Source organism: Synechococcus sp. A18-25c (assembly GCF_014280035.1).
Classification (GTDB): domain Bacteria; phylum Cyanobacteriota; class Cyanobacteriia; order PCC-6307; family Cyanobiaceae; genus Synechococcus_C.
Map to the genome: position 1 here is coordinate 871,412 of NZ_CP047957.1, position 870,367 is coordinate 1,741,778.

982 protein-coding genes, 10 tRNA genes, 1 other RNA gene, 3 pseudogenes and 2 riboswitches (3 of these 998 running past the window's edge) are annotated in these 870,367 nt (G+C 57.1%); of the genes and pseudogenes, 501 read left to right on the plus strand and 495 right to left on the minus strand.

All coding sequences use genetic code 11. The features are described from left to right. Nucleotides 1–13, plus strand: partial view of a sodium:proton antiporter gene (locus tag SynA1825c_RS04725; protein WP_186470502.1) — the 3' portion only. The gene continues 1,247 nt to the left of window position 1, outside the view; 13 of the gene's 1,260 nt are visible here — the last part of the coding sequence; its start codon lies beyond the left edge, outside the window; it ends in the stop codon at nucleotides 11–13. Here SynA1825c_RS04725 and gltX read toward each other — a convergent pair. The 7 genes from gltX to SynA1825c_RS04760 form a co-directional block, all read right to left on the minus strand. Then, nucleotides 1–1,390: the 5' portion of a glutamate--tRNA ligase gene (gene gltX, locus SynA1825c_RS04730; RefSeq protein ID WP_186470503.1), read on the minus strand. Its footprint begins 44 nt before the window's first position; only the first 1,390 of its 1,434 coding nucleotides appear in the window; it begins with the start codon at nucleotides 1,388–1,390; the stop codon falls past the left edge of the window. The genes SynA1825c_RS04725 and gltX overlap by 57 nt on opposite strands. A 22-nt stretch (nucleotides 1,391–1,412) precedes the next feature. After that, a tRNA-Asp gene (locus tag SynA1825c_RS04735) sits at nucleotides 1,413–1,486 on the minus strand. Between the two features lie 149 nt (nucleotides 1,487–1,635). Next, nucleotides 1,636–1,974 carry a hypothetical protein gene (locus SynA1825c_RS04740; RefSeq protein ID WP_186470504.1) on the minus strand — a complete coding sequence of 113 codons (339 nt, stop codon included), beginning with the start codon at nucleotides 1,972–1,974 and terminating at the stop codon, nucleotides 1,636–1,638. A 62-nt stretch (nucleotides 1,975–2,036) separates the two neighbouring features. After that, a complete protein-coding gene (locus tag SynA1825c_RS04745) occupies nucleotides 2,037–2,225 on the minus strand; it encodes a hyperconserved protein Hcp (RefSeq protein ID WP_006043540.1) in 189 nt (62 codons plus the stop codon). A gap of 36 nt (nucleotides 2,226–2,261) precedes the next feature. Continuing rightward, a tRNA-Trp gene (locus SynA1825c_RS04750) sits at nucleotides 2,262–2,334 on the minus strand. A gap of 62 nt (nucleotides 2,335–2,396) precedes the next feature. Then, on the minus strand, nucleotides 2,397–2,858 hold the full coding sequence (gene rplS / locus SynA1825c_RS04755; RefSeq protein WP_186470505.1) for a 50S ribosomal protein L19: 462 nt from the start codon (nucleotides 2,856–2,858) through the stop codon (nucleotides 2,397–2,399). 33 nt (nucleotides 2,859–2,891) lie between these two features. Beyond that, nucleotides 2,892–3,215 carry a PepSY domain-containing protein gene (locus tag SynA1825c_RS04760; protein WP_186470506.1) on the minus strand — a complete coding sequence of 108 codons (324 nt, stop codon included), beginning with the start codon at nucleotides 3,213–3,215 and terminating at the stop codon, nucleotides 2,892–2,894. Between the two features lie 60 nt (nucleotides 3,216–3,275). Between SynA1825c_RS04760 and map the strand changes: the two genes are divergently transcribed. Then, complete coding sequence (gene map, locus SynA1825c_RS04765) at nucleotides 3,276–4,115, plus strand: type I methionyl aminopeptidase (RefSeq protein WP_186471026.1); 840 nt, start codon at nucleotides 3,276–3,278, stop codon at nucleotides 4,113–4,115. Here map and SynA1825c_RS04770 read toward each other — a convergent pair. Then, nucleotides 4,096–4,890, minus strand: a complete 795-nt coding sequence (locus SynA1825c_RS04770; protein WP_186470507.1) for an SDR family oxidoreductase — start codon at nucleotides 4,888–4,890, stop codon at nucleotides 4,096–4,098. The genes map and SynA1825c_RS04770 overlap by 20 nt on opposite strands. 20 nt (nucleotides 4,891–4,910) lie before the next feature. Here SynA1825c_RS04770 and ebsA point away from each other — a divergent pair, with 20 nt between their 5' ends. Genes ebsA through SynA1825c_RS04785 form a run of 3 tightly spaced genes read left to right on the plus strand, consistent with a single transcriptional unit; the run spans nucleotide 4,911 to nucleotide 6,994 of the window. After that, complete coding sequence (gene ebsA / locus SynA1825c_RS04775; RefSeq protein ID WP_186470508.1) at nucleotides 4,911–5,288, plus strand: type IV pilus biogenesis protein EbsA; 378 nt, start codon at nucleotides 4,911–4,913, stop codon at nucleotides 5,286–5,288. Between the two features lie 29 nt (nucleotides 5,289–5,317). Further along, the gene (locus SynA1825c_RS04780) at nucleotides 5,318–6,427 is read left to right on the plus strand and encodes a phosphotransacetylase family protein (RefSeq protein ID WP_186470509.1); all 1,110 of its coding nucleotides are present in this window, start codon (nucleotides 5,318–5,320) and stop codon (nucleotides 6,425–6,427) included. Nucleotides 6,428–6,481: 54 nt separating this feature from the next. Continuing rightward, a complete protein-coding gene (locus SynA1825c_RS04785) occupies nucleotides 6,482–6,994 on the plus strand; it encodes a DNA recombination-mediator protein A (protein WP_186470510.1) in 513 nt (170 codons plus the stop codon). A 16-nt stretch (nucleotides 6,995–7,010) separates the two neighbouring features. Here the strand turns inward: SynA1825c_RS04785 and SynA1825c_RS04790 are convergent, their stop codons facing one another. After that, entirely contained in the window at nucleotides 7,011–7,454 is a 444-nt protein-coding gene (locus tag SynA1825c_RS04790; protein WP_186470511.1) for an NfeD family protein, read from the minus strand. Nucleotides 7,455–7,514: 60 nt separating this feature from the next. Here SynA1825c_RS04790 and SynA1825c_RS04795 point away from each other — a divergent pair, with 60 nt between their 5' ends. After that, nucleotides 7,515–8,429, plus strand: coding sequence for an SPFH domain-containing protein (locus SynA1825c_RS04795; protein ID WP_186470512.1), 915 nt, complete (start codon nucleotides 7,515–7,517; stop codon nucleotides 8,427–8,429). Here the strand turns inward: SynA1825c_RS04795 and SynA1825c_RS04800 are convergent. Further along, nucleotides 8,426–8,878, minus strand: a complete 453-nt coding sequence (locus SynA1825c_RS04800; protein WP_255478451.1) for an MAPEG family protein — start codon at nucleotides 8,876–8,878, stop codon at nucleotides 8,426–8,428. The two genes, SynA1825c_RS04795 and SynA1825c_RS04800, sit on opposite strands and share 4 nt — an antisense overlap. 141 nt (nucleotides 8,879–9,019) lie before the next feature. Between SynA1825c_RS04800 and SynA1825c_RS04805 the strand changes: the two genes are divergently transcribed. Beyond that, the gene (locus SynA1825c_RS04805; RefSeq protein ID WP_186470514.1) at nucleotides 9,020–9,514 is read left to right on the plus strand and encodes a YajQ family cyclic di-GMP-binding protein; all 495 of its coding nucleotides are present in this window, start codon (nucleotides 9,020–9,022) and stop codon (nucleotides 9,512–9,514) included. A gap of 147 nt (nucleotides 9,515–9,661) precedes the next feature. Here the strand turns inward: SynA1825c_RS04805 and SynA1825c_RS04810 are convergent, their stop codons facing one another. Both SynA1825c_RS04810 and hemL read right to left on the minus strand, forming a co-directional pair. Further along, a complete protein-coding gene (locus SynA1825c_RS04810) occupies nucleotides 9,662–10,960 on the minus strand; it encodes a carbohydrate porin (protein WP_255478452.1) in 1,299 nt (432 codons plus the stop codon). A gap of 27 nt (nucleotides 10,961–10,987) precedes the next feature. Beyond that, nucleotides 10,988–12,289, minus strand: coding sequence for a glutamate-1-semialdehyde 2,1-aminomutase (gene hemL, locus SynA1825c_RS04815; RefSeq protein ID WP_186471028.1), 1,302 nt, complete (start codon nucleotides 12,287–12,289; stop codon nucleotides 10,988–10,990). A gap of 136 nt (nucleotides 12,290–12,425) precedes the next feature. Between hemL and SynA1825c_RS04820 the strand changes: the two genes are divergently transcribed. Next, the gene (locus SynA1825c_RS04820) at nucleotides 12,426–13,898 is read left to right on the plus strand and encodes an FAD-linked oxidase C-terminal domain-containing protein (RefSeq protein ID WP_186470515.1); all 1,473 of its coding nucleotides are present in this window, start codon (nucleotides 12,426–12,428) and stop codon (nucleotides 13,896–13,898) included. On the opposite strand, the gene xth is transcribed toward SynA1825c_RS04820, so the two are convergent. Beyond that, on the minus strand, nucleotides 13,895–14,728 hold the full coding sequence (gene xth, locus SynA1825c_RS04825) for an exodeoxyribonuclease III (protein WP_186470516.1): 834 nt from the start codon (nucleotides 14,726–14,728) through the stop codon (nucleotides 13,895–13,897). The genes SynA1825c_RS04820 and xth overlap by 4 nt on opposite strands. Nucleotides 14,729–14,788: 60 nt before the next feature. Between xth and SynA1825c_RS04830 the strand changes: the two genes are divergently transcribed. From SynA1825c_RS04830 to SynA1825c_RS04850, 5 genes are all read left to right on the plus strand, one after another. Beyond that, nucleotides 14,789–15,082, plus strand: coding sequence for a hypothetical protein (locus tag SynA1825c_RS04830; RefSeq protein WP_255478453.1), 294 nt, complete (start codon nucleotides 14,789–14,791; stop codon nucleotides 15,080–15,082). An 82-nt stretch (nucleotides 15,083–15,164) separates the two neighbouring features. Then, nucleotides 15,165–15,830 carry a hypothetical protein gene (locus SynA1825c_RS04835; RefSeq protein WP_186471030.1) on the plus strand — a complete coding sequence of 222 codons (666 nt, stop codon included), beginning with the start codon at nucleotides 15,165–15,167 and terminating at the stop codon, nucleotides 15,828–15,830. After that, entirely contained in the window at nucleotides 15,827–16,465 is a 639-nt protein-coding gene (locus tag SynA1825c_RS04840) for a hypothetical protein (RefSeq protein WP_186470517.1), read from the plus strand. The genes SynA1825c_RS04835 and SynA1825c_RS04840 overlap by 4 nt, the downstream gene beginning before the upstream one ends. Then, nucleotides 16,462–17,697 (plus strand): nickel pincer cofactor biosynthesis protein LarC, encoded by a 1,236-nt coding sequence (gene larC, locus SynA1825c_RS04845; protein WP_186470518.1) that lies wholly within the window; start codon nucleotides 16,462–16,464, stop codon nucleotides 17,695–17,697. The genes SynA1825c_RS04840 and larC overlap by 4 nt, the downstream gene beginning before the upstream one ends. Then, a complete protein-coding gene (locus SynA1825c_RS04850) occupies nucleotides 17,691–18,677 on the plus strand; it encodes a lysylphosphatidylglycerol synthase domain-containing protein (protein WP_186470519.1) in 987 nt (328 codons plus the stop codon). Before larC ends, SynA1825c_RS04850 begins: the two co-directional genes overlap by 7 nt. Before the next feature lies 1 nt (nucleotide 18,678). On the opposite strand, the gene SynA1825c_RS04855 is transcribed toward SynA1825c_RS04850, so the two are convergent. From SynA1825c_RS04855 to SynA1825c_RS04870, 4 genes are all read right to left on the minus strand, one after another. Next, entirely contained in the window at nucleotides 18,679–20,244 is a 1,566-nt protein-coding gene (locus SynA1825c_RS04855; protein WP_186471031.1) for an iron ABC transporter permease, read from the minus strand. Between the two features lie 166 nt (nucleotides 20,245–20,410). Further along, complete coding sequence (locus tag SynA1825c_RS04860; protein ID WP_186470520.1) at nucleotides 20,411–20,557, minus strand: hypothetical protein; 147 nt, start codon at nucleotides 20,555–20,557, stop codon at nucleotides 20,411–20,413. A gap of 63 nt (nucleotides 20,558–20,620) precedes the next feature. Further along, nucleotides 20,621–21,718, minus strand: coding sequence for a GTP-binding protein (locus SynA1825c_RS04865; protein WP_186470521.1), 1,098 nt, complete (start codon nucleotides 21,716–21,718; stop codon nucleotides 20,621–20,623). Nucleotides 21,719–21,756: 38 nt separating this feature from the next. After that, nucleotides 21,757–22,038 carry a 4a-hydroxytetrahydrobiopterin dehydratase gene (locus SynA1825c_RS04870; RefSeq protein ID WP_186470522.1) on the minus strand — a complete coding sequence of 94 codons (282 nt, stop codon included), beginning with the start codon at nucleotides 22,036–22,038 and terminating at the stop codon, nucleotides 21,757–21,759. Between the two features lie 63 nt (nucleotides 22,039–22,101). Between SynA1825c_RS04870 and SynA1825c_RS04875 the strand changes: the two genes are divergently transcribed. From SynA1825c_RS04875 to SynA1825c_RS04885, 3 genes are all read left to right on the plus strand, one after another. Then, nucleotides 22,102–22,347 (plus strand): hypothetical protein, encoded by a 246-nt coding sequence (locus tag SynA1825c_RS04875; protein ID WP_186470523.1) that lies wholly within the window; start codon nucleotides 22,102–22,104, stop codon nucleotides 22,345–22,347. Nucleotides 22,348–22,357: 10 nt separating this feature from the next. Next, nucleotides 22,358–23,893 carry a carboxypeptidase M32 gene (locus tag SynA1825c_RS04880; RefSeq protein ID WP_186470524.1) on the plus strand — a complete coding sequence of 512 codons (1,536 nt, stop codon included), beginning with the start codon at nucleotides 22,358–22,360 and terminating at the stop codon, nucleotides 23,891–23,893. Nucleotides 23,894–24,146: 253 nt separating this feature from the next. Continuing rightward, nucleotides 24,147–24,734, plus strand: a complete 588-nt coding sequence (locus SynA1825c_RS04885; RefSeq protein WP_186471032.1) for an inorganic diphosphatase — start codon at nucleotides 24,147–24,149, stop codon at nucleotides 24,732–24,734. A 67-nt stretch (nucleotides 24,735–24,801) separates the two neighbouring features. On the opposite strand, the gene SynA1825c_RS04890 is transcribed toward SynA1825c_RS04885, so the two are convergent. Beyond that, complete coding sequence (locus SynA1825c_RS04890) at nucleotides 24,802–25,779, minus strand: hypothetical protein (protein WP_186470525.1); 978 nt, start codon at nucleotides 25,777–25,779, stop codon at nucleotides 24,802–24,804. A 129-nt stretch (nucleotides 25,780–25,908) separates the two neighbouring features. On the opposite strand from SynA1825c_RS04890, the gene SynA1825c_RS04895 reads away from it, so the two are divergent. After that, nucleotides 25,909–26,469 (plus strand): L,D-transpeptidase, encoded by a 561-nt coding sequence (locus SynA1825c_RS04895; protein ID WP_255478454.1) that lies wholly within the window; start codon nucleotides 25,909–25,911, stop codon nucleotides 26,467–26,469. Here SynA1825c_RS04895 and SynA1825c_RS04900 read toward each other — a convergent pair. Both SynA1825c_RS04900 and hemC read right to left on the minus strand, forming a co-directional pair. Further along, nucleotides 26,459–27,022 carry a MarC family protein gene (locus SynA1825c_RS04900; RefSeq protein ID WP_370593799.1) on the minus strand — a complete coding sequence of 188 codons (564 nt, stop codon included), beginning with the start codon at nucleotides 27,020–27,022 and terminating at the stop codon, nucleotides 26,459–26,461. The two genes, SynA1825c_RS04895 and SynA1825c_RS04900, sit on opposite strands and share 11 nt — an antisense overlap. 69 nt (nucleotides 27,023–27,091) lie before the next feature. Beyond that, the gene (gene hemC, locus SynA1825c_RS04905) at nucleotides 27,092–28,045 is read right to left on the minus strand and encodes a hydroxymethylbilane synthase (RefSeq protein ID WP_186470526.1); all 954 of its coding nucleotides are present in this window, start codon (nucleotides 28,043–28,045) and stop codon (nucleotides 27,092–27,094) included. A gap of 166 nt (nucleotides 28,046–28,211) precedes the next feature. Between hemC and SynA1825c_RS04910 the strand changes: the two genes are divergently transcribed. Both SynA1825c_RS04910 and SynA1825c_RS04915 read left to right on the plus strand, forming a co-directional pair. Continuing rightward, nucleotides 28,212–28,664 (plus strand): DUF6561 domain-containing protein, encoded by a 453-nt coding sequence (locus SynA1825c_RS04910; protein ID WP_186470527.1) that lies wholly within the window; start codon nucleotides 28,212–28,214, stop codon nucleotides 28,662–28,664. Between the two features lie 111 nt (nucleotides 28,665–28,775). Next, complete coding sequence (locus SynA1825c_RS04915; RefSeq protein ID WP_186470528.1) at nucleotides 28,776–29,180, plus strand: hypothetical protein; 405 nt, start codon at nucleotides 28,776–28,778, stop codon at nucleotides 29,178–29,180. A gap of 33 nt (nucleotides 29,181–29,213) precedes the next feature. Here SynA1825c_RS04915 and SynA1825c_RS04920 read toward each other — a convergent pair whose 3' ends face one another. Both SynA1825c_RS04920 and rpoD read right to left on the minus strand, forming a co-directional pair. Further along, nucleotides 29,214–29,471, minus strand: a complete 258-nt coding sequence (locus SynA1825c_RS04920) for a hypothetical protein (protein ID WP_186470529.1) — start codon at nucleotides 29,469–29,471, stop codon at nucleotides 29,214–29,216. A 332-nt stretch (nucleotides 29,472–29,803) separates the two neighbouring features. Continuing rightward, nucleotides 29,804–31,153: an RNA polymerase sigma factor RpoD gene (rpoD, locus tag SynA1825c_RS04925; RefSeq protein ID WP_186470530.1), complete on the minus strand. Its 1,350-nt coding sequence runs from the start codon at nucleotides 31,151–31,153 to the stop codon at nucleotides 29,804–29,806. Between the two features lie 333 nt (nucleotides 31,154–31,486). On the opposite strand from rpoD, the gene priA reads away from it, so the two are divergent. Next, entirely contained in the window at nucleotides 31,487–33,736 is a 2,250-nt protein-coding gene (priA, locus tag SynA1825c_RS04930; RefSeq protein ID WP_186470531.1) for a primosomal protein N', read from the plus strand. 1 nt (nucleotide 33,737) lies between these two features. On the opposite strand, the gene SynA1825c_RS04935 is transcribed toward priA, so the two are convergent. The 3 genes from SynA1825c_RS04935 to SynA1825c_RS04945 are packed head-to-tail and all read right to left on the minus strand — an operon-like array spanning nucleotide 33,738 to nucleotide 36,267. After that, on the minus strand, nucleotides 33,738–34,829 hold the full coding sequence (locus SynA1825c_RS04935) for a DUF3153 domain-containing protein (protein WP_186470532.1): 1,092 nt from the start codon (nucleotides 34,827–34,829) through the stop codon (nucleotides 33,738–33,740). A gap of 3 nt (nucleotides 34,830–34,832) precedes the next feature. Next, nucleotides 34,833–35,690 carry an acetylglutamate kinase gene (gene argB, locus SynA1825c_RS04940; RefSeq protein WP_186470533.1) on the minus strand — a complete coding sequence of 286 codons (858 nt, stop codon included), beginning with the start codon at nucleotides 35,688–35,690 and terminating at the stop codon, nucleotides 34,833–34,835. Beyond that, nucleotides 35,683–36,267 carry a DUF2854 domain-containing protein gene (locus SynA1825c_RS04945; RefSeq protein ID WP_186470534.1) on the minus strand — a complete coding sequence of 195 codons (585 nt, stop codon included), beginning with the start codon at nucleotides 36,265–36,267 and terminating at the stop codon, nucleotides 35,683–35,685. Before SynA1825c_RS04945 ends, argB begins: the two co-directional genes overlap by 8 nt. Nucleotides 36,268–36,334: 67 nt before the next feature. Between SynA1825c_RS04945 and SynA1825c_RS04950 the strand changes: the two genes are divergently transcribed. Continuing rightward, nucleotides 36,335–36,547, plus strand: a complete 213-nt coding sequence (locus SynA1825c_RS04950) for a hypothetical protein (RefSeq protein ID WP_186470535.1) — start codon at nucleotides 36,335–36,337, stop codon at nucleotides 36,545–36,547. 16 nt (nucleotides 36,548–36,563) lie between these two features. On the opposite strand, the gene SynA1825c_RS04955 is transcribed toward SynA1825c_RS04950, so the two are convergent. Continuing rightward, nucleotides 36,564–37,031 (minus strand): single-stranded DNA-binding protein, encoded by a 468-nt coding sequence (locus SynA1825c_RS04955; RefSeq protein WP_186470536.1) that lies wholly within the window; start codon nucleotides 37,029–37,031, stop codon nucleotides 36,564–36,566. A gap of 14 nt (nucleotides 37,032–37,045) precedes the next feature. Here SynA1825c_RS04955 and SynA1825c_RS04960 point away from each other — a divergent pair, with 14 nt between their 5' ends. Next, nucleotides 37,046–37,888, plus strand: coding sequence for a precorrin-6A/cobalt-precorrin-6A reductase (locus tag SynA1825c_RS04960; protein WP_186470537.1), 843 nt, complete (start codon nucleotides 37,046–37,048; stop codon nucleotides 37,886–37,888). Further along, the gene (gene cutA, locus SynA1825c_RS04965; RefSeq protein ID WP_186470538.1) at nucleotides 37,839–38,174 is read left to right on the plus strand and encodes a divalent-cation tolerance protein CutA; all 336 of its coding nucleotides are present in this window, start codon (nucleotides 37,839–37,841) and stop codon (nucleotides 38,172–38,174) included. Before SynA1825c_RS04960 ends, cutA begins: the two co-directional genes overlap by 50 nt. On the opposite strand, the gene SynA1825c_RS04970 is transcribed toward cutA, so the two are convergent. The 4 genes from SynA1825c_RS04970 to SynA1825c_RS04985 form a co-directional block, all read right to left on the minus strand. Continuing rightward, nucleotides 38,152–39,165, minus strand: coding sequence for an adenosine kinase (locus SynA1825c_RS04970; protein ID WP_186470539.1), 1,014 nt, complete (start codon nucleotides 39,163–39,165; stop codon nucleotides 38,152–38,154). The two genes, cutA and SynA1825c_RS04970, sit on opposite strands and share 23 nt — an antisense overlap. Nucleotides 39,166–39,217: 52 nt before the next feature. Beyond that, nucleotides 39,218–40,537, minus strand: coding sequence for an adenylosuccinate synthase (locus tag SynA1825c_RS04975; protein ID WP_186470540.1), 1,320 nt, complete (start codon nucleotides 40,535–40,537; stop codon nucleotides 39,218–39,220). Nucleotides 40,538–40,645: 108 nt separating this feature from the next. Next, nucleotides 40,646–41,068 carry a photosystem II protein Psb27 gene (gene psb27, locus SynA1825c_RS04980; RefSeq protein WP_186470541.1) on the minus strand — a complete coding sequence of 141 codons (423 nt, stop codon included), beginning with the start codon at nucleotides 41,066–41,068 and terminating at the stop codon, nucleotides 40,646–40,648. Nucleotides 41,069–41,106: 38 nt separating this feature from the next. Further along, nucleotides 41,107–42,897 carry a proline--tRNA ligase gene (locus SynA1825c_RS04985; protein WP_186470542.1) on the minus strand — a complete coding sequence of 597 codons (1,791 nt, stop codon included), beginning with the start codon at nucleotides 42,895–42,897 and terminating at the stop codon, nucleotides 41,107–41,109. Nucleotides 42,898–43,042: 145 nt separating this feature from the next. Between SynA1825c_RS04985 and SynA1825c_RS04990 the strand changes: the two genes are divergently transcribed. The 5 genes from SynA1825c_RS04990 to SynA1825c_RS05010 all read left to right on the plus strand — a co-directional run bounded on the left by SynA1825c_RS04990 (nucleotide 43,043) and on the right by SynA1825c_RS05010 (nucleotide 45,156). Then, nucleotides 43,043–43,507 (plus strand): resolvase, encoded by a 465-nt coding sequence (locus SynA1825c_RS04990; RefSeq protein ID WP_186470544.1) that lies wholly within the window; start codon nucleotides 43,043–43,045, stop codon nucleotides 43,505–43,507. A 183-nt stretch (nucleotides 43,508–43,690) separates the two neighbouring features. Further along, nucleotides 43,691–43,870, plus strand: coding sequence for a hypothetical protein (locus SynA1825c_RS04995; protein ID WP_255477074.1), 180 nt, complete (start codon nucleotides 43,691–43,693; stop codon nucleotides 43,868–43,870). Then, nucleotides 43,812–44,324: an inorganic diphosphatase gene (locus SynA1825c_RS05000; protein WP_186470546.1), complete on the plus strand. Its 513-nt coding sequence runs from the start codon at nucleotides 43,812–43,814 to the stop codon at nucleotides 44,322–44,324. Before SynA1825c_RS04995 ends, SynA1825c_RS05000 begins: the two co-directional genes overlap by 59 nt. A gap of 108 nt (nucleotides 44,325–44,432) precedes the next feature. Next, a complete protein-coding gene (locus SynA1825c_RS05005; RefSeq protein WP_186470548.1) occupies nucleotides 44,433–44,792 on the plus strand; it encodes a 2Fe-2S iron-sulfur cluster-binding protein in 360 nt (119 codons plus the stop codon). Between the two features lie 4 nt (nucleotides 44,793–44,796). After that, complete coding sequence (locus SynA1825c_RS05010; protein ID WP_186470549.1) at nucleotides 44,797–45,156, plus strand: Spx/MgsR family RNA polymerase-binding regulatory protein; 360 nt, start codon at nucleotides 44,797–44,799, stop codon at nucleotides 45,154–45,156. Here the strand turns inward: SynA1825c_RS05010 and SynA1825c_RS05015 are convergent. Next, nucleotides 45,119–46,624 carry a hypothetical protein gene (locus tag SynA1825c_RS05015; RefSeq protein WP_186470550.1) on the minus strand — a complete coding sequence of 502 codons (1,506 nt, stop codon included), beginning with the start codon at nucleotides 46,622–46,624 and terminating at the stop codon, nucleotides 45,119–45,121. The genes SynA1825c_RS05010 and SynA1825c_RS05015 overlap by 38 nt on opposite strands. Before the next feature lie 81 nt (nucleotides 46,625–46,705). On the opposite strand from SynA1825c_RS05015, the gene lepB (SynA1825c_RS05020) reads away from it, so the two are divergent. Then, nucleotides 46,706–47,437, plus strand: a complete 732-nt coding sequence (gene lepB / locus SynA1825c_RS05020; protein WP_186470551.1) for a signal peptidase I — start codon at nucleotides 46,706–46,708, stop codon at nucleotides 47,435–47,437. Here lepB (SynA1825c_RS05020) and SynA1825c_RS05025 read toward each other — a convergent pair. Then, entirely contained in the window at nucleotides 47,409–48,686 is a 1,278-nt protein-coding gene (locus SynA1825c_RS05025; protein WP_186470553.1) for a dihydroorotase, read from the minus strand. The genes lepB (SynA1825c_RS05020) and SynA1825c_RS05025 overlap by 29 nt on opposite strands. A 13-nt stretch (nucleotides 48,687–48,699) precedes the next feature. Further along, a complete protein-coding gene (locus SynA1825c_RS05030) occupies nucleotides 48,700–50,028 on the minus strand; it encodes a histidine phosphatase family protein (RefSeq protein WP_186471034.1) in 1,329 nt (442 codons plus the stop codon). Between the two features lie 131 nt (nucleotides 50,029–50,159). On the opposite strand from SynA1825c_RS05030, the gene SynA1825c_RS05035 reads away from it, so the two are divergent. The 6 genes from SynA1825c_RS05035 (at nucleotide 50,160) to SynA1825c_RS05060 (ending at nucleotide 57,086) form a co-directional block, all read left to right on the plus strand. Beyond that, nucleotides 50,160–51,536: a CPBP family intramembrane glutamic endopeptidase gene (locus SynA1825c_RS05035; RefSeq protein ID WP_186470555.1), complete on the plus strand. Its 1,377-nt coding sequence runs from the start codon at nucleotides 50,160–50,162 to the stop codon at nucleotides 51,534–51,536. Nucleotides 51,537–51,620: 84 nt separating this feature from the next. Further along, nucleotides 51,621–52,076 (plus strand): hypothetical protein, encoded by a 456-nt coding sequence (locus SynA1825c_RS05040; RefSeq protein WP_186470556.1) that lies wholly within the window; start codon nucleotides 51,621–51,623, stop codon nucleotides 52,074–52,076. Nucleotides 52,077–52,080: 4 nt separating this feature from the next. Then, entirely contained in the window at nucleotides 52,081–53,886 is a 1,806-nt protein-coding gene (locus SynA1825c_RS05045; RefSeq protein WP_186470558.1) for a penicillin-binding protein 2, read from the plus strand. 93 nt (nucleotides 53,887–53,979) lie between these two features. Continuing rightward, a complete protein-coding gene (locus SynA1825c_RS05050; RefSeq protein ID WP_186470559.1) occupies nucleotides 53,980–55,152 on the plus strand; it encodes a transaldolase in 1,173 nt (390 codons plus the stop codon). 24 nt (nucleotides 55,153–55,176) lie between these two features. Beyond that, nucleotides 55,177–55,563, plus strand: a complete 387-nt coding sequence (locus SynA1825c_RS05055) for a Crp/Fnr family transcriptional regulator (protein ID WP_186471035.1) — start codon at nucleotides 55,177–55,179, stop codon at nucleotides 55,561–55,563. A 50-nt stretch (nucleotides 55,564–55,613) separates the two neighbouring features. Then, nucleotides 55,614–57,086 carry an FAD-binding domain-containing protein gene (locus tag SynA1825c_RS05060; RefSeq protein ID WP_186470561.1) on the plus strand — a complete coding sequence of 491 codons (1,473 nt, stop codon included), beginning with the start codon at nucleotides 55,614–55,616 and terminating at the stop codon, nucleotides 57,084–57,086. On the opposite strand, the gene SynA1825c_RS05065 is transcribed toward SynA1825c_RS05060, so the two are convergent. From SynA1825c_RS05065 to pyrH, 3 genes are read right to left on the minus strand one after another with little or no spacing between them, the layout of a single operon-like run. Beyond that, nucleotides 57,083–58,228: an NAD(P)/FAD-dependent oxidoreductase gene (locus tag SynA1825c_RS05065; RefSeq protein ID WP_255478455.1), complete on the minus strand. Its 1,146-nt coding sequence runs from the start codon at nucleotides 58,226–58,228 to the stop codon at nucleotides 57,083–57,085. The two genes, SynA1825c_RS05060 and SynA1825c_RS05065, sit on opposite strands and share 4 nt — an antisense overlap. After that, nucleotides 58,225–58,773, minus strand: coding sequence for a ribosome recycling factor (gene frr, locus SynA1825c_RS05070; RefSeq protein WP_186470563.1), 549 nt, complete (start codon nucleotides 58,771–58,773; stop codon nucleotides 58,225–58,227). Before frr ends, SynA1825c_RS05065 begins: the two co-directional genes overlap by 4 nt. A gap of 8 nt (nucleotides 58,774–58,781) precedes the next feature. Next, nucleotides 58,782–59,489, minus strand: a complete 708-nt coding sequence (gene pyrH / locus SynA1825c_RS05075) for a UMP kinase (protein ID WP_186470565.1) — start codon at nucleotides 59,487–59,489, stop codon at nucleotides 58,782–58,784. Nucleotides 59,490–59,591: 102 nt separating this feature from the next. Between pyrH and SynA1825c_RS05080 the strand changes: the two genes are divergently transcribed. Next, the gene (locus tag SynA1825c_RS05080; RefSeq protein ID WP_186470566.1) at nucleotides 59,592–59,777 is read left to right on the plus strand and encodes a hypothetical protein; all 186 of its coding nucleotides are present in this window, start codon (nucleotides 59,592–59,594) and stop codon (nucleotides 59,775–59,777) included. A gap of 27 nt (nucleotides 59,778–59,804) precedes the next feature. Here the strand turns inward: SynA1825c_RS05080 and cobO are convergent, their stop codons facing one another. The 3 genes from cobO to SynA1825c_RS05095 form a co-directional block, all read right to left on the minus strand. Beyond that, nucleotides 59,805–60,470, minus strand: a complete 666-nt coding sequence (gene cobO, locus SynA1825c_RS05085; RefSeq protein ID WP_186470568.1) for a cob(I)yrinic acid a,c-diamide adenosyltransferase — start codon at nucleotides 60,468–60,470, stop codon at nucleotides 59,805–59,807. Next, nucleotides 60,467–61,114 carry a class I SAM-dependent methyltransferase gene (locus SynA1825c_RS05090; RefSeq protein ID WP_186470569.1) on the minus strand — a complete coding sequence of 216 codons (648 nt, stop codon included), beginning with the start codon at nucleotides 61,112–61,114 and terminating at the stop codon, nucleotides 60,467–60,469. Before SynA1825c_RS05090 ends, cobO begins: the two co-directional genes overlap by 4 nt. A gap of 90 nt (nucleotides 61,115–61,204) precedes the next feature. Further along, on the minus strand, nucleotides 61,205–62,395 hold the full coding sequence (locus SynA1825c_RS05095; protein WP_186470570.1) for a site-specific integrase: 1,191 nt from the start codon (nucleotides 62,393–62,395) through the stop codon (nucleotides 61,205–61,207). A gap of 71 nt (nucleotides 62,396–62,466) precedes the next feature. Here SynA1825c_RS05095 and hemH point away from each other — a divergent pair, with 71 nt between their 5' ends. The 5 genes from hemH to SynA1825c_RS05120 all read left to right on the plus strand — a co-directional run bounded on the left by hemH (nucleotide 62,467) and on the right by SynA1825c_RS05120 (nucleotide 67,956). Further along, entirely contained in the window at nucleotides 62,467–63,642 is a 1,176-nt protein-coding gene (gene hemH / locus SynA1825c_RS05100) for a ferrochelatase (RefSeq protein ID WP_186470571.1), read from the plus strand. Nucleotides 63,643–63,702: 60 nt separating this feature from the next. Then, nucleotides 63,703–65,514 carry a biosynthetic-type acetolactate synthase large subunit gene (gene ilvB, locus SynA1825c_RS05105; protein WP_186470572.1) on the plus strand — a complete coding sequence of 604 codons (1,812 nt, stop codon included), beginning with the start codon at nucleotides 63,703–63,705 and terminating at the stop codon, nucleotides 65,512–65,514. 2 nt (nucleotides 65,515–65,516) lie between these two features. Next, the gene (locus SynA1825c_RS05110; RefSeq protein WP_186471037.1) at nucleotides 65,517–65,870 is read left to right on the plus strand and encodes a nuclease; all 354 of its coding nucleotides are present in this window, start codon (nucleotides 65,517–65,519) and stop codon (nucleotides 65,868–65,870) included. A 1-nt stretch (nucleotide 65,871) separates the two neighbouring features. After that, on the plus strand, nucleotides 65,872–66,093 hold the full coding sequence (locus tag SynA1825c_RS05115; RefSeq protein WP_186470573.1) for a GIVxVP protein: 222 nt from the start codon (nucleotides 65,872–65,874) through the stop codon (nucleotides 66,091–66,093). Nucleotides 66,094–66,273: 180 nt separating this feature from the next. Beyond that, entirely contained in the window at nucleotides 66,274–67,956 is a 1,683-nt protein-coding gene (locus SynA1825c_RS05120; protein ID WP_186470574.1) for an NAD(P)/FAD-dependent oxidoreductase, read from the plus strand. Here SynA1825c_RS05120 and pgeF read toward each other — a convergent pair. The 3 genes from pgeF to SynA1825c_RS05135 are packed head-to-tail and all read right to left on the minus strand — an operon-like array spanning nucleotide 67,942 to nucleotide 70,999. Then, nucleotides 67,942–68,784, minus strand: coding sequence for a peptidoglycan editing factor PgeF (pgeF, locus tag SynA1825c_RS05125; protein WP_186470575.1), 843 nt, complete (start codon nucleotides 68,782–68,784; stop codon nucleotides 67,942–67,944). The two genes, SynA1825c_RS05120 and pgeF, sit on opposite strands and share 15 nt — an antisense overlap. Beyond that, a complete protein-coding gene (locus SynA1825c_RS05130) occupies nucleotides 68,781–69,695 on the minus strand; it encodes a Tab2/Atab2 family RNA-binding protein (protein WP_186470576.1) in 915 nt (304 codons plus the stop codon). Before SynA1825c_RS05130 ends, pgeF begins: the two co-directional genes overlap by 4 nt. Next, nucleotides 69,692–70,999 carry a S1 RNA-binding domain-containing protein gene (locus SynA1825c_RS05135; RefSeq protein WP_186470577.1) on the minus strand — a complete coding sequence of 436 codons (1,308 nt, stop codon included), beginning with the start codon at nucleotides 70,997–70,999 and terminating at the stop codon, nucleotides 69,692–69,694. The genes SynA1825c_RS05130 and SynA1825c_RS05135 overlap by 4 nt, the downstream gene beginning before the upstream one ends. A 93-nt stretch (nucleotides 71,000–71,092) precedes the next feature. On the opposite strand from SynA1825c_RS05135, the gene SynA1825c_RS05140 reads away from it, so the two are divergent. The 6 genes from SynA1825c_RS05140 to folE all read left to right on the plus strand — a co-directional run bounded on the left by SynA1825c_RS05140 (nucleotide 71,093) and on the right by folE (nucleotide 76,423). After that, nucleotides 71,093–71,884 carry a creatininase family protein gene (locus SynA1825c_RS05140; RefSeq protein ID WP_255478456.1) on the plus strand — a complete coding sequence of 264 codons (792 nt, stop codon included), beginning with the start codon at nucleotides 71,093–71,095 and terminating at the stop codon, nucleotides 71,882–71,884. A 74-nt stretch (nucleotides 71,885–71,958) separates the two neighbouring features. After that, nucleotides 71,959–72,690, plus strand: a complete 732-nt coding sequence (locus tag SynA1825c_RS05145) for an aldehyde oxygenase (deformylating) (RefSeq protein ID WP_186470579.1) — start codon at nucleotides 71,959–71,961, stop codon at nucleotides 72,688–72,690. A gap of 155 nt (nucleotides 72,691–72,845) precedes the next feature. Then, entirely contained in the window at nucleotides 72,846–73,886 is a 1,041-nt protein-coding gene (locus tag SynA1825c_RS05150; RefSeq protein WP_186470580.1) for a long-chain acyl-[acyl-carrier-protein] reductase, read from the plus strand. A gap of 20 nt (nucleotides 73,887–73,906) precedes the next feature. Next, nucleotides 73,907–74,896, plus strand: coding sequence for an acetyl-CoA carboxylase carboxyltransferase subunit alpha (locus SynA1825c_RS05155; RefSeq protein ID WP_186470581.1), 990 nt, complete (start codon nucleotides 73,907–73,909; stop codon nucleotides 74,894–74,896). Between the two features lie 24 nt (nucleotides 74,897–74,920). Next, nucleotides 74,921–75,628 carry an SDR family oxidoreductase gene (locus SynA1825c_RS05160; protein ID WP_186470582.1) on the plus strand — a complete coding sequence of 236 codons (708 nt, stop codon included), beginning with the start codon at nucleotides 74,921–74,923 and terminating at the stop codon, nucleotides 75,626–75,628. A 12-nt stretch (nucleotides 75,629–75,640) separates the two neighbouring features. After that, nucleotides 75,641–76,423: a GTP cyclohydrolase I gene (gene folE, locus SynA1825c_RS05165; RefSeq protein WP_186470583.1), complete on the plus strand. Its 783-nt coding sequence runs from the start codon at nucleotides 75,641–75,643 to the stop codon at nucleotides 76,421–76,423. 39 nt (nucleotides 76,424–76,462) lie between these two features. On the opposite strand, the gene SynA1825c_RS05170 is transcribed toward folE, so the two are convergent. Continuing rightward, nucleotides 76,463–77,146: a phosphoribosylanthranilate isomerase gene (locus SynA1825c_RS05170; RefSeq protein WP_186470584.1), complete on the minus strand. Its 684-nt coding sequence runs from the start codon at nucleotides 77,144–77,146 to the stop codon at nucleotides 76,463–76,465. 71 nt (nucleotides 77,147–77,217) lie between these two features. On the opposite strand from SynA1825c_RS05170, the gene SynA1825c_RS05175 reads away from it, so the two are divergent. Then, a complete protein-coding gene (locus SynA1825c_RS05175; RefSeq protein WP_186470585.1) occupies nucleotides 77,218–78,489 on the plus strand; it encodes a site-2 protease family protein in 1,272 nt (423 codons plus the stop codon). Here the strand turns inward: SynA1825c_RS05175 and SynA1825c_RS05180 are convergent. Further along, on the minus strand, nucleotides 78,462–79,235 hold the full coding sequence (locus tag SynA1825c_RS05180) for a lipoate--protein ligase family protein (protein WP_186470586.1): 774 nt from the start codon (nucleotides 79,233–79,235) through the stop codon (nucleotides 78,462–78,464). The genes SynA1825c_RS05175 and SynA1825c_RS05180 overlap by 28 nt on opposite strands. Before the next feature lie 7 nt (nucleotides 79,236–79,242). Here SynA1825c_RS05180 and SynA1825c_RS05185 point away from each other — a divergent pair, with 7 nt between their 5' ends. Beyond that, nucleotides 79,243–80,013 (plus strand): sulfite exporter TauE/SafE family protein, encoded by a 771-nt coding sequence (locus SynA1825c_RS05185; RefSeq protein WP_186470587.1) that lies wholly within the window; start codon nucleotides 79,243–79,245, stop codon nucleotides 80,011–80,013. A gap of 18 nt (nucleotides 80,014–80,031) precedes the next feature. Here SynA1825c_RS05185 and SynA1825c_RS05190 read toward each other — a convergent pair whose 3' ends face one another. Continuing rightward, nucleotides 80,032–81,021 carry a hypothetical protein gene (locus tag SynA1825c_RS05190; protein WP_186470588.1) on the minus strand — a complete coding sequence of 330 codons (990 nt, stop codon included), beginning with the start codon at nucleotides 81,019–81,021 and terminating at the stop codon, nucleotides 80,032–80,034. A 94-nt stretch (nucleotides 81,022–81,115) separates the two neighbouring features. Continuing rightward, nucleotides 81,116–81,616 (minus strand): CRR6 family NdhI maturation factor, encoded by a 501-nt coding sequence (locus tag SynA1825c_RS05195; RefSeq protein WP_186470589.1) that lies wholly within the window; start codon nucleotides 81,614–81,616, stop codon nucleotides 81,116–81,118. Nucleotides 81,617–81,695: 79 nt separating this feature from the next. On the opposite strand from SynA1825c_RS05195, the gene psaM reads away from it, so the two are divergent. Continuing rightward, nucleotides 81,696–81,800 carry a photosystem I reaction center subunit XII gene (gene psaM / locus SynA1825c_RS05200; protein WP_186470590.1) on the plus strand — a complete coding sequence of 35 codons (105 nt, stop codon included), beginning with the start codon at nucleotides 81,696–81,698 and terminating at the stop codon, nucleotides 81,798–81,800. A 59-nt stretch (nucleotides 81,801–81,859) separates the two neighbouring features. After that, nucleotides 81,860–82,201 carry a hypothetical protein gene (locus SynA1825c_RS05205; protein WP_186470591.1) on the plus strand — a complete coding sequence of 114 codons (342 nt, stop codon included), beginning with the start codon at nucleotides 81,860–81,862 and terminating at the stop codon, nucleotides 82,199–82,201. A gap of 109 nt (nucleotides 82,202–82,310) precedes the next feature. Here SynA1825c_RS05205 and SynA1825c_RS05210 read toward each other — a convergent pair whose 3' ends face one another. Next, entirely contained in the window at nucleotides 82,311–82,535 is a 225-nt protein-coding gene (locus SynA1825c_RS05210; protein ID WP_186470592.1) for a hypothetical protein, read from the minus strand. Nucleotides 82,536–83,210: 675 nt separating this feature from the next. Then, nucleotides 83,211–83,735 (minus strand): hypothetical protein, encoded by a 525-nt coding sequence (locus SynA1825c_RS05215; RefSeq protein ID WP_186470593.1) that lies wholly within the window; start codon nucleotides 83,733–83,735, stop codon nucleotides 83,211–83,213. 182 nt (nucleotides 83,736–83,917) lie between these two features. Between SynA1825c_RS05215 and SynA1825c_RS05220 the strand changes: the two genes are divergently transcribed. Continuing rightward, nucleotides 83,918–84,880, plus strand: coding sequence for a protochlorophyllide reductase (locus SynA1825c_RS05220; protein WP_186470594.1), 963 nt, complete (start codon nucleotides 83,918–83,920; stop codon nucleotides 84,878–84,880). Nucleotides 84,881–84,894: 14 nt separating this feature from the next. Here SynA1825c_RS05220 and bchL read toward each other — a convergent pair whose 3' ends face one another. The 4 genes from bchL to SynA1825c_RS05240 all read right to left on the minus strand — a co-directional run bounded on the left by bchL (nucleotide 84,895) and on the right by SynA1825c_RS05240 (nucleotide 89,439). Continuing rightward, nucleotides 84,895–85,785, minus strand: coding sequence for a ferredoxin:protochlorophyllide reductase (ATP-dependent) iron-sulfur ATP-binding protein (gene bchL / locus SynA1825c_RS05225; RefSeq protein WP_186470595.1), 891 nt, complete (start codon nucleotides 85,783–85,785; stop codon nucleotides 84,895–84,897). Nucleotides 85,786–85,937: 152 nt separating this feature from the next. Further along, complete coding sequence (locus SynA1825c_RS05230; RefSeq protein WP_186470596.1) at nucleotides 85,938–87,518, minus strand: ferredoxin:protochlorophyllide reductase (ATP-dependent) subunit B; 1,581 nt, start codon at nucleotides 87,516–87,518, stop codon at nucleotides 85,938–85,940. Nucleotides 87,519–87,524: 6 nt separating this feature from the next. Further along, nucleotides 87,525–88,799, minus strand: coding sequence for a ferredoxin:protochlorophyllide reductase (ATP-dependent) subunit N (locus SynA1825c_RS05235; protein WP_186470597.1), 1,275 nt, complete (start codon nucleotides 88,797–88,799; stop codon nucleotides 87,525–87,527). Between the two features lie 232 nt (nucleotides 88,800–89,031). Then, a complete protein-coding gene (locus tag SynA1825c_RS05240) occupies nucleotides 89,032–89,439 on the minus strand; it encodes a hypothetical protein (RefSeq protein ID WP_186470598.1) in 408 nt (135 codons plus the stop codon). Between the two features lie 96 nt (nucleotides 89,440–89,535). Here SynA1825c_RS05240 and SynA1825c_RS05245 point away from each other — a divergent pair, with 96 nt between their 5' ends. Continuing rightward, nucleotides 89,536–90,321, plus strand: coding sequence for a BMC domain-containing protein (locus SynA1825c_RS05245; RefSeq protein WP_186470599.1), 786 nt, complete (start codon nucleotides 89,536–89,538; stop codon nucleotides 90,319–90,321). A gap of 35 nt (nucleotides 90,322–90,356) precedes the next feature. On the opposite strand, the gene SynA1825c_RS05250 is transcribed toward SynA1825c_RS05245, so the two are convergent. Continuing rightward, nucleotides 90,357–90,935 carry a non-canonical purine NTP pyrophosphatase gene (locus tag SynA1825c_RS05250; RefSeq protein WP_186470600.1) on the minus strand — a complete coding sequence of 193 codons (579 nt, stop codon included), beginning with the start codon at nucleotides 90,933–90,935 and terminating at the stop codon, nucleotides 90,357–90,359. Between the two features lie 290 nt (nucleotides 90,936–91,225). Between SynA1825c_RS05250 and SynA1825c_RS05255 the strand changes: the two genes are divergently transcribed. The 13 genes from SynA1825c_RS05255 (at nucleotide 91,226) to cbbX (ending at nucleotide 104,958) form a co-directional block, all read left to right on the plus strand. Then, nucleotides 91,226–91,537 carry a BMC domain-containing protein gene (locus tag SynA1825c_RS05255; RefSeq protein ID WP_006169870.1) on the plus strand — a complete coding sequence of 104 codons (312 nt, stop codon included), beginning with the start codon at nucleotides 91,226–91,228 and terminating at the stop codon, nucleotides 91,535–91,537. Nucleotides 91,538–91,605: 68 nt separating this feature from the next. Then, a complete protein-coding gene (locus SynA1825c_RS05260; RefSeq protein ID WP_011363747.1) occupies nucleotides 91,606–93,021 on the plus strand; it encodes a form I ribulose bisphosphate carboxylase large subunit in 1,416 nt (471 codons plus the stop codon). Between the two features lie 59 nt (nucleotides 93,022–93,080). Beyond that, the gene (locus SynA1825c_RS05265; RefSeq protein ID WP_011363748.1) at nucleotides 93,081–93,422 is read left to right on the plus strand and encodes a ribulose bisphosphate carboxylase small subunit; all 342 of its coding nucleotides are present in this window, start codon (nucleotides 93,081–93,083) and stop codon (nucleotides 93,420–93,422) included. Between the two features lie 102 nt (nucleotides 93,423–93,524). Next, on the plus strand, nucleotides 93,525–95,888 hold the full coding sequence (locus SynA1825c_RS05270; protein ID WP_186470601.1) for a CsoS2 family carboxysome shell protein: 2,364 nt from the start codon (nucleotides 93,525–93,527) through the stop codon (nucleotides 95,886–95,888). Between the two features lie 7 nt (nucleotides 95,889–95,895). Next, nucleotides 95,896–97,662, plus strand: a complete 1,767-nt coding sequence (locus SynA1825c_RS05275) for a carboxysome shell carbonic anhydrase (protein WP_186470602.1) — start codon at nucleotides 95,896–95,898, stop codon at nucleotides 97,660–97,662. Nucleotides 97,663–97,664: 2 nt separating this feature from the next. Continuing rightward, entirely contained in the window at nucleotides 97,665–97,985 is a 321-nt protein-coding gene (locus tag SynA1825c_RS05280) for a carboxysome peptide A (RefSeq protein ID WP_186470603.1), read from the plus strand. Further along, complete coding sequence (locus SynA1825c_RS05285; RefSeq protein ID WP_186470604.1) at nucleotides 97,985–98,236, plus strand: carboxysome peptide B; 252 nt, start codon at nucleotides 97,985–97,987, stop codon at nucleotides 98,234–98,236. Before SynA1825c_RS05280 ends, SynA1825c_RS05285 begins: the two co-directional genes overlap by 1 nt. 45 nt (nucleotides 98,237–98,281) lie before the next feature. Then, entirely contained in the window at nucleotides 98,282–98,896 is a 615-nt protein-coding gene (locus SynA1825c_RS13730) for a BMC domain-containing protein (protein WP_186470605.1), read from the plus strand. An 80-nt stretch (nucleotides 98,897–98,976) separates the two neighbouring features. Continuing rightward, nucleotides 98,977–100,821 (plus strand): NAD(P)H-quinone oxidoreductase subunit F, encoded by a 1,845-nt coding sequence (locus tag SynA1825c_RS05295; RefSeq protein WP_186470606.1) that lies wholly within the window; start codon nucleotides 98,977–98,979, stop codon nucleotides 100,819–100,821. 4 nt (nucleotides 100,822–100,825) lie between these two features. Next, entirely contained in the window at nucleotides 100,826–102,331 is a 1,506-nt protein-coding gene (locus SynA1825c_RS05300) for an NADH-quinone oxidoreductase subunit M (RefSeq protein ID WP_186471038.1), read from the plus strand. After that, nucleotides 102,328–103,473 carry a CO2 hydration protein gene (locus SynA1825c_RS05305; RefSeq protein ID WP_186470607.1) on the plus strand — a complete coding sequence of 382 codons (1,146 nt, stop codon included), beginning with the start codon at nucleotides 102,328–102,330 and terminating at the stop codon, nucleotides 103,471–103,473. Before SynA1825c_RS05300 ends, SynA1825c_RS05305 begins: the two co-directional genes overlap by 4 nt. A gap of 341 nt (nucleotides 103,474–103,814) precedes the next feature. Further along, nucleotides 103,815–104,066 (plus strand): 4a-hydroxytetrahydrobiopterin dehydratase, encoded by a 252-nt coding sequence (locus SynA1825c_RS05310; RefSeq protein ID WP_186470608.1) that lies wholly within the window; start codon nucleotides 103,815–103,817, stop codon nucleotides 104,064–104,066. Beyond that, a complete protein-coding gene (gene cbbX, locus SynA1825c_RS05315) occupies nucleotides 104,050–104,958 on the plus strand; it encodes a CbbX protein (RefSeq protein ID WP_186470609.1) in 909 nt (302 codons plus the stop codon). The genes SynA1825c_RS05310 and cbbX overlap by 17 nt, the downstream gene beginning before the upstream one ends. Nucleotides 104,959–104,979: 21 nt before the next feature. Here cbbX and SynA1825c_RS05320 read toward each other — a convergent pair whose 3' ends face one another. Together SynA1825c_RS05320 and SynA1825c_RS05325 are read right to left on the minus strand one after the other, a co-directional pair. Continuing rightward, nucleotides 104,980–105,207, minus strand: coding sequence for a DUF3136 domain-containing protein (locus SynA1825c_RS05320; RefSeq protein WP_186470610.1), 228 nt, complete (start codon nucleotides 105,205–105,207; stop codon nucleotides 104,980–104,982). A gap of 90 nt (nucleotides 105,208–105,297) precedes the next feature. Then, on the minus strand, nucleotides 105,298–105,696 hold the full coding sequence (locus SynA1825c_RS05325; protein WP_186470611.1) for a RidA family protein: 399 nt from the start codon (nucleotides 105,694–105,696) through the stop codon (nucleotides 105,298–105,300). A gap of 43 nt (nucleotides 105,697–105,739) precedes the next feature. On the opposite strand from SynA1825c_RS05325, the gene SynA1825c_RS05330 reads away from it, so the two are divergent. Beyond that, complete coding sequence (locus SynA1825c_RS05330; RefSeq protein WP_370593782.1) at nucleotides 105,740–106,834, plus strand: ABC transporter ATP-binding protein; 1,095 nt, start codon at nucleotides 105,740–105,742, stop codon at nucleotides 106,832–106,834. On the opposite strand, the gene gloB is transcribed toward SynA1825c_RS05330, so the two are convergent. Then, nucleotides 106,835–107,599 carry a hydroxyacylglutathione hydrolase gene (gene gloB, locus SynA1825c_RS05335; protein WP_186470612.1) on the minus strand — a complete coding sequence of 255 codons (765 nt, stop codon included), beginning with the start codon at nucleotides 107,597–107,599 and terminating at the stop codon, nucleotides 106,835–106,837. It abuts the gene before it with no gap. Between the two features lie 29 nt (nucleotides 107,600–107,628). Here gloB and hisG point away from each other — a divergent pair, with 29 nt between their 5' ends. Continuing rightward, a complete protein-coding gene (gene hisG, locus SynA1825c_RS05340; protein WP_186471040.1) occupies nucleotides 107,629–108,282 on the plus strand; it encodes an ATP phosphoribosyltransferase in 654 nt (217 codons plus the stop codon). Next, nucleotides 108,282–110,111, plus strand: coding sequence for an ABC transporter ATP-binding protein (locus SynA1825c_RS05345; RefSeq protein WP_186470613.1), 1,830 nt, complete (start codon nucleotides 108,282–108,284; stop codon nucleotides 110,109–110,111). Before hisG ends, SynA1825c_RS05345 begins: the two co-directional genes overlap by 1 nt. On the opposite strand, the gene SynA1825c_RS05350 is transcribed toward SynA1825c_RS05345, so the two are convergent. Continuing rightward, nucleotides 110,084–110,839, minus strand: a complete 756-nt coding sequence (locus tag SynA1825c_RS05350; protein ID WP_186470614.1) for an alpha/beta fold hydrolase — start codon at nucleotides 110,837–110,839, stop codon at nucleotides 110,084–110,086. The genes SynA1825c_RS05345 and SynA1825c_RS05350 overlap by 28 nt on opposite strands. 79 nt (nucleotides 110,840–110,918) lie before the next feature. Between SynA1825c_RS05350 and SynA1825c_RS05355 the strand changes: the two genes are divergently transcribed. After that, nucleotides 110,919–111,422, plus strand: a complete 504-nt coding sequence (locus SynA1825c_RS05355) for a GNAT family N-acetyltransferase (protein ID WP_370523187.1) — start codon at nucleotides 110,919–110,921, stop codon at nucleotides 111,420–111,422. Here the strand turns inward: SynA1825c_RS05355 and SynA1825c_RS05360 are convergent. From SynA1825c_RS05360 to SynA1825c_RS05370, 3 genes are read right to left on the minus strand one after another with little or no spacing between them, the layout of a single operon-like run. Beyond that, a complete protein-coding gene (locus SynA1825c_RS05360; RefSeq protein ID WP_186470615.1) occupies nucleotides 111,392–112,120 on the minus strand; it encodes a TIGR04283 family arsenosugar biosynthesis glycosyltransferase in 729 nt (242 codons plus the stop codon). The two genes, SynA1825c_RS05355 and SynA1825c_RS05360, sit on opposite strands and share 31 nt — an antisense overlap. Next, entirely contained in the window at nucleotides 112,117–112,743 is a 627-nt protein-coding gene (locus SynA1825c_RS05365) for a TIGR04282 family arsenosugar biosynthesis glycosyltransferase (RefSeq protein WP_186470616.1), read from the minus strand. Before SynA1825c_RS05365 ends, SynA1825c_RS05360 begins: the two co-directional genes overlap by 4 nt. Nucleotides 112,744–112,762: 19 nt before the next feature. Beyond that, nucleotides 112,763–113,917, minus strand: coding sequence for a trypsin-like peptidase domain-containing protein (locus tag SynA1825c_RS05370; protein WP_186470617.1), 1,155 nt, complete (start codon nucleotides 113,915–113,917; stop codon nucleotides 112,763–112,765). Nucleotides 113,918–113,970: 53 nt separating this feature from the next. Between SynA1825c_RS05370 and dnaA the strand changes: the two genes are divergently transcribed. After that, the gene (dnaA, locus tag SynA1825c_RS05375) at nucleotides 113,971–115,404 is read left to right on the plus strand and encodes a chromosomal replication initiator protein DnaA (RefSeq protein ID WP_255478457.1); all 1,434 of its coding nucleotides are present in this window, start codon (nucleotides 113,971–113,973) and stop codon (nucleotides 115,402–115,404) included. 27 nt (nucleotides 115,405–115,431) lie between these two features. On the opposite strand, the gene SynA1825c_RS05380 is transcribed toward dnaA, so the two are convergent. From SynA1825c_RS05380 to SynA1825c_RS05390, 3 genes are all read right to left on the minus strand, one after another. Next, nucleotides 115,432–115,959, minus strand: a complete 528-nt coding sequence (locus SynA1825c_RS05380; protein WP_186470618.1) for a DUF2808 domain-containing protein — start codon at nucleotides 115,957–115,959, stop codon at nucleotides 115,432–115,434. Nucleotides 115,960–115,981: 22 nt separating this feature from the next. Further along, nucleotides 115,982–116,632 carry a ParB-like protein gene (locus SynA1825c_RS05385; protein WP_186471043.1) on the minus strand — a complete coding sequence of 217 codons (651 nt, stop codon included), beginning with the start codon at nucleotides 116,630–116,632 and terminating at the stop codon, nucleotides 115,982–115,984. Between the two features lie 66 nt (nucleotides 116,633–116,698). After that, entirely contained in the window at nucleotides 116,699–117,277 is a 579-nt protein-coding gene (locus SynA1825c_RS05390; RefSeq protein WP_186470619.1) for a DUF2808 domain-containing protein, read from the minus strand. Between the two features lie 114 nt (nucleotides 117,278–117,391). Here SynA1825c_RS05390 and gorA point away from each other — a divergent pair, with 114 nt between their 5' ends. Further along, nucleotides 117,392–118,753: a glutathione-disulfide reductase gene (gene gorA, locus SynA1825c_RS05395; protein WP_186471044.1), complete on the plus strand. Its 1,362-nt coding sequence runs from the start codon at nucleotides 117,392–117,394 to the stop codon at nucleotides 118,751–118,753. An 8-nt stretch (nucleotides 118,754–118,761) separates the two neighbouring features. Here gorA and SynA1825c_RS05400 read toward each other — a convergent pair whose 3' ends face one another. From SynA1825c_RS05400 to SynA1825c_RS05430, 7 genes are all read right to left on the minus strand, one after another. After that, on the minus strand, nucleotides 118,762–120,282 hold the full coding sequence (locus SynA1825c_RS05400) for a GMC oxidoreductase (protein WP_186470620.1): 1,521 nt from the start codon (nucleotides 120,280–120,282) through the stop codon (nucleotides 118,762–118,764). A gap of 39 nt (nucleotides 120,283–120,321) precedes the next feature. Next, nucleotides 120,322–120,927, minus strand: coding sequence for a heme-copper oxidase subunit III (locus SynA1825c_RS05405; protein ID WP_186470621.1), 606 nt, complete (start codon nucleotides 120,925–120,927; stop codon nucleotides 120,322–120,324). Between the two features lie 4 nt (nucleotides 120,928–120,931). Then, complete coding sequence (locus tag SynA1825c_RS05410; protein WP_186470622.1) at nucleotides 120,932–122,620, minus strand: cbb3-type cytochrome c oxidase subunit I; 1,689 nt, start codon at nucleotides 122,618–122,620, stop codon at nucleotides 120,932–120,934. 5 nt (nucleotides 122,621–122,625) lie between these two features. After that, on the minus strand, nucleotides 122,626–123,570 hold the full coding sequence (locus SynA1825c_RS05415) for a cytochrome c oxidase subunit II (RefSeq protein ID WP_186470623.1): 945 nt from the start codon (nucleotides 123,568–123,570) through the stop codon (nucleotides 122,626–122,628). Further along, nucleotides 123,567–124,202 carry a DUF2231 domain-containing protein gene (locus SynA1825c_RS05420; protein WP_186470624.1) on the minus strand — a complete coding sequence of 212 codons (636 nt, stop codon included), beginning with the start codon at nucleotides 124,200–124,202 and terminating at the stop codon, nucleotides 123,567–123,569. The genes SynA1825c_RS05415 and SynA1825c_RS05420 overlap by 4 nt, the downstream gene beginning before the upstream one ends. Beyond that, nucleotides 124,199–124,699: a DUF2231 domain-containing protein gene (locus SynA1825c_RS05425; RefSeq protein WP_186470625.1), complete on the minus strand. Its 501-nt coding sequence runs from the start codon at nucleotides 124,697–124,699 to the stop codon at nucleotides 124,199–124,201. The genes SynA1825c_RS05420 and SynA1825c_RS05425 overlap by 4 nt, the downstream gene beginning before the upstream one ends. Nucleotides 124,700–124,837: 138 nt before the next feature. Then, entirely contained in the window at nucleotides 124,838–125,935 is a 1,098-nt protein-coding gene (locus tag SynA1825c_RS05430) for a calcium/sodium antiporter (RefSeq protein ID WP_186471045.1), read from the minus strand. 123 nt (nucleotides 125,936–126,058) lie between these two features. On the opposite strand from SynA1825c_RS05430, the gene SynA1825c_RS05435 reads away from it, so the two are divergent. From SynA1825c_RS05435 to SynA1825c_RS05465, 7 genes are read left to right on the plus strand one after another with little or no spacing between them, the layout of a single operon-like run. Beyond that, entirely contained in the window at nucleotides 126,059–127,720 is a 1,662-nt protein-coding gene (locus SynA1825c_RS05435; protein ID WP_186470626.1) for a SulP family inorganic anion transporter, read from the plus strand. A gap of 2 nt (nucleotides 127,721–127,722) precedes the next feature. Further along, nucleotides 127,723–128,814 carry a dihydroorotase gene (gene pyrC / locus SynA1825c_RS05440; protein ID WP_186470627.1) on the plus strand — a complete coding sequence of 364 codons (1,092 nt, stop codon included), beginning with the start codon at nucleotides 127,723–127,725 and terminating at the stop codon, nucleotides 128,812–128,814. Between the two features lie 52 nt (nucleotides 128,815–128,866). Beyond that, nucleotides 128,867–129,328: a cupin domain-containing protein gene (locus SynA1825c_RS05445; RefSeq protein WP_186470628.1), complete on the plus strand. Its 462-nt coding sequence runs from the start codon at nucleotides 128,867–128,869 to the stop codon at nucleotides 129,326–129,328. Between the two features lie 13 nt (nucleotides 129,329–129,341). Further along, entirely contained in the window at nucleotides 129,342–130,316 is a 975-nt protein-coding gene (locus tag SynA1825c_RS05450) for an SMP-30/gluconolactonase/LRE family protein (protein WP_186470629.1), read from the plus strand. Beyond that, nucleotides 130,282–130,746 carry a RidA family protein gene (locus tag SynA1825c_RS05455; RefSeq protein ID WP_186470630.1) on the plus strand — a complete coding sequence of 155 codons (465 nt, stop codon included), beginning with the start codon at nucleotides 130,282–130,284 and terminating at the stop codon, nucleotides 130,744–130,746. Before SynA1825c_RS05450 ends, SynA1825c_RS05455 begins: the two co-directional genes overlap by 35 nt. 4 nt (nucleotides 130,747–130,750) lie before the next feature. After that, nucleotides 130,751–131,017: a Nif11-like leader peptide family natural product precursor gene (locus SynA1825c_RS05460; protein ID WP_186470631.1), complete on the plus strand. Its 267-nt coding sequence runs from the start codon at nucleotides 130,751–130,753 to the stop codon at nucleotides 131,015–131,017. 10 nt (nucleotides 131,018–131,027) lie between these two features. Continuing rightward, nucleotides 131,028–131,462 carry a heme-binding protein gene (locus SynA1825c_RS05465; protein WP_255477080.1) on the plus strand — a complete coding sequence of 145 codons (435 nt, stop codon included), beginning with the start codon at nucleotides 131,028–131,030 and terminating at the stop codon, nucleotides 131,460–131,462. On the opposite strand, the gene SynA1825c_RS05470 is transcribed toward SynA1825c_RS05465, so the two are convergent. Beyond that, nucleotides 131,437–132,213, minus strand: coding sequence for an SDR family NAD(P)-dependent oxidoreductase (locus SynA1825c_RS05470; protein WP_186471046.1), 777 nt, complete (start codon nucleotides 132,211–132,213; stop codon nucleotides 131,437–131,439). The genes SynA1825c_RS05465 and SynA1825c_RS05470 overlap by 26 nt on opposite strands. Nucleotides 132,214–132,379: 166 nt before the next feature. On the opposite strand from SynA1825c_RS05470, the gene SynA1825c_RS05475 reads away from it, so the two are divergent. Both SynA1825c_RS05475 and SynA1825c_RS05480 read left to right on the plus strand, forming a co-directional pair. Next, nucleotides 132,380–133,180, plus strand: coding sequence for a VOC family protein (locus SynA1825c_RS05475; RefSeq protein ID WP_255478458.1), 801 nt, complete (start codon nucleotides 132,380–132,382; stop codon nucleotides 133,178–133,180). A gap of 60 nt (nucleotides 133,181–133,240) precedes the next feature. Next, nucleotides 133,241–133,732, plus strand: a complete 492-nt coding sequence (locus SynA1825c_RS05480; protein ID WP_186470633.1) for a DoxX family protein — start codon at nucleotides 133,241–133,243, stop codon at nucleotides 133,730–133,732. Here the strand turns inward: SynA1825c_RS05480 and SynA1825c_RS05485 are convergent, their stop codons facing one another. The 3 genes from SynA1825c_RS05485 to SynA1825c_RS05495 all read right to left on the minus strand — a co-directional run bounded on the left by SynA1825c_RS05485 (nucleotide 133,733) and on the right by SynA1825c_RS05495 (nucleotide 138,244). Continuing rightward, a complete protein-coding gene (locus tag SynA1825c_RS05485; protein ID WP_186470634.1) occupies nucleotides 133,733–135,331 on the minus strand; it encodes a GMC oxidoreductase in 1,599 nt (532 codons plus the stop codon). Nucleotides 135,332–135,382: 51 nt separating this feature from the next. After that, nucleotides 135,383–138,076: a glucosidase gene (locus SynA1825c_RS05490; protein ID WP_186470635.1), complete on the minus strand. Its 2,694-nt coding sequence runs from the start codon at nucleotides 138,074–138,076 to the stop codon at nucleotides 135,383–135,385. Nucleotides 138,077–138,155: 79 nt separating this feature from the next. After that, a tRNA-Leu gene (locus SynA1825c_RS05495) sits at nucleotides 138,156–138,244 on the minus strand. A 63-nt stretch (nucleotides 138,245–138,307) separates the two neighbouring features. On the opposite strand from SynA1825c_RS05495, the gene ndhL reads away from it, so the two are divergent. From ndhL to trpA, 3 genes are read left to right on the plus strand one after another with little or no spacing between them, the layout of a single operon-like run. Continuing rightward, a complete protein-coding gene (gene ndhL / locus SynA1825c_RS05500) occupies nucleotides 138,308–138,553 on the plus strand; it encodes an NAD(P)H-quinone oxidoreductase subunit L (RefSeq protein ID WP_186470636.1) in 246 nt (81 codons plus the stop codon). A gap of 3 nt (nucleotides 138,554–138,556) precedes the next feature. Then, nucleotides 138,557–138,895 carry a DUF3007 family protein gene (locus tag SynA1825c_RS05505; RefSeq protein WP_186470637.1) on the plus strand — a complete coding sequence of 113 codons (339 nt, stop codon included), beginning with the start codon at nucleotides 138,557–138,559 and terminating at the stop codon, nucleotides 138,893–138,895. A 45-nt stretch (nucleotides 138,896–138,940) separates the two neighbouring features. Further along, nucleotides 138,941–139,747 (plus strand): tryptophan synthase subunit alpha, encoded by an 807-nt coding sequence (gene trpA / locus SynA1825c_RS05510; protein WP_186470638.1) that lies wholly within the window; start codon nucleotides 138,941–138,943, stop codon nucleotides 139,745–139,747. A gap of 3 nt (nucleotides 139,748–139,750) precedes the next feature. Here the strand turns inward: trpA and SynA1825c_RS05515 are convergent, their stop codons facing one another. Beyond that, nucleotides 139,751–140,122 carry an AbrB family transcriptional regulator gene (locus SynA1825c_RS05515; protein ID WP_186470639.1) on the minus strand — a complete coding sequence of 124 codons (372 nt, stop codon included), beginning with the start codon at nucleotides 140,120–140,122 and terminating at the stop codon, nucleotides 139,751–139,753. A gap of 94 nt (nucleotides 140,123–140,216) precedes the next feature. Here SynA1825c_RS05515 and SynA1825c_RS05520 point away from each other — a divergent pair, with 94 nt between their 5' ends. After that, nucleotides 140,217–140,486: a YciI family protein gene (locus SynA1825c_RS05520; protein ID WP_186470640.1), complete on the plus strand. Its 270-nt coding sequence runs from the start codon at nucleotides 140,217–140,219 to the stop codon at nucleotides 140,484–140,486. Here the strand turns inward: SynA1825c_RS05520 and SynA1825c_RS05525 are convergent. After that, complete coding sequence (locus tag SynA1825c_RS05525; RefSeq protein ID WP_186470641.1) at nucleotides 140,462–140,791, minus strand: c-type cytochrome; 330 nt, start codon at nucleotides 140,789–140,791, stop codon at nucleotides 140,462–140,464. The two genes, SynA1825c_RS05520 and SynA1825c_RS05525, sit on opposite strands and share 25 nt — an antisense overlap. A gap of 128 nt (nucleotides 140,792–140,919) precedes the next feature. Here SynA1825c_RS05525 and SynA1825c_RS05530 point away from each other — a divergent pair. Next, nucleotides 140,920–141,369 (plus strand): annotated as a pseudogene (locus tag SynA1825c_RS05530) (Nif11 domain/cupin domain-containing protein); the annotation flags it as partial. Here the strand turns inward: SynA1825c_RS05530 and SynA1825c_RS05535 are convergent. From SynA1825c_RS05535 to SynA1825c_RS05555, 5 genes are all read right to left on the minus strand, one after another. Then, the gene (locus tag SynA1825c_RS05535) at nucleotides 141,332–141,889 is read right to left on the minus strand and encodes a phosphate-starvation-inducible PsiE family protein (protein ID WP_255478459.1); all 558 of its coding nucleotides are present in this window, start codon (nucleotides 141,887–141,889) and stop codon (nucleotides 141,332–141,334) included. The pseudogene SynA1825c_RS05530 and the gene SynA1825c_RS05535 sit on opposite strands and share 38 nt — an antisense overlap. A gap of 5 nt (nucleotides 141,890–141,894) precedes the next feature. Then, nucleotides 141,895–142,146, minus strand: coding sequence for a hypothetical protein (locus SynA1825c_RS05540; RefSeq protein ID WP_186470643.1), 252 nt, complete (start codon nucleotides 142,144–142,146; stop codon nucleotides 141,895–141,897). Nucleotides 142,147–142,186: 40 nt separating this feature from the next. Next, on the minus strand, nucleotides 142,187–142,522 hold the full coding sequence (locus SynA1825c_RS05545) for a hypothetical protein (RefSeq protein WP_186470644.1): 336 nt from the start codon (nucleotides 142,520–142,522) through the stop codon (nucleotides 142,187–142,189). Next, the gene (locus SynA1825c_RS05550; RefSeq protein ID WP_186470645.1) at nucleotides 142,519–142,908 is read right to left on the minus strand and encodes a YkvA family protein; all 390 of its coding nucleotides are present in this window, start codon (nucleotides 142,906–142,908) and stop codon (nucleotides 142,519–142,521) included. The genes SynA1825c_RS05545 and SynA1825c_RS05550 overlap by 4 nt, the downstream gene beginning before the upstream one ends. 93 nt (nucleotides 142,909–143,001) lie before the next feature. Next, a complete protein-coding gene (locus SynA1825c_RS05555; RefSeq protein WP_186470646.1) occupies nucleotides 143,002–143,928 on the minus strand; it encodes a sigma-70 family RNA polymerase sigma factor in 927 nt (308 codons plus the stop codon). 242 nt (nucleotides 143,929–144,170) lie between these two features. Here SynA1825c_RS05555 and SynA1825c_RS05560 point away from each other — a divergent pair, with 242 nt between their 5' ends. The 4 genes from SynA1825c_RS05560 to SynA1825c_RS05575 all read left to right on the plus strand — a co-directional run bounded on the left by SynA1825c_RS05560 (nucleotide 144,171) and on the right by SynA1825c_RS05575 (nucleotide 147,439). Continuing rightward, nucleotides 144,171–144,662, plus strand: coding sequence for a DUF2214 family protein (locus SynA1825c_RS05560; RefSeq protein WP_186470647.1), 492 nt, complete (start codon nucleotides 144,171–144,173; stop codon nucleotides 144,660–144,662). Nucleotides 144,663–144,739: 77 nt separating this feature from the next. Then, nucleotides 144,740–145,342 carry a peptidase gene (locus SynA1825c_RS05565; RefSeq protein WP_370593783.1) on the plus strand — a complete coding sequence of 201 codons (603 nt, stop codon included), beginning with the start codon at nucleotides 144,740–144,742 and terminating at the stop codon, nucleotides 145,340–145,342. A gap of 275 nt (nucleotides 145,343–145,617) precedes the next feature. Then, nucleotides 145,618–146,598: a pentapeptide repeat-containing protein gene (locus tag SynA1825c_RS05570; RefSeq protein ID WP_186470648.1), complete on the plus strand. Its 981-nt coding sequence runs from the start codon at nucleotides 145,618–145,620 to the stop codon at nucleotides 146,596–146,598. A gap of 226 nt (nucleotides 146,599–146,824) precedes the next feature. Then, complete coding sequence (locus tag SynA1825c_RS05575; RefSeq protein WP_370523213.1) at nucleotides 146,825–147,439, plus strand: L,D-transpeptidase; 615 nt, start codon at nucleotides 146,825–146,827, stop codon at nucleotides 147,437–147,439. 45 nt (nucleotides 147,440–147,484) lie between these two features. On the opposite strand, the gene SynA1825c_RS05580 is transcribed toward SynA1825c_RS05575, so the two are convergent. The 3 genes from SynA1825c_RS05580 to hisIE form a co-directional block, all read right to left on the minus strand. Continuing rightward, nucleotides 147,485–149,065: a hypothetical protein gene (locus tag SynA1825c_RS05580; protein WP_186470649.1), complete on the minus strand. Its 1,581-nt coding sequence runs from the start codon at nucleotides 149,063–149,065 to the stop codon at nucleotides 147,485–147,487. Between the two features lie 342 nt (nucleotides 149,066–149,407). Then, complete coding sequence (locus tag SynA1825c_RS13610; protein WP_255478460.1) at nucleotides 149,408–149,533, minus strand: hypothetical protein; 126 nt, start codon at nucleotides 149,531–149,533, stop codon at nucleotides 149,408–149,410. 254 nt (nucleotides 149,534–149,787) lie between these two features. Beyond that, the gene (hisIE, locus tag SynA1825c_RS05585) at nucleotides 149,788–150,456 is read right to left on the minus strand and encodes a bifunctional phosphoribosyl-AMP cyclohydrolase/phosphoribosyl-ATP diphosphatase HisIE (RefSeq protein ID WP_186470650.1); all 669 of its coding nucleotides are present in this window, start codon (nucleotides 150,454–150,456) and stop codon (nucleotides 149,788–149,790) included. Nucleotides 150,457–150,645: 189 nt separating this feature from the next. Between hisIE and SynA1825c_RS05590 the strand changes: the two genes are divergently transcribed. From SynA1825c_RS05590 to SynA1825c_RS05600, 3 genes are all read left to right on the plus strand, one after another. Beyond that, complete coding sequence (locus tag SynA1825c_RS05590) at nucleotides 150,646–150,813, plus strand: hypothetical protein (RefSeq protein WP_186470651.1); 168 nt, start codon at nucleotides 150,646–150,648, stop codon at nucleotides 150,811–150,813. 696 nt (nucleotides 150,814–151,509) lie between these two features. Further along, the gene (locus tag SynA1825c_RS05595) at nucleotides 151,510–152,958 is read left to right on the plus strand and encodes a prolyl oligopeptidase family serine peptidase (RefSeq protein WP_222930030.1); all 1,449 of its coding nucleotides are present in this window, start codon (nucleotides 151,510–151,512) and stop codon (nucleotides 152,956–152,958) included. A gap of 173 nt (nucleotides 152,959–153,131) precedes the next feature. Continuing rightward, nucleotides 153,132–153,611, plus strand: coding sequence for a 6-carboxytetrahydropterin synthase (locus SynA1825c_RS05600; RefSeq protein ID WP_186470653.1), 480 nt, complete (start codon nucleotides 153,132–153,134; stop codon nucleotides 153,609–153,611). Nucleotides 153,612–153,626: 15 nt separating this feature from the next. Here SynA1825c_RS05600 and clpB read toward each other — a convergent pair whose 3' ends face one another. Beyond that, nucleotides 153,627–156,242 (minus strand): ATP-dependent chaperone ClpB, encoded by a 2,616-nt coding sequence (gene clpB / locus SynA1825c_RS05605; RefSeq protein ID WP_186470654.1) that lies wholly within the window; start codon nucleotides 156,240–156,242, stop codon nucleotides 153,627–153,629. A gap of 142 nt (nucleotides 156,243–156,384) precedes the next feature. Between clpB and SynA1825c_RS05610 the strand changes: the two genes are divergently transcribed. The 5 genes from SynA1825c_RS05610 to SynA1825c_RS05630 all read left to right on the plus strand — a co-directional run bounded on the left by SynA1825c_RS05610 (nucleotide 156,385) and on the right by SynA1825c_RS05630 (nucleotide 158,537). Further along, complete coding sequence (locus tag SynA1825c_RS05610) at nucleotides 156,385–156,594, plus strand: hypothetical protein (RefSeq protein WP_186470655.1); 210 nt, start codon at nucleotides 156,385–156,387, stop codon at nucleotides 156,592–156,594. A 266-nt stretch (nucleotides 156,595–156,860) separates the two neighbouring features. Continuing rightward, the gene (locus SynA1825c_RS05615; protein WP_186471050.1) at nucleotides 156,861–157,145 is read left to right on the plus strand and encodes a hypothetical protein; all 285 of its coding nucleotides are present in this window, start codon (nucleotides 156,861–156,863) and stop codon (nucleotides 157,143–157,145) included. Between the two features lie 172 nt (nucleotides 157,146–157,317). After that, on the plus strand, nucleotides 157,318–157,599 hold the full coding sequence (locus SynA1825c_RS05620) for a DUF3104 domain-containing protein (RefSeq protein WP_186470656.1): 282 nt from the start codon (nucleotides 157,318–157,320) through the stop codon (nucleotides 157,597–157,599). 116 nt (nucleotides 157,600–157,715) lie between these two features. Beyond that, nucleotides 157,716–158,087 carry a transposase gene (locus SynA1825c_RS05625; protein ID WP_186470657.1) on the plus strand — a complete coding sequence of 124 codons (372 nt, stop codon included), beginning with the start codon at nucleotides 157,716–157,718 and terminating at the stop codon, nucleotides 158,085–158,087. A gap of 297 nt (nucleotides 158,088–158,384) precedes the next feature. Beyond that, nucleotides 158,385–158,537 (plus strand): hypothetical protein, encoded by a 153-nt coding sequence (locus tag SynA1825c_RS05630; protein ID WP_186470658.1) that lies wholly within the window; start codon nucleotides 158,385–158,387, stop codon nucleotides 158,535–158,537. A gap of 368 nt (nucleotides 158,538–158,905) precedes the next feature. On the opposite strand, the gene SynA1825c_RS05635 is transcribed toward SynA1825c_RS05630, so the two are convergent. After that, nucleotides 158,906–159,070: a hypothetical protein gene (locus tag SynA1825c_RS05635; RefSeq protein WP_186470659.1), complete on the minus strand. Its 165-nt coding sequence runs from the start codon at nucleotides 159,068–159,070 to the stop codon at nucleotides 158,906–158,908. Nucleotides 159,071–159,129: 59 nt separating this feature from the next. On the opposite strand from SynA1825c_RS05635, the gene SynA1825c_RS05640 reads away from it, so the two are divergent. Further along, complete coding sequence (locus SynA1825c_RS05640; protein WP_186470660.1) at nucleotides 159,130–159,435, plus strand: hypothetical protein; 306 nt, start codon at nucleotides 159,130–159,132, stop codon at nucleotides 159,433–159,435. A 35-nt stretch (nucleotides 159,436–159,470) separates the two neighbouring features. Here the strand turns inward: SynA1825c_RS05640 and SynA1825c_RS05645 are convergent, their stop codons facing one another. The 13 genes from SynA1825c_RS05645 to SynA1825c_RS05705 form a co-directional block, all read right to left on the minus strand. Further along, entirely contained in the window at nucleotides 159,471–159,638 is a 168-nt protein-coding gene (locus tag SynA1825c_RS05645) for a hypothetical protein (protein WP_186470661.1), read from the minus strand. Between the two features lie 65 nt (nucleotides 159,639–159,703). After that, nucleotides 159,704–160,246, minus strand: coding sequence for a hypothetical protein (locus SynA1825c_RS05650; protein ID WP_255478461.1), 543 nt, complete (start codon nucleotides 160,244–160,246; stop codon nucleotides 159,704–159,706). A 19-nt stretch (nucleotides 160,247–160,265) separates the two neighbouring features. Beyond that, on the minus strand, nucleotides 160,266–160,493 hold the full coding sequence (locus tag SynA1825c_RS05655) for a Nif11-like leader peptide family natural product precursor (protein WP_186470662.1): 228 nt from the start codon (nucleotides 160,491–160,493) through the stop codon (nucleotides 160,266–160,268). After that, a complete protein-coding gene (locus SynA1825c_RS05660) occupies nucleotides 160,490–160,852 on the minus strand; it encodes a c-type cytochrome (RefSeq protein WP_186470663.1) in 363 nt (120 codons plus the stop codon). The genes SynA1825c_RS05655 and SynA1825c_RS05660 overlap by 4 nt, the downstream gene beginning before the upstream one ends. A gap of 125 nt (nucleotides 160,853–160,977) precedes the next feature. Then, nucleotides 160,978–161,337, minus strand: coding sequence for a plastocyanin (gene petE, locus SynA1825c_RS05665; RefSeq protein ID WP_186470664.1), 360 nt, complete (start codon nucleotides 161,335–161,337; stop codon nucleotides 160,978–160,980). Between the two features lie 19 nt (nucleotides 161,338–161,356). Next, on the minus strand, nucleotides 161,357–162,379 hold the full coding sequence (locus tag SynA1825c_RS05670) for an NAD(P)-dependent oxidoreductase (RefSeq protein ID WP_186470665.1): 1,023 nt from the start codon (nucleotides 162,377–162,379) through the stop codon (nucleotides 161,357–161,359). Then, nucleotides 162,376–163,434 carry a uroporphyrinogen decarboxylase gene (gene hemE / locus SynA1825c_RS05675; protein WP_186470666.1) on the minus strand — a complete coding sequence of 353 codons (1,059 nt, stop codon included), beginning with the start codon at nucleotides 163,432–163,434 and terminating at the stop codon, nucleotides 162,376–162,378. Before hemE ends, SynA1825c_RS05670 begins: the two co-directional genes overlap by 4 nt. Before the next feature lie 98 nt (nucleotides 163,435–163,532). Then, nucleotides 163,533–165,830, minus strand: a complete 2,298-nt coding sequence (gene glgB / locus SynA1825c_RS05680; protein WP_186470667.1) for a 1,4-alpha-glucan branching protein GlgB — start codon at nucleotides 165,828–165,830, stop codon at nucleotides 163,533–163,535. 69 nt (nucleotides 165,831–165,899) lie between these two features. Then, nucleotides 165,900–166,646: a DUF3887 domain-containing protein gene (locus SynA1825c_RS05685; RefSeq protein ID WP_186470668.1), complete on the minus strand. Its 747-nt coding sequence runs from the start codon at nucleotides 166,644–166,646 to the stop codon at nucleotides 165,900–165,902. 23 nt (nucleotides 166,647–166,669) lie between these two features. After that, entirely contained in the window at nucleotides 166,670–168,292 is a 1,623-nt protein-coding gene (locus SynA1825c_RS05690) for a CocE/NonD family hydrolase (RefSeq protein WP_186470669.1), read from the minus strand. After that, nucleotides 168,282–168,569: a hypothetical protein gene (locus SynA1825c_RS05695; RefSeq protein WP_186470670.1), complete on the minus strand. Its 288-nt coding sequence runs from the start codon at nucleotides 168,567–168,569 to the stop codon at nucleotides 168,282–168,284. Before SynA1825c_RS05695 ends, SynA1825c_RS05690 begins: the two co-directional genes overlap by 11 nt. Nucleotides 168,570–168,635: 66 nt before the next feature. After that, entirely contained in the window at nucleotides 168,636–169,040 is a 405-nt protein-coding gene (locus SynA1825c_RS05700; protein WP_186470671.1) for a DUF4332 domain-containing protein, read from the minus strand. Then, nucleotides 169,037–169,480, minus strand: a complete 444-nt coding sequence (locus SynA1825c_RS05705) for a Ycf51 family protein (RefSeq protein WP_186471051.1) — start codon at nucleotides 169,478–169,480, stop codon at nucleotides 169,037–169,039. Before SynA1825c_RS05705 ends, SynA1825c_RS05700 begins: the two co-directional genes overlap by 4 nt. Nucleotides 169,481–169,544: 64 nt before the next feature. On the opposite strand from SynA1825c_RS05705, the gene SynA1825c_RS05710 reads away from it, so the two are divergent. From SynA1825c_RS05710 to SynA1825c_RS05745, 8 genes are all read left to right on the plus strand, one after another. Further along, nucleotides 169,545–173,978: a translocation/assembly module TamB domain-containing protein gene (locus tag SynA1825c_RS05710; RefSeq protein ID WP_186470672.1), complete on the plus strand. Its 4,434-nt coding sequence runs from the start codon at nucleotides 169,545–169,547 to the stop codon at nucleotides 173,976–173,978. A 3-nt stretch (nucleotides 173,979–173,981) separates the two neighbouring features. Then, nucleotides 173,982–174,896: an ROK family protein gene (locus tag SynA1825c_RS05715; RefSeq protein WP_186470673.1), complete on the plus strand. Its 915-nt coding sequence runs from the start codon at nucleotides 173,982–173,984 to the stop codon at nucleotides 174,894–174,896. A gap of 20 nt (nucleotides 174,897–174,916) precedes the next feature. Beyond that, nucleotides 174,917–176,230: a glutamate-5-semialdehyde dehydrogenase gene (locus SynA1825c_RS05720; protein WP_186470674.1), complete on the plus strand. Its 1,314-nt coding sequence runs from the start codon at nucleotides 174,917–174,919 to the stop codon at nucleotides 176,228–176,230. Beyond that, the gene (gene folB / locus SynA1825c_RS05725) at nucleotides 176,227–176,604 is read left to right on the plus strand and encodes a dihydroneopterin aldolase (protein WP_186470675.1); all 378 of its coding nucleotides are present in this window, start codon (nucleotides 176,227–176,229) and stop codon (nucleotides 176,602–176,604) included. Before SynA1825c_RS05720 ends, folB begins: the two co-directional genes overlap by 4 nt. A gap of 1 nt (nucleotide 176,605) precedes the next feature. Beyond that, the gene (locus SynA1825c_RS05730) at nucleotides 176,606–177,220 is read left to right on the plus strand and encodes a triacylglycerol lipase (RefSeq protein ID WP_186470676.1); all 615 of its coding nucleotides are present in this window, start codon (nucleotides 176,606–176,608) and stop codon (nucleotides 177,218–177,220) included. Nucleotides 177,221–177,289: 69 nt separating this feature from the next. Continuing rightward, complete coding sequence (locus SynA1825c_RS05735; RefSeq protein ID WP_186471052.1) at nucleotides 177,290–177,973, plus strand: DUF6629 family protein; 684 nt, start codon at nucleotides 177,290–177,292, stop codon at nucleotides 177,971–177,973. Between the two features lie 5 nt (nucleotides 177,974–177,978). Next, nucleotides 177,979–178,530, plus strand: a complete 552-nt coding sequence (locus tag SynA1825c_RS05740; protein ID WP_186470677.1) for a hypothetical protein — start codon at nucleotides 177,979–177,981, stop codon at nucleotides 178,528–178,530. Continuing rightward, the gene (locus SynA1825c_RS05745; protein ID WP_186470678.1) at nucleotides 178,527–179,666 is read left to right on the plus strand and encodes an alpha/beta hydrolase; all 1,140 of its coding nucleotides are present in this window, start codon (nucleotides 178,527–178,529) and stop codon (nucleotides 179,664–179,666) included. Before SynA1825c_RS05740 ends, SynA1825c_RS05745 begins: the two co-directional genes overlap by 4 nt. On the opposite strand, the gene SynA1825c_RS05750 is transcribed toward SynA1825c_RS05745, so the two are convergent. The 7 genes from SynA1825c_RS05750 to thrS all read right to left on the minus strand — a co-directional run bounded on the left by SynA1825c_RS05750 (nucleotide 179,638) and on the right by thrS (nucleotide 189,281). Next, complete coding sequence (locus tag SynA1825c_RS05750; RefSeq protein ID WP_186470679.1) at nucleotides 179,638–181,110, minus strand: ArgR family transcriptional regulator; 1,473 nt, start codon at nucleotides 181,108–181,110, stop codon at nucleotides 179,638–179,640. The two genes, SynA1825c_RS05745 and SynA1825c_RS05750, sit on opposite strands and share 29 nt — an antisense overlap. 19 nt (nucleotides 181,111–181,129) lie before the next feature. Continuing rightward, entirely contained in the window at nucleotides 181,130–183,247 is a 2,118-nt protein-coding gene (locus SynA1825c_RS05755) for a M3 family metallopeptidase (RefSeq protein WP_186470680.1), read from the minus strand. 5 nt (nucleotides 183,248–183,252) lie between these two features. Continuing rightward, nucleotides 183,253–184,824, minus strand: a complete 1,572-nt coding sequence (locus SynA1825c_RS05760) for an NAD(P)H-quinone oxidoreductase subunit 4 (protein ID WP_186470681.1) — start codon at nucleotides 184,822–184,824, stop codon at nucleotides 183,253–183,255. A gap of 72 nt (nucleotides 184,825–184,896) precedes the next feature. Further along, on the minus strand, nucleotides 184,897–185,844 hold the full coding sequence (thrB, locus tag SynA1825c_RS05765) for a homoserine kinase (RefSeq protein ID WP_186470682.1): 948 nt from the start codon (nucleotides 185,842–185,844) through the stop codon (nucleotides 184,897–184,899). A 15-nt stretch (nucleotides 185,845–185,859) separates the two neighbouring features. Beyond that, nucleotides 185,860–186,936, minus strand: coding sequence for a glucokinase (locus SynA1825c_RS05770; RefSeq protein WP_186470683.1), 1,077 nt, complete (start codon nucleotides 186,934–186,936; stop codon nucleotides 185,860–185,862). An 84-nt stretch (nucleotides 186,937–187,020) separates the two neighbouring features. After that, nucleotides 187,021–187,449: a DUF1824 family protein gene (locus SynA1825c_RS05775; RefSeq protein WP_186470684.1), complete on the minus strand. Its 429-nt coding sequence runs from the start codon at nucleotides 187,447–187,449 to the stop codon at nucleotides 187,021–187,023. Further along, nucleotides 187,446–189,281, minus strand: a complete 1,836-nt coding sequence (thrS, locus tag SynA1825c_RS05780) for a threonine--tRNA ligase (RefSeq protein ID WP_186470685.1) — start codon at nucleotides 189,279–189,281, stop codon at nucleotides 187,446–187,448. The genes SynA1825c_RS05775 and thrS overlap by 4 nt, the downstream gene beginning before the upstream one ends. 28 nt (nucleotides 189,282–189,309) lie before the next feature. On the opposite strand from thrS, the gene SynA1825c_RS05785 reads away from it, so the two are divergent. Together SynA1825c_RS05785 and SynA1825c_RS05790 are read left to right on the plus strand one after the other, a co-directional pair. Continuing rightward, a complete protein-coding gene (locus SynA1825c_RS05785) occupies nucleotides 189,310–189,627 on the plus strand; it encodes a DUF2605 domain-containing protein (protein ID WP_186470686.1) in 318 nt (105 codons plus the stop codon). A gap of 56 nt (nucleotides 189,628–189,683) precedes the next feature. Further along, complete coding sequence (locus SynA1825c_RS05790; protein WP_255478485.1) at nucleotides 189,684–190,022, plus strand: DUF2752 domain-containing protein; 339 nt, start codon at nucleotides 189,684–189,686, stop codon at nucleotides 190,020–190,022. A 6-nt stretch (nucleotides 190,023–190,028) separates the two neighbouring features. Here SynA1825c_RS05790 and SynA1825c_RS05795 read toward each other — a convergent pair whose 3' ends face one another. The 3 genes from SynA1825c_RS05795 to SynA1825c_RS05805 all read right to left on the minus strand — a co-directional run bounded on the left by SynA1825c_RS05795 (nucleotide 190,029) and on the right by SynA1825c_RS05805 (nucleotide 192,514). After that, nucleotides 190,029–190,715 carry an endolysin gene (locus tag SynA1825c_RS05795; RefSeq protein WP_370593784.1) on the minus strand — a complete coding sequence of 229 codons (687 nt, stop codon included), beginning with the start codon at nucleotides 190,713–190,715 and terminating at the stop codon, nucleotides 190,029–190,031. 248 nt (nucleotides 190,716–190,963) lie between these two features. Beyond that, nucleotides 190,964–191,977, minus strand: a complete 1,014-nt coding sequence (gene trpS / locus SynA1825c_RS05800; protein WP_186470688.1) for a tryptophan--tRNA ligase — start codon at nucleotides 191,975–191,977, stop codon at nucleotides 190,964–190,966. Between the two features lie 3 nt (nucleotides 191,978–191,980). Further along, nucleotides 191,981–192,514 carry a hypothetical protein gene (locus SynA1825c_RS05805; protein ID WP_186470689.1) on the minus strand — a complete coding sequence of 178 codons (534 nt, stop codon included), beginning with the start codon at nucleotides 192,512–192,514 and terminating at the stop codon, nucleotides 191,981–191,983. A gap of 173 nt (nucleotides 192,515–192,687) precedes the next feature. On the opposite strand from SynA1825c_RS05805, the gene SynA1825c_RS05810 reads away from it, so the two are divergent. The 3 genes from SynA1825c_RS05810 to SynA1825c_RS05820 all read left to right on the plus strand — a co-directional run bounded on the left by SynA1825c_RS05810 (nucleotide 192,688) and on the right by SynA1825c_RS05820 (nucleotide 196,496). Then, the gene (locus tag SynA1825c_RS05810; RefSeq protein ID WP_186470690.1) at nucleotides 192,688–194,052 is read left to right on the plus strand and encodes a YcjF family protein; all 1,365 of its coding nucleotides are present in this window, start codon (nucleotides 192,688–192,690) and stop codon (nucleotides 194,050–194,052) included. Between the two features lie 236 nt (nucleotides 194,053–194,288). Continuing rightward, nucleotides 194,289–195,365: a photosystem II q(b) protein gene (psbA, locus tag SynA1825c_RS05815; RefSeq protein WP_186470691.1), complete on the plus strand. Its 1,077-nt coding sequence runs from the start codon at nucleotides 194,289–194,291 to the stop codon at nucleotides 195,363–195,365. 174 nt (nucleotides 195,366–195,539) lie between these two features. Continuing rightward, nucleotides 195,540–196,496, plus strand: coding sequence for a tetratricopeptide repeat protein (locus SynA1825c_RS05820; protein WP_186470692.1), 957 nt, complete (start codon nucleotides 195,540–195,542; stop codon nucleotides 196,494–196,496). A 196-nt stretch (nucleotides 196,497–196,692) separates the two neighbouring features. Here SynA1825c_RS05820 and gap read toward each other — a convergent pair whose 3' ends face one another. Then, nucleotides 196,693–197,700 (minus strand): type I glyceraldehyde-3-phosphate dehydrogenase, encoded by a 1,008-nt coding sequence (gene gap / locus SynA1825c_RS05825; RefSeq protein WP_186470693.1) that lies wholly within the window; start codon nucleotides 197,698–197,700, stop codon nucleotides 196,693–196,695. 108 nt (nucleotides 197,701–197,808) lie between these two features. Between gap and SynA1825c_RS05830 the strand changes: the two genes are divergently transcribed. Further along, nucleotides 197,809–198,303 (plus strand): HIT family protein, encoded by a 495-nt coding sequence (locus SynA1825c_RS05830; protein ID WP_186470694.1) that lies wholly within the window; start codon nucleotides 197,809–197,811, stop codon nucleotides 198,301–198,303. On the opposite strand, the gene katG is transcribed toward SynA1825c_RS05830, so the two are convergent. From katG to nth, 8 genes are all read right to left on the minus strand, one after another. Continuing rightward, nucleotides 198,300–200,495: a catalase/peroxidase HPI gene (gene katG / locus SynA1825c_RS05835; protein ID WP_186470695.1), complete on the minus strand. Its 2,196-nt coding sequence runs from the start codon at nucleotides 200,493–200,495 to the stop codon at nucleotides 198,300–198,302. The genes SynA1825c_RS05830 and katG overlap by 4 nt on opposite strands. 76 nt (nucleotides 200,496–200,571) lie before the next feature. Further along, entirely contained in the window at nucleotides 200,572–201,096 is a 525-nt protein-coding gene (locus tag SynA1825c_RS05840) for a DUF1993 family protein (protein WP_186470696.1), read from the minus strand. Nucleotides 201,097–201,120: 24 nt separating this feature from the next. After that, complete coding sequence (locus SynA1825c_RS05845) at nucleotides 201,121–201,957, minus strand: PfkB family carbohydrate kinase (RefSeq protein WP_186470697.1); 837 nt, start codon at nucleotides 201,955–201,957, stop codon at nucleotides 201,121–201,123. A 2-nt stretch (nucleotides 201,958–201,959) separates the two neighbouring features. After that, on the minus strand, nucleotides 201,960–202,556 hold the full coding sequence (locus tag SynA1825c_RS05850; protein ID WP_255478462.1) for a hypothetical protein: 597 nt from the start codon (nucleotides 202,554–202,556) through the stop codon (nucleotides 201,960–201,962). Nucleotides 202,557–202,580: 24 nt separating this feature from the next. Next, nucleotides 202,581–202,850 (minus strand): hypothetical protein, encoded by a 270-nt coding sequence (locus SynA1825c_RS05855; protein ID WP_186470698.1) that lies wholly within the window; start codon nucleotides 202,848–202,850, stop codon nucleotides 202,581–202,583. A 58-nt stretch (nucleotides 202,851–202,908) separates the two neighbouring features. Beyond that, a complete protein-coding gene (locus tag SynA1825c_RS05860) occupies nucleotides 202,909–203,145 on the minus strand; it encodes a chlorophyll a/b-binding protein (protein WP_186470699.1) in 237 nt (78 codons plus the stop codon). A gap of 66 nt (nucleotides 203,146–203,211) precedes the next feature. Further along, entirely contained in the window at nucleotides 203,212–204,015 is an 804-nt protein-coding gene (gene thiD, locus SynA1825c_RS05865; protein ID WP_186470700.1) for a bifunctional hydroxymethylpyrimidine kinase/phosphomethylpyrimidine kinase, read from the minus strand. Between the two features lie 14 nt (nucleotides 204,016–204,029). Further along, the gene (nth, locus tag SynA1825c_RS05870; protein WP_186470701.1) at nucleotides 204,030–204,683 is read right to left on the minus strand and encodes an endonuclease III; all 654 of its coding nucleotides are present in this window, start codon (nucleotides 204,681–204,683) and stop codon (nucleotides 204,030–204,032) included. Nucleotides 204,684–204,761: 78 nt separating this feature from the next. Between nth and SynA1825c_RS05875 the strand changes: the two genes are divergently transcribed. Genes SynA1825c_RS05875 through SynA1825c_RS05885 form a run of 3 tightly spaced genes read left to right on the plus strand, consistent with a single transcriptional unit; the run spans nucleotide 204,762 to nucleotide 205,702 of the window. Continuing rightward, complete coding sequence (locus SynA1825c_RS05875) at nucleotides 204,762–204,986, plus strand: hypothetical protein (RefSeq protein ID WP_186470702.1); 225 nt, start codon at nucleotides 204,762–204,764, stop codon at nucleotides 204,984–204,986. 48 nt (nucleotides 204,987–205,034) lie between these two features. Continuing rightward, entirely contained in the window at nucleotides 205,035–205,418 is a 384-nt protein-coding gene (locus tag SynA1825c_RS05880; protein WP_370523191.1) for a hypothetical protein, read from the plus strand. A gap of 53 nt (nucleotides 205,419–205,471) precedes the next feature. After that, a complete protein-coding gene (locus tag SynA1825c_RS05885; protein WP_186470703.1) occupies nucleotides 205,472–205,702 on the plus strand; it encodes a hypothetical protein in 231 nt (76 codons plus the stop codon). On the opposite strand, the gene SynA1825c_RS05890 is transcribed toward SynA1825c_RS05885, so the two are convergent. Beyond that, nucleotides 205,699–206,235 carry a rhomboid family intramembrane serine protease gene (locus tag SynA1825c_RS05890; RefSeq protein ID WP_186470704.1) on the minus strand — a complete coding sequence of 179 codons (537 nt, stop codon included), beginning with the start codon at nucleotides 206,233–206,235 and terminating at the stop codon, nucleotides 205,699–205,701. The two genes, SynA1825c_RS05885 and SynA1825c_RS05890, sit on opposite strands and share 4 nt — an antisense overlap. A 152-nt stretch (nucleotides 206,236–206,387) precedes the next feature. Here SynA1825c_RS05890 and SynA1825c_RS05895 point away from each other — a divergent pair, with 152 nt between their 5' ends. Further along, on the plus strand, nucleotides 206,388–207,923 hold the full coding sequence (locus SynA1825c_RS05895; RefSeq protein ID WP_186471056.1) for an NAD(P)/FAD-dependent oxidoreductase: 1,536 nt from the start codon (nucleotides 206,388–206,390) through the stop codon (nucleotides 207,921–207,923). 6 nt (nucleotides 207,924–207,929) lie between these two features. On the opposite strand, the gene SynA1825c_RS05900 is transcribed toward SynA1825c_RS05895, so the two are convergent. Next, complete coding sequence (locus SynA1825c_RS05900; RefSeq protein ID WP_186470705.1) at nucleotides 207,930–208,229, minus strand: hypothetical protein; 300 nt, start codon at nucleotides 208,227–208,229, stop codon at nucleotides 207,930–207,932. 114 nt (nucleotides 208,230–208,343) lie between these two features. On the opposite strand from SynA1825c_RS05900, the gene SynA1825c_RS05905 reads away from it, so the two are divergent. After that, nucleotides 208,344–209,009 (plus strand): methyltransferase domain-containing protein, encoded by a 666-nt coding sequence (locus tag SynA1825c_RS05905; protein ID WP_186470706.1) that lies wholly within the window; start codon nucleotides 208,344–208,346, stop codon nucleotides 209,007–209,009. On the opposite strand, the gene SynA1825c_RS05910 is transcribed toward SynA1825c_RS05905, so the two are convergent. Then, a complete protein-coding gene (locus SynA1825c_RS05910; RefSeq protein WP_186470707.1) occupies nucleotides 208,995–209,222 on the minus strand; it encodes a TIGR02450 family Trp-rich protein in 228 nt (75 codons plus the stop codon). The genes SynA1825c_RS05905 and SynA1825c_RS05910 overlap by 15 nt on opposite strands. A gap of 103 nt (nucleotides 209,223–209,325) precedes the next feature. Here SynA1825c_RS05910 and SynA1825c_RS05915 point away from each other — a divergent pair, with 103 nt between their 5' ends. Continuing rightward, complete coding sequence (locus tag SynA1825c_RS05915) at nucleotides 209,326–210,000, plus strand: SDR family oxidoreductase (RefSeq protein ID WP_186470708.1); 675 nt, start codon at nucleotides 209,326–209,328, stop codon at nucleotides 209,998–210,000. Nucleotides 210,001–210,034: 34 nt separating this feature from the next. On the opposite strand, the gene SynA1825c_RS05920 is transcribed toward SynA1825c_RS05915, so the two are convergent. Beyond that, nucleotides 210,035–210,199, minus strand: a complete 165-nt coding sequence (locus SynA1825c_RS05920) for a hypothetical protein (RefSeq protein ID WP_186470709.1) — start codon at nucleotides 210,197–210,199, stop codon at nucleotides 210,035–210,037. 259 nt (nucleotides 210,200–210,458) lie between these two features. Here SynA1825c_RS05920 and SynA1825c_RS05925 point away from each other — a divergent pair, with 259 nt between their 5' ends. After that, a complete protein-coding gene (locus SynA1825c_RS05925; protein WP_370593785.1) occupies nucleotides 210,459–211,589 on the plus strand; it encodes an NAD(P)-binding protein in 1,131 nt (376 codons plus the stop codon). Between the two features lie 232 nt (nucleotides 211,590–211,821). Here SynA1825c_RS05925 and SynA1825c_RS05930 read toward each other — a convergent pair whose 3' ends face one another. Together SynA1825c_RS05930 and SynA1825c_RS05935 are read right to left on the minus strand one after the other, a co-directional pair. Then, complete coding sequence (locus tag SynA1825c_RS05930) at nucleotides 211,822–212,226, minus strand: DUF1499 domain-containing protein (protein WP_186470711.1); 405 nt, start codon at nucleotides 212,224–212,226, stop codon at nucleotides 211,822–211,824. Nucleotides 212,227–212,293: 67 nt separating this feature from the next. Continuing rightward, on the minus strand, nucleotides 212,294–213,226 hold the full coding sequence (locus tag SynA1825c_RS05935) for a bestrophin family ion channel (RefSeq protein ID WP_186470712.1): 933 nt from the start codon (nucleotides 213,224–213,226) through the stop codon (nucleotides 212,294–212,296). A gap of 59 nt (nucleotides 213,227–213,285) precedes the next feature. On the opposite strand from SynA1825c_RS05935, the gene SynA1825c_RS05940 reads away from it, so the two are divergent. Together SynA1825c_RS05940 and SynA1825c_RS05945 are read left to right on the plus strand one after the other, a co-directional pair. Beyond that, nucleotides 213,286–214,608, plus strand: coding sequence for a Rieske 2Fe-2S domain-containing protein (locus tag SynA1825c_RS05940; protein WP_186470713.1), 1,323 nt, complete (start codon nucleotides 213,286–213,288; stop codon nucleotides 214,606–214,608). A 23-nt stretch (nucleotides 214,609–214,631) separates the two neighbouring features. Then, a complete protein-coding gene (locus SynA1825c_RS05945; RefSeq protein WP_186470714.1) occupies nucleotides 214,632–214,901 on the plus strand; it encodes a cupin domain-containing protein in 270 nt (89 codons plus the stop codon). A gap of 775 nt (nucleotides 214,902–215,676) precedes the next feature. Here the strand turns inward: SynA1825c_RS05945 and SynA1825c_RS05950 are convergent. Both SynA1825c_RS05950 and SynA1825c_RS05955 read right to left on the minus strand, forming a co-directional pair. Beyond that, nucleotides 215,677–215,898: a hypothetical protein gene (locus SynA1825c_RS05950; RefSeq protein WP_186471255.1), complete on the minus strand. Its 222-nt coding sequence runs from the start codon at nucleotides 215,896–215,898 to the stop codon at nucleotides 215,677–215,679. Then, entirely contained in the window at nucleotides 215,849–216,097 is a 249-nt protein-coding gene (locus tag SynA1825c_RS05955) for a DUF1651 domain-containing protein (RefSeq protein WP_186470715.1), read from the minus strand. Before SynA1825c_RS05955 ends, SynA1825c_RS05950 begins: the two co-directional genes overlap by 50 nt. A 666-nt stretch (nucleotides 216,098–216,763) precedes the next feature. Between SynA1825c_RS05955 and SynA1825c_RS05960 the strand changes: the two genes are divergently transcribed. From SynA1825c_RS05960 to SynA1825c_RS05975, 4 genes are all read left to right on the plus strand, one after another. Beyond that, nucleotides 216,764–217,081, plus strand: a complete 318-nt coding sequence (locus tag SynA1825c_RS05960) for a DUF3303 domain-containing protein (RefSeq protein ID WP_186471057.1) — start codon at nucleotides 216,764–216,766, stop codon at nucleotides 217,079–217,081. Between the two features lie 69 nt (nucleotides 217,082–217,150). Continuing rightward, on the plus strand, nucleotides 217,151–217,342 hold the full coding sequence (locus SynA1825c_RS05965; RefSeq protein ID WP_186470716.1) for a hypothetical protein: 192 nt from the start codon (nucleotides 217,151–217,153) through the stop codon (nucleotides 217,340–217,342). 126 nt (nucleotides 217,343–217,468) lie between these two features. Beyond that, nucleotides 217,469–217,663 (plus strand): hypothetical protein, encoded by a 195-nt coding sequence (locus tag SynA1825c_RS05970; RefSeq protein WP_186470717.1) that lies wholly within the window; start codon nucleotides 217,469–217,471, stop codon nucleotides 217,661–217,663. Nucleotides 217,664–217,794: 131 nt separating this feature from the next. Next, nucleotides 217,795–217,983, plus strand: a complete 189-nt coding sequence (locus SynA1825c_RS05975; protein ID WP_186470718.1) for a hypothetical protein — start codon at nucleotides 217,795–217,797, stop codon at nucleotides 217,981–217,983. 412 nt (nucleotides 217,984–218,395) lie between these two features. Here SynA1825c_RS05975 and SynA1825c_RS13615 read toward each other — a convergent pair whose 3' ends face one another. Further along, a complete protein-coding gene (locus tag SynA1825c_RS13615) occupies nucleotides 218,396–218,530 on the minus strand; it encodes a hypothetical protein (protein ID WP_255477091.1) in 135 nt (44 codons plus the stop codon). Nucleotides 218,531–218,875: 345 nt separating this feature from the next. Between SynA1825c_RS13615 and SynA1825c_RS05980 the strand changes: the two genes are divergently transcribed. Continuing rightward, a complete protein-coding gene (locus tag SynA1825c_RS05980; RefSeq protein ID WP_255478464.1) occupies nucleotides 218,876–219,172 on the plus strand; it encodes a Dabb family protein in 297 nt (98 codons plus the stop codon). Nucleotides 219,173–219,188: 16 nt separating this feature from the next. Here the strand turns inward: SynA1825c_RS05980 and SynA1825c_RS05985 are convergent, their stop codons facing one another. The 3 genes from SynA1825c_RS05985 to SynA1825c_RS05995 form a co-directional block, all read right to left on the minus strand. Beyond that, entirely contained in the window at nucleotides 219,189–220,631 is a 1,443-nt protein-coding gene (locus tag SynA1825c_RS05985) for a glycoside hydrolase family 13 protein (protein WP_186470720.1), read from the minus strand. A 490-nt stretch (nucleotides 220,632–221,121) separates the two neighbouring features. After that, nucleotides 221,122–221,289, minus strand: a complete 168-nt coding sequence (locus SynA1825c_RS05990; RefSeq protein ID WP_186470721.1) for a hypothetical protein — start codon at nucleotides 221,287–221,289, stop codon at nucleotides 221,122–221,124. 238 nt (nucleotides 221,290–221,527) lie between these two features. Continuing rightward, nucleotides 221,528–221,857 (minus strand): hypothetical protein, encoded by a 330-nt coding sequence (locus SynA1825c_RS05995; protein ID WP_186470722.1) that lies wholly within the window; start codon nucleotides 221,855–221,857, stop codon nucleotides 221,528–221,530. Here SynA1825c_RS05995 and SynA1825c_RS06000 point away from each other — a divergent pair. The 6 genes from SynA1825c_RS06000 to SynA1825c_RS06020 all read left to right on the plus strand — a co-directional run bounded on the left by SynA1825c_RS06000 (nucleotide 221,856) and on the right by SynA1825c_RS06020 (nucleotide 225,491). Continuing rightward, a complete protein-coding gene (locus SynA1825c_RS06000) occupies nucleotides 221,856–222,023 on the plus strand; it encodes a hypothetical protein (RefSeq protein WP_186470723.1) in 168 nt (55 codons plus the stop codon). The two genes, SynA1825c_RS05995 and SynA1825c_RS06000, sit on opposite strands and share 2 nt — an antisense overlap. A gap of 87 nt (nucleotides 222,024–222,110) precedes the next feature. Next, the gene (locus SynA1825c_RS13620; protein WP_255478466.1) at nucleotides 222,111–222,239 is read left to right on the plus strand and encodes a hypothetical protein; all 129 of its coding nucleotides are present in this window, start codon (nucleotides 222,111–222,113) and stop codon (nucleotides 222,237–222,239) included. A 374-nt stretch (nucleotides 222,240–222,613) separates the two neighbouring features. Beyond that, on the plus strand, nucleotides 222,614–222,841 hold the full coding sequence (locus tag SynA1825c_RS06005) for a zinc ribbon domain-containing protein (RefSeq protein ID WP_186470724.1): 228 nt from the start codon (nucleotides 222,614–222,616) through the stop codon (nucleotides 222,839–222,841). Nucleotides 222,842–223,479: 638 nt separating this feature from the next. Further along, nucleotides 223,480–223,929: a hypothetical protein gene (locus SynA1825c_RS06010; RefSeq protein WP_186470725.1), complete on the plus strand. Its 450-nt coding sequence runs from the start codon at nucleotides 223,480–223,482 to the stop codon at nucleotides 223,927–223,929. Nucleotides 223,930–224,188: 259 nt separating this feature from the next. Further along, nucleotides 224,189–224,917, plus strand: coding sequence for an AhpC/TSA family protein (locus tag SynA1825c_RS06015; RefSeq protein WP_186470726.1), 729 nt, complete (start codon nucleotides 224,189–224,191; stop codon nucleotides 224,915–224,917). Then, entirely contained in the window at nucleotides 224,907–225,491 is a 585-nt protein-coding gene (locus SynA1825c_RS06020) for a pyridoxamine 5'-phosphate oxidase family protein (protein WP_186470727.1), read from the plus strand. The genes SynA1825c_RS06015 and SynA1825c_RS06020 overlap by 11 nt, the downstream gene beginning before the upstream one ends. On the opposite strand, the gene SynA1825c_RS06025 is transcribed toward SynA1825c_RS06020, so the two are convergent. Beyond that, nucleotides 225,481–225,951, minus strand: coding sequence for a hypothetical protein (locus SynA1825c_RS06025; protein ID WP_255478467.1), 471 nt, complete (start codon nucleotides 225,949–225,951; stop codon nucleotides 225,481–225,483). The genes SynA1825c_RS06020 and SynA1825c_RS06025 overlap by 11 nt on opposite strands. A 48-nt stretch (nucleotides 225,952–225,999) precedes the next feature. Between SynA1825c_RS06025 and SynA1825c_RS06030 the strand changes: the two genes are divergently transcribed. From SynA1825c_RS06030 to SynA1825c_RS06040, 3 genes are all read left to right on the plus strand, one after another. Further along, nucleotides 226,000–227,235, plus strand: coding sequence for a glutathione S-transferase family protein (locus SynA1825c_RS06030; protein ID WP_186470728.1), 1,236 nt, complete (start codon nucleotides 226,000–226,002; stop codon nucleotides 227,233–227,235). Between the two features lie 158 nt (nucleotides 227,236–227,393). Continuing rightward, nucleotides 227,394–227,684 (plus strand): hypothetical protein, encoded by a 291-nt coding sequence (locus SynA1825c_RS06035; protein WP_255478468.1) that lies wholly within the window; start codon nucleotides 227,394–227,396, stop codon nucleotides 227,682–227,684. Continuing rightward, entirely contained in the window at nucleotides 227,684–228,553 is an 870-nt protein-coding gene (locus SynA1825c_RS06040; RefSeq protein WP_186470729.1) for an NAD(P)-dependent oxidoreductase, read from the plus strand. Before SynA1825c_RS06035 ends, SynA1825c_RS06040 begins: the two co-directional genes overlap by 1 nt. Here the strand turns inward: SynA1825c_RS06040 and SynA1825c_RS06045 are convergent. Beyond that, nucleotides 228,531–228,746 (minus strand): chlorophyll a/b-binding protein, encoded by a 216-nt coding sequence (locus SynA1825c_RS06045; RefSeq protein ID WP_186470730.1) that lies wholly within the window; start codon nucleotides 228,744–228,746, stop codon nucleotides 228,531–228,533. The genes SynA1825c_RS06040 and SynA1825c_RS06045 overlap by 23 nt on opposite strands. Before the next feature lie 86 nt (nucleotides 228,747–228,832). Here SynA1825c_RS06045 and SynA1825c_RS06050 point away from each other — a divergent pair, with 86 nt between their 5' ends. Both SynA1825c_RS06050 and SynA1825c_RS06055 read left to right on the plus strand, forming a co-directional pair. After that, entirely contained in the window at nucleotides 228,833–229,252 is a 420-nt protein-coding gene (locus tag SynA1825c_RS06050) for a nuclear transport factor 2 family protein (protein WP_186501426.1), read from the plus strand. Nucleotides 229,253–229,496: 244 nt separating this feature from the next. Then, on the plus strand, nucleotides 229,497–230,018 hold the full coding sequence (locus SynA1825c_RS06055) for a DoxX family protein (protein ID WP_186470731.1): 522 nt from the start codon (nucleotides 229,497–229,499) through the stop codon (nucleotides 230,016–230,018). 18 nt (nucleotides 230,019–230,036) lie between these two features. On the opposite strand, the gene SynA1825c_RS06060 is transcribed toward SynA1825c_RS06055, so the two are convergent. Then, nucleotides 230,037–230,192, minus strand: coding sequence for a hypothetical protein (locus SynA1825c_RS06060; RefSeq protein WP_186470732.1), 156 nt, complete (start codon nucleotides 230,190–230,192; stop codon nucleotides 230,037–230,039). 47 nt (nucleotides 230,193–230,239) lie between these two features. Between SynA1825c_RS06060 and SynA1825c_RS06065 the strand changes: the two genes are divergently transcribed. Both SynA1825c_RS06065 and SynA1825c_RS06070 read left to right on the plus strand, forming a co-directional pair. Next, nucleotides 230,240–230,422 carry a hypothetical protein gene (locus tag SynA1825c_RS06065; RefSeq protein ID WP_186470733.1) on the plus strand — a complete coding sequence of 61 codons (183 nt, stop codon included), beginning with the start codon at nucleotides 230,240–230,242 and terminating at the stop codon, nucleotides 230,420–230,422. A gap of 14 nt (nucleotides 230,423–230,436) precedes the next feature. Continuing rightward, on the plus strand, nucleotides 230,437–231,081 hold the full coding sequence (locus SynA1825c_RS06070; protein ID WP_186470734.1) for an SOS response-associated peptidase: 645 nt from the start codon (nucleotides 230,437–230,439) through the stop codon (nucleotides 231,079–231,081). 3 nt (nucleotides 231,082–231,084) lie between these two features. On the opposite strand, the gene SynA1825c_RS06075 is transcribed toward SynA1825c_RS06070, so the two are convergent. Genes SynA1825c_RS06075 through SynA1825c_RS06085 form a run of 3 tightly spaced genes read right to left on the minus strand, consistent with a single transcriptional unit; the run spans nucleotide 231,085 to nucleotide 232,252 of the window. Further along, entirely contained in the window at nucleotides 231,085–231,579 is a 495-nt protein-coding gene (locus SynA1825c_RS06075; protein ID WP_186470735.1) for a WbuC family cupin fold metalloprotein, read from the minus strand. 5 nt (nucleotides 231,580–231,584) lie between these two features. After that, nucleotides 231,585–231,755: a hypothetical protein gene (locus SynA1825c_RS06080; RefSeq protein ID WP_186470736.1), complete on the minus strand. Its 171-nt coding sequence runs from the start codon at nucleotides 231,753–231,755 to the stop codon at nucleotides 231,585–231,587. After that, nucleotides 231,755–232,252, minus strand: a complete 498-nt coding sequence (locus SynA1825c_RS06085) for a hypothetical protein (RefSeq protein WP_255478469.1) — start codon at nucleotides 232,250–232,252, stop codon at nucleotides 231,755–231,757. The genes SynA1825c_RS06080 and SynA1825c_RS06085 overlap by 1 nt, the downstream gene beginning before the upstream one ends. 132 nt (nucleotides 232,253–232,384) lie before the next feature. Here SynA1825c_RS06085 and SynA1825c_RS06090 point away from each other — a divergent pair, with 132 nt between their 5' ends. The 3 genes from SynA1825c_RS06090 to SynA1825c_RS06100 all read left to right on the plus strand — a co-directional run bounded on the left by SynA1825c_RS06090 (nucleotide 232,385) and on the right by SynA1825c_RS06100 (nucleotide 233,953). Further along, entirely contained in the window at nucleotides 232,385–233,191 is an 807-nt protein-coding gene (locus SynA1825c_RS06090; RefSeq protein WP_186470738.1) for a prohibitin family protein, read from the plus strand. A gap of 320 nt (nucleotides 233,192–233,511) precedes the next feature. Further along, nucleotides 233,512–233,679 (plus strand): hypothetical protein, encoded by a 168-nt coding sequence (locus tag SynA1825c_RS06095; protein ID WP_370523194.1) that lies wholly within the window; start codon nucleotides 233,512–233,514, stop codon nucleotides 233,677–233,679. A gap of 115 nt (nucleotides 233,680–233,794) precedes the next feature. Further along, nucleotides 233,795–233,953: a hypothetical protein gene (locus tag SynA1825c_RS06100; protein ID WP_186470740.1), complete on the plus strand. Its 159-nt coding sequence runs from the start codon at nucleotides 233,795–233,797 to the stop codon at nucleotides 233,951–233,953. Here SynA1825c_RS06100 and SynA1825c_RS06105 read toward each other — a convergent pair. Further along, nucleotides 233,944–234,321 (minus strand): DCC1-like thiol-disulfide oxidoreductase family protein, encoded by a 378-nt coding sequence (locus SynA1825c_RS06105; RefSeq protein ID WP_186470741.1) that lies wholly within the window; start codon nucleotides 234,319–234,321, stop codon nucleotides 233,944–233,946. The genes SynA1825c_RS06100 and SynA1825c_RS06105 overlap by 10 nt on opposite strands. A gap of 140 nt (nucleotides 234,322–234,461) precedes the next feature. Here SynA1825c_RS06105 and SynA1825c_RS06110 point away from each other — a divergent pair, with 140 nt between their 5' ends. Further along, nucleotides 234,462–234,764, plus strand: a complete 303-nt coding sequence (locus SynA1825c_RS06110; RefSeq protein WP_186470742.1) for a TIGR03894 family protein — start codon at nucleotides 234,462–234,464, stop codon at nucleotides 234,762–234,764. Nucleotides 234,765–234,766: 2 nt separating this feature from the next. Here SynA1825c_RS06110 and SynA1825c_RS06115 read toward each other — a convergent pair whose 3' ends face one another. Further along, nucleotides 234,767–236,227: a glycosyl hydrolase family 57 gene (locus SynA1825c_RS06115; protein WP_186470743.1), complete on the minus strand. Its 1,461-nt coding sequence runs from the start codon at nucleotides 236,225–236,227 to the stop codon at nucleotides 234,767–234,769. A 636-nt stretch (nucleotides 236,228–236,863) separates the two neighbouring features. Next, the gene (locus tag SynA1825c_RS13520; RefSeq protein WP_186501435.1) at nucleotides 236,864–237,094 is read right to left on the minus strand and encodes a hypothetical protein; all 231 of its coding nucleotides are present in this window, start codon (nucleotides 237,092–237,094) and stop codon (nucleotides 236,864–236,866) included. Nucleotides 237,095–237,227: 133 nt separating this feature from the next. Between SynA1825c_RS13520 and SynA1825c_RS06125 the strand changes: the two genes are divergently transcribed. Continuing rightward, entirely contained in the window at nucleotides 237,228–237,383 is a 156-nt protein-coding gene (locus tag SynA1825c_RS06125; RefSeq protein ID WP_186470745.1) for a hypothetical protein, read from the plus strand. On the opposite strand, the gene SynA1825c_RS06130 is transcribed toward SynA1825c_RS06125, so the two are convergent. Continuing rightward, a complete protein-coding gene (locus SynA1825c_RS06130; protein WP_186470746.1) occupies nucleotides 237,380–237,904 on the minus strand; it encodes a hypothetical protein in 525 nt (174 codons plus the stop codon). The two genes, SynA1825c_RS06125 and SynA1825c_RS06130, sit on opposite strands and share 4 nt — an antisense overlap. Beyond that, the gene (locus tag SynA1825c_RS06135) at nucleotides 237,901–238,059 is read right to left on the minus strand and encodes a hypothetical protein (protein ID WP_186470747.1); all 159 of its coding nucleotides are present in this window, start codon (nucleotides 238,057–238,059) and stop codon (nucleotides 237,901–237,903) included. The genes SynA1825c_RS06130 and SynA1825c_RS06135 overlap by 4 nt, the downstream gene beginning before the upstream one ends. Nucleotides 238,060–238,204: 145 nt before the next feature. Between SynA1825c_RS06135 and SynA1825c_RS06140 the strand changes: the two genes are divergently transcribed. After that, nucleotides 238,205–238,459 carry a hypothetical protein gene (locus SynA1825c_RS06140; RefSeq protein WP_186470748.1) on the plus strand — a complete coding sequence of 85 codons (255 nt, stop codon included), beginning with the start codon at nucleotides 238,205–238,207 and terminating at the stop codon, nucleotides 238,457–238,459. A gap of 207 nt (nucleotides 238,460–238,666) precedes the next feature. Then, nucleotides 238,667–239,599, plus strand: coding sequence for an N-acetylmuramoyl-L-alanine amidase-like domain-containing protein (locus SynA1825c_RS06145; RefSeq protein WP_186470749.1), 933 nt, complete (start codon nucleotides 238,667–238,669; stop codon nucleotides 239,597–239,599). A 75-nt stretch (nucleotides 239,600–239,674) separates the two neighbouring features. On the opposite strand, the gene SynA1825c_RS06150 is transcribed toward SynA1825c_RS06145, so the two are convergent. The 3 genes from SynA1825c_RS06150 to SynA1825c_RS06160 all read right to left on the minus strand — a co-directional run bounded on the left by SynA1825c_RS06150 (nucleotide 239,675) and on the right by SynA1825c_RS06160 (nucleotide 240,997). Then, nucleotides 239,675–240,109 (minus strand): secondary thiamine-phosphate synthase enzyme YjbQ, encoded by a 435-nt coding sequence (locus SynA1825c_RS06150; protein ID WP_186470750.1) that lies wholly within the window; start codon nucleotides 240,107–240,109, stop codon nucleotides 239,675–239,677. A 273-nt stretch (nucleotides 240,110–240,382) separates the two neighbouring features. Next, nucleotides 240,383–240,658, minus strand: coding sequence for a Nif11-like leader peptide family natural product precursor (locus SynA1825c_RS06155; RefSeq protein ID WP_186470751.1), 276 nt, complete (start codon nucleotides 240,656–240,658; stop codon nucleotides 240,383–240,385). Between the two features lie 189 nt (nucleotides 240,659–240,847). Next, nucleotides 240,848–240,997, minus strand: a complete 150-nt coding sequence (locus SynA1825c_RS06160; RefSeq protein ID WP_370593801.1) for a Nif11-like leader peptide family RiPP precursor — start codon at nucleotides 240,995–240,997, stop codon at nucleotides 240,848–240,850. Nucleotides 240,998–241,320: 323 nt separating this feature from the next. Between SynA1825c_RS06160 and SynA1825c_RS06165 the strand changes: the two genes are divergently transcribed. The 3 genes from SynA1825c_RS06165 to SynA1825c_RS06175 are packed head-to-tail and all read left to right on the plus strand — an operon-like array spanning nucleotide 241,321 to nucleotide 242,754. After that, nucleotides 241,321–241,470, plus strand: coding sequence for a hypothetical protein (locus SynA1825c_RS06165; protein ID WP_222930040.1), 150 nt, complete (start codon nucleotides 241,321–241,323; stop codon nucleotides 241,468–241,470). 22 nt (nucleotides 241,471–241,492) lie between these two features. Beyond that, complete coding sequence (locus tag SynA1825c_RS06170; protein ID WP_255477097.1) at nucleotides 241,493–242,011, plus strand: nucleoside deaminase; 519 nt, start codon at nucleotides 241,493–241,495, stop codon at nucleotides 242,009–242,011. A gap of 5 nt (nucleotides 242,012–242,016) precedes the next feature. Further along, the gene (locus SynA1825c_RS06175) at nucleotides 242,017–242,754 is read left to right on the plus strand and encodes a hypothetical protein (RefSeq protein WP_186470753.1); all 738 of its coding nucleotides are present in this window, start codon (nucleotides 242,017–242,019) and stop codon (nucleotides 242,752–242,754) included. A 53-nt stretch (nucleotides 242,755–242,807) separates the two neighbouring features. Here SynA1825c_RS06175 and SynA1825c_RS06180 read toward each other — a convergent pair whose 3' ends face one another. The 3 genes from SynA1825c_RS06180 to SynA1825c_RS06190 are packed head-to-tail and all read right to left on the minus strand — an operon-like array spanning nucleotide 242,808 to nucleotide 244,563. Beyond that, complete coding sequence (locus SynA1825c_RS06180) at nucleotides 242,808–243,527, minus strand: alpha/beta fold hydrolase (RefSeq protein WP_186470754.1); 720 nt, start codon at nucleotides 243,525–243,527, stop codon at nucleotides 242,808–242,810. A gap of 50 nt (nucleotides 243,528–243,577) precedes the next feature. Next, nucleotides 243,578–244,381, minus strand: coding sequence for a PhzF family phenazine biosynthesis protein (locus tag SynA1825c_RS06185; RefSeq protein WP_186470755.1), 804 nt, complete (start codon nucleotides 244,379–244,381; stop codon nucleotides 243,578–243,580). Further along, complete coding sequence (locus SynA1825c_RS06190; protein WP_186470756.1) at nucleotides 244,378–244,563, minus strand: hypothetical protein; 186 nt, start codon at nucleotides 244,561–244,563, stop codon at nucleotides 244,378–244,380. The genes SynA1825c_RS06185 and SynA1825c_RS06190 overlap by 4 nt, the downstream gene beginning before the upstream one ends. 88 nt (nucleotides 244,564–244,651) lie before the next feature. Here SynA1825c_RS06190 and SynA1825c_RS06195 point away from each other — a divergent pair, with 88 nt between their 5' ends. After that, on the plus strand, nucleotides 244,652–245,317 hold the full coding sequence (locus tag SynA1825c_RS06195; RefSeq protein WP_186470757.1) for an SDR family oxidoreductase: 666 nt from the start codon (nucleotides 244,652–244,654) through the stop codon (nucleotides 245,315–245,317). A 49-nt stretch (nucleotides 245,318–245,366) separates the two neighbouring features. Here SynA1825c_RS06195 and SynA1825c_RS06200 read toward each other — a convergent pair whose 3' ends face one another. The 4 genes from SynA1825c_RS06200 to SynA1825c_RS06215 are packed head-to-tail and all read right to left on the minus strand — an operon-like array spanning nucleotide 245,367 to nucleotide 252,892. Next, nucleotides 245,367–246,977: a TolC family protein gene (locus SynA1825c_RS06200; RefSeq protein WP_186470758.1), complete on the minus strand. Its 1,611-nt coding sequence runs from the start codon at nucleotides 246,975–246,977 to the stop codon at nucleotides 245,367–245,369. A gap of 43 nt (nucleotides 246,978–247,020) precedes the next feature. Next, entirely contained in the window at nucleotides 247,021–249,216 is a 2,196-nt protein-coding gene (locus SynA1825c_RS06205; protein WP_186470759.1) for a peptidase domain-containing ABC transporter, read from the minus strand. An 8-nt stretch (nucleotides 249,217–249,224) separates the two neighbouring features. Then, nucleotides 249,225–251,453: a peptidase domain-containing ABC transporter gene (locus SynA1825c_RS06210; RefSeq protein WP_255478470.1), complete on the minus strand. Its 2,229-nt coding sequence runs from the start codon at nucleotides 251,451–251,453 to the stop codon at nucleotides 249,225–249,227. Next, nucleotides 251,450–252,892, minus strand: coding sequence for a hypothetical protein (locus tag SynA1825c_RS06215; RefSeq protein ID WP_186470761.1), 1,443 nt, complete (start codon nucleotides 252,890–252,892; stop codon nucleotides 251,450–251,452). The genes SynA1825c_RS06210 and SynA1825c_RS06215 overlap by 4 nt, the downstream gene beginning before the upstream one ends. Before the next feature lie 351 nt (nucleotides 252,893–253,243). Here SynA1825c_RS06215 and SynA1825c_RS06220 point away from each other — a divergent pair, with 351 nt between their 5' ends. From SynA1825c_RS06220 to SynA1825c_RS06225, 3 genes are all read left to right on the plus strand, one after another. Then, nucleotides 253,244–253,585: a hypothetical protein gene (locus SynA1825c_RS06220; RefSeq protein ID WP_186470762.1), complete on the plus strand. Its 342-nt coding sequence runs from the start codon at nucleotides 253,244–253,246 to the stop codon at nucleotides 253,583–253,585. Between the two features lie 230 nt (nucleotides 253,586–253,815). Beyond that, nucleotides 253,816–253,956: a hypothetical protein gene (locus SynA1825c_RS13765; protein ID WP_370593790.1), complete on the plus strand. Its 141-nt coding sequence runs from the start codon at nucleotides 253,816–253,818 to the stop codon at nucleotides 253,954–253,956. Next, nucleotides 253,953–254,513, plus strand: a complete 561-nt coding sequence (locus SynA1825c_RS06225; RefSeq protein WP_370593791.1) for a J domain-containing protein — start codon at nucleotides 253,953–253,955, stop codon at nucleotides 254,511–254,513. The genes SynA1825c_RS13765 and SynA1825c_RS06225 overlap by 4 nt, the downstream gene beginning before the upstream one ends. Here the strand turns inward: SynA1825c_RS06225 and SynA1825c_RS06230 are convergent. After that, nucleotides 254,495–255,334 (minus strand): alpha/beta hydrolase, encoded by an 840-nt coding sequence (locus SynA1825c_RS06230; RefSeq protein ID WP_186470764.1) that lies wholly within the window; start codon nucleotides 255,332–255,334, stop codon nucleotides 254,495–254,497. The genes SynA1825c_RS06225 and SynA1825c_RS06230 overlap by 19 nt on opposite strands. Nucleotides 255,335–255,409: 75 nt before the next feature. After that, a complete protein-coding gene (locus SynA1825c_RS06235; RefSeq protein ID WP_186470765.1) occupies nucleotides 255,410–255,598 on the minus strand; it encodes a hypothetical protein in 189 nt (62 codons plus the stop codon). 191 nt (nucleotides 255,599–255,789) lie between these two features. Here SynA1825c_RS06235 and SynA1825c_RS06240 point away from each other — a divergent pair, with 191 nt between their 5' ends. Then, on the plus strand, nucleotides 255,790–255,996 hold the full coding sequence (locus SynA1825c_RS06240; protein WP_186470766.1) for a hypothetical protein: 207 nt from the start codon (nucleotides 255,790–255,792) through the stop codon (nucleotides 255,994–255,996). Nucleotides 255,997–256,232: 236 nt separating this feature from the next. Here the strand turns inward: SynA1825c_RS06240 and SynA1825c_RS06245 are convergent, their stop codons facing one another. Both SynA1825c_RS06245 and SynA1825c_RS06250 read right to left on the minus strand, forming a co-directional pair. Continuing rightward, the gene (locus SynA1825c_RS06245; RefSeq protein WP_186470767.1) at nucleotides 256,233–256,439 is read right to left on the minus strand and encodes a chlorophyll a/b-binding protein; all 207 of its coding nucleotides are present in this window, start codon (nucleotides 256,437–256,439) and stop codon (nucleotides 256,233–256,235) included. 686 nt (nucleotides 256,440–257,125) lie between these two features. Further along, a complete protein-coding gene (locus SynA1825c_RS06250) occupies nucleotides 257,126–257,764 on the minus strand; it encodes a DUF3598 family protein (RefSeq protein ID WP_255478471.1) in 639 nt (212 codons plus the stop codon). 116 nt (nucleotides 257,765–257,880) lie between these two features. Between SynA1825c_RS06250 and SynA1825c_RS06255 the strand changes: the two genes are divergently transcribed. Next, nucleotides 257,881–258,291, plus strand: a complete 411-nt coding sequence (locus SynA1825c_RS06255; RefSeq protein WP_186470768.1) for a phage holin family protein — start codon at nucleotides 257,881–257,883, stop codon at nucleotides 258,289–258,291. 108 nt (nucleotides 258,292–258,399) lie between these two features. On the opposite strand, the gene SynA1825c_RS06260 is transcribed toward SynA1825c_RS06255, so the two are convergent. After that, a complete protein-coding gene (locus tag SynA1825c_RS06260) occupies nucleotides 258,400–258,777 on the minus strand; it encodes an AbrB family transcriptional regulator (protein ID WP_186470769.1) in 378 nt (125 codons plus the stop codon). Between the two features lie 1,274 nt (nucleotides 258,778–260,051). Here SynA1825c_RS06260 and SynA1825c_RS13525 point away from each other — a divergent pair. From SynA1825c_RS13525 to SynA1825c_RS06280, 4 genes are all read left to right on the plus strand, one after another. Beyond that, entirely contained in the window at nucleotides 260,052–260,657 is a 606-nt protein-coding gene (locus SynA1825c_RS13525) for a hypothetical protein (protein ID WP_186501449.1), read from the plus strand. A gap of 44 nt (nucleotides 260,658–260,701) precedes the next feature. Further along, a complete protein-coding gene (locus tag SynA1825c_RS06270) occupies nucleotides 260,702–260,926 on the plus strand; it encodes a hypothetical protein (protein WP_186470771.1) in 225 nt (74 codons plus the stop codon). 363 nt (nucleotides 260,927–261,289) lie between these two features. Next, nucleotides 261,290–261,946 carry a phycobilisome rod-core linker polypeptide gene (locus tag SynA1825c_RS06275; protein ID WP_255477100.1) on the plus strand — a complete coding sequence of 219 codons (657 nt, stop codon included), beginning with the start codon at nucleotides 261,290–261,292 and terminating at the stop codon, nucleotides 261,944–261,946. A gap of 79 nt (nucleotides 261,947–262,025) precedes the next feature. Continuing rightward, entirely contained in the window at nucleotides 262,026–262,199 is a 174-nt protein-coding gene (locus SynA1825c_RS06280) for a hypothetical protein (protein ID WP_222930041.1), read from the plus strand. On the opposite strand, the gene SynA1825c_RS13530 is transcribed toward SynA1825c_RS06280, so the two are convergent. After that, complete coding sequence (locus SynA1825c_RS13530) at nucleotides 262,180–262,323, minus strand: hypothetical protein (protein WP_222930031.1); 144 nt, start codon at nucleotides 262,321–262,323, stop codon at nucleotides 262,180–262,182. The two genes, SynA1825c_RS06280 and SynA1825c_RS13530, sit on opposite strands and share 20 nt — an antisense overlap. Nucleotides 262,324–262,424: 101 nt before the next feature. Here SynA1825c_RS13530 and SynA1825c_RS13625 point away from each other — a divergent pair, with 101 nt between their 5' ends. Then, the gene (locus tag SynA1825c_RS13625) at nucleotides 262,425–262,547 is read left to right on the plus strand and encodes a hypothetical protein (protein WP_255478472.1); all 123 of its coding nucleotides are present in this window, start codon (nucleotides 262,425–262,427) and stop codon (nucleotides 262,545–262,547) included. A gap of 237 nt (nucleotides 262,548–262,784) precedes the next feature. On the opposite strand, the gene SynA1825c_RS06290 is transcribed toward SynA1825c_RS13625, so the two are convergent. Continuing rightward, nucleotides 262,785–263,183, minus strand: coding sequence for a hypothetical protein (locus SynA1825c_RS06290; RefSeq protein ID WP_186470775.1), 399 nt, complete (start codon nucleotides 263,181–263,183; stop codon nucleotides 262,785–262,787). 453 nt (nucleotides 263,184–263,636) lie between these two features. On the opposite strand from SynA1825c_RS06290, the gene SynA1825c_RS06295 reads away from it, so the two are divergent. Together SynA1825c_RS06295 and SynA1825c_RS06300 are read left to right on the plus strand one after the other, a co-directional pair. Beyond that, entirely contained in the window at nucleotides 263,637–264,440 is an 804-nt protein-coding gene (locus SynA1825c_RS06295; RefSeq protein WP_186470776.1) for an SdiA-regulated domain-containing protein, read from the plus strand. Nucleotides 264,441–264,647: 207 nt separating this feature from the next. Next, nucleotides 264,648–265,607 carry an SDR family NAD(P)-dependent oxidoreductase gene (locus tag SynA1825c_RS06300; protein WP_186470777.1) on the plus strand — a complete coding sequence of 320 codons (960 nt, stop codon included), beginning with the start codon at nucleotides 264,648–264,650 and terminating at the stop codon, nucleotides 265,605–265,607. Between the two features lie 12 nt (nucleotides 265,608–265,619). Here the strand turns inward: SynA1825c_RS06300 and SynA1825c_RS06305 are convergent, their stop codons facing one another. Beyond that, nucleotides 265,620–266,171, minus strand: coding sequence for a hypothetical protein (locus SynA1825c_RS06305; RefSeq protein WP_222930032.1), 552 nt, complete (start codon nucleotides 266,169–266,171; stop codon nucleotides 265,620–265,622). Nucleotides 266,172–266,330: 159 nt separating this feature from the next. Here SynA1825c_RS06305 and SynA1825c_RS06310 point away from each other — a divergent pair, with 159 nt between their 5' ends. Further along, on the plus strand, nucleotides 266,331–266,624 hold the full coding sequence (locus SynA1825c_RS06310) for a 2Fe-2S iron-sulfur cluster-binding protein (RefSeq protein ID WP_186470779.1): 294 nt from the start codon (nucleotides 266,331–266,333) through the stop codon (nucleotides 266,622–266,624). A 13-nt stretch (nucleotides 266,625–266,637) separates the two neighbouring features. On the opposite strand, the gene SynA1825c_RS06315 is transcribed toward SynA1825c_RS06310, so the two are convergent. From SynA1825c_RS06315 to SynA1825c_RS13770, 3 genes are all read right to left on the minus strand, one after another. Next, complete coding sequence (locus SynA1825c_RS06315; protein WP_186470780.1) at nucleotides 266,638–266,802, minus strand: hypothetical protein; 165 nt, start codon at nucleotides 266,800–266,802, stop codon at nucleotides 266,638–266,640. 119 nt (nucleotides 266,803–266,921) lie between these two features. Next, nucleotides 266,922–267,029 carry a DUF4278 domain-containing protein gene (locus SynA1825c_RS06320; protein ID WP_186470781.1) on the minus strand — a complete coding sequence of 36 codons (108 nt, stop codon included), beginning with the start codon at nucleotides 267,027–267,029 and terminating at the stop codon, nucleotides 266,922–266,924. Nucleotides 267,030–267,200: 171 nt separating this feature from the next. Continuing rightward, the gene (locus SynA1825c_RS13770; protein WP_370593792.1) at nucleotides 267,201–267,638 is read right to left on the minus strand and encodes a hypothetical protein; all 438 of its coding nucleotides are present in this window, start codon (nucleotides 267,636–267,638) and stop codon (nucleotides 267,201–267,203) included. 115 nt (nucleotides 267,639–267,753) lie between these two features. Here SynA1825c_RS13770 and SynA1825c_RS13630 point away from each other — a divergent pair, with 115 nt between their 5' ends. From SynA1825c_RS13630 to SynA1825c_RS06335, 3 genes are read left to right on the plus strand one after another with little or no spacing between them, the layout of a single operon-like run. Next, on the plus strand, nucleotides 267,754–267,885 hold the full coding sequence (locus SynA1825c_RS13630; protein ID WP_255478473.1) for a hypothetical protein: 132 nt from the start codon (nucleotides 267,754–267,756) through the stop codon (nucleotides 267,883–267,885). Nucleotides 267,886–267,888: 3 nt separating this feature from the next. Continuing rightward, nucleotides 267,889–268,263, plus strand: a complete 375-nt coding sequence (locus SynA1825c_RS06330; protein ID WP_186470782.1) for a hypothetical protein — start codon at nucleotides 267,889–267,891, stop codon at nucleotides 268,261–268,263. After that, entirely contained in the window at nucleotides 268,232–268,480 is a 249-nt protein-coding gene (locus tag SynA1825c_RS06335) for a hypothetical protein (RefSeq protein ID WP_186471256.1), read from the plus strand. The genes SynA1825c_RS06330 and SynA1825c_RS06335 overlap by 32 nt, the downstream gene beginning before the upstream one ends. 59 nt (nucleotides 268,481–268,539) lie before the next feature. On the opposite strand, the gene SynA1825c_RS06340 is transcribed toward SynA1825c_RS06335, so the two are convergent. After that, nucleotides 268,540–269,841 carry an MSMEG_0569 family flavin-dependent oxidoreductase gene (locus SynA1825c_RS06340; RefSeq protein WP_186470783.1) on the minus strand — a complete coding sequence of 434 codons (1,302 nt, stop codon included), beginning with the start codon at nucleotides 269,839–269,841 and terminating at the stop codon, nucleotides 268,540–268,542. Between the two features lie 180 nt (nucleotides 269,842–270,021). Here SynA1825c_RS06340 and SynA1825c_RS06345 point away from each other — a divergent pair, with 180 nt between their 5' ends. The 13 genes from SynA1825c_RS06345 (at nucleotide 270,022) to SynA1825c_RS06405 (ending at nucleotide 278,879) form a co-directional block, all read left to right on the plus strand. After that, nucleotides 270,022–270,504 (plus strand): MSMEG_0572/Sll0783 family nitrogen starvation response protein, encoded by a 483-nt coding sequence (locus SynA1825c_RS06345; protein WP_186470784.1) that lies wholly within the window; start codon nucleotides 270,022–270,024, stop codon nucleotides 270,502–270,504. 22 nt (nucleotides 270,505–270,526) lie between these two features. Beyond that, nucleotides 270,527–271,525, plus strand: a complete 999-nt coding sequence (locus SynA1825c_RS06350) for a Nit6803 family nitrilase (RefSeq protein ID WP_186470785.1) — start codon at nucleotides 270,527–270,529, stop codon at nucleotides 271,523–271,525. Beyond that, nucleotides 271,518–272,606, plus strand: coding sequence for an MSMEG_0568 family radical SAM protein (locus tag SynA1825c_RS06355; protein WP_186470786.1), 1,089 nt, complete (start codon nucleotides 271,518–271,520; stop codon nucleotides 272,604–272,606). The genes SynA1825c_RS06350 and SynA1825c_RS06355 overlap by 8 nt, the downstream gene beginning before the upstream one ends. A gap of 2 nt (nucleotides 272,607–272,608) precedes the next feature. Further along, entirely contained in the window at nucleotides 272,609–273,277 is a 669-nt protein-coding gene (locus tag SynA1825c_RS06360) for an MSMEG_0567/Sll0786 family nitrogen starvation N-acetyltransferase (RefSeq protein WP_186471064.1), read from the plus strand. Continuing rightward, the gene (locus SynA1825c_RS06365) at nucleotides 273,274–274,251 is read left to right on the plus strand and encodes a sll0787 family AIR synthase-like protein (protein WP_186470787.1); all 978 of its coding nucleotides are present in this window, start codon (nucleotides 273,274–273,276) and stop codon (nucleotides 274,249–274,251) included. The genes SynA1825c_RS06360 and SynA1825c_RS06365 overlap by 4 nt, the downstream gene beginning before the upstream one ends. A 52-nt stretch (nucleotides 274,252–274,303) precedes the next feature. Continuing rightward, complete coding sequence (locus SynA1825c_RS06370; RefSeq protein ID WP_186470788.1) at nucleotides 274,304–274,585, plus strand: MSMEG_0570 family nitrogen starvation response protein; 282 nt, start codon at nucleotides 274,304–274,306, stop codon at nucleotides 274,583–274,585. Nucleotides 274,586–274,612: 27 nt separating this feature from the next. Continuing rightward, a complete protein-coding gene (locus tag SynA1825c_RS06375) occupies nucleotides 274,613–275,080 on the plus strand; it encodes a nuclear transport factor 2 family protein (protein WP_186470789.1) in 468 nt (155 codons plus the stop codon). 4 nt (nucleotides 275,081–275,084) lie between these two features. Next, entirely contained in the window at nucleotides 275,085–275,867 is a 783-nt protein-coding gene (locus tag SynA1825c_RS06380; RefSeq protein ID WP_186470790.1) for a DUF3050 domain-containing protein, read from the plus strand. A gap of 4 nt (nucleotides 275,868–275,871) precedes the next feature. After that, nucleotides 275,872–277,521 carry an FAD-dependent oxidoreductase gene (locus tag SynA1825c_RS06385; protein WP_186470791.1) on the plus strand — a complete coding sequence of 550 codons (1,650 nt, stop codon included), beginning with the start codon at nucleotides 275,872–275,874 and terminating at the stop codon, nucleotides 277,519–277,521. Nucleotides 277,522–277,559: 38 nt separating this feature from the next. Continuing rightward, complete coding sequence (locus SynA1825c_RS06390) at nucleotides 277,560–277,952, plus strand: DoxX family protein (protein ID WP_186470792.1); 393 nt, start codon at nucleotides 277,560–277,562, stop codon at nucleotides 277,950–277,952. A gap of 56 nt (nucleotides 277,953–278,008) precedes the next feature. Next, a complete protein-coding gene (locus tag SynA1825c_RS06395; protein ID WP_186470793.1) occupies nucleotides 278,009–278,242 on the plus strand; it encodes a Nif11-like leader peptide family natural product precursor in 234 nt (77 codons plus the stop codon). A 203-nt stretch (nucleotides 278,243–278,445) separates the two neighbouring features. Then, nucleotides 278,446–278,676, plus strand: coding sequence for a DUF2973 domain-containing protein (locus SynA1825c_RS06400; protein WP_186470794.1), 231 nt, complete (start codon nucleotides 278,446–278,448; stop codon nucleotides 278,674–278,676). Between the two features lie 2 nt (nucleotides 278,677–278,678). Continuing rightward, nucleotides 278,679–278,879, plus strand: coding sequence for a hypothetical protein (locus SynA1825c_RS06405; protein ID WP_186470795.1), 201 nt, complete (start codon nucleotides 278,679–278,681; stop codon nucleotides 278,877–278,879). A 25-nt stretch (nucleotides 278,880–278,904) separates the two neighbouring features. On the opposite strand, the gene SynA1825c_RS06410 is transcribed toward SynA1825c_RS06405, so the two are convergent. Next, a complete protein-coding gene (locus SynA1825c_RS06410) occupies nucleotides 278,905–279,636 on the minus strand; it encodes a Coq4 family protein (protein WP_186470796.1) in 732 nt (243 codons plus the stop codon). Nucleotides 279,637–279,943: 307 nt separating this feature from the next. Continuing rightward, nucleotides 279,944–280,150 carry a hypothetical protein gene (locus tag SynA1825c_RS06415; RefSeq protein ID WP_186470797.1) on the minus strand — a complete coding sequence of 69 codons (207 nt, stop codon included), beginning with the start codon at nucleotides 280,148–280,150 and terminating at the stop codon, nucleotides 279,944–279,946. An 82-nt stretch (nucleotides 280,151–280,232) separates the two neighbouring features. On the opposite strand from SynA1825c_RS06415, the gene SynA1825c_RS06420 reads away from it, so the two are divergent. After that, the gene (locus SynA1825c_RS06420) at nucleotides 280,233–280,994 is read left to right on the plus strand and encodes a hypothetical protein (protein WP_186470798.1); all 762 of its coding nucleotides are present in this window, start codon (nucleotides 280,233–280,235) and stop codon (nucleotides 280,992–280,994) included. Here SynA1825c_RS06420 and SynA1825c_RS06425 read toward each other — a convergent pair. Genes SynA1825c_RS06425 through SynA1825c_RS06435 form a run of 3 tightly spaced genes read right to left on the minus strand, consistent with a single transcriptional unit; the run spans nucleotide 280,991 to nucleotide 285,208 of the window. Next, nucleotides 280,991–281,836, minus strand: coding sequence for a hypothetical protein (locus SynA1825c_RS06425; protein WP_186470799.1), 846 nt, complete (start codon nucleotides 281,834–281,836; stop codon nucleotides 280,991–280,993). The two genes, SynA1825c_RS06420 and SynA1825c_RS06425, sit on opposite strands and share 4 nt — an antisense overlap. Before the next feature lie 3 nt (nucleotides 281,837–281,839). After that, entirely contained in the window at nucleotides 281,840–283,657 is a 1,818-nt protein-coding gene (locus SynA1825c_RS06430) for a DEAD/DEAH box helicase family protein (protein ID WP_186470800.1), read from the minus strand. 3 nt (nucleotides 283,658–283,660) lie between these two features. Beyond that, the gene (locus SynA1825c_RS06435) at nucleotides 283,661–285,208 is read right to left on the minus strand and encodes a site-specific DNA-methyltransferase (RefSeq protein ID WP_186470801.1); all 1,548 of its coding nucleotides are present in this window, start codon (nucleotides 285,206–285,208) and stop codon (nucleotides 283,661–283,663) included. A 62-nt stretch (nucleotides 285,209–285,270) separates the two neighbouring features. Between SynA1825c_RS06435 and SynA1825c_RS06440 the strand changes: the two genes are divergently transcribed. Together SynA1825c_RS06440 and SynA1825c_RS06445 are read left to right on the plus strand one after the other, a co-directional pair. Next, nucleotides 285,271–285,666 carry a hypothetical protein gene (locus SynA1825c_RS06440; protein ID WP_255478474.1) on the plus strand — a complete coding sequence of 132 codons (396 nt, stop codon included), beginning with the start codon at nucleotides 285,271–285,273 and terminating at the stop codon, nucleotides 285,664–285,666. A gap of 47 nt (nucleotides 285,667–285,713) precedes the next feature. Further along, nucleotides 285,714–286,670, plus strand: a complete 957-nt coding sequence (locus SynA1825c_RS06445) for an NAD(P)-dependent oxidoreductase (RefSeq protein ID WP_186470802.1) — start codon at nucleotides 285,714–285,716, stop codon at nucleotides 286,668–286,670. Here the strand turns inward: SynA1825c_RS06445 and SynA1825c_RS06450 are convergent. Continuing rightward, nucleotides 286,646–287,368: a bifunctional 2-polyprenyl-6-hydroxyphenol methylase/3-demethylubiquinol 3-O-methyltransferase UbiG gene (locus tag SynA1825c_RS06450; protein WP_186470803.1), complete on the minus strand. Its 723-nt coding sequence runs from the start codon at nucleotides 287,366–287,368 to the stop codon at nucleotides 286,646–286,648. The genes SynA1825c_RS06445 and SynA1825c_RS06450 overlap by 25 nt on opposite strands. Before the next feature lie 203 nt (nucleotides 287,369–287,571). On the opposite strand from SynA1825c_RS06450, the gene SynA1825c_RS06455 reads away from it, so the two are divergent. Together SynA1825c_RS06455 and SynA1825c_RS06460 are read left to right on the plus strand one after the other, a co-directional pair. After that, on the plus strand, nucleotides 287,572–287,847 hold the full coding sequence (locus SynA1825c_RS06455; RefSeq protein ID WP_186471066.1) for a DUF1651 domain-containing protein: 276 nt from the start codon (nucleotides 287,572–287,574) through the stop codon (nucleotides 287,845–287,847). 364 nt (nucleotides 287,848–288,211) lie between these two features. Continuing rightward, nucleotides 288,212–288,940 carry a tetratricopeptide repeat protein gene (locus SynA1825c_RS06460; RefSeq protein WP_186470804.1) on the plus strand — a complete coding sequence of 243 codons (729 nt, stop codon included), beginning with the start codon at nucleotides 288,212–288,214 and terminating at the stop codon, nucleotides 288,938–288,940. A 157-nt stretch (nucleotides 288,941–289,097) separates the two neighbouring features. Here the strand turns inward: SynA1825c_RS06460 and SynA1825c_RS06465 are convergent, their stop codons facing one another. The 3 genes from SynA1825c_RS06465 to SynA1825c_RS06475 form a co-directional block, all read right to left on the minus strand. Next, nucleotides 289,098–289,565 carry a hypothetical protein gene (locus SynA1825c_RS06465; protein ID WP_186470805.1) on the minus strand — a complete coding sequence of 156 codons (468 nt, stop codon included), beginning with the start codon at nucleotides 289,563–289,565 and terminating at the stop codon, nucleotides 289,098–289,100. A gap of 231 nt (nucleotides 289,566–289,796) precedes the next feature. Beyond that, the gene (locus SynA1825c_RS06470) at nucleotides 289,797–290,054 is read right to left on the minus strand and encodes a Nif11-like leader peptide family natural product precursor (RefSeq protein ID WP_186470806.1); all 258 of its coding nucleotides are present in this window, start codon (nucleotides 290,052–290,054) and stop codon (nucleotides 289,797–289,799) included. A gap of 1,058 nt (nucleotides 290,055–291,112) precedes the next feature. Then, the gene (locus SynA1825c_RS06475; protein WP_186470807.1) at nucleotides 291,113–291,577 is read right to left on the minus strand and encodes a hypothetical protein; all 465 of its coding nucleotides are present in this window, start codon (nucleotides 291,575–291,577) and stop codon (nucleotides 291,113–291,115) included. Nucleotides 291,578–291,774: 197 nt separating this feature from the next. On the opposite strand from SynA1825c_RS06475, the gene SynA1825c_RS06480 reads away from it, so the two are divergent. From SynA1825c_RS06480 to SynA1825c_RS06490, 3 genes are all read left to right on the plus strand, one after another. Then, the gene (locus SynA1825c_RS06480; RefSeq protein ID WP_186470808.1) at nucleotides 291,775–291,948 is read left to right on the plus strand and encodes a hypothetical protein; all 174 of its coding nucleotides are present in this window, start codon (nucleotides 291,775–291,777) and stop codon (nucleotides 291,946–291,948) included. 26 nt (nucleotides 291,949–291,974) lie between these two features. After that, nucleotides 291,975–292,682, plus strand: coding sequence for a response regulator transcription factor (locus SynA1825c_RS06485; protein ID WP_186470809.1), 708 nt, complete (start codon nucleotides 291,975–291,977; stop codon nucleotides 292,680–292,682). A 333-nt stretch (nucleotides 292,683–293,015) separates the two neighbouring features. After that, a complete protein-coding gene (locus SynA1825c_RS06490; RefSeq protein ID WP_186470810.1) occupies nucleotides 293,016–293,264 on the plus strand; it encodes a hypothetical protein in 249 nt (82 codons plus the stop codon). Between the two features lie 868 nt (nucleotides 293,265–294,132). Here the strand turns inward: SynA1825c_RS06490 and SynA1825c_RS06495 are convergent. Both SynA1825c_RS06495 and SynA1825c_RS06500 read right to left on the minus strand, forming a co-directional pair. Further along, a complete protein-coding gene (locus SynA1825c_RS06495; RefSeq protein WP_186470811.1) occupies nucleotides 294,133–294,369 on the minus strand; it encodes a Nif11-like leader peptide family natural product precursor in 237 nt (78 codons plus the stop codon). A 343-nt stretch (nucleotides 294,370–294,712) separates the two neighbouring features. Beyond that, entirely contained in the window at nucleotides 294,713–295,051 is a 339-nt protein-coding gene (locus SynA1825c_RS06500; protein ID WP_186470812.1) for a hypothetical protein, read from the minus strand. 303 nt (nucleotides 295,052–295,354) lie between these two features. On the opposite strand from SynA1825c_RS06500, the gene SynA1825c_RS06505 reads away from it, so the two are divergent. Beyond that, nucleotides 295,355–295,531: a hypothetical protein gene (locus SynA1825c_RS06505; protein WP_186470813.1), complete on the plus strand. Its 177-nt coding sequence runs from the start codon at nucleotides 295,355–295,357 to the stop codon at nucleotides 295,529–295,531. A gap of 15 nt (nucleotides 295,532–295,546) precedes the next feature. Here the strand turns inward: SynA1825c_RS06505 and SynA1825c_RS06510 are convergent, their stop codons facing one another. From SynA1825c_RS06510 to SynA1825c_RS06520, 3 genes are read right to left on the minus strand one after another with little or no spacing between them, the layout of a single operon-like run. Further along, the gene (locus tag SynA1825c_RS06510) at nucleotides 295,547–296,809 is read right to left on the minus strand and encodes a cytochrome P450 (RefSeq protein ID WP_186470814.1); all 1,263 of its coding nucleotides are present in this window, start codon (nucleotides 296,807–296,809) and stop codon (nucleotides 295,547–295,549) included. Nucleotides 296,810–296,848: 39 nt separating this feature from the next. After that, the gene (locus SynA1825c_RS06515; protein WP_186470815.1) at nucleotides 296,849–297,376 is read right to left on the minus strand and encodes a YqhA family protein; all 528 of its coding nucleotides are present in this window, start codon (nucleotides 297,374–297,376) and stop codon (nucleotides 296,849–296,851) included. 11 nt (nucleotides 297,377–297,387) lie between these two features. After that, entirely contained in the window at nucleotides 297,388–297,627 is a 240-nt protein-coding gene (locus SynA1825c_RS06520) for a hypothetical protein (RefSeq protein WP_186470816.1), read from the minus strand. A gap of 76 nt (nucleotides 297,628–297,703) precedes the next feature. On the opposite strand from SynA1825c_RS06520, the gene mfd reads away from it, so the two are divergent. Together mfd and SynA1825c_RS06530 are read left to right on the plus strand one after the other, a co-directional pair. After that, on the plus strand, nucleotides 297,704–301,246 hold the full coding sequence (gene mfd / locus SynA1825c_RS06525; protein ID WP_186470817.1) for a transcription-repair coupling factor: 3,543 nt from the start codon (nucleotides 297,704–297,706) through the stop codon (nucleotides 301,244–301,246). Nucleotides 301,247–301,341: 95 nt separating this feature from the next. Continuing rightward, nucleotides 301,342–301,506, plus strand: coding sequence for a hypothetical protein (locus SynA1825c_RS06530; RefSeq protein WP_186501479.1), 165 nt, complete (start codon nucleotides 301,342–301,344; stop codon nucleotides 301,504–301,506). Between the two features lie 153 nt (nucleotides 301,507–301,659). On the opposite strand, the gene SynA1825c_RS06535 is transcribed toward SynA1825c_RS06530, so the two are convergent. Both SynA1825c_RS06535 and SynA1825c_RS06540 read right to left on the minus strand, forming a co-directional pair. Continuing rightward, entirely contained in the window at nucleotides 301,660–303,492 is a 1,833-nt protein-coding gene (locus tag SynA1825c_RS06535; protein WP_222930033.1) for a glycosyltransferase, read from the minus strand. A gap of 116 nt (nucleotides 303,493–303,608) precedes the next feature. Further along, complete coding sequence (locus tag SynA1825c_RS06540; RefSeq protein WP_186470819.1) at nucleotides 303,609–304,334, minus strand: DUF4079 domain-containing protein; 726 nt, start codon at nucleotides 304,332–304,334, stop codon at nucleotides 303,609–303,611. A gap of 221 nt (nucleotides 304,335–304,555) precedes the next feature. Between SynA1825c_RS06540 and SynA1825c_RS06545 the strand changes: the two genes are divergently transcribed. Further along, nucleotides 304,556–304,783 (plus strand): hypothetical protein, encoded by a 228-nt coding sequence (locus SynA1825c_RS06545; RefSeq protein ID WP_186470820.1) that lies wholly within the window; start codon nucleotides 304,556–304,558, stop codon nucleotides 304,781–304,783. Between the two features lie 555 nt (nucleotides 304,784–305,338). Here SynA1825c_RS06545 and SynA1825c_RS06550 read toward each other — a convergent pair. From SynA1825c_RS06550 to SynA1825c_RS06570, 5 genes are all read right to left on the minus strand, one after another. Beyond that, complete coding sequence (locus tag SynA1825c_RS06550; protein ID WP_186470821.1) at nucleotides 305,339–305,566, minus strand: Nif11-like leader peptide family RiPP precursor; 228 nt, start codon at nucleotides 305,564–305,566, stop codon at nucleotides 305,339–305,341. Between the two features lie 350 nt (nucleotides 305,567–305,916). Continuing rightward, nucleotides 305,917–307,269, minus strand: coding sequence for a S41 family peptidase (locus SynA1825c_RS06555; RefSeq protein WP_186470822.1), 1,353 nt, complete (start codon nucleotides 307,267–307,269; stop codon nucleotides 305,917–305,919). Between the two features lie 37 nt (nucleotides 307,270–307,306). Next, nucleotides 307,307–308,542, minus strand: coding sequence for a (E)-4-hydroxy-3-methylbut-2-enyl-diphosphate synthase (ispG, locus tag SynA1825c_RS06560; RefSeq protein ID WP_186470823.1), 1,236 nt, complete (start codon nucleotides 308,540–308,542; stop codon nucleotides 307,307–307,309). A 38-nt stretch (nucleotides 308,543–308,580) separates the two neighbouring features. Further along, nucleotides 308,581–309,180, minus strand: a complete 600-nt coding sequence (locus SynA1825c_RS06565) for a uracil-DNA glycosylase (RefSeq protein ID WP_186470824.1) — start codon at nucleotides 309,178–309,180, stop codon at nucleotides 308,581–308,583. Further along, nucleotides 309,177–309,590 (minus strand): VOC family protein, encoded by a 414-nt coding sequence (locus SynA1825c_RS06570; protein WP_186470825.1) that lies wholly within the window; start codon nucleotides 309,588–309,590, stop codon nucleotides 309,177–309,179. The genes SynA1825c_RS06565 and SynA1825c_RS06570 overlap by 4 nt, the downstream gene beginning before the upstream one ends. Before the next feature lie 130 nt (nucleotides 309,591–309,720). Here SynA1825c_RS06570 and SynA1825c_RS06575 point away from each other — a divergent pair, with 130 nt between their 5' ends. From SynA1825c_RS06575 to SynA1825c_RS06600, 6 genes are read left to right on the plus strand one after another with little or no spacing between them, the layout of a single operon-like run. Further along, nucleotides 309,721–310,899: a pyridoxal phosphate-dependent aminotransferase gene (locus tag SynA1825c_RS06575; RefSeq protein WP_186470826.1), complete on the plus strand. Its 1,179-nt coding sequence runs from the start codon at nucleotides 309,721–309,723 to the stop codon at nucleotides 310,897–310,899. 39 nt (nucleotides 310,900–310,938) lie between these two features. Beyond that, complete coding sequence (locus SynA1825c_RS06580; RefSeq protein ID WP_186470827.1) at nucleotides 310,939–311,838, plus strand: putative selenate ABC transporter substrate-binding protein; 900 nt, start codon at nucleotides 310,939–310,941, stop codon at nucleotides 311,836–311,838. After that, nucleotides 311,835–312,593: an ATP-binding cassette domain-containing protein gene (locus SynA1825c_RS06585; protein WP_186470828.1), complete on the plus strand. Its 759-nt coding sequence runs from the start codon at nucleotides 311,835–311,837 to the stop codon at nucleotides 312,591–312,593. The genes SynA1825c_RS06580 and SynA1825c_RS06585 overlap by 4 nt, the downstream gene beginning before the upstream one ends. Next, nucleotides 312,590–314,119: an ABC transporter permease gene (locus SynA1825c_RS06590; protein WP_370523198.1), complete on the plus strand. Its 1,530-nt coding sequence runs from the start codon at nucleotides 312,590–312,592 to the stop codon at nucleotides 314,117–314,119. The genes SynA1825c_RS06585 and SynA1825c_RS06590 overlap by 4 nt, the downstream gene beginning before the upstream one ends. A 29-nt stretch (nucleotides 314,120–314,148) precedes the next feature. Beyond that, nucleotides 314,149–314,817 (plus strand): GDSL-type esterase/lipase family protein, encoded by a 669-nt coding sequence (locus SynA1825c_RS06595; RefSeq protein ID WP_186470829.1) that lies wholly within the window; start codon nucleotides 314,149–314,151, stop codon nucleotides 314,815–314,817. A gap of 34 nt (nucleotides 314,818–314,851) precedes the next feature. Continuing rightward, the gene (locus SynA1825c_RS06600) at nucleotides 314,852–315,094 is read left to right on the plus strand and encodes a hypothetical protein (RefSeq protein WP_186470830.1); all 243 of its coding nucleotides are present in this window, start codon (nucleotides 314,852–314,854) and stop codon (nucleotides 315,092–315,094) included. Between the two features lie 40 nt (nucleotides 315,095–315,134). Here SynA1825c_RS06600 and SynA1825c_RS06605 read toward each other — a convergent pair whose 3' ends face one another. From SynA1825c_RS06605 to SynA1825c_RS06625, 5 genes are all read right to left on the minus strand, one after another. Beyond that, the gene (locus SynA1825c_RS06605) at nucleotides 315,135–315,581 is read right to left on the minus strand and encodes a hypothetical protein (RefSeq protein ID WP_186470831.1); all 447 of its coding nucleotides are present in this window, start codon (nucleotides 315,579–315,581) and stop codon (nucleotides 315,135–315,137) included. Then, nucleotides 315,578–315,814, minus strand: coding sequence for a hypothetical protein (locus tag SynA1825c_RS06610; RefSeq protein WP_186470832.1), 237 nt, complete (start codon nucleotides 315,812–315,814; stop codon nucleotides 315,578–315,580). The genes SynA1825c_RS06605 and SynA1825c_RS06610 overlap by 4 nt, the downstream gene beginning before the upstream one ends. Before the next feature lie 135 nt (nucleotides 315,815–315,949). Next, complete coding sequence (locus SynA1825c_RS06615) at nucleotides 315,950–316,573, minus strand: DUF938 domain-containing protein (RefSeq protein ID WP_186470833.1); 624 nt, start codon at nucleotides 316,571–316,573, stop codon at nucleotides 315,950–315,952. 3 nt (nucleotides 316,574–316,576) lie between these two features. Further along, a complete protein-coding gene (locus SynA1825c_RS06620; protein WP_186470834.1) occupies nucleotides 316,577–316,909 on the minus strand; it encodes a helix-turn-helix transcriptional regulator in 333 nt (110 codons plus the stop codon). A gap of 58 nt (nucleotides 316,910–316,967) precedes the next feature. Then, entirely contained in the window at nucleotides 316,968–317,993 is a 1,026-nt protein-coding gene (locus tag SynA1825c_RS06625) for a mechanosensitive ion channel family protein (RefSeq protein ID WP_186470835.1), read from the minus strand. 126 nt (nucleotides 317,994–318,119) lie between these two features. Here SynA1825c_RS06625 and SynA1825c_RS06630 point away from each other — a divergent pair, with 126 nt between their 5' ends. From SynA1825c_RS06630 to SynA1825c_RS06650, 5 genes are all read left to right on the plus strand, one after another. After that, nucleotides 318,120–319,142, plus strand: a complete 1,023-nt coding sequence (locus SynA1825c_RS06630) for an ArsJ-associated glyceraldehyde-3-phosphate dehydrogenase (RefSeq protein ID WP_186471068.1) — start codon at nucleotides 318,120–318,122, stop codon at nucleotides 319,140–319,142. Continuing rightward, nucleotides 319,139–320,410 carry an organoarsenical effux MFS transporter ArsJ gene (gene arsJ / locus SynA1825c_RS06635; protein ID WP_186470836.1) on the plus strand — a complete coding sequence of 424 codons (1,272 nt, stop codon included), beginning with the start codon at nucleotides 319,139–319,141 and terminating at the stop codon, nucleotides 320,408–320,410. Before SynA1825c_RS06630 ends, arsJ begins: the two co-directional genes overlap by 4 nt. A gap of 110 nt (nucleotides 320,411–320,520) precedes the next feature. Next, complete coding sequence (locus SynA1825c_RS06640; RefSeq protein WP_186470837.1) at nucleotides 320,521–321,171, plus strand: hypothetical protein; 651 nt, start codon at nucleotides 320,521–320,523, stop codon at nucleotides 321,169–321,171. A gap of 46 nt (nucleotides 321,172–321,217) precedes the next feature. After that, on the plus strand, nucleotides 321,218–321,607 hold the full coding sequence (locus tag SynA1825c_RS06645; RefSeq protein WP_255478475.1) for a thermonuclease family protein: 390 nt from the start codon (nucleotides 321,218–321,220) through the stop codon (nucleotides 321,605–321,607). Between the two features lie 228 nt (nucleotides 321,608–321,835). Further along, on the plus strand, nucleotides 321,836–322,024 hold the full coding sequence (locus SynA1825c_RS06650) for a hypothetical protein (RefSeq protein WP_186470838.1): 189 nt from the start codon (nucleotides 321,836–321,838) through the stop codon (nucleotides 322,022–322,024). A gap of 203 nt (nucleotides 322,025–322,227) precedes the next feature. Here SynA1825c_RS06650 and SynA1825c_RS06655 read toward each other — a convergent pair whose 3' ends face one another. Beyond that, nucleotides 322,228–322,560 (minus strand): hypothetical protein, encoded by a 333-nt coding sequence (locus SynA1825c_RS06655; protein ID WP_255477107.1) that lies wholly within the window; start codon nucleotides 322,558–322,560, stop codon nucleotides 322,228–322,230. Nucleotides 322,561–322,670: 110 nt separating this feature from the next. Here SynA1825c_RS06655 and SynA1825c_RS06660 point away from each other — a divergent pair, with 110 nt between their 5' ends. After that, nucleotides 322,671–323,285: an alpha-ketoglutarate-dependent dioxygenase AlkB gene (locus tag SynA1825c_RS06660; RefSeq protein ID WP_186471069.1), complete on the plus strand. Its 615-nt coding sequence runs from the start codon at nucleotides 322,671–322,673 to the stop codon at nucleotides 323,283–323,285. Here the strand turns inward: SynA1825c_RS06660 and SynA1825c_RS06665 are convergent. Next, nucleotides 323,227–324,129 (minus strand): AEC family transporter, encoded by a 903-nt coding sequence (locus SynA1825c_RS06665; RefSeq protein WP_186470839.1) that lies wholly within the window; start codon nucleotides 324,127–324,129, stop codon nucleotides 323,227–323,229. The genes SynA1825c_RS06660 and SynA1825c_RS06665 overlap by 59 nt on opposite strands. 102 nt (nucleotides 324,130–324,231) lie before the next feature. Between SynA1825c_RS06665 and SynA1825c_RS06670 the strand changes: the two genes are divergently transcribed. Beyond that, nucleotides 324,232–324,432 (plus strand): hypothetical protein, encoded by a 201-nt coding sequence (locus SynA1825c_RS06670; RefSeq protein WP_186470840.1) that lies wholly within the window; start codon nucleotides 324,232–324,234, stop codon nucleotides 324,430–324,432. Here SynA1825c_RS06670 and SynA1825c_RS06675 read toward each other — a convergent pair. The 7 genes from SynA1825c_RS06675 to SynA1825c_RS06705 form a co-directional block, all read right to left on the minus strand. After that, nucleotides 324,429–324,935: a hypothetical protein gene (locus SynA1825c_RS06675; protein WP_186470841.1), complete on the minus strand. Its 507-nt coding sequence runs from the start codon at nucleotides 324,933–324,935 to the stop codon at nucleotides 324,429–324,431. The two genes, SynA1825c_RS06670 and SynA1825c_RS06675, sit on opposite strands and share 4 nt — an antisense overlap. Before the next feature lie 6 nt (nucleotides 324,936–324,941). After that, nucleotides 324,942–325,124, minus strand: coding sequence for a hypothetical protein (locus SynA1825c_RS06680; RefSeq protein ID WP_186470842.1), 183 nt, complete (start codon nucleotides 325,122–325,124; stop codon nucleotides 324,942–324,944). 93 nt (nucleotides 325,125–325,217) lie between these two features. Continuing rightward, complete coding sequence (locus tag SynA1825c_RS06685) at nucleotides 325,218–325,961, minus strand: amino acid ABC transporter ATP-binding protein (RefSeq protein ID WP_186470843.1); 744 nt, start codon at nucleotides 325,959–325,961, stop codon at nucleotides 325,218–325,220. Then, entirely contained in the window at nucleotides 325,958–326,998 is a 1,041-nt protein-coding gene (locus tag SynA1825c_RS06690) for an amino acid ABC transporter permease (RefSeq protein ID WP_186470844.1), read from the minus strand. Before SynA1825c_RS06690 ends, SynA1825c_RS06685 begins: the two co-directional genes overlap by 4 nt. Further along, the gene (locus SynA1825c_RS06695) at nucleotides 326,998–327,498 is read right to left on the minus strand and encodes an HdeD family acid-resistance protein (protein WP_186470845.1); all 501 of its coding nucleotides are present in this window, start codon (nucleotides 327,496–327,498) and stop codon (nucleotides 326,998–327,000) included. The genes SynA1825c_RS06690 and SynA1825c_RS06695 overlap by 1 nt, the downstream gene beginning before the upstream one ends. Before the next feature lie 24 nt (nucleotides 327,499–327,522). Further along, nucleotides 327,523–328,422 (minus strand): ABC transporter permease subunit, encoded by a 900-nt coding sequence (locus SynA1825c_RS06700; protein WP_186470846.1) that lies wholly within the window; start codon nucleotides 328,420–328,422, stop codon nucleotides 327,523–327,525. Next, nucleotides 328,419–329,471 (minus strand): amino acid ABC transporter substrate-binding protein, encoded by a 1,053-nt coding sequence (locus SynA1825c_RS06705; RefSeq protein WP_186470847.1) that lies wholly within the window; start codon nucleotides 329,469–329,471, stop codon nucleotides 328,419–328,421. Before SynA1825c_RS06705 ends, SynA1825c_RS06700 begins: the two co-directional genes overlap by 4 nt. Nucleotides 329,472–329,585: 114 nt before the next feature. Between SynA1825c_RS06705 and SynA1825c_RS06710 the strand changes: the two genes are divergently transcribed. Continuing rightward, on the plus strand, nucleotides 329,586–329,909 hold the full coding sequence (locus tag SynA1825c_RS06710) for a hypothetical protein (RefSeq protein WP_186470848.1): 324 nt from the start codon (nucleotides 329,586–329,588) through the stop codon (nucleotides 329,907–329,909). Between the two features lie 15 nt (nucleotides 329,910–329,924). On the opposite strand, the gene SynA1825c_RS06715 is transcribed toward SynA1825c_RS06710, so the two are convergent. Together SynA1825c_RS06715 and SynA1825c_RS06720 are read right to left on the minus strand one after the other, a co-directional pair. Then, entirely contained in the window at nucleotides 329,925–331,517 is a 1,593-nt protein-coding gene (locus SynA1825c_RS06715; RefSeq protein ID WP_186470849.1) for a SulP family inorganic anion transporter, read from the minus strand. A gap of 30 nt (nucleotides 331,518–331,547) precedes the next feature. Beyond that, nucleotides 331,548–332,816: an FAD-binding oxidoreductase gene (locus SynA1825c_RS06720; RefSeq protein WP_186470850.1), complete on the minus strand. Its 1,269-nt coding sequence runs from the start codon at nucleotides 332,814–332,816 to the stop codon at nucleotides 331,548–331,550. Between the two features lie 53 nt (nucleotides 332,817–332,869). Here SynA1825c_RS06720 and SynA1825c_RS06725 point away from each other — a divergent pair, with 53 nt between their 5' ends. Both SynA1825c_RS06725 and SynA1825c_RS06730 read left to right on the plus strand, forming a co-directional pair. Beyond that, the gene (locus SynA1825c_RS06725; protein ID WP_186470851.1) at nucleotides 332,870–333,991 is read left to right on the plus strand and encodes a sirohydrochlorin chelatase; all 1,122 of its coding nucleotides are present in this window, start codon (nucleotides 332,870–332,872) and stop codon (nucleotides 333,989–333,991) included. Between the two features lie 394 nt (nucleotides 333,992–334,385). Beyond that, nucleotides 334,386–334,640: a DUF2811 domain-containing protein gene (locus tag SynA1825c_RS06730; RefSeq protein ID WP_186470852.1), complete on the plus strand. Its 255-nt coding sequence runs from the start codon at nucleotides 334,386–334,388 to the stop codon at nucleotides 334,638–334,640. Here SynA1825c_RS06730 and SynA1825c_RS06735 read toward each other — a convergent pair. The 6 genes from SynA1825c_RS06735 to SynA1825c_RS06760 all read right to left on the minus strand — a co-directional run bounded on the left by SynA1825c_RS06735 (nucleotide 334,630) and on the right by SynA1825c_RS06760 (nucleotide 339,286). Continuing rightward, entirely contained in the window at nucleotides 334,630–336,288 is a 1,659-nt protein-coding gene (locus SynA1825c_RS06735) for a GMC oxidoreductase (protein ID WP_186471070.1), read from the minus strand. The genes SynA1825c_RS06730 and SynA1825c_RS06735 overlap by 11 nt on opposite strands. A 376-nt stretch (nucleotides 336,289–336,664) precedes the next feature. Beyond that, nucleotides 336,665–336,741, minus strand: a tRNA-Met gene (locus SynA1825c_RS06740). 51 nt (nucleotides 336,742–336,792) lie between these two features. After that, the gene (locus SynA1825c_RS06745) at nucleotides 336,793–337,764 is read right to left on the minus strand and encodes an asparaginase (protein ID WP_186470853.1); all 972 of its coding nucleotides are present in this window, start codon (nucleotides 337,762–337,764) and stop codon (nucleotides 336,793–336,795) included. A 19-nt stretch (nucleotides 337,765–337,783) separates the two neighbouring features. Next, nucleotides 337,784–338,278 (minus strand): CGLD27 family protein, encoded by a 495-nt coding sequence (locus SynA1825c_RS06750; RefSeq protein ID WP_186471071.1) that lies wholly within the window; start codon nucleotides 338,276–338,278, stop codon nucleotides 337,784–337,786. Nucleotides 338,279–338,292: 14 nt separating this feature from the next. After that, a complete protein-coding gene (rsfS, locus tag SynA1825c_RS06755; RefSeq protein WP_186470854.1) occupies nucleotides 338,293–338,658 on the minus strand; it encodes a ribosome silencing factor in 366 nt (121 codons plus the stop codon). Then, the gene (locus tag SynA1825c_RS06760; RefSeq protein ID WP_186470855.1) at nucleotides 338,651–339,286 is read right to left on the minus strand and encodes a DUF3318 domain-containing protein; all 636 of its coding nucleotides are present in this window, start codon (nucleotides 339,284–339,286) and stop codon (nucleotides 338,651–338,653) included. Before SynA1825c_RS06760 ends, rsfS begins: the two co-directional genes overlap by 8 nt. 122 nt (nucleotides 339,287–339,408) lie before the next feature. On the opposite strand from SynA1825c_RS06760, the gene carB reads away from it, so the two are divergent. From carB to SynA1825c_RS06775, 3 genes are read left to right on the plus strand one after another with little or no spacing between them, the layout of a single operon-like run. Next, nucleotides 339,409–342,732, plus strand: coding sequence for a carbamoyl-phosphate synthase large subunit (gene carB / locus SynA1825c_RS06765; protein WP_186470856.1), 3,324 nt, complete (start codon nucleotides 339,409–339,411; stop codon nucleotides 342,730–342,732). Nucleotides 342,733–342,758: 26 nt separating this feature from the next. Continuing rightward, nucleotides 342,759–343,427: a DUF3386 domain-containing protein gene (locus SynA1825c_RS06770; RefSeq protein ID WP_186470857.1), complete on the plus strand. Its 669-nt coding sequence runs from the start codon at nucleotides 342,759–342,761 to the stop codon at nucleotides 343,425–343,427. After that, the gene (locus SynA1825c_RS06775; RefSeq protein ID WP_186470858.1) at nucleotides 343,427–344,797 is read left to right on the plus strand and encodes a sodium:alanine symporter family protein; all 1,371 of its coding nucleotides are present in this window, start codon (nucleotides 343,427–343,429) and stop codon (nucleotides 344,795–344,797) included. The genes SynA1825c_RS06770 and SynA1825c_RS06775 overlap by 1 nt, the downstream gene beginning before the upstream one ends. Before the next feature lie 125 nt (nucleotides 344,798–344,922). Here the strand turns inward: SynA1825c_RS06775 and SynA1825c_RS06780 are convergent, their stop codons facing one another. Continuing rightward, the gene (locus SynA1825c_RS06780) at nucleotides 344,923–345,153 is read right to left on the minus strand and encodes a DUF6447 family protein (protein ID WP_186470859.1); all 231 of its coding nucleotides are present in this window, start codon (nucleotides 345,151–345,153) and stop codon (nucleotides 344,923–344,925) included. 35 nt (nucleotides 345,154–345,188) lie between these two features. Further along, entirely contained in the window at nucleotides 345,189–346,931 is a 1,743-nt protein-coding gene (locus SynA1825c_RS06785; RefSeq protein WP_186470860.1) for an ABC transporter ATP-binding protein, read from the minus strand. Between the two features lie 15 nt (nucleotides 346,932–346,946). Between SynA1825c_RS06785 and SynA1825c_RS06790 the strand changes: the two genes are divergently transcribed. The 4 genes from SynA1825c_RS06790 to SynA1825c_RS06805 are packed head-to-tail and all read left to right on the plus strand — an operon-like array spanning nucleotide 346,947 to nucleotide 349,229. Further along, complete coding sequence (locus SynA1825c_RS06790) at nucleotides 346,947–347,153, plus strand: RNA-binding S4 domain-containing protein (protein ID WP_370523200.1); 207 nt, start codon at nucleotides 346,947–346,949, stop codon at nucleotides 347,151–347,153. A gap of 59 nt (nucleotides 347,154–347,212) precedes the next feature. Further along, nucleotides 347,213–347,944, plus strand: coding sequence for a triose-phosphate isomerase (tpiA, locus tag SynA1825c_RS06795; protein ID WP_186470861.1), 732 nt, complete (start codon nucleotides 347,213–347,215; stop codon nucleotides 347,942–347,944). A 6-nt stretch (nucleotides 347,945–347,950) separates the two neighbouring features. Continuing rightward, complete coding sequence (gene folP, locus SynA1825c_RS06800; protein ID WP_186470862.1) at nucleotides 347,951–348,784, plus strand: dihydropteroate synthase; 834 nt, start codon at nucleotides 347,951–347,953, stop codon at nucleotides 348,782–348,784. A gap of 40 nt (nucleotides 348,785–348,824) precedes the next feature. After that, on the plus strand, nucleotides 348,825–349,229 hold the full coding sequence (locus tag SynA1825c_RS06805; protein ID WP_186470863.1) for a thiol-disulfide oxidoreductase DCC family protein: 405 nt from the start codon (nucleotides 348,825–348,827) through the stop codon (nucleotides 349,227–349,229). Nucleotides 349,230–349,316: 87 nt separating this feature from the next. On the opposite strand, the gene SynA1825c_RS06810 is transcribed toward SynA1825c_RS06805, so the two are convergent. Beyond that, nucleotides 349,317–353,327 (minus strand): magnesium chelatase subunit H, encoded by a 4,011-nt coding sequence (locus tag SynA1825c_RS06810; RefSeq protein ID WP_186470864.1) that lies wholly within the window; start codon nucleotides 353,325–353,327, stop codon nucleotides 349,317–349,319. Between the two features lie 118 nt (nucleotides 353,328–353,445). Between SynA1825c_RS06810 and dapB the strand changes: the two genes are divergently transcribed. The 5 genes from dapB to SynA1825c_RS06835 are packed head-to-tail and all read left to right on the plus strand — an operon-like array spanning nucleotide 353,446 to nucleotide 356,707. Then, complete coding sequence (dapB, locus tag SynA1825c_RS06815; protein ID WP_186470865.1) at nucleotides 353,446–354,297, plus strand: 4-hydroxy-tetrahydrodipicolinate reductase; 852 nt, start codon at nucleotides 353,446–353,448, stop codon at nucleotides 354,295–354,297. A 6-nt stretch (nucleotides 354,298–354,303) separates the two neighbouring features. Continuing rightward, on the plus strand, nucleotides 354,304–354,957 hold the full coding sequence (locus SynA1825c_RS06820; RefSeq protein ID WP_186470866.1) for a hypothetical protein: 654 nt from the start codon (nucleotides 354,304–354,306) through the stop codon (nucleotides 354,955–354,957). A gap of 37 nt (nucleotides 354,958–354,994) precedes the next feature. Then, entirely contained in the window at nucleotides 354,995–355,246 is a 252-nt protein-coding gene (locus SynA1825c_RS06825; RefSeq protein ID WP_186470867.1) for a high light inducible protein, read from the plus strand. A 47-nt stretch (nucleotides 355,247–355,293) separates the two neighbouring features. Then, nucleotides 355,294–356,472: an FAD-dependent monooxygenase gene (locus SynA1825c_RS06830; RefSeq protein ID WP_186471073.1), complete on the plus strand. Its 1,179-nt coding sequence runs from the start codon at nucleotides 355,294–355,296 to the stop codon at nucleotides 356,470–356,472. 19 nt (nucleotides 356,473–356,491) lie between these two features. After that, nucleotides 356,492–356,707, plus strand: a complete 216-nt coding sequence (locus SynA1825c_RS06835) for a DUF2949 domain-containing protein (protein WP_186470868.1) — start codon at nucleotides 356,492–356,494, stop codon at nucleotides 356,705–356,707. Nucleotides 356,708–356,734: 27 nt separating this feature from the next. Here the strand turns inward: SynA1825c_RS06835 and SynA1825c_RS06840 are convergent, their stop codons facing one another. Beyond that, nucleotides 356,735–357,298 carry an adenine phosphoribosyltransferase gene (locus SynA1825c_RS06840; RefSeq protein WP_186470869.1) on the minus strand — a complete coding sequence of 188 codons (564 nt, stop codon included), beginning with the start codon at nucleotides 357,296–357,298 and terminating at the stop codon, nucleotides 356,735–356,737. On the opposite strand from SynA1825c_RS06840, the gene SynA1825c_RS06845 reads away from it, so the two are divergent. The 3 genes from SynA1825c_RS06845 (at nucleotide 357,297) to SynA1825c_RS06855 (ending at nucleotide 359,035) form a co-directional block, all read left to right on the plus strand. Next, the gene (locus tag SynA1825c_RS06845) at nucleotides 357,297–357,854 is read left to right on the plus strand and encodes a DUF3038 domain-containing protein (protein WP_186470870.1); all 558 of its coding nucleotides are present in this window, start codon (nucleotides 357,297–357,299) and stop codon (nucleotides 357,852–357,854) included. The two genes, SynA1825c_RS06840 and SynA1825c_RS06845, sit on opposite strands and share 2 nt — an antisense overlap. 13 nt (nucleotides 357,855–357,867) lie before the next feature. Beyond that, entirely contained in the window at nucleotides 357,868–358,503 is a 636-nt protein-coding gene (locus SynA1825c_RS06850) for a DUF4335 domain-containing protein (RefSeq protein ID WP_186470871.1), read from the plus strand. 154 nt (nucleotides 358,504–358,657) lie between these two features. Continuing rightward, nucleotides 358,658–359,035, plus strand: a complete 378-nt coding sequence (locus tag SynA1825c_RS06855; protein WP_186470872.1) for a hypothetical protein — start codon at nucleotides 358,658–358,660, stop codon at nucleotides 359,033–359,035. On the opposite strand, the gene SynA1825c_RS06860 is transcribed toward SynA1825c_RS06855, so the two are convergent. Then, nucleotides 359,032–359,490 (minus strand): EF-hand domain-containing protein, encoded by a 459-nt coding sequence (locus SynA1825c_RS06860; protein WP_370523202.1) that lies wholly within the window; start codon nucleotides 359,488–359,490, stop codon nucleotides 359,032–359,034. The two genes, SynA1825c_RS06855 and SynA1825c_RS06860, sit on opposite strands and share 4 nt — an antisense overlap. A gap of 241 nt (nucleotides 359,491–359,731) precedes the next feature. On the opposite strand from SynA1825c_RS06860, the gene SynA1825c_RS06865 reads away from it, so the two are divergent. Further along, a complete protein-coding gene (locus SynA1825c_RS06865) occupies nucleotides 359,732–360,445 on the plus strand; it encodes a response regulator (protein ID WP_186471074.1) in 714 nt (237 codons plus the stop codon). 177 nt (nucleotides 360,446–360,622) lie between these two features. On the opposite strand, the gene SynA1825c_RS06870 is transcribed toward SynA1825c_RS06865, so the two are convergent. Further along, nucleotides 360,623–361,699, minus strand: coding sequence for a hypothetical protein (locus tag SynA1825c_RS06870; RefSeq protein WP_186470874.1), 1,077 nt, complete (start codon nucleotides 361,697–361,699; stop codon nucleotides 360,623–360,625). Nucleotides 361,700–362,026: 327 nt separating this feature from the next. On the opposite strand from SynA1825c_RS06870, the gene SynA1825c_RS06875 reads away from it, so the two are divergent. Together SynA1825c_RS06875 and ppk2 are read left to right on the plus strand one after the other, a co-directional pair. Further along, on the plus strand, nucleotides 362,027–363,367 hold the full coding sequence (locus tag SynA1825c_RS06875; protein WP_186470875.1) for an ATP-binding protein: 1,341 nt from the start codon (nucleotides 362,027–362,029) through the stop codon (nucleotides 363,365–363,367). A gap of 69 nt (nucleotides 363,368–363,436) precedes the next feature. Next, nucleotides 363,437–364,405 carry a polyphosphate kinase 2 gene (gene ppk2 / locus SynA1825c_RS06880; RefSeq protein ID WP_186470876.1) on the plus strand — a complete coding sequence of 323 codons (969 nt, stop codon included), beginning with the start codon at nucleotides 363,437–363,439 and terminating at the stop codon, nucleotides 364,403–364,405. A gap of 148 nt (nucleotides 364,406–364,553) precedes the next feature. On the opposite strand, the gene SynA1825c_RS06885 is transcribed toward ppk2, so the two are convergent. After that, a complete protein-coding gene (locus SynA1825c_RS06885) occupies nucleotides 364,554–364,799 on the minus strand; it encodes a hypothetical protein (protein ID WP_186471075.1) in 246 nt (81 codons plus the stop codon). Nucleotides 364,800–364,947: 148 nt separating this feature from the next. On the opposite strand from SynA1825c_RS06885, the gene SynA1825c_RS06890 reads away from it, so the two are divergent. Beyond that, nucleotides 364,948–365,172, plus strand: a complete 225-nt coding sequence (locus SynA1825c_RS06890; RefSeq protein WP_255478476.1) for a hypothetical protein — start codon at nucleotides 364,948–364,950, stop codon at nucleotides 365,170–365,172. Between the two features lie 7 nt (nucleotides 365,173–365,179). Here SynA1825c_RS06890 and SynA1825c_RS06895 read toward each other — a convergent pair whose 3' ends face one another. Next, the gene (locus SynA1825c_RS06895) at nucleotides 365,180–365,647 is read right to left on the minus strand and encodes a hypothetical protein (protein WP_222930034.1); all 468 of its coding nucleotides are present in this window, start codon (nucleotides 365,645–365,647) and stop codon (nucleotides 365,180–365,182) included. Nucleotides 365,648–365,726: 79 nt separating this feature from the next. Here SynA1825c_RS06895 and SynA1825c_RS06900 point away from each other — a divergent pair, with 79 nt between their 5' ends. Further along, nucleotides 365,727–366,041, plus strand: a complete 315-nt coding sequence (locus SynA1825c_RS06900; RefSeq protein ID WP_186470879.1) for a DUF3288 family protein — start codon at nucleotides 365,727–365,729, stop codon at nucleotides 366,039–366,041. A 79-nt stretch (nucleotides 366,042–366,120) separates the two neighbouring features. Here SynA1825c_RS06900 and rpe read toward each other — a convergent pair whose 3' ends face one another. Beyond that, nucleotides 366,121–366,804: a ribulose-phosphate 3-epimerase gene (rpe, locus tag SynA1825c_RS06905; RefSeq protein WP_186470880.1), complete on the minus strand. Its 684-nt coding sequence runs from the start codon at nucleotides 366,802–366,804 to the stop codon at nucleotides 366,121–366,123. Nucleotides 366,805–366,947: 143 nt separating this feature from the next. On the opposite strand from rpe, the gene glpX reads away from it, so the two are divergent. The 7 genes from glpX (at nucleotide 366,948) to SynA1825c_RS06940 (ending at nucleotide 373,904) form a co-directional block, all read left to right on the plus strand. Continuing rightward, nucleotides 366,948–367,952 carry a class II fructose-bisphosphatase gene (gene glpX, locus SynA1825c_RS06910; protein WP_186470881.1) on the plus strand — a complete coding sequence of 335 codons (1,005 nt, stop codon included), beginning with the start codon at nucleotides 366,948–366,950 and terminating at the stop codon, nucleotides 367,950–367,952. Nucleotides 367,953–367,982: 30 nt separating this feature from the next. Beyond that, on the plus strand, nucleotides 367,983–369,296 hold the full coding sequence (locus tag SynA1825c_RS06915) for a glutamyl-tRNA reductase (protein WP_186470882.1): 1,314 nt from the start codon (nucleotides 367,983–367,985) through the stop codon (nucleotides 369,294–369,296). Nucleotides 369,297–369,429: 133 nt separating this feature from the next. After that, entirely contained in the window at nucleotides 369,430–370,725 is a 1,296-nt protein-coding gene (locus SynA1825c_RS06920; RefSeq protein ID WP_186470883.1) for a glucose-1-phosphate adenylyltransferase, read from the plus strand. Between the two features lie 100 nt (nucleotides 370,726–370,825). Then, nucleotides 370,826–372,244: an NADP-dependent phosphogluconate dehydrogenase gene (gndA, locus tag SynA1825c_RS06925; protein ID WP_186470884.1), complete on the plus strand. Its 1,419-nt coding sequence runs from the start codon at nucleotides 370,826–370,828 to the stop codon at nucleotides 372,242–372,244. Nucleotides 372,245–372,254: 10 nt separating this feature from the next. Further along, on the plus strand, nucleotides 372,255–372,971 hold the full coding sequence (gene pgl / locus SynA1825c_RS06930) for a 6-phosphogluconolactonase (RefSeq protein ID WP_186470885.1): 717 nt from the start codon (nucleotides 372,255–372,257) through the stop codon (nucleotides 372,969–372,971). A 38-nt stretch (nucleotides 372,972–373,009) separates the two neighbouring features. After that, the gene (locus SynA1825c_RS06935; RefSeq protein ID WP_370593793.1) at nucleotides 373,010–373,540 is read left to right on the plus strand and encodes a CIA30 family protein; all 531 of its coding nucleotides are present in this window, start codon (nucleotides 373,010–373,012) and stop codon (nucleotides 373,538–373,540) included. Continuing rightward, nucleotides 373,530–373,904, plus strand: a complete 375-nt coding sequence (locus SynA1825c_RS06940) for a hypothetical protein (protein ID WP_186470887.1) — start codon at nucleotides 373,530–373,532, stop codon at nucleotides 373,902–373,904. The genes SynA1825c_RS06935 and SynA1825c_RS06940 overlap by 11 nt, the downstream gene beginning before the upstream one ends. A 129-nt stretch (nucleotides 373,905–374,033) precedes the next feature. Here the strand turns inward: SynA1825c_RS06940 and ilvD are convergent, their stop codons facing one another. The 3 genes from ilvD to SynA1825c_RS06955 are packed head-to-tail and all read right to left on the minus strand — an operon-like array spanning nucleotide 374,034 to nucleotide 376,699. Continuing rightward, nucleotides 374,034–375,707 (minus strand): dihydroxy-acid dehydratase, encoded by a 1,674-nt coding sequence (gene ilvD / locus SynA1825c_RS06945; RefSeq protein WP_186470888.1) that lies wholly within the window; start codon nucleotides 375,705–375,707, stop codon nucleotides 374,034–374,036. A 53-nt stretch (nucleotides 375,708–375,760) separates the two neighbouring features. Continuing rightward, entirely contained in the window at nucleotides 375,761–376,057 is a 297-nt protein-coding gene (locus tag SynA1825c_RS06950; RefSeq protein WP_186470889.1) for a hypothetical protein, read from the minus strand. A gap of 24 nt (nucleotides 376,058–376,081) precedes the next feature. After that, a complete protein-coding gene (locus SynA1825c_RS06955) occupies nucleotides 376,082–376,699 on the minus strand; it encodes a uracil phosphoribosyltransferase (RefSeq protein ID WP_186470890.1) in 618 nt (205 codons plus the stop codon). A gap of 137 nt (nucleotides 376,700–376,836) precedes the next feature. Between SynA1825c_RS06955 and SynA1825c_RS06960 the strand changes: the two genes are divergently transcribed. Together SynA1825c_RS06960 and cobW are read left to right on the plus strand one after the other, a co-directional pair. Then, the gene (locus tag SynA1825c_RS06960) at nucleotides 376,837–377,316 is read left to right on the plus strand and encodes a pentapeptide repeat-containing protein (RefSeq protein ID WP_186471076.1); all 480 of its coding nucleotides are present in this window, start codon (nucleotides 376,837–376,839) and stop codon (nucleotides 377,314–377,316) included. Continuing rightward, nucleotides 377,316–378,440, plus strand: coding sequence for a cobalamin biosynthesis protein CobW (gene cobW, locus SynA1825c_RS06965; protein WP_186470891.1), 1,125 nt, complete (start codon nucleotides 377,316–377,318; stop codon nucleotides 378,438–378,440). The genes SynA1825c_RS06960 and cobW overlap by 1 nt, the downstream gene beginning before the upstream one ends. A gap of 121 nt (nucleotides 378,441–378,561) precedes the next feature. On the opposite strand, the gene SynA1825c_RS06970 is transcribed toward cobW, so the two are convergent. Together SynA1825c_RS06970 and SynA1825c_RS06975 are read right to left on the minus strand one after the other, a co-directional pair. Then, complete coding sequence (locus SynA1825c_RS06970; RefSeq protein ID WP_186470892.1) at nucleotides 378,562–379,176, minus strand: hypothetical protein; 615 nt, start codon at nucleotides 379,174–379,176, stop codon at nucleotides 378,562–378,564. Between the two features lie 81 nt (nucleotides 379,177–379,257). Next, nucleotides 379,258–379,794 carry an isoprenylcysteine carboxylmethyltransferase family protein gene (locus SynA1825c_RS06975; RefSeq protein WP_255476861.1) on the minus strand — a complete coding sequence of 179 codons (537 nt, stop codon included), beginning with the start codon at nucleotides 379,792–379,794 and terminating at the stop codon, nucleotides 379,258–379,260. 71 nt (nucleotides 379,795–379,865) lie between these two features. On the opposite strand from SynA1825c_RS06975, the gene SynA1825c_RS06980 reads away from it, so the two are divergent. The 3 genes from SynA1825c_RS06980 to SynA1825c_RS06990 all read left to right on the plus strand — a co-directional run bounded on the left by SynA1825c_RS06980 (nucleotide 379,866) and on the right by SynA1825c_RS06990 (nucleotide 381,388). Further along, nucleotides 379,866–380,573: an SDR family NAD(P)-dependent oxidoreductase gene (locus SynA1825c_RS06980; RefSeq protein ID WP_186470894.1), complete on the plus strand. Its 708-nt coding sequence runs from the start codon at nucleotides 379,866–379,868 to the stop codon at nucleotides 380,571–380,573. Between the two features lie 92 nt (nucleotides 380,574–380,665). Continuing rightward, nucleotides 380,666–381,019: a hypothetical protein gene (locus tag SynA1825c_RS06985; RefSeq protein ID WP_186470895.1), complete on the plus strand. Its 354-nt coding sequence runs from the start codon at nucleotides 380,666–380,668 to the stop codon at nucleotides 381,017–381,019. Nucleotides 381,020–381,166: 147 nt separating this feature from the next. After that, complete coding sequence (locus tag SynA1825c_RS06990) at nucleotides 381,167–381,388, plus strand: hypothetical protein (protein WP_186470896.1); 222 nt, start codon at nucleotides 381,167–381,169, stop codon at nucleotides 381,386–381,388. Nucleotides 381,389–381,434: 46 nt separating this feature from the next. On the opposite strand, the gene SynA1825c_RS06995 is transcribed toward SynA1825c_RS06990, so the two are convergent. Next, nucleotides 381,435–381,785: a hypothetical protein gene (locus tag SynA1825c_RS06995; protein WP_255476862.1), complete on the minus strand. Its 351-nt coding sequence runs from the start codon at nucleotides 381,783–381,785 to the stop codon at nucleotides 381,435–381,437. A gap of 101 nt (nucleotides 381,786–381,886) precedes the next feature. Between SynA1825c_RS06995 and purS the strand changes: the two genes are divergently transcribed. From purS to SynA1825c_RS07015, 4 genes are read left to right on the plus strand one after another with little or no spacing between them, the layout of a single operon-like run. Further along, on the plus strand, nucleotides 381,887–382,141 hold the full coding sequence (purS, locus tag SynA1825c_RS07000; RefSeq protein WP_186471078.1) for a phosphoribosylformylglycinamidine synthase subunit PurS: 255 nt from the start codon (nucleotides 381,887–381,889) through the stop codon (nucleotides 382,139–382,141). Continuing rightward, entirely contained in the window at nucleotides 382,138–382,791 is a 654-nt protein-coding gene (purQ, locus tag SynA1825c_RS07005) for a phosphoribosylformylglycinamidine synthase subunit PurQ (protein WP_186470897.1), read from the plus strand. Before purS ends, purQ begins: the two co-directional genes overlap by 4 nt. Before the next feature lie 5 nt (nucleotides 382,792–382,796). Further along, the gene (locus SynA1825c_RS07010; RefSeq protein ID WP_186470898.1) at nucleotides 382,797–383,762 is read left to right on the plus strand and encodes an LD-carboxypeptidase; all 966 of its coding nucleotides are present in this window, start codon (nucleotides 382,797–382,799) and stop codon (nucleotides 383,760–383,762) included. Then, nucleotides 383,762–383,950 (plus strand): hypothetical protein, encoded by a 189-nt coding sequence (locus tag SynA1825c_RS07015; RefSeq protein WP_186470899.1) that lies wholly within the window; start codon nucleotides 383,762–383,764, stop codon nucleotides 383,948–383,950. Before SynA1825c_RS07010 ends, SynA1825c_RS07015 begins: the two co-directional genes overlap by 1 nt. Before the next feature lie 243 nt (nucleotides 383,951–384,193). Here the strand turns inward: SynA1825c_RS07015 and SynA1825c_RS13775 are convergent, their stop codons facing one another. Then, complete coding sequence (locus SynA1825c_RS13775) at nucleotides 384,194–384,520, minus strand: TMEM175 family protein (protein WP_370593802.1); 327 nt, start codon at nucleotides 384,518–384,520, stop codon at nucleotides 384,194–384,196. A gap of 9 nt (nucleotides 384,521–384,529) precedes the next feature. Next, nucleotides 384,530–386,656, minus strand: coding sequence for a hypothetical protein (locus SynA1825c_RS07025; protein ID WP_186468668.1), 2,127 nt, complete (start codon nucleotides 386,654–386,656; stop codon nucleotides 384,530–384,532). A 234-nt stretch (nucleotides 386,657–386,890) separates the two neighbouring features. Between SynA1825c_RS07025 and SynA1825c_RS07030 the strand changes: the two genes are divergently transcribed. Further along, on the plus strand, nucleotides 386,891–388,015 hold the full coding sequence (locus SynA1825c_RS07030) for a CARDB domain-containing protein (protein WP_186468669.1): 1,125 nt from the start codon (nucleotides 386,891–386,893) through the stop codon (nucleotides 388,013–388,015). Between the two features lie 84 nt (nucleotides 388,016–388,099). On the opposite strand, the gene fba is transcribed toward SynA1825c_RS07030, so the two are convergent. The 21 genes from fba to hisA all read right to left on the minus strand — a co-directional run bounded on the left by fba (nucleotide 388,100) and on the right by hisA (nucleotide 406,834). After that, nucleotides 388,100–389,173 (minus strand): class II fructose-bisphosphate aldolase, encoded by a 1,074-nt coding sequence (gene fba / locus SynA1825c_RS07035; protein WP_186468670.1) that lies wholly within the window; start codon nucleotides 389,171–389,173, stop codon nucleotides 388,100–388,102. Between the two features lie 124 nt (nucleotides 389,174–389,297). After that, on the minus strand, nucleotides 389,298–390,365 hold the full coding sequence (locus tag SynA1825c_RS07040) for a class I fructose-bisphosphate aldolase (RefSeq protein ID WP_186468671.1): 1,068 nt from the start codon (nucleotides 390,363–390,365) through the stop codon (nucleotides 389,298–389,300). Nucleotides 390,366–390,518: 153 nt separating this feature from the next. Then, nucleotides 390,519–391,214: a histidine phosphatase family protein gene (locus SynA1825c_RS07045; protein WP_186468672.1), complete on the minus strand. Its 696-nt coding sequence runs from the start codon at nucleotides 391,212–391,214 to the stop codon at nucleotides 390,519–390,521. Nucleotides 391,215–391,278: 64 nt separating this feature from the next. Beyond that, complete coding sequence (locus SynA1825c_RS07050) at nucleotides 391,279–392,370, minus strand: Gfo/Idh/MocA family protein (RefSeq protein WP_186468673.1); 1,092 nt, start codon at nucleotides 392,368–392,370, stop codon at nucleotides 391,279–391,281. A gap of 34 nt (nucleotides 392,371–392,404) precedes the next feature. Next, the gene (locus tag SynA1825c_RS07055; protein WP_186471079.1) at nucleotides 392,405–392,767 is read right to left on the minus strand and encodes a hypothetical protein; all 363 of its coding nucleotides are present in this window, start codon (nucleotides 392,765–392,767) and stop codon (nucleotides 392,405–392,407) included. Nucleotides 392,768–392,796: 29 nt separating this feature from the next. Next, nucleotides 392,797–393,678: an acetyl-CoA carboxylase, carboxyltransferase subunit beta gene (gene accD, locus SynA1825c_RS07060; RefSeq protein WP_186468674.1), complete on the minus strand. Its 882-nt coding sequence runs from the start codon at nucleotides 393,676–393,678 to the stop codon at nucleotides 392,797–392,799. 206 nt (nucleotides 393,679–393,884) lie between these two features. Beyond that, the gene (locus SynA1825c_RS07065) at nucleotides 393,885–394,709 is read right to left on the minus strand and encodes an A24 family peptidase (RefSeq protein WP_186468675.1); all 825 of its coding nucleotides are present in this window, start codon (nucleotides 394,707–394,709) and stop codon (nucleotides 393,885–393,887) included. Further along, nucleotides 394,706–395,014, minus strand: coding sequence for a hypothetical protein (locus SynA1825c_RS07070; protein WP_186468676.1), 309 nt, complete (start codon nucleotides 395,012–395,014; stop codon nucleotides 394,706–394,708). The genes SynA1825c_RS07065 and SynA1825c_RS07070 overlap by 4 nt, the downstream gene beginning before the upstream one ends. 73 nt (nucleotides 395,015–395,087) lie before the next feature. Next, a complete protein-coding gene (locus SynA1825c_RS07075) occupies nucleotides 395,088–395,990 on the minus strand; it encodes a phosphoribulokinase (RefSeq protein WP_186468677.1) in 903 nt (300 codons plus the stop codon). Between the two features lie 83 nt (nucleotides 395,991–396,073). Continuing rightward, nucleotides 396,074–397,153 (minus strand): 3-isopropylmalate dehydrogenase, encoded by a 1,080-nt coding sequence (gene leuB / locus SynA1825c_RS07080; protein WP_186468678.1) that lies wholly within the window; start codon nucleotides 397,151–397,153, stop codon nucleotides 396,074–396,076. Between the two features lie 33 nt (nucleotides 397,154–397,186). After that, nucleotides 397,187–398,257, minus strand: coding sequence for a UDP-3-O-(3-hydroxymyristoyl)glucosamine N-acyltransferase (gene lpxD, locus SynA1825c_RS07085; protein ID WP_186468679.1), 1,071 nt, complete (start codon nucleotides 398,255–398,257; stop codon nucleotides 397,187–397,189). A 4-nt stretch (nucleotides 398,258–398,261) separates the two neighbouring features. Beyond that, nucleotides 398,262–399,380 (minus strand): glutamate 5-kinase, encoded by a 1,119-nt coding sequence (gene proB, locus SynA1825c_RS07090; RefSeq protein ID WP_186468680.1) that lies wholly within the window; start codon nucleotides 399,378–399,380, stop codon nucleotides 398,262–398,264. After that, nucleotides 399,377–399,886: a YqeG family HAD IIIA-type phosphatase gene (locus tag SynA1825c_RS07095; RefSeq protein ID WP_186468681.1), complete on the minus strand. Its 510-nt coding sequence runs from the start codon at nucleotides 399,884–399,886 to the stop codon at nucleotides 399,377–399,379. Before SynA1825c_RS07095 ends, proB begins: the two co-directional genes overlap by 4 nt. Then, complete coding sequence (locus SynA1825c_RS07100; protein WP_186468682.1) at nucleotides 399,886–400,428, minus strand: DUF3727 domain-containing protein; 543 nt, start codon at nucleotides 400,426–400,428, stop codon at nucleotides 399,886–399,888. Before SynA1825c_RS07100 ends, SynA1825c_RS07095 begins: the two co-directional genes overlap by 1 nt. Continuing rightward, entirely contained in the window at nucleotides 400,425–400,901 is a 477-nt protein-coding gene (gene ruvX / locus SynA1825c_RS07105) for a Holliday junction resolvase RuvX (protein WP_370523221.1), read from the minus strand. The genes SynA1825c_RS07100 and ruvX overlap by 4 nt, the downstream gene beginning before the upstream one ends. Nucleotides 400,902–400,927: 26 nt before the next feature. Then, nucleotides 400,928–402,001 (minus strand): hypothetical protein, encoded by a 1,074-nt coding sequence (locus SynA1825c_RS07110; RefSeq protein ID WP_186468684.1) that lies wholly within the window; start codon nucleotides 401,999–402,001, stop codon nucleotides 400,928–400,930. A 52-nt stretch (nucleotides 402,002–402,053) separates the two neighbouring features. Then, on the minus strand, nucleotides 402,054–403,220 hold the full coding sequence (locus tag SynA1825c_RS07115) for a F420-0:Gamma-glutamyl ligase (RefSeq protein WP_186468685.1): 1,167 nt from the start codon (nucleotides 403,218–403,220) through the stop codon (nucleotides 402,054–402,056). Between the two features lie 61 nt (nucleotides 403,221–403,281). Beyond that, nucleotides 403,282–403,818: a thylakoid membrane photosystem I accumulation factor gene (locus SynA1825c_RS07120; protein WP_186468686.1), complete on the minus strand. Its 537-nt coding sequence runs from the start codon at nucleotides 403,816–403,818 to the stop codon at nucleotides 403,282–403,284. Nucleotides 403,819–403,876: 58 nt separating this feature from the next. Beyond that, complete coding sequence (locus SynA1825c_RS07125; protein ID WP_186468687.1) at nucleotides 403,877–405,493, minus strand: DUF3685 domain-containing protein; 1,617 nt, start codon at nucleotides 405,491–405,493, stop codon at nucleotides 403,877–403,879. Between the two features lie 40 nt (nucleotides 405,494–405,533). After that, nucleotides 405,534–405,914 carry a Fur family transcriptional regulator gene (locus SynA1825c_RS07130; RefSeq protein WP_186471080.1) on the minus strand — a complete coding sequence of 127 codons (381 nt, stop codon included), beginning with the start codon at nucleotides 405,912–405,914 and terminating at the stop codon, nucleotides 405,534–405,536. Nucleotides 405,915–406,063: 149 nt separating this feature from the next. Next, nucleotides 406,064–406,834, minus strand: a complete 771-nt coding sequence (gene hisA / locus SynA1825c_RS07135; RefSeq protein ID WP_186471081.1) for a 1-(5-phosphoribosyl)-5-[(5-phosphoribosylamino)methylideneamino]imidazole-4-carboxamide isomerase — start codon at nucleotides 406,832–406,834, stop codon at nucleotides 406,064–406,066. A gap of 80 nt (nucleotides 406,835–406,914) precedes the next feature. On the opposite strand from hisA, the gene SynA1825c_RS07140 reads away from it, so the two are divergent. Beyond that, on the plus strand, nucleotides 406,915–407,835 hold the full coding sequence (locus SynA1825c_RS07140; protein ID WP_255478299.1) for an NAD-dependent epimerase/dehydratase family protein: 921 nt from the start codon (nucleotides 406,915–406,917) through the stop codon (nucleotides 407,833–407,835). Here SynA1825c_RS07140 and pgsA read toward each other — a convergent pair. Continuing rightward, complete coding sequence (gene pgsA, locus SynA1825c_RS07145) at nucleotides 407,804–408,349, minus strand: CDP-diacylglycerol--glycerol-3-phosphate 3-phosphatidyltransferase (RefSeq protein ID WP_186468688.1); 546 nt, start codon at nucleotides 408,347–408,349, stop codon at nucleotides 407,804–407,806. The two genes, SynA1825c_RS07140 and pgsA, sit on opposite strands and share 32 nt — an antisense overlap. A gap of 31 nt (nucleotides 408,350–408,380) precedes the next feature. Between pgsA and SynA1825c_RS07150 the strand changes: the two genes are divergently transcribed. Beyond that, a complete protein-coding gene (locus SynA1825c_RS07150) occupies nucleotides 408,381–408,851 on the plus strand; it encodes a CBS domain-containing protein (RefSeq protein ID WP_186468689.1) in 471 nt (156 codons plus the stop codon). Nucleotides 408,852–409,070: 219 nt separating this feature from the next. Next, a complete protein-coding gene (locus tag SynA1825c_RS07155; RefSeq protein ID WP_186468690.1) occupies nucleotides 409,071–409,352 on the plus strand; it encodes a hypothetical protein in 282 nt (93 codons plus the stop codon). A 98-nt stretch (nucleotides 409,353–409,450) separates the two neighbouring features. Here SynA1825c_RS07155 and SynA1825c_RS07160 read toward each other — a convergent pair whose 3' ends face one another. From SynA1825c_RS07160 to pdeM, 3 genes are all read right to left on the minus strand, one after another. Next, nucleotides 409,451–409,618, minus strand: coding sequence for a hypothetical protein (locus tag SynA1825c_RS07160; RefSeq protein ID WP_186468691.1), 168 nt, complete (start codon nucleotides 409,616–409,618; stop codon nucleotides 409,451–409,453). 157 nt (nucleotides 409,619–409,775) lie between these two features. Beyond that, nucleotides 409,776–411,227 carry a hypothetical protein gene (locus SynA1825c_RS07165; RefSeq protein WP_255476865.1) on the minus strand — a complete coding sequence of 484 codons (1,452 nt, stop codon included), beginning with the start codon at nucleotides 411,225–411,227 and terminating at the stop codon, nucleotides 409,776–409,778. Continuing rightward, on the minus strand, nucleotides 411,224–411,976 hold the full coding sequence (pdeM, locus tag SynA1825c_RS07170) for a ligase-associated DNA damage response endonuclease PdeM (protein ID WP_255478300.1): 753 nt from the start codon (nucleotides 411,974–411,976) through the stop codon (nucleotides 411,224–411,226). The genes SynA1825c_RS07165 and pdeM overlap by 4 nt, the downstream gene beginning before the upstream one ends. A 55-nt stretch (nucleotides 411,977–412,031) precedes the next feature. On the opposite strand from pdeM, the gene SynA1825c_RS07175 reads away from it, so the two are divergent. Next, nucleotides 412,032–412,208 (plus strand): hypothetical protein, encoded by a 177-nt coding sequence (locus SynA1825c_RS07175; RefSeq protein WP_186468692.1) that lies wholly within the window; start codon nucleotides 412,032–412,034, stop codon nucleotides 412,206–412,208. 5 nt (nucleotides 412,209–412,213) lie between these two features. Beyond that, complete coding sequence (locus tag SynA1825c_RS07180; RefSeq protein ID WP_186468693.1) at nucleotides 412,214–413,290, plus strand: transporter substrate-binding domain-containing protein; 1,077 nt, start codon at nucleotides 412,214–412,216, stop codon at nucleotides 413,288–413,290. A 36-nt stretch (nucleotides 413,291–413,326) separates the two neighbouring features. Here the strand turns inward: SynA1825c_RS07180 and SynA1825c_RS07185 are convergent, their stop codons facing one another. Further along, nucleotides 413,327–413,563, minus strand: a complete 237-nt coding sequence (locus SynA1825c_RS07185; RefSeq protein ID WP_186468694.1) for a CopG family transcriptional regulator — start codon at nucleotides 413,561–413,563, stop codon at nucleotides 413,327–413,329. Between the two features lie 89 nt (nucleotides 413,564–413,652). On the opposite strand from SynA1825c_RS07185, the gene SynA1825c_RS07190 reads away from it, so the two are divergent. Both SynA1825c_RS07190 and SynA1825c_RS13780 read left to right on the plus strand, forming a co-directional pair. Further along, entirely contained in the window at nucleotides 413,653–414,249 is a 597-nt protein-coding gene (locus SynA1825c_RS07190; protein WP_186468695.1) for a PCC domain-containing protein, read from the plus strand. Between the two features lie 38 nt (nucleotides 414,250–414,287). Further along, nucleotides 414,288–414,458 carry a DUF6737 family protein gene (locus SynA1825c_RS13780; protein ID WP_370593803.1) on the plus strand — a complete coding sequence of 57 codons (171 nt, stop codon included), beginning with the start codon at nucleotides 414,288–414,290 and terminating at the stop codon, nucleotides 414,456–414,458. On the opposite strand, the gene SynA1825c_RS13635 is transcribed toward SynA1825c_RS13780, so the two are convergent. The 3 genes from SynA1825c_RS13635 to SynA1825c_RS13640 all read right to left on the minus strand — a co-directional run bounded on the left by SynA1825c_RS13635 (nucleotide 414,446) and on the right by SynA1825c_RS13640 (nucleotide 416,751). Beyond that, entirely contained in the window at nucleotides 414,446–414,643 is a 198-nt protein-coding gene (locus SynA1825c_RS13635; protein WP_255476867.1) for a hypothetical protein, read from the minus strand. The two genes, SynA1825c_RS13780 and SynA1825c_RS13635, sit on opposite strands and share 13 nt — an antisense overlap. 159 nt (nucleotides 414,644–414,802) lie before the next feature. Beyond that, the gene (locus tag SynA1825c_RS07200) at nucleotides 414,803–415,546 is read right to left on the minus strand and encodes an ABC transporter ATP-binding protein (RefSeq protein WP_255478302.1); all 744 of its coding nucleotides are present in this window, start codon (nucleotides 415,544–415,546) and stop codon (nucleotides 414,803–414,805) included. A gap of 743 nt (nucleotides 415,547–416,289) precedes the next feature. Beyond that, nucleotides 416,290–416,751: a hypothetical protein gene (locus SynA1825c_RS13640; protein ID WP_255478303.1), complete on the minus strand. Its 462-nt coding sequence runs from the start codon at nucleotides 416,749–416,751 to the stop codon at nucleotides 416,290–416,292. Between the two features lie 480 nt (nucleotides 416,752–417,231). Between SynA1825c_RS13640 and SynA1825c_RS07210 the strand changes: the two genes are divergently transcribed. Then, nucleotides 417,232–417,423: a hypothetical protein gene (locus SynA1825c_RS07210; RefSeq protein WP_186471085.1), complete on the plus strand. Its 192-nt coding sequence runs from the start codon at nucleotides 417,232–417,234 to the stop codon at nucleotides 417,421–417,423. Nucleotides 417,424–418,079: 656 nt separating this feature from the next. Here SynA1825c_RS07210 and SynA1825c_RS07215 read toward each other — a convergent pair. The 4 genes from SynA1825c_RS07215 to SynA1825c_RS07230 all read right to left on the minus strand — a co-directional run bounded on the left by SynA1825c_RS07215 (nucleotide 418,080) and on the right by SynA1825c_RS07230 (nucleotide 421,118). Continuing rightward, the gene (locus tag SynA1825c_RS07215; protein WP_255478304.1) at nucleotides 418,080–418,289 is read right to left on the minus strand and encodes a hypothetical protein; all 210 of its coding nucleotides are present in this window, start codon (nucleotides 418,287–418,289) and stop codon (nucleotides 418,080–418,082) included. A gap of 1,244 nt (nucleotides 418,290–419,533) precedes the next feature. Continuing rightward, entirely contained in the window at nucleotides 419,534–419,848 is a 315-nt protein-coding gene (locus SynA1825c_RS07220) for a DUF3303 domain-containing protein (protein ID WP_186468699.1), read from the minus strand. A 249-nt stretch (nucleotides 419,849–420,097) separates the two neighbouring features. Then, the gene (locus SynA1825c_RS07225) at nucleotides 420,098–420,637 is read right to left on the minus strand and encodes a PAP/fibrillin family protein (protein ID WP_186468700.1); all 540 of its coding nucleotides are present in this window, start codon (nucleotides 420,635–420,637) and stop codon (nucleotides 420,098–420,100) included. 10 nt (nucleotides 420,638–420,647) lie between these two features. Further along, nucleotides 420,648–421,118 carry a DUF427 domain-containing protein gene (locus SynA1825c_RS07230; RefSeq protein WP_186468701.1) on the minus strand — a complete coding sequence of 157 codons (471 nt, stop codon included), beginning with the start codon at nucleotides 421,116–421,118 and terminating at the stop codon, nucleotides 420,648–420,650. 53 nt (nucleotides 421,119–421,171) lie between these two features. Between SynA1825c_RS07230 and SynA1825c_RS07235 the strand changes: the two genes are divergently transcribed. Continuing rightward, nucleotides 421,172–421,876 carry a triacylglycerol lipase gene (locus tag SynA1825c_RS07235; protein ID WP_186468702.1) on the plus strand — a complete coding sequence of 235 codons (705 nt, stop codon included), beginning with the start codon at nucleotides 421,172–421,174 and terminating at the stop codon, nucleotides 421,874–421,876. Nucleotides 421,877–422,374: 498 nt separating this feature from the next. Here SynA1825c_RS07235 and SynA1825c_RS07245 read toward each other — a convergent pair whose 3' ends face one another. Next, nucleotides 422,375–422,941 carry a DUF1543 domain-containing protein gene (locus tag SynA1825c_RS07245; protein ID WP_186468704.1) on the minus strand — a complete coding sequence of 189 codons (567 nt, stop codon included), beginning with the start codon at nucleotides 422,939–422,941 and terminating at the stop codon, nucleotides 422,375–422,377. An 83-nt stretch (nucleotides 422,942–423,024) separates the two neighbouring features. Between SynA1825c_RS07245 and SynA1825c_RS07250 the strand changes: the two genes are divergently transcribed. Genes SynA1825c_RS07250 through SynA1825c_RS07260 form a run of 3 tightly spaced genes read left to right on the plus strand, consistent with a single transcriptional unit; the run spans nucleotide 423,025 to nucleotide 424,635 of the window. Then, nucleotides 423,025–424,149 (plus strand): DUF819 family protein, encoded by a 1,125-nt coding sequence (locus tag SynA1825c_RS07250; protein WP_255478305.1) that lies wholly within the window; start codon nucleotides 423,025–423,027, stop codon nucleotides 424,147–424,149. 55 nt (nucleotides 424,150–424,204) lie between these two features. Then, entirely contained in the window at nucleotides 424,205–424,438 is a 234-nt protein-coding gene (locus SynA1825c_RS07255) for a hypothetical protein (RefSeq protein WP_186468705.1), read from the plus strand. Beyond that, on the plus strand, nucleotides 424,435–424,635 hold the full coding sequence (locus tag SynA1825c_RS07260; protein ID WP_186471245.1) for a hypothetical protein: 201 nt from the start codon (nucleotides 424,435–424,437) through the stop codon (nucleotides 424,633–424,635). The genes SynA1825c_RS07255 and SynA1825c_RS07260 overlap by 4 nt, the downstream gene beginning before the upstream one ends. A gap of 82 nt (nucleotides 424,636–424,717) precedes the next feature. Here the strand turns inward: SynA1825c_RS07260 and SynA1825c_RS07265 are convergent, their stop codons facing one another. Continuing rightward, entirely contained in the window at nucleotides 424,718–424,954 is a 237-nt protein-coding gene (locus tag SynA1825c_RS07265; RefSeq protein ID WP_186468706.1) for a hypothetical protein, read from the minus strand. Nucleotides 424,955–425,497: 543 nt separating this feature from the next. On the opposite strand from SynA1825c_RS07265, the gene SynA1825c_RS13645 reads away from it, so the two are divergent. Both SynA1825c_RS13645 and SynA1825c_RS07275 read left to right on the plus strand, forming a co-directional pair. Beyond that, a complete protein-coding gene (locus SynA1825c_RS13645) occupies nucleotides 425,498–425,620 on the plus strand; it encodes a hypothetical protein (RefSeq protein WP_255478307.1) in 123 nt (40 codons plus the stop codon). 23 nt (nucleotides 425,621–425,643) lie between these two features. Then, a complete protein-coding gene (locus SynA1825c_RS07275) occupies nucleotides 425,644–425,823 on the plus strand; it encodes a hypothetical protein (protein ID WP_186468708.1) in 180 nt (59 codons plus the stop codon). Between the two features lie 116 nt (nucleotides 425,824–425,939). Here SynA1825c_RS07275 and SynA1825c_RS07280 read toward each other — a convergent pair whose 3' ends face one another. Both SynA1825c_RS07280 and SynA1825c_RS07285 read right to left on the minus strand, forming a co-directional pair. Further along, nucleotides 425,940–428,384, minus strand: a complete 2,445-nt coding sequence (locus SynA1825c_RS07280) for a ligase-associated DNA damage response DEXH box helicase (protein WP_186471086.1) — start codon at nucleotides 428,382–428,384, stop codon at nucleotides 425,940–425,942. Then, entirely contained in the window at nucleotides 428,381–428,590 is a 210-nt protein-coding gene (locus tag SynA1825c_RS07285) for a DUF350 domain-containing protein (protein ID WP_186468709.1), read from the minus strand. The genes SynA1825c_RS07280 and SynA1825c_RS07285 overlap by 4 nt, the downstream gene beginning before the upstream one ends. Before the next feature lie 2 nt (nucleotides 428,591–428,592). Between SynA1825c_RS07285 and SynA1825c_RS07290 the strand changes: the two genes are divergently transcribed. The 5 genes from SynA1825c_RS07290 to SynA1825c_RS07310 all read left to right on the plus strand — a co-directional run bounded on the left by SynA1825c_RS07290 (nucleotide 428,593) and on the right by SynA1825c_RS07310 (nucleotide 433,135). Then, entirely contained in the window at nucleotides 428,593–429,726 is a 1,134-nt protein-coding gene (locus SynA1825c_RS07290; protein WP_222929978.1) for a hypothetical protein, read from the plus strand. Further along, nucleotides 429,723–430,040, plus strand: coding sequence for a hypothetical protein (locus SynA1825c_RS07295; protein WP_186468711.1), 318 nt, complete (start codon nucleotides 429,723–429,725; stop codon nucleotides 430,038–430,040). The genes SynA1825c_RS07290 and SynA1825c_RS07295 overlap by 4 nt, the downstream gene beginning before the upstream one ends. Further along, nucleotides 430,025–431,617 (plus strand): polyamine aminopropyltransferase, encoded by a 1,593-nt coding sequence (locus SynA1825c_RS07300; protein WP_186468712.1) that lies wholly within the window; start codon nucleotides 430,025–430,027, stop codon nucleotides 431,615–431,617. The genes SynA1825c_RS07295 and SynA1825c_RS07300 overlap by 16 nt, the downstream gene beginning before the upstream one ends. Further along, complete coding sequence (locus SynA1825c_RS07305) at nucleotides 431,614–432,213, plus strand: DUF4178 domain-containing protein (RefSeq protein WP_186468713.1); 600 nt, start codon at nucleotides 431,614–431,616, stop codon at nucleotides 432,211–432,213. The genes SynA1825c_RS07300 and SynA1825c_RS07305 overlap by 4 nt, the downstream gene beginning before the upstream one ends. Nucleotides 432,214–432,511: 298 nt before the next feature. Next, entirely contained in the window at nucleotides 432,512–433,135 is a 624-nt protein-coding gene (locus tag SynA1825c_RS07310) for a hypothetical protein (protein WP_186468714.1), read from the plus strand. Nucleotides 433,136–433,268: 133 nt separating this feature from the next. On the opposite strand, the gene SynA1825c_RS07315 is transcribed toward SynA1825c_RS07310, so the two are convergent. Genes SynA1825c_RS07315 through nadA form a run of 4 tightly spaced genes read right to left on the minus strand, consistent with a single transcriptional unit; the run spans nucleotide 433,269 to nucleotide 437,323 of the window. After that, nucleotides 433,269–434,972: an ATP-dependent DNA ligase gene (locus SynA1825c_RS07315; protein WP_186471087.1), complete on the minus strand. Its 1,704-nt coding sequence runs from the start codon at nucleotides 434,970–434,972 to the stop codon at nucleotides 433,269–433,271. A gap of 25 nt (nucleotides 434,973–434,997) precedes the next feature. Continuing rightward, nucleotides 434,998–435,348 (minus strand): DNA ligase, encoded by a 351-nt coding sequence (locus SynA1825c_RS07320; RefSeq protein ID WP_186468715.1) that lies wholly within the window; start codon nucleotides 435,346–435,348, stop codon nucleotides 434,998–435,000. Nucleotides 435,349–435,378: 30 nt separating this feature from the next. Next, nucleotides 435,379–436,356 carry a ligase-associated DNA damage response exonuclease gene (locus tag SynA1825c_RS07325; protein ID WP_186468716.1) on the minus strand — a complete coding sequence of 326 codons (978 nt, stop codon included), beginning with the start codon at nucleotides 436,354–436,356 and terminating at the stop codon, nucleotides 435,379–435,381. Nucleotides 436,357–436,390: 34 nt separating this feature from the next. Then, nucleotides 436,391–437,323: a quinolinate synthase NadA gene (gene nadA, locus SynA1825c_RS07330; protein WP_186468717.1), complete on the minus strand. Its 933-nt coding sequence runs from the start codon at nucleotides 437,321–437,323 to the stop codon at nucleotides 436,391–436,393. A 111-nt stretch (nucleotides 437,324–437,434) separates the two neighbouring features. On the opposite strand from nadA, the gene SynA1825c_RS07335 reads away from it, so the two are divergent. The 3 genes from SynA1825c_RS07335 to SynA1825c_RS07345 all read left to right on the plus strand — a co-directional run bounded on the left by SynA1825c_RS07335 (nucleotide 437,435) and on the right by SynA1825c_RS07345 (nucleotide 440,294). Further along, nucleotides 437,435–438,208, plus strand: a complete 774-nt coding sequence (locus SynA1825c_RS07335) for a TIGR04168 family protein (RefSeq protein ID WP_255478308.1) — start codon at nucleotides 437,435–437,437, stop codon at nucleotides 438,206–438,208. Then, complete coding sequence (locus tag SynA1825c_RS07340) at nucleotides 438,202–439,296, plus strand: hypothetical protein (RefSeq protein ID WP_186468718.1); 1,095 nt, start codon at nucleotides 438,202–438,204, stop codon at nucleotides 439,294–439,296. The genes SynA1825c_RS07335 and SynA1825c_RS07340 overlap by 7 nt, the downstream gene beginning before the upstream one ends. Before the next feature lie 248 nt (nucleotides 439,297–439,544). Further along, nucleotides 439,545–440,294: a glycoside hydrolase family 104 protein gene (locus SynA1825c_RS07345; protein ID WP_186468719.1), complete on the plus strand. Its 750-nt coding sequence runs from the start codon at nucleotides 439,545–439,547 to the stop codon at nucleotides 440,292–440,294. A gap of 48 nt (nucleotides 440,295–440,342) precedes the next feature. Here SynA1825c_RS07345 and SynA1825c_RS07350 read toward each other — a convergent pair whose 3' ends face one another. Then, entirely contained in the window at nucleotides 440,343–441,128 is a 786-nt protein-coding gene (locus tag SynA1825c_RS07350; protein WP_370523223.1) for a TPM domain-containing protein, read from the minus strand. A gap of 59 nt (nucleotides 441,129–441,187) precedes the next feature. Between SynA1825c_RS07350 and SynA1825c_RS07355 the strand changes: the two genes are divergently transcribed. Next, nucleotides 441,188–442,396 carry a class I SAM-dependent methyltransferase gene (locus tag SynA1825c_RS07355; RefSeq protein ID WP_255478310.1) on the plus strand — a complete coding sequence of 403 codons (1,209 nt, stop codon included), beginning with the start codon at nucleotides 441,188–441,190 and terminating at the stop codon, nucleotides 442,394–442,396. Here the strand turns inward: SynA1825c_RS07355 and aroB are convergent, their stop codons facing one another. Beyond that, nucleotides 442,397–443,527: a 3-dehydroquinate synthase gene (aroB, locus tag SynA1825c_RS07360; protein WP_186468721.1), complete on the minus strand. Its 1,131-nt coding sequence runs from the start codon at nucleotides 443,525–443,527 to the stop codon at nucleotides 442,397–442,399. Nucleotides 443,528–443,604: 77 nt separating this feature from the next. Here aroB and SynA1825c_RS07365 point away from each other — a divergent pair, with 77 nt between their 5' ends. The 4 genes from SynA1825c_RS07365 (at nucleotide 443,605) to SynA1825c_RS07380 (ending at nucleotide 446,562) form a co-directional block, all read left to right on the plus strand. After that, nucleotides 443,605–444,501, plus strand: coding sequence for a carbohydrate ABC transporter permease (locus tag SynA1825c_RS07365; RefSeq protein ID WP_186468722.1), 897 nt, complete (start codon nucleotides 443,605–443,607; stop codon nucleotides 444,499–444,501). Nucleotides 444,502–444,555: 54 nt separating this feature from the next. Continuing rightward, nucleotides 444,556–445,722, plus strand: coding sequence for a 5-(carboxyamino)imidazole ribonucleotide synthase (locus SynA1825c_RS07370; RefSeq protein WP_186468723.1), 1,167 nt, complete (start codon nucleotides 444,556–444,558; stop codon nucleotides 445,720–445,722). A 1-nt stretch (nucleotide 445,723) separates the two neighbouring features. Then, nucleotides 445,724–445,907: non-coding RNA, 6S RNA (ssrS, locus tag SynA1825c_RS07375), on the plus strand. Between the two features lie 367 nt (nucleotides 445,908–446,274). After that, on the plus strand, nucleotides 446,275–446,562 hold the full coding sequence (locus tag SynA1825c_RS07380) for a hypothetical protein (RefSeq protein ID WP_186468724.1): 288 nt from the start codon (nucleotides 446,275–446,277) through the stop codon (nucleotides 446,560–446,562). Between the two features lie 655 nt (nucleotides 446,563–447,217). On the opposite strand, the gene SynA1825c_RS07385 is transcribed toward SynA1825c_RS07380, so the two are convergent. Then, on the minus strand, nucleotides 447,218–447,454 hold the full coding sequence (locus SynA1825c_RS07385; RefSeq protein ID WP_186468725.1) for a hypothetical protein: 237 nt from the start codon (nucleotides 447,452–447,454) through the stop codon (nucleotides 447,218–447,220). Nucleotides 447,455–447,761: 307 nt separating this feature from the next. Next, nucleotides 447,762–448,862: an MBL fold metallo-hydrolase gene (locus SynA1825c_RS07390; protein ID WP_186468726.1), complete on the minus strand. Its 1,101-nt coding sequence runs from the start codon at nucleotides 448,860–448,862 to the stop codon at nucleotides 447,762–447,764. 623 nt (nucleotides 448,863–449,485) lie between these two features. Between SynA1825c_RS07390 and SynA1825c_RS07395 the strand changes: the two genes are divergently transcribed. Then, nucleotides 449,486–449,905 carry a hypothetical protein gene (locus SynA1825c_RS07395; RefSeq protein ID WP_186468727.1) on the plus strand — a complete coding sequence of 140 codons (420 nt, stop codon included), beginning with the start codon at nucleotides 449,486–449,488 and terminating at the stop codon, nucleotides 449,903–449,905. Nucleotides 449,906–449,987: 82 nt separating this feature from the next. Here the strand turns inward: SynA1825c_RS07395 and SynA1825c_RS13535 are convergent, their stop codons facing one another. The 3 genes from SynA1825c_RS13535 to SynA1825c_RS07405 all read right to left on the minus strand — a co-directional run bounded on the left by SynA1825c_RS13535 (nucleotide 449,988) and on the right by SynA1825c_RS07405 (nucleotide 450,988). Next, a complete protein-coding gene (locus tag SynA1825c_RS13535; RefSeq protein ID WP_222929980.1) occupies nucleotides 449,988–450,191 on the minus strand; it encodes a hypothetical protein in 204 nt (67 codons plus the stop codon). Nucleotides 450,192–450,388: 197 nt separating this feature from the next. Beyond that, entirely contained in the window at nucleotides 450,389–450,553 is a 165-nt protein-coding gene (locus SynA1825c_RS07400) for a hypothetical protein (RefSeq protein WP_255476873.1), read from the minus strand. Nucleotides 450,554–450,712: 159 nt separating this feature from the next. Continuing rightward, on the minus strand, nucleotides 450,713–450,988 hold the full coding sequence (locus SynA1825c_RS07405) for a DUF2103 domain-containing protein (protein ID WP_186468729.1): 276 nt from the start codon (nucleotides 450,986–450,988) through the stop codon (nucleotides 450,713–450,715). Nucleotides 450,989–451,068: 80 nt separating this feature from the next. Here SynA1825c_RS07405 and SynA1825c_RS07410 point away from each other — a divergent pair, with 80 nt between their 5' ends. Then, nucleotides 451,069–451,296, plus strand: coding sequence for a hypothetical protein (locus SynA1825c_RS07410; protein WP_186468730.1), 228 nt, complete (start codon nucleotides 451,069–451,071; stop codon nucleotides 451,294–451,296). A gap of 22 nt (nucleotides 451,297–451,318) precedes the next feature. Here the strand turns inward: SynA1825c_RS07410 and SynA1825c_RS07415 are convergent, their stop codons facing one another. Together SynA1825c_RS07415 and clpS are read right to left on the minus strand one after the other, a co-directional pair. Beyond that, the gene (locus tag SynA1825c_RS07415; RefSeq protein WP_186468731.1) at nucleotides 451,319–452,707 is read right to left on the minus strand and encodes a BCD family MFS transporter; all 1,389 of its coding nucleotides are present in this window, start codon (nucleotides 452,705–452,707) and stop codon (nucleotides 451,319–451,321) included. Nucleotides 452,708–452,745: 38 nt separating this feature from the next. Further along, on the minus strand, nucleotides 452,746–453,042 hold the full coding sequence (clpS, locus tag SynA1825c_RS07420; protein WP_186468732.1) for an ATP-dependent Clp protease adapter ClpS: 297 nt from the start codon (nucleotides 453,040–453,042) through the stop codon (nucleotides 452,746–452,748). A gap of 73 nt (nucleotides 453,043–453,115) precedes the next feature. Here clpS and petN point away from each other — a divergent pair, with 73 nt between their 5' ends. Genes petN through SynA1825c_RS07435 form a run of 3 tightly spaced genes read left to right on the plus strand, consistent with a single transcriptional unit; the run spans nucleotide 453,116 to nucleotide 454,773 of the window. Continuing rightward, entirely contained in the window at nucleotides 453,116–453,217 is a 102-nt protein-coding gene (gene petN, locus SynA1825c_RS07425; protein ID WP_186468733.1) for a cytochrome b6-f complex subunit PetN, read from the plus strand. A 1-nt stretch (nucleotide 453,218) separates the two neighbouring features. Then, on the plus strand, nucleotides 453,219–453,371 hold the full coding sequence (locus tag SynA1825c_RS07430; protein ID WP_186468734.1) for a hypothetical protein: 153 nt from the start codon (nucleotides 453,219–453,221) through the stop codon (nucleotides 453,369–453,371). A 52-nt stretch (nucleotides 453,372–453,423) separates the two neighbouring features. Next, a complete protein-coding gene (locus tag SynA1825c_RS07435) occupies nucleotides 453,424–454,773 on the plus strand; it encodes a hypothetical protein (protein WP_186468735.1) in 1,350 nt (449 codons plus the stop codon). Here the strand turns inward: SynA1825c_RS07435 and psb29 are convergent. Further along, nucleotides 454,764–455,477, minus strand: coding sequence for a photosystem II biogenesis protein Psp29 (gene psb29 / locus SynA1825c_RS07440; protein WP_186468736.1), 714 nt, complete (start codon nucleotides 455,475–455,477; stop codon nucleotides 454,764–454,766). The two genes, SynA1825c_RS07435 and psb29, sit on opposite strands and share 10 nt — an antisense overlap. 48 nt (nucleotides 455,478–455,525) lie before the next feature. Between psb29 and clpP the strand changes: the two genes are divergently transcribed. After that, nucleotides 455,526–456,116, plus strand: a complete 591-nt coding sequence (clpP, locus tag SynA1825c_RS07445; protein WP_186468737.1) for an ATP-dependent Clp endopeptidase proteolytic subunit ClpP — start codon at nucleotides 455,526–455,528, stop codon at nucleotides 456,114–456,116. Between the two features lie 114 nt (nucleotides 456,117–456,230). Here clpP and ftsH (SynA1825c_RS07450) read toward each other — a convergent pair whose 3' ends face one another. The 3 genes from ftsH (SynA1825c_RS07450) to pyk form a co-directional block, all read right to left on the minus strand. Beyond that, on the minus strand, nucleotides 456,231–458,144 hold the full coding sequence (gene ftsH, locus SynA1825c_RS07450) for an ATP-dependent zinc metalloprotease FtsH (RefSeq protein WP_186468738.1): 1,914 nt from the start codon (nucleotides 458,142–458,144) through the stop codon (nucleotides 456,231–456,233). Between the two features lie 61 nt (nucleotides 458,145–458,205). Further along, nucleotides 458,206–459,435 (minus strand): ABC transporter permease, encoded by a 1,230-nt coding sequence (locus SynA1825c_RS07455; RefSeq protein ID WP_186468739.1) that lies wholly within the window; start codon nucleotides 459,433–459,435, stop codon nucleotides 458,206–458,208. Nucleotides 459,436–459,451: 16 nt separating this feature from the next. Continuing rightward, the gene (gene pyk / locus SynA1825c_RS07460; RefSeq protein ID WP_186468740.1) at nucleotides 459,452–461,236 is read right to left on the minus strand and encodes a pyruvate kinase; all 1,785 of its coding nucleotides are present in this window, start codon (nucleotides 461,234–461,236) and stop codon (nucleotides 459,452–459,454) included. Nucleotides 461,237–461,294: 58 nt separating this feature from the next. Between pyk and SynA1825c_RS07465 the strand changes: the two genes are divergently transcribed. After that, on the plus strand, nucleotides 461,295–461,624 hold the full coding sequence (locus SynA1825c_RS07465; protein ID WP_186468741.1) for a nucleoside triphosphate pyrophosphohydrolase family protein: 330 nt from the start codon (nucleotides 461,295–461,297) through the stop codon (nucleotides 461,622–461,624). A 12-nt stretch (nucleotides 461,625–461,636) separates the two neighbouring features. Here SynA1825c_RS07465 and SynA1825c_RS07470 read toward each other — a convergent pair whose 3' ends face one another. The 3 genes from SynA1825c_RS07470 to ilvA are packed head-to-tail and all read right to left on the minus strand — an operon-like array spanning nucleotide 461,637 to nucleotide 464,100. Further along, entirely contained in the window at nucleotides 461,637–461,939 is a 303-nt protein-coding gene (locus SynA1825c_RS07470) for a YggT family protein (protein ID WP_186468742.1), read from the minus strand. A gap of 24 nt (nucleotides 461,940–461,963) precedes the next feature. Next, nucleotides 461,964–462,536 carry an SMC-Scp complex subunit ScpB gene (scpB, locus tag SynA1825c_RS07475; protein WP_186468743.1) on the minus strand — a complete coding sequence of 191 codons (573 nt, stop codon included), beginning with the start codon at nucleotides 462,534–462,536 and terminating at the stop codon, nucleotides 461,964–461,966. Between the two features lie 31 nt (nucleotides 462,537–462,567). Then, nucleotides 462,568–464,100: a threonine ammonia-lyase, biosynthetic gene (gene ilvA / locus SynA1825c_RS07480; protein ID WP_186468744.1), complete on the minus strand. Its 1,533-nt coding sequence runs from the start codon at nucleotides 464,098–464,100 to the stop codon at nucleotides 462,568–462,570. Between the two features lie 76 nt (nucleotides 464,101–464,176). Between ilvA and dxs the strand changes: the two genes are divergently transcribed. Then, nucleotides 464,177–466,120 carry a 1-deoxy-D-xylulose-5-phosphate synthase gene (gene dxs / locus SynA1825c_RS07485; RefSeq protein WP_186468745.1) on the plus strand — a complete coding sequence of 648 codons (1,944 nt, stop codon included), beginning with the start codon at nucleotides 464,177–464,179 and terminating at the stop codon, nucleotides 466,118–466,120. Between the two features lie 56 nt (nucleotides 466,121–466,176). On the opposite strand, the gene psaK is transcribed toward dxs, so the two are convergent. The 3 genes from psaK to SynA1825c_RS07500 all read right to left on the minus strand — a co-directional run bounded on the left by psaK (nucleotide 466,177) and on the right by SynA1825c_RS07500 (nucleotide 467,100). Further along, nucleotides 466,177–466,434 (minus strand): photosystem I reaction center subunit PsaK, encoded by a 258-nt coding sequence (psaK, locus tag SynA1825c_RS07490; protein WP_186468746.1) that lies wholly within the window; start codon nucleotides 466,432–466,434, stop codon nucleotides 466,177–466,179. A gap of 70 nt (nucleotides 466,435–466,504) precedes the next feature. Further along, nucleotides 466,505–466,792, minus strand: coding sequence for a DUF3593 domain-containing protein (locus tag SynA1825c_RS07495; RefSeq protein WP_186468747.1), 288 nt, complete (start codon nucleotides 466,790–466,792; stop codon nucleotides 466,505–466,507). Continuing rightward, entirely contained in the window at nucleotides 466,792–467,100 is a 309-nt protein-coding gene (locus SynA1825c_RS07500; RefSeq protein ID WP_186468748.1) for a DUF2499 domain-containing protein, read from the minus strand. Before SynA1825c_RS07500 ends, SynA1825c_RS07495 begins: the two co-directional genes overlap by 1 nt. 71 nt (nucleotides 467,101–467,171) lie before the next feature. Between SynA1825c_RS07500 and csaB the strand changes: the two genes are divergently transcribed. Beyond that, nucleotides 467,172–468,260 carry a polysaccharide pyruvyl transferase CsaB gene (gene csaB, locus SynA1825c_RS07505; RefSeq protein ID WP_255478311.1) on the plus strand — a complete coding sequence of 363 codons (1,089 nt, stop codon included), beginning with the start codon at nucleotides 467,172–467,174 and terminating at the stop codon, nucleotides 468,258–468,260. 19 nt (nucleotides 468,261–468,279) lie between these two features. Here the strand turns inward: csaB and SynA1825c_RS07510 are convergent, their stop codons facing one another. From SynA1825c_RS07510 to SynA1825c_RS07565, 12 genes are all read right to left on the minus strand, one after another. Continuing rightward, on the minus strand, nucleotides 468,280–469,275 hold the full coding sequence (locus tag SynA1825c_RS07510; protein WP_186468749.1) for an ABC transporter ATP-binding protein: 996 nt from the start codon (nucleotides 469,273–469,275) through the stop codon (nucleotides 468,280–468,282). Beyond that, nucleotides 469,272–470,087, minus strand: a complete 816-nt coding sequence (locus SynA1825c_RS07515) for a carbohydrate ABC transporter permease (protein ID WP_186471091.1) — start codon at nucleotides 470,085–470,087, stop codon at nucleotides 469,272–469,274. The genes SynA1825c_RS07510 and SynA1825c_RS07515 overlap by 4 nt, the downstream gene beginning before the upstream one ends. Then, entirely contained in the window at nucleotides 470,084–470,962 is an 879-nt protein-coding gene (locus SynA1825c_RS07520; RefSeq protein ID WP_186468750.1) for a carbohydrate ABC transporter permease, read from the minus strand. Before SynA1825c_RS07520 ends, SynA1825c_RS07515 begins: the two co-directional genes overlap by 4 nt. Continuing rightward, the gene (locus SynA1825c_RS07525) at nucleotides 470,962–472,230 is read right to left on the minus strand and encodes an ABC transporter substrate-binding protein (protein WP_255478312.1); all 1,269 of its coding nucleotides are present in this window, start codon (nucleotides 472,228–472,230) and stop codon (nucleotides 470,962–470,964) included. Before SynA1825c_RS07525 ends, SynA1825c_RS07520 begins: the two co-directional genes overlap by 1 nt. A gap of 13 nt (nucleotides 472,231–472,243) precedes the next feature. Further along, entirely contained in the window at nucleotides 472,244–473,734 is a 1,491-nt protein-coding gene (ggpS, locus tag SynA1825c_RS07530; protein WP_186471093.1) for a glucosylglycerol-phosphate synthase, read from the minus strand. Between the two features lie 55 nt (nucleotides 473,735–473,789). Further along, on the minus strand, nucleotides 473,790–474,362 hold the full coding sequence (locus SynA1825c_RS07535; RefSeq protein WP_186468751.1) for a peroxiredoxin: 573 nt from the start codon (nucleotides 474,360–474,362) through the stop codon (nucleotides 473,790–473,792). 9 nt (nucleotides 474,363–474,371) lie between these two features. Next, nucleotides 474,372–474,608, minus strand: coding sequence for a 50S ribosomal protein L28 (gene rpmB, locus SynA1825c_RS07540; protein WP_066907589.1), 237 nt, complete (start codon nucleotides 474,606–474,608; stop codon nucleotides 474,372–474,374). A gap of 61 nt (nucleotides 474,609–474,669) precedes the next feature. Beyond that, nucleotides 474,670–476,571: a molecular chaperone HtpG gene (gene htpG / locus SynA1825c_RS07545; protein WP_186468752.1), complete on the minus strand. Its 1,902-nt coding sequence runs from the start codon at nucleotides 476,569–476,571 to the stop codon at nucleotides 474,670–474,672. Nucleotides 476,572–476,657: 86 nt separating this feature from the next. After that, a complete protein-coding gene (locus tag SynA1825c_RS07550; RefSeq protein ID WP_186468753.1) occupies nucleotides 476,658–476,879 on the minus strand; it encodes a ferredoxin family protein in 222 nt (73 codons plus the stop codon). Between the two features lie 24 nt (nucleotides 476,880–476,903). Further along, a complete protein-coding gene (locus SynA1825c_RS07555; RefSeq protein WP_186468754.1) occupies nucleotides 476,904–478,082 on the minus strand; it encodes an ATP phosphoribosyltransferase regulatory subunit in 1,179 nt (392 codons plus the stop codon). 42 nt (nucleotides 478,083–478,124) lie between these two features. Next, nucleotides 478,125–478,991, minus strand: coding sequence for an inositol monophosphatase family protein (locus SynA1825c_RS07560; RefSeq protein ID WP_186468755.1), 867 nt, complete (start codon nucleotides 478,989–478,991; stop codon nucleotides 478,125–478,127). Beyond that, the gene (locus SynA1825c_RS07565) at nucleotides 478,991–479,359 is read right to left on the minus strand and encodes a 2Fe-2S iron-sulfur cluster-binding protein (RefSeq protein WP_186468756.1); all 369 of its coding nucleotides are present in this window, start codon (nucleotides 479,357–479,359) and stop codon (nucleotides 478,991–478,993) included. The genes SynA1825c_RS07560 and SynA1825c_RS07565 overlap by 1 nt, the downstream gene beginning before the upstream one ends. 54 nt (nucleotides 479,360–479,413) lie before the next feature. Between SynA1825c_RS07565 and SynA1825c_RS07570 the strand changes: the two genes are divergently transcribed. Beyond that, nucleotides 479,414–479,500, plus strand: a tRNA-Ser gene (locus SynA1825c_RS07570). A gap of 80 nt (nucleotides 479,501–479,580) precedes the next feature. Here the strand turns inward: SynA1825c_RS07570 and pstB are convergent. From pstB to pstC, 3 genes are read right to left on the minus strand one after another with little or no spacing between them, the layout of a single operon-like run. Further along, a complete protein-coding gene (gene pstB, locus SynA1825c_RS07575; protein WP_186468757.1) occupies nucleotides 479,581–480,396 on the minus strand; it encodes a phosphate ABC transporter ATP-binding protein PstB in 816 nt (271 codons plus the stop codon). A gap of 45 nt (nucleotides 480,397–480,441) precedes the next feature. Further along, on the minus strand, nucleotides 480,442–481,383 hold the full coding sequence (pstA, locus tag SynA1825c_RS07580) for a phosphate ABC transporter permease PstA (protein WP_186468758.1): 942 nt from the start codon (nucleotides 481,381–481,383) through the stop codon (nucleotides 480,442–480,444). A 2-nt stretch (nucleotides 481,384–481,385) separates the two neighbouring features. Beyond that, nucleotides 481,386–482,333, minus strand: coding sequence for a phosphate ABC transporter permease subunit PstC (pstC, locus tag SynA1825c_RS07585; protein WP_186468759.1), 948 nt, complete (start codon nucleotides 482,331–482,333; stop codon nucleotides 481,386–481,388). 149 nt (nucleotides 482,334–482,482) lie between these two features. On the opposite strand from pstC, the gene dnaK reads away from it, so the two are divergent. The 4 genes from dnaK to murQ are packed head-to-tail and all read left to right on the plus strand — an operon-like array spanning nucleotide 482,483 to nucleotide 486,802. Then, entirely contained in the window at nucleotides 482,483–484,477 is a 1,995-nt protein-coding gene (gene dnaK / locus SynA1825c_RS07590) for a molecular chaperone DnaK (protein WP_186468760.1), read from the plus strand. Next, a complete protein-coding gene (locus SynA1825c_RS07595; RefSeq protein ID WP_186468761.1) occupies nucleotides 484,461–485,378 on the plus strand; it encodes a DnaJ C-terminal domain-containing protein in 918 nt (305 codons plus the stop codon). Before dnaK ends, SynA1825c_RS07595 begins: the two co-directional genes overlap by 17 nt. Before the next feature lie 42 nt (nucleotides 485,379–485,420). Continuing rightward, complete coding sequence (locus tag SynA1825c_RS07600) at nucleotides 485,421–485,840, plus strand: DUF3110 domain-containing protein (RefSeq protein ID WP_186468762.1); 420 nt, start codon at nucleotides 485,421–485,423, stop codon at nucleotides 485,838–485,840. Nucleotides 485,841–485,842: 2 nt separating this feature from the next. Then, nucleotides 485,843–486,802, plus strand: coding sequence for an N-acetylmuramic acid 6-phosphate etherase (gene murQ / locus SynA1825c_RS07605; protein WP_186468763.1), 960 nt, complete (start codon nucleotides 485,843–485,845; stop codon nucleotides 486,800–486,802). Here murQ and mtnP read toward each other — a convergent pair. After that, the gene (gene mtnP, locus SynA1825c_RS07610; protein WP_186468764.1) at nucleotides 486,778–487,692 is read right to left on the minus strand and encodes an S-methyl-5'-thioadenosine phosphorylase; all 915 of its coding nucleotides are present in this window, start codon (nucleotides 487,690–487,692) and stop codon (nucleotides 486,778–486,780) included. The two genes, murQ and mtnP, sit on opposite strands and share 25 nt — an antisense overlap. 76 nt (nucleotides 487,693–487,768) lie before the next feature. Here mtnP and SynA1825c_RS07615 point away from each other — a divergent pair, with 76 nt between their 5' ends. Further along, the gene (locus SynA1825c_RS07615; RefSeq protein ID WP_370523132.1) at nucleotides 487,769–488,197 is read left to right on the plus strand and encodes a peptidylprolyl isomerase; all 429 of its coding nucleotides are present in this window, start codon (nucleotides 487,769–487,771) and stop codon (nucleotides 488,195–488,197) included. On the opposite strand, the gene ribBA is transcribed toward SynA1825c_RS07615, so the two are convergent. Beyond that, on the minus strand, nucleotides 488,185–489,867 hold the full coding sequence (gene ribBA, locus SynA1825c_RS07620; RefSeq protein WP_186468766.1) for a bifunctional 3,4-dihydroxy-2-butanone-4-phosphate synthase/GTP cyclohydrolase II: 1,683 nt from the start codon (nucleotides 489,865–489,867) through the stop codon (nucleotides 488,185–488,187). The two genes, SynA1825c_RS07615 and ribBA, sit on opposite strands and share 13 nt — an antisense overlap. A gap of 40 nt (nucleotides 489,868–489,907) precedes the next feature. On the opposite strand from ribBA, the gene argC reads away from it, so the two are divergent. Beyond that, complete coding sequence (gene argC / locus SynA1825c_RS07625) at nucleotides 489,908–490,972, plus strand: N-acetyl-gamma-glutamyl-phosphate reductase (protein ID WP_186468767.1); 1,065 nt, start codon at nucleotides 489,908–489,910, stop codon at nucleotides 490,970–490,972. Here argC and purN read toward each other — a convergent pair. Further along, nucleotides 490,969–491,649, minus strand: coding sequence for a phosphoribosylglycinamide formyltransferase (gene purN, locus SynA1825c_RS07630; RefSeq protein WP_186468768.1), 681 nt, complete (start codon nucleotides 491,647–491,649; stop codon nucleotides 490,969–490,971). The genes argC and purN overlap by 4 nt on opposite strands. A 10-nt stretch (nucleotides 491,650–491,659) precedes the next feature. On the opposite strand from purN, the gene SynA1825c_RS07635 reads away from it, so the two are divergent. From SynA1825c_RS07635 to SynA1825c_RS07645, 3 genes are all read left to right on the plus strand, one after another. Continuing rightward, nucleotides 491,660–492,001 carry a DUF1257 domain-containing protein gene (locus tag SynA1825c_RS07635; RefSeq protein WP_186468769.1) on the plus strand — a complete coding sequence of 114 codons (342 nt, stop codon included), beginning with the start codon at nucleotides 491,660–491,662 and terminating at the stop codon, nucleotides 491,999–492,001. Continuing rightward, nucleotides 492,001–493,698 carry a M61 family metallopeptidase gene (locus SynA1825c_RS07640; RefSeq protein ID WP_186468770.1) on the plus strand — a complete coding sequence of 566 codons (1,698 nt, stop codon included), beginning with the start codon at nucleotides 492,001–492,003 and terminating at the stop codon, nucleotides 493,696–493,698. Before SynA1825c_RS07635 ends, SynA1825c_RS07640 begins: the two co-directional genes overlap by 1 nt. A 281-nt stretch (nucleotides 493,699–493,979) precedes the next feature. Continuing rightward, nucleotides 493,980–494,597 carry an N-acetylmuramoyl-L-alanine amidase gene (locus SynA1825c_RS07645; protein ID WP_370523133.1) on the plus strand — a complete coding sequence of 206 codons (618 nt, stop codon included), beginning with the start codon at nucleotides 493,980–493,982 and terminating at the stop codon, nucleotides 494,595–494,597. Nucleotides 494,598–494,786: 189 nt separating this feature from the next. Here SynA1825c_RS07645 and SynA1825c_RS07650 read toward each other — a convergent pair whose 3' ends face one another. Further along, the gene (locus SynA1825c_RS07650; RefSeq protein WP_370523135.1) at nucleotides 494,787–495,482 is read right to left on the minus strand and encodes a helicase DnaB; all 696 of its coding nucleotides are present in this window, start codon (nucleotides 495,480–495,482) and stop codon (nucleotides 494,787–494,789) included. Nucleotides 495,483–495,693: 211 nt separating this feature from the next. Here SynA1825c_RS07650 and SynA1825c_RS07655 point away from each other — a divergent pair, with 211 nt between their 5' ends. After that, nucleotides 495,694–497,292 (plus strand): glucose-6-phosphate isomerase, encoded by a 1,599-nt coding sequence (locus SynA1825c_RS07655; RefSeq protein ID WP_186468773.1) that lies wholly within the window; start codon nucleotides 495,694–495,696, stop codon nucleotides 497,290–497,292. A 14-nt stretch (nucleotides 497,293–497,306) separates the two neighbouring features. Here SynA1825c_RS07655 and leuS read toward each other — a convergent pair whose 3' ends face one another. Both leuS and SynA1825c_RS07665 read right to left on the minus strand, forming a co-directional pair. Then, nucleotides 497,307–499,988, minus strand: a complete 2,682-nt coding sequence (gene leuS / locus SynA1825c_RS07660) for a leucine--tRNA ligase (protein ID WP_370593733.1) — start codon at nucleotides 499,986–499,988, stop codon at nucleotides 497,307–497,309. A 22-nt stretch (nucleotides 499,989–500,010) separates the two neighbouring features. Next, nucleotides 500,011–500,271 carry a hypothetical protein gene (locus SynA1825c_RS07665; RefSeq protein ID WP_370593734.1) on the minus strand — a complete coding sequence of 87 codons (261 nt, stop codon included), beginning with the start codon at nucleotides 500,269–500,271 and terminating at the stop codon, nucleotides 500,011–500,013. 88 nt (nucleotides 500,272–500,359) lie between these two features. Here SynA1825c_RS07665 and dapF point away from each other — a divergent pair, with 88 nt between their 5' ends. From dapF to SynA1825c_RS07690, 5 genes are read left to right on the plus strand one after another with little or no spacing between them, the layout of a single operon-like run. Further along, a complete protein-coding gene (gene dapF, locus SynA1825c_RS07670) occupies nucleotides 500,360–501,457 on the plus strand; it encodes a diaminopimelate epimerase (RefSeq protein ID WP_186471094.1) in 1,098 nt (365 codons plus the stop codon). Beyond that, complete coding sequence (locus tag SynA1825c_RS07675; protein ID WP_186468776.1) at nucleotides 501,444–502,625, plus strand: cysteine desulfurase family protein; 1,182 nt, start codon at nucleotides 501,444–501,446, stop codon at nucleotides 502,623–502,625. The genes dapF and SynA1825c_RS07675 overlap by 14 nt, the downstream gene beginning before the upstream one ends. A gap of 47 nt (nucleotides 502,626–502,672) precedes the next feature. Then, nucleotides 502,673–503,368, plus strand: a complete 696-nt coding sequence (locus SynA1825c_RS07680) for a DUF1995 family protein (RefSeq protein ID WP_186468777.1) — start codon at nucleotides 502,673–502,675, stop codon at nucleotides 503,366–503,368. A 44-nt stretch (nucleotides 503,369–503,412) separates the two neighbouring features. After that, entirely contained in the window at nucleotides 503,413–503,928 is a 516-nt protein-coding gene (locus SynA1825c_RS07685) for a DUF4330 domain-containing protein (RefSeq protein WP_186468778.1), read from the plus strand. After that, nucleotides 503,925–505,223, plus strand: coding sequence for a D-alanyl-D-alanine carboxypeptidase/D-alanyl-D-alanine-endopeptidase (locus SynA1825c_RS07690; protein ID WP_186468779.1), 1,299 nt, complete (start codon nucleotides 503,925–503,927; stop codon nucleotides 505,221–505,223). Before SynA1825c_RS07685 ends, SynA1825c_RS07690 begins: the two co-directional genes overlap by 4 nt. Here SynA1825c_RS07690 and SynA1825c_RS07695 read toward each other — a convergent pair. Further along, entirely contained in the window at nucleotides 505,168–506,097 is a 930-nt protein-coding gene (locus SynA1825c_RS07695; protein ID WP_186468780.1) for a hypothetical protein, read from the minus strand. The genes SynA1825c_RS07690 and SynA1825c_RS07695 overlap by 56 nt on opposite strands. Next, nucleotides 506,094–506,591 carry a pantetheine-phosphate adenylyltransferase gene (gene coaD / locus SynA1825c_RS07700; RefSeq protein ID WP_186468781.1) on the minus strand — a complete coding sequence of 166 codons (498 nt, stop codon included), beginning with the start codon at nucleotides 506,589–506,591 and terminating at the stop codon, nucleotides 506,094–506,096. The genes SynA1825c_RS07695 and coaD overlap by 4 nt, the downstream gene beginning before the upstream one ends. A gap of 62 nt (nucleotides 506,592–506,653) precedes the next feature. On the opposite strand from coaD, the gene uvrC reads away from it, so the two are divergent. Genes uvrC through SynA1825c_RS07730 form a run of 6 tightly spaced genes read left to right on the plus strand, consistent with a single transcriptional unit; the run spans nucleotide 506,654 to nucleotide 512,273 of the window. Then, complete coding sequence (uvrC, locus tag SynA1825c_RS07705) at nucleotides 506,654–508,615, plus strand: excinuclease ABC subunit UvrC (RefSeq protein ID WP_186468782.1); 1,962 nt, start codon at nucleotides 506,654–506,656, stop codon at nucleotides 508,613–508,615. Beyond that, nucleotides 508,612–508,911: a hypothetical protein gene (locus SynA1825c_RS07710; RefSeq protein ID WP_186468783.1), complete on the plus strand. Its 300-nt coding sequence runs from the start codon at nucleotides 508,612–508,614 to the stop codon at nucleotides 508,909–508,911. Before uvrC ends, SynA1825c_RS07710 begins: the two co-directional genes overlap by 4 nt. Nucleotides 508,912–508,913: 2 nt before the next feature. Then, on the plus strand, nucleotides 508,914–510,401 hold the full coding sequence (locus tag SynA1825c_RS07715) for a cryptochrome/photolyase family protein (RefSeq protein ID WP_186468784.1): 1,488 nt from the start codon (nucleotides 508,914–508,916) through the stop codon (nucleotides 510,399–510,401). Nucleotides 510,402–510,435: 34 nt separating this feature from the next. Further along, entirely contained in the window at nucleotides 510,436–511,017 is a 582-nt protein-coding gene (hemJ, locus tag SynA1825c_RS07720) for a protoporphyrinogen oxidase HemJ (RefSeq protein ID WP_186468785.1), read from the plus strand. An 8-nt stretch (nucleotides 511,018–511,025) separates the two neighbouring features. Further along, a complete protein-coding gene (locus SynA1825c_RS07725) occupies nucleotides 511,026–511,682 on the plus strand; it encodes a PHP domain-containing protein (RefSeq protein WP_186468786.1) in 657 nt (218 codons plus the stop codon). A gap of 27 nt (nucleotides 511,683–511,709) precedes the next feature. After that, on the plus strand, nucleotides 511,710–512,273 hold the full coding sequence (locus SynA1825c_RS07730) for a hypothetical protein (protein ID WP_186468787.1): 564 nt from the start codon (nucleotides 511,710–511,712) through the stop codon (nucleotides 512,271–512,273). A gap of 7 nt (nucleotides 512,274–512,280) precedes the next feature. On the opposite strand, the gene cobN is transcribed toward SynA1825c_RS07730, so the two are convergent. Continuing rightward, entirely contained in the window at nucleotides 512,281–516,084 is a 3,804-nt protein-coding gene (gene cobN, locus SynA1825c_RS07735; RefSeq protein ID WP_186471095.1) for a cobaltochelatase subunit CobN, read from the minus strand. Nucleotides 516,085–516,156: 72 nt separating this feature from the next. Between cobN and SynA1825c_RS07740 the strand changes: the two genes are divergently transcribed. The 3 genes from SynA1825c_RS07740 (at nucleotide 516,157) to SynA1825c_RS07750 (ending at nucleotide 521,126) form a co-directional block, all read left to right on the plus strand. Next, nucleotides 516,157–517,074, plus strand: a complete 918-nt coding sequence (locus tag SynA1825c_RS07740; RefSeq protein ID WP_186468788.1) for a branched-chain amino acid transaminase — start codon at nucleotides 516,157–516,159, stop codon at nucleotides 517,072–517,074. A gap of 85 nt (nucleotides 517,075–517,159) precedes the next feature. Further along, the gene (metH, locus tag SynA1825c_RS07745; RefSeq protein WP_186468789.1) at nucleotides 517,160–520,786 is read left to right on the plus strand and encodes a methionine synthase; all 3,627 of its coding nucleotides are present in this window, start codon (nucleotides 517,160–517,162) and stop codon (nucleotides 520,784–520,786) included. 67 nt (nucleotides 520,787–520,853) lie between these two features. Continuing rightward, complete coding sequence (locus SynA1825c_RS07750) at nucleotides 520,854–521,126, plus strand: DUF4090 family protein (protein ID WP_186468790.1); 273 nt, start codon at nucleotides 520,854–520,856, stop codon at nucleotides 521,124–521,126. Between the two features lie 31 nt (nucleotides 521,127–521,157). On the opposite strand, the gene SynA1825c_RS07755 is transcribed toward SynA1825c_RS07750, so the two are convergent. Next, nucleotides 521,158–521,388, minus strand: a complete 231-nt coding sequence (locus SynA1825c_RS07755; RefSeq protein WP_011933185.1) for a hypothetical protein — start codon at nucleotides 521,386–521,388, stop codon at nucleotides 521,158–521,160. Nucleotides 521,389–521,499: 111 nt separating this feature from the next. On the opposite strand from SynA1825c_RS07755, the gene SynA1825c_RS07760 reads away from it, so the two are divergent. Next, on the plus strand, nucleotides 521,500–521,907 hold the full coding sequence (locus SynA1825c_RS07760) for a DUF2237 family protein (RefSeq protein WP_186468791.1): 408 nt from the start codon (nucleotides 521,500–521,502) through the stop codon (nucleotides 521,905–521,907). On the opposite strand, the gene SynA1825c_RS07765 is transcribed toward SynA1825c_RS07760, so the two are convergent. Next, entirely contained in the window at nucleotides 521,889–522,617 is a 729-nt protein-coding gene (locus tag SynA1825c_RS07765; protein ID WP_186468792.1) for an SDR family NAD(P)-dependent oxidoreductase, read from the minus strand. The two genes, SynA1825c_RS07760 and SynA1825c_RS07765, sit on opposite strands and share 19 nt — an antisense overlap. A gap of 24 nt (nucleotides 522,618–522,641) precedes the next feature. On the opposite strand from SynA1825c_RS07765, the gene SynA1825c_RS07770 reads away from it, so the two are divergent. Genes SynA1825c_RS07770 through SynA1825c_RS07780 form a run of 3 tightly spaced genes read left to right on the plus strand, consistent with a single transcriptional unit; the run spans nucleotide 522,642 to nucleotide 525,099 of the window. After that, nucleotides 522,642–523,568 (plus strand): SpoIID/LytB domain-containing protein, encoded by a 927-nt coding sequence (locus SynA1825c_RS07770; RefSeq protein WP_186468793.1) that lies wholly within the window; start codon nucleotides 522,642–522,644, stop codon nucleotides 523,566–523,568. Further along, nucleotides 523,561–524,469, plus strand: coding sequence for an ATP adenylyltransferase (locus SynA1825c_RS07775; protein WP_186468794.1), 909 nt, complete (start codon nucleotides 523,561–523,563; stop codon nucleotides 524,467–524,469). Before SynA1825c_RS07770 ends, SynA1825c_RS07775 begins: the two co-directional genes overlap by 8 nt. Before the next feature lie 36 nt (nucleotides 524,470–524,505). Then, nucleotides 524,506–525,099: a sigma-70 family RNA polymerase sigma factor gene (locus tag SynA1825c_RS07780; RefSeq protein ID WP_186468795.1), complete on the plus strand. Its 594-nt coding sequence runs from the start codon at nucleotides 524,506–524,508 to the stop codon at nucleotides 525,097–525,099. Here the strand turns inward: SynA1825c_RS07780 and SynA1825c_RS07785 are convergent. Continuing rightward, nucleotides 525,081–525,263 (minus strand): hypothetical protein, encoded by a 183-nt coding sequence (locus SynA1825c_RS07785; protein WP_186468796.1) that lies wholly within the window; start codon nucleotides 525,261–525,263, stop codon nucleotides 525,081–525,083. The two genes, SynA1825c_RS07780 and SynA1825c_RS07785, sit on opposite strands and share 19 nt — an antisense overlap. A gap of 231 nt (nucleotides 525,264–525,494) precedes the next feature. Here SynA1825c_RS07785 and SynA1825c_RS07790 point away from each other — a divergent pair, with 231 nt between their 5' ends. Continuing rightward, nucleotides 525,495–527,012: a DUF3370 domain-containing protein gene (locus SynA1825c_RS07790; RefSeq protein ID WP_255478313.1), complete on the plus strand. Its 1,518-nt coding sequence runs from the start codon at nucleotides 525,495–525,497 to the stop codon at nucleotides 527,010–527,012. Nucleotides 527,013–527,045: 33 nt separating this feature from the next. Then, a complete protein-coding gene (locus tag SynA1825c_RS07795; protein ID WP_186468798.1) occupies nucleotides 527,046–528,137 on the plus strand; it encodes a ribbon-helix-helix protein, CopG family in 1,092 nt (363 codons plus the stop codon). Nucleotides 528,138–529,140: 1,003 nt separating this feature from the next. Here SynA1825c_RS07795 and SynA1825c_RS07800 read toward each other — a convergent pair. Next, nucleotides 529,141–529,635 (minus strand): allophycocyanin subunit alpha-B, encoded by a 495-nt coding sequence (locus SynA1825c_RS07800; protein WP_186468799.1) that lies wholly within the window; start codon nucleotides 529,633–529,635, stop codon nucleotides 529,141–529,143. 80 nt (nucleotides 529,636–529,715) lie between these two features. Between SynA1825c_RS07800 and rlmD the strand changes: the two genes are divergently transcribed. Continuing rightward, a complete protein-coding gene (rlmD, locus tag SynA1825c_RS07805; protein ID WP_186468800.1) occupies nucleotides 529,716–531,116 on the plus strand; it encodes a 23S rRNA (uracil(1939)-C(5))-methyltransferase RlmD in 1,401 nt (466 codons plus the stop codon). Here the strand turns inward: rlmD and pheT are convergent. Beyond that, on the minus strand, nucleotides 531,085–533,541 hold the full coding sequence (gene pheT, locus SynA1825c_RS07810) for a phenylalanine--tRNA ligase subunit beta (protein WP_186468801.1): 2,457 nt from the start codon (nucleotides 533,539–533,541) through the stop codon (nucleotides 531,085–531,087). The two genes, rlmD and pheT, sit on opposite strands and share 32 nt — an antisense overlap. A gap of 128 nt (nucleotides 533,542–533,669) precedes the next feature. Between pheT and rpmG the strand changes: the two genes are divergently transcribed. Genes rpmG through SynA1825c_RS07825 form a run of 3 tightly spaced genes read left to right on the plus strand, consistent with a single transcriptional unit; the run spans nucleotide 533,670 to nucleotide 536,170 of the window. Further along, a complete protein-coding gene (gene rpmG / locus SynA1825c_RS07815) occupies nucleotides 533,670–533,864 on the plus strand; it encodes a 50S ribosomal protein L33 (protein WP_186468802.1) in 195 nt (64 codons plus the stop codon). 41 nt (nucleotides 533,865–533,905) lie between these two features. After that, nucleotides 533,906–534,127 (plus strand): 30S ribosomal protein S18, encoded by a 222-nt coding sequence (rpsR, locus tag SynA1825c_RS07820; RefSeq protein WP_006041316.1) that lies wholly within the window; start codon nucleotides 533,906–533,908, stop codon nucleotides 534,125–534,127. 36 nt (nucleotides 534,128–534,163) lie between these two features. Next, nucleotides 534,164–536,170 (plus strand): ribonuclease catalytic domain-containing protein, encoded by a 2,007-nt coding sequence (locus SynA1825c_RS07825; protein WP_255478314.1) that lies wholly within the window; start codon nucleotides 534,164–534,166, stop codon nucleotides 536,168–536,170. Between the two features lie 6 nt (nucleotides 536,171–536,176). On the opposite strand, the gene SynA1825c_RS07830 is transcribed toward SynA1825c_RS07825, so the two are convergent. After that, complete coding sequence (locus tag SynA1825c_RS07830) at nucleotides 536,177–537,946, minus strand: FAD-dependent oxidoreductase (RefSeq protein WP_186471097.1); 1,770 nt, start codon at nucleotides 537,944–537,946, stop codon at nucleotides 536,177–536,179. A 159-nt stretch (nucleotides 537,947–538,105) separates the two neighbouring features. On the opposite strand from SynA1825c_RS07830, the gene metG reads away from it, so the two are divergent. Both metG and lptC read left to right on the plus strand, forming a co-directional pair. Continuing rightward, nucleotides 538,106–539,650, plus strand: coding sequence for a methionine--tRNA ligase (metG, locus tag SynA1825c_RS07835; protein WP_186471098.1), 1,545 nt, complete (start codon nucleotides 538,106–538,108; stop codon nucleotides 539,648–539,650). 38 nt (nucleotides 539,651–539,688) lie between these two features. Beyond that, nucleotides 539,689–540,837 (plus strand): LPS export ABC transporter periplasmic protein LptC, encoded by a 1,149-nt coding sequence (gene lptC / locus SynA1825c_RS07840; protein ID WP_255478316.1) that lies wholly within the window; start codon nucleotides 539,689–539,691, stop codon nucleotides 540,835–540,837. Here lptC and SynA1825c_RS07845 read toward each other — a convergent pair. Further along, nucleotides 540,767–541,432 carry a cofactor assembly of complex C subunit B gene (locus tag SynA1825c_RS07845; RefSeq protein ID WP_186468804.1) on the minus strand — a complete coding sequence of 222 codons (666 nt, stop codon included), beginning with the start codon at nucleotides 541,430–541,432 and terminating at the stop codon, nucleotides 540,767–540,769. The genes lptC and SynA1825c_RS07845 overlap by 71 nt on opposite strands. A gap of 67 nt (nucleotides 541,433–541,499) precedes the next feature. On the opposite strand from SynA1825c_RS07845, the gene SynA1825c_RS07850 reads away from it, so the two are divergent. The 6 genes from SynA1825c_RS07850 (at nucleotide 541,500) to SynA1825c_RS07875 (ending at nucleotide 545,907) form a co-directional block, all read left to right on the plus strand. Then, complete coding sequence (locus SynA1825c_RS07850) at nucleotides 541,500–541,907, plus strand: tellurite resistance TerB family protein (RefSeq protein WP_222930036.1); 408 nt, start codon at nucleotides 541,500–541,502, stop codon at nucleotides 541,905–541,907. Nucleotides 541,908–541,937: 30 nt separating this feature from the next. Next, nucleotides 541,938–542,615 (plus strand): photosystem II repair protein Psb32, encoded by a 678-nt coding sequence (psb32, locus tag SynA1825c_RS07855; protein ID WP_186468805.1) that lies wholly within the window; start codon nucleotides 541,938–541,940, stop codon nucleotides 542,613–542,615. Between the two features lie 7 nt (nucleotides 542,616–542,622). Beyond that, nucleotides 542,623–543,771: a proton extrusion protein PcxA gene (gene pxcA / locus SynA1825c_RS07860; RefSeq protein ID WP_186468806.1), complete on the plus strand. Its 1,149-nt coding sequence runs from the start codon at nucleotides 542,623–542,625 to the stop codon at nucleotides 543,769–543,771. Continuing rightward, nucleotides 543,758–544,312 carry a bifunctional adenosylcobinamide kinase/adenosylcobinamide-phosphate guanylyltransferase gene (cobU, locus tag SynA1825c_RS07865; RefSeq protein WP_186468807.1) on the plus strand — a complete coding sequence of 185 codons (555 nt, stop codon included), beginning with the start codon at nucleotides 543,758–543,760 and terminating at the stop codon, nucleotides 544,310–544,312. The genes pxcA and cobU overlap by 14 nt, the downstream gene beginning before the upstream one ends. Next, nucleotides 544,309–544,806, plus strand: a complete 498-nt coding sequence (locus tag SynA1825c_RS07870; protein ID WP_186468808.1) for a tRNA (cytidine(34)-2'-O)-methyltransferase — start codon at nucleotides 544,309–544,311, stop codon at nucleotides 544,804–544,806. Before cobU ends, SynA1825c_RS07870 begins: the two co-directional genes overlap by 4 nt. 108 nt (nucleotides 544,807–544,914) lie before the next feature. Beyond that, nucleotides 544,915–545,907 carry a M23 family metallopeptidase gene (locus SynA1825c_RS07875; protein WP_186468809.1) on the plus strand — a complete coding sequence of 331 codons (993 nt, stop codon included), beginning with the start codon at nucleotides 544,915–544,917 and terminating at the stop codon, nucleotides 545,905–545,907. Nucleotides 545,908–546,035: 128 nt separating this feature from the next. Here SynA1825c_RS07875 and SynA1825c_RS07880 read toward each other — a convergent pair. Together SynA1825c_RS07880 and SynA1825c_RS07885 are read right to left on the minus strand one after the other, a co-directional pair. Continuing rightward, nucleotides 546,036–546,109, minus strand: a tRNA-Met gene (locus tag SynA1825c_RS07880). A gap of 51 nt (nucleotides 546,110–546,160) precedes the next feature. Further along, nucleotides 546,161–546,454, minus strand: coding sequence for a hypothetical protein (locus SynA1825c_RS07885; RefSeq protein ID WP_186468810.1), 294 nt, complete (start codon nucleotides 546,452–546,454; stop codon nucleotides 546,161–546,163). Nucleotides 546,455–546,605: 151 nt separating this feature from the next. Here SynA1825c_RS07885 and SynA1825c_RS07890 point away from each other — a divergent pair, with 151 nt between their 5' ends. Next, on the plus strand, nucleotides 546,606–547,199 hold the full coding sequence (locus SynA1825c_RS07890; protein WP_186468811.1) for a peroxiredoxin: 594 nt from the start codon (nucleotides 546,606–546,608) through the stop codon (nucleotides 547,197–547,199). 50 nt (nucleotides 547,200–547,249) lie between these two features. On the opposite strand, the gene SynA1825c_RS07895 is transcribed toward SynA1825c_RS07890, so the two are convergent. Both SynA1825c_RS07895 and ftsH (SynA1825c_RS07900) read right to left on the minus strand, forming a co-directional pair. Next, nucleotides 547,250–550,060, minus strand: coding sequence for a UPF0182 family protein (locus SynA1825c_RS07895; protein ID WP_370593735.1), 2,811 nt, complete (start codon nucleotides 550,058–550,060; stop codon nucleotides 547,250–547,252). Beyond that, complete coding sequence (ftsH, locus tag SynA1825c_RS07900; protein WP_186468812.1) at nucleotides 550,057–551,919, minus strand: ATP-dependent zinc metalloprotease FtsH; 1,863 nt, start codon at nucleotides 551,917–551,919, stop codon at nucleotides 550,057–550,059. Before ftsH (SynA1825c_RS07900) ends, SynA1825c_RS07895 begins: the two co-directional genes overlap by 4 nt. A gap of 87 nt (nucleotides 551,920–552,006) precedes the next feature. Between ftsH (SynA1825c_RS07900) and rpmF the strand changes: the two genes are divergently transcribed. Next, a complete protein-coding gene (gene rpmF / locus SynA1825c_RS07905; protein WP_186468813.1) occupies nucleotides 552,007–552,183 on the plus strand; it encodes a 50S ribosomal protein L32 in 177 nt (58 codons plus the stop codon). Here rpmF and SynA1825c_RS07910 read toward each other — a convergent pair. From SynA1825c_RS07910 to SynA1825c_RS07920, 3 genes are read right to left on the minus strand one after another with little or no spacing between them, the layout of a single operon-like run. Continuing rightward, the gene (locus SynA1825c_RS07910) at nucleotides 552,147–553,133 is read right to left on the minus strand and encodes a kinase (protein WP_186468814.1); all 987 of its coding nucleotides are present in this window, start codon (nucleotides 553,131–553,133) and stop codon (nucleotides 552,147–552,149) included. The two genes, rpmF and SynA1825c_RS07910, sit on opposite strands and share 37 nt — an antisense overlap. Continuing rightward, nucleotides 553,123–553,461, minus strand: coding sequence for a DUF565 domain-containing protein (locus tag SynA1825c_RS07915; RefSeq protein ID WP_186468815.1), 339 nt, complete (start codon nucleotides 553,459–553,461; stop codon nucleotides 553,123–553,125). Before SynA1825c_RS07915 ends, SynA1825c_RS07910 begins: the two co-directional genes overlap by 11 nt. After that, a complete protein-coding gene (locus SynA1825c_RS07920; protein ID WP_186468816.1) occupies nucleotides 553,458–554,213 on the minus strand; it encodes an HAD-IA family hydrolase in 756 nt (251 codons plus the stop codon). The genes SynA1825c_RS07915 and SynA1825c_RS07920 overlap by 4 nt, the downstream gene beginning before the upstream one ends. A gap of 88 nt (nucleotides 554,214–554,301) precedes the next feature. Here SynA1825c_RS07920 and recJ point away from each other — a divergent pair, with 88 nt between their 5' ends. Continuing rightward, nucleotides 554,302–556,194, plus strand: a complete 1,893-nt coding sequence (gene recJ, locus SynA1825c_RS07925; RefSeq protein ID WP_186468817.1) for a single-stranded-DNA-specific exonuclease RecJ — start codon at nucleotides 554,302–554,304, stop codon at nucleotides 556,192–556,194. Continuing rightward, entirely contained in the window at nucleotides 556,191–557,555 is a 1,365-nt protein-coding gene (locus SynA1825c_RS07930) for a chloride channel protein (protein WP_186468818.1), read from the plus strand. Before recJ ends, SynA1825c_RS07930 begins: the two co-directional genes overlap by 4 nt. Here SynA1825c_RS07930 and psb30 read toward each other — a convergent pair. After that, entirely contained in the window at nucleotides 557,534–557,665 is a 132-nt protein-coding gene (psb30, locus tag SynA1825c_RS07935; RefSeq protein ID WP_255443041.1) for a photosystem II reaction center protein Ycf12/Psb30, read from the minus strand. The two genes, SynA1825c_RS07930 and psb30, sit on opposite strands and share 22 nt — an antisense overlap. A gap of 111 nt (nucleotides 557,666–557,776) precedes the next feature. On the opposite strand from psb30, the gene SynA1825c_RS07940 reads away from it, so the two are divergent. From SynA1825c_RS07940 to fmt, 11 genes are all read left to right on the plus strand, one after another. After that, nucleotides 557,777–558,148, plus strand: coding sequence for a YkgJ family cysteine cluster protein (locus SynA1825c_RS07940; protein ID WP_186468819.1), 372 nt, complete (start codon nucleotides 557,777–557,779; stop codon nucleotides 558,146–558,148). Continuing rightward, complete coding sequence (locus tag SynA1825c_RS07945; RefSeq protein WP_186468820.1) at nucleotides 558,145–558,474, plus strand: TMEM165/GDT1 family protein; 330 nt, start codon at nucleotides 558,145–558,147, stop codon at nucleotides 558,472–558,474. Before SynA1825c_RS07940 ends, SynA1825c_RS07945 begins: the two co-directional genes overlap by 4 nt. 40 nt (nucleotides 558,475–558,514) lie before the next feature. Beyond that, nucleotides 558,515–558,820 carry a TMEM165/GDT1 family protein gene (locus tag SynA1825c_RS07950; RefSeq protein ID WP_186468821.1) on the plus strand — a complete coding sequence of 102 codons (306 nt, stop codon included), beginning with the start codon at nucleotides 558,515–558,517 and terminating at the stop codon, nucleotides 558,818–558,820. Nucleotides 558,821–558,945: 125 nt separating this feature from the next. Further along, nucleotides 558,946–561,327 carry an RNB domain-containing ribonuclease gene (locus SynA1825c_RS07955; protein WP_186468822.1) on the plus strand — a complete coding sequence of 794 codons (2,382 nt, stop codon included), beginning with the start codon at nucleotides 558,946–558,948 and terminating at the stop codon, nucleotides 561,325–561,327. Beyond that, entirely contained in the window at nucleotides 561,324–561,932 is a 609-nt protein-coding gene (locus SynA1825c_RS07960) for a flavin prenyltransferase UbiX (RefSeq protein ID WP_186468823.1), read from the plus strand. The genes SynA1825c_RS07955 and SynA1825c_RS07960 overlap by 4 nt, the downstream gene beginning before the upstream one ends. After that, the gene (locus tag SynA1825c_RS07965; RefSeq protein WP_255478318.1) at nucleotides 561,911–562,441 is read left to right on the plus strand and encodes a hypothetical protein; all 531 of its coding nucleotides are present in this window, start codon (nucleotides 561,911–561,913) and stop codon (nucleotides 562,439–562,441) included. Before SynA1825c_RS07960 ends, SynA1825c_RS07965 begins: the two co-directional genes overlap by 22 nt. A 54-nt stretch (nucleotides 562,442–562,495) precedes the next feature. Continuing rightward, a complete protein-coding gene (locus SynA1825c_RS07970; protein ID WP_186468825.1) occupies nucleotides 562,496–562,972 on the plus strand; it encodes a DUF2996 domain-containing protein in 477 nt (158 codons plus the stop codon). Nucleotides 562,973–563,044: 72 nt separating this feature from the next. Then, entirely contained in the window at nucleotides 563,045–564,127 is a 1,083-nt protein-coding gene (gene acsF / locus SynA1825c_RS07975) for a magnesium-protoporphyrin IX monomethyl ester (oxidative) cyclase (protein ID WP_186468826.1), read from the plus strand. A 23-nt stretch (nucleotides 564,128–564,150) separates the two neighbouring features. Continuing rightward, entirely contained in the window at nucleotides 564,151–565,575 is a 1,425-nt protein-coding gene (locus SynA1825c_RS07980; protein WP_255478319.1) for a TldD/PmbA family protein, read from the plus strand. A 2-nt stretch (nucleotides 565,576–565,577) separates the two neighbouring features. After that, nucleotides 565,578–566,945, plus strand: a complete 1,368-nt coding sequence (locus tag SynA1825c_RS07985) for a TldD/PmbA family protein (RefSeq protein WP_186468828.1) — start codon at nucleotides 565,578–565,580, stop codon at nucleotides 566,943–566,945. A 27-nt stretch (nucleotides 566,946–566,972) separates the two neighbouring features. Beyond that, entirely contained in the window at nucleotides 566,973–567,983 is a 1,011-nt protein-coding gene (fmt, locus tag SynA1825c_RS07990; protein ID WP_186468829.1) for a methionyl-tRNA formyltransferase, read from the plus strand. A 2-nt stretch (nucleotides 567,984–567,985) separates the two neighbouring features. Here the strand turns inward: fmt and SynA1825c_RS07995 are convergent, their stop codons facing one another. The 5 genes from SynA1825c_RS07995 to SynA1825c_RS08015 form a co-directional block, all read right to left on the minus strand. Next, entirely contained in the window at nucleotides 567,986–569,224 is a 1,239-nt protein-coding gene (locus SynA1825c_RS07995) for a DEAD/DEAH box helicase (protein ID WP_186468830.1), read from the minus strand. 100 nt (nucleotides 569,225–569,324) lie between these two features. Further along, on the minus strand, nucleotides 569,325–569,549 hold the full coding sequence (locus SynA1825c_RS08000; RefSeq protein ID WP_186468831.1) for a hypothetical protein: 225 nt from the start codon (nucleotides 569,547–569,549) through the stop codon (nucleotides 569,325–569,327). Beyond that, nucleotides 569,550–569,774: a hypothetical protein gene (locus tag SynA1825c_RS08005; RefSeq protein ID WP_186468832.1), complete on the minus strand. Its 225-nt coding sequence runs from the start codon at nucleotides 569,772–569,774 to the stop codon at nucleotides 569,550–569,552. Next, a complete protein-coding gene (locus SynA1825c_RS08010) occupies nucleotides 569,771–570,115 on the minus strand; it encodes a DUF6464 family protein (protein WP_186468833.1) in 345 nt (114 codons plus the stop codon). The genes SynA1825c_RS08005 and SynA1825c_RS08010 overlap by 4 nt, the downstream gene beginning before the upstream one ends. Nucleotides 570,116–570,118: 3 nt before the next feature. Then, nucleotides 570,119–570,838 (minus strand): DUF475 domain-containing protein, encoded by a 720-nt coding sequence (locus SynA1825c_RS08015; RefSeq protein ID WP_186468834.1) that lies wholly within the window; start codon nucleotides 570,836–570,838, stop codon nucleotides 570,119–570,121. Nucleotides 570,839–570,875: 37 nt separating this feature from the next. Between SynA1825c_RS08015 and SynA1825c_RS08020 the strand changes: the two genes are divergently transcribed. Further along, entirely contained in the window at nucleotides 570,876–571,715 is an 840-nt protein-coding gene (locus SynA1825c_RS08020; RefSeq protein ID WP_186468835.1) for a hypothetical protein, read from the plus strand. Nucleotides 571,716–572,803: 1,088 nt separating this feature from the next. Continuing rightward, a complete protein-coding gene (locus SynA1825c_RS08025; RefSeq protein ID WP_186468836.1) occupies nucleotides 572,804–573,838 on the plus strand; it encodes a hypothetical protein in 1,035 nt (344 codons plus the stop codon). 223 nt (nucleotides 573,839–574,061) lie between these two features. On the opposite strand, the gene SynA1825c_RS08030 is transcribed toward SynA1825c_RS08025, so the two are convergent. Both SynA1825c_RS08030 and SynA1825c_RS08035 read right to left on the minus strand, forming a co-directional pair. Then, nucleotides 574,062–574,135, minus strand: a tRNA-Pro gene (locus tag SynA1825c_RS08030). 227 nt (nucleotides 574,136–574,362) lie between these two features. Next, entirely contained in the window at nucleotides 574,363–574,818 is a 456-nt protein-coding gene (locus SynA1825c_RS08035) for a DUF3750 domain-containing protein (protein WP_186468837.1), read from the minus strand. A gap of 90 nt (nucleotides 574,819–574,908) precedes the next feature. Here SynA1825c_RS08035 and SynA1825c_RS08040 point away from each other — a divergent pair, with 90 nt between their 5' ends. From SynA1825c_RS08040 to SynA1825c_RS08050, 3 genes are all read left to right on the plus strand, one after another. Next, the gene (locus tag SynA1825c_RS08040; protein ID WP_186468838.1) at nucleotides 574,909–575,205 is read left to right on the plus strand and encodes a hypothetical protein; all 297 of its coding nucleotides are present in this window, start codon (nucleotides 574,909–574,911) and stop codon (nucleotides 575,203–575,205) included. 9 nt (nucleotides 575,206–575,214) lie between these two features. Next, nucleotides 575,215–575,445 (plus strand): hypothetical protein, encoded by a 231-nt coding sequence (locus SynA1825c_RS08045; protein WP_255478321.1) that lies wholly within the window; start codon nucleotides 575,215–575,217, stop codon nucleotides 575,443–575,445. A gap of 157 nt (nucleotides 575,446–575,602) precedes the next feature. Continuing rightward, nucleotides 575,603–576,703, plus strand: a complete 1,101-nt coding sequence (locus tag SynA1825c_RS08050; protein ID WP_222929982.1) for a hypothetical protein — start codon at nucleotides 575,603–575,605, stop codon at nucleotides 576,701–576,703. Between the two features lie 392 nt (nucleotides 576,704–577,095). Here SynA1825c_RS08050 and SynA1825c_RS08055 read toward each other — a convergent pair whose 3' ends face one another. Beyond that, nucleotides 577,096–577,854, minus strand: a complete 759-nt coding sequence (locus tag SynA1825c_RS08055; RefSeq protein WP_186468840.1) for a hypothetical protein — start codon at nucleotides 577,852–577,854, stop codon at nucleotides 577,096–577,098. A gap of 541 nt (nucleotides 577,855–578,395) precedes the next feature. Between SynA1825c_RS08055 and SynA1825c_RS08060 the strand changes: the two genes are divergently transcribed. From SynA1825c_RS08060 to SynA1825c_RS08090, 7 genes are all read left to right on the plus strand, one after another. Beyond that, nucleotides 578,396–578,662, plus strand: coding sequence for a Nif11-like leader peptide family natural product precursor (locus SynA1825c_RS08060; protein ID WP_186468841.1), 267 nt, complete (start codon nucleotides 578,396–578,398; stop codon nucleotides 578,660–578,662). 190 nt (nucleotides 578,663–578,852) lie between these two features. Continuing rightward, nucleotides 578,853–579,080 carry a Nif11-like leader peptide family natural product precursor gene (locus SynA1825c_RS08065; RefSeq protein ID WP_186471103.1) on the plus strand — a complete coding sequence of 76 codons (228 nt, stop codon included), beginning with the start codon at nucleotides 578,853–578,855 and terminating at the stop codon, nucleotides 579,078–579,080. A 233-nt stretch (nucleotides 579,081–579,313) separates the two neighbouring features. Next, complete coding sequence (locus SynA1825c_RS08070; protein WP_186468842.1) at nucleotides 579,314–579,589, plus strand: Nif11-like leader peptide family natural product precursor; 276 nt, start codon at nucleotides 579,314–579,316, stop codon at nucleotides 579,587–579,589. Nucleotides 579,590–580,145: 556 nt separating this feature from the next. Continuing rightward, nucleotides 580,146–580,367 carry a hypothetical protein gene (locus tag SynA1825c_RS08075; protein WP_186468843.1) on the plus strand — a complete coding sequence of 74 codons (222 nt, stop codon included), beginning with the start codon at nucleotides 580,146–580,148 and terminating at the stop codon, nucleotides 580,365–580,367. Between the two features lie 467 nt (nucleotides 580,368–580,834). Beyond that, nucleotides 580,835–581,062 (plus strand): Nif11-like leader peptide family natural product precursor, encoded by a 228-nt coding sequence (locus tag SynA1825c_RS08080; RefSeq protein ID WP_186468844.1) that lies wholly within the window; start codon nucleotides 580,835–580,837, stop codon nucleotides 581,060–581,062. A gap of 293 nt (nucleotides 581,063–581,355) precedes the next feature. Further along, entirely contained in the window at nucleotides 581,356–581,733 is a 378-nt protein-coding gene (locus SynA1825c_RS08085; RefSeq protein ID WP_186468845.1) for a PAS domain S-box protein, read from the plus strand. Beyond that, nucleotides 581,723–582,925, plus strand: coding sequence for an ATP-binding protein (locus SynA1825c_RS08090; RefSeq protein WP_186468846.1), 1,203 nt, complete (start codon nucleotides 581,723–581,725; stop codon nucleotides 582,923–582,925). Before SynA1825c_RS08085 ends, SynA1825c_RS08090 begins: the two co-directional genes overlap by 11 nt. Here SynA1825c_RS08090 and SynA1825c_RS08095 read toward each other — a convergent pair. Both SynA1825c_RS08095 and SynA1825c_RS08100 read right to left on the minus strand, forming a co-directional pair. Further along, a complete protein-coding gene (locus tag SynA1825c_RS08095) occupies nucleotides 582,897–583,271 on the minus strand; it encodes a response regulator transcription factor (RefSeq protein WP_186468847.1) in 375 nt (124 codons plus the stop codon). The two genes, SynA1825c_RS08090 and SynA1825c_RS08095, sit on opposite strands and share 29 nt — an antisense overlap. Nucleotides 583,272–583,317: 46 nt before the next feature. After that, nucleotides 583,318–583,389: transfer RNA gene (locus tag SynA1825c_RS08100), tRNA-Lys, on the minus strand. A gap of 317 nt (nucleotides 583,390–583,706) precedes the next feature. On the opposite strand from SynA1825c_RS08100, the gene SynA1825c_RS08105 reads away from it, so the two are divergent. The 6 genes from SynA1825c_RS08105 to SynA1825c_RS08130 all read left to right on the plus strand — a co-directional run bounded on the left by SynA1825c_RS08105 (nucleotide 583,707) and on the right by SynA1825c_RS08130 (nucleotide 588,534). Further along, nucleotides 583,707–584,240 carry a gamma carbonic anhydrase family protein gene (locus tag SynA1825c_RS08105; RefSeq protein ID WP_186468848.1) on the plus strand — a complete coding sequence of 178 codons (534 nt, stop codon included), beginning with the start codon at nucleotides 583,707–583,709 and terminating at the stop codon, nucleotides 584,238–584,240. A gap of 60 nt (nucleotides 584,241–584,300) precedes the next feature. Then, nucleotides 584,301–584,423, plus strand: coding sequence for a photosystem II protein Y (locus tag SynA1825c_RS08110; RefSeq protein ID WP_186468849.1), 123 nt, complete (start codon nucleotides 584,301–584,303; stop codon nucleotides 584,421–584,423). Between the two features lie 57 nt (nucleotides 584,424–584,480). After that, nucleotides 584,481–585,857, plus strand: coding sequence for an FADH(2)-oxidizing methylenetetrahydrofolate--tRNA-(uracil(54)-C(5))-methyltransferase TrmFO (gene trmFO, locus SynA1825c_RS08115; protein ID WP_186471104.1), 1,377 nt, complete (start codon nucleotides 584,481–584,483; stop codon nucleotides 585,855–585,857). Between the two features lie 225 nt (nucleotides 585,858–586,082). Continuing rightward, nucleotides 586,083–587,627 (plus strand): carotenoid isomerase, encoded by a 1,545-nt coding sequence (crtH, locus tag SynA1825c_RS08120; RefSeq protein ID WP_186468850.1) that lies wholly within the window; start codon nucleotides 586,083–586,085, stop codon nucleotides 587,625–587,627. Nucleotides 587,628–587,685: 58 nt separating this feature from the next. Beyond that, the gene (locus SynA1825c_RS08125; RefSeq protein ID WP_186468851.1) at nucleotides 587,686–587,970 is read left to right on the plus strand and encodes a hypothetical protein; all 285 of its coding nucleotides are present in this window, start codon (nucleotides 587,686–587,688) and stop codon (nucleotides 587,968–587,970) included. A gap of 3 nt (nucleotides 587,971–587,973) precedes the next feature. Continuing rightward, nucleotides 587,974–588,534: a hypothetical protein gene (locus SynA1825c_RS08130; RefSeq protein ID WP_186468852.1), complete on the plus strand. Its 561-nt coding sequence runs from the start codon at nucleotides 587,974–587,976 to the stop codon at nucleotides 588,532–588,534. Between the two features lie 28 nt (nucleotides 588,535–588,562). Here the strand turns inward: SynA1825c_RS08130 and SynA1825c_RS08135 are convergent, their stop codons facing one another. Continuing rightward, complete coding sequence (locus tag SynA1825c_RS08135; RefSeq protein WP_186468853.1) at nucleotides 588,563–588,862, minus strand: DUF3104 domain-containing protein; 300 nt, start codon at nucleotides 588,860–588,862, stop codon at nucleotides 588,563–588,565. A gap of 215 nt (nucleotides 588,863–589,077) precedes the next feature. Further along, entirely contained in the window at nucleotides 589,078–589,842 is a 765-nt protein-coding gene (locus SynA1825c_RS08140) for a response regulator transcription factor (protein WP_370523140.1), read from the minus strand. 77 nt (nucleotides 589,843–589,919) lie between these two features. On the opposite strand from SynA1825c_RS08140, the gene SynA1825c_RS08145 reads away from it, so the two are divergent. Both SynA1825c_RS08145 and SynA1825c_RS08150 read left to right on the plus strand, forming a co-directional pair. Continuing rightward, a complete protein-coding gene (locus tag SynA1825c_RS08145) occupies nucleotides 589,920–590,189 on the plus strand; it encodes a DUF6761 family protein (protein WP_186468854.1) in 270 nt (89 codons plus the stop codon). A 14-nt stretch (nucleotides 590,190–590,203) separates the two neighbouring features. Continuing rightward, entirely contained in the window at nucleotides 590,204–591,094 is an 891-nt protein-coding gene (locus tag SynA1825c_RS08150) for an alpha/beta fold hydrolase (RefSeq protein WP_186468855.1), read from the plus strand. On the opposite strand, the gene grxD is transcribed toward SynA1825c_RS08150, so the two are convergent. From grxD to SynA1825c_RS08170, 4 genes are read right to left on the minus strand one after another with little or no spacing between them, the layout of a single operon-like run. Further along, nucleotides 591,060–591,383 (minus strand): Grx4 family monothiol glutaredoxin, encoded by a 324-nt coding sequence (grxD, locus tag SynA1825c_RS08155; RefSeq protein WP_186468856.1) that lies wholly within the window; start codon nucleotides 591,381–591,383, stop codon nucleotides 591,060–591,062. The two genes, SynA1825c_RS08150 and grxD, sit on opposite strands and share 35 nt — an antisense overlap. Before the next feature lie 26 nt (nucleotides 591,384–591,409). Next, a complete protein-coding gene (locus SynA1825c_RS08160; RefSeq protein WP_186468857.1) occupies nucleotides 591,410–591,643 on the minus strand; it encodes a BolA family protein in 234 nt (77 codons plus the stop codon). Between the two features lie 57 nt (nucleotides 591,644–591,700). Continuing rightward, nucleotides 591,701–592,234 (minus strand): hypothetical protein, encoded by a 534-nt coding sequence (locus SynA1825c_RS08165; protein ID WP_186468858.1) that lies wholly within the window; start codon nucleotides 592,232–592,234, stop codon nucleotides 591,701–591,703. 25 nt (nucleotides 592,235–592,259) lie between these two features. Then, the gene (locus tag SynA1825c_RS08170) at nucleotides 592,260–592,955 is read right to left on the minus strand and encodes a 1-acyl-sn-glycerol-3-phosphate acyltransferase (protein ID WP_255476886.1); all 696 of its coding nucleotides are present in this window, start codon (nucleotides 592,953–592,955) and stop codon (nucleotides 592,260–592,262) included. Nucleotides 592,956–593,089: 134 nt separating this feature from the next. Here SynA1825c_RS08170 and SynA1825c_RS08175 point away from each other — a divergent pair, with 134 nt between their 5' ends. From SynA1825c_RS08175 to SynA1825c_RS08185, 3 genes are all read left to right on the plus strand, one after another. Continuing rightward, a complete protein-coding gene (locus SynA1825c_RS08175; RefSeq protein ID WP_186468859.1) occupies nucleotides 593,090–593,830 on the plus strand; it encodes a pyridoxine 5'-phosphate synthase in 741 nt (246 codons plus the stop codon). Between the two features lie 5 nt (nucleotides 593,831–593,835). Then, nucleotides 593,836–594,156 (plus strand): MgPME-cyclase complex family protein, encoded by a 321-nt coding sequence (locus tag SynA1825c_RS08180; RefSeq protein WP_186468860.1) that lies wholly within the window; start codon nucleotides 593,836–593,838, stop codon nucleotides 594,154–594,156. Between the two features lie 141 nt (nucleotides 594,157–594,297). Beyond that, nucleotides 594,298–594,447 carry a hypothetical protein gene (locus SynA1825c_RS08185; RefSeq protein WP_186468861.1) on the plus strand — a complete coding sequence of 50 codons (150 nt, stop codon included), beginning with the start codon at nucleotides 594,298–594,300 and terminating at the stop codon, nucleotides 594,445–594,447. A gap of 832 nt (nucleotides 594,448–595,279) precedes the next feature. Here SynA1825c_RS08185 and SynA1825c_RS13650 read toward each other — a convergent pair. Continuing rightward, on the minus strand, nucleotides 595,280–595,768 hold the full coding sequence (locus SynA1825c_RS13650; protein ID WP_255478322.1) for an early protein (E6): 489 nt from the start codon (nucleotides 595,766–595,768) through the stop codon (nucleotides 595,280–595,282). Nucleotides 595,769–595,811: 43 nt separating this feature from the next. Continuing rightward, complete coding sequence (locus tag SynA1825c_RS08200) at nucleotides 595,812–596,342, minus strand: aromatic acid exporter family protein (protein WP_186468864.1); 531 nt, start codon at nucleotides 596,340–596,342, stop codon at nucleotides 595,812–595,814. Nucleotides 596,343–596,633: 291 nt separating this feature from the next. On the opposite strand from SynA1825c_RS08200, the gene SynA1825c_RS08205 reads away from it, so the two are divergent. Beyond that, entirely contained in the window at nucleotides 596,634–596,843 is a 210-nt protein-coding gene (locus SynA1825c_RS08205) for a hypothetical protein (RefSeq protein ID WP_186471246.1), read from the plus strand. Between the two features lie 55 nt (nucleotides 596,844–596,898). Beyond that, nucleotides 596,899–597,264 (plus strand): hypothetical protein, encoded by a 366-nt coding sequence (locus tag SynA1825c_RS08210; protein ID WP_186468865.1) that lies wholly within the window; start codon nucleotides 596,899–596,901, stop codon nucleotides 597,262–597,264. On the opposite strand, the gene SynA1825c_RS08215 is transcribed toward SynA1825c_RS08210, so the two are convergent. Further along, nucleotides 597,248–597,460 (minus strand): hypothetical protein, encoded by a 213-nt coding sequence (locus tag SynA1825c_RS08215; RefSeq protein WP_186471107.1) that lies wholly within the window; start codon nucleotides 597,458–597,460, stop codon nucleotides 597,248–597,250. The genes SynA1825c_RS08210 and SynA1825c_RS08215 overlap by 17 nt on opposite strands. 176 nt (nucleotides 597,461–597,636) lie before the next feature. Between SynA1825c_RS08215 and SynA1825c_RS08220 the strand changes: the two genes are divergently transcribed. Beyond that, nucleotides 597,637–598,089, plus strand: a complete 453-nt coding sequence (locus SynA1825c_RS08220; protein WP_186471108.1) for a Fur family transcriptional regulator — start codon at nucleotides 597,637–597,639, stop codon at nucleotides 598,087–598,089. A 4-nt stretch (nucleotides 598,090–598,093) separates the two neighbouring features. Here SynA1825c_RS08220 and SynA1825c_RS08225 read toward each other — a convergent pair whose 3' ends face one another. Next, the gene (locus SynA1825c_RS08225) at nucleotides 598,094–598,561 is read right to left on the minus strand and encodes a hypothetical protein (RefSeq protein WP_186468866.1); all 468 of its coding nucleotides are present in this window, start codon (nucleotides 598,559–598,561) and stop codon (nucleotides 598,094–598,096) included. A gap of 55 nt (nucleotides 598,562–598,616) precedes the next feature. On the opposite strand from SynA1825c_RS08225, the gene sepF reads away from it, so the two are divergent. Continuing rightward, nucleotides 598,617–598,877 carry a cell division protein SepF gene (gene sepF / locus SynA1825c_RS08230; RefSeq protein ID WP_186468867.1) on the plus strand — a complete coding sequence of 87 codons (261 nt, stop codon included), beginning with the start codon at nucleotides 598,617–598,619 and terminating at the stop codon, nucleotides 598,875–598,877. On the opposite strand, the gene arsS is transcribed toward sepF, so the two are convergent. Together arsS and stpA are read right to left on the minus strand one after the other, a co-directional pair. Beyond that, complete coding sequence (gene arsS / locus SynA1825c_RS08235) at nucleotides 598,864–599,799, minus strand: arsenosugar biosynthesis radical SAM (seleno)protein ArsS (protein ID WP_255478323.1); 936 nt, start codon at nucleotides 599,797–599,799, stop codon at nucleotides 598,864–598,866. The genes sepF and arsS overlap by 14 nt on opposite strands. 71 nt (nucleotides 599,800–599,870) lie before the next feature. Continuing rightward, nucleotides 599,871–601,082: a glucosylglycerol 3-phosphatase gene (stpA, locus tag SynA1825c_RS08240; RefSeq protein WP_186468869.1), complete on the minus strand. Its 1,212-nt coding sequence runs from the start codon at nucleotides 601,080–601,082 to the stop codon at nucleotides 599,871–599,873. A gap of 290 nt (nucleotides 601,083–601,372) precedes the next feature. Here stpA and SynA1825c_RS08245 point away from each other — a divergent pair, with 290 nt between their 5' ends. Then, on the plus strand, nucleotides 601,373–602,890 hold the full coding sequence (locus tag SynA1825c_RS08245; protein ID WP_186468870.1) for a hypothetical protein: 1,518 nt from the start codon (nucleotides 601,373–601,375) through the stop codon (nucleotides 602,888–602,890). A gap of 24 nt (nucleotides 602,891–602,914) precedes the next feature. On the opposite strand, the gene SynA1825c_RS08250 is transcribed toward SynA1825c_RS08245, so the two are convergent. Beyond that, nucleotides 602,915–605,578 carry an ABC transporter gene (locus SynA1825c_RS08250; RefSeq protein WP_186468871.1) on the minus strand — a complete coding sequence of 888 codons (2,664 nt, stop codon included), beginning with the start codon at nucleotides 605,576–605,578 and terminating at the stop codon, nucleotides 602,915–602,917. Next, the gene (locus SynA1825c_RS08255; RefSeq protein WP_255478324.1) at nucleotides 605,569–606,741 is read right to left on the minus strand and encodes a DNA repair exonuclease; all 1,173 of its coding nucleotides are present in this window, start codon (nucleotides 606,739–606,741) and stop codon (nucleotides 605,569–605,571) included. Before SynA1825c_RS08255 ends, SynA1825c_RS08250 begins: the two co-directional genes overlap by 10 nt. Nucleotides 606,742–606,858: 117 nt before the next feature. Here SynA1825c_RS08255 and SynA1825c_RS08260 point away from each other — a divergent pair, with 117 nt between their 5' ends. The 9 genes from SynA1825c_RS08260 to SynA1825c_RS08300 all read left to right on the plus strand — a co-directional run bounded on the left by SynA1825c_RS08260 (nucleotide 606,859) and on the right by SynA1825c_RS08300 (nucleotide 615,390). Then, complete coding sequence (locus tag SynA1825c_RS08260) at nucleotides 606,859–608,010, plus strand: phosphotransferase enzyme family protein (RefSeq protein WP_255476890.1); 1,152 nt, start codon at nucleotides 606,859–606,861, stop codon at nucleotides 608,008–608,010. 32 nt (nucleotides 608,011–608,042) lie between these two features. Next, nucleotides 608,043–608,288, plus strand: a complete 246-nt coding sequence (locus SynA1825c_RS08265; protein ID WP_186468873.1) for a DUF3721 domain-containing protein — start codon at nucleotides 608,043–608,045, stop codon at nucleotides 608,286–608,288. A gap of 876 nt (nucleotides 608,289–609,164) precedes the next feature. Beyond that, nucleotides 609,165–609,671 carry a DOMON-like domain-containing protein gene (locus SynA1825c_RS08270; protein ID WP_255478325.1) on the plus strand — a complete coding sequence of 169 codons (507 nt, stop codon included), beginning with the start codon at nucleotides 609,165–609,167 and terminating at the stop codon, nucleotides 609,669–609,671. Then, nucleotides 609,671–610,660, plus strand: a complete 990-nt coding sequence (locus tag SynA1825c_RS08275; RefSeq protein ID WP_255478326.1) for a lytic transglycosylase domain-containing protein — start codon at nucleotides 609,671–609,673, stop codon at nucleotides 610,658–610,660. The genes SynA1825c_RS08270 and SynA1825c_RS08275 overlap by 1 nt, the downstream gene beginning before the upstream one ends. A gap of 86 nt (nucleotides 610,661–610,746) precedes the next feature. Further along, a complete protein-coding gene (locus tag SynA1825c_RS08280) occupies nucleotides 610,747–611,424 on the plus strand; it encodes a hypothetical protein (RefSeq protein WP_186468875.1) in 678 nt (225 codons plus the stop codon). A gap of 54 nt (nucleotides 611,425–611,478) precedes the next feature. Beyond that, on the plus strand, nucleotides 611,479–612,807 hold the full coding sequence (locus SynA1825c_RS08285) for an O-acetylhomoserine aminocarboxypropyltransferase/cysteine synthase family protein (RefSeq protein WP_186468876.1): 1,329 nt from the start codon (nucleotides 611,479–611,481) through the stop codon (nucleotides 612,805–612,807). Nucleotides 612,808–612,827: 20 nt separating this feature from the next. Further along, nucleotides 612,828–613,721 (plus strand): homoserine O-succinyltransferase, encoded by an 894-nt coding sequence (locus SynA1825c_RS08290; RefSeq protein ID WP_186468877.1) that lies wholly within the window; start codon nucleotides 612,828–612,830, stop codon nucleotides 613,719–613,721. A gap of 779 nt (nucleotides 613,722–614,500) precedes the next feature. Then, nucleotides 614,501–614,695, plus strand: a complete 195-nt coding sequence (locus SynA1825c_RS08295; protein ID WP_186468878.1) for a hypothetical protein — start codon at nucleotides 614,501–614,503, stop codon at nucleotides 614,693–614,695. Between the two features lie 320 nt (nucleotides 614,696–615,015). Further along, nucleotides 615,016–615,390 carry a hypothetical protein gene (locus SynA1825c_RS08300; RefSeq protein ID WP_186468879.1) on the plus strand — a complete coding sequence of 125 codons (375 nt, stop codon included), beginning with the start codon at nucleotides 615,016–615,018 and terminating at the stop codon, nucleotides 615,388–615,390. A gap of 554 nt (nucleotides 615,391–615,944) precedes the next feature. Here the strand turns inward: SynA1825c_RS08300 and SynA1825c_RS08305 are convergent. Beyond that, nucleotides 615,945–616,337, minus strand: a complete 393-nt coding sequence (locus SynA1825c_RS08305; protein ID WP_186468880.1) for a hypothetical protein — start codon at nucleotides 616,335–616,337, stop codon at nucleotides 615,945–615,947. Nucleotides 616,338–617,601: 1,264 nt separating this feature from the next. Continuing rightward, on the minus strand, nucleotides 617,602–617,826 hold the full coding sequence (locus SynA1825c_RS13540; protein ID WP_222929984.1) for a hypothetical protein: 225 nt from the start codon (nucleotides 617,824–617,826) through the stop codon (nucleotides 617,602–617,604). Between the two features lie 924 nt (nucleotides 617,827–618,750). Here SynA1825c_RS13540 and SynA1825c_RS08310 point away from each other — a divergent pair. From SynA1825c_RS08310 to SynA1825c_RS08320, 3 genes are all read left to right on the plus strand, one after another. Beyond that, on the plus strand, nucleotides 618,751–618,957 hold the full coding sequence (locus SynA1825c_RS08310) for a hypothetical protein (protein WP_186468881.1): 207 nt from the start codon (nucleotides 618,751–618,753) through the stop codon (nucleotides 618,955–618,957). 666 nt (nucleotides 618,958–619,623) lie between these two features. Continuing rightward, nucleotides 619,624–620,067 (plus strand): hypothetical protein, encoded by a 444-nt coding sequence (locus SynA1825c_RS08315; protein ID WP_186468882.1) that lies wholly within the window; start codon nucleotides 619,624–619,626, stop codon nucleotides 620,065–620,067. Then, nucleotides 620,064–620,489, plus strand: coding sequence for a hypothetical protein (locus SynA1825c_RS08320; protein WP_186468883.1), 426 nt, complete (start codon nucleotides 620,064–620,066; stop codon nucleotides 620,487–620,489). The genes SynA1825c_RS08315 and SynA1825c_RS08320 overlap by 4 nt, the downstream gene beginning before the upstream one ends. 179 nt (nucleotides 620,490–620,668) lie before the next feature. Here SynA1825c_RS08320 and ccsB read toward each other — a convergent pair whose 3' ends face one another. The 8 genes from ccsB to SynA1825c_RS08360 all read right to left on the minus strand — a co-directional run bounded on the left by ccsB (nucleotide 620,669) and on the right by SynA1825c_RS08360 (nucleotide 629,614). Then, the gene (ccsB, locus tag SynA1825c_RS08325; RefSeq protein WP_370593736.1) at nucleotides 620,669–621,634 is read right to left on the minus strand and encodes a c-type cytochrome biogenesis protein CcsB; all 966 of its coding nucleotides are present in this window, start codon (nucleotides 621,632–621,634) and stop codon (nucleotides 620,669–620,671) included. A 42-nt stretch (nucleotides 621,635–621,676) separates the two neighbouring features. Beyond that, nucleotides 621,677–622,834 carry an LptF/LptG family permease gene (locus SynA1825c_RS08330; RefSeq protein ID WP_186468884.1) on the minus strand — a complete coding sequence of 386 codons (1,158 nt, stop codon included), beginning with the start codon at nucleotides 622,832–622,834 and terminating at the stop codon, nucleotides 621,677–621,679. 5 nt (nucleotides 622,835–622,839) lie between these two features. Then, on the minus strand, nucleotides 622,840–623,568 hold the full coding sequence (gene lptB, locus SynA1825c_RS08335) for an LPS export ABC transporter ATP-binding protein (RefSeq protein WP_186468885.1): 729 nt from the start codon (nucleotides 623,566–623,568) through the stop codon (nucleotides 622,840–622,842). Next, on the minus strand, nucleotides 623,565–623,966 hold the full coding sequence (locus tag SynA1825c_RS08340; RefSeq protein WP_255478327.1) for an LptA/OstA family protein: 402 nt from the start codon (nucleotides 623,964–623,966) through the stop codon (nucleotides 623,565–623,567). The genes lptB and SynA1825c_RS08340 overlap by 4 nt, the downstream gene beginning before the upstream one ends. 108 nt (nucleotides 623,967–624,074) lie before the next feature. Continuing rightward, on the minus strand, nucleotides 624,075–624,434 hold the full coding sequence (locus SynA1825c_RS08345) for a DUF309 domain-containing protein (protein WP_186468886.1): 360 nt from the start codon (nucleotides 624,432–624,434) through the stop codon (nucleotides 624,075–624,077). Further along, nucleotides 624,431–626,233 (minus strand): translational GTPase TypA, encoded by a 1,803-nt coding sequence (gene typA / locus SynA1825c_RS08350; protein WP_186468887.1) that lies wholly within the window; start codon nucleotides 626,231–626,233, stop codon nucleotides 624,431–624,433. Before typA ends, SynA1825c_RS08345 begins: the two co-directional genes overlap by 4 nt. A gap of 64 nt (nucleotides 626,234–626,297) precedes the next feature. Then, entirely contained in the window at nucleotides 626,298–628,853 is a 2,556-nt protein-coding gene (locus SynA1825c_RS08355; protein WP_255478328.1) for a U32 family peptidase, read from the minus strand. Between the two features lie 2 nt (nucleotides 628,854–628,855). Beyond that, on the minus strand, nucleotides 628,856–629,614 hold the full coding sequence (locus tag SynA1825c_RS08360; RefSeq protein WP_186468888.1) for a D-alanyl-D-alanine carboxypeptidase family protein: 759 nt from the start codon (nucleotides 629,612–629,614) through the stop codon (nucleotides 628,856–628,858). Between the two features lie 110 nt (nucleotides 629,615–629,724). On the opposite strand from SynA1825c_RS08360, the gene chlP reads away from it, so the two are divergent. After that, on the plus strand, nucleotides 629,725–631,119 hold the full coding sequence (gene chlP / locus SynA1825c_RS08365) for a geranylgeranyl reductase (protein ID WP_186468889.1): 1,395 nt from the start codon (nucleotides 629,725–629,727) through the stop codon (nucleotides 631,117–631,119). 135 nt (nucleotides 631,120–631,254) lie between these two features. Here the strand turns inward: chlP and glyS are convergent, their stop codons facing one another. Continuing rightward, nucleotides 631,255–633,414 (minus strand): glycine--tRNA ligase subunit beta, encoded by a 2,160-nt coding sequence (gene glyS, locus SynA1825c_RS08370; RefSeq protein WP_186468890.1) that lies wholly within the window; start codon nucleotides 633,412–633,414, stop codon nucleotides 631,255–631,257. A gap of 130 nt (nucleotides 633,415–633,544) precedes the next feature. Between glyS and SynA1825c_RS08375 the strand changes: the two genes are divergently transcribed. After that, the gene (locus tag SynA1825c_RS08375) at nucleotides 633,545–635,299 is read left to right on the plus strand and encodes an NADPH-dependent assimilatory sulfite reductase hemoprotein subunit (RefSeq protein WP_186471114.1); all 1,755 of its coding nucleotides are present in this window, start codon (nucleotides 633,545–633,547) and stop codon (nucleotides 635,297–635,299) included. Here the strand turns inward: SynA1825c_RS08375 and SynA1825c_RS08380 are convergent. The 11 genes from SynA1825c_RS08380 to SynA1825c_RS08430 form a co-directional block, all read right to left on the minus strand. Next, nucleotides 635,275–636,000 (minus strand): M15 family metallopeptidase, encoded by a 726-nt coding sequence (locus SynA1825c_RS08380; protein WP_186468891.1) that lies wholly within the window; start codon nucleotides 635,998–636,000, stop codon nucleotides 635,275–635,277. The two genes, SynA1825c_RS08375 and SynA1825c_RS08380, sit on opposite strands and share 25 nt — an antisense overlap. A 60-nt stretch (nucleotides 636,001–636,060) precedes the next feature. Then, nucleotides 636,061–638,592 (minus strand): ATP-dependent DNA helicase RecG, encoded by a 2,532-nt coding sequence (recG, locus tag SynA1825c_RS08385; RefSeq protein ID WP_186468892.1) that lies wholly within the window; start codon nucleotides 638,590–638,592, stop codon nucleotides 636,061–636,063. Next, on the minus strand, nucleotides 638,553–639,719 hold the full coding sequence (locus tag SynA1825c_RS08390) for a hypothetical protein (RefSeq protein WP_255478492.1): 1,167 nt from the start codon (nucleotides 639,717–639,719) through the stop codon (nucleotides 638,553–638,555). The genes recG and SynA1825c_RS08390 overlap by 40 nt, the downstream gene beginning before the upstream one ends. 11 nt (nucleotides 639,720–639,730) lie before the next feature. Beyond that, complete coding sequence (tsf, locus tag SynA1825c_RS08395; protein ID WP_186471116.1) at nucleotides 639,731–640,390, minus strand: translation elongation factor Ts; 660 nt, start codon at nucleotides 640,388–640,390, stop codon at nucleotides 639,731–639,733. Between the two features lie 88 nt (nucleotides 640,391–640,478). Then, nucleotides 640,479–641,195 (minus strand): 30S ribosomal protein S2, encoded by a 717-nt coding sequence (gene rpsB, locus SynA1825c_RS08400; RefSeq protein ID WP_186468893.1) that lies wholly within the window; start codon nucleotides 641,193–641,195, stop codon nucleotides 640,479–640,481. Between the two features lie 134 nt (nucleotides 641,196–641,329). Continuing rightward, on the minus strand, nucleotides 641,330–642,262 hold the full coding sequence (locus tag SynA1825c_RS08405) for a glycosyltransferase family 2 protein (RefSeq protein WP_186468894.1): 933 nt from the start codon (nucleotides 642,260–642,262) through the stop codon (nucleotides 641,330–641,332). An 86-nt stretch (nucleotides 642,263–642,348) separates the two neighbouring features. Then, complete coding sequence (locus SynA1825c_RS08410) at nucleotides 642,349–642,504, minus strand: hypothetical protein (RefSeq protein ID WP_006850288.1); 156 nt, start codon at nucleotides 642,502–642,504, stop codon at nucleotides 642,349–642,351. Nucleotides 642,505–642,539: 35 nt separating this feature from the next. After that, nucleotides 642,540–643,265, minus strand: a complete 726-nt coding sequence (locus SynA1825c_RS08415; protein ID WP_186468895.1) for a DevA family ABC transporter ATP-binding protein — start codon at nucleotides 643,263–643,265, stop codon at nucleotides 642,540–642,542. 4 nt (nucleotides 643,266–643,269) lie between these two features. Then, complete coding sequence (devC, locus tag SynA1825c_RS08420) at nucleotides 643,270–644,442, minus strand: ABC transporter permease DevC (RefSeq protein WP_186468896.1); 1,173 nt, start codon at nucleotides 644,440–644,442, stop codon at nucleotides 643,270–643,272. Beyond that, a complete protein-coding gene (locus SynA1825c_RS08425) occupies nucleotides 644,442–645,281 on the minus strand; it encodes an HlyD family efflux transporter periplasmic adaptor subunit (RefSeq protein ID WP_186471117.1) in 840 nt (279 codons plus the stop codon). Before SynA1825c_RS08425 ends, devC begins: the two co-directional genes overlap by 1 nt. A 68-nt stretch (nucleotides 645,282–645,349) precedes the next feature. Continuing rightward, on the minus strand, nucleotides 645,350–646,084 hold the full coding sequence (locus SynA1825c_RS08430; RefSeq protein WP_186468897.1) for a phycocyanobilin:ferredoxin oxidoreductase: 735 nt from the start codon (nucleotides 646,082–646,084) through the stop codon (nucleotides 645,350–645,352). 24 nt (nucleotides 646,085–646,108) lie between these two features. Here SynA1825c_RS08430 and SynA1825c_RS08435 point away from each other — a divergent pair, with 24 nt between their 5' ends. Next, nucleotides 646,109–647,395, plus strand: a complete 1,287-nt coding sequence (locus SynA1825c_RS08435) for a pitrilysin family protein (protein WP_186468898.1) — start codon at nucleotides 646,109–646,111, stop codon at nucleotides 647,393–647,395. Next, nucleotides 647,392–648,690 carry a pitrilysin family protein gene (locus SynA1825c_RS08440; protein WP_186468899.1) on the plus strand — a complete coding sequence of 433 codons (1,299 nt, stop codon included), beginning with the start codon at nucleotides 647,392–647,394 and terminating at the stop codon, nucleotides 648,688–648,690. The genes SynA1825c_RS08435 and SynA1825c_RS08440 overlap by 4 nt, the downstream gene beginning before the upstream one ends. Here the strand turns inward: SynA1825c_RS08440 and SynA1825c_RS08445 are convergent, their stop codons facing one another. Next, nucleotides 648,691–648,918 (minus strand): DUF3148 domain-containing protein, encoded by a 228-nt coding sequence (locus SynA1825c_RS08445; RefSeq protein WP_186468900.1) that lies wholly within the window; start codon nucleotides 648,916–648,918, stop codon nucleotides 648,691–648,693. It lies immediately after the preceding gene. 56 nt (nucleotides 648,919–648,974) lie between these two features. Between SynA1825c_RS08445 and SynA1825c_RS08450 the strand changes: the two genes are divergently transcribed. The 4 genes from SynA1825c_RS08450 to SynA1825c_RS08465 are packed head-to-tail and all read left to right on the plus strand — an operon-like array spanning nucleotide 648,975 to nucleotide 653,773. Next, nucleotides 648,975–649,547, plus strand: coding sequence for a biotin transporter BioY (locus SynA1825c_RS08450; RefSeq protein WP_186468901.1), 573 nt, complete (start codon nucleotides 648,975–648,977; stop codon nucleotides 649,545–649,547). Next, the gene (gene lspA / locus SynA1825c_RS08455) at nucleotides 649,544–650,050 is read left to right on the plus strand and encodes a signal peptidase II (RefSeq protein ID WP_186468902.1); all 507 of its coding nucleotides are present in this window, start codon (nucleotides 649,544–649,546) and stop codon (nucleotides 650,048–650,050) included. The genes SynA1825c_RS08450 and lspA overlap by 4 nt, the downstream gene beginning before the upstream one ends. Next, entirely contained in the window at nucleotides 650,043–652,178 is a 2,136-nt protein-coding gene (locus tag SynA1825c_RS08460; protein WP_186468903.1) for a transglycosylase domain-containing protein, read from the plus strand. Before lspA ends, SynA1825c_RS08460 begins: the two co-directional genes overlap by 8 nt. After that, on the plus strand, nucleotides 652,175–653,773 hold the full coding sequence (locus tag SynA1825c_RS08465; RefSeq protein ID WP_186468904.1) for a YcjF family protein: 1,599 nt from the start codon (nucleotides 652,175–652,177) through the stop codon (nucleotides 653,771–653,773). The genes SynA1825c_RS08460 and SynA1825c_RS08465 overlap by 4 nt, the downstream gene beginning before the upstream one ends. Nucleotides 653,774–653,863: 90 nt before the next feature. On the opposite strand, the gene SynA1825c_RS08470 is transcribed toward SynA1825c_RS08465, so the two are convergent. Beyond that, a complete protein-coding gene (locus SynA1825c_RS08470; RefSeq protein WP_186468905.1) occupies nucleotides 653,864–655,303 on the minus strand; it encodes an aminotransferase class V-fold PLP-dependent enzyme in 1,440 nt (479 codons plus the stop codon). Nucleotides 655,304–655,345: 42 nt separating this feature from the next. Between SynA1825c_RS08470 and SynA1825c_RS08475 the strand changes: the two genes are divergently transcribed. Further along, nucleotides 655,346–655,873: a nucleoside deaminase gene (locus SynA1825c_RS08475; RefSeq protein WP_255478329.1), complete on the plus strand. Its 528-nt coding sequence runs from the start codon at nucleotides 655,346–655,348 to the stop codon at nucleotides 655,871–655,873. Here SynA1825c_RS08475 and SynA1825c_RS08480 read toward each other — a convergent pair. Further along, nucleotides 655,815–656,993 (minus strand): alanine--glyoxylate aminotransferase family protein, encoded by a 1,179-nt coding sequence (locus tag SynA1825c_RS08480; RefSeq protein WP_186468906.1) that lies wholly within the window; start codon nucleotides 656,991–656,993, stop codon nucleotides 655,815–655,817. The two genes, SynA1825c_RS08475 and SynA1825c_RS08480, sit on opposite strands and share 59 nt — an antisense overlap. Before the next feature lie 111 nt (nucleotides 656,994–657,104). Then, the gene (locus SynA1825c_RS08485; RefSeq protein WP_186468907.1) at nucleotides 657,105–657,629 is read right to left on the minus strand and encodes an allophycocyanin subunit beta; all 525 of its coding nucleotides are present in this window, start codon (nucleotides 657,627–657,629) and stop codon (nucleotides 657,105–657,107) included. A 212-nt stretch (nucleotides 657,630–657,841) separates the two neighbouring features. On the opposite strand from SynA1825c_RS08485, the gene glnA reads away from it, so the two are divergent. Then, nucleotides 657,842–659,263, plus strand: coding sequence for a type I glutamate--ammonia ligase (gene glnA, locus SynA1825c_RS08490; RefSeq protein WP_186471119.1), 1,422 nt, complete (start codon nucleotides 657,842–657,844; stop codon nucleotides 659,261–659,263). A 95-nt stretch (nucleotides 659,264–659,358) separates the two neighbouring features. Here glnA and SynA1825c_RS08495 read toward each other — a convergent pair whose 3' ends face one another. Beyond that, the gene (locus SynA1825c_RS08495; RefSeq protein WP_186468908.1) at nucleotides 659,359–659,631 is read right to left on the minus strand and encodes a hypothetical protein; all 273 of its coding nucleotides are present in this window, start codon (nucleotides 659,629–659,631) and stop codon (nucleotides 659,359–659,361) included. A gap of 153 nt (nucleotides 659,632–659,784) precedes the next feature. On the opposite strand from SynA1825c_RS08495, the gene SynA1825c_RS08500 reads away from it, so the two are divergent. Continuing rightward, complete coding sequence (locus tag SynA1825c_RS08500; RefSeq protein WP_186468909.1) at nucleotides 659,785–660,840, plus strand: class I SAM-dependent methyltransferase; 1,056 nt, start codon at nucleotides 659,785–659,787, stop codon at nucleotides 660,838–660,840. A gap of 85 nt (nucleotides 660,841–660,925) precedes the next feature. Beyond that, the gene (locus tag SynA1825c_RS08505) at nucleotides 660,926–661,240 is read left to right on the plus strand and encodes a copper-binding protein (protein ID WP_186468910.1); all 315 of its coding nucleotides are present in this window, start codon (nucleotides 660,926–660,928) and stop codon (nucleotides 661,238–661,240) included. A 98-nt stretch (nucleotides 661,241–661,338) separates the two neighbouring features. Here the strand turns inward: SynA1825c_RS08505 and SynA1825c_RS08510 are convergent, their stop codons facing one another. After that, nucleotides 661,339–661,476: a hypothetical protein gene (locus tag SynA1825c_RS08510; RefSeq protein ID WP_186468911.1), complete on the minus strand. Its 138-nt coding sequence runs from the start codon at nucleotides 661,474–661,476 to the stop codon at nucleotides 661,339–661,341. A gap of 78 nt (nucleotides 661,477–661,554) precedes the next feature. Here SynA1825c_RS08510 and SynA1825c_RS08515 point away from each other — a divergent pair, with 78 nt between their 5' ends. Further along, nucleotides 661,555–661,803 (plus strand): DUF6439 family protein, encoded by a 249-nt coding sequence (locus SynA1825c_RS08515; protein WP_186468912.1) that lies wholly within the window; start codon nucleotides 661,555–661,557, stop codon nucleotides 661,801–661,803. On the opposite strand, the gene SynA1825c_RS08520 is transcribed toward SynA1825c_RS08515, so the two are convergent. After that, nucleotides 661,763–662,224 carry an ATP-binding protein gene (locus SynA1825c_RS08520; protein ID WP_186468913.1) on the minus strand — a complete coding sequence of 154 codons (462 nt, stop codon included), beginning with the start codon at nucleotides 662,222–662,224 and terminating at the stop codon, nucleotides 661,763–661,765. The genes SynA1825c_RS08515 and SynA1825c_RS08520 overlap by 41 nt on opposite strands. A 65-nt stretch (nucleotides 662,225–662,289) precedes the next feature. Next, entirely contained in the window at nucleotides 662,290–663,003 is a 714-nt protein-coding gene (locus SynA1825c_RS08525) for a GUN4 domain-containing protein (protein ID WP_186468914.1), read from the minus strand. A 40-nt stretch (nucleotides 663,004–663,043) separates the two neighbouring features. Between SynA1825c_RS08525 and mnmH the strand changes: the two genes are divergently transcribed. From mnmH to SynA1825c_RS08545, 4 genes are read left to right on the plus strand one after another with little or no spacing between them, the layout of a single operon-like run. Further along, entirely contained in the window at nucleotides 663,044–664,099 is a 1,056-nt protein-coding gene (mnmH, locus tag SynA1825c_RS08530) for a tRNA 2-selenouridine(34) synthase MnmH (RefSeq protein ID WP_186468915.1), read from the plus strand. Between the two features lie 25 nt (nucleotides 664,100–664,124). Further along, the gene (gene psb28, locus SynA1825c_RS08535; RefSeq protein ID WP_186468916.1) at nucleotides 664,125–664,514 is read left to right on the plus strand and encodes a photosystem II reaction center protein Psb28; all 390 of its coding nucleotides are present in this window, start codon (nucleotides 664,125–664,127) and stop codon (nucleotides 664,512–664,514) included. Further along, a complete protein-coding gene (locus SynA1825c_RS08540) occupies nucleotides 664,511–665,590 on the plus strand; it encodes an AI-2E family transporter (RefSeq protein ID WP_186468917.1) in 1,080 nt (359 codons plus the stop codon). The genes psb28 and SynA1825c_RS08540 overlap by 4 nt, the downstream gene beginning before the upstream one ends. Then, nucleotides 665,587–666,588 (plus strand): AI-2E family transporter, encoded by a 1,002-nt coding sequence (locus SynA1825c_RS08545; protein WP_186468918.1) that lies wholly within the window; start codon nucleotides 665,587–665,589, stop codon nucleotides 666,586–666,588. The genes SynA1825c_RS08540 and SynA1825c_RS08545 overlap by 4 nt, the downstream gene beginning before the upstream one ends. 5 nt (nucleotides 666,589–666,593) lie before the next feature. Here the strand turns inward: SynA1825c_RS08545 and SynA1825c_RS08550 are convergent, their stop codons facing one another. Continuing rightward, entirely contained in the window at nucleotides 666,594–667,076 is a 483-nt protein-coding gene (locus SynA1825c_RS08550) for a flavin reductase family protein (protein WP_186468919.1), read from the minus strand. A 117-nt stretch (nucleotides 667,077–667,193) separates the two neighbouring features. On the opposite strand from SynA1825c_RS08550, the gene SynA1825c_RS08555 reads away from it, so the two are divergent. After that, nucleotides 667,194–667,811, plus strand: coding sequence for a hypothetical protein (locus SynA1825c_RS08555; protein WP_186468920.1), 618 nt, complete (start codon nucleotides 667,194–667,196; stop codon nucleotides 667,809–667,811). Here the strand turns inward: SynA1825c_RS08555 and SynA1825c_RS08560 are convergent. The 7 genes from SynA1825c_RS08560 to rsmA all read right to left on the minus strand — a co-directional run bounded on the left by SynA1825c_RS08560 (nucleotide 667,783) and on the right by rsmA (nucleotide 673,747). Then, nucleotides 667,783–668,037 (minus strand): hypothetical protein, encoded by a 255-nt coding sequence (locus SynA1825c_RS08560; protein ID WP_370523142.1) that lies wholly within the window; start codon nucleotides 668,035–668,037, stop codon nucleotides 667,783–667,785. The two genes, SynA1825c_RS08555 and SynA1825c_RS08560, sit on opposite strands and share 29 nt — an antisense overlap. Further along, nucleotides 668,030–669,028: a protein translocase subunit SecF gene (gene secF / locus SynA1825c_RS08565; protein ID WP_186468921.1), complete on the minus strand. Its 999-nt coding sequence runs from the start codon at nucleotides 669,026–669,028 to the stop codon at nucleotides 668,030–668,032. Before secF ends, SynA1825c_RS08560 begins: the two co-directional genes overlap by 8 nt. Nucleotides 669,029–669,031: 3 nt before the next feature. Then, a complete protein-coding gene (gene secD, locus SynA1825c_RS08570) occupies nucleotides 669,032–670,504 on the minus strand; it encodes a protein translocase subunit SecD (protein ID WP_186468922.1) in 1,473 nt (490 codons plus the stop codon). 3 nt (nucleotides 670,505–670,507) lie between these two features. Further along, nucleotides 670,508–671,491, minus strand: coding sequence for an alpha-ketoacid dehydrogenase subunit beta (locus SynA1825c_RS08575; protein ID WP_186468923.1), 984 nt, complete (start codon nucleotides 671,489–671,491; stop codon nucleotides 670,508–670,510). Between the two features lie 182 nt (nucleotides 671,492–671,673). Next, nucleotides 671,674–671,979 (minus strand): DUF3082 domain-containing protein, encoded by a 306-nt coding sequence (locus SynA1825c_RS08580; RefSeq protein ID WP_186468924.1) that lies wholly within the window; start codon nucleotides 671,977–671,979, stop codon nucleotides 671,674–671,676. After that, nucleotides 671,976–672,908 carry a 4-(cytidine 5'-diphospho)-2-C-methyl-D-erythritol kinase gene (ispE, locus tag SynA1825c_RS08585; protein WP_186468925.1) on the minus strand — a complete coding sequence of 311 codons (933 nt, stop codon included), beginning with the start codon at nucleotides 672,906–672,908 and terminating at the stop codon, nucleotides 671,976–671,978. The genes SynA1825c_RS08580 and ispE overlap by 4 nt, the downstream gene beginning before the upstream one ends. Beyond that, on the minus strand, nucleotides 672,905–673,747 hold the full coding sequence (rsmA, locus tag SynA1825c_RS08590; protein WP_186468926.1) for a 16S rRNA (adenine(1518)-N(6)/adenine(1519)-N(6))-dimethyltransferase RsmA: 843 nt from the start codon (nucleotides 673,745–673,747) through the stop codon (nucleotides 672,905–672,907). Before rsmA ends, ispE begins: the two co-directional genes overlap by 4 nt. A gap of 81 nt (nucleotides 673,748–673,828) precedes the next feature. On the opposite strand from rsmA, the gene SynA1825c_RS08595 reads away from it, so the two are divergent. After that, a complete protein-coding gene (locus SynA1825c_RS08595) occupies nucleotides 673,829–674,428 on the plus strand; it encodes a uridine kinase (RefSeq protein WP_255478330.1) in 600 nt (199 codons plus the stop codon). A 656-nt stretch (nucleotides 674,429–675,084) separates the two neighbouring features. Here SynA1825c_RS08595 and SynA1825c_RS08600 read toward each other — a convergent pair. After that, entirely contained in the window at nucleotides 675,085–675,483 is a 399-nt protein-coding gene (locus SynA1825c_RS08600) for a YraN family protein (RefSeq protein WP_255478332.1), read from the minus strand. Nucleotides 675,484–675,728: 245 nt separating this feature from the next. Between SynA1825c_RS08600 and SynA1825c_RS08605 the strand changes: the two genes are divergently transcribed. The 4 genes from SynA1825c_RS08605 to SynA1825c_RS08620 all read left to right on the plus strand — a co-directional run bounded on the left by SynA1825c_RS08605 (nucleotide 675,729) and on the right by SynA1825c_RS08620 (nucleotide 678,919). Then, nucleotides 675,729–676,205, plus strand: a complete 477-nt coding sequence (locus SynA1825c_RS08605; RefSeq protein WP_186468927.1) for a pentapeptide repeat-containing protein — start codon at nucleotides 675,729–675,731, stop codon at nucleotides 676,203–676,205. Next, nucleotides 676,205–676,648 carry a hypothetical protein gene (locus SynA1825c_RS08610; RefSeq protein WP_186468928.1) on the plus strand — a complete coding sequence of 148 codons (444 nt, stop codon included), beginning with the start codon at nucleotides 676,205–676,207 and terminating at the stop codon, nucleotides 676,646–676,648. The genes SynA1825c_RS08605 and SynA1825c_RS08610 overlap by 1 nt, the downstream gene beginning before the upstream one ends. Nucleotides 676,649–676,688: 40 nt before the next feature. Next, nucleotides 676,689–677,123 carry a 23S rRNA (pseudouridine(1915)-N(3))-methyltransferase RlmH gene (locus tag SynA1825c_RS08615; protein WP_186468929.1) on the plus strand — a complete coding sequence of 145 codons (435 nt, stop codon included), beginning with the start codon at nucleotides 676,689–676,691 and terminating at the stop codon, nucleotides 677,121–677,123. Between the two features lie 401 nt (nucleotides 677,124–677,524). Then, nucleotides 677,525–678,919, plus strand: a complete 1,395-nt coding sequence (locus SynA1825c_RS08620) for a hypothetical protein (RefSeq protein WP_186468930.1) — start codon at nucleotides 677,525–677,527, stop codon at nucleotides 678,917–678,919. 343 nt (nucleotides 678,920–679,262) lie between these two features. Here the strand turns inward: SynA1825c_RS08620 and SynA1825c_RS08625 are convergent, their stop codons facing one another. Further along, a complete protein-coding gene (locus SynA1825c_RS08625) occupies nucleotides 679,263–679,652 on the minus strand; it encodes a hypothetical protein (RefSeq protein WP_186468931.1) in 390 nt (129 codons plus the stop codon). A gap of 100 nt (nucleotides 679,653–679,752) precedes the next feature. Here SynA1825c_RS08625 and SynA1825c_RS08630 point away from each other — a divergent pair, with 100 nt between their 5' ends. From SynA1825c_RS08630 to SynA1825c_RS08645, 4 genes are read left to right on the plus strand one after another with little or no spacing between them, the layout of a single operon-like run. Next, complete coding sequence (locus SynA1825c_RS08630) at nucleotides 679,753–680,463, plus strand: SGNH/GDSL hydrolase family protein (protein WP_186468932.1); 711 nt, start codon at nucleotides 679,753–679,755, stop codon at nucleotides 680,461–680,463. 49 nt (nucleotides 680,464–680,512) lie between these two features. After that, nucleotides 680,513–680,956: a LexA family transcriptional regulator gene (locus SynA1825c_RS08635; protein ID WP_186468933.1), complete on the plus strand. Its 444-nt coding sequence runs from the start codon at nucleotides 680,513–680,515 to the stop codon at nucleotides 680,954–680,956. Between the two features lie 5 nt (nucleotides 680,957–680,961). Beyond that, entirely contained in the window at nucleotides 680,962–682,236 is a 1,275-nt protein-coding gene (locus tag SynA1825c_RS08640; protein WP_186468934.1) for a Y-family DNA polymerase, read from the plus strand. A gap of 54 nt (nucleotides 682,237–682,290) precedes the next feature. Continuing rightward, a complete protein-coding gene (locus SynA1825c_RS08645; RefSeq protein ID WP_255478333.1) occupies nucleotides 682,291–683,193 on the plus strand; it encodes a DUF481 domain-containing protein in 903 nt (300 codons plus the stop codon). A 17-nt stretch (nucleotides 683,194–683,210) separates the two neighbouring features. Here SynA1825c_RS08645 and SynA1825c_RS13660 read toward each other — a convergent pair whose 3' ends face one another. The 4 genes from SynA1825c_RS13660 to SynA1825c_RS08660 all read right to left on the minus strand — a co-directional run bounded on the left by SynA1825c_RS13660 (nucleotide 683,211) and on the right by SynA1825c_RS08660 (nucleotide 684,296). Continuing rightward, nucleotides 683,211–683,339, minus strand: coding sequence for a hypothetical protein (locus SynA1825c_RS13660; protein WP_255443022.1), 129 nt, complete (start codon nucleotides 683,337–683,339; stop codon nucleotides 683,211–683,213). Nucleotides 683,340–683,491: 152 nt separating this feature from the next. Beyond that, nucleotides 683,492–683,671 (minus strand): hypothetical protein, encoded by a 180-nt coding sequence (locus SynA1825c_RS08650; protein ID WP_186468936.1) that lies wholly within the window; start codon nucleotides 683,669–683,671, stop codon nucleotides 683,492–683,494. A 71-nt stretch (nucleotides 683,672–683,742) separates the two neighbouring features. Then, entirely contained in the window at nucleotides 683,743–684,039 is a 297-nt protein-coding gene (locus SynA1825c_RS08655; protein WP_186468937.1) for a hypothetical protein, read from the minus strand. After that, nucleotides 684,039–684,296, minus strand: a complete 258-nt coding sequence (locus SynA1825c_RS08660; protein ID WP_186471123.1) for a hypothetical protein — start codon at nucleotides 684,294–684,296, stop codon at nucleotides 684,039–684,041. Before SynA1825c_RS08660 ends, SynA1825c_RS08655 begins: the two co-directional genes overlap by 1 nt. 137 nt (nucleotides 684,297–684,433) lie before the next feature. Here SynA1825c_RS08660 and SynA1825c_RS08665 point away from each other — a divergent pair, with 137 nt between their 5' ends. Beyond that, nucleotides 684,434–685,453 carry a hypothetical protein gene (locus SynA1825c_RS08665; RefSeq protein ID WP_222929986.1) on the plus strand — a complete coding sequence of 340 codons (1,020 nt, stop codon included), beginning with the start codon at nucleotides 684,434–684,436 and terminating at the stop codon, nucleotides 685,451–685,453. Here the strand turns inward: SynA1825c_RS08665 and dnaG are convergent. Beyond that, nucleotides 685,381–687,480 (minus strand): DNA primase, encoded by a 2,100-nt coding sequence (gene dnaG / locus SynA1825c_RS08670; protein ID WP_186468939.1) that lies wholly within the window; start codon nucleotides 687,478–687,480, stop codon nucleotides 685,381–685,383. The two genes, SynA1825c_RS08665 and dnaG, sit on opposite strands and share 73 nt — an antisense overlap. 41 nt (nucleotides 687,481–687,521) lie before the next feature. Between dnaG and SynA1825c_RS08675 the strand changes: the two genes are divergently transcribed. Then, a complete protein-coding gene (locus tag SynA1825c_RS08675; RefSeq protein ID WP_255478336.1) occupies nucleotides 687,522–688,487 on the plus strand; it encodes a DMT family transporter in 966 nt (321 codons plus the stop codon). Here SynA1825c_RS08675 and SynA1825c_RS08680 read toward each other — a convergent pair. Beyond that, nucleotides 688,456–688,899: a hypothetical protein gene (locus SynA1825c_RS08680; RefSeq protein WP_186468940.1), complete on the minus strand. Its 444-nt coding sequence runs from the start codon at nucleotides 688,897–688,899 to the stop codon at nucleotides 688,456–688,458. The two genes, SynA1825c_RS08675 and SynA1825c_RS08680, sit on opposite strands and share 32 nt — an antisense overlap. 360 nt (nucleotides 688,900–689,259) lie before the next feature. On the opposite strand from SynA1825c_RS08680, the gene SynA1825c_RS08685 reads away from it, so the two are divergent. The 4 genes from SynA1825c_RS08685 (at nucleotide 689,260) to SynA1825c_RS08700 (ending at nucleotide 691,758) form a co-directional block, all read left to right on the plus strand. Next, on the plus strand, nucleotides 689,260–689,844 hold the full coding sequence (locus SynA1825c_RS08685; protein ID WP_186468941.1) for a ferritin: 585 nt from the start codon (nucleotides 689,260–689,262) through the stop codon (nucleotides 689,842–689,844). A gap of 536 nt (nucleotides 689,845–690,380) precedes the next feature. Beyond that, entirely contained in the window at nucleotides 690,381–691,028 is a 648-nt protein-coding gene (gene ruvA, locus SynA1825c_RS08690; RefSeq protein WP_186468942.1) for a Holliday junction branch migration protein RuvA, read from the plus strand. 56 nt (nucleotides 691,029–691,084) lie between these two features. Further along, a complete protein-coding gene (rpsO, locus tag SynA1825c_RS08695) occupies nucleotides 691,085–691,354 on the plus strand; it encodes a 30S ribosomal protein S15 (RefSeq protein WP_186468943.1) in 270 nt (89 codons plus the stop codon). Nucleotides 691,355–691,380: 26 nt separating this feature from the next. Then, a complete protein-coding gene (locus SynA1825c_RS08700) occupies nucleotides 691,381–691,758 on the plus strand; it encodes a PAM68 family protein (protein WP_186468944.1) in 378 nt (125 codons plus the stop codon). A 10-nt stretch (nucleotides 691,759–691,768) separates the two neighbouring features. Here SynA1825c_RS08700 and SynA1825c_RS08705 read toward each other — a convergent pair whose 3' ends face one another. The 8 genes from SynA1825c_RS08705 to trpD form a co-directional block, all read right to left on the minus strand. Then, nucleotides 691,769–695,290 (minus strand): DNA polymerase III subunit alpha, encoded by a 3,522-nt coding sequence (locus SynA1825c_RS08705; protein WP_186468945.1) that lies wholly within the window; start codon nucleotides 695,288–695,290, stop codon nucleotides 691,769–691,771. A gap of 87 nt (nucleotides 695,291–695,377) precedes the next feature. After that, the gene (gene gatA / locus SynA1825c_RS08710; protein ID WP_186468946.1) at nucleotides 695,378–696,841 is read right to left on the minus strand and encodes an Asp-tRNA(Asn)/Glu-tRNA(Gln) amidotransferase subunit GatA; all 1,464 of its coding nucleotides are present in this window, start codon (nucleotides 696,839–696,841) and stop codon (nucleotides 695,378–695,380) included. A 58-nt stretch (nucleotides 696,842–696,899) separates the two neighbouring features. Next, nucleotides 696,900–697,145, minus strand: a complete 246-nt coding sequence (locus SynA1825c_RS08715; protein WP_186468947.1) for a DUF1816 domain-containing protein — start codon at nucleotides 697,143–697,145, stop codon at nucleotides 696,900–696,902. Nucleotides 697,146–697,247: 102 nt separating this feature from the next. Then, a complete protein-coding gene (gene rlmB / locus SynA1825c_RS08720) occupies nucleotides 697,248–698,768 on the minus strand; it encodes a 23S rRNA (guanosine(2251)-2'-O)-methyltransferase RlmB (protein WP_186468948.1) in 1,521 nt (506 codons plus the stop codon). An 11-nt stretch (nucleotides 698,769–698,779) separates the two neighbouring features. Further along, a complete protein-coding gene (locus SynA1825c_RS08725; RefSeq protein ID WP_186468949.1) occupies nucleotides 698,780–699,190 on the minus strand; it encodes a ribonuclease III domain-containing protein in 411 nt (136 codons plus the stop codon). Next, complete coding sequence (locus SynA1825c_RS08730) at nucleotides 699,187–699,534, minus strand: STAS domain-containing protein (RefSeq protein WP_186471125.1); 348 nt, start codon at nucleotides 699,532–699,534, stop codon at nucleotides 699,187–699,189. The genes SynA1825c_RS08725 and SynA1825c_RS08730 overlap by 4 nt, the downstream gene beginning before the upstream one ends. 82 nt (nucleotides 699,535–699,616) lie before the next feature. After that, on the minus strand, nucleotides 699,617–700,762 hold the full coding sequence (gene carA, locus SynA1825c_RS08735) for a glutamine-hydrolyzing carbamoyl-phosphate synthase small subunit (RefSeq protein WP_186468950.1): 1,146 nt from the start codon (nucleotides 700,760–700,762) through the stop codon (nucleotides 699,617–699,619). Between the two features lie 34 nt (nucleotides 700,763–700,796). After that, entirely contained in the window at nucleotides 700,797–701,843 is a 1,047-nt protein-coding gene (gene trpD, locus SynA1825c_RS08740) for an anthranilate phosphoribosyltransferase (RefSeq protein WP_186468951.1), read from the minus strand. Nucleotides 701,844–702,070: 227 nt separating this feature from the next. Between trpD and SynA1825c_RS08745 the strand changes: the two genes are divergently transcribed. The 6 genes from SynA1825c_RS08745 (at nucleotide 702,071) to SynA1825c_RS08770 (ending at nucleotide 705,572) form a co-directional block, all read left to right on the plus strand. Continuing rightward, complete coding sequence (locus SynA1825c_RS08745; RefSeq protein WP_186468952.1) at nucleotides 702,071–703,822, plus strand: ABC transporter ATP-binding protein; 1,752 nt, start codon at nucleotides 702,071–702,073, stop codon at nucleotides 703,820–703,822. Nucleotides 703,823–703,893: 71 nt separating this feature from the next. Beyond that, entirely contained in the window at nucleotides 703,894–704,145 is a 252-nt protein-coding gene (locus tag SynA1825c_RS08750) for a hypothetical protein (RefSeq protein WP_186468953.1), read from the plus strand. A 24-nt stretch (nucleotides 704,146–704,169) separates the two neighbouring features. Then, complete coding sequence (msrA, locus tag SynA1825c_RS08755; protein WP_186468954.1) at nucleotides 704,170–704,892, plus strand: peptide-methionine (S)-S-oxide reductase MsrA; 723 nt, start codon at nucleotides 704,170–704,172, stop codon at nucleotides 704,890–704,892. Continuing rightward, nucleotides 704,889–705,068, plus strand: coding sequence for a hypothetical protein (locus SynA1825c_RS08760; protein ID WP_186468955.1), 180 nt, complete (start codon nucleotides 704,889–704,891; stop codon nucleotides 705,066–705,068). Before msrA ends, SynA1825c_RS08760 begins: the two co-directional genes overlap by 4 nt. A 65-nt stretch (nucleotides 705,069–705,133) precedes the next feature. Then, on the plus strand, nucleotides 705,134–705,481 hold the full coding sequence (locus SynA1825c_RS08765) for a hypothetical protein (RefSeq protein ID WP_186468956.1): 348 nt from the start codon (nucleotides 705,134–705,136) through the stop codon (nucleotides 705,479–705,481). A gap of 17 nt (nucleotides 705,482–705,498) precedes the next feature. Then, a tRNA-Pro gene (locus tag SynA1825c_RS08770) sits at nucleotides 705,499–705,572 on the plus strand. Nucleotides 705,573–705,663: 91 nt separating this feature from the next. On the opposite strand, the gene SynA1825c_RS08775 is transcribed toward SynA1825c_RS08770, so the two are convergent. From SynA1825c_RS08775 to SynA1825c_RS08785, 3 genes are all read right to left on the minus strand, one after another. Continuing rightward, nucleotides 705,664–706,230, minus strand: a complete 567-nt coding sequence (locus SynA1825c_RS08775) for a Crp/Fnr family transcriptional regulator (RefSeq protein ID WP_370593737.1) — start codon at nucleotides 706,228–706,230, stop codon at nucleotides 705,664–705,666. Nucleotides 706,231–706,669: 439 nt separating this feature from the next. Beyond that, the gene (locus SynA1825c_RS08780) at nucleotides 706,670–706,933 is read right to left on the minus strand and encodes a hypothetical protein (protein ID WP_186468958.1); all 264 of its coding nucleotides are present in this window, start codon (nucleotides 706,931–706,933) and stop codon (nucleotides 706,670–706,672) included. Between the two features lie 69 nt (nucleotides 706,934–707,002). Beyond that, nucleotides 707,003–707,896 carry a 3'-5' exonuclease gene (locus SynA1825c_RS08785; protein ID WP_186468959.1) on the minus strand — a complete coding sequence of 298 codons (894 nt, stop codon included), beginning with the start codon at nucleotides 707,894–707,896 and terminating at the stop codon, nucleotides 707,003–707,005. A gap of 86 nt (nucleotides 707,897–707,982) precedes the next feature. On the opposite strand from SynA1825c_RS08785, the gene SynA1825c_RS08790 reads away from it, so the two are divergent. Then, a complete protein-coding gene (locus SynA1825c_RS08790; protein WP_186468960.1) occupies nucleotides 707,983–708,441 on the plus strand; it encodes a peroxiredoxin in 459 nt (152 codons plus the stop codon). Further along, nucleotides 708,438–709,163, plus strand: a complete 726-nt coding sequence (locus SynA1825c_RS08795; protein ID WP_186468961.1) for a DUF1350 family protein — start codon at nucleotides 708,438–708,440, stop codon at nucleotides 709,161–709,163. The genes SynA1825c_RS08790 and SynA1825c_RS08795 overlap by 4 nt, the downstream gene beginning before the upstream one ends. An 89-nt stretch (nucleotides 709,164–709,252) precedes the next feature. Here SynA1825c_RS08795 and pstS read toward each other — a convergent pair whose 3' ends face one another. Further along, the gene (gene pstS, locus SynA1825c_RS08800) at nucleotides 709,253–710,227 is read right to left on the minus strand and encodes a phosphate ABC transporter substrate-binding protein PstS (protein ID WP_186468962.1); all 975 of its coding nucleotides are present in this window, start codon (nucleotides 710,225–710,227) and stop codon (nucleotides 709,253–709,255) included. Nucleotides 710,228–710,485: 258 nt separating this feature from the next. Further along, on the minus strand, nucleotides 710,486–712,459 hold the full coding sequence (gene acs, locus SynA1825c_RS08805) for an acetate--CoA ligase (RefSeq protein ID WP_186468963.1): 1,974 nt from the start codon (nucleotides 712,457–712,459) through the stop codon (nucleotides 710,486–710,488). A 305-nt stretch (nucleotides 712,460–712,764) separates the two neighbouring features. Here acs and SynA1825c_RS08810 point away from each other — a divergent pair, with 305 nt between their 5' ends. Both SynA1825c_RS08810 and SynA1825c_RS08815 read left to right on the plus strand, forming a co-directional pair. After that, nucleotides 712,765–713,025, plus strand: a complete 261-nt coding sequence (locus SynA1825c_RS08810; protein WP_186468964.1) for a hypothetical protein — start codon at nucleotides 712,765–712,767, stop codon at nucleotides 713,023–713,025. Nucleotides 713,026–713,521: 496 nt separating this feature from the next. Then, nucleotides 713,522–714,232, plus strand: a complete 711-nt coding sequence (locus tag SynA1825c_RS08815; RefSeq protein WP_186468965.1) for an HAD family phosphatase — start codon at nucleotides 713,522–713,524, stop codon at nucleotides 714,230–714,232. On the opposite strand, the gene sds is transcribed toward SynA1825c_RS08815, so the two are convergent. Genes sds through SynA1825c_RS08840 form a run of 5 tightly spaced genes read right to left on the minus strand, consistent with a single transcriptional unit; the run spans nucleotide 714,233 to nucleotide 718,741 of the window. Further along, nucleotides 714,233–715,204, minus strand: a complete 972-nt coding sequence (gene sds / locus SynA1825c_RS08820) for a solanesyl diphosphate synthase (protein WP_186468966.1) — start codon at nucleotides 715,202–715,204, stop codon at nucleotides 714,233–714,235. A gap of 40 nt (nucleotides 715,205–715,244) precedes the next feature. After that, the gene (gene murI / locus SynA1825c_RS08825; protein ID WP_186468967.1) at nucleotides 715,245–716,033 is read right to left on the minus strand and encodes a glutamate racemase; all 789 of its coding nucleotides are present in this window, start codon (nucleotides 716,031–716,033) and stop codon (nucleotides 715,245–715,247) included. Continuing rightward, nucleotides 716,030–717,121, minus strand: a complete 1,092-nt coding sequence (locus SynA1825c_RS08830) for an N-acetylmuramoyl-L-alanine amidase (RefSeq protein WP_186468968.1) — start codon at nucleotides 717,119–717,121, stop codon at nucleotides 716,030–716,032. Before SynA1825c_RS08830 ends, murI begins: the two co-directional genes overlap by 4 nt. A 5-nt stretch (nucleotides 717,122–717,126) precedes the next feature. Then, on the minus strand, nucleotides 717,127–717,948 hold the full coding sequence (locus tag SynA1825c_RS08835) for a carbon-nitrogen hydrolase family protein (protein ID WP_186468969.1): 822 nt from the start codon (nucleotides 717,946–717,948) through the stop codon (nucleotides 717,127–717,129). Nucleotides 717,949–718,000: 52 nt separating this feature from the next. Further along, nucleotides 718,001–718,741 (minus strand): 2-phosphosulfolactate phosphatase family protein, encoded by a 741-nt coding sequence (locus tag SynA1825c_RS08840; protein WP_186471126.1) that lies wholly within the window; start codon nucleotides 718,739–718,741, stop codon nucleotides 718,001–718,003. A 64-nt stretch (nucleotides 718,742–718,805) separates the two neighbouring features. Here SynA1825c_RS08840 and SynA1825c_RS08845 point away from each other — a divergent pair, with 64 nt between their 5' ends. Further along, complete coding sequence (locus SynA1825c_RS08845; RefSeq protein WP_186468970.1) at nucleotides 718,806–720,365, plus strand: UbiD family decarboxylase; 1,560 nt, start codon at nucleotides 718,806–718,808, stop codon at nucleotides 720,363–720,365. Here SynA1825c_RS08845 and SynA1825c_RS08850 read toward each other — a convergent pair. After that, the gene (locus SynA1825c_RS08850) at nucleotides 720,340–721,341 is read right to left on the minus strand and encodes an extracellular solute-binding protein (protein WP_186468971.1); all 1,002 of its coding nucleotides are present in this window, start codon (nucleotides 721,339–721,341) and stop codon (nucleotides 720,340–720,342) included. The two genes, SynA1825c_RS08845 and SynA1825c_RS08850, sit on opposite strands and share 26 nt — an antisense overlap. Nucleotides 721,342–721,441: 100 nt before the next feature. Between SynA1825c_RS08850 and SynA1825c_RS08855 the strand changes: the two genes are divergently transcribed. Together SynA1825c_RS08855 and SynA1825c_RS08860 are read left to right on the plus strand one after the other, a co-directional pair. Next, entirely contained in the window at nucleotides 721,442–722,101 is a 660-nt protein-coding gene (locus SynA1825c_RS08855) for a Fe2+-dependent dioxygenase (RefSeq protein ID WP_186468972.1), read from the plus strand. A 57-nt stretch (nucleotides 722,102–722,158) separates the two neighbouring features. Further along, entirely contained in the window at nucleotides 722,159–722,398 is a 240-nt protein-coding gene (locus tag SynA1825c_RS08860) for a hypothetical protein (protein ID WP_186468973.1), read from the plus strand. Between the two features lie 112 nt (nucleotides 722,399–722,510). Here SynA1825c_RS08860 and SynA1825c_RS08865 read toward each other — a convergent pair whose 3' ends face one another. Continuing rightward, nucleotides 722,511–724,139, minus strand: a complete 1,629-nt coding sequence (locus SynA1825c_RS08865; protein ID WP_186468974.1) for an iron uptake porin — start codon at nucleotides 724,137–724,139, stop codon at nucleotides 722,511–722,513. A gap of 270 nt (nucleotides 724,140–724,409) precedes the next feature. Continuing rightward, complete coding sequence (locus SynA1825c_RS08870; protein WP_186468975.1) at nucleotides 724,410–726,137, minus strand: iron uptake porin; 1,728 nt, start codon at nucleotides 726,135–726,137, stop codon at nucleotides 724,410–724,412. Between the two features lie 783 nt (nucleotides 726,138–726,920). On the opposite strand from SynA1825c_RS08870, the gene aroA reads away from it, so the two are divergent. The 3 genes from aroA to SynA1825c_RS08885 all read left to right on the plus strand — a co-directional run bounded on the left by aroA (nucleotide 726,921) and on the right by SynA1825c_RS08885 (nucleotide 730,977). After that, nucleotides 726,921–728,240, plus strand: coding sequence for a 3-phosphoshikimate 1-carboxyvinyltransferase (gene aroA / locus SynA1825c_RS08875; RefSeq protein WP_186468976.1), 1,320 nt, complete (start codon nucleotides 726,921–726,923; stop codon nucleotides 728,238–728,240). After that, complete coding sequence (locus tag SynA1825c_RS08880) at nucleotides 728,237–729,166, plus strand: tRNA (5-methylaminomethyl-2-thiouridine)(34)-methyltransferase MnmD (protein WP_186468977.1); 930 nt, start codon at nucleotides 728,237–728,239, stop codon at nucleotides 729,164–729,166. Before aroA ends, SynA1825c_RS08880 begins: the two co-directional genes overlap by 4 nt. Before the next feature lie 1,550 nt (nucleotides 729,167–730,716). After that, nucleotides 730,717–730,977, plus strand: coding sequence for a hypothetical protein (locus SynA1825c_RS08885; RefSeq protein ID WP_186468978.1), 261 nt, complete (start codon nucleotides 730,717–730,719; stop codon nucleotides 730,975–730,977). Nucleotides 730,978–731,200: 223 nt separating this feature from the next. Here SynA1825c_RS08885 and SynA1825c_RS08890 read toward each other — a convergent pair whose 3' ends face one another. After that, nucleotides 731,201–731,965: an ion transporter gene (locus SynA1825c_RS08890; protein WP_255478338.1), complete on the minus strand. Its 765-nt coding sequence runs from the start codon at nucleotides 731,963–731,965 to the stop codon at nucleotides 731,201–731,203. A gap of 156 nt (nucleotides 731,966–732,121) precedes the next feature. Beyond that, a complete protein-coding gene (locus tag SynA1825c_RS08895; RefSeq protein WP_370593738.1) occupies nucleotides 732,122–734,170 on the minus strand; it encodes an ABC transporter ATP-binding protein/permease in 2,049 nt (682 codons plus the stop codon). 326 nt (nucleotides 734,171–734,496) lie between these two features. Here SynA1825c_RS08895 and glmU point away from each other — a divergent pair, with 326 nt between their 5' ends. Continuing rightward, entirely contained in the window at nucleotides 734,497–735,861 is a 1,365-nt protein-coding gene (glmU, locus tag SynA1825c_RS08900; protein ID WP_186468980.1) for a bifunctional UDP-N-acetylglucosamine diphosphorylase/glucosamine-1-phosphate N-acetyltransferase GlmU, read from the plus strand. Nucleotides 735,862–736,107: 246 nt separating this feature from the next. After that, nucleotides 736,108–736,302 carry a hypothetical protein gene (locus tag SynA1825c_RS08905; protein WP_186468981.1) on the plus strand — a complete coding sequence of 65 codons (195 nt, stop codon included), beginning with the start codon at nucleotides 736,108–736,110 and terminating at the stop codon, nucleotides 736,300–736,302. 9 nt (nucleotides 736,303–736,311) lie between these two features. Here the strand turns inward: SynA1825c_RS08905 and murF are convergent, their stop codons facing one another. The 6 genes from murF to menD all read right to left on the minus strand — a co-directional run bounded on the left by murF (nucleotide 736,312) and on the right by menD (nucleotide 743,489). Further along, on the minus strand, nucleotides 736,312–737,718 hold the full coding sequence (gene murF / locus SynA1825c_RS08910) for a UDP-N-acetylmuramoyl-tripeptide--D-alanyl-D-alanine ligase (protein WP_186468982.1): 1,407 nt from the start codon (nucleotides 737,716–737,718) through the stop codon (nucleotides 736,312–736,314). Further along, on the minus strand, nucleotides 737,718–738,500 hold the full coding sequence (locus SynA1825c_RS08915; protein WP_186468983.1) for a hypothetical protein: 783 nt from the start codon (nucleotides 738,498–738,500) through the stop codon (nucleotides 737,718–737,720). Before SynA1825c_RS08915 ends, murF begins: the two co-directional genes overlap by 1 nt. A gap of 64 nt (nucleotides 738,501–738,564) precedes the next feature. Continuing rightward, nucleotides 738,565–740,109, minus strand: a complete 1,545-nt coding sequence (glgA, locus tag SynA1825c_RS08920; RefSeq protein ID WP_186468984.1) for a glycogen synthase GlgA — start codon at nucleotides 740,107–740,109, stop codon at nucleotides 738,565–738,567. A 59-nt stretch (nucleotides 740,110–740,168) separates the two neighbouring features. Beyond that, on the minus strand, nucleotides 740,169–740,729 hold the full coding sequence (locus SynA1825c_RS08925) for a L,D-transpeptidase (RefSeq protein ID WP_186471128.1): 561 nt from the start codon (nucleotides 740,727–740,729) through the stop codon (nucleotides 740,169–740,171). Nucleotides 740,730–740,823: 94 nt separating this feature from the next. Beyond that, nucleotides 740,824–741,699 (minus strand): 1,4-dihydroxy-2-naphthoyl-CoA synthase, encoded by an 876-nt coding sequence (gene menB / locus SynA1825c_RS08930; RefSeq protein WP_186468985.1) that lies wholly within the window; start codon nucleotides 741,697–741,699, stop codon nucleotides 740,824–740,826. Nucleotides 741,700–741,713: 14 nt separating this feature from the next. Further along, nucleotides 741,714–743,489 (minus strand): 2-succinyl-5-enolpyruvyl-6-hydroxy-3-cyclohexene-1-carboxylic-acid synthase, encoded by a 1,776-nt coding sequence (menD, locus tag SynA1825c_RS08935; RefSeq protein WP_186468986.1) that lies wholly within the window; start codon nucleotides 743,487–743,489, stop codon nucleotides 741,714–741,716. A 56-nt stretch (nucleotides 743,490–743,545) separates the two neighbouring features. Between menD and lepB (SynA1825c_RS08940) the strand changes: the two genes are divergently transcribed. Both lepB (SynA1825c_RS08940) and SynA1825c_RS08945 read left to right on the plus strand, forming a co-directional pair. Next, complete coding sequence (gene lepB, locus SynA1825c_RS08940; protein WP_186468987.1) at nucleotides 743,546–744,118, plus strand: signal peptidase I; 573 nt, start codon at nucleotides 743,546–743,548, stop codon at nucleotides 744,116–744,118. A gap of 59 nt (nucleotides 744,119–744,177) precedes the next feature. Then, on the plus strand, nucleotides 744,178–744,525 hold the full coding sequence (locus tag SynA1825c_RS08945) for a DUF760 domain-containing protein (RefSeq protein WP_186471129.1): 348 nt from the start codon (nucleotides 744,178–744,180) through the stop codon (nucleotides 744,523–744,525). A 17-nt stretch (nucleotides 744,526–744,542) separates the two neighbouring features. Here the strand turns inward: SynA1825c_RS08945 and SynA1825c_RS08950 are convergent, their stop codons facing one another. The 5 genes and pseudogenes from SynA1825c_RS08950 to SynA1825c_RS08970 form a co-directional block, all read right to left on the minus strand. Further along, a complete protein-coding gene (locus SynA1825c_RS08950) occupies nucleotides 744,543–745,727 on the minus strand; it encodes a DUF4336 domain-containing protein (RefSeq protein WP_186471130.1) in 1,185 nt (394 codons plus the stop codon). A 167-nt stretch (nucleotides 745,728–745,894) separates the two neighbouring features. Further along, nucleotides 745,895–747,460 carry an iron uptake porin gene (locus SynA1825c_RS08955; RefSeq protein WP_186468988.1) on the minus strand — a complete coding sequence of 522 codons (1,566 nt, stop codon included), beginning with the start codon at nucleotides 747,458–747,460 and terminating at the stop codon, nucleotides 745,895–745,897. A 68-nt stretch (nucleotides 747,461–747,528) separates the two neighbouring features. After that, nucleotides 747,529–748,164 (minus strand): HupE/UreJ family protein, encoded by a 636-nt coding sequence (locus SynA1825c_RS08960; RefSeq protein WP_255478339.1) that lies wholly within the window; start codon nucleotides 748,162–748,164, stop codon nucleotides 747,529–747,531. Nucleotides 748,165–748,170: 6 nt separating this feature from the next. Then, nucleotides 748,171–748,320: riboswitch (cobalamin riboswitch) on the minus strand. Between the two features lie 105 nt (nucleotides 748,321–748,425). Beyond that, nucleotides 748,426–748,558 (minus strand): annotated as a pseudogene (locus tag SynA1825c_RS08965) (c-type cytochrome); the annotation flags it as partial. Between the two features lie 594 nt (nucleotides 748,559–749,152). Further along, complete coding sequence (locus SynA1825c_RS08970) at nucleotides 749,153–750,073, minus strand: LysR family transcriptional regulator (RefSeq protein ID WP_186468989.1); 921 nt, start codon at nucleotides 750,071–750,073, stop codon at nucleotides 749,153–749,155. 549 nt (nucleotides 750,074–750,622) lie between these two features. Between SynA1825c_RS08970 and SynA1825c_RS08975 the strand changes: the two genes are divergently transcribed. Together SynA1825c_RS08975 and SynA1825c_RS08980 are read left to right on the plus strand one after the other, a co-directional pair. Then, complete coding sequence (locus SynA1825c_RS08975; RefSeq protein ID WP_186468990.1) at nucleotides 750,623–751,621, plus strand: fatty acid desaturase; 999 nt, start codon at nucleotides 750,623–750,625, stop codon at nucleotides 751,619–751,621. A gap of 1,002 nt (nucleotides 751,622–752,623) precedes the next feature. After that, on the plus strand, nucleotides 752,624–755,137 hold the full coding sequence (locus tag SynA1825c_RS08980) for a SwmB domain-containing protein (RefSeq protein ID WP_186468991.1): 2,514 nt from the start codon (nucleotides 752,624–752,626) through the stop codon (nucleotides 755,135–755,137). Nucleotides 755,138–755,343: 206 nt separating this feature from the next. On the opposite strand, the gene SynA1825c_RS08985 is transcribed toward SynA1825c_RS08980, so the two are convergent. Next, the gene (locus tag SynA1825c_RS08985) at nucleotides 755,344–756,723 is read right to left on the minus strand and encodes an FAD-binding protein (RefSeq protein ID WP_186468992.1); all 1,380 of its coding nucleotides are present in this window, start codon (nucleotides 756,721–756,723) and stop codon (nucleotides 755,344–755,346) included. A gap of 408 nt (nucleotides 756,724–757,131) precedes the next feature. On the opposite strand from SynA1825c_RS08985, the gene SynA1825c_RS08990 reads away from it, so the two are divergent. Further along, nucleotides 757,132–758,547, plus strand: coding sequence for an FAD-dependent oxidoreductase (locus SynA1825c_RS08990; RefSeq protein ID WP_186468993.1), 1,416 nt, complete (start codon nucleotides 757,132–757,134; stop codon nucleotides 758,545–758,547). A 287-nt stretch (nucleotides 758,548–758,834) separates the two neighbouring features. Further along, nucleotides 758,835–760,124: an FAD-binding oxidoreductase gene (locus tag SynA1825c_RS08995; protein WP_186468994.1), complete on the plus strand. Its 1,290-nt coding sequence runs from the start codon at nucleotides 758,835–758,837 to the stop codon at nucleotides 760,122–760,124. A 97-nt stretch (nucleotides 760,125–760,221) separates the two neighbouring features. Here SynA1825c_RS08995 and SynA1825c_RS09000 read toward each other — a convergent pair whose 3' ends face one another. From SynA1825c_RS09000 to SynA1825c_RS09020, 5 genes are read right to left on the minus strand one after another with little or no spacing between them, the layout of a single operon-like run. After that, the gene (locus SynA1825c_RS09000; protein ID WP_186468995.1) at nucleotides 760,222–761,820 is read right to left on the minus strand and encodes a multicopper oxidase family protein; all 1,599 of its coding nucleotides are present in this window, start codon (nucleotides 761,818–761,820) and stop codon (nucleotides 760,222–760,224) included. Nucleotides 761,821–761,849: 29 nt separating this feature from the next. Next, nucleotides 761,850–762,056: a hypothetical protein gene (locus SynA1825c_RS09005; protein WP_186468996.1), complete on the minus strand. Its 207-nt coding sequence runs from the start codon at nucleotides 762,054–762,056 to the stop codon at nucleotides 761,850–761,852. A gap of 11 nt (nucleotides 762,057–762,067) precedes the next feature. After that, entirely contained in the window at nucleotides 762,068–763,411 is a 1,344-nt protein-coding gene (locus SynA1825c_RS09010; RefSeq protein ID WP_186468997.1) for an ABC transporter ATP-binding protein, read from the minus strand. Further along, a complete protein-coding gene (locus SynA1825c_RS09015) occupies nucleotides 763,404–764,615 on the minus strand; it encodes an FtsX-like permease family protein (protein ID WP_186468998.1) in 1,212 nt (403 codons plus the stop codon). The genes SynA1825c_RS09010 and SynA1825c_RS09015 overlap by 8 nt, the downstream gene beginning before the upstream one ends. Then, a complete protein-coding gene (locus SynA1825c_RS09020) occupies nucleotides 764,612–766,282 on the minus strand; it encodes a YncE family protein (RefSeq protein WP_186468999.1) in 1,671 nt (556 codons plus the stop codon). Before SynA1825c_RS09020 ends, SynA1825c_RS09015 begins: the two co-directional genes overlap by 4 nt. A 322-nt stretch (nucleotides 766,283–766,604) precedes the next feature. Between SynA1825c_RS09020 and SynA1825c_RS09025 the strand changes: the two genes are divergently transcribed. Next, nucleotides 766,605–768,323: an alpha-keto acid decarboxylase family protein gene (locus SynA1825c_RS09025; protein ID WP_255478340.1), complete on the plus strand. Its 1,719-nt coding sequence runs from the start codon at nucleotides 766,605–766,607 to the stop codon at nucleotides 768,321–768,323. A 341-nt stretch (nucleotides 768,324–768,664) separates the two neighbouring features. Here SynA1825c_RS09025 and SynA1825c_RS09030 read toward each other — a convergent pair whose 3' ends face one another. Continuing rightward, nucleotides 768,665–770,821: a mechanosensitive ion channel family protein gene (locus SynA1825c_RS09030; protein WP_186469000.1), complete on the minus strand. Its 2,157-nt coding sequence runs from the start codon at nucleotides 770,819–770,821 to the stop codon at nucleotides 768,665–768,667. A 465-nt stretch (nucleotides 770,822–771,286) separates the two neighbouring features. Next, entirely contained in the window at nucleotides 771,287–771,529 is a 243-nt protein-coding gene (locus SynA1825c_RS09035; RefSeq protein ID WP_255476900.1) for a hypothetical protein, read from the minus strand. A 178-nt stretch (nucleotides 771,530–771,707) separates the two neighbouring features. On the opposite strand from SynA1825c_RS09035, the gene SynA1825c_RS09040 reads away from it, so the two are divergent. The 6 genes from SynA1825c_RS09040 (at nucleotide 771,708) to SynA1825c_RS09065 (ending at nucleotide 774,852) form a co-directional block, all read left to right on the plus strand. Continuing rightward, nucleotides 771,708–772,493, plus strand: a complete 786-nt coding sequence (locus SynA1825c_RS09040; RefSeq protein ID WP_186469002.1) for a GTP-binding protein — start codon at nucleotides 771,708–771,710, stop codon at nucleotides 772,491–772,493. A 6-nt stretch (nucleotides 772,494–772,499) separates the two neighbouring features. Next, on the plus strand, nucleotides 772,500–773,318 hold the full coding sequence (locus SynA1825c_RS09045) for a metallophosphoesterase (RefSeq protein WP_186469003.1): 819 nt from the start codon (nucleotides 772,500–772,502) through the stop codon (nucleotides 773,316–773,318). Then, nucleotides 773,318–774,028, plus strand: coding sequence for a phosphoesterase (locus tag SynA1825c_RS09050; protein ID WP_186469004.1), 711 nt, complete (start codon nucleotides 773,318–773,320; stop codon nucleotides 774,026–774,028). The genes SynA1825c_RS09045 and SynA1825c_RS09050 overlap by 1 nt, the downstream gene beginning before the upstream one ends. A gap of 73 nt (nucleotides 774,029–774,101) precedes the next feature. Beyond that, a complete protein-coding gene (locus tag SynA1825c_RS09055; RefSeq protein ID WP_186469005.1) occupies nucleotides 774,102–774,356 on the plus strand; it encodes a hypothetical protein in 255 nt (84 codons plus the stop codon). 95 nt (nucleotides 774,357–774,451) lie between these two features. Beyond that, nucleotides 774,452–774,583, plus strand: coding sequence for a DUF3721 domain-containing protein (locus SynA1825c_RS13665; protein WP_255477140.1), 132 nt, complete (start codon nucleotides 774,452–774,454; stop codon nucleotides 774,581–774,583). Next, nucleotides 774,580–774,852 (plus strand): hypothetical protein, encoded by a 273-nt coding sequence (locus tag SynA1825c_RS09065; RefSeq protein ID WP_186469007.1) that lies wholly within the window; start codon nucleotides 774,580–774,582, stop codon nucleotides 774,850–774,852. The genes SynA1825c_RS13665 and SynA1825c_RS09065 overlap by 4 nt, the downstream gene beginning before the upstream one ends. A gap of 21 nt (nucleotides 774,853–774,873) precedes the next feature. Here SynA1825c_RS09065 and SynA1825c_RS09070 read toward each other — a convergent pair whose 3' ends face one another. Continuing rightward, nucleotides 774,874–775,407, minus strand: a complete 534-nt coding sequence (locus SynA1825c_RS09070) for a DUF411 domain-containing protein (RefSeq protein WP_255476901.1) — start codon at nucleotides 775,405–775,407, stop codon at nucleotides 774,874–774,876. 151 nt (nucleotides 775,408–775,558) lie between these two features. Here SynA1825c_RS09070 and SynA1825c_RS09075 point away from each other — a divergent pair, with 151 nt between their 5' ends. Together SynA1825c_RS09075 and SynA1825c_RS09080 are read left to right on the plus strand one after the other, a co-directional pair. Next, complete coding sequence (locus SynA1825c_RS09075; RefSeq protein WP_186469008.1) at nucleotides 775,559–775,840, plus strand: DUF3764 family protein; 282 nt, start codon at nucleotides 775,559–775,561, stop codon at nucleotides 775,838–775,840. Nucleotides 775,841–776,061: 221 nt separating this feature from the next. Further along, a complete protein-coding gene (locus SynA1825c_RS09080; RefSeq protein WP_255478341.1) occupies nucleotides 776,062–776,913 on the plus strand; it encodes a phosphatase PAP2 family protein in 852 nt (283 codons plus the stop codon). Between the two features lie 29 nt (nucleotides 776,914–776,942). Here the strand turns inward: SynA1825c_RS09080 and SynA1825c_RS09085 are convergent, their stop codons facing one another. Then, nucleotides 776,943–777,116 carry a conjugal transfer protein TrbI gene (locus SynA1825c_RS09085; RefSeq protein ID WP_186469010.1) on the minus strand — a complete coding sequence of 58 codons (174 nt, stop codon included), beginning with the start codon at nucleotides 777,114–777,116 and terminating at the stop codon, nucleotides 776,943–776,945. Nucleotides 777,117–777,313: 197 nt separating this feature from the next. Between SynA1825c_RS09085 and SynA1825c_RS09090 the strand changes: the two genes are divergently transcribed. Then, nucleotides 777,314–777,982, plus strand: coding sequence for a hypothetical protein (locus SynA1825c_RS09090; protein ID WP_186469011.1), 669 nt, complete (start codon nucleotides 777,314–777,316; stop codon nucleotides 777,980–777,982). Nucleotides 777,983–778,004: 22 nt separating this feature from the next. On the opposite strand, the gene SynA1825c_RS09095 is transcribed toward SynA1825c_RS09090, so the two are convergent. Both SynA1825c_RS09095 and SynA1825c_RS09100 read right to left on the minus strand, forming a co-directional pair. Beyond that, entirely contained in the window at nucleotides 778,005–778,244 is a 240-nt protein-coding gene (locus tag SynA1825c_RS09095) for a hypothetical protein (protein ID WP_186469012.1), read from the minus strand. Beyond that, nucleotides 778,244–778,504 carry a hypothetical protein gene (locus tag SynA1825c_RS09100; protein ID WP_186471134.1) on the minus strand — a complete coding sequence of 87 codons (261 nt, stop codon included), beginning with the start codon at nucleotides 778,502–778,504 and terminating at the stop codon, nucleotides 778,244–778,246. Before SynA1825c_RS09100 ends, SynA1825c_RS09095 begins: the two co-directional genes overlap by 1 nt. 259 nt (nucleotides 778,505–778,763) lie before the next feature. On the opposite strand from SynA1825c_RS09100, the gene SynA1825c_RS09105 reads away from it, so the two are divergent. Then, entirely contained in the window at nucleotides 778,764–779,165 is a 402-nt protein-coding gene (locus tag SynA1825c_RS09105; protein WP_186469013.1) for an OsmC family protein, read from the plus strand. 43 nt (nucleotides 779,166–779,208) lie between these two features. Here the strand turns inward: SynA1825c_RS09105 and SynA1825c_RS09110 are convergent, their stop codons facing one another. Together SynA1825c_RS09110 and SynA1825c_RS09115 are read right to left on the minus strand one after the other, a co-directional pair. Further along, nucleotides 779,209–779,928, minus strand: a complete 720-nt coding sequence (locus SynA1825c_RS09110) for a 16S rRNA (uracil(1498)-N(3))-methyltransferase (protein WP_186469014.1) — start codon at nucleotides 779,926–779,928, stop codon at nucleotides 779,209–779,211. A 7-nt stretch (nucleotides 779,929–779,935) separates the two neighbouring features. Next, nucleotides 779,936–780,763 (minus strand): dehydrogenase, encoded by an 828-nt coding sequence (locus tag SynA1825c_RS09115; protein WP_186469015.1) that lies wholly within the window; start codon nucleotides 780,761–780,763, stop codon nucleotides 779,936–779,938. A 121-nt stretch (nucleotides 780,764–780,884) separates the two neighbouring features. Here SynA1825c_RS09115 and SynA1825c_RS09120 point away from each other — a divergent pair, with 121 nt between their 5' ends. Continuing rightward, nucleotides 780,885–781,079: a hypothetical protein gene (locus SynA1825c_RS09120; RefSeq protein ID WP_186471135.1), complete on the plus strand. Its 195-nt coding sequence runs from the start codon at nucleotides 780,885–780,887 to the stop codon at nucleotides 781,077–781,079. 209 nt (nucleotides 781,080–781,288) lie between these two features. Here the strand turns inward: SynA1825c_RS09120 and SynA1825c_RS09125 are convergent, their stop codons facing one another. The 3 genes from SynA1825c_RS09125 to SynA1825c_RS09135 are packed head-to-tail and all read right to left on the minus strand — an operon-like array spanning nucleotide 781,289 to nucleotide 782,342. Beyond that, nucleotides 781,289–781,462, minus strand: coding sequence for a hypothetical protein (locus tag SynA1825c_RS09125; protein ID WP_186469016.1), 174 nt, complete (start codon nucleotides 781,460–781,462; stop codon nucleotides 781,289–781,291). Further along, nucleotides 781,447–781,704, minus strand: coding sequence for a hypothetical protein (locus SynA1825c_RS09130; protein WP_186469017.1), 258 nt, complete (start codon nucleotides 781,702–781,704; stop codon nucleotides 781,447–781,449). The genes SynA1825c_RS09125 and SynA1825c_RS09130 overlap by 16 nt, the downstream gene beginning before the upstream one ends. 32 nt (nucleotides 781,705–781,736) lie before the next feature. Continuing rightward, on the minus strand, nucleotides 781,737–782,342 hold the full coding sequence (locus tag SynA1825c_RS09135; protein ID WP_255478342.1) for a Crp/Fnr family transcriptional regulator: 606 nt from the start codon (nucleotides 782,340–782,342) through the stop codon (nucleotides 781,737–781,739). A 662-nt stretch (nucleotides 782,343–783,004) separates the two neighbouring features. Then, nucleotides 783,005–783,152, plus strand: a riboswitch (cobalamin riboswitch). Nucleotides 783,153–783,271: 119 nt separating this feature from the next. Between SynA1825c_RS09135 and SynA1825c_RS09140 the strand changes: the two genes are divergently transcribed. Next, entirely contained in the window at nucleotides 783,272–783,796 is a 525-nt protein-coding gene (locus SynA1825c_RS09140) for a HupE/UreJ family protein (RefSeq protein WP_255477141.1), read from the plus strand. Nucleotides 783,797–784,208: 412 nt separating this feature from the next. Here the strand turns inward: SynA1825c_RS09140 and SynA1825c_RS09145 are convergent, their stop codons facing one another. The 15 genes from SynA1825c_RS09145 to SynA1825c_RS09210 all read right to left on the minus strand — a co-directional run bounded on the left by SynA1825c_RS09145 (nucleotide 784,209) and on the right by SynA1825c_RS09210 (nucleotide 796,379). Then, nucleotides 784,209–785,360, minus strand: coding sequence for a hypothetical protein (locus SynA1825c_RS09145; RefSeq protein ID WP_255476905.1), 1,152 nt, complete (start codon nucleotides 785,358–785,360; stop codon nucleotides 784,209–784,211). A 44-nt stretch (nucleotides 785,361–785,404) separates the two neighbouring features. Continuing rightward, nucleotides 785,405–786,298: a metal ABC transporter substrate-binding protein gene (locus SynA1825c_RS09150; RefSeq protein WP_186469018.1), complete on the minus strand. Its 894-nt coding sequence runs from the start codon at nucleotides 786,296–786,298 to the stop codon at nucleotides 785,405–785,407. A 55-nt stretch (nucleotides 786,299–786,353) separates the two neighbouring features. Next, nucleotides 786,354–787,142: a metal ABC transporter permease gene (locus SynA1825c_RS09155; RefSeq protein WP_186469019.1), complete on the minus strand. Its 789-nt coding sequence runs from the start codon at nucleotides 787,140–787,142 to the stop codon at nucleotides 786,354–786,356. After that, nucleotides 787,129–787,836, minus strand: coding sequence for a metal ABC transporter ATP-binding protein (locus SynA1825c_RS09160; protein ID WP_186469020.1), 708 nt, complete (start codon nucleotides 787,834–787,836; stop codon nucleotides 787,129–787,131). The genes SynA1825c_RS09155 and SynA1825c_RS09160 overlap by 14 nt, the downstream gene beginning before the upstream one ends. A 27-nt stretch (nucleotides 787,837–787,863) precedes the next feature. Further along, nucleotides 787,864–789,249, minus strand: coding sequence for a hypothetical protein (locus tag SynA1825c_RS09165; RefSeq protein WP_186469021.1), 1,386 nt, complete (start codon nucleotides 789,247–789,249; stop codon nucleotides 787,864–787,866). Further along, on the minus strand, nucleotides 789,246–789,935 hold the full coding sequence (locus SynA1825c_RS09170) for a TIGR03943 family protein (protein WP_186469022.1): 690 nt from the start codon (nucleotides 789,933–789,935) through the stop codon (nucleotides 789,246–789,248). The genes SynA1825c_RS09165 and SynA1825c_RS09170 overlap by 4 nt, the downstream gene beginning before the upstream one ends. Nucleotides 789,936–789,951: 16 nt before the next feature. After that, on the minus strand, nucleotides 789,952–790,911 hold the full coding sequence (locus tag SynA1825c_RS09175; RefSeq protein ID WP_186469023.1) for a permease: 960 nt from the start codon (nucleotides 790,909–790,911) through the stop codon (nucleotides 789,952–789,954). A gap of 13 nt (nucleotides 790,912–790,924) precedes the next feature. Next, nucleotides 790,925–791,266, minus strand: a complete 342-nt coding sequence (locus tag SynA1825c_RS09180; RefSeq protein ID WP_186469024.1) for a c-type cytochrome — start codon at nucleotides 791,264–791,266, stop codon at nucleotides 790,925–790,927. 224 nt (nucleotides 791,267–791,490) lie between these two features. Then, on the minus strand, nucleotides 791,491–791,757 hold the full coding sequence (locus tag SynA1825c_RS09185) for a DUF3721 domain-containing protein (RefSeq protein WP_186469025.1): 267 nt from the start codon (nucleotides 791,755–791,757) through the stop codon (nucleotides 791,491–791,493). A 71-nt stretch (nucleotides 791,758–791,828) separates the two neighbouring features. Then, nucleotides 791,829–792,413, minus strand: coding sequence for a hypothetical protein (locus tag SynA1825c_RS09190; protein WP_186469026.1), 585 nt, complete (start codon nucleotides 792,411–792,413; stop codon nucleotides 791,829–791,831). 72 nt (nucleotides 792,414–792,485) lie between these two features. After that, entirely contained in the window at nucleotides 792,486–793,316 is an 831-nt protein-coding gene (locus SynA1825c_RS09195; protein WP_186471139.1) for a metal ABC transporter permease, read from the minus strand. Nucleotides 793,317–793,408: 92 nt separating this feature from the next. Continuing rightward, nucleotides 793,409–794,149, minus strand: coding sequence for a metal ABC transporter ATP-binding protein (locus SynA1825c_RS09200; RefSeq protein WP_186471140.1), 741 nt, complete (start codon nucleotides 794,147–794,149; stop codon nucleotides 793,409–793,411). Between the two features lie 2 nt (nucleotides 794,150–794,151). Further along, nucleotides 794,152–795,087 (minus strand): metal ABC transporter substrate-binding protein, encoded by a 936-nt coding sequence (locus SynA1825c_RS09205; RefSeq protein ID WP_186469027.1) that lies wholly within the window; start codon nucleotides 795,085–795,087, stop codon nucleotides 794,152–794,154. A 470-nt stretch (nucleotides 795,088–795,557) separates the two neighbouring features. Continuing rightward, complete coding sequence (locus SynA1825c_RS13670; RefSeq protein ID WP_255476906.1) at nucleotides 795,558–795,689, minus strand: hypothetical protein; 132 nt, start codon at nucleotides 795,687–795,689, stop codon at nucleotides 795,558–795,560. Nucleotides 795,690–796,223: 534 nt separating this feature from the next. Next, a complete protein-coding gene (locus SynA1825c_RS09210; protein ID WP_186469028.1) occupies nucleotides 796,224–796,379 on the minus strand; it encodes a DUF2256 domain-containing protein in 156 nt (51 codons plus the stop codon). Between the two features lie 257 nt (nucleotides 796,380–796,636). On the opposite strand from SynA1825c_RS09210, the gene SynA1825c_RS09215 reads away from it, so the two are divergent. The 3 genes from SynA1825c_RS09215 to SynA1825c_RS09225 all read left to right on the plus strand — a co-directional run bounded on the left by SynA1825c_RS09215 (nucleotide 796,637) and on the right by SynA1825c_RS09225 (nucleotide 797,572). Beyond that, on the plus strand, nucleotides 796,637–796,864 hold the full coding sequence (locus SynA1825c_RS09215; RefSeq protein WP_186469029.1) for a hypothetical protein: 228 nt from the start codon (nucleotides 796,637–796,639) through the stop codon (nucleotides 796,862–796,864). A gap of 218 nt (nucleotides 796,865–797,082) precedes the next feature. Beyond that, entirely contained in the window at nucleotides 797,083–797,280 is a 198-nt protein-coding gene (locus SynA1825c_RS09220; RefSeq protein ID WP_186469030.1) for a hypothetical protein, read from the plus strand. A gap of 133 nt (nucleotides 797,281–797,413) precedes the next feature. Next, nucleotides 797,414–797,572 carry a hypothetical protein gene (locus tag SynA1825c_RS09225; RefSeq protein ID WP_186469031.1) on the plus strand — a complete coding sequence of 53 codons (159 nt, stop codon included), beginning with the start codon at nucleotides 797,414–797,416 and terminating at the stop codon, nucleotides 797,570–797,572. A 254-nt stretch (nucleotides 797,573–797,826) separates the two neighbouring features. On the opposite strand, the gene SynA1825c_RS09230 is transcribed toward SynA1825c_RS09225, so the two are convergent. Both SynA1825c_RS09230 and SynA1825c_RS13545 read right to left on the minus strand, forming a co-directional pair. Further along, entirely contained in the window at nucleotides 797,827–798,222 is a 396-nt protein-coding gene (locus tag SynA1825c_RS09230; RefSeq protein ID WP_186469032.1) for a hypothetical protein, read from the minus strand. Further along, a complete protein-coding gene (locus SynA1825c_RS13545; RefSeq protein WP_222929991.1) occupies nucleotides 798,203–798,403 on the minus strand; it encodes a hypothetical protein in 201 nt (66 codons plus the stop codon). The genes SynA1825c_RS09230 and SynA1825c_RS13545 overlap by 20 nt, the downstream gene beginning before the upstream one ends. Before the next feature lie 667 nt (nucleotides 798,404–799,070). Here SynA1825c_RS13545 and SynA1825c_RS13675 point away from each other — a divergent pair. Both SynA1825c_RS13675 and SynA1825c_RS09235 read left to right on the plus strand, forming a co-directional pair. Continuing rightward, nucleotides 799,071–799,205: a hypothetical protein gene (locus tag SynA1825c_RS13675; RefSeq protein WP_255478343.1), complete on the plus strand. Its 135-nt coding sequence runs from the start codon at nucleotides 799,071–799,073 to the stop codon at nucleotides 799,203–799,205. 149 nt (nucleotides 799,206–799,354) lie between these two features. Continuing rightward, nucleotides 799,355–800,500, plus strand: a complete 1,146-nt coding sequence (locus tag SynA1825c_RS09235; protein WP_186469033.1) for a hypothetical protein — start codon at nucleotides 799,355–799,357, stop codon at nucleotides 800,498–800,500. A 172-nt stretch (nucleotides 800,501–800,672) separates the two neighbouring features. Here SynA1825c_RS09235 and SynA1825c_RS09240 read toward each other — a convergent pair whose 3' ends face one another. Further along, entirely contained in the window at nucleotides 800,673–801,050 is a 378-nt protein-coding gene (locus SynA1825c_RS09240; protein ID WP_370593739.1) for a hypothetical protein, read from the minus strand. A gap of 82 nt (nucleotides 801,051–801,132) precedes the next feature. Here SynA1825c_RS09240 and SynA1825c_RS09245 point away from each other — a divergent pair, with 82 nt between their 5' ends. Further along, complete coding sequence (locus SynA1825c_RS09245) at nucleotides 801,133–801,372, plus strand: hypothetical protein (RefSeq protein WP_186469034.1); 240 nt, start codon at nucleotides 801,133–801,135, stop codon at nucleotides 801,370–801,372. Then, complete coding sequence (locus SynA1825c_RS09250) at nucleotides 801,369–801,692, plus strand: hypothetical protein (protein WP_186469035.1); 324 nt, start codon at nucleotides 801,369–801,371, stop codon at nucleotides 801,690–801,692. Before SynA1825c_RS09245 ends, SynA1825c_RS09250 begins: the two co-directional genes overlap by 4 nt. Nucleotides 801,693–801,833: 141 nt before the next feature. On the opposite strand, the gene SynA1825c_RS09255 is transcribed toward SynA1825c_RS09250, so the two are convergent. Further along, on the minus strand, nucleotides 801,834–802,757 hold the full coding sequence (locus tag SynA1825c_RS09255) for a LysR family transcriptional regulator (RefSeq protein WP_186469036.1): 924 nt from the start codon (nucleotides 802,755–802,757) through the stop codon (nucleotides 801,834–801,836). Between the two features lie 82 nt (nucleotides 802,758–802,839). Here SynA1825c_RS09255 and SynA1825c_RS09260 point away from each other — a divergent pair, with 82 nt between their 5' ends. Then, the gene (locus tag SynA1825c_RS09260; RefSeq protein WP_186469037.1) at nucleotides 802,840–803,298 is read left to right on the plus strand and encodes a hypothetical protein; all 459 of its coding nucleotides are present in this window, start codon (nucleotides 802,840–802,842) and stop codon (nucleotides 803,296–803,298) included. A gap of 207 nt (nucleotides 803,299–803,505) precedes the next feature. Here the strand turns inward: SynA1825c_RS09260 and SynA1825c_RS09265 are convergent, their stop codons facing one another. Together SynA1825c_RS09265 and SynA1825c_RS09270 are read right to left on the minus strand one after the other, a co-directional pair. Next, on the minus strand, nucleotides 803,506–803,790 hold the full coding sequence (locus SynA1825c_RS09265; protein ID WP_186469038.1) for a DUF427 domain-containing protein: 285 nt from the start codon (nucleotides 803,788–803,790) through the stop codon (nucleotides 803,506–803,508). 108 nt (nucleotides 803,791–803,898) lie between these two features. Then, entirely contained in the window at nucleotides 803,899–804,054 is a 156-nt protein-coding gene (locus SynA1825c_RS09270; protein ID WP_186469039.1) for a hypothetical protein, read from the minus strand. Between the two features lie 262 nt (nucleotides 804,055–804,316). On the opposite strand from SynA1825c_RS09270, the gene SynA1825c_RS09275 reads away from it, so the two are divergent. Then, a complete protein-coding gene (locus SynA1825c_RS09275; protein ID WP_186469040.1) occupies nucleotides 804,317–804,844 on the plus strand; it encodes a superoxide dismutase family protein in 528 nt (175 codons plus the stop codon). Between the two features lie 12 nt (nucleotides 804,845–804,856). Here SynA1825c_RS09275 and dcd read toward each other — a convergent pair whose 3' ends face one another. Both dcd and SynA1825c_RS09285 read right to left on the minus strand, forming a co-directional pair. Next, nucleotides 804,857–805,381, minus strand: coding sequence for a dCTP deaminase (gene dcd / locus SynA1825c_RS09280; protein WP_186471142.1), 525 nt, complete (start codon nucleotides 805,379–805,381; stop codon nucleotides 804,857–804,859). 107 nt (nucleotides 805,382–805,488) lie between these two features. Next, a complete protein-coding gene (locus tag SynA1825c_RS09285; protein ID WP_255476910.1) occupies nucleotides 805,489–805,764 on the minus strand; it encodes a hypothetical protein in 276 nt (91 codons plus the stop codon). 66 nt (nucleotides 805,765–805,830) lie between these two features. On the opposite strand from SynA1825c_RS09285, the gene SynA1825c_RS09290 reads away from it, so the two are divergent. Further along, nucleotides 805,831–806,904 (plus strand): DUF4145 domain-containing protein, encoded by a 1,074-nt coding sequence (locus SynA1825c_RS09290; protein WP_186469041.1) that lies wholly within the window; start codon nucleotides 805,831–805,833, stop codon nucleotides 806,902–806,904. 128 nt (nucleotides 806,905–807,032) lie between these two features. Here SynA1825c_RS09290 and SynA1825c_RS09295 read toward each other — a convergent pair whose 3' ends face one another. The 3 genes from SynA1825c_RS09295 to SynA1825c_RS09305 form a co-directional block, all read right to left on the minus strand. After that, the gene (locus SynA1825c_RS09295; RefSeq protein WP_186469042.1) at nucleotides 807,033–807,278 is read right to left on the minus strand and encodes a Nif11-like leader peptide family natural product precursor; all 246 of its coding nucleotides are present in this window, start codon (nucleotides 807,276–807,278) and stop codon (nucleotides 807,033–807,035) included. Nucleotides 807,279–807,452: 174 nt separating this feature from the next. Then, nucleotides 807,453–807,722: a hypothetical protein gene (locus SynA1825c_RS09300; RefSeq protein WP_186469043.1), complete on the minus strand. Its 270-nt coding sequence runs from the start codon at nucleotides 807,720–807,722 to the stop codon at nucleotides 807,453–807,455. Between the two features lie 52 nt (nucleotides 807,723–807,774). After that, nucleotides 807,775–807,990, minus strand: coding sequence for a Nif11-like leader peptide family natural product precursor (locus SynA1825c_RS09305; protein WP_186469044.1), 216 nt, complete (start codon nucleotides 807,988–807,990; stop codon nucleotides 807,775–807,777). 279 nt (nucleotides 807,991–808,269) lie between these two features. On the opposite strand from SynA1825c_RS09305, the gene SynA1825c_RS09310 reads away from it, so the two are divergent. Next, a complete protein-coding gene (locus SynA1825c_RS09310) occupies nucleotides 808,270–808,533 on the plus strand; it encodes a 2TM domain-containing protein (RefSeq protein ID WP_255478344.1) in 264 nt (87 codons plus the stop codon). A 134-nt stretch (nucleotides 808,534–808,667) separates the two neighbouring features. On the opposite strand, the gene SynA1825c_RS13785 is transcribed toward SynA1825c_RS09310, so the two are convergent. Further along, a complete protein-coding gene (locus SynA1825c_RS13785; protein ID WP_370593740.1) occupies nucleotides 808,668–809,027 on the minus strand; it encodes a hypothetical protein in 360 nt (119 codons plus the stop codon). A gap of 435 nt (nucleotides 809,028–809,462) precedes the next feature. Next, nucleotides 809,463–809,690, minus strand: coding sequence for a Nif11-like leader peptide family natural product precursor (locus tag SynA1825c_RS09320; RefSeq protein WP_186469045.1), 228 nt, complete (start codon nucleotides 809,688–809,690; stop codon nucleotides 809,463–809,465). A gap of 96 nt (nucleotides 809,691–809,786) precedes the next feature. On the opposite strand from SynA1825c_RS09320, the gene SynA1825c_RS09325 reads away from it, so the two are divergent. Continuing rightward, entirely contained in the window at nucleotides 809,787–810,194 is a 408-nt protein-coding gene (locus SynA1825c_RS09325) for a YccF domain-containing protein (protein WP_186469046.1), read from the plus strand. 343 nt (nucleotides 810,195–810,537) lie between these two features. On the opposite strand, the gene SynA1825c_RS09330 is transcribed toward SynA1825c_RS09325, so the two are convergent. Further along, nucleotides 810,538–810,714, minus strand: coding sequence for a hypothetical protein (locus tag SynA1825c_RS09330; RefSeq protein WP_186469047.1), 177 nt, complete (start codon nucleotides 810,712–810,714; stop codon nucleotides 810,538–810,540). A 144-nt stretch (nucleotides 810,715–810,858) separates the two neighbouring features. Between SynA1825c_RS09330 and SynA1825c_RS09335 the strand changes: the two genes are divergently transcribed. Together SynA1825c_RS09335 and SynA1825c_RS09345 are read left to right on the plus strand one after the other, a co-directional pair. Then, nucleotides 810,859–811,707, plus strand: coding sequence for an NAD-dependent epimerase/dehydratase family protein (locus tag SynA1825c_RS09335; RefSeq protein ID WP_186469048.1), 849 nt, complete (start codon nucleotides 810,859–810,861; stop codon nucleotides 811,705–811,707). Nucleotides 811,708–812,300: 593 nt separating this feature from the next. Beyond that, nucleotides 812,301–812,828: a hypothetical protein gene (locus tag SynA1825c_RS09345; protein WP_186469050.1), complete on the plus strand. Its 528-nt coding sequence runs from the start codon at nucleotides 812,301–812,303 to the stop codon at nucleotides 812,826–812,828. Here SynA1825c_RS09345 and SynA1825c_RS09350 read toward each other — a convergent pair. Both SynA1825c_RS09350 and SynA1825c_RS09355 read right to left on the minus strand, forming a co-directional pair. After that, nucleotides 812,825–813,646, minus strand: a complete 822-nt coding sequence (locus SynA1825c_RS09350) for an SDR family NAD(P)-dependent oxidoreductase (RefSeq protein ID WP_186469051.1) — start codon at nucleotides 813,644–813,646, stop codon at nucleotides 812,825–812,827. The genes SynA1825c_RS09345 and SynA1825c_RS09350 overlap by 4 nt on opposite strands. Nucleotides 813,647–813,700: 54 nt before the next feature. Further along, nucleotides 813,701–813,946 carry a TIGR03643 family protein gene (locus SynA1825c_RS09355; RefSeq protein ID WP_186469052.1) on the minus strand — a complete coding sequence of 82 codons (246 nt, stop codon included), beginning with the start codon at nucleotides 813,944–813,946 and terminating at the stop codon, nucleotides 813,701–813,703. Between the two features lie 491 nt (nucleotides 813,947–814,437). On the opposite strand from SynA1825c_RS09355, the gene SynA1825c_RS09360 reads away from it, so the two are divergent. The 3 genes from SynA1825c_RS09360 (at nucleotide 814,438) to SynA1825c_RS09370 (ending at nucleotide 816,384) form a co-directional block, all read left to right on the plus strand. Then, nucleotides 814,438–814,632 carry a hypothetical protein gene (locus SynA1825c_RS09360; protein WP_186469053.1) on the plus strand — a complete coding sequence of 65 codons (195 nt, stop codon included), beginning with the start codon at nucleotides 814,438–814,440 and terminating at the stop codon, nucleotides 814,630–814,632. A 380-nt stretch (nucleotides 814,633–815,012) separates the two neighbouring features. Further along, on the plus strand, nucleotides 815,013–815,402 hold the full coding sequence (locus SynA1825c_RS09365) for a putative quinol monooxygenase (protein ID WP_186469054.1): 390 nt from the start codon (nucleotides 815,013–815,015) through the stop codon (nucleotides 815,400–815,402). Nucleotides 815,403–815,616: 214 nt separating this feature from the next. After that, entirely contained in the window at nucleotides 815,617–816,384 is a 768-nt protein-coding gene (locus SynA1825c_RS09370) for a GAF domain-containing protein (protein ID WP_186469055.1), read from the plus strand. Here SynA1825c_RS09370 and SynA1825c_RS09375 read toward each other — a convergent pair. Together SynA1825c_RS09375 and SynA1825c_RS09380 are read right to left on the minus strand one after the other, a co-directional pair. Beyond that, complete coding sequence (locus tag SynA1825c_RS09375) at nucleotides 816,372–817,577, minus strand: glycosyltransferase family 2 protein (RefSeq protein ID WP_255478345.1); 1,206 nt, start codon at nucleotides 817,575–817,577, stop codon at nucleotides 816,372–816,374. The genes SynA1825c_RS09370 and SynA1825c_RS09375 overlap by 13 nt on opposite strands. Before the next feature lie 85 nt (nucleotides 817,578–817,662). Beyond that, nucleotides 817,663–817,845: a hypothetical protein gene (locus SynA1825c_RS09380; RefSeq protein WP_186469056.1), complete on the minus strand. Its 183-nt coding sequence runs from the start codon at nucleotides 817,843–817,845 to the stop codon at nucleotides 817,663–817,665. Nucleotides 817,846–818,060: 215 nt separating this feature from the next. On the opposite strand from SynA1825c_RS09380, the gene SynA1825c_RS09385 reads away from it, so the two are divergent. Further along, nucleotides 818,061–818,531, plus strand: a complete 471-nt coding sequence (locus tag SynA1825c_RS09385) for a lipocalin-like domain-containing protein (RefSeq protein WP_186469057.1) — start codon at nucleotides 818,061–818,063, stop codon at nucleotides 818,529–818,531. Here the strand turns inward: SynA1825c_RS09385 and SynA1825c_RS09390 are convergent. From SynA1825c_RS09390 to SynA1825c_RS09405, 4 genes are all read right to left on the minus strand, one after another. Further along, a complete protein-coding gene (locus SynA1825c_RS09390) occupies nucleotides 818,521–818,781 on the minus strand; it encodes a hypothetical protein (RefSeq protein WP_186469058.1) in 261 nt (86 codons plus the stop codon). The two genes, SynA1825c_RS09385 and SynA1825c_RS09390, sit on opposite strands and share 11 nt — an antisense overlap. Before the next feature lie 105 nt (nucleotides 818,782–818,886). Continuing rightward, nucleotides 818,887–819,696 (minus strand): VanW family protein, encoded by an 810-nt coding sequence (locus SynA1825c_RS09395; protein WP_186469059.1) that lies wholly within the window; start codon nucleotides 819,694–819,696, stop codon nucleotides 818,887–818,889. A gap of 439 nt (nucleotides 819,697–820,135) precedes the next feature. Continuing rightward, nucleotides 820,136–820,564, minus strand: coding sequence for a cupin domain-containing protein (locus SynA1825c_RS09400; RefSeq protein WP_186469060.1), 429 nt, complete (start codon nucleotides 820,562–820,564; stop codon nucleotides 820,136–820,138). Between the two features lie 150 nt (nucleotides 820,565–820,714). Then, nucleotides 820,715–820,996 carry a hypothetical protein gene (locus SynA1825c_RS09405; protein ID WP_186469061.1) on the minus strand — a complete coding sequence of 94 codons (282 nt, stop codon included), beginning with the start codon at nucleotides 820,994–820,996 and terminating at the stop codon, nucleotides 820,715–820,717. 393 nt (nucleotides 820,997–821,389) lie between these two features. Between SynA1825c_RS09405 and SynA1825c_RS09410 the strand changes: the two genes are divergently transcribed. Further along, nucleotides 821,390–822,247 carry a sigma-70 family RNA polymerase sigma factor gene (locus SynA1825c_RS09410; RefSeq protein ID WP_255478346.1) on the plus strand — a complete coding sequence of 286 codons (858 nt, stop codon included), beginning with the start codon at nucleotides 821,390–821,392 and terminating at the stop codon, nucleotides 822,245–822,247. Here SynA1825c_RS09410 and SynA1825c_RS09415 read toward each other — a convergent pair. Beyond that, nucleotides 822,174–822,941 carry a TIGR00297 family protein gene (locus SynA1825c_RS09415; RefSeq protein ID WP_255478347.1) on the minus strand — a complete coding sequence of 256 codons (768 nt, stop codon included), beginning with the start codon at nucleotides 822,939–822,941 and terminating at the stop codon, nucleotides 822,174–822,176. The genes SynA1825c_RS09410 and SynA1825c_RS09415 overlap by 74 nt on opposite strands. A gap of 85 nt (nucleotides 822,942–823,026) precedes the next feature. Here SynA1825c_RS09415 and SynA1825c_RS09420 point away from each other — a divergent pair, with 85 nt between their 5' ends. Beyond that, nucleotides 823,027–823,425, plus strand: coding sequence for a hypothetical protein (locus tag SynA1825c_RS09420; protein ID WP_186469062.1), 399 nt, complete (start codon nucleotides 823,027–823,029; stop codon nucleotides 823,423–823,425). Nucleotides 823,426–823,437: 12 nt separating this feature from the next. Here SynA1825c_RS09420 and SynA1825c_RS09425 read toward each other — a convergent pair whose 3' ends face one another. Next, a complete protein-coding gene (locus tag SynA1825c_RS09425) occupies nucleotides 823,438–824,163 on the minus strand; it encodes a putative 2OG-Fe(II) oxygenase (RefSeq protein WP_186469063.1) in 726 nt (241 codons plus the stop codon). Between the two features lie 144 nt (nucleotides 824,164–824,307). Here SynA1825c_RS09425 and SynA1825c_RS09430 point away from each other — a divergent pair, with 144 nt between their 5' ends. Beyond that, nucleotides 824,308–824,538 carry a hypothetical protein gene (locus SynA1825c_RS09430; RefSeq protein ID WP_222929993.1) on the plus strand — a complete coding sequence of 77 codons (231 nt, stop codon included), beginning with the start codon at nucleotides 824,308–824,310 and terminating at the stop codon, nucleotides 824,536–824,538. Here the strand turns inward: SynA1825c_RS09430 and SynA1825c_RS09435 are convergent. Together SynA1825c_RS09435 and SynA1825c_RS09440 are read right to left on the minus strand one after the other, a co-directional pair. Continuing rightward, on the minus strand, nucleotides 824,528–825,277 hold the full coding sequence (locus SynA1825c_RS09435; protein WP_186469065.1) for a 16S rRNA (uracil(1498)-N(3))-methyltransferase: 750 nt from the start codon (nucleotides 825,275–825,277) through the stop codon (nucleotides 824,528–824,530). The two genes, SynA1825c_RS09430 and SynA1825c_RS09435, sit on opposite strands and share 11 nt — an antisense overlap. Before the next feature lie 8 nt (nucleotides 825,278–825,285). Further along, nucleotides 825,286–825,735, minus strand: coding sequence for a DUF3531 family protein (locus tag SynA1825c_RS09440; protein ID WP_186469066.1), 450 nt, complete (start codon nucleotides 825,733–825,735; stop codon nucleotides 825,286–825,288). 93 nt (nucleotides 825,736–825,828) lie between these two features. Between SynA1825c_RS09440 and SynA1825c_RS09445 the strand changes: the two genes are divergently transcribed. Continuing rightward, nucleotides 825,829–826,461: an ABC transporter ATP-binding protein gene (locus tag SynA1825c_RS09445; protein WP_186471149.1), complete on the plus strand. Its 633-nt coding sequence runs from the start codon at nucleotides 825,829–825,831 to the stop codon at nucleotides 826,459–826,461. 21 nt (nucleotides 826,462–826,482) lie between these two features. Further along, entirely contained in the window at nucleotides 826,483–827,406 is a 924-nt protein-coding gene (hslO, locus tag SynA1825c_RS09450; protein WP_186469067.1) for an Hsp33 family molecular chaperone HslO, read from the plus strand. Here the strand turns inward: hslO and SynA1825c_RS09455 are convergent. Both SynA1825c_RS09455 and SynA1825c_RS09460 read right to left on the minus strand, forming a co-directional pair. Then, complete coding sequence (locus tag SynA1825c_RS09455; protein ID WP_186471150.1) at nucleotides 827,392–828,081, minus strand: CPP1-like family protein; 690 nt, start codon at nucleotides 828,079–828,081, stop codon at nucleotides 827,392–827,394. The two genes, hslO and SynA1825c_RS09455, sit on opposite strands and share 15 nt — an antisense overlap. A gap of 103 nt (nucleotides 828,082–828,184) precedes the next feature. After that, the gene (locus SynA1825c_RS09460) at nucleotides 828,185–828,406 is read right to left on the minus strand and encodes a hypothetical protein (RefSeq protein WP_186471151.1); all 222 of its coding nucleotides are present in this window, start codon (nucleotides 828,404–828,406) and stop codon (nucleotides 828,185–828,187) included. A gap of 1,036 nt (nucleotides 828,407–829,442) precedes the next feature. On the opposite strand from SynA1825c_RS09460, the gene SynA1825c_RS09465 reads away from it, so the two are divergent. Then, nucleotides 829,443–829,814, plus strand: coding sequence for an AbrB family transcriptional regulator (locus SynA1825c_RS09465; protein WP_186469068.1), 372 nt, complete (start codon nucleotides 829,443–829,445; stop codon nucleotides 829,812–829,814). A gap of 163 nt (nucleotides 829,815–829,977) precedes the next feature. Here SynA1825c_RS09465 and SynA1825c_RS09470 read toward each other — a convergent pair whose 3' ends face one another. Genes SynA1825c_RS09470 through SynA1825c_RS09480 form a run of 3 tightly spaced genes read right to left on the minus strand, consistent with a single transcriptional unit; the run spans nucleotide 829,978 to nucleotide 834,493 of the window. Continuing rightward, nucleotides 829,978–831,615 (minus strand): peptide chain release factor 3, encoded by a 1,638-nt coding sequence (locus tag SynA1825c_RS09470; RefSeq protein ID WP_186469069.1) that lies wholly within the window; start codon nucleotides 831,613–831,615, stop codon nucleotides 829,978–829,980. Then, complete coding sequence (locus tag SynA1825c_RS09475) at nucleotides 831,612–832,295, minus strand: trans-aconitate 2-methyltransferase (protein ID WP_255478348.1); 684 nt, start codon at nucleotides 832,293–832,295, stop codon at nucleotides 831,612–831,614. The genes SynA1825c_RS09470 and SynA1825c_RS09475 overlap by 4 nt, the downstream gene beginning before the upstream one ends. A 29-nt stretch (nucleotides 832,296–832,324) precedes the next feature. Continuing rightward, on the minus strand, nucleotides 832,325–834,493 hold the full coding sequence (locus SynA1825c_RS09480; RefSeq protein ID WP_255478349.1) for a mechanosensitive ion channel family protein: 2,169 nt from the start codon (nucleotides 834,491–834,493) through the stop codon (nucleotides 832,325–832,327). Between the two features lie 192 nt (nucleotides 834,494–834,685). On the opposite strand from SynA1825c_RS09480, the gene nrdJ reads away from it, so the two are divergent. The 13 genes and pseudogenes from nrdJ to SynA1825c_RS13680 all read left to right on the plus strand — a co-directional run bounded on the left by nrdJ (nucleotide 834,686) and on the right by SynA1825c_RS13680 (nucleotide 844,819). After that, nucleotides 834,686–837,022 carry a ribonucleoside-triphosphate reductase, adenosylcobalamin-dependent gene (gene nrdJ / locus SynA1825c_RS09485; RefSeq protein WP_186469071.1) on the plus strand — a complete coding sequence of 779 codons (2,337 nt, stop codon included), beginning with the start codon at nucleotides 834,686–834,688 and terminating at the stop codon, nucleotides 837,020–837,022. A gap of 71 nt (nucleotides 837,023–837,093) precedes the next feature. Next, nucleotides 837,094–837,180 (plus strand) — tRNA-Ser (locus tag SynA1825c_RS09490). Further along, complete coding sequence (locus tag SynA1825c_RS09495) at nucleotides 837,156–837,533, plus strand: hypothetical protein (protein WP_186469072.1); 378 nt, start codon at nucleotides 837,156–837,158, stop codon at nucleotides 837,531–837,533. The genes SynA1825c_RS09490 and SynA1825c_RS09495 overlap by 25 nt, the downstream gene beginning before the upstream one ends. Before the next feature lie 53 nt (nucleotides 837,534–837,586). After that, on the plus strand, nucleotides 837,587–837,838 hold the full coding sequence (locus SynA1825c_RS09500) for a Nif11-like leader peptide family natural product precursor (protein WP_186469073.1): 252 nt from the start codon (nucleotides 837,587–837,589) through the stop codon (nucleotides 837,836–837,838). Nucleotides 837,839–838,916: 1,078 nt separating this feature from the next. Continuing rightward, nucleotides 838,917–839,447: a pentapeptide repeat-containing protein gene (locus tag SynA1825c_RS09510; protein WP_255478494.1), complete on the plus strand. Its 531-nt coding sequence runs from the start codon at nucleotides 838,917–838,919 to the stop codon at nucleotides 839,445–839,447. Nucleotides 839,448–839,518: 71 nt separating this feature from the next. Beyond that, nucleotides 839,519–839,860, plus strand: a complete 342-nt coding sequence (locus SynA1825c_RS09515) for a Nif11-like leader peptide family natural product precursor (protein WP_186469075.1) — start codon at nucleotides 839,519–839,521, stop codon at nucleotides 839,858–839,860. A 111-nt stretch (nucleotides 839,861–839,971) separates the two neighbouring features. Continuing rightward, complete coding sequence (locus SynA1825c_RS09520; RefSeq protein WP_186469076.1) at nucleotides 839,972–840,214, plus strand: Nif11-like leader peptide family natural product precursor; 243 nt, start codon at nucleotides 839,972–839,974, stop codon at nucleotides 840,212–840,214. Between the two features lie 238 nt (nucleotides 840,215–840,452). Beyond that, the gene (locus SynA1825c_RS09525; protein ID WP_186469077.1) at nucleotides 840,453–840,713 is read left to right on the plus strand and encodes a Nif11-like leader peptide family natural product precursor; all 261 of its coding nucleotides are present in this window, start codon (nucleotides 840,453–840,455) and stop codon (nucleotides 840,711–840,713) included. Nucleotides 840,714–841,634: 921 nt separating this feature from the next. Then, nucleotides 841,635–841,793, plus strand: a complete 159-nt coding sequence (locus tag SynA1825c_RS09530; protein ID WP_186469078.1) for a hypothetical protein — start codon at nucleotides 841,635–841,637, stop codon at nucleotides 841,791–841,793. Nucleotides 841,794–842,184: 391 nt separating this feature from the next. Beyond that, a pseudogene (gene rpsM, locus SynA1825c_RS13790) lies at nucleotides 842,185–842,277 on the plus strand (30S ribosomal protein S13); the annotation flags it as partial. A gap of 99 nt (nucleotides 842,278–842,376) precedes the next feature. Then, nucleotides 842,377–842,595 carry a Nif11-like leader peptide family RiPP precursor gene (locus SynA1825c_RS13795; protein ID WP_370593805.1) on the plus strand — a complete coding sequence of 73 codons (219 nt, stop codon included), beginning with the start codon at nucleotides 842,377–842,379 and terminating at the stop codon, nucleotides 842,593–842,595. A gap of 555 nt (nucleotides 842,596–843,150) precedes the next feature. Next, nucleotides 843,151–844,134 carry a GNAT family N-acetyltransferase gene (locus SynA1825c_RS09545; protein ID WP_186469079.1) on the plus strand — a complete coding sequence of 328 codons (984 nt, stop codon included), beginning with the start codon at nucleotides 843,151–843,153 and terminating at the stop codon, nucleotides 844,132–844,134. A gap of 553 nt (nucleotides 844,135–844,687) precedes the next feature. Beyond that, nucleotides 844,688–844,819 (plus strand): hypothetical protein, encoded by a 132-nt coding sequence (locus tag SynA1825c_RS13680; RefSeq protein WP_255478350.1) that lies wholly within the window; start codon nucleotides 844,688–844,690, stop codon nucleotides 844,817–844,819. Between the two features lie 58 nt (nucleotides 844,820–844,877). On the opposite strand, the gene SynA1825c_RS09550 is transcribed toward SynA1825c_RS13680, so the two are convergent. Both SynA1825c_RS09550 and SynA1825c_RS09555 read right to left on the minus strand, forming a co-directional pair. Further along, the gene (locus SynA1825c_RS09550) at nucleotides 844,878–845,063 is read right to left on the minus strand and encodes a hypothetical protein (protein ID WP_186469080.1); all 186 of its coding nucleotides are present in this window, start codon (nucleotides 845,061–845,063) and stop codon (nucleotides 844,878–844,880) included. Between the two features lie 295 nt (nucleotides 845,064–845,358). Continuing rightward, nucleotides 845,359–845,511: a hypothetical protein gene (locus SynA1825c_RS09555; protein ID WP_186469081.1), complete on the minus strand. Its 153-nt coding sequence runs from the start codon at nucleotides 845,509–845,511 to the stop codon at nucleotides 845,359–845,361. A 340-nt stretch (nucleotides 845,512–845,851) separates the two neighbouring features. On the opposite strand from SynA1825c_RS09555, the gene SynA1825c_RS09560 reads away from it, so the two are divergent. Beyond that, entirely contained in the window at nucleotides 845,852–845,998 is a 147-nt protein-coding gene (locus SynA1825c_RS09560) for a hypothetical protein (protein WP_186469082.1), read from the plus strand. Between the two features lie 445 nt (nucleotides 845,999–846,443). Here SynA1825c_RS09560 and SynA1825c_RS09565 read toward each other — a convergent pair whose 3' ends face one another. Beyond that, the gene (locus SynA1825c_RS09565) at nucleotides 846,444–847,781 is read right to left on the minus strand and encodes a pentapeptide repeat-containing protein (protein WP_186469083.1); all 1,338 of its coding nucleotides are present in this window, start codon (nucleotides 847,779–847,781) and stop codon (nucleotides 846,444–846,446) included. Between the two features lie 69 nt (nucleotides 847,782–847,850). Continuing rightward, nucleotides 847,851–848,096, minus strand: coding sequence for a hypothetical protein (locus SynA1825c_RS09570; protein WP_186469084.1), 246 nt, complete (start codon nucleotides 848,094–848,096; stop codon nucleotides 847,851–847,853). Nucleotides 848,097–848,182: 86 nt separating this feature from the next. On the opposite strand from SynA1825c_RS09570, the gene SynA1825c_RS09575 reads away from it, so the two are divergent. The 14 genes from SynA1825c_RS09575 (at nucleotide 848,183) to SynA1825c_RS09640 (ending at nucleotide 869,882) form a co-directional block, all read left to right on the plus strand. Continuing rightward, complete coding sequence (locus tag SynA1825c_RS09575; protein WP_186469085.1) at nucleotides 848,183–848,839, plus strand: metallophosphoesterase; 657 nt, start codon at nucleotides 848,183–848,185, stop codon at nucleotides 848,837–848,839. Next, nucleotides 848,833–852,150: an exodeoxyribonuclease V subunit gamma gene (locus SynA1825c_RS09580; RefSeq protein ID WP_186469086.1), complete on the plus strand. Its 3,318-nt coding sequence runs from the start codon at nucleotides 848,833–848,835 to the stop codon at nucleotides 852,148–852,150. Before SynA1825c_RS09575 ends, SynA1825c_RS09580 begins: the two co-directional genes overlap by 7 nt. Continuing rightward, nucleotides 852,147–855,803: a UvrD-helicase domain-containing protein gene (locus SynA1825c_RS09585; protein WP_186469087.1), complete on the plus strand. Its 3,657-nt coding sequence runs from the start codon at nucleotides 852,147–852,149 to the stop codon at nucleotides 855,801–855,803. Before SynA1825c_RS09580 ends, SynA1825c_RS09585 begins: the two co-directional genes overlap by 4 nt. Further along, complete coding sequence (locus tag SynA1825c_RS09590) at nucleotides 855,800–857,509, plus strand: ATP-dependent RecD-like DNA helicase (RefSeq protein ID WP_255478352.1); 1,710 nt, start codon at nucleotides 855,800–855,802, stop codon at nucleotides 857,507–857,509. The genes SynA1825c_RS09585 and SynA1825c_RS09590 overlap by 4 nt, the downstream gene beginning before the upstream one ends. Next, a complete protein-coding gene (locus SynA1825c_RS09595; RefSeq protein WP_186469088.1) occupies nucleotides 857,506–857,853 on the plus strand; it encodes a phosphomannose isomerase type II C-terminal cupin domain in 348 nt (115 codons plus the stop codon). Before SynA1825c_RS09590 ends, SynA1825c_RS09595 begins: the two co-directional genes overlap by 4 nt. A gap of 103 nt (nucleotides 857,854–857,956) precedes the next feature. Continuing rightward, nucleotides 857,957–859,795: a DEAD/DEAH box helicase gene (locus SynA1825c_RS09600; protein ID WP_186469089.1), complete on the plus strand. Its 1,839-nt coding sequence runs from the start codon at nucleotides 857,957–857,959 to the stop codon at nucleotides 859,793–859,795. 5 nt (nucleotides 859,796–859,800) lie between these two features. Beyond that, nucleotides 859,801–860,070, plus strand: a complete 270-nt coding sequence (locus SynA1825c_RS09605; protein ID WP_186469090.1) for a hypothetical protein — start codon at nucleotides 859,801–859,803, stop codon at nucleotides 860,068–860,070. A 238-nt stretch (nucleotides 860,071–860,308) separates the two neighbouring features. Further along, nucleotides 860,309–860,647 (plus strand): RNA-binding protein, encoded by a 339-nt coding sequence (locus SynA1825c_RS09610; RefSeq protein WP_186469091.1) that lies wholly within the window; start codon nucleotides 860,309–860,311, stop codon nucleotides 860,645–860,647. A 325-nt stretch (nucleotides 860,648–860,972) separates the two neighbouring features. After that, a complete protein-coding gene (locus SynA1825c_RS09615) occupies nucleotides 860,973–862,811 on the plus strand; it encodes an ABC transporter ATP-binding protein (protein ID WP_186469092.1) in 1,839 nt (612 codons plus the stop codon). Continuing rightward, nucleotides 862,811–864,937, plus strand: coding sequence for a cation:proton antiporter (locus SynA1825c_RS09620; RefSeq protein ID WP_186469093.1), 2,127 nt, complete (start codon nucleotides 862,811–862,813; stop codon nucleotides 864,935–864,937). Before SynA1825c_RS09615 ends, SynA1825c_RS09620 begins: the two co-directional genes overlap by 1 nt. Before the next feature lie 59 nt (nucleotides 864,938–864,996). Then, nucleotides 864,997–865,899 (plus strand): LCP family protein, encoded by a 903-nt coding sequence (locus SynA1825c_RS09625; protein WP_186469094.1) that lies wholly within the window; start codon nucleotides 864,997–864,999, stop codon nucleotides 865,897–865,899. 16 nt (nucleotides 865,900–865,915) lie between these two features. Continuing rightward, the gene (locus SynA1825c_RS09630) at nucleotides 865,916–866,857 is read left to right on the plus strand and encodes an aromatic acid exporter family protein (protein ID WP_186469095.1); all 942 of its coding nucleotides are present in this window, start codon (nucleotides 865,916–865,918) and stop codon (nucleotides 866,855–866,857) included. After that, nucleotides 866,854–867,978, plus strand: coding sequence for an FUSC family protein (locus SynA1825c_RS09635; RefSeq protein WP_186469096.1), 1,125 nt, complete (start codon nucleotides 866,854–866,856; stop codon nucleotides 867,976–867,978). Before SynA1825c_RS09630 ends, SynA1825c_RS09635 begins: the two co-directional genes overlap by 4 nt. Further along, a complete protein-coding gene (locus SynA1825c_RS09640; RefSeq protein WP_255478353.1) occupies nucleotides 867,975–869,882 on the plus strand; it encodes a TolC family protein in 1,908 nt (635 codons plus the stop codon). The genes SynA1825c_RS09635 and SynA1825c_RS09640 overlap by 4 nt, the downstream gene beginning before the upstream one ends. Here SynA1825c_RS09640 and SynA1825c_RS09645 read toward each other — a convergent pair. Together SynA1825c_RS09645 and SynA1825c_RS09650 are read right to left on the minus strand one after the other, a co-directional pair. Beyond that, nucleotides 869,840–870,013 carry a hypothetical protein gene (locus tag SynA1825c_RS09645; protein ID WP_186469097.1) on the minus strand — a complete coding sequence of 58 codons (174 nt, stop codon included), beginning with the start codon at nucleotides 870,011–870,013 and terminating at the stop codon, nucleotides 869,840–869,842. The two genes, SynA1825c_RS09640 and SynA1825c_RS09645, sit on opposite strands and share 43 nt — an antisense overlap. A gap of 16 nt (nucleotides 870,014–870,029) precedes the next feature. After that, a protein-coding gene (locus SynA1825c_RS09650) for an NHLP bacteriocin system secretion protein (RefSeq protein WP_186469098.1) crosses the window boundary here: on the minus strand, nucleotides 870,030–870,367 show its 3' portion. Its footprint extends 982 nt past the window's final position; 338 of the gene's 1,320 nt are visible here — the last part of the coding sequence; its start codon lies beyond the right edge, outside the window; it ends in the stop codon at nucleotides 870,030–870,032.

Here is an 870,367-nt window from a genome sequence, read left to right on the forward strand (position 1 = left end):
GGGCCAGCAGTGACCAGGTCGTGATCAGATCCGGTCCTTGCAAACGGCCCAACAATGCGGCGCGCAGGGATTTCATCATTACGCCCTTCTTGACGCCCGTCGCTTTGGCCGCATCGCTGAGCATCGCTTGGGCTTTGCTGGTGTCGAGCCCATCCCAGGGATCGGATTCCAAGGTTGTCACCAGATGGGCGATGGCTGTTTTGGCCCCCTCCACAGCAAGTTGCTTCACACCATCCTCTTCGAGTTCTGGGCAGATAAAGAAGGGTGATGCCTGTTCGACGCCGTCTTTGATCAGTGTGAGCGATGGACCCAGCAGTTCACACAGCGCCAGCGCCCAACTTTGATCCTCAGGAAGCGACCAGCCCTCTGACGTCCACAGCGGCGTCACGTCCTGGAGCAATTGCTCTGGCGGCAGAGCGTGCAGCACCTGCCCATTGAGCCAGTTGAGCTTGTCCCAGTCGAAACGGGCCCCCGCTTTGTTCACACGATCGAAGCTGAACACCTCCGCTGCCTGCTGCAGGGTGAAGCGTTCCTCCATGCCTTCCGGTACGGACCAGCCCAACAGGGTCATGTAGTTGGCAATGGCTTCTGCTGTGTAGCCCATGCTGCGGAAGTCATTGATGGAGGTCACCCCATCGCGCTTCGAGAGCTTGCGGCCCTCGGCGTTAAGAATCAGCGGTGCGTGAGCGAACGTCGGCTGGGCCAGACCAAGGGCTTGATACAGCAGCAGTTGCTTGGCGGTGTTGGCAATGTGATCTTCTCCGCGGATGACGTGGGTGATGGCCATGGCTGCGTCATCAACCACCACCACCAGGTTGTAGAGCGGATCACCGATCTGATCAGCAGGTGCCCGTCGGGCGACCACCATGTCGCCCCCGAGGTCGGCGCCGCGCCAACGCATTGGTCCGCGAACCAAGTCCTTCCACAGAATCTCAGCGTTGTCATCGATCTTGAAGCGGATCACGGCCTCTCGCCCTTCAGCCTGAAACGCGGCCTCTTGTTGCGGTGTGAGTTCGCGATGGCGATTGTCGTATCGCGGCGCCTGATTGGAGGCTTTCTGGGTCTCCCGCATCCGCTCCAGCTCCTCTTCGCTGGCGTAACAGCGATAGGCGAGGCCTTTGTCGAGCAAGGTTTGAATCGCTGCTTGGTGCTGATTCACCCGCTCGCTCTGAATCACGGGATCTTCATCCCAGTCGATCCCGAGCCACTGGAGACCCTCAAGGATGTTGCGGGTGAATTCAGGTTTGGATCGCTCCTTGTCGGTGTCTTCAATGCGCAGCAGGAACGATCCGCCCTCTTTCCTGGCGTAGAGCCAATTGAACACAGCTGTTCGAGCCGTGCCGATGTGCAAAGTTCCCGTTGGGCTGGGTGCCAGACGAACGCGAACCATGCGGTGTCGGATGAATTGAAAACGGGACCGACGGGGCTCGAACCCGCAACTTCCGCCGTGACAGGGCGGTGCTCTAACCAATTGAACTACGGTCCCAGGTGCTGCGTCGCCAACGGCTCGGTTGGGAGCGGACCTGTGTCGCGATCGCGACGAGTGAAGTATCGACCTCAGCCCTGCCCTTCGTCAACATCAGGGCGTGTGAACGGGTTTGGAGCTCTCAGGTCAAAGCCTGAGATCACTTGTCTTCACAAGGTTGTCAGTTTCAAAATTGCAGGAGCGGTGGCGAGGATCTCAGAAATAAGAAGGACGACCATCTGGCAATGCCCGACCAGCCCCAGTGACTGCGTTCCGGTGAAGCCGCCACCAAACCAAGACACCTTGGCTAGTGCCAGTGTTTGGCTCTTGAATCCAAGTGATGCCAAAGCTTGTGCTGCTGAATGTTGATCAGGGTTTGTCCAGTGGTGAAGGTCTGTTGATTGGTCGTGGTTTGAAGAAGCAGCCGACGATTCCAGCGTTGCTGTCTGCGCTGCGATCGCGTCGGGCCGACAAGATGGCAGTCGACTCAGAGTGACAGTTCCTTTCATAAAAAGAACCCGGCAGTGTTCCTGCCGGGTTCAGCGGACCAATTCGACGACAGCGATTGTCGTTAGGGCCTGAAACCTGCTGGTTCAATCAAGCGCACCTGATTGCCACGGGCAGTGAATTCGCGGCCTTGGTCGCTTTGAACGACCACACGTCCGCCGGATTTGACACGGATCACACGGGCACGAACCCAGCCGAGGGCGGCGGATTCGAGGACCTTGACCACATCACCAGGTTGAAGATCCAACTCCATGCTCGAAATCAGGAAACTGCAGAAGGGGCCATCGGACGCGCCGTGGAGGACTCGAACCCCCGACATCAGGTTTTGGAGACCTGCGTTCTACCAACTGAACTAACGGCGCAAGGCGATGAACCCCTCGACCACCACCGAAGCGATGGCATTGGATTGAACGAGGCCGGAGCCTCAGCGATCGAAGCGCTGCTTCACGCGGGTGGCCTTGCCCACCCGTTCCCGCAGATAGAAAAGCTTCGCCCTCCGTACCTTACCGCGGCGCTCCACCTTGATGGAGGCCACTTGAGGGCTGTGAAGCATAAACACTCTTTCCACACCGATGCCCTGGAAAATTCGACGGACGGTGATGGTTTGGTTCATCCCGCCATGGCGCTTAGCGATGACGACGCCCTCATAGGGCTGAACCCGCTCTTTGTTGCCCTCGCTGATGCGAACGCCGACGCGCACGGTGTCCCCGACATAGATGTCGGGAAGGTCACTCTTGAGTTGAGCGTGCTCAAACTCTTTGATGAGATCAGCAGGACTCAAGCGCTCAGCCTTGGCGGTGGTGGCAGCGGCCTTGGGGGTCTCGCTGTCAGTGGCTACTGCATCAGCAGTGTCCTGCGCAGATGTTTCTTTCGGGTCCGCTGCCATCCCAGCTCCGGGTAATCACGCCAAACAATCACTTTACCCTGCCGGCTCACCCTTCTCTGAACGCTGTTTCCAACTTGTTCGCCAGGACTGCAACACCATGCTTCCGCCGGTGACGATCAACCAGAGAACGCCAACGCCATTGAGAATCACGACGACAGGCTCCAATTGCGGTCCCAGCCATTCCCCTTCGTGGAGACTCATTAACCAATGCGCATCGTCGCGACTAAAGCCGAACCAGTCGCGAAGCACGCGGTAAGCGGTTCCGGTGATCACACTGGTCAGCAACGGCAGCACCACAAAAGGAGCCACCCATCGATGCAAGCGTCGCAATTGTGCGATTAAACGCGCCACTGTCATCTGCCCGTCACGATTGATAGCGTGACAGCAGGACGTCGGGACTACCCGAAGACATCACCGATGAACTTGTTTGCTGATCTGCTTGCCTCAACAAAGAATGGCGGCGTGACCGCTACCGGTCCTCGCATTCAGCAGCGTCGGGGCGTGGAGATCAAGTCAGCGCGTGAATTGAAAATCATGGCCAAGGCCAGTCGCATCGTGGCCACGGTTCTGAAGGAGACCATCGCCATGGTCGAACCGGGCCAAACCACAGGTGATCTGGATGCCTATGCCGAGCGACGCATTCGTGAAATGGGAGCCACACCAAGCTTCAAGGGTTACCACGGATTCCCCGCCAGCATTTGCGCCAGTATCAACGACGAGGTGGTCCACGGCATCCCCAGCAACAAACGGGTGATCCGCGCCGGTGATCTGCTCAAGGTCGATACGGGTGCCTTCTACGACGGCTACCACGGCGACAGCTGTGTCACCATCTGCGTTGGTGAGGTGAAAGAAGAGGCGGCAGTTCTCAGCCGTGTTGCCCAGGAATCATTGATGGCAGGCTTGGCTCAGATCCGACCTGGCAACACCTTGCTTGACATCGCCGGTGCCGTGGAAGACCGGGTGCTGGAAGGTGGCTTCAGTGTTGTTGAGGATTACACCGGTCATGGAGTCGGCCGTAATCTCCATGAGGAACCCTCGGTGTTCAATTTCCGAACCGATGCTCTTCCGAATGTGACCTTGCGGCCTGGGATGACCCTGGCTGTTGAACCCATTTTGAATGCCGGTAGCAAGGCTTGCCGCACCCTCAAGGATCGCTGGACGGTTGTCACCCGCGATGGAGGCCTCTCTGCGCAATGGGAACACACCATTGTTGTGACATCCGATGGTTGCGAGATCCTTACGGATCGGGGTGACTGACTCTGAAGATCCGGTAATAGAGCAGCCGTCCGAATTCCGTTAAGGGCATCACCACCCAGGTGATCGGATTGGGAGTGATGATGATGAGCGGCAGTCCAAACTCCGCTTGCCAAACAATTTGTTTGGCCACGAAATCAGCCGACATCACGCCAATAGGGTTCAGTTTGGAACGAAACGGACCTAAAACCAATTTGCGCAATTTTGGAAGGCCGGCGCGTTCTCTTGCAGGAGCACTCCAACGCAAACTCACCAGCTGGCCGATCAAACGCTTGCTGAGCTCATAGGCGGGACTCAGCGCCGGCTGAATCTCTGCTTCTGAGGTGTTCACCCAAACCTCCGCAGGCTTCGATCCTGTTGCTTCGGTGCTGTGCAATCGCTCAAAACGTTGCAGCAGCCGCCAGTGGCTCATGGCGTTCACCTCGATCGCCAGGCTCAGGCTCTCGGGGCATTGGTCCCCACCGGGATTGATGCCATGGTTCAGCACCAGCAGGTCGAGATCCTGCAGGGTCGAATCCAGCGCGTCTTCCCGACCGCAGCTCCAGCGCACCCAGTCATTGGGGCCTGCGTTCAAATCGCGTTCCGAGGGTTCTGATCGATGACTCAGGGCGATGACATGAGCTCCTCGCTCCCTCAAACAACGGGTCAAGGCACGGCCCAGTTCGCCCCCAGCTCCTGTGATCCCTACGCGGCGCCCGTTCCAGACATCGGCCGCGGAACCGGATCGGGGGCTTGTGGATCTGGACGAGGACTGGGCCATCGCAGCGAGCTTGGGCATGCTTGGAACAGCTCGACGGTATGACGTTGTCCAGCCCGTCTGGAGAAGCCCAACTCGCCCTGTTTGCGCCTTACTGCGGTGGTCGCCGTCGGGAAGAGGAGCTGCGGCGAGCGCTCGAGTGGCTTGCGATCGGGCAGTTCCAGGGTGAGCGCCAACTCAGCAATGCTGGGTCTCACCGCTTCCGCATGGATTGGTCTCCCACGCGATCCCCTCTGGAGATCAGCCGTTGCCAGCTGGTCCTTTTGGATGTGCAGCAACAGCCTTACCGCTTTGCATGTCCTGCCCATCAGTTGGTGCAGTGGCTGATGGATGTGGAAGCTGCGGAGCCCATGGATCTGCCGGATGCATTCTGGCGATGGTTATTGCTGGAGCGGATTCCTGACGAGGGACCCCTTTAAATTGTGGCGATTGACATCAGTACTCCCGGATGGGCTCAACCCTGCTGATCGGATCCTGTGAACCCTTCAGCGGAAAATCCGCGCTTGTACTGGGGATCGCGCGGCATCTTCGTTCAGCTGGTGCAAGGGTTCTGTTTGGCAAACCACTGGCCACGAGCCTTGACTGGGAGCCTGGGGAGGGAACGCCTCCATCGCCTCTGATTGATGACGACGTGCGTTTCGTCGGAGAGATCCTCGGGTTGGCGGAGCAGGATTTGCTGCCCTCTTTGCATCTGCTCTCGGCCCATTCAGGCAAGCACCGGCTTGCCGATGGGGTGCTTACGGCAGGTGACGGCCTCGATCATCTGCGTTCCAGCCTGCAGCAGCCAGACAGCGGCATCACACTGCTCGAAGCGGCGGGCAGCCTGCATGAGGGACTGCTGTATGGCCTCAGCCTTGTGCAGCTGGCCAGAGACCTGGATGCTCCTGTGGTTCTTGTGCATTTGTGGGAGGACAGTCGCAGTGTGGATGCCTTGCTGGCTGCACAGCAGCAGCTCGGCGAGCGTCTGCGCGGTGTCGTGCTGAATGCGGTGACGCCGGAGGACGTCGAGACCCTCGAACGCGACGTGGTTCCGGCATTGCAAGCGCTTGGTATCGAGGTGTTTGGTGTGATGCCACGGTCCCCTCTGCTGCGCAGCGTCACGGTTGGTGAGCTCGTGCGACGTCTGGATGCCCGAGTTTTGTGCTGTCGGGAAAAGCTCGATCTTCTGGTCGAGACCCTGAGCATCGGTGCGATGAATGTGAATTCCGCTATGGAATTCTTCCGGCGTCGCCGAAACATGGCGGTGGTTACCGGTGCGGATCGCACCGACATCCAGCTGGCGGCTCTGGAAGCTTCAACGCAATGTCTGATCCTGACCGGTGCGGGTGATCCGCTTCCCCAGCTCATCAGTCGTGCCGACGAACTGGAGGTGCCTCTACTCAAGGTTGAACAGGACACCCTGGGGACCGTTGAAGTGATTGAGCAGGCGTTCGGTCATGTGCGCCTGCATGAGGCGGTGAAGGCGACCTACGCCTTCCGCCTCGTTGAAGAACACTGCCGCTTGAATGATCTGTTCGAGGCCGTCGGCTTTGAAGCCTTGGCGATTCCCTCAAATTGATGGCTCCGACTGGGTTCATCACTGCTAGTTTTTAGAAACAACGGCGGGTAGTCATTGAGCCAGTCACTTGATCTCCCTGCACTGGACAGGGTGGACACACTTGCTCAGGAACTGGCCCTTCTGCAGGACAAGGGCAAGCGGCGAATCGCCATTCTCGGAAGCCGGCACGTTCCGGTGGTTGCGATTCATTTGATCGAACTGATTGCCCGCTCCCTGGCTCAGGAGGGGCATTCCTTGGTCACCTCGGGGGCGCAAGGTGTTAACGCTGCCGTCATTCGCGGTGTTCTTCCCGTCGATCCCGCCAAGCTCACGGTGCTGTTGCCCCAAAGCCTCAGTCGTCAGGCTGTCGAGATTCGCGATCAACTGGAACAGGTTTTGCATCTCATCGAAAAGCCTGAGCACGATGATCTGCCGTTGCCCATGGCTAGCAGCCTCTGCAATCAAGACATCATTAGTCGTTGCGATCAACTGATCTGTTTTGCCTTTCACGACAGCGAGACTTTGCTGGCCAGTTGTCGCAACGCTGAGGACATGGGCAAGGTGGTCAGTTTGTTGTTCTTTGACTGAGCCTCCAGGAGGGGTCTCAAAGCGGTGGAAGTGTGGGCAGCACCTGCAACCTGGTGCCGTCCCGCCCCATGACCAGCACCTGATCCCCTGGCTTCAAGAGGGTTTCGATATCCAAGGAGTGTGCTGCCCAGCTTTGCCCGTGCCAGCGGACACGGCCTTCGCCGCCTGGCGCGATGGCATCCAAGACTTCAGCGGTGTCCTCCCGAAGTTGGCGCCTGCCGGTTCGCGGCGTGCGTTTGGCTGACCAGCGCGTCAGCCAAAGTGTTCCCAGCACGGTCATCAACACAAACAGGCTGATCTGTAGCCAGATCGGCACGGGTAGCAGAGCTGTCAGCACGGAGACGGTCAGCCCCGCGATGGCCGCGAACATCAACCCGTCAAAACTGGGGGACACCAGTTCGATCCCCAATAAGGATCCCGCCACCAGCAACCAGATCAGGGGAATCCACAGGGATGGCATAACGGGTTGGTTTGCTTGCTCCACTTTGGGGGCTACGTTCCCAACAGACACCCTCTCGTCATGGAAGCCTTTCTGAGTCTGCCGGCCCTGATTTTGATCGCGCTGCTGGGCAGCGGAAGTGTGAAAGTCACGAGTGGGGGGCGATCAAGACTGGTGGAACGTCTCGGCAAATTCGATCGTGAGCTGCAGCCTGGTCTTTCCATCGTGATTCCCGTTGTGGAGAGAGTGGTCAGCCATGAATCACTGAAAGAACGTGTGCTCGATATTCCGCCTCAGCTGTGCATCACCCGTGACAATGTGTCCATCGAAGTTGATGCAGTCGTCTACTGGCAGTTGTTGGAGCATTCTCAGGCGTATTACGCCGTTGATAATCTGCAGGCCGCGATGGTGAATCTGGTGCTCACCCAGATCCGTGCGGAGATGGGAAAACTGGATCTCGATCAGACGTTCACGACTCGCAATGAAGTGAATGAACTGCTGCTTAAAGAACTGGACGAAGCCACGGACCCCTGGGGAGTGAAAGTGACCCGTGTGGAGATGCGCGATATCAATCCATCGCCCGGTGTGAAGCAGGCGATGGAGGCTCAGATGACTGCGGAACGCGAAAAGCGAGCCGCCATTCTTCGATCGGAAGGCGAAAAAGAAGCCCAGTTGAATGAGGCTCGCGGGCGTGCTGAGGCTCTCGTTCTTGATGCGCGTGCCCAGAAAGAGGCGCTGATGTTGGAGGCCGAGGCTCAAGCCAATCAGCAGAGCGTGCTGGCTGAGGCCAAATCAGAGGCAGCTCGGGTAATGGCCAAAGCGCTGGCGGAAAGTCCTGAAGCCGAAGAAGCTGTTCGCCTGATGTTGGCTCAGGATTGGATGGCCATGGGTCAGCAGATGGCGAATTCCCCCGCTGGCAGTGTGTTGATGGTGGATCCCCAATCACCGGCTTCGCTGATTGCGGCGCTCAAGCAGTTCCAGCAGTCGAAGTCCTAAGCGACGAGCAGGGCTTTGAGTCCTTCGCTGTAGAGGATGCCGGTGCACAGCAATGCTCCGGCCCAGCACATGCCGCGCAACGGTGGAAGATTGGCGATGTAGGCGGGCAGGTAGAGGAAGCGCAGCAGGGGTTGCAGCAGTGCAGCTGGAACCGCCAAGCCAGGCAGTTCCCCCACCTGAAGTACGGCAATTAAGGCCAGCAACGCTGCCGGTGCATGGAGAGTGAAGGCTTCAAAACTGTTTTGATGCGCCCAGCTGGCCCGTTGCCCCCAGGCAGGCAGGCGCTCGAACATGGCCCTTGGTGCCTTCATATCGGCCATGGTGAAGTCAGCCTGGGAGCGGGCAGCACCCAGTGGAATGATGCTCGCGATGACGGCTGCTCCTGATAGCACGAGCGACCAGGCGTAGGGAGCAGCAGGGGTCTGGGTCAGCCAATCCGTGATGTTCACGACCGATCGCAAGAGACCCCAAACAATAGAGATCGACTGTTCATGAATGCGAAAGCTCATTTGAGCCTCCGTCCAGCGCATTGCATGGCAAGAGAGCGATCGGATGGCGATTGCTAGCCTTCAAACATCTGGTCGTTTTCGATGGCTTCATACTCTTTTGATGTGGTGTCTGACTTTGATCGCCAAGAACTGGTCAACACCCTTGATCAAGTGCGGCGAGATGTTTCTCAGCGTTATGACCTCAAGGATTCGGGCACTGAGATTAAGCTTGAAGAGACTGCTGTGGTCATCAACACAGCGAGCGATATGACCCTTCAGGCTGTTGAGGACATCCTTCGGACGAAAGCAACCAAAAGAAATTTGTCCCTCAAGATCTTTGATTTCCAGCCAGCAGAAACAGTCGGCGGCAACCGTGTTCAACAGACCGTCAAGCTGAAAAAAGGACTGAGCCAAGAGCTTGCCAAGAAAATGAGCAAGATGGTGCGTGATGAAATGAAGAAAGTAACAGTCGCTATTCAAGGGGAGAGTTTGCGAATTACAGGAAAAAGTAAGGATGATTTGCAACAGGTAATTCAGCTGCTGCGCTCAAAGGATGACGAGCTGGATGTTCCCCTTCAGTTTGAAAACTACCGATAGAGCTTCGATCGATTCGAGAATTAGTAATGACTCTATTGCCCTAATTTTTGTTTATTCTGTTGCTTGCCTGGAGAAAGAGGCTTGCAGGTATTGACACATTTGTGGCGCGTGGAATAAGCAATCGAGTATTAGCTGTTCTGCTAACGATCAAAGGTTCAGGTTGAGTTGAACGCCTCCGGCCCAGATCCCTGGTGTTTCGCCTGCACCGCCCGGGTTGATGATCCATTGCATGACTGGCTGGATTTGCAGCATTTCGGAAACGTAGATCGAATAATTGAGTTCAATCGTGGCTTCGTAGCTCTTGCCGGATAAAAGTGTTGAGCTGAAACTCGTGCGTTCGAGACCGAGGGCAAGCACGTCGAGTGGGCGGCTCGGAACAACACCCTGCGTCAGCCAGCCGCCGCCAACGAAGGTCGGATAAGGGTTGTTCTCAGGGTCAAGGCTGACAGTGCCTGCGACCCATAGGCGACTGTCGAGGCCGATGGGTAGGTCCAGTGGCCAGGTGATGGATCCGTAAATGCCACGGTTCAGTCCCTCACCCAGCTCATCTGCGTCATCGCTCAAGAGACGCGTGGATGTCAGATAGCCGCCCAATTGAAGCTCGGGCAAGGGCAATTGCCGGATCACGTTCGCCTGGGTGTCAGGACGAGGGATGGGTTTCGATAGATCGGTTCGCGATGGAAGCGGATTTCGGGTCCATTGAAGAGCTTGCATACCTCCCTGCACCTCGGGGATGCCCGGATTGACCCCCAGGCTTGAAGCAATGGTCGTCTGTGGATCGAGATAGAAGTACCCGTAGCCCAGACTTCCGAGCGTCTCGGAATGCGCCTTCACCTTGAGACCGGGTGCCACAAAAGGATTGATTGGCATGCCGATCACCAGCAAATTCATGGTGTTGTTGAACACCGAGCTGAAGTAGTTATTCATCACTGGTGAGGACACAAAGCCAGGCTCACCAGCCATGTCGGGTGCCAGCGACATCAGACCGAGTTGCGCTTCCCACCATCCACGGCCGCGGTTTCTAACAACGCTGGCCTCGGTGAGCCAGGTGCCAACGGGGTTCACCAGAGTCTGGAGGGTGAAGGCGGATCCCAGATCGGTGTTCAGATTGGGATTGCCGGCGTTGCTGGAGAGCTCCACGTTCAGCTGCCAGTGATCGAGCTCACTCCAGCTGTCTTGGTCTTTTTCGAATCCGCTACTGAGGGACAACCCGAGGTTGATGGATTGGAACCAACTGCTGGCACCAGGTCGATCACCCCCGACGACACCCACCATGGGCTGGGCGGTGACCGTGACGCTGAGGTCAGCCCATTCGGGCAGCCCCAATAAGGATTCGAGGGGACTTGTTCGAGCCGATGGGGCAAAGACTGCACTGCAGGTCAGTGCGAGGGCTGATGAGGTGAGCTTTAGAAACGTTCCCATCCATCCTGGTTGATGTGGAGGCATGGGAACGCATCAGGAGGGCTCAAAATCTCAGGCGACAGCAGCGAAGCTTTCGCGGAAGGCCTGGATTGTGCTCTCGATGTCTGTATCCGAGTGGGCCAGGGAGGTGAAGCCTGCTTCGAACGCGGATGGTGCGAGGTAGACACCTCGCTCGAGCATGGCACGATGCAACTTGCCAAAACGTGCGGCGTCAGTGGCTTTGGCTTCTTCGAAGTTCCGCACAGGACCTTCGCAAAGGAAGAAACCGAACATGGCGCTCACGCTGCCGGCGTAGATCGGCAGACCGGCGGCGGTGGCGGCCTCTTTGATCCCAGCCACCAACTTCTCGGTGGTGGCCGTCAGCTTCTCGTAGCTACCGGGTTGTTTTAGTAGCTCAAGGGTTTTAATCCCGGCCGTCATGGCCAGAGGGTTTCCACTGAGGGTGCCGGCCTGATACATCGGGCCTGCAGGGGCCACCATCTCCATGATCTCTCGACGGCCGCCGTAAGCGCCAACAGGAAGACCGCCACCGATCACTTTGCCCATGGTGGTGAGGTCTGGGGTCACGCCGAAATGGGCCTGGGCGCCGCCATAGCTGATGCGGAAGCCCGTCATCACTTCGTCGAACACCAGCAGGGCGCCATGTTCCTTGGTGAGCTCACGCAGGCCTTCAAGGAATCCTGGTTCGGGCTGAATGAAACCGGCGTTGCCGACGATCGGCTCGAGAATCACTCCGGCGATGGCCTCGGGATTCTCGGCGAAAAGTTGCTTGACCGCCTCAAGATCGTTGTAAGGAGCGGTGAGAGTGTTGGCGGTGGTGCTGCGGGGCACACCTGGAGAGTCGGGAAGTCCGAGCGTGGCGACACCGGAGCCCGCCTTCACCAGGAACATGTCCGCATGGCCGTGATAGCAGCCTTCGAACTTGATCACTTTGTCGCGACCTGTATACGCGCGCATCAATCGCAGAACAGCCATGCAGGCTTCTGTGCCGCTGTTCACGAAGCGAACCATCTCGACACTGGGGACCGCGTCGATCACCATTTCTGCCAGGGTGTTCTCCAATGAACATGGGGCTCCGAAACTGGTGCCCTTCTCAATGGTTTCTTGCAGCGCGCCGATGACTTCAGGGTGCGCGTGACCGCAGATGGCGGGGCCCCAACTACCGATGTAGTCGATGTATTTGTTGTCGTCCACGTCCCAGGCATAGGGTCCTTTGACGCGGTCGAAGACAATCGGCTGGCCTCCCACGGACTTGAACGCGCGCACGGGAGAGCTCACGCCGCCGGGCATCAAAGCCTGGGCTGCATGGAAGAGCTCCTGGGAGCGAGTGGTGTTCAAGCTTGGTGCTGTCACGGGGGCGGAAGCCAAAGGGCCGATGCAAACCGTGCAACATCCTGACCCAAGAACGACCCAAATCGGCTGATCTGTGTACGAAGACGCGTTTCCGAGTCTTTCGATGGCATGGTTGGTCCAGTGATTCAGACCGGTTTTGGTCCACGACTGGGCAGCTCTTGAGCAGGACCTGAGACGGTTTCTGGCCCCGCGCGACATCGTTTGTCGACGTGAGGAGTTGCTTGTATACGACTGTGACGGTCTCACCATGGATCGGCATAGCCCGCCGCTCGCAGTGCTGCCGAAAAGCACCGAACAAGTGGCAGCGGTGCTCAAGGCCTGTCATGCCCGCAGCATCCCCTTCGTGGCCCGTGGCAGTGGAACCGGGCTGTCGGGAGGGGCACTGGTGGAACAGGAGGCGCTGCTGGTGATCACCAGTCGCATGCGCCGGATCCTCTCCGTGGATCTGCCCAACCAGACGATCACGGTGGAGCCAGGTGTGATCAACAGCTGGGTGTCGCGTGCCGTTGCGGGGGATGGCTTTTATTACGCCCCTGACCCATCCAGCCAGGTGATTTGCAGCATCGGCGGAAACGTGGCGGAGAACTCCGGCGGCGTGCACTGCCTCAAATACGGCGTCACCAGCAACCACGTCCTCTCGATGCAGGTGGTTCTCCCCGATGGCGAGGTGACGCGCTTAGGGAGCGATCTCTCCGACAGCGCCGCCCTTGATCTGCGCGGCTCTTTCATCGGTAGCGAAGGCACGTTGGGCATCGCCACGGCGATCACGTTGCGGCTCTTGCGCGCTCCCCAAACTGTGGCGGTGCTGCTCGCCGACTTTCCTTCGATGGCGGCGGCGGGCGATGCCGTGCGCAGGATCACCCAGGCAGGGGTGTTGCCCGCTGGTCTGGAGATCATGGATCACACCTGCATTGCAGCTGTGAATGCGGCGTTCGAGCGGGAGGAATATCCAGCGGATGCCGGGGCCGTGTTGCTGATCGAACTTGATGGTCAGACCCAGGAAGTGAAGGAAGCCGTTGCCCTCACCAGTGCCCTGTGCCGTGAGGCCGGCGCGGGTGGTTTGCGAGAGGCCTGGGATGAAGCCGAGCGCGCCCGCCTCTGGAAAGGTCGTAAAAGTGCCATCTCGGCCCTCGGCCGCCAATGCCCGAGTTACTACCTCCAGGATGGTGTAGTGCCCAGGACTGCGCTTCCCTCGGTGCTCGCCGCGATCGACAGGCTTAGTGAAGAGCGCGGGCTGGTCGTCGCCAATGTGTTTCACGCCGGCGACGGCAACCTTCACCCGTTGATCCTCTACCGCGCCTCAGAACCTGGGGTGAATGAGCGGGTCAAAGCACTCGGGGCCGCCATCATGGAGTTGTGTCTGGATGCGGGCGGCAGCATCTCTGGGGAGCACGGGGTTGGCAGCGATAAGCGTTGTTTCCTGGATCGGATGTTCTCCACAGATGATCTGGCCACCATGCGTTTACTGCGCTCAGCCTTCGACCCTGAAGGGCGCGCCAATCCTGGAAAGATCTTCCCGACACCCCGCACCTGTGGTGAATCCCAGCGGCGTTACGTGGAATTGAAAAACCAGGCCGCACCGCTTCCTGATGAAGCAGTGGTCTACTAAACGTTGAAGGTGTCTTCGTCGGCTTCTTCGTCGTCTTCCCAGGCAAGATCAACCACGACGGGCGCGTGGTCACTGGGCTGCTCCAGGCCGCGTTCCTGTTTATCGATGCTGCAGCTGCGCGCTAGCTCCTGCAGGTCACTGCTGAGATAGATGTGATCGATGCGCCAGCCGGCATCACGGTTCCAGGCCCCACTGCGGTAGTCCCACCAACTCCAGTGCCCGCTGCTGGATTCGAACAGGCGGAAAGCATCCTTGAGGTCTGCTCCCAGGGCCTGCGTTAGGGCGAGGCGTTCGGCTTCGGTGGCCATGATCCCGCCGGTGAGACGGGCGGGGTCGTGTAGATCTCTGTCTTCCGGGCCAATGTTGAAATCACCAACAACACAAAGGGGTTCGTCCCGCGACTCCAACTGACGCAGGTAGCGCTCAAGGCAGCCCAGCCACGCCAGCTTGTAGCTGTATTTCTCTGAAGTGAGGCTTGAACCATTGGGGACGTAGAGATCGACCACTCGGATTCCATCCACCAGAGCACTGATCACCCGCTTCTGTTCGCTCAGGTCGGCGGCGACGTCATCGTTCTGCAACTCTCCGCTGAAGCCCACTCGCACGTCCTCCAAGGGATGGCGGCTGATCAAAGCAACGCCGTTGTATGACTTCTGGCCGTCGATGCTTACCTCGTAACCCCTCGACTGGAACGGCTCGAGAGGGAACAGAGGGTTGTCGACCTTGGTCTCTTGAAGGGCCAGCAGGTCCACATCACTCCGGTCCAGCCAAGCCAGCACATGGTCCAGCCGAGTCCGCACCGAATTGACATTCCAGCTGGCGATCCGCACAGATCCTTTCGAGCAAGACGTGTGACCCTTAGCATCTGACCGGCCCGCTGACTCGTCACCATGCCTTTTCAACGCATGTTCGCAGCTGTTGTGATGGCTGTCAGCGCAACATCTATCTGGCTGACCCCTGCAGCCATCGCCCAGTCATCGTTTGGGGGTCAGAGCCCTTTCGAAACCAACGAGGATCGCGACATTTTCAATAATCTCCCTGATGCGAAACGGCAGGGATCGGTGCTGGATGCCACCAACCCCATGGAACTGATGCAGCGTTTGCGCGAGGCCACGTCGATGAATGACGCCACGGACCCAGTGGATGCCATCGACGCCGCCCTGCAGGAGTTCAATCAGCCCTGATGCCGGTGCAGATTGATTGGCTGAAGACAACATCCCAATGCTGGTTACAGTTGCTGCGGGCTAGTGGATGCCCTTGAAACTGATGCGCGACCATCCCATTCCCGCGGTGACCGAGCCGCTGCAGTACCGGGCCATCGGTGTCGTGCGAGGAATCTTTAGACCGGAATCCGAGGACCAGCCCACGCGCGGGCATCTTGTTGATGCCGACGGCCAGGAGATCGAAGCTGTCGTGCTTGGGAGGATGCTCACGCTCATGCGTCGTCATCTCGAGATGAGCCAGCCGCACCTCTGGGTCGTCTATCCCCGTTGTCGGGAAGCCGGTCAATTGCATCTCCAGATTGCAGGAATTTGGGAGCCGAGCACGCTGGCGGCAACCCAAGATGACGGCGAAGCCCTCGACCCCTCAGTGGATCAGCTCCCCGAAGGAGACGACTACTTCTCGATTCGGGGTGAGCTGATTTACACCAAGCCTGAATCCTCTGAGCTGGTGATCAAGGTGCGCCAGTTGCCGCGCGCCGATGGATTCAAGCCCCTGCCCTTCAAGCTTCAGCTGAGTGGTGACGTGGAGTTGGCACATCTGCGTCACTTCGTAAGTTTGGATGTGCGCCGCCAGGGTCAGGCGCTGCAGGTGGAGTCGTTTGAGGTGATCGCCCCCATGCCAACCCGAGGCGGAAAGGGGCGTGGTGGGGCCTCCCGCCGAGGTGGTGCCGGGGCCGGCGCTCGTAACAGGCCTGCTCGTAACGGATGAACGCTTCACCGGTGTCTGCAACCACTGCTGGTTTTGCAGTGGCTGGCTGCACCGGCCTTGCGGTGTTCGGCCCTCTCGTCGGACTGTCTCCGGCCTGGATTGCCTTGCTCATCGGCAGTGGACTCCTGGGTCTCACCGTTGATGCGTCTCAGCTGGAAGGCATGGGCGGCCATCTTCTGGCGGAAGCCCTGCCTGGTGGTCGGTCCCGCCTTCGTCGGGTCGCACGCCATGAAGCGGGCCACTGGTTGGTGGCTCAGCAGGAGGAGCTGGCGGTTCGACGGGTCCTCGTAGGAACACGCGCCTGTCTGAAGGCTGGTTTGCGTTGCAATGGGGCGACGGAATTCGATCTGCCGGAGCAAGTGAGATTGCCTCTCGAGGATTTACGTCGCTGGAGCCGCGTCCTGCAGGCGGGAATGGTGGCCGAGGCCCTGCTGGAGGGAGAAGCTCGTGGTGGTGCTGATGATCGCGCCTTATTAGGTCGGATCTGGGGCTTGTCGGGACAAGATGTAGCAACAGCTCAGCGTGAGCAACGCCGTGCCCGCCGTGAGGTGGAGCAGTTGCTGAAGAAGCGATTGGATGAGCTGGATGGTGTAGCGGAACGGCTGCTGGAGGGCCTGGAGCCGGAGCCGGCATGACCACGCCGGTTTCAGCCGATTTTTTTGTGGATTGTCCGACCGGGCTTGCCGGAGACATGCTCCTGGCGGCCTGCCTGGATCTTGGTGTTCCGACTTCGGTGATTCAAGCGCCACTCCAGCAGCTTGGTCTTGATACGGCCTACGCGCTGCGTGTGTCTGAGGCCCAAAGTGGTGGCTTGCGAGGCCTGCGGCTCAAGGTGGATGCACTGGAGCCCGATCCAGCGCATCGCCATTGGGGTGATCTGCGCCGGCAAATCCTGGCGGCTGAGCTGAAGCCTTCTCTCCGGGACATGGTGCTTGCTGTGTTCTCCAACTTGGCGGAAGCCGAAGCAGCCGTTCACGGTGAGGCTCCTGAACAGGTGCATTTCCACGAAGTGGGTGCCATTGACAGCCTGGTGGATGTGGTGGGCGTCTGCGCCGCCTTCGATGTTCTGCAGCCTCGTTCCCTTTGCTGTCTGCCACCGCCGTCCGGCCGCGGCACGGTGTCCACGGCCCATGGCGTGTTGCCGGTGCCGGCACCGGCGGTGCTGGAGCTGGCTCAACGCCATGGTGTGACGCTGCGCAGCGGGGATGACTGGCCGGAAACCGAGCTGACAACTCCGACAGGGTTGGCCTTGATGACGGTGCTGGCCGATCGATTCGGCTGGCCGTCTCTGCTGGAACCCGAGTCCATCGGGATCGGTCTTGGACATCGCCAGCTGGACCGTCCCAATCTGCTTCGACTGATTCGGATGCGCCCCCGTTCGTCGGTGGCCCTCAACCAGCCGCACTGGCAGGAGTTGATGGTTCAAGAAGCATGGATCGATGATGCATCCGCTGAAGCGATTGCCTGGTTGTGTGAGCAACTGCGGGATGCAGGTGCTGTGGATGTGGCCTCTGCGCCTCTTCAGATGAAGAAAGGTCGACCCGGCACCTCGGTCATGGCCCTGGTGTTTCCCGAGTCTGCTGAGCGCCTGCGTCAGATCTGGTGGACGGCAAGCCCCACGCTTGGTGTGCGTGAACGGTTTCAGGGCCGCTGGGTGCTGCCCCGTCGGTGTGGATCCCTGGACACGCCCTGGGGTGCTCTCGCCGCCAAACAGGCCATGAAGCCGGATGGAAGCCTGGTGGTCAAACCAGAGCAGGATGCGCTTCAGTCCCTGGCTGATCGGGAAGGCCTTTCGCCGGAATCACTCCGCCAAACGCTGCGCTCGTCGACCCTGCCGTTTCGGCCAGAGGAGGACTGGACATGTTGAAGCGACTCCAAGCTCGCTTGTCCTCGTTCCTCCCCGGCGGCTTGAAACTCTGGGTCACTTTCCTCACCCTTGGTTTTGTGGGATGGGCCCTGGCAGGCCATGCCAAGGGTCTGAGTGAGCTGTCGATTTCAACCCGTGGTTGGTGGTGGTTGGTGACGGGACTGGGGCTGAGCTGGCTGAGCCTGGTGGTCAACGCCCTTGCCTGGAAAGTTCTTGTGGCATGGCTAGGCCATGGCTCCGGCCCGGTGCCATTGGTGCCTTTGTATCTCAGCAGCAACTTGTTGAAATACCTGCCGGGCGGGGTCTGGCATTTCCTGCGGCGTGTCCGGGCTCTTGGGCCCTCCATCGGCACAGGTCCTGCTCTCGTTTCTGTGCTGTTGGAGCCGATGCTGATGGCTGTGGCTGCGGTGCTGTGGATACCGTTGGGCGGATGGCAGAACGGTTTGGTTCTGTTGGCCCCGCTTCCTGCGCTTCTGTTGCTTCCTCGCTGGAGAGAGCCTCTGCTGTGTCGCCTCGAGCGCAGTCGACTCAAGCAGCTGAATCAGGCTGAACCCGCTCTCGAGGCTTTGCCACCCCCAGAGCAACTTGGCAGTGGTCGTCGTGGCTACCCCTGGGCTCCACTCGGGGCTGAGTTGCTGTTTATCGCTTCACGCTTCTCGGGATTTTGGTGTTGCATCCAGGTGTTTGATCTGGGAACTGTGTTGCCCGCTGGACGCTGGATGGCGGCCTTTTCCTTGGCTTGGGCCGCGGGGCTCGTTGTTCCCGCTGCTCCTGGAGGTCTGGGTCTGTTTGAGGCCGTCTTGTTGCTGCGTCTGGGTACATCCGTGCCGGAAGCAGGATTGTTGGCCGTTGCTTTGAGTTATCGCTTGGTGGTCACGCTGGCCGATGTGCTTGCTGCTGCAGGAGCACGGGCCGATCGTCTGCTTGCTGAGTCGATCAGCAAGCGATCGAGTTCTGGATCGCCTTCCGTTGCCCCTTGAATCATGAGGGACTTGCCTGAGCATCACGGTCGAGTCGCGGTATGAGGGCTGAGGCCGCCAGTAGACCCAGAGCCAGGATCATCAGCGCAGGCCAGAGAGCTGCTGCAAGACGCTCATCGCCGGCGTACTGATAGACCCGTACCGCCAGGGTGTCGAAATCAAAGGGTCGCAGAGCAAAGGTGAGCGGAAGCTCTTTCACGGTGTCCACAAACACCAGCAAGCCCCCCACCACGATGGGGCCACGCAGAAGCGGGAAATGAACCCGTTTCAGAACGGCTGGCCAGCGGAGGCCAAGTCCTGTTGCGGCTTCATCGAGGCTTGGCGAGAGGCGTTCAAGAGCGGCATCAATGCCTCCTTTGTTGACGGCGAGGAATCGATCGCTGTAGCCCCAGAGCAGCAGAAGGATCGGTGAGAGCTGCCAAGGACCGCCTAGCAGCAACAGGGATAGCGCCAGCACGGCGCCAGGGATGGCGTATCCCATCCCCGCCAGGAACGTGACAGTTCTCAGCCAGTGCGATCGACTCCAGCGTTTTGCGATTGAGAGCAACAATGCGGCGCAACCCGCTAGCAGGGTGGCGGCCAGGGCAAGTGCGAGGCTCCGAAGCGTCAGCAAGATGAGCTCGGGTTCAAGACCATTGGTGAGTTGGTCTGCATTGATTCCTGCCCAGGTGAGTGGAACGCCAAGACTGATCAGGGGCGGAAAGACGCTTAATGCCTGCGCAACGAAGGCGCGTCCCCCATGCAGGGTCCAGGCCGGCGATTCTCCACCCGCCACGCCTTCCGACCAGCGGCGGCTGCGGCGACGCAGCCAGCGTTCTCCCACCAAAAGCATCAGCACAATGCAGAGTGTGATCAGGGCTAACCCCACCGCACCAGTGGCATCACCATCCATCTGCCAGGCCTGCAAGATGCCCGCCGACAGACTGGGAATGCCTAACAGCTGAACGGCGCCCAGTTCATTGGCTACTTCCATGCCCATCAGCGCGATGCCTGCACCAATGGCTGGAAGAGCCATCGGAAGGGCGATCCGTCTGAAGCTGCTCCAGGGGCCGACCCCCAATGATCGGCAGGCTTCGAGCTGACGACGCCCGCTAATGCTGAAGCTCTCCGTGCTGAGGAGGAACACGTAGGGATAGGTCGTCAAAGCCATGACGGCGATTCCCCATCCCAGTCCATGGATGCGGATGCCATGAAGACTGCCCAGATCCACCAACGTTCCCGCCAACAGATAAGAGGGTGTTGCTAGAGGAAGCAGCTGAGCGATCCGCAATCCGCGGCGGCCGGGGAACCGGCAGTTGGCTAAAAGCCAGCCATTGGCTGTGCCCACCAAGCCCCCCAGTCCTGCGGTGCCGAGCAGCAGTGTCAACGTGCCGCGAACCTGTGCCAGTCCATCAGAGCCGAGGCTGGCATTGCCATGGGTCAGTCCGAATAGGCCCTCCCTTAGCAGTCCGGCAATGGGGAGAAGCGCCAAGAGTGCAATCAACAGGGCTCCTGTGACCAACAGAAACCGACCCGACAGCAAGTTGAACGACTGGGGGCGGGTGGCCTTGCAGAAGATGCCTGGCATCGCGAAGGGATCGCTGCTCACAGTCGAATCAAGAACAAGCCAATGAATTGAGAATCATATTCAATTTCAATAGCTCGCTGACTTCAATAAAAAACCACCCGCCGCGATTGCGGTGGGTGGTCCTAATAGTGGAGTAAGCAGGGAAAGAGTGAGGGAACGTTGAGGATCAGCGACGTGAGCTGCGGACGGGGATAGGAACGAGCCTCGGCTCCATCAGACCGCCGCCGCCATTGTCATCATCGGAATCGAGCAGCAACCAGAACGCGAGTGCCAGGGCGGTTATGAGGCCGCCTGCTGCGAGAACTTCAATCATGCTCCCTCCGCTTTGATGAGCAGCTTAATCGTGATTTCCGCCCGTGGGTGAATCAATCACGACTCATTCAGGAATGTCGCAGACACAGGCTTGAAGCTGTTGTCTCAGGATGTCGTGTTCCAGGTCACGGCCGATCAGCACCAGTTGGTTCTTGCGTTCACCAGTCCAGTCGCTGTCATCGATGGAGAAGCGTTTTCCAGCCAAATGGAACACATGACGGCGCTCACTCTCCTTGAACCAAAGAATTCCCTTGGCGCGGAACACGCTCTCAGGCAGCTGGTTGTCGAGGAAGTTCTGGAACGCTCTCAGATCGAAAGGGCGAGGGCTTGCGAATGACAGCGATGTGAACCCCTCAATGGCGAGGTGGTCGGCAGAACCATGGTCATGGCTGTGATCGTGATGGCTGTGATCGTGATGGCTGTGTCCATGATCGTGATGGTGTTCATGGTCATGGTCATGGTCATGGCTGCAGTGTCCGTGGTCGTGATCGCAGTCGCTGTGATCAAGGCTTGGATCCTGGGCCGGACTCACCACCCGGTCGGATTCGAACAAGCCCACGCTCAGAAGCAAAGGGAGCGGCACCTCGCCTTTCACTGAGCGCAAAATTCGGGCATCTTTTTTGACTTCGCGCAGCTCGTTCTCCAGGGCCACAAGCCGGCTCTCTTCCACGAGATCAGTCTTGTTGAGCATCAGGATGTCGCCATAGATGACCTGGGAACGGCCCACTTCGCTGGCGAGGATTTCGGAGCCGAAATTCTCGGCATCCACCAAAGTGATGATTGAGTCAAGCCTGGTCTGATCGCGCAGTTCGCTGCCCAGAAAGGTCATCGCGACAGGCAGTGGATCCGCTAGCCCTGTGGTTTCCACGACGAGATACTCCACGCCATTGGGGCGTTCGAGAATCCGTTCGACGGCATCCAGAAGTTCGCCATTGATCGAGCAGCAAATGCAGCCGTTGCTCAGTTCGACCATGTCCTCGCTGGTGCTCACCACCAGCTCGTTGTCGATCCCAATTTCTCCAAACTCATTCACCAGAACGGCGGTTTTTAGCCCGTCTTGATTGCTCAGAATGTGATTGAGCAGCGTGGTTTTGCCAGCCCCTAGGAACCCGGTGAGAATCGTCACCGGAACTGCTGATTTATGGGTCGCGCTGGCCGTCATCGAAACTGATTTCACCACCCTTTTATTCTGACAGTGGTTCAAAGAAGCGCGTCGATGGCGTGGGCCATCGCAGCATCTAGGTCACTCAGGCCCCCGAGATCGTGTGTGGTCAGTTCGATCGTCACGCGGTTGTAGACGTTGCTCCAGTTGGGATGGTGCTGCATGGTTTCCGCCAGCAGCGCTACCCGGGTCATGAAAGCGAACGCCTCGCTGAAGTTCTTGAACTGCCATTGACGCTTCAAGCGGTCGCCCGTCACCTGCCAGTGCTTCAGCGTGAAGCCAAGCTCTTCCTTCTCTTGTGCGCTGAGCAGTGCTGCCATGACGAAGATCGTTTCTGGACTTCAGCTCTAGTCTGAGCACGGTGAAACGCTTCGATTGTGCGGATGTTCAACAGGAAGCTCTGGCTCCCGCTGATCATCGTGGTTGTTTGCGATCTTCAGGCCTCTACGGCCCGCGCCCAACGCGTCGTGAAAAAGCTCACGAGCGAGTGCCCCATGGGCTACATCGACACGGCTAACGGCAAGTGCAGCGCCCTGGGGTTGATGACTTACACCCTCAGGCCCGCGATGGGTGATGAGTGTCCGCCAGGCTGGAGCAGCATTGGTGGCGATTACTGCCGCCGGGACTGACTGAGCGCAGATGATTCGCAGTGCGACCCCCAACGCCTGGACACGCCTTGGCGAGCACCTGAAGGAAACCCAGCTGCTTGGTTCAATCCAGAGCACCCTCTATTGGGATCAGAACACGCGCATGCCCAGCGGCGGTGCAGCTTGGCGTGGCCAACAACTGGCACTGTTGGCTCGTCAGTTGCATGCCCGACAAAGTTCGCAGCGTTATGCCGATTTGATTGCGGACGCTCGCGCTGAGTGGAACGCCAGCACCAGTTCTGGGGAGGCTGGCGAGCTGAAGGAGCAGGCCCGCAACCTTGATCTGCTCGAGCAGGATCTGCGTCGTCAACAGTCGCTGGACCCTGCCTTGGTCAGTGCTCTCGCAACAGCGAAATCCCAGGGATACAACCTCTGGCAGCAAGCCAAAGCGGCATCGGATTTTCAGATCTTTGCACCTGCATTGCGGCAGATGGTGGAGTTGCGCCAGGAACAGGCTCGTCAGTTGTCGGAATCCCGCAGCTGCTGGGAAACCTTGGCGCAACCATTTGAGCCTGATCTCACCCTGACCCGGCTTGAAGACCTGTTCGCACCATTGCGCAGCCGTCTTCCCGCTCTGCTGGATTCGCTCCCAGGTGGGCCCCGTCCTGCTTCGCTCAGCTGGGATCTGACGCCGGCGACGCAGCAACAGCTCTGTGAGCAGTTGCTGCAGGAGTGGGGCCGTGATTCAGCGATCACGTGTGTTGCGGCCTCTCCCCATCCTTTTTCCATCACCCTTGGACCCCGCGACTTCCGCATCACCACCCGGGTGGTGGCAGGTCAACCTCTCTCTTGCTTTTTGGCGACGGCCCATGAGTGGGGACACAGTCTTTACGAGCAAGGGTTGCCGGAATCCAGCCATCAGTGGTTCGCCTGGCCCCTCGGTCAGGCCACGTCGATGGCCGTGCACGAAAGCCAGTCGCTGTTCTGGGAGAACCGGGTGGCCCGTAGCCAGCCGTTCTCGGAGCGCTGGTGGCAGCCTTTTGCCGCCGCCGGAGCCCCGGTGACGTCCTCGTTGGATCTCTGGCAAGCCATGAATCCCATGGCCCCCGGCTGCAATCGTGTGGAGGCTGATGAACTCAGTTACGGGCTACATATTCTGATTCGCACGGATCTGGAATTGGCCCTGCTTGAGCAGGGAATGCCGGTTGAAGATCTGCCCAGCGAGTGGAATCGCCGCTACAGCGAACTGCTCGGCGTGACACCAGCCAACGATGCCGAGGGCTGTCTGCAGGACGTGCATTGGAGTGAAGGCCTCTTCGGTTATTTCCCGTCCTATCTGCTCGGTCATCTCGTCAGTGCCCAGATCAGCGAGGCGATGACCGCAGCGATCGGTTCACCGGAAGAGCATGTGTCTCGGGGGGACGTGACGCCGTTGCTGGCCTGGCTCAGGGAGCATGTGCATCCTGTGGGCCGAGCGTTGAACGCTGAGCAGCTCGTGGAGCAGGTGTCGGGTCGAGCGTTGTCGAGTGCGCCTTTTTTGACCTACCTCGACGACAAGATTGAAAGACTTCAAGCACAGGGCCACTGAGAGACAAACCGTCCCGATTGGTCGAGCTTCTCGACGTGCTCTTGTGGCATGGATGGCTGCTGTTCTGGGACGGAAGATCTGCGATGACGAATCCGTTGTGCGCGGTTTTTGCGGTGATTCACCACGATGGTGCTGGTCAGGGCGCCTCGATGGTTGGCCGGCTGCCGAGAAGGCATCCTTTCCCCGTTTCGGCTTCGCTTCAAAAGCGTTCATGGAACGGTCCGTAGGATCACTGCGCCGATCGCCGTCTCCCATGGCCAATCTCGACCAGGCTCCCAGCCGGAGCATGCCCAATCTGTTGCATGTGCTCCCCGCTTTTGCGGATGAATCCGAGCTGCGTCTGAACACGATCGTCGAGCTCAACTCGAACACGATCAACAAGTACGAGCTGATCACCGAGACCGGTCATCTGAAGCTGGATCGGGTTGGTTATTCATCCCTGTCCTACCCCTTCGCTTACGGCTGTATCCCCCGAACCTGGGATGAGGATGGCGATCCGCTTGACATTGAGATTGTCAATGTCACTGAACCGCTGATTCCTGGCTCAATTGTGGAAGCTCGCATCATCGGCATCATGACTTTCGATGATGGTGGCGAGGTCGACGACAAAGTCATCGCTGTGCTGGCGGATGACAAGCGAATGGATCACATCAAGAGCTTTGAGGATCTTGGCGACCATTGGAAAAAAGAAACCACTTACTACTGGGAGCACTACAAAGATCTGAAGAAGCCTGGAACCTGCAGCGTCAACGGTTTCTTCGGAACCGAGAAGGCTGTCGAGATCGTCAAGAGCTGTGAGGCCCGCTACGTGGCGGAAATCGACCCCAAGCTGGTCGACTGAGCTTCAGCCGTCACGTCCTGCAACGGTGAACACAACCATGAACAAGGTGGGGGAGCCCCCGCCTTGTTCATGGTTTGAGCAAGACAGGCCCGGGTGTCTGGGGGATGTGGAACTGCTCCCTGAGTTGAGTGACTTGTTGCTCAGCGTGCCTCCAGAAATCGAAGTCTTGAATCAGATTCACGTTGCAGGCCAATCCTTTTTCGTAGCCAGCCATGGCGTCGTCGGGGATGAACTGCCCTGTTTCCGGCGGTATCAGACTGTTGGTGGTGCTGAAGGATTTTCCAAGATGGAAATCGAGCATCACTTCAAGCAGTGATTCAAAGCCGAATCCATCGGTAAAAAGTCCGGCTTGAAAGGCTGCCACATTCATTTCCCCTTGCGTGTCGGTGTTGAAGCCACCCAGGATGTGGCAACAGTCATGATTCACTAGCAATTCCGAGGTGCTCTTGTGCTCGCCGGGCAGCGCCCAGTTGCGGTCGCGATACCAGTGGAAAAAGCTGTGGCCAAGGCTTCCTTCTGGAAACTCTTGCAGGGCTTGGTAACGACTGGCGAGGATTGGATCCCCGACGGCTTGGTGGATTGCGCTGATGATGCCGCGTACAAATTTTGAGGGACTGTCGAGGCGTAAGAATTCACTCATGCTCCGGCGGCCGTAATCGAGCAGCAGGCGCCTGAGGTGGTTGTCGCGAACCTGGTGGAGGTCCTGCAGCGTCTGGGGTGTCACCTCAAGACATTCGGCAAAGTCGTCCACCACGCCCACCATGCGCGCATCCACTGTCATGTCGACGTAAGGAATCAGCACCAGCATTTGGATGAGTTGTTCTCGCTGCGCTGGATCAACAATCAGATCCGGATATTGGATGGGGGGAATGATTGCCAGGTTGTCCAGATCAATGTCTGAATGCAGAACATGCGTCTGAATCGCGTGCATCATCTCCAGGATGATCGGCTGCAGTTTCAGCACGCCACCAGCGGTGCCTACGTTTTTGATGGCCTGAAGCACAAGTTTGGCTTCGGCAGTCGTCCACGTCAGTTGCTGCGGCATCACTTAAGAGGCTGGTAGTCGCGTTTAGCACGTCTTTCTCAGCAGGTCTGGGCCCGAACGACTGGTTTCTAAAGAAAGTCCTCCACTGATGGTCGGTTTTATATCTGACCAGTGAATACGTTGAGACCAGTGAGTCTTGAAAGTCCGATGTTGCGTCTCGATTGCGTCGGATGGCGTCATTTGGCTGGCGTTGGTGTTGTCTCGGCGGTGCTGGCAGGTTCGGCTGCTTCGGTTGCTTCCGTGCAGGGGGCAACGGTGCCGAGCGCATCGGTGCCATGGCAGGCCGCAGCCCCCGCGACGCGGATTCATCTCGATCTGCGGGAACGCCGCATCAGCGTGATTCGAGATGGCCAACCATTGGGTCGCTGGCCTGTGGCCATCGGCGACCCCAGCACACCCACGCCGACAGGATTGTTTCAGGTGGAATCGAAGCTGGAGAATCCTCAATATCAGAGCACCACGTCAGGCAAGGTGCATCCAGTCACCGGCCCTTCCAGCCCTCTAGGACATCGATGGATTGGGTTTCTTCAGCAGGGCCCTAATCAGTTCGGCATTCATGGAACACCCTGGCCCCACTGGGTCAAGATTCGTGCTGCTGTCTCCAACGGATGCGTGCGGATGCTCAATGCCGATGTGCAAAAGCTGTATGAGCTCGTTGAAGTGGGTACTCCCGTGGTCATCACCCAATGAGTCCAGAGTCCTTGAGGATGGGAAAGCCGACGTTTAGGCCTGTGAACAGCATCTGAATCGCGATTGCCGTGAACAACAGTCCCATGATTTTGGTCAGCACTTGCAAGGCTGAGGCGCTGATTTTTGAGGACAGCATTTCGCCAGCATTGTTAACCAGATAAACGACGGCGCTGAGAGCGACCACCACCAGACTGGGGCTGACTTTGCCTTCAAGGCTTGCGGCGTGAGGATCAGCGATCACCACCGTGAGGGTGCCTGGCCCGGCGAGAAGGGGAATGCCCAAAGGCACGATGCCTTTGACGGCAGAATTTTGATCTCGGTCTACTGACTCGGGATCGTGGTGGACTTTCGATGGCTCGGAGTGCAGCATCGAAAGCCCGATCAACACCACAATCAACCCTCCTGCGACCTGAAAGACAGCACGGCTAATGCCGAAGAACCCCAAGAGGTCATTCCCAAGCCAGGTTGCTAACAGCAGTGCACTTAGAAAGGTAAAAGCGCCGCTGCGGGCAATCCTCGATCTTTTTTTTGTTCCCGTCGGTGAAGGAGAGATAGATCGGAAGGTTGCCGATCGGGTTGGAGATGGTGAAAATTCCGACCGCGGTGTGCAGCAGAGACCTGCTCAGGCTTCGGGGCGAACCGAGGCAAAGATCTCCTGAAGGATCTCTCCTGCACCGCGTGATTTCAACTCGCCGGCCAATTTCACGCCGAGAACTTCCGGATCAGAAACAGGTCCGCTGCACTCATCTCGGATCAAGCGCGTGCCATCAAGGCTCGCCACCATGCCAGTGAGGGTGAGGGTGTCGTCTTCGATCACAGTGTTCACGCCGATCGGCACCTGGCAGCCACCTTCGAGTTCCCTTAAAAACGCTCGTTCCGCGAGGCAACGCGCTGCAGTGGGGGCGTGTTCGAGGACCTTGATCAACTCCAGAACTTCGGGGCTGCCTTCCACGCATTCGATGCCGAGTGCGCCCTGACCAACGGCGTGAAGAGAGATGTTGCTGGGGATGATCTGATGAATGCGGTCGCCGAAACCCAGGCGTGAGAGTCCTGCGGCCGCCAGGATCAGACAGTCGTAGTCACCAGAATCCAGCTTTTCAAGGCGGGTGATCACGTTGCCCCGCACATCCTTGAACTGGAGGTGGGGATAGTGATGACGTAGTTGTGCCAGCCGACGCAGGGAACTGGTTCCCACCACGGATCCATCAGGCAGCGTTTCCAGGGTGTGATCAGCATTTTTTTTGTTCACCACTAGGGCATCGGCAGGATCCTCCCGTTCGGTGACACAACCCAACATCAACCCCTCTGGAAGGTTGGTGGGCAAATCCTTCAGGGAGTGAACGGCGATCTCCGCGCGGCCCACCAGCATCTGGGCCTCGAGCTCCTTGGTAAACAATCCCTTGTCGCCGATCTTGGCGAGGGCGACGTCGAGGATTTTGTCTCCCTGGGTGGCCATGGCTTCCACGGAGATCGCCAGACCCGGATGAGCTTTTTCGAGTTCAGCTTTGACCCAATTGGTTTGCACCATGGCCAGCTGGCTTCGGCGGGAGGCGATGCGCAGTTGCTCGAGGGCCATGGGCAGGGGGAAGTGGCCATGAAGCTTACGGACTCAATGGCCCCGATCCGGTCAAGATTTCACAGAACGCAGGCCCTTCGTTCATGGGGAAGGCGAGCATCAACACAGACAGATGCCGACAATCCGCCGGAACAGCTTTACGATCTGTAAGCATTCGAGAGTCGTTATGCCTGGGCCTGTAGTGAATGGGGTTAAGGCGCAACGGGCAACATCTGCCGTTTCTTTGGGCCAGGAGGGGGAAGCAACTCCTTTCCTACCCGTGTTGAGCGAGGGATCGATTCGACTGGTGTTGCTCACCAGTGGTCAGATGCTGGTGGCACGACTCCGGCAGACCACTGACTCTGATGGAGATCGGGCTTACCAGCTCATTCGTCCCCTTCGTTTGGTGAAAGAAGCAGAAACCGAGCCGTGGTCACTGCTGCCTTATCTGGCCGGTCTCACCCCACAGCGGAATGTGGTGATGTTGAAGCCGGCCGTGGCAGCTGTGCTGGAGCCGGAAGCACGCATCCTTCAGGCCTATACGCAGTCCACGAATCAGGAATGCCCACCCTCGGAGACGCCCGTGGAACGCCTGAAAAAAGCTTTTCAGGAATTCACAGACAGCATCGAGGCCGGTTGAGCCAATCGATGTTGGCTGACAAACGGCAACATCTGGGAGACATCCAAGCGATGTGTGGTTGCAATGGTCTCGGTGATGTTCCGACGGAGAAATGTTTTGAGGATTCATGCCTTGCCCGCACTGTTGTCGCTGACAATGGTTGGGATACCGCTTCCGGTGAGAGCTGCTGTCGTCAGCTTTGAATGCAGGGGGGAGAAGACACAAGGGTCTGGGGTGGCGACGGGGCTGCCGATGAATCATCCGCTTCGCGTTCGCTACCGATTGGATACCGATGCATCAATGCTCACTGAAATGGAAATCAGCGATGAGCAATTGTCAACCGGTCAACAGCTGATACCCGTCAAAATCTATGGAAATTTATTGATAGCTAAATTCAGTAATCTCAATACAGGTAAAGATTACGAGATTCAAATTCGTGGTGATGAAAAGCGCTTTTCCATCACTGTTTATCCAGAAGGAATCTATGAACCAGATGCATGGTATGGAGCCTGTCAATCATTGCTCGTTGAAGAATAACTCTGCGAGTGGCGTTATCTCTCTCGGTTTGAATCAATCACCAAATCCCTTGGAGTTCTTCAGCTTTTTCTGTATTTTTTTGTCAACGACTTTCACCACGGTGTTGTCAGAAGTGTTGTCTTTGAAGATTACCCCATCTAGCCAAATAGTCAGGATGTAAACAACGACGAGAACGGGAATGATCACTCCCCATTCGTTGGGAAATTCATAGGGAATTTGTCTGATGCCAAAGATCGCTAAATAGCCTGTGATCAGTGTGAGGACGAACCGTCTGATGCTTGAAGGGTTCATTGTGGTTGATCTTCTAAATGATCCTAAGTGAATTGGCTCACTATTGATTTGCAGCTTGTTCGTTGCGGGATCACCAATGAGAGGGCGTTCTGAGGCATTGCATCTTGAGTTCGCCCTTGCGTATCGATCTAGCTCACAGTGCCAGGTTTCAAATCACGTTGAAAGATGCAGCGTTGGGGTGTCATGAGATTCCCATCTGCGTTGAGAGGTGCCGAATTTTTTCCACCCCGAACAAATGGTCGTCGTTGTGTTCTCAACACTTAGTTAGTAAAAAACCCCAGAACTCCTGTGTTGTCCAGGGTCCTGGGGGATCGATCGGATGAAAGGTCTTATTATTTGATGTATTCCTTGAGTACACCGTTGCGGTTGGGATGCCGCAGCTTGCGCAATGCTTTGGCTTCGATCTGGCGGATGCGCTCGCGGGTCACATCGAAGATCTGGCCGATTTCCTCGAGGGTCTTCATGCGTCCGTCATCAAGGCCGTACCGAAGTCTGAGTACGTCGCGTTCCCTGGGACTGAGGGTGGCTAGCACGCCTTCAAGATCTTCACGCAGAAGATTCTTGGCGACATCCTGCTCGGGATTTTCGATGTCAGCCTCGATGAAATCACCGAGACGGGAATCCTCTTCTTTGCCGATCGGGGTCTCAAGCGAAATCGGAAGCTGAGCACTTTTGGCGATAAAACGCAGTTTTTCGATGGTCATTTCCATCGATTCAGCGATTTCCTCTTCCGTTGGCTTTCGGCCGAACTCCTGGCTCAGCACTTTGGTGGTTTTCTTGATTCTGGAGATGGTTTCGTAGAGGTGTACCGGCAGGCGGATCGTTCGGCTCTGGTCGGCAATGGCACGGGTGATGGCTTGGCGAATCCACCAGGTGGCGTAGGTCGAGAACTTGTAGCCCTTCTCGTGGTCAAACTTCTCAGCCGCGCGGATCAGGCCAAGACTGCCCTCCTGGATCAAATCCTGGAAACTCAGGCCCCGATTCATGTATTTCTTGGCGATCGACACCACCAGGCGCAGGTTGGACTGCACCATCTTTTCTTTCGCCCGCCGGCCGAGCATCAGCCTGCGCCGGAAACGGATCAAGGGCATCTCCACCAGTGCTGCCCATTCCTTGTTGTCAGGTTCGCGGCCGTTGTCGCTTTCGAACTGAGCTGCAAGTTCTTCGAGATAGAGCAGATCGGCGATCTTTCTCGCCAGTTCGATTTCTTCATCCGGTCGTAGGAGCCGAATGCGGCCGATTTCCTGCAGGTAAACCCGAATCGAGTCTTCGGTGTAAACACCCTTCGGGCCCACCTTGATGCTGGCCAGAACCTTGGCTTTGGCATCGGCTTTGGCTTTCTCTTCCTTGCCGGCTGCAGCAGCACCAATGCTGGTCTTGCCTGCCGCTTTGGCGAGCAATTGGTCTGCCGCAGCATTCAGGTCTGCAGGCTTGGCACCCGCTTTGGCTTTGCTCTTAGTCGAGGCTGCCTTGGGGGTGCTGCCCTTGGCCTTAGAGGTGGTGCTTTTGGCTGTTGATTTGGCTTTGCTAGTCGTGCTTTTGGCCTTGGTGGCGCTGGCCTTTGCCTTCGCTGCGGGCTTGGCTTTCGCGGCCACCGTCTTGGGCTGACCTTCGGGATCAGCCAGCATCACGATGGCGGGAGCAGCCTGGGACTTAGCTGACTTGCTCGCAGCAGGACTCATGGGAAAGAAGAAGGAGGATTAAGGGGTTAACGGGGCTTCAACACCCAAGAACAACTCAGACACTTTTCAATGCGCTGCTAGACCTCGCCATCGAAGGGCGTCGACGTCATCAGAGCAATGATCAAAATTAATGTGTTGGTCTGTGGTCCGTGGCAGGGCTGTCAGGGGCTTTCGCAGACCGGTCGGCCGTCGGGCAGAACCCTGGCTCGAGCTTCGTGTCTTCCCACTGGACGGAACTCTGCTTTGTTCCGACAACAGCTCGTTAGCTGTCCAACAAATGTATCTTAAGAAAAACATGTGACGTCGGCAACCCCTGCCGAGTTACCGTGCTGCGTGCTTCCCGAACAGTCGGTTTCCGTTGTTGACGTCTGGCTGGAGGCCGGTCGAGACGGTCGTACGTTTCGCTACTGCGACAGTCTCCGACTCGGTGTTGGTTTGGGAGATCTGGTGTCCGTCCGCCTGAGAGGCCGACGGTTGCAGGGACTGGTGACCAGCTGCCGCGGCTTCGACGAGGATTCCCACGCTGAGGGTTTCAGCGGGCAGCCTCTCCAGCCTGTGGATGCACTGGTGCAATCCGCTGCGGTTGATGCCGGTTGGAGGGAGTGGCTCGACGCCATGGCAGATCGATGCCATACCAGTTCCTTTCGGATGCTCAAAGCGGCTTTGCCACCCGGATGGCTGGGGCAGCGGCCCACCCCTTCTGCGGCTGGCCGTCGGATGTGGTGGGTTGCCTTGCGAGACGTCGCGCCCTCCGCCGACCTCTCCAACGCGTCACGCCAGCAAGCCTTAATGGATGTGCTTGCGCAACGGGGTGGGGGGGCCTGGCAGCGCGATCTCCTGGCGGAAGGGTTTCAGTCGGGAAGTGTCCAGGCCTTGGAATCCAAAGGGTTGATCCAACGTGAGCAGCGCTGCTGCAACGACCTGGAGTCCTCCGTTTCGCCACCCTTTCATGCGGAGCCTCCGCGAGCGCTGACTGAAGAACAGCAGGCTGCAATTACGCGCTTTCAGAGGCTCCCGGATGGCAGCGAAATGCTGCTTTGGGGAATCACCGGGTCAGGAAAAACTGAGGTGTATCTGCAGCTGGCTGCGGCTGAGCTTGGGGCCGGACGGCACGTTCTGATGCTCACGCCGGAGATCGGATTAATCCCACAACTGGTGGACCGTTGCCGCAAGCGTTTTGGCGCGCAGGTTGTGGAGTACCACAGTGGTTGCACTGATCGGGAGCGCGTCGCTACCTGGCGTCGTTGTCTTGCCTCTGATCAGCCCCTCGTGGTGGTGGGCACGCGTTCGGCTGTGTTTCTGCCGCTGCGCCCGTTGGGATTACTGGTGCTTGATGAAGAGCACGACAACTCCTACAAGCAGGAGTCGCCGATGCCTTGCTACCACGCTCGGGATCTGGCATCCGAGCGGGTGAGGTTGCAGGGTGGCCGTTTGCTGTTGGGAAGTGCCACGCCATCGCTGGAGACCTGGAGCCGTCTTCAACCCGAAGGCCCGGTCATGCTCTCCAAGTTGCGCTCAAGGATCTCCCGTCAGCCGTTGCCTCCCGTGCGCATCATCGACATGCGCCATGAGTTGGCGGAGGGCAATAAACGCTTGATCAGCCGTGCACTCATGGATCGGCTGGCAGGCCTTCGAGATAAGGGCGAGCAGGCGGTGGTGCTCGTTCCGCGCCGCGGGTACAGCACCTTTCTCAGTTGCCGCAGTTGCGGAGAGGTGGTGATGTGTCCCCACTGCGATGTGCCTCTCACCGTTCACGGCAGCCGGTCGCATCAGCAGTGGCTGCGCTGTCATTGGTGCGACCATCGCGAGCCGATCGCCGCGTCCTGTTCCGCTTGCGGATCACTGGCGTTCAAGCCCTTTGGTGCCGGAACGCAGCGGGTGATGGAGCGGTTGGCCGCGGAGCTGAGCGATCTGCGCCTTTTGCGATTTGATCGCGACACCACCGGCGGGCGAGATGGGCACCGACGCCTGCTGGACCGATTTGCCGACGGCGAGGCTGATGTGCTGGTGGGAACGCAGATGCTGGCCAAGGGGATGGATCTTCCCCATGTGACGCTGGCTGCAGTGCTCGCGGCAGATGGCCTTCTCCATCGCCCTGACCTCAGGGCTGGTGAGCAGTGTCTGCAGTTGCTTCTGCAACTCGCTGGTCGTGCCGGCCGTGCGGAGAAGCCTGGCGAAGTGCTGGTGCAGACCTACAGCCCGGACCATCCTGTGATTCGGCATCTGGTGGATGGTCGTTACGAGCGGTTTCTCGAGGAGGAAACCACCTTGCGACGGGAAGCAGGACTCGTGCCGTTCGCTCGGGCTTGTCTGCTGAGGCTCGCAGGTCCATCCGCCAACGACACGGCGACGGCGGGAACGCTCTTGGCTGAACGCCTGCGCGAACCGTGTGCCGCGGCCGGCTGGCAGTTGCTCGGGCCCGCACCGGCTCCTGTGGCCAGAGTGGCGGGACGTAGCCGCTGGCAGTTGCTTCTGCACGGTCCCAAAAACAGTCCCATTCCTCTGCCCCCGGGTGCCAGCCTCTGGGACGGCTTGCCTCGGGATGTGTCGCTGGCTGTGGATCCTGATCCCCTTCAGCTCTGAGTCAAGACGGGAGTTCTGGGTAGCCGAAACCCAGACGCAAGCGCACCGATTGGAGCATCAGGCTTAGCAGCAGCAGGATGCCAACCACCACACTGCCCAGTCCAAGGCGGCTCCATTGCCAACGACGGATCCGGAGTTGATTGATCGCTCCATTCTGCAGCGGCCAGCGCACCACCTGCTGGTTCAGCGTCGCTTCAGTCGGTGATGTCTGCACATGCTTGAGGTTGGCGACCGGTTGAATCGTGATCTGCAGCTCACCGGTGGTGAACGACGCCAAACCAGTGAGATTCAGCTTGAGGTCGAGGTCTTGCTGGACACCGATCAGCCAGTTCCGTTCCTGCACCGAAAGCTCAGGAGGCGGAAATGACTGGCCGGCAGTGAGACCCGCTAGTTCGACGCTGCGGCTTAACAGCGTTGAGGCCTGCTGGCCGGTGAGGGTAGGGCTGCTGAGGGTGAGCCCACCGGTTCGTTGCTGATTCACCGACCAGCTCAGTCCTTCGGATTGCAGTGCGCTAGCAAAATTTTCTTGCCAGGGAAGCCGGCGGCCACTGAGGCTGTTGATCTGCCAGCGCATCGCCAGTCGATCCGGGCCACCCAGTTCGATATCGGCACTGACACGAACACATCCACTGAGCAACAGGGTCAGCCCCAGCAGCACAGCCAGCACCAACGCTGCGAAGCCTGCCGATGGACCCCTTGTTGGCCCCGTCGGCGGAGGCGGTGGCGGTTTTGGCTTTCGACTGCGTCGGCTGCTGCGGGGCCGTTTGCCCAGCTTGGGAGCCATCTCGAGGGTCGGCAGCTGCATCGACCATCGGGCTGGCCGGTCAAGGCTCGGTGCCTCCAGCACGCTCAACAATTGCCGGGCTCGGTTGCGCAGCTCGACGTCTTTGCAACGGGTCAGCAGCCGACAGGTGGCAATGGCTTTCTGGTCATCACCCTGTCCCATCCAGGCTGTCACCATCACCATGCGCACGGAGGCTCCTTTGGGCTCGGTGATCGGATGGGCCTCAGCAAGAGGCTCGAGTAGGCGCAGACACTGGCCATAGTCACCTCGCTCAAGCGCGTCCTCCGCTGCCTTCAGCCCCGTACTCATCGGTCAGCCGCGTCCCACCACCATGGTGCCAATGCCTGCATCGGTAAACACTTCCAGCAGTAGGGCATGGGGGACGCGGCCATCCACGATGTGGGCGGCTGAGACGCCCTGGGCAAGAGCCCTAATGCAGCATTCGGTCTTCGGCGTCATGCCGCCGGCCACGACCCCATCCTGAATCAGCTGTCGTGCCTCGGACAGCTTCAACTGCCGGTACAACGAGGCTGGATCCTCCCGATCTCGGAGAATTCCTGGTGTGTCGGTCAGCAGAATCAGTTTTTCTGCTTCCAATGCTGCAGCCACTTCGCCGGCCACGGTGTCAGCGTTGATGTTGTGGGCCACACCTTCGGGGTTGGCGGCCACGCTCGAAATGACCGGCACATAGCCACGCTCCAGCAAGGGCTCCAGCACGTCGGGTGTGATCCGTGCCACTTCACCCACCATGCCGTGGCTGCCATCACCCCAGGTGCGAGCTTCCACCAAACTTCCATCGCTCCCGCTCAATCCAACCGCCTTGGCTCCCAAGCGGTTGAGACCATTGACGATTTGCTTGTTGACGCGCCCAACCAGAACCATTTCCACAATGTCCATGGTGTTGGCATCGGTGACGCGCAGACCATCGCGGAACTCTGGTGCGATCTCCAAGCGATTGAGCCAGTGATTGATCTCGGGCCCTCCGCCATGCACCACCACCGGCTGGACGCCGACACTGCGCAACAGAGCAAGATCCCGGAACACCGCAGTCTGCAGTTCAGCGTGCGCCATGGCCGCTCCGCCGTACTTCACCACAATCCTGCGGCCGGCAAACCGCTGGATGTAGGGAAGGGCCTCACTCAGGACGGAGACCCTGAGAGCATCATCCATGGGATTGTGCGTCGGTCTTCCCATGCTCGCTCTTCGCGAAAACCCCTTCCGGAAGCAGCGTCAGGTCGAGACGATCACCGTCGAGCGGAGTGATGGTGGCGTCGAGCCCTTTGGCAAAAAAACGACTTAAGCGCTCTTGACGTTCCTGCCAGCGTTCCAGCGGAACTCCCTCACAGGAGAAGCGAAGACGCAACCCGTAGCTGTTGCCCAGGCTGAGTTCTTCGATTTCCTCGAGCTGTGGCGGATTGTCTTCGTCCCAGAGCTTAAGGGCTTCCAGGGAACTCTCCAGGTGAGCTTTCTGGCCGTAGCGCCAGCGGGTCACATCAGCCAGGAGTTTGCCTAGTTCGGGAGTGGCAGCTTCGCGCTGAGTTTTCAGCGAAGCTTTGGGCGTGACCCGTCGTGCGGGCGGAAGCTCAGACGATTTCAGGGCGAGCCCACCCAGAAAAATGGGAATGCCGTAAAAAATTGTCGGCAGGCTCAGGTTGGCGTTGCCTGTGCCGTAGGCCACAGCTCCGACCACGGTTAAAACACCGCCGGCGATAGTGACCAGGCTTCCCGGCGAGAGCAGATCGGTCATGCGGCCTCGAGAGTGGCGCCATTCTGACCATGTGGGGTTCAGGATGGATGGAACCATCCCGCAATCCATGGACAGCTCCCGATCCAACGAACGAGAGTCCACAGAGGATCCCGCCGCCTTGATTCAACAGCTGGAGCAAGACCGGGCCTGGCTGCTGGAGCAGATTGATCGTGGACGCTGGGCCGAGTTCCGGCTGGATCTGGCTGCTCTGGAGCGGGAACTCGGTCAGCTGCTGCAACGGGCCTCCGAGCATTTCACGCCTAGCGCCTCACAACGCTGAAGCAGACCATCTTTGATCAAAAGGGAATGTCATCGGTGTCAGGCACCAGAGGCGCACTGTTCCACTGGGCGGCGGGTTCAGCAGTGGGCGCCGCAGCTGATGCAGATGCGGAAGCTGGGGGTGCTTGTCGGCCGGGTGCGCTCTGCGGCTGAGGTTGGGGTGCTGATGCGGCCGTAGGGGCTCCTTCCACCGCATGCAACCTGGCGAGGGTGAATTCAGCCCGCTTCTCTTTTGTGCCGTCTTGCCGGGGAACAGTGTTCATGCGCAGTCGCCCTTCGATCACCAGTCGCTGCCCCACTTGAACCCGGTTCTGCAGGTCCTGGGCGAGGTTCCCCCACCCGACAACCTTGAGTTGACCACGGGGATCATCCGCACGCAATGCATCGAACCCAACCTCCATCTCAGCGATTGGGGTCTGATTGTCCTGGGTGTAACGCAGGGTGGGAGCCTGAAGAACATCCACCTCAAGTACGCAATGATTCATCCTCGACTGGATCAGTGAGCGCCATCCTGATGCACCAATGGCGGAATCGCCATGAGCATGTGCTGGTCTTTGCTGGGACCGGAGAGGGCCCTGGGATTGTGCAGTCGCTGCTGGATAGAGGATTCCGCGTCAGCGTCAGTGTGGTGAGTCAAGCGGCGGCGAGGGGTTTCGCCGCGATGTCATTGCAAGGTCTGCATGTTGGAGCTTTCCCGTCGCAGCAGTCGTTAGCTGATCATTTGGCGACGCAGGCTGTGACCTGTGTGGTGGATGCCACCCATCCCTTCGCCCTGCGCATCAGTGCTGATTTGCAATTCACCTGTTCCACGGGCCATCCACGGCTCATTCGCTATGAGCGCCCTGATCACGGAGCCGTTGACCATGGGCTGCTCGCAACGATCGATGACCTGGCACGTTGTCCGTTATCGGGTCATCGTCTGCTGCTGGCGGTTGGAGCAAGGCAGCTTCATGCTGCAGTGGCAGCGGCGCACCTGGCCGGGGCTGTGGTGCATGCTCGAGTGCTGCCAACGCCCGAGGCCATTCGCAAGGCTGGTGCAGCGGGCTTGTCCGGCGACCAACTGGCCGTGCTCAGGCCCGGTGCCGGTGAACGTCCCGGGGCTCTTGAAGCAGCCTTATGCCATCGCTGGAAGATCAGCGATGTGCTGTGTCGCCAGTCGGGTGGTGCAGCTGATGGGCTTTGGAGTCGTCTTTGTGCGGACGGATCGATGCGTCTATGGAAACTGAAGCGACCGCACGCAAGGCTGGATGTTGACGTGGTCCATAGCGTGAATGCGCTGTGCCGCCTTCTCAATGCCAACACCGCAGGACCTCAAGCTGGTGCTTACAACGGAGGCCAATGAAACCCTGGCTGAGGCACTGGCCCAGGAGTTGCTGGACCAGCGTCTGGCGGTTTGCGTCAGTCTGATGCCGTTGCAGTCGCGCTACCGCTGGCAGGGTGCGATCGAGCGTGCCAATGAGGTGCAGCTGCTGATCAAAACTTGCCCGGACCATTTGCAGGATCTGCTGTCGGTCCTGGAGAGCCTGCACAGTTATGACACGCCAGAAATCTTGCATTGGTCGGCCCAGGCAGGCAGTGGTTATGCCGCCTGGGCCACAGCGGCGCTCAGCGCAGATGCTCGCTCCTGAGCTCCTTCAGGCAAACCTGAGATCGGGCCCCAAGCTGCGTGACGATCTGACCGGCGCAGAGTGCGCCAAGTTCTCCACAGCGCTTTAGCGACTCCCCCTGGGTGTAGGCGTGCAGGAAACCACCGGCGTAGAGATCTCCGGCACCGGTTGTATCCACCAATGATCCAAGGTTGAAAATGCCGATGTTCCAGCGTTGATTGCCCTCAAGAACCACCGAACCCTCTCCGGCACGGGTGATGGCGGTCACGGAGCAGCATCCACAGACCTGCTCGAGTGCTGTGTCGAAGTTGTCGGTTTCATAGAGCGCTTTGATCTCTGCTTCATTGGCGAAGAGAACATCTACATGACCGTTCACCAGGTCCAGGAAGCTTTCGCGGTGACGATCAACGCAGAATCCGTCAGACAGCGACAAGGCCACTTGACCTCCTGCTTCTCGGCAGGCCTCCGCCGCTGCGATGAAGGCTCGTTTGGCCGCTGGGCTGTCCCAGAGGTAACCCTCCAGGTAGAGCACTTTGGTTTCCTTGACCATGGATAGATCGAGATCCTGCGGTTCGAGCTGGGTTGAGGCGCCAAGGAAGGTGCACATCGTGCGCTCTGCATCAGGCGTCACATAGATCAAACAGCGAGCCGTGGTGGCTCCGCTGGTGGCCGGAGGTGTGTCAAATCGGGCACCGACCGCGCGGATGTCGTGGCTGAAGATCGAACCAAGCTGGTCATCGCGAACGCGGCCGATGAATCCGGTGCGGCCTCCCAGCTGAGCAATGCCCACCATGGTGTTGGCCACGGAACCACCGGAGGTCTCTAGGCCTGGACCACTCAATTGGTAGAGCGTTTCAGCCTGCTGCTCATCGATGAGCGCCATTCCCCCTTTGGATAGCCCGTGCTGCTCCAGGAAGCTGTCCTGGGTTTGCACCAGCACGTCAACAATGGCATTGCCGATCCCCACCACATCCAGTGATGCGCTGGGCTGGAAGCGGTGGGATTCGGCCATGAAACGGGGGGATGAATTGCCGCAGTCTTACGCCTGGACCGACTCCTCCGAATCAAGCGCTCAGCAGAGCGCGCTTCGGTCCATGAATCGGGTCTTCCACCACGATGGTCTGGTCCCGTCCGGCTCCCAGCGACACGATGGCGATGGGCACTTCCATCAGGTCAGCCAGGAAGCGCAGGTAGGCCATCGCCTTCTCCGGAAGATCTTCAAGGCTGCGGCATTCCTCGGTGGAGCACTGCCATCCAGGCAGGGTCTCGAAAATAGGGGTGCAGCGAGAGAATTCCTCGGCGCAGGAAGGGAAATGCTCGATGCGGACACCGTCGAGGTGATAGGCCACACACACTTGGAGCTCGTCGAGTTCGTCGAGCACGTCAAGCTTGGTGATGGCCAGACAATCGAGTCCGTTGACGCCCACCGCATAGCGACCGATGACGCCGTCGAACCAGCCACAACGGCGGCGGCGGCCTGTGGTGGTGCCGAATTCACCGCCGCGATCACAGAGGTGATCGTTGAGGCTGCCTTCGAGCTCGGTGGGGAACGGTCCCTCGCCGACGCGCGTGGTGTAGGCCTTGGCTACGCCGATCACCCGATCAATCAGGGTTGGCCCCACCCCGGCTCCAATGCATGCTCCGCCGGAGATGGGATTGGAGGAGGTGACGTAGGGATAGGTGCCGTGGTCGAGATCAAGCAGGGTGCCCTGGGCCCCTTCAAAAAGGATGTTTTTTCTGTTGCGAGCCGCTTGGTGAATTTCGCGGGTGCAATCCACCACGTGGGGAGCGAGGCGTTGGCCGTAAGCCAAGTACTCGCTGATCACCGCCTCGGCGTCGAGGGGTTCCACGCCATAAATGGTTTCCAGTAGCTGGTTCTTTTCTTTGAGCGGACCATCAAGGCGATCCCGCAGCCGATCTTCATCGAGTAGGTCGATGACACGGATGCCACTGCGTTGTGATTTGTCGGCATAGGTGGGACCAATGCCACGGCCGGTCGTGCCGATTTTCCGGTCGCCACGCTGCTTCTCCATCGCTTCGTCGAGGAGGCGGTGGTAGGGCATGGTCACGTGGGCTGTCGATGACAGCTTCAGCCCGGAAATATCGATGCCGTTCTCGATCAACATGTCGAGTTCGCCAAGCATCACCTTTGGATCCACGACGGTGCCGGATCCGATCAGACAGTCGGTGTCCGGGTACAGAATTCCCGATGGGATCAGGTGCAGCTTGAGCACACGATCGTCCACAACGATGGTGTGGCCAGCGTTGACACCGCCCTGATAGCGGACGACGACGTCAGCGGAGCGGCTGAGAAGATCTGTGATCTTTCCTTTCCCCTCGTCACCCCACTGCGCACCGATGACGACAACGTTGGCCAAAGACACAGCGGCCCGAAGCCGCGATTCTGCACAATCTGCGATCTTCTCAGGTCGAGATGCCTGAAGTCAAAGCGATTGCGGATTTGTGATGTTGCTGTTGAAGAACAGAGGCGATCAGGTGCCGCGCAGAACTGCTTTTTCAGCTTTGCCAAGCTCCTTGTCGACCCTGGCTCTCAGATCGTCCGGGACAGGACGATTGGTGTAGGTGTTGTAGTGGCCTTGAAGGGAATTCAGGGCGGTTTGCATTGTGGTGAAAGAGCTCAGCCCATTCACTCGAGGTTGCGGCCTGTAGCGCGACATGTAGTCGTTGATTAAATCGTGGGCCTCACGCTCTGAGTCTTGAAGTCCCTCGGCGTCTGCGGGCAGAGCGAGGGTGGTCTGCAGTGTGTGAACCACGGCCACGGTGTCTTCGACATAGTCGCCGGTGAGCATGGAGACGGAATCTCCACAGGCGGTGAGCAACAAGGTCAGCCCAAGACAGAGAGCCAAGGTGAAGCTTTTGAGCTGTCGGCTCAGGTGGTTCAGCGCGTCTTGCATGGTTGGGTCGGTTTGAAGGACTTTAGGCGGATAGGGCGTCAAATCTGTATTCCTGCCGGGATGGTGTCGATCAAGCGCTTCAGTGCTTCTTCATGCGGAAGCGTCTCACTGGCTCGTGTTGCTCGCTCAACCAGCTCCACCCGGCCCTCGGCAGCATCACGTCCGACCACGATCCGCCAGGGAACGCCAATCAGATCCGCGTCCTTGAACTTCACTCCAGCCCGTTCGCCGCGATCATCAAGGAGCGCATCGAGTCCAGCGCTTTTGAGTTGTTGATACAGGGATTCGCCCAGCTCAAGCTGGGTGCTGTCCTTCAGGTTCGCGACGACGACGATCACCTGAAATGGAGCGATGGCCACAGGCCAGCAAATGCCAGCGTCATCGTGATGTTGTTCGACCGCTGCCTGCGCAAGCCGTGAGATGCCGATGCCGTAGCACCCCATCAGCAGGGATTCCTGTTTGCCTTCCTTATTAGTGAAACGCGCGTCTAAGGCATCGGAGTATTTGCGACCTAGCTGGAAGATGTGGCCGACTTCGATGCCGCGTCTCTCCCCCAGCGTGGCCTCTGCGTTATGGATGCAGCGATCGCCTGATTGGGCATTGCGCACATCCGCGGAATGCTGTTTCGGCATCGATGACCAGCTGGCTCCCCAACGATGTTGATCCGAGACATTGGAGCCGCAGACGAAACGCTCGACCTCGAGAGCCGTCGGATCTGCTAGCCGTTCAAAACGGCCTTCCCAGCGGCGGGCTCCTCTTAGAGCGGCGTCGTCCAGATCAGGGCCCAGGGATCCGAAGGCCAAAGGTGCCAGTCCCTGCTGGCGGACCTGATCGGGCGTGGCCGGAGCGACATCCAGCACGGTTGATTCCAGGAGGCGGGTGAGCGTGTTGGTCAGCTTGACCTCATTCAGTTCCTGGTCGCCGCGAAGGCTCACAAGGACCGGTTGTTCGCGTCCGTCTTCCAATCTCGCCACGAGCACCAGCACTTTGATGATTTGGGTGGGACTGAATTCGTGGGCCGAACAAAGTTGCTCAATGGTGGTCTGCCCAGGTGTTTTCAGAGTGCGCTCGTCTCCGGCTGGCAGAGCCTCGGCCGGCGGTGGAATGGAGACAGCTTTCTCTTGGTTGGCGGCATAGCTGCCATCCGAGCTGGTCAAGATGAGGTCTTCGCCGGCATCGGCGGTGACCATGAACTCCTGGGAGGCAGCCCCTCCAATGGCGCCGCTGTCGGCATCCACGCCAACGGCATCGAGCCCGCATCGCTCGAAGATGCGTTGATAAGCTCCCGCCATTGCCGCATAGGTCTCCTGCAGGTCTGTCTCGTCGGCGTGGAAGGAGTAGGCGTCCTTCATGATGAATTCCCGTCCGCGCATTAACCCGAACCGGGGACGGATCTCATCCCTGAACTTCGTCTGGATCTGATAGAGGGTGACGGGTAATTGTCGGTAGGAACGCAGCAGGTCGCCTGCCAATTCGGTGATCACCTCTTCATGGGTTGGGCCGAGGCCGAGGCGTCTCTGCTGTCGATCTTCGAGGTGAAACATGATTCCTTCGCCTGCCGTGTAGCCCTGCCAGCGACCGCTCCGTTCCCAAAGCTCGGCAGGTTGCAGCTGTGGCAGCAGTGTTTCGAGAGCACCAAGTGCGTCAAGCTCGTCGCGCACAATCGCGCTGATTTTGCGCAAAACCCTCCACATCAGCGGGAGGTAGGCGTAGATACCTGATCCGACGCGTCGGATGTATCCACCGCGGATCAGCAGTTGATGTGACGGAATCTCTGCATCTGCGGGGACATCCCGCAACGTCACCAGCGTGAGGCGGGAGACGCGCATCACATCACTTCAAGGGTGTGTTGGAAGTTATCACCCGCAAGAAAACGGTCGATTCTGGAACTGTCTCTTTCGCTGTGATCGACGCTGGCGTCCTGAGTCTCAGCTGCTAAGGTCTGCGGATTCCAAGCTGTCCCAGCGCTGTCTCATGTTTCCTCGGCCGCTCGATGTTTCGGTGCCCTCTGTCACCGAATCTGGAGAATTACGAGGCGATGCTGGAGCTGCTCTTTCGCAATCGGATGCTTTGGTTGGCATCGATGATGTTCAGAAATCTCTGAATCGTTCACGCGCATCTGTTTATCGCTACACGAACACTGACCCCCGCAATCTCAACCCCCCTTTCAACCCTCGCAAGCTCAATCCTGAATACAGGAGCGATCAGAAAGATCCCCTTTTATTTCACCCCAACGAGGTTGCTCGCTTTGCTAAGGACGTCCTGAGGATTAAAGAAGTCACTGTTGAAGTTCTCAACTCTCCGTCCACGGCCACTCAGCAAGTGCTAGGAGCCATCCTGGAAGAACTTCGTTTGATTCGCAGCCGGCTGGACGGACTCCCTGAAGCGCCTTCAGATCTTGCTTCCCGCAGGGATCGTCAGGATCGGCCTGCTGCATAAGCGTTCCATGAGTGGCAGAATGCAGGTGAAATTGATCGCCTGATCCCTTTCATCTCCCCACCGGTAGCTTCTCGAGGTTTCGGTGTCTTCAGCGCTTCAAGCTCTGAAGTGTGGGATGTCCTCGATAACCACTGAATGGACCCTGAGCCTGCCCCCCAATCGCCTGCGCACCCAGCGCAGCTCGTGTCTGTTCCTGCTCTCGCTCTTCTCGGCTTCACCCTTGCCATCACCGGTTTAGGCGTTCCGCTTGCTGCCGTGTTGACCGACCGCCCCAACCATTCCTCCATCGCTGTTCAGGAGAGTCATGGATCTCAGGGCCCTTACACCCTCACCCTCTCCAGGGCTGATCAATCTGATCGTTGAGATTCCTGCCGGAAGCAGCAACAAATATGAATACCTTGAAGAAGCTGGAGTGATGGCCTTGGACCGCGTTCTCCACTCAGCGGTTCGATACCCCTTTGATTACGGCTTCGTCCCGAACACTCTGGCTGAGGATGGATCTCCTCTCGATGCCATGGTCATCATGGCGGAGCCCACGTTTGCTGGTTGCTTAATTCATGCCAGGCCGATCGGTGTGCTCGACATGCACGACATGGGTCATTACGACGGCAAGATTCTGTGTGTTCCAGCTGCCGATCCTCGTCAAAGCAGCATTCAGAGCATTCGCCAGATTGCACCCAGTCAGCTGGAAGACGTGGCTGAATTCTTTCGTACCTATAAGAATATGGAAGGTCGTGTGACCAGCATCGGCGGCTGGCGAGACGTGGATGCTGTGCAGCCTCTGCTTGAGACCTGTGTCGCAGCGGCAGCCCGATAACCCGAGCTGTGATTTTTCCCTTCAAAGGCGGCGGACGAGCTTGGCTGTTTTGCCTCCTCCCATTGGTTGATTGCTGTAAATTGAGCCACCGACATTTCAGGACGCCCCGTGCCCACCATCCGTTTCGAGCAGGAAGGCCAACAGGTCGGCTGTATTGAAGGTGCCAATCTGCGGAAAGCGGCTCTCTCGGCCGGTGTGAATCCCTACAAAGGTTTGAACAACCTCAACAACTGCGGTGGTGTCGGTCAGTGCGGCACCTGTGTGATTGAAGTGATCGAAGGCGCGCAGAACCTCTCACCACGAAGTGATGTCGAGGAGGTTTACTTGGCTGACCGGCCGGCGAACTATCGCCTCAGCTGCCGCACCAGCGTCAATGGTGACGTCACGGTTCGCACCCGTCCTCAAGACGGTGTTGGTCAGGGCTCCAACAGCCTGATCGGTGCTGTGAAGAGCTTGCTCGGTCGCTGATTCCTTGGCTGATTACACCGTCTTCAGCTATTCGCGCTGCAGCACGTGCCGAAAGGCCCTCACCTGGCTGGAGAGTCAGGGTCTTTCATGCGAGGTTCTCGACATCACGCTTGAGCCGCCCTCCATTGATTGGCTCTCTAAGGCTGCCGATCAGTTCGGCAGTCTCAAACCGCTGTTCAATACCAGTGGCCAGAGTTATCGCGCCCTTGGTGCCGCCGCCGTCAAGGCCATGACCCATGACCAGGCACTACAAGCCCTCGCCTCCGATGGGAAGTTGATCAAGCGACCCTTTCTTCGCGGCCCTGATGGCCGTTTTTTGACGGGATTCAAGCCTGAGATTTGGGAGGCTGAACTGTTGGGTTGAAGTTCAAACCATCCAGTTCCTTGATCAGTGCATCCACATCCTTCTGCGAGCGCAATTGCGTCATGCTGTTGCGCTTGAGTTCCTCGAGAAACGCAGCAACGAGTTCCTGACTGCGTTCCAGCACGGGGCCTTGTTCCAAGGTTCTGGCGAGTTCTTCCCAAAAACGATCCACCGTCTGAATGCCAAGGTCCTGAAGTACCTGGTCTTTCTGACCCAGTCGATCGCCGGCGCGGCGCGAAAGGCTGAGCAGTGAATCGACCAAGCCATTGGAGAGCTGATGGCTGAGGCGGTCTTCGGCGCGTTCCATCCCCGGGAGAGCTCGGAGTGAGGAGGGAATCGCGGTCTCCTCCAGATTCCGCCGTAAGGCATGGCTGACAAGCGCTACCAATTGTGGACGCATGGCTGGCCCCACTTGCGTCAGCACGAGTGGCAGCCAGAGTCTCAGCAATTCTGCTAGTTCCCTCTCTCCGTCGTCATCGACGCTTTGGTGGCTGCACAGCCTTCGGATCTGGTCCGGCCAGCGGGGTGAGCGCACGGCATCCTGGGCGGCATCCAGGGTTCGAAGGGTGATCACTTCGAATAATTCAAGAGCCAGGACCGCCACCACTCCACGACTGACCGCAGCCCGCAGGGGCTCCAGCTGAATCATGCGTGTGCTGGACAGACGTTCGGTGACCGGCACCACCCGTAGCAATCTCCAGAAAGGGATCAGCAGTGGCAGATCGATCCAGCGGCGCAGTAGGGCATCCCGCCAGGCAATCGCGGGAAAGCGTCGTTTCAGGCGAACGGCCCGCAAGACAATGTCCAGCAGGAAGAGGATTTGAAAGGGAAAATCAATCCGCCAGGACAAGTCGACCGGTTGCCCGTTCTCATCGGTTCCGCGCCAATAGTTTGTGGCGACCAGGGGCAGGATGCTGTCTTGCCAAAAACGCTTTTCGTCGTCCCAGTTCTCTGGTGTCAGATGACTTTCCCCCAGCAGATAGGCGGCGGACTGCTTGGCCGAATCCATGTCGGCTCTCGCCCGGAGACGACTCTTGAGCTTCTCCAATGAACCCGTTTTATTCGAGGCCACGAACGGGTTTTCATCGATCAGCTGACTGCTCTTCACCACCATTTCCAGTCTCAGCTGGCGTGCTGCTGGGCTGTTGATGCCGCTTGATGCAGCGGTGGCTTCCAGTTGCTGAAAATGCCTGAGGTAGGACTCAGTGTCTGGGTGGGGTTCGATGCCTTTCACCCGGTCGTAGACCTTGGTGAGGTTTGGCAGCCAGGGCAGTGGAACCGCGAGGCCAATCGTGGGAAGAGGATAGAGAGTTCGCTGCAACCAGAAGTTGCGCAATGGCACATAGGTCACGTCGAACACGACCCAGGTCAGGTTCACCGCGGCGATGGCAGCGATCGTCCGATCCCATCTCAGCCAAAATCGGCGGCTCGCTGTTGGTTTCGCGCTTTGCCACCGGGGTCGGACCATGGGCGTACTCCGCTGACTTCAGGCTAGGAGGCCAGCGCCATCAGGCCTATCTTGGGTGCTCAAACGCTTCATCTGGGTTTCTTGCCTGACCCTCAGCCCGACGCCTCATCCAAAGGAGCTGAGTCTCCCCCGGGTTCCTCGCCATCGCCTGCCCCTGCTTCGACCCGCAAAGCGCATCCCTTTTGGGATTTCTGGGGTCCAGTGCTGTTCACGCTGGCGTTGTATTTCGGCATCCGGCACTACGTGGCTGAGGCACGGTTCATCCCTTCGGGCTCAATGCTGCCCGGTCTGCAAATTCAGGATCGCTTGTTGGTCGAGAAACTCACCTTCGCAGGCCGGTCACCGCGTCGCGGCGAAATTGTTGTGTTCAACTCTCCGCATGCGTTTGATCCAGCGTTGAAAACCACCGAATCTCCACCAGTGTTCCGCTGCGCTCTGGCCAATTTCCCGCTGATTGGATTGATCCCTGGCGTGAGCCAGCCCGCCTGTGATGCCTACATCAAGCGTGTGGTTGCCATCGGTGGTGATCAAGTGACCGTCAACCCGCGCGGTGCCGTGACCGTCAATGGAGTTGCACTGGATGAGCCGTATGTCACCAACTACTGCGACGTGGACGATCAGGGCATGAGCCTCTGCCGCACGCTGAATGTGACGGTGCCTGAAGGCCACGTGCTGGTCTTGGGTGACAACCGAGCCAACAGTTGGGATGGCCGTTACTGGCCTGGCGGGCCCTTTCTTCCTGAGGATGAAATCATCGGTCGTGCGTTCTGGCGGTTCTGGCCCCTTAACCGCAGTGGCTCTTTGGGGTCCTGAGGCCGCAGGCCACCACTTTTCCCTTGACGGCTCGATGCAGCCAGGGTTGGTTGGCTGCTTTTGATGCCGAAGGATCATCACGCGATGGCGCCCAAGTCTGCTCGGGGTCGAACAACAGCCAGCGGTTGCTTCCGAGCGCGAGCTGCTCCGGTGTTCGTCCCAGCAATGTCGCCGGCTTAAAGCTCAGGATGTCCCAAAGCTCTTCGGCGCTCCATCCGCGCGTCACGACCAAGGCCTGCCAAAGAGCGGGCAGCACGTGTTGATGGCCGGCGACCCCCCGTTGACGCTGATCCGGCGGCAGCAGACATTCCTCGTCATCCAAGGGCAGGGCATGCACCGCAACGGCGTCAATCACTCCGTTGCGCAGGCCTTCGATCAGGCCCTGCCGGTCTGCGTCATCGCCTAGGGATGGCGAGACGAACCAAGAGGCCGCGGTTGCGGCACTGTCGCTGCTGCTCTGGATTAAGTGCCACCAACTCACGGTTGAACCGGGACGCTTGGGCTGTCGCTGGAGGAGGTCGACGCTTGTCGCTGTCGATACCCCCATCACCATCAGCCTTCGCTCGGGATGTTCTTGTTGGAGCTGAGCGAGCTGGCTGAGGGGAACCGTTTCACTACTCAGCGGATCACCCGGCCATCCGGCTCTTAGCGCTTCCGGACCTTCACGCAGCAGGCCTTCGCCCCGCAGGTTGAGGTCAAGGGGCGAGATCAGTAGCGGTGCTGATCCGCACTCCCCCAGAGTGAGTGCTCGATCGATCAAGGCCATGGATGGGATCGCACCACCGTCGGACAGTCCGACAGCACCGGCTTCAATCAGATCGGCATGGGGGGTGAGCTGCTCACCCTCTCCTCCTTGACTGAAACCTGCCCAGAGATGCACGTCCACATCGCAGTCTTTCAATTCAAAGCCATGCAGATGTTCCGGACGTTCGCGACGAGTCTCGCCATCCGGCAGGAGAGCGATCTGGCCGAAGCCGCCAGCCCCGGCGGATCGCATGAGGCTGTTGAGGGTCTCACCCTGGCCCTGAAACGGGGCGGGCAGAAACGAATGTGCATCCACCAGGCAGGGTGCAAGCAGTTGCTGTCCGGCGTCTTGCACGGTGATGTTGGCTGCATGAGCAGCCGCACGAGCAGCCTCGCCGAGTGCTTCCAGCCGGCCATCCCGCAAGAGCGCAGCACCACCGATCTCAACGGCATGACCCGGGCCCTTGAGCACCTGGACGGGGTCGAGCAGCAGCATCTCGGTCATCGGTCTTGTGATTTCAGAGCGCTCCAGCGGCCGTGCGATCGAGAACCCCACCAAGGTGGGAGGTGAGATTCAGGCAAGCCACTACTGCAGGCTGCCCCGGTTCTGAGGGCATGTCGACCACCGTGACACCGCCGTTGCCTTGTTTGACAGCCCAAATGTCCGCAGGAGTAAGCCCCAGCAGATGGCAGAGGATGGTTTTGTTGACAGCGTCATGGGCCACCACCAGCGCGGTTTCGGCAGGGTTCAGGTCCTCGGCGATCGTGTTCCAGCTCTGAACGGATCGCTCCCAGACATCCTGAATGGTTTCACCCTCAGGCATCTGGACGGTTTCCGGTGTGCGTTTCCATTCCTCGAGCAGAGCACCCCACTCCGCCTTGATTTCGGATTCCAGTTTCCCTTCCCAGAGGCCATGGCCGATTTCCACCAGACCGTCGGTTTGTTGCAGGGCGACGTCGGGATGCGACATCAGGATCCCCTCAGCTGTTTCCCTCGGACGGGTCATTGAGCTGCTGAAGGCTTTCTGAATCGGCACATCTGCCAGAAAGCCTCGGGCGGCTTCAGCCTGGGCATGGCCATTGCTGTTGAGCGGGATGTCGATCTGCCCCTGAAAGCGGCCGTCACGGTTCCAGTTGGTTTCGCCGTGCCGAACCAGGATCAGCCGTGCTCCTTTCCCTTTGGTTGGCAGTGGGGGCGTCAGGTGTGCGGTGCTGTTCAGGCATTCGATCTGCACTTGATGGCCATCACCTTTTGAGCTGAGATTGAAAATCGAGAGCGATGCATTGTCGAGGCGGAGCCGCCTGAAGCCCTGTTCCGGTTCACCGAGCAGCGTCACGATCAGGCAGCGCAGGATGGCGTTGTGCCCAACGATGAGAACGGTGTCGTTTCCATCCACAGGGTGCTTGCTGATCAGTGCGTCGAGAAACTCCCGCGCCTGTTGCATCAGCTCCTGCAGAGGTTTGTAGCGACGTCCATCGGCGCGGCTCAGCTCCAACACTTCCGGCTGACGTTTCCAGGTGGCGAATTCCTCGGGAAAGCGCTCGGCCCGCTCGTCGGCGGTGAGTCCGCTCCAGGGTTCAAGATCAATCTCGAGCAGACCGTCGTCGAAGCTGGGCGAAAGCTTGTCATTGCGTTCAGCCAGCACACCGGCAGCTGTGGATGCCGCTCGTTTCAAAGGAGAGCTATACACCGCTGTGATCGGCACGTCAGCCAGGGCCAGGCCTGTGCGACGGGCTTGTTCCTCTCCGGTTGTGGTCAGCGTTGAGAGGTCATCACGCCCTTGAATCCGGCGCTCCACGTTGAAGCTGCTGAGACCGTGGCGAACGAGGAGAAGACGCAAGGACACCGCTTCATGCAGAGAGAGCGCCGCCATCGTATTGGCGAGCCTCCATGGCTTCCTTTGGATCGTTCCTTGGATCGTGCGGTCGCCTCGCATGCCCGTGACCGAGGAGAATCTCTTGCAGTTGCTTGCGCTGTGTGACCAGCCCACCCTCGGGACGTTCTTCGGCAGCTCCGACCTGGAAGGTGTTGCTGGCGCTCCTCTCGCTGGTCCTGGCCACCACTGTCTGGGTGCTTGGACTGGTTGACAGTGTCAGCAAGCCATCCGTCGCGCCTGCTCTCTCTCTTGAGCAGCAGGAGCTGGCTCTGCTGGCTGAGCCGAAGGTGCCAGTACCGCTGCAATCGCTTCTAGTGGGTGCCGATCCCAGCGCTGCTCTGCTGAACAGCCTGCGCCAAATCCCTCTCGATCGGCTTGATGAGCGTCAGAGGCTGCTCTTCGCCGCATTGGAGTCCGACCCCGAGCATCTCCGCACACTTCAGCAGGCTGCGCCTCGCGCCGATGCATTCGCCGAGCTTCAGAAGGCCCTGACGGATCCCGGTGCCCGCGATGTTTCGGTCGACGATCGCGCCAGGTTGCTGAGTCAGGCTCCTGATCCGCTGGTCCGTCGGTTGGCCTGTGAGGCCTTGGGTGGTGATCTCACGTCATGTCTTGACCCCCGATCGGCAAGTGCAGCGGCCAGGCGGCTGGTGATCAGTGAGCTTCTGCCGTTGTTGGCGCTGCTGCTCGGGGGGCTCTTGCTGATCCGTCATCTTTGGCTGCTGTTCCGCCGCCGCCTTGCCCCTTGGCCTGCGCTCGTCGCACCACCCCTTGCACCGTTGGACATGGTGCTGCTGGTGGCCGGTGGATTCGTGGTGCTCGGCGAGGTGCTGGCGCCTCTCGTGGTGTTGCCTGTGGCCGGGCTGGTCACCCGAGGGCTTGCTGCACCTCTTTCCCAGGGCATCACCGTGCTGTTCGGCTACGTCGCGTTGGCGGTTCCGCCGCTGCTGATCCTGCGCCAGCAGCTCAGAACGTGCGATCCGTCACCACCTCCTTCCGGCGGTTGGTTGCAGTGGCGTTTGCAGCCTTTCGGAACAGCTGTGCTACAGGCCTTGCGAGGTTGGCTGATGGTGATGCCTCCCGTCGTGCTGACGGGTTGGTTGGTGTCTCGGGTGATCGGTGACCAGGGCGGCAGCAATCCCCTGCTGGAAATCGTGCTGACCAGCAACAGTTCCCTGGCCCTGCTCCTGCTCGGCTCCACAATCGTGGTGCTGGCGCCGCTGTTCGAGGAAACCATTTTCCGCGGTGTGCTGCTGCCTGTGCTTGGGCGGTCGCTTGGCCGAGCCGGCGCCGTGATTGTGAGTGCCTTGGTGTTTGCGGTCGCACATCTCAGCCTTGGTGAACTGCCGCCACTGCTGGTGCTGGGTCTGGGCTTGGGGTTGTTGCGGCTGAGCACCGGGCGCCTGCTCCCCTGCGTGGTGATGCATGCGCTCTGGAACGGGGTGACCTTCCTGAACCTTCTCCTGCTGGGCAGCTGAGCGAATCTTCAGTCCTGGTCAAGGTTTCGGCCTTGCGGTGCCCCGTCCCAGATGGTTAACTGGCGCATTGATCAAACCTTGTCCGTGGTCGCGGTTCCGCAATCTCAACCGTCGTCCACGCAACGACCGGTCGCTACAGGGGCTCTTGAAGTTATTCAGGGGTCCCTCTCGGCCCGTCGTGTTGCCCGGCAGTCGCCCCTGCTGGCAGGTCTTCATCGTGCTGCCGATGGAAGCTTGATCGGCGTGTTCGCGGCTGTGCTGGTGCTGAGTGGCCTCACCTTGCATTGGCAGCATCGCTGGACCCTGGCGTTTCGCCAGTTGGAGATGACCCGTGAGATGGCCCATCGACTGACGGAATCCACGGCGATGCTTGAACGTCATCTTCTGGAACGCTCCAGTGGACCTCGCCAGATGGTCCCCACCACCGTCGCCAATTTGGTGTATCTCGATCGTCCCAGCTTTAATGCCGCTGAGCCTCCGGCTGACCATCTGGCCATGCTCGGATCGTTTATGGACCAACCCATTCGGCACGGCTACTGAGTTGATGGGTCGCACCGATCAGTCTCGCCGCACTTCTGGTCAACGCTCGCGCAGGCGTGTGGTGCCCCTCGAGCCGGTTCCACCCGGACGCATGCGATCCGTGTTTGCCCTGTTGTGTCTGGGATTGATCGGATTGATGGGGCGGATGGCCTGGTTGCAGGTCTTTCAGGCCACAGAACTGGAAGCCCGGGCGCGATCCGTGCAGACGCAGCGCACCCAACCGCTGGGGACTCGGCGACCGATCGTCGACCGCACAGGGCGACTGGTGGCCTTGGATGAGGAGCGCTATCGCCTTTGGCTGCACCCCCGCTACTTCAACTTGCCAGGCGATGAACCGACCCTGATCCGGCCGCCGGCCGATGTGGCGGCTCGCCTGGCTCCGTTGCTTCCTCTGTCTGAGGAAGAGATTCTGCAGCGCATGGGTGATCGCCCATCCGGGATCAAGCTCATGGATGGTCTAGACCCGGAGACCGCCACCACGATCAAGGCTGAAGGCATCAGCGGTGTTGATCTCGAGTCGTATCCCCATCGGGTTTATCCCCAAGGTGAACTGTTCGCCAATGTCGTTGGATTTCTGAATCAGGACCGCGAACCCCAGGCCGGTCTCGAACAGAGCCGTCATGAGGATCTGCAACGCCACGAGCAGGCCCGCAGTCTGCGTCGTGGTGCCGATGGCACACCGTTGCCGGACAATCTCGCTGCCGGTGTCTTCTTTGGGGATGACCTGAGGCTTCAACTCACCTTGGACGCCCGTCTTCAGGCTGTGGCGGCGAAGGCACTGGCGGATCAAGTCAAGGCCTGGAAAGCCCAGAAGGGTGTCGCGATTGTGATGGACGTCACCAATGGCGAGTTGCTGGCGCTGGCCTCGGTGCCCACGTATGACCCCAACAACTATTGGAGTTTTCCGACAGCCCGTTTCCGTGAGTGGTCTGTGCAGGATCTCTATGAGCCTGGCTCCACCTTCAAGCCGATCAATCTGGCCTTGGCGCTTCAGGAGGGCGTGATTGAGGCATCGGGTCGTGTGAATGACAATGGTTCGGTCACCATCGGTGGTTGGCCGATCAACAATCACGACCGCAGGGCCAATGGTCTGATCGATTACGCCACCGTTCTGCAGGTGTCCAGCAACGTGGGCATGGTCAAGGCCATGGGGAATCTTCCCTCGTCCACCTATTGGGACTGGATGAGTCGACTCGGCCTGGATGCAAGGCCAGATACGGACCTTCCCGGGGCGGTCGCCGGACAGATCAAGACGAAGGAGCAGTTCACCACGCAACCGATTGAACCCGCGACTGCGTCCTTCGGGCAGGGCTTCTCGCTGACTCCGTTGAAATTGGTGCAGCTTCATGCGCTGTTGGCGAATGGTGGGCGTCTGGTCAGTCCGCATATCACCCGGGGGCTGAGAGCTGGTGATGCCCTCGCACCACCTGGATCCCGCCGGGGCAAAGCATTGCTGGACCCTGAGGTCACCCGAACCGTGCTCGCCTGGATGGAGTCAGTGGTCGAGCAGGGCAGTGGCCAAGGGGTGAAAACACCTGGCTACCGGATTGGTGGAAAGACGGGGACGGCTCAGAAGGCGCTCAATGGTGTGTACGTGCCGGGGGCTTTGATATGCAGTTTTGTGGCCACCCTGCCCGTTGAGGACCCTCGGTATGTGGTGCTGGTCGTGGTTGATGAGCCAAAAGGAGACAACGCCTACGGCTCAACTGTGGCCCTTCCCGTGGCCAAATCGATCATCGATGGTTTGCTGGTGATCGAGAAGGTTCCACCCAGCAGTGCCTCCAGCACAATCTCAACTAAAGGCGGTTGATCGGCTGAGTCTGCACAACAATCCAACAGAAAATCTGCCGATGCCAGCACAAAAAAACGCCTGTACGTTACGGACATCAAGCCCTTCAACGTCATGGCCACTCTTCTAGAGCAGCTTTCCGAAATGACCGTCGTGGTGGCGGACACCGGTGATCTCGAAGCGATCCGCAAGTTCACACCTCGAGATGCGACCACCAACCCTTCGCTGATTCTCGCGGCTGCCCAGATACCCGATTATCAGAGCCTGATTGATGAATCCCTCCGTTCGTCACGTCATCTGATGGGCGAAAACGCTCCTGTTGAGCAGGTCGTGCGTGAAGCTCTTGATGAAATCAGCGTGATCTTTGGCAAGGAGATTCTGAAGATCGTGCCTCGCCGGGTTTCTACGGAAGTGGATGCTCGCTTGAGCTTCGACACCGAAGCCACCATTGAGAAAGGCCGCAAACTCATTCGCCTCTACAACGATGCGGGCATCAGTAACGACCGGGTGTTGATCAAAATTGCTTCTACCTGGGAAGGCATCAAAGCGGCCGAAGTTCTGGAGAAAGAAGGCATTCATTGCAACCTCACGTTGCTGTTCGGTTTCGGTCAAGCCGTGGCCTGTGCCGAGGCCGGTGTCACCTTGATCTCTCCCTTCGTTGGGCGCATCCTGGATTGGTACAAGGCTGAGACCGGGCGCGATTCCTATCCAGGTCCTGAGGATCCAGGGGTCTTGTCTGTGACAAGGATCTTCAACTATTTCAAGTCGTACGGCTACAGCACCGAGGTGATGGGAGCGAGCTTCCGGAACATCGATGAGATCACCGAGCTTGCCGGTTGTGATCTGCTTACGATCTCACCCAAGTTGCTGGATCAGCTGCGATCCAGTGAGGCGGTTCTCACCCGCAAACTCGATGCTGACAACCCCGCTGGCGGTGAACCTCAGATTCATGTCGACCATGAATCGTTCCAAACGATGATGGCCTCGGATCGCATGGCCACCGACAAGTTGTCGGAGGGGATCAAAGGTTTCAGTAAAGCGATCGAAACCCTCGAAAGCATGCTGGCCCATCGTCTCGCTGAACTCGAAGGGGGGCACGCGTTCGGCCATGCCGTGCAAGAGATCTTTCTGCTCAATGACATGAACGGTGATGGATCCATCACGCGGGATGAATGGTTGGGAACTGACGCCGTCTTCGATGCCCTGGACCTTGACCACGATGGACTTCTGTCACAGGAGGACGTGCGCAGAGGCTTTGGTGCCGCACTCTCACTGACAACGGCCTGACGGCCCCTCGATCGCCCTTTGCCTGTGAACGCTCTCGACACCATGCGTGCTCTTGCTCAGACGAGCGAGGTTCGCAGTGTCGGAGCAGGTGGCATCATCTTTCGTGCCGATGATCCGGGTACCTCGATGTTCGGGGTGCTTGAGGGCACCGTGCGATTGTCCTGGACTAACGACAACGGTCAACAGGGCTATGAGGTGATTGAGGCCGGGAATGTCTTTGGCGCCGGTGCCCTGGTGATGGATGGTCATCGACGACTGAGCACGGCTCAGGCGGAAAAGGATTGCCGTCTCATCGAGATGAATCGCGAGAAGTTCCTGTTCGCTGTGCAGGAAGCCCCAATGTTTGCCATTGAATTGTTGGCTTCGGTGGATGAACGACTTCGTGATCTCAAGATCACCTCTCAGCTCTGATTTCAGGCTGTTTAGGGTCGAGACCCCAACAGCCGAACGCTTCGTCTCCGATGACCCTCCAGCTGGTCTGGTTCAAGCGTGATTTGCGATGGGTGGATCACCAACCCTTGATCCAGGCCCTGGAGAGAGGTCCTGTGTTGCCGCTCTACATCGTGGAGCCTGAGTTCTGGCGGCAACCCGATGCTTCGGGCCGGCAGTTTGCCTTTTGCAGAGAAGCACTCATCGATCTACGTGGCGGGCTTGCTGCTCTAGGTCAGCCGTTGGTGGTGCGCTGTGGTGACGCAGTGGAGGTGCTGGAACGTGCCCGTTGCCAGTTGGGCATTGAGGCCCTGTGGAGCCATGAAGAGACAGGTAACGACTGGACCTATGCCCGCGATCGGCGTGTGGCGGCCTGGGCCAAGGAGCAGGGCATCCCTTGGCGGGAGATCCCCCAGTTTGGCGTCACCCGACGGATGCGCTCCCGCAGGGGATGGGCCCAGCGCTGGGAAGCGCGGATGGGGGAGCCACTCACACCATCGCCTGTCTCCCTGACACCTCTGCCGACGGTCTCCCCCGGAGACCTGCCGGACGCAACGGCACTCGCACTCCCGGCGGATCCTTGCCCCCATCGACAAACCGGTGGTCGGCACCAGGGGCTGAGAGAACTGGAGGATTTCATCGAGCGTCGGGTGCAGCGCTACTGCAGTTCCATCTCAAGCCCGAACCGGGCGTTCACGGGTTGTTCCCGCCTTTCGGCCTATCTCACCTGGGGGTGCCTGTCGATGCGTGAGGTGTTGCAGCGCAGTCGAGAGGTGTCCGGCCGCGGCGCGAGCAGCTTCGGATCTCGTCTGCACTGGCATTGTCATTTCATTCAGAAGCTGGAAGATCAACCACCGATCGAATGGCAGGATTTTCATCCGTTCATGCGCGGCATTCGCCCCTTGGATCCTGAACGGCTGGCTGCCTGGGCGCAGGGGCGCACCGGGGTGCCTTTTGTGGATGCCTGCATGCGTGCGTTGCGAGCCCATGGCTGGATCAACTTCCGCATGCGAGCCATGCTCATGTCGTTCGCCAGTTACAACCTCTGGCTTCCCTGGAGAGACAGCGGTCTGCATCTCGCCCGTCAGTTCGTTGATTACGAACCGGGAATTCACTGGAGCCAGTGCCAGATGCAGTCAGGCAGCACCTCCATCAACACCATCAGGATTTACAACCCGATCAAGCAGGGGCTCGACCACGATCCAGATGGGGTGTTCATCCGGCGTTGGTGTCCGGAATTGGCCGATGTTCCCTCCGTGCATTTGCATGAGCCGTGGGGACTCGGTGGTTCCTTGCCACCCCCGATCGTGGATTGTGCTCAGTCAGCCCGGGAGGCCAAGGATCGCATCTTCGCCATTCGACGTTCAGCTGGCTTCGATCGTCATGCGGATGCCATTCAGCGTCGCCATGGATCGAGGCGTGCTGGCCTTCCTTCGACATCCAGGCGCCGCTCGCGACGTCAGGTCGACGATCCGAATGCGCAGCAACTCACCCTTGAGCTTTAACGACGTTTCAGCAATAAACGTTTAATCACTCGCTGGGCGATGTCGCCATATCCCATCTCACCGGAAAGGATTTGGGCGATTCTCTGAGGAGCCGTCGGGCGTTTAATGCCCAGCTGATAGCCAACCCCAGGAAAGCGATAAAAAACCTGAGCGATGCGACGACCCCAGGCCATCGACTCGCCCCACCGATGTCGCATGGCTTGGCTGTAACCACGCAGATCATCCTGGTTGCCGCGGAGCCACTGGTCGAGGTGTTGGGCCGCTTCGCAACCGCTCATCAAGGCGGGTCGTAAGCCTTCGGCAAGAAAGGGATCGCACAGTGACGCCGCATCCCCGACCACCACGATTCCATTGCCATCAATGCGGTGGTGGCCGTTCCAGACCCGCAGCTGGCCGCGCTGGCGGATTCCCGCGTCAGGGGCAAAACCGAGATCGGGCAAGAGCTTCGCCAGCACCGCCTCCGGGTCGGCATCCTGGCGTCCGATGAAGCTCCCAACCCCGATGTTCACGCCACCAGCCACCGGAAAGGCCCAAGCGAACCCCTGCTTCACCAGGCCGAATTCAAATCGGGTGGTTCCATCAGCGAGATGGCCTTGCCCTTCGAGTCGTACCGACATGGTGGTGGCGGTCTGCACCTGTTTGGCTCCAAGCCCGAGACGTTGCGGCCATGGTGAAGAGGAACCGTCAGCGATCACCACGGCTTTGCAGCGCCAGCGCCGACCGTCGATGGCTTTGACCTGCCAGAACTCTTGGTTGCGGATGACATCGTCGACATCCACACCATCGATGCGTTCGGCTCCGGCTTGGCAGGCTTGTTCGGCCAACAGCTGATCAAGCTTCTCCCGCCGCACAATCCAGAAGGGTGCATCTCCCGGCAGTTCAGCCACCACAGGGTCGCTGAGGCACCAGCTGAAATCGACTCTCCGGATCACTTGCTCGACAGCAGGCTCCAGGGAGAACGGGAACCACTGCTGGACCGACGCAGCCATGCCACCGCCGCAGGGTTTGATCCGCGTTTCATGATCCTTCTCAAGCAGAAGAATGTCGTGGCCGGCTGCGGCCAGATGGGCAGCTGCTGCGCCGCCGGCGGCGCCGGATCCGACGATGACAACATCGCGGATCCGCTGATCAGATCCGTTCAAACCTTGAGAATGTCAGCTTCCTTGTCGCCGAGGTGCTTCTCCAACTCCGCGATGAACTTGTCGAGCACTTTCTGCACGGCATCTTGTTCATCACGGCTTTGATCTTCACTGAAATCGCCGTCTTTTTCCTTCTTTTTGATCTTGTCGATCGCATCGCGGCGAAGATTGCGAAGCGCCACCTTGCCTTCTTCGGCGTATTTGGAGGCCAGTTTGCAGAACTCTTTACGACGTTCCTCCGTGAGCGGCGGCACATTGATCCGAATCACTTTGCCGTCGTTGTTGGGTGTGAAACCCAGTTCGCTCATGGCGATGGCCTTTTCGATTGAGGCCAGGGCGCTGATGTCGAAGGGCTGGATCTGGATGGTCTGGGAGTCTGGTGTCGACAGCGTCGCCAGCGATTTCAGAGGTGTATCAGCTCCGTAGTACTCGACGCTGATGCGATCCAATAGGGATGCGTTAGCTCGACCGGTGCGGATCGTGTTGAAGTTGCGCTGGGTGGCTTCCACCGACTTGCGCATGCTGGATTCGAGCTCGGGATGAGACATGACGTTGATTAATTGCTGATGCGTGAACCAATGGGTTCGCCCGCGACGGCTCGGCCAATGTTGCCGGCTTCAAACAGATTGAAGACCACGATTGGGATGTTGTTGTCTTTGCAGAGGGCGATAGCCGTGCTGTCCATCACCGCCAATTCTCCGCTGAGCACCTGTTGGAACGTCAACTGCTCGTAGCGCACCGCATCAGCATGTTTTTCGGGGTCCTTGTCGTATACCCCATCCACTTTCGTGGCTTTGAAGACGACATCAGCACTGATTTCGGCAGCGCGCAGGGCCGCCGTGGTGTCGGTGGTGAAGAAGGGGTTGCCGCAGCCGGCCCCAAAGACCACAACCCTTCCTTTTTCCAGATGGCGAATGGCTTTCCTGCGGATGTAAGGCTCTGCCACCTCCTGCATGCCGATGGCGGTCTGAACGCGGGTCGGCACACCTGCCTGTTCCAAGCCATCCTGCAGCGTGATGGCGTTCATGACAGTGGCCAGCATTCCGACGTAATCGGCCGTAGCACGATCCATGCCAGCCGCTGAACCTTTGAGGCCGCGAAAGATGTTGCCCCCGCCCACAACGATGGCCAGCTGAGTGCCACCCTCGATCACTTTGGCGACATCTGCAGCAATGGACTGAACAATGGCTGGGTCAATTCCGTAGCCCTGATCTCCCATCAGCGCTTCACCGCTGAGTTTCAGGAGTGCACGCGCGTAGGCCATTCAGTCACCTGATCCCGCTGACAGTAGCAACCGGGATCGGACGGTCACAGCACTGGCGCGCCGCCGCCGTAGCCGCTTCCATGGAGCAACGATGTGAATGCGATGTCTGAGGAAATCGGTGAGCGCAGTTCCGTGATGGCCCGCCTCACCTTGTCAGCTCTGGACAAGGCCAGTCAGGATCCGTCCTGTTGGCGCGATCCCGTGGTGCATCGCGCGTTGTTGGTGAGTGGGTTGTCGGTGTTGACCGCCGCTGCAGGGCTGCTTCGTCATGACCTCGAGCAGTCCTGAGCGCACGTCAGTGGGCCAGAGCTCCATCTAGAACTCAATGCCTGCCTGGGCTTTCACGCCTTGTTCGCGGAAGGGATGGTGCACCAGGGTCATTTCGGTCACCAGATCAGCTGCTTCGATCAGGTCCTTCGGGGCGCCACGACCGGTCACTGCCACGTGGCAAAGCTCGGGGCGTTCTTGCAATCCAGCGATCACCGTGTCGGCCTCGATGTAACCCAGCTTCAGTGCCACGTTCAATTCATCGAGAAGCACCAGTTTCACCTGGCTGTCGCGCAGATAGCTCAGTGCGGTCTGCCAGGCCTCGCCGACCAGTTGTTGATCCCGCTGTCTGTTCTGGGTCTCCCAGGTGAAGCCCTCGCCCAGGGCATGCCAGACCACCTGATCTCCAAAGGCCTTGAGCGCCCGCGCTTCCCCCGGTTCCCAGCCGCCCTTGATGAACTGGATGATTGCCACCCGTTCGCCATGACCCAGGGTTCGCAGAACCAGACCTAAGCCGGCGGTTGTTTTGCCTTTTCCCTGGCCGGTGAACACCAGGATCAAACCCTTTTCCCTGTTGCGTTCCTCCACCCGCTGCCGCTGCACTTCCTGGCGACGCTCCATGCGTTTGCGGTAGCCGCTGTCATCGGCCTCAGGGGCAAGGTTGCCTCCCATGCCCAGGTCTGCGGCGGCCTGATCGAGGTTGCTATCGGTCATGGGGTGATCGCTGCAGTGGGACGGGTTGCGGTAATGCGCTGCAGGGCGTTCCCCGCCAGCAGTTCCTGGTCGATGTCGGAGAAACCAAGCGTCTCCAGCTGACCTGGCAGGTCATCTTCAAGCATGGCCAACGCTGTGTCCGTTTCAAACAGGGCGCAGAACAGTTGCTGTGGCAGGCGCAGCCAGGGGCCGGCGGGATGCAGATCCACGAGCACCAGCCAGCCACCTGGGCGCAATAATTTCAGGCATTGCTTCAGCACCTGAGCCCGCTCAGCACGGGGAAATTCGTGCAAGGCCACACTCATCTGGATGGCATCAAAGCTGGCCTCCCTCAGCGGAGGCTCCTCCGCAAGCCCTTCGACCCGTTTGAGACCCGGATGGCGTTGCGCGGCTAACGCCAGCGCCAGAGGTGAAATGTCCAGTCCGGTCACCTGGAAACCTGCCTTGAGCCAGGGTGCCGCCGCTTCCCCGCTCCCGCAGCAGAGATCGAGCACATCGGCTTTGGGGGTCAGTCTGGGGTGGAGCGCGTCGAGTCCTAGAGCCCTTAGGCGCTCCACGCCTCCCACGCTGAGGGATGACACCGCGGTCACGCAGTCATAAATCCAGCGATATCGGTAGGCCAGCGGTCTCAAAAAGGATGTCATCAGAACCAGTGACAGCGCGGCTTGCTGCGTTCAACAACACACCCATCCTGGCGGCCACGGATGGGGCTCGCTTGGCCTCTTGGCTTGCCTCTAGGCCTGATGACGGGCCAGGGCTGTGTCTACTGCCTGTTGCTGATCCCGACGGGTAATCCAGTGGTGATAGGTGCGGGTGTGGATCGCCACGGAGTGCCCCATCATCCGAGCTGACACCGTGTCAGGCAACCCAATATGGATCGTGCGGACGGCCCAGGCATGGCGGAGGTCATAGGGGGTGAGCGGCAGTTCGTAGCGCCGAAACTGCTCGCTCACACGGCGTCCCACCTGTTGAAGCGTGGTTCGGCGCAGATCCGTGCTGATGGATGGCAAGGCATCGGAGACGTTCCCCAGCCTCGTGAGATCGAATCGCTCCACCCACTCGGGGTGAAAAGGCCACACCTGATGTTCGCCGGTTTTGGTGGTCGGGAGCACGCGGATCACCCGGTCTCCACCGGTGTCAAGGGCGCTGAGGTCGCAGAAAAACACCTCATGGTTGCGAAGGCCATAGGTCGCCATCAGTCCATACACCAGCCGCCAACGCGGGTTCGGGATCCTCAGCAGTGATTCCAGAATCAGACTGTCGCTCGGAAGCTGACGAAATCGTGCGCGATGCAGGCCATAGCCCGCGGCTTCCGCGCGCCAGTCATCTGGCAGGTCGATATTGAGATGCTTGGCCAGGCTGGCCAAGGCTGTGCTGCACTGCTGACGACTGCGACTGCCGTCGGGATAGCTGTGCAGCGCTTTCATCAGCAGTTCGCTGGTGACTCCCTCTGACTCCTGAGTGGCCAGGCTTCTGAGCCTGCGCAGATAGGGGTTGTAAGCCCCTGCCCAGGTCGTGCGACTGCCGGAGGGGGAGCGTCGACGTCGCGGATCGGCGAAAAATGCCGCGCAGAACCCTTCGATCTGATCGTTCAACGGCGTTTCCCCACGACGATGCGACGAGTCTGTCGTTGAGGTTTCGGCTGCTGCTGCGGCACTCCATTGCTCCCACCGGAACTGGTCGCGCTTCAACTGCCCGTCAATCACTCGGGCGATCTGTTCGACCTCCAGCAATCCTTGTGCGTTGGCTGCGACGCCCAGGCTCAGGCGCTGAACGGATCGTCGTTCAGGCGTCTGACGACCTGGCAGTGAACCGCGCAGGTTGAGACGCATTCCGCGCTGTTCAATCCTCAGCCCCACGCCTGATTCAGCCAGCGAAGCATTTGCGTTTCTTTTTGCTACTACGAACGCGTCGCTTTGTTCCATCCTTTCGTTCAGGCCAGGCCCACCATGCCTTTGATGGGGGTTACTCTCAACCCCTGCAATCGGTTTCGGACATGTCTCGGGTCGGTGTCGTGCTCCTCAATCTGGGTGGGCCTGAGCGCATTCAGGATGTCGGTCCTTTTCTGTTCAATCTGTTCGCGGATCCGGAAATCATCCGCTTGCCGATCCCGGCGCTGCAGAAGCCGTTGGCCTGGTTGATTAGCACGCTGCGCAGCGGCAAATCCCAGGAGGCCTATCGCTCCATTGGCGGTGGATCACCCTTGCGGCGCATCACCGAACAGCAGGCCCGAGAATTGCAGAGCCTGCTTCGTCAACGGGGAATCGAGGCTACGAGCTATGTGGCAATGCGCTACTGGCATCCCTTCACCGAGTCCGCCGTTGCCGATATCAAGGCCGATGGCATGGATGAAGTGGTGGTGTTGCCTCTCTATCCCCACTTCTCCATCAGTACTAGTGGGTCCAGTTTCCGTGAGCTCCAGCGCTTGCGCCAAGGCGACAGTCGCTTCGAAAAGCTGCCGATCCGCTGCATTCGCAGCTGGTTCGATCACCCCGGTTACGTCCAGGCGATGGCTGAGTTGATTGCTGAGGAGGTTCGCAACAGCGACGACCCCACCCAGGCGCACGTGTTCTTCAGTGCGCACGGAGTTCCGAAGAGCTACGTGGAAGAGGCCGGGGATCCTTACCAGCAGGAAATTGAGGCCTGCACGGGCCTGATCATGAAGAAGCTCGAGGAGCTGATGGGCCATGGCAACCCCCATACGCTCGCCTACCAGAGTCGAGTGGGGCCGGTGGAGTGGCTCAAGCCCTACACCGAGGAAGCACTGGAAGATCTCGGTAAAGCCAAGACCAACGATCTGGTGGTGGTGCCGATCAGTTTCGTCAGTGAGCACATCGAAACCCTCGAGGAAATCGACATCGAGTACCGCGAACTGGCCACCGAGGCTGGTGTTGTGAATTTCCGTCGGGTGCGTGCCCTCGACACCTATCCCGCCTTCATCGAAGGACTTGCTGATCTGGTGGAAACCAGTCTCAAGGGACCTGAGGTGAGCCTTGATGCCGCGGCTGAACTGCCCACCAAAGTGAAGCTCTATCCCCAGGAAAAGTGGGAATGGGGATGGAACAACAGCTCCGAAGTGTGGAATGGCCGTCTGGCCATGCTGGGTTTCTCCGCATTTTTGCTGGAGCTGATCAGTGGGCAGGGTCCCCTGCACGCACTTGGTCTGCTTTAAATCCCGTGACGACAGCGGATCGCCGCCTAACGTGGAGGGTCAGTTCTTCGTGACAACGCTGTGACGCTGACCTCCGCTCCAAAAGCCGATGCAGCGTCGAGTAGTGGTGACAGCCGGCGCATCACCGGGGCCCAGGCCTTGATGGATGCACTGCGCCGTCATGGGGTGGACACGATCTTCGGCTACCCAGGTGGCGCCATCCTGCCGATTTATGACGCGTTGCACGTTGCCGAGAGCGAAGGCTGGCTGCGTCACTATCTGGTGCGTCACGAGCAAGGTGGGACGCACGCTGCTGACGCTTATGCCCGAGCTACGGGTCGTGTCGGCGTTTGTTTCGGAACATCTGGGCCCGGTGCCACCAATTTGGTGACGGGGATTGCCACCGCTCAGATGGATTCTGTGCCGATGGTGGTGATCACCGGACAGGTGCCGCGCACGGCCATCGGCACCGATGCGTTTCAGGAAACTGACATTTTCGGCATCACCCTTCCGATTGTGAAGCACTCCTGGGTGGTGCGTAATCCTGCTGATCTCGCTTCGGTGGTCGCCCAGGCGTTTCATATCGCCGCTTCGGGTCGCCCAGGCCCGGTTCTGATCGACATCCCCAAAGATGTGGGCCAGGAAGAATTCGACTACGTGCCTGTTGAGCCCGGTTCGGTGGTGCCGGCAGGGTTCGCATCCACACCATCTCCCGATCCCCAGTCGATTGAGGCGGCCCTCGATCTGATTGCTGAAGCGGATCGTCCCCTGCTTTACGTCGGTGGTGGTGCCATCGCTGCGTCAGCTCACGACAGCATCCGCCTGTTGGCAGAGCGTTATCAGATCCCGGTCACCACCACCCTGATGGGTAAAGGGGCATTCGATGAGAACCATGCCTTGGCTCTAGGCATGCTGGGGATGCATGGCACGGCTTACGCCAACTTCGCTGTCACAGACTGCGACCTTCTCATTGCTGTCGGCGCTCGATTTGATGACCGGGTCACAGGCAAGCTCGACACCTTCGCCCCCCGGGCTCGGGTGATCCATTGCGAGATCGATCCCGCCGAAATCGGCAAGAACCGTCGCCCTGATGTCGCCGTTCTTGGCGATGTGGGTGCCAGCTTGTCGGCCATGGTGGATCTCAGCCTGCGGCGTTCTCCCGAACCCCGCACGGCCAACTGGCTGGAACGCATCCGCGAGTGGAAGCATCGTTATCCGTTAACGACTCCACCTTCAGAGGGCGAGATCTACCCCCAGGAGGTGCTGCTGGCTGTCCGTGATCTGGCTCCCGGCGCCATCGCCACCACCGATGTGGGTCAGCATCAGATGTGGGCCGCCCAGTATTTGCGCAACGGGCCCCGCAGCTGGATCAGTAGCGCCGGCCTGGGCACGATGGGATTTGGGGTGCCTGCGGCTCTCGGTGCCCAGGTGGCATGCCCCGATCGTCAGGTGGTCTGCATCGCTGGTGATGCCAGCGTGCTGATGAACATCCAGGAACTAGGAACCTTGGCTCAATACCGCTTGCCAGTGAAGGTGGTCATCGTCAACAACCAGTGGCAGGGCATGGTGCGTCAGTGGCAGGAAAGCTTCTACGAGGAGCGCTACTCCGCTTCAGATATGAACAACGGGATGCCTGATTTCCAGGCTCTGGCCCAGGCCTTCGGGGTGGAGGGAATGACAATCGTTGATCGCGCGGATCTGCACAGCGGCCTGGCGAAAGCCTTCGCATCTCCCAATCCGACCGTGATTGATGTGCGCGTGCGCCGCGGAGAAAATTGCTACCCCATGGTTCCACCTGGCTGCAGCAATGCTCAGATGGTCGGACTGCCGACCCATCCTGAGTTGGCGTTTCAAGATCTTGGCTCCTCGTCGTCCAGCGCTGCTGCCCAGTGAAAATCCATCGGCTGTTGGGTCTGATCATTGGTCTGCTGCTGTTGCTGAGTCAACCGCTCGCATCCCATGCGGCCGAAGTGCTGCAGGTGCGTTCGGCCACATTGCTGCAGGTCGGTGACCGGAACCGTAATTACACCGTTCAATTGGCTTGTATTGATGTGGCTGTCGACGATCAGCAACGCGCTCAAGACTGGCTGCGCGCTGAACTCCCCCGCCGTCGTCGCGTCAACCTCCGCCCCAAGGGCTCCGCTGATGGAGTGCTCATAGCCAGGGTCACGCCCCTAGGGGATGAACTGGATCTCGGAGCGGCCCTGATTCAGGAAGGTCTGGCTCAATCCACCTGTCTCGAAGGCTGAGATGGCGCGCAACCGCATTGCCTCCGGGGTGGTCATGGTGCCCTGCGTGCTGCTTGGATCAGCGTTTCTGAGCAGAGCTTTCTGGGCTGATGCCGCATCGGGCAACCGCTCACTGGCCTTGACGATTGGCGGCCTCTTGCTGTCCGCGGGATTGCTGGCCTTGGTGTTTCAAAGCGGTTCCACCGGTTCGGAGACAGAGACAGACGAGTCCGATCAGTCTTAAGCGTTTTGGAGGGGGTTCCTGCGTCATGGTCCCCAACTTTGCGGCTGAATCCAGGGGCAGCAACGATGGGGGATCCGATTCCGCACACAGGATCGATCCGTCAGATGTCATCCAACATCAACCCACCCGGCTGATGTCCGGTCGGTAAGGTTTCCACTGGGGTCTGATGGGAGACGGCTCGTGCTGCGCCTCAGCGAGCTAAGGGTTGATCTTGATCACACGGATGAGGATCTGGAGCAGGCTGTACTCCGATGTCTGCGAGTTCCCCGTGAGCGTCTGATCTCACAACATTTGGTGAAACGGAGCATTGATGCCCGTCGCCGCGATCGGATCCGCGTGATTTACAGCGTGGATGTGAACGTGCGCGGCGAGAAGGCGCTCCTGCGCCGCCGCGCGTCCGACCGTCGCATCCGCCTGGCGCCCGACGAGCGCTATCGCTTTGTGGCTCATGCGTCATCGCGTCAGAACGGTGAGGATCTGGCACGTCCTGTGGTGATCGGTGCCGGTCCCTGCGGCTATTTCGCAGCGCTACTGCTGGCTCAGATGGGCTTTCGACCGCTGCTGCTGGAACGGGGTCAACCCGTCAAACAGCGCAGCCTCGACACGTTTGGCTTCTGGAGGCGCACGTCGGATTTCCAGCCTGAATCCAATGCCCAGTTCGGGGAAGGGGGCGCTGGCACCTTCTCTGACGGCAAGCTGTACAGCCAGGTCAGTGACCCTGTCCATTACGGACGGAAGGTGCTGGAGGAACTGGTGGAGTGCGGAGCCAATCGCGACATCCTTACCATGCATCGGCCTCACATCGGCACGTTCAAGCTGGCAACGGTCGTGCGAGGTTTGCGGAGCAAGATCGAAGCGTTGGGCGGGGAGGTGCGCTTCGGAGCGCGCGTCGACCGTTTGGTTCTGGAACCTTCAGGATTCGATCACGGCAAGCCATGGCGGATTCGGGCTCTGCAACTGGCCGATGGCAGTGAGCTTGCCTGCAGTCAGGTGGTGCTTGCCCCTGGGCATTCGGCTCGAGACACCTTCGCGATGCTGGAGGAAACGGGGGTGGCACTTGAACGGAAGCCATTTGCCATCGGCGTGCGCATCGAGCATCCGCAGTCGTTGATCGATCGGGCCCGTTGGGGTGATAGTGCCGGCCATCCTCTTCTGGGAGCTGCTGAATACAAGCTGGTGCATCACGCCAGCAACGGCCGTTGCGTCTACAGCTTCTGCATGTGCCCCGGTGGCTTTGTGGTCGGTGCTACATCCGAGCCTGGCCGCGTGGTCACCAACGGCATGAGCCAGCACTCCCGCAATGAGCGCAATGCCAACAGCGGTTTGGTCATGCCGGTGTTGGATGCCGATCTGATCCCCCACGAACGATGGTCAGGTGATCCGTTAGCCGGTCTGACGTTTCAACGGCAATTGGAATCCGCGGCGTTTCGGCTTGGGGGTGAGGATTACAGCGCACCGGTGCAGCGGCTCGAAGACTTCGTGGCAGCTCGGCCTTCAACACGTCTCGGCACCGTTGATCCTTCGTATCAGCCGGGGGTCACGCCAACCGATCTGGCTGATCTGCTGCCCGAAGCGATGGTGGAGGCCCTGCGCGAAGCGCTGCCCGCATTTGACACCAAGCTGTCCGGTTATGGCCATCCCGATGCCGTCTTGACGGGAGTAGAAACCCGAACCTCTTCTCCACTGCGCATCCCGCGGGATGCGCAGTTGGAGTCGCTCAATGTGTTCGGCCTCACCCCTGCCGGTGAAGGTGCCGGCTTTGCCGGCGGAATTCTGTCTGCTGCAATTGATGGCATTCGGGCAGCCGAAGCAGTGGCCTTGCGTCTTCTCGCAACGACAGCTGCTGCATCAGCAGAAAGTTGACTCTGCAGCCTGGCCAACGATGCCGCTCCACTGCACGGCCTTGACCTGATCCCTGCGCCAGGAATGAAACAGGCTTGGTTCACTCAGCGTGCACAACGGACACATGGCGATCTTGCTGGCCTCCAAACCGGCATGCTGAAGCTGAAGCCTGGCGGCTGCTCGGATGTCGAGGCGGCAGTGGCCGTCCTTGGAATCGGGCGTGACGACCTTCAGGGTTTCCAGGTCAGCGATCGTATGGCTGGTTCCGTCCAGTGAGGCGCCGACCTCAAGCGCCACGCTGTTGTTCACCTGGTAGTGCTCTCCACTGATGGCAGGTCCCAGGGCAACCAGGAGCGACTCGCGGCATGCCCCTCGTTGTTCAAGCCGCAGGATCGCTTCATCAAGGATTCGACGGGCGACTCCGCGCCAGCCGGCATGGCAGGCGGCGGCATGACCGCTGACTGGATCCGCCAGAAGCACAGGAGTGCAGTCGGCTCCGCAGACCCACAGGCTTTGGCCGCCGCGATCACTCACCACACCGTCGGCATTCGGCCAGGGCGATCCGGTCGCCGACGAAGCCTCGATCACAACAGCGCCGTGCACCTGCTGGGGACGATGCACACTCACCCCCGCAGAGAGATAACCGGCCAGTTCGTCAGGTCCACGACCATGCCAGCGGCGCGTGAAGAATCCATGTTCAAAACCAGCCTCTTGCAGGTGATTGGCTTGCAAGTAATAGCCGCCGTAACAACCGATCCAGCTCCAACCCTGCAAAGTGTTGAATCGGCTATCAGGTCGATCGAATGGATCGTCGCCCAAGTCGGCATGTGCCCCGTGCAGGGGACTCATGGTTCAGGTTGATCTCGCAACATCCAGAAGCCCTCAAACTTCTCGCTGTCTGGAGCGCTCTGGATGGCGATGAACTGCAGTCCCCGCACGTCCTGGCAGGACTGCTTCAGGGCCTCTGCGATCTGTCCGGCTTCCTGTGGAGCCAGATCACTCACCAGCCAGGAATCGTCCTGACCTGCGTCAAGGATCAGCTGACTGGCACTGACGCGAAGCCGCACAGGCTCAAGACCGCCAAGCCACCCCGCCAAGGCAAGAGCCCTGGTGCGACTGAATAGTCGTAATCCGGGAACCTGCTGATTCAGATCCAGAGCCGCAGGCACCGGCAGCAATCCGTTGAACCCTAGGGGCCACTCTCCGGCTTCCTTCAAGCTTCCCAGGGGAAGACCAGCCCAGCTCCAGGCATCACCACGCACCGCTTCAGGCAGGGGAAGCGGGGGTGTCACGACCGGAGATGGCGGTGGAGCCAGCGGTCCGGCCATGAATCCTTCCTCTTGCGGGTAAACCGTTTTTTCCCGCTCTTCAAGCCAGTCGAGCAGCGCGTAGGTCCGTCGGCTGGACACCATCTCCAGCTTCAATTCAGTGGCGGCTCGCTGCACCATTGTTCGCATGGCACTGCGCCAAGCTCGCAATCGTCGGGGTGCTTTCCATCCCTCCTTTTCAGCCTGAGCAATCGCTTCACGCAGAGCTGCGGCGAGCCAGGTGGAATTCACCTCGTTTGCTGGACATCGCTTGGCGAATCGGAAGCAATCGCTGTGGCTGATGTCGGGGGTGCTGATGATCAATAGCTCCCAGCGTTTCTTGCCGTCGGCTTCCAGGATTGGCCTGGAATAAAAATCCAGTTCCCAGTCCGCTTCGCGTGCGGACCCGGATTTTGCACCGGTGTCACCGGCGGACTGCGGAGCTGTGATCATCCAGCTGACTGTTCCTGCTGTCTGAGGACGTTACGGGCTCTATTAGCACGATCGGCTGCTTCAGCCATCACTGTGTCTTTCTCAACAATCAGCTCACCGGGTTGGTTCTCCAGAAGTGCTGTATTGAGTGCGATTCGACCCCGCCCTGGATCGAGTTCTGTGATCAGGGCCTTCACGGCATCGCCATGGTCAAACACTTCGCGCAAGGAGCGCAGACTGCCGCCGGTGATGACCGATTGGTGCAGCAAGCCACTGATCCCACCGAGGTCGATGAACAACCCATAGGGCTTGATGGCAGCGACATGGCCTTCCACTAACTGACCAACTTCCAGCTCTGAAAAACGGGCGGCCGTGGCTGCTCGCTTCTCAGAGAGAACCAACTTGCGGGTTTCAGGATTGACCTCGAGGAAGGCCACTCCAAGGGTTTTGCCCACCAAGGCTTCATGATTCTCGCCTTCCTGGAGCTGGGAGCGGGGGATGAAGCCCCGCAGGCCCTCGAGATCGCAGGTGACACCCCCGCGGTTGAAGCCGGTCACCTTGACCTGGACCACCTTGCCTTCCTTCTCAAGTTCACGCACCTTGTCCCAGCTCTTGCGCAACGCCAGGGCACGACAGCTGATGGTGACCATGCCGTCAGCGTTCTGTTCGCGCGTCACCAGAACCTCAATTTCCAGACCCTTCGGAAACCGTTCCTTGAGGTTGGTGATCACGCCAAGGCCACACTCGTTCTTGGGCATGAAGCCCGGCGCCTTGCCGCCGATGTCGACATACACACCGTCGCTTTCCATGCCGATCACGGTGCCGGTGACCACTTCCCCGGTGGTTCCCACCGGTTCATTGGCATCCAAAGCCGCCAGGAATGCATCCTCGTCGAAATCGAAGTCATCGACACTTCGGCTGACGGCGGCCGCCCCGGCCTTGGATGGGTTCGATTGACGGTTGGCATCGGCAGGGCCCAGCAGGTCCGCCATGGTCATGCCCGCCAGGTCATCATCATCAGGGTTTCTGAAAGGTGCTCCAAGGGCCGGGGCTGCAGGGGATTGAGGTGCCCTTGGGGCTGATGGTGCCTTGGGTGTCCCAGCCTGGCCACCTTCCGCTGCGAGAGCGGCCTGTTCCAGCTCTTCTGCTCGCGCAGCGGCAGCATCAGCAGCTGCTCTGGCTTGTTCGGCTTCTTTGCGCAAACGCTCCTGTTCCTCACGCTTGCTGATGTGCATCACCTGCAGCGGTTTGCGGGGTGGTTGCGCGGAAGAAGCGGCACTTTTGCCACCATCCGGGCGGGAAATCTGACGTTCTGTTCCGGCCATGGGACCCATCGTCCTTGGCCAGACAGTCTGACAGCAGGAGGTTGATTCAGGATGCAGTCCGGTGAAGTTCAAACAGTCAAACGGCTGCATTGCATGCCCTGGCCTGATGCGGCCAAGGCGCTTCAGTGCCCCGGTGCAACGTTGGTCTGGCCCTTTGGTGCCATGGAACAACATGGCCCCCAGTTGCCCCTGGCGACCGATGCGCTGTTCGCTGAGCGCATCCTTGATGCCGTTCTAAGGGAACTCTCGCAAGATCTGCCGATCTGGTCTCTGCCCCCACAAACCATTGGTTTTTCACCGGAACATCGAGGTTTTCCCGGCACCGTCAGCCTGAGCGCCGACCTTCTGATCGACCTGATCAAGGACGTGGGTGGTCAGCTGGCTGAACAGGGAGTGAAGCGATTGGTGCTGTTCAACGCCCATGGCGGACAAATTGGCCTGCTGCAGGCCGCGGCCCGTGAACTGGCGGCTCAATCACCGTCCATGGCCGTTCTGCCCTGCTTCATTTGGAGCGGTGTCTCCGGGCTCAGCGATTTGCTTCCCGACCATGAGTTGAGGCATGGCCTGCACGCAGGCCTGGCGGAAACCAGCTTGATGCTCGCGTTGGAACCCACGCTGGTGGGAAGTGAACGACCGGCAGACGGGGATCATTCCAGCGCTGGTTCCAGCTCTACGCCCCCCGAGGGCTGGAGTCTCGAAGGAGATTCGCCCATGGCTTGGTTCACGGCTGATCTCAGCGAGTCCGGTGTCGTGGGTGACAGCCGTGGTGCCGATTCCGCCCTGGGCCATCAGTTGCAGACGCAACTCATTCGGCACTGGAAGACCCTGTTCACCAGTCTTTTGGCGTCATCCTGGCCACCCCGCGCGGACCCACGACGTATCTGAGGATCATCAATCGGAACATCCATTGACGGTGGCACTGGTTACAGTCGCTTCCATTGACCGTTGTGGAAAGATCCATGCCGACTCCCGTCAGCCCTGACGTCGCCGTCCTGGAGGAGCGGGATGAAGCAGCTCAACAGCTGCCCGATTTCACAACTGAGGCGTACAAGGACGCTTACAGCCGGATCAACGCGATCGTGATTGAGGGTGAGCAGGAGGCTCATGACAACTACATTTTGTTGGGCACCTTGATCCCCGATCAGGCTGATGAGCTGACGCGATTGGCTCGGATGGAGATGAAGCACATGAAAGGCTTCACGTCCTGCGGTCGCAACCTGGGTGTTGAGGCCGATCTTCCCTTCGCTAAGGAGTTCTTCGGCCCGCTGCATGGCAACTTCCAAGCCGCCTTCAAAGAGGGCAAGGTTGTGACCTGCCTGCTCATTCAGGCCCTGTTGATCGAAGCGTTTGCGATTTCCGCTTATCACATCTACATCCCTGTGGCAGATCCCTTTGCCCGCAAGATCACTGAGGGTGTGGTCAAAGACGAGTACACCCATCTGAACTACGGCCAGGAGTGGCTCAAAGCCAACTTTGAGGCCAGCAAGGATGAGCTCATGGAGGCCAACAAGGCCAATCTCCCTTTGATTCGCTCCATGCTTGATCAGGTGGCTGAAGACGCCGCTGTTCTGCACATGGAAAAGGAAGATTTGATTGAAGATTTCCTTATCGCTTATCAGGAAGCTCTTGGTGAGATCGGCTTCACCGGCCGTGACATTGCCCGCATGGCCGCAGCCGCTCTTGCGGTCTGATCCGCCAGGCTTTTCAGTCCTGGATTCGCCGATCATGTCCGGTTTCTTCACAGGCACGTTTTGCAGGGCACGTGCCTTCGTGGGACCATGATCGATCAGCCCACCTTCGTGGTGAGTTCTTGTTCCATGCGTTCACATACGACCTTCGGCGGTACATGTTTGGTCTGATCGGACACTCCACAAGCTTTGAAGCGGCGAGGCGGAAGGCTTCAGAACTTGGGTTCGATCACATCGCCGACGGCGATCTTGACGTGTGGTGCAGCGCACCACCCCAGCTTGTCGAGCATGTCGAGGTGACAAGCGCCACGGGTAAAATCATCACCGGTGCTTACATCGATTCCTGCTTTGTGCCGGAGATGCTCAGCCGCTTCAAGACGGCGAGGCGCAAGGTGCTCAACGCCATGGAGCTGGCGCAGAAAAAGGGCATCAACATTACGGCTCTGGGCGGATTCACCTCCATCATTTTCGAGAATTTCAACCTGCTCCAGCACCAGCACGTGCGCAGAACAACCCTGGAGTGGGAGCGTTTCACCACGGGCAATACCCACACGGCCTGGGTGATCAGTCGTCAGGTTGAGAACAATGCTCCGCTGCTGGGAATCGATCTGACGCAAGCCAAAGTGGCTGTTGTGGGTGCGACAGGTGACATCGGCAGTGCTGTTTGCCGCTGGCTCGCAAACCGCACCGGTGTGGGTGAGTTGCTGCTGGTCGCACGCCAACAGCAACCTCTCCAGGATCTCCAGGCCGAGCTCGGTGGCGGAAGAATCCTCACCTTGGATGAAGCCCTCCCTGAAGCCGATGTGGTCGTCTGGGTGGCGAGCATGCCACGCACGCTTGAGATTGATTCCGCTTCACTGCGCAAACCCTGTCTGATGATCGACGGTGGCTATCCCAAGAACCTGGACGCCAAGGTTGCCAGCGAAGGCGTTCATGTGCTGAAGGGAGGCATTGTCGAATTCGGCACTGACATCGGCTGGACGATGATGGAAATCGCCGAAATGGAGAAACCTCAGCGGCAGATGTTTGCTTGCTTCGCTGAAGCCATGCTGCTCGAGTTCGAGGAGTGCCACACCAACTTCAGTTGGGGACGCAACAACATCACGCTTGAGAAGATGGATTTCATTGGGGCGGCTTCCGTTCGCCACGGTTTCTCCACCCTCAATCTCCAAGGGCAGCCTCAGGCTGTCATTGCCTGACCTTCGTTCCGCGTTCTCCCATGGCCAGACGCCCGCTGCTTGATTTCGAGAAACCCCTGGTTGAGCTCGAACAGCAGATCGAGCAAATCCGTCAGCTGGCAAGGGATTCCGAGGTTGATGTGAGTCAGCAGCTGCTTCAACTTGAAACCCTTGCGGCACGCCGCCGGGATGAAATCTTCCAGTCGCTGACCCCAGCGCAGAAAATTCAGGTGGCGCGCCACCCTCATCGTCCCAGCACACTGGATTTCATCCAGATGTTCTGTGACGACTGGGTTGAATTGCATGGTGACCGCCGAGGCAGTGACGACCAGGCTCTGATCGGCGGGATTGGTCGTCTGGGAGACCGCTCCGTGCTGTTGATCGGCCACCAGAAGGGACGCGACACCAAGGAGAATGTGGCGCGTAATTTCGGGATGGCCACTCCCGGTGGCTACCGGAAGGCTCTGCGGCTCATGGAGCATGCGGATCGCTTCGGCCTTCCGATCCTCGCTTTCATCGATACGCCGGGTGCCTATGCGGGACTTCTGGCTGAGGAGCAGGGTCAGGGCGAGGCCATTGCCGTGAACCTGCGCGAAATGTTCCGACTGCGTGTGCCGATCATTGCCACGGTGATCGGTGAAGGCGGCTCGGGTGGAGCGCTGGGAATCGGTGTGGCTGATCGACTGCTGATGTTTGAGCACAGTGTCTACACCGTGGCCAGCCCGGAGGCCTGCGCATCGATTCTTTGGCGGGATGCCGCCAAAGCCTCCGATGCTGCGGCTGCCCTGAGGATCACCGGCAAGGATCTGCTCAGCCTTGGTGTCGTGGATGAAGTGTTGGAGGAGCCGGCCGGTGGTAACAACTGGGCCCCACTCGAGGCCGGTGAAACGCTGCGCATTGCTCTGAATCGTCATCTCGATCATCTGCTGTCACTCTCCGAAGACGAGCTGAAAGATCAGCGCTACCGGAAATTCCGAGCGATGGGCCGTTTTCTAGATGTGGCCTCGCCGGAAAGTAACTTCGCTGCCTAGTGTGCTTCGGTTTGCACCGATTTCTTGCCCTCAGTCCTGATCACTGGTGCATCACGTGGTATCGGTCATTCAGCAGCAAAAGCGTTCGCTGACGCTGGCTGGGACTTACTTCTGGTGTCACGAAGTGAAGCTGCTCTTCAGTCGCTGGCGTCCGAGCTGAGATCGGGTGGATCACGCGTGATTCACCAATCCATCGATTTCACGGATCCCTCTGCCATTGCACCTGGGATCGAGACATTGCTCAGTCAGGGCCTTCGTCCTTCGGTGTTGATCAATAACGCCGGTGCGGCCTGGACTGGGAACTTGCTGGAGATGCCTCTGGAGCGCTGGAACTGGCTCATGCAGCTCAACCTCACCAGTGTGTATCAGGTGTCTGCTGCCGTTGTTCCCTCGATGCGACCTGCAGGTGGCTTGGTCATCAATGTGAGCAGTCATGCTGCTCGCAATGCCTTCCCCGGTTGGGGTGCTTACTGCACGGTGAAGGCTGCTTTGGCCAGTTTCACCCGTTGCTTAGCAGAGGAGGAGCGATCCAACGGAATCCGTGCTTGCACGCTCACGCTCGGGGCTGTGGACACGTCCCTCTGGGATTCACCCACGGTTGACAGCGATTTTGATCGGCGTGCGATGCTGCCCGTCAATCAGGCCGCTGCAGCACTTCTTCATCTTGCTCAACAACCTGCCACACAGGTCGTTGAGGACCTCACTCTCATGCCAGCCACCGGCGCCTTTTGAATTCTGAAAGAGATGACTTCCACACTCCCTACTTCCAGTAACGGCAACGGTGTTGCTCTCGGTACGTTGCGCGGCAGTTCCCCAAGCAAAAGTCAATTCCCGATCGCGGAGGCCAAGATCTCCGAGGTGATTCGTGAGCGGTTGCGCCAGCGTGGGGTGTCGTTTTTGGCTAACGACAACATCGCTGATCACTTGCTTCCTGGTGAGCTTGAAACACTCCAGGTGGAAGTGGCTGACCGTGTGCGCGACCTGTTGCACAGCCTGGTGATCGACACCGAAAACGATCACAACACAGCTGAAACTGCTGAGCGGGTCGCCAAGATGTACCTGCAGGAAGTGTTTAAAGGCCGGTATCACCAGCAACCCAAGGTCGCCAGTTTCCCCAATGTGAAGCAGCTGGATGAGATCTACACCGTTGGACCGATCACGGTGCGATCCGCTTGCTCCCACCATCTTGTGCCGATCATGGGCAATTGCTGGATCGGAATCAAACCCGGCGCCCGTGTGATCGGACTCTCCAAATTCACACGTGTGGCTGATTGGGTGTTCTCACGGCCCCACATCCAAGAGGAAGCTGTGATGATTCTTGCCGACGAGATCGAAAAGCTCTGCGAGCCCCAAGGTCTCGGCATCATCATCAAAGCTCAGCACTACTGCATGAAATGGCGTGGTGTGCAGGAGCCGCAAACCAGCATGGTGAACTCCGTTGTTCGTGGCGACTTCCGCCACGACCCAAGCCTCAAGCAGGAATTCTTTGAGTTGGTGCGTCAGCAGGAAGCTCTGCTCTGCACCTGATCGTGTGCTGATTTGTTCCATCGATCAAACAGAACCCGATCACGTTGATGAGGCTTGATAAGGCTCCACGGCCTGCACCAGCTCTTCTACCAAGCTGAGATTCTTGACGCCGGGGCGTTCTTCCAACCGGCTGGATGCATCCAGCCCGAAAGGGCGCACCTGCTCTAACAGGGTGGGCACCCACTCCCCACTGACACCCCCTGCGAGCCACCAGGGTGTTGCTTGATTGATGCGGTCATCGACCTGCTTCAGCCAGGCAGGGTCCAACCGGTGTCCTGTTCCTCCCAGTTGGGACGGGCTCCAGGCATCCAACAACAGCGCGTCCACGCAATCGGAGTAAGTGTCAAGCCGGCTCAAATCCTGTGCACCGCGCAGGCGCAGCGCTTTCCACCAGCCAATCTGCGGGAACCGTCGTCTGAGTTGCTCGCAGTACTGCGGTGATTCCTGCCCATGCAGCTGAATCACAGAGGGTTGGCCCTCTCCTGAAAGGGTGGATCCCAGCTCCTCTTCGCTGAGATCAGCCACTACCCAGACCCGCTGAACGGAGGGATGTTCTACAGCAAGGCGCTGAAAGATGGCCCGCCGTCGTTCTTCCCCGACAAATCGTGGTGTCCCTGCAACGCCGATCACACCGATGGCCTGCACACCCATGGCAGCGATCGCGCAGGCCTGATCGCTGTCGGTGAGACCGCAGATCTTGAGGGACAGGCCCTGGTCGACCATGAAGGGAAGGCAGTTGAGGGTCCTTTCTAGGATTGAGGCAACGAGACCGGCCACTCCTGCCGGAAAAACACGTGGGTGATGGCTGGCAATTGATGCGTATCGGTGGGATCCCTCTCAGGGTTCACCCCAGCTGGTTCATCATCCTGGTGTTATTCACGATGGCGTTTCAGCAGCAGGTGGCCAGCACCATGCCGGACACCAGTGGCACGGTCTGGATCAGCTGGTTCATGGGTCTGGTCACCGCCTTGCTGCTGTTTGTTTCAGTGTTGCTCCATGAATTGGGCCATTCGCTGGTGGCCCTGCGTGAAGGGGTGAAGGTGCGCAGCATCACTCTTTTCCTGATGGGGGGAGTGGCACGGGTGGAGCGTGAATGCTCCACAGCGATGGGGTCGTTGCGCGTCGCCGCTGCCGGGCCAGCGGTCAGCTTGATTCTGGGGCTGATCCTGCTGGCAGCCTCCCACCCCGGCAATCACGTCAGTCAGTTGCTGGGAAATCTGTTGACGCAGCTGGGCTGGCTCAATCTGGTGCTGGCCATCTTCAATCTGTTGCCAGGGTTGCCGCTGGATGGCGGCCTGATTCTTAAGTCCCTTGTCTGGCAATGGACCGGAAGTCAGCGCCGCGGCATTCAGGTAGCAACCGCGAGCGGACGTTTCCTGTCGCTGTTCGCGATCATGCTCGGCTTCTGGATTGTGCTGCGCGGCGGTGGTTTCTCAGGCTTCTGGTTGGTGCTCCTGGGCTGGTTCGGGATGGGCGCCTCGCGCAGTCAAACGCAGACCCTGGCTCTTCAACAGGTGCTCAAGCGCGAAACCGTTGGCCCTGCTACGGCGCGCCGTTTTCGTGTGGTGGAGGCCGGTCAGAGCTTGCGCAGCCTCAGCAAACTTCGTCTTGGAGCGACGGAAGACGGCGACCAAAGCCTTCCCGACTGGGTGCTGGTGTGTCGAGAAGGGCGTTGGATCGGTTTCATCACCGATCAACCGCTCAAGGATTTGCCAGTTCAGCAGTGGGACCGACAGACCGTCGCTGATCATCTCGAGCCCCTCGACCGTCTGCCATCGATTCAGCAGTCAGCCCCCCTTTGGAAGGCGGTGATTGCACTGGAGTCCAGCGCGCAGGGCCGTCTGTTGGTTCTTGGTCCTGCAGGACTCCCCAGCGGAACCCTCGATCGTTGTGATCTCGGAGAAGCCGTGCTCAAAGGTCTATCTGTGAAACTTCCCGATGGAATGCTGACCGCTGCCCGTCGCTCCAATACCTATCCCTTCGGCATGCCTCTTGCGCAAGTGGTCAAGAGCATGAAGTCTTCTGGGCTCTTGGAGGATCAAAGCCCAGATGCCCCCACCCGGTAGAGGGGAGCTCTGGTTTGGAGATCCACGCGCTCGGCGGCGCTGATCGGGAGGCTGATCCATTCCAAGCCAGGCCACGGCTTCTTGAAGGCCGTCATCAGTGCGTCTTCCACCGCCTGTGCAGAGGGGGGCTTGGGATGCCATTGCGGTGGTGGGCTCTTGAAGAGAGATCTCCAGAGGGTGACAGGCGGTGTCAGTGGGATTTCCCCATGCTGAAGCAGGTGACCGTGCTGCCAAAACTGAGCGCTGCCGATCCGTTTGCTGCCGTCTTCATCCACAAGGTCGGCCAGGGTTGAGCGGGCAAAGCAGTTGAATCCGCCAGCGTCTTGAGGATGATCCCCCGATCTCAGGCTGACCCCGAGCTGTTGGAATCCACGCCGGATGCAATTGTTCAAAATTGCATAGGCCTTTTTGCCTTGGCGAGGGGCCATGGGCCAGATCAAGGCATAGGTGAGTCCGCCGGCATGCAGCACAGCTCCGCCCCCACTTGGACGTCGAACCAGCACCACTTGCCCATCATTGGCGAGCTGATGCCAGCGGTCAGGAAGCTCACGAAGATGCCGGCCCAGGGAGAGCGTTGGGCGACGCCACTGATAAAACCGAATGACTGGGGATCGTTGCTCTGACCTCCAGCACTCCTCCAGCAACAAGGCATCCAATGCCATCTGTTCGGCACCGTCGAGCGCAAGATTCGGCACCATGCGCCCGCTGTTCCGTTGTTCGGACCGGCAGGATGCAGGCTGCGTCATGGCGGCGATGACTTTGACGGATGTGTTGCTGGTGGTGCCTCTGGGCCTCCTGGCAGGAGCCTTGGCAGGCCTCCTTGGCATTGGAGGCGGTTTGATCTTCGCGCCTTTGCTGCTCTGGATGGGCCTCAGTCCGCATCAGGCCCTCGCCACCAGCACGTTCGCGATCGTGCCGACGGCACTGGGCGGCAGCTTCATCCACCTCCGCTCGAGGTCACTGCAGCTCAAGCCCGCTTTTGCCATCGGCCTGGCGGCCTTCCTGACTGCTTGGGTGTTCAGCCAGCTGGGACGCCTGGTGGCCGGCTGGCATCTGTTGACGCTGCAATCACTGCTTTACGTGGTGCTGGCGTTCACCATTCGCGGTGATCGCGGCGACACTGAGAGACCTGACCAACAGCCGTTGCGCCTGGCCGGGCTGACCGCCGTGGGCGGCGTGGCCGGTCTTGCCGGCGGAATGCTGGGACTGGGAGGCGGGCTGTTGATGGTGCCGTTAATGGTGAGCGGGCTGTCGGTGCCAATTCGTCAGGCCATCCGGTTGAGCACGCTGGCGGTGGCCTGTTCCGCCACCGCTGCATCCCTTCAGTTCCTCCAGGAAGGCCGTGGTCAGTGGATGCTGGGGGTGCTGCTCGGAGCCGTCGCGGCTGTGGCGGCGCAATGGACGGCCTCAAAGCTCGACAGTGTGCGCGCTGGCACCTTGGCGTGGCTGCTCAGAGGGCTGGCGGCGCTGCTGGCCGTGGATAGTGGTCGCCGGGCCCTAGCGCTGGCCTTGCAGCAGGCATAACCGCTTGATTGCAAGCTCTCAGCCGGTGCTCCAGGCGATCAGTGGTTGGAGCCCAAGCGCAAACAGCACGCTGACCAGAACACCGACTGACGCTTTGCCAATGTCGTTGCCAATGATCTGGTGGAGCTCTCCTCCGTTCCGATTGGTGAACACCTCATCGAGGCTTTTTTCCTTGAAACGAAGGGCGACTTCTCGCCCGCCGATCAATCCCAGGAAGACCCAGGTGGTGCTGAGTGGAAAGCTGCTCAGGCCTGCTTTGATCAACAGGCACAATCCGAACGTGAAGTCGATCACGGTTGCCGAGCGCAAATCAGCCATGTTGGTTTTGCTGCTTAGCACCCCTTGAATCGGTCCGCCGCCGATGACCACCAGCAGGCACAGTCCGATGCAGAGAATCACGGAGCAGAGAACCATCGGCAGCATCCCCAGACTGCGCGGCAGATACACAAAGATGTTGGCCAGGTCCTGCACCATCCACATGCTCCAGAGAAATCCTGTCGAGCACCACTGAAGCCCGTACCAGATCGCGTTGAATTCCTTGTGGTCGCGAGTCCGCCGGAATACCCAGCGCTCCAACATCCACATCCCCAGCCACCAGACGGTCCAGCCAAGCCCGAACGCCAGGACATAGCCCGATAACGAACTCTGTAGCAATTTTCCGATGTTGTTCGGCACAAAGGATGTCAACACAAGGAAGGATGTGCTGACAGGGGCTCCCCAGGCTGTTAGTGCCAGCACAGCCAACGGTGGCAGGACGTACACCCAGGTGAAAGTTTCAGGGAGGGGAAAGTGCTCCAGGCGCCCCCAGGCGGGATCACCATTGTTCATGCTCCAGCCCAAGCCCAGAACCACAAGCGTGATGGTGCAGATGAAGCTCATCTGGATCCACCTGGGCGTCCGTGCTCGGTTGGACGAGATGTAGGTGCCCAGCGTCTGCAGAGAGTCATTCGCCACCACGGAGCAGGCGGCGAGGAGAAAACCCAGCACCATCCAGATGTTGACGTCCATCAGTGCGACTACTGGCAACACCTGTTTAGAGAGAAATATTTTCTAAGGACTTGATTTGACCGACTTCAGTCGGGGTGGTTCGTTCCCTTACCCCTTACCGCGACTGATCCAGCAGCTCCCAGAAACCGGCATCCAACTCGAAGCCCAAACTTGCGGCCATCAGGCTCAGATTGCCCCGCTGCTGGCCAGCTTGGCCAGACCTTGCACCGAGATGATCCAACAGCATCAGGCGGTGGGTGATCCAGAGCTCCAGGGCCTGTGGGTCGAAGCGAATGCCTTCGCTGGCGCTGAAATCATGGGGAACCAGCATCGCCACGTGTTGCGCGAGGCTGCCGCTGGTGCGATCCAGAAGCAGGGGCAGCCAGGGATGTTGCGCATCAGCCTTAAGCGCCCACAGCCTGGGTTCTGGGCATTCACTGAGTTCCCGGGGGTCTTCGGCAGGGCGCGGCCATGCATAGCGAATCTCTAATGCGGCACCGGCCTGGAGCAGGGTTTCCAGTGGTTGTGTTATCCAGGGGTCGAGCGGTTTCAGATCCAGCGTCCGGATCGCCTCTGCGTCGATGGTGACTCGGGGATCAGGACTCAGCGCTTGCATGGGGGTGTGACAGGCCTTTGCGAATGATGGCGTCCCGAGCGCTAAGCACGAAAGAATGCGTGTGTTTCGTGGATCCGACATGGTCAGCTCAATCACCCAGACCGAAATTTTCATCGCTCTCGTGGTCGCTGCTCACGCCGGCGTTCTGGCCTTGCGTCTCTGCGTGAGCCTTTACCGCGCCTGAGTGCATCGGGATGGAACAGGTCCTCTTGGCAGGTCCGGGTCCTCGCGTTACAAGCGGACATGCACAAAGCTGTTCCATCCGCGCCTGACGCTGCCTCTTTGGCCGCTCTGCTTCAGCATCAGAACGATCGTCGGGAGCTGTTGTGCAGCACCCTCGCTCTCGCTGTGAAGGTGGGGTTGATCTTTTTGGGGTCTGTGAGCCTCGTGCGGCTTTCAGTGGCCTATCAAGAAAGGCTTGATCGCCATGGGGAGCTTGCTGCTGTGGTGGATGTTGAGGCCAATAAATTGCAGGGACTGCAGCATCGCTTTGACTCGCTATTCACTCTTGGAGGCGAGAAGCGGTTGATGGATGAGCAGGAGCAGTGGATTGCTCCCAATCGGTTGCGCGTGATCTGGCGCTGAAGCGAAAGCAGGGTCTCAACCTCTCACTCATCCCCCGGTGGGCAGTTGAAGTGGAATCGGCAACCCCCACAGCGTTTCCTTACCTAAAGGCCAAAGAGGTTGTGGAGGGTCAGGTGTTGGATGAAGCCTCTTCGTAGTTGAAGTCCTGCAGACCGTATTGGGCCATTCTCTTTCCAGATTTTGTGTCAAACAAAGAGACAACTAAGTCGGGCTCCTTCCAGTTTTTTTGGTTGATCAATCTGTTCAGTGCGTCCATTGCATCTTCAAGGTCGTCGTGGAGATCAACATCGCGGAATGCTCCACCTTCTGATCCAACCGCAATTCTGTAACCCATGCATGTGTGTGATTTCGAGCATGGTACGGCGGCGGATCCCTGGCAACAGATTGAGGCTGTCTGAACAATTCATCGTTTGTAGCCAGCAATGAAGACACCCCTCGTTTTGAGGCGGGCAACTGCTGACATGGGGGTGGCAGATGCGTTCAGTAGCGATAAAGAGGGTTTGATGCTGCATCGATGGGATGCTGATTCACACCGCACATGGTCAACCTGTTGGTGAATGGATTGACGACGGCAAGCACCCGCCCTTCAGGGCGCCAGGGTGTCCGTTGCAGGCGTTGAATTACGACGAGTCTCAGATGAAGGAAAGCGACGCTGAGACCAGAGCACAACGGGGATCATTGGTTTACGACTGCTGAGCGTCTGTTCTTCTGCTGAGCGTCTGTTCTTCGATCTGGTCACCGAAGGATTCTTTGGTTGCGGTTCTGTGGGGAGACCGCTCAGCTTCTTTCTGCGCGTTGGCCACTCCAGGGGTTGGTTTGGTGGCCACTAGAAACCAAACGTTCCGAGCATCAGCTGCAGAAGGCCGAGGCCCAATAGGAAGGTGCTGGCCAGGAGGCCAAGATCTTTTCTCGAGGGAGCCACGGCTGCTCGCAACAACAAGGTGGAAAAACCTAAAGGAAATCTAAAGAAGCATTTGCGCGTCTCAACCTCTCGTCACATCGGTCAATCTCAGTTGCGGCTGTTCGACGCTGTTAACAGGATCAACCGAAGCAGGCCGGAGAGGCTGCTGCTGGTTCCGTTTTGGTGGTTGTAAACAAGGTCGCTGATCACCCAGCCGTTGTCCGATCGAATCAGGCGATAGGAGAGTTGCTGGGGTCTTTCTGATGCGCGTCCTCTGAGACCTGTCTGCACGGCCACGGATGCTGCGATCACGTCTGGAAAAAATCCATTCGCTGCGGGGTAGAGCTTGTGGCAGCCGATCACATCGGCCCCGAAGGTTGTCACTTGGGTTCCGCTGAACACCACGAAGTCGAGAAAGGCTCCATCCACCCGCGGGTCGAGATCCCAGGCACGGTCGAGTTGGTCGTAAAGCTCAGGCGTGAACGTTTGTTTCTGCAGTGTGAGGTCACCGCGATGTTGATCTGCCTGAGCAGCGAGGTGCCATCGGTACAGGTCATCGAGGCGATCCACCACCTGTTGGGGGCATGCCGCTCCAGCCGAGGTCAGGGCTGTCGCAAGGATCAGATTCAGCACAGCAAATCAGCACGTTCTCCTCAGTGTGTGCTGTTTTCCCTGGACGCGGGTCTTGCTTCAAAGCCGTTTGGATGGCTCAGCCGGACTGTTGCGCTGACGGTCCAGCCCGCTGAGATTCGTGACCGAAGCATGCCGCTGGTTTCGGCTGGCGTTCAGACTGACGCCCTCCTTGGACTGATGCGATGTCCGCCCCTGGCACCGTTCTGATCACCGGCACCACCTCCGGGGTCGGTCTTAATGCCACGCGAGCCTTAGTGCAGCAGGGTTGGACGGTGATGACCGCCAACCGCAGTCCGCAACGCGCTGCTGCTGCTGCTGATGCGCTGGATCTTCCCAAGGAGCGGCTTCAGCATGTGTTGATGGATTTGGGTGATCTCGACAGCGTGCGTCGGGCCGTGGATGCCTTGCCCGAGCGTCTGGATGCCGTGGTCTGCAACGCAGCCGTGTACAAGCCCAAGCTGAAGCAGCCGGAGCATTCTCCTCAGGGCTATGAAATTTCAATGGCCACCAACCATTTCGGCCACTTCTTGCTGATTCATCTGCTGATGGATCGTCTGCAAGCTTCCACGCATCCATCCCGCCGTGTTGTGATCCTTGGAACCGTGACGGCGAATTCCAAGGAGCTGGGTGGCAAGATCCCTATCCCTGCTCCCGCCGACCTCGGCGACCTATCCGGCTTTGAAGCCGGGTTCAAAGACCCCATTGCCATGGCCAGCGGCAAGCCGTTCAAGCCCGGCAAGGCCTACAAAGACAGCAAACTCTGCAACATGATCACGACGCAGGAGCTGCATCGGCGTCTTCATGCGGAGACCGGCATCACCTTCTCATCGCTCTATCCAGGGTGTGTGGCCGATACGCCCCTGTTTCGCAACACGCCACGGGCCTTCCAGGTGATTTTCCCCTGGTTTCAGAAGAACATCACAGGTGGGTACGTCACCCAAGCGCTGGCCGGTGAGCGGGTCGCCCAGGTGGTTTCCCATCCAGATTTCGCCGAATCTGGTGTGCACTGGAGCTGGGGTAACCGTCAGAAAAAAGACGGCGAACAGTTCCGTCAGGAACTATCCGAGAAGGCCACTGACCCCGAAACCGCGTCAAAGGTTTGGGATCTGTCGATGGCGTTGGTGGGGCTCAGCAACGAGGGCTGAGCCAGGCATCACCATCAGTCGAAGCCGAGCAGGTCGAAGATCTCTCTGTCTTTGAGAGGCTCAGCTTCTAAGGGCTCAACCGACTCAAGCATTGACTGCGCCAGCCTGAGGTATTCCTGTTGAACAGCGCTCACCCCTTCATCGGCAGGATCCATTTCGAAGATGGTGCACTTCTTCAGGCGTGACCGTCGGATGGCGTCCACGTCTCGGAAATGGGCCATGGTTTTCAGGCCTGTGCGGGTGTTGAACTTATCGATCTGATCGGTGTCTGCCGAACGATTGGCCACCACGCCACCAAGCCGCACTTTGTAATTTTTGGCTTTGGCCTGAATCGCGGCCACGATTCTGTTCATGGCGAAGATGGAATCAAAATCATTCGCCGTCACAATCAAGCAGTAGTTGGCGTGCTGCAGCGGTGCAGCAAATCCACCACAAACCACATCGCCGAGCACGTCAAAGATCACCACGTCGGTGTCCTCAAGCAGATGGTGCTCTTTGAGCAGCTTCACCGTCTGGCCAGTGACATAACCACCACAGCCCGTGCCAGCCGGCGGGCCGCCGCTTTCGACGCACTGAACTCCGTTGAAGCCGTTGAAGACGAAGTCTTCAGGTCGGAGTTCTTCGCTGTGGAAGTCCACTTCTTCAAGGATGTCGATCACGGTCGGCACCATCCGATGAGTGAGCGTGAAGGTGCTGTCGTGCTTTGGGTCGCATCCGATTTGCAGCACCCGCTTGCCCAATTTGGAAAAGGCGGCGGAGAGGTTGGAGGAGGTGGTGGATTTGCCGATCCCCCCTTTGCCGTACACAGCAATCACCAGGGTTTCCTCGGTGATCTCCATGCCCGGATCCTGGTGGACCTGCACGCTTCCTTCGCCGTCTGCCGGCCGCCTCAGGGTCGTGGTCATTCAGCACCCTTCTCCAATGGGTTTGGTTTCATTCAACAGCAGTTCATGGACTGATGCTCATTTACAACGAGAAATCAAAGATCTGCTCCCGCTGACATCAGAATATCCGTCCATTTTTAAATGGTAAAAATAAAAAAATTGAGTGCAAATGCTCATGCCTTGTAGTGGGCTTTGGCGTCATAGAGCGTTTCGCTACTGATCTCCAGATGGCCCTGCTCGCGTGCATAAGACTCTGTGTTGCGTCGCACTTTGCCGCGAACGAAAAATGGAATCTTGCGCAGCTCTGCTTCGCCATCCGCGGTCCAAGTCAGACCTGTGGACGCTGTGGCTTGATCCGCACTTGATGCTGTGGGCATTTCAGCGCTTGCGCCCGATCCTCCGCTGTGGCCGAGATGGCTCTGATGTCCATCCACAAACTCGAAGTCGTGGCGGAACATGCCGATCAGATGCTCCTCCAGACCCATCATCAAGGGGTGCACCCAGGCATCAAAGATCACGTTGGCCCCTTCCCATCCCATCTGAGGACTGGTGCGTGCGGGGACGTCTTGCACGTGCATCGGTGTGCTGATTACCGCGCAGGGAAGTCCTAGCCGTTTGGCGCTGTGGCGTTCCATTTGCGTTCCCAGCACCAGCTCCGGCGCTGTCTCCGCCATAGCGGCCTCCACCTCCAAATAGTCATCCGTGATCAGGGCCTCCAGGCCCAGTTGCTTCGCAGCAGCCCGTACCGCCCGTGCCATCTCACGGCTGTAGGTGCCAAGGCCGACCACCTCGAAGCCCAGCTCCTCTTGGCAGATGCGTGCGGCAGCTAGGGCGTGGGTGCCATCGCCAAAAATAAACACGCGTTTTCCGGTGAGATAAGTCGAATCCACTGATTCGGAGTACCAGGGCAAGCGTGAACGTCGATAACCTTCGTCGGGTGCCGGCGGCTCCATCCCAAGCAGGGTGTGGAGCTCCACCAAAAAGGCGTGCGTGGCGCCAACGCCGATGGGGACCGTGCGCGTGAACGGGGTGCCGAAATTCCGCTCCAGCCAGCTGCAACTGGATTCGGCAATTTCTGGGTACAGGCAAACGTTGAGATCCGCCTGAGGCAGGCGTTGGATGTCATCCACACTGGCGCCAAGGGGAGCCACCACGCCGACATCCACGCCATGAAGAGTCAACAACCGCTGCACTTCGAGCACGTCATCGCGGCAGCGGAATCCAAGTAGCGAGGGTCCAAGCAGATTCACCCGCGGCCGCCGGCCCTCAGTTTTCCAGGCCTCTGTGTTGTGCTGCGGCTGATCCGGCACCTGTGGCTTCAGCAGGCTGCGGGTTAGTTGATACAGCGTTTCGGCTGCTCCCCAATTTTCTTTCTTGCTGTATGCAGGCAGTTCCAAAGGCACCACCGGCATTGTCAGGTCCATCCCCTTGGCCAAGGCACCGGGTTGGTCCTGAATCAGTTCAGCGGTGCAACTCTCTCCAACGAGCAGTGCTTCAGGTTGAAAGCGCTCGGCCGCTTCTCGCACCGTTCGCTTCACCAGTTCGGCAGTGTCGCCTCCCAGATCCCTGGCCTGAAAGGTGGTGTAGGTGACCGGTGGGCGCTCCCCTCGCCGTTCGATCATCGTGAACAACAAGTCGGCATAGGTATCCCCTTGTGGTGCATGCAGCACGTAGTGCACGTCGCGCATGGATGCGGCGATGCGCATGGCCCCCACATGCGGCGGGCCTTCATAGGTCCAGAGCGTGAGTTGCATGGGATTTCAGACGTGAACAGAGGGTTGAGGCGCTGTGGGATGCAGTGCTGGTTCGATGCGCTGACGCCGGCGCAGGGGTCTCGAGAACAATTCGGCCAGATCACCGGCCTGATCGATCCCATGGATGGGACTGAACACAAGTTCGATCGACCACTTGGTGGTGATGCCTTCCGCTTCAAGAGGGTTGGCCAGGCCCATGCCGCAGACCACAAGATCCGGCTGGCTGTCGCGAACGCGGTCCAGCTGGCGATCGACGTGTTGTCCTTCCATCACCGTGGTGCCTTCAGGAAGCAGCGCCAACTCTTCGGCCATCAGCTCACGGTTGAGATACGGCGTGCCCACCTCCACCAACTCCATGCCGCATTCACGCTGCAGAAAGCGTGCAAGCGAGAGCTCGAGCTGCGATTCAGGCAGCAGGACAATCCGTTTGCCTTCGAGAATCTGGCGGTGTGGCGCCAGGGCCTGATGGGCCCGCCGTTCGAGGGGATCGAGCACCTCCGCCACCCGATCGGCTGGCAGGTTGAAGTCTCGGCAGGCGGTCTCCATCCATCGGCGACTGCCCTCTGCTCCGAGCGGAAAGGGTGCACTCAACACGCGTGCGCCGCGATCGCGAAGCATCCGCGCGGTGTTGCTCAGAAACGGCTGGGTGAGCAGAACCGTCGTGCCGGGTCCCACCGCTGGTAAGTCCGTTGATTGCCGAGGCGGCAGGCTGTGCACCGTCTGGATGCCCAGGCGTGTGAAGAGGTGGATCAGGCGGTCTTCCACCGCATTGGCGAGGGTTCCGACCAACAGCAACTGACGCTCGTCAGTGCTGGGCAGCAGCGGACCCAGTGCTGCGAGAGCGCCATCCTCGCCATCGGTGAAGGTGGTCTCGATCCCACTGCCGGAGTAATTCACGACTCGCACACGCCCTTGAAGCTCCTCATTCAGGCGTTCGGCGGCACGAGCTAAATCCAGCTTGATCACCTCACTGGGGCAGGACCCCACAAGAAACAGGGTGCGAATTTCCGGTCGACGTTGCAGAAGTTCCCGAGCCACACGGTCGAGCTCGTCATGGGCATCGGCGAGGCCCGCTAGATCGCGTTCGCTGAGGATCGCGGTGCCAAAGCGCGGTTCCGCGAAGATCATCACGCCGGCGGCGCTCTGGATCAGATGGGCGCAGGTGCGGGACCCGACCACCAGGAAGAACGCATCCGGCATGCGGCGATGCAGCCACACGATTGAGGTCAGGCCACAGAACACCTCCCGAGGTCCTGACTCCTTTTGCAGATTCGCGCCCATGGCGATTCCCGAGCTTTTCCTGTTATCACCATGACCACAAATGAGCTGAGCGAGCCAAGTGATCGAAACTCTTTGGGATCACTGCGGTTCAGGTTGTTTCCGCTAACGCGCTTTCAGACAACGGTCCACCGGGGTGGACTGTCGAGCTGCACACCCAATCGAGGGTGATCGCCCAGCTGGCGACCACCGCTGTTCTACGCACATGGCATGCCAAGACAAACCCGCATTGGGCTCAGAGTCTGCGGCGGAAGCGATTCTCAACGAAGTGTGCGCTGGAGTGGCTTTCGGCCTCTTCCATGCGGGTCAGGCGCCAGACGTTGCGGCTCACGCGACGGGCCTGCAGGCCTCCGCGTTCAACGACTTCGCTGCCCGGGCGTGCCCCGAGCAGATAGGTCACCTCTGATGTGGTGAGAGGGGCGCCGGTTTCGATAGCAAGCGACGTCAATTCCAATCTGTGGCGCAGTTGTCGCACCATGATGCTGGGACCGCTTTCCTCCGCTTCGATCCAGGGGAGTTCTCCCTGCCCTTCGCTGGCGAGTCGCTGCATGAGCCGATAGCTCACCAGGCCGAGGGCCTGCTCGGCATTGATCTCTGTCAAGAGTTGACCTGGCTCTTCAGCGGTTTGGCGTGTCGGAGCCATGGCTCAAAAGGCAGCTGGGCTGAAGGTATCGGCTGTGTCCAGCTGCGCAAGCGCCCATTCCCTGATTTCTGGAGAGCTTCGAGTAACATCCCCGCCATGAATCGTTTCGCCGGCTTCGACGCCAGGGAGCGGCGGGTCGGCGGAAGCGCTCTCGTCACTGGAACGGAGGTCAATCCCTCCGCCAGTGGTGCAAGCTGCGTGGTCACCACCGATTCGGAGTCTTCACGCTTCACGCGGCGGAACAGCCATGTGCAGTCGATTGAACTGCGCACGCATGTCTTCATCGATTCACTGCAGCCACAACTCGCGGCCTATATGGGTTCCGTGAGCCAAGGTTTCCTTCCCATACCGGGAGATGCCTGCCTCTGGATGGAGGTGTCACCTGGTATGGCTGTGCACCGTGTCACAGATATTGCCCTCAAGGCCAGCAACGTGCGCCTCGGTCAGATGGTGGTGGAGCGGGCCTTCGGATCCATGGCCCTGTATCACCGCGATCAGAGCACGGTGCTCCATTCCGGAGATGTGGTGCTGGAGGCTATCGGCAGCTCCATCGAGCAGCGCAGTCCCGCTGAAGTGAGCTGGACCGAAGTGATCCGAGCCATCACGCCCGACCATGCGGTGTTGATCAATCGTCAGAACCGCCGCGGTTCGATGATCGAAGCAGGGATGAGCATGTTCATTCTGGAAACTGAACCGGCCGGCTACGTGTTGATCGCCGCAAACGAAGCCGAAAAGGCATCGAACATCACCCTTGTGGACGTGAAGGCGGTGGGTGCTTTCGGTCGCCTCACCCTTGCCGGCCGGGAAGGTGATGTGGAGGAGGCGGCTGCAGCGGCCATGCGGGCCATCGACATGGTGAATCGACGCTCCACCCAGCGTTGAGTTGAGCAAGTCGAGTTGAGCAATCAGTTCAAGCGTTAGTGCAGATGGAGACGTCGCCTTAGGCCCGGTGCAAGCGCTCGAGCAGCTTTGCCTCGACTACCGAGCTTGGTCAGCTGCGCTGTGTTCAGTTCTCCATAACTGCAACCGGCTTCTCGCACCCAGAACAGCGACTCGATGCCGCCTCCGGCATAAGCGGGCTCCTGAAGCAGCTCGCCCCAGCAGAACCCTTCGGCTTCCTCGTCGCACTCACCATCCGGTGAACAGAGCACCATGGCACTGCGAAAACAGGCACTTCGATAGGGGATTCCCTGCATCGCCTCCGTCAAGCGCGACAGCTTCTCGGGATCTGATGCAGCAAATCGGGCAGTGAACAGACCCGGAGCTCCATCGAGGGCGTCCACTTCCAGACCCGAATCATCGGCGAGAGCCCAGCAGCCCGTGCGTTCGGCAGCCGCGCAGGCCTTCAGGCGTGCGTTCTCCAGGTAAGTGGATCCCGTCTCCTCGACCTCAAGATCCGGAGGTTGGCGTTGAACTTCGATGGCAATCGGCCCGAGCATCGATTCAATTTCAGCAACCTTGTGCGGATTGCCGCTGGCGATGATCAGGGTGCGCAAGGCACGGCTCTGCGGAGGAGCACCATTGTGTGGGATGGGGCGACAGAGAGCCGTCGGGAAGCTTTACGGAATGTAAACGGGACCACCTTGTCGCCATCGTCAACCGTTTGTGCTGGCCTGCTCACATCCCTTGCCACAGTTCTCTGGATCAGTCCACGACAGGGTGATCAGCGTGGCTTATCAGGTTCACTACGGACAGTGATCCGGGAATTGCTCGCTAGCCCTTGACGCCATCCCCTGCGGCAAAGCAGTCTCACCCGCGAACATTCCACCCCTTTTCCCGGTAGGCAATGGCTAACGAAACCATGGGCATCGCTCTCGGCATGATCGAGACACGCGGCCTCGTCCCCGCGATCGAAGCAGCTGACGCCATGACCAAGGCTGCCGAAGTGCGCCTGATTGGTCGTGAGTTCGTCGGCGGCGGTTACGTCACCGTTCTGGTTCGCGGCGAGACCGGTGCAGTGAACGCAGCTGTGCGTGCTGGCGCCGATGCCTGTGAGCGCGTGGGCGACGGCCTCGTTGCTGCACACATCATCGCCCGCCCCCACCGCGAAGTGGAGCCTGCACTGGGCAACGGCAACTTCCTTGGTCAGAAGGACTGAGATCGGCTGAACCTCTGATTTGAGGTTGCAACGTCTCACCCCCTTCACCGACTAAACGGAGTTTTCTCATGAGCAAGAAGTACGACGCTGGGGTCAAGGAGTACAGGGATACCTACTGGACTCCTGATTACGTCCCCCTCGACACCGACCTGCTGGCCTGCTTCAAGTGCACCGGCCAGGAAGGTGTGCCCAAGGAAGAAGTCGCCGCTGCTGTGGCTGCTGAATCCTCCACCGGCACCTGGTCCACTGTGTGGTCCGAGCTCCTCACCGACCTCGACTTTTACAAAGGCCGTTGCTACCGCATCGAAGACGTCCCTGGTGACAAGGAGTCGTTCTATGCCTTCATCGCCTACCCCCTCGACTTGTTCGAAGAGGGTTCCATCACCAACGTCCTGACCTCACTGGTCGGCAACGTGTTTGGTTTCAAGGCGCTGCGCCACCTCCGTCTGGAAGACATCCGCTTCCCGATGGCGTTCATCAAGAGCTGCTACGGCCCGCCGAACGGCATCCAGGTCGAGCGCGACCGCATGAACAAGTACGGCCGCCCTCTGCTGGGTTGCACCATCAAGCCGAAGCTCGGCCTGAGCGGTAAGAACTACGGCCGCGTTGTTTATGAGTGCCTGCGTGGCGGTCTGGACTTCACCAAGGACGACGAGAACATCAACTCCCAGCCCTTCCAGCGTTGGCAGAACCGCTTCGAATTTGTTGCGGAAGCCATCAAGCTGTCCGAGCAGGAGACCGGCGAGCGCAAGGGTCACTACCTCAACGTGACCGCCAACACTCCCGAAGAGATGTATGAGCGCGCTGAGTTCGCCAAGGAACTCGGTATGCCAATCATCATGCACGACTTCATCACTGGTGGCTTCACGGCCAACACCGGTCTGTCGAAGTGGTGCCGTAAGAACGGCATGTTGCTGCACATCCACCGCGCCATGCACGCGGTGATCGACCGTCACCCCAAGCACGGCATCCACTTCCGCGTTCTCGCCAAGTGTCTGCGTCTGTCCGGTGGTGATCAGCTGCACACCGGCACCGTGGTCGGAAAACTGGAAGGTGATCGTCAGACCACCCTTGGTTACATCGACCAGCTGCGCGAATCCTTCGTGCCCGAAGACCGCAGCCGCGGCAACTTCTTCGATCAGGACTGGGGTTCCATGCCTGGCGTGTTTGCCGTTGCTTCCGGCGGTATCCACGTGTGGCACATGCCTGCCCTGGTCACCATTTTCGGCGACGACTCCGTTCTTCAGTTCGGTGGTGGTACCCATGGTCACCCCTGGGGCTCCGCTGCAGGTGCTGCTGCCAACCGTGTGGCCCTCGAGGCTTGCGTCAAGGCACGCAACGCCGGCCGTCATCTCGAGAAAGAGAGCCGCGACATCCTCACGGAAGCCGCGAAGCACAGCCCCGAGCTGGCCATCGCCCTCGAGACCTGGAAGGAAATCAAGTTCGAGTTCGACACCGTCGACAAGCTCGACGTTCAGAACTGATCGTCTCAACGGCCGGTTGATGGAACCGGCCATCCCCTTCTCTTACACCCAGGATCCCCATGCCTTTCCAGAGCACCGTGGGTGACTATCAAACAGTCGCCACCCTGGAGACCTTCGGCTTTCTCCCGCCGATGACCCAGGACGAGATCTACGACCAGATCGCCTACATCATTGCCCAGGGTTGGAGCCCGCTTGTCGAGCACGTTCACCCCAGCAACTGCATGGCCACTTACTGGTCGTATTGGAAGCTCCCCTTCTTCGGTGAGAAGGATCTCAACGTTGTGGTGAGCGAGCTCGAGGCTTGCCATCGCGCTTATCCCGACCACCACGTGCGCATCGTTGGCTACGACGCTTACACCCAGAGCCAGGGTGCCTGCTTCGTGGTCTTCGAAGGCCGCTGATCTCCGGATCATTTGGTTCAGAGCCCTGATTCAGTTCAGGGCTCCAGTTTTTTCCGAAGGGACAGGTGTTCCTTCAATTCACGTCGAAATCCTCGGGCGGACATGGCAAGACTCTCCAGTCGCGAACTCGCACTTGAGCGCCGTAAGGCGCTGACCACTTCCGGTAAGAAAGCGTCTGTCGCCGCTCATGGCGGTGCCAATCGGGTGCGTACCGCCTCTGATGCCAGAGCGACCCGCACCAATGCGAATGCCGACCACTCCGATGTGTCCGTGCCAGCCGCTCCCGTCGCTGTTGCTCCGCGACGTTCGGCAACACTGAGCTCGTCGACCGCTCCTGTTCGTTCCCAGGTGAAGGCCCAGCGCCATCCAAGTCGTGACTTGGTGTTGGCTCGTCGTGAAGCCTTGTCACGTCGTGGCAAATCCGCTGATACCAGCAAAGACCGCAACCGTTCCGATGTTGCGAAGCAGTCGAATCCTGTCGCTGCATCTGCACCTCAGGAGACCAAATCCTGCGGCTGCGGCGGCAAGCGCGCTGCTGAGAAAACTGAGCTCTCCGCACCTCCCGCTGCCAAGGTTCAGTTGACTGCTCGGATCGAGCGCCGGTCGGCAATACCCAAGCGTCGGGCGATCGAGAACCCCAGCCGCGCTCTCGTGCTGGCGCGTCGTGAAGCGATGGCGAAGCATGGCAAGACCGCCGGCAAGCAACCCACCAGTGCTGCTGCCGTCGCCCGTCAGGCCAACCCCGATCTCACGAGTCGTGAGCTGGCACAACAGGTGCGAGAGCTCCGCGCCAAAGCCGGCGCCCGCAACAAGCAGAGTGCTGGTGTGACCCGCCCTACCGGTCCTAACCGTCATGGTGCAAAGCAGGCAGCTGCTGCTGATGCCCACTGGAAAGTGGGTGAAAGCACCACCACTGGAGGCCAGACCGTGACCGGGACTCAGGCCAACCGCTCGGTGAAGACCACCGGCAATGAAGCCAGCACCTGTCGCTCCATCACCGGCACGGAATACCTGGGCGCCGAGGTGTTCCAGACCTTCTGCCAATCTGCTCCTGAGCCGACCACCCCGGCCAAGGTTCGCGTCACCGCGACAAGTCACGGCAACCGTGTCACGGGGAATGAAGTCGGCCGTTCCGGCAAGGTCACCGGTGATGAGCCCGGCACTTGCAAGACGGTGACCGGCACCGAATACATCTCCGCCAACCAAGCCGCTGCTTATTGCGGTGCCTCTCATCCTTCTCCCCGCAAGGTGGGTCACAGCCTCACCCTGCAGGGCCGACCTGTGAGCGGTGTGATGGTCGGTCGTTCCGCCAGCGTCACCGGCGATGAAGCCGGTGCTGCACGCAATCTCACCGGTGATCAGTACTTGGGTTCTGATCCCTTGCCCGAAGGACGACCTGCCGCCAAGGTGGGCCTCTCCGGAACCCTGTCTGGCACTGGTGTGACTGGCACGATGGTGGGCCGCTCGGCGCAGGTCACCGGTGACGAGTTCGGCTCCTGCCACCGCGTGACGGGCGATCAGTACGTCAGTGCTGAGCAGGTGAATGCTTTCTGTGGAAGCAAGCCCGAGCCAGAAGCCGCCAAAGTTGGCTTCAGCATCACCAATCGCAACCAGGTAGTGAGCGGCACCCGTACGGGTCGATCGGAGATTGTGACTGGCGATGAGCCTGGCAGCTGCCAGGCCGTGACCGGAACTCCTTATGCAGGTCTCGAGCAGGCCGGCCAACACTGCGGCACCCCCGCAGTCCAGGCCATCCTTGAGCGCACTCCCGTGCGTGCGGGCACGCCTTCTGCTGCCTTGACCGGCATCCAGCCCGGAGTGGGCGGTGTGATGACGGGTGATCAGCGCGGCGCTTGTGAAGCTGTGACAGGGACCCCTTATGTCGGTGCTGACCAGCTCGCCGCCGCCTGTGGCGCTGATGCTCCTGCCGGCACCGACACCCATGGTGAATCCCCTGAAGGTGCACCCTGGACTCGTTTCAGCGTGGTGTCCCCTGCCCGTGCAGCCCAGCAGCAGCGTGAGGCTCGCTCCGGCGTGACCGGTACGTCCTACGAGCAAGGGAACCGGATCACCGGCCCTTTTGACATGGCTGGCGGCAAGGTGACTGGCACGGAGCAATTCCGCTTCGACAACCGCGACTTTCAAAACCGTCAGCAGCGTCAGTTCCAGCCCACCGTGGCTGTGGTTAGCGAGCCCTCAGAGAAGCCCGCATCCCGGGTGACCGGAGAGGGATCCTCCACCAAGATCACAGGTGATGACTGGGATCGTGGTGAGCATGTCACGGGTACCGAGGGTGCTTCGGCTCGTCGTCGTAACCCCAGCCGCCCTGGCCCGATGAGCGCCATGTCTCCTTTCGAGCGCAAGCGCAACGAGGAAACTGAATGGCCTGTGAGCCGTGTGACCGGTTCCAGCGGCAACACTGAAAAGGGGTCCCTGATCACCGTCTCCGGTGGCGCAAGGGGTTGATGCGCGCATGGTTCGCTCCAAGCCTTCCCGTGGCGGGCGAGCTCTTGCCCCCACAGCCCCAACGAGGCGTCAGCTTCAATCCATGGTGACGCCAGCCGCGGACCCCGATCAGGGATCTGCGGGGGAGTCCTTGACTTCCTCGAGTGAATCCACCACGCGTCTGTCCGCTCTGCAACGCAGGCAGGCTCTGACGGTCTCGGGCAAAGCTGCACGGCTTTCCAGTGGATCAGCGTCAGCTGGTCGTTTGCGCTCCAAGGCCGACCAACGTCGTCCAGTTGTGCATCAGCAACCTGGCTGGGTCAGACGTGGTGAGACCAAATCGCGTCCAGCGGTCAATCTCAGCCGAACGACTTTGCCCTGGTCGCAAGATCTTCACCCTCTGACGGACCAACAATCCAATCAGAGGCTTCAGGCCTATGAACTTGAGGTCAAAGGTCGTTTCGATCGCATCGTTCCGCTGCTGAAGCAGGTCTCTGCTCTTCAGCATGAGCCAGATTTTCTGACCCAGGCTCAGCGGCTTGCGCGGGCTGAGCTTGGTTTTGATCTGCCGGATCACATCCTTGAACTGTCCTGGGTTCGCCCCCTCGACATGCGAGCACTCTTCGCATGGTGCGTGTTTCAGTCGCATCAGCTCTTCAGTGAGCGTTTTTTCCAGGATGATCCTCTACAAGGGGCTTCAGGCAGCGCTGCGTCCAATGCCTTCAATGCGTTCCTATTGGAGTGTGGCTTTCATCTTCTGGATGTGACCCCCTGCGCCGATGGTCGCCTCGCCCACACCATTGTTTACGCCCTGCGCATTCCTTTCAGTGCGGTTCGGCGCCGGTCCCATGCCGGTGCGATGTTCGACATCGAGAACACCGTCAACCGCTGGGTCAAGACCGAACATCGTCGGTATCGCGAGCAGCATCCCAATGAAGCTCACGCGCCGACCCGTTATCTGAAAGTGGTCACTTACCACTTCAGCTCATTGGATCCCACCCACCAGGGTTGCGCTGCCCATGGCAGTGATGATGCTCTGGCCGCATCTTCAGGATTGCGTCGTCTTCACGATTTCCGCGAAGCCGTTGAGAACAGCTTCTGCTGTGGTGCTTCCGTCGATTTGCTGCTGATCGGACTCGACACGGACACCGACGCCATCCGCGTGCATGTTCCTGATGCAGAGGGTGAGATTCGCCTGGATCAATGGCTGTGCGCTTCAGCTCTCTATGAGAGCACCGCACCACTTACACGCCAACAGGCTCTCGAGGCGGTTGAAGCGGCCGTGAGAACGCATGCCTCGTCATCCCCAGATGACGGGATGGTGGCATTCATCACTCGCATGTTGATCAACAACATCTCCCAACAGGATTACGTGCGCTCCCTCCATCGCGGGCCCTACCCCGACGCTGGCCATGCCGAGCGTTTCATTGGTGTGGGCATTGGCTTCAAGGAGGTGCATCTGCGCAATCTCACGTATTTCGCTCACCTCGATACGGTCGAGCAGGGTGCTCCTGATTTGGATGTGGGCGTGAAGATCTTTAAGGGTCTGAATGTCTCCAGGGATCTGCCAATTCCCGTGGTGGTTCGCTTCGACTATTCCGGTCGTGTTCCTGGTGCCCGGGAGCGAGCCATTGCTGATTGCCAACGCATCCAGCAAGCCATCAACGAGCGCTACGCATCGCTGGTGAAGGACGGTCTGCTTCACACCCTTCTCACCATCCGCGACCGCGACCAGCCCCTACCGGCGGTGGCGGTAGGTTCCACACTCGATCCCGTCCAGCAGGAGGCTCACTGACCATGCTGATCGTCAAGGTCCTGAAGCCGCTCGTTTCTACGAACCGGATTCCCGATTTCGAACACAAGCATCTGCAGGTGGTGCAAGACGGCAGTGCCAAAAAGGTGGCTGTCGATGCCGTGGGCGCCAAACCCGGTGACTGGGTCATCTGTGTGAGCAGCTCCGCGGCCCGGGAGGCGGCTGGCAGTAAGTCATATCCCAGTGATCTGACCATTGTCGGCATCATTGACCATTGGGAACCCGATCCACCGAAACCCTCTCCCTCAGTGGCACCGTCGCCGGCCAAGTCCACCACGGAGCCCAAACAAGGAGATCCCTCCTAATGGAGATCATGCAGGTGATGGGAACGCTGGTCTGCACTTATCGGGTGGCCGGACTCGATCACATGCACCTGCGCATTCTCCAAAACAACAAAGGCAAAAAGCTTGTGGCTGTGGATCCCGTCGGTGCCCGTGAGGGCAACTGGGTGTTCACCGCTAGCGGTTCAGCCGCACGTCATGCCTGTCCCGATAACACCGTGCTCACTGATCTCACGATCGGCGGGATCATCGATCATTGGATGCCGGATGGATAACTGATCACCTCCAGCTTCACCGTTCCATCCCATTTTTCCCTGTTCATGGCCACTCCTGCTCCCCGTCGTCGCTCGTCTGCTTCCTCTTCGGCATCCGCTCGAGCGTCTCAGGCAGCCAAGACATCGTCGTCCAGCTCTGCCGCCAAGCCTGCTGCGAGCAAGGCAGATGCAGCGGCGTCTTCGGCCACCGTCGATGTGACGCCTGTGGCCAGCAGCAAATCCACGACGACGACCCGTCGCAGCACCACGGCACGTGCCAGTGCCTCCCGTGCGTCGACCACCCGCAGCACCACGCGTAGCGCGTCTGGTGCGTCGGGATCGGGCGGTGCTTCCAAAGCTGTCGCCTCAGCTCCCCAGCCGTCAGTGCAGGGCATAGCCCTGGGCATGATCGAGACCCGCGGCATGGTCCCCGCCATCGAAGCCGCTGACGCGATGACAAAGGCGGCGGAAGTTCAGCTGATTAGCCGTGAGTATGTGGGCGGTGGTTACGTCACGGTGATGGTGCGTGGTGAAACCGGTGCTGTGAACGCTGCAGTGCGGGCTGGTGCCGATGCCTGTGAACGTGTCGGCGACGGTCTCGTGGCCGCCCATATCATTGCGCGCCCTCACCAAGAGGTTGAACCCGCCCTCGTCGCTACCAATGTGCGACGACGCAGCTGATCGACACACTCTTAGGGGACCTTTTCAGATTAGATTCCCCGGCCAATACGCCCTACAACGACCCCTTCGGTCTCGTTGCTTTGACTTCAGCACTTTCGCTGCCCCTTCAGACCGCCTGGCTGATCCCTTTGTATGGATTTGCTGGGATGCTCGTGTCCCTCCCCTGGGCATTCGGCTGGTTTCGGCGTGACGCCCATCGTCCTCCGGCCTATCTCAATATCCTGCTCACCCTGATCGCCGTCATCCACGGCAGTCTGGTGCTGAGGGATGTGATGGCGACGGGCCCTGCTGTGATTGGCATGCCCTGGCTCACGGTGGGTGATCTCAATCTTGAGATCAGCTTCAGCCTCTCCCTGACCAACGTGTCAGCACTCGAGCTGATCACCGGGCTCAGCCTGCTTTCCCAGCTGTATTCCCTCGGCTACATGGACAAGGAATGGGCTTTGGCTCGTTTCTTTGCGTTGCTGGGTTTCTTTGAGGGAGCCATGTCGGGTGTGGTGTTGAGCGACTCGCTGTTCCAGAGCTACTTCCTGCTGGAAATGCTGACTCTGTCCACCTATCTGTTGGTGGGTTTCTGGTACGCCCAGCCTCTGGTAGTCACCGCCGCTCGGGATGCATTCCTCACCAAGCGCGTCGGTGATGTGATGTTGCTGATGAGTGTGGTGGCACTCACGGCCTGGTCAGGTGTGACCGGTTTTCAGGATCTCTATGCCTGGTCTGCGCGCGACACGCTCACGCCTCTCGCGGCCACACTGCTTGGCCTTGGCTTGATCGCTGGCCCCACCGGCAAGTGTGCTCAGTTCCCCATGCATCTCTGGCTTGATGAGGCCATGGAGGGTCCCAATCCGGCGTCGATTCTGCGCAACTCAGTGGTGGTGACCTGCGGCGCGATCGTGCTGCTGAAGGTGATGCCTCTGCTGCAACATGCTCCCGTCACGCTTGTGGTGCTCCAGGTGATTGGCGTGATCAGCGCGATCGGTGGTTCCCTTGTGTCGATTGCCCAGGTTGATATCAAGCGCACCCTCTCGTATTCCACAACGGCTTATCTCGGCTTGGTGTTCATCGCGATCTCTCTGCAGGTGCCCGTTCTTGCTCTGCTGTTGCTGTACGCCCACGCTGTCTCCAAAGCCCTGCTCTCCATGAGTGTGGGGGGTGTGATTGCCTCCACTAACTGCCAGGACATCACAGAACTTGGTGGCCTTGGCGGTCGGATGCCGGCCACAACCGGTTCCTTCCTCGTGGGAGGCGCCGGTCTGGTGGGCCTGCTGCCGCTCGGAGGCTTTCTCTGCTTCGCTCAGGCCGTGGAACTGGTGGGAGCCAGGGCAACAATCTTTGTTCCCGTTTTTCTGATCACCAACGCACTGACGGCTCTAAATCTCACCCGGGTGTTCCGCCAGGTGTTCCTCGGCCCCTCGCTGGCGAAGACCCGACGGGCTGCAGAGGTCAACTGGCAGATGGCCTTGCCCATGGTCGCGCTCACGGTGATCGTGCTGCTGACGCCTCTGCTTCTCATCCGGCTGGAATCCCTGGATGGTCTGCTCGCATTCCCTGCCTCCGCAGCTGCTCTCGTAGTCGCTAGCGGTACCTCTGGGCTGCTGGTTGGCGCCCTCATTCCCCTCAACAAGGCCTGGTCGCGCTCCCTGAACCCGATCCTCCGCTGGTTCCAGGATCTGCTGTCCAACGACTTCTACACGGAGCGTTTTTACCGGGTCACGATCGTGAATGTCGTCGCAACGTTTTCCCGACTGGCTGGATGGTTTGATCGCAATGCCGTTGACGGGGTGCTGCACGGGCTTGCCCGCTTCTCCCTTTCCAGTTCAGAGGGTCTGAAACTGAGCATCAGTGGTCAGTCTCAGTCGTATGTGCTCACCGTGATCGCCGCCATTGTGCTGCTGCTCATGTCCCTGAGCTGGGTGCTGCAGTGAGGTCATCATGCTGACGATTCTTCTTCTCATCCCTTTCCTTGGAGCACTGCTGATCAGTGTTCTCCCCTCCGAAGGTAGCTCCGAGCGCGTCCGCACTTTGAGTGTGATCACGCTGGTGGCTCAATGCGTGCTGAGCTTCGCATTGCTGCTTCCTTTTAGTGCCGTCGAGCCAGGCATGCAGATGCTGGAGACACTGCCGTGGTTGCCCCAGGTCGGTCTTGAATTCAGCCTCGCTCTTGATGGGCTGTCGCTTCCCCTAGTGCTCATGAATGGGGTGCTCTGTCTGGTAGCCACCCTCGCTTCCCGCTCGATCAGCAATCGCCCCCGTCTTTATTTCGCTTTGCTGCTAGTGATCAGCGGAGCCGTGAATGGAGCCTTCCTTGCCCAGAACCTGCTGCTCTTCTTCCTTTTCTACGAACTGGAGCTAATTCCCCTCTGGTTGCTGATCGCCATCTGGGGTGGTGCGAACCGTGCCTATGCGTCCACCAAATTTCTGATCGTCACCGCCGTGTCCGGTGTGCTGATTCTGGGAGCCTTCCTGGGCATTGCTCTGGTAACCGGAACGGTTGATTTCGGCATCCGGCCGATTCTGAATGCCCAGATGGGGATGACGAGCCAGTTGGTGCTGATGGGGGCTCTCCTCATCGGCTTCGGCATCAAAATTCCACTTTTTCCCTTCCACACTTGGCTTCCGGATGCGCACACCGAAGCCAGTACGCCTGTGTCGGTGCTTCTCGCCGGCGTTCTGCTCAAGCTGGGCACCTATGGACTGCTGCGTTTCTGTTTGGGGCTTTTCCCTGAGGCCTGGTCCGTCGCTGCCCCGTGGTTGGCAGGCTGGGCGGCGGTTTCTGTGCTGTATGGCTCGCTTGCCGCCATCGCCCAGACCGACATGAAACGCATGGTGGCCTACAGCTCCGTGGGCCACATGGGATACGTGCTTCTGGCTGCGGCTGCGGCCACACCCCTTGGACTGATGGGTGCGTTGTTCCAGATGGTGAGTCACGGCCTCATTTCGGCCGTTCTTTTCCTTGCGGTTGGTGTGGTTTACGAGCGCACAGGAACCCGCGATCTCAATGTGCTGAGGGGTCTTCTCAATCCTCAGCGCGGTCTGCCATTGACAGGAACACTGATGATCATCGGTGTGATGGCCAGTGCGGGCATTCCCGGCATGGCCGGCTTCATTTCTGAGTTTCTGGTGTTCAAGGGCAGTTTCGAACTCTTCCCAGTGGCCACGCTTCTGTCCATGGTGGGATCAGGATTGACAGCCGTTTACTTCCTGCTGCTCGTGAACAGGGCCTTCTTCGGACGACTCGCGGTTGCACCGGGTGCGAATCCCAATCCATCCATTCTCACGCAGGTGTCCCTAGGGCAGCAGATGCCCGCGCTCACCATGTCCGTGTTGATCCTGATCTTGGGCGTTGCACCCAATCTTCTGGTGGGTCTGAGCCAGACGGCCACCACTCAGCTCAGTGAACTCGCCACACTGCTTCAACCCGGAGGGCTCACATGACGACCACCGAACGACCCCAGGCTATCGACGTCAGCCTTCCTGATCAGGAGGAGTTGATCCGACGTTTGCTGTCTGACAGCCCTTTGCTGGCCGATACATCTGACCACCTGCTCCAGGTGGTGAACGTGCTGGAGAGTTATGGCGTTGTTCTCGATGCCTACAGCAGAAATCTTGTTTATCAGGGCAAAACCCAGCTGCTGAACCCTTTCCCGGTGATGCGCTTCTTCCATGAAGGGTTTTCCTTCGGGCGTCTCTGGGAGCACCTCAAGGGTGATCGCATCAATTTCGAGTACGCCGAGTACTGCCAGAAGGCCATGTTCTGGCATGGCACCGGTGGTATGGATGCCTATTTCGATTCAGAGTCTTTTCAGGACGCCTGTCGTCGGGTGATTGCGCTTCGTTCCCGCAGAGACCCATTGCTGCGCCTCGTCAACACGGTTTATCCAGGTTTTGCACCTGAGGCGATCCGGTCGATGACCACCATTTATGCCCTCGGGCTGTTCTGGCGGGTGATGAGTGACATCTTCATCGATCTGGCGCGCCGCTACCGCATCGGCGAAGTTGCCTGTGTGCTGGATGTGGTGCATCACATCCGGGATGGCCTCGTGAAGGCAGCCGGGAGCCCGATTGAGTACGCAGTGGAGGTTGGCGGTGAGTCCGTCTGGCTGCTTCCTCCTGAAGCAGGTCTCACCTTCCTGGTGGATGTGGCTGTGCCCTACGTGGAGGCCGTGTTCTTCCGCGGCATGCCCTTCCTGGGAACGGTGTCGTACAACGCCCAGGCTCGTCAGATCGCAGCTGATCAGAGTCAGTTCAAGTACGGAGCGCTGTACGCCGATCCCGTGCCAAGCATGGGTGCTGGCATCCCGCCGAGCCTTTGCATGTCGGATATGTTCAGGAATCTGCCCGAGGAACTCAGCCGTTGGTACGACACTCACGGTCGCAGCCAGGCGGATGCGCATGTGCAGATCTGCGTCAGTTTCCAGAAGTCGATGTTCTGCGTTACAAATGCAGCAATCGCAGGCACGATGCCTCATCCCCTCACCACTGAAGATCCAGAACAGCAGGCCGCCAACCACGCCTACGCCTCGAGCTGGTCAGAACGATTGATGGGATGTCAGCGCGTGGCTTTGTTGCCAGGCTGAACGCGAAGCGCGAGGCATTCGGAGTTGGTTCTCCGCGCGTTCTGAATCAACGCTGATGTGGCTTCAAAGGGTCGGTGTCACAACTACCGAGTTTGTTGGAGTTTCCTTGGGAAGGGTTGAAGGTGGCTTGTCTCCCTTATGACAACAAATCCCAGCGAATTGGATGCATTGGATCCTTTCCGTGGAGAACCACCCTGGCTTTTCGTGTCCTCTCACATGATCATTAACGGGTCTGTTGCGCATTGGCGATTGCAGATTCCTGTCGTGAGATCCATCCCTTCAAGTTGATGAATGCTGATCCTGTGCTCATCTAAAGTTTCTGAATGAATTGAGATCAAGACGTGGATCAGTGGCATGAACGCAAACGTCCTGTCTGTCTCGAGCGGCGCTACGAATTCGAGACCTATGACGCCACCCGGGATTTCTTGGACAAGCTTGGTGATCACAGCGAAACCACCCAGCGCTTCCCGGACATCAGCTTCGGCCGCACCTACGTGAATATCACCATCAGGCCTGATGATGATGCCACTGACGCTTCGTTAAGTGAGGCAGATCGAGCATTGGCTTCCGAGATCGATGCACTCCTTGGTTGATCTGGACGCGGCGTATGCCACCTCTGGTGTTGGGGACGTCCTCGCTCAGCTCGATCGTGAATTGATCGGTTTAAAGCCAGTGAAAACGCGCATTCGTGAGATTGCTGCTCTGCTGCTGGTGGACCAGGCCCGTCAACAGCTGGATCTCTCCAGCACGGCCCCGAGCCTACACATGTCATTCACTGGACATCCTGGAACTGGCAAAACCACTGTCGCCCAGAAGATGTCGCAGATTTTGCATCGCCTCGGTTACCTCCGTAAGGGGCATGTGGTGACTGCCACACGGGATGACCTTGTGGGGCAGTACGTGGGCCATACCGCTCCGAAGACCAAGGACATGCTCAAGCGAGCGCAAGGGGGTGTGTTGTTCATTGATGAGGCGTATTACCTCTATAAGCCTTCGAATGAACGGGATTATGGGGCAGAGGCAATTGAGATTCTTCTCCAGGAAATGGAGCGAAGCCGTCAAGATCTTGTGGTGATCTTTGCTGGTTATAAAGATCGAATGATGGATTTTTATCGGTCAAATCCAGGTCTTTCATCACGTGTGGCCCACCACATTGATTTTCCTGATTACAGCGAAGTCGAGCTGATGGCGATTGCTCAGTTATTGCTTAAGCAGCAGGACTATCAGTTCAGCGATGAAGCCATGTTGGCCTTCCAGGGTTACATCAGTCGGCGTAAGACATTGCCCTTTTTCGCTAATGCCCGTTCGATTCGGAATGCGATTGAGCGTCTCCGGCTTCGTCACGCCAACCGTCTATTTTCCACGAGAACACAACTGCTTGACCGTGACGCTCTGAGCACCATCGAGGCCTCGGATGTTCGATCGAGTCGTGTGTTTCAAGGGGTTGTGGAGGGTGCGGATCCCGCTGAGCCCCTCACCACTTGACCGGCGTGGTGCCGTTGATTCCTATTTGTCGCTGGGCTGCTCCAGATCCCGACGGATCAAAGCCATGAGATAAGAAGGTGCCTTGTAACGACCGGGAAGGCAACGGTTCAGCGTTTCCAGGTGTCCCCAGCACACGGTCTTTTCGATCTCTTTGACCGCACGTCCCTCCTTAAGGAGTCGTCGTAATGCCTTGCAATACAACGGGTAACCGGCTTCCAGTTCACCGATGGTCAGCTTCGCCTGGGGCATGGAAGTCGGTCAGCACATACCTCAACTTATGCAACCGTGAGGTCGCCAATGCTCCGGGGGTTACAAATCCACTCCAGAGCATCAATGTCTTCAGCCGAGCCAGGCGATGCAGTCGATCTCAACCTTGGATCCTTTCGGCAGGGCGGCCACCTGAACGCAGGCGCGAGCTGGACTGATACCTTCGCCAAACATCTCGGCGTAAATCGCATTCACGGCCTGGAAGTCGGCGAGGTCCACCAGGTAAACCGTGGTCCTCACAACTTTGGATGCATCGGTGCCGGCCGCACTCAGCACGGCCTTGAGATTGCGAAGCACTTGTCGGGTTTCGGCTTCCACATCGCCATGACCAACCATTTCTCCACTGGCTGGGTCCAGGGGAATCTGACCCGAGCAATACAGCCAGCCACCCGCCTGTACGGCCTGGTTGTAAGGCCCCACCGGAGCCGGGGCATCCGTAGTGGTGACGGCCTGATGGACGATGGTGGTCATGTGGTGGGCTCACAATGAGGCTGCATTTTCGCTTTCCGTGTTGATGGAGGCCTGTCCAGTCGAAATCGAGGGCCTCTGGCACAGCTACAGCGCCTCTGGCGCTGACTGGACGCTGCAAGGGATCGATCTCCGCCTGCAACGCGGCGAACTCGTGGGATTACTGGGACCCTCCGGTTGTGGAAAGACCACCCTGCTACGACTGATTGCCGGGTTTGAGCAGCCCAGCCGAGGTTCTGTCCGTCTGCATGGGCAGGTCGTGGCCAATCCCCAACGGTCGCTGGCGCCAGAACGGCGTGGTGTGGGCATGGTGTTTCAGGACTATGCGTTGTTCCCGCACCTCAACGCCTGGCAGAACACCTGTTTTGGGTTGCGGCCCGGTCAGGACACCTCACGGGCGTCGTGGTTGCTGGAGCTTCTGGGACTGAAGCAGTTCAAATCGCGGTATCCCCATGAGCTCTCCGGCGGGCAGCGTCAGCGGCTTGCTCTGGCCAGGGCGCTTGCGCCATCGCCTTCAGTGGTCCTTCTGGACGAGCCCTTCTCCAATCTCGATGTGGAGGTGCGTCTGCGCTTGCGCAGTGAACTGCCGGCCGTGCTCAGTGCTTGCGGGGCAAGTGGTGTGCTGGTGACCCATGACCCCGAGGAGGCCATGGCGATTTGCAGCCGTGTGGCGGTGTTGCGGGATGGGCACCTTCACCAGTGCGCCAGCCCACGCGAGTTGTTCGATTCGCCTGCCACACCCTTTGTGGGAAGTTTTGTGCTGCAGCGCAATGTGTTGCCCGTCTGGGTGGATGCCGCAGAGGGTTGCCTCCGTTGCCCCTTGGGAGATCTGGAAAGGCCCCGGGATCTCGATGGGGCTTCACTTCCCGAGGAGGCAACGGTGCTTGTGGCTCCTGAATCGATCTCGCTGCAGGAAGACTCCAGCGGGGAAGCCTGCGTGATGGGCAGAGAGTTCCTGGGTCACAGCTGGCTTTACCGGGTGCAAACCGGCGACCGACAACTGCGTCTTCTCCGCCCACTTGCGGAGGATTACGCGCGTGGTCAACAGTGCCGTTTGCAGCTTAAACCTGGGTCCTCGGTTCTGCTTCATCCCCAGCGCTTGGCCCTGCTGACTCGCGCCAGCTCAACAGTGGAGGGGTGATCAGCCGCGCCAGCTGTCCTTGTGGGATCGCAGCTCAGCCAGTTCTTCTGCAGAACCAGCCTGAAGGAACAGGTTGGTGTCGCGTTCCCTGTCCATCGTGCTGGGCAGCGTCAGTTCACCTCGGCTGCGCTGATCTGTGACCGCTGCAAGCCGTTTGGCAATGGCCTCGTTGCCAGGCCTGAGGGCGTGAGCCCAGCGCAGGTTCCCCTCCGTGTATTCGTGGGCGCAGTGCACCCGGGTGCTCCCTGGAAGCCTGTCGAGACGACCCAGAGCCAAATGCATGTCCTCGGCTGATCCTTCGAACAGCCGTCCGCAACCACCCGCGAACAGCGTGTCCCCGCAGAACAGCGCCGGCGTTGGATCTGAAGGTGAAGCCCCCTCGGGGAGCACGAAGGCCAGGTGGGCACGGGTGTGGGCCTTCACGTCGATCACCTGCACGGGTTGCCCCAGCAGATTCAGCAGCATCCCCGCCTTCACGGACATGGTCTGAAAGGGAATCCTCTCCAGGTCAGCCGCAGCGGCGACCACGCTCGCTTGAGGCCAGTGCTCGAGTAGCTCCGGCGTGCCGCCGATGTGATCAGCGTGATGGTGGGTCTGAAGAATGGCCTCCAAAGACAGGTCGCGATGGCGAAGCCAATTGATCACGGGTTTTGCGATGGCAGGGTCGACGACCACGGCCTTCCGGTTTTGGACCCAGATCCAGATCACGTTGTCTTGGAGGACCGGCAGAGGGAAGATCCCGTCGCTCTGAACGGATTGGCCCATCGTTAAAGTTTCGAACGATGCAGGCATCCATGATCACCGTTGCACTGGCCAAGGGAGCGCTGCTATGCGACTCCGTGGACCGTTTCAAAGCAGCGGGGCTGGATTTTTCAGCGGTGCTGGACCCTGATAACCGTCAGTTGATGGTTCCATCCGTTTGCGGTCGAGCCAGGGCTCTGTTGGTTCGCAACGGTGACGTGCCTGTCTATGTCGCTTACGGCCAGGCGCAGCTCGGCGTGGTCGGTTACGACGTGCTGCGGGAGCATCAGATGCCTGTCGCTCACTTAGCCGATCTCGGGTTTGGCGGTTGCCGCATGTCCGTGGCTGTGAAATCCAGCAGCGGTTATCAGCGCGTAACGGATCTGCCCCCTCATTGCCGCGTGGCCAGCAAGTTCACCCGTTGTGCCAGGCAGTATTTCGACTCCATTGATCTCCCTGTCGAGCTGGTGCACCTGTCGGGCTCGGTTGAGTTAGGTCCGATCACCGGCATCGCCGAAGCGATTGTGGATCTGGTGGCTACCGGTCGCACCCTCAAAGACAATGGTCTCGTCGCGATTGAGGATCTCTTCCACACCACTGCGCGGTTGGTGGGGCATCCCCTGTCTTTGCGCCTCGATCAGGGAGAGCTTCAGCAGATCATCACGGCCATGGATGCGCCAAGGTCCACTCCGGTGGGCGCAGCCTGATGGCCGGTTCGGATCTCAAACGCATCCGCCGTCTGGGTCGCTATCTCGGGCAGGACCGTCGTCGATTGCTGCTGACCCTGACGCTGTTGGTCCCCCAGGCTTTTTCCGTTGCTGTCCAGCCGCTGCTCATCGGTCAGGCCATCTCGATTCTTCGCACCGGGACCGGTGCCACCAACGAAGCCGTGCTGCCGCTCCTCCAGCCGCTCGACAGCACGCTGGCCTTGAGACTGATCGTCGCTGCAATGCTGATCGCAGTGCTGCTGCGTTTCGCCCTTCAGAGGGTTCAGCTCTCCAACAATCAGTACCTGGGTCAGCGACTCACGGCCAGGATCCGCCGGGACCTGTTCTCCCACGCGATGGATCTTTCGCTCAGGTATCACGACCGCATGCCTGTTGGAAAGCTGCTGACGCGTCTCACCAGCGATGTGGATGCTTTGGCTGAGGTCTTCGCCAGCGGAGCTGTTGGTGTGCTCACCGACCTGGTCACGCTCACGGTGATCGCCGTCACCATGCTTCTGGTCGAGTGGCGGTTGGGATTGCTGCTTCTGGTGTCACAGGTGCCTGTGACCCTGGTGATCCTCTGGTTACAACGGCGGTATCGCAAGGCCAATTACCGGGTCCGCGAGGAGTTGTCTCAGCTCAATGCTGACTTTCAGGAAAACCTGCAGGGTTTGGATGTCGTCCAGATGTTCCGGCGTGAGGTTTTCAATGGTGAGCGCTTCAACCGAACGGGTCGTGCTTATCGGGAAGCGGTCACTGGAACGATCCTGTTCGACAGCAGCATTTCTGCCTTCCTGGAATGGGTGGCGCTCGGAGCCGTTGCTGTGGTGCTGGCTCTTGGGGGATGGATGGTGACCGCCGGCGCGATGGGTCTTGGAACACTCACCACCTTCATCCTTTATTCACAGCGTCTGTTTGACCCTCTGCGCCAGATGGCTGAGCGCTTCACACAGATTCAGGGCGGACTGACCGCTGTGGAGCGGATCGGAGAACTGCTGGAGGAACCACTGGAGATCCGTGATCTCTCTGGTGATGTCGCCTCGGACGCCCCCGATGGCATATCCAGGCCCTTGCAGGTGATGCCCTCAACCCGTGGTGAAGTGATTTTTGAAGGTGTGCATTTTGCCTATCGCCCTGATGAGCCAATCCTTCAGGACCTCAGCTTCCGCATCGCACCCGGAGAGCATGTGGCCTTGGTCGGCCCCACCGGTTCCGGCAAGACCACTGTCATTCGTTTGCTGTGTCGCCTGTATGAGCCCCAACAGGGACGAATCCTGCTGGATGGTCGTGACATTCGCACTCTGCCGCTTGCCGAGCTGCGCCGTCAGTTGGGTGTGGTTCTTCAGGACACCTTCTTATTCAGTGGCACTGTTGCTGACAATCTCCGTTTGGACCGTGAGATCGATGATCGGCGGCTGCGTGAGATCTGCAGGGATCTGGGCTTAAGCGACCTGCTCGATCGCTTGCCTCAGGGGCTAGAGACGGAACTGCGGGAACGGGGTGGCAACCTCAGCTCCGGTGAGCGTCAGCTTCTGGCTGTGGCAAGGGTCGCGATCCGCAACCCCAATGTTCTGGTCATGGATGAGGCCACAGCCTTCATGGACCCGTCCACCGAAGCCACCCTGCAGCGGGATCTCGATCGGCTGCTCGAGCGGCGCACGGCTGTGGTGATTGCCCACCGCCTGGCCACGGTGGAAGCGGCTGATCGGATTCTGGTGCTGCGTCGTGGTCGCCTGATCGAGCAGGGCACCCATCGTCAGCTTCGTGCCCAGGGCGGTCTCTATGCCGAACTGGCCGAACTTCAGGAGCGGGGATTGGCGCGGCTCTGATCGGCCATCCATTCGAATAGCACTCTCCTGAGCTGGTCCGGTTGCTCTCGCATCACCAAGTGGCCGCAGGAGCTGATCTCCCGGTAATCGTGGTTTGGGCTGTAAGCCGCCAAATGCCGGACATAGCCGGGTTCCATGACCTGATCCTTGTCACCGCTGATCCAGAGATTGTTAACGCCAAGCTCGGCCACTAGACCAGGCAGTTCGCGTACCGCACCGCGGCAGGTGCTGTTCACGAGCAGGCCTCGGGCGGCCCGATGTTCCGCCTTGAATGGACCCAGAGAACCAATCGGCGCCGGCCATCGGCCCAAGCCATCAGGACGCAGCTGAAGGATCAGATTGCCAAGGCTGCGCAGTCGACGAAACGGTCTTGGTTGATAAATGCCACCTCCAGCTGCCAGCTGCACTACCCCGCAGAGATTCGACCGTTGTTGACGGCGCAATTCCGCTTCGGCATGCAGCACCACACTGCCGCCGAGGGAATGCCCCATCAGCACGAATGGACGTCCCTGCGCTCTGTGGATCGATGCTTCAGCCAGCCAGCGTCCATAGCTCGCCAGGTTCGGCAGCAAGCCAGAGGGCCTGGGTGCATCGCCGAATCCGGGCAGGTCCGGGCACCAAAGCTCAATCTCCGGATGCTGCCGAGCCCAGCCTGCGGCGAACGGTGCCCAGACATGCCTGCTGAGAAGCCAGCCGTGGACAGCGATCAACAGGTAGTCGGCAGTCATCGCGCTCGATCAGGCCATTCCACCTTGCCGCTCTTTTGACCTTCGGTGCGCCAGGATCGACCTGAAATTGCCCCGTCCGGTGACCGACCACTCCTCCCTGACTCCAGAGATCCTGCAGGCGATGTACGGCGATCAGGCGAAGCTGTGTGCGTCACCCAGCGACCAATTGACGTTGGTGTTCAGCCAGCACCGCCCCTTTGATCTGGTGGAGCTCGAGCAGCTGTTGGAGGCGGTGGGATGGAGCCGTCGCCCTGTGCGGCGCGTGCGCAAGGCCTTGGACCACAGCCTGCTGAGGGTTGGCCTGTGGAGGCATGATCTAAGGGTTCCCCGCTTGGTGGGCTTTGCCCGCTGCACCGGTGATGGTGTGCTGGAGGCCACGATCTGGGATGTGGCTGTTCATCCGCTGTATCAAGGCTCTGGACTCGGCAGCCAGCTGATGGACTACATCTTGGACGCCTTGCGCGTGCTTGGCACCGAGCGGGCCACGCTGTTCGCGGATCCTGGTGTCTTGCCGTTCTACAAGCGTCTGGGATGGGATTTGGAACCCGGTGGTCACCGCTGCGGCTTCTGGTACGCCAACTGATCAACGCCGTAGCGACGCGCCAGTTGCTCTGCTGGCTCCCCTCGCTTCCAGCTCCGGCGCAGCATGGCGTTGCTCCAACTGCGCCGAAGCACACCATCCCCATCCCAGCGCCGCCCATCGGTGGTCAGCGGCAGGCCAATTCGGCGCAAGCGTGTGATGGCGCTCAAGCGCTCCACCAAATCGAGATCTTCCATGAGCGGCAGCTCCTTGAAACCACCGCAGCGTTCATACAGGCTGCGGTGAATCAGCAATCCCTGATCGCCGTAGGGGCGTTGCAGCCAGCGGCTGCGCAGGTGCACGAGCTGCTCCAGCAACCGACGTGCCCATGTGCTCGGCTCGATGCACAGATCGAAATACCAACCGGAGCCTTGAGCATCCTCTGACGGCAGCAGATGGATGACTGAGTCTTGCCAGTTGGGTGCTAGCCGACTGTCGGCATGGAGGAACAGCAGCCAATCCCCTCGGGCTTCGTCGGCCGCGAGCGCCAGTTGACGTCCCCGGCCAGGGGGATGCACGCTGACGACGCGCCCTCCGGCCAGCTCCGCGATCTGTGGGCTGGCATCGATGCTGCCACCATCACTAATCAGAATTTCGAGTGGGAACGAACTCTGCTGCAGGTCTGCCAGCAAGAGCGGCAATCGCGCTGCCTCATTGAGACAGAGCACGATCACGCTCAGTGGAGGCTGATTCCTCGTCATTGCAGCCAAGCTGTTAAGTCGTTCAGCTGGTCGATGTCATTGCGTGCAACGAGCTCTGCCGGCTCCACGCCGTGACGCCGAGCGCGTTCGCGGGTGACATGACACACCCGGTCGGTCCCCCATGGCATGGAGTGGAAGGGCCAGCGGGGTGCACCAGGGCCTGAGCCATCCAGGCCGAGCAGCCAGTAGCCCCCATCTTGAGACGGGCCCAGCACCACAGGTGCTTGTTTCAGCGCTTCGATGGCTTGCGCGAGATCCCGTTCTTCTAGATCGGGCAGATCCGTCCCGATCAGGATCACGGGTGAGCCGGGGTGCACAGTCTTGGCCCTGAGCACCTCCCTACGCATGCGATTTCCGAGGCCTCCGTGTCCTTGGCCGATCACCCTGGCCTGGGGCAACGATGCCAGCCAACGTTGGCGTGCTCGGGGGCCCGCTCCGCTGACAGCAACGTGGAGATGGAGCCGATGCTGCGCGGCCACGTTCTGCGCAACGGTCAGAGTGTGAGCAATCAGCCGTGACTGAATGCGTGCAGCTGGTGATGCGCCCAGGGTTTGCGCCAGCCGCCGTTTGCAGCGACCGCTGGCAGGCCAGCGGGTCATCACCACCAGCACCGGCTGGGTCATTGGATCGATTGAGCGCGCATTACTGCTGACGTGGAAGCTCTTCAGGTGTCACTGTGAGCTCCACCGTCTCGCCGTCTCGTTCGACCACGATCGGCATCGGTTGTCCGACGCGTCCGCGGTCGACCGCCAGCTGGACCTGGGAGGGGTCCTGAACCTCGGTGCCGTTGACAATGCGAATCAGATCGCAGGCTTTGATTCCTCCACGGGAGGCTGGGCTGTTGTTGACCACCTCGATCACGAGCGCACCGTTCAGTTCGGGGACCTGGCAGAAGTCGCTGGTGGCGTTGATCTCCTTGGCAAGCTGGGGAGTGAGACCCTGGAGGCGAACGCCGATGAAGGGGTGGGACGCCTGGCCTGTGCTGATGATCTGCTGGGCGATGCGTTTGGCCAGATTGATCGGGATCGCAAAGCTGAGGCCGGCTCCCGGCGCCTGACGGATTGCAGTGTTGATGCCAATCACCTGACCGGCATCATTGATCAATGGACCGCCGCTGTTGCCGGGATTCACGGCCGCATCGGTCTGAATGTAAGGAACACGTTGACCTTCTCCAACGGCATTGGTGCGGTCCACGGCGCTGATGATCCCCGCCGTCACGGTGTTGTTCAGGCCGAGTGGATTGCCGATGGCAATGGCCCACTCTCCGGGTTTGAGATCGCTGGAATTTCCGAGCGGAGCAACCGGCAGCTTGTCGGCCACCACGCGAACCACGGCCACATCGGTCAGCGGATCACCACCCAGCACGTTTCCGCGGAAGCTACGGCCATCCGGGAGTGTCACGGAAACCTGATCGGCCCCTTCCACTACGTGAGCATTGGTGAAGATCAATCCGTCGGAGCGGGTGATGAACCCCGACCCTTGGCCGGCTTGTTGCTGGACTGGCGGACGTCCTCCAAACAGCTTGCCCAGCGGGTTGACCACACGCTTAATGGTGTCGATCCGAACCACAGCGGGGCCGACCCGATCCACGGCCTGAACGATCACGTTCTTGCCGGGTTGCAACGGTGCTGAACGCGGTCCATCACTGACTTCCGGCAGAGGGTCAGTGGACTGAGGCTTGTCCAGCCCGACCCGTTCGCGCCAGGAGGTTCCGCAGCCGCTCAGGCTTGTGCCGATGAGGCCGATTCCCAGAAGCAGTGGAATCCTCTGCAGAAAGCGCTGGGTGGCGGGAGCCATGGACGTCGGTGGCTTTAACAGGGTCTCATTAAAGACTGACCGATCGGCCAGAGGTGCGTAGATTCAGCCTCCTTGATTCAGTCGACGCAGTGCTGACGGGCAGTGAGCTTTGGAGTCATGTTCAGCAGACCCTTCAGAGCAACCTCAGCAAGCCGACCTTCGAAACCTGGATTCGACCGGCTCAATGCAGCGGATTCCGGGATGGAACGCTGACGCTTCTTGCTCCCAATAGCTTTGCCAGCAACTGGTTGCGCAAGAACTACGCCAGCACGATTGCTGAAGTGGCCGGTGAGATTGTTGGCCAGCCGGTGGAGGTGTCGGTTCAGGCCCGCGATGCGGATGAGCCGCAGACCGCGGCAGGTGCCGGCAATGCGTCCACTGCTGTGGTCTCAGATCCCACACCCGTGGCGGCACAACCTCCTGTGGCTGCTCCCAAGGCTTCGGCGCCGAGGCGGCTGCCTGGCCTCAACATGCGCTACGTGTTCAATCGTTTTGTGGTCGGGCCCAACAGCCGCATGGCGCATGCGGCCGCCCTTGCCGTCGCCGAAGCCCCTGGCCGCGAGTTCAATCCGCTGTTCATCTGCGGTGGTGTGGGTCTTGGCAAGACCCACCTGATGCAAGCCATCGGCCACTACCGCCTTGAGATCGACCCCGAGGCCAAGGTGTTTTACGTTTCCACCGAAACATTCACCAATGACCTGATCGTGGCCATCCGCAAGGACGGCATGCAGGCTTTTCGGGATCGCTACCGAGCCGCAGATCTGATCCTTGTGGATGACATCCAGTTCATCGAGGGTAAGGAATACACCCAGGAGGAGTTCTTTCACACCTTCAATGCCCTGCATGAGGCTGGTCGCCAAATCGTGATCGCCAGCGACCGTCCGCCCAGTCAGATTCCACGACTTCAGGAGCGCCTGATCTCGCGCTTCTCGATGGGATTGATCGCTGACATCCAGGCGCCTGATCTGGAGACCCGCATGGCGATCCTGCAGAAAAAAGCTGAGCAGGAACGGGTCTCGCTTCCCCGAGACCTGATTCAGTACATCTCCGGTCGCTTCACCTCCAACATCCGTGAACTCGAGGGTGCTCTGACCCGCGCGGTGGCCTTCTCCTCGATCACCGGCATGCCCATGACGGTCGAGTCGGTGGCACCGATGCTGGACCCCAGCGGTCAGGGTGTGGAAGTCACGCCTGAGCAGGTGATCGACAAGGTGTCCGAAGTGTTCGGGGTGTCGGCGGATGAAATGCGGAGCAGCAGCCGTCGCCGTGCGGTCAGCCAGGCTCGTCAGGTGGGTATGTTTCTCATGCGTCAGGGCACTGGGCTGAGTTTGCCTCGCATCGGTGAAACCTTCGGAGGGAAGGATCACACCACCGTGATGTATGCCATCGACCAGGTGGAGAAAAAACTTGCCAGCGACCCCCAGGTGGCAAGTCAGGTTCAGCGTGTGCGTGACCTGCTCCAGATCGACTCCAGGCGCAAGCGCTAAGCAGGATCGGTTACGTCTGCCTCTGTCTCAGAACACCGCCTGGAAAATGTCCATCTGCACCACACCCACGACCTGACTCACTGGATTTGGCCCGGCTGGCGTGGCAGAAAGCGAAAAGGTGTAGATGTCTGCGGGTGGGTTGGTTCCTGCCTTGAAGGCGACTGTGATGGTTTCTCCAGGCGCGACTGGCGTGTTGAACTGCACATCGATCGTGCGCGCACCTTCGCTGAACGCTGCAGTTACTGGCACGGATCGGCCCTCCTGCCGAGGGGTACCGATGAAAGCAGTGACAGGAACGGCGCCGTTGTAGAAGGCAGGTTCAACGCCCCGGATCTGTTCCAGGTGCAGCTGGCCCAAGTCAGCGCTAGCGCCCTCAGGCATTTCAAGGGTCAGGTAGTACACAGCACAGCAGTCGAACGCGTACCAGCGAAAGTTCGTGAGTTTGGCTTGTGTTGGCACGGCCACGAAGCTGGTTTGACCCTTGAGTTCCAGTGTCTGGCCACTCGGCGGAAGTAGCAGGAGGGCCGCTGCGAGGCCAGCCGTCAAATGGAGCATTGGCTGATAGAGGTGGGATGGCTCAGGACTTGCCGGTCCAACCGGCTAAGTGTCGAGCTGCTGATGATTGGCAGAGGCGTCGGGCTGCTGGCAGCGCCGGATCGAGTTGCGCTGAGCTGAACGGAGGTAGAGGGCGGGTCCGAAGCCAGCTGCCCCAGCGGAATTCGTGATAAGGGATCAGGGGTTGTGGCTTGATCAGTCGTTCTTTCTTGAGCTTCCAAACCAGGCTTCGGTAGGGATCATCCTGCAGGTCAAGAAGAGAGGTCGGCAGGGCTGATGGGGCCCATGGTCCCTTGCCACGTTCATCGTGGAGATAAAGCCAACCTCGTTGCTGAAGCGCTTCCAGAGCATCATTTCGATTGACACTGTCGAGCTCAGCGATCACATAGCCATAGCTGGAGACATCGGTATCCATCTCCAGCAGGGCCCGCAGACGGTGATGACGATCCACCATCCAGAGCTGGCCGTCTCTGTTGCGCACCAGAGGCACCGGTTTCCTGCGCAGGTAGTTGAGCCGTTCACTTTGGCTGTCTTGGCCGAAGTCGCGCTGACGGCTCCACACTTCGGCAAGTCCAACGCACATCTGGGTTGGCTGCAGCGCACGCACCTTGACCTCAAACAGATCGTGCTCGCCGTCGTGATCAGGAATCCGGTCGAAATGGGGCAGGTGCAGGGTGAAGTCCGCAACGTTGCTGTCTTCACCCTATGCCGATCTCAACGGTTCTTCACTGTCGGATCTTCAGCGTCGGAAGGGTTGCAGGATGTCCATCTGGAGCACGCCGACTAGCTGAGGGATTGGATCGGGGCCTGCGGGAATGGCCGAGAGGGAAAAGGTGTAGAGATCTGCAGGCGGATTGGTGCCCAACTGAAAAGCCACGGTGACGGTGTTGCCTGGTGGCACCGCTTGTGGGAAGCGCACCACCACATTGCGGGCCCTGTCGCTGAATTCGGCGTTGGCGGCAATTGCTTCCCCTTCCCGTCGTGGTGTTCCTAAAAACGCTCTGACCGGAACGGCGCCCCGCCGAAAGGCTGGTTGCACGCCACGAATCTGATCAAGGTTGATGGCGCCGAGCCCCGCTTCGGCACCAGCAGGGAACTCGAGCACCACGTAAATCACGGCTTTGCCCTGGAAGGCGTACCACTGGTAGTTCACGAGTTTTGCCTTGGTGGGCACGGCCACGAAGCTGGTCTGACCGTTGAGGTCAACCGATCGAACCGGAGCCAGTGAGCTCAGCAAGGCAACTGTGAGGGATGTGGCGATGGCTGCGGCTTTCGCAATGCTTTTGGAAGTGCTCTTGGCGAAGGTGCTCAGACGCATGGCGTTCGTGGGTTCCCGTTGATTCTGGTCGAATCGGCGGTTGGTTCAGGCATGCACGGATCCCGAGATCCATCGCATAGCCCTCAGAATGAGATGTGATTAATGGGCATTCCGGTGGAGCAGTCGTTTGATCTTGTGGTGATCGGTGCTGGCTCCGGTGGTCTGGCGGCAGCTAAGCGGGCAGCGCGTTACGGCGCCAAGGTGGCCATCGTGGAAGGGGATCGTGTGGGTGGAACCTGCGTGATTCGCGGCTGTGTGCCCAAGAAGCTGCTGGTTTATGGATCCAAGATGGTGGAGCATCTCGAAAATGCTCCCAGCTACGGCATTCATCCTTCAGCGCTGACGATCGACTCGTCCCAGTTGCTCGCCAATGTGCGCACCGAGGTGGATCGTCTCAATGCGCTGCATATCGACTTCCTGGAGAAGGCCGGCGTGACCCTGATTCGAGGCTGGGGCCGCTTCGAGGATGCTCACCACATTGTGGTGTCGCCGACTCCAGCAGGCGAGCCTGAGCATCGGCTCCGTGCTGAACGGGTGATGATTGGCGTTGGCGGTCGCCCCCATCGCCTTGACATCCCTGGCGCTCAGCTGGCTTGGGTGAGTGATGACATGTTCCAGCTGGAGCGCTTTCCCGAACAGGTGGTGGTGGTCGGCGCCGGTTTCATCGCCTGTGAATTCGCTGGAATCCTCCGTGGGCTGGGTGTTCAAGTGACTCAGCTCGTGCGGCGAGATCACCTTCTCCATGGTTTTGACAGTGAGCTGTCGTCGGCGGTGCAGGAGGGCATGCTTGAGCAAGGCATCGACCTGCATTTCTCCACCAGTCCTGTCGCCATTGAAGGTGTGCCTGGGGATCTTGTGGTGCTAACGCAAACCGGGGAACGGCTGTCCTGCGGTGGTGTTCTGTTGGCCACAGGTCGACGACCGTTTCTGCACGGACTTAACCTCCAGGCGGCAGGCATCACTGTTGAAGGGCATCGGCTACAGGTGGATGTTGATCAGCGCACCAACGTCTCCCATGTTTTCGCCGTTGGCGATGTGACGGACCGCATTTGTCTTACACCCGTTGCGATTGACGAAGGTCGTGCTTTTGCAGACAGCATTTATGGCCAGCGGCCGCGGCAGGTCAATCATGATCTGGTGGCGAGCGCCGTGTTCTGTCAGCCAGAACTGGCCACGGTGGGTCTTTCGGAGGATGAGGCGGTGGCCCGCTTTGGAGCGTCGGGGGTGGTGATCCATCGCGCCCGTTTCCGCTCGATGGAACAGGCTTTGCCCAAGCGTGGTCCGCGCTGTCTGCTCAAACTTGTGCTCGAAGCGGGTACGGAGAAGGTGCTTGGTTGCCATATGGTTGGCGACCATGCAGCCGAGATCATTCAGATGGCTGCAATTGCCGTTGGCATGGGAGCCACCAAGGCTGATTTTGATCGCACCATGGCTTTGCATCCCACCGTGTCAGAGGAGTTCGTGACGATGGCCTGATAGCCAGATCAGCCTCGAATTCTGCGATCCAGGGTGTCGGCAAGACGCAGGGCCAGAGCAATGGTGGTGAGGCCGGGCCCGACACTTGGGCAACTGGCAAACACGCTGGTGTCGGCAATGTAGAGGTTGTCGATGTCGTGGCACTTGCCGTCAGCATCCACGACGGAGGTGGCGGCATCGTTGCCCATGCGGCAAGTGCCGCAGGCAAAGCCGACCACACTCAAAGGGGCTTCTCCTCGGGGATGGACAGGTTCAGCTGTCACGACTCGCGTCAGTGGATCGGCTTCGACCGCTTTGAGGGTGTCAATCCAGCGGTAGACAAGACGATCGTGAGCTTCGCGGTTGTTGTGGATGTAATTGATGCGGACCTGATTGTTGTTCAACCAAATGCGGTTTTCTGAATCAGGCAACACCTCGGTCATGGCCCACCACGCCACGGACTTTGACGCCAGACGTTCCAACCCTGCATCGGGAATCAACTTGCTCACCAAGGAAAGCACCGGCGGCGATTCTGCGAACAGCGCATCTTGAAGCACGCCGCCGGCGGCCTGGATGTGGCCTAGAGGGAAACTGACATTCTTGTCGCCCCAGTAGTAGTCGTTAATCCCAAGAGATCTTGCGTAGCGGCCGCTGTTGGCTTCAGATGCTTTTTGCAGGATGGAAGTGAGCTGAAGATTCATCAGATTGCGGCCCACCTGCTCAGAGCGATTGGCGAGCCCCCCTGAATGGCGCTCGTTGCTGGAGCGAAGCAGGATCGCTGGGGTGTTGATGGCGCCTGCCGCTAGCACGACCAGATCCCCTGAAAACAGCCAGGACTCCCCGTCCACATCGGCTTCTACCCCCTTCACCTCCCGGCCCGACGGATTCACATGCAGCCGTTGAACATTGGCGTGGGTGCGCACCTGCAGATTGTTGGTGTCGGCGTTGTCGATTCCATAGAGCTGGGCGTCGCCGCTGGGGTCGTCCTGATTGTCGGACCAGCTGATCGGCAGGTCATAGGGTTGACAACCCTGACGCTTCAACCCCTCGCGTAACGGCTCAAGGAACGGCGTTAAGGGACGTGGTAGGTGCTCGAATGCCTTGGTGCGTGGTGGCTCTGTGGGATCGACACCGACCTTGCCATGCACGTGGTATAGCGCTTCGGCCTTGTCGTAGTAAGGCGCCAGATCGCTGTAATGAATGGGCCATGCGGGAGAAATACCTTGCTGCAGTTGCACCTCGCCGAACTCCCGTTCCCGCATTCGCTCCAGAACCGCACCCCAGATTTTGGTGTTGCCCCCTAATGCGTAGGCGGTTTGCGGTGCGATCGGGTCACCGTCAGGTCCAAACCAGTGCTCATCCTTGGGGTGGTAGCGATCCTTTCGCAGCAGGTCGACATCCGCGACGTTTTGGTCGCTGAGAGGCATGGCCTCACCACGTTCGAGCAAAAGAACATGTCGTCCCGCACGACTCAGAGCACCCGCGAGGGTGCCTCCCCCGGCACCGCTGCCGATAACGATGATGTCGTAGTGGCGATCGTCGATGATCATGGCTGGATGTTTGGGTGTGAATCGGCCGTTGCAGGTTGATCAGGTGGTGCGTTGCCAGACGTAGATCAATACGTAGAGGATGATCCAGATCACATCCACGAAATGCCAGAACAGGCTGACGGCTGTGACACCCATTTCCCCCTTGGCGTAATTGTTGGGACGGAAGGATCTCGCCAGCATCAGACCCATGAGCAGGATGCCGGTAATGACATGAAGTCCATGAAATCCCGTCAATAAGTAGAACGTGCCGCCAAAAACACCGCTGTTGAGATGGAAGGGAAGCTCCGACCATTCGACGTACTGCCCGTACACGAAATAGGCACCCATGGCCATCGTGAGAAGCCATAGGGCACGGAATCCCCAGAGGTTGTCCTTGTGCAGGTAGCGTTCAGCGAAATAGGCGACGAAGCTGGAACTGACCAGGATGACGGTGTTGATGAAAGGGAGCTTTGTCTCTAGACCCTCAACACCCTCCGGAAGCCACTCGGGGCTGGTGAGTTTGAGCAGCGAAAAGCCCACAAAGAAAGCCAGAAAGATGATGCTTTCTGAGCAGAGAAAAATAATGAACCCGGTGAGGTTGTGGCCGTCGTGCTTGATGTGCCCCGGTTGATGATTGAGAGAAAGATCTGGATTGGCGCTGGTCATCGATTTAGGCCTCCATGGATCGGCGGATGTAGAACTCTTCGTCCTCAACGAGGGGGCGCCCCAGTCCGTAGCCATAGGGCTCACTCATGACCGTGGGCACGTCATCTTCAAAATTTTCGGCAGGGGGTGGAGAAGGCAGTAGCCATTCCAGTCCGATCGCATTCCATGGGTTGGCGGACGCTTTGGCGCCCCGTGACCAGGAGCTGACAAGGTTGAGGATGAATGGAATGGAAGCCACACCGAGCATGAAAGCCCCGATGCTGGCAATCACATTCCAGATGGCAAATTCCGGGTCATAGGAGGCCACACGGCGGGGCATGCCGTAAAGGCCGGCCCAATGAAGAGGGAGCCAATTGAGTGTTGCCCCGATGAATGTGAGAGCGAAATGCACCTTGCCGAGACCTTCGTAATACATGCGCCCGGTGAACTTCGGGAACCAGTGGTAGATGCCGGCGAAGATCCCGAAACCGATCGTGTTGAAGATGATGTAGTGAAAATGAGCCACCACGAAATAGGTGTTGCCGACGTGAATATCAATCGGAACGGTGCCAAGCATGACGCCGGTAATGCCGCCGAAGATGAAATTCACCAGTCCTCCCAAGACAAACAACATTGGAGTGGTGAGGCGGATCTTGCCTCCCCAAAGAGTGCCTAGCCAGGCGAACACCTTCACGCCTGTGGGTACGGCGATCAGCATGGTGGTGACCATGAACAAATTGCGCATCCACTGGGGTGTTCCTGTGTAAAACATGTGGTGAACCCACACGATCAGACCGAGGAACGTGATGATGAACGAGGCCAGAGCTACGAACTTGTAGCCGAAAAGTGGTTTGCGTGAATACACCGTGATGAGTTCGGAAAAGATGCCGAACACCGGCAGCACCATGACGTACACCGCTGGGTGCGAGTAAAACCAGAAGAAATGTTGATAGAGAACCGGATCGCCTCCGCCTTCAGGTCGAAAGAAACTGGTGCCGAAGCTGAGGTCAAAGAGGAGCATGATGGCGCCGCCTGTTAAGGCAGGCAGGCCAATGAGCTGGAGGGTCTGTGCCGCCCAGGCAGTCCAGATGTACACAGGCATCTTGAAGAAACCCATGCCGGGAGCACGCATCCGCAGGATCGTGGTGACAAAGTTGATCGCGCCCATGATCGAGGAAATGCCGGAAAGCGCTACAGCGAGGATCCACAGAAATTCCCCGTTGATCAGATGCCCAAGCGGGTTCTGAATGCTGACCGGTGGATACGACCACCAACCGGATGACGCAGGACCGCCCGGCACGAAAAAGCTGCTCAGCAACACCAGGGCAAACACAGGCACCAACCAGAAGGCGGCGGCATTCACCTTGGGGAAGGCCATGTCGGGTGCCCCGATCATGGTCGGAATCAACAGGTTGTTGAATCCATTGAGGACCGGAAAAAGAAATAGGAACAGCATCACTGTCCCGTGCATCGTGTAAAGACCGTTGTAAACACTCGGGTCAACTAGATCGGATGGAGGTGTGATCAGCTCTCCGCGCATCACCATGGCCAGCAGACCTCCCACGAGCAGGAAGAACAGCGACAAGCCGATGTATTGGATACCGATCACCTTGGCGTCGGTGTTGAAACTGAAAAAGCGTTTCCAGTTGTCGGGTGCCCCTGGAACAGGATGGGGAGCCTTGAGCACCCTCGGGTCGTAATTCGTGCTGGTCATCGGGGTCAGGCGTCGTGGGGCTCGTCGGGATTGCCGGGGTCGTTGACCATCGGTGGTGTTGCTGGAGGCACCGTGGCCCATCCACGGTTGCCGTCTTTAAGTCGCTTGGCGTAGAGCGATGTCCCAGGGCTCAGTCCCTGCACAAGCGGACGTTTGGCCGTGGCCTTCAGCCAGGTGTTGTAAGCCTGCTCGGACTCCACGACCACGTCGGTTTGGTTGTGAGAGAAGTAGGCGCCACTGAACATCGAGTCGCGCAGGCGATATCGACCTTCTCGAGTCGGTGTGATGCTGTATGAGATCACACTTCCAGGAATGATGTCCTGTTTCAAACGGAATGCTGGGATGTAGAAGCCATGCAAGACATCCTCCGAGCTGAGCTGGAAATTGGCCCGCTGATTGATCGGTAAATGCAGTTCTGAGCTACGCACACCATCGGGATAAATGAATTCCCACGACCACTGGCGGGCAATTACATCGATCGGCCCGATGTCACGACGAGCATCCACAGTTGCCACGGCATCAGGGGCTTGGTTCACCGCAACGTCATATTTCTGCTTGGGGCCCAGGGACGCCAGTTTTTCGTTGACTTGGATCGAATAGAAGGCCAAAGCCATCACGATCACGAAGGGAATCACTGTCCAAGTGATTTCCAATCGGGTGTTGCCTTCGATGGGAAGACCGTCACTTTCGTCATACTTCTCTGCCCGGTTGAAGATCACAGACCAAAGGATGAAACCCACGGATCCGATGAAAATGAAGGCACCGATCCCTACTTCAAGACTGAACAGGTCATCGACATAGGGCGCAGCCGTTGATGCAGGAACAGGAAGCCATGCGTAAGACCATTGGGCGACTTGAATGCTCAAGAGAGCATCCGCAATTGTTGCCATCGCAACGATGACCAGCAATCGGAGAGGGAATCCCTTTTTGGGTGTTTGTGTAGATGTCATGGCAGGGCCTCCTTGAGATCTGCGCCTGCCGCCAAGAGCTGATCCGCGGTGATGTGAACACCAAATTCACTGGCCAGCCAAGCCCCGAGGCTTCCGTGCACTCCCATGATCAGCAGAATCAGGGTTCCACATCCCAGATACAGCCAGGTCACCTGCCGGCCAAAATCCTTGCGCCAGACGAAACGCTGATAACCGCGCCAGATGGTCATCGCCACGATGGCCAGCAGCAGGATGACGCCGCCGATGCCGTGCCAAAGCATTGTGCTGATGGCATTCTGGCCGATCAAACTGCGGATTCCCGGCAGCGGGACGGCCAGCAGCATCTCGTAGAAGCCTGCGGCCACAGTGAAAAAGGTGATAACGCTGCAGGCGAGCACGTTGTACCAACCCACATCATGAAATCCACTACGGGTCACGGGTAGGGCTAGGTAGCGGAACACCCGCTTTTCAAGCGGATAGAACGCACCTGCAAAATCAAATGCGATGCCGATGGCGAACAATCCGATGGTGAAATGCACCAAATTCGGATGGATCGGGATGGCGTAAGGGAGATCGTTTGCCCCCAGTTGGTCTGCGATGTCGTTGATGGGAGAGGGGATGGCCATCAGTTGGATCAGGTTGAGGGATGTCATGACACCGCTCCACTACGAATGGCTTCCACCACCGGGACGGTGTGAAGTCCGTAGACCCAAACCAGCTTGTCTCCGAGATACACCTGGCAGAACACGAGGGTTGCCAGCACGCCGTCAATGACGAGAAAGCCGGTGGGCAAATGCGTGGGATCTTTTTGTCGGACCACATAACGCCATCCGGTCAGGAGCCCTAACACCCCCGCCAGTGACCATCCGATGGTGCTGTGGTAGTTGAGGATGTCACGGGAGGCACCGTACGGATTGGCCAGACCTGCCTCAATTTGGCCAAAAATAATCGCTACGAAGATGGCCACCGTGGCCACCACCAAATTCCAGAAGGTCACTTCGAAGAGATTCTTTCGGCGCGTGATCACACCAACCAGATCGAACACGACGCTGATCAGTGCCATCGCGATCACAAAGTGCACCACGATTGGGTGAATGACATCCAACCAGGGAAGATTTTTATCGTTGAGCGGTGGAAGCAGCTCGAGCATCGGCAAGCCGAGCAACGCTTCCTAAGGATGAACAGCTTTTTGGATGTAGTCACCCTTTCGTGAACGAATCCGCGCCTGGCTGTGATGAGTTGCTCATCAAACCTGGCTGGCACGACGCATTGTCTCGCTGCCTTGTGGTCAGGGACGGTTGCGACGCAGTTGGCGCCAGTAGAGGCCAGCTTGCGTCACGATCAGAACAATCACCGCGGGAAGCACAAGACAGAGCATGACCAGCCGGAACTCGTCTTGCCAGGTGGGCAGGGTGCGTGGCAGCACCTGATCCACCACATAAAAGATGTAGAGGCCGAGCAGGATGCCTCCTTCCAGACGTGTGATCAGCCCCTTGGTCCAGAAAATGGGCAGGCAGGCCAAAGCGGTGATCACCATCACGGGGATGTCGCGTTCGATCAGCAAGGCGCCCACCTCAAGGCCTCCTGCTCCGCTGGCAGCCACCGCACTCGCTCCGAGCACGAGCATCTGGTTCAGAAGATTGCTCCCAACAACGTTGCCGATGGCCAGGTCGGTTTTGCCTTTGATGGCAGCCACCAGCGACGTGATCAGTTCCGGCATTGAGGTGCCGGCAGACACGATGGTCAAGCCGATCACCGATTTGCTGACACCCAGAATTGTGGCGGCTGCTGAGGCGCCATTGACCAACACCTTGGAACCAACCCCAAGAAGCAGGATCCCCAGCAGCAAAGACAACACCGCTTTCACGAGCCCTCGTTTGCCTTGATCAGGGTTCACATCGGGCTCAGCCTCCTCGACACCCTCCGGTTCTTCGCGGGCGGTGCGGATTTCCCAGATTGAGTTGATCACCAACGCCAGTAGCAGTGCTGCACCTGACTGCCAGGTGACACGCCCAGCGGAGGCCATGCCCCAAACCGCTGCGGAGACGGCGATCATCACCGGCACGTCCCTGCGGACAAGACGGCTTTCGACCCGAAGCGGCATCACGAGGGCACTGCTGCCGAGCACCACCATCACGTTGAAGATGTTGCTTCCGACCACATTGCTGACGGCCAGGGCGTCCATGCCTCGAAGCACAGAACTCACGCTCACAAACAGTTCTGGAGCGCTGGTGCCGAAGGACACGACGGTGAGTCCAATCACCAGCTGCGGAATGCCGAAAATCAGGGAGAGAGTGACCGCTCCTTGAACAAACACCTCCCCGCCGGCGAATAGCAGGCCGATCCCGACCAAAATTTCCAGAAACGATTGCAGGAAGTCGGGCATCTGGAACGACGGCAGGCTCACATTGTGCGACGCCATCATCCCGTTGACCTGCGACGGCTTGTATCGATCTGGTCTGATCCCGTGGGCGGCGACTAGCATTACGCCACATTTGTAACGGACGGTATGTTCCTGAATCACATCAGCACCCGCAACATCAAAGGCGATGTCTTCGGTGGAGTGACTGCTGCGGTGGTTGCGTTACCAATGGCTCTGGCCTTTGGTGTGGCGTCAGGGGCTGGGGCGGCTGCCGGCCTCTGGGGTGCCGTGATCATCGGCTTGGTGGCTTCCCTGTTCGGGGGTACCCCAACACTGATTTCCGAGCCAACCGGTCCGATGACCGTGGTCTTCACCGCCGTCATCCTCAACTTCACCACCCAGATTCCTGACCAGGCAACGGCCCTGGCCATGGCGTTCACCACGGTGATCCTGGCGGGCGTCTTCCAGATCCTGTTCGGCTTTTTCCGACTAGGTCGTTACATCACGATGATGCCCTACACCGTGATTTCGGGCTTCATGTCCGGCATTGGTGTGATCCTGGTCATCCTTCAACTGGCTCCGTTTCTCGGCCAGAGCAGCCCGTCGGGAGGTGTCGTGGGAACGCTCACGGCACTACCTCAGCTGTTGGCCAATGTTCAGCCCATGGAGCTCACTCTCGCTGTGGTGACGCTGCTGATCCTTTGGTTCACACCTGAGCAGGTCAAGCGTTGGGTTCCTCCTCAGTTGCTGGCATTGCTGATCGGAACGCTGATCTCCTTGACCTTGCTCGGGGATGTGGAGTTGCGAAGGATCCCCGAGTTCTCGGCGGACTTCCCCAGGTTTCAGATGCCCAATTTCACCGGAGGGCAGCTGCGGGTGATGGTCGTTAACGGTGCGGTCTTGGGCATGCTCGGCTGCATCGATGCTTTGCTCACCTCCGTCGTGGCGGACAGCCTCACTCGCACGGAGCACGATTCCAATAAGGAACTGATCGGTCAGGGTTTGGGCAACGTGGTCTCCGGACTATTCGGAGGCTTGCCCGGCGCCGGAGCCACCATGGGCACGGTGGTGAACATCCAAGCTGGCGGACGTTCGGCTCTCTCTGGAATCGTCCGTGCGTTGATTCTGATGTTGGTGATCCTGCTGTTCGCGGGAGCGGCATCGGCAATCCCATTGGCCGTGCTGGCCGGCATTGCCCTGAAGGTTGGATTCGACATCATCGATTGGAGCTTCCTGCAACGCGCCCATCACCTCTCGATCAAGGCGGCCTGCATCACCTACGGCGTGATCGCTCTCACTGTTCTGGTGGATCTGATCTGGGCGGTTTTTATTGGTGTGTTCGTGGCCAATGTGCTCACCATCGAGCGAATGACGGCTCTGCAAGCCAAGGGTGTGAAGACCATCAGCACCACCGATGATGATGTTGAACTGCCTTCTGACCAGCAGGAGCTCCTGGATCAGGCCTCTGGGCGACTGCTGCTGTTCCAACTCGCAGGGCCAATGATCTTCGGCGTGGCGAAAACGATCAGCCGGGAGCACAACGCCATCGAAGATTGCGAGGCGGTGTTGTTTGATCTCACCGAGGTTTCCCATCTGGGTGTGACCGCTTCCCTTGCGCTGGAAAATGCCATCAAAGAAGCGGTCGAAGTGGGACGTTCTGTCTATGTGGTGGTGATGAATGGGGCCACGCGCAATCGCCTCGAGAAGCTCAAGCTGCTGGATCTTCTCCCCGAGGAGCACGTCAGCGACGATCGTGGACAGATTCTTCGCTTGGCCGTTGGAGAGCTGCCCTTACTTCAGGAGGTCTGACCTTGGCTCAGGTGCCGTCATCACTTGTGCTCCGCCGTCCTGATGACTGGCATGTGCACCTGAGGGACGGAGCGATGCTTCAGGCCGTGCTGCCAGCCACGGCCAGAACCTTTGCCCGGGCCATCGTGATGCCCAATTTGCGACCTCCGATCACCACGGTCGACGCTGCGCTCGCTTACCGCAGCCGGATTCTTTCAGCGCTTCCGCAGGGACAGCCGTTTGAGCCGCTGATGACCGCTTATCTCACCGACGATCTTGATCCCAATGAGTTGGAGCGTGGGTTTCGCGAGGGAGTGTTCACCGCCGCGAAGCTCTATCCCGCGAACGCCACCACCAATTCGGCGGCCGGTGTGAGTGATCTCGCTCGGATCGCCGCGGTGCTGGAGCTTATGGAATCCATCGACATGCCTCTGCTCATTCATGGCGAGGTCACCGATCCAGAGGTGGATATTTTTGATCGGGAAGCGGCTTTCATCGACCAGCACTTGATCCCTCTGCGTCGCCGCCACCCGGGATTGCGAATTGTGCTGGAACACATAACCACCGAGCAGGCTGCTGTTTACATCCGGGATGAGCACCTCGCTGGTGATCGTCGTCTGGCCGCCACGATCACCCCCCATCACCTCCATCTCAATCGCAATGCGATGTTCATGGGAGGACTGCGCAGCGACTTTTACTGTCTCCCGGTCGTGAAGCGTGAATGTCATCGCCAAGCGTTGATTGCGGCCGCAACAAGTGGTCTTCCCTGCTTCTTTCTTGGCACAGACTCTGCTCCCCACCCTCGTTCTGGTAAGGAGTCGGCGTGCGGTTGTGCCGGGATTTTCAATGCGCTCCACGCCATCGAGAGCTACGCCTGCGTGTTCGAGCAAGCCGGTGCTCTGGACCGTCTCGAGGGCTTTGCTAGTGAACATGGTCCTCGGTTCTACGGATTGCCTCTCAACGACGACACCATCACGCTCGTGCGCAAAGAGCAGTCAGTCCCCTCGCGCCTCGACCCTGTGGAAACGGTCGTATCGGCGGAAGACTCCCTTGAGGAGAATGAGTGGCCTGCTCTGTTCCACGCCGGTGAAACATTGCCTTGGTGTGTTGCTTGATAGTCAGGCTTCTTCGAAATGAATAGGGTGCAAAGATCCGCCCAAGTCACTTTTGACCGACCCTTTCAGTCTGGCTCCAGAGCCTGAAAGCTACTGGCATCTCTATACCGATGCCAAGGGCATCAGTCGTCAGCAAATGTGCACGATCAGCGCCTTTGAGCTTGGTCAGCTGGGCCCCGGTGATTCTCCCCAGTTTTCTCGTGATCTCATGAAGGAAGGCAACGCCTTCGTGACCTATCTACCCGTTGGTTGGACTGCTGACTGGCATGAGAACCATGTTCCGAAATGGATCTACGTCCTGAAAGGTGCCTGGTCTGTGGAGAGTATGGATGGCACGAAAGTGGTCATGAAAGCTGGTGAGTATTCCTATGGAGGTGACCAGGGGTGTCGGGCAACATCGGATGGCCGGCAAGGACATCTTTCTGCGCAGGTCGGTGATGAACCTTGCGTTCAGCTGATCATTCAACGGAATGATCAGGCCTGGCGAAATCTGCCTCCTGGATCCTTCAAGTAAGCGGCAAGTCGTCATGGTTTTTCGCAGCGAGTTTGTTGAAACCAAGATCGAAGTTGTTGATCCGCGTTTCAAGTCTCTGGTGCTATTCAATGCGCAGCTGGAACGTCTCTTTGGTGGTTGTCGATGGTTGGAGGGTCCGGTTTGGTTCGGCGATCAGCAGCGTCTTTTGGTTTCTGACATTCCCAATGATCGAATTTTGTCGTGGGATGAGAGCCATGGTCTGAGCGTGTTCCGCCACAACGCTGGATTTCCAAATGGACAAACGCGTGATCTCCAGGGACGGCTGTTGACCTGCAGTCATGGCCATCGGGCCTTGCTGCGCACCGAGCACAACGGTCGTGTTGTTCATTTGGTGGATTCCCACCTGGGTCAGCCTTTGAACACGCCCAATGATGTGGTGGTGAAAAGTGACGGCACGATCTGGTTCAGCGATCCGTTGTATGGACTCGTGAATGATTACGAGGGAGGACGGCGGCATTCGGTGCAACCGGCTGTGGTCTATCGCTTTGACCCTGCGGATGGATCCCTTAAGGCCATGACGGACCCCGATGAGGTGGTCGGCCCAAATGGTCTTGCCTTCTCTCCCGATGAATCACTCCTCTACATCGTGGACACAGCAGCACCTGAGGGTCTGAACGGTTCCCCGGTGGAGTACGACGCCCCTAAGCCAGATCGACTCATCCACGTGTTTGATGTGGAGGATGGCGGTCAGCAGATTTCGGGTCGACGCGATTTTTATCGGGTGAACAACGGCAATGCCGATGGCATCCGTGTGGATAGCGACGGCAACATCTGGAGCAGTGCCGGGAATGGCGTTCACTGCATTGCATCGGATGGGACCTTGCTGGGACGCATCGCCACGCCCCGTCTGGTTGGGAACCTCTGTTTTGGCGGCATCCACAGCAACCGCCTGTTTCTCTGCTGTTGGGATGCGGTGTATTCCATCTATGTGCATGCGCGTGGGATCCAACACCCTGCACTTCCTTAAACGTCGCTACAACAAAGACAGTCGATCTGCATCGATGCCTTTGGACCGTCATCCAATTCGCACCCAAAATGCCAATCAGCCAGTGGCTAGCTACAGCCAGGGCTACCAAATCGGACAGTTTGTGTTCGTCTCAGGCCAAATGCCTGTGGATCCAGCCACCAATCAAACGGTAGAAGGTGGTAGTGCGGAACACACCCGCCAATGCCTGAAGAATGTGTTTGGTGTGCTTGAAGAAGCAGGATGCACTTATCGCGATGTGGGACAGGCAGTGGTTTATATGACCAATATTGATGAAATTGAGGAGATGGATGCTGTCTGGCAAGAGTTTTTCCCCGATCCAGATAATTACTGTTCCCGTGCGGTAATCGGCATCAGCAAATTGGTGGTTGGAGCCCGCATCGAAATCTCCTGCATTGCAATTAAGGACTGACGCTATGACCAGCACAGGGAATCCACAGCTGGAAGCTTTCCTCCACAAAGTGAAAGGTGATCAGGCGTTGCTTGACCAGTTCCATACAGCAGCTTGTCTCGACGACATTGCAGCCATGGGGAAGTCCATGGGCTTTCAGTTCACAGGGGTCGACATCCTGGTGCATCAGGCATCAGCCACGCTGAAACTGCCAGGTGAAGCTCTCGAGGCTTTGGCGGCTGGGGTGGAGCTAGAGGGCCATCTCTGGAAGATGGCCATTCAATGGACCTGAGCCGATGCACATGATTCACCGCCTCGAACTTGCCGATGCCGACCACATCGTCGAGTCCGCTAAGGCCATGGCGCAGCAATTGTCGGCACGGGTGTCGATCGCGGTCGTGGATGCCTCGGGGGTGCTGCTCTCCTTCCGTCGGCTCGACGGTGCGTCCATCGCCAGCGTTGAGACATCAGCCGCTAAAGCCCGCACGGCAGCGCTGACCGGTGGAGACAGTGCTGCTGCGGAACAAGCGATCGCCTCAGGCCGCATGGCCCTGCTGTCGTTACAGGCTGTGCTGCATCAGCCCTGCGCCTTGATGGCTGGCGGACTGGTGTTGCGATATCAAGATGTGGTGGTTGGGGCGATCGGGGTGTCAGGAATGACGCCTGATCAAGATGCCGCGGTCGCCCGAGCGGGGATTGAGGCTTTCGCGCTCAAAGACCAGGACTGCTCATCATGATGCCGCCATCGGCGAAGACGCTGGTGGCCGTCATGTAACTGGCGCCGTCACTGGCGAGGAACGCCACCACCGAAGCGATCTCCTCTGGTTGCGCCATGCGGCCCATGGGAATGGCGGCGTTGAGCTTGGCGAGCAGTTCGGGGTTGTTCATTGTGGAATCGTTGATCGGCGTTGCGACTGCACCAGGACCGACGTTCACGATGGAAACACCCTTGCCTGCCAGTTCCACACCAGCCGTGCGGGTCATCATGCGCACACCGCCTTTGGCTACGCAGTAAGGGGTGTTGTCGGGCATCGGCCAGTCTTCATGCACCGACGAAATGTTGATGATCCGTCCCCCGCTGCCTTGGGCGATCATCTGTTTGGCGGCGTACTGCGTGGCAAAGAACACACCCCGCAGATTGACATTCATCACCTTGTCGAAGTCTTCGGGTGTCGTATCCAGAATTGATGTGCGCGTTTCGATTCCGGCGTTGTTCACCATCACGTCGACCTTGCCGAAGGTCTTCACCGCGACATCCACGAGGCGTTGCAGGTCGTCCAACTTGGCGACGTCCGCTTGAACACCGATGGCCTGACCACCCAGTTCTCCAATCTCATCAATCAGCTCATCTGTCCGCTCGGGATGTGAGCGGTAGTCGATGACCACCTTGGCGCCCAGAGCACCGACGGCTTCGACAATGGCCTTGCCAATACCGGAATTGCCTCCGGTCACGATGATCACCTTGTCGCGCAGACAAAGGGAGGTCATCGCTTTTGGGACCTGGGTGGTCATGGCGGTCAGAAACAAACAAACATTCATTAGCCGGTTTCACTGATCTCGGCAGTGTTTCGTGCGTAAACGGCGCTAAGACAACGTCAGCGGGGATGACGCATTCGTGGTCGATGTTCAGTGCCAATCTCCTTTTGTTCAGGGAGTGGCTTTTTCTCTCCCTATGGCCGGGTGTCTCGATCCTCTCCTTGCGCTTCTCGGCGTTGAGGATCACGGACAGGCTCTGCTGCAAGGGGACGACCTTCAACGCCGCTTTGGCTTGACCCAGGGACAGGCCACCATTCATCACTACCGACTGGGTGATGAGTGCCTTGACTATGTCTCCTTCGAAGGTGTTGATCCCGTCCAACAGCGACACCCAGGGGTTGCGAACAGTCTCTGGTTCCAGCATGTCGCGATTGTGGTGAGTGATTTGCAGCGTGCGGCAGAACAGCTGATGCCTGTCGTGACTCCGATCTCGGAAGCGCCGCAGTGGTTGCCCAACGGAGTGGGGGCATGGAAGTTCCGCAATGCCGCTGGTCATGCCATGGAGCTGCTCTGGTTTCCTCCTGGACTCGGGCACCCGCGTTGGCATGAGGCGGACGCCCTTTTGTTTCAGGGACTCGACCATACGGCTATCGCGATCAGCGATAGCGACCAAAGTTTGATGTTTTACGGCGTGGAGCTTGGCCTCCAACTGCGCTACGCCACCCTTAATCAAGGTGTTGAACAGGAACGCCTTGATGGCGTCACCAACCCCAAAGTGTCCATTCATGGATTGAGTGGTTCTACGCCGTGCGGAATTGAGTTCTTGAGATATCTCAGTCCCACTCCGTTGCAACCCACAGCGGCTGCGCTGCGGCCGCAGGATGCTTTGTATGCGCAGATTCTGATCAAGGACCCTGAGGCTGGACCCGGTCGCCAGTTGAATGACCCAGATGGTCACCGACTGTGGATTTCTTCTTAAGCGAATCCTTCAGTTTTTCCGACTCGAACTCACTAACGTTCGAAAAATGGTCGACGCCAAGTGGATCTTGTTTCTCTGATTGTCCCTGCGGCGCCGGAAGGCCTTGCCGGTGCTGGTCTGTTGGTGCTGCGGCTGTTCACCGGTCTGGTGTTCATCCGCCACGGTTGGCCCAAGCTCAGCAACCTGAACACCTGGGCCACGGCCATGAAGACTCCGGCATGGCTTTGTTTTCTCTCAGCCTTCTCCATGTGGGCCGGTGGGATTGCTCTGATTGCGGGGCTCCTGACGCCCTTAGCAGCAGTCGCTATTGCTGTTTCGATGCTGTACGCCGTGGTTTTGGAAATTACCAGTGGCTTCCCGTTTATTGCACCTGACCCATTTCAAATCCCAGAAGGTGATTACGCCGGACCGATGGGTGTTGGTGAACCTCCGAGCTGGGAGAAAGCCGCAATGTATGTCGTGATGTGCTTTGTGCTGATCACCGCGGGCGGAGGACCCTTCAGCATCGATTTGATGCTGGTGGTTCCACGCCTTCAGGTCTTATTGGGGTGATCAGCTCAGTCGCTCTTTGAGGTGTTCCGCCACTCGGATGGCGTTAGCAATGGCGGTGAGCGACGGATTCACCGCTGAGCTGCTGGGGAAGAAACTGGTGTCGACCACATAGAGATTCTCCACATCGTGGGTGCGGCAGTTGAGGTCCAACACCGAGGTGCTCGGATCCGTGCCGAAGCGACATGTGCCTGACTGATGGCCGACTGCTGCAATGTCCATCGAGGAGGCGAAATACACCTGACGCTCGGCCAGGTGATTTTTGAGGTATAGCTTGTCTAGCAGCCCCTCAAGTCGGTTGACCAGCTCGTTGGATGACCTGGTGTTGGTCGGTGTGTAGTCGAGTTTGATCTGTCCTTGGGAATTGATGGTGACTCGATTGTTTGCCAGTGGAAGATCCTCAGTTTGCAACCAGAAATCCAGCGAGTGTTCAGCGATCTTGTCCATGCTCCAGGTGGGGGCCAGAGCGGTGAGTCGCGGTTTGTAGCCTTTCATCATCGCTCCATTGGTTTTACCCGTCATCTGCACATTTCCCATCGGAAAATCGAAGTCGTTGTCTCCGAAATACCAGTCATGCAGAGCAACTGTTTTTTGGAACACCGTCGTGTTGGGCTCATGGGCCAGTGCCACCAAGGCCTTGCAGTTGTGGTACATGTAATTTCTGCCCACTTGATCGGAGCTGTTGGCAAGTCCTCGGGGATGGGCGTCGTTCGCTGACATCAGCAGCAGACGTGCTGAATTGGCAGCTCCAGCAGAGACCACCACAATGTCTCCTTTGAAGCGACGTTCCTGCCCCTGGTAGTTCACCACCACGTCCGTGACTTCTCGCCCACTCTCATTGGTGTTCAGTCGAAGCACCTCAGCATCTGTGAGCAAGAAGACATTGTCGTGATCCAGTGCCGGGCGAACACCCATCACCTCGGCATCACCCTTGGCCTGCACTAGACAGGGAAATCCATCGCAGCGATTGCAGCGCACACATGCACTGAAGGCGGGATTGGCTTCGTTGAGGGCGACTCCCGTTGGTGCGTGAAAGGGATGAAGGCCTGCTGATCGCAGGTCATCAACCAATTTCTGCATGCGCGGTTCATGCTTGATCGGCGCATAGGGGTAGTCAGAGGATGCCGGTGGTTCGGTGGGGTCTTCGCCGCGAAGGCCATGCACGTGGTACCACTCTTCGGCTTTGCGGTAGTACGGCTCGAACACGTCGTATTTCAGAGGCCATTCCGGTGATTCACCGTCGACATGCATCACCGATTCGAAATCCCTCTCGCGCAGCCTGAAGTGAGCAGCTCCATACATCTTTGAGGCACCGCCCACGAAGTAATGACTGCCTGGTTGAAACGTCTTTCCGTGTTTGTCTTGCCACGGGTCCTCTGAGACGTAGCGATCGTTCTGAAACACCTCAACTGGGTCCCAGTTCTGAGGTTCCCTGGGCAACCAACCACCACGTTCCAGGATCAAGATTGAGTGACCGGAATCCGCTAGAGCTCTGGCGAGAGAGCCTCCACCCGCGCCACTGCCAATGATCACCACGTTGTAGTGATCACTTTGCGGTTCGATCGATGTTTGGCGACGAGCGGCATGGGTGGCGTGATCCATAACGACGTGCCCAGGGATTCTGCTGAACGTTAGAGAGATCACTTCATGACGTCAGCGCCAACGTTGGAGTTGCGTGATCATTTTGACCACCACTCCGGTCCATCCCGTCTGGTGACTTGCTCCAACCCCAGCACCGCTGCAGCCATGAAAATATTCATTAAATAGAAAGAGATCACGCCACTCTGGATCCTTTTGAAACAACTCCACCTCACCGTTAAAAGCTCTGCGTCCGTCGCCATCCCGACGGAAGATGCCGACTAAACGCTCTTCCAGTTCAAGCGAGATCTCCCACAGATTGAGGTGCCGCCCCGATCCAGTTGGGAATTCCATTTTGAAATCGTCACCAAAGTGATGGCCGAATTTCTGCAGGGCTTCGATGAGCAGGTAGTTGATTGGCATCCAAACGGGGCCGCGCCAGTTGGAATTGCCTCCAAACATGGCGACAGGGCTATCAGCAGGGCTGTAGCTGATCGTGGCGTAGTCGTCGCCCTGTTGGTAGCTGTAAGGGGTTTTTTCGTAGACCTTGGACAGGCTGCGGATGCCGTACGGAGAGAGGAATTCATCTTCGTCGAACACCCTGGTGAGAATGCGTCGGAGCCGTTGCGGCGGAACGATCGAAAACAGAACCCGGCCATGGTGCCAGGATCCCAGATGGGCAATCGAATCAAATTCGGCTCCGCGTTCGCGACCCAGATCTCTCAGGTATTTGCTGACGTCCAGGGAGGGAATCGAGTCCACCGTCTGCTGGTCAAACGTCGCGATCGCAAGCAACGGAATGAGGCCGCTGAGTGAACGGGTGCGCAGGTAGTCGGTGCTGCCGTCGGGTCGCTTGAGCACGTCGTAATAGAAGCCGTCCTGCTCATCCCAGTTCACATATCCCCTGCCACTGGGGCTGTTTAAGGCGTAGGTAAGCCGGCTGAAGTCCGCCACGAAGCGGTCACACAAACTCTTGTATTCCGCCCGGTCTTCTGAGAGCAGAACACAAGCCTCAAGCATGTTGAGGCTGAGCATTCCCATCCAGGCAGTGCCATCGGATTGTTCAATTCGGCTGCCGTCTTTGAGCGGGTAGCGCCGATCGAAAATGGCGATGTTGTCGAGTCCGAGGAAGCCTCCCTCGAACAAGCTGTCGCCGTTGCGATCGGTCCGGTTGGCCCACCATCCGTACTCCAGCAAGAGCTCCCGCAGGCTGGCGCGCAGAAAGGGGTAGTCGTTGACGCCGTCACGGCGTTTCGCTATTTGGAAGATGCGCAGTGCCGCCCAAGCGCCGATCGGTGGGTTGGCGTCTGAGAGTGCCCACTCATAGGCAGGGGATTGACCGTTATTGGCGGTATATGAGGCTTGGCGAAGCATGCGTGACTGCCGTTTCGCCTCACCCGGATCGATTTCGGCGAAGGCCACCGCATGGAACATCAGGTCCCACTGGCAGAAGTAGGGGTACTCCCAACAGTCGGGCATCGAGATGATGTCTCGGGCCCGCAGATTTCGCCAATAGGCGTTTTCGGTGTGCCAGCGTTCTTCCGGCGGTCTCGGAGCATTGCTGTCTCCGCGCAGCCATCGGGCCACGTACCAGTCGTAGTACTTGCGGCACCAGAACAAACCCGCAGCGGCCGAGGCATGGATCGCGCGATCTTCCTCGTTAAGTCCAGGGGCCACCCACTGGAGATAGGCCTGCCACTCCTTCCGGCGTTGCTCAATCAAGCCATTGAAGGCGGTGGTTTCGGTCGGTTCAGGGGCCTTGTTTCCCTGGTGGTCGTGCCTGCTTAAGCGCAGATCCACGCTCCAGATTTCCCCAGGATCGAGTGTGCGTTGGAGGTGGAGCGCTGCTTTGCTTCCTGTCTGTGCCGGATTGATTGCGTGGTGCTCGTCCTCAATCAGGTAGCGGTGAAAGGCATCTTTCACGTAGGGCTGTTGAAGCGCTTGTCCATACAGACGGTCCGTGTTGGTTTCGTTTTCCGTGAACAACCAATGGCCCTGTTCACTGCAGCTCAGGTTGTAAGAGGCCAACCCTTCGGTGGCATCGCTGACGAGGCGATTGCCCTGAAGCCGAAGGTGGGGTCGGCCATGGTCACGATCTCCCCAGCTCCAGGTGTTGCGGAACCACAGCGACGGTAGGAGGTGCAGGGGTGCTTGATCCGGACCCTGGTTGGTGATGGTGAGCCGGATCAGTACATCCTCGGGTGAAGCTTTGGCGTACTCAACTTCGACATCGAAAAAGTGATTGCTGGAGAAGATGCCTGTGTCGACCAACTCATATTCCTTCTCCTCGCGACTGCGGCGGCGGTTTTCATCGCGCAGCTGTTGATAAGGAAAACTCTGCTGTGGGTAGCGATAGAGCGCTTTGGAGTAGCTGCCGGTTGGTGTTCCGGCTAGGTGATACATCGTGTCCTTGATGTCTTCCCCGTGGTTGCCTTCGGGATTGCCCAGTCCGAACAGGCGTTCCTTCAGAATCGGGTCCTGGCCATTCCAGAGCACTGGCGCGAAACAGAGCAGGCAGTGTTCATCGGTGAGTCCGAGAAGACCGTCCTCTCCCCAGCGGTAACTGCGCAGGTGGCTGTGGTCGAAGGGGAAGGCATTCCAGGCATTGCCATCGGCGGAATAGTCCTCACGGACCGTGCCCCATTGCCGGTCACTCAAATAGGTTCCCCATCGATCCCATGGCTGATGCCCTTCATCCCGTTCACGGCAACGCAGACCTTCAGCCGGTGTCTCTCCGATCGTTGCGTTGGAAATCGCAGAAGTCGACATCGACAGGACACCCTGATGCTCAGAAACTACTGAGGGTGTCGAAGATTGCCCACCAAGGTTCTGCTCCCAACGCAGGCGGTGGTGGGGGCGGGGGGACTTGAACCCCCACAGGACTTCCATCCCAAGCGATTTTAAGTCGCGTGCGTCTACCGATTCCGCCACGCCCCCCGGTGCACACCGGCCCCGTACCGGCATCCTAGATTCCTCCACGAACAGCCTTCTGTAGTGACCATGGAGACTCTTCTGAACGCGGTTTCCCTGGACACCCTTCTTGTGATTGCTGCCTACGCAGCTCTCGGCGCTGCTTATCTGGTGGTGGTGCCTTTGTTTCTTCTCCTCTGGATGAACAAACGCTGGACCGTCATGGGCAAAGTTGAGCGCCTGGGCATCTATGGATTGGTGTTTCTGTTTTTCCCGGGGATGATTCTCTTCGCCCCCTTCCTGAATTTCCGCCTTAGCGGTCAGGGTGAGGTCTGATCGTTGACGCGTGCTGGAGTTCTGAAACTTGGACTGGGCCTGCTCGCTGCCGGAGGACTTGGTTACTGGCTGTTTGAAGCTTTGGGTCTGGAGGGATTTTCGGCTGGGATTGCAGCCGAAGCTCTGCTGGTTGTTGTGGTCGTTGTCTGGACTAGTTCCTATCTGTTCCGTGTGGTGACCGGTCGCATGACTTACATGCAGCAGCGACGGCGTTATCGCAGTGAGTACGACCAACTCACGGCGCAACAGCTGCAGGAGCGCTTTGATGCCTTGAGCCCAGAGGAACAGGAGGCTCTGATGGCTTCGATTTCTGCGGATCCAACTGAATCGGCGGCGGAGTGAACTCAGCCGCCACCTAGGCTCGCCTGCATCGTCCAACCTGAGTCTGTGACCGTTCAGCCCTCACGCATTGCCGAGGTCTTCGTGAAGACTGCCCGTGAGCAGCGACTGGCGCTGATGCCATTCGTGATGGCCGGTGACCCTGATCTGCAGAGCACGGCTGATGTGCTGCTCAGTCTTCAGGCCCATGGTGCTGATGTTGTTGAACTGGGTATCCCCTATAGCGACCCATTGGCCGATGGACCGGTGATCCAGGCCGCGGCGCACCGTGCACTCGAGCAGAAGACAACACCTGTGAGGGTGCTTGAGATGCTGCAGGGATTGCGCGACAGGCTCACGATGCCTGTGGTGCTGTTCACATACAGCAATCCCTTGCTCAATCGCGGCCCGGAACGGTTTTTCTCTGAAGCGGCAGCCGCCGGTGTTGCCGGTTTGGTGGTGCCGGATCTTCCTCTCGAGGAAGCGGAACGTCTGTCTCCCTTGGCATCAGAACAAGGCCTGGATCTGGTGCTTCTGGTTGCCCCCACAACGCCGGAGCAGCGGATGCAGCGCATCGCTACCTCCAGTCGCGGTTTCACTTATTTGGTGAGCGTCACGGGTGTCACAGGTGAACGGGCATCCATGCAAGATCGTGTGGGACAGCTGGTTGGATCCCTGAAGGGCTGTGATAGTGGACCGGTGGCCGTTGGTTTTGGGATTTCCGGACCCGACCAGGTGCGACAAGTGCGCGAGTGGGGCGCTGATGGCGCCATTGTCGGCAGTGCGCTGGTGAAACGCATTGCCGCTGCACAACCAGGTTGCGCAGCGGCAGAGGCGGGTGAATTTTGCCAAGAGCTTCGCGCTGCTGCCGGCTGAGGATCATTCGTCGTCTTCGTCCGCGCCGCCAACAGGAACCAAGCGAATTTGCTTGCGCCCCAATTTGATCTCAAACTCATCACCGGGTTGGAGATCCAACATGGCGGTGTAGGCCTTACCAATCAAGAGATTGCCGTTGCCTTGAACTGTCGCGACGTAGGAGAGTTTGCGACCACCTTTGCCGATAACGCTGGTACCGGTTGGACCGAGATTGACTCCCTTGGCTTCAAGCAGAGCTTCGTAGAACGCTGTGAAGTTGAGACGCTCACCACCATTCTTCTTGTCAGAGACATAGCCACAGGCACGGACGAGATCGGACTTGCTGACATCACCAAGTTCCTTGACCTTGTTCAGCAGATCGCTGCCTGTGAGCATGATTTTTTAAAAACATCAACTTTATGAACATAGCTGTTGGTATGCACCATGTGCCATTCTTTTAGGCGCTTAAGTGCCACTTGACGACGAAACTATGGCTCGCTTTGTGCTCTGGGGAACCTATTGCGAAAATGCTCTTCAAAAAAGAGAGCCCTTTCGAGATGAGCATCTCAATCGTCTGAACCAGCTCAAAGAAAGCGGAACTCTGATCACACTGGGACCCACGGAAGGAAGCACCCATGTGTTTGGAGTGTTTGAGTCAGACTCCCTCTCCAGCGTCCGTGCGTTGTTAGAGGCCGATGTGTATTGGCGAGAAGGAATCTGGACCCAATTAGACGTTTATCCCTGGATCCAGGCATTTTGAGCTTGTTCCCAGATCCAATCGGCGACGATGACTTCATTGCCTTCACCGAGAGCCTCGGCATAACCGCTCATTTGACCGATGCCTGTGCGGGCGATCGCAGCGATTGCCTCCGCATTGTTGATGCCTTGTTTCTCCAGGGCCTTCAGTTTCAACGTCTTTCCCCGACGGATAATGTTTCCGCCATTGGGGTGGCACCCCGCACAGTGGAGATCGAAGAGGTCTGCACCTGATGGGGGAAGCGCAAGGGTCTCAGTAGGCCAAAGCAGTGCCAACGCCAGCATCACCGACATGATCAACGAGAGCATGCATCCACCTCTGTTGTTGTGTTCAGTGTGCCTGGCGGCAGCTCGGTGAGAGCTGTTTCGGAAGTCGGCACTGGCTTGGATCGCGGCACTGGCTTGGCAGGATTGGCTCCACTCCGAGGAAAGGCTTGATGGCGGAGGACGATCTAAACCGCTTTCTGCACAAAGTTGAACAACTCAATGCTTTGGTGAGCAGCCTTGAGACGGACGACGAGCGGCGTCGGTTGCTGGCGGCCTGCTCTGATCACAATGCGGTGGTGACACTCGCTGCGGAGTGGGGCTACAGCATTGGTCGCCGCTGGGGAGAACAACCCTCCGGTCCCACGGATTCCAACAACCTGTTGAGATCAACAGCGGCGCTGGCGGGTGAGGAGGTTGAGCAGCTGCTGTGTTCAGGCCAAGGCTGGCGTTTGGTGCGGATTCACTCCAATGGAGCCAGCAGCCCTGAAGGTTTTTGGTATGAGCAGGAGGAGCATGAATGGCTCACGATTCTCAAAGGCAGTGCCCGTTTGCGCCTGATGGATCCTGATGCTTGGGTGGATCTCAGTGTCGGGGATCAGCTGACGTTGCCATCCGGTCGTCGTCATCGTGTTGAGAGGACCGATCCGGATCCTGGAACGATCTGGCTGGTTCTCTACTGGAAGGATGGTTCAGACGTCCCTCCGGTTGCATCGCTCGTTTGACGAGCCAGTACGCGCCTGCCAGTGCAATGGCGGACAGGCCAATGCCGACCAGCAATTGCGGCTTGTCATCAGAGGATGCAGGCAGAACAATCACCTTTCGGGCCACAGCAGTGAGGGCTGTGACCAGCACCAACTCGATCTGCACGACATGGCGACGCAGATAGCTGGTGATGTTCTGCAGAACTTCCAGCGCAATCAGCACGGTGAGTAAATCACCGAGGATCCTGATCAAGCCATCACCCAGCCAATAGGCATCCTGTTCCGTTGTGATCAGGGCTAGAGCGACGCGGATGGTGAGTTGCACGATGGCCGCGGCGATCACCACGGCTGTGATCACGGTGAGAAGGATGGCAACCTGCTTTTCGCCGGCATCCACCCACTGCAGAAAGCTGCGACGTTTAGGGCGCTGGTGAGCCACGTCGATCAGTTGTTAAAGGGGTCGTAGTAAGGCTTGGCCGGAGTATCACCGGGAGGATTCACGATCTTGGTGTCGCAGGTGACGGAACCATCAGCAGCTTCCACGCAGTTGGTGGGCACGACGGTGCTTTCAGCGCCGGTTTTGCTGTTGGGACCCAGTAGCCACACTTCAGAGGAAGCCAGGGCTCCCTGGGAAAAGACTGCGCAGCCTGTTGCAAGCAGGCTGATGCCAAGCAGTCGTTGCATCAACGGAGCCATGTCAAAACAATGGTTTTCACCATGTTGCCTGGGATTGTCATCAGCTGGCGCAGTCGTCTCGAATTTCCTGCAAGAGAAGGTCCAGCTGGCCGAAGGGGTCTGGGTCGAGGTTGGCCACCTTGCGTGTTGTTGAAGCGGCAGTCCCCTCGCCGTCACTGCTGGCCCATTCCGCTTCAATGGCGCAGAGACGTGCGGCCACGCGTGGCATGCCACCGAGTCTGTGATCCCGTTCCAGCACTTCCATCAGGGCTGGCATGCGTGTGGAGGTGGCCCGCAGGCTGCGCCTAAGGTCCGACTGGGTTCGTCCCTGATGTTTGAGCCAATCTTTCAGCAGGGAAGCCAGATCGTCCTCAAGCTTGGGAGACCAGACAGTCATGGATGAGCGATCGGGAACCATCGATCCAGTTTGCGTTGCGCTCGTTGACGGATTTCGGGAGTGATGTGATTTCGGCACAGACCCAAAACGGCCGTGATCGCCACGAGATCATCGCTGAAGCCAGCCACAGGCAGAAAATCGGGCACCAGATCTGTTGGAAGCAGCAGGTATGTGAGCGCAGCAAGGAGGGTCAGGCGTGCCTGAGCCGGAGTGTTGGGATCCAGCAACATCTCCATGGCTTCTAAGGCCGGTCGTGCAATCGATCGACCGGCCTGCTGCAGCAGTCGTTTGAACGCCGGCTCATCGATGACCTCGCTGTCAATCACTTCAGCGTCAATGGCCTCCGCCGTGAAGTCAGGCGTGCCAGAACTCGAGCCAAAGGCCATGGTGACGACTGCAGGGAACGGACATCGCCATTCTCCCGCCTTTGCTGGATTGCATGGGTAGGCAATCCGACAGGAGCGTGGTCGGGTTGCCGATCAGACGTTCATCTCCACAAGACCGTGCTGAACGCCTGTTTTGCGCAGTTTGCGCAGGGCGCGTTGGACGACCTGACGGCAGTATTCACGACTGCAGTTCATGTGACGTGCCACCTCGGCAAGGGTGCGCCATTCATGGCTGCCATCGAGACCAAAACGCAGCATCACCACAGTGCGTTCTTTGGGGGTGAGGTTGGATTTGTCCAACAACTTCCAGGCTGAAGCGGTGCGCTCCGCAATTTCCGCACGCTCCATCGGTGGAATTTCGTCGCTAGGAAGCACATCCACTAATTCAGAAGGATCGGATTTTGACTTCACAACACCCTGAAGGCTGACGGTCACGCTGCGCAGCTCGCAACCCAGAAGATCTTCCACTTCATGGAGAGGAAGGTCCATGGCTTCGGATAATTGCTGGGCTGTGGGTGACAGGCCGTTGGACTGCATCAGCCGGGCCTTGGCCGCCCTTAATTTTGTGAGCTTTTCATTCACATTCACGGGAATACGAATGGTGCGGCTTTGTGTCGATAGCGCTCGGTTCAACCCCTGGCGAATCCACCAATAGGCATAGGTAGAAAAACGGTGTCCACGAGTTGGGTCATATTTTTCGACGGCACGCGTCAATCCCAGCGTGCCTTCTTGAATCAGGTCAAGAAGGTCAAGCCCCTTGCCTTGATACCGCTTTGCCAAGTTGACCACGAGCCGGAGATTGGCAGTGATCATGTGGTTCTTGGCTTTTTCTCCACGCTTAATTGTTCGTTTCTCTTCATCGTTGTAGCAACATGCCGGACCGCTCCCTCCGGCAAGATGGCAGCGTTCTGTTAGAGCAACCATGGCCTGCACTTTGCGGCCCATGGTGAGCTCCTGTTCAGGTGTCAGAAGTTGATGTCTGCCAATCTCGCCGAGAAATGCACTCAGGGAGCTCACCATCACATGTTGCCTTGGGTTCTTTGAACCTAGGGCGAATGTCTTTTCATTTTGCGCGTGTAATAAAGACTGCGGAATTCACATTTTAGACGTAATTTTGAATTTGTTCCGAATTTCGATTTTGTTCGGAGTGTGATCGAAATTGCTTCAGGTTTCTTCAAGGCACGCGCGTCTGCTCGTTGGCGTGTTGACGCCGGTCAATCCATGCAGTCGCTACTGTCACCACTGGTTATCGCACTGATTCCATGCCACTGGCCACTGTGCTGACTCCAGAAATCGCCAAGAGTGCTGGCGTGGCCTACGTGCATTACCTGAGCTTCATGCTCTGCTTTGCAGCACTGGTGGTTGAGCGCCGACTAATCCGTCCTGACCCTGATCGACGGACAGCCACCACCATGGTGATCACCGACATCATCTATGGCATCGCCGCATTGGCCCTGCTGGTGAGTGGGATCTTCCGGGTGCTCTACTTCGGTCAGGGGAGTGAGTTCTACACCCAGAACCCCTTGTTTTGGTGGAAGGTTGGCCTCTACCTGAGCGTTGGTGGTCTCTCGCTTTATCCCACCGTCACTTACATCCTCTGGGCAATTCCTTTGCGCAAAGGTGAACTTCCCAATGTCAGTGAAGCCCTGGCCACCCGTCTGGGCTGGATCATCAATGTGGAGCTGGTGGGTTTTGCTCTGGTGCCCCTGTTGGCAACACTGATGGCGCGAGGTGTCGGACTTCCTGCGGTTTAGATCGTTCAGTGATTCCTGCTGAAGTCTGCCCTCCAGCCCAAGACGTCAGGATTCTGGAGGGTGAAACGCTGAATGCCTTGTCAGCTGCTCAGGCACCTGGATATGGAACCAGTTTGGCCACATCTCGGTTCGGCATTCCTTCCCTGCCCCGGTGGTGCGTCTGGGTCGAACCCTCCAGTGGCCTTGAACCCGATCGCTGGGAGCAGCGCTGGATCAACAGTGTCGATCAAGCGTTGAGCGCATGGTCAACGCTGCTGCCGATCACGCGGGTCGAGGATCCGCGTCAAGCGCATGTGCGCGTGGAGCGCCGGCGACCACCGTTGCGTGACGTCGCTGGCCAGTGGAGAGCTAGTAACGGTCGTGCTTTGCTTCAAATCCTGGAGGTGCGTCGCCAGGATGTGTGGAGATTGGAGCCACGCGTCACGGTTTTGGTGTCTCCCGAACTGCGTGCGCAGTCGCTTCAAGCCACGGCTTTGCACGAGCTTGGCCATGCATTTGGTCTTTGGGGGCATAGCGATACTCCCGCCGATGCTTTGGCGCCGGTGCAAGGTGCTGCGCCGGTGCTGAGGCCGTCGGATGGCGATCGACGAACGTTGGATTGGCTGCGTCAGCAGCCGACACGCTTTGGTGCTGAGGTTGAGCCAGAAGCGTCTCGCGATGACGTTGAATCGCCACGCTGATCCAAGCTGGTGCGCTGACCCTTTCTCGGACAGCAGTTTCAAAACCAGGACTGCTATCTCGTCTAGTTAACAAAGCAATGGGTGCGCAAAATTTTTTAATCCAAATCTTGCTGTTTAGAGAAGCTTATTGGTTCAGTTTTGTGAGGGATTAGGCGTTTACGAAATTGCGGCATCGTCTTCGTCTTGATTCTGGCTATGCGTGTGATCGTTTGGCCACATTGAATTTCGGCAGTGAGTCAAATTTGCTATTGATTTGATGTAAAAGTTTGATCTCCATGGGTGTTACTAATTGGATTTATGAATACAGGCTGCCACTTGATGTGGTCGATGGCTACGAAACACAATCTGCTACACCCGACAGCTCGAAGTCCATCTCAGACCCACTGACAGGCCTCGCTGCTCCGTCTGAAGTCGACCGCGAGATGGAGGTGAGGTCCGAATTAGAAGCGGACTCTGTTTGCAGTTCTTGGGACCCTTCCCAAGTCGTGCGATCTGGGATTTTTGGGGATGAACCCTATCGCCCATTGTTGCCTGATCCATTTAGACGCCGGGTTGTCGACTGGTCGGCAGCACAGGATCAAAACTTCCGCGGTTGGGATTTTGATTCACTCATGCTTGCACGCGGTGATTTTTCAAGAAGTGATTTTACGAATGCTGAAATGCGGAGTCAAAATGTTTGGTCGGCTATTTTTCAAGACTCGATCCTCTATTCGGCGAGTATCCAATACAGCGGTTTTAGGTTTGTGGATTTTTCTGGCTCCGATATGCGAAGACTGAATGGGATCAAGGCAGATTTGAGGGATTCAAAGTTTAATCAATCCGATTTGAGAGGGGCGAACCTGACGTATGCAAATCTGAGAGATGTAACTCTTAAAGAAGCCAAGATATTCTCAACAATGTTTTTCAATACATTTCTCGAAGGGGCGTCAATGGTCAATGTTGAAGGAGAGGGGTCTTGTTTTTGTGATGCGCGCCTTGAAGAGTCGACGTTGATTGAATCTGCATTCAATCAGGCAAGTTTTAAAGGGGCAGATCTTGGCAATGCACGTGCTACTGGTGTTGATTTTCGTGATGTGGATTTTACTGATTCTGATTTAAGCGGCACAATCTTTGATGGTGTGGACCTGAGGGGCGCTGAAATTAGAAATGCCACATTGTCAGATGCTGTCTGGACCAATACGGTCTGTCCTGATGGCAGTACGAATACAATGAGTCTTCCATGCTTGGGTGATCAGCAAATTCCTATTCAATTATGATTCATTCGTGTTGACAAAGTTGTTCGAAACACTTGGGGTAAAGGATAAGCCTCAGTGTTTTGCATGGTCAATTTATGTTTTTATTCGTCGATTCGTTCTGGATTCGAGCCGGTAGTTCCATCCTCGCTAGCGTTGCTGTAGTGATTGAAGGTAGACCGTGAAGATCGCAAACAGGTTGCAATACAGCACCGTTCTGCGAGCACTGACATTTGCAGCTTTTGCGGGGATTGTGACCAGCTGCGCCGGGTCTGGTTCCGCTCCATCTGCCGACGGAGATGCGGCTGAGGTGATTCGTATTCAGCTCGATGGCGCTGATCCTGCAGCCAGCACCGGTGAAGGGGTGACAGGAGTTGAGTCGAAGCGCTTCCAGGTGGGCTTCGGTCGCAACGGCATCGCCTGTGCAGGAACGCGCTTTGAGGAAGGCTGGACTCCGTTGGGAACGTTCAGGGTGAATGCGATTCTCAGCGCTGATCGCTTTGCCATGGACCCTGATCTCGTCAAGTTATCTGGAAAGAGTGAGGCCTACCTGCGCGAGAACCTCTTCCGCAATATGAGTGCGATTGATTTCAAGGGTGACGGTGAAACCGGTGAGTACGGAATCGGTTACGTCAGCCTTGCTCCCGTTCCAGCCACGCCTCAGCCTTTTCGCTTCAACACGTACGACGGTCAATTCCGCTGGTACAGCTTTGCGATCCACGGAACCAACGATGACTCGCGCGTGGGTCAAGCCATCACCGGTGGTTGCATCAATGTGAATCAGTCTGTAATGGCTGCTTTGCTTAAAACGGTGCAGTTGGGTGACGAAGTGGTGATCCATTCCGACACGCCATGCACCCCTTGATGCCCAGGCACTGTGATGATTGATTGGAGAAATTATTTGTTGTTGTTAGTAATTGAAGGCAAAAGAATCGGCTATGAGCGAGTCTCCCTCTGGGCTGTTTAAGGCTTGGCGAAAGCTGTTGAAGTTTGTGTCGTATTGATTTAGGATATTGCCGTTGTAAGCAATTGGGTCGGACGACGGATTGCTAAATATGAATAGATTTAGGGTGCCATTTATTTTGCCTGGGATGCCGAATGTTTCGTTGTCGCGCGTTGTGACCTTGATCGTGCGTTGCTCAAGTCTCACGTTGCTGTCGCTTGGTTCGAAGCTCCAGTTGGGATCAGCTGGAATCCCAGTCAGAGAGTCAGCATTGAAAACAACCGCATTCGGTTGCGTGAATGTGAAAGGGAGACTGGGGATTGGGTAGCCGTCGTTGGTGGGGAGTGGGTTGCCGTCTTGATCGAATCCAAACAGCATGGTGATGTCGTAGGGAAGTTTTAGAATTCCATCATCGTTGAGAGTGATATTGACCCAGTCTGACAGTCGGTTTGTAGTGTTGATGAATGCGGAGATTTGAAAATTATTCTCCAGGCCTGAATCGCTTTGCAAGGCTGAAAGGCCATAGCTAATGGCTGTGTTGTCAATGAACAAGCCATCCAAGGTGCGAGCTAATCCTCGTTCTTTGGCAGTGCTGTGTCCAGCTCTTTCGCTTATCGTTTGCGGTGCTTTCGGATAATTGGTTAGGCCTTGTGGTGTGAGGCTAACCATGGGTGCGAGTTTGTCAGCGTTGCGTGTGGTCAGTGCGTTTAATCCGATTGCAAAAGCTGCAGAAGAGTAGACAGAAGGGCTTATGAGAGGAAGTTGACTCGCATCGCCCTTGCTAGGGATTCGTGTACTTGAACGCTGAAAACCGCGAACAGAGTTGTAATCAATTCTGACATCATTTGTTCCTGCTCCTGTTACTCGAAATAGTGAATTCGTTCCTGCACTATTGTTGAGTTCAATCGATAATGGAATAACCTGCGCGTCGTTGGGGATGTTGTTGGCGAGAGCTGCTGATTCAATATTGTTGAGTGGGGGGAACAGGCCGCTTCTGGCGGCGATCATGGGTTGTGGTGGCAAAGCCCTGTCGAAAATATTTCTAGCTCGAATGGCGCTCAGACCAGTAGCGAAGATGAGGTGCTTGTTTTGTGCCCAACGCGTCAGACTTCCTGGTGTGAATTGACCAACTGGTATGTCACCCGCTGGTGCATAAACAAGCTTTTTGACTAATCTCTCCCAATTGAAATCGATCCCATTTTTGTCTGAAAGTAAAGGTAACATGAACGGTTCAACGCTTCTTTGCCCGAACTGAGGAAGCCTTTCGAAAGCCTCTCGGACTTGCCCAAGAAATCCTGAGTTTGTGATGGCATCGGTGCCCGACTTTGATTGAAGTGCTGTATTGATCGCGGTCGAGCTTGCCAGAGTGGTCAGAGCCCAGGTGCCACCGGAATTGGCTGCGATTGCATCGGTGTTGCCGAACAGGTTGTTGAGGTCTCTGGTTTGGCCTCGTTGCTCAAGCGCGTCGAGGGCTCCAGCTGTCATCCCGTAGAGCGCGCTGAGGCTGTGCCAGCCACCACCACTAAAAGCAACGAGTTTTTGGCTCATATCCTTTCTCCAAGCTGTAGTTTCTTAGCCCATCTGACCTTTGCTGCAGAGTATGGGTGTTGATTCTTAGACGGCTAGGTAAAGCTTGAGTTGCTTCCATCTGCCTCAATGTTGTTGATGGGCCAAAGTCTCGGTGGATTTCTGTCTACGACGAGTGGTTGTGGTGGCAGGGCTCCCTCGTTGCTCTGGACGGCACTTCATCCAGTGCCGATGATGCGCTTTTCCTTCGCGTCTCATCCAACATCTCCGTCGATACGAAGTTGCCTGAAGGGATGTCTTGTCCGGGTGTGAAGATGAGATCGTCGACAAGTCGCTTCGTCAAGTCGCTGACATTCGTCGTTATCACCCAATAGTTGACATCAGGTCGATCAGGTCGCTGACCGTTTCGGTGGAATCTCCAAAGCGTGAAAGCTGTTTGAACGCTTGCTTCACCTGGCCGAGATGGCTGGAGCCCGTGATGGCGTTCATGCCCGATTGGGTTTCTTGAGCGCCCAGGCTCCGTCTGATTTGGCGGAAATGGCATCCACCCACGCAAAAAGCCGGTTAGGAGTCCTGCTTTCCCCTTCGTCCTCGAGAACGTCAAGGGCTCCCGCAATCATTCCGTAGAGCGCACTGAGGCTGTGCCATCCACCACCACTGAAGGCGTGAGTCGTCGGCTCATGCCGCTCTCGGCTTCGATGCAGCCCATGGGTGAACAGCTCAATCCTGGATGTTTCGCGGCTTCAGTGACGCCGTGGTGCCCCCCGACGGGCCGCCAGCACCGCCTGCACTTTTCTCCAGCTCACACCGTGATAGGCAAGTGCGACCTGCATGTGGAAAAGGATGTCGGCGGCTTCGCCGGCAATTTCGTCAGCATCGTTGTCTTTGCAGGCCATCACGAACTCGGCGCTCTCTTCGCCGATCTTCTTGAGAATGCGGTTGTCGCCACCCTCGAGCAGCTTGTTGGTGTAGCTCCCTTCCTCAGGCGCGTCGCGTCGAGCTTCAATCACCCGCATCAGCTCCGTGCAGGCATCCGCTGGGGGAGGAAGCGCATGTTCGCCGCCCTCGCTGCGCTGGTCCTCCTCTTCGAAGAAACAGCTGCGTGCACCGGTATGACAGGCCACATCACCGGTCTGTTCAATGGTGAGCAGGAGAACGTCGGCGTCGCAGTCGTAGCGGATTCCGCGCAGTTTTTGGGTGTGGCCGCTGGTACCCCCCTTATGCCAAAGCTCCTGTCGTGACCGACTCCAGTAGTGGACTTCTTCGCTGCGGAGGGTGTGTTCCAGCGCCTCGCGATTCATCCACGCCACCATCAGAACGGCACCATCAAGCCAGTCCTGAGCGATTGCGGGGATCAAGCCGGCTTCGTTGAAGCGGAGCTGATCGATAAAGGCAGGGGTGAGAGACTGCATCAAGCCGTCGCGCACGCAAACGAGGTTGCAGTGATCCTCGCGCAGCGCGGTTCAAAGGCCCTTGTTCCTTGCAGTGGACTGACTTGCTCCAACGGTCAATCTGACGACAAACTGATTCATATTCCTTACGCATGATGTATTAAAACCGCGAAGTCATGTCCGCGGGATCTTCCGATTACAACGATTGCAATGAGCCGACGAGGAATGCACCCCTCCCTGATGGTGTGCAACAGCCCTAAACGCCAACATTCAAGACCCGAGAAGGCGCCCAGTGAAATCACTGGATTGGAGTCACCTCAGCGTCGTCGCTTCCTGCGGGAACTGCGTAAAGACGAGGCTGACGCAGCGGCCAAGTGAGGCCGCCTGAGTTCGACGGCATCCGATGTCGTATTGGTGAATGGCTTTGGGTGTGATTTTTTAGTGCAGCGAAGGTGCCTGTCTCGTGTGATGGGCAAGCCCCACTGCCATCGATACGTTGACAGCAGCGCTTCCAACGTTGCAATGCCAGCCCATCTCAAGCGACTTCTGGTTGGCGCTGGTCTGGTTCTGGTGGGGAGCACTTTGATCAGTGCCTCGTCAGCCTCGAATCGAAGGGCGGTCACGCCTTTTGACTTTTTCACCACCCGAGAGGCCTCCAGCCCGCAGATTTCACCTGACGGTCAAACACTGGTTTTTGTTCTGGAAGAACCAGGTCCTCGAAAAGAAGGTCAACCCTGGAGTGGTGATCACGATCTTTGGAAAATGCCTGCCGACGGCAGTGCGGCTCCCCAACGCTGGCTTGCAAGTCCCCAGAAGGATTGGTCACCTCGCTGGTCCCCCGATGGCGGGACACTGGCCTTCCTCTCCAAGCGCAACAACGCTGATGGGGATCCGTCTTCGACGCAGATCTATCTATCGGACCCGCACGGCACTGAGTTAAGACAGCTCACGCGCGTGACCGGCGATGTCTCCGGATTCCGCTGGGCCCCAGATGGCCGCACTCTCGCGTTTCTGTTAGCGGACGATCCCGGTGATGCCGTAACGGGTCCCCAGCTCTCGAGTCGTCCCAAGCCGTTGACAGCGCTGTTTGAAGTGTCTGTTTTGGGGGGAGATCTCAGACGGATTTCACCTTCGGATCTGAATGTGATCGACTTTGACTGGTCCCCGGACGGGACGCGAATTGCCGCGTTGTCCTCTCCCAGTGCCAAGGTCTCGGATTTAGTCAGTGCCAGACAGTTGGTGATCCTCGATCCCTCTGTTGGTGAAGTGGCGCGTCGTTTCACCAATCGCATCGGCTGGGACTCCCCAGTGCTGTGGTCTCCCGATGGCGAACTCATCCATGTGGATGTTTGGAGTCCTTCCCCTGGCGATGCTTGGTCACCTGCATTGATCTCAGCCACCGACGGTCACACGCAGATTGTGTTGGATGGCATCAAAGCGACGATCGCAGACACACGTTGGTCTGCTGATTCTCGCTTTCTGTACGGTCAATTGTTGGAAGGTAATCAGATGTCTCTCGCCAAGATTGATCGAGAGACAGGTGCGATCGAGCGCTTAAGCCCGACGGGTGTCAATGTGTTTGCTAAGAACAGCTACACCATCCACGATCAGTCAGGTCGTGTTGTGTTCCTCAAGGGTTCACCTTCAACATCACCTGATCTTTGGTTGATTGGTGAGGACCAGACATCCAAACAGCTGACGCGTTTAAATCCGCAGTTTGATGCGATTCGCTTTGGCGATGTGCGTGAGGTGAAATGGCGCAATCCAGATGATGGTCACACGGTGCATGGATTCTTCGTTCTACCTCTTGACTATCAGGAAGGTCGTCGCTACCCGATGGTGACGATTCTCCATGGCGGTCCAACATCGGCATGGAGAATTGGTTGGTCAGACGGTTTCACCGATTGGGGTCAGCAATTAGCCGCCCTTGGCTATATCGCTTTTTTCCCAAATGTTCGTGGTTCACTGGGGGCTGGAGTTGATTATGCCAATGCCAATACAGGAGATTTAGGTGGAATTGACTATGAGGATGCAATGAGTGGGATCGACGCTATGGTGTCGCAAGGATTTGCTGATCCTAATCGTTTGGGTGTTGGTGGTTATAGCTATGGGGGTTATCTGAGTTCTTGGAGTATCACACAGACCCCACGATTTAAGGCGGCTGTTTCGGGTGGAATCCTTTCGAATCTGATCAGCTTTTATGGAACGACTGACAATCCTGTGTATTTAAGAGTTCATCTTGGTGAACCACCTTTTGCTGAGCCATCGCTCGCCTGGCAACGCTCTCCTCTTAAGCATGCAGCTCAAGTAACAACGCCTGTGATGTTTTATGGGGGTGACAGCGACTACCGCACGCCCCCTGGTCAGGTCCATGAAATGCATCGCGCGGTTGAAGATGCTGGGGTGACGACGTTGAAGGTCCTTTATCCAGGAGAAGGTCATGGATTCGTAGACCGCAACAATCAATTGGATCTGATGCAAAGGATGCTCGATTGGTATGGGCGTTATTTGCCCGCGGATTAACGACTGAATGTGGTTGGGTGATGTTGTTTTCCTTGAACCCTGGAACCCTGATCTCGCTGTGATCCATGGAGAGTGGCCTGAGCTCCCATCGACGGCTCTGATCCTCCGAACGGATCAAGATGGAGATGTCGACAGGCAGAGTCGTCTTGCACTGCCTCTCCTTCTTCCGCCTGATGCCTCTGCCTCCCGCTGGTCATACCTGTAGCAAGCAGTTTGAGGACTACCCCTGTTGTCACCGGCAGTGGCAGCACCCTGGGCATTGCCGGTTTGTGCACGGTTACAGCCGCAGTTTCACGTTTTGGTTTGCCGCCACTGCGTTGGATGCTTGCGGTTTCGTAGTGGATTTCTCCAGCCTCAGGCCTCTGGAGAAACAATTACGTGACCAGTTTGATCACACGTTTCTTGTGAATGCTGACGACCCGCTGATGGAGCAGTGGCAGACACTGCATGCCCAGGATGCTTTGGATTTGCGGGTGATGGACAACGTGGGCATGGAAGCCTCTGCCCAGTTGGTGTGGGGCTGGGCCAACACCCTATTGAGGGAGCGCGATGGTGGTCGCTCCTGTTGCTGGAAGGTGGAGGCCCGGGAGAACCGAGCCAACGGAGCCTGTTATGAAGCCCTGCCGGAATGGTTTTCCGCTACGCAGCCATGACGGCAACGTTAGTGATCAGCGAAGCACCAGCTCCTCCCGCTCGTCGCTTCCCTGAACTGGTTCCACATCCACGTTCACGGTGGCCCCGTCGACATACCGTCCCGCAAGGATGGCTTTGGCAATGGGGGTTTCAAGTTTGCGCTGAATCGCCCGCTTGAGTGGACGTGCGCCATACACCGGGTCGTAACCGGCGTTCGCCAGCCAGTCGGTGGCTCCGTCGCTGATGTTCAGATCGAGTTTGCGTTCCATCAAACGGCTGCGCAGCCTCTCCACCTGCAGGCTGACAATTTGGCGTAGCTCATCCCGCCTGAGGCTGTGGAAGATGATCTGATCGTCGAGGCGATTGAGAAATTCCGGTCGGAAATGGCCACGGAGGGCCTCATTGACTCGCCGCTCCATCACGTCGTGCTGGTCGTCATCGCCCCCGAGATCGAGAATTGACTGGCTGCCGATGTTGCTGGTCAGGATCAGCACCGCATTGGTGAAATCCACGGTGCGCCCTTGCCCATCGGTGACGCGGCCGTCATCGAGGATCTGGAGCATCACATTGAACACATCGGGGTGTGCCTTCTCCACCTCGTCGAACAAGATCACGGCGTAGGGCCTGCGACGCACCGCTTCGGTGAGCTGACCGCCGGCCTCGTAACCCACGTAGCCCGGAGGGGCTCCGATCAGACGACTGACAGTGTGCTTCTCCATGTATTCCGACATGTCGATGCGCACCATGGCCTCTTCACTGTCAAAGAGCTGCGCCGCCAGGGCTTTGGAGAGCTCCGTTTTCCCAACACCCGTGGGCCCGAGAAACAGAAAGCTGGCGATCGGTCTGTTGGGATCACTCAGACCGGCGCGTGAACGCTGAATGGCATCGGCCACGGCTGTGACGGCCTGCTGCTGCCCCACGACGCGGTCGTGCAGCTGGGTTTCAAGGCCCAGCAGTTTGGCCATTTCCGATTGCACCAACTTGGCAACAGGGATCCCCGTCCATTTGGCAATCACTTCGGCGATGTCGTCTTCAGTGACCTCCTCCCGCAACAGCGATTTCTCCTGGACCGACTCATCATCTCCAGCCAGGGCCGTTTCTTTGTCCGTCAACTGCTTCTGCAGGGTGGTGAGAGTGCCGTACTCCAGCTCTGCCGCTTTGTTGAGGTCGTAGCTGCGCTTGGCTTGCTCCACCTGCAGTTGCACGCGTTCGATCTCTTCCTTGAGATTGGAGAGTTCGTCGATGGCGCCTTTCTCCTGCTGCCACTGGGCATTCAGGGTGCTCTGCTGTTCAGCGAGTTCAGCGAGTTCGCGTTCCAACCGCTCCAACCTCTCCTGACTGGCGACATCGGATTCACGGCCGAGAGAGAGTTTCTCCATCTCCAGTTGGAGAATCTTGCGATCGATCTCGTCAATCTCCTCCGGTTTGGAGGTGATTTCCATCTTCAACCGCGCGGCTGACTCATCCACCAGGTCGATCGCCTTATCTGGCAAAAAGCGGTCGGCGATGTAGCGACTGCTGAGCACAGCAGCGGCCACCAAAGCGCTGTCGGCGATGCGCACGCCGTGATGCACCTCATAGCGCTCTTTCAGACCACGAAGGATGGAGATCGTGTCTTCAACAGTGGGTTGGTCGACCATGACCTGCTGAAAGCGGCGCTCCAGAGCTGGGTCCTTTTCGATGTGTTGGCGGTGTTCATCCAGCGTGGTGGCGCCGATGCAACGCAGTTCACCGCGGGCCAGCATGGGTTTGAGCAGGTTGCTGGCATCCATGGCTCCGCCTGTGGCGCCGGCTCCCACCACGGTGTGGATCTCATCAATGAACAGCACGATCTGGCCGTCGGAGGACGTGACCTCCTTCAAGACGGCCTTGAGGCGCTCCTCGAACTCCCCCCGATACTTGGCACCTGCGATCAGAGCGCCCATGTCGAGGGCGATGAGCTGACGATTTTGTAGGGCTTGCGGGACATCGCCATTGACGATCCGCTGAGCCAGCCCCTCCACGATGGCGGTTTTGCCGACACCCGGTTCGCCGATTAGCACCGGGTTGTTCTTGGTGCGTCGGCTGAGGATTTGGATGGTGCGGCGGATCTCTTCATCCCTGCCGATCACGGGATCCAGTTGTCCATCACGGGCAGCGGCGGTGAGATCGCGGCCATATTTCTCCAGGGATTCGTAGGTTCCTTCTGGGTTTTGATCGGTCACGGTCTGGCTTCCACGCACGGCATCGATCGCGGTTTTGAGGGTTTTCGGCGAGGCACCCGCCTGGCTGAGCAGTCGTTTGCCGCAGCGGGAATCCTCGGCCAGCGCCAGCAACAGGTGCTCGATGGAGATGTAGCTGTCTCCGTAGGCCTGTTTCAGTGTCTCGGCGCGATCGAGCAGACCGTTCAGGCCGCTCCCCAGATACACCGACTCCGGCGGTGTCTGCAGGGATGGTTGCTGGGAGAGATGACTCTCGACACTGTCTTGGAGGGTTGTGGGGCTGACTCCGGCTTTCTCAAGAATGCGGTTGGCCAGACCGTCCTGCTCCAGAAGGGCCAGCAGCAGATGTTCCGTTTCCAGCTGCTGATGCCGTCGCTTCTGGGCCAGGTTCTGGGCCGAAAGGATCGCGGCCCAGGCCTTTTCGGTGAATTGTTCGGCCGTGGGTTGCATGGTTCCGTTGGTGCTGAGACAACCGTATGGGTGATTGCAGCTTGTGAGGTCCGGAGGACCCATCCCTTGGGGTTCGGCCTCCACACCCTGATGCGGTCAACCGGTCTGGATCGGTAGGGTCCACCGCACACGCTGCAACGTGATGTCCGAGGTCAACACTGTGGATCCGAGCCTGGTGCTGCGACTGGTGGCGCGTGTTCGTGAGCTTTATGGTCCGACGCCTTCCGATCTTGAGCGGATGTGCTGGACCGTGGTGCACGAGCATCATCATGCTGCGTTGCCGACGGAGTACGACATCCGGGAGGTGGATGAGGAGTTGTACATCGCAGTGCTGACAGCCGCTCGCCAGTGACACCGAGGGCAGAGACCCATCGCAAGACCCTGCTGGGGTACTCAATGCGAGACAGTCATGTTCCAAAGCATTGGATGTGATCGAAAAAGGGACGATGTTCTTCGCTTCTCTGCCGCTTGTCGGCTGCTTGTTCTGTTGAACGATTAAGAAGCTCATGGATGGAACCGTCACCGTTGAGACCCACCTCGGGTTGCACGTTCTGATGGCTCTCCTTCAAGCGTCAAACTTCCAAGGAATCCAGCAAGACCGCTTTGAGCGACGCAGCAATGTTTGCTTATCTGGTGACCTTGGCCTACGGCGATGTCGACGTCCCAACCCTGGCCCAAGTGGTGTTTCTCAGCGATCGGGAGGGAGAGGATGCCAGCTCAGTGGCGACGTCTCTGCTTCAAAACGCGGAGGCACAAGCTCCGCAGATGCCACGATTTGACTGGACGACCCTGAAGGTTCATGGAAGCCAGACCCTTAGCCAGGCTGACCTGGGGAGGTTGGTGGCCGCCGCAGCCAAGGGCCAGGTGGGTGTTGGTCGTGTGTCTCCCTTGAGGCTGCGCTGAAAGGGGTGTTTCATCCTGTGATCGGCCATTGGTGTTCAACAGCTGATGGATTTTTCCGTTGCTTAGTAAGTCCTATTGCTTATGGACTGCTGTTTCAGTCCACCCTAAAAATTCATCAATGCCTTCGGCATTGACTCAAGTGTGAGGCTCTTGTCAGTTCTGATGGAGAGCAATGCCTTTGCAAGGAAAGCGTCCACCGTTCATTGGTTTGAAAGTTGGTGATCTGGTGTTAGTGCAATCCACGCCCAACCCTGACCCTTCAGATACAGATTGGTGGATGGGGTGGATTGTTCGTTGTACTCATCGTTCCCAGTGCATTCATGGCACCACGATGTTTGAAGTGAAGGATGCCGACACGGGTGAACTTCGATCGGTGGATGCTGAGCATGCAACACGCTTGGTGCTTGCTGGCATGGACGCCACCAAAATGGTTCCTCTTGTTCCTGTGTCTTGAGAGCTTGTTCTGCTGGATGTTTGCAATCATTGGTACGGATGCATTCCAGCAAGCACTGCCCTGCTTCACGTCTGAGAGAATGAAATCTGGTCTTTCCGGAATGGAGCAGCCGGTCGATGGGTAGCAAGTCTGGATTTACGGCGCGAGAAGTGGAAGAGATCAAACGTCTTTACCTCGAAGAAGGTCGTTCCCATGCTCAAATCGCCAAGATTGTGGGGCGAGGGAGTGAACATTCCGTGCGTAATGCGCTTGTGAAGGCGCGAGTGAGTCGAGTTGGTGGTGAAGGTAAAAAGTTGGAGCGATTCAAGCCTGGGCAGATCTATGGAAAAATAACTCTGATCAAGCAGCTCGTGAAGTCAAAGAAGCTTCGTTATCACGTGGCTTGTGATTGTGGCTATGAATTTGATGTTGATCCCTATTTGTTGACACTTTCAGATGGCCACAAGAACCAAATCGCGATGTGTCAGCAATGCAAGGCTTCGCAATGACGGGCAGTCATTGGAGATGACGTTTCCCGGTGTTTGAGGGAGTGACCTGATGTGTTGAGGATGACCGCGTCAGGCAGCACTCCAACCACGATGCCCTTCAACAAGGTCAGCCAGAGAGTCTGTTGATCCGAGAGGCCAGGTGTCTGTTGCACATGTGTGATCACGCGTTGGTGCCGTTTTCTCAGCCATGGGCGCATCATGTGGGCTCTCCTCTGGTGAGCCTTCGGTTCAGCCCTGTGCATTGGGGACAAGCCGTGGCAACAATGTCCAAGGAGGGGTGTTTGTTGGCATCGCGGTATGAACAAGAAGCCTTGGTGGCAGCGCTTGAGTGCTTATCTGCTCGGCGTGGTCGACGAATATTGGGCGATGCGGGAGCCATCCCAATACCACGAGCACAATCCCCAGTGCGATCTGGAGCCCAATCCGACAGCATCGGAAGTTGCCGACTGAGGTTGCAGTGAACCGATCGCCCACGCGGATTGATTGATCGTTGTTGCTGGTACCTGCCAGAGCGCTTGGCTCTGGCTATCGATTGAACATCAGCCCAAGAACGGAGTGGTCGTATGCCTGTGATCAATATTTCCGGTGAAAAAGTCCCCAAGCTGGATCAGGTGTCTGAGTATTGGCCACGAACCATTCAGCAGTACTGGCGAGATCAGGAAGGCCGGCAGAAGTCCTTGTCGGCAAGGCTGCTTTCGGAGTCCATTCGATTGAAAGGAGCCTCAAGGCCTCGCAAGCAATGGTTTGCCAAGCGCCAGAGCTTCGTTTCTCCAGCTCATCGGTAGGCAGACGTGCTGAGCCATTGGGCTTGAGAGGCGTCAGCGCGGATGGTTGCCGGCCAAATTTGTTTTGGCAGCCTTCAGGGCTTCTTCGCAGGCAGCCCTGTCGTCGCGGTCGATGTCCCCATGTTCCCCATTCAACCGAGCCGTTAAAAAGGCAATCTCATCGTTCCAGTACCGGCTGTCTTTCGTGTCGTTGGGCATGGTTTTCGGTGGGGTCAGCAAGTTGTCCGCCTTACCATCCCAGCACCAGAGCGCGATTGATGGCTGTTGTTGTCCCCGAAGATTTCGACTACGACGCGGAGATTTCCTTCCTCGAGATCAGGGATCAGTTACCGCTCATTGACCCCGAGTGTCTTTCGCCAAGTGATGTGCTGGCCATCCTTCTCCATCTGTTTCAGCAGAAACCGGGCTTTTTGGATCGTGGTCATGACATCAACAACTCGGAAACAGCCTGGGTGAACGGCTATCTCTATCGGTTGCGTGCGGGCGCCGACGCCCAAGGGATGGAAGCGTTCCAGGTGGAGTGCATCGGGTCGAGCGTCGATCGCATGGCTGAACTGCGTTGAAACGGCGCTTGGGCGCTTGGCTGTCCTAGACCACTTCAATCTCGATTGGGCCGATCCGTGAGATCACACTGGTTGATCCCCTGGGCATTGGGATCGACCTCTTTCAGGCGCTGAAGAATGTTGCGCAGGTCTGCACCTGCCAGTTCACCATTGCTTTCCCATTTCAGGCTGGTTCCGCGGCGGTTGTGAACGGAATCGTGCATGGCCCCTTGGAAGTGGGTGAATTGTCGGCGCTCGTGGTCTCATGCGGGGAGAGCGTGGCCAATCCTTAAAGGAAGTTTAAAATGTAGCAACTGCTACGCATATGGCTGCATCCCGTGAACGTGGCTCCCTGTCTGAATGGAAGACCTGTTCCCCAGCTAGGCAAGCGGGTCTTCCTGCTGACACGCGGAGTGCCCCCGCTGTCGTCGTCGTTCAGCCGAACCCTTGCGCTTTTGCTTGACGGATCAACGGGCGCTGATTCCCCCTTGACCAAGACCTGACGCTCGTGCGCATCTCCCACGTGGGGAGCGATTTCAACACCTTGTTGCTGCATGCGCTCCTGCCACGCGGCTTCCTGGCTTGAGCCCGTTTCACTCTGCAGGTAGGCCGTCACACTGGCGTTGGCCTTGTCGTTCGGCGCAAAAAACAAGGTGCCTGGTCCGCGCCGTTGACGCGTCAGGTTTCGTCGCAGACGTCGTTGTTGCGTTCCCGCCCACAATTGCCCAGCCGCTGAGGTCATGTAGTCGTTGAGTGATGGCTGATCGGTGTGTTCACTCAGCGCCATGGACGTGCCATCGATGAAGTCGCTCAGCAGGGTGACCACAGACATCGCCAACGTTTTGAAAACGTCAGTCTGTGTCTCCGCCGGGGCGGAGGCCAAGTGCACTGCGCTTCCACCAGCCATCCAGTGATGAGCTCTGGGCGTCTTCGATCAGATCGGAGGCTGAAACAGCGAAATCAAGCCGTCTCGCAAACGCGACAATTTCAGCATCATCGTTGCAGATTGCGAGCTCTCGGCGAAGGGATGCGCTGTGTTCAAGGGCATGAACGAAGCGACGCAGTCCTTCTTGGCTCATCGCGACCAACCCTTCTCCGCTTGGCGTTCTACGAAGGCGGCGACGTCATCGATATCGGTGGCGCTCAACTTGCCCTCGAAGGCCGGCATGGCGTTTCTGCCATTTTCGATTTGGGTCTCGATAGCTTCGATTGGGTCCTGCAGGTAAGACTCCAGGTGGGCTTGGAGATCCTGCTGGCTGAGGGTTCGACTGGCGCGAATCACATTGCCACCACCCATATGGCAAGCCGCGCAGTTGGCGGAAAACAGCTGTGCCCCATGCTCGACGTCAGCATCCAGAGCTGCCGTCACTGGAAGGGCCGTCATCAAGCCGATGCATAGGCTGAGAATCAAGGCCAACACAGGGAAGGGGTTCAGCATCGTTTGCTGATCAACACTGCTTCAACACTATCGATCGACGGCCATAAGAAAAGATCTCAGCGAGATGATTCACTCTCTGAGATCTGAAGATGGTGATTTGAAGAAAAAGGCGGTGATCGAGAGAATCACTCAACGATCACTTGGCCAACCATGCCAGCACCGCGATGGGGCTCGCAGTAGTAGTCGTAAGTGCCAGCTTCACTGAAGGTTTCCTCCCAGGATTCGCCAGGTGCGAAGGCCAGATCAGGATGGCTCAGCTCATCGTGGCCTTCGAAAACGGCGTTGTGAGGCGCCATTTTGTTGTTCACAAACTTGACGGTGTCACCCGCTTTGATGGTCACGCTGCTGGGCTCAAACGCCAGCATGCCGGAATCGGCGCCGAGCTTCACTTCGACAGTTGCAGCGTTGGCGGAAGCCACGCCGAGGGAGCAGGCCAGCACGAAAGCCACGGCTGCGCTGAGAATGGTTTTGAGACTCTTCAGCATTGGATCTAAAGGGAATGAGTCAATTAAACCGCATGGATATGGGCCCTCGTGGCGGAAGTCCTGAATCCTGTAGGACGGCTTCAAGATCTGAAGCATGACTGCTGCCCCCGAACTGCTCCGGCTGGGTCACAGGGTCATGGATGAAATGGCGTTGCCGGATTGAAAAGCGATCCCAGGCGTTGACCTCAATGGGCAGAACTCGGATCAGGGTCTCAATCAGCCACGGCCAGAGCGGAATGCCGGGGGTCAGCCGCACGCCACGCCAGCGACAGAGGGTGGCCACGGCGTCGTTCACACCGATGGCGCGCTGACCCATCACAATGCGGCGCACCGCGCCTTGACCGGGTTCCGAATTGCGCTGGTGCGGTGTGGTGGCGAGATGACCGCAGATGGCAGCGATGTCTGCGGCATGGATGAAGTGGAAGCTGGCATCGGCTCGCAAGAACCGTGCCAGCCAAAGCCATTTGCTCGCTTCCGCCAGGCCTTCGGTGAGGTAGCTCGTCGGGAAGCGACTGGTGCCGTCGACGCGACCGCCAAACACCAGCGTTGGAAACACAGCAACGATCTTCTCTGCGAGCGGATGTTCTTCCAAATCCTTGAGGCATTGGGCCTTGGTTTGGATGTACTCCGTGCCGTAGGCCAGGGCTTCCTGCAGAGGTTGAAGATGCCGGTCAAGAATGCTCGCGGTTGAGAAATAGGTGATCTGCTCGATCCGATCAGGATCTAGCAAGCTCAGCATCTGCTTCACCGCCACCACATTCACCTGCTGCGCTCGTTCAGGGTCACCCCATGCCGTCGCCGTGTGAATCACGCGTGTCACGGTGGCCAACTCGGCGGCGAACCGGGCGGTATCCCTCAGGTCGCCGACTAAGAGCGTCACCCGCGGATGATCCGCAGGAATCGCGGTCAGCTTCTCCGAATCTCGGAGCCAAAGAAGTAATTCCGCATCACTGTGCTCGAGCAGCCAGGCCGTGGTGTATTGACCGACGCAGCCGCTGGCGCCGGTGATCAGGATGCGCGCCGGGGTTGAGGCCTGGCTCAAGCGAGAGCACCCACGCGGTCCATGACGCTCTTACCGGCCTTGAAGAAGGCGGCACCGTTCTCCTCAGGAGTGCCGGGAAGAATGCCGTGACCAAGGTTGAGGATGTGCTTGCGGCCGCGGGCTTTGCGCACGCAGTCATCGATGCGCGCTTGGATCGCTTCGGGTGTGCCGAACAGCAGGCCAGGATCCACGTTGCCCTGAACGCCGACGTGCTCCGGCAGGCGTGCCAGCGCTTCGGCCATGTCAACGGTCCAGTCGAGGGAGACAATGTCGACGCCGGTTGCCGCCATGCGTTCAATCACACCGGCGCTGCCGGAGATGTAAAGAATGAACGGGGTGTCGGGGTGGGTCTGCTTGACCAGATCGACAACCTTTTTCTGGTAAGGCGCAGCAAACGTGTCGTAGTCCGCTGGACTGAGCTGCCCTGCCCAGGAATCAAACATCTGCACCACCTGGGCTCCAGAATCGATCTGGTAACGCAAATAATTAGCGATTGATTCGGCGAAGTGGTCCAGCAGCTTGTGCAGGATCGCCGGCTCCTGGAACGCCATTGCCTTGATCACGGCGTAGTTCTTGCTGCTCTTGCCTTCCACCACATAAGCGGCCAAGGTCCAGGGGGCACCGACGAAGCCGAGGACGGCCGCTTCATTGCCGACGCTCTGGCGTAGACGACCCAGCACCTCACCCACGAAGGGCATGGATTCAGCCGGATCAAGAGCGTGCAGGGCCTCCACTTGGGCCATGCTGCGAATGGGATCGCCGATCTGGGGCCCTTTGCTCTCGATGATGTCGAAATCGATGCCCATGCCTGGCAGGGGCGTGAGGATGTCAGAGAACAGGATCACGCCATCAGGCTTGAAGGCGTTGAACGGCTGCATGGAGATCTCGTAGGAGAGATCCGGGTTCTCCGAGCGCTCGCGGAAACTGGGGTACTGATCCCGCAGGTCCCGGTAGATCTTCATGTAGCGCCCGGCCTGGCGCATCATCCACACCGGAGGACGCTCCACCGCTTCACCGCGGGCTGCGCGCAGCAGCAGAGGCAGAGAGTCGCTCATCAAGCCGAATTCAGGTCATTCGGAAACCTACCTGAAGAGTCCGTGCTCTCGGCCAGGTTTCTCGCCACGCTGAGCTGTTCGTCACATGGAGGCTGTTGTTAGACCTCGGTTGTTGACGACTGGGGGAGGAGACTGCGCTTGGGATCGTGGCGGAACACCATCAGGCTGAGCGGCGGCAAGCAGAGATCCAGAGAGTTCTCATAGCCGTGAATGCCCCATTCGTCAGTGGGCTTTCCACCCATGTTGCCCAGGTTGCTGCCGCCGTACTTGGCTGCGTCGGAGTTGAAGATCTCTTCGTAGAAGCCGGAAAGCGGAACGCCGACGCGGTAGTGGGAGTGGCTTTGCGGTGTGAAATTGGCGACGACCACCAGCCAGGTGCCGCTGGCGCTCTCTCGACGCATGAAGCTGATCACGGAATGGCGATTGTCATTGCAGTCGATCCACTGGAAGCCAAATTGATCAAAGTCATCACGCCACAGCGCCGGTTCTGACTTGTAAAGCGCATTGAGGTCGCCAACCATCCGCTGCAGACCCTGATGCGGCTCGAAATTGAGCAGATCCCACTGCAGATCTCCCCACACGTTCCATTCAGCACGCTGGCCGAATTCCATCCCCATGAAGATGGTTTTCTTGCCTGGATGCGTCCACATGTACGCAAGCAACGCACGGGTGTTGGCGTACTTCTGCCAGTCGTCACCTGGCATTTTGTGCAGAAGGTGGCTCTTGCCATGCACCACTTCATCGTGGCTCAGGGCAAGCATGAAATTTTCGGTGTATGTGTACCAGATCGAGAAGGTGATGTTGTTCTGGTGGAACTGCCGGAACCAGGGATCGAGCTCGAAGTAATCGAGCATGTCGTGCATCCAACCCATGTTCCATTTGAGGTTGAATCCCAGACCTCCGATATCCGTTGGTTGCGTCACCATCGGCCAGGTGGTGGATTCCTCCGCGATGGAGAGAGCTCCAGGGAAGTGCTGGAAGAGCACGTGATTGGCCTGCTGGAGAAAGCGAACGGCTTCAGTGTTCTCTCGGCCGCCGTTCTCGTTAGGAAGCCATTCCCCGTCAGGCCGTAGATAGTCGCGGTAGAGCATCGATGCGACAGCATCCACTCGGATGCCATCGATGTGGAACTGGTCAAACCAGAACACCAGATTGGCCACGAGGAAGTTGCGCACTTCGTTGCGGCTGTAGTTGAAGATCAGCGTTCCCCATTCTTTGTGCTCGCCGATGCGCGGGTCAGCGTGCTCATAGAGGTGGCAGCCATCAAAGAAGGCCAGGCCATGGCTGTCCCGGGGAAAATGACCAGGAACCCAGTCGATGATCACGCCGATGCCTTCCGCATGGCAGCGATCGACAAAGGCGCGGAATTCATCGGGTGTTCCGTAGCGGCTGGTGGGCGCATACCAGCCAGTGACTTGATATCCCCAGGACCCATCAAATGGATGCTCGGTGATCGGCATCAATTCAATGTGGGTGAAACCCCGCTCCTTCACATAGGGGATCAGCCGGTCGGCCAGCTCCGAATAAGTAAGCAGTCGGGCCCCTGGTTTGAGATCTGCCGCAGGTACTGGTGCGCGGGGGCTGCCATCGGCCTCGAGAAACGGCTCGTCTGCCGAGGCATGCATCCAGCTGCCCAGATGCATCTCATAGACGGAGATGGGCTGGTCGAGAGCATTTTTGCTGTCGCGTGTCTGCATCCAGCTGGAGTCGCTCCACTGGAATCCATCCAGATGACTGACGATGGAACTGGTGTCTGGCCGTACCTCGTGCTGGAAGCCGTAGGGATCGGCCTTCTGGTAGCAGTGACCGTTCTGGGTGCGGATCTCGTACTTATAGAGATGGCCTTCGGGCAGGCCTGGAACGAACAGTTCCCAGATCCCTCCGACGCGTTGCTGCATCGGGTGCAGACGTCCATCCCAGGAATTCAGGTCGCCGATCACACTCACGCTGAGAGCGTTGGGTGCCCAAAGGCAGAACATCACGCCTTCGACCCCAGCCCGCTCACAGCGATGGGCACCCATCCTGCGCCAGATGTGGTGATGGTTGCCTTCAGCGAAGAGATGGCGGTCCATCTCCCCCATCCATTCTTCTCGGAAGGCCCAGGGGTCGCTCTGTTCGTGGGTGATGCCTCCGCGTTCAACCCGGACCCGGTAGTGGCAATCGGGATCCTTGGGCAGCTCGACCTCGAAGATCCAGGGGTGGTGAGGGGTCGCCATGGCGATCTCCTGTCCACTGAGTAGCAGGGTGACCCGCTGCGCTTCAGGCATCCAAACCCGGATCACCCAGGTGCCGTTCTCCAAAGGCTGGGGGCCGAGAATGGAGAAGGGGTGGTCGTGTCGGCATTCTGCGAGACGCTGCGCGTCCTCAACCATCCAGTCGAGCACCGTGCTGGGCATGCCGTCTGACATTCAATTGGGCGGGAGCTTAAGCGGAAAATTCCCTCAAACTCCCTCCATGCCAGGGAGTCAGACCAGATCCGCTGAGAAGTCGACGTTGATGATCCGCCCCTGACTGTTGAAGATCACAAAGAGGTTGTCAGTCACTTTGCCGAATTCAATTGTCACCAGAACCAGTTGCTGCTCGCTGCCCTGGCTGGCTACAAGCGCACTTTTGACGTGCTTCATCCCCCCGAGCACCCGCTCCAGCTTCGACCATTTGCGTTCCAGGTCGGCTGGTGAAATTTCTTTCTGGAACTCCAGATCCAAGTAGTAGCGCGCTGCGATCCAGCGACCGTCTTGGAGATCCTTGACGAAGTTGAGTGCGGTTTGCTCGATCGGCAGCAGCGTGCCGACCCATTTCCAAGCCAGCAGTTTGCCGTCGTCATCCAGCACCAGGATCAGGGGGACTTCCCGGGTTCCTTCATTGGTCACGGTCACCGTGTCAACGGTGGTGTCGTCGAGACCTGGGTTGATTTCCACCACACGGAAGGAGTCGATGACCGGTGCGCGTTTCAGTCGCTCGCCGATTGCTTCAACGCTGCTGGCAGACTTCAGGGGTGGCGCCAGAAGGTCGTAAATCGCCTGGGCGTCACGCGTCTGAATCGCTCTCAGCAGCGCACTGGCTGACGCATTGGCCCGTGCCGCTGTCAGGGTGGTGCGTGTTGAGCTCTCGGCCTGGGCGACGTGAAGATCGGCTTTGACACTCGCCGCGGGGATGAGCTCCACCGTGCAGGTGGCCAGGGCTGCGGCCAGAAGACAGGGGGTGAGCTTCACGGCAATCGACAAAGTAAGCGCCGTTAGTCTGCCGGAGTCCGACCGGTCTGGGGCAACAGCAGCGGCAGCATCTGCAAGTGCGCTGTGTCCAGCTGCAACTCGATGCTGATCACGCGGCAGTCGGCAGTGGGTGCGCCGCAAGGAGCGTCTGGATGACCGGGATTCACGGCAATCGCCGGCCAGGCGGCCCCTGCAATGGATAGACGCAGGCGGTCACCAGGGTTCAAGCTGGCATGCAGCGCCTGCAATTCCAGCGTCAGGGTCCGGGGATGGAGGGCGTTCTGACCGATGGTTCGTAAAACACCTGTGCTCAGCTGCTGAACAGACTCGGAGCCAGCGGGCAATCGTGAAAGGGCCACGCACAGATCAAAGCCGGGTTGATCGGCAAAGCCGACCAGCTGCAACATCGGCCTGCCGCTCAGTTGGAGGCTTTGACCGAGCGGAGCACTGGTGAATAGCGCCACATCGCTTCGCTGATCAACAGATGCCCGATCGACAGGGCCTGCGGTCGGACTCAGGTGGCCACCGATCGCCGGGACGGGCCGCCAGGGGTCATGGACGATCACGACCTTGCCACTGCCGTTGGCTCCATTGCTGATCAACGATCCCTCGCTGGGGTCATGGCAGGCCAGGCCTGCGCTTCGGAAGGTCCAGCGAGGATTACCCGCACTGGGCTGGTCGGCTGGATTGGTGGTGTGGAAGGCCTGCCAGCAGGCGCTGGTCTGGTCCCAGAGGTGCACACCGGTGGCGGCGCTGCCCTCACCGGCAGTCGTTGAGGGGTGATCCTGCAAGTGATGCTGGAAAAAGCTCAACAGAAGGCTGCTGCTTTGCGGCCACCACTGGAGATGAGTGGCTGGACCGATGTGCAGATCCGGTTGGCCGCCCACGGCGCGGGACCGTTCCGCCAGATCCAGCAAGCCGCGCAAATGCGGATCCCACCAGCCGCCGAGCAGCAGCATGGGTGTCTGCAACCAGCGCTCAGGCACGGAATGCTGGATCCAAGCCGACGCATCGTGCGCTGACTGATGCAACCAGCGCACGGCCATGCCATGCGGGTCGTGCTGTTCCAAAAGGCGCAGGCCGTCCCGCAGGTAGCTGCCGTCCTCCAGGCTGCGGCGGATCTCCTCCCAGTGCGCCTGGTCGCCACGGCGATGCGCCTGCAGGGCCGCCAGTTGCAGCCCCCATCCCAACCCCAGATGCCACCAGTGCGCCTCCCCCTCGCAGCTCCAGTGATTGCGTTCATCCAGGCCACACATCGCCGGTGCCATGCAGTCCGGTGGTGGACAGTCCTCCGGTGCCAGCAACTGGGTGAGACCTTGATAGGAAAAGCCATAGAGGCCAATTCGACCGTTGACCTCCGGCAGTGCACGCAACCAGGTGAGCGTGTCGGCGGTGTCACTCGCTTCCTGCGAGAAGCCAACGAAGGATCCCTGCGAATCGCCTTGGCCGCGCACGTCCTGAACGACCACCAGAAACCCATGCCGGCACCACCACTGGGGATGGGGAAGGGTGACGGTGGAGGCGATGGCCCGGCCATAGGGCTGACGCATCAGCAGGGTTGGCCAAGGGCCCTCACCCTGAGGGCGCCAAAGCCTGGACACGAGGGTCGTGCCGTCTTGGGTCGTCAGATTCGCGTCAGCGAACATCCGGACAATTGATGCCGATGGCGTAAGTCACCACAATTTCAGCATCGGTGTTGCTGAGGTTGCGCTGACCGGCCACCAAGGCGATCGATTCAGGAGAAAGGGCGGACTCGCCTCGCGCATTGAACGACATGAACTGCTGACACAGCGCTCGTGCCTCGCTGGGGTTGCGCTTGACGCTTTCCAGCAAAGACGACTGTGCTTGCGTCGGCGTGCTGAGGGTGAGCAGGGATGCAACCGCTGTCAGGGCCGCTAGCCACAGGTTGTGGAGGGAGCGCATCGGGAACCTCCGTCCGAAACTATCCTCATTTGAAACTGATGAGACGGCCTTGGCCGTGGTTGGCGGTCAGTTCGTGTTTTGCCTGTCTTGCGCAAGACGGATCCAGCGCCGCGCGACAGCCAGGTCGACCACCGGAGGCCGGCCGCTCCGCAGCTGCCGCTCCAGCCGTCCCGTGCGGTTGACCACGTCCTGAGGGCTGGACCCTGCGATGGCTGCCACTGTGGCCAGCCCGGCATGCATCAACAGAGCGGCGTCGGCGGGGGCTAGGTCGAGGGCACAGACCAAATCGGCCATGCCTTTCACACGCTTGAGGTTGCGGGCTGTCGCTCGCCCCGAGGCGGCGAGACGGCTGATCCGAACCTCATCCAGCTCGCGGACCTGTCCCCAACTGGTCAGACCTGCTGCTTGGAGAGCATCGCGCTCATAGCGGAGGTTTTGCGGCAGGTCATGCAGCTGTTCATCCGGTTTCATCCGGCGGAGAAGCTTCGTGTGGTCTCGCCGAGAACGACTGGCTTCGACGCTCCGTCACCAGCGGGCTGCAGCTGCCGCAGGCGAACGGTCACTTCGGCGCTGCCACGACCTCCGGGACGCACGTTCTGGGCAAGTTGCTGAAGCGTTGGCTCAATCGCTTCACGGGGAAAGTCCGCGCTGGCCTGAGCCACGATCAGATCATCGCCGTTGTCGAAAACCACTGGAGCCCGGAGGGCGCCCTCGATCCTGACGGTGGGTGTGTAACTGAGGCCGAAGGCCCAGCAGCTGATCGCCAGAACGAACGTGAAGCTGGTGACCCCCACCAGGCGGAAACGCAGTCCCCATTTGGCGATGAAAGCCACCAGCGTGATCACCAAAGACACGGCACCGCCTTTGACGAGCCAGCTTGTGGCGGTTTCGAGTAGGTCCTCGAGCGGCATGGGCTGGTGTGCTTTGAGTGTGGTCTTTATATTGCGTCGACCTCGGGCTTGTTGACGGGCAGCGATGCGTCGAGGCGGAATCGTCACGCAGAGACAGAAGCTTCTTCTTTCCCTTCTGGGAGGAAGCCTGATTGGAGGTGGGACGCTCTGGCTCGTGGCCGATCGGGTGATCGCCACGCAATTCCAACGTCTTCGCCCCCTTCTCGAAACGCGGGTGTCCGAACCGCTTGGCCACCCGGTCAGCCTCGGTCGCTATCGGGGACTGGGTCTACAGGGCATCAGTTTCGGTCCCATTGCAGTGGAAGCGGGATCTGCCGATCAATCCACCGCAGCCATCGAGCGCCTGAGCATCGGCTTCAACCCGCTGAAGAGCCTGTTGCGGCTGCGTCCGGTCCTCCCCGTCAGGGTTCAGGGCGTTCAGCTGGAATTGCAGCGCAATGCTCAAGGGGCTTATTGGGTCCCTGGTCCCCTGCCGCAGGGAGGATCCCCACCGCGTCTTGATCTGCAAGTGCGCTTGGTTGATCCGGCCAGGATTCGACTTGCACCAGGCGACTTAACGGTCTCCGCGGCTGGCTGGAGTGGCATCCAGCTGGATGAGAGTCGTGCAAAGGCGTCTTTTCAGCTCATGCTTCCCGATCGAGGCAGGGTGATGGTTCGGGGAGAGGGGCGCTGGGATCAACCCGAAGTGGAACTCAGCACGCGGGTGGAACGTCTGCAGCTTGGCCTCTATCAAAGCCTGCTGCCTGACAATTTCCCAGCGCAGTTCAAGGGACAGCTTGGTGGCCAGGTGCGCGTCGCCTGGCGCGATGGCCGCGCCCACTGCGAAGGCGGACTCTCGCTGGTGGATGTGACGTTCAGCGGTGAACCCCTGGACCATGCCCTCCAGTCCCCGCAACTGCGCCTCAGTTGCCTTGGTGATCAGCTCTCAGTGCCCACAAGCCGTTGGGTCTACGGGCCCTACCAAGCCCGTTTTGGTGGCAGCGTGCGTCTCAACCGCTCCTTTGATCTGAAGGGGGCATTGGAGGAGCCCAATCAAGATCGCCGCTTGGCCTTTCAGCTCAACGGCGCTTGGCATCAGCCCCGTGTTCGCGTAGATGGCCGCTGGGCTTTGCCGTCATCGATCCCGCTGGATGGCCCCTTGCAGCTCGGTGCTGAGCTCCAGGCCGACTGGCGTGAGGGGCCGCGATGGACGGCCACGCTCGATCAATTTGACCTCAGGGCTCCCGGACTCGTGGTGGAGGCCAAGGGTGCGTTGCATCCTCGGCTAAACGTCAGCACCCAGCAGCTTCAGTTGGCGGGTCCAGCCTGGAAACGCCTGCCTCTGGTGCCCAAGCTCCTAGGAACAACGGCTCCTGTGTCCGGTGCCTTGACCCTGCAAGGTCAAAGCGTCCAACCCGAAGTGGCACTCAGCCTGCGGCAGACCAGTAATCCACTGCTTCAGGACTGGTCGCTCAAGAGTGGATGGACGGCTCAATCCGGTCTGCTGCGTCTGGAGCAATGGCGCAGCCCCGAACTGAATGCCGAGGCACAGCTTCCCCTGGTTTTGGCCAACGGTGGAATCAAGACCGGAGATTTGAAAGCGTCTCTGCAGCTGGAGGCCTACCCACTGGAGCGGATTGGTCCTCTGCTGGGGACCGTGATGGATGGCACGTTCAGTGCTTCCGGAGAGATCAGTGGTCCCCTCGATGCCTTGCGCCCGGATCTGCAGATCGCTGTGGTTCATCCACGCGCCGGTGCACTGCGCTTGATGGAGGACTGGAGCGGTCGGTTTGAGGGTCAATCCGGTGGCGGTGGCGTGTTGTCCATGGCCTCAGTCGGTTCTGTCATTCCAGGAGGGTTGGACGCTCAGTTCGGTTCTGACTGGCTTCCCGCTGACGTGCGGCTTCGCCGCCGCAACGGTGAGCTGCGTTTGCAAGGCACACTGGCGGACTACCGCTGGACAGCGACCAACTTCGCTGTGGATGGTTTGGAGCTGGCGTTGCCGCCCAGGCAGCGTTGGGAAGGCGTTTATGGCTTGCTGAGTGGCCAGGGCTCGCTGGGATTGCAGCCCCTGGCAATGGAGGCAGATCTCACGCTCAGTCGTCCAGGCCTGATGGGTGTGCAACTGCAGCAGATCCTCCTGAGCGGTCGCTACATCAATCGTCGCTACAGCCTGACCGGTGAACTGCTGCCTCCCGATACGGGACAGATCACGCTGGAGGGTGAAGGCCGCATTGGCGGAGCTGTTCAGGCGCAGACCGTTGCTCGGGGTGTTAGTGCCCGCTGGCTTAGCAATAGTGTGCTCAGCTTGCTGCAGCTCAATCAAGATCTGCCTCTCGTGAAAGGCACTGCGGCGGATCTAGGGACGCTTCTCGTGAACACTTTCGGCGGCACGCTGGATGGTCAGCTGCGTGCCCTGGGAGATGCGCGTGAAGCACTGCTCAAGGCCAAGACCGACTATCGCGACATCGAGCCCTTCCATCTCGAGGATCTCAGGGGTCAGTTGGACGCGGTCATTGATCTCCAGGGTCCTGAGATTGCAGATCTCAACATCGATCTCAAGGCTCGGGGGCATCTCTGGATCGAGGGAGACGACGCGGACTATGCCTTGCAGGTCAAGCCGTTCACGGCCCGTCTTGAAGGCCCTCTGGTGGGTGGCGAGGGCCGGTTTTCGCTGGCGCATTTGCCCTTTGCGCTAATGGGGCTGGTCGCACCAATGCCCGCGGCGCTTCAGGGTGCTCTCGGCCTGCGTGGCGCCTACCGGCTCAACGGTGCCAATTCGGAGATCACCAGTGAGCTTGTGCTCGAGGACGCCAAGGTTGGGGCCTACCCGATTGAATTCCAAAGCAGCCAGGTGCTGCTGAAAGATCAGGCCCTCACGCTGGATCTGTCTCTTACATCCCAGTCATCGTCCGAGCCGGTGACGGTGACTGGTCGCATTCCGTTGATCGCGGATCAGCCCCTTGATCTGCGGATTGTCAGCTTGGGTGATGGGCTGCGCTTCCTGACCGGTCTGACCAACGATGTGGTCACCTGGAACGAAGGGGAAGTGGATCTGCGCCTGTTGCTGGGCGGCACGCTCGGATCGCCCGAGGCCAATGGTTATGTGGTGATCAAGGACGGCGCTTTTGAGGCCCAGGGGCAGACCATCTCCAAGGTCAATGGCTCCATCCTGTTTGATTTCGACCGCCTTGAGGTGCAGTCGCTCACCGGTTGGTTCGCGTCAGGCGGTCAGCTCATTGGCAGTGGTGCACTGTCGCTGTTGAAACCAGCTTTGGAGCCAGAGCCGTTACGCCTCCAGCTGGACAAGGCCAGAATCAAGGTGCCGGTGGCTGATGTGGAAGTCGGTGCTGACCTGATCGTGACGGGTGCTCTGGTGAACCCCCAGATAGGGGGCCAGTTGGACATCAGCAACGGTGCGATCAAGCCGCGTCGCACCAAGGTAACCCGTGATTCCTCCGCATCGGATCAGGATCAACCGCCAGCAAAGACCGCCGAGGCTGGAGGTGAGGCAACGGCCACCACCGTGGAAGCGTTGCTGGAAGAGCAATGGAATTTCAATGAGCCTTTGGTCTTGCAGGGCGCTGAAGTCGAAGCGGACACCAGCCGTTCGATCAAGGCCGCGATGCCCAAGCTTCCTTTCATTGGATTCCGCGATCTGCGCGTGTCCTTCGGTCCCAAGTTGCGGGTGGAAGTCCCCTTCTTTGCCACGTTCAAGACCCGAGGTCTGCTGACGGTGAACGGGGCTTTCGATCCCAACCTGGAACTGCGCGGGGTGGTGCAGCTTTTGTCCGGACGGGTGTCGATGTTCACGACCACCTTCACCCTCGATCCTCGGGCCTCCAACGTGGCGGTGTTTACGCCATCCATGGGCTTAATCCCTTACGTGGATGTTGCTATGACCACGCGGGTGTCAGACAACGTCACGCTTCCGGTGGAGAACGATGCCTTCTCCACCACAGTGTTTGATTCCAACGGGCTGGGAAATCTGGGCGCGGGCGGACAACTGCGGCTGATCAAGGTGCTGCTGTTAGCGACTGGACCTGCCGATCGCTTAGCGCAGAACATTCAGCTGCGCAGCACACCGGCTCTCTCTCAGCCCCAATTGATGGCCCTGATTGGTGGTAACTCTCTGGCTGGATTGTCGGGTGCCGGTGCTGGGACGGCGATTGCAGCCGTTCTTGGCCAATCGCTGCTGTCGCCGGTGTTGGGCACACTCACGGATGCCTTCAGCCAGCGGCTGCAATTCGCTCTTTATCCCACCTACGTGACGCCAGTGGTTCAAAGTGAATCCGAGCGCATCTCGGGTCAGGTGCCTCCACAGCTGGCGCTGGTTACCGATATCGGCGTTGCTGTAACGGACCGCTTTGATTTCTCGGTTCTGGCGGCCCCCAATCGCAATGACATTCCTCCTCAGGGCACCCTGACGTACCAGATCAATTCCAATCTCAGTGCATCCGGGTCCGTGGATACCCAGGGCACCTGGCAAAGCCAACTTCAGTTGTTCTTCCGGTTCTGAGTCATGTCAGACCCTTGTGTGCTTGGGGTTGATCTGGGCGGGACGGCCATCAAGCTCGGACTGTTCAGTCTGGGCGGCGACCTGCTGGCGGAACATCAACTCCCGACCCCGCAACCGGCCACTCCGGGGGCAGTCTGCATGGCGATCGTTGAGGCCATTGGAGTTCTCGATCCCGATGGCCGCGCGTCGGCGGTGGGGATCGGCTTGCCGGGACCGATGGATGCCGAGGCCCGCATCGCCCGTGTGTGCATCAACCTGCCCGGCTGGGAGGAGGTGCCCTTAGCGGCTTGGTTGGAACCCCGCCTCAACCGCCGCGTCACCCTCGCCAATGACGGCAACTGTGCGCTCGTGGGTGAAGCCTGGAAAGGAGCTGCCAGCGGCTTTGATGACGTGGTGCTGCTGACCCTCGGCACTGGTGTCGGAGGTGGAGTGATGCTCTCCGGCGCCTTGTTCACAGGCCATCACGGTGCTGCGGCCGAGCCTGGTTTGATCACGCTGTTCCCAGAAGGACCCGCGTGCAACAGCGGGAATCGCGGCTCTCTGGAGCAATACGCCAGCATCACGGGTCTGCAACGTCTTGGCGCCGACGACCCCGCCGCACTGGCCGCGGCTGCATCCGGTGGGGATCAAGAGGCCCTGGCGATCTGGGATCGCTACGGGGAGCTGCTCGGGACTGGGATCAGTTCCTTGGTGTACGTGTTCACCCCCCAGTTAGTGCTGCTGGGCGGTGGCCTTGCCGGGGCGAGTGCTCATTTCCTGCCTGCCGTGCAGCGTGAGGTGACGTCCCGGGTTCAAGCCATCAGTCGTGAGGGGCTTCAGATCAAGGCGTGTGCCTTGGGCAATGGAGCTGGACGTCTGGGTGCGGCTCGCCTGGCGGTTCAGCGCTTGCTTTCATCTGCGCCACCCCAAGCGGGATGATGGTGCGTCGTCGCTGATCCATGCCCGTGCAGGCCGTTCCAGAACCCTCCCCGGAGCTTCTGTCGTTAGCGGTTGGATTGCGCCGGGCCGCGACTGACCTAGGCCAGACCAGTGATCAGCAGCGCCGTGACGCTTTGCTGGCCATGGCTCAGTCCCTCCAATCCCATGCAGAAGCAATCGTTGCGGCCAATCTTGAGGATCGTCAGAGAGCGGAGCAGAACGGCTTGGCGCCGGCCTTACTGGCGCGTCTGAAACTCGATGCCGCCAAGCTGGATGGGGCGATCGCCGGTGTGCGTCAGCTGGCGGAGTTGCCGGACCCCCTTGGCCAGCGTCAGTTGCATCGTGAGCTGGATGAAGGGCTGGTGCTCGAGCGTGTGAGTGTGGCTCTCGGGGTTGTGGGTGTGATCTTCGAGGCACGCCCTGATGCTGTGATCCAGATCGCTTCATTGGCGATCCGATCTGGAAACGGCGCGATTCTCAAAGGTGGTCGGGAAGCCGAGTCCACGAACAAGGCAGTGATGATCGCCCTTCAGGACGGGCTCAAGGCAACCACCGTGTCGCCCGATGCACTCGCGCTGCTCACCACCCGAGAAGACAGCCTGGCGCTACTGCGGCTCGATGGGTTGGTGGATTTGATCATTCCCCGCGGCAGCAATGAGTTGGTGCGCTTCATTCAGGACAACACCCGCATCCCCGTGTTGGGCCATGCGGATGGGGTCTGTCACCTCTACGTCGATGCCGAGGCGGATCCCGATCAGGCGGTGACGATTGCAATCGACAGCAAGACGCAGTACCCCGCTGCTTGCAATGCGATCGAGACATTGCTGGTGCACAACGCCATCGCTGCTTCGTTTCTGGACAAGGCCATTCCCGCTTTCCAGGCCAAGGGTGTGCGCCTGCTCGGCGACCCTGCGGCCTGCAGTCTCGGCATCGAGGACGTGGCGACCGATGCGGACTGGAGCACGGAGTATCTCGATCTGACCCTGTCGGTGCGAATCGTGGACGATCTCGAGACGGCGCTGGAGCACATTCGCCGTTATGGCTCTCGTCACACCGAAGCGATCGCCACCCGCAACCGCGCCACAGCGGAACGATTCCTGCGGGCCGTTGATAGCGCTGGTGTTTACCACAATTGTTCGACTCGTTTCGCCGATGGTTTCCGTTATGGATTCGGCGCAGAGGTGGGCATCAGCACCCAAACGTTGCCTCCCCGTGGTCCGGTGGGACTCGAGGGTCTGGTGACCTATCGCTATCGCCTGCGTGGTGATGGGCATATCGCCGCCGACTATGCCTCCGGTGATCGACAGTTCACACATCGGGAGCTGCCGGCATGACCCTGCAACCGTTGGATGTGATTCGGGTCGATGATCTGCGTCTCTGGGCCCATGTCGGCGTGCTCGATCATGAGCGTCGCGATGGTCAATGGTTTCGCGTTGATCTGGCTCTGCATCTGGATGTGAGCCAGGCGGCGTTGGCCGATTCGCTGGAGGCCACTGCCGATTACAGCCGGGCAGTGCAGGCCCTTCAGACCCTGGCCTCTGAGATTCGATGCCAGACGATTGAACATTTCAGTGAACGCATGTTCGAGGTGCTCGAACAGCTTTATGGCTCCATTCCGATCCAGTTGCGTCTCTGCAAGTGCCATCCCCCCATCCCTGGATTCGCCGGTACGGTGAGCCTCGAACGCTGGCGCCGTCAACCGTCTTGAGATGACCTCCTCGGTGCCGTCAGCCACTAGGCGTCCGTTGGTTCTTGTGCATGGGCTGTGGGATACCCCGCGGCTGTTCCGCCGTTTGGAGCGGCAGCTCGAAGCCCATCACATTCCATTGTTGGTGCCGCACCTGCCCCATCGCCTTGGCGCGGTGCCCTTGTGCAACCTGGCGGAACAGCTTGATGGGCACATTCGTCGTCAATTCGGCGAGGAGCAGACCATTGACCTGTTGGGCTTTTCAATGGGTGGTGTCATCTCCAGAATTTGGCTTCAGCAGCTGGGTGGTGCCCATCGCACCCATCGCTTCATCAGCGTCGGTAGTCCGCAGCGCGGCACAGTCACAGCGCAATGGATCCCTCCCTGGCTGTTTGCCGGGCTGGCTGACATGAAGCGGGGCAGTCCCTTGCTGCGGCGGCTGAATGACGATGTCGCCTCGCTCCGCCAGGTCGACTGTCTCAGCTATTTCTGTCGCTGGGACCTCATGGTGGTGCCGGGCTGGCAAGCTCATCTGCCGGTGGGGGCCGTGCACAGTATTCCTGTGCTGACGCACCAACAGCTGGTCAGTGATTCGCGTGCGCTTGATCGTTTAGAGCAAGCACTTCTGCGTGACTGATTGGTTGCTTCGGCGGTGACAGATTGTGTTCCAATGGTCACACTCTGGGGGTTCCATCCAGAGCCGCGTATGTGTTTTTCGGCCTCGGCAAGTTTCACAGCATCAGCTGTGCTGATGCCTCTCGGGTTGTATTCAAACCATCTGGCCAGTCGCCATGAGCGGCCGGATTACAAACCATTGGCCTTGGTGCCCTTTTTCTTTGGTGTGCAGCAGTTTGTCGAAGGATTGGAGTGGACGGCCATTGATAACGGTGGATTGGAGCCTCTTGGAACCATTGCTGCGAAGGGCTTTTTGTTCTTCGCCTATTGCTTCTGGATGATCTGGATTCCATGGAGTGCCTGGTCGATCAGTCGAAGTACCGACTCCAAAGGACTGCAACGGCGGCTCAAATGGGTGGCGATTGTGGCCACGGTGCTAGGGATCGGGTTTTACATCCCCGTGCTGTTTCAGGCCGATCTTGTGCAACCCGCCATCGAATCCGGTCGCATTCACTATCAAGTGGATACCGCTTGGCACAACTTTGTGAACACCGAACCCGTCGGGCAACTCGCGTACTGGGGGTTCATTGTGCTGCCACTGGTTGCATTGAGTGACCGCGCGGTCAAGTTGTTCGGCGTCCTTATCTTTGTGTCGATTTTTCTCACCTGGCTTACCTACAGCATCGCCTTCAATTCCGTGTGGTGTTTTTACTGCGCCGTGCTGTCGATCATGGTGATCTGGATTGTGAATCGTCCCCATCTCCGTCAGGCCTGAAGCCGATGGCTGAGCAGCTGGTGGCATCGCTGGAATCCATGGGTCAGCTCCTGCTGGCCATGGATACCGGCGTCGGTCTGTTGATTGGCGTGGGCCTGTCGATGTCGGCGTCGCATCTCTTCTCGTTGCTTGCCAATCGGCTCACGCCAACTCAGATCTTGCTGCATATGGCGGTGGACGGACTGGTGCTGAGCCTGGCGTTTCTGTTGGGAATTCTTTGCCACAGCCTGATGCTGATGCTGCTGGAGGGCGTCCCCCTTCAGCCGATCACCTTTGCCAACCGCATGGGGGCGGCCCTCTGGCCTGGGCTGTTTTATGTCCTGGCGGCGGCTCCTTACGTGAGTGATCTGATTGCGGTCAGCCTGCTGGCCTGGATACACCTCAATGTGCTGGTGTTGCTGCAGGTCGTTTACGGCATTCCACTTCTGACCGGTTTGGTGGTGGCCACTCCTGGCTTTGTGGTCGCCTTGCTGTTGGTCGGGCTGTTGTTTGCTCAGCGCTGGCGCACCAGCTACGACATGCTCGCCCGCGAAGTGGCAGACCTGACCCAGCCATGACTGCTTCGTCCTCCACGTCGTCCGCGACGGTTCAATCGTCTGCAGTGCAGCACCAGCGAAGGCGCCTCCGTCATGGTCGTCGCTGGCTGGTGGTGGCGTTGGTGTGTGTGGCGATGCTCGGCTTGCTCGGGTTGACGGCCGTACGTCGGGATGCGTCCTCCCTGCTGGCACCGGAATCACTGCTTGAACTGCTGACCTGGTTCGGTTCGGTTGTGGTGATCGTGACCGCCCTTGTTGGTGTGTATTCGGTGATGGTGGATTTCGTGTTTTGGGAAGGCTGGATGCATGGTCTTCCCGATCCCAGTCGCTTGTTTGCCGCAGAGGATGGGGCGCAAGGTGGCCATCGTCATTACCTGGTGTATCTCGATGGCATTCATCAGAGTGAAGAAAGTCATCCTCCGCGCGTGAGCGAATTTCTGGGATGTCTGGATGACGCCATCCCCGCCGACACGCTTCTGGTGAAAGGCATTGAGGCCTACACCATCACCAATGCAGGACTGCGCTCGACAACCCTTGGGGGTTGGTTCTGGCAGCGTCTCTTTGCTTTTCAGGAACAGCATCCCAATGGTTTGATCCGCTTCATCTGCGCTTTCTGTGTTCAGGCCAACAATGTGATCAAGGTCGGCATCTCGTCGGATCGTCGTTACGGTCCCGTGATGAATTACGAGCTCGCGTTGAAGATCGCGCGCCGTCTGGAATCGGTGGGATTTCAGCCCAGCAGCGCCGCTCGCATCGTTCTCGTGGGGTACAGCGGGGGTGGTGAGATGGCCATCGGTACGGCGGAGATTCTTCAGCAGCTTTGCCGCGTGCCCGTGCAAGTGATCACCGTTTGTGGAGTGTTCAGTGGAAACGGCGCTCTGGAAACAATCCGGGATGTGGCCATGGTGGTGGGTAGTCGGGATCCCGTGGCGGCGCTGGGTCGGATCGCGTACCCCGGCCGCCTGTCGCTGCTTCTACTTTCCAACTGGAATCGTTGGCAGCGGAAGAATCCTTTGCATCGCTATCCGATTGAAGGGATGAGTCACAACGGGGCCTCAGGACCCTTTTCGGTGGCTTACCGCGGTGAAGTGGTGAAAGCCATCTGCCGGGAACTGGAGCGATCAGACCTCACGTCATCCTCGACGTCTCCCCATTGAGGGCTCGCACGAGTGCGAATGGACTGTGGCGGGGCTGGCTGAGCCGCAGCCTGCGCTGTGCATCGGAGCGTGAGGCGTTGGAGTGGAAGAGATCTTGGGGCAGCTGCTCGAGGCTGTTGCGGTAGCGACCCACGCAATGCTCTGGTGCCTGAAGGCCTGCATCAAGCAGCTGCTGGAGCTGGTGCAGCAGTCGCTGCCGCCAGAGGTCGCCGAGGGTGAGAGGAAACAAGCTGGTGGTTCCGGTGATGGCCAGTTCCACCAAAGCGGTGGAGTCAATGCAGAAGCCCAGTGCTCCGTAGCCCCCCCCATGAAGATCACTCAACTGAGCTTCGCTGTTGTGCACGGCTCCCATGAGTTCGCAGAGATCGAGGGCCTCTTCCAGTGATTGGTCGTGCAGTTCACCCGTTGGATAGGCCACGGTGCCGTTGTTCCGATCGTTCTGCCAAGGGCGATGTTGATCATTCAGCGCGGCCCAGCCATTGAGTCCCTCAGTCCCCTGGTAGTACTGCAACAGCACGGTGTCAGCCTCCGGGCTCGGAGGCTTTAGCTCCATTTCCAGAGAGCAGTGGGGGAGAAGTGCTCTGATCTCCTCCCCATCCGCATCAAGAAGTCCGGTCCGATAGGGCACGGCCAAAGGAACCTGCTGCCAATGATCACTGTTGTGCGTGCTGGCACCGAGCCCGAAGCTGGCCACGCTGGCTCGGATTCGGCCGCGGCACTGCCATCCACGGGCTCGAAGTTGTTGGAGCAGGGCGCGTCCACTGCTTATTCCGCAAAACTGAAAGGGTGTGGATCCGCCGGGCATCGATGGCAATCGGTTGCTGCCAAGAGCGTTCAGCACCTGGGCCATCACCCGGTTGCGCTGCCTCGCACGCTCGGATTGGAGCGAGGAAAGCCCTTCGTTGCGCCAGCAGAGCGTGTTCCCGAGGGCACTGATCTTGGTGAGAGTGCCGCTGGGTTTTGATGTCTCCACCGGTCCCGCGAGATCCGTTGCCACGATTGTTTCGAGCTCGTCCAGGCTTTCGGGCAGCGGCACGGTGCGGTGGTCGTTGAGTGCCACCTGTCGCTCACTCCATCGATCGATGGCGCGACGTTGTTGGCGCTTTGGTGATGTGGGCAGCAGATGTTGCAGGTCATCCGCCAGCGTGGCGAGAAGCAAGGGACTGATCAGGCCTGTTTCCAGCAGCCCGCCGATCGTGCGCAAATGGTCTGGCAAGTTGGCCTGCCGCAGCTTCCAACGACGCGGAAGCATTAGCAGCAAGGGGATCAACTGTTGATGGTGGAGATCGCTGAGAAGGTCCTTGAGGAAGGCATCACGATTGATGCCGCGGCGCAAGCTGCTTAGCTCGAGCGCCTGGTCGAAGGCCAGTAGAGGTGCAAGATCTGTTCCGTCCTCGACGCGATGGCCCCATTCGGGGCTGAGCCTGAGCGGGTCATCTGCCATGGCTCAGGCCTCGGACTGATCAGGCCGTGGCTTGAGCCAGGCCGGTGTGACGAATGAGGGCTTCACTGGTGGCGTCGCGTCCGCGGAATTGGCGGTACACCTCGGCGGGTTTGAGACTGCCGCCCAGGCTGAGGATCGTGTTGCGGAACCGTTCGCCTGTGGCGGCGATTGCATCGTCTTGTTCAAGACCCACCTCTTCGAAGGCGGCGAAAGCATCGGCGCTGAGCACTTCCGCCCACTTGTAGGAGTAATAGCCAGCGGCATATCCCCCGGCAAAGATGTGGCCAAAGGCGCAGAGGAAATGATCCTCAGCAACCGGAGCCAGCACTGTGGTGGAGTCGGCGATCTGACGACGGAAGCCATCTGGGCTCAAGCCAAGATCGGGACTCCACTGACTGTGAAGTCGCAGGTCAGTCAGGGCGAAGTGCACTTGCCGCAGGGTGCCATTCCCTTGCATGAAAGTGCGGCTACTGCAGAGTTTGCGGTAATCCGCTTCGGGGAGTGGTTCATCGGTCTGCCAGTGGCGCGCCATGCCCATGAGGGTGCTGCGGTCAAGGCACCAGTTCTCCATGAACTGGCTGGGAAGCTCCACCGCATCCCATTCGACGTTGTTGATGCCTGCGGCCTGGGGATGGTCGACGGTGGTGAGCATGTGTTGGAGCCCATGACCGAATTCATGGAAGAGGGTTTCCACTTCTTCGAAGCTCATCAGGCTGGGGGTGTCGCCAGCTGGGGGCGTCTGATTGCAAATCAGGTAAGCGACCGGAAGGACGGGCGCGCCGTTGCGGTCACGGCTGCGACTGAGGCATTCATTCATCCAGGCCCCGCCACGTTTGCTGGCGGGACGGCTGAAGGGGTCGAGGTAAAACGCGGCGAGGGGCGCATTGTCCCGATCCAACACCCGGAAAAAGCGCACGTCTTCATGCCAGACGGGGGCTTCACCATCGGCGGCCTCGATGCGAATCCCGAACAGGCGTTCGCACAGTCCAAACAGACCGTCGAGCACGCGGGGAAGCGGAAACCAGGGCCGGAGGGCCTCCTGATCGAGGTCGAAGCGCTCCCGCCGCAGCTGTTCGGCCCAGTGGCTGACATCCCAAGGAGCGAGGTCGTCCGCTTCGGCAGCGCCTCGGTTGGCAGCACAGGCTCGCAACTCGGTGAGTTCTTTCTGAGCGACTGGCATCGCTGAGCTGCGCAGCTCCTCCAGCAGTGTTTCCACGGCTGGAACGTCGTCAGCCATCTTCGAGGCCAAGCTCAGTTCAGCCCAGTTGCTGTAACCAAGACGCACAGCCTGCTCGCGTCGCAGTTGCAGGATCTCCTCGATGAGGGGAGCGTTGTCGAGATCGCCGGTGCTGGCTCGACTCACATGGGCTTTGTAGAGCGTTTCGCGCAGTTCACGGTCCTGCGCGTGGGTGATTACCGGCAAGTATCGGGGCATGTCCAGACCCAGACGCCAGGGGCCATGCGCCGCGGAGGAGGCGGATCCATCGGCCGCGGTGTCGCCGGCTTCAGCCGCGGCTGCCGCCAGGATGTCGAGGGCGCGCTCGGGGACGCCACGCAGCTGATCGCGCTCGTGAATCACCAGGTTCCACTTCTGCGTTGCATCCAGCACGTGATTGCTGAAGTTGGTGGAGAGAGCGGCGAGCCGCTCGCTGGTGCGGTTGAAGGCTGCTTGCTCCTCACCCTCAAGACCAACGCCTCGATGCTGCATGGAGAGCAGTTCCGCATCCAGGATGCGCTTCTGTGTGGCATCCAGCGGTTGGGCGGGATCCGAGAGCAGGCGACTGAGGGCTTTGTGAATGATCTGGCTTTGACCTACGCGGTTGCTGAAACGAACCACTTCCGGTTGCTGGCGCGCATGGGCTTCGCGCAATTCCGGGGTGTTGCGCACGGAGGTGAGATGACTGACGACACCCCAGCTCCAGTTCAGCCGCTCGCCCAAGGTGTGCAGAGGCGACATCAAGGCGTCCCAGGTCAGCGGCGCCGGGTCGTTCAGGCGCTGTTCGAGGGTTGACTCCAGCGACTCCAGTTCCTCACTGAGTGTGGACAGGAGCGTTGGGATCTCTCGGTCGACCTGGTCCGCATCGATGGCGTCGAAGCGGGGTAGGCCTTCGCCCCGCAGCAGTTCCGAGGTGCTCATGGTGTTCAGCCGAGGGGAAGAAGGGCACGCACAGCCACAACCGTGTGGCTGGCCAGATCCGATGCGAGGGCATCGGTTGAGGCTTCATAAAGGTCCATGGCCACCCGGGGCCAGATGCCAATCACCAGGGTGGGGACGAGAAGGGTCAGACCGATGACCAATTCACGGGGGCGCATGTCCTTCACGAAGGCAAGCGCCGGAATCCTGGGACCGAAAAACACGCGACGGCTCATTGAGAGCAGATAGATCGGTGTGAGCACGAGGCCAATCGCCGCGAGAACGATGGTGGTCACCCTGAAGAAGGTGGTGAAGCTTTCCTGACTAGTGACACCAAGGAACACGGTGATCTCGCTGATGAAGCCACTCATGCCGGGCAGTGCCAGCGAGGCCAGAGAGCTCGCAAGGAAGAAGGCAAAAGTGATCGGGAGGGCTTTGGCTAAGCCGCCCATGTTGGGGATCGACAGGGTTTTGGTGCGTTCGTAGAACACGCCTGTGGTGAAGAACATCGCGGCTGCGATCAGACCGTGACTGACCATTTGGAGCATGGCGCCGCTAAGACCGAGCGCATCCACGGCTCCGATCCCCAGAAGCACGAAGCCCATGTGGCTGACAGAGCTACAAGCGATTCGGCGCTTGACGTTGTCTTGAGCGAAGGCATTCAGGGCGCCGTAGACGATGTTCACGATGCCCAGGATGATCAGAGCCGGTGCCAAGACCATGTGTGCTTCGGGCAGCATCTGCACGTTGAAGCGGAGCAGCGCGTAGCCGCCCATCTTCAACAGCACACCCGCGAGCAACATCGACACGGGCGCATTGGCTTCACCATGGGCATCGGGCAGCCAGGTGTGAAGCGGGAACATCGGCAGCTTCACGCCAAAGCCCACGAGGAAGCCCAGGTAACACAGCAAACCGAACGTTCCGCCTGGTGACCGCTGGGCCAGTTCCGTCAGGTTCAGGGTGAAACTGTCGCCTGAGAGGGCCAATGCCAGGCCACTGATCAAGATCAGTAGAGAAGCCAGGGCGGTGTAGAGAATGAATTTGGTCGCTGCGTACTGGCGGTTTTTGCCTCCCCAAATAGCAATGAGCAGATACACCGGCACCAGCTCAAGTTCCCAGGCCAGGAAGAAGAGCAGAAAATCCTGAGAGAGGAACACCAGACCCTGGGCTGATGCTTGCACCAGCAGTAGGCCGAAATACAGCCTTGATTTGCGCTCGATGTTCCAGCTGGCGGCCACGGAGAGCAGTGTCACCAGTCCACTGAGAACAACGAGAGGGGCGGACAGCCCATCGGCTCCCAACGACCACTCCAGACCGATAGCAGGCAGCCAGCTGACCCGTTCCACCAGCTGAAGTTCGCTGCTGAGTGGATCAAAGTGCTGGCTGAACACCCCCAGCATCAGGCCAAGATCTGCGAGCAAAACGCCAAAGGCGAGGTTGCGTGGGATCGGCGAGGGCTTCTCATCGTCACCGGGCAACAGCGGCATGACCAAAGCCGCTGCGACCGGTAGCAGCACGATCAGAGAAAGCCAGGGAAACCCGGAGTCGGACGCAGCCGTCAGCGGCAAGTTGGCGTCCATAACACTCCCGTAAATGTGATCGAACTTATCAGTTCCAGGGACTCGATTGGGTACTTCTACTCAGGTTTCGGCTCAGCCATTGTCCTTTGGCTGCCAGTGGCTGCCTGCCGTTTGCAGGCTGAGCAGGGGAGCGCGACTGGCGACGCCAACGGACTCCCATGCCCGCACCATGGCCTGGCTGATGGCAACCCCTTTCTCTTCGGAGCACAACGCCAGAATGCTGGGTCCAGCGCCGCTGATGGCGCAGCCCCATGCGCCTGCGGCCATCGCGGCTTCGCGCACTGCCTGGCCACCCTTGATCAAGCGCCAGCGGTATGGCTCGTGAAGTCTGTCGTGCATGCCATCGGAGATCAGGTCTCCATTGCCAGTGCGCAGGCCCTGAAGCAGCAGTGTGAGCGCACCGAGATTCACCACGGCATCGCTCACAGGAATGGATTTGGGCATGGCACGCCGGGCTTCACTGGTGCTGAGGCGGATCGCCGGAATCGCCACGACGGCCTTCACGCTGTTCATCCACTCGCAGCGAACCACCCGCCAGCGCTGTGAAGCGGCTTTGGCCGTCATGCAAAGACCGCCCAGCAGCGACGGCACCACGTTGTCGGGATGTCCTTCGATGTCGATGGCCAGTTCCAGCAGCTTTTCCCGACTCAGGGGTTCGCCGACCAGAGCATTGGCACCAACCAGTCCGGCCACGATGGCTGTGGCGCTGCTGCCGAGACCGCGTGCGGGAGGTACGGCAAGCCTGACGCGAGCTTCGAGCGCCACGGGTTCTTCACCTGCCGCTTTCCATACCCGTTGCGCTGCTCGGTACACCAGGTTTTCTGCGCCACCGCGGAGATGGGAGCCCTCCTGGCCTTCGATAATCAGTTCGAATCGTTCACCGTTGCCTTCGATGCGACGCATCGTGAACCGGTTGTTGAGATCCAGTGCTGCACCAAGGCAATCGAAGCCTGGTCCAATGTTGGCTGTAGTGGCTGGAACATCCACAACCACGGTTTGACCTATACGCGGCTGCGACATCCCCTTCGGTTCTTCTCAGGCCAGTGTCCCACCCGACTCCGCAAGATCACGCGCCCGGCAGGCGGCACTAAACAGTCCGGCCTCTGGATCAATCACCGCGCGGATGGTCATGGACTCGATCAAGGGGCGAAAGCGACCTTTGGCTCTCAGCGGTTCCAGGAACTGTTCGGATTGCAGCCCGTCCAGGTTTTTTTCAGCGGTTCCACCCCCAATCCAAAGCCCACCGACGCTGAGCTCATGCAGTGCCAGATCACCGGCCGCTGATCCATAGGCACCCAACCAGATGCGCAGCGCTGCCGAGGCGATGGGATCACCCGCCGCAGCCGCCTTGCCGGTGTGCGCCGGCAGATCTTCGTAACCGGCTTGATCGGCGGGGATGTGGCGCCAGGCGTGGGCGTGATCTGTCAAAGGATGACCAGCCGCCTGATCTTGCTGCAGTAGCCAGTGCATGACATGGCCGAGGCCGGTGCCACTCACGATCCGCTCAATCGAGAGGCGCTCAAGATTCAGGTCTTTGCGCAGCCATTGCGCCAGAGCCCATTCATCGCTGGTTCTCGGGGCGAACTCCCGGTGGCCGCCTTCGCTGGGCAGTGCAAGCCAGCCACCCGGTGCAGGTAGGCCCCGGGCCATCCCGAGGCCTGTGCCAGCACCAAGGATCGCAACGGCACCGTTGTCGTCGCCCGCAGGAGCTGGATTCATCCGCCCATGACCAACCTGCAGCACTACCTGCTGTTGTTCATTGAAGTGCGGTAATCCATGGATGAGAACGGCAAAATCGTTCACTAGTTCAAGTCGCTGCAGGCCGGTGGCGGCCTGCAGCGACTCCTGACTCATCGTCCAAGACAGGTTGGTGAGCTGTGCCGAGCCGTGACGCACGGGCCCTGCCACTGCAATGCAGCTGGTGTCGGGCTTGGAGAGATCCTCTGGAGCCTCCTTGAGGAAGTGAGAGAGCATCGACTCCAGATCACGCCATTCCGCTGAGACGTAGCGATGACTGTGGGCTTGCTCGAGCTGCCCCTCCACGTCTCGGTAGAGAGCTAGGAAGGTTTTCGTGCCTCCAAGATCTCCGGCCAGATAGGTCTTGGCTGCCATGGTTGGGGGGTCAGGCCTCACCCATCAAGGCTGATCCTGGCCCGCACAATCGGCAAGCATTGTCGTGCAGCTTGCCTGCGCTGATCAGAGAGTGGATATCGGCTTGGCTTGCGTCGAGGCTTCGAAGAAATTCAGTGGCAGCGGCCCCCAGGTGCTGCTGATCTGGCCCTCATCGTTGTGATGACCGGTGATCAGAATTCCCTCGCCCAGTCCATGCTCGATGCGCACCCTGACCGTGCCCATCTGTTGGTTGGCTTTGAGAAACACCGGACCGTTCTGATCCGTTCCCTCTACAACTTCTAAGGCAGACCATGCCAACGCTGTTTCGAGAGATCGAAGCGTCTGAAGCGCCTGTTCTGCTGATTGGGCCATCACGCCGACGGTGCACCAACTGGTGCCAGCGAGGACCTCACCCAGTTCCCCACGAAGCTTGGACACAACCTCAGCACTGAGGTCGGGGGCCGATCGCAGCCGCTCAAGATCTTTGAGGCATTGCACCGGTGAACGGCTCATGCGGAGAGCTGCAAGCCAGCAGCGCGTTTGGTGTTGGCAGTCGTTGCTGCAGCCAGGAGCTCGCTGACGGGTGTGACACCGAGATCTCCATCGCGACGGCTGCGCAGGCTCACGGCGTTCTGCTCCGCTTCCTTGGCACCGATGACCGCCAACACGGGGATCTTCATCTGTTCGCCGGTGCGGATCAACTTGCCGAGCCGGTCTCCGCTGCGATCGATCGTGGCGCGAACGCCAGCTTTGGTGAGTTGGTCCAACACCTGTTCGGCGTACGACTGCACCTCGTCGGTGACAGGCAGCAGACGCACCTGCTCGGGGGCCAGCCAGAAGGGGTAATCGCCTGCGTAGTTCTCGGTCATGATCCCGAAGAACCGCTCCAGCGAACCGAAGATGGCGCGGTGGATCATGATCGGCCGCTGCTTGCTTCCATCGGCCGCGATGTAGTCGAGTTCGAACCGTTCCGGCAGGTTGAAATCCAACTGGATCGTGGAGCACTGCCACATCCGGCCGATGGCGTCTTCGATCTTGAGGTCGATTTTCGGGCCGTAGAACGCACCGCCGCCCTCATCGATTTTGTAGGCCCAACCCTTGCGGTCCAGGGCTTCGATCAATCCCTTGGTGGCCAGGTCCCAGACGGCGTCATCGCCGATCGACTTCTCGGGGCGGGTGGAGAGGTTGATCTCGTAATTGCTGAAATCGAAGGCAGAGAGGATGCGCTCGGTGAGATCGAGGATCTTCAGGATCTCGTCGCTGATCTGCTCCGGCAGACAGAACACGTGGGCATCGTCCTGGGTGAAGCCCCGCACCCGCATCAGGCCGTGCATCACGCCGGGGCGTTCATAGCGATAGACCGTTCCAAGCTCCGCCCAGCGGATCGGCAGTTCCCGGTAGCTGCGCAGTTTGCTGGCGTAGGTGAGCACGTGGAACGGGCAGTTCATTGGCTTGAGCTGGTACTCCCGTTCGTCCACCTCCATCGGGCCGAACATGCTCTCGGCGTAGAAGTCGAGGTGGCCTGAGGTTTTCCAGAGGCTGATGTCGGCCACGTGGGGGGTATAGAGCAGCTCGTATCCGCCCTCGAAGTGGGCTTGGCGCCAGAACTCCTCGATCAACAGGCGCATGCGGGCGCCGCGGGGGTGCCAGAACACCAGACCTGCCCCTGCTTCGTCCTCGATGGAAAACAAGTCGAGGTCTTTGCCGATGCGGCGGTGATCCCGGCGCAGAGCCTCGTCCTTGCGGCGTTTGTGCTCGGCCAGTTGTTCGGGGGTTTCCCAAGCAGTGCCGTAAATGCGCTGCAACTGGGCCTTGGTTTCATCGCCGCGCCAGTAGGCACCAGCCACGCTTTCCAGCTCAAAGGCCTTGGCGTTGAGCTGACCCGTGTGCTCCACGTGGGGGCCGGCACAGAGATCCCACCACTGTTCGCCGAGGGTGTAGAGGGTGATGGGCTCCTGCAGACCTTCGAGGATTTCGAGTTTGTAGGGCTCGTTCTGGGCTTTGATTTTTGCCTCGGCCTCGCTGCGGCTTACTTCGATCCGCTCCAGGGGCAACTTCTTGTTGATGATCTTGATCATCCCCTTCTTGATCGCTTTCAGGTCGGCTTCCGTGAAGGGTTCGGGGTTGTCGAAGTCGTAGTAGAAACCGCTCTCGGTCCAAGGGCCGATGGTCACGCGGGCTCGCGGGAAGAGCTGCTGCACGGCCATGGCCATCACGTGGCTCATGGAGTGTCGGATCTTCAGCAGCTGGTCACTCTCACTCGTTTTAGGCAGCACCACCGTCGTTGAGGGGGCTGTAGTTGTTGCTGCCGCGCTGCTCACCGTCTGCTGCTCGTGATTCGCCATCCTATGGGGGTGCTGCCTGGCAGATGCAATGAAGCCTGGTCGGGATCCCGACGCCGACGAACTGCTGGAGTCGCTTCTCGACTCTCTGCTGAAGGATTTTGACCACTGGTTTCACCGGGGGCAGGAGCTTCTAGAGGACTGTCCGGATTCGGTGATGGGGCCGCTGGAACGTGAGCGCATGGCGGTCAGGGTTGAGGAGGGGCTCAGAGCGATCGAGGCCACGCGCGCCCTGGTGCAAGCCAGCCCCGAGGCGATGGCAGTGTCGATGGAAGCAATGACCCCCTGGCACCAATTGGTGATGGAGGTCTGGAGCCTGTCCGCGCGCGTCGCGCAGGCATCGCGATGACAGGTTCAGGCCGGTCGACGCGGTCAACGGGGCTGGTCAGCCTTGCCCTCTTAGCGATGTTGTGGCTTCGGTCCAGGGGTTGGTCGCTTCCACTGCCAGGCTGCCCATGGCGAGCATGGACAGGGATACCTTGTCCTACCTGCTTTTTGACCCGTTCGGTGATGGCCTCGCTGCACGGCGATCTTGGCGAAGCCCTCGAGCTGCATGTGTTCGGTCCACCAAGCCTGGCCGGTTTGGCCTGGATCGGCTGGCGGCAGGGCGTGAGAGGGCATTCGTTGCCCGAGCTCACACCCAGGCGCGCACGGCTGCTGGGGCTCGTGGTTGCCGCATTGCTGATCTACTGGTTGATGCGTCTTTGGGGCTGGCTGACGTTGGGGTGTCCCCAGCCCATCTGATCATCCTCAGGCACCCTGGCGCAGTTGGCTCAGGTTGTCGTTGTAGAAGGCCAGTAATTCGGCATGGGTCTTCACCGGTTGGCCATAGGCACTGAGGCCAGCATGCGTTGGGAAGGAAGCCCACTCGGGGGCCAGGCTGTTCATGGCTGTCTTTGTGAGGCCATATCGATCCACCTCCTGGAGTGCTCCGCGCTTCTTCGCCAGATGCAGCGCTGCCTGGTCTTGGTGCTCAGGAGCGAAGCTGGGAAGGCCCAGGCTGCGTGAAACGTCTTGCCAAGTGCCAGGAAGGAATTGATAGGCGCCGGCCGCTGCGGAGGCGTACCGCTTCACCACCACGCGATCCGGATGGCGTGAGAGGTCTTGAAATTGTCCGCCTCCGTAAAGGATGCGGTAGCCCAGATCCCTTCCTTCTTTCCAGGTGCCTTCGGCGTAGCGAATGGTGTTGAGCAACGCGCGACGTTCGGGAGTGATCGCATAAGCCCTATTGGAGGGCGCTTCAGACGTGGATGTGGATCGGTGGGGGCTCAACGCCTCGGCCACTGTGCGTTGATGCTGCTCCCGTTCGCTCGAGCGCTCTGCCTGCAGGCTCTGGCCCATGGACAGCACCAAGCCCAGGCTGAGGGCGCCAATGCCCAGCAGTTGAGGAGCTTGCTGTGTCAGAGGACGAATCTGTTTAGTGACGCGATGAAGCAAACGGGACGCTCCGAACCAAAGGAGTCGCCACCTTCGTCAACAGCCCAACCCTCTGGCGAGAGTGTCCCGACTCCCCTTGACGGGGTGCGGCGAATATGCATGGGTAGAAAAACTCATGCAAATCTCGCTTTAAGACTCGTAAGACAGGCCTGATGCCGCGCAACCCCTGGGTTTGTGGTCGTTGATACGAGTCGAGCTCTCAGCCGTCTTTAAGGATTAGGGAAACTTTTTAATTCCTTCACAACTGATCAGCTGGGGCTTAGGAAGCCCATGGACTGCCGTACGCGCTGAACATTGGCTTCTGCAACCGCGCTGGCCCGTTCACGTCCGTTGCGCAGAACCGCCTCCAGCTGCGATCGGTCGTCCATGAAGGCCTTGTAGCGCTGCTGAATCGGTTCGAGAGCTGCCACGGTGGCTTCTGCCAGGAGAGGTTTGAACTGCCCCCAGCCCATGTCGGCGCATTCCTGGGCTGCGGCTTCACGACCTTTGCCGCTGAGGAGGGCATACAGACCGAGCAGGTTGTCGGTTTCCGGCCGATCGGGGTTCCCGAATTCCAGGCCGCGTTCGGGGTCCGTCTTGGCTTTCTTGATCTTTTTAGTGATCAGCTCTGGGGGGTCAAGCAAGGTGATGCGACTGCCCTCGTTGGGGTCGCTCTTGCTCATCTTGCTGCGACCGTCGGTGAGGCTCATCACCCGGGCCCCTTCCTTGAGGATCATCGGTTTGGGCACTTTCAGGACCGGGGTCTCCTCCGAGCCAAACCGCGCATTGATCCGTTGCTGGGCGATATCGCGCGCCAGCTCGAGATGCTGCTTTTGGTCTTCGCCCACCGGGACGAGGTCGGCGTCATACAAAAGGATGTCTGCGGCCATCAACACCGGGTAGTCCAGGAGGCCCACAGAGACGTTGTCTCCCTGTTTCAGGGCCTTTTCCTTGAACTGGATCATCCGCTCCAGCCAGTTCAAGGGAGTGATGCAGTTCAGAAGCCAGCAAAGTTCGCTGTGGGCGGCCACCTGGCTCTGTACGAACACGGTGGATTTCTCTGGATCCAGTCCGCAGGCCAAATACAAAGCTGCGGTGGTCAGGGTGTCGTGAGCCAGGCGTTGCGGATCATGGGGAACCGTGACCGCGTGCAGATCCACAACACAGAAGAAGGTGTCGTGGTCGTTTTGGAGATCCACCCAATTGCGAATCGCCCCCAGCCAGTTGCCCAGATGCAGGGCACCGGTCGGCTGAACACCCGAGAGAACGCGCGGCCGCCCCATCAATCAGGCCTCGGTTGCTGCGTCCTTGGCGGGATCCGCTTCAACAGCCGTCTCTTCCGTGTCTGTTGCCGGCACATCGGTTGCGCTGGGTTCGATCTCAGCGTTGGCCTCGGCCTCGCTGCTGGGATCGGGATCCGGCTCGGCTGCTGCTGGCTGGGGCTTGGCAGGGCGAGCGAAGGGATCAGGTCGAGCTCCTCGTCCGCTCTCTCCCCGTCGTCCGCCCCGTTCGTCATCACGCCGGCCGCCACCTCGGTTTCCCTGGGCGCGTTGCTGAGCCACCAGCTCATCGAGCGTGCCGTCCTCGAGCATCTGGCCGAGGGTTCTGACAGCAAATCCCAGCACGGCCACGGTCGAGCGCAGATTGAAGGCTTCCTGCAGGGCGCGAACAGAGCGCATTTCGTTGTCGCTCAGCCTGATTCTGAACCCACCGCCTTCGCGGTTTCCTTGGCCCCGTCCTCCGCGGCCGCCACGTCCGCCCTCGCGGCCGCCATCACCCTGTCCGCGCTGCTGGCGGGAATCGCTGTAGGAATCAGTCATGGCCTGAGGCCTGGTGTCAGGCGCAAGTGTGACGCATCACCTCACGGTTTCAGGGGCTTGTTGATCCGTTTCACGCTCTGGATCGGTTTTCAGGCCGTCAAGAGAGAAATCGTTCGGTTCTCTGGTGCGCCGTGCTGAAGGTGAGCTAAGAAAGCTTCGTCAGTGGAAACCCAGTGCAGCTTCCGTTACCCACGATCCCTTCCCTGTCGTTGAAGGACGCGTTGGTGACTCCTCGGCTGTTGGGTCCTCTGGCTCTTTCCGCTGGAGTCCTCGTCGGTGGGCAATGGCTGCTGGCCGACGTCTTGCATCTCCCAGGCGGTGGCCTGAGTTTGTTGGCGGCAGGTGTCGGCATCTGGTGGTTGGCGAAGCCGCCAAAGCGCCCCAGCTTTCGCAAACCCGTCTCGTTGCAGGGATGGGTCAATCGCTGCGAAGAGGTGTTGCATCAGTTCGCCGAATTGGAATCGGCCCTGGGTCTGACGTCATTACGCGCGCCGCGTGAGACCGAGCTGCGACGCATTGAGCAGTTCGATGCGCCCCTTAGCCTTGGTGTGGTGGCGACCCAAGGAACCACCCTTCCAGCCACCGATCAGCTGCAAGGCGCGATGGCTGGTGTCCAAGCTCTGGATCTCTGCATCGCCAGGCCCCTTCCCGTCACCGCAACAGCGTGGTGCTGGCCAGAGGATTTGGAAGAGCTGGATGTGTTGCTGCACGTGCTGCCGCTTCCGCTCCGTGCTGCGGATCTGCTCTGGCTGGAACAGCTGTCCTTGGACCGTCCGGTGTGGCTCTTGCTGGAATCGCCCGGCTGCATGGAATCGGCCGATCAACTGGATGCCTTGCGCTGCCAGTTGCCCGAACGCTGGCATGCGCACCTGCTCGCTTGGTCGGGTGATCCCAGCCAGTTGCGTGGGGTGCTGCAACCGGTGCGCCAGCAGCTCATCCAGTCGGAGCGGGTGCGACAGCTCACCCGGCAGCGTCTGCTGGGCAATCTTCATCGTCAATGGCAGTCGGAGCTCGAAGCCCTGCGTCGAACGCAGTTCCGAGCACTGTTGCAGCGCAGTCAGTGGGTGGTGGCCGGCGTCGTGGCGGCCTCACCGGTCCCCAGTGTGGATCTGCTGGCCGTTGTTGTCGGCAATGGTCTGCTGGTGAAGGAGATGGCGAAGATCTGGGCCTGCCCTTGGAGCGCAGAGGTGCTTCAAGCGGTCGCCCGTCAGCTGGCTGTTGTCGCGTTGGCCCAGGGAGTGGTGGAGTGGACCGGTCAGGCACTACTCGGGCTGGCCAAGCTCGATGGCGGCAGCTGGCTTGCGGCTGGAGCGATGCAGGCGCTGAGCGCGGCCTATCTCACCCGCGTGGTGGGCGCCTCCATGGCGGATTGGATGGCATTGAATGCCGGTGTTGAGGAACCTGACCTTGAGGAGCTCAAGCGTCAGGCTCCCCTGCTGGTGGCTCGTGCTGCGGAGCAGGAGCGTCTCGACCTATCCAGTTTCGCTCAGCAGGCTCGGCAGTGGTTGAAGGACGGTCAAAGCTGGTCGACCACCTGAACGCGATCCAAGCCCATGAATTCCCAGAGCTGTCGCTTGAACAAGAGCGGAGACAACCACTCGATCGATTACTTCATGTTTGTTCATGAAGTGTTTATGAAGTTGACATGAATCAATGATTCGAGATGACTCGAATGATGTGATTCGTCAGAGAAAAATCAATCGCTCCATAACCTGAATCCGAATCATGGCTCTCTCCGTGGGAGTTCTGATTTTTATCCGTTCTCTTTTGCTTTATGGCTACTGCAATTCGCAGCGGTCGCCGCAGCGGCTGGGAAAACTTCTGTCAGTGGGTTACCGACACCAACAACCGCATTTATGTGGGTTGGTTCGGTGTGCTGATGATTCCCTGCCTGCTCGCAGCGACCATCTGTTTCATCATCGCCTTCATCGCCGCTCCCGCGGTGGATATCGATGGCATCCGTGAGCCCGTCGCTGGCTCCCTGATCTATGGCAACAACATCATCTCCGGTGCTGTTGTGCCCTCTTCGAACGCCATCGGCCTTCACTTCTATCCCATCTGGGAAGCTGCCTCTCTCGACGAGTGGCTGTACAACGGCGGTCCTTACCAGCTGGTTGTCTTCCACTTCCTGATCGGTATTTCGGCCTACATGGGCCGTCAGTGGGAACTTTCCTACCGCCTCGGCATGCGCCCCTGGATCTGCGTTGCTTACAGCGCACCTCTGTCAGCTGCCATGGCTGTGTTCCTGGTGTACCCCTTCGGTCAGGGTTCTTTCTCTGACGGCATGCCCCTGGGCATCTCTGGCACCTTCAACTTCATGTTGGTGTTCCAGGCTGAGCACAACATCCTGATGCACCCCTTCCACATGCTGGGTGTTGCAGGTGTGTTCGGTGGATCCCTGTTCTCCGCCATGCACGGCTCCCTGGTGACCTCCTCCTTGGTGCGTGAAACCACCGAGAGCGAGTCCCAGAACTACGGCTACAAGTTCGGCCAAGAAGAAGAGACCTACAACATCGTGGCTGCCCACGGTTACTTCGGTCGCCTGATCTTCCAATACGCCTCCTTCAACAACAGCCGCAGCCTGCACTTCTTCCTGGCTGCCTGGCCCGTTGTCGGCATCTGGTTCACCTCCATGGGCATCAGCACCATGGCTTTCAACCTGAACGGTTTCAACTTCAACCAGTCCATCCTTGATGCGCAAGGACGGGTGCTTCCCACCTGGGCTGATGTGTTGAACCGCGCCAACCTCGGCATGGAAGTGATGCACGAGCGCAACGCTCACAACTTCCCCCTCGACCTGGCTGCTGCTGAGTCCACTCCTGTGGCTCTGCAAGCTCCCGCCATCGGCTGAGGCTGAAGTCTGTAAAAGATTCAGCTTCGGTTGAATCGGAAAGCCCCCTCTCACGAGGGGGCTTTTTGTTGGCTGCTGGGGGAAAGTGATGGGGATTCTGCGATCAAACGTTGAGTCATCCCCGTTGCACAAATCAGCTTGATGAATAGAGTCAAAAAAGTATTAGTCCAAATCTTGCACCCGCCTCAGATCCTGAAATCTTTTCTCCCTCTGGCTGTTGTCGCAACAGCTTTCGTTGCACATCTGCCAGCCCATGCTCAAAGCGATAAAGAAGTGGAGCGAGGCTTTCAGGAATTTTTGGCAGGCGACTACGAAGCTGCGATTCTGACCTTTGATCGCATCATTCAAGAGAATCCAAATCATGCGCTTGCGCTGATGAATCGCTGTGGAGCTCTCACCCGGCTCGCCGAAGCCACAGCTGACGCTTCCTACTACGAAAAAGCATGGAGTGATTGCAACAAAGCCATCCAGATTGATCCTGCACTGGCCATTGCGTTCTACAACCGCTGCTCGATTCAGTTGAACCTGGGTGATTTCTCTGCGGCCGCAAAGGATTGCGATCGCGCCATTGAGAAAGCCCCTGGCTTCGCCCCTTCCTACCTGAACCGATGCAGCGCTAAAGTATCATTAGGGCAATATCAATCCGCACTAAGTGATTGCGACGAAGCATTGGCCTTGGATGCGAGTCTTGCTAAGGCACACGTCAACAAATGCGCTGCAAAACTGAATCTAGGACAACTCAAAGGTGCCCTTTTAGACTGCAACGAGGCTTTGAAGATTAATCCAAATCTTACAAATGCCTATGTGAATCGTGGCGCCATTGGCAGAGCTTTGGGAAAGCCTCAATCTGCGATCAACGATTATACATTAGCCATTGAACTTCAGCCTAACCTAGCCATCGCCTACGGTAATCGCGGCAATTCCTTTTCCGATCTTGGCCGCTATCAGGAAGCAATCCGAGATTTTGATCAGGCGATTCAGATCTCACCCAACTTTGCCAACTTCTACGTCAACCGCGCTATCGCCAAAAGTGGACTCGGCAACGAAGCAGAGGCTTGTGTCGACCTTGGCAGAGCGGCTTCCCTCGGCGACCAACGCGCATCTTCGCTCAATGCCCAATTTTGCCAATAATTCGTTCTTTCACTGGTTGTGAACCGACTCCATTGAAAAGCAAGTTTTTGACTCTTCGAGCCATTGGTGCGGCTTTCACACGCCTAATGCAGTCATTCCGGCGAAGTGATCGAATCTCTTCGCCAGAATTGGCTCACTCCTTTTAAATGAGCGCGTTGCAATTGGATGCGTGAACTCTCGGTGCGCTGATGGTTGATTAGGTGGCTGCAGTGGCGTCCATGTGCCGCATCAGGTCGATGCATTTGCAGCTGTAAGCCCACTCGTTGTCGTACCAGGCGACAAGCTTCATGAACTTCTCATTGAGGGCCATGCCTGCTTGGGCATCAAACACGGACGTGCAACTTTCACCCAGCAGGTCGTTCGACACAATCGGATCTTCGGTGTACCCGAGAATCCCTGAGAGTCCGTTTTGGGAGGCCCCCTTCATGGCGTGCTTCACCTCCTCGTAGCTGGCTGGTTGGGCCAGATTCACCGTGAGATCCACCACCGACACATCCGGTGTCGGAACGCGGAAGGCCATGCCCGTCAGCTTTCCGTTCAATTCAGGAATCACACGTCCCACGGCTCGGGCTGCACCGGTGGAACTGGGGATGATGCTTTGGCCAGCACCGCGTCCCCCGCGCCAATCCTTCAGCGAGGGGCTGTCGATTGGCTTTTGTGTGGCAGTGGTGGCATGCACGGTGGTCATCAGACCACTGACAATGCCAAAATTGTCGTTCATCACCTTGGCCAGGGGCGCCAGACAATTGGTGGTGCAGCTGGCGTTGGAGACGATGTCTTCACCGGCGTAAGCATTGTGGTTCACCCCCATCACAAACATGGGTGTCTCGTCTTTGGAGGGAGCACTCATCACCACGCGCTTGGCACCGGCTTCCAGGTGTTGCCGAGATGTGGTGTCGGTCAGGAAAAAGCCTGTGCTCTCGAGCACGTAGTCCGCACCCACATCTCCCCAGCGCAGCTGGCTGGGTTCGCGCTCCGCAGTCACCCGAATGATCGAGCCATTCACCACAAGCTGACCATCGACGACGTCGATTTCACCTGGAAAGCGACGGTGCGTTGAGTCGTAACGCAGCAGATAAGCGAGGTAATCAATGTCGATCAGATCATTGATCGCCACCACCTCTACATCTGGGCAGGCCATGGCCTGTCGGAAGGCCAGGCGTCCAATGCGCCCGAAGCCGTTGATGCCGATGCGGATGGACATGAAGGCGAACCCTTCTTCTTTCTTGATTTATAGAGAACATCTGAGAAGACAACCGCACCCTTTCTGGGGACGCAGACAGAGTGGATAAAAATCTGTGATTTTGCGCTGATGGATGCCGCTTCTGGTGACGAGGCCTGTGCGATCTGCGCTCTCCATCGCGATGTAGACCATCTCGAATCCCATGAGATCTGGCGCAGTGATCTCTGGTTGCTGCGGCATCATCCCGGCCCCGCACCGCTTGCGGGTTGGTGTCTGCTGGATGCGCGCAGGCACTGCGGCGGCCCCATGGAGTTCGCTCCTGAAGAAGCGAGGGAGTGGGGGCTGGTGGTGCAGCAAGCCTCAAGGCTGGTGCAGCGGGTGTCGGGTTGTGACCGCGTTTATGCGATTGCCTTTGGTGAGGGGGCTCGCCATCTTCATCTGCATCTCATCCCCCGTGAAAGCGGTGATGCACGCACCACCGCCTGGGGAGTTGCCGATCACTACCGCAATGTCGAGGAAGGACGAACCATACCTGCCTCCGACGCCAAGGTCCGGGACTGGTTGGTGCGAGCCAGAGCCATGGCACCAGACCTTTTCGACGAGTCGTTCGGCCGGGATCGCTAGCCGTTCAGATCGAAGCGATCCAACTCCATCACTTTGGTCCAGGCCTGCACGAAATCGGTGATGAAGCGTTGGGCTCCATCCCTTTGGGCATACACCTCAACGATGGCTCGGAGCTGGCTGTTGGAGCCGAACACCAGATCGGCACGACTGGCGGTCCAGCGTTCGGGGCCGTTGGCTCCGCTCCGGCCGACGTAGCTGTCTTGGATCTCACTGGTGGGTGTCCAGTGGATGGTCGCGTCCAGCAGATTCACGCAGAAGTCGTTGCTGAGGACGCCGATGCGGTCGGTGAACACGCCCTGGCGATTGCTGCCGCTGTTGGCTCCAAGCACGCGCAGACCCGCCAGCAGCACCGTCATTTCAGGGGCACTGAGCGTGAGCAGCTGCGCTTTGTCCAGCAGCAGCTCTTCCGGCCGTATCGGTAGACCGTTGCGCTGCCAGTTGCGGAAGCCATCAGCCAAAGGTTTCAGCGTGTTGAACGATGCGGTGTCCGTCTGCTCCGTGCTGGCATCAGTGCGTCCGGGCCGGAATGGAACTGTGATGCTCTGGCCCCCATCGGCTGCCGCTTTCTCCACCGCGGCGCAGCCCGCCAGCACAATCAGGTCGGCCATCGAAACCTGTTTGCCATCGCTGGCAGCCGCATTGAATTGTTGCTGCACGGCTTCAATGGCCTGGAGAACCGCCTGAAGTTGTTCAGGATCATTCACCTCCCAGCTTCGCTGCGGGAGCAGCCGCAGCCGCCCGCCATTCGCGCCTCCCCGGCGATCGGAGCCACGGAAGGTTGAGGCCGAAGCCCATGCCGTGGTCACCAACGCAGGCACTCCAACCCCTGTGGCCAGGAGCTGTTGCTTCAGGTTGGTGATATCAGCAGCGTCGATCAGCGTGTGATCGACGCTTGGAACCGGGTCTTGCCAGATCTGGACCTCCCCAGGAATTTCAGGGCCCAGGTAAAGAGCGCGGGGGCCAAGGTCTCGGTGCGTGAGCTTGAACCAGGCCCGGGCAAAGGCATCAGCAAAGGCTTCCTGGTCTTGATGAAACCGACGGGCCACCGGCTCCATGGCCGTGTCGTGCTTGAGCGACAGGTCGGCGGTCGTCATGATTGGAGCCGATGACTTCCCGGGCACGTGGGCGTCAGGAATCATGTGCTCAGGCTTCACGTCTTTGGCGACCCACTGCCAAGCGCCACCAGGACTTTTGATCAGTTCCCAGTCATAGGTGAACATCATTTCGAAATAGCCCTGGTCCCAGCGGGTGGGATTCGGTTTCCAGGCCCCTTCAATGCCTGTGGTGATGGTGTGCTCGGCTTTTCCGGAGTGGAAAGTGTTTCGCCAGCCAAGGCCCTGCTCATGCAGTGGTGCTCCTTCCGGTTCAGCTTCGAGGTGGGACGGTGCTGCTGCACCGTGGCATTTGCCGAAGGTATGACCTCCGGCCACCAGTGCCACGGTCTCTTCCACGCTCATGCCCATCCGCGCAAAGGTTTCCCTGACGTCTCGACCAGATGCGACGGGGTCGGGCTCTCCGCCTGGACCTTCAGGATTGACATAGATCAGGCCCATCTCTACGGCTGCTAATGGCTGATCCAGGTTTCCCTGTGCGTCAGTTCGATCGTGATCGAGCCAACCGGTTTCCTTTCCCCAAAAAACATCTTCCTCGGGTTGCCAGATGTCGACACGCCCTCCGGCAAATCCGAAGGTGCGGAAGCCCATCGACTCGAGCGCCACATTGCCCGTGAGGATGATCAGATCTGCCCAGGAAATGGCGTTGCCATATTTGCGTTTGATCGGCCAGAGCAGACGTCGTGCTTTGTCGAGATTGGTGTTATCAGGCCAACTGTTCAAAGGCGCAAAACGCTGGTTGCCATGACCGGCCCCTCCGCGGCCATCGCCGCTTCGGTAGGTGCCAGCGCTGTGCCAGGCCATACGGATGAACAGAGCCCCGTAATGGCCCCAGTCAGCGGGCCACCAGTCTTGGGAATCCGTCATCAGGGCCCGAAGATCGGCCTTGAGACCCTGATAATCAAGGCTTGCGAAGGCTTGTGGATAGTCGAAGTCATCTCCAAGTGGATTGGAGGCGGGATGATGCTGATGAAGGATGCCCAGGTTGATTTGATTGGGCCACCAGTGATCGTTTCTGGTTCCTCCGGCGGGCGTTACGGCACCGGTATGACCACTGAAGGGGCATTTCATGTCAGCCATCAGACGTTTTAAATCAACGCTCTTCAGAACCGTATTCAGAGCTTCTGAACCTGGCCATTCATGGCAACGATGTTCATCACGTTGACTTCATCCCCAGGAAATCTGCTTTGCCGATCGCTGTGCCGTTGTGCCGCAAGATGGCGTAGGCCATGGAGCAGTGGAAGTAGACGTTGGGGAGCAGGAAATCAGTGAAGAATTCCAGGGCTTTGAACTCCAACTGGCCGCCGCCGAAGCTGCTGGGGATCGGCATAATCACGGCGCGTTGTTCTCCGCCGAGAAAGGCTTCGGCCGGTAGAGCCCGCAAGGTGCAGAGGGTGGAGTCAACGCGGTTGATCAGGCCCATAAAGCTGGCTTCGCTGTCGGGCATTGACGACGGTTCTTCGCCGATCAGCCGCGCCGTGCCTCGGCGGGCGATGTCTGTGGCTGCCTGCACCTGTTGCTGCAGATCAAACATGTCCGGATAAAGCCTGCTCGACAGCAGAACCGACTCAGGAATCTGCCGTTGCTCGAGATCCAGGCTGGCTCGCTCCAAGATGTCGCGCAGGTTGGTGAGCACCCGTTCCAGCTGGGGGATCACGAGAGAGTGCAGATCGGTGCTCATCGCAGAACCCTGGATGGTCCGGTTCTAGCCGTAGGGGCCAAAGCGTGTGGCACAAGCTGCACCACAACGAGCCCCCAGTGCAACGGCATCGTTCACCGACCAGCCAGCAGCTAGCCCCGCTGTCACCCCTGCAGCAAAACTGTCGCCGCATCCATAAGACTCCACCATCGGAGCAGGGAGAGGTTCGGCGCTGAAACGGCCTCCAGGGATGAGCAGTCCGCCTGCGTCGCCCTCTGTGGCGATCTGCACCGTGGGGGTTGGCTCCAGGGATCCTGGCGGCAGTTGCTCACCGGGGTCGAGGCCACTGCCGATGAGGGCATCCAGTGGCAGGGAGGCTTCTTGCAGCACGGGTAAGCGCAGTCTGGGTGTCGCCGTCAGCACCTTCGCTTGACGAGCAAGCCGCAGCCCATCCGCATCGGTCGCGGACACAAACACTCCGTCGCAGTCCGCGAGCTGGTCCCAACCGAGTGCGTCATGGGCCATGGGAGTGAGGCGGTCGCCGATCACGGTGATCGCCCGGTCTCCTCCAGGATCCATCATGCTGATCCCTCGACGGCTTGGCCCGTCCCGCCAAGCCACGACGGGTTCAACTCCTAGCTCCTTCAGGCGTTGAACGCTGCGTTCTCCAATCGCATCACGCCCCAGTGCTGTGAAGAAAAGCACCGGCCGACCGGTTAGACGCGCCAGTTGCACGGCGACCACAGCGCCCGCACCGGCTGGCTCCTCGAGGGAACGGCTTGCCCGACTGATGCAGCCAGGTTGTGGCAGGGCATCCACCTCCAGAAACGTGACCCACTCTTGATGTCCCACCACCGCCAGGCGCAGAGATTGCAGGTCAACGACGGATGGTGTGGGAGTCATCGCTAGGGAATGGGCAGCAAAGATTTGGCGGCATCGCGGAGTTGCACGCTGATCTTGCCGCCGACCGAATCCACTTTCACGCCGCCATACACGTTCAAGCGCTCTCCATCTGGGGTCGCGACCATCAGCGCTTCACCGTCCTCACCGTGCACCATCACGGGTTGGGTGACCTCATTCACCGTGACGGGACCAGAGAGCGCGACATCCCCTTCCACCTGCACGGGCTCGCTGACCGCGACGCCCTTGGGCACAGCAACATCGCCGGCAACAGGAAGCGTTTTAGCGGCCTGGATCATCAAGGGTTCTTCGCCCATGACCCGCACGGGCGCCGTGAGCTGATCCACCGTGATGCCACCGACCAGCTGCACGGGCAGTGGCTGGCTCAGAGGCAGACCAATGGGGATGGGCTGGCGCAGGATCTGAATCGCTGCCACCGCGACGGCCCAGGCGGCCAAGGCCACGGCCAATGGCCAGCGGCTCGCCATCAGCAGAACGAACCAGCGCGGGTCTGCGCTGGATGAAGAACGGTCGCTGGGGTCGGCCATGGCGTGCTCTGGGCTAGACGGTCCGGTTTTAACGGGTTCTCGCACCAGAGCCATGGAGGAACGGCCACTTCGGCCAGCTCAGAGTTCGTATTCCTCTTCGAATTGGCTCAACAAGCCTTTGTAGAGCGCCAGGGTGCCCTCACTCTCTTCAGTGACGCCATCGGTGACGTAGAGCTGGGCGAGGTGAGTGCAGGCGGCGTGGACTCTGGAAAAAGCTTCAGCGTATTCGTTCTGGATGTCCTCTTCGCGAATGTCTCGGATCATGGCCGAGACAAATTCCACCTTTTTCTGGGCTGCTTTGATCTCACCCTCCATGTCTTTGCTGAGTTTGCGCCGCTTGCGAGCCATGTCTCCGATCTGACAGCCCTCAACCCTAGGGGTGAGGGCTGCTGAGTCTGCAAACGAATCAGAAACAGAACGGAAGGAACTTGGTGCTGCAGGCGGCGTAGCCATCCACCAGTGGACCGAGGCCGATCTGATGGATGATTCCCTGTCCGGTGATGGCTTCGGTGATCACGCCGATCACAAACCCGAGCATGGCGGCACGGCCGTTGAAGCGCTCAACACGCTCCAGCTGCTCGGCATGGATGGCATGGTTGGCGGAATCCTGAAACCACTTCTCGCTGGCTTGTTGGCTGGCCATGCATTAAACGCGAATATTTAGAAGTGTAACGGAAGGTTGCCTTTTTCTCGGTCGATCTCCCTCTTGCTAGCCCGAGACCCAATGACAGATTGGTCCCTGGCCATGGCCGATGGCCAGAGGTTGCCTGAGGCCTTGTTTGACGTAGTGGCGGGCTGCGTCAATCGCATTGGCGAGCGTGTCTCCATGGGCCAGGCAAGCGGTGATCGCTGCCGAGAGCGTGCAGCCGGTGCCATGGCTGTGGGGGGTATCGATCCAGTCCCCTGCAAGCCAGTGTGGTTGTCCGTCGTACAGCAGATCGCGTCCGCCGTGGGTCCGGTTGCTTCCGCTTTTAATGAGCACCGCTGATGGCCCCTGGTCATGGATGACGGCCGCCGCTCGTTCGACGGAACTGGCGTCATTCAGCTCAAGACCGCTCAACAACCGCGCTTCATGGCGGTTGGGCGTGAGCACAGTCGCCTGAGGCAGCAGCTCGTTGCGCAGGGCTTGGATTGCCTGTTCCTCCAGAAGCACAGCCCCGGTGCGGCTCACCATCACAGGGTCGATCACTTTCGGGATCGTCAACGGCTTGAGCATCGTCGCGGTGGCCTGGATCAGCTCGATATTCAGCAGCATCCCAGTCTTGAGCGCGTCAATGCCTAGGTCTTTCTGCACGGCGTCGAATTGCGCCTTCAAGCCCACGGTTGGCAAAGCATCCACCCGCTCAACACCGCAGGTGTTCTGCGCCGTCACGCAAGTGATGGCGCAGCAGCCATGCACGTGGAAGGCCATGAAGGCACGCAGATCAGCCTGCAGCCCAGCGCCTCCACCGGAGTCGCTTCCGGCAATGGTGAGGGCGATCGGTGGTTTGAGATGGTTGGGCCGCGTGGTCATCGCTGCTGGTGGCGTCAGGGTTTGTTCCAGATCACCGGTTTGCGCCGGTTGGGGTACAGCTCCTTGCACAGAGGACACACCCTGCCGTCGCATCCTCTGGCTGTGCAGTACTCCCGTCCGTAAAAAATGATCTGGAGATGAAGTCGATTCCAGTGTTCCTCGGGGAACAACGCTTTCAAATCCCGTTCTGTTCGCGCCACGCTCTCACCGCTGCTTAGCCCCCATCGCTGGGCGAGCCTGTGGATGTGTGTGTCAACTGGAAACGCCGGAACTCCGAAGGCTTGAGCCATCACCACGCTGGCGGTTTTATGCCCCACTCCGGGCAATGCTTCCAGTTCCTCGAAGCTTGCAGGCACCTGGCTGCCGTGCACCTCCACCAAGATATGCGCCAGTTTGTGCACGTTGCGCGCTTTGGTTTTGGCCAGTCCGAGCTGTCGGATATGGCCAAGGATGGCGTCCTCGCCGAGTGCTGCCATGGCTTCAGGGGTTGGCCCCGCTTCGAACAGTGCTGGCGTGACTTCATTCACCTTTTTGTCGGTGCACTGCGCACTGAGCAGCACCGCGATCAGCAAGGTAAAAGCATCGCTGTGATCGAGTGGAATCGGTGGTTCCGGGTAGTGCTCACTTAGTCGATCCAGCACCAGGGCAGCCCGTTCACGCTTTTTCATGACCTTCCTGATCGGGTCGCCATGATTGCAGCGTTTGAACAGGAGTGAGAGATTTGCCGCAGTCCAGGCCCTTCAGCCATGGCCTCCGCACAACGCAAGAGTCGTTCAGCATCCGAGCAGGCTTACCTGCGAGTTGTGGAGCGAGAAGAGAAGGCTGAAGGTGACGGGTCGCAAGCGCGCAAGACCGACGATCCCGGACCCAGCGACTCCAAGCCAAAACCACCGGAGCCTGCGCTGCCCGCAGACGACGTCGGCGACCTGTTTCGCCAGCACAGCCATCAACAGTCGATGGAAGGGGGCTGAGCTTGCATTCATGGGGTTACTGCTGAAACACCGCAGCACAGAGCTCTGTTGCGATTGGAAGATGGTGTGAATCACGACAACGGGGTTGCTGTGGCTGCCTACAACCCGTTCAAACGTCGTGATTTGGCCATGCTCACCACCAGCACTCGGCTGAAACTTCAAGCCATCCTCAGGCGCTTGGCCACAGGAACCAGCGTCAGCCTCGAGGAACGTGTTTACCTGCAGAAATTCGCGGACTGCGATCGCACCGTGGCGTCGTGGTTACGACAGGCCCGTCGACAACAACTCGCCGGGCACCCTTTCAGTGGCATGGATGGTTTCCTCAACGAGCTTGATCTCGGTGCTTCAGAGCCCAATCAGGAGCATCGGCCGGATCGCGATGATCTCGGCGATTGGTTTGGAGGAGCGGATCCCTGGTTGAGGCGCGACTGAAAGGTTCTGCTGCGAAGGTTCTTCTAACGTCAGAGCAAGCGGTTTTCCTTTCTGTGAACAGCACGGCGCGCGGGGTCATCTACGTCTCGGTCTGGGTGGTGATTTGGGGCACTGCTTCGTCACTGGTGGATTGGGTGTTGCTGAATGCCGATCTTTATGAGACCGGTAGCTTTGGCCAGGCCGCCACATTCATCGGCTACGGCGCTGCTGCAGCGGTCTTGGCCGTCAAGCTCTCGCAGCGGTTTTTGGTTCAGGCCCCAGACGATGACGCGAGTGCCGATTAATCCTTGAGCTCTCCAGGTGAGCGTCTCACCGCCAGAGCAGCGATCAAACCTGCGACAAACCCTGACGCGTGGCCGATCCAGCTCACGCCGGCTGGAGAGGCCCAGGGCACCAACCCCGGCAGAGCGCTTCCATAAAGCAAGACGGCCACCATGCTGAGAAGAATCGCGAGTGGACGTCGGTCCAGGAAACCAATCACCACAAGAAAACCCAGCAGCCCGTAGACCACGCCGGATAATCCATGGGCTCCCACAGGCCATACCAGCCAGATCGGGATCTCCAGAAGAATCACGGAGATCCAAACGGCGAGATAAGCCTGGGTGCCTCTGGCGAGCACCAGGTAGCTGAGCGGCAGGAAAACGAGGCTGTTCGCCACGAGGTGCCCCAGACCGGCATGGCTGAATGGGGCCGTGAATAAGGTCCACCATGGCGTGCCGGGACCCATGGCCAGATTCCAGCGTCCCGCGAACAACAACTGGTCCAGCAGCTCCTGGAGCCAGGCCAATCCCAGCAAAATCAGAGGGAGTGCTATCACAGCGAGCGGACTGGCTTCTGCAAGGCGATCATGACCACAACGGACAACAACGTGAAGTGAAAGGCTATGGATCGCCATCCGTGCCAGTGCGCTGACGGCGGATGAACGGTGCGACCGGCTATGACCAGGCGAGTGCGCCAAGCGGGTCATCGATGACCACCAGAGAGCAGGTGATCGTGATCGGCAGCGGAATTGGTGGATTGTGCTGTGCGGCGCTGTGTGCGCGGTCAAGCCTCGATGTTCTTGTCTTGGAGGCCCACGGCCATGCTGGTGGCGCTGCCCATGGCTTTGACCGGCAGGGATTTCAGTTCGAATCCGGACCGTCTCTTTGGAGTGGTCTGGGCCGTTGGCCCAGCAGCAATCCCCTGGCTCAGATCCTCAGAGCGCTGGACGAACCCCTTGAGGTGATTTCCTATCGCGAATGGGACGTTCTGTTTCCAGAAGGCCACTTGAGCATTGGCGTGGGCGCAGATGGCTTCGAACAGGTGGTTGCAGATCTGCGCGGTGCAGAGGCGGTCGAGCAATGGCGTCGCTTTGCCGAGGTTCTCAAGCCGATTGCCGCTGCAGCGGATGCCATGCCTCTTCTGGCGCTTCCTCCCGGTGGACTCGATGGTCTGGGTCCATTGCTGCGTCGCAGTGGAAAGCTGCTGCCGCACTTGCCGGCGTTACGCCATCTCAGTGGCGCCTTCGGGCCTCTGGTGGATCGTCACCTGCAGGATCCTTTCCTCCGGCACTGGGTGGATTTGCTTTGTTTCCTGATCAGCGGCATGCCAATGGCCGACACCAACGCGGCGGCGATGGCCACGTTGTTCGGCGAGTGGTTTGATCCTGAGGCCAGCCTTGACTACCCCAAGGGAGGCAGTGCCTCGGTGGTGGCCGCGCTCGTGAGAGGGCTCGAAAAGTTTGGCGGCAGCCTGCGTCGTGGTGCACGCGTGGAGCGAATTTTGGTGGATGGTGATCGTGCCGTCGGCGTTGAGCTTGTGAACGGGGAGCGGATCCATGCCGATCATGTGGTGAGCAACGCCGATGCCTGGAGCACAGCCGCTCTTCTTCCAGATTCCAGTGCACCCGCTTGGCAGAAGCAGCGCCGGCAGACACCGGCCTGCGGATCGTTCCTGCATCTTCACCTCGGTTTCGATGCGTCAGGTCTCGATGACTTGCCCATTCACACCGTTTGGGTTGGGGACTGGGAGCGGGGCATCAACGCCGAGCGCAATGCGGTGGTGGTTTCGATTCCATCGGTGCTTGACCCCTCGATGGCACCACCAGGTCATCACGTGCTGCATGCCTACACACCGGCCAATGAGCCGTGGGAGCACTGGAGCGGCTTGGAGCACAATTCAGCTGACTACGAGCGGATGCGTGAGCAACGCTGCTCGGTGTTTTGGCATGTGCTCGAGCAGCGCATTCCAGATCTGCGCAGTCGTTGCAAGCTCGTGATGGAAGGAACCCCGCTGACCCATCGGCATTTTCTTTCGGTGCATCAGGGCAGTTACGGTCCGGCGTTGTCGGCAGCCCGAGGTTTATTTCCGGGTGTTCAGACCCCGGTGAAAGGGTTGTTGCACTGTGGCGCCAGCACGTTTCCCGGGATCGGGATCCCACCGGTGGCCGCCAGCGGTGCGATGGCGGCCCACGCCATTGCCGGCACGGCAGCTCAGAAGCAGTTGCTGGAGAGCTTGTCCCACTGAGGCTGCTCAGCCAGAGCGGCGACCGCCGGCGAGAAGTGTCAGCACGGTGAGACCACCCAGCAGCACGCCTCCGGCCGCGGCAATCGCGACAGCGATCAGAGGTTGGTCCTTCACGGGTTGCTCGAGACGGGGGCGCAGGGTCTCATCCAGTTCATGCAGCTTGGCGTCGAGCTGCTTCTGCAGAGGATCGATGGCTTGCACCACGTGCTCACGCACGGTGCGAAGTCCAGTGGTGGCGGTCAGTTCCGGCTCGGCGACGGCGGCTTGACCGTTGCTGGAGACCTCATGCTCATAGGGAGGAACCATGGCAATGACACGGTGAGGGTTCCTCCTTTCACTAGCTACGGAGTTGAGGGTGGGGACGCGCTTTGTTGATGGTTTCTTTAGGTTCCGGTTGTCTTTGAACAGCAGGCCTTTCCCATGGTCGTGCCGGTGTTGAGCGACAACGAGCGTTACAAGCTCGATGGCAGTGATGACGCGCTCTTCTACAGCGAGCCTCGATTCGTCCAGCATCTGGATGAAGCGTTTCGCTACCGATTGACCCGGCTCTACCGAGACCGCATTCCCAGCTGCGCTGTGGTGCTGGATCTGATGAGCAGCTGGGTGAGTCATCTGCCCGACGATCAGCGTTACGAGCTGGTGATCGGCCATGGGCTCAATGCCCAGGAATTGCAGGCCAATCCACGGCTGGATCGGCATTGGGTGCAAAACCTCAACCTCGACCAGAGGCTGCCGCTCGAAGATGACAGTGTTGATTACACGTTGATCGTCGCCGGCTGGCAGTATTTGCAACAGCCGGAGGCTGTGGCTGCAGAGTTGTTGCGCATCACCCGCCCCAAAGGCCAGGTCATCTGCGCGTTCAGCAACCGCATGTTCTTCACCAAGGCACCGCAGATCTGGACAGATGGCGACGACCGTGATCACCTCCGCTACGTGGCCGAGGTGCTGATGGCCCAGGGGTGGTCTCAACCTGAGCTGATCGCTGAGGAAACTCAACGGCCAGGTCCACTGGGTTGGATCGGAGGCAAGGGCGATCCGTTTTTTGCGGTGATTGCAGGAAAACCGTTGCCTTCAGTCGCTCTCTGATGGCTCCAGGGAGATGCATTGCCACCCGCTTTGCCAGAGCTTGGTGTCGCGCAATTCGCTCCAGAGCAGACGCAGACGGACTTCAGGGCTAAGAACCGACACCAGCTCCACCCAGCGTTGAGGGCCACGTCCGCCCTGGAGCACCAGTCGAAAGTGCCGTCGTCCTGACCGCGGTGCGGCGCTGGTCCAGGCCTTCGCTGGCTTCCAGGTCACTTAGCGTTCTTGCATCTTTGGGTGTTCATGATGCTGGCGCATTGACCGACAGCGTCTGCATGGCACCTGGAGACTTGTTGAGACCGATTCCAAACAGATACAGATGAGCGCTCGCACCATCGCCGTCAGCGGCGCTTCCGGCAAAACAGGTTTCAGGATTGCGGAGGAGATTCTCGCGGCCGGTGATCAAGCCAGACTGCTGCTGCGCCCCGAGTCGACGATTCCAGCTTCGCTAGAAGGTTGTGAACAGCATCGCCTCGATCTGATGGATGGTGAGGCCCTGGATGCCTCTCTACAGGGAGTGGATGCGCTGGTGATCGCGACCGGTGCACGCCCCTCCGTGGATCTGACGGGCCCCATGAAGGTGGATGCCTGGGGCGTCAAGCGACAGGTGGAGAGCTGTCAGCGGGTGGGAGTCAAGCGCGTGGTGCTGGTGTCGTCGCTGTGTGCCGGACATTGGCGACACATGCTCAATCTCTTCGGCTTGATCTTGGTGTGGAAACGCGTCGGTGAGCAATCCTTGGAAACGAGTGGTCTGGATTGGACGGTGATTCGTCCAGGAGGTCTGTCAGAACGGGAAGAAGGTTTGGAGCAAGAGGGTGTGCTCTGGACAGTGGCTGATCAGCAGACCAGCAACTCCATCCCCCGTCGTCTCGTCGCGCGCTGTTGTCTGGAGGCTCTGGACACACCCGCGTCCATTGGCAAGATTCTCGAGGTCACCAGTTCCGCAGAACAACCTGTGCTGAGCCTGAATCAGGCCATGGCTTCCTGGTCATGAGGTGATGGAACTGCTCTCCACGGCAGTGGATCCATCAGCGCGGTTCGCCTGGTGCTGATGGCGGATTGGGGGTGGGCTGTTCGCTGTCCATTCGATCCCTGCAGGTGGAGCACAACAGATGTCCCTTGCGTTTCCAGAACACTTTCATCGAGCGTTCAATCGACTGTCCGCACATCAGGCACTGAAACAAGGGGGACATCGGCCAGGAATCATTGCCTCCAGCTTGTGTGTTGCGAAGGACCTGATCTGTTCGTGGCACACCTTTGTGCTGGAGAGCGCATGCCAGCTCAGTTGAGTATCGATTCCTAGAGCGTTGAAAGCACGCCTATGCGATGAAAGTCTCAACGGAGTTCCACTCCGGGACGCTCTTGGGAAGGAGCAAGACGGGCCGCCACCCGTCTTTTTTTGCGCCGTCCCTCAGACTCTTTTGGATCCGAGCAGGAGTCCGGGATTTGAAGGTGGTTGATCTGGCCGTAATCGGCGCTGGCCTGTCCGGCTGTGCCCTCGTGGCAGCCTTGCAGCGGCGTGGCTGGAAGGGATCGATCCTGCTCCTCGAGGCAGGTCGGGGACCCGGAGGTCGCTGTGCCACGCGACGACGTCGTGAGGACGACCGCTGGCGTCTTGATCATGGTTCTCCCACGCTGAGTTTCACGCAAGCTCCGCAGGGTGAATTGAACGACCTGATCGCGGGTCTGCAGGGAAGCGATGTCATCCGCCCCGATGACGCCCCTGTGGTTGGTGTTGATCACCTTGGGCGACAAGTGCCGTCACCAGACCATTTGCTCTTGAGCGGTCCTCGCTGGCGCGGCACTCCCACCATGGCGACCGTTGCTGAAGCGTTGCTCGCCCATGGAGGTGAGGCTGTGGAAGCCCGCTTTGGAGAGAGGATTACAACGCTCCGTCATGATGGTTCTGTCTGGCATCTCACCGGCGGTCACCACGCCAGAGCTCTTGTCCTGAGCGGCACGTTGCTGGCGCATCCCCGTTCGCTGGCCATGCTCGGTTGGCAGCATGTGCCTTTACGTGAGGCCGTTGCGGTGGGATTCGATCCCCAGCTCGACGCGGCGCTGCACCAGATCGCCGGCCTGGACGCCAGCGTGCGCTGGAATTTGATGTTGGAACTTCCAAAGGTCTCCAGCAACCACTTGCCGCGACAGATTTGGTTAACGGCTCAAGCCCAGGAGCGATTTGGCGTGGAACGTCTCGTTCTGCATCCCCAACAGGACCAGCGTCTGGGCCTGGTGGTTCATGGACTCGACGATGGCGCTGTGATTACGCCGGATTCGCAGCCTGAGCTGCTTCGGCGTCATGAGCAGCAGCTGATGGAGGCGCTATCCGACCTGGTTCAGCCCTGGTCTGCACTCAGCAACGCTTTGGCTCAAGCACGATCGCTGGGGGTGATGCGCTGGGGTGCTGCTCAGCCCTTGCATCAGGGGTTGTCAGCGGATCTGCAGTGGTGTTCCGAAGCGAGAGTTGGCTTTTGTGGCGACTGGATCGCAGGTCAAGGTTTCGGAATGGCCGAAGGTGCTCTTCAGAGTGCTTTGAATCTGGCCGAACGCATTGCGTGCTTTTCGATCGCAGAGACATGAACAATTCATCACAGGATTTTGAAGCTGTGGTGGTCGCCATGCCGTTCCCGCGTCAAAACAGGTCAAATGGTGTTGATCATGCAACGACGTTTTCAGCCTGTCCGGCTTCATTCCAGCGTTCATGACGACGACCCCTGTCAGTGCAACGACTGCGTGGCGCTCCGAGGCCGATTGGCCCAGATGATGGATCAACCCGGCGGCTGGAGACTTGAATCCCGTTCAGCAGCACAGATCAACGGGAAGGCAACACGTCACTGAGGCGTTGTAGTCGTTGCCCATTGACTCCCAGATCGGAGTCTCCAAGCCGTGAAATGGAGCGGGCCTCCAAGCTGTCCGTCTGGGATGCAAGCAGCTCAACGTCGTCAACAAAACCGAAGATCTTGCTGCTGAATGTGGCGTGCAGGTACGTCGCTTCGCGCTCAACAATTGTTGCGGAGGGGTCTGCCTCGATTGCTTCAGCCAAGGTGGCTAAGGATGTTTCTGCGTCGTTGACGGGCCAAATGGCGCTGGCGCAATGCGCCGGTCCAGGGCAAGGGCTGAGATGTCCGGCTTGGATGCCCAGGTCAGTGGGAACGGGGCCGACGAAATGGAAGAGGGCCAACATCAGCGGGAGCGTAATCGCTGAAAGAAACGTCATGGAAGGTCGGTGGTGGAGAAGTAGGGCACTGATGGCTCAGGAGGGATCGTTCAACTCCGGCCTGTGATCAGGTCCAGCGCACCGGGTCGCTGGACTTGAGGTGTTGCACGTGCTCGGTTGCATGGTCCAGCAGATCGCGGCTGATGGTGAGACAGATGCTGTCGATCGGGAGCGAAAAGCTGCTGCCGTCGGAATCAAATGGACCCTCCACATAAGCGCCGATGCGCTCCGCCATGAGGAACATCATCACGATCACCACACCGCCAACGCGAGCGTGAATGGTGGGTTCGAGGTCATGGAAATAAACCAACAACAAAACACCAAAAAACCAGGACAGCAGTCGCACGAACACGTCGTAAGACGGAGGTAGCGGGGTGTTGCGAATCCTTTCCAGGCCTCCGATGGCATCGGTGCAAGCGTTGCCAAGGGCCATGAGCTGCATCCGTCCAAATCCATCGATCAACCCCTCGCGGTGCAGGTCACCGATCCACACGCCACGGAGCGCGCCGAGCTGACGAAGGCTGGTGCTGCTCGGCAGCTTCAGATCCTTCAACAACTGGTCTTGGAAGGCGCGCAGATCGCGATGCCAGAAATTGCGCAGTTGGAAATTCAATTGCCACACCGTGGCCACTTGGAGACGCAACAGTTTGCGTTCCAGGCGTCCAGACGGTCGGCTGCTGTCGAGGTGAGCTCGCAAGGTGTCAGCCCATTCGCGACTGACATTCACCACACTGCCCCACAGTTTGCGAGCTTCCCACCAGCGTCCAATCGCTTGGGTGTTGCGGAAACCGATGAAAATCGATGCGGCGATGCCAAGGATCCTCACCGCGCTGGCACTGCCCGTCCAGCCGCGTGGAACCAACCCGTTGGCCACCAACACGCTGATCAGCAGCAGGAGAAGGAGGTCAAATCGCATGCGCCACACCAGTGTCAGCATGACCACGCCGTAGTCCCGGCGCCGAATCGCTGGAGGGTGTCCGTAATCTCCGAGCTCAATCATGGGTTCAGTCGCGGCAACTCCCTTTCTCCGGCGATCATGACTGCCGCTGTGCTTGGCCGATGCATTCCACCTGGACAGAGCAGTGGTGGCCTGTGGCATACCTGCGCGATCTCCAGCGCCATCGCCCCAACCGGTTCACGCTGCTCGAGCGCGATCTTGTGCTCTGGTGGGATGCCCAAGCCAGTGATTGGCGGGCCTTTGAGGATGTCTGCCCACACCGCCTGGTGCCTCTGAGTGAGGGACGGATCAATGCGGCCGGTCAGCTGGAGTGCCCTTATCACGGCTGGAGTTTTGATGGAGAAGGGCATTGCTCCCGGATTCCGCAGATGCAGGAGTCCTGCTCTCCGGGTGGACGCCGTGCGAGCTGCCGAACCCTGCCGACGGCATCCGCCCAGGGACTCCTGTTTGTTTGGAGCGGTGACCCCGATGGGGCCCGCGTGGAGGATCTTCCGTTAGTTCCCTTGCTCCAGGAACAGGGAGAGGGTTGGGCTGATGGCTGGATCGTTCAGGACACCTTCCGCGATCTGCCGATGGATGCACTCACTCTTCTTGAGAATGTTCTCGATGTGAGCCACGTTCCTTTTACCCATCACCAAACCGTCGGCCGGCGTGAGAATGCTGCTCCGGTCGAAGCGGTGATCTCGTCTGAGAGTTGGCGTGGATTTGAAGCGCTGTGGGAGGAGGGGCCAAGACGCGGAAAGCTGGGTTCACAGCTCACGCAGTTCCGGGCACCGCAATTGATGTGGCATGACCTGAATGCCAAGGGTTTCGCGCGGATTCTCACCGTGGTTTACGCCGTGCCCATCCGCCGTGGTGAATGCCGTTTGTTTGCTCGCTTCCCCTTTCAGTTTTCGTCATTGTTGCCGCGGATCCTGATCGGACTGCGGCCGCGTTGGTTGCAGCACATTGGCAACCACAAGGTGTTGGAGGATGACCAGGTGTTCCTCCATTGGCAGGAACGTGTGCTCGAGGCCGCTGGCGGGAGCTCTGAGGCCCAACGCGCCTTCTACTTGCCGACCGCTTCGGACCGTTACGTAGCCGCTTTGCATCGCTGGGTGAACACCCATGGAGGCGAGCCCTTCGCTGGACAGGCTCTCCCACCACGCCAAGCGGTGGAGAGCTTGATGGATCGATACCACAGTCACACCGTGCATTGCCGCAGCTGTTCCACAGCCTTGATCTGGGTCCGGCGACTGCAGCCTTGGTGTTGGGGACTGTTGTGGATCAGTGCTGTGTTGGTCGGTTTGGGTCAGCTGGGGTGGCTCAGCTATCTGGGGCTTGGATTGGCCTTGATCGCGTGGGTCATGGAGCAGCGCTTCAAGCGCTGGGAGCGTGGCCTGACGCTTGGTGACGGGCAGGCTCCGCGCAATCATGGTGGTTAAACGACGCGGGAGGTGCTCCAGCGATGATCCGTGTGACCGCCAACTGTCCGGAGAGCGTGATCCTGGCTCTAGGTGCACGAGATTGGCCCGTTTGGGCTTGTGAAGTCAGTGTCTTTCCATGGCATTACGATCAACGTGAAACCTGTCTGTTGCTAGAGGGAGACGTGACCGTGACTCCAGATCGAGGTGAGCCGGTGCGATTTTCTGATGGTGATCTGGTGGAGTTTCCTGCTGGACTCTCCTGCACCTGGGAGGTGCATCATCCGGTCAGGAAGCATTACCAATTCGGTTGATCGCGGAATGGTCTGGGGTCTTTGCCGCACGCTTCGATCGTGTCTACGTTGCAACAGATCCGATGGCACAGATCACGTGCTGATCACGATTGACGATGGCGATTCCTGAGCGCACGCGATTTCGGATTTTTGCTCTCGGCTTTTTGTTCTGCTGGGCATTTTGATTGCGCTTGCCTTCCCGATTGGCATCTCCGTGATCATGGGTCTGATCTATTGCTTTGACAGCAACACGCTGAGTTGCACCGATGCCTTTGTGCTGATGTTTGCTTTCTTGGGCTGCTCATTACTGAGTGCCTTGGGAGCATCCCGCATGTGGACCAAGGCCAGCCGCGTTCGAGCCAAAAGCTGATCGTTTGTATCCACGACGCTTATCAGTACAAACACCTAGTCACAGAGCTTTACAAAGTGACTAGCGTGCTTCGCATAACTTCATGGGCAATGCGATGACCGATTACACGTCTGCCATCTATGGCCTAATCGCGTTTGTCGCTGTGATCACAGCTGGAGTTGTCTACGTGCTGGCCCAGCCGACAGATTTACCCTCCCTGAAAAATTCCAAGGACCCGCGATGAGTCGTGATGCACGCATCCTGACTCCAGAGTTTCAGTTGTAAACATGGACAGTGACTTAATGGAAATTTTCACGGCAATTGCGATTCTTCCTTTTATTGCTGCCTTGGCGATTGGTGCTCGAGAGGCAGAAAAAAATGACCGCTAGTGCGCCATGTTGACGTTGCTTTTCTGTGGCGCCCTGGCGTTGTTCAACGTGGCCTTGATCAGCTTTGTTCTTTTCTTTGGCCGGCATTTTCCTTGAAACTGCGTCGCGCGTTCAGCAGTTGAAGTGCCGTCAAAGTGGAGTTCATCGCAGCTGGGTTGATTTGGTGTTGATCGGATAAACGATGGGTATTTGTTGATGCTGTGTCTTCTCTTGTTGCAATGCGGCATGATCTAAATATCGGCGTCTGCATTCCATTGGGGGCAACATGGCTGCCAACCAACGCGCAGCAATTCGCGCCAGAGCAGGTCTGCAGTCGATTCTCGTAAGTGCAAGCGGGTGGTCAGGAGAGGATGCTGGTCTGGAAAAGGTCGCCCTGAATCCACGAACACCCTGGGGTCGCGTTTTTGGCTCTTTTCATCATCGTGGAACCGCTTCGTTTCCTGGGTGCGGGGGTCCTGGATCCAGCCGTGACGGGACATCGCTTGCGTGGGGTGATGAGGGATTCACGCATCCACTCCTCGGCCTTAAACGGTGCGTAGGGCGAGCTGGGAGCCATGGATCCGCTGCTGATACACCTGTTCTATTCGGGTAGTACGCATGTGTCAATGCACATGGCTGCTCCGTTCCACGGTTGCCTCAGTTGCTCGGTGTTGGCGCTGATGGTTTGCGGGGTGGTGCAGGCCTGAACGGGCAATCCGCGCATCCGGCGCCGCAGCAGCCTCGTTGGCTTGTCTTCATCAAGCCACCCTAGAAACCAATGGGATCACAACGCCTGGCGTTTCCGCCTTTGACGGATTGGTCAACCGTGTGAGCAAGATCACAGCTGAGGTTGATCGTGATCAGGACCGGGATTCTTGATTCCTACGAGAGTGGGTGTGTACAGCACGTCTTGGCATGCAAGACCACACAGGAGCCAGAACCATGCGAGTGATCCATTGCTGGTTTTGAAGCCAGCTGCCGGGGAGCCTGACGCTCAATTGATGAGCTGAAAGTTATACAAAACCCTCTATGGGAAAGACAAGGCAGGTCGTGTGGTTTCCTGATCGATCCCCCGGCATCACTTTTCGATCAGCATCCCCATCCCGGGATGATCCGTGGCAAATCCCGCTGCTGTAGCTAAGGAGAACACACCTGGCTTGCAAACTGTGCAGCACTATCTGATCGTCTGGACGTTTCCGACCGTGGAAGGCGCCTGGCACTCATGCCCTGGTTTTGCGGACTACATCAATGCTGGTGGTCCTGGTGACAGGTTTGATGGCTTCGAGTTGAAATATCGCGTTTGTGAGCCCATCAGCGGAAGTGGTGTTGCCATCGCCGTAGCCACTGATATCGGCAAGGTTTGGGCTCACCTGGGTCCTTGGATCAAAGGCTTCGGCATTCAGTTTGAGGTCACGGCTGTCGTTTCCGATGCCGAGTTCGCAGCTCTATGGCCTGGTGTCGAAGCGGCGGCGGCGGTCGAGTGATCTGGCGTGCCTTGAAGCCAATCGTTTGGTTCAGGGCCACCGTTGGAGCATGATGAAGAGAATCGAAAGGTGACCGTCATGCTGACCGGTGGTCCGTCTTGCCCTCTCCATTTAGGAACCCTCGATAGTCCCGATTACTGGACTGATGATGCGTTGATGGCGGCAGTTCGCCCTTTGTCGGCGACTGAGTTGCATCGCATGGCTCTAGGTCTGCAGCACCTGAAAGAGCGTCGCGATCAGTTTGATCCAGCACAGTGCTGAGATGATCAATGTTGAAGCTCTCGTCCCTGAAGATGGCTCCAACATCTGTGAATCAAAACTCAGTATCAATAATCACCTGACGATCTAGCACATAAGGATTACCAAGAGAGCACATGCTTGATTGAAATGACGCGTTTTGTGATGCGAAACGGGGATGTCTTCGAATCATCGAAGGATCCGCGCCATTTTGATGCGTATTGCTACCGCAAGGATGGCGTCGAAGAGACGTGCATCATGTTGTCGGATCAATCGGAGATTCAATTTCTAATGCAGATGGGCAATGATGCGCATCTGAAATTTGACGCCGTCGAGTTGGGCTAACGGCTTTTGCCAGTCTGCTGCGCTGGCTTGTGTCGGTGGCGGGGGCACTTTGATGTGGGTCAAAGCACGTCTTGTGCCGTTCTTCGATGTCGTTGCTAGCAGTGAAGGTGTGAGTGATGTTGGAGTGAGTGATGTTCTGCATTCAACGGCAGGAAGCCCCCGATCAATGGGTGCAGGAGCTCTGTTTCAAGACGGAGTTCAAGGCCTACATGTGTGCTCGGACCAAGTCCTTGGCCACGATGAACACCTACCGAGTGATTGATCCTGTTCTCAACGAAGTGACAACGGTTGTGCGCGAAGGCAAGGGGTTGACTCACTAGGGCGAGCGCCATCCCTCTCCTTGGGTGGTGCTTTCAGAGCTCGACGACGTTGAATCGTCGTCATTGAACGTGCTCGTTTCGGAGGTGCATGTGATGCTGCTCCATGTCAACGCAGGTCATGGAGTGATGCTGTGGTCGATATCGACATCCCTTGCTGTGTTGAGATTGTCTGATTGATTGCAGGGAATCTTTTCGACAAGGCCTTCATTTTCGGTTGGCCATCAAGTTTGTGGAGATCCCCCAGCTTTGAAGATCTTGCGTGGTCTCTTGACGAGCAACGTCAAAGCCCTGGGTGGGGCGTCTGACTCTTCACCAGTGATCAGTCAAAGCAGTTGATGTTGTTGATTGGGGCCTCCAGCCAGGCCAATGCTTGGATCGATAATGAATTGAGTCGCCGTGCTCCTGGCTGGAATCAGTCACCTGTGACCGGAAGAGCGGCGTCCTTCGGTAAATCGCCTTGGTGGATTTCACCCAGCATGATGCCGATGCCTGCACCCGTCACAGTGATCATTGCAGCCACTAGCAAAAGCCAATGTTTCGCTTTCATCGACCATCAGAGCAGTGGTTTGTTGGGGCAGCTCTCCTGAGGGCAAGAGAGCGACACGTTTCGTTTTAGCCGCACTAAACGATTTTTTCTCGCCCAGACGTCTTTCAGCACACAGTTTCGCTGTGATCGTTGGCAGGCTGATGGCATGAAGAAGCCTCCGGATTCCTTGTGAAAAGGTGGATCTGATAGTTTTGCCGTCGCAACGACGGCTTGGGGTGGGTAGGACCGATCGTTCTGGCTTGCGATGCTGTGACCATTACCGTCTTGATTCATGTGGCCGTCTATTTCGCTGGATCCAGTTGTTCTTTGTGCCTACGGTGAATCAGCCTCCATCCAGGTGTCATCGTGATCAGGCATCTTTTGCTGTTGCAGTTCAAGCCCAATACTGACCAAGATCGTATTGATGCAATGTTTGGTCAGTTTGTTCGGCTTAAGGCCAGGATTGATGGCATTGAATCGATCGAATATGGTACCAATCAAAGTCCTGAAAATCTAAATAAAAGTTATACGCATTCTGTTGTGGTGACGTTTTCAGATTCGTCGGCTAGAGATCATTACTTGGTTCATCCAGATCACAAGGCTCTCGAGGCTGTCTTGCTCGATCTTTTGGCTGATCTGATTGTTTTTGATCTTGAAGCATGAATCCTGGGTCATTCGCTTAGGAAGGGTTTGCAAGCACGACAGCGGATTGCGGTGAAAGACAGGGCGATGCGGTGTCTTCATCACAGCTCCACAACGTCTTGGCAGTGGTTTGGGCTGCGGGTAACGCCAATGGGTGGATTCGGCTTCGATTAATCCACACCTCAAGGCCTTCAGCCTGTGCAACTAACCCATCAGTTCCGACGGCTCTCCAGCTCAGATCTCCCTGCCGAAAGACCGAATACGTTCGTCTGAGATCGGCTAATTCCTTGAGGTAAGCCCTGAAATCGGCATTCCAGGCTTGTTTCCACGGGAAAGCTTCTCGGCAGGCTGGTTCTGGCCCGCTGGAATGTTCTGAATCGGGACCGCCAGCGAGACCTGTTTCTGTGCCGTAGTAAAGGCAAGGCGCTCCGGGTTGCAGAAACAGCAATAACAGCGCCAGCTTCATCGCTTTCAGATCGCCATTGAGGCTGTGCAAGGCCCTCGGCACATCGTGACTATCGAGAAGATTCATCTGCGCGCGGTTGACCTCTGGCCTGTAGGAACGCGTTGTGTTGCTCCAGATATCGAGTAACTCCTCGCTGCTGCGGGCCTGGAGGGGATACTCCGGATTTTGGTAGCCCTGCCTTAAGGCGTTGTTCCCCGTCCAACCGAGGGTGCTCCAGCCGATTCGGTAATTCATCACTCCATCGAAATGCTGCCCTTGAAGCCACGAATGGGCATCGCCCCAGATCTCTCCGACGATCCACGCATCAGCATTCACAGCTCGTACGACGCGCCGGAACTCCACCCAGAAATCCTTGGGTACTTCATCGGGGACGTCCAGACGCCAGCCATCAATTCCCTTGTCCAGCCAATGGCGCGCGACCGACAACAGGTAGTCCTGAACCGCTGGGTTGCTGTGGTTGAACTTGGGCAGGTCTGCGATGGACCACCAGCAGTCGTATCCACAGTCTTCCCCTTCTCGCGGATAGGGGTTGATGGGCCATTTTCTGATGTGAAACCAATCTCTGTAGGGCGACGCTTGACCGTTCTCCACAACGTGATGGAACGCCCAGAAGCCCCGTCCGCAGTGATTGAAAACACCGTCGAGCACAAGACGCATCCCTCTGGCATGCACTGCAGTGATCAGGGCATCGAGGGATGCATTGCCACCCAAGAGGGGATCAACTTGCATGTAGTCGTAGGCGTGATAGCGGTGATTGCTTGCTGAACTGAAGATGGGTGTCAGGTAGAGGCAGGTCACTCCCATCGACTGGATGTGATCCAGTGCATCGATCACCCCGAAGAGATCGCCACCATGGAACCCCTGTTCCGTCGGGTCGCATCCCCAAGGTTTGAAAACAAGGTTGCGCTGTTCACTGACGCGTCCACTGCGGCGGAAGCGATCGGGGAAGATCTGATAGATCACAGCTTCTTCTACCCAAACCGGTGGATTGTTGAAGGTCGCCACTGCCTGCAAAAGTTTGCGTCCTGATGAGCTTTGGTTAGCAGCTCATCCAATCGACGGCCATAGGACCTGTCGTCGATCGCCGATCGACTTGTGGAGTGGATGAAATGCTTCACCTTGGCAAGCTGCAGGTTCAGTGGACTGCATCGCGCTGGAAACATCCCCCCAGCAAAAAAACCGTGCCGGACAAGCGGTTTCGCGGTGCCAATGAGCGCCGTTACCCACTCACAATGGATCGAAACCAACGTCGCTCTGAAACGCCCCGAATCGTGGGGAATGAACGGTGCAGCATCAGAATTCCTTCAGGTTGATGAATTTGTCCAAGGAGATCCGCTGTGAACCCATCAAGTTGCTTTTGGCGTTCACAACGGTTGCTCAGGCCGTGGTCCCGTGCACCATCGGATCAGCAACGAATGCCGCTCCTCAGCCAGAAAAGGCGGAGGCCGCCCCTTCCGGTTGGAAGAGACGGCCTAGCTCGCTCGTTTGTGCATCGTTCAACCCATTACGTCGAGTGGAAGGAAAGGGTCGAAGCTTCTGGCTTGAGGCGCCCTGGGGCCATGCGCTCGCAGTGTTGGGTCGAGTTCTCCGAGGGCACCTGAAGCGATGCGAGTGGAGCGTCGATTGGCGTGGCGGACCATTGCGTGCCGACCAAAGGACCAACCCAGGTCATGGTTGAGACTGTTGGAGCAGGGGCCAGAAAGTCAGGCTGCTTCTGCAATCTGCGCCGGTGGAGTGTCGGCTGTCATCAGCACCTCCGATCTCGATGGACTTACTTTCCACCCTTACGGGCGACTTTGGCATCGGTCGAATCGCGCATTGCTTTCTGCGCGCAAACAATCAAAAGTGGGTGTGGCGTGCACAGAGATTGTCAGGCTTTGCGCGTCAGACCACATTGCAGGGCCTCGAGCTCAGCGCCTTGCGCACAGAAATCCATTGCGGCGGGCTTGGTTCAGATTCCATTCCCCCAGAACAGGAATGGCTTCGCCTGTTCCAAAGCTTCGGAACGGCCAGTTCGGCTGCGTGTTGCAACGATCCTGGTCGCAGACGCAGAGATAGGTGTTGGCAGTGTTGCCATTCCGGCGCCACTCGTTGAAGATCCACGACAGCGGCACATTGCGTTGTTGAAAGGCTTTGGTGGCCGGCTCCTGCGCCCGGGCAACCGAAACAGCGAGTCCTGAGAGTGACAATATCGCTGCCACGCTCATGACACGGACTGGCAGGAACGTTTTCTGAGGCATGACGGATGAGCAAGCGTTGAGACGACATAGGTCTTTGGTCTTGCTCGCGTCAAGGCAGGCGGAGATCAGCGATGTGCTCGGCATCAGCATGGAACTGTTCCGACGATGCATTCGCGGCGTTGCGGTTGGCGCCAGAGCTGACAGTTGGATTAACCCGGGTGGCTGAACTGTTGCCGCAACAGGGCTACAACGAGGTCACGCTGTGGTTTCCTTGATGGACAAACTCGAACGCTTCAAGCTGCTCTCCAATTCCATGCCAATCGAGAAGAAAGTCGAGCTGTATCAGCAGTTTGTTGCCACTCCAGAAGCAGGGATTGAACGCTTCATTGAATTGGCTGCTGCAGCAGGGCTTCGGTTGGATCAAGCAGAAGTCTCTGAATGAACTAAAGCGATCGACATCGAGGATGAGTTCGATGAAGTTGATTCGGATGCTGTGTCGCTAACTGCGATTCTTGGTGGACAATTTATCGATTCCAGTAACCCTTCGTCGGGTTTTATTGATCTTGCTTGATCGCGAGCATTCAGGAAACAATTGCGTCCCATGCGCAAGTGGCTCTTTGGTGGATCACTTCAGCGCGTTTGACCTTTCGATGCCGCTGTCGGCCGTTGCGTTGATCAGGCTCTAGCTTCATGCTTCAAGGAGGCAGCACCACCGACATCAGGACAGCGAAATTCAGAACGCTCAGTCAGTTGTCGAGCAATCAAGGTTGCAAGCCATGCCGATGGTGACTATAAGAAAGCATCTCTAAAAAAAGAATGGCACCTTCTGTCGGATTTTCTACTGGTTACGTGTGTAGCGAGTGTGGCTGTACTTCCTACGAGACTGGCCAGATTCGTGTCTCTGGTGGATTCTGGAGCAGCTTCTTTGACATAGGTAATAGGCGCTATAACGCAGTCACATGCACCAATTGTGGTTACACTAAGTTTTATCGGAGATCGGTAAGTGGAGTGCAGAAGGTTTTTGATTTCCTTGGTAGCAACTAATAAGCGGCCGTCGACAATTCATTTGTGCTCTATCCATTTTGGGCTCCCTTCCTTCTAGACCAACTCAAATGCAATGCCGATAGAAGCGAAAAATCCGAATGTCAGCTAGAGGAGCACTGTCCAGATGTATAATCAATGTGCAATTGGCTCTTAGGTCGATGAATTCTGGCCGTTTCAGTTGTGGATACTGACCCTTGCTATGACCAAACGAATCTTTCACGTCCTTGAATGTCAGACGAGCAACTCAAGGCTGCCTCGAACACGTTAAAACCGTACTAGCCTTCTGAAGAAGCTAAAGCAGCTGCTGACGCTAACGCTGTGGTGGTGATTGCAAGGGAGGCTGGATTCTTGATCTCTACCGGTGATTTGAAAAAAAAGCTGATTCAGCTCCTTTCAATGAGGAGCTAGAAAACGCGGTGGGTGGTGCTCAAGACTCGGTACCGGTCTGTAGGTGCTGGGGCATGCAAATTTAACTTGGCTATAGTGCAATTCTATTCAATTGTTGCAGATGCCTCTGTCGAACCTTGCCTCGATCAGGCTGAAGCTCCACGCGATTTTGCGCCAGAGATTGAAGGGAGATGCATCAAGAATACCCATGTGATCAGTTCTGGCGAAACACACATAGACTCCTAGACAAGATGACCTATCTTCGCTCTTATCTCAACGACATGCTCAAGAAGCATCCTCGAGGAGAGGACTTTAAATTGATTCGCAAGGCAGCAAGGAGAGCAGGCAATCTTCATCCTCGTGAAGCAACTGAATTGGAAACTGTGTCCCTCGGCATCTTGCAGCTTGTCTCACTATTCTTCCCATTGTTTTGGACCGCTTCTTTTTACAATTCGAATTTCAGACTTCCCGATGACAATGCCTCTCCGGCTCCTCCTGATGAAAAGAAACTGCGAGTCTTCGCGGAATTAAAAATACAAGTTTCAGAATTTATTCGATCATTGGACAACAGTGAAGAGTCGCAATGGCTTGCTCAATATATGGTGGACGAAGGGGCTGCTTGCTGTGATGTCGTTCAAGACATGTTCAAGGAATACCTGGCGAATTGCCAGATGTCTGAATCCGATGAAGGCAACAAGTAATCACCACTCATCAGCAATGCAAGTAACGTTGAAACGAGGAATTTCAGCTGATTGCTAGCAACACTTCAACGTCAGTCGGATGCTGACTTACGACTAAAACCAACACCGGCGATGGACTGCGAGATTCAGTCCCGGCCGCCGTGTCACCAGGGCTGGATCGCGTGCACGTGGAATTGACAGTCACCCGAGTGGATGCCGATTTTTGCCACCCTGCCGTTGATAGCAGCCCTTTTTTGTTAACCGGGTTGTCAACGCACCGATGAAAGCGCCTGAAGCACTGATCAGACGAATTGGCAAAAACCCTGACGGAGCTGCTAGACGGTTAGTTGTGCTGTTAACGCAGCTGGGCGACTTCGACTCGATGGAATATGCCCAGGCGTTGGTGCCGGCGCTGCCCAGGCTCGAGCAGGCCGGCATCCGTCCTCTAGCCATCGCCATTGGTGATCAGGCAGGAGCCGATCGTTTCTGCGACTTCACGGGTTTTCCGCCAGATCTGCTGCAGATCGAGCCTGATCACCAGTTGCATCGTGCGCTGGGCCTTTCAGCGGGGCTTCAGGCACCCGGAGGTCCCTGGCCGTCGTTGCTGTTGATGTGCGCCGGCATTGGTTCTCCTGGAACCTTGAAGGAGGTGTTGCGGGGTTATACCGGTGATCGCTCTGCACCACAGCGCTTCGATGATGATGAGCAGGTGACGACCGGGGTCCTGCCATCCTTCCCCGCCGCCTTGTTTCGGCGTGCGGGGGGAGGGGGCTTCCAGCGTCCGTTTGAACTGGCCACGGTTCGTCTGCGCAACATGAACGAAGTGCTGCGGCACTGGGGCACCTATGTGCCCGATGATCGTTTCATCACGCAGCGGGGAGGAACATTCCTTCTCGATGACGACGACTCACTCCTGTACGTCTATCGCGACCGAGGCATTCTTGGATTCTCAGAGTCGATGGCGCGGCCGCTGGCCTTTCTTGACCCCTGGCTAAACGATGCCCGTTGATCAGGGTCGTGTGGACCCAATTCCTCCATGGAGACCGTTGCTGCGCGGAGCGCGCCAGCGTGAAGGACGCGCCGCAGGATCGGGCTGGCTGCAATTGGCCAGCGTCGCTCACGACGGCACACCCCGGGTGCGCACGTTGGTGTTTCGGGGTTGGAGCCCATCGGGTGATCTGGAGCTGCTCACGGATGCCCGCAGCGAGAAACCTTCTGAACTGATGCATCAGCCTCAGGTGGAGCTGTGTTGGTTGTTCCGCAAGGCACGAGAGCAATTTCGGTTGCGTGGCGCGGCGGCGTTGATCACCCCTGGGCAGGACCCCACAGGTCTGGCGGATCATTGGCAGAAACTCTCTCCCCACGGTCGCAGTGTCTGGGCTTGGCCGAATCCTGGGGAGCTTTTGTCTGAAGCAGGGCCGTGGCCTCGGGATGTGGTCGACGGTGAAGCTGTTCCGCCACACCTGTTGCTCTTGCGTATTCACCTGTCTCAGGTGGAGCAGCTTGATCTGAAGCCTCACCCGCATTGTCGCCGCCGTTGGCAGCGTCACGACCACTGGTGTGAACAGCGGCTCAACCCTTGAGGGTCCAGAGAGCTAAGCCACCACCACGGCCACGGGCTGCCATCCATCCGTCGTTGCTGCGACTGATCAAGGCAAAAAAGGGCTCACGGCCTTGTGTGGGGCTGGGGAGCATTCGTTTCAGCAGCGTGAGCTGTCCAAGCTTCAGTTCCACCTGCTCGAACTGAAACACCAGCAGCGGGCGCCTGCCGCGCAGATGGCCAGGCCCTTGAAACTGCAGGCAGAGCGGCCCCAGGTTCACAGCATTGCGTAGCTGAAGATCAGCGTTTCGGCCCGCTGAGATGTCCAGACAGGCTCCAAGGCTGCGCAAAAACCAACCACTCAGGGCGTTGGTTTCTTGGCGACCTCTGGGCCAGATCGTCGTCAGCTGCCAGCAGCCAAAGATGTCCTCGCATTGGAGGCCAGTGCCCCGGTGACGGGCCCGATCTTCAAGGTCCTGCAGCTGGCGGTGATCGATGGTCACAGGCGATTCACTTCAGCGGTGATCATGCAGTGATGATCCGAGACTCTCATGGTTGCCCTCAATCCCGCCACGGCTCTGAGCTGGTCTGAGTTGGAGGCCATGGCACCGCCCGCTGCGGAGCGGGTCGAAGGACCTGCCAATGCGCAAGCCACTCTGCGTCTCTTTGGTCAGCCTGAATCGACGGTGCGCGTCACGCTGTTTCGGGATCACCATGCTTGGTGCCCCTACTGCCAGAAGGTTTGGCTTTGGTTGGAATTTCGCAGGATCCCCTATCGGATCCGCAAGGTCACCATGCGCTGTTATGGGCCCAAGGAGCCATGGTTCACAGCCCTAGTTCCATCGGGGATGCTTCCAGCGCTGGAACTGGATGGGCGGCTGATTACGGAAAGCGACCGGATTCTTGAGGCACTCGAGACGACTTTCGGGCCCGTTGGTGCTCCGATGGGTGATCGCCGCGTACGCGCCTTACGTGATCTTGAACGGTTGCTGTTCCGGGCCTGGTGCCTCTGGTTGTGCACACCAGGCCTCAATGAACGCCAGGAACGTCAGGCCCGCGACCAGTTTCAGGCTGTGGCACGACAGATGGAGGACGCCCTTGCGGCCGGGGGTGGCACCTGGTTGGATCCCGATGCCCCTGAGGGATCAACCCCGGGCACGGCCGACCTGGTGTTCATCCCCTATGTCGAGCGCATGAACGCGTCGTTGGCTTATTTCAAAGGATTTGCGCTGCGCCAAGCGCATCCGGGAATCGATCGCTGGCTCTCGGCGCTTGAACAACTGGAGACCTATCGCGGTACCCAGAGTGATATGCACACGCATGCCCATGATCTGCCGCCGCAGATGGGTGGATGTTGGGCGGATGGCAGTGAGGACCAGCGCACCATGGCTGCTGCTGTGGATGCTGGGCAGGGGCTCGGTGAGCTGGAGAGTCGCTGGGCTCCGGCGCTGGCTGAAGGGCTGCCGCGAGAGCGGGCGCTGGAGCGCGTGCTGCGTCATCGGAGCACGCTCTTGGCGCGCAATCCCCTTGGCGACGGGTTTGACCAGCCCCTGCGAGCGGCACTCACGGCTTTGATGCTGGGTCGGCCGGTGTCTCCCGAGCCTGGATCGGCTGCCGCCTTGCGCTACCTGCGTGATCGCATCTCAGTGCCTCGAGACATGCCGTTGCACAGTGCCCGTGCACTCAGGCGCGCTCTGGAGTCCACCGCTGTTCTGGATGGGGATCAGCAACCGGCACCGCTCCCGTTCGAGCATCGCTTCGATCAAGACCCTCGTCCGTTTCTTTGATCAGGCTCACGCCGAGGGTGCAATTGATGGCACTTCATTGGTGAACCAACGCTGGAGGCCCAAGCTCCGTCGACCGCATCACCGTTCGTGCCGGAGGGGTGACATGCCATGGGAGGACCAGGCACCTCAACCCGGTGCTTCGATGCCACCGTTCCACCATGCGGCGCCGATCTGTTAGCCGTTGCTCAATCAAGCAAGGTGGAGACTCCTCGATGGATGGGCAACGCATGCCATGTGATGGTGTCGCAACGAAGACCGCCTCGACCTCGAGTGGTGAACGCGGGCGCAGCACCAGCAAGTGCAGACCTGGTCAACAGACCTTGGCGTTGCCTCTCTCCGGACGGTTGGATGCGCAGAAGTTGAAACGGGCGCACAAGCGTCTTGCCGTTCAGCTGAACCAAGCGCGTGACGTGCTGCTGCAGGCCCAGAAGGAGGTTAGTCCTATCTGATGACAACCATCGCGCTATTGGGCACCGGTCGTCTCGGTGCCGCCATTGGTCATCGCCTCCTGGAGGTGGGGATGTGCCTCAAGGTGTGGAATCGGGATCCTGATCGCTGTCGATCGCTGGTCAGTGCCGGAGCACTGCATCGCGACAGCCCTGCTGAGACGTTGCTGGATGCCGACACCGTGGTCACCGTGCTTCGGGATGGTCCGGTGACCTCTGCGGTTGTGCAGTGTCTTGGGCCGCTGCAAGGGCGCACTGTGATCCCCATGGGCACCATGGGGATCAGTGAAAGCGTGCGCCTCTCAAAGGACGTCAAAGCGCAGGGCGGCTGCTACCTGGAAGCACCTGTGCTGGGCAGTCGCCCGGAAGCGCAGAAAGGGACGCTGCTGGTGATGGCTGGCGGTGATCCAGAGGTTTTTGAGCTTCAACGTCCCTTGTTGCAGCAGCTTGGTTCCGATCCGCTGCACATGGGCGAGGTCGGTACTGGAGCCGCCGCAAAGTTGGCGCTCAATCAACTCATCGCCAGCCTGACCCATGGGTATTCGCTGGCCCTTCGACTTGTGCAGGCATCAGGTCTGGAGGTGGAGCGTTTCATGGAGGTGCTACGTCCCTCCGCTCTGTATGCACCAACGGTGGATAAGAAGCTCGGGCGGATGCTGACGGAGCACTACGGGGATCCCAACTTCAGCACCAGCCTGTTGCGAAAAGATCTGAATCTCTTTTTGCAGGAATCCAAGCGGGCTGGCGTCGATGCGTCTGCCCTGGAGGGGTTGGCGCTGCTGCTTCAGCGCGCTGAAGGTACGGATCTGGATGCAGGCGATTATTCGGCGCTGCACGCTCTCACCAAGATCAACTCAGATACCAGCGAATGAGACCCATCACTTGACCAGCCGGCCCATGGCCGGTGGCGAGTTCACCCACCACAGCGGCTGCGAAGCCGACCATGGCCGTTCGCCCGTTAAGGCGCTCCACGAATTCCAGAGCGGAGGTGTTCCAGGGGCGTCGGGTGGTCAGGCTTTCGCCAAAAGCCTCGATTGGTTCGTAGTGATACTGCGGATCAGCCATGGGGGCAGTTGCCAGCGGAGCAGTGGAGCTTATGCAACAGAGCCGTTGATCTGAATAAGGTTTTGATCTCAGGATGTTTTTATGTCGTGAACGCCGATCGTCTCCGCACTCTGTTTACCAAGCCCTACGGCATGGCTGCTCCGACCGAGGCGCAATGGCGTGAGCTTTACGACGACAACGTTCATTTCCAGGATCCCACGCAAGAGCGCACGGGCATCAAGGCCTACATCGAGGCCCAAGAGGGGCTGATCCAACGCTGTGACGACGTTTATTTGGTTCCGAGCTCCATCGCCGTGGAAGGCGACACAGCCTTCATTGAGTGGGAAATGGGGCTGAAGATCAAAGGAATCGAATTCATTTACCCCGGTGCCAGCCGCCTACGCATCAATGGCGAGGGCAAAGTCTGCGATCACCGCGACTACTTTGATTTCGTCGGGCCCACCTTTGAGCCTGTGCCGGTGATCGGCGGGTTTGTGCGTTGGCTTTACAAACGCTTTGTGGACTGACTGCGACTGAACTTCCAAAACGCCAGGGTGGTAGTCGCAGCACCGAAGCCCAAGAAGAGCGTTATGAGAACTTCACTCGTCATGTCAAGCACCCGTTACCTAATTTCATTATGGTCGTCTCCGATCCCGAGCGTGGATCCCAGAGTTGGTAGGTAGTTTTACTCATCTTGTTCTGATCCTGCCGCGCGAGCTCGCGGAAGGACGCGGTGAATCCTTAATTTTTCGTCATTAAGTTTTTGCTGTTGTGCTCAGAACTGTCCTTTCAAAGCCATTTCTCGCTGACGCTGGCCTCTTGATCCTCCGCGTCTTTACCGGTGTTCTGTTGATTCACCACGGCTACGAGAAGCTCGCCAACATCGAGAACTTCGCTGATGCTTTCGTCAGGCCCTTGCATCTGCCGTTCCCGATCACCCTTTCTTACATCGCTGCCTTCTCCGAGATTGGTGGCAGCTGGCTGATCATTACCGGTTTGCTGACCCGCTTTGGAGCCTTGGCCATCTTCGGAACCATTTCCGTGGCCATCTATCACGCGATCGTGACGTCCGGATTCAATATCTATCTCCTTGAGCTGCTTGGTCTTTATGTGGGTGCAGCGGTTGCCATTTTGGCTGTTGGTCCAGGGCGTTTCGCCATCGATGAATTGATTCTCCGCCGTTTCGACCCCGACGTTCGGTCTCAGACTGATCGTCTCGAAGCTGCCTTCGCCTCCACCGAGCGTGCAACAGGTAATTCCAGCACCTCAGTTGTTCCGGATGGTGTGAGCTGAAAGTCTGCCAACCCTGCTTCAGTACACCGACTGAGGCAGGGTGAAGCCACTTTGCATGTGCTCGAAATCAAGCAAGACCCAAGTCAACCAAATCACGAGTGCAAGCACCCCTGAGACCGCAGCAAAGCGAGCCGCGCTGCGTGCGAGTAGTTCCAGCAGGCTGATCTCCTTCATGGACGATTGGTATCGATTTTCATTGTGCTCGATTTTGGGGAGTGCTGATGGCTTTTGACCTCGACACTCCTACTGCCAGCTTGCTGGTGTTTGGTGTTGCCTTCGCAGCTCTGCAGGTGTGGTGGATCGGAGCTCTGCTTCTGCGGAATCGTCGCCATCGAGGGGAGCGTCCCCTAAGCAGCGAACAGTTTCGCCGTGATCTTGAACGTATCTTTCGTCAAGAGTCCTGAAAGGTTGCTGCGACATGTGCGGCCGTTTCGCGTTGTCCAGTCCCGTTGGCGATCTTCCGCACCCCTTGCGTGAGCGACTGGATGCTGAGCATCGCCGTCATTATTCTCCGCGCCAACTGATCTCTCCAGGCGAACCCGTGTTGGCTTTGCGTCGTGATCAGGCAGGTCCTGAGGCGGCTTTGATGCTTTGGGGGTTGATCCCGAGCTGGAGCAAAGATCCCACGAGGGGCCCTAGACCCATCAATGCTCGCTCCGAAACGGTGGCGGACAAAGCCAGTTTTCGTGGTGCCTGGAGACATCGTCGCTGTCTGATTCCAGCCAGTTCCTTTCTGGAGAAAGGCCGCAGAATCCAGCGTGTCGACGGCCAGCCGTTCTGGTTGGCTGGCCTCTGGGAGCGTTGGCTGGGAAGCGACGGCAGTGAAGTCGACACCTGCACGATCCTCACCACCACTCCGAATGCCCTGGTGAAACCTTTTCACCAACGCATGCCCGTAACGATCCCCCAAGGTCTGGAGGAGGCTTGGATGGCACCTGCTGATGGGCATCAGCTGCGTGCGCTGGAGCCATTGCTCAACCCATGGGACCCATCGGAATGGCAGTTGGTGGAACCAGAGTCTCAGCAAGGACAACTGTCGCTGCTGGGATCCATGGGGTTGTGATCATCACCGCACGTCGTTTTGAAAGAAAGCTCGCCAGTGCAGCTCCTGCTGACACGCTTCAGGGGTCCCTTCTTGGGGGAAGCTGGCGATGAAGTCTTTGTCGTGAGTGGGCTGGTAGGGGCCTTGCTTGAGTTCGAAGATCACGGAGTCAGGTTCAAGAGCCACCAGGGTGTGGAACTGATTCTCCGCCAGTTCGATGCCTTTGACAGGACCGGCGGCGCGCAGGATTTCTGTCTCGAGTAAAACTCCATCCTCATTCAGAACGAGCAGGCCGATGGCGCCCTGCAGCACAAGAAAGCACTCGAAGCCGGATCCCTGCTGCTCGCGACAATGGCGATGCGGTCGCACGTAGGTGCCTGGCTGCAGCACATTGAGAAATCGCTGGACCACATCCGTGTCCTGATGCAGGTTGTGGTTGCATCGCAGCCGATCACGCTGACGCGACTGCTCCGCCACTTGATTGAACAGCGATTGATCCAGACGCTTCAGATCAGCCATGGCCACTACCACCGTTCTTCTCTGAGACGACGCAAGGTGTTTCTGGGCATCATCCGGTTGTCGCGCAACGTGGGCTTACTGAGTTCCGATCGTCGAGCCCTTGGGTGAAAGCTCACCATCACCATGCCAATCAGCAACAGCAGAATCACTGCTCCTGCCCGGAGAGCCTGAAACATCAGCTGCTTGCGTCGGACGATCCCAAATCAGAACGCACCACACCCTGTTCAAGGGGCAGCAGCTCTTCATCGTCGGCCGCACGGCTGCGCACCGGGGCGTTGAAACCACGCGCTCGCGGGTTCTTCACTTCGAAAGGCCCAGGGGTGCCGGCGGGGATGGCCAGGCGAAGGGCAAAGGAATGATCGCCAGGGTCGACGTCACCGATCGAGCCGACGCGCGTACGGTTCTGCAGCACCGGTTCACCGCTTCGATCAAGAATGCGCGCGTAGACGTCTGTATCAACAATTGGATTGCGACCTGGATTGTGGACAGTGCCGCTGAGCACATAACAGCTGGCACCTTCTGGGCTGGTGATGTTGGTGCGTCGACTGAGACTGCTGGTGCTGGGCTGAGCTCCAGGGTCAGACGCGTCGCATGGCATCAAGGCCACCGCATCGAGACGCAGGTCAGCTGCCCAGGCCGGAGGAGCGACCAGAAGAAGCGCAGCGATCAGCAAGGAGGCCAGGCTTCTCACAGCGGCAACGGAGCTTGATCTTTGGACGCTATCAGGGTTTGGGCGGCCCAGTCAGCAGTGTCGCTTCACGGTCGCTAGAAGAAGTCCACAGTCCGTGCACAGCTCTTTCTCCGCATGCAGAGTCCTTCGTCGATGCGATCGGTCAATCCTGGTGGACCTGAAGGAGGCCTGGTCGCGATTGTCGCCATTGTGCTGGCGGCACTTCTGCTCTTGGGGCAGGCGCTTTTTGTGGTCCCTGCTGGTGAGGTGGCCGTGATCACCACCCTGGGAAAAGTAAGTGGGGCTCCTCGACAGCCGGGACTCAACGCCAAGCTTCCTTTGGTGCAACAAGTGTGGCCCTTCAGCATCCGCACGCAGGTCAAGCCTGAGAACTTTGCGACCCTCACCAAGGATCTGCAGGTCATTCAGGCCACAGCAACGATCAAATATGCCCTGCGCCCTGATGAAGCAGGCCGTGTCTACAGCACCATCGCCAGCAGTGATCGCGACGTTTATCCGCGCATCATTCAGCCGTCCCTGTTGAAAGCGCTCAAGTCCGTGTTTTCGCAATACGAGCTGGTGACCATCGCCTCGGAGTGGAACGACATCTCTGCGTTGGTGGCCTCCACTGTCGCCGATGAGCTGGATCAGTTCGACTACGTGAAAGTGGTTGGTCTTGATCTCACAGGCCTGGAAATCGCCGAGGAATACCGTGCCGCCATTGAGCAAAAACAGATTGCCGAGCAGCAACTGCTGAGGGCGCAGACCGAAGTGAAGATTGCTGAGCAAGAAGCGCTCCGCTACGACACGCTCAACAAGAGTCTTGATGACCAAGTGCTCTACAAGCTTTTCCTCGACAAATGGGATGGGCAGACCCAGGTGGTTCCTGGTCTGCCGGGGGTGGCTGGCGGTACGCCACCCGTGATTGTCGGCAGGCGATGACGGGCCAGATGTCGTCATGAAGCGGCGAGCCGCTACCGGGATCGCTCTCGTGTTGCTGATGGGGGTGATCACGCACTGTGCGGCTCACATGCGCGTAAGGGTTCGCCATCGCGTCCTGCCCCAGCGAGGCCCAGGTCTTTTGGGTCCACCACCAACACAGCGACTGCCAAGACAGCCATCGCGCCAACAGCGATCCCCCAGTCCACGGGGGACTCTGATTTGATTCGACAAGGTTCGGGGAAGAAAAACCGATGGAATTCCTTCTCTGCTCTCTACGGGGTTAGCCGTGGGGAACCCCCCTTTGGAGGTTCTTCATGTCCATGAAACAGCTGGAGTCATTCCTGGCCCGAGCCAACGGCAATGACGACATCCGCCGTGAAGTGGAGCGGTGCGGCGGTGACACCGCTTGCGTCGCCAAGGTTGGTTTGCGCCACGGCCACAAGTTCTCAGCAGCGAATTACACCCGCTGGCAACGAGAGCACGGATGAACCACAGGCCGCCTCCGGGTCAGGAGGCGGCCATCGTGTAACGGCACCTTCACGCAGCTCACGGCTGACCCCCTGAAGTCTCTAAAACCTGTGAGTCTTGAAATGCGAATGGTCCATGGAGAACAGTTTCAGCCGGGAATTGGCTCGTTCGCTGGCTGTGATGCTTTTGGAGATGCACGCTGAGCTCGAGGAGTTCGCTTTTCAGATGGATCGAGCACCACAAGTGATTCCCACTGGCAGCACCTTCGCGGTGGAGTCCCAGGCTCAAGCCTGATCAGGGTCGAGCGGTAGCCCTCGCCACCCCAGAGCGAGCTGTCGAGCAGCGAGGAGCCCTGGATACAGAAGATTGGCTCTTCGGGGATTCCGGAACAGGCCATGGAGCAATTGCAGCAGGGGATCACTCGGAGTCAGGTGTTGGCACAACACAGCAATGGCGTCGCTGCCATGCCAGATGCGTTCTCCTTCCATCAACACAGCTCCATTGCTGAGGTTGAAGCCTCGGCGGCGCAACATTCCTCGCAGTTCGTGGTCACTGCGTCCATCGCGGATGGTCAGATCAGGCAGCCCTCCGAGTAATTCACTGCGGCGTGCGAAATGACGGCAGAAGGGGCAGCCACCGTCGTAAACGAGTGTGATTGGCATCGCGACATCCTGGCTGCTGGAAAGCTTTTGCGTGGATGTTCTGGCCGTCTCTCAGCTTGAAGAGCCAGGCGGCGTTTCCGAACGGCTGCACCCCAAACAGTAAGTTGATCCGATCGACTTATCCGATCGCATCGGCTCGAATGGCAGACAAGGAACTCCTCAGAGAGGTAGCGCTTGAGCTCTGGGGCTCAGTCAAGAAGCTGCGTCCAGGACTGCCCAGGGAGTCACGCCTGGAACTCACGCTCAAGGCCCTGATGGTGATCGGTGATCTCCAGGATCAGGTGCAGGCCGCTGTCGTTGTGGGGGTGATCGCCGAGCAGGAACCCCCTGAAAGCGAGCCCCAGGGTCAGGATGTGACTCAAACCGCTGATTCAGGCTCAGAGGTGGAGCAAACTCCGGACGGCCGTCGTGTGGTGCGTCGTCGTTCCCGTGCTGCTGGCTGAGTTCAGGCGGATCGCGCTGCTAACAGCAGAGATTCACCACGGCGGTGAATCTCTCGGGCGAAATCGGTCCAAAGCCCTTGTCCCCAGTATCGAAAACAGCTGGTCTCCAGCAGCAGCAGATGCAGCAGCGCATCTCGGTAGAGGTCTGTCGTGGTGATCGATGGCTGTTCGGAGCGCCGCGTATCGAACACCTGATGGAAGGTTGCGCTGAGCTGTTGCATCGGCTCGAGCACGTTCTCGTATCCCCTGACCCAACTGAGGTCATTGGTCCATGAGGCTCCCTCCATGGCCAGGGACTGGTCCTGCTTTTGCAGCGCGGCAATGGCGTCGTTGAGATTGCTTGGCTTCGTTGCCGCGCCGAGATGGGTCCAGAGTTTGTGTTGATGCACGGCCTGGATTTGGGGCAACGCATCCCATGACACCTGCAAGTCGTCGAGTGCCTGCAGGTATTCACTGCCGTTGAGGGCCGCTGTGGCCACGCCTTGATCGCGGATGCGACGGTTTGCCTGTCGGAATGCATCCGGAAACTCATTCATCATCACGCCGCCGTTTTCGCCATCTGCGATCTGGGTGACCAGCGAAGGCACTTGCACGCCTCCGATGCATTGACGCTCAAGCCCAAGGGCTTCTGCGCACGGTTGCATCTGGCCAACGAGTTTGGTGTCTGATCCCTGGGTCTTGATCAGGGCGATCATGCTGACTTCGTCGCCTGTGGATGAGCGAGCCATGAGCCGATTGGGCACATAACGCTGGTGTGCGCTCAGCGTCGAGCCATCCCGTTGTTCAACGCTGTGTTCTTGAACCATTAACCACCGGTATCCCGCATCGCGCAGGGCATGGAGCAGTGCAAACAGGGTGTCGGGATGGTTGGGGAGATGCATTTCTGGCAGTGAAAAACCGCGAACGCGGCGAAGGGCATCGTTTCCGAACAGCCGGGCGAATTGGTGCTGCCAGGCCCTGATCTGCAAGCTCAGATCGGGGATGGGTGTGGATGGCGCGACGGCATGTCCCCAGAAGCTGCCGAGCCATTCCACATGCTGTTGCATTGCGTCATTACAGGCGAGAAATCGCAGAGATTGAATGATGTCTTCTCGTCCCATCTGCGCAAGCCCCCAGAGGAGATTGCCGGAGTAATCGAGCATGATTCGTGGCTCACATCCTTCCTCGATCAGTTCGGGAATCAGATCAGCCATGCGCCGATAGCAGTGCGCAAAGGCTTCAGCGTTGTGGTTATCTCCTTCGTCTGAATGATCGAACATGTATTGCAGGTGAGAGATCAACTCTCCATGAGGGCCGGCTGGCACCGTTGGCTGATGCATGTGGAGGGCGCACGCGAACGCCGAGCGCAAATGCCTTGTGTCGTGGCTCTCTGATGCCTGCCAGAAGTATTCGCGGTTCTGCATTAAGGATTGGATGGACTGTTCTCGTCCGCAGATTGATAAATAATCAGATTGTTCTGCCATGGCGGATGAGGTGTTGAGTCCTTAAATCGTGCAAATTTTGCTCATGAATAGACCCCCAGGATTCAGTGTTGGCTCTGAATCCTGGGGGTTGTTGCCAGCCAGATTGGCTGGTCTCGAATGACCGCCCCATTCCGATGAATGAAACGGCCTAGCTCGCTCGTTGATTCATTGGCTTCCTGTCTGATGCTGAGCGTGAATCCTTGGTTGAATCCGTTGCGAAGGACAGTGAATGAAGCAAAGGAAAGGGTGAGCAGAAGCGAACAATTCGGCTGTGGGCGCCTGGGGCCAGGATCCAGTGGGATCAGAACTGCATGGATCTGTGATGGTGATCCTGACTGGTGCAGTCTGGCGTTGGTTGGGGGAGCGCTGGAGCAGGGGCGAACAGTCGAAAGGCTTCTCAGGCTTGCTCAGGTGGAGTGTCAGCCGGCATGCGGTACCTCCTGTTGTCTTTATTCAGTGTTGATGCTCTGATCTGATGAGGCAATCGGTGCAATCGCGCATTGCTGTTTCACATCAGCTGGGTGATGGTGAAAATGCTGTGCTTGATGGATTCGCGGCACATCAGGCCTCTGGATTGTTGCAGGGCTTGGATGATTGAAGGCTTGGATGTGTGAGCTGGTCCCGTGCCGGTGATGGTCAGCTGTATTCCGGAGCCCAGCCGGCTTCTTGATGCCACGTTGGTGTCCACAATCTGCAGCGCCTGGTCAGGTGCTCTCCATCGGCAAGACGTTGCTGACGCAGCCGACACGCCACCAGCGTGTGGCAATGGGCATCGACGCCGTGGGTGAAGTGCTGGCATGTCATGCAGGCTTCACTCCCACGGAACGACAACAGCTCATGCTCGTCCACAAAGGTCCATTCCTCCATCCCGTCGATGCATAGTACGTTTGTACTAGCCGAGGATCGGGTTTGATGTCAAGTGCCGATGCACGAGATCCGTCTTCGTCAAGAAATGGAAAGCAAGGTTGTGAGCTACTGGGAATGATCCGAAGCTCCGTTCATGGGATTGCTTCACTGTCCGCTCTGCATGGGCCTTGCCGTTCTCTCGGCGGTTCGTTTTATGGCCCACGTCGTGCTGGCCCTGCAGCTGGAGATGCAGCGCACCCAACGAACTTCGCACCCAGCTGATCTGCTGGGCACCATTTTCGGGCTTTAGGTCTTGCTGCACTTGGCTGTTGTCTCGCCTAGAGCACTTTCGGCTTCCTTCGGGCGCACTGAAGTCAAGACGTCCTTGATGTAGTCCATCCCCCAGTCGAGTGTGTGCACCGGTAGGTCGTAGCACTCGGCAAACAGTCGACGTCGAGCGCTTTCCAGGCGTTCGTGGCCGATCGCTTCGAGATTGGCTCTGGAGGCCCGGAAAAATTCGCTGCGATTTGCGCTGTCGTTGCGTTTGATCCCGTTCACATAAAGCGTTCGGATCTCAATGAGAAGCTCCTGCGTGGTGCTGTCGAAGCGAAGAGTTTGTTGTCCTAGGGGGATTTCCATGCCTTTGATGCAACGCATCGAGAACCGCATTGCCCTGCGGGTGTCCTCGGCATTGAGCGCATCGGCATGGCCCTCCCGAAAGAGGAGCTGGATCATCCCGTTGCTGCACTCCAACACCCGGAGGATGGCCAGTTTGTCCAGTTCGGCAGTCGGGATTTGGCGAAGCAGCTCCGGCCAGCGGCCCTCGCTCATCGCTCCGACACCACCCACGCCGTGGCTGCGCGTTGTCGCAGGTACAAATCAGCGAGTTCACGAGCCAGGGACTGGAGCTCGTGCACATCGGTGGTGGAATCGATCATCCGCTTGAGCGACTCGGATTCGAACTGCTGAGAGAGGTTCAGCTGCATGGCACAGCAATTTAGTTTGCGTATCTTAAAAAAACTTCATGGCTTGTCGTGTCGGCTTGGTTGTTGGGGTTTTCGGTCATTCGGCGTCGGATTCGCGGTTGGCGCGTCAGGCCGACAGGATGTAACAAGTTCGTTACAAAGAGTCATGACGTTGGGGGAACTCTTTTTGAAAAGCCTGTCGAGTGGCGTGATCACGCAGGGTGAGGTCGACTGGCTGGCGTCTCATCAGCATGAGTTTTCACGCCACGAAGAGGCCGCGGCGATTCGTCTGGGTCGGTTGATGGATGAGGGGGTGGTGAATCTCGGGTGTCGGGTGACGCCTCAATGGCTTCATCACCGCGACGTGCTGGAGCACTGGATTGAGCCGCTTGGTCGCCGCCGCCACGCTGTTCAGAGCTGATTCAATCCTGATTCCGCTGCCGAACCCATTGCTGATGCGTGCGAACGCGTTTGCGTTTTGGGTTGTCCGATTCAGGCTCGGATGCATTTCATGAATCAGTGAAATGATGGGCAAGGTGGGTGCTGTGGTCGGAGTTTTGCCATGGGCGTCGACTCTGTTGTTGGTTCGGTGGTCGGCAGGCCTGACTGTGCCCTATTGCTTCCTTCCATGAAACGTTCTCGGTGGGCCCTGAGCGCTCTGATCGTTGCGATCGGGATGTGGTCATCTGGGTCCGTTGATGCTGCTCAGACGCGATCGAATGCAGCAACGACATCTGCCGACGGCATCGCGTCGAACACGCTCAGCCTTCAGATCGGCAGCGATATTGAGGTGATTGGTGATACGCGCAATCGCTTCGCGACGCGACGTTCGTTGATTGCGGGTTTGTCGGTGAATCAGGCCATGGCACGCCTTGCTGAATCGTTTGTCGGCAGCCCTTATCTCGCCATGTCTCTTGATGTTGATGGTGCTGAAAAGCTGCGTCTCGATCTCACGCAATTTGATTGCATGTTGTTTGTTGAGCAGCTTCTGGCTTTGGCATGGTCGCAGTCTTTTGATCAGTTCTCTGCGCGCACGCAGAGCTTGCGCTATCGCGATGGCGATGTTTCCTATTGCAATCGTTGGCATTATTTCCAAGACTGGGTGGATTCAGCTGTCAAGCAGGGAATGCTGGAGGCTGATTTCGCGTTAGAAGGAGAGGTTTCGCGATCATTGTCCTTGAATTTCATGTCATCCAATCGCGCTCTTTATCCCAAGTTGCGATCGAATGTTTTGTTCGATTGCATCAACGCTCTGGAAAACTCCCATCGGGTTCAGCAGCGGTTCATTCCACTAAGAGCAATTGAATCCGTTCTCCCCAGTCTTCAATCCGGTGATCTGTTCGCGATCGCAACCCGTGTGGAGGGCCTCGATGTCAGTCACACCGGTGTGTTGGTCAGGTCAGGTTCAAGAATGGATGCCATCCATGCTGCCCCAGGCGAGGGAGTGATGCGTTCCCCTGGGTTGGCCCGCTACCTGCGTTCGGTCCCCGACGCCATTGGTGTGGTGATTGTGAGACCCACAGCCTCGGCAATCGGCACCCAGCATTCAGACAACGTTTGAGGTGAGTGATGCTCGCCTTGCCGTCTTCGTTCTGAGATGGAGCTGGGGCCTCGGTCGAGAAGGTGCTGCACAGTCTCACGCCGAAAGCCACTGCAATGACACCTTGCGTTGCCGTGGTCCATCCAGTTCCACCAGCAGCACGTCCTGATACTGGCCCAGTTGCAACTCTCCATTGCAGACATTCACGGTCACTTGGTTGCCCAGCAGCAAAGCCTGCAAGTGCGCATGGGCATTGCGTGGCTCATCGTCAGGGATGCCTGGGCGAAGATGCAGGTCGTCATGCTTCCAGTCATCGCCCGGAGGAGCCATCCGGCTGAGCCACCGTTTCAGGTCCATCAGCAGCCGTTCCTCCAGTTCGTTGATGATCACGGCAGTGGTGGTGTGCTGGCCTGACACGACCACAGCGCCATCGCGCTCACCATGCACTTGCACGAATTGACGCAGCGCTGCAGTAAGTGGCAGATACTGAAAAGGTGCCTCGGTGCTGAGGCTGAGGAGCTGGGAGGTCATTCCGTCATGCTGGCCTCTGGTCTGAATGATTGCTCCAGGAAATCCCACATGGCTCTACTTCCCCGCTGACATTGGAGGATGTGGAGCTACAGCCTGGTCATAGCAACGGTCGGTAGTGATGTCTGTATCTAATAAAAAAGCCCGCTAAGAGTGCGGGCGATGGTGCTAGGTATCGGAGGCTGATTGATGGGATTATTGGCGTGATTGAAGTAATTAAAAACCCCTGTCAATGCAAGGGCTTTGAGGGCGTAGGCTCAACAACCACCCCAATCATTAACAATTGACATTCGCCTTTGTTGGGTTTGAAAAGTGACAAATTACGGCCGACCTCCGAATGCAACGTCCACCTGCTGCACCTTCCAGCTCCTCATCTGACACTTCTCCCGTTGTCGATTGCATTGATTGAATATCTTCCGCAGTAATTGCAAACCCTGCGTCATTGGCGATTTCAAGAGCAGCTTCAGGTGAGGCTGCTGCATTGAGCTTTTCCTGAAGGCTGGTATCGCCTTTGACCTTCTCTAGAAAGGCTTTGAGTTGCTCTTCTGACATAGGAGGGCGTGGAGCTACAGGCTGGTCATAGCAAGGGATAGCTGCAGTGACTTTGGCTAATATTTACTGCGCTCAATCGTGCCAGGTCTAGGAGGCAGGTGAGTGGGCTTTTGGGTGTAATTGCAGAAATAAGTCGCGTCAATGTAGGAGTGTTAAGTGTGTAGACTGGTCCACAGCTAGCCTAATTGTTCACTGACACATAGAGTCACCAAACCAACACCATCTATCCCGTTGTGCATCATTACCAGCGGCTGCACTTTCCAGTTCTTCATCTGAAATTTCTGATTGAGCTTTCTTCAAGTCATTAGCAGAGATGCTAAAGCCAGCCTCTGTCACAATCGCAAGAACTGCGACTGAAACCCGGCCCTCATCGGATGGCCCGCTCCAATGTCTTGAAAGCCTTTAAGTCGGTGCCGGGAGCTAATCCGCTGCCCGGCAAACGGACCCTACGTAGTTGCTGAGCTAACGCCAAGAGCTTGGGCACTGTCCGTAGTGCTCATCCACTCGCCTGCTGTTAAAAGGGGCTACGCATGTTGTTGCGTGGATTGTGCGCAGTTTCTGCGCTGCGCGTATTTGCCAGCGTATAGATGTCGTCACGGATCCTTTAATTCCTGTCCCTTACTAGGTTTTCGAGTATGGCTCTCATCCCCCGCTGGCAATACATGACAGAGGAGAGCAAGGCGTTGGTGAAGCGTGGTGTGGTGAGCCTGCTGGTGCTGCTCGTAGCCGTCTTGGTGTTGCGAGCTTTGTTGCCTTGGGTGCTGGTGGCACTGATTGTCTGGTTTGTGTGGTCGTGGGCGCGTCGGCGTTGATTGCCACCGCTTGCCGCTCTAGGTGGCCTTGGCCACTCTGTGGCGAGAGGTTGGCGACAGCATGGTCTCGGATCAGGATCAGGCGCTGATGCGTGAAGCGATCCGTCTGATGCGGGACGCTGGCGTGGTGCACAAGACAGGTGGGCCCTTCGGTGCTGTGATCGCCAAGGACGGACAGATCGTGGCCGCAGCTGGAAATAGCGTTGTGAGGGATCTCGACCCCAGTGCTCATGCTGAGGTCAACGCCATTCGGGCGGCTTGTCAAACGCTGGGGACCTGGGACCTCAGTGGTTGTGTGTTGTACACAAGTTGTGAGTGTTGTCCGATGTGTTACGCAACGGCGTATTGGGCTGGCATCCGTACTGTTTTCTATGCCGCGGCTTGGTCGGATTACAGCGATTTGTTCTCCGATCAGGAGATCAATGAGGACATGCAACGGGCCAAAGACAAGCGCGAAATCAAGCTCACGCAGATTCTTCAGGGTGAGGCGTTTGACGTCTGGAAGGAATTTCGTTTGCTCCCTGATGGGGCTCGCTACTGAAGGCGATGGCTTTCTCGAATGACTCGGAATGGCTCGATTCGGGTGATTTCGTTTACACCATCCACAGTGTGATTCCTGTTGAGAAAAAGCAATCTTTTGAGCTCTTGCAGCATCAAATGAATGAGGCGGCCTGTGGTTTTGATGGATACTGCGGACAGTCGATCTCATTTCAGGACAAAGACGATGGACAGCATGTGCTGGCCACGACACGGATCGTTTTTCAAACCCTCAATCAATGTTTGCATTGGTTGGACAGCCCAGAGCGGCGGCGTTTGCTGCACCAGGCCGAAACTCTGATGGATTACCGCTATTACGGGACGCTTGAGGCGGATTCTTTTGATCAGTGGATTCAGGCGAGACAGCTTGAAAAGGTGCCAGTCTGGAAGGTGAATCTGCTGGTCTGGCTGGCCCTCTATCCGTCAGTCATGGTGTTGATCTTGCTGGGCAATTCAACCCTTGCGACACTCCCGCTGCCGTTGAATATGTTGGTCAGCAATTTCATCACCGTGCAGCTGACTGGGCATTTTCTAGTGCCTCGGCTCAGTCGTCTGTATGAGAACTGGTTGCACACGTCTTCAACGCGCTTCACCTGGTTAGGCATTACATCTGTTCTGCTGGTGCAGCTGTTTTTGTTGACGCTGTTTTCGCAATGGCCGGGAATGCCTTGGGATGCCTCAGACCTCAGCCCCCATGGGTTTGTGCTGAGCGTTGTTCAATGCGTGTGTTCATGGAATCTCGGCTGATCACCACCTCGTCAGACCATGGAGAGAGTTGGTTGACGTGGGATGCATCGACGTCAACCTCTGCCGAGAAGAGCCATGAGCACCTGCGCGAGCATGTCGGGTTCTGACAGCATCACATCGTGACCAGCTTCAAGGATGCGCGTGGTGCCCCCCAACCGCGCCGCATACAACAGGTTGCTCTCCAGCCCTAGGGCCTGGTCGTCCCTGCAGGCGAGGTAATGCCTGGGGCAAGTGAGGGTGGACAGGTCGAATGGGCTCTCTTCCAGGTACACGCCTAGAGGCTGGGGTGTCAGTTGGGCGTGATAAGCAGCGGCTTGGCTCTCATTCAGGTCGTTGAAAAACAGCTTGCGTGTGACGTCCGCATGCAGGGAGATACTTTGATCGTCTGATGCCTCCGCAAGTTCGAAGTAGCTCGGACGACGGCTCTCCGGAATACGGTCGATGGCTCGTTCTCCGGGCTTGAGCACCAGTGCGGCCACCATGACCAGCTGATCGAGAGCGATCGGCGCTGTTGCCATGGCTTCAGCGATGCCGATGCCGGCCAGTGAATGGCCGACGAGAACTGGGGGTTGAGGTCCGCACCGCTCCAGTTGATCGCGGATTGCTTCGCCGTAAGCCTGCAAGGTCACTTGATCGCGCGGCGTTGGATCTTGCCCATGTCCTGGCAGATCGAAACTCACCGCTTGATGACCTTCACGCCGGAGTACTTCAGCACAAGCGTCCCAGCACCAACTGCCATGAGATCCACCATGCACGAGTAAGAACACAGCCATGGACTCTCAGGTCAAACGTTGCATGAAAATTCTGATGTGATCGGTTGGGATCAGCTCGTCAGTGATGCATCTGAGAGGTCAATGAAACCATTCAGAAAAGGCATCACTCCCCCTGTGATCCTCACGCGCTCGCCAGCGAGTTGGCAGTGAAGGGATCCACGCCGCTTCGACAGTTGCCGAGCATCAAGGGTGCTGCGTCCCAATCGCTCAGCCCAGTAGGGAATGAGGCTGCAGTGGGCTGATCCGGTCACGGGGTCTTCATCAATCCCAATCCCCGGTGCGAAAAATCGGCTGACAAAATCCACTTCATGGCCCTGAGCCGTCACGATCAACCCCCGACCGGGCAGTGATGCCACAACTCCAAGGTCTGGTGTCAGCCCCTGAACCGTTGATTCATCGGCGACAACAGCGATCAGGTCTTCTCCAAGCAGGCAGGCCAATGGGGTGACCCCCAGAGCGTTGCGTATCCCTTCCGGTGGATCGCAGGGCTTGGCGCGTTGGATTGGAAAGTTGAGCGTAAGACCTTCACCCTGACGCTCAACGACCAGTTCTCCGCTGTTGGAATCGAACTGAATCTGATCAGATTCATGGTCTTGCTGAAACAGCACGTAGGCGGCGCCGAGCGTGGCGTGACCGCAGAGATCCACTTCGCAGCTGGGAGTGAACCAACGAATCCTGTAGCACCCGTCAGCTTCCACCACAAAGGCTGTTTCAGAGAGGTTGATTTCCGCTGCGATCGCTTGCATCAGTGCGTCGGGTAGCCAGGCATCCAACATGCAGATGGCAGCCGGATTGCCTTCAAATGGGGCATTAGCAAAGGCAGCCACCTGCTGGATGGGAATGGCCTGGTTCATGACGTCTGCTTGCTTTGACGGCGTTCCACCTGTGTGAACACGAGCCAGGCCAGGGTGGCCAATCCACCTCCGGCCCAGTCATTGCGCAGCAGTTCCACGAGAGCAACCGTGCTCGCTGCAATGCGAAGACCGCGTAACAACAGCTGTTTGAGCGAGGGTGCTGAAGGTGTGTTCTGATCCATCCAACTGATGGCTCTTTGAGCCTTCTTTAAAACACTGGATCCTCCTTGCCTCCACCCGAGAGGATGGTTGTTTTCACCTGACGCATTCATGTCAACGTTTCTAGTCACCGGCTCTAACCGGGGGATCGGTTTCGAGTTTTGTCGACAACTGCAGCGGCGCGGGGATCAGGTGATCGCTGTGTGCCGTGAGCCCTCAGACGAGCTTCAGGCACTACCTGTACGCATTGAAGCCGGTTTGGATCAAACGTCTCGGGATGCACCCGATCAACTGGCTCGCAGGCTTGAAGGAACGGTGTTGGATGGTGTGATCCTCAATGCCGGAATTCTGGAGACCATCGCTTTCGATCAGCTGGATCCTGATGCCATTCGCCGCCAGTTCGAGGTGAATGCTTTGGCTCCGCTGATGTTGGCTCAAGCTCTATCTGAATTGATGCCGGCAGGTTCCAAGTTGTCGCTCATGAGTAGCCGGATGGCGTCGATGGATGACAACACGTCTGGTGGTTCCTATGGCTATCGGATGTCGAAAGCAGCTCTGAATAGTGCAGCAAAATCACTGGCCTTTGACCTGAAACCGCGTGGCATTGCTGTAGCAATTCTGCATCCTGGATTGGTTCGAACACGCATGATCCGCTTTAATCCCAACGGAATTTCTCCAGAGACCGCTGTTCGAGGACTGCTGCAAAGAATCGATGCGCTTTCCTTGGAAACGTCAGGAACATTTTGGCATGCCAATGGTGAGATTCTTCCCTGGTGACCCGGCTAAAAGCATCAAACGAGACCGACGATTTTTATCTCTTCTGGACTCATTGAAGACCTGTTTGGTTCAGGAGCTGATCGGCAATTCCTTCCGCATCTTGAGGCCAAATAGCTGTTTCACGATACAACGTTGATAGACGTGTATTGTAATTCTGAATCGAAAGTATTTTTGAGGTAATTGCGTCTTGATATTGTTGAGCTAACTGATTAAGTGCTGTGATATCAGTGAGACCTGCATTCATTCGGGCCACTGCTGCAATATATGCAATTTTAGACGAATCAGCTGCTGCTTTCGCAGTCATGAACTCAAGCGTTGCAGAATCAAGAGCATTGATTGTCGTTCTCACGGTTTCAGTGGCACGATTACGAATCGATTCTGCTTCAAATTCAAACGCTTTGGATTGATTAAAGTCAAAGGATGCATTGGCATCATTGACGCCACCCTGATAAAACGTCCATCGAAATCCAATCAACGCGGAAATATCATAGTTCGAATCTCTAGACCAAACGCTGGTTGTTGTGTAGCTATCTCCATTGATTCCTGCCCCAGAGCTCTCTAATTCAACGTCTTGATTGCTGTTGAGCGAGCTCTCACTCCCTAGATAATTTGCGTTGGCAGATAAATATAGCTTCGGAAGCGTACTATTTAATTGTGAAATGCCACTCCATTTTGATCCTTCGGAGAGTTCAACTGCTTGAAGGACTCGATCATTATTTAGCCTTGCCAATGCTATTGATTCATCGAGACCAAATGGCCAGTCTGCTTGAAATTTGCTTTCTCCTTTGGTGATAATAAAGGTTTCTTCGGGGAGTGAAACGAGTCTAGCCAGTGTGCTAGAAAACTCATAATAGGATTGGATAGACTGAATCAGTCGTGAGAGAGTGTTGTAATACGCTGCATAACTTTGGCCCAAATCCTGAAGGCTGACACGACCTGCATCGAATCTGGCTCTTTGGACTTCAGCGGAGAGCTTCTGCGATTTAGCAATGATCGTGTACGAGGTAATGAGATCTTTTTGGGCTAATAATTGGTAGTATGTCGTTTGTATTTGACTGACGAGGTCTCGAGAAAACAAATAAAATCCATAGCGTTGAGCGGAGTAAGACGCTGAAGCTGAATTGATGGTGGGTTGCCGGCTAAAGTCAAGAAATTGCCAAGTCACCTCCGCTTGAACCCGACTCGTTGCTCGGGAGTTGGTTGTGTCTGTCGTTCGACTCCTTCGAATGGTTCCAAGCGGATTCGATTGAGATGGATCAGTCTCCTCTCGACGGTCGTTGAATGATTCGCCTCCATTGATGGTGAAGCTTTCGCTGGAAATGGAAGCAGTTGGATTCCAGGATCTGGTCGCTGCGGTCAGTCGATCTCGGCTGGATTCCAGATCACTCAGTTGTTGTTTGATTTCTGGGTTATTCGCAAATGCAAAATCGATGCACTCCTTCAGCGTGAATGACCTCGCATCTGGATAGTTTGTGCTCTTATTTAGAAAATTTTCGACTTGTTGCCAGTGTTGGGTAGAAATTGTCTGTAAAAGCTCTTTTTTAAAGAATCCTTCTGGTGCATCACTCAGTTGATCTAGGTTTATGGATAAATCATACGCATGAGAAGTAGACGCAAGTGGGACCAAACAAAGTGCCGCTATCGAAGCTTTGAAGGCCATCTTGATCGATAACATGGTAAAGAAAAGGTTTCGTCTCATTGGATTAATCCACCTCTGTTCTTTGTGAGCGGTATTTTTGCATCACCTCCTTCATATAATTGGAGTTTACAAGGCTGTTTTCGAAAGATCCTTCGAATTCGATTTTACCCTTTTGAAGAACAATAATGTGATCGCAGCTTTGGATTGCTGTGATCCTGTGTGCAACGACGATGCGACTGACGCCAATACTTTTCAAGTTTTCGACGATAACGCGTTGGGAATAATTATCAAGCGCCGATGTCGATTCGTCTTCTAATAAAACCTTGGGTTCGCGTAAGAGAGCACGGGCAATGCCTAGGCGCTGCCTCTGGCCTCCAGAAATATTACCAGCACCCTCGGACAAGATTGTCTCTAATTTCATGGGCAAAGCATTTATTTCTTCTGATAGATTAACAAGCTCAAGTGTTCTCCAGATTGTTTCATTTGATTCGCCCAAACCAGATGTTAAAGCATCTTTGATTGATGAAACTGGAAGAACAGTTGTTTGAAGGATTGTTCCCATCTGTGACCTGAGATGCTTGATATCAAGTTCTGATAATTCGTGCCCATCGATAAAGATTGATCCAGATTGAATTGGATAAAAACCTAAGATGATAAGGATAATTGTTGACTTACCACATCCGCTGGGGCCAAATAAAACATTAAATTGATTAGGGTAAAGCGTGAAACTTACTTTGTCTAAAATTATATTGTCAGACCCTGGATAAGAAAATGTGACATCTTTAAATTGAATAAGACCGTTAAGAGTGATTTGCTTTTTAATGGTATTCAAACCCTCTTCTTGTTTTTGATGAATTAGCGGCATAGCCCGCTTGAAATCGACCCAACCTTGACCCAACACCGTATTAAATAGATCAACAAGCTGTGTAAACTTCGTTGAAAAACTAGAAAAGGCGCTCGAAAAAATAATAAAAGTGGACGCCTGTAATCCGAGTTCGTTGATATCACTTGAATTGAGTAACCGGTAAATTAAAACTGCGTAAATCAAAGACAAGCCAAAATTATTTAAAAAGCTCGATATGATTGAATTGTAGCTAGAAAGAAGATTGACATTAAAGCGAAGAGAAGTGAAAGAGAATATTGATTTACTCCATCGTTCGATAATTGATCGTTCACTCCCAGAGGTTCTAATTTGTGCAATATTATTCAATGATTGCAATGTCTCATCATAGAAATTAGCTTCTTCTTCAACGAAGCTTTTTTCGTAAACAATTTGACGTCTGAAAATACCAGTTTGTATGCCTGCAATGGTGATGATCAATCCAATCGCAAAAATACTAAGTTGCCAATCATAATTAATCATCAATCCCATGAAGCCAATCAAAGATATGATATTGATGATTGTCGATAGCGCTGATGATGATAATGACCTAAGTAGGCTGTTGACTGAAGTAACACGCGATGATAAGTCGCCAATCTTATACTGATCTAAAAACGAGATGGGATAGGAAAGAATTCTTTGGTAGATTGGAATCTGAATCCTGAGACTTAATTTTTGTGTAAATCGAAGTAAAAAGAACGACTGAAGCCATGTCATCAACGATGAATAGAGAGCAATCACAACAGTGATTATGAACGTTGAAATGATCCAACCGATGTTTCCGCTTGGAACAACGTCTCCTACCACTCTGGATGTGATGATTGGTGAGAGAAGTGATAGCCCTGTGACGAAAACTGAGATTAAAGCAGCGAATATAAAATCTCTTTTGACAGCAGGGAATGAAAATTTGAGGAGTTCCCAAAAAGTATCGAGATTTTCGGGAAAGATTGGGAAAATTTCGTAAACAGTTTGATCATCTTCTTGCTCAAACTTTTTTCCGTTAATGTAGGTATTTAGTGTCGTATCGAAGATCTTTGTTTTTGATCCAATTTCATGGATAATAACGAGTGAGCCATTTTTTTTATTGATAGTAACGAGAGGAATCTGTTCATATTTACCGTAGTCAAGACTAATGTTTGAAGGGCGATAATAGAACCCATTAGACTCTAATAAATCTTCAAGAGTGTTACGCGACTGGATTATTTGCTGTTGGTCAAGACCGAATAACTCCCTGAGTTTATTAATTAAGTTGTATGCTTCATCTTCGATAGTGCTCTTATTGAACGACTCATGATCCTTTTGAGTTGACACATCCAGGCTAAGCAATGACTGAATTGCTTTTGATGATGCTTGGATCTCATTGAAATTATTATTTGCCATCATAGTGCTCAATCTTCCTGATCGATGAGTTGTTTGAAAAGTGAATTATCAACTTTCATCAACTCGTTGGGGTGACCAGATTCTTTGATGTATCCTTTGTCTAAAACAACAACCTGATCAGACAGCTTTGCAGTAAGAAGTCTGTGTGCGACTGCAATCACGGTCAAATTTAAGTTCTTGATGTTTTGTATAACCATTCGCTCAGTTGGCACGTCTAATGCACTTGTAGCCTCATCAAGAAAAAGTATATTGGGTGCGGTTAGTAACGCTCTAGTAATTGAGAGACGTTGTAATTGTCCGCCACTTAAACCGTTGCCATTATCGCCCAAATATTGAGAGTATCCTTGAGGCATATTCATCACAACGTCGTCAAAACAAGCGATTTTTGCTATTTCCCTGACATGATCAAGATCGTAGTTATCGTTATACATGGTTAAATTGTCATAGATTGTTCCGCGGAATATGTTGGTTTCTTGCGAAACATAAGCGAACGACCGCCGAATTGTCTCATCGTCATATTCCATCCAGTCATGATCACCGTAGAGAATCTGCCCTTTAGAAGGTTGATAGAGACCAACCAAATTTTTGATGAGGGTCGATTTCCCCGACCCACTTGGGCCAATGATACTAATTAACTCTCCATCCTTTATTCTTATATTGATGTCAGTTAAAACATTTGGAGACAAGGGTGAAAATGTCTGATCTACGTTAATGACGCTAATTGATTTTGGCTTGTTAATTTTAAGTTGAGTTTGCTTGTTATCAGATTCGAAATTAAGCTTCGAATCAACTAATTGTGATTTGTACTGATCAAGGGATCGCACCTTGGGGTCATTTTCAACCAATCTTAAGTCTTGAAGTCTTCCAAGCTCAGCTTCAGCTTGCTGGAGTTGATCCAAAAGATTTGAAACGCTGAGTAGAGGGCCTGTGATTTCGTTGCGTAAAACTTGGAAAGCCATAAATCCAGCCAAATTCATGCTTCCCTGCATCACCAAAAAACCTGAGAAAGCAATCGTTCCGTAGTTATAAAGTGTATTTGATAAATCTGTGAGAAAGTCAAAGGAATTCATTTTGCTCTGAACCTCTTGGCTTTTCTCTAAAATGGGACTATAAAAATCTTGATACGTCGATAAATATCTGTTTTCAAGTCCCGATGCTTTGATCGTTCTTGTATCACTCAGCATTCTCACTGTGATGCCATAGACTTTGCCTAATTCAACCTGAATTGATCGATTTGAATCAATTAACATACTGGCAGCAATCGATGCTAGTGTAATGTTAACCAGTACATAAATTAGAGATATGACCGTCAATTGCCATGAGATTAAAAGTAAAAAAGGGATGATTAAAGCAGCTCCGATCAGGCCCAGGACGAATATTAGGAACTGATTGATCAATGTGTTGGCAATGTTCTCAGACAGTTTAAGTCTGCTTGCGATGTCACCAATGAATCGACTCGTGTAAAATTGATAGTCGACTGATAATATTTTGAAGGATATTTCGACAGATAATCGTCTTTGAATGGAGAGAGCAAGTCGTCGGACGACATTCAATTGAACACTAGTCAGAGACGCTGCCAGAATGACCATCAACAATGACAACCACATAATGGGAAGCCCAAGTTCATACCTTTGGTCCCCTAAAAATGATTGAACAAATGCACCCGATAATCCAGGTGTTGCAAGTGATGTCACGAGCAGCGCAGTGGATATCAATAAGAGAAAATAAATCGAAACTTGATAGCCTCCTATAATCGGCAGAAAGTTGAGAATTTCCCGCTCGGGCCGCCCTGATTTCTCGAAAGTATCTTGCTTGTTAAACTGTAAGAGTAAACCTGAAAATTTATTGCTCAGCTCCGTTTCACTGACTTTGTATTTACCTCCACCAGGATCAGCAATGCGTAAAAACTTTCCATTCGTACTTTCAAAGACGACAAAATGGTTGTAATTCCACCAAGCAATGCAGGGAAAATCTACTTTTCCATCTAGGATTTCTCTTGGTCTTTGTTTGCCTACTTTTACATTGAGGCCGTAGTGAATTGCAGCTTTCTTGAGGTTTAACATATTGCTACCATCTCGACTGACTCCGCATTGATAACGAAGATCCGATAATGGCAAATACTTACCAAAATATTGGAGAATCATTGATAATGATGCTGCTCCGCATTCAACCATCTCGTATTGAAGAACGAGTGGAACTTTCCTTCGGAAGAATGCTGGTATTAGAGTTTTTTTCATGGCTGATTAAGTTCTAAACGGATTAACTTATCCGGAGGTGCGATCCCGATTATTTCTCTGAGTGCTGGTATCAGCATTTGGATTGGCGTGCTGACTCTGGTCGTGATTTGGGTGGAGAGTAAAAACCCTTCTCTTGGAGAGATCGGAGGGTTACTTCTGTTATTCCAAACATATCGACCACTTTTGTCGCGCACGATTGAATTGGTCTCACCGTCGAGGATCGGTACCGATGCTGTTGTGCTCGCTTCCTTGCGTAGTTTTGTGAGATCTCTCGTTTTTAATCTCACATTCACCTGGTAAACACTTCCCTGTGGGCTAACCACAGTCGCCAGGCCTTGAGAATTCAACCTCGAAGCCAGTGTTGCTGTGGTGAAAGGGATTGATTCAAGTGAGTCTATTTGACCTTTGATTCCACCGATTTCGGCTGAACTAAAGCCCAAAGGCGTCAAAATGACTTCTTGGCCAATGTCCACCTGAGTTGCAGCACGCTGATCGATAAAGACAGGGATTACGGATGGCTCTGAAACATTTGACCAACTGACGGTCATAATTTCTGAACCAGGTTGAACAAAGTCCCATTGACTTGATGTAAATGATTGAACATAGGCAGCATCAAATGCAAATACTACAGAATCTCTCAGGAATTGAGATAATGAATCGATTAGATTTGATTGATTATTCTTAATTTCAAGCTCTAGACGTTGCAAATTTGATGACAAGTCAGAGACTGCAATTCTCGATTGCGTTGTTTCGGCAAGGGCTTGATTCAGCTCGAGTTGAGATACGAAACCCTCTTTTACGAGTGGTCCGAGTGGTTGTATCAGCGCGTTCTGTGACTCCTCAACTTTTTTACTGAGCGCTAAAGACTCTTGATTGATTTTGATTAGATTTTGGTAATTTGAAATCGACCTCTTAAGGCTGAGGAGATTGTTTTGAAGTTCTTGCCTTGCAGACGGTTGGTCGATGATTGCAACAATATCGCCTTCGTTCATTTTGACAGTGTAGTTGCCACCTGTTTCAAGCCCACCACTGAATAAGCTCATTGGCATACGGCTTGTTTGGAGTTGATTCAAATAGTCGAGGATCTGTTCGGTCAATACAACTGATTCTTCAAATGTTGTGGTTTTGCTGTTGGTGTTAAATGCGTAGGCTCTTTGGGACCAACTTGGAATCATATATTCAACTTCTTTGGTCTGTTTGTTTTGTGTAAACGGGAGAAGGATCCTCCCTGCTGATTGAGACTGATAAGTGAAAAGACCGTCAACTGGGGCGAGAACGCCAAGTCCATTGACCTGCACTGGGATTGGTGCTGTGAAACCCCAAACTGCAGTTATCCCTGCTAACCCTATAAAAATTCCTCCAGCAATGACATTGGGAGAATTGAGAACAGCAGTTGTCGAAATCTTCCTAGGCACTTTATTTTGCAGCTTGTTATCCATGCGGAAGACTAATTTGCGCTTGGCTGCAAAGCCATATTTTTTATTTTAGCAGAGAATTTTGTGCCTGCAAGCTTGCTTGCTCTCCTTTTTCTTTGCCGCCATTGGTTGTTGTCTCATTCATTAAGGTTGAATTTCTTGCTTGTTTTGTATTGCTGACTTTTGGCGCCTTGTTTTTAGTTGTTGCTTTCCGGAGGCACAGGCTTTGATAAGTTTGTTTTCATTCTCTAGAGATTCACTGCAACCCTGAATTTTTAATCTTTTTGGGATAGATATTATAGTATCCATATTTGCATGTATCACTGAGCTGTTGTTCGTCCTGTCCCCTTCGTTTTTGAGTACAAAAACCCTTGCGTGCGTCTTTATATTTGGTTTAGAACTGAGACAATAACCCTAGAGGAGGAAGTGAAAATGCTTTCTCTTGCCGCATTCAGCCTTCTGGTCTTGCTGAATCTAGTAGTGCTCGATCATCTTGCCAGCAAGATGGTTCGGCGCTATGGAGAGTGGCGTCAAGCCAAGCGATTTGTTGGCGGGCATCCTGAAATGCAGGGTGTTGATCTTCAGAATGACCCCTTGGTGCATTACACAGCAGATGCTGCCCTAAAAGCTTTCGTTCTCGATAATGAAGACCCTGGCGAAGATCGTCCCTTCATGTCTGGTCTTTCTGGCGATTTTGAAGACATTGACTACGACTGAGTCGGCCTTCGTTGCGCAGTAGCTTCCACCAACGCTCTGATGAGCTTCCATGCTGTGCTGATCTTCGGCCTTTAATGCCAAGCTGGAGGCCTTCGACGCTGAATTGAGGCTTGGCCTCATCACCATGGGTTTTGATCCTCGTGATTGGTCAGCGACATCTCATGACATCCCAACCGGGAAGGCTCGCGGCGAGCGTGTAACGAGCAACGTTGAAGCCCTCCTGCGCGAAAATGATTCCCTTCGCCGTGAAGTTCATCGCCTTGAGCTGGAGCTTGATCATTGTCGACGTCGCCAATGGCAACGACCGCGGCGAGAGCCTTTCTCACGTGAGTCATGGCAGCAGTCGTCAACCCAGTCTCCGCCGAGAGTGACAGCGACGCAGGTTCAACGTTGGGGTGCTTCTCTTGCTGATCAGAGGGGCTGGACCGAGCTGAGAGCCACTGGCTTGGTTGCACTGATCGATCAGCTCAACCGTGACAGCTTTCATGCTCAGCTGACGTTGCAGCAACGGCTTGATCGCTTGGTGACTGGATTGGGGACCGACCTTTTTGCTGCTGTTGGTTCTCGTTCCAGCAAACGTTCCATGGCCGTTCTGGCTGCGTTTGCCCTGTATGGCGTTCGAGCGAGTGAATGGTTGGATGAAGATCCTGCCCGGGTTGTGGAGGAGCTGCACCAACGCCAACGACGTGAGCGAACAGCCAGGTCCGGTCGCCGAACACGCAGTGATCAACGCAGAACCGACCGCGATTGGCGCGAACGGGATCCACGAATGGACGCGTTGTCTGTTCTCGGCCTTGACGCGTCAGCGACGCAGGATGTGATCAAGCAGGCATTTCGCCAGCTTGTGAAGCAGCATCATCCGGATGTGGGTGGATCAGCTGAATCCTTCCGACGCGTGAATGATGCTTATCAACTGCTGATGTCTTGAAGCCACCTCTGCACGCAGTTCACACATTGCTTGGTTGACTCGTAGGGCAAAACGTTGCGTCCGTCGATGGTCTGAATCACAGCATTGTTCAGTTTGGAGTTGTAAGTGTTCAGTCGCTCCTCAACATCGTCCCAGTTGCTCGAGCGACCGATCCCTGTCGCTGAACGGCCAAAGACCACCAGGAACGGGACGTTGACTGCTGTGAGAGCGGGTTCCCAGCCACGTCTCCAGAATCCCGCCAGAAAGGAGAAGACGGCCCAGCGGGTGTCCATCTTTTTTGAACCCTCATGGAGTGTCTCAATCCACTCCTCATCCACATCATCCTGACAAGCAAACAGATTGTTCTTTGAAAAGCTGTTTAGAAAGCTCCGTCGTCGTGCATAGCGATAGAAGAGAGTCCCAAGCGTGCCATTGAACAGAACGTTCCAGAGTTGGTTTGATCGTTGCGTTGGAAACGTGTCCCTCAGCACCCGCCATCCTGGGGGACTTATCGCAATCAATCCGCTCACCAATTGAGGAGCTTCGGCCATAACGGCCAGGGCAATTGGTAACGATGCACCTTGAGCTACGAGGATCACAGGCGGTGAATTCCGTCGCTTCAGTGGTTCCAATAATGCTGTGGCCCAGTCCTCCGGAGTCAGTGGCTGCCTGGGACATGCTGCGAAGCCGCATCCAAGCAGATCAGGCGCAATGAGCTCGCGCCCATCGCCCGTCTCAGACCAGTGATCGATGAAGCGATGCCAAAACTGAGCTGAAAGTCCAACGCCGATGGGATGAATCAGCAACAGCGGAGACTTGGCCGAAATGTTTTGATCCGTCATCACACCTCGACATGAGGTCCATCATGTCGAGGTGATGACGTTGACCGCGTGACTTCGCTGATGGTTGCTTGATCTTCAGCAGTCTTCAGGACGAGGGCAGGGCATTAAGGGAAGGCATTCACCCGAGGGGTTTAACCACTCTTCGAACTCACGACGAATGGCTTCCGCTTCCGATGTTCGCTCCATGCTGTTGAGAAGCTTGCTGCGTTGACGGCTGTAGTCAACGGCAGCACCAATCAGTTCAATCGCCTGTTCGCTGGTCATGAGATGGGTGCTTTCTTCACAACATGGTTGGCAGACCACTCGAGTTCGGTAGTGGCAAAAGTGACCATTCCATGCATTGATTGGGTTATGGCACCGATGCCAATCGGGATGACATCCAAGACTTGCGCACGTGTCGCCATGACGACGAGACAACGATGCGTTCTTAGGCTCCGCGCAGAGCGAGTTGAATTATGAATCCCAAGCAGGTGGGCGCCCTCAGGCGAGCAGCGATCTATTTCGTTGTTGGATATGGCGGCCTGGCAGTCGTTAACAATGCCGGCATTGCTCCCGAACGGATGTGGATGGCTTATCTGCCTCTCTTCATAGGGGTCTACTTCTTCGCCCGTTGGGCTGATGCGCGTCTCGCAGCCATGGGCAACAACAAAACCGATGGCTGACCATCTCGCTGTTGCCTTGCTTTTGATGGGGGCAGTGTGCCTGCCAGTTGCCGATTAATTCCAATAAAAAACCCCCGCAACTCGTTGCGAGGGATTGATTCGTTGGCGAGAACACCCTCAGCGGTCACGCTTGAGATAAGGCAGGTCGCTGGGCCTGGACAGGGTGTAAACCACGGCGGCAGTGATGGCGGCACCGAAGGCGAGCATCGCGTAAATCCAAATGGAGTAGTCCGTCATCAGCTCAATCCAAGAACGCCAAAAGTGATCTGGCTCAGCACGCCATGACCGGTCAATGCTTCGGTGGCAACGCCAATCACGAAACCCAGCATCGCGACTCTGCCGTTAAGTAACTCAGCTCGAACGAGGCGCTCACCCTTGATTTGGGACGCCGCTGCATCCTGAAACCATTGATCCTGCGTTTGAGGTTGTGATGCGGAATTCATGAAACCCTTCTGTGTAAAGCAATGTTAAGTGCTTGTGTGAAGGAATGCAACGCTCTGTCGGGTCGCGCTTCAAGGCCTGGGGCGAAGTCGTCGCTAAGGGGGCAGGTACTCAGCGATCGACGCCTGGGGAGGCTGGTTGTTTGGTCGTTTGAGTCCGTCAACTTCGTCTTGCAGCATGCGCATGTGTGTGGCCATCTGCTGAGTCAGGGCTTCGCGCGCTCCCCGGTCTTGTGCGTCTGCGCTGTTGCTGAGTGCGGATCACCAAGGGATCGCCGCATTGCTGCTTCGACGGCTTAGCTAAGGCTCAGGCTGAAGCTCCTCGCCTTGGCGATCGCTTCAAGCTGGTCCAACAGCTCTGCGAACAGATCCAGGGTGACGGATCGAGTGAGGTGGATGTGTGTTCAAGAGAAGTGTGTGGGATTGGATGTGTGTAGTCGAAGGTCGTTTCAATGGATTGTTCGCTGCGGCCTGCCGTTGGGAAGCGGTCGACCGGTTGGCAAACTGGTCAAGAACAATTGTCACTGTGACAGTTGGCTTGCCATATTTGTTCTGTGAGGAAAAAACGCCTCACGGGGTGGAAACAAGGCAACACTCCCTTGAAGCGTTTTCAAATCCCTGCCTTCGGCGGGGATTTTTTTTGTCATTCTGCAGTCTCTTTCGTCTTTGGTTGAAGCGGTGTGCACCCTTCAAAGCCAGGATTCTGAGAGCGGCTGCAACATGCCGTTTGCGTCGTATCGACGAACGATCTGGCGTCGGTCACCTTCGATGCCGATCCAGCGGAGGCCACAGACCGTGGTGTCGCCAGTGGAGCGTTGTCTTGTGTCGAGCAGCAACTCCACATCGGGTTCCGGCCTCCAGACGCTCCAATCTCCTTGTTTCTCCATCCGGCATTGAACTGGGATTCGAGGAGGTTCTGGTGGCGTCGCCCCCTTGGCTTCAATGACATACACCACCTGATCGAGGCCGCTGGCGCCATGCCGCACGACAATCCGGCGGCGCTCTTCTCCTCGCACGACGCACATTTCCCCCACCCAGTTGAACGGTGTGATGGAGCTAGGCCCCAGTGTCCATCCCCCGGCTGGGCTCACCTGCATGGTGTAGGGAAGCTCGAGGAAATTCATCGAGCGCTGTTGGCCGCTGTTGAGATAGGTGAGCTTCGTCTGGATCACCCCGTTCACATCTTCCACACTCAGTGTGGTGTTGAATCGATCGTTTTCGCTCCCATCCGCACGCAATCGGATGAAGCATCCCTGCCAACTGCCGCTGTTGTGTTGCAGTAGAGCGGCCCTGGGGTCGTGGTTCACCATCGTTGGATCATTCCCCATGGACCGTAGAAAGCTCTGGGAGTCTGGTGCGAGTGATGCTGCTGATCCTCAGGCAGGCAGCATTGAAAAACCACCCTCGGTGACACCTAGCTTGAGATCCTCTTCAGGTTGTACCGATGGGATTGATCGGCTGGTTGTTGCAATGGCCTGTTCGGGGCTTCGTGTTGCTTCTTGTGGCGGTGATGCCGCTGGGCGTGGAACTGTCCAGTTTTCAATCGGCACTGACCTCGGCTGTCGTCATCGGTCTGCTCGGGACCTTGTTGATTGTTCCCTTGAAACTGGCACTTGCGTTGCCTTGGGCGTTGGCCAGCTTGGGTGGCTTGATCGCACCGGTGAGTTGGTTGTTCGACTGGATTATCACGGTGATGTTGTTCGCTCTTGCTTCATCACTGGTGGATGGATTCCGCCTCAAAAATGGTCTTAGCAGCGCTCTTCTCGGAGCTGTGGCTTACAGCGTGCTGAGCACTGTGTTCATCCGAGTTTTGGGACTAGGGGATGTTGGCTTGCTCAGAGCGGCTGGCGGCTGAACGCTGATGCTCGTTTTGCCTCCACACCAGTCTTCGTGGCGAGTCAGCATGAAAAAGGCCCTCCCTCGGAGAGCCTGATCAACGACCATCACCGTTGGCAGATGAGGATCAGTCTTCGCTGCCTTCTTCGTCTTCTGCACCCATGGGAACAAGGGTCACACCTTTTTTCTTAGAAAGTTTGATTGTGAACTCGTCGCCAGGCTGCAAATCAAGCATGGCTGTGTAGGCCTTGCCCACCAGGAGGTTGCCGTTGCCTTGAACAACAGCTTTGTAGGACAACTTGCGCCCACCTTTGCCGACGCCTGCAGAACCGCCACCAAGATCAACTCCCTTGGCGTTGAGCAGTGCTTCGTAAAACGCTGTGAAGTTCACACGGTCTGAACCGTCTTTCTTCTTGGAGACATAGCCACACGCTGTGGCCAAATCGGTTTTACTCACATCTCCAAGGTCTTTGACTTTGGCAAGCAGTTCAGCACCAGTGAGCATGGGAGAAGTTTGGGTCTTTCAATTGAAATTAAAGAAGAGGATGCCTCGGTGTCAATGCCCGCGATATCGAGTTGTGAGGCAGTGATCAGTCATTTTGCTGGTCTTGATCCTTGCTCAACTCTGCCCTCATTCGTCGGCGATGAAGTCTGCTCTTGCCTGCTCTTCTGGTTGGACCGGCGCTGATGGATTCTTCGTGCTCTAACTACATCAATCAACCCTGCATCCGGCTCCCCCAATCACAGGACAGTCGCCCTCAAGATCGATCAGCTGTGCTGATGGAACTCACATGGTGCATTGGACGATGCAGCCTCTCTAGACATGGCGACGTCGTGGTTTCAAGCAAGACCCGCTTGATCTGGTCATGAACTCATTATTTGAGTCTGAGCAATGTCAGACGGTATTGACTGTGAGCTTGTTTCGGATTCGGCCCAGCCTTCAGACCCCTAAGAAGGGATCAAGAGGACGGTTCGGGTAGATGCTGATGGGGAGATCGCCAAGACAGAACGTCTTCAGACCGTTTTCATCGGCCGCTCAAGGATCTGTTGTAGGACCAGCACTGCTGGAAAGCCGCTCGCTTCTTCGTTTCAAGGGTTGTTCAAGCACTTGATCAATGGTCACCAAGGGGGTTTGGCTTGGTTGTTCTTGTGTTGACCATGGATGCGACGGGGATCACAGTGATGGACACTCTTCGCTGACGTCCTTCTCATCCACACGCTTCACCAGCTGTTGCACTCGCGACACTTGAATGGAGAGTGGAGATGATGTTGTTTGTCGTGAAATGTTCCACTGCGTTTTCTGTCTTGATGCAGATTCTTGATCCAGACAGATTCTTGGTGTGTTTCGACAGGTCGCCGCACCATTGAAGTGTTGAAACTGAGTTCAAAAACAACTCAACCCCAGGCCCCCTGGAGTGAAGGGGATCTGGGGAATGAGTCCTGAACATGGTGTTCAGATTTTGGAGGCCGATCGTTTCCGGGTGGAGACGACGGCCTAAATCGCTCGCTTGTGCATCGTTCAACCCGTCACGTCATCCGTCGAAGAAGGGTCGAAGCATCTGGCTGTGGCATCCCTGGGGCCATGACGTCCAAAAGTGGGGCTATGCAGCTCCGGGGCACCTGCGGCAGTACGCGGCTGCCTTGACGATGCAGTGGAGTGTCGATCGACCTGGCGCACCGGATGTTTGCCTGTCGAAGGACCAGCCTCACGGGTGGGTGGAAACTGTTGGAGCAGGGGGCCGAAAAAGTCAGAAAGCTCCTGCGATCTGGTTGGGTGGAGTGTCGGCTGTCATCAGCGCCTCCGATCTCGATGCACCCAGTTTTGGTGTTGAGGCCTGCAATAGCAATGAGCATGAAGGCGCATTGCCTGATTCAGTGCGACTCCCTGAAAGTGCAAATGGCGTGCCTGGTTCTGGAATGGAGCAATCGCACCATCAGCTTGTCCGTGCAGCGGCTGCCCTTGTGGTTCCGTTCATGCTGACGTCCTGCACCGGTGGTGAAGCGCTGAAACGTTTCTCGTTCACAGCCGAAGCCATGGGCCCCCAGGTCGCCACTATTGACCTGCCTCGGGACGGGACGTTGAGCTTCTGGAACAGTCTTGATCTCGGTTATGAAGAAGGCACCTCTGTTGCTTTCAAGCTGTCCATCCAACGTCCGGGTGACCCGCAACCCACTGAGGTGATCTGTGATGCACTTACGCCATCGATGACCCTCATGTCCTCGATGGTGCAGGTGCAAAATCGCATCAACCAATCCTGGAAACTGGCTCGGATGCGCTGTGGATTCGGTCCGGTTCCTGAGGCCCAGCAGATGCAGGTGAGCGCTGTGCCGGTTGTCTCTCGACCTGTTGAGATCAGACGGCTGGATCTTGAGTTGAAGCGCTGAGATTTACGCTCCGGCGATTCAAACCTCCTCAGGAGGCGGGGTTCATGGCACTGCAACTTCGCTCAGCTGATTTTCTGCATAACGACGGCAAGACCTATTGCATTCGTCGCGCGACCCACGAACAGGACTTCACGATCTACGAAAAACGTGAGGGGGAGTGGGTTGACAGTGGCCTGGATCAGGCTGTGAAGGAACTGAACTTTGCTGAGTTCAAGCGCCTTGGCTTGTTGATCAAAACGATTATGGATGCCGACCGTTGGATCGATTAGTTCGCCGCGGTTGCCGGTACCGCTGCTGCAGAAAGCCTTGTTGCCAGTTTCTGTGAATTAATATTTAGCGCAAGCAATGGCTCGTCTGAACTATTAATAAGTTTTTTGTGTGACGTCGCGATCGCAAATGCCTGAATCCCGATTATTTCATTAATCCACATGGCTGCTGTCAAGTACAAGCGGGACTTCACGCATCAAGACCCTGTCTCATTTGCGCATGCAAATACCAATGATGCGGCCAAAAGTGCCAGTTCCAACAAGGGCAAGGCAGCCACATCTCCCGCACAATTTAAAGAAAATCATTGCGCGTCTTTGGGCATTGATGCTGGTCCCCGTCTGCACGAGATCTGCCCCTTCTCAGCAGTGAACCACTCCTATGCAGCCACTGGGAATGGTGCACTTGAAGCCGCCATCAGTGCTGGTTACAAGCAGGTTTTTGGCAACATCGGAATCACCGGGAACCAGCGCCTGGCGTCTGAAGAGGCTTTCCTGCGAGACGGCCGCACCAGCGTTCGCGATTTCATGGCAGGGCTGGTGAAGTCAGATCTCTATAAGCAGAAGTTCTTCCATGCCGTTTCGCCGATCCGCGGCGTCGAGCTGACGATGAAGCACCTGCTGGGTCGTCCTCCGATCAGTCAGGCCGAGATCAGCGCTGCCATTCAGATCATTGCTGACCAGGGCTTTGATGCCTTTGCCGACAGCCTTGTGCATTCCGAGGAATATTTGGAAACCTTCGGTACTGACACGGTTCCTTATCTGCGCGGCTTCAAGTCCGAAGCACGGGCAGCCTGCTCCACCTTCGTTGGCATGGCCGATCTCACGCCCGCGAACGGCAGCTCCGGAAACATCATGTCTTCCGGAAGCCTGCTGATCAGGCGTTTGAACAAGGATCTCAGCATCTTTAACGTTGCTCCAGGTTCCGTTGATGGTGGCGGCTTCTGCTACACCCAGGCCGTCAAGAACGCCAGCAATGCTGCCTATCGCCGCATGTATGGCGGCAAGTTCAACTACCGCTCCTGATCCATCGGAGCGGCGAGGCCACCAAGGCAGGTTGTTTCGACTTGTTCTGGGGGCCTCGCTGGTGCAACGTTGATGTGTCGTGACAGATCCCATGGTTGATCCCGAGCCGATCACGCCGATGACCGCGTTGACGCTGGATGCCAACGGAAGGCTTTCTTATATGGCTGAAGATGGCAGTCGCAGGGTCATCGTGGCCGACCCTGATCTGTTTGATCGACTGCAGCAGCTCAGCCTCAATCCTGATCAGGAGTGAACCGCAGCAGCGTCTGAACTGTTGTTCGACAGATCATGGTTTTTGTTTGGGGATCAATCGGCGCTTGATCGATCCAGCGTCCTGCCAGCTCGATGTCTTCGTAGGGATCATGCGTTGAGAACATGATTCGATCGGCATCAAGCGTGTCGATCGAACACTTCAGGGCAGTGTTATCGCAGACGCTCGAGGTGGCGATCAAAAAGTGTCGCGAGAAGATCTCGCTCGGTGGATTGCTGGCGGCTTGGCGATCGCGCATGGGTGGCGGCGTCGATCGACCAGCCCCAGGTGGCCCCGTCCAGTTCTCTCACCATCGAAGCGGGTTGGTCGGTGGTTGAGGCTGTCTTGTGAGGGATCAATGGTGCTGGCAACTGCAAGTGCGTGCGTTGTCGTTTGCTGAGAACTAGATGGAAGGGCCATTCAGTCCACCGTTCAAAGCCGGAATCTCCAAAGTTCAGGCCTGTGATTACAGGGTCTTGCCCTGGTGTTCAACGGGACGAATGGCAACCAAGTCGTCAAGATGACTGACCTGTTTCAGGCTTGATGGAGCGAACTCATGCTTGCTCGATGGAAATGATGTAAATCGGTTTATAAATAGAAAGCATTGCCACTTTCTTTGTAATAAGGAGAGTCTCTGTAGTCGATGGAATGACCTCCACAGAATTCTCGGACCATGGTGTTCAACTCACCCATGATTTCGTTGCTGGAGGTGTAGTTGGCCGGATCAACTTCGTTCCAGAATTCGTAATATCCATCCTTGCAATCAATCCAACCTGCCGAAGGCAAGGTTTTCCCGTCTGACGTTGTCGTGCTGCCTTCCAGGACGTAGCCAACAGCGAAGCGTTCAGTTGGCTTCTCGTTGACTTCGATCAATTTATAAGTGAGAAAGCCCCGTCCATTCAGGATGGTGACGACGCCTCCACGCCAATCGTTGGCTAGCGCAGGGGACGACATCGCGGCCAAAAGCAATGCGGCAACGCTGAACAAGAGACGTTTCATCGCCAAGACGGCTCCTTTTTTCGTTACTAGCCAAGGCTGAGATCATTCGCAGGTTCTGTGCCGCTGTGCAGGTTTGGCACAACGTTCACTTGCTCTGCTCGTAACCAAATGTGAAGCGATCCCGCAGTCGCCAGTCATCCATGCAGAAATGCAAAGGTGACTGATTGCAGGGCTGCAAGGTCACAGCGAAGATGGCGTCCCCCCAGACCTCCATCTTCGTGTAGATAGCGATGGCATTTGTAGCGTCTTGAACGGTTTAATGCATGCTTCCGTCGCTTTCAAGTCGTCGTGTTCAAGTTCTCGCAGTTGCGACGTCGCAACAGGCCTCGCAGGTTGTTGATGTGTGATCGGAAAGCTTGGTCTCGCTAAGACACCGAGTCAGAGCATGGTTGGAGCTGGCGGTTCAGACCAGAATTGGTGCAGTCGTCAGCAATGGTGCTGATGGGTTCAGTCCGCCTCGAGCTAATCCGCAGTTATCGCATCGGCGATCCCGGCATTGGTCTGAATGAACCCTCGGGCCTCACGCTCAATGCGGACCGCACAGCGCTCTACACCGTCTGTGACGACACCAAGGCGATCTTTTGCGTCGACCTCGAGGGTCAGGTGTTGCTGCAGCAGTCGTTCTTCATCAGCGCGGCTGGCTTGGAAGGGATCGCGCTCAGTGCCGATGGCAAGCAGCTGTTTGCGGTGCAGGAAGAGACCAATGCGGTGCTGATCATCGATATCGCAGGACGCTGTGAGCGGCACCAGCACCCCCTGGCCGCGATGGCCAATTACGACTCCGTTGCGAAGCATTTCCCGCATCGTCCCGATAACAAGGGACTGGAGGGGATCACCGTCAACACCGTGAACCAGCATGTGTTCGTGGTGAAGGAGTCCCAGCCCGGGTTGCTGATCGAGCTGGATGCGGAGTGCCGCACGATCTTGTCGTCGCGCTTTCTCAGCAAAGCCAACGGTTTCTCCCATCCGAAGGTCGGTCCAGACAAGCTGGATTTTTCTGGTCTGAGCTACGACCCCCGCAGCGACAGCCTGTGGATCGTCAGCGATCAGGGTCGGTGCCTGTTTCAGTACGACTGGGTGCAAGACGTGGTGCTTCAACGGCTTGACCTGGAGATCGGCGAGGGCAAGCGCCGGTTGGTGCGCAAGGCCGAGGGTGTCGCGATTGATCCCGAGTGTGGCCGTGTGTATGTGGTGAGTGACCGCGATGCACGGCTTTATGTGTTCAAGCTTGCTGCCGTGGGTTGAGTGGGATCACGGCCTGCTACGCAACTGTGCCATCACGTCTGGAGAGGCCTCCACCAAGGCCAGCAAGCTCTCCACTGGTGGCGGTGTGGTCCGATCCGTGCGCTAACAGCATCAGCGTCACGAGAAGGAGCCAGCACATCGTTAGTTTCGTTGCCGCCGTCCCTTTCCCCTGCGGCGCGTCATCAGATTGTCCCTTGACTCTGCTCCATGTCTCACGCTGAACCCCGCCGGCTCCTGCTCACCGGAGCGAGTTCGGGCATCGGTCTTGAGGCGGCCAAACAGATGGCGGCGCGGGGGCATCAGCTCACGATTCTTTGCCGCAATCAGGCCCGTTCCGACCTCACCCTGCAAGCTCTCTCAGGTGCCGCGCAAACCCTGATTTGCGACTTGGCGGATCTCGATGCGGTGAGGGCAACCACGGATCAACTGCTAGCGCGCGGTTGGCCTCTGGATGCTGTGGTGCTCAATGCCGGCCTCCAGTACGCCGGTGAGCGTCAGCCCCGATGGAGCGCTCAGGGGATTGAGCTCACGTTTGCTGTGAATCAGCTGGCGCACCAGGTGTTGGCAACGGCCCTGCTGCCTCTGCTGAGGGCTGCCTCAAGGCCGCGGGTGGTGATCACTGCTTCGGAAGTGCACAACCCGGTCAGCGGTGGCGGAAAGGTGGGAAAGCCTGCTGGGCTTGGTGATCTCAGCGGCCTGCATCAGGGCGCTGGTTGCCCGATGCTGGATGGCAGCCCAGTGTTCGATGGCGACAAGGCCTACAAAGACAGCAAGCTCTGCAATGTGTTGTTGGCTCGGGAACTGAACCGGAGGCTTGAGGGCGCCATTCCGGTGATGGCCTGGAGTCCGGGGTTGGTGATTGCGCGTGACTCGGGGGGCTTTTTCCGCTACAGCCGCCAGCAGAATCCTCTGGGAATGGCAGCGTTTGCGTGGGTGGCCCGCGATCTGCTGCGCCTCACGGAATCACTGCCCCGTGCCGGTGCCTTACTGACAGCGCTGTGTCTCGACGATGGGATTGCCACGCCGGGATTCAGCTACCGCAGCAACCACTTGGTGCGTCCTGGAGTGCATCGTTTTGAGCTGGTCGACACCAGTGCTGAAGCCACTGATCTCGCCAAGGCGGCGGCGCTGTGGAATGGCTCGGAGGCTTTGCTGGCCAGTTTGTAGGGGTCTGCGCGATCAGTCCAGCTTTTGGCTCGCGAGTGGGGTGAATGCTGCGATGTCGTCCGCTGTCTCGATTCGGAACGGATGGCTGACGGCGCCGATGCGATCAAAGCGCAGGGAGTTGGAAGGGGGTGTCAGGCTTGCGGCGCAGGCCTGTCGGGTCGGCAAGGGGTCGTTGCTGTAAAGCAGGCTCAAATGTGGGTCCAGTTGGTAGCTCAGTGCATTGGCGGAGCGGTGGCAGAGGTTTTGAGACCAGGCCTGCAGTGCGGCTTGCGCAGCCTTCTCACTCTGTTCCACGCTGAAGCGGAGCATCAGGCTTTGCGTGAATGCGGCACCAGCTTCGATCGCCTGTGGCTGAAGCTGGAGTGGTTGATGCTGTTTTGCAGCAGCGATCAGGTGTTCGATCGCCAGATCGAAGCTGTCGAGATGGTCGCTGTAAAGGGTGATGTGCGGCGGCAGCCAGCAGCCATTCAGCTGCTGCTGTGCGCAGTCAGAAATCTGCTTCAGTGCCGCTGCTGTTTGCTGATCGGGCATCAGCCAGTACGACACGACCTGTTTGATATCCAAGTGGTTTGTGTGTTCCTGCCGTCGCAATCATGACCGCGAATGTTTCGTTGCTGTTGATACATATCCTCGTTTGATGACGTGATCCCAAAGAGAATGCGCCAATTGTTCGTGATTTTGGTTGGGGTGAATGACTGTGGTGGATATCTGCGTCAAGAACCGATGGCATCATTCACAATCACGATGATCGGCAAGGAATCCGAGCAGTCTTTCACGTGTGAGGGTGATCAATACATCCTGGATGCGGCCGAAGAAGCCGGGGTTGAACTTCCCTATTCCTGCCGGGCTGGAGCCTGCTCCACCTGCGCTGGCAAGGTCATCTCTGGCGATCTCGATCAAAGCGATCAGAGCTTCCTGGATGATGAGCAAATGGAGCAGGGTTTCGGTCTGCTTTGTGTTGCCTACCCCAAAAGCGATTGCAAGATTGAGGCGGAGGCGGAGGAGCAGTTGTTCTGAGTGCGGTTGGCGCCTAGTCGCACTGCTTCACGAACACCACTTCCTCTCTGGGGGTCGCCATTGTTTTGGCGATCTTGCGGGCGGCTTCAAGGTCGAGGGCTTGGATGATGTTGCCGTTGCTGATGGCGTTGGTTCCCTGTTTGGCAAAAGCGACTCTGAACTTCCTGACCTCGTGCATGAAGTGAAGGTGAATTCCTCAGCCTAAATCTTGGCTTTGTTTTGGCTGGAGACTCTCCTGCTGGCATCAAAAAAAGCCCCACCGGAGTGGGGCTTGGAGAGTTGGCGAATGCCTGAAGGTCATTTGCTGGTGAGCTTTTGACCGCGATAGACGACGTTGGCCGACTGATTGCGCTCAGCGGGAGCGTGGTTGACGACGTACTTCTGGCCGCGATAGGTCAGGGTCATGAGGGTTCCTCGAAGCAAGCTCAGGTCCCCGTTCCATGGCCTGAGTCGAACTGCGCCTCACGAAACGTGAGGTGAACGTTGTAGGTAGCGGTTGCTACAGACTTTTTATAACGCCTTGGTCAACCCCCGTGTTGTTCACGCGGATACACAGGGGAGACTTGTTACGCGGGGCTACATCACGCTCATCGACAGGAATTGATCGTCGGTTTCGGTCATGGCCTCGTTGTCGCCGTGAAACCAGCAGCCATACATCAGATGGATGATCCGGCCCACTTCGAGGTCGCGGTCGGCCACGTCTTGCCAGACGCGTTGGCTCAGCTCCTGGTCAGCCAACTGAAACTGGGCCTTCACAAGGCTTCGGGTGATCGAGAAATAGGTCTGACGATCGTTGCGTGCCTGGCATTCCATTGAGGCGCTGACGGTGTTCAGCAGCGGCTCGGTGGGCTGGACGGTGTTCTTGTGCTTGTTGATCAGCATGGTGTCTCCGGGTTCTGCGATGGCAGAGAGAGGCTCGCGCTGGGCGCCAATGAAGGACCTCCCTCTCAGATCGAGCGGCGATCGTGCTGTGGTGGAGTGGCATCCGTCATTGGATCCTCCTGTATCAATCAATACAGAGATAGATCCGCAGTCGGGGAAAAACAATCGGCATGAACACGCATTCGAGCCGGACGCTGCCTTGCCCTGCCGCTGGTGGGCTCGATCCTTTTTTTTTCAGGTGTGGCGGTTGGATCCGATCCTCCAATTGGGACTGACCCTGCTTGTGCTGGGCATCGTCGTTGAATCAATCCCCTCCATTCGCGCGGATCACCGTGCCTTGCAGCAACGATTCGCAGGGCCACCGCAGCAATCCAGCTGACAGATGGCTCTGGTGCGTCGCCTTCACGATCGTGTCTGGCCCCGGTCGGTCGCTCATGCGCTCCTGCCTTTTGCTGGCATCTATTACGCCATCACCCGTCGCACATTCACACCGTTGCTATGGGATGTCGTCGCGCGATTGGTCGTGCTGCTGATCTCGACTGGCTTGTCCTTCATGGCTGTTGAGTTGTTTCCTTGTAACCCTGATTCATTGGTCTTTGGAGGGCTGTCAGACGCCGAGAAGCTGAATATCTGGATTCAAAGTGCTGTGGGACTGGTGTTGATCCTGGTCAATGTGCTCGCCTGTCTTCTGCCTGTGCGCGCTGCCCTCCACCGCACGCAGGCGGATGCCCGTCGCCGTCTGGATGCCCACGCTTGATCCCATCACCCAACCGGATCCTCTGCCTAGGGTTAAGCACCGGCGTGGATCGATGACCATTCCCTTCGGTGATCCGGAGCCGTCTGACGCTCTCCTCAACAAATCGGTGGCGTCCACTCGGCTGAAGACTTGGTTGCAGCGCCGGCTGCGGCAGCTGGCTTTGGAACAGCGCATTCAAGATGCCCGCGCGCTGCGCAGTGAATTTCTGGTGGATTGATGGATCGGGTGGTGCGAGCGCTCAGGCTCGTTCCACTTCCAGAGTTTTTGCGTTCTCTCTTAAGACCCCAAGATTGCCGTGCATTCCAGGCGTTCTTGGCAGGCATCACGACGTTGCAATCGCAGATTGATTACTTGGGCGAGATAACGCGCATCGTCGCTAACGCCGCAAAACCGCCCGGACCCCCAGGTGTGCAGCCAAGGCAAGCCGATGAAATAAAGACCAGCGCTTTGGGTGACGCCGCGATCATGGGCCGGCAATCCACTCCCATCGAAAACGGGCGCCTCAATCCAGCTGAAGTCGCTTCGGTAACCCGTGCACCAGATCACCGCGGCAAGGGGCTCTGAGGTCAGGTCAATGCCGGGATCATCGATCGGAGGGGGCTGCCAACAGGGGGAATAGGGCGGTTCGACTGGTGCATCAATTCCTTCCTGTTCGATCCAGCTGTCAATGCTGGTGCGGATGCGGCAATACACCGCATCGGCTTGATCGAGGTTGGTGGCCAGGTCACCAGCGAAACCAATGTGTTCGCTGGAGATGGTCGAGAGCCGGCCATGCAGGCGCATGCCTTCCTTGGCTCGTCGACGCAGATCAATCTCACGCCCACCATCTCGGCCTGTGAGGTAGTGGTTGGTCTTTGCTCGCACCGAGCGTGGATCCGTGTGATCGCTGATCGGCATGGCGTAGTAGCCCATCCGATCCAGCCAATCCACAACGTCTTTGCCGCGATAACGGCGCGGAGAACGTGGGGCACGTCCCACACTGAGGTGCACGGAACGACCTGCCAGGTGGAGGTCTTCAGCGATCTGACTGCCGGATTGACCATTGCCGACAACCAGCACTGGACCATCGGGGAGTGACGTGGGATTGCGGTAAGACCGTGCATCCAGTTGAAGAACAGCCGCTGAAATGCGTTCGGCGCATGGATGGCGTCGGGGAATGTGATAACCCCCGGTGGCAACGATGACGTGTTCGGCTTCGATGACTCCCTCGCTGGTGTCGAGCCGATATCCGTTCACGATCGGTTGCAACCGTGAGACGGCAACGCCCTCGCGAAGGTCAGCGTTGACATGTTGTGCGAAGCGTTGCAGATACTCCACAATCGACGCCTTACCCATGAAGCCGTCGGGCTCATCCCCTTTGTAGGGGAAGTCAGGCAAACGGCATTGCCAATTCGGCGTGACCAGGCAAAAAGAATCCCAGCGCTGTTGGTCCCAGGCGTAGGCCACACGATTCTTTTCGAGAACCAGCGGTCGGATTCCCTGCTGCTGCAATGCGTAGGCAACGGAAAGGCCCGCCTGGCCTGCACCGATGACAACAGCTGAACGTCGCTGCGGTGGTAATTGAGGTTGCGCAACCACTAGCAGCGATGTCTTGAAGACAGCTTTAAAAACATCATTTCTCAGAAAACAAACAACGCTGTAGTGAAAAGCACTAAATCGCCAACCGAGCGGCGTACTTACGTCCTCGTTTTGGTTGCAATAAGCACATCGCAGATCACGGCGATGCAGCCACGATTAAGTTGCTTATGAAAACTTTACATGCCTACCGTAGATCGTCCCGCCAATCAGCCTGGCGACTTTCTCGTTGATTACGAAGAAAAGGTCTTCCCTGATGTGAAAGCTGAGCCGGGAGAAAAAGCCCTAATCACGTTCCACACCGTGGCGTTTGAGGGCTCGATTGGCTTAGTGAATCTGCTCCAAGCCAGTCGTCTGATCAACAAAGGCTTCGAAACGTCGGTTTTGCTCTACGGACCTGGTGTCACGCTGGGTGTGATGCGCGGTTTTCCCAAGCTGGGTGATGCGGCATTTGATGGTCATCTGAACTTCAATGCACGCCTCCAGAAGTTCATGGATCAAGGCGGAAAAGTGTATGCCTGTCGGTTCGCCTTGCAGGCTTTGTATGGCCATGGTGAAAAAGCATTGATGCCTGGAATTACGCCCGTGAATCCTCTTGATGTTCTCGACATCGTGTTGATGCACCGCAAGGAAGGCGCCTTCATTCTTGACACCTGGACGCTTTGATTCCTTCCTGAGGCTCTCCACTGTGACCACCGTCAAAGTTGCTGCCGCGCAGATCCGTCCCGTCCTCTTCAGCCTGGACGGATCGCTCCAAAAGGTGCTGGATGCCATGGCTGAGGCCGCGGCCCAAGGGGTGGAATTGATTGTTTTCCCTGAAACATTTCTTCCTTACTACCCCTACTTTTCATTTGTTGAGCCGCCGGTTTTGATGGGGCGATCCCATCTGGCTCTCTACGACCAGGCCGTGGTTGTTCCCGGCCCAGTAACCGATGCTGTTGCCGCTGCTGCTCGTCAGTACGGCATGCAAGTTCTGTTAGGCGTCAACGAGCGCGATGGTGGAACGCTTTACAACACGCAGCTGTTGTTCAACAGCTGCGGCGAACTGGCTCTGAAGCGGCGAAAAATCACGCCGACCTATCACGAGCGAATGGTCTGGGGTCAGGGTGATGGCTCAGGCCTCAAGGTTGTGCAGACGCCGTTGGCCCGTGTCGGCGCGCTCGCCTGTTGGGAGCACTACAACCCCCTGGCCCGCTATGCCTTGATGGCCCAGGGAGAGGAGATCCACTGTGCGCAGTTCCCCGGTTCACTGGTGGGACCAATCTTCACAGAACAGACCGCCGTGACCATGCGCCATCACGCGCTTGAAGCCGGGTGTTTCGTGATCTGCTCCACCGGGTGGTTGCACCCCGACGACTATGCGTCGATCACGTCCGAGTCGGGTCTGCACAAGGCGTTTCAAGGGGGGTGTCACACCGCAGTGATCAGTCCTGAAGGCCGTTATCTGGCGGGTCCCATGCCGGATGGTGAGGGGTTGGCGATCGCTGATCTGGATCTTGCACTGATCACCAAGCGCAAACGGATGATGGACAGCGTCGGGCATTACAGCCGCCCTGAACTGCTCTCGTTGCAGATCAACAGCTCGCCTGCGGTTCCCGTTCAAGACATGACGACATCAACGGTTCCTTTGGAGCCGGCTACTGCTTCCGATGCCCTGTCATCGATGGAGGCACTGAATCATGTCTGAGCTTGGTCGCCTGGTGACTGAACTGCAGGTGCATGGTGTCCGGGTTGATCCTGTCCAGGGCAACCCGGGACGACGGGGAGGTGCGGGTCCCTCCGATCACCGTGCCTTGAATCTTGATGGCACCACTGTGATGGTGCCCGTTTACAACGATGCCTCCGCATCGTCTCCTTACAAATTGGCGTCATCGGGCGCTGCTCTTGCGATTGAGGGACCTGAGCAGGACTGCTCTCCACAGATCTCCACTCCACGGGAGCCAGCGTTTTATGGGCTGAGCACAGCCGATGGAATCCCCTATCGATCGATTGCCTTGCTGCACAGCAAGGATGTGTTGGCGACCACGTTGCTGCAGACCTGCATTCGCTTCCGGGATCGATCCCAGTCGTGTCAGTTCTGCGCGATTGAACAGTCCATCGAGGATGGGGCCTTGGTTCGCAAGACTCCTGAGCAGGTTGCGGAAGTGGCGGAAGCTGCTTTTCGGCTGGATGGGGTTAAGCAACTGGTGATGACCACCGGAACCCCGAACAGCGATGATCGTGGCGCCCGTCTGATGGCTGAAACCGCTGAAGCGGTTAAACGGCGGGTGAATCTCCCGATTCAGGGTCAGTGTGAACCGCCGGAGGATCCGCGCTGGTACCGGCGCATGAAGGAGTCTGGAATCGACAGCCTCGGCATGCACTTGGAGGTGGTGGAGCCGGATGTGCGGCGTCGGATTCTTCCAGGAAAATCGGAGCTCAGTCTTGAGCGCTATTACGAGGCCTTTGCGGATGCCGTTGCGGTGTTCGGTCGGGGTGAAGTGTCGACGTATTTGTTGGCCGGCCTCGGTGATAGCAAAGAGGCCTTGCTGACCTGCAGCCGCCGTTTGATTGAGCTCGGGGTTTACCCCTTTGTGGTGCCCTTCGTACCGATCTCCGGAACACCGCTGGAGAGCCATCCATCACCCGACAGCTCCTTCATGGTCGATGTGTATCAGGGTGTTGCCGCGATGCTGAAAGCGGGGGATCTGCGATCCGATGAGATGTCTGCCGGTTGTGCCAAATGCGGAGCTTGCTCCGCACTCTCGTTGTTCGAGCAGGTGCCGTAGTCATGGTGTCTTGTCTTGATCCCAGCAGCACCGGCATTGGCCGCAGCATCAGTTCCGCACCGCATCTGTTCATGCCGTCGGTGCGCGGCGGCATCGGCATCGACGCCGATGACTTCCGACTATCTCCCACCGCGAGTTCCGATCGGTTCACCTTTCATCTTCTGCGGGCTGACTCGTCGTTGACTCAGGGCTATTGGTCGTTGCGGCGTGGCATCTTCTGCAGCGAGCAGCATGTGTTTGAAGAGTCAGATCGTGATGAGCTCGATGCCATCGCCTACCCCATTGCGGCGTTGCATCACAGCTCAAACCCCGAGCATGAGGATGGCTCTGAAACCGATGTGGTGGGTGTGGTGCGGATTGTGGAGACAGAACCACGACTTTGGTATGGCGGGCGCCTGGGAGTGCATGCCGATTTCCGCCGCCATAACCAGATCGGAAAGGGGTTGATCTGGAAGGCTGTGACCACTGCCAATGGTTGGGGATGTGATCGTTTCCTGGCCACGGTGCAGATTCAGAACGTGCGCTTCTTCCGCCGCTTGCATTGGTCCTCGATCAATGAGCTTGAGATCCGGGGAATTCGCCACCATCTGATGGAAGCGGATCTCAGCTACTACCTGCCCTCACGTGAGCGACGGCCGATCGCCTCCCATCACCTGTCAGCTGCGGCGTGAATGACGTGGGCCTTGTGAGAGCTTTGCGCAGGACCAGTGGCCTGTTGGCGAAGCGCGATATTCGCTCGGCCGCTGACACGTTTTGCCACCAGCCCTTTCCGCAACTGGGATTGGCCGGAATGCTGGGGGATGACACTGCTGTGCTGCCCGCCCAGGACGGTCAACTGTTGTTGGCCTGTGAGGGGATGCATCCCGGTCTGGTTGAAGAGGACCCTTGGTTTGCCGGCTGGAGTGGGGTCTTGGTCAACCTCAGTGACATCGCGGCCATGGGTGGCCGTCCCCTGGCGCTAGTGAACAGTGTCTGGAGCACCAGTGCTGATGACATCAGCGCCTTGATGGAGGGAATGCGATTCGCGTGCGATCGCTTCGACGTCCCCATGGTGGGTGGCCACTCCAACCAGCAGAGCTCCTATCAGGCGCTTTCGGTGTCTGTTCTGGGTGTGGCGGATGGCCCCGTCTTGTCTGCTCGCGCCGCACGACCCGGTGATGAGCTGTGGATGGTGGTGAATCAAGCCGGAGGCTTTTATCGCCACTACCCCTTTTGGGATGCTGCGACCCATGCTCCGCCCGAGCGCCTTCGTGCGCAGCTTGCTCTGCTGCCGTTGCTCGCCGCTGAGCGGCTGGTGCATGCCGCCAAAGACATCAGCATGGGAGGCATCACTGGCACGGCCGTGATGTTTGCCGAGGCGTGTGGTCATCAATTGATCCTCGACCTCGACGCCGTGGAACGTCCTGAAGGCATCCACGACGAGGCCTGGCTGACCTGTTTCCCGAGCTTTGGCTACCTATTGGCTGTGGATCCCTCGCGCACGGCCGACTTGGCGCAAGTGGCATCGCGAGATTCGACGCTGATTTGCTGCCGTATCGGACACTTTGCCTCGGGTGATTGCAGCGTGGTTGTGAACCATTCAGGTGACACCCATCATTTCTGGGATGGCACTGATGCACTGACGGGTTTTGGCTGTGTTCGATGAGACAGTCACCGGCAAATTTGCCGTGCAAGATCATTGAATTGACCATTGAGCCATGCCTGAAGTTCGCTTTCAACTGGAGTGGCCAGACGGACAATCCAGCACGTTGTATTCGCCATCGACGGTGATTCTCGATTATTTTCGTCCAGGCGATTCGCTGTTGGTTTCTGAGCTCGAAGAGCGCGGAGTTCAAGGGCTCCGTGCGGCTTCTGAACGGGTTCGTGCTCGTTATGGTTTTGCCTGTACGCGCGCAGACGAAGAAGAATCTCAGCTGCGCCAATGGGTCGCTCGCTACAGCTCCGATGACACGGTTCGTGTCACCGGTCAGCAGACCTGATTGTCATTTTTCACGGATTATTTTTTCATGTCTGGAAAACCCCCCTTTCCCCCGTTCACCCTGGAAACAGCCAGCCAGAAAGCACGCATGGCAGAAAATGCTTGGAACAGTAAGGATCCTGACAAGGTCTCACTGGCTTACACCGAAGACAGCGTGTGGAGAAATCGCAGTGAGTTCATCCACGGACGGGCCGAAATCCTGGCGTTCCTGCAGCGCAAATGGGCCAAGGAGCTGGACTACAAACTGATCAAAGAAGTTTGGGCCTGCAGCGACAACCGGATTGCTGTTCGCTTCCAGTACGAGTGGCACGACACGGAGGGGCAATGGTTTAGGGCCCATGGCAACGAAAACTGGGAATTTGCCGAGAATGGTTTGATGCGCCGGCGTGAGGCCAGCATCAATGACGTTGCGATTGCCGAAAGCGACCGCCTGTTCACCTGGGGTGATGGCCCGCGGCCGGATGATTTTCCGGGTTTGACGGAGCTGGGTCTCTGAGTTGATGGAACGATTCCGTCATCCACTGCCGGAGGCGATCATGTCGATCGCAGACCTGCGGCTGTTCATGGAACACCACGTGTTCGCGGTGTGGGATTTCATGTTGCTGCTCAAGACCTTGCAGCAGCACCTGGCGCCATCTGGTCTCCCCTGGGTGCCGCCCAGCCACCCCGAGATCGCAGGTCTGGTGAACAGCCTGGTGGCGGAAGAGGAATGTGATGTTCTGCCCGAAAGCCTCGGTGGACCCTTGCCTCTTTCGCATTTCGCGATCTACAGACGCGCGATGGTGGAGATCGGCGCGGACACTGCGGTGATCGATGCGGTGCTCGAGCAGGCCTCGGGCGGTGATCTCGCCGCTGCTCTGCACCATCCGGGGATTCCAGCGCCGGCGGCTTGCTTCCTGCGCACCACCCAGGCATTGATCGCCTCTGCTGAAGTGCATGCGCTGGCGGCGGCGTTTGCCTATGGCCGAGAGCTGTTGGTGCCTGATCTGTTTCGTGACCTGCTCGATCGTTTGGTCGTGTTGGAGCTGCCCTGCCCCACCTTGCGCTGGTACCTCGAACGCCACATCGTTCTCGACGGTGACAGCCATGGGCCTTTGGCGGAAACGATGGTGCGCACCCTGGCTGGACACGACCCAGCCGCGCATGAGTTGGTGCAGATCGTTCGCAGCCAGGTGCTTTCCGATCGTGCTGCGTTCTGGGATGCAATCGCGCTCCAGCTTCGGCTGCGCTCTCCACTGGATCGCTCGGCGGGCATGATTCACGCCATGTCTGTGCCTGCATGAGCTGATGCCAGAGAGCGCCAAGCCCGATGCGTCGGGGGCATCCCATGCGTCATCTCATGCGGTGGTGATCGGTGCTGGCTGGGCAGGTTGGGGTGCCGCCAAAGCCCTTTGTGAGGCGGGGGTGCGCGTCACCCTGCTGGATGGCATGGCCGATCCCACCGGGACCACGCCGTTGACCACATCCAGTGGCAAACCGTTTGAGGCTGGCACACGCGGCTTCTGGAAGGACTATCCCAATATCAATGCGCTCACGGCGGAGCTCGGTCTCAAGGAGGTGTTCACCGACTTCACCAGCAGTGCCTTCTGGTCGCCCGAGGGGCTTGAGGCCACAGCGCCGGTGTTCGGTGATGGCCTGCAGCTGCCCAGCCCGTTGGGGCAGGCCTTTGCCACGATCGACAACTTCAAGCGACTGCCGGTGGCCGATCGGCTCAGCATCGCCGGTTTGCTGGTGGCGATGCTCGATCTCCATCGCAGTGACGCGGTGTTCCGTCGTTACGACGCGATGGATGCGCTGACCCTGTTCCGCCAGCTGAAGATCAGTGAGCGGATGATCGATGAGTTCCTGCGGCCAATCCTGCTGGTGGGCTTGTTTAAGCCGCCGGAGGAACTGTCGGCGGCAGTGACCATGGAGCTGCTCTACTACTACGCCCTCGCCCATCAAGACTCCTTCGATGTGCGTTGGATCAAGGCCAAGAGCATCGCTGAGCAGCTGATCGCACCCTTGAGTGAGCGGCTGCAACGGCAGCATCAGCTGCAGGTGATGGGCGGCACGCTTGCCACGGCCATGCATCTGGAGCCAGATGGCCAGAGGCTGGCGTCGGTGAGCACGCGATCGCTGACGACAGGCCGTGATGGCGTGATCGACGCTGTGGATGCCGTGGTGCTCGCGGTGGGCTCCAAGGGCATGCGGGCGCTGATGGCCGGTTCACCGGCCTGCGCGGCGGCAGCACCGGAGCTGGTGACAGCGGGTGCTCTGGACGCAATCGATGTGGTGTCGGTGCGGTTGTGGCTGGATCGCTATGTGCCGGTTGCCGATCCCGCCAATGTGTTCTCGCGCTTCAGCGCCCTGCGCGGCTCGGGTGCGACCTTCTTCATGCTCGACCAGCTGCAGCAGGGGGATCAAGCAGCGCTGTGGGGTGATCAGCCGGTGCAAGGCTCAGTGATCGCCAGCGATTTCTACAACGCCACCGCCATCGCCGAGTTGAGCGATCAGGCGATCGTCGACTGTTTGATGCAGGAGCTGCTGCCAATGGCGGTGCCGGCCTTCAAGGCTGCTCGCGTGGTGGATCAGGAGGTGCGCCGATATCCCGCTTCAGTGTCGCTGTTTTCGCCGGGAAGCTTCCACCAGCGTCCGCCGCTGGAAACCTCACTGGCGCCGGTGGTGTGTGCCGGCGACTGGGTGCGCATGGGCTCGCGTGAATTCGGCGCCAAGGGCCTCTGTCAGGAGCGGGCCTACGTGTGCGGGCTGGAGGCAGCGAATTCGTTGCTGCGGCGCGGGATCGCGCAGAGCGGTGCTGCCGCCCGCAACCGCCGGCATCCGGTGATCCCCATCCGCGCCGATGAGCCGCAGGTGCTGCTGGGCCGGGCCCTCAACAAGGTGGTGATGGATCCGCTGGAGGGCTTTGGCATCCGTTGGCCCTGGTTGGCATCGTGACCTCGACGTTCCAACGCCTCCTGGGGCCTGCTAATCGGATGAATGCTGCGAAATGGTTTGACGCCCTGGGCCGTGTGTTGATGGCGGCGGTGTTTGTGAATGCGCTGCCGTCCAAACTGACCGACTTTGCCGGAACGGCTGCGTTCATCGCCTCCAAGGGCATCCCGGCCCCGCTGGCTGCAGTCCTGCTGGCGTCTGCGATTGCGGTGCTGATCGCCGGATCCGTGCTGCTGGTGTTTGGGCGCAACACAATCCTGGGTGCATCACTGTTGCTGGTGTTCCTGGTGCCCACCACGCTGATCTTCCACACCTTCCCCGTGGACCGCGGCTTTGTGATGAACCTGGCCTTGATCGGAGCGCTGATCCTGGCGATCACCCGCTCCTGCGGCAATGCGGTGCCCAGCTTCAACCACCTGCGTGCCAAGGGCTGACGCCTGCGTCAGTCGCCACCATTGCTATGACCAGGCTGGTGTTGCGAAGCCCTCCCATGTCTCTTGAGCAACTGAAGGCTTTCCTGGAGACGGTGAAAGGCGACACCAGCCTTCAGGAGAAGCTCAAGGGTGCGAAATCAGCGGAGCATGTTGTGGCCATCGCCAAAGATCATGGGCATGCGTTCAGCATCGATAAATTCACGGAACTCAGCGATGAAGAGCTCGATGGTGTGACGGGTGGCGGGATTCACATGTGTTGCAAGACCACGCACAACAACACGCACGGTTGAGCCAAAAAAAAGCCCCTGGGGTCCCATCCCCAGAGGCTTGGTTCCTCTCTATGACTCGACGGAATTAGCTTCCTGCGGATGCTTGCTGGTGGGGAGCAGGAGAACCGCCCCTTTTGGTTCGGTCTTGACCACTCACCCCAGACAACCGCCCTCGGTTGGCGACAGCAGTGGTTAACGTTTCTTCATATTTGGTTGGGTGATCCGTGCTGTCAGGTCTTTTCCCCCTTGCCTATGCCGCCGTCGCCACGTGTTTGCTGCTGCAAGCGTTCCGGATGATGCGCCTGTCGACGTCTGCTGTTAAGGCGCCGACCGACCGCACTGGGCTCAAAACCGTTCACCCGGAATTGCTGGATGAGAACGGTGTGATGACCAACGAGGAGCTCTGGGCCGTGCGCTTTTCGCACAAGGAAGGTGTTGTGTTCCCGGAGGGTTGACCATGACGATCGACTCGCGCTGCAAAGAGCAGCGGAACGTTGCTGACAAGATCTTCATGGACTTCAAATACACGGCGCCTGGTTCTGCCGATCAGGTTCGAGCCCTCAAAACGTTGAACTTCCTGATCAGCATGTGGGGTGATTTCCTCTCCAACGAAGAAAGACGGATGAACTCAGTTCTGCTGCTCAAAGCGAGGAGCTGAAGCGCCCAGTCTTGTTGGGATTCGTTCATTGCAGATTGAATCCATAGACAGTTGCAAATTCATCCTGGAATGGAGACGTTTTTAAGACCTCGCTGATTCCCAATTCATCCTGCCAATCGGTGATTGGCCTGTCCCAGCCCTCTTCCCAGCGTGGCGAGAACAGTTCAGGCACCACCTGGCCCACTGCAATTCCAAAACCGATTGCATCCCAGATCAACCTGCGCTCACTGGGTTCGTAGGCACCCCGCAGCATCCATGAGGAAAGAATCCCGATTTGAGAGGGGTTTGATCCAGTGCTTGCATAAAACGCGGTCGCAGCAGCTTCACCGGCCACGGTGATCGGAAGACCAAGAATCGTGTGGTGAATTTCATGCAGGCGTCCAGATCTGGTTAGCGCGAATTCTTTGTCGGTTTGGGAGTCTTGTATCTGCGATTGATCAACTAAAAAAGAAAGCCCAAGTTTCTCCAATCGTCGATGCACACACCATCCAAGGCTGCCTGTGGGCATGGCGGCCATGTCTTCAAGATCTGGCCATCGTTGTGAAGGTCGATTGGCCAGGAGTTCCTGAACTTGTGGGATGGCGAGGATTCTTTCAAAAACGTCTTTCTCCAGTTGGGATTGGCCTGGAATTGCAAAATACCGGCCGTGTTGAAAAACTCTTTCAGGCTGCTTGGCTGTCTGCAGAATTGATATCCCGAGCTTTGCGGCACCCTTGGAAAATGATGAGCGCGCGAAATGCTTTTGTGCTGTGGTCATCCGGCGATGAAGCTTTGCAATCAATGTCGCTGGAACCCCAGAAGAATTGCTCCCCCGAATGGGTGATTTATTTCTGAGACTTTGCTGAGTCACTAGTGCCAGCGCCTCGGCGCCGGCAGCAGATGTGGATCAGCCTTGTTGATCGCTAAACAGTGGAAAGCCCCACCACAGGGGCGGGGCTTTCGGGATATCTCTGGCGCTGGTGGAACGGTGATGACGTCTTTTTCTTGTCCTTCACCGTGCTTTCACGATGGCCCGGTTGGCGTCTTGAACATGTGATCCCACTCACCTGGTGATGTGAGCTTGGTCACGGGGTGTTCTTGGGCTGACCTGTCTGCAGATTTGCCTTGGCCGGCAACTCCCCCTCACGCACTCGCCTCAACACCTCTCGGGCAATCGCAAGGTTGATCGGATCAGTCGCAATCCCCTGGGCTTCAGTTGCCAAGCGTTTGCGAATCGGAGGTGTGTTGTCAGCAGGCATGGCTCCACTGTCTTGAAGCGGACGCAGAATCACATCCCTCAGTTGAGGGAGTGGTGCGGATGCATGCCTCCATCAGTTGAGGGATTCCTGTGGATTGGGGCCTCGAGCCATTGCCATGGCTACCTGCAAAGCAGGAGTTGTTTGTGCAGAGATGGCCAAGGGTTATGTGCTGCATGAAGGGCCGAGCCCCTTTGATGGCCAGCCGATCGTCTCGATTGCCACGTTGCATTCGAGCAACCGTAAAACCGGCGACATGGTGCAGACCTGGATCTTGCCGCGGGATCTGCATCCCCTCGATGCGGTGAAGACAGGGCAAGACAGCGCCATCTGCGGCCAGTGCCCCCATCGCGGTTCAGGCACCAAACGCACCTGTTACGTGAATGTGGGCCAGGCGCCAGCGAACATCTGGCGCACTTACAAAGCTGGTGGCTATGCGCCGATCAGCTCCTATGAGGAAGCGGTGCAAGGGCGAGTCGTGCGCTTTGGCGCCTATGGCGATCCAGCCTTCATGCCGATCACGGTGGTGGCCAACCTATTGATGTTTGCCAAAGGCCACACCGGTTACACCCACCAGTGGTTCCAGGAGTTTGCTGCCGACTACAAGGGCATCTTCATGGCGTCGGTGGATTCGGCAATCGAAGAGGAGATGGCGCAAAGCCAAGGCTGGAAAACCTTCCGCGTCTATGCCCCTGACCTGCCAATCGAAGGTGCTAAGACCTGCCCGGCGCAGCTCACGGACAACCGCGTGCAGTGTGAGCGCTGCCTGCTGTGCAATGGCAAGAAGGCCAATATCGGCATCCATGCCCATGGCCGAGCGGCGAAGCAGGTGGCTGGTTTAAAGCCAGCTCTGCATCGCGCCAGGGCCGTTCAGCACTAAGCGGCCAAGAGCGTTTTCAGTTGCTCCGCGATCTCCGCCGCATTGTTCTGGCCAACAACCTTGAGGATCCGCTTTGCCGCCTCCTTTGGGTCGTTGACCATATAGATCGACTTCGATGCCGTCTTGCTCGGTGGCAGCAAACCAGCAATTCGAAGCGCAGTTGTGGGTCGAACCAACCCATCGAGCAGTTGCTGGTAGGCGTCTTTCACCGCTGCCTGAGTCGTACCCCGTTGGTTACAAAGCTTCGGGCTAAGTGAATAGCGGTGCAGCCTGTCGAGAACAGCGGGAATGGAATTGGGCCGTGGCTTCGTTGGCTCGGGTCCATCAACCTCCTGGTCCAGCTGAAGAGAAGGGTTGTGAATGGCTTGTTCAATCACTTGCTCCACTTCTTCCCAGTGCTCGCCGTAGGTGCAGGCATGGCCTGCCGTGATCTTGCTGAAGCTGTCTGAACAGGCTTCGAGCGTTACAGGGTCAAGGATCTGCACCAGTGCTTTGGCGGCATCAGCGGACTGCTCGAACTCAATCGAGTTGGTGAGGATGCGGAAGAGTTCCCCTGGGGCCAGCTTCAGACCACCATCCGAAAAGTCCGCGCCACACCAATCCACAAAGGAAGAGAACGACGCGACGGTTCGTTTGAGGCCATCGGAAGAGAAAACCCCAAGCTTCTGCCAGCCACGCACCTTGATGAAGCCGTAGAGCTTCGCTGCCAGACCTTCAAGGCGACCAAAGCGGAGTTGGTCCCGCAGGGCCCAGTAGTTGATCGTGTTGACGCGGCAGTCGTAATCAAGGGTTTGCAGCCATTCCGCTTTGGCAGCGGAAAGTTGTTCGTTGTTGTCTTTCATGGGTCAGCTCGCCATGGAGTCATCAACGGATTGGTTCCCCACCTGTCCCTTCGCTTGATCGGCTTGGTCTTTGGCTTTGTAGGCCGCATCCCAGAAATTGGTGTCTCCAGCTGCCTCCAATAGGGCAATGAGCTTGACGGGGTGAATGCCAAGAGAGTTGGCATAAGCCGTGAGTGCTTCCACCTCCTGAGCGGAATACTCCTTACCGCCAAAGATGTGGACATCGCCTTCGCCTTCGGCGCTCAGACCCTCGACGGTTGCAGGGGTGTGCTCACCGCGCTCTGAAGAGTCACGCGGTTGCTTTTCCTCCTTGAGTTGGCGATGCGTCTGAATCGCCTCATGGATGCGCTTGGCGTATTCCCGCAACCGTTCATCGCCGTATTGATAGAACACAGCCGTTTGATCCAGCGGCGCCTCCTGTTCATGCCGAAGGATGCGACCCAAGACCTGGGTCCAGAACAGAGGAGCAGTCTTGTTCGTGGCATAGACCAAGACACGCAGGTGCTTGATGTCGACGCCTTCGGTGACCATCTGAACCGTGATCAACCAGCGTTCACGACTGGGCGTGGTGTCTTGTTGGAAGCAGCGCAGTTTGTCTTTGGCTTCCTCCACATCCCCGTGCACAACCACAGGCTTCTCGCCGGTGAGCTCCTCAACCAGGCGGCCCATAGCATCGGCATGCTCACGCACCTGACAAACGATGAGACCACCAGCCCACGGGTGCGTTTGGCGAATGCTTTGAAGCGTTCGATCTGCCGCAATGATTTGATCGCGGATGTACTGGGTATCCGCTTCAACGGCAAAGCGATTCCGCTGGTTCATCAGCTTCTCGACGTCCCCTTCACTGAGGTCTGGATAAATCTCCTTTAGATCGTCATCGAAGGTGTGATCGAAGTCAGTGGTGGTTCCATCGGGTGAACTAACGCGCCACTGGACGCGTCCACTCCAGGTGGGGAAGTCGACCTCACGGACGACACCATCGGTAAGCGCATCGTCGTAGCCATAGGAATAGGCATGGGATCCCTTGAGATCCAGCTCTTCAAGGCGCTCTGAAATTCGGACATAGCTGCACCAGGGGATGCGGGAGTGATCACTCCTGAAGGGCGTACCCGTCGTCAGCAGTCGAACCGTGGACTCCTCAAACGCCAGCTCGAAGTTCTCCCCCCAGCTGTTCTTGTCTGACAGGTGGTGGATCTCGTCAGCGGTGACAAACGTGCGGTGGGACTTGGTCCAAACAGCGATCTGACTGGTGCGGGTCTCGGATGAAAGCTGTTGATAGGTGAGGACAACGCCGTGATGGACATTGAAATTGACGTTGAGAGCCGTTCCGCCGTAGAGGCGCAGGCCGAACATCTCAGCCACCTGGACGAAGTCGGAACGAAGCTTGTCGGATGGAACAACGACCGTGAACCAGTCGCACAGACCGGTAGAGATTAAATACTTGGCAACGGCCAACTGAGCAATCGTTTTCCCTGATCCTGGGAATGCATTGAGGATGAACGCCTTCCTGTCGTTGGGTTCGAGAAACGCCTGGGTTCCAGCAAAATCAAGGAACCGCTGGGCAAATTCCTGCTGCCATTTCCGCAATTCAATTTTTTGAGGCAGATACTGTTCAACTGGATGGGTGGTCATTTTGGATTGATGGCAAGGGATACAAAGGGCTTGTCCGTTAAGTTGTTCTGTGGGTCCACCTTTGGACCAGGGCTGGATGTGATCGGCTTCCCACTTGGCTGGATTGAGTAAGCAACCACACATGGCGCAGCGGCCATTGGATTTGATGTAGAGCTGCGTACGCTGCAGCCCAGCAAAGAGGCGATTCATCAATCAGACCTCCAAGGCAATCTGCGATTCACCCGAGAGAATCTTTTTGCGTCGTTGCTGGCGGCTGACGTCGAAGATCTTGGTGGCCGATGCACCGCCTTCAACGATTTGTTCAACGGTGATGACTTGAACCTTGGGGATCACATGGCGGCCATTGTTCTGGCGTACCTCCCCAAGCCGCTCGATTCGCTTGAGGGTGAACTCATCGGGCATCGTGAAAGCAACCAAAAATCCAAGGTCTGCCTTGTGCTGCTTCATCAGACGTTCCAGCCGATCCACGTCTGTTACTGACGGCGGCTCATCGTTTGAGGTGACATAAATGGCCGTGCCATCAACGGTGCGACTATCCCGCCAATCCTTGAATTCACGAATACCAATCAGGCGGCCACTCTTTTCTTCATGGGGTGCAGCCTTGAGATTGAGGATGGCCCAAGCGTCGTATTGCGTCCGGTCTGCATCACGAAGATGACGTGCAGACTCCAGATCGAACGGCACTCCAATCACTGGAATGTCGTCTTCCTCTAAGTCGAGATTGGCCGCAAGCCTTGCAGCTGTGCATGCCACTGCATGGTGCGTGACATCCATACCAATCCAGTTACGGCCAAGCTTTGCAGCTGCCTCGATGGTGGTGCCCGAACCCATGTAAGGGTCAAGAACGACATCACCTTCGTTGGAACTGGCTTTGATGATGCGCTCTAAAAGGGCTAGGGGTTTTTGTGTCTGATATCCAGTCCTTTCCTTGTTTCCAGGCCCGCCAAGGATCTTGATGTCATCCCACCAGTCAGTTAGCGCAGGTCTTCCACCATCAAAATCAGTTTCTCTCATCCCTTGTGGAATTTTTCCAGCACGAACGGCAGCTTCATATTTAGCCCTATCAAATACAACCACCATTCCACGTGCATTATTGGCGTTGTATCCTCGGTTCATGGCGCTTTTGTATGTTCTGAGAGATCCCTCCGATGGCTCTCCTTTTTGAGGATTCCATACGTATTCGTCTGATTTAGTGAAAAAGAGAATAGTGTCGTGCTTCTTGTTAAAATAGCTTGCCTTTGGTGTCATTCCCCTGTAGCACCACGCAATATCATTTTTGAAATTGCCACCACCAAAAATCTGATCCATCACCAGCTTCAAGTAATGACTGGCCGTCGGATCCACATGCAGGTAGATGCTGCCCGTGCTTTTCAGGACTCGATGCATCTCAATCAGACGTACTGTCATCGCTACCAAATAGGCAGGCAAACCATCATTGCGCTTGAAGGTTTTCATCAAGCAGTTCAGCAGACACCAAACGTTTTTGTTTCGATCATTGATGTCATTCAGCCAGCGGATCTGCTCTGGACCCCATGACCAGTTGTCATCAAATGCTTTGGCCTGTGCTTTGGCGCCAAAGCTGCAGTTATAAACACGCTTGGAGTTATAAGGCGGATCCAAATAAATCAGATCAACGCTTTCACTCGGTAGCGTTCTGAGCGTGTCAAGATTATCGCCATAGCAAAGGCGATTGACGTGTTCGAATGTTGTTGCTTTTTTTGTTGCTGTAGCGGTTGTCATTGGCAAGCTTCTGCTTGCATTCATCTTCAAAAAGTAAGCTTGTTTTTAAATCCCCTGATTGAGTGATCTTTTGGGTTGGCGTGATCCCTCAACTGAGGGATCCCTTTGTTGTTGTTGCATCCGAAGCTCAGGTCACCTCCCCTGGATTGGGTATGCCACTGCGGTTGATTCCCAATGAGCAGTTGGTGCTGGAGCGCATTCCTGACCCGGAGGCAGAGCTTTGGGGATGGGAGCGTTTCGCCCACACCATCAACGGCTACGAGGTGATGGGCGGGTTTGAGCACTGTGCCGATCTGGCGAACTGCAGAACCCCAACCACGCTTACTGAGCTGCGCTGTTGCTTGTTCTTTGAGGCACGGCGCGAACGCCACAGCGGTGGCATGTCCACCAATGAGGAGTGGATTCGAGAGCTGCTGCGAGCGATTCGCCGGAAGGTGGAAACAGGCGAATTGGATTGAGCTGTAAGGCCAATCCCCCCAAACTCAGGCCAAGCGATCACAGGCCGATGACGGGGGATGCACAGCAGGCATCAGTGGAAAGGCAGCTCCCTTGCGCTGTCTTCCTCGATGCCCTCAGCCTCGGGCCCGTGGATCTGGCGCTGATCGAGCAGAGGTGTGCACTGACGGCCTGGCCATCCACCGCAATCGATGAACGCCTTGAGCGGTTGCGTGACGCCGAGATCGCCATCACCAACAAGATCCCTCTGGATGGGGAGCTGTTGCGCCAGCTCCCGAAGCTGCGCCTGATCTGCGTGGCCGCCACCGGCACCGATCAGATCGACCATGCCGCCTGCAAAGAGTTGGGCATCCGCGTGCACAATGCCGGCCGCTACAGCCGCGCCTCGGTGGTGCAGATCACCTGGGCTTTGATTCTCGAGCTCTGCTGCGCCATGGATCAGCGGCGGCGGGATCTGAGCCAGGGCGTCTGGCAGCGCAGCCCGGTGTTTTCCGTGATCGAACCGGAGTTCGACGAACTGGAGGGGCAGATCCTGGTGGTGCTCGGCGCCGGAGACATCGGCCGCGGCGTGCTGGCCATCGGCGAGGCCTTCGGGATGCAGTGCATTGGTCTCACCAGCCGCAGCAGTGATGTCGAAGTGGAAGCGGCCTTGCGTCAGGCCGATGTGCTCAGCCTGCATGCGCCGCTCACACCGCAGACCCAGAACCTGATCAATGCCCAGCGGCTCAGTTGGATGAAGCCCACCGCCCGGCTGGTGAACATGGCCCGCGGCGGGCTGGTGAATTGCGACGATCTCTGCGCTGCCCTGCGCAGCGGCCAGATCGCTGCTGCCGCTCTCGATGTGCTGCCGGTGGAACCTCCCGGCTCTGAACTGGAGGCCTTGCTGGATACCCCCAATCTGTTGATCAGCCCTCACATGGGCTGGAGTTCCCGTCAGGCCCGCAACCGTCTGGTGCAGACCCTGGCGGGACATCTCCAGGCTTACGTCTTTGCTGAAGCAGCCTGATCTCCGGCTCGGCACAGCCAGAGGCGGATGAACAACCCCTGATAGAGCTGCACGGGTGTAGGCCAACCGGCTTGCTTCAGCGCAGCAACGAGCCGACTGGGATCAAGGGAAAACACCACGCTGTTGCGGCTGGCCTTCATCGCCTCAATCTTGTCCGCGGGAACGTCGCGATCCGCCAGGCGTTGCCAGGCCACCTTGAACACCTCGCGTTGACTCTCTTCGTCGTCCGCTTCGCTGTACGAACTCAGCAACAGCACGCCGCCATCCGCCGTGCACTGCGTCAGTTCATGCAACATCGCGGCTTGCTCTTCGCTGGGCAGCAGGTGAACCACGTTGTGGCACACCACCAGATCAAAGCGGGCGCCCTTCAGTTCGCTTTTGAGCGCCTCATCCAGCGTGGAGAGCAGCAAGCGGCAGCGGCGGCTGCCGGGGTGATTGGCAACCGTTTTGCGGCATTGCTCCAGCATCAGCTCACTGGGCTCGAGCACCGTCACTGCAGCGTCAGCGCAGGCATTCAGTAGAGCCGGAAGCGCATCGCCAGGGCCAGGGCCCACCACCAGCACCCGCTGGGCATCGCTGGCTGTGGCCTGGATTGCTGCTCGGGCGATTTCGTGCAGAACGTCGTGGCCGGGGATCGTGTGCTGAATGCTCTTGCGGTAGGTGCGTCCGTACTCGCCATCGAAATCAAGGGAGGGCATGGGCCTCTGCGTGAGCAGACCCAAGGATGGTCGCGGGAAGCTTTACAGCCCACCGCGCTGCGCCGACGCCTTCCACCGAGGTCTTCGACCTGCACTCCACGCAAGACCTTCCACGGAGTGGTACAGAGGTTTAGGCCAGCAGTCGCCTCGACTTGAGCGACGTCGACTGCCAGGAGCGTTCTCTGCTTGCCAGACTCTGTGGCATGCCGAACAAGGACCGCCCACTCGTTGATCGCCATCCGCCCAAACCCGGCGGAGAAGGTTGGCTGGTGAACGCGCAGCAGCAATTGGTGGTGCAGTTCAAACCCGACAACCCAACGGTTCACGCGGAATGGGTGTCCGTGCGGACGTACAGCTGGGTGCCACCACATCCACCAGTGCCGCAAACCCGACGGCGAATGCTCAGGCAAAACGCGATTGATGCGTGGAAGCAGATGCAGAAAACTGGCTGGCAGCAGTGTTCACCGCCTGTGCGTTGACTGATCCTTCATGCGGGCGATTGCCAGAAGCTCTCCTGAACCACATCGGATGCAAGAGCAATCCAAGGGGATGACAGCGGTTGCACACGTTGCTTCCCCCTGAGCACGCCTTCTCTGATTGACCCATGACCTACCGCCTGAACATCGGGTTCGATGAACGTCTCGATGAACCACCCTGTGACCTCCTTTGGAGTGCCATGACACCTGAGGCAGCAATCTGCGAATGTAAAAGGGACTACCCAACGTGTCGGGTTGAACTAGTAGGAATCTCTTAGGGCTGAACATTTGGCACCCCCATACGGGTGCCTTTTTCATGTCTGATTCAGGATCCTTCCTAACCTTGTGGAAGCAAAGTAGCCATTAGATGTCTCGCAGAACAACGGCCATTGCTGCAGCACTGTCTTTGCTTGCGCTTGGTTCTCCGTTGATAACTGGTTGTACGAACATATTGTCAAACCAGTATCTTGGCCAGGGTGTTGAGAAGTATGAGGAAGGAAATTATCAAGGTGCCATCGCTGATTACACAAGGGCAATAGAGATTGATCCTCAGAGTTCTGCTTCTTACTACAACCGTGGTCTTGCCAAGTATCACATCGAAGATCTTCAGGGGGCAATTGCTGATTTCACAAAGGCAATAGAGATCAACCCTCAGTATGCTGACGCCTTTGTTAACCGTGGCAATAGCAAGGACGAATTAAAAGATTATCAAGGCGCCATTGCTGATTTTTCAAAAGCAATAGAGATCGATCATCAGGATGCTATCGCCTATTACAATCGTGGCAATGCTAAGGCTGATTTGGATGATTATCAGGGAGCAATTGCTGATTACAATAAGTCAATAGAGATTGATCCTCAGAATGTTATGGCCTATTACAATCGTGGCAATGCCAAGGGTAATTTAAAAGACCTTCAGGGAGCAATTGATGATTACACGAAGGCAATAGAGATCAATCCTCAATATGCTGTTGCTTACGCTAATCGTGGTATTGCACGAGAATTGACAAATGATCTCAAGGGAGCCTGTCAGGATTGGAGAAAAGCAGCAGAACTTGGACTGGAGCAACCTGCCGAATGGGTGAAGGAGCAATGTTAGAGGCTGTTCCTGCAGTTACAGGATTAAGTTCTCGCTCTCAATTCACCAGAAGGCAGTTCTGAGAGGGAGCTTTTTTTGTGTCTGATCCCAGAACTTTCCTGTCCTGTTGGAAGCAGTGCACGGATTAGATCTATCGCAGGTCGTGTGCCATTGCCAACTAGAACTGGAAGGATACTTCCGCTGACAAAAATCCACTTTCTGGCCATGTAACAGTGGTGCTTACTGGTTTTCCGTCTTTCATGACTGTGTCACAAACAAATCCATCCTGAGTGGGTGTTCCACTTTTCAAGTCGTAGTGGATTTGTCCAACACATTGGTAGTTGTATCTGAAACCATATGCATCGATCTCCTTCACCGTATCGTAGTAAGTGAGGGTGTTTGTGTTTGGGTTCCAGGTGGCATCATCACCAGTCGTGATTGACGGTGGTGCACTCAACAAACTAATGACTGCGGTGAACGAACCCCTTATCGTTCCATCTGCTTCTGCTGCCAGTTCTTCCGTTGGAGGTTCTGGTTCAGGCGCCAAGGTCGATGTTTCTGCCTGTGGCGATGCGTTCTTTTCGACAGCGCACCCTGTGAAAATGAGCAGGGCACTACCCAAAACAATCAATGTGGCTTGAGTCATCAGAGATTTCCGCGTCCTTGAGTTGCTCTTCTGACATTAGAAGAACTTGAGCTACAGCCAGGTCTTAGCAACGGATGGCAGCGGTGTCTTTCAGTACAACAAGCCCGCAAAATGCCGGCGATGGGGCCATGGATTGGAGGATGTCTTGATGGGACTGGTCAAGCTAATGAAGCAATCATCACTCCCTTCGGTGGCATTGGGTTTGATGAATGCGAATTCCAACGACACACACTACTGACACGTCCGCACTGTGCATCCGACCCCAGCGCATGTGTGCATGTGTGAACCTCCAGCTAATGCTTCCAGCTCATCGTCCGATAAAGATTGCATCGTCGCGATGCTTTTCATGTCGTCTTCAGTGATGGAGAATCCCGCTGCTTTTGCGATGTCGACTGTTTCCTTAAAGGAGGCTGCCCCTTTGCATTGATTTTGTAAGTCGGTATCTACTTGAACCTTTTCTAGGAACGCTTTGAGTTGCTCTTCGGACATGAGAGGGTTGGTGCTGCAGCCTTGACTAGAGACAATCGGCATCGACGACTCAAACGGTCAGGATATGTGCATCAATGAGCCTTTTCCGCATGGGTCGTTTGCCTGGGGGGCGCCTCCAGGGCATGTCATGCGCTCGCTTCGTTGGTAACTTGCATTGATCCCTGGAAGCACAGTAGTGAACGTCGTTCAATACATCAAAAACAAGTTCGATCCCACCAGGCCGATGGGTCGGAAGAATTACTTTTGGACTAATTTTATTTATCGAGCAATTGTCATAGCGATAATATTCTTGTTTTACTTGATTGGAGCTTGGTGGGTGATAGCACATCATTTTCCACACCTTATGCTGTTGGTCGTCGACGCACCTAGCCTATTGCTCGCATTCAGAAGAGCGAGAGCCGCCAAAGTTCATTTCATTCTTGTTTATAGTGCTGGCATAATGAGCGTTGTTTATTATTTGTTGTCAACATCAATTCCCTTCGTTCCCAATTTAATAGCCGGTTATAACGTCGGTCTGTCGATAGCTCTTCTCGTTCTGGTGAACAAAGTGGAGCCAGTCACGCCTTAGACGCTCATCTTTGCATCGGGCACCTCATCACGCAGTGTCTGGAGATCTGATCTGGCGAAGGGTTCGACCAACCAGCACTGGGTGTTGCGCTGGATGTTGAACTGCAACGAAAGGTGAAATCGGTATCGAGCGGAGCCTCTCGGTCCACCTGCCAAGGAATGAGAATCGTTCCCGCCTTCAAGCTGTCGTTGTGACTGAAGCGCTGAAATTCCCCTACTCGGTTCAAGGGCGTGGAACTGTTGAGCCCATGGGCAATCACTGGTATCGGGTTTGCGGTCCTGCGGGGTGCACGATTGTGATGGGCCTTTCCAACGCTCTTTATTTGAGCCGGAATGTTCCCGAATCAGTGACCGCAACCGACTCTTAAGCACTTCAGGCAGTCTGGTTTCGGTGATCAGCGGCCCAAGGATGGCCCAAGGATGTCCAATAAAAGCTGTCCGCCACCCTTAGAGGACGGCTGCTCCTCGAGCAAGACGCTCATGAGAGCTAGTTAGCTCTTGAACAATTCGTTGGTCATGGTGCGGTAGCGCTGCAGTGACGGTCCAGGCTGACGCTTGCGGCTGGGCAGGTTCTTCCCGGCAAGCAGATGCTCAGGCGCGTAATTCACCAGCAGTGCTGCAGGTCGCTGCTCGGCTTCTGCAGCCAGTTCCAGCGCAATGGCTTCGGCGGTGGTGAGCACGCTGGCTGGCTTCGCCACGTCGCTGCTGGCGTCCGCAACAGCCATGTCCGTCGTCGTGGACTCCTCCGTCAGGCTGCTGGCCTCGGTTGCCGTCTCTTGCTCGAGGGGCAGAGGCCTTAGCAGAAACAAGCCCACTGAGAGGGCCAGCAATGAGGCCACGGTGCCACTCAATCCAAATTGCACGCCGTAGAAATTCCAAACCGTGCCGGAGATCGCCAGCCCGAGCACGCCCACACTTGCTGCACCAGGGCCGCTCAGTTGCTTGATCAGTTGCATGGCGTGCTGAATTGTTGTGCAAATCTTGTCGCGTTTAAGTCCCAACCGCGAGAACGAAGGGACTGGTGGTCGCCAGGGCAACGCCAGTGGCGATCACTCTCGCCAATCCATTCCTCAATCACGAGGGCTCTCCCTCGAATGAGGGATGTGGATGCGTGGACTGGCTGCCTCAATAAGAGGGGTGAACCTTTGCCGGCATGCCTCCTGCCTACGACCTCATCCTCAAGCGAGCAGATGGCTTGATCACGCGCACGATTCATGCCTCGAACGCGGCTGAGGCCTGGCGCTTGGCGCGGGAGCACTATCCCGAGAGCATTCGGGCGGTGGTCTGTCAGGACTCAGATGCGGCTGAACCGCCTGGCCACCGCTAAAACGACACCAAAGCAGACGCCCTGCCATGGAGCTACGGCTTGCGTCGCGCACGACGCATCAGGCCCTTGATGCCGTGAGTGAGTTCTTTGAGCAGGAGCAGGTGGTGGCTTGTATGGGTGACCGCTTTGCCTTGTGCTGCCTGTGCATGACCGAGCCGATTCGCCGATCGGTGGTGGGTGCCGCCACCACCGAAGACGAAGGTTTCGAGCTGGTGCAACGCCACAGGCCTTCGGTGCTGATTTGCAGTTCTGATCTCGAGAGTGGTTACGGCATCGACCTGCTGCGGCGGGTGAAGCGAGAATGGCCCAGCTGCAAGCTGATGATCCTGCTGGTGCGGGAAACCCAGGCCGTGGTGCAGGAAGCGCTGGGAGCATTTGCGGATGCGGTGATCTTCAAATCAAGCCTTGGCACTGGTCAGGGGGATTTCGTGCAAGCGTTGGCAACGCTCGCTGACGGTGGGGTGTATCTGCCGGAGCAAATCCGCAAGCTTGGCTCAGAAACACCGCGTCCGGATCTGCCGCCGTTGATTGAACAGCTCAGTGAGCGCGAACTGGAGGTGACCGCTGCTGTGGCTCGCGGCCTCACCAACAAAACCATCGCTGCCAGCCTCGGGCTCTCGGTGGAAACGGTGAAGACCCATGTGGTGAATGCCATGGGCAAGCTCGGAGCACGGGACCGCACCCAACTAGCGGTGCTGGCACTGCTCTACGGCTTGATCGACCCGATGGGATAACCGCTTGTCAATAAAAAACCACCGCGACCAATCGGTCCTGCGGTGGCCGGGTGATGGGGAGCGCACAGTGTGCCGTGCGAGATGGGTGGGGTCAACACTACATATGGTGTGACCAGTTGAGCGCAGACACCACAAAAAGTCTTTGTATCCGACAGAACAGTGTTGTGGCGCACGCTGCCTAACCTTCTGAAGCCGAGTGATGGGGATTGCGCGGCTCAGGATCGGTCCAACCTTGATTGCACGCGGCTGAAGGGCGCATCAAAACCATCAAACGGCCACACCTCCAGGATGTTGAACCAATACGGGTTCAAGCAATGTTGATTGCATGTGCCGATGGAGTTGGCCAATCTGCTGACAAGCCAGCGGTTCCACCTCGGAATGAGTCAATCCTTTCAGGGTCGTCCAACGCTCGTTGACCACGTTCTCGCCATCCGCGAAGAGATCAAGCTTCTCGAAACATCCGTGGAAGCACGGGAGAAGGTCCTCCGGGCGATTCAAGCGACCGATCTCTCTAAGGCGCAGACGATCGAGCAGGCCATCAGCTTGATCATTAAGACCTACTCCACGGATCCGCGTGGGTGAGCGGAGGGCCAATGTGCATCAAAAAAGAGCGGTGTCCCACCACCGCTCTTCATGAGGTCGCGGTCTGAAAAAGACAACGACCGGTTGCAGCCTCGTTGATTGGGCTCGCCAGTGCATCCCGTCCCCGGGTACGTTACAAACCGTAACACAAACTGTCTCGGGTTGAGACTTCCAAGGCCAGTCCCGGTTGTGTGCGCTAATCCCGATTCGGCGTGGTGGTTCCTGAAGGCGGCGTCAATATGGCTCCGTGTCACCACAGCGAGCAAGGAGGCCCAAGCAGGCTTCCTTTTTGGTGTCTTCAGCGCATGCCCATCACCTTTCGGAAAGCCATTCGTCGCTGAGTGGTGGCGATCAAATCTTCGATGGTTGGTTGGGCGCTGAGGTTTTCGCTGGGGGAAGAACAGCTTGATGGAGACGAGAGAAGCCGTCACGGCGCAGTCCGCGGCGCCCCAGCTGTTGCCCACGCGGCAACACTTACGCTTTCTGATCGGGAACAACAAAGTCGAAGCCCAGGGTGGACTTGGCGAGTGCGACCACTGACTGATGAGAGAGCGATCACCAGGCGCAATGATCTCTCCAGCGTGGTGCCCCGCCAGATGCAGCAGGATCAGGACCGCACCGGATTCGCAGATGGTGACCGGTTGGTCGCTGCCGATCGATACCTCCACAGCTCATGGGCGATCTCTTTTCTCTCCATGGACCAACGCCACAGTGAAGGGACGTTGACTACACCACTCTCTCGACATCTAAGTGCTAATAACAAATAGCGTGATTAATTCTTTGCACTACTGATTCGTATACCTCTTTCAATCTCTCTTCTCGCTAGCCGGCAAGTGTCACTACCGAAGACCCACGAATCTAAACATTCTTAGCCGCCACCCACATTCAAACAGCTCAAGTCGAATCCACCGGCCGCGCCCTCAAGCAGCTCATCTTCCGAAAGCTCATCTTGAGATGTCTGTAGCTCTTCAACAGAAATCGTGAAGCCTGCTTCCTTGGCAATGTCCACTATGGCAGCAGAGTCGGAGACGCCTTTGAGCTTTTGTTGGAGTGCTGAATCTGACTGTATTGCTTCCCAGAACGCTTTGAATTGTTCTTCTGACATGAGTGGTCTAGATGGATCCACTTCCTAGCAAGATCGGCCGTCATCGACCGTTCTTTGTGGAATTGTCAAAACACAGCTGCATCTGTTGAACCACTTCCATCACCACTCAGGCTCAAGCCGTTCAAGCAGGCTCACCGATTCAAGAAGTCCAAGCACAGGTCAAGCAGGATGGTTTGACTCGCAGCATTGCTCTGGCGAGGTGGAGGCATGCGTCTGTTCACCGCCGTCAAGCTTGATGCTCAGGAATGTCTCCGAAAGGGTTGAAGCCGGAGGTTTTAGCAACGATCAACCTTAGGGGTTTGTTGAGACGGAAGCAATCCGCGTGAATGACAGGATTAATGCGTTAGTAGCGGTAACGCAGGTAGCAGTTATTACGCTGGGCCTGATTGTTGAACCCCCTTGCCATTTGTTGTTGTTCGCGTGAGCTGATGCCACTGCGCATAATGTCTCGCTCCAGCAGACTCAGCACTTGCTCCACCTGGGGTCTGCTATAGCCGCTATCCAGCATTGCGCAGGCGACCGATGCGGCACCCATGCCGAAATCCTCCCGGCCAGCCTGTGCTGCAGGTGCCAGCAGGCCGGATGAAGCGACGGATAACGACAACAGAAGCAGGAACGAGCGCATCACCATGAACAAGCTCACGTCACCGTAGGCAATCCGCAGCTGATCGTGCTCAGACAATCACGCCCAGTGCGTTTGGCTGAAGTCAAGACACTGCCAATGACGATTGGCACGGTGAATCGTCATGGCCTTTACGTTCTTTTCTCTGAGTGATTCAGCACATTGGAAAGTCATCAGCTTGTTGATTGCCGATAGATTGCGTTCGACCGATCGTTGTGAAGCACCATGTTGGCTGGTTTTCGATCGATAGCCTTAGCGGCAGCTCTCGTTAGTCCCTTGCTGCCATGGCCATCCGTTGCCAAAGCAGGGTCCGTGAGTTGCGGCGAGTTACCCCCTCATGGTGAATGGTGCGGCTATCACGTGATGACGACGGACTACGGCGATGTTTACAAAATCGACTACCGCAACGGCAATGAATCCGAAAAACTGACCATCGTTTGTGATGGGCGTTACGTGGTGGATTGGGAAAGTCGCGGCAATCTCGAGCAGGGACAGGCGGACTGGGTTGCGACCGAATTCTGTGCTCTTCCCAGCGATTGACCCCACGCTGCAAGCTCAACGTCTTGTCGCGGTTACCAACAAACCGTCGCGGGGTGTGGGGCTTGGAATGAGTTGAAGGGAGAAATCCTGATTGGGTTCCAACTCGAGCTTCAGCGTCCGCAGCAGGCCAACGGCCATCAGTCGAATCTCCAATTCCGCCAGCGCCTTTCCCAAGCAGACGCGCTCACCGCCTCCAAACGGTAAGAGGGTCTGCTTGAACGAGCCATCCAGATGGCGTTGTGGTCGGAACTGCTCCAGATCATCGGCATCGGCATGGGTGGAGCTGCTCAGCACCACTTGAATCACGCGGTCTTCCGGAACCTCGACCTCACCGAGCTGCACGGCTTGCCGATTGCGCCGGAAGAAACCACCCACCGGTGGGGTCTGCCGCATCACCTCCAGCACCGTGGCGTCAAGCCGCGGGGAACGCTGACTGGCTTCGAAAGGCCACGGTGAGGTGCGCAGTTCTTCCAGCAGCCAGGTCTCGACGGTTGGATTGAGGAGCAGGGCCCGGAACAGACAGCTCAGGGATGACGCCGTTGTTTCGTAGCCGGCAAACAGCAGCAGGAGCAGCTGTTCGGCCAGATCATCATCATCGAGGGGGATGCCGGCTTCATCCAGGCCCCCACTGAGCAGATCCAGTCCACCGCCTCTCGATTGGTTGGATTGCAGAACGGCTGTCAGTTGTTCGAGCAGCCTTTGGCGTGCTGCCATCGCCTTGGCAAAGGGCGTGCCGGGGATCGCCATGGGAATCGAGAACAGGGCCCGCGTCCAGATTTCAAAATCGGTGAACAGAGCGTCACGGCGGTCCGCTTCTAGACCGAGCACGGTCGTGGCAATCACCGCAAACGCGAAACGGCGCATCCGAACGGCCAAGGGCACCGCTGCTTTGGCGGCGCACAAGTCGTCGCCGAGCTGCTCAACCAGCGTCTGGATGGATGGGGTGTAGCGACTCAACGCTGCACTGGAGAACAGTTGGCCCACCACGCGGCGTCGCGCCTTATGGCCTTCGCCGCTGCGGTTGGCCAGAGAACGGCTGCCAAGCAACTGACGGACGCTTTCGGGCCACCAACCCTCCAAGGCTTCGCTCTGCTTGAGCAGATCGGTGATCGCCCGTTCGCCACGGATGAACACGATGCGCTGAGCCAGCAGCTTGGTTTCGAACACATCGCCGTGGGTGTCAAAGCGGCGCTGGGCAAATGCCGGATCGTTGAAGAAGTCCAGGGTTTCCTTCAACCCCGTCACGGCTCCTGTGCTCGGCAACGTTGCGGCGGTCATCAGTTGTGCTGGGCCTGGCTGCTGCAAGCTATCGACGGCTCAGCGTGTTCCGCTGCGACCGATCAGATAGGCGCTGAACGCCAGCATCAGCACCCCGGCGCAGTACTGCAGCAGTTCAGTGATGGATGTCACCTGGAAACTCACCATCACCTTGAAGGCAGTAACGATGAGGGCCACGATGATGACCTTGGTGAGCTTCTGTTTCAGCGCATCGAGTGAATCAATGTTGAGCAGATTGTGGCGGCCTTGTGAGTGATCCTGCTGGCGTGGATCGATGTCGGAGATCACCAGTTCGTAGATGCCATACCCGAAGATCAACAGGGCAATTCCGATCAGGTAGTAATCAATGCCACCCACCACCTTGCCAATCAGCAGTGTGCTGTTGGCACTGGTGAACCGTCCGCGCAGGATGCTGTTCAGCACGCTCAGTTCGGCATAGGTGCCGAACACAAAGCAGCTGACGCTGCCGAGCAGGCTCATGATCACCGGAATCAGCGTGATCAATCGAAACTTCCAGATCAGCGCTTCGAAACGTCGCTCCAGTCGGTTGGCGGGCGGTTTGGCCATCGGGCGAATTCTCAAGCAGTGGTCTGCGACATCGGCGCGCGCGGTGGTGCCGGCGGTCGCAGCAGTCCGGGGAGTGACATCGTGATCAAAGCGGATCCCACCGCTAGCAACACCAGGAACGGCAGGGGTTTCACCAGCGGTTGCCGCTCCATCACCGCGCCGCAGCTGGAACAGACCGGTAGGGCGCCTTTGGGGGGATGCAGCACAATCGCTGGTCCGCAGCAGCACTCTCGACAGCGAAACCGTGGCATGGGTCAGAAAGGCGAGTGACCCGCAGCAGGGCTCAGTTGATTGCGACAATCATGCGTTGCCGCCAGTGGTCACGCCATGCCCCTCAGTTCTTTGGTGCGTCTGCTGCAGACCTCCCCACTGAGCGGTGAATTGTGTGAGCGGCAAGGCCGTGCGGATCGCTTGCTGTTACGCGGTGGAGGCCGTGGTGCTCGGGCTCTCGTGGCCAGTGCCCTGGCGCGTCATCAGGACCGGCCGTTGCTCGTGGTGGTGCCGACACTGGAGGAGGCCGGTCGCTGGACGGCGCTCCTGGAACTGATGGGTTGGCGCAGCGCCCAGCTCTATCCCACCAGCGAAGGGTCGCCCTATGAACCCTTCGACCCCACCAGTGAGATCACCTGGGGACAACTGCAGGTGCTCAGCGAGTTACAGATTGAAGGGCAGAGCAGTGATCTGGCGATCGTTGCCACCGAGCGTTGTTTACAGCCGCATCTGCCGCCGCCGCAGGCGCTGGCGGATCGTTGCCGCACCCTGCGCAAGGGCGACACCCTGGATCTCGAGGATCTGGCCACCAGCCTCACTCAGCTGGGCTACGAGCGGGTTTCGACCATTGACCAGGAAGGCACCTGGAGTCGTCGCGGTGACATCGTGGATGTGTTTCCGGTCAGCAGTGAGCTGCCCGTGCGGCTGGAGTTCTTCGGTGATGAGCTCGACAAGCTGAGGGAATTCGATCCGGCCAGCCAGCGTTCACTGGATCCGATCGACAGCCTGCGCCTGACGCCCACGGGCTTTAGTCCGTTAATTGCCGAGAGTCTGCGTGACTCCATGCCGGATGGACTGGAGCAATTGCTGAGTGAGCAGGCGATCACAGAGCTTCTGGAGGGGGGGACCCCAGAAGGCATGCGTCGCCTGTTGGGCCTGGCCTGGCAGCAGCCCGCCTCCCTGCTCGACTACCTGCCGGCCGACAGCTGCGTCGCCATTGATGAGCGCCGCCATGGCCGATCCCATGGGGAGCAATGGCTGGATCATGCCCGCGAACACCATGAGGAATTGGCGTTGCCAATTCCGCCCCTGCATCGCGATGTGGATGAGGCCATGGCCCTGGCGGAGGCGTTCACCGGTTTCGATCTGGCTGAACTCCAAGAGAGTGACGCGCATCCCAATGCCTTCGATCTCAATAGCCGTCCTGTGCCGGCCTATCCCAATCAGTTCGGCAAGCTCGGTGAGTTGATCAAGGGGTATCGCCAAGACAAACAGGCGGTGTGGTTGCTGTCGGCCCAGCCCAGTCGTGCGGTGGCGCTGCTGGAAGAGCACGACTGCATCAGCCGTTTTGTGCCCAATGCCGCGGATGCCCCGGCGATTGAGCGGTTGGTTGAACAGGCCACACCCGTGGCCTTGAAGATTCGCGGCACGGCCGATTTGGAAGGTCTGCAGCTGCCTGCCTGGCGCGTGGTGCTGATCACGGACCGCGAGTTCTTCGGGCAACAGACCCTCACGAGCACTGGTTATGTGCGTCGCCGACGCAAGGCCGCCAGCCGCACGGTGGACCCCAACAAGATGCAGCCCGGTGATTTCGTGGTGCACCGCAACCACGGCATCGGTCGCTTCCAGAAACTTGAAAAGCTCGCCATCAGTGGTGAGGTGCGCGATTACCTGGTGGTTCAATACGCCGATGGCATCCTGCGGGTTGCCGCGGATCAGCTGGGCAGCCTCGGTCGGTATCGCGCCAACAGTGACGCCCCGCCGCAGCTCAGCAAGATGGGCGGCTCGGCTTGGGTGAAGGCCAAAGAGCGCGCCAGCAAGGCCGTGCGCAAGGTGGCGCTGGATCTGGTGAAGCTCTATGCCGAGCGTCATCAAGCGCCTGGTTTTGCCTTCCCGGTGGATGGTCCCTGGCAGAACGAACTGGAGGATTCATTCCCCTACGAACCCACGCCTGATCAGTTGAAGGCCACGGCCGATGTGAAGCGCGACATGGAAAAGTCGCAACCGATGGATCGCCTGGTGTGCGGCGATGTGGGCTTTGGCAAGACCGAAGTGGCCATCCGGGCAATTTTCAAGGCGATCACCTCCGGCAAGCAAGTGGCCATGCTGGCTCCCACCACGGTGCTGGCGCAGCAGCACTGGCGCACGCTTTCAGAACGCTTTGCTCCCTATCCGATCAAGGTGGCGCTGCTTAACCGCTTTCGCACTGCCAGTGAGCGCAAGGCGATTCTTGAGGGTCTCAAGAACGGCACGATCGATGCGGTGGTAGGAACCCACCAGCTGCTGAGCAAGAACACCGTGTTCGACAAGCTCGGACTGCTGGTGGTGGATGAAGAACAGCGCTTTGGCGTGAATCAGAAAGAGAAGATCAAGGCACTCCGTAAGGACGTGGATGTTCTGACCCTCTCGGCCACGCCGATCCCCCGCACGCTCTACATGAGCTTGTCTGGGGTGCGGGAGATGAGCCTGATCACCACGCCACCACCCTTGCGTCGGCCGATCAAAACCCATCTGGCGGCGCTGGATGAGGAAGCTGTGCGCAGTGCCATTCGTCAGGAGCTCGACCGCGGAGGCCAGGTGTTTTATGTGGTGCCTCGCGTGGAGGGCATCGAGGAGGTGGCCGTTCAGTTGCGCCAGATGCTTCCCGGACTGCGCCTGCTGGTGGCCCATGGCCAGATGGCCGAGGGCGAGCTGGAGAGCGCCATGGTGGCGTTCAACGGCGGTGAAGCCGATGTGATGCTCTGCACCACGATTGTGGAGAGCGGCCTCGATATCCCCCGCGTCAACACGATTCTGATCGAGGATGCGCATCGCTTTGGCCTGGCACAGCTTTATCAGTTGCGAGGTCGGGTGGGACGCAGCGGCATTCAGGCCCATGCGTGGTTGTTCTACCCAGGCAATGCCTCGTTGAGCGAAGCGGCGCGCCAGCGATTGCGCGCGATCCAGGAATTCGCTCAGTTGGGCAGCGGCTATCAGCTGGCGATGCGCGACATGGAGATCCGGGGTGTCGGCAACCTGCTCGGTGTTGAGCAGAGCGGTCAGATGGAAGCGATCGGTTTTGACCTTTATATGGAGATGCTGCAGGAATCGCTCGCTGAGATTCAGGGGCAAGACATCCCTGCTGTGGATGACACTCAGGTGGACTTGCAGGTCACGGCGTTCATTCCGGCGGACTGGATCACCGATGCCGACGAGAAGATGGCGGCTTACCGCGCGGCGGCTGAATGCGTCAGCAGTGAGTCGCTGGTGGAGCTGGCGGCCATTTGGGCGGATCGCTACGGCGCCCTGCCGGGACCTGTTCAGTCCCTGCTGCAGTTGATGGATTTGAAACTTTTGGCCAAACGCTGTGGATTTTCTCGAATTCGTCCGGAGAAACCGAATATCGCGCTGGAAACCCCGATGGAGGAGCCCGCTTTCCGCTTGCTCCGTCAGGGATTGCCCCAACATCTGCACGGGCGCTTGGTGTATCAGGCCGGTACAGGCGCTATCGCCAAGGTGATGGCGCGCGGCCTGGGTGTGTTGCCGATGGAGAAGCAGCTGGACGAGCTCAAGACCTGGCTAGAGCAGATGGCTTCTCAGATTCCTGATGCTGATGGCTTGACGGTTGAGCAGCGCGAACAGCAGCAAAAGGACCGCAACGAGGCTGTTCTCAGCGTTTGAGCAGTCAGCTGCGGTCGTGCGCAAACGCTGAAAATGAGAAGCCAGCGACACATTGCGCAATTTTTCGTTACCGTGTGCGCAGCTTCGTTGGGCCTGTGGGCGAATTCATCGATCCAATCAGCAGCGGTTCCTTCGGATTGCTCTCCAGTGTCATCGGCGCTGCGGCCATCGGCATATACGCCCTCTGGGATGACGATTCTCAAAATAACGACGATGACGATTCCACCCCGGGTGGTGGTTTGATGCAGCCCGTTGCTTGATCGGGTTCACTAGGCCTTGATCGTTTTTCTCTGTTGGTAACCACCACTATTACGAGTGGTGGTTTTTTTGTGGACATCCGCGGTTGGGAAGAGCCCTGACCCGGATGAGTGCCAGCAAAGACTGACGTGGTTGATGACAACAGAGTTCTGACGTCAACCGTTCTGTGTTGATAGAAAGCAACGCATGGTGATGTTGCGAGAAACAGGAATCAAGCTGCGATGAAACCAGCGTTCACGCGGCATCGGCTTCAAGAGTCTTTGGCACAGCACCAGCAGTGCGACCGGTTCGGCTGGGGCCCGGCGCATCGGCCACTGACCAGATCGTCGGTAGAGAAGATGGTGCAAGGCGTCAATTTGAGACTCACTCAGCGGAGACCAGCATCCACCCCAAGCACGATCTGTTGCCTGTTCACAGTGCAGTGTGAAAGAGAGACCATCCTGGGTCACGAGTTGGATGTCCACTGGGGGTGGAGAAGGGAGTGCTTGATCGAACAAGAATTCCGCACCCGCTTCACTTAAGGCAGTGAGTTTGGCTCGATGCCCACTCAAGGTCACCGGTTCATTCCAGGCAAACCAGGGAATGGCATTGTCACGATCTCGGTCATGGCAACAGCGCCAAGCCGCCACCAACAACAACGTGTTCAGTGAGCTCCAGATCAAAATTGCTATCTGAGTTGAACTCGATGTCAACGCAACTGCCTCACCAGTTTCTTTCGCGAATAAGACAGATAGTAGATTCAACAAAGCTACGATTTGGAGAGTTAGAACACCCATTAATAGCTTGGGAGTTACGCTGCTACTTGTTTTAGATTGAAGAGTCTTAGGGGTGACTTGAAAAGGTTTTGGTCGTCCTAATAACGTTGTAAAAACCGACCCAAAGAGAGGTAGCAACACCATCCATCGATACAATTCAGGTAACAGTGCCGTGCGGCTATGTCCAGTGATCCATCGCGTTAGCAGTAATTGAGCGATCACGAGTGGTCCTGCTGATTGCAACAGTCCATCGCTACTGATACGCACAGGTGTCACACCAAAAATTCCCACAGCGAGAGGCACGATCATCAAGATCATTTGTGGGAAGACATTGAGCCAATGCAAAATTCCTTCCAAATAGGCCACTCTCTGCCAGAAGGTCAGTCCAGGAATTTTCAGTGGGCTGGCTCCGGTGCGTAGAGTTTGCAAGGTTCCGCTGGCCCAGCGACAACGCTGACGAACGAGCGCTTCTGAGGTGAGGGGTGCAAGTCCTGCGCTGAGCTTTTCGCGCAAAAAAAGGCAGCGCCATCCTTGCGCTGTAAGCCGGATACCTGTCGCTAAATCCTCGGAGGGGGTAGCGGTTTCGAACTTGCCAACGTTCATCAATGCCTTGCGTCTGACCACAAATGAGGTGCCAGCGCAAACCACAGCATTCACCCCTTGTCGAGCAGGTTCGATCCATCGGTAGAAGCTTTCCTCATCGGGAAGCATCCAACGTTCAAGCCCCAAATTGCGGATGATTGGATCAGCATTCATGTAGGTCTGTGGTGTTTGCACAAGCCCAACATCAGACGTCTCGAAACAGCTCACTGTGCGTCTTAGAAATGATTCCACGGGCACGACATCAGCATCGAAAACGGCAATCAGGTCCCCTTTGAGTTCAGGTAAGACATGATTGAGGTTTCCAGCCTTGGCATGATCATGCTGTGTTCGACTTCTGTAGACGCAGCCAAGACGCATGCAGAGTTGTTGCAGTTCTGATCGATTGGTCTCATCGAGGAGCCAAATAACAACGTGTGGGTAGTCAAGGGCGATGCAACCACGCAGGCAACGCTCGATGACGTCAAGAGGTTCTCCGCAAGTGGGTACGAGGACATCAACAGATGGGTTGTCACCGTCATTGAGCACCTCTGGTCTGTTTCCCAGATTGAGTGGCGATGACCTCTGTGGCGCCAAGCTCAAGAACAGCAGCAAAAGCCAGTGACCTAGAAGCCAGAGTTCTGCGACGAACACCACAACACTGAATGTGCTGATCCAAGGCCCGCTGAGGTTGAGTGTTGCCGTGATCCTCCAATGCAGATAATGAAGGATCAACAATGCAAGCACCATGACAAGCCAAAAACGGCGTTTCATGGTGTTTGTGGTAAAGGTGATGCCTGATCGGAGGGTTGGGGGCAGGTTCGGTTGTCAAAGTTACAGCTGTAAATCGTGGATTTCTGCCAACTCAGCGGGATTTCGAGTAAATCACGTGGACCGCTGATCCCCTGTACGACAAAGATCAGTGCTGCGAAAATATTGAGGCTTAAATGGAGGCGACGCCAGCGTATGTTTCTGTAAATTGCATAGCGCATCGCCAGTGATATCAGCATCAAGCCGGTGAGTACGATTCCACTCCAGTAATGGGACTGCCAGAACTCAGGATCCAGTGGATTATCACTGCGACGAAACACTTCCGGTTGCATTCCAAGCGTCAGGATTCCGATCCAGCACAACAGTGCGAAGGTAGAGCGATAGATGAGTTTACGAACGTTTAGGAGGGCAAGGAAAGCGACGATGCTACCGACCAAGACCAGGAATAATTGAAAAAGACGTCCTGGTCCGCCGGAAAATTCGGCCAAGGGATTGGCTGTGGTGATCACGACGACTTCAGCAAAAAGAACGATTCCTGTCACGGTCGTGGTCAGCCATGTTCCAAGATCGGCGTGATTTTTTCCGACTGCTGCTGGGAATGTCTGTTTCAACACCCGTTGGTCACGTGTTTGTCGCGCTGCCCGCAACACCATGCCAAGAAGGGGATACACAACCACAACAGCGAGTGCTGGGTGAATCAGCCAGAGCCAGTCAACGAATTGCATTGGATGTTGCAGATGAACAATGGAACCGAATCGCCGTCATGGTCAAGGGAACGATGAAGACCATTCAGACCTTGATTCACTGTTGAATTCATCGTACAAATTGAGATCACCAAGCGAGGTTGTGTGAGCAGTCACCACTTGAGCGTTCTGGTGACTTCGGACGTGCCATCCACACATCACGGATTGTTGATTCAGAATCCAGAGCACTCGAGTAGGGAAGAATGCGCCTTGTCGTCGTTGCATTGCTTTTTGCAGCCTTTGCACTCGCATTCGCCATCCATGCTCGAGGCTCGGCCGCTGTCCCTCAGGACTACACCACCCACATTGGAGTACGAGTCCCGCCTCCTGAGGCTGGTTGCCTTTTTGTTGGCGGAATCACCACCGACGCCGGCAAGCCTCTCAACGTCTATGCCTGCCCGCCCAAGGTGTCGGATAGGCGGAGTCGCTAATCCGTTATCCGTTCAGCTTTCTGTGGTGTCTGACGGGCCTTCCTCCCCGTTGCATTGACTCCAGCATCCCTTTTTCGAGAGCAGTCAATTTAGGGATCTTGTCGTCTAACGCAGCATGCGCCCGGGCTCTTGCTGCTGCAATGAATCTTTCTGTCTTGTCACCACCTTCAGAGGCCATGGTTGTGCCGTAATCAATGCCTAAGGTATGCATCTCAAATGCGAACAGTCTGCAGCTACAGAAAAAATGTATATCTGCGACGGGATTGGTTCGCTGTTGACTTGCCCGGAAGTCAAACGGTCCGGCCAGGCTTTGACGAAAGGATTTTTTGACCCGGCCCAATCGGTCGTGTCGTGTTTCGAAGAAGTTTCGAATTCGTTGAGTGATTTTATTGCTTAGAGCTACAAGTATGATCAATTTCGATTGATTGATGAGGAATTTCCGTGTGGATATCTCTAATGGTCTGTGGCTGGTACTCGGAAAGGATGTTTCATCAAGGCCGATAATGGTTCTGTTTCGTGATGATGATTTGAGCCCCTTCACTGTTGATATTACGATCAGATATTGAACCAGGTTGGTGTCACGCAGTTGCCACCATCAATGCCTTCCAATTCTTCTTCGGAGAGGGATGATTGTGTTGCCATACAATCAGCTTCAATCGTGAAACCAGCCTTTCGGGCCAGTGTGATCACCTCCTCGCTCTTGGTGGCTGCTTTGAGTGCGTTTTGAAGATTTGGATCAGATTTCGCTGCTTGAAGGAATGCTTGGAATTGTTCGTCAGGCATGCTGCGTGGCGACCACTCCATGCATTGCTAGCAGTGATGCGCTCGTTTGTCATTTTCAAGGGATTCACGACCTATTGCTGCTTGAGCTTGGCATCGATGTCGGTTCTCAGTGTGCGGTTTTTCTGTTGCGAATGGAACTGAGATCCAGTTTTGATGCAGAAGGGTGATGCACCATTCCTCCTGTGGAGGATCGCTGATTCATAGAGCGCAAACATGCACAACTTGTCGGCATGCTTGGCTCATGGTGGGTTTGTGGATCCAATGGTCCGCTCCGTGGGAGGTCGCAGGGTCATCGGTGTGATCTCCCCGGCTGTGCCTTGAACAAACAGGAAGGGTTGGGCTTGTCTCCCCTATGGCTGAAGCGCCGACTGCAGGTTGGCTGAGCCAGGCTGATAGGCCTGGCCGCGTTCCGGGGATCGCAGGGCTTTCAGCAAGGTCGTTTCTGCCGCGCGGTATTGGCTGTCTTTGCTGGTGCCGAGCTGTTCAAGGGTGAGCGTGCGGATTTCCCTTTCGCTCAGTTCGACAGGCACATCCGGGAGGATGCCGTTCTTGTGAATATCGGTGCCCTTGGGGGTCAAATACTGGGCGATGGTCACGGTCAGGCCGGAGCCATCGGAAAGCCCACGCACGGATTGCACGAGTCCCTTGCCAAAGGTCTTCTGACCCACCAGCACGGCGCGCTCATTGTCCTGCAGGGCCCCGGACAGGATCTCACTGGCACTGGCTGACCCTTCATTCACCAGCACCACAACGGGGCGATCCGTCAGTGCACTGCCCGTGGCCCGGCGCACATCCTGAATGCCATCGCGCGTTTTGGTGCTGACGATGGTGCCCTCATTTAGCCACTGGCGCGCAATGTCGATGCTGGCTTCCAGCAGACCTCCAGGGTTGCTGCGCAGGTCGAGCACATAGCCCTGAGCACCTTCGGCCTCGAGTTCGCGGATGGCCATCCGCATCTCTCTGGAGGCATTGGCGTTGAACTGCTTCAGCCGGATGTAACCGATCTTGAAGCCGTTCTTGGACGTGTTTAGTCGACTGTCAACAGCCTGGATCTCAATCCGCGCCCGCTCGAGGGGCACGTTCACCACTTCCCCCTTGCGGCGTAGACCGAGGATCACCTCGGTGCCTTCCTGGCCCCGGATCAACTTCACCGCATCCTCGGTGGTCATCCCTCTGGTGGACTCACCATCGATCGTGACGATCACATCCTTGGGCTGAACGCCAGCCCTCGACGCCGGCGTGCCTTCAATCGGCGACACCACCAGAATTTCCTTGGTGTCTTCGTCAAGGGAGATTTGTATGCCGACACCGCTGAGTTCTCCAGAGGTGTCGATCTGCATCTCCTTGAACTCTTTCGGGTCGAGGAAACGGGTGTAAGGGTCATCGAGGCTGGCGAGCATGCCTCGGATCGCTTCATAGGATTCATCTGGTCCGGCATAGCTCCTGGAGAGCAGGTCCTTGCGCAGACGGGTCCAGCTCTCGACGGAATACTTGCCGGTTGAATCGAGGTAATCGCGGTAAACGATCTGCCAAACCTGATCAATCACCTCCTTGGGACTGTTGGTGATCGACGAATTGGAGGTGCTGGGCAACCCAAGACCAGGGGCTGCCACGGCCACGGCTGCCGTCAGTCCTCCCGCCCCAAGGATCATCAGCAGCCCCCGATGACGGGAACGTCCAGAGCGGGGGGTGACGGTGGGCATGGATGGCCTTCAGGACCGATGTCTCAGATTAACGAGATCAGGCGGGGTCCACCCAGCGTCCGTCGTCCTTAATCAGCTGAACCAAGGCGTTGACCCCTTCGGCTTCAGGCACTTTGCGAATCTCTTCCCGACCTCGGTAAAGAGCGATGGTCCCAGGGCCCTTGCCCACGTAACCGTAGTCGGCATCAGCCATTTCGCCGGGGCCGTTGACGATGCAGCCCATCACGGCGATGTCCAAACCGGAGAGATGCGAGGTGGCGTTTCGAACCTGATTCAGCACCTCCTCAAGATTAAACAAAGTGCGACCGCAGCTCGGACAGGCCACGTATTCGACCATCGTCTTGCGCAGGCCGATGGCCTGAAGGATCGAATAACAGACGGGGATCTCCTTCTCTGGTGCCTCTGTCAGCGACACGCGGATGGTGTCGCCCAACCCTTCGGCGAGCAGGGTGGCGATGCCTGCGGTGCTTTTGATGCGGCCATAGTCACCGTCGCCAGCTTCCGTCACGCCGAGGTGCAGCGGATAGTTGAATCCCTCCTTGTCGAGAGTGTCGGCCATGAGGCGATAGGCCGCCAGCATCACGGGTGCCCTGGAGGCTTTCATCGAGATCACGATGTTGTGGAAGTCGAGTTCATCGCAGATGCGCACGAACTCCATGGCCGATTCGACCATCCCCTCGGGCGTGTCGCCATAAGTGAACAGCATCCGCTCGGCCAGCGACCCGTGATTCACGCCGATGCGCAGGGCCTTGTTTTCCCGCTTGAGGGCTTCCACCAGCGGGGCGAACGTTTCCTTGATGCGTTCGCCGATGGCGTCGAACTCCTCCTTGCTGAAATCCTGGCGGTTGGGATCAGCGGTTTCGAAGACGAACAGGCCGGGATTGATCCGCACCTTGTCGACATGCTTGACCACCTCCAGCGCGATCTTGATGCCGTTGTGGTGCACGTCGGCCACGAGCGGCACGGTGCACCCCTGCTCGCGCAAGCTGGATCGGATCTTGCCCATGGCCTTGGCGTGGGCCATCGAAGGCGTCGTCACCCGCACGATCTCGCAGCCGGCGTCCACCAGCCTGCGAATCCCCGCAACCGACCCTTCGATGTCGAGGGTGTCCTCATTGATCATCGACTGCACCACCACCGGATGCTCGCTGCCGATCGGCACATCACCCACCATCACCGTGCGCGTCTGACGACGGTGAATCACCGTGTCGTAACGGGAGTTGCTGGCAACGTCACTGCCGGTCTCGGTCGTGCTGGCCAGGGTGCCGGTCATGGATCGCTTGGAATCTCAGCCAAACCCTCGCATAGCCGTCACCGCAGTGACGGACGTTCGCGGCATAGACGACGCCTGGCTTCCTTGAGGTCCTGCAGGGTGAGGTCCTGGGGACTGCCGGGCTCGCGGGAGCGGAAACGCAGTAAATAGGAGGGATGGAACACCGGCATGAAGGCCCGTTGGTCCTGGTCATGCCATTGCCCACGACGTTGACTGATGCCGCTGCGGATCCCCAGCAACGCCCGAAGAGCCGTGGCACCGGCCAGCAGCACCAGCGGCGGTTTGATCAATGTCATTTGCTGCTCAAGCCAAGGCCGGCACTGGTCGATTTCCTGCGCCGTCGGTTTGCGATTTCCCGGCGGCCGGCACTTGATCACATTGCAGATGTAGAGGTCCTGTTCTTCATCCAGTCCGGCTTCAGCGATGAGGCCGCTGAGCAGTTGCCCTGACCGTCCCACGAAGGGCAGGCCGCGGGCGTCCTCCTCAGCCCCCGGGGCTTCACCGATCAGCATCAGGCGTGCCTCGGGATTACCGCGACCCACCACCACCTGTTGGCGTTTCTCCGCCAGCCCGCAGTGGCGGCACTCGGCGCAGCAAAGCTCCAAGGCCTGGAGTTCAGCGGAGATCGGTGATGTCATGGCTTGTCGTGTGTGCCGGGTCGACTGGGAAGCACCAGCAGCAGAAACCGCTGCCCCTCGGGATCCTCCATCCAGCACTCGGCGCCAAACGGCTCCCGCCGCGGAGATTCCGTGCTTCGTCCTCCCAGCGCCATCACCTGCTCCTGCCAGCGGGTCAAGGCCGCCAGCGGATCGGCATCCACTTGTCGCTGCAAACATGGCGCCAGCACGGAGCCTGACGTTGGCCAGGGGCGGCTGCGGGAAGGGGTATAGATCTGCAAAGTGCCGCTTGGCTTCAGCGGCACGATCCAGTGATGGTCGGCCAGTCCCGAGCGAACGCTGGTGTTCAGCAGCTCGGCATAAAACCCGGCCAGTTGGCGTGGCTGTCGGGACGCCAGGATCCAGCTCAGCGACGTCACCTCAGCAGCCATCACACTTCGTTCGTCGGGTTGCATTGTCTCGAAGCCCAAGGTCTCGCTGCGCTCTTGGTGGTCTGGGACACCACATCAGGCAGGATGTTGAAGCTCGTATTTGCGCACCCACCGGAGGGTTGCCGCGCCGATGTCCCGCCCGCCATCCCTGTCCAGCCGAGCAGAAGCCCTGCAGCCTTCGCTCACGCTGGCCATCAGTGCCCGGGCCAAGGCTCTGAAACTGGACGGTCGGGACATCTGCAGTCTGAGTGCCGGTGAGCCTGATTTCGGGACCCCTCACTTCATTGTTGAGGCTTCCATTCAGGCCTTGCGCGACGGCCTCACCCGTTACGGACCCGCTGCCGGAGACCCTGAACTGCGGGAGGCCATTGCCCGCAAGCTCAGCGCTGAGAACGGCATTCCCACCACGGCCGCCGAGGTGATGGTGACCAACGGTGGCAAGCAGGCCATCTACAACCTTTTCCAGATTCTCCTCAACCCCGGCGATGAGGTGATCATTCCTTCGCCCTACTGGCTGAGTTACCCCGAGATGGCACGGCTGGCGCAAGCCCGACCCGTGCCGGTGCCCTCTTCGGCTGAAAGCGGCTTCGCCTTGGATCTTGAAGCCCTTGAAGCGGCGATCACCCCGGCCAGCCGTCTTTTGGTGGTCAATTCACCGGGCAACCCCACCGGCAGGGTGCTCACCCTCGAGGAACTGAAAGCCCTCGCCGAGCTGGTGCGTCGTCATCCGCGCCTGCTGGTGATGGCCGATGAGATCTACGAATACCTCTTGGATGATCGTGTGACCCACCACAGTTTTGCTGCGGTGGCACCTGATCTGAAGGATCGCTGTTTTCTGGTCAATGGTTTTGCCAAGGGCTGGGCCATGACGGGCTGGCGGCTTGGTTACCTCAGCGGCCATGCATCGGTGATCCAGGCGGCGTCGGCTCTGCAGAGTCAGAGCACCAGCAACGTGTGCAGCTTCGCCCAGCGCGGCGCCCTCGCGGCGATCGAGGGTTCACGGACCTGTGTGCAGGAGATGGCGGCGAGTTACAACGCCCGCCGGCGTCTGCTCACTGAGGGCCTGCAGGCCATGCCCGGGATCACGCTGACTCCGCCCAGTGGGGCGTTTTATGCCTTCCCCCAGCTGCCCGAAGGCTGCCCGGATTCGATGACGTTCTGCCAAACCGCTTTGGAGCAGGAGGGTCTGGCCATTGTTCCGGGTGGAGCTTTCGGCGATGACCGCTGCGTTCGGCTGTCCTGTGCTGTCTCGCGTGAGACGATCACAGATGGATTGGCTCGACTCGCACGCCTATTACCTGCAGGCTGAGCGGGCGATCCGTGTTCATTCCTCTTGATTTGCTAATCGATGCCGACACGAGAACGTCGGGCCGTTGCCCTGCTGGCTGTTTTGCTTTGCCAAGGGGTAACGGTCCTTCCCGTGGTTGCTCAACCCACTCTCAAGGTGGGAGCCATCCCTGATCAAAACCCCGAGCGTCTGAATCGTCTGTATGGCCAGCTGGCCGATGAGCTGAGCGAACGCCTCGACGTCAAGGTGCGTTACGTGCCCGTCAGCAACTACCCGGCGGCCGTGAGTGCCTTCCGCAGCGGTGGTTTGGACCTGGCCTGGTTCGGAGGCCTTACCGGCGTGCAGGCGCGTCTGCAGACACCCGGCGCTCAGGTGCTGGCCCAGCGCGACATCGACGCCCGTTTCCGAAGTGTTTTCATCGCCAACACCAATTCTGGTCTGCAGCCCATCACCTCCATCAATGGCCTGACCAGCCTGCGCGGCAAGCGTTTCTCTTTTGGTTCGGAGAGTTCCACCTCAGGCCGGCTGATGCCGCAACATTTTTTGGCCAAAGTGGGGGTGACCCCCAGTCAGTTCAGTGGTGGCCGGGCTGGATTCAGCGGCAGTCACGACGCCACCATCGCCGTGGTGCAGAGCGGTGCCTATGAAGCTGGCGCCCTCAATGAGCAGGTGTGGACCTCGGCGGTGAACGACGGCCGGGTCAACACCGAGAAGGTGGAGGTGATCTGGCGCACCCCGGAATACGTCGATTACCACTGGGTGGTGCGTCCCAATCTGGACCAAAGTTTTGGGGCTGGCTTCACCGGTCGCCTGCGTCAGGCGATCCTGGCGATTCAACCCACCACGCCCCGCCAAACCACGATCTTGGAGCTCTTCGCCGCCAAGCGTTTCATCCCTGCGGAGGCCAGCCAGTACGAACCGATCGAACGGGTGGGCCGCGAACTGGGCAAGATCCGGTGACATCGCTTTTGGAGCTGGAGCAGGTTCAGCTCGCCGGACCCCACGGGGATCGGCTGAGGTCCCTGTCTCTCCAGCTCCAGGCTGGAGACCGGGTCGCCCTGCTCGGTCGCAGTGGTGCGGGCAAGAGTTCCCTGCTAGCCGTGATCAACGGCAGCCTGAGGCCTCAGACCGGTCAGGTGCGCTTCAGGGGAGTGCCGTTGCCAAGTCTGACCCGTCGCCAACGGGCTGAGATCGGCACGCTCTGGCAGGACCTGCGTCTGATCGATGAACTCAGCATTGGTCAGAACGTCAACGCCGGTGCCTTGGCACGTCATCGCCTGGGCTGGGCTCTGGCCAATCTGCTGTTTCGAATTGGCACCGATGCCAGCCGTCACTGCCTGCGGCAGGCCGGACTGGAGGAGGCTCTGCTGGGGGATCAGGCCCTGGATCGTCCTGTGCGGCAGCTCTCGGGTGGTCAACGTCAACGGGTGGCGTTGGCACGTCTGTTCCGCCAACAGCCGGCGTTGATGCTCGCGGATGAACCATTGGCCAGCCTGGATCCGGCCATTGCCGCTGAAGTGCTTGAACGGTTGCTGGCGTGCGACCTGGATGGAGGGCTGTGCAGCGGCGCTGAGGCCGTCGTGGTGTCGTTGCATCGCCCTGAGCTGATCGACCGGTTTGATCGTGTGCTCGGACTCCGCGATGGAGCCCTTGTGATCGATGCATCGGCCGCGATGGTGTCGACCGAAGACCTCAAAGCCCTGTACGCCTCATGATCCGGGCGCTTCGGCCGACGGCCCCGGCCCTGGCCCTGTTGCCGGCTCTGGCACTGGTTCCGGTGCTGATCGTTGTGCTTCAGGCCGTTCATGGCGGCGGTGGCGAGATCTGGGCAGCCTTCTTGATCGGTGCCGTCCGGCCCTCCCTGGATCCAGTCCTGATTGGGTCCTTGCTTAGGGCACTGCAGGTGACCTTGGCCACGGCGCTCACAGGCTGGGGCTGCAGTCTGCTGATCGGCGTGGTTCTGGGGTGCTTGAGTTCAGAGCGTCTCTGGCTCACGTTCCGCTGGCCGGGCTTGCCAGCAGTGCTGTTAAGGCGGCTCCTGGCATTGCCGCGTTCGGTGCATGAACTGATCTGGGGGTTGCTGCTGCTGCAGGTGTTTGGACTGCATCCCTGGGTGGCCGTCGCAGCGATCACCATTCCCTATGCCGCCCTCGTGGCGCGCGTCTGGCGTGATCAGTTGCAGAGCCTGGATTCTTCCAAACTGGAGGCTCTGCTTCAGGCTGGTGCGTCGCCACTCTCGGCCTGTTTCACCGCCTTTGCTCCGGCCATGGGTGGCGTGTTGATGAGCTACGGCGGCTACCGGTTGGAGTGTGCCCTGCGCAGCGCCACGCTGCTGGGGGTGTTTGGTCTTGGTGGACTCGGAACCGATCTTGAGCTCAGTCTCAAATCACTGCGTTTTCACGAGCTCTGGACGGGGCTCTGGCTGCTGGCCCTGGTGAGCATTGCCCTCGAGCAGGGATTGCGCCTGTGGCGACTGCACAGCGGTCAGGCGCGATTGGCGCAGCGGCAGGTGCTGGGTTTTGTTGCGCTGGTGTTGATGGCTGTGATGGTCGGTGGCCTCTGGTTGGCGCACCTGTTCCCTGAGGCCGGCCCTCTCCTCTGGATGCCGGTGATCTGGCCGGATGGCCGCGCTCTGCTGGAGGCCGCGCAGGAGCTGCCTTGGATGCCGATGATCTGGGAAACGCTGTTGCTCACCGTGCTGGCGGCCGGTATCGCCATCGGTTTGCCGCCGCTGGTGCTGCTGCTGTCGACCAGTCGGCTGTGGCGGTCTTGCCTGGGGGCGCTCTGGAGTCTTCTGCGCTTGATCCCACCGCCGCTCACTGTGCTGCTTCTGCTGCTGAGCAACCGCCCGACGCTGGCCATCGGTGCCCTGGCCCTGGGCCTGCACAACGCCGGGGTGATGGGGCGATTGCTGCAGGAGGGATTGGATCAGCAGGACGATGCCGCTCGCATCGCCATGCGCAGCAGCGGTGCATCAACACGGGTCAGTTGGCTGTATGGCGTGCTCAGCCCACGCAGTCCGTCCCACCTCGCCTACGGGGCCTATCGCAGTGATGTGATCCTGCGCGAAACCGTCGTGGTTGGTCTCATCGGTGGCAGTGGACTGGGATGGCAGCTGCTCGAGTCGCTCAGCTCCTTCCATTGGGCTGCCGTCTTACTGCTGCTGGTCAGTTACGCCCTGATCACCCTGTTCGGTGAAGTGCTCAGTGATGGTTCCCGGCAGCACTGGCTGCAAAGCTGAGCCCATCCCTTTAGAGCAGCGACACATCGATGCGGGCTCCCCGGCAACTTGTAGTGATCGGCGACAGCGGGGTTGTCGGCTGGGGGGATCGCGAAGGCGGCGGTTGGTGCGAACGGCTGCGTCGGCACTGGATGGAGCTTCCTGATGCTCCGCTGATCTATGGCCTCGGCGTGCGCGGTGATGGCCTCGAGGCGGTGTCAGCACGCTGGGAGCGGGAATGGACGTGTCGTGGTGAACTGCGGCGTCAACAACCGGAAGCGATCCTGCTGGCGGTGGGTCTCAACGACACCGCGCGAGTCGGTCGTCCCGATGGCCGTCAACCTTTGGATGCTGAGGCGTTTCGCTTCGGGTTTGAACAGCTCCTACGGGCGATTCAGCCGCGGGCTTCGGTGTTTGTGCTGGGACTGACGCCAGTGGATGAACAGGCCATGCCCTTTGCGGGTTGCCTCTGGTACGGCAACCAGGACGTGGCGGTGCACGAAGCCCAGATTGAGGACGCCTGCCTGGAGGTGGACGTGCCTTTCCTGGCTCTGCATGGTGCGATGCGGGCGGATCCCGACTGTCTGCAGTGGATAGAACCCGATGGCATTCATCTCAATGGTTTCGGCCACGCCTGGATTGAACAGCGCGTGCGTGCCTGGGATGCATTGCAACGCTGGGCTGGATTGGAAACACGCACGCAACCCACACCCTGGTGATGGTCGCCAGACTCTGGAGAACTGCTGCTGAACCATGCACCATCCGCTTCGGCTTGTGTTGGCTGCCCTTTTGCTGGCCTGGCTGCAGCCTGCTCGGGCTGAGCAGGGTCTGGTGAATTGCGAAGCCTTCTCCAGTGGATTCACCACGCCGGATGGTTGCATCGATGGATCGCAGCCCAGTTCTGGTCCGATTCCCACGGATCAGCCTGTGGTGGAGGGCATCGCCGATGACTGGCCTGATGGCGAGATCGGTCCTGAGGCCGGCATTGAATTCTGAGCGAAAGGCTTTGTCCTGCCTGCGATCAGCTGGGATTCGCTTAGTTGGCTGATCCTTCCGGGTTGCTGCGTGAGTTGTTGAGGGTGCTGGTCAACGTTCCTAAGGGCCAGCCCAGGTTGCGCAGGTGCCTCACCAGGCTGCGAGAGGCCTGATAGAAGCCCTCTCCGTAGTGATGGCCAAAGCCGATTTCTTTGAGGGTGAGCAGGAGCAGTCGATGCTCTCGCTTGGTGCCCTCGCGGGCTTCCATGAGCTGGAAACCACGCTCCCGAAGTTCCTTGCGGGCTTGGAGGGTGAGGTCGTCGTGGAAGCCCAGTTGCAGCACGTGGTCGACTTCCCTGTAAGCGGTGAAAACCCTGGCGCCGCGGTGGTTTTCCAGAAATTGATAGCGCTCGGTGACGGCGATCATGGCATCCATGCAGGGCGCCAGCAAAGCTTGTTCGATGTTGGCGGGATCAAGCTGATCAAGCTGCGCGCTGTTGAGGGTCATGGTGCAACGTTGGCGGCGGCCAGGCGTTCTTCGCAGGCCCGTTCGTAACTGGTCACAGCGCTGGCAGGGATGGAACCGTTGCTCTTCAGCTGCCGGACGGACAGCTCCACGCATTGGAGAACAACGCTGGTGAGTTCGCGCCCCTCACATTGAGCCCAGCTGCGCAGCAGCACGTGCAGGCTCGGGGGGACCGAAACCGTCAGCTTCACCTGGTTTTCCCGCGCAGGGGCCATTCGGAGCGTTTGCTGTCGGATCGAATCTAGCTTGAAGTGTCTTTAAAGTCACTGTGCAGTATCTGGTGGGTTACTGCGCGGTTGCTTCACGGTGATTGGGTTGGATTTGTGCTGCACTGTTCGCGGTGTCCGTCATCAGCGCCTCCAGGTGATCATGCGGTTGTTGGCGGGGAGCAGGGCGATCTCGCACAGCGTCAGACCCACGGTCGTTGCGTGCTCGATCACGGTCGTTTGGTCCCGCACGCCCCAACGGGAGTCGCGTTGCTGCAACGACGAGTCGAAACTGCGGTTGCTCTCGCTGACGTGGGCGCCATCCACGCAGAAAGGTCCGTACACGCTGAGGGTGTTGCCTGGTTGCAGCAGCTCTGCGGCGTTCTTCAGCAGCGCAAGGGTGCACTCCCAGGGAGCGATGTGCAGCAGGTTGATGCACACGATGGCCTGGGGTGCAGCGCTCAGGTGCTGCCGCCAGTGGTCGTCACGCACGTCGAGGGCCAGTGCAGCTGGCATCGTGTCGTTGAGCCCCTCATGGCGGATCCAGCTGTTAATGCTGCGGCAGTGCTCTGGATCGGGGTCACTGCATTGCCAGGTCAGCGCGGGAAAGCGCTGCTGAAAGGTCACGCCATGCTCCCCCGAGCCGCTGGCCAGTTCCAGCACTAACCCCTGGCTGGGCAAGTGGCGTTCCAGTGCGTCTCCGATGGGAATGCGGTTGCGCTGCGTGGCGGGAAACAGCAAGCGTTGGTCGGCGGCTCCGCCTTTCATCGTTCAGTCGTCACAGCAGCTGCTGCGTCTTTGGCAGCTGTCGGTGAGTCCTTGCAGCCACTGCTGCAGCGCTTTCAGGGCTTCCGGACGGAGCCGGTAATAGACCCAGCGACCGCTTTGGCGATCACTGATCAGGCCAGCTTCTCTGAGCACCTTGAGGTGAAAGGAGAGTCGCGACTGGGACAGCTGCAGGTTGGTGGTGAGATCGCAGACGCAGCGCTCGCCAGCACCCAGCTGCTCAATCACGTTCAGCCGGATCGGGTCCGACAGCCCCTTGAGCATGCCTTGGGCCTGGTGGGCATCCAGTTGCGAAGCAGTTTCCACCGTCGTTGACATGGTCTGTGCTCTGTCAGGTTTCAGCCTAGAGGTGCTGTGCTGGGGCGATGCTCAATGCTCAGGAGGCTTGGTTTGCCCCTGAATCGCTCTCCAGGTAAACGGTCTGGCTTGGGAAGGCGAATTCGATTCCTTGCTGCGCGAACACTTCCATGATGGCCAGGTTGATCGCCTGCTGATTGTTCAAGGCGACGGTGTAATCACGCGTGTCGATGTAATAGGCCAGCTCGAAATTCAGGCTTGAGTCGGCGAATTCCGTGAAGTGACAACGGCCGAAGCTGCTGTGCTCCTGCCGGTCGATGATCTCCTGGATCATTGAGGGAATCGCTTTCATCTGCTCCACGGTGGTGTCGTAGGTGACGCCGATGGAATAGAGCATCCGCCGTTGGGTCATCTCGGCGAAGTTTTGAATTGTGTTTCCCGTGAGTGTGGTGTTGTTGACCACCACCAGCTCGCCGCGGGTGCTGCGCAGATGGGTGGAACGCACGCCGATTTTCTCCACCGTGGCCGACGTTGACCCCGTGCTGATGAACTGCCCGACGGTGAAGGGTTTGTCGAGCAGGATCATCAGGTAGGCGAACAGCTCCTGCGCCGGTTCTTTGAGAGCCAAGCCAATGCCGATGCCGCCGGCGCTAAGCAGGCCCCAGACCACCGTCATTTTCACCCCCAGGCTCTGAAGAAGCACCAGGATGCCCACACTCCACACCAGGGCTCTCAGCAGCGGCAGCAGGCTTTTCAGCAGTTGCTGAAGGTCTTCCCCGCCGGTGCGTCGCGCGGCGCTGGTCAGAAAGCGTGCACCCACCCGATTGGTGAAGCGCACCAGCACAATCGTGATCAGGGCGCGCAGGGCGATGGCATAGGCCGTCTTGATGTTGCTGGGAAGGTTGAGATCAATTTCTGTGAGCACCAGCACAGTGATCAGCCCGATCGGAATCACGGCATCCCCCAGGGCATTGATCAGGAAGTCATCAAAATCGCTGCTGGTTTTCTGCGTCAGCTTGGGAAGCACGCGCCGCAGTAGGTACGACAGCACCAGGGTGATTGCTGCGCCACCAAAGACCGTCCAGAGGAGATGACCCAGGTTCATTGGCGATGCTGCCTATCTGAAAAAAGTCTGCAGCGCTGTGCCGACGCTTGCAAGAGAACTTGCATCAAGTCTGGTTGATCAATCAAGATTGGTTGATCTATGGGGCCGTCGGCCCGACTGATCACCATGCGTATCGGCATCAATGGCTTTGGCCGCATCGGCCGCCTGGTGCTTCGGGCCCTCTGGGGGCGGCCTGGAATCGAGCTGGTGCACGTCAATGATCCCGCTGGCGATGCAGTGACAGCGGCCCACCTGCTCGAGTTCGATTCCGTGCATGGGCGCTGGAATCGAGCCATCACCAGCAGCGCTGATGGCTTCAACGTGGAGGGATCAGCGCTCACTTGGTCGAGCGAAAGCGATCCCACCGCTGTGCCCTGGATCGATCGTGGGGTGGAGATGGTGCTCGAGGCCAGCGGCGTGATCAAAACGCCGCAGACCCTAAACCCCTATTTCGAGCAGGTGGGTTTGAAGCGTGTGGTGGTGGCCTGTCCCGTGAAGGGTGTGGTCGCCGGTGAGGACGCGCTCAACATTGTCTACGGCATCAACCAAAACCTTTATGAACCAGCGCGGCACAAGTTGGTGACCGCTGCCTCCTGCACCACCAACTGCCTGGCGCCGGTGGTGAAGGTGGTGCATGAGAGCTTCGGCATCGACCACGGCCTGATCACAACCATTCACGACATCACCAACACCCAGGTGCCGATCGATGCCTTCAAAAGCGATCTGCGTCGGGCCCGTTCTGGCCTCAGCTCGTTGATCCCCACCACCACCGGCTCGGCCAAGGCGATCGCGATGATCTTCCCTGAGCTGAAGGGCAAGCTCAACGGTCATGCCGTGCGCGTTCCTCTGCTGAATGGATCGCTCACCGATGCGGTGTTCGAGCTCAAGCAGAGCGTCACGGCAGAGCAGGTGAACGCAGCGTTCAAGGCCGCGGCAGACGGTCCGCTCAAGGGAATCCTGGGCTATGAGGAGCGCCCGTTGGTGTCGTGTGACTACACCAACGACAACCGCAGCGCGGTCGTTGACGCCCTCTCGACAATGGTGGTGGACGGCACCCAGCTGAAGGTCTACGCCTGGTATGACAACGAGTGGGGCTACAGCAGCCGCATGGCCGATCTGGTGGCCCATGTGGTGGGGCTGGAGTCATGAAGCTCTCTCCCCTTCAGCAGTACGGCATCGTCACCGCCAACTACTGGGCCTTCACGCTGACCGATGGAGCGCTGCGAATGCTGGTGGTGTTCCATTTCCATCAACTCGGCTACTCCACCCTCGAGATTGCGTTTCTGTTCCTCTTCTACGAATTGTTCGGGGTGATCACCAACCTCTACGGGGGATGGATTGGGGCCCGCTACGGGCTTCGGCTCACCCTCTGGGTGGGCACGCTGCTGCAGGTCCTGGCATTGCTGATGCTGATCCCTGTCGCCGCCAGTTGGCCGAAACTGATCAGCGTGCTCTATGTGATGACCGCTCAGGCCATCAGCGGAATCGCCAAAGACCTCAACAAGATGAGTGCGAAGAGCGCCATCAAGACGGTGGTGCCGGAGACCCCGGACGATCAGCAGCAGGGGCAGAAGCAATTATTCAAGTGGGTGGCAATCCTCACGGGATCCAAGAACGCTCTCAAGGGAGTGGGTTTCTTCCTCGGAGGGGTGCTGCTGACAGCCTTTGGCTTCAATGCTGCCGTGGGCTGGATGGCAGCAGGTCTCGCTCTCGCCTTCCTGCTGACGCTGGTGCTCACGGGAGAGATCGGAAAGATGAAGTCCAAGCCGGCCTTCTCCTCGCTGTTCTCGAAATCCCGGGGCATCAACGTGCTGTCTCTGGCGCGCTTCTTTCTGTTTGGTGCCCGGGATGTGTGGTTTGTGGTGGCCTTGCCGGTGTTTCTCGAGGCTTCCTTGGGCTGGAGCTTCGGGGAGATCGGTGGCTTTCTCGGCCTCTGGGTGATCGGCTACGGCATTGTTCAAGGATCAGCGCCTGGTCTCAGACGTCTGTGGGGGCAGACCACCTCTCCGGGAGTGTCTGCCTTGCAGTTCTGGAGCGTACTGCTCACCGCGATTCCCGCTTTGATCGCTGTGGCGCTGTGGCGTCAGGTGGATGTGTCGCTGGCCATCACGGCTGGCCTCGCCGCCTTCGGAGTGGTGTTCGCCATGAATTCGTCGATTCACTCCTACATGGTGTTGGCCTACACCGATACGGAGAACGTCAGCCTCAATGTGGGCTTCTATTACATGGCCAATGCTGCCGGGCGCCTGGCGGGCACGTTGCTCTCGGGGGCGGTGTTCATGCTTGGTAGAACCGAAGTCGTGGGCATGCAGGCCTGTCTCTGGGCTTCATCCTTGCTGTTGTTGTTGTCGGCACTGACATGTCGGGAGTTGCCGAGGATTCACCCCATCGGCCTCAATTCGGCGTCAGCAACCTGATGCCTGCTTGATTCTTGTTGTGGCACCGTCTCCAACTGGCTTTGGAAGCCTTGTGAGCTGCTCGGCCATGCGCCACTGTGAAATGGCTGGTTGGGTTTGAATCTTGAGTCATGGTGGGCTCCGCAGCTGATGCTCTCAATTGGGTGATCAGTTTTGACGCGATGCGGGTTCGCCGTGAAGTGGACCAGTTGCGTGCTCGCTTTCCAGCCGCCAGCAGCCATGAACTGGCTGAGCAGGCGTTTAGTGACGCAAGACTTCAAGTGATTGCTGCCGGTGCCGTCATGGGGTTGGCGGCCAACCCCGTACTGAGCCTTGCGGGTGCCGTGGCCGATCTCTCTGTGACCACCCGCACGCAGGTGTTTGCAGCCGCCTGCGCTGCGGAGTTGATCCTTCCCGGCTTCCTGGACCGTGACTCGGCTCGGCTCGAGTTGCTGGTGCCTGTGTTTGGCACCAGTGTGCTCAGTCAGCTTGGTGTGGAAGTCGGATTGCGGATGGCTCAAAGTGCCACCCGTCAGGTGGTTCGACAGTTGATCGACCAGGGAGGTCTTCAGTTGATCAATGCAGTGGTGACCAGGGTGTTTGGTCGGCGGGTCACCCAGAGAGCGCTACTCACCAAAACGGTCCCGCTGGTGGGTTGCGTGATCGGCGGTACCTGGAATGCCATCGAAGTGCGGATGATCCGCAACCGGACGCTTCGCTATCTCTCCGATCAGGCCATGGACAGCATTGAACTGGTGGACGTGCAGGTGGTTCAAGCTTGATGCCACTGCCAAAGCCAAAGCCAAGGCCACGTTCTGTTTGGACGCTTTGACGTCACTCTCGATCCCCAGACTGCTGCTGAGCGGGGCCATCCTCAGCGCAACCCTTAGTGCAACTCTCAGTTCAGCAGCCTGGGCTGAGCCCCATCCGCGTCAAGCCGTCATGGTTCTGGCAATCAACAATGGTCAGGGGGTACTCGTCGACCTTGGTGATCAGGGGCGTGCGGTGCGTTTGGCGTGTGTTCAAGCGCCACTGGCTCAGCAGCAGCCGTGGTCTCGCTTGGCGATCCAGCAGTTGCAACGTCTGCTTCCTGTAGGCAGCGAGGTCGTCTTGGAATTGCGCGCCAGGGATGTGTACGGCCGTCTGGTGGCCCGTTTGCTCATGCAGGACAACGATGTTGCTCAGCCTTTGCTCCTTCAAGGAGTCGTCTTCGCCTAAGACGGCTATTTCGGCCGTTGTGATGACCTTCCCTATGTCGCTCTGGAAGCTCAGGCCCAGAACGCGTCCCCTGGAATCTGGGGAGTGTAGGGAGGTTTGGAACGTCCTTGGGATCTGATTGAAGCCGCGGGCGGCATGCTGACGCCCTGATGGATCCTCACAATGGTTGTGATGGGCACAACCAAGTGCATTGCGCTGCTTCTTAATTAGGTGAGAACGTTCAATGCGATGAGCTACGAACCCGGAAGCCTTGAATGCCGTCTGCTGATTGATGCCAAGCAGTACGTCGAAATGGCATTGGGGTCTCTCAACACCCTTCCCCAGAGCGACCATATTCAGCGTCAGTTGAAGTCTGTGCATCAACAGCTTGAAGGCATGCACGATCTCAAGCGCACGATGCCGATCACAACGCCTTGATGAGCGCCCGTCATGGTGCGTGACGGTTGTGTCGAAACACCTCTGGGGTCTCACACAATGAGCTTGGTCATCACAAGGCGATGTTCGAAAACAAGAACCGACCTGCTTGGCTCAATTGGGTGTTTCTAGCCATCTTTCTTTGGTCAAGCTGGCAGCTTGCTGTGGGTTGGTACGCCAAGTTGAACGGCTGATTCGCTTGAGCTTCAAACAACCACCGACTCCGACACATCCACTTGCGGTTGGGTCGTCGGTGGCGCAGCTGGAGAGGTGATTTCCGCTGCTGGTCGGGCCGCCGAGCGGTTGAGTTCCCGTTCCAGAGCTTCAATGCGACGTTCGCGCAGGCAGTGACGGCAGCCGCCCGTGGTTTGCAGATGCTTTTCAGGGGTAATGGTGATTTCCTGAACAGGATGCTTGCGGCACCGAATTTTCACAGGGCTTTTGTAGCTGCGCCACTGAATGCCTGAGTAGTCGAATTGGTCTCCGAAGCGCTGCTTGGCACGCTCCAAGAAAACCTGTTGTGTGATCCTTGCTCCCATCTGTTCAATCTATGAGCTGAATTTGAGGGCAATCCAGGTCTGTTATCCGTCTTCACTCACGCTTCTGCCCGCCACGCGCGAGAGTGCCCGGCGCGACGGGAGTGGTCGGCATGCTCAATGACGATGCTGCTGAGTCCATCAACTGGACGCATCAGCGCACCTGGCTGAATCCCGCCACCAGCCGTACGTGGATGGATCGTTGTGTGCAGCAAATCCCATGGGATCAGCCTCAAGTGCGTGTCTACGGGCGTTGGCACCGGGTGCCCCGGCTCACAGCGTTTCTGGCTGATCACAATGTGGCTTACCGTTACAGCGGAGCGCTGCATCGTGGTGAAGGCTGGCCGGCATGGTTCAAGCCCCTGCTTGAGCAAGTGAGTCAGCGCTGTTCAGCTCCCTTCAACGGCTGTCTGTTCAATCTCTACCGCAACGGTGAAGACCGCATGGGCTGGCATGCGGATGATGAGCCTGAAATTGATGATGACTTTCCGATTGCGTCCTTGTCGCTCGGCGCAACCCGTGATCTGCAATTTCGCCACCGCGTGACTGGCTGTCGCCACGATCTCCCCCTGGCGAATGGCGATCTGCTGCTGATGGATAGCTGCTGTCAGCAGCAGTGGATGCATGGATTACCGATTCGCAAGCGGGTGTGCGAACCGCGTTTGAATCTCACATTCCGGGTGTTCCGCCAAGCGGACGAATCAGCAGGCTCCAGAGCGGCACGCTGATCAACGCCAACACAGTGCTGCGCAGGATCAGTTGCGCCGGTGCTGCCACGTTCACGTGCTCCGACTCCGCCATCAGCAACACCGAAATCGCCGTGGGAGCGGCTGCCTGAAGCACAAGTGCCTGGCGTGCAACGCCGGGAAGTGGAAGCGCCAGGCTGATCAACAGCATGAGCGCTGGAAACAGCAGCAGTTTGCAAATCAGCGGCGTGGTGAGGCTCACGTCGAGGCTCGGGGTGTTCTTTGAGGCAATGCTTCCTAGACGCATGCCTACCACGGCCAAGGCCAGCACGATCACGGCTCGTGAGGGCAGCCACAGTGCATCGCTGATCGCAAGGTGCCAAGGGGTGACCATTACGATCAACGCGCCGATCAGCCCGCGAGTGGCTGGGCTGGCACTGAGGTGTCCGAGCAGGTTTCGCCACCTGCGGTCTGGGCCGCTGGACGCTGGCTTGCGGGTCAGCCAGAGAGGGCCGAGCCCCCAGGCCAGCAGCGTGGCGCCGAAGTCGTAGCCAATGCTGATGGGTAAGGCGTCAGACGGCAGCAGTGCCAGTGCGGCTGGGATGCCGAAGTACGCCGTGTTGCCAATGCAGCTGCCGAGCTGTAACTCGGGATGGGTCAGGGCTACTGAGAAGGGTGTCGCCAACCGCATCAGGGTGAGCATCACCGCGATCACTGTGACGGCCACCATCGCCATGCCCAGCAGTGAGCCGTTCAGGCCGCCATGCAGCAACAGGCCCATCAGACTGACTGGGACGCCGAAGCGCACCAGTGGTGTGGCTAGAGGTGCAATCCACTGGGGTCGCCAGCGGCCGATGAAGGCGCCGCCGATGAGGCAGGGACCCATCTCCCAGAAGAGGTTCAGCACCGCAGACCTTCCAGGACATCCATTTTAAAAAAGCCTGGGTGATGTGCCAAAGTTGTAATCGTCCTTGTTGGAGGAGATGGTTTGGGTGTCGCCGCTCCTAGCTGTCTGATTCCGCAGCATCAACTTCAACTCAGCAACGCCCTTTCGGAGCGTTGCCAGTTGCTTCAGTTCGAGCTGGCCGATCAGGTGGCCACCCTGCCGCTCGGCAATGAACGCTGGTTGCAAACGGAACGGGAACTGGCGGCCGCTGAGCAGGCGTTGGCCCGTCTACGTGGCAATTAGGTCGATTCGGCACCGTAATAGCTGAGCGGAACACCGAACGTCACAACAGCATGGGGATCGCCGGGCAGCAGCGCAACAATGGCCAGCTCGCGGTCGTCATAAGCCTCCTTGGATTTCACCACGAATGAGGCTGCGTCCGTGGCGCTCCACAAGGGAGCCCCACCGCGGCGTTCGTCGCGATACATCTCAAAAACAGTCGCGAACTCCTCGCCGATGTCCGGATCCTTGCGCATGGTGTCCACGGCAGCGTCATCGCTGCTGGATTCCACCAATTTGAAGAGTTGCCGCATCAAGGGGTGATCAATGGTCGTGGAGACCCGCACCACATTGCCGACGCTGCCGACCCCAGTGACATGAAAGGATCGCCGCTCGGTGCGAGCATCGATTACGGCGACGGGCAGATTCAAGTCCCACTGTGGGCGATTGGCCACGTCGCAAGCGAGTTGCTGGAGCGCTTCAGCGTGGTCTTCGCAAAGCTGCTGGACCTGTTGTCTCTGGTCCATGGCCTGTCACTGATGCGGATGGGCAGCGAGCTCAATCGCTCGGCTTCCAGGGAAGCAGAACTCCAAATAAAGGCCTGCAGCGTCTCGCTTGCGACCTTCCTTAATCAGGAACGACACACGGTCTCTCCACCAGGTCGACACCACAGGATCGATTTCATTCGATAGCGGTCCATTCCATGACTTCTTCATGGGGGCGTTGCGTCTTTCGAACGTTAGGAGCAGTGGAAAGGAGCGTCACGGCATCGTCGCGATGGATTGTTGAGGATTGAAGACGCGAGGCGCTCAATGGGCCATCTGATTGAGGAAGCGCCGGCTGCGTTCTTCCTTGGCTTGCGTGAAAAAGCTGTTGGCATCGCTGAGCTCGACTACACGGCCGGCATCCATGAACAACACCCGGTCGGCCACCTCACGGGCGAACCCCAATTCATGGGTCACGATCACCATCGTCATGCCATCGGATGCCAGCTGGCGCATCGCATCCAGCACTTCTTTGACGCGTTCCGGGTCGAGGGCGCTGGTCGGCTCATCAAACAGCATCAGCTCAGGGTCCATCGCTAGGGCTCTAGCGATCGCCACCCGTTGTTGTTGGCCACCACTGAGTTGCGCAGGGTATTTGTACGCCTGATCTGCAATTCCCATCTGCGCCAGCAGGCCATGAGCGCGCTCTTCGGCAGCGATTCGGGGCACCTGGTTCACCCGTCTTGGCGCGAGGGTGATGTTGTCGAGGATCGTCAGATGTGGGAAGAGATTGAACTGCTGAAACACCATGCCAACGCGCCGCCGGATGCGCCGGATCTGGCGTTCATCGTGCTCCGCATCCAGGCTCAGCCCTACCACCTCCAACTGTCCACCATCGATCGCCTCCAGACCGTTGAAGGTGCGGATCAAGGTGCTTTTGCCGGAACCCGATGGCCCCATCACCACCAGCACTTCGCCGTGCTCCACCTCAAGGGTCACGGCATCCAGGGCGCGTTGCCCGTGCTGGAAGCTCTTGGTGATGGAATCGGCGCGAACGGCGACAGTCATGAATGCTCGGCTGGGGTGGAGGGTGAGGCGGTCTTGACTTCCAGTTGTCTGGCCAGCAAGGCCATCACGCTGCAGATCAACCAATAGAGGCCGCCCAGCCAGACGTAAGTCTCCAAATACCGGCCGATGTATTCAGGGTTGGCCATCAAGCTGCGGCTGATGCCCAGCAGCTCGACGAGGCCCAGAATCGCCATCAGGCTGGTGTTTTGCAGCAGGCCGATGGCCTGGTTGGTCAGGGCAGGCACAGCGATGCGCAAGGCCTGGGGTAGCACCACCAATCGCTGGGTTTGCCATGGACTTAGGCCTAAGGCCTGTGCGGCTTCGGTCTGGGTGTGAGGAATGGCCTGGAGACCACCGCGCACGTCTTCTGCCACGTAGGCAGCTGCGAACAGGGCAAAAGCGATCACGGCACGCAGCACCCGGTTGATTTCGATCTCCACGGGTAAGAAGAGCGGCAACAGCAGCTGACCAAAGAACAGAACGGCAATCAATGGCACAGCCCGCAGGCCATCGATGTAAAGGCGGCTGAGTACACGGGGCAGTGCCAGATGACTGCGGCGTCCCAAGGCCAGAAGAATGCCCAGAGGAACTGCAACCAGACCGCTGGCACCGGTCAGCATCAGGGTGAGTGTGAGCCCTCCCCAGTCCCGAGAACTCACAGGCGGTAGGCCGAATCCACCTGAGAGCAGCAGCCAGCCGATCGGCAGCATCGCCAGCCATCCCAATGACAAGGTTTGGCCGCTGAACTTCCAGGGGGAATGAGCAACTGGTTGCAGCAGCGTGGCAACGGTGATCGCCCCAAGCAGCAGAAGCCAGAGCATGGGGCGCCAGCGCTGCTCAGCTGGGTAGCTGCCCACCGCAAAAAGGGGCAGGTTCTCGCTCACCACTGACCAGTCAGCGGCAGTGAACAGCCAGGCTCCTGTGGACCAGACCACCCAGGCAATCAGAACCAGGATCACCAAGCTGAGGGCTGTTTCCAGCGGATGACTCCTGGGTTGCCACAGGCGCCGGCGTCTGGCGTTTCGGCGTTGCGCCATCAGCTGCCGGATTGTTCAGCCGGAGCGCGGAACAAGTTCAGCGCAGATAGAAATAAGGCTGCACCAAAGAGGGTCCCGAGGGCCCACAGGCTGTCGGAAGGCCATTCCACGACCAGCAACACTCCGAACAGTGCCGTGAGGATTCCATCTACCACGATCAGTCCGGAAGCAGGGCCGGACGCCGTGGCTCCGGAGGCTAGTTCCATCACGCCTTCCACCAGCAGCAGCACCCCTGCGAACAGTGTGAGGCTGATTTCGCTATCGATCGGGTCGATCAGGATGAAGATCGAACCACCGATGTACAGCAGCGCAGACAGCACGCGGAACAGCTTTTCTTGAGCACCGTTGACGTCGCCGAGCCTCAGCAGCTGGCCCATGCCTGCTGCGAAAGCGATGCCGCCGATTCCGATCGTCAGCAGCGTGGCTGAGGCAAAGGGCAGCAGCAGTGCGGCCACTGCGGCGACGAGCAGCAGCACCGCTGCGATGCGTCGAGAGTTCATGGAGAGCGGGAAGGTGCGCGGATGTTACGTCCGTTGGCCTGGAACCATCACGATTCGGTTGAGGATCTGCATGCCTGCGTTGATCAGCAGGTTCAGCATCAGAAAACTGAGCAGCAGGATCAAAAAACCTTCGATGGCTCTCCCCGTCTGGGTGATGGCGGTGTCGCTGACGGCATACAGATCGGCATATCCCACCGCGATGGCCAGGGTGCTGTTCTTGGCGAGATTCAGATACTGACTGCCCAGGGCCGGAAGGATGGCCGGTAAGGCCTGGGGCAGCACCACCTTGCGCATGCCCACGCTCTCGCTCAGGCCCAGGCAGCGGAAGGCTTCCCATTGACCCGTCGGAACCGCATCCAGACCACCACGCACGATTTCGGCGATGGCCGACCCAGTGAATACGCTCAAACCAACGAGCACGGCGGCGAATTCCACGCTCAGGTTGAGCCCAAGGATGCCAATGCCCTGATTCGACAGACGGATCAGGGCTCCAAGGGGGGCCAGAGGTTCTGAGGGAAGGCCCAGGAAGGCCACGAAATACCAGAAGAGCAGCTGCAGCAACAGTGGGATCTGGCGGATCACACCCACATAGACCGCCGCGAGCCTGCGCAACAGTGGATGAAGGCTGCGCCGTGCTGCACCAGCGCTGACCCCTAGGACGGTGGCCAGCACCATGCTGCAGGCGATGACACGCAGGCTGTTCAGCCAGCCCATCACCAGAGCCCAGGCGGTGCTGTCGCCGGGTTGATAGGGCAGTGGGTGTTCGCCCAAAGCGAACCCTGCCGGGCGCCAGAGCCAGCGAAAACTGAGGCCGAGCCCTGTCCTAATCAGATTCACCGACAGGTTGTTCACCAGGATTCCCACTACGGTGAGCACCGCGATTGTCAGCAGAATCTGGAACCAGGTGGAGCGACGCAGCTTCATTGGAAGGGAGGGGCTGTCAACACACCGCCCTGGCTGGACAAATTGTTGAGACCGCGCGGAATCGGCACCACACTGTCGGGGCCGAGATGTCGGTTGTAGATCTCCCCGTAATTCCCTGTGCTGCGGATCACTTCCACCATGAAGTCGTCGGGGAGGCCGAGCTTGCTGCCCAGATTCCCTTCCACCCCGAGGAAACGCCTGACTCGGGTGAGATCAGGATTGTTGGTGGCCTCCTCCCGCTTCGCGTCCACATTGGCCTGAGTAATTTCCATCTCCTCCGCCGTGATCAGGCCAAACACCACCCAGCGCATGGCATCGGCAAGGCGTTGATCGCCTCCGGATGAGCAAGGAGCCAGGGGCTCCTTGCTCAGCACGTCGGGAAGAATCACATGATCGTCGGGACGTTCGAAGCCGGAGCGGGCCGAAGCCAGCTGGGATCGATCCGAGGTGAACGCGCGGCATCGACCCTGCAGGTAGCCCGCCACGACCTGATTCAGGTCTTGATATTTGATCGGGGTGTAAGGCAGTCCCCGCGCTTGAAAGGCATCGTTGAGGTTCTGCTCAGTGGTGGTGCCGGAGCCCACACAAATGGTCTGTCCACCCAGATCCTCAAGGCTGCGGATGCCGCTGTCGCGACGAACCAGGAGCCCCTGGCCGTCATGGAACACCACCGGAGCGAAGCTGACGCCATTGCCACCGGCCGCATCACGGCTGAGGTTGAAGGTGGTGTTGCGCGACAACAGATCGATTTCTCCGGTGCGCAGGGCGGTGAAGCGTTCCGGTGCCGTCAGCGGCCGGTACTGAACCTTGTCACCATCGCCGACGAACGCGGCAGCGAAGGCCTTGCACAGATCCACATCGAGCCCGGCGTAGCGTCCATCGCGTTGCAAAAAGCTGAATCCTGGGATCTTGCCGCTAATGCCGCAGCGCAGTTCTCCACGGTTGCGGATCTGGTCGAGACGTGAGGCGCCGCCTTCCCCAAGCGTCGCGCAACCACCGAGGGCGAGCACCGCGCTCAGCAGAGAGATCACCGGTCGTCGCGCTGTCATGACAGTGAACATCGAGCCGCAATCCTGTCAGAGCTTCGGACGGGTTGATGTCACTTTCTGCCGACGTTCTCGAAACTCTCTAAGTTCAGCTCATTGTTAATCAGTCGCACCGTAATGTTCCATCGCCTGCTGGGATCCATCCCCGCATTGGTGATGGCGATGGTGAGCATCTCAGCGCCTGTGTCTGCTTGGCAGGTGAGTGATCGCGAGGCTTACAACAACAAGATGGCGCTGCTCAGCGTGATCCTCGAAGGAGCCAAGCAACGAGCCGTTGAAACGGATGATCTGCAAACCCTGTGCCTGGTGATGAGCATCGGCAACGATGTCACCGAGCTGTATCTGCAGGAGCAGACGAGTGATCAGCAGATCCGCCAGCGCCTCAGTGGGATGCGTAACGATTTTTCCGCTTGTATCGGTTTGCTCGACAACAGCCGTTGAAGCCTCTGGAGAGACTTAGCCGTGAGCCCCCTCGGGCTGGCTGCCGATTCTTTCGAACAGATCCAGGCTCTCTTTGTTGAGACCAACTACCTCCACCTGCGATCCGCCCTGCTGAAGTTTGCGGATCAGTTGATTGAGGGCGCCGACGCCGCTTTGGTCCCAGATATGAGCACCGGACATGTCAATCGTGATCTGACCGGGGTGGTCATGCACGTCGAATCCCTGCATGAAATAGATCTTGCTGACGAAGAACAGCTGACCGGTCACCACGTAACGGCGCAGGTTGGGTGTGACATCCACCGCTTCCACGCGGATCACCTTGGCCACCTTGCGGCTGAACAGGATCCCTGCCAGGGCCACACCGGCGATCACGCCAAGGGCCAGGTTGTGGGGGGTGGTCAGCATGGTGACCGCGAAGGTCATCAGCATCACAGCCGTGTCGCTCTTGGGGATCGATCGAATCCGCTTCAGACCAGCGACATCGGCCGTGCTGACAGCGATGCTGATCATCACAGCCACCAGGGCCGCCATGGGAATTTGCTTCAGCAAGGGTTCAAACAGCAGGATCATCGCCAGCAGGCTGATGCCTGAAAACAGGGTCGAGAGGCGTGTGCGTCCACCGTTGTCGATGTTCATCACCGACTGACCCACCAAGGCACAGCCGGCCATGCCACCGAACAGTGACGACACGATGTTGGCGATGCCTTGACCCCGTGCCTCCACGTTTTTATTGGAATTGCTGTCGGTGCGGTCATCCAAGATGTCTTGGGTGAGGAAAGTTTCCATCAGTCCCACCAGTGAAATGGCCAAGGCTGTGGGCAACACGATGCCGAGGGTTTCCAGATTGAAGGGCACCTTCAGGTCTTCAGGTGAACCGAAGGGCCAGCTCGGTATCGGCAGTCCCCTGGGCAGATCACCGAGGCCACTGACGGTTGGGATTCCGTAGGTTTCCGCCAAATTGAAGACCATGGAGATTGTCGTCAGCACGACAATCGCCACCAGCTGAGACGGCACCACCCGCGTTAAACGGGGCAGGCCATAAATGATGACCAGACCCAGCAGAACCAGTCCCCAGATGATCGGGAGCTGCACTCCACTGAGGATCACCTCATGGGCATCACCAGCGGCTTTGGCTTCCCCGAAATGCAGATTGATCCCGAGTTCAGGCAATTGCGCTTGGAAAATCAGTAGGGCCAGCGCGTTCACGAATCCGCTCAACACACCCAGCGGCACAAAGCGCATCTGATAGGCCAGTCGCATCCAGCCCCAGAGGATCTGAAGGATGCCGGTCACGACGCCAGCCACCAGGAGATAGGTCAGTCCAAGGCCAGGACCGCGGGCCTCGCCGGTGGCCACCAGGCCCGTCATCAGAAGAGCCGTGGAGCCCGTGGCGGAGGTGATCATGGCCGACCGTCCACCCACAAAGGCGATGGTGATCGACAGCAGAAAGGCGCCGAACAGTCCAACCTCCGGTTCAACCCCGGCGATGCCAGAGAAGGCGATCGCCTCGGGAATCATGGCGAAGGCCACGACCAGGCCTGACAGCAGATCTTTGCTGGGATTGCCGAAACCGATGTTCAACTGTCTTGGCACGGATCCTGGGGCCATCAGGAATGCATTGATTGGTGGGACCGTACGTCAAAGCGGTGGCAGCTTCGCTTCGGGGTCCAGGTTCGATTTCAAATGACGCAGCTCCGGCAGCCAGCTGCCGAAGGCTTCGCTGAGCTCTTGTTGATGACCCCGTAGGTGGTCATGGAGCTGCGCGAGGTGCACTCCAGGACAGCTTGCGCGCAGATCATCATTGACGCGCTCCATCCAGGCGAGGCTGCGCCAGCGACCCTCCACATCACCCGGCGTCCAGCTCGCTGTGATCCACGGCTTCCACTGGGCATCCCGATGCACGAAGGCAGTGCGGTCCGGATCGATGCGTGCGGTGGCTCCTCCGAGTTGCTGGGCACTGATCCGGCAAGCCGGGTGTGGGCGTTGGCGCATGTGCCGCTCCAGCTGTTCAATCAGGGCTTCGGCTTGATCCGTCAAGACAGGCCCAAGACGCCCCAGAACCTCGCTATGAGAACGGGTGGCCCCGGAGGGTGCCGCATTGGTTGTTGTCTGCATTCCGTACTGGCCGAAGGCAGGCAGGTCCAACTGATCGCGGACTTGCTGCACCCCGCCGCCCGAGCAAGCTTTCAAAAAGGGATCCAGCGCTTGCAAACTTGGGCTAGGTGTTGATGGTGGACCGCAGTCCACGGCGTAGATCTCCAGCATCTCGCCCCAGGTCCATTGCAGGCTGCAGCTCTCGGGCCACTGTTCTGCCAAGGCGATGACGGCTGGCAATTCCGATGGGTTGATCCAACCCCTGCGCAGCCTCAGCTCGGAAACGGCATGGGTGCGCAGCCGCAGTTTGGTGACCACTGCGAGAAAGGGAGCTGCACCCAGTAGGCCCCGCCAAGCAGCTGCGTTTGAGGGTTCGAGCTGAGCTTGCTCGGCATTAAGCGTGAACGGCGCTCCTGATCCCCAAACCCCTTCCACCTTTGTGATGTGGTCGATCGCCAACCCTTGCGTTCGGCTGAGGGGACCCATGCCGCCAGTCAGCACAAAGCCGCTGCCGGGCAGGCCGGAGAGACCGATCGGGATGGCGCGATCGAAAGCCTGCAGCTGCCTCAGTAGTGCGGCCATGGAGAGGCCCGTACCGAATTCCACCTCCTGCGTTGCGTGGATGTAGCGGAACTGCTGATGGCGCCGCAGATCCAGCGTCCAGTGCTGATCAGCCGCGCAACGGCTTGATGTGCCTCCCGATCGCACCATTAGTGGAGTCCCACCCAGCGGTTGACGCATCAGTGGTGGCAATAGCTCTGGCCCGGGGCTCAGGCATCCGAGGGACTTGGCATCGCGGGCCTGCGGATTCATCGCTGCTGTTCCTTTCCAGCGCCGAATAAGTTCAAGGGAGAGGCATACCGGGTGTGGCGCTGCAGATCGATGGTCCTGATGCACCGAAGCATGGTGTTCTGATCTGTGGTCACGGCAGTCGCAATCGTCTGGCGGTCGAGGAGTTTGAGGGTCTGGCGGTTGGCCTCAAACAGCGGCTAACAGGGTTCCCGGTGGACTACGGATTCCTTGAATTCGCCCAGCCCATCCTGCGTGATGGTCTTGAGAATTTGCGAGCGCAGGGCGTGGAAAAAGTGCTGGCGATTCCCGCCATGCTTTTCGCGGCCGGGCATGCCAAGAACGACATTCCCTCGGTGCTCAACACCTACAGCGCTGAAACGGGTCTGAAGATTGAATACGGGCGCGAGCTGGGTGTCGATCGCCTGATGATCGCGGCTGCAGGGGCTCGCATCCGTGAGGCCTTGGCTCAGGCCCCGGAGGTGCCGCTGTCCGACACCTTGCTGGTGGTGGTTGGTCGGGGCTCCTCAGATCCTGATGCCAACTCCAACGTGTCCAAGGTGACGCGGATGTTGGTGGAGGGGTTCGGATTCGGCTGGGGTGAAACGGTCTATTCCGGTGTCACTTTCCCACTGGTGGAACCTGGGCTTCGCCACGTGGTGAAGCTGGGATTCAAGCGAATCGTGGTGTTCCCTTATTTCCTCTTTTCAGGGGTGCTCGTGAGCCGCATTCGTCAGCACACCGAACGGGTTGCTGACGATCATCCCGAGTTGGAATTCCTTCATGCGTCGTACTTGGGGGATCACGACCATGTCCTCGACACCTTTGTTGAACGGGTGCAAGAGGTGCTGGGCGGGGAAGCGGCGATGAACTGTTCTCTGTGCAAGTACCGAGCCCAGGTGCTGGGGTTTGAGCAGGAAGTTGGTCTGGAGCAGTCCAGTCACCATCACCACGTGGAGGGACTCACCGAGTCCTGTGATCTCTGCGAGCGGGAATGCACTGGGGCCTGTTCACCTGATGGGGTGCCAATTCCGCTCGGCGGCGGCCATCACCATCCCCATGACCACAGCCATGGGACGGATCACAGCCCTACCCACGATCACAGCCACGGTCATCATCCATACCCGCACGCTGAGCACCCCCTTGGTCCAGCCACCCTGCGCAATGTTCAGTCACAAGACAACACAACTCAGCCTTAAACCTGAAGCAATTGGGTGGTGTTGACGTGCTCAGGTGTCTCTATCTTGCGTGCGTCGCATGAGACTTTTTAAGATAAGCGTGACTAATCAAAAGTGCGTTTTGTGGAGAACCCAAGGCCTTTTCCACAGGTTTGCCAGGGTTTTCCACGGTTGATCGCCTGAATCCCTGTTCTCGCGTGTGCGCTTGTGGGTTTGCGATCTGGTGATATTTGCGACTTGACAGTGGGACGGACGTTTTCAATTTCGAGGTCATCGACCCATGTCACCCCACAAGCTTCCTGCGCTGAAGCGAGTCTCAAATGAGATGTGCATTTGGTCGCATCTGGAGCCTGCCTTTGACGAGCGCCATGGTTTTGTGGCTCCCTGTTGATGAACACGAGGCCCAACGCACTGGATGGATCGCAATCACCTCGAACGATGCATGGACTCCCAAGCGGTGCCTTCTACGGAGGTTGATGCGCCCTTTGTCAGCCTTGAAGCTGAAATTCCTGAGGTGCTGTATCGGGGCCTAAAAGACTTCATTGGGTCCAACCCCAACTGGGATCAATACCAGGTGATGAGCTCTGCGTTGGCGCAGTTCCTCTTCCAGAACGGCTGCTCGGACCGCTTTGTGACCGAGCGTTATCTCGACGACCTGTTCAGCCGCTAGCAGGCCTGACGGCGTCCTGACAGGCCCTTCGTGTGATCGCCATCATGGTCAGTGTCGGGCTCTGCCAGCCTGAGCTGGGCCAGCAGGCCCCATCCACCACCAGGACATTGGGACAGCGCCAGAGGCGATTCCAGCGGTCCACCACACTGGTGTCTTCGTGATTCCCCATCGCAGCTCCACCCACTTCGTGGATGTAGTACCCAGGGGGAGGCGCATCCTTCTGAACGGCCGCAGCACTCCGCACGATCGGCTCGACCAGGGGGAGATGCACCAGGTCGGCTAGCGACGCAGCTGTGCCCCCTGCCACAGCAATGCAGTCTTGGATCGTGCGCTGCATGTCGCGCACCATGGCGTGCTCGTTCTTGCCCCATCGGCAGCGAATCAAGGGCATGGGGATTCCGAGGGGATCGCATTGCTCTGAAAGGCGCACGTTGTTGCGCGCATCTGCCAAAACTTCCCCATGGCCGATGAGGAAACCCAGTCGGCGATCCGGATGGCGTTTGAGCCACCAGGGTGGGTCGAAGCGGTTGATCGCGCCCCACAGCCCGTAGCCCCGCAGAAAGGATGCGTTGGCGCGTCGTTCGGGTGCGTTCCCGAAGGGCAGGAAGAAACTGCCTGCCCCCGACAGGGTGGTGGTGGGGTCGCGCTGTTGCATCGCCTGCCGCCCCGTCTGACTGGCGATTGAGAAGAAGCGGCAGCAGGACACGTGGTCCATCAGCCCCTTGCCCAGCTGTCCGGAGGGATCGATGAATCCCCCTGGCCCGTTGTTCTGTTCTTCCGACTGCAGCAGCAGGCGAAGGCTGGCGATGGTGGAAGCGCAGACCACCACCAGCTCGCAGTCCAGACGTTGTCGCTCATGCGTTGCACGGTTCACCACCACGACCGACCGTGCTCGCTGCCGGCCTGGATGCAGTTCCAGCCTTTCGGCCACACAATTGCTGAGGATTTCGACATTCCCTGTGTCCAGCGCGCGACGCAGGCTGGAGCCATTGCTGCTCGATCGCGGCCAGGGTGTTGTGATTGAAGGCTGATGGGCTTCAAAGCCCCGGGAGTGGATCAAGGTCAGACCGCGTTCCCGATGCAAGGCGTCGCGGAACTGCGACTCCTCTGGCATCAAGGGCAGCGCAGGCTCCAGTTGTCCATCGGGAAGATGACTGAGGCCGTCGCGGTTTCCACGCACTTTCAGAAGCCGTTCGAGGGCGGTGTAGTGAGGATCCAGATCGTTGTGGTTGATCGGCCAGTTCTGGCCATATCCATCGTCATCGGCTGCCTTGAATTCGTAGTCCGATAGCCGAAGCGTGATGCCTCCCCAGGTGAGGCTGCGTCCTCCAACCTGTCGGCCCTGGGTCCACAGGAAGGGTTGATCCTCCGGCGTCTCATAAGGAAAAGCACGCTCATCGGCGTAGAGCGCAGGATTCTGTTTCCAATACCCCGGATGTTGGGCCTGGACGCGATGGCGTCCGCTGAGTAACCCCTCCGCACGGCGAAGGCTGTTGGCGGGTTCACCTCCCAAGGCCTCCATCGCAGACATGTCTGGTCCTGCCTCCACCACCAGCACCCTCACGCCGGCTTCGGCCAAGGTCATCGCGGCAACACCACCGGTTGCTCCCGAGCCGATCACGATCGCTTCAAAGGGATGCAGAGGCACGGCAGCAGCAACAACCACCCGATAGTTTCCGATGTGACCGGAAGCACGTCCTTGGCGTGTCTGGATCAAAGGTCCGACAATGTTGCCGAGGGCCGTGAATGTCCTCCGAGTCGTGCAATCAATCCTCAGATCCTGTTGCCATCGCTTGACACGAAGATTTCAACAACCGTTAATCGCAGATGGTGGGTGATTGAGTGTGATTTAAGGACTCACGATTGCCGTTTGATCCAATAGTGTCAGCGCAGATGCACCGAGCGATTTGATAAGAACCTGTCGTCAACGTTGCTGCACTGACAGCGAACTCTCGGTCTTGTTCTTGATCGCGATTGAGAAATTTGGCAACAAAAAAGCTCCACCAAAGTGGAGCCTTTTGATTTGGTGGCGGGGGGGAGATTTGAACTCCCGACCTTCGGGTTATGAGCCCGACGAGCTACCAGACTGCTCTACCCCGCGTCGGCTCTTAAATCATACAACTCTGCGGTCCGTCAGGCCACCAGCTCTGGGTCAAGAGCGCAGCTCACCCTCCACGTTGAGTTGGACGCCCGGATTGAGCATCAGCAACTCTTCTTCCAACTCCTCCAACCCGCCAGGGGTCATCCAATCGAGCTGGCGAAGCAGGTGCAAGGCCACGGCTTGCTTCGCGCGGCGCGCACCGTCTTCCACTTTGATGGCCACGCCCAGCCCTTCGCCCGTACGGCTTAGGCACTGAATGCCTTCTGCGCCGCCCTTGCTGATCACCTGTCGATGCGAACGACGCATCAACTCTGTGTCGAAGCGACCATCACCAGCCACCAGTTCGGGGTGGGTCAGCATCGCTCGACTGATTTGTTCCAGCTCGGCATGGGCTGATGATCCGAGATGAGCAAAGAGCAGCGCCATCTGAGCAAGTTCAAGACGCAGGGTTGGAGCGCCGCAGTCATCACGCTCTGCCACCAGTTCCTCCTGAGGGAGCCCCAAAAGCTCTGCCACACGACGGTTCACTTCCTGCTGAACGGGATGATCGCCCTGCAGGTAGCTGTCAAGAGGCCAGCCCATTTTGCGGGCGGTCACTAAAAAGCCGGCATGCTTCCCAGAGCAATTGTGTTCCAGCGGACTGGTGCGACCGGCTGGCACCGGACAGCGCAGCATTTCAGTTTCAAGCTCTGCATTCCAGAGCATCCGAAACGCTTCGCGGGCGTGGGTGGGGGTGCCCGCATGAGAGGCGCAGCTAATGGCGATTCCACGCTCTCCGCAACTAAAGGCTTCAGAGGCTCCACTGCTGATCAGTGGCAGTGCCTGGAACGGTTTCAGCGCGGATCGAATGAAGGTTTCAAAGTCGGGCTGCCCGGCTCGCATCAACACGCGGCCGCGGCTGTCGCACACCACGGCGTGCACACGGTGGGTCGATTCGATCGACGAACCACGCCTGAGATGCACCTCGAGAGGTGGTGAACTCACAGCCCGGGCCGAACCGCGGTAACCGGATGGGATCGACATGCCCGCTTGCTGTTCAGGTTCACAGAGCCTGACAGATGCTCGCCCCACCCAGCATGAGCCCCGTCACCAGCGCCATGGCACGGCCAAGACGCCCAAGAATGGGCCGAACCTCATGCTGGGCCAGCAACAGATCTCGTTCTCGCCACGCCAGGGGTTTTTCCCAAATTTGACCGTCGTACCAACCTGATTCTTCGTACTCCACTTGTTCGGAGAGAAGGCGCTTGTGCACATACGTCCATCCAAGCCACTGCCTGGTGAGCAGCAACATGGGCAACACAAGTGCGGCAACGCCGCCGGCAATTAGGAGGCGAACCGGGTCATGACGCAAGGTCCAGCTGCCGCTGGCGACGAGCACGGTGAGCGGTGAGATCAGCAGCCAACTGATCAGTAGAGCGCGGTCGAGGGACACCTGTGCTGTGCACGGCCAGGCGAAAAACCAGGAACTGCAGAGCTGGGCGTATTCCTCTTGGGGTCGCTGCTCAGGTGGCACCGGGCAGGCGATGCTCGCTTCCATGCCGGGGTTCACGCTTAAGCATCGGCTGTGCTTGAGGCTAAGTAGGGACGGCGTTCGCCGTGACTCCAGAAGGCTTCCAAGTCGTAAAAGCGGCGTTCTTCGGGCATCAGCACGTGAACAATCAGCTCGCCGTAATCGAGGAGTGCCCAGCGCCCTTCGTTGAGGCCTTCCTTGCGGAGAGGAAGGCGTTGCATCTCCTGCTCAATCCGATCTTCGACCGATCGGGCGATGGCCTTCACTTGCACATCACTCTGTCCGCCGGCGATCACCATCCAGTCAGCCAGGCTCGACACTTCATCCACGCGGATGAGTTGAATGTCGACGGCTTTGCGGTCATCGCAGGCATCAGCTGCGAGCTCCGCAAGCTGCTCACTATCCATAAACGTTTTCGCTGGTGACGGACTGTCGGGAACCCTGCTGCTGAGCCATTTCAGCTCGGGCCTTCCCAGCACTCTTGCGCAACGCCTCGAGTCGATCTTCGTAGTAACCACGTTTTTTCTTTTTACGCGTTTTCTCCACGAGGTCTTTGAGGGCGCCTCCGAGGCTCTTGTAAGCATTGGGGACGCTGTATCCGAATCGGCAGGCCAGGTCGATGGCGCGTTCGTCTGCTGCGATGGCATCGCGAAGACGCTTTTCCGAATTGTTTTTCAGGTAAAGCCGGTAGCCAGCGAAGCCCGAAAGCCCCAGAGCCATCATCAACAGCAGTCCGTCTTGAACCCACAGTTCACCGATCGCTCCGCCAAGGCCGATGGCCAGAGCAGCCATCTCCCAGCCATCCCGAGGAATGGTGTCGTTCTGGATTCGACCGACCTCGTGCCAGAAGAGAAGGTTGCGATGGTCCAGCGCAAGGCTGTCCCAAGAATCGAGATCCACCTGGATCTCCACTTCATCCCGCCCGATCTCCTCCAGTGTGATCAAAGAAGGATCCACAGCTGCGGCCGCCTCGACGAACACCCAGCTCTGCATTTCGGGGGGCAGCAACCCTTTCAGGCGCTGGAGTTCGCTCATGGCTGTCATCACGCTCCTCACCCTTAACGCTAGCGACTGACCGGCACTTGCTGTGCAAATAACGCTGTCTCTTACGGAGGCTGCGTGGGAGACTGAAATTGTTTGGCCGCAAAGAGAAGCCCATGCCACGGCGGAACGATCTTCGTCGCATCCTTCTGCTGGGTTCGGGGCCGATCGTGATCGGACAGGCCTGCGAGTTCGATTACTCGGGCACCCAGGCCTGTAAAGCACTTCGCGCCGAGGGCTACGAAGTGATCCTGGTGAATTCCAATCCGGCGTCGATCATGACCGATCCGGACATGGCGGATCGCACCTACGTGGAACCGCTCACGCCTGAAGTGGTGGCTCGGGTGATCGAGACGGAACGTCCGGATGCGCTGCTGCCCACCATGGGTGGTCAGACGGCACTGAATTTGGCGGTTGCCCTGGCTGAAAACGGCACCCTGGAGCGCTTTGGGGTTGAGCTGATCGGTGCGGATCTTCAGGCCATCCGCAAAGCCGAGGATCGACTGCTGTTCAAGCAGGCCATGGAGCGCATCGGCGTGAAAGTCTGCCCCTCAGGCATCGCTTCGTCCTTGGAGGAAGCCGAAGCGGTGGGCGCTGCCATTGCGTCCTTTCCGCGCATCATCCGACCGGCGTTCACGCTGGGCGGCAGCGGCGGTGGCATCGCGTACAACCCTGAGGAGTACGCCGCGATTTGCAAAAGCGGTCTTGATGCCAGTCCCGTCTCTCAGATTCTGATTGAAAAGTCTCTGCTGGGCTGGAAGGAATTTGAGCTGGAGGTGATGCGTGATCTGGCGGACAACGTTGTGATTGTCTGCAGCATCGAAAACCTGGACCCCATGGGGGTTCACACCGGGGATTCGATCACGGTGGCTCCGGCCCAGACCCTTACCGACCGTGAATATCAGCGCCTGAGGGATCAGTCGATCGCCATCATCCGCGAGATCGGTGTGGCCACCGGCGGCAGCAACATTCAGTTCGCCATCAACCCCGCCGATGGTGAGGTGGTGGTGATCGAGATGAATCCCCGGGTGAGTCGCTCGTCGGCCCTGGCCAGCAAAGCGACAGGCTTCCCCATTGCCAAGATCGCCGCCCGTTTGGCTGTCGGTTACACGCTCGACGAAATTCTCAACGACATCACCGGTAAGACCCCGGCCTGCTTCGAGCCCACGATCGACTACGTCGTCACCAAGATCCCCCGATTCGCCTTTGAGAAATTCCGTGGATCTCCCGCGGTGCTCACAACGGCGATGAAATCGGTGGGTGAAGCGATGGCCATTGGTCGCTGTTTCGAGGAGTCGTTTCAGAAAGCGCTTCGTTCTCTGGAAACGGGTCTTTCCGGTTGGGGCGGCGATCGCGATGAACCCGTTTTCACAGATGCTGAACTGGAGCGTTCGTTGCGGACGCCCTCTCCGGATCGGATCCTTTCCGTGCGCGCAGCGATGTTGGCCGGCCGTAGTGATCAGCAGATCCATGCCCTCAGCCGAATTGATCCCTGGTTCCTGGCGAAGTTACGGCTGTTAATCGATGCAGAAACTGAGCTGCTGAAGGGGCGTGTACTAGCTGACCTCAGCAGCGATGACTTCCTCCGTCTCAAGCAGCTGGGCTACTCCGATCGTCAGATCGCCTGGTTTACGGAGGCTGATGAGCTCGCGGTGCGCTCGGCACGCCAATCTTTGGACGTCCGCCCAGTGTTCAAAACCGTCGACACCTGTGCGGCTGAATTCGCATCAACAACGCCTTATCACTACTCCACTTACGAGCGGCCGGCAGCACGCCTGGATGCATCCGGTGCGCTGGTGTCCCTGCCCACGGCCACTGAGGTCTCGCTGGAATTAAAGCGCAAGCTGATGATCCTTGGTGGTGGTCCGAATCGGATTGGACAGGGCATTGAGTTCGACTACTGCTGCTGTCATGCGTCGTTCTCTGCGCAGGATCTTGGTTTTGCCACCGTGATGGTCAACAGCAACCCTGAGACCGTTTCCACCGATTACGACAGCAGCGACAGGCTGTATTTCGAGCCCCTCACGTTTGAGGATGTTCTGAATGTGATTGAGGCGGAACGCCCGGATGGCGTGATCGTGCAGTTCGGTGGCCAGACCCCGCTCAAGCTGGCCATGCCGCTGCTGCGTTGGCTGCAATCTGCGGAGGGGCAGGCCACAGGAACCCGCATTTGGGGAACATCACCGGAATCGATCGATCGCGCAGAAGACCGGGAACAGTTCGAAGCGATCCTGCGCGAGCTTGAGATCCGTCAGCCCCGCAATGGCCTGGCCCGCAGTGAGGCAGAAGCCTTGGCGGTGGCTGAATCCGTTGGGTATCCCGTTGTGGTGCGGCCGTCTTACGTGCTGGGTGGTCGCGCCATGGAAGTGGTCTACGACGAAGCGGAACTCAATCGCTACATGCGTGAAGCCGTGCAGGTGGAACCCGACCATCCTGTGCTGATTGATCAGTACCTGCAGAACGCCATTGAGGTGGATGTGGATGCACTTTGCGATCGCGATGGAGTGGTGGTCATTGGCGGCTTGATGGAGCACATCGAACCAGCGGGAATTCATTCCGGGGACTCCGCATGCTGTCTGCCGTCGATCTCCCTGGGCGATGAGGCTCTGGCCACCATCCGGTCCTGGGCGCGGGACTTGGCTCTGCGTCTGAAGGTTCAGGGCTTGATCAATCTTCAGTTCGCGGTTCAGCGCACCGAATCTGGTGAAGAACGCGTCTTCATCATCGAAGCAAATCCCCGTGCTTCTCGCACTGTTCCTTTCGTGGCCAAGGCCACCGGTGTGCCGCTGGCGCGGGTTGCCACCCGTCTGATGGCTGGTGAAACGCTGGCTGATGTGGGCGTCACGGAAGAGCCAAGGCCACCGCTGCAGGCTGTCAAAGAAGCTGTGCTTCCCTTCCGCCGTTTCCCGGGTGCTGATTCATTGCTGGGACCTGAAATGCGTTCCACTGGTGAGGTGATGGGATGGGCTCCTCAGTTCGGCATGGCTTACGCCAAGGCCGAGCAGGCTGCTGGTGATGCGCTCCCAACCCAGGGAACGGTGTTCTTGTCCACTCACAACCGTGATAAGCCCGCTCTGGTTCCTGTGGCGAAGCGACTGCTCGATCTGGGTTTTTCGCTGACAGCCACGTCAGGGACCGCTTCCACGTTGCATGAAGCCGGTCTGGCCGTCGAGCCTGTGTTGAAGGTGCATGAGGGGCGTCCAAACATTGAGGATCAGATCCGTTCAGGCGACGTGCAGCTGGTGATCAACACGCCCATAGGACGCCAGGCTGCCCACGACGACCGTTATCTGCGTCGCGCAGCGCTGGATTACTCCGTGCCCACCCTCACCACGCTGGCGGGAGCGCGTTCAGCGGTGCAGGCCATCGAGGCCCTTCAGTCCCAGACGTTTGGAATCCATGCTTTGCAAGATGTTCATGATCAGGTGCAGGCCCGGTAAGGTCGCGGAAGCTTGCGCGTCTTCCCGTGACCGTCTCCAGCCCTTCAACCATTGCCGCAGGCAGCGACTGCCGCGATGCCTTTCGTGCCGCCTATGAAAACCGCTACACCTGGGATCCCGGGTTTGGTGGCTACAAGGGTCGCTGCATCTGGCAGCAGGGCGAGCGGACTGTGGAAGGTCGATTCCAGGTTGGTGCTGATCTGAAGGCCAGTGTCGAGGGCATTGAAGATGCCGAGGTTGAAAAGGCCGTGGCCTCACAGCTTTGGGAAGTGGCCATCCACCGTGTGCGTCGTCCCTTTGAGCAAGTGCATGGCGAGAACACTTTCACGGCTGGCAACAGCACTGCCGAAGGCCTGGAAGTGTTGATCGGCGGCAAGGGGGAAGGCGACCGCTATCGCATCAAGGATGACGTGGTGACCATGGTTCACCGTCATATCCACGGCACGGTAGTGACGATTCACACCGGCAGCACCACGGATACCGGCGCTGGTTATTTGAGCCGCGACTACACCAGTCAGTATTCGGATCCCGCAACAGGTGAGGCCAAGGGACCTGCCAATTCCTTTGAAGACACCTTTGTTGCTCTGGGTGATCAGGGCCGCTGGGTGTTGGAGCGTCGTGCCATCCAGACCAAGGATGCCGATGGCAACGACAGTGTTCAGGTGTTCCAGTTCATCGATCTGGAGGCGTTGTGATGATTGTTTTTGCTCAATCCCCTTCGGGCCTGGATCGTCTGGTCACGTCCATCAATGGTCCCATCAACGCCTTCGCATGGGGTTGGCCCACGATCGGGTTGATTTCCTTTACCGGCGTTCTGCTGATGGTCGGTCTGGGATTCATGCCGATTCTGCGTCTGCCGTATGGCGTGCGCATGATGTTCTCCAGTCCTGAAAAGGCCGATGAGGGCGATATCACCCCCTTCCAGGCCCTTATGACGTCTTTGGCGGCAACCGTGGGCACCGGCAATATCGCCGGGGTGGCCTCAGCAATCGCCATCGGTGGACCCGGTGCTGTGTTCTGGATGTGGTTGATCGCATTCTTTGGCATCGCAACCAAGTACGCCGAGGCGGTGCTCGCCGTCCACTACCGCGAGGTGGATGAATTGGGCAACCACGTCGGCGGACCGATGTATTACATCCGCAATGGTCTTGGCCCTCGCTGGATGTGGCTCGCTGGCCTGTTTGCCCTTTTCGGCATGCTCGCCGGGTTCGGGATCGGCAATGGCGTCCAGTGTTTTGAAGTGTCGAGTGCTCTGCTGACCTTCGGCATTCCCCGTGCCTACACGGCTGTTGTTCTCGGCGTTCTGGTGTTTGCCGTGATCGTCGGTGGTGTGCGTCGAATTTCCGAGGTCGCCTCGGCAGTCGTGCCATTCATGGCCATTGCCTATGTTCTGGCTTGTCTGATCATCCTGTTGACCAATATCAGCGCTTTGCCCGAAGCCTTCGGCAGCATCTTCACCAATGCCTTCACGGGGAAAGCGGCAGCGACTGGCACCCTGACCCAAGTGATCCTGATGGGCTTTAAACGGGGAATTTTCTCCAATGAAGCTGGTCTAGGCAGTGCTCCCATCGCCCACGCTGCGGCCAGAACCAACGACCCTGTCCGTCAAGGCACGGTGGCCATGCTGGGCACGTTCATCGACACCTTGATCATTTGCACTCTCACCGCTTTGGTGATTTTGGTGAGCGGAGCCATGGATGGCGTTCTCTCCGGCTCTGACTTATCGATCGCCGCCTTCAACCAGGCCTTGAACGGATCCGGTTTGGTGGTGACGTTGGGACTGCTGATCTTTGCATTCACCACAGTGCTGGGCTGGAGTTTCTACGGCGAGCGCTGCACCGAATATCTGTTCGGTGTTCGCGCCATCCTTCCGTTCCGCATGGTTTGGGTGGTCGTGGTCGTGGTCGGTTGTCTTGTGGGCGACCGTGGTGTCGTCTGGGGTGTTGCTGACACACTTAACGGATTGATGGCGATTCCCAACTTGATTGCCTTATTGCTGCTGTCTGGAACGGTGTTCCAACTCAGCCGCAGTTATTTCAGCCGCTCGGTTGAAACCGCTGACTGAGACACACCGGATTGAGAAACCTCAGGCTGTGTGTTGGGGACTGCTCAACTCTCAACCACGAAAAAGCCCCCGCGTCAGCGGAGGCTTTTTTTGCGACACGCCTGTGCCGTTGAAGCGGATGACGATCAGCCGTTGTCGGGCAGGGGGGTGACGTTCTTGAGCCGTTCGTTTAGCTGCATGGCCAGTGATTGACGTCCTACGGCCAACACTTTGAGGGTGTCTTCGTGCATTCTCAATTGAGCGTCGGCAACCTGCATGCCACGAACCAGCTCTTTCAGTTCGTCAGGCAGGGCATTGAGGTCGTAGCGCTTGCCTTCGAAGGTGAGCACAGGGTTTTCCGTAGGAGTGGCAGTCATGAAAAGCGGCTGAAATTGCCTGATTCCAACGCAACTTAGCCGCGTCCATCGCGAATCATCTGACGTTCACACAGATCGCGATAGCGACCATTGCTCGCCATCAGCTGATCATGGGTTCCCTCTTCACTGATGCGGCCCTGATCCAAAACAACAATCTGGTCAGCCTCCTGAACCGTCGCCAGGCGATGAGCGATCACCAACACCGTGCGTCCATGCATGGCCTGGCGTAGCCCCAGCTGAACGGCCGCCTCAGCTTCGGCATCGAGGGCACTAGTGGCTTCATCAAGCAGCAGAACAGCAGGGTTGCCGAGCACAGCCCGTGCAATGGCAATCCGTTGCAGCTGGCCGCCGGACACGTTCGTGCCTCGCTCCTCAAGTTGGGTGTCATACCCCTTGGGCAACGCCATGATGAAGTCGTGGGCATTGGCCAGACGGGCGGCTTCGGTCAGCTGTTGGTGGCTGGCTTCGCGGCCAAAGAGGATTGCGTCGGCGATGCTGCCTGAAAACACGGTGGTGCGCTGAGGCACAAGCGCCACCTGCTTGCGCAATTCGCGTGCTTTCACTTGCGACAGGTTGGCACCATCCAGTTCAATCTCACCCGACTGTGCCGTGTTGAAGCGCAGCAGCAGCGAGAACAGGGTGCTCTTGCCGGCTCCCGAGGGGCCGACCAGGGCCACCACTTGCCCTGCGTGAATGCTGAGGTTGATGTCGTTCAGCACCGGCTCACCGTCGCCATAGGCAAAGTTGACCTCCCGCAGGTTCAGGTGACCTGCCGGGCGTCCGATCGGAATGGCAGGGTTTGGGTCGGCTGCTTCCTGGGGTTGGCGTTCGATCTGGCGGAGACGCCGTAACGACGCTTGGCCCTGCTGAAACTCGTTGAAGTTATTGGTGACGTGAGCGATGGGATCAATCAGCACCACCAACCCGGTGAGATAGCTGCTTAATCCGGCAATGCTTAGGTCATTGCTCTGAATCCTCCAGGCGGCTAGTCCCAGGACGGAGAAGAGGCCGACTACCTCGATCATTCCCACAACAGGGTGCTGCAGGGCGACCAGGCTGTACGTGCGGTGTCGCGCTTTCCTGTGCTGATCGATCTCCTCTTCGAAGCGGCCTTGCAGCCATGGCTCGGCAGCGAAGGCGCGCACCAGGGGGAGTCCTTCAATGGCTTCGCCCAGAAGGCCGGCCAGTTCACTCACCTTCTTCTGACTGCGTTCGGTGGCGGTCATCACCCGTGCGCCGAACATGCTGATCAGCCAGATGATCAGAGGGGCGAGCAACAGAATCGACGCCGTGAGTTTCCAGTCGAGCCAGAGCATGTAGCCCAGCACGGCGAACAGCTGCAGCACGCTGGGCAACGTGTCGTGCACCGACTTGTAGAGCACTTCACTCACCCGATCCGCATCCTCGGTCAGGCGGTAGGTGAGATCGCCTGCAGAGAGTTTCTCCAAAGCCCCCAGTTCCACGGTCTGGAGCTTGCTGAACAGGTCACTGCGCAGGGTTTTGCTCACTTGCAGTGCAGGTCCGGCCAGCAGTGAGTCCTGGCCGAACTGAGCCAGTTTCTGCACAGCAAAGATCAGCACCCCCTGTCCGATCAGGCTGAGCACGCGTCCGAGATCCCGGGAACCGAGGGCTGGGAACAGGTCACCGGCGAGGTTGAGCAGCAGCAGGAAGCTGCTGACGTACACGAGCATGCAGATCAGCCCGACCACCAGTTGACGCAGGTGTGGACGGAGCAGGGGCAGAAGCCTGCGGAATCCTGCTTCGGACGGTTTCAGCATCGCGTCACACTATCAATGGTCTTCCTCGCTGTTCCCTCGATGCGTCTTGATCAGTTCCTGAAATGGAAAGGCTGGGTCGGGACAGGCGGTGAGGCCAAGATGCGCATCCAAGCAGGTGAAGTGGTGGTGAATGATTGCGTCATCACCCAGCGTGGTCGTCAGCTTCATGTGGGTGATCATGTGTCGATGGGCACCGATCAGGCCATCGTCACCGACATCTGAATCAGATTTCCCGCGCTGGAACGTAAGTTGGCTGCTGCTGAACTGCAGAGGACGCAAGAGTGCGCAAACCGGTGATCGCTGGAAACTGGAAGATGCACATGACTTGTGCCCAGACCCGAGATTGGTTGAGCACCTTTCTTCCACTGATCGCCAACACCTCTGACGATCGCCATGTGGTGGTGGCACCCCCGTTCACGGCGATAAGCACCATGGCGGAAGCGAGTTCAGGGTCGCGGGTCGAGATTGCTAGTCAGAACGTGCATTGGGAGGGCCAGGGGGCCTACACCGCTGAGATTTCACCATCGATGCTCGAAGAGCACGGGGTGCGTTACGCGATCGTCGGTCATAGCGAACCACGCAAGTACTTCAGCGAAAGCGACGAACAGATCAATCACCGGGCGCGTTCGGCTCAGGCCAACGGGCTGATCCCAATCGTTTGCGTCGGTGAAAGTGATGAACAGCGCAGCCGCGGCGAAGCCGAACGTGTGATCCGTCGTCAGGTGGAGCAGGGACTGGAAGGTCTTGATCCCAGCCATCTGGTCGTGGCCTACGAACCCATCTGGGCCATCGGAACAGGCAAGACCTGTGAATCCGCCGAGGCCAATCGCATCTGTGGCCTGATCCGCAGCTGGGTGGGGGCTCCTGACCTCGTCATCCAGTACGGCGGCTCCGTGAAGCCAGCCAACATCGATGAGCTCATGGGGATGAGCGACATCGATGGTGTGCTGGTGGGCGGCGCTTCGCTAGATCCAGAAAGCTTCGCTCGCATCGCGAACTACCAAGCCGCCTGATCCGGGATGCGACGTCCGGTTTGCTGGGACGAACGTTCGGCCGTGATGGGGGTGATCAATCTCACTCCGGATTCCTTTAGTGACGGCGGTCGTTTCAACCGGCTTGATCTCGCCCTCAGAGAGGCCTCAAAGCAGGTGTCCGCTGGGGCGGATGTGCTGGATCTCGGGGCTCAGAGCACCCGACCTGGAGCTGAGGAGGTGGGTGCTGAAGAAGAGCTCCGACGCCTGCTCCCTTCTCTGGGTGCGATTCGATCAGCCCATCCCGAGCTGATCATTTCCGTTGATACCTTTCTGGCTCCGGTGGCGGAGGCTGCTTTGGCAGCCGGTGCTGACTGGATCAATGATGTCAGTGGTGGCCGGCGGGACCCCGCGATGGTTGCACTGGTGGCGGACGCTGGATGCCCCTACGTGCTGATGCACAGCAGGGGAGACAGCAGCACGATGGATGCATGCACGGATTACGGCGATCGCGGAGTGGTGGCCGGTGTGCTCAGTGAGCTCCGCCGCAGCACGGATCGTGCTTTGGCTGCCGGTTTACGGCGGGAGCAACTGATCTGGGATCCAGGCCTTGGCTTCGCCAAGTCCAACGACCAGAATCTGGAGCTCCTTTGCCGGTTGGAAGAGCTGCAACAGGATGGCATTCCTCTTTTGCTCGGTCCTTCCCGAAAGCGATTCATCGGAGCTGTGCTTGATGAGCCTCGAGCTCGGGCCAGGATCTGGGGAACTGCGGCCGTCTGTGCCAGGGCTGTCGAGGCAGGTGTGCAGGTGTTGCGCGTGCACGATGTTGGGCCGATGAGCCAGGTGGTCAGGATGGCCGCAGCAGTCAAGCGGACCGCATGAGCGAACTGGCTAGAACTGACTCCGTTGCTGACCCTGCTGCATGAGCACGAGCCCGGAGCTCACTCTCCTCTACGACGGAGGTTGCCCTCTCTGCGTCCGTGAAGTGACGTTCTTGAGTCGCCGTGACCGTCAGGGAACCATCCATTTCGTGGATGTTGATGCACAGGATTACCGGCCTGAGGACTGGTCAGGCATTACGTATCGACAGGCTATGGCCAAGATCCATGCCATTCAGGCCGATGGCACTGTGCTCACCGATGTGGCGGTGTTTCGTGAGGCTTATCGCTTGATCGGCCTTGGCTGGATCTATGCACCAACGACTTGGCCCGTGCTGGGCGCGGTCGTGAACGCGGCCTATGCCGTCTGGGCGCGTTTCCGACTCAGGGTGACAGGGCGTCAGCCTCTGGATCAGCTCTGTGAACAGCGCTGTGAGCGTTCACTCTGAGTTGGACCAAGCCTTGATCGAAGCCGTACCGAAAAGGCCGGTGAGCCATCACCGGCCTTGAGATGGCGAACCGACGGTCGCTGTGATTCAGGCTGTGGTCACTCCCTCAATGCGATCTTCAACCTCTTGATAGAGCTCTTGGAGTTGCTCGATGTTCTCGTCGGAGGTCTCCCAGTAGCCACGACCATGGACCTCGAGAAGCGTGCCAACGATCTGACGGAAGCTGTTGGGGTTCAGTTCCAGCAGACGCTTGCGCATCTCAGGGTCATTGATGAAGGTCTCGTTGGCTTCCTCATAAACAAAGTTGTCGACGGCGCCGCTGGTGGCACTCCAACCGAGGGTGAAGTTGAGGCGCTTGGCCACTTCACGGACACCTTCGTAGCCGGAGTCGAGCATGCCTTCGTACCACTTGGGATTGAGCAGCTTGGTGCGTGAATCCAGGCGGATTGTTTCACTGAGCGACCGCACTTGGGCATTGGCGGTGGTGGTGTCCGCGATGTAGCTGGTGGGAGCTTTGCCGTCGTCACGCAGACCAGCAATCAGTTTGGTGGGGTCGGAGTCGAAGTAGTGGCTCACGTCCGTGAGGGAGATCTCTGCGGAGTCCAGATTTTGGAAGGTCACATCAGCGGTCTTCATCACGTTCTCAAAGACTTCGCGCTTCTGATTCATTTCACCGGGGTTGTCGGCGTTGAACGCGAAGGTCTTGCGCGAGAGATACATCTCTTGCAGTTCGCCCTCTTCTTCCCAGGTGCTGTTCTCCACCGCGAGATTCACGTTGGAGCTGTAGCTGCCGCTGGCATTGGAGAAGACTCGGCAGGCCGCATCGCGCAGTGAAGTTCCTTCCTTTTCAGCCTGTTCGAGCGCGTGCTTGCGAACGAAGTTCTGATCGAGTGGTTCGTCGGCTTCTGCGGCCATCTTCACGGCCTGATCGATCAGGGCCATTTGATTGATGAACAGATCGCGGAACACACCAGAACAATTCACCACCACGTCGATGCGGGGGCGCCCGAGTTCCTCCAGGGGGATCAGCTCAAGCTTGTTGACGCGACCCACGGAATCGGGCATCGGTTTGACACCCACAAACCAGAGAATCTGGGCGAGCGACTCGCCGTAGGTCTTGATGTTGTCGGTACCCCAGAGCACGCAGGCAATGGTTTCAGGCCAGGTGCCTTGCTCTTCGCGCTGACGTTCAATCAGCTTGTCGACGACGCCTTTGGCTGCAGCCACCGCAGCACGGGTAGGAATGGCCTGGGGATCGAGCGCGTGGATGTTCTTGCCACTGGGCAGCACACCGGGATTGCGGATCGGATCACCACCGGGTCCGGGCAGGATGTATTCGCCGTCGAGAGCCTTGAGCAAACTCTCCATTTCCATATCAGCGCACACCTGCTCAAGGCAGAAGCGCAAATAGGCGAAGAGCTTGTCAAGTTCGGTGGAATCGATCTGAACGAAGCCCGCACTGCAACAGGCCCTCAGCCAGGGGGAAGGGAGTTTGAAGCCGAATTTGGACAGTAAATCGTAGAACCAGCCGAAGCTGTTGCGAAGACTCACCCGTCCGTCGCGGCCGGTGAGGCTGCGGACCATGGCTCCAATGGCTGCCCTGGAGGTCTCGGTGATAGTGCGATTGAGCTCTACATCCGCAAGGACGCCTTCATCGTTGCCTTTGTAGATGTCTTCGATCGTGCGACCCATGGCCTCAGCAAGCAGGCCAGGCAGGGAACGCAAGTCGTCTTCCTCGCGTTCAAGGGCAGCGATGTTCACCAGCGTTGCGATGGCTTCCTCCGCGGTTGGAGGCTTGCCGATGGTGTGAAGACCGCAGGGAAGCAGCCGGCTTTCGATCTCCATTAATTGGCGATACACCGCACCGACAAGGGCGTCGCGCCCCTCGAGTTCGAGCGCCGAGGAATCGTCATCGGGCAGGTCGACGTCTTTGTCGAGATTGCACTGACGTGCCGTTTCGATGATGGTGTTGACAATTTGCACACCACGACCGCCTTCACGCAATTGCTGGTAGGAGCCCACCAGCTCTCCGAGTTCTTTTAGGCCCTTGTAAAGACCAGCATTTTCTGCTGGAGGAGTGAGGTAGCTAATCGTGGAGGCGTAGCCCCGACGCTTGGCAATCGTGGCCTCTGAAGGGTTGTTGGCTGCGTAGTAGTAGAGGTTCGGCAGCGCACCAATCAACGAGTCGGGGTAGCAGGTTTCGCTCATGCCCATCTGTTTGCCGGGCATGAACTCCAGAGAGCCGTGGGTGCCGAAGTGCAGCACCGCATCGGCTTTCCAGATTTTTTGGAGATAGGTGTAGTAAGCCGCGAAGCCATGGTGGGGGCTCGCACTCCGGGAGTAGAGCAAGCGCATGGGATCACCCTCGTAGCCGAAGGTGGGCTGCACGCCAACGAAGACGTTGCCGAAATGGCGACCGAAGACAAGCAGGTTCTGGCCGTCACTGTTGAGATTGCCAGGTGGCTTGCCCCAGTTCTCTTCCAGACGCTCGGAATAGGGCGTCAGGCGCTCATATTCCTCCACACTCATCCGGTGGGCGATCGACAGCTCCGGTGATCCCTCCATGGCATCGGCGTCATTGATCACCGCTTCCAGCAGGGCACGGGGGTTTGGAGGCAGATCCTGCACGTCGTAGCCCTGAGCCTTCATTTCCTCCATCACGCGATGGATGGAGCCGAACACATCGAGGTAGGCCGCTGTTCCGACATTGCCCTTGTCGGGAGGGAAGCTGAAGACTGTGATGGCCAGCTTTTTCTCCGTGCGCGGCTTGATCCGCAGCGATGACCAGCGGATGGCGCGTTCCGCAATGGCATCAACTCGATCTTGCAGCGTGTGCGCTTTGCCGGTGGCGTCATCGCGACCGGAGAGGACGATCGGCTCAATGGCACCGTCGAGTTCCGGGATCGCGATCTGCAGGGCGACCTGCACCGGGTGGAGGCCTAGGTCACTGTCTTCCCATTCCTGAGTGGTCTGGAACACCAGCGGAAGAGCCACCATGTAGGGCCGATTCAACTTCTTGAGCGACTCGATGGCCTTGGGGTGATCCTGACGAGCGGGACCACCCACCAGTGCAAAACCGGTCAGCGAGACTGTGCCGTCAACCAGCGGTTGCTCTGGGTTCAGCGGGTCGTAAAAGAAGGCGTTAACTGGCTTGGAGAAGTCCAGGCCACCGCAAAAGATCGGGATCACGCGGGCACCGCGGAATTCCAGCTCCTGGATGGTGGCGACATAGTGAGCATCGTCACCGGTCACGATGTGGCTGCGCTGCAGCACCAGTCCGATCACGGGCCCTTTGCGGGCTTCTTCAGAGAGATCGGTGCGGCTCGCGGTCCAGTTGAGATATTCCTTGAGGTCCTCGAACATGGATGGTGCGAGGGGGTGCCAGATGCCCAAGTCGGGGAAGACTTCGGGTTCAGCCACCTGCATCTCGGGACGTTCCTCGCCCTCGGCAGCGGGGAACACGTATTTATCCGCAAGCATCAACAGAAAGTTGCGAAGATTGTCTGGCGTTCCGCCAAGCCAGTACTGGAAGCTGAGCATGAAGCTTCTAGCGTCCTGGGCCTTCTCAACCGGCAGATACTTCAGAACGGTCGGAAGCGTGTTCAGCAGCTTGAGCATCGCGTCCTGGAACCCGGCTCCACCGGCTTCCTTTCGCTTTTTCATGAAGCCGGCAATGGCGCTCTTGCTCTGACCGAGCTGCGCCATCGAGAAGCTACCCAATTTGTTCAGACGCATCACCTCCGGCATGGAGGGGAAGACCACCGCAGCCTTGAGACGGTCGCGGTGGGGAGCAACGGCATCCACCACCTTCTGAGCCAGATCCTCAATGAAAATCAAGGAAGCGACGAAGACATCTGCTTCGGACACGTCGCGCTTGAAATTTTCGTAGTTGGTCTCATCGCGCAGCTCCTCGATCAGGTAGCCGCAAAGATCGATGCCGAGATCACCATTGGCAGCGTTCAGAGCTGTTGCCGCCTGGGTGAGTGCATTTTGATACTGGGGCTCAAGAACCACGTACACCGCCTTCATGACGGATTTGTGGTTTTGACCCTCCACAGGAGCAACGCGGCGATCGGCGGAGCGGACCTGTGTGAACATCAGCGCACTTTTAGCTATATGAAGAACGATACGGCCGACAGGCCACCACTGCGTTATTCCACAACCTTGGTGTTACAACCCGGCTGCCCCATAGGCTCATTCGAGACCGATTTCCCGCATGAGCGCTTCTGCGAGTCCTTCAATCCCTGTGCTGGTGACCGGAGCGCTGGGGCGCATGGGAGCCGAAGTGATCCGCGCCGTGCAGGCATCGCCTGACTGCCATCTGGTGGGGGCAATCGACACGACACCTGGCAAAGAGGGTGCCGATGTCGGTGAGCTGCTGGGACTGGGGGAACTTGAGGTAGCGCTTACAGCCGACCTCGAAGGCTGTCTTTGCGCCAGCAGCCAGGCGGTGCGTGATTCGGGCCCGGGGAAGGGTGCAGTGATGGTGGATTTCACCCACCCATCAGTTGTTTACAACAACACAAGGGCTGCGATCGCTTACGGCGTGCATCCCGTGATTGGCACCACCGGCTTGTCACCTGAGCAGCTGCGGGATTTGCAGACGTTTTCTGAAAAGGCCTCGGTGGGAGGGGCTGTGATCCCCAATTTCTCGGTTGGCATGGTGCTGCTTCAGCAGGCAGCGGCCGCAGCGGCGCGCTTTTATGACCACGCTGAGCTAACGGAATTGCATCACAACCGCAAGGCGGATGCTCCCAGTGGCACTTGCATCAAGACTGCAGAGCTGATGGAAGAACTGGGAAAAACCTTCAACGCCGCGGAAGTGGATGAGCATGAGTCCCTCGAGGGCAGTCGCGGCGGTCAGCGCCCCAGCGGCCTTCGGCTCCACTCCCTTCGTCTTCCCGGGCTTGTGGCGCACCAGGAGGTGATGTTTGGGGCTCCCGGTGAGACCTATACCCTTCGCCACGACACGATCGACCGATCCGCTTATATGCCGGGGGTTCTCCTCTGTGTTCGGAAGGTTCGTCAGCTTTCGGGTCTTGTTTACGGCCTCGAACGCCTCCTTTGAGTCGTCATGCTCATTCCTCTAAGGCCCGGTGAATTGCAGCGGCTGATACCGGCGGTGGCCACGGGAACTCAGTTCCAGGCCATGGTCGGTGATCCCCGCAAAATCCTGCAGAGGCTGTTGATTTCAGGCATTGGTGGCGTGATCACGCTGTTGATCAGTCAGAGCTTGTCGTTCAACCGTTGGGGATCGGTGTGGCTCGTGGCGGGTGTAGTGCTTCTGCTCTACATCCTCTGGGGACCGATCCTTGAGGCGGGCCGCCGCAATGCCACCTTGCGGCGCTATCCCGCGGCTGCACTGTTCGAGGGAGAGGTGGTGGATGCCTACACCCGAGAGCGGGTTGAAAATCAGCGTGAGCAGGCGGACGCCAACGGCCGGTTGGAGCTCGTCGAGAATCGGCGAACCTGGATGATTCTCGAGCTGGCGGATGAAGACGGCTACCTGGGTCGCGTCAGTTTTCCAATGGCCAAAACCCATTCCGCCATTCGAGCCGGGGTGCTGATTCGTTGTCTGGTGCTGAGCGAACGCAAGGACTTTTCCCGCATCGGTGCTCTGAGTGATGCCTGGTTACCCGAGCTGAGACTTTGGGTCGGCGAGTATCCGTTTCTTTTGCGTCCGGCCTTTGAAGATTTATGCAGGCTGCGGTTGCGTAAAAGTTCTTAATAAGTAGGTTAAGCTGTGTAAAGAAGACAGGTTGAACATGTCCCAGGCTCCCTCCAATGCTCCCACCATCCGTGGTGCCAGCGTCACCACTGAAGATGGTGGCCGCCTTAATGCCTTCGCCACTGAGCCCCGCATGGAAGTCGTCGACACCGAAAGTGGCTGGGGATTCCACGACCGGGCCGAAAAGCTGAACGGTCGCATGGCCATGCTGGGCTTTATTGCGCTTCTCGCCACAGAGTTTGCCCTCGGAGGCGAAGCTTTCACGCGTGGTCTTCTTGGTATCGGCTGAACGAGTTGACTTCTGTGGTGACGATTGCTTCTCCAACGCGGGATTCAGTGGCCACCACAGATCTTCGTCGCTTTCGAATTGTCGGAGCTGGTCCTACGGGAGCACTACTGGCTCTTGGACTAGCGCGCCAAGGTCACTCAGTTGATTTGATCGACGCACTACCCCGGCAGGCATTGCTCGATCGCAGTCGTGCATACGCCATGACGCACTCGTCTCGGCGGTTGCTTCAACGCCTCGAGCTCTGGTCCGATTTGTCCCCTGAGCTCACACCCTTCACAGCGCTACGTCTTGATGATCGAGCCACCCATCAGACCGCTTGGTTCACACTGAATGATCTGAACGATGCCAACCGCAAGGCCGAAGCCATTGGTTGGATCCTTGATCATCGACCGTTGATGCGCCTGTTGCTGGACCATCTTGAGCAATCACCGCGGGTAGCGTTGCGCTTTGGCGTTGCCGACAACGCCCCCTTTGCATCCCCTGCCTCCGTCTCGGGGGAGTGGATGATTGCGGCTGATGGCCCCCGCTCCTCGCTGCGCGAACGCTCGGGGGTTCTGTATTGGTCTCATCGTTATCAGCAGGGATGTCTGACTGCCAAGGTTCGTCTGCGGGGTGCTGAACCTTTCACGGCCTACGAGTTGTTCCGGCCTGAAGGTCCGATGGCCGTTCTTCCCCTCGGAGAGGATCGCTATCAGGTCGTCTGGAGTGCGCCGATCAGTCTGTGTCGCGATCGTGCCGGGTCCAACAGCATGGAACTCCTGTCGGCTCTCACGGCCATTCTCCCGGAAGAGCTCTCGGTCACAGAACTGTTGGACCGCCCAGGGGCTTTCCCTTTGGAGTTGAGCTTCGCGCCGCGACTCGATCGTCATCGTTTGCTGCTGGTGGGTGAATCGGGGCATCGTTGCCATCCGGTCGGAGGTCAGGGGTTGAACCTCTGCTGGCGTGACGTCAGTGATCTGTTGGATTTAACCCAGCAACTGCGCAATGGAGTCTTGACATCACGCGCTCTGCCCCGCCGTTACACGCGCAGGCGGAGACTGGACCTGTTGGGTGTCCTGCTGGCAACCGATCTATTGATTCGGTTCTTCTCCAATCGTCACCTGCTGCTCTTGCCGCTCCGACGCTTGGCACTCGTCGCGCTTGCCCAGCTGGGTTGGCTCCGTCGTCTCAGTCTTTCCGCAATGACCGATGGTCCGGGCACACTGCTGAGATCACTGCCAGAGTGAGCCCAATACACTCTTCGTCATGGTCATCAGCAGTGATCCTCAACCGGCAGTGTCCAGGGCGCTGATTGACTTTCTCCACCAAAAACTCGGGTTGAGTGACAACGCCATCAATCTGGGACTCCGTCAGGCTGAGCTCGAACAGGCGCCGTTGCCTGTGGTGCTTTGGAGTTTCGGTTTGCTGAACCTGACGCAATATCAAGACGTTCTCGACTGGCAGCTGCAACAACAGTCCTGAAGGTCTCTGTGCGCTCTCCAGCGTGGATCAGCCATAGGTGATCAAGGAGTCGATCGCCACGCCTTCAGGCAGACGCTGACGACCCTCAAGATCAGCCAGTTCCACCACGAACGCGCAGCCGAGCAGTTGTCCTCCAGCACGTTCAATCAGCTGAACGCTGGCTGCCGCCGTGCCTCCGGTGGCGAGAAGGTCGTCCACCAACAAAACGCTGGAACCGTCGGCAAGAGCGTCGGCATGAATTTCCAGCCGATCGGTGCCGTATTCAAGTGAATAGTCGATGCCAACTACCTCACCTGGCAGCTTTCCGGGCTTCCGAATGGGGACGAAGCCGAGGTTTCGTCGGGTCGCAATCGCAGTCCCCACGATGAATCCTCGCGATTCAATGCCCACGATCAAATCCGGTTGGAGGCGCTCACAGATGTCGTCAAACTGACGCATGACCTCAGCCCAGCCTTCAGGAGCGCGCAGCAGAGGCGTGATGTCGCGAAACAGGATTCCTGGCTTCGGAAAGTCGGGGACATCACGAATGAACTGACGAAGATCCACAGGGTGGTGACGCGAAGGCCTCAACCCTGCCATCATCGCAGCCATGACTGAAGTCACTGCTCAGGCGGCTCCTGATCCGTCCTTGCCAGATGCCGTCCTTGGCCGTCGTGCGCTCGAGCGCCTAGATCTGCTGTTGCTCACCGTTGAGTCTCTCGATCTCAATGGTGGTGAGGCCATGCTGTGGGCCACGCGCCAACTGGGCTTCGAGTCGATCTTTCCCAATCGCGTCGAGCTCTGGAAACGTCGCTGCCACAATCCCCTGCGACGTTCCACCCGTCGGGGGCAGCTCAGTGCTGTGGAAACCGAGGCTTTGATCAGAATTCTCTGCGTCATGGCTGACAGGCTCTATCCGATGCTTCATCAGCTCTTGTCGAGTCGTGAACCGGAACACCTCACCCGCGAACGCTGGGCGCTGGTTGATCAGCGTCTTCGCGATTTGATCGAAGAACGCATGAACCCACGCCGCGGGGCGATTCAACGGTTGCTGGGCGTTGAACCTGGAGCTGCCCTCCAGCGCCAACTGGTTCTCACTCTGGCTCTGGCGTCTGGTCCCGGAGGCGTCGATCGTCTACGCGCCAGCCTTCTTGACCCCACCCCCTGAACGTTGAACGGCGATGTTGAAACAGTCTTACCGCTATGACCAAACCTCAACCCGTTTGGAGGTGGAGGGACTCCCTGACCTCTCAGCCGGTCACGGTGATCAGGCCATCGGCATCCTGTCGTCCTGGCGGTTGATGATTGTCGGCGGCACAGAAGTCGAAGGCCGACGTGAACATCTGGAATCGCTCATGCGCGTGGTGATTCCCTACGTGCGATTGCGGCTCTCCAACGTGGTCCGTTCCGTGGGAGAGGAGGGGGATCCCGTCAGAATCGTGGCAGAGGGGGTTCAGCATCGACTGGATCTGACGAGCGGTCAGGCCGATGTTCCACCTTTATCGATTCGCCTAGACGACGCGGAGCTTGCTGATCTTGTGCGCTGTCTGGATGCCCTGCGGATGGACACCCGTGTTCGCCTCGACTGGCCGTCCATCCAGCATGAACCGCTGCATCGTCGCGATCTTGTCGAACGCATCCCCCTGACGAAACGGCTGGCAACTCCTTTGCTGGGAGGAGCGACGTTTGCTGTTCTTGGTCTTGTCGCCATGCTGCTTCCAGTGCCGCAGCTTGAACCTGGTCCTCAGGAGATCACTGAACCCTTGAGCACGGAGGCTCCGATCAGCGATCCTTCACAAGAGGACGAGAAGCGTTGACCTGACGAAGGGCCTCACCAGAATGTGACGATGCGTTCAGGCCACTGATGCGTCCTCGCGGTGATTGTCGAACTGAGGCATCCAGTCAACCGTGGTTGCCGGTTGCTGTTCGGCAATGTCCATGAGGTCTCCGAACCTTCGTCCTCTGCGACCAATGTCGAAGACCCGTCGTGTGTTCACGGACCGTCAGCCTCGCCGTCAGCCATCGATTGGCAGGCAGTTTGTCGAGGGTGTGTTGTTGTTGGCCCTCGGCTCCGCAGCTCTGGCATTCCTGAGCTGGTTGCCGCAAAAGGATGAAGGCTTGCTGGTGGTCAGCGAAGCCATCGCTGACCTCATCGGCGGCATCAGTCAGCTCCTTGAAGGGCTGCTGGGACTGGCGGCAGTGATTGTTGTCGCGCTCTTGTTGGTTGGCGCTCTGTTGGCGTTGATTTCAGGCCTCATTCGCTTGTTTCGCTCGCTCAAGCGCACCTTCAGCCCGCGAGCTCCCAAGTCGGTTGCTTCCATGCCTCGCCGTCGTCGCAATCGTCGCTAAGGCGTCATGCGTGGCGCCAGAGAACGCTGGACAGTCCAGAGCTCTGTCAGCGTGAGTCCCCCATCGCCATCGAGATCGAAGCTTGTGAAATTCCTGCTCAGCCAGGGCAGAGCCTGACATTCATAGCGATCGATGCGTCCATCACCATTGCGGTCAGCCTGGTGAAAACGTTGTTGCAAGCGTGCACCGCTCGGATGGGTGCTTCTGGCTTTGAGGTCGTCCAGCAGAAGAAATCCGCGTGAATCGCGACGCTGCAGCCGTCGTTCGAGGTACGGCTGGCCCTGAACCTCATCGGACTCCAGTCGTCCATCCCCGTTGACGTCGAGCCGTACGAACATCGCTTCCATCCGTTGCCCGTAGATCTCCACCGGCCGAGGATCTGCCAAAACAGCCACAGATGACATCAGGCCCCCGATTCCGATCAGCCCAATGGCGCTCCAGCAAGATCGGTTCAAGGGCTTCAGCATCCCTTGAGCTTATGGACGCTGGGCGTGAAGGACATGTCTGAGTCGTGACAGTCCTCCGATCAGCTGTGACAGGGTCCTTTCCTGCGAGACATCGAGTGGCGAGATCCATACCATCGAATCAGCATCAAGATGGATCGAAAGCCATGGCTGTGAACCCGACGAACTGGGTGCTCGAATGATGACCTCCACCGCCAATTCTTCAGCTAAGCCCGCGGCGAAGAAACCCTCGATGATCTGGGTCGTGGACGATGATCCCGATCTGCGCCAGATGGTTGGCACGTACTTAATCGATCAGGGTTATGACGTTCGCAGTCTCAGTGATGTGAAGCAGCTTGAGGCACGCCTTGAATTTCAGCGTCCAGATCTGATTGTGCTCGACCTGATGATGCCCGGAGATGACGGTCTCACCGCGCTGCGTCGTCTGCGGGATGCTGGCGATGATCTTCCTGTCGTGATGCTCACGGCGCGTGGTGATGGAGTGGATCGCATCATTGGACTGGAACAGGGCGCAGATGACTACCTGGCCAAGCCGTTCCTACCCCGTGAGCTGTCGGCCCGCATCGAGGCGGTGCTGAGGCGTCGCAGTGCGCTTCCCGCCGGGACGCCGTTGGCTGAGGGTGGTGATGTGGTGTTCGGTGAAAATGTGCTGGACCTTGCCGCACGGACGCTGATGCGCGAAGGACAGCCTGTGGTGATCACCAGTGGTGAATTCAGCTTGTTGGCCGCTTTTGTTCAGCATCCCCATCGTCCGCTGTCTCGCGAACGGCTGATTGAGCTAGCTAGGGGTCCCGGTTGCGACACCGATAGCCGCAGCATGGACGTGCAGGTCTCCAGGGTGCGCAAGTTGGTGGAACCTGACCCGACCAGGCCGCGCTATCTGCAGACCGTCTGGGGATACGGTTATGTGTTTGTTCCGGATGGCGAGCCTCGTACGAGGCATTGATCCACCAGGTTCAATCAGCGTGACGCGTCAGCATCATTGCGTTGCTTTGATCGTTGTCCGTGAATTGCGAACACAAAAAACGATTTCGATGATATCAACATCCAGGTTTGTCAACACATCAAGCGCAATGAGTTGCGCTTGATGTGTTGCCTTGAGATCCCTCCCGATGATCATCACTTAGGTCTGATTAGAGGGCACTGGACGTTGCCACCGCCAGGACGCTAAACCCAAGCCTGCAAAGGCAATAGCAAGGAGGCCCAACGCTTCTCGAATGCCAAACAATTCACCTGTCACTCCCATCGCTAAGCCTCCAAAAACACCGGCGATCGTGTTTGAGCGACCGATGATGTCGAAGCGTCGTGCAGGATTTCCGTAGGGCTGAAGATGATCAACAAGTTCAAGCTGAATTCTCGCAATCGAAGCACCTAACGGCATGAAGAGAACAACGTCAAGCCATATCGGAGTGTTTGGATGTGCCGCCAGAAAAATCAAGATCGCGCACAAACCGTAGTAAGAGTCAGTCTTCATTTTTAGAAGAAGACGCTTCTGAAATACGCGACCGAGCATGAACGAACCGATGATCCAGGAGAGATCAACTGAATCTCCTCCTTTAATTTGGAGGACCCACAAGGGCAGCAGAGAAAAGAGAGCGCCGTCCGCCCAACCGTTCAATAGGCTCCATCGTTCCAACGGTGGAACGCCCTTTTTGATCTCTGTTTGATTGGGTGATGCTTGTGACTGCTTTTTGTTCTCTCGATCGGCAAGCCAGGCAACGGGAAGCATCAGCAACAGTGTCGGTGGTAAGAGTTTGAAAGCTGGGTAAATAATCCCTCCCAGGAATGTTCCAGTAACCCCTCCTATATCCTTGCCTTGAAGAACTTGTTGATTTGTGATTCCTTCGCTTGTTTGTGTAAATCCTATGATTACTGCGTCACTCTTGGTGATTCCTAGTGATGCGAGCTGAGCACTGAAAAAGGTCAAGAAAATCAAGGCTGCTTTATTGCCGAAGTCGAAATACATACCAATGACAACAACTTCAAATAGGATTGCTGCTATTGTAAAAAAGAACAGGCCTCGGCGGCTTCGCTGAAGCGGTAATATTGCAGAAATACTCCGAGGTAAGATTAACAGGCTATTGATCATTGGGGAGGGGCTGAGTTCTGCTAGAACCCATGCCGTACTCAAATTAAAAATACTCATCGATGCCCTCCAGCTGCTAAGACAGAGCATTGTCTGAAGGACCTTCGCTGTCATGAGTTAATTGCTAGGTATGGATGAATTCAATTCTCTGCAGATTCAAGGAGATGAATTTGGCTATCATTGTAGTGGCACGATCCATCGTTGTCTCAGAGTCGGATTGCCCGTTGAAGTTGAGATGTTAAGGATGTCGTGGATCTTGTGCCTCAAATTGAGGGTTCTCCTCTCAGATGGTCGTTGACTTCAACCCGCCTAACAGTGATCACTTTCCGAACAATTTCGCTGGTTTCCCACACCGTGCACAAAGCGGGACTACAGATCGAGAGTGTTGTCGTTTTTGATCGGTCAATCCGATCGCTCTGATTCCCGCAGGACTGTCACCCGATGCCCTCACGTCCATGGCAGAAACGTCTGAGAGCACTGGTTGTTTGGGGTGGCCTGGCGGTTGGTAGTTCAGCGTTCTGTTTGGTGATGCTGCAGGCCCTGTTTGGCCGGCAACTGGAGCAATTGCAGACCATTCAGCTCGGCCGAGAACTGGCGTTGAACGTGCGCCTCACTGAATTGGCCTTGGAGCGCTACCCACCCCATTTGGTGGCGGAGCTCACCGGTCTTGATCTCAAGGTGGCGGTTCGACCGAAACCCCCTGCAGTCCCTCCATCGGCAGGCTTCAAACGTCAAGCTGACGCCTTGCAACAGCAGTTGTGTCGGCGGTTATCCCACTGCCCGATGGTGTTGCCCGACCGAGCTGCTCGGGGCGAAAGGCGCGTGTGGATCGAACTGATTTCCCCACTGGAACCGATCTGGTTGCGGGTGGATGTGCCGTCGATGATGCGCTGGCCGCCTGAGCCGACGCTGCTCGGCCTGTCTTTGGTCGTCGCTGGGGTGATCTGCGGTGGTCTGTTCTTGCTCATCGAGGTGGAGGCGCCCCTGCGTGGTCTGGAGAAGGCACTGTCCAGAGTCGGTGAGGGCGAGGATCCGGATGCCGTTCCCTCCCGCGGAGCTCCCGAGGTGCAGCGCCTCACCCGGCGGTTCAATGCGATGGTGCAGAGGCTGGCTCAGAACCGCCGCGAGCGAGCCACCATGCTTGCTGGGATTGCTCACGATCTCCGCGCGCCAATCACCCGGCTGCAGTTCCGCCTGTCCATGCCACAGCTTTCAGCGGATGAACGCGAACGCTGCGCTGGTGACCTGCAATCTTTAGAGAGAATTACTGGTCAGTTCCTGCTGTTTGCCGGGGGAGGTGACAGCGAAACCTCCGTTGAGGTTCCCCTCGATCAGTTGTTGGCTGAAGTGGCCAGCAGTCATCCGGCCGATCAGTTGCAGTTGCAGTTGGCCTCGATCAGTCTCTTGGTGAAACCCGTCGCCCTCGGCCGTGCAGTCGCCAACTTGATCGACAACGCCTTTTCCTACGGCGCAGCTCCGGTGATTCTCAAGTTGCATGCGCTCGATGATCGCTGCTGCATCGAGGTTTGGGATCAGGGCGAAGGTATGCCCGCTCAGCAATGGGACGAGGCCCTCCAACCGTTCCATCGTCTGGATTCGTCCCGAGGTCAGCAAGGCCATTGCGGTCTTGGCCTGGCCATTGTTGCCCACGTCGCCCGTTTGCATGGCGGGCAACTGGAGTGTCTGTCCGCGCAAGCTGGTCAGAATCCTGGCACTTTTGCCATTCGCCTCAGTTTGCCCCTGCCGATGAGCCAGTCCGAGATCGGGCCGGTGGAAATCTGAGAAAAACCGGCGCACTCGGACGCTTCACGCGTCCAGGCCCTCCAATGGGGATAGGAATGATCTGCGGCCATGGGTCAGAAGCGCAAAGACAAAGCCAAAGCCAAGGACAAGAAACACAGCGAACCCAGCAAGGACAAGGCTGCGGCCAAGATTTCTCACCATGGTCTGGACAGCCTGGGTGGCAGTGAGCGCGAGATTGACCACCCAGCTGAGCTGTTGGATGACTTGCTGGAAGGTGGTCAACAAAAACGGCAGCGCTTGAATAAGAAGCTCTACGAGTCGGAACTGGTCCGCCTCCAGACGGAACTGGTGAAAATGCAGTACTGGATCCGAGACACCGGTTATCGGATGATTGTGTTGTTTGAGGGGCGTGATGCTGCCGGAAAAGGGGGCACGATCAAACGGCTGACGGAACCACTCAATCCACGTGGTTGCAGAGTTGTTGCTCTCGGAACGCCAACAGAACGCCAGAAAAGTCAGTGGTATTTCCAGCGTTATGTGGAACATTTCCCTGCAGCAGGAGAGATCGTTGTCTTTGATCGCAGTTGGTATAACCGGGCCGGTGTGGAACGGGTGATGGGGTTCTGTACGCCAGAACAAGTCGAGCAATTCCTGGAAGATGCGCCCAAGTTTGAACGCATGCTTGTGAGAAGCGGAATTCTGCTGTTGAAGTATTGGTTTTCGGTGAGTGACACCGAGCAGGAAATTCGCTTTCAATCCCGGATTGATGATCCCACCCGTCGATGGAAGCTGAGCCCCATGGACCTTGAAGCGCGCAATCGCTGGGTCGACTTTTCAAGGGCGAAAGACGAGATGTTCAACCGCACCAACATTCCTGAGGCCCCCTGGTTCACTGTGGAAGCAGACGACAAACGACGGGCACGCCTCAACTGTCTCCGTCATGTGCTCGGCAAAGTGCCTTGGGAAGACATGACCCCGCCAGCGATTGAATTGCCTCCACGACCGAAACAAGGTGATTACACCAGGCCACCCATCAATGAACAATTCTTCGTGCCGAATACGTATCCCTATTCATAAATAACTCCATGGATGACATGGTCGTCTGAATGATTGATTAAACGCAAACGCCTGCTGCTGGTGCGAAAACATCAACGCTTTTGAAGGTTGTGGTGCCAAGCCCGTATGCATGGTTTGAGACTTGGTGAATGCACAGCAATGTTTGGATTCAGTCCCGCATGCGTCGTGCATCAATGATGCGTGCCAACTCGAGCATGTAACCGGCCGTGCACCAGCGCCCATGATTGCGCGCACGGTTTTCCAGATCGGATCGGATCTCAGCTGTTTCAGCCATCAGCAGGTCCAGTTCGGACAGGCTGAGGTCGTAGAGCTCCTGCAGTTCCACTTCCCGCCCGAGCAGATGGCTGCGAAACCACTTTCTCGGTTCCTCCTGACCTGGAACATCGCGTCTCATGGTGGTGATGCTGCTCCTGTCGTCACTCCAGTAGAGCGCAGCATCACTCGAAGAATCGCGTGACTGGCCCGCCATGTTGATGCATTTGATTGCTGGCTTTGCATCAACCGCAGCCGCACGTCCACACGCTTTCTTGCAAACTGCGCGCATGAATCACTTCACGATGCAGCAACTTCTGGGTCTACGCCTAGAGGCTTTGGCTCGCGACCACCACGACGTGGCGGCGATGAGGGCCAGCATCCAGCGGACACCCGACTCACTGGTCAAGGAGCTGATGGACACTCACGGTTGGGCGGCCCATGAGGCGTTGTCAGCAGTAGAACAGCTTCAGGCCAAGGCGTTGCAATCCACCTCCGAACAGGCCGCTACTTAGAGCACCTTTAATTGCTTGGAAGCGAAGTGGTTGGTAGCGATTCGGAATCCCTCCAGACGGCAGAATCTGGATCCCACACCGATTTCGCGTAGGTGCCGCGCAGTTGTCGTTGCGGCCTCTGAATGTTCAGTTGTTGATGGCAAGCTTTCGCGACCTGGATGGAGACGCGGTGAAACGTTGTCCAGGCAACGAGCTGATGGCCATCCCAGACGGGCGGCAGGCCAGTTGTTTCAAACATTTCGTTGAACTGATCGAAATGCCTCTGCAGGTCTTCAGGCTGGAGTTGATGCTCTGGTTGTGCGGTTTTCAGTGACTGTTTGAACGGTGCTTGATCCATGCACTGTTCAAAACGGGCGGTCAACTGGGTTTGGCGACTCCAGGCTTGCTGCCCTGCGGCACTAGCCAAGAGCAGCACGATCAAGGCCACGCCAGCAGCAAGGACGAGGGGGGTTCGCTGACGGGAGGTGTTTGACATATCCCGTGCTTGGCTGCTCGACACAGTCAGTGTGACGCTCATCCGCGTTGCGTTTCGTTGTCCTTGATGCCTGTTTCTGATGAGTGAAAACGCCGAACAGACCCATCCTTTGTATGCATCGGATCGCGATCTTGTGGATGCTCTGCTGGGGCATCAGGGCGATCCAGGACCTGAGCAACTCACCGTTGCCGCTCGCTTGGTGATGCGTTACGGCGACTTCCCCGGGGCTGATGACATCAAAGCCGACATCCAGAAGGTGGTGTCCTCTTGGGGGTTCGATGCCCAGACCCTCAATCTTCGCTGCCGTGAGATCTGGGCCAGCGGCTGGAAGCCTGGTCAACAGCTCGATGGTGATCTCGGGTCTGGCGCCGATGTGTCTGATCAGGATGGTTAACGAACGCGGGCTCTCCAGGTCATCAAAAAAGGCTCTTCCCAGGAAGAGCCTTGCAGGGTTGTGATCAGTAGCCGAAGGCTCAGACCAGCGCAGGCTCGGGGCACTTGCTGTCGCGAATGCCTTGGATCGCGGCTGCGTAGTCGGATTGATTGAACACTCCGGAACCGCTCACAATCGCGTTGGCGCCAGCTTCGATCACCTTCCAGGCATTGGCGCCTTTGATGCCACCATCCACTTCGATCCAGGGATCGAGACCGCGCTCATCGCACATGCGGCGCAGATCACGGATTTTCTGCACTTGGTTCTCAATGAAGCTTTGACCGCCGAAGCCGGGGTTGACGCTCATGATCAGCACCAGATCGCACAGCTCGAGGCAGTACTCGAGAGTGTCGAGAGGGGTGCCGGGGTTCAACACCGCGCCGGCCATTTTGCCGAGATCCTTGATCTGGGCCAGGTTGCGGTGCAGGTGAGGGCACGCTTCGACCTGCACCGAAATGATGTCCGCACCCGCTTTGGCGAAATCGGGGACGTACTTTTCGGGCTCCACGATCATCAGGTGCACATCCAGAGGCTTGGTCGTCACCGGACGGAGGGCCTCAACGATCAGGGGGCCGATGGTGATGTTGGGCACGAAGCGACCATCCATCACGTCGACATGAATCCAGTCGGCACCGGCCTGATCCACTGCCTTCACTTCCTCACCCAAGCGGGCGAAATCCGCTGAAAGAATGGATGGAGAGACCACCAGTGACTTGGTGCTCATGGCGAGTTCAGGCTGTGGAACGGGACGATTGTAAAGAGCGTTGTAGACGCTGATACAGTGAGCCGCGCTGACGAGTGAAAAGCCCTGTGGCACCAAGCCCTGTGAGCTGATCCTCACCGCATCAAGTTCCCCGCCGCACACCAGTGGATCGCACTCTCATCCAGGAAATTCTCGAGGTCGTTGAGCAGGCAGCTATCGCCTCCGCCCGCCTCACAGGTCTCGGTCAGAAGGATGAGGCAGATGCCGCTGCCGTGGAAGCCATGCGTCAGCGCATGGGCCAGATCCAGATGCAAGGCCGCATCGTGATTGGTGAAGGCGAGCGTGACGAAGCTCCCATGCTTTACATCGGCGAGGAAGTTGGAAGCGGCACGGGGCCTGGTGTTGATTTCGCAGTTGACCCCTGTGAGGGCACCAACCTCTGTGCGAACAACCAGCGTGGCTCCATGGCTGTTCTCGCTGCTTCCGACCGCGGCGGTCTCTTCAATGCCCCCGACTTTTACATGAAGAAGCTGGCTGCTCCTCCGGCCGCCAAAGGCAAGGTGGACATCCGCAAGTCGGCCACCGAGAACATCAAGATTCTCAGCGAATGCCTCGGACTGGCCGTTGAAGAGCTCACCATCGTGGTGATGGACCGTGCGCGTCACAAGGACTTGATTGCTGAGATTCGTGCCACCGGAGCCCGTGTTCAGCCCATCTCCGACGGTGATGTGCAAGCGGCGATTGCCTGCGGTTTCGCCGGCACCGGAACCCACTGCCTGATGGGCATCGGTGCGGCTCCTGAAGGCGTGATCTCCGCGGCTGCCATGCGCGCCCTCGGTGGTCACTTCCAGGGACAGCTGGTGTACGACCCGGCTGTGGCTCAAACTAAGGAATGGGCCGATCTCACCAAAGAGGGCAATCTTGCTCGCCTGGCCGAGATGGGCATTTCTGATCCCGACAAGATCTACGAAGCTGACGAGTTGGCTTCCGGTGAGCACGTGGTTTTCGCTGGCAGCGGCATTACCGATGGACTGCTGTTCCACGGCGTGAAATTCGAGCGGGATTGCACCCGTACCAGCAGCTTGGTGATCAGCAATCTCGACGACACCTGCCGTTTCACCAACACGGTTCACATCAAGGATGGCGCCCAGAGCATTGCTCTGAGCTGACCGTTCCTTTCAACTACCAGGGATTCCCCCATGCACATTGCCGTTGTCGGCCTCAGTCATCGAACGGCACCGGTTGAAGTGCGTGAGAAGCTCAGCATCCCTGAGCAGACCATGGAGGAATCCCTGCAGAATCTGCGGGGACATGACCAGGTGCTGGAGGCCTCGATCCTCAGCACCTGCAACCGCCTTGAGATTTACACCCTTGTTCGCAACCCCGAACTCGGCATTTCAGCTGTTAGGGAGTTCTTGAGTGGTCACTCCGGTCTGGAGACCGGAGATCTCAAACCTCATCTGTTCACTTACCACCATGAAGATGCGGTGGCGCACCTGCTCAGGGTGGCTGCCGGTCTTGACAGCCTTGTTCTTGGAGAAGGGCAGATCCTCTCCCAGGTCAAGAAGATGATGCGCTTGGGGCAGGAGCACAAGTCGCTCGGGCCCATCCTCAACCGACTGCTCACGCAGGCTGTCAGCACGGGCAAGCGCGTGCGCAGTGAGACCAATCTGGGCACCGGTGCGGTGTCGATCAGTTCGGCGGCCGTTGAACTGGCCCAGCTGAAGCTCGGCCAGAGCCGTGGTGTTGATGATCTCGTCTCCCTGGACGGCGAGCAGGTGGCTGTTGTCGGAGCAGGCCGGATGAGTCGCTTGCTTCTGCAACACCTCAAGGCGAAAGGCGCGTCCGGTGTGGTGGTGCTGAACCGCACCATGTCTCGGGCTGAAGCCCTTGCAGCTGATTTTTCAGATCTCCCAGTGCAATGTCGGCCTTTGGATGATCTGGATCACTGTTTGAGCACCTGCTCTCTCGTGTTCACCAGCACAGCAGCTGATGATCCGATCATCGATGCCACGCGCTTACAACGCTTGAATCGTCGCAGTTCCCTGCGTTTGATCGATATCGGCGTTCCCCGCAACATCGCTGCGGATGTGGAGGGACTCTCCGGTGTCGAGGCCTTCGACGTTGACGATCTCAAAGAGGTTGTTGAGCGCAACCAGGAAGCCCGTCAACAGGTCGCTCGAGAAGCTCAAGGACTTCTGGATCAGGAGAGTCGATTGTTCCTCGAATGGTGGGACAGCCTGGAAGCCGTACCCACCATCAACAGGCTTCGCTCTTCACTCGAGTCGATCCGTGCCGAAGAGTTGCAGAAGGCGTTGAGTCGCATGGGCCCCGATTTCTCGGCCCGTGAGCGCAAAGTTGTTGAAGCCCTCAGCAAAGGAATCATCAATAAGGTTCTGCACACCCCAGTGACCGCGCTTCGTGCTCCTCAACAACGCAGTGAACGGCAGAATTCACTTTTGGTTGTGGAGCGACTTTTTGATCTCGCACAGGATGAAGATCAAGATCGCTAACGCTCAGCAAGGTCTCTCTGTTGCTTGTCTAAATCTGATTCCCAGCAGTCTTGGTTGATCTGGTCCAAAGGTGTGCTGAGATCAGGAAAAGTCCGGTAGGTTTACCCCCGCAAAGCCGATCTTCGGGGGCGGCATGAAGCGCGTTCTGGCCATCATTCTCGGGGGAGGTGCGGGGACGCGTCTCTACCCACTCACCAAGATGCGGGCCAAGCCAGCTGTGCCGCTGGCAGGCAAATATCGTCTGATTGATATCCCGATCAGCAACTGCATCAATTCGGACATCAACAAGATGTACGTGATGACGCAGTTCAACAGTGCGTCACTCAATCGGCACCTCAGCCAAACCTTCAACCTCAGCAATTCTTTCGGCGGTGGTTTTGTCGAAGTCCTCGCTGCTCAACAGACACCCGACAGTCCCTCTTGGTTTGAGGGCACGGCTGATGCGGTCCGCAAGTACCAGTGGTTGTTCCAGGAATGGGATGTCGATGAATACCTGATCCTTTCCGGTGATCAGCTGTATCGCATGGACTACAGCCTTTTCATTGAGCACCACCGCAGGACCGGCGCAGATCTCACCGTTGCGGCCTTGCCGGTTGACCCCGCTCAAGCCGAGGCTTTCGGGCTGATGCGAACGGATGGAGATGGCAACATCCTTGAATTCCGTGAAAAGCCGAAGGGTGACTCGTTGCGGGAGATGGCCGTTGACACCTCCCGGTTTGGCTTGAGTTCCGAGTCCGCCAAAGAGCGCCCTTATCTGGCGTCGATGGGGATTTATGTCTTCAGTCGCAAGACGCTGTTCGACCTGCTGGATACGAACACCGACCACAAGGATTTCGGCAAAGAAGTTATTCCTGCATCACTGGCACGCGGTGACAAGCTCCAGAGCTATGTCTTCGACGACTACTGGGAGGACATCGGCACGATTGGTGCGTTCTATGAAGCCAACCTTGCTCTGACGCTGCAGCCAAAGCCTCCTTTCAGCTTCTACGACGAGAAGTTCCCCATCTACACCCGTCCCCGTTACCTGCCGCCTAGCAAGTTGGTGGATGCACAGATCACCAACTCGATTGTGGGTGAGGGTTCGATTCTCAAATCTTGCAGTGTTCATCACTGCGTGCTTGGTGTGCGCAGTCGCCTCGAATCCGATGTGGTGCTCCAGGACACGCTGGTGATGGGTGCCGATTTCTTTGAATCCAGCGAAGAACGTGCTGTTCTTAGTGAGCGTGGGGGGATTCCTCTCGGTGTGGGGCAAGGCACCACCGTGAAGCGAGCCATCCTTGACAAAAATGCCCGGATTGGTCGAAACGTCACCATCGTCAACAAGGATCACGTTGAAGAAGCGGATCGAGCAGAGCTCGGTTTCTACATCCGCAACGGAATCGTCGTCGTGGTGAAAAACGCCTCGATTGCCGATGGAACCGTGATCTGATTTCTTGATCTGATTCCTCATTCCTGACACACATTGACCATGTTGCAGCCGACTTCGGTTGCCGTGGTCACACTGTGGGCACTGCAGTGTTCAGCTGACCATGTCCAAGGCCCATTTCGGTTTGATTGGTCTCGGCGTGATGGGGGAAAACCTAGTCCTCAATGCCGAGAGCAATGGCTTCTCCAGTGTTGTCTACAACCGCACCTACGCCAAAACTGAAGAATTTCTAGAGGGACGTGGTGCTGGTAAAAACATCCAGGGCGCAACGGATTTAGCGGACTTCGTTAACAAATTGGAACGGCCCCGCCGCATCTTGATGATGGTCAAGGCCGGCGGCCCAGTGGATGCCGTGATCGAGCAGATCTCTCCCCTGCTCGAGCAGGGTGATTTGCTCATCGATGGTGGTAACTCCGAATATCACGACACCGAACGTCGTGTCGCCGAGCTGGAAAGCAAGAGCTTCGGTTTCATCGGCATGGGTGTTTCCGGCGGCGCTAAGGGAGCGCTGGAGGGCCCGAGCATGATGCCGGGCGGAACAAAAGCCTCTTACGACGCCATCGAGAGCTTGGTGACCAAGATGGCGGCCCAGGTCGACGATGGTCCTTGTGTCACCTACATCGGCCCGGGTGGATCAGGCCATTTTGTGAAGACCGTCCATAACGGCATTGAATACGGCATTGAGCAGATCCTTGCGGAGGGGTACGACCTGATGAAACGGGTCGGTGGCATGACCGGGACGCAGATGGCCGATGTGTTTGCTCACTGGAATAACACTGAGGAACTTGCCTCTTACCTGGTGGAGATCACGGAGGTTTGTCTCCGCACTAAAGACCCCGAAGATGGTGCTGATCTCGTCGAAAAGATTCAAGACAAGGCTGGCCAGAAAGGAACGGGGCTCTGGACTGTGGTGAGCGCGCTTCAGATGGGTGCTTCCGTCCCAACGATTTATGCGTCACTCAATGGTCGGGTGATGAGCTCCATGAAGGATCAACGCGTCAAGGCGGAATCCATCCTTCAGGGCCCTGCCATTCAGCCCTTCGACATGGGCACTCCGGCCGATGGCATGGCTCCCCTGATGGATGCCATGGTTCTGGCCTGCATGGCTAGTTACGCCCAGGGCATGGAACTGCTCCGCATCGCGTCTGCCGAGCATGACTACAACCTGCACATGCCTTCGATCGCGCAGATCTGGAAGGGGGGGTGCATCATCCGTGCCCGTCTTTTGCAGCGCATCCAGGATGCTTTCAACGCCGATCCTCAGCTCGCCAATCTCCTCATCGACCCCTGGTTTGCCGATCAGGTGAATCGTCGTCTTCCCGGGTTGGCGACGATTGTGGCGGGCGCAGCAGCGGCCGGTGTCCCGGTGCCTTGTCTGAGCAGCACCCTCGATTACATCAATAGCTACCGCACCGCTCGTCTCCCCCAAAACCTCGTGCAGGCCATGCGGGATTGCTTCGGCTCCCACACCTACGAGCGGGTTGATAAAGACGGCAGCTTCCACACCGAGTGGTTGGACTGAGGTCGGGCCCATGAGCGCTTATCGCATTGAACGGGCCGAGTCCAAAGAGGCTCTCGCCCGGCGCGCTGCTGAGCACATCGGTGCTGCCATCGATCTTGCCCTTGATCAGCGGGACAGGGCGCAGGTTGCCTTGTCCGGTGGAACCACGCCAGCTCAGGCCTATGCCTTGCTTGCTCATGAGCACCTCCCATGGGATCGGGTGGATGTGCTGCTTGGCGATGAACGTTGGGTGGCAGCTGACGATGAATCCAGCAACGCCCGCATGCTTCGTCAAACCTTGCTGACATCGGGGCAGCCCGGAGCCAAAGCCTGCTTCCATCCAGTTCCGACCATTTCACTGCCGTCGGCAGAAGCAAGTGCTGACGCTTTCTCAGATCTTCTGGGCACCATCTGTGATGGTCAACCGCCTGTCTTCGATCTCATGCTTCTGGGCCTTGGCGATGACGGGCATACCGCGTCCCTGTTTCCCGGCACGGATGCACCAACGGTTTGCGATCGCTGGACCACCGTCGGTCGTGGCAAGGGCCTGGATCGGATCACCCTGACGGCGCCCGTGCTCAGTGCAGCTCGCCAGGTGGTGTTTCTGGTGAGTGGTGAAGGCAAACGTCAGGCGCTGTCGCGTCTGCTCGATCCCGATGAGTCGCCGGAACGCACACCTGCCAAGCTGGTGCAACCGGGATCCGAAATCCTGGTGCTTGCTGATCAGGCTGCTTCCGAAGGTCTTTGACGATTCCCCCCTCTCAGCCCGCGCCTGAAATCAGAACGGTGGTTGCTGGCCAAGGGTTCCGTGAGTGGGCCAGTCTCAACGACACCATCATGGGTGGGGCCAGCAGCGCTGGTTGCCGTGTCACGGACCAGGGGCTGAGGCTCGAAGGTGAGGTGGTGAGTGAAGGCGGTGGTTTCGTCAGTTGCCGATCACCGGTGTTTCGTCCGCCCTTGGATCTCAGCGGTTTCAACGGTCTGCGCTTGACGCTGGATGGCGAGGGCCGCAGTTTCAAGGTGGCCGTGGCCTGCCGTGATGGTGTGCTCGGCCTCACTGAGCTGATTCCCGGTGGTTTGCGCTGGGTGACCACGGTCGCGACGCAGCCATCGGCAACCACTGTGGTCGACATTCCTTTTGAACAGCTCAGGCCTGTGGTGAGAGCCAGTCCGGTCAGCCTGCCCGTGCGTTTCGATCCGTCCTGCATTACTCGCTTGCAGCTGCTGCACTCCCGTTTTGGTGATGATGGACAGGCCAATCCTGGCTACCGATCTGGGCCGATTCAGATGTTGCTGCGTTCGATTGATGCCTTCTGAGCTCGGACCCTGCGCCGCACTCGAGACGCTCATCGCCGCGGCCGCGGACGTCTGTAGCAAGCCTTATCAGCATGCTGTGCTGTCAGCTGAAGACGCCACTCCCGAGGACTACCAAGGTCGGATCGAGTGCCGCAATGGGGAGGGTGAGCGCCTGCGTGAGCTGGACCTGGAGTTGGAGATGTACCGGAGTGGTGTAGAGCTCAATCTCACCTTGGCTTGGGCTGACCAACCCGACAGGCCAATGCTGTGGCACGGCCAGCATCCGGTGTGGATGGATGGTGAAAGCGGCAAACGTTGCTCTTCACCTGCCGATGGTGCACCGCTGGAGGCCTTGGCCCGTCGACTCAGGGCCTTGCTGGCTTGAGGCCAGCGATCTGATCAATAAAAAACCACCGCTAGCACTGGTGCCTGCGGTGGCCGGGTGATGGGGATCCACATCATCCCAATCTGAGATCGGGAAGTCAACGCTAGATGTGGTGTGCTCGAGTCATTCTCAGTCGCAGTGGTCCGTGGTGGCACCACGGCTGGCACAGGCGACGAGCCGCGCGTATTTGCCAAGAATGCCCGTGCGGTAGCGGGGTTCCGGTTTCGTCCAGGCGGCACGACGTCGTTCGAGTTCAGCCTCGTCCACATTTAGCTGCAGCAGCAGTTGATTGGCATCGACGGTGATGCTGTCGCCTTCCTGCACCAGGCCAATGGTGCCTCCGACGGCAGCTTCCGGAGCCACATGACCGACCACTAGGCCGTAGGAGCCTCCGCTGAAACGGCCGTCAGTGATCAACGCCACCTTTTCACCGAGCCCCTGACCGACGATGGCAGAGGTGGGCGAGAGCATTTCGCGCATCCCCGGACCACCGACGGGTCCTTCATTGCGAACCACCACCACATCACCGGGCTTGATCTGGCGATCGAGAATCGCGGCCAGGCAGGTTTCCTCGCTTTCGAATACTCGAGCGGGGCCCGTCAGGACGGGTGTCTTCACACCACTGATCTTGGCCACGCTGCCCTCGATGGCCAGGTTGCCTTTGAGGACGGCCAGGTGACCCTTCTGATAGATGGGGTTTGAAATTGGGCGAATCACATCCTGGCCTGCGGGTGGTGTGGAGGGAACATCCGCCAGGACTTCTTTGAGGGTCTTGCCTTCGATCGTTCGGCAATCGCCGTGTAGCAAACCAGCATCCAGCAGTTGCTTCATCACCTGAGGAATCCCACCGGCTCGGTGCAGATCCACCGTGACGTATTGGCCGCTGGGCTTCAGGTCACAGAACACAGGCACGCGCTGGCGGATGCGTTCGAAGTCATCAATGCTCAGCTCAACACCAGCCGTGCGCGCGATGGCCAGGAGGTGCAGCACGGAGTTGGTGGATCCACCCACTGCCATGATCACGCTGATTGCATTTTCAAAGGCCTCTCGCGTCATCAGATCGAGGGGACGGATGTTGGCCTTCACCGCGTCAAGCAACACCTCGGCCGAGCGTGCAGCACTGTCGGCTTTTTCCTGGTCCTCCGCAGCCATGGTGGAGCTGTAGGGCAGGCTCAGGCCCATGGTTTCGATGGCCGCGCTCATGGTGTTGGCAGTGAACATTCCGCCGCAGCTGCCGGCTCCCGGGCAGGCGTTTTTCTCCACTGCAGTGAGCTGCTCTTCATCGATGTTGCCGTTGGTGAGCTGACCCACGGCCTCGAAGGCGCTCACCACGGTCAGATCACAGCCCCCCAGTTTTCCTGGTTTGATCGTGCCGCCATACACAAAGATGGACGGGATGTTCATGCGGGCCATCGCCAACATGGCGCCAGGCATGTTCTTGTCGCAGCCACCTACGGCCAGTACGCCATCCATGCTCTGGCCGTTGCAGGCGGTTTCGATGGCATCAGCGATCACTTCGCGGCTGACTAGGGAGTACTTCATCCCTTCCGTCCCCATCGAGATGCCATCACTGACGGTGATGGTCCCGAACATCTGAGGCATGCCTCCAGCGGCACGGGCGGCTTCAACAGCACGCTTGGACAGGTCGTCGAGTCCAACGTTGCAGGGTGTGATCGTGCTGTAGCCGTTGGCGATGCCCAGGATCGGCTTACCGAAGTCTTCGTCACCAAAACCGACAGCACGCAGCATGGCGCGGTTCGGGGAGCGTTGGATCCCCAGGGTGACGGCGTCGGATCGAAGCATGTTGAATTCCGCCCTTTGGTGAACCATTTCCAACAACCTACCGGCCGTCCTGATCAGTCCCTGGAGCCAAGATCTTCCAGTTGGCGTCGCACATCAGCGATGGCTGCATTCAATTGTTCGACGCGGGCCTCGAGGTGTCCTTCAGCTCCCACCGTCGGTTGATCACCAGCACTGATGGCTTCACTGCCGTCCTGCATCCGCGGGGCGTAAAGCATGGAGCGCTGGTTCCGAAGCCGTCTGCGTCGATCTGCTTCGGATAGCAGCCACCAACCCAATCCTGCGGCCCCCAGGACCGCACCGCTCACCAGCGTTGCCAGGGTTCCTGAGGCCGAGTCCTGCTGCCGCACCATGGGCTTTTGTTGAGTCTTCCCAGACTAGGTCGCCTGAGACGTTCTGATTCCCAGTCGTTGCAGGGGATCACCGATCCCTGGAAGGATGCGTTGCTGCTCATCCAGTTCAGCATCGATGCAGGCCGTGTGAATGGTGATTTCGGGGTAGGTCTCGCCGATGCGTTTCAGACCCGGGCTCGCAGTGAGCGTGGTGATCACGCGAAGGCGTGGTGCTTCAACACCGAGTCGCTCCAGCGATCTCAACAGGTCGATCAGGTCGTCTCCCTGGCTGATCTGATCGAGCAATAGCACCACACCTGCCTGGGTTTCGATCGCCTCAGGAAGCCCTCCAAGGCAGAGCTCAGCGTTGGGAAGCACCTGCCGCGCGCCTTCCCAAAGATGCAGTGCTCCAGGAAGAATCGGCACCGCGAGTAGAGGAACCCCCGCTTCGATCACTGTGCCCTCTGTGCTGGCCAGAGGCGTCTGAACGGTGTCGCGGCGGTGCGGTAACCAGTCACGCAAGGCCTCATAGGTGAGCCAGCGGCCGAGCTCTTCCATCGCGGTGCGACATAACGGCGCTGGAGTGCCCTGATGCCTCAGCACCGTCAGCCAGTGAGCAATAAGGGGGTGGGGCGGTACCACCACCCTGAGAGTCTTGGCCATGGCACGTGGCTGGGCAGTTGTCTGCCATAACGTGACCGTTCAAGCTACGGCAATTGCTTCCAGCAACCGCCGATCGTTTCCATTCCACTGCCGTGCCAGCTACTCCTCGTTTATCGTTCCGCCGCGTGGTGGTGTCCATGGCCATCGCACTGTCTCTGATGGTGGGTTTCTTGAGCAATGGCACTGCGGCTGAGGCGATCACAGCTCCTGAGCTGAGAGGCCAGCGCGCCGTGCAGGACATCAGCCAAGACATGCATGGTCGCGACCTGAAGGAAAAGGAGTTCCTCAAAGCTGATTTGCGCGAGGTGGATCTCAGTGCTGCTGATCTGCGTGGAGCGGTGATCAACACCTCACAACTTCAGGAGGCTGATCTGCGTGAGGCCGATCTGCAAGACGTGGTTGCCTTCTCCAGCCGTTTCGATGGCGCAGATCTGCGCGGCGCCAATTTCACCAACGCCATGCTGATGCAAAGTCGCTTCAACGATGCTGAGATCGAAGGAACCGACTTCACCAATGCGGTGATCGATCTTCCGCAGCTGAAGGCGCTGTGTGCACGGGCGAGTGGGGTGAACAGCAAGAGTGGCGTCAGCACCCGTGAATCGCTGGGCTGCCGCTGATGGCCAGCCGACTGCCTGTCACCGTAATCACCGGATTTCTGGGTGCCGGGAAAACAACCCTTCTGCGCCATCTGCTCACCACCAGTGGTCAGCGACTGGCCGTGATGGTGAACGAGTTTGGCACGGTCGGGCTGGACGGCGATCTGATCCGCAGCTGTGGTTTCTGCCCCGAGGAGGAGGTGGACGCACGTCTGGTAGAGCTGAACAACGGCTGCCTCTGCTGCACCGTTCAAGACGACTTTCTGCCCACGATGGAGACGCTGCTGCAGCGTTCCGACCAGCTCGATGGCATCGTCGTCGAAACCAGTGGGCTTGCGCTTCCAAGACCTTTGCTGCAGGCCCTGGAATGGCCAGAGATTCGCAAACGCGTCCACGTCAATGGCGTGGTCACGGTGGTGGATGGTGAGGCGTTGAGTGCTGGAAGTCCGGTCGGTGACCCTGATGCTCTGGAGCGTCAGCGCCAGGACGACCCCAACCTGGATCACCTCACCGCCATCGACGAGTTGTTTGAGAACCAGCTCGCGTCAGCCGATTTGGTGCTGATCAGCCGTGGCGACCGCCTTGAGCCAAATCAGCTCAAGGCGGTGCAGCAGGACCTCGCGACGAGGTTGAGAGCCGGGGCTGAAACATTGGCCATCAGTCGCGGAGTTGTGGATCCCGCCCTCGTGCTCGGAATCGACGCCAAGAGCGAGGCGAAGGCCGAGGCTCATGATCATGAGCATGACCACGAGCATCACGGCCACAGCCACAGCCACGATCCCCGTGATGGTGATGGGCATGATCACCACGACCATTCGCATGTGGAGGCCCTCAGCGGTCAGGTTCGCTGTGAAGGCTCCGTGTCCCGTCAGCAGCTGGAACAGTTGCTTCCTGACTTTGTCCGCCGGCATGGGGTGATTCGGCTCAAGGGCCGCGTCTGGCTGGAGGGCAAGTCGTTGCCGCTCCAGATTCAGATGGTCGGTCCGCGTCTGGACAGCTGGTTCGAAGCAGCGCCGGATCAGGCATGGCAGCCTGCTGGAGGCAGAGGCCTCGAACTGGTTGTGATCGGTCTTCAGGCCGATGCGGCAGATCGCTTGCAAGACAGCCTTCAACCCCTGATGTCATGCGCTCCAGCATCCACCTGATCGCGCTGCTGGCGACGGGCCATCGGGGCACTTGATCCCCCGCTGAAGGGTTGTCTGACCCTGTTGTGGAGCGTTTGTCGCAATCCATCGGCTGGGCGAGGGCAGCCCTCCACTCCTGACGTCAGTCGATCACGTTCAGGTGGGTTGTGCCGTTGCTTTCGATCAGGCGGGCTAGCTCCAACATGTCTGCCTTGCGCACGAGGCCGATGCAGCCGAGCGTGCCGCTTTGGTTGTTGTGGATGCCGGCACTGGGATCTTGATGGATCCCTAAAACCCGGCGCCCGGTGATGAAGTTGGGCTCAATACTGATCCATACCGGACCGAGCTCTGGATAGGCACCCTCTGCGAGGGGCTCCACCACACCGACGCTGTAGGTCCCGGAGGGCAGAGGGGCTCGGCTGCCCATGCGGTCACGGTCCGCGTTCTGACGGTTGGCCCGTCCACTGACGGCTTCGAAGCGCCGGTGCGGCTCGCCTGGGATCTCCAGCAAAAGCTCCCAGATGGGGTCACCCGTGCTGGCAATCCGGCGATCCGTGCGCATGAGCAGAAGCTTGGACGCGGGTCCAGGCTCAGCTTCGATCGGTTCTGGCTCCAGCAAGGCCATCAAGGGTTGACGTTGCTTGGGTTCGGCTTCCGCTCTGGCTGGGGTCAGCACAGTTGCTGAGAGAACAAGCATCGCCATGCCCAGACCATTGATCACGTTCGTGAACGGTTGGCGCTGAGCGGTGAAAAGCATCCTGCTGGCGGAAAAACGAGCCAGTCTTAGAAGCAATGATTATCCCTTCAAGGATGGATAAACGGTTGTCGAGCTGGTCGATCAGTCGCGCCAATCCAGTCCAGGGCAGTGAGCAACGATGGCAGGCGTCTCCGTCCGGTAGGTCGCATAGGAAGGAAGGATGCACAGCAGAGCCTTCTCTTCGCGTCGTGCCTTCCCCACCAGCAGCACACACAGCAGCAGTAGGAGCAGCAGGTGCAAAACACTCCCCAGCGCGATTACCACCCCCAAAGAACACACCAGCACGGCGCGATACAGGGGGTGCCGGCATCGCCGGTAAACCCCTTCGGTGACCAGTGCTGCTCCCGGTTTTGGATCTGGCAGTGGCGAAAGGCTGGCTCCCAGAGTCAGAAATCCCTGCATTGCCAGTGCCAGACCCAGCAACAACACCATCACGCCCATCAGCCGAAGCGGAGTCGGCCATGGCCCACCGAAGTCGTCCGGTGCGGGCCAGGCTGGTGCCAAATGGGCTGCGATCAAGATCAGCTGCGCCAGCAACCACCACTCGCCTTGGCGGTTGTGAAGCCATCCATCCCAGCTCATCCCCCAGCCCGTGAAGGCTTGTTTCCAGTCAGACACGGCAACGTCAGCTCTTGCGCTTCGAGATCCCATCAGTGGGACCATGCTGCGATCCTGACGCAGACACCAGCATGCGAACCGCAGTGATCACTGGTGCGAATCGGGGGATCGGTGCCGCCGTGGCCCGCGCTCTGTTGGATGAAGGTCATCGCCTTTGCCTGGCCGTCCGAGATCCAGCGACGCTGGTGGGCAGCGACCTCGACCCTCAACGGCATAGCGCGCGATTGATCGCCTGCCGCTACGACGCCCGAGATCCTGACGATGCCGAGCGGGTCATCGCAACCACCCAGGCCCATTTCAACGGTCTCGACACGGTGATCCATTGCGCTGGAATTCTGCGGCGGACCCCTCTGGTGTTCCGTGATGATCAGCGTGGGGAGCCCGACGAACTTTGGCGCGTCAATGTGATGGGGCCCTGGTTGTTGACCCGTGCCGCGTGGCCTGCGTTGGTGACGTCATCGCAGGGACGGATCCAGGTGTTGGTGTCGATGAGCGGTAAGCGCTGCAAAGGGACGTTGGCGGGTTACACCGCCAGCAAATTTGCGTTGATGGGGCTCTGTCAGGCCATGCGCAATGAGGGTTGGGAGCAGGGAATCCGCATCACGGCCATCTGTCCAGGCTGGGTCAACACCGACATGGCGTCGGCGGTTCAATCCATGGCACCTGAAGCCATGACCCAGCCGGAGGATCTTGGTCGCTTGTCAGCGCATCTGCTCACGCTTCCTGATTCCGCTGTGCCGTTTGAGTTGGCGGTGAATGCCTCGCTGGAGCACGGCTGATGTGACGGGGGATCACCGAAGACAAACCGTCGCTATGGCCGCGATGGATCCCAGAGGCGCTAGTCCTTTCATCAAGGCTCTCAACGAAGGTCATGCTGGCTTTGCTCGCTTCGGCGTTGGTGTCGCTCGGTGAACAAGACGCCTGGACCAACTGCCTTTACAACAACAAAAGCATTGCTTGCCGGCGTCAGTTTCTCTGCACAGAAGCGCCCTGTGGCGTGTTCAAGCTGGAATGGATCGATGGCCTGAGTGATGTGTTCACATTGCAAAGACCAGGGGTGGCCAAAAATGTTGGCTTCTACTCCGACTCTCGTGGTGGCGAGTGGATGCTGCGGGGGTATGCCGGCTCCTTTGCTCTAAAGAATCTTCAAAATCACAACACCATCATTTTTGCGATGACCCTGAGCCAATGCCGGACTTCAGGATTAAGTGACTTGTGTGAGTGACTGAAAAAACCACGTGAAGTTCACAACGTTGTTGCTGGCGAACAAGTTCGTGAGCGTTGTGATGGGGGACGTTTAAGACCCGATGGGTGCGATGAGCGTCCTACGGGACAGGGTGTTGCTAACCAGTAGAGGTACGCACCGCATGTGATGTTCGTTTTCACCCGGTTGATGGCTGTTGCTGCGCTTCTCGGCCTAAGCGCATTCAGCGTCCAGGCAGGTCAGGTCACCGTTGAAGCTGTGGATCGCAATCTCGCGATCACGAGGGCCACGTCGCGCGTGCCTCAGGGAAAAACAGTCACAGACACCTCTTGCAAGGTCATCGATGTGGCCAACACTGACCACTACCGCTGCACCGTGTCGTGGGAGTGACTCGGACCTGCCTGATGGCTGGAACGCACGTTGATGAGAAGTCGAACTAGTCGAGGGGGATGTCGCCTCGAGCGCAGACGTCGTTCCAGCACAGCGTGCGTTCCGCGACCCATCGGGCCTGCACGGCAGACCATCCGGCCTGATCTCCCACCTGCATGTGCATCAGTCCCGTGCCGTCATGACGGAAGTGCACGGTGTGATTCTGAAACGCCAGCCGCCAGTGGGCACCTGGTTGCTCGCTCTCGTAGCGACACGGTTGCCAGGCCTGCTGTTGCTGGCGGCACTCCATCGGCAATGAGAGTTGCGACTGCGCGGAAGCACGGCAGGTCAGTCCCAGGCTCACCAGCACCAGCGTCGGCATCACACGAGCCAGGGTTGCAACCAGGGGTGCATGCACGGGCAGGACTCAAGGTGAACAGCTCTGCTTTCAACGTGCAAGCGGCAGCAGGAGAGCGGTCACCTGGCCTGGCAAGATTTAACAATCCCTGCTCGGTGCTCGTGCCGCGTTATCAAGCCCGTGTTCTGGTGCATCTGCGCCCATCGGTTCTCGATCCAGCTGGTGAAGCCGCACGGGCTGCCTCCGCCCGCTTGGGCGTTGATGGTGTCGAACGTTTGCGCATCGGTAAGGCTGTGGAACTGGAGCTGGAGGCTCCCGATGAAGCGGAGGCGCGCCGTCGCCTTGAACTGCTCAGCGACCGCTTGCTGGCCAACCCCGTGATCGAAAACTGGACGCTGGAGCTGACCCAGTCATGAGCATTGGGGTTGTTGTTTTTCCAGGGTCAAACTGTGATCGCGATGTGCGCTGGGCCACGGAAGGGTGCCTGGGCCTCTCGACGCGCTATCTCTGGCATGAAGAGCGTGATCTCAGCGGCTTGGATGCTGTGGTTCTCCCTGGGGGCTTCAGCTACGGCGACTATCTGCGTTGCGGTGCCATTGCACGGTTCGCGCCGGTGTTGGAGTCACTGCTTGATTTCGCCGCGTCCGGCGGTCGGGTGCTCGGCATCTGCAACGGCTTTCAAGTGCTGACGGAACTGGGTCTGTTGCCAGGAGCTCTCACCCGCAACCGCGACCTCCACTTCATCTGTGAAGACGCTCCCTTGGCCGTGGTTAGCGACCGGACTCCATGGCTGGCATCCAGCCATCGTGGCGCTCAGTTCAGCCTGCCGATCGCCCACGGAGAGGGTCGCTATCAGTGCAGTGAAGACACTCTGAAACAACTGCAGGATGACGATGCCATTGCGCTTCGCTACTGCAGCAATCCCAATGGTTCGGTTTCAGACATTGCTGGGATCACCAATCCTGCCGGCACGGTTCTCGGTCTGATGCCTCACCCGGAGCGAGCTTGTGATGCGCAGACCGGCAGCACCGCAGGTCGCGCCATCTTGGAAGCCTTGCTCTCCTGAAGCTGATGCGGCGACGGTCCTTGCTGGAGCTGGCTGTTGCGGCTGGCTCCGGGTTGGTGGCCTCGACGTGGCATGTCGGGGCTCATGGGCGACCCACTCCTGCCGCTGCCAGTGGTCCCCAACCGCTGCGTCGCGGTTCACGTCTGCGAGCTCTGAATCCAGGTACCTGGATCGAACCAGACGTTGATTTCAATGTTCTTGTGCAGCGTTGTGAGCAGGAGGGTTGGGTGCTGGAGTTGCCCGATGCGGTGAGGGGCCAGTGGCAATGGTTTTCAGCGACGGATGCTCAGCGTCGTGATTCGATTGCATCGGCGTGGAGAGATCCAAGTTTGGATGGTGTGATTTATGTGGGTGGTGGCTGGGGGGCCGCTCGGGTGCTTGAGGCGGGCCTGAAATTTCCGGACCGTCCCCTATGGGCCCTTGGTTTTTCAGACAGCAGTGCGCTGCTTCTTGCGCAATGGCAAGCGGGACTCCAAGGGGCGGTGCATGGGGCGTACTGGGGACCGGATGATCAATGGCAACGCACAGTGGAACTGCTCAAGGGGCGCTCTGTTGAGCCGCTTCAGGGACGTGGTGTCTGCGGAGGACTAGCGCATGGTCCTCTGGTTGTGACCAACCTCACAGTGGCAACACACCTGATTGGTACGCCTTGGTTCCCGTCGTTAGCAGGAGCCATCGTGATTTTGGAAGATGTCGGTGAAGCTCCCTACCGGATCGACCGCATGCTCACTCAGTGGCGCGCTGCGGGACTGTTGGAGGGTGTGGCTGGTGTGGGCTGCGGTCGCTTCAGCTGGAAAGAGGATGACATTCTCCCTGGAGATTTTTCGATGGCGGAGATTCTTGAGGAACGTCTTTCTGATCTGGATGTTCCCCTTGTGGTGGATCTTCCCCTTGGTCACGGCCTGCCTAATTTCTCGCTTCCCCTGGGTAGGCCGTCATGGCTGAATGCTCAGACTGGGCAATTATCGTGATGATCAAGCAGAGCGATGACGGTTGCCTTGTTACTCAGAATGCTGAGTGGAATGATCGCAAAGCTGAGATATGGAATCGCCGGCGGAATCAGCTCGGCGGCGCAATCCATCAGGAAAAAAACAACAACAAAACTCAGTCTTCGGTAGTTGTTCGGTTTTTTCAATCACTGCTGATCGTCGATGATTGACTGTTCGAGCAGTTCAGGATGTGACCAGGCATGATGAGTGATCATCCAGCCAATCGCGGAGATTGCTGCGATGGTCCACCAATACAGCAATCCTGCTCCTGGGCTCGAAGCAGATGGTTGATTTGTGACTGATCCGTAAAGCGCTGTGGGCCAAGGAAGAAACAATCAATGCCATCCAGATTGTGTTCAGCCAGAAAATTGGCCCATCAAAGGTCCTCATTACATTGAAGATCTGATTGTGTTTCAGCCAAAAAAAGACACGATCAAGGAGCTGCAGCAAAAAACAAGAACTCGCGAGGCATTGTTCCCTAATAATTGCCAGATCGACTCTCCTTCAATCGCTTTGATGTTAACCAGCGGTAACAGCTGCAGTGTAATGGCAATTGCGCTCACAGCATCGGTGAAATTGATCAGTCGATTGAACGATCGCTTTTCGATTTCTGAGTTAATGTGCTGTTCTTGGTTGCTTATCAGACTCGATGGGCGATCTTGTGATCGGTCATAGGAAAGCCAGGGGAACGTCCCCTGGCATGCAAGATATTCTGCTGGACAGCAGTTGTTATTATTGATGCGGTGGCTTCAAATCAATCCGGGCGGTTGTTCGGTCAGAGCATCGATCAGGGATTGATCAGCAAAGTGATTGAAATAGTCAGTCCAGCCAGCACCATCGGCACCGCTGCTGGCTTGGGTTAAGTGAAGAGTTTTCAGATCGTCTCCTTGATTAGTGCCGGGTGTGAACACATAAAGTAAGGAGTTGTTATTCACGCTAACCGCAAGAGAGAGATTGGGATGAATCACTAACTCGTCTTCACCAAATGTGAAGTCGAACAGAGTGGTGCGTCCCAACGTGTCGTGCTCATCAATTACGAGTTTGTCACGGCCAAGTCCCAATTGGATGCTCCCACTGCCGCGACCCGGTGCTACAACATCAGCCCCAGCCCCTGCAATCGCATTCAAACTACCCGGCGTTACGTTCCCATGGTCATCGACAGTGGTGCCAACAATGACATCCGCATAACTGGATCCAGTGACGCGATCCACACCCCCGCTCAGTGAGATATAGCTTCTGAAGCTGTCAGGGAGCACACCATCTGAATTGACCAATCCTCCGAGATCTTTAATGCGTGTTCCGTCTTTCAGCTTTGTCTTGGGATTGATATTGAAACTGCTTTGATCCAGGTATGTTGCAGTAAGTGTATCGCTACTATTTGTGTCTCGATCGAACACTACAGCCTGGGAAGCTGGCGATGAGTTTGCATCGAAATAAAAGATGGTTTCATAGCCGTACTTCGTGTCACCATTGGTTCCCTCAGTGACTGCTTTGTACGTCTCTGCATTCAGAGAAAACCACCCATCTTCTGAGAGCGTATTATATAATTTTTTCTGAGCATCCTGTGCTTTCTTATCTTTATTCTGAGGTGCACTGATTTCGCCCGTTGTTAATGAATCCAATTTCAGGTTGTTCACCCACTCTTCGTTGCCTGAGAAGGTATCGAACCATGTGTCTCCAAAGGTGCTTTTCCAGCTGACGGGGGCCGTTGTTTGATCACCCCAGTCTTGTGAATTCAATTGCTCAAAACTGCCGATCACAAATGGATTGGCCGCATTGGCATATGGCAGTGAATTTTGTGTATTGAGTGAAAATGCTTGATAATTAAATTGATAGTGGAATCTCAGCGTAGCTGCAAGAATGTCTTCAATTTTGCCGAATCCACGATAGTTAGCTTTTGGATTATTTTTCTGGGTTTCTAGTAGGTCTTGAATTAGTTCGCTGAAGGTGTAGGGCTCATTGGTGGTTTTGTTGATGCCAATGCAGTTGCGAATGTCTTGGTCATTCTTTGGTGTTGTTTGGAAGAAATCTGTGGGTGGCCTGTTTACCTGGCCGTTGTTGAAAATCAGATCTCCATACGCTTTAGACAGGCATACCCACCATTCATAGAGTTTTTCGCCACCTTCAACAAAGGTGTCGTCTGGGTCGCCTGGGTTGATTAATTGTGCAAAACTGTTCGCTTTTTCATTGTCAACAAAAAAGTCAGGGCTAGCGATCCCACCGTCTCCTGTTACTGGGTTGCCTGCCACGGCGTTGGCAGTCTCATAGGTCAATGCAAGCTTTGGTTGGACGCCCAGGTATTCCAGATACATCGATAGCGTGTTTCCTCGGCGCCAGGAATCCGAAAAGACGTCATCTTGAATGGATGACCATGTTGCATCAAGTTGTTGTTGATAGCTTGCGACTTCACTCGGAAGAAGGCCTCCGTAGCGAATCAGGTCTCGTGAGAAGAATTGTTCAAATCCTTGAATTGTAGGAAGTTGTATATTTGCTGCATAAGATAATTCGATGCCCTCGTTTGTTGTCGGGCTCCTTTTTGTAGTGCTTTTTCGATCATAGACGAAAAAGCTGGTTCCAAAATCTTCTGGGTTCGCGCCAGCGGGGAATCCGATATTCCTGAAGAGTGCTGCGAACGATTTGTCGGATATTTGAACCTCCCCTTTTGAGATGGTCTTGACATCGTCTTGATAACGCTGATTTAAGACCAGTAATTGATGTAAATTATGACTGCCTCCGACCCATCCAAGCGGAAGGGACTCAAAGTAGAGGTAAGGGGGTGTTGGAAAGTTGATGAAGAGGTTGTCTGAGACTTCATCAACCTGAAAAGTTCTCAGTGCCTCTAGATAGCCTTCAACTGTGTTAATGGGTGAGGGCATTGCTCGGGTCGCTGTAGCTTGTTGTCGTCGCAACATGGCTAGAGAGTTGTTAGGGCTTCTGTTTTGTAAGGGTGAATACAGATTCTTCTGTGTTGATTGAGGCGCCGAATAGTGCTGATTCCTGGTTCTGTTGTCTGTTGGGAAGCAACCGCCTGGATCCCCATAGAAGTCTCCGATTGCATCCTTCGAGGTTGTTGCTCACGATGAAAGCTGATGACGTGAAGGTGTCGTTCCATGCCGGATCTGACCATCGCCAACACCGTGACTGATCTGATCCAGGGTGATGTGCAAGAGCATTTCGCCTTCTCCCGCATTCCTCTACAGGGGGATGTTCTGGGTCTGGGAACCACCAGCAGCCTGGATAACGGTGAGTTGACCTTCCTGCCGTCACCCGATGGTCAACGCACCACCATCTGGAAATGCGAAGCCTTCAACGGTGGTCTTCGTGCTGTTCGCGATGGGGACGGCAGTTCCAATTTTCCCTACGTCTGTTTCACTCGGGATGCCAGCTCACTGCAGCGTCCGGTGGACCTCAGCGCACTGACCTGCAGCAAGGATGCACCGCTCCAGGCGCTGGTCGCTGATGCGATTCGTGTTGGGCGTCAGTCCGGTGCGCTTGAAGAGGCTGCCATTTATGGCGTTCGCGCTCTCACAACCTGGGACGAACTGGTCATCACCGTGGCGTCCAAGCTCTGCATGGGTCAGCAGCGGCGCAACCGTCAATGGGCCAGCAGCGAGTCGGGCGATGGACTGGCATCCACCAGCATCTACGACTTGCTGCAGCACTATCGGCTGGCCCCAGAGGATCCTGGAAATCCTGGCGATCCCGTGCGTTTTCTCGGCCGCTCACTGCAGTGGGACTGTTGTGGATTCTTTGACTGCGAACCTGAGTTGGGCCGCGTGACGGTGCCACAGGCTGGAGCGTTTCTGCACATCCATGGTTGCAGCACAGATTTGCGCAACGGTGGGCATCTTCACCATGAACATCCCTCCAGTCATTTGCGCCGACTGGAGCGACTTGTGCTCTATCCCTTGACCTCAATCAGGTTGCTGAGCAGTGATCTCTGTGTGCGTGGTGTTGAGGTGGATGGCCAAACACTGCGGTTCAGCGTCTGCAACGAAGGCGAACTTGATGTCAGTGATATTGGGGTTGTGGTGGTGGTTGATGATCGCTACAGCGATCATCGCTTTCTGCGCGTACCATGGTTAGACGCTGGAGGTGAAGAGCGGTTCACAATGCCGCTTGGCCTTGAGGCCGGTTCGCATGATCTTGTGGTGATCGTGGATCATTCGCAGCAGGTGATTGAGCCTGAATCGACGCGAGCGAACAATCGTGTGCACCGTCGCATCACGGTTTGACCAATGCGTGGTGTGACCACAAACCACGCATCAAAAAGGGGCCCCTTAGGGCCCCCATATGAATCACTTGTTGGGTCCTGGTAATCAGGCAGCAACAGCAGCCTTGGGATCCAGTGCACCCTTGGCGTAGAGGCCGGCGTAGTAAGTGATGCTCTGCTGTTGAATCTTGCTGGCATTACCAGCGGCCCAGAACTGCTGATAGCGGTCGAGGCAGACCTGCTTCATGTATTTCCGCGCCGGCTTGTTGAAGTGGCGAGGGTCGAAGTTGGCAGGATCAGCCATGGCTGCTTCGCGCACAGCGGCGGTAAAGGCCAGACGGTTGTCGGTGTCGATGTTCACCTTGCGCACTCCGTTGCGGATGCCTTCCTGAATCTCTTCGACGGGAACGCCGTAGGTTTCGGGGATGGCACCACCGTGCTTGTTGATCATCTCCAGCCATTCCTGGGGAACGGAGGAGGAGCCATGCATCACCAGGTGGGTGTTGGGGATGGCCTTGTGAATTTCAGCGATACGGCTGATGGCCAGCACTTCACCGGTGGGCTTGCGAGTGAACTTGTAAGCGCCGTGGCTGGTGCCGATGGCGATGGCCAGGGCGTCGCACTTGGTCTTGGCGACGAAATCAGCAGCCTCAGCGGGGTCAGTCAGCAGCATGTCCTTGGACAGCTCACCTTCGAAACCGTGGCCGTCCTCAGCCTCGCCCTTGCCGGTCTCCAGGGAACCCAGGCAACCCAGCTCACCTTCAACGCTCACACCCACGGAGTGAGCGAAGTCCACAACCTGCTTGGTGACGTTGACGTTGTACTCGTAGCTGGCGGGCGTCTTGGCGTCAGCTTCGAGGGAGCCATCCATCATCACGGAGGTGAAGCCGTTGATAGCAGCGGAATAGCAAGTGTCAGGAGCGTTGCCGTGGTCCTGGTGCATCACCACGGGGATGTGGGGATAGGTCTCGGTTGCGGCCAGGATCAGGTGACGCAGGAAGATTTCACCGGCGTAGCTGCGAGCACCGCGGGACGCCTGCAGGATCACGGGGCTGTCGGTCTCATCAGCCGCTTCCATGATCGCCTGCACCTGCTCGAGGTTGTTCACGTTGAACGCAGGAATGCCGTAGCCGTTTTCGGCGGCGTGATCAAGCAGAAGCCGAAGCGGAACGAGCGCCATAGAAAAAGTCCAAAAGAGGGCCCTAGCGGACTCAAGGTCCGTAGAGCTGGGACTTTACCTGTGAGTTGCTCAATATGTCACGTTAAACAATGCCTTAAAGCACGAGGCAGCTTTTGAAAGCTGGTTAATAGGTGTAGCCGCTTACAAAAAGCTGCTCGTCGGACGATGGTTGAGAGCCAGGGACGTATCGGCCCAGTGATGCCTCAGAGTTCGCTTGAGCGCGAGCAAGCAGCGCCTTTTGACCCGCTTCAATATTGGTACCTCCCCACCCCTTCAAGCACGAGTGCTGAAGGGCACGGCCATAGGAGAAGCCAAGATTCCACTTGGCTTTGCGCTCGATGGTGTTCATTTGGTTCAGATACACCGAAGCTGCTTCTTCGCTGAGTCCGCCAGAGAGGAAGACGATGCCTGGAACACTGGCGGGAACACTGCGTTCCAGTGTGCGTACCGTCATGGCAGCGACCTGGGCCGGATCGCTCTGTGTACTGCAGTCGGCTCCTGGAACCGTCATCGATGGCTTCAGCAGTGTTCCCTCCAGCAGAACCCCGTTGGCCTGACAGGCGTTGTACACCTCTTGAATCACATGTTCCTGAATGCGTGCAGTGGTCTCGATGCTGTGGTTTCCGTCCATCAGGATCTCGGGCTCCACGATCGGAACCAGTCCTGATTCCTGAACTGATCGGGCGTAACGGGCTAGACCCCAGGCGTTTTCTCTTACCGCCAGGGCTGTCGGCCCTCCGTCAGAGGTGATCTGGAGTACCGCACGCCATTTGGCAAAACGCGCCCCCTGTGCGTAGTAGTCGGCAGCGCGCTCAATGAGCCCATCAAGTCCAGTGCAGAGTGTCTCTACAGCTCCAGCACCAGCGAGGGGTCTTAGTCCTTTATCAACTTTGATACCGGGAATGATGCCGAGCCTGCAAAGTTTGCTGACCATCGAGTCGCCATCGAGATGGTTCTGGAAGAGTGTTTCCTCAAACAAAATGGCGCCACTGATGAACTCTCCTAGGCCAGGTGTGGTGAACAGCATCCCCCGATAGGCCTGTCGATTGGCTTCAGTGTTCTCAACACCAATAGAACCGAGTCGCTTGCCGATTGTTTTCGTGGATTCATCAACAGCAAGTATTCCTTTGCCAGGAGATGCGAGAGAATTGGCCGTGGAAATCAGCTCAGAGGCGTAATCGGACAGTGCCATTCAATTGACGCGTTACGACAGAATTCTCCTTGCTTCTTTGGGTTCATTGGTTGGGCTGTTTACGGATCAATGTGCGATTTGTAGCGATGTAGATGCAACATTTTTTCGTTGGCTTGGCTCTTTGTCGGCTTCCCAAGAGACCTGTAGGCCACTTCAGAGTTCATTCCATTCCTTGGGGAGCATGTTTGACACCAGTGTGAACGAACCTTTCCCATCGGGTTTTAAGACGTAAGCGATGCCTTGAGGTTCTGGGTAGATGCCTGTGGCAGCTTCAAAAAGATCATCGTGACCGACGATCACAGTGTTGAAGTCATCCGCTGGCAAGTCGCTGAGCAGCGGCATCACTCTTGTTTTCATTAACATCATTTGTTGATCGGTGTAGTTCTCAAAAGGAAGAAAATTCAATCGATCATCTTTTTTGTCAACGCGTCCAAAGGCCAAGTTGGCCGTTTTCCAGGCTCGGCAGTACTGGCTTGTAATGACAGTTCCAACTGGAATCTCTTTCTTGGCAAACGCTAGGCCAATGGTTTGTGCCTCTTCAATCCCCTCAATGCTGAGCTTGCGTTGTGTTGAGCAGTCGTTCAAGTCAAGGCTGGGATCTGCCTGGTCGGCATAATCCCTTTGAGTAGTGGCGTGGCGGAAGTAAATCACATAACCACCTCGTTTCAACTCGTTGAGTAGTTGATTGCTCGACAGTCGATCAAGGAATTCAGCATTTCGGCGCTCACCCTCAGACATCGCCACGCTGACTGACTCACCCGATGGGAACTGGGTCTCATCCTCCGTTGCAGTCGAAGAGCAGGCCGTCGCAACAAACAGTGCAGTCAGTGAGGCGACAATCTTTCTCATGACACGAATCCAGTCAGGATCGATTCAAGAGCTTTGTTTTGCTCCTCGCTGCTTGAATGGCACTTCAGCGCGTGGCTGTTGATACCTTCAGGGCTTGATCACAGGCCTGCTGGCTGCTCAGGCCTTCGGCCAGGCCCGGAACCATCGGCGTGCCGCCAGCGATGCTTTCCGCCCACCAGCCCTGCAGTCGGGAGACAGGAGCGATGCGTCCGTCGCTCCATGTCGTGGCAAAACGGAGATCTTCATCAGCCTGGATGCTGCGTGTCGATTCGCCGTCGCGATGCAGGGTGAGCGAGAAACCGTGGACGTAATCCTTCTGGTTGTCACTGCCGAGCACGAGAGTTCCCTCGGATCCATAGATCTCGAGCCAGCAACCACGACCATTGCGTGCCACGGATGCCAAGGCAATCTGGGCCGCCACCGTTCCGCCCTGATGGGTGGCCAGTTCGGCATTGATCAGTGCAATGTCATCGGCATCGACGGGTCGCAAGTGGCCTTGGGCATCCGGTCGCTCAGCGATGGCTGTGCGCGTGATGGTCTGTAGCTGTTGAACCGGTCCGACCAACCAAGCCAGGGTGTCGAAGGCATGGGTGCCCAGGGCTCCGATCACGCCACCACCCTGATCAGCCTGGGAGTACCAGCTCCAGGCGCGATTGGGATTGGCTCGGCTGCTCATCAGCCAATCCATCTTTACCAACCACGGTGTTCCCACCGCTCCGTTCTGAAGCAGGCGTGCCGCCTGTTGGAAAAGAGGGACCGCGCGATATTCGAAATCGACGGCAACGCTGAATCGGCGCTGGATTGCTTCCCGTTGAAGCTCCGCCACCTGTTGAGCATTCAGCGCCACAGGCTTCTCCAGCAGCAGGTGCTTTCCCGCTTGCAGGGCTTGCAGAGCCAGCGGATGACGTGGCTGCGGTGGTGTGGCGATGATCACCGCGTCAACGGCTGGATCCGCCAGTAGCGCATCCCAGTCGGTGTGACCCTTGAGTCCTGAACTGGCACAGGCTGCATCCAGGCGTTCCTGGCGTGGATGCCACAGGGCCACGGCTTCAAGAGCGGGATTGGCGGCCAGTGCGGGCAGGTGAACGGCTTCGCCGAAGCCAAGCCCGGCGATCGCCACCCCGATGGGAGCGCTGGATGACGGGCTGAGAGGCATGGTGAACGTGGGTGCTGTGTCGTGGACGTGCGGGTCAGGCCAGGCCGGAGCTGCAGACCGCCTGGATCACTTCGCTAATCAGATCATCATTGGCGGGTGCTTCCCACTCAGCGCGAAACCGGGGCAGACCATTTTTTTGGATGTCGCGATAGAGCGTTTGATCGCAGTCGATCTCCATCACCACGAGGGTGCCAAGAGCAGGTGAGTCGTCCTCGGTGCGGAGGCTGTAGCGACTCAGAACGCTGAGAGTGTCATCGCGGGTGCGTCGCACGCTTCCCGCATCCCACCATTGCTGTCCGTCGCTGGTGGAGGGAACTTCTCGCCAATCCACTGGGCCTGCCAGAGCCGGCGACGCCTGAATGGTGAGCAGCAGGGGAATCAGCGCCCAGAGCAACAGGCGACGGAGTGGATGGAGCACGGGATCGATCACGGCTGAGCGGTCACGGCAGGTCGACAACCGTGGAGCTTGAGCAACGAGGTCAGGGTGGTTTTCAGCTGTGTTCGCGGAACAATCGTGTCGACGAATCCATGCTCCTGGAGATACTCAGCTGTCTGAAAATTGTCAGGGAGCTTCTCCCGCAGCGTTTGCTCGATCACCCGGCGGCCTGCGAAACCAATCAAGGCCTTCGGTTCGGCCAAGATGAGATCGCCGAGCATGGCGAAACTGGCGGTCACGCCACCAGTGGTGGGATGAGTCAGCAGAGGCATGTAAAGAACGCCGGCTTCACGATGACGTTCAAGAGCTCCTGAAATCTTCGCCATCTGCATCAGGCTGAGCATGCCTTCCTGCATGCGGGCTCCACCGGAGGCACACACGATCATCAGCGGGAGACGTTTGGCAGTGGCGGCCTCGATCAAGCGTGTGATCTTCTCGCCCACGACCGACCCCATGGATCCGCCCATGAAGCGGAAATCCATTACCGCCAGAGCCATGGGAATGTCATTGACCCGGCACAAGCCAGTGATCACACCATCGCGCAACCCCGTTCCGGCTTGTGTTTCTCTGAGACGGTCGGCGTAGGCACGGCGGTCCTTGAAGCCCAGTGGGTCAGTGGGTGAGAGTCCTTCATCCAGGGGTTCGAAACTGCCTTCATCGGCAATCACCGCAATGCGTTCCGCACTGAAAATGCGGTGGTGGTGGCCGCAGTTGCTGCACACGCTGGCATTTGCCAACAGATCCTTGCGGTACACCACCTGACCGCATTCAGGACATTTGCTCCACAGCCCGTCGCCGTCTTCCGGTTCTTGGTTGACCTTGACCACGGACTGACCTTTGCGGCGGTCAGCGAACCAGTCGAACAGACTCAAGGCCTTTCACTCCTCACGCGTGGACTGCGAACTCAGTGATCGCAGGAGGTCTTGGCCAGCGTCCACCTGTTCATGGTCGGAAGATCGATCCAGCCCAGTGGAAGGCAAGAACCTCACTTCATCTTACGGGTCTTGCGACAAGTGGTATCCAACAGCACAAAACCAAGGCTTAGTTCAGATGATTGGCAATCAGAACTGGCACGTCGTCAGACCTGAAGAAAGTTGAGCCAGTGTTGCCACCACCATTGAGGACCCGTCAGCCAGACCAACCAGATGCCTAAGGCGATGAACGGACCAAAAGGAAAAGGCTGTTTCGGCTTCAAGCGACCGCTGATTCGCCCGATGCTGCCAAACAGCGCGCCCGTCATCACGGCAATGCCCATGGCCATGCCAAGCCCTGCAAGGCCAAGCCAAGCCCCAGCCATTGCGGCAAGCTTGGCGTCACCAAGCCCCAGGGCCGGTTGGCCAACCAGGCGCTCAGCCAGGGCACTCAGGGATTCAAGAATGACCAAGCCTGCCGCTGCTGCGATCAGGTGATGGAGCAGAGTGGATGTGGGCAGTGCAGTGGACGCCACCATCAACGCCGTGGCCAGCCAGCCGAGAATCACGCCAGTGCGGCAAAGCGGCTCCGGCAGCCAGAGGTGATCGATATCGATGAGCACCAGAGGCAACAGCAGGCTCGCCAGCACCACGCCGGTGCCCAGGCTCAAGATCGCTGAGAGTCCCCCTGCACTGGGTGCATCCAGACCAATGGCCCAGCCGGCGCTCAGCCAGACGCCCGCAGTGAGTGCCTCGACTAGCGGGTAACGGACGGCAATGGGCTGATGGCAATCGCGGCAGCGTCCTCGCAGAATCATCCATCCCAGAACCGGCAGATTGTCGTGCCAGCGAACGTGATGGCCGCAGTGGGGGCAGTGACTGCCGGGCCACACCACCGATTCCTCTCGGGGCAAACGCCAGACGACCACATTGATGAAGCTCCCCACACAGGCACCGCCCAGAAGCAGGGTCAGCACAAGCGTTGCGTTCACATGCCAGCTCCCCGCAGCCGGTCCTTCAGTTGTCGGGGGCGCCTCAGGCGACGTCCGATCAGATCGGCACTGATGAACTGTTCATCGGGAAGCAGGGTTGGTGCCTCAAACACCGCGCGGCCATCGCTGAGATGAATGTTCACCACGACGCCGCAGGGGTCGATGGAGTGGCCCGATTCACTGAGATGTTGAAAATAAATTTTTCGGGCCAGTGCAATCAGTTTGCGGCTATCCACCCGATCCCAGCGTGGGGTAAGGCTGGCGTTGCCGCCGGCTCCCGCAATCACGAAGGAGGGTGGTGACAAAGAAATAGGCCCACCTGAATGATCAGATGAGCCCACGATAGATCCGTTTTCCGTTTGTGATCAGGCCTGTTGATCAAGCCAACTTGTTTTTCTCTTCGATCATGCGGTGAATAATCGGAGTGAGGATCAGTTCCATGGCGAAGCCCATCTTTCCGCCATTCACAACGATGCTGGTGGGGCTGGACATGAAGGAGTCGTGAATCATGCTCAGCAGATAGTTGAAATCAATGCCCCACTTTTCGCGTGCTCCCTTGCGGAAGTGGATGATCACGAAGCTCTCGTCAGGAGATGGGATGTTCCTGCAGATGAAGGGATTGGAGGTGTCCACCGTGGGCACCCGCTGGAAGTTGATGTCGGTCTGACTGAACTGCGGGCAGATGTGGTTGATGTAATCCGGCATGCGACGCAGGATCGTGTCCACGATCGCTTCCGCTGAGTAGCCACGTTCAGCGTTGTCGCGATGGATCTTCTGAATCCATTCGAGGTTGGTGATGGGCACCACACCCACCAGCAAGTCGGCGAGGGCCGCCACGTCGTAGCCATCGCCCTTCACACCACCATGCAGCCCTTCGTAGAACAGCACATCGGTGCCGCTGGGGATCTCTTCCCAAGGGGTGAATTGGCCGGGCTCGAGATTCACACCCAAACGTGCGTTGTGCTCAGCAGCCTCTTCAACGCTGTGCAGGTAATAACGTTTCTGCCCACCACCAGTCTCGCCATAGATGCGGAACAGCTCCTCGAGCTTGTCGAAGAGGTTCGCCTCGGGGCCGAAATGGGAGAAGTTTTCACCTTTGGCAAGAGCGTCAGCCATGGCTTCTTTCATGGCCATCCGCTCGAAGCGGTGGTAGCTGTCGCCTTCGACCACCGCGGGCGTGATGTTCTCGCGAGCGAAGATGTGCTCGAAAGCCCGTTTCACGGTGCTGGTACCGGCGCCGGAAGAACCAGTAACGGCGACAACTGGATGGCGTTTCGACATCGACGCAGAGAGACGGAACCAGGCGAGTTTGCCAGGTCGCCGGCCCGCTTCACATGGCGTGGGGCCGGCGTCTGTAATGGCTGTTACGAGCCCAGAGCCTTCACCAGTGCTTCACCCATGGCTGCGCAGCCAAGCGCGGTGCATCCATCCGCCATCAGGTCTCCGGTCCGGAAGCCCGAGGCCAGCACTTGGTCGACGGCCTGTTCAAGGGCAGTGGCTGCCTCGGCCTCCTTCAGGCCGATGCGCAGCATCATGGCTGCAGACAGCACCATGGCCATTGGGTTGGCTTTGTCTTGACCCGCGATGTCTGGGGCAGAGCCGTGCACCGGTTCGAACAATCCAGGACCATCGGAGCCGAGGGACGCAGACGGCAACATGCCGATGGAGCCCGTGAGCATGGCCGCCTCGTCGCTCAGGATGTCGCCGAAGAGATTGCCTGTGAGCAGAACATCGAACTGACGTGGAGCGCGCACCAGCTGCATGGCCGCGTTGTCGACATACATATGGCTGACGTTCACATCGTTGTATTGCGGGGCCATCCTGTTGACTCGATCACGCCACAACTGGCTCACATCCAGCACATTGGCCTTGTCAACCGAACACAGCTGCCCCCGTCGTTCCTTGGCCAGGTCAAAGGCCACTTTGGCGATGCGATCCACTTCGGAGCTCGCGTAGGTCATCGTGTTGAAACCGCGCTCTTCCCCATCGGCTTCAACCCGACCTTTCGGCTGTCCGAAGTAGATCCCACCGGTCAATTCACGCACCACCATCAGATCCACGCCTTCGATCACCTCCGGGCGCAGCGTGCTGGCATCGATCAAGGCGGGAACGATTTTTACCGGCCGCAGATTGGCAAACAGTTCCATGCCCGCTCGCAGGGCCAGCAGTCCGCTTTCCGGACGTTTCTCTCTGGGGAGAGTGTCAAACCGTGGGCTGCCAATGGCCGCCAGGAGCACAGCGTCTGCCGCGCGGCAGGCGGCCAGTGTGCTGTCAGGAAGTGGCTCCCCGGTGGCATCAATCGCTGCACCCCCCATCGGATGCTCCACAAAGCTGAGGGTGAATCCGTGGCGCTGGCTCACCGCATCCAGAAGTCGGCGGGCCACCGCTGTGATTTCCGGTCCGATGCCGTCACCAGGCAGGAGGACGACGCGATGCTGACGCATGGAATCTCAGAAATGCAGGTGCAGCCTGCGAGGTTACTGAGGCGGTTGGGCCTCGCTCTTCAAGGCGCTGATCTCCTTCCTGAGTTCCCGCAGTTGTTTATTCAGATCGGGAAGTTTGGCGAACGCTGCTGAACAGCGCAGCCAAAGACGATTGGGAATGGCTGGATAGCCGCTGACCACTTCTCCTGCAGCCACTTCGCCATGGATGCCGCTCTTGGAGCTGGCGATGGCGCGGTCGCCAATGCGGGCGCGGTTGGCAACCCCCACCTGGCCGGCCAGGATCACGCCGTTCCCCAGCTGGGCACCACCGGCGATGCCCACCTGGGAGGCCAGGGCACAGCCGCGACCGGTTTCAACGCCATGTCCGATTTGCACCAGGTTGTCAATCTTGGTGCCGGCACCGATGCGTGTCTCGCCGACCGAAGGACGGTCAATGGTGCTGCCACATCCCACTTCAACGCCGTCTTCCAGCACCACCAGCCCCGTTTGCGGCATCTTTCGCCATCCCTTGGCCGTTGGCACAAAGCCGAAGCCCTCAGACCCGACCACGGCATTGGAATAGACCACACAGTGATCGCCGACGCGGCTGCCGGGATGCAGAACAGCATTGGCGTGAAGTTCGCAACCGTCTCCAATCTCCACATCCCCGTAGATCACCACGCCCGGGTGAATGACGGTGCGGGATCCGATGCGCGTGTCGTCGCCGATGCAGACATGGGCGGCGATGCTCACTCCGGCGCCAAGCTGCACGCGATCGGCGATCACAGCGCTGGGGTGAATTCCAGAAGCTGGTGTCGGATGGGGATGCAGTTGTTCGAGAGATTCTGCGAAAGCCAGTCGGGGGTCACGGCAAACCACCCAGGCCAGACCGCGTTGTTCAGCTAACGACTTCAGATCCGCTTGGTCGGGAATCAGAACCGCTCCGACGGCACTGGTCTCCAGGCTGCTGATCAGGGCATTCCCCTGCTCCAGGAAGCTGAGCTGATCGGCTTGGGCGCGGTCGAGTGATGCGGCACCGCGCAGCTCCGGGTCATGACCGGTAGCGGCATCCAGAACCCCAGCTTCGCCCTGCTTGAGGGTGGCGACCAACTGGCTGAAGCGCATGGAATCAAGACGCTGACGGGCGGATCGTAGGCGTCATTAGCACCATCGCGTCGCGATGAACCACCACAGGGGCGCCGCCTTGGTGGCTGGTGTCGCTGGTTGCCTTGGCCAGCTGATCCCTGATCTTCGCGCTGTCCATGGAGCTGAGCCCCCGGGCTACCTCCTCGCCAGCGGCATTGACGAGACGCACGGCCTGGTTGGCATCGAACTCCCCTTCCAGGTCTGAGATGCCTACCAAGAGCAGCGATGCACCTTTCTCCGTTAGTGCACGGCATGCACCGTCATCAAGGGTCAGCACACCACTGGGTCGAAGGGCGTGGGCCAACCAACTTTTGCGGTTGCCAAGTGGCTGCGGATGTGGGTGAAACACGGTTCCTCCACGTCCACCCCGGAGCATCGCTTGCAGCGCATCGGGTTGCCGGCCATCACCCAGGCGAACAGTGATGCCACTGGCTGTGGCGATCCGGGCCGCAGCCAGTTTGGTGGTCATGCCACCGGTTCCCCACTGGCCGCCATCTCCGGCGCCCTTTTCAAGCGCATCGATCTGGGATGGGTGGATCACGTCGGTGATCGGTTGGGCATCCGCATCGTTGCGCGGATCAGCTGAATAGAGACTGGCCACATCGGTTAAGAGGATCAGATCATCGGCTCCAATCGCTGCTGCGACCAGCGCTGAGAGGGTGTCGTTGTCGCCGAACCGCAGTTCCACGGATGACACTGTGTCGTTCTCATTGACGATGGGGAGAACACCCCATTCCAGTAGCTGATGGAGCGTTGCCGAGGCACTGCGATAGCGGCGTCGGTCTGCCAAATCAGCCCGGGTCAGCAACACTTGGGCCACTGGAATCGAATGGCGGGCGAGAGCCTCCTCATAAAGACTCATCAGATAACCCTGGCCGATTGCAGCTGCAGCCTGAAGACCCGTCAAGTTCACGGGGCGACGCTCCATGCCAAGCCGTTGGCACCCCAAACCGACGGCCCCGGATGAGACGAGCACAAGGCGGTCTCCCGCGGAGATGCATTCAGCCAGGCTGGCTGAAAGCGTGGAAATCGCTTCAGCCGTGGACGCGCCAGGGCGCTCTCGCAGCAAGCTGGTGCCAATTTTCACGACTCGGAGCGTCATCGGCCTCCTGCACCGAGCCAACGGGCGAGGCGACGCTCGAACTGCTGCACGCGGTCGTTGCTGCAGGGTGAGCCATCCAGTTGTGGTGGTCGCACCAGCACGGTGTAGAGACCAAGACGGTTGCCGACCAGAACGTCCGTCAGCACACGATCACCCACCATGGCGATCTGCGCCGGCGGATGAGACAGCTGGTTCATGACCTGAACAATCGCCCCGCGACGCGGTTTGGATGCCGCGCAGGTGAAGGACACCTTCATCTGTTGCGCAACGGCCTGAACCCTTGCTCGGGATGGGTTGTTGCTGATCAGGTGAAGGTGCAGGTGCCGTGAGGCGTCATTCACCCAGCGCTGCATGGCATCGGGAAGTTCCACATCACGACCGGGCAGCAAGGTGCGATCGACATCCAGCAGCATCACCCGGATCCCGCGGCCCAGCAGGGGTTCAAGGGGTAGGTGGGCCAGGGTGAGCCCTGGGTCCCAGTCAGGTCGCAGCCAGTGACGGTGCATCACTCAGACAGCTCACGATCGTCGAGTTCGGCTTCGATGCGGGGTTGGATCCGATCGAAATCTTCGCCTTCCACCAACACCGCGGAACCGTCGTCCATGCGAGCGACCACAAAGAACGGATCCAGAGGGATGTAAAGCCCGTACTCCTGCTCATCGACGAGGAAGCTCACCAGCAGCTCATAGGTTTCCGATTCATCGTCACTATCCTCGTCTTCGAGATCTTCAGGATCCGGCTCATCCAGTTCGCCGCTCACAGTGAGGGTGACGGCGGATCGCACGAGGGTGAGATCGTGCTCCTGCAGCACCACATCGGCAACCGAGAGGATCGGTTCGCTGCTGGTAATGCTGTCGACCAGTTCCGGATCGTCCCCATCACGCAAGCGAAACAAGCAGACCGGTGTATCCACCGGAGTCAGCAAGGCGTAGTCGGTGCCGTCAAGGGGAATCAGCTGCTCAAGGAAGCAGAGAAGATCGCGCCCTTCGCGGTCCTTGACGAGAACGGTGGGCACCTCGCCGCTGGAGGCAGGTCCGCTGGAGCTCATGGCGCTGGGGTGGTTTCAGACCAGGATCCTGCATCAGCATCCTTCTCGCCACGCTGGACAGGCGCAGCCTCGATTGGTTGTGGTTCTGGACCCTCCACCAACCACTGTTCCAGCAGCAGGGCTGCAGCAGCACTGTCGAGCCGCCCGCTGCGATCACCATGCAGCTGGTGGCGTTCCCCGGCAGCCCAGCTGCTGCTGTGTTCATTCACAAATGCCAGCGGTAAGGCGAGGGTTTGGGCCAGTCGCAGTCCATAGCGCCTGCAGTGTCGAGCTTGCACCGTTGGTTCGCCCCGGTCATCGAGTGGAAGCCCGACCACCAAGGCTGATACCCGACGCTGATTGCAAAGTCGGGTGATCTGTTCTCGATCGTCTTCGAACGCCCCACGGCGAAGCGCCGCGATTGGCGTCACCGTCAGTCCCAGGGCATCGCAACCGGCCAGGCCGATTCTTTTCCGGCCGACATCCAAGCTCAGAACGGATCGTGGTTCTGGGCTCACGCTCACCGCCGGGGCGCCAGGCTGGGCGTTGGTAGGGGTGGATGTTGGGGCTGAAGACGTCCAAGCATCGATTGCAGCGGGCGAATGCCCCCAAGATTGCGTTGGCTCACCCGTCGCCACACGCTGCGTCCCAACATGACCTCGAGGCTGCCAGGCCTCCAACCCAGGCCGTCGAGTACCCCGCCAAGCGTCTGATCGTCCTCCGCCACCAGCAACGACGGCGTCGGTCGCTGTTGTTGGAGATGCTCAAGAGCAGTGGGCATGGCTGCTCCAATGCGCTCATCCCATGCCAGGCCACGCATCAGTTCCAGTCGGGGAGCATCCATTCCCCAGGGCCGTTGAATCAGTCCTGCGATGACCTGGCGGCTCCCATCGCGATCGGCCACTAGCAACTTGGAGCCTCCTCCGCGCAAATCCAGCAGGTCGTTCCAATGACGATCAAGAATCTGCCGGTGATGGGGGCTGATGCTGGCCTGTTCCAGGGCGAGAAGTTGCCGAACGTTGTTTCGGGTGAGGTCGCACCAGACGAGACTTGCAGGCAGCGGGGCCGCTGGGGTCGGATCCGCGACGTCCTCGGCCTCAGCGATCGGTGGGTTCCAGATCCGGGAACGGCGGAGTGGCTGGAAGCCCATCTCCCGCAGCACATCCAGTAGTGGCCTGTCCTGTGAATCGCATCGCACCAACCAGCTGTGGTTGCGAGCGGTCTGGTCATTGAGGGCTTCTTGGATCAGCAGCCTCAAGCCCTGGTGGCGGCTGAAGTGACGCGGGGATGCTAACGCCAGCAAATCGAGATGCCAGCAGGTCTGACGACGGTTGCCTGATCGCATCAACGCCAGCGCTTCGACTCTGTCGACTGACTCAGCGCCGGATTCAATCAAGGCCAGAGCGCGTGTGAGACGGGCATTGAGAGGTTCAGGCAACCAATCATCAAAACGACTGAACCAGGATTGAACAATCAAACCCTGCAGACTGTTGGGGTTCAGTCCGTAAGGAGCTGGCTGCGCGTTGGGCAGTTGCGCCAGATGGCTGGTTTTGAGGGACTCGACCCGGAGTCGGTATCCCGCTGTCGGCACCACGGCAGCTCTCAACCACCCTTTCAATGTATCGCTGACTTTCGTTCGCTGAGATTCAGGCGGGTCGCACCAACACCAGCGGAGTGCGCTCATTGGCGTTGCCGGCTGGGTTCGGTCGCAAAGCCCGATCCAACAGCTCCTCATCACAGCCTGCGCTGGAGGCCAGCACCTTCACGCGGCCCAGGTCGTTCACATCAACGATGGCCACGGAGACACCAAGGGATGCCGCAGCCTCATCGCAGAGCTGCTTGGGAGCCTGCGGACCGAGCACGATCGTTTGGTCATAGGGAGGTGTGGTGCCAGTGATGTCGTCAATCAGGCGTGCCTGATCTCCCGCCAGGCGATAAAACCAGCCTTTGAGTCCGATCAGCTTGAGGGCCAGGCCGATCGACCAGGCCAGGATGACCCGAGTCGGTCCCACCTGATCGATCAGCGTTTGTAGGCCGCAGGCTGTCGCCAGACTGCTAGTGGGGTGAAATACCCGGCAGAGCAGCCTGGCAATCCAGCTGGGGTGCACCATGCATGGATGGGTGTAACGCCCTTGGATCACAGCAACTGGCGTTTCACCGATGGTGAGGATGTCTCCGGATTGCACAAGCTCGCCGGCGTAGTGACGCAACACATCGATGGTGTTGTCGAGCGGTCCGAGCAGATGGGTTTTTAGCGGGAGCACTGAACAGCCATCGCCGGAACGGAAGGTTGCGTTCTCCTGATGCAGCGCTGCAGGCCGACGCAGAGGAACCACCGCACCTTCGCGGCGAGACAGACGGCCGAACGGGCCATAGTTCATCCAGTGCACGTCCATCCAGACGGTATCGACCCGGCTCGACACATCGCCGCCATCGCGGCAGCTGAGGCTGACGTTGACCTGAACGCTTGTGCGCTTGTGCCCCTTAACGATGTAAGCGGGCCAGTAACCGTCCGGTCGACTTTCTTCGTCCGGGTGATGGGGCGTGACCCTGGTACTGATCACGATGTCGCTGAGATCGTCGTTACCGATCAACACCGGTTTGACCTCCAATTCAGGGACAAAGATCTCCATCCGTTGATGCGGGTTGGCGATTTCCAACCAACCGGAGAGTTCAAGGTTGCCGCTGGCCTTGCTCACGCTCCAGTCCATCTGGCGCAGCGTGAGGGGAGAGGAGGGCCTCAGTCGGTGCCTCGCTTCGATCCACAGCACGCTGAGTCCTAAGAGCAGAAGGATCAGGGGCAGAACGTACATGGCAACGCTGTCTTGCAGCCGAACTTGATGGCGCGCAGCGTAAAGCGTCCCTGAGGTGGGATCAGCGGGAGATCACCTCTGTGTTGAGTTCGTTGAAACTCATGCTGATGCTTCCCTGTGTTGGAGCGGGAAGACCTGTGGCTTCACTCACTGCTGCATTGATCCTTTCCAGAGCAACCTGGCCATCGGCGTCGAGGTGCAGCTTGCCCGCACCATCGATCACAACCACCTGAGGAATGGTGCCCTTCCAGTAATGGGCAGGGTCGCTGGGATCGCTGGTCGACCGTCCCTGCAAAGCGTCGGTCGTCAAAGGCAAGAGGTCAACGCTGTTTCCCCACACCCGTTGCAGTTCTGAGACCGCGCCGGAGAATGCTTTGCTCGTGCTGCTGTCATCGAGGTAGTAGACGATGACGCTGGTGCGCCCTGCTGCCTGGGATTCGGCCAGCGTGATCGCGGGGGGGACCAGAGATCCATTGCCGGCATACAGCGCGAAGATGTTGCCGTCGTAGCTGTCCGTGTCGCGTGCGGCCTGCACCGGCAGCACCATCAGGCAAAAAGACAGCACCGCAACGGTGAAACGCAGCACGAACGTGATCATGGATCCGGAAACCAGCGCTGCATTCTGACGTGCAACGTCTCAGAACATTGAAAGTGTCTTAACTGCGCCCAAGGGTGCGTCCCATGCCCTGGGCAATCCCACGGCCGATCAGGCCAATGGCGCGGCCGACGACCTGGGTGAGAAGCACGACCATCAGATCGCCGATGCGACGGACCAAGGCCTGCACCTGTGGAGCAATGGCGTCGCGTGCTTCCACGAGCAATGCCACCTGCTGCTGCCACCAACGCAGCTGTCTGAGCTCTTGATCACGTGGTTCGGTGAGCAAGAGCGGTTCAATCCGTCCAAACTTGAGCTGAAACAGCAAGCGGCGGCTTTCATAAAGCCGGATTGGTCGCTCGATCCAGTCTTCCCAGCGCGACTGGCTGTTCAGCTGATTGCGCAACCGTTCGAGTTCCCTGGTGGAGAGCAGATCCTGCTGAAGCAAGTAACGACGGAGCTCCGGCCAATCGCCACAGACCCCAAGCAGTTCAGAGCCGATCATTTCAGCGGTGCGCACTAGCCAGTTGCTGATCAGAGTTTCCAGTTGCATCAATGCCCTGGGGTCATCGGAGGGCAGCAACTGGCCCTCCACCAAGACGGGTTGATCCAGGACTAACGACGCCAGCATCGACTGGGGGTCAGGGAGTTCGTCATCCATCTGCTCAAGATTCGTGCGCTGCAGCAGCTGATCGGCAACTGGGACCAGATCCTCACCAAGAGGAATCCTCACGTAACTCCCGGCCACGCTGCGCAGCGCTTGTTGCTTCACTTCGATTTGCAGGGACTGCCATCGCTCACTGAGAGCTTTGCAATCCCGGGTGCTGGCCAGATCATCGTGGCGTAGGCGAAGCAGCACTTCATGCAGCTGCTTCAGCAGCGTCAACAGTAGGTCGCGACGACGTTCGGGGTTGAGTCCTTCAATGGCGAGCAGTTGGCCGGTGCTGTTGCTCAGACCATTCCCGATGGCTGCTTCAATGCGCTGTTGGATGGCATTCCAAACGGCGCTCGGTTGGCGTTCGCTGAGGGTGAGGTCAAGGGTTTCGCTGTTGGCGCGCAAGGGGACGGCATCCGCTAAGCCCATTTGCAAGGGGCCCCAAAGCCACAACAACAGATTTCTGGCTGCACGCAGCTCCCGGCATCGCCCTTCCAGAAGGAGCTGCAGGACGACATCGTTAGGGGGCGGATCGAGAAGGGCTTCCATGACCTGCAGATCGTGTCCGATCTGCCGCAGTCCACTGAATAACAGTCCCTGCGCTAAGCCGAGAGGCTGATCCTGTATCGGTGCATCAGGTGAGCCGGCACGGAAGCGCAGCACACGTCCTCCGGAGAGCACCGTCTGCACGGCCTCCCTTAACGACTGCAGATCGGGGTCCTGAACAATTCCATCGCAGTTCAGAGCGAGGAGTTCTGCAGGGTCATTACGGAAGTCGGCCGGGAGAACCAGCAGCAGGGGTGCGGGAGCCCAGCGTTGCTGTAACTGCAGAATCTCCCGCTGAACGATCACCATCGTGGGATCACTGGGCAAACACCAAATCACGAGGGCTGGATGGCCTGAGAGTTCGTCGGCCGATCGTTTCAGCTGCCAGGGACAGTTTTCCGTGGGTAATTCAGCTGCCAGCGATTCACCGAGGAGCTCGGGAGCGAACAGAAGAATCTCCCGGACCTGGTCGTTCACGGTGACTTGGAACTGCGCCTATGCGCGCAAGGTAACGGCCTTAAGCCTGATCCTCCAGTGGCAAATTCGGACGTCCGTTGAGTTGAAGGGTGTAGGACTCGATCCGATAACCGGTCCGCCGTTCGATCTGCTTCAGCAGCGCCTCTGGAAGCTCAACATCAAGATCCTCAATCGCGCCACTCTCCAGGCAGGTGAGGTGGCTGTGGGGATCGCTGCGATAGCCGTATAGGCGCCCGTTGGCACGGTCGAGGCACTCGATCACACCAGCGGTCTGCAGGGCCTCGAGGTTCTGATACACGGACGTATGTCCGATTTTTCGCCCTTGTTGATTGAGTCGTTCGAAGATGTCCCGTGCACTGAGATGACTGGCTTCCGTCCAGAGGAGATCCAGCACCATTCGCCGCTGACGGCTAAGGCGCATGCCCAAGTGCCGACAGCGGTCGAACGCATCCTGCAAGGTGCCTTCGCCTCCGGCGCCCTGGATCAGGGGTGACTGGGCTGGCGACTCCACGGCAGTCGTCGTAACGACTTCAGGTTAAACCGACGTCAAGTGAAGACGACGTTCAGAGTTCAGGCCAGATCGGCCATGACACCGGCCGGCGGATCCTGAATGCGTCCGTTGCCTAGTGCCATTAACGCCTCCTTGAGATCCACACGGCCGTCGTAGAGCGCGCGGCCCACGATCACACCCTCCACGCCTAGCGGTTCCAGCGCCAGAAGAGCGAGCAGATCGGCCATGCAGCCAACGCCTCCCGAGGCAATTACCGGCACCGCGCTGGCCTTGGCCATGTCCCGCAACGATGTGAGGTTGGGGCCTGCCAGCGTTCCATCCGTGCTGATGTCGGTGCTGATGATGGCGGCAATTGCCGATTCGCTGAACCGTGCAGCCAAGGCAGTGGCTTCGGTGTCACTGTCTTCCAGCCAACCCCGGGTGGCGACCTTGCCGTGTCGGGCATCGATGCCCACGATCACCCGACCGGGATGGCGGTCCGCCAGCTCCACAACCAATTCGGGTTTTTCCAGGGCAACGGTGCCCAGGATGACGCGCTCCAATCCGCATTGGAGCAGGTCTTCAGCGCGTTCTGCCGAACGCACACCACCCCCAAGCTGCACCGGGATGGTGAGAGCTTCTGTGATCGCTCGAATCGCCGCATCATTGGTTGGCTCTCCACTGCGGGCCCCGTCCAAGTCCACCAGATGAAGTCGCTCCGCCCCTTGAGCCTGCCAGCTCAGGGCCTGGGCAACGGGATCGTCACTGAAACGGGTGACCTGGTCGTAGTCCCCTTGATGCAATCGAACGCAGGAACCTCCCAGCAGGTCAATGGCGGGAATGATCTGCATGGTCGAGGGGTTGGACTGCTTCCCATCCTGCATGGGTGAGGCGAGCACGCTTCAATACCCCCCGTTCTGATTGGCTGACCGTGCAAATCCTGTTGATGGGAGGAACCCGTTTCGTTGGGAAGCCTCTGGTGAGCCGTTTGCTGCATCAGGGGCACCAGCTCACCGTGTTCACCCGAGGTCGGCAGCCTGTGCCTGAAGGGGTTGAGGCGGTGAACGGTGATCGCGGAGACGATCCAGCTCTCGATCAACTCAAGGGCCGTCATTTCGATGTGATCGTCGACAGTTCAGGACGCACGTTGCATGACAGCCAACGCGTGCTGGAACGCACCGGCGTGCCGGCCCATCGTTTTCTGTATGTCAGCTCAGCGGGTGTGTATTCGGGAAGTGATGTCTGGCCTCTGACTGAGGACAGCCCTCTCGATCCGGCCAGCCGGCACGCCGGCAAGGGAGAAACCGAAACATGGCTGATGCGCGAGGGGGTTCCCTTCACGAGCTTCCGCCCTACTTACATCGTTGGTCCTGGCAACTACAACCCGGTGGAGCGATGGTTCTTTGATCGGATCGTTCACAACAGGCCGATCCCTCTGCCTGGCGATGGAACCACGATCACCCAGATCGGTCATGTGGAGGATCTTGCTGAAGCGATGGCCCGCAGCCTCGAGGTGGATGCTGCCTGCAATCGCATCTACAACTGTTCCTCGAAACAGGGCATTACCTTCCGAGGCTTGATCCACGCGGCGGCTGTCGCCTGTGGCCGTGACGTGGACAGGTTGGATCTTCGCTGCTTTGACCCCAGTGGGCTGGATCCCAAAGCCCGCAAGGCTTTCCCTCTGAGATTGAGTCATTTCCTGACGGACATCACTCGGGTTGAACGCGAACTGGCCTGGACGCCCAGGTTTGATGCAGCAGCGTGCATGGCCGACAGCTACAGCAGGGACTACGCGTTGACCCCCAGTGCTGATCCTGATTTCAGCGCTGATGCTGCGTTGATTGGGGCTTGAGGTAAGCCAAAGCCGACCAAAGCGCGAGGCCCAGTCCGGGCCAGAACAACCACCAGCCCAGCGCATGGATGATCTCTGTGAACTGGGCCGAGCCCCAGCTCTTGGGCCACAGCATCAGGAACAGGCTGAGAAATTGAAGGGTGGTTTTCCATTTCCCAAGCCACGAGGCAGGAGCGCCGCTTGAGCTGCCCGCTCGCCATCCCGAGATCAGCAATTCGCGTGCCAACAGCAGCCAGACCGACCAAACCTGCAGCTGTTCAGTGGCCGCTAGCCAGATCAGCGGTGCGCTGATCATCAACTTGTCGGCCAGAGGGTCAAGGCGTGCTCCCCAGCTGCTGCCACCATCGGCACGACGCGCCATCCAGCCGTCCGCCCAGTCAGTGAAGGCACCAAACAGCAGCAAAAGCCATGCCAGGGCGAACTGCTCTGACGAGAGCAGCAACAGCAGGGGAGCACCGAGAACGGCGCGGATCAGGGTGAAGCGGTCGGCCCACCGTCGCCAGGGAGAGACCAAGGCTCAGAATGCATTCAGTTGTTCAGATCCCATGGTGCTTCAGCAGACGGTCGGGGAAGTGATGTCCGCTCCGGTGCTGACGGTGACTGCTGAGACGCCCCTTCAGGATGCGGTCACGCTGCTCAGTGACCATCACGTCAGCGGTTTGCCCGTGATCGACGGCACGGGCGCCCTGATCGGAGAGCTCACCGAACAGGATCTGATGGTGCGCGAGAGCGGTGTGGACGCCGGCCCTTATGTGATGTTGCTCGACAGCGTCATCTATCTGCGCAATCCCCTTAATTGGGATCGCCAAGTGCATCAGGTGCTGGGCAACACCGTTGGTGATCTGATGCGACGGGACAGTCACAGTTGTGCGATCAGCCTCCCGTTGCCGAAAGCGGCCTCAATGCTGCATGAGAAAGGCACCCAGCGTTTAATCGTGGTGGATGCGCAACGTTGCCCTGTCGGGGTGTTGACCCGTGGCGACGTTGTGCGGGCCCTCGCTTCAACGCAGGCTTGAGATTGAGCGCTAAGCCATCGGTTTAATGCTGATGGCGAACGTTGATCAGTCTGAAATCAACCAAGTCACCTTGGCCGTTCCCGAGGCGAGGGCAACGGGCATGGTTTGGTTGAGCCGTTTATCCATGGGCAGGATGAAGTCTCGGTTGAAGCTCAGCAGTTGCATTCACCGATTGGCTTTCACTGAACTCTCTGCACTGATTTCGCTGTGTCGGACTTGATGTCATTCCGCTCTGTGCTCCCCATGGCCTGTGCAACAGCCGTCACCCTTTGTTCGCTGCCTTTGGCAGCGGCTCCTCAAAAGGAAATGCCGGAGCAAGATTTTCTTGATCAAGTGGAGGTGCCTGGGCACGTGTTGGTAACGGCCAAGGGTGTTGCGGCGGTGGATGCTGAAGCACGACGCCAGGGACTTCGTTTCCCTGCCGTGGGGTACTGGTCGCCGGAGACGATCTGCTTTCAGACACCTCCAACCGACGATTGCAATGGATTGTTTCTGCGGTGAAGCTTGATCTGCCAGCAGATCGTGACTGATTGCGATTCATCAAGGCTTGGTCCCATTCGGGTGTTGGTTGCCTTGAAGGGCACTGCTTGGTGTCTGAATCAGTGAACGGTGCGTTGCTCCAGCTCTCGGAGCGCTTCATAGGCAGCCCAAAGCCCTGTCTTCACCGTGCATCCACAGCGTTCGTTGCAGACGCGGTACTGCCCCTGTCCGATGGCATCAATGGTGGAACCTTTGGAGGTTTGGCAGACACGACTAACAAAAGCCACGGTGATGATCTCGATCTTGAAAAGATCTACGGCTCTTGTTGTGCATCAATCAACCGCTTGTGATGGATCGAAATTCACTGCTAGAGAGGTATATTTTTTTACATTTTATAAAAGTAAATTGTGGCCAATGTCTCGCTTAGGCAACGCGTTTGGACATTCAAGGTTGTGGTAGTGGCAGCGGAGGCGGCGCGGGGGGATGCGGGTGCATCGTCCTGTCTATGGGGATGACGGCTGGCTCGAGATCACCGTCCATGGTTCGATCAGCAAGGTGAGCGTCTGGTTCCAGCAGGATCGGTGGCGGTAGATCCGGTTGCAGTCCCTGTTCCATCGGTGGCAGCAAAGGGTCAAGCCCATCACTCAGCACCTCATCAGGTCTCTCGTTTTGCTCGAGGAGCAGCCGTGGGTCTGCGGTGGTCGGTGGCTCGGGAATTGGGGTGCGCTCGGTGCGGCCCAGCGACTGCGGCGGGGTTGGGTCTGGATTCAGTGGTGTGCGTTTGGGAGACCAGAGCACCCGGGCTATCGGCTCCAGTCCCATTTCGATCACCCGGTTCAGTCCTGCCAGAGCGCGGTCCATCAGTTGGTGTCCGGCCCATCGGCTGCAGTTGAGTGGTCCATCACACCCGGCCTGGTTCTGCTCCTGTTGGGACAACGTGCTGATCAGGCTTCCTTGAAGAGGCTGGCGACGTTCACTGAGTCGCAGCAGATAGGGAACGTGCACGAAGCTGGTCGCTCCACCACTGATCCAGTTGGCATCCTCCTCGGTGAATCCCTTCACCCCTGGAATGATCAAACGGCTTTTGGAGGCATGGTCAGGCATGTAGGCCGCCACAAGGCCACGTCGTCGAGCGAGGGCTTTGGTTTGTTCGAGGGTGAGCCCATCCCGGCTCATCAGCATTTCCAGGCGCCCATCCCGGCGCAGTCCATAGACCATCCGGATCCTTGGCAGGTAGTACCGGATGCGCTGGCCCATGCTGATGCTGTAGGCCCCTTTGTAGTTGCTGGGCGGAGCCTCCAAGTCGTTGTAGATGCTGTGCAAACCACCCACGAAGGTGTCGTAGGTCGTCATGCGGTCTTGGTTCAACTCCCCGTAGCCGAAATCGACTGAGCCATTGCGCCGGATTCCGATGAACGCCCGCTGGCGTGATGCTGTGCGGTTCCTCCCGCGCCAGAGCCGGCGGCCAAACTTCAGATCACCCAAGGGGACGGTGATCTCCTGCCCTCTCGCATCGATGTGCCGCTCGTACATCGGACCGGAGACGAAAGCCAGTGCAGCGTCGTCGGCAAACGCCTCCTGCTCGCGATCCCATCCCTCCAGCAGCCCAAACCGCACGTTGCGCGGATCGAAATCCAAGGCGTACACCTCCTCATTCGGCTGGTAACGAAACGATCCAAGTGCAACGTCTTTGGCTTGATGCTGTCTCGAGTACTGGTCTGCAGGGTCTGGCTCTCGTGGGGCCAAAAACACCAAGGTTGCAAAGGCTGCGACAGGGACTCCCAAAATCAGCCAGTGTCGTTGCCAGCGCATCCAATGGCTACGCCTGGTCTTGCGGCGCTGCTGGCGCCTCTGCTTGCTTCTGGGGGCCACCGCCGTGGAGCGAGAGCGGTTCATTGGGCCCACCTGCGTCGACGCGATGGTGGCGAGGGGTCCTGCCAGGCCATCACCCGATCCTCCGCCACCAACCATTTGCGATCCACCTGACCGCAATCATGGCCTCCTGTTAAGGCGCCAAAGGCAGGCAGCAACAGCCGTTCATGGGATGCCTCATAGGCGAAGCAGGGCAATCGCAGGTAATCGGGGCCTTGGCGAACGATGGCGACGGGGTGAACGTGACCGCAGAGATTCAGCCCTGGCTCGCCGTCGCCTGGCGGTTCGGGTTCATGGCTCAGCCAAAGGTCTCCAACCCTGAAGGATCGCTGCTGGATGCGTTCTCTACTCGGCAAGCTCCGGTCATGGTTTCCACCCACCAGCACAACGTTGGTGTTCAAGCGTTGGTCGAGGGTCTGAAGGTCCGTCCGCAGGCGTTCGGTCAACCCCAGGCGACCATGGATCAAATCGCCGAGGATGATAAGGCGCGTGGGCTGCCACGTCGCGCAGAGCGCTTCCAGTCGCCCAAAGGTTGCTTGATCACCGTCGCTGGGTAGCGGAATCCCGCAGGCCTGAAACACCTCGGCTTTGCCGAGATGCAAGTCAGCAACGAACAGCTCACCTCCTGCGGGCCTCCAGAGCGCTTTCTGGCCAAGAAGTATGAGTTCTTCGGCGTTCCAGCTCCAGTGGTAGCTCTCGCCAGGGGCGATGGCTTGTGGAACTTGCGTGTTCCGGCTCTGCTCAGCAGGGTCAGTGGCATGCCGGACGGACAATGCGGAGAGTGAAGTTCCAACCGCTTTTCATTCTGCAGCGATTTTTTCGGACTGCTTGGAAACCTTCACCGCTGTGAAGGGTTGGCATGGCTTCGCTGCACAAGAGATGGCAATGTCGGTGTTACATCCATCGTTTGTTGAACTGTCGATGACTCTCGCCTTGTTGCTGGCTCTGCTGGGTTCCCTGGTTGCGATGGGGGTGATCGTTAAGCGGCTTGAGCAAAACGGCTGAATCCGATGACGGTGATTTCAAGAGTGTCATGGCTTCTGGTTGCCCTGTTGGGATGGTCAGCTCCGTCCCTAGCGGCGCCTCAGGTGATCAGGGTGGGCGTGAGCGGGTCTGCTCCTTTTGTGATTTCAGACTCGGATGGTTTGGAGGGCATCAGCATTCAGATCTGGGAGGAAACAGCCAGCCGTCTTGATCGCCCCTTCGTCTACGTGCCTCAACCCAACTCCAAGGCCAATATCGAAGCGGTGGGCCAGGGCGATGTTGATCTGGCCATTGGGCCGATCAGTATCACTCCCGATCGTCTCGCCAATCCAAAAATCGATTTCACTCAACCGTATTTTCATGGGGAGGAGGGTCTGATGATCCCCATGCGGCCCCCCAGCTTGTGGTCGCGTTTCAGTCCTTTTTTTGGTTGGGCTGCGCTCTCCTCCCTGGGTGGATTGATGGTGCTGCTGTTCGTAGTAGGGAACCTGATCTGGTTGGCTGAACGACGGCGCAATTCGGAACATTTCCCTCGCCCTTATTTCAAAGGCGTTGGCAACGGCATGTGGTTCGCGTTGGTGACCTTGACCACCGTCGGCTATGGCGATCGTGCTCCCACCTCCAGAACCGGCAGAACGATTGCCGGCGTTTGGATGTTGATGTCGTTGCTGGCTCTGTCATCCATCACTGCTGGATTGGCGTCTGCCTTCACTGTTTCGCTCTCGAAACTGGAGCCATCAACCATTCGCGAGCGATCGGATCTGCGCGATAAGTCTGTCGCTGTGGTGGTTGGCACCACGAGTGAAACCTGGGCGAGGTTGTACGGAGCACAACCGAAGCAGGCCGACACGCTCCCCAAAGCCATCGCCTTGCTCGCCGCCGGTGACGTGGATGCGGTCTTGTTCGACGCGGCTCCGATGCGCTACTACCTCCAACAAAATCCAGAGGCACCCTTCAAAATGGCCCCCTTTGCGTTGGCCACGCAGACCTATGGATTTGTGCTGCCGGTCGATAATGCGCTAAGGACTCCGATCGATGTGGAGTTGCTGCAGCTTCAGCGCAGCGGCATGGTGAAGCAGATCACAAATCGCTTGCTGAACTGATGTGCCCTCCTGGGAGTGGTGCTAGCGCGCGTGGTGTTAGCGCAGCATCGCGTGCCGTCTTAAGCCGTCCTCGATCAAAAAGGTGGCCAGACTGCTGCAGCTGCGCCCTTCCGCAAGAGCCTGTTGTTTGAGGCGATTCATGACACCTCCCGGCAGGGTCACATTCAGCCGTTCTGAATCCGCCGCTTCCGCCACTTGAGCCGCTGTGAGTGGCAGGGGTTCTGCTTCCAGCTGGTCACGGAGCTCGTCCAGCAATGCTTGAAGGAATGACACGGACACGTTACTGAACTGTAACTTGATCGTACCGCAGTACCGCTGCGGGGGGTAGCGGTAATCTGTCCCAGTTTGTTTGATCTGTCCGGATGGAGACCCTGCCCCTGCAGCTGGACCCCGGGCATGACCTTCACCACACGCTCAGCGCTCTTGCAGCCGAGCGCAATCTCAGTGGATTTGTGCTTGGCGTCGTCGGCAATCTTTCACAGGCGTCCTTCCAATGTCCTGGTCAGGAGCAGCCGACACGTCTGCAGGGAGAGCTGGAGATCATCACTCTCAATGGCACCTTCTCCCCTGAAGGCGTTCACCTCCATCTCAGCCTTTCCGACGGAGCCTGTCAGGTTTGGGGTGGTCATTTGGAGCCTGGAACCCTCGTGCTGAAGGGTGCTCAGGTGTTGTTGGGATTGAGCGGTCTGCCAACAGCACACCCTGGCCCTGCGCAGAAACGTGTCGAGGTGGCGGTGCTTCCAGGCTGTCCATGGTGTCACCGGGCGATGCAGCTGCTCAACCGGCTTGCGATTCCTTATCAGCTCGACACTGTGGATAGCGACGAGAAGTTTGAAGCCTGGCGTCAGCGCAGTGGTCGGGGTGTGTTCCCTCAGATCTTCATTGATGGCGATCTGATTGGTGGCTATGACGATCTGGTTCGGCTTCACGACGCCGGTTCCCTTGAGCAGCTGCGGTGACGGACTCACAGGACCCTGATCTTTGGGCGCACAAACCCATGTGGTGTCAGCCCTGGTCGATCCTGCTGACAGGTTTGATCGCCATGGTTTCGAGCTGGATGCTTCTCCATCGGCTTTGGATCACCGTGCCTGTTTCGGTCCTGGTGTTGAGCTGGTGGTATGTGTTCCTCGTGTTGGCACCCGCTGCTTACAAGAATCAGCCCCGTTGAGCGGCACGGAATTTCTGCTTCTCCTCGATCAGCTCGGCTTCGAGTTGCTCGATCAATTGAGTGACCAACGCCTGAAATTCCGGCTGACAACCGCGGAATGCCGCTTTGTGCCGGATTGGTTCGTTGCGCATGCGCAGATCGGTCAGCATGAGCTGGAGGGCATCGATTCTGGCGTTGGTGTTCAAGGCGTCACCCCGCAGGCGAGGCGAGGTTATGACATCGGCTTCCGTCCCGATGGCACCTCACCCAGATTTCTCGAGCGGTTCTGGTTTGCCCACTCCCCTTGAAGCATTGCCGAGGTCACTCACACAGGGATGATTCGCACGTTCACACTCTCAGGATGATCAGGCGGGAAGCACCTGGCGGTAGCCATGGCTTTCCAAAACCGTAAGGGGAGTGTCAAACAAACTCGACAGGTGATCCGCCGTCAATGTGTCTCGAGGAGAGCCATCAAGGCTCACTTCGCCTTCCGTTAGCCCCACGACCCGTTGAATTTCTGGGATGACTGCATCCACCTGATGCGTCACCAACACCAAGGTGGTTCCGTTCCTGCAGAGATCGCGGAGCAGCGCCAACAGCTTGTGGCGTGCCCGCAGATCCAAGCCATTGATGGGTTCATCCAGAACGAGAACGTCGGGATCATGCACGAGAGATCGCGCAATCAACAGGCGACGTTTCTGCCCATCGGACAGCTGACCAAAACCAATGTCGCTCAGCGTTTGAAGGTCGAGTCTTTCGAGCAGTGAATTCGTTCGCTGGCACTGTTCGTCACTTGGATGGCGGTCCTGGCCAAGCCCGATGGCTCCGAAAAAGGCCGACTGAAGCAGTTCTCTCCCCGTCATTGCTGCTGGAATGCGATGCTCCAGCTCTGTGTTCACAACACCCAGTCTTTGGCGCAAGTGCCAGAGATTCACGGTTTCGCTGCCAAACAGGCGTAGGTGCGAACCCGGCTGCACCACAGGATAAAGACTGCGATTGATCAACTTCACTAAAGAGCTTTTGCCAGCTCCGTTGCGGCCAAGAATGGCTGTTGATTCCCCTAGCCAGAGCCTCAGGCTGAGGTTGTGGACGACCCGGTGACCATCCATCCATGCTTCAACAGACTGAAGGTCCAGCCAGGGGGAATTTCTGTTGCTTGCATCATCAGGGTTCATTCGATGATTCTGGCTTTGGTTGGAAATCGAGTTGATGTCGACCCGACGCTGCGTTCAATGCGGCTCAAGCTCTTTTCGTGCAGATCGTTCACTTGGTGGACGCCTGGTATGCAACCGGTGTGGAACACCCGCCGATCAGCGTCGCGCTTCAGGTCGAGCTGGGTCTCCGATTCGAGCGAGCCCCCGTGGACAGTCCAGCCCCCTGTTCTGGATCGTGCTGGGTCTGGTTGTGCTGGTGTTGGTTTTGATCTTTCAGGCTGCCTGAACCAGTTCTTGCAGTGTCGTCGTGCGTCGACGAAGCAGCGGTGCCAAGGGGCATCGGTGGGTTGTCGGTTGCTCCAGATCCAATCGCCTCGGATCCCATCAATGTCTGGCATTTGAAAATGGAGATTGCATGACGATGTCAATCTGCATCTGGCATGGATGGGTTCCTGTGTTGATCATGCTGCGATGGATCAGAGGATAAGGATCATTGACTTGCGTTGAAAGGAGTCACAATCAAATGATGATGGATGAACAAAACTCACGCGTTCACGTTTTAATTGCAAAGCATTCAATTGCCTCTTGAATGTTTTAAATTTGGTGGTGATTGCAAATGGGTCAAACTGAATGAGTCTTGATCGATCGATTTGATATCCCGTTATTCATCTTGGAAGTGTATTTGATTCACTTGTTTGTCACATTAAAGGAGTTTTGTTGTGCTCGAATAAGATCGTTTCGACCAACTTCAGGTTAGGTTTGTTTGCAGCGATTTTGTCTCGCATGGCCTTTGGTAATCGAGCTTCCAAGTGTCTCTGCTTGATCAACTCTTTTTTAAATCGATCTCGAAAGGCAGGAAAGGCATCGAGATAGCTGAGCGCTTCACCACGCTTCCAAGCCGCCATTTCCAGCGCTTGTTTGAAGTGCATATACGACCCAGTCCAGTCCACCAAGTCATTCATGCTTGTGATGCCAAGATCATTCTTGGAGAGTGACATGGCCCTCTTCGAATTCGGGTAATTGGGCGATTCAGAGAGACTAGGCTTCTTATCGTCGTCAATCAAGATCTCACTCTGAAGTTTCCTTTGTGAGCGCCTTGCCCGGTCATCCTCCTGCAGCTTTTGAGCCGCTGTTCGTTGCATGGTGATCTCATTGAGCAAGAAGCGTCACAGTGCCAGTTATCTGTGACCAGATCTTTAAAGAGCCTACAAAAAGCCCCTTCTTGTCTTAGACCGATGGTGGTTGGTGAAACACCAACTCCTCACACCACTCAAAGCCTTCGTCTTCGACGGGGCTTTTTTTTTGCTGTGTCTCGTGGAATGGCCTGTTGCAAGGCCAACCTTGTTGAGCCCAACGGATAGCAATCTGCCTATCCGTTGCCACTTCCTCTCCAGGCGAGTGAATGGTGTTGTTCGTCACCATCAGTTCTGGATCATCTCAACAAGGTTTTCGAGTCTCCTTTCTGGGCGAGGGGAGATGCGTCGACTCAGGTCGGGATGGTGACACCGGCTTTTTTCTGATTTCACAGCACTTCCAGGTTCATGTGCCACAGGCCATGAAGCAATCCCGAGCACTTTCTATTGTTCATTGGCATTCATCATCCATGTCTTCCAACGTGAGTGACAACAAAGGCTGATGCTGTGTTCACGATTCAAGAGCTCACGCAACATGGTTGGGATTCGAAAACCCAACACACCAATCAAGACCATGCGTACTGGCATGCCCGGGTGAAGTCAGAAGCTGATGGACGCACCTATCGCGTGATCAGCACTGAAGCTCACGTGGTGTGCTTGCTGACTCCCCATGGATCTGAATGCTGGGAATTGGATTGATCTCTCTTCTGTTCGCAAAAAAAAACCTCAACGTTTCGCTGAGGACAGGTTTGTTTGGATGACCTTGGACCTCAGTGAGAGGTCCTGTGGTGCTCGTTTTTGTCTTGGTTGCCGGGATAGATCGGTCGTGCAAGCAACGTTGCTGGTTTGGCGCTCTGTGGCTTCTTGGTTTGGCCTTGGGTCCTGACGATGGATGGCATGGCTCAAAAAGCGTATGTTCCCTTTTAGATCTGGTTGGCTGCTCGTTGTCGCTACAAATCACACAGAACTAGAAAGACCGTCTCCCGTGATCGAAAGACGGCCTAGCTGTCTTGCTGGATGCTCAGACCCTGCAGTCACAAGGCTGATTGGGGAGTTCGAAGCGTCTGGCTATGGGGCTCGTCAAGCCAGTCAGGCAGCTCCTAACCCCTGCTCAGTTGGACCATCGTCTCGCATTGGACGCCCCTGAATCAGAAGATGCGCTTAGTCTGCGCAACTTCGAAAGGGTCTGACATCAGTCAAATCACGCATTGCCAACATTGCGCTCACTGACGAGATTAAGGGTGATTTGTCAACAGGCGTCTGCTCAACCAGCAAGCTGTTCTCCAAGTCCAACGGCTGAGAGGACGCCTTTTTGTCCCGGTCGGCGTTTAGACGGTGATCCGGTTGGTGATCGGTCAGCCAAACAGTTGGCTCAGATCAAATTCCTCCTGGCTGACAGGAGCAATCTCCAGTTCGTAAGCCAACAGATCCTTCGACAGCAATGTCAGGGCGATGCCCATTAGAGCGAGTGCAACTCCAGAATCTTTGTCTGCAGTGGTGGATACAGTCCTGGATAATTCAAGATGTTTTTGCCAGGAAAAATGCATCGACTTGAGTTGCTGCAAGCCTTTTCTAGGTCATTCAGCAAAGCAAATCCAAGTCATTAGCAAAGTCAGGCAATGTTTTGTAATCAGCAAATTGTATTGGCCTGAGCATCTTTTCCTTGAATCGGTTGTAACGACTACGTTTTTGGTTTGCCCAAACAAAATATCTGGGGTACTTTGCATTTGCCAAGCTGAGAATGCTGATGGAACCGATTGCTCTGACTCTTGGTCAAAAGTTCGAAGTGGAAAAGTTTTCGAGGGAAATCGATAGTTTCGAAGATCTCCAGCAGCTGCGTGACCTCGCGAAGGATCTCTTGGTGGCTTGGAAGCAGCAGCAAGCTTCAACGGCTTGGGTCATTCGTCAGAAAGAGGGTTTGTCTTGACAGCTAGGGAGCCCGATTTCTGACGGGCTCTTGACGATTGCCGTTGATATGTTTGATGCCCTATCTCAATTTGGGATCACGTCGTATAAGCAACGTCCTCATTGCTGACGATGACATTGCTTCATTTCTTATTTTCTGATCTCTAAGTTTTTTATTGCCGTCAGCTAGCTTGTCCAATATTCCCTGGCAGTCATGATGAGTCTTGGAGAGTCTGTGATGTCACTTTTGAGTCTTCTAGCAGCCATGATCTGAATTGTAGATTACTTATTAAGACATTAACGATTGTGTTTTCTTTCATTGCTAGTTGAACAATATTTTAGAGAATGAATGCAGGGAGTCAATTTGATTCGTAGGATCTGTCTCTGCGTCAATCCCATGAAATCGGTTCACATCGTCTCGTCGAACAACTCACGAGGACATGGGTTTAGGTAGCATACCGATGATTCAACAATTGACATTTGTTCTTCATAGGCCAAGGTGTTGAACGAACAGAAGAAGGGCTCTGGGGTGGGATCTTCGCCAAGAGGAGCTTTTGCTCATGGTGAATTGTCCAAGTGCGAAATTAATCTCAATCTTCATTGATCCATGGGTTACTCTTTGCTTTGTTCACTCGTTGAATTATTTTTCTAACATATCTGGTCAATTTTAGTTTTATCAAATCATAGGTTTCAACGTTTTTAGTTGTGTCGGTTTGTTGGTCTCCCATTTCTTAAAGATAACTTCATCGTCGTTGTGTTGTCTTGATTGCAGGTTTTGCTCTCCCTGATCGGGTTTAGAGCTCAGTCCCCTCTCTCTGATTCAAAACATCAAATCCAAGCACTAGAAAAAAAGCCCCAGCTTGAGCTGGGGCTTCAACAAGATTGTTTAGGAGTGAGTAGGTGTTCAGGCACTCATCATTTCGAACAACTCCTTGTGGCATGCACACACTTCCTCATCGGTGAAAGCAGGCTGCATCTCAAATTCCACGCCAAACATCGCGCGCCAAGGAGCAAAGTGCTTGAACAGCACCATGCTGCTTTCTGCTTTGCAGATCACAACGCCACTGCCGGTTTGAGGGCAGTGTGTGCGGCTGATCAACTCGAAGCCATCAATGCGGTCACCCTCGGCGCCGCTCGCCATGTACTCAATCAACTTGGTGTAGGCAGCCTTTTGGCCTTCGATCTCTGGGAACTGCCAAGTGACGTTGTAGAGCTGCATCTTGTTTCAAAAGGGATGTTGTCTTCTAGCACCAAAAAGGTTCTTGCTGTGCATTGCTGGACACTTCGGGCCGCTTCAGGAGCCCAGACCATCTGCTTCTGACAGGTGTGTGCCTTGAGCTTGGCAGGGATCAATCCAATCGTGATTGATCATAGTTATTGTTCGTTGTTCCCTTTCGGTCGCCTTACTGCCTTGAATTGTGGAACAGATTGTTGTGGTGTTTGATCCAATCATCATCCACAAGTTTCTTTATTTCTGCTTTTTGGAAGGAGGAAGGAAGTCAGAGATTGCCAAGTCGTCCCTTTTAAGCAGCGCGAATATTGTTCCTACATTGCCGCGACAAACGCGTAGGTTTGTCGTGAGAACCGTGATATCCAGCCACGCAGGAAAGGATTGATTCAGTTGTTTCATCAGTTCGAGCCGCTGTAATCCAGCAATCTTTGGACCTCGCCATCCACCGCGACAGAAACACACGCCCACACGATTCGGCAGCTCAAGGCTGAGTTGAGCTTCGACTGAGATGGCAGCCATTCCAGCCAGAGGTCCAGACAATCTGAGCAGATTCATACCCCGCTGCGTCGCTGGATCCAGCACTTGCAGATTTTCAAGCCACGGAGCTTGCTGCAACCAGGGTTGTGTGGCACTGCTCCAACGCAGTTCCCAAACGCCTTCTAACGAATCGGCGCTAGTCGCAAGATCAACAGTCGATTCTGCTTCCAATGCTGAGATCAGACCACTGATTCTTGAATTTTTGGGTTGGTGCTTCAACAATCCAATGAGCTCATTCATTGTTCACCGATTAGATCAATTCAGGGTGATTGGGATCACCTTTAAAGGGGCCTTCCACGGCAGAACTGATCCAACCTCCATAAAATCCCCCTGCCTGGGCGGTGACTGGCTCTCCATTAAGCCAACAGCCATCCATCAAGCCTGGATATAGGGCGTACCAACCTGCAATGGCCATGAAAGTTGGAGTTGGTGTTGGATAACGCCAAACTGCGCGTTGGATGGTTTTGCCACCTGCTTGAACGTCAAAATATTCAGCCACCCCTTTCCATTCACAGAAGCTGCGCCCAACAGCCGCTGTCAGCAGGGATGTGTTGACGCCATCGGGCGGCAGGTAATAAGTGGGAGGGTGGAAAGTCTCCAGAACGCGTTGCGTTCCTTGACCTTCAAACAACACCTCGCCTCCCACTTGAACGAGCACATGGTCACCACTAGTCTCCAAGCGTGGGGGCCGTGGATAGTCGGCAACGCGTTCCGGCGTCATCTGTTCGCCTGCTTCTGCATGGATGATGGCGCTGTTTCGTCAACATCGGAGAGATGACGACCGTTGACCCCCGGCAGCCTGTCTTGATCCTTGGAGGTTTTTTGATTACGGCAGAGGCCTATGCACCGATGGCTGCCTGGCTTAAGCAACTAGGTGTTTTTGATGCGCATGTGGTTCCTGTCACACGACTGGAATGGCTGCTGACCACTTGGGGGTTTGGCTGGCGTCGGGTGCTTGATCGTGTCGATGCCCTCGTGCAACAGCTCCAAGCTTCATCGCTGACTGGTCGCGTGACCTTGATTGGACACAGCTCAGGTGGGGTGATGTTGCGCCTCTATCTCAGCGATGAACCCGTTCTTGGTCGTGGCTATCACGGTGCGACTCGCTGTGACCGACTGATCACGTTGGGCAGTCCGCATCAGGCAGTTCGTGCCACACCCTTGCGCATGTTGGTGGATCGACGCTTTCCGGGCTGCTACGAGCCGGGGGTGGACTACGTCGCCATTGCGGGCGAGCTCGATCTGAATGGAGACAACGCGTCGTCATTCAGCCGACGCACGGCGTCTGGCAGTTACAAAAGCATTGCCGGTGACGCAGAACTCAGTGGTGATGGACTGGTACCAGTGGAGTCAGCCCTGTTGAAGGGTGCTCGACATCTGGTTCAGCCGGACACCGCCCATGGTGGTTTCTTCGGCAAGCTTTGGTACGGGTCTTTGCAGCGGCTCGAGTCCTGGTGGACCTTTGTGACCAACGATTAGGCCTGAGTCGCATCTGTGGATGTGATTCATGACCACAGGCTTGCTTGATCTTGGTCCATAAAAATGCCAGTTAATCCTGATCTATGGAATCACGAGCGCTTCAGCACAATGGTTGGCTTGGATGAATCATGGCGACGCCTGAACTGGAAATCTTCCTGTGTCAATTGGATTGTTCCTTGTTTCATTGCTCAGTGCACTCGGCACCGGCCCTTGAATCTGTTTAAGATAATCATTCGGCAAACATGGTCTGATGCCTCTTTCACTTCGACAGGGCGTTGTTGCTTTTCTTTGTTTGACAGTTGTGTTTCATATTGCCGATAATTCACTGCAATATCAACGCTGCTTGTTACAGGCTTCCAATCAGCAATTTCCTGATTTCAAACTGGTTATGGCATCTCCACAATGCAACGGATTGGCCAATGGAGGGTTGTTTCGTTTGTTTCCGAAGCCCCTGGGGATGCAACTGCGTTGAAGCTTCGGATGTGTGATTGATAACGCTTAAATCAAGCGGTAGCCAAACCAGTCGGGTTTGAGATCTTTGATGTTGCTGGATGGATCCGGTATCAGATGAATACGCCAACCCTCGACATCTCCAATCGGTAGGCAGTCATCGACGACGTTCAATGTGTCGATGCCATAGAGATCGTCTTTGTGCACCTGAGCAGCGTCATTCAGCCAACGTCGACGTGCCCTTGCTTTGGCAGCTGGTTTGCTTGGTGCAACGATCAGGCCAAATTGATGCAACTCCTGGAGTGAGCCACTGTCGTACCCACCGAGATTGACAAACCAGAGCTGGTCTGAGCCTTTGCTGAGCTTCGCATCCATCTCTGCCGGCCATTCGTGTTGGCTCTGGATGAGCTCAACCTTGTATCCATCCACATGTTCAACAGCGACATAACTGTCGATGTGCAGGCCTCGTTTGAGGCCAAACCATTGATGCTTCAGCGCTGGAATCGTGGCCTCAATGTCAACCCCCACAACCCAGCGCACATCATGCAGCTCAATGTGGCTGGTTGCTGTACGTCCTCCGAGGACGACCAGAAACAGTTTCGGTGTGGGCGTCATCGCGCGCTCTCAGAATTTCGATTCATGGCTTTGAGCAGATTTCCGCGTTGGTGACGGCATGACCTCAGCGATGCTTGCTGTGATTGTGCACACCCCATGACCGCATCAGTGGACATCACCGCGTCATGGCTGGTGATCGCTGGCATCACGGCCGGGGGTTGGTGGTTGGCTCGTGTGAACCGTTGGGCTTGTTGATTGCCAACCTGAGTGGTTGGAAGCCTGATGCTGGTGTGTCGGGTTGGGTGAATGGTCCCCTCACCTCCCTTGCCATCGTTGAGCTTCTGCTGGCTGTCGAGTTGCGTCGCGTGCTGCCTGACGCCCGTCGGCTCCTGCCCCCTTTTCTGGTGTCTGTCTTGGCCACCGTTTTTGCGGTGCTCGTCTTTGGATGGGTGATTCGCCCTTGGCTTAGCGAGGATGCCTCAGCATTGGCGGCTGTGTACACCGCGACGTTCACAGGTGGAACGCTGAACTTTGTGTCTGTGGGTCGAAGCCTTGCGATTCCCGATGACTTGTTTGCAATTGCGACAGCCGCTGACTATGTGGTGTTCACAGGCTGGTTTCTGCTGAGCCTGCTGATCGGTCGAGAGCGCCAGGCATCAGGGGTGGACTCCATTGCCAGTGATGCGCACACGTCCGATGCACAGATGGCGGATGGGCCCAGGGCTCTCGGGATTGCGCATCAGCCCAAGTCACTGGCATCGGGTTTGCTCTGGGGTGGTGCTGCCATGCTGATTGCGGAACTGGTGTTGATCCTGTTGCGCGGGTTGGCGTGGGATGTGCCGGCGATCATCGTGCTCACCACGGTGGCCTTGCTGATGGCACAACTGCCAACCGGTGGATCCCGAGTCACCTGTTACGGCATGGGAAAGGTATTGATTCAACCGTTTTTCGCAGTGATTGGATTGAACACAACGGTTGGTGGCCTGTTCGGCTTGGGTTTACCCGTGCTGGTTTATGCCTTCCTGATGGTTGGGATCCAGGCTCTCGCTGTTTGGTTGGTGCGGTGTCAACAGCGTTGGGCGTTGGTCGACAGCTTGGTCGCATCCCAAGCCGCTGTTGGAGGTCCCAGCATTGCGCTGGCGTTGGCCAGCAGCTTGGGCCCATCGTCGTTGGTGTTGCCCGCTGTGGCGGTCGGCCTTCTGGGAATGTTGATCGGGACTTACCTAGGGCTGGCTGTCGAGACGCTGTTTCAGTGGCCCGTCAGCTGAGATTCACTTGTCGACACACGTCTGGATTTAATATTCAGCGTCTCTAAAAGCGTTGATGGCCTGGGAATACACGCAGCTCCGTTTTGTTCCGCGAGGGAAGAGCTGGACAGGCGAGATTGATGAGCTGTGGCTAGACGACAAGCAACTGATCTCCAGGAACCGTCCTCAGCAAGTGAGTCTTGTGGAACTAATGAATGAGCTTGGATCCCAGGGTTGGGAGTTGGTGACCTATGCCCAGCCGTTCACCGGCTATCACGGTGGCTGCTACACCTTTAAGCGTCAGTGTTGACGTCTGTTTTGCGGATCGAAACGCTGGAGCAGCTGGCAGCGGTGGTGGTCACAGCCGGCCTAGTCATCGGTAATTTCCTACTGTTCACCCCCTGGCGGGATGGACAGGATCCTCGTCATTGGGCCCCAGTGCCAACCCCCAACTCGTTGTTGCATGAGCACTTAGCCATCCGAGCACCGCTGCGAGCAACCCTTTGATCATGGGTCTGGTTTTTCAATAGCAACATTGGCTGTCAGCCACAAAGGTGATCAACGCCGATAACGCTCAAACCGGAGTTTGTCAGGGAGCGATCCAGAAACCGCTGTAAAACCAATCATTGATGAATTGGTTGAGCTCGTCGTCGGTGTTGCAGCCGGACTCGCTGATCAGGCTTGCATCCGACTGTGTCTGCTGAATTGCATAGAAGTCCTCTGGAGTGAAGTCGCCTTCATCCATTGCTTCGGCCATGGAGGCCCACTGGTTGGTCAAGGCCACCAGCAGTTGTTCGCGCAGCTCGGGGTTGAGCGTGGTGTTCATCGCATCAGGAGCCAAACCGTGACGCCGCCAACAGCGACACCTTTGAAGAATTGGGCCCAGGTGAGGGCATAGGTGTCGAGCTGAAAGGTTCGCATCATCCAATTCAGCACTTCTTTATGCTTGCGAATCAGGATGGAGCTTTCCGCAGTGTTTAGCTGCTGAATCTGTTTGAGTTTGATTTCGCCAAGCTTTGGCATGTGATCAATAATTTGGTTAGTGATGTTTCTTCAAGGCTGATTCTAATTCATGGCTTTAATGATTGAGTCTTGAGTCTCATGTTGACGATGAGAAGGGGTTTGATTGGTATGGAAGAGAACAAGCCGGAGGCTGCGAATTTTTTTTCTGGAGCGGTTCAATCGTCCTGTCTTTATCTTGGAATGACAACCTTGCGTTGCGTCGTCATGGTGTGGGAATGAGTGGTGTCTTGATGTCCTAGTTCTGTTGAGTTGCGCTTGCAGCATGCTCGGCTGTGACCCTGCGTCCTGATCGTGTTCTGCACACCCGTGCTGATCAACATCACCATGATCATCACAACCATGTTGTGTGCTCTGGTCCACGCCGCCGCCGCTCACTGCCGCTGCATCTGAGCTGGTCCTTGGTGCGATGGAATCCGGCAATGTCACCATTGAGGGTCCCAACGGCGATGAAATTCAGTTGGAATGGTGAAACCCTTCGAATTGCTTTTCCGCATGGAACCCATCACTTGGCTGGTGATCACCTGGGCCACCTATGGCGCGCAGCGCACCACGGCAGCCCTGGAGAAAATTCCCCAGGCCTCGATGGACCAGTGCATGGCCAATTCCAGGCTGATCACCGACTGGCAACCGAAAGCCAGCGTGAAATGCATTGAAGGAGTTCAAGGTTTCTAGGCTCAATCGTTTGACGTTCTTGGTTGAGCGCTGATAGCGAGGCTTGATTGGACGCTGAGTTTCTGAAGCGGAACGCTGACGTTGGTTGCAGAGGATTCTTTGATTTGATGGCTGATTCACTCTTCATGTCGTAGAGCATCCTTTTGCATTCGCTCGATGCGTTCCAGCACGGATTCATTGCTCATGCGGTTATTGAGCCGCTCGACGAGCAATGGAAATGCCAGAGGGCCCGGCCGTGGAGTGGGGCAGTGCAAGACCTCGCCACTGCGCATGCGCATCAAAGCTTTGCGCAAGCGCGGCAGTTCCAGCTGGTCCTGCAGCACTTCATGCTGGGCCTGACGCACCAGCAGATTGTTGGGTTCGTGCTTGTTGAACACCTCCCACAGAAGCGAGCCGCTGATCTGGAGCTGGCCGGCGCTTTTGCTCTGCCCGGGGAATCCCTGCACCAGCAGTCCAGACACCTGGGCAATGCTGCGGAAGCGGCGGCGACACAGCTCGGACAGATTCAGTGCTTGCTCAAGATCCTGTTCAAGGTTGCTGTCATCGAGCAACACGTCCAAATGGTCCTCCAGCAGATCATCGAACGGGTAGCCGCGTGGTGCCAGCAATTCAAAGCCGTAATCATTCACCGACACCGTGATCGTGCCGCGATGAATTCGGGTGAGACGCGTGGCCCAGAGGAATCCCAGCCCTTCATGCACAAACCTTCCTTCAAAGGGATAGGCGTAGAGGTGCATGCCTTCACGGGTTCGGCAGGTTTCCAACAGCAGCTGATCGCTGTCGGGCAGCGTTGATAGATCCATCTGACGCTCGAACAACGGTTCCAGTGCCTTTAGCTCTGGTGTGTCGAGGTCTCCCCGTCCGGCCCGCGCGACTTCATCGCGCAGATGGTGGGTCAGTAGATCAGACAGTGACATCTGGCCACCGGCCCAGGCGGGCACCGCGGTGCTCTTGCGTGTGGAGGCCTTCACGTAGGCCGTCATCTCCCGCAGCCTCACAAATTCCAGCTGCCTGCCGGCGAAGAAGAACACATCCTTCGGCTTCAGCTGGCTGATGAACGTTTCTTCCACGTGACCCAGCACCGCGCCACGAATGAAGCGCACGCGAATGGCCGGAGCGGAGGTGATGGTGCCGATGTTGAGGCGATGCAACCGTGCGATGGCCTTTTCGCGCACCACATACCGGCCGTGCTCGTCGTGCTCCAGTTTTCGGTAGCGCGGGTAAGCACCGAGGCAATCGCCGCCGTGCTCGAGAAAGCGCAGACACCACTGCCAGTCCTCGTCTCTCAGCTCGGAGTAGCTCGATGTGCGTCGTATCGCCTCGAGGGTGCGTTGGGGCTCGAAGCCTGGGCCGCAGGCGAGGGTGGTGAGGTGTTGGAGCAACACATCGAGTGGCGCATGTGGTGGTCGTCGCTCCTCTACCAAGCCGTTGTCCAGACCGCGGCGAACGGCGCTGAGTTCCAATAGCTCCAAGGCATTGGTCGGCATGAACAGCACCTGGGAGGTGCCTCCTGGTAAGTGGGCGGACCGGCCAGCCCGTTGCAGCAGTCGTGCCAGATTTTTCGGGGAGCCGATCTGCACGACCCGTTCTACGGGTTGAAAGTCAACGCCTAAGTCCAGCGAGCTGGTGCAAACCACCCAAAGCATCGAGCCGGCCTTCACGGAGGCTTCAATGGCTTCGCGCTCGGCACGATCGAGAGCACTGTGATGCAGTGCCAGCAAGCCCTCCATTTCGGGGCAGGCGTAGCGCAAACACTGAAACCAACGTTCAGCTTGGTTGCGCGTGTTGGTGAACAGCAGTGTGCTGGTGCAGGGCTCCAGTTGGCCCACCAGATCCTCATAGCGACGTAGGCCCAGGTGGCCGCCCCAGGGGAAACCGTCGATGCTGTCCGGAAGAATGCTGGTCACGCTGAGACCGCGCTTCGGTGCGCCTGTGATGAAGCAGGGATCTCCACCTGCGCCGAGTGCATGTTGCGCAGCCTCCTCCAGGTTGCCGATCGTGGCGCTGATGGCCCAGGTTTGTAGGGATGGGCGTTGCTGTCGCAGCCAGCTGAGCCCCAGTTCCGTCTGAATGCCTCGTTTTGAGCCAATCAACTCGTGCCATTCATCGAGAATGACCGTTTCCAGCGTTTGAAATAGACGTTCGCAATGGCGACCGGCCAGAAGGACGCACAGTGACTCTGGTGTGGTGATCAGGATCTCTGGTGGGGATTTGAGTTGCCGGCTGCGTTCGCTGGTGTTGGTGTCTCCGTTGCGGATGCCCACCCGTAACGGCCAGGCCATCGCATCAATGGGTTGCTGCAGCGCCAGCGCTAGATCCCGACTGAGTGCCCGTAGCGGTGTGATGTAGAGAAGCCTGACGCCTCGGATCTCGCTTGGCGACGCCAGCATGCGCGCGATAGAACCCATCACGGCGGCGTAGGTTTTGCCGGACCCTGTGGGCACCTGAATCAAACCGCTTCGGCCCGCCAGATGGGCTTCCCAGGTCTGTGTCTGGAAGGGAAGTGGAGTCCATCCCTGCTGGTCAAACCAGCGATGGATTGGTTGAAGAACGTCGTTCAGATCAGAATCACCGTGACGACGACTGCGGAAACGGCCAACACAACTGAGCCCACGACCACCCCTGCCGCCACATTGCCCTTGCGAACCTCAGCGCGGTAATCGAGGGGTGTAAGGCGATCAAAGAACCAGACACCGCCCACGATGAGCAGGATTCCTGCCACCGTCCACATCAGGCTCAGCATCAACTGGATGAGGGTTGCCTGCATGGGTGAGGCTGCATGACTGGCGTAATTTAAGCGGCAGTGTTCTGCCGATGGTCGTGTCAGGGTCGCCACCGGTGGGTCGTCGCGTGATGTTGGGTTGGCGAACCCGTGGCGTCTTCCCCTGGGCCCTGCTGGTGCTGATTTGTCCGCTCAGCCCTTTGCTGGTCCTGTTCATGGCCCCTGGTGGGACGGTCCAGGACCGGGAAGTGACCTTGCCGGCAGTGGATCGGGCGGTGACGACGCAACCGTTTGATTTCAAGAGCGTGAATGAGGCGGTGACGATCAAAACCGTCTTTACCCCTCCCGCAGGCACCCTTCTTTATCTCTCCACCGAGCTGCTGGATGTCAGCGGCAAGGTTGTGTTTCAACACGACATCGAGGGGCGGGATAGTGGTGGCGGTTCGCTGCCGGATGAAGCTGCCCTGTCGAGGCTTTCTCCAAGCGAGCGTCAGCGCCAGTGGATGCGAACACCGGACTACGCTCGACCCGCCAACGATCACAGCGTGAGCTTCCGTCCTGCAGAAGCTGGCTCGTATCAACTTCGTTTCCAGGTTTATCTGCCCCGCAATCAGGAAGGTGAGGCGATCCCGCTTTCAGACCCGGTGCTGGTCCGCACCAGAGTGAGCACAACGCCTGTGGATCGCGGCCTGTTGTTGCTCACCGTTCTGTTGAGCGGGGCTTCCTCTTGGATGTTCCTGTCCAAGGTCTACAGGCGTGGACGGATTCAATGTTTAGGCTGCTACGAATCCGTTGGTCATGCCGGTCGGGCTTCGCGCGGGGATTACAGGGCTGGCCTTCTGGTATTGCGCGCGCGGGCTGCCTTCAGTCAGGGCTACCAGACCAACATCCAACAGGAGGCGAGGCAGTATTTGTTTGGCGTGCGCGTGACTGACGGTCGGGGCACATTGCTGTATCGCGGCAGTGCTCCCGTGGAGAGGTCGACGGTGTCACTGACCGATTCCACACTCAACTTGCACCTTTTTCCGCAACTTTTCCAGCTCACGAAAGACTGCAACCTTCGGTTTGATCTACTTCCACCGGAATCCACATCGACCCTGCAGTTCGAATCCGTGCACATTGAGCTGTGCGACCAGGTCATGCTTGCCTGGCCGCAGGAAGTCGTGAGGCTCGATCCATGACCAGACTTCTTCTGCTGATGCTCACGGTGAGCATGAGTGCTGTGGGGATTTCGGCGGCTTACACCAACGAAGACGTTCCTCAGATCGGTGCGCTTTTGCCTGCAACAACCGATGCACAGGAATCATCGATCGTCTTCCGTGGTTTCTATGGCGTGTCTGGTTGGAGAGCGGGCAGCACTAGGCTTGAAGCCAGCTCATTGGCGATTGGTCGGAATCCTTACGGCAGTTACAGCAGCTCTGGTCGCTACGGGGGATCAAGCGGCTACGGCAGCTATGGCGGTTTCTCCAGCGGTGGTGGATGGAGCGGCAAATAACGGCTGCTGATCTCAGTCCCCTCCAAGTGAGGGTTCTTCTGGTCACTGCCATGGTTTCTTCGGCAGCTGGACTCGTGCTGGAGCTGTTGCTTGTGGCGCAGGCCAGTTATTTGATGGGGGACGCCACCTTGGCGACAGGGGTGGTGGTGGGCACGTTCCTTGCGGCGATGGGATTGGGAGCCTGGTTCACGGAGTTCATTGCTGTGAAAGGCCAGCCCCTGAATCGTTTGCTCAGAGCATTGGTGCTGGTGGAAATCACCCTCTGCCCGCTGTGCCTCTTTGGACCAGTCACCTTGTTCTTGCTGTTTGCGATCGGCGCTCCGTTATGGATCGCCATCGTTCTGCTCACCTTGATGGTGGGCTTGTTGGGGGGCATGGAACTGCCCTTGATCACCCGCATGCTGGAAACCCAGGATCAGTTGCGGCGGGCGCTGGCCAGGGTTTTGGCGTTGGATTATTTCGGCTCGCTGCTGGGTGCTTTGGCGTTTCCGCTGGTGTTGCTGCCTTGGCTGGGTCTGTTGCCCACCGCGGCTGTGCTGGCGTTCGTGCCCGTCGGCGCCACCTTGGCCCTGGCGCTGGTGTTTCCGAGTTTGCGGCGCTGGCGCATTCCGGTGGTTGCGCTCCTACCGATCACGGGTGTGGCGGCGTATCTGATCGCCCCCCTCGGACATCGCATCGAGGATGGCTTCTACGGCGCCAGGGTGATTGAGCGCCATCAAACGCGTCATCAGCGGATCGTGATGACCCGACGTGGGGCGGATCTGCGCTTGTTTCTGGATGGGGACCTTCAGTTTTCCAGCTTGGACGAATACCGCTATCACGAAGCACTGGTGCATCCGGCGATGGCTGCTCATGCAGCGCCGCGCCACGTGTTGCTGTTGGGGGCAGGTGACGGCTTGGCGTTGAGAGAAATCCTGCGCTGGCCCAGCGTTGAACGGGTCGACGTGGTGGAGCTAGACCCTTTGGTCATTCGTCTGGCTAGACAACAACCCCAACTTCGACAGCTGAATCACGACAGTCTGGGAGACCCAAGAGTGACCGTGCACCTCGGTGATGCCTACGCCGCCGTGCGCAACTTCCAGCGACGCTTCGATGTGGTGATCGCTGACTTCCCTGATCCAGATACGTTGCCGGTGGCGCGGCTGTACAGCGTTGGTTTCTATGGCGCGGTGCGTGAGCGACTTAATCCAGGCGCCGTCATGGTCACCCAGGCCAGCGCACCATTTCTCACCCCCCGCGTTCTGGCCTCGATTCAGGCGGGACTGCAGCAGGCAGGTCTGCAGACCCGTCCGTACAGCGTCACCATTCCCACGTTTGGCCCCTGGGGGTTTGTCATGGCCAGGTCTGGTGCCTGGTCTCCGCAATTCCAGTCCATTCCATTTCCCACACGCTGGATCGATTCGGATCAGCTCGCGGCCTTGTTCGCATTCCCCAGAGACTTTCTGCCAAGCGGCTCCGATACTGTGCAGCCCAACCGGATGACACAGCCGGTTCTTCTTGACTATCAACGCGGCGATCGTCGCCGGCGGCTGCTCCAGCCACTAGCGCCAATCCCTTCCAACCCGAATTCCTCATGAGCGGACTGCTTTTTCTGCTGCTTGCCGCAGTGCTGGTTTGGTGGCTGACCCGAAACAGCATGGACAGGCGCAAAAAGCCCCGTCAGGGCGTTAGTCCTGAACAACGCACCCTGTTCAATCTCCAGGTGGGGGATGTTGTTCAGCGTGATCTGCGCGACTGGATCGTGGAATCGATTCTTGAATTCAATCAATCCGGTTTCCAATGGCGTGAGTATTACCTCCGCGATGGAGAAGAAGGCATTTGGCTCGTGGTGGTTGACGACGATCGTCTCGAACTGTCCTGGATGCGTCAGGTTCCATCCCATGAGATCTCGATTAATTTCCCCCTACGCGATCGACTCGTTTACGAAGGCATCAGTTATCGCCTTGAGGAAAAGGGACTGGCGCAGTACAGACGCATTTCGCGCAACAGCAATCAAGGAGGACCGTGCCGTTTTCACGATTATGTCGCTGAGGGTGGCCGTTTGCTCAGCGTGGAGATCTATGTGCAGGATGCTTCGGTCGATACCGGTGAAATTGAACTGTGTCTTGGTGAGCGCATCATTCCAGAGTCACTCAGCATTCTTCCTGGAGATGGACGCAGTGTTTACGCCTGAGTTCATCGCGTGATCATGGTGATTGGCTCCTGCTCATTGCAGCCATGTGAAGGGAGCTCCACTGCGTTCTAGCCGTCAGCGGCTGTGTGGATGCTTCATGGCCAGGAGTGGTCAGACAGACGGGTCAAAGGATGGTTCCTATGGACCGAGACGGCGCTGCTGAATGAGGGTCTTCAGTGTAAGAACCCTGACTCCTCAGAGAAATCTCATCGATTTACTTGGTCTTTCGCAGACTGTTTCGATGTGGTTGAGAGCATCGTGGATACATCAACACAGGGCTTCAAAGCCTGGTTTAACGATGTCACAAATTCCAGATGTATTGACAGGATTAGAGCGATATCTTGAGAGGGGGATTGGTGGCGGAGAGCTTGTTGAGTACAGCATCTACGGCAATGAGTTGGCTGCTGATAGTGTTTCAACTGAATTGGCGATTGGTTCCTATGGTCGCGTCGTTCATGCATGGAACCATAGTGATGAACAGAAAAGATTCATTCGCAGCGTCTTTGAAAGGCTTGATCCTTTGCTAGACCTAGACTTTGTTGAGTCGGCTCCATCCGGTGACTCGGATATCAACATTTACCGATCATCGCGAAACAGTTATTGGGAGTCCAACGCTCTTTTTGATGTGCCGAGTGATTGGGTTGGTGGTGGGTCTGCACACTCGAATTATGATCGTTTCGATCTTTCCTGGAGGGATGTGGATGCGTTCGATGCATTTGCCGATGCTGAGAAAAGCTCGCTAGTCCACGAAATCGGTCATGCCCTTGGCTTGAGAGATCTTGCTTATGACCCAAAGTGGACTCGCTACGACTCAATCATGTCGTACAACCACCCAAGTGATCGTCCCGTCAACACTTGGTTTTCTGAGGCTGATATCCACGCTCTGCAGAGTGTTTGGGGGCTCGAGGATGATTCTTTCTAGATTTTGAAAGACCCTTTGATCTGCATCGGAATGATGACGTGACAATTGGGTTTGCAGTGAAATACTCGTTGTTTTCAATCTGATCTGTTTTCAGCAGGTTGGTGCTGAGGATCATCTGTGTGGTTCAAGTCAGTCACGCCGACCTGTTCGTGACGCGCGCGCAGAGTTCTTTGGCTTCGCCAAGGGTGTTGGCACTGCTGGCGCTACGGTCCCGTCGCCAGCGCAGGATTCTGGGGAAGCGAACGGCGAGTCCGCATTTGTGTCGTTTGGACTCCTGGATGCCTTCAAAGCCAATTTCGAACACCAGCTCGGGATCGACCGATCGTGTTGGGCCAAACCGTTCACGGGTGTGGCGCCTGATCCAGCGGTCGAGTTCAAGGATTTCTGCGTCGTTGAGGCCGGAATAGGCTTTAGCAAATGTCACTAGCTGTGGCGCGTCGTCGTCATTGGATTGGTCATCCCAGAGCGCAAAGGTGTAGTCGGTGAACAAATTGGCCCGGCGCCCTCGGCCGGCTTGGGCGTAGATCAACACCGCATCCAACGTCATCGGATCGCGTTTGTGTTTCCACCAGTGTCCTCGTTTGCGTCCACTGAGGTAAGGCGAATGAAGGCGTTTGAGCATCACACCCTCCGCCCCCTGTTGTACGGCGGCTTGGCGCCGTTGGTCGAGTTCTGTCCAGTGGCCGAGCAAAGCGCCATGGCTGAGCCGGCAGCGCCACCCCTCGTTGCTGCTTCCGAAGCTTGCGTGCAGGTCGCCCAATGTGGCCAGCCGTAGTTTGAGCGGTTGCTCACGCAGATCCTGCGCGTTGTGTTCCAGGACGTCGTAGGCCACAAAGCTCACTGGGCAGTCATGGCGCAGTTTTCGACCCACCGTCTTGCGGCCGAGTCGGCGCTGCAGATCACTGAATGGTCGGGGGTCCGCTTCCGCTTCGGCCCAACAAATCACTTCTCCATCGAGCACGGTGTCGTGGGGAAGTGCCGCGGCCATTTCGATGAGTTCGGGGAATTGGCTGTTGATCAGCTCCTCGCCTCGACTCCAGAGATACGTGCCGCTCTCCCGTTGGATCAGCTGGCCGCGGATGCCGTCCCATTTGGGCTCCACCCACCATTCCTTGGCTGCTGTCTCACCGAGGCTTGCGTGCTGAAGAGGGCTGGCTAGGAAGAAGGGATAGGGCACCGGCCCCCGGTTGCCCCGATCCGCCTTCGGGGGAGCCGTGAGTTGTTGGAACCAGGCCGAGGACGCCTCGACTGGCGCCATCAATCGTTCCAGCACCAGGGCTTCTTCGAGGGCGAACCCACTGGCGATCGCCTTCACCACCAGGCCACGGCCGACCCCGATGCGAAAGCCACCGGTGAGCAGTTTGTTGAACAGGAAAAGGCGTTCCGGTGGCAAGGCCTGCCAGATCGCTAGCACCGCCTGGCTTTGGACGGCAGGCTCCATTGCTGCCAGTGCCGGCAGCAGCATCTCCATCCACCACTGCATTGGCGGTGATGCATCGAGCTCGCGAATCCATGCCGACAGTGATGCATCGCAGCGGATGTCTGGAATGTCGTGGTGGATTTGAGGCCACAGCAACGACAACGTCTCGGCTGAATCGCCGACATGGCTTTGGCAATCATCAAAGAGCCAGTCGGGCATCGCACTGGCCTGTTGCAAGATGTCGCGCAAACGTCGACCCGTGATGAGCCGTTTGCGCCGTTCTTCGATCAGCAACATCACGCACCAGGCCGCGTCCTGGGCTGAAACCCTCTTCAGGTGATTGGCGATAAGTGCCACTTTGCGCCCCGTGGCGGTGCATTGATCGAGGCTGTCGATCAGTTCTGCCAGTGCATCCAGACCCTGAGGGTTGAAGGCCGGCGGATCAATAGCGGCGGAGATTGCCGTCACCTGGTGCGGTTACTTCGATGTTGCAGCCAGGGGTTCCATTGGCCACGTCGTTGAAGGCTTTCACGTAGTTAGCGGCCAATTCAGCATCACCCGATTCACGCACTGCTCCCTGAAGCCTTGCCAGGTCGCTACCCACCAGGTCACGGTTCAGCACTCCGCTGGCCAAACCAGCACAGATGGCCCGCGCTGCAGCGCCACCGTCCGCTGGAAACACCACTGTGTCGATCTGCTCGATGGTGATCTCAACCTGCTGAGCGAAGCCTGCTCCTGGTGTTGAGATCAGCAAAGACGAGAGGCCAACGATGGCGGCACTGCGCATTGACATTGGTTCGTCAACAGGGAAGTTGAGGCTAGGTCAGGCGAGCTGCTCGAGGGGTTTGGCCTCAATGCCATGACGTTCCCGCAGAAAGCGAGCCAGCACATCGCTTTGTCCATGCGTCACGTACACGGTGCGCGCGCCCGACTCGAGAACAGTGCGAATCAAGCCCTGCCAGTCGGCATGGTCACTGAGTACAAACCCCCGTTCGTATCCGCGGCGTCGGCGAGCCCCTCGCACCGCCATCCAGCCTGAGGCAAAGGCGGTTTGTGGAGCGCGGAAACGGCGCATCCAAGCCGAGCGATGGGCGGATGGAGGCGCCAGGATCAGGCGGCCCGCCAGCGGATCCTTTCGGGGTAACGCACTCACAGGGCGACTCGGTGTCATCGGCACGCCGGCTTCGCGGTAATGCCGGGTGACGGTTTCAACGGCGCCGTGCAGCAGCACTTCTTCGTCCACGCCGATCGCCTTGAGCTCTGCTAGGAGGCGCTGGGCTTTGCCGAAGGCATAGCAAAACAACAAGGAGGGGCGTTCGCGGTCCCCGTGCCACCAGTCACGGATCTGTTCGGCGATCTGAGCTCCGCTGTCCCAGGCGTAGATCGGCAGCGCAAAGGTGGCTTCCGTGATCATCACGTCACACGGCACGGATTCAAAGGGCGCACAACTGGGATCTGCACAGCGTTTGTAATCCCCAGTGACCACCCATACGGCGTCATTCACCTTGAGGCGCACCTGCGCTGAGCCCAGCACATGTCCTGCGCTGTGAAAGGACAGGCAGGCTTGGTTGAGCCAGAACTCCTGCCCGTAGGCCATCGGATGCAGAGTGATGTCGCGACCGAGGCGTTGGCGCAACACCCCTTCACTCACATCCACAGCCCAATATTCACCGCATCCGGGCCGCGCATGGTCGGCATGGGCATGGGTGATCAGCGCCCTTGGCACCGGTCGGCTTGGATCAATCCAGGCATCCGCGGCCCGGCAATACAGACCGCTGTCAGTGGGCTCGAGCAGTTGCATTCAACAACTCTGGCAAGTGTGTCGCTGGGCTGGGTTAGCGACTCATCTCGAGCATGCGTCGAATCGGGGCTTCCGCTTGGCTGCGCAAGTTTTCGTCCAGTGTGATTTCTGGCGAGAGGCTGTCCAGGCAGTCACGCAGCTTCTCCAAGGTATTGAGGCGCATGTAGGGGCAGGCATTGCAGCTGCAGCCATCGAGGCCTGGCACGTCGATCAACGTTTTCTCGGGAACGCGTTGCTGCATCTGGTGCAGGATTCCAGGCTCTGTCAGCACGATGAACGTCTTGGCGTCACTGGTTTCTGCGTGGTTGAGCAGTTTGCTCGTGGAGCCGATGAAATCCGCCAGATCGAGGAGGGTTTCTTCGCATTCCGGGTGGGCGATCACTTCGGCATCGGGATGCTCAAGTTTGAGTTGGAGCAGCGCCTCTTCACTAAAGGCTTCGTGCACGAGGCAGCGACCGGGCCACAGGGTGAGGTCCCGACCGCTCTGGCGTTGAACCCATCGACCCAGGTTGCGGTCTGGCGCAAACAAAACGGGGCGATCATCCGGAAGCTGTTGCACCAGATCAACGGCATTGCTGCTGGTGCAAATCAAATCGCTTTGCGCTTTCACTGCCGCGGTGCAGTTGATGTAGCTCACGACGAAATGATCGGGATGCTGTTCTCGAAACCGTGCAAATTCATCCGCCGGGCAGTCATCCGCCAGTGAGCACCCCGCCTCCAAATCCGGCAGCACCACAGTTTTTTCTGGGCTGAGGATCTTGGCTGTTTCGGCCATGAAATGGACACCGCAGAACACGATCACTTCGGCGTCGGTGTTCGCAGCCTTGCGTGAGAGCTCTAGGGAATCACCGATGAAATCAGCGATGTCTTGAATGTCTGGTTCCTGGTAGTAGTGCGCCAGGATCACGGCCTTCCGGTCCTTGCGGAGCTGGTTGATCGCCGCCACAACTGCGGTGTCAGAGCTCATTGGGACTTTCTGGGGCAGGATGGGCCTAGCCTAGAAGTCGTCCTGACACCTGTCCGACTTGCAATCGCCGGTGATCTCCACGGGGACTGGGGTGATCGAGATGCAGAGCTGGTGCATCATCTGCAACCCGACGCGCTGTTGTTCGTTGGTGATCTGAGCGATGGTGATCTTCGCTTGGTGAAACGGATTACGCAGCTGGCGTTGCCTGTTGCCGTGCTTCTGGGAAACCACGACCGCGGTCGAGACCGAAGCGGTGCGTTGCTGCAACAGCAAATCACGATGCTGGGTGAGCGGCACTGTCCCTGGAGTTTGCGCCAGTGGGAGAACCCCCATTTGGCTGTCGTCGGTGCCCGCCCCTGCAGTGCCGGTGGCGGTTTTCATCTTTCTCAAGCTGTTCAGGCCGTGTTTGGACCGGTCACCGAACAGGAATCAGCCGATCGCATCGTGTCTGCCGCTGCGCTGGCACCTTCCGATTGGCCGCTCGTTGTGTTGGCCCATAGCGGACCTACAGGTCTTGGATCCGATGCGGAGAGTCCCTGCGGTCGGGATTGGAAGCATCCGCATATCGATTGGGGTGATCGCGATCTCGCCTTGGCACTCGATCGCATGCAAACGCGCCGACGGGCTGACTTGGTGGTGTTCGGACACATGCACCATCAGCTCAAAGGGCGCCGCGGCGAACGAATCACATTTCATCGTGATCGCAGGGGCACGTGTTACGTGAATGCCGCCTGTGTTCCCCGCTCTGGATGCGATGACGACGGGAAACCACTGCATCACCTCACCTGGGTGGAATTCAATGCCATCGAACCCATCCTGATTAGTCACCGTTGGTATCGGCCCAGTGGGGATCTGGTGTATGAGCAAACCTTGTATCGATGCTGATTTACGTCTGCTTGAGCAGCCATGGCTTCGGTCATGCGGCCCGCCAGGCCGCCATGCTTTGGCATTTGCATCGATTGCAACCCACCTGGAGGCTGGTGGTCAGTTCGATGGTGGACTCAGCATTTTTCGCGTTGGTCCTGCGCGAGGTGCCAGTGCTTCGGCGAACTGTCCGCTGGGACGTGGGCATGCTCCAAGCCGATGCACTGGGAGCGGATCAGCCGGCAACCCTCCAGGCTCTTGAGCAGCTGCAAGCGGATCTGCCCAGACAGCTGGATGAGGAGGTGGCCTGGATCCGACGTCAGCACGATCAGGTGGCGGTGGTCGGCGACATCCCACCTGCCGCCGCCGATTTGGCCTCGCGACTGAATGCACCATTGATTTGGATGGGCAATTTCGGCTGGGATGACATTTATGAACCCTTGGGCGGATCTTTTCGTTTCTGGGCGCAACAGGCCAACGAGGCTTACCGCAAGGGATCAATGCTGCTGCGCTGTCCGTTTTCGATGGCCATGAACTGGCAGCTCTCCGATGTGGCCTTGTCGCTGGTGACAGCAGAACCACGACCTCTTCCACCTGATTTCGGGGTGTCGCTCGCGCGTGATCCCCGCACCAAGGTGATGGTGGGGTTTGGCGGACTCGGACTTTCCTTGCCACCCGATCTCTTTCGACACTGGCCGGAGCAGCTGTTTTTGATCGCTCCCTCGCGCAAGTCCAACCAAGACGCTGAAGCGGAGCTGCCAGCGAATGTGATGGTGCTGCCTGAGCAGGTCAGGCCCTTGGACGTGCTGCCCGTGTGTGAACGGCATCTGGGCAAACCGGGATTCAGCAGCTTCTGTGAGGCGATGTCCCAGAAGGTGGGGATGCATGTTGTGGAGCGGCATGGTTTCGCCGAAGCGGAGGTGCTGATGAATGGTTTGCGTCGCCACGCGGACCACCACTGCCTCAGCCGTGAGGAACTTGAGTCTGGAGATTGGAAATTGGATCAGCCGCTCATACCAGCTTGTGATGATGCGCTGGCGAGCGATGGCGCTCAGGTGGCTGCTGAAACGCTCCAGACCTGGTTGCGCACAACGATTAAGCAGAACTGATTAGCTCTATTAACCAGGCTGATGAGCGTTGAAAGGTCTTGACGCGTCTTGGGTCTGAAAGAGAACAAAGCGTGATTAAGGCGAATGACGATTTTGCGTGTGTCACATCTCTTCTGGGATGCGCAGCCTCGGTTCGACACAGTTTGGCCGTGCTTTTTGCACATGGGATTCTCTGAGTCCATCAAATCACTACCTAAAACCAACTGCTTGTTGCCAAAAGTGGTGATTTTGTTCTTCGTAAGCCTTTGATGACTTCTCTTGCTTTGAATGCCTGTCGTTGCTTTGCAGGCGCCGTTGCAAGCGTTGTCCCATTCACCGCCTCCATCACCGCACCGGTGCATGCGGTTCTTCCCTCCATCGAATCTCGATCCAAGCTGGTTCAACTGGAAGAAGAGGCCCCAGTCTCTGCCCTTCCTTACATCATCACGCCCGAGCGTCGCGCGATGCTCAACACCATTCGGTTTGCCGAAGGCACTTGGAAAAACGGCCTTGACGTGGGTTATCGGGTGATGTTCGGCGGTGGCCTCATGGCCAGCATGGACCGTCATCCCGATCGGGTGATTTATTCCTCGCGTTACGCGAGTGCTGCAGCGGGTGCCTATCAGTTCATGCCTTTTACCTGGGACTTGGTCAAGCGCAGCATTGGTGTCCGTGGCTTTGGACCTGAAGTGCAAGATCAGGGCGCACTGTTCCTGATTCAACGCCGCAAAGCCCTTGGCTTGACCGACACGGGTGTGATGACGCCGCAGTTGGCCGCGATGCTGGCTCCCGAATGGGCATCGTTCCCCACCCTGAGAGGGCGCAGTTATTACGGTCAACCCGTCAAGCGGTTCGACAGTCTGCGTGGTTTCTACAACCTCAACCTGGTGCAGCTGCGTCAGATCCGAGATCAGCGTCGTGCCGATCTTGCTGCAGCTAGAAACGGTGAGATGCCCGCCGATGGAGCGCCGAAGGCTCCCGTCTGCACCGTGCCAACCATTCTCTGCGGCATGCCCTGAGCCACTCGGGACGCCCTATGGCATCCCGACGTACGGGTGATCGTTGAATCAGCTTTCGTTGGTTGATTCATTGAGCTTCCGCCCGACCGTGGCCTGCGCAATCAAATAGGCGGCAACACCGCCGGCTAGGAATCCCATGCCATTGCGGATCAGCGGAAGCAGCTCACTGGTGCGCGTCACGACCGGTGCGACGCCGAACACACCAAACAACATCACCCAGAGAGGAGACAGCAGCAGCACCCAGGCCCAGGCGATCTTTTCGCCTTCCTTGCGCGGATAGGCGGCGAAACCGGCGATCAGACCTCCCAAGACCGATGTGGTGAGCGTCCAAAGCCATTGTTCGGTGGGCAGGCCAGGAACCACCTGGCATCCACCGCGGTCGAGACAGAGTTCCACGGCATCCAGGGCCGCAAGGATGGCTCCGTCTTCACCGTGGTCCTTCACGTAGTACTGATTGCCGTAGCGCGTTTGCAGTTCGACCCACCACGTGCGTGGCATCAATGCGAAGAAGGCGTCTCCCACGTTGAAATTGAGCAGATTTCCACCCCGGGGATCAGCAACTAGCAGCAAACTGCGTTCATCTAATCCCCAAAATTCCTTCACCGCTCTGCCAGGTGTGCGCTCGTACTGAGTCAAGACTCGCAGTTTCCAGCCACTGCGGTCCTCAAAGGCATCCAGCGATGTTTCTAGGGATTGACGCTGGTTGTCGCTGAGAGCTTTGGCTAGGTCAATGACTGGTGTGGCGTGATCCGGCAGCAATTCCGGATTGTCGATGGCCATGGCCGGTGCAGCGAGTAGCAGCAGCAGAACCGAAAGACTCAGCACAGCCTTCATGCCGCGAGAGATGGCTTGGAGACCCATGATCGTGTGCGAGTGCTCGCCATTCTCACCACATGAAGGCCTCCGATGTGCCCTGCCCCGATTGGATGCAGCAGAGGTTGAAGTTGCATGGCCATCAAGTTCCCTTTTCCACCTTCATGGAATGGGCACTTCACGACCCTCAGCATGGGGCCTATGGAGCTGGCCATCTGCAGGTAGAAACGGATGGCGATTTCGTCACATCCCCTGCCCTTGGTGATGACTTCAGTGCCCTTCTGGCCCGTCAACTCATCGAGTGGCTGGAGGTGTTGGCGCGTCGTCATCCTGATCAGCCACTGGCTGTGGTGGATGTCGGCCCAGGTGAAGGGCATCTCATGGACCAGCTGAGGCCTCATCTGTCTGTCCAAGCCCCCGATCTGATCGGCAGGCTGGAATGCGTGCTGGTGGAATTGAATCCCGGCATGGAAGCTCGCCAACGCAACCGGCTGAGCAGTGACCACCCCATTCCCTGTCGCTGGAGTGCGTTGGAGGATCTTCATGCAGAGCCGTTGATTGGCATCCTCATTGCGCATGAGTTGCTGGATGCGTTTCCTGTCGAGCGGCTGATCGTTCGCGACGGGACCTTGCAGCGTCAACTGGTGCAACTGCAGCCGTCCGAGTTAGGCCAGGGATCGCTTGTGTGGGGCGAGGAACCCTTGCCGGAGGCGTTGGCCGCGCAGATTGCGCAGCAAGCGCAGCGGATTGGATTGCCACTCCCTCCGCTCGATGTTGAAGACGGCTGGGCCACGGAGTGGCACCACGCTGTGGAGCCTTGGTTACGTCAGGCCAGCTATGCCATGCAAGACGGCATGCTGCTGGTGGTGGACTATGCGATGGAAGCAAGTCGTTATTACGCCGCCAGACGTCCAGACGGGACCCTGACGGCGTATCGCCAACAGCAAGCCTCAGGTGATGTGCTGCGCCATGCTGGCGAGCAGGACATCACGGCACATCTGTGCCTGGAGACCCTTCTGGACTCCGCGAAGGCAACGGGCTGGATCCCAGCAGGTCAATGCCGACAGGGAGAGGCTCTGCTGGCGCTCGGCCTGCCGGAGCGGTTCTCAGCGCTGCAGCAGTTACCTGGTCATCAGCTGGATGAGGCCTTGCACAGACGTGAGGCGCTCCTGCGTCTTGTGGATCCCAGTTGTCTGGGGGAATTGCGTTGGCTGGCTTTTGAACGGTGCGCAGATCATGACGACCTGCCGATGCCGAATCCCAGCCGCTTTTTGCGGGAGCCTTCTTAACTAAGCCAGAGCAGCGAGGCATTCCCTCACATCGCTGTCGCAGATGTCGTCTCGGATCACCACCTCACCGATGCAGGTAGGCAGCACAAAACGCAGGCGTCCGTGACGGACTTTTTTGTCACCACGAAGGGTTGTCAGCACCGCATCCACATCAAGGTTGGGCCAGGTCGCGGGGAGCCCCGCCTTTTCGAGCAAATGCACCTGGCGCATCTGATCAGCTTCACCCCACAGTCCCTTCAAGACCGCCAAACGTCCTGCTGCCACCATGCCAATTGCCACGGCTTCCCCATGCAGCCAGGTGCCATACCCAGTCAGCGTTTCCACCACATGACCGAAGGTGTGGCCGTAATTGAGGATGGCTCGACGCCCTCCTTCCCGTTCATCCGCGGCCACAACAGTGGCTTTGGCTTGGGCCGAGCGCACCAGGATGTCGTGAAGCATGGCCGCTGATATCGCAGCAGGATCCGACAAATTCACGGCTTTTTCCATGCGGGCGAACAGATCCGGGTCACCGATGACGCCGTACTTGATCACTTCAGCCATACCCGCCCTGAACTCACGCACCGGCAAGGTTTTCAGCGTGTTCGGATCAATGGCCACCAGCCTTGGCTGATGGAAAGCTCCGATGAGATTTTTCCCTTTGGGGTGGTTGACGCCGGTTTTTCCACCGATTGAGGCATCCACCATGGCCAGCAGTGTGGTGGGCACCTGGATCACCCCCACACCGCGTAACCAGCAGGCAGCGGCAAAGCCTGTCATGTCGCCCACCACTCCTCCACCAAGGGCGAGCATCAGTGAGGTGCGTTCGAGACCCTGTTGCTGGGCTTGATCGAGGATTTGGCTCAGGGTCTGCAGCGTTTTGCCCTCTTCTCCAGCCTCGATCTGCAGCAGCACAGGATCAAACCCTGACGTGCGCAGACTGTTCAGGCAGCTGTCTCCATAGGGGGCTGCAACATCGGGATTGCTAACCACGAGCACTTTGGTTCCCTTGCGGACGTCCATGGCAGCGAGCGACTTGCCAATGGCACTGACCATGCCCTCTCCGATCACGACCTCATAGGGGTTGCGCTCGAGTGGCACGTTAATGCGCGTGCACTCCTGCAATGCTATTCCCTCCGCTGTGGTGCTCATGGACCGTGGCTGCGGCTCAGTTCCGCAGTTGTTCTGATCGACTGACCCTATCCTCAGCCGCAAGTGTCCTGAGTCTGATGAAGCCCATCTCCAGGCCTAATTCTCGCGCCAGTCTGACGGCCTGGGCTTTTCTCATACCGGCGTTGACTCTGCTCAGTCTGTCAGTGCTTATCCCCGCTGGCATGGCTCTGCTGATGAGCTTTACGCAGACGGGTCTCGATGTCTCAGAGCCGTTGCAGTTCATCGGTCTAGCCAACGTGCGGCGTCTGATCGGAGATCCGATGTTTTACCGCGTGCTGAGCACCACGCTGATCTACCTGGTTGGTGTGGTACCGCCAATTGTGCTCGGCGCGTTGGTGCTGGCTGTGCTGGTGAACCGAGTGCTGCCAGGAATTCACTGGCTCAGAGCCGCGTTTTACACCCCTGTGCTGGTGTCGATCGTGGTGGCGGCTATCGCCTTTCGTTGGCTTTATGCCGAAAACGGTCTAATCAATAGTTGGTTGGGCGCCCTGATTGGATCGGGATTTATGCCCATCGACTTTCTCACCAGTCCGTTGTTAGCCCTTCCTTCGGTGATGTTGGTGACTCTTTGGAAAGGACTTGGGTATTACATGGTGATTTTCCTGGGGGGCCTGCAAGGCATCCCCACAGAGCTTTACGAAGCGGCTGAACTTGATGGCAGCGAGGGATGGAGAAAACATGTCGACATCACGTTGCCGTTGTTGCGCCCCTACCTCATGCTTGTGGCGGTGATCTCCGCCATTGCAGCCACCAAAGTGTTTGAGGAGGTGTTTCTGATGACGCAGGGAGGTCCTGCGGATTCCACGCGCACACTGGTGTACTACGTGTATGACCAGGCCTTCGCTGAGCTGGAAATTAGTTATGCCTGCACGGTGGGGTTAGCGCTGTTTCTGATCGTCTTGTTGCTGACGGCCATTCGCTACGGCCTCAGTGACGATCGATCGCTGATTTGATTCCCGTTGACGCTGGCTGGATGGCAAGCTTCACGTTGAAGCAAATCCAAGGCGATGCCGAATGATGCCGGCACAATCGGGGTCGTCGGGGGTGGTCAACTGGCCTTGATGCTCTGTGAGGCGGGTCAGGCCAGAGGAATTCCGGTTGTTGTTCAGAGTGCGTCGGATCAAGATCCCGCCGCGGCATCTGCGCAGCGTCAGGTGATCGGTACTCCCACCGATGCGGCAGCTACCGCATCACTGGCTGCTTGCTGCAATGGCATCACGTTCGAAAATGAATGGATTGCTGTTGAGGCCTTGCTGAGGCTTGAGCGCGACGGCGTGTCGTTTAGGCCATCCATTCAGAGCCTGAAGCCACTGGTGAACAAGCTGTCGCAGCGTCGCTTGCTGAATGAGCTTGCCCTGCCCAGTCCTGATTGGGTCGGCCTGGATGAGATTGACCGCAAAACGCTTGAACTGCCGGACGATTGGCGATTCCCTGTGATGGCCAAGGCAGCGCATGGCGGTTACGACGGCAAGGGCACCCGTGTGATCAAGGATCGTGTTGCCTTAAGCGAGCTGCTCAGCAGCGTTATGACCAAGGACTGGTTGCTGGAAGCCTGGGTGCCGTATGACCGTGAACTTGCTCTGGTGGTGAGCAGGGATCAGCAGGGTCGGATCCGTTCGTTTCCTTTGGTAGAAACACACCAGAGCAGTCAGGTCTGTGACTGGGTTCTGGCACCTGCACCGGCGGAGCAACTGCTGGAGGCAACGGCCTACAACATTGCAGCCTCTTTGCTCACGCATCTTAATTACGTGGGTGTGATGGCCCTGGAATTTTTCTATGGGCCGCAAGGCTTGATGGTGAATGAAGTCGCCCCTCGCACCCACAATTCCGGGCACTTCTCCATCGAAGCTTGCAGCAGCAGTCAGTTCGATCAGCAGTTGTGCATTACTGCCGGTTTACCCGTGCCTTCCACGGAGTTGGTGGCTGCTGGTGCCCTGATGGTCAACCTGCTTGGTCTTGGACCTGATGCGGAGTTTTCACTTGATGAGCGTCTGTCGGCTTTGCAGGCCATCCCCGATGCGCATCTCCACTGGTATGGAAAGGAGGAAATGCCCGCGCGCAAGGTGGGGCATGTCACCGTTCTGCTTCAGCAACCCGACGCCGACGGCAGAGATGGCGAAGCAAGAGAAGTCTTGGAACGTATTCGGTCGGTGTGGCCAAATCCATTAAATTGACGAAGGACTCCCTGATTGGTGACAGCCTTTCTCTAGTGCTCTGATCTGACTCTCTTTCGACTTGGGGGGACTGTCGTGATGGTGCCGTAGACCGGCCTTGCAGCCGGAAACGAATCCCCACTTTGTCGCCCCTTCTGGTAACTCCAGGTCGAACACTGGGGCTCGCACGGTCAGGTGGTCCACCTATTCAAAATCCTTGTCAGAGACTGGGATTAGAACAAATGGCAGATATCGGAGGAAGGGGGGATTGCCACTTAGTTGCCACACGCTCAACCCGCTCCAAGCATCACGAGACCACGCTTCAGAAAGTCCACAGCGCTGGCGTCTGGGTTGGTGGATTGATAGGTCTGCAGGTTTCCACCAATGGCTCATCACATCACTGTGATCGACAACGCAAACGCTCTGGGTGAGTTGGCAAAGAGCCACTGGCGCATGGGTTGAATTTCAGAGCAGTGCACCCCAAGCACGTCAGTCGCTTCCTCTTAAGAAGGTACTGATTCATCATCACCATCTTCGGCAGCGTTGCTAAGACAGCAGTAACGCAATCGCCGCATGAACAAATTAATACTTTTAATCACTCTATTCATCACGTTGCCCGTTAAGGCGGAAATGTCGTTGCCTTATGGGCTTAATGGATATTCGGTTTGGTATGGCTACAGCTATGGATCGGCGATGACGTTATGTTCATTAGTGTTTGGCAATCAACTTTCAGCCAAAGCAGCTCGGGACAATATGAATGAATTCATTGCTGGACTCGATCTTAAACATAAGATTCCTGCCGAGGCTGGATTCTCTGCAGCCAGAAATGCACAAGAGTTTTGCAATCAATTATTTGATTGACTATCGAAGAGCCGCTTGTGCATGGGTTGCATGACAATGGTGAGCACAGGGTGCATCCACCTTTGCCATCCGAAATAGCAACAAGAAGGGCAACATCCAATTTCAAGTCATTGAACTCGTGATCGTCATCCATTGGCCTGAGGATGCAACGCACCACATCTGAGGTCACTGACATCCATGGTTTTAAAAAAAAAGAGGACAACCGGAGTCATCTCGTGCTCTGCTGCATCAACAGACAAGAGCCTATGAGTAGAGAAGGGTGTGTGATGTGACATTTTGAACCCAAGCTTCTGGAAGTGAATGTGGAGCCACATTTTCTAGACATAGCAAGAATCTCTTTATCTGTGTTTTTACTGCACTAGCGATAGCAGTGGTTCTGTATTGACTGACAATCATTTAAAATAGACGAGCTGTCGTCTTTTTGGGTGCTTTTCATATAGAAGAATTCTTTGTATCGCTGAGCGACGAGACCATCATGAAAAATCAGTTTGAAATTTTTATTGATCTTGGCAATTGGCGATGACTCAAACAATATTGTTGTTGATTAGTCCAATTAATTTCCAGTACCTCATCAGAATATTGAATACAGAAGTGATTTGAGGCTTAAAGATTCAGATGCAGGTCAGCCAAAGCGACCTTCGGCTTCTAGGCGATATCAGTGACTGATTTGATCCTCTCCTGTTGGCTGATACCGTCTTTGATCTTTGTCAGGAAAGCCTGGGCTTTCTTCTCTAACTTTGTGATGCTCAGAGTATTGTGAAACACTTTGAAGCAAGGTCGCTTTAGTCATGATCTGGATGCGATCCCTTTCATGGAAGAAATGAACCTGACATTTCCCTGTTTCTTTGTTGTTTGTCTCGCATGAATCGTCTTCTTTCTTCGTTTCGAGCACCGCTCGCACTTTTCAGATTCTCTCTCGGAATGCTTGCATTGATACTTACTAGCTTTTCAGACATTAGGATCTCTAGAACACTCTCGTTCTAGCGACGATCGTGACTCAGAAGGAGAGTGGATTCACAAAGCTTCCTTAGGTATCTAACGATTGGTCCAGTCGCCCTGTCTGATTGCGGAAGCTATCTAGATCATAGTTGTTTAAATGTTGCTGAAAGACGCAAGCTGATGATTAGGGACTTCGATGGTGACTTACCGAGTTAAATGTTTGAATTCGATCGTGCGTATCATGACGAGAATGGAATCATTCAATCGGGTTCTGCAAAATCAAGCCGATCGTCGCTAGAGCAAGAGGCAATCTTCTCTTGATTCCCCGCCAATGAATTGTAAATGAAGGATACAAAGTTTTCAGGGCAAATCAAGTTGTTATCCCATACACCATCATATTCTTGAGTGGGTCTAATGTGAATGATGTCTTCCAAGCTTAGCCCAAGCTGCTTTAGCCGTTCCACTTCTGTTGTCACTGCGATCAGCATGTCGCGATACTGAATTAAGTCCTTGCGTCTCGGTCCATCAATTGACCCATTTTCTTTTGTTCGAAGATTACCGTGGCCTGGGATAATCAAAGTGTTGTCTCCTGTAAGATTAATCATTGATGTCACTGCATTGATCAATCCCCAAATTGAACCAGTTCTTAGGTCGATTAATGGATATCCTTCGGTCATATAAGTATCGCCGGTGAACAGGATGTTGAGCTTTGGAATCCAGATGGCGATATCCCCATTTGTATGTCCTGAAGGAAGGTGCACTAGTCGTATAACGAGATCATCAACGGCTATATTCATTTCATCGTTAAAGGTAATATTAGGTAGACCCGACGGGTCAAAGTCTGCGAGTGAAGCCATTTCGTTTCTGGCATTGATGTGGGCAATAATCTCGGCCCCGGCATCGCGAAACTGTGAATTTCCCAGAATATGGTCGAAGTGAGCGTGAGTATTGATTAGATAAAATAATTTTCTGGGTATCTTAACGTCTTGATGGATATTCTGATTGGCATTTGGCGAACAACCACTATCGACTGCAATGGTATGCACTGCTGCATCAAGTTTTTTCGAGTCTGCTTCAGGAGTCTTAGGTTTTAGTTTCTCGAGCAACGTCGTATTGCCCGCATAAAAATTATTCGAATTTCTTAAAGTCAGCCTCCACGATCCAATCGTCGCAGTGAAGGTCTTGTCCCCATCATGATTATCTTTGAGGAATGAACACAACCCAATGTCTGATCTGTTGGAGGCATCTCTCGAATCGCTGGACTCAGCAATGCGGTTATGCGATCTCAGGGGCACTGGCGTAACGGCGAGAGCAGAAGCAAACAGTGCAATCGAAAGACGACCAAGCAGAGAATTGTTCATTACTCACGAATTATGACCTTGATGGTGTCGGTCTGCATCATCAGCTTCAACCAACTCATGGGAAGCCGATCCCTGCAGTGCACATTTTCAGTAGCTCATCCCTAAAGAGGGATGCCACGGTTGGCCTGCTCAAGCAAGGGTGAGATGCCCTTTGATCATGGTGTGAGAAGACATCTCACCTCTTCATAGCAATGGCAGCGAGAGCGAGAGTATCGAGCTCAAAATCATGCATCCCATCACTGCCATCCCCCTGCCTGAGAATCCTGCTTCTTTTGCACGCAATTGTGGCTGCTCATCCCGACCGTACTCATCGTGACCCGCGTGTTAGAGCCTGTCAGCTGTGATGCGATTGAATGATTTGATGTTATTGAGGGTGTCAGTCATTAACAGTTAAACCAATCATTTTCGACATTTGTTGATTGGCTTAAAATTGTAATTCCCTTGGAGTGAACTGACTTTAATCTTAAGACAATGGGTTGCCTTTTTAAAAATCACCTTTCTTGCATGGTAGTTCGGATTCAAGTGTTTGCGGGTGCTGATTAATTCTTCGTGAGTTTGGGCAAGGCGATCGACTTGTCAGTTGCTGTCTTTGAGATTAAAGTTGGTGCCTTAAGGAATTTTAGATGAACAGTCGTTATGTGCTTGGAATTGATGAAGAGGAGCTTTGGTGCGCTTATGTGAATGGATCACCAGGTCAATTTAGTATCTGGTGGTCGCTGATAACTTTCGGCTTGCAGCGTAAGGAGCTGCATTCAGGTTGGCTGATTTTTACAAATCAGCGAATTGTTTTTTGCAAGCGTCATTGGTTAAAGCAGGCTTTGTTGGATGTTTTTCAGCCTTTGATTCGTAGCAAAAGGATTCTCTGGGAAGTTGCCCTCGAAGATGTTGATTACATTCAAGCACGTAAATGTCTTGCAATTTATCCTTTTCATCGTGTTCAGGCGAAGCGTCTCGACGCCGGATTCTATGATTTTGGTTGTAGGGAGAAAAAAATTAAACCTCTCTGTGAGCGGCTGTCGCTCGACTACCGATTACCGCTTTAAGTTGTTCAGACCATTGCCGTTTCTGCTTCCGAGTCTGTGCCAGCAATTTTTATGCCTTGATTGACGCTTAGTCCACCAGAAATCATGGGATTGGAGCCTCCGTGGTTGTGATTTGGCTGTTCGCTTCCTTGATTTCTATGGTCATCTCATGGGTGTGGTGGCTGATGAGCAGTCCACTGACAGCAATCACCACCAGTGATGCAGTCTTGACTAGGTCCAGCACTATCGGCAGATGAGCTCGTACCATCTCGCGTGGCGAAAGCTTCTGTTCTTGATGATCATCCATTGTTGGTCCGGCGATTGTTTTTTTGGTAGCAGACGTTCAGTTTTAAAGACGTGACTGTGACGTGAAATTAAAGTGTTCCTGTCAGCTGCTGTTGATCAGGATTCGATACGCACTCCTCTGCTCGAATGGTTGGTGTCAATTGCCTTGAAAGTCGTTGTTTCCGTGAATATGGCGATTTGGCAAGCATGTTCGGGTTCCTACGCGGCTTTTGAATCGCTGTTCGCTGCTGCCGGACCTGTTTCATGGAATGCTAGATCCTTGAAATCTTCACCCTGTTCGATGGCTTGTAGCTTGTAAAGAGCCATCGCGGCTTCATTCCACCGCGCGAGCTCAGTGGCCTCGAGCCATTGCTGAAAAAACATCACGCTCAGCACGTCCAGATCGACAGATTCCAACCAAACTCCGCGGCTTCTTGAAACTTATCCAGCCCTGCATTCGCAGCTAGAGGTCAAAACTGAAGAATCGAGAAAACTTTGCCGCCAAGTGCAGGCCGAATGGGTTGGTCGAGAGGCTTGATTCGACTAAGGGCTGCAATGGTCAATTCTTTTGAGCAGTTCCTCTCGCTCCAATTGCGTGACCACGAACACTTCTTGTGCGGTCGTTCCACGCCGAGCCATGACCTTGTATCCACCACATACGGGAGTGGAGACACGCAGTTGAAGACCCGAACATCGTCCGCGGACCCGTGAAATCACCCCGGGTGTGATGGTCTGAATCTCAGGGTCTTTGGCGAGAACCTTCAGCCAAGGGATTAAGCCCTCCACATAGGTGCTGTGCGTGATGACCAGACGACCCACGAGGTTCTAAAGACCTTCTAAACAAACATTGGACGAAGCTAGTGGATTTGGCTACAGAGAAGAGAGCGATCACATCGCCCATGCTTCGATCTGTTGACAAGCTTTGCCGCGAGGTGATCGGTCCGTTGCAGGAACGGTGCGGACCTCAGGCCAGGGTGTTGACGGCTGAAGTTCATGGCCATGAGGTGCGCGGGTTGGCTTTCTGTCCTGGAAAGGTGTTGCGCTATGTGCTCGAAGCCGAAGGCCGCCGTCTGAAAACCCGATCTCTGCTGCGATTGGCCCGTAGCAGCCGTCAACCAGCGGCTTGAACAACAGCGAACGCGTCAGCGTTCAATCCAGTTCACTCGCCAGGATGGAGCCGAGGGCTTGTTCAACCTTGCGCTGGAACAGCTTGGTGTCCACGCGCAGCAACAACACGCCTGCCACCAGCAAACCGATGGCTTGAATGATGAACACGCCGGCGTAGGCAGCGAAGCTGTTTTGAGATCCCGTCAGGGTTCCAAACCCACTCAGAAGGGCGCCACCACTGATTGTGGCCAATCCCCGTGCATAGGCCTGAGCCAATCCCCAGACGCCAATGAAGGTTCCTGCCATCAGCGGTGATGTGAGCCCCAGCATCAGGGTGAGGCTCGCATTGGTACTGATCCCCGCTGCTGCACCAAACAGAAACAGCGCTGCTCGGAAGAGTGATTCGGAGCCCAGCGAACCGGCCACCACCATCAACACCACGAAGCAAGCTGATGACAATCCACCTGCCAAGGCTGTGCGTTGCGCGCCCAGGCGCGGTGTCAGGAGAAACCCGGTGCTGGCAATCCCCAGCAAGGTGCCTACTCCCCAAATGGCATTCAGTCGTGTCGTTGTGCACACGTCCATGCCAAATACGGCACCGCCATAGGGTTCCAGCACCGCTTCCTGCAAAAACAGTGAGAAGGTGAACAACGAGAGCACGCCGAAGAAATACCCCACCTGTGGTGATGAGCGCAGCACCTGCCAGGCCGCGCTCAGTGAGATCTCCTGTTCGGTGCTGGCCGCTGTTCCGGCGCTCTTCAATTGGGTGCTTACTCGGGGTTCCACTCCTGCGATGGACACCAACACCAGGGCGAAGATCACCCAAGGGGCAATGCTCACGAGTCGATCAACGCCGTTGATCACGGCTTCAATGCCGGCGCTTGCGCATGACGAACCCAGAAAGGCACTCAACACAATGGCCCCCGCCACGATACCTACCATCAACATCGACCAGACCACGGACACCAGGGCTGGTCGTTGCTTTTCAGTGGTCACATCCACCAGGAGTGCTGCGAAGGGCGTGGAACTGGCTGAAATCGCGAGGCCATAAAAGAGGAACACCACTGCGAGCACTACCCCCCGCAGAAACACACTGCTGCTGTCGCCCTCTTGTGAGGCTTCGGCGATCCACAACACGGTGCGCCCTGCCACCCAAGTGAGTGTGCAGAAGGCCGCTGCTCCACCAATGATGAATGGTGTCCGGCGAAGTCCTTTCCACCGGCAGCGGTCCGATCGTTGTCCAAACCAAACGCGTGTAAACGCCACGAGCTGCTGACTGCCGAGGGCCAGTGCCGTCAACGCGGCAGGGACCTCAAACTCGTCGATCAGCAATCGATTGAAAATGCCCAGGGTGAGAACGGACAGGGCACCTAGACAGGCCTGAAACAGACCCAGGCGTAGGGAGAGAGCGACGAAGCGAGCAGATCCCACGGAACGGTCGGAAGCGTCGCCCGACCCTAGGGGCTAGATCAACACCGTTCGACTGGAGCCATCGTCAACCCTTGGGCGCCCAATTGTTGGTGGTAAAGCTCTGCCTGTTCGAGTGGGCCACACCACACTTCAGCTGATCCCTCTCCGTCAATGCGCCGCGCCAAAGCCCAGGCACGGTCAGTGTTCATCCCGGGCACGATCTTGCAGAGGCACTCCACCACATGCTCGAAGGTGTTGACGTCATCGTCGAGGACGATGACCCGCGCTTGTGGGTAGCGCAGGGTTGAACGTTCACGTTCGAGAACCGTGGCGGTCCCGCTTGATGACGAAGTCATGAGATCTCGTGAACGAACAGCAAGTGTTGGCCTTGAACCTTAGGTAAAGTTCCCATACCGCAATGACACTTCAATGCTTTTCACCCTCGGATGGGCTGCTTTGGCTGCATGTTTCAGCTTCTCGATCGCCATGGTGGTTTGGGGACGCAACGGTGACGGCACGCTGAATTTCTGACGTGGCTGAGACCCTTCAGTCTCCTCTCTTCAATCAGGTCTTAGCCATTGCTGCTGCATCGTTGCTTGTGTTTGTCAGTGGTGCAGTGATCTATCTCTCGACCGTGGAGTGGAGAGACCGACGACGTCGCCGTTCCACCAGTGGACGCAGCTGAGCTACGGCGTCATTGCTTTGTTTGGTTTCGGTTCGCTGCCCAGAGATCCGGCTTGACAGCCCTGGGCATCGGTTTGCTGCTTGCTGTTGGCGGTTTGGGTTTGCAGCTCACCTCCGCTCAGCGTTTCCTCGGCGAGACACCGGTCGCTGCTCTGGCGCGGTTGTCCCGGGTTCTGATCATGATTCAGAGTTTCAAGGGTGAGCCCACACGGACTCCTCCGCGTCTCTGGAGCGATCGTCTCGGGGTTCAACCAGCGAGGGAGCTGTGGCGTCGTTATAGTCGCGCCGTTTGGTGGCAAGCCTGGTCTCAAGATGGTGAGGCCTACCTGGTGCTGCCAGCATCAGCATTGCCAACCGATCTCAAAGGTCTGCATCAGCACCGGGTCGGGGCACTCATGGTGTTGGGATCAGATGCTCTGCATCGACAGCAACTGGAACGGGTCTTATCCGCAGATCCGCCCGTACAACCTGTTGTTGAACCTCACACGTTGTTGGCGTCGTGTCTGACCAGCCTTGATCGTGGTCCGGCCGTGTATTGGCAGTCTGACGCGGTGGCTTCTCTCAGTGGAACGTTGGCGCCACTGCTTCAGCAGGGTCGTGAGGGATGTGTTCAGCTCCAGCTGACATCCGATCGTCTTCGTTGGGATGGTGTCATCGGTGAACGTTCACTGACCGCATCCAGCCAGCGAGTGTCCATCACAGAGCGCAGCGCCGTGCCGGTCACCAGCCCAGCTTCAGAGGCACCCTCCTCTTTGCTGAGCGTTCAAGGTCGCCGCCTGGATCTCATTCTTGGAACATTGTTCTCCCGCCAGATCATTCAGACCCCTTTGGAGACGCATTACGGCTTGAACGTGAAAATGCGCACGCTCCTTGCGGATCGACCCTTCGCCTTGCGACTTCTGCAACGCGATACTAGCGGCTATCGAGCCGGTCTTCAGGTTCAGCTGCAACTGAACGGAGATCGCCAGGCTTGGCAATCTGTTCTTCAGGCCATCGCTGATCGCCTGCAAGACAAGGGTTTTGAGCGTTTGTCCTCAACAGGCCCAACGACATCTGCAGCGGATCCAAAGCTTTGGCGCCGTCGTAACGACAAGGACCAAGCCCTCGTGGGTGGTTGGCAGTGGTTGCCCGAAAGCAAGTTCAACGTGCTCAGCATTGGTTTTGGTATTGAACCAGCCAACGACGCGTTTCTTCCCTTTGCTGGCCTTGATGGCGAGTCAGACCTGACGGTGCAGGTTCTGCCGGAGCAGCTCAATCAGCTCGGACTTCTCAGTGGACGCTGGCCGAAGCCCGTCGAACGCGCTTCGGTTTTGCGTTTCCGTCTTCGCTCCCTTCAAAACCAGTCAACCCAGAGGCCTTGGTGGCGTATGAACGGAGAGCTGCAATTGACACCTCAGCCTTGAGCAACCTTTTCCGCTTGCTGACGCTCCCGCTTGCGACGTTCAGCTGCCAGGGTTTCTTCCATCAACTCGACGGCTTGGGCCATCTTTTCCAAGTTGCTGCGATAGAGCGTGAGGTCCTTTTCAAGACGGGGGCGTGACAGACCGATTTGTTCACCGAGGGCATGAGCTGTTGCACTCAATGCCTCAGGGTCTTCGCTTTCGCTTCCCTGCGCTGCTGAGAGAAGACTGAAGAGGCCCACAGCCATCAGTCGTGAATAGTGAAAACTCTCTCCACCGAGCGCTGCCAAGCCTGTCGCCAGGGGCTCAGGTGCCTTGTCACCCTTGGCAGTGAGCCATGCCTGGACGTCCTCAACACTGTGACCTTGCACCGCTTTGGTGCTTCCCTCAGCCAGCGCTTTTAGCTTCTCTGCGTTGAAGCCGTTGCAGCTGCAAAGAGCAGCAAACATGGGTTCGATCTGTTCTTCTGGCCGGTATCCCTTGGTGAAAGCGTGAAACACCTGGCGTAGGCCAACGGCAAAGAGTGCATTCACCTGGAAATTGGTCTGATGACTGAGCAAGTGCAGCTCTACCAGCAGTTCATCAGCAGTCCGTCTGTACAGCGATGGAATCACATACGGGAAGGCAGTGTGAAACGCTTTCTTGCTGTCAGAGATTGTCGGAAACCCAGTCAACGTCTTGGTCTGCTGTGTCGAAGTGAAAACCATAGCGCCGCTCTTGCCGCCGTTAGGATTCCGCCAGTGAGGAGGTTCAGCATGATCCCCATCGTGATCGAGGAATCCGGGCGCGGGGAAAGGGCGTTTGATATCTACTCACGCCTGCTGCGCGAGCGGATCATTTTTCTCGGCGAAGCCGTCACCAGTGAGTCGGCCAACAGGATCGTTGCGCAGCTTCTTTTCCTAGAGGCCGAGGATCCTGAGAAGGACATTTACCTCTACATCAATTCACCCGGTGGTTCGGTGTATGACGGCCTGGGGATCTTCGACACCATGCAGCACATCAAACCCGATGTGCACACGGTGTGTGTCGGTCTTGCCGCCAGCATGGGAGCTTTCCTGTTGTGCGCGGGGACCAAAGGAAAGCGGAGCAGCCTGCAGCATTCCAGAATCATGATTCACCAGCCACTGGGTGGTGCACGAGGCCAAGCCAGCGACATTCGCATTCAGGCCGATGAGATTCTTTTTCTAAAAGACCGCCTCAACTGCGAATTAGCTGACCGTACCGGTCAGCCTCTCGACAAGATTCAGCTCGATACGGACCGCGACTTTTTTATGTCTCCGACAGAAGCCAAAGAGTATGGTTTGATTGACAGCGTGATTGACAAGCGTCCGGTGCATTCCGTCTGACGCGCCGATTACAAACGACGCTTTTGCCAATCCTCCCACAACGAAGTGGGAGGTTTTTTCATGAAAAAAGGCCAGCAATGTTGCTGGCCTGATGATCACTTGATTTTGAATCGTTTAGTTCAAGACAGGGACAAAACGTTCCTTTTCGGGAACAGAGGTGAAGGTTGAGAGTACTTCGCGGAATTCATCACCATCCATGGTCTCCTTTTCGATGAGAAGCTCAACCAATTGATCCATGGCTTCGCGTTGTCCCTGCACTATGGCGAGCGTCTCTTCGTAGCACTGCATCACGATGGCTCTCACCTGCTCATCGATTTGCTTGGAGATGGACTCCGAAACTTCGCTGCGGTTCATCAAATCGCGACCCAGGAAAACTTCCTGGCCACCACCCTCCAGTGACATTTGTCCCAGATTGCTCATGCCGAAACGTGTGACCATCTGGCGAGCGATGGACGCGACCTGCTGAATGTCACCCCCAGCACCAGTGGTGACCTCGGCGCGACCGAAGACCACATCTTCAGCAGCTCGACCACCGAGGGCACCCATGATGCGCGCTTTAAGTTGGGCGCGTGACACGAGCATCTGCTCTTCATCGGGTGAGAACCAAGTGAGCCCCTGAGCTTGTCCACGGGGGATCAGGGTGACCTTCTGCACAGGGTCATGATCTTTGACCAGTGATCCCACCAGAGCGTGGCCGACTTCGTGATAAGCAATCAGTCGCTTGCTGCGACCATCGGTCAGTGGCTGTCCTTCGAGACCGGCAATGATGCGATCAACAGCATCATCGATTTCAGCAAGGCTGATGGTGTCCTTGCGGCGACGCGCTGTGAGGATGGCTGCTTCGTTGAGCAGATTGGCCAGATCAGCGCCTGTAAAACCAGGGGTCCGACGAGCAATGCTGTCGAGGGACAGCTCAGGCGCGAGTTTCTTGTTTCGCGCATGCACCTCAAGAATGGACAAACGTCCCTTGATATCGGGGGCATCGACCGTGACCTGACGATCAAATCGTCCTGGGCGCATCAGGGCTGAGTCGAGAACGTCCGGGCGGTTGGTTGCAGCGATGATGATGATGCCACTGTTGCCCTCAAAGCCATCCATCTCGGTGAGCAGCTGATTCAGGGTCTGTTCACGCTCATCGTTGCCGCCACCGATGCCCGCACCGCGCTGACGACCAACAGCATCAATCTCGTCGATAAAGATCAAGCAGGGGCTATTTTCCTTGGCTTTCTTGAACAGATCGCGCACGCGGCTGGCACCAACGCCCACAAACATCTCCACAAATTCCGATCCGGAGAGAGAGAAAAAGGGCACTCCGGCTTCGCCAGCAATGGCTTTGGCAAGGAGTGTTTTTCCTGTGCCGGGTGGGCCAACGAGAAGAACGCCTTTGGGAATCTGCGCACCCACGGACGTGAACTTCTCAGGTTGCTTCAGGAAGGTGACCACTTCCTGTAGATCCTGTTTGGCCTCATTCACACCGGCGACATCGTCAAACATCACACCGGTTTCGGCTTCCATCGCGAAACGGGCTTTGGTTTTGCCAAATTGCATGGCCTGGCCAGGACCGCCTGGCATGTTGTTGGAGCGACGTGCCAGAAAGATCAAAGAGCCGATCAGCAGCAGAGGAAACAACAAGTTTCCAAGAATGCCCAGTGCCGGCGGCGCTGTTTTTGGTGGGTGGATGTCAAAGCTGATTCCTTCAGACTTCAGGGTGTTGATCAGCTCGGGAGCCAGTCCCGGGAGATCGACACGCAGGCGCTGAACCCGGTTATCGAGATCGGGATCCACCGCTTCCACCACAGCATCCCGTCCACCGTCGTAGATATCCACAGCGGTCACCCGACCGGCTTCCACATAATCAAGGAAGCGGCCATAGCTCATGCGCGCGACGGCAGTGTTGCGGGGAGCAACGGTGGGGCCACCGGGCTTGAGGTTGTTGACACCGCCTGAACCCAAGACTTGCCACGCCAGCAGCAATGCAACTGTGATCGGGAGTCCCCAGAGAAGAATCTGCCGCCAGCGTTGATTCATGGCATCAAAGAAGATTCGACGAATCTAAGAGCTCGAGTGAAGAACTGTGCCTATGTCAGCCCTAGAGACTGCGAAGTGCCGTGATCGGATCTAATTGCGCGGCGCGGCGCGCCGGCACGACTCCAAAAAACAAACCAATCGAGCCTGAAAGACCAACCGTCACCAGCACGGTGGTGACACCAATCGCAGCAGGAAGTGGAGTGAACATGGCAACAGCCGCGATGGCGCCGTAGCCAGCTGCAGTGCCGATGACCCCGCCGAGACTGGCCAACACAAGCGATTCGACAAGAAACTGTCGCAACACGTCGGAGCTGCGGGCTCCCAGGGCTTTTCTCAGCCCGATTTCTTCCGTTCGTTCACTGACAGACACCAGCATGATGTTCATGATTCCGATGCCGCCGACTAACAACGACACACCGCCGATGGCGCCCAGCATGAGCGTGAGTCCGCCGGTGATTGTGCCGACGATCGTCAGGGCATCTTGCTGTGAACGCACAGCAAAATCATCTTCGCGAAGAATGCGGTGCCGTTGTCGAAGCAGATTGGAAATCTGAAACTTGGCTGCGCTTGTGCTGTTTTCATCCTTAGCTTCAGCGCTGATGAAACTCAGACTGATGCCGTAAGTGGGATCTCTGCCGGTGAGACGACTCACCATCGTGCTGATCGGGATGTAAGCGTTTTCGTCTTGATTGGAGCCAAAGACTGCACCTTTGGGTGCGAGAACGCCGACCACACTGAAACTTTGGTCGCGGATGCGCAGCGAACTGCCGATCGCGCCTCCATTGGGGAAGAGTTTGTCGCGCAAATCAGGACCGATCACCACCACCGTGCGCGCCGCCTGCACGTCCTGTTCAGTGATGAATCGTCCGCGAGCGACCTCAAAACTTCTCACCGGAAGGAATTCCGGCGTCACGCCGAAAATGGGTGAAGTGCTGCTGCGAGCCCCCGCCTGCACCACCTCGTTGGCGTTGATCTGCGGTGCCACGCGCTTCACGCTCGGCACCTGTTCGGCGATCGCCTCCGCGTCCTCCAAAACAAGGGTGCGAGGAAACGCGACCCCCTGACGCCGTGTGTCGTTGCTGCCAGGTACAACGAACAGAACGTTGGCGCCCAGATTGCTGAGTTGATTTTCAGCCAGGTTTTGAGCACCGCGTCCGACGCCAACCAGAGTGATCACCGACGCATTGCCGATCACGATCCCCAGCATCGTGAGCAGGCTTCGCAAGCGATTGGCTTTCAGCGTGTTGAGAGCCATGCCGACGGTTTCGGCAAGTGGCAGATTGCTGGCCATGGTCTGAAGCTCTGAATCAGAGCATCGTGTCGAGTTTCATCGCCGTGTTGCTGCCGGTGCCGCGGTGGACGGCTCCGTCTTTCACGTTGAGGGTGACCACTTCCCCTTCCAGGAGGTCTCGGGTGGCGTTCGCGACGCCGGCAATCACAGGAATTCCAAGCCTCTGGGCGATGACAGCGGCATGGGAGGTCTCTGCAGGCGTTTCCGTGATGACGGCCGCAGCATCACGAATGGCGTCGAGGTAATCGGCATTGGTGTCATTGGCCACCAACACTTCACCAGGTTCCAGCCGTGCGCAGTCGCTTGCCGATGTGGCGATCCGGACCTTGCCGCTAACGGACCCGGTGCCGAATCCTGTTCCCCGGCCCAGCACTGCACTCACGATGCCCACCTTGATGAGATCGGTGGAACCGCTTACACCTGCCAGCGTTCCAGCGGTTTGAACACAAAGGTCACCATCCTTGAGAACACCCATCTCCTGAGCCACGCCCATGGCCAGGGTGAAGGTGGCAGTGGTGCTCTTCTGTGTTTCGATCAACAACGGCGTGACGCCCCAGACCAACTGGAGTTTCCGGGCAACACCCACTTCCGATGTGATCGCGAGGATCGGCGTGGAGGGACGGAACTTGCTCACGTTGTGGGCCGTTGCTCCGCTTTTGGTGAGCGGAAGTATCGCTGCAGCATTCAGCTGTCGCGCAATGCTGCTCACGGCACCACTAATGGCGTTAGGAATTGTGCTGGGCAGATGAGTGTCGGTGGGACGCTGGGGGTAATCGCGCTCGATCCGACGGGCAATGGTGGCCATGGTTTCGACTGCTTCCACCGGGTAGTCACCCACAGCGGTCTCATTGGACAGCATCACCGCATCGGTTCCATCCAGAATCGCGTTGGCCACATCGCTGACTTCTGCGCGCGTGGGGCGAGGACTGGAGGCCATTGAATCGAGCATTTGGGTGGCCGTGATGATCGGAATTCCCAAGCTGTTGGCCTTGTGGATCAGATCCTTCTGCAGCAGAGGAACCTCTTCGGCGGGCATCTCCACGCCGAGATCGCCGCGGGCCACCATCACGCCATCACAGAGGGGCAAGATCGCGTCAATCTGGTCGATGGCTTCAAATTTCTCGATCTTGGCCACCACCGGTGTGGAAAAGCCATGCTTGCGGATCAGTTCGCGGATCTCCTGCATGTCGGAGGGATTGCGCACGAAGCTCAGGGCAACCCAATCGACTCCTTGCTGGAGTCCGAAAGCCAGATCCTGACGATCCTTGGTGGTGAGTGCACGCACTGACAGCTGGACGTCCGGGAAGTTCACTCCTTTGTTGTTGGAGAGAACGCCACCCACGGTCACGATGCAATGAAGGGTCTGATCGACCTCATCGACGCGGTCAACCTTCATTTCGACACGGCCGTCATCCAGGAGAATCCGGCTTCCCGCAGTGACCTCTTCTGCAAGTCTTTCGTAAGTGACTGTCGCCACGGTCTGGTTGCACCGCACTTGCTTGGAGGTCAGCGCAAAGAGGTCGCCTTTGCGGAGCGTGATCGGACCTTCTTCAAAGCGGCCCAGGCGGATCTTCGGTCCCTGAAGATCTTGGAGAATTCCGATGTGCACACCCAGCTCGTGAGCCACCTGCCGGATCGTGGCGATACGCGTGGCGTGTTCGCTGTGATCTCCGTGAGAAAAATTCAGTCGGAACGTTGTCGCTCCTGCCTGAATCAGTTCCCGAATGCGCTCGGGACTTTCGGTGGCTGGGCCGATCGTGGCGACGATCTTGGTTCTGCGGGTCAGATCGAACTCGGCCATCCTTGGCGCCGGAAACTTGCGGAATCTACCGTCATGACCTCAACCCACTCCTAACGCCGTGCAGCTGAACGACTACCAGCAGAGATCCCGCAGCACCGCTCGTTATCCCGATGCTGGACGAAATTTGATCTATCCAACTTTAGGTCTCACGGGGGAGGCTGGTGAGGTGGCGGACAAGGTCAAAAAACTGATTCGGGATCGAGGTGGTGTGGTGGATGACCAATTCACCGCTGACATCGCACTAGAACTAGGCGATGTGCTCTGGTATCTCGCTCAGTTGTCCACCGAGCTTGGTCTCGATCTTGACGCGGTGGCCGAAGGCAATCTGCGCAAACTGGCAAGTCGGGCTCAGCGAGGGACGCTCCAGGGCGAGGGTGATCACCGCTGATCGAGGCTTGTATCAGCCGTAGACGCCGAAGCCACCGGCAAAAGAAATGGAGGCAGATACCAGCAGCTGCTGCATCAGGTTCAAGGCGACGAAAGCGAGGATTGCGGAGAGATCAAGCCCACCCAACGGCGGAATCAGACCTCGGAAGGCATTGAGATACGGATCGGTGATTGAACTGACTGTGCTCAAAACCGGATTGCTCCAGTCGAGGTTGGGGAACCAGCTCAGCAGCACACGAACGATCAGAACTAGCGAGTAGATCTGCAGTGTCTGAGCCAGCACTTGAAGAACGGTGGACACAAGCTCGATGGCCATGGAAACCGTGGAATTATCCGAACTCTATGCAGCCTGAGACGGTTCGGAGCTTCCACCAAGTTCTGGAAGCACAGAAAAGGTGCGATGAAACTTTTCGGAGAGGGTGATCCAGTACGAACGTCCTTCGCTTTGACGCTTGCGTTCAATAAAGTTCTGATTCACGAGCTCCTTGATGTGGTCGTAAGCACCGGAGCCGCGCAGGTCCACCAGATCGGACTGCAGGATGCGCTTTTTCAGGGCAATGGTGGCCAACGTCCGCAATGTTGCCGTGGAGAGATTGACGGGCAGCAGATCGCGCACTAATTCCCCCAGTCCTGCTCGCAGCTGCAGGCTGTAGCGCCCGTTGCTCTCATGAATTTCAAGTGCTGTGTCCCGCTGGGCATAGCCGGCGATCAGGATGAGCATTCCTTGTTCCGTGTCGGGCTCCGATTCATTCACCAGCCCTGAGAGTTCCTTGAGCGACATCGGACGCCCCTTGAGGTAGAGAATCGCCTCCAAGCGTGCTGGAAGCGACACGGACGGCTCCAGCAGGCTCAGGCGCTGATCCTGCTGGTCTTCAGGTTGTTCACTCACCGCCAGCACCCCTCGATCCGACATGCCAACGTAACGCTCATCGGCGTTGGCACCATCAGGAACCCAGAAAGATCCGATAGGCGGGATTGGAGGTTTCTTCCCAGCTGGGGTACCCCAGATCCCGAAGGACGGCTTGCCATGACTCCAGATCATCCGGACTGACCAGAACGCCCACCACGATTCGACCGACGTCGGCTCCGTGATTCCGGTAGTGAAAAATGCTGATGCTCCAGTTGGAGTGCAAGGCATTCACGAAGCGCATCAGCGCACCTGGCCTCTCGGGGAACTCAAAGCGGTACAGCAGTTCCTGCCTCGATGGTTCTGAAGCCTTGTTTTGCTGCGGAAGCCTCCCTCCCACCATGTGCCTGAGATGCACCTTGGAGAGCTCGTCGTCACTGAGATCAAGGCACTCGTATCCATTGCTGCGCAGCGAGGCCAGAAGGTCAGCGCGATCCTGCTGATCTCTGATCTGCACCCCCATAAAGATGTGGGCCCGATCGCTTGCTCTCATGCGGTAACTGAATTCAGTGAGGCTGCGTTTCTCAAGCAGCTCACAGAGCTGTCGCAGGCTGCCTGGCTGTTCAGGAATCTCAACGGCCAGCATCGCTTCACGCTCTTCACCCAACTCGGCACGTTCGGCGACAAAACGCAGGCGATTGAAATTCATGTTGGCGCCACAAGCCACGGCCACCAGCTGACGACCCTGTAACTGGCGTTTGGAAACGTCGGCCTTGAGTCCTGCAATGGCAAGAGCACCGGCCGGCTCAAGGATGGACCGCGTGTCTTCAAAGACATCTTTGATCGCGGCACAGATCTCGTCAGTGCTCACGGTGACGATCGAATCGACATAACGCTGGGCTAAGCGGAAGGTGTTCTCTCCGACTTCCCGCACCGCGACACCATCAGCAAACAATCCCACCTGCGGCAGTCGGATCCGCTCGCCAGCCTCGAGCGACAGCGTCATGGCAGCGGCGTCATGGGGTTCAACGCCGATCACCTCCACGCCGGGCCAAAGGCTCTTCACATAGGCAGCGATCCCTCCGATCAGTCCACCACCACCAATCGCCACATAGATCGCGTCAGGGGGTTCCTGGCATTGGCGCAGGATCTCCATCCCCACCGTCCCTTGTCCAGCAATCACCTCAGGGTCGTCAAAGGGATGGATGAAACAAAGGCCCTCGTCTGCACTGCGACGGATGGCTTCGGCGCAGGCCTCGTCGTAGGTCTCTCCATGCAGCACCACCTCTCCGCCGAGCTGGCGCACGGCATCGACCTTCACGCTTGGAGTGGTCATCGGCATCACAATCACAGCGCGACACTGCAGATGGGATGCGCTGAGGGCTACCCCCTGGGCATGATTCCCGGCACTCGCTGCAATCACACCGCGCTCGCGCTCCTGCTCGGAGAGCTGGACCATGCGGTTGTATGCACCACGCAGCTTGAAGGAGAAGACCGGTTGGAGGTCTTCCCGCTTGAGCCAGACGTCATTGTTCAGCCGACGGCTGAGATTGATGGCTGGTTCAAGCGGGCTTTCACGGGCAACGTCGTAAACCCTCGCGCGAAGGATCCTGGGCAGGTAATCGTCCATCAGTTCAGTTTGACAACCGAACGCTGCCGCGGACGGCAGGTAAGGCCCGTAGATTGCCTAAATCCGTCGAGGGACCATGCACCTGCGCGATCTGTCGCATCCCAACCAGCTGCATGGTCTCAGCACGAGCGAGCTTGAGGAGGTCGCGGCGCAGATTCGACAGCGTCATCTCGAGGTGGTGTCCAACAGCGGAGGTCATCTCGGACCGGGTCTTGGTGTGGTTGAGCTCACGCTGGCTCTCTACCAGACGCTCGATCTTGACCGTGATCGTGTCGTCTGGGATGTGGGACATCAGGCCTATCCCCACAAATTGATCACCGGTCGTTACAGCAATTTTGATTCCCTAAGACAGAAAGGTGGAGTTGCCGGTTATTTAAAGCGTTGCGAAAGCAGCTTTGACCATTTCGGTGCAGGTCATGCCAGCACCTCCATCTCAGCGGCACTGGGCATGGCCATGGCCCGTGACCAGCAAGGAGAGAACTACAAGTGTGTTGCGGTGATCGGTGATGGCGCGCTCACCGGGGGCATGGCCTTAGAGGCAATCAACCATGCCGGCCACATGCCGGAAACGCCATTGCTGGTGGTGCTCAACGACAACGACATGTCGATCTCACCTCCGGTGGGCGCCCTTTCGAGTCACTTAAACCGCATGCGGCTGAGTCCGCCGATGCAATTTCTCTCAGGCAGCGTGGAAGAGAGCATGCGTCATCTCCCCTTCATGGGCGGTGATCTTCCCGCCGAGTTAAACCGACTCAAGGGCAGCATGCGCCGTTTGGCTGTCCCCAAGGTTGGTGCGGTGTTCGAAGAACTGGGCTTTACCTACATGGGCCCGATCGACGGCCATGACATCGCCGAGATGACCCGCACTTTTCAGGCGGCCCATCGCGTGGGGGGACCTGTTCTGGTGCACGTGATCACCACCAAGGGCAAGGGCTACCCCTATGCCGAAGCTGATCAAGTCGGCTACCACGCACAATCAGCCTTTGATTTAGGCACCGGCAAGGCCCGCCCTAGCAAGACACCTAAGCCACCCAGCTACAGCAAGGTTTTCGGGCAGACGCTTGTCAAAATCTGTGAGCAGGATCCGAAAGTGATCGGCATCACTGCGGCGATGGCCACGGGCACCGGTCTTGACCTGCTGCAGAAGTCCCTCCCGAATCAATACGTGGATGTGGGAATCGCTGAGCAGCATGCCGTCACCCTGGCTGCAGGCATGGCCTGTGATGGTTTGCGTCCCGTGGTGGCGATCTACAGCACCTTCCTGCAACGGGCTTTCGATCAGCTCATCCACGATGTCGGCATCCAGAAGTTGCCGGTCACCTTTGTGCTCGATCGAGCAGGCATTGTCGGTGCCGATGGCCCTACTCATCAGGGTCAATACGACATCAGCTACATGCGAGCCATTCCGAATTTCACGGTGATGGCTCCCAAGGATGAAGCGGAACTGCAACGCATGTTGGTGAGTTCACTTCAGCACGATGGTCCCTGCGCCATCCGCATTCCTCGCGGTCCTGGTGAAGGGATGCCGTTAATGGAGGAGGGCTGGGAACCCCTCCCCATTGGTTGCGGTGAAGTGCTCCGCACCGGGGATGATCTTTTGATCGTGGCCTACGGCGCCATGAATTCCAAAGCGTTGGCAACGGCCGAACTTCTGCAGCAGCAGGGCATCCACTGCACGGTGGTGAATGCTCGCTTCCTGCGTCCGCTCGATACCGCCCTGATTCATCCACTGGCGCAGCGCATCGGCCGTGTTGTGACCATGGAAGAGGGAACGATTCAAGGGGGCTTCGGTTCGGCTGTTCTTGAATCTCTGCAGGATGCTGATCTGCAGCTGCCTGTGATGCGGATTGGCATTCCCGACGTCATGGTCGACCACGCCACGCCCCAACAGAGTTTTGAGACTCTCGGTCTCTTGCCGGATCAGATGGCTGAACGCATCAAACTCCGCTTCAAACTTGCCGTATCCGCGCTCCAGGACACAGCCGACTCCACGTCGCAAGTGTCGTCCGTCGTCCCCTGAAAGACATGAAAAAAGGAGTGGTAGTGCCACTCCTTGCTGATCATCGTTTCAAATGATCAGAGCACACCGCGGGTTGCGAGTCCAAGGATGGCTCCGATGCCAATCATGTGACCAAGGCTCGTTGTGGCCAGCAGTGATGCGTGGCTCATGCCCCCGAAAAAGGCGTCGTTTGGAAGCTTGGCGCCAACACTCGGATGTTTGATCGTGGCCTTGCCAATACCGATGGCAATCACGTTGCAGGCAATCATCACAAGGCCCACTTTCGGAGACCAAGAAACCGTGGCAGGCGCGATGGCCAAGAGAGGAGTGAGCATGAAAATCAGAGGCAACGATCCATTTTCCGTCGCTCAAGAACCCAGGCCCACCTGTCGTAAAGGATGTTCATCACTGCACCTTTTGAGGTTTGATCAGGCCGGCGACTATCACGGCATTGCTGAGGGTGAGGAAGGCCTCGGCACCTCCATGCAGTGGATCAATCGCCACCAGTTCGGCGTCAAAGCGAAGATCAGCAATCACGGCAGCCACGATGGTGACTCCAACAAACAGCAGTGTCAGTTGGAAACCGCGACGGGCAAGTGCTGGAAGCAAACGTTTTTTTCCTAGGTGATAGAGAAAGAACAAATAAGGAAAGAGAGACAGGGCGAATAACGGAGAGGGATCAAAGTCCGGCATCAGCGCTGCTCCTCACTGACTAAAGGAGCCGGAAGAGACCAGGCAGCCCAAGCCAGCAACACGTTCCCCAGCAGAGTGCATGAAGCTTGCAGTGTCACGAGCCAGCGAAGGCTTTCACTGTTGTCGTAAAGATGCCAGGTGCAGGCCGCCATCGCGCTGATCAACGCCGGCAGCATGGCCCAGGCGATGCGACGTGTTGAGGTTCCAGTTGTTTCAGATCGAAAGCGTTGGATCAACACGATGGCCACAAGCCATTCAGCCACTGAGGCCCAGTGAATCCACCAGGTGCCCAGCGAGAGCGCGTGCATGTCAATCCAGTGGGGACTTCACCGTAACCGGTGAACACTTGGATAATGGGTCGAATCGCTGTTGATGACTGGTGGTAGCGCTTCGCGATGCAGAAAAGGCGAAGGTGCTGTTGTGTGGTTATTACGGTGAGCACAACCTCGGTGATGATGCGCTGTTGCAGGTGCTCATTTCCCAGCTTCCAAACGCATGGGATCCGCTGATCACAGCCAGAGATCATCAGGCTGCCGCTGAGTTGGCTCCAGGTGCGTCCTTCGTCGATCGTCGCTCCCTGTCTGAAACACTTCGTGCTCTCAAGCAGGTGAATGCGCTCGTGCTGGGAGGCGGAAGTTTGCTGCAGGACGGCACCAGTTTCAAAAGCCTCCTCTACTACTTGATCGTGCTGTGGTGCGCGCGCTGGAACCGCATTCCGATCATTCTTTGGGGGCAAGGACTGGGCCCTCTTCAACGCAAGTGGAGCCGTTGGTGTGTTCAAGCAACATTGAGCGGAATTCGAGCGGTTTCCTGGAGAGATCCTGTCTCGTTCCATCAGGCCCAGCGATGGCGATTAAGCATGCCGATGGTGATGGGTCCGGATCCGGTCTGGTGCCATCCCGCACCGCGTTGGTCCGGTGGTCAAGACCTGATTCTTTGCCTCAGACCCACACCGCTGCTGAACACTCAGGGTTGGCAGACGTTGTTGCGAGCCTTGGAGCACTTCAGTGCCCAATCAGGGTCCAAAGTCATTTGGCTTGCCTTTCATGGTGATCAAGATGCTGCGTTGTGGAATGACCTCGATCAACAACGACTTATTCCAGCCGGTCTTCGAGAACGCTCGCTGCAAAGGCGCGCTGAATCTCTCGAGCAGGTTCACGGTCTCTTTGGCAAAGCATCCCTCGTGATTGCCATGCGATTGCATGCGTTGATTCTTGCAGCCACAACGGGATGCCCAACGGCTGCACTCAGTTATGACCCAAAAGTGAAGGCCGCCGCTCAATTGGCCAATTTGCCCTGGTTAAACCTAGAGCATCCTCTTGCGATTCAAGAGATGACGTCTCAATGGCATGAAGCCAGAAGACATCCAGCGTCATCGTCCAGCATTCAACAGCTCCGCGATTCAGCGGATGTGCACCGCACACTGCTCCAGGAACACCTCCAAGCCATCCATCAACGCTTGGCTTGAGACCATCCCTGCAAGAACTTCAAGAGACGGTTGGTTCGCTCTTGGAAACCAATCTTGCGCCAGAAGTTGCATCGAAGTGCAATTCATCACTTGAATCCCAGCTGATCCAACCACTGTCGGGAATGGATGCATCGGGATGCGTCAACATGCGCACGATGCCTTCTTCACTGTCGAGAAACAACAACTGCGAATTGCCCAACCATTCTCTTGATTGCAGCTTGCAGCGAAGACCTGACGAGCTGAAGCGAACATGCTCAGGTCTGATGGTACGCACACGCCCTTGATGTGGACGCAAACAATTGATCTGAGGCCTTCCGATAAACCGTGCCACAAACAAGGTGGAGGGGTTGGTGTAAAGGTTGTATGGTGTATCGATTTGTTCAATATGGCCTTGATTCAGCACCGCGATTTTCTGTGCCATGGCCATGGCTTCATGTTGATCATGGGTGACGTAGATCGTCGGTTTCTGTTGCTCAAGAACCAGCCGTCTTAATTCAGGCCGAATGTCTTCTCGGAGTTGAGCATCGAGATTGCTCATCGGTTCATCGAGAAGATAAATTTCTGGATCCCGTAGCAAAGCCCGCGCGAGTGCGACACGCTGTCGCTGTCCTCCTGACAACTGGGCAGGTCGATGTGATGCGCGGTCAGAAAGTTGCACGAGATCGAGAATTGTTTGAATTTTGATTGAGCGATCTCTGGGCTGAACTTTGCGAATTTTCAGCCCAAGTTCAAGGTTTTCAAAAACGGTTAGGTGAGGCAGAAGTGCATAACTTTGGAACACCATGCCAATGCTTCGCTCGGCGGGCGAGAGCTGTGTGACATCTTGACCGCTGATTGCAATGAGACCCTCGCTGACGGGGTCTAGACCGGCAATTAAGCGCAATGTTGTGCTTTTTCCGCATCCGCTTGGGCCGACAAGTGCCAGGCATTCATCGTTACCGATCTGAAAGGAAAGATGTCTGACAATCCATTGATTGCTGATGCATCGTCCAACGTTTTGGAGATCAAGTGTCATCCCTTCACAGCTCCACTGGTTAAACCCGAAACGATTGGTTTCTGAAATGCCATCACCAGCAGAATCAGAGGTATTGAACCCAGCACTGTAGCGGCAGCGAAGGGACCGTAGGGAACCGAATGAATTGAGGAGCCTGCAATCCTTGCCATGGCCACCGGCAATGTCAATTTGCTGGCATCACTAATCCAGGTGAGTGCAATTGGGTATTCATTCCACGAAAATAGAAATACAAGAATGGAGGTGCTGGCGATGGCTGGCGCAATCAGTGGCAGAAGAATCCAGCGAAATCTTTGTAGCAACGATAAACCCTCTACTCTGGCGGCATCCTCAAGCTCAGTGGGTAGATCAGCGAAGGCATTGGTGAGAAGCAAAACAGCCAAAGGTTGCGATAGTGCGGCATAGGGAATGGCCAGGGCAATGAGGCTGTTGCCCAATTGAAGGAACCGGGCAACCTCTAACAAAGCTAGAAAAAGCAACACGTATGGGAACAACGCACAGCCAACTAACAAGCCCCTTATCAAGTTGGCAGTCTGCTTGTTGAGCTTGCTGAGACTGTAACTCGCTGGCAATGCCAGAATTAACGTCAACAGTGTGGAAAGCACGCCTGTAAACAAACTGTTGAACAGGTATTTCAGGAACGGTGGATCACTGTGAAGCACACTTTGGTAGTGAGCCAGCGTCCATCGTTGCGCATGCTCAGCGAACGGTGTGACCAAGGCTTGATCGGTGCAGAATGATGTGTAGACCTGCCAAATCAGTGGCGCCAGGGACCAGATGCCGAGCAACAAGATCAAAGTCCGATTAACTCTCATGACGGTGCTCCCATGGCTGTTCGGCGTCGTGCTGTCGTGATCACCATCCAGGCAATCGCCACCATCGTGGTCAGAATGATGAAGCTGCCAATCATGATTGTTGCGCTGTAGCCGAAATCGAGGAATCTCAGAGCATTCCAATAGGCATAGAGAGCAATGCTTTCGGTGCTGCTGGCCGGTCCACCGCCGGTCATAACCTGAATGAGATCAAACACTCCGAAAGCTTGCGCCAAGCGAAACATCAACGCGAGACCGAGATAAGGGAGCAGCAACGGAAGCGTGATTCGTTTCAGACAGGTCCAGACCCCGGCCCCTTCCAAACGAGCAGCTTCGTAGAGATCGGCAGGAATGGTCTGGAGCCCTGCCAACAGAATGAGCGCAACAAATGGGGTTGTTTTCCATACATCGGCATACACCGTGGTGATCCAGGCCAGCGATGGTTCACCCAAAGCATTCAGTGACTGTCCAAACGTGCTTTCAAACAAACGATTCACTGGGCCATACGGCGTGTTGAAGATCCAACGCCAGCCCAACGCCATCACTGTGGTGGGAAGCGCCCAGGGAATCAGAGCTGTGGTTCGAATCAAGGCTCGACCACGCAGAGGCTGGTTGAGCATCAGCGCGATCGCGAATCCAACCAGCAACTCTAGAGTGACCGAGGCCAAAGCAAAGCGCAGGGTCTGCCCAAGGTCTTGCCAGAAACGAAGGTCTTGAAAAAACCGTTGCCAGTTGGCTGCATCGTTGGGGATCGCGACCAAACCGGTCATCACCGAATCGGCGTGAAAACTCAACCACAGATATCGAACGAGGGGTAACGCGAACACTCCAGCTAGGAACAGCAACGACGGCAGAAGCAGGAGCAGAAGACTGGTCATCAGGGGGTTGCCCCCGCTGCGATGAGCACTTGCTCCGTGGATTGCTGCGCTTGGTCCATGGCTGCAGATGACGGTGTCACCCCGGTGAGGGCGCTACTGAGATTCCGTTGCAGGACATCACTCATTTGGGCGTACAACGGGGTTTGAGGACGTGCTCGTGCAAAGGGCAGCGCCTCACCAATGGCAACCAAGGATGGGTGCGTGCGGGTCAGTTGTTCGTCGTTAAATAAGGCCGCCTGTGTGGGTGTGTAGCCAAAATTGGTGTATAGATATCGCTGTGATTGTTCATTGGTGAGATATTTAATTGCTTCAATCGTGGATTGAGGATGTTCTGAACCCTTCAGAAGGCTTAAACCCCAGCTTCCGATGGTCGCCGCAGGGCGTTGGTTGGATTCGGCCACCATGGTGGTGATGCCAACCTTCCCTTTGACTGGGCTGTCATCTTTCTGCAATTCAGCCCAGGCGTAAGGCCAGTTGCGCATAAAGGCTGACTCACCTGACTTGAAGCTTTGCAGAGATTCCGATTCGGCATAGTTCGTCACCGCCCTGGGACTGATGCCTGACTCGATCAGATGTTGCAGCCACGTTGCAGCGGCAGTCCCTGCAGGCTCATCGAGACCGATTGCACTGGTTTGTGGTGCATACCACTCCCCACCGAAGCCATCCATGATTTCTAAGAACACGCAGCTCAACCCTTCGTATTGACGCCCTTGCCAGACGTAGCCAAACGGGACTTGTCCACTGGCTTGCAGGGTTCTGCTGATGGTTTCAAGGTCCTGCGGGGTGCGTGGTGGTTCATCCATTAAGTCCGTCCGCCAATACAGCAAGCCGATGTCTGACGTAAGCGGCCAGCGCTGCAAAGCACCTTCTGCATGATTGCCTTCGCTGGCCCCAGGGGCGAGAGCGGCGATGTCTTGATCTGTGAAGTAATCGTCCAATGGAGACAGCCACCCCGCCTTGGCGTATTTCGAAACCCAGGTGACGTCCATCAAAAGGCCATCAAACGGTGTGTCTCCCAGCAACAAACTGCTGACCGCGAGATCGGAGATGGATTCAGTTTCGAGCGGGCCTCGGATCACATTCAAGTGGATGCGCCCCTCATGCTCTTTGTTGAACGTACGAACGAGTTCAGCGGTGGCATCGGCAAAGGGAGCTGGCATCAGGATCGAGACACTGTCGGCTTGACGCGCCAGGGTTGAAACCCCGAGAAGCGTTGAAACAGTGAAGGTGATCACCACCAGGATCAATTGGCCGCTTGTGCGTTTCATCCAACCCATTGGATTATTCCGGTGTTTCCAGCGCATCCATCTGTTCAGCGGCCCAATCAGACACTGTGAACGTTTCCACTGCAGAACTCATGCGTGCCATCCGCTCCAATTGCTCTGAACTGGGCATGTCGATAGCAGCATCAATGGCATTGTCCATCTGCTTATGGGAATAGGGATTGGTCAGCACGGCCCCATCCAGAACCACGGACGCGCCAGTGAATTCAGACAGGACGAGCACGCCATCACGGCCTTTTCTTGCCGCTGCATACTCTTTGGCTACCAGATTGAGACCATCCCTTAGGGGTGTAATCCAGCAGATGTCTGCCTGGGAGAACCAAGCCACCATTTCTTCATAGGGAATTCTGCGCGTTGAGAATCGAATTGGCACCCAGTCAATCTGACTGAATCGTCCATTGATGCGTCCGATCGTTTCTTCGATCAGTCGTTGAGTATCTTCATAGATTTTCATCCCTGATGCTGCAGCAACGCAGGCAAGCATCAAAACAATGTTCCCGTGTAGGTCTGGCCTTCGTTCCAGCAAGCGCTCGAAGGCCAGCAGAAGCTCTTCGTTGCCCTTCGTGTAGTCGACGCGGCTAGCAGACAGAATCAGTTTGCGGCCCTTTTTGGTGTCCTCGTCAATCCGTTCGGCGAGATGGCAGACGTGTGTGTCCTCGGCAAGAGACTGAATCACATCCGGTGATGTGCCGACGGGGGATGACAGCAATTGCACCCTGCGCCCTCGGTAGTTCAACCAGGGTGTCTCCGAGGGTTCCGTCAGGGCAGAGCCGCAAGCAAGAAAACGCAAGTTGGTGGGTGTTTTGGGGCCTTTCTCCACACCCAGAAGGCAGTTCGCTGCGCGCGCAAAATTTTCTGTGTAGCGGGGAATGTGAAATCCAACGACATCACAACTTAGAAGACTTTCAACAATTTGTTTTCGCCAGGGCAAGATTGAAAAAACATCACTTCCTGGGAACGGTGTGTGATGGAAAAAAGCAATTTTCAGGTCTTTGCGTTTATCTCGGATGTACCCAGGTGCGAGCCATAGGTTGTAATCGTGAATCCAAACTGTCGCCCCTGGTGCTGCTTCAGCACAGGCTGCATCAGCAAAGCGCTGATTAACTTCTTCGAAAATGCTCCAATTGGCGTTGTTGATATCAAAATAATTTGGAAAAGTGTGAAGAATAGGCCAGAACGATTCCTTTGAAGTGACGTGATAGAAGCTTGATATTTGCTCTTGCTCGAGTGGAATTCTTCTCAAAGTGAAATCTGCAGGCTCGCGCATTGCAATGCGCTCATCTTCTGCGCCAACTAAATCGTCGACCTGTCTCCAGGCAATCCAGGTGCCATTTTTTCGATCCCTGAAGAGATTTCTCAGAGTCGGAATAATGCCATTCGGACTCTTCTGATCTTGCCAGACTCTGGCTCCTGAAGCATCACGTGCTTCGTCGAATGGAGTGCGATGGTAGAGAATAATGAAATGACTTCCGCCTTCTCTACCATCCATTCCAGTTTTGTCCCGGTGTGTCTCCACACCACCATTCAACAGATCATTCCATCTGTCAAACCGCTCCGCTGGTTTGCTCTGTGATCAGCGTGCTGAGCACTTCCTGTGCGTGACCAACGGGTCTGACACCGGTCCAACGTGCCCGCAGAAGACCATCAGGATCGATCAGGAAGGTATGGCGCAGCGAATAAGGTGCCATCCAAGATCCGTAGTCTCGACTAACAGCACCGTCTGGATCGGAAAGAAGCGTGAAGCCAAGTCCCTCACTTGTGCAGAAGGATTCATGGTCATCAACACTGTCTGCACTGATTGCCGCAATCTCGCAGTTGTGACTTTTGAAGTCAGACAGGGCATCCTGGAAGCCGTGGGCCTCAATCGTGCATCCTGACGTGAAATCCCTCGGATAAAAATAAAGAACTAACCATTGTCCCCTCCACGACTTCAATGAAAGGTTCGGCTTGGTGGTACCTGCGATGGTGCCTGGGAGATTGAAATCCGGTGCGGCAATTCCGAGCTCGGGGAGCTTTCCGCCCAGTGCTTTGGCCATTGTTGGCTTCCAGAGCCAAGCCAAAGACCCAGCCAGTGAGATCCCAAGAAAGTCTCGACGATTCACTGTAATGCGGGGCATTGAACGATTTCAGACCTTGGCCAGATCGATGCCAAGTGACTTGGCGTAGGCACCCAGACCTTTCTTTTGAATGGTCTTGAGCGCGCGCGTAGTGATGCGCAGATTGACCCAACGGTTTCCTTCTGCCCACCACAGACGACGCTGCTGCAGATTGGCCTGCTGAAGCTTCTTGGTGCGGATATGGGAGTGGCTCACTGCCATTCCGTTATTGGCACGTGTTCCGGTGAGCTGACACACCCGAGACATGATGTCGATCCTCTAAATCACTGGCCATCGGCCAAGAAGCCAATTTAGCAAATCAAGTGACTCACTGACCTCTGGCCACGAGTTCAGACATCAGTTTGGAACTACGTGTTTGAAAGCCAGCCAGTTCATTGGGTTCCAGTCCGCCGACACCCAGTCGGGCCAAGTCATAGAGATGACGGGCGAGGTCACTGGCTAGGGCTTTGCTGGGTGACGCTTGTGCAGTGCCGATGAGCACACTGCCAGCTGAAAGCTTCTGCAGGCCATCCACCAGTGGATGACTGCGGTTGATGAGCAGAACGTGGTGGTCGGGCAGGCCAGGCAAGCGCTGATCCATCAGTGCGCCGATGTCGTTCATTCGACGCATCTGCTCGGGCAGAAGAATCATGGCGGCCGGGGCCTCTTCGCCACCCTTTAGGGCCTGAACCTGAACCGTGACCTTGTCGTTATCGAGGGCTTCTTTGATGAGGGATCGGATGGCTTCGCTTTGGGTTTCACCATCCTGATCGCTGATTTCGGGTTGTTCGTCCCGCAGGCTTTCGTCGAGCTCAGCATCCACGCGCTGGAACTGATAGTGGTCATTGTTGGACTCCAGCCAAGGAATAAATTGGCTGTCAATCACGGTTTCTGCGAACAGGATCTCAGCTCCCTGGCTTTTCCAGAGTGATAAGGCACCTGCCTGGGCAACCTCATCGGTGCAGTAAAGAATTCGCTTCGATTGTGGGTCGGCCTGTCGCGACTGATAGGAGGCAATGGTTGTGTAAGAACGCTCGCCCGCGCTGATGGGGCCATCGTCACCATCCACTGGATCAGCGGTTGTTGCGAACAAGATCAGATCGGAGACCTGTTCGGCAAATTTCTCGTCTTCCATGGCGCCGATCTTCACGAACGGTGCTAGCGCTTCCCATGCTTTCGCATAGTTCTCCGGCTCATCACGTTGAAGGCTTTTCAAGCGATCAGCAACCTTCTTGGCAACAAAGTTGCCGATGGAACGCACCTTGCGATCGGTCTGAAGTGCACTTCGGCTCACATTCAAGGGAATGTCAGGTGAATCGATCACCCCCCTCAAGGGCAGCAAGTAGCGGGGGACGATTTCCTTGATTGAATCACTGACATACACCTGGTTGCAGTACAAGCGGATATCACCCTTTTCCCAGTCGGCTCGACCGAGGGCTTGCGGGAAATAAAGAATCCCTTGAAGGGTGTAGGGATAGTCCGTGTTGAGGTGCACCCAAAGCAACGGATCGCCCTGAAATGGATAAAGGTATCGGTACAGATCGATATAGTCCTGATCCGTCATGTCGCGAGGACTTTTGCGCCATGCAGGGTCTCGTTTATTGACGCTTTCCCCTTCGAGTTGGACATCAACGGGCATGAAATCGCAGTACTGCGTGATCAGCGTGCGAATTCGTGCCGGTTCCAGATACTCCAGCTCTTCCTCCATCAGATGCAAAATCACATCCGTGCCGGGTTCCTGGCGTTCATAACTTTCAAGTTTGAATGCGGGAGATCCATCGCATACCCAGCGCACAGCAGATTCATCTGGTCGGGCTGATCGCGTGATCAGCTCAACTTCTTTCGCCACCATGAAGCTGGAGTAAAAACCCAGACCAAAATGACCAATGATTGCGTCTGACTCTTGTTTGTATTTCTCTAGAAAATCCTCTGCACTGGAAAATGCAACCTGATTGATATACCGCTTCACCTCGTCGGCCGTCATGCCGATCCCGTTGTCACTGATGGTGAGTGTTTTGGCTTCCCTGTTCACGGTGATGTTGATGCGTCCATCATCACCTTCCAGGCAGTCGCCAGCCATCGCTGCCATTCGGCGCTTGCTGATGGCATCGGTGCCATTGCTAACGAGTTCGCGAAGGAAAACTTCGTGACCGGAGTAAACGGCCTTCTTGATGATCGGGAAAATATTTTCCGTGTGGATCTGAATCTGACCCTGTTCGAGCACCGACATCAGCAAGCTTGAGCTTGTTGAAAATTAGTCAGCGCTTGTTCCCTGCATCAAGAGCTTGCCTGGAGAGTTTCCCGAACGTTCGTCGCTCAGCTGCGCTGTAGATCTGCGCGCTCTTCAGGCAGGATGGCTCCATCCACAGGGCACACCTGAAGACAAATGCCGCAGTCGATGCAGGTGTCAAAGTCGATCCAGAAAAATTCGGTGCCCTTCTTGTTCTTGCCTTTGCCGGGGTTGATGCATGCCACAGGGCAGGCATCGACGCAGTCGGAGACTCCTTCGCAGACGTCCGTGACGATGGTGTGAGCCATAACTCCGATCTAATTCGGGCGATCTTAGTCACCGATCCATTCCAGGGTCTCGCATCCTGAATGGGCCAGTCGACGTTCGGCTTCAATCCGGTTTTGGCATGGTCTGTGATCGAGGCAGGACACCCTGCCTGCTGCATGCAAGCTCGCCTGATGGATTAACGCCTTTTCCAGGCACTGCTCGTTGTTGAAACAGATCAGCGCCGACGATTCTTCAACAACCGTTCTTGTTGTGTCGCCAGGCAGATTGCGGATGTGGTCCACGCAGTAACTGAATCCCATGCCTGTTGCATCGGTTCCTTGGCCACCCAGACGCCGGACCAGAGTGTCGTAGCGACCACCCCGCGCAATCACCACCGGTGCGGAGGTTCCTTGACAGACCAGTTGAAGCACGATGCCGTCATACAACTCATAGAGCGGTTGGAAGGTGGGATCCAATTGGATCTGTACGCCTGAGGCATTCGCCAGTGGAATCAAATGATCGATCAGGCGTTGCAGTCGATTCAACACGGCTTGATCGGGGTAGTCATGCTGAAGCTTGGCCAGGATGTCTTGCGCTGTTCCACGGCGGTCAAGCCACGAACACAGGGCGTTGAGTTCCTTGGTGTCGGTTACCAGATCGCGCAACCCCAAGCGGTCGTATTGGCTGAGGCACCCTCTGATCCGATCGCGAAGCGAGCCGTCAAACGGTTTCAACAGCAGGTTCAACAGATCGGTGTGACCGATCAGCAGCTTGGGCTGATGACGAGGTTGGAGTTGCAAGGCGCGCATCGACGCCATCAACAGACTGAACAATTCCAGTTCTGCTTCAACGCCAAATCCGCCAAAGAGTTCAACGCCGCAATGGAGGATTTCCTCGATGCACTGGCCACCTTCATCGGCCACTCTTGACTCAAAGACAGTGCCGCAACTCCAGAGTCTTAAGGGTCGTTGGCGTTGCTGTAAGCGCGTGCAGGCGGCCCTGGCGATCGATGCCGTCAATTCCGGACGCAACCCCAGCGGTTCATCCGACACCAGTCGAACAATGTCCCTGCTGTCAATCGCACCTCCGGCCTTGAGTGTGTCCATCCGCTCGATCCGCGGTGGGGTGACTTCTTCAAAGCCCCAAAGTCTGAAGACGCCAGCCAATGTTTCTCTCAGTTCCTGGTTGCGCTGCACCTGCTGAGGATTGAGATCTCTCACGCCAGAGGCAGGTTGCAGGGCCATCACGCACGTCGCTAATTCGATCAGGATCCCACGGCCTGGGGTTCATCCGGCATAGAGATGCTCCGGCAGCGGCTGGATGGTGTCGAGCTCCGCTTGAAGTTGTCCATGCAGTGCTGGTCCTGTCGCCAGGATTCGACCAGTGCCGACGGAGTACGCCGGCGCCTTGTAGTCGCTGACGCGGCCCCCCGCCATGACAACAAGCGCAGCACCTGCGGTTAAGTCCCATGGCGATAACCCTCGTTCCCAATACCCATCAAGACGACCGGCAGCGACGTAGGCCAGGTCCACCGCAGCCGCTCCACCCCTTCGCACGCCATGGGTGTGGTGGGTCAGCCGGCAGAACTCGGCGTAGTTGTTGTCTTCAAGCTCCCGTCGGTCGTAGGCGAACCCTGTCACCAGGAGGCTGTCTTCCAATGTTTTGCAATCGGAGACGGTGATGCGTTGGTTATGCAGATAGGCGCCGACGCCAGGGCAGCACCAGAACAACTCCTTCAGGAAGGGGACTGCGATGGCACCGAGAATGGGCTGATCCCGCCAGAGCAGTCCCACTGAGGTGGCGAAAAAGGGATAACCGTGAGCAAAGTTCGTGGTGCCATCCAAGGGATCCACACACCAGCACAGACCGGTCGTGTCTCCGCTGGAGCCTGATTCCTCGGCCAAAACTGGGATGTTTGATGTGGCTGCCTGCAGCGATTCGAGCACTGCCGCTTCGGCGGCCAGATCCGCGTTGGTGACCAGGTCGCCTGCACGTGACTTCTGCTGGATGCTGTCCAGGCGTCCGTAGTTCTGCATCAACACCGTCCCTCCCAGCTCGGCTGCCGTACGCGCCACCTGACTCAGTTCTTCGAGTCTTGAAGAGTTGAGTCCCGCCTCGCTGGCCGCAGCGAAACAATCGAGTGGAGCGTGCATCATTCTTCGTCCAGTGGAAGGCCTGCCGTCACCTGTCCACGACCAAAGTGACGTCCGAACTGCAATTCATAGACCTCGTCTTCATCTTGGGTTTCCGCCACCAAAGGACCGATGGCTCGGGCGACGCACAACAGTCCGTAACCCTTCTCTCGCAGGTCCTTCGAGAGCCCCATCGCCTCCCGTTGATCCAGTTCCCCCTCTTGGACGCGCACAGCACAGCTGGTGCAACAGCCGTTCCGGCAGGAAAAGGGCAGGGGATCGCCCTGCTGTTCAAAGCTCTGCAGGATGTAATCCCCTTCGGGCACCTCATGGGAGATCACCCGACCCTCCTGGCGCCAGTGAATGGTGACCCGATGACTCGGCCTCATGCAGTGCTTGTGAAACGCCCTGCTACATTCTCACCCGTGCCCCACGATGCCCCTGGAGAGGTGGCCGAGTGGTCGAAGGCGCAGCACTGGAAATGCTGTATAGGGGCAACTCTATCGAGGGTTCGAATCCCTCCCTCTCCGTTCCATACCGGCCTTCAGGCCGGTTTTTTATTGCTGAATCGAAGCAGATTCTTCGACTGATTTATTTGACAATCTGACAATTAACCGAAACGGCCGGAGACATAGTCCTGTGTCATTTGTTGCGTCGGCGAATTGAAAATGGTCTCTGTTTCGTTGAACTCAACCAGATAACCAACTTTCCCTGAGCCGCCTTCGACTGCCTCGGCATTGAAAAATGCCGTCATGTCACTGACACGAACAGCCTGTTGCATGTTGTGTGTGACGATCACAATGGTGAAACTCTTTTTGAGCTCATGCATCGTTTCTTCAATTTTAAGCGTTGATATCGGATCCAATGCTGAACAGGGTTCATCCATCAGGATGACCTCGGGTTGAATGGCGATGGTTCGTGCAATACAAAGACGCTGTTGTTGACCACCAGACAATGTATAACCACTTTCATTCAGTTTATCTTTGCATTCATCCCAGACAGCCGCCTGCCGAAGAGAGCGCTCCACGAGTTCATCCATATCTCCTTTGTATCCGTTAATGCGAGCGCCAAAGGCAATATTTTCGTAAATGCTTTTTGGGAAAGGGTTGGGTTGTTGAAACACCATGCCAATGCGGCGCCTCACCTCGACAGGATCAACATTCGGCGCATAAAGATCAATTCCGTCGAACAATACACGTCCTTTGAGCGAGCAGCTTTCAATTAAATCATTCATGCGATTTAAGGCTCTCAACACTGTTGATTTGCCGCATCCGGACGGGCCAATGAATGCTGTAACTTTTCCTCGAGGAATGTCACAGTAGACGTTCTTCACCGCTTCATAGTTGCCATAGCTGATGGTGGCGTTCTGAATCGAGATGCAGGTTTCTGTTGAAATGTCAGAAAGCGTTTGGCTAGAGAACGTCATGGCTGAGGATAAAACAAGTGAAGTTGAAGGAAATGATCAGGACTCTTAGATTGAATTTGTTGCAAACCGTCCCAGCCAGCGTGCGAGCAGGTTGATCACCAAAATGAACATCAAAAGCACAAAAGATGCAGCCCAGGCCAGTTCAATCTGCGGTTCATAGGGAAGCTGCGCGAAGTTATAGATGAGCACCGATAGGGTTGAAATGGGGTTGAGGATCGGATTGTTCTTCGTCCAGAAGTTAGAGAACAGGTCCTGAGGCCAGAAGTTATTGTTCAATGCGGTGAAAATGAGAGGAGCTGTCTCTCCAGCGGCCCTTGCGATGGACAGCACCACTCCCGTTGCAATCGGCATGAACGCTGATGGCAGCGTGATTCGAACAATCGTGACAAATTGAGAGGCTCCAACCCCCAGTGCTGCCCGCCGCAGGTCATTGGGAACCAGCTTCAATCCTTCGTCGGTGGTTTTGATCACGGTGGGAAGCATCAACACAGAAAGCGCAACCCCACCGGCGAGCGCGCTGTAGGAATTGCCGAAGAACAACCGCGTGGCGACAATCGTGGCATACACAAACACACCCGCGATGATTGAAGGAACACCCGACAGCACATTGGTGCCGAAGCGGATGAACTGAGCGAATGTTCCACCCCTGGAGTATTCAGCGACGTAGATCCCTCCTCCAACTCCCACTGGAATGGCGATCAAAGCGGCAATCACGGTCACGAGGATGCTGCCGAGAATGGCATTGCCAATCCCCCCACCCGATAGACCTGGAGCGGGAGGTAACTCTGTGAACAACCTTGGGCTGATCATGCTGCCGCCTTTGATCAAAACGTAGGCCAACACGGCAACCAAAGGCAGCACGGCAATCACCGAAAACAAGGCTGCAAGGATGCTCAGGAACCGACTGATCAGGTTTCTCCTGGATCCATACCGGTAGGACAAATCCGGCATGCCATTGATCGATGTAGACGATGTGGGATAAGTCATGATCAGTATTTCAGGCTCAGTCGTTTCACCAGCCATTGAGCCAGAATATTCACTGCCAACGTGAGCAGCATTAACACAAAAGCTGCATACATCAGCGATGACACCTGACTGCCATCGGCTTCGCCGAACTGATTGGCGAGCATGGCTGAAATTGTGTTTCCAGGTGCAAGCAGCGACCAACTAAAGGTGTTGGAGTTGCCAATAATCAAGGTGACGGCAAGCGTTTCACCCATCGCACGCCCTAAAGCCAGCATCACACCTCCCACGATGCCTGAAATCGCCGCTGGCAAGATCACATTCAAGATCGCTCCCCATCGTGTCGTTCCCACTCCATAGGCCGCCTGCCTCAGTTTGATCGGCACCTGATTGAGGGCATCTCGGGAAATGGCCGTGATGATCGGCAGGATCATGACGACAAGAATCAGCACCGCAGGAGCGATGCCAGGACCCTGCGGCGGTGTGGAGAAGAAAGGAAGCCATCCCAGAACCGCATGCAGAAACTCCAAGCCTGGGCGAATGAATGGCTCCATGACGAAAATCGCCCACAGCCCCAGTACCACCGAAGGAATCGCAGCCAGAAGTTCCACCATCAATCCAATCAGCGATCGGATCGGGCGAGGAATGATGTTTTCCGTGATGAAGATGGCTGTTCCCACCCCCAGAGGAACCGCAATCAACAGTGAAAGAAGTGAGGTGATCAGTGTTCCGTAGATGGCGGTGAAGGCTCCGTATTCATCCTTCACCGGGTTCCAGTTGGAGGTCACCAGAAACCTCCAGCCGTAGCGGCCCATCGAATCGAGTGCTCCTGTGAACACCACGTAGAGGATGAACAACAGCACCAAGGCCACAACGATGGCCAGCAGTGCTGATGTCAACTTGAAACCAGCGTCGATCGTCTTCTCTACCGCTGGACGGCGCCGCAATCGATATAGGTCTTCGAGGCTGGCCATTCCAAACGGGTAGTCCTTTGAAACGTACCGGCCGACCGGTAACTGAATCACTAAGAAGGCTTTAAAGACTCTTTCATCGGCCCGTGAGAGCCGGTGGGACTGGGAGAGACGGGTTTTGGCCGTTACCGTGGGAGTCCCCACAGGCGTTTATGGGCCGGATCGTCGGAATCGACCTGGGTACCACCAATTCCGTCGTGGCTGTACTTGAGGCCGGGCGGCCGGTGGTCATTGCCAATGCCGAAGGCACGCGCACCACGCCGTCGGTGCTGGGGTACACCAAAGACAATGAGCTTCTGGTGGGTCAGCCGGCGCGACGCCAATTGGTTCTCAACCCCAGAAATACCTTTTCCAATCTCAAGCGCTTCGTTGGGCGCGCCTGGGATGAGCTTGATGACGGTTCGCTCACAGTGCCCTACACGGTGCGCGCCAACAATCAGGGCAACGTTCGGGTCGCTTGCCCGCAGACCGAACGGGAGTACGCCCCAGAGGAACTGATCGCCAGCATCCTGCGCAAGTTGATCGATGACGCCTCCACCTACCTAGGCGAAGAGGTGGAAGCCGCGGTGATCACCGTTCCGGCCTACTTCAACGACGCTCAGCGTCAGGCCACCCGGGATGCCGGTCGCCTCGCTGGCATCAGCGTTGAACGAATTCTCAATGAGCCCACCGCTGCGGCACTGGCCTATGGCTTTGATCGCAGTGCAGTGCGCCGTGCCCTGGTCTTCGATCTCGGTGGCGGCACCTTCGATGTGTCGTTGCTGCGGATCGCAAATGGTGTGTTTGATGTCAAAGCCACCAATGGAGATACGCAACTCGGGGGCAACGATTTCGACCAACGCATTGTTGATTGGCTGGCGGAAGCCTTCCTGAAGGAACACGCCATCGATCTGCGTCGAGACCGACAAGCGCTCCAGCGCCTGACCGAAGCAGCGGAAAAGGCCAAGCAAGAACTCTCTGGCGTCACCACCACTCCGGTGTCTCTCCCCTTCATCGCGACCGGTACCGATGGCCCTCTGCACATCGAAACAACCCTCGACCGGGAGACTTTCGAAGGACTTTGTCCGGATCTCCTTGATCGCTTGCTCGTTCCAGTTCAGTCAGCCCTGCGTGATTCCGGCTGGACTGCCGAAGATATTGATGATGTGGTGCTGGTGGGTGGCAGCACTCGAATGCCGATGGTGCAGCAATTGGTGCGCACCCTGATCCCGAATGACCCCTGCCAGTCGGTCAATCCCGACGAAGTGGTGGCTGTCGGTGCTGCCGTTCAGGCCGGAATCATCACCGGTGAACTGAGGGATCTGCTGCTGAACGATGTCACTCCGCTGTCCCTTGGACTTGAAACCATCGGTGGGTTGATGAAGGTGCTGATCCCACGCAACACCCAGATTCCGGTGCGTCAGTCTGACGTGTTCAGCACCTCGGAACCCAATCAGTCCTCGGTTGAAATCCACGTCTGGCAAGGGGAGCGCCAGATGGCCGCCGACAACAAATCCCTGGGTCGTTTCCGCCTTTCAGGCATCCCTCCCGCCCCCCGTGGTGTACCCCAAATCCAGGTGGCCTTCGACATCGATGCCAACGGGATCCTTCAGGTCAGTGCCACCGATCGCACGACCGGTCGCAAGCAGTCGGTGACCATCCAGGGTGGTTCAACTCTCAGTGAAGACGAAATCCAAAGTCTGTTGGCAGAAGCCGAGGCCCGTGCCGATGAAGATCGGCGTAAACGGGCCTCTATCGAGCGGCGCAACTCGGCCATGACGCTGGTGGCACAGGCTGAGCGGCGTTTGCGTGATGCGGCCCTCGAGCTCGGTCCTTACGGCGCTGAACGCCAGCAACGTGCTGTTGAGATGTGCGTGCGTGATGTTCAGGATCTTCTTGCCCAGGATGATCTCCAAGAGCTTGAGCTGGCCGTCAGTGGCCTCCAGGAAGCGCTGTTCGGCCTCAATCGGCGTCTCACCGCTGAACGCCAAGTTGAAGCTGGACCCTTGCAAGGCCTCAAGAGCACTCTCGGCACCTTGAAAGATGAGCTTTTCGCTGAGGACGATTGGGATGATGACCCCTGGGCATCACCGCAATCGCGTTACGACCAGCCCGTGAGAAGCAGCCGACGCGGGATGGATCCCTGGGACGATGACAACTTCCGCTGAACCGGATTATTGGTCGTTGCTGGGGTTGGATCCTGACGCTGATCCAGAGGCCCTCAAACGTGCTTTCCGGCGCGAGGCACGCCGTTGGCATCCTGATCTGAATGGCAACGACAGCCATGCGGAAGAGCGGTTCAAGCTCGTTAACGAGGCTTACGCCGTTCTCAGCAATCCCGATCGCCGCAAGGAGTGGCAGTCGGGACGGCAGGGTTCCACGGTCTCTGCTGATCCCTTCAGTTCTGGCTTTCCCGCCTTTGAGGATTATCTGGCGGTGGTCTTGGGTCTGGAACGGGAACCAATTCGAGGCTCCTCTTTTCACGACGACGATCCTGCACCCGATGCTGCTGCGGCCGAATCCCACTGGCCTGAGGCAGCGCCACCACCACCACCACCGGTGCGCACGGAAGATGATTTGGAGACGGTGGTTGCGCTGACTCCTGATCAAGCGCTTCACGGAACCACGGTTGAGCTTGAACTGGGCGATGGCACCCTGGTTGAAGTGGGCACACCTCCTCGTGCCGGTGATGGCTGGCGGTTGCGGCTTGAAGGCGTGGCTCCTGGTGGCAAGGACCACTTCCTTCACTTGCGGGTCATCACCGACGACGGTCTTCGCATCGATGGTCTTCGCGTGCACTACCGGCTGGAATTGCTTCCTCCCGATGCAGCCCTCGGTTGTGCTGTGGATGTGCCAACCCTGAGCGGCCCAGTCACGCTTCAGGTTCCGCCTGGATCATCGAGTGGACGGTTATTGCGCCTAAGGGGGCGTGGTCTCCAACTCGACGATGACCGCGGCGATCAGCTGGTGGAAATTGTGATCGTCATTCCAGCGGAGTTGGCCGACGATGAGCGCGCTCTCTACCAACGCCTTCAGGAGCTCAGTCTCGAACGGGCTGGTGGTTACTGAACGCTTCAGACGATGAGAGACTGATATCGGCGATTGATCAGCATGTTGGTTCACGTGCTCCTGTATGACGCAGGACAGGACAGCGAAGGCATCCACTCCCTGGAACTTGCCGGGCAAACCGTGGTGCTGATGTTCGAAAACCGCGATGACGCGGACCGTTATGCAGGTCTCCTGGAAGCCCAGGATTTTCCGACCCCGTCTGTTGAGGAGCTAGACCGCGAAGAAATTGAACTGTTCTGCCGTGAGGCGGGATATGAAGCGCGATTTGTGTCCAGGGACTTCGTCCCCAAAAGCGACGATGAGCGTCTGATGCTGGCGCCCCCTCGCGCCAATCAGGATGTGTCCAACTGGCAAGACCAGGAGATGCCTCAAACGCCCAGCGAGAGGGCCAAAGACAACGACGCTGGTGATTCCATCCCGGATCTCGATGACGTGCGTCGCCGTCTCGAAGGACTGCTCTGACCATGGTGGATCTGGTGACACCCTCCGATGACCGCGGTCATCTCTTGACGGAACAGGTCAATCCCGCAAGCCGAACGCTTGATCAGCTCCCCACCTCGGACCTTGTGGATCTGTTCATTGAGGAAGATCGACGCCCCCAGCTGGCAGTGCATGGAGCGCGTGAGGATCTTGCTCAGGCTGTGGATGCCATCGCCAAGCGCCTTCGAGATGGAGGACGTCTGTTTTATCTCGGTGCCGGGACGTCAGGACGTCTGGGAGTTCTGGATGCCGCTGAATGTCCGCCGACCTTCTGCAGCCCCCCCGAGCTGGTGCAAGGCGTTCTCGCCGGTGGTGCGCCGGCCCTGTTGCGTAGTTCCGAGGGATTAGAGGACTTGGAGGAGGCAGCCGTCACCGATCTCAAGGCTCGCCAGTTCAGTGCCAACGATTGCCTCGTCGGTATTGCAGCCGGCGGTACGACGCCATATGTGCGAGGAGGGCTGGCTTGGGCTGAGCAATTGGGGGCTTTGGCCATCGCCATGGCCTGCGTTCCTGCTGATCAGGCACCACTCCCGTGCAGCATTGATATCCGTTTGCTCACAGGTCCTGAATTGCTGACCGGTTCAACCCGTCTCAAGGCCGGTACTGCCACCAAAATGGCGCTCAACATCCTCTCCACCGGAGTGATGGTGCGTTTGGGCAAGGTCTACGGAAACCGCATGGTGGATGTGGCTGCCAGCAACAGCAAGCTCGTGGATCGCTCGATGCGCATCCTGCAGGATTTGCTGAGCCTGGATCGTGAGCCAGCTCTTGTTCTGCTGGAACAGGCCGGAGGGTCGGTCAAGCGTGCTTTGTTAATGGGCAGCTGTGGGCTGCAGACTGCTGAGGCCGATGCCGTCCTGGAGGCCCACGGAGCCGATCTGCGGGCGGCGCTCAACACCTATGGGCTTTCCTTGCCGAATCAGGCTTCGGAAGGTCCCCAATAGGGACTGGTGAACAAATCCAGTTTTTGACGAGTCTTCGCTGGCACGGCCTCCTTCGGTGTCATCAGAGCATCGGCAAGAGCACTGTGGGCGCTTGACATGGGCCGTTCGGTTATGAACGTCTCCATCAGGCCCTCCAGGATGGGGCCCGTCGCTGCAGCGTTGGCCTTCAGATTGCCGATCACCATGTCCACCGTGACCGCATCGTGATCGTTATGCCAGCAATCGAAGTCGGTGACCATGCTCAGGGAGGCGTAGGCAATTTCCGCTTCCCTGGCCAGGCGAGCTTCGCTGTGATTGGTCATGCCAATGACGTCACAACCCCAGTGCCGGTAGAGCTCGCTTTCGGCGCGCGTTGAGAAGGCAGGACCTTCCATGCAGAGATACGTGCCGCCTCGGTGCAGATGGTGGCCGATAGGCATTGCCGCTGCTGCCGACGCTGCAAGCCGTTCACTCAAGATGTTGCAAAACGGATCCGCCAGGCTGACGTGGGCCACACAGCCTTCACCAAAGAATGTGATGGGTCGCTGCGTGGTGCGATCAACGAATTGATCGGGAACCACCATGTCGCGGGGGCGAAGATGTTCCTGCAGGGAGCCCACGGCTGATACGGAGATCAACCAGCGCACCCCCAGGGAACGCATGGCCCAGATGTTGGCGCGATAGGGCACTTCAGAGGGCAGCAGGTGATGCTGGCGCCCGTGCCGTGCCAGAAAAACCACCTCCACTCCATTGAGTCGGCCGATGCGGAATGCGTCCGACGGCGTTCCGTAGGGAGTCTCCAGACTGACTTCTTCGATCGTTTCCAGGTTGTCAATGGCGTAGAGCCCGCTCCCTCCAATCACTCCGACACGGGCCGTGTCCAGATCAGGAATGGGTGGTGTCTGGCTCATGGATGCAGTGAAGTCGGCCGCTGATGGCACTTGCCTAGCATGGTGTTTTGGAATTGACGCCTTGACGACCGTTCTCATGTCCACGGACGCCGGCGACATCACATTGGAGATGTTCGATCAGGACGCTCCCAACACCGTGGCCAACTTCGTCAAGCTGGCAAAAGATGGTTTTTATGACGGACTTGCCTTTCACCGTGTGATCGACGGTTTCATGGCCCAAGGGGGATGCCCCAACAGCCGCGAAGGATCCCGTGGCATGCCCGGAACCGGCGGCCCCGGCTACATGATCGACTGTGAAATCAACAGCAAAAAGCACGTCCCTGGTGCCCTGTCGATGGCGCACGCTGGAAAGAACACGGGTGGCAGTCAGTTCTTCATCGTGCATGAAGCTCAGCCCCATCTCGATGGCGTCCACACCGTGTTCGGTTTGACCGGGAACATGGACGTCGTCTTGGCCCTCAAAAACGGATCCCGCATTAACAAGGTCACCGTTCAAGACCAGTGAATCAAGGCGGGCTGGTCTCCTTTGGGAAACCAGTCCCAGCCTTGCTGGTTGTTCCCTAGCGTTGAAAGCCTCAGATCCTTGCGCTCCAATGTTTGCGGTGGATGGGCAATCTGATCCGGATTAACGGAATGGAGCAGTCCCAACCGTGACGTGTCGGCCCAACTGGCCATGGTCGCCAGCAACCTTTTGATTGCGACAGGCTCAGGTTCAGCCCCCTGGAGCGACCAGACGAATCTGGGGCGTTCCCACAGCGCCAGCAATCGCGGCGCCTGCTCCGCCTGAAGCTGAAGTCCGTTCTCTTGACTCAGGGTTTCGACACGATGCAACAGCCTTGACAGCTCCCCATCGTCCGTGGAGGCACTGTCGAGGCAAATCACCCAATGGGACTGCCGGTCCTGCTCCTCCATCAGATGTCCCAGCTTGTCGCGTTTGGTAGCGAGGTAGTCGGCATTGAAGTCACCGAGCGCTGGTTTCATCGGCACCCGGCTCACCACTTCAAGGCCGTAACCGCCCAACCCTGCAATTTTTCTTGGGTTGTTGGTCAGCAGATTCAAGCGGTGAATGCCGAGATCGCTGAGAATCTGCGCACCGACGCCGTAATTGCGCAGATCAGGAGCAAATCCCAGCTTTTCGTTGGCTTCAACGGTGTCCAGACCTCCCTCCTGGAGGCTGTAGGCCTTGAACTTGTTGATCAGCCCGATCCCGCGGCCTTCCTGGCGTAAATACACCACAACCCCTTCTCCTTCCGCTTCGATGTGCTTGAGAGCACTGTGCAACTGCGCACGGCAATCGCAGCGCAGTGAGCCAAAGGCATCACCGGTGAGGCATTCGGAATGCATCCGCACCAACACCGGTTCGTGCAGATTGCTGGGGTCCCCTTTGACCAGAGCCACGTGCTCGCTGCCATCGATCTGGTTGGAGTACCCGATCGCTTGAAAGGAACCGAATTCAGTGGGAAGGGAGCATTGGGCGGCACGCACCACAAAGCGTTCGTTCTCCAGTCGGTAGCGGATCAGATCCGCGATGCTGATCAGCTTGAGCCCCTTTGCTTTGGCGTAGACCTGCAGTTCCGGAAGCCTGGCCATGGAGCCGTCAGGATTCTGGATCTCACAGATCACGCCCGAGGGGTACAGTCCCGACATCTGGGCAAGATCAACGGCGGCTTCGGTATGCCCTGCGCGTTTGAGGACGCCACCAGGACGAGCCCGCAACGGAAAAATATGGCCCGGACGGCGCAGATCAGCCGGTTTGGCGCCGGGTTGGATCGCCACCTGGATTGTGCGCGATCGGTCATCGGCCGAGATTCCCGTGGAAACGCCATGCTCCGGGCCAGCATCGATGCTCACCGTGAACGCGGTCTGATTGGCATCGGTATTGCGATCCACCATCAACGGAAGATCCAGCGCATCCAGCCTTGATCCCTCCATGGCCAGACAGATCAGCCCCCTTGCTTCGGTGGCCATGAAATTGATCTGTTCCGGTGTGGCGAACTGCGCAGCACAGATCAGATCTCCTTCATTTTCCCGGCGTTCATCGTCAACCACCACCACACACTCGCCGTTGCGGATGGCTGCCAGGGCGTCTGGAATGGAATCGAAGAGCGTCGATATCCTCTCGGATTGGGCAACGGATTCAGACAGCGGTCTCGACGTCGTGCAAGCTTTCACCATTATCGACGTCGGTACGATCAGGTGATGTGCCATCGCGAGAATGGGGAATCAACGGGTCGCAGTGGTGGGTGCCTCCGGGTATGGAGGACTGCAGACGCTTCGCCTGTTGAACGCCCACTCGACGCTCGAAGTCAGCTTTCTTGGCGGTGAGCGTTCGGCGGGTCGGGCCTGGAGCGAACTCTGTCCGTTCCTGCCCCTAAAACAAGACCTTGTTGTTGAAAGTCCTGATCCAGATCGCATTGCTGATCAGGCTGATCTCGCGGTGTTAAGCCTTCCCAATGGCCTAGCGAGTGAACTCGTTCCTCCATTGCTGGAGCGAGGAGTCAGGGTGGTGGATCTTTCGGCGGACTATCGCTACCGCAGCCTTGAGCAATGGGCGTCGGTGTACGTCCACGAAGCCAGAACCCGAAAGCGTGCCGATGCTGATCTGTGTGAGGAGGCGGTCTACGGACTCGCGGAGTGGCACGCTGATGCCATCGCCAAGGCCAGGCTTGTGGCGGCGCCAGGCTGTTTCCCCACCACCAGTCTCTTGCCGCTGCTTCCGTTTCTCAAGCAAGGCTTGATTGAAACCGAGGGGTTAATCATTGATGCCAAAACGGGAACCTCCGGTGGAGGGCGAGCCGCAAAAGAGAATTTGTTGCTGGCTGAAGCATCGGAATCCATCGCTCCCTATGGCGTTGTGGGGCATCGCCACACCTCGGAAATTGAACAGCTGGCCAGCGCAGTCGCGGGTTGTCCAATCCAGCTGCAGTTCACGCCACACCTCGTTCCGATGGTGCGTGGTCTGTTATCCACGGTGTATGCGCGTCTGCGCGATCCAGGGTTGACTGCGGAGGACTGCACCACGGTGTTGGAGACGGTGTATCGCCATCACCCCTGTGTGCGTGTGCTGCCAGTGGGAACCTACCCAGCGACCAAATGGGCCAAGCACACCAACCAGGCACTGATGTCGGTTCAGGTTGACGGACGCACGGGTCAGCTCGTGTTGATGAGTGCGGTGGACAACCTGATGAAAGGCCAGGCCGGTCAGGGCGTGCAGTGCCTGAACCTCATGGCAGGTCTGCCGATTGCTGAAGGATTGCCACTCGAACCCTTTTATCCCTAATCACAAGCGACCGATCGCCAGCGTTGACCTGCCAAAGCCGTCGCCCAGGGAAGCAGCCGGTGCTCCTCGCTTTGAATGCGTGCGGCCAGAGAATCACGATCATCTCCCGACAAGATCGGGACCGCTGCCTGGGCCAGGATCGGTCCGGCATCAACATCCTTCAGCACTTGATGCACGGTGCATCCGGCAAGGCACACCCCTGCCTCCAGTGATTGACCCACCGCATCCATGCCTTTGAAAGACGGCAGTAACGAGGGGTGGATATTGATCAGTTTTCCAGGAAAGGCATCAATGAGAACCGGGGTCACAATTCGCATCCAGCCCGCCATCACCACCGCTTCCACACCCGCCGATTGGAAGGTGCGAACCAGTTCATGATCCAGGGCTTCTCGGCTTGCGAATCGACGATGATCACGGAGCTCACAAGCAATGCCGAGGCGTTTTGCTCTTGCCATGGCTCCGCATCCAGGATTGTTAACCACCAAAAGTCGCAGTTCGGCATCCAAATCGCCTGCGCTGATCGATGCCTGCAGAGCCTCAAAGTTTGTACCCGATCCTGACGCCATCACACCGAGGCGAAGGGGGCTCTGAAATTTTGGCCATGGCCCGATGGTGGGAACCGTGAGCGTGGGATAGCGCTCGCCATTGATCTGGCTAGTGTCTGTGGGCGCGGGCATTCCGGATTTCATGTCCCATCTCTCCATCCTGCCCACACTGGTGACGGATCTCGCTTTGCTCGAGATCGCCCTTCGTGCTGAGGGCTTTCGTGTGCAGTGCGGAGGCATCGTTTCGTCGTTCGATCGTCATCAGGCTGTCGACTTGGCTGCTTATCACCCATCCGGCTTGCAGCTGGGTTGGAGACGACGTGACGACCACGTCGCGCTAGATCTTGTTGCTGATCTCTCAGCACCGCAAGGGTCCGGTCGCACCGAATCTGCTCTGCGCCGAGTACTCAGGCGCTACGCCCTCAACACAGCCCTGCATGAGGCTGACCAGCTGGACGCCGAAACGGTCACCGGCGCTGTCTGATGCCCGAGGTGCATGTTGTTCTCGACCTCGGATGCCCTGCTTCGCAGACGCTTTGGGTTGAGATTCGCTGGCTGCCTCAACAGCCAGTGCAACGTTGGACTTTGCCGGTCTGGACTCCTGGCTCCTACACGGTTCGAGATCCATCGCAGCACCTGCACAGCCTCAGCCTTGAACAGGCAGGCCAAGCCCTTACACCGACCCGTCGCTCTCCCTCGAGCTGGCAGGTGGACTGCGAGTGCAATCAGCCACTGATCCTGCGTTACGCCCTGGAAGCAAGACAACTCACCGTCCGCACCAATCTGCTCGATCCATCCTTCTCCTCCCTGTGCCTTTCGGCTGTGGTGATGCTGGTGGAGGGCCAACGTTGGACGCCACATCTGCTGAAGGTGGTGACCCCGTCCCACTGGTCCGTGGCCTGTCCACTTGCGCAACAAGATGGCGACTTCGTCGCTGAGGACTTCGACCATCTCGTCGATGCTCCAGTGCACGCCGGTGTCATGGACACCCTTTCCCTGACAGTGCGAGAACAACCCCACGAGTTGGTGTTAATCGGTGCGCCACCCTCTGGCTGGTCGAAGGATCTCCCAGGGCAGATTGAATTGATCTGTGAAGCTGTCTGCGATCTGCTGCAGTCGGATCCTCGATCACGGGTGCCGTATCAGCTAGTTCTGCAACTTTTGGATCAGGGGTACGGCGGGCTGGAGCACGACAATGCATCAGTGATGCAATTTCCCTGGACCCGGCTGCAGGAGCAGGGTGGGATGCGAAGCCTTCTGCAGCTCATTGGCCACGAGTATTTGCATCAATGGAATGTGCGTCGGCTCAGGCCGGTGGACTACGTGCCCTATCGCTACGACAAGCCGATCGTCAGTGATGGTCTCTGGTTCGCCGAAGGGGTCACTAGTTATTTCGACCTCTTCCTTCCGTTGCTCTCGGGGTACTCCAGTCGTCTCGATTTGCTGGAGGATCTGGCGGCCGATCTCTCCCATGTGTTGTTGAACCCGGGAACGCAACTTCAGTCACTTGCGGACAGCTCGCGCGAAGCGTGGGTGCGCCTTTACAAACAGACTCCCGCCAACGCGCGAAGCCAGGTCAGTTACTACCGCCTTGGCACAGCGCTGGCGTTCTGTCTTGATGTGGGTCTTCGTCAGGTCGGTGGTTCCCTAGCCGCCACCCTGCGTCTGCTCTGGGGACGGTTGGGCCGCCACGGTCGCGGGTATGGCCGTCAGGACCTTATGGCAGCGATTGCAGACGTCTCCCCTCCACTGGCGGACCAATTGCCTGGATGGCTTGATGGCCGTGGTGTGTTGCCCATCGACAGGTCACTGGAAACCATCGGGTTGTTGCTGGATCCAGTGATGGAAACGCAGGCCAACGCCGGTTGGACGCTGCGTGAAGGAGACGGCACCGTCTGGATTGACCGCACCTTGGCAGGTGGAGCTGCTGAACGTGCCGGCTTGGTTCCTGGTGATGAACTCGTTGCTTTGCGCGATTGGCGTTGCCGCACACTCAAGCGAACGCAACAGTTGCTCGATGGTCCTGAGCAATGTCAGGTGACCTACAGCCGCCGTGGCCTGATCGGCCACACGCAGCTAGTCCTGGAGAAACCCGGGGTTGATCGTTACCGACTGATCTGGGACCCTGGTGCATCCAGGGAGGCTCGCTTGCTCCGAGATCAATGGTTTCAGGTCGTCTGAACCGTCTGCTATCGAAGGTCTCAAGCTCGACCCGTCTCTCCCGCACGGGGCATCTGTTGGTGGGTACGTCCACCCTTGCTGTCGTGCTCGCTCTCGTTGGCTTCACCCAGGACAAAACTAACGAGCCGCCCGCACCTCAACCCTCTTTCTTGGATCGCTTTGAGGAAATAGGTCGTGATCGACCACAATCCACACTCCTTCAGGGTGATGCACCCCAACCACCCCAAGCGTCGGCTTGGGTCTCCCCCTTAAAACGCCAATGTTCCAACATTGATGCGTCGGTGCAGCAGAGACTGCAATCGCAACGGAACCAGCTCGCTGAATTACGGACATCGGTTCCCGCAGATGACAGCAATTACGGTGATCGTTGGCGCAGCAATCCCTGGGGAGAGACGTTGAATCCGGTGCCAAGGGTTGTCGTTTTGCATGAAACCGTTTACTCCCTGGATTCAGCATTAAATACCTTCCTTACTCCTCATCCCTACGATGAAGATCAGGTGAGTTATCACACCCTGATTGGCCTTGATGGCTCAATCGTGGATGTGGTTGATCCGCTGAAGCGTGCCTACGGTGCCGGTTATTCAGCCTTTCATGGTGAATGGGCTGTGACCAATCCTGATTTTCAGGGATCGGTGAATAATTTTGCGCTGCATCTCAGCCTCGAGACACCTTGGGATGGTCAGGACAGTGCGGATCGCCACAGTGGCTATACGCCCCGTCAATATGACGCGTTGGCATTGGTGCTTGATAACTGGCTCGAGCGCTTTCAGTTCCCAGCTTCTGCCATTACCACCCATCGCCATGTGGATCTCGGTGGTGAACGGGGCGACCCACGCAGCTTTTCTTGGGATGAACTTCAGATCCGCCTTGCTGCACTGGGAAGGCTTTGTGATGGCTAATACGCGCTCCCTTGAAGGGGTCTAATGTTGTTCACTCTTTTGGATGGATCGCTCGCAAAAAATGAATTTTGATTCTTCATCAGCGTGTTGTAAAAGCCGTGCTGAAAATGGCTTCAAGTTATGATTAACCCCTTGGAAGATGAAAGCCAAGCCAATGATTTTAATTTAAGGCTAAATCGATTACGCCATTCAAATTAATAAAGGCTGTGCCGATTGCTCTGTTGAATACATAAGTCCATGCAGTGCCGGGTCCTGCATGTAGCGCAGGACTCGGGCTGGATAGTCGAGCTTGCCGTTGTGAAGATAAGCCAGGGTGGCAACGGCCTTGGCATCAACATAGGAGCGGCTGGCGATCAGGATTGAGCTGCGATCCAGACCCAGTTCACCTTTCAAACGGGACAGTTTTGCCGCCAACAGTTCCACATTGGCTGCGGGATCCATCAGCAGGTCACGGGCTTCAGCAATCTCTTGCGATGAAGGGTTCTCAGGCAAGCGGCCCTGATGCACCAATTCGCTGATGCCCAGCTGGGCTGGCCCGTGGGTGTCAACAAGACCCGAATGAACGACAAAAGGAAGATCCTCTCCGGGCTTGGAGTGTTGAATTTCGTCAAAGAGAATCGCCGTGATCAACATCGGGTTGATCTGATGACGATCTGCCTCGCGCCAAATCATCGGTTTGAGTGTGCGCAGCCGCGAGAGTGTGTTGGCGCGAAGCGGCTCTAGCTGGTCAACGCCACGGGTGAACAGCTGCGCCAATTGGGTCTGTGGGCCATGCACACCGAAGCGACGTTGCAGATGCTCCAGTTCCTCAGCGCTGAAATCCGCAGGATTTGGGGTGACCGCCCGAGAGCGTTGCCCATCAGTCCCAGTCGGATCAGCCGTCATTGGACTCTGCTGGAGCCCTAGACGGAGACCGACTGTCAAGACCACTGAGGTAATAGCCACCGCCGAGACGTTCTTCAGCACGTCTGGAGCAAACGATGAGCAGAAACCAAGCCGATGCGGTGCCATGGGCGGAGACTAGCCGTGGTGTCCTCGTTCATGGGCATTCCGTCAGATCCTGGATAACTTCACCGAAGTGAGTGCGCTCATCGAGATGCGTTTCCCGGATTTCAGCGCGACGGATACCCAGATTCAGTGGCAGCGCTTCTGTGATCTCCTCTGGTACCACGATGACCTTGGGCTGTGGCTGGACATCAGCCGCATGCATCTCAACAGCAGCGATCTCGAAGTCTTGGCACCGCCCTTGGAGAAGGCGTTTCAAGCCATGCAGGCCCTCGAAGCTGGGTCGATTGCCAATGCCGACGAGTCCAGGCAGGTCGGCCATTACTGGTTGAGACATCCTCAGTTGGCGCCGGATCCTGAGGTGGGGAAGCACATCGCTGCCGCCATCGATGACATTGAGGCGTTCGGCCAGGCGATCGTGTCCGGCGCGATCAAATCGCCCACGGGAGAGCCTTTCACAGATGTGCTTTGGATCGGGATCGGTGGCAGCGGTCTGGGTCCGTTGCTGATGATCCGAGCGCTTCAGGAGAACGGCTCAGGGCTGCCCTTCCACTTCTTCGACAACGTTGACCCCAATGGCATGAGCCGTGTGCTCGCTCAACTGGGTGATGCATTGCGCACCACTTTGGTGGTGACCGTGAGTAAGTCCGGGGGAACACCGGAACCGCATTTGGGGATGGAACAGGCCCGGCATCGGCTCGAAGCCGTCGGGGGCACTTGGGCCGCACAAGCCGTCGCCATCACGATGGCTGATAGCAAGCTCGATCAAAAGGCCAGTGAGGAACACTGGCTCAAGCGCTTCGACATGTTCGACTGGGTAGGGGGACGCACCAGTGTCACCAGCGCTGTTGGTCTTCTCCCTGGTGCCTTGATTGGATCCGACATCCGCAGCTTCCTTGCCGGAGCTGCACAGATGGACGAGGCCACCCGGGAGGTGGATGTCCGGCGTAATCCTGCGGCCCTGATGGCAGCGGCCTGGTACACCGCAGGGAATGGTCGTGGCACGCGCGACATGGTGGTGTTGCCCTACCGCGATCGTCTCGAGGTGTTCAGCCGGTATCTGCAGCAGCTGGTAATGGAATCGCTCGGCAAGCGTTTGGATCGAGATGGCACGGTCGTCCATCAAGGCATCGCTGTCTACGGGAACAAAGGATCTACTGATCAACATGCCTACGTTCAGCAACTGCGCGATGGCGTTGACAACTTTTTTGTCACCTTCATTGAGGTGCTTCGCGACAGCGAAGACATTCCGTTCATCAACGATGAGCTACCTGGTGATTTCCTTGACGGCTTTCTGCAGGGGACGCGTTCAGCTCTGACTGAAGGCGGGCGCCAGAGCCTCAGCATCAGCATGCGTGAGTTTGATGCCCGTCGTCTTGGTGCCTTGATCGCCCTCTTTGAACGCGCTGTTGGCCTCTATGGCGAGTTGGTGAACATCAACGCTTACCACCAGCCCGGCGTTGAGGCCGGAAAGAAGGCGGCCGCTGCGATTCTCACCCTGCAGGGCAAGGTCGAGGCGGTATTGAGTGATGGCGTTCCCAGATCCGTGGTGGAGATTCAACAGGCCATTGGCGAGGGCTCTGATGAATCGGTGTTCTGGATCCTGCGCCATCTCACGGGCAACAAGCGCGGTTACCAGGCACAAGGCCAATGGGACAGCCCCGCCTCCATCCGGTTCAGCAAGGGCTAATCACCGTCAGTGAATCAGGAGGGCACCAGATTCACCAACTTTCCAGGCACAACGATCACGCGTCTGGGAGGTTTTCCTTCCAACCAACGTTCGGCGACGTCACTGGCAAGGGCTAGACGCTCCAGTTCCGCTTTGTCGCATTCGGCCGGAACGCGAATGCTCCCGCGCACCTTCCCTTTCACCTGAATGACCAGTTCAACGCTGTCCTGCACCAAGGCTGCTGGGTCATGGGACGGCCAGGGTTGGCAATGAACACTTCCCTCACCGCCAAGGCGCGACCAGAACTCTTCAGCCAGATGCGGAGCAAAGGGTGCCAGCAAGCGCACGAGCGCTGAAAACGCTTCAACTTGAATGGGTCGTGATGCGTTCAGCACAGCCCCCGAAAGACTATTCGAGAGCTTCATTAGTTCGGAAATTGCGGTGTTGAACTGAAAATCACCGATTAAATCTTCACTGACCGCTTCGATCGCCAGGTGCACCGCACGTCTGATTTCCGCATCGGAATCGGACAGCGTCTCCGGCAGTGCTGGTGGATCTCCAGCCAGAAGAGGGGCCCGGGAGGCATCCGTCATGTTGGCAACCAGTCGCCACAAGCGCTGGAGAAAACGGAACTGCCCTTCGACATCGGCATCATCCCATTCCAGATCCTTTTCCGGAGGTGCTTTAAAGAGGATGAACATGCGTGCTGTGTCAGCGCCGTAGCGATCAATCACGGCTGCAGGATCCACGCCGTTGTGCTTCGACTTCGACATTTTTTCGAAGAGCACTTCGAGCTCCCCGCCATCGTCAGGGTCCGTCGGTTGAGCAGCGTCAGCCACCAAGGCTGGAGCCACGTAGCGGCCAGTTCTCGGGTTGCGGTAGGTCACCCCTTGCACCATGCCTTGGGTGAGCAGCCGTTCAAACGGTTCACGGGCCTCCAACAGACCGCGGTCCTTCAAGGCCTTCGTGAAGAAGCGGGAGTAGAGCAGGTGCAGGATGGCGTGTTCGATGCCGCCCACGTACTGCTGAACGGGCAACCAACGCTTCACGGCCTCTGAAGCGAAGGGCAGATCCCGATTGTGGGGATCCGTGAAGCGCAGGAAATACCAAGACGAACACATAAAAGTGTCCATGGTGTCGGTCTCACGCCGTGCTGGTTTGCCGCAGCTGGGACACGGCACCTGCACCCAGTCTTCCAGTGTGGCCAGTGGTGATCCACCCTTGCCTTGAAGGTCAATGTTCTTCGGCAAGGCGACCGGCAGCTGGTCGGATGGCACTGGGACGGCACCGCATTGATCGCAGTGAATGATCGGGATGGGGCATCCCCAGTAGCGCTGACGGGAGATCAACCAATCGCGCAGACGGTACTGGCGCTTTGCGCGTGCCCAGCCTTCGCTGTTGCCGTGGTCAGTAATCGACTGCCGGGCCTGATCGCTGGTCTGACCGTCGAAGCTGCCGCTGTTCACCAAAGTGCCTGGACCGGTCCAGGCCTCACCATCGTTGAGGTGCTCATCGGCACCATCCACCAGGATCACCCGTTGAACCGGCAGTTCATAAGTGCGGGCGAAGCGGAAGTCACGCTCGTCATGGGCCGGCACCCCCATCACGGCTCCTGTGCCATACCCGCCGAGAACATAATCAGCGATCCAAATCGGCACCTCTTGCCCATTGGCCGGATTGATCGCAACGGCTCCGGTCGTCACCCCGCGCTTGGGACGATCATCAGCCGTCCGTTCATCAGCGGTGAGGTCATTCACGAGGCCCCGGAACGCCTCCACAGCATCACGATGCTCGGAGGTGGTGACCACATCCACCAGGGGATGCTCTGGTGCTAGCACCACATAACTGACGCCAAAGAGCGTGTCAGCCCGGGTTGTGAACACGGTGATGCTGGTGTTTTCACGACCCACCACCTGAAAATCGACTTCCGCACCTTCCGAACGGCCGATCCAGTTCGCCTGCATCGTGCGAACCCGTTCCGGCCAGCCATCGAGAAGCCTCAGATCATCGAGCAGAGCATCGGCATACTCGGTGATCTTGAGGAACCACTGGCGCAGATTTTTTTGTTCCACCAGGGCCCCTGACCTCCAGGAGCGGCCTTCGGAATCCACCTGCTCGTTGGCCAGCACGGTCTGGTCAATAGGGTCCCAGTTGACCGTGGCTTCTTTCTGATAAGCAAGATCAGCCTCGTGCAGCTGCAGAAATAGCCACTGCGTCCAGCGGTAGTAGTCCTCATGGCAGGTGGCCTGCTCACGCGTCCAGTCGATCGATAGCCCCAATCGACCCAGTTGATCGCGCATCTGCTCGATGTTGCGATCCGTCCAAATTCCTGGATCAATCTTGCGTTCGATCGCCGCGTTTTCAGCCGGAAGTCCGAACGCATCCCATCCCATCGGATGAAGCACGGCGTCACCGCGCATGCGTTGAGTGCGTGCGATCACATCGGTGATCACATAGTTGCGCACATGCCCCATGTGCAAGCTTCCCGATGGATAGGGAAACATCGAGAGGGCATAAAACGCCTTCTGACCTGGCTTGGGGTCCTCTGTTGCGTAGAGGTTCTGATCACCCCAATTCCGTTGCCAGCGATCCTCTAGCGCCGCAGGCTCGTAGCGCTCGGACTGCCCCGAAGTGGTCTCGGGAGTGGTGGAAGTCTGAGGGGCCGTCACGTCTGGAAAACACCTGCGGCGATCGTGACACAGCTGGTGGCCACCCATGGGAGGCCGAGATCTGAAACGTTCAGATCAAAGGACGAATGGTGATCACGGCGTGGCGTGCAATCAGGATGGGATCGGTGCTCCCATCGCGCCGCAAAGCCAGGTATTGGGGGTCTTGCCAATCGAGTCGGCCGTCGAGGCGGCGACCATCCACAAGTTCAATGCTGAGCACGCGCTGTTCACGCATCCAGCTCTGAATCAGGCGGATGCCTGGAAGGCTTGGATCAAAGCCAGCTGCATCCATGACCGCTGGACGACTTAGATGTCTGCTGCAGTTCAGCAAGTGAAGAGGTCAGCGTCAATCAAACGCCGGCGGGCGGTTCGCTGCCAGAGCAACGCTTAAAATGACCCAAACACAGGCTCCAGAAGGGATGTTGGCGTTTAGTAAATATCAAGGACTGGGCAACGACTTCATCCTGATCGAAGGTCGTGGTGACCAGCTGCCTGCGGCTATCCACAGCCCCGATCCGGCCTGGGTGAGGCGGATTTGTGATCGCCGCTTTGGAATCGGAGCGGATGGACTGATCCTCGCGTTGCCGCCACAGGCATCAGGTGAATTGCGCATGCGCATCTTCAATGCCGATGGATCGGAAGCCGAAATGTGCGGCAACGGCATCCGTTGCTTGGCACGGTTTCTTGCGGACAGCGATGGAGATGCGGCAGGGCGGTGTTGGCCCATCGAAACACCTGCCGGAATGATTATTCCGGAACTCCAGCCAGATGGTCAGATCCGCGTTGACATGGGAGCCCCTTTCCTCGAACCCGCCTCAGTCCCTACCACCCTCAGAGCGAACGAGGCAGGGTTGCCTACGGGAGAACTGCAGGTGGGCGAGGTCAGCTTGCCGGTGGCCGCCGTGGGCATGGGCAATCCGCACGTGGTAGTTCCGGTCTCAGATCTGACGACCATTCCATTCGAAGAGTGGGGCACACACCTGGAAATCAATTCAGCATTTCCAGCCAAAACCAATGTGCATTTTCTGCAGGTGCACAGTCGTTCGCAGCTTGAGATCCGCGTCTGGGAACGCGGGGCTGGTCCCACACTCGCCTGTGGCACGGGAGCCTGCGCCACCCTTGTTGCAGCCGTGCTTCTCGGCCTCAGCGACCGTCAGGCCACAGTGGCTCTTCCCGGCGGACCCCTGGAGATCAGCTGGGCTGAGACGACGGCGTCGGTGTTCATGACCGGTCCCGCCGACGCTGTCTTCGACGGCGTGATCAATCCCGAGTTGATGCCGGCAGCACAGACTGGCTCCAACGGTTCACTGGAGAGCCAGCAAGGTTCAAGGCTCGTTGAAACGAAATCTGCCGAGTCGACCACCAACCCTGTCGATGATGACTGCACTGAAGCGGAGGCCCAGGCCAGAGTTCAGGCTTTCCTTGAATCAACGTCGCTTGATTCGATGATCAACATCGCTACCGAATCTCTGGAGCAACGCACCCTTTCGCGGTTCCAGCGCGATGGCCAAGCCTGAGACCAAGCGCTTTTATCTCGATGCCTGTGCCACGGCACCGCTTCGACCAGGGGTGTTTGACCGCATGGCCGAGATTCAGGCTCACGCCTGGGCCAATCCATCCAGCCTGCATCAGGACGGCATCGCAGCGGCCGACGCCCTTGAGCGTGCCCGCTTTCAGATCGCCCGTGGATTCGCTGCATCGCCCGATGAGCTTGTGTTTACCTCCAGCGCAACGGAATCGGTGCATCTTGCTCTCCATGGACTGGCAGGAACCCAGGCCACGGGTCGACTCCTGATTTCCGCCGTCGAACACCCAGCTGTCGTCGGTGCAGCACAGCAACTGATTGCTCAGGGCTGGGACGTTCAGGAATGGCCGGTGGATCGTTACGGGCGAATCCGTTTGGACCTGTTGGATGAACTTCTCGCTCCTCCAACTCGTTTGGTGTCGTTGATCTGGGGACAAAGCGAGGTCGGAACGTTGCAACCCTTGCTGAAGGTCGCTGAAGCTTGCCGCGCGCGAGCGATTCCTTTGCACACCGATGCCACTCAGGTTGTCAGTCAGGGGATCCCCCGCTGGTGCGACCTGCCCGTTGATTTGCTCACCGCTTCATCGCATAAATGCGGCGGACCTCGTGGCATCGGTCTGCTGTTGGTCCGACCGGAATGGCGCGCTGCGATGACGCCACAGTTATTGGGTGGAGATCAGGAGGGAGGCCTACGCAGCGGCACACAGTCAGCCGTGCTGGCCGCTGGCATGGCCACCGCCATGGAGCAGATCGAGCGGGTTGATCCATCGGCCATTGCCTGTTCTGGTGATGGCATTGCCCAGTTGCGTGATGCCATCCGTGAACGACTTGCTGCTGATCACCGTCTGGAGATCTGCGGAGACCCTGAAGAACGTCTTCCGAACCATCTATCGCTTTTGGTTCGTGACGATCAGAGCCTTCCGATCTCCGCACGGCATCTGGTGCGTTGCCTGGATCATGTGGGCCTGGCAGTGAGCAGTGGCAGCGCTTGTTCGTCGGGCAAGGACAGCGACAGTGCTGTCTTGACCGCCATGGGGGTTCCCGAGGCCTTGAGGCGCTCAGGGCTTCGCATCAGCCTTGGACACTGGATTCGTGCGGAAGATCTGGAGCCGATTCTTGATCGTTTCCAGGCCGGTCTGGACATCGCATTAAACAGCTGACAAGAAGAGGGTTCTACGCTCCGCCCCATTCACACCGCTAAGCCCCCGTGAGCGCAGTTCTTCCCGCTGATCTCTTCGAAGCTGAACAGCGCACGCTGGTCGCGCTCCAGGAAGCTCTGGCATCGAAACGACGGGGGCGATGGCAAATCACCTGGAAGTTTGAGGGACTGCGTCTGCTCGGCCCTGCCTTGCGTTTGGCGACCGCTTTAAAGGAAAGCGGTCGCAGTCTTCTATTGGCATGGCCCGATGCCGGTGCTGCTGCACTGGCAAAACGGGATGGACCTGAGCTGGCCGAATGCTGTGTGGATCTCATGCAGCTCCAACGCGATCCAGCCTGGGCCCAGCGTGGGGATCTCCTCCTGATCGCCAGTGCACAGCCAAGTGATTACGACACGGTTGAAGCGATCTGCAACCAGTGGATGGAGCCGGTCGTGTTGCTCAACGGACGGCTTGAAGATGCCGCGGTCGGCATTGGCAGCGTGGCCCGCACCAGGCGACGTGGATTTCTATCCACCTGGCAATCGGCCTTTCATCTCGAGCCTTTTCTGCAGGGGGCGCTGATGCAGGAGCGCTTGAAGGAATGGGAGCTTTTTCGGCTGGATCCCGCGGGTTATCGCTGGGTGCAGCAGTTTGAAGCGCGACCTGATCAGGAGCAGATCGATGACGCACTCTCTTCATCAGCCGATGGCTTGCGCCAGACATTGGGTGCGATGGATCGCTTTATTGACGATCTTCGTGGTTGATCCACAGCCACATCACTTTTAGTGTTGCCAGAAAGTTACTGGTTATGACTCTTCAAGATCGCCTGCGATCGCTGTCAGTTGTCGATACGGCAGCGGTTCTTGTGGTGATCGCCGCCGTAGGTGGCGTGTTGTGGAGTCCCAAACTCAGCAATACGGTGGCCAAGGCCACTGGGGCGCTCAAGCTCGTTGAGGTCATGGTGGATGTGCGCAATATCAGCGCTGCTGATCCGGACGGTTTGGTGCGTGAGGCGCTGGATGCAGGGAGAACCACCCTGGTGATCAGAAACCAACCGGCAGGCTCCGCCGAATTGGTGCGTGTTGATGACATCCGAACGCGCCTGACAGCGGTTCAACCCGATGGCCGTGTGGTCATCGCTGACGACCCCAACAAAGACATCAACGGGATGCTCAATGCGCGCTTCGTCCTCAAGGGCGATGCCATGGTGTCGCCGTCGGGGGTGGTGATGGCTGGGACCAAGCTCAAAGTGGGCATTCCGGTGGAGTTGGAAGGTCGCACCTACCGAGTGAATGGAACGGTCAGTGGGGTGACGATTCCATGAAGACGCTCGGCTTTTCTCTAGCAATGCTGCTGCCGTTGGCGGCCCCAAGGGTTCGCGCTGATGTCTTGCCGCTGATCGCGCCGCCGCCGCCCGAGACCGAGCAACCGCTTCCAACCCTCCAACCGGGGAGATCCTGTCCTGAGCTTGCCAAGGCCATTCGTGCCGATGTGGGCGCTGAGGCCCGCGTATGGTCCGTCACGGTGCTCAATAGTGACGGCGACATTCTGGGTGATGTGAATGGTGCCGTGCCCAGGATTCCAGCTTCTAATCAGAAGTTGGTTAGCACCGCTTTTGCACTCGATCGTCTGGGCCCCGATTTCCGTCTCAAGACACGATTGATTCAGCGTCCTGACGGATCCCTCGAACTGAATGGGGAAGGTGATCCAGATCTCGGAATTGCTGGGTTGCAGCGCTTTGCGATGGCAGCTCTGCGTCAGGGCGGAGCCATGGGTGAATCCCTGCAGGACGTCAAGTTGATGGTCCGAGAGGAACCACGCAGCAACTGGTGGCCTGCGGATTGGCATCCGGCGGATCGTGGGTATGCCTATGGGGCTCCGATTACTCGTCTCGCCCTGACCAGCAATGCCGTCGGTGGAGCCGTCAGCGACCCCTACAACCGGCTCCAGGTTCTCTTCAGCAAGGAGGTTTCACGCCGTGGAGGCACGGTGAGCATTGAACGAGGTCAACCCATGGTGGAACCACTCCCCACGGATGACGACCACAGCGTGGTTCTTCATGAGGAAGCCTCCGCACCCATGCACGCGCTGCTCAGCCTGGCCAACACGGAAAGTCACAACTTCACCGCTGAGGTGCTGATGCGTCAGGCGTCTGGCCTCTGGGATGTGAATGCCGCGTCCAGAGCCACCGAACGTTGGATGCTTGAGCAGGGATTGCCTATCCAAGGGTTGCGGGTTGCTGATGGCAGTGGACTCTCACGCAACAACAGGGTGACCAGCCGCACTATTGCCGCTTTGTTGATGCGCATGGATCAACATCCCTTCGCGCCTTACTACCAGGCGTCGATGGCCATTGCAGGACAGCGAGGAACCCTACGGAATCTCTATCGCGGGACGGTCCTCGAGGGCAAGTTCCGCGGGAAAACCGGCACCATCAGTGGTGTCCGCAGCATCTCTGGATATCTTCAGACGCACGATGGACCGCGCTATGTGGCGATGATCTCCAATGGATCGGGCTACCCCAACACGGTGATGGGGCAGATTCTCCGTTCCGTGCAACGGTTCAGCCCGTGCCCTTCATCTGACGCAACCGTGATGCAGCCCGACGTGCCCGGCTGATCGGCACGGTTTTGCTGTCTTGAGACTCGGCTCTGCTGGACTCGGTTTGACCGGTCTGGATCTTGATGAGTTCCTGCCGTCCCGCCAACACCACCTGAGCCATCTCCTTCAGTCGCTGTTCGAGTTCCCCGAGGGTCTGTTCGGCGTAGCGGTTGGCACCCTCCTGAACGGTGGACGCTTCTTTTCGGCTGCGCTGAATCAGCAATTCACATTGCTGCTGCGTCTGATGACGGAACTGCAGAGCATCTTGTTGAAGACGCTCAGCCTCAGTCTGCGCTTCCCTCTGAATCCTCAAGCCTTCCTGACGGATTTGGTCGAGATCCTGAAGCGACTGCTGTCGGTTGCGCTCATGCTGTTCGCTCAGTTGACGCTTGAGTTCGATCGCCTCCTGATCGAGCTGTTGTCTGCGCTGAAGGGCTTCTTGCTCCAGTTGCTGTCGGCGTGTGGCGAATTGCTGTTCAAGTTGAGCCTGCTTGGTCTGCATCTCCTGCTCCATCTGCGCTGCTTGCTGACGGCTGCTCTGGAGCAGTTGCTCGCACTGCTGTCGAATCTGTTCACGCATCTCGGCGGCCTGGCGTTCCGCCTCCTGACGAATGGACGCCTGCGCGAGCAGTTGTTCACGCTGCTGCTGAGCCGAGTTGACAATCTCATCAGCCTGACTGCGGGCTGTAGCGATGAAGTCATCGCGTTTCTGCAGCAGTTGATCGGCGTCAGCCACCTGACCCGGCATCGCTTCACGGACGGCATCGAGAATCTCAATGGCGTCCTGCTCGTTCACGAGCCTCCCGCCACTGAAGGGAATGCGACTGCCCTCCAGCACGATCTCCTCGAGCTGATCGAGCTGGTCGATGACGGAGAAGCGGATCTCGCTCATCGCGACGGGGGATCGAAAGCCGAATTAAAGAACCTTCCGAGGTCCTCCGCCACCACCGGCGGCACCATGTGATCCACAGAGCCACCAAATCGAGCCACTTCTTTGACCACCGAACTGCTCAAAAAGCTGTAGTGGGCTGCAGTGCTGAGGAAAATTGTTTCGAATTCCGGGTCGAGAGATCGGTTGGTATGAGCAATTTGAAGTTCGTATTCGAAATCGCTCATGGCGCGAAGTCCGCGCAAAATGAGGCGTGCACGATGGCGTCGAGCGCATTCGACGGTCAGTCCGTCGAAACTGGTGACTGTCACATTGCCCAGATGGGCTGTTGAAACACGGATCTGGTGAAGGCGCTGATCCAACGGGAAGGTGGGTGATTTCCCGGGGTTCTGTAAGACGGCTACAACCAGTTCATCGACCAGGGAGGCACCCCGTTCAATCAAATCCAGATGCCCCAGCGTCAGCGGATCGAAGCTGCCTGGATAGAGCGCTTTCATCCCGAGTTCAGCAGGGCGTCCTGGCCGGATCCTATGCACCTCGGCATCTCTAGATTCTGGGCATGCAGTCCTCTTTGCTCGAGCAACCGGATCGCCTCGAACGACGCCTGAAGGAAATCCCGACAGAACCAGGTTGTTACCTGATGCGGGATGCCGAGGATCGTCTGCTGTACGTGGGCAAATCCAAAAGCTTGCGCAGCCGTGTCCGCAGCTATTTCCGAAGCCGACATGACCTGAGCCCGCGCATCCGGTTGATGGTGCGCCAGATCTGTGAAATCGAATTCATCGTTACAGACAGCGAGGCCGAAGCCCTCGCTTTGGAAGCCAATCTGATCAAGAACCAGCAGCCCCACTTCAATGTGCTGCTCAAGGACGACAAGAAATATCCCTATCTCTGCATCACCTGGAGTGAGGCCTACCCAAGGATCTTCATCACCCGTCGTCGCCGGTTTCGCAGTCCACTCGACCGCTTCTATGGACCCTATGTCGATGTGGGGCTGCTGCGACGCACCCTGTTTCTCGTGAAGCGGGTGTTTCCGCTCAGGCAGCGGCCCCGTCCACTCCACCAGGATCGCACGTGCCTGAACTACAACATCGGGCGTTGTCCAGGGGTCTGCCAGGAGAAAATTAGCTCCGAGGATTATCACCGCACCTTGCGCAAGGTGGCGATGGTGTTCCAGGGCCGCAGCGACGAACTGCAGACCCTGTTGCGTGAACAAATGGATCGCTACGCAGAGCGACTTGATTTCGAAGCCGCCGCAAAGGTGCGTGATCAGCTGCAGGGACTGGATCAACTCACCGCGGATCAGAAGATGAGCATCCCCGACTCATCGGTCAGTCGGGATGTCATCGCCATGGCTGCTGATGAGCGGCTCGCAGCCGTTCAGCTGTTTCAGATGCGTGCCGGCAAGCTTGTCGGCCGATTGGGATACATGGCCGATGCCTCTGGTCAGGAACCAGGCCTGATTCTCCAGAGGGTGATCGAAGAGCACTACAGCCAGGTGGATGCCGTGGAGATTCCACCGGAGTTGCTGGTGCAGCATCCACTCCAGCAACAGGACCTGCTCGAGGAGTGGCTGACCGAGCAACGAGAGCGCAAGGTGCAGATCCATTGCCCCAAGCAACGTCAGAAAGCGGATCTGATCGATCTGGTGCAGCGCAATGCCGATTACGAACTTCAGCGTGCCAAGCAGAGTCAGGAACAGCAGGCCCTGGCCACAGAGGATTTGGCACAACTGTTGGAGCTGCCCATACCTCCCCGTCGGATTGAGGGCTACGACATCAGTCACATTCAGGGCAGCGACGCAGTGGCGTCCCAAGTGGTCTTCATCGATGGGCTTCCTGCGAAGCAGCACTACCGCAAATACAAAATCCGCAGCAGCAGTATCCAAGCCGGACACAGCGATGACTTCATGGCCATGGCCGAGATCATGCGTCGTCGTTTCCGGCGTTGGGCCAGGGCCAAGGCTGACGGTGTTGATCTCGGTGCCCTTCGTCATCAGGGCGGCAGTGCCTTGCAGACCGATGGCCTGAACGACTGGCCTGATGTGGTGATGATCGACGGTGGCAAGGGGCAGCTATCAGCGGTGATGGAGGCCTTGCGGGAGCTCAACCTGCATGAGGACCTCAACGTGTGTTCTCTGGCGAAGCAACGCGAAGAGATCTTCATGCCAGGGGAAAGTCAGCCACTCGACAGCGAGCCGGATCAACTAGGTGTTGGTCTGCTTCGGCGCTTGCGCGATGAAGCGCATCGGTTCGCCGTGAGTTTTCACCGGCAGCAGCGTGGTGAGCGCATGAAACGTTCGCGTCTGTCGGACATCCCTGGCGTTGGTCCCAAGCGGGTCAAAGACCTGCTGGCCCACTTTCATTCCATCGATGCCATTCAACTGGCCACGGTTGAAACACTGGCTCAGGCTCCAGGGGTCGGCCTGGCCCTGGCAAGGGATATCCGCCGGTTCTTTCACCCCGATGAGGATCCAGAGCAGGATGGGGCCACTCACGACCCTGGAGCATCCCAGCCATGATGCGAGTCCTCATCCTGACCGCCCTTTTGTTTGGTCTGCTTACAGGACTGGTATCCCCCTTCCGTGTTGAGGCGTCTCCAGGTCTTTGCACCGGTCCTGTCTGTGCCGATGACATCACGCGCAGTGCCAAGAACCACTGGCAACTGGTGCTCAAACTGAATGATCAGCTTGGCCATCGCGAAAAGGTCGTGATGAATTGCAGAGCTGGCCAGCTCAGTCCAATGTCCGGTCCTGTGGACCGCGCTTACGCCACAGCCATTGGACGACGCGCCTGTCGACTGGCCGGTGAAGGCTGACGATGGAACTGACGCTGATCTTTCCCCATCAGCTGTTTGCTGATCATCCCTGTCTGAAATCCGGCCGGTCGGTGGCCCTGATCGAAGATCCGCTGTTCTTTGGCACTGATCCCCAATGGCCGATGCAGGTGCATCGCCAGCGTGTTTTGCTACACCGCGCATCGATGTCGGCCTACGCCGACACGTTGCGTGAGCGTGGTTACCACGTCGTTCAACGTCATCATCACCAGGCCAGCAACACAGAAGGGCACCTGCAGTCTTTGGTCGATCAAGGATTTCGCAGCTTTCACCTCGCTGATCCCATCGACGATCTTCTATCGAAACGACTGCGGAGTTTTGTTGCCTCCAATGCCTATGGCCTGGAGATCAGCGCAACACCAATGCTGCTGACGCCCGATGCCGTTGTTGAGGAGCACTTCAACAACGGGCGCAAGCCGTTCATGGCCAAGTTTTATGAGATGCAGCGTCGACGCCTTGGTGTGTTGATGGATGCCGAGGGCAATCCTGTCGGAGGGAAATGGAGCTTTGATGCTGACAATCGCAAGAAGCTGCCCAAGGGCATCGTGGTGCCACCAGAGCCGGACGTTGGCTCTGATTCACGCGTAGATCAGGCCCGCGAACAACTGGATGCTGAGCAGCTGCCGTTGATTGGTTCCTGGACGCATTTTGCGTACCCGCTTGATCATCACCAGGCCGATCGATGGTTGCAAACCTTTTTAGAGGCCAGGTTGAAGCAATTCGGGTCCTATGAGGATGCCATCAGTACCCAGCACCGGGTGATGTGGCACAGCGTGCTGACCCCCATGCTCAATATCGGTCTGCTGACACCGCAACAGGTTCTGGACCGAACCCTTGAACGGGCTTCAGAAGGTGACGTTCCTCTCAACTCGCTTGAGGGATTCATCCGCCAGATCATCGGTTGGAGAGAGTTCATGGCAGCGATGTACAAGCGCCATGGCGTCGTGATGCGCAATGGAAATTTCTGGGAGTTCGAAGACCGGCCCATTCCCCAGGCGTTCTACCAGGGAACCACGGGACTTCCTCCGATCGACGATGCCATCCGACATGCGCTCGAGACCGGCTACTGCCATCACATCGAACGGTTGATGCTGCTCGGCAATGTGATGTTGTTATGTGGCTTTCATCCGACCCGGGTCTACACCTGGTTCATGGAGTTGTTCGTGGATGCCTTCGACTGGGTGATGGTTCCCAATGTGTATGGCATGAGCCAGTTCGCTGACGCGGGTTTATTCACTACCAAGCCCTATTTGTCGGGATCCAACTATGTCCGCAAGATGTCGGACTATCGCAAGGGCGAGTGGTGCGATGTCTGGGATGGATTGTTTTGGAGTTTCATCAAGAGGCATGAGACCTTTTTCCGTGGTCAGTACCGCCTGGCGATGATGGCTCGCAACCTCGATCGCATGGCACCAGAGGTGCTTAACACTCATCAGCACCGTGCAGGGATGTTCCTTGAATCCCTGACTTGATGCCTGCCCAAGGTCCCCCACCTCAATCGCTCCGATGACGCTCTCTCCCGAGGCCTATCTCTGGTTTAAGACCCTTCACATCGTCGGTGTGGTCGTTTGGTTTGCAGGGTTGTTTTACCTCGTGAGGTTGTTCATCTACCACGTGGAAGCCGAAGAGCTGGCTCCTGAACTGCGCACGGCCTTTCAGCAGCAATACGGGCTCATGGAGAAGCGTCTCGCGAACATCATCACGACCCCAGGAATGGTGGTGGCGGTCTCCATGGCGATCGGACTGCTCATCGCTCAGCCCTCCTGGTTACAACAAGGTTGGATGCACGCCAAGCTTGCGTTTGTGGCTGCGCTTCTGGCTTATCACGTTTTCTGCTACCGGTTAATGGGCCAGCTGCAGTCAGGAACCTGCCAATGGAACGGCAAGCAGCTGCGTGCACTGAATGAACTTCCCACGCTGCTGTTGGTGATCGTGGTGATGCTGGTGGTGTTTAAGACCCAATTCCCCACTAGTGCTGCCACCTGGTTCATCGTGGGCTTGGTGGTGTTCATGGCAGCCTCAATTCAGTTCTATGCCCGCTGGCGTCGACTTCGTGCCGAAGCCGCTGCTGCCGAACCATCCAGCTGAACCAGCCCATGGTCCTGAATCGCCACCCACTGACCTCAGTTCTGGAAACCATCGGTCCGGAGAGCTGTCCAGGCGACTTGAATTTTCACTGCCATACGCTCTGCAGTGATGGCAGCCTCGAACCGTGCGATCTCATCCGCCAGGCCAGCGCCAATGGCCTTCAACACCTGGCGGTGACGGATCACCATTCGAGTGCGTCCTACGCGCCCATGCAGGACTGGCTTTCCAGACAGCAAGACCAGGAACTCCCTGTTCCCAAGCTATGGACGGGTATGGAGATCAGCGCGATCCTCCGTGGTTGCCTCGTGCATGTGTTGGCACTCGGATTCGAACACGGCCATCCAGCTCTGGCGGTCTACAACCGCGGTGATGCTGCGGTTGGAGAAGCACTGCGGGCAGACAGTGTTTGTGGCGCCATCCATGACGCCGGTGGATTGGCGATTCTTGCGCATCCAGCGCGCTATCGATTGGGTTTTTCAGAGCTGATTGATGCAGCGGCAGACCTTGGTTTTGATGGCGGTGAGGCTTGGTATGACTACGAGATGCAACCCCGCTGGAGCTGGTCTCCGGTGGTGTGCGAAGCCATCGACCAACGCTTGAAGAACCTTGGCCTTTTGCGTACGTGTGGCACCGACACCCACGGGGTTGACCTGGAAGGTCGCTAAGTTCGACAAACGTCCCTGACCGTGGGTATGGGTTTCCTCGATCGTCTGCTCAATTCCAAATCGGATCAAAACGAGCCATCGCGCGGCCCGAAGGCAGAGAAACCCAAGCCTGAAGCCTTTTTCCTCGACAGCGACAGCTCCTCATCCCTTGGGAATCGCGACTACATGCGCGAAGCCAAGACGATCCGTCGCACCTTCCCCGGCACTCTCGACAATCCCGGTGGCAAGGAGTTGGTCACTGAGGTGGATGCCATGGACCTCAAGGTTGATACACGCAGTGAGGGCCTCGGCGACGTCAAGGTCGTTCGCGAAGAGACCAGTGTCATCAAAGACGGGATTCCCAAACCCGTGAAGAAGACCTTTGCCGAGACGATGACCCAGGCCGAACTGGATCAGAAGCTCAAAGGAAGTGCGCTGACCCAGGCCGGTGTGAATACGCCTTCAGCGAAGGATGCAGCCCCCGTGGCACGCAAGGAAGAGTTGAAGCCCAAGGAAGAAGTCACGGCCTCATCCCCGGCCTCCAGCAGCAAGAGCACGGCAGCCGGATCGATCGATCCATTCCGGGCGATGGTGCGCGATCTCAACAACTGAATCTGCTCTAGCCGTTGAGGCCACCGGCTTCAACGGCACGTTCGGAATCGAGCAGCACCGTGCGGATTGCATCCAGTTGGGATGGATCTGCATCGCTCCAAAGCTGGCGTGTTGAGGCTTCAAGGCAGCGTTCCGCCATGTCCCGGAGCACCCATGGGTTGCAATTGAGCAGAAAGGCACGCACATCAGCATCGAGCAGCCAGCGCTCGGCGATCTGTTCGTAGCACCAATCGGGCACCACCCCTGTCGTGGCGTCATAAGCAAACAGATAATCCAGGCTTGCCCCCATCTCAAAAGCTCCCTTGTAACCGTGCTGTTTCATGCCCTCAATCCAGCGGGGATTAAGCAGGCGGCTGCGCACCACCTTGTCGATCTCTCGGTCCAATGCATGGATGCGTAAGCGTTCCCGACGGGAATGATCCGCAAACATCAAGCTGGGCGTTTTGCCGCTGACCTTGGACACAGCAGCCGACAGGCCTCCCTGAAACTGGTAGTAATCGTCAGAGTCGAGCAGATCATGCTCACGGTTGTCCTGGTTGTGGAGAACCACCTGGACGGACTTCAAAGCCGATTCCAAACCATCACGATCGCGATGAGCTGTGGCAGTGCCGTCGTAACGCCAGGCGCTCCAGGCCACGTAAGCCTCTCCCAAGTCGTCACGTCGCTCCCACTGACCGGAATCGATCAAGGCCTGGAGGCCTGCTCCATAGGAACCCGGCGCTGAACCGAATAACCGGGACTGAGGGCCACTGGCGCGGGTGAGTGCGGCTAAAGGGTTGTCTTGAGTGGTTTCATCCAGTGCAGCCACCATCTCCAGAGCGCGGTTGACCCAGCCCAGCAACTGGGGAAAGGCGTCGCGGAACAGGCCGGACATGCGCAAGGTCACATCCACGCGCGGACGACCAAGCAGCGAGACAGGAATCACTTCCAGATCCACCAGGCGTCGGGTCGGACCATCCCAGACCGGTCGGATGCCAAGCAGAGCGAACATCTGCGCGATGTCTTCCCCACCATTGCGCATGGTGGCGGTTCCCCAGACGGACAAAGCCAGGTGGCGAAGCGGTTCGCCTTCTTCCAGCTCATAGAGCTCCACCAGTTGCTCCGCGCTGCGCCGACCAAGATCCCAAGCCGCTTCCGTCGGAAGGCCTCGCAGGTCCACAGAGTAAAAATTGCGACCCGTCGGAAGCACATCGTCCCGCCCGCGGGTGGGTGCACCTGACGGACCAGCCGGCACGCGCTGACCGTGGGCAGCCGCTAGCAGTGCATCCCGCTCCCGTTGTGCACATGCTGTGAGACGAGGCCAGAGATCCGTCTTGATGAACTGCAGAGGGTCCGGTAGGGGACTCGATTCGAGTTGTTTGCGAAAACAGGGGAGCAGTGAGGTCGAATCCGCACCATTGGCGCTGTTCATGTCCTGCGTCAACACCAGCAGAAGTTCCGTGGCCTGCGCTTCAATCCACTCGACGGCATCGCTCAAACGACGCGGTGATTCACATCCGCAGCGCTGCAGGATGTGGCTGTCTTCCGGTTCGAGACGTGCTCCATCCTCGTCGCACCATGGATCACAGCGAAGACCAAGACATGTCGCCATCCATTGGGTAAGCCCAGGCCGATCCGGTGCCGGAGAACGTGCGATGGCCAGCAGCAATTCAGCCAGTTTTGAGGGTTCCGCCGGTTCGCCAAGACGATGCAGACCCGTGCGGATCTGAGCTTCTTTGAGTTCGCAGAGATACGTCTCTACCTGCTCAAGGAGCAATGGAATATCGGGTTGCTGGCCAGGTTCCGATCGTTGTTTGGCCAGCGATGGCCATCGCAGCTGCTCCAACAGCTCCACGAGCTGCACTTCGAGCCGTTCACAGCGTGTTGCACCCAGCTGACGCGCTTCGATGTACTCATCGAGCAGAGATTCCAGCGACAGCAAATCCCCGTGCAGTCCCGCACGACCCAAGGGTGGTGTGAGGTGGTCAATGATCACCGCCTGACCACGTCGCTTGGCCTGAGAGCCCTCGCCGGGATCGTTGACGATAAAGGGGTACACATTGGGGATGGTTCCTAAGGCCAAAGCAGGCGCACAGGCTGAACTCAAACCAATGGATTTGCCAGGCAGCCACTCAGCACTGCCGTGCTTACCAACGTGCACCATCAACTGGCACCGGTGCTTCTGGCGAAGCCAGAGGTACTGCGCCAGGTAGCGATGGGGTGGTGGAAGATCCGGCGAATGCAGATCACTGAGCTGATCTGGGTCGTAGCCCCGACTGGGCTGTACCAACACCACCACGTGCCCGAAAGTCACCCCATGGATTGCAAATCCTTCTCGTTCCAGGTCTTCAGCTGATTCCGGATCACCCCAACGGGTCTGGATCGGTGCTCTTGCGGCTTCGGGCAACGCGTTCCACCAGGCCATGTAATCCCTCAACGGCAAATGGGTTAAGGGAGGCCTGTGATCACTTTCAGGATCATTGGTCCGCCCGGCAAGCACGCTTGCCATCAGCGCATCTGAACTCTCTGGAAGCGAGTGCTGACCAAGGTCGAAACCGGCGCTCTTGAGCCAGCGCAGAATGTTCAGACAACTCGCTGGAGTGTCCAAGCCGACGCCATTGGCCAGACGTCCATTGCGCAGGGGGTAATTGGCCAGCACCAACCCCAGTCGACGCTCTTGAACGGGAGTGGACCGGAGCTCACACCAACTACTAACGTGGTCGGCAATCCAGGCCAAGCCATCTGAATCTGGCTCCAGCCGTTTCACTGCTGTGCACAGGTGTGGATCAGCATGGTCCACTTCACGAAAAGCACCGATGCGGGTGGTTACCCGACCATCGAGCTCGGGAAGGACCACCTGGAGGGATAAATCAACCGGATCAAGTCCTTGGAATGAGTTGATCCAGCGATCGCGTGGTCGCCCTGAACTGAGCATCTGCAAGACCGGTCGATCCAGCTGATCCCAAAGCGGAGCGCCGAATCCAGCTTCAGAAAACTGAACCGATGCGAAGGATGTGGCCGTGATCACCACCTCAACCGTCTGCTGTTGATAAAGCCGCTGCACTGCCTCTTGAACAGCGGCATCACGAAGGCTGCTAACCCAGAGCGCTCGTGGTGCCAGACCGCGCTGGCGCAGTGTGGAGAGCAGGGCTTCGCACCACTGGACATCAGCAGATTGCCGATGGGCCCTGTAAAAAAGAACACCAACGCGGGCCCCAGGTTCTGAGCGCCAGTCGAACGGATCAGGATCCGGTGACGCGATCACTTGGAGGTCCGGTCCGTCCGTTGCAGAAGAATCAGTGGCAGAGCCCTCAGCTGCAGTGGAAGCAGCTGACAGCGAGCTAAGGATCCACTCAACTCCCAGCAGCCAGCTGCGCAAATTCTCCGCACCACCCTCACGCAAGAGTGCTGCCATGGAATGGGCAAGGCGCAGGGACACACTGCCGAGCGGATGCAGATCCCGTTCCTGGTCGTTGGTGCCAGACAGCACCAGCAACTGGCGGTTGGGGGCTGCCTGCTGCCAGAGACGACACTGCTCCAGTCCGTAGGACCAGTGCCCTCGACCACCCAGGAGTCGCACCACGATGAGCTGAGTGACTTGGGTGCACTCCGACAGGTAGTGATCAATTTGTGCGGGATGTATGAGGGCATCCAGGGGCAAGGCTCGGATGGCATCCACCCAGCGATCGTCGCTGGCGTCATCCAGAACCTTCGCCAGAGCGGAGATGTCGGAACTAGCGCTCGTGAGAAACATCACCGCAGCGCTCGGCTGTTCGACATAGGCCATCGGCCCGTCGGTGTCGGCTCCTGGGAGGCTGCTAAGGCGATGCATCACTCCATTCTCCAGAGCAGGCAGCGATCGGGAACTGACGGGTGAGAAGATCTGGTCAACGGATCCACTGCGATGCATCAGTTCCTCCCATACGCCTGGTTCCAAGGACGCTGCGTTCCTTTCGAGGACGCCAAGGTGTCAGTGGCGACCCATGCCCTCCACTACGGAACTGGAGCCTTCGGTGGAATGCGCGCCATTCCCGATCCAAAACAACCAGGAGGCATGCTGCTGTTCCGGCCTGACCGGCATGCCAGGCGCCTGTCGCAGAGTGCCCGACTGCTGCTAGCGGAGCTCACAGAACAGACCGTGATGGAAGCGCTCACGGCCATGCTCCGGGCCAACAAGCCATCCACACCGATTTATCTGCGTCCCTTCGTTTACACCAGTGACCTTGGCATCGCCCCGAGGCTGCACAACATCGAAACCGATTTTCTGATCTATGGACTGGAGCTTGGGGACTATCTCTCACCGGAGGGAGTGAGCTGCCGCATCAGCAGCTGGACTCGGCAGGAAGATCGTTCCCTGCCGCTGCGCGGAAAAATCAGTGGTGCCTACATCACCAGCTCCCTGGCCAAAACAGAAGCTGTGGCCAGCGGATTCGATGAAGCCTTACTGATGAACACCCGGGGCAAGGTGAGTGAGGCCAGTGGCATGAACCTGTTCATCGTTCGCGATGGAACGCTGATCACACCTGGCGTTGATCAGGACATTCTTGAGGGCATCACGCGGGCCAGCGTGATTGAACTGGCCAAAAGCATGGGCATCGAAGTGATCGAACGTCCCGTTGACAAAACCGAATTGTTCATCGCGGACGAGGTCTTCCTGACAGGAACCGCGGCCAAAATCAGTCCGATCCGCCAATTGGAATCGACGGTCCTTTCCGACCGTCGTCCGCTAATGGAGGCGCTGAGGACCAAGCTGGTGGCCATCACCGAGGGGCGAGACGAGGAATTCGCCCACTGGGTAACCCGGATTGAATTGGACGGCTGAGAGGTTCTCTCACCACCCAGGAAGGCTTCACGCCACGAACATCAGAGCCGACGGTTCTTAGGATGGTTGGATCGAAATCGCGTTGATGCAGGCAGTCCAGAACAACACCATCACCGAATCCTCCCGCTTTCTCAAGCGACTTCACGACCCAAGTCGACCGGTGCTGGTGTTTGACGGAGCCACGGGGACTTCCCTGCAGCAGCTGGATCTCAGTGCCGATGATTTCGGTGGAGAAGCCCTGGAGGGCTGCAACGAAAATTTGGTGATCACCAGGCCCGATGCAGTCCAGGCTGTGCATCGACAGTTTCTTGATGCGGGCTGCGATGTGATCGAGACAGACACCTTTGGTGCTGCATCCGTCGTTCTTGCGGAATACGGGCTGGAAGATCACGCCTTCGCCTTGAACAAGCGTGCAGCAGAACTGGCTCGGGAGATGGCCGACCAATACAGCACGACTGACAAACCACGTTTTGTCGCTGGGTCCATGGGGCCGACCACGAAGTTGCCGACCCTCGGGCACATTGATTTCGACACCCTGCGCGAATCCTTCCGCGATCAGGCCGCCGGGCTGCTCGCTGGCAATGTCGATCTGTTCATCATCGAAACCTGTCAGGACGTCCTTCAGATCAAGGCGGCGCTACAGGGCGTCGAGGATGCCTTTGAGGTCAGTGGCCAACGTCGGCCGCTGATGGTCTCTGTGACCATGGAGACCACCGGAACGATGCTGGTGGGTTCCGACATCGCAGCGGTTGTGTCGATCCTGGAACCCTTTCCGATCGACGTTCTTGGCCTGAATTGCGCCACGGGCCCGGAACAGATGAAGGAGCACATCAAATATCTGTCCGAACACTCCCCTTTTGTGGTGAGTTGCATCCCCAATGCAGGACTACCGGAGAACATCGGCGGCGTAGCGCATTACCGACTCACTCCGATTGAGTTGAAGATGCAGTTGATGCACTTCGTGCAGGATCTTGGCGTGCAGGTCATCGGGGGATGCTGTGGCACCACTCCTGCCCACATTCAATCGCTCTCAGAGATCTCTACCGAATTGACTCCAGCTCACAGGGATGTGAGGAAACATCACCACGAACGCCAACAATTCAATTACGAGCCCGCCGTTTCCTCGATCTACGGCTCCACTCCTTACTTTCAGGACAATTCGTTCCTGATCATTGGAGAACGGCTGAACGCCAGCGGATCAAAAAAAGTTCGTGAGCTGCTCAATGAGGAAGACTGGGACGGACTTGTGGCCGTCGCGCGCGGACAGGTCAAGGAAAATGCCCACGTCCTCGATGTCAACGTCGACTACGTTGGCCGTGATGGGGAAAAAGACATGCACGCGTTGGTGACCCGTGTGGTCACGAACGTGGATCTTCCTCTGATGCTCGACTCCACTGAGTGGCAGAAGATGGAAGCGGGATTGAAGGTCGCTGGAGGGAAGTGCATTCTCAACTCCACTAACTACGAAGACGGTGACGAACGATTTTTCAAAGTTTTAGAACTTGCGCGTCGTTACGGTGCTGGTGTTGTCATCGGCACCATTGATGAAGATGGCATGGCGAGAACGGCCGAGAAAAAGGTTGCCATCGCAAAACGTGCTTATCGCGATGCCGTGGAATTCGGTATCCCCGCTAGAGAAATTTTCTACGACCCTTTGGCACTGCCAATCTCAACAGGAATTGAGGAAGATCGCCGCAACGGCATCGAAACCATCGAGGCTATCCGAAGAATTCGCAGCGAACTTCCCGGTGTCCATATGATTCTAGGTGTATCCAATGTGAGTTTCGGTCTTTCCCCTGCAGCACGCATTACGCTCAATTCAGTGTTTCTTCATGACTGCTGCGAAGCTGGCATGGATGCCGCGATCGTCTCGCCGGCCAAGATCCTGCCCTTGATCAAGATCGACGAAGCCCATCAACTGGTCTGCCGGGATCTCATCAATGATTCTCGTCGCTTTGATGGTGATGTCTGTACCTACGATCCACTGACAGAGCTCACAACGCTTTTTGAAGGTGTTTCAACCAAGGACGCACGCTCCTCCGGGCCATCGCTGGCCGATCTGCCAGTGGAAGAGCGCCTGAAGCAACACATCATTGATGGAGAAAGGATTGGCCTTGAGGATGCCCTAACCGAAGGACTTGGCCAGTACAAGCCTCTCGAAATAGTTAACACTTACCTTCTCGATGGCATGAAGGTGGTCGGAGAGCTATTTGGCTCAGGTCAGATGCAACTTCCTTTCGTTTTGCAATCGGCAGAAACAATGAAAGCCGCTGTGGCTTTTCTTGAACCTCACATGGAGAAAACTGACGGAGAGAGATCTGCGAAGGCAAAATTCTTGATCGCTACCGTTAAAGGAGACGTTCATGACATCGGCAAAAATCTTGTTGACATCATTCTCACCAATAATGGCTATGAGGTGATCAATCTGGGGATCAAACAGGATGTTGGGGCCATCATTGCTGCACAGCAGGAACATCAGGCTGACTGCATCGCCATGAGCGGCTTGTTGGTGAAATCAACGGCTTTCATGAAAGACAATTTATCGGCATTCAATGAGGCGGGAATCAATGTTCCCGTAGTGCTCGGAGGAGCGGCCTTAACCCCGAGATTTGTACACAAAGACTGCAGCGAGGTTTACAACGGAAAAGTGATTTACGGCCGTGACGCCTTCACTGATCTTCGATTCATGGATGCCTATGTCGAAGCTCAGCAGGCTGACAGTTGGGACAACATTCAAGGATTTTTGAACGGCACGCCCGAGGGGATCTCTCTTGGAGGTGACAACACTGTTGAGAACGACAGCGCAACTTCACCATCCAACAGTGACGGCGACGCCGATCAAGCTAGCGCTGCAGCATCGCAACCGATCAGCACTGAGCGTTCGACCACAGTTCCTGAGGAGGTCGCTGTTCAGCCTACTTTCCTTGGTTCAAAGGTTTTGCAGGGTGAATCGGAGATTCCCCTCAACGAGGTGATTGCTTATCTCGATCGGCAGGCCTTGTTCGCAGGCCAGTGGCAGATACGTAAAGCCAAAGGCCAATCACGCGAAGCTTATGAGGCTGATCTCGAAGCGAAGGCTGAGCCGGTTCTTCAACAGTGGCTCAGGCGATCCATCGATGAACGTCTGCTGCAACCGGCAGTGGCCTACGGCTATTTCCCCTGCGGTCGTGATGGAAATGATGTGGTTGTTTTTGATCCGAGTGGATCCTCTCAGCTAGGACGCTTCGCGCTTCCCCGACAGCGAGGTGGAAACAGATACTGCATCGCCGATTTCTACCGTGATCTCGACGATGGACGCCCCACGGACGTTTTGCCCATGCAGGCGGTCACCATGGGTGAACAGGCCTCGCTGTTCGCTCAGCGTCTGTTTGAAGCCGATTCCTACAGCGACTATCTCTACTTCCATGGACTTGCAGTTCAGATGGCCGAGGCACTGGCCGAATGGACTCATGCCCGTATCCGCCGAGAATGTGGCTTTGCTGACGCCCAGGGAATGGCTCTGCGCGATGTTCTGGCTCAGCGTTATCGGGGCAGTCGCTATTCCTTCGGGTACCCGGCATGTCCCAACGTGGCAGATTCGCGGCAGCAACTGCTCTGGTTAGGTGCTGACCGGATCGGCCTCAAAATGGATGAAAGCGACCAATTGCATCCAGAGCAGAGCACCACGGCTTTGGTGGCACTGCACAGCACTGCGCGTTACTTCAGCGCCTAGTGCAAGGATCCTGAATCCACAACGCTGGCTGCTGCAGACTGCTCCGGCCATCATCTGTTGAACCACCATGGATCTGAGTGGGCCTGACGCCATCGATAAGGCCATTGCTGCAGGCATCGACCTCGACGGGTCTTCTCTCCCTGCTGAGATGCTGACGCTCTATCGAGAGGTGATGGATCTCGAAGGCCAGCGCAAACGCAGTGGTGTGCGCAAATCGATGCGCAACCGTGTGGTTCGTACCGGCGCCAAGCATTTCGATCAGAAAACCCTGAATGGGCGCCTGATCGCTGCTGGCTGGGAGGGTCTGAAAGACAAGGAAATCAGCTTCTTCTACGGCTGACCCGAGCCGTCATTGGATGGAGCTCTGCCGCTCAGTCCTGGCAGAGCTTCTCCATCGTGTCGATCACTTCCTGTTGAAACTCGTCAAGAGCACTTGACTCGCTGAGGTCAATTCCCTCTCCCGCAGCATTTTGCGCGAGATCCTGGAAATGGAATGCCCCTTCCCCATTGGCCAGAAACTCGATGGCCGAGGACTCTCCGCTTTCGCGGAAGGCATCGCAGAGGGCGAGAAACGCCGCGTCTTCAGTGAACTCCCAATCCATCGAGGAGGCATAACTGATTGACCTTTAACGCCTTGCCCCCGGGATCCGTCAACCACCTTGTCGCGCAATGTGCCACTCCTTCGGCAGACTCCTGGGGGTTTCTGCATCATCATGAGCTCCGAGTCATCTGCCCAGAACAAGGATCAGAACTGCGATCTGAACGTTCTCGGCTCTCCCCTCGAGCTCTGCGGATGCGAACCGATGACCGGATGGTTTCGCGATGGTTTCTGTCGGACGGATGTTGCCGATCTCGGACAACACAGCGTCTGCTGCGTGATGACCGAAAGCTTTCTCAGCTACAGCAAAGCCCAGGGCAATGACCTCAGTACGCCGGTGCCAGCCTTCTCCTTCCCCGGGCTCCAACCGGGCGATCACTGGTGTGTCTGCGCTCCGCGTTGGAAACAGGCCTACGACGATGGAATGGCCCCACCCGTGAGGCTTGAAGCCACAGCGATGAGCGCCACGGATGTGATTCCCCTTGAAGTACTGAAAGCCTGCACCTACCAGGGGATGACCTGACCGTCCCAGGCCAGAAACTGACCCGTGTGCTCAGGAGCCTGCTCCATCAGGACATCGACGAGATGACCGGCAGCACGTTCAGGGCTAAACAATTGCTCCTTAGGGACAAAGCTCTGAAACGGTTTGGACAAGCTGGTGTCGGTGGTTCCAGGATGCAGAAGCGTCACCGTTGCCATCGGAAACCGTCGTGACCATTCCAGGCTCAGGCAGCGCAGCATCATGTTCTGTGCAGCCTTCGCGCTGCGATAGGCATACCATCCACCACTGCGGTTATCGCCGATGCTGCCGACGCGAGCACTAAGGCTTGCGAAGTGGAAGGGTTGATTTCTGTTCAGAGCAGGCTCAATCGCTTTCGCGAGCAGGAGCGGTCCTGCAGCATTGATCCGAAACGACTCGACCAATGCTGCCGACTGAACCTGCTGCAACCGTTTTTCCGGCTGGATGGAAGGACCATGCAGGCGTCCAGTGGCGTTGAACACCAGGCGCAAGGGCTGTGAAGCGTCTCGGAGACGATCGGTGAGTGACGCGAGGCTGTCATCGGATTCCAGATCGAGAGGCCACTCGTCATTGGTCGTCGGACAGCGTGTGACCAGAGTCACGTCAAGAGCAGGACACCGCGCAGCCAATTGCTGACGCAAGGCGCGTCCAATCCCTCCACCGCCGACCACCAATGCGCGTCCTTGCCAGCCAGCTGAGCTCAGTTGAGGCATGATTCCAACGCCGCTGCAGCGGATATGCGTTTAATCCAGCCACTGTTGCTAACGCTGACCGCGAGTGTGGCCGCTGCGGCATCCGTCGTCGTGCTCACGGATGGATTGACCGTCTGGTCATCGTCATTGGAAACCGATGCGATGCTCAGTGCTCTAGTGAATGGCGATCACAGCGCTACCCGCTCTCCACACCAGTCAACCGATCGGGCAAGCGTCCGTGATACGACAAGCGTTTATGCAATTTCACCTGACGGCTACTCCATCGACCCCCTGCTTCGGGTCGCGTTGCTCAGTCAGCGCCCGGTCCGTATCGTCCAACCCCAGGGTCGGACAACCTGCAGCACCTCTGAAGGTGCTCCGGTGTCTCCAGTCACTCTCAGAAAGCTGCTCAGGGGGACGACCGAAGCCTGGCTGCACTGTGGAACGGCCGAGGGTTCGGTCAAGGTCAACGGACGCACCTATCAAGGGATCGTCCATCTGATCAACCGGGGCGAAGGCTGGATCGCAGTGAACGAGATCAACATGGAGCGTTATGTCGCCTCCGTGGTGGGTGCGGAAATGCCCAGTGGCTGGAACGAGGAAGCCTTAAAAGCGCAGGCCGTTGCAGCCCGGTCCTACGGGTTGGTGCATCTGATCCGTCCTGCCAGTCCAGATTGGAACCTCGGTGATACGACCCGATGGCAGGTCTACGCAGGTCAGGCAAGCTCAACTGCGAGGTCGCTCAAGGCCACAGAGGACACCCGAGGGCTCGTCCTGAGTCATCAAGGTGGATTGGTTGAAACGCTGTATGCAGCAACTCAGACCATCGTGGAGCAAGCCCATGGTCATCTCGGCGCGAGCATGAGTCAGCACGGTGCTCAGAAGCTGGCCCAACAGGGACTCACGTACATCCAGATTCTCGAGAGGTATTACAACGGGGCAATACTGGCGAGGATTCGTCGGGATGGTTGATCAGACCTACTGGAAACGGGCGCTCGAGCGTTCAGAGCATGCTCTGAGACAGAAGGCTCTGGTGCCACTCAGCACCTCGAGGATCAAGCTGAATGGTCCGCGCGCCGATCAATTTGAATTGCGGGTGCTGAACGATCGACTGCCCAAGCATCACCGCATTGAAGGTCCCAAGGTCAATCCATTTCGGCCATGGGACACCGAGCTTGCGATTGACGATGTTGGGGACGATCACGTTTTGATCCTCAACAAATATCCGGTCCAAACCGGGCACATGCTCCTCATCACTCGGGAGTGGGCCTCTCAGGTGGATTGGCTCACACTGGACGACTGGAGAGCTTTGGTGAGCGTGGACCACGACAGCACCGGTCTTTGGTTTCTGAACAGCGGACCGTTAGCTGGCGCGAGTCAACCGCATCGACATCTTCAACTGCTGCCCCGCGACTCCAATGAACGCAGTTGCCCACGCGTCGAGTGGTTCGAACGTCTTCTTCAGGACAGATCAGCCAAGAAGGTACGTATGGATGACCCGCTCACCCAAAGCTGCGTGATCGCTAAGCGACCAAGTCCCATCGATCCGCGTCAAGAAGCCAAGGAACTGCATTCGCTGTATCGCCACTTGGGCAATGAACTGGGTTTGGGTGGCAAGCAGTCTTGTGAGCTCCCACAGGCGCCTTACAACCTGTTGCTGACGCAATCCTGGATGGCATTGATCCGGCGGAAATGTGAGGAGGCGTGTGGATTCAGCATCAATGCACTGGGCTTTGCTGGTTACCTCCTGGCCACAGACCAGTCTGATCAGGCCTTGATGCAACACAAGGGTGCCGAGGCAGTGCTTCGACAAGTGGTCTCCCCGCTTGGTGATCTCACGGATGACACCCCAATGTCAGTGGTGACTGTCTGAAAGAACCCCCTTCGAGGCGTTCCTTCCGACAGACCGATGAACACGTTGAACAGAAACCGCAATGCCAGGGTTGAACAACACCTGACCATTGTTGACCCCGTCGCGAGGCATTACGCCGCGTCAAGCGGACAAGACCAGGAAGACCTCAGGCAGGTGGGCTTGCTTGGTCTCCTGCGGGCTGCTGAGCGCTTTGAACCCAACAGGTCAGTGCCCTTTGCGGCGTTTGCCAAACCCCATATCCGAGGAGCAATCTTGCATTACCTCAGAGATGGCGCGGCCTTGATGCGCATTCCACGCCGAGATCAGGGGGCTGCATCGCATTCGTCCATCTTGATGAATGCGGCGAAGCAGCGACGCTCACTGATCACCAGTGATCTGGACCAACTGCTTTCGATGGAACCCGTGAGAACGGAGCCCGAACAACTTGAATGCAGCAGAGCAGTAATGACAGCCCTCGCCGATTTGGACAAGCCGGAGCGTCAAGCCGTTACCCACGTCGTTTTGAAAGGGCAAAGCCTCAGACAAGCCGGCCGCTGCATTGGCGTCAGCGCCATGACGGTTCAGCGCCGTTTGAAACGAGGACTGAACAGCCTGAGACATGAACTCAGAACTCAGCCCTGGCTGGATTGATCACGTTCGATTTGTTGCTCCAATGTGGAAATCGCTGCAGAGACTGCTGCGATCTGACGCTCCAGTCCGTCGCGCCAGAAGCGAAGCATGCGCAGTTTCCTCTCTTTGTGTTGACGCTCCCAATCACCGTCAGCACAAGGAGCACAGGTAAATGAAGGAAACATGAATCCAAGATCATCGGTGTTCCCATCCTGGCGAGAAGACCGCTTTGGTTGCGCCGTTCGTTCCGACTTGGCGGTTTTTCATCTGACGATTAGGTTTGGAACTTGAGTCCTTCGGGACGCCCTGGCTGGTCGCAAATGTCTCAGAATTTCCCAGCATTGGTCCTGATCGGCGTCTCGCTCGCGACAGCCGGGACACAGGTGTTTCTCCCCGCCCACGCATACGTCCCCCTCATGGCGGGCCAACGCGCGAGGGCGTTGAATGGCAGCTTCAACAATATTCCCGTTCTTCACTCCAATCAGCCAGAAATAGTGAAAGGCCCGGGCATCCTGGTCAACACAGCACCAGGCAGCGGCATCGCATTTGAAAATAATCAGCCTATCAATAATGCAACGTTCACATTTAACGGTGCATTTGGTGTACATATGCACCATAAATACTATCCACAGGATTCAAGTAAATTAGGCGGAAGGCGTGATCGCGGCTTGCTAACAGTTGCTGCGATTGCAATCAATCCAGGATCAAAACCAATCACCCTGACCTTTAGCGAAGGTTCTGTTAAAAACAGCTTTGAAGCCCCGTATCACCCCAACAAACTGATGGGTGTCAAGCCTCTTGGTCCCAGGCCATGGAATACAGGACCTGGAGATGCAACGGCTGTTCAAATTCTTCGTGGTGAGCTCGATCGCAAACTGCCGCAGGAAATCGTCATACCTCCCAACAGCAGTAAAGTAATTGTCAGCACTATTCTCCCAGCTCGGGGAATCATGAACGGCTTGTTGCGTGGACAAAGCAATGGCCCATTCCACATGGCTGTTGTTGCTGCTGAGGAAACGCGAAATGAACAGGACCTGATCGCTGTTCTCGATCGAGGTCGTTTGGCTCCAGGCCGAATCTATTTAAATCGTATTCGTGAGATTGAAACTGGTCAGGTGTTTTCACGCGTTGCTGGCGTTGCACTCGGTGATCAATATTCAGCAGTGATTCAGCACGATCTGGATCAAGGTCCATTGCACGTGCCTTTAACCAGCACAAGCAAACACCATTTTGGAACACGCGATATTCAGGTGAATCAACTCAGCACACGCATGATTGATTCAGCTGTCAACAACGTTGGCACTTATGGCGTGAGATTTGACGTGGAAATGAATCTTTTCGGAGATGGTGATCATGAATTGGTCTTGAGTCATCCAGTTGCAGCAGGACGCTCACCCTTCACAGCATTCCGTGGTTCCATCGGCATCCAAACCGATGAGGGATACAAAGAGGTTCATGTGGGAATGCGTTCGGGTCAAAGCCTTTCAATTTCTGATCTCAATCTTCAGGAAGGAACCAATAATCTTGTCAAGGTCAGTCTTGTCTATCCAGCAGATGCCACACCGGGACATTTGCTCAGTGTTGTACCCGTGACGCAACTGGCAGTCCTGCGCCAGCGTGAACAGATGCTGGACGCTGCGCGTCAGGCTGCCAGCGAATCCAAGACGCGAACTGTGACTCCACAGCAGGCGCCGCCGGCGGTCACTCAGCACGTTGAGCCAACACCCACGCCAGATCCACAGCTAGAACCTGGCACCGAACCGGTGCAACCCTTATCACCACCCCCAATGATCGTGTCACCACGTGGCGGTGGCTCGTCTTTGATGCCAGCGGCAATAATCATGCCTCAGAGGGTGAACAATTCACTGGAGCAGCGGTACCGTGAAGCCATCCGCGCTCAGCAGGACTGGCTGCGTCGCCTTCAGGGTCAGTAATCGGGTGTTTGTGGATTTGTTCAGCAAAGGTTTATGAGCGGCAAGCGCATCAGCCTGGAATTGCCTGAAGAGCTTGTCGAACAAATCGACTGCCTTCGCAAAGATTGGAAGATTCGATCCAGAGGTGAGTGTTTACGCCGTCTTCTCGAGGAAATTTTTCAGCCGGACGCTGAGGAGCAGGAGTCATCGGTTGTCGAGGCTCCGCACTTCGACTCCCCTGAGAAGGAGACGAGCGCAGGATCACCGTCGCGTGACCGCCCATCCGCACCATCACCGGTTGGTCTCACAGAGGGGCAACCCCTTCATCCTCGCTATGACGAAGACCGAGCGATTGTACTGGTGGGGTTTAAAGGCGGCATCGAACCTGTCTCGGCCAACAGTTCCACCGAGCAGAAACGCAATCTCGACACTTCTCCAAAGCGCTCATCGAGCGCTGGCGGTGGCATCGATCTTCCCGGTTTTGTGCGCAAACGCAGCAGTGCCATTCGTGAAAGCCTGAGCACTCCGCCCCAAGCCAGCGCAGAGATACCCGTCGTTCCGGTGATTCGTGAATCGGAACTGCAGCAATGGTTTGAGGTCGCATTGAACCACTGGATCAATCTCTATGGATCCAGCCCTGGAGCCACCGTGATGGAGGCGGTGATGCTCTGGATGGCTCGTGATATTTGGCCCCATATCGATGGCAGTGAAGGACGCACCTTCACCTGGAGTCAGGTGAATCAATCCATGCAGCAATACTGCACCGAATGGATGGTTCCATCGCCGCGATTCGAACAGGTGATCGTGGCTGCAGCTGTCTTAGAAGATCCCTTCGCCAGTGGTTCCGTTCCCGATCGAATCCCAACGCTCATCCGTCGCTTTGTGAGTCGTTTTAAGCGAAGTCGCAAAGTGACCTCATTCGAGACGCTGGAGTCGACGATGACGTTGCATGGAGCCTTGAAGCAACTGGATTTGCCAACCCAAGCGGGCCAATCGCATACGCTTCGATCCATTCGTAATGCTTACAAACGCAAAGCGGTGGAAGTGCACCCAGACTCTGGTGGGTCGACAGAAGCCATGCGTCGGCTGAATGAGGCTTATCAGATGCTGAAGGAGCTCTACAGGCAAAAAGAGTCGTCTAACTGATCTTGGGTGGACCCCGATACGAGACTCATCATGTGTCTTAAATGCAATAAATGAATTTGCACTGGATCTTCGTGCAGAGCTCGAGCAGTTCTTGAATTCGCCTTGCGGGCCAAAGAGCTGAACGCAAAATTGCGATCACTTTTTGCTTGCAGCTACTGATGTAGGGGCACGATTTGTTGGGTCGAAACCTGTCGCTAGCGTCGTAACTGAGACTTGTTAATAGTCTTATTTAAGTCTTGAATTCGATTAATGATACTGAGTTTCTGCTGCCTGATTCAAGTGACCTGGCTGAGAGTCTTGCGGAGACTGTTTGACAGCATCGGTCTTGATTGCATCAAGATCATTTTTTTCGATGGTTTTATTTGCATGGGATTGAGGTCTGGAGAGCAGCAATTCTGAACGTCGTTTCTCACGGTGTTGTCAAGGTCGCAAGCAGTGGCGAGCCGCTATTGCAACAGAGAGCGCCAAAAGCGAGCAAATGGGCTGTCCAGACGTCTTATGTCCATGTCCAAGCCTGTTTTGATGCATGCAAACGTCAACTACAGCGATGCTTCCTCGGCTTGCGTCTCTGCTGTTGACACAGTGACGCAAGCGTTGCACATGGCTCATTGCGATCCGATGATTGGTCGCAGTCGTGTCACATTCTTGAAGCCACAAGCGTCCAATGCTGGCGATCGATGTCCATCCAAAACGTGAACGCCACCGTTCAAACAAGCCCGATTGTCTCAAGTGAGATGATTGGCAAGACTCATAACAAGTCTTAAATGAGACTCTTGCGACTGGCAAGGTCGGGCTCTGAGCAATAAGTACACCAAAGTGCAGCCAACTTTGGGAAACCGAGCAACACAAGACTGATGTCGCCGATCAACCAATCAACGGATGGATTGATTATTTAATCAAGATTCGCATTCGAGACCCTAAATCAGACCCAAGGCGTGTCTTGTATGAGATGCCAAAGTCGTGAACTCACAGGCAGGGATGATGCAATCTCGAAGACCAAGCTTTAGGTGCTTGTCTGCATGCCTTGGATTAAATAGTCGAAATAAGGCGCAGCGATGGATTTTTGCTCCTCTGACAGGAGAACCAGCGCTGCTTCACGCATGCAACGCATGGCGTCCACCATCCCCGGCATCGGAACCCCGAGGCTGTTGTACATCTCTCGAGCGCCGATCAGACCAATCTGCTCGATCATCTCGGTGCTTCCCGCCAGAACCCCGTAAGTCACCAGACGCAGATACCAGCTGTAGTCCCGCAAGCACTGGGCCCGTTGTTTCTGGCCATACGCGTTACCACCAGGGGCGACATATTCAGGGCGCAGGCTGAACAGCTGCTTTGCTGATTCATCAATGATCTTCTTTTCGCTGTCGGTGAGGATCTTCACGACAGACAAGCGAATCGATCCCTGGCTGAGGTACTCCACCATGGAGCGAAGCTCACCACTGCTGGGGTAACGCAGGTCGTCATCGGCCTGGAGGATCAAATCCCTTACAACGCTCATGACGGCTGGCATGCTGAAGAGAGTTTAAAGCGCTTCAACCCCTGTCATGGCTGGGTGCCGTGGGGTGTTACGCCATTGCAATGACAGCGATCAAGGACACGCCACAACCGGGGCTGATCATCACGGTGTTCGGCGAGGACCTGGACCAGCAAGGACGGGGGCTTGCCCGTTGGAACGACTGGGTCATCGCGGTGCCCGAACTGCTTCCAGGAGAAGAAGCCAAAGTTCAGCTTCAGCAACGCCAACGGCGCATGTGGCTGGCCCGTCGCCTGGAAACGCTTCAGCCGTCAACCGATGCACGTCGGCCACCCTGCATCCTGGCCCACAAATGCGGCGGATGTTCCCTTCAACATCTCTCGGTCGAAGGGCAAAACGCTTGGAAACAGAGGCATCTTCACAACACACTCACGAGGATTGGAAAGCTCAGTGCACCCCTCAGTCCCCTCATCAGCCCCGAATCTGAATCCCTGGGGTACCGCAATCGTGCCCTGATTCCTCTGTTGATGGAGGGAAGCAACCTGCGCCTCGGGTATTACCGCCGAGGCAGCCATCGGATCGTCAACCTCAACCATTGCCCGGTTCTGGATCCAAGACTGGATGCCTTGATTCCAGAGATCAAAGCGGATCTGCTGTCCACTGGCTGGGTCATGGATTCTGATTTCCGTGGCAAAGCAGGGCTTCGCCATCTCGGGCTTCGTATTGGCGTCCGGACTGGAGATGTCTTGATTTCTCTGATCTCAGCAACGGAGGTTTTGCCGGGAATCGACGGCTTGAGTGAACGTTGGATAAAACGATGGCCCCAGGTGAAAGGGGTGACCCTCAATCTGCAACCGCGTCGATCTAATACGGTGCTTGGCGAGCAAACCATCTGTCTGCAGGGGCAGGATTCGATCGATGAGCAGTTCTGTGGGCTGAAGCTCGAACTGGGAACCACCACGTTCTTCCAAGTGAACACGGCCCGTGCCGAACGGGCGGTGGTGATGATCTGTGATTGGCTCTCCACATCAGGAGAACCTTTGCGCGTCATTGATGCCTACTGCGGGATCGGCACCATTGCGCTTCCGATTGCTGCTCACGGCCACAGCGTGACTGGACTGGAGATCAGTTCGGCATCCATCCGCCATGCCCAGCGCAATGCATCAAGAAACAATCTGCAGAACACAGAATTCATCGACGGAGATGTGATCAAGCATCTCCAAGAGCTGCTTCCACATCACGACGCTCTTGTGGTGGACCCTCCCCGGAAGGGCCTGAGCCCTGACGTGTTGGCGATGATCCTGAAGCAGCCACCCCATCGCTTGGCCTACCTCAGTTGCGATCCCGCGACACTGGCGCGGGATCTTCGCGAATTAGCAAGCGATCAAGGCCCCTACAAGATCGAGGCGATCCAGCCGATGGACTTCTTTCCCCAAACGTCCCATCTGGAATGTCTGGTCTTGATGCGGTCAATCAACTGCGCAGCTCAACCTGGAACTGCTTGACCAACGCTTGGCGCACCTTGTCGTGCACCGGTTGAATTTGCTCATCGGTGAGCGTGCTGTCTTTACCGCGATACCGAAGACGAAAAGCCTGACTGCACTGCGCGTCACTGAGTTGACCGCCTTCGAAGCGATCAATCAGTTCCACGGACTCCAGCAACGGCTTGCCCGCTTTGCGAATGGCCTGCAACAGCTCGCCTGATGGGAGGCTGCGCGGCACCACCATGGCGAGATCCCGTTCAGATGCAGGCAACGTGGAGTAGGCCTTGAATTGCGGGCTCCAACGGTTGCTTCGCGTCGCTGCTGCGAGCAGGCGCGCCAGATCCAGATCAAACAAATAAGTCTCCGCAGGCAATTGCTCGCTCTCGCACAGCGCCGGATGAAGTTGCCCAAAACAGCCCAGAGGACGGCCTTCCACGACCAAGCTGGCAGCGCGTCCAGGGTGCAAACGCTGATCGTCGTTCAGTCGCTTGTCTTGCACTTCAATCCCAAGCGACGCCAGCACCGATGCCAGAACACCACGGGCCTGGTGATAGGTCAGCGGTTGCGGCTTACCGCTTGTCTGCCAACGGGACAGGCGCCGCTCACCACAGATGACACCGCTGAGCCGTGAGTCCTGAGCAATCGACTCACCTTCGGGACGGAAAACATGACCGATTTCGAACACCCAGCAACCCGGTTGGGACGCTTGCAGATTGCGTCGACAGACTTGGAGGTGCTCCTGCCAGAGAGACGTGCGCAGGTGGCTTGTTTCCGCAAGCAAAGGGTTGCTGATCCCAATGCGATTGGGGTCATTCACATCAGCACTGGTGAGTGACAGCGTGGTGATCTCCTGAAGACCATTGGCAGAGAAGCGCTGACGCAGTCGACGTTCGGCTTGCTGCGCCAAAGTCAGCTGACCAGGTCGGAGTGGATCAGGAAGATGAGACTGGAACCGGTCGAAGCCCACGAGACGGGCCACCTCTTCAATCAGGTCCACTTCGCGCAGGAGATCCATCCGTCTGGAAGGGGGCGCAACCACCGTCCATCCATCCTCCGTGGGGGTCAGTGCACAACCGAGGGCCGACAGACATGCCTCGACCTGTTCATCTGAAAGATCAACGGCATGAGTCGCTTCATCCGTGGCCGCGAGTGGACCCAGCAGGCGATGCAACGCATGACGCCGCAGCGTCACGACGGGGTCAGGTCCCTGCTCGGCAGAACATTGCCAGCACGTTCCTACCTGCGCACCTTGCATGTCAGCCATCAACGCGAGAGCCCGACCAGCCGCCAGCAAAGTGACCTCCCGCGGCAGGCCCTTCTCGTAACGGGTGCTGGCATCGGTTCGCTGCCCGGTGGCCCGGCTGTTGTTGCGCACCGATGTGGGGGTGAACAGTGCCGATTCAAGCCAGATGCGCTTGGTGCTGTCGGTCACACCACTTTCGGCACTCCCCATCACCCCAGCCACGGCCACGGCACGGTCGCGACAGGTCACCACCTGCACGCGCTCATCCAGGTTGATTTCGCGACCATCAAGACCGGTGAACAGCTCATCGGTGCGGGCCTGTCGCAACCCGAAGTCAGAGGCCTGGATGCTCTGACCACAGAGGGATTCCAGGGCATCGGCGTCGAAGGCATGCAACGGCTGTCCCTGCTCCAGCATCACCAGGTTGGTGATGTCCACCACTGCATTGACAGGGTTGACCCCTCCCCTCTGCAGCCGCTGCTGCAGCCACTGGGGAGACCGCGCAGACCCATCGACCCCTTGAACGGCCGTCAGTGCATAGATGCCTCCGGTCGTCATCGCCTCCGCGGATGCCGCATCCGGTTGCAGGGATTCAATCTGCTCCGGAGCGTTGGCGTCCGGCAGCGACAGATCAGCCCCCGTTAAGGCCGCTACTTCTCTGGCGATCCCTGTCATTGAGAGACCATCCGGACGATTGGCCGTGATTGCCAGCTCCAGAACCGTGTCATCGAGACCGAGCACCGGAGCAATCGGTGAACCGGGTTCAGGAAGCTCGTCCACCAGATCGTCCAGGATGGCAATGCCATCGACATCGCTGCTCTGCCCGAGTTCGGACAGGGAGCAGATCATTCCCTGACTGCTGACTCCTCGCAGCTCCCCTGCCTTGATGGTGAGATTCACCGCCGGGAGGACAGCGCCCACAGTGGCGACGGGGACATGAATCCCTGCACGCACATTCTTCGCACCACAGACGATCTGCAACGGTTCGTCCGTACCGACATTCACCTTGCAGACGCTCAGCTTGTCGGCATTGGGATGCTTGTCACGCTCCAGCACATGACCGACCACGACACCCTGGGTCAGGCTGGAGAGATCGTCGAGCTCCTCCACTTCGAAACCGGCCATCGACAACCGTTCACCCAGCTGTGAAGCGGGTTCATTCACCTGCACAAGATCCTTAAGCCAGGAGAGAGAAACCCGCATCGGGAGGTGGAACTCGGCGCGTGATCCTACGAACTCCCATCCGCTCAGGTGACAGGCATTGGCCGTGAGGTGGACCTGTAAGCTGAATGTTTGTCACTTCGCTTCGCACCTGCGGCGCAACGTCCTTTATGGCCAAGAACAAGGGCGTCCGGATCGTGATCACTCTTGAGTGCACGGAATGCCGGTCCAATCCCGCCAAGCGTTCCCCGGGCGTGTCCCGTTACACGACCGAGAAGAACCGCCGGAACACCACCGAACGGCTGGAGATCAAAAAGTTCTGTCCCCACTGCAACAAGATGACTCTCCACAAGGAGATCAAGTGATCTTGCAGGTCTTTTCGTCTTCTCACCGTTCCTGATCTTCCATGTCCAGTTCCTTCTTCAAGAAGCGTCTTTCACCGATCAAGCCTGGCGATCCCATCGATTACAAGGATGTGGATCTGCTCAAAAAGTTCATCACTGAGCGCGGCAAGATTCTTCCCCGTCGTCTCACCGGCCTCACCGCCAAGCAGCAACGCGATCTCACCAACGCCGTGAAGCGTGCTCGCATTGTGGCCCTGCTGCCCTTCGTGAATCCCGAGGGTTGATTTCTGGCCAGCGCTGACTGCAAACCGGGAGATCTGGTGGGCGTTAGCGACGCTAAAACCGCTCAACTTGCCGTCGTTGTTGCACTTCAAGGCAGCAAACGTCGTTTGAGAGTTGGCTTTAACGCCAAGGAACAAGTTGTTCCTTCTCGCCACGTTGAGCTCATTTACCCCCAGTTGAGTGGTTCGGATCAACCCACTCGCCTGGGGGTTTCTCCATGGTCTTTCGATCTCAAAAACCTCAACCAAGCCAATCCCACACGTCGCGAATGGGGCCAGTTATGGGTCTTGCTCTCGGAATCATCGGAGACGATTGATCTGGCTGGTTTCGCTGAGTTGGCTTGCGGTTCTGACGAGCCCATTCAGCGTGCTGTGTGCTGGCTCGCGCTGAAAACGGAGCAAGATCTGTTTCGTTGGAAACAGGGGATGATCCAGCCCCGGTCCTCCACCGAGATCAGGCAACGACGCCTGGAGCGGCGAAAACAGTCGCTTCAAGCCCACCGAAGCCGGCTTTGGATTGACCAACTGAAGTCTCGACAACCTTTGGATTTCAGCGCGCTAGATGCCGGCCATCAGCGGTGGGTGTTGGATCTTCAGAGCGTTGTGGCCACTGAAACTGAGCCCGAAGACTTAAATGATGAGCTGCTTCTGGCGCTGAAGTCAGCCCGAGTGGCGCCAGAGCGCCATGAACTCCGATCGCTGCTGATCGACCTCGATCAATGGGATCCACACCAGCTCTCAGCCATGAATGGCACCACCTGGAGCCACGGGTTCTGCGATGTGATCGTCGAGCAGGTCAACCAACTCATGGCCGACCATGAGGGGCCACGTCCTGGTGATGACAAACGGGTTGATCTGACTGGGCAGACCTGCTTCACGATTGATGATGCCGAGACACGCGACATTGATGATGCGGTCGCACTGGAACGTTGCGATGACGGCACCAAGAGGCTCTGGATTCATATTGCCGACCCTGGGCGGCTGATTGACGACGACTCACTGTTGGATCAAGAGGCTCGCCGACGCGGGAGCAGTCTTTATCTATCGAGGGGAATTCTTCCCATGTTTCCCTCGGAACTCTCCACAGGGCCCTTTAGCCTCCTTGCCGGTCAGCGCAATCCGGCCTGGAGCACTTGGGTTGAACTCGATGCCGATGGTGACATTGCCGATTACGGCATCCAAAGAAGCTGGGTAAAGCCGCGTTATCGACTCACCTATGAGGATGCGGACGAGTTAATCGATTTTGCTCCCCCTGAAGACGCTGATCTGGCGGAACTCCACGCCTTGCTGGAACGCCGTCGACGGTGGCGTGTGTCGCAGGGAGCCTTGCTGATGGATCTCCCGGAAGGACGCATTCGCTGCCGTGATGAGGCATTGAGCGTGCAGATCACCGAGCCTGGACCCGCGCGTTCCATGGTGGCGGAAGCAATGATCCTGGCGGGTGCTGTTGCGGCTCGATTCGGTCTTGATCACGATCTGGCTCTTCCTTACCGCAGTCAGCTGCCTGCCGATCTGCCTTCACCGGCCCAACTCGAGGATTTGCCCGAAGGAGCCGTGCGTTTTGCAGCGATCAAACGCTGTCTGAGCCGGGGACTGATGGGAACCCAACCTGCGGCCCATTTCAGCCTCGGGTTACCGGCTTATGCGCAGGCCACCTCGCCCATCCGCCGCTATGGCGATCTCGTGGTGCAACGGCAGATCGCAGCTGTGATCGATGGCCTGGAACCCCGTTCCGAAGAAGACTTGCAAGAGCTTCTGGAACAGTTCGATGGAGCGATTCGCGAAGGCATCTCCATTGCCAGGGAAGACCAGCGTCATTGGCAACAGGTTTGGTTTGAACAGCACCACGATCAGAGCTGGAACGCCGATTTTCTCCGCTGGTTGAGACCCCAGGATCGTCTCGGGCTCATCCGCATCGAGTCTCTGGCCATGGATGTGGCAGCCGAATGTCCACCTGGGTCCAACCCTGGAGACGCGCTGGTGGTGACGGTGCGTCAGGTTGACTCTCAGCGAGATCAACTCCTGCTTTTCGCCGCAGAAGCTTGAGCGGCATCAGTTGACACTGGTGACGCGCAGCCAGGGTCCCCAGGGGTTGCGGATGCCATCAAGCGTCACTGACCTCGACGCATCGATCTGCTCAAGGCTGTCATGAACAGCAGGCTCAAGGGTGATCAAAGGGATGGATTCTTGGCCCTTCTGTTCAAACCGGAAACCACCCTGATCATCACGGTGAATCCACCCCTGCCAAATGGCGCCAGCGCGATGCGTTTGAAGCGATGCCGGCTCGAGCTGATGGCGATCAAGCGCCCGAATCTGGCGCTGTCGCCATTGCGTGTGATGCCATGGGGTATCCCAGAGAGGAACCACAGCGGAAGGCGCATGAGCATCGTTGATCAAGCGCATCTGCAGGGCACGCACAGACAGCGCCGAGGGCTGAGTTGCCGTTTCCACAGCGAGAGCCGCTGCCATGCCAGCCGCTTGACCCACATTCAAGATCAAGGGTTGTAATCGGGTTGCACCGTTGGCCATGTGGCTGGTGCTGAAGGCCTTGTCTGCAGCCAGAAGGTTGTCGATGTCAGCACTCACCAGAGCGCCATAGGGGATGGAAAAGGGCGTCCCAGTCCAGCGACCTCCCCATCGACAACTTTTGGGAGCCAATGGCCAGTCTTCTCCGGGATAGTGGTGATCATTGGCGTAATTGCCGATGGCAATGGCTTGCAACGTCCCCGAGTCATCCATGGGTGGCTTCCCAACCAAGTGATCGCTGTCCTGCGGAAGCAGATGCTGTTCGATCACCGTGCTCAGGCCCACCATGCGCCGCCCCTCTCGCCAATAGGGCATTGGAGCCAACCAAGGGGAGGGACAACCGGAATCGCTTGGGAAGGCGCGCCCCAATGACAGTCGACCGTCAGTGGCATCTCGCAAAGCCTCAGCGAAGTGAAGGCTGTGTTGCTGCATTTCGTTGAACAACAGCGCCTCAGCTTGTGCATCCGTGCCAAAAGCACGCTCAAGCCGCTGATGCCAGTCATTGCCATGCAAGGGCCAATTCAGCATCACCAACCCTGTAGGCAAACGTCCATAGGTCAGTGTTTTGGTCAGACCAAAGGCTGAACAGGCCTGTTTAAAGGGAGCTGGCAAGCGCGCAGGCGATGGATCATCGTTGCGTTCTGGTTCCGGCCATGCCAGCGGATTGCCCTGAAGTTGTCCCATCACCACCCAAGTGGGCGACTGAACGGGCTGGTTGCGGAAGAAAGGGTCTGACTGCAGTCGCTGACGCGATGGAGCGCTGGGTTCATCCCACTGCTCCTGATCCTCCCAGCCGAAGCGAAAGGCCGCGCCTGCCAAGGGCAGCAGATCACCGCGATCGCTGCCGTCAATCACAACCTCACAAGCAATCCGTTGGCGCTGGTTCGCAACAGCCACCTGCACAGCCTGAATTCGTGCTCCCTGGCGCTCTACCTCTTTCAACGAACACTCCGGCCACCACTGCAGGCGTGATTCGTTATGAACCCAATCCTGGAGAACGCACTCAGCGGTTGTCGGTCGGTAGCCGAAGCAACTCACCCAGTTGTGATCAAGACCCTCTGGTTCACGGCGTTCAAGTTCCCGCAAAAATGCCCCCCAGAGTCCTGTCTGCCAGGGCGTCAGTTCATTTCCATCGGGACAACACACACCAGCAGCACTGACCATCCCCCCCAACCAGGAGCCAGGGGTCAGCAGAAGTGTGGACGCCCCTCCACGCGCTGCCTGAAGGGCTGCGGCGACACCACCGGTTCCACCACCCCAAACCAGCACATCCACTGCGTCGATGTTGAAGGCCATGGCGAAAACCAAGATGCGATCAGAAAAGGGCGGATGGAACCAGCCCGGCTCACTCGTCCACTGGACCGACGCTTTCAGTGGCAATCAAGGAGGTGGGTTGGGAAGGGGGTCGTTAAGATCCCACCCTTGAGCAAGGGGCCACAGGAGAACGCCGAAGCGATGACCTACAGCCTCACAACTCCGCTTTATTACGTCAATGCCAAGCCCCACCTTGGCAGCACTTACACCACGATCGCCTGCGATGCCCTGGCAAGGTTCCAGCGCTTGGAAGGGAACTCCGTAGTGTTCATCACCGGCGTGGATGAGCACGGTCAGAAGATTCAGCGCACGGCGGAATCGCAGCACATCAGCCCGCAGGACCACTGCGATCTGATTTCGAGCCAATATTCCCAATTATGGACGGAATGGGGCATTAGCAACGACCGGTTCGTGCGCACCACCAGCGACCGGCACCTGCCCTTGGTTCAGGAGTTCTTTCGCCGTTGTGAAGCGGCTGGCCACATCCGTACAGGTCACCAGGAAGGTTGGTATTGCGTTGATTGCGAAGAATTCAAGGACGATCCCGCCGATGCGGAATCACCGGATTGTCCGATTCATCGCAAACCCCTTGAGTGGCGCGATGAAGAGAATCTGTTCTTCTGCCTGTCCCAGTTTCAGGAACAGATCGAATCCTTGATCGCTCAACCAGGATTCATCGCTCCCAGCAGCCGCAAGCGCGAAGTGGAGAACTTCGTGGCCGGAGGCTTGCGCGACTTTTCGATCTCTCGGGTCAATGTGTCGTGGGGTCTTCCTGTACCGGGTCACCCAGGACATACCTTCTATGTGTGGTTCGATGCTCTGCTTGGGTATCTGACGGCGCTGCTTGACGACGGGGGACCCGTCGACCTTGAACGTTTGGCCTCAATCGGATGGCCAGCCGATGTGCATGTGATTGGAAAGGACATCCTTCGCTTTCACGCTGTGTATTGGCCAGCGATGTTGCTGTCGGCAGGTTTGCCCGTTCCTAAGAGAGTCTTCGGCCATGGCTTCCTCACCCGAGAAGGCCAGAAGATGGGCAAATCACTTGGAAATGTTCTTGACCCTGAACATCTCCTTCAGCAATGCGGGACGGACGCTGTGCGCTGGTATCTCTTGCGCGATATTCAATTTGGTGAAGACGGTGATTTCCAACAGCAACGCTTCCTGGACCTCGTCAACAATGATCTGGCCAACACCATCGGAAATCTGCTGAATCGAACCTCCTCCATGTCTCGGAAATGGTTCGATGAATCCCTTCCTGTGGATGTGGATGCTGTTCGCTCAACTCACGTGCTCCGTGACAAAGCCGAACAAACCGCAGCTGTTGTTCGCAGATCGATTCAGGATCTTGCATTCCACAAAGCGTGTGAGGCCGTGCTTCAACTGGCCATCGACGCCAACGGTTTTCTCAATGAACAGGCCCCGTGGAGCCGCATGAAACAACCTGGCCAGGAACAACAGGTCGGAGAGGACCTTTATGCCGTTCTCGAATGCGCCCGTTATGTCGGGATTCTTCTCCAACCCATCGTTCCCGATCTCAGCGCCAGGATCCTCAGCCAGCTGAACCTTGCCCCAACCCAAACGGCGTGGATCAAGGCTCTGACTTGGGGGCAGCTAACCCCTGGGGGTTCACTGCCGAAGCCTGAACCGGTGATGCAGCGTCTTGAACTTGACGCACCGCTGTGATGGTGAGGATGCGTGCCAGAGCTGCGCTGAGGGTGGCCATGCTTGCGGTCATCACCGGGTTGATTGGATGTGCTGATGAAGGCTCTGGATCCACCAGCGAAGCACCTCCTTTCGTGTTTCGCTCACTCAAACTGAACCAGAAAAAGCCCGATGGCTTGATGGATTGGAGTCTCAATAGTCCAGAAGCTCGTTATGAACTCAGCCGACAACTGGTCCGAGCCCGAGACCCCATCGCCTTGCTCTACAAAGACGGCAAACCGTCATTCAGGGTGCAATCGGATCTGGCACTGGTTGTCAACGACGGTGAACAGATCTTGCTGGAAGGTGACGTCCGCCTGCAGCAATTGAACGGTGCGAAGTTATTAATTCAGGGAGACCGTCTGCGTTGGCAACCAGAGCAAGGACTGTTACTGATTGAGCAGCGCCCAAGGGCCACAGATGGCACCTCACGCATTGGTGCCAGTGAAGCGCAACTGCAGCAACGGACCAACGATCTCACGCTCAACGGTGTTGTCGAGCTGGAGCGTTGGAACGAGGACGCGGACGCGTCAAATCCAGACACGACGCTTCGAACCGGTCCAGCCCAGTGGAACCTCGACACGGGCCTGCTGAATGCTCAGGGGCCAGTGCTCGGACAGCGTCGCGATGAGGAAGGAACAGTTCTGGAACAACTGCAAGGTCAGAACCTACGGGGTAACACCATCCAAGGAGACATCACGGTGCAAGCACCGGTGAATGTTCAGATTCCACGCGAAAAGGGCGTGCTTCGCGCCCAAGACACCACTTGGAATTTCCGTGAACAGACCATCCGTAGCGAGCAACCGTTTGAGGCTGATTTGGATGAAGCGCAGATTGCTGGAGGGCGTTTCCGAGCCGATCTCAACGACACCACAGTTGACGTCATCTCGGATTGCAGGATTGAACAACCTGGCGAAAAGCTGACTGCAGATCGATGTCTGTGGAACTGGCAATCAGAAGAGGTTCTCGCAGAAGGCAATGTTCAACTCCTACGCGAAGCCAATGACCAAATCACACGGGCCAGCCGATTGGAAGGACGTGTGGGGGAAGAGGGTTTGATCACCTTCACCGCCCCGGGGGGCAAGGTGGAATCTCAGGTCAGGTTCCGGTCTGATGAACAGGATCCATCTTCAGGTCGTCGGAACCAATCCGCTCCAGTTGAGTTTTGAGTCGTTCAGCCCAACCCGTCAGCCAGCGCTCATCAGCACGGGTGAAGCATCGTTCCGACCAACCGCCCAACACGATCCAGCCTCGTTCTCCCAAGGGTTGCACCATCACCGCAGGCAATCCAGGCAAAACGGCATCAAATTCCGCGCGACCTGGATACAACGCCGTTTTCACCAGTGAAATCAATTCCTGACGATTCTTGCTGCGGCGACAGATCTCACCGGGCTGAAACGTGCTGTCGGTGATCAGCCCCCGTCGAATCAGCACGACATCGTCCCAGTAGACAAGGAAGGATGCAGCTGAAGTGGCTGTCAGAAATTGATGACTGCCCCAGGCGAGTTCTGTTCGCAATTCATCGGTCAGACCCTCTGCGATCACTAGACCCTGCTCACCCTCAAGATTCACAGCCTCGGGGTTCCGAGGGACAGCACGGGTCCACAACACCGCGACCAGCATCAGACCCACGCCTGCCATTCCCGCAAGCACTTCGGCTCTTTGAAGCGCCGGCGGAAATGTGTCGGCAGAAAGCGCATTGAACACGGCCAAGCCCAGCACCAGGAGGCCAGAGAACAAACAAAGGCGTGCTGAGCCGGGCATGACGAACGGCAAGGTGCAGTCAGATTGGTTCACTCTTGCTCAAATGGGTCAGCACCGACGAGCCGGTATGACCGACGCAGACGCTTTTGCCGCCATTGCTCTCGCAGCTGTGGCCTGCGATGGAACCCTCGGTCGCGAGGAAGCGCATGCATTGAGGCGGTCATTGGAATATCGGACGCCCTACAAAAACTGCACGGAACAGGAGATGGGGTCCCTGTTCGATCGCCTGTTGAACACACTTAGGGAATCCGGCGTCAACCAGCTCGTCGGTGAAGCCTTGCCCGCCTTGACTGCTCCCCAGCAAGAAACCGCCCTTGCACTTGCGGTTCAGCTCGCCCATGCCGATCGCCAGGTCACTCCGGAAGAGAGCACGTTCCTCCAGCAACTCTGCGAGAGTGTGTCACTTCCTGATGGTCGCGCTGTGGTTGTGATGGAGGCGATCATGGCCCTCCACCGCGACAGCTTGTCCAGCTGAGTGCAGACTGTCACGACAACGAGGCGGCTCATGAACCGATTCACCAAGCTCACAGGCGGGTTGCTTGCAGGTCTCCTCTGCGTCTTGCTTGGGGCCCCGATGGCCATGGCAGTTTCAGCTCAGGACTTTCCCGCTGCACCTCCAGAGGATGCTGTGGTGGACTCTGCTGATGTTCTGAGTCGCGCCAGTCGGAACGAAATCACCGCTCGTTTGCAGGAGTTGGATCAGTTTCATGTCGACGCACGGCTGGTCACAGTGCGGCGTCTGGATTATGGATTGAGCCTGCCAGCGTTTGGAGAAGAGTTGCTGGGGCGCTGGGAAGCTGGTACCGGTCAGACCGATCGTCCACTGCTGATCTTCCTGGAAGAAACTCAAAGCAAGCAGGCTGCGGTCGTCGCGTCCCCAGCACTGTTGGAACAGTTGCCTGAGTCGTTGTTGCGCAGCACAGGTCGCACCACGATGAGCCAACCACTGCGCGATGGGGATCGTTTCCGTCAGGCCACCCTGGATGGTGTAGAGCGCATCGAAACCGTTTTAAACGGTGGAGAGGATCCAGGCCCTCCGGTGCAGGTCGAACGTGTAGCGCTTCCGACCAACGTACCCACAGCTGAAGAAACCCAAGAGAGCAACGCCTTCACATGGGTTGTCGTTCTTCTGGTGGTCGGCACCATAGTTCCGATGGCTACTTGGTGGATCTTCTCCCGCTGACGACACGATGGCAGGACGCAACTGGCTTGACACCTTCGGCAAGGCGAAAGCCCTCAATGCCAATGCCGACCTTGATCGTGGCTATGAGGCCGCTCTGTTAATCCAGAGTCTTGAGCTCGAGTATTACGGCGACCGCCCCATTCGTCCCGAGCTTGAGCTGTCCGTTCCGAGCTCGGTTCAGGCCACGGTTCTGCGCAAATTCAGAGCTGCGATCAATGTTTGCCGCTCGTCCTTGGACAAGCTCGAATATCAACGTGGTCAGCTCGATCCACAGGAGCTGAGGCAGTTGCAGTTGATCGAAAGCGTCGTCAATCGCTATAACCCACGACGTGCCAGCAATGCCCCCACGATCAGCCGTTCGCCGGACCCGTTGCCAAGATCTCTTCTCGGCATCTTCGACACGCTGCGCCGTCAGCTCAATCCTGCCGCAGAAGCAACGCTGGTCGCTGGCTTTCGTCGAAGGCGTGATTCAACGCTGATTTCGTTAAAGGTCTTGTTGCTGCTGATCCTTGTGCCTCTGCTGGTTCAGCAGGTCAGCCGCACCTACATCATCAGTCCTGCCGTTGATCACTTTGCTCCCGATCTTCCTTTTTTGAGTTACCCCAAACCCCAGCTTGAAGAACAGGCTGTCGAAAAACTGAGGGTGTACAAAGCAGAAATCGAATTTGATGCGCTGCTCAGGGGGAACTCAATTCCAACCCAGGATGAGCTTCAGCAGAAATTAGCCGCTAAAGCCGAAGAGCTTAAACAGGAAGCTGATTCTGAAAGCACCCATGCAGTGAAAAATGTGCTGGCTGATCTCGCAGCAACCATTGCTTTTGTGTTTGTTTGCATTTCTAGCAGGGAAGAGCTGCGCGTCCTTCGAGGATTTTTTGACGAAGCTGTTTATGGACTAAGCGATTCAGCCAAAGCCTTCGCCATTATTCTATTCACAGATATTTTTGTTGGTTTTCATAGCCCTGAAGGTTGGACGGTGCTCCTGGACGGCATCGCCAATCATTTCGGATTCCCAGCACGAGAAAACTTCATTCTTCTGTTCATCGCCACGTTTCCAGTGATCCTGGCGACGATTTTCAAATATTGGATATTCCGATACCTCAACCGTGTGAGCCCATCCTCTGTGGCCACGCTGCGTGGCATGAATGGCGGTGGTTGATCTCACCGCTGGCTTAGTCCTGGTCACCGGTCCCAGTCGTAGTGGCAAGAGCCGTTGGGCTGAACACCTCGTTGAACAACATTCCGATGTGACCTACGTCGCCACATCGGCACCACGTCCCAAAGATGCCAATTGGCAACAACGCATCCTTCGCCATCGACAACGACGTCCCTCGCGTTGGAGCGTTGTGGAGTGCGGAGCGGATCTGGCTGGTGCGATGCACACAATCCCAGCCAATCAGACCTTGTTGATCGATGCTCTGGGGGGCTTCACCGCCTCTTACCTCGATCTGGATGCTGATGCGTGGAACAAGGTCACAAGCCACCTGATGCACGCCTTACTGGCCCGCTCGCAACCGGTTGTGATGGTGGTTGAAGAAACAGGATGGGGCGTGGTTCCAGCGACAGCAGTCGGTGGCAGGTTCCGTGATCGACAAGGTGAGCTGGCTCAGCTGCTTGAACGTCATGCCAGCGCCAGCTGGCTGGTTGTGCAGGGGCGCGCAGTGAATCTGCACTCCGTCGGAGTCGCCGTTCCTCAATGACCAACCGGATCGCTCCACCCCTCAGAGTGGCCTTGTTTGAGCCGCGCATTCCACCCAACACCGGCAACATCGCCCGAACCTGTGCAGCCTTCGGTCTTCCTCTGTCGCTGATTGAACCTTTGGGGTTCTCGATCGACGATCGCCAACTTAAACGGGCAGGCCTCGATTACTGGCCGCATGTTGATCTCTCCGTGCATCGTGATTTCGAGCAATTTCGCACTGACCTCACATCGCCATCAAGGCTGATTGGCTGCAGCCGGCGTGGTGGTGAATCCTTGCAGCACATGACCTTTCAGCAGGGCGATGTGCTCCTTTTTGGAAGGGAAGACATCGGTCTTCCAGATCCAATCCGTGACCGCTGCGAGAAAATACTGACAATTCCGATGCCTTGCAGTGCCGCGGAGGATGGCCAAGGCGGTGTCCGAAGCCTGAACCTCTCGGTGGCATGCGCCATTGTTTGTTTTCAAGCGGGTCTGAGTTTGGAGCTGTGGTGATTGACGAGCTGCCACGCCAGCTCTTGCACCAACCTGTTCCGCTCGCTACTTTCAGCCCGATCCCGGGTTGTGGCGGCTTCTTCGGGATTGTTCCTCACGCTTTGTTGGATGAAGCCACTGCTCTTCGTAGTCACCGCTCTGACCTCAAGCAGTGCCCTTTTCGTGGTGTCGCAGCTGTCTGGCTATGCAGATCCACAGCATGTTCCGCCTCCGCCTTTGTTAACAGCGCTGACCACAGCTCCCGAATACATTTGGGTTCCTTTGGCTGCAGACAGCGAATTGAGCAGCATTTCCAGAGCATTAGACCTCTCGCTCAACGAACTCGCTGAAATCAATGACAAACCATCCAGAACGCTCCTGAAGGCGGGCACATGGATTGTTTTGCCGAAATCCAGCCAGGATCAGGTTCTGCTCTCAACTCGGTTTGAGGGAGACAACCTGCGGACTACAGCTCCACTGAGCGCGCCACCAACCCTGCAGAACGCCGTTGAAAGTCATCCGAATCACAGTCTTGCCAGCCTGGTGCGCGACCACGGCATCTCCATTGAAAAGCTGAGGAGCCTGAATCCAGGCATCGAGCTCAGCAAGCTCACCATCGACAGCAATGTTCCTGCAGCCAACGCGCAATCTCTCCTCGCTGTTCGCCCGCTGCAATCGGGAGGGGCAAGTTGGCCGCAATTGCCGAACTTTTCCGACCTGGAAGGGTTCGGTGATAACCAGTCCTATGCGTGGCCCACAAAAGGTGTGTTTACTTCGGGCTATGGATGGCGCTGGGGCCGTATGCATAAAGGGATCGATATTGCCAACAATGTTGGAACTCCAATCCTTGCTGCGAAAAGCGGCTTGATCACGTTTTCAGGCTGGAGCAGTGGCGGTTATGGCTACATGGTGGAGATTGCCCACCCCGATGGCTCCTCGACCCGATATGCCCATAACAGCAGACTGTTGGTGAAAAAGGGGCAACTTGTTCCACAAGGTACCAAAATCTCTTTGATGGGAAGCACAGGTCGCAGCACAGGTCCACACCTCCACTTTGAAATTCGTCGTGATGGCGGAGCTGCGCTTGATCCCATGGCTCTGTTACCCACGCAGCGTGTTTGAAGCTGAGTTTCTAAGAGTGACAAATCAGAACGGAAGTTGGCTGCTTTAGGGCAGCCATTCCTATCGCATTGATACGAATTAGACGCTCGAAATTAATCGATAAAGTATCAATCAAGTCGAATAAAAAATGTCAGAGGAGAGACTTGAACTCTCGACCTCAGGGTTATGAATCCTGTGCTCTAACCAGCTGAGCTACTCTGACGATTGGCCAATTGGCCAGGCCGAATCATACATCTCGGGGTGTCCCGATCGCTCAGCGCATCTCAATCGCATTGAGTCGTTCGCGGAATGATTTAGGCGAGGACTGCTCGGCATGATCATCAACGAGGGATACGCGCCCATCGGGAATTGCATTGGGACGGCGTTGCTGCCTGACAGGCTGTCCCCGATGGGGGCGTGCCTTGAGCATCAGAGCCCTTGTTTGTGGATCCCGCTCCAGAGGCTGGGTGCTGAGCTCACTGCGCACCTGGTTGAGCAAACGGAAGTGCCCAGTACTGCTGAACTTCCTGAGAAGAGCCGGATCCCAGGACATCGAGGATTGAATCATAGGTGTACTTTAAGAGTCGATGGTGCGATCCAAAGCAAGCAAGACCACGCAATCGCCCAAGCAGCCGTGATAGCTTGATTCATGCAAGTGGAAGTCGGAACGACTACGTCCTAGCTCCGTTCGCTTTCCTGCCAACTTTCGCATCACCAACATGTCCTCGCTGCGCGTGGGCCAACAGGCCCCCGATTTCACAGCCACAGCAGTGGTTGACCAGGAATTCAAGGAAATCACCCTGTCTCAGTACCGCGGCAAGTACGTGGTCCTGTTTTTCTATCCCCTGGATTTCACCTTTGTGTGTCCCACGGAGATCACCGCCTTCAGCGATCGCTATGCGGACTTCTCCAGCAAGAACACTGAGGTTCTCGGCGTGTCTGTCGACAGTCAGTTCAGCCACCTGGCATGGATTCAGACCGCCCGTAACGAAGGCGGCCTCGGCGACATCAACTATCCCCTCGTCGCTGATCTCAAGAAAGAGATCTCCACGGCTTACAACGTTCTTGACGAGGACGAAGGTGTCGCTCTTCGCGGCCTGTTCATCATTGATCCCGATGGTGTGATCATGCACGCCACAATCAACAACCTGCCGGTGGGCCGGAATGTTGATGAGACATTGCGCGTTCTTCAGGCATTCCAGTACGTGCAATCCAATCCTGACGAGGTCTGCCCCGCCAACTGGACGCCTGGTGAAAAAACCATGAAACCTGATCCTGTCGGAAGCAAGGAGTTTTTCGCAGCAATCAACTGACTTGAACACTCAGCGATAGTGTGACGAGGCCCATTTCGATGGGCCTTTTTTTATGGATTATCCGTCACCACCATGCTGCGATCATTCAGCAACATATCAAGCGCTGAATCGAGATCACTGGCCATCGCTACTCTGCGTCCATTACTGACAACGACTCGAGCCAATGTAGGTAGTCCACCTAGCCTGGCTTTGATGTATATGGGCTCGACATACAACAGTGAATTGCCAACTGGGAGAACCAGTAAATTTCCCTGAATCACCTGCGAACCAGCACGGTCCCATAGACCGAATTGTGAACTAATCTGAGGATCCTGATTGATCAATGCTTGCACCTGCTCAGGACCAAACGTTGGAACATCACTCGGGAATCGAATCAACTCGAGCTTTCCGTAGTTTTCACCGTCACTTCGTGCTGCTAACCATGCTGAGAGGTTGGGTCGAGCCAGTGGCGTTAAAGGCTGCAATAACAAGAATTCAGATTCATCACTGGATGGAAGCTGAGCCGTAATGTGATAAGGGGCAACAGGGATTTGATCGGATCCATAAAGTTCTTTTGGCACTTGCCACACATCATCCCCGTTGTAAAACGTTCTTGGATCGGTTACGTGATAACGGAGGAGTTGCTGCACCTGAAGCTCAAATTGAACTTGCGGAACCATGAGATGTGATTTCAAAATCCTTGGCATTCCATCCAATGGTTGAAGCAGATCAGGAAACAAGCGTGCCCAGCCCTGAATGATTGGGTCATCAGGTTCACTGACGTAAAAATGAACGGAGCCGTTGTAAGCGTCCACAATCACTTTCACTGAATTACGCAAATATCGAATCGGACGCCCGTCTGGCAATATCGATGCATAGGGCAGTGTTCGTGATGAGGTGTAGCCATCAACAATCCAATATTGATGCTGATCTTGTTGATAACCCTCAGCACCGTCCTCGAGAGGAACCGACACCAGGTAGGGATCACCCATGAAGTCGAGGAAGGGTGCCAGAGCACTGACGCGTTGCTTGACATCACGTCGCAGCTGCAGACGTGATTCCGAGTTCAATGAACCCGTACTTAACAGGCGCGGTTCAGCGAGATAGATCGATGCAGCAACACGCTGCCAGAATTGACGGAGAGGAACTCCAGCCATTCCGGAATAGTGATTGTAAGTATTCTTGTCTCCCTCCGGATAATCAAATTCTTCAATCTTTGAGGGTGCAATCGCGTAGGGCGAGGGCAGAGTCCCAAAATAAAGTGCTGCACGGCCAATTGGAACTTCGCGTTTGACATCCTCTCGCGTAATCCCCAGCGTTTCATTTCCTTCAATCTGTGTGGACCGACCTAAATCGCTAATGAAATAGGCCGGTAGGTTGTCAGGATCACTGATATTCACAGGATTGAGGGTGAACCCGAATCCGTGGGTGAACACGAAATGCCTGTTTTGCCAGGTTTTGGAGCCAGCGGGAAGAGCAGACTGGTCGAGTTCACGGGCCGAAATAATCACTTGTTGATTTACAGCTCGCTCTGCACTGAGGGGGTAGCGGTCGACTGACGCATTTGCGAATTGGTAGTAAACACGGAGTTGCTGGAGTTGTCGGTTGGATGCAAGGAGAGGTTGACTGTCCCAAAGGCGAATATTCTCAAGTGTGCTTTCTCCTTTTTCCAAATCTTGGTTGGTTAGCTCACGATTGGGCCTGAATTCAGATGATTGAATTGCATCCAATTGATAGCCATGCCTCGTGGACTCAATGGCCTTATTGAGATAAGGCGTCTCGAGCCTCAATTCGCGTGGTCGAACCACCATCCATTGAAGAGCTGGAGCCAGCAGAAGTTCAGTGATCAGTGCTGTGCAGGCAAGACCAAAGAACGTGATCCTCAACCCTCTGCGATGTCGATAAATCGTGTTAATCCAAGGCAGGTAAGTGAACGCGAGAAGCACTAGAAGTAGCGAAACCCCAGCACGCAAGGGCAGTACAAGGTGAACACCCACCCAACCGGCTCCAGCAAGGAGTCCGCTCTGGGTCCAGAGCAACTGGTGGCGCGACAACCACACCAGTGCGGCCAGCACCAACATCAGCAGAGCGAACGCTGGTCTGAGCAGTTGACGTTCACGGGAAGTCCACCCAGGAAAACCCCAATCGCTCAGACAGGGTGACCGTGTCAAACGGGTCCACAGCGATGTGCTGAGGGTGAGAAGCAGCAGGATGAGCGACAGCTCCCCTGCGAGGGCTAGAGCAGAAAAGCGTCCCAGACCAAAGCTCAAATCCGCACCCAGAACAGACTCAATCCGGCCTGAATCGGGAATCGCAATGGCTAGTGCCCAAAGTGCCCAACTACGCGCGGCAACGAGACACACGCAGACACTGCCGTAGAGGAAAGCGAGGCTCAGGCGACGAATTCGCGTCAACCCTAGAGTTACGAGCAGAAGCAACAGAATGCTGAGGCTCAGCGCTGGCCATCCCGGATCGAAGGGGACGCTCCACCAGTGCCCGAGATGCATCGGGTCCGTCCAGGCCAGCCATGCGAGGCGAGTGGACACGCCCAACACGGCCAACAGAACGATCAGACAGGCCAGCAACGACAACGTGTAAGTGCTGCCGCGCAGGGTCGGAATGTGCCCCTGCGGCGTCGGCACATAGGCACGCATCCAGTGATGTCGCCACGTGGCGCAGACGCAAACCAGCAGAAGAGACAACGCACCACCGATCAGCTGATAAACGAGCCGCTGGGTGTACAGATGCTCGAGCTGAAACTGTGCAAACCAGGCCTTTTCAACCAGAAGTCTGGCCAGCAGCCAGACAGCAGGAATGAGGAGAAGCGACCAACGCGCCAATGCTCCTGACGACTTTTGAAGGCCTTGATTCAGCCGGCTCAAGCCTTAGCTGGCAGCTGATCCAGGCTAAGGCGATCCGCCGTGGCGTCGATCCCTGCCAGTGCATGGAAACGATCCGACTGCAATGTTTCTTCCTCGATCAACGCCTCGACTAAGCGGTCCATCAGTTCCCTTCTTGGGGTGAGAAGAGCGATGGCCTGTTGCAACGAATGGCTCGCGAGTTCACGGATCCGCTGATCAATCTCCCGTCCGGTGCTTTCTGCGTAGGCCTGACGTGTCTGCATGAGATCCCGACCCAGAAACACCTCCTGGTCTTGCCCTTCCAGTGCAACAGGACCAAGGTCTGAGAACCCGAATCGCGTCACCATCTCACGAGCAAGTTGAGTGACCATTTGCAAATCACCGCTGGCTCCTTGCGTGACCTCGGAATCTCCAAAAACAACGATCTCAGCGGCACGTCCGCCGAGGGCCATCACCAATCGTGCCTGCAAATAGGCCCTGGTTACGAGGCCTGAATCGATGATTTCTTCATCGGGGAAAAAACGCGTGAATCCCCCAACACCTCCGCTGCGTGGCAACAAGGTGACCTTGTCGACCGGATCAGCATGAGGAGTCAAGGCTGCCACAAGGGCATGACCGATTTCGTGATACGCAATCAGTCGTTTTTTGGCTCCGTCCTGCAGAGGTGCAGCAGTCAGCCCCATGGTGATCCGCTCAAGCGCTTCCTCTAATTGCCTGTTCCCCAGAAAAGACACTTCATGCCGCGCAGTCAGGATCGCAGCTTCGTTGAGGAGATTGGCCAAATCAGCGCCTGAGAATCCTGGCGTACGCCGAGCCCAATCAGCCAGCGACACCTCATCACTTAAGGGTCGCGTTCTGGCATGGACAGACAGGATCGCTTCTCGACCGCGACGATCCGGCAACCCCACCTGGATGCGCCGATCAAATCGGCCGGGACGCATGAGTGCCGTATCGAGCACATCCGCTCGGTTGGTCGCGGCAAGCAAGATCACGCCGGAATTGTCTGCGAACCCATCCATCTCCGTTAACAGCTGGTTCAACGTTTGTTCGCGTTCGTCATTGCCCCCACCGATGCCTGCGCCCCGCTGACGGCCCACGGCATCAATCTCATCAATGAACACGATGCAGGGTGATTTCTCCTTGGCCTGCCGGAACAAATCCCGGACACGGCTAGCACCGACACCCACAAACAGTTCAACAAACTCGGATGCTGCAATGGAGAAAAATGGAACCCCGGCCTCGCCAGCAATGGCTTTGGCCAAAAGCGTTTTACCCGTACCTGGAGGCCCTACGAGCAGCACTCCTCTAGGAATGCGCGCACCCAACTTGATGAATGTTTCGGGCTGCTTGAGGAAAGTCACCACCTCCTGCAGTTCTTCTTTGGCCTCGCCGATGCCAGCCACATCCTCGAATCGAACACTGACGTCGTCTTGAGCGCTGGTTCGAGGCTGACTGCGACCAAACCCCATGGTTTTGTTGGCCATTTGTGCAGAACGGCGCAACAGCAACGAAAGCCCGATCACGATCAGAGCGACCAGAGCAAAATTGCCAGCAAGACCTGCCAGTGCCTGTTCTTGTCGCACATCCTTGACGTTGAGCGGAGTCCCGGAGGCTTCAGCAACTCGGAGAATCTGCTGGTCGTTCGCCAGGATTGGAACCGTGACTTTCCGACCGTCAGAAAAGGTCGCAATCACTTCTCGGCGACCTGGAATCAACACCAAGTCTTGAACGGATCCTGAACTGATCTCCTTCAGAAGTGTGCTGTAACTCGGGGGAGGTTCAGGTCGAAACCTGGACAAGGGATTGCTCAGGCGCTCTTCAGAAGCGGCTTTGGATGCTGGAACACCCTGATCTAACTGGGTCGGCTGCTCTGGGCTCACACAGCTGCTGCGTTCCGCAAAGACTAGCGATTTGACGAGTGGGCTCTTGGAGGTAGATCATGGCTGTTTGGCAGAGATCCGCCCGCGATGGCCGTCCCGAAGAAGAAAACCTCGAAAAGCAAGCGCAACCAGCGCCATGCGGTGTGGAAGGCCAAAGCTGCCACCGCGGCACAGCGTGCTCTATCCATCGGTAAATCCGTGTTGAGCGGTCGCGCGCAAGGATTTGTTTATCCCGTCGCTGAAGCTGACGAAGCCGACAGCTGATCCTTTCTTCGGTGGATCTTTTCAACACTTCGGGAGTTGCTGAGATCCACCACCACATTGGCTTGGTCAAGTTGCTGCAACCAGGAAGAGGGCAGAGCTTTTTGCACCATGCGGTTGAAATCAGAGAGATCACCTGAGCTGTAATCGACTCCGCTTTGGCGTCTCAGCGTGATGAGTTGCTCTTCTTTCCATCGTGATGACGCATCCGTTCGTGATGATCGGAGATGCCAGAGGTCATCGAGTTGGGCCCAGATGGTCGAGTAGTGGTGCAACGCATCGATCGCTTGCGGTCTCCAAACTCGTTCAGTTTCTGAAAGACCTTGATCCTCCAGTTGCGCTGGTGTCTTGTGAGCGGCAACACCAAGAAACCAACCTTCAAGCAACACAACATCCGCTTCAGCAGTCGTGGAGCCTCTGCGATCACCGCGTCCTTGACGCAACGCTTTATCAAATCGTGGCGCTGAGATCACGCTAGATCGACGCCATTCACGCAGAGCATCGTCCATGGTGATGAGGTCATGACTTCCAGGAAGGGCCCGAGGAACCCGCCATGGATTTCCTGCCATGCTTCGTTCGAGAGCCTCTGCAGGCCAATAGAAGTCATCAAGCGAAAGGTGTTCCACACGCCAGCCCAGGCGTTGCGATGCAGTCTTTGCCCAGCTGCACAGCGTCGATTTTCCACAGCCGGGCAAGGCACTCACACCCAACAGGGTGGGACGCCCTGAATGAACAGCGTGTTCAATCCTGCTCAGGAGCGGCAGAGCGAGGAAAGCCACCCATGAATCATCCACGGGAACAGGCCATGCCTCCCGCGCCAATGACAAACCGCCCAGCGCCTGCCACCGATCACCCCAGGCATGAATCGAAGACGACCCCAGTGAATTGACAAACGTCTCAAATCCCTCAGGGGCTGGATGCGGCAGCCAGGGAATCGGTTGATTAAGACCCAAGCTTGAACGCCTCCAAGACGACGGCGTACACAGTTCCAATTCGGAGGTTATCCAAAGCAAGCCAAGACAACGGCCAAGGTTCTTGTTTGACGTTGCTTCTGAGCCTCACCATCACTTCGAGGATGACCACCATGCCCAACACCGCAAAAGGTCGATTGTCACCAGTGCGTTGAAACCAAAGCATGGTCACATTGCTCCCGATGATGAAACCGAACAGCAACGCCAAAACACCCACACTTCGCCGCCGCCACGGACCCACCAGGGCCTGAGCCATATGGACTCCGACCCGTCTTTGCAATTGCTCATAGCGGGTGATCTGAACCGTCATCGAAGCGGAAGTGAGAGCAGCAATTGCAGGTACTCCAGCGTGATCCTGCCTTGAGCACAAGTGGGGCCGTGATGGACGGTCGGGGCTTGCTCACCTCCGAGATGGTCAACAACACATTGCGCACATTCAGAAAACAGCTGCCAATCGTGATCCCAGGCCGAAGGGGTGATCAGACATCGAAGATTTGCGCTGCGAGCCGATTGCAGGCCAGCTGCTGAATCCTCAAGGGCCAAGGCATGGTCGGAAGACACGCCACAGAATTCCAGAGCGCGCAGATAGGGATCAGGGTTTGGTTTGTGGCGCTCGACATCATCGGCGGTGACCATGCCCTGGAAGACATCCCGCAAGTCTGTTCTCAGCGAGCGCAGCAGCGCCTCGACGGAAGCTTTCCCGCTGCTTGTCACGATCCACTGCTGCACGCCAGACGCGCTGAGCTCCTCGAGAAGATCTTGAACTCCTGGTCTGAGCTGGACACCCCCCGATGCCACCACATCGAGGTAGTGACGTTGTTTGATCACCCTCAATCGATCGAGCAGATCGGCATCCAGGCTTTGTCCCAGCCGCTCGCTGTAATGCTGCATCCGTTGTCGACCGCCTGGAATGGACAGCAGATCGGTGTAGAGACTCTCGTCCCAGATCCAATTCAGCCCGCAGTCCTTGAACGCACGGTTGTAAGCCAGGCGGTGACCGGTCAGTTCCGTATCCGCAAGAGTCCCGTCCACATCCCAAAACACGGCTTGCAGGCAGGGCATGGCAACGGAACGAACCAATCTCAAGCTTGGTTGATCTCAACTCTGTGTTGAGGCACCACAATGCAGCCAACGATCGTGCGCAATCAGATTGGCTGGCCAGAGGGAACAGCAATGGCAACTTCCCGAGCCGATCGAGGGAGACCCTCTGCATCCGGTGGACCTACCACCAGCACTCAAAGCTGTTCTGTTCCGAAGAGGACTCCAAACCAGCGCGGACCTAAATGCGTTGCTGAGTGACCAGCCGCTTCCGGCTGCTCATGAGCACTTTCCAGAGTTGCAAGCAGCGATTGAGCGTCTGACAACGGCTTGTCATGACCATGAGGCGATCGCGATCTGCGGCGATTACGACGCCGATGGCATGACCAGCACCGCGCTGCTAATGCGGGCCTTCGCGGCGATGGGCGCCGCTCCCCAAGCCGCCATTCCCAGTCGCATGGCCGATGGTTACGGGCTGAATCCTGGGATGGTGGATGCGTTGCACTCAGCGGGGGTGCGTCTGCTCGTCACTGTCGACAACGGTGTGGCAGCTCATGAGGCGCTCGCCAGAGCCGAAGAACTCAACATTGCCGTGATCCTGACCGATCACCACACATTGCCCGCATCGCGACCCAAAGCCCTGGCGCTGATTCATCCAGCCACAACGCCCGAAGGATCTCCGTACGCAGGCCTTGCAGGGGTGGGACTGGCCTATGTGCTGGCTCGAGAACTCGCCGCCGCAATGAATAAGCCTGAGGCGATCAGAACGGCACGTGATCTGTTTTGCATTGGAACCGTTGCGGACATGGCTCCGCTCACAGGCGCCAATCGCGTCCTCCTCAAAGATGGACTGAAACACCTTCACCGCAGTCGCTGTGCCGGCGTTCAAGCGCTTCAGCAGCTCGCCGGTCTTGGCGATCGGCCACTCCGAGCAGATGACATTGGCTTTCAACTAGCGCCCAGGATCAATGCGGTTGGACGCATCGGCGAACCATCGCTTGTCGTTGATCTGCTGACGGCGGATGATCCCAATCATGCCTTTGAACTGGGGCGTCGCTGCGATGTTTTGAATCGACAGCGCCGGGAGCTGTGTGACGCCATCGAAGCGGAGGCGATTGCCCTGCTGGACAGTGATCCATCCCCCTTACCGGCATTTTTACTCTTGGCTCAGAGTCATTGGCACCACGGAGTCATCGGCATCGTTGCGGCTCGCTTGGTGGAGCGCTACCAACGCCCGGCGGCTCTCCTGGCCAGCGATTCCGATGGACTGATGCGGGCCTCGGTCCGAGCGCCGGAGGGCTTTGCGGTTGATCAAGCGCTTCAACACTGCACCGCACTGCTGGAACGCCATGGAGGCCACCCGGCTGCAGGAGGATTCACGGTGCGAATCAGTGCTGTCAGCGCCCTACACGAGGCGCTCAATGGTCTGGCGGAGGATTGGCTCAGGCATCGCGGTGACGCACTGCTTGTGGAGCCTGAGGCCCTGCTGGAACTTCAGCAGATCAACCACGCGTTTTGGAAGGATCTCCAACAACTGGAGCCATTTGGTGCTGGTCACCCCAAACCGTTGTTCTGGGCAAGAGGTTGCCGCGTTGCTGACCAGCAAGCCCTACGCGGCGGTCACCTGCGTTTGACCCTTGAACAAAACAATGTCGAACGACAGGCCATCATCTGGCGCTGGCCTGATCATGCCGTTCTTCCACAAACAGTAGATGTGGCCTTCCATCTCACGCAGAACCATTGGCGTGGCGAGACCCGATTCCAGTTGGAAGTCAAATCCTTGCGTGCTCATCACAACGTGATGGAGTTGCATCGCCCCCAGGGCCGATACCGGGTTGAACGCTTTGAGCCCGATGGCCTCAAGCTTGTCAATCCAAGCGGACAAGTTCTGGTCTGCCGGGTCAGTCAGGAGGGTGTGCTGGACAGCGACGACAGCCGTGCAGAACACCCTTACGTTGCGGGTCTGTTGAAGGAGGCCTGCGTGGGCCTCGGCTTGCGCCCATGAGTCCGGACACACGCCATGAATCCGTTCTGATTCCAGGAACGCTTCCTTATCAGGGACGTCTCCAAGGCGTTGTCAGGCATTTCTTCGGGCTGGTGATTGTTGGCGTTCTGATCGGCCTGGCCTGCCTGCCTCTGAATTTGGTTGATCGTGTTCAAGAAAAGCTCTACGCCTTCTTACCGACCACAGCGACGATCGGCTGGGGATGGCAAGGGCTTCTCATTGCGCTGATGCCTTTGCTGGTGATGCCGGTTTTGCTGCTTCTGCAGCGAGGACCCTGGCAAGCAGGCGCAGGATCGGGCATTCCATCCACCATGAATTCCCTTGAAGATCCTGCTCGTCTTCCGAAAGCGATGGCTGCGGCTGGAACCGTTCAACGTGGTGTGCTGTGGTCAATCGCCACGGTGGCGATGTTCCCACTGGGACGCGAGGGCCCCGTTGTTCAGTTCGGAGCTGCCGTGGCTCGAGCCTGCCATCGTCGATTCGGCGCCTGGTTGCCATCACTCAGCGAGCGTCAAATGGTGGCAATCGGCGGAGGAGCAGGACTCGCCGGTGGATTCAATACACCGCTGCTGGGAGCCGTTTTCATGCTGGAGGAACTGACGGCTGATTACGCCATCGTCACGATCTGGCCAGCCTTGGTAATCAGCGTGGCAGCCGCTGGTTTTTCCAACATTGGTGGTGAACCCATGTTTGGCCTAGGAGTGCTCAACATCGCTGCACCTGAAGCGGAACAACTGCTGATGGCCATCCCGATCGGGATTGTATGTGGCCTGATCGGCGGTTTGTTCAACAAAGGCCTGGTGTTGCTGACAAGGCGTCTTGCACCGCTGGTCCGTCAACGCCCTCTTCAAACAGGGCTCTGCCTTGGAGCCGGATTGAGTCTTTTGGCCCTCCTGAGCTGGGGCACCTCGACATCCGACGGTGAGGCGCTGGTGCGTCAATTGATCGATCAAGGCATGCCGAATGCCTTTTCCGATGATCAAAAGCTGGTCAGCGGCGTGACATCCCTTTGGATCACCGTTGTTCGGGTGGTTGGACCGATGCTGGCTCTCAGCCCAGGTGTGCCAGGAGGACTGATCGATCCATCACTGACATTCGGAGCCGTTCTTGGGTACACAATCTGCGCCGTAGTCGGTGTGAGCACTCAGCTCGGCATCGGCCTGGGTCTGGCTGCAGGACTGTCGGGAGCCACACAACTTCCTTTGGTCTCGATCATTTTTTCCTGGAGGCTTGCCGGAGACCAACAGCTGTTTGCAGGTGTGGTCTTGGCCGCTGTGCTGGCCGCTTACACCGGACGCCTGGTGTGCAGGGATCCGGTGTATCACGGTCTTAGCAAGCTTCAGAGCGCGCCGCGCTTGTAGAACAGAATGAAGATCACTGCCGGACCGGCAAGTGTGATCAGGGCCAGCGCCGCGAAGTTGGCGATCAGGTGGAAATCAAGACCCATGGATGGAAAGCGGATGAGCGGCATGATGCTTGGTCAAGGCTACGGGTCTTCAAGCCCAGGTGGCTGGATCCGTGCCGTCCACTGTGATGGCTTGTCACAGCCAACACCCGTTTTGCTGAAGATCGAGGCTGTGTCATGACACGACCAACTTCCACTTGGTCGTGCATGAACCATTGCGGAGCGTGTTGCCGTCTGGCCCCAGAAGAGCGGCCTGAGGCTCTTGCAGCCTTAAGTCCCGAGCAGCGGGAGTTGTATCTGAGCATGGTTGGCCCCGATGGATGGTGCCTTCATTTCGATACAGGATCCCGGCGTTGTCGGATCTATGAGAAGCGACCTGATTTCTGTCGCGTCGATAGCCTTTGCAGCTTGTTTGGTATCGACGATGCGCATGCTGATGCATTTGCGATCAGCTGCTGCCGACAGCAAATTCGCTCAGTGCACGGCGGCCGCAGCCGGGAACTGCGTAAGTTCGAACGCCAGATCCGATCTCCGCGAACCGTGCGATGACTGAAGCCGGTAATTCCCAACGTCCAGGCTTTTCAGCGATTCTGGTGACGACGTTCACCACGGTCTTTCTCGCAGAACTCGGTGACAAAACACAGCTGGCAACTCTGTTGCTGTCAGCACAATCCGGTGAGCCCTGGCTGGTGTTTGGAGGGGCAGCTCTCGCCTTGATTTGTTCCAGCCTGGTTGGCGTTCTGGTTGGACGCTGGCTGTCCAAGGTGATTCCACCGGAACGGCTGGAACAGATGGCAGGTCTACTGATGGTGGGATTGGGACTGTGGCTTGGTTCGCAAGCGTTGCAGTCACTCCTCAAGGCATCAGCAGCCTGATGGCACCCGAATCATCACTCTCGTCCTCCACCATTCCCCAATGAATTTTGCGCTGCTGATCTCCACATTCGTCACGGTGTTTCTGGCGGAACTCGGAGACAAAACACAGTTGGCAACCGTTGCCATCAGCGGCACATCAGACCGTCCGCTGGCGGTGTTCATTGGTTCGTCGAGTGCTCTTGTTCTGGCGAGCCTGATTGGTGCCTTAGCCGGGGGATCCCTCTCAACGGTGGTGCCTGCTGATTGGCTGCAATTTGCAGCATCCCTCGGTTTCTTGATCATTGGCATCAAGCTGCTCTGGCCGATGCTGAGTGGTAATGGCTCATTGGCATCACCGGAAGAGTGAGGCTCTCTGGTTCACTTCCACCGGCCCGTAAACTGATTAGATCGTGAGACAGCGCGGTCCTTCGCTGCACGCGCTCGAACGATCCCCCCTCCCGGTCCTGAAGACCGGTTTTCATTTCCGTTCCGATGAAATTCACGGTCGCCGATCTGCTCGACCAGGTTCCTGCTGAGGGAAGTCTGGACAAAGCCAAGCTCGAGAAGATTCTGCGCCTGACCAACCGTTCAGAAAAACAAACCCTTGATTTGGCTCTCCATGGGTTGGATCGCCTCGGAATTCTGAACGTTGATCAGGAGGGAGGGGTCAGTCGCGGCGATTCCGATGACCTCGTCGAAGCGAGACTGCGCTGCAGCAGCAAAGGGTTTTGCTTTGCGATCCGCGACGACGGTGGTGATGACATTTATATTCGCGACCATCAGTTAAACCATGCCTGGAACGGCGATCGTGTGCTCGTGCGTTTGACGCGAGAAGGAGGTCGACGCCGTTCGCCCGAGGGTGGTGTTCAGTGCATCCTCGAGCGCTCCACGACAAGCCTCTTGGCTTCTGTGGAACAACAGGATGATCGTTTGATCGCGGTTCCTCTCGATGATCGCCTGCTTGCGTCAATCGAGTTGTCATCAGATGACGCCTCCCATGCCGACAGCGAGAAGGGGCCTTCCGTTGCTGAAGTAGTGCTCGACCGCTACCCGGTTGCCCAGTTCCCTGCACGCGGTCATGTTGCGCGATCTCTGCCCCTCGACGGAGGCCATGAGGTCGATCGCGAGCTGATGCTCACCAAGGCCAACCTTCACCAGCGTCCCGCTCCACCTAGGGCCAGCCTGAAAGCGCCATCAGCGAAAAAGCGGGTCAATCTCATCGAGCAACCCGCTCTGTTGTTGCGTGGCTGGACTGCTGATGATGCTCCGTGTCTGCCGGCCATTCACGTCACTCCCCATAACGGTGGAACCCGACTTTGGATTCACGCGCCTGCGCTCGCTGAACGTCTCACGCCGGGCAACAACCTCGATCAATGGCTGATGAATCAGTCGGAATCCGTTTGTCTCGGTGATCAGTGGTTGCCCTTGCTGAGTTCGCCATTGATCAAAGCCAGCAGCTTCAACGTGGGCGAAGAGCAGGATGCGGTTTCACTGCGTCTTGATCTGGGAAGCGATGGTGATTGGCGGGATTGGGAATTCTGTTTGAGCAGGATCAAACCGATCGCCGAAGTGGGTGGGAAAGCACTGCAAGCACTGGATGGCCGAAAACCAAAGTCACGTGCAATCCCAGCAGCACTCAAATCGTTCAAAGACCAGATCGGTCAACTGGAAACTGTGGTGTTCTGTGCCCGCACACTGCATCAGGCTGAGCGGGTTGAAGGGAGGATCGAACTTGATCTCCAGCCCCCACAGATCAATCGTCTCGCGGATCTGAATTCGATCTCACCAGACGGTGACGGTCAGCGTTGGACCACACCTTTGAATCCAGCCTGTGCTCACTCCTTGCTGTCGGTCTTCATTCGTCAGGCTCACCGCGTTTGGGAAGACCATCGTCGATCACTGGGGCTTCCGGCGATTGTTCTTGACGCTGCTCAGCCCGAGGAGTCGGCACTGAATGATGTCGCTAAGGCTGCCATCGCACTCGAGGTCCCCCTTGAGTTGGATGAGGACGGAGCACCATCAGCATGCGAACTTGCCACTGCATTGTCAGGGCTTGACTCAAGCAGAGTGCTCAGCCTTCAGTTGCGTCAGGCTCTTCCGGAGAGCTCTTACTCACTGGCTTGCGAAACCAGTGTCGAGAGCTCGGCTGATCTGGATATCAGCTCCTTATCAACCAAACCGGAAGCCTCCGAAGACGATCCTGGAACCAGCGGTGAGCTGGTTGCAACAACCGCCGTGACCAACGCGATAGACCGGCTGACACCTCAGGTACCTTGGTGTTGCCCAACTCTGCATCAGGCTGATCTGATCAATCAGCACGTGCTCTGCCAACTTCTGAACGAAGGCAAAGACAGACCGACCGTTCGTCAAAAGGAAAAAGCTCAACTGGGGCATCGCGGCGCTGCTTCAACGGTTGACTGGCCCTTGTTCACCCCGTCTCAGGAACAAAAACTGTTGGATGTGTTGCGGGAGCGCACCGTGCAACGCTTAAACGCTCGTCGTCGCCAGGTTCATGATCTCAAGCGTGACGTGGTTGCCATGGCCAAGGCCCGAAGCGCCGAACCGATGATCGATCAGGTGCAGGCCGGAATCATCAGTGGAGTTCAGAGCTATGGCTTTTTCGTTGAGATACCGCCATCCATGGTGGAAGGACTCGTGCATGTCAGCTCCCTGAACGACGACTGGTATGAATACCGATCGAGACAAAACCGACTGGTGGGCCGTCGCAGCCGGCGTGTGTATCAACTCGGTGATCCCGTGGATGTGAAGGTGCTCAAAGTGGATGTATTGAGGAATCAGATTGACCTTGAGGTGGTTCCTTCTGAGACCCCAGCAGAGGCTGAGGCACTTCCTGTGGCCGTCAGCGAGGAATGAATCCTTATGTGATCGGGATCAGCGGTGCGTCTGCTCAGCAGCTTGCTGAGCGAACGCTTGAGTGGTTGATGCGCCGAGACCGCACGGTGCACGTCATCATGAGCCGCGGTGCTCATGAGGTGTGGCGTGCTGAGCGGTCGATTGCCGTTCCCGTAGATCCCAAACTTCAAGAGCAATTCTGGATAGACCGATTTCAAATCGACACCGGAACCCTGATCTGCCATCGATGGGACGATCAGTCGGCGGTTGTTGCCAGCGGCAGTGTGGCCACCAGTGGAATGGTTGTGGTTCCGTGCTCGATGGGAACAGTCGGCCGACTGGCGGCTGGACTGGCGGGTGATCTTCTCGAACGCTGTGCTGACGTGCATCTCAAGGAAGGTCGCCCGCTCGTGATCGCACCCAGGGAAATGCCCTGGAATTTGCTTCACTTGCGCAACCTCACGACCCTTGCAGAGGCCGGTGCCAGGATTGCTCCACCGATTCCTGCCTGGTACACCCAACCAAACAGCATTGATGACATGCTCGATTTCCTAGTGATGCGGTTGTTCGACTCACTGGGTGAATCCCTTACGGATCAACAACGTTGGCAGGGTCCTCGCCGATGACACCTCTCCAACGTCTTCTGCTGATCCCCTGCCTGTCCCCTCTGCTGCTCACGCTGCTGGTTGGTGGACTGAATCTGGGTAAATCAGGCAATCTTCGGATCCTCACCTGGGAGCTGCCTGCTTTGCCCATTGGTGTGTGGATGACCGTTGCCGCGACCACGGGCGCCGTGCTTGGTTCAGGCGGTGCACTGACGGCCGTCTCTGGTGCGAGTCGACGTCCATTGCAGCGTGAAGTCCGCCGTCCCTATGGAGCAGCGCCAGAAACGGCCCCCCAGGGAGAGGAACGCCAACCCTTTGAGGAACCAACCACAGTTCTTTGGCCCGAAAGAGATGTGCGTGAACCAGCACCCACTGTGTCGGTTCCTTTCCGTGTCATCCGCACTGGAACGAGCGGCCCCAATCACAGCACCGCCAACTCGAAGGCAGCGTCGAATGACGCCAACGCTCAAGCGGTCAGCAAGACCATGGACCTCGATGACTGGGATCGACCTCTGTCCGATGAATGGTGAAGTTGGTGAGGAGCACCCGAGGATGACTACAGTCCGGCCAGCGATCGACGTCCGGTGAGCGAAACCCCCGAGAAATCTGCCAAGGCAAGCAAATCATCTCAAGCAGCCCAGCCTGCCGCGACTGACAAAGCCAATCAGGCAGCCAAACCTGCAAAACCAGCACCGAAGCCCAAACCAGAGGACAAACCCTTCTCGGCGTTTATCAACGACGATCTTCTTCCTGCTTTGCAGCGATCACTCTCAGAGCGCAATCAAACCCCGATCACCCTGGAGCTGGTCGAAGGAGACCGTCCCGTTGTCGGCGGAAATTGCTGGATGATCCAGGCCGTGCTTCCGTCCGACCGCCGGTTCTGGCTGTGCTTTGAAACCGACTCCATTACCTCGGGGAAAACCATTGCCCTGGCTGAGACCGGAAGTGATCCCAGTCTGCTGGAGTCTTTCTTGATCGACGAAAAACGAATCAACCTGGCACTGCTTGAGTCGAGATTGCTGCAGCGCCTTAACGGACAAAAGTGGTTTGGAGGCAACTGAACAGCTGCGTTACAGCAGTCCCAAAGCAGCCACCGAGGCACTTACGATGTTCTGCAAGACACGCTAGATCCGATGGTGCCTCCCACTGCCGTCACTGACGCGAAACCCGCAGACTCAGCCGTCGCAGTGAAGGACCCGGTCAAGGACACAATCCTCACCCCCCGCTTCTACACAACTGATTTCGAAGCGATGGCCGCGATGGACCTCCGTCCGAACGAAGCGGAACTGGAAGCCATCTGCGAGGAATTCCGCAAGGACTACAACCGCCACCACTTCGTTCGCAACGACGAATTTGAAGGCGCAGCTGACAAGCTCGACCCAGACACACGCCGTGTGTTTGTTGAGTTTCTTGAGCAAAGCTGCACATCGGAATTTTCAGGCTTTTTGCTTTACAAGGAGCTGAGTCGCCGGATTAAAAACACCAACCCTCTGCTGGCCGAGTGTTTTGCCCATATGGCCCGTGACGAAGCTCGTCACGCAGGCTTTCTGAATAAGTCCATGAGTGATTTTGGGCTTCAGCTCGATCTCGGTTTCTTAACTGCCAATAAGAAGTACACCTTCTTCAAACCGAAGTTCATCTTCTACGCAACCTACCTGTCGGAAAAGATTGGTTATTGGCGTTACATTGCTATTTTCCGTCATCTCGAGAAGAATCCCGACAGCAAGATTTTTCCAATCTTTAATTTCTTCGAAAACTGGTGTCAAGATGAAAATCGACATGGAGATTTCTTTGACGCATTGATGAAATCTCAACCCGATACCGTGCGCGGACTTCGTGCCAGACTGTGGTGTCGCTTTTTCTTGTTGGCTGTTTTTGCCACCATGTACGTTCGTGATGTGGCTCGGAAGGAGTTTTATGAAGCTCTTGGTCTCGACGCACGTGAGTACGACCGCATGGTGATTGATAAAACCAACGAAACGTCAGCTCGGGTGTTTCCTGTGGTTCTGGACGTCAAGAATCCACGTTTTTACGATGGCCTCGAGAACCTTGTAACAAATAACGCCGCGCTCGAAGCGGTCGATGAGAGCTCAGCTCCAGCTCCACTCAAGTTTCTGCGCAAACTTCCCCATTGGATTGCCAATGGCGCACAGATGGCATCGCTATTTGTGATGTCACCAGTGCGCAGTGAGAACTATCAGCCCAGCGTGCGCTGATGCAAACCATCAATCGGAATTCCATGGCCTTGTTCACTGATCTGAACCCAGGCCACAACGCCTGGCGCAATCGTCTCGAAACGTTGCTTAATTTTGGTGTCCGCTCAGGGGCTGACCTCGTCGAGATTTTTCTTGAACGAACTGATCATCTCGGTGTTCTGGCAGAACAGGACAAAATCACGAGTGTTAGTCCCGCTTTCGGGATGGGTGCAGGAATTCGTGTGTTTCGTGGAGGCCAGGACGGCTTCGTCAGCACCAACGACCTCAGCGATCAAGGTCTTCACCAGGCATTGGAGCAGGCTTTAGCCATGCTTCAGCTGAACACCACGTCGCTTGTTGCTGAACGAGGGTTCGATGGCCTTGGCCAACTTCGTGATTACGGCCAGAGCAAAGAAGATTGGCTCAGTCAAACTCCTGAACTCGACACCATTACCCAGCGCCTGCTCGAAGGAACCCAAAGTTTGCAGCAACGCGGTCAACATTTAGAGGTTCGGCGCGGGAACTTCTCACGTGATTGGCAGGAGGTTTTGGTGGCTGCAAGCGATGGAACGTTTGCCAGAGATATTCGTCTCCATCAATCGTCCGGCCTCAGTGTTCTCGCTGCTGACGGAGACCATCGTTCGAGCATCTCCCGTCGTTACGGCACTTCTGATCGTCCCCATGATTTGCGCCATTGGGACATCAACGCTTCCGCCGATGAAGTCTGTGAAAGCGCAGCCACCATGCTCCGGGCCGATTACGTCGATGGAGGCCAGATGCCGGTTGTCCTCGCGAACCGCTTTGGCGGTGTGATTTTTCATGAGGCCTGTGGACACCTCCTGGAAACCACTCAGGTGGAGCGTGGATCAACACCCTTTGCTGAAAGCATCGGTGAGTGCATCGCTCATCCTGCAGTGACAGCGATCGACGAAGGCCTGAGCGAAGGAGCCTTCGGATCCCTCTCCATGGATGACGAGGGCATGGAACCTCAGCGCACTGTTCTCATTGAAAACGGTGTGTTGAAACGATTTATCAGTGATCGCGCGGGTGAAATGCGAACAGGCCATGCGCGCACTGGCAGCGGTCGGCGCCAAAACCACGGTTTCGCTGCTGCCAGCAGAATGCGGAACACCTACATCGCGGCAGGTCCCCACAGTGTTGATGATCTGATCAGTTCAGTGGAAACGGGCCTGTATTGCAAATCCATGGGTGCCGGTAGCGTCGGCGCAACTGGCCAATTCAATTTTTCTGTTGAAGAGGGTTATTTGATTAACGACGGAAAACTTGGACAACCGGTTAAAGGTGCAACCTTGATCGGTGATGCCAAAGAAGTGATGCCGAAGATCTCGATGTGTGCTGATGATCTTGATCTCGCTGCCGGTTACTGCGGATCTGTCAGTGGCAGCGTCTTCGTGACCGTCGGTCAACCACATGTGAAAGTTGATTCCATCACTGTGGGAGGCCGTTGATCATGTCCAACGCTCCGCTCAACGTTCAAGCTCTACAGGATCAGCTCACCGCATTAGCGCAACGCGAAGGGATCTCTCAGTGGGATCTCGGTGCCAGCCGCAGCAACAGCGCTTCAGTCCAGGTCGACCGCGGGGAACCGAAGCAGCTCAAGGCATCACAACGGAGCTCCATCACGGTTCGTGTGTGGAATCAGCAAGGACTGGTTGGAATCACCAGCACGTCCGATTTATCGGAGTCAGGACTCGAGAAAGCACTGATGGGAGCGCATGAAGCCAGTGCTTTCGGGAATCCCGATGATGTTCCAGGGTTCTCCCCTCTGGCCAAGGAGGCAACGCCCGAGCTGGATCGGCCCATGAAGGAGTCTCAAGGCATTCAGATCTTGCTCGAACAACTGCTTGATGCAGAAAAAGATTTGCTTGGACGCCATCCGGCCATCAACACGCTTCCCTACAACGCACTCAATGAGGGAAGCAGTGAGCGGATCTATCTCAACAGCGAAGGAGCAGTCCGACAAGCACAACGCACTCAAGCCACTGTTTATTTGATGGCTCGTGCCGAAGAAAGTGGTCGGAAACCGAGGAGCGGTGGTGCTGTTCGGGTTGCATTGGGAAGCCGTGAGCTCGATCTGAGTGGTTGCATTGATGAAGCTGCAGAGCGCACAATCAGCCATCTGAATTACCAACCAATCGACACAGGTCGTTATCTCGTTTGTTTCACTCCAGAGGCGTTTCTCGATCTGGTCGGTTCGTTCAGCAGCATGTTCAATGCTCGAGCCGTTCTGGATGGTGTCAGTCTCAGCAAAGCAGACTCCATCGGTGATCAACTCGCCGTTCCGTTCTTCAATCTCACAGACAACGGATTGCATCCAGCACACATCGGGGCGATGCCGTTCGACGGAGAAGGAACACCCACGCAATCCTTGCCGTTGATCGGAAATGGTGAGCTGAAAAACTTCCTTCACTCCGAAGCTACGGCCCGCCGTTTTGGAGTGAATCCAACCGGTCATGCTGGCATGGGAGCCAAGGTCTCTGTGGGTCCCGATTGGTTTGAAATCGCGCGCACACCCGGTTCGACGACAGACGCAGAACATCTCGATCACACCACAACATCAGACGCATTCGTGCTGGTTGAAAGCCTCAATGCACTGCACGCAGGCGTGAAAGCAAGCCAAGGGGCGTTTTCACTTCCATTCGACGGCTGGCTTGTCAACAATGGAGATCGCACCTCCATCGAGGCAGCCACAATCGCGGGTGATATTCGCAATGTTCTCAAGTCGATTGTTCAGATCGAGCACACGCCCGTCGTCACACATGAAGGAGTCTGTCCTCACATCTGGGTGGATGGTCTTGCCATCACGGGTGACGCCTGACCAAGAGCTTCCGGTTGCAACGCTGCGATGAAGATCCTCTTCTGGGGCACTCCCACCTACGCAGTGCCCACACTTGATGCTCTTTGCTCAGCTGGTCATGAGATTGTCGGCGTTGTCACCCAACCCGATCGGCGTCGAGGGCGCGGAAAGCAACTCATCCCTTCACCGGTGAAGCTCAAGGCGATCGAACTGGGAGTTCCAGTGTTCACGCCCGAACGGATCCGAAAAGACCTGCCGTGTCAGCGGGATCTGGCTGAACTGGGTGCAGATCTGTCTGTGGTTGTGGCGTTTGGTCAGATCCTCCCAAAGAGTGTTCTTGAACAACCCCCGAGGGGATGCTGGAACGGCCATGGCTCACTGCTACCCCGATGGCGAGGCGCTGGACCCATCCAGTGGGCGCTGCTTGAAGGCGATGAACGCACCGGTGTTGGTGTGATGGCCATGGAGGAAGGCTTGGACACAGGACCTGTACTGCTTGAGCGTGCTGTTGAAATCGGCCTGCTTGACAATGCCCAGGTTGTAGCCAATCGGCTGAGCGATCTCACGGCATCGTTGATTGTGGAAGCCATGCCATTAATTGAATCGGCTGGCTTGGGCTGTGAATCAGAACGCTTTGCAAAGCTCAACGTCCGCCCACAAACCGATGACCATGCAAGCTACGCGCGCATGCTCAAGAAAGAAGACTTTGCTCTGGATTGGTCGGATTCAGCACTCTCTATCCATCGAAAAGTGATGGGTTTGTATCCAGGAGCAGTCACGCAATGGCAAGGAAAGCGTCTGAAACTAATGGCCACAGAACCATTGATTGCACGCCTGAAATCACAACTCACCGACGATGCCCAAGCACTGATTGGCCGGTGGACAACAGGTCAACACAAACCCGGCGAAGTTCTGGATGTGAGCGCGGCTGGTGTTGTCGTCAGCAGCTCAGGTTGTCCTCTGTTGATCCGCGAAGCGCAATTGGAAGGGAAAAACAGGAGCGTTGGTCTAGCCCTTTGGCAACAACTGAACGCCAGACCTGGCGACCAGATGGGCTGAAATCAGCGACGTCGTTGTCGAGATGAGGAGGGCGAAGAGCGTCGATTGGCACTCAGTCCTGCGCGGCGTCTTGGAGTGTTGCCGTGGTTACGGCGTCCACCACTGAGATCCAATGGAGGCGCAGAGAGGACCGTGGGTTCAAATCCTTTGACTGGTTCCTTGCGTAGGACTTCACCGGTCAAACGCTCAATCGCCTTGAGCAACAGGGCTTCTTCAGCTGCCACCAGCGAAATGGCATGGCCTGTCTCACCAGCCCGACCTGTGCGTCCAATGCGATGCACATAATCCTCAGCGACATTGGGGAGGTCAAGGTTCACGACATGGGGCAGCTGCTGAATATCGATGCCTCGAGCGGCAATATCCGTCGCAACGAGAACGCGCACATCCCCTTGTTTGAAACCCTGCAATGCTCGGGTACGCGCGCCTTGACTTTTGTTGCCATGAATCGCAGCAGCCGCCAATCCCTCTTTATTCAATCGATCGGCGACTCGATTCGCTCCATGCTTCGTACGAGAAAAGACAAGCACCTGTTGCCAATCACCGGAACGAATCAGGTGACTGAGGAGATCAGGCTTCCGCTTCATATCGCATGGATGCACAACCTGATCAACTGAACGGGCTGTCTGATTTTCAGGAGCGACTTGAATTTGCACAGGCTTGTGAAGCAAGCCAGTTGCAAGCTTGCGAATGGGTGCACTGAATGTCGCTGAAAATAAGAGAGTTTGACGATGCTCAGGTAGGAAGCGAATCAACTTGCGGATATCGTGGATAAAGCCCATGTCGAGCATGCGATCGGCTTCATCCAAAACAAGCGATTCAAGCCGGTCAAATATCACCATCCCTTGTTGATGAAGATCAAGCAACCGGCCAGGAGTGGCCACAAGTACATCAACCCCATCTTGAAGACGGGCAATTTGTGGATTGATCTTCACTCCACCGAACACCACATCGCTGCGCAATGGCAAGTGACGGCCATAGGCACGCACATTTTCAAGCACTTGCGCAGCCAGTTCACGCGTTGGCGTCAGCACCAACACTCTCACTTGCCGACGCGAGGCGCGTCGCCCATGCCGCAACCGTTCCAACAAAGGGAGCGTGAAGCCAGCTGTCTTGCCAGTGCCCGTCTGTGCTGCCGCCATCACATCGTGACCTTTGATCACTGCAGGGATTGCCTGCTCCTGAATCGGTGAGGGGCGGCTGTAACCCTTCTCGCGTAAAGCTTTGAGCAGGGGCTCACCCAACCCAAGGTCATCGAAACAGGCCTGAGCGGGTGTGGCGATAGGGGCTTGGCTAATCGTCGTGCTCCGGAATCGTTCACCCTAGGAGTCGGCCCCGACGCGGTTAATGAGAGCCATAGAGAGCGTGAGCCTGATGCCAGACGTGGTCAAGCTGCTCATCGGTGAGAACCAGAGACTGTGGATGCATCACAGACAGCCACTCACGACGCTGTTGACGATCGTTGTTGGCAAAAAAATCCTCTTCAGCTGCGAGCACCCTGAACTTGAGAAACTCAAGCAACACAGCCTTCGCCCGCGCTTGAACAGTCGTGGTTGGCGTCGACGGCATCTAGTTGATTTGCCAAACCGCATCGTCAGGAATGGCTGGAGCTGCGTGAAGGTCGACAGGCTCTTTCTGGGTGATTCGCCATTCAGGAACCCTTGTGTCGCGATAACTGCCGTGTTGGATCAACACGCCTTCTTGATCATCCGTGGTGGCGTAAAACCCACCCACCCAATGCGAGGTTTCGTTCAAGCCTCCTCGGAACCAAACCCAGCAGCGCTCGCGCTTCATGGATGCACAGAAGTCCAATGCGTGCAACGTTCGCACGGACCATCCGGGAGAACAGCACAGCGAATCAGTGGGCTACGTGCATTGAAGCGGCAACTGGGATCGCCGATCACCCAACCATGACGAAACCACCGGGCATCTTCGGGCTGAACCTGAGCTTTCACCATCAGGATCACCGAACTCAATTGGTAAGACCCCGAGTGCAGCCGGTAACGATGCCGCCGCTGCATTACGAAATAGCTGGTCTCACCATGGAGAAACCAACGGCCAGGCTGGGGCGGCTCATCCAGCTCGACACGATCCAAAACGAGCTCGCTTCCGGATTGCCGAATTTCCACCAACATCGTTCAAACCTCCTCTGCCGGCAAGGAATCTCGACGTGAAAAACCCCAAATCAACAGGGACATGACAGACAGAAAAGTAAGCAACTCCGATGGATGCAGGGTTGGCAGAGCGAGCAACACCAGAAGCTTCAGCCCCACGAAACCGACGGCAAGAAAGCCTGCTGTTTCAAGACGCGGATAGATCTGCAACCACCGGATGAACATGCCCGAAGTGAACCTCAACGCGACCACTCCAATCAGGGCCCCGGTCACGACCAACAAGATCTGATCACTGATGGCGACTGCAGCCGCAACACTGTCAATGGAAAAGGCCAGATCCGTGATGGCCAAGGTCAGCACAGTCCGACCAAAACTCACACGTGGCGTCGTGTTGACTTGTTCAGCACCAGTGGGCGGGGCTGAATGGTTCTGGAAATAACGAACACTGAGCCACAGCAGATAGAGGCCTCCCGCGAGCTGAATGGGAGGAAAGGCAAGAACCAATTGGGCCAAGAGGATCAATGCCACCCGCAAGACAAAGGCCATGCCAATGCCGAGATTGAGGGCACGTCTCTCCAAGCTTGGATCCTGCTGACCACGCGCGATCGCCGCTAAAGCGATGGCATTGTCTGCAGAGAGAAGAAGCTCCAGACTGACCAGCACAGGCAGCAGCGGAAGCAGCTCACTCAGCTGATCGACACCGTCCATCCAGGCGGTGAGAGAAGGGAGAGCAGCTGTATCCATTGCTGCAGCCTAGAAATGATGGACCATCAACAGCGGCATGCAGACCCAAGCGAAGCTTTGCCATCTCGACCAGGACCGATGCGTTGTGCTGGTCGAAGGATTTGAAGGAGATCGGTCTTTAGGAAGCGCCCTGGCAGAAGGTGTCACCGTGATGGATGCCGAGGATTTAGCCATCGCGCGTTTGCAAAAACGTTGTGCTGGAACACCAGCGTTGATCGGCGAACGTCCAAAGCCAACAAAGCCCTCAGCCCAGTCTGCGAGTGAACTTGATGGGCAACAAGAGATCAGAACGACCCCGATCGTGAGACAGCCCTCTGTAACAGCAGGAGACGCACAGCACACCAGCTCAGCGACGACCTCAGAGATGCCCAAACAAATGCCTGATCCTGAACGACGTGTGCAACAGCCCAGGCCAACGCCGCAGGGGAATCAAGCGGTTGAATCTTCAAGCCAAATGCCGCCAAGTGAAGCGCCAACCGATCCAGACGACTGGAGCGAAGAACTCACCGCCATCGACCTCGAACTGCAACGGATCGGTTGGGACAGGGAGAAGGAACGGATCTACCTGGAGCGAGCCTTTGGCCATGGCAGCCGGCATCGACTGACGCGATTCAACGATTTAGTCGCCTATCTCAAACGCTTGCGTGAGCTATCAGCAGGCAGTGATCCACAACAGACGTCAGTACCGCTGCGGCGATCCGATCTTGTGAACCAAAGTGATGAAATCCTTCAACGGCTGAATTGGCAACAAGAGCAAGCCAGAGAGTTTCTTCACCAAAATTTCCAGGCCACATCGAGACAACAATTAAGTGATGAGCAATTACTTACGTTTAATATGCTTCTCGAGGAGCAGTTGGTTGCTTTACCAAGCCAATAATATTGTCGATAATCGACTGCATCAGATGGGTGAATGACATCCACAAGCAATCGGCTGGTCTCCTGAGCGCCATAAGCGGGTATGGGCATGCCAACAATCACCGAATGAACCTACGGATTGGGATACATTCACGCTATTTTTGATATGAAACTATCCACGATACTGTCGCCAACACAAGCACAAGCACAAGCGTATCGATAATGTTGCATCGTCCCATCACCGGTAGCGAGAATCAGAGACTTATGGGCAATCAAAAAGCCCCTTAAGACTCTGCCAATGACAAAAAGTATAGTGTGTTAGATGAGAACTTGAGGCGCAAAAGTTCGATTAATAAGATCAAAAGGATTCAAACATTCTTAATCCCACTTGACGGTGCAGGTGTAAGCCGTTTCTGCGCCAACCTCTTGTGAGCGGCAAGATAGATCTGTCGGCGTTGAGCCTTGGGGGACTTTGGAGAGAGCACGATTCTTAGCTACCTCCTCATTCATCGCTTGGACGGTAGCGGAGCCAGACTCTGCGATAGCAACTCCACTCATTGCGCTCAAGAACAGCGCGGCAAAAAAAAGAGAGGTCCTGACTTTGATCATGATCCTGAAAACATCAGTCAGACCATGACTAGCAAAGGATTGGATTCCTCACAAAACAAATCAAGACCGAAGCAGATCGATCATTCCCGCATTCGCTTGTCGGAGTTGCACTTCAGCCAGGACCGAATCGCCAAGCGTTTAGAGGTTGTTCAGCGTTGCAATCAGCGCACTCGCAGCCTGAGACGATCCTTCTCCTCGTTGATCAAAACCATTTGTACGGCAGTGCCACCCAAAGCTGCGTGGCGTTTGCGTGCCAGCGCTTAACAGACGGTGACAGTTTCTTGTGAGTCACAGGGCTTTGGTGCGGTCCTGAATGACTCGTTCGCAACATTGCTCGCAGGGCTGACCGTACAGGACGGTGCAGGTCAGGTCAGTGGCAGAGTATTCAGCCTTGCCCATCCCCTCGAGTGCAGCATTCACTAGCGCGATTGTGACTTCGCCAATGCCTGGGAGGCGAGTCCACTCTCGATTTTTTGTCAGCTGCTCAATGGTTCTGATTCCTTGGCGCTTGAGACGCACATAGACGCCCATGATCAGCGGTACGGTTACGCCATAAAGAAACAAAACATGTTCTTAATCCACAACTCCCCCAAACAAGCCTTCCTTTTGGCTTCTGCGTTGGTTGATGTCCACCGACCCAATGGCACCTGGTATGTACAGAGCCAAGAAGCACTAGCCCATGCTCTGTTTTTAAAGCTTCTTGATGCTGACATCGACTTCAATACACACCCCGCGGTAGATGCCGCTGGTGCAGCAGCTCAGCTTCATAGCTCCAACGAGAAAAAAGAGCTGCTTGAGTTGCTGATCGCCTTTGAAATGCTTTGCAGTCCAATTCCCAAAAGTTTGAGCAATGCCATTGATGAATGGTCTCAAGTACTGGAATGCGACACCGAGCTGCTGAAGCTTTCACGAGAGCTGGCCAACAATGCCATTACACAAGCAACATCAGATTTTTATCGGCATAACTGGATTGGAGAGGGCAATCATCAAGATGACCCAGTATTCCAGAATCTTATCCGAAAATACGGCGACCACGCCTATGGATTATGCGTTCAAGAAGATCCCGACGAATATTCAAAATGGGACAACTTAAAAAACTTCCCACAAGGGAGTCTGGGACGGCAATTATGGGACTTTTACCAAACAAGAGGATTTAAACTTCCTGGGGAGCTTGGTGCTGGCAATTCCTCCCTGGCACACCATGACTGGATTCACTTAATCGCTGGCTATGACACCACCCCAGTTGGAGAATTAGAAGTGACAGCATTCATGGCTTCTTCTAGTCAATTTCCTGGAGTCACACTGGGATTTATTGGTGCGATCAGTATTTTAGAAACTGGCCTACTCCATTCCTTTTATGGAGCTGACAAGTTTGGCAAGGCTCTCTCATCAGTTGATGGCATCGACAGAGTTGCCCAGGCTATTCAACGAGGCAAATCCTGCATCGTTGACCCATTACTGGATATTGACTACTTCGCCATTGCCGAAACCCCCCTTGAAGAAGTCAGGGCATCTTGGTGGTCAGTATCAGCTTAAGCCTGCCTGAGTCAGTTTTAACTGGTTGCCATCAAGGTGTAGCTGTTCCTGAAGATGCCAAGTGGAATTTCACAGGTAAGTTTTCGATCTGGACCGTTCCCCTTACTGGCCAACCCCTGGGGGTCGATAATTGTGGTACCACCCTGCTCTTCGGTTTCCGAGGTTGTGAGTGGTGGCTGACCCTCTCGGGACAGCGAGTCTTCTCTGCTCGCTGAGATCCAAGTCGGGGCGACAGGATTCGAACCTGCGACCTAGTGCTCCCAAAGCACCCGCGCTACCAAGCTGCGCCACGCCCCGCTACCGCCACATAGTAGGCGTTGAAGGGGATCTGGCCGAAACCAGCTGCTGCGATGGGTTTCCTTCGTGTGTCAGACATTCCGTTGGCACTGGTTTGTCACTCCCTACGTCAGTCGCCTCCAATGCCAAGCCATAGACACGCAGCTAAGTAGGCGAGAGGACTGAGAACCAGCTCAGGGTCACGGTGGGGACCGCCTACCGGATGAACGAGCAGCGGCAGTTTGCCCTTAGCGAAGCCATGTCTGGCTTGTCTTAGCTTGATGTTGTTCTGGTACTGAAAAATTTCTGCCAATCGCCCTGATACCGAGGGTTGTCTTATCTCGAACAATCCACTGGGCAAAAGTATTGCTATTCGGGCCTGGCCAGTATCTGTATCGATCAGTAAAAGGATAGGTCCATGGAGACGTTTCAACTTTTTCAATAATCGACAAAGCCTGGTCGTCTCTCCATTGTTGAATACATACAGACGAACCATTTCCCACTCCTTGATATGGAGGCAGAAGATTCTTGTGAAGATGCCCCCAGCAAGTTTTGTTCTGATTGGCTTGTTGCCACACCTCCCACCTGTCACATTTTTGAAGCTGGCTACCGTCAACAGAACGAAATACCAGCAGCCAATAGTGATCAGCGAAGATTCCTACAAGGCTTGGAATCTTTGCTGCACGAAGCTCAACTTTGACCAAGAATTACTCGCCTCCCAGCACTCGTGACTCGGGTCGAATTCCACGACTACGTCAGCATGGCACTGTTCGAGCACAGCTGGGAAATGGTCTATGCGCCTTCGATCCACTGCAATTGTTGCTCTTGCCCTTGTTCCGCTTGCCTGCGCTCAGCAGCCAAACGCCAAGGATCTTGTCTGGCCTTCTGATGAAGAGGTGTTTGACATTGAACCTGGCGGAACCATCAGAGCCACCGGCATGAAACAGCTGATGGACGAGTGCAGATCGCTTCAGTCAGGCAAGATGCCGTTGGACCCTGAAGAGGACAAGTCCTGCGTGCAGCTGCACACGTTGTTGATGGCAGTCCTGGAAGACAAAAAGAGTGGAGGCAATGTCGTTGGTGGGCCTTGACCAAACCGGGTGGCTGAACTGTCGCCGCATCAGGGCTACAACGGAGTCACGCTGCTGACTGAACTGCTGCTTGCGCTGCGAGCCAATGACCCGAAGGGGTTCAAGACACTGCTGGAGATGGGGCTTGATGAGCTGGGGCTGGACGTGGTTGACGAGCTGACAAGGGATTTCCTGATGCCACTACTGAGCGAGGAGGAAGCAGATCGGATGGTGGGCTGGAACTGGGGAGTGAGTCTTTGAAACCGAGTCATTGCAGTGCTTTTAAAACCCTGTGACCAAGATCACAGAAGCCTTCGAGCCAGGTCATCGAGTCGATCGGTGTTTCCGGTGATGGTGTGTGCATCGGAGGACTTCTTCCGAACAAAAAGCACACTTGACATCACAAAAGGACAAAACAATGAAATCCTTCTCAACCAAAGAGTCCATTGAAATCAAGGACGGCATCACCACCGCATATGAAACCAGCGACAGCTCTAAAGCTGTTGACTTGTTTGTGGATTCCAGCGAAGCCTCAACTGCTCAACAAATTAATCAGTCCGCTCTTGATGGCGTTGATCTAAAGGTCGATCCCAAGGAAATCGCAAACATTGATGTAAATCAGGAATCAATTATCCAAGAAGCAGCTGTAGGTGAGTTGCTTAACCCTGACAGTATCTCTGAACTGTACGCAACCCCAGACAATCATGCAAGCCACATTCGAGAGCGTGCAGCCGGAGCCAATGGTGCAAATGGAGATCCTGATTGGGAAAACATGACAGACGAGGAGAAAGAGGAATTTGCTAGGAAGTTTGTCGAGGATCTATATAGTGGAGTAGATTCGGGCCTGCTGGATCCGGATGAGCCACCAGTTAGCCAGAAAGTTCTTGATGCCTTCGACGGTAAACGAGGGCAAGAATCAGACGAGTCAGAAGGTCAGAACGATCCAGCTGATCAGGGTGGAAGCAACGAACCGGAACCTGGTACAGATGATGGTACTGGTAATAATGACAACAATACGGAAAGCGAAGATGGCGAGGGAGGCTTCTGGGATTGGCTGAAGAGCTTATTTGGTGGTGATGATGATAATGGAGGGGACGGGGCAGAAGGTAATGGCTCCGGAGCCGAAGAAAGCTCAGAAAACCCAATGAATGAGCACCAAGGTGAGGGGGATTCTGAAGGCGACACTTCGCTTGAAGAGGTTGATGCAGACATCAACTTTGGCGAAGAGGGACAAAATGGTGGATCACTTGAAAGAGATCTAGGTGGCTTTGAAGCCGGCGACCCAATTACCAACTGGGGCCCTGACGGCAAATCTGGTGGTGCTGGTAACGAGCTAAGTATTGGCATTGGCCTTGATGATCCTCATACAAACTGGGGTGGCGAGAATAATGGCGAGGTATATGTTGAATCCGACTTGATTGAGGCCCTAGGCGACATCAATCCGGAAATCAATGGATCTAACGACATCAACTCGCAATTCGTACAGTCCATGACAACAGTCGGAGATGATTTCTTTTGATTTGAATGGTTGATGACCACTAATCTTGTCGCTGTCCATTTCCCGACAAAACACGCACCCCGTCGCGAGGCGGGGTTTTTTTATTGCTTGCAGCTGAAGCCGCTGACCCAGATGACTAAAAAGGGGTAACGCTGCAGGTCCGCTGATGGCAACCCTGGAAGAGTTCAAGGCAATGTGTGATGCGATGCCCGCTGAGGTGCAGGGTGAGCTGTATAGCCTGCTTATCTCAGAGCCTGCTGTGACCTTGCAAGCGAATGGAGGAGATTGCTCCTGAAAACGACAATCTCACAGCTGTCGAGGAGATGAACGGTTTTCTCAGGCTGATGGATGAAAGGCGCTTTTGCATATCGTTGAATCATCTTTTCTCTGAGCAACAAAATTGGCAGCATTGTTTAAGTATAAAATGTCTCAGATGTGGCATTGACATATGTTTTTAGCTTGGGGCGGGAGTCAAGCGGGAACTCAATTTTATAATGACTTAAAGTAGCGGCAATAGAATATATCCTTTCGTCTTTACAGCCAGGAATAGAATGGCCACCGGGAATGCGTCTATGACCTTTTGGTAATTCTTGATGCAAATTTATTGCATTATGGACGCTTGACTGTTCTAATTTGAATTTATCTTGCAAGAGATATAGCAGCTTGTGACTTCTTGCCTCTTTTACCCCTGATGCAGGGAAAATTTCGACGCAAAAGCGCGGTGAATCAAGGCATTTAATAAGGTCCAAGTCTAAACACAATCGAAAGCTAATATCAGGTATACAATTAAATTCATTAATTATTTGCCTGAAGTTTTCTACAAAGTTTTGCGAGAAATATTGAAGTAAACACTGACAATAATTCTCCGATTTCTCCTGCCATACGGTTGTATCTATAGATTTATAGACAAGCTTGATCAGCTCCCCTCTGCCAACCATCAATCCAAGCTGGACAGGGAGGCCAAGGATCTTAGTTAGCTGTGCTAAGTGCATGTCGACCAACTCATCACGAAACTCGGATCCCGTGAACCCAGGCGAACGATCCAAGATTTGAAAAAAGTAGAAATCATCAAATTTATTATCATCGCCTATTCGTTCAATGCGCTGAAATATACCCCCCAGCTCAACTGAATTGCCTTGCAAATCGAACTCAAGAAAATGATCGTATGGCAAGCGGTAAGGCAGTGGTTCATGACATCTATCGTCGTGCTCAGTGATTTTTATAATATTTCTAGACTCGCAAGAATTAACAAATGAATTCCTATTCGTGTGATCGCAATTTTCAAGATAAGCGGACCACCAAGTCGGCAATTCTATGGCTGACATTGATGATAAAGTTGACATGATATGAAATGATAGATCAACTCTTGGCGGCAGGAGGTGATGAAATTCGAGCATACAGCTATATTTATTTATTTTTTCGTCGGGAAAAATCTTTGAGGACAAGCATTCGCAAGGTTCGATGATCTGTCGAGGAAGATCTGCGTAAATCTCTTTAAAAACCCACTTAACCATGGAGTAAAATATAGAATGTCTTGCCAAGGAGAAATCAACTTTTTAGAATTGTAGCCTGGCCTGTTGTTAAGGGCTACAGGAAGTCCGTTTATGAGTTGCTAATAGTTGGCGCCATCGCTTGCACTCAGCGGGCGTTTTAGTATTTGCAGACACCGCAGCCGATCGCTGCTATAACCAGGCTGTAGCTCCAAGCCCTTCAATGTCAGAAGAGCAACTCAAAGCCTTTCTAGAAAAGGTCCAAGGAGACACCAGCCTTCGGGAAAAGCTCAATGCAGTAACCACTCCTGAAGCCGCCATTGAAATTGCTAAAGACGCAGGTTTTGCAATTACCGCAGAAGATATTCAATCAGTGCAATCGGTAGAATTGTCAGACGAGGAGCTGGAAGGTGCAGCTGGGGGGCAGAGAGGAAATCGAACTGGCATACAAACGTGCAATGTCCGTCCCTATGAAGACTGCATATACTAAGGCTACGCCCTAAAAGCCCCTGCTTGACAGGAGTTTTTTATTGCATCAATAATCTGACTAATTCCACAAATCAGCCTCCGATACCTGGCACTTAATATTATTCAAATCTGCTCATCAAGCCAATTGTGTCCTTAGGAACTTCACCTGACTACTAATGCTGCTATTCATGGCACATACACCCTCCACACCAATGTCAGAACAGCAGCTCAAGGCTTTCTGGGAAGCTACTCAGGCGGATCCAGCGCTTAAGCAAAAATTGCAAGGGGTCTCAGACCTTGGTGGGGTTGTGGACATTGCCAAGGAAGCGGGATTTACGATTTCTGTTGAGGAGCTAGAGAAAGCTCAAGCTGAGCTTTCGGAAGATGAACAGCTGAGTGGTGCGGCTGGCGGCATTTGTGTTATTTTCACTCACCGTTAGGATGCTTAGGGAGTGCAGGCATATAAATACAAACAAATATCACCCAGTAAGGTACAGTAGTGAAGCGGTAAATTCATTCTACTGCAGTGTTTTTATTGCTTCAATCGTCTGACTAACCCGATCAATCAGCCTTCATACCTGGCACCATCGCCCGCATTTGGCGAGCTTTTTTATTAGATACAGACACTGCTGCCGACTATTGCTATGACCAGGCTGTAGCTCCGTGCCTTCCCATGTCAGAAGAGCAGCTCAACGCCTTTCTAGAGAAGGTCCAAGGTGACACCAGCCTTCAGGAAAAGCTGAAAGCGGCTGCTGACGCCAATGCTGTTGCTGCGATTGCGATAGATGCTGGGTTTAGTATTTCTGCTGATGACTTGAAGAAGGCTCAATCAGAGATTTCTGATGAGGAGTTGGAAAATGCGGCGGGAGGGAAGCCTTTGGGGACTCAGACCTGCGGAGCCCTGGTAGGTCGTAGGTGCTGGAATAATAATAGACCTGTAAGTGTGTAAGTTTTTAAAGCTGGAGCTTTTGAACTTACACACTCAAACCCCGACAGCCGCAGAGGACTTTTATTGCTTCGATCACCATCAAAAGTCAACAAACCAACCTCCAATAGCTGGCACCATTAGCCCCACATAGCAGGCTTTTTTATTGAAATCAGATACGTTTTCCAACCGTTGCTATAACGAGGCAGTAACTCCACTCCCTCTCATGTCAAAAGAACAATCTAATCAGCAGAAATCAAAGTCAGACCTAATACAGCCAGAGCAGCTCAAGGAAGAGTTGAGTAAGGAGGACCTAGAGGGAATATCTGGAGGAGTTTCTGGAGAGGTCGCAGGCGACCTGGCGCGTCCACGAGGAACCTATACCCCCTGAGGCATAACGAGCCTTTAATAAACTTTTGGAAAGGTATTTGTCACCATAGGAGAGAAGGAAAGTAAAAACGAAGATATTTCCGAAGAGGAACTGGAAAGTACCACTGGTGGTCTCCGCCATAGGGATAGAGAAATCCCTGAAAGGACTCGGCAAAGGAATAGAGAGGTGCAAGGAAGGTTTCGGGTATGAATGAGAGAGATTCCAGGTGATGAAAAAGAAGTGTTCGGTGCTATGGTTTCACTAATCCTCACAGCACCACCAATGTCAGAAGAGAAGGAAAGTATCATTAAAAACACTTCTGATGAGGAATTAGAAAGCGTCAGCGGTGGAACTGAGGAGACATTCAGAAGTCGTCGCATCAGAGAAATAAAGGATAGGGAACCAAGACAAAGAATTTTGAGGAGGAGGTAGAGATGATGGAAGAGATCAAGAACACCAAGGACGACATTTTTGATGAAGAACTGGAAAACTCGACTGGCGGAAGCGGCGAGACAGATCGAGAGCGCCGTATCAGAGAACTTGCGAAGTGCAATCGACCGATCCTTCCGAGGAGATTAAGAACTGACCGATCGATGCCGCCATTGCCGGGAGAATGAGAACTGATTGAAGCCTCTAAGATCACCTAAGACGACGAACCAGAGCAGCTCAAGGAAGAGTTGACTGAAGAGGTGTTAGACAATGTTGATTTGTATCTGGTATTAGGGATGGTGGTGGTGAGTATGGTGCGACAGAAGGGGGTCCAAAGTGCCCAAGTGTTCAGGGGCGTTGCCTTGGCATGCGAAATAAGGCGCGAGTGGCTGTTTGGTGGCTCATCCCTCACCGTTTGAGTCGTTGAAGCCGATCGTGACTATCAAAAGGCTGTAGCTCCACGCCCTCTCATGTCAGAAGAGCAACTGAAAGCATTCTGGGAGGCCATTCAGTCAGACCCAACACTTCAACAAAAACTTCAAGGCGTCACCGATCCCAACACCATTGTGGACATTGCCAAGGAGGCAGGCTTCACAATGTCTGCAGAAGAGATAGAGAAAGCCCAAGAAGAGATTTCGGATGAAGAGCTGAACTCATCAGCTGGAGGGCGCTCTGGGGTGGGGTGCGCCTGTACGTGAGCACCAAATACAGGGTGACCATTCTCCGCGCCAAGGGTTGGGCACCGAGTTCTCAGTCAGCCCAGGGTGAAGTGATATTGAATGAATTCTCGACTGCTGTCGCCCGCTAGGTCGCTGAACAGGGGTGATATTCAGGCGATGAGAGGGCTTGGCATTGTGTCAGAGAGTGCTCCCGAAGCACCTGCTCTACCCAGCAGTTCCACACTCCAGCTTTGATCTTGTAGAGCTTCATGAGCTAGCGCGTAGTTGAGTTGGCTTTGAATGCCTAGTCTGGGACGAAAGGGTCGCTCTCGATGGATTGGACGCCTGGTGCAGTTGCAGCTCTACGTGAGTGTCACGACCTCCCCTTCATCAGGGCAGATTCAAACGGATTAGTCGTTGAATTCAATCATCGTTTTAAGGTGATTTATGGATGGGATGATGCGCTGATCGGTCAAACCATTGGATTAATCTTACCTCAGCAGTTCAGAGAGCTGCATCACGCTGGATTTGCGCGTTTCAAACTGACTGAGACTTCAGAAGTTGTTAATCATCCCTTGGAATTAGCAACAATATGCGCCAATGGCTCAGTCATTAAGAGTGAACATTTTATTGTTGCTGAAAAAGATGATCAAGATGGTTGGAGTTTTGCTGCAACCCTGAGGCCCTTGGAGGGCCCCTATGGCTGCTGATCAACCCGATAACAAGAATCGCGAACCCAATGAACTTGTTGTGCAATTGCGCCAGTCTTTGGGCCTACTTCGCGTGGCCTTTGATGCTACTGAAGAAGCCATGCTCATTCTTGATGAGCATCACCATGTTCGCTGGGTAAATCGTGCTGCTGCTCAATGTTTCGGCAACGGTCTAGCACTGAGGGTTATTGGAAAGCGATTCCAACAGGTCGCTACTTTTCGACATCCCGATCAACGAGATTTGCCCCAAGAAGATTACCAACACCCGCTATCCCAAGCCAAGCTTGGTGACGGCCAGATGCTGCTGCTAATTCAACCTTTGCTAGTCAATGATTCATCTCTATCAACAGCTGTGCAGCGGATGGTGAGCTGGAAACCAATCACCGAGCTCAATGAGCCGTATCTTTTAATTGTGTTCCGTGACTTAGATCCGCTTGAGAAAGCATTGCAGCAACAGAGGTCCTTCATTAATAAACTCGCTCATGAGTTGCGCACTCCTCTAGCAATTATCAGTGGAAACTTGAAACGGCTTTCACGCTTCTCTAAGCTCGACGATGCGATGCTCCGCCCTCTTGAGGATGTTCGCTCGGAAACGAAGAGAATGGTCGGCTTAGTCGACAAGCTTGTTGTTCTTTCTGAACTTGACACCGACCAATTTGCATGGTCATTCGAACGCCACCCTTTCCAAGTTTTTATTGAGCTATGGCTTGATTCTCTCGATCAAGAAAAAAGAAGTTTGATTCAGCTATCAATATCAGAGCAATGCATGGCTCGTGAGGTTGAGCTTGATCATTCAGCTTTTGGCAGAGTGATGAATAACTTATTCGACAATAGTCAGCGTTTCACCAGCGGCACGAATCCATTTATGATTCATGGATCGTTTCATCACGACTGCATTGATCTGCTCGTGACTGATGGTGGCACCCTTGCAGTTGACGATTCTCGCCTTACAAATGTATTCGATCGATTCAGCAAACTTGAAGAAAACAGGAATCCCACTTTTGGGGAGGGGAGTGGCCTGGGGCTAGCTGTTGTGAAAGCACTTGTGGCGGGAATGAACGGAACGGTTAAAGCCAGCCTGGAAAACAATCATGACTCTGAAAAGAGCCGCGGTATCAAAATCTCAATCATCTTCCCGAGCCCTAATGTAATAAACGCTGATATTAGCTCCGACCTGGAAGATATTGATTGAGAAGGTCTGGCAATCGTTCAAAGAGATCTGGCTTCAAAATATATTCCGATGCACCATGGTTCATCACTTCCTCGCGCTTGATCTCGTCACTCAAGGCTGTGACAACGAGGATGGGGACCCCGCACGATATGCCTTCAAGAGCTCTTAAACAACTCATGCCATCCATGCCTGGCATCATCAAGTCAAGAAGAATCAGATCAATCTGATCCTGTTTGATTAGTTCGAGAAGCTCTTCTCCTGAAGTGCATGGAATCGGCAGCACACCTTCATCGATGAGTTCTTCCTGAATCAGGGTTCGCAGGCGGTGGTCATCGTCAACGACAGCAACACGTGCTTGGCCGTCCATCAGCGAGGTGAGAGTTCCCTCCATGATGGGCGAAGGACTAAAAGAATGGGTCGCCTGAGATTCGAACTCAGGACCAATCGGTTAAAAGCCGAGTGCTCTACCGCTGAGCTAGCGACCCTCCTGCACTATGGAACAACGTTCCACGTCAGGTCATGCCGTCAGGCACACCTGAAACGTATCACCCAGGCGAGCCCTCTTCCAAGTGAATCCTCACTGAATGATTTGGCGCCGATGCTCGACACTCCCTTGGAAGGCCCTCCCGACGGTTTTCCTCGGCTTGCTGCTTGGGGTGACATCCAGCGAAATGAAAGTTTTTGAACTGATTCAGCGTGTCGGGCATCACACTGTTCAATTCCAGTGATCATCGGGGATTGGTCCCGCAGGGTTGTCAGCCCTCCCTTGGATCCTCTTTTGCAGTCAAGGTCCGTCCTTCCCATGACCGTTCCACCAGCGCGAGCCGGGTTTCTGACCGCAACACCGCGCATCGATCCCACGGCTTGGATAGCGGATTCCGCTGTTGTCATGGGCGACGTGCAGATGGCGGCAGGATCCAGCCTTTGGCCAACAGCAGTTGCCAGAGCAGACATGGCTCCTATCAAGATTGGTCCACGCAGCAACGTGCAAGACGGGGCAGTACTGCATGGCGATCCTGGCCAACCTGTGCTGATTGGCTCTGATGTCACTGTTGGTCATCGTGCTGTGGTGCACGGATGCACGTTGCGAGACGGTTGCCTCGTGGGGATCGGCGCGGTTGTGCTGAATGGCGTCACGGTCGGGGAAGGATCCCTCGTTGCGGCTGGCGCTGTTGTGACCCGCGATGTTCCTCCTCGTTCACTCGTTGCTGGGGTACCAGCAACAGTGAAAAGGGTTCTCACAGACCAAGACGTGAATCACCAGCGCGCCCATGCAGCGCACTACGCCGAATTGGCTGAAGCTTGGTCAAAATTGCTGCAAAACCAAACGGTCTGACCCTGACCGTCGTGAGCGGTGCTCGCAGTCTTTAAGATCACCCCACCAACCCCACAAACCATGGATCTTCGGCTCGTCCTCGTGGCATCCCCCATCCTTCTGGCACTGGGCTGGGCAGCCTTCAACATCAGCAGGGCTGCTGTGGGCCAGCTTCAAATGATGCTGAAGCGCAGCCGCGCCTGAATTCAGGTCTCTGTCTCGACCGATCGATAGGGTTGAGATTGATTGTCATTGCTCGCTTTGGACGAAGCTTCCGTTGTTGTTATCGGTGCCGGTCTTGCTGGCACTGAAGCAGCGTGGCAAGTCGCACAATCTGGAGTGCGTGTTCGTCTTGTCGAGATGCGCCCACTGAGGCGATCACCGGCACATCACAGCAGTGAATTTGCAGAGTTGGTCTGCAGCAATAGCTTCGGGGCCTTAAGCAGCGATCGAGCCGCTGGCTTGCTTCAGGAGGAGTTACGACGCCTGGGGTCTCTAGTCATCACGACTGCTGACGCACACGCTGTTCCAGCTGGAGGCGCTTTGGCTGTAGACCGCGGGCGTTACAGCGCTGCCCTCACCTTGGCTCTCGAGCAGCACCCGCTTGTGACCGTCGAAAGGCGTGAACAGATGACTTTGCCGGAGTCGGATCAGATCACGGTGCTGGCTACTGGACCGCTCACGAGTGAAACCCTTGCCGAAGACCTGCGTGCCTTCACAGGTCGTGATGACTGTCATTTCTTCGATGCAGCCAGCCCAATCGTTGATGGTGAAACCATTGACATGGAAAGGGCATTCCGCGCCAGTCGATACGACAAAGGCGATGCGGACTACATCAATTGCCCGATGAATGAGGCTGAGTATCACGCGTTCCGTGATGCACTGCTTGCTGCTGAGCAAGCTGAACTGAAGGATTTCGAGAAGGACAACGCCACGTTCTTCGAGGGATGCTTACCGATCGAAGAACTCGCCCGACGCGGTGAGGACACGATGCGGTACGGACCGCTCAAACCGATTGGCTTGTGGGATCCACGCTGGGGTGACGTCAATGATCGTGATGTTCGGCGAGCCAAGCGTGCCTACGCCGTCGTTCAGTTACGGCAGGAAGACAAGGACGGTCGTCTTTGGAACCTTGTGGGTTTTCAGACGAATCTCAAGTGGGGAGAGCAGAAGCGTGTGCTCCGCATGATTCCAGGCCTTGAACAGGCAGAGTTTGTTCGCTTTGGAGTGATGCATCGCAACACGTTTCTGGAAGCTCCAGAACTGCTGCAGCCAACGCTTCAGTTCAGGCGTCGAGAACGTCTGCTTGCTGCCGGACAGATCACAGGCACCGAGGGGTACGCCGCAGCTGTTGCTGGTGGCTGGCTGGCTGGCACCAATGCTGCGCGGCTGGCCAAGGGTCAAGCAACCATCGACCTTCCACCGACCTGCATGATTGGCGCATTGACCCATTTCATTAGCGAAGCACCATCTGGCAAGTTTCAACCAATGCCTCCAAATTTCGGCCTCCTACCCGCGTTGCCGGAACGCATTCGCGATAAGAGGCGTCGCTATGGGGCTTATCGGGATAGAGCGCTGCAGGATCTTCAGTTAGCCGCGGACCAGCACAATTCCGCTCTTGTCGCCTGTCCGGTTTGAGGATCGTTGGATTGAGCGTCGCTCTCTCCAGATCGGCGTTCTTGTCAGTGCACTGATTCACTCCTTGTGCTGGTGGTATTGCGAGAGCCTCTTCGAGGATTCACCTCGGCCCTGAGTCAGGCTGCAGGCGCATCAGCGGAAGAAGAGATCCTGACGGCAACACCGCCCATCACAGCTGCTGGGGCCTCCTAGGGTTTGAAGCTCAGATAGAGCTGACGCGTGACCGTGAGTGCGAACCCTGAATGGGATGTGATCGTGATCGGGTCCGGAATTGGAGGACTGGTCACCGCCTCCCAATTGGCCGCCAAAGGGGCCAAGACGCTGGTTCTCGAGCGCTATCTGATCCCTGGAGGTTCCGGAGGCAGCTTCAAGCGCGATGGCTTCACGTTTGATGTCGGCGCTTCAATGATCTTTGGCTTCGGCGAGCATGGCCACACCAACCTGCTTACGCGCGCGCTTGCGGATGTGGGGCAGTCGTGTGAAACCATTCCTGATCCTGTGCAACTGGAATACCACTTGCCCAATGGGCTCACCATGGCTGTGGATCGGGATTACGACGGCTTTATCGCCCGCATGAGCGATCAATTTCCTCATGAAGCCGTTGGCATTCGAGCTTTCTACAACACCTGCTGGCAGGTCTTCCGCTGTTTGGATGCCATGCCTTTGCTGTCACTAGAAGATCCGGCTTATCTCGCCAAAGTGTTCTTCAAAGCTCCGCTCGCCTGCCTCGGCCTGGCGCGATGGTTGCCATTCAATGTTGGCGATGTGGCACGCAAACACATCCGTGATCAGGAGCTGCTGCGCTTGATCGATATGGAGTGTTTCTGTTGGTCTGTGATGCCGGCTGATCGAACGCCGATGATCAATGCCGGCATGGTCTTCTCAGATCGCCACGCCGGTGGAATCAATTATCCAAAGGGCGGTGTCGGCAAAATCGCTGAGAAGTTGGTTGCAGGGCTGGAAGCTCACGGCGGATCAATTCGCTACGGATCCCGTGTCACTGACGTACTCGTGGAGAACGGAAGGGCTGTTGGTGTACGGCTCGCCGACGGAGACACCATCCAGGCAAAGCGCATCGTTAGCAATGCCACCCGCTGGGACACCTTTGCCGGAGAAGGCTCTCCCCAACGCACCCTGGTCAACCGCGAACACACCCCCAAAGCTGAATCCACTTGGCGCAAGCGCTACCAACCATCGAGCTCGTTTCTTTCACTCCATCTGGGTGTACGTGCCGATGTCATTCCTGACGGGTTCCACTGTCACCACTTGCTGCTTGAGGACTGGGACAATCTTGAAGCTGAGCAGGGGGTGATCTTCGTGTCGATTCCGACGTTGCTCGATCCTTCGCTTGCACCTGACGGCCGGCACATCGTTCACACCTTCACGATGAGTGACATCCAGCCATGGTCAAAGTTGTCACCGAGGGACTACAAGCGCAAAAAAGAACAGGATGCTGCGCGTTTGGTCAAACGCCTTGAAGCCATCCTTCCGGGTCTTGGAGACGCGATTGAGCTCCAGGAAATTGGGACACCACGCACACACCGCCGTTTCCTTGGCCGGATGGGTGGAACCTATGGACCGATCCCGGCTTCGCAATTGCCCGGACTACTGCCCATGCCATTCAATCGAACTGGTTTAAGCGGTTTGTATTGCGTTGGTGACTCTTGTTTCCCCGGTCAAGGCCTCAATGCTGTTGCCTTCAGTGGTTATGCATGCAGCCACCGGATTGGAGCTGATCTCGGCCTCAACGCCTGGGCGCTTCCGGCCTAAGCGGACATCGCATCCTGGCAACTGGTCTGTTTAAGGTTTCGACGTCAGATTGAACGTGATGGCTTCGGCACCGCAACCCAGTTCTGCTGATCTAGCCCGCTACCTGGAAAGTCGTGGCGAGCTGAGCAAGCCCTGGATGCTACAGATGCTCCGCCTCACCAAGCTCAAAGAGTCACGCGATCAGATGCCACCGGAGCAATACCTTCGAGCTTTGCAGGAAGCGCATGCCGATCTGATGCGTCTCGGTGAATTTTGGAAAGGTCGAGAAGCCGAAGTTTTCAATGGCGACTACCGGCCGAATGAGGTGATCGAGCCTCAACCAGGCTCCCCGGAGGATCGCTAATCCATGAACGAATCTGTGCGAGAACGATTTCAACTTTCACTATTGATTCGTGGAACCTTGGTCTGTGTATATCTAGCCCTGGTGTTCCCTTTACCCCTGATGGCCCCTGAGGATCTGCAGCCCCTGCTTTGGATTGCAGCCCCCGTTGGTTTGGCCTTGGTGTTGGCCATGCTCAGCGAACAGGTCTCAGTTGATCAATCAGGGATTCAAGTGGGGCATCCTGATTGGTGCCGTTGGCTGCTGCGTCGTGGCTGGTCGCTGCCATGGAAAGACGTCAAACGCTTGGTGCCTGTCGGCACCAGCCAGGGAGGAACTGTTTACTACATCAAAACTGTGGGACATGGCCACCGACTGCTTCCACAGCGACTGGAACGATTTGATCGATTCCTGTCGATTGTTCAGCAGCAAACAGGTCTTGACACGGCATCGATTGGACGGCTGACACCTCCTTGGACGTATCAGTTGTTGTTCAGTCTCTCCTTGGCAATGTTCGTGATCGAAGTGGCCGTTGCGATAGCCCTTCAGCAGAGATGGTTGGTGATTCCCATGGGCGTTCCAGGCTGATCAAGCCAATGCTGGATACAACACCTGCTCAGTCATCGATTGCGTGCTTGCGCTCATGCAGCCCATCAAGGCTGTGCAGGATATGGCTGACGAGATCAGCGTTCACCCAGCGGATCATCCCGTCGTCAACGTCGATGATCTGGAAAAGGTTGTGGTTGTTGGGGTTTCTCGCGCCACCCGTGCAATGGAGAACCTGGCCCATCCACCAATCTTGACTGCACTGAGACCCAGGCGTGGCCTCGTTCTGGACAATCACCAGCTGACCTGGCCTGACATTCAGAAAGACAGGTTCCGGCGCCGGGTTGCCTGAAAAAGACTGAGCGAGCATCACTCCATTGCCAATACATTTGTTCTAGCCGTGGTCATCGGGCATGGCAAGTACATGGCGAGCCACTGCCTCAACCTCCGTTGATGGTGATGAACGGGCGCGGATTGAACTTGATCCGCGACAACAAGACCAATCGGAAGCGGATGAGGTGTCATCCCGAGAGACCAATCCTCATCAGGTCCTGCCTCACCCAGCAGGAGGCAGCAAAAGATCCGCTACTCCGGCAAATTGTCGAGGCTGAATCGATAGCCCTGCTGGCGGACTGTGGTGATTCCGCCACCTTCACCGAGGCCAGCCTGCTCGAGCTTGCGACGCAGCGTCAGCACTTGGGTATCCACAGATCGGGGTCCACCACTGAACGGAGGCCACGCCATGCGGAGGAGTTCTTGACGACTGCGCACCATCCCCGGCGGCATCAAGAGGGCACAAAGCAAGGCGAATTCGCGGGGGCTGAGTTCAACGGGCTGCTCTCGCAACGTGACTTGTCGAAGCAGCAGATGCACTTCCAGGGGCCCCACAGTCACGCGCTCCTGCAGACCACTCCGCCCGCGCTTGAGAAGCGTGCGACAACGGGCTGCAAGCTCTTCTAGACCAAACGGCTTGCGGAGAACGTCATCGGCTCCATCGTCCAGGAGGCCAACGACCGGTTCAGCTCCGCTTCTTGCTGTCAGAACAATCACGGGGCAACGCAATTGCTGACCCAGCCTGAGGGCTGAGCTGTGTTCAAGCAACTCAGCGCTCACCAACAGGTCTGGAGCTTGTTCTTGACAAAGCTCAAGCGCTTCTTCGCAGGATGAAACGGCAGCCGTGAGATGACCATCTTGGCGAAGGCGCTGAACGAGCACCGTTCGTAGGGTCGGGTGGGGTTCGACCACAAGAATCCGTGCCGGCTCACGTGCAGCGAGTGAAGCCGTGCTTTGCTGCTGCACTGGAGCCTGACCGGATCCATGAACGAGAAGATCGTGGGAGGAAGAGGTCACACAGCGTTTGAAAACCGCTTTAGGCTAGAGCCATTATTCTGGCACGCTGGTAGCAGAGGCTGCCGTCCTCAACAAAGATGACATCCCTTCAGCACCCGGAAGCAATTCGTCACTTCCAGGCTCTGTGTGATGCCTGTCAGGAGTTGACCACGCGCTACCACGGTCCGTCAGAACTTCGGCTCTACGCAGACGGCTATCTGCATGCATTGCGTCGGTCTGGGGATCTCGATCCAAGAGAGATGACCAAGTTGGAGATGTTGATTGAGCGTTGGATTCTTGATCCATCGAGCTTCATTGGCCCGGAAGGAGATGTCAGAACCTTGTATCAACATCCCAATCAGTACTAAGACCTGGTCTCGGCATGGCCATCAATCGCCATTCGCTCGAACAGGTTCAGCGCATCCCAGTTCAGGGCGGTGATGTTGAGATTCGCCTCTACCAGCCCCATGGGGAGCCAGAACGGACACGAACACCCCTGCTGGTGACCCACGGAGGACCTGGTGGTTCCAGCGTCGGTCTCTATGACGCTTTGCACGCACTGGCAGACCAAAGGCCTTTGATCTTTTACGACCAACTCGGATCGTTCTCATCCCCGGCAGAACTGCTGCCTGAGCAAAGAACACTGGAGCGGTTTGCTTTTGAGCCATTACAGATTCTCAATCGGCTCGAGATTGAACGCACCTCACTCCTGGGTCACTCCTGGGGTGGAAGTGTGATGACGCAGTTTTGTCTGAATCATCCAGAGCGCGTCAGTGCCTTGGTGCTCTCATCGCCACTGTTGTCGACACGACGATGGATTGAAGACTGCAACGCGTTGGTAGACAAAATTAAATCTGATTTGGGAAAGGTTGCTGATATCGATGCTGAGTTTGAACGTCGACATTTTTCAAGAAACAATCAATTCATCAACACACTGCTTGCTGAACGTAGGCGATCCAACACAACTCTCTACAATCAGATGTGGGGATCTAGTGAATTTGAGCATTCGGGTGTACTTGGAAATCTCGACTTTTTTCCAAGCCTCAACCAAATTTCAATTCCGACCCTCTTGATTTGCGGTGAATATGACACAGCAACACCAAGAACTCTGCAAGAAGCAAGGGATCAAATTGGGACCAACGCACAACTCAAAGTGTTGCTCGATGCAGGTCACAAAACCTACATCGATAATAATGCTGACTACATCGAGGTCGTCAAGACATTCTTGGATTCAGGGATCAGCTTGCAAGAGCGATGTCCAGCTTTTCTTTGAGAGTACCGTCGTTGTACATCTCAATCAAGATGTCAGAGCCACCCATGAATTCTCCCTGCACATAAACCTGAGGGATTGTTGGCCAATCTGAAAACTCTTTAATACCTTGGCGAATCTCCATGTCGGAGAGAACATCAAAGGTTTCAAAACTCACACCCAATGCATTGAGGATCTGCACCACATTGTTTGAAAATCCACATTGCGGCATCAGCTTGGTCCCCTTCATGAAAACGAAGACCGGGCTCGACTTAATTAGGCTTTCGATTCGGGTTTGCGTCTGAGTGTCCATTTTTGAAAATTTCAGGGTTGGAAAATTTAGGAAGGTGTGGAAGTGTTTAACGCCAAGGCATGAATGGCTTCCGAAGCAAGCTCTTCCTTCAGAGCCCGATACACCAACTGGTGCTGACGGATTTTGTTCAGACCATCAAATGCCGTAGAGACCACACTGACCTGGAGGTGGTCACCGCCACCGGTGAGGTCCTCAACGCTCACTTGAGCGTCGGGAATGGCACGACGGATCGCGGAGCAGACGGCGTCCGGCTGGACCATGAACTCATGGAGTGAACTGACCCGATGCTGGCAGATGGAGGCAGATGCCGGCTGGCATCACTCCAAAGCACTGGCCCCACGGTATGGGGTTTCGACGAATCCAAGTTCGATCAAGCTCTGATAGGCCTTTTGACCTTCCGGCTTAGCGGGAGTCATCAGACGAACAACCTCCACCAGTACCGGAACAGCGATTTCCGGCTGACCTTGGCGGCGGAACAGGGCTGCAAGACGAAGATTGGTCTGGGCCAGAAGCACGAGCGCTTCGCGTCCTTTGGTGTCCATCTCGCGAGGAATTCGGGCATCAAGGCCACGGAACGCGCCGGACAGATCGCGATAAAACGCCAGCAATTGCTTAGAAGCTGTTCTGGCGTTGTCGTAATCCTTTTTGGCTTGCACAAGGTTGCCTGCTGCCACAGCGGCGTCACCGCGCTCGATCAGAGACTCAACAGCTGAAACGTTGAAACCAGAACCGCTTGACGCCAGAACCTTGGTGGCTGCACTGGGGGACTCTGACGCCGACTGAGCCATGGCTGGACTGGCGATCAAGCCTGCCGTCAGGGCTAACGCTGAACAGAAGAGGCGTGAACGCATGGAACCAGGTTTCATTGCGCGGACTTTACGTGCAATGGAGTGGTCGATCGATACATTCCCGGGCCGCTTGTTCAGCCGTATGCATGCTGGCGGCCAGTTCATGGTTAAAACGAAGAGTTTCGTCTTTGCCTTTTCCTTGAACCGACAGTGCAGGAGCGAAGCAAATGGCCGAACGACTGCGAGGACCAGGTCGGGCTGGGTTGTAGGCAAGTCCCACTGGAACAACTTGCACATTCACGCCATGTCGATGCGCCAGCTGCGCAAGACGCACCAAACCCTGTTCGAGTTTGATCGGATCATCTGTGCGGTTGATCCGGCCTTCAGGGAACACCACCAGTTGTTGGCCACTTTCAAGCAAATCCAACGCGAAACGCAGGGTGGTCAACGACGGTTTCTGTTGATCAACAGCAAAGCAACCAAGCCGGTGCAGAAACCATCCCTGCAGGCCTGACATCTCGGTGCGGGTGACCATGAAGCGGCAATCACGACCCGTCACACGACGACCAGCGGCCATCGGGATCATCAGCGCGTCCCAACGGGCTCGATGGGTGGGCGCCAGAAGGACGGGGCCTTGTTTGGGAAGATTTTCAGCACCAAGCACCGTGCGGCCACGCAGGTAATGCAGGGCCACGTCTTGGGTGAGGATCATGGCCAAGGGTGCCCAAAACGGATTGATATCCGTTTCAAGAGCTGATGCACGTGTCGCCAGGGTGCTGGACACCGCCTTGGTCCGAACTTCCACTTCCAAGAAAGTACTGGTGAGAATCCGACTGAATCCGTTCGGCTGGGCAGTTGATCCTTCGGCCGTCACACGGGTTGAGCTGAATAGGATTCGAGCTTCGTTGAGACCGTGTTGTGGCCAGCCTTGGCGTGAATATTGACCACATTGCCAACGTGCGCCAAGCCCGGCGCACCGTTGAACCTGATCCAGTTCCAATGGCCCTCTTGGCGGAACTGGGTGGAGCTGATGGAATCACCGTTCACCTGCGTGAAGATCGGCGCCACATCCAAGACAGGGACGTTGAACTGTTAAGGCAAACGGTTCGAAGCCGTTTAAACCTGGAGATGGCTGCAACAGAGGAGATGGTCTCCATTGCCCTGCGGATCCAACCCGACATGGTGACGCTTGTGCCGGAACGGCGCGAAGAGGTCACCACCGAAGGCGGCCTCGATGTGGCAATGCAGCAGGGAACGCTGAGCGACATGATTCAGCGGCTGCAGGCTGCTGGTATTCCCGTCAGCCTGTTCGTTGATCCCGATCCAGCTCAACTCAAAGCCTGTGCAGACTCAGGGGCGCGTTGGGTTGAACTCCACACAGGCACTTATGCGGAAGCTGACTGGCAACATCAACCGCAGGAACTCGCCAGGCTGACGGAGGCCACGGCGTGGGCTCGATCGATGGGGCTGAGAGTGAACGCCGGGCATGGCCTCACCTACCAGAACGTGGAGCCCATCGCGGCCATTGAGGGGATGGAGGAGTTGAACATCGGTCACACCATCATTGCCAGGGCGTTAGCCGTCGGCTTGAAAGCTGCTGTGAGTGAAATGCGCGCTTTGGTACAGAATCCCCGGCGTGAGCCCTTGTTTGGAAGCTGAGCGCCATGACCGTGTACCACTTCGTTGCTGCAAGCGAGCGCTTTCTGACCCAAGAGGAGCCGCTTGAGGAGGTTCTCAAAGAACGCCGTCGCCACTACGCCGAAGAGAACAAGGACATTGACTTCTGGCTGGTTCGGCAGCCCGTGTTTCTTGACAGCCCAAGCCTGTCTGACATCAAAGGCCAACTGCCCCAGCCTGCTGCAGCGGTGGTTTCCACTGACGCCAAATTCATTACCTTCTTGAAGCTGCGACTTGAGTTTGTCCTCCAAGGGACATTCGAGGCACCCACGGATGTGATCCCCGATCCGCTGGCATCAGCCAGCTGAATCTTTGCCCATCTGGCGCTGTGACGCTCAACATGCTGCGTTGGATGCGCCCATCCATGGGCTTGACGCAATCACAACAAGGGCCAACACAGGACAAATGATCTGACCAGAGCTAAAAAAGCTCGGTGTTGATTAATGACCATGGAGTCTCGCGACGAACAGGACAACACGGTTGAACTCAGCCCTGAACTAGTGGCGGTGCTGGACAAGCGACAGCGTGAGTGGGGCACCAACAGCAGAGGTGAAGTGGTGGAGATGCTTTTGGGGTGGATGAAAAAAAAGGCGAGTTGACATCAGGCACGCCAATTCCCAGGGTGCTTGAAGGGAACCATCGAGATCCGCCACTCCAAGACATCCTGAGAAAGCTCGCTGCAAAATGGCAGTATGAACAAAACATTTCGGGCACCGATCCACTCGATTGCCGTAGCTCTGCTGTCGATGGCTGTGATTGTTTTAGCCATCAAAGAGCCGAAGGACTGCGTGAACAACTCCAACGAAGGAGTGGTACCAAGTGCTCCGTCAGCACCAACTTCAACAGGAACAAGTTCAGCTGGACAGCGGGAATTGCGGAAATTCTAATCAGTGAAAAGATCATCGACTGACGATCAATACCTGAGGCTTTTTGGCAATCGATAATGGCATATAAAACGCATTTATCCTTTCAATCTGGAAAACAAAATCTGCCCACTAATCGCCACTTCTCGAGAATCTTTTCAGTGGCACACACTCAATGGCAATGAATGACAAGACCATCGCTCCGGCGTAATAAGTTGAATTGGCAACCATCAACGAGCGCCAGCTTATGCAACGATCCTTCTCGGAAGTAGCCCGAATCGAGCTCCATTCGTCATTCTTTTGATTAAATCAAGGATTGATTTGTTTCATTCCTGACAACCCGTGGGAATTGACACTAGAAAGACCAGGAATGATTGAATCAGTTGTACTTTCTTCTCCTCCTGGCATTGCTGGGTCCAAAGAGTCTGAGATCGTGGATCATGAACGAGCGTTGAGATGATCAGATGGTCATAAAAACGGCAACCGTTGCTTCTGATGATCACGACGCTTTGACCCTTTGGGTAAAATATTCTTTGCAATGAGCTTGAATCAACTCAAAACGGTCGCTTCACTCTTTAGCAGGCGGATTCACCAACGCAGAAGGAACCTGCCCAGCACAGGCTAAACATCCTCCGTTGATTCGATAAGGAGCCAGATGATTGCGAAGACAACGAGTCCCCCGGAAGAAGTGAAGTTCTCCCAACTCTCGAGCATGAGCATCGGTGAATGGCATCCTCAACCAGGCATCAGGCACTTGGCCGACCAGCCGTTCTCGATTCTCTTTAGCCTGATTGCGTCGTTCAACCTCCTCGCGATCATTCTTCGCGTAGACGCCTTCAACCTGCAATTCCTTTGAACATTCGAGACAAGCCGTCACCACTGGCTTTCGTCGAGTTGTGTTGTGCGAAAGCTTGTCACTCGGAACTTCTCTTTCTCGACCACAAACACAACGACACCACCAATACGCATTGCCACTCTTGGTTCTGCGTTCAGACGACCTCACAACAGTGAGACGTCCATAGACTTCTCCGACACGATTTCTTGGCTTTGATGGCATCAGAGACTCTCAATCAAGGACATAGGAGACAGTCACATCACTCTTAAGGCTCGATCGAACGACGCCCCCAATGCTGTGGCCAAAGAACGACGACACCAAAGGCAATCATTGAACCAATGCATGACTCAGCCAATCGAAGCAGGGCATTGACCATGGGATTCAGTGCTGAATCCAAACTTGCTGTCACCATCACAACAAGAACAGTGATGGCTGACAGTCGGCTGAAATTTGGACAATTCAAACTTGTGCAGATCAGTCCTGTGATGAGAACAGACAACCCAAGCCCGATGGCACTGAATTTGAACAATGTGAGATAAAGACCACTGACCAAAGCACCAATAGCGGAACCGACAATCCTAAGAAACGCAGAGCTGGTGGTTTCACGCCGAGTTGCCTGAATCACAACAACCACTGAGATGGCAGACCATAAACCACCGATCTTCGGTAAATAGTCAGGAAATAAAGCAGTAAAACGAAAGCCAACCGAGTAAGCCAGTAAAGCCCCAAGTGCCAATTGCGCTGACAGAATCAGTTGTTCGTGTCGGTTTTGTCGCTTTTTTGTTGGATTAGCCACCTAGCACTCCAGCGATCAGGATCACAACGATCAAATCAACGTTAAGGCAAAATTCATAGGTGAACAACAGATTTGTCTCAGAGCACCAAGTGTGACCGTTTAGCGCACAGCAAAAGGCTGCAACGGTGAGACAACTGATTCAGTGAGTCATTGGAAGCAACAAAACACATCAAAACGCTTGTCCGGAAGCCCGTGCGCCTTGTGTGGTCAGTGGGAACCAATGTGAATCAGTGGATTAATTTCACGCGGAAGTCAAATCGCTGATCCAATTTCAATGCCTGTTTGAGCAACATGTCAGGTACGAATCCAGTGACCAACAACTCAGCCACCGCAGCAAACGACAGTCTGAGCAGTAACAGTTGCAACGGCACAACGTTGGATGAAACCGTGATGATCTCTTATCGCTCAGACACCATGGAAATCCTCACTGCTTTAGCCATCCTTCCTTTCCTTGCAGCTCTTGTCGTGGGAGCCCGTGAAGCGGAAGACGAGCAGATCTGAGCTGTGGCCCCAATCGCTGCGCCATGGCTATGCCTGAAGTGCGATTTCCACTGGCATGCGTTGCTTCCTGGTCTTCTTTGGACTTGCGTTCACCAGCCTGATCACTGCAGCCACTGCTGAGACGCTGTCACCCGACCTCAAGCAAGGTCAGTCGATTCTCCACGCTGATCAGACACTGACAGCTTCGGGTTGGGAACCTGACCCAGAGGATCAAGCCCAGCCTTTTGAATATGTGCTCGCTGGGAACAGCCTGTCGTCATTGGCTTCTTGCTCCGGAACTGGGGTTGGTTTCTGTCGATATGACTATCGGCTGAACAATCAAAAGTTGATCGTCGTCACCATTCCCTCCAATCATCCAGCACATGCTGGACGTGTGTACCGCTGGTGGATGGAGACACTTCCGATCAACCAATCACGTTGATCAAGCGAAGAGTGCCCCACAAATCGAAAATACAGAAAATCAAACCGATGACGATCAGATCCCAGGCTCGATGCCGCAGAGCCCAGGGGGCCAGAAACACTTCAGCGACACCGTGAAGGGCTGTCCCCAATGCAATGTGCTCTAACACCAGCAGACCATGAGCGATCAGAAAGAGCCCGCTTGCGATGAAGCGCATCGTCACGGACCAGGGGACTGACACTCAACTCATCGAAGAATCTGCTCATTTTATCGGGTTCACTTTTCATTGCCTCCGGTGATCGTCCACCCGACCATGCGCCTCCTCTGGACCACACCCCCCTGTTCCTCAGTCTCAATAGTGCTTACTATTGAGAAACGATGCTTCCGCTCTCCATGTCGCCAGCAAGCTCACCGGCTGAAGCGAATGGAACCCTGAAAAAGGGTCTGCACCAAGACGGGAGACGCATGACCCCACAGCGTCGGTTGGTTCTAGATCTGTTCGAACAGATTGGCAGTGGCAGTCACCTCAGTGCAGAAGAGGTCCATCGCCAATTGGTGGATCAACAATCGAAGGTGTCGCTGGCCACTATCTACCGGACACTGCGGTTGCTGGTGGAGATGGACTTCCTGCAGGAGCTGGAGCTGCGCGAGGGAGGCAGTCGATTTGAACTGGCTGACGCGGAGCACATCCATCACCACCACCTGGTGTGCGTCCGCTGCGGTCGAACAGAAGAGTTCGAAAGCGAGGCGGTGCTTCAAGCCGGTCGTGACGCCTGTGGTCAATTCGATTTCGAACTGATTGATTCCAGCCTGAATGTGCGGGGCATCTGTCGAGATTGCCGTTGAGGTTCTAGCGATGGTCTGCTGGATGTTCTGAGCATGCCATCCAGTGACTGCCCATCTGATGCACACCTTCACAGCCAATCAACTTCGCCTGCGACTCCGCTTCAGCGCGGGTGGGGTAGGCCAAGAAGCGCGGATCCTCTGAACGGACTGAACCCTGATGGGAGCTGTGGTCATGACCTTGGCCCTGTCCACCCAAACGGACGAGACCCATGCTCATCGGACCGGCTGTCCAGACACCCATTGTGTTGACACCAACCGCCAACAACCCCATTCCGACGATGGCCAGGTTGATCACTCCCATCGCGACCACACCGATAGAAACCACGCCCATGGGCACCACACCAATGCAGATGACGCCCATCGGGACGATGCCGATGGAGACCGTTCCTAGTGGAGCAATCCCAACCGCGAAACGCTTGGGCTTACTACCGCAGTGCGCTGGTGAGGGATCAGGTGTTGCAGGTTCAGTCATGGGCGCATGATGACGCTTTGTGCAGCCGGACTCAAAGATTGGCAGGCTGTCATTGATGAATCCTCAAGCTGCCAACGGTTCGCACACGTTCACGCTGATCTGTCCTCATTCCATCGATGAAGGCATGTCAGCCGTCTTGGCGGTGCGTGGACAACAGAGCGTGGTGCTTGATCTGAGCCACATGGACGCCATTACAGCTCAACGGACTGCTGATTTCGTTTCAGGTGGCGTTCGCGCCCTTGACGGACAGGAGTATCGGTTGGGTGAGCTGGTGTTCCTGTTCACCCCAGCCACCACGATGGTCACCCAGAGCTGAGGGCACCCCCGCAGGAGGAACCACCTCCAGCAGTGCAACCAAAACAGTGATCAGCCACAGCGATGGGCTGCTCGATCAATCCATCTTCGGTATGGAGCAGATCGATCAGTTGACGAGCGGTTCCAGCGGTCGGTAGATCGAGTTGCTGATTGAAATCACAGTCGAAGAGTGAGCCTGTCCAATTGACGCTGATCAAACTCCGGCACATCACTTGACTCAGGTTGTCGGAACGATGAGCTGCCTTGAGGCTCGACATGTAACTCTCCAGAGCACCCTGATGCTGGAGATCCCTCGCAAAGCGCTGGATCGGCATGTTGGTGATTGTGAGCAGATGGGAGAAGCGAATCCCATGGGACTGCAGCAAAGCCTCTCGATACTGCTTCTCCAACGCCGCTTGCGGGGGAGGCAGTGCAGGGCCCAACGGATTGAACACCAAATCCAGCTCCAGCGAGGAATCAGGCTGGGCATAGCCAAGCTGATTCAACAGCTTGAGCCCGGCAATACTGCGTTCATATACCCCCTGTCCACGCTGCTGGTCCACGCGTTCCTGCTCATAACAGGGCAGTGATGCCACAACACGAACACCTTCATCAGCAAGAAAACGAGCCAGATCCTCTTGGCCGGGTTCGCTGAGAATCGTCAGATTGCAGCGATCAATCACGGTCACGCCCAAAGCACGCGCGGCGGCAACAAGCCACCGGAACTGAGGGTGAAGTTCCGGAGCCCCACCAGTCAGGTCCAAGCAGGCCAAATTCTGAGCTGCAAGCACCTCAGGAATCAGCTCAATCAAGTCCGGGGCCATCATTTCCTGACGCCAGGGGCCTGCATTCACATGACAATGACTGCAGGACTGGTTGCAGCGATATCCCAGATTCACCTGCAGGGTCGACAAACGCTGACGACGAAGCGGGGGAAAAGACAACGATTCAGAATTGAACGGTGGCGTTGATGTGACCAGCTTTGAGGAAGCAGCTGATGTTGATTCTGCCGACATCAACGGCCTAGGCACGCCATGCTTCGTGCTTGCGCCATCCCGATGAACCACGCCACATATTGATTTGGGCCTCCCGGGATGCAGACGTCAAATTGGAGCGGATCGTCCGGGTCACTAATTCCTTCGAACGTTCCATCCGAGAATGATGGTCGATCCACTTCACCGCCACTGCTGTCAACAAGCACCACACGATTGGATTGTCCGAAGGTCTCTCCCAGTTCCTGGAGAAGCGTGAGGAAGCCTCGATCACTTCCGCCTCTCAACCACCCTTCACCGGATGAGCAAGGTGTGGATGTGACCGTGTCACCGACGCCAACCAGATGGGGCATCTGATCGCGAGGGATTCGCTCCTTGCAGAGTTCGATTAGGGAGTTGTGGTCGTGAGGTGCGGTGCGGACGTTGAAGTGATCCCCCAACGGGGCTGTGCCCGTGCGAGCGGCAATATGGCGATTGATCAACACGAGCAATCCCACCTCCTTGATCGAACCACGCAGCATGAATTGAATATCCGTACTGCCGACATCACCCTGCGTTGCGGGTTTCAAACGCTCTTTCCCTTGCGCATCACGGCCCAAGTTCGGAGCGACATGAAGGAAGAATGACTCCGACAACCCCTGGTCCGCAGCCATCGCCATCAACTCCTGCATCACGCTTTCCAACATCGCCTGCAGCGAACGCTGACGAAGCACGTTTCCAGGAACCCTGGAATAAAGGCTGTTGAGATTGATCGTTGGTGCCACCTGCATGTCGAGAATGGCGCGATCAATTTCGGTGTGAAGCTCATCACGGCTGAGCTCGGGCATCCGATCCGGCAAAACCTGAGCGAGCAGGGTTGCCAGATGCTCCGGAACTGCGGCGAGAAACGCCATTTCTTCATCGCTGACCCCTGGGTGGGACAGGCAACCAAATTCGTCTTGGAGCTGAACACCACCGGCCGCCAACCCTGGGAGATACAAGCCATCCCGCCGCGCCTGACCAGGATCATCCAACCCCTGCTCAACGAGGCGATTCACGCCGCGTCGACCTTCGTGCTCACCATTGGTCAGCACCGAGAAACTGCCACGCAAGCGCGACGCGGCCTTCACGTAGTCCGCCGGCAGCTGGCGGGTAAGTGGATCCCGCACTAAGGGCATGCAGACACCATCGAGGTCTTGAACAATCAAGAGATCTGGGCTGGAGACCAGCTCCTGATGCAAAGCGTCAAGATCCATCAGTGTTCTGTCATGCCAGCGATGGTGTTCACCATCCCATGCACGCCCTGGATCGCCAATCACTTCAGACCCATTACACGCCGGTAGGCAGGGCGAGCATGGGCGCGATCTCGGGGTACAGCAGAAGCGAAGAGGCCGAGTGGGCCTGCGTAGCACCATCAACAGCCTCCCAGCAGTGAGCGATCAAGGGACGATCGGGTGGGTCGAACTCGTGAAGCAGACTGGAAGCACGACCACGATCCACTCACACCCATCCGGTTGCGGCAATGAGTCTCAGCTTTTCTGAGCAAATGCAATCCAACGGCTTCTTCCCGCGCAGCCTGGATCGTGATCAGGTCCGTCAACGGGTCTGGGAGTTGGAGCGGGGCAAGGTGGGGTTCTACAGCGTGGGCCTTTATCCGGCATCCCTTGCTTACAACTGCGCCATGCAGCAAAGGGATGAAGACAATCTCCTGCTCGCTCCACGCCCAGGACGAGATCTTCTCGGAGCCTTTCCTCAATCCGCTCTCGACGGAATGGATCCTCAACATGTTGCCTCCGTGGAGAGGATGGGATCGCATGCCCACGAAGGCGGGCGCCGCGCCAATTCACTGGCGGATCTGCTGAGGCGCTGTGAGCTGGTGGTGCTGAGTGCCAACAGCAACCATGTGGAAGAGGATCTTCAGGAAGCCTGTCGCTTACGGGAAGAGCTTGGCCGGCAGCACGTGGTGTTGGCCTGTCTCGCGGGATCGTTCGGCCATGACAACATCGCCAACGAGTCTTATGTGCTGTGCGAAAAGGTGCCCAGCCTGGGATTTTTCTCCGGATTCCATCGGCACGGAGCTCTGCGCAATCCCCTCGACAGTTTCACGGCCAATTTCTGTCATCCCAATGCCCTAACAGCACTGTGGGGAGCTCGCATGCTTGACCGCCTATCCCCGAACATTCAGGTGTCTGCAGGGGTCCACAACGTTGAAGGTCAATACATCAAGGCCGCCAAGAACATGTCCTCAGTGTTCGCTGGATTCGGGTACGCCTATCACCAGGACAATCCCGGTGTCTTGCCGACCTTGCTGACGCTTCTGCTGGATCAGTGTCTGGACCAGGCTGCCACCGTGTCGATGGCCCGTCGTAACAGACAGAGCCTTTACAACCGCCAGCCTTTTGCCCTGACGGAACTGGGTTACGGAGTGCAGCGCATCGAAGCTGCGTTGGTGCGCGGTGGAGACATGGAAAAAGTACGCGACCACACCTTTGCCCAACTCACCGCCATGGTTGCCGATGTACGCGGCAGCATGATGCAGCCCGTCTCGGGCAAACCCACCCGGAATTTCCAGGCCGGACAAGTCATGGCAGAGCAGATGCGCAGGGAACAACGCTGCCCGCACTCCATGGAGGAACTGGAGCAATGGTGTGAAAATGAGGGGCTTCGGAAAGGCGGCTTGGAAGGCCTAAAAGCCTTGCGATATTGGCCGCAGATTGCGCGCAAATATGCGATTCCTGTTCACGATGCGTCCATGGTGAATCTTCTGTACATGGCCATTTACGGAAACTCAGCAACGAAGGATGTGGCTTTTTCCGTGATGACAGAAAGCCGCGAATTATCGAACTATTGCCAGGAATCCGTGCGACCAACCCACAGCCGCCGCTACGCCGAAGCACTTCAGAATCTCGATCAAAATGAAGCGATGGATCTTCTGGTGAACGCCGTTGTTGCTGACAATGCACGACGTCTCATCGGGGATGACAATGGCCTTGAAGAACAAGATGGCGACAATAAAACCCCTGCTTATCTCAAAGCCATGAATGTGATAGAAAACGCACTTTAAAAACCAAGTGCTGCGCGTTTGGAACTACAGCGAGACCACGTGATCAGCAATCTCAACATAGGGATCAGGATCACAACTCAAGACCACCACTTGAAGGCCAAGGTCCACAGCCTGACGCAACATGCGCTTCACAAGCTCCAGACGCCTTGGGTCTGTGTTGGTGAAAGCATCATCGAACAACAAAGGCAAACAACCATCGTGGGCCTCAGACAGAGTGTGTGCCATGGCCATCCGAACTGCTGCATTCAATTGTTCTTTTAGGCCTCCACTGAGCTGGGCAAAATCCATGCTTTGGCCCGAACGCTGCAAACGCAGATCACTGAACCCCTCCTTTGCATCAAACCGCAGTTCGGAACGATCGCCGGACTCCTGAAGCAATGGAGCCAGGAAGCCATCAATGCTGTTGCTCAGCGGAGCGGAATAACGCTGTGACAAGTCTGACCTGGCCGACTGAAAACGCTTTAACAGCAACACGCGCGCATCCACAAGTTGTGTCTCCTGCTGTTCTGCCTGAACAGCAACCTCCTGCCGCTGAATGGCTTCCTCCAACTCAGCATGAAGCTCGCGGTGACCAAGCCGCTCGCAACGCTCCAAGAGAGCACCGCGTTCGCGGTTGAGATCCGCGAGTTGTCGATTCAAGCGTTGTTCTCGGTCATCCAGTGCAACCAGCGCCTGCGAAGCATCGAGACCTGGGGCCAACCCGCTGGCCTCACACACCTGATCCAGTTTCTGTTGAAGCTGCTCACACTCCTGCGTGACGGCCTCAAGGCGAGTGCGGATCTGATCGGGTGATCCCTGCCGCTCCTCAATCGCCCCTTTTTGATCCATCTTTTGGCGATGCTCGACCACCAGCAGCTCCAGGTGCAGTCGGTGCTGCTGCAACTGCCGCTCCTTGCGCTGATGGGCTTGATCGGACTGGTCCAGGCGCTGTTTCAAGGTGCGCAGTTGCTCCTGCGCAGCTCGATATTGCTGACGGCATTCTTCGAGCGCTTGATCAAAATCAACGATCTCCGCTGGCAAGTGCTCGGGCTCAAACGCGGCGGCCTGCTGCTGCAGAGCATCCAGCTGGGTCTGCAGTTTCTCCAGAGCTTCAGAGCTCTCAGATGGGCCGTCTTGCTCTACTAGTTGACGCAACCGTGCATCGATCAACGACAACGCCTGTTGTTGCTGGTCACGGCTTCGACACTGAGCTTCAGCAGCATCCACACTGTCAACGCCCCAGATCGTCAGAGCGGCCTGCAATTGCGTTCGCGCACGCTCCTGTTCGTCAATCAGTTCTGAACAGCCTGTGCCTTCACCAGGACTCACTACGAGCTCGACACCATCTCCAACGACGACACGAAAGGCGCCTGCCCGGTGAACCGCCTCTCCGGTGGCGACGGATTCGCCATCCACAGTCACCCCGAGATCAGTTGTGATCACCTCAATGCGCGACGCCATGCTCTGAAGTCGGATCTCCAGCTCACGCAGTCGACGATGCTGGGTTTGGAGTTCAGACAACGCTTTGGCATCCCCACCGGGCATCGTCCGCAAACCACGGCGGAGCTCAGCCTGCTGATGTTCCAGTTTCAGTTGTTGCTCACGGCGGCGTTGAATCTGATCAATCCTGGCCCGTAGACGTTGTTGATCCTGACCTCGCCGAAGGAATTGGCCGCGTTCTTCGAGGCTCAGCCGCTCTCGATCCTGTTGATCAAGCAGCGTCTGCTGTTTCTCCAAATCTTGAATGCGGTTCTGAGAAGCCTGAACCTGAATCTCCAATGCACGGCGTGCTTTAACCATGGCCGTTTCTGCAGTTTTGATGGCGTTGTTCAGATATCTCAGACCGTTGAGTTCCTGCTGCCACTGCTGCTGTTGAAGGCGCAAGGGAGCCAGACGCTGTTGAAGATCCTTCAGATCCGTGTGTTGCTGACGAAGACGCTGCAGTTCAGGAGCTTGCCGCTCGAGTTCAGCAAGAGCTTGTTCATTGTCATCCAAGTCTCGGCAGGCTCGCTCGTAGGTCGCCAGCCTCTCTTCGGCTTCGTTTCGCTGCTCGATCGCTTGCTGGAGTTCCTGTCGCCGCTTCCAAAGTTCGCTGTTTTGCTTGACCCCTCGACTGGTCAGGCTTGCCGCGACTAACGACTCAAGTTGTTCGTAGACATGCTGATCCAATGGCGACTGCAGTGACTCTTCCGCTTGGGTTTCCAGCGCTGCAATCAACCCATTCAAGTCGTAGTACTTGGCATCCAGATCAAGCAGGTTTCTGCCGGCAAGTCCCTGCATCACCCACAAATGGGACCAACGCGTCGGAAGCATTCGGTTCGCCTGGCGGCTGCCGATGGTCTCGTCGACACCCAGCAAGCTGGCCAAGTGATCTTCTGCATCAGCGCCCAGAAAAGCCTCCTGCCCAGCTCGACTGAGTCGGCTGGTGCCACTAGCCCCGCGAAAGCACTTCTGCAGAGACCAACAGTGCCCCTTGGCCTCAAAAGTGAGCTCCACCTGGGGGTATCCGGCATGGGTCAACGAGCGAAGGTCCCTGATAGCGGCTCCAGTGGCAGTGGCTTTGACGAAGAGCGCGCGATGCATCGCCTCAACCAATGAACTCTTGCCGGATTCATTGGAACCACCGACCAACGTCAATCCCGTTGCAAAGCTCAGCTCCAACACACGATGCCGGCGAACGCTCTCCAGTCGGCAGCGAATCAAGCGCATGGGTCAGCAGCGCAAAGACGATGCAGTTCGATCAGAGCCTGCTCGGCGACGGGATCAATGGCTTGCTCAAGCTCCTCCTGGAGGTCTCTCGCGATCGCATTCACCAAAGGACTTTCCAAGCGATCCAAAAGCTGGTCACGCTCAAGAGCCGTCTGGAGGCGATGCAACTCCCCTCGCAGACGTAAATGGAGCAACTGCTCCCGCAAATCCTCCAATCGATTCTGAAGAGTCTGGTGAGCCGACCAACCCAGCTGTCCATTCAGTTCAAGACGCAGCAAATCGCGCCCTACACGTCGGCCGATGCAGTCGCTCAAGCATTGCTCCAGCCTTGCCAAATCGCCATCACCATTGAGCGTCATCGTGATGCGATGCCACTGAAACCGACCTGTCGCGTGAGGTCTGACTTCAGCTGGGAGGTTGCGGGCTAAATCAACCAACAACACTTGTGAACGGTTGTCATCAGGACCATTGGGGAAGCGATCTGGTTCGGGCGTTCCGGGGTACCAGGCCTTGCGATCAACCGACATCAATCCATGCCAATCACCGAGTGCCACATAATCAATTTCATCCGACGGCAATCGATCCAAGACCAACCGATTGACGGAATCTTCGTTACCAAACCCCTGAACCGAGCCATGGGCCAGAACCACCCTGGGGGCTGACGGATCGAGCGTCTGCCAATCGAGTTGTTCAAGCCAGAGCAATGGGTTGCGGCTTTCGTGCTGTCGCAACAATGGGCACGGCAACACGGTGATTCCCGCCACCAAGACCGGCTCGGAAGCGAGAAGGAGCTGAAGATTGGTCGCACGATCTTGCATCTGACGCTGAAGGTCTTCACGTCGCCAGATCCCTCCGACACCCCCGTGATCGTGGTTCCCAGGGATTACAAGAACAGGGCAGGACATGGACCCCACCACCTCCAACACCTCCATCACCGTGGCTGCAGGAACGGTGCTGGAATCAAACAGATCCCCTGCCACCAAGACCGCGTCAACATCCTCCTGACGCGCAATCTCGGCAATTCGCCCGACCGCCTCTACGCGCTCCTGCTGCAGGCGTGCTTGTTTCTGGCCATCATCGATCCACCGATAAGGCTTGCCGATCTGCCAATCAGCCGTGTGGAGAATCCTTGGCACCAGTGCCGTTGAGTGATCGGAACCCATGCTGCCGCCTTCCCGGCTGATTGACCGCACACTGCGTTCTGTCAGGCACACCAAAAGGCGCGATGTTTTGCCTTGAGACCCATGCGATTGGACGTGTCTGCATCCGCTTCAGGTTCCATGTCGATCCTGCAGACCATTGCTGGGCTTTTTCATCCGCCTGACCAGATCGCTGAAATCCAGCAGCTTGGATCCGGCAATGTGAATGACACCTTTCTGGTGACGCTGGCCGAAAATGCCCCACGCCAGGCCTTCGTGATGCAACGCCTGAACCGGGAGGTGTTTGAACAACCCGAGCTGGTGATGCGCAATCTTCTACGCCTGGGTGATCACGTCGAGCAAAAGCTGGCCGCACAACCCCCGGAACTCACAGGCAGGCGTTGGGAAGTCCCGAAAGTGTTGCCCACCCTCGATGAGGAGGCCCACTGGGTTGAACATCAAGGCGAATTTTGGCGGTCCATCACGTACATCGGAGCGGCCACCACGAGTGATGTGATTGAAAACGCTACCCAAGCCCGTGAACTGGGCTACGGCTTGGGAATGTTCCACCACCTGATCAGTGATTTGCCAACCAAGGAATTGGCAGACACCCTGGAAAACTTCCATGTCACGCCCACCTATCTGTCGGAATTTGATGCCGTTTTGGCGACCGCGAAGCCCAACACCGACGAGCAGCTGAACGCAGCTCTGGACTTTGTGAACGCACGACGGCAAGGCCTTGATGTGCTTGAGAAGGCTTGCGAATCAGGCGTTCTGCACCGGCGTCCGATTCACGGGGATCCAAAGATCAACAACGTGATGATCGATGACGTCAGCGGTCAAGCCGTTGGCCTGATTGATCTCGACACCGTGAAGCCAGGGCTTGTGCACTACGACATTGGCGACTGCCTGCGTTCAGGCTGCAACCGACTCGGGGAGGAAACACTGACGCCCGACCGGGTGTCGTTTGATCTCCAGCTGTGTCGGGCGATTCTCGAGGGCTATCTCAGCATCGGGCGTTCTTTTTTGACGCCGGAAGATTTCCACTATTTGCCGGACTGCATCCGATTGATCCCTCTGGAACTGGGCCTGCGCTTTCTCACGGATCACCTCGCAGGCGATCGTTATTTCCGAACGGATCGGGCCAACCAGAACTTAGATCGCGCGAGAGTTCAGTTTGCGTTGACCGAATCAATCGAAGCCCAGTGGTCTGCCATCCAGACTCTGATCGGTGAGCTCTCTCAACAGCGCAAAAACCACCACGTGGTTACCGGTCCTCCTCAAGATGGATGACTGCTAGTAACACTTCAGATCGCAGACAATCCATGACCTCTCCCATCCATCTGCTGATTGTCACCGGCACCACCATTCTCAGTTTGTTGACGGCTTCGGCCGTTGCTGCAGAGGATGAATTCGGATATGCCACCGAGGCAGAGGCTCTATCCAAAGCCCAGGAGCTTGGCTGCGAAGGTGCCTATGAATGGGAAGGGATCTGGCTCCCCTGCGAAGAAGACAACATCGGCAGCGATGACCACAGCGGCCATGATCACAGTCACGGCCACCAACACTGAACCAGGATCTCAAGATCTGGACCCGTTGAGGCCTGATCGCTAACGGACCGTGAGGAGGAGTCAACGACGCGTCCCTTTCCGCATGGCGCCAGGGGGAAGCAGCTTTGTTTTGGTTGGAAGGACAGGCATGCAGAGAGCGTCTGCTGATGGACGGATGGCCCGAACAAAACCGTGACTCCCTGGGGTTATCCATGCCTTGCGGCAACCCCTATCCAATCGGAGGAAGCAACTGCCAGGACCATTGGATGAGCCAACCGATCACAGCGGCGTGGAGGATGTAGGGAAATTGCTCAGTCGCACGAGGCCAGGATCGCCGATCCCCCCGAGGCTCTTCAACGTTCTGAGTCAAAGCCAGATGCGCGCCCCAGTTCAGCACCAGCCAGGCAGACAACCATTCCAGGAGGAAATATTGATCGAGCCCATCAATCATTTGCAAGCTCCGCAAGTGCATCGGGGAAACTCTTACAGAAACAACCGATCAGATGGCCGGTCAGTCATTCATTCGAAGCAATGACCCAGCCAAGGATTTCACAGCTTTAAACACACCAAATCAGTTGCTTGCATCAATCAATTGGTAGGCAACGCTGAAGCGAAGGAGCGCATTGGCTGCATGCAACAGACCCACCAAAGCCCATTGAATCGGTGCCGTCACAACGTGCTCCAACGAAGGCGGTTCATCCTGCAGACAGGTTGAACGGGTGGTGCTGATGGAGGGAAGGGTGCACACTGCCCATGACCACCCAGGTCCAGGCGAGATCTTGATGCAGGCCAGCGCGATCACAGCAGGGACCTTGAACCATGGGTAGACACCCCGTGATGGTGAGGCAGGTCTGCAGGCTTTATCCATTTGAGTCGGATCCAAAACCTTCGCTGCAAATGGTTGCTGAAGTGCTCTGGTTGGAGACGGGTTTGCTGGAACTGACGTTTAATCTTCAGACCAATCTCGACACCGAGACCCTCCAAGACCTGAAAATCACATCTGCTGACGCGTCCGGCAGCGAAGCAAGAGAAAAGAGGCACGACAATCTCTGGAAGCACACCTGCTTCGAGGCCTTTTTCGGCAAACCAGACTCGGAACAGTATTGGGAACTGAATGTGGCGCCTTCAGGACACTGGAATCTCTATCAGTTCGATGCGTATCGCAGCGGAGGAAAGGAAGAGCCTGATACTGATATCCCGACGACGTCCTGGAAACAGAGTGATCGGAAGTGTTGCTGCAGCATCACCCTGAACCTGTCACCTTGGTGGGAAGGTTTACAACTTCCAGAGCTGGCCATCTCCGCTGTTTTGGAAACCCAAACAGGCCGTCTCAGTTATTGGGCTTTGCAACATCCCGGGGACAAACCAGACTTTCACGATCGCAGGAGCTTTTTGAAGTGGTGATGGCTCATCCACCACCATCCAAAAACTGGATGCCTGTGCTGCTGGGATTGCCCCTCTTGCTTTCACCACTCACGGTGTCTTGCCAGACGTTGGAAACCAGAGGTCAGCCCGGAGCACTGCCGCAGTCCACGAACGTGGCTAGAGGGCTGCCAACGCGCGACGATCTGCCTCTGGCGCCGAATGGCCGGCACTATCCAGTCGTGCCAACACAGCCAAGGGAGATTGCCGACCTCATCGCGCTTGTGGAAACGGCTGCTGTCGATCCCAACATCACATCAGAAACCGTTGCAGTTCTGGCTCATCAACAGCAAGTGATCTACAGGGCCTTGTCGCGTGACCCCAGCATGAGTAGGGCGGTGCGCAATCAACTCTCCCCTAAATGGCACTGGGTGTTTGATCACCACATCGCAGCTCGCAGGGAATTTCTAGCGATGCATCGTGGACCAGCGTCAAGCCTGCTTCCTGCCTGGCGTATCCAAGCTCCAGCATCAGTTGATGAACTGCTCAATGCTTACCGCAGTGCATCATCCGCCACGGGCATCGACTGGGAAGTTCTGGCAGCCGTGAATCTGGTGGAGACCGGGATGGGGCGCATTGACGGCGTTTCTGTGGCCAATGCCCAAGGCCCGATGCAGTTCTTGCCCACCACGTGGACAGAACCCGGCATCGGTCAGGGCGGGGACATTCGAGATCCCTGGGACTCCATTCATGCAGCAGCGCGCTACCTCGTCCGCAGAGGAGGCCTCGATGACATCCGCAAAGGATTGTGGGGCTACAACAACAGCGATCACTACGGCAAGGCCGTCCTCCACTACGCAGCTCTGCTCAAGCAGAACCCCCTCAGGTATCGCAGCTTGCATCAATGGCAAATTCATTACGCCTCGTCAGCTGGTGACCTCTGGCTAAACGAGGGCTATGCCAGTGATCAGCCGATTGCCGTTGAGGACTATCTCGAACAGCACCCCCACAGCGCGCCGCCAAACCCTTAACCGTCACCCCGGTGGATGGACCATCCACGCAGCATCGTTCAAACCTCTGCCATCTACGCTTCTGGGGACAGGACTGAACGAGCTGCGTGGCTAAGGAACTGACCCATCGTGCCGATGAACTCGCTGGTCTCGGCTGGTCTGCAGACGATGTAAATCGCTACGCGGAACTCTGGGACTACCGGCAGCGGTGGGGTGCGATGAATCTTGAACGGGAAGATCGCCTGTTCCTGCGGAAGGCAGAGGCGGCCTTACCAGCCTTGGTCACCGGAAAGGCTGCGGCTAAGAAAAGCACTCAGGACAAGTCTTACTACCGTTGGTTGCGCTTCCACCTGGATGCCATGAGGGAGGCCGAAGCTGCCATGGAACTGAAGGATGGTGGACAAGGTGCATGGCCGATTTTGCTTGAAGAAGAACTCCGGCTCCTGGATTATTTCGAACCGGTGCTTGGCTTGCCTGACACATTGAAAGCAAAAGCCTTCGACAATTTCCGCGCCCAAATGTCTGCACAAGCTGCAGCTCTACCAGCCGATCAGATGCAAGCGTGCAGCTACGACTTTAAGGCGGCCCTAACGGCGCTGAAAGAAAAGGAAAACAGCAAGTGGCGGCACCTGGTCGAAGACAGTGGAGATCAGTCCTATCCCGTACTGCTCGGAACCACCGCTGAATCGTTTCGAAACGACGTTCGCGATCAGCTGACGCCACTGCTGCGGCAAACGCTTCCATCGCTCGCCGACAGCGAAAAACCAGATCCTGGTGCTGCTTGAAGCCGAGTAGCCCAACTGAACGCTAGAACGAAGACAACTCACTCTCCCAACGCCGTGACAGATCAGCGCTTCGAGACACTGCAACTGCATGCCGGTCAGGTGCCTGATCCCACCACGAACGCGAGAGCGGTTCCGATTTACCAAACCAGCTCCTACGTCTTCAACGACGCTGAGCACGGCGCCAACCTGTTTGGCCTGAAGGAATTTGGCAATATCTACACACGCTTGATGAATCCGACAACGGATGTCTTCGAAAAGCGCGTTGCAGCGTTGGAAGGTGGCGTTGCTGCACTAGCAACGGCATCAGGCCAATCAGCACAATTCCTGGCCATCACCAACTGCATGCAGGCTGGGGATAATTTTGTCTCAACTTCGTATCTCTACGGAGGAACATACAATCAATTCAAAGTTCAATTCCCTCGACTTGGCATTAACGTAAAATTCGCCGATGGCGATGATGTTGAAAGCTTTGCAAAACAGATTGATCAAGGAACTAAAGCGATCTACGTCGAAGCGATGGGTAACCCACGCTTCAACATTCCTGATTTTGAAGGTCTCTCAGCATTAGCCAAGGAGAACGGGATTCCCCTGATCGTTGACAATACCCTTGGAGCATGTGGTGCGTTGTTGCGACCAATCGAGCACGGGGCTGATGTTGTTGTCGAAAGCGCCACAAAATGGATCGGAGGGCACGGTACGAGCCTCGGCGGTGTGATTGTTGATGCTGGAACTTTTAATTGGGGAAATGGAAAGTTTCCGTTGATGAGTCAACCCAGTGCTGCATACCACGGACTCGTGCACTGGGATGCATTTGGTTTTGGGAGTGAGATCTGCAAAATGCTTGGTTTGCCTGACGATCGAAATATTGCCTTTGCGTTGAGAGCACGCGTCGAGGGGTTACGCGATTGGGGACCTGCTGTCAGCCCCTTCAACAGCTTTCTTTTGCTGCAAGGCCTGGAAACCCTAAGCCTACGAGTCGAGCGACACGCTCAAAATGCAATGGAACTCGCCACCTGGCTGAACGACCACCCAATGGTGAGCCACGTGAGCTACCCGGGACTATCCGGCGATCCGTATCACGCTGCGGCCAAGAAATATCTGAGCGGACGTGGAATGGGATGCATGCTGATGTTCTCACTAAAAGGCGGATACGATGATGCCGTACATTTCATCGACAGCCTAAAGTTGGCGAGTCACCTGGCAAATGTAGGAGACGCAAAAACACTTGTGATTCATCCTGCATCAACAACGCATCAACAATTAAGCGAACAAGAACAAGCCTCTGCAGGAGTGACTCCAACAATGGTCAGAGTGTCGGTAGGACTTGAGCACATCGATGACATTAAGGCTGACTTTGATCAGGCTTTGAAGTCAGGATGTTGATGATAAGGAGGTACAACTGAATGGCACTGATCCTGCCACCTAATTATCACAAGATCACCGCAGTCGAGAGGAATAGAATCTCCTGGATCAAACCAGAACAAGCGGAAAGGCAAGACATACGACCATTGCGAATCGGTATCCTGAATATCATGCCTTTAGGAAAACAATATGAATTTAATTTGCTGCACCCCCTCGGTCTATCAGTGCTCCAGATTGAACCAATCTGGATTCGTCTACAGTCCCATGCCTACAAGAGCTGGGACCAATCTCATCTCGATGAGCTTTACGTGAGTTGGGAAGCTGCCAATGCAGAACGCCCTTTGGATGGCCTAATCATCACCGGTGCACCTGTTGAGCACCTGGAATTTGAGGACGTACGCTACTGGCCAGAACTGGTGAAACTCATCAACGAAGCAAAAGAAATGTGTGCAAGCACACTGGGCTTATGTTGGGCAGGATTTGCCATGGCGTACATGGCAGGTGTCAATAAGATTGCACTGGATAAAAAATTATTTGGTGTCTTTCCGATGCGAAGCCTAGTCCCAGGTCATTCATTGATGGGGACGCAAAATGATCAGTTTCTGTGTCCACAAAGTCGGCATGCAGCTCTACCAGATACAGCCATGGAAGCCGCAGAGCGACAAGGAAGACTACGATTGCTAGCCCATGGTGAGTCAGTTGGATACACCATTTTCGAGACCCCAGATCAACGACAGCTGATGCATCTTGGACACCCGGAATATACAGTGGGCAGGATTGTGGCGGAAATGGAGCGCGACAAGGCTCGTGGTGACGTACCGCCTCCTGAAAACTTCAACGCAGATCATCCGCAAACATTGTGGAGATCCCACCGCAATTTGTTATTTCAGCAGTGGCTCTGGTTCTGCTATCAACGCGTAAGCTTCCAAGCCTAAAACTCAGGAATGAATCACCCTCTACAACTTTTTGATCAATGGAGACGATCCATCAGCAAATGGATCCCGATCAAGCCTCGTTGGGATCGATCAGCTAAAGACATAGCACCAAACGCAAGTGAAGATTGGCTTCTTGAACCTCTCAATGAGTGTGAAGCAGTGGAGCTTTTCCCACATTTAACAAGGGAAAAGGCTATTATCCAATATCAAAAACTCAGACTTCAAATGCGATGTGAGGAGGATCGAGGTTTTGAACAAATTTAATCAATTAAATAATTATCAAGGGCTTATTATTACCTGAACTTGGTCTGACGCTTTGAATGACTGTGCTTCGAAGACAGATGCAAAAGACACGATGCATTAGCCTGCTCCTCCACTCTTGACAGACGAGTGACAAGAACAAATGTGTCCTGAGCAGACATCTCTCCATCGGCCTCCCACTTTAAAGATGACAGATCAAAAGGGGACATCGATGACGGACGAGAGCAACTAAGATAGCTTTAATTAATGAAAGGTTGAGGCGCGGAGTCAATGCATCTATCTTAAATAATTTGAAAAAAGTTACGGATGCAACCAAATCGCATGAAAGAGCTGTTTTACCTCTGCCGTCACTAAGCCTTAGATGGAACACGCAAACGCTCGCGCTCTTACCCAACCAAGATCGGCGTAAAGGAGGGTCTTCCGATGGACGAATAGTGGTTACCAGCCATCAAAACGTCGGCCTTGTGACAAAAAAACTAGGGCTAACGCGATAAAGTTACAAAATATAAGGTTTTGGCGTGAAGTACACACCAACACAAGAGCATCTTGCTCATCAAATCCCTGAAGTGGTTAAATCCATTAATCAGCTTTTGGAAGGTCTTAAGCAAGATATCGGCGTTGATGACCGCTATATCTCTCTTTTGCTGGATGCCATGGCCGAAGAACGCGTTCGGTTGCACAGGAATTCAGAAACAAACTTCAGCTACCGCTAGTTACACCAGAAACAAACGACAAAACATCGAGCAATGATTGGATTGGTTGATAACCGCAGAACATAACGATCTAAGATCCGAGGAAAATTCAAATTGAAAACACATCAAAGTTAGGGCAAAGGTCAAAGACCAATTGAGCGATCAAATAAATTTGTTCATTGAATCCCCCAAGTCGAAGCAGAAACCTAAGAAACACCTATATTGAAGGAAGCGATTCTCAGACGATGCTAATTCGCAGCCTTGACTTTCACGGACAAATGGGGCGAAGAAGTTACTTCCTCTCATTCATTACACGCATCTTGATTATAGTACTGATCTTGTTGGCGGGAAATATAATCGTATATGGCATTGAATATCTGACGACAGGGCAAATCAATGGGATGACATTTGATGATTGGAGTCAGTTTGACGGTGATTTAGAGCCATCAATACTCGAACAAATGATCACAGCCATACTTGGCCTGATAGCAATATCGCCGATTGAGATACGACGTGCGAACGACCTTAGTATCAATTGGAAGTGGATTGTCCCAACATTTCTATCGCATTTTGTTGTATTCGCACCCTCAACCGACCTGTTTTTCGTCAATGGTCTAATAGTTCTCCTCAATGTCTATACGTTTGTGATTGCTTTAATCCTGTTGTTTAAACCTGGTCAAAAATATAAAGATTGGGTTAGAAGCGGTAAACCATAAACGAACTTTCGTTGGTTTATCGTATTAACGATCAAGATCAGTGCCTACATTCACCAAAAGAATTACAATCGTGCAAAAGATTCGGAATAACACATTAGAAATAGATCAATGATTGATCGCTAAACCTTATCAGCCTGTCATGAAGGACTCGTTCAATTAATGACTAGCGATGTCAACGACCTGATTCTCCATCACGCTTAGAACCCAAAATCAGTCGCAGAGCCACAATGAACATCAGCCATTGACTAGATTGTCGGTAGGAAATCTAGATTCATGATCCCTGAACCCCACCAGCCGTTTGATATTGATAACGGACCAGACAAGTTCTTTTTGATAGGAACCAGCTTTATCGTAATCTTCTTATTTTTGCTTTGACGCATTCAATCCAAAGCAAATGCCTGGCGATGTTCATAGCTCTTTTGAGATAATTTATAGAAACAACTTAAAAATAGCATTTTAAATTTTAATTTACGATACTCTATTCTTGATATCCAATACTTCTATTCATTGTAGATTAAGCGATCTTAGATGTGAGCACACAAAGATAATCAGGGTTACAAGTTGTCGATCGGTCGGCCTCTCCACGATTGGTCAGACATCAATGTTCTTAAACAAGTCAATGCTGAGTCCATTGATTCATTCCAATGGTCCTGTTTAATTCTAATCAAATATTCATGTTGAACACCTGACCCCCTTTGTCTCGCTGCAACAATCGAAACGTCGTCATATCCAATAGGAAATAAGTCTGCAATTGGCCATCCAAGGATTCCTTCAGAAACAAAGAGTAAAAAATCAAAAATCACAGGATTGAAATATTCTTCATGCTCCATCAAATCACCACAGGCAATCATCTGCTCTTTACTTTGAGGTGTATAAGTTACAAACGAAAAACATAGTGAATGGGCTGTATTTTGAAGATACAAACCAGGAAAACGTTGAAGATACATCTTTTTTATTAAATACGAAGTAGATCCATAGAGGTCCGTTAGCAAACCAAAATTAATTTCCTAAGTAGGTACTATGAATCATAGACGAAATGACAACATACCGACGTCGAGTGACCAGTAACAAGACAAATGAAATAAAGCAATGAAGTTAAAGTCAAATGAAAGACAGTGTATTCACGATTAACATCAAGAAAGAAACTGTAAATAAAGAGTTTGTCGCAGTAGCCCAGTAGCCAATCACTATGCAACAACAGCAGAGGTGCATGAAGACTTCTTCAGGCCCAAAAAAACGAGTTTATGATTGACGAAAATCATACATAAGCAGATTAAAGACTATCTTACAACAACCAATCATGGAGAATTGAATATCAATATAACAATTATGCTGACAGTTGCTTCTACCGAGAGATTGATTCTTAACCTCCAATTTCAGACAAGCCCCACATATTATAATGGAAATCATTATACCCTAACGTCAGCCTTCAGTAGATGCTTAGAGCTGCGGGAAATGGAGATGAAGTGACATCAATATCAAAACCGACCGGCTATCTGATAACCGGTGATGCCGTAGGGACAGCTCCATCAGAACTATTTGAAAGCGAATGAAAACGCTTCACTGGTGGACTAGACAGTCCGACACAAGGTTTTTATCAAGTTTATACCTGAAGACTATGAGAAAAGGTAATTCATTGGAACGAATAAAATCTTTTATAAGCTCATCTGTAGTTGTCGTGAAGATCAACGATAGACAAAAAGAGTAGATAGTCTCAGCCATCTCACGGCGTAAGAAGACGTCCAACAGGCGGCTGCGAAGAAACAATAATGATGTACAAGTAGGCCCTAAGGCCCAGTCGACTTGCCTTCAAAAAGATACGAGCCATAAGGTAAACAACACCTCTTCAAGTCAACGAGACCGTACAGGCCAGCTAATTCTATTATGGGCGCAAAGGACAGAATCAGTCTGATTCTTCCACAAGTATGGAACTTGAATTAAGTGTCGACTCGCCCTGCGGCCTTAAACCTTCTTCTGCCTTACTTAACCTCTCAACCAAGTTCAATGTATCGTTCGGAGACAACTCCCCATCATCCCCCCACTTGAGACTGGATAAGTCAGGAGGGCACATGAAACGAACATATCAGTTAAACGAAACTAGAGTATTTCAAGCCATAGTTGCACTAGTACGTTTCGAAGTGATATGAAAGAAATTATAAACAATGTATACCCATGATACTAAACGCAAACAAAGGGTGTTAAAACTGCCTGTTAAGAAAACGCTGCTGTAATGAGTCGGCCAGTCCCAATTGTCATCAGAAATATCATCATCATGACGACGTCCCATGCTTTTGATTTGATGAAATAGGGAACTGAGATTGTCATTGCAGTTAGGTGAACGATGACACCAGTCACAACATCAAGATGCAAAGTAATAAAATAGGCTGCAATGACAAGACCGCTGCCAACCACCCTCATTCGCTGGAACAAATCCATTACTCCTCTCTTTATAGTGATGAAAATCTAAAGACTCAGTTCAAAGACTGCGGATAGGGATAACCGGCAATACATCCATCTTGATTCAAGATAAATTATCTTGGAGCGATCATTCAGAGCTCAATAACTGAAGCCACACTAAAATTAGATTGATAAGTTATTACACGACTATAAACAGTGACACAGACCCACATGCAGGGATGTATCCAATATCGATTAAGCCGGCATACAGTCAAATAATCAGAAACTATAATCAACTAAACAAGATATTTTCAAGAGAACTTATTGCACATAATTAACTAAATTATTCATATCAAAATCTTATTCGCAAACAAGGGCACTCTGCGGCAGCGACGAGGTGGCGCATAGGATCCATACACGAGTTGACTGCATTTTTATCAAAATTCTACAAGAAAATAAAAATAGAAAGCGATTAAACAGATGCGACGATAGATATCATCACCACTAAGAAGCACAAAAACAACAAACGAGAGGCAGACAATATCGAGTAACATTGATTAGCAATGATTAGAATCAATAAAATCTCAAACCAAACTTGGCGTAAGGATACGCCTGAGAAGATGCATTTTCGTGTATCCAGGAGGACAACGATGACGAGATTCGGAGTGATTGCTGAGTGGATAGTACTTTCTGCGATCAGTCATCACTAGGTCATACAATTTCTAGATTAGCCTATTAGACAAGATAGAGATTGCAAGATTGTGTCGATCTAAGGATGAAATACAGCAGTAGAGCTAGGCACTGTCGATCCATGGGCATACAACAATCATGCGGCCTTATTGCTCCGATCAAGCGCCGCATCTGCAAAAGCTGTCGAGTAAGCCTTGGAACAGCAAACAAGGCCATTGAAATCAATTCTGACATTCCAAAGTTTCATTTTAATCGGGAAATCATGGGTACAACATGAAAGACCTTGATGGTGCAATGACTGACCGTACAAGAACCCTTGAACTTGATGAAAACGACACCGATGCTCTGAGAGAGCGTGGATCTCTCTTTGCAGAGAAGGGGCTTGTTGCTAACGCCTGCGCTGAGTGGAAGAAGGCAGCCTCTTTTGGAGATATTCGGTCTACACACTACCTTGAAGAAAATTCTGCAGTCTGCAACTAGGTGTAAGAGGGGTAGTAGCTATGACGACACCCATGGATGGAGGTACCCACGCTTGTCCGATCTGTCCGATCACCCTCTCACATCATGAACACCGAGACAACGATTGAAACAATTGATCAAATTGAATCTTTTAGATCTCCGCAAGAACGATGCTGCAATCGTAATTAAGTTTCCAGTAATTCTTAGCGGCGGCTCCCAAATGCGCATCAAAAAGATTAGAAACAAGATATCCTGTATTCACAATGCCATATGAAGACAAGTCCATATAATTAGAGTTAATGACTTAAACGTAAACCAGATACGTAGTTGGCTTTGTTTTGGAATTCTTTGAAACCACTACGACATAAAACAAAGAAACACGAAACTCTTTTGCACCTGCGATCGCTAACAGAACGCCATCTTGCTGTCCCAAGTGGCTCACCCAATTGGTAACCATTGAAAAAGTCAGCATTTAGAACGTCACACCCAGATCACTTAAGTGCTGATTCAGACACAGGGCATTGATCCGAAACCCGCCACTCCAACCAGAATGGCGCGAGAACTGCCTTACACACGCACCTATCAGAGGTCAGGATTCGCCTTCTCTTGTGCCACAGGTACCAACTACCACCGGTTCAACTAAGGTGGATGCCAGACAGGTGCTTTCAAGCTCACCCACGTGCGGAAATGAAACTCACTGCCCTTCTCGGCGCTCTACTCCTCACAGCGTCTCCCACCTCAGCTGAAGACCTCGTCTATCTAAAATGTGATGCTACGATTCAGTACAAGCAAATTGATTTAATCGAGAAAGTAGTGGTGGATGAACAGATTGAGAATACCATTATTCATTACGAAATTGATTTGCTCAAGAAATTGTTGACTGATTCAGATGATCCAGAGGGCTCAAGCGTTGTGAAGATATTCAATGGAATGATTTTTTCACAAATTGAGGGATACAAGCAAGGAACGATGAATGTAAACTTTGTCGACACCCAAATTGCCTTCGATCCCCCAGGAAAGATCTCTGGAAGAAGCACCATCAGAGCGAATGACAACAGTTTTGAAGTCACCGCTGATCTTGCAGGTCGTTGCGAGGCATCAGATGCATCTGCTTATGAGTCAAGCAAATGAAACTCACTCCTCTCCTCAGCGCTCTACTCCTCTCAGCTGCACCTGTCGTTGCTGATGACTTCCTTTATCTGAAGTGCGACACTAAAATTAAGTACAATATGATTAGTCCGTATCCAGAAGAAGGAGAAAAGGATCATGTTATTTATTACGAGGTGGACTTGAAGAATAAAATATTAACTGACTTGGCATATATCGATGAAACCTATGAGGTGAAGATAGAGAATGGAGTGATTTTTCAAACTAGTGAGGATTACGACGAAGAAAAGATGTTGACGGAAACCATGACTACCGAAATTTCATTTGATCCACCAGGAAGGATTGTTAGTCGTGCCAGTGCAAAATCGGTTGACAACAGTTTTGAATACACCGCCGAATTGAGAGGAGTTTGCGAAACATCAAATACTGGATACGAGGCAGAGTAGGACGAAGCCTTTGAGTAAGAGCGCCTCACGAGCACTTTCATGCTTGACTGCGCGACATGGTTAATCCAAGATTCTTAGCGACTGTGAGGTGCCTCCAAGGCGCTCAATTTCATCGTGACGCTGATACTCCTGAAGAGGTAGGCAGAAGGTAAGTAGATGGAGAACCCAGTATTCATCCGTTAGTCAAAAAACCAGCCATAACTATGCAATCCAATACCAAGGAGATTGACACCGATATAGCAAACACAGATCACAACCAAACCTGCTGAGGCAACCATCGCAGGACGGCGACCTTGCCAGCCGCGACTCAAACGCGTGTGCAGATAAGCCGCATAAACAAGCCAACAAATCAAAGCCCAGGTTTCCTTAGGATCCCAACTCCACCAACTGCCCCAGGCCTCATTGGCCCAGACAGCGCCACTGATGATCCCAACCGTTAACAGCAAAAACCCCACGGTGATGGTGCGGTAGCTGAGGCTGTCGAGCTGTTCAGTGCGACTGAATGCAACTGACGACAATTCGAAAGCTTCAGGGTTTTGGATGGCCACACCGCCATCCGTGCTGAGGAGAGACGAACGACGAAAAGCGCCGGTACCAATCGAGCTGCTTCTCAGCTCAAGCGCTTGATTGCGATCGATCAACAGGACTGCCACCGACAACAGCGAGCCAACCATCAAAGCGGCGTAACTCACCATGATCACGCTCACGTGCATCACCAGCCAGCTGCTGCGCAGTGCAGGCACCAGTGGGGATGCCTGCTGAAGCTGATCTGGCAAGGCAAAACTGGCAAAAGCAATGCATCCCAAACCCATGGGTGTCGCCGAAGCCGCGACCAAGGGAGACGGCCAGTTGCGTTCCACCAACAACTGCGTCAGGGTGCAGGCCCAGGCCAGGAAGCACAGCGACTCATAAAGGTTGCTGATCGGGAAATGCCCCGACTGCCACCAACGCAAGATCAGCTGAGCGGTGAGCAGCAAATTCGAGAGAGCAATTAACGAGCGCACAGCGCTAGAACTTTGTCCGTTGGAGAGCGCCCAGAAACTCCAAGGAAGAGCCGTCAGAAGCAGCCCAAAGGCCAGCAAACCGAGTAATAACACTGGCTCAGAGACAAACGCTTCAAGACCGGTGAATCCCAAATCAGACACCAGGGCTGGAGAAGTAGATGCCTCTAATTCTGCAGGGTTTCGTCATCGGCTGGCTTGCCTCAGTAGGAATCCTCCACCCGCGAGCGAGATCAATACAGGAGACCAGGCAGCCAGAAGCGGTGGAAGCGTGCCCTTCACTCCGAGGGAACTGAAACTGAAGCTCAGCACGTAATACACAAGAATCAGAACGACACTGATGCCGAATCCTTGACTACGGCTGGTGCGGTTGTTGGGTTTGGCACCCAAACTGGCCCCGATCAAAGCAAACACCAGACACGCCGTCGGCAACGTGAATTTCTCCTGAATCCGCACCTGGAGACGCCGTGCTTCCTTGATATCACCAGCCTGTCGCAGCAACTGTTCAGCCTGCAGAGCCTCGGCAACAGTCATGTCGTTGGCATCCTTCGGAAGCTTGGCAATCCGAATCGGTGCTGCGCTGAGTGGATAGAGGTAGCGGTCAAAATCGGCTGAAGTGGTACTGCCCGATGGCGTGAGGGTCAGGATCTGACCATTGAGAAATTCCCATTTGGCATCCTGTTTGCTCCATCGCGCCGTCTCAGACACCAGCATTTGCGTGAATCCAGGGCGAGAAAAATCGAGAACTGTCACGCCGTTCATCGTCCCATCACGAAACTGACGGGCATAAAACAACTGAACCAATCCTTTGCTGGTGGAACCATCGGGTTGCTCGACCCTGCCGAAGCGGGAATAAACGATGTTGTCGCCCTTTTCCGTCGCCACCGCTTTACCCAGAGCTCTGCGCAACGTGACTTCCGCGGCGCGGTTTGCTCGAGGTACCACCACATCATTGAAAACAAAGGTGAGGCTGGTCATCAGCAGGGCCAGCACCATCGCTGGAACAATCATGCGCGTTGCTGTCACACCGACGCTGCGCAAAGCCGTCAACTCACTGTTGGCCGAAAGACGGCTGTAGGCGAGCAACGTGGCCATCAGCGTGGCCATCGGGAATGAGATCACCAGAAAACTGGGCAAGCGCTGCAAAAGCACCTGAATAGCAATCAGAACCGGCAAGCCCGATTCCACGATCTTTCGGACCAGCTCAAACATCACTCCCAAAGAGAGTGATACCACCGTGAAAGCAGCAACGGCGAACAGCAGAGGCCCAATCAGTTCACCGAGCAACCAGCGATCGAGCAGCGGAATTCGTCGCCTCCAAGCACGAATCTGTTGCAACCACATCTCCTTCACAGCTGAAATCCCTCGCCCAGGTAGTGACGACGAACCAAGGGATCAGCAGCCACTTCCTCAGAAAGTCCCGACGCCAAAATGCTGCCGTCGGTGAGGATATAAGCCCGATCTGTGATGGCAAGTGTTTCCCTCACGTTGTGATCCGTGATCAGAATCCCCATTCCGCGTTGCCTCAGCGCATGAATGAGTTGCTGCAGGTCAGCCACCGCCAGGGGGTCAACACCGGCAAACGGTTCATCAAGCAGCAAATACCGAGGGCCTTCAAGACCCACTGCCAAAGCACGGGCCACTTCACAGCGACGACGTTCACCTCCCGAGAGCTGAAAGCCTCGACGGTTCAGGAACGGCTCAAGATGGAAATCATCGATTAATTGATGCAGTCGCTCTCGGGTTTGTGAACGGGCTAATCCACTCTGAGCCAACACCAACTCCAGGTTGTCTTGCACTGTGAGCTGGCGAAACACGCTTGGTTCCTGCGGAAGGTATCCAATGCCGAGTTGAGCTCGTTGTGGCATCGATAAGCTGGCCACCGGCTGTCCATCCATTAGCACTTCACCTTGATCAGGTTTCAGTAGACCGATCACCAAGTTGAAACTCGTGGTTTTGCCTGCACCATTCGGGCCGAGCAAACCAATCACTTCACCAGGTTCCAGAGTGAGTGTGAGATCCTTCACCAACGGGCGCCCACCCAAAGTGAGCGACACACGATTCAAGCTGAGACTCATGGCGTGAGAGGAGTCCTCGCCGAGTTATTGGGGCGAATGATCATGGTTGAACGCACCTGACCACCTTGGCTGGGCATGGCGAACGCCCGTTCATCATTCAAGTCATAGGTGAGACGCTCAGCTCTAATGGAATTGCCATCACCCTCAACAACATCCACATCACCACTCAGCACCAATCGTCCTTCTCGACTGAAGTATTGGGCTTGCCTTGATGTGGCCACCATGCCGCGGGTCGGGTACACAATGCGCACATTGCCGATCGCCGTCACCACTCCGGTGACATTGTCAGCACTCTGACTATCGGATTCGATGGTGATCAGCCCGTCGTCAGCCGGAGCGGAACCTTCGGAAACAGGGAGCTCCTGTGCTCCGGCTGCAGCGACCAAGGAGATCGTCACTCCAGCGATCAGAGCTGAGAACCTCTGGAGCGTGGTCATGGATCGTGGAAACAAAAGAGACACGACCAAGGACCAAATGATCGAACGTGGCAGCATCGTCCCACGAAATCAGGTCACCGGAAGCAAGCGGGGTGGCGGAAAAACCTCCGGGTCCTGGCCGGATTGCAGTGCAGACAAGCGATCCGAAACCACGCTTTGAAGCGCCGTCAAGTCAAGACCAAGTGCGACCGGTAACGAGGGCTTGAGCCGACCGAGGCCTTCACCCAGAAGAATCGTGCAGCCACGCGTGTTGCCTCGCTCCAGATGAACGTGCGCCACAGCAATTTGAACGATGGCCTGAAGCAACTTTCGCTCCGGATCCATCTGTTCATGCCATAACTCTTCGAACGCATCATGCGCTTCGTACCAAGCCCCGGAGTTGAACAACTCCAGGGCTTGAGAGAATCGGGGATCGTCAACCAGATTCAACGCTTGGCCATTTTCTTAGCCGGCAGCTTGCGCAGACGGATGGATTCAGGGGTGACCTCGAGCATCTCACCAGGGCCGATGTACTCCAGTGCTCGCTCCAGCGTCATCTGAACAGGAGCCTGGAGTGTGTCGAGTTCTTCCGCTCCGGCAGATCGCATGTTGGTGAGCTGCTTCGTCTTGCAGACGTTAATTTCCAAGTCTTGAGGACGGTTGTACTCGCCGATGATCATGCCCTTGTAGACCTTGGTGCCCGGAGAGATAAAGAACTGACCGCGATCTTCAGCGTTCTTCAAGGCGTAGAACGTGGCTGTTCCCTCCTCGAAAGCAATCAACACACCATTCCGGCGGGTCTCAAATTCACCCAACATCGGACGGTATTCAAAGAAGGAATGGCTCATGATTCCTTCACCGCGTGTGGCACGGATGAACTCGCCGCGGAATCCGATCAGTCCGCGAGAAGGCACAACAAACTCGAGTTGCGTCCGACCATCAGCACTTGTTTCCATGTTTTGCATCTCAGCTTTACGAGTTCCGAGCTTTTCGATGCAGCTGCCGACGGCCGCTTCTGGAACATCCATCACGAGTGTTTCAACCGGCTCACAAGGGGTGCCATCAATCGTGCGGTAGATCACCTGAGGCTGAGACACCTGAAACTCGTAACCCTCACGTCGCATGGTTTCGATGAGGATGCCGAGGTGAAGCTCACCACGCCCACTGACCGCAAAACGATCGGGGGAATCCGTGTCCTCCACGCGCAGGGCCACGTTGGTGAGCAGCTCCCGTTGCAGACGATCACGCACCTGTCGGCTGGTAACGAACTTGCCTTCCTTACCCGCAAACGGTGAGTCATTGACCACGAAGGTCATCTGAAGCGTGGGCTCGTCCACCTTGATCAGAGGCAGAGCCTTGGGCTCATCCGGACAAGCGATGGTCTCACCGATGTTGACGTCGTCAAAGCCAGCCACGGCCACCAGATCACCTGCAGACGCTTGCTCGATTTCCACCCGCTGCAAGCCTTCAAAGCCGAGCAGTTTGCTGATCCGACCTTTCTTGACGCTGCCGTCGTCTTTAATCAATGCGGCGTTTTGTCCCTGCTTAATCACACCGTTGTGAACGCGCCCGATAATGATTCGTCCCAAAAAGTCGGAATAATCAAGGGTGGTGATCTGAAGCTGGAGAGGCTTGTCCGCGTCTCCAACCGGGGGCGGAACATGGCGCAGAATCGCGTCAAAGAGCGGACGCATGTTGTCGCTATCCGTCTTCATGTCGGGCTTGGCAAAACCACCAAGACCACTGCCAAACAGATAGGGGAAATCACACTGATCATCGTCGGCGCCCAGCTCCAGGAACAGATCCAGCACCTTGTCGACGGCCGTTTCTGGATCCACTCGAGCCCGGTCGATTTTGTTCACGAACACGATCGGACGCAGGCCCTGCTCCAGGGCCTTCTTCAAAACAAAACGGGTCTGGGGCATGGGCCCCTCATTGGCATCAACGATCAGCAAACAGCCGTCCACCATGCCGAGCACACGTTCGACTTCGCCACCGAAATCGGCGTGACCAGGGGTGTCAACGATGTTGATCCGCGTGTCGTTGTAAGTGACAGCAGTGTTCTTGGACAAGATGGTGATTCCACGCTCGCGCTCCAAGTCGTTGGAGTCCATGACGCAGGTGGGCACCGCTTCGTTGTCACGAAAAATGCCTGATTGAGCCAGCAATGAGTCGACCAGGGTCGTCTTGCCATGGTCAACGTGGGCGATGATCGCGATGTTGCGAATCGCCTTTTGCTGGGCGCTCATGATGTCGGTAAAAAAGGGGGGGCAGTCTCTACGGCGCCAATCGGCGCGACCGGTGCACCTTATCTCAACGTGAGATCGATTCGGTGCTGCGTGGACGGTCGATCTGAAGGCTTCCGCGGGTCACACCAAGGCGATGCTCAATTTGTTCCTGGCGCCACACCACGTCGGAAGGAATGCGACCTTGCAATGCCTCCCCATAGAGACGGACTCGTCGACGAGTGGCATCGGCATCCTCATCAAGGAGATCAAGGCGGAAGTGATGCAGTCCTGCGCCCTGCATGACAGGCAATGCTTCAACACCCGTCTGTGCAGTGCCATTAAATAAGGTGTTGCGGCAGCCGAGATCGGCCTTGAGCGCATGATCCACCCCACTGCGGTCACGCAGGTGAACGGTGTGATGCTCACACGGTCTGCCGCAGTCGGTGTGGTCATGCCCATCGGACAGCAACGAGCAGAAGAGGCAGTGCTCCATGTGAAACAGCGGCATGTGCTGATGCAACACCACCTCCAGCCGATCGCAGGGTGAGGCATCGCTGAGATCCAGCAACTGCTGCAGGTTCAGATCGCAACTGACGGTGACACGCTCCAGTTCCCAGTGCTCGAGAAACCAACGCAGCGCAAGGGGGTTGGCCACATTGAGGCTGAAATCACCACGACATGGGGCGACTCCCCTCAACAACTCGAGCTGGTCAGCGTTACGCACAAGAAAGCCATCAGGGGAAGCCCGCAGCAAAGGTTCAAGAGTCCACCGTTCATCCGGACGCACCATTTTTGGTCCAGTGAGCCAGAGGCCATCGGGCCAGCAGCCCCGGCCGATGGCGACCGCCTCACGCAGTTCGCGAGGTTGTTCCAGGTCCGCCACGACCGCGCGCAAGGGCACCGCCTCATCAAGGGTCTGCAGTGCCTTCAATTGCTCAAGGGTGCGCACCAGCACCACTAAATCGGACGCCGCTTGAGGCTGCGCATCCGGCACCTTGGGGAGGCAGGACGCCAACACCGCGTCCCGCTGATGCTCCGACAGTTCAGGCCGCGATGTTGACGGCTGAATCGGCGGGTGGGGCATCAGGCCGGCCTCGGCCATGCGTTGCAAGAGGGAACGACGCAAGCGGTTCAGCACCGCCAGCGGCAGAAACAGGCCCCGATCCAACTCAGTGTCGACCTGCTCGAGCCGCCATCCTGTGCCCCCCAAACGGCCGAGCTGGGCGTCAAGCCGTGTCTGATCCAGTCCATGGTCGCGGGCCGGCGCGAGGCAGACATCACTGCTGACTTGCAGATGCGTGCCATCCGAAGGGATCGGTGAGACCAGCTCCAAGGTGAGCGGTTGTCCGCAACGACCCTGCACCTTCAGCACAAGCGGGGAGTCGTTGGGTGACGTCTTACGGTCCGCGCGTCGCTGCCAAGTGGACTCCCATTGCGGATCACTGGTGAGCCAAATGGATGCGCCAGAACGGAGACCATCCAGACGGATTCGTCCAGGTCCCAGTCTCAGCCTCCAGCGATGGCGCCCTGCCGGCTCCACGTCCATGATGCGACCACCCACTTCCCGGGGCGGGTCAAAAGGCCCATCGTGATCTGCCGACACCTCCAACACGAGGCCTTGTCCGCGCTGCGGCTGGACCTCCGTTTTGATCACCAGCCAACCCCGAGCCTGAACAGCACAAAGGTGTCCGATCAACGGCCCGCGCTTTTTGCTCCAACGACCATGCACAAGGGCTGGATGGTCGATCCCCTCCAACCAGCCTGTGCTGAGACCTCGAGAAAAACCCAATTCGAGCTGCTGTTTGGTCGCCTCCTGATCCATGACAGCCCCATCGAGGCTGCGCCGATACACATTGGTGACAGCCGCCACGTATGTGGCGTCCTTCAGACGTCCCTCAATCTTGAAGCTGCTGATCCCGATCCGGACCAACTCAGGAACCAAGGACCAGGCCGCCAAATCCTGCGGTGAAAGCAGGTAACGCTGATCATCAAGATCGCGTTCGACGCCATCAACCACTAATTGATAGGGGAGTCGACAGGCCTGAGCACACTCACCGCGATTGGCACTGCGTTGTCCAAGCGATTCACTGGTTAAGCACTGACCGGAATAGGCAACGCACAACGCACCATGCACAAACACCTCCAGAGGCATGGCGAGTTGGCGTTGCTGCAATTGTCCCTGAAGTCGTTCGAGATCCCTGAGGCTGAGCTCCCTGGCCATCACCACCCGTTCGCAACCAGCGGCAGCGGCCTGAGCCACACCGGCGGCGCTCGTGATGGACATCTGGGTGGACGCATGCAGACCCAACACGGGAACCAGTTGCTGCGCCAGTAGACAGAGTCCCAGGTCTTGAACGATGAGGGCATCCACTCCTGCACGCTGGGCATTGAGCAGCAGCTCTGCAGCGTCCTGGAGTTCAGCGGTGAAAATGAGCACATTGAGGGTCAAAAACCCCTTCACATCCCTGGCATGAAGCCAGCTCATGATTTCCGGAAGTTCATCCTGACGGAAGTTTTCAGCCCGCAGGCGGGCGTTGAAGGCTTCAACCCCGAAATACACCGCATCGGCACCCTCGGCCACAGCGGCTTTTAGGGCTGCCCAATCACCAGCGGGCGAAAGAAGTTCCGGGAGTCCGCTCACAATCAGCTCCCAATGGCAAGACGCCGGGCAGGTTCAAACAGGCGCAACGCATCTGCAGACCCTTCGAATCGCCAGTGCCAGGGTTCGTAACTCACTCCTTGGGGATTGGCGGCGGGAAACGACAGCGTGAAGTGGTAACTGGCGGCGTGATCCTGGAGCCAACGGAAGGCCCGGGTCTGCTCAAAACTCTCGGACAGGTTGGTTGCAGGGTCGTCGCCATCTCCAAGATCCACGGCATAACCAGTGCTGTGCTCGGAATACCCCGGAGGCGCAGAGACCTTGGCTCGTTCCATGGCGGTCTGATTGCGCTCAGACTTCACATCAAAAAAGATGCTTTTCTGAAGATCTTGGGAGCGGTAGCCGCTCAACAGCCTGAGATCAACACCGTCTGCGGCCGCTGCACGTGTCATGGCCGAAAGCGATCGCGCCGCATCACGATGCAGCTCAATCCCGGCCTCCACAGGCACCAGCTGCTCGTCGATGGCCTCGTCGTAGGGGAAGTGCCCAAGGAGGCGTCCATCCACATCGGGTTGCTCATCGATGCCTTCCACAACAAGTGGTGTCTGGCGGAACGGAAGGAGATCGGGCACCAACAACAGTGCTGCCAAGAACGCTGAGGCCAGCAAACCGAAGCCGATCAAAATCCCCAATCCCATCCCCTTCCCTCGACGAGGGCGGATCGATGCACTGCGGCGAGCGACAGGGATGTCGTCGCGGCTGTTGTCACGCTTCCTGCTACGGGTGGCGACAGCCCTCGACACACCAACAATTCAATGTTGTTTCGATCGTAAGGGGGGGCGCCAGATCAGGCCGCTAAACCGCACGAAGCAGTGGTAGCTTTCAAATTAATGATCCAGCGGAGTGGGCTGAGATGCTGAGAGTTGCCGTCGTCGGCGGAGGTCCGAGCGGATCCTGCGCAGCTGAAATCCTTGCAAAAGCTGGAATCAGCACTTGGCTGTTTGAACGCAAGCTTGACAACGCCAAACCCTGTGGTGGGGCCATTCCTCTGTGCATGGTTGAGGAATTTGAGCTGCCGGAGTCCATCATCGACCGCAAAGTGCGGAACATGAAGATGATTTCCCCCTCCAACAAAGAGGTGGACATCAAGCTCGATCCTCTGGGCTACGACGACAACGCTTACATCGGCATGTGCCGCCGCGAGGTGTTCGATGCCTTCCTTCGCAACCGGGCTGCCGACCTCGGCACCACCTTGATTAACGGTTTGGTTCAGAAGATCGATACCGGCACCAATCGTGAAGGTCCCTACACCCTTCATTACGCCGACTACAGCTCTGGCGGTCCCACCGGAGATCTCAAGACCCTTGAGGTGGATCTGATCATCGGAGCCGACGGGGCCAACTCCCGCGTTGCCAAAGCGATGGACGCCGGCGACTACAACGTGGCGATTGCCTTCCAGGAACGCATCAAGCTTCCTGCCGAAGAGATGACCTACTACGAAGATCTGGCTGAGATGTACGTCGGGACGGACGTCTCTCCTGATTTCTATGCCTGGGTCTTCCCCAAATTTGACCACGTAGCCGTTGGCACCGGCACGATGCAGCAGAACCAGTCCCTGATCAAGGGTCTGCAGAAAGGGATCCGTGAACGGGCGCGCAAGCGCCTCTTCAAGGGTGAAGTGATCAAGGTCGAAGCCCATCCGATTCCTGAACATCCCCGGCCCCGTCGCGTTGTTGGCCGCATGGCCCTTGTTGGCGATGCTGCCGGTTACGTCACCAAAAGCTCCGGTGAAGGCATCTACTTCGCCGCAAAGAGCGGCCGCATGTGTGCCGAAGCCATTGTTGAGATTTCAGCCAACGGCTCGAAGATCCCAACGGAAAAAGAGATCAAGTCCACTTACTTGAAGCGCTGGGATCGCAAGTACGGTGCGACCTACGCCGTTCTGGACATCCTGCAGAGGATTTTCTATCGCAACGACGCGGCCCGCGAAGCCTTCGTGGAGATGTGCGATGACCGTGATGTCCAGAAACTTACGTTCGACAGCTACCTCTACAAGCGTGTCGTGATGATGAATCCCTGGCAGCAGATCAAACTCACCCTGCGAACCCTGGGAAGCCTCCTGCGCGGTCAGGCCCTGGCCCCGGCCGACTATGACGCTGTGCCCTCGGCCGTTGGTCGATCAGACGGTGACTTCCTAGCAGAGGAAGCCGCCCAAGCGATCAAAGCGCAAACGCACAACGAGACTGCGTCCAACGACAAGGACGCCACCACCAGCAGCGAAGAGCGTTCAACGGTGACCACGAGCTGAACACGATCCAATCAGCTTGCAGACAAACCCCGGCTGACTTCAGTACAGCCGGGGTTTTTGATTGACAACCAAGTCCCGCTTCAGCGTCATGAACGGTCTCTGGCTTTGGTCAGCCCCGACGGAACTCCCCCTTGATTAAGCCTGGATGTTGTCGAAACGTGCCAGCACCGACGCCTGATTTCTCAATACCCCCAGCAGATTCAGTCGATTGCGACGCACTGACGCATCGTCCGCCATCACCATCACACTCTGTTCACCATCGAAGAAGGCCTCGAGGGCGACAGCAGCAGCCTGAAGACCAGCAGCCAAACCGCCGTAATCACAGGCTTCAGCCAGGGGGCTCAGCGATTCGAGTGCAGCCATCAGTCCCGCTTCGCTGGGGGAATCGAACAGACCGGCATCAACCACCTCAGCCGGTGTCAGTTGCGTTGCGGGCAAATCACCTTTCTCCGCCAAACGCGCAGCACGTTGCACGACAGCCTGGACAGCCTGAAGCTGACCAGTTACTCGAAGCTGCCGAAGCAGCAGCAAACGCTCGCGCGCATCCACAGGGTCTTGAAGCAGGCGTTCGTTGGTGACGCCCTCACCACTGACGGCCTGCACCAAATCGATCGGGAAGCCATCCTCTTCAAACTGAGACACCATGCGCTGGCGCAACAGCTGACCGAGATCATCAGCAAGCGAGGTCGCCTCAACCTGGAAGGCCGGGAAGCGTTCAGCCCAGTGGCTGGCAGCCTGGCTAAACAGCGTCTGCAGCGGCAAACGCCAACCGCGATCCCAAAGAATCTGAACAATGCCGTTGCCGGCTCGACGCAACGCGTAGGGGTCCGAAGAACCAGTAGGTCGCTCGCCCTTGGCGAAGATGCTGAAGAGCAGTTCCAGGCGCTCAGCCAGTGCCAGCAGGGCTCCGGCATCACTGGATGGCGGCGCTTCTCCGGCCCCGGCCGGTTGGTAGTGCTCCGCCACAGCGAGTGCCACTTCACGGGGCTCGCCTTCCTCCAGCAGGTACTTCCCGCCCATCAGTCCCTGCAGTTCTGGAAATTCGCCCACCATCTGGCTGACCAGATCGTGTTTGCAGAGATGGGCTGCCCGGCGCGCATGGCCAGCGAGGGTGTTGTTGATGTTGAGTGCCTCCACTAGCTGATCCATCACCCAACGAATCCGCTCGCTGCGGTCCAGAAGACTGCCCAGGCCTTCGGCAAAGGTGACACGATCCAGCGCTTGGCGACGGTCTTCGCAAGGCTGTCGTCGATCCACCGTGAGGAAGAACTCTGCATCGGCGAGACGGGCCCCGAGCACGCGCTGATTACCACTCACGATCGTTGAGGAAGCATCCGGCAGCCCATTGCTCACCAGCAGATAATCCGACAACAGAACACTGCGCGCCTCAAGCTGCAACGGATCGGCGCTGGCCTCCAGGCGTTTCAGCGGCACGTAGCGCTGATGCGACTGCATCACGGTGACGATCACTTCAGGGGGGAGATCGAGATAGCGGTCAGCGATTTCACCTTTGAGAACTCGCGGCGCTTCAACCAGATCCACCAGCTCCTCAAACAAGCCCTGAGGACAATCCGCTTCACCCCCGCAGGCAACTGCTTGATCAGCGATCGAAGATCGAATGCTTTCGGCCCGCTCCTGACGATCCACCACGACGCCCGCCGCGGCCAGCTGGGAGCGCAACTCTTCCGCTGAACGGATCTCGTCTAATTCTTGATGCAGACGATGGCCACGGCTGCGACGGCCGCTATGGACAACGGGATCGGAAGACGCCAGGGTGACGGGAACCACGGCATCGCCCAGCAGCGCGACGAGCCAGCGCACTGGACGACTGAAGCGCTGCTCACCGCTGCCCCAGCGCATGAATCGCCGGCCCTGAAGCCCATCGATCCACTGGGGAATGCAGGACTGAAGCAAGGCACAGCTGTCCTGACCGGGCGTGCAGACCCGGGCGAAGAGGCAGGGGCCCTTCGGCGTGTCACGGGCTTCCAGCTCCTGAGGATCCACACCACAGCGTTTGGCAAAGCCGATGGCTGCTGGCCCTGGCTGCCCATCCACGAGAGCCTGGGAGACGGGAGGGCCTTTGCGATCTTCCTCAAGATCAGGCTGTGCGTCGATCAGATCCCGCACTTCAACCAGAAGACGCCGCGGCGTTCCCGTCACCGTTAGAGCACCGTGATCAAGCCGCAGCTCCTTCAAATCGCTGCGAACACGTCGCTCCAATTGCTCAAGAGCGGAGCGCACAAAATCTGCCGGAAGTTCCTCGGTACCGATCTCGAGCAGAAACGTGTTCGCCAACTCACGTGCCAATGCAATTTGCGACTTTATTGGACGCCGCTTCGCTAATTTCAAAGAGAACGACATTGCACGTGTGAGCAAAGGTGTGACAGCTACCTCCAGCAAGCAGGCAGTTGCCATCCACACGGCATTGGATGGTCCTGCCGATCGGACGGAGTCGATCGATACGGCACTTTCAAAAGCTGAAAAACGCAAGCTATACAGCGGCCATCTGCGTGAACCTCTGCTCACAGAGTTGGGCAACGAAGAGATTCGCTTCAGTGAAGACGCGGTTCAGCTGCTCAAGTTCCACGGCAGCTACCAGCAAAACCACCGCGAGCTGCGCAAGACCGACAAGGTTCGTTGCTGGCAGATGATGCTGCGGCTACGCAATCCGGGAGGACGAATTCCCGCCGATCTATTCGCTGCTCTGGATGATCTTTCCGATCGCTACGGCAATGGGACCCTTCGCACCACCACGCGTCAGGCCTTTCAGATGCACGGCGTGCCTAAGGCGGATCTCAAAACGGTGATCGGCACAATCATCAGCAATCTGGGTTCGACCCTGGCGGCCTGCGGAGACATCAACCGCAATGTGATGGCACCAGCAGCTCCCTTTGAAAAAGGTGCTTACCCGGCAGCCCGGAAGCTCGCTGATGAAATCGCTGATCTGCTCAGCCCTGAAGCCGCTGAGGGGTCGTATCTCGACATGTGGATCGATGGCGATCACAGCTACCGATTCCAACCCACCTCAGCCGTGCGCAAAGCACGCACCCGGCAACACGAGGGCGGGGTGTACTCAGGCAGTGATGCCGAACCGCTCTATGGCGACACCTACCTTCCACGCAAATTCAAGGTTGCTGTCACTGTTCCTGGAGACAACTCAGTCGATCTGCTGACGCAAGACATCGGTCTGGTGGCGTTTGCTGATCCCTCCGGTGCCTTGAAAGGCTGCAACGTGTATGTGGGTGGTGGCATGGGCCGAACACACAACCAAGACGACACCTTTGCCCGCACCGCTGATCCCCTCGGCTACGTGAAGGCGGACGACATTTTTGATCTGCTGCAGTCGATCATGGCGTTGCAGCGTGATCACGGTGACCGTGAGGTGCGCAAGCACGCGCGGATGAAATACCTGCTTCACAACAAGGGAATCAGCTGGTTCCGCTCCACCCTCAAATCGACCTATTTCAAGGGTGAACTGAAGGGTCTCCGGCTAGAACCACGCCCCAAACTGGAGGACTACCTGGGATGGCATCGCCAGAAGAAGGGGCTGTGGTTCGTGGGTCTCCCCCTGACCTGCGGGAGGCTCGAAGGTGAGGTCAAGACTGGCCTCCGCAAGTTAGTGCAGACCTATCAGCTGGAAGTGCGTCTGACCGCCAACCAGGATCTGTTGCTGTGCAACATCGGAGCGCCCCAGAAACCCGCTATCAAAGCGGCCTTAGACGCCTTGGGATTTGAACTCCCAGGTGAGCCGGCACCACTGGCCCGGCATGCCATGGCCTGTCCAGCACTGCCCACCTGCGGACTGGCCATCACGGAGGCTGAACGGGCTCTTCCAGCGGTGCTTGATCGCCTCGACGCCTTGCTGCAACGTTTGGAGATCGATCAGCCACTGCTGGTGCGCATGACCGGCTGTCCGAATGGTTGTGCCCGTCCTTACATGGCCGAACTGGGCCTAGTGGGAAGTGGCGTGAATCAATACCAGTTGTGGCTTGGAGGCACACCGAATCTGCAAACACTGGCGCGTCCCTTCCTGCAGAAAATGCCTCTCGATCAGCTGGAATCAACGCTGGAACCGTTGTTGATCAACTGGAAACAATGCGGGGTCCGTCGCAGTTTTGGAGCTCACATCAACCGCTTGGGTGACCAGTCGGTGCATCAGCTGCTGGGAACCGAGGCATAGATCGCTCGTTCAGCATTCACCGACCAGGCCCACAGCTGGTCACCGTGACTGAAGTGCCACCACTCGTTGGGATGCCGGACAAAACCGGCTTCTTTCATCACGTCGTGAAGCAGACAGCGCCTCCGATGCCAGAGGGCAGCATCACCGCTTGGATCCTGTTCCGCTGCTGAGGCATGGGCATCAGGGATCGATTCCTCACCGATGGCATCAATCTCACCCCCCATCGGCAACACCGTCCCGGTGATGTCAGCAAGGGTGAGATCCACCGCTGCTCCAGTGCTGTGGGGCGGTGGCATCCCAGGATCCCGACTCGGCGGTGCCCAGAATTGACTGACGTCGCTTTGAACCCTGGCCAGCGCTTCCAACTGAGCCGGATCATCGGGATCGATCCCCCGCTGGTGACAAAGTTCGACCGTCGCGTGCTGAACCATGTAGGCCTGCACCTGCACCGGCCTCCAGGCATCAAAGATGGCCAACTGCAGAGATCCTGCAGCGGAATCATGGGCCATCGACAACTGATCCTGAGCCTTGTGCAATCGCTCCAGCACGCCGGATCGAAGCCTGTAAGGGTCGGCACCTTCGCCGTAGGGAGCCCCCACCCGCACGTAAGGGTGCGGTTCCAAACAGAGGAAGCGGGACTTGAGCGATACCAAGGACTCACCGCAGTCTGCAATGACCACATCGTTCCAGGGACGTCGCATCCGACAGCTCACCACACCCCAGTGATCGTATGGGCGTTGGCAGGGAGTCTCAAGCGCACCTCAGTTGAGCTGTGCGGCAGAGGTCACGCGACTGCGCTGCTCCTCAAGCAACCGCTTCAACACGGCATGGTCTTGAAGCTCTGGGTCCTGCGCAAGAATGTCGGCGGCTTCTTCCCGTGCTTCCTCCAGGACGGATCCGTCGTCAGCAAGGCTCGCCAGAGCCAGATCCGGCAGGCCCGATTGACGGGTGCCCAGAACCTGACCTGGACCGCGAAGACGAAGGTCCATCTCGGCAATCTCGAAGCCGTCGGTGGATCGCACCAGAACCTCCAACCGCTGCCTTGCCAAGGGATTGCGACTGTCATTGATCAACAGACAGTGAGACGCTGCAGCGCCGCGTCCAACGCGGCCGCGTAGCTGGTGGAGCTGCGCAAGCCCGAAGCGATCGGCATGGTCGATCACCATCACACTGGCCTCCGGCACATCCACACCAACTTCCACAACCGTGGTGGAAACCAGCACCTGCGAGTCTCCTGCAGCAAAGCTGCGGATCACGGATTGCTTATCCGCACTGGCCAGCCGGCCATGCAACAGACCCACGTGAAGATCGGGGAACACCTCCTCTGCCAGCTGGCGATGCACCTCCACCGCGGATCGCAGATCCATCTTTTCTGAGTCTTCGACCAGAGGCAGCACGACATATGCACGCTGGCCTTTGTTCACCTCATCGCGGATCAGCTGGTAGGCCTCATCGCGGCTGGAGCCCGAAAGCATCGCCGTCTTGATCGGCGTTCGGCCCGGTGGCAGCTCATCGATCTGGCTGACATCCAAATCGCCATGGAGGGATAAGGCCAGAGTTCTTGGGATCGGTGTGGCGGTCATGGTGAGCAGATGAGGCTGCAAGCCCTTGCCCAGCAATCGGTTGCGCTGACGCACACCGAAGCGATGTTGCTCATCAACCACCACAAGACCCAACCGCTCAAAACCGACGGGGTCTTCCAGCAGCGCGTGGGTCCCCACGAGGATCTTGCAAGCGCCCGATGCAACATCCGCAAGGATGCGGCGCCGTTGTTTCTGTGGGGTCGATCCGGTCAGCAGCTCCACCGTCACGTGCAACGGCGGCATCCAGGTGCACAGACTGCGGTAGTGCTGTTCCGCCAGCACCTCCGTCGGTGCCATCATTGCCCCTTGCCATCCAGCCTGGATGGCCTTCAGCAGCGCTGCCACAGCCACGACAGTCTTGCCGCTGCCGACATCTCCCTGCACCAGCCGAGCCATCGGCTCGGGCCGGTCCAGATCCCGTTCAATCTCCGCGAGAACCCGTTGCTGCGCACCCGTGAGCTCAAATGGCAGTAGCTCCAGAAAACGCCCCATCAGGCCATCTCGGTCGGATGCACAGCGCAGGGACGGCGCAGGACGCTGTCGCAACGCTGCCCGTCGCTGCATCAAGCCGAGCTGCAACAGGAGAAATTCATCAAACACCAGGCGATGCCTGGCTTGCTGAAGCTGCTCCGATGATTCTGGCTGATGAATTGCCACCAGAGCCTTGTCGCGACTGAGCAGCTGCCGCGCCTGCCGACGCTCGCGCGGCAGCGGTTCCGGCCAGAGACGCACTGCCGGGAGCACACGCGCCACCAGCGCCCGGAAGCGATCTGCCGTCAGGCCCTCCGTGAGTGGGTACACAGGCAGCAGACGACCGATCCGGCTCGAACGCAACGGGGCCTGGGCGCTCTCCATCACCTCAACGAGGGGGTCCTGAAAACTGAGCCCATAAGGTCCGTCCTTCACCAGACCACTCACAGCAACCGTGGCGCCGTTGGGGTACTGCCTGGTTTGACCATGCAAATAAGAGGCATTGCTGAATCGCTTGCCGGCCAGGAAACGCGTCACCTTGATCCGTCCAGTCGGATCCTGAAGGTGCAACTCGATGATCGAGAGATTGGGATTGCGCGGACTGGTGAAACCATGACAGCGACGGACGGTGGCCACGATCGTGGCCGTCTCACCGGGAACCAACGCTTCGATGCGACGCAACGCGGAATAGTCCACGTAATCGCGCGGGTAGTGAAGCAGCAGATCGCGCACCAGCAGCAAACCAAGACTGGCCAGTCGCTCAGCCAACTTGGGGCCGATCCCACGCACCTGCCCCAGTGGAGCATCCAGGGATGGTGTGGATCCGCTGAATCCTGGAGCGGTCGACGACGGCTGCGCCACCTTCAACCGTGGCGGCGCCATTGGTGCAGAAGGTTCGAGTCGCTGACGTAAGGCATGCAACCACTGACGAGCCACCGTGACCTGACGGCGTCGGTCTGCATCGTTGTGGGACGGGTAGTCAGCGAACCCCTCGGCCAACACTCGCAGCCGCTCGGGCACATCACCAGGCAAGGGGATGTCTGGAGGGGATGCCAGCTCCCTGGTCATGAAACTGTGGAAATGCTCCTTGCGGCCCTGTAAATCAGCGAAACCGCGATCAGCCTCGAGAGAGAGCGCTTGCTGAAGCGGTCGAATCCACACCAAAAATCGTTCCAGGGCCTGGCGGTCCAGCCCCGGTGTCACCTGGAAGGAGGCGTCTCCGGCTGGTTGGGCCACCAATGGGTTTGGACCTCTCGAACACGCGCACGATGCTGCCAGTGTCGCTCTTTCAGAAGCCAACTGCCGAGTTCCCGGCGTTGAAGGCGAAGACGACTGCGAATTCGCCGCAGGCTGTGATCATCGAATTCGAGATCAGCAGGTCTTACCAACACACAAATGGTCTGCAACGACTGCTCTTCCGTCATCAACGTCAGAGGCAAGGTCAGTTTCAACAGGTTGGATGGTGCCGATTGGGAGGGAAGCTGCCCACTGATCACAGCGTCAAGCAGCTGAATGGGGAGAAGACTGCGGGTAATGCCGGCACGCATCAGCTCCACATTGATGGCATGGGACAAATTGCGAAGTCGGCGACTCAAGGCGACGTCCAAGCAATCCAACCAATGCAACAGACCACTCGCGGTCGCAGGCATCAGCTGATCGTTGGTTTGCAGCGGCTCAACGGCGTTGATCTCCGTCTGTTCAAGATCAGGGCGTCGATCCAATTCGGCAGTGGAGGGTTCCAATGAATCCCCAGCCATCACAAAGAGCGACCGCAACACCTCCAGTTCGGATTGCTCCGAGCCAGGATCCAACGACGACGATGCGGCGAGGTCGTGCGACTCCGAGCGAGAGGTCGCCTCGGAGGGCATCAACGCAGGATCCACAGGCAGCAATCCCTCAATCAGATCAGGCCGCTCGAGCGGAAGGTCCAGACTCAATTCGACACCCACCGACTCTGCGGATGGTGTGGACGATGAGTCATCCAGTTCTGGTGCATCTGCGCGCTCATGAGCGCGTTCCGTCAATGCCTGAAGCTGCTGCATGCGCAGCCGGCGCTCTTCCCTCTTCAGCCGAGCTGACAACACCAGAAGTTGCTCAACCGTGATCAACGTGGAAGAACGTTTCAGGAGCGCATCAATGCGCTCCTGAAACTGCAGCTGATGCTCACCCAGATCGTTTTGTTGATCGGACGGGAGCGCACAGAGAAGAGTCTGAATTGCCGTTTTTACGGCAGTCGGAAGCCTGTCCCGCAGCCGCTGAAGATAAAGAGCTTGTTCCCGATACAGGGTTGGTGCCAGAGATCGACAACGCGCACCCAGACGTGCCAGCTGCACATCGGGGTCATGGCCCTGAAGACGCTCCGACACCGCGGTCAAGATCAGGACTTGGCCATGGAAGCGACCTCAGCCGCGAAATCGGTCTCCTCGACCTCGATGCCTTCGCCAAGGGTGTAGCGGGTGAAACGACGCACTTTGACGTTCTCACCGATCTTGCCGGCGGTTTGCTTCACAAGCTCGGCAACGGTGAGTGAGCTGTCCTTGATGAAGGGCTGCTCCATCAAAGCCAGTTCCTTAAGGCGCTTGTTAATTCGACCCTCAACAATCCTCTCCTTCATCTGCTCGGGCTTGCCCTCGAGGTCGTCACGACCCATCTCAATGGACTTCTCCCGTTCACGAATTTCAGAAGGGATCTCGTCGGTGGTGACGTACTCAACACCGGGGCAGGCGGCCACTTGCATTGCGACGTCGCGCAGCAGCCCCTGGAACATGTCGCCCCGTGCCACGAAGTCGGTTTCGCAGTTCACTTCGACCAGCACACCAACACGGGCGCCGGTGTGGATGTAACTGCCGATCGCACCTTCAGCAGCGGTGCGACCAGATTTTTTCTCTGCACTGGCAATGCCCTTCTGACGCAGCCATTCGATGGCTTTTTCGGCATCACCTTCGGTGGCTGCAAGAGCTTTCTTGCAGTCCATCATTCCAGCGCCGGTCTTGTCGCGGAGTTCCTTGACGAGCTTGGCGGATACGGCAACAGCCATCGGATGAACGGGTGAAGAATGGGGGGAATCAGAACAGCCGCCTTCCCGCAGCGGCAGGAGGGCGGCATGAATCGAGAGGTGGTTTGACTCAGCCTTGGCCGTCGTCACCACGCTGGTCATTGGAGCCGTGACGACCCTCGTTGATGGCATCGGCAAGACGACTCAGCACCAGCTGCACAGAGCGAACAGCATCGTCGTTGCAGGGGATGGGCACCTCGCAGAGGTCAGGATCGCAGTTGGTATCCAGCATGGAGACCAAGGGGATGTCGAGCTTGCGAGCCTCGAGCACTGCGTTGGTTTCACGCCGTTGGTCCACAAGAACCACCACATCGGGAAGACGGCGCATGTTCTTCAGACCACCAAGGTATTTCTGAAGACGATCGAGCTCTCGACGAAGCACCGCACCTTCCTTCTTCGGGCGCATGGCGATGGCGCCACTGGATTCCATGCGCTCCAGATCCTTCAGACGATCAATCCGAGCCTTCATGGTGGTCCAGTTGGTGAGCATTCCGCCCAGCCAGCGCTGATTCACATAGGAAGCGCCACAACGGGCTGCTTCGTGGGCCACCACCTCCGAGGCCTGCTTCTTGGTGCCGACGAAGAGGAAACGCTTGCCGCTGCGGGCTGCAGAGCGCGTCCACTTGTAGGCGTTGTTCATGCAGACGGCGGTCTGCACAAGGTCAATGATGTGCACCCCGTTGCGCGCGCAGTAGATGTAGCGCGACATTTTGGGGTTCCAACGACGGGTCTGGTGTCCGAAGTGGGCACCAGCCTCCATCATCTCGGCGAGAGTGACGACAGCCATGGTTGTTGTTGGGTTTCGGGTTCGCCTCCACCTGTCAGGGATGGTGTGATGAACAGGAGTTCAGATCACATCCAGCACCCGAAACAGACAGGTGTGCGGTTTGAAAGGACTCTGTGAACTTAACAAAGCGCCGTTCAGCGCAGGCCCTGAACACGAGCCTCTCGGTAGAGAGCTTCTACGCCGATCCGATTGAGAGGCAATCGCAGCAGTTCGAGGGCCAGAGAGGGCTGACCGCGACGGACCAGCCAGGCGAGCAACGGTCGAAGACTGCGTTCGTTGAGAAGTCCACCCAGGGTGAGCAACCCCCAGAGCAAACGGTGCATCCAAGTGAACTGAATGATCATGCGCACGCGACGGCTGGGATGCTTCCGATAGAAAACCAATCCCATCCGGGCCCGTTCCTGTTCAACCCTGATCAGATCAGGAATCTGCGCAAGCCGGAAGGCGGGGTGCCAGTGGTATCCAACCGCTTCGGGGCAGCGAATCAGCTCAACCCCCATCTGACGCAGCCGCTCCCCAAGCTCAAGGTCCTCCCAGCCGTAGAGCCTGAATCCCTGATCAAACAGACCGGATTGTTCCAACACCGCTCGGTCGATCGCGACGTTGCCTGTCGCGAAATACGCCCACGACAGGTCTCTCAATTTGTGCCGCTCACCTGTGGGATGGTCGAAATCTGCTGTGTTGATGACAGCTCCGTAGGTGAAGCACAAACGCGACCCGGAGCGGCTCCATTGCTGCGTTAGCGCCCTGGCATGACAGCCAAGAAACGTGGACGTGACCACGAGATCACTGTCGATGAAAACAATGACGTCACCTCTGGCATTGGCAACACCTCGGTTGCGGCCCTCAGCAGGCCCTCCATGACTCTGCTCAAACAGTCGCACCCTGGGAAACTGATCGGCGTTGGATCGCAGCCAATCCGGTGTGCCGTCGGTGGATCCGTCGTCAACCACCACCACTTCGTAGTCATCGAGTTCGCCGCAAGCGTCCTGTTGCTCAAGAGCTCCTAGGCACTTCTCGAGAATGGCGCGTCGGTTGTAAGTGGGAATGACGACGCTGATGAACATCCGCGCTGGACAAAACCGAAGGAGCTCAGCCTAAAGGCATGAAAAAAGGGGCCCGCAGGCCCCTGGGTCGGTGGATTTCACCGAAATCAGTCAGCTGCACCACCATTGTTGGCAGTGCCGGTCACGCCATTACCGGCACCTTCGCCGCGGCCGTCATTGCGCATCTTGCGCTTCTTGAACTTGCGCGCATAAGCGCGGTTGCGCTCCTGCTTTTCCTTCTTGAGGTTTCTGCGCTTGGCCATGCGGAACTGATGGGTTCTGTTGAACTCTCTCCAACCTACTCAATGGCCTGGATGAGTTGACCATCTTCCATTTTTACGAGCCTGTCTGCCACATCAAGAATTCGAGGATCGTGGGTGACCATCAGCACAGAACAGGATTGATCTCGGGCGAGACGTTTCAACAATTCCACCACTTCACGGCCGGTGGTGCTGTCGAGTGCCGCGGTGGGTTCATCCGCGAGAAGCAAGCGAGGACGTGCCGCCAACGCACGGGCAATGGCCACACGCTGCTTTTGTCCGCCGGAAAGATCCTGGGGCAGTTTGTTGAGATGGTCGTCCAGACCCACAGCTCTCAGCCATTCCCTGGCCTGATCACGGCGTCCTCGATAACTGAAACCTTCCAGCAGATCTGCACCCATCTGAACGTTCTGCTCTGCCGTTAGACAGCGCAGCAGATTGTGGCCTTGAAAAATCATCCCAATGCTGCGGCGCAACTGCTGTCGCTGACGGCGACCGGCACCATTCAGCTGCTGACCAAACACGCGCACGTCACCCTGCTGCACCTGCCGCAGGGCACCAATCAAGGTCAGAAGTGTGGTTTTGCCGCAGCCGGACGGACCGGTCAAGAGCACCACCTCACCTGGGGCAATCTGAAGATCAACCGACTGGAGCACCTGACGTCGAGTTGAACCATGGCCATACCAATGGCACAGATCAGTGATGTCCACCGTGCTGGCCACCTGGGCCCCTGGTGGTCTGGCTGCGTTGGAGAGAACCGTCATCGCATCAGAAAATTTCCGCCGGATCCGCATCGACAAGACGACGCATGGCCAGTCCTGCGGATGCCATACACATCACCAGGATCATGGAAAACACCGTCGTCGCTCTGGTGAGATCCATGCCCACAGGCAATTGCGTGGCACTTCGCACCAACCAATACAGCCCCTGCCCCGCTGCATAGGCCGGCAAGTAGCCGAACAGAGCCAGCAGGAGGCCTTCTCGAACGACCACACCCAGCAGTGTGGTGAGCTTGTATCCCATGGCCATCAAGGTGGCGTATTCAGGCAGGTGATCACTGACATCGGAATAGAGAACCTGATAAACGATCACGCAGCCGACGACGAAGCCCATGGCCGCACCCAGAGTGAAAATGAAGCCGATCGACGTGCTGGAGCGCCAATAGTTCTGCTCGAAATCAATAAAGCCGTCTTTGGTGAGAACGGTGACATCATCAGGAAGCAAAGCATTCAGTTGCAGCACCACTGCTTCAGGATCTGCACCAGGTTTCAGGCGAACAAGGCCCACTTCAATGCTGCCCGGAGGGGTGTTCGGCAGTAGCTCTCGGAAGGTTTCACGGCTCGTTAACAGGTTGCCGTCAGCGCCGAAGGACGTTCCAAGCCCAATCAAACCGGCAACACGAACACGCTTTCCGGAAATCTCACTTTCAACGACGCGCCCGTCCTGAAACCACTCCGCCACGGGTCCAAATTCAGGACGCGATTGTTCATCAAAGAGAACACGACCTTTCTGGGTGAGGAGCTGCGCCTTGGGAGCCAGCGTTGGATCCACAAACAGTGGATCGCCCGGTTCAAATCCCAAAGCCAGAATCGATCGGGTTCCCCGCGTTTCAGGGTTGCGCCACAACAGCAAATTCCAATTCACCGGCGTGATGCCTTCCACCTCGGGCAAGGCCATGGCCTGAACCAGCCGGCGACGCGGAAATCCAGCCATGCTCACCGAACTGGTGGAGCGCGGGCTGATCAGCACAATGTCGGCATCGAAAAGACGATGCACCGTGACACTGGCATCAAACAGTCCATCGCGGAAACCCAGCTGCATGAACATCAGAATTCCGGCGAAGCTGATGCCCGCAAGCGCAACGGCCAGACGAACCGGCTGACGCACCAACATCAAAGAGGCCAGCGGAATTCTCCGTCCATTCCAGAACCGACGGATCATCAGGGCTGAAAGCGTGCAATCACCTTGAGGCCTGCCAATCGGGCCACGCGTTCAGCAGATGCTGCATCCAGACGAACCAACACTTCAACGACACGTGCATCCGCATCACCGGTGGGATCGGTGGAGAGCACCTGGCGCTGACGCACCTGAGGGCTGATTCGTGTCACTTGTCCATCAAGTTCACCCTTGAACCCACCGTTTTCGCTGACGAGCGTGACTCGTTCATCCATCGCGATGCGATTGATGTCGGACTCATAGACCTCAATGAGAGCTTCCATGGACTGGCTCGCTCCCACTTCCATGACACCGTCGGTGCTTGGGCGCTCGCCCTCGCGGGCGTGGAGTTTCAGAACAATTCCATCAATCGGGGAACGAAGTTCGCTGTCATCCCAATCCGTTTCCAAAGATCGGCGTTCAGCGAGGAGCTCCGCCCGCTTGCGTTCCAGCAGAGTCAGTTCGTCTTGCTTTTCCTCCAGCAGAACGGCTGTGGCCGCTCCAACACGAGCAGCCTGGGCGTAGCGAGCCACCTCACGGCGACGCAAGGGAATTTCGGTATCCACACTGCGGATGCGTTCGTCCAGGGCGGCCAGGTCCGCTTCAATCTGGGGGCGGTTGTCAAACACGGCCAACACCTGGCCCCGCGTGATGACATCGCCTTCCTTCACACGCAGAGATGCCACCCGGGGCGTCCCCGCCATCCCACTGGCTGGAGCTGCCAGGCGACGCACATCGCCTGCCGGCTGCAACTGGCCGAGTGCTGCCACAGCTTCAACTTGGCGAGGCTGCTCAACTGTGGTGACGGAAACAGGCGTGTCGACTGCCTCAGGCTTGCGCAACATCGTTGCGGCACCAGCAATCACCAAAACAGCAAGAACGCTGGCGCCGATCCAAATTCCTCGGCTCTGTTTCACAGTGGAGCCGGTTCGTCGAAGAGCATCTCTTCGATGTAGCGATCGGCCCAGGTCGTCCCGAAGGCCTTCTCCAGAACGCGCCGTGTTTTGTCGTTGCGTTTCTGTTGCAGGCAATAGGACACCTGTCCGTGGTATCGCGACACAGTAGAAGAGGCATCTGTGGGATCGGGACACGACGTCCGCACCGCATCGCCGAGCACTGTCAGATAGGCACTCACCAAATCCACAAACCAGTCCTGTTCCTGGTCGCTCGTGGGTCGGATGAAACGCACGAAGGGAGAAAAGATCGTGCCCCATGTCGGCAGCTCACGCACCTGTTCAAACGCGGGAATCGGGGTGGATTCCAGCGCTCGGCCAATCCGCTCCGGCAGTTGATCCCCGACCGGAGAGAGGTCGACGATCGCAGCTGAGATGCCCGCCGGGCTGGCGACGATGTCGGCACCAAACACCGGCAGATCAAAGTGCGGATCCGGGAAGAAGACGCAATGAAGGATCTGCAAACCCAGTCCAAGGCGCGCTGTTTCCAGGTGCAGCTTGCGCAGACCTCGGCAGCGGTGCACTTCATTGCGGATGAACAAATCCTCACCATCGAGGGTGCCAATGATCTCTTCCAAATCACCCGACACCGCGAGCGGACTGAGCTCAGGAAGATCCTGGCGCCAAGCACGAATGCGGGAGGCCAGAGCGACCACCAGCGGATGCATCTCCCGACCGCTCGTGGACGCAGGCATCAATTCGATCCGTGATTGCACAGAATGGGACTTTGCCACGGGACCCTGACTGCGATCCCATCCGGTCCACTGCTTGAGCACCGCACGCTCCGCAACGGCAGCAGCCTTGTTACGGCTTCCATGCCGGATGCTGCACTCACCTGCCTTGATTTCTGGTGCCGAGGGGGCAGCGCCTGGGAGCATGAGGGGGAGGAGGGAATCGCCCACTTCCTCGAACACATGGTGTTCAAAGGCAGCCGCGCGTTAGGCCCCGGTGAATTCGACCGGAGAATCGAGGCCTTGGGTGGAAGCAGCAACGCAGCCACAGGCTTTGACGATGTGCACTTCCACGTGCTCGTGCCCGGCCAGGAAGCCGGCGAGGCCCTCAAGTTGCTTCTTGACCTGGTGCTGGATCCGGCCCTTGACCAGGACTGCTTCGAGATGGAACGAGATGTGGTGCTCGAAGAAATTGCCCAGTACAGCGATCAACCGGACGATCAGGTGCTGCAAACATCCCTCGAGCTCTGCCTTGCGCCCCATGCCTACGGACGCCCGATCCTTGGCTGGGAATCCAGCCTTCGGGTCATGAATCCGAATGGGATGAAGACCTACCACCAACGTCGTTACCGCGGTGGCAACTGCTGCCTGTCACTGGCGGGAAACCTGCAGGAGGATCTCATCAAGCAAGTGCTGGACAGCCCCTTGATGGAGCTGGAGCGCAGCGAGGTAATCCCCTCAACGGCTGGCAGCATCACACTCCCTTTCCAATCTGGCCGCGAGAATCGTCGCTTCCAACGCCTAGAGGCGGCACGCTTGCTGATGATCTGGCCCGTGGCAGCAGCAGCTGATCATCTAGCCATCGCGGGAGCTGATCTGGCCACGACGGTTCTCGCCGAAGGTCGGCGCAGCCGACTGATTGAGCGTCTGCGAGAAGACTTGCAGATCGTCGAAACCATCGATATGGATGTGACGACCTTGGAGCAAGGAAGCCTGGTGATGCTTGAGGCCTGTTGCCCCGAGGAGCAAGTGGAAGCGGTCGAACAAGAGGTGCACCGCCAGTTGCAGAGAACGCTGAGCGAACCGATTACCGACGAGGAGTTTGACAGGGCTCTGCAACTGGTGGGCAATGGCCATCGCTTCAGCCTCGAAGCGCCGAGCGCTGTGGCCGCCAGCGTCGGCGCACAAACGTTGTGGGGGCGCCAACGAGATCTCCTGGCGCCCCTCGAGGACTTAATGCAGTGGGATGCTGCAGCGCTCAGCGCAGGCGTGATGCCGCTCCTTCAGCCCCAGAACGCCTTCACCCTGATCGCCCGACCGGAGGAAACCGCTTGACACCCCACAGTGATCTCGTCCTCGATCCGGTGGTCACCCCGGGGGTTCTCTCAGCCAAGTTGTGGATCCGCCGTGGCAGTGGTTGCGATCAACAGGGTCAGCGCGGCGGGCATCAATTGCTGGGATCCGTGCTCAGCCGCGGCTGTGGCCCCCTTGATCACTTGGAGCTGGCTGATCTTGTGGAAGGTTGCGGTGCCGGATTGCGCTGTGACACCCATGAAGACGGCATCCTGATCAGCCTCAAGTGCCGCGATCTCGATGCCGATCGCCTGCTGCCCGCCGTGGGCTGGATGGTGCGTCAACCGCACCTGAATGAGAACCAGATCGCCCTGGAACGTGAGCTCAGCCTGCAGGCTCTGCAGCGTCAACGCGAAGACCCCTTCCATCGCGCCTTTGATGGATGGCGACAGATCGCCTATGGCCAGGGACCATACGGCCATGACCCCCTCGGAATCGCCCAGGACCTGGAGCAGCTGTCACGACCGCAGCTCCAGCACCTGGCTCAGGATCTTGAAAGCGAAGGGTCCGTGCTGGCCTTGTCGGGAGCCATTCCTGCAGACGCCAGCGAGCGACTGCAGGAGTGGTTCAACCCAACCATCTCTCAGTCCCCAGTTGACCAGGCAAAAGCAGGAGAAGCTCCGGCAGTTGTCGCTTCAGCGGATGACGCTTCAGCGAATACAAGGGATCGACCGTCCATCAGCCTCCAGTCCCTGGCGACGGAACAGGTGGTGCTGATGCTGGGACAGGCATCTCTGCCCCACGGCCATCCCGATGACCTGGCGCTGAGGCTTTTGCAGACGCATCTTGGATCTGGGATGTCCAGCCTGCTATTCCGCAGGCTGCGGGAAGAGCATGGTGTGGCCTACGACGTCGGCGTGCATCACCCAGCAAGAGCAGGCGCTGCTCCGTTTGTGATGCATGCCTCCACCGGCGTGGACCGCGCTGCACTCACACTGAAGTTGCTGATGGCCAGCTGGACCGAGTTGCTCGAGGACTGCGTCGCTGCGGCTGATCTTCAACTGGCTGCAGCCAAATTCCGTGGTCACTTGGCCCATGGGTCCCAGACCACAGGTCAGCGAGCCGAACGACGAGCTCAGCTCCGTGGTCTGGGCCTCCCTGATCAGCATGATCAGGATTGCCTGCAGACGCTTGAGACGCTACGAGCGAGCGATCTGCTCGCTGCCGCTCAGCGACATCTGCAGCGGCCTCAGTTGAGCCTCTGTGGACCACCAGACACCCTGGCCGCCCTGGAACGTCAGTGGATGCAGGATCCCTTGACGAGAACGCCAGGCTGATCAATCACCCGATGGCACATCAGCCGGAGTGAGCTGATTCAACGAAATCAGGAAGGTGCCCCTTGCAAAGCGCACCGCCACCGTTTCAGCAGGATGGAGCGCCATCACCAAACCAACCTCATCGGTGGTGACCAGATCAGGCGGGCGCAGCATCGGCATGGGGTCTGCTGTCTTGAGAAAGGTTGGGGTGCGGATCAGTCGCACCTGGTCACCGATGGAAACGGTCATCACAGCTGGGCAATGCCTCTCTCTTACAGCAGGATGGTGCGAGCTGACGTTTGCCCGTGCGGGCACTGGCCACCTGGAGCGGCGCACTTGCCGGATTGCTGCTGATTTTGGTCGGGAGCCTGATTCCATCTGCCCTGGTTCTCCCTCAACCTGATCTCCCCCCCAGCCTGCTGAGCCTTCCCAGCACCTGGCAAGTGCCCGCATTGCTGATCTGTGCCCTGGTTGCCGGCCCCAGAGCCGGCGTCATCGCCTCGGTGGCGTATCTCACCATCGGCCTGGTGGATCTTCCGGTTTTCCACGGGGGAGGCGGTATCGCCTATGTGCTCACGCCGGGGTTTGGATACCTCGCGGGCTTCATTCCAGCCTCCTGGCTGACCGGGCGTTTGGGGCAGCAGAGCGGCATGAATGACATCCCTCGCCTCACCCTGGCCGCCATCGCAGGCCTGCTCACCATCCAGGCATGCGGTCTCCTAAATCTTCTGCTGGGTGCCCTGCTCAACCGGTGGAATGAACCCCTTGTCGACTTGATCTTCAGCTTCAGCCTTGGACCACTGGCCGCCCAGCTGGCTCTCTGTTGTGCAGCGGGCTTAATTGCCCGCGTGACCCGTCGCGTGTTGTTCATCGAATGAGTCGTCAGGACGGACAACCAAGACGTTCAGGGCTGCTCCTGCGCCGCGGGACTGTGCTCGTGCTGAGTGCCCTGATGGTCATCCTCGACCAGCTCAGCAAACACTGGATCAAGATCATGCTCCGGCCTGGTGAATCGACACCATTCATCCCAGGTCTGCTTCAGCTGCATTTGGTGCGAAACACCGGTGCAGCATTCAGCTTGTTCACCGGTGCCACCCCGATGCTGGGAATGCTCAGTTTGGTGGTGGCCATTGGCGTTGCCATCTGGATCTGGCGAGAACCACGACACGATCTGTGGATGGGCTTGGCCCTGGGTTTCTTGCTGGGGGGAACGATCGGCAACGGAATCGATCGCCTGCGACTGGGTCACGTCATCGATTTTTTGGAGCTGGTGCCGATCCAGTTCCCGGTTTTCAACTGGGCCGACGTGGCCATCAACCTCGCGGTGCTCTGTTTCATCATCGATGCACTGACCCAAAGGAAGGGGCCCCGCGATGCCTGACCAGCGGCGGCCAGCCCAGCTCACGGTTCATCAGAACGATCAGGGAGACCACACCATTTCCCTCTTGGGCGAGGGCTACCGAATCGGGCGTGACCCCGCTCTGGAGATTTGGATTGACCACAGTGCCGTCAGCCGCCAGCACGCCTTGCTGGAACGACGCGGCCGCCATTGGCTGATCCGCGATCTTGACTCCACGAATGGCTTGTGGTGGCGAGGGCGACGCATCCAGGAACTCGAACTTCAGGACGGTGATTGCGTCAGCCTGGCGCCAGGCCTAGAGGGCGATTCACCATCGCTCCGCTTCCGATTCGAAAGCCAGCGGTTGAAGCTTCGGTTGAAGCGCGGCCTTGGCTTCGGCCTACTCGCCGGGCTCGCCGGAGCGGGTCTGGTGCTGGCGTTGGCGGCCTTGCACGTTCCCGTGCGCGGACGGCTGGCCAGCGTGCGTGGGCCGTTGGCCATCTACGACGGCAACAATCAACCCCTGAATTCGGTGGATTCCAGCCGTCACCGCGAACTGGGTCAACTCGACGCCTTTTCGCCGGTTCTGGTAGACGCACTGCTGAGCAGTGAAGACAACCGGTTCTGGTGGCATCCAGGCGTTGATCCCATCGGAACGCTGCGGGCCTTTTCTGCCAACCTCACAGGAGGGCGCGTGCTGGAAGGAGGCAGCAGCCTCACCCAGCAACTGGCTCGCAGCCTCTATCCCGAGCTGGTGGGCGAAGGCGACACGTTCGGCCGCAAATGGCGTGAGCTGCTTGTTGCCCTGCAGCTGGAGAGCCGCTTCAGCAAGGGAGAGCTGTTGCTGAGCTACCTCAACCGGGTGTATCTCGGTGTGGGATGGGGCTTTGAGGATGCAGCCCGCACGTATTTCGACCGTTCCGCTGGAGATCTGAACCTCGAAGAAGCAGCCCTGCTGGTCGGTCTGCTGCCCTCTCCCAATGGTCATGATCCGTGCGTCAACCCGCAACGTGCCCTCGAAGCCCGCAACCGGGTGATCAACAAAATGGCCGACGCGGGTCGATTGTCACTGGATCAGGCGAGAACCGCCCGTCGGCAGCCGATTCAACTTGCCTCAAGTGCCTGCAACGGCACGGCTGCTGGTCGTGCTGCTCCTTTTTACACCGATCAGGTGCGCCGAGATCTGACGCAACTGGTGGGTCCTGAGGTAGCCGCCGAAGGCAATTTTCTGATTGAAACCCATCTCGACCCCGTGCTGCAGGCAGTGCTGGAGCGGCAGTTGCGCAACCTGCTCAGCAGGTCCAAGGACCTTGGCATCAGCGAAGGAGCCGCCGTCGTGATCGATAGCCGCAGCGGCGGCGTCCTGGCCATCGCCGGAGGCCGTGACTACGAATTCAGTCAGTTCAACCGGGCGTCCATGGCGCTCCGCCAGCCAGGCAGCACCTTCAAGTTGATGACCTATCTGGCGGCGCTAGAAGCTGGAATCCAACCGACTGACACCATTGACTGCAGCCCACTTACCTGGCGCGGCCAGCGTTTTGATAGCAACTGCGAAGGTCGCCTCAGCCTCACCCGCGCCTTTGCCACCAGCAACAATCCAGCCGCGCTTCGCTTGGCCCAACGCGTAGGGCTTGATCAGGTGGTGCGCCAGGCGAAGGCCCTTGGCATCACCAGTCCGCTGGATCCGGTGCCAGGACTTGCCCTTGGTCAGAGCGAGGTGCGACTGCTGGAACTCACCGGCGCCTATGCCGCCGTGGTCAACGAAGGGGAATGGCGATCACCCACCACGATTCGTCGTTTGATGGATGCAGAAACCTGCCGCGAGGAAAGTCCGCGCGGTTGCGGAACTCTTGACAGTGGGACGACTCAAGGGCGAAGAGCCATCAGCCGGGACAGTGCTCAGCAAATGCAGAGCCTTCTCAGGGCTGTCGTGCAAAACGGCACAGGACGTCCGGCATCCCTGGGTGGCCAGGAAGGAGGAAAAACAGGAACCACCAATGACGGCCGGGATCTTCTCTTCGTGGGTTTCGAGCCCCAACGCCATTGGGTTCTGGGCATCTGGCTTGGAAATGATGACAACAGCCCCTCCGCAGGATCCAGTGCGCTTGCAGCTTCGCTCTGGGCTGACATCATCCGCGCGGCAGGGCGTGGAGGTCTGACAGGCACATGAAAGGATCAACCCGCTGGATCCTGATCGGTGCCGCGGCGCTGATCGCACTGATGGTCGTAGGACTGGTGCTTCAGGGAATCCGCAATCTGCTCTGGGATCTCAGCTACTGGCTCCCAGCCTGGCTCGTGGGTCCGGTCTTACTGATTGCTGCGATTTTGCTTGTTGCCGCAGTGATGCAGATCGGCTTGCCATGGTTTCGGCAATGGCGCCGACGCTCCACTCAAGGCGTGCAGACAACCGACGCCACCATGCCGGCTCCGACCAGCCGACGAGAAGCAGCAGAACGCAGTCTCGGGAGCGTCGACCGACTCCTGGAGCGGCTGCAAGACGACGTGGCCCGGCAATCACTGCAGAAGGAACGGGAACGCGTCGCGCGGGAACTCGAACGCGGTGATCTGGTGGTGGTGCTCTTTGGCACTGGATCAAGTGGCAAGACATCCCTGATCCGAGCCCTCTTGCGCGAGATCGTCGGCGATGTCGGTGCTGCGATGGGTTCCACCAGTGAAAGCCAGCGTTATCGCTTGCGATTGCGCGGTCTGGAACGGGGCGTGCAACTGGTCGACACGCCAGGAATCCTGGAATCCGGCATGGATGGACGCAGTCGGGAACAGGAGGCCCGACAGCACGCCAGTCGCGCGGATCTGATGATCGTGGTGGTGGATGGCGACCTACGACGCAGCGAACTGGACGTGGTGCACAGCCTCTCCGGACTCGGCAAGCGTTTGCTCTTGGTGTTGAACAAATGCGATCTCCGCGGCGAAGAGGAAGAGCGGCGCCTGCTGCTGCTGCTCAAACAGCGATGCGCTGGCTGGTTGCAAGCCGAAGATGTGATTCCCACCAGTGCCTGCCCGCAATCCCTGCCGCGACCGGGGCAGCGGCCGCTGCAACCACCTCCCGAGATCGGCCTGTTGGTGCGACGTCTGGCGGCAGTGCTCCATGCCGATGGCGACGAGCTTCTGGCCGACAACATCCTTTTGCAGTGCAAGGACCTTGGTGCTGCAGGCCGGGATCTTCTGGATCGTCAGCGGTCGCAGGAAGCTCGCCGCATTGTCGATCGGTACACCTGGATCAGTGCTGGGGTGGTGGCGGCAACACCGTTACCGGGAGTGGATCTGCTCGGCACGGCAGCAGTGAATGCCCAAATGGTGATGGAGCTTGGAGCTGTCTACGGCATCCAACTGACGCGCAACCGGGCCCAGGAATTGGCAGTCTCCGTCGGTCGGACGCTGGCCGGTCTTGGCGTGGTGAAGGGTGGCGTCGCCTTGATCGGAACCGCTCTGAGCGTGAATCTCCCCACTCTGTTGCTGGGACGAGCTGTGCAGGGTGTTGCGGCAGGGTGGCTCACCCGAATCGCTGGGTCGAGCTTCATTACCTATTTCCAGCAGGATCAAGACTGGGGAGATGGGGGAATCCAGGATGTGGTGCAGCACCACTACGAACTCAACCGCCGCGATCGCTCCCTGAAGGCATTTCTGGACGCAGCACTACGTCGGGTCGTCGAACCACTCCAGCAGGAGGCGAAGAAACGGCTTCCGCCCCAGCCAGGGCTTCGGGCGGAGGAGGACGCATCGGGCCGCGGCTATCGAGAACTGTGATGAGCACGAGGTAGATCACGCCGATTAACACCGAAAGTGCCCCGGTGACGATGGCGACCCAACGACCTCGGGGGGGTGGCTGTACCGCCATCAGAGAACCTCCTCACTGGTGTCGTTGAGCAGAGTTCCTAAACGGTCGATCAACGCCTCAGACGTGTGGGGATTGCCCAGAACAACCTTGATGTGATGACGACCGTGATGCAAGGGGCGCGACACCATGATTTGCTGATCCAGAAGTCGTTGTCGCATCGAGGTTGACCAGCGCGCGCTGCGCTCCGCATCGGCGCCCAGAGGTGTGCAGGCCAGCAAATGCAGAGGTCCGGATGTGATGTCGAGCCGGGACCTGTCGAGGTGACGTTCCAACCGATCGCGCCGGACCAAGGCCTGCTCGAGCAGGCTGGCGATTCCGTCTTCTCCAAGCTGGCGCAGTCCCAACCAGAGCTTGAGGATTTCTGCAGAGCGGCTGCCTTGAAGACCCAGTTCACCTCCGTGAACACCCGTCAAAGCCGGTTCCATATAGGGCAATCCTGTGTGAAAGGTCTCTTGCAGAGCCGTCTGATCACGAACCAGCAGAAGCGATGACGTCTTGGCAATTCCAAGCAGTTTCTGGGGGTTGACAGTGATGGAGTCGGCGGAAGCGATCCCATCGAGCAGAGATGCCGTGCTCTCGCACAACCCAAACACAGCACCAATGGCTCCATCCACATGCAGCCAGAGGCTGCGCTCACGGCAGACGTCGGCCAAAGCTTGGAGTGGATCGATGGCACCTCGTACGGTGGTGCCGGCGGTGGCCACAACCGCCAGACAAGGGCGTTTCTGATCTTGCAATCGGTCGAGCTCTGACTCCAGGGCAGTCACTTGCATGCGACCGGTGGCATCCACAGGAACCCGACGGATTGCATCGGGGCGAAGCCCCATGACTCGCGCCGCTTTCACCAGCGAAACGTGGGAATCGTCGCTGACCAGCACCACAGCATCGGCAGCCTGATCGAGGCCCATGCGATGACGCGCCGTCACCAGAGCGGTGAGATTGCTAAGGGATCCGCCGCTAGCCGCAACCCCACCAGCCCCTTCTGGCAAATCAAACCGGGAAGCGAACCAACCACAAAGCTGACGTTCCAGCTGACTCAGACTTGGGGAGAGTTCCTCAGCGAGCAGATTGTTGTTGAGACCGGCGCAGATCAGCTCTGCAGCGATCGAGGCCGTGTTCGGTGGTGGATCCAGATGCGCCAGCGCGCCGGGATGGGTGGGCTGATAGGCCCCATCCATGACCTGCTGCAAATCATCCAAGAGACGAGCTGCTCCCAGTCCGGTCGCTTCCGGGAATGCCTCGGGCAGAAGTCGCAGGGATGGCAAGGGTGCCCGTTGGGATGCAGACCCCATCCATTGACAGAGCCGGGCACAGGCTTCCTCCAGAAACCGCTGCAGTTGCGGGTCCAGAGCCTCAGGAGAGGCAAACGCAGACAGATCCGTCGACGCCGATGAGCTTCTGGTGGATCCGAACAAGGACTCAGCGGAAGGAATGGTCATTCTCGCCTGCGATGGCACATTGGACGGACGTGAGCGAATGGCATGGGTGTTCGGCTGACACCAGTGGCCTTGGAGGACCATCAGATCCATGCCTGGATGCAGCGCTTGCTGGTCCGAGCTGAGCAGCTAGGAGAAACGGGCGAAATCCCCGTCAGCGCAGTGGTGCTCGATGAGAGAGGGCGATGCATCGGCCGCGGAAGCAACCGACGCGAGTGGGCCTCAGACCCCCTAGGGCATGCAGAGCTGGTGGCATTGCGCCAAGCGGCCTGGATCACGGGAGATTGGCGCATGAATCAGTGCACGCTGATCGTGACCCTGGAACCTTGTCCGATGTGCGCCGGAGCCCTTGTGCAGGCCAGGATCGGCCGTGTGATTTATGGAGCCTTTGACCGCAAACGAGGGGGGCTCGGTGGAACTGTGGACCTGGCAGACCACCCCAGCGCCCACCATCACATGGACGTGATGGGAGGCGTTATGGAAGCCGAGGCCTCCGATTTACTGGCCCGTTGGTTCAGGCGGCGACGGCAACTCCCTGACGGAAGCGGGGCAGCTCGGTCTCAAAGAGATTGAGCAGCCGTGCAACGTTGTCGGGTGTGGAGTTGTAACCCATCAGTCCGATTCTCCAAATCTTGCCGGCAAGCACTCCGAGGCCACCGCCGACTTCAATGCCATGGGTGTTGAGCAGATGGGAGGAGAAGGCCTTGCCATCGACGTCGGATGGGATGCGCACGGTGGTCAGGGTCGGCAGACGGAGCTCTTCAGGAACATGAAGCTCAAGGCCGAGGGATTCCAAACCACTCCAAAGAGCCTCTGCATTCTTGCGGTGCCGTGCCCATGCATTGTCAAGGCCTTCATCAGACAGCAGACGCAGGGCTTCGCGCATGCCGAAGTTCATGTTCACCGGTGCGGTGTGGTGATACACGCGATCGCTTCCCCAATATTGGTTCAGCAAGGAGACATCGAGATACCAGTTGGGAACTTTGTCTTTGCGGGATGCGAGCTTGGCTTCGGCCCGCGGACCCATGGTGAATGGACCCAGGCCAGGAGGGCAGCTCAAACCTTTCTGGCTGCAGCTGTAGGCCATGTCGACCTTCCAGGCATCCAGATGAAGTGGCACGCCTCCCAGGGAGGTGACGGTGTCGAGCAGCAGAAGGCAGTCGTGCTGACGGCAAAGATCACCAATGCCATCCATGGGCTGACAGACCCCAGTGGAGGTTTCGGCATGCACCATCGCCAGAATCGCCGGCTTGTGCTGTTGAAGGGCGACATCCAGTTCGTCGAGGCTGAAGGCCTCACCCCATGGCTTTTCAATCACCTGAACATTGGCCCGGTAACGGCCGGCCATATCTTTCAAGCGGTTGCCGAAGTAACCCTTGACAGCCACCAACACGGTGTCGCCGGGCTCAACGGTGTTCGCCAGAGTGGCTTCCATCGCAGCACTACCCGTGCCGCTCATGGGCAAGGTCAGGCGATTGTCGGTCTGCCAGGCGTACCGCAGCAGCTCCTGAACTTCACCCATTAACTCCACGTAAAGCGGATCCAGATGACCAATTGGAGTCCGAGACAGGGCCTCCAAAACGGTGGGGTGGGCGTTGGAAGGGCCGGGTCCGAGCAACAGCCGGTCAGGCGTTGCAATGGGACCAATGGAGCGCCGATGGGACGAGTCAACCGGAAGGTGTGAGTGCGTCATCGGCGAAGCCGGGTTCGAGAATCAATAGCGAAAAGCCTACGCATCGATCGGGCAGTGAAGGGAATGGCGGTGCCAGTCCGATGCCGCTTGAAATGATTCGCAGGAGGGGAATTAGCGCTGACGGACGTCGCTGGCGGCAAGGCCCGAAGCCATGTGCTCAAAAGGCTGACGCACCAACGCGCAGCTGGCCTGGGACACACCCTCGTTTAAGAGGCGCTCACACAGCACATCGGCAAGCAGAACCATGCTGCGCACCGTGGGACCGGTGGGGACCCCGAGACTTTTGTACGTGTCATCAAGACCGTTGAGGACACGCTCATTGAGGATCGTGCTGTCGCCTGCGATTAACGAGTAGCTGGCGTAGCGGAGGAAGTAATCCATGTCGCGCAGGCACGCCGCCAGGCGTCGCGTCGTGTAGGCATTCCCCCCAGGGAGAAGCAGCTCAGGATCAGCCTGAAACAGACGCTGGCTGGCTTCCCGCACCAACTCGGCTGCCTCCCGGTTGATGATCTCGACGGCCAAAACACGCACGTCTGCTTCCTCGAGATAGCTCTCGATGCGATCGATAGCGGAGCGATCGAGATAACGACCGAGCTGGTCGTACTGGCCGATCAAACCGGTGATGGCATCGCGCATGCGGGGCCTTATCCACTTCAGGCGGAAGCTAACAGAGGCGACCGCCCGAAACCGTGCTAGCAGAGGGGATCACGTGAATCTGACAGAAACGGTTACCTACAAGTCCGACGGTCGACGCCCGGAACGCAGAAGCGGAAAAGGTGCCACTTGATACAAAACGGGCGCAGGTCGATATTTACGGTCATGTTGAGTTCCGGGATCTCGTCCCCGCTATGGCCAAAACAGCACAGGACGTCCTTCGTCTGATCAAGGAAGAAGGCATTGAGCTGATCGACCTGAAGTTCACGGACCTGCACGGCAAGTGGCAGCACCTCACCGTCTGCCAAGACCTGATCGACCCCGAGTCGTTTACCGAAGGCCTGGCGTTCGACGGCTCCTCGATTCGCGGCTGGAAGGCCATCAACGCCTCAGACATGGCGATGGTTCCCGATCCTTCCACCGCATGGATCGACCCCTTCTACCGCCACAAAACCCTCAGCCTGATCTGCTCGATCCAGGATCCCCGCACCGGCGAGCCCTACGAGCGCTGCCCCCGTGCACTGGCCCAGAAAGCTCTGGCCTATCTCTCCAGCACAGGGTTGGCCGACATGGCCTATTTCGGTCCCGAACCGGAATTTTTCCTGTTTGACGATGTCCGCTACCACTCGGCCGAAGGCGGCTGCTCCTACAGCGTTGACACCATCGAAGCTGGCTGGAACACCGGGCGCGTGGAAGAGGGCGGAAACCTCGCATACAAAATCCAGGTCAAAGAGGGCTACTTTCCAGTCGCTCCAAACGACACAGCTCAGGACATTCGTTCGGAAATGCTCCTGAAAATGGCCGAGCTGGGGATTCCCACCGAGAAGCACCACCACGAAGTGGCTGGCGCTGGCCAACACGAGCTCGGCATGAAGTTCGCCGAACTAATTCATGCCGCCGACAACGTCATGACGTACAAATACGTCGTGCGCAACGTAGCCAAGCAGTACGGCAAAACTGCCACGTTCATGCCCAAGCCGGTCTTCAACGACAACGGATCTGGCATGCACGTTCACCAGAGCCTCTGGAAGGATGGCCAGCCGCTGTTCTTCGGCGAAGGCACCTACGCCAATCTGTCCCAAACAGCGCGTTGGTACATCGGCGGCATTTTGAAGCACGCCCCGTCCTTCCTCGCCTTCACCAACCCCACCACCAACAGCTACAAGCGTCTGGTGCCCGGTTTCGAAGCGCCGGTGAATCTCGTGTATTCCGAAGGCAACCGTTCAGCGGCCGTGCGCATTCCACTAACGGGCCCAAGCCCCAAGGCTAAGCGCCTTGAATTCCGCTCAGGCGATGCCCTCGCCAACCCTTATCTGGCCTTCAGCGCCATGATGATGGCCGGCATTGACGGCATCAAGAATCAGATCGACCCCGGCGAAGGCGTGGACGTTGATCTGTTCGAACTTCCCGCGGAGCAGCTCAAGACGATTGCCACGGTGCCCGCATCCCTAAACGGTGCGTTGGAAGCCCTCAATGCTGACCATCACTACCTCCTCGAAGGCGGCGTGTTCACCAAGGACTTCATTGATAACTGGATTGACCTCAAGTACGAAGAAGTTCAGCAACTACGCCAGCGGCCGCACCCCCACGAATTCACCATGTACTACGACGCCTGATTTGTCAGACGACTTTGCAGACCAGTGAACCTCAATCAAGGGAGCTTCGGCTCCCTTTTTTTGTAGGCGAAACCAACGCAACCAAGAGACTGTCTTCAGCGATGTCGCAGCTGAGCGATTGCACTGTCATGCAGCTGACGTTGATGGCTGCGACGACGGGCGTACACCTGCTGCTGAGCTAAGGCACTGCGTTGATCGGAATCCAGAACAGGGCTCTCCATCTGAACCTGCAAAGCTTCCTGACGGAGAACATCGTGGGCGTGATGGTCAGCCCATGCCATGAATTCCGCGGCGGCGCGCTGGCGACGCTCCAGCACATTGCCTGAATATTGGAGGGGAATTGCGACGGGAGCGGCTTGCTGTGTCATGGCGGCCTCCTGTGGCTCAATGCATTCATTCTGTAGCAACCGCTACCATTTTGTCCAGGTCTTCACGAATCTCCTCGCAACGTTCTGAACGCAGTCCACGGCCGAGGCTTGAATCGACTGGAATGATCAAGCTTGGATCTAAGACCCTTCTTCATGGCGCCCAGCATCACCGAACTTGCTTACCGGACCATGCAACAGGGCCGGAGTCTCGCGGGATTGGTGCACAAGCAACTGAGTACCAAAGTGATGGAAGTGGTCGCTCCCGATGTGGTTCCGCAGACCCAGCCCGTTCCAGAAGCCATGATGAACGAGCTGCGTCAGTCACTCGATGCCCTGCACGAACTCGACTGGAACGATGCGCAAGCCGGTCTTTATCCGCAGTCTCTTCTTTTCGATATCCCCTGGCTGGAGTGGGCCGAGCGTTATCCACGTGTCTGGCTTGACCTTCCCTCCAATTGGGCCAGACGACGCGCCAGAGATGTTCAGGACCTTCCCGATCTGAGTAACAGAGATTTCTACCCCGATTACTACCTCCAGAACTTCCATCATCAAACCGATGGCTATCTGAGCGATCACTCCGCAGAGCTCTACGACTTACAGGTAGACATCCTGTTCAACGGAGCCGCTGATGCCATGCGTCGGCGGATCTTGCCCGGCCTTCATCAAGGACTGAAGCGCTTTTCAGACCGAAGCCAGAGCAGTCTGCGCGTACTTGATGTTGCCACTGGCACAGGTCGTACCTTGCATCAGATCCGGGCCGCCCTGCCACAGGCCACACTTGTGGGGGTTGATCTCTCCGAGGCCTATCTCAGACAGGCCAACAAATGGCTGAACAACGCCAAAGGTCCGTTGGTTCAGCTCGTGCAAGGCAACGCCGAGCGGATGCCCTTCGACGACGCCGGCTTCCAAGCGGTGACCTGTGTCTTCTTGTTCCATGAGCTTCCTGCTGACGCAAGGCAAGCGGTGCTTCAAGACTGTTATCGCTTGCTGGAGCCAGGCGGAGTATTGGTTCTGGCTGATTCCGTTCAACTGGCCGATTCACCGCAGTTCGACGTCGCCATGGACAACTTTCGACGCGTGTTCCATGAGCCTTACTACCGCGACTTCATCAGTGATGACATCGATCAGCGTCTGGTGGATGCCGGATTCAGCGATGTGAACGCTGAATCACACTTCATGACACGCGTTTGGACCGCCACCAAAGCCTGACCCATCTCAGCAGTGATTCCCTGACACATGCCCTTGCCTCCCTTGGGGAACCCCATAGGGTGCTGTTCATTGCGTCCCTTCGTCCATGACGAATCCATTTCGGATCCGCTGGTTGCGGGGCTGGACCTTCCAGCTGGTGCTCATGGAAGGCAAGGTTCAGGTGGAGGCCCATGGCTTCGGCATCTGCCTGCGAACCGCCATGGAACCAGGCGAAAGCCCTCAGGCAGCAGCTGACCGCCTTGTCTTGGCGGAAGATCGCCGACGCCGAGCGCTGCATCAAGCCTGGATCAATGGCCAGACCTTGCCAACACCGGGTCAAGGCACTCCCCCTCTGAATGGAGCTCTCACTGAAGCACCCGATTCCCTAGTGGTTGTGAACGAGCCCGTGGCAGCGGCTTGAACCTCATCCCGCGAGCCACCACCCAAGCAGCAGCCCTGGTCCTCCCCAGCGCAATCCCCTCCAGAAGCGCGCACCTCGTTCCTTTGACTGCAGCCAGCTCAATCCGTCGGGATCCAACGTTGTGAATTCTCGGAGCAGCCTTCGCTGTTGCGATCGTCGCCGAGATCGAAGATCACGGGCCTCCCAAGCCCTGGGTTGAAGTCGTAGTAGGTCTTGAAGGGCGTGCAAAGCGGCACGACGGCGAAGTTGTTTAGCCAAGCCGCCCTCCATCGTTATCGGTCACGATAGTGAGACAACGCGCTTGAGATCATCACGTGTCGCCGACGAACTGGCCCGACCAGGCCATTGAACAAGCCAGGGACCTTCACCAAAACCTGAGCATTGGCGATCGCGATTGGCACAAACTCAAAAGCAACGCCGACCGTCGGAGCGCCGAATTGCTTGCCGCCGCCTTATCGCAGCTGGTGCAAAACGGTCGACGTGAAGATGTGGAGGCTCTCACCCAGCAGGCGCTTGGCTGGATCAAGCGGGAATTGAAAGATCCGGGCTGTCCGCACCATTGAAGCCGAACTTGGCACCTGGCCGGCGACAGGCCAGCTGCACGCGATTGCCACGGGAGCTCCAACGAATGTCGTCGAAACACTGATGCATCAGGAACAATCCACGACCCTGATCAGCGTCCACCTGCTCCGGTAACGTCCCAACGCGAGCTTGCAACGGCAAGCCATCGCCCTCGTCTTGAATCTGCCAGATCAACCAGTTGGGGGTGAGGATGCGGCGAATCCTCAGACACTTGCGAGGGTCGCCAGCGTTGCCGTGGCGAACGGCATTCACGAGCGCCTCCTGAAGGCCCAGCTGCAGCCTGCAAGAGGTTTCCTGGCACTCCACCGGTTCAAGCAACAACTCCATCAGAGGACTGAGCTGGAACGTCGACGGAAGGATGAAATCAGCCCATCGAAATGAAGGCAGAAATCGGGTCAGCATCAAGACCGTTTCATCCTTCGTTGACCATAACGGGCCGAGCGACCTCTGCCACCGCCGCTATGACTTCAGTGTCTGTAAGCCAGTCCAGGGTGCTGCAGCAACGCATCCATCAAACGAACACCCCGCAGTTGATTGACCAAGGGCATGTGCCCCTCAGGGGCCTCCATCGACCACTGAAACGCCCCTGGGTAGCGGGTCCAATTTCCGTCGATTTTCCAACCGATTCGGGGCCAAAGTCGGTCGTAGCGACCATCGAGGGCATTCAGCAATCGTGATTGCACTGTGAATCCAAATCGCCCTTGGGAATAGGCAATCCACAACCGATCCAGTGTGGTGAGGTCCAAAGCCTGCATCCGAGGGACCTCACTGAAGTAGACGTAGCCGCGTTGCACGGCTTGATCACCGGCCAGCTCACGCAAGACGCAGCTGGTGAGCCGATCAGCTTCTTCAAAATCCTCCCTCAGCAAAGCCTGCTGCAAAGCGCCGAAGTTAAGGCCACAGGCCGAAGGCGTGTTGAACCATCCCGAGCTGACCTCAGGAATCGCAGCGAGGGTTTCAGGGTGATGACGCTGAAGAATCTGCAGGATCCAACCGGCCCCCCAGTCATCACCATCCCTGGAGTATTCCTTGAGGGCCTGGGGGGCTTTGCTTTTGAGTGCATCGGCTGCTTTTTCAAGCGCAGCGGCCGTCGAGCGCTTTTGACGGGCAGATCCCGTTGCCAAGCGGTCGAGCAGCTGGTCGACGTCGAGTTGGGTGGAGGGGGGTCGTCCGGAAAGCATGATGTCGAGCTGGCGCTCACGAGCTCAGCTTTGGCCCACTATGTCAGGCATCGGCAAGACCACCGTGATCGATCTTGAAAGCTTCCGCTCAGCGGCAGGCACCGTGATCGATGCCAGAACGCCCGCGGAATTCCAGCAGGGACACTGGCCAGGGGCCATCAATGTTCCGTTGTTCAGTAACGAGGAACGCCATCAGGTAGGGCTGACCTACAAGCAGCAGGGGCGCCTGGAGGCGATCGAACTGGGGCTGCAGCTTTGTGGTCCATCCCTTGCCAAGCTTTCCGCTGGACTCCGAACTGCAGCAGGGGGGCCAGGGGAGCCCCTTCGTTTGTATTGCTGGCGTGGCGGCATGCGTTCCAACAGCATGGCCTGGCTGGCGAGCCTGAGCGATCACCCGGTCACGGTGCTCGAGGGCGGGTACAAGCGATACCGCCGCTGGGTTCTGGATCAGTTCAATACCCCCTGGCCTTTGCGTGTGCTCGGGGGTCGCACAGGCACCGGCAAAACAGATCTTTTGCTGCAACTGGAGCGTCATGGGGTTGGTGTCGTGGACCTCGAAGGACTGGCCCATCACCGCGGCAGCAGTTTCGGAAACCTCGGACTTCCGCCACAACCCAGCAGCGAGCACTACGAAAACAAATTGGCGGAACGTCTGGATGCCTTGAACATCGGCCAGGCACCAGAGATCTGGCTGGAAGCCGAAAGCATCCAAGTGGGCCGTTGCCGCATTCCCAAGGGGCTGTTCAGCCAGATGCAAACAGCACCGGTGCTGGAGATCCAACGCAGCGACCAGGAACGCGTGGATCGACTTGTGGAGGTTTATGGCTGCCACCACCAGCAAGATTTAAAGGACGCAACGCAACGCATCAGCAAAAGACTGGGCCCCCAGCGCACGCAAAAAGCCCTGGAGGCCATCGATCAGCAGAACTGGGCTGAAGCCTGTCAGGCCATGCTCGATTACTACGACCGCTGCTACGACAAGGAACTGGAACGTTCACCAGCACGGGACACCGTGAACCTTGAAGGCCTCAGCACGGAAGATTCAGCAGGGCTTCTGCTGAGCAAAGGCTGCGTCACCCCCATGATCTGCCCCTAAGATCCACCCTCAAAGCGGTTGAACCATGGCAGAAGGCGACAAGGCGGCGATTCAGTTCTTCCGTGGAACCGACGAGCCCGTTGTTCCCGATATCCGGATGACCCGCAGTCGGGACGGTCGCACCGGACAGGCCACGTTCGTGTTTGAACAGCCCGAGGCTCTTGCTCCAGAGACCCTGGGAAATATTGCTGGAATGTGGATGGTGGATGAGGAAGGTGAGATGGTCACCCGCGAAGTGAATGGACGCTTCGTGAACGGCAAGCCCTTTGCCCTCGAAGCCACCTACACCTGGAAGAGCGAAGTGGATTTCGAGCGTTTCATGCGTTTCGCTCAAAGGTATGCAGATGCGAACGGAATGGGTTATTCCCAGAACAACGGCGAGAATGCGGCGAGCGAAGAAAGCTCTGACGGTTGAAATTTCAGCACTGGCTCGGACTGGCGGCGCTGCTGACATCCGGGCTTTTGCTCTGGAACCTGCGTGAGGTTCTGATTCATCTGTTCGCAGCGGTGGTGCTTTCAATGGCGCTCTGCACCCTCGTGGGTGCGCTGCGCCAGCGCTGGAGCATGAGTCGGCCGCTGGCCTTGGTCCTCTGCCTGGGTGGACTTCTGGTAGTTGTTGGCGTCGCTGTATCGGTGATCATTCCGCCTTTCTTCAGTCAGTTTCAGCAGCTGATCCAGCAGCTTCCGGCAGCTGCTCGGGAACTTCAGCAGATCGTGATGGGCTGGATCAGCAATGCGTCCGCCCTGGTCTCTGGCACGGGTTTCAACAACGGATCCAGCTCCTCGTCCATCTCCGGTGGCCTGACAGCGCTACCGAACAGCAGTGCCTTGGCATCGGGCGTCAGCGGCGGGCTTAAAGGACTGCTTGGCCTTGCTGGCAATCTCGGCAGCGGACTTGTTCAGATGCTGTTCGTGATCGCCGTGGCCCTGATGGTGGCGATCCAACCAGAGGCTTATCGCCATGTGGCCATCCTGATGGTGCCGTCGTTCTATCGACGGCGGGCCCGGTCAATTTTTGCGCAGTGTGGCGAAGCGCTGAGCAGTTGGATGATCGGGGTGTTGATCAGTTCCCTTTGCGTGGCCGTGCTGGCCGGCATCGGACTGTCCCTTCTCGGCGTGAAATTGGTGATGGCCAACGCACTACTGGCCGGACTGCTGAATGTCATTCCCAACGTGGGACCAACCCTGAGCACGGTCTTCCCCATGTCTGTGGCTTTACTCGATGCCCCTTGGAAAGCGCTCGCAGTGCTTGGGCTTTATGTGGTGATTCAGAACATCGAGAGCTACGTGATCACTCCATCGGTCATGCAGCACCAAGTGAATCTTCTCCCCGGCCTGACCCTCACCGCCCAGTTCATTTTCACGGTGCTGTTCGGTCCCTTGGGCCTCCTGATGGCTTTACCGCTGGCGGTGGTCATGCAGGTGCTGATCCGGGAAATCGTCATCCATGACGTTCTGGATCCCTGGAAGAAGCGTCGGGCGATGGCATGAATCCACGCAATCTGCTGATCACGCTCAGCCTGATCGTTTTGGCACTGCTGATCTGGCAGCTGCGCTGGGTCCTGTTGGTGCTCTTCGGCGCCGTGGTGCTGGCGGTGGCTCTCGATGTTCCAGTTCGGCATTTGATCGTGCGCTGGAGAATTCCCCGCCCGTTGGCCCTGCTGATCGTGCTGCTGGCGGTTCTGATGGCTGGACTGGTGATTGTGCAGGTGCTGTTGCCTCAACTGTTCACCCAGTTCGAGCAGCTCACGACGCTGCTGCCTTCTCTGTTCGCCAAATTCCGCACCTTGCTGGCCAGCCAGCCGCTCTTCGCCGATTTGGAAAGCAATCTGCCGGATCAATTCAGCTGGGAGCGAATCCAACCTGTTGGTTTCCAACTGCTTGGGGTGGCAGGCGGAGCCGCCAATGGCGTGGTCCAGGTGATGTTGATGAGCCTGCTGGCTGTGCTGCTGGCGCTTGACCCGTCATCGCACCGACGCATGGTGATTGCACTCACGCCTCGCCCAGCGAGAGCCTCGATGGCAGCATTACTCGATCAGTGCCGCAAAGCGCTGGGTGGATGGTTGGCCGGCATGACACTTTCAGCCTCCGCAGTGTTTCTGCTGACGTGGGCAGGCCTCGGTGCCCTTGGGGTGCCTCTAGCTCTGCTCAGTGCCCTGGTGTGCGGCTTGCTGACCTTCGTTCCCACGATCGGACCGACGGCCGCAACCCTGCTGCCGATGGGCGTCGCCCTGCTGATCTCACCGGGCTTGATGCTGCAGGTGCTGGTGCTGCGTCTGGTGCTTCAAAACCTCGAAGCGTTTGTGCTGACCCCGCTGCTGTTAAGACGAACGGTGAATCTGCTGCCGACCATTGCACTGACCTCCCAGCTGAGCCTTGGCGCTCTGCTGGGACTGCCCGGAGTGCTGCTGGCACTGCCATTGGTGGTTGTGCTTCAAGTGGGAATTGAGCAGGTGGTGGTCCGAGACGTCATGGACCACTGGACCTGACCCATTCAGCCGCCGTATTGCCAGCCGGTGGAGCTGAGTTCAAGGGCATCACCATCGCGGTGAAGAACAGCTGATTTGACCTCCCCGACAAACACGGTGTGGTCACCATGGGCCACCTCGCCCACCAGTTCACACTCCACACCGCCAAGTGCATCCTTAAGGATTGGCAGCCCCATCGATCCCAGTTCGAACGGTGCAGCTTCAAAACGGCCACCGACCGCCGCCTGCGGTTTAAAGAACGTCGCCGCCAGATTCTTCTGGTCAGCCGCCAAAACATTGAGGGAGAAACGACGCGTGCGCTGGATCATCCCGTTACTGGTGCTGTCAGCCCGCACTCCCATCACCACCAGTGGTGGCTCGAAGGATCCCTGCGTGACCCAGCTGGCCGTAAACCCGTTCACCGCGTCGCCCTCAGCGACGCCACAGATGAACAGACCATGGGGAATCTTGCGCAGAAGTGTTTTCTTGGCATCCAAATCCAGAGCCATGGGGGTCTATTTCGATGATGTGGCAAGCCTACGAACATCCCCAACACGGGGCTGCAGGCAGCGGGGGCGGACATCCGTAACTGACTGCTAACTTTCGCCTGTTCTGGATTGAACGCCTTGGAGCGGCCCTCATCCCTGGCTGTCTTTGCCACGGTTGCCGCCAGCGGCAGCGTCGGTCTGCTGATCTACGCGGGCTTTTTCTATACCAATCTGCGCCGCGTCAGCACCGGCAGCGAGGGCGAAGCGGTCTCACCTGTTTTCGACACGCAACAGCAGGCGCAACAGGAAGTCGATCGGTGGATCCAAGACGGTGGGACCTATACCGTGACCAACACCCAGAGGATTCAACGCTCCGTCCCTCTGACGCCCCAGGAGCGTCGCAGGCTTGAGTTGCTGGCAGATGAACAGCGAAGAGCCAAAATTGAAGCGTCCTATGAAGCCTGCTTAAACGAAGCTGCAAGCGATCTCGCGAAAGAGCTGTGCTCGTTCAAGCAGACACCTGACATTGCCGGTTCGGCGGTACCTGGTCTGAACGCCGCCAGTGAGATCCCCAATACCAAGGTGATCGAAACGCTCCGCGTGGAACGCAAAGACCACCCCAGACGAACCTGCACGCTGGTGCAGGACTACCGCCGCTTCAACTGCGTTGAGTTCGAGGTGCGTGCAGGAGCTGAAGTTGAAGCTGATCAGCAGAGCAATCTCGCCATCAAGGCTTACCGGCAGTTCCGCTTCTGACCATTCGAGAGCGGTTGGTGCCGTAATGGCTCCAGAGCGATGGCTGCAGCACCAGCACCACCACAGCCAGCAGGTGATGTCGCACAGCGAAGATCAGTGAGGTGATCGTGAGTTGATCAGCCAACAGACGCAGTTCTGTTCTGAGATCGACCAAAGCCAGAATCAACAACAGCAATGGAATCCACCGCTGAGGTGCTTTCCTTGCTGAAGCGACGGGCTCAGGCACTGGCGGCAGCGCTGGTGCGTGAAGGCCACAGGCTCAACAACGAAGGAGCCAGGGCAATGCTGGACCAGCTTCCAACCACGACACCGAGCGCTAGAGCAATCGCGAACCAGAACAAGGTGGACCCGCCAAAGAAGATCAAGGCCAACAAGGGCAGCAAAGTGGTGCCGCTGGTGTACAGCGTTCGAGTGAGTGTCGCGGAGACCGCTCGATCGACTTGGACCGTGAGCGGTCGGTCGGCATCGTCGCGTTGACGCTCTCGAATCCTGTCGAACACCACAACGGTGTCATTGACCGAATAGCCAGCGATAGTCAACAACGCCACGGCGAACAAACTGTCGACCTCCAATCCATTGGTAAGACCGAGCCAAGCGAACACCCCGCAAACGATCACAACGTCGTGCGCCAGGGCGACGAGAGCCAAGAACGCGAAACGACGGTCGTAGCGAACCGAGATGTAGAGAGCAATACCGGCAAAGGCCACCAGAAGGGAAATCAGACTGCTGCGCAGCAGCTGACCACCCAGGCTGGGACCAATGGTGTCCACGGACTGACCGCCCGAGAGGAATGGACCTGCGACAGGCTCCATCGCCGTGATCACAGCCTGACCCTGCTCCGCAGACAGGGCTGGCATGCGCAGCACCAGCGATTCGCCTCCATCGAGCAGCTGCACCCTGGCGGTATCCAGCTTGGGAACAGACGTTTGAGCACCTTCGGCCGGAAGCTTGATCTGCTGAAGCACCGATTCCACATCAGGCGTTTTGAGCTGGTCGCAGCGATCACCGCATTGCCGTTCCAACTGGATCTGGGTGCCGCCAGTGAAATCGAGCCCAGGCCTGAGGGGGAACCCAATCTGGGAATCGGTCCAGCTCAGGATGATTCCCAACAGGCTGAACAGGAGAACGACGGCGGACACGATCCAGACCTGTCGTCGACGGCTCGTGAGTGGAAAACGAAGGGGACGCTCGTCAGCGCCTGAAGACGTGATGGGCATGGGTCAGGACGCGGTCGTGGGCAGTTGCCGTGCAGGCAGGAAGTTGGTCGGGCGCCGCAGGCCCTGGTAACCCATCAGGAAGCGCAGAAGCGTGCGCGTGCAGGTGAGGGCTGTGAACAGACTCAGCAACACACCGATGCCAAGGGTTGCGGCGAAACCTTTCACAAGTCCGGTCCCGAGGAAGAACAAGGCGGCACAGCTGATCAGGGTGGTGAGATGGCCATCAACGATGGAGGAAAAGGCCGTGGCAAATCCGGTTTCGATGGACCGGATCAAGGTGTTGCCACGTCTGAGCTCGTCCTTGATGCGCTCGAAGATGAGCACATTGGCGTCAACGGCCATGCCGATGCTGAGAATGAAACCGGCGATTCCCGGCAGGGTGAGCGTCACAGGAATCAAGGCATAAACCGCCAGGTTGAACAGCGCGTAAAGGCTCAGTGCCAGCACAGCCACAAATCCGGCCAATCGATAGACGAGCAGCATGAACAGGCCCACCAGCACCAGGCCAGACAGTGCCGCAATCAGGCTTCGACGCACATTCTCAGCACCGAGCGAGGGTCCGATCGTGCGCACCTCGAGAATGTCGACCGGCAGTGGTAATGAGCCGCCACGAAGCTGAACTTCGAGATCACGCGCTTCCTCTGCGGTGAAGTTGCCCGTGATCGATGCGGTCCCTCCGGAAATGCCTGCGGCCTTGTACTGGGGTCCAACCGTGGCTTCACTGATTGGAACACCGTCGAGAACAATGCCCAGCAGGCGCCCCGTTCCGGCAATCGACTTGGTGAGGTCAGCGAATTTCTCGCCTCCTTCTGCGTTGAAGTTAAGCGTCACCTCCCAACCGGGGCTGTTCTGCTGCTGCTGACGTCCAGCACTGACCAGATCCTTGCCAGTCAGATCGGTCGTTTCGAAGCGATCGGCAATCTCTCGATTGGTTCGCTCCAGGAGCTGCTCCAGTTGGTCCTGTTCAGATGCAGCAGTGCCCTCGAGGCCCAATTCTTTCTGAACCCGATCCAGTGCCTCCTGGTCGAGGCCCTCATCGTCTGCACCCTCGGTGATTGAGCGTGCGGCGAGAACACTGCGCAGCTGGCCCCGCAGCTGCCTCAGGCTCTGCACTTCGTCTTCAGTACCAGGCGTCTGCGCGCGGAATTCCAACAGGGCTGTGGTTCCCAGCACCCGCGCAGCACGCGTGGGATCGGTCACCCCAGGCAACTGAAGAACCAGTTGGTTCTCGCCGACGGTCTGCAAGGTGGATTCCGCCACGCCCAGTCCATTGACCCGTCGGTCGAGCACCGCTTTAACCGCTTCCAGCTGTTCGGAGCGCACCTTGGTGATCTCACCTGAAGGCTGCACCTCAAGGGTGAGCTGACTCCCACCGCGGAGGTCCAAACCGAGCTGAAGCGGAAAACTCGACAGCACCGCCATTGAGGCGATTGCCAACGCCAGGATGAGGGCAAACCAGCCCTGTTGTCGGGCCATGACTCAGAGCCCCTGGCGCACGATGGTCTGAGCCGCGTCCACAATCTGGTGCGGCTGGATGATCGTCAGATTCTCCAAATTGCCGTTGTAAGGGGTTGGAATGTCTTGGCTGGACAAACGCACCGGACGGGCATCGAGATCATCAAAGCAATGCTCGGTGATCAAAGCGATCAGCTCCGCTCCGATTCCACCGGTTTTCATGCATTCCTCCACCACAATCACTTTGTGGGTCTTTCGAATGGAACGGGCGATCGTCTCCATATCGAAGGGTTTGAGGCTGATCAGATCAATCAACTCAGCTTGAATCCCATCCGCTTCCAGCTGCTCGACGGCCTTCAAGCAATGGTGACGCATGCGTGAGTAGGTCAGGATTGTGACGTCACTCCCCTCCTTCACCAAGTCGGCCTGATCTAGAGCGCAGGTGTAATCACCGTCTGGCAATTCTTCAGTGAGGTTGTAAAGCAGAACGTGCTCGAAGAAGAGCACGGGATTGTTGTCACGAATCGCGGCCTTCATGAGGCCCTTGGCATTGGTCGGCGTGCTGCAGGCAACAATCTTGATCCCGGGCACTGCGTGGAAGTAAGCCTCCAGCCGTTGGCTGTGCTCAGCACCCAATTGCCGACCCACACCACCCGGACCACGCACCACCGTAGGAATCGTGAAATTGCCGCCGCTTGTGTAACGCAGCATCCCCATGTTGTTGGAGATCTGATTGAAGGCGAGGAGCAAGAAGCCCATATTCATGCCTTCAACGATGGGCCGCAGGCCCGTCATGGCAGCGCCGACGGCCATCCCGGTGAAACTGTTCTCCGCAATCGGAGTGTCCAGCACTCGGAGTTCGCCGTACTTCTCGTAGAGATCCTTGGTGACTTTGTAGGAGCCGCCGTAATGGCCGACGTCCTCACCCATCACACAAACATGCGGATCACGGGCCATTTCCTCATCGATGGCCTCGCGAAGTGCGTTGAAGAGAAGCGTCCCTGCCACGGCGTTGATGCAATCCCGGCCATGCCGGCGTCAGCGGCCAAGCTATCTCAGTCCAGGCGGGTTCAGCCCCCAGCAGCGAAGGTGGAGAGAAGCAGCACCGAGAGAAGCAGTCCCGGAGAGAGCAAAAGCACCAGCTGACCGAGATCGTGAAGTGTCATGGTCTGGGTTGGAGACACCCCACGCTAAGTAGCGTCAGCCTCGTCTTTCGTAAAAAGACTGCGAAGAAACACCAGGAACAGGCCCAGGCCGATGAAGGCGAAACTGAAGGTGGCCAGAAAACCCATGCCGATGAACAGTGTTTTCAGGGCTGAGGCAATGCTCTGACCGATGGCATTGCTGAAGGTGGGTGGGTGCGCTGCGAAATACGCCACCAGACCTTTGCTCAATCCGAAGCTCAACCAGGCCAGGAGAAGGCTGGTGAGCGATCCGGAGAGAAAACTCAGCGGCCCCTTGCGGGGTTCATCAGTTGGCGGAGTGCTGTCGCTCATGACGCCAGCTTGACGCCGTGGGGGAGCAGAGAGCAACTCCAAGACTTGAGACCTTCAGCAGCCAAAGCAGCCTCCACCTGGTGCTTGGCCTGATCAGCCAAAGCTCGATCGGCAAACAGCGCAAAGCAACTGGGACCAGAACCGCTCATCGCGACGCGCAAACGACCCGGAAGTGGATCAAGGATGTCGAGCGCCTTGCGGACAGATGGCGTCTGCGGGGCCACCACCTCCTGCAGGTCGTTGCGTAGCGGCGGTGGAGTGCTGGCCTGCAGTGGATGCAGCCATTCGGCCGCTCGAAGGAGCTGACGCCGTTGCTCGAACGCCTCCTCCCCCTTCAGATAGCGATCGGAGCGACTCGTTCGGCACTCGCCATAGGCCCAGGGTGTCGACACACTCACCGCAGGGTTCTTCACCAACAACACGCCGAGGGGCTGGCGGGCGGGAGGCAACGGTTCCAGCTGTTCACCGCGTCCGAAACAGAGCTGAGTACCACCTGCCACGCAGAAGGGCATATCCGAACCCAGGTCAGCCGCCAGCGCCTCAAGTTGAGCCTGACTTTGACCCAGACCCCAGAGACGGTTCAGTGCCACCAGAGCCGCAGCACCATCACTGGACCCCCCGGCCAGACCTGCGCCAACGGGGATGCGTTTGCTCAAGTGCAGGCGGGCACCAAGCTCACCGAAACCTGAACGGGCCCTCAGAAGCTGCGCCGCACGAATGATCAGATTGTCGTCACCACAACTCAGACCAGGCTGATCACAGGTCAGGGTGATGGAACCGTCTGCCGTGTTCTCACAACGGAGCTCATCCGCCAAATCGATGCTCTGCATGACCATGGCCAACTCGTGGAAGCCATCGCTTCGCAACCCGAGCACCTCGAGGTGAAGGTTGATTTTGGCCGGAGCGCTAACGCAGACCGGAGCCGTCATGAACACGACGCAGCAGAATCGGCTTGATTCAAACCCCTGGCCAGAGCCACCCAGCACTGAGGGGCCACTTCCTGAGGTCGCTGCTGAAGATCGATGCCTGCTGCGGCCGCCAGCTCCTGCAGTCGGTCGTGCGGCAGCACCCCTCCCAGAGTGTTCCTAAGCATCTTGCGGCGCGCCAGAAAAGCCTGCTTCAGCAGAGTTTCCACCCGACGACACAACTCAGGAGCAGGACGCTGATCCGCAGGCAGAGGCTCCAAGCGGATTACTTCCGACTGCACTTGCGGCGGCGGTTGGAAACAACGGGGAGGAACTGGACAGATGCTTGCGCAGCGCGCCAACAGTTGCATGCGCACGCTGAGCGCACTGAAACTGGTGTGTCCGGGACGAGCACGAATCCGTTGGGCGACTTCCTGTTGCACCAGCAACACCAACGATCTGTACGGAGGATCAACTGGACGATCCAACCGACCGATCAACCGCTCCAAGAGTGGACCAGTGATGTTGTAAGGGATGTTGGCCACCACCTTGGAGGCCCGTCCACCGTCAGGGAACGTGAGGGGATCTTGGAGCACATCGCCTTCGCGCAACGAAAAGCGCGGATCTGCGCCAAAGCGCTCCTGAAGACCACTGACCAGATCACGATCCAGCTCAACAGCGTGAACAGCGGCCGCTTCGCTACGCAGCAGTCGCTCCGTCAGCGCACCACGTCCTGGACCCACCTCCAAGACACGGTCTTCCTTATGAAGGTCAGCAGCGGAAAGAATGCTGTCCAGCACACGTTCATCACGCAGCCAGTGCTGACCGAAGCGTTTGCGGGCGGTGTGTCCTCCGAAGCTCATGCGATCTGCGCCACAAAATCACTGTGCCCCAGCGAGGCTCTGAACACGTGATGATGAGCACATCAACGACGCAGTTCTGGGGTGAGCATCAAAATCCCACTGATCTGCATCACTGGAACCTCGGCAGCAGGCAAAACGCATTTCAGCCGATGCCTCGCCAATGCCCTGGATGAGTTGGGTCACCAACCTGTGGTGATCGCTTCCGACGACTACTACCGCAAAGATTGGGTCCCAGATCCCCTCTATGGCTACGACACGATTGCCGCCATTGACACGGAAGCGCTGATCAGCGAACTGAGGGAGCTCTCTCAAGGCAACCTGCAGCGACGCCGTCGTTACGACATGGGCACCAAGGCTGTGAGTTGGACTGACGTGTCTCCGGGCTGGGACTTGGTGATCCTGGAGGGTGCTTTTGGCCCACAAGTGCTGTTGGAACGCATGCCTCCAGATCTTCTGGTTTATGTCGAAACATCATTGACGCTTCGGATTCTGCGTCGATTGCTGCGAGACACACGCGAACGGAATCGATCAATTGTCTCAATTCTGAACCAAACGTTGAACAACATGATTCCAGGCGAGCGAGATTTTATTCAGCCTTTAAAGCAGCACGCTGATGTGATCATCCACAATCCGAAACGAGATCTACAAACGGTGATTCGCCGTTTAGCAAGTCAGAATTGATTAACGAACGGCACTCAGATTAGGCTTGATCCGAGGGATGCGGGTGCGCAGGAAGACTTACTTTATAGAGCGTATCCGTTACTGGTTTCCATGCCACCAAGTGACAGGAGTCAATGCAATGAGAGTCAAGACATTCCCAGATACCCTGTCCTGCAAGAACAGACCGAGACCAACAATCTCCTTCGCTGGCCATTTTTCTTGAGAGCTGATCTTTCCACTCAGACCACTCTATCTTTGGATAAGAAGAAACATTTTTAGAAAGAATGACAATGTCAAAATCCATTATTCAGCGGTGAGATAAACGATGAGCAGGGCAAACCCTTAACCCCTAGAGACGAGTTTAAAGGAATCCGTTTGTTGCCCCCATCCAGCCCTGCTCTCAATTGCTGCAGGCTCAACACGAGACGCAGTTGAATCACCGCCTGACTGACCAGCGAGCCTGGGGCAATGCCGATGATCAAGTGCGCTACGACCGCGATCATTTCAGCAGCCGTTGGGAGGTTGAAGGCTCAGGCTCAGATTCAGGCTGGATAATTTTGGCCAGTTCGAGATCCTTGCAGCTGACCAGGAGATTGTTCAGCCCTCCGCTTGTAATCACATTTAGAGATTGCAAGCAATCGGCTGGGCTGTGGTGATCGGCTCAGCCCACCATTGAGTCAATCAGGCTCCTTGCCAAGCTCGGGAACACGGATCCAGCGCACCGGCCGCGAAGCCGGTGGCAACGGCACCAACACCAGCACCACTTCAAAACCCACATGCCAGCTCCAAGGGTGCTGCGTTTGCCAACAAACCAAAGCGCGTTTCAACCGCTGCCGCTTGGTGTTGTTGAACGCCTTCAGACCCCAGCCATCCACCCCCTTCTGTTGACGGGCTTTCACTTCCACCGCGAGCAGCCGCAAGCCACTGGGTGCTGCCTTGACCATCAGTAGATCGATTTCTCCATAACGACATCGCCATCGTTCAGCACAACAGTGCCAACCATTGCGAACCAAGAGCTGCCGGGCGTGATGTTCTCCCCATCGGCCAGGGTCCTCATGCACATCCACGACGACCACTCCCGCTCAAGCGCTGACCTCAACATTCCCCGCCTGTGACAGCCCAGGCCTGAGTGATGTCTGATTGTTGCCAGAACCCAGTCACAGCCTGCGTTCTGGCAACTCCGTGTGAGTTTCAGCATCCTCTATGGATGCCTAAAGCGGCACGCCTTGGTTCCGCAAGCGACGTCGAGGTCGGAGCACCAGAGTCTCAGCTTGCTAGGCGGTGAAGAGCCCTAGGGTTGCCGAAACGTGTTCACCTGGTGATGAGACGACAGCTGTTGGCCCCTTTGCTCGCGCTGATGCTGGTGTTCGGATTGGCGATCGCTCCGACACAGGCAGCGATGGATTACGCCAAACAGGTGTTGATTGGTGCTGATTTCTCCAATCGCGAGATGCAGGGCGTCACCTTCAACCTCACCAATCTGCGTGAAGCCGATCTCTCAGGCAGCGATCTACAGGGCGCCAGCCTCTACGGCGCCAAGTTGCAGGATGCCGATCTCACCGGAACCAACCTCCGCGACGCCACCCTCGATTCGGCCGTGCTGGATGGCACCAACCTCACCAATGCCGTTCTGGAAGATGCCTTCGCGTTCAACACCCGATTCATCAATGTGACGATCACCGGAGCTGATTTCACCAACGTCCCTTTCCGTGGAGACGCGCTGAAAACGCTTTGCGCCGCGGCTGAAGGCACCAATCCAGTGACCGGTCGTCAGACCAGCGACACCCTCGGCTGCTAATGAGCTTCGATCCCCGCAGCCTCGAACGCCTCAGGGAACTGGGTCGCCAACTTCCCAAGGCCCTCCCCAATCCGGAGACGGAGAACAAGCCATCCACCAAGAGCAACCGCCCGAAACACAAAGTCGAGACTGAGCAGAATCCTGAGGCTTTGTTCCATGAGCTGATGAAGGTCAGCCAGGACGGAACCGTGCCGGAGCATCTGATGAGCCGACTGCGTTCCGCGGAACAGCGCCTCGAGGATGAACGTCGCCAGCTCCAGGTTTCACCACCCAGTCCGTCGACGCAGGGATCCGCAACGGGGTTGCCATCGCCACCGGCCCGATCCACAGGGAAAGGCAAGAACACGCAACCACAACGACCCAACGTCCCCGCCGGCAGCGAAGAAGACAGCCTCTATGTGGCCTTCAGCCAGTTGCTGCTGGAAGACGACGAGAGCGATTGAGGCGCTCTGATCCGTTGAAGCTCATTGCGATCGCAGCTCCATGAACCTCTCTCGATGCCGGATCATCGCCATCGGCAAGGTGCGTAAACGCTGGGTGCAAGACGGCATTGAGCTTTATCTCAAACGCCTTCCTGGACTGAGTGTGACCGAACTGCGAGACAGCACGCGCCACAAGGAAGCGGAAGCCATTCGACAGGCCCTACGTCCGGATGAGCAACTTGTGCTGCTGATGGAACAGGGAAAAACCCTCACATCCATCGACTTTGCCCAGCGCTTATACGACCTCGGCTCCGAACGGCTGGCGTTCGTCATCGGTGGCGCGGACGGACTGACCGATGAACTCAAAGCATCGGCGCGCTGGCAACTGAGTTTGTCGCCGATGACGTTTCCCCACGAACTGGCCCGGCTACTGTTGCTGGAGCAGCTGTATCGGGCCCAGGCGATCCTGCAGGGGAGCCCTTATCACCGGGCGTGAGGCGGATCAGCCAGCTCTGACAACGGGCGGGGGCCCGAGCACTGTTGAAACCGCACGCTTTGCACTGCCAAGACATCAATCAAACAATCAGGCCGCTCAGATCGATCGTTTCGGGCATCGTCGTCGGACCTTGTTTGATTGCAACAACAGCGGCTGCCCCTACCGTGCCTGTCTGGAGTGCCTTTGGTGCCGCGTTTGCGAAGGAGGCCTGCCTTCCTAGAGCAAGCACATGACAGCCGATCGTTGGCGAGCTCAAAAAACAAAAGCAGACTGGGAGCTTGGTTTTCCTAACTCAGCAAGAACGAATCGAGGAGCCAACCAACCAATCAAAAATTAAATAAAGACGAAGCCTGCAGCTAGTGGATTGCTTCCATTTAAAATAAATAATTATCAGTAAAATTATGTCCTTTATCTCGTGGATAACAAACCTCGGAAACAAAGTCGTTTCGGGTGGCAAAAAAATCATCTCATCTGGCAAAAAAGATGCTAATAAGGCTGAAGGCGTCTTTAAAAGTCTCGGTCAAACTATCGCCGATTCTGAACAAACCATTGAATCAGACATCACGGATGCTGTTCTCAATGACCTATTCCCAATCATCGAAGGCATCGCATCACTATCAACCGTAAGTAATGCTGAGGAAATTTTACGAGATCCGTTTGGTGATATCATAACCGATGTTCAAAACAACCTAAAAACTTTAACTGTACCAACCACACCATTCAACATTCCTGTATCTGGAGATTCAAACCTCGAAGCACCAGTTATTACATTAACTCCCAAAATAAGTTTGACAAATGATACTGGTCCTCTTGTTTCATATGGTGTAAATTACTTCGGCGATGCGCCTTCTGTTACAAGTAGTTCTGTTCAGGGTGGGCTTAACGTCGAGATAGAGCTTGAAAGCTTTCCGACCTTTGAAATTGGCTTCAATCTCAAGATTGATCTCAAAGATCAAGGAACGTTCCAGCTCCCCTCCTTTGGTTATACCCCTGGAGACCAGTCTGGTGGCAAGAGCAAACAATTTACATTTCAAGAATCTGACGGCATTACATCAGTTTCAGCCGGTATTGGATTTGGAGGCTCCATTACATATACATCCAACGAGCCTAAAACAATCGAGTTAGATGTTTCGTTATCAGCATCTACCGACATTGATTATTATGCTCAGATCTTTGCCAATTACGATCTTGGGGCCAATAGTATCCGCAACATCTTTGATTTACTATCCAACCCACTTGCTATTAATAATTTAGTCAAGGGTGACCTGAATACTGGTTTTCAGCCTGGTGGTAGCCCTATCTTTGGCGTAGCAATCACTCCGAAAATCAATACTTCGGTAAGCGGAAAAACCGTCGACTCGACCTCAGCTTCGGCCATTCGCGATGCGCTGACTGGCTTGGAGCTCGATTTAAACATCAACCCTGGGGTGACGCTTTCCGCAGGCCTCATCGCTAAGGAAGAGGGAACTGGGTTGTCATTGCTTAGTTTGAACTTGCCAATATCTCTCGAAAATGCGATTTCAATCGGATTAGACGACCAAGGAACCCCTCAAATCTCCGACACAATATCTGTAGATGCAGGGCTCAATCTTGGAGCTTTGGGCTTCAGCGTCGAAGACGCAATCTCACTACCAGGGCTTGTTTACGACATCGGAAGTTTAGACATCGACATCGGCAAATTTAACCTAATCCCCACGAGCATTGCCGACACATTTGTACTGTCTGGCGCTGAGCAATTTAATTTAGCCAATACACTTACGTTTGATGGATACAAATTATATGCCCCAAATTCGTAAAAGACAATAGAGTTGAGTTCACTGTCATGATCAATATGTATTGATTGTTTGAGACTTAAAGCCTCAGCGGCGGCGAGATCAATCTGTTGCAAGCAAAACTGTTGCAACCAAAACTTCCGTCCAATCGGTAATTATATCGCCACCCTTGGAAATCACCCAGCTATGCACAGGGGGCGTCAGCTGGCGCATGATCTCAGCAGCTGCGGAATGGCTTGGAACGGCTTGCTCACCAGCCAGCGAGTCGTTGGCACAGAACGCACAAAACTACAAACGCGTTGTCAAACCCGTTCAGCACGCAATGCTTAGGGCACTGCCAGATCGCCCGTCAAAGAATTGGTCTCGATCAAGCGGGCCAAGGCGTCAGGGTGACGGGCTCAAATTTGGCGACGCTGATCGTCCAGGCGCGACCACAGATTGCCCGAAGGCCGTGCTGAAAGGCCTCAACGTCACCGCTGTTCAACCAAGCGGCCTTGAGGGTGGGCAGCGCTTCAGACAGCGCGTCCATCGGCAACTCCACCAGCAACAGACTCTCCACACCACAAGCCCGCTGCAACGCCCCCTCATCACTGCGTTGCCAAAGGCGCAGCAACAGTTCCAGAGCCAGCGCATGGGCGATGGTCGTGGGCTCTGCTGCAACAGCCTCGTCAGGGAGAGAGCGGCCGGTCAGCGGAAGAGCGCGACGCCCCTCCTGCTCCATCAGCGCCAAAGCCACGAGGTACGGAGCGTCCGCCATCAAGACAACATCATTCGCCGCATCCTCCCCCGATCCCGGCCTGAATGGCAGCAGCCTTGATTCATCGCTGAACTGAGAGCGCGCCACCGCCATCCCTGCCATGACTCCAGCGCGTCAAGAGCCGAAGACGGTGCTCTGCTTCGGCGACTCGAACACTTGGGGATTCAACCCTGATGGCAGCGGTCGACTGCCCTATGCAACGCGCTGGCCGAATCAACTGGAGCGCCGCCTGAATCAAGCATCCACAGGGCCCCTCTGGCGCACGGTGGAAGACGGCTTGAATTCCCGCACCTGGCTAATGGATGACCCCATCGGTGCCGTCAGCTATGGCGCGGACTACAGCTGCAATGGACGATCCCACGTGAAGACCGCTCTGCACACCCACAAACCGATCGATGTCGTGGTGCTGGCGTTGGGCTGCAACGACTGCAAGCACTACCTCAACCTGGCGGCTGAACAGATCGCTGCCGGAGCCAGCATCCTCATTCACGACATCCGCCAGGCGGTGGATTGCGGACCGCGTGATCGCCCCGAACGCACACCCCACATCGTGCTGATGACACCGCCCTTGGTGAGGATCACGCCGCAGTCGCTGACCTGGGGGTTTGCTGGGGCTGACACGAAATCGAAGGCTGTTGCCGCGCGCTACCTGAGCCTCGCTGAGGAGCTGCAGGTGGCCAGCTTCGATGTGCAGCGCGTCGCGGCCCCCTCTCCTCTTGATGGCGTGCATTTCGACAGCGACGCCCAGTCCGCCATCGCTGACGCGCTGTCCACCTGCATTCTCCAAGGGCCGCACCAGACCCACCAATGAATTAGAACACCTGTACTATTACAGTGTTTGATTCGTGGGGTCTATTGCCATGGCGATCGATCGCCCCTGCCTGCATCCACCACAACCCCTGCGAGCACAACGGGCGCCCTTGCCGCTGCCCCTCGCCGCTGAACAGGTCGCCGCTGGCTTCCCCTCTCCAGCAGAGGACTACGTGGATGTGGGCATCGACCTCAACGATCAACTGATCCGCCATCCCACCAGCACGTTCTTTCTCCGGGTCAGCGGTGATTCCATGACCGGTGCCGGCATTCATGACGGCGATCTGCTGGTGGTAGACCGCAGCCTCAACCCTCGGCCAGGACGGGTGGTGGTGGCTGTTCTCGACGGCGGTTTCACCCTGAAGCGACTGGTGCGTCATCACGGCCGCCTGCGCCTAGAAGCGGCCAATCCCGACTACCCACCCCTGGAACTACAGACCTGTGGTGACGTGCAGATCTGGGGGGTGGCCGTGCACGTGATCCACCCGCTCTGAACACCATGGCCCGAGTGACGGCCCTGATCGACGCCAACAACTTCTATGCCTCCTGCGAGCAAAGCCTCGACCCGGCTCTGCTCGGCCGACCGGTGGTCGTGCTCTCCAACAACGACGGCTGCATCGTGGCCCGCAGTGCTGAAGCCCGGGCTCTCGGCATCAAGATGGGAACGCCTTATTTCAAGGTGAGAAGCGATTTGGAGCGGCAAGGCGTCGTGGTGCGCAGCTCCAACTACGCCCTCTACGCCGACATGAGCCAGCGGTTGATGAGTCTGCTGGAGAGCCAGGTGGAAGACCTTGAGGTGTATTCCATCGATGAAGCCTTTGCCCAGATCAGTCGACCATCGACGCTTGATCTGCTGCCCTGGGGACGCCAGGTGCGAGCCCTGGCCCGACGCAACCTGGGGCTGCCGATCGCCATCGGCCTAGGGGCGAGCAAAGGGCAAGCGAAACTGGCGAACCGTTTGGCCAAGGTGAATCCCGGCCATGCCGGTCTCTTTGACCTGGGGCATTGCAGCGACGCAGACCGCTGGCTGGAAACGATCGACATTGAAGACGTGTGGGGCATCGGTCGAAAACTCGCCCGCTGGTGCCGAGCGCGTGGCATTCGCAATGCCCGGGAACTGCGTGACATGGCCAGCGGTCCACTTCGCGCCAAAGCGGGTGTGGTGGGGCTGCGCCTGCAACGGGAACTGCAGGGCCATGCCTGCCTGCCCCTCGATCTGGCCCCCTCTCCAAAACAGGAAACCTGCGTCAGCCGCAGTTTCAGCCAACCGATCAACTCCCTCACGGAGCTGCGTGAAGCCGTGGCCACGTATGTGGTGCGTGCAGCCGAAAAACTGCGCAAACAACGGCAGCGCGCTGCTTCGCTGAGCATTTACACCCGCACCAGTCCGTTTGTGCCCGCCTTCTACAGCCGCAGCGCCAGCATCCAGCTGGATCTGCCCAGCAATGACACGCAGACGCTGCTGCATGCTGCACTGCCCCTGGTGGAACGAATTTTTCAGCCCCATCGCCAACTCACGAAAGCCGGTGTACTGATGCAGCACCTGCAGAGCACCGACCACCTGCAGCACCACCTGCTCGTGCCCTGCAGCGACCGGGAGCAACAGCGGCGGGCAACGCTGATGCACACAATCGATGGACTCAACCGCCGCTACGGCAGAGGCACCGTGCAATGGGCAGCCTGTGGCCTACATCCCGCTTGGGGCATGCGGCGAGAACGGTTGGGGCATGCGGCCACAACGCGCCTGAGTGATGTCCCTGTGGTCCAGGCGTAACAGGAAAATTTGGAACGTTATGAAAAAATCTGGCCGATGTTAATAACCGGACGCGTGCTGAAAACAAGTGCACTTCTCACCGCAGGCCTGATCTGCTTGGGAGCCGCGGCCCAGGCGGAGACCGTCACACTCGAGCTGCGCAACGGCGACAAGCTTCACGGAGAACTGGTCGAAGCCGACACCACCGACAGCACGATCGTCCTGGACCATCCGGTGCTGGGACGTCTCAGCATTCCAAAAACGGCGCTGGTCCCACCGCCGAAGCACAAACCCTGGAAACTGAGCTTGTCCGGTGGCCTGTCGGGCTCCAACACCGACGATGACTTTGACAGCGGCGCAACCGGTCAACTGAGCATCAGCTACACCCAAGGAGCCGATGAGGTGGTGCTTCAGGGTCGTGCTGAATACGAAGTGTCGCGCGACAAGGGTGAAAGCAAGGCGGGCACCGACACCAATGAAGGTGATGCCGAGCTGCGCTACACCCGAGCGCTCGGCAACAGGCTGAGTGCGTATGCCGGCACACGCTTCAATTACGACACGCTGAACAAAATCGGCACCGACACCTTTGTGGGCTCCATTGGCCTGGGCTACGACCTGTTCCAAAACGACAGCACACGCTTCAGGGTGTCGCTAGGTCCATCGGTGCAGAGCACCTGGGGAGGCACAGGCTGTGAAGCAGACCCAATCTGCGGCCAGGCTTATCCAGCAACCACAGCCCGCGCCGAACTGCAGTGGAACCCCAACTCCGTGATGAAACTGAGCGTCACCAATGACTACACAGGCGCCTTCAGCGACGGCATCAAAACCAACAACGTGTTCTCCGTTGCCCTCAAAATTTTCCCGATGGGCAACGAACGTCTGTTCACCTCGCTGAACGGTCAGTTGATCTACAACGAGTTGCAAACACCGCGCATCAACAACAGCCTGTCAATGCAGGTCGGCGTGCAACTGGACTGAGAGGCATCAACCCGGCGTTATTTCGGACGCTTGGTGAGATCACCGAAGTCATCGTCGTTGGGCTGCAGAAACTGCCAGACCACAGGGACCGTGAACACCACCATCAGCCCGATCGTGGCCCAGATGGCAACGGTGTAATCACTCATGGATCGGAGGCAGCAGAGCAAACCGTAACCAGATCGGCTCAGCACAGGCGACGACCCTTGTCGAAAACATTGGTTCAAGACAGCGGGCTCATGACGAGCTGATCACCAACAGCCGTTCTTGAACCGCCGTCAGCCCCTCAATTCAAAAGGCACTAAAACGGCTTCGGTCGTTGCACCAACGCCGCTGCAAACTCTTCCAGAGCTGCAGCTGCAACAGCAGGGTTGGCGAGGTGCTTCGACTCCCATGCCGCAACCAACGCATGCATGTCTTCCCACATGTCGACCATGGCGAGGGGATTGAACCCAGTGGGATCGGTTGGCTCACCGGTCATGAAATGGCAGCGAATCGAGATCAACCATCATGTCGGCAATTCAAGACGCTGTCTGTGTTGTCAAGAGCGATCTAAGTGGGACAAACCAGCTGCACCGTCGCTGATCGGGTTGAGAGAAGCAGCACAAAGCGATCTCCATGGCTGTTCAATCCGGTCTGCTCGCGCAGCAGATCGGTGCTGGCCAAGGCAAGACCACAGGTTTCGCAGAAGAGCACAGGCACAGTCGACGCGCTGCCGCTCATGGCTTGGAGGTCCAGCGCCTGACGCACAGCACGCTGCGATCGTTCGAGCCCCAGGGTCTCCACTAGTGACGGCCAAAGGTCATTGACCGGTTCACAGGACGCGAAATCAACGGAAGAATCAGACATCAGACCGGCAGTTGTTCGATCGCCACCACAATCATCTGCGGTGTCACGGGAATCACCTCGAGGGCATCGTCGTTGTCGAGATACGCGTCGAAGGAGGCAAACCGCTCGATCCGCGGTGGGACCTCCTGACTGGCACAGGCAGCAATCCAGTCATTGTCGTCAGGCTTAACGGCCACATAAGCCTGCAACGCCTCCTGCAGATCACCGCCATCGCCGATGCCCTCGTCATTCCAGATCGCTTCAAAGAATTCGGACATCAGCGTCGCTCGACGATCGCCTTGATCATGCCCCCCGGGCCGGTCCACTGCCCCAAGACCTGGACGACAGCGATGCACGATGGGTCGGTCCAACTGGATGGGCATCCACAACAGCGCCTGGCTAGACCCATTGCAGAGTGGATCAGCAGGCCATGCAGACCCTTGCGGAATACTGCCGACCCTTCAAGGACGCGAATGCCATCTGGCCGTCGCTGCCCGTCTGCGCCGATGCCAGAGAACGCTGGTGGAGGCAGTGGCTGAACCATTCCAGGGCAGAGCGACCTTGGGACGCACTTCGCCTGCTTCTGCCCCAGCTGCTGCTCAGCCCGGGCAACAACGTGCGCAGCGGGGAGGCCTACCAGCGGCTAGTGATGCGGGGAGAGCCAGCGCAAGCCGCTGATCTAGAGCAAGCGCCAAGGCTGCATGATCCTGCAGGGCCATCGATCAGCCTGGCAGCCCATCCCACCGGTGCCGTACCGGTGCTCAGCTTCAGTGATCACAGAGATTTCGTGCTGGCGGTGCGCTGTCTGGCCAACCGCTGTGAAGCGGTTCCGGTGCAACCAACCGTGCATGCGCAGGCCATCTCCGGCCTGATCCACTGGGGACTGATCAGGGAGGTGGACCGACGAACGCGCTGTCAGATTTTGCTGTTGCACAGAGCTCCCTATTCCTCACTCCCCGCAGACACAATTCCCGATCAGCCTTCCGCTGACCAATGGATTGAACGCTCCCAGACCTGGCGGCTGGAACATGAGTTGACCCATATCGCCTGCCGTCGGCTGGTCGGTGAGATGCGGATCAATCTCTACGACGAGCTGGTTGCGGATGCCCTCGGGATGACCGCAGCACTCGGTCGTTTTGACGCGGATCTGTTCAGGCGGGGATTGGGACTTACCCAAAACGCTCATCCCAACAAAGACGCGCGTGCCCATGTTTATGTCTCAACCCTGGAGGCAGCCCATCACCATCAGGCCTTTCAGATGGTGCTGCAACGTTCGTCCGAACTGGAAACTCTGATAGCCGAGCATCAGTGGCCGATGGAAGCGATGCCACTGCTGGCCAAACTCGTGCGCGGACAGCTCAATCAACCGTTGACCGATGGGGCCGGTTGTTCAGCCGCATCGGAACCAGACGGAGGCTGTGCTTCCAGGGCGTAGCCGGCACATCGCTGCTGATCGAGGTGCTGGATGTGGCGACGCTCGCTGTAATAAAGCTCCTGAAAACGCAGCGCTTCAGCATTGAGATCTTCAAACATGCCTTGGATGCGTTGTTCCATGTCGATCACTTCGGTGGACTTCTGATCTTTTTCTTGGTCAATCAGCACAGCAATGCAGCGCTCGAGCGTCTCCAACCGTTGACCAGTCCAAGCTTCAAGCAGATGCCGACAGCGTTTGTGGCTTTTCTGTCGCTCCAACATGGCAGCCGTCCCCCGCAGCTGCTCCATGGGTCGTGCCAAAGCGACACGCTGCAGCTCTCCTGGCTCCAAAAGAGGGGTTAAGCGTCCCACGAGATCACTGCTTTCCAGGAGCAGCTGATCCGTGAGCAGGCGAGGCAGATCAAGGTCTGCAAGCGCGTCGCCTCGATCCTCTCCGCGACTGATCGACTCCAGGCGCATGCTGCCGAGATTGCCCTCTTCCAAATCCGTTATCTCAGACCAGAGCAGCCGATGGTGCTGCAAGGCGAAATCCTCCAGCTCCCGTCGTCTCAGTTCCTGACGGATGGCGCCACGGTACGAGGGGCAGTGCAGATAAAGCCGCAGAATCTCCGCTTCACAGCGCTCACGCTGACTGGCTTCACCGGCTTTTTCATGGCGAGCGGAACGGCCGTGCCAACGCTGCCCCTGCACCTGTTGGCGCAGATCCTCTTCCAGCTGTAGGGCCAAGCGCCCCTGGCCACCACTGAGGCGTTCCGCCACCTGCTGGATGTAGTGGGTACGAATCGCTGACTGGGGCAACTTGCCGAGCAGCTCAACCAGGGCAGACACCGAACGCTGGAACTGGTCAGCCTTCGTGAGATCTCTGCCCTCGAGAACCTGTTCGATCTGCCAATCCAGCCAGAGCGGTGCCTGGTCCAGCAAGGCGCGGTAGTCAGCGGCGCCATGGTCCTTGAGAAATTCATCTGGATCCTTGCCGGATGGCAGGTGCAACACCCGCAGCTCCAGCTGCCCTTGAAGGGCCAACTGTTCAACTTCTCCGATGGCACGATTGGCAGCGCGGACACCCGCGCCGTCCGCATCGAAATTGAGCACGATGCGCTTGCCGTCACTGCAGCGACACAGCTGCGTGATCTGCTGACCACTGAGTGCTGTCCCAAGAGAAGCCACGGCATTGGTCACCCCAGCAGCGTGCAGGGCAATCACATCGAAATAACCCTCGACCACCACAGCCCGGTCGTCTTTGCGGATCGCTGATGACGCCCGGTCGAGACCAAACAGATGCTTGCCCTTCTCGAACACCTCTGTTTCAGGGGAGTTGAGATATTTCGGCTCGCTTCCATCCAAACTGCGACCGCCGAAGCCGATCACACGGCCCTGACGATCGCGGATGGGGACCATCACGCGATGACGGAAACGGTCGTAGAAGCCATTACCGCCTTTACGCGGCACAACCAGACCCGCAGCTTCCAGGAGCTCGGGAGCGAGTCCCTCCACCTGCTGGAGGTGCTTGAGCAATCCATCCCATTGATCGGGTGCATACCCGAGCTCGAACTGTTCGAGCGTGGCTTCGTTCAAACCGCGTGTCTCACGCAGATAGCGCAGGGCATCAGCCCCCTCGGATGTTCTGAGCTGCGAACGGAACCAACCCGCCGCAAGCGTCAAAGCGCGATGCAACTTGTCGCGGCGTGACAACTGTTGTTTGAGACGCTCCTGCTGCGGTCCATCAACGGTTTCCACCGGCAGCTGATATCGGCGAGCCAGATCCAGCACCACATCGCTGAAGCTCTGGCGCTGAAACTCCATCAGGAACTTGATGGAATTCCCCCCAGCTCCACAGGAAAAGCAGTAGTAGAACTGCTTCGCCGGTGACACGGTCATCGACGGCTTGCTGTCGTCGTGGAACGGACAGATGCCGACAAACTCCCGACCTTTTTTCTTGAGCACCACGTGCTCGCCCACCACATCAACGATGTCGGCGCGCTCTTTGACGGCCTCGATGGTGCGGGGATGAAGGCGGGGCATAGCCATCAGCCCATTGTGGGAGACACCGGCGGAACAGGCCAGATCCGATGGATGGCATCGTTAACCGGATTCCCATGGACCGAGCGATGCAGGGCCTGCTAGCGACCATCCGAGGGTCTCAGTCAACGAAGGACTGGAGAGCAGGACTATCCCTGATCGGGGCAGCGCTCGCCTTCAGCTTGATGACCGTATGCGTTAAGCACCTGGGCGGCCGCTTGCCAGTAGCGCAGATCGTGCTGATCCGCTCCGTGATCAGCATCGTGATCACCTGGACGATGCTGGCGCGTCTACGGGTGTCGCCCTGGGGACACCAGAAGGGACTGCTGATCGTGCGCGGGGTGCTGGGGACTGTTGCGCTGCTGCTGTTCTTCCAGGCTCTGGCGGCTCTACCCCTGGCGGCTGCGACGCTGTTGCAATACACCTACCCCACCCTCACGGCTCTCTGCGCTTGGGCGCTGCTGGGTGAGCCGATCCGCAAGCGAATCAGCCTGGCGATCCTGCTGGGACTGATCGGTGTGCTGCTCGTCGTGCAGCCGGAATGGATTGGGCAGGATGGGGCCAGTCTCCCGGCAATGGCGGCATCGATCGGCCTCGGTGGAGCGCTGATGACCGCTTTGGCCTACGTAAGCGTGCGGCAGCTCTCGGCGCGGGAGCATCCGCTGGTGATCGTGTTTTATTTCCCGTTGGTATCGGTGCCAGCAACCCTGCCCTTGTTGATCAACACGATGGTGCAGCCCACCAGAACCGACTGGATCTGGCTGCTGGGCGTTGGTTTGTTCACGCAGTTAGGACAGGTGTGGCTGACGCAAGGGCTCACGGCCCTACCGGCGGCGCGAGCCACCTCCATCAATTACGTGCAGGTGGTCTTTGCCACGCTCTGGGGTGTGCTGTTTTTCGCCGAATCGATCACCGGAACCGTGGTGGTGGGAGCACTCTGCGTGTTGGGTGCCACCTTGATCAGCCTCAGCGCCCGGCAGACGGTCAAGCCGGATCAATCGCCAGCGGATACGTAATCCAGGTTTGGGAATTGCCGTCATCGGAACCGCTGGGGAGCGCCAATCTCCAGCTTTCGCCGCGTTCCCCGCGTTCCAGGAACAGCTCGAAAGGACTGTCCACCTTCACGGCATCGCCTGGAAGTCGCCAATCGAACCGACCGGTGAGGTGCACGCCCTTCTGATCGCCGATGCGAAGACTCTCTTGTTGCTCGATCCGGACCCGACTGACCTCCGGCACGCCAGAGGCTTGAAGATCAAGCGATTGGGCAATGGCGTTTTGGGTGAGCTGAATCTGCTGACCCAGGGCACTGAGCAGAACCCCACGCGACGGTCGATCACTGACGGAGCATGCGGACAAACCCACCAAGATCAGTCCCACCAGCAGCAACGACAGAAGGGCTCTGCGCCAACGGCTGAACAGTGAAAGCATGGAGAGATCACGACACGAGATCACTGCAATGTTGCAGCACACTCGAAACTGTGACACCAGGCTGGCAGGCCCTCCCACCTCTCGTGAAGTGCTGGAACAGAACGCCCAAGCCGCCGCAGCCGATTCCAGACGGCAGATCACGCATCACCAGCGGGACGACAACAGAAGACCAGGTCACGATTCAGCCTTTTTGAGAATGAAGATCAAGAAAAACAAGCACTTCGATCGCTCCACCTAAGAGCAACAAATGCACTTGAAGATGATTCTCAAAAACAAATCTTTCTCATTCATTTCCTCGCCGTAAGTCAATCTTTCAGGCATAATTGACCCAGGAACACGAATCAAACCACGAGGAGAAACATGACCTATACAGCACCCATCCAAACTTCCAGCAATGTGGCAACAGGCCCCTCAGGCCGAGCCATGGCCGAGCCGATGTCGGCCGAATTGCTCGAGCACATGCAGGCTCATCTCAATATGGAGCGCCAGTCTGCAGCGGCTTATTTCGCCACAGCCATCTGGTTCGCCGAACGAGAACTCGTTGGATTCGCCAACCATCTACGCGACGAAGGCAATCAAGAACAGCAGCATGCTGCACAGTTCGCCGACTATTTGATCTCCCGGGGTCAAACCGTGGTGCTCGACACCATTGAACCCCCCTGTCAGCAATGGAGTCACTGCGAAGCTGTGGTCTCGGACGTGTTTCGAATGGAAGCCGACGTCACATCATCTGTTCTGCAGCTTTACAAAACTGCCGAACGTGACAATGACATGAGAACCACTGTTTTTCTCGACCCAATTGTGGAAGGCCAAAGGCTCTCCGAACACGAGGCGGCTTATCTTCTCGGCCGCGTGAAATTTGCTGACAATCAACCGGCTGCTCTGCTGGTGATCGATGCGGAACTGCGCGAGAAAGCAGCAGCTCCGGCCACGCTGGCAGGCTGATCTCGGCTCAGTGAAGTCTTAGGTTCACATCAGCAACACCATCACATCGTCACACTCAAAACGGCGTGATGTCAGTGCATCCCTGGTTGCCGGGGCTGAGTTTGCCTTTACGAAAACAGCAATCGGCAATCAACGATTGCGGCACCACCCCGATCATGAGAAGATCGTTATACGCAAGACATCCAATCGGGATCGAAGCGCGAGATCAAATACCTTTGAAATTGCATGACTCACAGAACGTTCACTCCCTTGAGGAGGACATTTCCTTCTTCAATGAACAGCAGGATCCAGTCCCTCTCCGGTCACGAATCACCACAGCACCGCCGGTATCTCCGCGAGCTTGCAGCCGAAGAGGAACTAGAACGCCAAGCCCAACAGCAGCAGGTTTGACGACCTCCTCAGTCTGGTCAAGCTCTGGAATCCACTGCCACTCGAAAGCGCGTCGTTGGGAGAGCAACAGCGGCATCATGGCGCTGATCAGTCCTCTCTGAATCGGAACCCCACGTGAATCCGCCCATCCTTCCCCGGAGACCGTCGTGATCGGCTGGCTTCAAGGCGAACGCATCCAGGCCTGGGAACAGGGCGGACGACACGGGCTGGTGATCGCTTGCGCAGGCGTGGGCTATGAGGTGCAACTCACCCGTCGGGATCAAACATCGCTTAGCGGAGACAGCTGCACACTCTGGATCCATCAGGTCCATCGCGAAGACGGCTCGCACTTGTACGGATTCCCTTTGCAGATGGATCGGGATCTGTTCAGGACTTTGATTGGCGTCAATGGTGTTGGTCCACAGGTGGCGCTTTCATTGCTTGACAGCTGCACAGCCGCCGATTTGGTGACCGCCATCATTGAAGGCGATCTGAAACGCCTGACGCAGGCACAAGGTGTTGGCAAGCGCACGGCAGAGAGGATCGCCGTGGAGCTACGGGATCGCTTGGGTTCATGGGCACCGAGCAGTGAAGAACCCGCTCTGTCACTCGTCGATCGCAGCGACATCCAAGCTCTGCCGATCCATCCGGAATCGCTGCAGGAACTTCAGCTCACCCTGGAAACGCTCGGCTACGAAGACCTGGAAATCCGTCGTGCGATGCGAGCCGTTGCCTCGGCCACGGAGTGTCCTGCCGCCAACGACCCTGAGGGTTGGTTGCGGGCCAGCTTGCGCTGGTTGAGCCAATCGGCTTGATAGGGACCTCGAGAAGGTAAATTGGTTGTTTGCACTGTCTGGGCAAGACACCGCGCATGTCGCTCGATACCACTGAAAAGCAGCAGCTGATCAACACCCACCAAACCCACGCCACCGACACGGGATCGGCAGAGGTTCAGGTGGCGATGTTGAGCGAGCGCATCTCGAAGCTCAGCAGCCACCTGCAGCAGAACATCCACGACTATTCCTCCCGTCAGGGTCTGCTGAAGATGATCGGCCGGCGCAAGCGCCTGCTCAGCTACGTGCGTGGCAAGAGCGAACAGCGTTACACGAGCCTGATCGCCAAACTGGGCATCCGCGGCTGAGCCGCACCCGGCAGGTTTTCTAATCCATGGCTGAACGACGCGATCCGCTCCCTTTTGAACCGCGACGTTCTCCTTCACCGTCCAGTGGGAGTCAAGGAATTCCCAGGGAAGTGGCCGATCGAATGGCCCGCCGCGTCGCCATCTCCACCGGAGTTCCCTCCGTGCTGGGGATGGCCGTTTTTGTGATCAGCTACCTGCTGGTCAGTCGAGGCATTCTCGATATCCCGCCTGGGATCACTCTGGTGGCATCCGGTTTCTTTTTCCTGCTCGGGCTGATTGGCCTCAGCTACGGCGTGCTTTCCGCCAGCTGGGAGCCCCAGCCTGGGAGCCTGCTGGGGCTGGAACACCTCAAACCAAACCTTCAACGACTTCGCAGCTCGATCAAAGCGCAAAAACAGAGTTGAACCGTCGTGGTTAATTCATCAAGGGATCACTGCAGCTCACGGTGAAAGAGCTGTCTTGCAGGTGTTGGCGCGCTGCCACCACATCCTTCACGCAGAATTGTGGGCCGAGGCGAACATATTTGACCTCAGGACCGCGACGCACAGCGGCAACAACAGGCACCCTCACACCCAGCTCATCCTGATCTGGTCGATGGGCATGGAGGCACTCCCTCAACTTGTGCTGCACCGCTACATCACAGGCCTGATCTGGATCGAGTTCCACCAGCAAAAGACGCAAATCGTCGATCGCTCTGCAGTCATCCACGATCAACTGCACGCGTTCATCACGGCGATCCACTGCCGCCCAAATCAGCAAACGTGCCTCAGCCATCAGATGATCGGCGAGACGCGCATAGCTCTTCGGGAACACCACCGCCTCACAGGAACCCGTGAGATCCTCGAGCTGAAGAATCGCCATCCGGTCACCCTTGCGGGTGGTGACCTGACGCATCTCACTCACCATGGCAATCGCACTCACCTTGGCCTTATCGGCTTGCTCTTCGAGGCTCCCCAAGCCGATCGGAGCCAACAACCGAGCCGGTGCTGTGAGCTGTTTGAGCGGGTGATCAGACAGGTAGAAGCCCACCAAGTCTTTTTCCAGCTTGAGCTTTTCACTGGGGTGATAGTCCTTCACCGGAGCGGCCTTAGGCGCCAAACTCAAATCAGTGGCACTGTCTGACGCATCGTCGGCAGGCACTGCCATCAGATCAAAAAGATTGCCCTGACCACTGGCGCGATCACGGGCACGGGATCCTGCCCAGTCGAGCAGCAGATCAAGATCGGCGATTAATTGAGCACGGTTGGCCTGAGGCTCGAGGGCATCGAGAGCGCCACAGTGGATCAGGGCTTCGAGACTGCGCCGATTGAGAACACTGGAGGGCACGCGATCACACAGATCCGCCAATGACTGGAAGGCCCCATCGGACTGGCGGGAGCGAATGAGTGCGCGGATGGACCCATCTCCCAAATTTCGGACGGCAGACAGGCCAAACAGAATGCGGTTATCCAACGGTGTGAAGTCGGTTCCCGAGGCATTCACGTCGGGGGGCATCACCTCGATGCCCATGGCATTGCAGTTCGAGATGTAGCGCTGCACTTTGTCGCTGGCACCTGCATTCACGGTGAGCAGTGCAGCCATGTAGGCGACGGGGTAATGCGCCTTCAGATACGCCGTCTGGTAGGTCACTGCTCCATAAGCCGTGGAGTGGCTCTTGTTGAAGCAGTACTCGGCGAAGAGCACCATCTGGTCGAACAATTCATCGGCGACCTTCTCATCCACGCCGCGTTCCGTTGCGCCTTTCACAAAGATGCCGCGATGCTTCTGCATCTCCGACACTTTTTTCTTACCCATCGCACGACGCAGCAGATCGGCTTCACCGAGGGAATAGCCGGCCAGATCCTGAGCAATGCGCATGATCTGCTCTTGGTACACCATGATTCCGTAGGTCTCGCTCAGGATCGGTTCCAAGGTGCTGTGGGCGAAGTCAATGGCTTCGCGACCGTGCTTGCGGTTGATGAACTTGGGAATCAACCCCGCATCCAGGGGACCCGGTCGGTAAAGGGCCAGGATCGAGGAGATATCTTCCAGCGACGAAGGTTTCAGATCACGGACGATCTGTCGCATCCCCGTGGATTCAAGCTGGAAAATGCCTTCCAAGTCGCCACGGGCCAGCAAGTCAAAGGTGCCTTCATCCTTCGGTGGTAGCTGATCAGGATCGATGCGTTCACCGCTGCTCTGCTCCACAAGCTCCAGGGTCTTGTCGATCATCGTGAGGTTTTTCAGCCCCAGAAAATCCATCTTCAACAGACCCATCGACTCCACGTCTTCCATGAAGTACTGCGTGATCACCTGGCCATCGTTGTTGCGCTGAAGCGGAACCAGTTCATCGAGAGGATCGGCCGCAATCACCACACCAGCAGCGTGAACGCCAAAGGTTTTGTTGGTGCCCTCGATGCGCATCGCCATGTCCACCCATCGCTTCACGATCGGATCTTTGTCGTACCGCTCCTTAAAGTCGGGGTTCGGTGATGTATCCCCGATCATTGCCTTGAGCTTGGCCGGCTTGCCCCGCACCACTGGAATCAATTTGGCCAGGCGATCAGCATCTCCGTAGGGAATATCGAGCACCCTGGCCACGTCTTTCAGCACAGCCTTCGACGTCATCCGGTTGAAGGTGATGATCTGCGCCACCTTTTCTTCGCCATAGCGACGTGTGACGTAGTCGATCACCTCGCCACGACGCTCGATGCAGAAGTCGGTGTCGATATCAGGCATCGACTTGCGTTCAGGATTGAGAAAACGCTCAAACAGCAAACCATTACTCACCGGATCAATATTGGTGATGCCCAACGCATAAGCCACTAACGATCCAGCCGCAGACCCACGACCGGGGCCGACCGGAATGCTCTGTTCGCGTGCAAAGCGGATGTAGTCCCACACCACCAGGAAGTAGGTGGGGAACCCCATCTGCTCCATGATCTTCAGTTCGTAGGCCATGCGCTCGGCATACCCCTCGTCGATGCCGTCGGCCGGAGACAAACCAAGGCGATCACGGAGGCCCTGCTCTGTGACTTCGCGCAGGTAGGTGATTGGTGTGTGGCCGTCAGGGATGGGGAAGCGCGGCATCTGATAGCGCCCAAGGATGTCGTAGTCCTCAACTTTTTCGGCCACAGCCACCGTGTTGGCAATCGCCTCTTGAACCACCTCCGGCTCGAGGTGATCAGCAAACAAGCGCCCCATCTCCTCTTCAGTTTTGAGATATTCCGTCCCCGTGTAGCGAAGACGCTTCTCATCGCTGATCAGCTTTCCGGTGAGCACACAAAGCAGCGCATCGTGGGCCTCAACGTCGTTGCGCGTGAGGTAGTGGGCATCGTTGGTGGCCACCACCTTGATGCCGAGTTCACGTGCGATCTTGACGATCTCAACGTTGACAATGCGATCTTCAGGAGAGCCATGATCCTGAATCTCCAGATAAAAATCGTCGCCGAAAACCTCCTGATACCAACGGGCGACATCCCTGGCCACATCGGGGCGTTCCCGCATGATCGCCTGAGGGATTTCACCGCCAAGACAAGCGGTGGCAACGATCAGTCCCTCGCTGTATTGCTGCAGCAGGTGTTTATCGATGCAGGCGCGCGAAAAAATGCCTCGGCCGCGCATTCCCCGAAGGTGACTGATGCTGGTGAGCTTGACCAAATTGCGGTAGCCGACAGCATTTTTGGCCAGCACCACGAGGTGATAACGACGCTCTTTCTTGGGTTGTGGGTCATCAATCGAACCATTGATGACATACATCTCATTGCCGATGATCGGCTTAACCCCTGTGCCTCGACACAGCTTCAGCAGCTCAACAGCGCCGTACATCACCCCATGGTCAGTGAGTGCCAGAGCCGGCATTCCAAGCTCTTTGGCCCTCTCCACCATTTGGGGCAGCTGAGAAGCGCCATCCAGCAGGCTGTAGTCGCTGTGGTTGTGAAGGGGAACAAATGCCATAGCCCCAGCCTAGGCCGCCGCGCAAGATGCAGGGGTCACGACAAACACCTCACACCAGATGCAGTGTTTGCGAGGCAGAGCAAGACCCTAGACAGGCACGAAAGCCGCCTCTGGGCGTGACTTCATGACAGACGCCGCCAGTTCGTACTGATGCGCCACCTGAAGAAGGCGAGGCTCTTCCAACACATTGCCGATCAGCTGAACACCAATGGGCAGACCGCCATTGTCGAAGCCGCAGGGAACGCTGATGGCAGGCAATCCAGCCAGATTGGCAGGAATGGTCAGCAGATCAGCCAGGTACATCGCCAGTGGGTCATCGGCGTGGGAGCCGTTGCGGAATGCCGTGCCCGGTGCCGTGGGCGTCAGCAGCACATCCACCCCTTGGAAGGCCGCGTCGAAATCGCGGCGGATCAATGTGCGCACCTGCTGCGCCTTCTTGTAGTAGGCATCCACATAGCCAGCCGACAGGGCATAGGTGCCGATCAAAATTCGGCGCTGCACTTCGCTGCCAAACCCCTCAGCACGACTCTTAGCCGTCATCGCTGCCAACGAAGCCGCATCCTCAGCCCGGTACCCGTATTTCACGCCGTCGTAGCGCGCAAGGTTGGCGGAAGCCTCCGAAGGGGCAATCACGTAGTAGGTGGCGATGCCGTCGTTGAAGCGCGGGCATGAAACGTCGACCAGTTCAGCACCCAGGGCCTGCAGCTGATCGGCAGCCGCCAGCACCGATGCCTTGACCTGGGGGTCCAAGCCCTCCTGATCGAAACATTCCCGAACCAATCCGACACGCAATCCATTAATTGGTGCGTCCAGAGCAGCTGTGTAATCCGGAACAGGAGCCTTGAGACAGGTGGAATCGCGCGGATCCTCGCCGGCCATCACCTGCAACAACTCCGCCGCGTCAGCAACCGTCGAGGTGAACGGGCCCACTTGATCCAGGGAACTGGCAAAGGCCACCAACCCGTAACGGCTCACGCGTCCGTAGGTGGGTTTCAGACCCACAACTCCGCAGAAGGAGGCAGGCTGACGGATCGAACCACCGGTGTCGGAACCAACTGCGGCCAAGCATTCACCGGCCGCCACGGCGGCTGCGCTGCCGCCGGAGCTGCCTCCAGGCACATGATCGGTGTTCCATGGGTTGGCAGTTGGTCCAAAGGCCGAAGTCTCCGTGGATCCGCCCATGGCGAATTCATCGAGATTGGTCTTGCCAAGGAGAACAGCACCAGACGCCCAGAGCCGGTTGGTCACCGTTGACTCATAAGGAGGGACGAACTGCTCGAGCATGCGGCTGGAGCACGTGGTGCGGACTCCTTTGGTGCAGAGATTGTCTTTGATGGCAAGAGGAATGCCCGCCAAGGGCGGCAGCTCTTCGCCGGCACTTCGCGCTGCATCGACACGATCCGCATCCGCACGGGCACGATCAGCGGTGACCTCCAGAAAGGCATGAAGACTGGGATCGACCGCCTCGATCCTGGCCAGGTGATGGTCGGTGAGTTCCCGGGCGGACACCTCACCCTTTGCCAATTGCTGACGCCATTCGGCGATCGCCATGGTCAGGATTTTCGTGCAGATGCGACGCTATCAGCCAGGTGCAAAGAACCAGCAACCCTCAGGATGCTGATTCAATGGTGAAGGGCTCGGTGCGTCGGCAGCGCAGCAGGGAATGATCCAGAGATGCAGGAGCTTCCGACTTCAAATCATCCAGAAAGGGGGATAGCTCCCGCTCCAGGGTGGAGCGACGCACGAAGGGACCAAACCAGTACGTGACATCGGGGCTTTGGGTCTGAACCCGTGCCCACCAGGCGAGTCCGAGACCGTTGGCAAGCGATCGCATCGGTCGAGTCAGCGGGCTCATGTCGGAGCAGTGAAGACCTCGACATTGTGCCCTGATTCAGCGTTGGCCGTAACAGGCCAACCAACGCACTTTCAAAACCGCGGTCGTGCGTGGCAGTGGTCGTTACAGATCGACGCTGCCATCAAAGGTCGTGGACACAGCTTCGGTGGGGCGCTCCATCTGCAGATCCACACCGGGATTCGGATCTGCTAAGACCGGCTGTACTGGCGCATCATCCAGGTTGGCCCCTGAGGAATCAGCGGACTGGCGATGAGCCACAGACAACTGCGGGCGAACAATCGGAGGTGAGGGGGTCTGACCCGACAGACCTTTCATCCAACCCCGACGCGCCACTTCATAGAGACAGAGTGCAGTTGCAACCGAGGCATTCAGGCTCGGTGTCACCCCACGCAAAGGGATCCGGATGAGCTGATCACAATGGCGTCGGGTCAGCATCGACAGTCCCTGGCCCTCGGAGCCTGTGACGACGACCAACGGACCTTCAAGATCCACTTCCTCCAGGGTCTGATCTCCTTCTTCAGCCAGACCAATCACCCGGTAGCCGGCATCCTTCAAGGTCTCCAACGACCGGTTGAGATTGACAACGCGAGCCACGGGAAGATGTTCAAGTGCTCCGGCCGCCACCTTGGCCACAGAGCCCGTGAGGCCAGCGCTACGCCGCTGCGGCAACACCACGCCATGAGCGCCGAGTGCTTCGGCGGATCGCACGATCGCCCCCAGATTGTGGGGATCGGTGAGACCGTCAAGGGCCAAAAGGAGAGGCGCCTCCTGCAATGCGGCGCAACCTTCCACCAGATCCTCCAGATTCAGAGTGTCGGCCGCAGCCGTTTGCAGAGCAATGCCCTGGTGCACAGCGCCACCAGTCATCTGAGCCAAACGTGCCCAGGTGACTTCCTCCACCAGCACTCCAGACGCTTTCGCATCGCGCAACAACGCCATGAATTTGGGAGCGCTCCGCATCTCACTGGTGCACCAGATGCGATGGATGGGCCGACCGGCTTCCAATGCCGCCTGGGTGGCATGACGCCCCCAGAGCAGATCATCCGCGACACCCTCTGAGCCGTGAGCACTGGCCTCAGCGCGGGGTTGTTCGTCAAAACGCTGGTCCGGACGGTCTGAACGTCCTGGGCGCATGCCGCGAGCTTCACCATCTGAGACGCGACGGCCACCGGGGCGCCGGTCACCAAACCGGCGATCCTCTGAGCGGCGTTCATCAGAACGACGGTCGTTAAAACGGCGGTCGTCAAACCGGCGATCTCCAGAACGACGATCGTCAAAACGCCTTTGGTCAAAACGCCGTTGTTCAAAACGACGATCTCCACCTGAGCGCTCATCGAAACGACGCTCACGGCGATCAGCACGGCCCATGGGTCTGCCGCTGTCACGGGAGGAGCCTCGGAAGGAGCCACCACGGGAGGCAGGGCGTCCACCGAAGTCACCATCGCGGGAGCTGCGCCAAGACGACTCCGAGGCCCCCTCTTCACCATCACGGCGACGACCGCCGGACGGAGCTCCATCCAGACGCGGACGACGTCCGCGCGGCCCGCCACGTGACGGACGTCCACCTCCTGAGTCACCACCACGGGATGGACGTGGTGGGCGGCGGTCGAAGCGGGAGCTCATGGAATCGATGGTTATGACAGGGCGGATTCGCTCTCCTCGAGGCGATCCAGTAGCTGGGCAAGCCGCGCTGGATTCTGCAAAAAGAGCCAGCCCACCATTGTCTCAAATCCTGTGGCCTGGCCATAGGCCGCGGGGTCACCGCCGCGAGGACCACGACCGGCACGATTGCGGCCCCGACGAACCAGATCCCTTTCCTCGTCCGTCAGCCAGGGGTCCAAGCGCTGCAGCGCAACCGCTTGTGCATCAGCACGAACTTCGGAGACAACCGCAAGGTGGAGATCTTTAGCGCGTCCGGCCTGACGGCAGTGACGAAGCCGTTGATGCAGCTCCCAGACGGCATCACCTAGCCAGGCAAGCTGAAGGGGACCGAGATCGGACGCCCCTGCAGGAAGGGAATGCTGCAGCCGGATCCAGTCGGTCAAGCAGCCAGTTGGGTGAAAGCGGATTCCAGATCATTCACCAGATGCAGGAAGCCCTCGAGGCGCACCAACTTCACGGTTTGGGTAACACGGGCGTTGCCCACAACCACGAAACTGCGATTGGCGTCTTTGCACTGTTTCGCGAGCTGAACCAGTGCACCAAGCCCGGAAGAATCAAGGAAGTCAATCTTGCTCAGATCAAACACTGCGGGTGAGGCGTTCGTCTTAAGAACGTCTCCCACGTAACTGATGAACTGCTTTTCGGAGTAAGCATCCAACTGTCCGGTGAAATGAAACACCAGACAGGAATCTTGCTGTTCAAAGCCGCCCCGGAGCGAAACCGTCAGTCGCTGCAGTTCAGTGATGGGACCAGACCTCCCGCTTGGCGTCGTGCGAAGTGTAGTGATGCTGCACCACTCGCACCACGGTTCAGCGGCGATCTGACATCAGTGCAACGAACCTGGCGAAATGATGGTCTGCGTCGTGGGGGCCAGGACTGGCTTCAGGGTGGTACTGAACGCCGAAAATCGGCTGGTTGCGATGGGCCATCGCAGCCACGGTTCGGTCGTTGAGATTGAGATGGGTGATCTCAATGGTGTCCGCCGGCAGGCTCTCTGCATCCAACGCGAAACCATGGTTTTGGCTGGTGATTTCCACCTGACCGGTGGTTCCGCATGGATGGTTTAAACCTCGATGCCCATAACCGAGCTTGAAGGTGGCTCCCCCCATAGCCAGACCAAGGATCTGATGGCCAAGGCAGATTCCGAATAGAGGAAGATTCTGTTGCTGCAACAGGCCTTTGGCCAGCTCGATGCCATGGGTCACTGCTGCGGGATCTCCCGGTCCATTGGAGAGGAACACACCCTCGGGCTGATGGGACAACACCGTGTCCAAATCGGTTGATGCCGGTAGAACAGTCACCGAGCAACCGTGGCCGACCAAGCGATCGAGAATCGCCCGCTTGATGCCGAAATCGATGGCCACCACACGATAAGGATCCTGGGGTCTCCCGATCTGCAAACGCCGATCAAAATCGACCGTGCAAGGCTCATTGCAGGTGTAGGGCTCAGGGGTTGAGACCTTGTCAGCCAGGTTCAGACCCTCCATCGACGGAGCCGACCGCACCTGCTCCAACAGCTCCACCGGAGAGCGACCATCTGAACTGATCACTCCGTTCATGGCCCCGGTCTCACGCAGATGGCGGACGAGAGCACGTGTATCGATGCCATGGATGCCAATCACGCCATGGCTCGCCAACCAATCCTGGAGGCTTTGTTGAGAGCGCCAATTGCTGGCAAGAGGAGACATCTGACGCGCGATCAGCCCTTTTGCATGGGGCTTCTCAGCTTCTTGATCGTCAGGATTGACTCCGGTGTTGCCCAGCTCTGGATAGGTGAAGGTCACCAGTTGCCCCGAATAACTGGGATCGGTCATCACCTCCTGATATCCCGTCATTCCCGTGTTGAAGACGACCTCTCCCACAACGCTGCCCGCGGCTCCACAAGCCAACCCTGTGAACACCGTTCCATCGGCCAGCACCAGCAACGCCGGCTCCCTGGATGCAGCAACAATCATGAGCAGACCGGTCCCTTCAGCAACGCTCGTGGTCTCATCCTCCCTCGGCGGGGGTCAGGGCTTTGCTCAAACGCTGGAGTCGATCCCAACCCAAGCCATCTCGCAGCACCAACAGGGCCTGCTGAGCTCCGGCTTTCAGATCCATCTCGACGCCGGCAACCCAGAGCACGAGCGCGGTGTTGAAGGCCACCACATCTGACTGTGCCTTGGTGCCATGGCCCTGAAGCAGATCGCTGAGGATGGCTTGATTGCAGGCAAGATCTCCTCCTCGCAGGGCCTCCAGAGGAGCCTCCTCCAGTCCGAGATCAGCTGGCGAAATGAACTCGCTGCGAATGAGCCCATCCTCAAGAATGCGCACCGGATTGGGCCCAGCAAGAGAGGCTTCATCCAATCCGCCGGCTCCATGCACCACCACGGCGCGCTTCTGCCCGAGCGCGTTGAGGGCTTCAGCCATTGGATCGAGCAGATCATCCGTCGCCACACCCAGCACCTGGCCATTGGGCCTAAGGGGATTAACAAGCGGACCCAGCAGGTTGAACACTGTGCGCACGCCGAGGCTGCGACGCAACGGTGCCAAGCTCACCAAGGCAGGGTGCCAGGCAGGAGCGAAGAGAAACGTCACGCCCGCCTCAGGCAGGGCCTCCACCACCTGCTGCGCTGGGGCTTTGAGATGGAGGCCAAGACCTTCCAACACATCTGCTGAACCCACTTTGCCGCTGGCGCTGCGATTGCCATGCTTGGCCACATAGGCGCCGCATGCCGCGGCAGTGAACGCCACTGCCGTCGAGATATTGAACGTGTCGGCACCATCACCACCGGTTCCACAGGTGTCGACCATCAGCAGATCAGGGCGAGCACCAGGCAAGGGACATGCTGCACGCAACACCGAGGCCATCGCCCCGAGTTCGCCTCCGTTCACTCCTCGTGCTCTTAAAGCCGCCAGAAATGCGCCGGTCTGCACGGGCGAGAGATCTTCCGACAACCACGCCTCCATCAACGCCGAAGCGTCATCAGGGCTGAGCACGCCTCCACGGAGTAGATGCTCCAAAGCCTGAGGCCAGGAAAGAGTCGGAGAGACCATGGGTGAGCAGAGCAGAGGCCTGGGCCTGAGCAGACAACAGGCAGAAAAAAGCCCGGGTGCAGATGCACTCCGGGCCGGGTGATGGGGACTTCAACACTATCCCTCAAAAAGGAAAGGATGGCCAGTTCGCTGACCTTCGAACACGCAGCCTTTCGGCATCGCCATCGCGGACACCCCATCGAGAAGATTCGCCTGGTGCCTAGGTTGATGGCTGTACAAGGATCGCGATGGCCGCCTTCCGCCTCGATCTGATCGGCCGCTATTTGAAGCCCCACCGACGCAGGGTCATGCTCGGTGCGATCGCGCTGGTGGTGGTCAACATCCTCAGTGTGACCATTCCTCTGGAAGTGAAAGGGGTCATTGATGACCTCCAGGAAGGTTTCGCCTATCGGGATGTGTTGATCCAGGCCGGCTGGATTGTGTTGCTGGCGACGACCATGGGTGTGGTGCGCTTGATCTCCCGGCAGTTGGTCTTCGGCGTCGGTCGACAGGTGGAGGTCGAGCTGCGCCAGAAGCTGTTCGATCACATGCTGCAGCAAGAGCCTGGCTGGGTTCAGCAGACCGGCAGTGGCGAAGTGATCAGCCGTGCCACGAGCGACGTAGAAAACGTGCGCAGGCTGCTGGGCTTCGCCGTTCTCAGCCTCACCAACACAGTGCTGGCCTATTCCTTCACGCTGCCAGCGATGCTGAGGATCGACCTTGGCCTCACCCTTGCTGCAATCGCCCCCTACCCAGTGATGCTGGTATCCGTGCGCCTATTTGGCGGGCGGATGATGCGCCAACAGCGTCGGCAACAGGAGGCTTTGGCCGGGCTCAGCGAACTGATCCAGGAAGATCTCTCCGGCATCGCAGCCATCAAGATCTACAACCAGGAACAACAGGAACTGGACGCGTTCAACCGCCGCAACCGTAGTTACCGGGATGCCGCGATTCAGCTGGCACGCACTCGGAGCACATTATTCCCTCTGCTGGAAGGGATTTCATCGATTTCCGTTCTGCTGGTGCTGGCCCTGGGGAGTTTTCAGCTTCAACAAAACACGCTGTCGATTGGCGGCCTTGTGGCCCTGATTCTTTACGTGCAGCTTCTGGTCTTCCCGACGGCTTTGCTCGGATTCACCCTGAACACCTTGCAGACCGGCCAGGTGAGCCTTGAGCGGGTTGAAGAACTGCTCTCCCGTCGCCCGATGATCCGCAACCCGCGCGAACCGGAACTGCTGGAACTGCCGGTGCGGGGTGACTTGGAAGCGCGCGGTCTGCACATCCGCTACGACGGCAGTGAAGCTGACACCCTGAATGGTCTTAGCTTCAAGATCCGGTCGGGAGAACTGGTTGCCGTCGTGGGACCTGTGGGCTGTGGCAAAACCACCCTGGCACGTGCCCTTGGCCGCATGGTCGACGTCCCAGAAGGTCAGTTGTTCCTCGATCGCCACGACCTCACCCGATTGCGGCTGACCGATCTGCGTGATCAGATCGCCCTGGTTCCACAGGAGGGGTATCTCTTCACCAGCAGCCTTGCGGACAACCTTCGCTACGGCGAACCCGAGGCATCCATGGAACGCGTTGAAGCGGCAGCGGAACAGGCGCGCCTGCTCGGTGACGTTCGCGGTTTCCCTGATGGCATGAACACTCTCGTGGGTGAACGAGGCATCACCTTGAGCGGTGGTCAGCGCCAGCGCACCGCTTTAGGAAGAGCGCTTCTGGTCAAATCAGCGGTGTTGGTGCTTGATGACGCCCTCGCCAGCGTGGACAACAACACCGCGGCGGAAATCCTGGCATCGGTGCGCCGTCAGACCAATCGAACGATTGTGATGATCAGTCATCAGCTTTCAGCAGCCGCTGCCTGTGACCGAATCCTCGTGCTGGATCAAGGACGTTTGGTCCAACAGGGTCATCACTCTGATCTGATCCAGGTGCCGGGTCTTTATCGCAGTCTCTGGGAACGGGAGCAGGCCGCGGAACGGCTGGAATCGGTGGCATGACGAAAGCTTGCGCAACGAACGGGCGACAAATTGCGTCGCTTTGGCTTAGCTAGAGGATCTGCCTCCGAGCCATGACGTCAGGCAACCCCTTCACAGTCCGCTGCACCCTCACCTTTGGTGACATCTACGGTCAGATCTTGGCCTGGATGGCGGTGATCTTCGTCAGCCTGGCCGCGGGACTGGCTCTGATGGGCTCATCTCGTCCTCTGTTCGCCCTTGTCGGCGTGGGGCTGATCCTGGTGCTCAGCCTGCCGTTTCTTCTGTTTGCATTCGTGACCACGCTGCTCAATCACATTCGCCTGGATCCCCAGACATCTGCCTAGGGTTGCGGTCGCGACACCATTTCCATGCTGCCCAACTGGCTCACGGGTTCACAGCAAGGACGACAAAACAACAACGCCGACGACCGTCACGTTGTTCTGGGTACCCCTCTCCACGCCCCCTTGATGGACGACCAGGAGGAAATCATCTTTGGTTGTGGATGCTTCTGGGGTGCTGAAAAAGGCTTCTGGCGACTTCCTGGTGTCGTGTCGACAGCTGTGGGCTATGCCGGCGGGCAAGTCGATTCTCCCTTCTACGAGCAGGTCTGCAGTGGCAGAACAGGTCATACAGAGGTCGTCCGTGTGGTCTGGAGCGCACCAGCCATCGATGTGAGTGATCTGCTCAAGCTCTTCTGGGAATGCCATGACCCCACCCAAGGAGACCGCCAAGGCAACGACCAGGGCAGTCAATACCGATCGGCGATCTACACCACCAACGCCCGTCAGATGGAGTTGGCCCTGGCCAGTCGTGAGTCCTATCAGCGCCAACTGACCGAAGCCGGTAAAGGGATCATCACCACCGAGATTGCCGCCGACCGCACCTTCTATTTCGCCGAGGCCTACCACCAGCAATACCTTGCCCGTCCCGGCAGCAGGCCCTACTGCTCTGCCATGCCCACGGGACTGGCTCTGGAGGGATTCCCAGGAGCGCAGTACCGGCTGCCCAGCCAAGTCTGGTCGCACTACGACTGGAGCATCAGCCACTGCATCCTGCGCGGTGACAATCGTCCGATTGAGTTGCAAGCATGAATGAACCACTGCCGGACAGAGTTGTGCTTGCGGTGATCGCCTTCACCATCGTGCTGGTGATCGGCATGGCGTTTCTTTTTCGTCCTGGCTCCGATCAAGACCGCCCCTTCCTCTGGAAAGACACAACACCGCCTTCGACGATCGAGTCAGCCGTTGAGGGAACCCTGTCGATCTGACCACTCCTGCGCCTCCCGGCAGAGAGACCTGCCAAAGTCAAAAGGGTGTGGTTCCCTCGAGCTCCTTGCCGTCCCCTGCCGAACCGCCAGGCCCGCGTCGCCTTCACCCGTTGCCAAGGGGGCTCGTCGAGCTTTATGGGTTGATTGCCGTGCTCGTGGTGCTGATTCCCGAGTGGATCGCAGACGGCACACTCAATCTCAGAGAGAGCAGCTCTCGCTCCAACCTGCCGATGGCTTCGAAGGCATGGAGAACGCTGCCGGAGCTCCAACTGGCCTCGATGAACCTTTCATCGCTGCGTGCACTGGCTCGAGAACTGCGTCTTTGGGGCTACGCCGCTGAAAACCGCGAACAGCTCACGGCCCGACTTCTGACCAGGATCAAGCGACGCACCAGATGGGGCAATGCCCTGTGATAGCTTGCTTTTGCCGTCGGGGCGTGGCGCAGCTTGGTAGCGCACCACTTTGGGGTAGTGGGGGTCGTGGGTTCAAATCCCGCCGCTCCGATTTGACGATCCATCTGCCGATCAAGACCTCTTTTTCGAGAGGTCTTTTTTTGTGCGCATCACGATCGGGGCTGCAGGCTGATCGCCTGTGATCAATGCTTCCGGTGTACAGACTGCTTGGGGTGGGTCATCACCAGATGCCGTTGCTGATCCAACAGCAGCCAGCCCTCATCCTTCAACTGACCGATGATCCTGGTCACCGTGACCCTTGTGGTGCTGAGGGCATTGGCCATGTCTTGATGGGTGAGTCGCACGGGCAATCGCAATCCCAGTTCACAAGGCTGCCCGTAATCCACAGCCAACAACTCCAGAAAACCCCGCACACGTTCCTCAATACGGCGGAGACCCACCAAGGCAAGCAAATTGGTTGCCTGCCGCTGCCTCAACATCACCGTGCTGAGCAGATCCTTGGCCAAACCGGGAGAGTCATGAATCTCCTGGAACGGAATGCAGAGCAAATCACAGTCACTCAGGGTGGTGGCTTCAAAAGCAGGAACATTGCTCAGGGGCTCGCCAAATGATTCATTTGGCCCAGCCAGCCCCAGCATCAACTCATCACCCTGCTCCGTCAGTGCTCCCAGCCTGACCATGCCTCGCACAACGATCCACAAACAGGCGTTGTGCAAAGGAACCGTGCGACCAGAGGAAAGATGAACCAAATGGCGTTTTTGGAAATTGGTTTCCAACATTTGCCGAAAAGAATCTGACGAATGAAACGTCTTTTTCGGAGCACTGAACATGGCATCAAGCGTGTCCTCGAAAACACTATTAAAATGCCGCTCAGTCAGTCACCAAGAGCCAGCAAAGAGCTGCTTATGAAGCGCTTAAGGCCAGTCGATGCTTTGATTAATTACTCAACTATGCACAATTCATTGAAGCAACAATCAAGCACTCAAAGAGAATCTTTGAAATGACAGATTCTGCCTTTTCACGAATTAAGCGCTGCCATGGAATGAATCCAAAGGCTTTGATCTGCGTGAACGCCAAGTTGGCGATGGACGCATGACGCATCAGCCGAATGCACCCCAGCGATCAGGCTGATGCACAACGATCAACGTCTGTCTTTCATAGACCGCAGAACACCTTCAGTGCCAAGAGTTACCCCCGGTTGTCGACTGACTCTCGGCAGGGCAACCGCGTGGAGACGGCATAACGCGTGAGCCAGCGATTCACGCGTGAGCGCTGCCTGACCGGCACCTCTCTCAGCAGCTCCGCAAGTTCCAGCGCTCCCAGGCGCTTGAGCTCACGCACATCCACATGCCAGAGACTTTCAGCCTCTCGAATTAACCTCGCCCAAGTCCGCACCTGCTGCCATCGCTGCAAGCGAGAACGAACCGTGAGTGAAGGCTTTGCGAAGGCCATGACCCAGCCTGGCCCGCAAACGCGATGGCGTGGCAAACCTCCCATGAGGCTTCGGACTGCTGAAGCAAATCAGGATGCCATCGGCATCGCGTTCTCCACAGCAACGACAGGGAAAGCGAGCGCTTCAGCCTCCCTCTGGGACAGACGCCGGACCCAAGCCCCTTTCACCGGATCATTCCAGCGGAATCCAGCCTCTCGGGCAAGATGCCTGTCGTCATAGGAGACCTGAGCGCGCATCAGGCATCGAGGCTCGAGCCCGCGTGCGATCAACAGCTCCAGATCGTCACACCGGCGAAACACTTCCGCCAGGTAAAGACAATCCGTCAGGGCACGATGAGCCGCCCACACCGGAACGCCGTAAGCCAAGGCCAGGTCAATCACCGATGGCCGTGCCCTGAGCTGTCGTTCCGCAGGCCATCGCACGTCTTCAAGCGTGCACAGCCAGGGGCGTGATGCCGAGGGCAACACCCCCCGTCCGAACCATTGACGGTCGAAGGAAGCGTTGTGTGCCACCAGCACATCAGCACTACTCATCAACTCTTGGAAGTAGGCCAGACCCTGTTGCCAGGGTTGTGGCATCCGGGTGACCGGTGCAGGGATGCGATTGATCGCTTCCGCCGGATTGCTGTCAACAGGAAGCAGGAAGGACACTTGTGCCAACACCTGACGTGACGACACGGAAAAGAGGACCGCCCCCACCTCAAGACATTGATCGGTCTGCGCATCAAGGCCCGTGGTTTCCGTATCAACGATCAGCAGCTGTTCAGGGGCCTCGCCTCGCTCGTTTCGGGCATCAGTGAGTGGACCCACTGCAGGTTGGCTTTGCTGACGATCCGGGAAATCGTTGGGTTCGGATTGAGGAGCAGGCTGACGCAGATCAATGGCAGGGTTTGATGCCTCGGTGGGCGTTCCCAGCTCCTGCAACAGATCCAACTGACCTGGCACTGGCGGGAACTCGGTCATGGTGAAGAAGACAGAACGAGGGACCTGCCGCCATTCTCCCGCCACTGTCGACCACTTCCTAGGGTTCGACGGAACGACGTCCTCCCATGGCTCTGAAGATCGGCGACCCGGCTCCGTCCTTTTCTCTTGAGGATCAGTCGGGTGAGACCAGACGCCTCGATGACGTCAAAGGTCGGATTCTGGTGCTGTTCTTTTACCCCAAAGATGAAACCCCTGGATGCACGGCTGAAGCCTGCACGTTCCGGGATCGTCACAGTGAGCTCACCCGACTGGGAGCGGAAGTGTGGGGCGTGAGCGGCGATGACGCAGTCAGCCATCGCCGTTTTGCGGAGCGCTACAAGCTCCCATTCCCTTTGTTGAGCGATCGCACGCAATCGCTGCGTCGGGCCTTTGGCGTCCCCAAAACCTTGGGCTTGCTGCCCTCACGTGTCACCTACGTGATTGATCAGCAAGGCGTGATCCGTCACGTGTTCAACAATCTTCTCGACGGTCCTGCTCATGTGAAAGAAGCCGAAACCATCGTTCAACAGCTGGCGAACGGGTGAACCGCTGGCAACGTCGCGATCAATGCTGGTGCCTTTGGCCCTCCACCGCCATTCGGGGGGTCGTGGAATTCGTTGGTGGCAGCTATCTCGCTGCCAGTCCCCAGATCAGCTACAGGCGGCTGCTGGAGTCACTGGCTGCTGAGCAGCTGGCCATTCATGCCTGGAGCTATGTTCCCGGTTTCGACCATCAGTTGCAAGCGCGTGACGCGTGGCAACAGTTACGTCGTTGCCGTCAGAGCCTTGAACAACGCCTGGGGTATCCACTCACAACCCTTCGGCTGGGTCACAGCCTTGGCTGCAAACTGCATCTTTTGGCACCAGATGGCGGGCGGGGATGCCGGGGCCTAGCAGCCCTGAGCTTCAACAATTTCACAGCTGATCGTTCAATCCCCTTGCTGGGCACCGTTGCCCCGGCCCTAGGAGTGGTGACGGAATTCAGTCCAGGGCCAGAGGAAACTTTGAAACTGATCGGCCGCTATTACCTCCAGCCCAACAATCTGGTGGTGAGGTTCGGGAATGACGCACTGGATCAAAGCCCAGATCTTCTTCAAACCCTGCAAAGCCGGGATCAGGATGCCAGCGAATTCCTGCAGATGTCAGGAGATCACCTCACTCCAGCCAGCGCAGGCCTGCGCCAGGGCTTGCTCGGTGACTGGGCGGATGACCCAGCCAAGAAAAAGCGCATCCGTCGACTGACGGACGCGCTGGTGGCAATGATCTAACTGAGCTGATCAATCAGCTGATCAAACGGAGGAGCAGCGCAAAACAACAAATCGCTTCCGAAAAGTCAGACGAAAGATGATCTTGTCTCTTACTGACCAACCATTGCAACAGCAGCTCTAGCCTTGGCCAGAATGTCACCTTTCAAGGGAACAAAACCAAGGGACGGGGCGGCATTCTGAGCTTGACTGCTCAGCATGTAATTAAAGACATCCCGGAGAGCTTGTGTGTTTGATCCATTCCCACTTTTGTAAGCGAGAACCCATGTCAGTGTTGCAATGGGGTAAGCCCCTTCGGCTGAGGGATTTGGATTCACCCCGGCCAAATTTGCATCAAGCTTGATTCCATTCAAAGCCGTGGCTCCGGAATTAACCGAAGGCAGAAGAAATTGCCCCGACTTGTTCTGCAAAGCTGCAGCTTTGACAGCTCCACGGATGTAGGACTGGTTGACGTAACCAATCGCGCCAACGCGGTTCTGAATCAAAGCCGCCACGCCCGAGTTGCCCTTGGCGCCGAGTCCAGAAGGCCAGCTCACGGATTTGCCCGTACCGAGAGTCCACTCTGAAGAAAAGGCTTGCATCGAGTTCGTAAAGGCCTTGGTCGTTCCAGACCCGTCAGAACGGTGAACCCAAACAAGCGGGCCTGCAGCGCAGCCCAGCTCGCTCCAATTGTTGATCTTGCCCATCGCAACCTGGACGGCCTGCTTTTGCGTGAGCTTGAGGTCACAGCCTGGCTTGTTGTATCCGAAGGCGATCGTTCCACCAACCATCGGGATTTGAACAACACCTCGTTTCACCTTGGCCATATCCGATTTCTTCATCGGATCATCAGACGCACCAAAACTCACGGTCTGGTCAATAAACGCTTTACGACCAGAACCAGATCCCACGGCCTGATAATTGACCTGAGGACCGCCAGACTTCGCAAGATCAGCGAACCAGCGCTGATAAATCTTGGCCGGGAATGTGGCACCAGCACCATTAAGAGATGGAGCAGCTGACGCTGTCGTACTGGCCCCAACAGCCAGAACAGATGTCAACAGCAGAGCTTTCTGAGAAAATTGCATCGCAGCGACCAAAAACAAAAAGTGGCTGTAGCAATTCAGTGTTAACCAAGCCAATCAGCCGCTGTCGTTATGCATGAATTAACCAAATTTAAGGTTAAAACAAGAAACTGTTAAATCCTTGAATTGCCGAGTTTTTCACAGTCTTAATTTCAGCCTTCCTCGTCAGCAGCAAGGTCAAAGAGCTCTCAGGCATCGCAGAACCAACCGCTGAGTCACCACACCGTGCCATCCAGCGGCTGGTTCACTGATGCACTGTCGTTAAGCCCGAAGCCTGTCCAGCACGGAGCGATCCTCGAGGGTGCTGGTGTCGCCACTGACTTCCTCACCGGCCGCCAACGCGCGCAAGATTCGGCGCATGATTTTGCCGCTGCGTGTCTTGGGAAGAGCGTCACTGCAACGGATTTCGTCCGGCTTAGCAATCGGGCCAATCTCCGCACCCACATGGCCGCGCAGCTCAGCGATGAGGGCATCATCGGAATTACGACCCGACTCCAGCGTGACGAAAGCAACGATGCCCTCACCTTTGAGATCATCGGGACGACCCACGACAGCCGCCTCGGCAACGGCTGGGTGGCTCACCAAAGCCGATTCAATTTCCATCGTGCCGAGACGATGGCCAGACACGTTGATCACGTCGTCAACGCGACCCATCACCCAGAAGTAACCGTCTTGATCGCGACGAGCTCCATCACCGGCGAAGTAGAGGTGATTGCCATCCGCGGGGCGAATGTGCTCCCAGTAGCTCTCGCGGAAGCGTTGGGGATTGCCATGCACAGTGCGCATCATGCCCGGCCAGGGACGACGCACCACCAGGTATCCACCTTCATCGGCAGCGCAGCTGTTGCCCTCGGCATCCACCACGTCCGCTTCGATGCCTGGCAACGGCAACGTTGCAGATCCCGGCTTGGTTGGGGTTGCACCCGGGAGCGGACTGATCATCACGCCACCGGTTTCGGTCTGCCACCAGGTGTCAATGATGGGGCAGCGACCACCCCCGATCACATCGCGATACCACATCCATGCTTCCGGGTTGATCGGCTCGCCCACCGTGCCCAGCAGCCGCAGAGTGCTCATATCGTGCTGATCCGGCACCTCACGACCGTTCTTCATGAAAGCCCGGATCGCCGTCGGAGCCGTGTAGAAAATTGTGATGCCGTGCTTCTGAATCAGCTCCCAGAACGCACCGGGCTTTGAAGGTCTTGGTGCACCCTCGTACATCACGGTGGTGGAACCATTCGACAAGGGTCCGTAAACGATGTAGCTGTGACCGGTGATCCAGCCCACATCAGCGGTGCACCAGTAGACGTCATCCTCACGGATGTCGAAGATCCACTGGAAGGTGAGATGGGCCCAGAGGTTGTAACCGGCCGTGCTGTGCACCACACCCTTGGGTTTACCGGTGGATCCCGATGTGTAGAGCACGAAGAGACGATCTTCACTGGACATCGGCTCGGCGGGGCAATTGCTGCTCTGCCCATCCACCAAGTCATGCCACCAAACGTCACGACCATCGACCATCTCAACAGGCTGTTTGGTGCGTTGCACCACCAGCACCGATTGAACAGAAGGACAAGCGCCATCTGCCAACGCCGCATCCACAGCTGGTTTCAGTGAAACCGGCTTGTCCTTGCGGAAGCCCCCATCAGCAGTGATCACCGCCTTGGCTTCGCCATCAATCAAACGGTCTCTCAGGGCTTCGGCGGAGAAGCCTCCGAACACCACCGAGTGGGGAGCACCGATGCGGGCGCAGGCGAGCATGGCAATGGCCGCTTCGGGCACCATCGGCATGTAAAGCGCCACCAGATCGCCCTTCCCGATGCCCTTGGCCTTCAGGGCATTGGCGGCCTTGCAGACCTCGGCGTGCAGTTCGCGGTAAGTGAATTTGCGAACGTCACCGGGCTCCCCTTCCCAGATCAGCGCTGTCTTGTCAGCGCGTTCCGTCTTGAGGTGCCGATCGAGACAATTGTGAGAAAGATTGGTGGTTCCGCCTTCGAACCAACGGGCAAAAGGCGCATCGGACCAGTCGAGAACGGTGTCAAAAGGCTGAAACCACTCCAACTCCCGCCGCGCTGCATCTCCCCAGAACGCATCTGGATCCTGTCGAGCAGCTTCCGCCAATGCCTTGTAAGCATCCATGCCACCGATGCGGGCGGAACGGGTGACGTCGATCGGAGGCGCGAAAACGCGTTGCTCATGAAGCACGCTTTCGATGGTGGATCCTTCGCTGCTCATCGGGGGTTGTCTAGTCGGGTTGAAGGCTGTGACTGATTGCCGCTGACATCAGATGTCAACAAGCATCGGCCGATGCTTGACCGCTTTCGCTGGCCTTCCAAACAGCCGGTTACGGCGCGTCACTTCGGGAGTGCCCGTTTTCGCCTCAAACAAAAGATAGATGCCACGTCTCTTCAGCACAGAACCTTGATTGAAACCTTTTCGAAGAAGAATCTCGTCACCTGAGGTGAAAGCGAATCGAGGCGGCCATCACACCAATGCGACCGTTGATTCCACTAGGGTCTCGGCTCTGTCTCACAGGACTCATGCTGCAAGCCTTGTTTTCCTTGCTCTTTGCAGCGGTCATGTGGGTTCAAGTGCCGCAATGGCAAAACGACTGGTCTCAGTGCTCAGTGGAAGCGCCTGATGTGGATTGCCACTGGTACGTCGTTGCTCCTGACAACACCTTTGGCGAAGGGTTCAGCTGGGACCACGCACCCTGGTTCAGCGCGGAAGGACTTCAAGATGTCGCCAACTTGAAGAACACCATGAATGTCATTCACAGCAAGGCAACGTCTGAAACGTGAGGCGAAAGGCAGCATCACCATCAATTGATGGGAGCGTCCTCACTTCTCAGCGTCATCAATCAATTGGCGTTTTTGATGGAGCAGTTTGCGTAGCTTGTACAGATTCATTTCGTGCTCCCCACTACTCCAATGCTGGGGAAAGGCGACTCGAGCTTGAAGCTCCGAGATTTGATTGTTGAGTTCTCTCGTTGGGTCCTCAGACCGTGGATCTCTTACAGAGTGGACCATCGCAGGCCCTAATGCCAGCAAAGCATCCGTGACATCGCTTTGAAGATCTCGGCACCACGAAGATCTCGCGAAAGCCCCTGACCAGACCTTGCAGAGCTTCTCGAACCGTTGTTGAACACCGGTGAGAGATCCAGAATGAACCTTGTGCCCGGTGGGAAGGAGGTCGCTTGCCTAATCAGAAATCGTTTGAAGAAAATTTCGGCCAGCCGACCAGCTTCACCAGATCCGTGAAGGCCATTCACGTTTCGATCGGGTGCTGCAAGCAGAAATGCCCAATTTGAACCAACCCAGTGCAGTACCCCAAGCCTGTCTGTTCGATCTGGATGGGTTGCTGCTCGATACGGAGCCATTGCATGCGCGTGCCTGGTCTGAAGCAGCTGATCATTTCGGCACCCAACTGACTGCAGCACAACTGTTGAGCTTGCAAGGGCGCCGCAGACTCGACAATGCAAACCGGGTGTGTTCCTGGCTGAACGCCGATGTGACTCCGGATCAGCTGCTGATGGTGCGCCAACCCATTGCCGTGAAGTTGTTGCCCTTCGCGCCAGCCATCGACGGGGCAGAAGCCTTACTCAGCAGTGCGCAACGCTCCAACATCCCAATCGCCCTCGTCACAAGCAGCGACAAGCCATCGGTCATGAACAAGATCACCCACCACCCCTGGCTAGGGCCGTGGATCACCATGGTTTGCGGTGACGATCCCGAGCTCAAAGCAGGGAAACCGGAGGCCGATCCTTATCTCTTGGCTGCCAAACGGCTCAACGTTCAACCCGAGCACTGCTGGGCCTTTGAAGATTCTGAAGCAGGAACCCTGTCGGCACTTACAGCCGGCTGCATCGTTTGGAGACTGATCAACTCTGGAGGTCTCCAAGTCACCAACCAAGACTGGCCTCGAATTGTGAAAAATGATCGATTGACCCTGATTGGCAATCTCGATGAGGCTCGCCAGTGCCTCGAGAGGTTGATCAGCAGAAGCTAATTAGTACAAACGGCTGAGAACAAAATCAGGCAGTTCGATCAAAGCCGTTTTTGAAGCGGAATCTGGCAGCCAGGTCAACGCGTCCCGAGAGTCCTGTGCGAAGGTTTCAGCTAGCTGACGAGTGCGAGCAATCGCGTCAGATTGACGAACGAAGGCTAAGGCTTCTTCGAGATCGCCATCGTTGCTGAATTCTCGCTCGATTAACACGGCCATGGACGGATTTTGTTCCAGGGCATAGAGCGCAGGGGCCGTGAGGTAACCGCTTGAAAGATCACTCGCGGCAGGCTTACCGAGCTGCTGATCGTTGCCGGTGAAATCGAGAATGTCATCGACGACTTGAAAGGCAAGACCAAGTTGGCGTCCGTAGCGATACAACGATTCGAGCTGTAACTCAGTACAACCGCTCAAAACACCTGCTGCTCGGGCGCTGTTGGCCACGAGAGAGGCGGTTTTGCAGTAGCTCTTCTCGAGGTAAGTTTCAAACGTTTGCCCGGTGTCGTAGCGGAACAACCCTTGCTTCACCTCACCATCAGCCAGATCCATGATCACTCGGCTGAGCAGTTTGACGACATCCAGGTTGTCGAGATTGGCCAGATGCCAGCTGGCCTGAGCGAACAGAAAATCTCCAGCCAGAACAGCGACGCGATGGTTGAAGCGGCTATGGACGGTTTCAACACCCCGGCGTGTCGCGGCTTCGTCAACCACGTCATCGTGGACCAGCGAAGCCGTATGAATCATCTCCGTGATCTCGGCCAGCCTGCGGTGACGCGGCGTGAGTTGCTCGTCGGCCGCCAGTGCCCTTGAAATCAACAAAACGATGCCTGGACGGAGCTTTTTCCCTCCAGCACTGAAAAGGTGCTCCGCAGCAGCTTGAAGAATGGGGTGACCGGCGCCGATCAGGCTCCGAAGATCGCTGAGCAGGATCTCAAGATCCGCCTCAACCGGCTGCAACAACTCGGTGACGGTGGTCATGAATCCCCTCGGTGCGGAGATCTTAGAAGGCATTGACCTGTCACTGCAGATCCACCAGCTCGACCCTTGGCCGTTGCCCCAACCAGGGGGTGGCACGGTCTGCGAAGCCATCGGAATCAGCGGTCACGCAAATGCGTGTCTCTGTCAACGCCAGAGGCTGATCCAGTCCGCCGGGTATGGGCGTGCCCAACAACGCGTCCAACTGGCTAGCCACGCCGTGCGCCGGATCAATCAGACGAATGGACTCCGGCAGCAAATTCTTGAGTAACGGCACCAGCAACGGGTAATGGGTGCAGCCAAGAACAATGGATTGCACAGACGCCTCCAGCAGCGGCTGCAGGTAATGAACAGCCGCTTCGCGCAACGCATTGGAGCGCAGATCGCCTGACTCGATCAGCGGTACGAAATCCGGACAGGCCTGCTGCACCACCAGGGTTCCGGGATGGAGAGCCTCAATGCTTTCGCGGTACGCACCAGAAGCAACGGTGGCGGGCGTGGCCAGAACACCAACACGCGATTCACGCACCATCGCGGCAGCCGCACCGATCAGTCCCACCACCGGAACGCCAGCCTGTCCTTCTGTCACTTCCCTGGCCAGTGCATTGGTGGTGTTGCAAGCCATCACCACCGTGGACACGTTCTGCTGACGCAGCCAACCCACCACTTCGCTGGCGATGGCCCGGATCTCCGATGGCGAGCGACTGCCGTAGGGAACCCGCGCTGTATCACCGAGATAAATCACGGGCAAAGAACCATGTCGCTCCAGCACGCGGCGGAGCACAGTGAGCCCTCCCAGGCCGCTGTCGAACAGGCCAAGACGAATGCTCATCGCAGCCCCTGCAGGTACTCGAGAATGCCGGTGGCGATCGCTAAGGACAAACGGCGCCGGTGCGCTGGATCAGCCAAACGCGGAGAATCGATATTTCCGGTCACGAATCCGGTCTCCACCAGCGCGGAGGGCATGGTGGTGCGGCGGATCACAAAAAAGCGGCCCCTGCGAACACCTCGGTTCGGACTGCCAGGAGACACATTCAGCACCTGCTGCTGAATGTGTGCCGCCAAACGCGCAGAGCGCGGATCAGAGAAGTAGAAGGTCTCAATGCCGTTCACCTCTGGCCGCGACATGCTGATCGCATTGGCATGGATGCTCACAAAAGCAGTGGCACCAAGCCGATTAGCCAGGGCCACGCGCGGTGGTAAATCCACATCCACTTCAGCGGTTCGGGTCAAGGTGACCTGAACACCCTTGGCTTCCAGCAAGCGCGCCACTTGCAGGGAGATATCCAGAACGATCTCCGATTCGCGGATGCCTCGGATGCCCACAGCCCCCGGGTCGGGTCCACCATGACCCGGGTCGATCACCACCCGATAACGGCCACGAGGCACATCAGGAAGCCCTTCCGCATTCACAGGCGTCTGGGTGGGCTGGATGCGCACGCCTCCCCACTGACCGGAACTGACACCGTTCAGATCACCTTCGCCGATGGTGCGCAGCCCGCGGGTCGGCAGGCCTTCAAACATCAACTTCCAACGATCAGGCGACGTGCCGATCAGCCGAAGCTGACCCGGATCGAGCTGCACCCCAGGCTGGAACTCCACCACCAGCCGCGTCGCTCCCGGGTTGGGTTTGCCCAGACGGACCTCACGGACAGGCCCGGAACCGCGCAGGCTGCGAGGTCGGCTGAGCTCCCCTGGAAAATCGATCCAGACCCTGGGACCCCGGCCCGCTTCACCCGCTTCAAAAAAGGCATCCAAGCGTGCACCAGTGGCTGTTCTCAGCTGCAACACTCCATCGCTACCCAAAGACCAGGCTGCGAGGGCGCTAGCAGCACGAGCTGGCAGTGACCACAAAAGGCTTGTGGACTGCACGGCAGCAGCGATCAGCAGAGCACTGAAACGACGGGGAAGCCGAGGCATCAGGGTCAGAACAAGGCGGTTCTGCGGTGCTGCAGACAGGGCATTTGCGTGCGAATGCGCTGAAGATGATCAAGATCCACCGGGGCAATGGCCGCACCGGCACTGACTCCGGCATCGGCCAGAACCGTGCCCCACGGGTCAATCACCATGGCGTGACCATGGCTCTGACGGCGGCCGGCATGGGTACCGGTCTGAGCGGGAGCCAGCACGTAGGCCGTGTTCTCAATCGCGCGGGCCTGCAACAGCACCTGCCAGTGATCCTTGCCCGTGAAGGCCGTGAAGGCGGCGGGAATCATCAGCAACTCAGCTCCTGCTCCGATCAGGTGTCGGTAGAGCTCAGGGAAGCGCACGTCGTAGCAAATGGACACCCCCACCCTGCATAGTCCTGGCACATCCACCACGGGTGGCAGTTCAGCACCGGAACTGAAGCCAGCCGACTCCCGGTAGGAACTGCCGTCGGGCAGATCGACGTCGAACAAGTGGATTTTGTCGTAACTGGACAGGATCTGACCATCACGACCCACCAGTTGTGCGCGCTGAAAGGTGTGCGCATCGTCTCCGACGGGAACAGGGAAACCTCCGCCAAGGATCACCACCTGGTACCGGCGCGCCATGGTCACGAGAAAGCGCGATGCCTGTTCAGCAAGAGCCGGAGCAATCTCCAACCGCCGCGCGTCGTCACCAATGAACGCAAAGTTTTCGGGCAAGCCGATCAGCTCAGCGCCGCGTCGTGCCGCCAGATCGATCTGTTCCTCGGCAGCGGCGAAGTTGCGCTCGGGATCGGAGCTGCTGGTGAGTTGCACGGCCGCGGCCAGGAAATCACGCACAGAGGTCAGAGATCAGTCGATGAAACTGTATTGCTGATCAACCAACCCGTCGTCAGGCGCGAATAGCTCGTAAGACACCTGGCTCCACCTGAGTTGGCACCACTGACAACTGATCCAAGCCTGCACAACAGCGGAAATCAGCATCGTGATTGCCCAGACCGATCAAGCGCTGACCATGGGATGCCGTGCGCAAACATCCTTCAGGGTCATGCTCCCACTGCCTCCACAGCGCCAGTGCAGCCTGGAGTTCATCGTTCGCGACAACGGCACCGGCCTCCTCCAGCAATGCGGCCAGGGCACCTGCGGCCAGAGAATCTTCTAAGGAATACGTGCCTTCCCAACCACTGCCCAAAATGAGGATTTGCTCAGGTCGCTCCTGGAGCAGTCGCTCCGCGACGGCACGTCGATTGGGGAGCGCCACGGTGAGCAGGCATGACACCCCCCGGACACGTTGCAGAGCCCGCGTCCCATTGGTGGTGCTCATGAACAGTCGCTTGCCCGACACCACCTCGGGAGTCACCGCCACCGGTGAGTTACCCAGGTCGAAGCCGGCAATTTTGCTGCCACCACGTTCACCCAGCAAAAGACGACGCTCGGCGGGCCAGGCGTCGGCCTCGGCGCGCAATTGGTCGAGATCGGCAAACGCCTGCACGGCCTCAGCACCGTTGTGAAGGGCCCAAGCAATGGTGGTCGTGGCCCGCAGCACATCAATTACCACTGCGGCATCAGGCCCATCAGCGGTCCCGACGGTCTCAGGCACATCCGAAGCCACATGGAAATAGGAAACCTGCACGGCCACGGTCATGATCAGCGTGCGTCACAGTACCGAGATCACGGCCCCCTGAGGTGTCTTCTTGATGGCTCTGTTCAGCCCCGGCCCGGGCACTCGGGATCTGCGCGCCTTCATCCAGTTGCTGGAGGAGCGGGGACAGCTCAGACGAATCACCGCCCCCGTTGACCCCGATCTCGAACTAGCCGCCATTGCGGATCGAGTGCTGGCCAGCGGTGGTCCGGGTCTGGTGTTCGAAAACGTGATCGGTTCCTCCATGCCGGTGGCCGTGAACCTGCTGGGCACCGTGGAACGCGTGGTGTGGAGCATGGGCCTAGAGCGCCCAGAGCAACTCGAGGAACTGGGAGAAAGGCTGGCCTTGCTTCAGCAACCCAGGCCACCGAAAGGTTTGGGTGAGACCAAGCAGTTCGCCCGGGTTTTCTGGGATTTAGTGAAAGCCAGACCTGACCTCGATCTGCTTCCTCCCTGCAGACAGCAGGTCTTTGAAGGGGATGCGGTGGACTTGAACAACATCCCCCTCATCAGGCCTTGGCCCGGCGATGCCGGGGGTGTCATCACCCTGGGACTTGTCATTACCAAAGATCCCGAAACTGGTGTTCCGAACGTCGGTGTGTATCGACTGCAGAAGCAATCTGTGAACACGATGACCGTGCACTGGCTGAGCGTGCGTGGCGGTGCTCGCCACTTACGCAAAGCGGCGGCCATGGGCAAAAAACTGGAGGTGGCTGTTGCTATCGGCGTTCACCCCTTGCTGGTGATGGCCGCCGCCACCCCCATCCCAGTGCAACTGAGTGAATGGCTGTTCGCAGGGATTTATGCCGGCGAGGGCGTGCGGCTGAGTCGCTGCAAAACGCTCGACCTCAAAGTGCCCAGCCACAGCGAAGTGGTGCTGGAAGGAACCATCACTCCTGGAGAAGTGCTCCCCGATGGCCCCTTCGGCGATCACATGGGGTTCTACGGCGGCGTCGAGGATTCGCCTTTGGTGCGCTTTCACTGCATGACGCAGCGGCGCGATCCGATGTTTCTGACCACGTTCAGCGGTCGTCCACCCAAAGAAGAGGCGATGCTGGCGATCGCCCTGAACAGGATCTACACACCGATTCTTCGGCAGCAGATTCCGGAGATCAAAGACTTCTTCCTCCCGATGGAGGCGCTGAGCTACAAGCTCGCCGTGATCTCCATCGACAAGGCCTATCCAGGTCAGGCCAAACGCGCCGCGATGGCGTTTTGGAGTGCCTTGCCACAGTTCACGTACACCAAATTCGTGGTGGTGGTCGACAGCCACATCAACGTTCGAGACCCACGCCAGGTGGTGTGGGCCATTGCTGCCCAGGTGGACCCCCAACGCGATCTCTTCACCCTCGAGAACACGCCCTTCGACACCCTGGATTTCGCCAGCGAACAGCTCGGGCTTGGCGGCCGACTAGCGATCGATGCCACCACCAAGATCGGGCCGGAGAAGAATCATGAGTGGGGCGAACCGCTGAGCCGGCCTGATCAGCTCGAACAAAAGGTGACGGATCGCCTGGAAGAACTCGGGTTGAGTGACATCAGCAACCAGGAGCCGAATCCAGAGTTATTCGGCTACCTCCTGGATCAGCTCATTTCCAACCGGCCTGTGCCATGAGCCGAATCGCCAATGGATTGAACGCACTCAGCTCAGAGACGGTGACCTGATCCGGCGTGAACTTGGTCATGCCCCTCAGATAAGCCGACGATCCAACGCCACGAAGAGGAAATTCATAGGTCGGCCCAGCAAGACCAGCACTGCCGTTGGGCGATGCCAGAAATTCAATCAGCTCAATCGCTTCCGGTTTGTTCTTCGCGTAACGCGAAACGGCAGCCGCACTGATGTTCACATGGGCAGGATTGGGCATCACGATCGACACCTGGCGAGCCAGCTGCTGATCTTTTCCACCATTCACTCCCGACAACATGCGGGCCAAGTAGTAGTGATTCACAACGCCCACACCACATTTGCCTTGCGCAACAGCACGAATCAGGCCGATATCACCGGTGAAATAGGGCTGCGTGACATTCGCCGTCACACCGTTCAACCAAGCTTTGGTTGATGCCTCACCCTTCAGTGCCAGCTGGTCAGCCACCAAGGACTGGTTGTAGACGTTTTTGCGGTTTCTGAGGCACAATTTGCCCTTCAAATCCGGAGATGCCAGCTGCGCATAGGTCTGCACCTCGGCGGGATTCACCACCTGAGGATTGACAACAATCGCCCGAACCCTGCGAGTGAGGCCGAACCAGCGATTGCCAGGATCTCGATAGCGGGACGGAACCTCGGATTCGAGTGTGCTTGAGACAATCGGCTGAAACAAGCCAGCTTTCGCTGCGTTATTGATGCGTGCGGCATCCACAAGGATGATCACATCGGCCTTCGTATTGGAACCTTCGCGCTTGAGACGCTCAACAAGTGAGATCCCCGATGCTTCAATCAAGCGCACCTTGATGCCTGTTAATTCCGTGAAAGCCTTATAAGACTGCCGGTCCGTATTGTAGTGGCGCCCTGAATAAACACGAACTTCCCGCGCATGAACCGAAAGCGGCATGAAGGCGAACGACGCAAGCAGGGAGGCAGCGAGAAACTTCATAAATCACAAAAGCCCACCTGATGCTGTTCGCACGACGACCATGCGTCGCGTGCAACCGATACGAGCCAATTGATCATTTGATACCGATGCTTGCTCTTTCATGAACCACCTCAAACTTCCACTGCTTTCAAAAGAGCAATGCGAATCCATGATCAGCCTGCTCAAACAAGCCCAATGGATCGATGGCCGAAGCACTGCTGGTGCACAAGCAAGCATGGGCAAGATCAACGAACAAGTCGAACAGACATCCCCTGAACGCATCGACATTCAAACCATCGTTCAAACAGCGATGTGGAATCAACCAGCGATTAAAAGCTTCTGCTTGCCAAGAAAACTGCATCGTTTTCAGATCAGCAAAACAAGCAAAGGCGGTGGCTATGACAGCCATGTAGACAATGCCTACATGAGCAGTGGGAGGAGTGATCTGTCCTTCACGGTCTGCCTTTCCGATACCAACAGCTACGCAGGGGGGAGCCTAGAAGTCGACAGCATTAGCGACTCCATCGAGCTGACATTGCAGCAGGGTGAGATCGTGATTTACCCCAGCACCACATTGCATCGTGTGAAGACAGTGACTAGTGGTGAAAGAATTGTCTGCGTTGGCTGGATCGAGAGTTACGTCAAAAGCGAGATCGACCGCATCACTTTGTTTCAACTCGATAGTGGTGCACGAGGACTACTCGCGAAGCACGGGCGTAGCGACGAACTGGATCAGGTTTTCCTCGCGTATACAAATTTACTGAGATCGCTAGGAACCTAAAACGCGGGTGCCTTTTACCCTAAAATCAGAAGAATATCATCGAACCAATTGTCTACTATGAAGCGCTCCACAACCCTTTCGATTTTTCTAGCGGGTGCCGCAGCACTCAGCAGTGTCGTCACGATGCCTGCAAGTCTCGCTGACACCGAGAGCCCGAGTGGTGGCCTCACTGAATGGAGCACTGATCAGGATCTCGATGCAGAAGCAGTGAAGGATGCTGATGCGCAACGGGCAGCCGATAAGGCTGCGGAAGAGGACATTTGTATCCCGATCGGCGAAGGAGAGAACTGCTGGTGATTCAATGAATCCGATTAATCATCAAAAGGGGGGTGCAGTCACCTCCTTTTTTTTGTCCAAAAAAAAGCCCCCTCGTTGAGGGGGCCACACCACATCGGAAATGACGTTCCGATCAGAATTTGAAAGAGGTCTTGACCAAATAACCAAAGGTGCCAAAAGATTCAGCACCCGTACCACCGTAGGTATCATTGGTTCCGGTCAATTCACCGAATGGACGAGAAACATAGAAGGCGGCCGGAGTGACTGAAATGTTGTCTGTCACCTGGAACTGATAGAAGAGCTCCAAGGCGTAGTTGCCGTCATCAGGAGTGCCGCTATCGCGAGCCGTTTCAAACTGAGGCTGGCCAATGGCAAAGCCCAACAGGTTGCCCTTAATGAAGGCATCCTTCCAACCAAGACCCACCATCCAATCTTGCGATGTTTGCTTCGGGGAGATCTCAAATTCGGTCAGATCGTAGTCGTTGCTGTTGAACGACGTCAGGCCCCAACCGGCACTGATGCTGGGAATCCAGCCGGACTCCTGAGGCTGCCACCAGGCACGCAGGGCAAGAGCGTTGGCATCTTTGAAACCGCGAGAGAAGGAGGAGTCACCGCCTCCAACAACGGTGGTCGAAGCACCGAGAGGGGTTCCGTAGCCAACCGTTGCACCGTTTTGTATGTAGGCATAGGCCGCAGAGATCGACCATTGCGGTCCGCCATAAGCCACCTGCGCCAAGAACTTACTCCTGGAGTTGTCGGTGCCAATGCCACCCTTTTGTGGGTCGGAGTCTTTGCCAGCTTTGGCGGTGTAGTTCAGAGAAATACTGAACTTGGGATCGAAAGGATTGACCCTGCTGTTGGGCCTCCAGACGACACCAGCACCTGGAGCTGTGGAAGCGCCATAAACGCCGTAATAACCACCAAGCTTGAACTGCTTAAGAATCTGGCGATACACACTCGGAGCAGCACCAAGCATGTAGTAGTTCTCGATCAGAGGACCGACAAAAACTTGCAGGTCATCTCCCACTGGAAATTGATACCAAAGCTTGTCGACTTTGACGGTGTTGCCAGTTTCCTTGGCCACATCCAACTGAGTCTGGTTGCCGGTGTATCCCTTACCGGAGAAGGCACCCTTACCGAAATTACCGGCGCGCAAACGGGTGTAGAGGAGGTCCTTTCCGGTGAAGCTGGTGTTGAGATTCAGCGTGGTGCGGTAATTAAACGTGAACGCATCCTGACCCTGATAAGCAGGACCTTCGCCCAGGTCGTAATCCTCGCCGGTGTAGCTGACACCACCCATCACGAAGTCCACCTTGCCCTTCAGCTTCGTGGTGGTGGAGAACTGGGTGGCTTCCAGTTCGCCCACGCGGGCTTCCAGACCGTCAACACGACCCTTGAGGATGACGAGCTCCTTCTCGAACTCCTTCATGAGGCGCTTCACCTCGTCGGTCACTTCAGTGACGCGGTCGAGACATGCATTCAGCAGGGCGGCCGCTTCGAAGCGGGTCATCGCACGGTTGCCGCGGTAAGAACCGTCGGGGTAGCCAGCGACGCAGCCGTAGCGCTCGATCAGGTTGCTCAGGGCCTGATAAGCCCAGTCTGTCGGATAGACGTCAGAAAACTGGTTGATGCTGGTGACCTGCTCGCCAGTAGAGGCGTAGTCGGCGACACCAGCAACGTTGACCTCGGTCGCACCGGCAGCCATGGGAGCCAGGAGGCCCAGGGCGGCGGGAGCAACCAGGAGTTGCTTGAAAAATTTCAATGGAACCCTCACACCAAAACAAGAGGAGAAAGGCTTTTGCCTTGAAGGAATTAAAGGAAGCCCGGCTGTCCCGCAATGAACAAGACGATGCCAAGCCTTGTATCAAATGAACCCCAGCCACCAACATCAGGCACTGCAACTCCGCATTCACCTGCAACCTGGGCGCCGCGGGCAGCAGCACTGACTTCACACACCAAGCATCAGCATTGATCGGAAGGCAAAAAAAAGCCCCCACACTGTGGGGGCATCTGAACAACGTTTGAAGCAGGATCAGAACTTAAAGGTGGTCTGAACTAGAGCACCGAAAACATTGAACTGACCGTCGTAGTTGCCACCATCCTTCACCAGATTGCTGGTGTACTGACCCATAGGACGGGACAGATAAAACACAGCTGGCGTGACAGCAATATTGTCTGTCACCTGGAAGTTGTAGTACCACTCAAAGACGTAATTACCGTCAAAGGGAGTACCGCCATCCTCAAGGCTGGTTGCGAAGGTGGGCTGACCCACAGCAAAGCCCATGTCATTGCCCTTCAGGAACACATCGTCCCACTTGAGGCCAACCATCCAGCTCTGAGTATCAACAGGTGAGCCATCAATCAGGTTGTCGGCATTCACAGTGTTGTAGGCCCAGCCCAGCGAAATGGAAGGAATCAAGCCAGCCTCCTCAGGCTGCCAATAAGCATTCAGAGCGAAGCTATTGGTGCTGCTGGCTTGGCGATCGAAGATGGCATCACCGTCAGCATCGAAGTTGCCAGTGTTGTAGGTGCAGTCGTTGTTCCACTTGTTGTTTTTGGAGAACTCCGTGCCCCGACGCAAGCCGTTGCCGCTATCGCACTGACCGTAGCGGTAGCCAAGAGCAAGACCCCACTGAGGGCCGCCGTACGCCAGCTGAGCCAGCAAGCTGGCTTCCGAGTTATCGGTCATAAATCCACCCTTGTTGGGATTGGAGATATTTCCGTTCTTATCGTCGGCGACGTAGTTGATACTGACACTGAAGCCGGCATCACCCTTCTCAACATCCTGCTTCCAGTAGGCACCGATCAGCTGACCCGTCTCTTTGTTGTAAACACCGCTGGTGCCCATCAGAGCGGTCCAATCCAGAATCTTGGCACCACCCTTGTTGTAAACCGAAGGCCACATGGCCAGTGACTCGGTGTTACGAGCAACGGCACCGGCGATCACAGTGAACTCGTCACCAATTGGAAACTTGTAGAACAAGCGGTCGACGATCACATTGTTGCTGGCGTTGTCGTCAACAACACTCGAATCAGTCGCAACGTCGAGAGCAGCCAGGTTCACGCCAGAACCAGAGAAAGCGTTCCGGCCTTTTCTGAAGTTGCCAGCTCGCAGTCGCGCGCGCAGCCTGTCACTGCCAGAGAAGCTGGTGTCTAACACCAGACGCTGGTCGTAGTTGAAGGTGATTGCGCCGAATTCGGCGTTGTAAGCGTCAGCACCGCCACTGCCTCTCCTGTTGAAGTTGGCGTCCGTGCTGTCGCCGCCCGCTGTGGTTCCACCGATCACGAAGGTGGTCTTGCCCTTCAGCTTCGTGGTGGTGGAGAACTGGGTGGCTTCCAATTCGCCCACGCGGGCTTCCAGACCGTCAACACGACCCTTGAGGATGACGAGCTCCCTCTCGAACTCTTTCATCAAACGCTTCACCTCGTCGGTCACTTCAGTGACGCGGTCGAGACATGCATTCAGCAGGGCGGCCGCTTCAAAGCGGGTCATGGCACGGGCGCCGCGGTAGGTGCCGTTGGGGTAGCCAGCGACGCAGCCGTAACGCTCAATCAGGTTGCTGAGGGCCTGATAAGCCCAGTCCGTCGGAAAGACGTCAGAAAACTGGTTGATACTGGTGACCTGCTCGAGGCTGCTGTCAGAGGCGCTGGTGGCGTAGTCAGCCATACCAGCGACGTTGACTTCGGTCGCACCGGCAGCCATGGGAGCCAAAAGGCCCAGGGCGGCGGGAGCAACCAGAAGTTGCTTGAAAAGTTTCATGGAAGCCCTCACACCGAGAGAAGAGGAAGAGGTTTTTGACCTCCGGCATATTCAAGCGGCTAGGCCTGCTCAAATGCCACCAAAAACAGAGACGCGCCGGGAGTAAACCAGCCAAAATTACATCCGATCACACCATTTTTTGCCCAAGAAGCCGCGTCAACACTTGATCGAATCACCACCTTAAAGATCAAAAGTGTCAGATTAAAAAGTGGACCCAAATTCAACCAAATGGAGACAAAAAAGGGGGCTTGAGATGCAATTTACTGTTCCTTAAAGTCTTCATTACCTCACTTCATCCATCCTTAACCCTCAAAGCATGGAACACGCTCGAGATCCACACAGGGTCGGCAGAGTGGTTGCCAGGACTAGCGGCACGACAACTTGCAGCCGCAACGACACCAGGTGAGATTCCCACAAGGTTTCTGTCCGTTCCACATCAACATCCGATCTGTCAAGTTGCCAAGGCCAGGCCATCACGCGATACGACTGGCGGCTGTTGAGCAACGAATCGATTTGAACGTTGCATTGATGCAGGCTGATTCAATCAGAGCCAAGCTAGGCAATGCCTTCCAAAGACAAACGAGAGAATGGCGAGACCAGGACCATGAACAATCGGATCATGGTTCACCAGCAGAAATCACGACAACATCAAAGGTCTTCAGATGAAAGATCGGCTGGAGTTCAATGCACTCAATGGAATGCAATCTGCTTGGAGGTTGACCATCCCTCGAGAAGGAGGTCGCAGGTGAATGAATAGACTCGTCCCACATCTATCGAGACACTGTGCCGGGAACCACTGAAGAGGCCCGTCCACTCCAATCTGGTGGCTCCCTCAGCGGTCACGTCAGAGTTCCTGGGGATAAATCCATTTCACACCGTGCGCTGTTGTTCGGTGCCATCGCTGAAGGACAAACCACGATCGAGGGTTTGTTGCCCGCGGAAGACCCGATCAGCACAGCGGCTTGCCTAAGAGCGATGGGGGTGACCATCAGCCCGATCAACGATCGAGAAACCATCACCGTGCAGGGGGTTGGACTGGATGGGCTCCAGGAGCCATCTGAGGTGCTCGACTGCGGAAATTCCGGCACCACTATGCGCCTGATGCTGGGTTTGCTGGCGGGCCGGGATGGCCGCCATTTCGTCCTGAGTGGCGATGCCTCCCTGCGACGGCGTCCAATGCAACGGGTCGGCCAACCACTTTCGATGCTCGGAGCCGAAGTGCGAGGTCGCGGAGGCGGAAACTTCGCCCCACTAGCGGTGGCTGGTCGCAAGCTGAGAGGGGCCATCGTCGGCACCCCTGTGGCCAGTGCGCAGGTGAAGTCAGCCCTCTTGCTAGCGGCACTGACCGCAGACGGTTCCACCACTGTGATCGAACCGGCCCATTCCAGGGACCACAGCGAAAGGATGCTGAAAGCCTTCGGAGCTGACCTCCAAGTGGGGGGTGAAATGGGGCGTCACATCACCGTTCGACCTGGCGCAACTCTGACGGGTCAGCACGTTGTGGTGCCGGGTGACATCAGCTCAGCCGCCTTCTGGCTGGTGGCAGGTGCTTTGGTGCCAGGGGCCGATCTGACGGTGGAAAACGTGGGCTTGAATCCCACCCGCACCGGTGTTCTCGAGGTGCTTCAGCAGATGGGAGCCCGGATTGAAGTGCTTAATCAGCGTGACGTCGCGGGAGAACCTGTGGGCGATCTCAGGGTCACCCATGGCCCCCTCAAGCCCTTCGCATTTGGCGAGGAGATCATGCCCCGCCTGGTGGATGAAGTGCCGATCCTGAGCGTTGCAGCGTGCTTCTGTGACGGCGAAAGTCGCATCACAGGCGCCTCCGAACTGCGGGTCAAGGAAACAGACCGACTGGCTGTGATGGCGCGACAGCTGAAAGCGATGGGTGCCGACATTGATGAACATGACGACGGCCTCACCATCCGAGGTGGCCGGCCGCTGCGTGGGGCATCTCTTGACAGCGAAACCGATCACCGCGTGGCCATGAGTCTGGCGGTGGCCGCATTGATGGCAGAAGGTAATTCAACCCTGATGCGTAGTGATGCCGCAGCCGTGAGTTACCCCACGTTTTGGGATGACCTCAACAGGCTGCACCATTGAGCCATCCGCTTGGTGAGCTCAGCGCACTGCAGACAGCCGACGGCAGCCTGAGTCTTCATAGCGAGCGGTTTGACGAAGCCTTTCACAGCTCCATTGGTGCACTCGCTGAAGCCAAAGCGAAATTTGTCCGACCTGCCCAACTGGAACGGTTTTGCAGAAAGAGCGTCTTGCGGGTTCTCGATGTGTGTGTCGGGCTCGGCTACAACAGCGCCGCGCTGATGAACGCACTGCCGAAGCAGAGTGCACCAACGCTCCAATGGTGGGGGCTCGAACTGGATCCTCGCCCACTCTCTTTGGCCTTGATGCACGATACGTATCGCGCGCTCTGGTCACCAGACGTGCTGATGCGACTCGAGCAGCTCAACCAAACCAACAGTTGGAGCGAAGAACAATCAGAAGGAACCCTGCTCTGGGGCGATGCCCGCAGCACCCTGCAGAAACTCCCTGAGCACTGGCAGGCGGACTTAATCCTGATGGACGCGTTTTCACCCGGGCGCTGTCCGGAACTTTGGAGTGAAGAGTTTCTCGGCGCACTTGCTAAGCGACTGGCCGTCGGTGGACGACTGTTGACGTATTCCCGATCAGCAGCCATTCGGGGGAGCTTGCGTCGCGCTGGACTGAACTTGCGCTCCCTCCAACCAGCCCCTGGTCAACGGTTGGAATGGAGTTCCGGAACTTTGGCCGCAAAACCGGGAGGATCAGAGCCTCTTGCCGACGCAGGTCCCGGTTGGAAGCCGCTGTGCACGATGGAGGAAGAACATCTGAATACCCGAGCAGCGGTGCCTTATCGAGACCCCAACGGTCACGATGATGCGCAGCAGATTCGAATCAGGCGCGAACAAGAGCAACAAGCCTGCAAGAAAGAAAGCACCAGCCGCTGGCAGAGACGATGGCGACACCGAACTGCAGGAATCGAAAGCAGCTGAATAGACCAAAGCAAGGAAAAGGATGAGCCAGAACATCAGAAGCTCAGACAATCAAAAAGGCCACAAGACCTGCGGTGATCCTTGAGACAACCAATTCACCCGCAGTCCGTAGCAACAGCTATCAGTGAGTAATGATCAAATCCAGTCGTTTCAAACATGATTACCATCATCCATCAAATGGTCGAATCACTCATCGATAAAAACAGTGCCCAGCGGGAATGACAGGCACACTCACCCCGCAAGCGAAGAATCAGAGCGATCATCGAGGGTTAGATGTGCAGGGGACAACTAGTGGCACAATGTTGATCATTGAGCCTACATTCACCAACAATGAAATCATAATCTGCAAGCACCCCATCGTTCGATCCTTGAAGTCTACAATTGTTCAATCTGAATCTCAGGCACAGCGGCTCTGCGAGTGAGAGCGGTTTAGAAAAAACGCCGCCAAAAGTGATTGCTACAGATCGGAATTCAACCACCGAAGCAATACTGACGATCAGCAAGCCGGTCTAGACCTCATCAACCTAAAACAACGAGGGCGCTACTCACAACGTGAAACCTCAGACAGCAACTGTTGCATCAACAGCCGGCCGACAGAATAGAAAGAGAATGTAAAGAGCCTGTCCTTCGTCCACGAACACCCAAAGCGGTCGGTAGGGTCATGGAAAAGCGTTTGGGTTGATACATCTCCCTGCGCGTGTCAATTCAATCAGTCAAATGAGTAGAAGAGGTATCCACCCGTTGCTGATGGGTCTTGAGTCCTCAAAGCCCCAGGCAGGTTCAGGCAAAACAGACCAACCACAACGCAACGAAGCCAAAGATTCCGGTCTTGAGTCTGCACAGCGGAGGAGATTTCTCCGCTCTGAATCCGAAAAGATCATCGATCAAGACAGACAAGCAGGCTGAGGCCGGGTGAACTCCCCAAGGGAAGCATCCTTCGCTCAGACGGTGTGGCGGGATCACTTTCTTAAAAGAATGCCGCTCTAATGCTGGGCTTACCCCCTCAGAGCGATACGCGTACAGCCATCGCGTCGGGGGCGCTCAGGCAAAACGACGGTCCAACACAGCCGATCCAAGACCACTGACTGTCTGGTTCAAGCTCGAACAGTCTCAACGTCAATCTGAGTTGATTCCTGGATGTCCACGCAGAGGTCAGTCACACCAATCGACTCTTGACTCGCACCCCCCTCGGTGCCCTCGCAGGACATGACCCAGTCCCTAGAGCGAATGGCCCCAGGGCGCCTCGAACCGAAAGCTTCGAGCCTTGCAACGGATCCCAATGTGGTGGGTTGAACGATGCACTAACTCGCAAAATCCTTGGGATGGTGAAACTCAGAACCAAGACGTTTGTACTGGGCTAGGTGGAGGTGAGGGGTGGAAGGCTGATCGAGAGGTTCTGTGGAGCCCCAATTGCCAACCAAGAGGCCTGACAATTGCTGCGCAATGAATACAGTGAATAGACAAGGTCTTTCCAATGGCAGACAGTGCTGAATACGTCTCGACGCAAGGACAGAGCAGTGAGAATTAAAGCCATAGCCATCGCTAGCAGCTTGTCAGCCATGTCGATCGCTATGCCGCTCAAGAGCCATGCAGCAACCTACGATTTTTGGTATGCCTATCTCAGTGGTGGATTAGCGGCTATTTGCGACCTACACATGAATGGTGTGATCTCTTCCAGTATGGTGAGGGAATTCAATAAAAACTTTCTAGCTGGGAGTGGCGAGAATTACCCTGCAGCAGCCTCAAGAGATGCAGTCAATGTCATTAGGGAACAAGAGGACTTCAAAGACTGCCCGATACGTGTCTATTGAACGCCCCAACTGCAAAAACGATTGACTGGTTTCATCTGGCGACGGGCGGCAAGCAAGCAGTTTGTATCCACAACATGTGACGCAAGGAGAAAAGTCAACGCATCTCCGGCGAGCAGCAACACAACAGTTCTCAAAGCCATGGATCCTGAACGATCTATTGCGTTGGAAGGCACTCTCTCTAAAAACAGTCTGGGGTAGCTCTTGATGTTGCGGCAGTCAGCATTCATGCTTCGTCGTTGAAAGTCTCAGAGCCAAGGGATTCCGTAAAACCTGCGGAGATGATTCCAATTGGAATCGCGATCACGGCAATTCCGCAAATCGCTGTCAACGATGCGATGATTTTTCCAAACGCAGTCACTGGATACGTATCTCCATATCCAACGGTGGTCACAGTGATTACCGACCACCAGAGACAGCGTGGAATAGAGCCAAACTGCTCAGGCTGGATGCTTCCTTCTGCGAAGAACATCAAAATACTGCTGATGGTCATGACAATGCCTGAATAAATAGCGGAGATGAGCAATGCTTCTTTCTTTGCAGCAATCGCTTGATTGAAATACTGAATACTCTGACGAAAACGTTTTGAACGACCCACACGGCCAATTCTGACCAACCGAACGATCCTTAGCAAATAAAGTTCAGGAGTAATAAAACCGAGTATCGTTGGAGCGATGGCGATCAGATCAAGGATCGCCAGAGGCGTCATCGCGAAGTCGCAAGCACCACGAATCCCTCTCCTCGCGCCCTTCTTCAAGGGTGCAACCCACATTCTGGCGAGATATTCAATCAGAAAAATAACGGCAACTGCAATATCAAGGTTGACGAGTAGACCCCCCTGTGAGGATCGAACCACTGGCTCAGTCGCAATGATCGCCAAAACGATCGAGAATGCGATCAGCAGACCAAGCACCTTGACAGTTCCTGTTGCACTGCGCTTGTCATCCTCGGCATACAACGCTCGGAAAAGTTGCTCTCGAAAGGCGTTCACGACCAACCGACATTGTCTGCAGTCATCTTGTCGACGCGGATCGCCGGATGCCAGCACCCATCCAGGCTTCGCCTCCAGCAAGATGGATCTTTCCTGACACAAACGATCGCATCACCTCCAGTGAAACTGAACAACGATGTGATCGGCACATCGGGATTAAGCAAACACATAGTCACGGGCATCGATGAGCCGCCAACCTCCCTCGCGGTCGAGCTCCAACACAGAGTCGTGGTACTCCAACAACGACGAGCGGTGTCCGACACTGACAAATCCAGTGCCTGCCTCCCTCAACAGGCGATAAGCCGCTCGTTCTGTGGCCAGATCCAGAGCACTCGTGGATTCATCCAGTAGAACAAAGCGCGCTTCAGCCAAGAGGACGCGAGCGAAAGCAATGCGCTGCTGCTCACCCACCGAAAGCACACGCGGCCAGTCCACCTGCTCATCTGCAGATTCCGCGTGATCAAAGACTGACGTGAGCGACACTGACTCCATCAAGTTCTGAATCTTGTCTAGACCCAACATCTGGTTCGCGTCGGGATAGAGCAGTTGATCACGCAGAGAGCCAGGGAACACATAGGGCTTTTGAGGAACAAACATCAGACCGTCCTGCAAGCCCCTTGAGGCAACCGTGCCCGTCGCGGCAGGCCAGAGACCACAGAACAAACGCAAGAGTGAGGTTTTTCCACATCCCGATGGACCCACGATCAACAAACGGCTGGTCTGATCGAGGTTCAAACTGAGATTGCGCACCAAGGTGCGCTCGGCCGCGGGGATCCTCAGGGTGACCTCCTCCACCTGAACCATTCGTTCGGGCAAAAGCAGTGTTGATGAAGCTGTAGAAGTCGTGTTGTCCAGCGGTGGTCCAGACTCAAAATCAACCGACTGCTGGTCAAAGCCATGACCCAGCTCTTGAAGTCTGCGGGTGTTGGAGAGGAGACCAGCCAATTCATTGAAATTTTCCACGATGAAACTGAATGCACCCATCACCACCGCTAAAGCCTGTGAAACCTGAGTGAACACACCAAACTGAATCTCCCCCTTAAAATAAACCGACCAAAGCAACACATAGGGAACAATAAAGCCCATATTTTGATAAACTTGCGACAGAGAATTGACAACAGCGCCTAGCCTGATCACGCGATACTGGTTTTTAATAGCCGCCAACAACGAACGCACAGAACGCGTCCATTCACCCTTTTCGCCAGAATAAAATGCGATGGATTCGGCATTATCCCGGACACGCACCAGTGCATAACGAAAATCAGCGTCTAACTTGAGCTGAACGTAATTCAAGCGAACAAGCTTTCGACCAATAAAAGCGATCAAACCACTTGAAACTGACGCGTAAATAACAACAAATAATAGAATCCATGCATTGATGCTGATCAAAACAAAGGCAAAGCTGAAAGCCGATGTCACCGACATCACCAACCGAAAAAATAACTCAGATGTTTGCGTGGTGAATTTTTCAATATCCTGAGAAATCCGCTGATCAGGGTTATCAACAACTACCCCTAAGCCGCCGCCACTGGAACTGATTTCATAGAAATAACGATCTCCAAGGTAGCCGCCCAGAAACCTCAGAGACATCGCCTCCCGCCAATAGTTTGCGAGAGATTTGCTCACATAGCTGTAGGCAAAAATCACAGGCGCCAAGGCCAACAAAAACACCAACACCTGGATCAGACTGCGACGAGCCTCTGCCAACTTCTTGTCGACGAAGGCATCCGTGAGGTCTTTCAAGAAAAACGAAAACAACACCAACATCGCGTTGGCAATCAACAAAAGCCAGAAAGCGCCGACCACATACAACCAAGCCCCCTGTCGACGGCGCGTCATGCCGCGACAGAACCACACCAGCACAGCTGAGGCCAACACAGCCAATCCGCTGATCCAAGTCAATGCAGCACTGGACAGCCCCCAGTCCACAAATGAGCGCATCACACTGAGACCCGTGAGCCAATCAGCAGGTAGTGCACTGCTCAGCACCCCATTCACCAGCACAATTGTCCAGGCAGAAAGCCCAAGGGCGACAAAAACAGACGACACCAGCAGCCCAACGAACAAGCGAAAGGAGCGCCGATCGGTGCCATTCACAAAAAAGGGCAACAGAAGTTGCCGCAGATCTTTCACCCCGGCTGCAGTCATGAACGCATTGTCGTGTTCCATCAAAGTGACAAGTCGGCTGCTCGGCGGCAACACCATTTCCCTTGCCGCACGCCCCCTAGCAGCGGCAACCTTTCACAGATCGGAGACACCTCCTGACTGGCATCCCCCCTTCAGCAAGGAAGCAGCCTGAACAGGTCAAACGGGCACACCACGCGGAAGCCTTCACATTCACGAAGCGCTGCGGCGCGACGCAGAACGCCTCCACACCGTGTTGCACCCCATGGACTGCACCCGACAGCGGGCCCATGCTCTGATCCGGCAACCCAGTTGCACGGTGCTCGGTCGCTGAATCCGAAACCCTACGCAGAGCTGGGCTGCGTCAACAAGTCCCGGTAGATTCCGGCCGTCCCGCTTGTGTGTTGATGCTCGCCGTCGCCGTTCTGGCCGCAGGAAAAGGCACCCGCATGAAAAGCGCCCTACCCAAGGTGCTGCAGCCTTTGGCAGGTGCCACTCTGGTGGAACGGGTCCTGGCAAGCGCCCGCAACCTTGAGCCTGAGCGTCGGGTGTTGATCGTGGGCCACCAAGCTGAGCGGGTCGAACACCAGCTGAGCCACGTGGACGGGCTTGAGTTCGTGTTGCAACAACCGCAAAACGGCACTGGACATGCTGTTCAGCAGTTAATGGGTCCCCTGAAGGATTTTTCTGGCGAATTGCTGGTGCTGAATGGGGATGTTCCACTGTTAAGAGCTGAGACCATCGATCAACTCGTCAACACCCATCGCAGCAGTGGTGCTGATGTCACGCTGTTGACCGCTCGTCTGGACGACCCAACGGGATATGGGCGGGTCTTTGTGGATGAAGAAGGCAGCGTCAGCGCCATCGTTGAACATCGCGACTGCAGCGAGGAGCAACGCAACAACAACCTCACCAACGCGGGCATCTACTGCTTCAACTGGGAGCGCCTTGCCGCCGTCTTACCGACACTGAGCACCGACAACGACCAGGGAGAGCTCTATCTGACCGACACCGTGGCCATGCTCGAACGAGCCATGCACGTGGAAGTGGCCGATGCTGATGAAGTGAACGGCATCAACAATCGACGCCAGCTGGCCCAATGCGAGGCACTCCTTCAGCAACGGCTTCGTGACCACTGGATGGATGAAGGCGTCACTTTCGTGGATCCTGGCAGCTGCACGCTGAGCGAAGGCTGCCGCTTCGGTCGCGATGTGGTGATCGAGCCCCAAACGCATCTGCGGGGTGTCTGCCGTGTCGGCGACAACTGCAGGCTTGGGCCGGGCAGCTTGATTCAAGATGCTGAGATCGGTGATGGAGTCACCGTGCTGCACTCGGTGATTCAGCAAGCGTGCGTCGGTAACCAGGTGGCGATCGGCCCCTATGCCCATCTCCGCCCTGACGCCAACATCGGCAACGATTGCAAAATCGGCAATTTCGTGGAAGTGAAAAAGAGCACGATCGCCGCGGGCAGCAAAGTGAATCACCTCAGCTACATCGGCGATGCCGACCTGGGTGAACACGTGAATGTGGGTGCCGGCACCATCACGGCCAATTACGACGGTGTGAACAAGCACCGCACGGTGATCGGTGATCACAGCAAGACAGGGGCGAATTCCGTGCTTGTCGCCCCCGTCAGCATCGGACGGGAGGTGACAATCGCCGCAGGCTCCACGATCACCAAAGATGTTGGCGATGGATCTCTCGCCATCGGTCGCGCTCGCCAAAACGTGAGAGAAGGCTGGAGCGCGCGCAGCGCAGCATCCAATTCCTAACGACTGTTTTCAGCGTCAAGCGTCGATGACACCCCAATGATTCTTATGGTCGGCCTTGGCTTCAAAGCAGAGATGGTGGCCTAGGTCAGTTGTGACCTCAAGAATGACTGGGGTCCGATGCCAAACATCGTTTAAGTGCCGCTGTCGAGCCGCCCTGCGCCGTTCAATCCACGGATTCTCTTCAGACACCGTTGATGGCTAGACCCTGAAACTGCGGGAGCTTGGGTGCATGCAGACTGCAGAGCCATGCCGAACATGAAGCGCTACACCGTGCGCTACCGCGATGCCGGCAGCCAGCGGATGGAGGGTTGCTTTTATGCAGGCGATGCGTTTGAAGCCAGAGTGCTGGCCATGGAAGACATTCCCTTCATCAGGAATCATCCAAACGCCATTGATTTGATCCGCTGCGAGGAACACCAAACCGCGCGCATGGCAGCTTGATGACATGTCCTAGAGCGATGGCAACAAGGAAATCAGACGCTCCAACGCCACACCACGGCTGGCCTTGAGCAGCAGGGTGTCGTGGGGGCGCAACCAGCGGCTCAGTGGTAGAGCCGCCTGTTCAGGAGCATCCACACGCTCAAAGCAGCCCAGCGATGCAGCGGCCTCTTCCATGGCAGCGCCCTCAGCCCCCGAAGCCACAGCAACCAGTCCATCCAGGTTGAGCGCGACGGCTCTCTCCACCACAGTCCGATGAAGCGCAACACTGCTTTCACCAAGCTCGAGCATCGTGCCGAGCACGGCGAAACGACGACCGGGCTGCTGCGCCAGCAGCTCCAGCGCCGCCAACACCGCCTCAGGGGAGGCGTTGTAGGTTTCATCCAACACCTTGAGGTTGCCGATGGTGAGACGACGATTGCGTCCACCCGGCACCTCCACAGCGATGGATTGGAGCTCCATCAATGGAACATCCAATTCTGCCGCGACGGCGAGCGCCAGCATCAGATTACGGGCGTTGTGACGACCGTCCAAGGGACAGGTCACGCGCACACCATCCACAGCGAGCACACCCGCCGTTGAATCGTGGACGCCGATCCAATCGGCGGCGGGTAAGGCATTGGACACGAGTCCCACCACATCGGGGCCATCCTGTGGTTGGTCACCTTCCAAGGCCACCCGCACCACGCGGCCTCTCCAACAGCGCGCAAGGGCATCCTCCAAGAGCGCATCGCCCGCTGGAATCACCACAACACCATGGGGTGCCAGAGCAGCCGTGATTTCGCACTTGGCTGTGGCAATGGCAGCCCTGCTGCCAAGACGACCGATGTGTGCCGTGCCGATATTGGTGATCACAGCAATGTCGGGTTCGGCGCAACGCGACAAGCGCTCAATTTCACCGAGGCCGCGCATCCCCATCTCCACCACGACCGCTTGATGGCATGGCTCAGCACCCATCAAGGTGAGGGGTACACCGACATCGTTGTTGTTGTTGCTGTTGCTGGCCTGCACGGCACCAAGAGGGCGCAATGCTGCACGAATCAGCTCTCGCGTGGTGGTCTTGCCCGCTGAACCCGTTACAGCCACAACACCGGCAGCGAGCTGACGTCGATGCAAGGTGGCCAGTTGTTGATAAGCCCAAAGAGTGTTCTCAACACGCCAGTGCAGCAATCCGTCCGGCAACGGTTGATCCCAGTCACTGGCCACCAGGGCAGCCTGGGCACCCAGCTCTGATGCGCGCTCCAGAAAGGTATGACCATCGAAACGTTCACCCCGAAGCGGAATAAATAGAGCACCGGCCTGTAACTCACGACTGTCCGTGCAGACGGGGCCCATCGCCACTGTGAGGTCTAGATGCTGACCGTTCTTGAGCACCGGCGGCCCCCAAAGCTCCGCGAGCTGGGCAAGCTGCAGCGTCATCACAATTGCGGCGGATCGAACATGATCATGCCCCCACCAACGCGAGCTGGCCGCGCCAGCAGACGGTATCCAGCATCTTCCAGGGTGATGTCGTCGTAGCCCTGATCCTCGAGCATGCGCCACCACATCTCCGCAAGGGTTCGACGGGAGGTTGCGGACAGCTCTTCCCACAACGATGCATCGAGCACCAGCACGGCAGCATTGCTCTCTGGTAAGGGGCGTGCCGCCAGTAAAAGCCCTTCAGGCACTGAGAGATCCGCATCAGCTTCGGCTAACAAGCGAAGCAACGGGTCCACCTGAAGTGTGGGTTGAGGCAAGGACTCCGGTTCGGGAGATTCGGGCACTGCAGCGGTCGGTGCAGACCTTGGCAACGGCGGGTCCAGCTCCTGCGCCATGGGTTGCAGGGCTGGCGGCGGTGCCTCCAAGGCTGGATCAAGATCTGCCTTGAGAGGGCGAGCCTCAGGCAGCGGTGTGGTGCGAATCGTCTCGATGCCCGGTGCCGGTGCGTCGTCAGTGGCCTGCAAGGCTGTGGTCAGCTGGATCCAGCCCAGCGCCACAACGATCACAGTCAGCGCGAGCACCACCGGCCAGAACAGTGGAGCGAGATCCGTGGGCCAAAACCCAGGAGTGGACAGATCACCTTCTCGGTTGCGGCGCCAGAGCTCTTGAAGTCGCAAGCGCAGATCAGCAACAGCGGCCGGGATGTCTTCACGCAGAGCCACCCAGGGGCTTTGATAAGGCGCAGGTAGAGAGCGCTCGTCGGGCGAGGACGGATCCGGCATCACTGTGAAAGCTCTGCTCGCTCCACGTTGCCCGAAGACAGCGTGGGGCGACAGGGGTCAAGTCTCATTTTCGCGATTGACGCAGGAGGCGTGCCAGCGGGTTACGGCTGTTGCGTTCAAGGATCTCTTCGGGAGGACTCTGGCTGACTTCAATCGGCGACGCGCCGTTGCGCGAAGGGTCCGCATCTTGCCCCTGAGAGAACTGTTCCACCTCGGCGGCATCCGGTCCAGGTTCCTTGATTCCGCAGACATCCCGATACATGCAGTCGTACTCAAGCGCGGATCGATCCCAGCTGTAGTTCTGCAGCATGCCCCGCCGCTGCAGCTGCATCCAGCTCTCTTGATGGCGGTAGGCCTCCCAGGCACGCACAAGAGCGGTGTAGAAATCAACTGGCTCGAAACGGTCGAAGCAGAAGCCTGTGCCGACCTGATTGCGAGGGTCATGGGGAGGCACGGTGTCGACCAGACCACCGACTTTGCGAACGACCGGAACACAGCCGTAGCGCATCGCGTTGAGCTGACTGATCCCGCAGGGCTCAAAACGACTGGGCATCAAGAACGCATCACTGCCGGCATAGATCAAGCGCGACAGAGCATCGTCGTAGGTGAGGAACACCGACACTCGACCGGGATGGCGGGAGGCGAGCTGCCAGAGCCCCGACTCGAGCCCGCGATCACCGGTACCAAGCACAACGATCTGAGTATCGGTGTAGGCAAGCAGGCGATCGGCAACCTGCAAAAGCAGATCGACACCCTTCTGATCGACGAGTCGACTCACCATGCCGAGCACGAAGGCGTCATCACGCACCTCCAGACCCATGCGCTCCTGCAAAACCTTTTTGCACTCAGCCTTGCCGGACAGATTCTCGGCGTCGTAATTGGCGGGCAGCGTCCTGTCGGTGGCGGGATCCCAGGCTTCCAGATCGATGCCGTTGAGGATGCCGCGCAACTTGCCGGAGATGTAGTTCAGTAACCCCTCCAGCTTTTCGCCGTACTCGGACGTGCGGATCTCCTGGGCATAGGTGGGAGACACCGCATTGACGCGATCGGCATAGAGCAGAGCCGCGGCCATGGTGTGATCACCCTGCATGTACCAGGGGCACCAGGTCATGCGGTCCAACTTCCAGCGCCAGGGGCCCTGATATTTGAGATTGTGGATCGTGAAAACCGTGCTGATCTCCGGGTCTTGATGCATCCACACCGGAATCATGCCGGTGTGCCAGTCATGGCAATGCAAAACCTGCGGCTTCCACATGTTCCAGGAGAATTCCGCAACAGCACTGGCAAAGAAGGTGAAGCGCCAGTCTTCGTCCTCTCCGCCGTAGATCCGCTCTGGATCAAAGACGGGATGGCCCACCAGATAAACAGGGAGACCATTGGTGGGGTGCTGGGTTTCGAAGACCGCAAATTCAGTGCCCATGGTCTGAGCACGCCAGATGGGCTCAGGTGGGATATCAAGCTGGCTCCAGAGCCTGCTGTAGCCGGGCATGATCAGACGCACGTCGTGGCCGAGAGCGGCCAACGCCGGCGGCAGGGATCCGACCACATCGCCCATACCGCCAACTTTCACCATCGGTGCGCATTCGGCGGCGGCAAACAGCACACGCATGAACGATCAAACCCGTTAAGCGGCGCGACTTTAAGCGCAATCGCCTGGGATCAGAAGCATCAAGGCAAGACAGTCACCGGAGTGCCAACGCGCACCATGTCAAAAATCTCCTGGACGTTTTCCTCGTAAAGACGCACGCAACCGTGGGAGACCGCTCGTCCCACCGTCCAGCGGTATGGCGTTCCGTGGAACCCCGCCACTGTGCAGCCTTCAATGTCGAGGTACTGCTCACCGTCCCAACCCTCACGTCCCTTGCAATCGCGATAGAAGCCAATCCAACGGGTGCCGAGCGGATTGGTCGCATCCTCAGGACCGCGTCTCTGGCCAGTCACTGGATGGGTCCAGACCGGCTCCTTGACCTTCTGCATCACCCGGAAACGCCCCGCCGGCGTTTCCCAACCCACCGTGCCGACAGCGGCGGGAAACCGCCGTGTCAACTGCCCATCATCGAGCACCAGCAGTTGGCGGTGGTGGCGATCCAGCACCAGCTGCAATCCCACGCTCAGCCGAAGATCATCAGGAACCCTGGCCATGGATTCCGCATCGGTGACGGGTTCTGCCAGAGGCGGAATGGGGTCTGGTTCGCGCTCGAGCGGAGCAGCCAGCACGCCATTGGGCATCAGCAACGCCAAAGCGGCAAGCGCAGACAGCCCAACAGTTGAACGATGGCGGACAGACATCCTGATGCGATTGAACATCCCAATCGTTGTCTAGCTACGGCAACCAGGGTGAGGACGAGAAGTCAGGATCCCGTTTTTCCAAGAAGGCATTGCGTCCCTCCTGCCCCTCCTCCGTTCGGTAGAAGAGGTGCGTGGCTTGTCCTGCCAACTCTTGAAGGCCAGCCAGACCATCGGTCTCCGCATTGAAGGCGGCTTTCAGGCAACGGATAGCCGTTGGACTGTGTTGCAGCACCTCTTTGGCCCAACGCACGCCTTCGGCTTCCAGCTCATCGAGTGGCACCACCGCATTCACAAGACCCATCTCCAGCGCTTGCTCGGCGCCATAGCGGCGGCAGAGAAACCAGATCTCCCGTGCTTTGCGTTGTCCGACGACCCGCGCCAGATACCCAGCTCCGAATCCACCATCGAAGCTGCCGACGCGCGGACCGGTCTGCCCAAACACGGCGTTGTCCGCCGCCAGGCTGAGATCACAGAGCAGGTGCAGCACCTGTCCACCGCCAATGGCATAGCCCGCCACCAATGCGATCACCACCTTGGGGAGGCTGCGGATCAATCGCTGCAGATCCAACACATTGAGGCGCGGCAGTCCCTGCTCATCGAGGTAACCACCATCGCCGCGAACGCTTTGATCACCACCAGCGCAGAAGGCATAGCCGCCGTCTTCCGCGGGACCGACACCGGTCAGCAGCACCACCCCAATGCTGCTGTCATCGCGAATTCGCGTGAAGGCATCGCAAAGCTCGGCCACGGTGCGTGGTCGAAAGGCATTGCGTTTCTGGGGACGATTGATGGCCACACGGGCCATGCCTGGCGTGGCGCGGTCCAGCCGGATGTCTTCGTACTGAGTCCAGGGATGCCAGGTCACGCCCGGATCACCAGGAAGCACAGGGGATGAGACCGGATCAGCCATGACAAGGACGTCGATCAGCCCTCTGTTGTACCCCCCCGCGCTGATGCGTTGATGAGCGCATCACGCCACTGGCGGCGAAGCTCGGCATCGTCAACGCGGTTGGTGCAGACCCGAAGCAACACGGTGCATTGCTGCGCCAGGCCCCACTCGAGGGCTGCAGGAAGATCCTCCAGACAGCTGATCTGTCTGCCTGTCACACCATGCGCTGCCGCCAGAGCCAGCGGATCGCAACGTTGGGGCATGGCAAACAGTCGATCGAATGCAGCCGGCGATGCTGCAGGAATGGGCAGCTGCCCAAAGATGCCGCCGCCACCGTTATCGATCAGCAACACCACCAGCGGCACCACCGATGCACTGGCCAGCAACCAACCGTTGCTGTCGTGCTGGAGGGCCAGATCTCCAGTGATCAAAAGGGTTGGGCCGAGAACGCTTGCCAGCCCAAGCGCCAGCGACAAAGTGCCATCAATGCCCGAGGCACCACGAAAGCTGTAACAGCGACGGGTGCCGATGTCGGCTGCGGCAAAAGCCTGCCAATCCCGCACCGGGCTACTCGCCGCAAGCATCACCGGCAGCCCCTCCGGCAGACAACCCGGCAGGGCCATCATCAAGGCAGGCTCGTTGATAGCGCCCGCTTCAGCCAGCAGCGATTGCAGTGTGGTGTGAACGCGATGATCGGCCTGCTGCCACCCGCGAAGCAGGTCAGCAGAGTGCTGGGGTGCAAAGCGGGCATCAGCGCGATTGGCCTTCCACCAGCGCCACAGCCCATGGCTGTCTTGATGGCTGAGTCCGAGTGGATCGAGGCAACGGGAGTCGCCCTCGGTAATCAGCCATTGCCCCGAACCCTGTTGGCGCAGCCAGGCCTCAAGCCGGCGGCTAGCTGGGAGAGGTCCAAGGCGCAGCACCTGCAGGGAATCGCATTCATGACTTAGGCCTGCGGGGAGCAGCAGGTCCCAGTGGCGAATCAGTCCGGAGAGCTGGTCAGGCACTGCGGCCAGCGGATCCGCCAGAAGCGGCCAGCCACTGCAGTCCACCAGCTCTTGCAATGCCTGCTGATACGCGGGCAGATCCGCAGCAAGTCCCCGCCATGGACCCGCCACCACAACCCCTGGACGGGACCAGTCAGGAGCGCCCAAAACCGTAGGCCGCGAGTGGGTGTCGGCCGGGCGAGCCAAAGGCCCCTGGGGATCGCTTGGCATGGCGATCCCCAACCAGAGCTGTTGTTGCTGTTCTGCAGTTGGATGCAACGGCTCTTCGAACGGGAGATTGAGATGCACAGGACCTGGGGGCTGCAGCATTCGCTCCCAGGCCTGGGTTGTTAGGGAGCTCAGCTCCTCATCCGGCAGACCATGCAGACCATCGACGGGTCCGCTGGCCATCCAACGGCAGGCACTGATGAGAAAGTCCTCCTGATTGACCGTCTGATTGGCGCCGCAGTTCTTGAGACGTCGCGGACGATCACCGGTCAAGAACAAAAGAGGAATGCTGGAACGGTCGGCCTCAACGGCTGCTGGCAGCAGGTTGGCCACTGCTGTGCCGGAGGTGGTGATCACCGCGACAGGTCGGCCAGCGGCCGCTGCCAAACCCAAGGCATGAAACCCCGCCGAACGTTCATCAATGGCCGTCACCAGTTCCAGCAAGCCCCGCTCAGCCAATCCACCGGCCGCCAGGGCCAGCGATGCCGATCGGCTCCCAGGGCACAGCACCACCCGTTGCAGACCCAGCTGCTGGAGTTGCAACAGCAGCCGGATGGCTGCTCTCAGATTGTCGGTGGCGAGGCTCAGGCCAGACATCGGTGCTGATGCGATCCTCGATCAGGGACCACCACCTTGCCCAACCAGGTCAGTTGATGAGCGATCAGTCCAAGCAAGCCAATCAACGCCGCGGTGGCTGGCGATCACTGCTGGTGTGGGTTCTGCTGGCCCTACTGCTCCGCTGGCAGGTCCTTGAACCACGCTGGATTCCCTCAGGCTCGATGCTGCCGACCCTGCAACTGCAGGACCGAATCCTGGTGGAAAAACTGCGTCCACGGCTTGAGCGCCAGCGCCATCAGTCGTTACCGCTCAACAGCGTCGTGGTGTTCCGCGTCCCGGAACAGCTGGTGCAGGCGGGCTATGACCCGAACGCTGCCTTGATCAAACGCGTGGTGGGACGGCCGGGTGATCAGCTGGAGGTTAAGGAGGGGCAGCTCATCAGGAACGGAAGCACCATTCAGGAACCATGGATCGCTGATCGGATGGATTACGCCATGGCTCCAGTTGAGGTGCCCCAAGGTGAGCTGTGGGTGATGGGTGACAACCGCAACGCCAGCCTGGATTCACATCTGTGGGGTCCACTGCCTGAAGACGATGTGATCGGCACAGCGATTTGGCGTTATTGGCCTCTCAGCCGGTTCGGTCCAATACGGTTCTCCCGACCGTGATCAACTGTGATGTTGAGCTCAGCTGCGATAAGGTCACTCACATGACGGAGAGCGGTGGGATGTTTAACCCTGAATTTTTGACCACCGACAACCAAGACGGCCAGCCAGTGAATGGCTTGGTTCAGTACCTCCAGGATCAGTCTCCTGATGTGCTGCAGCGGGTTGCCAAATCTGCCAGCAACGACATCCAAGACATCATTCGCCACAACGTTCAGGGTTTGCTTGGCATGCTCCCCGGCGAACAGTTTGAAGTGAAGGTCACCGCCAATCGCGACAATCTGGCCAATATGCTGGCCTCAGCGATGATGACTGGTTACTTCCTTCGCCAGATGGAGCAGCGCAAAGAGCTGGAGGAAACCCTCTTCGGTGACGACGACATGGTCATCGACGACGACATCAAGCTCTGAACCATCCCTGATGTCGGCTAGCGGGGATCTTGAGGAACCACACCGAGATCTAACAGGGTTTGATCGATTCCCCCGAGGAATTCCCAGTTGCCATCGCTGGGTGCCCAGGTTCTGGACTCAATTTGTCGGCGAAGCTCAAACACTTCTTGAGGCCTGAACGCAAGCGGGGCTGAGTAGTGGGCTGGAACGAGCCAACGCAGATCAAGCTGTTGCTCGAGCTCCATCAGCCACTCCAACAGGGCCTCACGAGCGCGCGGCAACACAAGCCGTTCCAGCACTGGTGCCACCTGGAGTTTGGGGGTCTGATCACCGATCAGAGCGGCTGCAGCGTCCTGCCAGCCCTGTGTCCAGGCAAAGGGATACAGACCGAAGTGGGCTCGTGCTGAGCGCAATCCAGGCTTGAACGCCTGGCGAATCACCTCAACAAGACCTGGCACCTCGAGGGGTTCCGGCCGCAGATAAGAGGCAAACAACACCAAGCGTGCCCAGCCCCTTCGCCTGTTGGCCGGTGTGTCGTCAAACGGTTGATCACCGCGCTCACGGGCGTGAAACAGTAAGGGAGCTGGATCGGCATTAAACACAGCGGGAGGTTCGGCAGCGATGCCCACCAGGGCATCGGTCACCAGCAGGGCACCCGAAGGACGATGCAGACAGCTGATCTCCTGAAAGCGACCGACCCCAAGATCAAGTGGCCCAAGGGAGATCCAATGGCAGACGTCACTGTGGGGGACGCCATCGTCGAGCAATACCTTGGTGCGACGGGCGGGGACACCCAGCCATGACAGAGGCAGCTGCACCGGGAAACTCCACTGGCCTGGGCACACCCACACCTCCGCTTCCGGGAAGGCTCGGGCCAGGGGGCCAAGAGGAAGTTTGTGCTCCAACCCTGAAGCGGTGGGGAGCACGATCGTGCGCACCGGTCCGTGTTCAGCTTCCAGCGCAGCAATGCCGTCGCGAAGCTCCCCAGTCGGCGGCAATGGATTCACCAGCATCAAGCCACCAGGCACTTTCACGACCGTGAGACGAATCGGCACGGCGACGTAATACACCCCCTGAAGCTGCTCAAAACCCCAAACCTGGCCAGGGATCAGCTCTTGTACGTGCGTAGCACGCCGGCCGTAGGGATAGAGAGGCAGCAGCGGCCAGAAACCCCAGCGCTGATCCGCAGGATTCACACCAGCTCCAGCCACCACGCTCCCCATCAATGCAGTGATTCTGCAGAGGAATGGATCAGGCCAGAGGCAAACCACTTCTTCAGCGCAAAACAGAGCCATGGGCGCTCCTTGTTCGAAGCCTTGTTTTCAATCCCCCATCCGTCGGAGGCACCAGTGCCCTCTCCATCGTCACCGGCGCCATCTGGCTCAATAAGTCAGAAGACGAATGTGGTTTTGATCAAGCCGCCCAACTGTTGAAAGCTGGAATCCCTGAGTGTGAGCTCACCCATGGGACGCGACAGATAGAACAGCGCTGGGGTGACGCTGATGTTGTCGCTCACCTGGAACTGGTACCACCACTCCCAGATGAACTGACCATCCGCAGGGGTGTCGCCACCACGAAGGTCAGTCGCAAAAACGGGCTGGCCCACGGCCATGCCGGCATTGCTCCCCGCCATAAACACATCGTTCCACTCCAGCCCCACCGTCCAAGACTGACTGCTGCTCACCTCACCGCTGCTGTCGGTGTCACTGCTGTTGAATCCCAAACCAACGCTCACCGCAGGAACCCAACCGCTCTCTTCCGGTGCCCAGGATCCACCCAGACCAAAGGCGTGGGTGACGCCACGGGGACTCAGCGACTCCTGCGTCAACAGAGTGGCATAGGCGATCAAGTCATGCCCGTTCTGGATCTGTGAGTAGATCGCGGCGATCGTCCAACCTTCGGCCTCCCAACCCAACTGAACCGTGCCGGTACCCGCCGCATTGTCAGTCGCGAAACCGCCATCGGGCGTGTCGCTGGCCGCCCCATTGGCCGCGACGTAGTTAGCAGAAGCACTGAAGCCACTGGAATCAGACCACGAGATGCCTGCCCCTGCCCCCAGGTTCTTGTTGTAAGCGCCAGGTGCTCCATTGAGCGTCAGCACCTCGAGAATCGGATCACTGGGATACACGCTCGGCCAGATCGCGAGCATGTCTTCCTGCCCGACGTAGGGACCCGCAGTGATAGTGATGAACTCACCAATGGGGAAGGAATAGAAGAGCTTGTCGATCGCAAGTTGATTCGGTTGATCACCCTCCTGGAACGCGGTATCCAGGGTGGCCAAACCCGACGGCCCCCCACTGCCGAAGACGTTGTCGTCACCGTCGAAGTTGCCAGAACGCAGCACGGTGGTCAGCTGATCCTTGCCGGTGAAGGATGTCTCCAGCGCCAACTGCAGGTCGTAATTGAAAACTGTTCCGCCGAACTCGGCATTGCTGTCTGCGCGAAGCGGAGTCGCGGAACCCATGAAACGATTCGCTCCAACAACAAAAGTCGCCAAGCCAGAGAGCTTGGTGGTGGTGGAGAACTGGGTGGCTTCCAGTTCGCCCACGCGGGCTTCCAAACCATCAACACGGCCCTTGATGATGGCGAGTTCCTTTTCGAACTCCTTCATCAGGCGCTTCAGCTCGTCGGTCACTTCGGTGACGCGGTCGAGACATGCGTTCAGCAGTGCGGCCGCTTCAAAGCGGGTCATCGCACGGTTGCCGCGGTAGGTGCCGTTGGGGTAGCCAGCGACGCAGCCGTAGCGCTCGATCAGGTTGCTCAGAGCCTGATGAGCCCAGTCCGTCGGATCAACGTCAGAGAACTGGGTGATGCTGGTGACCTGCTCGAGGCTGCCTGCTGAAGAGCTGGTGGCGTAGTCGGAAAGGCCGTCGATGTGCATCTCGGCGGCACTAGCGCCACTGGCGATCAGGCCAAGGGCGGCGGGAGCAACCAGTAGTTGCTTGAAAAGTTTCATTTGTACGAATTAAAGAAACCCCAGAGGTGATCTCTGAGGTCAGAAGCTGTGAAACGACCTGCTCGTGATCAGTCGATCAGGGCAACCCAGGCAAAGGCCATGCCGATGCCCATCCAGATGCCGGCACCAAGGCGTTGCCCCTGGGCACCAATGCGCTCAAGCAGGGACTGAGACCCGCTGGTCACGACCAGCAGCAATGCGCCTTGCCCGATCAGCAAACCCAGGAAATAGGTCGCCAGAGGGGTGGGTTCGGCACCCACAATCGTGCTGCCCAGCAGAAAACCGTGCAGGGTCACGAGCGGCAGCAACCAACTGGTGGGCGTCACGGTGAGAGCCATCAAACCCTCAACAACCAGGCTGAGAGACACCAGAGCTTCCGCCCAGGGAGCCACGGCATCCGGCAGGGGAATGAACTGCGACAAAACACTCCCGCCCAAGCCGGCGGCCAACAGAGGAATCACCCAAGTTCGGGGACGTTGCAGGCCGACGAAGGCGATGGCCAGTAGAAACAGCAGATGGTCAGGTCCCAACAGGGGGTGACCAATGCCACTCAACAATCCCTGCAGGGCAGAAAGGTCTGTGCTGTCTCCCATGCCGAAGGGGTGATGGGCATGGGCCGGGCTGAACAGGGAAAGGGTGAGCAATCCCGCAGTGGAGGTCACACCAGCCCTGAGCATGGGGCTGGCTTTGGTCAAAGCGTTCATACGATCCGCGTCGTTTGGAATCCTGGCGGGCGTTCTGACTGACATCGGTGGAGAGCCGACGCTTCACAGCTGCGGGACAGCGACGGATTCGCACCGTTCTTTCCCCGTTTCCTTCAGCAGCTGATCCCCGCTGAAACCAGTCGTCTCACACTACAGATCACTGCAGCGAGTGCTACCAACCAAAAGAAAAGCCCCTGAATGCTGAGCAATCATGGGCTTTTGTCGAGGACCTTATGCCCTGAAATTCTGAAGATCTAGCAATCAGCTCCAGCCATTAATTGATTGGGATTCCATGTAAGCGGCAACATCAGCAATATCATCTGAGCCGAGCTTGCCCCCGAAAGCAGGCATGGCGTTTTTTGCCATTGGTCACCTGGCAAGCGATGGCCTCTTCGCGGTCTTGATGGCTTTGGTCTTGAGGCTAAGTTACTGCTGCGAGTGGTTCGGAATTCAACGGAATCTGCACCCTTCTACGATTCACAAATTCGATTCCGCGGCATCACCAATGCAAGCTGAAGATTGCGGTTGATCGTTGCTGCCCATTGTCTCAACCACTGCCAGAGAAGGTTCGCAAAAGCTCAGGATGAGAAGTTGTTCGTGACGGCAGAGACCTTAGTTAAAGCATCCGTCGCCTGGCCATGTGCAATCCCAAAAAAGGTCTCAGTTGCACACCATCCAGCCTAGTTGCACAACACTCCAGGGACAAATCGGGGACAAACCCCTTAAACCTGTTGCAATACCTAAGAGCTAAGTGGCAGCAGCGGCCAGAAACCCCAGCGCTGATCAGCAGGATTCACACCAGCTCCAGCCACCACGCTCCCCATCAATGCAGTGATTCTGCAGAGGAATGGAACAGGCTAGGGTTAGGTCACAAACCACAGCGCTGCAAAGCACCACACAGCACAGCCTGAACGCAGCACGATCTCGGATCAAGCAATCCAGACGGATTAAGTCAAAACAATCTGTCGAGATGCAAAGCCATGGGATGTCAAGCCTCAACAGAGTTCTCCATGCTTCGTGCAAGGTCAACAAAGCCCGCGATGTAGTCGACAGATGCATCCACCTTGCGCATGCCCAAATGAATCTGCTTGCCAATGCCGCTCTGCCCTAGCCGGAGCACCGTAAGGCTCATCGAAGCGGCATAGCGTTCAGCGAGCCAACGGGGCAGTGCCGCAACGCCACGTGCGCAAGACACCATTTGCAAAATCATGTCAGTGGTTTCAATCCGCTTATGAAGAGCTGGCAAGAACCCGGCTGGCGTAAAAAAGCTTCGGTAAATGTCCAGGCGCTCTAAGGGTACGGGGTAAGAAATCAAGATCTCAGATTGCAAATCCTCGGGTGTCACCCAATCATTGGCAGACAAACGATGTTGATCTGACACTACCAAGACCTGCTCGTAATCAAACACTGGCTCAAACTGAAGCCCTGGCTTAAATACAGGATCAGGAGTAACGAGCATATCTATTTCATGATTTAGCAAAGCATCGAGACCACCAAATTGAAATTTTTGAATCACATCAATATCAACATCTGGATAAGCCCTTAAGTACGGATCTGTCACATTGAGCATCCACTGATAACAGGGATGACACTCCATTCCAACCCGCAATGTACCTCGAACACCAGCAGAAAATTGGCCAAGATGATCCTCTGCAAGCGATAACTGAGGCAAAACCCTCCCAGCCAAGGAGTGAAGATAACGACCTGTCTGAGTCAGACAGAGTTGCCGACCATCACGCACCCAAATCAACGCTCCAAGCTGCTTTTCCAGTTTCTTGATGGAATGACTCAGGGCTGACTGTGTTAATGAAAGGGCATCAGCAGCAGCAGTCAAAGAACCACGCCTTTCTACTTCAACAATGATCTGCAGATGCAACCTCTGGAGAACATGCTCATGAGCAGCATTCATGAATCAATGAAGAATAAACATTTTACTTTCAACGAATCGCAATAGACAATATTTATGCCTAGCGCAAACGCATTGCCTGTTGCATGCCTTTGAACAGAAAAACCACCTGGCCAAAACTTCCGAGCCTTCAGCTGCCAACAAAAGGGAGCATGGCAAGCTGGCTTAAGGAAAACAGCCTCTTGGTGGGGGCGTGGGCCTTGCAAGGGTTCCAGGAACATGGCCGAGGAATGGTCCGGATCCGTACTCTCACAATGGCAGAAGAAGCGGGTCCGTGGCCATGGAGCACTGAGGCATGCCTCGTTGAGCCGTCTTACGTCACAAGCGCAGAGGCTGAAAACTCCATCAGCAACTTGCCTTGCAAGCAAAGCAGGCTTCAAATCAAAAGAGCGCTTCAGACCTATAACCCTTCAGCAGATGCCATGGCCTGGTTGGACGTTGCAAATGAACCGTTGGTGCTGCATCTCAAGGCCTTGAAAGTTGCCCCAGAGGAAGCCCTGCGACAACTGGCCCGCCGCCGCGATGAATTCGAACTCTCCTGAACGACTCCCAATGGAATCACCGTCTTATCAAGACTTCTGCCTGAAGCCCTTTACGACACGCAGCAATCGAAAAGCTCTCATTCAGATCAGTAATACTCTGATTCCCTATGGACTGTTGTGGTGGCTGATGCTTCAAGCCACAGAAATCTCCCTCTGGTTCACTCCACCTTTCCTAATCATTCTCAGCCTTTTTTCACTGAGAAGTTTTTCATTAATGCATGATTGCGGCCATGGATCATTATTTGAGACCCCAAGACTGAATCGGATCTTTGGATTCCTTTTTGGCGTCATCAATGCAGTTCCGCAGCTGTCCTGGTCGATTGACCACGCTTATCATCACAAAACAAACGGAGACTGGGAACGCTATCGAGGGGTTGCTGATTTTTTGAGCCTGGACGAATTCCTAAATCTCAGCCGCAATGAGCAAAGGATCTACACGACAATCCACCACCCACTCATGGCACTACCGGGTGGCTTCTACTACTTAGCAATCAAACCTAGATTGGATCTATTGGTTGGCCTTGTCACCCCAAAGAATCGCATGTGGGGATCCAGGGAAGAATTCAACGATCTTTGCCTGAGCAACTTTTTTAGCTTGATTGGGGTGGTCTGCCTCGGATCGTGGATTGGCTTTGGATTATTTCTGAGCCTTTACAGCATTATCCTTTGCCTCACAGCTAGTAGCTTAATTTACGTTTTCTATGTACAACACATATTTGAAAATAGTTACGCTAATCCAAGCAAAGGCTGGAGCCCGATACGAGGGGCCTTAGAAGGCTCGAGTCTACTCATCCTCCCACCATTGCTGCAATGGTTCACAGCCAATATCGGCTTTCACAATATTCATCACCTTTGCGAAAGAATACCCAATTACAACCTTAAAGCTTGCCATCAGCGCAATCAACACCTATTGATAAACGTACCAACATTGCGCCTAGAAAGCATGCTTGAATGTTCAAAATTTGTTTTATGGGATCCAAGCAATGCAAGCTTGACCACAATCCCATGACAAATCAGTCGGACAATGGGTCCATCCAAACTACTAAATGTCATTAACAAAAATCTGACTATCTGATGCTTGATTGTGAGTATTGATTCAAGGCCAGTCGCAAATAAGAGAAACACCAGATTGATGAACTTTTTGAAACCTGCGCTTGTTTCATAGAATATCAATGTAATCCGCTACGTCGTTGAAGTTTCATATTTGAGCCAAATGTCTGCTGTGTTCGCTGGATGAGACGTATTACGCGGGGCTATTTGATGCATCAAAACGCAGTTTCGCTGTGCAGGGTGGAGAACTGAGCCGTTCAGAAGCGATGCGTCTCTTGGAATTGGGGGATGAACAATGCCATGGCACTGCGGCGCTGGGACGACCGGGCCAAGGTTTATGGGGTTGAAGTGCCCGACTTGGATGCCTACAGGCAGGTGGTCTTGGACCATCTCCTGTAGAGCAGGGTTCAAGCGAGGTCAGCTCCCTGGGAGTTGCACACCATCAAGTCCAGTTGCACAAAATTCCAGAGCAACTCAGGGACAAGCCCCTAAGACCTATTCCCGTAACTAGACGCTAAGCGGCAGCAGCGGCCACCAAGGCCAGCTTTGGTCCTCAGATTGGATGCCGCTCGCAGCCACGCAATTCAGGTTCCGTATCCACGATTCTGCCTAGAGGCGGTGCGTGCGACTGCCGGTTTGAACCCGCCCAGCAGCCAGTGGCATCGAACAGACCTCGAAAGCCAGAACCAAGTCTCAGCAGCCTCTTGACGCCTCTGAAGGAAACCGAGTGATGGCCTGATCAAATCGCGTTCGAATCGGACCACATGCCAGTCGCAGAAGTGCGGTGCCGCCTCGATAATCGTTAACGATTAAGACTGAACTTGCTTCTTACCTCACGAGCATCAGCAAGGCTGCTCCCTTGGTACAGGGGGTCGAATGCTGGCATCGAGGCATCTCCCTTTGAACCTGATCGCAGGCTTGATCTGGGGGATCAGGGCGCTCATCCGGCTGAGGCGTAGCGATGTCATTCACCCAACTCGGCCCCGACATCGATGGAGAGGCTGGCGGCGATGAAAGCGGCCACAGGGTTTCTCTCTCTAGCGATGGCAGCGTCGTTGCCATCGCTGCCCCCTTCAACGATGGCAATGGCACAGATTCGGGCCATACGCGCATCTACCAGTGGGATTCAGCCTCCTCTTCCTGGAATCAACTCGGTAGCGATATCGATGGAGAAGCCGCTGGTGATCGAAGCGGCCATAGGAGGGGGGTTGCTCTCTCAAGCGACGGCAGCGTCGTTGCCATCGGTGCCCAGTTAAACGATGGCAATGGATCAGATTCGGGCCATACGCGCATCTACCAGTGGGATTCAGCCTCCTCTTCCTGGAATCAACTCGGTAGCGATATCGATGGAGAAGCCGCTGGTGATTACAGCGGCGGCAGCGTTTCCCTCTCCAGCGATGGCAGCGTCGTTGCCATCGGTGCCGCCAACAACGATGGCAATGGCACACGTTCGGGCCACACGCGCATCTACCAGTGGGATTCAGCCTCCTCCTCCTGGAATCAACTCGGTAGCGATATCGATGGAGAAGCCGCCTTCGATGGAAGCGGCGCCTGCGTTTCTCTCTCCAGCGATGGCAGCGTCGTTGCCATCGGTGCCCCCGACAACGATGGCAACAGGCATACAGGCTCAAATAAGGGCCATACGCGCATCTACCAGTGGGATTCAGCCTCTTCCTCCTGGAATCAACTCGGTAGCGATATCGATGGAGAAGCCGATGGTGATCGAAGCGGCCTAAGAGTTTCTCTCTCTAGCGATGGCAGCATCGTTGCCATTGGTGCCACACAAAACAATGCGAATGGCAGCCAATCAGGCCATACACGCATCTACAAGTGGGATTCAGCCTCCTCTTCCTGGAATCAACTCGGTAGCGATATCGATGCAGAAGCCGCTGGTGATTACAGCGGCACCGTTTCTCTCTCCAGCGATGGCAGCGTCGTTGCCATCGGTGCCCACCACAACGATGGCAATGGAACTAGTGCTGGCCATACACGCATCTACCAATGGGATTCAGCCTCCTCTTCCTGGAATCAACTCGGTAGCGATATCGATGGAGAAGCCGCTGGTGACAACAGCGGCGTCAGCGTTTCCCTCTCCAGCGATGGCAGCGCCGTTGCTATCGGTGCCCCCCACAACCATGGGCTTGGACCTGGAACTGGTGTTCGTGCTGGCCACGTAAGAGTCTTCAGTCTCGACACCACTGCGCCCACCTTCTCCTCAGCTGCCACCAACAACAACGGCACCAAGATCATCCTCACTTACGACGAAACGCTCTCCTCAACAACAGCTTCCACCTCTGCCTTCACAGTCAGCTCCGGCGGGGTAGCCAATGCCGTCACTGCGGTTGCGATCTCCGGCTCCACCGTTGAGCTCACTCTCACCAACACCATCAAAAAATCGGAGACCATCACTGTTGCCTATAGCGATCCCACAAGCTCCAACGATGCCAATGCGGTTCAAGACTCCAGCGGCAATGACGCCGCGACCCTGAGCGCTCAATCCGTCACCAACAACTCGACCGTTGCAGCGATCTCGTCCTCTGGCGGCTCAACATCTAACAACGCCTCAACCTCCAATAACGACTCAAATCGCGAGACAGAATCCGGCAACACTCTTCTCCTCAACGACAACAACTCTTTCTCCGTCACAACTGGTGCCAGCAACGGCCTCTGGCTCACTCTCAAGGTCCTCTCTGCCAGCACAAGCCTGCAGAACACCCTCATCCTCATCGATCAGAACAACAACGTCCTCGGGTCAATCGGCGCCACTCAGTTCTCCAAAAACTGCGGGTCTCACGCCATCTTCATTCCAGAAGGATCGACCATTTCCTTCCAGCAATCCAGCAACAACCAGCCCATCAACAACTCACCACAACACACCATCACCCAGCAAAGTGATGGCTCCTACAAGCTGCACCTCAACGACAACACACGCGATAGCGATCACGATGATCTGATCCTCGACATCAGCTATTCCTCCGCCTCTCCCGATCCCAGCGCCACTTCCATGGCCAGCAAGCAACAAAATATCCACGACGCCATCCTTGATCTCTCCTCCATCCCCGCAGACGGTCAGACACTCCAGATCACTCTCAACAGCGACTGCGCTTTCATCAATCGCTTTGCACTCGTCAAGCTCAACCAGCAATCCTCTGGCGAGTTCACCGTTGGCGGGTACAACAACACAGCTGGTAAGGCCTTTGACCAGAACGTCTACGACAGCATCATCAATCCTGGCGGCAGCATCATCACCGCAACAGGCCTTCAGCAGCAGACCTTTGAATGGTCTCTCTCTGCAACAGACGCTGGCTTCTATGCACCTGTTCTGATCAATCCAGCAGGTGACATCCACACCTACGGCTCCTCTCACGTCAAAAATCTCGGTAGCAACCTCTTTGCCTTTGAGGACGACAGCCAGATCTCAAACCCCGACTACGACTTCAACGACCTCACCGCCAAGTTTCAAATCATCACCTGAATTCCATCCGCTCAGAACCTCACAACAACTCCGCTCAAGGTTGAAAAACGGCACTGGCACTCAATCACGCCCAGATGCACACACTTCCAGGGTCAACTCGGGGACAAGTCCCTCGGAACTGTTCCTGCAACAGGTAGCTAAGTGACAGCAGCGGCCAGAACCCCCAACGCTGGTCAGCAGGATTCACACCAACAGCACAAACAGGGTCATTCCCGACCGAACAACCTCGCGTAGTGGCGATACCAGTCGCTTTGAAAGCGGCATTCGGGGTCGTGCAACTGCTTCGCGTCGAGGAACTCTGAAAATCGCGGGTAGCACGTCTCGACCTGTTCTCTCGTCGCCCACGCGTGATAAGTGAGATAAAAGCGCCCTCCGTGCTCAATCACCCGATCAATGATCCGGCGAAAATCGGCCTGGGCCTTCTTGATGCCCTCCGGCGTATGCATGACATGCAAATTGCAAACGATGCAAACGCTTCTCCGCGTCGCCCACGGAAGAAAGCTCTCCTCGTCGGGCTCAATGAATCGGATGGTTCCATAGGTCATGTCAACGCCATGGCAAATGAAGTCTTGACGCACCTCGCTCAAAAACGGAAGCAGTGAGTCCCGGTCGACGTACACCTCCGTGATCATCTCGGTCCCCTGATCGGTGGAGACCACAGCGTCATAGCCTTCAAAAACGTTTGAAAGCTGGTGGGCATCCGACCAGTAGACCTGCCCCGACGTACCTAAATAAAACTGCTTATACGTTGCAAAGGCCTTTTGCTTGTTCGTGCGCGCGAGTCGGTAGAGATCGGCCCAGTCGGACCCCGCCATGTGGCGAATCTCATCAGGAACAGGGGTGTCGTCGGGAACTGGTCGGTAACACGAGAAAACTCCGGGATGAAACTCCTCGCCACCATGCAAGTCGATCGAGTACTGACAGTCGCCAAACATGCAACCCTCCTCGATCGCCGCATCGATCCGAGGCATGAGATCTCTGACTGCGATGACCTCCACCATCCTTTTCAGCTTGGAGCGAGGCACCAGTCGAATCGTGACCCGGGTCACCACGCCGAAGAGTCCATAGCCGCCGATCGCGAGGGCAAAGAGCTCACGATTCTCGGTTCGACTGCACACTCTTAAACGCGCATCGGCGTCGATGATCCGGAAAGACTCGATGTCCGAAACGAAAGGCGGGAATCGCAGTCCCCGACCATGAATGTTGGAGGAGAGCGAGCCTGCAATGGAGACCTGATCAATTCCGGTCTGCTTCTGGCGCACCGCCCAGATCGTTTCACTCCCGTCCTGATTGGCGTGGAGGTAACCGATCAATTCCGGCCACATGATTCCACCCTCCACTTCGATCAGACCGTTCCGTCGATCGAATGCAACGATCCGATCCATTTCACGAAGATCGAGATGCACGGTTCCAGTCCCGAACTGCTGTCCACCCATCGAATGCCTGCCACCGGCCATGGAGATCGAATCGCCCGCCTCGGCCGCGGTCAGGATCGCCTTCCGAACCTCCTTCTCCGAACGTGGCGAAAGAACCGACTTCACGTAAGTGGGATTCAGACGGGATTGAGCATCATTGACTTCAGGCATCAAACAAAGCTCCTGCGGTTCTTCTCGTCGAGCCATCGGAATTGCAAATTCCCATGAGCGACCTCACCATCCCAGATCCGGAGCTAACCAGCACTCACCCAGCGTCACGCCATGGGGCACAAGCAACCGAGATAACCGAGGGATCACCACCGCACAACCACTGCAATCAGCTACAACTGAGTGGCCGCAGTAGCCACAGACCCCAACAAGAAGACGGACAACATCGCCACAAAAGGATCCAAACGCTAAAGACAACCGGTTCAAAAATATTTGCCTCAGGAATGACGAACTTGACGGAAAAAGCAAAGCACGTGAAGAATCGACGAAGATATTAATCAAAACGAAAAGATCTTAAAACGCAAGAGATCGAATAATGTCAAAGAGATCATCTTTGCAGGCCTTGGCACCATGGGGCTTCACAACAGCAGTCATGCGGCGTCTAACCACGAAGATGTGGATGTTGTGATCGTGGGCGCAGGCCTCTCCGGACTGATTGCTGCTCGAGAACTCCACAAAAAGGGACAACGCGTTCACATTCTTGAGGCGAGGGCAACAACAGGTGGACGCATGATCCGCCAAACCACCAAAACCGGTGCCGTCATTGATCTTGGAGGCCAATGGGGAGGCGCCACCCATCACCGCTTTCAAGCCCTCGTCGATGAACTCAACATCAAGACCTTTCCCAGTTACTACGACGGCAAGGGCGTGCTGCTGTGGGATGGCAAGAGAGTCGAAGCCGACCTGGCCAAAGAACCCTCTAACAAGGTTCTGTTCTTTGAAGACGAACAGATTGGACAACCAGCGGACCAGATCACCAAGGCAAAGGCAGCGATGCAGGCGTTCCGTGCCATTGCAGCCTCCATCGATCCTGACCGCCCATGGACTGCTCCCAATGCTGTGGAGCTGGACCGCACAACGATTCGCGCCTGGTGCGACAACAACAGTGAATCCCGCCTCAGCGATTTCGAACTGGAATGGCTCTCGGTCGTTGGTGGATCAGGCGGATTTGACCCCTGGGACGCATCGATCCTTCACCTGGCTTGGACGCAAGCGGTCGCCCCACAGGACGAAGGGCCGGAAGCATGGCTCCTGAATGGAGCCGCCGGCCAAGTGGCCGAACGGCTAACCAACGAATTGAGACCCTTCATTCATCTGAACTCACCCGTCCATGGAATTGATCAGAACGCAGTGGGCGTGACCGTGCATGTCGGCGATGATCAACAAATTCAGGCGAAAAGTGCCATCGTCGCGATCCCACCACCACTGCGGAACAAGATCACCTTCAAGCCAGACCTTCCTGCTGAGATGCGCGCTTTCCTCCAGCGCAGTCCCATGGGTTCGATGATCAAGGTGTTCGCGATCTATCCATCGGCCTTCTGGCGAGGCCAAAACCTCAATGGGTTCGCTGTCGGCAACCTGAAAACACTGAAACTCACCGCCGACAGCTCGCTTCCCAGCGGCACTCCCGGGATCCTCGCTGCCTTCGTCACCGCCAGTGAAGCTGTGGCATTCCAGCAAATGACAGCAGCCAAGCAACGCCAGGCGGTTCTGGACGATCTTGTGGCCTATTGGGGACCTGAAGCCGGGTTACCCGAAGAACTCATCATCCATAACTGGAACCAGGAGGCATGGTCCACCGGAGCCTTCACCAGCTTCGTATCACCCGGCGCCTGGACCACCTACGGCCAGCAATGGCAGCAATCCCACGGCCGGGTGCATTGGGCCGGGACAGAAGCCTCGAGTCGGTGGCCCGGTTATTTCGAAGGAGCGATTGAGGCTGGTATTCAAGCGGCCAACAAGGCCACGCTCCATGTCAACCCTTAGGAACGAAGGAAGCGTTGGAGGGAAATTCTGCTCATCAATGCAGAACCCTTGGGCCAAACCCGTGAAACCCAGGCCGCAAGCATAAATTGCCAACAGATCAGGTTGATGAAATCTGCAGTCGCGAACCATCAAGAACAGGAATGGGGAAATAGACATTCCGAATACACAATTCTTACAACGATTGATCGTGAGCAACGTCGTCAAAACACAACAAAAAGGAAGTAAATCCAAATCTTTGTTCAACGAGCAATCGCACTGCTAAGACGTTTAGAAACAGACCCTAAACAATGAGCCACCGTTACGACGTCGTTGTTGTAGGAGCTGGAACCACAGGTGCTGCAGCGGCCTACCACTTAACCCAAGCCGGAGTCAGCAACATCCTGTGCCTTGACATGGGCACCCCTGGGTTGGGCCGCACAGAGGCCAGAAAAGTAGCCAATGGCACACCACTGACGCAGCCTGACGAAGATACATTTGTTCCGCACTACAGCGGGACGAGGGTTTTCGAGGGAGGGCAGAATGGACCGAGGACAATCAAGATGATTGTCACGCTGCCGCCCTACGAAATGTTGGATGGTATTGCCGACTTGTTTGGTTGGGACGGTGTAAAGACCTACCTTGATCTTGCCCAGCACGGCTTAAAATTAGAACTGGATTTAGCAAGAAAACTTTTGCCAAATCCAGACCAACAAGTCAAACAAAATGGATCGTTAATGGTCTGCGAGGCAGATCGATCTGAACGACTCCGGCAGGAATTCAATTTTCTTCAGAGTCTGGGTTGTCCTTGTGAATGGTGGGACGAAGAACGCGTGATCGCGGCCCATGGGGCATCCGCCGGCTATGTCGCAGGAATCTGGTTCCCGCAGGATGCACGCATTGACTCTGTATCTTTCGCAAAATCCCTGTTGGATGCTGCATTAAAAACCGGTTCCCTCACATTGAGGGATCAATGCTCACCGGTTGTTGACATACAAAACGATGACTCGCGGTCGCATGCAGTTATCAAACTTGAAGATGGTGAATGCTTGGAAGCAAAACAAGTGATCGTCGCCACTGGTGGAATGTTCTTTGACAAACAACTTGCAGGCATCCTCACACCTCGCTACAGTTATCTGGCGGCATTACCTCACATCGATCCCGGACCATTGGGTGGGATGGATGCACCAGATTCTGCCAACTTTTTCACACTTGGCTTTACTCACGATTGGTGCGTAGAAAACAACTTTGTTCGCATTAGTGGCGAAGATCACTACAGCGGTCTCAAGAGCCCCCGCGCAAAACAACGGTGTGGGCGTCTGGCTCAATGGGGTTGGACCAAATACCCTTATCTGGAATTTGGCGCAGACTATCCAGCGACCTACGGCATTTACTCAGAAACCCCTGATTTCATGCCCCTGATTGGCAAAACAGATCCCGAGAGCTGCGTTTGCTACATGGTCGGATGCAATGCCTGGGGGCAAGCTTCGCTCTCTGCAGCTGCTGCCCTTGCAGCTCCACTCTTGGGTTATCGAGACATGTCCGAAGCAGAGCAGCGCACCGCCGATCTCTTCTCAATCCGTCGTTTCTCAGCCCGTTAATGGCCAAGGCCTCTGGCGGCTCTGACACTGCGTTCGACAACTCCACTGCACGCCATCGCAGTTTCGCCGTGTTGAGCGGAGCGTTGATGGGCAGTCATCAGAAAAGCAGCTGTTCATGGCTGAAACCCGTTGGATCCCACCAACCCAAATCAGCCGAGCGATACGCAACCACATTGAACATGCCGCGCACATGGTGATAGGCGATATGGCAGTGAAAGGCCCAAACTCCTGGGTTATTGGCGTCAAAGGCAATGCGACATGAACCACCTTTTGGCACCATCACAGTGTCACGCAGAGCACCGGACAAAGGCTCACCATTCAACTCAAGAATCTGAAATTCATGGCCATGCAGATGCATCGGATGGCCCATCGGCGTGGGATTGGTAATCACCATCTCCACCCGTTGACCTCGTTCAACCCAGTACGGATCTCGGTAGGGATAAAAACGATCGTTCAACCCCCAGGTGTACTTGGGAGCAGGGCCAGTTAATGCAATAGAAATCGTGTTATCCGCAGACCGTAATGCAAGAGGCTTTTGTGCGCGAAGTTTCTTGTCCTGCGTGAAATCAAGAGCACCGGTCCACTGATCCGTTTGCGGCGCCAGATCAGGCAGGCCCAGCGATGGATTGCTGCGCAGCACCACACCACAGCGCAGATTGCTGCGTTCTCCCAAAGCCAGGAGAGGAAACACCCCTGGGGTCTCGGGCATGGTCACCCGCAGTGTCAACCGCTGGGCTAGAGCGAGTTGAAAAACCGAGCCGTTGATTGGCTCCACTGGGTTGGCATCAGTCCGGAGGAGCTCACCCTCGAGTTCGCCCAAGTCGAGGAAATAGTTCATGAAGGCGCCACCTGCAATCCAGCGGATGGCAACGGTTTCGCCAGGTTCAACGTCAATGATTTCAGGATCGTCGAGGCTGCGCTCATTGGCCAGAAGCGCGTCGTAAATCACATCGGGGGCCATCATCAGGACCCCTTGCTCTCGTGTCCAACAGAAGCGTTGACGCTTCTCATCCCACTGCTGCATCAACAGTGGTCGGGAGTCTTTCCAGTTGAAGGTGGCCAGGCTTTTGGCCATGGCTGTAGCGCCACCGCGCTCACCATCAACAACGTTTTGGAGAACTTGGTTGGCGGGAGTGAAGCTGAAGTCTCTGAGCATCACCGTGATCGTTCGATCAGCCCATTGCTCCTGCTCTTCGTCAAGGATGACAAACGGCTCAGCCACGTAGCTCTGGGTTTGGAGGCCGTAGTGCGAGTGCATCCAGAAGGTGCCGTTTTGCACCAGCGGGTAGTGGATGCGTTGGCGTTCCCCTGGAGGAATCGGTGGTTGCGTGACGAAGGGCACTCCATCCATGGCATTGGGAAGAATCAACCCATGCCAGTGCACTGTTGTCGGAACAGATAATCGGTTGATCAGTTCGAGATTGATCCCTTGCTCTTGTGACGTGGTGTACCCCCGCTGGCCGTTCCTCTGGCGAATGCAACCACGCACGACTGACCGCCCCAGAACCGTCAATGGTGCGGATGTGACTTCAAGAACAACGGTCTCGGCATTGCGCGGCCGCTGAAACGTCGGCTGACTGATGAACCGTTCCCAGGCGGACTGAGCCTTCGCACGCGTTGTCTGGAAAAGCTCCAGACTGGCAGTGCCAAACACACTGGCCAGAACACCCAATTGCAAAAACGAGCGACGAAGCATTCATCCAACGGCGGTTTCTTATTTCATAATCATGATTGTTGCTGGATCCACTTTGGCATCGAACTCTTTTTATCATTGACCCAACCAAGCAATGCTTTACCGACACAATCAAAACAGCTTGATTCAAAACAAGATGCGATCAGAAAATGATCTTTATTTCGATCAATAGTCTTAGAAATTAGAGGCCAAGGATCATTACCACCCAAAAGCAGCAATTCACTGGAAACACTGAACACCCAACCGCTGGTTAGTGAGGAGGCATCGGAATGAACAGTGGGGGATCTCCAGGAAAGTTGTTCTGAGCCAGTTTCTCGGCATCCAGGTAGATGGGCAGCAGATACACGAAGAATGAGTCCCGCCGCTCTACGGGATTGTGTTCAGGATCAGGACCATCGGCGATGGCATAGGTGACGTCAACGCGAACATGCATGTAGCCCGGAACCAATTCCGTGAAGCGCTCTGGCAGCTCGCGCAGTTCAAACTGCAAGGTTTCAGGCCGACGCAGTGGCACCACTCCAAGACTGGCGTCACTCCAGGTGGCTGCAAAAGGATTCCATCGATTCCCCTGCTGGACGTAGATCTGCACGTCTAAGGGCAGCAGATAGAGCGACTGCAAAACGTCCAGGTTCTCCACGGCGATCGTGCCCCGGTAGCCAATGGATCCCATTCGTTCCATGCTGGTCAGTTCAGCGGAGAGACCACTGAAAGCCAAACGCTGAATTTGATTGCCAGCTTGGCGAGCCACCTCCTTCCGGTGCTGAATGGAACGCGTTGCCAAACCGGCGGCTCCCGTCAGGGCCATGGCAACGGTGACGCCTCCCAGCAGCAGACGCCGCCGTTGCGGGTCGGCAACATCCTCGTGTGATGGATCGCCTTGCGTGGCTGCTCTGGCGGGCGAGGACACAAAGGTTCTGCCAGGCTCACGCAGAACCCCTTGATCCAAGATCAACATGCGATCGCAGCGCTCTGCCAAAGCCTGGTTGTGAGTGACCATCACCAGTGCCGTGCCGGCGCTGGTGCATTGCTCCTGCAAGCAGCGAAACACGTCTTCTTGGCTGGCATCATCCAGGTTGCTGGTGGGTTCATCGGCAAGCAACAACTGCGGTCGACCCATCAAGCCACGAACAACGATGGCCCGTCGCTGCTCGCCTCCGGAAAGCTGAGAGGCCAGGGTGTCGCGGCGATGCTCAAGGCCCACGGCCTTCAACCTTTCCAGGGCCAAAGCCTCAAGGTCTGATAGCCCGCGCGCCCCAGCCAGCTGGGCCGGAAGCATGAGATTTTCAAGCGTGGTGAAGGCCGGCAAGAGACTGGTGAATTGGCTGACAAACCCGATGGGACCTCGCCTTAATCGACAGCGTTCCGCTGTCGTCAGGCTCCAGAGTTCACAGGGTTGATCCATGTGCAGCATCACCGTTCCCGATTGCGGACGGCACAGTCCCGCCAGCATGGCCACAAGCGTGGACTTGCCTGAGCCTGATCGACCGAGCACCGCCACCGACTCGCAGGAGGCGACACGAATGCTGGCATCGAGCACACCAACGTTGTCGTAACGCCGCCGCAGACCGCTAGCCTCCAAAACAAACTCACCCATCGCTCTGCACCAACCGCAGCGGATCGGCACCCATCAACACCAACGCCGACAGCGCCGAGGCGATGGTCCCAACCACGGCGATCAAGAGCCAGATCACAAGCCCACAGCGAATCAATTGCTCCGTGGAGTATTGAGGCAACGCAAGACCAGCGTCGAGCAGGCGCAGAGCAAGCAGTTGATCCAGTGGCTGACGCAAGAGCGATGCGAGCCCGAGGCCCAGCCCACTACCCGCTGCGCAAAGCAAGCTGGTCTCAGCGGTAAGCAAACCAATCAACTGCTGAGGGGTGGCACCAAGACTGAGCAACAACCCCAGCTCCTGTCGCCGTTCAGCGGCGATGCCAAAGGTGTAGAGGCTGATCAACAGCAGAACGCTGATCAGCAAAGGGACACTGAACGCACTCACGAGCTGAAGACTCAACCGTCCCCCTTGGCGCACCATCGCCAGCAGCGTCCGCCCTCCTGTCACCGTGGCATCAGGGAGATGAGCTAAGAGGCTGAAACGCAATCGCTCAACCGTGAACTCCGCGGGCGCCTGCACCAGCAGACCATTGATGCCAAGGGTGTCCGGATCACCACTCGGAATCAGGTTGTTGAGATCGCTGAGTGTGAAGAACAGGCCGTGCTCGTGGGAGGGAACACCGCTTGCAGCCAAGTGGCCGTAGATCTGGAACGTCCGGCCCTCTAGGCGTAGTCGATCACCAAGACGCCCCCGCAGTCGGTGGCCGAGAATGACCTGGCCATCTTGGAAATCGATCCCACGCTGCTCATCCAGCCAAGGCTGCACCGTGCTGTCGTGCTCAGGATCAATGCCGTAGAGAGGGATGTTGGCTCCATGAGACAGGCCCATGCTGGTGGCGAACTGGGCGTCGCCTCGTACAGCGCGTTGAGGGCTCACCAGGATCGACTGCGGCAGTTGCGATGCGGCCTCCAACACCTCCGCTGGCAACGCAGCAGTGTCAGGTTCAACAGCCAACAGTGCTTGCGTGAGATTGACCTTGGCCGTGCGATCGACCACCAAGAAGTCAGCGCCAAGGCGCTCAAAGCCAAGCTCCATGGAGTGCTCCAATCCCCCTAAATCGAGCACGCTGAGAAAACCCATGGCCGCCACAAGTCCGACCGCCGTGATCAACAGCATCGATCGAACAAGGCGGCGGCTGATGTTGCGAAGAACCAGTCGTGCGAAAAACACCCGTGCGACGTTCACATGGCGCAGGAGCGGGAGAAGGGCAGCTGATTCACGCTGGTCGGAACCAGAGTGAGGTCGTGATGCCCCCCGGGGTTGGGAATGAAGCCCACAGGCTCATCCTTCTCCACATCCAAAACAAACACCCCTGAGGCGTAGCGCTGGAAACCACCCACAGCGACGAGGAGAAACTTTCCGTCTGGTGTCACCGTGCAGGACTGCATGTCTTGGGTGATGTTTTGCAGTTCTTTGATCGGAGTCCATGTGGTGGTGTCCACCACCATGATTCCACTGCGGCCGGGTGCAGGATTCAGAACCACCAGGTACATCTTCTTGCTATCCGGAGTGAACGCCATATGGAAGGGGCTGGGGTAGCGCTTACCCCAAGTGGGATCAATGATCTGTTTGATCTTTGTCCATTGCGTCGGATCTGGATCTGAGCTGTCAAAAATACCGACACTGTTCTCAAGCCCGTTATTCATCATCACGAGATGATTGCCATCAGGCGAGAAGCCAAGCTCATGACCTGGGGAATAGACCTTGTCGATCACCACCTGCCACGTGTCTTCGTCAATCTGTTCAACGGGGTAGGTATCTGGAGACGCGCTCGGGAAGGCGCAGTAGGCCACAGGCATCATCCCGTTCTCCACGTCGTGAATCACGCAACCACCAAGCATTCGAATGATCTCGGCCCCCCATTTCCCACTGGGATGCCACACAAATGCATCGGCGCCTGTGAGTGCACGCACATTTGGGCCAGGGATTTTCCCTTCTGGCACAAACAGTTCACCCATGGGAACCATTTCCCAGTTGATCTTGATCCCTTTCGTGCCACGAAGATCAAATTGATCCGTCAAAGGATTGGGTTTAATACGTTGAATCTTGAGAACACCACCACCACTCCAGCAATCAGCCAGATCTGGGGAGCTGCCCTCCCAGTCATAACGAAAGGCTTGAAGAACTTTCGTTGAAGCGCGATCAAACCAAGCAAAAATATCCTTCTGACCATCCGAGATGCAGTAGCTCTTGGCATCGGAGGGCCGAATGGTAGTGTGCACTCCCAAACCAAGGCCAGTGGTCTCAGAAATATTCTCCTCCAACTCCATCACGTCGCCGTTGAAGCGAACGCGATACATATTGAACCCTGGAGGTGGGTCGGTCACCGAGGTGGGCATCCCGTAAATCAGGGAGTTCATGCCGCCCTGGCAACTGTTGATGAACTCAAACTCCTGATAAGGGTTCTTGCTTGGGAAAGCCTGAATATGGTGGCTAATGGGGTTGTAATCGCCATAGTTCCAATACCAGAGCGATGCCAGAGCACGGCCAGTGCCAAGATCCAAAAGATTGACACCTCCGCCCATCTTCTGCGGCATCACAAGAATGCGATTACCCAGGTCGTAACCATTCAGATTGAACTTAAGGTCGCTGATGTTGACGATTTCACGCTCAACCTTGAGACCCTTAGGTGTGATGTAGTCCTTCGGACGTTCCGTGACGCGCACCCCCTGATCGGGGACGAGCTTGTGACCATCGCCGGTCGTAGCACCACTGCCAGTCGCCGTCGCCGAAGACGCCGCATCAGCAGGTTTTGCTACCCCTGTCGTTAGCAGTCCAAGCATTGAGAAGGCTCCGAGCTGAAGGCTCTGGCGCCGGCTCATACCGGTTGACTGCTGCTCGGACTCCGTCATGGCCTGGATGAATCAAAACGGCGTTGGCTTGACACCAACGTTTCAAACCTATTGAGCCCCTAAAAAAGCGTCAGTGAGTAGGAATGCCCTTCTAGCCCCAGCAGCTTCTTCCACAAGGCATCGACTTGAAAAGCACCAGAACAAGTGGCTTCTGGCCGTCACGGCAGACCAACGCTGATCGATGCTCTCGTCGTCCGGCACGCGATTGGAGACAGGACACACTGAGGGGGGCAAAACACGTCCGCCGTGTCAAAACCAGTGCGTCGTGACTGCATCGAGCTGGCCGATGGCTCGATCAGGCGGCCAGCCTCAGAATCAACACATGGTTGTTCAAAAAGGCCACATGAAGCCTTCGGTGGTGGCTTATGCCCTGGATCGTCTCGCTGACCTCGGCATCGGTCACGTGTTTGGAGTGCCAGGTGACTACTCCTTTCCCATCAACGATGCCGTGGAAGTGCACTCCCGGTTGAGCTGGGTGCCATCTGCGAATGAGCTGAACGCGGCTTACGCAGCTGATGGTTACGCCCGGCGCCGGGGAGCGGCCATGGTCTGCACCACCTATGGAGTGGGTGAACTCAGTGCACTGAATGGCCTGATGGGTGCCATGGCAGAGCGACTACCCGTGTTTCATCTAGTCGGAACACCAAGCCTGAGGATTGTGCGCCAAGGACTGATCTGCCATCACACCCTCGGCGATCATGTTTATGACCGTTTCGAAGCCATTTCTGCCTCCGCCAGTTGCGTCAGTGCAAGGCTCACCCCCGACAATGTTGTCGTCGAATTGGAGCGCGTGATCGACAAGGCTCTGGAGGAATCCAGGCCGGCTTATCTCACCTTTCCAATGGATCTCGCCCTAATGCCAATCACGGGGACGCCAATTCAAGGCTCTCCTCTTGGGGCGATTCATCAACACGCCAGTGTGGAAGCAGAACTCGAAGCAGTCCTCGATCTCCTCGAAAAGCGAATCGCTTCAGCATCAAGGCCAGTGGTGCTGCCAACCATCACCTTGAAGCGCTTCGGACTGGTGAAGGCCTTCGAACACTTTCTCAATGCGTCGGGGTTGGCCTATGCAACAACGCCCATGGACAAGGGACTGCTCAACGAGGAGCACCCTGCATTCCTAGGGATGTACAACGGTGGTCGGTCAACACCCGCAGCCTTGCGCAGCGTGGTGGAAGACGCCGATTTGGTGATCGACTTCGGCGGCTTGGTTCTGGAGGATCTGAACACAGGGCTCTGGAGTGGATCACTCGATCCCAAGACAATCATTGCCTTGCATGCCGACTGGGTCCAAGCCGGTGATCAAGTGTTCACAAGCGTCAGCATCAGTGATGTGCTGGCGGGAATCACCAAGCGCTTGGAGACTTCATCAACACAACACTCTTTGTGGGGTGACCATCGCCCCGTCCAGCCTGAGCCGATCCTGCCCCTTGAGGGGGAGCAGCATCACCCCTCCGATTCAGCGAGCTTTTACCCCCGCTTGCAGCGATTTCTTCGGTCCAACGACATCTTGGTGTCCGATACAGGCACGTGCCTCCTGAAACTAAATGCCCTGCGACTACCAGCAAACGTCGTGATGGAAAGTCAAACCCTCTGGTCGTCAATTGGATGGGGAACACCAGCAGCTTTGGGATGCGCTTTAGCAGAACCAAAGCGACGCGTCGTGCTGGTCACCGGTGATGGAGCACACCAACTCACGGTGCAGGAGATCGGCGTCATGGGTTTCACGCACATCAACCCTGTGGTGATTGTGCTCAACAACGGTCTCTACGGGGTGGAGGCTTTGATCAGTGAGACCGGGCATGCCTACAACACGTTGCCACCTTGGCGTTATGCAGACATTCCTGCAGCACTGGGATGCCAAGGATGGTGGTGCGGTAGGGCTGCAACCGTCGCTGAACTGGAGCAATCATTGGCCGCCATCAATGAATTGCAAGGAGCTGCCTACCTCGAAGTGCTGATTCCTGCCGAAGAAAGTCAACCCCTGGCTGACGAGGTGATCGAAATCATGCATCAAACCACCACACCCGATGGGGCATGACCGGCAGCAACAGTCACACGGGTCTTCACTTGCCTTTCAAAATTGATCGAAAACGGTGAAGCGTGAAAGGACTGGCTTGATTGGCCTTCCACACATCGATCCATAAAAAATATTGATTGGATTGATTACATTTTTACGGGTGAAAGAGCAACAACATCAGAACCCCATGGCTAAAAAAACGATTCAAACAACAGCTGACATCGGCCAAATGAAACCCTAGACTCCAGACGAAGTCTTAAAAATCTCAATCAAGCAGACAATTCAACAAAATTCCTAAAGCCAAGAAAGAAATTGCAAGACAACCTTTTAAACGTGTTTTTGGAGAAATAAATTGAAGACTATTATTTTTGAATTTCAACCGAAGTCGGGAAAGGAATTTCAATCTGACGGTCCTCGAAAGCTTGAAGAATTCCCTCCTTCATTCTGGAAATCGAGTCAAAGAATGATCCAGCATCCTCGTGCATCGAATCAACCATAAAAGAAAAATCAAGACTGTAGTCAGACAATGTTGATAATCTGCATGCACCCAATTTTAATTGTGAATCTGATTCAACAACATCGCGAATGATGCTGGGTATTTCCCTTCGCTTATCACTTGGAGTGTCATAAGCAATACTCACAGAATGTTTGAAATTATTGACAACAGCAATAATCGTTTTGATCTGAGCGATTAAATCTTGCTGGAGCTGGAGATAATCCTTCCAATTATCAGATGAAGCCTTGGCAAAGACAGTCAGTGCTGCACCACTGCTCCCCGCTTCACTAAAACTCACGACTGGCGAATCAAGACGACTACTGTTTTGGATCAAATCTTGAGTGCGCTCTACAATGGCATTGAGCTGACCAACTCCCAAACCACTGGGGAGATCCATCTTCAATTCAATGCCCTGACTAATCGAGTGCTCAGAAAGTCCAGAATTCTGCTTCCGATCTGAAAAGTTTTTGATAATTTCATCTTCAACTTTGTTGTTCGGAATCGTGATTCGTCCAGACAATGTAATCATGTCAATCGATCGCAATCCGATCCTGGAAACAAAACCCATTTCATTACCAATTTTGCAAAACTCACCAACTCGAACAGGACGGTCAGACTGAATGGCAATTCCTGCAAATAAATTACCAAGTAGACGCGATCCGCCCAAACCTACCGCCAATCCTGGTACAGCCGAGAACGCGATGACTGCATTAGGTGGCATGCCCAGCCTTAACATTAGCTGATAAAGCAAAATCACAGCACCAATGGCTCCAAAAAATCGCGAAAAGGGAAGGATTAGATTACGCAAACGACGCTTTTCCAATTCTGATTGACTCCCTCTGAAGCGCATCACCCAAACTGCGCTCGAACCAGCCATTGCCTCAAAAAACAACACAATGGCAACGCCAAACGAAATGTATGTAACCACATCAAAAAATGAGTTGGAATTTTGTAATGCTTCTCCAGTAAAATTGATTCGATTTGCCACGATGGTTTTTGCAATCATCGATAGCGGACCAATTGGAAGGGCAAGATAAAAGCGTCTCCAAGAAAGTTCAATTTGACGGTTGGCAAATCGATTCAAAAGATTGCCAGAGCTATCAACATTCAACCTGTAAGTGTTCAAAAGCTTGAAAAGACAAGCCATCACAAGCGGTAAATAAATTAACGCAAGCAGAATCGCCATCAAATATTGAAGAAGACTTTGCTCTCCGAAGGGGATTTGCAAGAAGAGCTTTATATCTTCCGGCAAGCTCACATACCACTTTGGAGGAACAAGATATCCCGGAGAGTAGGAGAAATCTTGGTAAATCCTTGGCGATGCAAGGGGGTTTTCGGAAATAATTTCATCAGCAGTCGTATCGCCATATGTTTGCCTGACAAATGCATACATTCTATTAATATTTTCGAGCGTTTCTTGTGAGAAGAAATAATCCTGGTTTCCATTATCGTTCTTGACTGAACGCGTCAATGTGATTGCAGTCCCAGGGATGGTCCAATCCGTTTGGTTCTTATTATTAGGGATATCAATTGGTTCTCTTGAGTGAGTAAATGCATAGTCAAGAATTTCTTTCAGCTTCAATACGGATTCTTCCAGTGTGTCCTTTCGAATACTCTCAGGGATGGATGAATCATCCATTGTTCTCTTCGCAACTCTGAAGAGCACTTCAGCTTCTTTGATCTCCTCACGAACACTCTCACTCCAGAGCATCCCTGGACTTTCATCTGCTTTTTGACCGACGTCTCGAATAATTTCACCAACCCGCGCCATTACGGCATAAAAACGCAAAAGTGTCTGCTGAGGAGTAAACCCTGTGACCTTACCGAGATAGGACTGATCCCAGTTTGAGTCATAGATTTCAAGCTGGTCATAAAACGGTTGTTCCTCAAGTGGAATGATGGTTTTTTCTTCTCCTAAACCGAGCGCAATCAACGTCTCGGCAGAGTGGGCATAGGAGAATGATGTCAAACCAATCAAAAGACCCAGAGCAATACCCCAAAAAAAGCGCAGAGATTTTTTCATGGTACGACTTTTTCTCGTATGCCAAATATAGGCGAAAAGACCAAAACTGACCAGTTCTACAAACGTCTACGCATCCTTGTCAACAAGCATTAAACGTTGAAACCAATTGAGATCAAACCAGGAATTGGATGCAAATCTTTGCGCACCGCACAACACCTGAACCGAAATCAGTGCATAAAAAAGTCGCATGATTCATTAACATACTGCTTAAGTTGTTACGACGTTGGTCCAGGTTTGCCTCAAGGGCTCTCGCTTGGCCAAGGGAAAGTTATCTGCGGCAAACCCAATCGAGCCCGCAATTTATAATGACATCAATCGGCATAAAAATTGTTCCAAAAGTGACTCCAAGCGGTCACTGAATCGATTTAAAAGAATTGGTTTCACGCACCTTTTGTGGCAAAACTGAAATCCAGCTCAACAACAGTGCCATAAGTCAACACAAGCCGCTAAAAATAAGATTAAAACTTAGTCCTGATCAAGATCCTCATCAGAAACATAAAAGGGTTCACTGGTGCCAGGCTCATCATTGCCCAGCACTAATGCTTTGAGTGAGTCATCACTTTCAAAAATAAACAGGCTTTCCTCATCGGGATGAATTCCCTTCATCTCCGGATGATCGTTAACGAGCCGATCCAAACGGCGGCGTTCTTTCCACCACCCGGATGCTTTTTCCGAGAGGTGAATCAAAAGAGCGAGATTCACCAGCACCAGAGCAAAAAACTCCATTGCCTGCATCAGAGGGCACCCGACGTACGACGACCATAGCGAGGGTCGCAGCCCCAGCCTGTGCCCAATGCTGCCAGAGTCCATTGCGGCAGGAGTGGACGGCCAGGCATCCAGCAGGCCATTATGAGAATGATTCTCGCTCCCAGGTCAAGGTTGTTCTATGGGTCAGGTGTGCCTGGTCTCAGGGCCTCCCGGATGCGGCAAAACCACATGGGTGCTGGAAACCTTGAGACAGCATCAGGGGTCATGCGCTTTCCTGCGTCTGGAAGGAGATCGTTCTGAGGGGCTGGAACAAGGTGTCGATGGCGGGATCGATCCGGCTTGGCTCAAGGATCAGATCCCTGAACTGATTTCGCTCCAGCCCTCAGAATCAGGTGAAGAGCTTCATCGTGAAGCCCAACTCACCTTGATTGAGGTTCAACAGTTTCGCGTTCCAGAAACGCTGGGCCTTGATGGCTACGGGGCCAGCGTCCGTGAGCGACTCGATGCACTCCGCCTGAAACCGGATCAGACCTTGCACTTTGGCCGAGATTCGGTGTTGCCGACTCACGACACTCTGGAGTTCAACAAACTTGAGGCCTGGCACATCAACCTCCAGCGCAGCGTTTGGGATCCCAACAGCCTCAGCAGTTTCTGGTTTGAACTCGTCAATGGGGCCTACGGCGATGTGTATCGCGCCAAAGGCTTGATGAATCTCCCAGATGGTCGCGCGTTTTTGTGCAACTGGATGGTCAGTCAACAGGAGTCACAGTTTCTGCCCTTAGACGGCATCGCTCCAGACTCCGAACGGCCGGATCGACCCTCTGCCTTGGTCGTCCAAGGCAAAGCGCTTGAACCACGCGGAATCCAAGCCACGATTGACGACTGTTTGCTGAGCGACGACGTGATGGCTCTGCAGCAACGCCACCGCCAAGAACAAATTCCCGCATCCTCAACCCAAAGCTGATTCACCATGAACCATGCAGTGATCTCCTGTTTACACGCCAACCTGGCGGCCGTTGAGGCGGTGCTCGAGGACATTGATTCTCAAGGAATTGACACGATTACCTGCCTGGGCGATCTGGTGGGCTATGGGCCACAACCCAACGAAGTGGTGGAGCTTGTGAGAGAGCGGGGGATTGCCTCCTGCCAAGGCTGCTGGGACGAAGACATCATCGATGGTTTAAATGCCTGCGAATGCAGCTATCCCTCCCAGTTGGCCGAACGCCGCGGCCACCGTGCGCATCATTGGACAGCCGCAACCCTGACGGAATCCAACAGGGCTTTTCTGGCTGAACTGCCCATGACGCTGCGCAGAGGGTCATCGCTGTTTGTTCATGGCAGTCCCAACAGCCAGCACGAATACCTACTGCCTGACATGAATGCTTTCGCCGCACTGGAACGTGTCGAAACAGCCGGGGCAGAAACCCTGTTTTGCGGGCATACCCATCAGCCCTACGTGAGAGAGCTCAGTGGCGGCAGCATCCGCGTGAGGGTTCAACAAGGCAATCAGATCCAACCGGCCATGGAACAAGAGCTCTCGTTGCCGATGCGCCGCATCGTCAACGCAGGATCCGTCGGTGAACCACGCCATGGCAGCACCAAAGCCACCTATGTCGTTCACAACGACGCCACAGGAGAGGTAGACATCCGTGAAGTGGCGTACGACGTCGACAAAACTTGCCGCGCGATTGTGGAAGCAGGACTTCCCGAGGTTTTTGCCTGGAGGCTCAGCCACGGCTTCGAGTACGCCGAACGAGCCGACGATGCCAGCCACGTGTGTGAGCGCTAATGGAACGCTGGGCACTGGTGAGTGGTTTGAACGGAGACCTTGATCTCTATGAGCGAATCCAACGTGATCTCAAACGTCAGCGTGACGTTGCCAGCTTGTTTGTGTTGGGTGACCTGGTGGGAGCTTGCACCTCTTGCAATGCCCTACTGGATCGGTTGAGGCGACCCAAGCCAGGTGATCTCACACCGGACTGCGTTTATGGCTGGAGAGACGACCAGTTGTTGGCTGAATGCGGGTACCGCGGTGAGCGCAAGGCCGATGCTCTGAGACAAAACGAGGGGGAGGCATCACTCGCCAACTTGTTGGCAGCCGTGGATCCCGACCATCTCGGTTGGCTGGCATCGCTGCAATTCGGATTCATCGAACTCGACTGTGCGCTCATCCACGGCAGCTCAGCCGATGTTGCTGATCGCCTAACGGAGACCACTTCCCCGCTGATCCTGATGGATCGGCTTACACGCCTCGACGTCAACCGTCTTTTTACGGCCCGCAGCGGTCGCCAATTCCGGCTGGAACTGACCGGCGGCGAGATTCGCTCCAAAGTGACCGATCACAGCGGTGAGCACCAGGCCGCACAGGCCGTGCCGAAGCGCAGCGTGATCGGCATCGGTGAAGGCGATCACTACACCCTCTACGACCCAGCCACGGATCACCTGACGTTCCTCGATCTCAGCAAGAGTCGCGGTCAACGCAAACGAGGGTTTGGTTAAGCCAAACTCGAAGAACAGCCAACGGCTCAAGCGTCACTCCAAGGAGCCATGCTGAGTTTTCATCCCCTGCCCTATGGACACCAGGACGCAGCCATCGACAGCGCGAGTCAACACACAGACCAGTGTGTATTCGCTGCTGGCTGCTCTTAGCTGCTTCAGTCTGATCTCAATTGCCATCCTGCTGATTCCCCAGGCGGTGAAAACCCACCGTTACAACCGGTGTGTGAACGTCCAAATCGACATGCGGGCGGCCATCAATCCCCAGGGTCAGCGCAGCCCAGGCAAAATGAATTATCTGAAAGCCGTCGAACACTGCGAAGGCTTGTAGATCACGGAGTCGAGATCATGGCTTTCTGCACACTGGTCGTCTCGCTAATCGTCCTGCTTTTAAGCAGCTCTCCAGGCCAGACCCATGGCAGAGGCATGTATGCCACGCAAGTCGAAGCTCAACAGAGAGCTGATCAGCTGGGGTGCAGCACCACGCATCAAAACAACAACCGCTGGATGCCCTGTGCCAATGAACAGGAGCTGCACCAGCAGCTACGGAAGCAATGAAACCAAGAGCAGCCTCTCAACGACAAGCACGACGGCTGCATCGCTGGCTTGTTCCGATCGCAGCCTTACCGCTCTTGATCACCGCTAGCACGGGATCCCTCTACAGCCTGTTGTTAGAGCAGGGGGTTGACGCTTTCTGGTTACTGAAGCTGCACACGGGCCGGTTCGGTTGGATCAATCTCCAACCGGTGTATCCCATCCTGCTTGGAGCCCTCACCATCGTGGTGACTGCGTCAGGCCTCGCCATGTTGTTAAAGCCGCAGCGTTGACGTTGCATTGCGGCTTCGATCTCAGTAGCGATCAAACACCGACAGGTTGCCGTCAAGGGCGATGGCCATGACGTCAAAACGCTCGGTCTCCACTCCCTGCATCTCCATCCCTGGAGAGCCCATGGGCATGCCTGGAACCGAGAGCCCTCGAATCTCAGGACGCTCAGTCAACAACCGTTGAATCGAAGCGACGGGCACGTGTCCCTCAATGACGTAGCCCTCAACCAGAGCCGTATGACAGGACGCCACATCAGGAGCGATGCCTTGCTGCTCTTTGACACCATCCATGGCTTCCGTCACCTGGTCATCGATGCGGAACCCAGCTGCTGCAAGGTGCTCACCCCACTGGGTGCAGCAACCGCAGCTGGCTGAGCGATACACCGTGATTTCTGGACCGTCGGCATGCATCGTGTTGGGCATGGATACCGGTCCACCGCTGGTGCCATGCGCCATAACGGGCGGGGTGGACCAAAGACACGTGGACAGCAACAACGCTCCAACCCTGCCAACAGCTTGAGGAAACGACAAAGAGGTCAAGGAACGGTGCGCAGTCATGGACGCAGAAAACAGGGCCAATGTGCTTCACCATTGAAGCGAATTGATCCAATCAACAGACCACACTCAGCATGGTGGCCATCCCTCTACAGCGCCAACACACCATTCATTGACAGGGTGTGGTCCAATTTCCCTGGTATCGCTTCATGTCATGACGGAAACGACGGTTTTGGACTTCAAGCTCAGCACAACGTTTGAGAGCTATCGCACCCACATGCATGCGCCAGAGCAGCAAGCCATGTTCAAGGCGATGGGGGTCTCGATCTTCTACATCGGCGTCAGCCATGACGACCCAACCCGAGCAACCGTGATGTTTCAAGGCCCGGAAAACGTGCTCTACGACATCTTCATGGCGCCTGACACCAAACCTGTCGTCGAAGCATCAGGCCATGTGTATGACGGCACCGTCATCACCCGCTGGCTGGCTGAGTAGGAAACACAAACGGGCGGCAACGCCTGATCCAACGATTGAGTCATGGTTGGTCATGGGTGGGCGCTTGGCTAAGCCAGAGATTGGGATTTAAATACAGCCACGACACGGACGGCGCCCCTGGGAAGAGGGGCGTTTTTTTTGCGAGATCTCTGCTGATTCACTGGGATGAGTCGGCAATGCAGCAAGGCATTGCTACTGAGAACACAGTGAAGTGCCAGAGCATGGCTTTACCCCGCATTGTCAGCAGCATCCTTGCCATTGCCGCAACCATCACCCTCTGGGGAGGTGCCGCTGCAGCAGAGTCAGCACAATATTGCGAATCCAACGTTGGTTCTCCCGACAATCCCAAGGAGTGGAAACACGGGCTGCTGGAGGGATATCTGCCTGCGAGCTCACTGCCGAATTCGCTTGAACTGCTGCCAGCTCCACCTCAATCCGGCTCCGCTGCCAACGCGCTGGATGTCGTAGAGGCTGAAGCCACGTTTCCGTTGCGAGGCACGCCGCGCTGGGACTTAGCTGCACGCGATGCCGACCTGCATTTCCCCGCTGCGGCTTCCATTTATTCCTGCGCTTTGGGCCTTCCCATCTCCAAAGAGGAAACACCGCGTCTTTACACCTTGCTCCACCGCATGCTCACCGATGCGGGTCTAGCCACTTATCAAGCGAAAAATCACTATCAACGAGCTCGACCGTTCACGATCAACAACCAGCCCATTTGCACCCCTGAGGATGAACAGGGCCTCAGAAATGACGGGTCTTATCCATCAGGCCACACCGCAGCCGGCTGGGCTTGGGCTTTGGTGCTCAGTGAAATAACACCCGAACGTCGTGATCAATTGTTGGCACGCGGACTCGAATACGGCAGAAGTCGCAGCATCTGCAACGTGCATTGGTTCAGTGACATACAAGCCGGCCAGACCATTGGTTCGGCCGCCGTGGCACAACTCCATACCGATCCTATTTTCAGAGCCGATGTCCGCGCGGCAGCTTTAGAAGTGAAGACGTTGCGAGACCAAGGCAAGACGCCCGATGGCACCTATTGCTCCCTTGAGATCGAAGCGTTGAAGCAATAAAAGGGCATTGATAAAGAGGAACTGAAGCTTCAATCTGAGCATTTGCATCCACATGAACCAGTGCCATGACAAGGCTCCTGATTGGGATGCCCCGTTGCACAGGCATCCGAGCAGAAGTGTTGACCATCGCGCACAACAGCCGTCGAGGGCTCGACTTCACAAACGCACTTCGAACAAGCACAACACAAGGCGGTGGACATCATTCATTATCCCAATGGAAATCAATTATCACCCTCTTGTCGCCCTTGCAAAGACACAACAAAGAATCAAACCAAGCACCGAGATTCATTCTTTATTGATCCAAAGCTTGGAAACCCTCAAAAAATGGCACAGCCAAAACTCGCCACGAGAATGATTCTCATTCCTTTGTGAAACTCATCACCTGATCTACATTGGCCGAATGAAAGGATTTGGCCGCAAGATTGAGATTGCCTGGCACTACACAACGGCCACTCGATTACTTTCTTTGATCAAAACACGCGCACTCCAACCGTTTTGCATCGGCCTGGATCCGCGAACACAACCGGTGGTCTGGTTCACCAGAGCAGAGTTCTATGAACCGATGGCCTATCCCAGCTGGGCTGATGCCAATGGCATCCGTCGAACCATGGCCTCTGAGAAAGAAATTGCCGACCGATCCAACGGCCTTTTGCGCGTGGGCGTCGCCACCGATGATGCCTGCATGAAACCGCTGCGTCAGTGGCAAGAGCAACGTGACCCCGGGGCGAAAACCGCCATGGATGCAATGTTGACTGCCGCTCGAGACCTGGGATCAGATCCTGACCAAAACTGGCTGGTGAGTTTCAAACCAGTCAGCCAGAAACGCTGGCTTCACCTTCAAATTGCTTTTCCTGAAGATGTGGATGAGCAAGGTGTCAAAACTTGGAGCGAGTGGGACCTTAGGGCGCCTTACACCAAAGAACTGCTGAAACTGGATGCAGAACAGCGCGCTTCCAACGCCTGTGATGAAGGTGAATCCTGCCTTTGCTGCGAACCGAACCAGGCTTGGCAGAACAGCAACCCATGGATGCAAAACCTGGACGACATGATCAACGGAAGAGCGGAGTGAGCCTTCCGTGATCAGGCAACGATCATTGAGAGCGTTCACGCAGCACCGACGCATGAAAGTTCCAAACGTCTTGGTCTTCATGCCAGAGCTCCCAGGCCATCTCCGTTCCATCCCGCAAAACCAAACGTCCTCCAAAGCCCGCAGGAGAAGGTTGGTAGAGGTCGACCATGTCCGAAACAGGATCGCCATCGCGCGTCAGCAGCGATGCCACACGCTTACCGAGACGCCCGGATAAGTCCTGCCGAAGCTCATCAATGCCCATCAAGCAGGCGCAGAGAAATCGAGCACCAAATCGCCTAGCTCATCCCGACGAATCACGTACCCAAAACCGTCCAAGGATCCGCGCCAAACCCCAGAACCACCATCCGCCTCAGTGCAAACACTGTCTTGGACACGATGGTCGAACAGCACGCCAAAGCAATGGGCTGCCACGTTCGCGGACTGCGCTTCATCCATCTCATCCAGCTCATGGGCTTCAACGGAACAACCCTCCAACAACTCGGCGTCAATCACATTGCCCATCCCCACATCAGCAACAAGGGCTTGGAGTCCAGCGAGGCTTTCGGCGTCCAATTCAACAGACAACAAAGTGCCTGAATCCTAGTGGGAGTCAAGGATATCCAGCCAAAGCCACGGTCGTTTTGGCTGCCGAAACACCCCGAAGAGCCTTGATCAGAACTCACCTTCAAACCGTTGATCGGTCATTCGGTCATTCGGTCATTCGATTCGTGAAGCGTGACGAGCATCCAGGAGAAAGAATGAGGCCAGCAGCAAACTGTCGATGGCCACCGTGTCCTGCCGCTACACCGGCAACCTTCACTGCGAAGCCATTCACACGGCATCGGGAGCTCAGCTGAGCACTGACGCCCCGGTCGACAACCAAGGACTTGGCGAGCAGTTTTCTCCAACCGATCTGTTGGCCACCGCACTGGCCACATGCATCCTCACGATCATGGGCATCACAGCGAAAAGCAGGGGATGGTCGATTGAGGGAAGCCGGGCCGAGGTTGAGAAACGCATGACCCAGGACGGTCCGCGCCGCGTTGAAAGCCTGACGGTGCATCTGACGCTTCCCTCCGAACTCAACAGCGAACAACGCCTGTTACTGCAGCGGGTAGCCGCCCAATGCCCGGTCAAACGCAGCTTGGATCCACAGATTGAAATCAATCTGAACTGGAACTAACGGCAAACCTCGCAGAGGCAGCTGTTCATCAAGCAGCTGTTCATCAGGCAGCCACTAACCCTTGCGCCAGAGCCGATGGAACCGCTGTATCCACACTGAGAATCCGTTCTCCGAGATGCGCGCGTTGGGCACCCATGGCGCAAGCCAGGTCGATCTCGAACGGGACAAAACCTCCCTCTGGTCCGATCATCACAAGGGCTGCTCCTGGCGGTGTTTGGCTCAACGCCAGAGACGCACCATGATCAGCGAGCCAGCAGGGTCGACCAGCACAAATCAAGGGCAACTGATCCTCAACAAAAGGGCGAAAGCGCTGGTGACAATGCACCTCTGGCCGAATCGTGTCACGCGATCGCTCCAGTCCTGCCATCAGTGCGTCTTCGAGCTTGTGGTCAGCAAGCAAGGGACTCTGCCAATAACTCTTATCGACGCGGGCACTGTTGATCAGATGCAAATGCCCCACGCCGAACTCCGCAACGGTGCGCAGGATGCGTCGCAGCATTTTGGGACGGGGCAAGGCCAACACCACATCAAAGCGATGCCGCAAGGGAGGTGGATCAGAGAGCTGCACCGAAAGCACAACACCTGACGCATTGATGGCTTGAACCTGAGCACAGCCTTGGTTCCCCCCCACCAAGCCAACACGCAAAGCATCCCCAACCTGGGCGCGAAGCACGCCTCGGATATGGTCCGCACGCCGATCACTCAGACACACCAACTGATCACCGGTCCAGGCATCATCGGCGCGGAGCAAGATGAGATTCATACCGATGTCAACGACAAGCTGCATTGATGGAAGCTGAAGCGGTGCAGTTGGCCTTCAGCGATGCTCCTTGCTCAAGCCCCTGACGCAAAGCAAACACAACCCGTTTGGCAATGCGATTGAGCGTGGCATCTCTTTGGTTTGGATCACGCAGTGTCTGCTCCAGGGAACCCTCAAGCAGGCCGATTTCCAGCATGGAGACACCGCGACGAGGAGCCCCGAGCATGCCTCGATAGTCGTAGGGGTAGGCACCGAACTCTTTGGCTAAGGCTTCATCCATCACCGAAAAACCAAAGGCAACTGCAGGGATCACCCCCGGTCCAATGCCGTAGGGCGCATAAGCGTCGTAGTGGATCTCAAGTGCATATCCACCTTTCGATGCATGGTCATATCCCACCGACCAGTTGGTGCGGGGATCCTCTGCATTGCGAATCGTGCGAACACCCGGGTCGTAAAAGGTGATCTCCAGTCCTTGGCGGGTGCCCTCTGCCACCACAGCTTTTGCCGTCAGCAGGTTCCAATACAACTCATCGGTGATGCCTCTTTGCATCGGGGCTGCACCACCAACACCAACAGCCTGACCTGGAGTTCCGGAGCCATGCATGCGCTGAGAATCCGCATGTCCGGCAAGCACAAGAATCGGGACACCTTGCTTCGGCATCCGATCGCCGCTCCAGTTTTTGCCTCGGCCGGGAATGCGTGGCACCGGTGGCAGCTGAGGAACCAACCGCTGTTCGCTGGCGGGTTTCATGCTGTCGAGCAACTCCAAGAGACCAGCCGCTGAGACAGGCATGGCCACGAGCACGACGAGCCCAAACAACAGGCCAATGCGTTGCATGAGAATCGAGATGCGTGATCCATCGTGCCTGGAAGCAACCCGTCCGTCACCCTGGTCGCACGCCACAGCTAAGCCAAGGCCAACCCTTGCTAAGCAGAAAGAAACGACAACCCAACACGCCATGGCCGAGACCATCAGCTTGCTCACCGCTTGGCGCTGGCCCGCTGCCGTGATCCTCTCAACTCTGGTGGCCAGCAGAGCCGTGATTGCGGTGGCACGTTGTGGAATCCGCGTTGAAATTTTCACGCGTCAACCAATCCTGGTTGGCACCGGACGCGCTCCCCTAAGAGCTGAAGTCGGGAAAGTGCGGATTTAGCTCTCGTCTAACGCACGGACGGACCTTTCAGGTGAGCTCAAGGGCAGGCCGCCACACCCTCAGCAACAGCCGACCAGGATCAGCCCCGACCGCACTTGCACTGTCCGCCTTTCCACTTCGAGCACTTGGACTTTTTGCACCCTTTCTTCTTTTGGGGCTCGGATACCGGCACGTCTCGCCTTACTGCGAATGCGTCTCATTCTACAGCGCTAATCCCAGAGAAACGACAAGCCAACAGGGAATTCGAGCACCAACGAAACATTTGATACCAGGCAAAGTCTGCCCTGTAGCAGCCACTCGGCCGCCCCTGCGATCAGGCCAACAGACACCAGACCGACACCGCCATCGGCGAACAGCATCCCGCCGATCAGCTGAGCGAACAACGCATCGGGCCCCAGGCACGACGAGCCACTTCAGCCAGGAATGCCACAGACATCGGATCCAAGCTCGTGTGTTGTTGGATCCCTGCGACAGATCGCTGCAGCTCTCCGACCCTCACGGCTAGGGCACGCTGCTCAGCCCTAAGACGGTCAACAAGACAGTGGCTCAGGGCATGGCCGCACTGATGCTCAATCTGAAGATGGCGACGGCGACACTGATCAAGGTCACGGCAAAGCGAAACCATCAAATTTGCACCGCCTGATCGATCAATCGACATCAGAGGTGCGAGAACGGAGCCGAATTGATCATGTCGACCGAGAAATTCATGGCGAACTCACCGCCCGAACAATTCATTTCATCGAGATTTCGCCACTTCGACACCTGACGAGTTGTGGTCACTCGCGTCGCACCGATGAGTTCTCCAAGACGGTCATGGGTGAGACGAAATGGCAGCTGGAAGCAATCACTGCAGCGCTTTCCCAGCCGATTGACCAACAGAGCAAAGAGTGCATGAAGACGCTTTTCGGCCTGGCCATAGTGACGAATGCGCAGCAGCTGAAGCGTCCACTCATTCACAGCGTCCATCCCGACCTCTTCGTCGGAAGCAGACCTGCGAGCAAGACGCAGATCCGTCAAAGCCTCCACACAGATGCCCTCACTACAGAGACGATCGGTACGCAGCCGGTCTCCAGCCTGAAGAAACGCCAAGGTCATGCCCTCGGTGTCCTCGCAGGGGCAGTACACCCGACAGAACCCCTCATGAATTTCAAGAATGCTGCCCTGTCCCGCCGATGCCGGATCAATCAGCACGGTCTGATGCCGCGGCATGGTCATTAATGCCACGGGGGCATCAGGCAGAAATCGGTAAGCCGAGAGGGTCATGGATGGCAGGCATCCTGCTATTGAGAATCGAGTGCAACTATAGAGGGAAAACGCGACTTGCTGCAAGCGATTCTCAGCAGCAGTATCAATAAGCGTGCAGACCTGTGCCTGGGAGGGCCGTCAAACGCCTGGTCGGACCTGGGGCAAAAATCTCCAAATGCAAGTCTTCAACGGGGATGCAAGCGATCAAACCCTTGTGACTGCACGGTCACACCCGATCCACTCTCAACCTTTCAAGGTCAGAGAATCGAAACGCTCCGCACACGCTTCACAAGTGCTTGAGCCTCCAAAGCCCCGATCAATGCCCGACCAAAGAGTGCTGCTCCACCATTGATTCTCAACAGCGACCAGGCCATAGCAACAGGAGCGATCGTCATGACCCAAGAAACACCAGCTCTGCAAATCATGCGTCAGCCCGCCATAGAAGGGGCCATGAGCTGATCGAATCAGGCCATCCAACAGACTCCAAAACCATTTGAAATGGTGCAAACAGGATTGTCAGCAGTGAAAGAATCTATAAAAACTCATCGATCAACATTTCAACGCCAAATTCTATTCATCTCTTGAGCCAGAAATAAAGAATCCTGGGAAATCAAGGCTGCAATGAAGACAGCCAGCAATCGTGATGAAAGTGAAAATTAGAGTGCACACCCAAGCCATCGTGCTACAAAGGTGTGTCTGGTTTCAGCGGGGATCAGCCGCTGATGGAAACGGGGAAAGCGCGGTGAAAATCCGTCACTGTCCCGCAGCTGTAAAGCTCCCCCACAGGTGGAGAAAGTCAGAACGCCCGCCAGGAATACAACCCGACGAGGATCGACTTGCTCTCTTTGCATACACCCAGGCCCTTGATGAAGGCCAGCGCCATCGCACTCCCTGTTGTGCTGGCTGCATCACTCGCCGCTCCCGCAAGCGCTCATCACCCCTTCGGCATGGGTGACAGTGCCAACCTCTCGGCTTGGCAAGGGCTGCTGAGCGGCATTGGTCATCCCCTGCTGGGCCCAGACCACCTGCTGTTTCTGCTGGCCATTGCCTTCATTGGCCTGAAGCGCCCTCTGGCCTGGGTGCTGCCCCTCCTCGCCGTGGGCCTATTCGGCAGTGTGCTCTCGCAATTCATTCCCCTTCCTGATGCCATCGCACCCTGGGCAGAAGCCCTGGTGTCCCTGAGTCTTGCCGCGGAGGGCCTGATTGCACTGACGGTGCTTTCCGCAGCATGGCTGCTGCCGCTGATTGCCATGCACGGCTTCCTGCTTGGCAGCACGATTGTGGGGGCCGAAGCCACACCCCTCACCACGTATTTCCTCGGACTTCTTCTTGGTCAGGGCGCTCTGCTGCTTCTGGTCACCGTTTGGTCGAAGGGGCTCATTGAGCGCTTGGGGGTCCAAGGTCAACGCCTTGGCGCAGGCATCTGGATTGGAATTGGCTTGGCGTTTTCCTGGGTTGCTCTCGTCGACTGACGATCAACAACATCCAACGGGTCGGAGAACACTCAAGAGTCCTGCCAACGGGTGTTGGCAGGACCTTTTTTGCGACCGACGCGCCTTCCAAATAATTCGAATCGTCGGCCATTGGCCAACGCCTCTGTTGCTTGAAGAGCAAAGGCATCCGTCATGCCACTTCCTGGGTGGCCCCTGAACAATGAATGCTGAACACTTGCATCCACACACCAGGGCTAGAAGCATTCAAAAAGCAACCCTTAAAACCGAGTCAGACAGAGCAGACAAAATCCTTCCAGAAACCTAACAAACATCCACAAAAAACCTCGATCAGCCCCATGAAGAGGTCAATCGAGGTCGCATCTCCTTAAGCAGTTGAGTGACTTAAAAGGTCACGGGCAACTTAATCACCGAATCCAAAACATGGCAACAATCAGAATGCGATCGTGACGCCTGTTCCTACGTGGTGCTGGAAGCCAACGCCCCATCCGGATCCACCCTCAGTGCTATAAACGGGCTCCCAATGGGCGAAGAGAACCACATTTTCAGCCACTGGATATTCCAACTCAATCTCACCACCCCAGTCCGTGCGCTGAGACAATCCTGAATAATCACCGGGGATGTAAAAGCGAGGACCACCGGACAGGGTGATGTTCAGAAGGTCAATATTGAAGCCAAAACCAGGCCATAGGTCGGTGTAGTTGCCGATGTAGGTGCCATCCGATTCCCAACCCGTGCGGTTTTCAACGGAGACGAAAACACCGTCAATCACATCCTGCAGTCCATCACCCAAAGCGAAATTCACATCGCCATCGCCAAAGGCGTAGACCACCTTGGCACCCACCTCATTTTTCAGACCGGTGCCAAAATCTTCGCCTTCGCCAGTGACGTAGTAAGGCATCCAGGCGAGCGATAACTCCAATCGTTCGTTGGGTTGATAACGGGCTTGGAGATACCCCTTGATGTCCGTGCGACGGAACGGAGCCCCGGATCCATGGCCATGGCCTGCATGACCCGCGTGGTCGTCATGGCCTTCATGGCCTTCGTCATGATCCTCGTGATCATCATGCGCTTCCGCATGATCTTCATGCTCGTCGTGATCGTCATGGCCTTCATGATCGCCATGTTCTTCCGCATGGTCTTCATGATCTTCGTGATCATCCGCATGATCCTCATGCTCCTCGTGATCATCGTGGCCTTCGTGATCACCGCTGCCTTCGTGAGCATCGTGATCACCGGATTCCACATGCACACGGCCATAGAAATGTTCAGCCTCTCCCCACACAAGCGCAGGCCCGAGAGACGCTTCAATAGCGAAACTCCCCTCATTGGGAAGCCCCCACTCCAACACCACACCGAATTGTCCGTCGATGCCGTAATGCTCAGGATGCCCCTCGAGATTGTTCTCAAAACCTCCATGCCCCTCAATGGTGATCACAGGGATGGCACGAAACTCTCCGGGGGGCAAAGGCTCTTCGCCGCCGGCGGACCCATGGGCACGAACCTGCTGGAGAGCTGAGTCTCCGGCTGCAAGCAACGCCAGAAAAGAGACTACTTTCAGCAACTTGAACTTGAAGCTGTTCATCACAAAAGACGGGGAGAATTGATGGGTTTAAAAGTGCTCTTCAGTCAGCGAATCGCGGACCAACGCTGTTGAAGCTGCGCGGCAGCTTGCTGGTCACAGCGGCCTCCCTGGGCCACCACAAAGGTGCAGACATTGCTGGTTGCCGTTTGGATCAGGCTTTTGCCGGGGGCCAGGCCGTCAGCCACCAACGCTGTGCTCGCCAAGGGAATGCCGCTGGCACGACTGATGCGCCGCATGGTTTTCGAAGGAGGCAGGGATTCCGGAAAAATCACCTTGGTTCCCGAAGCTTTGATCGCTTTGCTGATGTCGTTCAAGCTGGAGGGGCGCATGCGCCCACCTGTGGCGTACTCATCGATCACTGGCAGCTCACGAATGCCATAGCGGTTCGAAAGAAACGAATAGGCACGGTGCCCCGTGACCAGAACCCTCTGGGGCTCGGGAACCGTTGCGACCTGTTGGGCCGTCCAACTCCCCAGAGAGTTCAACACCCCAGCCATGGCCGTACGCCGCTGGTTGATCGCAGCAAATTGCTGGTCGCTGAACAAGGGCTTGAACTTGAGCACGCTGACGTTGGCCATCGCCGCGACATTGGCCGGGTCGTGCCACAGATGGGGATCGTTTTGAGGATTGCTGGGCAGAGCGATCTCACCCAACGACACCACGGGACCACCCGCTTTGACGCCTTTCAGTGCCGGCGTGAGGCCATAACCATTGAGCAGCACCAGATTGGCTTTCCCCAGGTTGGTGCGGTCTGCAGGACGCAAGGCCAGGGTGTGGGGATCTGCTCCAGCTGGGATCAAGCAGATCACCTTGGCGTCGTTCGCCACCAACTTCTTGGTGAGATCGCAAAGGATGCCATCCGCGGCAACGATGGTGGGGGTGGAGGTCGCCGCTGCCAGCAGCACCCCCGCCGCTGAGGGAATGAGCGCGACAGACATGAGAATGATTTTCACTCCTGAAATGATAATCATTCTCACGTCGCCGTCCAGCGAATTATGAATTCGCTGGCCTGAGGCGCGGAAGGCTGAGCAGCAGCATGCAAACCACGCCGATCAGAGGCCCTGGAGGCAAATTCAGCGGCACAGCCAACAAAAAACCAACGGCGCTCAACGCCAATCCCACCAACGCCGACTGCACCATCGCGGCCCGCAGACTGCTCACCCTCGAGAGTCCTGGCAACACTGGGGCACACAACAGACCGATCACGAGAATCACGCCCACGGCGGCCATGGCGCTGACAATCACCATGGAGGTCACCAGCGCCTGCACCAACTGCAGGGTCTTCACCGGCAAACCAACTGCAACAGCTCCGTCAGGATCCACTCCAACAAACACCAGCTGGGAGTAACGGGTGATCAGCAGCAGCAACAACGCCGCCGCAGCCACCAACACCCGCGTCAAGTCATACCAATCGACGATCAGCAGATCACCAAACAGCAGAGCTTCAAGATCAAGGCGCAGGTCCAGCACTGGGATCAACAGCACCCCAAGACCCAAGAAACCGGCAAGCACGGTGTTGATCACAGCTTCCTGTCCAGCCGGTTGCGATCGCTGCAAGCGCTCAGACATCAAGGACCCCAACAAACCACTGATCACTCCGCCAATGGCAGGGTCAATTCCCATCGCAACAGCGACCGCAACACCAGGCAGAACAGCGTGAGAAATCAAATTGGCCTGCAGCACGCGCCGCTGCGTGACCAACAAGGTGCCGGTGACGGGACACACAATCCCCACAAGCAAGGCCATCAGCAACGGGATCAGCCAGAGATCAAGCGCAGTCATGGCATTGCGCTCCTGGATTGATCTGCTGGCCCAGCAACTGGCGCACTTGTCCAGGGGGTCCATCGGCCAGCACACGGCCATCCAGAACGATCACCCGGTCGTAGTGATCCAAGGCCGTGCCCCAGTCATGACTGCTGACAAGGAGGGTATGCCCCGCATCGGCAAGCTGACGCATGAGTGAGAGCAACTGATCGCGCGTTGGCGGATCAATGGCCGCACAGGGTTCATCCAACAGCAGCACACGCGAGGGCTGCACGAGCGTCCTTGCAAGAAGGGCCCGTTGCTGCTGGCCTCCAGAAAGTGCATCCAAACGTCGGCCGGCCAAAGCCCCCAGACCGACCCGTTGCAACGCCGCATCACGATCGCAACACCCAAACGATCGACGCGACATCGCTCCTAACGCCACGAACTCCCGGACGGAGATGGGAAACGACCAATCGATCCGACCGCGCTGAGGCATCAACACCACCCGATCGCGGCACCCCTGAATCGGCATCCCATCACAGGCAACCTGTCCAGCAGTCGGGGTGAGACGTCCTTGCAGCAAGTGCAGCAACGTGGACTTCCCGGCCCCATTGGCACCAACCAGCGCAGTCAGCGTGCCGCTTTGAAGCGTGAGCGATACATCATCAAGAACGGTGCGCTCGCCGTAGGCCACGGTGAGGCCCTGCGCAACAAGGGGGTCAACCCCCATAGGAAATGAGAACGATTCCCGCTCAACCTATCGAGAGGGGGAGAAAACGTCAGTCAAGGCTCCGCCAGCCGGCAACCAACGCGCCAGTACAGCCGGCTTATTGATCACCTCAAGCTCAAGGGAGTCGGCATCGAACAAAGCCACCCGGCCTTCGGCGGAATCCGACTGTTTCACCACCGTGAGCAAACGGTTGCTCACTGGGTCGTAATCCAGTTCAGCCCCTGACGTCAGCCGCCATCCCCCCAGAGAAACACTGTTGAGTTGCTTGCCCTCGCTGTCCAGCAGCAGCAACCGATCGTCTGTGCTGCGGCCCGCTTCTCTGAGCACCACCCAAAGCCGGTCCCCTGCGGTGTTGCAGGCCGCAGCCATCACACCCGCCTCGCCCAACCACACTTCACGCGGTGGTCGGGCTGGAATCACCAGTTCAATGGATCGCCTGTAATCCGGCCAGTGACGGATCAACAGCGCTCGCCCGGAACCAGAGCAGAACGCTTTCAACTCGCGGCGTCCAGGCAAGGACTGTCGGGTGGATGGCGCATCGCGAGCATCGAGCGACAACAGTTCCAAGCCGTCGTACGACGGCATCACCAAACCACCACCATCGGGAAGCAAGCGCAAAGCACCACTGGGCTCAAGATCCAAAACACGCATCTTTTGCTCTGCCGATTGAATCCAGACGCGATCACTGCCGGGATCAAAGCCCCCCAATTGCACCAGCAGATCGCCGCGCTGATTGCTGCTGAGATGAGCAAACAACAACGCTCCCGATGCACCGGATTCGAGTTCTTCAAGGGCTCCCAGCTGCGGATCCTCCAGCCCGTTCCGCCTGGCGCTTAAGGCACGTTGATTCAACGCGCGAACTAGCACGCGTTGGCGAGCCTCCATGTCGTCACTGACCAAGGCAACACCAGCACCGTTGCCGAGCGGTTCAATCTGAAGGATGGTCTCTTGCGCAGGGGCCAGGGCCTGCCACTGCCCGTCTCGCAATTGCATTTGCAAGCTTTCACCGTCCTCCGAAGGCACCACAGCAAGGAGATGCGGTCGGGGGTCCCACCAGAGTTGCTGGGGCGGCAACGCCAGTTGCCTGAGGTCCCGGCCCAGCACGTTCAAACGCAAGGGACTCTGCAGCGCCTGCCCAGGAGCGACGAGCAGCCTCAGCCGGTCCTGCACGCCAAACCAGCGGTGAGCGACATCAGGGAGCAACCCACTCTGAGCAACAGACTCCGGATCCATCGGCCGGCTGAACACCACGTCCAAAGCTGCCGCTCCAGATCGAATGGGCTGAATGGCCACCGACTGCACGCGAGGCGGTCGTCGCAACAGAACTTGCTGTTGCACAACAGCCAGTGCGGAAAGAGCGGCAAGACACCCCAGCAGGAGACGAATCGGCGCTAGCGGGCGCGGTGACGTCATGGCTCGAGCGGCCTCTCTGGACGTGGAATCGCCTGGATGCTGTTGGGCTTGACCACATTCACAGGAACGCCATCCAGCTCCTGCACGATCAAGCTTCCTTCAATCGCAAGCCACTGATCCGCTTCAAAGTTGGCCTCCTCAGGCCAGAGGATGGGCATTCCAGCCGGTGTGGCATCCGCGAGGCAGCAACGCACCGTCAGGCGAGCCAATTGGGGAGGTTCACCAGGACGCTCCAACACAAAGCCACTGATGCGCACCGGGGCGCCAGCATGCAGTTCCGGATCCGGCTGGCTGCGCAGCAATCGCACCCACTCCGTCAGCGTTCGCTGTTCAGGCGGAAGGAAAAAGCTGAGTTGAGGTGCCTCCGGAAGACTGTCGGGACGGCTAGCCGCCAGGTCGCTGAAGGATGGGGCAGGAGGCATCACCAGAATCGCAACAGCCACCAAAGCCGAGAACAACCAGGCCCTAGGTGCCACAACGTCGCGTTGTCTGGTAGCCCAGCGCAACTGCACGAAGGCCAGCGCCAGCAACACCCCGCCGGCAAAGCCAACGATGGGATGAAAGGCCACATTCAGGAGAAGATCCAGTCGCCCGGAGAGGGTGCTCCACAACAGCACCCAGCCCCAAAGACCCACCACCAAAACCGGGAGCAGGGGAGAACGCAGGAATCGCGGCTGTCGTGTCATCGGAGCCATCAAGACATCACAGCTGAAGGAGATTCACCCACTGACCGATCAACAGCACCATCAGCGATGCCGATGCCGCGGCGATCGCAATGGCTCGCGGCGTCAGCAACACCGTGAACAAGCCAGCGAGCTTGAGATCCACCACAGGCCCCAGCAGCAGGAAGGCCAACAGAGCGCCGGGGGTGACCTGGGCGGCAAACCCAAGCGCCAGGAAGGCATCGACGCTCGAGCAAACCGACACCACCAAGGCCAGGAGCATCAGCGCAATCACCGACAACGTCGGTGCACTCCCAAGGGCCAGCAGCCAATTTCGCGGCAGCCAGGTCTGAACCAACGCAGCCAAGGCACTCCCTAACACCAGCAAGGTAAGGAGGCTGAGAAATTCTTTGGTGCTGTGCTGAACCAGAACGCGGGGACTGACGCCTGCAGTGTCGTCGCGTTGCTCTGGCGACACATACGCGGACCCCAACACCCCACCACGGCGCTCGAGCAGACCGACGGTGGACAGGGGCTGACTCATGCGGCGCTCCTCCAGCAAGGCCGTTTCAAGCAGCTTGGCTTCGGGCAGCAAGCCCAGGAGTGCACTTAAGAACAGCGCAATTAAAAAGGCGCCAGCGGGTCGCGCCCACAACAGCCAAGTCTTGTCAGGGAAGGCAGCCCAGGTGCTGGCCAAAACAATCGGGTTGAGGACAGGCGCCGCAAACAAAAATCCAAATCCGGTGCCCAGTGGAGCACCACTGGCCAGAAGACGTCGTGCCACGGGAACATTGCCGCATTCACAGGCCGGCAACGCGAAACCCAAAAGCGCACCCACCAGTGGAGCGAGCAAGGGATGGCGTGGGAGGCGACGCACCCAGGTCGACTGGGGGACAAGCCAGCGGGCCAGCCCAGCAATGGTCACCCCCAGCAGCAAGAAGGGAAGCGCCTCAATCAGCAGGCCTTGAAAAATGGCCCATCCGGTGGCTAGACGCGTCATGCAAGCCGAAGGATCAGCTCCAACCCTGCAGGGACTGATCTTCTACGTAGGCAGCAACGTCTTCGATTTCCTTCTCGCTCAGAATGTCAAGGAAGGCGGGCATCGCGTTGCGTCCGTAAGTCACCTGAGCAACGATCGCGGATTCATGACCCTTCAGGTAGTTGGGTAGGTAGGCCTGGAGGTCATCTTGGCGGAGGGACCGTTCGCTCTTCAGCACATTGGCGCCCCCCGCATGGCAGGCAGCGCAGTTGAGGTTGAACAGTTGACTACCACGGGTGAGATCAGCAGCCATCACCTGAACCGGAGACCAAAGGCTGATCAGAAGAGCGAGAGCAAGCGAGAGCAGGCTGCGCATGGCCATCGACATCGGTGTCCCGATTATTGGCCGAACCCTCCTTGCGCTCCAGCCATCGTCACCAACGTTGCACAAACAGCCAGCTAGAGGCGTGTCTTCTGGCCACCAGTCAGCCACTAAGGCGCGGTCTTGAAGCTTGATACAACAAAAAACCTCAATCCCTGTGCAGTCCAGGAATTGAGGCCGATTGGTGACGCTGTCGAACAAGTGTTGACGTCAGCGATTCAGTGCTCAGCGCAAGGCATCCACATGTCTCCCATCGGGTGGGCGCCTTCGCAATCGAAGTTGACAGCAGCAGCTTCGGCTGCAGAACGCGTGGGGAACATCGTTTTCTGACCCTGGGCTGTAGCAGAGGGATCCACAGTCAAGAGAGTTCCAGTGTGGTCGTCACCAGTGACGTGGTGGGCGCTCACCGACTGTGCTCCCACAAGGGTGAAAGCAGCCGCAACGGCCAAGGAGCCCCGGATGATGGCACGGTTGGACAGGAGCATCAGGCTGATCAACGAGGGGGTGATGCAACCATTGTCCACCATGGCAGCGGCCTTCGACGACTGCGATGGACTCAGCGGGCGTCGAACGGTGCAGATGAATGGTGCAGCACGATCTCAAGCTGACCATCGCGGTCGCGGAGATAGGTCAGTGTTTTCTCGACCAGCGCGCTTTGTCCATTGGAATCCGTCAGCCTGAATAGGCCCATGGTGTTCGCCGTGTTGCCCATGAGTTGGACCACATAGTTCTCCACTTGGCAGTCCACCCAATGCCGATAGGTGGCAAATCCTTGGTTGTCCCCAAAAAGGGGAATGGATTCATCAGGACCAATGAAATACGCCATTGCTCCTTCCCGTGTGGTGCGAAACGTTTCAGGGCCTGTTGTGTAGGTGGGTTTGAACGCGACAGGGCCAATGTCAAAGGCATAGGCCGTATCGATCACAGCCGCCGCCTCAACCTTCGCCGCCTTCACACCACCGGTCTGATAGGCCGCGCTGATGGTGAGCAGAGCATCACACCAACCCTGCTGAGCCTGCTCAACCTCGCTCTGAGTGATGTTTGTGTTGAAAAATTGAACGTGATCTGTCTCCGCTGTGACTGGTGCTGCAAACAAAGACGCCATGGTGATGACGCTGCCAATCCAAAAGGAACGAACCATCTGATGTTGAGAGCGAGGATGCGGTAAATCGTGGTTAGCAACAGTTCACTCAAGGGGCAACAGACGGGGCACTCATGGTGAGGAGCGACGCAAAATTCCATGCTGAGGAGCCAGCAGAAACGCCAATAAAAACAGCCCAGTTTGCACCAGCACAATGCAACCAGCTGTCGAACTATCGGTCCAATAGCTCACATACACACCAATCAAACTGGACAAAACACTGCTGCCGATGGCGAGCCAGGTCATCCGATCAAAGCGATCCGTGAGCAGGTAAGCCGTCGCGCCTGGAGTCACCAGCATGGCCACCACCAGAATGATGCCTACGGTCTGCAAACCAGCCACGGCAGCAAGGGACAGCACGGACAGCAAGAGGTAGTGAAGAAAACCTGTGTTGATCCCGATCGAGCGTGCGTGGGTGGGATCGAAACAGAACAGCAAGAGGTCTCGCCGGAAAAGCAACAACATCGCCACGACGGCGGAGCAGATCCACCAGGTCTGACTGATGTCTGCCGCTGAGATGCCCAACACGTTTCCGAACAGCACGTGGGTGAGATCAATGTTGCTGCGGGTCTTGGAGACCAACACCAACCCCAGCGCGAAAAAGCCTGTGAAGACCAGGCCGATCACGGTGTCTTCCTTGATCCGCGATTTCTGCTTCACAAAACCGATGGTTGCCACCGAACCGACACCGAACACGAAGGCACCGAGGGAAAACGGCAAGCCGAGGGCATAAGCCAGCACAACCCCTGGCAGCACGGCATGGGAGACCGCATCTCCCATCAGGGCCCAACCCTTGAGGGTCATGTAACAGGAGAGCAATCCACAGACGCCACCCACCAGCGCGCTGATCAGCAGCGCACGAACCATGAAGTCATGGCGCAGCGGTTCCAGCAGCAACTCCAGCAAGTCCGAGATCTCAGCTCACCGCCATTGTCCCAGCAGCTTGCACAAAGCAGCGGCAGCGACCACGTGTGATCACACAACTGATCTTCAGTTCACTGCGGATGCCCTTGCAACAGATCAGGAGGAACACCACCGAACGCCAGCGACAGATTCTCAGGAGTGAACACCTCAGATGTCTCTCCGTAGGCCAAAACCGTCTTATTGATCAGCACAACGAGATCGCAGAAATCACGCACGTGACTGAGGTCATGGGTGGAGATCAACATCGAGCAACCTTGACTGCGGAGTTGCAAAAAAAGCTCTGCCATCAGCTTTTCAGTGCGGACGTCCACGCCATTGAAAGGTTCATCCAGCAACAACACCGAAGCACGCTGGGCAATGGCTCGGGCGAGGAAAGCGCGTTTGCGTTGTCCACCGGAGAGTGCCGCCAGAGGTCGATCGCGCAACTCGAGCAGATCAACGCGCTCAAGAGCGGCACGAACGGCGATCCGATCCGACTGCCGCGGGATTCGCAGGCAGTTCATACCGCCATAGCGACCCATCATCACCACATCCCAGACGGAGACGGGGAAATCACAGTCGATCCCCTCGCTTTGGGGCACATAGGCAACCGCTTGCTCCCGTTGCGCTGCCGCCACCTTGGCCCCATTGATGCGAATCCGTCCTCGGGATGGACGCACAAAACCGGTAAGGGCCTTGAACAATGTCGATTTCCCGGCGCCATTCATGCCAACCAACCCACAGATGCAACCAGCAGGAAGGGTCAGGGAGGCGTCGTAAAGCGCAACGGTGCCGTTGTAGTCAACGCAAACCTGCTCTGCTGCGATCCGGATCGTCATGGGGTTGGATCGGCGGGGGAGCCAAGACCAGCTCGAATGAGTTTCACATTGTGGCGATGCAGATCGAGGAGGGTGGGGGCTGGACCGTTGTCATCTGACAAGGAATCGACAAAGAAACTGCCACCAAAGCGGCTTCCGGCTGCTCGAGCAACTTCACGTTGCGGCTGATCGCTCACTGTGGTTTCGCAGAACACCGCTGGCACCTGATCCTGTCTAACGCGATTAATCAGTCTGGCCATCCGGCGTGGCGTGATTTGGCTTTCCGCATTGACGGGCCAGAGATAGGCCTCTTGCAGACCGTAATCGCGCGCGAGGTAGCTCAGAGCACCCTCGCAGCTGACCAGCAACCGTTGGCCTTCAGGCAAGGTTGCCAAGCTCTGGCGCAACTCCTCATCCAGCTTTCGCAGGCTGGCCTTGTAGGCCTCAGCGTTGCTCTGATACGCCTCACTGCCCTCAGGATCCAATTCAGAAAAGGCCAGCACAAGCTGATCGACGTAGTGCTGGGCCGTCTTGGGCGACATCCAGGCATGGGGGTTGGGGCGCCCCGCGTAAGCGTCCTCCTCGATCAAGAGAGGCTGTAGTCCATTGGTCAGCGTCACGGTCGGAACCTGGCCGGCAGCAGCTGTAAAACGCTTGGCCCAGAGTTCCAACCCCAACCCGTTCTCAACGATCAGGTCAGCGCCCAATGCCCGCTCGATGTCACTGGGAGTGAATTCATATCCATGAATCTCAGCACCAGGCTTTGTGATCGACTCCACCTGCAGGCGGTCGCCAGCAACATTGCTCGCCATGTCGGCAAGAATGGTGAAGGTGGTTAAAACCTTTGGGCGAGCATCCGTTGTGGCGCCACGCTCCATCGAGGACAAACGGCTCGGCCCAGAACAGGCCATCAGCAGCGCCAGCAATCCAACAGCAAGTGTGGGAAGGGGCATGTGACGCGTCGCCAAACAGTGGTGCTCCTTGGTGATTGATCAGAGAACACTAGGGAACGAACCTCGGGCTTCAGAACAGAGACCGAGATCCCATCAATCGACCGTCATACCTTGGCCGCACCATCTGCCAATCCAACAACGGGCTGCACACCAGCCATCGATCACGTACTTGGCCCAGACTTCAAACCACTTCGTGTCCGAAGTTTTGATTGTGTTGGTTCATCACTTCACCAACACAATCATGGATCGTCAGCTGAAATTAATATTGAAGCAATAAACAACACATTGAATGAAAGAGTGAACCATTGAGATCATGAGCACAATGAGAATGTAGGCAGTTCGTGTACCTGGCAAAGCAGTATCAAACTCGCAAACACATCCTCAAACGATCATTGATTCACCTTGGGTCAAGAAGAACTCAGTGTTTCCATTGACCTCGACCAAGCCAGCATGCAGTGTTCAAAAAATCCTTAAAGACCGGGATTATTCATTCGGCGACCCACAACCGTGAGAGCCATGATTAAGAGCACGAGCGCCACAACACCCTGACCGTCCACGCGCTCCAAGCCAGAAAGAACAAGCAGAAGACCAGGAAGCGACATGGAGACCCGCCTTAACCCTCAAATCTCATTCAATGTCGGCGCTGCCGGGAACAACTTGAAAACTGCATAGGCCCTTCACAGCTCTTCACTGGCTGGCCGTTGCTGATTGCCAAACGTGACGCAAGACCTCTAGGGCCAGCAGGCCAAGCGTCCAACACCAACTGGCACAGTGACAGTTGGCTCGCGATGGTTCCTCTGTGAGGAACCGGGTGGGCGGCATCGTCGAAACAAGGCAAGACGGCCGCTGACACACCCCAACCACCCCTGCCTTCGGCGGGGCATTTTTCTCGCAAAATCGGAAAATGACAGTTTCAAAGCGGCACACGCTAAATCTAGTGTGACGCAGGGCATCGACCAAGCATCTTGCTCGCCGAAACGCGACACCATGCCCTCCTACACACCGCCAGAGACACCAAATCTGGGGCTTGCGCGAACCCGCACACCAGACCTATTGATGGTGTGGTGAGCAGAGCGCACTTTGCAGTGTCCTGCTGACGCTTTTGGGCCGGGTGATGGGAGCTTCGGCACGAGTGTTCAAACCTTCGATCGACGATCGGAGGTTTTTTTATGGCGCCTGCACCGCTCTGAGCAGTAGCGGACTTCGTCCCAAACGTCCTTCCACTTCTTGCGCCATTGAAAGGGTCGACCGCAGACAGGGCAAATTTTGGTGGGGCGATCACTTGGACGCATCCAGAGCGAAGCGACGGGAATGGGCCTCCATGATGAACAGCCTTGGCAGGCAAAGGAGGCATCCTCCAAAGCGATGCCAGAAGCATCAGAACATCAAACCTGCTCCAATTTCACACGCAAACCAATACATCCCTCCTCACAGACACAAGCAACCATTTTTATTAAGAAAAAATAAATACTTATTTGCGAAACAAGAAGCGAGTGCTCCAAAACCATGACCGTGTCATAAGTTCCACACAATCAGCGTCGAGGTGAGAATGGCAATCCATCAGTCAGCACCAGCCTGCTTTATGCATTGGAGCGTTCAACGCGTCACCAAACACCTCTACTCCGTTTCAGCGACCACCAACGGAAAGGAATACACCCACGTCGGCAATTATCGATCTGTTGAGGATGCCAACCGTGCGGGACGCCGCTATGTGTCTGCCCTGGCGCACGGGATTGAAAATCAATCCCATCAGGCATCCCAGGCCCTGGCGTCATAACAAACCACGACGCTTGCCAAGCAAAGATCTGTCTTGACGCCATGTGGACAGTGTTCAGGATCAACTGAACAACTCAAACAGGAGCACCAAAACAGGCACAGTTCACGGTTCAGCCGCTTAAGTGAGAAGTTCCTCAAAAAGCGACTTAACCGTGCGATTTGCAACAAATTGTTTGCTTTCTGCCGATACCTTGCAGTCACTCCCTCATGGAGATCGACATGAACGGCAGCATCCAGCTCACAGTTGAGCAGCGCTTTCAGATCGAACAATTCAATCGCACCCTGGAAACAACGACTGACCCCGATCAATTGCGTCAGTTGGCCCGGCAGCTCATGACGGCGTGGCAAACGCAAAAGGCAGCCACCAGTTGGGTGATGCGGCAGGGCATGCCGCCGATCAGCGGCACTGACAGCTAACCCGCCAGCCGTCGGCACAGGCCAACGAACACGGGCCTCCTAAACTCCATCTTTTTGCCAACAAGCGATTGCGATGGAAAGGGCCCGGATGTGTAGTCATGGACACTAGGGTCTAAGGAACTTCGTGCCCGGAATGGTTGAGCTGTATCTCAACGCCAAGCTTCACAGCAGCATCACCGTCGACGCTTATCGCTCTGTTTTGATGCTTCAGAACCTTGACGACCAAGATCTCAAGCTCAGATCGGACCTGCTGCGCCAGGTCGACAATGGATCCATCAGACTGATCGGGTGAGCCTTCCAGGTCGTTGTTTGAACCCACCGACCCACGCTTTTGGAAAGCCATCCTCGGACTGGTGTCTCTCTTGGTTGGATGCTCTTTGGCATGGCTCATGCTCCATGCCTGAACCGGGATGCAAAAGCCATGAAGACTCATCCAGCTGTTACGGCTAGCTGAAGAGTCTTCGCTCGCGGTCTGTGTCACCACACGCACGAGCGAACTAATCATGAACGCAGGAAGAGCATTTGGTGTCGGACGTTACATTGTTTTCAAATCCAGGACTGAATCAGCATCCAGAGACACGTCGCGATCGCCAAACCGACTCCAACCGTCAGCACCCCCAACACCACTGCACTTCCACCAGCGACCCACAGCAACCGACCAAAGGTTTTCGGAAACAGCAGATGCAGAGTGATTCCAAAGGCGAGTGGCCATAACGGCGGTATCACCACACAAACAATGGCTAACGCCACCAGCTTGAGCCGATGTTGGTCCTGTTGTTGCTTGTCAGTGAGCGCCTGCTGCTCAGCGCGTTGCCGTTCCAGACGTTCATCATCGCTGAGCCAACGGCCAAGGTCCTGGGCCTGAGCCAAGTCCTGTTCCAGTTGGTCTTGTGGAGTGGGATCCACCATCAGGCCATCGTATTCAGTGCGGGTTGGTTGCATCACGCTTTCTCCAAGAACGCTCTAACGATTGGCGTGCCTGCTCAGGGTTCAGCGCTGCTGGCCGTTGCTGGCTACGCAAACGCGCACGAAACGGTCCTGTGATTCTCCAGAAGCGCAGCGCACTGGCTAGAGCCACCACCAGCCAAGCCAGAAGAATCCACCGTGGATCATGCCAATGCATCAAGGAGCTTTCCTGTTGTTAGGAGCGAGTGCTGAACGATCACCACAGGCGAGTTCCCGAGAACGCAACTGAACGGTGCTTTTGATTGTTCACACGGGTATCTTCACAGAATTCACCGTCAGGTGACAATTTTGCAAGCAATCCAGAACCGCGTCATGCCGATCAAACCATTGGCAGTCGCGCGCCGTGAAGCAACGCACTGACCAAGGCTCAGTTCAATGACACAAAGGCACACCAGGATGTCGCCTAAGGAAACAATTCAATCCAGACAAATCACTTTCGACGTCTTGCCGTGAATCAATTAGAGTTGAGTGGTCAATGAAGATGAACCCATGTTCTGGCGAATCTCATCTGCAGTCATCTTGTCCGTGACTGTCGCAGGGTGCAATATCGATGTCGACAACCTCGAAAACTGCACTGACAAGGATGGGAAGCCTTTGCCAGAATGGGTCTGCAGAAAAAATACAGCCCCTGTCGAGGAAGAAAAGTGATTGAAACAATGAGCCAAGGTTCATTGACAATTTAATCATCAAGTCAATCATCATTTTCAAGCGCCACGTAGGTTCGAGCTAATCCGAAAGACTGTCAAAAAGTCGTCTTCATCGAGGGCCCCAGCGAATCGTGAACCGACGCTTGATCAGAACCAACACATCAACTCTTTCAATCCATGAAATATCTGTTTGTTTTGATTTTCTTGTTCTCCATTGCGGTGATCGGTGCTTTTCTTGCCGGCCAAGAAGAAACACCCACAGAAAACCTTGAGAATGTGAAAATCAAAACAGAGCATTTGAAGCTCACTTGACTTGTAGTCTATATCTTCAATCATGCGTGCAAATGTGGTTCAAAGTGCCGGGTCTGTACCATCATGATTAATCACAGGCAAACACCACACTGGCATATTCTTAAGCTCTTCAGAGCTGCGAAGAGAAACATGATTGACCCATCTGAATGATGATTTTGAGCCAGCAGATCCACAACCGGGTTGTGTTCATCTGTCGTGATGACGAAAGCGCCTGGAGACCAAGCGGCGCGCATGGCGAGGCGATTGGTTCCTACATCACCAGCATCGATCCAATCACCAAGAAACTTCGCTGCGAACGCTCACATGACAATTGCTTGAACAGCTTCAGCCATCGCAACGAAGGCCGATTGATTGAAGTGTCCAGCGAGGGAAGAGGCGTGATCGCCATCGAGACCCTCATACCTCCAGAAAGCACACTGGCGGTGGTGCGTCTGGTGACCTCAAATCACGAGCTTGATGTTCACCTCGTGGAAGGGGTGAATGTGGAGGATCTGAGGGCTTACAACTGGAGTTTGGAGGGCAAGGAACGCTTTCAGTTGTACCGCTGCCCCGAACCTCCACCACAATGGCGCAGCACTCCAGAGGAGTGGCGCAGCAGTCCGACCTACCAAGCGCATCAGCAACACTTTGCTCAGAAGCTGGAGGAGGAGTTCGCTGCGGCGATCCAGGCTTTATCCATCCACATCAGCGCAGACGCTCAAAAAGCGTTTGACACCCTTATCACGACGGCTTGCCGCGACAATCCCGGCTGGTTCTGGGACATCCGCAAAGCCGCAGCTGTTTATGCCCTAACGGGCACATTCAGCAAAGATGCCCTCACTCGAATGGTGTATCTGGTGCAGGAGGTCATTGATCCTGAGTCCCTGCCGTTCAAGCTCACACCCCAGCAGACCATCAAAGCCTTATTCGATCACTGCAAACACGCAGCAGGAACACTCAGCGACGCAGAGATCTGGGAGACACAAACCCGCTGTGATCTGCTGTCCACCCACGAGCTCATGCGCATCGTGCAGATCAAAGCAAAGCACAAACCGTTTTTCTACCGATGGTTGTGGCGAATGAATGGCAAGCCCGATCCCGTTCTGATCGAAAACCCAGATCTCTACGAGCTCTTCCGTGAAGAGATCATCGGCGATCGCGACAGAGTGATGGCAGCATTTGGAATCAACGGTGCGCTCGAGGTTGACTATCGAGATCAGGTCATCAACTCAATGATGAGAGATGACGGTTGGATCCTGGAAGAAACCGACCGGTTTGAAGAAGAGGAGCAACGTCGGAATCGCAACATCAACTAATGCAACATCACGGATTGCGCCTAGTTTGAAGCTCCAATCGTTTTGCGGCTGAGAGCCTGTGACGTCATGGATGGTCGTGTGCTTCTGAGTGTGATCGGAGCGTTGCTGCTTGCTGCAGCGGCCTACGAATACATGCTGCTTCAAGGTCTGGCGTCGGCTGCCTGAAGAATGATCAGGAGGTCTCTGTATCGCAGATGTACTGAATGATGGACGATCGCCTCTGGCGGAAATCGGGGTGGTCCGGATCCTCCACCTGCCACCACCAACGTCCATCGGTGTAACTGGGAACCCCCGCATTGTTCGTGCGCGGCAACTGAAGCGTGACACCGCGCCAAGTCAACAGAATCAAATCACCTGGCGAGGTGCCATCACTGATGTTGGGAATCGGTTCTGTTGTGGTTCCGATCGCATCGCGGCCCAAATGAACCACTTCCGCGGTGAGTCGATCACCATCACAGATCCATGCCGCCCCCGCGGGCTCAGCCTCGCAAGCCAGCAAAAGCGGAATCAACAGCAGCAGTGTCAGCACCCCCCGAGAGAACCGATTCAACAGCTCTTGAACACGCTGATCCACAGGAGAACGCTGGAAACGTCAGAGTGACAGCGTCGCACTTCTGCGCAACACCGCCCCCATGCTTCCACCACTCATTCCGTTCTGTCCGATCAGTGCCGCCAAAATCGCAGGCCTGAAAGCCACCGTGCTGCTTCTGCTGGTGATGCTGATGAAGTCGAAATTGCTACGGGTGAAAATGTCATTGCTGGGCTCCTTCCTAGGGCTGATCATGCTGACGGGCTTTTTGGTGAGCACCGGTCTGCTGACTCTGGTGGCCGGCGGTGCCGTGGCTTACGCGGCAAGCCAGAAAAGCGCATGACGCCGTCCGCACCTGAGTCGTCGTCCAAACCAACCAACGCGCAGATCCTGGCGGCGTCCGCCGGCTGGGTGGCCGTAGTCTTGAACGTGATCCCTAGTCTTGGTGCTGGTTATCTGTACCAGCGACGTTGGAAGCCCTATTGGATCACCTCCGTGCTTGCCACCACCTGGTTTCTTGCAGGAGCCGTCCTCGGCCAAAACGCAGCACCAGATTTTGAGATTCGCAACCAATGGGTCGGACTGCTCGGCTTGATCGCTCTGGCTGGGGTCACTGCGGCTGAGGCCGGTCTAGCCGTGAAACGCGTGCGAGATGCCAACTGAAACCTGAGCTCAGTTCACAAACTTGGCGGATACCCCAGCGACAGGCGGAACACGCAGCGACCAAGGCTGGGCCTTCGGGCTTCGAGGGTCTTCATGGCGGGGACGCCACCCTCTGCCGCTGAACGTCCGCTCGCGTTGCGGTTAATCGGTCGACAACGCCGATCTCGACGTTTGTGCCTCGCGCACGAAACCAGCGATGTAGTCACATCGCAGAGATTCATCTCGGAGACCCAGATGGATCTGCTTTGCAATACCGTCCTCACCCAAACGAAGCACCACCAAATCCATCGATTCCGCGTAACCCTCAGCCAGCCAGCGCGGCAAGGCCGTTACACCCCGACCACAAGCCACCATCTGCAAGATCATGTCCGTTGTTTCAACACGCTTGTGGCAAGCCGGAGCGAGCCCAGCAGGCGTGAAAAAAGATCGATAGATATCAAGTCTTTCCAAACTGACGGGGTAAGAAAACAAGACCTCGTCTTTCAAGTCTTGTGGCTTCACCCATGACTGCGATGTCAAAGGATGATTGGCACACACCACAAGAACTTGTTCATAGTCAAAAACAGGTTCAAAACGGAGACCCTTCTTCAAAACAGGATCGGGCGTTACAAGCACATCAATTTCATAATTAATCAGTGCATCTAAGCCGCCAAACTGGAATTTCTGAATAACATCAATATCCACATCTGAATAGGAACGCAAATAGGGCTCAGTCACCCTCAGAAGCCACTGATAACAAGGGTGACATTCCATACCCACTCGCAAGGTCCCGCGAACACCAGTCGCAAATTGCGTTAGATGCATTTCCGCAACAGAGAGCTGAGGCAGAATTCGCTCACCTAACGACAACAGATAACGACCTGCTGAAGTGAGATGCAAGCGCCGGCCATCTCGCACCCAAATCGTCAGGCCAAGCTGTTTCTCAAGTTTTTTGATCGAGTGACTGAGCGCCGACTGCGTCAACGACAAAGCGTCAGCCGCAGCGGTCAATGATCCCTGCCGCTCAACTTCAACAATGATTTGAAGGTGCACCCTTTGCAGGGCATGCTCATGAGCGACGTTCATCGATCAATGAAGATTGCACATTTTACTTTTCAAACCTCAGCCTACAAACTGCTAACAACTCGCTCAGCTTGCATTCAGCACCATGACGCTGAACAGGTTTCCAAATCCAACGCTCACCGCTCGCCGACAACCGACGCTTGACCGCGAATCCCGGTGGTTTCAAGAGCATCGACAACTTCTTGAGGCTTGGGCGTGGCAAGGGTTTCAATCCCAAGGGGCAGGGTTGGTTGTCGTTCGTGCAACCACAAGCCAGTCTGGGCCCTGGCCTTGGAGCGATGAGCCCAGTCAACTCCGCCCTTCTTATCTCACCGGTTCCGATGCTGAAGCAGCGCTGGGCTGCCTCGGAGACGACGCCAGCAAAACGAGAATTACACAGGCTCTGCAGTCCTACGATCCCAACCGCGAAGCCATTGCCATGGTGTTATTCGGCCAACGGCCCATGGTTGTGCAACTCATGCCAAGCCATCGACACCCCCAGGAGGCGTTGAATCAACTGGAGCGACGTCAGCAAGAGTTCCTACTGCTCGACACCAACGCTTAGCCATGCCAAAGCATGACGTCAGCGATCAGACCATCGAATGTGAGATCTGCAGAACTGCAGGACCGTTGCACTACCGAGTTCGAACGCGCCTGCTGAAGACATGGAGGTTGGTCTGCCCTACATGCTGGCCGACGCTGAAGTCACAGCCGGATTATCAATACGGTGGCACCCGTAAAGCCAACCGGCGAAGCCGCAGGCGCTGAAGCTTTAATGCACCTCAACACCCCTGCCACGGTAGAAAGCAAACCGCTCACGGATCTTCTCAGCATCCGGCTTCGGTGCGTCATAGCTCCAAACCACATTGCTGATCTCTTGACCGTCCACAACCACATCCCAGTAGCGGGCCTCTCCTTTCCAACCACAAACGGTGGTGTGCGTTGACGCGCGAAAAAAATCCGTACGCATGGCCTCGCGAGGAAAATACGGATTGCCATCCACGATCACGATGTCATCGCTCTCGGCAAGAACCGTTCCGTTGAAAATCGCCTGCATCATGCCTGTCAGAACTCGAATGATTGTGACGCAGGCATGTCCACTTTCAAACCATGAGCTCGACGGATCGAGGGCATCACCCATTTCGCGAGAGCTTGGACAAACGAATCAGCCGGCTTTGAGATAAATCTTTCGACCTTTGGAGTCGACTTTGTAGCGACCACCACGCGGACCGATGTGAATGACCTCGGACGGCGAAGCAGCAGGCTGGCTTGGTGCTTCAGGCTCAGGCTCCTCAGAGCTGTTTTGAGAGGGTGCAGGCACATTTTGCTCAAGAGGATGAGCACGCAAATTTGGAGCAGCTTTGTAGATATTGAGTCCGAACCTTCGATACAGGAAGTCAGCAATTCGCATGACCGATCGTGAAACCATCAAACCCATTCTCCGGGGATGTCAAGGACAACGTTGTGTTCAGCCGAAGGACAAAGGCTCTCTTAAGGCGTTGCGGGAGCGATGCATCTCCATCGCTCAGCGTCCACAGCCACGCGCATGCCACCTCAGAATGATTGAAGTCAACCAGCACCACATGCATCGACTGGTCACCCTGCTTTCGTTGTGCTGCCTTTTGCTGTGGCCTGGAACCGCCATGGCAAACAACATCACGATCACGATGAACAGCATCAGTGATCAAGGCATCGGTGAGTCGATCGGAACCGTCAAGGCAGAGGACGGTCCCGACGGCTTGGTCATCAGACCCTCCGTTCAAGGGTTGCCTGAGGGCGAGCATGGTTTTCACCTTCATGAGGGTGAATCATGCGAAATCGCCCAGAATGGTGAAGGGATTGCTGTTGCAGGCCTCGCAGCCCTTGGACATTGGGATCCCGATCAGACCAACACGCACCAAGGGCCTTTCGGTCAAGGACATCGAGGTGATTTAAGTCGCTTGATTGTTGATGTGGATGGCGTCACACGCACCGATGTCGTTGCACCTCGACTGAACACCGCTGACCTCCGCGGTCATGCTCTGATCGTGCATGCCGGAGGCGATACCTATGGCGATACCCCTCCTCTTGGGGGTGGCGGTGCCCGAATCGCCTGCGGTGTGGCGAACTAGAACCACATCGGGTCAGAAGCTTTGTTGGCTCTGACCAGCGAAACGCCCTTGGTAGTGCTCCTCTCCGTCCAAAGTCTGAAAAATGAACTGACAGATTGCGGTGCCGGGATGCACAGCCAACGGGGCCGGCCCAAAATTACTCATCTCGAGCACTTGCTGACTATCAATGCCAGGGCCCATAAATGGTGCACTGATATGCACCATCAAGCCAAGCCGGGCAAACCGACTCCGTCCTTCAAGCCACCCACACAGTCCTGGGCTGAGGCGGAGGCGCTCCAAGGTGATTCCAAGAATCGTTTCGCCTGGCATGATCAGGATGTGATCGCCATCATTCACATCAATCTTGTCGGTGAATGAGCGGTAGTCGGTGTGTTCGTCCACATCGATCACTTCATGAACCTTGCGGAACACCCTGAAGCTGCTTGCCAAGGTGAGGTCCACCGAAGCGGGGCCAACCCTTGCAGGATCAAAAGGCGTGATGGTGATCTCACCACGGTCGATCGCTTCCAAAATGGCCTGTCGCCCCAGGACTGCCATACGACACGATGCAAGGGCACCCAGAGTATTGGGCTTCACAGCTGAGGGCGAGGTCAATCCAACGAGGCGTCCCTTGATCCACGCGGAACAATCTCGTTCGCAACTGATCAGCGTTGCTGCGATTCCCGGAAAGCCTGGAGTTTGTCCATGTCTTTGTTCTCGTCGATGGCGTAATCAGTGAGGATTAACGCCTTGCCAATCGTTCCAAGCGCGTATTCGATCCGATCCAGATCAGCGCGACCCTTGGCATCCAATCGCGCTGCGCGGATCACAGCTGGTGTGAGCTGGTCAGACAAGTGCTCGATTCCATCCGCAATGGAACCTGCTTGCAGAAGAGGATCAATGGAGTCCACGGAATCTCGCGACAGCGTCGCTGCATGCATGACAGCAATCATCCTGCAACGGATCACCGACTCTGACCGAAGATCATCGGGTGGCTGCTTCTGCTCATGTTCCTCAATGCCTTTGATCTGGAAACCAGCAACGGCGCTCGCAATCTGGAACTAAGGGCGGGCTTTTTCCCTGGGATGGGTCTGGATGTGGATCTGCTCGCGATCTCCGCCACTCGCCCAAACGAGGAGAACCATCACGGCATCCTGGCCATGGAGCTCCAAGACAGTTTTGGCTTCCAGCTTGAGAGAGTCCCCAAAGCGGTGGATCTCAGTGGCAGCCTGCTGAACAGCTGGGTCAGCCAACCGCTAGAGCTCCAGCCAGCTGCAACCAATCGAGGCGGTCGGAATCTCAACAGCCATTTCCAACGGGTGGCTGTCGTCGCCGCAGGCTTGAAAGCAGGTGCCCAAGCCAACGAACCATGGGATGCCTTCAACCGCCTGTTTTCACTGCTGGCGATCCTGCCGATGCAAGGCATTCGTTGCCACACCGTTGCTGCTCCTTTGTTTGGCCTCCACCCAACAAGCCGCGAGGAAACGCGCGACTACTCCAGGTTGCTGGAGCTCTGCCGCCAAGGCTTCCGACATCTGCCCGAGCTGCATCGCTTGATCCTGTTCGACAGTGACGATGCCGTCATGCGACCCCTGGGGCAAACCATTGACCGTGCCATTCAAAGGCAGGACCCGCATCACACGCTGATTGAACGTCCAGGTGATTCAGCAAGCCTTGATCATCTCCGTCGGCTACTGCATGGACTTCTGGAAGACGAAAGCCTCAAACCACTGCGAATCACCTCTGATCTCAGCGAACTTCTGCGGTTGCTGGAAAGCGATGAGTTCTCGCCGATCTCACTTGGAATGCACGCACGACGACTGATGGAGCGACTGGTCAGACATAACCTGCGAAGCCAAGGTGATGATGAACTGCGCGGGCTCAATCAAGGGATTCAGAAACTAAGGCTCTTAGGAATGGACCCATGGTTACTGAGTTGCATGCATCAGGTGAGAACCTTCGGGAATTGGATGGGCCACCCGCAGGATGCGGGTAGCAATCGGAGAATCGGGCAGCACGATGTGATCGCCATGCTGTGTTCGCTTCGACGCGTGCTGTCGGAATACCCATGGGTGAAATAGGGCAATCCTGCACTCTTCTATTGGACCCAACGGCTGCAAGCGTGACGGATCAGCATGGAAGCGAATTCTCAAAAATGTTGCCGGTCATGCAACAAATCAATGCTTCATTATTTCGATCGGTTCAATGCTCAAATATTTTGTTGCGCACAGGTTCCACAACCGACTGACCACCAGAAAGACCTGCCTCCAGCACCAGCCACCTCTTCAAGCTCCTCTTCGCGAAGCTGGCTGATCTTGTCAGAAGTGAAATCATGACCATGATCTTTCGCGATAGCTACAACTTCATCGGGCGATTTAGCCGCTTTGAGTATCTCCTGAAGGCGAGAGTCGACTTTGACCTTTTCAAGGAAGGCCTTGAGTTGCTCTTCTGACATGGGAAGACAAGCAGGAACAACTCCCTCTTAGCGACAAACGGCCTACCCGACTCAAACGATCAGGGTTGACCTACCCAAGAGTCGCATCCGCGACCTCCTCAAATCCATGCCAACACTGCTCACAACAGCAATCTTGGTGATCCATTCGATCGCGCCGGTCGTTGAACCAACCAATTAACGGTTGTGCCAGCGATTCCAGGCTCGCTGATGCCAGGGAGTGACATCACGCGGTGGTGGTGGATCTCCACGCTGACTGCGCTCCAACTGATCAATCTCCCGACGCATCTGCCGCAGAACAGGGATCAACAGAACTGCAGCAATCAACCCCACCACCAGAAGAAGAGGGATCAAGGTGATCATCCAAATCGTCGCGATCACCAACACACCCATTCCAAGCAGCTGCTGAAGCCACTGAGGCTGACTGCGGCCTGGAAGACGCTTCATTCACTCAAAAACCGATGGGTCGTGCCTTCAGCAACGTTCAGACAACGAAGTATTAATTGTATTCACCGGGCGTTTCCTGCTTGGAGACAGTGACACAACCCACTGTTTGCCTGGAGAAACGAGGCAACGCATCGCCTGCAAACTCGTAACCCAATTCAGCCGCGATCTTGGCAACATCATCGGCTGTCGCCGCAGCCAACACAAGAGCCTTGCGATTGGGATCGTCCTGCAGACGCACTAGAAATGTCCTCAGCTGTTCAAGCGCCATGGTTGGTCGCCACTGCAGTCCATCCACGCCCAAGCAAGGATGACTTCAGTTCCTACCCGAGCAGGATGAGGTGAAGCAGGCGCACCCAATCAAAGGTTGAGCACAGTCCCTACGCATCAGACAGCCATCAAGCAACTCAGGATCGTCAGCTGCTGAACAAACACACCCACATTTGTAGGAAGAGCAATGATCGTGCTCGATGATTCATTCCTGTAAAGCGCATTGAATTCACCTCATTAGCCATGGCAAAATCGGTGGGCAGATCATGACACTTAAATCATGAGCACTGAAAAGCTCAGAGAGGAAGCCCTCGCTCGCCTCAAGCATCGAAAAGGCCTGAAAAAACAGTTTCAAACCTATGTGATCACGAACCTCACACTGATCGTGATCTGGGCACTGTCAGGCCAAGGAGATTTCTGGCCGGCCTGGCCGATTGCATTCTGGGGTCTAACCCTGCTTTACCAAGCATGGTCGTTTGAGCATCCTGACAAACCAATTAGCAGCCAAGACATTGAGCGTGAAATGAATCGAATGAAGTCTTGAAACAACCCTGGTGTCACCACATCGGCTTAATGCTGATGAATGGCGTTTGACACAACACGTCATCGCCAGGCTCAATTTAATGTGCGTTGAGTGTCACCTCAGGCAAGACAATTTGCATCTCGATGTCAGTCAATTCACTGTTCTGATGCTGTCCGAGCAGCGTCAACAATGGAATACTCGATGCGTTCGTCCGAACAGCACAAACCTGCATAGAAGCGTTCTAATTCGTCATAAGCCTCGTTGTAATGGCTGTAGTGCCTGCGCGTGATTGCGTCCTGTTGGCCGTCATCCCGCACGATTCTGATCAACTGAATGGGCTCGGGCATCACGGCATCCGAAGAGGAACGAACACAGATTCTGGAGTCCAAAACATCTAGACGACGCTTCGGGTTCTGCTTCAGCAGGATCTTTGGCAACGATGGACTAGCGATGCAACCTCGCTGCGCGAGATCTTGGATGTGGCAACGACGTGAGCACCCATCGCGTTCACGCATGTTATGGCCAAGACCTATTGCTGATCCAACCTCACATCCAGAGGGATCTCAAAGGGGAGTAAGTGGTGCATGGTCCACAAGCTCGACGACGTCCGGATTGACACAGAAGGGGCGGATCTGGTGGTTGAACTGGAAGCCGAATCAGAACTCCACCTCCAGCATCTGCTTGCAAGGGTCGCTGCGAATCTCGGAGAAAAACTTGGGATAGACACCATCCCAGCGGGAACCAAAAGGGCAAGCGACCCCGTCTGATTGACAGCGATGAATCCACCCTGCTGGCCTGACCCTGCGATGCCGGCGACAACTCCCATCAGGTTCTCGATGATGGAAATCTCGATGAAATCTTCACCGGTTTGGCATGTCTGCTCGTCCTTCCTGGGGTGTCGACCAGCGTGGCCATGGCAGCACCTTGGCCATGGCCTCGATCTGTTGCGTTCAGTAGTAACGGCCTGGATATTCCCCAGGATGATCGACGCGAGTGACACGAACACCGGGTGCATGTCGACCCGACAGCATCAACAGATCACTACCCGAAACGGCGTAACCAAGCTCCTGAGCCAACAAGGCCACCTCATCCGCGGTCACCGCAGCCTCAACCTTCACCTGGAGCACGGGGTCACGTCCCAAATGCTCCAGGAAACGTTGAACGGGCGTTTTGGTCACGAGGGCTAGTCGATCAGAGAATCTCTTTCATCTTCGCCTCTCAAAAAGAGCGGGATCAAACGGAGCCAAAATGGAGCTGCACGCGGTATCGCAGGCATGATCAGTTCGCTGCTCAACATCCTTTGGGTGGTCCTGGGCGGCCTGGTCATGGCACTGGGCTGGTGGCTCGCAGGTCTGCTCTGTGCCATCACCATCGTTGGACTGCCCTGGGCACGGTCATGCGTTGTGATCGGGCGTTTCTCGCTCTGGCCGTTCGGCTACGAAGCGGTCAACCGACTTGAACATTCCGGACGTCGCGATCTGGGAACAGGTCCACTGGGATTGATCGGCAATGTCATTTGGTTCCTGGTGGCGGGATGGTGGCTTGCCATCGGCCACCTGTCTTCGGCACTGGCCTGCTTTCTCACCATTGTTGGGATCCCCTTCGGAATTCAACATCTCAAGCTCGCGTTGATCGCCCTGGCGCCAGTGGGAATGACCGTGATTCCCATCAAACGCGTGTGAACCAAGAATCACAGTTGCCCATGGGACTCAAACCGAAAAAACAACATCGAGCGCAGCAACGTTCAGGCCATGAATGCATGGACTTGTTCGAACAGTCAGCTCTTCAGAGTCCACAGGGGCTGAAAGACATGGATGATGTCCACTCCATCCAAGCCATCGCATCGACCATGAGCCTTTGCCAGAACTGCGAATAGGCCGACGCCGAAATGATCGTGTTGGACGGCAAAGCCTTTTCTACGGTGATTCGTTTTTGCATGCCAAGCAGCTGACGCTACAAGACGCCCCTCCCAAAGAGCAGCACTCTTGCCGTCTTGCAACCGCATTCCGACAACACAGGGATTGACTATCCCCGCCGCTCTTCGTCAGTCAGATACTCCTCAACGATGGGAGAACAAGCGCCACTCTCAAGAGCCGAGATCTCTTTCTCAATGTTGTCGATGAACAGCTGATTGCCATTGCGGCGTGCCACTTCCAACACGATGCGCAATCGCTCCAGTTGAGACTGCTGATCTTGGTCCACTTCACTGACACGCCCTTGACTAAGCCAAGCATGGCGAACACAGCGTCAGCATCCACGAACACAAGAACGCCTGAACGGTAGGCACCGCTGCACTGGATCAAGGTCAAGAGCTGTAAACATTGCTTGACTAATGAGGCGAAGAGCATGCGGTTTGGAGTGATTGGTTGTGGCTATGTCGGCATGGACACGGCCATTCGTCTCAAGTACGCCAACCATCACGTCATTGCTACGACGCGTTCCAAGGCAAGGCTTGGAGAGTTGCAAGAACTTCTGCATGGCGCCCACCTGCTCGACATCACTGAGCCCGACTTGGATCTGAGCTTTGCAGATTCGCTTGACGGGCTACTGATCAGCGTGGCACCCACCATGAAGGGTGAGGGATACAGCAGTGTGTTTGCTCGGGGAATTCGGAACCTTACCCACGCGTTGCGTCAACGACCAAGACAAAAATCCCTCCACATCACCTACATCAGCAGCGCCGGTCTTTACGGAGACCAAGGGGGTGCATCGGTGACAGAGGACTCAGCAGTGGACACCCACTCTCCTGTGAATGCATTGCTAGGAGCAGCTGAAGAGCTTGTGCTGGATCTCAGCAGCAACCAATTCAAAATTTGCATCCTGAGGCTCGGCGGCATTTATGGCCCTGGGCGAGACATGGTGTCCATTATTCGACAAGCGGCTGGTCAGCAAGTGCCGAAATATGGAAATGCAGTCACTGCCTGGAGCAACATTGTTGATATCACGCGAGGAATTTATTTTGCCTATGAGAACCAATTGGAAGGGATTTACAATCTTGTAGATGACATGCAGCTGAGCCGCCGTGAACTCTCAACGATGATTTGCGATCTCGACGGCCTACCACCTGTGATCTGGAGTCATACCCCATCACCAAACGAAAGGAATATGAATGCACGCGTCTCCAATGCAAAACTGAAGAATGAAGGGTTTCAACTGATTTCACCGTCAATGCTGATCCCTACAACGGCTCCATAGCATTATCACCAATCAAGCCATCGATGATTCAATCATCAATTGCTCACAAATACAGCAATTCGTGACATCGCATACAGTACCCCAACAGGAAATATTGACATAATTTGTACATAAACGGTAGGGGCGATGCAAGTTCAAAACATCGAAATTTTTCAATGCACCAGTCACGATTCAGGGACCGCTTTCTTCAGTGACCCTCTCCTTTGCGATGAAACGTTGATCGCTGAAGTCAAGCCAAGTCTCCATTCTGATCTTTACTGCCATCGCAATCAAACAGACCAGCTCATGGTTCTGCGTGGCAGTCTTGACTTAATGATTTTGCAAAACAAGACCTTCAAATGCATCCATCTCTGCGACTCTGAGCGTCTCTGGGTCAGGATTCCGCCCTTCATCCCCCATGCAGCGATCAACCGGACCAGTGAAAGCGTGATGTTGGTGAATGCCGTTCGACGCCATGGTCCAGTTGATTCACGCGATTACAAACCCAGACCGATTCCCAATCTCCTCAAGCAAGAGTGGCAAAGGCTCCAAGCGTTGTAAGTCACAACTGAAGGTGTTGTGACGAGCCCTGGAAACCGCATGGGGACGACGTCATGATCAAATCCAGCAGATCGGAGTTGATCTCGATGCCAGCATCTCTCCATCAGCAGGATCGCGTTGTGTTGCGTCCGAATCGCCTCCAAGGCGTCTTGATCCTGCTATTAGCGATCGGGGTTGGCCTGATGTCGATGGCCTTGCTAATCGAGTTTCCCTTGGCCGGGCTCGGAGGCCTGGGCATCAGTGGCTTTGGCCTCAAATGCGCCCAGTCACGGTTAAGACGAGGTGCAACGTGGATAGAAATCGATTCCTTTGGGTTCAGATTATGCCGAAACTATCGGGTGCAAAACTTTGGCTGGGAGGAGGTGGATCATTTTGAAATCCGCTCCAATCAAAACGCCGAATGTTCGACGATTCCAATGCTTTGGATGATTCCCACGGATAACGAAGAAGCAGTACACATCCCAAGTTGTTTCGGGAAACGTCTTGACGAAATGCTCGAACTCGTCAGCCATCATCACAACCGCAGCCAAGCGCTCATGGCCAATCTGAAGCGATTTGAGTCGACTCTCACAACCCATTAACCAATCATGCGTTTGCGCACCAAGGCATCCCAAAGCGTCGTTGGCATAAAGCGTTGTACCAACACAGACTCCGACTCACGTCCGCATCGGTAGCGCGCTTTCGGATGGTCAGCTTCTAAAGCCGTCGCGATCGTGTTAGCCACAACATCCGGAGAGGACCCCTTTCGGAACCCCTCGGACCATCCTGCGGAAACCTTTCGCATCATTGATCCCCAGATCGGGTCGGCACAGTGCGTCTGCATAGAAGCATCAGCCACTGATTCAAAGCCTGTCCGAATCAGACCGGGCTCCACCAGCACCACCTGAACGCCAAAACGATGCATTTCAAGTCTGAGCGCATCACTGATGCCTTCAAGTGCATGCTTGCTTGCGCCATACCAACCCGCGCCAGGCGTAACAAACCGACCCGCAATGGATGACACGTTCACAATGCGCCCACAGTGTTTCTCCCGCATGGGTGGAAGCAACAGCTGCGTCAGACCCATCAGCCCGAACAGATTCACCTCAAACATCTCGCGAACCTGATCCAGCGGCATGGTCTCCACAGGCCCGACATCGCCGAAGCCCGCATTATTCACAAGCGCATCTAACCCTCCAACTCGGCTTTCAATGGCATCAGCCAATTGACGCCGGGAGGCTTCTGAGGCGATGTCCAATGGCAGAACTTCAGCACCACGCTGGCGCAGCGATTCCATTCTCTCGAGACGACGGGCAGCCGCAATCACCCGCCAACCACGATCAATAAGTCGATGCGCGCTTGAAAGACCAATGCCGCTGGATGCCCCAGTGATCAACGCAGTGCGACTGGAGCGCGTCATGACATCAGTGGGTATTCCGTCAGTCTGACGCCGACCCAAACAGCAGCGCCGCGATCAACGCTGACACGCCGCTTTGAAACGATCCGATTGATTGGTGCGTCCATGCTTGCTCTTTCGGCCAGACACACGCCGCCGCCAGGCTCGAAAGGATGCAGATTTGAGTTCCGTGCGCATGAGCGCGATCACCGCTGACTCAGACAGTCCAAATTGGAATTCAATCGCTTCAAACGGAGTGCGATCCTCCCAGGCCATTTCGATCACCCTGTCGATGTCCTGAAGCGATAAAAACTGGGAAGGCATCGATCTGGAATCAGGATGGATTCTGTGTTCGTGGCACTTGGAAGGCAGAGCTTGAAGGATCGGTTGCTGTTGAACCGGATCAAGGTTTCTTCGACGGCTGGTACCAGAGGCCGAAATCCGTTGCAAGGTAACGAAACTCTCGCGACGACGAGGCCTCGCTGGAGCAACGACACCAATCACGGCCAACGACACCGCTGCTATTGAGAACGAGTTGCACCAATCCAGAAATCATGCTTTATTGCAAGTGAATCTCAAGTGCAAAACCATGGTTCGACTGCATGGCGATCGCAGCTCTCTCCTCAGTGCATTGATATGGGCGACTGCGCGGCACAAGCACAGTCCAGAACCGATTCATCCATCTCCAGCGACCAACCGCAACCTTGACCCTTCAGACGCGAAAGGTCCGAAAAATTGACAAAGATGCAGCGTTCTTAAGGCAAGGCTCCTAGTGTCAGTTCAGCAGAAATTCGTTCTCTCGGAGGAATTGCGCAATGGCTGATGGCAAGCACAAGTTTGAGGAGTACGAACTCCCCTACAGCACCAACGAGAAGCACTCTCCCGACGAATTCGACCCCAAAAAAGATGCGGGCGTCAACAACCCTGAGAGCCGTCACCGTGACAAGGTGCTCGATCAGATCTGTGACACGCACCCTGGCTCCCCCGAGTGCAAGGTCTTCGACGAGTAATCGGAGCCGGTCGATCAAACCCCACTCCTGGAGTGGGCATCCTGGACTTCAGTGAGTCGTCAGTGACCTGTCGACGTGAGCTCTTGTTGATGTGTTCAGAGCTGCAAATCAAGAGCCGACATCGACCGCAACGGTTTCGATATGGCACCTTGGTTTGCAATCAGGTTCTGCACACCTCGCACACCACCCGTGATTCCCCTCGGGCCGATTGCTTGTCGTCAATCTCAACAGAATTCAGACATCCCTAAACGGATCCACAGCATTAGATCCGATTTTCGCGGTGATGGGCGAACAGTCAACATCCTGCAACAGCCGTGATGATCGACGAAATCATCCAAAGCACACCTTGACCCTGGTCAATCAACGCACCCCAACGATTCATGACCACGTTTAACGCTTCCACCCCGTTCTTGCTTTTGGCACGCATTCACATCAAGTCCGATTGCGTCGATGCCTACCTCGAACTCGCCAAACAGACGGATGCAGCCGTGCAAGCCAGTGAACCGGGGATGCTTCATCACACCTTTGACCAGGATCCAAGTGACCCTCAATCATTCGTGTGGTCTGAGGTTTACGCCAACGATGCAGCCTTCGAAGCACACGTCAGCAATCCTCCAGTTCAGGAGTACCTCCAAAAGCATGCGGAATTGGGGGATGGATTCAGCATCGAGGTGTACGGAACGGTAGGGCCCGAATGCCGGGAGTTAATGCAATCCTTCGGATTGCCCCTCAAAATCTACGAAAGCCGATTGGGATACAGCCGCGTTTAAAGAAAACAACGTTCCAAGGCGGCCCAAATCGGTTCAACCCTACGGCAACAGTCCTTACGGATCAGTGATAAAAATTCCAAGTCACACCATCGCTTGAAACAAAATCAACGAAAAATCATCGAATCTTTACACACCAAGAGCTTTCGGATGAACTTCCATTGCCACTTGAGCAGATTGCAATGTCCAGACATAACTTGAAGAAAAGGCTCGTCCGATGCAACCAGCGCTCATTCCTAAGAACGAGCAGGAGCGCTTGAAAGCCCTCAGTGAATACAGGATTCTTGGAACTCGACCTGAGCAGTCCTACGACGACATCACGCGAATGGCATCCTTGGTGTGTCGCACGCCGATTGCCTTGATGAGCCTTGTCGACTCCAACCGACAATGGTTCAAGTCAAAAGTGGGAATCACATCAGACGAAACACCACGCGATTGGTCGTTCTGCGCCCATGCCATCCATACGGACCAACCGTTGATTGTCAACGATGCACTCAACGACGAACGATTTGTCGATAATCCTTTGGTTTGCGGGGATCCCAGAATCCGCTTTTATGCTGGATTTCCACTGAATAATGACCAAGCTCACCGCATCGGCACGCTATGCGTCATCGATCGAATGCCAAATCATCTCTCTGAAGATCAGCAGCAGATCATGGAAGCGTTAGCACGGCAAGTTGTGGTTTTTCTCGATCTGCGCAAGCGGTCGATCAAATTACTGGAATCTTTCTGCAGAGAAAATAAACCCCCAGGAATGATCTCCACTTGCAGCTACTGCCGCAAAGCCAAAGATGAACAAGGGCAGTGGATTTATCTTGATCAATTCCTCTCTCACCGCACCAATCTGAATTTCTCCCATGGAATTTGCGACTGCTGCATGGAAGAGCATTTTCCTGAGGTGATCGAAGCCTGGAATGCAGGACTCAACACCGCAGAGCACTTATCAGAATCCAACGAACGCATGCAACCAGGTCATGTCAGCTGACGTCCTTTCCAAGTCCAACCACGACCTGTGAGCGTGCGCCACACAGACACTGGGCCAATCGCACCAACCAGCAAGCCCCCGGCTCCCATCAGCCACCAATAGGTGATCGGCATATCAAAACGCTGGCGGTTCCATCGTCGGATCAGGAATTGTTGAACAATCGCCGTCATCGAAAGACTCACAGCAACAAACCACCAGACAGCCTGGGAGGGCAACAACCCCAGTAGCACCACGGACGCGGGCAGCAGCAACCAAGGAAGGCTGAACATCAACACCACCACAGCGGAAGCACCAAGCGCCTTGATTGGATCACCATCCAGTCCCAACAACCAGTTTTTGGTCCATCCCTCCCAAAGCGAAGCAAGGTCGAAATACATCCGCAGATCCACAGCATCAAGACCAAGCAGGTACCGCAATCGCAACCCCTGTCGCTTGATGAGGCGCGCTAACGCCAGATCCTCCACCACTTCAGCGGCTAGACCTTGGTGGCCGCCGATCTGCTCGTAAGCGCACCGCCGAAACAGCATGAAGGGGCCTGCTGCAAAGGCCACATCCGAATCAGGATCGTTCGCTGCTTCGATTGGAAAACCAAGCCCCAACAGACTGGCCATGATCGGTTGCACCATCCATTCAGCAAGGCAGTCACAACGCAACCGTGGAGCGAGGCTCAGCAAGTCAGCCTTGTCGCGAATGGCTTGACTCAAGGCGCGGTGCAGAGCCTGCGGTTTGAGCTGAACATCAGCATCGAGAAAGAGAATCCACTCATCCTGAACCTGCTGCATCGCACGAGCGCACGCCCAATTCTTGCCGACCCAACGCTCACCGACCGGACGCGGCCCAGCCTGCAAGAAATCAAACCTGGAGGCATTGGGATCCAGTGCTGAAGCTGTGGCTTGGGCTTGTTCAACCGTGTCATCGGTCGACGCATCATCGACCAGCAACACATGCCAATGGCGACAGGGAGTGGCGCTGCGCAGAACACTGCTCAGGCATGGCCCGACGTTCAGAGCCTCATTAAAAGCAGGAATGACAACGCAAAGCGATGTCTCGGGCACCTCTCTCTCAGACGCAGGTTGCAGTGACGGTGCTGAAGAAAAGACACGCATCAAGCCAAGCTGCAGGATCAGAAGCCCGATGCAGCCAGCCAGCAACGCAGCAATCAACAGCAATGCAAGGGAATGCAGCGGAGTCAAGTGATCGGCGGCAACAACTATCCCAGCAAATCACCAGGTGGATGTTGGCTTGCACTGGCCCTGGCAGATCGAGGCATTGATTCCTTCAGTTGAGCAGCACAGCTCCCGTCGCCAAGAGGTCTTGCCGGCAGCGGCGCAACCCCTCCCGGCTGACATGAGCCACCTGGGCACAACCATTCATCCAAAACGGAACCGCAACCAAATCGACGGAGTTTGCAATCAGCTGAACATCAGCACTGGAGCGCTGATGACGCAATGAGGCGGGCATGCAAGGGTTGCGAATGCAGGCATGACACCGCAGCGTTCATCAAGCAGGTGTGTGATTAGCGACCGATTGAACAGACCATCAAAACGATGGACGATGAACGGTAACCATGGCAACGGTTCTCAGACTGAATTGGAAAGAATCAGCCGAATCACCACGCAAGGTGGGTGTGGAGGTAGAACACCATTGTTAGGTTCTGCCGAGGTCCTGACAGTGTTTTGAGCCAATCCTCGACGCAACAGCGACAACTCGTCCCGGGCTTATCGATCCACGGAGCCTGGCAGCTGGTGAGCTACGAAGTGGAAGTTAAATCCAGCGGTTTGATGTTCAATCCAATGGGTCAAAAACCGAGTGGCTACGTTATTTTTACCCCCGAAGGTCGTGTTTCATTCACGCTGACAGCAGAAAATCGGCAAGCGCCTGAGAGCGTCCAAGACAATGCCGATTTATTCAACAGCATGATCGCTTACACAGGCACCTTTCGACTCAGTGGCAATCAATGGGTGACCCACGTGGATGCTGCATGGAACCCTCAATGGGTCGGCACGGAACAAACCCGATATTTTTTAATTGAAGGTGACAAACTTGTTGTTCAAACACCCTGGCGTGTGATGCCGAACTGGCCCGACAAAGGTTTAACGCGCAGCATCGTCTGCTTCCAACGCTGTCAGAGTAACTTCAAGAGTTAACGGAAGGGCTTGTGGTGCCCCCGCAATCATGGCGGGGCTGATACCCCTGAGATTCCGCCAAATAGCGCAGGTACACGATCTGACGCCGATCGGGCAGACCTGCAGCAGCAATAAGACCTAACCAACCAAAGATCAGACCAGCCCAAAACCACTTCGTGCTGCTGCGGGCTTTCTGAGCAGCAATTGTTTTGGCAAAACAAGCGCTGACCACATGGGTCACAACAACAACGACAGGAAGCAACCAGTCCATCCAGCACACAACAACACGCCTCAAAGGGGATAGCCATCCAAATCGCGGTTGTCAGCCTTCATGCAATCTGATTGCACAAGAAGGCAAGCTCAAAGGTCCTGCTGATCACGACGGGGGCAGCAAAGGCTCGTACATCATCAATGCATGATTCTCAACCAGCATGTGCTCTGAGATCACCCCGTGTTGATCGTGCTCAATGCGATGAATCTGGTTGTGCCTTGAATAGCCACCCCATATCTGTTGCTTAATCTCATGGAAGCGCTCTTCAACGGAAAACGTCGACTGGTAATCGAAATCGCAGTAGAGCGAACCATTCAAAAATGATGAATCCAGCCAAAGGCGGAAAGAAAACCGATAAGGAGTGTTGTTAGTGATCTGAAAATCGATGTAGTTGTAGGCGAGTGTCGCTCCGGCACCAAACGGGACTGATCGATTGAGATCTGGGAATACATCGTAACCATGACGCCATCTCTCAGTGATTGTCAAAGGACTGTGGGCTGCCATCCAAAACAGAAGATTGCCGAGCTGACAAAGACCACCGCCAATCCCTTCAGAGATCAGCCCGTGGCGCAACACCAATCCCTTTAAATATCCCTTTCTCCGCGTCGGGCGTCCCACTAGCTTCCAAAAAGAGAATGTCTCGCCTGGTTGGATCACGATCTGATCGATGCGAGCCGTCGCCAGCTCTAAATTTCGACGCTTATTCAGTTGCAATGTGGGGTCAACACCAGGCAAAGGCCTCAAAACCACTGAGCGATGCTGAAATTTAAGGAATGCAGGACATAACTCACCCCGCTGATCAGACCAAATCTTTCGAGATCGATACCAGCGCAATTTGCGTCTGAGAATAAAGAATTCCCGACCCATCAATTGTCGATACCACCGGCGATGAACGGGGACAGGAATTTCAAACATGCTGAAATCCTGAGCGCAACGATCGCCTCAACAGCTTACTGAGCTCAGCAAACCCATCCATCCAACGTGTCATCCAGTTCAACTCAATGAAAACCACGATCGTGGTAGGGCATCAGTCTTCTTTGTGAAAACAGAAGTCTCCTACGACGACGCTCAAAATGAGATTTGAATCCCCGACGCGACTTTTCACAAGCCGCCAGGAGGTTGACCATCATTTCAGTGTCATGGGCTGATAGCTCTCCGTCGTCGCCCCACTTCAGGCACGACAGAGGTGCTGCAGACTGTTTCATGCCGACACCTGTTCGATCGCGTGTTTGGCACGATAAAGTCAGCGGTCTCACACAATTAGACAGAAAGTCTGAAAATTTGGGGCGCTGATAAGCATTTATACACAACAACTCTGGGGGATTTACTGCTGAATGTCAGCACTGGGGTTGGATCATTCCACACGAATCAGATTCGGCATGCCCTCAACACTGGCGAACGTCACCAGGCTGACCACAGGCTCATCTCCGCGATTGATCACGTAATGCGGTTCGCCGGGGTGCCCCTCCAGGAAGCCATCTCCAGCTTTCACCACACTGGTCTCTTCAACACCATCAACAATCCGCACGTTCGTCAGGGCACCTTGCTCCACTAACACCACAACGGGAGACGGATGGGTATGCAACGGGATCTTGGCCCCCGAAGGAATTGTGATCCGAAAGATCCTCATTTCCGGCGTGCCGGCCGGATAGGCCACCACCCGGTTACCAAGGGTGCGGCTTGAACGGAACAGTTCTTCCATCACTGGCCCTGGAGTGGCCTGGACAGCACCAGCAGCCAGCACCAGCAGAGAGGCTGTGAAACCCAAACAACGGAAGACCATGGAGAATCAAAGCCAATCTGATCGTCCATCCAGCCTGACACCAGGGAGTGGATCGCGGGTGTCATCGATGAATGCGTCCCGGCAGAGCCACAAGTCGATGGCTTAGGCAGCCGCGAGACCATCACAGGCACGACCTCACAAACGAGTGGCCTAGAAGGCTTTTTGATTCAACGTCTTGAGAAAAGCCTGTGGTCCACTCTCGATGGGCGGCAGATCAAAGGAGGCCTCACGCCCCTCAAGAGCCGCGTTGAGCGATTCGATCATCTGAGTATTGCCACTGTCTTGAATGGCATTGAGCGCCATCTTCAGCCTTTCGTCACGGCTCCCTTGAAGCGGAGCGGCGGCAGGGGAAGCCCAAGCGCTGTAGTCAAACCCACCACCTGCACGCACGCTCTCCAGCTGTTTCGCGAGATTGTCCCAAAGCAAAGGCATCAGGTGTGCATCGATGATCGATTTTGATTGTCGGCTTCATCCCGATTGATGACTGATGAACGAGATCATTCCTTACACTCTCTTTGATTCATCAAGAAGCGTCTCAAATCCGAATCCAAAGAACGGTTCGTGTTTCATCCATTCGATCAAGAAACTGGGGCATCAAATTCTTAACAATGAAGTCAGTGACATGCAAAAGATATTCACTTCAACATTTCAACAATAAACCGAGATCATCCTTGACTCAGAACAGATAAAACCCGTCTTGTCAAGCGTTTAACGCAAAGTGATTGTGCTCACCTCACCCCTCCGAGGGAAGCACATCACTCGCAGGGGGGAAGCGTTGAAGCCAGTGATTTGGGGAGCTTGAAGGCCGTTCCATTCCCAAATCCCATGATCTCCCGATCACCATCACCATCACCATCGTGCAAATGCCAATCCAACCGTCATCGCCGTCGCGAAGCTCGTCGAGCTCTTCCGCAGCCAATTCTTGAACGCAACGATGCTGTTCTGAAGCATCTCGGTCTCGCCCACCTCGGTGCCCAGCGTCAACTCCATCGAGGCGATGGCGAGCGGGACGACCTCGTCCAAGAAGGGCGCATGGGACTGATTCGCGCCCTTGATCGCTTCGAGCCGGCGCGAGGTCATCGCCTCAGCAGCTACGCCATGCCACGCATCACGGGCGAAATCCTCCACTACAGGCGTGACCGCCTGCGCACCCTGCGCATTCCATGGCGCTTGAACGACCTCCATGCCAAAGGCATGAAAATCCAGACCGATCGACAGCATCGTGGTCAGCCAGCCTTGGATGCATCAGGCCTGGCCCACGCACTTGGGGTCACTCGCCAACGTTGGCAACAGGCCTGCATGGCTCACCAGCATCGTCATCTGCTGTCTTTGCAGGCACCGCAACAGGCAACGGCCACAACCTCCCAGCCAGTCACCACGCATCTCGAGTCACTCCCAGCCCGGTCTAAGCATCACAGCGACCCTCAGCTGACTTGGCTGAGAACAGCTCTGAAAAGCCTGGACCCTGAGCGCAGACGCTGGCTTTGTGCGCATTGGATCGAGGGACTGTCCATCACTGCGATCGCACGCCACGAACGCATCGATCGACGCACGCTGCAACGGCTCCTGAACGACACCCTCCGCGACCTGCGCCTGCAAGCGGTCGCGGCTACGACAGAAGACCAAGCGGCCAGGCCAAAAGCATGGCCAAACCCGCAGCCCAGGCTGTCTGCAGCCCATTAACAAGCTCATTGCTGAGCCAGGGCCAACGGCCCTGGCCAGTAGCACCTAGGAGGCTCTCCAACAGGGTGGCAATGAACCCCACCACCACCACCACGCCGGCAACTTCAACGGAATGAAGCAGTCCCAAACCAACCATCACCAGCGTCATTAACAGGCTGCCGAAGGCACTGGCAGCCGTCCCCTCCAAACTCACCGCACCCTCCGTCCCGGGCGGCACCGGTCGCAAGCTAGTGATCAGCAGCGTGGTGCGCCCCCACCGCTTACCAATCTCACTGCCAAAGGTGTCAGCCAGCTTGGCGGCAAAACTGGCGGTGAAACCCATCAAAAGCCACTGGGTTGGCCCCACGCGGATCGCAATGAAGAGGGCCAACACCAATCCGGTCAAAGCCGACCCCCACACATTTTCTGGCCCTCGACGACCGCCGCGGGCTTCCGCCAGTCCGAGATCCTGCTTGCGAGCAAAACCCAGCTTGGTCACGAGCGAGCCCAAGGCCAGATACGCCACCACCGCCAGCCAACCTCGCCAACCGAGGGCTCCCCAGAGGATGGTTCCGAGGATGCCGGCGTGGCACCAACCCGCTGGCGTCAGCAATGGAAGACGCTGAGCCAAGCCAATCAGAACGGCATTGAGCAGCAACGCCGTGATCCAGATCGAAATGCTCTGAGGGGGAATTGCCGCAGACGCGGAAAGCATCAGGCTGTGTTGCACTGCTCTAAGCATCCACGCTGAAGGGGGCATCCACGCGGATAATCAGCTCAGGTGATTTCCCCTCTCCGGCATGGTGCTGAACCGCAAGGGCTTCTTCCTCGAGCTTGGAGACCCGGACCCCGCTGTCGCGGCCAAGTACGCCGAAGCCAACGCTGCTAGAGCCAAACTCGCAGCGAAGGAAAGCAAAAAGCCATCGGCTGCGGCCACGACTGCGGCGCCCGCTCATGCCGACAAAGCTCAACCGGCACCAGACCCAAGCAGCACCGAGACCAAGCCATCGCTGACAACGGCGGAAGCCATTGCTGCAGAGCTCGCGGCGGCCGAGGCTGCAAAGCCCACAGTGGAGCTGGTCAATTTCGCACCCGAGGCCCTCAAGCCTGGCAACGCTGTACGACCTGGGAAGCGCCGGCCTGGAAGCAACCTGTCGGGTTTCCGCTCCATGGCCACCGAGCTCTTTAAGACCAAGTAGGGCTGACAAACCTCAAAACCCTTTCGGCGACGGTCGTTGACTAGACAGTGAAACATTGCCCATCGGGGTAGCGGCACTGGAAGGGCTAGCGGCCACCGCTCGATTTGCAGCGGCTTGCTGATTCGGGATCGCCATGGCGTTGAAGGCCAATGACCACCTCTCGCCCTCACCCCGGAAGGGCATCACGGAATGGGGCTGCCATGCCGGAAAGACGTAAAAATCCCCAGGCACAGGAAGCATGTATTGGGACATCCCGGTGCGAAACGATTGAATATGCCAATCCTCAGGGCCATGAAAACAAAGCTGGCCATCAAAACTATTGGCATTGATCTGGGGGGGCACCTTCAGAAAAATCACCCCTGAAAAACTGCCGCCATGGGTGTGGATCGGGTTGTAGTCCCCAGCGCGTTGGCAGTTCAACCACAGATCCACGGGCTGAAGCCTGTAGCGCCCTGGGACCCAAGGACCACGCCCTTGCGGTGGCTGTCGATCGATCACATGACGAATCCAGCGTTCGCATGCCGGTAGAAGCTGCTGATTCATCAGTTCCTGCACACCGGGCAAATCCGGAGTCAACTCACGCTGCTCACTCAGCTGGCCGGCAAGCTTGGCGGATGCATCAGGACTGCGATGCGGCGCAGTCATCACCTGCTCACCGAGGGCGATCAGTTGCTGAAGCAGAGGATCCGGGAGCTGGCCCTTGAGGATCGAACGCGGAAACAGATCAAGAACGTCCACAGCTGTCTCTGGTGCTGCAGGTCATCGTGCCAGCGACTGAGCAGCACAACCGTTCAAGTTGATCGAGCCAACCCACGCAAAGCAGAGCTCGCGCGCAAAGTGACAGGATTGGTCGGCCGCCACACCAAGTCCAGGAGGGTTGCCTTGAACGGTCCAAAGAGCCTGTTGAGCCGGATTGGACGCCGCTTGCGCAAGGCATCCGCATCGATCGAACCATCAGCGTCGATCCAGCAAAGACCAGCAGGCCTGTTTCGCCCCCGCTCCAAAGCGTCGAATCAACCGACCATCAGTGTGCAAACAACTCTGTTGCGACGCATGCACGTCAAGGGTCGTCCACTGATGAACGCATTTCGCCGCGACAGCATCAAGCGCTGAGCGTTCGCCAGGAGCAAAGGGCGCTGATGCCAGCGACCGCCGCAGTCGAGCTGCGCAAAATGGTGTCCCCGAGCGTGACCCCTATCCAACCGGAGGCGAGAGCCCAAGCCACTTCACGTTCACTCCAACCGCCCTCAGGCCCGATCGCCAACCAAATGCGCGGGGCTGGCCCCGCAGCCTGATGGAGCCATGTTTCCAAGTGCGGACAGCCAGCATCCCGTGTGACGGCGATCAGCCGCAAGTCCTCCGCAGCGAGAGCCATCCACCACTGCTCGCTCTGAATGCAAGGCTGCAGGTCTGGCCTCCAAAGCCTCTCGCTCTGCTCGACAGCCTCCTGAAGAATCACACCCCAGCGCTCAGGGCGATCCTCCGCTTGCGGAACACTGCGATCAGCCTGGATGGGCTGGACGTGATCCACACCTAGTTCACAAGCCATGCGCATCACATCGTCCATACCGCGACGAACCAGCGCCATGGCCAAGCCCAGTTGAGGCATGGGCTTCGATCCCGTTTCAAGGGGTTGTGCACGATCGGTGGTCAGCTCCAACTGATCACCGGGTATCAGCCGCGCAGTCCAGAGATGTCCGCCGCCATCCACCACATCCACCTGAGAACCGGGCTTCAGCCGCAGCACTTTGCGCAGATAGCGCGCTTCTTGGTCATTCAGATGGACGCAGCGATGCTCCCCTGTAGGGGGAAGCCTGCTGGCATCAATGAGCAGGCGGCGTCGTTCAGCCACAGCTGCGGTCAACCCATTCCCGGGAAAACACTGTCGGGGTGCTCCTCCACAGGCCAGTCTTCGTTGGCACCACCAATCAACAGTTCTTCTAGTTGAACCAGGTCTGAATCCAGCTGCCGCAACGCATTGATCAACACATCCAGCGCGATCCCATCACTGGTCCCCAGGTCGATCCAGCACCGTGCCCACTCTTGCTGGTATTCAAGCTGCCCCATGTTGTGCATCAAAGCGGGCATGACCGAGCCAGCATCGTCGTTCTCGTAGCTCATCCAACTGAGCTGATCGCCTTCCTCGTGCACCTGAAGGTTTTCAGCGTTAAAGCCCCCTAGACGCCCAAGCACGTACCAGCTGTCGAAGATGCCATCGACGTAATTTCGCTCTCCCTGACTAGGGACCTCACCAAAGCGCAGCCAAATCCAGCAATTGAAGGGATCAATCTCTCGAAAACGAACCTGCATGACCCACCGGCATCTTTGACATCATCGCCGCCGAAGGAACGATCGACCATGCTGGAGCGCCATGGCAGCCCCCATCGAGGGCATTCGATTGGAATGCTGGAACTGCACGATGTTCATTACAGGCCGGCTACCGCAGAAGAGCTGGTGCTCAACGGCATTCAGCTCAAAGCGTCCCGTGGACGACCCTTATTGATCTCTGGTGACAGCGGCAGCGGCAAAACCAGCCTGCTGGATGTGATCAGCGGGATGGCCGGAGCCAACAAGGGCCGCATCTGCTGGCAGGGACAAGTGATGAACCAGCGACAACGGCGATGGTTATGCGGGGTGGTGTTTCAGTTCCCAGAGCGCCACTTTCTGGGCTTGACCGTGAGCCAGGAACTCAAACTGGGGCATCGTCGTCTGAGCAGCGAAGACCAGGCCGAAGCCCTACGTCAGGTGGGGCTCAGTGGGGTGGACGGACGCCAAGCTCCCGAACGTCTTAGCGGCGGACAGCAGCGACGCCTGGCTCTTGCGGTTCAACTGCTGCGCAAACCGGATGTGCTGCTACTCGATGAACCAACGGCGGGTCTTGATTGGTCCGTTCGCAGCGAAGTGCTCGAACTGCTGGACCAGCTCAGTCGCGACCGATTGCTGATTGTGGTGACCCATGAACCGGAACTGTTTCATGGCTGGAACTGCGATCAACAACGACTGCACAACGGCCGCCTGCACGCTCTGTCACCATGACGCCTGGAATGTTGAAGCGTCATGGCTGATCGCCTTGTGCGAGCCACCGCTGCAGGTGGGGGAATCAGACTGGTGGCAGTCACAACCAGCGACACCACCCGCACAGCTCGAACACGCCACGGCCTTTCGTATCTCACCACCGTGATGCTGGGACGTGCCATGAGCGCAGGATTGCTGCTGGCAAGCTCCATGAAGGTTCGCCACGGACGCGTCAATCTGCGTCTCGGCTCCGATGGCCCGATCGATGGGTTGAGTGTCGACGCTGGTCGTGATGGCCGCGTCCGGGGGTACGTCGGCAACCCATCACTAGAGCTGGACCCCGTCGTGGCAGCCGATGGCCAAGCGAGCTTCGACTTCGGCGCTGCAGCAGGCACGGGTTACCTGCACGTCGTCCGTGACGACGGAAAAGGAGAACCTTTCAGCAGCACGGTCGAGCTCGTCAGCGGAGGCATCGGTGAAGACGTGGCGTCGTATCTGTTGCACTCAGAACAAACACCGTCCGCTGTGTTTGTTGGGGAAACAATCAACAGCGAAGGGCTACAAAGCAGCGGCGGATTGTTGGTGCAGGTGCTGCCAAAGGCGGCGGAAGAGCCCGCCCTGGTGGCCCTGCTTGAGGAACGCTGCCGCGAGATTCAGAACTTCAGCCAACAGCTGCATGCCTGCGGCGACCATCCCGAACGATTGCTGCAGGAGGTGTTCCCAGACCTCGATCCACAGCCGATTCCGAGCAGCGAACCCATGCAGCCAGTGCAGTTTTACTGTCCCTGCAGTCGCGAACGCAGCCTTGGAGCCCTCACCCTGCTGGGACCTGAGGAGCTCCAAACGATGCTGGAGGAAGACAAAGGTGCTGAGTTGACCTGCCACTTCTGCAATGAGGTGTACCAAGTCACCGAGGCAGAACTGAGAGATCTGATCAGTGAGCTATCAGGGTCAAGCCAGAAATAACGCTCCAATTAAAAGCACCACCAAAGCGGGCAGTGCTTGCCATTGCTCCACAGACAATGGCAACGCCATCGGCGCCATCACCATGCTGAGCAGTGCACCGAGACTTAAGCCAGCGATGAGCAACAACAATGTCCAACCCAATGAACCGAGTGGACGACGGCCGCGTTTGACCTGACTGATAAAGACGCCAATGGTTGAAAGAGCGAGAAGCAGCTCCACGGTCAACGGAGCGACCAAAAGAAGCAGCAATGCAGCCGCTCCTGCGAGACAACGCACCGTGAATCCCTGACCTTCCACCAATTGGAAATCAGGCATCACGCCTGAACCACTTAGAGAAGGAGTTGGCAAAGAGAAACTGCGAAGACGGGTGAGCAGCGCAGCCGGACCGCTGGAAGAGGGGAGGAATTCCGTCGATCCCTGTTGACGCTCAATTCGTGATGCCGTTGCAGCATCAGAGCTCACCCGTCCCGACTGACGGTCGCGAAGACGTGCCATCAAGACAGCGTCGTAGGCCGCTTCTGCGCGCGCCCTGGCGATCGCGTCATCGCCGCAGCCGGCCACAACACGGTCGCGGGCTTGTTGGACATCTTCAAAACTTGCATCAGCACTGATGCCGAGCAGAGAATAAGGATCCTGAGAATCCGAATCCGGTCCTGGATTCATCCCTGCAGCCATTGAAGAGTCTGTGTTCTTGTTCAAGCGTATCGACAGAGTCCTTGAAGTGAGCCTTCAAGAGGGATTATCAAACGAAACGCACGGTGCGTGATCTCAACGGTGACTAAAAGAGCGGCGGGCCATGCCGAAAGCCCTGCTGACGCTCAAAGCGATGACGACAGCGCGGTACATCAGAGCTAAGCAACAGTTGACGATGTTTGATCAATGGCATCTGAGGGGGCAAGTGATAGCCCTCCAAAACCTCCACATGATCCCGGTGATCACGGAAGCAAATGTAATCCGTCCCTCCATCAGCGCAGGGGCGAAGCAGCCAGAGAGTGTCCATGGCAGACCGCTTGAGGACGACAGTCTGGCGATTGCAATCTCGAGGTGCGAACCGATGCCAGTCGGCATCTGAGATTTCAAGTTCGATCGCGGCATAACGCTCCGCAAACGGAAGGCTCACCCCAGGCGTGGGCAGTGCTGGAGCCGTGAAAAAAGGATGCCAACAACATCCTTAAGACTGATCAAAATCGCTGAGCGACGCCTCCTTGCTTGTGTTTTTGAGCATCCCAACAACCTCCGTCGCAGGTGCGACTCCGTAGTCCAAGGCCTCTCATGCCGATTCATCGTCATTGAAACCCCAGGGAAGATCTCAAGGTCACCCAAACAGCATCCACGCGGATGGCCTTGTAGCCCTCGTTCACAACGTGTGGAGTGAAATCCTTGCTGAGGTTGATCGAACAAGTCCCCAATCCCCACCGAGCGCGATGGACGGCCTCATGATGCAGAGGCTGATCAACAAGGGCAGCGTTTCAAGCCTCTTGGGGCAAAGGATCAACTCAAGAGTCGGCCCGTCTTTGGTGACCTTGGCACCGTGATCCAACTTGCAATTGTCGATGATCAAATTACTGCCGTTCAATCGCGCTTCACCGCCTGAACGACAGGATGCAATTCCAACTGCCTCACAACTGAAAAGTCCATGCGAATACAAAGCAAGGAGAGACGTGAACACGTAGGGGTTCAGAACAGCAAGCGAACGCTTGACTCCAGAGATGATCCCTTTGTGAAACGCTTGACTGAGGCCTGGCCGCCTTCAGCCGACAGCGAATCACCGAATGGGCTCCCAAACAGTAAAAAACTTTGGGTACCACACGCAATCCTGATCAGGGCAAGACGCTGAACACAACACTGCGAAGTGCAATGCAACGCTTCCCTGATTAGACGCGGATTGGACTCACCGTGATCAGAACAAAGGATGCTCAGCCTCTAAGCAACAAGACGCACAGCCTCGAAGAGAAGAATTGATCGAGAAAAGACGGATTGAACAGTTGACGAACCGCCGGGCGTGATGCATAAATGAATTCAGATGGGGATTATCAATGCTCACCGGATCTGATCTTCTTGCCAAGGTTAAAGAGCTTGGCGATGTGTCCAAAACTGATTTGGCTACGGCCTGTGGCTACGTCACCGATAAAAAGGATGGCGGCCAGCGAGTGAATTTCACTGCGTTCTACGAAGCTCTGCTGAGCGCCAAAGGCGTGGAACTTGGTGGCGGTTCTGCCGGTATTGGCAAAGGCGGCCGCAAACTCAGCTACACCGCAAAAGTGCAGGGCAATGGCAACCTCCTGGTTGGCAAGGCCTACACCGCCATGCTCGATCTCAATCCTGGTGATGAGTTTGAAATCAAGCTTGGACGGAAAGCCATCCGTTTGATTCCCGTTGGTGGCTCTGACGAAGAAGGCGAAGAGTGAGAACTGACCAGCACTCAAGGGTGACCAGCTCTGGGCTGAGTCCTCTTGAGTCTGCAGTGCTTCTCGTCTGATCAATTGCTAGCAATCAAAAGCCCCACTCCTTGAGTGGGGCTTTTTTCATCATGGTGACCACTCGACGCGATTGACCGTTACCGATGAGCTGTTAAAGACTGATTGGCTCAACACCGCTGACCACCGGTGCAACAGCACTAAGCGCCAAATCGGGATGTTCTTCGTTGAGCTGGTTGAGGTTCCAATCGTTCTTGAACAGGAGTACGGGTCGGTTCCAAGCGTCTCTCACGGTTTTGCAATTGAAAATTCTCCCCACCTGATCGAGTGCCGACCATCCACCGGTGACCCATCGCGCCACTTGAAATCCCAGTGGCTCAAGCCGGGTTTCAACGCCATATTCGTTTTGAAGCCGATGTTGCACCACCTCAAGCTGCAACTGACCGACCGCCGCGAGAATTGGGTCGCGCTTGCTTTCATCGGTGTCGTACAGAATCTGCACAGCACCTTCCTCGCGCAGTTCGTTCACGCCTTTGCGGAAATTCTTGAAGGCGGAAGGATTGGGATTGCGCAGCCAACTGAAGATCTCAGGACTGAAGCAGGGAATGCCCTCGTACTCAACTTTCGTTCCCGTGTAGAGGGTGTCGCCGATGGAGAACATGCCCGGATTGTTCAAACCAATCACGTCACCGGGATAGGCATCTTCCACAACGGCCCGGTCTTGACCAAACAGCTTCTGAGGACGTGACAAACGGATGGCCTTGCCGGTGCGGGCGTGGCGCACGGTCATGTCTTTTTCAAATCGCCCACTACAAACCCTGACAAAGGCGACACGATCTCGATGACGGGGATCCATGTTGGCCTGCAATTTGAACACAAACCCACTGAAATCTGGCCGTAAAGGATCCACCGGCCCGTCATGCCCATTGCGTGCAACAGGCTTCTGAGCCATTTCCATGAATGCATTCAGAAAGGGGCGAACACCAAAATTGGTCATCGCAGATCCGAAGAACACCGGTGTGAGCTCACCGGCATGCACTAACTCCAGATCCAGTTCTGCACCTGCCGCCTCCAGCAAATCCAATTCCTCAACCGCCTGCTCCAACAGATCGACTTCAACAAGATCCAGCAACTCAGGATCATCGAGTGAGAGATGTCGTTCCTCCGATTGACGGCCTCGTTCCGCCCGAGAGAACAAAATCACCTCGCGCGTGCGGCGATCGATCACCCCACGGAACTGCTCACCACTCCCGATCGGCCAGTTCACAGCCCATGGTGTGAGCTCAAGCTCTGACTCAATTTCATCCAGCAGTGAAAGAGGGTCACGACCGGGGCGATCCATCTTGTTGATGAACGTAAAAATAGGGATCTGCCGCATCCGACAGACCTCAAAGAGTTTTCGCGTTTGAGGCTCAAGTCCTTTGGCGGCATCCTCGAGCATCACAGCATTGTCAGCAGCCGCCAACGTCCGATAGGTGTCCTCTGAAAAGTCCTGGTGACCAGGAGTGTCCAGCAGATTGATCGTGTTGCCGGTGTAATCGAACTGAAGAACGGTGGACGTGATGGAGATGCCGCGCTGTTTCTCCAGCTCCATCCAGTCAGAGGTGACTTTGCGTTGTTCGCCTCGGGCCTTCACAGCACCGGCCTGCTGAATGGCACCGCCGTAAAGCAACAACTTCTCTGTAAGAGTCGTTTTACCAGCATCAGGGTGAGAAATGATCGCGAAATTGCGACGACGTGCCACCGCCTCGAGCAGCTCACGTCCGTCTTGAAGTGCTGATTCCGTGCTCATGGGCTGCGCTGATCGACACCAGCCTGACAGCCCGTGATCCAACCACTCACTTCGAGATATCGGTCCTCAACCTCCATCACCTGAAGCTGAGGCAGGCCCGCAACAGCAAGCTGCGCTTTCACCTCGGCAGCAGTGAATGCCGCACGCAAGGAGGCGCGGTAATCACGTTGAAGCACCTCAGGCGCGTTGGCCACATGCTGCTGGCAGAGACCATCAATGCTGGCCTCGCTGTCTGGGCGCTTGAGGTCACGGTGCAACACGAGGCAGCGTGATGAGGCCAGGGATTTCACCGATGACCAGAGATGCATCGGATCATGCAGATGATGCAACAGGCTGTTGCTCACCACCAGATCAGCCTCGAGTGAAGACGCCGGCAAGGGCAATGCGCGCCGTTGATAGCGCAAGCGCTCAGTCATCACTCCTGCATCATGACGCCGGGCCTCTGCCACGCGAAGCATGCGCTCAGCAGCATCCACCCCCAGCACACAACAGTCCGTCCAGCGCTTTGCCAGCCGCAGACTGATGTTGCCGGGACCACAACCAAGATCGACAAGACAAGCCTGTTGGCGAAAATGCACACCATCGACAGCAAGCAGTTGCTCAATTCGATCAACAACGGCCTGATCGGAAACGTTGAAATCCGCTGCCGCATAGGCATCAACCTGCAGCGGGTCGTTCATGACCTCAGGTTCAAGAACACGTGGAATCATTAGGTCGTGGGGTTGGATTGCAGTTCAAGTGTTTGTGTGGGGTAGGGAATCTGAATGTGATGATCTGCCAGAACCTCAAGAATCCTGCAATTCAAGCGGTGAACACTGTCTTCAAAATCATCATGAACCAGATGCAGTGAGCGGATTTCCAATTCAAAGTCGTAGCTGAAAGCGGAAATCCGAACGAGTCGCGCTGCCTCAAACACAAGTTGCTCGTCTTCCCTCACCACGGCTTTGAGCAACTCAGGCATGAGCCTGAGCTGGTCGGGAGAGGTGCTGTAGGCCACTCCGACAACAATCTCGCAAAGAGTGATGCGTTCAAGCACTTCTTCTAGCGCCACTAAGAGGCTTTCACGCACCTTCAAAAACGCTTTCCATCCGTGCAATTCCACCATCACAAAAACGATCAGTTGACTGGTGCCGTCCTCCAGGGACTCCAAACTCACGACTTGCTCCTGCAGTTCGACCGCGTGATCAAGAAACGAAGGCGACTGCAAAATAAGCTTGGTGATTCGAACTAATTCCTCAAGCTGGAATGGAGACATTGGATTGCGTACAGGCAACCTGAGCTCGAGCCCCTGCATTGGCTGACGTTCAACACTGAGACCACGCCTGGAATAGTTCACAATGGTGGCTTCATCTGCCACGGAATTGGGGATCGTCACACGACTCTCCAAGGTCTGCAGCTCCATCGAGCGAAGGCCAATTTTGGTCACAAATCCGATTTTTCCGCCCACTTCGCAAAACTCGCCCACTCTCAAAGGGCGATCTGTCTGGATCGACAAGCCCGCGAAAAGATTGCCGATGAGCTTGGTAGCACCAAGACCAATCGCCAGGCCAGGCACCGCCGAAAAAGCGAGAACAGTGTTTGATGGCAGCCCCAGCAGCAATAACAGCCGGTAGATCAACACCACAGAAATCAGCATGCCAACGGCACGACTGGCAGGCATCACGAAGCTTGAAATGCGACGAAGCTGAATGGGTGAACGATTACGGCGAATTTGAGACATAAACTCCGCAGCACTTCGACCCAACGCCTCAAACAGGAAGAAAACAAAAATGCTTGCGGAGACGTACCAAATCACATAAAAGATATAAATTGCGACAACCAATGGCGTACCAGTGAAATTAATCACATTGTCAACTAGCTGTTCAACAGCGTAGGTTATAGGCAATACAGGGGCAACGATCAGCACACGCCTCCACGCCAACGTATCAACTGTGAAAAGACGACGATTTGAGGACTCGTAATCATTCTCATCATCACCAATTTCTCGATACGTCCGAAACAAAAGACGCATCAAGCGCAAGCTTATGTAGGCATAAACCAAAATCAGAACACATGCAGCAGCGAGCTGGAACAGCGTTTGGTCACCAACCGGCCACTCAAGCCAAACTCTCCATTCCAGTGGAAGCGACAGATACCAGTCGGGTGGAACAAGAAATCCAGGCGTATAGATAAAGTCCGAATAGAAATTTGGGGACGCATAAGGCTGCTTGATTGCCGGAAGATCACGGATCTCTTCATACATCGAACGAACCGAAGCAACGGTCGAAGCAGAAAAATAAAAATTTTCATTGTCCGGATCACCTTTGATATCAGAGGTCAGCGTGATGGCAGTGCCCGGGATACGCCACGAGGCCGTCGGGTTGGATCGCAAGTCGTTGCGATTTTTCATCCCTGCCTGAGAGGGGATATGAATTGGCTCTCGGCTATTCGCAAAGACGTAATCAAGAACGATCTTTAACTGAATCGCCGCCTCATCGGCCATATCCTCTCGGACGCTTTCAGGAAAAGCACTTGCATCCAACGCATCGACCGCCAAACCGAACAGCAGATTCGTGTCATCAATGGCTTCGCGTCGCAGCGCTTGGCCGGTGGAGGATGAAAACCCGAGCAAATCGGCACGCAAGGCCACGTCTGACATCACGGCATAGAAGTTGAGCAACGTGGTTTTGGGGCTATCCCCCACCACGTGATCAAGCACCACTTCATCCCAGGCTGCCGCTTTCTCGCTCAACGCCTCGTAGAACGGCTGTTGCTCGATGGGAATCACAGTGCGAGAAGAAGGTTGATACACCTCCTCATTGATCGATGAGCCCGCAAAAGCTGAGGGGTGGGGCCATGCCGTCGCAACACAGATCAGCAGCCCAACCGCAGCGAGCAAACAAGTCCGGAGGACTCGGCGAAACATCCCTCGTGTCAAAGCCCGGGGGCTGACCATGAATCGTGATCCAGACGTTGCGGGCATGGTGACAGCTGCAGAAGCTTGCGGGCAACGACACTGCGGATAGTGCCTTCAAGCACTTGCCACCCCCATTGCTGGCGTTAGGGTGCCATCACTGACCTGTCCGAACACGTGACCCTGTCCCCAACTCGCAGTGGCACCGAGGACACGCTTAAAGCCGTGTCCAGCAATGGTGATTTCCCTGCCACTGCACCTGCTGCCAACCCGGTTTTCTACCGGACCTACAGCCGCCGCAGCAGCACGGGACGCGAGAGCTGGAGCGAAGTGGGACGTCGCAACCTGGGTGGCTTGGAGACGCTGGGACAACTCACCAGCGAAGAAGTCGCTCTTCTTGCCCGCATGCAAGCCGAAAAGAAAGCGCTGCCATCCGGACGCTGGCTCTGGATCGGAGGCACACCCTGGATTGAACGGCGAGACAATTTCTCGGGTGCGTACAACTGCACCTCCACGAATCTTGTGGATTGGGAAGCCTTCGGTCTGATGATGGACCTGGCGATGATGGGTTGTGGAACCGGAGCCATCATCGAGCCCCATCTAATCGACCGTTTGCCAGTGGTCACCAATCCGATTGAGGTGCTTGATGTTTCTGAGATCGGTGTCACACCGGCAGGGCAACGTCAGGACAAGACCACCTTCAACATTAGTGACGACACCGTTTCCATTCGTGTCGGCGATACCAGGCGAGGGTGGGTTGACAGCTACCAACTGATGCTCGAATTGAGCAGCGACGAACGCTTCGCTGGTCGCACCGTCAAGGTGCAGGTTGACCTCTCCGATGTCCGGCCTGTCGGCGAAACCCTCAAGGGATTCGGCGGCATGGCCAACCCAGTGAAACTGAAAGATCTTTATGCCAGGGTCGCTCGCCTGCTCGGTAAGGCTGTTGGGCGCAAGCTCACCTCAGTGGAATGCTGCCTTCTGATCGATGAAGCGGCTGTCACCATTGTGGCGGGCAACATCCGTCGCAGTGCCGGCATGCGTCAATTCGCTTCAGCTGACAGCAGCGCTGCAGGTGCGAAAGACAATCTCTGGCAGCAAGACGAACAAGGCAATTGGCGCATCGATCCTGAAAGGGACGCCTTGCGCATGGCCAACCACACTCGCGTGTATCACACACGGCCCAGCCGAGAGGTGTTGCACGAAGCTGTGACCCGTCAATTCCACAGCGGGGAAGGTGCGATTCAGTTTGCGCCTGAGGCCATCGCCCGCTCGAACGCGGATTTGCTCAGCACACCCGAACTGCGTCGCGAATTCATCGACATTTACTGCGATCAAGGCAAAGAAGAGGCCGGCCGCTGGCTGAACCTCAACCACGGCCCTATCGCGGAAGACGAGCTTGAGCATCGTCTCGGCCGCTATGGCCTCAACCCATGCGGCGAAATTCTCGGTGCAGATTTCCACTGCAACCTCGCCGAGGTGCACCTCAACCAAATCGATCCCAGTGACGAGGAGGGTCAACGTGATGCTTTCCGCGCTGGTGCCCTATCAGTGGCATGTCTCCTCAATCACGAGTTTGAAGTCAAGCGTTATCGCCAAAGCCGGGCCTGGGATCCGATCGTTGGTGTGAGCTTCACCGGACTGTTCGACTTCTTTGTGCATGCTTTCGGCACCCCCTGGCTGCAGTGGTGGGAGGCAGGACGGCCCAATACAGAAGAAGGCCAGGAGTTCAAGCGGCGTGAGGCGGAATACTTGAGTCGCTGGAAAGCGACCGTCAATGAAGCCGTCTGGGAATACTGCGATCGTCACGGCCTGCGTCGCCCGAACCGCTGCACCACAGTTCAGCCCGCGGGAACCAAGAGCCTGCTCACCGGTGCGGCTCCTGGCTGGCACCCCCCCAAGGCCCAGCGTTTCATCCGCCGAATCACCTTCCGCAAAAACGATCCGGTGGCCATGGCTTGCATGGACTACGGCTACACCGTGGTGCCTTCACAGTCAGACAAAGACGATCAGGGCCGCCTCCTGGACGATCCCTTTGATCCACGCTGCACGGAATGGCTGGTGGAAATCCCCACCGAAGTGAGCTGGGCCAATCTTCCCGGTGCAGACGCCGTCGACATCAATGCCTTCTCTGCGATGGCTCAGTTCGACTTCTACATGCAAGTGCAGACCCACTACACCGCCCACAACACTTCAGCCACGATCGAGTTCCGTGAGCACGAAATTGAGGCAATCACCGATGCGCTCCACGGAACCATCGCGCGAGGTGATGGCTACATCTCGGCCGCACTGCTGGCCCGCTTCGATGCCAACGCCACCTTCCCGCGTCTGCCCTTTGAACCGATCGATGCCGACACCTACGAGCAGATGCAATCCGACGTGATCCAACGTCGAGTGAGCTCCGACTTCTTTGAAGCTCTGCAGCGCTACGACTTGGGTGAGATCAGCGAGGCTGGACCGGCTGGCTGTGATTCCGATAAGTGCCTGCTGCCACTGGCAAAGCCGGAAAACTGATCACCGTGGAGTCGCCCCAAGGGGCGGCTCCTTTAAAGTGATGGACGGACCGCAGAATCGCACCGAAACCTGGAGAGGTGGTCGAGTGGTTTATGGCTCTGGTCTTGAAAACCAGCGTGTCTTCACGGGCACCGTGGGTTCGAATCCCACCCTCTCCGCTCTGAAAGCCCAGTCAGTGACTGGGTTTTTTATTGTTTTCAATCGTCTGACTAACCCCATCAATCAGCCTTCAATACCTGGCACCATCGCCCGCACTTCGTGGGCTTTTTTATTAGATACAGACATCGTTGCCGTCCGTTGCTATGACCAGGCTGTAGCTCCACGCCCTCCAATGTCTGAAGAGCAGACCAAGAAGCAGGAAATCAAGGAAGAGTCAGCTGAGGAAGAGCTGCTCAAGAATGAGTTGACAGAAGACGAGCTGAAGGATGTTAGTGGTGGTACAGGTATGACTGAGCAGTCAGTTAACAACTGGATTGACGAAAGAATTCACTTTCTTGACCCATCAGCATAAGAGGCAGAGGAGCAATAACACTCTTAGTTCTAAACCTGTATTCACTGTATTTTATGTCAGAAGAGCAACTCAAAGCCTTCCTGGAGAAGGTCAAAGGCGACACCAGCTTTCAGGAAAAGCTCAATACAGAAGGAGCTGATTTTGTTGCTATTGTTGCTATTGCAAAGGCTGCAGGGTTTTCGATCACCACAGAAGACCTAAACTCTCATAGACAGGTGGAGCTTAGTGATGATGAGCTTGAGGCTGCGGCTGGGGGTTGGAATATGGATTGGTTTACTCATTACCATCCACCAGCATGCCGCTAACCTCTCTGGTAGCCTAGCCCTCAAAGCCCCTGCATTGACAGGGGTTTTTTATTGCTTCAATAGTCTGAATAATCTAATGTTCAATCAGGCGCAACGCACCTTTGAAAGCTCTTCTGCTCGTAACAGCACTAATGGTGTCTGCTCTACCAGTTAAGGCACAAGACGACCCTACTCCCAGAGAAAAGGGTTACTACATTTATGGGAATGTTTTAGGCACGGGTAGCACTTTGTGTGAAGCAGTAGCAAATAACCAGATGACAAGGGATTTTGCGAGACGTTATTTTTCTTCTGTAACCGCAGAACTAGCAAAAGCACCAGAGACCCAAGATTTTGTGTCTGCGATTCAACAAGCGTCAAGCGAAATAGCAAATAGCTGTGAAGACGTCTTTAAATAGAAAGGAGTAGCGAAACTGTGGAACTTATCTACTTTGACCCTTGGCGTCACCGGCTTCCGCGTGAGCTAATCAAGGTGACTTTTTGAACTCGTCAGACTGGGATAGAAGCAATCGCTCCATGGCTGACACCAGCACCAAATCCGCTCCAAAGAGCAAAACCCGGAATCCCTGGGATCCCATCCCCCCTCGATCGCTGCCGGTCAGCGAGAACTGCACCAGGACAACTGATCTGATCATCCCCTCCGTTCAGGAGCGAACCACCGCCAGTTGATCGGCAGCCGCACCTCGCTGGTCTTTCAAACCAGCTGGAGAGGCATTTATGCCACGTTTTTATGCCACACCATCGCTTCAGGGACCAAAACTCCTGCTGTGACTGACTTATCTTTTGGTCTTGAAAACCAGCGTGTCTTCACGGGCACCGTGGGTTCGAATCCCACCCTCTCCGCTCTGAAAGCCCAGTCAGTGACTGGGTTTTTTAATGCCTGACTGCATTCTCAGCGACTGGTGCTGGGGGTGTCGCCCTGGCATGCGACCGATGCGCAAGTGGCTCTTTAGTGGCTCAGCCCAGAGCGTTTGAGTCGTTGAAGCCGCTGCCAGCCAGACCCAAGCCCTTTAGCTGACAATCGGCTTCAGCAGTCATCCAACACTGTTATCAAATCGCTATCGATTGCCTGTTGCCTGTTGTGGCAAATGCCAACTGGTACGACTACCTCGATTTGGATCGCTTTTGGGAGACGACGCCAGTAAAGAAACCAGAAGATTGTGATTGCGATAAGCCAGGGACCCTCACCGACTCTCTGATCGGGTCTCTTGAAAGCTTCGTTGGCAAAGAGGCAAAAGACGACGAGATCATAGGCGCCGAAAGCCTTCCGAGAACTCCTCAAGGATGGGGTGTGAGATGGCGCCCTGAATGGTTCCCAGATGGCGCAGAGAGAAATCTCGTTGATGCAAACCTGCGCTGGGCGGACCTGAGGGGAGCAGACCTGTGGCGTGCGGACCTGTGGCGTGCGGACCTTGTTCGTGCGGACCTGAGGGGTGCCGACCTGGATAGTGCGTTCCTGTGGGGTGCGAACCTGAGGGGTGCGGACCTGAGGGGTGCGCTCAATTTGGATCCTGCTGCAGATTTCGCGATTTGGTTCCAAACAACCTGCCCGGACGGCAGTCTGAGTATCGGCAATTGGCCTTGTTTTGGAGATCAGCTAATTCCTTTCTGAGCATCGACGCACAAGGGCTGAATGCTGCTGCAGACCGTTGCTATGACCAGGCTGTAGCTCCACGCCCTCCAATGTCCAAAGAGCAGCTCAATGCCTTTCTAGAAAAGGTCAAAGGCGACACCAGCCTTCAGGAAAAGCTCAATGCACCAACCACTCCTGAAGCTGTTATTGAACTCGCCAAAGACGCAGGGTTTGCCATTACCGCAGAAGATATTCTGTCAATGCAATCGACAACGGAAGAAGTGTCAGATGACGAGCTTGAAGTTGCAACTGGCGGATTGGTGGAGGTCACTCTCGCTTCGCCTACTACGCCTACAACTTCGCCTACGGTTATAACTAGGGTTAGACACAACAGGACTCCGCTTACGCCGAGGACGCCCAGCTCTCCCGCGCCTGCACCGATCATTAAATAAGCCAGCCTTCAATACCTGGCACCATCGCCCGCACTTAGCGGGCTTTTTTGATTGCTTGCAGACATCGCTGCCGACCGTTGCTATGACCAGACTGTAGCTCCACGCCCCCCCATGTCAGAAGAGCAACTCAAAGCGTTCCTGGAGAAGGTGAAAGGCGACACCAGTCTTATGGAGAAGCTCCAAGCTGCAGCCTCCCCTGAAGCCGCTATTGAAATTGCTAAAGACGCAGGCTTTGCAATTACCGCAGAAGATATTCAATCAATGCAATCGGCAACGGTAGAAGTTTCAGACGAGGAGCTAGAGGGCGCAGCTGGCGGTAATCGGCGACGAGGGAGCTGGAGGTGCAAGAGGTAATGATAGGAGCGTGAGGGTGTAATGCAATGAGCTGGTGAGGATCCTTCAGGTAATGGATCCTAAAGCGCTCCCAAAGCCCCTGAATTGACAGGAGTTTTTTATTGCTTCAATCGTCTGACTAACCCCTTCAATCAGCCTTCAATACCTGGCACCATCGCCCACATTTAGCGCGCTGTTTTATAACTCACTGACACCGCTGCCGACCGTTGCTATCACCAAGCTGTAGCTCAGCCCTCCAATGTCAGAAGAGCAACTCAAAGCGTTCCTGGAGAAGATCCAAGGCGACACCAGTCTGCAGGAAAAGCTCAAGGCAGCAACCTCCGCTGAAGCTACTGTTGAAATCGCCAAAGACGCAGGCTTTTCAATTAGCGCAGAAGATATTCAATTAATGCAATTGGCAACGGTAGAAGTGTCAGACGATGAGCTGGAAGGTGCGGCTGGTGGCAGGCGCCGGACTGGTAAGTTGTCGGTGGTGTGTTGTACAAATGTATGTGGTTAGAATTCTTTCTGTCGCTAGGACCGTTGTCAGACCAGAGCAGGATTCAAGCCTACGCTCTCATCAAAGCCCCTACATTGACAGAGGCTTTTTATTGCTTCAATAGCCCAACCAACTCCTCCAATCAGCCTTCAATATCTAGCAGTAACACCCGTATTAAATTTCGACCTATACACAAGTAATGCGCATTACTTAAACGGAGGCTGGTTCAAGCGCAGCGTCAATGCTCGTGATTGACGGTGTTCTGCTGTTCACTCAGCCACCAGGCTTACGTCTGTTTCTAGGGATGATGAACTCATCTGCCAAAGCCAGAGCATCACTCCCACGCTGCTCTGCGATGAGCTGCTCAACCCGGTCATCCCACCAGCGGATGGTCTCAGGTTTCAGTCCCTTACTGTTCTCGTTGCTTGGCTTCTCCTCACCGCAGGCCATTGCCGCGCTGCAACAGCGTCCAGTCAAGTGTTTTTTAACCGTAGACCGTGGCTGATGTCGCCTGACCATGACGCAAGCGCTCCGGCTGTCACCAACTCAGGTGGTGAGGCTGTTCGGCTGTTGTGAGCGCCACTGCTCCTGCCGCGTAGTAAAGCAGCTATGGAAACAACGGACGAGACTGTTTTGAAGCAAAACTGAGACTGCGAAACCTGACAAAGACTGACAAGCTTCTGAAAGGGTAGATCCGTTCTAGGGTTCTCTAATGCGGCTGCGGACCTTCTTGATGTCGTGGCGCTTGCTGCGATTGCTGGTGGCACTAGAAGCAAAGCTGGCCGCTGCTGAAAAGAGGAAGCGCATGCCGATCACTGGGGTCGTTGCCCTGGCATGCGTCCCATGCATAAGTGGCTTGTTTGGTAGCTCACCCCAGAGCATTTCAGCTGTTGGTGCTGTTACCGACCGTTGCTATGCCAGGCTGTAGCTCCACGCTCTCCAATGTCAGAAGAACAGGTCAAGAAGCAGGAAGCCATAGAAGAGACAACTAAGGCAGAGCAGGTGAAGGAAGAGTTGAATGAGGAGGAATTAAAGGGTGTTGATGGAGGCGCCTATTATCCAAACTTTGACGGTAGCGACTGGCACTATGAGGATCAATGACTGAGAGATGCCATAAACAAAAACCGTTCCTTTGTTGCATTTGCAACTTCGTTAATATGGTTTTAGCAACCCTCTGAACTCCACCATGGAAGACCCAAAAAACATCAAGGACGACATTTCCGATAAAGAACTGGAAAGTACCAGCGGTGGTCTCCGGCATAGGGATAGAGAAATCCCTGAAAGGATTCGGCAAAGGAACAGGGAGATACAAGGAAGGTTTCGGGTAAGAATGAGAGAGATTCCAGGTGATGAATAAGAAAGGTTCGTTGCTATGGTTTCAGCAACCCTCTAAACACCAATCATGGAAGAGAAGAAAAGTATCAACGCAAACATTTCTGAAGAAGAATTAGAAAGTGTCACTGGTGGCAACGACTTGTCAGCAGAAGAGAGGCGAGTTGGACTCCCGGTGCGCGGGCAGCGAACCCGCACAAATGCGCAAACCCGTCGCGGACCTCGCGTGACGCAGGGCGGAATTATCAAGTGAAAACTTCAAAACCTTTAGTGTCAGTAACCCTCTGAACTTCACAAATGTCAGAAGACCGGTTGAAAGCCTCCTGGAAAAAGTTAAATCAAATACCGAATACTGGAAAAGCGCAAAGCAGCAACCACGCCTGGAGCTGCTCTTGAAATCGCCATTGAAGCTGGGTTTTTAATTACCGTAGAAGATGTTCGATCTATGAAATCGCAATTGAGAGAAGTGTCAGACGAGGAGCTGAAAGCTGATGCTGGCGGCGATCAACGGAGTCAGCGGAGCTGGGACTCCTGTTGGGGGAGGTGGGTATGTTGCACTGAGCTCGGCTGAAAGATGCGCCCTCAAAGCCCCCTGCATTGACTGTGGTTTCTTATTGCTTCAATACTCTGACTAATCCCAACAATCAGCCTCCAATATCTGGCACCATGACCTGCACTTAGCGGGCTTTTTTATTAGATACAGACATCGCAGCCGAACACTGCCATGACAAGGCTGCAGCTCCACGCCCTCCAATGAAGAAGAGCAGCTCAAAGCGTTCTGGGAAGCCATTCAATCAAATCCTGAGCTTCAAAAAAGCTGAGCGGCGTCACTGACCAGTCTTAATGATCAACGGGAGGCATTGATACTACGCCTTGATGCCACACCATCGTTTTAGGGGCCAAAACATGGCTGTAACGAGCTTTATCAGCGGTCTTGAAAACCAGCCTGTCTTCACGGGCACCGTGGACTTGAGTTCCAACCTCTCTATTTAAAATCCTGGTCAATGAGCAGGTGATTAATTACTTTATAGAAATGATGGCTCTTGTCTCGACCAAAGATTGCAAAGGATGGTGCCTATTGACCCATTCCTTGCCCCATGAACCTAGCTGAATACGGAGACTGGGCATGAAGCCAATCATTCCAGCGATTCAATTGCAGCAACTCCATGCCGACACACTGCCAGCATGGTTGCATCTCACATCACCATTGCTGCGCTCTTACGCGAATGCCGCACTGGGTATTAATGGGCCAGATAGCAACAACTTCATTGCGCTGGCTTTGGAAGGTGAATCACGTGAGCAGATTGGTCTGCTGCTCGCTGAGGTGATGGATTGGCCAACCAAGAACGAGGCTGCAGCCCAACGACTCTGCATACACAGCCTGTGTGTTGCAAAGCCTTATCGTCGCCAAGGATTGGGGCGGCTGTTATTGACCCAATCCCAACAGTGGGCCATCGCACATCACCTGTCAGGCCTGCACATGCCTGTGCCCCTTCAGTCTCAATCGAGTGAAGCTCTATTGACATTGACGGCAACAAAGGGTGGCTGGACATCAACACCCGGAAAAGTAGTTGTCAGGCTGTCCGTGAGTGCCACTGTTGAGACGTTGCTACAACGACTTGAGTTAGTGGTTGAGCGTCAATCTCGCAATGCTTCCTGGCAAATAGCACCGTACCCAAAATCACCAACCACCGCGTTTCAGGAACGCATCACCAAAGCAGAGCAAGCAGACATTGCAACTCCCCTAGATTTGGATCAGGAGAGCCTGCCGTGGCAGCCTGCAGTGGACTACAGCCGGATCGTTCTCTCCGAAGGCCAGATCATTGGCTGGCTGATTACCCATTACGTGAGTGCTGATTGTCTTCGCTATGCCAAGTTTTGGGTGGATCCTGGCTGGGAACACACGGGAGCACCCCTGGCCATGCTGGCCTCTGTCATGCGATCAGCTCATTTCAGCGAAAGCACGAACGTCATCCCCAAAGGATGCTTCATTTCCCACCCATCCAACCAGCCATTGCATCACTGGGTCGAGAAACAATTCAAGCCTGTCAGCGACAGCTGGTGTCAGATCGAGAATCGAGATTTATTGTTTCAACAGCCTCAAGAATGAGTCTTAGAAGCCAACTTCACCGGCCAAGAGTCATCACTCGGTGGTCATCGATGCAGAGACACTCGCTTAATGCAATGCCAGGATGACCCACGAATCTGAATCATCCTGGCCTATCCATCAACAGCATCAGCTAATGCATCAGCGGTAGCATCAGCCAGTAGCAGAAACTACTAACAACAAACGCAATCGCCAGTGAAGCGACGGTGTAAGTCATTGGCTTGCCTCCTTCTTCGGTGTAAGCCGATAGGCGACCAATGACGAGGAACCCACCAGAAGCGAAAGAATGGCAACGGTCAAAATTTCCATCGACCAAGAAGCGAGGAAAGTTCTTGATAATCGATCAACTCGATCAAAAAATGCAGCAATCACAACCAAGAGCGTGGGTCGAGAATATCTACCTAGAACTTTTTAGCATTCATCAATACCATTTGAAGACGCATTTTCTGCCGCAAGCCAATGCCACAGCAGAAAACCGACTGGTGTGGGTTTACCAACATCAGTGGACATCATTGACATGACTGGGGCATCAAGAAGTCAGAGCAGGCTTGATCGGATGGCACGAAAACTCCAGCTCCCTCTCTCGAAAAGCACCAGTTCGAGCACAGCCGCATGGGCTGCCCTGACCTTTGCTTGCATTACAGCGCTCGCAACCTGGGGACTGGCCAACGCTTACCCCACCATGTGACCTACGATCCTCAGCGTTCATCTTCAGGCCTGAGGCCAGAAGCAAGCAGTTCAGCCCGTCAATGATTGGCGAGTGTGCAGGATGGTTGGCGAATCAGCTCGTGGATCCGTGTGCGCGTACAGTCCATCGGCTGAAGAATCGTGCTGAGCAACACCCCATCGCGTTCAGCTTCGAGAACCAAGAGGCTTCCGCAGAAGACCAGCTGAAACGTCCAGGACTCAAAACCAGCAAGTTGAAATTTCATTTTCTCTGTCCGTTCATAGCGAGCTGATTACTCAACAAACGCCGGAACTGCATTGAACATGCAAAACAGCGGAGAAAAGCAATCAAATTGATGCTTTTAGCTTGCTGGAACAGAGAAGATGTTTCTCTAAAACAAAAGATTCTGATTGGGATCAGGTGTTTATATCAGCACTTATATCCAATGGAGATCAATGGTCAAACCACTGAGCTTGTCGATCTAACTGAGCTGAGGTAAGAAATCAATACCTCGACAGGAGAGGAGGCTTGAACGCTCTCCCCTCCTCTGACCCGACGACTCAGTACTTGACCATGCGATAGGTCTTGGTCAAGTGTTGGCGAGCAGCCTCAATATTCTCTTGATACGTCTTGCGCTCAAAAGACAGCACTTGAGCCTTGGTGAGCGATTGCGCTGATTGATAGCGAACACCGCGATACGTGCAGGTTGTCATCGGCTGAGGAGCGTGCGAAGGGAGAGTCAACGGCATCACCATGACAGCGAGTCTTTAACTCGCAAGCGCTTGTGTATCAGCCAGTGCTTGAATTTGGAATCTTTTTGGCACTTTCGTATCTCGAGGATACGTTTTTGCTTCAGGTTCTTGAAGAAACGTGGTGACACAAAGAGTCGCCGTCAGTGGCCTGCAACAACCAAGCCAGGCGCACGACAAAACACACATGGCGTCATTCGCCAAGCCGCCAGCGGAGTCCAATGCCCAGAACACGTCCAAGATGACAACAGAGCTGGAACAGCATCAATCACCCATTAGGGTCAAAGTCTTTGACGAAGGAACCATGACCGTCAATCGACTGGTTGTGCTGATCGGCAGCATTCTTGGCCTGATTGGGATCGTCGCTTGGATCGGTGAGCTCGATCTTGGGCTTGAAGAATCTGTGCCCGCAACCGTCGAGCAGCCCAGTGATTCCCAGCGCAGCGACTAAGGCGAGTCCAGGGCACCCAGATCCGATCAACCAGCACTGGGCATACCCGCCGTGATTTGTTGTCTGTGCGGCAGGCAACCCATTGGTGAGTTGCATTGGGGTTGGTTCAACATCCATGTGGATTCAGCAGCTCATCAGCGCACCACGAAGGAAGCTGAAGCCAGCGATCCGGAAACAACAAGATCAGATTGAATCCAATGAAGGATGATCGAGATAGTGCAATTCTCCTATGGATGCCATAACAAAAACTCCCATCAGCAAGGGTTGCCGATGGGAGCCCATGGTCTCCACCGCGAGCCAGATCACCAGAAACTACTCATGGGCAACATGCTGACATGCGTCACATGCGCACATCTGAAGCAACAATCAAAAAAATTATGGGCCTCTGCAAGGTGATGAAGCACTGAATAAAATCAACACAAGACCACCAACAATGCCCACAATCTCAAATCGGGACTGGATCAAATACGAAGGTGGGCTGACCAGGACAAAGACCGTTGATGGGGTCCTCAACTGAGCCGTCAGGCATCACTGTGTTGCAGAAGATCGTCGACGCATCCGTCAAGGCACCACGAAGATCGGCGTCAGTTAAATCAAGGTTGGTCAGGTTCGCCCCACGTAAATCCGCGCCACGAAAATCACCATTGATGGCATTGGCGTCTGTGAGATTCGCACCTCTCAAATCCGCATTCCTGAAATCCGTGGCGAGTAAGTTGGTGAAGCGAAGATCAGCATTCAAAAAACTGGCATCCATGAGATCGGCGGTGGCCAGACTTGAGAAATTCCAGTTGGTGTCGTCAAAAACAGCGCCCTGAGCGGAAGAACCTGAGATCGACCCATTAACAAAGTCAGCACCAATAGCAATTAGGTCATCCAGCTGTGATGCGACAAACGATGTTCCACCCAGATCAGCACCGGTGAGATCAGCATCACGGAAGTCGCTGCCATCAAGCGAAAGATCACTCAAGTTGAACCCAGAGAGATTGCGTCCTCGAGCATTGGTACCAGAGACCAACGCCAACCCCCTGCGAAGTTTGGTTCCATAGGCGAACCGGCCTGGTGTTTGCTCTTGCAGTGCTGCGGTGTAAATCACACTATCAGGATCCACTTCAAGAACCGAGTCTTTCGCGCCAAACAACACCTGTTCCTGGGAATTCTTAGAAGAGCTAAGAACGATGCCATTGGGCATAATTGTTTCATCCAAAATCGCGCCTTTGAACGTTTCTCGGTCAAACTTGGCACCGTAAAATGTGCATCCGCTGAGCACAACACCCTCAAAGTTGGTCCCGCGCAGGTCGGAGAACTGAAATCCAGTGTCTTGAATGATTGATTCAGTGAAATTGGCGTTCCTCAGATTACCGAAATCAAAGGTGCTTCCAACGATTTGGGCTCCACGGAGATCGGCGTCTTGAAGATCAACATTGGAGTTATCCATCAACACCATCTGAGCTTCCCGCAGATCAGCTCCAGCGAGATCCGCTTGCGCAAATGACGTAATCGACAACAAGGCATTTCGAAAGGAGACATCACTGAAGTCTCCAAACGAAATCGAACCCGCCTGCAGATTCACATCATCAAGATTGCTCCCGGAGAAATCACTGAATGCAAGGAACGCTCCTTGAAAATAAGACCCCTTCAGATCAAGATTTTGTGCCTGTACGCCAGGACCAGCGGGTATGCCATCAACAACTTCTCCAGCCTGAACCTGCCTTCCAGAATAAATTTCAATCAGCTTGTAATAAGGATTGTTTGGCTTAACGCTTAATTCTTTGTGGCTAGACATTGGAGAGTTTCACAGTCGTCTTGACTATGACCATGAACGTGAAACGCGGCAATCGTGACCACCGATCGTTCAATTGCCAATGGTGACAAGCGCCTCCTTATTTTTCCACCACACCCAATCGCGTATTGGTGGTGTGTTGCGCAGTTGTTCGCGCGTCAGGCCTAGCCCCAGCTTTTGAGACGCGCCCAGAAGCACATCCAGCATCTCTTCACCATCACTGCAGCGGGCCAAGGCCTCGTTTGTTTTTTTGGCACCATCGAGCGCTTGCACGAGCAGCTGAACCCGGCGGACCGGTGGCAGGGAACGAGGATCCATAACTCGGCTAAGCGGCGTCTTAACGTAGTCAAAATCTCTGACAAGCCTCGCTCGGCGGGTCAGACTCTCTGTAGAGATGCATCACAATGGCGTCCCCACACGGCCATCACTGGGTCATTGGAGACGTCCACGGCTGCGACGAGGCGTTGCAGCGTTTGTTGGCAGTGCTTCCCAAAACGGATCACCTGGTGTTCTGCGGTGATGTGATCAACAGAGGTCCAAACATCGCGGACTGCATCAATCGGGTCTGGGGTTTGGTGAGCTGCGGACGAGCCACCTGGCTGCGTGGCAACCATGAACAGACCCTGATCGAAAGTCTCAAAGCAGCGCCAACAGCAAGCGGCGCCGATCTGTTCACCATCGAGACGTACCACCAGCTCGGAGAGCCCCAAACGCGGGAATGGCTGCAACGACTCAGGACACTCCCACTGGTGTATCGCGGCCACGGGTGGGTCGCGACCCATGCCGGTTTCGACGAGCACGGGCAACCGGATCTTGATGTCCGTGAGTCGTTTTGGGAGCGTTATGACGGCCGTTACGGCATGGTCGTTGTTGGGCACACCCCTCGACCGGCGGTTGAACAACGTGGCCAGATCGTGATGATTGACACCGGTGCGGTTTACGGAGGGCCACTCACAGCGTTTTGCCCTGAAACCCATGCCGTTGTGCAGGTGATCGGACAGCCCGCAGAACAAGCCGTCCATCGCCCGCAGCGGACTCTGACCGCTGGGGTGCCTTGCTGAAGGTTTACCGCAGCAATCGCGCGGAGCTGCTGGCCCAGCTGCTAGCGCATGCGTTAAGGCTTGACGCCCCCGGGCCCTTTGAACAGATCGAGGTGGTGGTGAACACCTGGCCCACCAGCCGCTGGCTGGGTGAACAGCTCGCCGCCATGAATGGCATCAGTGCCTTGGTGCGCTTCCCATTCCCAGGCACCCGGCTGCGCCAACTGGTTCACGCAGTGCTCAGCGCCGACGAAGCCAGCGACGATCCATGGCGAGCGGAACGCCTGGTGTGGACAGTGCTGAAGGTGTTGCCAGACCTGCTGGACCATGACAGCGCCGCAAGCCTGCGTCAGTGGTGGGAGCGCCATCACAGCGAGCCTGGACACCTGAACAGAGACCAATGGCAACTGGCGCGAGGCCTCGCCGATGCGATGGACGACTACGCGCTCTACAGACCGCAGGAGCTTGCTGAGTGGCTGGCTGGAGAGAGCAGCAAGACTCTCCCCGAAGGATTGCAATGGCAAGCTGTTCTGGCCCGCGCCCTGGCAAGGGAGTTGCCCTGCCAACCGTTTGGCCTCCAGGTGCAACAGGCGGTTCTGAAACTGCGCGATGGACAGGAGCCGGCTCAACCTCTGCCGCCCCGCCTGCGTCTTTTCGGCGTCAGCAATCTGGCTCCCGTTCAGGTGAATCTTTTGCAGGCCCTGGCCGGTTACATCAGCGTGGAACTTTTTCTGCTGACCCCCTGCCCGGATCTTTGGCAGCGCTCGCAACGGCGCCGACGTCAACTTGGCGACAATTGGACGGACTCACCCAATGGTTCTTGGCTGATCGAAGCCCCACGCCTGGAGGGAATCCTGGGCCGGATGGGGGCTGAATTTCAGCTGCTGCTGGAGGGCAGCGGTGACTGCATGCTTGGCAGCTGGGAACAGGGCGATCTCTTCGCCGATCCCACTGCCATGAACAGCGGTGATCCCGATGCTCCAACCCTGCTGGAGCAGCTGCAGCGCCAGCTGGCAGCTGGAGAGACTGAGCCAAGCCAATTGGTCTTGACGGATCAGGATCAATCGCTCCAATTCATGGGCTGTGCGGGGCCATGGCGGGAAGTGCAGCTGGTGCGCGACCGCATTCTTGGCTGGATGGCGGACGACCCGACCCTTCAGCCCCGCGACGTTCTGGTGATGACGCCCGATGTGGAGCGCTATGCACCGCTGCTGGCCTCGGTGTTCTCCGATCAAGATGCCACCGGGGTGGATCTCCCCTGGCGCTTAACCGACCGCAGCCAGCAGAGTTGCCCAGGACTGCAGCAGGCCTTCATGACCCTGCTGCGTCTCAGTGCAGATCGCCTCACCGCCAGTGGACTCGAAGCCCTGTTGGGCAATCCGGCGCTTCAGGCGCTCCAAACCATCACCTCCGATGATGCGATGGCCATCACCTCAGCCTTGCAGCGCACTGGCTTTCGCTGGGGGCTCGATGCCAGCGAGCGCAGAGGAGACGACACCCATAGCCTGCGATGGTGCCTCGACCGCTGGCTGCTGGGCCTCACGCTTCCGGAAGACCCAGGCCTGGCCTTGGGTGATTGTGCACCGGCTCTAACCAATGTCAGCCTTCAGGAGCTGGCACTGTGGTGGCCCTTGCTAGACGGCCTGGCGAGCTGGATCAGCCGATTACGCGTCAGTGCACCTTGCCCGGTGTGGGTGGAACGTTTGCGGGACTTGCTCGAGGATCTCTTTCTCGATGGTGGCGATTGGGACTGGGAATGGCAGGCGATCCAGCAGAGCCTGGACACCTGGCAACAGCAGGCGGCTGATTGCTCCCTGCAACTGGATGTGGCAGTAGTCATCCAAGTGCTGCAGGAAGCGCTCTCTGCGGATAGCGGCCGGTTTGGCCATCGCAGCGGAGCCCTAACCGTGAGCGCCTTGGAGCCGATGCGGGCCATCCCTCACCGGGCGATTGTGCTGATGGGCCTGGACGCCGCATCATTTCCACGCCATCAGGAGCGTGCAGGCTTTCATCTGCTGGAACTGCAACGGCGACTCGGCGATCCCAGCAGCACGGATCAAGACCGCTATGTGCTGCTGGAAGCATTGCTATCGGCGAGGCAACACCTACTGGTCAGTTGGACTAGCCGTGATGAACGCCACGGCGCAGCGCTACCCCCTTGTCCACCCGTGCAGCAATGGCTGAGCCTGCTTGAAGAGCAGCTCGGATCCCAGGCCATGGAGCAGCTGATGATCGAGCCACCGGCCAATCCGCTGGACGCTGGCAATTTTCAAACCTCAGCAGAAACGGGGGCGATCAGTCGCGACCGTCGCCTCTTGGATGCGCGCCGAAACCTTGAAGTGCAGCTGCAAGGTCAACCCCAACGTCCCAGCCTGGGCTTGGCGATGCCCTTGCAATGGCGACATCAGGAGATCCAGGACGTGGCTGTGCTCAATCCAGAAGCGATCCAAATCCTGAACCTTTGGCTTCACGCACCCCAGAGCGACTGGCTCAAGCGGCAGGGCATCGAAGCAGGCGAATGGTGCGATGCCGTCGAAGACCTCTCACCCCTGTCGATGGACGAGCTGGATCGCCATCGGTTGATCAGGGAACGGTTGGCCGAACAACTGGATCATCTGGCCGAACATCCAGAGACGCGCTGGGATCACATCGACCACGTCGACTGGAGGGTGCGGTGCTGTGGCCAGGGCCTGATGCCTCCAGGAGCGGCGGCAGCACTGGATCAGGACAGGCTTGAACAACGCTGGCAAAACCTTCAGCACACCCTGTTCAGCCTTGGCCCCGTGCATCAGCTCCAATCGCACAGCAACACGCTGAACACCGGTCAACTAATGGCCGGGGAGCTTGCCGTGCACATCAGCACGTCGAAACTGCGCGCCAGAACGCTCCTTCAGGCGTGGCTCCAACATCTCCTCGTGCAGTTGGGCAATGCTCCTTGCAGCAGCGCCGTGATTTGCCGACCTGAAGGGAGTGCCAAAGCGGATCAATTTCAGATCGCAATGCGTTGGCAGACGATGGCGCCGCAGGAAGCAGCGCATCAGATTGCACAGCTGCAGGGGCTCGCGGCACAGGGCGCGGAGCAGTGCTGGCCGGTTCCACCGGAGAGCGGCCTGGCTCGAGCCCTGGCGCTGGCCAAGGGACAAGACGCCGCGGACCGGGCCTTCACCAATCGCTGGCAAGGAGGATTCAGCCTCTGGGCGGAGCGAGACCAGGCCCAACTCAGCCTTTGTTTTGGCGACGGTTGTGACGCGCAACAGCTGCTGCAAGATCCAGGATTCAAAACAGCCTTTGCGTCGCTTTATCAACCCTTGCTCGAGGCTCGCTGCCAATGAGTCCGATGGCAGCGGCGACCAACCGGCGCTTTGACCCGAACAGGTATCCCCTGACACCAGGGGTGCGACTGCTGGAAGCGAGTGCAGGCACGGGAAAAACCTTCGCTCTCGCGCATCTTGTACTACGACTGGTGGTGGAACAGCAGCTCACTCTGGACCAGCTGTTGGTGGTGACCTTCACCGAGGCCGCCGCGGCTGAACTGCGCGACCGAATTGGCCGCCGCCTGGATGGAGCACTGCAGGGCCTGATGCAACTGGAAAGCAATCAACCAGTGGACGACCGTGCGGATGCGGTGCTGGAGGAATGGCTGGAGCGGCACGGGCAAGACGCCTCTCAGCGCAGGATTTTGGCGAGCCGGTTGCTGGAAGCACTCGAAGCGCTGGAACGTGCAGACATCACCACCATCCATGGGTTTTGCCGGCGCACATTGCGCCGGCAGGCCTTGCAGAGCGGACAGGCCCTGGAACTAAACCTCGACGATGATCCCCAGACCATGGCCCAGGACGTGGCGCATGACCTCTGGCGGGAGCAAGTTCTCGGCCTAGCCCCCGCCGATCTGGCGGGATTGCTAGCCGCGGGGCTCAACGCGGATGCATTGACCGCGCAGCTGCAACGCCTTGATGGAGACTGCGCAGTGAGCATCGTCTCTGACGCAGAGCCGATTGAGCCAAGACAGCCCCTGGCCGTCGCCTTTGACGGGTGGATGCAAAGCCGCTGGATCCGGTTCTGCGAGCGCTGGAGAGACGGCGGCACCGCCTTGGAGCAAACCTTGCGATCCTGCGCTGCCGAATGGCGAGGCTACGGCTGCAAGGAGACCAAACCGTTCAGTCCGAAACCGAGAAAGGATCGCAGCCAGGAGCTCGATACCTGGCTGCGGCACGTGAACGCAACGGGACAGGAACGCCCGAGCTACGTCGACGTGCGCAACCAGGGGCTGCTGGGGAGTTATTTCCACCCCGGAAACTTCGAAAAAACGGCGCGTGCTTGCGGGGACATCAACCCCAGTCTCCCCGCACCAGAGCTGCAAGAGGCCATCGCCGATCTGTGGGATGGTCCCGCTGAGCAAACCTGGCGCCTGTTGCTCAGTCGCGGGCTGGAGCAGGTCAGAGAGCGACGCCGTCAACGGGGTGTGATCGGTTTTTCAGGCCTGCTGGATGCCTTGGACCCCGAACAGTCGGCCCATGCCGAATCCTGGATCCAACCGCTGCGAAAGCGCTATCGCGTCGCCTTGATCGACGAGTTTCAAGACACCGATCCACTGCAATGGAGGCTGATGCAGACCGCCTTCGGCACATCGGAACACCTGCTGCTGATGGTGGGTGACCCTAAGCAGGCGATTTACCGCTTCAGGGGCGGAGATCTAAACACTTACAAGAGCGCCCGTCGTGCCGTGGAGTGCATCGATGACCTGCTCGACAATCGACGCACCACACCGCCCCTGATGAAGGGGATGAATGACCTGATGGCTCCGGGACTGCTGCACTCTGAGCTGCCAGTGCCAGCGGTGACGCCGCGTGCCTCCATCAGCCCACTTCCTCTCAACAAGGACTGTCAGTCCCTGCAGCTCCTGGACATCAATCCCGAGGGGGAAACAGAGCAGACCAGTCGAACGACGCTCGAGGAGCGCATCCCCGCCATAACCTCCGAGCTGATTCTCACGACTTTGGCGGACGTACCGGAGCTCGACCCCTCGGACGTCTGCATTCTCGTCAGCCGTCACCGCCAAGCCGAAGCGATCCGCCGTCAGCTGGCGGCATCGGGATTGCCCAGTCGCCTGGTGAGCCAGGGCGATGTGTTGAGCAGCCAGGGTGCGGCAGATCTTCAGACGTTCCTGGATGCCCTGGCACGCCCGGCGCACTCCAGTGGACTGCGCGAGCTGGCCGTATCGCCCTTGCTGCAGTGGCGCCAGGTGGACCTGGAAATCGCAGAGACCAACGGTCGACTCGACCAACTGGCGGCCCAGATTCAGAACCTGGCGGAGGGGCTTCCCAAACTCGGCTTAATGGGGTGTCTGGCCCAGTTGATGGACGGACAAACCGTGGCCGATTTGTCCAGCCGCGGCCGGTTGCTCGGAGACCTGCAGCAATGCGCACGCCTGGTGCAAGACACCATGCATCGTCAGGGTCTCGATGCCGCCAGTGGCGCGGACTGGCTGAGGCGACAACGCCTGCATCCCCCAGATTCCATTCCCGAGGAAAGGCAGCCCTACAGCGATCTCGCCGAAAGCGCCATTGCCGTGGTCACGGTGCATCGCAGCAAAGGGCTGCAGTACCCCGTAGTGATTTGCCCCTACCTCTGGGAGGCACCCTCACCAGCCAAAGGACCGTTGTGGCGCAACCCAGCAAACGAGTCCGCCTCCGGCTGGCGCATCGCACTCAACATGCACTGGGGACTGGGTCGCCGTCTGGCCCTGGATGACGCGCAGGAACAATACGCAGAGGCAGAACGCCTCGCCTACGTCGCCGTCACGCGCGCGGAACGCCATCTCGTGCTGTTCCTGGCCCAAGCAGCTCAACAGGACGGCAACCCACTCGCACCCTGGCTGTGTGGGCAGGCGGAATCACCATCGCCATGGATCAGTGTGCATGCTGCCCAGCCCTGTCTTCAACCGGGTCGTTGGCGTCCACGCTTCAGCACAAAGCAGCTGGGATGCGGCCCCATCCCCACCCATGGCTTCGACCGAAGCTGGGGCCGCAGCAGCTATTCCGCCTGGATTGCCAACCACGCGACTTCTCCCGTCAACCGTCAAGACCCGCGCAGTTTTGAAGAAGGGCGCGATGTGGATGCCCGCACCGGTGACGACCTCAGCAGCATGTCCACAGAAGCACCCAGCCCTGGTGGCGACAACGAAGACAGTCCTTTAGGCGCCTTCCCCCGGGGTGCCAATGCCGGAGATTGCCTGCATCGCATCCTGGAGCAGATCCCGTTTGACCAACCGGTCGCGCAAGCCGAGAACGAGGAGCTTGTGCAGCGCGAACTGAGTCGTTCGGGTCTTGACACCGACCTGACGGGTGTCGTTCTGAAGGGACTCACCACCCTGCTGCAGACACCGCTCGGCGGCCCCCTGGGAAAGCTCTGCCTCCGGGACTTGCATCCCGGCCGCCGCCTGCATGAAATGAGTTTCGATCTCCCCGTGGCACACCATGGGCGAGCCGTTCGCCCTCAGCATCTCGCAACTGCCTTTCGGACCGAACCCAAGCAGCGTTTTGGAGTGGACTACGCCGATGCCCTGGAACAGCTTGAGTTCATTAGCCGCGGCTTTCTCACGGGATCCATTGATCTGGTGTTCACCGATGGCGAGGATCCCAAAACCGCGCGCTGGTGGGTTGCGGACTGGAAAAGCAACTGGATCGGCGAGCGCGACAGTGCCGGACGACCGCTGCACTGCGGTCCACGTCATTACACCCAGGCAGCAATGGAGGATCAGATGCGACTGCATCACTACCCTCTCCAGGCCCATCTGTATCTCGTTGCCTTACACCGATTCCTGCAATGGCGTCTAGACGACTACCAGCCGGATCGCCATCTGGGTGGTTACGCCTACGTGTTTCTCAGAGGAGTCTCCCCAGAGACCGGTGGCGGTGTCGTCCTCGAAAGGGCACCACTGAAACGGCTCCAAAAGCTCGACGATGTGTTGCGAGGTGACGGGTGAGCGAACAACCACTGGAGAACGCTGCACCACAGGCCCTCAGCCGGGGACTGATGGCAATGCTGACTCGACGCCGTCCCTTACCGAAGCAACTAACACCGCTGGAGCACAGAGCGATGCAGGATCTCGTGCAGGCACTCACCCACGCCCTGAGTCGCGGTGAGATGAGCGTGACCCTCGGCCATGGTGCGCCCGAGCCCGAGGGTCTCTCGGCCGCGGGATGGCCCGACACCCACCGCCAGGCCCTGGAACACAGCGGCTGGCTCAGCGAAGACCCCGCCTTGATGGTGTTAATCGACGACCAGCTGCTGTGGAGGCGCTGGCATCAGGGGATCACCGACCTAGAGGAGCGCCTGGTGCAGCGAAGCCGACTGACCCCCTTGGGACAGGTTTCCGCACAGCACCCGCCGCTTCACAGCTCCGGCAGCGGCGTTCATGAGCAGCACAATGCCGAACAAAAGGCAGCGGTAGAAGCCATCAGCCGTCACCAGCTGGTGTTGCTCAGCGGAGGTCCAGGCACGGGCAAGACCAGCACCGTGCAAGCCATGTTGCTTCGGGCGATTCACGACCGCGGAAACCTGCGCATCCATCTCGCTGCACCAACGGGCAAGGCTGCCCGGCGCCTGCAGGACGCAGTCCGGTGCCATGCAACCACCGCCGCACTGCCTTGCACCACAGTGCACCGATTGCTCCAGGCCCGGCCGGGAGGATTCGCCCGCAACCGCAGAAACCCCTTAAGCATCGACCTGCTGGTGGTGGATGAGATGTCGATGGTGGATCTCAACCTGGCCCAGGCACTGCTGGACGCCCTGCCGGAGGGCGCACAACTGGTGCTGGTCGGCGATGAAAATCAATTGCCACCGATCGGGGTAGGCGCGGTGTGGCAGGCACTGCAATCAGAGGGCCTGCGCCAGAGGTTCGGGCCGGCATCCATCCGTCTGCAGGTTGTGTACCGCAACCGTGGCGACCTGGCTCGCTTGAGCAACGGGCTTTGCAAAGACGGGCCGGAAGCCTTCTGGCAAGGCCTATCGGCACTGGATCACGCATCAAATATCAAGTCGATCCTCACACGCTCAACACGACTTCCCGACCTCGTGCTGACGGCCATTCGTCATCGCATGGACGCAATGAGCAGAGCCTCTCAGGCGCTGAGCATCAACCCCGAAGGAGAGCCTGACCCGAGCCAGGCCCATGCGCTGCTGGAGCAACTCGACTCCCTGATGGTGTTGTGCCCGCGGCGTCGCGGACTTTGGGGTGTCGAGACGCTCCACCGACAGCTCGTGTCGGGCCAAAGTCCAGAGACCTGGCCGGAGGGTTTGCCGGTGCTGTGCAGCGACAACCAGACGGAACTGGGGCTCGCCAATGGTGATCTTGGGATCTGCATCGGCCATGGATCCAGCCGAAGGCTGTTGTTCCGCTGCAGTGATGATGCAGGTGACAGCTGCTTTCGCCTGCTGCACCCGGCACGCATCAAACAGATTCAGCCGGCCCTGGCGCTGACGATCCACAAAGCACAAGGGAGCGAAGCCGATGCGGTGATCCTGCTCTGGCCACCCCAAGAGGAGCGGCCGACCACATCGCTGCTCTACACCGCGATGACTCGTGCGCGTCACCAACTGACCATCGTGCGACTGGCGGCCACGGTCACTGGCAGCCAGATTGAAGAGCGGCATCCTGGACACATCGGTCACCAAGGGGGCAGGACGTGACAACACGGGTTGAGCGTCCCTGGGGCTGGTACGAAAACCTGACGGAGGGACCCGGCTACAAGGTCAAACGCTTGCTGGTGAAGGAGAACGCACGGCTGAGCCTGCAACGGCATCGTCATCGCAGCGAGCACTGGGTTGTGGCGGCTGGTCAGGGGTCGCTTTACTGCGACGGTCAATGGCTGGATGCAAGCGCTGGCACCACCTTTGAAATTCCGGTTGGTGCCCTTCATCGGGCCCGTGGAGGCGCGGGCGATCTGCTGATCATCGAGGTGCAACGCGGCACCGTTTTGCAGGAATCCGACATCGAACGGTTGGAAGATGACTTCGGGAGGGTGATACCTTGAGCCTTCACCTTTGAACAGAAGGCAAGCAATACAGCGCGGCATTTGCCGATTGGACGTTGCAGGCCTGATTTGAAGGATCAATCAGGCGGCAAGCCTTTACGTCATGACCCAGATGCAATCGCAGGCCACTGAGCCCTGCGCCGTGGATCTCACTGTTTCTGAGCTCCCCGAGTCTCCCCAGGCCGAAAGCGAGTCGGACCTGTTCACCACCGTGATTGAACCCACGGTTGACACCAAGAGCGTCGAATCGAGCAGTTCTGACGCCAAGCAAGACGCTGCTGAAGGATCCGGCTTTGCCGGCTTTGGCTTCAGCGAAGCTCTGCTGAAAACACTCGACGCCAAGGGATACAAGGAACCCTCACCGATTCAAAAGGCAGCCTTCCCCGAGTTGATGTTGGGCCGCGATCTGGTGGGACAGGCCCAGACCGGCACCGGCAAGACCGCCGCATTCGCACTGCCGCTGCTGGAACGGCTGGAAGGCCGCAGCCATGACCCACGGGTGCTGGTGCTAGCCCCGACCCGTGAGCTGGCCATGCAGGTGGCTGATTCCTTCAAGGCCTATGCCGCAGGACATCCTCATCTGAATGTGCTGGCGATCTACGGAGGCTCGGATTTCCGTTCCCAAATTCACGCCCTCAAACGGGGCGTCGACGTGGTGGTCGGCACCCCAGGTCGGGTGATGGACCACATGCGCCAGGGAACCCTCAACACCTCGGGACTGCGCAGCCTGGTGCTGGATGAAGCCGATGAAATGCTGCGCATGGGCTTCATCGACGATGTGGAGTGGATCCTCGATCAGTTGCCCGAAGAGCGTCAGGTGGTGCTGTTCTCGGCCACCATGCCGAACGAAATCCGTCGGCTCTCTAAGCGCTACCTCAGTGAACCAGCTGAGATCACCATCAAAACCAAAGATCGTGAAGCCAGGCGGATTCGGCAACGCTCGATCACGTTGCAGAACGCCCACAAGCTGGAGGCACTCAACCGCGTGCTCGAAGCCGTCACCGGTGAAGGCGTGATCATTTTTGCCCGCACCAAGGCGATCACACTCACCGTGGCGGAATCCTTAGAGGCCGCTGGCCACGACGTCGCGGTTTTGAACGGCGATGTGCCTCAGAACCAACGCGAACGGACCGTGGAACGCTTGCGCAAGGGAACGGTCAACATCCTGGTGGCCACCGACGTGGCAGCCCGTGGACTCGACGTTGATCGCATCGGGTTAGTGATCAACTACGACATGCCCTTCGACAGCGAGGCCTATGTGCATCGCATCGGACGAACGGGGCGTGCCGGACGCACCGGCGAAGCCATCCTGTTCATCACGCCGCGTGAACGTCGCTTCGTCGGCAACCTCGAACGGGCTGTGGGGCAGGCCATCGAACCGATGGACATCCCCAACAACGCCGAAATCAACCAGAGCCGTCTGGACCGTCTGCGCGGTCGCCTCAGTGAGCAGGCCACAGCAGAAGGCAATGAAGAAATGGAGCTGCTCAGGGAATTGGTCCAGCGCGTGGGTCTCGAACATGAGCTGGGCATGGAACAGCTAGCCGTCGCCGCGCTCAAGATGGCTTTGGGCGATCAGCCCCTGCTGGTGCAGGGAGATGAAAGCTGGCTGAAGATGCCGATTCGAGGCGATCGACGCGACGACCGTCGTGGAGATCGTGGCCGTGATCGTCGCCGCATGGATCGTGAGTCCCGTCCTCCGGAAGAGAACATGACCCGCTATCGCGTTGAAGTCGGTCATCGCGACCGGGTCAAGCCCGGCAACCTCGTGGGTGCCATAGCCAACGAATCAGGGCTTCAGGGCCGGATGATCGGGCGCATCCAGATTTTCGACAATCACAGCCTTGTAGACCTGCCCAAGGGAATGCCCGAGGATGTCTATAACTCTCTCCGGCGACTAAAGGTCATGAACCGGGAGCTCCAAATCACCCAAGCCTCCTGAACCCCATGGTCGGCCGCCTTGCGTCGATCAGCGTGGCCCTTGGCCTGCTGATCACACCGTCTTTTCCTGCCAGGGCCACGGAAGGAGAAAATGCCATCACCCGCTTGTGTCTGGCTGGCTTCAATGCCGCCATGGCCCAGGCTGGCAAGACACCGCCGGACGGCATGGGTGATTTCACCTGTGATTGCTTTCTCACACAAGTGAATGAGGGTCGTTCGATCCAAACGGCGCAGGAGACCTGCAAACAGAAAGCAGCTCAGCAATTCAAGATCTGATCCTCCCGAGGGCAAGATCTCTGTGCGAAAGGTCTCCGCGCCAACAGTCACTCGTCAGATCGCCCCCACCACCCCCCTATCGGGCTCCGACAGGGCTGTAGCTTGGATCGGTTCAGCTTCAACGTTCGGCTCTGATCGGCTCGCTCCCCCAGGCTTCAGCTTTTTGGCTTCAGCATCAAGGACTTTCCTTTTCGGACCACGGCTTCACTGATCACACCCCCCTCGGTCCCAATAGGAAATGACCATCTACATCGGCAACCTCTCCTTTCAGGCTGAGCAGGAAGACCTGCTTGACCTGTTCAGCCAGTACGGCGAAGTGAAGAGTGCCAGCCTCCCCCTCGACCGCGAAACCGGTCGCAAGCGTGGTTTCGGCTTCGTCGAAATGAACAGCGACGACGATGAGCAAAAGGCCATCGACGACCTCCAAAACGTGGAGTGGATGGGCCGCATGATCCGCGTGAACAAAGCCACCCCCCGTGAGCGCACCGGTGGCGGTGGCGGCCGCGGTGGCTATGGCGGTGGCGGCGGTCGCGGTGGCGATGGCGGCTACGGCGGCGGTGGTGGAAACCGCTGGTGATCTGATCACCAGGGGGAGTCAGTTCAAAGAGCTGGCTCCTCATTCAACATCGTGTCCGATTGTTCATCACGGCAGAGGGCACGTTGAATCAATCACTCACTCCCGTCCAGAGGTTTGGACTCGACCCGTTCGGGATGTTGCGTGAGAAAAGTGCGACACCAAGCGCGGCGATGGCCTCAAGTCAGATCATGCTGCAAGCGATGCATTGCGTGTGATCGGGCCAACCAACCTCCTCAGCTCCTGATCCCGGCTGACCGCCTGTGACGGAACCAAACAGGGCATGGGCAACACAACGCTTGAATAAAGGCCTGGACAATCAGCGCGGATGCCCCCAGCCAACGGTCAAGCCAAGCCTCCAACCAACGTTCATGCCGCGGGCGTCACAGCCTCACCGCTGAACCGCCTGATACAGCACCTGCGGCCTTACCGACGGCGGGTGTGGCTAGCAGCATCCTGTTCCGTGATCAACAAGGTGTTTGATTTAGCCCCACCGGTGCTGATTGGACTGGCTGTCGACGTGGTGGTGGAACAGGACACCTCCTGGCTCTCGAGACTGGGCGCCACCACGGTGACCAGCCAGCTGATCACACTGGCGGTTCTGTCTTTTCTGGTATGGACAGCGGAATCGCTGTTCGAATACCTCTATGGGATTCTCTGGCGCAATCTGGCCCAGAGCACGCAACACAGCCTGCGGCTGGAGGCCTATGACCATCTCCAGAAGCTGGAGATGGATTTTTTTGAACGGGACAGCAGCGGTCGACTGCTCACGGTGTTGAACGATGACATCAACCAGCTGGAGCGGTTCCTCGATCATGGAGCCAACGAGCTGCTGCATCTGATCACCACCGTGCTGCTGGTGGGCGGCGCTATGACCGTGCTGGCTCCGCAGGTGGCCGTTTTTGCCTTCCTGCCGATTCCGGTGATTCTCTGGGGGTCGCTTCGCTTTCAACGTCAGCTCGCACCGCGATACCGCGATGTACGGCAACGGGCCGGAGACATGGCCAGCCGACTCACCAACAATCTGGGAGGCATGCTCACGATCAAGAGCTTCGCTCGAGAATCCTGGGAGCTTGAACAGCTCAGGCGTGAAAGCGAGGCCTACAGGCAATCCAACCGTCAGGCGATTCGCGTGTCAGCTGCTTTCATTCCACTGATCCGTTTCGCAATTCTGTTTGCCTTCCTGGCGATTCTGCTGATCGGAGGATTGCAAGCCTTCAACGGTGTGATTGCTGTTGGCACCTACAGCTTTTTGGTCTTCATCACCCAGCGTCTGCTCTGGCCGCTAACCACTCTTGGCCGCACCCTGAACGAATACCAGCGCTCCATGGCCTCCACCAATCGGGTGCTCGATCTGATTGACACCCCGGTGCAGATTGCCGGTGGAGATCGGCGCCTCAATCCTCGAGACATTCAGGGAGAGATCCGCTACGAGGCCGTCTGCTTCGCCTATCGAGACCGTCCAGAACTCCTGCAGAACTTCAATCTCAGCATCGCTGCCGGTCACACCATTGGCATCGTGGGCGCCACAGGCTCCGGTAAGAGCTCTTTGGTGAAGTTGCTGCTGAGGCTCTATCCCCTCAACCAAGGCAGAATTCTGTTGGATGGCATCGCCATCGACCAATTGCAGCTTGGCGATCTGCGTCGCGCCATTGCACTGGTGAGCCAAGACATCTACCTCTTCCACGGCAGCGTGGGAGACAACATCGCCTATGGCGCGCCGGATGCATCAGCATCAGCGGTACGCGAAGCGGCACGCCAAGCCGAAGCGCTGGGGTTCATCGAGGCCTTGCCACAAGGATTCGACACGGTGGTGGGAGAACGCGGACAGCGCCTCTCTGGAGGCCAACGTCAGCGCATCGCTTTGGCCAGAGCGATCTTGAAGGATGCGCCAGTGCTGGTGCTCGACGAAGCCACTGCTGCCGTTGACAACGACACCGAGGCGGCCATCCAGCGCTCCTTGATGCACATCACGGAGAACCGCACCACAGTGGTCATTGCCCATCGCCTCAGCACGGTTCGCCACGCTGATCGGATCGTCGTGATGGATCACGGAAGGATCGTCGAAGACGGCACCCATGACCAACTGCTGCATCAGGGCGGCGCCTATGCCGATCTCTGGCGCGTGCAGGCAGGGCTGCGCCGAGATGAAGCACTCACCCTTTGATGATCCAACCGTTGGCAGTGGCAGCACCAGGGCAGGCGTCGCTGGCGCAGCTGATCCATCAACCCCTGGGAACGTTTGCCCTGCTCGTGGCGCTCGCCATGCTGGTGCCCCCTCTCGTCCGGCGCACAGGACTGCCAGACCTGATTGGCCTGCTCTTGGCCGGGATCCTGATGGGACCGGATGTGCTGAACCTGCTGCAGCCTGATGGTGAAACGTTGCAGCTGGTGTCCGACATCGGAGCCATTTATCTGCTGTTCATCGTCGGACTGGAGATCGACCTTGAGGAATTCAATCGCGTGCGCAGCCGATCGCTGACCATCGGCATCCTCCACTTCCTGTTCGGCATGACAACAGGCGGCCTCATCGGTTTTGTCTTTGGCTTCCCACTGGTTCCTTGCCTGCTGATCGGCACCTTGATCGCCTCCCACACACCGTTGGGCTACCCCATCGTTCGCAGTTATGGAGCCCAGCGGGATGAAGCCGTGGTGGTCAGCGTGGGGAGCACCATCCTTACGGACATTGCTTCACTGGTGGTGCTGGCCATTGCTATCGGCCTTGGCAAGCAGACATTTTCCTGGGGGAATCTGATCGGCTTAATCGCCAGCGTAGGGATCTTCGCGCTCACCATTGTCACCGTGATCCGCATCGTCGGACGACACATTTTCAGGCGAAGCATCAATGACGAAAGTCGCATTTTTTTGACGATCCTGCTGATTCTTTTCATTGCCTCATTGGGTGCGGAAGTGGCTGGCGTTGAAAAGGTCGTGGGTGCATTTCTGGCTGGACTTGCCGTGAATTCGGTCTTACCGGAGGGCAAGTCGAAGCAGCAGGTAATCCTGGTTGGCGCGTCATTGTTCATCCCCATCTTTTTCATTCACCTGGGGCTGCTGCTCGATCTGGGCAGCCTGAGCAGCTCGATCACTCACTTCCAGATGCCGCTGTTGATGGTGCTTGGCGTGATCGCCTGCAAGGGTTTGGTCAGCCTGATTGCAGGTCGTGCCTTTGATTACAACGGCAGCCAGACCGTGATGATGTGGTCCCTGGCCATGCCACAAGTTGCAGCAACTCTGGCCACAGCCTTCATCGGATACGAAGCGGGATTCCTCGATCGCACGGTGCTAAATGCCGTGCTCGCGATGATGGTGGTAACGGCAACCCTCGGCCCTCTGCTGACCGCACGCTCCGTGCGACAGCTTGTGGAACCCAACCGTCAGCTGAAAGCAACGCCCCCGAGCGACGAATCATTCGCGATTGGCGATGACAGCTCACTCGCTGTTGTCCAGCGACCGCTGAATATCGTGGTGCCGATTGCCAATCCCACCACAGAGCGAGGACTACTGGATATCGCCTCGCGACTGCTCAGTGGCGGGGCCCAGTCGCAGGGACGCCTGCTGCCCTTGGCACTGGTTTGTCCGAGCCTCGAGGAAGCTCGAGGAGGTGTGAACCACGCCGTGTCATCCGCACGGGAGCGCCTCGCGCAGGCGGCAGTGATCGGTGACCAGCTCAACGTCAAGACTCGCTGTTTGTTGCGCCTGGATGAAGACATTGCCGGAGGCATGAGCCGGAGTGCGCGCGAACAGAGCGCTGACCTGCTCGTGATCGGTGCAGGGCGTCCAGACAAATTCAGGCGCTGGTTCTTCGGCGACCTCGTGGATGGTGTCTGTCGAACAGCGCACTGTCCTGTCGTCGTGGTCAATCTCGCCAACCGCGAGGTTGAGGATCTTCAAAGGATCCTGGTTCCCATCAAAGACCTTTCCGCTAGTGCCCGAGAGCAGTTTGAACTGGCACAGCGTGTGCTGGCCAGCACCTCCCCTGATGCCGGCCTGATCACCTTGCTGCACATTGTTGACCCCCGGTTCAACCGCACGGATCGGGCACGGATCGAGTGGGAACTGAGGCGCTGGCTACCGACCCAAGGCCAGACAACCAGCACCGTGGTCCAACTAGAGCGAGGACCGGGTGTGGAAACGAAGATCGAACGCCGCAGCCGTGATCACGATCTGGTGATTCTGCGATCGCAGAGGCGTCAGGTGGCTGGACTGCCAATCCCGGCCAGTGATCGAACTAGCAACCTGGTTTCACTGCTGGATTGCGCTTCGATGGTGATCAGCGAACCGTTGACATGACCGCAAAGCGGCGTAATCCAATGCTTAAGAAAACGCAAATACTGGGCTAACCTGATTAGATGGACCAAGCGAAAAAAGTTCGCCCAGGAACCCTTCTTCTCTCAGCTGCCATTGGGCTGACTGGGGGGTTTCTGCTGGCCATTCCGCTGAGCCGGTCCTTGACGACAGACGCTGGTGCACCGCCGCTGCTGCCGGTGAGCAATCCTTTTTCCTCCTGGTCTGTATTTGATAGCCGCGAAATTCTCGTGCTCGGTGTCGACGAGGGAGGTGGCAATACCGACGCAATTTTCACCTTGCGTGTGGAAGGGGGGCGTACCTCCATCACGCAGATCCCCAGGGATAGTTACATCAACTCCCAAAGCTTTGGTCCAGTCAAGGCCAATGCTCTCTATGCCTACGGCGGCTTGGACGCGGTCAAATCCGAGCTGTCTCGATTGATGGACCGTCCAATCAATCATCATATTTTGGTCAATCTCAATGGCATCCGAACCCTCAGCGATCTTGTCGGAGGTGTCGAAGTCGACGTGCCCAAACGGTTGTATTACCGCGATAGCAGCCAGGGGCTGCTGATTGATCTGCAGCCAGGGCCGCAGGTGCTTCAAGGTGAAGACCTGGAAGGATTTCTGCGCTGGCGCCACGACGGTGAAGGTGACCTAGGGCGCTTGGCACGCCAGCAACTCGTGCTGAGAAGCCTGTTTGGCTCCATGACCCGACCGGAAAACCTGGTGCGCTTGCCTGCACTGATCCAAGCCGCAGGTCAGAACCTCGACACTGATCTGGGCGCGATGGAACTGGGTGGCCTGATCACCGCCATGGGCATCACAGAACTGGAAACTGAGCGCCTTCCGGCACGCCCCTTCTACAAAGACGGCATCAGCTATCTCGATACGGAATGGCCGGTGTACCAAAACGGTCGCAACGCCAGCGATTCGAGCGGTCAGCGTTACCCGTTCCTGTATTGATCCACCGCCTCGATCCGTGAACGGGAATCTGCTGAGACAGAGCCTCAGGCTTGGGTTGAGCATCCTGATCACCTGTGCGATCGCACAGCACTTTGACCGCATCACCTTTGCCTGGTATCCGCTGCTAGCGGTCACCTTCGTCATCGATGACCAGGACGAGAACAGTTTGCGGGCAGCGCGTGGACGAATTCTGGGGACGATCACCGGCGGCTTGGTCACCTTTCTGGTGCACACGATCATGTCCGGTTGGATCGGCATTCTCGTGAGCCTGCTGATCACCATCCCCCTGCTGCGACGTCTGGGCTGGAGCAACGGACTGTCCACCGCAGTGGTGGTCACGGTGATGTTCCTGAGCATCGATGCGTACACCAAGCTCGATTGGGCCTACGTGTTCAATCGCAGCCTCGACACCCTGGTGGGCATTCTCGTGGCGCTGCTCGTCGGCCGTCTGCTCTGGCCCAAAAACAGGATGACGCGCTTGCAAGCTGTGCATGAGCAACTCCATGCCCTGCTGCACGCTCGCGTGAAGGCCCACAGTCTGGCTTTGCAGGGACAAGCAGCAGCGCCAACACCCATCGCACCAGCCTTGATCACCCGGCTGGTGCTCGAAATGCAAAGCATCATCGCGGTGGAACAAAGTTTGGGGCCACGCCACGTCAGTCGGCTCAATCGACGTCGCTGGCTCCAATGCCTGAGCCTGTGGCGCTGTCAACAGGTGCGCTGGATGCTGGTGGAGCGGCTGATCGAACGACTGCACAAGGACAATGGCGCCAACGAACTCCCGGTGCTGGGTCGCTACCTCGGAGCCGAGCCTCGAAGCCAAGAGCGCCTGAGCCTGGAGTCGGATGACGCTGGACTGTCCCTGGCCCAACGCATCGCCCTCGAGGAACAGGTGACGCGATTCGGCAGGCTGCTGAACAGCCAGCAACGGCTGGATCGAGCTCGGGGACGGTCATGAAATCCTCCTCTGCGACCACCCGACCCTGGTTTGTCCGCTCCGACCTACGTCTTGCATTGGTGACGGGCCTCGGAGCGGCCTTTGGCTTGCTCAGCAGCATTCCCTTCGGTTATTACATCGCTCTCACCACCGGCGCAGTGCTCTCCGGCAGCTATGGGAACTCTCTACGACTGAGCATCCAGCGCTTGCTGGGATCGCTGATGGGAGTGGTCATCGTGGTCATCTTTTCCCGAGGCCTGGAATTGCCACTCCCCCTAGGTATCGGCCTGGCCATGGCCAGCGTGCGCCTGCTCGGTGGAGCCCTGGGTCTGCAGGTGGGTTACAAAGTCGCGGGCAACATCGTGATCATGGGCTGGCTGGTCCACAGCGCCGAAGAAACCACCTGGGGTTTCACCCGACTGTTTTGGACCGCGATCGGCATCCTGATTTCGCTCTGGGCAACCCGCTATGTGTGGCCCAGTGCAGCGATCCCTTCCCTGCACCGCCAGTTCGCTGCGTTCATCGACGAGATCATTCAGGAATTCAGCTTGGAGGTTGATCGCCTGGAAGCAGATGTGCCCACACGACTGTCCATGCGGCAGCGCCGAGAGCGGCGATCTCAGCTACTGGCAAAAATCAGTGCCATGAGAGTGCTTCAGACCACAGCACAAATGGAGCTTGGCGTGAACCCCGAGACGCATCCATTGCATCGGCTCTGGACTGAACTGGACTTGCTGATCTCCCAGCTGATGTCGGTGCTGGACGGCCTGCGCGGCCTGCCGGCTCCAATCCAAGCACCGTCGGCCATCAAGACGCTTCACCAAGAAGAAGCACGAGTGATCAGGCACCAGATCCAGCTGCTGTCGCGCTTGGCCAAAATGCTGCGACAGCTCGATCCAGGCGCACGCCAATCGCTGGATTTGGAGTGCTTGAAGCCGCTGGATCTCACCCTGACAGCCGCGGCCAAACAGATGACCACCAACCTGGAGAATCGCGTCGGCAGCGAAGCCCTCAGCAGCGTGCCGACGGCACGCATGCGGCAGATCGTTCAACGCAGCTCACTGATCCGCCATGGAGCCTCCGTGTTGCATGACTGCCTTCCCGGCATGGCCGGATCGCAGCCTGTCACTGCCAATCGTTGAAGCCCGCCTGTGGCGGCAAGATCAGCGAAATTCGAATGCACCATTACGTCTTGATCCGCTTGCTCATCAAGGGTTCCTTCGTGATTCCTGTGATGGGCATGCTGTGCCAAGTCGTGGCCAAGGCACAAACTCCGATCGATGCGGCACCACGCCTGAACGAAGGCGGCAGCGTGCGCCAGTTGGAGCGCAGTTGGGATCAGTTGAACCAGCAGTTGAACAGTCTGGACACCCTGCTGGGCCCCGCTCCCGCGCTGGAAGCCTCCGATGATCTGCGCAGTCCAGAGCTACCTCGCCGTTTGCTTCGCGCCAATGAACCGGCCAGTGGATCGCTAAGCGACGACCAAAGCCTCCCAGATGCACCTCTGCAATTGCCGAATGCGCAAGAAGCAATCGCCGGACGCATTCGAGCCGTCAGCTTGGAGCAGGCGATCGCCATCGCCTTCCGCAACAACCCAAACCTAGAGATCCAACGCAATCAGATTGCAGCGCAAGCGGCCACGGTGGCTTCGCTGTCGGGGGCTTACTGGCCAACCATCAGTGTATTTGCCGATGTCGAAGGATTCCAGAGCGGCAGCAGCACCTATTCGCCCTACGGCAACAACAACTACGGCTTCGGGCCCATGTTTGTGGCCCAAGGGCAGGGAGAGAACGTCGCGCTTACCAAGAACGGCAACAGTGTCAGTAATCCATCCGCCGGTCCCTTCTATGTGCCCGCTGGCGGGGGCCTCTATGCCGTTGCCAATGGAGTGGATTCCGAAGCAGGACTTCAGCTCAACTATGCCGTGGTCGACTTTGCCCGCACCCCAAGGGTCCGAGCAGCCGAAGCGAGGCTGGAGCAATTCGAACAGCAATACGCCAACCAGCTCCGGGCCCTTCAGCTGGAGGTGAGTGAGGCGTATTACCAGCTGCAGCGTGATGAGCAGTTGGTACGCATCCGCGATGCCGTGGTGCGCACCGACCTCATCGTGCTGGAAGACACCCTCAACCTCAAGCAGGCCGGTCTCGTGCCAAGGGTGGATCTGCTGCGCCGCAGCGCCACCCTGTCAATCGACGAAGAAGCCTTGATTCAGGCGCTGGCAGACCGTGCCATCGCCCGACGCGCGCTCTGGACGGTGATGAATCTTCCATCCGATGTCACGCCAAGCGCAGCGGATGCGATCACCCTGGCGCCAGCCTGGCCCTTAAACCTTGAGCAATCACTGCTCGCGGCCTATGACAGCAATCCAGAGCTGGCTGCAATCCTGGCCACACGGCGGGCTCTAGCCCTGCAACAGGATGAAACGGCAGCACAGCTCCTTCCTCAGCTCAGTCTGTTTGCCTCCGTAGGTGGTCTGGCATCGGTGGAACGACTCTTCGACCTCTCCATCAGTGGAGGCGGATGTTGCGGCTCCACCTTCCTACCCTTGGAACAAGTGGCCGGTTACGACTGGTCCGTCGGACTCGCGTTCAACTGGATGATTTTTAATGCCGGTGCGACGTCTAACGCCATCAAGGCGTTAGCCCTTCAGGAGGAAGCCGCAAGCCAGGCCTATGCAGCGACGCGCAATCAGATTCGTCTTCGCCTGGAGCGCGCCTTTCTCAACCACGAAGCAAGCCTCGCCAAGCTCCTTTCGTCTCGGCGAGCAGTGGGAGCTGGCAAGGAAGCGTTTCGCGACAGCTCATTGCGCTACAAAACGGGCCTGAGCAATGAAGTGGATCTTTCGGTCACGCAGACCCAACTGGTGGAAGCGTTGGTGAACCGCTTAACAGCCACCGTGGACGTGAATGTGACCTACGCCAGGCTGCTACGTGAATTGCTGCCGATGCCGCGGGATCCTGAGCTTGCCGTGCCAACGACAATCACTCTTGAAGGGTTCTCTCCTCAGGAGTTGGGGCGTGATGCCCACCAGCGTTCGACGCGGTAGCCGAAGATCACCAGAAAGACGACCAGCCAGAACCACACCTCCGGTGGATTGGCATTGAGAAGAATCACGAGGAGAACCACTTCTGCAATCAGCCAGGGCAACTCCTGACGCAACAGGGGGCGGAGAGTCATTGAAGGCGCAGAATTACTAAATGGTTCCGGGCTGCCGTAGGAACGGCAGATCCCAGAGTCGATCGATGCGCAGGGTGCGGAAGCCACCGGTGAGCGAGCGCAGACCGGGAATGATGTAAGTAACCGGTGAACGCCACTCCACATAGGCGAAGGTGTCGATGGTGAGTCCGTCCCGGATCGGGAAGACCCCACTGCCATTGGAGAGGGTCCAGCGGTAACCGTCATCGCTGCGTGCATCGCGATCCAGTTCAATCTCAGCGCGCATCACCGGACCGTTTTTGACGAGGGCCTCAGCCAACTGGCTGTTACCGACGGTGGTGGCGATATCCTCCCGGGTCGCCGGAAGGCTGAGCA

Excerpts from the sequence above, each read along its gene's own strand:
- SynA1825c_RS05775 (WP_186470684.1), bottom strand. The coding sequence starts at position 187,449 with ATGAGCCGTTCACCGGTGCAATGCCTCAAAGATCTTGAGCGGCTGCGA.
- SynA1825c_RS06580 (WP_186470827.1), top strand. The coding sequence starts at position 310,939 with ATGCCGACACGAGAACGTCGGGCCGTTGCCCTGCTGGCTGTTTTGCTT.
- argB (WP_186470533.1), bottom strand. The coding sequence starts at position 35,690 with ATGGATGATGCTCTCAGGGTCTCCGTCCTGAGTGAGGCCCTTCCCTAC.
- SynA1825c_RS09325 (WP_186469046.1), top strand. The coding sequence starts at position 809,787 with ATGATCAGTTCGCTGCTCAACATCCTTTGGGTGGTCCTGGGCGGCCTG.
- SynA1825c_RS06490 (WP_186470810.1), top strand. The coding sequence starts at position 293,016 with ATGGAGTTGGCCAATCTGCTGACAAGCCAGCGGTTCCACCTCGGAATG.
- SynA1825c_RS09605 (WP_186469090.1), top strand. The coding sequence starts at position 859,801 with ATGGTCGGCCGCCTTGCGTCGATCAGCGTGGCCCTTGGCCTGCTGATC.
- SynA1825c_RS08090 (WP_186468846.1), top strand. The coding sequence starts at position 581,723 with ATGGCTGCTGATCAACCCGATAACAAGAATCGCGAACCCAATGAACTT.
- SynA1825c_RS07565 (WP_186468756.1), bottom strand. The coding sequence starts at position 479,359 with ATGAGGCCGAGTCATCGGGTCACCATTCACTGGCGCCAGGAGGGTCGG.
- SynA1825c_RS08010 (WP_186468833.1), bottom strand. The coding sequence starts at position 570,115 with ATGTTGGTGGAAATTCGGCAATCCGGAAGCGAGCTCGTTTTGGATCGT.
- SynA1825c_RS05895 (WP_186471056.1), top strand. The coding sequence starts at position 206,388 with ATGACCACCAGAGAGCAGGTGATCGTGATCGGCAGCGGAATTGGTGGA.
- SynA1825c_RS06140 (WP_186470748.1), top strand. The coding sequence starts at position 238,205 with ATGACGTTGGGGGAACTCTTTTTGAAAAGCCTGTCGAGTGGCGTGATC.
- SynA1825c_RS06255 (WP_186470768.1), top strand. The coding sequence starts at position 257,881 with ATGGGATTGATCGGCTGGTTGTTGCAATGGCCTGTTCGGGGCTTCGTG.
- SynA1825c_RS09460 (WP_186471151.1), bottom strand. The coding sequence starts at position 828,406 with ATGGACACTCTCTGGCTGCTTCGCCCCTGCGCTGATGGAGGGACGGAT.
- SynA1825c_RS08085 (WP_186468845.1), top strand. The coding sequence starts at position 581,356 with ATGGATTGGACGCCTGGTGCAGTTGCAGCTCTACGTGAGTGTCACGAC.
- SynA1825c_RS09085 (WP_186469010.1), bottom strand. The coding sequence starts at position 777,116 with ATGATGTCCACCGCCTTGTGTTGTGCTTGTTCGAAGTGCGTTTGTGAA.
- SynA1825c_RS08845 (WP_186468970.1), top strand. The coding sequence starts at position 718,806 with ATGGCTCTGTTCAGCCCCGGCCCGGGCACTCGGGATCTGCGCGCCTTC.
- SynA1825c_RS08150 (WP_186468855.1), top strand. The coding sequence starts at position 590,204 with ATGGCCATCAATCGCCATTCGCTCGAACAGGTTCAGCGCATCCCAGTT.
- SynA1825c_RS07800 (WP_186468799.1), bottom strand. The coding sequence starts at position 529,635 with ATGAGCGTTGTAAGGGATTTGATCCTCCAGGCCGATGACGACCTGCGT.
- SynA1825c_RS06590 (WP_370523198.1), top strand. The coding sequence starts at position 312,590 with ATGATCCGGGCGCTTCGGCCGACGGCCCCGGCCCTGGCCCTGTTGCCG.
- SynA1825c_RS05830 (WP_186470694.1), top strand. The coding sequence starts at position 197,809 with ATGGATGCCGCTTCTGGTGACGAGGCCTGTGCGATCTGCGCTCTCCAT.
- SynA1825c_RS06570 (WP_186470825.1), bottom strand. The coding sequence starts at position 309,590 with ATGGCTGCTGAGGTGACGTCGCTGAGCTGGATCCTGGCGTCCCGACAG.
- SynA1825c_RS04920 (WP_186470529.1), bottom strand. The coding sequence starts at position 29,471 with ATGAACCCTTCAAGCATCAGACGGTTCGTCCTCACACTGATCACAGGC.
- SynA1825c_RS06335 (WP_186471256.1), top strand. The coding sequence starts at position 268,232 with ATGCCCGTCGCCGTCTGGATGCCCACGCTTGATCCCATCACCCAACCG.
- SynA1825c_RS09645 (WP_186469097.1), bottom strand. The coding sequence starts at position 870,013 with ATGACTCTCCGCCCCCTGTTGCGTCAGGAGTTGCCCTGGCTGATTGCA.
- SynA1825c_RS09370 (WP_186469055.1), top strand. The coding sequence starts at position 815,617 with ATGCAACCAGCGCTCATTCCTAAGAACGAGCAGGAGCGCTTGAAAGCC.
- SynA1825c_RS07040 (WP_186468671.1), bottom strand. The coding sequence starts at position 390,365 with ATGGCACTGTCCGATTACGCCTCTGAGCTGATTTCCACGGCCAATTCT.
- SynA1825c_RS05430 (WP_186471045.1), bottom strand. The coding sequence starts at position 125,935 with ATGCCCGACTTCCTGCAATCGTTTCTGGAAATTTTGGTCGGGATCGGC.
- SynA1825c_RS04830 (WP_255478453.1), top strand. The coding sequence starts at position 14,789 with ATGCCTTTTCAACGCATGTTCGCAGCTGTTGTGATGGCTGTCAGCGCA.
- SynA1825c_RS06310 (WP_186470779.1), top strand. The coding sequence starts at position 266,331 with ATGGCATCATTCACAATCACGATGATCGGCAAGGAATCCGAGCAGTCT.
- cobW (WP_186470891.1), top strand. The coding sequence starts at position 377,316 with ATGGCCAGCCGACTGCCTGTCACCGTAATCACCGGATTTCTGGGTGCC.
- SynA1825c_RS08080 (WP_186468844.1), top strand. The coding sequence starts at position 580,835 with ATGTCAGAAGAGCAACTGAAAGCATTCTGGGAGGCCATTCAGTCAGAC.
- SynA1825c_RS09265 (WP_186469038.1), bottom strand. The coding sequence starts at position 803,790 with ATGCAGGCGATTTTCAACGGAACGGTTCTTGCCGAGAGCGATGACATC.
- SynA1825c_RS06270 (WP_186470771.1), top strand. The coding sequence starts at position 260,702 with ATGGCACTGCAACTTCGCTCAGCTGATTTTCTGCATAACGACGGCAAG.
- SynA1825c_RS08985 (WP_186468992.1), bottom strand. The coding sequence starts at position 756,723 with ATGCCTGAAGTCAATGATGCTCAATCCCGTCTGAATCCCACTTACGTG.
- SynA1825c_RS06565 (WP_186470824.1), bottom strand. The coding sequence starts at position 309,180 with ATGACATCACCGATCTCCGCTGAACTCCAGGCCTTGGAGCTTTGCTGC.
- SynA1825c_RS05655 (WP_186470662.1), bottom strand. The coding sequence starts at position 160,493 with ATGAGCCAAGAAGGACTGCGTCGCTTCGTTCATGCCCTTGAACACAGC.
- SynA1825c_RS06405 (WP_186470795.1), top strand. The coding sequence starts at position 278,679 with ATGACGATCGACTCGCGCTGCAAAGAGCAGCGGAACGTTGCTGACAAG.
- SynA1825c_RS05955 (WP_186470715.1), bottom strand. The coding sequence starts at position 216,097 with ATGTCCCGTCACGGCTGGATCCAGGACCCCCGCACCCAGGAAACGAAG.
- SynA1825c_RS13765 (WP_370593790.1), top strand. The coding sequence starts at position 253,816 with ATGATTCCCTTCGCCGTGAAGTTCATCGCCTTGAGCTGGAGCTTGATC.
- SynA1825c_RS05425 (WP_186470625.1), bottom strand. The coding sequence starts at position 124,699 with ATGCTCGAGCTGCTTCCACCGCTCAACGATAAAAATCTTCCCTGGTTG.
- SynA1825c_RS06555 (WP_186470822.1), bottom strand. The coding sequence starts at position 307,269 with ATGCCCACCGTCACCCCCCGCTCTGGACGTTCCCGTCATCGGGGGCTG.
- SynA1825c_RS09470 (WP_186469069.1), bottom strand. The coding sequence starts at position 831,615 with ATGAGCACGGAATCAGCACTTCAAGACGGACGTGAGCTGCTCGAGGCG.
- SynA1825c_RS08745 (WP_186468952.1), top strand. The coding sequence starts at position 702,071 with ATGGCCGCCTTCCGCCTCGATCTGATCGGCCGCTATTTGAAGCCCCAC.
- gap (WP_186470693.1), bottom strand. The coding sequence starts at position 197,700 with ATGTCCATCCGCATCGGCATCAACGGCTTCGGGCGCATTGGACGCCTG.
- SynA1825c_RS06435 (WP_186470801.1), bottom strand. The coding sequence starts at position 285,208 with ATGACAACCGCTACAGCAACAAAAAAAGCAACAACATTCGAACACGTC.
- SynA1825c_RS06110 (WP_186470742.1), top strand. The coding sequence starts at position 234,462 with ATGGCAGACAAGGAACTCCTCAGAGAGGTAGCGCTTGAGCTCTGGGGC.
- SynA1825c_RS08245 (WP_186468870.1), top strand. The coding sequence starts at position 601,373 with ATGCAATCCAACGGCTTCTTCCCGCGCAGCCTGGATCGTGATCAGGTC.
- SynA1825c_RS07595 (WP_186468761.1), top strand. The coding sequence starts at position 484,461 with ATGACAACTTCCGCTGAACCGGATTATTGGTCGTTGCTGGGGTTGGAT.
- SynA1825c_RS05945 (WP_186470714.1), top strand. The coding sequence starts at position 214,632 with ATGATCCGTGTGACCGCCAACTGTCCGGAGAGCGTGATCCTGGCTCTA.
- SynA1825c_RS09100 (WP_186471134.1), bottom strand. The coding sequence starts at position 778,504 with ATGGGCAATGTGATTGACGCCGAGTTGTTGGAGGGTTGTTCCGTTGAA.
- SynA1825c_RS05920 (WP_186470709.1), bottom strand. The coding sequence starts at position 210,199 with ATGTCCCCCTTGTTTCAGTGCCTGATGTGCGGACAGTCGATTGAACGC.
- glgB (WP_186470667.1), bottom strand. The coding sequence starts at position 165,830 with ATGCCCAGCACGGTGCTCGACTGGATGGTTGAGGACGCGCAGCGTCTC.
- SynA1825c_RS05380 (WP_186470618.1), bottom strand. The coding sequence starts at position 115,959 with ATGCTCCATTTGACGGCTGGCCTCGCAGCGGCCCTCCTGCTACTTCCG.
- SynA1825c_RS09615 (WP_186469092.1), top strand. The coding sequence starts at position 860,973 with ATGCCCCCAGCCAACGGTCAAGCCAAGCCTCCAACCAACGTTCATGCC.
- SynA1825c_RS08405 (WP_186468894.1), bottom strand. The coding sequence starts at position 642,262 with ATGTTCATCAGCGTCGTCATTCCCACTTACAACCGACGCGCCATTCTC.
- SynA1825c_RS06690 (WP_186470844.1), bottom strand. The coding sequence starts at position 326,998 with ATGGCGCAACGCCGAAACGCCAGACGCCGGCGCCTGTGGCAACCCAGG.
- SynA1825c_RS09420 (WP_186469062.1), top strand. The coding sequence starts at position 823,027 with ATGGTGCTGAACCGCAAGGGCTTCTTCCTCGAGCTTGGAGACCCGGAC.
- SynA1825c_RS04805 (WP_186470514.1), top strand. The coding sequence starts at position 9,020 with ATGGCTTCATACTCTTTTGATGTGGTGTCTGACTTTGATCGCCAAGAA.
- SynA1825c_RS06095 (WP_370523194.1), top strand. The coding sequence starts at position 233,512 with ATGAAACAGCTGGAGTCATTCCTGGCCCGAGCCAACGGCAATGACGAC.
- SynA1825c_RS05915 (WP_186470708.1), top strand. The coding sequence starts at position 209,326 with ATGAGCGCTCGCACCATCGCCGTCAGCGGCGCTTCCGGCAAAACAGGT.
- SynA1825c_RS06845 (WP_186470870.1), top strand. The coding sequence starts at position 357,297 with ATGACTGAAGTCACTGCTCAGGCGGCTCCTGATCCGTCCTTGCCAGAT.
- gndA (WP_186470884.1), top strand. The coding sequence starts at position 370,826 with ATGTCCAAGGCCCATTTCGGTTTGATTGGTCTCGGCGTGATGGGGGAA.
- SynA1825c_RS08580 (WP_186468924.1), bottom strand. The coding sequence starts at position 671,979 with ATGAGCGACAGCACTCCGCCAACTGATGAACCCCGCAAGGGGCCGCTG.
- lspA (WP_186468902.1), top strand. The coding sequence starts at position 649,544 with ATGAGTCGTCAGGACGGACAACCAAGACGTTCAGGGCTGCTCCTGCGC.
- SynA1825c_RS07525 (WP_255478312.1), bottom strand. The coding sequence starts at position 472,230 with ATGAAACGCACAAGCGGCCAATTGATCCTGGTGGTGATCACCTTCACT.
- SynA1825c_RS08060 (WP_186468841.1), top strand. The coding sequence starts at position 578,396 with ATGTCAGAAGAGCAACTCAAAGCCTTTCTAGAAAAGGTCCAAGGAGAC.
- SynA1825c_RS04770 (WP_186470507.1), bottom strand. The coding sequence starts at position 4,890 with ATGCCCAAGCTCGCTGCGATGGCCCAGTCCTCGTCCAGATCCACAAGC.
- psaM (WP_186470590.1), top strand. The coding sequence starts at position 81,696 with ATGGTCAGCTCAATCACCCAGACCGAAATTTTCATCGCTCTCGTGGTC.
- SynA1825c_RS06495 (WP_186470811.1), bottom strand. The coding sequence starts at position 294,369 with ATGTCAGAAGAACAATTCAAAGCGTTCTGGGAAGCAATACAGTCAGAT.
- SynA1825c_RS06010 (WP_186470725.1), top strand. The coding sequence starts at position 223,480 with ATGACCTATCTTCGCTCTTATCTCAACGACATGCTCAAGAAGCATCCT.
- SynA1825c_RS07320 (WP_186468715.1), bottom strand. The coding sequence starts at position 435,348 with ATGTCAATGCGCAGTGCCGCCATCGTTGGCCTCTCGTCTTTGCTGATC.
- SynA1825c_RS06595 (WP_186470829.1), top strand. The coding sequence starts at position 314,149 with ATGCGGGCTCCCCGGCAACTTGTAGTGATCGGCGACAGCGGGGTTGTC.
- SynA1825c_RS06655 (WP_255477107.1), bottom strand. The coding sequence starts at position 322,560 with ATGGGAGCAAGGATCACACAACAGGTTTTCTTGGAGCGTGCCAAGCAG.
- SynA1825c_RS04860 (WP_186470520.1), bottom strand. The coding sequence starts at position 20,557 with ATGATTGAAGTTCTCGCAGCAGGCGGCCTCATAACCGCCCTGGCACTC.
- psbA (WP_186470691.1), top strand. The coding sequence starts at position 194,289 with ATGGCTACTGCAATTCGCAGCGGTCGCCGCAGCGGCTGGGAAAACTTC.
- SynA1825c_RS05560 (WP_186470647.1), top strand. The coding sequence starts at position 144,171 with ATGCCACTGGCCACTGTGCTGACTCCAGAAATCGCCAAGAGTGCTGGC.
- lptC (WP_255478316.1), top strand. The coding sequence starts at position 539,689 with ATGCTTGCGGTCATCACCGGGTTGATTGGATGTGCTGATGAAGGCTCT.
- SynA1825c_RS06790 (WP_370523200.1), top strand. The coding sequence starts at position 346,947 with ATGGTCTTCCTCGCTGTTCCCTCGATGCGTCTTGATCAGTTCCTGAAA.
- SynA1825c_RS05145 (WP_186470579.1), top strand. The coding sequence starts at position 71,959 with ATGCCGACTCCCGTCAGCCCTGACGTCGCCGTCCTGGAGGAGCGGGAT.
- SynA1825c_RS07510 (WP_186468749.1), bottom strand. The coding sequence starts at position 469,275 with ATGACACTTGATCTCCAAAACGTTGGACGATGCATCAGCAATCAATGG.
- SynA1825c_RS08660 (WP_186471123.1), bottom strand. The coding sequence starts at position 684,296 with ATGTCCGAATTCTTTGAAGCGATCTGGAATGACGAGGGCATCGGCGAT.
- mnmH (WP_186468915.1), top strand. The coding sequence starts at position 663,044 with ATGTCAGGCATCGGCAAGACCACCGTGATCGATCTTGAAAGCTTCCGC.
- SynA1825c_RS04795 (WP_186470512.1), top strand. The coding sequence starts at position 7,515 with ATGGAAGCCTTTCTGAGTCTGCCGGCCCTGATTTTGATCGCGCTGCTG.
- dnaG (WP_186468939.1), bottom strand. The coding sequence starts at position 687,480 with ATGGCTATGCCCCGCCTTCATCCCCGCACCATCGAGGCCGTCAAAGAG.
- rpoD (WP_186470530.1), bottom strand. The coding sequence starts at position 31,153 with ATGAGTCCTGCTGCGAGCAAGTCAGCTAAGTCCCAGGCTGCTCCCGCC.
- psb28 (WP_186468916.1), top strand. The coding sequence starts at position 664,125 with ATGGCAGAAGGCGACAAGGCGGCGATTCAGTTCTTCCGTGGAACCGAC.
- SynA1825c_RS06190 (WP_186470756.1), bottom strand. The coding sequence starts at position 244,563 with ATGGATCAGAACACACCTTCAGCACCCTCGCTCAAACAGCTGTTGTTA.
- SynA1825c_RS06240 (WP_186470766.1), top strand. The coding sequence starts at position 255,790 with ATGAATCCCAAGCAGGTGGGCGCCCTCAGGCGAGCAGCGATCTATTTC.
- nth (WP_186470701.1), bottom strand. The coding sequence starts at position 204,683 with ATGAAAAAGCGTGAACGGGCTGCCCTGGTGCTGGATCGACTAAGTGAG.
- SynA1825c_RS07695 (WP_186468780.1), bottom strand. The coding sequence starts at position 506,097 with ATGAGCGAGATCCGCTTCTCCGTCATCGACCAGCTCGATCAGCTCGAG.
- SynA1825c_RS08005 (WP_186468832.1), bottom strand. The coding sequence starts at position 569,774 with ATGAAGCGCGAGCGCTGCTGGGTTTGGTTCCGAGGAGGCTTGAACGAA.
- SynA1825c_RS05720 (WP_186470674.1), top strand. The coding sequence starts at position 174,917 with ATGCCCGTGCAGGCCGTTCCAGAACCCTCCCCGGAGCTTCTGTCGTTA.
- SynA1825c_RS08680 (WP_186468940.1), bottom strand. The coding sequence starts at position 688,899 with ATGCTTTCACTGTTCAGCCGTTGGCGCAGAGCCCTTCTGTCGTTGCTG.
- SynA1825c_RS09080 (WP_255478341.1), top strand. The coding sequence starts at position 776,062 with ATGGCTTTACCCCGCATTGTCAGCAGCATCCTTGCCATTGCCGCAACC.
- SynA1825c_RS06245 (WP_186470767.1), bottom strand. The coding sequence starts at position 256,439 with ATGAATTCCGCATCACAACCTCAAACGCAGGATCAATGGTTTCAGGAT.
- rpmF (WP_186468813.1), top strand. The coding sequence starts at position 552,007 with ATGGCCGTCCCGAAGAAGAAAACCTCGAAAAGCAAGCGCAACCAGCGC.
- SynA1825c_RS06805 (WP_186470863.1), top strand. The coding sequence starts at position 348,825 with ATGAGCACGAGCCCGGAGCTCACTCTCCTCTACGACGGAGGTTGCCCT.
- SynA1825c_RS09150 (WP_186469018.1), bottom strand. The coding sequence starts at position 786,298 with ATGTCTGTCGCGCTCATTCCCTCAGCGGCGGGGGTGCTGCTGGCAGCG.
- SynA1825c_RS05235 (WP_186470597.1), bottom strand. The coding sequence starts at position 88,799 with ATGGGCGCGAATCTGCAAAAGGAGTCAGGACCTCGGGAGGTGTTCTGT.
- SynA1825c_RS13530 (WP_222930031.1), bottom strand. The coding sequence starts at position 262,323 with ATGTTCTCAACGCATGATCCCTACGAAGACATCGAGCTGGCAGGACGC.
- SynA1825c_RS06650 (WP_186470838.1), top strand. The coding sequence starts at position 321,836 with ATGAGCTACGAACCCGGAAGCCTTGAATGCCGTCTGCTGATTGATGCC.
- SynA1825c_RS06445 (WP_186470802.1), top strand. The coding sequence starts at position 285,714 with ATGACGGGGGATGCACAGCAGGCATCAGTGGAAAGGCAGCTCCCTTGC.
- SynA1825c_RS06165 (WP_222930040.1), top strand. The coding sequence starts at position 241,321 with ATGACAGAGGAGAGCAAGGCGTTGGTGAAGCGTGGTGTGGTGAGCCTG.
- carA (WP_186468950.1), bottom strand. The coding sequence starts at position 700,762 with ATGATTGTTGCTGCATCCAGGGAGCCGGCGTTGCTGGTGCTGGCCGAT.
- SynA1825c_RS07780 (WP_186468795.1), top strand. The coding sequence starts at position 524,506 with ATGAACACGTTGAACAGAAACCGCAATGCCAGGGTTGAACAACACCTG.
- bchL (WP_186470595.1), bottom strand. The coding sequence starts at position 85,785 with ATGACCACGACCCTGAGGCGGCCGGCAGACGGCGAAGGAAGCGTGCAG.
- SynA1825c_RS05170 (WP_186470584.1), bottom strand. The coding sequence starts at position 77,146 with ATGGTCGACCAGGGCCTGTCCCTCAAGATCTGCGGTCTCACCGACAGC.
- SynA1825c_RS07075 (WP_186468677.1), bottom strand. The coding sequence starts at position 395,990 with ATGTCGAAACGCCATCCAGTTGTCGCCGTTACTGGTTCTTCCGGCGCC.
- SynA1825c_RS09070 (WP_255476901.1), bottom strand. The coding sequence starts at position 775,407 with ATGACTGCGCACCGTTCCTTGACCTCTTTGTCGTTTCCTCAAGCTGTT.
- ilvA (WP_186468744.1), bottom strand. The coding sequence starts at position 464,100 with ATGGACGATTACCTGCCCAGGATCCTTCGCGCGAGGGTTTACGACGTT.
- folP (WP_186470862.1), top strand. The coding sequence starts at position 347,951 with ATGCGACGTCCGGTTTGCTGGGACGAACGTTCGGCCGTGATGGGGGTG.
- SynA1825c_RS09545 (WP_186469079.1), top strand. The coding sequence starts at position 843,151 with ATGAAGCCAATCATTCCAGCGATTCAATTGCAGCAACTCCATGCCGAC.
- SynA1825c_RS06750 (WP_186471071.1), bottom strand. The coding sequence starts at position 338,278 with ATGGAAGCGAGCATCGCCTGCCCGGTGCCACCTGAGCAGCGACCCCAA.
- SynA1825c_RS05750 (WP_186470679.1), bottom strand. The coding sequence starts at position 181,110 with ATGGCAGATGACCCGCTCAGGCTCAGCCCCGAATGGGGCCATCGCGTC.
- SynA1825c_RS07655 (WP_186468773.1), top strand. The coding sequence starts at position 495,694 with ATGCGTTTCCCGGATTTCAGCGCGACGGATACCCAGATTCAGTGGCAG.
- SynA1825c_RS09160 (WP_186469020.1), bottom strand. The coding sequence starts at position 787,836 with ATGGGGGTTGACCCCCTTGTTGCGCAGGGCCTCACCGTGGCCTACGGC.
- htpG (WP_186468752.1), bottom strand. The coding sequence starts at position 476,571 with ATGTCGGTGCTCGAACAGGGTCAGATTCAGATCCACACGGAAAATATT.
- SynA1825c_RS06955 (WP_186470890.1), bottom strand. The coding sequence starts at position 376,699 with ATGGCCAAGACTCTCAGGGTGGTGGTACCGCCCCACCCCCTTATTGCT.
- proB (WP_186468680.1), bottom strand. The coding sequence starts at position 399,380 with ATGACGCTCCGAGTCGTGAAAATTGGCACCAGCTTGCTGCGAGAGCGC.
- SynA1825c_RS09560 (WP_186469082.1), top strand. The coding sequence starts at position 845,852 with ATGACCGTCAATCGACTGGTTGTGCTGATCGGCAGCATTCTTGGCCTG.
- SynA1825c_RS08750 (WP_186468953.1), top strand. The coding sequence starts at position 703,894 with ATGACGTCAGGCAACCCCTTCACAGTCCGCTGCACCCTCACCTTTGGT.
- SynA1825c_RS06915 (WP_186470882.1), top strand. The coding sequence starts at position 367,983 with ATGCACATTGCCGTTGTCGGCCTCAGTCATCGAACGGCACCGGTTGAA.
- SynA1825c_RS05805 (WP_186470689.1), bottom strand. The coding sequence starts at position 192,514 with ATGACTGATTCCTACAGCGATTCCCGCCAGCAGCGCGGACAGGGTGAT.
- SynA1825c_RS06620 (WP_186470834.1), bottom strand. The coding sequence starts at position 316,909 with ATGTCAACGACGGTGGAAACTGCTTCGCAACTGGATGCCCACCAGGCC.
- SynA1825c_RS08305 (WP_186468880.1), bottom strand. The coding sequence starts at position 616,337 with ATGTATCTTCAACGTTTTCCTGGTTTGTATCTTCAAAATACAGCCCAT.
- SynA1825c_RS05210 (WP_186470592.1), bottom strand. The coding sequence starts at position 82,535 with ATGGGTTACAGAATTGCGGTTGGATCAGAAGGTGGAGCATTCCGCGAT.
- SynA1825c_RS09520 (WP_186469076.1), top strand. The coding sequence starts at position 839,972 with ATGTCAGAAGAGCAACTCAAAGCGTTCCTGGAGAAGGTGAAAGGCGAC.
- SynA1825c_RS08685 (WP_186468941.1), top strand. The coding sequence starts at position 689,260 with ATGACCTATACAGCACCCATCCAAACTTCCAGCAATGTGGCAACAGGC.
- lepB (WP_186468987.1), top strand. The coding sequence starts at position 743,546 with ATGAGCGATCAGTCCAAGCAAGCCAATCAACGCCGCGGTGGCTGGCGA.
- psb29 (WP_186468736.1), bottom strand. The coding sequence starts at position 455,477 with ATGGTTTTCACTTCGACACAGCAGACCAAGACGTTGACTGGGTTTCCG.
- SynA1825c_RS08650 (WP_186468936.1), bottom strand. The coding sequence starts at position 683,671 with ATGACCGGTGAGCCAACCGATCCCACTGGGTTCAATCCCCTCGCCATG.
- purN (WP_186468768.1), bottom strand. The coding sequence starts at position 491,649 with ATGCCCGCGCCCACAGACACTAGCCAGATCAATGGCGAGCGCTATCCC.
- cbbX (WP_186470609.1), top strand. The coding sequence starts at position 104,050 with ATGCACTCCTTGGTTGATCTGGACGCGGCGTATGCCACCTCTGGTGTT.
- SynA1825c_RS06630 (WP_186471068.1), top strand. The coding sequence starts at position 318,120 with ATGCGTATCGGCATCAATGGCTTTGGCCGCATCGGCCGCCTGGTGCTT.
- SynA1825c_RS06070 (WP_186470734.1), top strand. The coding sequence starts at position 230,437 with ATGTGCGGCCGTTTCGCGTTGTCCAGTCCCGTTGGCGATCTTCCGCAC.
- arsJ (WP_186470836.1), top strand. The coding sequence starts at position 319,139 with ATGAAGCTCTCTCCCCTTCAGCAGTACGGCATCGTCACCGCCAACTAC.
- SynA1825c_RS13615 (WP_255477091.1), bottom strand. The coding sequence starts at position 218,530 with ATGAAAGCGAAACATTGGCTTTTGCTAGTGGCTGCAATGATCACTGTG.
- SynA1825c_RS09190 (WP_186469026.1), bottom strand. The coding sequence starts at position 792,413 with ATGGTTCGTTCCTTTTGGATTGGCAGCGTCATCACCATGGCGTCTTTG.
- SynA1825c_RS09040 (WP_186469002.1), top strand. The coding sequence starts at position 771,708 with ATGGGTCAGGTGTGCCTGGTCTCAGGGCCTCCCGGATGCGGCAAAACC.
- SynA1825c_RS08145 (WP_186468854.1), top strand. The coding sequence starts at position 589,920 with ATGACATCCCTTCAGCACCCGGAAGCAATTCGTCACTTCCAGGCTCTG.
- SynA1825c_RS09090 (WP_186469011.1), top strand. The coding sequence starts at position 777,314 with ATGAAAGGATTTGGCCGCAAGATTGAGATTGCCTGGCACTACACAACG.
- SynA1825c_RS08480 (WP_186468906.1), bottom strand. The coding sequence starts at position 656,993 with ATGACGCACTCACACCTTCCGGTTGACTCGTCCCATCGGCGCTCCATT.
- SynA1825c_RS06710 (WP_186470848.1), top strand. The coding sequence starts at position 329,586 with ATGTTCCATCGCCTGCTGGGATCCATCCCCGCATTGGTGATGGCGATG.
- SynA1825c_RS06250 (WP_255478471.1), bottom strand. The coding sequence starts at position 257,764 with ATGGGGAATGATCCAACGATGGTGAACCACGACCCCAGGGCCGCTCTA.
- SynA1825c_RS08945 (WP_186471129.1), top strand. The coding sequence starts at position 744,178 with ATGTTTAACCCTGAATTTTTGACCACCGACAACCAAGACGGCCAGCCA.
- SynA1825c_RS05320 (WP_186470610.1), bottom strand. The coding sequence starts at position 105,207 with ATGCCCCAGGCGAAGCTGACCATCGGTGAACTGGAAGCCGGTTACCCG.
- SynA1825c_RS05840 (WP_186470696.1), bottom strand. The coding sequence starts at position 201,096 with ATGAGCACCGATCTGCACTCTCTCGTGATCCCCCAGCTGGAACGGGTG.
- SynA1825c_RS13680 (WP_255478350.1), top strand. The coding sequence starts at position 844,688 with ATGGCACGAAAACTCCAGCTCCCTCTCTCGAAAAGCACCAGTTCGAGC.
- SynA1825c_RS07555 (WP_186468754.1), bottom strand. The coding sequence starts at position 478,082 with ATGGCCCTGCAACCTGCCTCTGGCGTGAGAGATCTCAATCCTCAGCAG.
- SynA1825c_RS06615 (WP_186470833.1), bottom strand. The coding sequence starts at position 316,573 with ATGAAAGGCGGAGCCGCCGACCAACGCTTGCTGTTTCCCGCCACGCAG.
- SynA1825c_RS07095 (WP_186468681.1), bottom strand. The coding sequence starts at position 399,886 with ATGCACCGTCACTGGCTGCGACCTGACTGGGACCCAGGGCTCACCCTG.
- SynA1825c_RS06540 (WP_186470819.1), bottom strand. The coding sequence starts at position 304,334 with ATGCAATTCGTTGACTGGCTCTGGCTGATTCACCCAGCACTCGCTGTT.
- SynA1825c_RS05370 (WP_186470617.1), bottom strand. The coding sequence starts at position 113,917 with ATGGCTCCCGCCACCCAGCGCTTTCTGCAGAGGATTCCACTGCTTCTG.
- SynA1825c_RS07180 (WP_186468693.1), top strand. The coding sequence starts at position 412,214 with ATGACGGTGATTTCAAGAGTGTCATGGCTTCTGGTTGCCCTGTTGGGA.
- SynA1825c_RS06840 (WP_186470869.1), bottom strand. The coding sequence starts at position 357,298 with ATGGCTGCGATGATGGCAGGGTTGAGGCCTTCGCGTCACCACCCTGTG.
- SynA1825c_RS07755 (WP_011933185.1), bottom strand. The coding sequence starts at position 521,388 with ATGGATTGGGAGTTCACTGAAGACGCGGCGTTTCTCGCCCTCTGCGAT.
- SynA1825c_RS06810 (WP_186470864.1), bottom strand. The coding sequence starts at position 353,327 with ATGTTCACACAGGTCCGCTCCGCCGATCGCCGCGTTGCTCCTGTGGAG.
- SynA1825c_RS07410 (WP_186468730.1), top strand. The coding sequence starts at position 451,069 with ATGCTTCGATCTGTTGACAAGCTTTGCCGCGAGGTGATCGGTCCGTTG.
- SynA1825c_RS07650 (WP_370523135.1), bottom strand. The coding sequence starts at position 495,482 with ATGACGGCTGATCCGACTGGGACTGATGGGCAACGCTCTCGGGCGGTC.
- SynA1825c_RS07615 (WP_370523132.1), top strand. The coding sequence starts at position 487,769 with ATGTCCACGGACGCCGGCGACATCACATTGGAGATGTTCGATCAGGAC.
- SynA1825c_RS08260 (WP_255476890.1), top strand. The coding sequence starts at position 606,859 with ATGTCGATCCTGCAGACCATTGCTGGGCTTTTTCATCCGCCTGACCAG.
- carB (WP_186470856.1), top strand. The coding sequence starts at position 339,409 with ATGCCACGGCGGAACGATCTTCGTCGCATCCTTCTGCTGGGTTCGGGG.
- SynA1825c_RS06425 (WP_186470799.1), bottom strand. The coding sequence starts at position 281,836 with ATGAAAGACAACAACGAACAACTTTCCGCTGCCAAAGCGGAATGGCTG.
- SynA1825c_RS07350 (WP_370523223.1), bottom strand. The coding sequence starts at position 441,128 with ATGAAGGCTGTGCTGAGTCTTTCGGTTCTGCTGCTGCTACTCGCTGCA.
- SynA1825c_RS05600 (WP_186470653.1), top strand. The coding sequence starts at position 153,132 with ATGCCTCTGCCTCCCGCTGGTCATACCTGTAGCAAGCAGTTTGAGGAC.
- SynA1825c_RS08675 (WP_255478336.1), top strand. The coding sequence starts at position 687,522 with ATGGATGGCATCGTTAACCGGATTCCCATGGACCGAGCGATGCAGGGC.
- SynA1825c_RS09390 (WP_186469058.1), bottom strand. The coding sequence starts at position 818,781 with ATGGACTGGTTGCTTCCTGTCGTTGTTGTTGTGACCCATGTGGTCAGC.
- SynA1825c_RS07015 (WP_186470899.1), top strand. The coding sequence starts at position 383,762 with ATGATCAAGCAGAGCGATGACGGTTGCCTTGTTACTCAGAATGCTGAG.
- SynA1825c_RS08185 (WP_186468861.1), top strand. The coding sequence starts at position 594,298 with ATGGAGTCTCGCGACGAACAGGACAACACGGTTGAACTCAGCCCTGAA.
- SynA1825c_RS09515 (WP_186469075.1), top strand. The coding sequence starts at position 839,519 with ATGTCCAAAGAGCAGCTCAATGCCTTTCTAGAAAAGGTCAAAGGCGAC.
- SynA1825c_RS05135 (WP_186470577.1), bottom strand. The coding sequence starts at position 70,999 with ATGGCCGGAACAGAACGTCAGATTTCCCGCCCGGATGGTGGCAAAAGT.
- SynA1825c_RS07025 (WP_186468668.1), bottom strand. The coding sequence starts at position 386,656 with ATGCCCTCACCCATTAACACAGTTGAAGGCTATCTAGAGGCACTGAGA.
- SynA1825c_RS08130 (WP_186468852.1), top strand. The coding sequence starts at position 587,974 with ATGAACGAATCTGTGCGAGAACGATTTCAACTTTCACTATTGATTCGT.
- SynA1825c_RS06130 (WP_186470746.1), bottom strand. The coding sequence starts at position 237,904 with ATGAGCGAGGGCCGCTGGCCGGAGCTGCTTCGCCAAATCCCGACTGCC.
- SynA1825c_RS05630 (WP_186470658.1), top strand. The coding sequence starts at position 158,385 with ATGAACAAGAAGCCTTGGTGGCAGCGCTTGAGTGCTTATCTGCTCGGC.
- cobO (WP_186470568.1), bottom strand. The coding sequence starts at position 60,470 with ATGACCGATAGCAACCTCGATCAGGCCGCCGCAGACCTGGGCATGGGA.
- SynA1825c_RS07830 (WP_186471097.1), bottom strand. The coding sequence starts at position 537,946 with ATGGCCTTCAACATCGACGCAGTGGATGTGCTGGTTTGGGGTGGTGGA.
- SynA1825c_RS04945 (WP_186470534.1), bottom strand. The coding sequence starts at position 36,267 with ATGACCGATCTGCTCTCGCCGGGAAGCCTGGTCACTATCGCCGGCGGT.
- SynA1825c_RS08275 (WP_255478326.1), top strand. The coding sequence starts at position 609,671 with ATGGCTCATCCACCACCATCCAAAAACTGGATGCCTGTGCTGCTGGGA.
- SynA1825c_RS07635 (WP_186468769.1), top strand. The coding sequence starts at position 491,660 with ATGTCCCATCTCTCCATCCTGCCCACACTGGTGACGGATCTCGCTTTG.
- SynA1825c_RS07785 (WP_186468796.1), bottom strand. The coding sequence starts at position 525,263 with ATGTTTCCTTCATTTACCTGTGCTCCTTGTGCTGACGGTGATTGGGAG.
- SynA1825c_RS06390 (WP_186470792.1), top strand. The coding sequence starts at position 277,560 with ATGAATGCTGCGAAATGGTTTGACGCCCTGGGCCGTGTGTTGATGGCG.
- SynA1825c_RS06715 (WP_186470849.1), bottom strand. The coding sequence starts at position 331,517 with ATGGCCCCAGGATCCGTGCCAAGACAGTTGAACATCGGTTTCGGCAAT.
- SynA1825c_RS09215 (WP_186469029.1), top strand. The coding sequence starts at position 796,637 with ATGGCAATCCATCAGTCAGCACCAGCCTGCTTTATGCATTGGAGCGTT.
- SynA1825c_RS05745 (WP_186470678.1), top strand. The coding sequence starts at position 178,527 with ATGACTGCTTCGTCCTCCACGTCGTCCGCGACGGTTCAATCGTCTGCA.
- SynA1825c_RS06295 (WP_186470776.1), top strand. The coding sequence starts at position 263,637 with ATGGGTTCAGTCCGCCTCGAGCTAATCCGCAGTTATCGCATCGGCGAT.
- SynA1825c_RS04740 (WP_186470504.1), bottom strand. The coding sequence starts at position 1,974 with ATGAAAGGAACTGTCACTCTGAGTCGACTGCCATCTTGTCGGCCCGAC.
- SynA1825c_RS13620 (WP_255478466.1), top strand. The coding sequence starts at position 222,111 with ATGCCAATCGAGAAGAAAGTCGAGCTGTATCAGCAGTTTGTTGCCACT.
- SynA1825c_RS06605 (WP_186470831.1), bottom strand. The coding sequence starts at position 315,581 with ATGACCCTCAACAGCGCGCAGCTTGATCAGCTTGATCCCGCCAACATC.
- pstA (WP_186468758.1), bottom strand. The coding sequence starts at position 481,383 with ATGACTTATCCCACATCGTCTACATCGATCAATGGCATGCCGGATTTG.
- hslO (WP_186469067.1), top strand. The coding sequence starts at position 826,483 with ATGGCTGATCGCCTTGTGCGAGCCACCGCTGCAGGTGGGGGAATCAGA.
- rlmB (WP_186468948.1), bottom strand. The coding sequence starts at position 698,768 with ATGAGCTCCCGCTTCGACCGCCGCCCACCACGTCCATCCCGTGGTGGT.
- SynA1825c_RS07165 (WP_255476865.1), bottom strand. The coding sequence starts at position 411,227 with ATGAACCGCTCTCGCTCCACGGCGGTGGCCCCCAGAAGCAAGCAGAGG.
- SynA1825c_RS06020 (WP_186470727.1), top strand. The coding sequence starts at position 224,907 with ATGCCCGTTGATCAGGGTCGTGTGGACCCAATTCCTCCATGGAGACCG.
- ggpS (WP_186471093.1), bottom strand. The coding sequence starts at position 473,734 with ATGGATGGTAGAGAAGGCGGAAGTCATTTCATTATTCTCTACCATCGC.
- SynA1825c_RS05410 (WP_186470622.1), bottom strand. The coding sequence starts at position 122,620 with ATGACCAGCACGAATTACGACCCGAGGGTGCTCAAGGCTCCCCATCCT.
- SynA1825c_RS09365 (WP_186469054.1), top strand. The coding sequence starts at position 815,013 with ATGACCACGTTTAACGCTTCCACCCCGTTCTTGCTTTTGGCACGCATT.
- SynA1825c_RS07390 (WP_186468726.1), bottom strand. The coding sequence starts at position 448,862 with ATGAACAATTCTCTGCTTGGTCGTCTTTCGATTGCACTGTTTGCTTCT.
- SynA1825c_RS09075 (WP_186469008.1), top strand. The coding sequence starts at position 775,559 with ATGACGGAAACGACGGTTTTGGACTTCAAGCTCAGCACAACGTTTGAG.
- SynA1825c_RS05540 (WP_186470643.1), bottom strand. The coding sequence starts at position 142,146 with ATGGCTCCGTTGATGCAACGACTGCTTGGCATCAGCCTGCTTGCAACA.
- SynA1825c_RS05415 (WP_186470623.1), bottom strand. The coding sequence starts at position 123,570 with ATGACATCTACACAAACACCCAAAAAGGGATTCCCTCTCCGATTGCTG.
- SynA1825c_RS06680 (WP_186470842.1), bottom strand. The coding sequence starts at position 325,124 with ATGAAGAAGTCATGGAATGGACCGCTATCGAATGAAATCGATCCTGTG.
- SynA1825c_RS04885 (WP_186471032.1), top strand. The coding sequence starts at position 24,147 with ATGGCCAATCTCGACCAGGCTCCCAGCCGGAGCATGCCCAATCTGTTG.
- SynA1825c_RS08050 (WP_222929982.1), top strand. The coding sequence starts at position 575,603 with ATGAAATCCTTCTCAACCAAAGAGTCCATTGAAATCAAGGACGGCATC.
- SynA1825c_RS08495 (WP_186468908.1), bottom strand. The coding sequence starts at position 659,631 with ATGACACAGCAAGCCGCTCCCGTCGCAATTCCCCTCCAATATTCAGGC.
- SynA1825c_RS07915 (WP_186468815.1), bottom strand. The coding sequence starts at position 553,461 with ATGACGGTTCAGATCACCCGCTATGAGCAATTGCAAAGACGGGTCGGA.
- msrA (WP_186468954.1), top strand. The coding sequence starts at position 704,170 with ATGCTGCCCAACTGGCTCACGGGTTCACAGCAAGGACGACAAAACAAC.
- stpA (WP_186468869.1), bottom strand. The coding sequence starts at position 601,082 with ATGGATCTTGACGCTTTGCATCAGGAGCTGGTCTCCAGCCCAGATCTC.
- SynA1825c_RS09135 (WP_255478342.1), bottom strand. The coding sequence starts at position 782,342 with ATGACCCTCTCGGCTTACCGATTTCTGCCTGATGCCCCCGTGGCATTA.
- SynA1825c_RS07795 (WP_186468798.1), top strand. The coding sequence starts at position 527,046 with ATGAGCGGCAAGCGCATCAGCCTGGAATTGCCTGAAGAGCTTGTCGAA.
- SynA1825c_RS06520 (WP_186470816.1), bottom strand. The coding sequence starts at position 297,627 with ATGCCACGGTTTCGCTGTCGAGAGTGCTGCTGCGGACCAGCGATTGTG.
- metH (WP_186468789.1), top strand. The coding sequence starts at position 517,160 with ATGCAGGCAGTCCAGAACAACACCATCACCGAATCCTCCCGCTTTCTC.
- SynA1825c_RS09635 (WP_186469096.1), top strand. The coding sequence starts at position 866,854 with ATGAAATCCTCCTCTGCGACCACCCGACCCTGGTTTGTCCGCTCCGAC.
- mfd (WP_186470817.1), top strand. The coding sequence starts at position 297,704 with ATGCCCCTCAGTTCTTTGGTGCGTCTGCTGCAGACCTCCCCACTGAGC.
- SynA1825c_RS06685 (WP_186470843.1), bottom strand. The coding sequence starts at position 325,961 with ATGACTGTCGCCGTTCGCGCCGATTCCATCACCAAGAGCTTCCAGCAC.
- SynA1825c_RS05325 (WP_186470611.1), bottom strand. The coding sequence starts at position 105,696 with ATGACCACCATCGTCCATCAGGCCGTCACCACTACGGATGCCCCGGCT.
- SynA1825c_RS05265 (WP_011363748.1), top strand. The coding sequence starts at position 93,081 with ATGCCTTTCCAGAGCACCGTGGGTGACTATCAAACAGTCGCCACCCTG.
- lptB (WP_186468885.1), bottom strand. The coding sequence starts at position 623,568 with ATGAGTCTCAGCTTGAATCGTGTGTCGCTCACTTTGGGTGGGCGCCCG.
- SynA1825c_RS05305 (WP_186470607.1), top strand. The coding sequence starts at position 102,328 with ATGACGACCACCGAACGACCCCAGGCTATCGACGTCAGCCTTCCTGAT.
- SynA1825c_RS05285 (WP_186470604.1), top strand. The coding sequence starts at position 97,985 with ATGGAGATCATGCAGGTGATGGGAACGCTGGTCTGCACTTATCGGGTG.
- SynA1825c_RS13610 (WP_255478460.1), bottom strand. The coding sequence starts at position 149,533 with ATGAACGCCATCACGGGCTCCAGCCATCTCGGCCAGGTGAAGCAAGCG.
- SynA1825c_RS09120 (WP_186471135.1), top strand. The coding sequence starts at position 780,885 with ATGGCCGAGACCATCAGCTTGCTCACCGCTTGGCGCTGGCCCGCTGCC.
- SynA1825c_RS08810 (WP_186468964.1), top strand. The coding sequence starts at position 712,765 with ATGCTGCAAGCCTTGTTTTCCTTGCTCTTTGCAGCGGTCATGTGGGTT.
- SynA1825c_RS13675 (WP_255478343.1), top strand. The coding sequence starts at position 799,071 with ATGAAATATCTGTTTGTTTTGATTTTCTTGTTCTCCATTGCGGTGATC.
- hisA (WP_186471081.1), bottom strand. The coding sequence starts at position 406,834 with ATGCAGATCATTCCCGCCATTGACCTGCTGGGAGGTTCCTGCGTTCGA.
- SynA1825c_RS07520 (WP_186468750.1), bottom strand. The coding sequence starts at position 470,962 with ATGACCAGTCTTCTGCTCCTGCTTCTGCCGTCGTTGCTGTTCCTAGCT.
- ribBA (WP_186468766.1), bottom strand. The coding sequence starts at position 489,867 with ATGGTGAAAGCTTGCACGACGTCGAGACCGCTGTCTGAATCCGTTGCC.
- SynA1825c_RS06385 (WP_186470791.1), top strand. The coding sequence starts at position 275,872 with ATGCCAGAGAGCGCCAAGCCCGATGCGTCGGGGGCATCCCATGCGTCA.
- SynA1825c_RS06345 (WP_186470784.1), top strand. The coding sequence starts at position 270,022 with ATGCCTACCGTAGATCGTCCCGCCAATCAGCCTGGCGACTTTCTCGTT.
- SynA1825c_RS07380 (WP_186468724.1), top strand. The coding sequence starts at position 446,275 with ATGAACAAATTAATACTTTTAATCACTCTATTCATCACGTTGCCCGTT.
- SynA1825c_RS09295 (WP_186469042.1), bottom strand. The coding sequence starts at position 807,278 with ATGTCAGAAGAGCAACTCAAGGCCTTCCTTGAAAAGGTCAAAGTCGAC.
- SynA1825c_RS04760 (WP_186470506.1), bottom strand. The coding sequence starts at position 3,215 with ATGACAGTGGCGCGTTTAATCGCACAATTGCGACGCTTGCATCGATGG.
- SynA1825c_RS05845 (WP_186470697.1), bottom strand. The coding sequence starts at position 201,957 with ATGACTCCCACACCATCCGTCGTTGACCTGCAATCTCTGCGCCTGGCG.
- SynA1825c_RS08655 (WP_186468937.1), bottom strand. The coding sequence starts at position 684,039 with ATGTCTGATTCTTCCGTTGATTTCGCGTCCTGTGAACCGGTCAATGAC.
- SynA1825c_RS07960 (WP_186468823.1), top strand. The coding sequence starts at position 561,324 with ATGAATCCTTATGTGATCGGGATCAGCGGTGCGTCTGCTCAGCAGCTT.
- SynA1825c_RS06895 (WP_222930034.1), bottom strand. The coding sequence starts at position 365,647 with ATGTCAAACACCTCCCGTCAGCGAACCCCCCTCGTCCTTGCTGCTGGC.
- SynA1825c_RS05220 (WP_186470594.1), top strand. The coding sequence starts at position 83,918 with ATGTCCGCCCCTGGCACCGTTCTGATCACCGGCACCACCTCCGGGGTC.
- SynA1825c_RS09185 (WP_186469025.1), bottom strand. The coding sequence starts at position 791,757 with ATGCTCCTGTCCAACCGTGCCATCATCCGGGGCTCCTTGGCCGTTGCG.
- SynA1825c_RS08165 (WP_186468858.1), bottom strand. The coding sequence starts at position 592,234 with ATGCGTTCACGCCTCTTCTGTTCAGCGTTAGCCCTGACGGCAGGCTTG.
- SynA1825c_RS08265 (WP_186468873.1), top strand. The coding sequence starts at position 608,043 with ATGACCTCTCCCATCCATCTGCTGATTGTCACCGGCACCACCATTCTC.
- SynA1825c_RS05140 (WP_255478456.1), top strand. The coding sequence starts at position 71,093 with ATGCCCTGGCCTGATGCGGCCAAGGCGCTTCAGTGCCCCGGTGCAACG.
- SynA1825c_RS06200 (WP_186470758.1), bottom strand. The coding sequence starts at position 246,977 with ATGGCCTTCAAAGCTTCGATAGCGGCACTTTGTTTGGTCCCACTTGCG.
- SynA1825c_RS09210 (WP_186469028.1), bottom strand. The coding sequence starts at position 796,379 with ATGCGTCCAAGTGATCGCCCCACCAAAATTTGCCCTGTCTGCGGTCGA.
- SynA1825c_RS08980 (WP_186468991.1), top strand. The coding sequence starts at position 752,624 with ATGTCATTCACCCAACTCGGCCCCGACATCGATGGAGAGGCTGGCGGC.
- SynA1825c_RS08790 (WP_186468960.1), top strand. The coding sequence starts at position 707,983 with ATGGCTCTGAAGATCGGCGACCCGGCTCCGTCCTTTTCTCTTGAGGAT.
- SynA1825c_RS09110 (WP_186469014.1), bottom strand. The coding sequence starts at position 779,928 with ATGAATCTCATCTTGCTCCGCGCCGATGATGCCTGGACCGGTGATCAG.
- SynA1825c_RS13650 (WP_255478322.1), bottom strand. The coding sequence starts at position 595,768 with ATGCCATCAAAGCCAAGAAATCGTGTCGGAGAAGTCTATGGACGTCTC.
- SynA1825c_RS04935 (WP_186470532.1), bottom strand. The coding sequence starts at position 34,829 with ATGAGTACGGGGCTGAAGGCAGCGGAGGACGCGCTTGAGCGAGGTGAC.
- petE (WP_186470664.1), bottom strand. The coding sequence starts at position 161,337 with ATGCTGAAGAGTCTCAAAACCATTCTCAGCGCAGCCGTGGCTTTCGTG.
- SynA1825c_RS09245 (WP_186469034.1), top strand. The coding sequence starts at position 801,133 with ATGCTTCCACCACTCATTCCGTTCTGTCCGATCAGTGCCGCCAAAATC.
- sds (WP_186468966.1), bottom strand. The coding sequence starts at position 715,204 with ATGACCACCGTCACCGAGTTGTTGCAGCCGGTTGAGGCGGATCTTGAG.
- SynA1825c_RS08700 (WP_186468944.1), top strand. The coding sequence starts at position 691,381 with ATGGCTGAACGACGCGATCCGCTCCCTTTTGAACCGCGACGTTCTCCT.
- SynA1825c_RS07950 (WP_186468821.1), top strand. The coding sequence starts at position 558,515 with ATGAATTTTGCGCTGCTGATCTCCACATTCGTCACGGTGTTTCTGGCG.
- SynA1825c_RS08095 (WP_186468847.1), bottom strand. The coding sequence starts at position 583,271 with ATGGACGGCCAAGCACGTGTTGCTGTCGTTGACGATGACCACCGCCTG.
- SynA1825c_RS09065 (WP_186469007.1), top strand. The coding sequence starts at position 774,580 with ATGAAACCAAGAGCAGCCTCTCAACGACAAGCACGACGGCTGCATCGC.
- SynA1825c_RS09610 (WP_186469091.1), top strand. The coding sequence starts at position 860,309 with ATGACCATCTACATCGGCAACCTCTCCTTTCAGGCTGAGCAGGAAGAC.
- SynA1825c_RS06505 (WP_186470813.1), top strand. The coding sequence starts at position 295,355 with ATGACGACGGACTACGGCGATGTTTACAAAATCGACTACCGCAACGGC.
- SynA1825c_RS08520 (WP_186468913.1), bottom strand. The coding sequence starts at position 662,224 with ATGCTGACCCGATTTCTGCCTTCATTTCGATGGGCTGATTTCATCCTT.
- SynA1825c_RS08975 (WP_186468990.1), top strand. The coding sequence starts at position 750,623 with ATGGAATCACCGTCTTATCAAGACTTCTGCCTGAAGCCCTTTACGACA.
- SynA1825c_RS06470 (WP_186470806.1), bottom strand. The coding sequence starts at position 290,054 with ATGTCCGAAGAGCAACTCAAAGCGTTCCTAGAAAAGGTTCAAGTAGAT.
- SynA1825c_RS08610 (WP_186468928.1), top strand. The coding sequence starts at position 676,205 with ATGAGCTTCGATCCCCGCAGCCTCGAACGCCTCAGGGAACTGGGTCGC.
- SynA1825c_RS08485 (WP_186468907.1), bottom strand. The coding sequence starts at position 657,629 with ATGCGCGATGCCATCACCGGTTTGATCGGCCAGTACGACCAGCTCGGT.
- SynA1825c_RS05860 (WP_186470699.1), bottom strand. The coding sequence starts at position 203,145 with ATGGCCAGCCAACAAGCCAGCGAGAAGTGGTTTCAGGATTCCGCCAAC.
- SynA1825c_RS09345 (WP_186469050.1), top strand. The coding sequence starts at position 812,301 with ATGATCAAATCCAGCAGATCGGAGTTGATCTCGATGCCAGCATCTCTC.
- SynA1825c_RS08310 (WP_186468881.1), top strand. The coding sequence starts at position 618,751 with ATGAAAGACCTTGATGGTGCAATGACTGACCGTACAAGAACCCTTGAA.
- SynA1825c_RS06985 (WP_186470895.1), top strand. The coding sequence starts at position 380,666 with ATGCTGGCTTTGCTCGCTTCGGCGTTGGTGTCGCTCGGTGAACAAGAC.
- SynA1825c_RS06890 (WP_255478476.1), top strand. The coding sequence starts at position 364,948 with ATGAATCACTTCACGATGCAGCAACTTCTGGGTCTACGCCTAGAGGCT.
- cobN (WP_186471095.1), bottom strand. The coding sequence starts at position 516,084 with ATGCATCGCCTTAGCAGCCTCCCAGGAGCCGACACCGACGGGCCGATG.
- SynA1825c_RS08705 (WP_186468945.1), bottom strand. The coding sequence starts at position 695,290 with ATGGCATTTGTTCCCCTTCACAACCACAGCGACTACAGCCTGCTGGAT.
- trpD (WP_186468951.1), bottom strand. The coding sequence starts at position 701,843 with ATGGTCTCTCCGACTCTTTCCTGGCCTCAGGCTTTGGAGCATCTACTC.
- SynA1825c_RS06720 (WP_186470850.1), bottom strand. The coding sequence starts at position 332,816 with ATGAATCCGCAGGCCCGCGATGCCAAGTCCCTCGGATGCCTGAGCCCC.
- SynA1825c_RS07875 (WP_186468809.1), top strand. The coding sequence starts at position 544,915 with ATGAAGCCACTGCTCTTCGTAGTCACCGCTCTGACCTCAAGCAGTGCC.
- SynA1825c_RS08525 (WP_186468914.1), bottom strand. The coding sequence starts at position 663,003 with ATGCTTTCCGGACGACCCCCCTCCACCCAACTCGACGTCGACCAGCTG.
- SynA1825c_RS08605 (WP_186468927.1), top strand. The coding sequence starts at position 675,729 with ATGAGACGACAGCTGTTGGCCCCTTTGCTCGCGCTGATGCTGGTGTTC.
- pstB (WP_186468757.1), bottom strand. The coding sequence starts at position 480,396 with ATGACGTTCTCTAGCCAAACGCTTTCTGACATTTCAACAGAAACCTGC.
- SynA1825c_RS05550 (WP_186470645.1), bottom strand. The coding sequence starts at position 142,908 with ATGGCCTTTGGCTCGAGTTCTGGCACGCCTGACTTCACGGCGGAGGCC.
- SynA1825c_RS07790 (WP_255478313.1), top strand. The coding sequence starts at position 525,495 with ATGGCGGGCCAACGCGCGAGGGCGTTGAATGGCAGCTTCAACAATATT.
- lpxD (WP_186468679.1), bottom strand. The coding sequence starts at position 398,257 with ATGCGCTTCAGCCAGTTGGTCGCCACCCTCAAGCAGGGCGAAGCTGGG.
- SynA1825c_RS08780 (WP_186468958.1), bottom strand. The coding sequence starts at position 706,933 with ATGGCCTTCGCAAAGCCTTCACTCACGGTTCGTTCTCGCTTGCAGCGA.
- SynA1825c_RS06665 (WP_186470839.1), bottom strand. The coding sequence starts at position 324,129 with ATGGGTCCCTGCCTCATCGGCGGCGCCTTCATCGGCCGCTGGCGACCC.
- SynA1825c_RS09285 (WP_255476910.1), bottom strand. The coding sequence starts at position 805,764 with ATGCATGCAGCGACGCTGTCGCGAGATTCCGTGGACTCCATTGATCCT.
- ndhL (WP_186470636.1), top strand. The coding sequence starts at position 138,308 with ATGGAGACTCTTCTGAACGCGGTTTCCCTGGACACCCTTCTTGTGATT.
- SynA1825c_RS08270 (WP_255478325.1), top strand. The coding sequence starts at position 609,165 with ATGGTTGCTGAAGTGCTCTGGTTGGAGACGGGTTTGCTGGAACTGACG.
- SynA1825c_RS07640 (WP_186468770.1), top strand. The coding sequence starts at position 492,001 with ATGCCCGAGGTGCATGTTGTTCTCGACCTCGGATGCCCTGCTTCGCAG.
- fba (WP_186468670.1), bottom strand. The coding sequence starts at position 389,173 with ATGGCGCTCGTTCCGCTTCGGCTTCTGCTTGATCACGCCGCCGAAAAC.
- SynA1825c_RS04955 (WP_186470536.1), bottom strand. The coding sequence starts at position 37,031 with ATGAATCATTGCGTACTTGAGGTGGATGTTCTTCAGGCTCCCACCCTG.
- SynA1825c_RS05270 (WP_186470601.1), top strand. The coding sequence starts at position 93,525 with ATGGCAAGACTCTCCAGTCGCGAACTCGCACTTGAGCGCCGTAAGGCG.
- SynA1825c_RS09530 (WP_186469078.1), top strand. The coding sequence starts at position 841,635 with ATGTCAGAAGAACAGGTCAAGAAGCAGGAAGCCATAGAAGAGACAACT.
- SynA1825c_RS07930 (WP_186468818.1), top strand. The coding sequence starts at position 556,191 with ATGAGTCCGGACACACGCCATGAATCCGTTCTGATTCCAGGAACGCTT.
- SynA1825c_RS08435 (WP_186468898.1), top strand. The coding sequence starts at position 646,109 with ATGGGACTTTGCCACGGGACCCTGACTGCGATCCCATCCGGTCCACTG.
- SynA1825c_RS06080 (WP_186470736.1), bottom strand. The coding sequence starts at position 231,755 with ATGTTTCAGGCTCTCCGGGCAGGAGCAGTGATTCTGCTGTTGCTGATT.
- SynA1825c_RS06545 (WP_186470820.1), top strand. The coding sequence starts at position 304,556 with ATGCGCCTTGTCGTCGTTGCATTGCTTTTTGCAGCCTTTGCACTCGCA.
- SynA1825c_RS05975 (WP_186470718.1), top strand. The coding sequence starts at position 217,795 with ATGTTCTGCATTCAACGGCAGGAAGCCCCCGATCAATGGGTGCAGGAG.
- SynA1825c_RS06035 (WP_255478468.1), top strand. The coding sequence starts at position 227,394 with ATGCGGCGCCGATCTGTTAGCCGTTGCTCAATCAAGCAAGGTGGAGAC.
- SynA1825c_RS04840 (WP_186470517.1), top strand. The coding sequence starts at position 15,827 with ATGAACGCTTCACCGGTGTCTGCAACCACTGCTGGTTTTGCAGTGGCT.
- SynA1825c_RS06150 (WP_186470750.1), bottom strand. The coding sequence starts at position 240,109 with ATGACCTCCCAGCTCCTCAGCCTCAGCACCGAGGCACCTTTTCAGTAT.
- SynA1825c_RS07500 (WP_186468748.1), bottom strand. The coding sequence starts at position 467,100 with ATGCACGCGCTCTCGCTGGGCACCTGGTGGATTCACTGGGCCTCAGTG.
- SynA1825c_RS13520 (WP_186501435.1), bottom strand. The coding sequence starts at position 237,094 with ATGGAGGAATGGACCTTTGTGGACGAGCATGAGCTGTTGTCGTTCCGT.
- SynA1825c_RS08850 (WP_186468971.1), bottom strand. The coding sequence starts at position 721,341 with ATGAAGTTTCTCGCTGCCTCCCTGCTTGCGTCGTTCGCCTTCATGCCG.
- uvrC (WP_186468782.1), top strand. The coding sequence starts at position 506,654 with ATGCAGTCCTCTTTGCTCGAGCAACCGGATCGCCTCGAACGACGCCTG.
- SynA1825c_RS05790 (WP_255478485.1), top strand. The coding sequence starts at position 189,684 with ATGTTGTGGCTTCGGTCCAGGGGTTGGTCGCTTCCACTGCCAGGCTGC.
- ispE (WP_186468925.1), bottom strand. The coding sequence starts at position 672,908 with ATGACGGCTCCGGTCTGCGTTAGCGCTCCGGCCAAAATCAACCTTCAC.
- rsfS (WP_186470854.1), bottom strand. The coding sequence starts at position 338,658 with ATGGATAGTGAGCAGCTTGCGGAGCTCGCAGCTGATGCCTGCGATGAC.
- SynA1825c_RS08135 (WP_186468853.1), bottom strand. The coding sequence starts at position 588,862 with ATGCTCGCTCAGTCTTTTTCAGGCAACCCGGCGCCGGAACCTGTCTTT.
- SynA1825c_RS08470 (WP_186468905.1), bottom strand. The coding sequence starts at position 655,303 with ATGACCATTCCTTCCGCTGAGTCCTTGTTCGGATCCACCAGAAGCTCA.
- SynA1825c_RS09205 (WP_186469027.1), bottom strand. The coding sequence starts at position 795,087 with ATGCCCCTTCCCACACTTGCTGTTGGATTGCTGGCGCTGCTGATGGCC.
- SynA1825c_RS06040 (WP_186470729.1), top strand. The coding sequence starts at position 227,684 with ATGACAACCATCGCGCTATTGGGCACCGGTCGTCTCGGTGCCGCCATT.
- SynA1825c_RS06030 (WP_186470728.1), top strand. The coding sequence starts at position 226,000 with ATGGTTGCCCTCAATCCCGCCACGGCTCTGAGCTGGTCTGAGTTGGAG.
- SynA1825c_RS06660 (WP_186471069.1), top strand. The coding sequence starts at position 322,671 with ATGCTCAATGACGATGCTGCTGAGTCCATCAACTGGACGCATCAGCGC.
- ppk2 (WP_186470876.1), top strand. The coding sequence starts at position 363,437 with ATGGGTCAGAAGCGCAAAGACAAAGCCAAAGCCAAGGACAAGAAACAC.
- SynA1825c_RS09335 (WP_186469048.1), top strand. The coding sequence starts at position 810,859 with ATGCGGTTTGGAGTGATTGGTTGTGGCTATGTCGGCATGGACACGGCC.
- SynA1825c_RS06145 (WP_186470749.1), top strand. The coding sequence starts at position 238,667 with ATGAAACGTTCTCGGTGGGCCCTGAGCGCTCTGATCGTTGCGATCGGG.
- SynA1825c_RS07345 (WP_186468719.1), top strand. The coding sequence starts at position 439,545 with ATGACTTCTCTTGCTTTGAATGCCTGTCGTTGCTTTGCAGGCGCCGTT.
- SynA1825c_RS13730 (WP_186470605.1), top strand. The coding sequence starts at position 98,282 with ATGGCCACTCCTGCTCCCCGTCGTCGCTCGTCTGCTTCCTCTTCGGCA.
- SynA1825c_RS05280 (WP_186470603.1), top strand. The coding sequence starts at position 97,665 with ATGCTGATCGTCAAGGTCCTGAAGCCGCTCGTTTCTACGAACCGGATT.
- SynA1825c_RS09220 (WP_186469030.1), top strand. The coding sequence starts at position 797,083 with ATGAACGGCAGCATCCAGCTCACAGTTGAGCAGCGCTTTCAGATCGAA.
- SynA1825c_RS05420 (WP_186470624.1), bottom strand. The coding sequence starts at position 124,202 with ATGACATCCCTCAACCTGATCCAACTGATGGCCATCCCCTCTCCCATC.
- SynA1825c_RS08465 (WP_186468904.1), top strand. The coding sequence starts at position 652,175 with ATGAAAGGATCAACCCGCTGGATCCTGATCGGTGCCGCGGCGCTGATC.
- dapF (WP_186471094.1), top strand. The coding sequence starts at position 500,360 with ATGTTGGCGTTTAGTAAATATCAAGGACTGGGCAACGACTTCATCCTG.
- SynA1825c_RS05350 (WP_186470614.1), bottom strand. The coding sequence starts at position 110,839 with ATGACTGCCGACTACCTGTTGATCGCTGTCCACGGCTGGCTTCTCAGC.
- murF (WP_186468982.1), bottom strand. The coding sequence starts at position 737,718 with ATGACGCTGCAGCTTGCCCAGCTCGCGGAGCTTTGGGGGCCGCCGGTG.
- SynA1825c_RS07115 (WP_186468685.1), bottom strand. The coding sequence starts at position 403,220 with ATGTACGTTCTGCCCCTGATCCTTCTGCTCTTAGGACTCAGCGTGCTG.
- SynA1825c_RS08830 (WP_186468968.1), bottom strand. The coding sequence starts at position 717,121 with ATGCCTCGGCTTCCCCGTCGTTTCAGTGCTCTGCTGATCGCTGCTGCC.
- pyk (WP_186468740.1), bottom strand. The coding sequence starts at position 461,236 with ATGGCCGAGTTCGATCTGACCCGCAGAACCAAGATCGTCGCCACGATC.
- SynA1825c_RS04855 (WP_186471031.1), bottom strand. The coding sequence starts at position 20,244 with ATGCCAGGCATCTTCTGCAAGGCCACCCGCCCCCAGTCGTTCAACTTG.
- SynA1825c_RS05460 (WP_186470631.1), top strand. The coding sequence starts at position 130,751 with ATGACCAGCACAGGGAATCCACAGCTGGAAGCTTTCCTCCACAAAGTG.
- SynA1825c_RS09475 (WP_255478348.1), bottom strand. The coding sequence starts at position 832,295 with ATGAACGACCCGCTGCAGGTTGATGCCTATGCGGCAGCGGATTTCAAC.
- SynA1825c_RS06360 (WP_186471064.1), top strand. The coding sequence starts at position 272,609 with ATGGTGTCTTGTCTTGATCCCAGCAGCACCGGCATTGGCCGCAGCATC.
- metG (WP_186471098.1), top strand. The coding sequence starts at position 538,106 with ATGACCTACAGCCTCACAACTCCGCTTTATTACGTCAATGCCAAGCCC.
- SynA1825c_RS05570 (WP_186470648.1), top strand. The coding sequence starts at position 145,618 with ATGGGTGTTACTAATTGGATTTATGAATACAGGCTGCCACTTGATGTG.
- chlP (WP_186468889.1), top strand. The coding sequence starts at position 629,725 with ATGCTGAGAGTTGCCGTCGTCGGCGGAGGTCCGAGCGGATCCTGCGCA.
- SynA1825c_RS09165 (WP_186469021.1), bottom strand. The coding sequence starts at position 789,249 with ATGACGTCACCGCGCCCGCTAGCGCCGATTCGTCTCCTGCTGGGGTGT.
- SynA1825c_RS07305 (WP_186468713.1), top strand. The coding sequence starts at position 431,614 with ATGAGCGGACTGCTTTTTCTGCTGCTTGCCGCAGTGCTGGTTTGGTGG.
- SynA1825c_RS08105 (WP_186468848.1), top strand. The coding sequence starts at position 583,707 with ATGACCGTTCCACCAGCGCGAGCCGGGTTTCTGACCGCAACACCGCGC.
- SynA1825c_RS06855 (WP_186470872.1), top strand. The coding sequence starts at position 358,658 with ATGTCGAAGACCCGTCGTGTGTTCACGGACCGTCAGCCTCGCCGTCAG.
- SynA1825c_RS07255 (WP_186468705.1), top strand. The coding sequence starts at position 424,205 with ATGGCCTGGGAATACACGCAGCTCCGTTTTGTTCCGCGAGGGAAGAGC.
- clpB (WP_186470654.1), bottom strand. The coding sequence starts at position 156,242 with ATGCAACCCACGGCCGAACAATTCACCGAAAAGGCCTGGGCCGCGATC.
- SynA1825c_RS06180 (WP_186470754.1), bottom strand. The coding sequence starts at position 243,527 with ATGGCTGTGTTCTTACTCGTGCATGGTGGATCTCATGGCAGTTGGTGC.
- SynA1825c_RS06550 (WP_186470821.1), bottom strand. The coding sequence starts at position 305,566 with ATGCCTGACGAACAATTCCAAGCATTCCTTCAAGCAGCGAAATCTGAT.
- SynA1825c_RS05360 (WP_186470615.1), bottom strand. The coding sequence starts at position 112,120 with ATGACGAGGAATCAGCCTCCACTGAGCGTGATCGTGCTCTGTCTCAAT.
- SynA1825c_RS06480 (WP_186470808.1), top strand. The coding sequence starts at position 291,775 with ATGCCTCCTGCCTACGACCTCATCCTCAAGCGAGCAGATGGCTTGATC.
- SynA1825c_RS05850 (WP_255478462.1), bottom strand. The coding sequence starts at position 202,556 with ATGGCTCTGGTGCGAGAACCCGTTAAAACCGGACCGTCTAGCCCAGAG.
- SynA1825c_RS08760 (WP_186468955.1), top strand. The coding sequence starts at position 704,889 with ATGAATGAACCACTGCCGGACAGAGTTGTGCTTGCGGTGATCGCCTTC.
- SynA1825c_RS09415 (WP_255478347.1), bottom strand. The coding sequence starts at position 822,941 with ATGCTTTCCGCGTCTGCGGCAATTCCCCCTCAGAGCATTTCGATCTGG.
- SynA1825c_RS08925 (WP_186471128.1), bottom strand. The coding sequence starts at position 740,729 with ATGCCCAATGGCGTGCTGGCTGCTCCGCTCGAGCGCGAACCAGACCCC.
- rpsR (WP_006041316.1), top strand. The coding sequence starts at position 533,906 with ATGTCCAGTTCCTTCTTCAAGAAGCGTCTTTCACCGATCAAGCCTGGC.
- SynA1825c_RS07740 (WP_186468788.1), top strand. The coding sequence starts at position 516,157 with ATGCATCAGTTCCTCCCATACGCCTGGTTCCAAGGACGCTGCGTTCCT.
- SynA1825c_RS08815 (WP_186468965.1), top strand. The coding sequence starts at position 713,522 with ATGCCCAATTTGAACCAACCCAGTGCAGTACCCCAAGCCTGTCTGTTC.
- SynA1825c_RS07940 (WP_186468819.1), top strand. The coding sequence starts at position 557,777 with ATGACACGACCAACTTCCACTTGGTCGTGCATGAACCATTGCGGAGCG.
- argC (WP_186468767.1), top strand. The coding sequence starts at position 489,908 with ATGGGGAATCAACGGGTCGCAGTGGTGGGTGCCTCCGGGTATGGAGGA.
- SynA1825c_RS09050 (WP_186469004.1), top strand. The coding sequence starts at position 773,318 with ATGGAACGCTGGGCACTGGTGAGTGGTTTGAACGGAGACCTTGATCTC.
- SynA1825c_RS05695 (WP_186470670.1), bottom strand. The coding sequence starts at position 168,569 with ATGCGCTCCCTCCACAACCTGTGGCTAGCGGCCCTGACAGCGGTTGCA.
- SynA1825c_RS05045 (WP_186470558.1), top strand. The coding sequence starts at position 52,081 with ATGGGTCGCACCGATCAGTCTCGCCGCACTTCTGGTCAACGCTCGCGC.
- SynA1825c_RS05095 (WP_186470570.1), bottom strand. The coding sequence starts at position 62,395 with ATGGAACAAAGCGACGCGTTCGTAGTAGCAAAAAGAAACGCAAATGCT.
- SynA1825c_RS06355 (WP_186470786.1), top strand. The coding sequence starts at position 271,518 with ATGTCTGAGCTTGGTCGCCTGGTGACTGAACTGCAGGTGCATGGTGTC.
- ebsA (WP_186470508.1), top strand. The coding sequence starts at position 4,911 with ATGACGTTGTCCAGCCCGTCTGGAGAAGCCCAACTCGCCCTGTTTGCG.
- SynA1825c_RS07300 (WP_186468712.1), top strand. The coding sequence starts at position 430,025 with ATGGAGCGGCAAATAACGGCTGCTGATCTCAGTCCCCTCCAAGTGAGG.
- SynA1825c_RS09105 (WP_186469013.1), top strand. The coding sequence starts at position 778,764 with ATGGCCACCGTGTCCTGCCGCTACACCGGCAACCTTCACTGCGAAGCC.
- SynA1825c_RS07560 (WP_186468755.1), bottom strand. The coding sequence starts at position 478,991 with ATGCACGCTCCACTCGATTGTTTCGCTGCGGCCAGCGAGGCGGGACTC.
- SynA1825c_RS06430 (WP_186470800.1), bottom strand. The coding sequence starts at position 283,657 with ATGAATCGCCTCTTTGCTGGGCTGCAGCGTACGCAGCTCTACATCAAA.
- fmt (WP_186468829.1), top strand. The coding sequence starts at position 566,973 with ATGAAGATCCTCTTCTGGGGCACTCCCACCTACGCAGTGCCCACACTT.
- SynA1825c_RS05050 (WP_186470559.1), top strand. The coding sequence starts at position 53,980 with ATGGCCACTCTTCTAGAGCAGCTTTCCGAAATGACCGTCGTGGTGGCG.
- SynA1825c_RS09275 (WP_186469040.1), top strand. The coding sequence starts at position 804,317 with ATGCATCGACTGGTCACCCTGCTTTCGTTGTGCTGCCTTTTGCTGTGG.
- frr (WP_186470563.1), bottom strand. The coding sequence starts at position 58,773 with ATGTCTCATCCCGAGCTCGAATCCAGCATGCGCAAGTCGGTGGAAGCC.
- tsf (WP_186471116.1), bottom strand. The coding sequence starts at position 640,390 with ATGGCTGTTGCCGTATCCGCCAAGCTCGTCAAGGAACTCCGCGACAAG.
- SynA1825c_RS05855 (WP_186470698.1), bottom strand. The coding sequence starts at position 202,850 with ATGGCTCGCAAGCGGCGCAAACTCAGCAAAGACATGGAGGGTGAGATC.
- thiD (WP_186470700.1), bottom strand. The coding sequence starts at position 204,015 with ATGACCACGCGGCCCAACCATCTCAAACCACCGATCGCCCTCACCATT.
- SynA1825c_RS05260 (WP_011363747.1), top strand. The coding sequence starts at position 91,606 with ATGAGCAAGAAGTACGACGCTGGGGTCAAGGAGTACAGGGATACCTAC.
- SynA1825c_RS04745 (WP_006043540.1), bottom strand. The coding sequence starts at position 2,225 with ATGGAGTTGGATCTTCAACCTGGTGATGTGGTCAAGGTCCTCGAATCC.
- SynA1825c_RS05275 (WP_186470602.1), top strand. The coding sequence starts at position 95,896 with ATGGTTCGCTCCAAGCCTTCCCGTGGCGGGCGAGCTCTTGCCCCCACA.
- SynA1825c_RS08415 (WP_186468895.1), bottom strand. The coding sequence starts at position 643,265 with ATGACGGTTCTCTCCAACGCAGCCAGACCACCAGGGGCCCAGGTGGCC.
- SynA1825c_RS09170 (WP_186469022.1), bottom strand. The coding sequence starts at position 789,935 with ATGACACGACAGCCGCGATTCCTGCGTTCTCCCCTGCTCCCGGTTTTG.
- SynA1825c_RS08990 (WP_186468993.1), top strand. The coding sequence starts at position 757,132 with ATGGGGCTTCACAACAGCAGTCATGCGGCGTCTAACCACGAAGATGTG.
- SynA1825c_RS07230 (WP_186468701.1), bottom strand. The coding sequence starts at position 421,118 with ATGACGCCGGAACGCGTTGCCGACTATCCACGGCCCCCACGCTTGGAG.
- thrS (WP_186470685.1), bottom strand. The coding sequence starts at position 189,281 with ATGGCGAATCACGAGCAGCAGACGGTGAGCAGCGCGGCAGCAACAACT.
- SynA1825c_RS05990 (WP_186470721.1), bottom strand. The coding sequence starts at position 221,289 with ATGACCTGGGTTGGTCCTTTGGTCGGCACGCAATGGTCCGCCACGCCA.
- SynA1825c_RS06695 (WP_186470845.1), bottom strand. The coding sequence starts at position 327,498 with ATGAACTCTCGACGCATCGCAGCGGTGCTGCTGCTCGTCGCCGCAGTG.
- SynA1825c_RS05640 (WP_186470660.1), top strand. The coding sequence starts at position 159,130 with ATGGCTGTTGTTGTCCCCGAAGATTTCGACTACGACGCGGAGATTTCC.
- SynA1825c_RS04810 (WP_255478452.1), bottom strand. The coding sequence starts at position 10,960 with ATGCCTCCACATCAACCAGGATGGATGGGAACGTTTCTAAAGCTCACC.
- petN (WP_186468733.1), top strand. The coding sequence starts at position 453,116 with ATGCTTTTCACCCTCGGATGGGCTGCTTTGGCTGCATGTTTCAGCTTC.
- SynA1825c_RS06780 (WP_186470859.1), bottom strand. The coding sequence starts at position 345,153 with ATGACTGCCACTCCTACGGAAAACCCTGTGCTCACCTTCGAAGGCAAG.
- SynA1825c_RS09550 (WP_186469080.1), bottom strand. The coding sequence starts at position 845,063 with ATGAAATTTCAACTTGCTGGTTTTGAGTCCTGGACGTTTCAGCTGGTC.
- SynA1825c_RS07515 (WP_186471091.1), bottom strand. The coding sequence starts at position 470,087 with ATGAGAGTTAATCGGACTTTGATCTTGTTGCTCGGCATCTGGTCCCTG.
- SynA1825c_RS06260 (WP_186470769.1), bottom strand. The coding sequence starts at position 258,777 with ATGCTCACTGGTGCTGAACTGCTTGCCAAAGTCAAAGACCTTGGAGAT.
- SynA1825c_RS06125 (WP_186470745.1), top strand. The coding sequence starts at position 237,228 with ATGGGATTGCTTCACTGTCCGCTCTGCATGGGCCTTGCCGTTCTCTCG.
- SynA1825c_RS06135 (WP_186470747.1), bottom strand. The coding sequence starts at position 238,059 with ATGCAGCTGAACCTCTCTCAGCAGTTCGAATCCGAGTCGCTCAAGCGG.
- SynA1825c_RS08315 (WP_186468882.1), top strand. The coding sequence starts at position 619,624 with ATGAAACTCACTGCCCTTCTCGGCGCTCTACTCCTCACAGCGTCTCCC.
- SynA1825c_RS07310 (WP_186468714.1), top strand. The coding sequence starts at position 432,512 with ATGTCACAAATTCCAGATGTATTGACAGGATTAGAGCGATATCTTGAG.
- purQ (WP_186470897.1), top strand. The coding sequence starts at position 382,138 with ATGAGCATTGGGGTTGTTGTTTTTCCAGGGTCAAACTGTGATCGCGAT.
- SynA1825c_RS07045 (WP_186468672.1), bottom strand. The coding sequence starts at position 391,214 with ATGAGAAAGATTGTCGCCTCACTGACTGCACTGTTTGTTGCGACGGCC.
- SynA1825c_RS09625 (WP_186469094.1), top strand. The coding sequence starts at position 864,997 with ATGGACCAAGCGAAAAAAGTTCGCCCAGGAACCCTTCTTCTCTCAGCT.
- SynA1825c_RS05465 (WP_255477080.1), top strand. The coding sequence starts at position 131,028 with ATGATTCACCGCCTCGAACTTGCCGATGCCGACCACATCGTCGAGTCC.
- SynA1825c_RS06060 (WP_186470732.1), bottom strand. The coding sequence starts at position 230,192 with ATGAAGGAGATCAGCCTGCTGGAACTACTCGCACGCAGCGCGGCTCGC.
- SynA1825c_RS09355 (WP_186469052.1), bottom strand. The coding sequence starts at position 813,946 with ATGCCTTCCCAGTTTTTATCGCTTCAGGACATCGACAGGGTGATCGAA.
- psb32 (WP_186468805.1), top strand. The coding sequence starts at position 541,938 with ATGAACCGATTCACCAAGCTCACAGGCGGGTTGCTTGCAGGTCTCCTC.
- rpe (WP_186470880.1), bottom strand. The coding sequence starts at position 366,804 with ATGAGCACCAAGTCACTGGTGGTCTCTCCATCCATTCTTTCAGCGGAT.
- glmU (WP_186468980.1), top strand. The coding sequence starts at position 734,497 with ATGCTCGCCGTCGCCGTTCTGGCCGCAGGAAAAGGCACCCGCATGAAA.
- leuB (WP_186468678.1), bottom strand. The coding sequence starts at position 397,153 with ATGCGTCAGCATCGCGTCGTCCTCCTGCCTGGTGACGGCATCGGACCG.
- gloB (WP_186470612.1), bottom strand. The coding sequence starts at position 107,599 with ATGGGCCAATCCGTTCAGAGCGACGGGATCTTCCCTCTGCCGGTCCTC.
- SynA1825c_RS05180 (WP_186470586.1), bottom strand. The coding sequence starts at position 79,235 with ATGACGCAGCCTGCATCCTGCCGGTCCGAACAACGGAACAGCGGGCGC.
- SynA1825c_RS07470 (WP_186468742.1), bottom strand. The coding sequence starts at position 461,939 with ATGGCCATCGAGCTTGTGTCCACCGTTCTTCAAGTGCTGGCTCAGACA.
- SynA1825c_RS07200 (WP_255478302.1), bottom strand. The coding sequence starts at position 415,546 with ATGGATGGTCACCGGGTCGTCCACAACCTCAGCCTGAGGCTCTGGCTA.
- SynA1825c_RS07770 (WP_186468793.1), top strand. The coding sequence starts at position 522,642 with ATGCGTTTAATCCAGCCACTGTTGCTAACGCTGACCGCGAGTGTGGCC.
- SynA1825c_RS05625 (WP_186470657.1), top strand. The coding sequence starts at position 157,716 with ATGGGTAGCAAGTCTGGATTTACGGCGCGAGAAGTGGAAGAGATCAAA.
- SynA1825c_RS06610 (WP_186470832.1), bottom strand. The coding sequence starts at position 315,814 with ATGGCCCCTGCGCGGGAAAACCAGGTGAAGCTGACGGTTTCGGTCCCC.
- secF (WP_186468921.1), bottom strand. The coding sequence starts at position 669,028 with ATGCCCATCACGTCTTCAGGCGCTGACGAGCGTCCCCTTCGTTTTCCA.
- SynA1825c_RS06090 (WP_186470738.1), top strand. The coding sequence starts at position 232,385 with ATGCAGAGTCCTTCGTCGATGCGATCGGTCAATCCTGGTGGACCTGAA.
- SynA1825c_RS13660 (WP_255443022.1), bottom strand. The coding sequence starts at position 683,339 with ATGAGTGATTACACCGTTGCCATCTGGGCCACGATCGGGCTGATGGTG.
- SynA1825c_RS05995 (WP_186470722.1), bottom strand. The coding sequence starts at position 221,857 with ATGCCTCAGAAAACGTTCCTGCCAGTCCGTGTCATGAGCGTGGCAGCG.
- SynA1825c_RS05455 (WP_186470630.1), top strand. The coding sequence starts at position 130,282 with ATGCGCGTGGGATCCAACACCCTGCACTTCCTTAAACGTCGCTACAAC.
- SynA1825c_RS09130 (WP_186469017.1), bottom strand. The coding sequence starts at position 781,704 with ATGGTTTCGCTTTGCCGTGACCTTGATCAGTGTCGCCGTCGCCATCTT.
- SynA1825c_RS08210 (WP_186468865.1), top strand. The coding sequence starts at position 596,899 with ATGCGTTGCTTCCTGGTCTTCTTTGGACTTGCGTTCACCAGCCTGATC.
- SynA1825c_RS07850 (WP_222930036.1), top strand. The coding sequence starts at position 541,500 with ATGACCGACGCAGACGCTTTTGCCGCCATTGCTCTCGCAGCTGTGGCC.
- cutA (WP_186470538.1), top strand. The coding sequence starts at position 37,839 with ATGCCAACACCGCAGGACCTCAAGCTGGTGCTTACAACGGAGGCCAAT.
- SynA1825c_RS06870 (WP_186470874.1), bottom strand. The coding sequence starts at position 361,699 with ATGACAGCGAAGGTCCTTCAGACAATGCTCTGTCTTAGCAGCTGGAGG.
- SynA1825c_RS06005 (WP_186470724.1), top strand. The coding sequence starts at position 222,614 with ATGGCACCTTCTGTCGGATTTTCTACTGGTTACGTGTGTAGCGAGTGT.
- SynA1825c_RS09360 (WP_186469053.1), top strand. The coding sequence starts at position 814,438 with ATGGCTGATGGCAAGCACAAGTTTGAGGAGTACGAACTCCCCTACAGC.
- katG (WP_186470695.1), bottom strand. The coding sequence starts at position 200,495 with ATGGCTGACATGAAATGCCCCTTCAGTGGTCATACCGGTGCCGTAACG.
- clpS (WP_186468732.1), bottom strand. The coding sequence starts at position 453,042 with ATGACTTCGTCATCAAGCGGGACCGCCACGGTTCTCGAACGTGAACGT.
- SynA1825c_RS08320 (WP_186468883.1), top strand. The coding sequence starts at position 620,064 with ATGAAACTCACTCCTCTCCTCAGCGCTCTACTCCTCTCAGCTGCACCT.
- SynA1825c_RS06485 (WP_186470809.1), top strand. The coding sequence starts at position 291,975 with ATGGAGCTACGGCTTGCGTCGCGCACGACGCATCAGGCCCTTGATGCC.
- SynA1825c_RS06865 (WP_186471074.1), top strand. The coding sequence starts at position 359,732 with ATGATCTGGGTCGTGGACGATGATCCCGATCTGCGCCAGATGGTTGGC.
- SynA1825c_RS07220 (WP_186468699.1), bottom strand. The coding sequence starts at position 419,848 with ATGCAGCTCTACAACGTCACTTGGCAGTTCCCAGAGATCGAAGGCCAA.
- dcd (WP_186471142.1), bottom strand. The coding sequence starts at position 805,381 with ATGGCAGTCCTGGGGCGACAGGCCATTTTGGAAGCGATCGACCGTGGT.
- dnaK (WP_186468760.1), top strand. The coding sequence starts at position 482,483 with ATGGGCCGGATCGTCGGAATCGACCTGGGTACCACCAATTCCGTCGTG.
- scpB (WP_186468743.1), bottom strand. The coding sequence starts at position 462,536 with ATGTCGGATCGAGGGGTGCTGGCGGTGAGTGAACAACCTGAAGACCAG.
- SynA1825c_RS07775 (WP_186468794.1), top strand. The coding sequence starts at position 523,561 with ATGGTTGATCAGACCTACTGGAAACGGGCGCTCGAGCGTTCAGAGCAT.
- SynA1825c_RS05400 (WP_186470620.1), bottom strand. The coding sequence starts at position 120,282 with ATGATCATCGACGATCGCCACTACGACATCATCGTTATCGGCAGCGGT.
- rlmD (WP_186468800.1), top strand. The coding sequence starts at position 529,716 with ATGACAGCGATCAAGGACACGCCACAACCGGGGCTGATCATCACGGTG.
- SynA1825c_RS04985 (WP_186470542.1), bottom strand. The coding sequence starts at position 42,897 with ATGCGCGTCTCCCGCCTCACGCTGGTGACGTTGCGGGATGTCCCCGCA.
- SynA1825c_RS08915 (WP_186468983.1), bottom strand. The coding sequence starts at position 738,500 with ATGCCGGATCCGTCCTCGCCCGACGAGCGCTCTCTACCTGCGCCTTAT.
- SynA1825c_RS08550 (WP_186468919.1), bottom strand. The coding sequence starts at position 667,076 with ATGGCTCTGGATTTGGATGCCAAGAAAACACTTCTGCGCAAGATTCCC.
- gatA (WP_186468946.1), bottom strand. The coding sequence starts at position 696,841 with ATGGCGATCGCCGAATGGCGTCAGCAATTGGCAAAGGGTGAGGTGTCC.
- SynA1825c_RS06235 (WP_186470765.1), bottom strand. The coding sequence starts at position 255,598 with ATGACCAGCGAACAGGCGATTGAACTGATTGGTGCTGCCGTTGACTAC.
- SynA1825c_RS05130 (WP_186470576.1), bottom strand. The coding sequence starts at position 69,695 with ATGATCACAGCTCCGCAGTCCGCCGGTGACACCGGTGCAAAATCCGGG.
- SynA1825c_RS07275 (WP_186468708.1), top strand. The coding sequence starts at position 425,644 with ATGGAACCCATCACTTGGCTGGTGATCACCTGGGCCACCTATGGCGCG.
- SynA1825c_RS06775 (WP_186470858.1), top strand. The coding sequence starts at position 343,427 with ATGATTGTTTTTGCTCAATCCCCTTCGGGCCTGGATCGTCTGGTCACG.
- mtnP (WP_186468764.1), bottom strand. The coding sequence starts at position 487,692 with ATGAGCCAGACACCACCCATTCCTGATCTGGACACGGCCCGTGTCGGA.
- SynA1825c_RS06420 (WP_186470798.1), top strand. The coding sequence starts at position 280,233 with ATGGCTACCTGCAAAGCAGGAGTTGTTTGTGCAGAGATGGCCAAGGGT.
- SynA1825c_RS09235 (WP_186469033.1), top strand. The coding sequence starts at position 799,355 with ATGATTTTGAGCCAGCAGATCCACAACCGGGTTGTGTTCATCTGTCGT.
- SynA1825c_RS13540 (WP_222929984.1), bottom strand. The coding sequence starts at position 617,826 with ATGGATTTGTTCCAGCGAATGAGGGTGGTTGGCAGCGGTCTTGTCATT.
- SynA1825c_RS08015 (WP_186468834.1), bottom strand. The coding sequence starts at position 570,838 with ATGGATACAGCTGCTCTCCCTTCTCTCACCGCCTGGATGGACGGTGTC.
- SynA1825c_RS05365 (WP_186470616.1), bottom strand. The coding sequence starts at position 112,743 with ATGACCCAGCCGGTGCTGGTGGTGATGACCCGCTGGCCTGCCAGCGGT.
- SynA1825c_RS05970 (WP_186470717.1), top strand. The coding sequence starts at position 217,469 with ATGACGCGTTTTGTGATGCGAAACGGGGATGTCTTCGAATCATCGAAG.
- SynA1825c_RS05770 (WP_186470683.1), bottom strand. The coding sequence starts at position 186,936 with ATGGCAGCCAAGACCTATCTGGCCGGAGATCTTGGAGGCACGAAAACC.
- SynA1825c_RS07715 (WP_186468784.1), top strand. The coding sequence starts at position 508,914 with ATGGAACTGACGCTGATCTTTCCCCATCAGCTGTTTGCTGATCATCCC.
- SynA1825c_RS04990 (WP_186470544.1), top strand. The coding sequence starts at position 43,043 with ATGTTTCCTCGGCCGCTCGATGTTTCGGTGCCCTCTGTCACCGAATCT.
- SynA1825c_RS09025 (WP_255478340.1), top strand. The coding sequence starts at position 766,605 with ATGGTTGTTCAAAAAGGCCACATGAAGCCTTCGGTGGTGGCTTATGCC.
- SynA1825c_RS08445 (WP_186468900.1), bottom strand. The coding sequence starts at position 648,918 with ATGACCGTTTCCATCGGTGACCAGGTGCGACTGATCCGCACCCCAACC.
- SynA1825c_RS09555 (WP_186469081.1), bottom strand. The coding sequence starts at position 845,511 with ATGACAACCTGCACGTATCGCGGTGTTCGCTATCAATCAGCGCAATCG.
- SynA1825c_RS04865 (WP_186470521.1), bottom strand. The coding sequence starts at position 21,718 with ATGACGGCCAGCGCGACCCATAAATCAGCAGTTCCGGTGACGATTCTC.
- SynA1825c_RS04970 (WP_186470539.1), bottom strand. The coding sequence starts at position 39,165 with ATGGCCGAATCCCACCGCTTCCAGCCCAGCGCATCACTGGATGTGGTG.
- SynA1825c_RS06675 (WP_186470841.1), bottom strand. The coding sequence starts at position 324,935 with ATGGACCAGAGACAACAGGTCCAGCAGCTTTGCGAAGACCACGCTGAA.
- SynA1825c_RS06760 (WP_186470855.1), bottom strand. The coding sequence starts at position 339,286 with ATGAGCGAACTCCAGCGCCTGAAAGGGTTGCTGCCCCCCGAAATGCAG.
- SynA1825c_RS07550 (WP_186468753.1), bottom strand. The coding sequence starts at position 476,879 with ATGGCTCACACCATCGTCACGGACGTCTGCGAAGGAGTCTCCGACTGC.
- SynA1825c_RS07050 (WP_186468673.1), bottom strand. The coding sequence starts at position 392,370 with ATGCCTCTCAGCCCGTCATCCAGCGCTCCCATCGGGGTGGCGATCGCC.
- SynA1825c_RS06100 (WP_186470740.1), top strand. The coding sequence starts at position 233,795 with ATGGAGAACAGTTTCAGCCGGGAATTGGCTCGTTCGCTGGCTGTGATG.
- devC (WP_186468896.1), bottom strand. The coding sequence starts at position 644,442 with ATGATCCGTCGGTTCTGGAATGGACGGAGAATTCCGCTGGCCTCTTTG.
- SynA1825c_RS06515 (WP_186470815.1), bottom strand. The coding sequence starts at position 297,376 with ATGGCCAAACCGCCCGCCAACCGACTGGAGCGACGTTTCGAAGCGCTG.
- larC (WP_186470518.1), top strand. The coding sequence starts at position 16,462 with ATGACCACGCCGGTTTCAGCCGATTTTTTTGTGGATTGTCCGACCGGG.
- SynA1825c_RS09095 (WP_186469012.1), bottom strand. The coding sequence starts at position 778,244 with ATGGGCATTGATGAGCTTCGGCAGGACTTATCCGGGCGTCTCGGTAAG.
- SynA1825c_RS07340 (WP_186468718.1), top strand. The coding sequence starts at position 438,202 with ATGCTGATTTACGTCTGCTTGAGCAGCCATGGCTTCGGTCATGCGGCC.
- SynA1825c_RS09175 (WP_186469023.1), bottom strand. The coding sequence starts at position 790,911 with ATGACGCGTCTAGCCACCGGATGGGCCATTTTTCAAGGCCTGCTGATT.
- SynA1825c_RS09250 (WP_186469035.1), top strand. The coding sequence starts at position 801,369 with ATGACGCCGTCCGCACCTGAGTCGTCGTCCAAACCAACCAACGCGCAG.
- SynA1825c_RS05255 (WP_006169870.1), top strand. The coding sequence starts at position 91,226 with ATGGCTAACGAAACCATGGGCATCGCTCTCGGCATGATCGAGACACGC.
- SynA1825c_RS06015 (WP_186470726.1), top strand. The coding sequence starts at position 224,189 with ATGAAAGCGCCTGAAGCACTGATCAGACGAATTGGCAAAAACCCTGAC.
- SynA1825c_RS08460 (WP_186468903.1), top strand. The coding sequence starts at position 650,043 with ATGCCTGACCAGCGGCGGCCAGCCCAGCTCACGGTTCATCAGAACGAT.
- nadA (WP_186468717.1), bottom strand. The coding sequence starts at position 437,323 with ATGAGCTCTGACACCGCAGTTGTGGCGGCGATCAACCAGCTCCGCAAG.
- SynA1825c_RS05000 (WP_186470546.1), top strand. The coding sequence starts at position 43,812 with ATGGATCTCAGGGCCCTTACACCCTCACCCTCTCCAGGGCTGATCAAT.
- SynA1825c_RS09045 (WP_186469003.1), top strand. The coding sequence starts at position 772,500 with ATGAACCATGCAGTGATCTCCTGTTTACACGCCAACCTGGCGGCCGTT.
- sepF (WP_186468867.1), top strand. The coding sequence starts at position 598,617 with ATGAATCCTCAAGCTGCCAACGGTTCGCACACGTTCACGCTGATCTGT.
- SynA1825c_RS05710 (WP_186470672.1), top strand. The coding sequence starts at position 169,545 with ATGCGTCGAGGCGGAATCGTCACGCAGAGACAGAAGCTTCTTCTTTCC.
- SynA1825c_RS07675 (WP_186468776.1), top strand. The coding sequence starts at position 501,444 with ATGGCCAAGCCTGAGACCAAGCGCTTTTATCTCGATGCCTGTGCCACG.
- SynA1825c_RS04890 (WP_186470525.1), bottom strand. The coding sequence starts at position 25,779 with ATGCCGCAGCAACTGACGTGGACGACTGCCGAAGCCAAACTTGTGCTT.
- SynA1825c_RS09600 (WP_186469089.1), top strand. The coding sequence starts at position 857,957 with ATGACCCAGATGCAATCGCAGGCCACTGAGCCCTGCGCCGTGGATCTC.
- SynA1825c_RS05690 (WP_186470669.1), bottom strand. The coding sequence starts at position 168,292 with ATGTTCGCTGACGCGAATCTGACGACCCAAGACGGCACGACCCTCGTG.
- SynA1825c_RS08950 (WP_186471130.1), bottom strand. The coding sequence starts at position 745,727 with ATGGGGAGCGTGGTGGCTGGAGCTGGTGTGAATCCTGCGGATCAGCGC.
- SynA1825c_RS05700 (WP_186470671.1), bottom strand. The coding sequence starts at position 169,040 with ATGAAACCGGATGAACAGCTGCATGACCTGCCGCAAAACCTCCGCTAT.
- SynA1825c_RS07690 (WP_186468779.1), top strand. The coding sequence starts at position 503,925 with ATGAAGACGCTCGGCTTTTCTCTAGCAATGCTGCTGCCGTTGGCGGCC.
- SynA1825c_RS08640 (WP_186468934.1), top strand. The coding sequence starts at position 680,962 with ATGGCCCGAGTGACGGCCCTGATCGACGCCAACAACTTCTATGCCTCC.
- SynA1825c_RS07765 (WP_186468792.1), bottom strand. The coding sequence starts at position 522,617 with ATGCCTCAACTGAGCTCAGCTGGCTGGCAAGGACGCGCATTGGTGGTC.
- SynA1825c_RS04950 (WP_186470535.1), top strand. The coding sequence starts at position 36,335 with ATGGACAGCTCCCGATCCAACGAACGAGAGTCCACAGAGGATCCCGCC.
- SynA1825c_RS05240 (WP_186470598.1), bottom strand. The coding sequence starts at position 89,439 with ATGGCTCCGACACGCCAAACCGCTGAAGAGCCAGGTCAACTCTTGACA.
- SynA1825c_RS06455 (WP_186471066.1), top strand. The coding sequence starts at position 287,572 with ATGCCGAACAAGGACCGCCCACTCGTTGATCGCCATCCGCCCAAACCC.
- leuS (WP_370593733.1), bottom strand. The coding sequence starts at position 499,988 with ATGGGTGGCCACCAGCTGTGTCACGATCGCCGCAGGTGTTTTCCAGAC.
- SynA1825c_RS05450 (WP_186470629.1), top strand. The coding sequence starts at position 129,342 with ATGGTTTTTCGCAGCGAGTTTGTTGAAACCAAGATCGAAGTTGTTGAT.
- SynA1825c_RS09000 (WP_186468995.1), bottom strand. The coding sequence starts at position 761,820 with ATGCTTCGTCGCTCGTTTTTGCAATTGGGTGTTCTGGCCAGTGTGTTT.
- SynA1825c_RS09500 (WP_186469073.1), top strand. The coding sequence starts at position 837,587 with ATGTCAGAAGAGCAACTCAAAGCCTTCCTGGAGAAGGTCAAAGGCGAC.
- SynA1825c_RS04850 (WP_186470519.1), top strand. The coding sequence starts at position 17,691 with ATGTTGAAGCGACTCCAAGCTCGCTTGTCCTCGTTCCTCCCCGGCGGC.
- SynA1825c_RS06745 (WP_186470853.1), bottom strand. The coding sequence starts at position 337,764 with ATGTCGATCCCATCCGGTTACCGCGGTTCGGCCCGGGCTGTGAGTTCA.
- SynA1825c_RS08180 (WP_186468860.1), top strand. The coding sequence starts at position 593,836 with ATGACCGTGTACCACTTCGTTGCTGCAAGCGAGCGCTTTCTGACCCAA.
- SynA1825c_RS09405 (WP_186469061.1), bottom strand. The coding sequence starts at position 820,996 with ATGCCTTTGCTTTGGGACAATCTCGCGAAACAGCTGGAGAGCGTGCGT.
- SynA1825c_RS05620 (WP_186470656.1), top strand. The coding sequence starts at position 157,318 with ATGCCTTTGCAAGGAAAGCGTCCACCGTTCATTGGTTTGAAAGTTGGT.
- SynA1825c_RS06475 (WP_186470807.1), bottom strand. The coding sequence starts at position 291,577 with ATGCAACTGATCAAGCAACTGAGCGGCCCTGGTGCAGCAAGTGTGGGC.
- dapB (WP_186470865.1), top strand. The coding sequence starts at position 353,446 with ATGAGCGCTTCTGCGAGTCCTTCAATCCCTGTGCTGGTGACCGGAGCG.
- SynA1825c_RS09445 (WP_186471149.1), top strand. The coding sequence starts at position 825,829 with ATGCTGGAACTGCACGATGTTCATTACAGGCCGGCTACCGCAGAAGAG.
- acsF (WP_186468826.1), top strand. The coding sequence starts at position 563,045 with ATGGTGCCTCCCACTGCCGTCACTGACGCGAAACCCGCAGACTCAGCC.
- SynA1825c_RS08425 (WP_186471117.1), bottom strand. The coding sequence starts at position 645,281 with ATGTTGCGCAAGCCTGAGGCAGTCGACACGCCTGTTTCCGTCACCACA.
- SynA1825c_RS09585 (WP_186469087.1), top strand. The coding sequence starts at position 852,147 with ATGAGTCCGATGGCAGCGGCGACCAACCGGCGCTTTGACCCGAACAGG.
- SynA1825c_RS05405 (WP_186470621.1), bottom strand. The coding sequence starts at position 120,927 with ATGACCAGCGCCAATCCAGATCTTTCTCTCAATCATCAACCGGGGCAC.
- SynA1825c_RS06375 (WP_186470789.1), top strand. The coding sequence starts at position 274,613 with ATGTCTGGAAAACCCCCCTTTCCCCCGTTCACCCTGGAAACAGCCAGC.
- SynA1825c_RS13785 (WP_370593740.1), bottom strand. The coding sequence starts at position 809,027 with ATGCGTGAACGCGATGGGTGCTCACGTCGTTGCCACATCCAAGATCTC.
- SynA1825c_RS07980 (WP_255478319.1), top strand. The coding sequence starts at position 564,151 with ATGGCCTTGTTCACTGATCTGAACCCAGGCCACAACGCCTGGCGCAAT.
- SynA1825c_RS05205 (WP_186470591.1), top strand. The coding sequence starts at position 81,860 with ATGCACAAAGCTGTTCCATCCGCGCCTGACGCTGCCTCTTTGGCCGCT.
- SynA1825c_RS06380 (WP_186470790.1), top strand. The coding sequence starts at position 275,085 with ATGGAACGATTCCGTCATCCACTGCCGGAGGCGATCATGTCGATCGCA.
- SynA1825c_RS08065 (WP_186471103.1), top strand. The coding sequence starts at position 578,853 with ATGTCAGAACAGCAGCTCAAGGCTTTCTGGGAAGCTACTCAGGCGGAT.
- SynA1825c_RS08960 (WP_255478339.1), bottom strand. The coding sequence starts at position 748,164 with ATGAACGCTTTGACCAAAGCCAGCCCCATGCTCAGGGCTGGTGTGACC.
- SynA1825c_RS06465 (WP_186470805.1), bottom strand. The coding sequence starts at position 289,565 with ATGACTCAAGCCACATTGATTGTTTTGGGTAGTGCCCTGCTCATTTTC.
- SynA1825c_RS07295 (WP_186468711.1), top strand. The coding sequence starts at position 429,723 with ATGACCAGACTTCTTCTGCTGATGCTCACGGTGAGCATGAGTGCTGTG.
- SynA1825c_RS06835 (WP_186470868.1), top strand. The coding sequence starts at position 356,492 with ATGGTCATCAGCAGTGATCCTCAACCGGCAGTGTCCAGGGCGCTGATT.
- SynA1825c_RS06075 (WP_186470735.1), bottom strand. The coding sequence starts at position 231,579 with ATGGCTGATCTGAAGCGTCTGGATCAATCGCTGTTCAATCAAGTGGCG.
- SynA1825c_RS09225 (WP_186469031.1), top strand. The coding sequence starts at position 797,414 with ATGGTTGAGCTGTATCTCAACGCCAAGCTTCACAGCAGCATCACCGTC.
- grxD (WP_186468856.1), bottom strand. The coding sequence starts at position 591,383 with ATGGACACTCAGACGCAAACCCGAATCGAAAGCCTAATTAAGTCGAGC.
- menB (WP_186468985.1), bottom strand. The coding sequence starts at position 741,699 with ATGGCTGATCCGGTCTCATCCCCTGTGCTTCCTGGTGATCCGGGCGTG.
- SynA1825c_RS08855 (WP_186468972.1), top strand. The coding sequence starts at position 721,442 with ATGAACCACCTCAAACTTCCACTGCTTTCAAAAGAGCAATGCGAATCC.
- SynA1825c_RS08895 (WP_370593738.1), bottom strand. The coding sequence starts at position 734,170 with ATGGTGTTGCCGCCGAGCAGCCGACTTGTCACTTTGATGGAACACGAC.
- rpsO (WP_186468943.1), top strand. The coding sequence starts at position 691,085 with ATGTCGCTCGATACCACTGAAAAGCAGCAGCTGATCAACACCCACCAA.
- SynA1825c_RS07225 (WP_186468700.1), bottom strand. The coding sequence starts at position 420,637 with ATGAATGAGCTCATTGGATTGTTGAAGCACCAACCCAAAAATTCAAGA.
- SynA1825c_RS07400 (WP_255476873.1), bottom strand. The coding sequence starts at position 450,553 with ATGTTTTTTCAGCAATGGCTCGAGGCCACTGAGCTCGCGCGGTGGAAT.
- SynA1825c_RS08290 (WP_186468877.1), top strand. The coding sequence starts at position 612,828 with ATGGCACTGATCCTGCCACCTAATTATCACAAGATCACCGCAGTCGAG.
- SynA1825c_RS06450 (WP_186470803.1), bottom strand. The coding sequence starts at position 287,368 with ATGCCCTCCCTTGATTTCGATGGCGAGTACGGACGCACCTACCGCAAG.
- SynA1825c_RS08970 (WP_186468989.1), bottom strand. The coding sequence starts at position 750,073 with ATGAATGCTGCTCATGAGCATGTTCTCCAGAGGTTGCATCTGCAGATC.
- SynA1825c_RS09395 (WP_186469059.1), bottom strand. The coding sequence starts at position 819,696 with ATGTTTGAAATTCCTGTCCCCGTTCATCGCCGGTGGTATCGACAATTG.
- pgl (WP_186470885.1), top strand. The coding sequence starts at position 372,255 with ATGAGCGCTTATCGCATTGAACGGGCCGAGTCCAAAGAGGCTCTCGCC.
- dxs (WP_186468745.1), top strand. The coding sequence starts at position 464,177 with ATGCACCTGCGCGATCTGTCGCATCCCAACCAGCTGCATGGTCTCAGC.
- SynA1825c_RS07985 (WP_186468828.1), top strand. The coding sequence starts at position 565,578 with ATGTCCAACGCTCCGCTCAACGTTCAAGCTCTACAGGATCAGCTCACC.
- SynA1825c_RS06575 (WP_186470826.1), top strand. The coding sequence starts at position 309,721 with ATGTCCCGCCCGCCATCCCTGTCCAGCCGAGCAGAAGCCCTGCAGCCT.
- folB (WP_186470675.1), top strand. The coding sequence starts at position 176,227 with ATGACCCTGCAACCGTTGGATGTGATTCGGGTCGATGATCTGCGTCTC.
- SynA1825c_RS08615 (WP_186468929.1), top strand. The coding sequence starts at position 676,689 with ATGAACCTCTCTCGATGCCGGATCATCGCCATCGGCAAGGTGCGTAAA.
- SynA1825c_RS05875 (WP_186470702.1), top strand. The coding sequence starts at position 204,762 with ATGGCCTCCGCACAACGCAAGAGTCGTTCAGCATCCGAGCAGGCTTAC.
- SynA1825c_RS06230 (WP_186470764.1), bottom strand. The coding sequence starts at position 255,334 with ATGACGGATCAAAACATTTCGGCCAAGTCTCCGCTGTTGCTGATTCAT.
- SynA1825c_RS13780 (WP_370593803.1), top strand. The coding sequence starts at position 414,288 with ATGTGGTGTCAGCCCTGGTCGATCCTGCTGACAGGTTTGATCGCCATG.
- hemE (WP_186470666.1), bottom strand. The coding sequence starts at position 163,434 with ATGAGCGACTCTCTGCCTCTGCTGCTGCGCGCAGCCCGCGGTGAAGCG.
- SynA1825c_RS06940 (WP_186470887.1), top strand. The coding sequence starts at position 373,530 with ATGCCTTCTGAGCTCGGACCCTGCGCCGCACTCGAGACGCTCATCGCC.
- murI (WP_186468967.1), bottom strand. The coding sequence starts at position 716,033 with ATGAGCATTCGTCTTGGCCTGTTCGACAGCGGCCTGGGAGGGCTCACT.
- hemJ (WP_186468785.1), top strand. The coding sequence starts at position 510,436 with ATGACGCTCTCTCCCGAGGCCTATCTCTGGTTTAAGACCCTTCACATC.
- SynA1825c_RS05080 (WP_186470566.1), top strand. The coding sequence starts at position 59,592 with ATGTCTGAGGAAATCGGTGAGCGCAGTTCCGTGATGGCCCGCCTCACC.
- SynA1825c_RS05900 (WP_186470705.1), bottom strand. The coding sequence starts at position 208,229 with ATGGTTCCTCCCTATGAGCATGAGGTCTCCAGCAACGGTCAAGCCGCC.
- SynA1825c_RS07100 (WP_186468682.1), bottom strand. The coding sequence starts at position 400,428 with ATGAGCTCCAGCGGACCTGCCTCCAGCGGCGAGGTGCCCACCGTTCTC.
- SynA1825c_RS07535 (WP_186468751.1), bottom strand. The coding sequence starts at position 474,362 with ATGCCCCGCATTACAGTGAATCGTCGAGACTTTCTTGGGATCTCACTG.
- SynA1825c_RS06990 (WP_186470896.1), top strand. The coding sequence starts at position 381,167 with ATGTTCGTTTTCACCCGGTTGATGGCTGTTGCTGCGCTTCTCGGCCTA.
- SynA1825c_RS05905 (WP_186470706.1), top strand. The coding sequence starts at position 208,344 with ATGGTCGTGCCGGTGTTGAGCGACAACGAGCGTTACAAGCTCGATGGC.
- rplS (WP_186470505.1), bottom strand. The coding sequence starts at position 2,858 with ATGGCAGCGGACCCGAAAGAAACATCTGCGCAGGACACTGCTGATGCA.
- SynA1825c_RS05615 (WP_186471050.1), top strand. The coding sequence starts at position 156,861 with ATGTTTGCTTATCTGGTGACCTTGGCCTACGGCGATGTCGACGTCCCA.
- SynA1825c_RS13535 (WP_222929980.1), bottom strand. The coding sequence starts at position 450,191 with ATGGATGATCATCAAGAACAGAAGCTTTCGCCACGCGAGATGGTACGA.
- SynA1825c_RS08625 (WP_186468931.1), bottom strand. The coding sequence starts at position 679,652 with ATGGCGGACGCTCCGTACCTCGTGGCTTTGGCGCTGATGGAGCAGGAG.
- SynA1825c_RS08225 (WP_186468866.1), bottom strand. The coding sequence starts at position 598,561 with ATGACTGAACCTGCAACACCTGATCCCTCACCAGCGCACTGCGGTAGT.
- SynA1825c_RS09465 (WP_186469068.1), top strand. The coding sequence starts at position 829,443 with ATGCTCACCGGATCTGATCTTCTTGCCAAGGTTAAAGAGCTTGGCGAT.
- SynA1825c_RS08255 (WP_255478324.1), bottom strand. The coding sequence starts at position 606,741 with ATGGGTTCCGATCACTCAACGGCACTGGTGCCAAGGATTCTCCACACG.
- cobU (WP_186468807.1), top strand. The coding sequence starts at position 543,758 with ATGGCGGTGGTTGATCTCACCGCTGGCTTAGTCCTGGTCACCGGTCCC.
- SynA1825c_RS06065 (WP_186470733.1), top strand. The coding sequence starts at position 230,240 with ATGGCTTTTGACCTCGACACTCCTACTGCCAGCTTGCTGGTGTTTGGT.
- SynA1825c_RS09010 (WP_186468997.1), bottom strand. The coding sequence starts at position 763,411 with ATGGGTGAGTTTGTTTTGGAGGCTAGCGGTCTGCGGCGGCGTTACGAC.
- glgA (WP_186468984.1), bottom strand. The coding sequence starts at position 740,109 with ATGCGTGTGCTGTTTGCCGCCGCCGAATGCGCACCGATGGTGAAAGTT.
- SynA1825c_RS07130 (WP_186471080.1), bottom strand. The coding sequence starts at position 405,914 with ATGCGCCTTAGCCGTCAGCGGCGAATGGTGCTGGATCTCCTCTGGACG.
- SynA1825c_RS09565 (WP_186469083.1), bottom strand. The coding sequence starts at position 847,781 with ATGTCTAGCCACAAAGAATTAAGCGTTAAGCCAAACAATCCTTATTAC.
- SynA1825c_RS09350 (WP_186469051.1), bottom strand. The coding sequence starts at position 813,646 with ATGACGCGCTCCAGTCGCACTGCGTTGATCACTGGGGCATCCAGCGGC.
- SynA1825c_RS06300 (WP_186470777.1), top strand. The coding sequence starts at position 264,648 with ATGTCTCACGCTGAACCCCGCCGGCTCCTGCTCACCGGAGCGAGTTCG.
- rpsB (WP_186468893.1), bottom strand. The coding sequence starts at position 641,195 with ATGGCTGTCGTCACTCTCGCCGAGATGATGGAGGCTGGTGCCCACTTC.
- SynA1825c_RS05635 (WP_186470659.1), bottom strand. The coding sequence starts at position 159,070 with ATGCCCAACGACACGAAAGACAGCCGGTACTGGAACGATGAGATTGCC.
- SynA1825c_RS08545 (WP_186468918.1), top strand. The coding sequence starts at position 665,587 with ATGAATCCACGCAATCTGCTGATCACGCTCAGCCTGATCGTTTTGGCA.
- SynA1825c_RS13545 (WP_222929991.1), bottom strand. The coding sequence starts at position 798,403 with ATGCATTGGCATGATCCACGGTGGATTCTTCTGGCTTGGCTGGTGGTG.
- SynA1825c_RS08955 (WP_186468988.1), bottom strand. The coding sequence starts at position 747,460 with ATGAAACTTTTCAAGCAACTACTGGTTGCTCCCGCCGCCCTTGGCCTG.
- SynA1825c_RS05185 (WP_186470587.1), top strand. The coding sequence starts at position 79,243 with ATGACTTTGACGGATGTGTTGCTGGTGGTGCCTCTGGGCCTCCTGGCA.
- SynA1825c_RS08500 (WP_186468909.1), top strand. The coding sequence starts at position 659,785 with ATGGCGCCCAGCATCACCGAACTTGCTTACCGGACCATGCAACAGGGC.
- SynA1825c_RS07325 (WP_186468716.1), bottom strand. The coding sequence starts at position 436,356 with ATGCAACTGCTCGAGCCCACTGACAGCGGTCTGTATTGCCGGGCCGCG.
- SynA1825c_RS06920 (WP_186470883.1), top strand. The coding sequence starts at position 369,430 with ATGAAGCGCGTTCTGGCCATCATTCTCGGGGGAGGTGCGGGGACGCGT.
- SynA1825c_RS07845 (WP_186468804.1), bottom strand. The coding sequence starts at position 541,432 with ATGCCCGGCTCAGCACGCCTTTGTTTGTTCTCTGGCCTCCTGGTGCTG.
- SynA1825c_RS06980 (WP_186470894.1), top strand. The coding sequence starts at position 379,866 with ATGCGAACCGCAGTGATCACTGGTGCGAATCGGGGGATCGGTGCCGCC.
- SynA1825c_RS08330 (WP_186468884.1), bottom strand. The coding sequence starts at position 622,834 with ATGTGGTTGCAACAGATTCGTGCTTGGAGGCGACGAATTCCGCTGCTC.
- SynA1825c_RS07285 (WP_186468709.1), bottom strand. The coding sequence starts at position 428,590 with ATGCAGGCAACCCTCATCCAGTTGATGCTGAGCCTGATGTGGACGGTG.
- hisIE (WP_186470650.1), bottom strand. The coding sequence starts at position 150,456 with ATGCAGTCTCTCACCCCTGCCTTTATCGATCAGCTCCGCTTCAACGAA.
- SynA1825c_RS06210 (WP_255478470.1), bottom strand. The coding sequence starts at position 251,453 with ATGAAAAAAACTCTAATACCAGCATTCTTCCGAAGGAAAGTTCCACTC.
- SynA1825c_RS06885 (WP_186471075.1), bottom strand. The coding sequence starts at position 364,799 with ATGAGACGCGATGTTCCAGGTCAGGAGGAACCGAGAAAGTGGTTTCGC.
- SynA1825c_RS09030 (WP_186469000.1), bottom strand. The coding sequence starts at position 770,821 with ATGAAAAAATCTCTGCGCTTTTTTTGGGGTATTGCTCTGGGTCTTTTG.
- SynA1825c_RS09230 (WP_186469032.1), bottom strand. The coding sequence starts at position 798,222 with ATGCAACCAACCCGCACTGAATACGATGGCCTGATGGTGGATCCCACT.
- SynA1825c_RS06195 (WP_186470757.1), top strand. The coding sequence starts at position 244,652 with ATGTCAACGTTTCTAGTCACCGGCTCTAACCGGGGGATCGGTTTCGAG.
- SynA1825c_RS04910 (WP_186470527.1), top strand. The coding sequence starts at position 28,212 with ATGCCTGGGCCTGTAGTGAATGGGGTTAAGGCGCAACGGGCAACATCT.
- SynA1825c_RS07030 (WP_186468669.1), top strand. The coding sequence starts at position 386,891 with ATGCCGGATCTGACCATCGCCAACACCGTGACTGATCTGATCCAGGGT.
- SynA1825c_RS07365 (WP_186468722.1), top strand. The coding sequence starts at position 443,605 with ATGAAGCCCATCTCCAGGCCTAATTCTCGCGCCAGTCTGACGGCCTGG.
- thrB (WP_186470682.1), bottom strand. The coding sequence starts at position 185,844 with ATGTCGCAGCCGCGTATAGGTCAAACCGTGGTTGTGGATGTTCCAGCC.
- murQ (WP_186468763.1), top strand. The coding sequence starts at position 485,843 with ATGGTGGATCTGGTGACACCCTCCGATGACCGCGGTCATCTCTTGACG.
- SynA1825c_RS05195 (WP_186470589.1), bottom strand. The coding sequence starts at position 81,616 with ATGCAAGCGCTGAGTCCTGATCCCCGAGTCACCATCGACGCAGAGGCG.
- SynA1825c_RS09055 (WP_186469005.1), top strand. The coding sequence starts at position 774,102 with ATGGACACCAGGACGCAGCCATCGACAGCGCGAGTCAACACACAGACC.
- SynA1825c_RS05090 (WP_186470569.1), bottom strand. The coding sequence starts at position 61,114 with ATGACATCCTTTTTGAGACCGCTGGCCTACCGATATCGCTGGATTTAT.
- SynA1825c_RS05520 (WP_186470640.1), top strand. The coding sequence starts at position 140,217 with ATGGCTCGCTTTGTGCTCTGGGGAACCTATTGCGAAAATGCTCTTCAA.
- SynA1825c_RS08070 (WP_186468842.1), top strand. The coding sequence starts at position 579,314 with ATGTCAGAAGAGCAGCTCAACGCCTTTCTAGAGAAGGTCCAAGGTGAC.
- SynA1825c_RS07945 (WP_186468820.1), top strand. The coding sequence starts at position 558,145 with ATGACTGAAGCCGGTAATTCCCAACGTCCAGGCTTTTCAGCGATTCTG.
- rsmA (WP_186468926.1), bottom strand. The coding sequence starts at position 673,747 with ATGAGCTTCGGAGGACACACCGCCCGCAAACGCTTCGGTCAGCACTGG.
- hisG (WP_186471040.1), top strand. The coding sequence starts at position 107,629 with ATGATCACCGTTGCACTGGCCAAGGGAGCGCTGCTATGCGACTCCGTG.
- SynA1825c_RS06705 (WP_186470847.1), bottom strand. The coding sequence starts at position 329,471 with ATGACAGCGCGACGACCGGTGATCTCTCTGCTGAGCGCGGTGCTCGCC.
- SynA1825c_RS07685 (WP_186468778.1), top strand. The coding sequence starts at position 503,413 with ATGACTCTTCAAGATCGCCTGCGATCGCTGTCAGTTGTCGATACGGCA.
- SynA1825c_RS05025 (WP_186470553.1), bottom strand. The coding sequence starts at position 48,686 with ATGACCGAGATGCTGCTGCTCGACCCCGTCCAGGTGCTCAAGGGCCCG.
- SynA1825c_RS08075 (WP_186468843.1), top strand. The coding sequence starts at position 580,146 with ATGAGAGAGATTCCAGGTGATGAAAAAGAAGTGTTCGGTGCTATGGTT.
- SynA1825c_RS08000 (WP_186468831.1), bottom strand. The coding sequence starts at position 569,549 with ATGCCGTCGACGCCAACCACGACTGTTCAAGCGCGGGCGAAGGCTGTG.
- SynA1825c_RS08870 (WP_186468975.1), bottom strand. The coding sequence starts at position 726,137 with ATGAAACTTTTCAAGCAACTTCTGGTTGCTCCCGCCGCCCTGGGCCTT.
- SynA1825c_RS05525 (WP_186470641.1), bottom strand. The coding sequence starts at position 140,791 with ATGCTCTCGTTGATCATGTCGGTGATGCTGGCGTTGGCACTGCTTTGG.
- SynA1825c_RS07120 (WP_186468686.1), bottom strand. The coding sequence starts at position 403,818 with ATGATCACGTTCGTGCTGCGTTTCACCGTTGCGGTGCTGTCTTTTTGC.
- SynA1825c_RS05715 (WP_186470673.1), top strand. The coding sequence starts at position 173,982 with ATGTCAGACCCTTGTGTGCTTGGGGTTGATCTGGGCGGGACGGCCATC.
- SynA1825c_RS05155 (WP_186470581.1), top strand. The coding sequence starts at position 73,907 with ATGGCCAGACGCCCGCTGCTTGATTTCGAGAAACCCCTGGTTGAGCTC.
- SynA1825c_RS06730 (WP_186470852.1), top strand. The coding sequence starts at position 334,386 with ATGGATCGCAATCACCTCGAACGATGCATGGACTCCCAAGCGGTGCCT.
- SynA1825c_RS08995 (WP_186468994.1), top strand. The coding sequence starts at position 758,835 with ATGAGCCACCGTTACGACGTCGTTGTTGTAGGAGCTGGAACCACAGGT.
- SynA1825c_RS06950 (WP_186470889.1), bottom strand. The coding sequence starts at position 376,057 with ATGGTGCGGCAGCAGGACTCGGCCTCAGGAACCCTGGCAACGCTGGTG.
- acs (WP_186468963.1), bottom strand. The coding sequence starts at position 712,459 with ATGAGCAGCGAAGGATCCACCATCGAAAGCGTGCTTCATGAGCAACGC.
- SynA1825c_RS06215 (WP_186470761.1), bottom strand. The coding sequence starts at position 252,892 with ATGGATAACAAGCTGCAAAATAAAGTGCCTAGGAAGATTTCGACAACT.
- SynA1825c_RS08715 (WP_186468947.1), bottom strand. The coding sequence starts at position 697,145 with ATGAGCCCGCTGACTCGACCGATGCGATCGCTTGCCAACGGTCTCGGA.
- SynA1825c_RS08630 (WP_186468932.1), top strand. The coding sequence starts at position 679,753 with ATGACTCCAGCGCGTCAAGAGCCGAAGACGGTGCTCTGCTTCGGCGAC.
- SynA1825c_RS07245 (WP_186468704.1), bottom strand. The coding sequence starts at position 422,941 with ATGACGCCCACACCGAAACTGTTTCTGGTCGTCCTCGGAGGACGTACA.
- rpmG (WP_186468802.1), top strand. The coding sequence starts at position 533,670 with ATGGCCAAGAACAAGGGCGTCCGGATCGTGATCACTCTTGAGTGCACG.
- SynA1825c_RS09400 (WP_186469060.1), bottom strand. The coding sequence starts at position 820,564 with ATGGTCTTCCGTTGTTTGGGTTTCACAGCCTCTCTGCTGGTGCTGGCT.
- SynA1825c_RS06970 (WP_186470892.1), bottom strand. The coding sequence starts at position 379,176 with ATGCTTTTCACCGCTCAGCGCCAACCGTTCACGAACGTGATCAATGGT.
- SynA1825c_RS07920 (WP_186468816.1), bottom strand. The coding sequence starts at position 554,213 with ATGCCCTGCCTGCAAGCCGTGTTTTGGGATGTGGACGGGACTCTTGCG.
- SynA1825c_RS05345 (WP_186470613.1), top strand. The coding sequence starts at position 108,282 with ATGGCCGGTTCGGATCTCAAACGCATCCGCCGTCTGGGTCGCTATCTC.
- SynA1825c_RS04780 (WP_186470509.1), top strand. The coding sequence starts at position 5,318 with ATGGGCTCAACCCTGCTGATCGGATCCTGTGAACCCTTCAGCGGAAAA.
- SynA1825c_RS05390 (WP_186470619.1), bottom strand. The coding sequence starts at position 117,277 with ATGCGTCTGAGCACCTTCGCCAAGAGCACTTCCAAAAGCATTGCGAAA.
- SynA1825c_RS05650 (WP_255478461.1), bottom strand. The coding sequence starts at position 160,246 with ATGTCTGTGGTCACCCTGCTGAGCGACTTCATCGATGGCACGTCCATG.
- SynA1825c_RS09305 (WP_186469044.1), bottom strand. The coding sequence starts at position 807,990 with ATGGCGCTTGAACAGCTGAGGACATTTCTAGTGCGTCTGCAGGACGAT.
- SynA1825c_RS08410 (WP_006850288.1), bottom strand. The coding sequence starts at position 642,504 with ATGGCCAAGCGCAGAAACCTCAAGAAGGAAAAGCAGGAGCGCAACCGC.
- pyrH (WP_186470565.1), bottom strand. The coding sequence starts at position 59,489 with ATGGCCTACGCGCGTGCACTCCTGAAACTCAGCGGTGAAGCGCTGATG.
- SynA1825c_RS07725 (WP_186468786.1), top strand. The coding sequence starts at position 511,026 with ATGGTCCTGAATCGCCACCCACTGACCTCAGTTCTGGAAACCATCGGT.
- SynA1825c_RS05755 (WP_186470680.1), bottom strand. The coding sequence starts at position 183,247 with ATGAGCACCTCGGAACTGCTGCGGGGCGAAGGCCTACCCCGCTTCGAC.
- SynA1825c_RS09290 (WP_186469041.1), top strand. The coding sequence starts at position 805,831 with ATGTTCCTCAATGCCTTTGATCTGGAAACCAGCAACGGCGCTCGCAAT.
- pstS (WP_186468962.1), bottom strand. The coding sequence starts at position 710,227 with ATGCAATTTTCTCAGAAAGCTCTGCTGTTGACATCTGTTCTGGCTGTT.
- SynA1825c_RS05930 (WP_186470711.1), bottom strand. The coding sequence starts at position 212,226 with ATGACGTTTCTTTCAGCGATTACGCTCCCGCTGATGTTGGCCCTCTTC.
- SynA1825c_RS08505 (WP_186468910.1), top strand. The coding sequence starts at position 660,926 with ATGACGAATCCATTTCGGATCCGCTGGTTGCGGGGCTGGACCTTCCAG.
- SynA1825c_RS04870 (WP_186470522.1), bottom strand. The coding sequence starts at position 22,038 with ATGGCAGCACTGCTCAGCGCACAAGAGAAGGAAGAGCTTGGCTTCACG.
- SynA1825c_RS06155 (WP_186470751.1), bottom strand. The coding sequence starts at position 240,658 with ATGTCAGAAGAGCAACTCAAAGCCTTTCTAGAGAAGGTCAAAGGCGAT.
- SynA1825c_RS07750 (WP_186468790.1), top strand. The coding sequence starts at position 520,854 with ATGGATCTGAGTGGGCCTGACGCCATCGATAAGGCCATTGCTGCAGGC.
- SynA1825c_RS06600 (WP_186470830.1), top strand. The coding sequence starts at position 314,852 with ATGCACCATCCGCTTCGGCTTGTGTTGGCTGCCCTTTTGCTGGCCTGG.
- SynA1825c_RS08635 (WP_186468933.1), top strand. The coding sequence starts at position 680,513 with ATGGCGATCGATCGCCCCTGCCTGCATCCACCACAACCCCTGCGAGCA.
- SynA1825c_RS05515 (WP_186470639.1), bottom strand. The coding sequence starts at position 140,122 with ATGCTCACAGGCAGCGATCTGCTGAACAAGGTCAAGGAACTTGGTGAT.
- rpmB (WP_066907589.1), bottom strand. The coding sequence starts at position 474,608 with ATGTCTCGGGTGTGTCAGCTCACCGGAACACGTGCCAATAACGGAATG.
- SynA1825c_RS09115 (WP_186469015.1), bottom strand. The coding sequence starts at position 780,763 with ATGCAACGCATTGGCCTGTTGTTTGGGCTCGTCGTGCTCGTGGCCATG.
- SynA1825c_RS05555 (WP_186470646.1), bottom strand. The coding sequence starts at position 143,928 with ATGGTGAGCTCCCTGAGTGCATTTCTCGGCGAGATTGGCAGACATCAA.
- ilvD (WP_186470888.1), bottom strand. The coding sequence starts at position 375,707 with ATGCTTCGATCCGACGCCGTCACCCTGGGGATCCAACGCTCCCCGAAC.
- SynA1825c_RS06850 (WP_186470871.1), top strand. The coding sequence starts at position 357,868 with ATGTTGAAACAGTCTTACCGCTATGACCAAACCTCAACCCGTTTGGAG.
- SynA1825c_RS05785 (WP_186470686.1), top strand. The coding sequence starts at position 189,310 with ATGAAGCCTGGTCGGGATCCCGACGCCGACGAACTGCTGGAGTCGCTT.
- SynA1825c_RS13670 (WP_255476906.1), bottom strand. The coding sequence starts at position 795,689 with ATGTCGCTTCCTGGTCTTCTGCTTGTTCTTTCTGGCTTGGAGCGCGTG.
- SynA1825c_RS06205 (WP_186470759.1), bottom strand. The coding sequence starts at position 249,216 with ATGGCAAATAATAATTTCAATGAGATCCAAGCATCATCAAAAGCAATT.
- SynA1825c_RS04880 (WP_186470524.1), top strand. The coding sequence starts at position 22,358 with ATGATTCGCAGTGCGACCCCCAACGCCTGGACACGCCTTGGCGAGCAC.
- ispG (WP_186470823.1), bottom strand. The coding sequence starts at position 308,542 with ATGACCGGCACCCTGGCCAGCACGACCGAGACCGGCAGTGACGTTGCC.
- SynA1825c_RS04835 (WP_186471030.1), top strand. The coding sequence starts at position 15,165 with ATGCGCGACCATCCCATTCCCGCGGTGACCGAGCCGCTGCAGTACCGG.
- SynA1825c_RS05545 (WP_186470644.1), bottom strand. The coding sequence starts at position 142,522 with ATGACTGTCTGGTCTCCCAAGCTTGAGGACGATCTGGCTTCCCTGCTG.
- coaD (WP_186468781.1), bottom strand. The coding sequence starts at position 506,591 with ATGAAAGCGCTCTATCCAGGCAGCTTCGATCCGCTGACGCTGGGGCAT.
- SynA1825c_RS07150 (WP_186468689.1), top strand. The coding sequence starts at position 408,381 with ATGGTGCTTCAGCAGACGGTCGGGGAAGTGATGTCCGCTCCGGTGCTG.
- SynA1825c_RS09310 (WP_255478344.1), top strand. The coding sequence starts at position 808,270 with ATGAGCACTGAAAAGCTCAGAGAGGAAGCCCTCGCTCGCCTCAAGCAT.
- SynA1825c_RS06410 (WP_186470796.1), bottom strand. The coding sequence starts at position 279,636 with ATGACCACAGCACAAAAGCATTTCGCGCGCTCATCATTTTCCAAGGGT.
- SynA1825c_RS09255 (WP_186469036.1), bottom strand. The coding sequence starts at position 802,757 with ATGAACGTCGCTCATGAGCATGCCCTGCAAAGGGTGCACCTTCAAATC.
- SynA1825c_RS09140 (WP_255477141.1), top strand. The coding sequence starts at position 783,272 with ATGGGTGACAGTGCCAACCTCTCGGCTTGGCAAGGGCTGCTGAGCGGC.
- trpS (WP_186470688.1), bottom strand. The coding sequence starts at position 191,977 with ATGGGGCGGCCGCGCGTTCTCTCGGGTGTTCAGCCGACCGGTGCCCTG.
- SynA1825c_RS06000 (WP_186470723.1), top strand. The coding sequence starts at position 221,856 with ATGACGGATGAGCAAGCGTTGAGACGACATAGGTCTTTGGTCTTGCTC.
- SynA1825c_RS07370 (WP_186468723.1), top strand. The coding sequence starts at position 444,556 with ATGCCGAATGATGCCGGCACAATCGGGGTCGTCGGGGGTGGTCAACTG.
- SynA1825c_RS06460 (WP_186470804.1), top strand. The coding sequence starts at position 288,212 with ATGTCTCGCAGAACAACGGCCATTGCTGCAGCACTGTCTTTGCTTGCG.
- psb27 (WP_186470541.1), bottom strand. The coding sequence starts at position 41,068 with ATGCAAGACGCGCTGAACCACCTGAGCCGACAGCTCAAAAGCTTCACC.
- SynA1825c_RS08860 (WP_186468973.1), top strand. The coding sequence starts at position 722,159 with ATGAAGCGCTCCACAACCCTTTCGATTTTTCTAGCGGGTGCCGCAGCA.
- SynA1825c_RS07395 (WP_186468727.1), top strand. The coding sequence starts at position 449,486 with ATGAACAGTCGTTATGTGCTTGGAATTGATGAAGAGGAGCTTTGGTGC.
- SynA1825c_RS04790 (WP_186470511.1), bottom strand. The coding sequence starts at position 7,454 with ATGCCATCCCTGTGGATTCCCCTGATCTGGTTGCTGGTGGCGGGATCC.
- SynA1825c_RS08205 (WP_186471246.1), top strand. The coding sequence starts at position 596,634 with ATGTCAGGTACGAATCCAGTGACCAACAACTCAGCCACCGCAGCAAAC.
- SynA1825c_RS08215 (WP_186471107.1), bottom strand. The coding sequence starts at position 597,460 with ATGCGCTTCATCGCAAGCGGGCTCTTTCTGATCGCTCATGGTCTGCTG.
- glnA (WP_186471119.1), top strand. The coding sequence starts at position 657,842 with ATGGCCAAAACAGCACAGGACGTCCTTCGTCTGATCAAGGAAGAAGGC.
- SynA1825c_RS07955 (WP_186468822.1), top strand. The coding sequence starts at position 558,946 with ATGAAATTCACGGTCGCCGATCTGCTCGACCAGGTTCCTGCTGAGGGA.
- SynA1825c_RS08040 (WP_186468838.1), top strand. The coding sequence starts at position 574,909 with ATGCGCCTTCGATCCACTGCAATTGTTGCTCTTGCCCTTGTTCCGCTT.
- SynA1825c_RS05015 (WP_186470550.1), bottom strand. The coding sequence starts at position 46,624 with ATGGTCCGACCCCGGTGGCAAAGCGCGAAACCAACAGCGAGCCGCCGA.
- SynA1825c_RS05190 (WP_186470588.1), bottom strand. The coding sequence starts at position 81,021 with ATGGACGTCAACATCTGGATGGTGCTGGGTTTTCTCCTCGCCGCCTGC.
- SynA1825c_RS08020 (WP_186468835.1), top strand. The coding sequence starts at position 570,876 with ATGCAGACCCAAGCGAAGCTTTGCCATCTCGACCAGGACCGATGCGTT.
- SynA1825c_RS07155 (WP_186468690.1), top strand. The coding sequence starts at position 409,071 with ATGTCATTCCGCTCTGTGCTCCCCATGGCCTGTGCAACAGCCGTCACC.
- SynA1825c_RS06900 (WP_186470879.1), top strand. The coding sequence starts at position 365,727 with ATGAGTGAAAACGCCGAACAGACCCATCCTTTGTATGCATCGGATCGC.
- SynA1825c_RS06370 (WP_186470788.1), top strand. The coding sequence starts at position 274,304 with ATGCCTGAAGTTCGCTTTCAACTGGAGTGGCCAGACGGACAATCCAGC.
- SynA1825c_RS09570 (WP_186469084.1), bottom strand. The coding sequence starts at position 848,096 with ATGGATCCTCGTTCCCTGCCACCGGTCCGCCGGGTTCAGCTGCTCGTG.
- SynA1825c_RS05150 (WP_186470580.1), top strand. The coding sequence starts at position 72,846 with ATGTTTGGTCTGATCGGACACTCCACAAGCTTTGAAGCGGCGAGGCGG.
- SynA1825c_RS06820 (WP_186470866.1), top strand. The coding sequence starts at position 354,304 with ATGCTCATTCCTCTAAGGCCCGGTGAATTGCAGCGGCTGATACCGGCG.
- SynA1825c_RS09410 (WP_255478346.1), top strand. The coding sequence starts at position 821,390 with ATGATCTCCCGATCACCATCACCATCACCATCGTGCAAATGCCAATCC.
- SynA1825c_RS05730 (WP_186470676.1), top strand. The coding sequence starts at position 176,606 with ATGACCTCCTCGGTGCCGTCAGCCACTAGGCGTCCGTTGGTTCTTGTG.
- SynA1825c_RS06875 (WP_186470875.1), top strand. The coding sequence starts at position 362,027 with ATGCCCTCACGTCCATGGCAGAAACGTCTGAGAGCACTGGTTGTTTGG.
- SynA1825c_RS06105 (WP_186470741.1), bottom strand. The coding sequence starts at position 234,321 with ATGCCAATCACACTCGTTTACGACGGTGGCTGCCCCTTCTGCCGTCAT.
- SynA1825c_RS09180 (WP_186469024.1), bottom strand. The coding sequence starts at position 791,266 with ATGCGCAGCCTGCTCTCGCTTGCTCTCGCTCTTCTGATCAGCCTTTGG.
- ftsH (WP_186468738.1), bottom strand. The coding sequence starts at position 458,144 with ATGAATCAACGCTGGCGGCAGATTCTTCTCTGGGGACTCCCGATCACA.
- SynA1825c_RS07190 (WP_186468695.1), top strand. The coding sequence starts at position 413,653 with ATGGAGACCCTGCCCCTGCAGCTGGACCCCGGGCATGACCTTCACCAC.
- SynA1825c_RS07455 (WP_186468739.1), bottom strand. The coding sequence starts at position 459,435 with ATGGCCAGCAATCTGCCACTTGCCGAAACCGTCGGCATGGCTCTCAAC.
- SynA1825c_RS06825 (WP_186470867.1), top strand. The coding sequence starts at position 354,995 with ATGTCCCAGGCTCCCTCCAATGCTCCCACCATCCGTGGTGCCAGCGTC.
- SynA1825c_RS05245 (WP_186470599.1), top strand. The coding sequence starts at position 89,536 with ATGAATCGTTTCGCCGGCTTCGACGCCAGGGAGCGGCGGGTCGGCGGA.
- pxcA (WP_186468806.1), top strand. The coding sequence starts at position 542,623 with ATGGCAGGACGCAACTGGCTTGACACCTTCGGCAAGGCGAAAGCCCTC.
- SynA1825c_RS05645 (WP_186470661.1), bottom strand. The coding sequence starts at position 159,638 with ATGCACGATTCCGTTCACAACCGCCGCGGAACCAGCCTGAAATGGGAA.
- SynA1825c_RS06510 (WP_186470814.1), bottom strand. The coding sequence starts at position 296,809 with ATGACCGCCGCAACGTTGCCGAGCACAGGAGCCGTGACGGGGTTGAAG.
- SynA1825c_RS07890 (WP_186468811.1), top strand. The coding sequence starts at position 546,606 with ATGTCCTCGCTGCGCGTGGGCCAACAGGCCCCCGATTTCACAGCCACA.
- SynA1825c_RS05485 (WP_186470634.1), bottom strand. The coding sequence starts at position 135,331 with ATGGATCACGCCACCCATGCCGCTCGTCGCCAAACATCGATCGAACCG.
- SynA1825c_RS06785 (WP_186470860.1), bottom strand. The coding sequence starts at position 346,931 with ATGCTGAAACCGTCCGAAGCAGGATTCCGCAGGCTTCTGCCCCTGCTC.
- SynA1825c_RS05115 (WP_186470573.1), top strand. The coding sequence starts at position 65,872 with ATGGCGCGCAACCGCATTGCCTCCGGGGTGGTCATGGTGCCCTGCGTG.
- SynA1825c_RS09455 (WP_186471150.1), bottom strand. The coding sequence starts at position 828,081 with ATGGCTGCAGGGATGAATCCAGGACCGGATTCGGATTCTCAGGATCCT.
- SynA1825c_RS05735 (WP_186471052.1), top strand. The coding sequence starts at position 177,290 with ATGTGTTTTTCGGCCTCGGCAAGTTTCACAGCATCAGCTGTGCTGATG.
- SynA1825c_RS07265 (WP_186468706.1), bottom strand. The coding sequence starts at position 424,954 with ATGAACACCACGCTCAACCCCGAGCTGCGCGAACAACTGCTGGTGGCC.
- psb30 (WP_255443041.1), bottom strand. The coding sequence starts at position 557,665 with ATGCCGCTCATCCGCTTTCCATCCATGGGTCTTGATTTCCACCTGATC.
- SynA1825c_RS07235 (WP_186468702.1), top strand. The coding sequence starts at position 421,172 with ATGACGACCGTTGACCCCCGGCAGCCTGTCTTGATCCTTGGAGGTTTT.
- SynA1825c_RS06185 (WP_186470755.1), bottom strand. The coding sequence starts at position 244,381 with ATGAACCAGGCCATTCCCATCCAGCAGGTGGCTGCCTTTGCTAATGCC.
- SynA1825c_RS08125 (WP_186468851.1), top strand. The coding sequence starts at position 587,686 with ATGGCTTCGGCACCGCAACCCAGTTCTGCTGATCTAGCCCGCTACCTG.
- SynA1825c_RS05470 (WP_186471046.1), bottom strand. The coding sequence starts at position 132,213 with ATGACCTCCCTTTGTCTGCGCGACAAGGTGATCATCGTGACCGGAGGC.
- SynA1825c_RS08380 (WP_186468891.1), bottom strand. The coding sequence starts at position 636,000 with ATGCGACGTCCCTGGAACGATGTGGTCATTGCAGACTGCGGTGAGTCC.
- SynA1825c_RS08250 (WP_186468871.1), bottom strand. The coding sequence starts at position 605,578 with ATGCGCTTGATTCGCTGCCGACTGGAGAGCGTTCGCCGGCATCGTGTG.
- SynA1825c_RS05060 (WP_186470561.1), top strand. The coding sequence starts at position 55,614 with ATGACCCTCCAGCTGGTCTGGTTCAAGCGTGATTTGCGATGGGTGGAT.
- SynA1825c_RS06320 (WP_186470781.1), bottom strand. The coding sequence starts at position 267,029 with ATGACCCTGACCTATCGCGGCCAGAAGTACGTCGTCAACCACGCTCCC.
- SynA1825c_RS05490 (WP_186470635.1), bottom strand. The coding sequence starts at position 138,076 with ATGTCGACTTCTGCGATTTCCAACGCAACGATCGGAGAGACACCGGCT.
- SynA1825c_RS07710 (WP_186468783.1), top strand. The coding sequence starts at position 508,612 with ATGATGCGAGTCCTCATCCTGACCGCCCTTTTGTTTGGTCTGCTTACA.
- typA (WP_186468887.1), bottom strand. The coding sequence starts at position 626,233 with ATGAGCGCCCAGCAAAAGGCGATTCGCAACATCGCGATCATCGCCCAC.
- SynA1825c_RS06960 (WP_186471076.1), top strand. The coding sequence starts at position 376,837 with ATGGCCATCGCACTGTCTCTGATGGTGGGTTTCTTGAGCAATGGCACT.
- SynA1825c_RS06625 (WP_186470835.1), bottom strand. The coding sequence starts at position 317,993 with ATGAACCTGGGTCATCTCCTCTGGACGGTCTTTGGTGGCGCAGCAATC.
- SynA1825c_RS05230 (WP_186470596.1), bottom strand. The coding sequence starts at position 87,518 with ATGCAACTCACGCTCTGGACCTATGAAGGCCCGCCGCATGTGGGGGCC.
- SynA1825c_RS05760 (WP_186470681.1), bottom strand. The coding sequence starts at position 184,824 with ATGGACGCCAACTTGCCGCTGACGGCTGCGTCCGACTCCGGGTTTCCC.
- hemH (WP_186470571.1), top strand. The coding sequence starts at position 62,467 with ATGTCTCGGGTCGGTGTCGTGCTCCTCAATCTGGGTGGGCCTGAGCGC.
- hemC (WP_186470526.1), bottom strand. The coding sequence starts at position 28,045 with ATGGCCCTCGAGCAACTGCGCATCGCCTCCCGCCGAAGCCAGCTGGCC.
- SynA1825c_RS07010 (WP_186470898.1), top strand. The coding sequence starts at position 382,797 with ATGCGGCGACGGTCCTTGCTGGAGCTGGCTGTTGCGGCTGGCTCCGGG.
- SynA1825c_RS05590 (WP_186470651.1), top strand. The coding sequence starts at position 150,646 with ATGAGCCGACGAGGAATGCACCCCTCCCTGATGGTGTGCAACAGCCCT.
- SynA1825c_RS09380 (WP_186469056.1), bottom strand. The coding sequence starts at position 817,845 with ATGCCCGCCTCATTGCGTCATCAGCGCTCCAGTGCTGATGTTCAGCTG.
- SynA1825c_RS06175 (WP_186470753.1), top strand. The coding sequence starts at position 242,017 with ATGGCTTTCTCGAATGACTCGGAATGGCTCGATTCGGGTGATTTCGTT.
- SynA1825c_RS05330 (WP_370593782.1), top strand. The coding sequence starts at position 105,740 with ATGGAGGCCTGTCCAGTCGAAATCGAGGGCCTCTGGCACAGCTACAGC.
- SynA1825c_RS05580 (WP_186470649.1), bottom strand. The coding sequence starts at position 149,065 with ATGAGCCAAAAACTCGTTGCTTTTAGTGGTGGTGGCTGGCACAGCCTC.
- SynA1825c_RS09440 (WP_186469066.1), bottom strand. The coding sequence starts at position 825,735 with ATGCAGGTTCGTTTTCGAGAGATTGATCCCTTCAATTGCTGGATTTGG.
- SynA1825c_RS07870 (WP_186468808.1), top strand. The coding sequence starts at position 544,309 with ATGACCAACCGGATCGCTCCACCCCTCAGAGTGGCCTTGTTTGAGCCG.
- SynA1825c_RS05435 (WP_186470626.1), top strand. The coding sequence starts at position 126,059 with ATGTTCCTGAATCACATCAGCACCCGCAACATCAAAGGCGATGTCTTC.
- SynA1825c_RS05940 (WP_186470713.1), top strand. The coding sequence starts at position 213,286 with ATGCATTCCACCTGGACAGAGCAGTGGTGGCCTGTGGCATACCTGCGC.
- SynA1825c_RS06315 (WP_186470780.1), bottom strand. The coding sequence starts at position 266,802 with ATGCACGAGGTCAGGAAGTTCAGAGTCGCTTTTGCCAAACAGGGAACC.
- SynA1825c_RS09145 (WP_255476905.1), bottom strand. The coding sequence starts at position 785,360 with ATGAACAGCTTCAAGTTCAAGTTGCTGAAAGTAGTCTCTTTTCTGGCG.
- SynA1825c_RS09155 (WP_186469019.1), bottom strand. The coding sequence starts at position 787,142 with ATGACTGCGCTTGATCTCTGGCTGATCCCGTTGCTGATGGCCTTGCTT.
- SynA1825c_RS13665 (WP_255477140.1), top strand. The coding sequence starts at position 774,452 with ATGTATGCCACGCAAGTCGAAGCTCAACAGAGAGCTGATCAGCTGGGG.
- SynA1825c_RS08905 (WP_186468981.1), top strand. The coding sequence starts at position 736,108 with ATGCCGAACATGAAGCGCTACACCGTGCGCTACCGCGATGCCGGCAGC.
- aroB (WP_186468721.1), bottom strand. The coding sequence starts at position 443,527 with ATGAGCACCACAGCGGAGGGAATAGCATTGCAGGAGTGCACGCGCATT.
- SynA1825c_RS06640 (WP_186470837.1), top strand. The coding sequence starts at position 320,521 with ATGGTGGGCTCCGCAGCTGATGCTCTCAATTGGGTGATCAGTTTTGAC.
- SynA1825c_RS05935 (WP_186470712.1), bottom strand. The coding sequence starts at position 213,226 with ATGATTGAGCTCGGAGATTACGGACACCCTCCAGCGATTCGGCGCCGG.
- SynA1825c_RS08220 (WP_186471108.1), top strand. The coding sequence starts at position 597,637 with ATGTCGCCAGCAAGCTCACCGGCTGAAGCGAATGGAACCCTGAAAAAG.
- SynA1825c_RS06395 (WP_186470793.1), top strand. The coding sequence starts at position 278,009 with ATGTCTCTTGAGCAACTGAAGGCTTTCCTGGAGACGGTGAAAGGCGAC.
- SynA1825c_RS09300 (WP_186469043.1), bottom strand. The coding sequence starts at position 807,722 with ATGAAGCGTCTTCCAGGCCGCAGTCAGCCTCAGTGGCTTCAGCAGCTG.
- SynA1825c_RS09020 (WP_186468999.1), bottom strand. The coding sequence starts at position 766,282 with ATGACGGAGTCCGAGCAGCAGTCAACCGGTATGAGCCGGCGCCAGAGC.
- secD (WP_186468922.1), bottom strand. The coding sequence starts at position 670,504 with ATGGCCCGACAACAGGGCTGGTTTGCCCTCATCCTGGCGTTGGCAATC.
- SynA1825c_RS04875 (WP_186470523.1), top strand. The coding sequence starts at position 22,102 with ATGTTCAACAGGAAGCTCTGGCTCCCGCTGATCATCGTGGTTGTTTGC.
- SynA1825c_RS05705 (WP_186471051.1), bottom strand. The coding sequence starts at position 169,480 with ATGCCGCTCGAGGACCTACTCGAAACCGCCACAAGCTGGCTCGTCAAA.
- pheT (WP_186468801.1), bottom strand. The coding sequence starts at position 533,541 with ATGCGGGTTTCTCTCTCCTGGCTTAAGGATCTTGTGCAGGTGAATGAA.
- SynA1825c_RS06330 (WP_186470782.1), top strand. The coding sequence starts at position 267,889 with ATGGCTCTGGTGCGTCGCCTTCACGATCGTGTCTGGCCCCGGTCGGTC.
- SynA1825c_RS08430 (WP_186468897.1), bottom strand. The coding sequence starts at position 646,084 with ATGCCTGCGTCCACGAGCGGTCGGGAGATGCATCCGCTGGTGGTCGCT.
- SynA1825c_RS09575 (WP_186469085.1), top strand. The coding sequence starts at position 848,183 with ATGGCGTCCCCACACGGCCATCACTGGGTCATTGGAGACGTCCACGGC.
- SynA1825c_RS07885 (WP_186468810.1), bottom strand. The coding sequence starts at position 546,454 with ATGATTCAATCCTCGATGTCCTGGGATCCGGCTCTTCTCAGGAAGTTC.
- SynA1825c_RS07355 (WP_255478310.1), top strand. The coding sequence starts at position 441,188 with ATGAAGGCCTCCGATGTGCCCTGCCCCGATTGGATGCAGCAGAGGTTG.
- SynA1825c_RS08110 (WP_186468849.1), top strand. The coding sequence starts at position 584,301 with ATGGATCTTCGGCTCGTCCTCGTGGCATCCCCCATCCTTCTGGCACTG.
- SynA1825c_RS09260 (WP_186469037.1), top strand. The coding sequence starts at position 802,840 with ATGACGCTGAACAGGTTTCCAAATCCAACGCTCACCGCTCGCCGACAA.
- SynA1825c_RS09525 (WP_186469077.1), top strand. The coding sequence starts at position 840,453 with ATGTCAGAAGAGCAACTCAAAGCGTTCCTGGAGAAGATCCAAGGCGAC.
- SynA1825c_RS05660 (WP_186470663.1), bottom strand. The coding sequence starts at position 160,852 with ATGCTGAACCCCTTCCCTGTGTTGGCCTTGATTCTCAGCCTATGCATC.
- folE (WP_186470583.1), top strand. The coding sequence starts at position 75,641 with ATGACTTCCACACTCCCTACTTCCAGTAACGGCAACGGTGTTGCTCTC.
- SynA1825c_RS06700 (WP_186470846.1), bottom strand. The coding sequence starts at position 328,422 with ATGAAGCTGCGTCGCTCCACCTGGTTCCAGATTCTGCTGACAATCGCG.
- SynA1825c_RS08475 (WP_255478329.1), top strand. The coding sequence starts at position 655,346 with ATGGGTGTTCGGCTGACACCAGTGGCCTTGGAGGACCATCAGATCCAT.
- clpP (WP_186468737.1), top strand. The coding sequence starts at position 455,526 with ATGATCCCCATCGTGATCGAGGAATCCGGGCGCGGGGAAAGGGCGTTT.
- psaK (WP_186468746.1), bottom strand. The coding sequence starts at position 466,434 with ATGCTCACTCCTCTCTTGGCCATCGCGCCTGCCACGGTTTCTTGGTCT.
- SynA1825c_RS07760 (WP_186468791.1), top strand. The coding sequence starts at position 521,500 with ATGAGCTCCGAGTCATCTGCCCAGAACAAGGATCAGAACTGCGATCTG.
- SynA1825c_RS05610 (WP_186470655.1), top strand. The coding sequence starts at position 156,385 with ATGTCCGAGGTCAACACTGTGGATCCGAGCCTGGTGCTGCGACTGGTG.
- SynA1825c_RS09620 (WP_186469093.1), top strand. The coding sequence starts at position 862,811 with ATGATCCAACCGTTGGCAGTGGCAGCACCAGGGCAGGCGTCGCTGGCG.
- menD (WP_186468986.1), bottom strand. The coding sequence starts at position 743,489 with ATGTCTGGCCTGAGCCTCGCCACCGACAATCTGAGAGCAGCCATCCGG.
- SynA1825c_RS08785 (WP_186468959.1), bottom strand. The coding sequence starts at position 707,896 with ATGACCGAGTTCCCGCCAGTGCCAGGTCAGTTGGATCTGTTGCAGGAG.
- map (WP_186471026.1), top strand. The coding sequence starts at position 3,276 with ATGAACTTGTTTGCTGATCTGCTTGCCTCAACAAAGAATGGCGGCGTG.
- SynA1825c_RS08620 (WP_186468930.1), top strand. The coding sequence starts at position 677,525 with ATGTCCTTTATCTCGTGGATAACAAACCTCGGAAACAAAGTCGTTTCG.
- pstC (WP_186468759.1), bottom strand. The coding sequence starts at position 482,333 with ATGGCCAGCCTCGAAGACCTATATCGATTGCGGCGCCGTCCAGCGGTA.
- SynA1825c_RS07600 (WP_186468762.1), top strand. The coding sequence starts at position 485,421 with ATGTTGGTTCACGTGCTCCTGTATGACGCAGGACAGGACAGCGAAGGC.
- SynA1825c_RS05740 (WP_186470677.1), top strand. The coding sequence starts at position 177,979 with ATGGCTGAGCAGCTGGTGGCATCGCTGGAATCCATGGGTCAGCTCCTG.
- SynA1825c_RS07495 (WP_186468747.1), bottom strand. The coding sequence starts at position 466,792 with ATGCCGGACTTTGATCCCTCTCCGTTATTCGCCCTGTCTCTCTTTCCT.
- pgeF (WP_186470575.1), bottom strand. The coding sequence starts at position 68,784 with ATGAGTCCCCTGCACGGGGCACATGCCGACTTGGGCGACGATCCATTC.
- SynA1825c_RS08160 (WP_186468857.1), bottom strand. The coding sequence starts at position 591,643 with ATGGTCCAGCCGGACGCCGTCTGCTCCGCGATCCGTCGTGCCATTCCC.
- SynA1825c_RS06045 (WP_186470730.1), bottom strand. The coding sequence starts at position 228,746 with ATGGCTGATCCGCAGTATCACTACGAACCAATCGAGGCTTTTGGCGAA.
- SynA1825c_RS06115 (WP_186470743.1), bottom strand. The coding sequence starts at position 236,227 with ATGGCAGAACAATCTGATTATTTATCAATCTGCGGACGAGAACAGTCC.
- SynA1825c_RS07730 (WP_186468787.1), top strand. The coding sequence starts at position 511,710 with ATGGGTTTCCTCGATCGTCTGCTCAATTCCAAATCGGATCAAAACGAG.